At 69.6% G+C, this 682,115-nt stretch carries 649 protein-coding genes, 4 tRNA genes, 1 pseudogene and 1 riboswitch (1 of these 655 running past the window's edge); of the genes and pseudogenes, 326 read left to right on the forward strand and 328 right to left on the reverse strand.

The features are described from left to right. A protein-coding gene (gene xdhC / locus ACFY5A_RS03690) for a xanthine dehydrogenase accessory protein XdhC (protein WP_105676230.1) crosses the window boundary here: on the forward strand, positions 1-195 show its final stretch. The gene continues 636 nt to the left of window position 1, outside the view; only the last 195 of its 831 coding nucleotides appear in the window; its start codon lies beyond the left edge, outside the window; the stop codon is at positions 193-195. Positions 196-477: 282 nt separating this feature from the next. Here the strand turns inward: xdhC and ACFY5A_RS03695 are convergent, their stop codons facing one another. From ACFY5A_RS03695 to ACFY5A_RS03710, 4 genes are read right to left on the reverse strand one after another with little or no spacing between them, the layout of a single operon-like run. Beyond that, positions 478-1,236 carry an IclR family transcriptional regulator gene (locus ACFY5A_RS03695; protein WP_341941051.1) on the reverse strand — a complete coding sequence of 253 codons (759 nt, stop codon included), beginning with the start codon at positions 1,234-1,236 and terminating at the stop codon, positions 478-480. 7 nt (positions 1,237-1,243) lie between these two features. Beyond that, on the reverse strand, positions 1,244-1,684 hold the full coding sequence (locus tag ACFY5A_RS03700) for an RbsD/FucU domain-containing protein (protein WP_341941050.1): 441 nt from the start codon (positions 1,682-1,684) through the stop codon (positions 1,244-1,246). Then, a complete protein-coding gene (locus ACFY5A_RS03705; protein ID WP_387231877.1) occupies positions 1,684-2,463 on the reverse strand; it encodes an SDR family NAD(P)-dependent oxidoreductase in 780 nt (259 codons plus the stop codon). Before ACFY5A_RS03705 ends, ACFY5A_RS03700 begins: the two co-directional genes overlap by 1 nt. Before the next feature lie 2 nt (positions 2,464-2,465). Further along, positions 2,466-3,815 carry an MFS transporter gene (locus ACFY5A_RS03710; protein WP_387231879.1) on the reverse strand — a complete coding sequence of 450 codons (1,350 nt, stop codon included), beginning with the start codon at positions 3,813-3,815 and terminating at the stop codon, positions 2,466-2,468. Positions 3,816-4,100: 285 nt separating this feature from the next. On the opposite strand from ACFY5A_RS03710, the gene ACFY5A_RS03715 reads away from it, so the two are divergent. Genes ACFY5A_RS03715 through ACFY5A_RS03730 form a run of 4 tightly spaced genes read left to right on the forward strand, consistent with a single transcriptional unit; the run spans position 4,101 to position 9,722 of the window. Further along, positions 4,101-5,420 (forward strand): XdhC family protein, encoded by a 1,320-nt coding sequence (locus ACFY5A_RS03715; protein WP_387231881.1) that lies wholly within the window; start codon positions 4,101-4,103, stop codon positions 5,418-5,420. Further along, on the forward strand, positions 5,411-6,370 hold the full coding sequence (locus tag ACFY5A_RS03720; protein WP_387231883.1) for an FAD binding domain-containing protein: 960 nt from the start codon (positions 5,411-5,413) through the stop codon (positions 6,368-6,370). The genes ACFY5A_RS03715 and ACFY5A_RS03720 overlap by 10 nt, the downstream gene beginning before the upstream one ends. Further along, positions 6,367-9,117, forward strand: coding sequence for a molybdopterin-dependent oxidoreductase (locus ACFY5A_RS03725; RefSeq protein ID WP_387231885.1), 2,751 nt, complete (start codon positions 6,367-6,369; stop codon positions 9,115-9,117). The genes ACFY5A_RS03720 and ACFY5A_RS03725 overlap by 4 nt, the downstream gene beginning before the upstream one ends. Continuing rightward, on the forward strand, positions 9,114-9,722 hold the full coding sequence (locus ACFY5A_RS03730) for an NTP transferase domain-containing protein (protein WP_341941044.1): 609 nt from the start codon (positions 9,114-9,116) through the stop codon (positions 9,720-9,722). The genes ACFY5A_RS03725 and ACFY5A_RS03730 overlap by 4 nt, the downstream gene beginning before the upstream one ends. Positions 9,723-9,931: 209 nt before the next feature. On the opposite strand, the gene ACFY5A_RS03735 is transcribed toward ACFY5A_RS03730, so the two are convergent. Both ACFY5A_RS03735 and ACFY5A_RS03740 read right to left on the reverse strand, forming a co-directional pair. Then, positions 9,932-11,443, reverse strand: a complete 1,512-nt coding sequence (locus ACFY5A_RS03735) for an NCS2 family permease (protein WP_105676212.1) — start codon at positions 11,441-11,443, stop codon at positions 9,932-9,934. 132 nt (positions 11,444-11,575) lie between these two features. Next, positions 11,576-12,088 carry a nucleoside deaminase gene (locus ACFY5A_RS03740; protein ID WP_105676210.1) on the reverse strand — a complete coding sequence of 171 codons (513 nt, stop codon included), beginning with the start codon at positions 12,086-12,088 and terminating at the stop codon, positions 11,576-11,578. 240 nt (positions 12,089-12,328) lie between these two features. Between ACFY5A_RS03740 and ACFY5A_RS03745 the strand changes: the two genes are divergently transcribed. The 5 genes from ACFY5A_RS03745 (at position 12,329) to moaA (ending at position 16,638) form a co-directional block, all read left to right on the forward strand. Then, positions 12,329-12,736, forward strand: coding sequence for a molybdopterin-binding protein (locus ACFY5A_RS03745; protein WP_387231888.1), 408 nt, complete (start codon positions 12,329-12,331; stop codon positions 12,734-12,736). Beyond that, complete coding sequence (gene modA, locus ACFY5A_RS03750) at positions 12,733-13,542, forward strand: molybdate ABC transporter substrate-binding protein (protein WP_387231890.1); 810 nt, start codon at positions 12,733-12,735, stop codon at positions 13,540-13,542. Before ACFY5A_RS03745 ends, modA begins: the two co-directional genes overlap by 4 nt. Beyond that, positions 13,539-14,363, forward strand: coding sequence for an ABC transporter permease (locus ACFY5A_RS03755; protein ID WP_341941042.1), 825 nt, complete (start codon positions 13,539-13,541; stop codon positions 14,361-14,363). The genes modA and ACFY5A_RS03755 overlap by 4 nt, the downstream gene beginning before the upstream one ends. Further along, complete coding sequence (locus ACFY5A_RS03760) at positions 14,360-15,430, forward strand: sulfate/molybdate ABC transporter ATP-binding protein (protein ID WP_387231892.1); 1,071 nt, start codon at positions 14,360-14,362, stop codon at positions 15,428-15,430. The genes ACFY5A_RS03755 and ACFY5A_RS03760 overlap by 4 nt, the downstream gene beginning before the upstream one ends. Before the next feature lie 113 nt (positions 15,431-15,543). After that, positions 15,544-16,638, forward strand: coding sequence for a GTP 3',8-cyclase MoaA (gene moaA, locus ACFY5A_RS03765; protein ID WP_387231894.1), 1,095 nt, complete (start codon positions 15,544-15,546; stop codon positions 16,636-16,638). Here moaA and ACFY5A_RS03770 read toward each other — a convergent pair. The 3 genes from ACFY5A_RS03770 to ACFY5A_RS03780 form a co-directional block, all read right to left on the reverse strand. Then, the gene (locus ACFY5A_RS03770; protein ID WP_387231896.1) at positions 16,623-16,811 is read right to left on the reverse strand and encodes a hypothetical protein; all 189 of its coding nucleotides are present in this window, start codon (positions 16,809-16,811) and stop codon (positions 16,623-16,625) included. The two genes, moaA and ACFY5A_RS03770, sit on opposite strands and share 16 nt — an antisense overlap. Before the next feature lie 85 nt (positions 16,812-16,896). Then, a complete protein-coding gene (locus ACFY5A_RS03775; RefSeq protein ID WP_387231898.1) occupies positions 16,897-17,304 on the reverse strand; it encodes a molybdenum cofactor biosynthesis protein MoaE in 408 nt (135 codons plus the stop codon). After that, complete coding sequence (locus ACFY5A_RS03780) at positions 17,301-18,503, reverse strand: ThiF family adenylyltransferase (protein WP_341941038.1); 1,203 nt, start codon at positions 18,501-18,503, stop codon at positions 17,301-17,303. Before ACFY5A_RS03780 ends, ACFY5A_RS03775 begins: the two co-directional genes overlap by 4 nt. 118 nt (positions 18,504-18,621) lie before the next feature. Here ACFY5A_RS03780 and ACFY5A_RS03785 point away from each other — a divergent pair, with 118 nt between their 5' ends. The 12 genes from ACFY5A_RS03785 (at position 18,622) to ACFY5A_RS03840 (ending at position 29,040) form a co-directional block, all read left to right on the forward strand. Next, complete coding sequence (locus ACFY5A_RS03785; protein WP_341941037.1) at positions 18,622-18,963, forward strand: DUF6507 family protein; 342 nt, start codon at positions 18,622-18,624, stop codon at positions 18,961-18,963. A 17-nt stretch (positions 18,964-18,980) separates the two neighbouring features. After that, complete coding sequence (locus ACFY5A_RS03790) at positions 18,981-20,921, forward strand: alpha/beta hydrolase (RefSeq protein ID WP_387231901.1); 1,941 nt, start codon at positions 18,981-18,983, stop codon at positions 20,919-20,921. A gap of 77 nt (positions 20,922-20,998) precedes the next feature. Then, on the forward strand, positions 20,999-21,640 hold the full coding sequence (locus ACFY5A_RS03795; RefSeq protein ID WP_387231903.1) for a hypothetical protein: 642 nt from the start codon (positions 20,999-21,001) through the stop codon (positions 21,638-21,640). Between the two features lie 206 nt (positions 21,641-21,846). Beyond that, positions 21,847-22,476, forward strand: a complete 630-nt coding sequence (locus ACFY5A_RS03800) for a hypothetical protein (RefSeq protein ID WP_387231905.1) — start codon at positions 21,847-21,849, stop codon at positions 22,474-22,476. Positions 22,477-22,532: 56 nt separating this feature from the next. Beyond that, positions 22,533-23,177, forward strand: coding sequence for a hypothetical protein (locus ACFY5A_RS03805; protein WP_387231907.1), 645 nt, complete (start codon positions 22,533-22,535; stop codon positions 23,175-23,177). A gap of 57 nt (positions 23,178-23,234) precedes the next feature. Then, positions 23,235-23,483, forward strand: coding sequence for a MoaD/ThiS family protein (locus ACFY5A_RS03810; protein ID WP_105676200.1), 249 nt, complete (start codon positions 23,235-23,237; stop codon positions 23,481-23,483). Between the two features lie 4 nt (positions 23,484-23,487). Continuing rightward, positions 23,488-24,756 carry a gephyrin-like molybdotransferase Glp gene (gene glp / locus ACFY5A_RS03815; RefSeq protein WP_387231909.1) on the forward strand — a complete coding sequence of 423 codons (1,269 nt, stop codon included), beginning with the start codon at positions 23,488-23,490 and terminating at the stop codon, positions 24,754-24,756. Further along, a complete protein-coding gene (moaC, locus tag ACFY5A_RS03820) occupies positions 24,749-25,219 on the forward strand; it encodes a cyclic pyranopterin monophosphate synthase MoaC (RefSeq protein ID WP_105676196.1) in 471 nt (156 codons plus the stop codon). The genes glp and moaC overlap by 8 nt, the downstream gene beginning before the upstream one ends. After that, positions 25,216-25,683: a MogA/MoaB family molybdenum cofactor biosynthesis protein gene (locus tag ACFY5A_RS03825; protein WP_341941031.1), complete on the forward strand. Its 468-nt coding sequence runs from the start codon at positions 25,216-25,218 to the stop codon at positions 25,681-25,683. The genes moaC and ACFY5A_RS03825 overlap by 4 nt, the downstream gene beginning before the upstream one ends. After that, the gene (locus ACFY5A_RS03830; protein ID WP_387231912.1) at positions 25,683-26,393 is read left to right on the forward strand and encodes an NRDE family protein; all 711 of its coding nucleotides are present in this window, start codon (positions 25,683-25,685) and stop codon (positions 26,391-26,393) included. The genes ACFY5A_RS03825 and ACFY5A_RS03830 overlap by 1 nt, the downstream gene beginning before the upstream one ends. A 110-nt stretch (positions 26,394-26,503) precedes the next feature. Further along, on the forward strand, positions 26,504-28,750 hold the full coding sequence (locus ACFY5A_RS03835) for a chitosanase (protein WP_387231914.1): 2,247 nt from the start codon (positions 26,504-26,506) through the stop codon (positions 28,748-28,750). 149 nt (positions 28,751-28,899) lie between these two features. After that, positions 28,900-29,040, forward strand: a complete 141-nt coding sequence (locus ACFY5A_RS03840) for a hypothetical protein (RefSeq protein ID WP_181155952.1) — start codon at positions 28,900-28,902, stop codon at positions 29,038-29,040. Between the two features lie 91 nt (positions 29,041-29,131). On the opposite strand, the gene ACFY5A_RS03845 is transcribed toward ACFY5A_RS03840, so the two are convergent. After that, positions 29,132-30,103 (reverse strand): GlxA family transcriptional regulator, encoded by a 972-nt coding sequence (locus tag ACFY5A_RS03845; protein ID WP_105676360.1) that lies wholly within the window; start codon positions 30,101-30,103, stop codon positions 29,132-29,134. Between the two features lie 88 nt (positions 30,104-30,191). On the opposite strand from ACFY5A_RS03845, the gene ACFY5A_RS03850 reads away from it, so the two are divergent. Genes ACFY5A_RS03850 through ACFY5A_RS03865 form a run of 4 tightly spaced genes read left to right on the forward strand, consistent with a single transcriptional unit; the run spans position 30,192 to position 32,052 of the window. Further along, positions 30,192-30,353, forward strand: a complete 162-nt coding sequence (locus ACFY5A_RS03850) for a hypothetical protein (RefSeq protein ID WP_181155953.1) — start codon at positions 30,192-30,194, stop codon at positions 30,351-30,353. Positions 30,354-30,393: 40 nt separating this feature from the next. Then, entirely contained in the window at positions 30,394-30,945 is a 552-nt protein-coding gene (locus ACFY5A_RS03855; RefSeq protein ID WP_387231916.1) for a hypothetical protein, read from the forward strand. A gap of 12 nt (positions 30,946-30,957) precedes the next feature. Beyond that, the gene (locus ACFY5A_RS03860; protein ID WP_387231918.1) at positions 30,958-31,398 is read left to right on the forward strand and encodes a hypothetical protein; all 441 of its coding nucleotides are present in this window, start codon (positions 30,958-30,960) and stop codon (positions 31,396-31,398) included. A 21-nt stretch (positions 31,399-31,419) separates the two neighbouring features. After that, positions 31,420-32,052 carry a LysE family translocator gene (locus tag ACFY5A_RS03865; protein ID WP_341941026.1) on the forward strand — a complete coding sequence of 211 codons (633 nt, stop codon included), beginning with the start codon at positions 31,420-31,422 and terminating at the stop codon, positions 32,050-32,052. A gap of 16 nt (positions 32,053-32,068) precedes the next feature. Here ACFY5A_RS03865 and ACFY5A_RS03870 read toward each other — a convergent pair whose 3' ends face one another. From ACFY5A_RS03870 to ACFY5A_RS03880, 3 genes are all read right to left on the reverse strand, one after another. Continuing rightward, a complete protein-coding gene (locus tag ACFY5A_RS03870) occupies positions 32,069-33,268 on the reverse strand; it encodes a glycosyltransferase (RefSeq protein WP_387231920.1) in 1,200 nt (399 codons plus the stop codon). A 16-nt stretch (positions 33,269-33,284) separates the two neighbouring features. After that, complete coding sequence (locus ACFY5A_RS03875; RefSeq protein ID WP_387231922.1) at positions 33,285-34,499, reverse strand: glycosyltransferase; 1,215 nt, start codon at positions 34,497-34,499, stop codon at positions 33,285-33,287. A gap of 102 nt (positions 34,500-34,601) precedes the next feature. After that, on the reverse strand, positions 34,602-35,723 hold the full coding sequence (locus ACFY5A_RS03880) for a hypothetical protein (RefSeq protein ID WP_387231924.1): 1,122 nt from the start codon (positions 35,721-35,723) through the stop codon (positions 34,602-34,604). Positions 35,724-35,821: 98 nt separating this feature from the next. On the opposite strand from ACFY5A_RS03880, the gene ACFY5A_RS03885 reads away from it, so the two are divergent. Then, entirely contained in the window at positions 35,822-36,412 is a 591-nt protein-coding gene (locus ACFY5A_RS03885) for a hypothetical protein (RefSeq protein ID WP_105676369.1), read from the forward strand. A gap of 129 nt (positions 36,413-36,541) precedes the next feature. On the opposite strand, the gene ACFY5A_RS03890 is transcribed toward ACFY5A_RS03885, so the two are convergent. Then, positions 36,542-36,952, reverse strand: coding sequence for an MmcQ/YjbR family DNA-binding protein (locus tag ACFY5A_RS03890; protein WP_387231926.1), 411 nt, complete (start codon positions 36,950-36,952; stop codon positions 36,542-36,544). Positions 36,953-36,994: 42 nt separating this feature from the next. On the opposite strand from ACFY5A_RS03890, the gene ACFY5A_RS03895 reads away from it, so the two are divergent. After that, a complete protein-coding gene (locus tag ACFY5A_RS03895) occupies positions 36,995-38,335 on the forward strand; it encodes a DUF2252 domain-containing protein (protein WP_341941021.1) in 1,341 nt (446 codons plus the stop codon). Positions 38,336-38,422: 87 nt separating this feature from the next. On the opposite strand, the gene ACFY5A_RS03900 is transcribed toward ACFY5A_RS03895, so the two are convergent. From ACFY5A_RS03900 to ACFY5A_RS03920, 5 genes are all read right to left on the reverse strand, one after another. Beyond that, entirely contained in the window at positions 38,423-41,425 is a 3,003-nt protein-coding gene (locus ACFY5A_RS03900) for an alpha-mannosidase (protein ID WP_387231928.1), read from the reverse strand. A 92-nt stretch (positions 41,426-41,517) separates the two neighbouring features. Beyond that, entirely contained in the window at positions 41,518-42,978 is a 1,461-nt protein-coding gene (locus tag ACFY5A_RS03905; protein ID WP_341941019.1) for a family 20 glycosylhydrolase, read from the reverse strand. Then, positions 42,975-43,865 carry a carbohydrate ABC transporter permease gene (locus ACFY5A_RS03910; RefSeq protein WP_341941018.1) on the reverse strand — a complete coding sequence of 297 codons (891 nt, stop codon included), beginning with the start codon at positions 43,863-43,865 and terminating at the stop codon, positions 42,975-42,977. The genes ACFY5A_RS03905 and ACFY5A_RS03910 overlap by 4 nt, the downstream gene beginning before the upstream one ends. After that, positions 43,862-44,809 (reverse strand): sugar ABC transporter permease, encoded by a 948-nt coding sequence (locus ACFY5A_RS03915; RefSeq protein WP_341941017.1) that lies wholly within the window; start codon positions 44,807-44,809, stop codon positions 43,862-43,864. Before ACFY5A_RS03915 ends, ACFY5A_RS03910 begins: the two co-directional genes overlap by 4 nt. Before the next feature lie 25 nt (positions 44,810-44,834). Continuing rightward, positions 44,835-46,112: an extracellular solute-binding protein gene (locus ACFY5A_RS03920; RefSeq protein ID WP_387231931.1), complete on the reverse strand. Its 1,278-nt coding sequence runs from the start codon at positions 46,110-46,112 to the stop codon at positions 44,835-44,837. 158 nt (positions 46,113-46,270) lie between these two features. Between ACFY5A_RS03920 and ACFY5A_RS03925 the strand changes: the two genes are divergently transcribed. Then, positions 46,271-47,557, forward strand: coding sequence for a glycosyl hydrolase (locus ACFY5A_RS03925; protein WP_387231933.1), 1,287 nt, complete (start codon positions 46,271-46,273; stop codon positions 47,555-47,557). Positions 47,558-47,614: 57 nt separating this feature from the next. Here the strand turns inward: ACFY5A_RS03925 and ACFY5A_RS03930 are convergent, their stop codons facing one another. Continuing rightward, positions 47,615-48,637, reverse strand: coding sequence for a LacI family DNA-binding transcriptional regulator (locus ACFY5A_RS03930; RefSeq protein ID WP_105676382.1), 1,023 nt, complete (start codon positions 48,635-48,637; stop codon positions 47,615-47,617). 141 nt (positions 48,638-48,778) lie between these two features. Here ACFY5A_RS03930 and ACFY5A_RS03935 point away from each other — a divergent pair, with 141 nt between their 5' ends. Then, positions 48,779-50,044: an endo-beta-N-acetylglucosaminidase family protein gene (locus ACFY5A_RS03935; protein WP_387231935.1), complete on the forward strand. Its 1,266-nt coding sequence runs from the start codon at positions 48,779-48,781 to the stop codon at positions 50,042-50,044. Between the two features lie 74 nt (positions 50,045-50,118). Here the strand turns inward: ACFY5A_RS03935 and ACFY5A_RS03940 are convergent, their stop codons facing one another. From ACFY5A_RS03940 to ACFY5A_RS03955, 4 genes are all read right to left on the reverse strand, one after another. Further along, entirely contained in the window at positions 50,119-51,756 is a 1,638-nt protein-coding gene (locus ACFY5A_RS03940) for a fucose isomerase (protein WP_387231937.1), read from the reverse strand. Beyond that, entirely contained in the window at positions 51,753-54,305 is a 2,553-nt protein-coding gene (locus ACFY5A_RS03945; protein ID WP_387231938.1) for a GH116 family glycosyl-hydrolase, read from the reverse strand. The genes ACFY5A_RS03940 and ACFY5A_RS03945 overlap by 4 nt, the downstream gene beginning before the upstream one ends. Next, on the reverse strand, positions 54,302-55,840 hold the full coding sequence (locus ACFY5A_RS03950) for an FGGY-family carbohydrate kinase (protein WP_387231939.1): 1,539 nt from the start codon (positions 55,838-55,840) through the stop codon (positions 54,302-54,304). The genes ACFY5A_RS03945 and ACFY5A_RS03950 overlap by 4 nt, the downstream gene beginning before the upstream one ends. A 74-nt stretch (positions 55,841-55,914) precedes the next feature. Beyond that, entirely contained in the window at positions 55,915-56,901 is a 987-nt protein-coding gene (locus ACFY5A_RS03955; protein WP_105676385.1) for a LacI family DNA-binding transcriptional regulator, read from the reverse strand. A 105-nt stretch (positions 56,902-57,006) separates the two neighbouring features. Here ACFY5A_RS03955 and ACFY5A_RS03960 point away from each other — a divergent pair, with 105 nt between their 5' ends. Both ACFY5A_RS03960 and ACFY5A_RS03965 read left to right on the forward strand, forming a co-directional pair. Then, on the forward strand, positions 57,007-58,140 hold the full coding sequence (locus ACFY5A_RS03960; RefSeq protein ID WP_387231940.1) for a glycoside hydrolase family 172 protein: 1,134 nt from the start codon (positions 57,007-57,009) through the stop codon (positions 58,138-58,140). 10 nt (positions 58,141-58,150) lie between these two features. After that, positions 58,151-58,738 (forward strand): AAA family ATPase, encoded by a 588-nt coding sequence (locus tag ACFY5A_RS03965; protein ID WP_387231941.1) that lies wholly within the window; start codon positions 58,151-58,153, stop codon positions 58,736-58,738. Between the two features lie 184 nt (positions 58,739-58,922). Here ACFY5A_RS03965 and ACFY5A_RS03970 read toward each other — a convergent pair whose 3' ends face one another. The 7 genes from ACFY5A_RS03970 to ACFY5A_RS04000 all read right to left on the reverse strand — a co-directional run bounded on the left by ACFY5A_RS03970 (position 58,923) and on the right by ACFY5A_RS04000 (position 65,869). Further along, positions 58,923-59,363 carry a DoxX family protein gene (locus ACFY5A_RS03970; protein WP_105676389.1) on the reverse strand — a complete coding sequence of 147 codons (441 nt, stop codon included), beginning with the start codon at positions 59,361-59,363 and terminating at the stop codon, positions 58,923-58,925. Positions 59,364-59,523: 160 nt separating this feature from the next. Further along, positions 59,524-59,772, reverse strand: coding sequence for a hypothetical protein (locus tag ACFY5A_RS03975; RefSeq protein WP_387231942.1), 249 nt, complete (start codon positions 59,770-59,772; stop codon positions 59,524-59,526). 407 nt (positions 59,773-60,179) lie between these two features. Further along, positions 60,180-61,280 carry a DUF4185 domain-containing protein gene (locus tag ACFY5A_RS03980; protein ID WP_387231943.1) on the reverse strand — a complete coding sequence of 367 codons (1,101 nt, stop codon included), beginning with the start codon at positions 61,278-61,280 and terminating at the stop codon, positions 60,180-60,182. A gap of 32 nt (positions 61,281-61,312) precedes the next feature. After that, positions 61,313-62,206, reverse strand: coding sequence for a carbohydrate ABC transporter permease (locus tag ACFY5A_RS03985; RefSeq protein WP_105676393.1), 894 nt, complete (start codon positions 62,204-62,206; stop codon positions 61,313-61,315). Beyond that, the gene (locus tag ACFY5A_RS03990) at positions 62,206-63,132 is read right to left on the reverse strand and encodes a carbohydrate ABC transporter permease (RefSeq protein WP_223585646.1); all 927 of its coding nucleotides are present in this window, start codon (positions 63,130-63,132) and stop codon (positions 62,206-62,208) included. The genes ACFY5A_RS03985 and ACFY5A_RS03990 overlap by 1 nt, the downstream gene beginning before the upstream one ends. Before the next feature lie 74 nt (positions 63,133-63,206). After that, positions 63,207-64,571, reverse strand: coding sequence for an extracellular solute-binding protein (locus tag ACFY5A_RS03995; RefSeq protein WP_341941007.1), 1,365 nt, complete (start codon positions 64,569-64,571; stop codon positions 63,207-63,209). Between the two features lie 152 nt (positions 64,572-64,723). Further along, positions 64,724-65,869: a DUF4185 domain-containing protein gene (locus ACFY5A_RS04000; RefSeq protein ID WP_387231944.1), complete on the reverse strand. Its 1,146-nt coding sequence runs from the start codon at positions 65,867-65,869 to the stop codon at positions 64,724-64,726. 73 nt (positions 65,870-65,942) lie between these two features. Between ACFY5A_RS04000 and ACFY5A_RS04005 the strand changes: the two genes are divergently transcribed. Further along, on the forward strand, positions 65,943-66,878 hold the full coding sequence (locus ACFY5A_RS04005) for a hypothetical protein (protein WP_387231945.1): 936 nt from the start codon (positions 65,943-65,945) through the stop codon (positions 66,876-66,878). 223 nt (positions 66,879-67,101) lie between these two features. Here the strand turns inward: ACFY5A_RS04005 and ACFY5A_RS04010 are convergent, their stop codons facing one another. Then, positions 67,102-67,521: a hypothetical protein gene (locus ACFY5A_RS04010; RefSeq protein WP_341941004.1), complete on the reverse strand. Its 420-nt coding sequence runs from the start codon at positions 67,519-67,521 to the stop codon at positions 67,102-67,104. Between the two features lie 246 nt (positions 67,522-67,767). On the opposite strand from ACFY5A_RS04010, the gene ACFY5A_RS04015 reads away from it, so the two are divergent. Beyond that, positions 67,768-68,406 (forward strand): Pr6Pr family membrane protein, encoded by a 639-nt coding sequence (locus ACFY5A_RS04015; RefSeq protein WP_386950004.1) that lies wholly within the window; start codon positions 67,768-67,770, stop codon positions 68,404-68,406. A 7-nt stretch (positions 68,407-68,413) separates the two neighbouring features. Here ACFY5A_RS04015 and ACFY5A_RS04020 read toward each other — a convergent pair whose 3' ends face one another. The 5 genes from ACFY5A_RS04020 to dnaK all read right to left on the reverse strand — a co-directional run bounded on the left by ACFY5A_RS04020 (position 68,414) and on the right by dnaK (position 73,932). Continuing rightward, a complete protein-coding gene (locus tag ACFY5A_RS04020; protein WP_387231946.1) occupies positions 68,414-69,775 on the reverse strand; it encodes an FAD-dependent oxidoreductase in 1,362 nt (453 codons plus the stop codon). A 109-nt stretch (positions 69,776-69,884) separates the two neighbouring features. Next, positions 69,885-70,316, reverse strand: coding sequence for a heat shock protein transcriptional repressor HspR (locus ACFY5A_RS04025; protein ID WP_341941001.1), 432 nt, complete (start codon positions 70,314-70,316; stop codon positions 69,885-69,887). A gap of 144 nt (positions 70,317-70,460) precedes the next feature. After that, the gene (locus ACFY5A_RS04030; protein ID WP_387231947.1) at positions 70,461-71,441 is read right to left on the reverse strand and encodes a DnaJ C-terminal domain-containing protein; all 981 of its coding nucleotides are present in this window, start codon (positions 71,439-71,441) and stop codon (positions 70,461-70,463) included. An 11-nt stretch (positions 71,442-71,452) separates the two neighbouring features. Further along, the gene (locus ACFY5A_RS04035) at positions 71,453-72,070 is read right to left on the reverse strand and encodes a nucleotide exchange factor GrpE (protein WP_341941000.1); all 618 of its coding nucleotides are present in this window, start codon (positions 72,068-72,070) and stop codon (positions 71,453-71,455) included. A gap of 2 nt (positions 72,071-72,072) precedes the next feature. Further along, positions 72,073-73,932 carry a molecular chaperone DnaK gene (gene dnaK / locus ACFY5A_RS04040; protein WP_341940999.1) on the reverse strand — a complete coding sequence of 620 codons (1,860 nt, stop codon included), beginning with the start codon at positions 73,930-73,932 and terminating at the stop codon, positions 72,073-72,075. A 171-nt stretch (positions 73,933-74,103) separates the two neighbouring features. On the opposite strand from dnaK, the gene ACFY5A_RS04045 reads away from it, so the two are divergent. From ACFY5A_RS04045 to ACFY5A_RS04110, 14 genes are all read left to right on the forward strand, one after another. Further along, a complete protein-coding gene (locus ACFY5A_RS04045; protein WP_387231948.1) occupies positions 74,104-74,706 on the forward strand; it encodes an HAD family hydrolase in 603 nt (200 codons plus the stop codon). An 85-nt stretch (positions 74,707-74,791) separates the two neighbouring features. After that, positions 74,792-75,475 carry a CbiX/SirB N-terminal domain-containing protein gene (locus tag ACFY5A_RS04050; protein ID WP_341940997.1) on the forward strand — a complete coding sequence of 228 codons (684 nt, stop codon included), beginning with the start codon at positions 74,792-74,794 and terminating at the stop codon, positions 75,473-75,475. A gap of 179 nt (positions 75,476-75,654) precedes the next feature. Then, positions 75,655-77,373, forward strand: a complete 1,719-nt coding sequence (locus ACFY5A_RS04055) for a nitrite/sulfite reductase (RefSeq protein ID WP_387231949.1) — start codon at positions 75,655-75,657, stop codon at positions 77,371-77,373. Continuing rightward, entirely contained in the window at positions 77,370-78,119 is a 750-nt protein-coding gene (locus ACFY5A_RS04060; protein ID WP_223585638.1) for a phosphoadenylyl-sulfate reductase, read from the forward strand. The genes ACFY5A_RS04055 and ACFY5A_RS04060 overlap by 4 nt, the downstream gene beginning before the upstream one ends. Continuing rightward, positions 78,116-79,126 carry a sulfate adenylyltransferase subunit CysD gene (gene cysD, locus ACFY5A_RS04065; RefSeq protein WP_387231950.1) on the forward strand — a complete coding sequence of 337 codons (1,011 nt, stop codon included), beginning with the start codon at positions 78,116-78,118 and terminating at the stop codon, positions 79,124-79,126. The genes ACFY5A_RS04060 and cysD overlap by 4 nt, the downstream gene beginning before the upstream one ends. Positions 79,127-79,245: 119 nt before the next feature. Next, entirely contained in the window at positions 79,246-80,538 is a 1,293-nt protein-coding gene (locus ACFY5A_RS04070) for a GTP-binding protein (protein ID WP_341940994.1), read from the forward strand. Positions 80,539-80,575: 37 nt separating this feature from the next. Next, a complete protein-coding gene (locus ACFY5A_RS04075; RefSeq protein WP_341940993.1) occupies positions 80,576-81,649 on the forward strand; it encodes an ABC transporter substrate-binding protein in 1,074 nt (357 codons plus the stop codon). Continuing rightward, complete coding sequence (locus ACFY5A_RS04080) at positions 81,649-82,503, forward strand: ABC transporter ATP-binding protein (protein ID WP_387231952.1); 855 nt, start codon at positions 81,649-81,651, stop codon at positions 82,501-82,503. The genes ACFY5A_RS04075 and ACFY5A_RS04080 overlap by 1 nt, the downstream gene beginning before the upstream one ends. After that, positions 82,493-83,413 carry an ABC transporter permease gene (locus ACFY5A_RS04085; protein ID WP_387231954.1) on the forward strand — a complete coding sequence of 307 codons (921 nt, stop codon included), beginning with the start codon at positions 82,493-82,495 and terminating at the stop codon, positions 83,411-83,413. The genes ACFY5A_RS04080 and ACFY5A_RS04085 overlap by 11 nt, the downstream gene beginning before the upstream one ends. Then, the gene (cobA, locus tag ACFY5A_RS04090; RefSeq protein ID WP_387231956.1) at positions 83,410-84,249 is read left to right on the forward strand and encodes a uroporphyrinogen-III C-methyltransferase; all 840 of its coding nucleotides are present in this window, start codon (positions 83,410-83,412) and stop codon (positions 84,247-84,249) included. Before ACFY5A_RS04085 ends, cobA begins: the two co-directional genes overlap by 4 nt. Before the next feature lie 43 nt (positions 84,250-84,292). Continuing rightward, on the forward strand, positions 84,293-85,717 hold the full coding sequence (locus ACFY5A_RS04095; RefSeq protein WP_387231958.1) for an FAD-dependent oxidoreductase: 1,425 nt from the start codon (positions 84,293-84,295) through the stop codon (positions 85,715-85,717). Beyond that, a complete protein-coding gene (fdxA, locus tag ACFY5A_RS04100; protein WP_105677072.1) occupies positions 85,714-86,043 on the forward strand; it encodes a ferredoxin in 330 nt (109 codons plus the stop codon). Before ACFY5A_RS04095 ends, fdxA begins: the two co-directional genes overlap by 4 nt. Then, positions 86,036-86,965: an NAD(P)/FAD-dependent oxidoreductase gene (locus ACFY5A_RS04105; protein WP_387231960.1), complete on the forward strand. Its 930-nt coding sequence runs from the start codon at positions 86,036-86,038 to the stop codon at positions 86,963-86,965. Before fdxA ends, ACFY5A_RS04105 begins: the two co-directional genes overlap by 8 nt. Positions 86,966-87,002: 37 nt before the next feature. Continuing rightward, entirely contained in the window at positions 87,003-87,665 is a 663-nt protein-coding gene (locus ACFY5A_RS04110; RefSeq protein ID WP_387231962.1) for a hypothetical protein, read from the forward strand. A 9-nt stretch (positions 87,666-87,674) separates the two neighbouring features. Here ACFY5A_RS04110 and ACFY5A_RS04115 read toward each other — a convergent pair whose 3' ends face one another. After that, a complete protein-coding gene (locus tag ACFY5A_RS04115; protein WP_105677068.1) occupies positions 87,675-88,136 on the reverse strand; it encodes a DUF3817 domain-containing protein in 462 nt (153 codons plus the stop codon). A 103-nt stretch (positions 88,137-88,239) separates the two neighbouring features. Next, positions 88,240-88,989 (reverse strand): alpha/beta hydrolase, encoded by a 750-nt coding sequence (locus tag ACFY5A_RS04120; RefSeq protein WP_341940985.1) that lies wholly within the window; start codon positions 88,987-88,989, stop codon positions 88,240-88,242. A gap of 105 nt (positions 88,990-89,094) precedes the next feature. Here ACFY5A_RS04120 and ACFY5A_RS04125 point away from each other — a divergent pair, with 105 nt between their 5' ends. Continuing rightward, positions 89,095-90,012 (forward strand): helix-turn-helix domain-containing protein, encoded by a 918-nt coding sequence (locus ACFY5A_RS04125; RefSeq protein WP_387231964.1) that lies wholly within the window; start codon positions 89,095-89,097, stop codon positions 90,010-90,012. A gap of 341 nt (positions 90,013-90,353) precedes the next feature. On the opposite strand, the gene ACFY5A_RS04130 is transcribed toward ACFY5A_RS04125, so the two are convergent. Beyond that, positions 90,354-91,562, reverse strand: a complete 1,209-nt coding sequence (locus ACFY5A_RS04130) for an MFS transporter (protein WP_341940983.1) — start codon at positions 91,560-91,562, stop codon at positions 90,354-90,356. A gap of 129 nt (positions 91,563-91,691) precedes the next feature. Between ACFY5A_RS04130 and ACFY5A_RS04135 the strand changes: the two genes are divergently transcribed. Together ACFY5A_RS04135 and ACFY5A_RS04140 are read left to right on the forward strand one after the other, a co-directional pair. After that, positions 91,692-92,732: a hypothetical protein gene (locus ACFY5A_RS04135; protein WP_387231966.1), complete on the forward strand. Its 1,041-nt coding sequence runs from the start codon at positions 91,692-91,694 to the stop codon at positions 92,730-92,732. 167 nt (positions 92,733-92,899) lie between these two features. Further along, positions 92,900-93,745, forward strand: a complete 846-nt coding sequence (locus tag ACFY5A_RS04140) for a serine protein kinase RIO (protein ID WP_387231968.1) — start codon at positions 92,900-92,902, stop codon at positions 93,743-93,745. A gap of 25 nt (positions 93,746-93,770) precedes the next feature. Here ACFY5A_RS04140 and speB read toward each other — a convergent pair whose 3' ends face one another. The 4 genes from speB to ACFY5A_RS04160 are packed head-to-tail and all read right to left on the reverse strand — an operon-like array spanning position 93,771 to position 99,350. Then, the gene (gene speB / locus ACFY5A_RS04145; RefSeq protein ID WP_387231970.1) at positions 93,771-94,721 is read right to left on the reverse strand and encodes an agmatinase; all 951 of its coding nucleotides are present in this window, start codon (positions 94,719-94,721) and stop codon (positions 93,771-93,773) included. Positions 94,722-94,747: 26 nt separating this feature from the next. Next, positions 94,748-96,346 carry a thiamine pyrophosphate-binding protein gene (locus ACFY5A_RS04150; RefSeq protein WP_387231972.1) on the reverse strand — a complete coding sequence of 533 codons (1,599 nt, stop codon included), beginning with the start codon at positions 96,344-96,346 and terminating at the stop codon, positions 94,748-94,750. A 14-nt stretch (positions 96,347-96,360) separates the two neighbouring features. Then, positions 96,361-98,031 carry an amidohydrolase gene (locus tag ACFY5A_RS04155; protein WP_387231974.1) on the reverse strand — a complete coding sequence of 557 codons (1,671 nt, stop codon included), beginning with the start codon at positions 98,029-98,031 and terminating at the stop codon, positions 96,361-96,363. After that, the gene (locus tag ACFY5A_RS04160) at positions 98,028-99,350 is read right to left on the reverse strand and encodes an MFS transporter (RefSeq protein WP_105677056.1); all 1,323 of its coding nucleotides are present in this window, start codon (positions 99,348-99,350) and stop codon (positions 98,028-98,030) included. The genes ACFY5A_RS04155 and ACFY5A_RS04160 overlap by 4 nt, the downstream gene beginning before the upstream one ends. Before the next feature lie 220 nt (positions 99,351-99,570). Between ACFY5A_RS04160 and ACFY5A_RS04165 the strand changes: the two genes are divergently transcribed. Beyond that, positions 99,571-100,476, forward strand: coding sequence for an Lrp/AsnC family transcriptional regulator (locus ACFY5A_RS04165; protein ID WP_105677054.1), 906 nt, complete (start codon positions 99,571-99,573; stop codon positions 100,474-100,476). Here ACFY5A_RS04165 and ACFY5A_RS04170 read toward each other — a convergent pair. Continuing rightward, the gene (locus ACFY5A_RS04170; RefSeq protein ID WP_341940977.1) at positions 100,473-101,048 is read right to left on the reverse strand and encodes an ATP-dependent endonuclease; all 576 of its coding nucleotides are present in this window, start codon (positions 101,046-101,048) and stop codon (positions 100,473-100,475) included. The two genes, ACFY5A_RS04165 and ACFY5A_RS04170, sit on opposite strands and share 4 nt — an antisense overlap. A gap of 104 nt (positions 101,049-101,152) precedes the next feature. Here ACFY5A_RS04170 and ACFY5A_RS04175 point away from each other — a divergent pair, with 104 nt between their 5' ends. Beyond that, positions 101,153-102,553, forward strand: a complete 1,401-nt coding sequence (locus ACFY5A_RS04175) for an MFS transporter (protein WP_387231977.1) — start codon at positions 101,153-101,155, stop codon at positions 102,551-102,553. Between the two features lie 9 nt (positions 102,554-102,562). Beyond that, positions 102,563-102,871, forward strand: a complete 309-nt coding sequence (locus ACFY5A_RS04180) for a hypothetical protein (protein ID WP_387231979.1) — start codon at positions 102,563-102,565, stop codon at positions 102,869-102,871. 55 nt (positions 102,872-102,926) lie between these two features. Here ACFY5A_RS04180 and ACFY5A_RS04185 read toward each other — a convergent pair whose 3' ends face one another. Then, the gene (locus ACFY5A_RS04185; protein WP_341940974.1) at positions 102,927-103,484 is read right to left on the reverse strand and encodes a MarR family winged helix-turn-helix transcriptional regulator; all 558 of its coding nucleotides are present in this window, start codon (positions 103,482-103,484) and stop codon (positions 102,927-102,929) included. Between the two features lie 103 nt (positions 103,485-103,587). Here ACFY5A_RS04185 and ACFY5A_RS04190 point away from each other — a divergent pair, with 103 nt between their 5' ends. Then, positions 103,588-104,382, forward strand: a complete 795-nt coding sequence (locus tag ACFY5A_RS04190; RefSeq protein ID WP_387231981.1) for a MarR family winged helix-turn-helix transcriptional regulator — start codon at positions 103,588-103,590, stop codon at positions 104,380-104,382. A 217-nt stretch (positions 104,383-104,599) separates the two neighbouring features. On the opposite strand, the gene ACFY5A_RS04195 is transcribed toward ACFY5A_RS04190, so the two are convergent. Continuing rightward, complete coding sequence (locus ACFY5A_RS04195) at positions 104,600-105,241, reverse strand: TetR/AcrR family transcriptional regulator (protein WP_387231983.1); 642 nt, start codon at positions 105,239-105,241, stop codon at positions 104,600-104,602. Between the two features lie 72 nt (positions 105,242-105,313). Here ACFY5A_RS04195 and ACFY5A_RS04200 point away from each other — a divergent pair, with 72 nt between their 5' ends. Next, positions 105,314-106,201, forward strand: a complete 888-nt coding sequence (locus ACFY5A_RS04200; protein ID WP_387231985.1) for an alpha/beta fold hydrolase — start codon at positions 105,314-105,316, stop codon at positions 106,199-106,201. Here the strand turns inward: ACFY5A_RS04200 and ACFY5A_RS04205 are convergent. Both ACFY5A_RS04205 and dcd read right to left on the reverse strand, forming a co-directional pair. Next, positions 106,180-106,923, reverse strand: coding sequence for a hypothetical protein (locus ACFY5A_RS04205; RefSeq protein ID WP_387231987.1), 744 nt, complete (start codon positions 106,921-106,923; stop codon positions 106,180-106,182). The genes ACFY5A_RS04200 and ACFY5A_RS04205 overlap by 22 nt on opposite strands. Continuing rightward, the gene (gene dcd, locus ACFY5A_RS04210) at positions 106,920-107,525 is read right to left on the reverse strand and encodes a dCTP deaminase (RefSeq protein ID WP_105677044.1); all 606 of its coding nucleotides are present in this window, start codon (positions 107,523-107,525) and stop codon (positions 106,920-106,922) included. The genes ACFY5A_RS04205 and dcd overlap by 4 nt, the downstream gene beginning before the upstream one ends. 326 nt (positions 107,526-107,851) lie before the next feature. On the opposite strand from dcd, the gene ACFY5A_RS04215 reads away from it, so the two are divergent. From ACFY5A_RS04215 to ACFY5A_RS04275, 13 genes are all read left to right on the forward strand, one after another. Next, a tRNA-Gly gene (locus ACFY5A_RS04215) sits at positions 107,852-107,925 on the forward strand. A 354-nt stretch (positions 107,926-108,279) separates the two neighbouring features. Continuing rightward, complete coding sequence (locus ACFY5A_RS04220) at positions 108,280-108,405, forward strand: hypothetical protein (protein WP_341940968.1); 126 nt, start codon at positions 108,280-108,282, stop codon at positions 108,403-108,405. A gap of 68 nt (positions 108,406-108,473) precedes the next feature. Continuing rightward, positions 108,474-110,099, forward strand: coding sequence for a carbamoyltransferase C-terminal domain-containing protein (locus tag ACFY5A_RS04225; protein ID WP_387231989.1), 1,626 nt, complete (start codon positions 108,474-108,476; stop codon positions 110,097-110,099). An 11-nt stretch (positions 110,100-110,110) separates the two neighbouring features. Beyond that, positions 110,111-111,175: an S-adenosylmethionine decarboxylase gene (locus tag ACFY5A_RS04230; protein ID WP_387231991.1), complete on the forward strand. Its 1,065-nt coding sequence runs from the start codon at positions 110,111-110,113 to the stop codon at positions 111,173-111,175. Further along, entirely contained in the window at positions 111,168-111,992 is an 825-nt protein-coding gene (locus tag ACFY5A_RS04235; protein ID WP_341940965.1) for a glycosyltransferase, read from the forward strand. Before ACFY5A_RS04230 ends, ACFY5A_RS04235 begins: the two co-directional genes overlap by 8 nt. Continuing rightward, positions 111,989-112,588 (forward strand): PIG-L deacetylase family protein, encoded by a 600-nt coding sequence (locus ACFY5A_RS04240; RefSeq protein ID WP_341940964.1) that lies wholly within the window; start codon positions 111,989-111,991, stop codon positions 112,586-112,588. The genes ACFY5A_RS04235 and ACFY5A_RS04240 overlap by 4 nt, the downstream gene beginning before the upstream one ends. Positions 112,589-112,617: 29 nt before the next feature. Next, positions 112,618-113,781 carry a pitrilysin family protein gene (locus ACFY5A_RS04245; RefSeq protein ID WP_341940963.1) on the forward strand — a complete coding sequence of 388 codons (1,164 nt, stop codon included), beginning with the start codon at positions 112,618-112,620 and terminating at the stop codon, positions 113,779-113,781. A gap of 6 nt (positions 113,782-113,787) precedes the next feature. Beyond that, positions 113,788-115,050 carry an MFS transporter gene (locus tag ACFY5A_RS04250; RefSeq protein ID WP_387235883.1) on the forward strand — a complete coding sequence of 421 codons (1,263 nt, stop codon included), beginning with the start codon at positions 113,788-113,790 and terminating at the stop codon, positions 115,048-115,050. A gap of 41 nt (positions 115,051-115,091) precedes the next feature. Then, positions 115,092-115,769 (forward strand): 7-cyano-7-deazaguanine synthase QueC, encoded by a 678-nt coding sequence (gene queC, locus ACFY5A_RS04255; protein WP_387231994.1) that lies wholly within the window; start codon positions 115,092-115,094, stop codon positions 115,767-115,769. Further along, complete coding sequence (locus ACFY5A_RS04260) at positions 115,766-116,143, forward strand: 6-carboxytetrahydropterin synthase (protein WP_341940961.1); 378 nt, start codon at positions 115,766-115,768, stop codon at positions 116,141-116,143. The genes queC and ACFY5A_RS04260 overlap by 4 nt, the downstream gene beginning before the upstream one ends. Next, positions 116,140-116,841: a 7-carboxy-7-deazaguanine synthase QueE gene (locus tag ACFY5A_RS04265; RefSeq protein ID WP_341940960.1), complete on the forward strand. Its 702-nt coding sequence runs from the start codon at positions 116,140-116,142 to the stop codon at positions 116,839-116,841. The genes ACFY5A_RS04260 and ACFY5A_RS04265 overlap by 4 nt, the downstream gene beginning before the upstream one ends. Further along, complete coding sequence (gene folE / locus ACFY5A_RS04270; RefSeq protein WP_387231997.1) at positions 116,831-117,460, forward strand: GTP cyclohydrolase I; 630 nt, start codon at positions 116,831-116,833, stop codon at positions 117,458-117,460. Before ACFY5A_RS04265 ends, folE begins: the two co-directional genes overlap by 11 nt. Positions 117,461-117,533: 73 nt before the next feature. Next, positions 117,534-117,956 (forward strand): hypothetical protein, encoded by a 423-nt coding sequence (locus tag ACFY5A_RS04275; RefSeq protein ID WP_341940958.1) that lies wholly within the window; start codon positions 117,534-117,536, stop codon positions 117,954-117,956. Positions 117,957-117,964: 8 nt separating this feature from the next. Here the strand turns inward: ACFY5A_RS04275 and ACFY5A_RS04280 are convergent, their stop codons facing one another. From ACFY5A_RS04280 to ACFY5A_RS04295, 4 genes are all read right to left on the reverse strand, one after another. Continuing rightward, complete coding sequence (locus ACFY5A_RS04280) at positions 117,965-118,636, reverse strand: GPP34 family phosphoprotein (protein ID WP_341940957.1); 672 nt, start codon at positions 118,634-118,636, stop codon at positions 117,965-117,967. Positions 118,637-118,923: 287 nt separating this feature from the next. Then, a complete protein-coding gene (locus tag ACFY5A_RS04285; protein ID WP_386949897.1) occupies positions 118,924-119,568 on the reverse strand; it encodes an MIP/aquaporin family protein in 645 nt (214 codons plus the stop codon). Positions 119,569-119,742: 174 nt separating this feature from the next. Next, positions 119,743-120,759: a magnesium/cobalt transporter CorA gene (corA, locus tag ACFY5A_RS04290; RefSeq protein ID WP_341940955.1), complete on the reverse strand. Its 1,017-nt coding sequence runs from the start codon at positions 120,757-120,759 to the stop codon at positions 119,743-119,745. An 18-nt stretch (positions 120,760-120,777) separates the two neighbouring features. After that, positions 120,778-122,061 carry a serine hydrolase domain-containing protein gene (locus tag ACFY5A_RS04295; protein WP_387232000.1) on the reverse strand — a complete coding sequence of 428 codons (1,284 nt, stop codon included), beginning with the start codon at positions 122,059-122,061 and terminating at the stop codon, positions 120,778-120,780. Positions 122,062-122,148: 87 nt separating this feature from the next. On the opposite strand from ACFY5A_RS04295, the gene ACFY5A_RS04300 reads away from it, so the two are divergent. Together ACFY5A_RS04300 and ACFY5A_RS04305 are read left to right on the forward strand one after the other, a co-directional pair. Then, a complete protein-coding gene (locus tag ACFY5A_RS04300) occupies positions 122,149-122,463 on the forward strand; it encodes a DUF2470 domain-containing protein (RefSeq protein WP_387232002.1) in 315 nt (104 codons plus the stop codon). A 55-nt stretch (positions 122,464-122,518) separates the two neighbouring features. Further along, on the forward strand, positions 122,519-123,166 hold the full coding sequence (locus ACFY5A_RS04305; protein ID WP_105677032.1) for a heme oxygenase (biliverdin-producing): 648 nt from the start codon (positions 122,519-122,521) through the stop codon (positions 123,164-123,166). Between the two features lie 211 nt (positions 123,167-123,377). Here ACFY5A_RS04305 and ACFY5A_RS04310 read toward each other — a convergent pair whose 3' ends face one another. Next, complete coding sequence (locus ACFY5A_RS04310) at positions 123,378-124,772, reverse strand: ATP-dependent RecD-like DNA helicase (protein WP_105677497.1); 1,395 nt, start codon at positions 124,770-124,772, stop codon at positions 123,378-123,380. A 112-nt stretch (positions 124,773-124,884) separates the two neighbouring features. On the opposite strand from ACFY5A_RS04310, the gene ACFY5A_RS04315 reads away from it, so the two are divergent. Continuing rightward, complete coding sequence (locus tag ACFY5A_RS04315; protein ID WP_341940951.1) at positions 124,885-125,958, forward strand: hypothetical protein; 1,074 nt, start codon at positions 124,885-124,887, stop codon at positions 125,956-125,958. A gap of 218 nt (positions 125,959-126,176) precedes the next feature. On the opposite strand, the gene ACFY5A_RS04320 is transcribed toward ACFY5A_RS04315, so the two are convergent. The 3 genes from ACFY5A_RS04320 to ACFY5A_RS04330 form a co-directional block, all read right to left on the reverse strand. Beyond that, complete coding sequence (locus ACFY5A_RS04320; protein WP_105677505.1) at positions 126,177-128,084, reverse strand: cytochrome c oxidase assembly protein; 1,908 nt, start codon at positions 128,082-128,084, stop codon at positions 126,177-126,179. Between the two features lie 208 nt (positions 128,085-128,292). Further along, positions 128,293-128,580 (reverse strand): HU family DNA-binding protein, encoded by a 288-nt coding sequence (locus ACFY5A_RS04325; protein WP_050724056.1) that lies wholly within the window; start codon positions 128,578-128,580, stop codon positions 128,293-128,295. A 216-nt stretch (positions 128,581-128,796) separates the two neighbouring features. Beyond that, on the reverse strand, positions 128,797-129,378 hold the full coding sequence (locus ACFY5A_RS04330) for a TetR/AcrR family transcriptional regulator (protein ID WP_105677500.1): 582 nt from the start codon (positions 129,376-129,378) through the stop codon (positions 128,797-128,799). A gap of 135 nt (positions 129,379-129,513) precedes the next feature. On the opposite strand from ACFY5A_RS04330, the gene ACFY5A_RS04335 reads away from it, so the two are divergent. Beyond that, complete coding sequence (locus ACFY5A_RS04335) at positions 129,514-130,329, forward strand: alpha/beta hydrolase (protein WP_341940950.1); 816 nt, start codon at positions 129,514-129,516, stop codon at positions 130,327-130,329. A gap of 187 nt (positions 130,330-130,516) precedes the next feature. Here ACFY5A_RS04335 and ACFY5A_RS04340 read toward each other — a convergent pair whose 3' ends face one another. From ACFY5A_RS04340 to ACFY5A_RS04375, 8 genes are all read right to left on the reverse strand, one after another. Next, positions 130,517-131,341 (reverse strand): DUF559 domain-containing protein, encoded by an 825-nt coding sequence (locus ACFY5A_RS04340; protein WP_341940949.1) that lies wholly within the window; start codon positions 131,339-131,341, stop codon positions 130,517-130,519. Between the two features lie 389 nt (positions 131,342-131,730). Further along, on the reverse strand, positions 131,731-132,036 hold the full coding sequence (gene rpsN, locus ACFY5A_RS04345; protein ID WP_017829734.1) for a 30S ribosomal protein S14: 306 nt from the start codon (positions 132,034-132,036) through the stop codon (positions 131,731-131,733). 3 nt (positions 132,037-132,039) lie between these two features. Next, on the reverse strand, positions 132,040-132,210 hold the full coding sequence (gene rpmG / locus ACFY5A_RS04350) for a 50S ribosomal protein L33 (RefSeq protein ID WP_017203558.1): 171 nt from the start codon (positions 132,208-132,210) through the stop codon (positions 132,040-132,042). Continuing rightward, complete coding sequence (gene rpmB / locus ACFY5A_RS04355; RefSeq protein WP_017203559.1) at positions 132,210-132,446, reverse strand: 50S ribosomal protein L28; 237 nt, start codon at positions 132,444-132,446, stop codon at positions 132,210-132,212. The genes rpmG and rpmB overlap by 1 nt, the downstream gene beginning before the upstream one ends. A 365-nt stretch (positions 132,447-132,811) precedes the next feature. Further along, positions 132,812-134,143, reverse strand: coding sequence for an ABC transporter substrate-binding protein (locus ACFY5A_RS04360; RefSeq protein ID WP_387232006.1), 1,332 nt, complete (start codon positions 134,141-134,143; stop codon positions 132,812-132,814). Between the two features lie 68 nt (positions 134,144-134,211). Then, on the reverse strand, positions 134,212-135,111 hold the full coding sequence (locus tag ACFY5A_RS04365; RefSeq protein ID WP_105677433.1) for a carbohydrate ABC transporter permease: 900 nt from the start codon (positions 135,109-135,111) through the stop codon (positions 134,212-134,214). Next, positions 135,108-136,022, reverse strand: a complete 915-nt coding sequence (locus tag ACFY5A_RS04370; RefSeq protein WP_387232008.1) for a carbohydrate ABC transporter permease — start codon at positions 136,020-136,022, stop codon at positions 135,108-135,110. Before ACFY5A_RS04370 ends, ACFY5A_RS04365 begins: the two co-directional genes overlap by 4 nt. Continuing rightward, complete coding sequence (locus ACFY5A_RS04375) at positions 136,019-138,028, reverse strand: beta-galactosidase (RefSeq protein WP_387232010.1); 2,010 nt, start codon at positions 138,026-138,028, stop codon at positions 136,019-136,021. The genes ACFY5A_RS04370 and ACFY5A_RS04375 overlap by 4 nt, the downstream gene beginning before the upstream one ends. A gap of 140 nt (positions 138,029-138,168) precedes the next feature. Between ACFY5A_RS04375 and ACFY5A_RS04380 the strand changes: the two genes are divergently transcribed. Then, complete coding sequence (locus ACFY5A_RS04380; protein WP_341940945.1) at positions 138,169-139,179, forward strand: LacI family DNA-binding transcriptional regulator; 1,011 nt, start codon at positions 138,169-138,171, stop codon at positions 139,177-139,179. Here ACFY5A_RS04380 and ACFY5A_RS04385 read toward each other — a convergent pair. Genes ACFY5A_RS04385 through ACFY5A_RS04405 form a run of 5 tightly spaced genes read right to left on the reverse strand, consistent with a single transcriptional unit; the run spans position 139,119 to position 144,236 of the window. Further along, positions 139,119-139,841: a DNA-3-methyladenine glycosylase gene (locus tag ACFY5A_RS04385; RefSeq protein WP_105677437.1), complete on the reverse strand. Its 723-nt coding sequence runs from the start codon at positions 139,839-139,841 to the stop codon at positions 139,119-139,121. The two genes, ACFY5A_RS04380 and ACFY5A_RS04385, sit on opposite strands and share 61 nt — an antisense overlap. Then, positions 139,841-142,024, reverse strand: a complete 2,184-nt coding sequence (locus ACFY5A_RS04390) for a hypothetical protein (protein WP_387232013.1) — start codon at positions 142,022-142,024, stop codon at positions 139,841-139,843. The genes ACFY5A_RS04385 and ACFY5A_RS04390 overlap by 1 nt, the downstream gene beginning before the upstream one ends. Beyond that, complete coding sequence (locus ACFY5A_RS04395; RefSeq protein WP_223585588.1) at positions 142,014-142,778, reverse strand: TIGR03943 family putative permease subunit; 765 nt, start codon at positions 142,776-142,778, stop codon at positions 142,014-142,016. The genes ACFY5A_RS04390 and ACFY5A_RS04395 overlap by 11 nt, the downstream gene beginning before the upstream one ends. Further along, a complete protein-coding gene (locus ACFY5A_RS04400) occupies positions 142,771-143,811 on the reverse strand; it encodes a permease (protein WP_341940941.1) in 1,041 nt (346 codons plus the stop codon). The genes ACFY5A_RS04395 and ACFY5A_RS04400 overlap by 8 nt, the downstream gene beginning before the upstream one ends. Continuing rightward, positions 143,808-144,236 (reverse strand): Fur family transcriptional regulator, encoded by a 429-nt coding sequence (locus ACFY5A_RS04405; RefSeq protein WP_105677287.1) that lies wholly within the window; start codon positions 144,234-144,236, stop codon positions 143,808-143,810. The genes ACFY5A_RS04400 and ACFY5A_RS04405 overlap by 4 nt, the downstream gene beginning before the upstream one ends. A 283-nt stretch (positions 144,237-144,519) precedes the next feature. On the opposite strand from ACFY5A_RS04405, the gene ACFY5A_RS04410 reads away from it, so the two are divergent. After that, a complete protein-coding gene (locus ACFY5A_RS04410; protein ID WP_341940940.1) occupies positions 144,520-145,806 on the forward strand; it encodes a bifunctional GNAT family N-acetyltransferase/ATP-binding protein in 1,287 nt (428 codons plus the stop codon). A 121-nt stretch (positions 145,807-145,927) separates the two neighbouring features. Here ACFY5A_RS04410 and ACFY5A_RS04415 read toward each other — a convergent pair whose 3' ends face one another. Genes ACFY5A_RS04415 through ACFY5A_RS04425 form a run of 3 tightly spaced genes read right to left on the reverse strand, consistent with a single transcriptional unit; the run spans position 145,928 to position 148,583 of the window. Next, entirely contained in the window at positions 145,928-146,770 is an 843-nt protein-coding gene (locus tag ACFY5A_RS04415) for a metal ABC transporter permease (protein WP_105677282.1), read from the reverse strand. After that, positions 146,767-147,594, reverse strand: coding sequence for a metal ABC transporter ATP-binding protein (locus tag ACFY5A_RS04420; RefSeq protein ID WP_387232016.1), 828 nt, complete (start codon positions 147,592-147,594; stop codon positions 146,767-146,769). Before ACFY5A_RS04420 ends, ACFY5A_RS04415 begins: the two co-directional genes overlap by 4 nt. Beyond that, the gene (locus ACFY5A_RS04425; RefSeq protein ID WP_341940938.1) at positions 147,591-148,583 is read right to left on the reverse strand and encodes a metal ABC transporter solute-binding protein, Zn/Mn family; all 993 of its coding nucleotides are present in this window, start codon (positions 148,581-148,583) and stop codon (positions 147,591-147,593) included. The genes ACFY5A_RS04420 and ACFY5A_RS04425 overlap by 4 nt, the downstream gene beginning before the upstream one ends. A gap of 139 nt (positions 148,584-148,722) precedes the next feature. Here ACFY5A_RS04425 and ACFY5A_RS04430 point away from each other — a divergent pair, with 139 nt between their 5' ends. Next, positions 148,723-150,264 (forward strand): serine hydrolase domain-containing protein, encoded by a 1,542-nt coding sequence (locus ACFY5A_RS04430; RefSeq protein WP_387232018.1) that lies wholly within the window; start codon positions 148,723-148,725, stop codon positions 150,262-150,264. 85 nt (positions 150,265-150,349) lie between these two features. Here ACFY5A_RS04430 and ACFY5A_RS04435 read toward each other — a convergent pair whose 3' ends face one another. The 4 genes from ACFY5A_RS04435 to ACFY5A_RS04450 form a co-directional block, all read right to left on the reverse strand. Then, positions 150,350-152,029: a glycoside hydrolase family 13 protein gene (locus ACFY5A_RS04435; protein WP_387232020.1), complete on the reverse strand. Its 1,680-nt coding sequence runs from the start codon at positions 152,027-152,029 to the stop codon at positions 150,350-150,352. Between the two features lie 162 nt (positions 152,030-152,191). Further along, positions 152,192-153,070, reverse strand: coding sequence for a carbohydrate ABC transporter permease (locus tag ACFY5A_RS04440; protein WP_105677274.1), 879 nt, complete (start codon positions 153,068-153,070; stop codon positions 152,192-152,194). Next, complete coding sequence (locus ACFY5A_RS04445) at positions 153,070-153,981, reverse strand: carbohydrate ABC transporter permease (RefSeq protein ID WP_105677273.1); 912 nt, start codon at positions 153,979-153,981, stop codon at positions 153,070-153,072. The genes ACFY5A_RS04440 and ACFY5A_RS04445 overlap by 1 nt, the downstream gene beginning before the upstream one ends. Beyond that, positions 153,978-155,228 (reverse strand): ABC transporter substrate-binding protein, encoded by a 1,251-nt coding sequence (locus ACFY5A_RS04450; protein WP_387235886.1) that lies wholly within the window; start codon positions 155,226-155,228, stop codon positions 153,978-153,980. The genes ACFY5A_RS04445 and ACFY5A_RS04450 overlap by 4 nt, the downstream gene beginning before the upstream one ends. Before the next feature lie 149 nt (positions 155,229-155,377). Between ACFY5A_RS04450 and ACFY5A_RS04455 the strand changes: the two genes are divergently transcribed. Further along, the gene (locus ACFY5A_RS04455) at positions 155,378-156,595 is read left to right on the forward strand and encodes an ROK family protein (protein ID WP_387232023.1); all 1,218 of its coding nucleotides are present in this window, start codon (positions 155,378-155,380) and stop codon (positions 156,593-156,595) included. A 150-nt stretch (positions 156,596-156,745) separates the two neighbouring features. Here the strand turns inward: ACFY5A_RS04455 and ACFY5A_RS04460 are convergent, their stop codons facing one another. The 5 genes from ACFY5A_RS04460 to ACFY5A_RS04480 form a co-directional block, all read right to left on the reverse strand. Beyond that, entirely contained in the window at positions 156,746-158,095 is a 1,350-nt protein-coding gene (locus ACFY5A_RS04460; protein ID WP_387232025.1) for a dihydrolipoamide acetyltransferase family protein, read from the reverse strand. A 112-nt stretch (positions 158,096-158,207) separates the two neighbouring features. Beyond that, a complete protein-coding gene (locus ACFY5A_RS04465) occupies positions 158,208-159,188 on the reverse strand; it encodes an alpha-ketoacid dehydrogenase subunit beta (RefSeq protein ID WP_387232027.1) in 981 nt (326 codons plus the stop codon). 94 nt (positions 159,189-159,282) lie between these two features. Next, positions 159,283-160,410, reverse strand: coding sequence for a pyruvate dehydrogenase (acetyl-transferring) E1 component subunit alpha (pdhA, locus tag ACFY5A_RS04470; RefSeq protein ID WP_387232029.1), 1,128 nt, complete (start codon positions 160,408-160,410; stop codon positions 159,283-159,285). Between the two features lie 85 nt (positions 160,411-160,495). After that, entirely contained in the window at positions 160,496-161,563 is a 1,068-nt protein-coding gene (locus ACFY5A_RS04475) for a histidinol-phosphate transaminase (protein WP_387232031.1), read from the reverse strand. An 18-nt stretch (positions 161,564-161,581) separates the two neighbouring features. Continuing rightward, complete coding sequence (locus ACFY5A_RS04480) at positions 161,582-161,845, reverse strand: hypothetical protein (protein WP_387232033.1); 264 nt, start codon at positions 161,843-161,845, stop codon at positions 161,582-161,584. A gap of 148 nt (positions 161,846-161,993) precedes the next feature. Between ACFY5A_RS04480 and ACFY5A_RS04485 the strand changes: the two genes are divergently transcribed. Next, a complete protein-coding gene (locus ACFY5A_RS04485) occupies positions 161,994-162,398 on the forward strand; it encodes a phage holin family protein (RefSeq protein ID WP_105677266.1) in 405 nt (134 codons plus the stop codon). Positions 162,399-162,446: 48 nt separating this feature from the next. Here the strand turns inward: ACFY5A_RS04485 and ACFY5A_RS04490 are convergent, their stop codons facing one another. Then, positions 162,447-163,721 carry a hypothetical protein gene (locus tag ACFY5A_RS04490; RefSeq protein ID WP_387232034.1) on the reverse strand — a complete coding sequence of 425 codons (1,275 nt, stop codon included), beginning with the start codon at positions 163,719-163,721 and terminating at the stop codon, positions 162,447-162,449. Between the two features lie 8 nt (positions 163,722-163,729). Continuing rightward, on the reverse strand, positions 163,730-163,993 hold the full coding sequence (locus tag ACFY5A_RS04495; protein WP_105677264.1) for a hypothetical protein: 264 nt from the start codon (positions 163,991-163,993) through the stop codon (positions 163,730-163,732). Positions 163,994-164,194: 201 nt separating this feature from the next. On the opposite strand from ACFY5A_RS04495, the gene ACFY5A_RS04500 reads away from it, so the two are divergent. The 3 genes from ACFY5A_RS04500 to ACFY5A_RS04510 are packed head-to-tail and all read left to right on the forward strand — an operon-like array spanning position 164,195 to position 166,396. Then, on the forward strand, positions 164,195-164,644 hold the full coding sequence (locus tag ACFY5A_RS04500; RefSeq protein ID WP_258132734.1) for a low molecular weight protein-tyrosine-phosphatase: 450 nt from the start codon (positions 164,195-164,197) through the stop codon (positions 164,642-164,644). A gap of 22 nt (positions 164,645-164,666) precedes the next feature. Beyond that, a complete protein-coding gene (gene purB, locus ACFY5A_RS04505; RefSeq protein WP_387235889.1) occupies positions 164,667-166,049 on the forward strand; it encodes an adenylosuccinate lyase in 1,383 nt (460 codons plus the stop codon). A gap of 5 nt (positions 166,050-166,054) precedes the next feature. Continuing rightward, a complete protein-coding gene (locus ACFY5A_RS04510; protein WP_386949839.1) occupies positions 166,055-166,396 on the forward strand; it encodes a hypothetical protein in 342 nt (113 codons plus the stop codon). A gap of 224 nt (positions 166,397-166,620) precedes the next feature. Here the strand turns inward: ACFY5A_RS04510 and ACFY5A_RS04515 are convergent, their stop codons facing one another. The 9 genes from ACFY5A_RS04515 to ACFY5A_RS04555 form a co-directional block, all read right to left on the reverse strand. After that, positions 166,621-167,754, reverse strand: coding sequence for an ABC transporter permease (locus tag ACFY5A_RS04515; protein ID WP_387232036.1), 1,134 nt, complete (start codon positions 167,752-167,754; stop codon positions 166,621-166,623). Continuing rightward, positions 167,751-168,653, reverse strand: coding sequence for an ABC transporter ATP-binding protein (locus ACFY5A_RS04520; protein ID WP_387232038.1), 903 nt, complete (start codon positions 168,651-168,653; stop codon positions 167,751-167,753). Before ACFY5A_RS04520 ends, ACFY5A_RS04515 begins: the two co-directional genes overlap by 4 nt. Further along, entirely contained in the window at positions 168,650-169,423 is a 774-nt protein-coding gene (locus tag ACFY5A_RS04525) for a class I SAM-dependent DNA methyltransferase (RefSeq protein ID WP_387232040.1), read from the reverse strand. Before ACFY5A_RS04525 ends, ACFY5A_RS04520 begins: the two co-directional genes overlap by 4 nt. Beyond that, positions 169,413-169,985, reverse strand: a complete 573-nt coding sequence (locus tag ACFY5A_RS04530) for a hypothetical protein (RefSeq protein WP_387232042.1) — start codon at positions 169,983-169,985, stop codon at positions 169,413-169,415. The genes ACFY5A_RS04525 and ACFY5A_RS04530 overlap by 11 nt, the downstream gene beginning before the upstream one ends. Beyond that, positions 169,982-170,953 (reverse strand): alpha/beta fold hydrolase, encoded by a 972-nt coding sequence (locus ACFY5A_RS04535; RefSeq protein ID WP_387232044.1) that lies wholly within the window; start codon positions 170,951-170,953, stop codon positions 169,982-169,984. Before ACFY5A_RS04535 ends, ACFY5A_RS04530 begins: the two co-directional genes overlap by 4 nt. Beyond that, complete coding sequence (locus ACFY5A_RS04540) at positions 170,950-171,717, reverse strand: hypothetical protein (protein WP_387232046.1); 768 nt, start codon at positions 171,715-171,717, stop codon at positions 170,950-170,952. Before ACFY5A_RS04540 ends, ACFY5A_RS04535 begins: the two co-directional genes overlap by 4 nt. Before the next feature lie 127 nt (positions 171,718-171,844). Further along, complete coding sequence (locus ACFY5A_RS04545) at positions 171,845-172,081, reverse strand: hypothetical protein (protein ID WP_387232048.1); 237 nt, start codon at positions 172,079-172,081, stop codon at positions 171,845-171,847. Positions 172,082-172,094: 13 nt separating this feature from the next. Continuing rightward, on the reverse strand, positions 172,095-172,274 hold the full coding sequence (locus ACFY5A_RS04550) for a hypothetical protein (RefSeq protein ID WP_387232050.1): 180 nt from the start codon (positions 172,272-172,274) through the stop codon (positions 172,095-172,097). 203 nt (positions 172,275-172,477) lie between these two features. Then, positions 172,478-173,677, reverse strand: coding sequence for a sensor histidine kinase (locus ACFY5A_RS04555; RefSeq protein ID WP_387232052.1), 1,200 nt, complete (start codon positions 173,675-173,677; stop codon positions 172,478-172,480). 219 nt (positions 173,678-173,896) lie between these two features. Between ACFY5A_RS04555 and ACFY5A_RS04560 the strand changes: the two genes are divergently transcribed. Continuing rightward, positions 173,897-174,559 (forward strand): response regulator, encoded by a 663-nt coding sequence (locus tag ACFY5A_RS04560; protein WP_387232054.1) that lies wholly within the window; start codon positions 173,897-173,899, stop codon positions 174,557-174,559. A gap of 11 nt (positions 174,560-174,570) precedes the next feature. On the opposite strand, the gene ACFY5A_RS04565 is transcribed toward ACFY5A_RS04560, so the two are convergent. Genes ACFY5A_RS04565 through ACFY5A_RS04575 form a run of 3 tightly spaced genes read right to left on the reverse strand, consistent with a single transcriptional unit; the run spans position 174,571 to position 177,066 of the window. Then, on the reverse strand, positions 174,571-176,010 hold the full coding sequence (locus tag ACFY5A_RS04565) for an MFS transporter (RefSeq protein WP_387232056.1): 1,440 nt from the start codon (positions 176,008-176,010) through the stop codon (positions 174,571-174,573). A 55-nt stretch (positions 176,011-176,065) separates the two neighbouring features. Continuing rightward, positions 176,066-176,419 carry a hypothetical protein gene (locus ACFY5A_RS04570; RefSeq protein ID WP_105677477.1) on the reverse strand — a complete coding sequence of 118 codons (354 nt, stop codon included), beginning with the start codon at positions 176,417-176,419 and terminating at the stop codon, positions 176,066-176,068. Next, on the reverse strand, positions 176,416-177,066 hold the full coding sequence (locus ACFY5A_RS04575; RefSeq protein ID WP_387232058.1) for an acyl-CoA synthetase: 651 nt from the start codon (positions 177,064-177,066) through the stop codon (positions 176,416-176,418). Before ACFY5A_RS04575 ends, ACFY5A_RS04570 begins: the two co-directional genes overlap by 4 nt. Positions 177,067-177,363: 297 nt before the next feature. Here ACFY5A_RS04575 and ACFY5A_RS04580 point away from each other — a divergent pair, with 297 nt between their 5' ends. Next, positions 177,364-178,287, forward strand: coding sequence for a hypothetical protein (locus tag ACFY5A_RS04580; protein ID WP_341940915.1), 924 nt, complete (start codon positions 177,364-177,366; stop codon positions 178,285-178,287). Here ACFY5A_RS04580 and ACFY5A_RS04585 read toward each other — a convergent pair. Then, positions 178,275-179,111, reverse strand: a complete 837-nt coding sequence (locus tag ACFY5A_RS04585; RefSeq protein WP_387232060.1) for a sulfurtransferase — start codon at positions 179,109-179,111, stop codon at positions 178,275-178,277. The two genes, ACFY5A_RS04580 and ACFY5A_RS04585, sit on opposite strands and share 13 nt — an antisense overlap. A 266-nt stretch (positions 179,112-179,377) precedes the next feature. Here ACFY5A_RS04585 and ACFY5A_RS04590 point away from each other — a divergent pair, with 266 nt between their 5' ends. After that, entirely contained in the window at positions 179,378-180,265 is an 888-nt protein-coding gene (locus ACFY5A_RS04590) for a DMT family transporter (protein ID WP_341940913.1), read from the forward strand. Positions 180,266-180,355: 90 nt separating this feature from the next. Here ACFY5A_RS04590 and ACFY5A_RS04595 read toward each other — a convergent pair whose 3' ends face one another. Beyond that, positions 180,356-180,646: a hypothetical protein gene (locus ACFY5A_RS04595; protein ID WP_341940912.1), complete on the reverse strand. Its 291-nt coding sequence runs from the start codon at positions 180,644-180,646 to the stop codon at positions 180,356-180,358. A 102-nt stretch (positions 180,647-180,748) separates the two neighbouring features. On the opposite strand from ACFY5A_RS04595, the gene ribA reads away from it, so the two are divergent. The 3 genes from ribA to ACFY5A_RS04610 all read left to right on the forward strand — a co-directional run bounded on the left by ribA (position 180,749) and on the right by ACFY5A_RS04610 (position 183,214). Further along, positions 180,749-181,408: a GTP cyclohydrolase II gene (gene ribA / locus ACFY5A_RS04600; protein WP_105677470.1), complete on the forward strand. Its 660-nt coding sequence runs from the start codon at positions 180,749-180,751 to the stop codon at positions 181,406-181,408. Then, positions 181,408-181,866, forward strand: a complete 459-nt coding sequence (locus ACFY5A_RS04605) for a MarR family winged helix-turn-helix transcriptional regulator (RefSeq protein WP_386949817.1) — start codon at positions 181,408-181,410, stop codon at positions 181,864-181,866. The genes ribA and ACFY5A_RS04605 overlap by 1 nt, the downstream gene beginning before the upstream one ends. A 472-nt stretch (positions 181,867-182,338) precedes the next feature. Beyond that, complete coding sequence (locus ACFY5A_RS04610) at positions 182,339-183,214, forward strand: helix-turn-helix transcriptional regulator (protein ID WP_105677533.1); 876 nt, start codon at positions 182,339-182,341, stop codon at positions 183,212-183,214. A 57-nt stretch (positions 183,215-183,271) separates the two neighbouring features. Here ACFY5A_RS04610 and ACFY5A_RS04615 read toward each other — a convergent pair whose 3' ends face one another. After that, positions 183,272-184,048, reverse strand: a complete 777-nt coding sequence (locus tag ACFY5A_RS04615; RefSeq protein ID WP_387232063.1) for a thioesterase family protein — start codon at positions 184,046-184,048, stop codon at positions 183,272-183,274. A 76-nt stretch (positions 184,049-184,124) separates the two neighbouring features. Between ACFY5A_RS04615 and ACFY5A_RS04620 the strand changes: the two genes are divergently transcribed. Beyond that, positions 184,125-184,463, forward strand: coding sequence for a helix-turn-helix domain-containing protein (locus ACFY5A_RS04620; protein ID WP_387232065.1), 339 nt, complete (start codon positions 184,125-184,127; stop codon positions 184,461-184,463). 274 nt (positions 184,464-184,737) lie between these two features. On the opposite strand, the gene ACFY5A_RS04625 is transcribed toward ACFY5A_RS04620, so the two are convergent. From ACFY5A_RS04625 to ACFY5A_RS04640, 4 genes are all read right to left on the reverse strand, one after another. Beyond that, positions 184,738-185,328 (reverse strand): ATP-dependent Clp protease proteolytic subunit, encoded by a 591-nt coding sequence (locus tag ACFY5A_RS04625; RefSeq protein WP_341940909.1) that lies wholly within the window; start codon positions 185,326-185,328, stop codon positions 184,738-184,740. Further along, on the reverse strand, positions 185,325-185,939 hold the full coding sequence (locus tag ACFY5A_RS04630) for a ClpP family protease (protein WP_387232068.1): 615 nt from the start codon (positions 185,937-185,939) through the stop codon (positions 185,325-185,327). The genes ACFY5A_RS04625 and ACFY5A_RS04630 overlap by 4 nt, the downstream gene beginning before the upstream one ends. A 143-nt stretch (positions 185,940-186,082) precedes the next feature. Continuing rightward, entirely contained in the window at positions 186,083-187,489 is a 1,407-nt protein-coding gene (locus ACFY5A_RS04635) for a hypothetical protein (RefSeq protein WP_387232070.1), read from the reverse strand. A gap of 336 nt (positions 187,490-187,825) precedes the next feature. Continuing rightward, positions 187,826-189,031 carry a PLP-dependent aspartate aminotransferase family protein gene (locus tag ACFY5A_RS04640; protein ID WP_341940906.1) on the reverse strand — a complete coding sequence of 402 codons (1,206 nt, stop codon included), beginning with the start codon at positions 189,029-189,031 and terminating at the stop codon, positions 187,826-187,828. Between the two features lie 112 nt (positions 189,032-189,143). On the opposite strand from ACFY5A_RS04640, the gene ACFY5A_RS04645 reads away from it, so the two are divergent. Together ACFY5A_RS04645 and ACFY5A_RS04650 are read left to right on the forward strand one after the other, a co-directional pair. Then, positions 189,144-189,611, forward strand: coding sequence for an Lrp/AsnC family transcriptional regulator (locus ACFY5A_RS04645; RefSeq protein WP_341940905.1), 468 nt, complete (start codon positions 189,144-189,146; stop codon positions 189,609-189,611). Between the two features lie 89 nt (positions 189,612-189,700). Beyond that, positions 189,701-191,404 carry an AMP-binding protein gene (locus ACFY5A_RS04650; protein WP_387232072.1) on the forward strand — a complete coding sequence of 568 codons (1,704 nt, stop codon included), beginning with the start codon at positions 189,701-189,703 and terminating at the stop codon, positions 191,402-191,404. A 10-nt stretch (positions 191,405-191,414) separates the two neighbouring features. On the opposite strand, the gene ACFY5A_RS04655 is transcribed toward ACFY5A_RS04650, so the two are convergent. The 5 genes from ACFY5A_RS04655 to ACFY5A_RS04675 all read right to left on the reverse strand — a co-directional run bounded on the left by ACFY5A_RS04655 (position 191,415) and on the right by ACFY5A_RS04675 (position 196,528). After that, positions 191,415-191,834 (reverse strand): hypothetical protein, encoded by a 420-nt coding sequence (locus ACFY5A_RS04655; protein WP_105675944.1) that lies wholly within the window; start codon positions 191,832-191,834, stop codon positions 191,415-191,417. Positions 191,835-191,932: 98 nt separating this feature from the next. Next, positions 191,933-193,405, reverse strand: coding sequence for an MATE family efflux transporter (locus ACFY5A_RS04660; RefSeq protein ID WP_105675942.1), 1,473 nt, complete (start codon positions 193,403-193,405; stop codon positions 191,933-191,935). Between the two features lie 137 nt (positions 193,406-193,542). Next, the gene (locus tag ACFY5A_RS04665; protein ID WP_387232075.1) at positions 193,543-194,448 is read right to left on the reverse strand and encodes an ATP-binding cassette domain-containing protein; all 906 of its coding nucleotides are present in this window, start codon (positions 194,446-194,448) and stop codon (positions 193,543-193,545) included. Continuing rightward, positions 194,445-195,488 carry an ABC transporter permease gene (locus ACFY5A_RS04670; protein ID WP_105675938.1) on the reverse strand — a complete coding sequence of 348 codons (1,044 nt, stop codon included), beginning with the start codon at positions 195,486-195,488 and terminating at the stop codon, positions 194,445-194,447. The genes ACFY5A_RS04665 and ACFY5A_RS04670 overlap by 4 nt, the downstream gene beginning before the upstream one ends. Positions 195,489-195,544: 56 nt before the next feature. Further along, positions 195,545-196,528 carry a sugar ABC transporter substrate-binding protein gene (locus tag ACFY5A_RS04675; protein ID WP_341940900.1) on the reverse strand — a complete coding sequence of 328 codons (984 nt, stop codon included), beginning with the start codon at positions 196,526-196,528 and terminating at the stop codon, positions 195,545-195,547. Positions 196,529-196,686: 158 nt separating this feature from the next. On the opposite strand from ACFY5A_RS04675, the gene ACFY5A_RS04680 reads away from it, so the two are divergent. Beyond that, the gene (locus ACFY5A_RS04680) at positions 196,687-197,871 is read left to right on the forward strand and encodes a Gfo/Idh/MocA family oxidoreductase (protein ID WP_341940899.1); all 1,185 of its coding nucleotides are present in this window, start codon (positions 196,687-196,689) and stop codon (positions 197,869-197,871) included. A 315-nt stretch (positions 197,872-198,186) separates the two neighbouring features. On the opposite strand, the gene ACFY5A_RS04685 is transcribed toward ACFY5A_RS04680, so the two are convergent. From ACFY5A_RS04685 to iolC, 8 genes are read right to left on the reverse strand one after another with little or no spacing between them, the layout of a single operon-like run. Next, a complete protein-coding gene (locus ACFY5A_RS04685) occupies positions 198,187-198,984 on the reverse strand; it encodes a TIM barrel protein (protein ID WP_341940898.1) in 798 nt (265 codons plus the stop codon). Next, a complete protein-coding gene (gene iolG, locus ACFY5A_RS04690; protein ID WP_341940897.1) occupies positions 198,981-199,991 on the reverse strand; it encodes an inositol 2-dehydrogenase in 1,011 nt (336 codons plus the stop codon). The genes ACFY5A_RS04685 and iolG overlap by 4 nt, the downstream gene beginning before the upstream one ends. A 38-nt stretch (positions 199,992-200,029) precedes the next feature. Then, positions 200,030-200,947, reverse strand: coding sequence for a sugar phosphate isomerase/epimerase family protein (locus tag ACFY5A_RS04695; protein WP_387232078.1), 918 nt, complete (start codon positions 200,945-200,947; stop codon positions 200,030-200,032). After that, the gene (gene iolD / locus ACFY5A_RS04700) at positions 200,944-202,869 is read right to left on the reverse strand and encodes a 3D-(3,5/4)-trihydroxycyclohexane-1,2-dione acylhydrolase (decyclizing) (protein WP_387232080.1); all 1,926 of its coding nucleotides are present in this window, start codon (positions 202,867-202,869) and stop codon (positions 200,944-200,946) included. Before iolD ends, ACFY5A_RS04695 begins: the two co-directional genes overlap by 4 nt. Next, the gene (iolB, locus tag ACFY5A_RS04705) at positions 202,866-203,804 is read right to left on the reverse strand and encodes a 5-deoxy-glucuronate isomerase (protein WP_387232082.1); all 939 of its coding nucleotides are present in this window, start codon (positions 203,802-203,804) and stop codon (positions 202,866-202,868) included. The genes iolD and iolB overlap by 4 nt, the downstream gene beginning before the upstream one ends. Positions 203,805-203,811: 7 nt before the next feature. Further along, positions 203,812-205,350, reverse strand: a complete 1,539-nt coding sequence (locus ACFY5A_RS04710; RefSeq protein WP_105675927.1) for a CoA-acylating methylmalonate-semialdehyde dehydrogenase — start codon at positions 205,348-205,350, stop codon at positions 203,812-203,814. A gap of 9 nt (positions 205,351-205,359) precedes the next feature. Next, a complete protein-coding gene (locus ACFY5A_RS04715) occupies positions 205,360-206,256 on the reverse strand; it encodes a class I fructose-bisphosphate aldolase (protein ID WP_181155935.1) in 897 nt (298 codons plus the stop codon). Between the two features lies 1 nt (position 206,257). Next, a complete protein-coding gene (gene iolC, locus ACFY5A_RS04720) occupies positions 206,258-207,214 on the reverse strand; it encodes a 5-dehydro-2-deoxygluconokinase (protein WP_341942606.1) in 957 nt (318 codons plus the stop codon). 161 nt (positions 207,215-207,375) lie between these two features. On the opposite strand from iolC, the gene ACFY5A_RS04725 reads away from it, so the two are divergent. Both ACFY5A_RS04725 and cycA read left to right on the forward strand, forming a co-directional pair. Then, a complete protein-coding gene (locus ACFY5A_RS04725; protein ID WP_105675959.1) occupies positions 207,376-208,137 on the forward strand; it encodes a GntR family transcriptional regulator in 762 nt (253 codons plus the stop codon). A gap of 109 nt (positions 208,138-208,246) precedes the next feature. After that, positions 208,247-209,695 carry a D-serine/D-alanine/glycine transporter gene (gene cycA / locus ACFY5A_RS04730; RefSeq protein ID WP_387232084.1) on the forward strand — a complete coding sequence of 483 codons (1,449 nt, stop codon included), beginning with the start codon at positions 208,247-208,249 and terminating at the stop codon, positions 209,693-209,695. 108 nt (positions 209,696-209,803) lie between these two features. Here the strand turns inward: cycA and ACFY5A_RS04735 are convergent, their stop codons facing one another. The 3 genes from ACFY5A_RS04735 to ACFY5A_RS04745 all read right to left on the reverse strand — a co-directional run bounded on the left by ACFY5A_RS04735 (position 209,804) and on the right by ACFY5A_RS04745 (position 212,259). Then, the gene (locus ACFY5A_RS04735; RefSeq protein WP_387232086.1) at positions 209,804-210,238 is read right to left on the reverse strand and encodes a DUF2871 domain-containing protein; all 435 of its coding nucleotides are present in this window, start codon (positions 210,236-210,238) and stop codon (positions 209,804-209,806) included. A gap of 150 nt (positions 210,239-210,388) precedes the next feature. After that, entirely contained in the window at positions 210,389-211,012 is a 624-nt protein-coding gene (locus ACFY5A_RS04740) for a response regulator transcription factor (RefSeq protein ID WP_223585551.1), read from the reverse strand. Further along, the gene (locus ACFY5A_RS04745) at positions 211,009-212,259 is read right to left on the reverse strand and encodes a sensor histidine kinase (protein WP_387232088.1); all 1,251 of its coding nucleotides are present in this window, start codon (positions 212,257-212,259) and stop codon (positions 211,009-211,011) included. Before ACFY5A_RS04745 ends, ACFY5A_RS04740 begins: the two co-directional genes overlap by 4 nt. Positions 212,260-212,459: 200 nt before the next feature. On the opposite strand from ACFY5A_RS04745, the gene ACFY5A_RS04750 reads away from it, so the two are divergent. From ACFY5A_RS04750 to ACFY5A_RS04795, 10 genes are all read left to right on the forward strand, one after another. After that, positions 212,460-213,440, forward strand: coding sequence for an aldo/keto reductase (locus ACFY5A_RS04750; protein WP_387232090.1), 981 nt, complete (start codon positions 212,460-212,462; stop codon positions 213,438-213,440). 218 nt (positions 213,441-213,658) lie between these two features. Next, the gene (locus ACFY5A_RS04755) at positions 213,659-214,312 is read left to right on the forward strand and encodes a YigZ family protein (protein ID WP_341940888.1); all 654 of its coding nucleotides are present in this window, start codon (positions 213,659-213,661) and stop codon (positions 214,310-214,312) included. A gap of 345 nt (positions 214,313-214,657) precedes the next feature. Beyond that, positions 214,658-215,572, forward strand: coding sequence for a DnaJ domain-containing protein (locus tag ACFY5A_RS04760; protein ID WP_341940887.1), 915 nt, complete (start codon positions 214,658-214,660; stop codon positions 215,570-215,572). A gap of 21 nt (positions 215,573-215,593) precedes the next feature. Then, positions 215,594-215,944: a hypothetical protein gene (locus tag ACFY5A_RS04765; protein WP_387232093.1), complete on the forward strand. Its 351-nt coding sequence runs from the start codon at positions 215,594-215,596 to the stop codon at positions 215,942-215,944. Between the two features lie 114 nt (positions 215,945-216,058). After that, complete coding sequence (locus ACFY5A_RS04770; protein WP_341940885.1) at positions 216,059-217,090, forward strand: LacI family DNA-binding transcriptional regulator; 1,032 nt, start codon at positions 216,059-216,061, stop codon at positions 217,088-217,090. After that, positions 217,087-218,361: an extracellular solute-binding protein gene (locus ACFY5A_RS04775; RefSeq protein ID WP_387232095.1), complete on the forward strand. Its 1,275-nt coding sequence runs from the start codon at positions 217,087-217,089 to the stop codon at positions 218,359-218,361. Before ACFY5A_RS04770 ends, ACFY5A_RS04775 begins: the two co-directional genes overlap by 4 nt. A gap of 4 nt (positions 218,362-218,365) precedes the next feature. Continuing rightward, positions 218,366-219,262, forward strand: coding sequence for a carbohydrate ABC transporter permease (locus tag ACFY5A_RS04780; protein WP_223585546.1), 897 nt, complete (start codon positions 218,366-218,368; stop codon positions 219,260-219,262). After that, entirely contained in the window at positions 219,259-220,101 is an 843-nt protein-coding gene (locus ACFY5A_RS04785; RefSeq protein ID WP_341940882.1) for a carbohydrate ABC transporter permease, read from the forward strand. Before ACFY5A_RS04780 ends, ACFY5A_RS04785 begins: the two co-directional genes overlap by 4 nt. A 15-nt stretch (positions 220,102-220,116) precedes the next feature. Then, positions 220,117-221,106 carry a glycoside hydrolase family 130 protein gene (locus tag ACFY5A_RS04790; protein ID WP_387232097.1) on the forward strand — a complete coding sequence of 330 codons (990 nt, stop codon included), beginning with the start codon at positions 220,117-220,119 and terminating at the stop codon, positions 221,104-221,106. A gap of 48 nt (positions 221,107-221,154) precedes the next feature. After that, positions 221,155-223,185 carry a hypothetical protein gene (locus ACFY5A_RS04795; protein ID WP_387232099.1) on the forward strand — a complete coding sequence of 677 codons (2,031 nt, stop codon included), beginning with the start codon at positions 221,155-221,157 and terminating at the stop codon, positions 223,183-223,185. 54 nt (positions 223,186-223,239) lie between these two features. Here ACFY5A_RS04795 and ACFY5A_RS04800 read toward each other — a convergent pair whose 3' ends face one another. Beyond that, positions 223,240-223,683, reverse strand: a complete 444-nt coding sequence (locus tag ACFY5A_RS04800) for a GNAT family N-acetyltransferase (RefSeq protein ID WP_387232101.1) — start codon at positions 223,681-223,683, stop codon at positions 223,240-223,242. A gap of 174 nt (positions 223,684-223,857) precedes the next feature. On the opposite strand from ACFY5A_RS04800, the gene ACFY5A_RS04805 reads away from it, so the two are divergent. Then, positions 223,858-224,280, forward strand: a complete 423-nt coding sequence (locus tag ACFY5A_RS04805) for a Fur family transcriptional regulator (protein ID WP_341940876.1) — start codon at positions 223,858-223,860, stop codon at positions 224,278-224,280. Between the two features lie 142 nt (positions 224,281-224,422). Further along, positions 224,423-225,877: a catalase gene (locus ACFY5A_RS04810; protein WP_105675957.1), complete on the forward strand. Its 1,455-nt coding sequence runs from the start codon at positions 224,423-224,425 to the stop codon at positions 225,875-225,877. Between the two features lie 194 nt (positions 225,878-226,071). Here ACFY5A_RS04810 and ACFY5A_RS04815 read toward each other — a convergent pair whose 3' ends face one another. Beyond that, positions 226,072-226,509: a helix-turn-helix domain-containing protein gene (locus ACFY5A_RS04815; RefSeq protein WP_341940875.1), complete on the reverse strand. Its 438-nt coding sequence runs from the start codon at positions 226,507-226,509 to the stop codon at positions 226,072-226,074. Between the two features lie 55 nt (positions 226,510-226,564). On the opposite strand from ACFY5A_RS04815, the gene ACFY5A_RS04820 reads away from it, so the two are divergent. Then, positions 226,565-226,930 (forward strand): DoxX family protein, encoded by a 366-nt coding sequence (locus ACFY5A_RS04820; RefSeq protein WP_387232103.1) that lies wholly within the window; start codon positions 226,565-226,567, stop codon positions 226,928-226,930. 19 nt (positions 226,931-226,949) lie between these two features. On the opposite strand, the gene ACFY5A_RS04825 is transcribed toward ACFY5A_RS04820, so the two are convergent. Next, a complete protein-coding gene (locus tag ACFY5A_RS04825) occupies positions 226,950-227,741 on the reverse strand; it encodes a phosphotransferase (RefSeq protein ID WP_387232105.1) in 792 nt (263 codons plus the stop codon). Between the two features lie 90 nt (positions 227,742-227,831). Between ACFY5A_RS04825 and ACFY5A_RS04830 the strand changes: the two genes are divergently transcribed. Continuing rightward, complete coding sequence (locus tag ACFY5A_RS04830) at positions 227,832-228,632, forward strand: alpha/beta fold hydrolase (RefSeq protein WP_387232107.1); 801 nt, start codon at positions 227,832-227,834, stop codon at positions 228,630-228,632. Positions 228,633-228,711: 79 nt separating this feature from the next. Here ACFY5A_RS04830 and msrA read toward each other — a convergent pair whose 3' ends face one another. After that, on the reverse strand, positions 228,712-229,257 hold the full coding sequence (msrA, locus tag ACFY5A_RS04835) for a peptide-methionine (S)-S-oxide reductase MsrA (RefSeq protein WP_223585541.1): 546 nt from the start codon (positions 229,255-229,257) through the stop codon (positions 228,712-228,714). Continuing rightward, positions 229,254-229,727, reverse strand: a complete 474-nt coding sequence (msrB, locus tag ACFY5A_RS04840; RefSeq protein WP_105675885.1) for a peptide-methionine (R)-S-oxide reductase MsrB — start codon at positions 229,725-229,727, stop codon at positions 229,254-229,256. Before msrB ends, msrA begins: the two co-directional genes overlap by 4 nt. A gap of 148 nt (positions 229,728-229,875) precedes the next feature. Here msrB and ACFY5A_RS04845 point away from each other — a divergent pair, with 148 nt between their 5' ends. Beyond that, entirely contained in the window at positions 229,876-230,793 is a 918-nt protein-coding gene (locus ACFY5A_RS04845; protein ID WP_387232110.1) for a DUF808 domain-containing protein, read from the forward strand. A gap of 103 nt (positions 230,794-230,896) precedes the next feature. On the opposite strand, the gene ACFY5A_RS04850 is transcribed toward ACFY5A_RS04845, so the two are convergent. Beyond that, entirely contained in the window at positions 230,897-231,880 is a 984-nt protein-coding gene (locus tag ACFY5A_RS04850; RefSeq protein ID WP_344011021.1) for a Gfo/Idh/MocA family oxidoreductase, read from the reverse strand. 203 nt (positions 231,881-232,083) lie between these two features. Between ACFY5A_RS04850 and ACFY5A_RS04855 the strand changes: the two genes are divergently transcribed. The 4 genes from ACFY5A_RS04855 (at position 232,084) to pnuC (ending at position 235,393) form a co-directional block, all read left to right on the forward strand. Continuing rightward, a complete protein-coding gene (locus tag ACFY5A_RS04855; protein WP_387232112.1) occupies positions 232,084-233,325 on the forward strand; it encodes a hypothetical protein in 1,242 nt (413 codons plus the stop codon). Beyond that, complete coding sequence (locus ACFY5A_RS04860) at positions 233,322-233,933, forward strand: LysE family translocator (RefSeq protein WP_387232114.1); 612 nt, start codon at positions 233,322-233,324, stop codon at positions 233,931-233,933. The genes ACFY5A_RS04855 and ACFY5A_RS04860 overlap by 4 nt, the downstream gene beginning before the upstream one ends. A 237-nt stretch (positions 233,934-234,170) precedes the next feature. Further along, on the forward strand, positions 234,171-234,683 hold the full coding sequence (locus tag ACFY5A_RS04865) for a GNAT family N-acetyltransferase (RefSeq protein WP_105675868.1): 513 nt from the start codon (positions 234,171-234,173) through the stop codon (positions 234,681-234,683). Further along, positions 234,680-235,393 carry a nicotinamide riboside transporter PnuC gene (gene pnuC, locus ACFY5A_RS04870; RefSeq protein WP_387232116.1) on the forward strand — a complete coding sequence of 238 codons (714 nt, stop codon included), beginning with the start codon at positions 234,680-234,682 and terminating at the stop codon, positions 235,391-235,393. Before ACFY5A_RS04865 ends, pnuC begins: the two co-directional genes overlap by 4 nt. Before the next feature lie 12 nt (positions 235,394-235,405). Here the strand turns inward: pnuC and ACFY5A_RS04875 are convergent, their stop codons facing one another. From ACFY5A_RS04875 to ACFY5A_RS04900, 6 genes are read right to left on the reverse strand one after another with little or no spacing between them, the layout of a single operon-like run. Next, a complete protein-coding gene (locus ACFY5A_RS04875; protein ID WP_105675864.1) occupies positions 235,406-236,143 on the reverse strand; it encodes an amino acid ABC transporter ATP-binding protein in 738 nt (245 codons plus the stop codon). Beyond that, entirely contained in the window at positions 236,140-237,006 is an 867-nt protein-coding gene (locus ACFY5A_RS04880; protein ID WP_341940865.1) for an amino acid ABC transporter permease, read from the reverse strand. The genes ACFY5A_RS04875 and ACFY5A_RS04880 overlap by 4 nt, the downstream gene beginning before the upstream one ends. Further along, complete coding sequence (locus ACFY5A_RS04885; RefSeq protein ID WP_223585533.1) at positions 237,003-237,854, reverse strand: ABC transporter substrate-binding protein; 852 nt, start codon at positions 237,852-237,854, stop codon at positions 237,003-237,005. The genes ACFY5A_RS04880 and ACFY5A_RS04885 overlap by 4 nt, the downstream gene beginning before the upstream one ends. A 2-nt stretch (positions 237,855-237,856) precedes the next feature. Next, the gene (locus ACFY5A_RS04890) at positions 237,857-238,315 is read right to left on the reverse strand and encodes a cupin domain-containing protein (RefSeq protein ID WP_387232119.1); all 459 of its coding nucleotides are present in this window, start codon (positions 238,313-238,315) and stop codon (positions 237,857-237,859) included. Next, positions 238,312-239,658 carry an amidohydrolase family protein gene (locus ACFY5A_RS04895; RefSeq protein WP_387232121.1) on the reverse strand — a complete coding sequence of 449 codons (1,347 nt, stop codon included), beginning with the start codon at positions 239,656-239,658 and terminating at the stop codon, positions 238,312-238,314. Before ACFY5A_RS04895 ends, ACFY5A_RS04890 begins: the two co-directional genes overlap by 4 nt. Further along, a complete protein-coding gene (locus ACFY5A_RS04900; RefSeq protein ID WP_387232123.1) occupies positions 239,655-241,076 on the reverse strand; it encodes an adenosylhomocysteinase in 1,422 nt (473 codons plus the stop codon). Before ACFY5A_RS04900 ends, ACFY5A_RS04895 begins: the two co-directional genes overlap by 4 nt. A 130-nt stretch (positions 241,077-241,206) precedes the next feature. Here ACFY5A_RS04900 and ACFY5A_RS04905 point away from each other — a divergent pair, with 130 nt between their 5' ends. The 3 genes from ACFY5A_RS04905 to ACFY5A_RS04915 all read left to right on the forward strand — a co-directional run bounded on the left by ACFY5A_RS04905 (position 241,207) and on the right by ACFY5A_RS04915 (position 243,569). Beyond that, a complete protein-coding gene (locus ACFY5A_RS04905; RefSeq protein WP_223585529.1) occupies positions 241,207-241,413 on the forward strand; it encodes a hypothetical protein in 207 nt (68 codons plus the stop codon). Positions 241,414-241,436: 23 nt separating this feature from the next. Then, a complete protein-coding gene (locus ACFY5A_RS04910; RefSeq protein ID WP_105675951.1) occupies positions 241,437-241,658 on the forward strand; it encodes an RNA-binding S4 domain-containing protein in 222 nt (73 codons plus the stop codon). A 138-nt stretch (positions 241,659-241,796) separates the two neighbouring features. Further along, positions 241,797-243,569, forward strand: a complete 1,773-nt coding sequence (locus tag ACFY5A_RS04915; protein ID WP_387232125.1) for an ATP-binding protein — start codon at positions 241,797-241,799, stop codon at positions 243,567-243,569. A gap of 60 nt (positions 243,570-243,629) precedes the next feature. Here the strand turns inward: ACFY5A_RS04915 and ACFY5A_RS04920 are convergent, their stop codons facing one another. Further along, positions 243,630-244,151 (reverse strand): hypothetical protein, encoded by a 522-nt coding sequence (locus ACFY5A_RS04920; RefSeq protein WP_387232127.1) that lies wholly within the window; start codon positions 244,149-244,151, stop codon positions 243,630-243,632. An 83-nt stretch (positions 244,152-244,234) separates the two neighbouring features. After that, on the reverse strand, positions 244,235-245,194 hold the full coding sequence (locus ACFY5A_RS04925; RefSeq protein WP_387232129.1) for a zinc-binding alcohol dehydrogenase family protein: 960 nt from the start codon (positions 245,192-245,194) through the stop codon (positions 244,235-244,237). A gap of 75 nt (positions 245,195-245,269) precedes the next feature. Between ACFY5A_RS04925 and ACFY5A_RS04930 the strand changes: the two genes are divergently transcribed. Continuing rightward, positions 245,270-245,713, forward strand: coding sequence for a MarR family transcriptional regulator (locus tag ACFY5A_RS04930; protein WP_344011047.1), 444 nt, complete (start codon positions 245,270-245,272; stop codon positions 245,711-245,713). A gap of 65 nt (positions 245,714-245,778) precedes the next feature. Next, entirely contained in the window at positions 245,779-246,435 is a 657-nt protein-coding gene (locus ACFY5A_RS04935) for a histidine phosphatase family protein (protein ID WP_258132638.1), read from the forward strand. Positions 246,436-246,456: 21 nt separating this feature from the next. On the opposite strand, the gene ACFY5A_RS04940 is transcribed toward ACFY5A_RS04935, so the two are convergent. Continuing rightward, positions 246,457-247,242 (reverse strand): hypothetical protein, encoded by a 786-nt coding sequence (locus tag ACFY5A_RS04940; protein ID WP_387232131.1) that lies wholly within the window; start codon positions 247,240-247,242, stop codon positions 246,457-246,459. Positions 247,243-247,416: 174 nt separating this feature from the next. Here ACFY5A_RS04940 and ACFY5A_RS04945 point away from each other — a divergent pair, with 174 nt between their 5' ends. The 5 genes from ACFY5A_RS04945 (at position 247,417) to ACFY5A_RS04965 (ending at position 252,571) form a co-directional block, all read left to right on the forward strand. Continuing rightward, positions 247,417-248,202 (forward strand): DNA/RNA non-specific endonuclease, encoded by a 786-nt coding sequence (locus tag ACFY5A_RS04945; RefSeq protein WP_387232133.1) that lies wholly within the window; start codon positions 247,417-247,419, stop codon positions 248,200-248,202. Positions 248,203-248,351: 149 nt separating this feature from the next. Continuing rightward, the gene (locus ACFY5A_RS04950; RefSeq protein WP_387232135.1) at positions 248,352-249,200 is read left to right on the forward strand and encodes a S1 family peptidase; all 849 of its coding nucleotides are present in this window, start codon (positions 248,352-248,354) and stop codon (positions 249,198-249,200) included. 56 nt (positions 249,201-249,256) lie between these two features. Continuing rightward, on the forward strand, positions 249,257-249,622 hold the full coding sequence (locus tag ACFY5A_RS04955; protein WP_387232137.1) for a DUF3592 domain-containing protein: 366 nt from the start codon (positions 249,257-249,259) through the stop codon (positions 249,620-249,622). 79 nt (positions 249,623-249,701) lie between these two features. Next, positions 249,702-251,480 (forward strand): RNA polymerase sigma factor, encoded by a 1,779-nt coding sequence (locus tag ACFY5A_RS04960; protein WP_387232139.1) that lies wholly within the window; start codon positions 249,702-249,704, stop codon positions 251,478-251,480. 86 nt (positions 251,481-251,566) lie between these two features. Next, positions 251,567-252,571: a hypothetical protein gene (locus tag ACFY5A_RS04965; protein ID WP_387232141.1), complete on the forward strand. Its 1,005-nt coding sequence runs from the start codon at positions 251,567-251,569 to the stop codon at positions 252,569-252,571. Between the two features lie 116 nt (positions 252,572-252,687). Here the strand turns inward: ACFY5A_RS04965 and ACFY5A_RS04970 are convergent, their stop codons facing one another. Next, positions 252,688-254,088, reverse strand: coding sequence for an InlB B-repeat-containing protein (locus ACFY5A_RS04970; protein WP_387232143.1), 1,401 nt, complete (start codon positions 254,086-254,088; stop codon positions 252,688-252,690). A gap of 283 nt (positions 254,089-254,371) precedes the next feature. Between ACFY5A_RS04970 and ACFY5A_RS04975 the strand changes: the two genes are divergently transcribed. Beyond that, positions 254,372-254,998, forward strand: coding sequence for an RNA polymerase sigma factor (locus ACFY5A_RS04975; protein WP_387232145.1), 627 nt, complete (start codon positions 254,372-254,374; stop codon positions 254,996-254,998). Positions 254,999-255,011: 13 nt separating this feature from the next. Here the strand turns inward: ACFY5A_RS04975 and ACFY5A_RS04980 are convergent, their stop codons facing one another. Together ACFY5A_RS04980 and ACFY5A_RS04985 are read right to left on the reverse strand one after the other, a co-directional pair. Beyond that, positions 255,012-255,470, reverse strand: a complete 459-nt coding sequence (locus ACFY5A_RS04980; protein ID WP_387232147.1) for a hypothetical protein — start codon at positions 255,468-255,470, stop codon at positions 255,012-255,014. 88 nt (positions 255,471-255,558) lie between these two features. Further along, on the reverse strand, positions 255,559-255,876 hold the full coding sequence (locus ACFY5A_RS04985) for an ArsR/SmtB family transcription factor (protein WP_387232149.1): 318 nt from the start codon (positions 255,874-255,876) through the stop codon (positions 255,559-255,561). An 83-nt stretch (positions 255,877-255,959) separates the two neighbouring features. Between ACFY5A_RS04985 and ACFY5A_RS04990 the strand changes: the two genes are divergently transcribed. Beyond that, entirely contained in the window at positions 255,960-257,009 is a 1,050-nt protein-coding gene (locus ACFY5A_RS04990) for an SDR family oxidoreductase (protein ID WP_387232151.1), read from the forward strand. A gap of 72 nt (positions 257,010-257,081) precedes the next feature. On the opposite strand, the gene ACFY5A_RS04995 is transcribed toward ACFY5A_RS04990, so the two are convergent. From ACFY5A_RS04995 to dnaB, 4 genes are all read right to left on the reverse strand, one after another. Next, positions 257,082-257,612 (reverse strand): putative immunity protein, encoded by a 531-nt coding sequence (locus ACFY5A_RS04995; protein WP_387232153.1) that lies wholly within the window; start codon positions 257,610-257,612, stop codon positions 257,082-257,084. 120 nt (positions 257,613-257,732) lie between these two features. Then, positions 257,733-258,239 carry a hypothetical protein gene (locus ACFY5A_RS05000; RefSeq protein WP_387232155.1) on the reverse strand — a complete coding sequence of 169 codons (507 nt, stop codon included), beginning with the start codon at positions 258,237-258,239 and terminating at the stop codon, positions 257,733-257,735. Between the two features lie 141 nt (positions 258,240-258,380). Then, positions 258,381-258,863 carry a hypothetical protein gene (locus tag ACFY5A_RS05005; protein ID WP_341940844.1) on the reverse strand — a complete coding sequence of 161 codons (483 nt, stop codon included), beginning with the start codon at positions 258,861-258,863 and terminating at the stop codon, positions 258,381-258,383. Positions 258,864-258,972: 109 nt separating this feature from the next. Beyond that, complete coding sequence (gene dnaB / locus ACFY5A_RS05010; protein ID WP_105676779.1) at positions 258,973-260,346, reverse strand: replicative DNA helicase; 1,374 nt, start codon at positions 260,344-260,346, stop codon at positions 258,973-258,975. 530 nt (positions 260,347-260,876) lie between these two features. Between dnaB and ACFY5A_RS05015 the strand changes: the two genes are divergently transcribed. Both ACFY5A_RS05015 and ACFY5A_RS05020 read left to right on the forward strand, forming a co-directional pair. Then, the gene (locus ACFY5A_RS05015; protein ID WP_387232157.1) at positions 260,877-261,899 is read left to right on the forward strand and encodes a hypothetical protein; all 1,023 of its coding nucleotides are present in this window, start codon (positions 260,877-260,879) and stop codon (positions 261,897-261,899) included. Between the two features lie 111 nt (positions 261,900-262,010). Further along, complete coding sequence (locus ACFY5A_RS05020; protein ID WP_387232159.1) at positions 262,011-263,474, forward strand: chaplin family protein; 1,464 nt, start codon at positions 262,011-262,013, stop codon at positions 263,472-263,474. 283 nt (positions 263,475-263,757) lie between these two features. Here the strand turns inward: ACFY5A_RS05020 and rplI are convergent, their stop codons facing one another. Genes rplI through rpsF form a run of 4 tightly spaced genes read right to left on the reverse strand, consistent with a single transcriptional unit; the run spans position 263,758 to position 265,416 of the window. Beyond that, complete coding sequence (gene rplI, locus ACFY5A_RS05025) at positions 263,758-264,210, reverse strand: 50S ribosomal protein L9 (protein WP_105676775.1); 453 nt, start codon at positions 264,208-264,210, stop codon at positions 263,758-263,760. Positions 264,211-264,221: 11 nt separating this feature from the next. Further along, positions 264,222-264,476, reverse strand: coding sequence for a 30S ribosomal protein S18 (rpsR, locus tag ACFY5A_RS05030; protein ID WP_045257356.1), 255 nt, complete (start codon positions 264,474-264,476; stop codon positions 264,222-264,224). Between the two features lie 50 nt (positions 264,477-264,526). Further along, entirely contained in the window at positions 264,527-265,042 is a 516-nt protein-coding gene (locus ACFY5A_RS05035) for a single-stranded DNA-binding protein (protein ID WP_105676774.1), read from the reverse strand. A gap of 5 nt (positions 265,043-265,047) precedes the next feature. Next, on the reverse strand, positions 265,048-265,416 hold the full coding sequence (gene rpsF / locus ACFY5A_RS05040) for a 30S ribosomal protein S6 (protein ID WP_105676772.1): 369 nt from the start codon (positions 265,414-265,416) through the stop codon (positions 265,048-265,050). A gap of 223 nt (positions 265,417-265,639) precedes the next feature. On the opposite strand from rpsF, the gene ACFY5A_RS05045 reads away from it, so the two are divergent. Next, the gene (locus tag ACFY5A_RS05045; protein WP_105676798.1) at positions 265,640-266,344 is read left to right on the forward strand and encodes a hypothetical protein; all 705 of its coding nucleotides are present in this window, start codon (positions 265,640-265,642) and stop codon (positions 266,342-266,344) included. A 449-nt stretch (positions 266,345-266,793) separates the two neighbouring features. Here ACFY5A_RS05045 and ACFY5A_RS05050 read toward each other — a convergent pair whose 3' ends face one another. The 19 genes from ACFY5A_RS05050 to ACFY5A_RS05140 form a co-directional block, all read right to left on the reverse strand. Then, positions 266,794-267,837, reverse strand: coding sequence for a ribokinase (locus ACFY5A_RS05050; RefSeq protein ID WP_387232161.1), 1,044 nt, complete (start codon positions 267,835-267,837; stop codon positions 266,794-266,796). Positions 267,838-267,868: 31 nt separating this feature from the next. After that, on the reverse strand, positions 267,869-268,864 hold the full coding sequence (locus ACFY5A_RS05055) for an ADP-ribosylglycohydrolase family protein (protein WP_387232163.1): 996 nt from the start codon (positions 268,862-268,864) through the stop codon (positions 267,869-267,871). Further along, positions 268,861-269,856 (reverse strand): ADP-ribosylglycohydrolase family protein, encoded by a 996-nt coding sequence (locus ACFY5A_RS05060; protein ID WP_387232165.1) that lies wholly within the window; start codon positions 269,854-269,856, stop codon positions 268,861-268,863. Before ACFY5A_RS05060 ends, ACFY5A_RS05055 begins: the two co-directional genes overlap by 4 nt. Before the next feature lie 26 nt (positions 269,857-269,882). After that, a complete protein-coding gene (locus tag ACFY5A_RS05065) occupies positions 269,883-271,229 on the reverse strand; it encodes an ADP-ribosylglycohydrolase family protein (protein WP_387232167.1) in 1,347 nt (448 codons plus the stop codon). Further along, the gene (locus ACFY5A_RS05070; protein ID WP_223585509.1) at positions 271,226-272,374 is read right to left on the reverse strand and encodes an ADP-ribosylglycohydrolase family protein; all 1,149 of its coding nucleotides are present in this window, start codon (positions 272,372-272,374) and stop codon (positions 271,226-271,228) included. Before ACFY5A_RS05070 ends, ACFY5A_RS05065 begins: the two co-directional genes overlap by 4 nt. 53 nt (positions 272,375-272,427) lie before the next feature. Next, a complete protein-coding gene (locus ACFY5A_RS05075; protein ID WP_387232169.1) occupies positions 272,428-273,723 on the reverse strand; it encodes an ABC transporter substrate-binding protein in 1,296 nt (431 codons plus the stop codon). A 50-nt stretch (positions 273,724-273,773) separates the two neighbouring features. Further along, a complete protein-coding gene (locus ACFY5A_RS05080) occupies positions 273,774-274,682 on the reverse strand; it encodes a carbohydrate ABC transporter permease (RefSeq protein ID WP_341940835.1) in 909 nt (302 codons plus the stop codon). Beyond that, positions 274,679-275,620, reverse strand: a complete 942-nt coding sequence (locus tag ACFY5A_RS05085; protein ID WP_105676765.1) for a carbohydrate ABC transporter permease — start codon at positions 275,618-275,620, stop codon at positions 274,679-274,681. Before ACFY5A_RS05085 ends, ACFY5A_RS05080 begins: the two co-directional genes overlap by 4 nt. After that, entirely contained in the window at positions 275,617-276,639 is a 1,023-nt protein-coding gene (locus tag ACFY5A_RS05090; RefSeq protein WP_387232171.1) for a LacI family DNA-binding transcriptional regulator, read from the reverse strand. The genes ACFY5A_RS05085 and ACFY5A_RS05090 overlap by 4 nt, the downstream gene beginning before the upstream one ends. 409 nt (positions 276,640-277,048) lie before the next feature. Continuing rightward, the gene (locus ACFY5A_RS05095) at positions 277,049-277,876 is read right to left on the reverse strand and encodes an HpcH/HpaI aldolase/citrate lyase family protein (protein ID WP_387232173.1); all 828 of its coding nucleotides are present in this window, start codon (positions 277,874-277,876) and stop codon (positions 277,049-277,051) included. Further along, positions 277,876-279,042, reverse strand: coding sequence for a CaiB/BaiF CoA transferase family protein (locus ACFY5A_RS05100; protein WP_387232175.1), 1,167 nt, complete (start codon positions 279,040-279,042; stop codon positions 277,876-277,878). Before ACFY5A_RS05100 ends, ACFY5A_RS05095 begins: the two co-directional genes overlap by 1 nt. Before the next feature lie 176 nt (positions 279,043-279,218). Next, the gene (locus tag ACFY5A_RS05105; RefSeq protein WP_341940830.1) at positions 279,219-279,467 is read right to left on the reverse strand and encodes a hypothetical protein; all 249 of its coding nucleotides are present in this window, start codon (positions 279,465-279,467) and stop codon (positions 279,219-279,221) included. A gap of 10 nt (positions 279,468-279,477) precedes the next feature. Then, a complete protein-coding gene (locus ACFY5A_RS05110) occupies positions 279,478-279,741 on the reverse strand; it encodes a type II toxin-antitoxin system RelE/ParE family toxin (protein ID WP_341940829.1) in 264 nt (87 codons plus the stop codon). After that, complete coding sequence (locus ACFY5A_RS05115) at positions 279,738-279,998, reverse strand: type II toxin-antitoxin system prevent-host-death family antitoxin (protein ID WP_341940828.1); 261 nt, start codon at positions 279,996-279,998, stop codon at positions 279,738-279,740. The genes ACFY5A_RS05110 and ACFY5A_RS05115 overlap by 4 nt, the downstream gene beginning before the upstream one ends. A gap of 50 nt (positions 279,999-280,048) precedes the next feature. Then, complete coding sequence (locus ACFY5A_RS05120; protein ID WP_105676752.1) at positions 280,049-280,888, reverse strand: ABC transporter ATP-binding protein; 840 nt, start codon at positions 280,886-280,888, stop codon at positions 280,049-280,051. Continuing rightward, positions 280,881-281,720: an ABC transporter ATP-binding protein gene (locus ACFY5A_RS05125; protein ID WP_387232178.1), complete on the reverse strand. Its 840-nt coding sequence runs from the start codon at positions 281,718-281,720 to the stop codon at positions 280,881-280,883. The genes ACFY5A_RS05120 and ACFY5A_RS05125 overlap by 8 nt, the downstream gene beginning before the upstream one ends. Beyond that, positions 281,717-282,628, reverse strand: a complete 912-nt coding sequence (locus tag ACFY5A_RS05130; RefSeq protein WP_105676750.1) for an ABC transporter permease — start codon at positions 282,626-282,628, stop codon at positions 281,717-281,719. The genes ACFY5A_RS05125 and ACFY5A_RS05130 overlap by 4 nt, the downstream gene beginning before the upstream one ends. Beyond that, a complete protein-coding gene (locus tag ACFY5A_RS05135) occupies positions 282,625-283,686 on the reverse strand; it encodes an ABC transporter permease (protein ID WP_105676749.1) in 1,062 nt (353 codons plus the stop codon). The genes ACFY5A_RS05130 and ACFY5A_RS05135 overlap by 4 nt, the downstream gene beginning before the upstream one ends. Before the next feature lie 7 nt (positions 283,687-283,693). Further along, positions 283,694-285,280, reverse strand: coding sequence for an ABC transporter substrate-binding protein (locus tag ACFY5A_RS05140; protein WP_105676747.1), 1,587 nt, complete (start codon positions 285,278-285,280; stop codon positions 283,694-283,696). Between the two features lie 196 nt (positions 285,281-285,476). On the opposite strand from ACFY5A_RS05140, the gene ACFY5A_RS05145 reads away from it, so the two are divergent. After that, positions 285,477-286,016, forward strand: a complete 540-nt coding sequence (locus ACFY5A_RS05145) for an Lrp/AsnC family transcriptional regulator (RefSeq protein WP_105676746.1) — start codon at positions 285,477-285,479, stop codon at positions 286,014-286,016. A gap of 334 nt (positions 286,017-286,350) precedes the next feature. Here ACFY5A_RS05145 and ACFY5A_RS05150 read toward each other — a convergent pair whose 3' ends face one another. Genes ACFY5A_RS05150 through ACFY5A_RS05160 form a run of 3 tightly spaced genes read right to left on the reverse strand, consistent with a single transcriptional unit; the run spans position 286,351 to position 288,289 of the window. Beyond that, positions 286,351-286,698, reverse strand: a complete 348-nt coding sequence (locus ACFY5A_RS05150) for a hypothetical protein (RefSeq protein ID WP_223585500.1) — start codon at positions 286,696-286,698, stop codon at positions 286,351-286,353. A gap of 8 nt (positions 286,699-286,706) precedes the next feature. Continuing rightward, positions 286,707-287,276 (reverse strand): GNAT family N-acetyltransferase, encoded by a 570-nt coding sequence (locus tag ACFY5A_RS05155; RefSeq protein WP_341942604.1) that lies wholly within the window; start codon positions 287,274-287,276, stop codon positions 286,707-286,709. Positions 287,277-287,278: 2 nt separating this feature from the next. Further along, positions 287,279-288,289, reverse strand: a complete 1,011-nt coding sequence (locus ACFY5A_RS05160) for a hypothetical protein (protein WP_387232181.1) — start codon at positions 288,287-288,289, stop codon at positions 287,279-287,281. A gap of 64 nt (positions 288,290-288,353) precedes the next feature. On the opposite strand from ACFY5A_RS05160, the gene ACFY5A_RS05165 reads away from it, so the two are divergent. Both ACFY5A_RS05165 and ACFY5A_RS05170 read left to right on the forward strand, forming a co-directional pair. Beyond that, positions 288,354-289,322 (forward strand): hypothetical protein, encoded by a 969-nt coding sequence (locus tag ACFY5A_RS05165; protein WP_387232183.1) that lies wholly within the window; start codon positions 288,354-288,356, stop codon positions 289,320-289,322. Then, positions 289,319-290,431, forward strand: coding sequence for a hypothetical protein (locus ACFY5A_RS05170; protein WP_387232184.1), 1,113 nt, complete (start codon positions 289,319-289,321; stop codon positions 290,429-290,431). Before ACFY5A_RS05165 ends, ACFY5A_RS05170 begins: the two co-directional genes overlap by 4 nt. A 206-nt stretch (positions 290,432-290,637) precedes the next feature. On the opposite strand, the gene ACFY5A_RS05175 is transcribed toward ACFY5A_RS05170, so the two are convergent. The 3 genes from ACFY5A_RS05175 to ACFY5A_RS05185 all read right to left on the reverse strand — a co-directional run bounded on the left by ACFY5A_RS05175 (position 290,638) and on the right by ACFY5A_RS05185 (position 294,065). Beyond that, positions 290,638-291,036: a DUF779 domain-containing protein gene (locus ACFY5A_RS05175; protein WP_341940823.1), complete on the reverse strand. Its 399-nt coding sequence runs from the start codon at positions 291,034-291,036 to the stop codon at positions 290,638-290,640. Further along, positions 291,036-292,586, reverse strand: a complete 1,551-nt coding sequence (locus ACFY5A_RS05180; RefSeq protein ID WP_341940822.1) for an aldehyde dehydrogenase family protein — start codon at positions 292,584-292,586, stop codon at positions 291,036-291,038. The genes ACFY5A_RS05175 and ACFY5A_RS05180 overlap by 1 nt, the downstream gene beginning before the upstream one ends. Positions 292,587-292,733: 147 nt before the next feature. Next, the gene (locus tag ACFY5A_RS05185; RefSeq protein ID WP_387232186.1) at positions 292,734-294,065 is read right to left on the reverse strand and encodes a GAF domain-containing protein; all 1,332 of its coding nucleotides are present in this window, start codon (positions 294,063-294,065) and stop codon (positions 292,734-292,736) included. A 373-nt stretch (positions 294,066-294,438) separates the two neighbouring features. On the opposite strand from ACFY5A_RS05185, the gene ACFY5A_RS05190 reads away from it, so the two are divergent. The 4 genes from ACFY5A_RS05190 (at position 294,439) to ACFY5A_RS05205 (ending at position 296,718) form a co-directional block, all read left to right on the forward strand. Next, positions 294,439-294,789: a PadR family transcriptional regulator gene (locus tag ACFY5A_RS05190; protein ID WP_341940820.1), complete on the forward strand. Its 351-nt coding sequence runs from the start codon at positions 294,439-294,441 to the stop codon at positions 294,787-294,789. Then, positions 294,789-295,838, forward strand: a complete 1,050-nt coding sequence (locus ACFY5A_RS05195) for a hypothetical protein (RefSeq protein WP_387232188.1) — start codon at positions 294,789-294,791, stop codon at positions 295,836-295,838. The genes ACFY5A_RS05190 and ACFY5A_RS05195 overlap by 1 nt, the downstream gene beginning before the upstream one ends. 144 nt (positions 295,839-295,982) lie before the next feature. Then, the gene (locus ACFY5A_RS05200) at positions 295,983-296,339 is read left to right on the forward strand and encodes a hypothetical protein (protein ID WP_387232190.1); all 357 of its coding nucleotides are present in this window, start codon (positions 295,983-295,985) and stop codon (positions 296,337-296,339) included. Then, positions 296,326-296,718 (forward strand): PIN domain-containing protein, encoded by a 393-nt coding sequence (locus ACFY5A_RS05205; protein ID WP_387232192.1) that lies wholly within the window; start codon positions 296,326-296,328, stop codon positions 296,716-296,718. Before ACFY5A_RS05200 ends, ACFY5A_RS05205 begins: the two co-directional genes overlap by 14 nt. On the opposite strand, the gene ACFY5A_RS05210 is transcribed toward ACFY5A_RS05205, so the two are convergent. Continuing rightward, positions 296,719-298,146: a CCA tRNA nucleotidyltransferase gene (locus ACFY5A_RS05210; protein ID WP_387232194.1), complete on the reverse strand. Its 1,428-nt coding sequence runs from the start codon at positions 298,144-298,146 to the stop codon at positions 296,719-296,721. Positions 298,147-298,368: 222 nt separating this feature from the next. After that, positions 298,369-299,835 (reverse strand): ATP-binding protein, encoded by a 1,467-nt coding sequence (locus ACFY5A_RS05215; RefSeq protein ID WP_387232196.1) that lies wholly within the window; start codon positions 299,833-299,835, stop codon positions 298,369-298,371. A 248-nt stretch (positions 299,836-300,083) separates the two neighbouring features. Here ACFY5A_RS05215 and ACFY5A_RS05220 point away from each other — a divergent pair, with 248 nt between their 5' ends. From ACFY5A_RS05220 to ACFY5A_RS05235, 4 genes are all read left to right on the forward strand, one after another. Next, on the forward strand, positions 300,084-302,630 hold the full coding sequence (locus tag ACFY5A_RS05220) for a fibronectin type III domain-containing protein (protein ID WP_387232198.1): 2,547 nt from the start codon (positions 300,084-300,086) through the stop codon (positions 302,628-302,630). Between the two features lie 102 nt (positions 302,631-302,732). Further along, positions 302,733-304,484 carry an alkaline phosphatase family protein gene (locus tag ACFY5A_RS05225; RefSeq protein WP_387232200.1) on the forward strand — a complete coding sequence of 584 codons (1,752 nt, stop codon included), beginning with the start codon at positions 302,733-302,735 and terminating at the stop codon, positions 304,482-304,484. Next, positions 304,481-304,975, forward strand: coding sequence for a GNAT family N-acetyltransferase (locus ACFY5A_RS05230; RefSeq protein WP_105677197.1), 495 nt, complete (start codon positions 304,481-304,483; stop codon positions 304,973-304,975). Before ACFY5A_RS05225 ends, ACFY5A_RS05230 begins: the two co-directional genes overlap by 4 nt. A 50-nt stretch (positions 304,976-305,025) precedes the next feature. After that, positions 305,026-305,469, forward strand: a complete 444-nt coding sequence (locus ACFY5A_RS05235; RefSeq protein ID WP_387232202.1) for a hypothetical protein — start codon at positions 305,026-305,028, stop codon at positions 305,467-305,469. A 3-nt stretch (positions 305,470-305,472) separates the two neighbouring features. On the opposite strand, the gene ACFY5A_RS05240 is transcribed toward ACFY5A_RS05235, so the two are convergent. From ACFY5A_RS05240 to ACFY5A_RS05285, 10 genes are all read right to left on the reverse strand, one after another. Then, entirely contained in the window at positions 305,473-305,805 is a 333-nt protein-coding gene (locus tag ACFY5A_RS05240) for a hypothetical protein (RefSeq protein ID WP_387232204.1), read from the reverse strand. 46 nt (positions 305,806-305,851) lie between these two features. Beyond that, entirely contained in the window at positions 305,852-306,043 is a 192-nt protein-coding gene (locus tag ACFY5A_RS05245) for an LPXTG cell wall anchor domain-containing protein (protein ID WP_387235893.1), read from the reverse strand. Between the two features lie 3 nt (positions 306,044-306,046). Next, positions 306,047-306,394, reverse strand: a complete 348-nt coding sequence (locus ACFY5A_RS05250; protein WP_387232206.1) for a hypothetical protein — start codon at positions 306,392-306,394, stop codon at positions 306,047-306,049. 159 nt (positions 306,395-306,553) lie between these two features. Then, positions 306,554-306,889 carry a cutinase family protein gene (locus ACFY5A_RS05255; protein ID WP_387232208.1) on the reverse strand — a complete coding sequence of 112 codons (336 nt, stop codon included), beginning with the start codon at positions 306,887-306,889 and terminating at the stop codon, positions 306,554-306,556. A gap of 7 nt (positions 306,890-306,896) precedes the next feature. Next, positions 306,897-307,955 (reverse strand): LLM class flavin-dependent oxidoreductase, encoded by a 1,059-nt coding sequence (locus ACFY5A_RS05260; RefSeq protein WP_386949521.1) that lies wholly within the window; start codon positions 307,953-307,955, stop codon positions 306,897-306,899. A 4-nt stretch (positions 307,956-307,959) separates the two neighbouring features. After that, a complete protein-coding gene (locus tag ACFY5A_RS05265; RefSeq protein ID WP_387232210.1) occupies positions 307,960-308,469 on the reverse strand; it encodes a GNAT family N-acetyltransferase in 510 nt (169 codons plus the stop codon). Further along, complete coding sequence (locus tag ACFY5A_RS05270; protein WP_341940806.1) at positions 308,462-308,989, reverse strand: tail fiber protein; 528 nt, start codon at positions 308,987-308,989, stop codon at positions 308,462-308,464. Before ACFY5A_RS05270 ends, ACFY5A_RS05265 begins: the two co-directional genes overlap by 8 nt. A 25-nt stretch (positions 308,990-309,014) precedes the next feature. Next, positions 309,015-309,515, reverse strand: coding sequence for a tail fiber protein (locus ACFY5A_RS05275; protein WP_341940805.1), 501 nt, complete (start codon positions 309,513-309,515; stop codon positions 309,015-309,017). 7 nt (positions 309,516-309,522) lie between these two features. Beyond that, positions 309,523-310,035, reverse strand: a complete 513-nt coding sequence (locus ACFY5A_RS05280; RefSeq protein WP_341940804.1) for a tail fiber protein — start codon at positions 310,033-310,035, stop codon at positions 309,523-309,525. Then, positions 310,032-310,466: a hypothetical protein gene (locus ACFY5A_RS05285; protein WP_387232213.1), complete on the reverse strand. Its 435-nt coding sequence runs from the start codon at positions 310,464-310,466 to the stop codon at positions 310,032-310,034. Before ACFY5A_RS05285 ends, ACFY5A_RS05280 begins: the two co-directional genes overlap by 4 nt. 162 nt (positions 310,467-310,628) lie before the next feature. On the opposite strand from ACFY5A_RS05285, the gene ACFY5A_RS05290 reads away from it, so the two are divergent. Continuing rightward, the gene (locus ACFY5A_RS05290) at positions 310,629-314,900 is read left to right on the forward strand and encodes a beta strand repeat-containing protein (RefSeq protein ID WP_387232215.1); all 4,272 of its coding nucleotides are present in this window, start codon (positions 310,629-310,631) and stop codon (positions 314,898-314,900) included. Between the two features lie 21 nt (positions 314,901-314,921). Here the strand turns inward: ACFY5A_RS05290 and ACFY5A_RS05295 are convergent, their stop codons facing one another. Then, positions 314,922-316,433, reverse strand: coding sequence for a methyltransferase (locus ACFY5A_RS05295; RefSeq protein WP_387232217.1), 1,512 nt, complete (start codon positions 316,431-316,433; stop codon positions 314,922-314,924). 97 nt (positions 316,434-316,530) lie between these two features. Here ACFY5A_RS05295 and ACFY5A_RS05300 point away from each other — a divergent pair, with 97 nt between their 5' ends. The 4 genes from ACFY5A_RS05300 to trxA all read left to right on the forward strand — a co-directional run bounded on the left by ACFY5A_RS05300 (position 316,531) and on the right by trxA (position 321,785). Further along, entirely contained in the window at positions 316,531-318,639 is a 2,109-nt protein-coding gene (locus ACFY5A_RS05300; RefSeq protein WP_387232219.1) for a DUF6049 family protein, read from the forward strand. Then, entirely contained in the window at positions 318,636-320,255 is a 1,620-nt protein-coding gene (murJ, locus tag ACFY5A_RS05305; RefSeq protein WP_341940799.1) for a murein biosynthesis integral membrane protein MurJ, read from the forward strand. The genes ACFY5A_RS05300 and murJ overlap by 4 nt, the downstream gene beginning before the upstream one ends. A 162-nt stretch (positions 320,256-320,417) precedes the next feature. Continuing rightward, entirely contained in the window at positions 320,418-321,392 is a 975-nt protein-coding gene (gene trxB / locus ACFY5A_RS05310) for a thioredoxin-disulfide reductase (RefSeq protein WP_387232221.1), read from the forward strand. 69 nt (positions 321,393-321,461) lie between these two features. Next, a complete protein-coding gene (gene trxA, locus ACFY5A_RS05315; protein WP_105677494.1) occupies positions 321,462-321,785 on the forward strand; it encodes a thioredoxin in 324 nt (107 codons plus the stop codon). Positions 321,786-321,846: 61 nt separating this feature from the next. Here trxA and ACFY5A_RS05320 read toward each other — a convergent pair. The 11 genes and pseudogenes from ACFY5A_RS05320 to rpmH all read right to left on the reverse strand — a co-directional run. Continuing rightward, positions 321,847-322,338: pseudogene (locus ACFY5A_RS05320) on the reverse strand (GrpB family protein); the annotation flags it as partial. 46 nt (positions 322,339-322,384) lie between these two features. After that, the gene (locus ACFY5A_RS05325) at positions 322,385-322,720 is read right to left on the reverse strand and encodes a tryptophan synthase subunit alpha (protein ID WP_105677492.1); all 336 of its coding nucleotides are present in this window, start codon (positions 322,718-322,720) and stop codon (positions 322,385-322,387) included. Positions 322,721-322,767: 47 nt separating this feature from the next. Further along, on the reverse strand, positions 322,768-324,210 hold the full coding sequence (locus ACFY5A_RS05330) for a sugar porter family MFS transporter (protein ID WP_223585476.1): 1,443 nt from the start codon (positions 324,208-324,210) through the stop codon (positions 322,768-322,770). Positions 324,211-324,328: 118 nt separating this feature from the next. Continuing rightward, positions 324,329-325,300, reverse strand: a complete 972-nt coding sequence (locus ACFY5A_RS05335) for a ParB/RepB/Spo0J family partition protein (protein ID WP_223585475.1) — start codon at positions 325,298-325,300, stop codon at positions 324,329-324,331. Next, positions 325,300-326,223, reverse strand: coding sequence for a ParA family protein (locus tag ACFY5A_RS05340; protein WP_387232224.1), 924 nt, complete (start codon positions 326,221-326,223; stop codon positions 325,300-325,302). Before ACFY5A_RS05340 ends, ACFY5A_RS05335 begins: the two co-directional genes overlap by 1 nt. A 3,215-nt stretch (positions 326,224-329,438) precedes the next feature. Next, a complete protein-coding gene (gene rsmG / locus ACFY5A_RS05345) occupies positions 329,439-330,062 on the reverse strand; it encodes a 16S rRNA (guanine(527)-N(7))-methyltransferase RsmG (protein ID WP_387232226.1) in 624 nt (207 codons plus the stop codon). Between the two features lie 28 nt (positions 330,063-330,090). After that, positions 330,091-330,582 carry a R3H domain-containing nucleic acid-binding protein gene (locus tag ACFY5A_RS05350; RefSeq protein WP_105673390.1) on the reverse strand — a complete coding sequence of 164 codons (492 nt, stop codon included), beginning with the start codon at positions 330,580-330,582 and terminating at the stop codon, positions 330,091-330,093. Then, on the reverse strand, positions 330,579-331,658 hold the full coding sequence (gene yidC, locus ACFY5A_RS05355; protein WP_341940796.1) for a membrane protein insertase YidC: 1,080 nt from the start codon (positions 331,656-331,658) through the stop codon (positions 330,579-330,581). The genes ACFY5A_RS05350 and yidC overlap by 4 nt, the downstream gene beginning before the upstream one ends. A gap of 3 nt (positions 331,659-331,661) precedes the next feature. After that, complete coding sequence (yidD, locus tag ACFY5A_RS05360; protein WP_223585472.1) at positions 331,662-332,012, reverse strand: membrane protein insertion efficiency factor YidD; 351 nt, start codon at positions 332,010-332,012, stop codon at positions 331,662-331,664. Continuing rightward, positions 332,009-332,353, reverse strand: coding sequence for a ribonuclease P protein component (gene rnpA, locus ACFY5A_RS05365; RefSeq protein WP_105673393.1), 345 nt, complete (start codon positions 332,351-332,353; stop codon positions 332,009-332,011). The genes yidD and rnpA overlap by 4 nt, the downstream gene beginning before the upstream one ends. Before the next feature lie 6 nt (positions 332,354-332,359). Beyond that, the gene (rpmH, locus tag ACFY5A_RS05370; RefSeq protein ID WP_045257399.1) at positions 332,360-332,497 is read right to left on the reverse strand and encodes a 50S ribosomal protein L34; all 138 of its coding nucleotides are present in this window, start codon (positions 332,495-332,497) and stop codon (positions 332,360-332,362) included. 441 nt (positions 332,498-332,938) lie between these two features. Between rpmH and dnaA the strand changes: the two genes are divergently transcribed. From dnaA to ACFY5A_RS05415, 9 genes are all read left to right on the forward strand, one after another. Continuing rightward, complete coding sequence (gene dnaA, locus ACFY5A_RS05375) at positions 332,939-334,207, forward strand: chromosomal replication initiator protein DnaA (protein ID WP_374954052.1); 1,269 nt, start codon at positions 332,939-332,941, stop codon at positions 334,205-334,207. A 538-nt stretch (positions 334,208-334,745) separates the two neighbouring features. Continuing rightward, the gene (dnaN, locus tag ACFY5A_RS05380; RefSeq protein ID WP_105673395.1) at positions 334,746-335,888 is read left to right on the forward strand and encodes a DNA polymerase III subunit beta; all 1,143 of its coding nucleotides are present in this window, start codon (positions 334,746-334,748) and stop codon (positions 335,886-335,888) included. Between the two features lie 150 nt (positions 335,889-336,038). Continuing rightward, positions 336,039-336,764, forward strand: coding sequence for a cohesin domain-containing protein (locus tag ACFY5A_RS05385; RefSeq protein WP_387232229.1), 726 nt, complete (start codon positions 336,039-336,041; stop codon positions 336,762-336,764). Positions 336,765-336,811: 47 nt separating this feature from the next. After that, positions 336,812-338,626 (forward strand): amidase family protein, encoded by a 1,815-nt coding sequence (locus tag ACFY5A_RS05390; RefSeq protein WP_387232231.1) that lies wholly within the window; start codon positions 336,812-336,814, stop codon positions 338,624-338,626. Between the two features lie 89 nt (positions 338,627-338,715). Further along, entirely contained in the window at positions 338,716-339,879 is a 1,164-nt protein-coding gene (gene recF, locus ACFY5A_RS05395; protein WP_105673396.1) for a DNA replication/repair protein RecF, read from the forward strand. Then, a complete protein-coding gene (locus tag ACFY5A_RS05400; protein ID WP_341940792.1) occupies positions 339,872-340,369 on the forward strand; it encodes a DciA family protein in 498 nt (165 codons plus the stop codon). Before recF ends, ACFY5A_RS05400 begins: the two co-directional genes overlap by 8 nt. Before the next feature lie 119 nt (positions 340,370-340,488). Beyond that, positions 340,489-342,564, forward strand: coding sequence for a DNA topoisomerase (ATP-hydrolyzing) subunit B (gene gyrB / locus ACFY5A_RS05405; protein WP_105673398.1), 2,076 nt, complete (start codon positions 340,489-340,491; stop codon positions 342,562-342,564). 171 nt (positions 342,565-342,735) lie between these two features. Continuing rightward, positions 342,736-345,282, forward strand: a complete 2,547-nt coding sequence (gene gyrA / locus ACFY5A_RS05410; RefSeq protein ID WP_341940791.1) for a DNA gyrase subunit A — start codon at positions 342,736-342,738, stop codon at positions 345,280-345,282. Then, positions 345,279-345,683 (forward strand): DUF3566 domain-containing protein, encoded by a 405-nt coding sequence (locus tag ACFY5A_RS05415; protein ID WP_105673400.1) that lies wholly within the window; start codon positions 345,279-345,281, stop codon positions 345,681-345,683. Before gyrA ends, ACFY5A_RS05415 begins: the two co-directional genes overlap by 4 nt. A 51-nt stretch (positions 345,684-345,734) precedes the next feature. Here ACFY5A_RS05415 and ACFY5A_RS05420 read toward each other — a convergent pair whose 3' ends face one another. Beyond that, the gene (locus tag ACFY5A_RS05420; protein WP_387232235.1) at positions 345,735-346,445 is read right to left on the reverse strand and encodes a VIT family protein; all 711 of its coding nucleotides are present in this window, start codon (positions 346,443-346,445) and stop codon (positions 345,735-345,737) included. Positions 346,446-346,561: 116 nt separating this feature from the next. Here ACFY5A_RS05420 and ACFY5A_RS05425 point away from each other — a divergent pair, with 116 nt between their 5' ends. The 7 genes from ACFY5A_RS05425 to ACFY5A_RS05455 all read left to right on the forward strand — a co-directional run bounded on the left by ACFY5A_RS05425 (position 346,562) and on the right by ACFY5A_RS05455 (position 351,286). Beyond that, entirely contained in the window at positions 346,562-347,827 is a 1,266-nt protein-coding gene (locus ACFY5A_RS05425) for a histidine kinase (protein ID WP_387232237.1), read from the forward strand. Next, positions 347,815-348,504: a response regulator transcription factor gene (locus tag ACFY5A_RS05430; RefSeq protein ID WP_341940788.1), complete on the forward strand. Its 690-nt coding sequence runs from the start codon at positions 347,815-347,817 to the stop codon at positions 348,502-348,504. The genes ACFY5A_RS05425 and ACFY5A_RS05430 overlap by 13 nt, the downstream gene beginning before the upstream one ends. Further along, a complete protein-coding gene (locus tag ACFY5A_RS05435) occupies positions 348,501-349,385 on the forward strand; it encodes a DUF4097 family beta strand repeat-containing protein (protein WP_387232240.1) in 885 nt (294 codons plus the stop codon). The genes ACFY5A_RS05430 and ACFY5A_RS05435 overlap by 4 nt, the downstream gene beginning before the upstream one ends. Before the next feature lie 98 nt (positions 349,386-349,483). Further along, positions 349,484-349,557: transfer RNA gene (locus ACFY5A_RS05440), tRNA-Ile, on the forward strand. 25 nt (positions 349,558-349,582) lie between these two features. Beyond that, a tRNA-Ala gene (locus ACFY5A_RS05445) sits at positions 349,583-349,655 on the forward strand. Between the two features lie 277 nt (positions 349,656-349,932). Next, on the forward strand, positions 349,933-350,814 hold the full coding sequence (locus ACFY5A_RS05450; RefSeq protein ID WP_387232242.1) for a MerR family DNA-binding transcriptional regulator: 882 nt from the start codon (positions 349,933-349,935) through the stop codon (positions 350,812-350,814). A 112-nt stretch (positions 350,815-350,926) separates the two neighbouring features. Next, positions 350,927-351,286, forward strand: a complete 360-nt coding sequence (locus ACFY5A_RS05455; protein WP_219844592.1) for a VOC family protein — start codon at positions 350,927-350,929, stop codon at positions 351,284-351,286. 43 nt (positions 351,287-351,329) lie between these two features. Here ACFY5A_RS05455 and ACFY5A_RS05460 read toward each other — a convergent pair whose 3' ends face one another. From ACFY5A_RS05460 to ACFY5A_RS05475, 4 genes are all read right to left on the reverse strand, one after another. Further along, positions 351,330-351,734: an Imm70 family immunity protein gene (locus ACFY5A_RS05460; protein WP_386949457.1), complete on the reverse strand. Its 405-nt coding sequence runs from the start codon at positions 351,732-351,734 to the stop codon at positions 351,330-351,332. Between the two features lie 44 nt (positions 351,735-351,778). Beyond that, positions 351,779-354,298 (reverse strand): polynucleotide kinase-phosphatase, encoded by a 2,520-nt coding sequence (locus ACFY5A_RS05465; protein ID WP_387232244.1) that lies wholly within the window; start codon positions 354,296-354,298, stop codon positions 351,779-351,781. Then, the gene (locus ACFY5A_RS05470) at positions 354,295-355,656 is read right to left on the reverse strand and encodes a 3' terminal RNA ribose 2'-O-methyltransferase Hen1 (RefSeq protein WP_387232246.1); all 1,362 of its coding nucleotides are present in this window, start codon (positions 355,654-355,656) and stop codon (positions 354,295-354,297) included. Before ACFY5A_RS05470 ends, ACFY5A_RS05465 begins: the two co-directional genes overlap by 4 nt. Before the next feature lie 61 nt (positions 355,657-355,717). Further along, on the reverse strand, positions 355,718-356,551 hold the full coding sequence (locus ACFY5A_RS05475) for a helix-turn-helix transcriptional regulator (protein WP_387232248.1): 834 nt from the start codon (positions 356,549-356,551) through the stop codon (positions 355,718-355,720). Between the two features lie 76 nt (positions 356,552-356,627). On the opposite strand from ACFY5A_RS05475, the gene ilvD reads away from it, so the two are divergent. Next, positions 356,628-358,532, forward strand: coding sequence for a dihydroxy-acid dehydratase (gene ilvD / locus ACFY5A_RS05480; protein ID WP_387232250.1), 1,905 nt, complete (start codon positions 356,628-356,630; stop codon positions 358,530-358,532). A gap of 106 nt (positions 358,533-358,638) precedes the next feature. On the opposite strand, the gene ACFY5A_RS05485 is transcribed toward ilvD, so the two are convergent. Beyond that, positions 358,639-358,857, reverse strand: coding sequence for a PLD nuclease N-terminal domain-containing protein (locus ACFY5A_RS05485; protein ID WP_387232252.1), 219 nt, complete (start codon positions 358,855-358,857; stop codon positions 358,639-358,641). Between the two features lie 167 nt (positions 358,858-359,024). Further along, positions 359,025-360,026: a LacI family DNA-binding transcriptional regulator gene (locus ACFY5A_RS05490; protein WP_386949438.1), complete on the reverse strand. Its 1,002-nt coding sequence runs from the start codon at positions 360,024-360,026 to the stop codon at positions 359,025-359,027. A gap of 189 nt (positions 360,027-360,215) precedes the next feature. Here ACFY5A_RS05490 and ACFY5A_RS05495 point away from each other — a divergent pair, with 189 nt between their 5' ends. From ACFY5A_RS05495 to ACFY5A_RS05505, 3 genes are all read left to right on the forward strand, one after another. Beyond that, on the forward strand, positions 360,216-366,236 hold the full coding sequence (locus tag ACFY5A_RS05495; protein WP_387232254.1) for a GH92 family glycosyl hydrolase: 6,021 nt from the start codon (positions 360,216-360,218) through the stop codon (positions 366,234-366,236). A 92-nt stretch (positions 366,237-366,328) separates the two neighbouring features. Further along, positions 366,329-367,441 (forward strand): DUF5677 domain-containing protein, encoded by a 1,113-nt coding sequence (locus tag ACFY5A_RS05500; RefSeq protein WP_387232256.1) that lies wholly within the window; start codon positions 366,329-366,331, stop codon positions 367,439-367,441. A gap of 64 nt (positions 367,442-367,505) precedes the next feature. Continuing rightward, positions 367,506-368,636 carry an aminotransferase class V-fold PLP-dependent enzyme gene (locus tag ACFY5A_RS05505; protein ID WP_387232258.1) on the forward strand — a complete coding sequence of 377 codons (1,131 nt, stop codon included), beginning with the start codon at positions 367,506-367,508 and terminating at the stop codon, positions 368,634-368,636. 65 nt (positions 368,637-368,701) lie between these two features. Here ACFY5A_RS05505 and ACFY5A_RS05510 read toward each other — a convergent pair whose 3' ends face one another. Both ACFY5A_RS05510 and ACFY5A_RS05515 read right to left on the reverse strand, forming a co-directional pair. Then, positions 368,702-369,826 (reverse strand): M24 family metallopeptidase, encoded by a 1,125-nt coding sequence (locus ACFY5A_RS05510; RefSeq protein ID WP_387232260.1) that lies wholly within the window; start codon positions 369,824-369,826, stop codon positions 368,702-368,704. Positions 369,827-369,836: 10 nt separating this feature from the next. Next, entirely contained in the window at positions 369,837-372,374 is a 2,538-nt protein-coding gene (locus ACFY5A_RS05515; protein ID WP_387232262.1) for an AAA family ATPase, read from the reverse strand. A 167-nt stretch (positions 372,375-372,541) separates the two neighbouring features. Here ACFY5A_RS05515 and ACFY5A_RS05520 point away from each other — a divergent pair, with 167 nt between their 5' ends. Further along, positions 372,542-374,611: an LPXTG cell wall anchor domain-containing protein gene (locus tag ACFY5A_RS05520; RefSeq protein WP_387232264.1), complete on the forward strand. Its 2,070-nt coding sequence runs from the start codon at positions 372,542-372,544 to the stop codon at positions 374,609-374,611. Positions 374,612-374,699: 88 nt separating this feature from the next. Further along, the gene (locus ACFY5A_RS05525; RefSeq protein WP_105673414.1) at positions 374,700-374,975 is read left to right on the forward strand and encodes a hypothetical protein; all 276 of its coding nucleotides are present in this window, start codon (positions 374,700-374,702) and stop codon (positions 374,973-374,975) included. A gap of 104 nt (positions 374,976-375,079) precedes the next feature. Here ACFY5A_RS05525 and ACFY5A_RS05530 read toward each other — a convergent pair whose 3' ends face one another. Together ACFY5A_RS05530 and ACFY5A_RS05535 are read right to left on the reverse strand one after the other, a co-directional pair. Next, positions 375,080-376,153, reverse strand: a complete 1,074-nt coding sequence (locus tag ACFY5A_RS05530; protein WP_341940773.1) for a 3-deoxy-7-phosphoheptulonate synthase — start codon at positions 376,151-376,153, stop codon at positions 375,080-375,082. 191 nt (positions 376,154-376,344) lie between these two features. Beyond that, positions 376,345-376,791: a DUF1801 domain-containing protein gene (locus ACFY5A_RS05535; protein ID WP_105673416.1), complete on the reverse strand. Its 447-nt coding sequence runs from the start codon at positions 376,789-376,791 to the stop codon at positions 376,345-376,347. A 169-nt stretch (positions 376,792-376,960) separates the two neighbouring features. Here ACFY5A_RS05535 and ACFY5A_RS05540 point away from each other — a divergent pair, with 169 nt between their 5' ends. Beyond that, positions 376,961-377,383 (forward strand): NUDIX hydrolase, encoded by a 423-nt coding sequence (locus ACFY5A_RS05540; protein ID WP_105673417.1) that lies wholly within the window; start codon positions 376,961-376,963, stop codon positions 377,381-377,383. A 143-nt stretch (positions 377,384-377,526) separates the two neighbouring features. Here the strand turns inward: ACFY5A_RS05540 and ACFY5A_RS05545 are convergent, their stop codons facing one another. Together ACFY5A_RS05545 and ACFY5A_RS05550 are read right to left on the reverse strand one after the other, a co-directional pair. Further along, positions 377,527-377,988, reverse strand: a complete 462-nt coding sequence (locus ACFY5A_RS05545; protein ID WP_181155854.1) for an aminoacyl-tRNA deacylase — start codon at positions 377,986-377,988, stop codon at positions 377,527-377,529. Between the two features lie 61 nt (positions 377,989-378,049). Beyond that, positions 378,050-378,553, reverse strand: a complete 504-nt coding sequence (locus ACFY5A_RS05550; protein ID WP_105673526.1) for a DNA helicase — start codon at positions 378,551-378,553, stop codon at positions 378,050-378,052. A 106-nt stretch (positions 378,554-378,659) separates the two neighbouring features. Here ACFY5A_RS05550 and ACFY5A_RS05555 point away from each other — a divergent pair, with 106 nt between their 5' ends. Both ACFY5A_RS05555 and ACFY5A_RS05560 read left to right on the forward strand, forming a co-directional pair. Beyond that, on the forward strand, positions 378,660-379,217 hold the full coding sequence (locus ACFY5A_RS05555; RefSeq protein ID WP_387232267.1) for a peptidylprolyl isomerase: 558 nt from the start codon (positions 378,660-378,662) through the stop codon (positions 379,215-379,217). Between the two features lie 20 nt (positions 379,218-379,237). Further along, the gene (locus tag ACFY5A_RS05560) at positions 379,238-380,116 is read left to right on the forward strand and encodes a rhomboid family intramembrane serine protease (protein ID WP_387232269.1); all 879 of its coding nucleotides are present in this window, start codon (positions 379,238-379,240) and stop codon (positions 380,114-380,116) included. 494 nt (positions 380,117-380,610) lie between these two features. On the opposite strand, the gene ACFY5A_RS05565 is transcribed toward ACFY5A_RS05560, so the two are convergent. Next, positions 380,611-380,850: a cell division protein CrgA gene (locus ACFY5A_RS05565; RefSeq protein ID WP_105673420.1), complete on the reverse strand. Its 240-nt coding sequence runs from the start codon at positions 380,848-380,850 to the stop codon at positions 380,611-380,613. Positions 380,851-380,942: 92 nt separating this feature from the next. On the opposite strand from ACFY5A_RS05565, the gene ACFY5A_RS05570 reads away from it, so the two are divergent. From ACFY5A_RS05570 to ACFY5A_RS05580, 3 genes are read left to right on the forward strand one after another with little or no spacing between them, the layout of a single operon-like run. Beyond that, the gene (locus tag ACFY5A_RS05570; protein WP_341940771.1) at positions 380,943-381,737 is read left to right on the forward strand and encodes a class E sortase; all 795 of its coding nucleotides are present in this window, start codon (positions 380,943-380,945) and stop codon (positions 381,735-381,737) included. A gap of 15 nt (positions 381,738-381,752) precedes the next feature. Further along, positions 381,753-381,908, forward strand: a complete 156-nt coding sequence (locus ACFY5A_RS05575) for a DUF4175 domain-containing protein (RefSeq protein ID WP_146114275.1) — start codon at positions 381,753-381,755, stop codon at positions 381,906-381,908. Then, positions 381,905-382,540, forward strand: a complete 636-nt coding sequence (locus tag ACFY5A_RS05580) for an anthranilate synthase component II (protein ID WP_387232271.1) — start codon at positions 381,905-381,907, stop codon at positions 382,538-382,540. The genes ACFY5A_RS05575 and ACFY5A_RS05580 overlap by 4 nt, the downstream gene beginning before the upstream one ends. 51 nt (positions 382,541-382,591) lie before the next feature. Here ACFY5A_RS05580 and pknB read toward each other — a convergent pair whose 3' ends face one another. The 7 genes from pknB to ACFY5A_RS05615 are packed head-to-tail and all read right to left on the reverse strand — an operon-like array spanning position 382,592 to position 391,492. Continuing rightward, positions 382,592-384,283, reverse strand: a complete 1,692-nt coding sequence (gene pknB / locus ACFY5A_RS05585) for a Stk1 family PASTA domain-containing Ser/Thr kinase (RefSeq protein WP_387232273.1) — start codon at positions 384,281-384,283, stop codon at positions 382,592-382,594. 58 nt (positions 384,284-384,341) lie between these two features. Further along, a complete protein-coding gene (locus ACFY5A_RS05590; protein ID WP_387232275.1) occupies positions 384,342-386,084 on the reverse strand; it encodes a serine/threonine-protein kinase in 1,743 nt (580 codons plus the stop codon). Next, a complete protein-coding gene (locus tag ACFY5A_RS05595; RefSeq protein WP_387232277.1) occupies positions 386,081-387,538 on the reverse strand; it encodes a peptidoglycan D,D-transpeptidase FtsI family protein in 1,458 nt (485 codons plus the stop codon). The genes ACFY5A_RS05590 and ACFY5A_RS05595 overlap by 4 nt, the downstream gene beginning before the upstream one ends. Then, positions 387,535-388,920: an FtsW/RodA/SpoVE family cell cycle protein gene (locus ACFY5A_RS05600; RefSeq protein ID WP_105673426.1), complete on the reverse strand. Its 1,386-nt coding sequence runs from the start codon at positions 388,918-388,920 to the stop codon at positions 387,535-387,537. Before ACFY5A_RS05600 ends, ACFY5A_RS05595 begins: the two co-directional genes overlap by 4 nt. Next, a complete protein-coding gene (locus ACFY5A_RS05605) occupies positions 388,917-390,209 on the reverse strand; it encodes a protein phosphatase 2C domain-containing protein (RefSeq protein ID WP_341940765.1) in 1,293 nt (430 codons plus the stop codon). Before ACFY5A_RS05605 ends, ACFY5A_RS05600 begins: the two co-directional genes overlap by 4 nt. A gap of 7 nt (positions 390,210-390,216) precedes the next feature. After that, positions 390,217-390,732 carry an FHA domain-containing protein gene (locus ACFY5A_RS05610; protein ID WP_105673428.1) on the reverse strand — a complete coding sequence of 172 codons (516 nt, stop codon included), beginning with the start codon at positions 390,730-390,732 and terminating at the stop codon, positions 390,217-390,219. 31 nt (positions 390,733-390,763) lie between these two features. Continuing rightward, complete coding sequence (locus tag ACFY5A_RS05615) at positions 390,764-391,492, reverse strand: DUF3662 and FHA domain-containing protein (protein WP_341940764.1); 729 nt, start codon at positions 391,490-391,492, stop codon at positions 390,764-390,766. Between the two features lie 340 nt (positions 391,493-391,832). Here ACFY5A_RS05615 and ACFY5A_RS05620 point away from each other — a divergent pair. After that, a tRNA-Leu gene (locus ACFY5A_RS05620) sits at positions 391,833-391,915 on the forward strand. A 96-nt stretch (positions 391,916-392,011) separates the two neighbouring features. After that, complete coding sequence (locus ACFY5A_RS05625) at positions 392,012-392,713, forward strand: 4'-phosphopantetheinyl transferase (RefSeq protein ID WP_387232279.1); 702 nt, start codon at positions 392,012-392,014, stop codon at positions 392,711-392,713. 12 nt (positions 392,714-392,725) lie between these two features. On the opposite strand, the gene ACFY5A_RS05630 is transcribed toward ACFY5A_RS05625, so the two are convergent. Beyond that, positions 392,726-393,283, reverse strand: coding sequence for a dihydrofolate reductase family protein (locus ACFY5A_RS05630; RefSeq protein ID WP_387232281.1), 558 nt, complete (start codon positions 393,281-393,283; stop codon positions 392,726-392,728). Between the two features lie 75 nt (positions 393,284-393,358). After that, a complete protein-coding gene (locus ACFY5A_RS05635; protein ID WP_387232283.1) occupies positions 393,359-394,585 on the reverse strand; it encodes a peptidoglycan DD-metalloendopeptidase family protein in 1,227 nt (408 codons plus the stop codon). 218 nt (positions 394,586-394,803) lie between these two features. On the opposite strand from ACFY5A_RS05635, the gene ACFY5A_RS05640 reads away from it, so the two are divergent. From ACFY5A_RS05640 to ACFY5A_RS05655, 4 genes are all read left to right on the forward strand, one after another. Next, positions 394,804-395,409: a hypothetical protein gene (locus ACFY5A_RS05640; RefSeq protein WP_387232284.1), complete on the forward strand. Its 606-nt coding sequence runs from the start codon at positions 394,804-394,806 to the stop codon at positions 395,407-395,409. 122 nt (positions 395,410-395,531) lie between these two features. Then, complete coding sequence (locus ACFY5A_RS05645; RefSeq protein WP_387232286.1) at positions 395,532-396,143, forward strand: copper resistance protein CopC; 612 nt, start codon at positions 395,532-395,534, stop codon at positions 396,141-396,143. An 11-nt stretch (positions 396,144-396,154) separates the two neighbouring features. Beyond that, positions 396,155-396,691: a copper chaperone PCu(A)C gene (locus ACFY5A_RS05650; protein ID WP_341940758.1), complete on the forward strand. Its 537-nt coding sequence runs from the start codon at positions 396,155-396,157 to the stop codon at positions 396,689-396,691. Continuing rightward, entirely contained in the window at positions 396,691-397,917 is a 1,227-nt protein-coding gene (locus ACFY5A_RS05655) for a Dyp-type peroxidase (protein WP_387232288.1), read from the forward strand. Before ACFY5A_RS05650 ends, ACFY5A_RS05655 begins: the two co-directional genes overlap by 1 nt. A 117-nt stretch (positions 397,918-398,034) precedes the next feature. On the opposite strand, the gene ACFY5A_RS05660 is transcribed toward ACFY5A_RS05655, so the two are convergent. Continuing rightward, positions 398,035-398,835 (reverse strand): SDR family NAD(P)-dependent oxidoreductase, encoded by an 801-nt coding sequence (locus ACFY5A_RS05660; RefSeq protein ID WP_387232290.1) that lies wholly within the window; start codon positions 398,833-398,835, stop codon positions 398,035-398,037. Between the two features lie 98 nt (positions 398,836-398,933). On the opposite strand from ACFY5A_RS05660, the gene ACFY5A_RS05665 reads away from it, so the two are divergent. Continuing rightward, entirely contained in the window at positions 398,934-399,536 is a 603-nt protein-coding gene (locus ACFY5A_RS05665) for a TetR/AcrR family transcriptional regulator (protein WP_341940755.1), read from the forward strand. A 64-nt stretch (positions 399,537-399,600) separates the two neighbouring features. On the opposite strand, the gene ACFY5A_RS05670 is transcribed toward ACFY5A_RS05665, so the two are convergent. Continuing rightward, positions 399,601-400,704, reverse strand: a complete 1,104-nt coding sequence (locus ACFY5A_RS05670; RefSeq protein ID WP_387232292.1) for an ROK family protein — start codon at positions 400,702-400,704, stop codon at positions 399,601-399,603. A gap of 97 nt (positions 400,705-400,801) precedes the next feature. On the opposite strand from ACFY5A_RS05670, the gene ACFY5A_RS05675 reads away from it, so the two are divergent. The 6 genes from ACFY5A_RS05675 to ACFY5A_RS05700 all read left to right on the forward strand — a co-directional run bounded on the left by ACFY5A_RS05675 (position 400,802) and on the right by ACFY5A_RS05700 (position 407,058). Further along, complete coding sequence (locus ACFY5A_RS05675) at positions 400,802-402,970, forward strand: alpha-galactosidase (RefSeq protein ID WP_341940753.1); 2,169 nt, start codon at positions 400,802-400,804, stop codon at positions 402,968-402,970. 43 nt (positions 402,971-403,013) lie between these two features. Continuing rightward, on the forward strand, positions 403,014-404,303 hold the full coding sequence (locus ACFY5A_RS05680; RefSeq protein WP_387232295.1) for an ABC transporter substrate-binding protein: 1,290 nt from the start codon (positions 403,014-403,016) through the stop codon (positions 404,301-404,303). Further along, positions 404,300-405,238 (forward strand): sugar ABC transporter permease, encoded by a 939-nt coding sequence (locus tag ACFY5A_RS05685; RefSeq protein ID WP_341940751.1) that lies wholly within the window; start codon positions 404,300-404,302, stop codon positions 405,236-405,238. The genes ACFY5A_RS05680 and ACFY5A_RS05685 overlap by 4 nt, the downstream gene beginning before the upstream one ends. Further along, positions 405,235-406,143 carry a carbohydrate ABC transporter permease gene (locus ACFY5A_RS05690; protein WP_223585442.1) on the forward strand — a complete coding sequence of 303 codons (909 nt, stop codon included), beginning with the start codon at positions 405,235-405,237 and terminating at the stop codon, positions 406,141-406,143. Before ACFY5A_RS05685 ends, ACFY5A_RS05690 begins: the two co-directional genes overlap by 4 nt. Before the next feature lie 73 nt (positions 406,144-406,216). Beyond that, a complete protein-coding gene (locus tag ACFY5A_RS05695; RefSeq protein WP_105673442.1) occupies positions 406,217-406,771 on the forward strand; it encodes a hypothetical protein in 555 nt (184 codons plus the stop codon). Continuing rightward, the gene (locus ACFY5A_RS05700) at positions 406,771-407,058 is read left to right on the forward strand and encodes a transcriptional regulator (RefSeq protein ID WP_105673443.1); all 288 of its coding nucleotides are present in this window, start codon (positions 406,771-406,773) and stop codon (positions 407,056-407,058) included. The genes ACFY5A_RS05695 and ACFY5A_RS05700 overlap by 1 nt, the downstream gene beginning before the upstream one ends. Positions 407,059-407,097: 39 nt before the next feature. Here the strand turns inward: ACFY5A_RS05700 and ACFY5A_RS05705 are convergent, their stop codons facing one another. Beyond that, entirely contained in the window at positions 407,098-407,445 is a 348-nt protein-coding gene (locus ACFY5A_RS05705; protein ID WP_387232297.1) for an iron chaperone, read from the reverse strand. Positions 407,446-407,518: 73 nt separating this feature from the next. On the opposite strand from ACFY5A_RS05705, the gene ACFY5A_RS05710 reads away from it, so the two are divergent. From ACFY5A_RS05710 to ACFY5A_RS05720, 3 genes are all read left to right on the forward strand, one after another. After that, positions 407,519-408,358: an SGNH/GDSL hydrolase family protein gene (locus tag ACFY5A_RS05710; RefSeq protein ID WP_387232299.1), complete on the forward strand. Its 840-nt coding sequence runs from the start codon at positions 407,519-407,521 to the stop codon at positions 408,356-408,358. Positions 408,359-408,453: 95 nt separating this feature from the next. Beyond that, positions 408,454-409,110, forward strand: coding sequence for a YoaK family protein (locus ACFY5A_RS05715; protein ID WP_387232301.1), 657 nt, complete (start codon positions 408,454-408,456; stop codon positions 409,108-409,110). 24 nt (positions 409,111-409,134) lie between these two features. Further along, positions 409,135-409,569, forward strand: a complete 435-nt coding sequence (locus ACFY5A_RS05720; RefSeq protein WP_387232303.1) for a DUF3995 domain-containing protein — start codon at positions 409,135-409,137, stop codon at positions 409,567-409,569. 1 nt (position 409,570) lies between these two features. On the opposite strand, the gene ACFY5A_RS05725 is transcribed toward ACFY5A_RS05720, so the two are convergent. The 4 genes from ACFY5A_RS05725 to ACFY5A_RS05740 form a co-directional block, all read right to left on the reverse strand. Then, positions 409,571-409,960, reverse strand: a complete 390-nt coding sequence (locus ACFY5A_RS05725) for a hypothetical protein (protein WP_341940741.1) — start codon at positions 409,958-409,960, stop codon at positions 409,571-409,573. A gap of 73 nt (positions 409,961-410,033) precedes the next feature. After that, the gene (locus tag ACFY5A_RS05730) at positions 410,034-411,056 is read right to left on the reverse strand and encodes a hypothetical protein (protein WP_387232306.1); all 1,023 of its coding nucleotides are present in this window, start codon (positions 411,054-411,056) and stop codon (positions 410,034-410,036) included. Positions 411,057-411,058: 2 nt separating this feature from the next. Then, positions 411,059-412,903 carry a substrate-binding domain-containing protein gene (locus ACFY5A_RS05735; protein ID WP_387232308.1) on the reverse strand — a complete coding sequence of 615 codons (1,845 nt, stop codon included), beginning with the start codon at positions 412,901-412,903 and terminating at the stop codon, positions 411,059-411,061. 45 nt (positions 412,904-412,948) lie between these two features. Then, positions 412,949-413,398 carry a MarR family winged helix-turn-helix transcriptional regulator gene (locus tag ACFY5A_RS05740; RefSeq protein WP_223585430.1) on the reverse strand — a complete coding sequence of 150 codons (450 nt, stop codon included), beginning with the start codon at positions 413,396-413,398 and terminating at the stop codon, positions 412,949-412,951. A 104-nt stretch (positions 413,399-413,502) separates the two neighbouring features. Between ACFY5A_RS05740 and ACFY5A_RS05745 the strand changes: the two genes are divergently transcribed. After that, a complete protein-coding gene (locus tag ACFY5A_RS05745; RefSeq protein WP_387232310.1) occupies positions 413,503-414,693 on the forward strand; it encodes an MFS transporter in 1,191 nt (396 codons plus the stop codon). A 106-nt stretch (positions 414,694-414,799) separates the two neighbouring features. Here the strand turns inward: ACFY5A_RS05745 and ACFY5A_RS05750 are convergent, their stop codons facing one another. Continuing rightward, positions 414,800-415,618 (reverse strand): shikimate 5-dehydrogenase, encoded by an 819-nt coding sequence (locus ACFY5A_RS05750; RefSeq protein ID WP_387232312.1) that lies wholly within the window; start codon positions 415,616-415,618, stop codon positions 414,800-414,802. A 290-nt stretch (positions 415,619-415,908) separates the two neighbouring features. Between ACFY5A_RS05750 and ACFY5A_RS05755 the strand changes: the two genes are divergently transcribed. From ACFY5A_RS05755 to ACFY5A_RS05775, 5 genes are all read left to right on the forward strand, one after another. Further along, entirely contained in the window at positions 415,909-419,187 is a 3,279-nt protein-coding gene (locus tag ACFY5A_RS05755; RefSeq protein WP_387232314.1) for a hypothetical protein, read from the forward strand. 170 nt (positions 419,188-419,357) lie between these two features. Then, positions 419,358-422,657 carry a DUF6923 family protein gene (locus tag ACFY5A_RS05760; RefSeq protein WP_387232316.1) on the forward strand — a complete coding sequence of 1,100 codons (3,300 nt, stop codon included), beginning with the start codon at positions 419,358-419,360 and terminating at the stop codon, positions 422,655-422,657. Between the two features lie 58 nt (positions 422,658-422,715). After that, on the forward strand, positions 422,716-424,200 hold the full coding sequence (locus ACFY5A_RS05765) for a SpaH/EbpB family LPXTG-anchored major pilin (protein ID WP_341940733.1): 1,485 nt from the start codon (positions 422,716-422,718) through the stop codon (positions 424,198-424,200). Between the two features lie 228 nt (positions 424,201-424,428). Beyond that, complete coding sequence (locus ACFY5A_RS05770; protein WP_387232319.1) at positions 424,429-425,346, forward strand: class C sortase; 918 nt, start codon at positions 424,429-424,431, stop codon at positions 425,344-425,346. A 159-nt stretch (positions 425,347-425,505) separates the two neighbouring features. Continuing rightward, positions 425,506-426,441 carry a DMT family transporter gene (locus ACFY5A_RS05775; RefSeq protein ID WP_341940731.1) on the forward strand — a complete coding sequence of 312 codons (936 nt, stop codon included), beginning with the start codon at positions 425,506-425,508 and terminating at the stop codon, positions 426,439-426,441. A 27-nt stretch (positions 426,442-426,468) separates the two neighbouring features. Here the strand turns inward: ACFY5A_RS05775 and ACFY5A_RS05780 are convergent, their stop codons facing one another. Next, positions 426,469-427,254, reverse strand: a complete 786-nt coding sequence (locus ACFY5A_RS05780) for a GntR family transcriptional regulator (RefSeq protein WP_341940730.1) — start codon at positions 427,252-427,254, stop codon at positions 426,469-426,471. Between the two features lie 559 nt (positions 427,255-427,813). Between ACFY5A_RS05780 and ACFY5A_RS05785 the strand changes: the two genes are divergently transcribed. Next, positions 427,814-428,020: a cold-shock protein gene (locus ACFY5A_RS05785; RefSeq protein ID WP_046014597.1), complete on the forward strand. Its 207-nt coding sequence runs from the start codon at positions 427,814-427,816 to the stop codon at positions 428,018-428,020. Positions 428,021-428,260: 240 nt separating this feature from the next. Here ACFY5A_RS05785 and ACFY5A_RS05790 read toward each other — a convergent pair whose 3' ends face one another. Then, positions 428,261-428,926, reverse strand: a complete 666-nt coding sequence (locus tag ACFY5A_RS05790; RefSeq protein WP_341940729.1) for an HAD hydrolase-like protein — start codon at positions 428,924-428,926, stop codon at positions 428,261-428,263. A gap of 130 nt (positions 428,927-429,056) precedes the next feature. Here ACFY5A_RS05790 and ACFY5A_RS05795 point away from each other — a divergent pair, with 130 nt between their 5' ends. From ACFY5A_RS05795 to ACFY5A_RS05805, 3 genes are all read left to right on the forward strand, one after another. Continuing rightward, positions 429,057-429,920, forward strand: coding sequence for a carbon-nitrogen hydrolase family protein (locus tag ACFY5A_RS05795; RefSeq protein ID WP_387232322.1), 864 nt, complete (start codon positions 429,057-429,059; stop codon positions 429,918-429,920). Then, entirely contained in the window at positions 429,917-431,344 is a 1,428-nt protein-coding gene (locus ACFY5A_RS05800; protein ID WP_223587426.1) for an APC family permease, read from the forward strand. The genes ACFY5A_RS05795 and ACFY5A_RS05800 overlap by 4 nt, the downstream gene beginning before the upstream one ends. Before the next feature lie 81 nt (positions 431,345-431,425). After that, positions 431,426-432,190 (forward strand): GntR family transcriptional regulator, encoded by a 765-nt coding sequence (locus ACFY5A_RS05805; protein ID WP_341940727.1) that lies wholly within the window; start codon positions 431,426-431,428, stop codon positions 432,188-432,190. A 30-nt stretch (positions 432,191-432,220) separates the two neighbouring features. Here ACFY5A_RS05805 and nucS read toward each other — a convergent pair whose 3' ends face one another. After that, on the reverse strand, positions 432,221-432,916 hold the full coding sequence (nucS, locus tag ACFY5A_RS05810) for an endonuclease NucS (protein ID WP_105673469.1): 696 nt from the start codon (positions 432,914-432,916) through the stop codon (positions 432,221-432,223). A gap of 55 nt (positions 432,917-432,971) precedes the next feature. Next, a complete protein-coding gene (locus ACFY5A_RS05815; protein ID WP_387232324.1) occupies positions 432,972-433,883 on the reverse strand; it encodes a GAP family protein in 912 nt (303 codons plus the stop codon). A gap of 117 nt (positions 433,884-434,000) precedes the next feature. On the opposite strand from ACFY5A_RS05815, the gene ACFY5A_RS05820 reads away from it, so the two are divergent. Continuing rightward, on the forward strand, positions 434,001-435,194 hold the full coding sequence (locus tag ACFY5A_RS05820; protein WP_341940725.1) for a histidine kinase: 1,194 nt from the start codon (positions 434,001-434,003) through the stop codon (positions 435,192-435,194). Beyond that, positions 435,191-435,844 carry a response regulator gene (locus ACFY5A_RS05825; protein WP_387232327.1) on the forward strand — a complete coding sequence of 218 codons (654 nt, stop codon included), beginning with the start codon at positions 435,191-435,193 and terminating at the stop codon, positions 435,842-435,844. The genes ACFY5A_RS05820 and ACFY5A_RS05825 overlap by 4 nt, the downstream gene beginning before the upstream one ends. A 399-nt stretch (positions 435,845-436,243) precedes the next feature. Here ACFY5A_RS05825 and ACFY5A_RS05830 read toward each other — a convergent pair whose 3' ends face one another. Beyond that, a complete protein-coding gene (locus tag ACFY5A_RS05830; RefSeq protein WP_387232329.1) occupies positions 436,244-436,804 on the reverse strand; it encodes a hypothetical protein in 561 nt (186 codons plus the stop codon). A 20-nt stretch (positions 436,805-436,824) separates the two neighbouring features. Next, entirely contained in the window at positions 436,825-437,145 is a 321-nt protein-coding gene (locus ACFY5A_RS05835) for a matrixin family metalloprotease (protein WP_341940722.1), read from the reverse strand. 536 nt (positions 437,146-437,681) lie between these two features. On the opposite strand from ACFY5A_RS05835, the gene ACFY5A_RS05840 reads away from it, so the two are divergent. Beyond that, positions 437,682-437,834 (forward strand): hypothetical protein, encoded by a 153-nt coding sequence (locus ACFY5A_RS05840; RefSeq protein WP_387232331.1) that lies wholly within the window; start codon positions 437,682-437,684, stop codon positions 437,832-437,834. A gap of 51 nt (positions 437,835-437,885) precedes the next feature. On the opposite strand, the gene ACFY5A_RS05845 is transcribed toward ACFY5A_RS05840, so the two are convergent. Next, the gene (locus ACFY5A_RS05845) at positions 437,886-439,118 is read right to left on the reverse strand and encodes an MFS transporter (RefSeq protein ID WP_387232333.1); all 1,233 of its coding nucleotides are present in this window, start codon (positions 439,116-439,118) and stop codon (positions 437,886-437,888) included. A gap of 59 nt (positions 439,119-439,177) precedes the next feature. Between ACFY5A_RS05845 and ACFY5A_RS05850 the strand changes: the two genes are divergently transcribed. Next, positions 439,178-440,242: a LacI family DNA-binding transcriptional regulator gene (locus ACFY5A_RS05850; RefSeq protein ID WP_341940720.1), complete on the forward strand. Its 1,065-nt coding sequence runs from the start codon at positions 439,178-439,180 to the stop codon at positions 440,240-440,242. 142 nt (positions 440,243-440,384) lie between these two features. Here ACFY5A_RS05850 and ACFY5A_RS05855 read toward each other — a convergent pair whose 3' ends face one another. Beyond that, positions 440,385-441,878: a hypothetical protein gene (locus ACFY5A_RS05855; protein ID WP_387232336.1), complete on the reverse strand. Its 1,494-nt coding sequence runs from the start codon at positions 441,876-441,878 to the stop codon at positions 440,385-440,387. 100 nt (positions 441,879-441,978) lie between these two features. On the opposite strand from ACFY5A_RS05855, the gene ACFY5A_RS05860 reads away from it, so the two are divergent. From ACFY5A_RS05860 to ACFY5A_RS05890, 7 genes are all read left to right on the forward strand, one after another. Further along, positions 441,979-444,924, forward strand: coding sequence for a Na+/H+ antiporter subunit A (locus ACFY5A_RS05860; RefSeq protein ID WP_105673476.1), 2,946 nt, complete (start codon positions 441,979-441,981; stop codon positions 444,922-444,924). Further along, entirely contained in the window at positions 444,924-445,457 is a 534-nt protein-coding gene (locus ACFY5A_RS05865; protein WP_105673477.1) for a Na(+)/H(+) antiporter subunit C, read from the forward strand. The genes ACFY5A_RS05860 and ACFY5A_RS05865 overlap by 1 nt, the downstream gene beginning before the upstream one ends. Continuing rightward, the gene (locus ACFY5A_RS05870; RefSeq protein ID WP_341940717.1) at positions 445,454-447,007 is read left to right on the forward strand and encodes a Na+/H+ antiporter subunit D; all 1,554 of its coding nucleotides are present in this window, start codon (positions 445,454-445,456) and stop codon (positions 447,005-447,007) included. Before ACFY5A_RS05865 ends, ACFY5A_RS05870 begins: the two co-directional genes overlap by 4 nt. Continuing rightward, positions 447,004-447,576: a Na+/H+ antiporter subunit E gene (locus ACFY5A_RS05875; protein WP_387232338.1), complete on the forward strand. Its 573-nt coding sequence runs from the start codon at positions 447,004-447,006 to the stop codon at positions 447,574-447,576. The genes ACFY5A_RS05870 and ACFY5A_RS05875 overlap by 4 nt, the downstream gene beginning before the upstream one ends. After that, on the forward strand, positions 447,573-447,842 hold the full coding sequence (locus ACFY5A_RS05880) for a monovalent cation/H+ antiporter complex subunit F (RefSeq protein ID WP_105673480.1): 270 nt from the start codon (positions 447,573-447,575) through the stop codon (positions 447,840-447,842). The genes ACFY5A_RS05875 and ACFY5A_RS05880 overlap by 4 nt, the downstream gene beginning before the upstream one ends. Next, entirely contained in the window at positions 447,839-448,228 is a 390-nt protein-coding gene (gene mnhG / locus ACFY5A_RS05885; protein WP_387232340.1) for a monovalent cation/H(+) antiporter subunit G, read from the forward strand. Before ACFY5A_RS05880 ends, mnhG begins: the two co-directional genes overlap by 4 nt. Positions 448,229-448,547: 319 nt before the next feature. Next, on the forward strand, positions 448,548-449,405 hold the full coding sequence (locus ACFY5A_RS05890; RefSeq protein ID WP_387232342.1) for an endonuclease domain-containing protein: 858 nt from the start codon (positions 448,548-448,550) through the stop codon (positions 449,403-449,405). A 281-nt stretch (positions 449,406-449,686) separates the two neighbouring features. Here ACFY5A_RS05890 and ACFY5A_RS05895 read toward each other — a convergent pair whose 3' ends face one another. Further along, positions 449,687-450,448 (reverse strand): alpha/beta fold hydrolase, encoded by a 762-nt coding sequence (locus ACFY5A_RS05895; protein ID WP_387232344.1) that lies wholly within the window; start codon positions 450,446-450,448, stop codon positions 449,687-449,689. A 142-nt stretch (positions 450,449-450,590) separates the two neighbouring features. Here ACFY5A_RS05895 and ACFY5A_RS05900 point away from each other — a divergent pair, with 142 nt between their 5' ends. Next, complete coding sequence (locus ACFY5A_RS05900) at positions 450,591-451,940, forward strand: MFS transporter (protein WP_387232346.1); 1,350 nt, start codon at positions 450,591-450,593, stop codon at positions 451,938-451,940. A 2-nt stretch (positions 451,941-451,942) separates the two neighbouring features. On the opposite strand, the gene ACFY5A_RS05905 is transcribed toward ACFY5A_RS05900, so the two are convergent. The 4 genes from ACFY5A_RS05905 to ACFY5A_RS05920 all read right to left on the reverse strand — a co-directional run bounded on the left by ACFY5A_RS05905 (position 451,943) and on the right by ACFY5A_RS05920 (position 460,416). Continuing rightward, entirely contained in the window at positions 451,943-454,588 is a 2,646-nt protein-coding gene (locus ACFY5A_RS05905; protein WP_387232348.1) for a penicillin acylase family protein, read from the reverse strand. A 107-nt stretch (positions 454,589-454,695) separates the two neighbouring features. Next, positions 454,696-456,879 carry a YhgE/Pip family protein gene (locus ACFY5A_RS05910; RefSeq protein ID WP_387232350.1) on the reverse strand — a complete coding sequence of 728 codons (2,184 nt, stop codon included), beginning with the start codon at positions 456,877-456,879 and terminating at the stop codon, positions 454,696-454,698. Beyond that, positions 456,876-459,737: a YhgE/Pip family protein gene (locus ACFY5A_RS05915; RefSeq protein WP_387232352.1), complete on the reverse strand. Its 2,862-nt coding sequence runs from the start codon at positions 459,735-459,737 to the stop codon at positions 456,876-456,878. The genes ACFY5A_RS05910 and ACFY5A_RS05915 overlap by 4 nt, the downstream gene beginning before the upstream one ends. Before the next feature lie 58 nt (positions 459,738-459,795). Further along, positions 459,796-460,416, reverse strand: coding sequence for a TetR/AcrR family transcriptional regulator (locus tag ACFY5A_RS05920; protein WP_387232354.1), 621 nt, complete (start codon positions 460,414-460,416; stop codon positions 459,796-459,798). Between the two features lie 279 nt (positions 460,417-460,695). Here ACFY5A_RS05920 and ACFY5A_RS05925 point away from each other — a divergent pair, with 279 nt between their 5' ends. The 3 genes from ACFY5A_RS05925 to ACFY5A_RS05935 are packed head-to-tail and all read left to right on the forward strand — an operon-like array spanning position 460,696 to position 463,474. Beyond that, positions 460,696-461,331 carry a response regulator gene (locus ACFY5A_RS05925; protein ID WP_387232356.1) on the forward strand — a complete coding sequence of 212 codons (636 nt, stop codon included), beginning with the start codon at positions 460,696-460,698 and terminating at the stop codon, positions 461,329-461,331. Beyond that, positions 461,331-462,491 carry a sensor histidine kinase gene (locus ACFY5A_RS05930; protein ID WP_387232358.1) on the forward strand — a complete coding sequence of 387 codons (1,161 nt, stop codon included), beginning with the start codon at positions 461,331-461,333 and terminating at the stop codon, positions 462,489-462,491. The genes ACFY5A_RS05925 and ACFY5A_RS05930 overlap by 1 nt, the downstream gene beginning before the upstream one ends. Further along, positions 462,479-463,474: a hypothetical protein gene (locus ACFY5A_RS05935; RefSeq protein ID WP_387232360.1), complete on the forward strand. Its 996-nt coding sequence runs from the start codon at positions 462,479-462,481 to the stop codon at positions 463,472-463,474. Before ACFY5A_RS05930 ends, ACFY5A_RS05935 begins: the two co-directional genes overlap by 13 nt. 192 nt (positions 463,475-463,666) lie before the next feature. Here the strand turns inward: ACFY5A_RS05935 and argG are convergent, their stop codons facing one another. After that, a complete protein-coding gene (gene argG / locus ACFY5A_RS05940) occupies positions 463,667-465,112 on the reverse strand; it encodes an argininosuccinate synthase (protein WP_105673498.1) in 1,446 nt (481 codons plus the stop codon). A gap of 103 nt (positions 465,113-465,215) precedes the next feature. Between argG and ACFY5A_RS05945 the strand changes: the two genes are divergently transcribed. The 3 genes from ACFY5A_RS05945 (at position 465,216) to ACFY5A_RS05955 (ending at position 467,863) form a co-directional block, all read left to right on the forward strand. Further along, the gene (locus ACFY5A_RS05945; RefSeq protein ID WP_387232362.1) at positions 465,216-465,680 is read left to right on the forward strand and encodes a hypothetical protein; all 465 of its coding nucleotides are present in this window, start codon (positions 465,216-465,218) and stop codon (positions 465,678-465,680) included. Between the two features lie 148 nt (positions 465,681-465,828). Beyond that, positions 465,829-466,800, forward strand: a complete 972-nt coding sequence (locus tag ACFY5A_RS05950; RefSeq protein WP_387232364.1) for an alpha/beta hydrolase — start codon at positions 465,829-465,831, stop codon at positions 466,798-466,800. A 64-nt stretch (positions 466,801-466,864) separates the two neighbouring features. Further along, positions 466,865-467,863, forward strand: coding sequence for a helix-turn-helix domain-containing protein (locus ACFY5A_RS05955; protein ID WP_387232366.1), 999 nt, complete (start codon positions 466,865-466,867; stop codon positions 467,861-467,863). Between the two features lie 16 nt (positions 467,864-467,879). Here ACFY5A_RS05955 and ACFY5A_RS05960 read toward each other — a convergent pair whose 3' ends face one another. The 9 genes from ACFY5A_RS05960 to ACFY5A_RS06000 form a co-directional block, all read right to left on the reverse strand. After that, a complete protein-coding gene (locus ACFY5A_RS05960) occupies positions 467,880-469,013 on the reverse strand; it encodes a hypothetical protein (RefSeq protein ID WP_387232368.1) in 1,134 nt (377 codons plus the stop codon). Continuing rightward, positions 469,007-469,756 (reverse strand): hypothetical protein, encoded by a 750-nt coding sequence (locus tag ACFY5A_RS05965; RefSeq protein ID WP_387232370.1) that lies wholly within the window; start codon positions 469,754-469,756, stop codon positions 469,007-469,009. Before ACFY5A_RS05965 ends, ACFY5A_RS05960 begins: the two co-directional genes overlap by 7 nt. Further along, the gene (locus ACFY5A_RS05970; RefSeq protein ID WP_223587408.1) at positions 469,753-470,814 is read right to left on the reverse strand and encodes a VWA domain-containing protein; all 1,062 of its coding nucleotides are present in this window, start codon (positions 470,812-470,814) and stop codon (positions 469,753-469,755) included. The genes ACFY5A_RS05965 and ACFY5A_RS05970 overlap by 4 nt, the downstream gene beginning before the upstream one ends. Continuing rightward, complete coding sequence (locus tag ACFY5A_RS05975) at positions 470,811-471,797, reverse strand: VWA domain-containing protein (RefSeq protein WP_341940701.1); 987 nt, start codon at positions 471,795-471,797, stop codon at positions 470,811-470,813. The genes ACFY5A_RS05970 and ACFY5A_RS05975 overlap by 4 nt, the downstream gene beginning before the upstream one ends. Further along, positions 471,788-472,276, reverse strand: a complete 489-nt coding sequence (locus ACFY5A_RS05980) for a hypothetical protein (RefSeq protein WP_105673512.1) — start codon at positions 472,274-472,276, stop codon at positions 471,788-471,790. Before ACFY5A_RS05980 ends, ACFY5A_RS05975 begins: the two co-directional genes overlap by 10 nt. Beyond that, positions 472,263-473,150, reverse strand: coding sequence for a DUF58 domain-containing protein (locus ACFY5A_RS05985; protein ID WP_341940700.1), 888 nt, complete (start codon positions 473,148-473,150; stop codon positions 472,263-472,265). The genes ACFY5A_RS05980 and ACFY5A_RS05985 overlap by 14 nt, the downstream gene beginning before the upstream one ends. A gap of 8 nt (positions 473,151-473,158) precedes the next feature. Further along, positions 473,159-474,319 (reverse strand): AAA family ATPase, encoded by a 1,161-nt coding sequence (locus ACFY5A_RS05990; RefSeq protein WP_387232373.1) that lies wholly within the window; start codon positions 474,317-474,319, stop codon positions 473,159-473,161. Positions 474,320-474,440: 121 nt separating this feature from the next. Continuing rightward, on the reverse strand, positions 474,441-475,391 hold the full coding sequence (locus tag ACFY5A_RS05995) for a hypothetical protein (protein WP_341940699.1): 951 nt from the start codon (positions 475,389-475,391) through the stop codon (positions 474,441-474,443). Positions 475,392-475,505: 114 nt separating this feature from the next. Next, positions 475,506-476,201: a Pr6Pr family membrane protein gene (locus tag ACFY5A_RS06000; RefSeq protein WP_387232375.1), complete on the reverse strand. Its 696-nt coding sequence runs from the start codon at positions 476,199-476,201 to the stop codon at positions 475,506-475,508. Positions 476,202-476,320: 119 nt separating this feature from the next. On the opposite strand from ACFY5A_RS06000, the gene ACFY5A_RS06005 reads away from it, so the two are divergent. After that, positions 476,321-476,995, forward strand: a complete 675-nt coding sequence (locus ACFY5A_RS06005; RefSeq protein ID WP_105675820.1) for a GntR family transcriptional regulator — start codon at positions 476,321-476,323, stop codon at positions 476,993-476,995. A gap of 48 nt (positions 476,996-477,043) precedes the next feature. Here ACFY5A_RS06005 and ACFY5A_RS06010 read toward each other — a convergent pair whose 3' ends face one another. Further along, positions 477,044-477,979, reverse strand: coding sequence for a DMT family transporter (locus ACFY5A_RS06010; protein ID WP_387232378.1), 936 nt, complete (start codon positions 477,977-477,979; stop codon positions 477,044-477,046). Between the two features lie 188 nt (positions 477,980-478,167). Between ACFY5A_RS06010 and ACFY5A_RS06015 the strand changes: the two genes are divergently transcribed. Together ACFY5A_RS06015 and ACFY5A_RS06020 are read left to right on the forward strand one after the other, a co-directional pair. Then, a complete protein-coding gene (locus tag ACFY5A_RS06015) occupies positions 478,168-479,454 on the forward strand; it encodes an adenylosuccinate synthase (RefSeq protein WP_387232380.1) in 1,287 nt (428 codons plus the stop codon). Positions 479,455-479,537: 83 nt separating this feature from the next. Then, the gene (locus tag ACFY5A_RS06020) at positions 479,538-480,632 is read left to right on the forward strand and encodes a lactonase family protein (RefSeq protein ID WP_387232382.1); all 1,095 of its coding nucleotides are present in this window, start codon (positions 479,538-479,540) and stop codon (positions 480,630-480,632) included. 194 nt (positions 480,633-480,826) lie between these two features. Here ACFY5A_RS06020 and ACFY5A_RS06025 read toward each other — a convergent pair whose 3' ends face one another. Then, positions 480,827-481,567 carry an LPXTG cell wall anchor domain-containing protein gene (locus ACFY5A_RS06025; protein WP_387232384.1) on the reverse strand — a complete coding sequence of 247 codons (741 nt, stop codon included), beginning with the start codon at positions 481,565-481,567 and terminating at the stop codon, positions 480,827-480,829. A gap of 112 nt (positions 481,568-481,679) precedes the next feature. Between ACFY5A_RS06025 and ACFY5A_RS06030 the strand changes: the two genes are divergently transcribed. The 8 genes from ACFY5A_RS06030 (at position 481,680) to ACFY5A_RS06065 (ending at position 488,985) form a co-directional block, all read left to right on the forward strand. Beyond that, positions 481,680-483,062, forward strand: coding sequence for an MFS transporter (locus ACFY5A_RS06030; protein ID WP_387232386.1), 1,383 nt, complete (start codon positions 481,680-481,682; stop codon positions 483,060-483,062). A 188-nt stretch (positions 483,063-483,250) separates the two neighbouring features. Continuing rightward, complete coding sequence (locus tag ACFY5A_RS06035; protein WP_387232388.1) at positions 483,251-484,684, forward strand: dihydrolipoyl dehydrogenase family protein; 1,434 nt, start codon at positions 483,251-483,253, stop codon at positions 484,682-484,684. A gap of 241 nt (positions 484,685-484,925) precedes the next feature. Continuing rightward, a complete protein-coding gene (locus ACFY5A_RS06040; RefSeq protein ID WP_105675802.1) occupies positions 484,926-485,228 on the forward strand; it encodes a DUF427 domain-containing protein in 303 nt (100 codons plus the stop codon). A 37-nt stretch (positions 485,229-485,265) separates the two neighbouring features. After that, positions 485,266-486,132, forward strand: coding sequence for an ATP-binding cassette domain-containing protein (locus ACFY5A_RS06045; protein WP_341940691.1), 867 nt, complete (start codon positions 485,266-485,268; stop codon positions 486,130-486,132). Then, on the forward strand, positions 486,129-486,818 hold the full coding sequence (locus ACFY5A_RS06050; protein WP_341940690.1) for an ABC transporter permease subunit: 690 nt from the start codon (positions 486,129-486,131) through the stop codon (positions 486,816-486,818). The genes ACFY5A_RS06045 and ACFY5A_RS06050 overlap by 4 nt, the downstream gene beginning before the upstream one ends. Beyond that, positions 486,815-487,537 (forward strand): ABC transporter permease, encoded by a 723-nt coding sequence (locus ACFY5A_RS06055; protein ID WP_341940689.1) that lies wholly within the window; start codon positions 486,815-486,817, stop codon positions 487,535-487,537. The genes ACFY5A_RS06050 and ACFY5A_RS06055 overlap by 4 nt, the downstream gene beginning before the upstream one ends. A 50-nt stretch (positions 487,538-487,587) precedes the next feature. Then, positions 487,588-488,505: an ABC transporter substrate-binding protein gene (locus ACFY5A_RS06060; protein WP_387232391.1), complete on the forward strand. Its 918-nt coding sequence runs from the start codon at positions 487,588-487,590 to the stop codon at positions 488,503-488,505. Between the two features lie 114 nt (positions 488,506-488,619). Next, positions 488,620-488,985: a hypothetical protein gene (locus ACFY5A_RS06065; protein ID WP_387232393.1), complete on the forward strand. Its 366-nt coding sequence runs from the start codon at positions 488,620-488,622 to the stop codon at positions 488,983-488,985. Positions 488,986-489,061: 76 nt separating this feature from the next. Here the strand turns inward: ACFY5A_RS06065 and ACFY5A_RS06070 are convergent, their stop codons facing one another. Further along, entirely contained in the window at positions 489,062-490,258 is a 1,197-nt protein-coding gene (locus ACFY5A_RS06070) for an AI-2E family transporter (RefSeq protein ID WP_105675792.1), read from the reverse strand. 43 nt (positions 490,259-490,301) lie between these two features. Between ACFY5A_RS06070 and ACFY5A_RS06075 the strand changes: the two genes are divergently transcribed. After that, the gene (locus ACFY5A_RS06075; RefSeq protein ID WP_105675790.1) at positions 490,302-490,601 is read left to right on the forward strand and encodes a chorismate mutase; all 300 of its coding nucleotides are present in this window, start codon (positions 490,302-490,304) and stop codon (positions 490,599-490,601) included. A 138-nt stretch (positions 490,602-490,739) separates the two neighbouring features. Beyond that, positions 490,740-491,900, forward strand: a complete 1,161-nt coding sequence (locus tag ACFY5A_RS06080; protein WP_223587392.1) for an ROK family protein — start codon at positions 490,740-490,742, stop codon at positions 491,898-491,900. 85 nt (positions 491,901-491,985) lie between these two features. Here the strand turns inward: ACFY5A_RS06080 and ACFY5A_RS06085 are convergent, their stop codons facing one another. From ACFY5A_RS06085 to ACFY5A_RS06095, 3 genes are read right to left on the reverse strand one after another with little or no spacing between them, the layout of a single operon-like run. Further along, positions 491,986-492,906 (reverse strand): carbohydrate ABC transporter permease, encoded by a 921-nt coding sequence (locus ACFY5A_RS06085; RefSeq protein WP_181155931.1) that lies wholly within the window; start codon positions 492,904-492,906, stop codon positions 491,986-491,988. 2 nt (positions 492,907-492,908) lie between these two features. Next, positions 492,909-493,880, reverse strand: coding sequence for a carbohydrate ABC transporter permease (locus ACFY5A_RS06090; RefSeq protein WP_105675786.1), 972 nt, complete (start codon positions 493,878-493,880; stop codon positions 492,909-492,911). A gap of 32 nt (positions 493,881-493,912) precedes the next feature. Further along, complete coding sequence (locus tag ACFY5A_RS06095; protein WP_105675784.1) at positions 493,913-495,163, reverse strand: extracellular solute-binding protein; 1,251 nt, start codon at positions 495,161-495,163, stop codon at positions 493,913-493,915. 342 nt (positions 495,164-495,505) lie between these two features. Between ACFY5A_RS06095 and ACFY5A_RS06100 the strand changes: the two genes are divergently transcribed. The 5 genes from ACFY5A_RS06100 to ACFY5A_RS06120 are packed head-to-tail and all read left to right on the forward strand — an operon-like array spanning position 495,506 to position 499,981. Then, on the forward strand, positions 495,506-496,402 hold the full coding sequence (locus tag ACFY5A_RS06100; RefSeq protein ID WP_341940685.1) for an SIS domain-containing protein: 897 nt from the start codon (positions 495,506-495,508) through the stop codon (positions 496,400-496,402). Beyond that, positions 496,399-497,400 (forward strand): ROK family protein, encoded by a 1,002-nt coding sequence (locus ACFY5A_RS06105; protein WP_387232397.1) that lies wholly within the window; start codon positions 496,399-496,401, stop codon positions 497,398-497,400. The genes ACFY5A_RS06100 and ACFY5A_RS06105 overlap by 4 nt, the downstream gene beginning before the upstream one ends. Beyond that, complete coding sequence (locus tag ACFY5A_RS06110) at positions 497,397-498,329, forward strand: 1-phosphofructokinase family hexose kinase (RefSeq protein WP_105675779.1); 933 nt, start codon at positions 497,397-497,399, stop codon at positions 498,327-498,329. Before ACFY5A_RS06105 ends, ACFY5A_RS06110 begins: the two co-directional genes overlap by 4 nt. Continuing rightward, positions 498,326-499,165: a class II fructose-bisphosphate aldolase gene (locus ACFY5A_RS06115; RefSeq protein WP_387232400.1), complete on the forward strand. Its 840-nt coding sequence runs from the start codon at positions 498,326-498,328 to the stop codon at positions 499,163-499,165. Before ACFY5A_RS06110 ends, ACFY5A_RS06115 begins: the two co-directional genes overlap by 4 nt. A gap of 36 nt (positions 499,166-499,201) precedes the next feature. Continuing rightward, on the forward strand, positions 499,202-499,981 hold the full coding sequence (locus tag ACFY5A_RS06120; protein ID WP_341940681.1) for a DeoR/GlpR family DNA-binding transcription regulator: 780 nt from the start codon (positions 499,202-499,204) through the stop codon (positions 499,979-499,981). 567 nt (positions 499,982-500,548) lie between these two features. Here the strand turns inward: ACFY5A_RS06120 and ACFY5A_RS06125 are convergent. The 7 genes from ACFY5A_RS06125 to ACFY5A_RS06155 all read right to left on the reverse strand — a co-directional run bounded on the left by ACFY5A_RS06125 (position 500,549) and on the right by ACFY5A_RS06155 (position 508,806). Continuing rightward, positions 500,549-502,972 (reverse strand): CHAT domain-containing protein, encoded by a 2,424-nt coding sequence (locus tag ACFY5A_RS06125; RefSeq protein WP_387232402.1) that lies wholly within the window; start codon positions 502,970-502,972, stop codon positions 500,549-500,551. A 129-nt stretch (positions 502,973-503,101) separates the two neighbouring features. Further along, on the reverse strand, positions 503,102-504,655 hold the full coding sequence (locus ACFY5A_RS06130) for a S8/S53 family peptidase (RefSeq protein ID WP_105675772.1): 1,554 nt from the start codon (positions 504,653-504,655) through the stop codon (positions 503,102-503,104). Positions 504,656-504,708: 53 nt separating this feature from the next. Beyond that, positions 504,709-505,164 (reverse strand): hypothetical protein, encoded by a 456-nt coding sequence (locus ACFY5A_RS06135; RefSeq protein WP_341940679.1) that lies wholly within the window; start codon positions 505,162-505,164, stop codon positions 504,709-504,711. Next, the gene (locus tag ACFY5A_RS06140; RefSeq protein WP_387232405.1) at positions 505,161-505,787 is read right to left on the reverse strand and encodes an RNA polymerase sigma factor; all 627 of its coding nucleotides are present in this window, start codon (positions 505,785-505,787) and stop codon (positions 505,161-505,163) included. Before ACFY5A_RS06140 ends, ACFY5A_RS06135 begins: the two co-directional genes overlap by 4 nt. A gap of 332 nt (positions 505,788-506,119) precedes the next feature. Next, positions 506,120-506,920, reverse strand: coding sequence for a MerR family transcriptional regulator (locus tag ACFY5A_RS06145; RefSeq protein WP_387232407.1), 801 nt, complete (start codon positions 506,918-506,920; stop codon positions 506,120-506,122). Between the two features lie 33 nt (positions 506,921-506,953). Continuing rightward, positions 506,954-507,331: a hypothetical protein gene (locus ACFY5A_RS06150; protein WP_341940676.1), complete on the reverse strand. Its 378-nt coding sequence runs from the start codon at positions 507,329-507,331 to the stop codon at positions 506,954-506,956. A gap of 65 nt (positions 507,332-507,396) precedes the next feature. After that, positions 507,397-508,806, reverse strand: coding sequence for an MFS transporter (locus tag ACFY5A_RS06155; RefSeq protein WP_341940675.1), 1,410 nt, complete (start codon positions 508,804-508,806; stop codon positions 507,397-507,399). A 74-nt stretch (positions 508,807-508,880) separates the two neighbouring features. Between ACFY5A_RS06155 and ACFY5A_RS06160 the strand changes: the two genes are divergently transcribed. Then, positions 508,881-509,459 carry a helix-turn-helix domain-containing protein gene (locus tag ACFY5A_RS06160; protein WP_387232409.1) on the forward strand — a complete coding sequence of 193 codons (579 nt, stop codon included), beginning with the start codon at positions 508,881-508,883 and terminating at the stop codon, positions 509,457-509,459. Between the two features lie 73 nt (positions 509,460-509,532). On the opposite strand, the gene ACFY5A_RS06165 is transcribed toward ACFY5A_RS06160, so the two are convergent. From ACFY5A_RS06165 to ACFY5A_RS06175, 3 genes are read right to left on the reverse strand one after another with little or no spacing between them, the layout of a single operon-like run. After that, complete coding sequence (locus ACFY5A_RS06165) at positions 509,533-510,219, reverse strand: hypothetical protein (protein ID WP_223587382.1); 687 nt, start codon at positions 510,217-510,219, stop codon at positions 509,533-509,535. Next, positions 510,219-511,121: an ABC transporter ATP-binding protein gene (locus tag ACFY5A_RS06170; RefSeq protein ID WP_105675755.1), complete on the reverse strand. Its 903-nt coding sequence runs from the start codon at positions 511,119-511,121 to the stop codon at positions 510,219-510,221. The genes ACFY5A_RS06165 and ACFY5A_RS06170 overlap by 1 nt, the downstream gene beginning before the upstream one ends. Then, complete coding sequence (locus ACFY5A_RS06175) at positions 511,118-511,495, reverse strand: GntR family transcriptional regulator (protein WP_105675753.1); 378 nt, start codon at positions 511,493-511,495, stop codon at positions 511,118-511,120. Before ACFY5A_RS06175 ends, ACFY5A_RS06170 begins: the two co-directional genes overlap by 4 nt. 136 nt (positions 511,496-511,631) lie before the next feature. On the opposite strand from ACFY5A_RS06175, the gene ACFY5A_RS06180 reads away from it, so the two are divergent. After that, on the forward strand, positions 511,632-511,793 hold the full coding sequence (locus ACFY5A_RS06180) for a hypothetical protein (protein ID WP_341940673.1): 162 nt from the start codon (positions 511,632-511,634) through the stop codon (positions 511,791-511,793). 75 nt (positions 511,794-511,868) lie between these two features. Here ACFY5A_RS06180 and ACFY5A_RS06185 read toward each other — a convergent pair whose 3' ends face one another. Both ACFY5A_RS06185 and ACFY5A_RS06190 read right to left on the reverse strand, forming a co-directional pair. Beyond that, positions 511,869-512,480 carry a bifunctional 4-hydroxy-2-oxoglutarate aldolase/2-dehydro-3-deoxy-phosphogluconate aldolase gene (locus ACFY5A_RS06185; RefSeq protein ID WP_387232411.1) on the reverse strand — a complete coding sequence of 204 codons (612 nt, stop codon included), beginning with the start codon at positions 512,478-512,480 and terminating at the stop codon, positions 511,869-511,871. Between the two features lie 92 nt (positions 512,481-512,572). After that, positions 512,573-513,493, reverse strand: coding sequence for a sugar kinase (locus ACFY5A_RS06190; RefSeq protein WP_387232413.1), 921 nt, complete (start codon positions 513,491-513,493; stop codon positions 512,573-512,575). Between the two features lie 100 nt (positions 513,494-513,593). Here ACFY5A_RS06190 and ACFY5A_RS06195 point away from each other — a divergent pair, with 100 nt between their 5' ends. The 4 genes from ACFY5A_RS06195 (at position 513,594) to ACFY5A_RS06210 (ending at position 517,328) form a co-directional block, all read left to right on the forward strand. After that, the gene (locus ACFY5A_RS06195) at positions 513,594-514,877 is read left to right on the forward strand and encodes an alanine racemase (protein WP_387232415.1); all 1,284 of its coding nucleotides are present in this window, start codon (positions 513,594-513,596) and stop codon (positions 514,875-514,877) included. Between the two features lie 8 nt (positions 514,878-514,885). Further along, entirely contained in the window at positions 514,886-515,617 is a 732-nt protein-coding gene (locus tag ACFY5A_RS06200; RefSeq protein ID WP_341940669.1) for an IclR family transcriptional regulator, read from the forward strand. A 24-nt stretch (positions 515,618-515,641) separates the two neighbouring features. Beyond that, a complete protein-coding gene (locus ACFY5A_RS06205; protein WP_387232417.1) occupies positions 515,642-516,832 on the forward strand; it encodes a class I SAM-dependent methyltransferase in 1,191 nt (396 codons plus the stop codon). A gap of 154 nt (positions 516,833-516,986) precedes the next feature. Beyond that, on the forward strand, positions 516,987-517,328 hold the full coding sequence (locus ACFY5A_RS06210; protein ID WP_341940667.1) for a hypothetical protein: 342 nt from the start codon (positions 516,987-516,989) through the stop codon (positions 517,326-517,328). 29 nt (positions 517,329-517,357) lie between these two features. Here the strand turns inward: ACFY5A_RS06210 and ACFY5A_RS06215 are convergent, their stop codons facing one another. Then, positions 517,358-517,702: a DUF6578 domain-containing protein gene (locus tag ACFY5A_RS06215; protein ID WP_341940666.1), complete on the reverse strand. Its 345-nt coding sequence runs from the start codon at positions 517,700-517,702 to the stop codon at positions 517,358-517,360. Between the two features lie 324 nt (positions 517,703-518,026). On the opposite strand from ACFY5A_RS06215, the gene ACFY5A_RS06220 reads away from it, so the two are divergent. From ACFY5A_RS06220 to ACFY5A_RS06230, 3 genes are read left to right on the forward strand one after another with little or no spacing between them, the layout of a single operon-like run. Continuing rightward, positions 518,027-519,364 (forward strand): glycine betaine/L-proline ABC transporter ATP-binding protein, encoded by a 1,338-nt coding sequence (locus tag ACFY5A_RS06220; RefSeq protein WP_223587374.1) that lies wholly within the window; start codon positions 518,027-518,029, stop codon positions 519,362-519,364. Next, the gene (locus ACFY5A_RS06225) at positions 519,361-520,314 is read left to right on the forward strand and encodes a proline/glycine betaine ABC transporter permease (protein WP_105675739.1); all 954 of its coding nucleotides are present in this window, start codon (positions 519,361-519,363) and stop codon (positions 520,312-520,314) included. Before ACFY5A_RS06220 ends, ACFY5A_RS06225 begins: the two co-directional genes overlap by 4 nt. After that, on the forward strand, positions 520,307-521,236 hold the full coding sequence (locus ACFY5A_RS06230; RefSeq protein WP_387232420.1) for a glycine betaine ABC transporter substrate-binding protein: 930 nt from the start codon (positions 520,307-520,309) through the stop codon (positions 521,234-521,236). Before ACFY5A_RS06225 ends, ACFY5A_RS06230 begins: the two co-directional genes overlap by 8 nt. Before the next feature lie 129 nt (positions 521,237-521,365). On the opposite strand, the gene ACFY5A_RS06235 is transcribed toward ACFY5A_RS06230, so the two are convergent. Beyond that, positions 521,366-522,625 carry a sensor histidine kinase gene (locus tag ACFY5A_RS06235; RefSeq protein ID WP_387232422.1) on the reverse strand — a complete coding sequence of 420 codons (1,260 nt, stop codon included), beginning with the start codon at positions 522,623-522,625 and terminating at the stop codon, positions 521,366-521,368. A gap of 5 nt (positions 522,626-522,630) precedes the next feature. Beyond that, positions 522,631-523,296, reverse strand: coding sequence for a response regulator transcription factor (locus tag ACFY5A_RS06240; RefSeq protein WP_387232424.1), 666 nt, complete (start codon positions 523,294-523,296; stop codon positions 522,631-522,633). 138 nt (positions 523,297-523,434) lie between these two features. Here ACFY5A_RS06240 and ACFY5A_RS06245 point away from each other — a divergent pair, with 138 nt between their 5' ends. Genes ACFY5A_RS06245 through ACFY5A_RS06260 form a run of 4 tightly spaced genes read left to right on the forward strand, consistent with a single transcriptional unit; the run spans position 523,435 to position 527,157 of the window. Continuing rightward, positions 523,435-524,190 carry a hypothetical protein gene (locus ACFY5A_RS06245; protein WP_387232426.1) on the forward strand — a complete coding sequence of 252 codons (756 nt, stop codon included), beginning with the start codon at positions 523,435-523,437 and terminating at the stop codon, positions 524,188-524,190. Then, entirely contained in the window at positions 524,187-525,239 is a 1,053-nt protein-coding gene (locus ACFY5A_RS06250) for an efflux RND transporter periplasmic adaptor subunit (RefSeq protein ID WP_387232428.1), read from the forward strand. Before ACFY5A_RS06245 ends, ACFY5A_RS06250 begins: the two co-directional genes overlap by 4 nt. After that, positions 525,239-525,946 (forward strand): ABC transporter ATP-binding protein, encoded by a 708-nt coding sequence (locus ACFY5A_RS06255; RefSeq protein WP_387232430.1) that lies wholly within the window; start codon positions 525,239-525,241, stop codon positions 525,944-525,946. The genes ACFY5A_RS06250 and ACFY5A_RS06255 overlap by 1 nt, the downstream gene beginning before the upstream one ends. Next, positions 525,943-527,157 carry an ABC transporter permease gene (locus ACFY5A_RS06260; protein WP_387232432.1) on the forward strand — a complete coding sequence of 405 codons (1,215 nt, stop codon included), beginning with the start codon at positions 525,943-525,945 and terminating at the stop codon, positions 527,155-527,157. The genes ACFY5A_RS06255 and ACFY5A_RS06260 overlap by 4 nt, the downstream gene beginning before the upstream one ends. A gap of 251 nt (positions 527,158-527,408) precedes the next feature. Here the strand turns inward: ACFY5A_RS06260 and ACFY5A_RS06265 are convergent, their stop codons facing one another. The 6 genes from ACFY5A_RS06265 to ACFY5A_RS06290 form a co-directional block, all read right to left on the reverse strand. Next, entirely contained in the window at positions 527,409-528,176 is a 768-nt protein-coding gene (locus tag ACFY5A_RS06265; RefSeq protein WP_105675727.1) for an ABC transporter permease, read from the reverse strand. Continuing rightward, positions 528,173-528,943 (reverse strand): ATP-binding cassette domain-containing protein, encoded by a 771-nt coding sequence (locus ACFY5A_RS06270; RefSeq protein ID WP_344013548.1) that lies wholly within the window; start codon positions 528,941-528,943, stop codon positions 528,173-528,175. The genes ACFY5A_RS06265 and ACFY5A_RS06270 overlap by 4 nt, the downstream gene beginning before the upstream one ends. After that, on the reverse strand, positions 528,940-529,311 hold the full coding sequence (locus ACFY5A_RS06275; protein WP_105675723.1) for a DUF1048 domain-containing protein: 372 nt from the start codon (positions 529,309-529,311) through the stop codon (positions 528,940-528,942). The genes ACFY5A_RS06270 and ACFY5A_RS06275 overlap by 4 nt, the downstream gene beginning before the upstream one ends. A 1-nt stretch (position 529,312) precedes the next feature. Beyond that, the gene (locus tag ACFY5A_RS06280) at positions 529,313-529,657 is read right to left on the reverse strand and encodes a PadR family transcriptional regulator (RefSeq protein WP_341940656.1); all 345 of its coding nucleotides are present in this window, start codon (positions 529,655-529,657) and stop codon (positions 529,313-529,315) included. A gap of 175 nt (positions 529,658-529,832) precedes the next feature. Then, the gene (locus ACFY5A_RS06285; protein WP_105675719.1) at positions 529,833-530,471 is read right to left on the reverse strand and encodes a response regulator transcription factor; all 639 of its coding nucleotides are present in this window, start codon (positions 530,469-530,471) and stop codon (positions 529,833-529,835) included. Then, positions 530,459-531,694, reverse strand: a complete 1,236-nt coding sequence (locus ACFY5A_RS06290; RefSeq protein ID WP_223587366.1) for a sensor domain-containing protein — start codon at positions 531,692-531,694, stop codon at positions 530,459-530,461. The genes ACFY5A_RS06285 and ACFY5A_RS06290 overlap by 13 nt, the downstream gene beginning before the upstream one ends. A gap of 108 nt (positions 531,695-531,802) precedes the next feature. Between ACFY5A_RS06290 and ACFY5A_RS06295 the strand changes: the two genes are divergently transcribed. The 4 genes from ACFY5A_RS06295 (at position 531,803) to ACFY5A_RS06310 (ending at position 536,338) form a co-directional block, all read left to right on the forward strand. Further along, positions 531,803-532,573: an ABC transporter ATP-binding protein gene (locus ACFY5A_RS06295; protein WP_341940655.1), complete on the forward strand. Its 771-nt coding sequence runs from the start codon at positions 531,803-531,805 to the stop codon at positions 532,571-532,573. Continuing rightward, positions 532,573-535,137 carry an FtsX-like permease family protein gene (locus ACFY5A_RS06300; protein WP_387232435.1) on the forward strand — a complete coding sequence of 855 codons (2,565 nt, stop codon included), beginning with the start codon at positions 532,573-532,575 and terminating at the stop codon, positions 535,135-535,137. Before ACFY5A_RS06295 ends, ACFY5A_RS06300 begins: the two co-directional genes overlap by 1 nt. A gap of 31 nt (positions 535,138-535,168) precedes the next feature. Continuing rightward, on the forward strand, positions 535,169-535,657 hold the full coding sequence (locus ACFY5A_RS06305; RefSeq protein WP_387232437.1) for a hypothetical protein: 489 nt from the start codon (positions 535,169-535,171) through the stop codon (positions 535,655-535,657). 78 nt (positions 535,658-535,735) lie between these two features. Next, complete coding sequence (locus ACFY5A_RS06310; RefSeq protein ID WP_387232439.1) at positions 535,736-536,338, forward strand: DUF305 domain-containing protein; 603 nt, start codon at positions 535,736-535,738, stop codon at positions 536,336-536,338. A 143-nt stretch (positions 536,339-536,481) separates the two neighbouring features. Here the strand turns inward: ACFY5A_RS06310 and ACFY5A_RS06315 are convergent, their stop codons facing one another. Further along, on the reverse strand, positions 536,482-537,213 hold the full coding sequence (locus tag ACFY5A_RS06315; protein WP_387232441.1) for an SGNH/GDSL hydrolase family protein: 732 nt from the start codon (positions 537,211-537,213) through the stop codon (positions 536,482-536,484). A 197-nt stretch (positions 537,214-537,410) separates the two neighbouring features. On the opposite strand from ACFY5A_RS06315, the gene ACFY5A_RS06320 reads away from it, so the two are divergent. Then, a complete protein-coding gene (locus ACFY5A_RS06320) occupies positions 537,411-538,547 on the forward strand; it encodes an MFS transporter (RefSeq protein ID WP_387232443.1) in 1,137 nt (378 codons plus the stop codon). A gap of 228 nt (positions 538,548-538,775) precedes the next feature. On the opposite strand, the gene corA (ACFY5A_RS06325) is transcribed toward ACFY5A_RS06320, so the two are convergent. Next, positions 538,776-539,777: a magnesium/cobalt transporter CorA gene (gene corA, locus ACFY5A_RS06325; RefSeq protein ID WP_105677228.1), complete on the reverse strand. Its 1,002-nt coding sequence runs from the start codon at positions 539,775-539,777 to the stop codon at positions 538,776-538,778. Positions 539,778-540,240: 463 nt separating this feature from the next. Between corA (ACFY5A_RS06325) and ACFY5A_RS06330 the strand changes: the two genes are divergently transcribed. Further along, positions 540,241-540,963 carry an aspartate/glutamate racemase family protein gene (locus tag ACFY5A_RS06330; protein ID WP_387235897.1) on the forward strand — a complete coding sequence of 241 codons (723 nt, stop codon included), beginning with the start codon at positions 540,241-540,243 and terminating at the stop codon, positions 540,961-540,963. A 177-nt stretch (positions 540,964-541,140) separates the two neighbouring features. Next, positions 541,141-542,739, forward strand: coding sequence for an amidase family protein (locus ACFY5A_RS06335; RefSeq protein ID WP_387232445.1), 1,599 nt, complete (start codon positions 541,141-541,143; stop codon positions 542,737-542,739). 63 nt (positions 542,740-542,802) lie between these two features. Here the strand turns inward: ACFY5A_RS06335 and ACFY5A_RS06340 are convergent, their stop codons facing one another. The 4 genes from ACFY5A_RS06340 to manD all read right to left on the reverse strand — a co-directional run bounded on the left by ACFY5A_RS06340 (position 542,803) and on the right by manD (position 546,275). Next, positions 542,803-543,672 (reverse strand): SDR family NAD(P)-dependent oxidoreductase, encoded by an 870-nt coding sequence (locus ACFY5A_RS06340; RefSeq protein WP_341940647.1) that lies wholly within the window; start codon positions 543,670-543,672, stop codon positions 542,803-542,805. Further along, the gene (locus tag ACFY5A_RS06345) at positions 543,669-544,520 is read right to left on the reverse strand and encodes a hypothetical protein (protein ID WP_387232448.1); all 852 of its coding nucleotides are present in this window, start codon (positions 544,518-544,520) and stop codon (positions 543,669-543,671) included. Before ACFY5A_RS06345 ends, ACFY5A_RS06340 begins: the two co-directional genes overlap by 4 nt. Before the next feature lie 127 nt (positions 544,521-544,647). Continuing rightward, positions 544,648-544,926 carry a hypothetical protein gene (locus ACFY5A_RS06350; protein ID WP_387232449.1) on the reverse strand — a complete coding sequence of 93 codons (279 nt, stop codon included), beginning with the start codon at positions 544,924-544,926 and terminating at the stop codon, positions 544,648-544,650. A 110-nt stretch (positions 544,927-545,036) separates the two neighbouring features. Further along, positions 545,037-546,275 carry a D-mannonate dehydratase ManD gene (gene manD / locus ACFY5A_RS06355; protein WP_387232451.1) on the reverse strand — a complete coding sequence of 413 codons (1,239 nt, stop codon included), beginning with the start codon at positions 546,273-546,275 and terminating at the stop codon, positions 545,037-545,039. A 101-nt stretch (positions 546,276-546,376) separates the two neighbouring features. On the opposite strand from manD, the gene ACFY5A_RS06360 reads away from it, so the two are divergent. The 4 genes from ACFY5A_RS06360 (at position 546,377) to gnd (ending at position 550,530) form a co-directional block, all read left to right on the forward strand. Beyond that, positions 546,377-547,081, forward strand: a complete 705-nt coding sequence (locus ACFY5A_RS06360) for a GntR family transcriptional regulator (RefSeq protein ID WP_341940644.1) — start codon at positions 546,377-546,379, stop codon at positions 547,079-547,081. Positions 547,082-547,272: 191 nt separating this feature from the next. After that, the gene (locus ACFY5A_RS06365) at positions 547,273-548,622 is read left to right on the forward strand and encodes an MFS transporter (RefSeq protein WP_219844650.1); all 1,350 of its coding nucleotides are present in this window, start codon (positions 547,273-547,275) and stop codon (positions 548,620-548,622) included. A gap of 119 nt (positions 548,623-548,741) precedes the next feature. Then, positions 548,742-549,335 carry a TetR family transcriptional regulator gene (locus ACFY5A_RS06370; RefSeq protein ID WP_341940643.1) on the forward strand — a complete coding sequence of 198 codons (594 nt, stop codon included), beginning with the start codon at positions 548,742-548,744 and terminating at the stop codon, positions 549,333-549,335. Between the two features lie 139 nt (positions 549,336-549,474). After that, positions 549,475-550,530 (forward strand): phosphogluconate dehydrogenase (NAD(+)-dependent, decarboxylating), encoded by a 1,056-nt coding sequence (gene gnd / locus ACFY5A_RS06375; protein WP_105677220.1) that lies wholly within the window; start codon positions 549,475-549,477, stop codon positions 550,528-550,530. Between the two features lie 132 nt (positions 550,531-550,662). On the opposite strand, the gene ACFY5A_RS06380 is transcribed toward gnd, so the two are convergent. From ACFY5A_RS06380 to purL, 3 genes are all read right to left on the reverse strand, one after another. Then, a complete protein-coding gene (locus ACFY5A_RS06380) occupies positions 550,663-551,013 on the reverse strand; it encodes a TraR/DksA family transcriptional regulator (protein WP_387232454.1) in 351 nt (116 codons plus the stop codon). Between the two features lie 111 nt (positions 551,014-551,124). Continuing rightward, complete coding sequence (locus ACFY5A_RS06385; RefSeq protein WP_258132733.1) at positions 551,125-551,259, reverse strand: hypothetical protein; 135 nt, start codon at positions 551,257-551,259, stop codon at positions 551,125-551,127. Next, entirely contained in the window at positions 551,256-553,586 is a 2,331-nt protein-coding gene (gene purL / locus ACFY5A_RS06390; RefSeq protein WP_105677218.1) for a phosphoribosylformylglycinamidine synthase subunit PurL, read from the reverse strand. Before purL ends, ACFY5A_RS06385 begins: the two co-directional genes overlap by 4 nt. A 579-nt stretch (positions 553,587-554,165) precedes the next feature. Here purL and ACFY5A_RS06395 point away from each other — a divergent pair. Further along, a complete protein-coding gene (locus ACFY5A_RS06395) occupies positions 554,166-557,204 on the forward strand; it encodes a carbohydrate binding domain-containing protein (protein WP_387235900.1) in 3,039 nt (1,012 codons plus the stop codon). 179 nt (positions 557,205-557,383) lie between these two features. Here the strand turns inward: ACFY5A_RS06395 and ACFY5A_RS06400 are convergent, their stop codons facing one another. Further along, positions 557,384-558,337, reverse strand: coding sequence for a helix-turn-helix transcriptional regulator (locus ACFY5A_RS06400; RefSeq protein ID WP_387232456.1), 954 nt, complete (start codon positions 558,335-558,337; stop codon positions 557,384-557,386). 98 nt (positions 558,338-558,435) lie between these two features. On the opposite strand from ACFY5A_RS06400, the gene ACFY5A_RS06405 reads away from it, so the two are divergent. Beyond that, positions 558,436-558,885, forward strand: a complete 450-nt coding sequence (locus ACFY5A_RS06405; RefSeq protein WP_387232458.1) for a VOC family protein — start codon at positions 558,436-558,438, stop codon at positions 558,883-558,885. Positions 558,886-559,012: 127 nt separating this feature from the next. Here ACFY5A_RS06405 and ACFY5A_RS06410 read toward each other — a convergent pair whose 3' ends face one another. From ACFY5A_RS06410 to ACFY5A_RS06425, 4 genes are all read right to left on the reverse strand, one after another. Next, positions 559,013-560,293 (reverse strand): MFS transporter, encoded by a 1,281-nt coding sequence (locus tag ACFY5A_RS06410; protein ID WP_387232460.1) that lies wholly within the window; start codon positions 560,291-560,293, stop codon positions 559,013-559,015. Continuing rightward, a riboswitch (TPP riboswitch) is annotated at positions 560,288-560,394 on the reverse strand. Its footprint overlaps the gene before it by 6 nt. Positions 560,395-560,513: 119 nt before the next feature. Next, the gene (locus ACFY5A_RS06415) at positions 560,514-561,323 is read right to left on the reverse strand and encodes a class I SAM-dependent methyltransferase (protein ID WP_387232462.1); all 810 of its coding nucleotides are present in this window, start codon (positions 561,321-561,323) and stop codon (positions 560,514-560,516) included. Positions 561,324-561,405: 82 nt separating this feature from the next. Continuing rightward, positions 561,406-561,780 carry a type II toxin-antitoxin system VapC family toxin gene (locus ACFY5A_RS06420; protein WP_341940636.1) on the reverse strand — a complete coding sequence of 125 codons (375 nt, stop codon included), beginning with the start codon at positions 561,778-561,780 and terminating at the stop codon, positions 561,406-561,408. After that, positions 561,777-562,031 carry a type II toxin-antitoxin system Phd/YefM family antitoxin gene (locus ACFY5A_RS06425; RefSeq protein ID WP_387232464.1) on the reverse strand — a complete coding sequence of 85 codons (255 nt, stop codon included), beginning with the start codon at positions 562,029-562,031 and terminating at the stop codon, positions 561,777-561,779. Before ACFY5A_RS06425 ends, ACFY5A_RS06420 begins: the two co-directional genes overlap by 4 nt. Positions 562,032-562,283: 252 nt before the next feature. On the opposite strand from ACFY5A_RS06425, the gene ACFY5A_RS06430 reads away from it, so the two are divergent. Next, on the forward strand, positions 562,284-562,868 hold the full coding sequence (locus ACFY5A_RS06430) for a hypothetical protein (RefSeq protein ID WP_146114389.1): 585 nt from the start codon (positions 562,284-562,286) through the stop codon (positions 562,866-562,868). 13 nt (positions 562,869-562,881) lie between these two features. On the opposite strand, the gene ACFY5A_RS06435 is transcribed toward ACFY5A_RS06430, so the two are convergent. Continuing rightward, positions 562,882-563,877, reverse strand: a complete 996-nt coding sequence (locus ACFY5A_RS06435) for an SDR family NAD(P)-dependent oxidoreductase (protein WP_341940634.1) — start codon at positions 563,875-563,877, stop codon at positions 562,882-562,884. A 72-nt stretch (positions 563,878-563,949) separates the two neighbouring features. Between ACFY5A_RS06435 and ACFY5A_RS06440 the strand changes: the two genes are divergently transcribed. Then, positions 563,950-564,504, forward strand: coding sequence for a TetR/AcrR family transcriptional regulator (locus ACFY5A_RS06440; RefSeq protein WP_387232467.1), 555 nt, complete (start codon positions 563,950-563,952; stop codon positions 564,502-564,504). Between the two features lie 95 nt (positions 564,505-564,599). On the opposite strand, the gene ACFY5A_RS06445 is transcribed toward ACFY5A_RS06440, so the two are convergent. Both ACFY5A_RS06445 and ACFY5A_RS06450 read right to left on the reverse strand, forming a co-directional pair. Then, positions 564,600-565,682: a hypothetical protein gene (locus tag ACFY5A_RS06445; protein WP_387232469.1), complete on the reverse strand. Its 1,083-nt coding sequence runs from the start codon at positions 565,680-565,682 to the stop codon at positions 564,600-564,602. 313 nt (positions 565,683-565,995) lie between these two features. Then, a complete protein-coding gene (locus ACFY5A_RS06450; protein WP_387232471.1) occupies positions 565,996-567,045 on the reverse strand; it encodes a hypothetical protein in 1,050 nt (349 codons plus the stop codon). A gap of 310 nt (positions 567,046-567,355) precedes the next feature. On the opposite strand from ACFY5A_RS06450, the gene ACFY5A_RS06455 reads away from it, so the two are divergent. From ACFY5A_RS06455 to panB, 4 genes are read left to right on the forward strand one after another with little or no spacing between them, the layout of a single operon-like run. Continuing rightward, the gene (locus ACFY5A_RS06455; RefSeq protein WP_387232473.1) at positions 567,356-568,108 is read left to right on the forward strand and encodes a DUF2520 domain-containing protein; all 753 of its coding nucleotides are present in this window, start codon (positions 567,356-567,358) and stop codon (positions 568,106-568,108) included. Then, complete coding sequence (gene panC, locus ACFY5A_RS06460) at positions 568,105-569,103, forward strand: pantoate--beta-alanine ligase (RefSeq protein WP_387232475.1); 999 nt, start codon at positions 568,105-568,107, stop codon at positions 569,101-569,103. Before ACFY5A_RS06455 ends, panC begins: the two co-directional genes overlap by 4 nt. Further along, entirely contained in the window at positions 569,103-569,486 is a 384-nt protein-coding gene (panD, locus tag ACFY5A_RS06465) for an aspartate 1-decarboxylase (RefSeq protein WP_387232477.1), read from the forward strand. Before panC ends, panD begins: the two co-directional genes overlap by 1 nt. Then, complete coding sequence (gene panB / locus ACFY5A_RS06470) at positions 569,483-570,352, forward strand: 3-methyl-2-oxobutanoate hydroxymethyltransferase (protein WP_387232479.1); 870 nt, start codon at positions 569,483-569,485, stop codon at positions 570,350-570,352. Before panD ends, panB begins: the two co-directional genes overlap by 4 nt. Before the next feature lie 52 nt (positions 570,353-570,404). Here the strand turns inward: panB and ACFY5A_RS06475 are convergent, their stop codons facing one another. Further along, positions 570,405-570,683, reverse strand: coding sequence for a helix-turn-helix domain-containing protein (locus tag ACFY5A_RS06475; RefSeq protein WP_223587489.1), 279 nt, complete (start codon positions 570,681-570,683; stop codon positions 570,405-570,407). Positions 570,684-570,746: 63 nt separating this feature from the next. Between ACFY5A_RS06475 and map the strand changes: the two genes are divergently transcribed. Further along, positions 570,747-571,520 carry a type I methionyl aminopeptidase gene (map, locus tag ACFY5A_RS06480; protein WP_387232481.1) on the forward strand — a complete coding sequence of 258 codons (774 nt, stop codon included), beginning with the start codon at positions 570,747-570,749 and terminating at the stop codon, positions 571,518-571,520. 93 nt (positions 571,521-571,613) lie between these two features. Further along, positions 571,614-572,957 (forward strand): DUF222 domain-containing protein, encoded by a 1,344-nt coding sequence (locus ACFY5A_RS06485; protein WP_387232483.1) that lies wholly within the window; start codon positions 571,614-571,616, stop codon positions 572,955-572,957. Between the two features lie 52 nt (positions 572,958-573,009). Here ACFY5A_RS06485 and ACFY5A_RS06490 read toward each other — a convergent pair whose 3' ends face one another. After that, entirely contained in the window at positions 573,010-574,233 is a 1,224-nt protein-coding gene (locus tag ACFY5A_RS06490) for an MFS transporter (protein WP_387232485.1), read from the reverse strand. 80 nt (positions 574,234-574,313) lie between these two features. On the opposite strand from ACFY5A_RS06490, the gene ACFY5A_RS06495 reads away from it, so the two are divergent. The 4 genes from ACFY5A_RS06495 (at position 574,314) to ACFY5A_RS06510 (ending at position 577,565) form a co-directional block, all read left to right on the forward strand. Next, positions 574,314-574,619, forward strand: a complete 306-nt coding sequence (locus tag ACFY5A_RS06495) for a helix-turn-helix transcriptional regulator (protein ID WP_105673110.1) — start codon at positions 574,314-574,316, stop codon at positions 574,617-574,619. Between the two features lie 85 nt (positions 574,620-574,704). Further along, complete coding sequence (locus tag ACFY5A_RS06500; RefSeq protein ID WP_387232488.1) at positions 574,705-575,187, forward strand: hypothetical protein; 483 nt, start codon at positions 574,705-574,707, stop codon at positions 575,185-575,187. A gap of 68 nt (positions 575,188-575,255) precedes the next feature. Next, positions 575,256-575,816 (forward strand): PadR family transcriptional regulator, encoded by a 561-nt coding sequence (locus tag ACFY5A_RS06505; protein ID WP_223587331.1) that lies wholly within the window; start codon positions 575,256-575,258, stop codon positions 575,814-575,816. 48 nt (positions 575,817-575,864) lie between these two features. Then, positions 575,865-577,565 carry an ABC1 kinase family protein gene (locus ACFY5A_RS06510; RefSeq protein ID WP_387232491.1) on the forward strand — a complete coding sequence of 567 codons (1,701 nt, stop codon included), beginning with the start codon at positions 575,865-575,867 and terminating at the stop codon, positions 577,563-577,565. A gap of 24 nt (positions 577,566-577,589) precedes the next feature. On the opposite strand, the gene ACFY5A_RS06515 is transcribed toward ACFY5A_RS06510, so the two are convergent. Then, entirely contained in the window at positions 577,590-579,182 is a 1,593-nt protein-coding gene (locus ACFY5A_RS06515) for an SDR family oxidoreductase (RefSeq protein WP_387232494.1), read from the reverse strand. Positions 579,183-579,365: 183 nt separating this feature from the next. Here ACFY5A_RS06515 and ACFY5A_RS06520 point away from each other — a divergent pair, with 183 nt between their 5' ends. The 4 genes from ACFY5A_RS06520 to ACFY5A_RS06535 all read left to right on the forward strand — a co-directional run bounded on the left by ACFY5A_RS06520 (position 579,366) and on the right by ACFY5A_RS06535 (position 581,650). Continuing rightward, positions 579,366-579,839 carry an SRPBCC family protein gene (locus tag ACFY5A_RS06520; protein WP_387232497.1) on the forward strand — a complete coding sequence of 158 codons (474 nt, stop codon included), beginning with the start codon at positions 579,366-579,368 and terminating at the stop codon, positions 579,837-579,839. Next, entirely contained in the window at positions 579,836-580,153 is a 318-nt protein-coding gene (locus ACFY5A_RS06525; protein ID WP_387232500.1) for an ArsR/SmtB family transcription factor, read from the forward strand. Before ACFY5A_RS06520 ends, ACFY5A_RS06525 begins: the two co-directional genes overlap by 4 nt. A 137-nt stretch (positions 580,154-580,290) precedes the next feature. Continuing rightward, the gene (locus ACFY5A_RS06530) at positions 580,291-580,671 is read left to right on the forward strand and encodes a helix-turn-helix domain-containing protein (RefSeq protein WP_223587315.1); all 381 of its coding nucleotides are present in this window, start codon (positions 580,291-580,293) and stop codon (positions 580,669-580,671) included. Between the two features lies 1 nt (position 580,672). Further along, on the forward strand, positions 580,673-581,650 hold the full coding sequence (locus tag ACFY5A_RS06535) for an SRPBCC domain-containing protein (protein WP_387232503.1): 978 nt from the start codon (positions 580,673-580,675) through the stop codon (positions 581,648-581,650). Positions 581,651-581,756: 106 nt separating this feature from the next. Here the strand turns inward: ACFY5A_RS06535 and ACFY5A_RS06540 are convergent, their stop codons facing one another. The 5 genes from ACFY5A_RS06540 to ACFY5A_RS06560 are packed head-to-tail and all read right to left on the reverse strand — an operon-like array spanning position 581,757 to position 584,580. Continuing rightward, a complete protein-coding gene (locus tag ACFY5A_RS06540) occupies positions 581,757-582,542 on the reverse strand; it encodes a ribonuclease H (protein WP_387232506.1) in 786 nt (261 codons plus the stop codon). A 60-nt stretch (positions 582,543-582,602) separates the two neighbouring features. Next, positions 582,603-582,818, reverse strand: a complete 216-nt coding sequence (locus ACFY5A_RS06545) for a hypothetical protein (RefSeq protein ID WP_387232509.1) — start codon at positions 582,816-582,818, stop codon at positions 582,603-582,605. A gap of 18 nt (positions 582,819-582,836) precedes the next feature. Continuing rightward, positions 582,837-583,178 carry a hypothetical protein gene (locus tag ACFY5A_RS06550; protein ID WP_105673120.1) on the reverse strand — a complete coding sequence of 114 codons (342 nt, stop codon included), beginning with the start codon at positions 583,176-583,178 and terminating at the stop codon, positions 582,837-582,839. A gap of 33 nt (positions 583,179-583,211) precedes the next feature. Continuing rightward, a complete protein-coding gene (locus tag ACFY5A_RS06555) occupies positions 583,212-583,541 on the reverse strand; it encodes a protealysin inhibitor emfourin (protein ID WP_341940616.1) in 330 nt (109 codons plus the stop codon). Beyond that, a complete protein-coding gene (locus tag ACFY5A_RS06560; protein WP_387232513.1) occupies positions 583,498-584,580 on the reverse strand; it encodes a M4 family metallopeptidase in 1,083 nt (360 codons plus the stop codon). The genes ACFY5A_RS06555 and ACFY5A_RS06560 overlap by 44 nt, the downstream gene beginning before the upstream one ends. 236 nt (positions 584,581-584,816) lie before the next feature. Between ACFY5A_RS06560 and ACFY5A_RS06565 the strand changes: the two genes are divergently transcribed. The 4 genes from ACFY5A_RS06565 to ACFY5A_RS06580 are packed head-to-tail and all read left to right on the forward strand — an operon-like array spanning position 584,817 to position 589,708. Further along, entirely contained in the window at positions 584,817-586,127 is a 1,311-nt protein-coding gene (locus ACFY5A_RS06565) for an ABC transporter substrate-binding protein (RefSeq protein WP_223587309.1), read from the forward strand. A 2-nt stretch (positions 586,128-586,129) separates the two neighbouring features. Further along, positions 586,130-587,092, forward strand: a complete 963-nt coding sequence (locus ACFY5A_RS06570) for a carbohydrate ABC transporter permease (protein WP_105673124.1) — start codon at positions 586,130-586,132, stop codon at positions 587,090-587,092. Beyond that, the gene (locus ACFY5A_RS06575; protein ID WP_105673125.1) at positions 587,089-588,033 is read left to right on the forward strand and encodes a carbohydrate ABC transporter permease; all 945 of its coding nucleotides are present in this window, start codon (positions 587,089-587,091) and stop codon (positions 588,031-588,033) included. The genes ACFY5A_RS06570 and ACFY5A_RS06575 overlap by 4 nt, the downstream gene beginning before the upstream one ends. Position 588,034: 1 nt before the next feature. Next, a complete protein-coding gene (locus tag ACFY5A_RS06580; protein ID WP_387232517.1) occupies positions 588,035-589,708 on the forward strand; it encodes a hypothetical protein in 1,674 nt (557 codons plus the stop codon). A gap of 108 nt (positions 589,709-589,816) precedes the next feature. On the opposite strand, the gene ACFY5A_RS06585 is transcribed toward ACFY5A_RS06580, so the two are convergent. Continuing rightward, positions 589,817-590,473, reverse strand: a complete 657-nt coding sequence (locus ACFY5A_RS06585; protein WP_341940612.1) for a GntR family transcriptional regulator — start codon at positions 590,471-590,473, stop codon at positions 589,817-589,819. Positions 590,474-590,620: 147 nt separating this feature from the next. On the opposite strand from ACFY5A_RS06585, the gene ACFY5A_RS06590 reads away from it, so the two are divergent. The 13 genes from ACFY5A_RS06590 (at position 590,621) to ACFY5A_RS06650 (ending at position 608,555) form a co-directional block, all read left to right on the forward strand. Then, positions 590,621-592,699 (forward strand): beta-galactosidase, encoded by a 2,079-nt coding sequence (locus ACFY5A_RS06590; RefSeq protein ID WP_387232520.1) that lies wholly within the window; start codon positions 590,621-590,623, stop codon positions 592,697-592,699. After that, on the forward strand, positions 592,696-594,078 hold the full coding sequence (gcvPA, locus tag ACFY5A_RS06595) for an aminomethyl-transferring glycine dehydrogenase subunit GcvPA (RefSeq protein ID WP_387232523.1): 1,383 nt from the start codon (positions 592,696-592,698) through the stop codon (positions 594,076-594,078). Before ACFY5A_RS06590 ends, gcvPA begins: the two co-directional genes overlap by 4 nt. Further along, complete coding sequence (gene gcvPB / locus ACFY5A_RS06600) at positions 594,075-595,682, forward strand: aminomethyl-transferring glycine dehydrogenase subunit GcvPB (RefSeq protein ID WP_341940609.1); 1,608 nt, start codon at positions 594,075-594,077, stop codon at positions 595,680-595,682. Before gcvPA ends, gcvPB begins: the two co-directional genes overlap by 4 nt. Positions 595,683-595,688: 6 nt before the next feature. Next, positions 595,689-596,831 carry an ATP-NAD kinase family protein gene (locus ACFY5A_RS06605; RefSeq protein ID WP_387232526.1) on the forward strand — a complete coding sequence of 381 codons (1,143 nt, stop codon included), beginning with the start codon at positions 595,689-595,691 and terminating at the stop codon, positions 596,829-596,831. A 10-nt stretch (positions 596,832-596,841) separates the two neighbouring features. Next, the gene (locus ACFY5A_RS06610; protein ID WP_341940607.1) at positions 596,842-597,600 is read left to right on the forward strand and encodes a glucose 1-dehydrogenase; all 759 of its coding nucleotides are present in this window, start codon (positions 596,842-596,844) and stop codon (positions 597,598-597,600) included. A gap of 93 nt (positions 597,601-597,693) precedes the next feature. Beyond that, a complete protein-coding gene (locus tag ACFY5A_RS06615; protein WP_386948912.1) occupies positions 597,694-598,869 on the forward strand; it encodes an ROK family transcriptional regulator in 1,176 nt (391 codons plus the stop codon). A gap of 78 nt (positions 598,870-598,947) precedes the next feature. Beyond that, positions 598,948-600,435, forward strand: coding sequence for a M81 family metallopeptidase (locus ACFY5A_RS06620; RefSeq protein WP_387232529.1), 1,488 nt, complete (start codon positions 598,948-598,950; stop codon positions 600,433-600,435). A 156-nt stretch (positions 600,436-600,591) separates the two neighbouring features. Beyond that, positions 600,592-602,400, forward strand: a complete 1,809-nt coding sequence (locus tag ACFY5A_RS06625; protein ID WP_341940604.1) for a peptide ABC transporter substrate-binding protein — start codon at positions 600,592-600,594, stop codon at positions 602,398-602,400. A 12-nt stretch (positions 602,401-602,412) separates the two neighbouring features. Then, positions 602,413-603,432: an ABC transporter permease gene (locus tag ACFY5A_RS06630; protein WP_223587301.1), complete on the forward strand. Its 1,020-nt coding sequence runs from the start codon at positions 602,413-602,415 to the stop codon at positions 603,430-603,432. Then, positions 603,429-604,307: an ABC transporter permease gene (locus ACFY5A_RS06635; RefSeq protein WP_387232532.1), complete on the forward strand. Its 879-nt coding sequence runs from the start codon at positions 603,429-603,431 to the stop codon at positions 604,305-604,307. Before ACFY5A_RS06630 ends, ACFY5A_RS06635 begins: the two co-directional genes overlap by 4 nt. Further along, complete coding sequence (locus ACFY5A_RS06640) at positions 604,304-605,971, forward strand: ABC transporter ATP-binding protein (RefSeq protein WP_387232534.1); 1,668 nt, start codon at positions 604,304-604,306, stop codon at positions 605,969-605,971. Before ACFY5A_RS06635 ends, ACFY5A_RS06640 begins: the two co-directional genes overlap by 4 nt. A 38-nt stretch (positions 605,972-606,009) precedes the next feature. After that, positions 606,010-606,927 carry an ROK family protein gene (locus ACFY5A_RS06645; protein ID WP_387232537.1) on the forward strand — a complete coding sequence of 306 codons (918 nt, stop codon included), beginning with the start codon at positions 606,010-606,012 and terminating at the stop codon, positions 606,925-606,927. A gap of 110 nt (positions 606,928-607,037) precedes the next feature. Next, positions 607,038-608,555, forward strand: a complete 1,518-nt coding sequence (locus ACFY5A_RS06650; protein WP_387232540.1) for an SDR family NAD(P)-dependent oxidoreductase — start codon at positions 607,038-607,040, stop codon at positions 608,553-608,555. Between the two features lie 10 nt (positions 608,556-608,565). Here ACFY5A_RS06650 and ACFY5A_RS06655 read toward each other — a convergent pair whose 3' ends face one another. Both ACFY5A_RS06655 and ACFY5A_RS06660 read right to left on the reverse strand, forming a co-directional pair. Then, entirely contained in the window at positions 608,566-609,663 is a 1,098-nt protein-coding gene (locus ACFY5A_RS06655; protein ID WP_387232544.1) for a sensor histidine kinase, read from the reverse strand. Positions 609,664-609,673: 10 nt separating this feature from the next. Beyond that, on the reverse strand, positions 609,674-610,345 hold the full coding sequence (locus ACFY5A_RS06660; RefSeq protein ID WP_105673140.1) for a response regulator transcription factor: 672 nt from the start codon (positions 610,343-610,345) through the stop codon (positions 609,674-609,676). 87 nt (positions 610,346-610,432) lie between these two features. On the opposite strand from ACFY5A_RS06660, the gene ACFY5A_RS06665 reads away from it, so the two are divergent. The 4 genes from ACFY5A_RS06665 to ACFY5A_RS06680 are packed head-to-tail and all read left to right on the forward strand — an operon-like array spanning position 610,433 to position 614,211. Continuing rightward, positions 610,433-611,059 (forward strand): M15 family metallopeptidase, encoded by a 627-nt coding sequence (locus ACFY5A_RS06665; protein ID WP_341940598.1) that lies wholly within the window; start codon positions 610,433-610,435, stop codon positions 611,057-611,059. Next, positions 611,056-612,171 (forward strand): alanine racemase, encoded by a 1,116-nt coding sequence (alr, locus tag ACFY5A_RS06670; protein WP_387232547.1) that lies wholly within the window; start codon positions 611,056-611,058, stop codon positions 612,169-612,171. The genes ACFY5A_RS06665 and alr overlap by 4 nt, the downstream gene beginning before the upstream one ends. After that, entirely contained in the window at positions 612,168-613,160 is a 993-nt protein-coding gene (locus tag ACFY5A_RS06675; protein WP_341940596.1) for a D-alanine--D-alanine ligase, read from the forward strand. Before alr ends, ACFY5A_RS06675 begins: the two co-directional genes overlap by 4 nt. Continuing rightward, positions 613,147-614,211 (forward strand): acyltransferase family protein, encoded by a 1,065-nt coding sequence (locus ACFY5A_RS06680; protein ID WP_387232550.1) that lies wholly within the window; start codon positions 613,147-613,149, stop codon positions 614,209-614,211. The genes ACFY5A_RS06675 and ACFY5A_RS06680 overlap by 14 nt, the downstream gene beginning before the upstream one ends. A gap of 23 nt (positions 614,212-614,234) precedes the next feature. On the opposite strand, the gene ACFY5A_RS06685 is transcribed toward ACFY5A_RS06680, so the two are convergent. Next, positions 614,235-616,724: a DEAD/DEAH box helicase gene (locus ACFY5A_RS06685; RefSeq protein ID WP_387232553.1), complete on the reverse strand. Its 2,490-nt coding sequence runs from the start codon at positions 616,722-616,724 to the stop codon at positions 614,235-614,237. A 351-nt stretch (positions 616,725-617,075) separates the two neighbouring features. Here ACFY5A_RS06685 and ACFY5A_RS06690 point away from each other — a divergent pair, with 351 nt between their 5' ends. Beyond that, entirely contained in the window at positions 617,076-619,388 is a 2,313-nt protein-coding gene (locus ACFY5A_RS06690; protein ID WP_387232556.1) for a hypothetical protein, read from the forward strand. 177 nt (positions 619,389-619,565) lie between these two features. Continuing rightward, entirely contained in the window at positions 619,566-623,858 is a 4,293-nt protein-coding gene (locus ACFY5A_RS06695; RefSeq protein ID WP_387232559.1) for an SdrD B-like domain-containing protein, read from the forward strand. Positions 623,859-624,162: 304 nt separating this feature from the next. Here ACFY5A_RS06695 and deoD read toward each other — a convergent pair whose 3' ends face one another. Continuing rightward, positions 624,163-624,873 (reverse strand): purine-nucleoside phosphorylase, encoded by a 711-nt coding sequence (deoD, locus tag ACFY5A_RS06700; RefSeq protein ID WP_387232562.1) that lies wholly within the window; start codon positions 624,871-624,873, stop codon positions 624,163-624,165. A 104-nt stretch (positions 624,874-624,977) separates the two neighbouring features. Here deoD and ACFY5A_RS06705 point away from each other — a divergent pair, with 104 nt between their 5' ends. Beyond that, complete coding sequence (locus ACFY5A_RS06705) at positions 624,978-625,793, forward strand: type II CAAX prenyl endopeptidase Rce1 family protein (RefSeq protein ID WP_387232565.1); 816 nt, start codon at positions 624,978-624,980, stop codon at positions 625,791-625,793. 2 nt (positions 625,794-625,795) lie between these two features. Here the strand turns inward: ACFY5A_RS06705 and ACFY5A_RS06710 are convergent, their stop codons facing one another. From ACFY5A_RS06710 to ACFY5A_RS06730, 5 genes are all read right to left on the reverse strand, one after another. Then, the gene (locus ACFY5A_RS06710) at positions 625,796-626,452 is read right to left on the reverse strand and encodes a DNA alkylation repair protein (protein WP_341940588.1); all 657 of its coding nucleotides are present in this window, start codon (positions 626,450-626,452) and stop codon (positions 625,796-625,798) included. A gap of 273 nt (positions 626,453-626,725) precedes the next feature. Next, a complete protein-coding gene (locus tag ACFY5A_RS06715) occupies positions 626,726-627,763 on the reverse strand; it encodes an aromatic acid exporter family protein (protein ID WP_105673150.1) in 1,038 nt (345 codons plus the stop codon). Between the two features lie 45 nt (positions 627,764-627,808). After that, positions 627,809-628,450, reverse strand: coding sequence for a hypothetical protein (locus ACFY5A_RS06720; RefSeq protein ID WP_387232568.1), 642 nt, complete (start codon positions 628,448-628,450; stop codon positions 627,809-627,811). Positions 628,451-628,503: 53 nt separating this feature from the next. After that, a complete protein-coding gene (locus ACFY5A_RS06725) occupies positions 628,504-629,790 on the reverse strand; it encodes a glycoside hydrolase family 16 protein (RefSeq protein WP_105673152.1) in 1,287 nt (428 codons plus the stop codon). A 95-nt stretch (positions 629,791-629,885) separates the two neighbouring features. Continuing rightward, positions 629,886-631,004: an ROK family transcriptional regulator gene (locus ACFY5A_RS06730; protein ID WP_341940585.1), complete on the reverse strand. Its 1,119-nt coding sequence runs from the start codon at positions 631,002-631,004 to the stop codon at positions 629,886-629,888. A gap of 125 nt (positions 631,005-631,129) precedes the next feature. Between ACFY5A_RS06730 and ACFY5A_RS06735 the strand changes: the two genes are divergently transcribed. Genes ACFY5A_RS06735 through ACFY5A_RS06750 form a run of 4 tightly spaced genes read left to right on the forward strand, consistent with a single transcriptional unit; the run spans position 631,130 to position 635,456 of the window. After that, entirely contained in the window at positions 631,130-632,452 is a 1,323-nt protein-coding gene (locus ACFY5A_RS06735; RefSeq protein WP_341940584.1) for an extracellular solute-binding protein, read from the forward strand. Positions 632,453-632,455: 3 nt separating this feature from the next. Then, on the forward strand, positions 632,456-633,379 hold the full coding sequence (locus ACFY5A_RS06740) for a sugar ABC transporter permease (RefSeq protein WP_341940583.1): 924 nt from the start codon (positions 632,456-632,458) through the stop codon (positions 633,377-633,379). Continuing rightward, on the forward strand, positions 633,376-634,194 hold the full coding sequence (locus ACFY5A_RS06745) for a carbohydrate ABC transporter permease (protein ID WP_341940582.1): 819 nt from the start codon (positions 633,376-633,378) through the stop codon (positions 634,192-634,194). Before ACFY5A_RS06740 ends, ACFY5A_RS06745 begins: the two co-directional genes overlap by 4 nt. After that, the gene (locus tag ACFY5A_RS06750; RefSeq protein ID WP_386948847.1) at positions 634,191-635,456 is read left to right on the forward strand and encodes a Gfo/Idh/MocA family protein; all 1,266 of its coding nucleotides are present in this window, start codon (positions 634,191-634,193) and stop codon (positions 635,454-635,456) included. Before ACFY5A_RS06745 ends, ACFY5A_RS06750 begins: the two co-directional genes overlap by 4 nt. 2 nt (positions 635,457-635,458) lie before the next feature. Here ACFY5A_RS06750 and ACFY5A_RS06755 read toward each other — a convergent pair whose 3' ends face one another. Both ACFY5A_RS06755 and ACFY5A_RS06760 read right to left on the reverse strand, forming a co-directional pair. Beyond that, positions 635,459-636,346, reverse strand: coding sequence for an alpha/beta fold hydrolase (locus ACFY5A_RS06755; RefSeq protein ID WP_387232573.1), 888 nt, complete (start codon positions 636,344-636,346; stop codon positions 635,459-635,461). After that, positions 636,343-637,533, reverse strand: coding sequence for a M24 family metallopeptidase (locus tag ACFY5A_RS06760; protein WP_387232576.1), 1,191 nt, complete (start codon positions 637,531-637,533; stop codon positions 636,343-636,345). Before ACFY5A_RS06760 ends, ACFY5A_RS06755 begins: the two co-directional genes overlap by 4 nt. A 161-nt stretch (positions 637,534-637,694) precedes the next feature. Here ACFY5A_RS06760 and ACFY5A_RS06765 point away from each other — a divergent pair, with 161 nt between their 5' ends. The 14 genes from ACFY5A_RS06765 to ACFY5A_RS06830 all read left to right on the forward strand — a co-directional run bounded on the left by ACFY5A_RS06765 (position 637,695) and on the right by ACFY5A_RS06830 (position 653,463). Further along, positions 637,695-639,170 (forward strand): oligopeptide:H+ symporter, encoded by a 1,476-nt coding sequence (locus ACFY5A_RS06765; protein ID WP_341940578.1) that lies wholly within the window; start codon positions 637,695-637,697, stop codon positions 639,168-639,170. Then, entirely contained in the window at positions 639,167-640,399 is a 1,233-nt protein-coding gene (locus tag ACFY5A_RS06770; RefSeq protein ID WP_105673161.1) for an amidohydrolase family protein, read from the forward strand. Before ACFY5A_RS06765 ends, ACFY5A_RS06770 begins: the two co-directional genes overlap by 4 nt. Before the next feature lie 61 nt (positions 640,400-640,460). Beyond that, complete coding sequence (locus tag ACFY5A_RS06775; protein WP_387232579.1) at positions 640,461-641,696, forward strand: PucR family transcriptional regulator; 1,236 nt, start codon at positions 640,461-640,463, stop codon at positions 641,694-641,696. A 91-nt stretch (positions 641,697-641,787) separates the two neighbouring features. Next, positions 641,788-642,009 carry a hypothetical protein gene (locus ACFY5A_RS06780; RefSeq protein ID WP_223587279.1) on the forward strand — a complete coding sequence of 74 codons (222 nt, stop codon included), beginning with the start codon at positions 641,788-641,790 and terminating at the stop codon, positions 642,007-642,009. Positions 642,010-642,065: 56 nt separating this feature from the next. Then, a complete protein-coding gene (locus ACFY5A_RS06785; RefSeq protein ID WP_387232582.1) occupies positions 642,066-644,933 on the forward strand; it encodes an AAA family ATPase in 2,868 nt (955 codons plus the stop codon). Between the two features lie 111 nt (positions 644,934-645,044). Continuing rightward, complete coding sequence (locus ACFY5A_RS06790) at positions 645,045-646,319, forward strand: right-handed parallel beta-helix repeat-containing protein (RefSeq protein ID WP_387232585.1); 1,275 nt, start codon at positions 645,045-645,047, stop codon at positions 646,317-646,319. Positions 646,320-646,324: 5 nt separating this feature from the next. After that, positions 646,325-646,972, forward strand: a complete 648-nt coding sequence (locus ACFY5A_RS06795; RefSeq protein WP_387232588.1) for a hypothetical protein — start codon at positions 646,325-646,327, stop codon at positions 646,970-646,972. After that, a complete protein-coding gene (locus tag ACFY5A_RS06800; protein WP_341940573.1) occupies positions 646,965-648,041 on the forward strand; it encodes a Dyp-type peroxidase in 1,077 nt (358 codons plus the stop codon). Before ACFY5A_RS06795 ends, ACFY5A_RS06800 begins: the two co-directional genes overlap by 8 nt. A gap of 108 nt (positions 648,042-648,149) precedes the next feature. Next, positions 648,150-648,353, forward strand: a complete 204-nt coding sequence (locus ACFY5A_RS06805) for a cold-shock protein (protein WP_017831237.1) — start codon at positions 648,150-648,152, stop codon at positions 648,351-648,353. 168 nt (positions 648,354-648,521) lie between these two features. Continuing rightward, entirely contained in the window at positions 648,522-649,565 is a 1,044-nt protein-coding gene (locus ACFY5A_RS06810) for an iron-siderophore ABC transporter substrate-binding protein (protein ID WP_341940571.1), read from the forward strand. Positions 649,566-649,597: 32 nt separating this feature from the next. Beyond that, entirely contained in the window at positions 649,598-650,653 is a 1,056-nt protein-coding gene (locus ACFY5A_RS06815) for an iron ABC transporter permease (RefSeq protein WP_341940570.1), read from the forward strand. Next, positions 650,650-651,711: an iron chelate uptake ABC transporter family permease subunit gene (locus ACFY5A_RS06820; protein WP_223587272.1), complete on the forward strand. Its 1,062-nt coding sequence runs from the start codon at positions 650,650-650,652 to the stop codon at positions 651,709-651,711. Before ACFY5A_RS06815 ends, ACFY5A_RS06820 begins: the two co-directional genes overlap by 4 nt. Continuing rightward, the gene (locus tag ACFY5A_RS06825) at positions 651,708-652,508 is read left to right on the forward strand and encodes an ABC transporter ATP-binding protein (protein ID WP_341940569.1); all 801 of its coding nucleotides are present in this window, start codon (positions 651,708-651,710) and stop codon (positions 652,506-652,508) included. The genes ACFY5A_RS06820 and ACFY5A_RS06825 overlap by 4 nt, the downstream gene beginning before the upstream one ends. After that, the gene (locus ACFY5A_RS06830; RefSeq protein WP_386948812.1) at positions 652,498-653,463 is read left to right on the forward strand and encodes a siderophore-interacting protein; all 966 of its coding nucleotides are present in this window, start codon (positions 652,498-652,500) and stop codon (positions 653,461-653,463) included. Before ACFY5A_RS06825 ends, ACFY5A_RS06830 begins: the two co-directional genes overlap by 11 nt. Before the next feature lie 108 nt (positions 653,464-653,571). Here ACFY5A_RS06830 and ACFY5A_RS06835 read toward each other — a convergent pair whose 3' ends face one another. Beyond that, positions 653,572-654,414, reverse strand: coding sequence for an alpha/beta fold hydrolase (locus ACFY5A_RS06835; protein ID WP_223587271.1), 843 nt, complete (start codon positions 654,412-654,414; stop codon positions 653,572-653,574). 94 nt (positions 654,415-654,508) lie between these two features. On the opposite strand from ACFY5A_RS06835, the gene ACFY5A_RS06840 reads away from it, so the two are divergent. After that, positions 654,509-655,069 carry a TetR/AcrR family transcriptional regulator gene (locus ACFY5A_RS06840; RefSeq protein ID WP_387232594.1) on the forward strand — a complete coding sequence of 187 codons (561 nt, stop codon included), beginning with the start codon at positions 654,509-654,511 and terminating at the stop codon, positions 655,067-655,069. Between the two features lie 45 nt (positions 655,070-655,114). Then, on the forward strand, positions 655,115-655,693 hold the full coding sequence (locus ACFY5A_RS06845; RefSeq protein ID WP_341940566.1) for a VanZ family protein: 579 nt from the start codon (positions 655,115-655,117) through the stop codon (positions 655,691-655,693). A 188-nt stretch (positions 655,694-655,881) separates the two neighbouring features. Here ACFY5A_RS06845 and ACFY5A_RS06850 read toward each other — a convergent pair whose 3' ends face one another. From ACFY5A_RS06850 to ACFY5A_RS06880, 7 genes are all read right to left on the reverse strand, one after another. Beyond that, entirely contained in the window at positions 655,882-656,553 is a 672-nt protein-coding gene (locus tag ACFY5A_RS06850; protein ID WP_105673172.1) for a response regulator, read from the reverse strand. Next, positions 656,550-659,072, reverse strand: coding sequence for an ATP-binding protein (locus tag ACFY5A_RS06855; protein WP_387235903.1), 2,523 nt, complete (start codon positions 659,070-659,072; stop codon positions 656,550-656,552). Before ACFY5A_RS06855 ends, ACFY5A_RS06850 begins: the two co-directional genes overlap by 4 nt. A 26-nt stretch (positions 659,073-659,098) precedes the next feature. Next, positions 659,099-659,701 carry a K(+)-transporting ATPase subunit C gene (gene kdpC, locus ACFY5A_RS06860; RefSeq protein ID WP_387232598.1) on the reverse strand — a complete coding sequence of 201 codons (603 nt, stop codon included), beginning with the start codon at positions 659,699-659,701 and terminating at the stop codon, positions 659,099-659,101. A gap of 12 nt (positions 659,702-659,713) precedes the next feature. Further along, entirely contained in the window at positions 659,714-661,852 is a 2,139-nt protein-coding gene (gene kdpB / locus ACFY5A_RS06865) for a potassium-transporting ATPase subunit KdpB (protein WP_387232601.1), read from the reverse strand. A 1-nt stretch (position 661,853) separates the two neighbouring features. Then, positions 661,854-663,533, reverse strand: coding sequence for a potassium-transporting ATPase subunit KdpA (kdpA, locus tag ACFY5A_RS06870; protein ID WP_341940563.1), 1,680 nt, complete (start codon positions 663,531-663,533; stop codon positions 661,854-661,856). Beyond that, positions 663,533-663,622 (reverse strand): potassium-transporting ATPase subunit F, encoded by a 90-nt coding sequence (locus ACFY5A_RS06875; protein WP_105673176.1) that lies wholly within the window; start codon positions 663,620-663,622, stop codon positions 663,533-663,535. Before ACFY5A_RS06875 ends, kdpA begins: the two co-directional genes overlap by 1 nt. 201 nt (positions 663,623-663,823) lie before the next feature. Beyond that, entirely contained in the window at positions 663,824-664,993 is a 1,170-nt protein-coding gene (locus tag ACFY5A_RS06880) for an MFS transporter (RefSeq protein ID WP_387232604.1), read from the reverse strand. A gap of 112 nt (positions 664,994-665,105) precedes the next feature. Here ACFY5A_RS06880 and ACFY5A_RS06885 point away from each other — a divergent pair, with 112 nt between their 5' ends. Continuing rightward, complete coding sequence (locus tag ACFY5A_RS06885; RefSeq protein ID WP_387232607.1) at positions 665,106-665,648, forward strand: DUF6611 family protein; 543 nt, start codon at positions 665,106-665,108, stop codon at positions 665,646-665,648. Between the two features lie 24 nt (positions 665,649-665,672). After that, positions 665,673-666,710, forward strand: a complete 1,038-nt coding sequence (locus ACFY5A_RS06890; protein ID WP_341940560.1) for a DUF389 domain-containing protein — start codon at positions 665,673-665,675, stop codon at positions 666,708-666,710. Between the two features lie 12 nt (positions 666,711-666,722). On the opposite strand, the gene ACFY5A_RS06895 is transcribed toward ACFY5A_RS06890, so the two are convergent. Together ACFY5A_RS06895 and ACFY5A_RS06900 are read right to left on the reverse strand one after the other, a co-directional pair. After that, on the reverse strand, positions 666,723-667,322 hold the full coding sequence (locus tag ACFY5A_RS06895; RefSeq protein ID WP_387232611.1) for an FMN-binding negative transcriptional regulator: 600 nt from the start codon (positions 667,320-667,322) through the stop codon (positions 666,723-666,725). Beyond that, entirely contained in the window at positions 667,322-668,257 is a 936-nt protein-coding gene (locus ACFY5A_RS06900) for a DMT family transporter (protein ID WP_387232614.1), read from the reverse strand. The genes ACFY5A_RS06895 and ACFY5A_RS06900 overlap by 1 nt, the downstream gene beginning before the upstream one ends. Between ACFY5A_RS06900 and ACFY5A_RS06905 the strand changes: the two genes are divergently transcribed. Together ACFY5A_RS06905 and ACFY5A_RS06910 are read left to right on the forward strand one after the other, a co-directional pair. After that, entirely contained in the window at positions 668,256-669,662 is a 1,407-nt protein-coding gene (locus tag ACFY5A_RS06905) for a PLP-dependent aminotransferase family protein (protein WP_387232617.1), read from the forward strand. The two genes, ACFY5A_RS06900 and ACFY5A_RS06905, sit on opposite strands and share 2 nt — an antisense overlap. A gap of 19 nt (positions 669,663-669,681) precedes the next feature. Then, the gene (locus ACFY5A_RS06910; protein ID WP_387232620.1) at positions 669,682-670,860 is read left to right on the forward strand and encodes an SLC13 family permease; all 1,179 of its coding nucleotides are present in this window, start codon (positions 669,682-669,684) and stop codon (positions 670,858-670,860) included. Here the strand turns inward: ACFY5A_RS06910 and ACFY5A_RS06915 are convergent. The 4 genes from ACFY5A_RS06915 to ACFY5A_RS06930 all read right to left on the reverse strand — a co-directional run bounded on the left by ACFY5A_RS06915 (position 670,841) and on the right by ACFY5A_RS06930 (position 675,336). Continuing rightward, entirely contained in the window at positions 670,841-671,440 is a 600-nt protein-coding gene (locus tag ACFY5A_RS06915) for a GNAT family N-acetyltransferase (protein ID WP_387232623.1), read from the reverse strand. The genes ACFY5A_RS06910 and ACFY5A_RS06915 overlap by 20 nt on opposite strands. A gap of 162 nt (positions 671,441-671,602) precedes the next feature. Then, positions 671,603-672,478, reverse strand: a complete 876-nt coding sequence (locus ACFY5A_RS06920; protein WP_387232626.1) for a hypothetical protein — start codon at positions 672,476-672,478, stop codon at positions 671,603-671,605. Between the two features lie 3 nt (positions 672,479-672,481). Continuing rightward, a complete protein-coding gene (locus tag ACFY5A_RS06925; RefSeq protein ID WP_387232629.1) occupies positions 672,482-673,240 on the reverse strand; it encodes a helix-turn-helix domain-containing protein in 759 nt (252 codons plus the stop codon). A 122-nt stretch (positions 673,241-673,362) separates the two neighbouring features. Beyond that, positions 673,363-675,336 carry an APC family permease gene (locus ACFY5A_RS06930; protein ID WP_341942599.1) on the reverse strand — a complete coding sequence of 658 codons (1,974 nt, stop codon included), beginning with the start codon at positions 675,334-675,336 and terminating at the stop codon, positions 673,363-673,365. Positions 675,337-675,562: 226 nt separating this feature from the next. Here ACFY5A_RS06930 and ACFY5A_RS06935 point away from each other — a divergent pair, with 226 nt between their 5' ends. Together ACFY5A_RS06935 and ACFY5A_RS06940 are read left to right on the forward strand one after the other, a co-directional pair. Then, positions 675,563-676,651: a VanZ family protein gene (locus ACFY5A_RS06935; RefSeq protein ID WP_387232632.1), complete on the forward strand. Its 1,089-nt coding sequence runs from the start codon at positions 675,563-675,565 to the stop codon at positions 676,649-676,651. A 58-nt stretch (positions 676,652-676,709) separates the two neighbouring features. Then, positions 676,710-677,408, forward strand: a complete 699-nt coding sequence (locus ACFY5A_RS06940; protein ID WP_105673243.1) for a GTP pyrophosphokinase family protein — start codon at positions 676,710-676,712, stop codon at positions 677,406-677,408. Positions 677,409-677,533: 125 nt separating this feature from the next. Here ACFY5A_RS06940 and ACFY5A_RS06945 read toward each other — a convergent pair whose 3' ends face one another. Further along, the gene (locus ACFY5A_RS06945) at positions 677,534-679,384 is read right to left on the reverse strand and encodes a glycoside hydrolase family 2 TIM barrel-domain containing protein (RefSeq protein WP_387232635.1); all 1,851 of its coding nucleotides are present in this window, start codon (positions 679,382-679,384) and stop codon (positions 677,534-677,536) included. 91 nt (positions 679,385-679,475) lie between these two features. After that, positions 679,476-680,510, reverse strand: a complete 1,035-nt coding sequence (locus ACFY5A_RS06950) for a LacI family DNA-binding transcriptional regulator (RefSeq protein ID WP_387232638.1) — start codon at positions 680,508-680,510, stop codon at positions 679,476-679,478. Between the two features lie 163 nt (positions 680,511-680,673). On the opposite strand from ACFY5A_RS06950, the gene ACFY5A_RS06955 reads away from it, so the two are divergent. After that, entirely contained in the window at positions 680,674-681,987 is a 1,314-nt protein-coding gene (locus ACFY5A_RS06955) for a sugar ABC transporter substrate-binding protein (protein WP_341940552.1), read from the forward strand. The last annotated feature ends 128 nt before the right edge of the window (positions 681,988-682,115 follow it).

A 682,115-nucleotide genomic window follows, 5' to 3' on the forward strand; every position in this document is an offset into this window, starting at 1 on the left:
ATCGGCTCGGCGTCGAAGTGGGCGCGGTTCCGCAAGAGGCTCGGCGAGCTCGGGCAGACGGATGCCGACCTGGAGCGCGTCACCACGCCCATCGGCATCCCCGAGGTGGCGGGCAAGCAGCCGGCGGCGATCGCGGTCAGCGTCGCCGCACGGATGCTGCAGCTGATCGACGAGCAGGCACGGCAGAGCGGATAGCTGCGGGCCTGGCTCGGGTCTCCTGGAACTTCCTCTCGCGTCCCGCCATGCGAACGCACTGCGCGAGGAGCCGGAGCTGGCCCGCCACGACCCCTTCGACCGCTTCCTTCTCGCGCAGTCGTTCGCCGACGGGATGCCGCTGCTCACCGCGGACCACGTCCTCCTCGAGCTCGGGCGCACCTGGGTGCACGACGCCCGCGCGTAGTCCGACGGGTCGGCGCGACGGAGTCTCCCCGGCGAACGGCACTCCCTTCGGCCCCCACTGCGGATGCCTTCCGCCGTTCAGTCGCCCGAGACCTCGCGCCGGTAGCCGAGCTGGTGGCTGATCGCTTCGGTCGTCGCCAGGAGCGTGTCGAGGTGACCTCGGAGCTGGTCCAGGTCGACACGGCTCCGGAAGGCGGTGACCGACACCGCCCCCGCGACCTCGCCGGCGTGATCGCGCACGGGGGCGGCGATGCAGTTCGACAGATCGTCGTACTCTCCGTCGTCGACGGCCCAGCCGCGCTCCTGGACCCGGGTCAGCTCTCGCTCGTAGCTCTCCCGATCGGTGAGGGACCGTGCAGTGTAGGCGGGGAACGCGACGCGATCCAGGACGGTACGACGCGTGCCGCTCGGCACGTGAGCGAGAATCGCCTTCGCGACGCCCGCGGTGCTGACCACGACCTCGCCGCCGATCTCCGTGTTCAGCACGATCGAGTCCTGAGGCTCGATCTTGTCGACGTAGCGGATGCGATCGCCGTCCAGGACCGCGAACTGCACGGTGAGACGCAATTCGTCGCTGAGCGCCTTCAGGTGCGGGTGGGCGATGCCGCGCAGGTCGAAGTGCGCCATGGCCGACTTCGCGAGGGCGGCGAGACGGAAGCCGGTCCCGAACACCCCGGGGCTCGTCTGTCGTACGAGCCCGGCATCCTGCAAGGTGAGCAGCGTGCGCAGCACCGTGGTCCGGTGCACACCCAGGATCGTCGCGATGTCCCCGGCGCTCCGGGGCTCGGCGCTGCACAGTTCCAGGATGGTTATCGCGCGTGAGACGGTCGAGCTCATGTACCGATCATGCCGCTTCCGGCCCGGGGTTGCGCTGAGCGGTGACGCCGACCCGCAGGATGGCGTTCGCGAACCGCCGCGTGTCGCCGGTGACGATGCACAGCGCGAGGTCGTCCGAGCGGGTGAGCGCGGTGAACTCCGCACGCGGCACCGACCCGTGCGGCGCCGCGCCGACCGCCGACGCGGCCTCCCGTCCGACCGCTCCGAGTTCTTCGTCGGGGGCGGCCATCGAGGTGACCGCCTCGATCTCGATCGTCGCCGCCACGAGAGCGACGACGGACGGCACGAGCGGCGAGCCCGGCGCGAGGGCGAGGTGCACGACGACCGCTCTGGGGTTCACGGCCGTCGCCGATGCGAAGTGCGCGTCGGCGACGAGCACGAGCGACCCGTGTCCCGCCCGGGCGAGCGCCCTCAGCACCTCCGGGTGCGTGATCGGTGTGCGCAGCATCAGCTGAAGTGCTGTCCGCCGTTGACGTCGAGCACGACGCCGGTCGTGAACGAGGCGCCTGGCGAACTGAGCCAGGCGACCGCCGATGCGACATCGGCGGGGCTGCCGGCGCGACCGACGGGGATTCCCTGCACCGTCGCGGCCTTCGAGTCGGCGGTGGTGAAGGTGTCGTGGAAGGGTGTCGCCTCGATGAAGCCGGGAGCCACCGCGTTCACCGTGATCCCCTGCGCGGCGAGCTCCGCCGCGAGTCCGCGCGTGAAGCCGAACAGCGCCGCCTTCGCCGTGGCGTAGGCGGTCGCCCCCGCATGCCCTCCCGTGCGTCCGGCCAGCGAGGCCACCGTGACGATGCGACCGCCCTCGCGCATGAGCGGGAGCAGGTGGTGGGTCACGAGGAACACGGAGTCGACGTTGAGCGCCTGCACGCGGCGGAACAGCGGGTAGGGCATCTCGGCGATCGTCGATCGTTCGATGAGCCCGCCGGCGTTGTGGACGAGGATGTCGAGCATCCCCCTGCCCGCGACGCTGTCGCGCAATTGCCGCACCTCGTCCTCGACCGTCAGATCGACGCGGAGGGCGATGGCGTCCCGACCGTCCGGAGTTCGCAGCCGTGCGAGAGCGTCTCCGTCCGGCTCGTGGGAGCGATAGGTGACGATGACTCGCGCACCCCGACGCGCGAGCTCTTCCGCGATGGCGGCGCCGATGCCGACGCCGCCCCCGGTGACGAGTGCCGTCCGTCCGCTCAGCTCGAGCGCGCGGTCGTGTTCCTGCGTGTCTGTCATGATCATGCCTCCGATTCGGTGCGGGTGTCGTTCGGCCCCAGGGCCAATGTCGTGTCCCCCTCAGGACGGTGGCCGGCGAACAGCCACGTTCCGAGGGCGGTGAGCGCGAGAGCGCCGGCGAGAAGCAGCACTCCGGCCTTCGTCGATCCGGTCGCGTCGGTCAGCCATCCGACGACCAGGGGCGACACGAAGCCTCCGATGTTGCCCACGGCTCCGACGAGTCCGATGCCGGCGGCCGCAGCGGCGCCGGCGAAGAGGCTGGCGGACATCGAGAGCATCGGGCCGATCGCCGTGTAGATGCCGATCGCGGCGACGGACAGCGACACCATCGCGAGCCAGGGCGACACGGAGAGCGTCATGCCCGCGCTCAGCAGGCCGATCGCCGCGACGCCGAGACTGACCGCGACGTGCCAGGCGCGCTTGCCCGTGCGGTCGGCGCGTCGGCTCCACCACAGCACGAAGCACGCGGCCGCCGCGTACGGGATCGCCACCACGAGACTGCGCTGGAACGGCGGGAACTCGCCGAGCTCTCCGACGATCGACGGCAGCCAGAACGCGAGTCCGTAGATGCCGAGGACCATGCCGAAGTTCAGCAGGGCGTAGGCCCAGGCCCGAAGGTCCTTCAGCGCGGGAAGGAACCTGTGGTCCGCGGCGGTGACACGGGCGTCGTCGTGGGCGATGACGGCATCCAGGGCGTCCTTCTCCTCCGTGGTCAGCCACCGCGCGGCGGCGGGCCGGTCGGTGAGGAGGAAGGGCACCACGAGGCCGAACAGCACCGCCGGGAGCCCCTGGATGAGGTACATCCACTGCCAGCCGTGCAGACCCGCCAGCCCGTCGAGTTCGAGGAGCGCACCGCTCAGGGGCGCTCCGATCATGTTCGCGATCGGCTGAGCCAGCACGAACACCCCGAGGACGGCCGCCCGCTCGCGCACGGGGAACCAGAGGGTGAAGTAGAAGACGACGGCGGGGAAGAACCCCGCCTCGGCGATGCCCAGGAGGAAGCGGAGAACGGCGAAGGACGTCTCGTCGACGACGAACGCCGTGCCCATGGCCAACAGCCCCCAGGGGATCAGGATGCGGGAGATCCATCGCCGGGCGCCGAACCGGTGCATGCCCGCGTTGCTGGGGATCTCGCACAGCGTGTACCCGATGAAGAAGAGTCCGGCGGCGAGACCGAAAGCGGAGGCGGTGAGGCCGAGGTCGGCGCTCATCGCCTCTCGCGCGAAGCCGACGTTGTTGCGGTCGAGGTAGGCGATGAAGTACAGCACGCAGATGAGGGGAAGGATGCGCCACCGCGCCTTGCGCACTGCGCGACTCAGCACGGTCGATGGAGGACTGACGACGTTCGACATGAGGCTCCTTTGGCGCAGTGTCGATGGATGTGTGAGCGACTGTGCTCCCAATTTACGATACATCTATCGCACTAGCGGTGCAATAAATGCACTTTGTTGCGTGCGGCTCGAGCCTGAATCCTGCACTCAGAGAGATAGATCTCCACCATCCGGAATCCTGACTCCGCACTATGGACACTTCCCCGAGCCTGATCTAGAATCTCCTCAGGCCTAGGCGGGTTCTCACAACCATCTACCGGGCAACCAGCGGCGAAGACGCCGCGGATTGTGACCCGGAGGTGCTCCATGCTCGACCGTCTGCACGACTACGCCGACTGCCTGGCCGACCCCGATCGCTGGGCGATCGCCACGATCGTCGAAGTCTCCGGCTCCGTCCCGCGCCCCGCTGGGACCTCCATGGCCGTGCGGGACGACGGCCGCACGATCGGCTCGATCTCGGGCGGCTGCGTCGAGGGCGCCGTGGTCGACGCGGCGATCGGATGCCTGAACACCGGCGAGGTCGAGCTGCACTCCTTCGGCTACGCCGACGACGACGGGATCTCCGTCGGCCTGATGTGCGGAGGGGACGTGCGCGTGCTCGTGCAGCCGCTGCGCACCCTGCCCGCCGGCATCCTCTCCGCCCTCGCTCACCCGGACCGCGCCCTGCGGCTCGTGCGGGAGCTGCCGCTCGACGATGCCGCCCGCAACGGAGGAGTTCTCACGTTCGGGAGGACGATTGCGGCGGATGCCTCCTCCCGAGCGCGCGTTCTCCTCCCTGGCGACACGGCGGCGGACCTCGGCGACCGGGTCCGCGCGGCCCTCGACCTGGGCGGCGCGCACGTCGTGGAGATCACCGACCGCTCCGTTCCGGAGTGCCCGGCCGCGCGCCGACTGCTCGTCGAGTCGAGCGCGACGCCCGCCCGCCTCGTCATCTACGGGGCGAACGACTTCTCCGCCGCGCTCGCCCAGGCCGCCGCCGTGCTCGGCCGGCACGTCACGGTGTGCGACGCCCGTCCCGTCTTCGCCACCCGGGCGCGGCACCCCGGCGCGCACGAGGTCGTCCTCGCGCATCCGGCGCAGCACTTCGCCGCGGAGACGGATGCCGGTCGCATCGACTCCCGCACCGCGATCGTCGTGCTCACCCACGACCCCCGCTTCGATCTGCCCGTGCTGGACCGCGCGCTCCGGGCCGACCTCGCCTACGTCGGCGCCATGGGGTCGCGCGTGACCCACGAGAAGCGCGTGCAGGAGCTCCGCGCGGGCGGCCTCGCCGACGCGCACCTCGATCGGCTGCACTCCCCGATCGGACTCGACCTCGGCGCTCGCACCCCTGCGGAGGTGGCGGTGTCTGTGCTCGCCGAGCTGATCCTCGTCGAGACCGCCGCGCGCACCGGCCTCACCGCGGCGCCGCAGCGCAAGCTGCGCGACACCACAGGCGATGTCCACGACGCGCGCCGCGTCTGCGCGCCGGAGCCGCAGCTCGTCGCGCCGCACGGAGTCGAACTGCGCGGCGACCTGCGCGTCGACGACCCGCAGCGCCCCGCGCCGCAGCATCCCGACCCGCAGGGCGCACGAGGGCCCGGCGCAGAACCCCGGCGCACGGAGGAGGCGCTCGCATGGACGTGACGAGCGTCGACGAGGTCCTGATGTGCGCGGATCCGCGCGCATGGCGCCCCGGCGACTCCTGGCTCGCCGGCGGCACGGTCATCTACTCCTACGGCACCGACATCACCCGCGGCGCCCCGACCCGCCTGCTCGACATCACCGGCGCCGGCTGGGCGCCCCTCGCCTGGATGCCGGACGGCGACCTCGAGATCGCCGCCACCTGCCGCATCGCCGAGCTGCGCGCCCTCGCCGACGACCCGCTCCCCGGCGGCATCCCCCGCGCCCAGCTGCCGGGGCTCGACGTCATCCCGCCGGCGTGCGACTCCTTCGTCGCCTCGTGGAAGATCTGGAACGTCTCCACCGTCGGCGGCAACGTCGCCACCGCCCTGCCCGCCGGCCCCATGATCTCGCTGCTCACCGCGTGGGGCGCCACCGCCCTGATCCTGCGCCCCGACGGGCGCCGTCGCCGCGCCGCCGTCGCCGACCTCGTCGTCGGCCCCGCCAGGACGCGTCTCGGCTACGGCGAGCTCATCCGCAGCTTCCTCGTCCCCGCGGAGGCGCTGCGGCAGCGGCACGCGTTCCGTCGCCTCTCGCTCACCGAGCGCGGCCGCTCGGCGGCGCTGCTGATCGGCCGCCGCGCGTCCGATCGCTCGCTGCGGCTCTCGGTCACGGCATCCGTCTTCCGACCCGTCCTGCTCGACCTCCACGCCGACGACGGGCAGGCGAGGCGTCGACGCGCGGACCGCCCCACTCCCGCGGATGCCGCCGCCTGGCGCGCCGCGATCGACGCGGCCGCGGCGGGCACGGGCGGCTGGTACGACGACATCCACGGTGATCCGGCCTGGCGCCGCCTGATGACCCACCGTCTCGGCGACGAGATCCTCGCCGAGCTGCTCCCCGGCGCGACCGGGGTCGACGGGGCGAGAGGCCGCGTCACCGGCGATCTGCGCAGGGAGAGGACATCGGCATGAGCATCATCGAGAACAGGGTCGGCGCGGATGCCGTGGCCGACGCAGCCGTGCGCACCGCGACGCTCGACGGGCGCGAGGTCGACGTCGCCCCCGAACCCGGTCAGTGCCTGCGCACCTGGCTGCGCGACCAGGGCTCGTACGGGGTGAAGAAGGGGTGCGACGGCGGTGACTGCGGCGCCTGCACGGTGATCGTCGACGGCGACCCCGTGCACAGCTGCGTGTATCCGGCGCACCGCGCGGCGGGCCGCGACATCGTGACGGTACAGGGACTCGGCACCCCCGAGCATCCGCACCCCGTGCAGGAGCGCTTCCGCAGGGCGGCCGGCTTCCAGTGCGGGTTCTGCACGGCCGGGATGGTGTGCACGGTCGCCGGGATGCCGGAGGGCGCCGAGCACGACCTCGACCGCACCCTCAAGGGCAACATCTGCCGCTGCACCGGCTACCGCAGCATCGAGGACGCGGTGCACGGCGTCGAGAACATCGACGATCGCGCGGGCGGTGTGGGCCACGCGACGGGCACCCCCGCGGCACTCGGCGTCGTGACCGGCACGGTCCGGTACACGATGGACGTCGACCCCGACGAGCTGCCGGGCGCGCTGCTGTACGGGGCCGTGGTCCGCAGTCCGCACGCGCACGCCCGCGTCGTCCGCATCGACGCGGCACGCGCCCTCTCCTCCCCCGGTGTCGTGCGGGTGCTGACGGCCGCCGACGCGCCCCGCACGCTGTTCTCCACCGCCCAGCACGAGCTCGTCGAAGACGACCCCGACGACACGATGGTGTTCGACGACGTCATGCGCTTCGTCGGCCAGCGCGTGGCGCTCGTGGTCGCCGAGACCCAGCGGGCCGCCGACCGTGCGGCGCGCCTCGTCGAGGTCGAGTACGAGGTGCTGCCCTTCAACCTCGACCCCGAGGTCGCCGATCGCCCCGACACGCCTGTCCTGCACGGAGACAGCAACATCGTGATGCGGATGGACTCCGAGGTCGGCGACCTGGAGGCGGCACTCGCGGCATCCGCCATCGTCGAGGACCGCACCTTCCACACGCACCGCGTCTCGCACACGGCCTTGGAGACCCATGGATCGATCGCCTGGCAGGATGCCGACGGCCGCTACGTCGTGCGCAGCAGCACGCAGGTACCGTTCCTCGTGCGGCGGGCGCTCGCGCGCGTGTTCGGACTGTCGAAGGACGAGGTGCGCGTGTACACGGGCCGCGTCGGCGGCGGCTTCGGCGGCAAGCAGGAGATGCTCACCGAAGACCTCGCCCTGCTCGCGACGATGGCCACGGGCCGCCCCGTCCGCATCGAGTTCTCGCGCAAGGAGGTGCTCACGGCGACGACCGTGCGGCATCCGTTCCGCATGCGCGTGCGCATGGGCGCCGACTCCTCCGGCACGATCACCGGCATCGCCGTCGACGTGCGCTCCAACACCGGCGCCTACGGCAACCACGGCCCGGGGGTCATGTTCCACGGCGTGGGCGAGTCGATCGCCGTCTACCGGGCCGCGGCGAAGAAGATCGACGCCTCCGTCGTCTACACGAACTCCATCCCGTCCGGCGCGTTCCGCGGCTACGGGCTGAGCCAGATGATCTTCGCGATCGAGTCGACGGTCGATGAACTCGCCCGCAGGCTCGGCCTCGATCCGCTCGAGATGCGCACCCGCAACCTCATCGGCGCCGACGACGCGATGATCGCCGCGCACGAGGAGCCCGACCTCATCATCGGCAGCTACGGTCTCGACGAGTGCGTGCGAGACGTGCAGGCGGGTCTCGCGAGGAACAGGGAGGCGGATGCCGTGGCCCTCGCGCCCGGCTGGACGATCGGCGAGGGCGCCGCCGTCGCCATGATCGCGACGGTGCCTCCGCGCGGACACCACTCGCACGTCACGATCCGCCTGGAGGCGGACGGGGCTTTCGGGCTCGACGTCGGCACCGCGGAGTTCGGCAACGGCACCTCGACCGTGCACCAGCAGATCGCGGCCACGGTGCTGCAGACCACGACGAGGAGGGTGCGGCTGCGTCAGGCCGACTCCGACCTCGTCGAGCACGACACCGGCGCGTTCGGCTCGACCGGCACCGTGGTCGCCGGCCGCGCCACGCACGCCGCGGCGACCTCGCTCGCCGAGAAGCTCCGCGCCCGCGCCGCCGCCCTGCTCGGCGCCCCCGTCGACGAGTGCCTGCTCACGGGCGACCGCGTCATGCGCGGAGGGGACTCGGTCTCGCTCATCGACCTCGCCGCCGCCGGCCCCCTCGAGGCGGCCGGCTACTGGGGCGGGACCCCGCGGTCGGTGGCGTTCAACGTGCAGGGGTTCCGCGTCGCGATCGACGAGGCCACGGGTGAGCTGCGCATCCTCCGCTCGATCCACGCGGCGGATGCCGGGGTGGTGGTGAATCCGGAGCAGTGCCGCGGGCAGATCGAGGGCGGCATCGCCCAGGCGATCGGCGCCGCGCTGCACGAGATCGTGCGCGTCGACGAGAACGGCCGCGTGACCAGCGACATCCTGCGGCAGTATCACGTGCCCGCGTTCGCCGATGTGCCACGGTCGGAGATCTCCTTCGCGACGACGAACGACGTGCTGGGCCCCTTGGGGGCGAAGTCGATGAGCGAGTCGCCGTTCAACCCCGTCGCCCCCGCGCTCGCGGCCGCGATCCGCGATGCCACCGGCATCCGCCTGACGACGACGCCCTTCACTCGGGATGTGATCCACGCCGCGATCCTCGAGCGCGATGCGACGAGGGGGACGGACGGATGACGCTGCACCACCGTCACGCGATCGTGCTGGCCGCGGGGCGCGGATCGCGTCTCGGCCTCGGACCCAAGGCGCTGCTGCCCTGGAACGACGAGGTGCTGGCGACCAGGGCCGCTCGGGCTGCGGCCCTCGCCGGCTGCAGCGTCTCGATCGCGATCGGTCCCGAGGCGGCGACGGTGCGGCGCTGGCTGCGTCGGCGCTCGTCGTCGGCGATCACCGTGTACGTGCACGATGCCGAGCTCGGCATGAGCGCCTCGCTGCGCGCCGCCGCCCGGCATCTCCGGTCGGCGGGCGAGAGGCCCCATGTGGTGATCGTGCTCCTCGTCGATCAGCCGGGGGTCGGCGAGCCGGTCATCCGCCGGCTCCTCGACGCGCACAGGCCGGGTCGAGCGACAAGAGCGGCGTGGGACGGCGTGCCGGGCACCCCCGTCGTGTTCGACATCGACGACCTGTTCGACGCGGCCGACACCGCGCTCGGCGACTCCGGTGCGAGGGTGTGGATGGCGATGCATCCGCAGCTCGTCGACGACGTCGAGTGCGGAGACCTCGGCTCGGGAGCCGACATCGACGTCCCCGCCGACCTCGCGGCCTGGCCCGAGCTCGGCTGAGCCGTCCCGTCTCCCGCGCTCCGGAGCCCGTTCCGCTGCGGCTCCTCTTCCTGCAGGCGACGCCCTCCTAACGCGACGCCCTCGTGAGCGCGACGCCCCTCCCGCACGCCGACGCCCCACCTGGGCGACGTCCGCCCGGTGGGGCGGGACGACCAGACGGGGCGTCGGCAGATCAGATCAGAGGGGGCGTCGGCAGAGAAAGAGGAGGCTCAGCCTGCGAGCGCCGCCTCGATCGGACCGCGGACGAAGTAGAGCGCGAAGCCCGCCGCGACGATCCACATGAGCCAGTGCACCTTGCGGGCACGACCCGAGAGCGCGTTGATGAGCGCCCAGGAGATGAAGCCGACGCCGATGCCGTTGGCGATCGAATAGGTCAGCGGCATCGTGACGATCGTGAGGAACACCGGCAGGGCGACCGCGAAGTTCGTGAACTTGATCTCCTTGATCTGGCCCATCATCATCGCGCCGACCACGACGAGCGCGGCGGATCCGACCTCGATCGGCACCACGAGGGTGAGCGGGGTGAAGAACATCGAGAGCAGGAACAGGATGCCGACGACGACCGCGGCGAGACCCGTGCGCGCCCCCTCTCCGATGCCGGAGGCGCTGTCGACGTAGACCGTGTTCGAGGAGGTCGAGGTCGCGCCACCGGCGACGGCGCCGAGGCCCTCGACGACGAACGCCGAGCGCAGCCGCGGGAACGTGCCGTCCTTGTAGGCGAGGCCGGCGTTCTTCGCGAGCCCGGTCATGGTGCCCATGGCGTCGAAGAAGTTGGAGAACACGAGGGTGAAGACGAGCATCGTCGCCGACAGGGCACCGATGCGGCCGAAGGATCCGAGGAGGTCGAACTGGCCGATGAGGCCGAAGTCGGGGATCGTGACGAGCGCCGTCGGGATCTCCGGGATCGTCATGTGCCAGCCGCCGGGGTTCTCGAAGCTCGGGCCGAGCTTGAAGATCGCCTGCGCGATGATCGCGAGGACGGTCGAGGCGACGATGCCGATGAGGATGCCGCCGGGCACTTTGCGCGCGACGAGCACGCCGATGAGCACGAGCCCGATGAGGAAGATGAGCGTCGGGATCGAGGTGATCGATCCGCCGTCGCCGAGCTGCACGGGCGGGCCGCCGGCCGTGCGGTTCACGAAGCCCGAGTCGACGAAGCCGATGAAGGCGATGAACAGGCCGATGCCGACCGTGATCGCTGCCTTGAGCTGGGCGGGAACGGCGTTGAAGATGGCGGTCCGGATGCCGGTGGCTCCGAACAGCACGATCAGGATGCCGTTGATGACGACGAGCCCCATGGCCTCGGGCCAGGTGACCTGTCCGACGACGGACACGGCGAGGAAGGAGTTGATGCCGAGTCCCGCGGCGAGCGCGAACGGGAGTCGTGCGATGAGTCCGAACAGGATCGTCATGACGCCGGCGGTGAGGCCGGTGGCCGCCCCGATCTGCGCGCCGTTCAGGGCGTTGCCCGCGACGTCCTCGACGCCGCCGAGGATGAGCGGGTTGAGGATGACGATGTACGCCATCGTCACGAAGGTGACGATGCCTCCGCGGATCTCGCGGGCCACCGTCGACCCGCGACGGGTGATCTCGAAGAATCGGTCGAACGCGTTCTTGGGCTCGGCGTCGACCGTGGCGGTCGCTCCGGTGGCCAGGGGCGGGAGTTCCGGCGCGGGGATCGCGCCGGTCTCGGGGTCGTTGAAGACATGTGAAGACATCATCGGCTCCAGTGTTGTTGTGCGGAGGTGGTGCTCGGGTTCGCCGAAGGAGCGGCTTCCCGGTGGTCGCCGCGGGCTCAGGGGCCCGTCAGCGGTCGGTGCGCGTCGGCCTTCGGCGCGCGTCAGCGGTACGCGTCAGTAGTCGATGCGCGAGACGTTGGCGTTCCACTCGGTGAACGGGGCGACACGTTCGGCGGGGGCGAGAGCCTCCTGGCCGACGGGCATGATGGCCCGGTCCTCGGGGCCGCCCTCGAAGTAGCGGTAGAACACCGCGTCGTCGAAGCCGGCGTCTGCCGCGTCGTGGCGGTCGGCGGCGAAGTAGACCCGGTCGATGCGGGCCCAGAGCGAGGTGGCGAGGCACATCGGGCAGGGCTCGCAGCTCGTGTAGAGCGTGGCCCCGGTGAGGTCGAACGTGCCGAGCCCCTGGCAGGCGTTGCGGATCGCCGTGACCTCGGCGTGCGCCGACGGGTCGAGGTTCGCCGTGACCCGGTTGACGCCCTCGAAGACCTGTCCGTCGGCCGAGACGACGATCGCTCCGAACGGACCGCCCGCGTCGCGGACGTTCTCGGTGGCGAGGGCGACGGCCCGGGAGAGGTACTCGGCCGGAGTCGGCTGGGAGTCGATGGCGGGCGCGCTGATGCTGCTCATGAAGGCTTCCTTGCTGTCGTCGCAGTGATACGGCTTCCGGCAGGCCCTGTGGGGGTCGGCCTCGAGATATACGTCGAACCGCTAGGTTGTGCTTTCGTGACGGGCGACCATCATCGGTCGTCCAGCCAGCACCGACTGTACCCCCGTGAGGGCCGAACGTCCAGAAGTTTGTGAAATTCACATTCCGCGATGCGAAATCGTGTCTTGTGATTCCGCAGATGCGGAACTATGGTCAACGCCATGACGCATTTCCGGATCAGTGAAGCAGCCCATCTTCTGGGCGTCAGCGACGACACCGTGCGCCGCTGGGTGGGCGACGGCATCCTGCCCGCCGTTCCTGACGCCTCGGGGCGCCAGGTGGTGGCGGGGACCGACCTCGCCGCGCAGGCTCAGCGGCTCGCCGGAGAAGCGGCCGATGACGACCCCGTCCGCCGCAGCGCCCGCAACCGCTTCACCGGACTCGTGACGGCCGTCCAGATCGACGGCCTCATGGCGCAGGTCGAGCTGCAGAGCGGTCCGCACCGCGTCGTGTCCCTGATGTCCGCCGAGGCCGCCCGCGAGCTCGCACTCGAGGTCGGCAGCAAGGCGACAGCCGTGATCAAGGCGACCATGGTGGTCGTCGAGACCGAGAGAGAGAACACCCCGTGACCCGCGCCATCCGCGCCTCCGCGCTCGTCGCTCTGGCCGCCGCGGGCCTCGCCGCCCTGGTCGGCTGCAGCACCCCCGCGCCCGACGCCGCTCCGGCCTCCCCCGCGGCCACCACCGAAGCCGACGCCCTCAGCGGCGAGCTGACGATCTTCGCGGCCGCCTCGCTCACCGCGGCCTTCGACGAGCTCGCCGCCGAGTTCGAGGCGCAGCATCCCGACGTCGACGTGCTCCCGATCAGCTACGACGGCTCCTCGGTGCTCGCCACCCAGCTGATCGAGGGCGCCACGGCCGACGTCTTCGCCTCGGCCGATGAGAAGAACCTCGCCAAGGTCACCGACGCGGGGCTCGCCGGGTCCGGTGAGGCGTTCGCGACGAACGTGCTGCAGATCGCCGTCGCCCCTGGCGACCCGACGCGCGTCGAGACCCTCGCAGATCTCGCCGACCCCGCCCTCACCGTGGTCGTGTGCGCGGCCGAGGTGCCGTGCGGCAGCGCCTCGCGCACTCTGCTCGACGCCGCGGGCGTGACGCTGACCCCGGCCAGCGAGGAGCAGAACGTGACAGCCGTGCTGTCCAAGGTGAAGTCGGGCGAGGCCGACGCGGGGCTCGTGTACGCGACCGATGTGAAGGCCGCGGGCGACGCGGTGACCGGCATCGCGATCGACGGCGCGGATGCCGCGACCAACGTCTACCCGATCGCCGCTCTGAAGGGCACGAAGAATCCGGAGGCCGCGAAGGCGTTCGTCGACTTCGTGCTGTCGGATGCCGGACAGAAGGTGCTCACGACCCTCGGCTTCGGCGCTCCGTGAGCGGCGACGACGAAGGGCGGCGCGGCGGCATCCATCGACGGGTGCCGCCCTGGCTCTGGGTGCCGGCCGTGCTCGGCGCCCTCGTGCTGACGCTGCCCTTCGTCGCCCTCCTGATCCGCCTGGACTGGACGGCCGTGCCCGCGGCGATCACCGCACCGGCGGCCCTGCAGGCCCTCGGCCTTTCGCTGTCCACCGCGGCGGTCGCGACCACCGTGTGCGTGCTGCTCGGCGTGCCGCTCGCCCTCGTGATCGCGCGCAGCTCGGGCGCCCTCGCCGCGGTCCTGCGCACCCTGACCACGCTGCCGCTGGTGCTGCCGCCCCTCGTCGGCGGCATCGCGCTGCTGTCGCTCCTCGGCCGCAACGGGCTTCTCGGCGGCGCTCTCGCGGTGCTCGGCATCCGCATCCCGTTCACGACCGCCGCGGTCGTGATCGCGCAGGTCTTCGTGGCGCTGCCGTTCCTCGTGATCTCGGTCGAGGGGGCGCTGCGCGCCGTCGGCACGGGGCACGAGGCGGTCGCCGCGAGCCTGGGCGCTCGCCCGCTGACCGTGTTCCGCCGGGTGACCCTGCCGCTCGCCGCACCGGGTCTCATCGCAGGCGCCGTGCTCTGCTTCGCGCGGGCGATGGGCGAGTTCGGGGCCACCGCCCTGTTCGCCGGCAACGCGCCCGGTGTGACCAGGACCATGCCGCTCGCGATCTACACGGCGTTCAACGGAGCGGGCGTGCAGGAGGACACCGCGATCGCGCTGTCGCTGCTGCTGATCCTCGTGGCGGTGGCCGTGCTCCTGCTGATGCGCGGCTGGCGAGCGGATGCCGTGCGATGACCCTCGACGTCGACATCACGGCTCGGGCCGGAGCCTTCCGCGTGGCTGCGGCGTTCGCCGTCGCGCCGGGCGAGGCGCTGGCGCTGCTCGGGCCCAACGGCGCGGGCAAGTCCACGCTGCTCGCGGCCATCGCCGGTTACGCTCCGCACGCCGAGGGCACGATCGCGTTGAACGGCTCGCCGATCGCCGCGTCGACTCCCCCGGAGCGGCGACGGATCGGCCTGCTGGGTCAGCGCGCGCTGCTGTTCCCCCACCTCACGGCCCTGGAGAACGTCGCCTTCGGTCCGCGCGCCCAGGGGGTTCCCGCTCCCGCGGCACGGCGCCGAGCGCTCGTGCACCTCGACGAGGTCGGCCTGCACGACATCGCGGGGCGCCGCCCTGCGGAGCTCTCCGGAGGCCAGCAGCAGCGCGTGGCCCTCGCGCGCGCCCTCGCTGCGGACCCGCTCGCGCTGCTGCTCGACGAGCCCTTCGCCTCCCTCGACGCCGAGACGGGTACGCAGGCCCGCCGGCTGGTCACGCAGTTGCGCGACCGCCTCGGCATCCCGATCGTGATCGTGACGCACGATCCGCTCGACGCGGTGATGCTGGCCGCGCGCACCGTCGTGATCGACGAGGGGCGCGTCGTGCAGCACGGGCCGACCGCCGAGGTGCTCGGTCATCCGCGTTCGCGCTTCGCCGCGGCCATCGCCGGGGTGAACCTCATCACGGGATCCGGTGCGACCGGGAACGCCCTGCAGGCCGAGAGCGGCCTCCGCCTCATCGGCCACGGCGACGCGCTCGCGGTCGGCGAGGCGGGATCGGCGGTGTTCGCCCCCTCGTCGGTGCGGATCTCGGCGGATGCCGGCACGGCCCCGCCCCCGAGAGAGAACTCCTGGCTCGGGACGGTCGCGGTCATGGAGGCCGTCGCCGGCGGCGTGCGCCTGTTCACCGCCGAGCATCCGCAGCTGGCGGTGGACTGCCCGTCCGGGACCGCCGCAGCCCTCGGCATCCGCCCCGGTGCGGCCCTCGCGTTCCGCGTCGATGCCGCCGATGTCTCCCTGCGGCGCGACGCGGATGCCCCCGCCTGAGCATCCGTCGCCGCCCCGCGGTGCGGACGGCGGTGAACGCCACCGGAACGACCGGGGGCGGGAGAGGCACTCCCGGCATCCGGTGCTACCGTAGCCACTCGAAAGGGTGGACGATGAGGATCACGCCGTCTCACGGAACCGGTGCAGGCACCGCCGGAGCGCTGCGCCTGCCCTCCGTCGGCCTCCTCGACGCCCGTGATCGTCCGCTGCGCGATCTGCGCATCTCGGTGACCGATCGCTGCAACTTCCGCTGCGTGTACTGCATGCCGCGTGCCGTGTTCGGGCGGGACTACGCCTTCCTCGACCGCGACGAGCTGCTGAGCTTCGACGAGATCGAGCATCTCTCGCGGATCGCCGTCGACCACGGCGTCCGCAAGCTGCGGCTGACCGGCGGGGAGCCCCTGCTGCGCCGCGGCATCGAGGAACTCATCTCCCGCCTCTCGGCGCTGCGGACGCCGGACGGCGACAGGGTCGAGATCGCACTGACCACGAACGGCTCCGCCCTCGCCGCGAAGGCGCAGGCGCTCAAGGACGCGGGGCTCGACCGGCTCACCGTCTCGGTCGACACGCTCGACGACGAGCTGTTCCAGCGCATGAACGACGTCCGCTTCCCCGTGTCACGGGTGCTGGAGGGCATCGGGGCCGCGCGGGCGGCGGGCATCGGCCCCATCAAGATCAACATGGTCGTCAAGCGAGGGCTCAACGACGGCGAGATCGAGGCGATGGCCGCCCGCTTCAAGGACACCCCGTACACGCTGCGGTTCATCGAGTACATGGATGTCGGGACCTCGAACGGCTGGGAGCTGGACGAGGTGGTCTCGGCGGCCGAGATCGTGGAGCGCATCGGCGCGCTGTTCCCGCTCGAGCCGGTGGGAGCCAGGGCCACGGGCGAGACCGCGAAGCGGTGGCGCTACGCCGACGGCTCGGGCGAGATCGGGATCATCTCCTCGGTCACCAACACGTTCTGCGGCACCTGCAACCGCGCACGGATCTCGACCGAGGGACGGCTCTTCACCTGCCTGTTCGCGACCGAGGGGCACGACCTGCGCGCACTGCTCCGCGGCGGCGCGTCGGACGACGAGCTGTCCGCGGCGATGGCGGGCATCTGGGCCGCGCGCGACGACCGCTACTCCGAGATCCGCGCCGACCTCACCCCCGAGCTGCGCGCCGCACGCCAGCGCATCGAGATGAGCTACATCGGCGGCTGACCGCCCTCGCCCCGGTCGTCGAGTGAGCGCAGCGAGACGACACGCCCCACCCCCAGCCCCCGGTCGTTGAGCGAGCGCAGCGAGACGACACGCAGACGCGGCACGCGCAGCCCCGCGTCGTACAGCTGACACGACGTTTCGTCTCGTCGCTGCGCTCCTCGCTCAACGACCATGGGGCGGGAAGCCGCACGACCGACGCAGCGTTTCGTCTCGTCGCTGCGCTCCTCGCACAACGACCACAGGGGAAGCCGCTGGTGGTCAGAGGCCGACCCACTCGGAGACGCCGTCGTCGTAGTGCTGGCGCTTCCAGATGGGCACGCCGCGCTTGATCTCCTCGACCAGGCGCTCGCACGCCTCGAACGCGGCGGCCCTGTGGCCGGCGGATGCCGCCGCGAACAGCGCGATGTCTCCGATGCGCAGATCGCCGATGCGGTGCACCGCCGCCACCCTCATCCCGGTCTCGGATGCCGTGCGCTCGACGATCTCGCGCAGGAACCGCTCGGCGTCGGGGTGCGCCCGATAGTCCAGCGCGCGCACCGCCCGTCCGCCGTCGTGGTCGCGCACCACGCCGCAGAACATCACGACCGCGCCGTCGGCGTCTCCGCCCACGGCGCCGCGGACGGCCGCCTCGTCGATCGGCTCGTCGGTGATCAGGGCGAAGGTCATGCGGGAACTCCTTCTCCGCGCGCGGCGGACGTGTCTGTCAGGCGGTCGGCGTCGCCGACGACCTCTCCGCCGATCTCGACGTACGAGCGGATGCCGCCCACGACGTGGACCGCGTCGAATCCGCGTTCGCGCAGCGCCGCAGCGGCCCGGCGGGAGCGCGGATCCTTCTCGCAGTAGACCACGACGGGCAGGGCGGTCTCCGGGCTCTCCCCCGCGTCGATCCGTCCGACCGGGAGGAGGCTCCCTCCGGGGATCCGACGCAGCGCGGCCTCCTCGGCCTCGCGGACGTCGAGCAGCAGCATCCGCTCCCCCGCCCGCCGCCTGCGCAGGAGCTCGGCCGCGGAGATCGAGGCGCCGGGGTCGGGTGCCGTGCCGCACAGGACCTCGTAGTCGTCGAGCCCCGTGAGCTCCTCGCGCGTCTCGTCGACCGCGTAGGCGATCTCCCGGGTGCGGGCGGTGAGCGCGTCGTAGAACAGCACGCGGCCGAGCAGCGGCTCTCCGACGCCGGTGATCAGCTTGACGACCTCGGTCGCCATGAGCGATCCGATGGCCGTGCACAGGCTGGGCAGCACTCCGCCGAGCTCGCACGAGAGCGCCTCGTCGGCCGGGGGCGGCGCGGGGAACAGGTCGCGGAACGTCGGGCCGTGCCCCTTCCACGCGATGCCCACCTGACCGTGGAAGCGCAGGATCGACCCCCACACCAGGGGCTTCCCCGCGAGCTCCGCGGCGTCGTTCGCGAGGTAGCGGGTGGCGAAGTTGTCGCTCCCGTCGACGAGCAGGTCGTAGTCGGCGAGGAGTCCGGGGAGGTTCGCCGCCACCGCCCGCTCGCGGTGCCGGTGCACGGTGCAGGCGGGGTCGATCGCCCGCACGGTCTCGGCCAGCGAGTCGACCTTCGCCCGACCGATGTCGGCCACGCCGTGGCTGAGTTGGCGGTGCAGGTTGGAGAGCTCGACGAGGTCGTCGTCGACGATGCCGATCGTGCCGACGCCGGCTCCGGCGAGCGCGGGGACGAGGGCGCTCCCCAGGCCGCCCGCGCCGATCACCAGGACGCGGGATGCGGCGAGCCGTCGCTGCGCCGTCTCGCCGAAGCCGGGCAGCATGAGCTGACGGCTGTACCGGGTGATGCGGTCGGGCTCCAGCGCCGGCCCCGGTTCGATGAGCCCAGAACGGACGAACTCTGTGTCGACGGGCGGAGTCATGCCGAGAGTCTACGACGGGGCATCGATGTCCGCCCTTCGCTCGCCCGCTCATGTCGGCTGCTCGGTTAGGCTCGTCCCGGGGTCGGCAAGCGGGCCCGTGGATCCGGGGGGATGCAAGATGATGGATGGCTGGTCGGTGGCGCCGGATCAGGTGGTCGGGGTGCTGGCGGCGGTGGATCGCGAGGGCGAGCCGTTGGAGGCGATGGTGATCGCTGCGAGCGACCTGCTCGCCCGAAAGGCCGATCTCGTCGCCGGTGGACGCTCGGTGCTGTCTGATGCATGGAGCGACTTTCTCGATCTGCGTTCGCTGATACCGGGAAAAGCGATCGACGTGATCGCCTCGTCGGCGCAGGCGATCGTGGAGGGAACGACGGCGATCGCCGCGGGCGACGATGAGATGGCTGCGGAGTGGCAGGCCAAGAACTCGCAGTCCTTCGTCGACGGCTGGGGTTCGATGTGACCTCGTCGGGAGATTTCGTGTCGTTCTCGCTGAAGGCGGTGCCGTCGGCGTCGGCGATGGATTCGCTCGCGACAGATGCCGCAGCCCTCGGTCAGAGGGTGAGCGACACGTTCGATGCGGTGGTCACGCAGTGGAAGCTGCTCGACGACGCGTTCGTGCTCATCCCCGCGGTTCCGGTGTCAGGGATGCTGATCACGCCGCAGAGTTCGATGTCTGACTTCTCAGACGCGATGGCGGCGGCGAAGTCGGCGCTGGGCAATGCGAGCTTCCACGACTTCGGGCCGCTGGAGGTGAGACGCGCGGATCTCCTCGGGCGGATCGACAACCTCAACCAGCGTCACGCGAATCATCAGGCCACGCTGCGCGAGGAGATCGCGGAGTTTCGCGCGGACCCCGCGAACGATCCGGTGATCACAGGACGCAATCACCCCGAGACCACCGCTTACGGCAACGCGAAAGCGAACCTGTCGATCCTCGATGACGAGGCGGAGACGTTGGCGCTCGACGTCGACCGGTTCCATCGAGACCTCGACGAGGCTGAGGCCGCGCTGGCGACGACGCTGAGGAGCATCACCGGTGGCGACACCGTGAGGCGCTCGGATGGGTCAGAGGTGCACAGCTCGCAGATGTACTGGGGGATCGTCCCGCCGGGTCGTTCGCAGGGCTTCGACAGCCGGCGCGAACCGCTGAGCCTGGAGGACTACTTCGCGCAGGCGGTGACCTCGTCGGTCGACACGCGCATCCAGTGGCTTGCGGACGCCGCCCCGAAGAAGGTCGAGGCGTGGCTGAACGATCACCCGGAGTTCATGGAGACCGTCGGGTTCGTGCCTCCCGCGGCTGCGGCGGCGTTGTTCGCCTCGTTGAAGGCGCGGTCGACGCAAGACACGTCCGGCGCGTGGACGACCGGGCCGCTGGGCACCCTGTGGAGCAACGCGCCCGGCGCGATCGGCAACCTCAACGGCCTGAAGGTCTCGGAGCGTTCCCCATTCGCGGAGCAGGAGCTGCAGCGCCTGCTCGCCGACCCGAACCTCACCGGTGACCAGAAGACCAAGCTGAAGCTCCTCGATCGCAAGGCCGCTGCCGCTGGCGTGACCCTGTTGTCCGTGTTCTTGGACACGGATGGTGACCCGCGGGCGTCGCTCGTGTGGGGAGACGCAGATACGGCGGATCAGATCATCACGATCACGCACGGCATCGCCACCGACCTCGGACAACTCGAGGACTGGGGAACGATCGGCGACGACCTCACCGAGGCGCTTCTGGATCAAACCGGAAAGCGTCATCTGGATTCGTCGACGGCGGTGGTGTTGTTCATGGAGTGGGACTCGGGTGACATGGTCACGGTGCAGGGTGCGGACCGTCCGCAAGACGGCGCCGCCCGTGAGGTCGCACTGATCGAGGGATTCCGGTTCGTGAACCCGTCCGCCTGGCAGGAAGGATGGGCGCACTCGCTGGGCACGACCACCACGGCCGACGCCGTGCTGCAGTCCCCCGGCGTGTTCGATCACGTGACCCTCTTCGGGTCGGCCGGCCTCACCCCGGGCGCCGGCACCAATCTCGACGAGCAGATCGCCAGTGGCGACCTCACCGTGTCATCCACGTCCGCCGACCTCGACTGGATCGCGATGTGGGGGCGGGTGCCCGGGGTGTCCGAGCACCCGGTGAACCCCGCCGATCTGCCGGGTGTCGACGTGTTCGGATCCGACGGCGGCCCCGTCGACGGCTACCTCGGCCCGGGTGGTGACACAGGCCTTCCCACACAGGGGCACAATGAGGGGGCGAGCACCAACCTCCTCTACCGGATCCACCGCGTAGACCCCTTGAGCGTGGCGACGGTGGGCCCCATCGCCGGGGTGCTGACGATGCCTGGTGACAGTGTCGGCTATCTCGACCCGCGTAGCCAGTCGTTCACACAAGCGGTCGCGGACTTCATGACCCGGATCGAGGAACACGGATGACCCACCGCACCACGCCTCACCGCACGACGACCACACGACGACTCGCGTGGGCTTTCGCGACCGTTCTAGGAGTGACCATGACACTGACCGGATGCGCCCCCACCGGCAAAGAGCTCTTCACCCAGGCGCAGACAGTGAACGCCACCGCGAAACACGCCGTCGCCGAACTGCAGCTCTACCTGTTCGATGGTGACTGGGACATCGGCACGTACGGCGAGATCCCTGAATCCTGCGGGGCCGACGGATACCGGTTCAAGTTCACCCGGTCCGCAATCGGCAACTACGACGCACCATGGCGTTTGCCGCAAGGATCGGTGGAGGCGCAGGCCGAGGACATCACGGCCTGGTTGGAGGATCACGGCTGGACCGGGATCGTGTTCCGCTCCTACACCGGCGACGTCACCGACGTCACCATCACCACCCGCAAACCCGACGCCCACATCGACGACCTCCTCATCACCATCGGCCCCGGCGAAGCCACCGACAGCATCAACCTCCGCACCACCACCACCTGCGAACCCGGCAATGTGGACACTCTTGCAGACCTGATGTTCCCGGGCGGTCTCTCCGACTACACCTCACCGTTGTCCGAGCATCCGTCGGCCGAGCCGTTCTTCGGGATGGCGCCGGACTCTCCGACGCCGGGCCCGCGCCCCGCCCCGATCACCTACCCCACCCCGACCGACACACCGACCCCGACACCTTCCCCAACCCCCTGACAATTCGGCGGATCGTTCTGCGGGGTGCTCACGATGCCTGGTGACAGTGTCGGCTACCTCGACCCGCGCAGCCAGTCGTTCACACAAGCGGTCGCGGACTTCATGACCCGGATCGAGGAACACGGATGACCCACCGCACCACGCCTCACCGCACGACGACCACACGACGACTCGCGTGGGCTTTCGCGACCGTTCTAGGAGTGACCATGACACTGACCGGATGCGCCCCCACCGGCAAAGACCTCTTCACCCAGGCGCAGACAGTGAACGCCACCGCGAAACACGCCGTCGCCGAACTGCAGCTCTACCTGTTCGACGGTGAGTGGGACGTCGACACCTACGGCGAGATCCCGGAATCCTGCGGCGTCGACGGGTATCGGTTCAAGTTCAGCCGGTCAAAAGTCGGTTCCAAAAATGACCCGTGGCGTTTGCCGCAAGGAACGGTGGACGCGCAGGCCGAGGACATCACGGCCTGGTTGGAGGATCACGGCTGGACCGGGATCGTGTTCCGCTCCTACACCGGCGACGTCACCGACGTCACCATCACCAACCGCAAACCCGACGCCCACATCGACGACCTCCTCATCACCATCTCCCCCGGCAAGAATCTCGACGCAATCACCCTCGACGCCACCACCACCTGCGAACCCGGAAACGCCTATGGTCTTCGCCAGTTGATGTTTCCGAACGGGTATGAGGGAGCCACAACACCCCAGTCGGAGCATCCGACCGCCGAACCGTTCTTCGGCATGGCACCCGACTCCCCCACCCCGGGCCCGCGCCCCGACCCGATCACCTACCCCCAACCGACCGACACACCGACCCCGAACCCGTGAAACCGACCCGACACCCACGAGCCGCCGCCCTCACCACGACCCTGCTCGCAGCGATCATGACGACCACCACCGGATGCGCCCCCACCGGCAAAGACCTCTTCACCCAGGCGCAGACAGTGAACGCCACCGCGAAACACGCCGTCGCCGAACTGCAGCTCTACCTGCACGACGGTGACTGGGACGTCGACAACTACGGGGAGCGGCCTGATCCGTGCGGGGCCGATGGATACCGGTTCAAGTTCACCCGGTCCACGATCGGCAACTACGACACACCGTGGCGTCTGCCGCAAGGATCGGTGGACGCGCAGGCCGAGGACATCACGGCCTGGTTGGAGGAGCACGGCTGGACTGGGATCGTGTTCCGCTCCTACACCGGCGGCGTCACCGACGTCACCATCACCACCCGCAAACCCGACGCCCACATCGACGACCTCCTCATCACCATCGGCTCCGGCCCCGCCTCCGACGGCATCATCCTCGATACCACCACCACGTGCGAAGCCGGCTCTTGGATCGACCTCGTGGATCTGATGTTCCCCGACGGCTTCAAGGGAGCCACAACACCCCAGTCCGAACATCCGACCGCCGAACCGTTCTTCGGCATGGCACCCGACTCCCCCACGCCGGGCCCGCGCCCCGACCCGATCACCTACCCCACCCCGACCGACACCCCCACCCCGACACCTTCCCCAACCCCCTGACAGTTCGGCGTCCGCCCCTGACCGATCGACGTCACCGCTCGTCATAGGATGAGCGGCATGGCGATCGTGATGCTGCGGTACTTCGCCGCGGCCGCCGAGGCCGCGGGGCGCGAGGCGGAAGAGCTCGACCTCGGAGCCGACCACACCCTCGGGGCGCTTCGCGATGCGCTCATCGGCCGCTACGGCGACCCCATGTCCCGCGTGCTGAAGAGCGGGTCGTTCCTCGTCGACGGCGTCGTGCGCCGCGACCCGGCACTGCCCGCCGGCGAGCGCGTCGACATCCTCCCCCCGTTCGCGGGCGGGTGACGCGATGACCGTGACCCTCGACGAGCACGCAGCCGCCGTCGCCGCTCTGCTCTCTCCCGTCCTCTCCGCGCTCGCCGATCCGGCGCACGCCGAGACCGTGCCGCTCGCTCCCGCAGGTCCGGCCAGGGGCCGCGTGCTGGCCGCCGACATCGCCAGCCCGATCCCCGTTCCTCCGTTCACCAACTCGCAGATGGACGGCTACGCCGTGCGCTCCGCCGACCTCGCCGCGGCGACCGAGGCGCGGCCGGTGCGGCTCCCGATCGGACGCGTGCGCGCGGCGGGCGATGCCGCGGGCGTGCACGAGCCCGGCACGGCGACCCCGGTCATGACGGGAGCCGCCATCCCCGAGGGCGCCGATGCGGTCGTGCAGATCGAGGCGGTGGATCCCCCGCGCTTCCTCGGCATCGGCGGCGCGCAGGGCGATCCGAGCGACGGGGTGGCGTTCTCGGCCCCCGCGACGCCGGGAGCGTTCGTGCGCGAGGTCGGCAGCGATGTCACCGCGGGGCAGTCGCTGCTCGCCGCAGGTACGCGCCTCGGCCCCGCGCAGCTCGCCGCCCTCGCCGCGGTCGGGCTCACGTCCGCCCCGGTGCGTCCGCGCCCCAAGGTGCTCCTGGTCTCGACGGGGCACGAGCTGCGCGCCCCGGGCGAACCTCTCGACTCCGGTCAGATCCACGACGCGAACACGGCATCACTCGCGGCATCCCTCGTCGACGTCGGCGCCGAGGTCGCCTGTGCGGCGGCCCCCGACGACGCGTCCGCCCTGCTGGCGGTCGTCGCCGCGCACCCCGAGGCCGACCTGCTGGTCACGACCGGCGGCGTGAGCGCCGGCGCCTTCGAGGTCGTGCGCGACGCCCTCGAACCCCGCGGCGTGAGCTTCGGGCACGTCGCCATGCAGCCGGGCGGGCCGCAGGGCGCGGGCCTCCTCCGACGCGAGGGGCTCCCGGATCTTCCGGTCATCGCGTTCCCCGGCAACCCGGTGTCGGCGCTGCTGTCTTTCGAGATGTTCCTGCGCCCGCTGCTGCGGCGGGCTGCGGGCCTGCGCGAACGGCGCGAGGTGTCGTGGCTGCCGCTCGCGCACGCGATCGAGTCCCCGCAGGGCAAGCACCAGATCCGCCGAGGGATGCTGCGCGACGACGGCAGTGTCGCGGTGGGGGCGCCGGGGTCGCATCTGCTGCACGACTACGCGCGCGCCACGGTTCTGGTGCATGTGCCGACGGGCATCGCCGCGCTTCCCGCCGGCGCCGAGGTCGAGGTCTGGAGGATCGATGAGTGAGCTCTCGCACCTGCGAGCGGACGGGTCGGCGCACATGGTCGACGTCACCGAGAAGCAGGTGACCCGTCGAGAGGCATCCGCACAGGCCGTGCTCGTGACGACGCCGGAGGTCGTGGCGATGATCGCCGACGGCTCGCTGCCCAAGGGTGAGGCGCTGGGCACGGCGCGGCTCGCCGGCATCATGGGCGCCAAGCAGACGTCGACGCTGATCCCGCTGTGCCATCCGCTGCCGCTGACGAAGCTGTCGGTCGACCTGGAGCCCCAGGGCGATCGGGTGCGCATCGTCGCGACCGCCGTGACGAACGGCGTCACCGGGGTCGAGATGGAGGCCCTCACGGCGGCGAGCGTGTCGGCGCTGACGCTGTACGACATGATCAAGGCCGTCGACAAGCACGCCGTCATCACCGACGTGCTCGTGCTCGCGAAGTCGGGCGGCAAGAGCGGCGACTGGTCGCGCCCGTGACCCGCACGGCTCACGTGCTCGTGGTGTCGACCAGGGCCGCGAGCGGCGTGTACGACGACCGCACCGGCCCGGTGATCGCGCAGTGGCTGCGTGAGCGCGGCTTCGACGTGCGGGTCGAGGTGACGGCGGATGCCGGGGTCGCCGATGCCCTCGCGGCGCTGCTGTCGCAGCATCCGTCCGTCCTGCTCACGACCGGCGGCACGGGGATCTCGCCCGACGACCGCACTCCGGAGGCGACCCGCGCTCTGCTCGATGCGGAGCTGCCGGGCATCGTCGAGGAGGTCCGGCGCCGCGGTGCCGCCGTGACGCCGACCGCCGTGCTCAGCAGGGCCGTGGCTGGCATCGCCGGCGGATGCCTCGTGATGAACCTGCCCGGATCCTCGGGGGGCGTCCGCGACGGTCTCGCCGTGCTCGACGGCGTGCTCGACCACGTGCTCGACCAGCTCTCCGGAGGGGACCACTGATGTGCACCGTCATCGTCGACGCGGCAGACGCGGCATCCGTCCGTCTGCTCGCTGTGCGCGATGAGGACCCGCAGCGCGACTGGGACGAGCCCGGCGCCTGGTGGCCGGAGAGCCATCCGGGCGTGATCGGCATCCGCGACCGCCGCGCCGGAGGGGCCTGGCTCGCCGCGAACCCGGCGGAGCGCCGTCTCGCGGTGCTGCTGAACCGTGCCGACGTGCTCGATCTGCCCGCGGATCAGGCGCTGTCGCGGGGGTCGCTCGCCCTGGAGTCGGTCATGGGGCGCTCGCCCGTCGCCCCCGAGAGGATGCACGGCTTCAACCTCCTGGAGGTCCGTCCGGAGGGCGCCCGCGTGCTCAGCTGGGATGGCGCGACGCTGCGGGAGACGCCCATCGAGCCCGGCACGCACATGATCGCGCACGACGATCTCGACGACGAGGAGACGCCGCGCATCGCGGCGTGGCTGCCGGAGTTCCGCTCTCTCGGACCGACCTCCGCGAGCGCCGACTGGCGAGCGGAATGGGTGGGGATGCTGGCGGCATCCGCCCGCCTCTCCCCCGAAGACGACAGGGCCATCATCCGCGACAACCGACCCCACGGGTATCCGACGCAGTCGCTGCTGTACTGCACGGCATCCGTCTCCGACCGGGGCATCGACCTGGACTATCACGCGCTGCCGACGCCGGCGCACTGGGCGGCGCCGACGTCCTGACGCGTCGCGCCTTCTCGCCTCGACCCATTGCTCCGGGCGGGTTCCTCGGGTATAACTCTTCGTAAAGAACGTTTCCTAAAGGTTCTGCCCCCCACCCCACCGGAGGAACAATGCGCCACCGTCGACCACTGCTGGCCCTGCTGGCAGCCGCAGTCGCACTACCGCTCACCGGCCTGATCGCCACCTCGGCCCAGGCGACGACGACCATCACCCTGCGCGACCCCGTGAAGCGGGAGATCGCCCAGGAGATCATCACCTCGGCTGAGAACTCCTCGCTGAACTGGTACGACCAGTACAGCTACATCGAGCCCTACCCCGACGGCCGCGGCCTCACCGCCGGCATCGTGGGCTTCACGTCCGGCACCCACGACATGCTCGTGCTCGTGCAGAACTACACCCAGAAGTACCCGAACAACCGCCTCGCGAAGTGGATCGACGAGTTGGAGCAGGTCGACGGCACCGACAACACGGCGCCGCTCGGCGAGGCGTACATGGCCGACTGGCGCGCCGAGGGTGCGGTGCCCGCGTTCCAGCAGGCGCAGCGCGACGAGGTCACCGTGCAGTACTTCGACCCCGCCGTCGACCTCGCGATCGCCGACGGCGTCGGTCCGCTCGGGCAGTTCGCGTACTACGACGCCGCCGTCGTGCACGGTTACTCCGGGCTCGAGGACGTGCGCACCCAGGCGAAGAAGAAGGCGAAGACCCCCGCATCCGGCGGCACCGAGACCGCCTACCTCAAGGCCTTCCTCGACGCGCGCGTGGTCGAGATGAAGAAGGAGGAGGCGCACGAGGACGTCAGCCGCATCGAGAACGCGCAGCGCGTCTGGCTCAACGCCGGCAACCTCAACCTCAACACCCCGCTGAACTGGTCGGTCTACGGCGACCCGTACTCGATCCCCACCAACCCCACCCCGCACTGGCCCGTCGGAGGCACGACGCCGACCCCCACGCCGACCCCGACCAGCACACCGACGCCGACGCCCACACCCGGCACCGCGACGCTGATCTCGAAGAACAAGCCGGTGACGACCTCGTCGTCCGAGGGCTCGGGCTTCGAGGCAGCGAAGGCGGTCGACGGCAACGCGACGAGCCGCTGGTCGAGCGTCGAAGGCGTGGACCCGCAGTGGATCCGCATCGACCTGGGCGCAGGCTCCAAGGTCGACAAGGTCGTCCTGAAGTGGGAAGCCGCATACGCATCCAAGTACCGCGTCGAGGTCTCCGCCGACGGCACCACCTGGACGACCCTGGCCACGGAGGCCGCGGGCAACGGCGGCACCGACGAGTTCACCGGACTCAACGGCACCGGCCGCTACCTCCGCATCTACGGCACCGCACGCGGCACCGCCTACGGGTACTCGCTGTTCGAGGTCGAGGCCTACACCCTCACCGGCGGCGGCACCCCCACGCCGACGCCGACCCCGACGCCCACCCCGACTCCGACTCCGACGACGCCGACCGGACCGGCATGGCCGGGCTCGTCGCAGATCACGGTCGCCGACGCCACCGACACGTTCGACACCGACATGAGCGGCCTGTCGTTCTCCGCCGACGGCTCCGTGCTGTGGGCCGTGAACAACGGCTCCGGCACGCTGCACCGCCTCGTCCGCCAGGGCACGACCTGGGTGGACTCCTCCGGCTGGTCGGGCGGACGCACCCTGCGCTTCCCGAGCGGTTCGGGCACGGTCGACGCCGAGGGCGTCGCGGCCGTCGGAACCGACCTGTTCGTCGCCTCTGAGCGCAACGGATCGAGCAAGAGCACGAGCCGCCCGTCGATCCTGCGCTACCAGCCGGGATCGGGCTCCGGATCGCTGACGGCGGTCAAGGAGTGGAACCTCACGTCCGACCTGCCCTCGGTGGGCGCGAACGACAGCCTCGAGTCGATCGCCTGGATCCCGGATGCCGACCTCGTCGCAGACGGCTTCATCGACCAGCGCACGGGGGCGGCGTACTCGCCCTCGTCCTACGCGAACCACGGCGGCGGCCTGTTCTTCGTCGGCCTGGAGGCCACGGGCGACGTCTACGCCTACGCGCTGAACCTCAGCGGCGGCTTCACCAGGGTCGCGACCTTCGGCTCGGGCTTCGACGCCGTCATGGAGCTGGAGTACCAGCCGAGCACGCACACGCTGTGGAGCGTGTGCGACGACACCTGCGATGGCGAGGTGGCTGCGCTGAAGATCACCTCCGGCTCGTTCACGGAGGTCGCGCACCACGACCGCCCGAGCGGGATGCCGAACATCAACAACGAGGGATTCGCCCTCGCCCCGCAGTGCGTCAGCGGATCTCGCTACGCCGTCTGGGCGGATGACGGCGACACGGGAGGCCACGCCCTGCGCGCAGGGTCGATGACCTGCAGCTGATCCTCCGAACGAAGCGCCCGGGTCGCCTGCCGGCCCGGGCGCTTCGGCGTGCACCCCCTTGACCGGATCGCGACCGTCGCGCTACTCTTCCATAAATCAGAAGTAAACTTCCGAATCATGGAATCTAGCTCAACGGAGAGGTGACCGACATGACGCACGACGACCAGACGCCGAAGGTCCGCGACGACCGCGAGTCCCCGCTCGTCTACATCGACCCCGACTTCTCCATGCCCGAGCGCACCGACCGCTACCTGCGCGCCTTCCGCATCCTCTTCCCCAAGGCCTCCTGAGCCTCGCTGCGTCCGCTCCCGTCGCAAAAGATCCCGCTACGAGAAGCGGAAACCGGGACTTATTGCGACGGGAACGTGAACGGATGCGGCGCTACGCCGCGGAAGCCTCGTCGGACGCGCAGGAGAAGCGCGCGCGGTAGGCGGTCGGCGTCGTGCCGAGCATGCGCGTGAAGTTCTGCCGCAGCACGGCCGCGGAGCCGAAACCGCACTCGTCGGCGATCTGATCGAGCGCGAGGTCGGTGCGCTCCAGCATCCGCTGCGCGTGGATGATCCGCTGTCGGCCGAGCCAGGCCGCGGGCGTCGCACCGTACTCGGCCTTGAACCGACGGGCGAAGGTGCGGGGCGACATGAGCGCCCTCGCGGCCAGCCTCTCGACGCCCAGATCGTCGCGCAGATTCTCGACGGCCCAGTCCGCGACCGCCGACAGCGAGTCCCCGTTGCCGTGCGGGATCGGGCGATCGATGAACTGCGCCTGCCCACCGTCGCGCTGCGGGGGGACGACCATGCGCCGGGCGACGCGGTTGGTCAGCTCGGCGCCGATCTCCAGCCGCAGCAGGTGCAGGCACGCGTCGATGCCGGCGGCGGTGCCGGCGCTCGTGATGATGCGGCCGTCCTGCACGAACAGCACATCGGGATCGATGTCGATCTGCGGGTACATCTCCGCCATGTGGTGCGCGTACATCCAGTGCGTGGTGGCCCGGCGTCCGTCGAGCACGCCCGCAGCCCCCAGGATGAAGGAGCCGCTGCACACGCTCATGACCCACGCGCCTCGGGCCACGGCGTCGCGCGCGACATCGAGCAGCAGCGGATCGATCTGCGCCCAGTACTCGCGCGGCAGCGGGCAGAAGACGACGAGGTCGGCCTCGTAGGCGAAGGACAGGTCGTTCTCGACGTTGACCGAGAACCCCATCTTCGAGTTCACGACACCGGCCCGCGGCGCGACGACGCGGAAGTCGAAGCTCGGCACCCCCTCGTCGCTGCGGTCGAGACCGAAGGCCTCGCAGGCGACGCCGAACTCGAAGGGGGCGAAACCGTCCTGGATGATGCAGGCGACCGTCTTCATGCACACGTCCGTTCTTTGGCAGATTTCATGCGTTCATAGTCTATTCTGCCACTCGTGGCGGATCAACACTGATCGTAGTGTTTCTGCCATGATACTCGTCTTCGCACTCATCGCCCTCAGCGTGTGGGGGCTCATCGCCACCGTCATCGAACTGCGTCGCGACGGCTACCGCCGCACCCCCACCGACTGGAACCGCGTCGCCGAGCACGATGCCCTCGACCGGGCCGAGCTCGGGCACGTGTACAGGTAGGTCTCCCCGTCCGTCGGATGCCGGGGCTACGCTCGACTGCATGAGCGAGCCCCTGCAGCCTCCTGTCCCGCCGTACGGACAGCCGAGTCCTCAGCCGCAGTCCGCACCGCATCAGCCGCAGCCGCAGTCCACACCGGATCCTCCTCAGCCGTACGGCGGCCCGCAGGGCCATCCGCCCGAGACCGCACCGTATCAGCGGGTCGGTCACCCCGTCGGCGCCCCGCATCCCGCGCAATTCCCGACCTCGGGGCCCGCCGGCCCTCCCTCTCCTCCGACATCGAGCGGCGCGCTCGGGCGCACCGCGTTCATCATCGCCCTGGTCAGCCTCGCCGTCGGTACCCTGAGCACGATCGCCTACCCGCTCGCGAGCAGCCTGCTCGACTTCTCCACGCCGATCAGCATGGGCGTGCTCTCCGCACTCATCGGTGTCATCACCCTGGCGGCCGCCGGGGTCGCTCTCGCTCTCGGTCTGGCCGCGCTCCGGCGCCCGGGGCCGCGGGTGCTCGCGGGCATCGCGATCGGCATCGCTGCCGCGAAGCTGTTCGGCACCATCGTGTCCTGGCTCTCCACCGTCGTCTACACCTTCATCTGACCGGGAGACCTCATGAGCGATCCGCACCAGCCGAGCCCCGGACAGCCGTACGGCGCTCCGCCGCAGTACCCGACGTCGGCCGGAGGCCCCCCGCATCCCCTCACTCCGCCGTATCCGACCTCGCCCATGTACGCCGGTCTGACGGAGCCCGGGAACCCGCTCGGCCGGATCGCCCTGCTCATCGCCGTGATCACCGCCGGCATCGGCTCCCTCTCGGGCCTGATCTACCCCTTCCTCATCACCAGGGGCGGCTACGGCATCGTGAGTGTGCTGTCGAGTGTCGTCGCTCTCGTCGTGCTGATCGCGGGCGCGGTCGCTCTCGTCCTCGGGATCATCGCACTGCGCCGCCCGGAACCGCGACTCGCCGCCGCCATCGCGGTCGGCATCGCCGGGGCGACGGTCGTCGCACATCTCGGCGGCTGGGCGGTGAACCTCACCTACACGCTCCTCTGAACCGAGGTGTAGGGTCAGCTCATGATCCCTCTGGACAGCCTCGTGGCGTTCGTCGTCACCTCGGTCGTGATCATCGTCATCCCCGGCCCGAGCGTGCTGTTCGTCATCGGACGCTCCCTCTCCCTCGGCCGCCGCGCCGGTGCGCTGAGCGTCGTGGGCAACGCGCTCGGCACCGTCCCCGCGGTCGTCGCCGTCGCCTTCGGCGTCGGAGCCATCGTCGCCTCGTCCGTGCTCGCCTTCACGATCATCAAGATCGTCGGCGCCGCCTACCTCGTGTGGCTCGGCATCCAGGCGATCCGCCACCGGCACGATCACCGCGCTGATGCCCCGCGCGAGCCCGCATCCGCCGGAAAGCTCCTGCGCCAGGGCTTCATCGTCGGCGCGACCAACCCGAAGACCATCGCGTTCTTCGTCGCGGTTCTGCCCCAGTTCGTCTCTCCCGCCGCGGGGCCGGTGTGGGCGCAGCTCCTGCTGCTCGGGCTGATCTTCCAGACCCTTGCCATGGTCTGCGACAGCATGTGGGTCCTCGTGGCCGGCACGGCCCGCGCGTGGTTCGGGCGCTCTCCGCGGCGCATGTCGACGCTCTCCGGCGCCGGCGGCGTCATGATGATCGGCCTCGGCGGCACACTCGCCCTGACCGGCGCGAAGAGCTGACGACCGCGAGTCCGGTTCAGCGAGCTCCGGCGAGCACCCGCTCGTACACCTCGGCCATCGCCGCCGTGCGCGACGACTGACGGAACGCCTCGGCGACGGACGGCAGCGGCACGGGTGCGGTGCCTCCCGCGATGTCGGATGCCGCCTGCCGCAGCGTCTCCGCGAGCGCGGCGATGCGTCGCGGCTCGTCGCCGTCGGCATCCGGCACCGCCCACAGGCCGCCGCCGAGCTCTGCCGCGATGTCCGGATCGCTGATCACCGACGGGGTGCCGAGGGTCGCCGCCTCGAAGGGGGTCATGCCCTGGGTCTCGAAGCCGATCGAGGTCTGCACGAGGGCGTCGGCCGCCGCGATGCGGGCGAGCGTCTCGGGGTAGCTGAGCTTTCCTGCGAACCGCACGTGCGGGAGCCCCGCGACGATCTTCTCCGCGGCTGCTCGCTGCGCACCGCCCCCGATGATCTCGAGGTCGGCGTCGACTCCCGCGGCGACGAACGCCTCCAGGAACGGGAGCAGCCGCTTCTCGGGGCTCATCCGTCCGAGCCACACGAAGCGCGGCCGGCCGGGCGCCCGCTCCTCCGGCGCCGCCGCGAGGGTCGCCTCGCGCACGTCGTCGTCGATGCCGTTCCACACCACGTCGACCGGGGAGAACACGTCGTGCTCCTCGAGCCTGCGGGCGAAGTGCGTCGAGGGCGCCGTGACCGCGGCGGCTCCGGCGGCGAGCCCCCGCAGGAACGCCCAGCCGTCGGTCCCCGATCCCGAGCCGCGCAGCGCACGACGGCGCCACGCGTTCAGGAAGGCCAGCACGGGGGCGGCGAGAGGCGTGACCGCGCGGATGCCGACGTCGACGCGGTTGTGCATCGTGTGCACGACGGGGATGCCGTGGCGCTCCGCATACCTGTGTCCGATGAAGCCGCCCCAGAAGTCGGCCTGCACGTGCACGAGATCGACGGGCGGACGCCGCGTCATCGCGCGGTCGAGGAAGCGGTCGGTGGAGCGCCCCGGCCAGCTCATCGCGTACTCGCGGTCTGCGGTGATCGGCATCGACGGCAGATCGACGTTCGCCGCGTCGAAGCCGCCGGCGCGCGGTCCATGCATCCTCGGCGCGACGACGGTGACCGTGTGACCGGCGCGTTCGAGGAACTCGCGCTGCAGCCGCATCGACACCTGCGCCCCGCCGAGGGAGTCGAGGTGCTGATCGCCGAAGAAGACGATGTGCATCGCGCCGGGCCGCCCGCTACTCGGGCAGCTTCTCGTCGCGGTACAGAGCCTCGAACGTATCGAGGGTGCGGTTGATGTCGTGGATCGCGACGCCGTCGAGGGATGCCTGCTGCATCCGCTCGTACTCCGCCTTGTCGGCGGTCAGCACGTCGGTGAGGCGTGCGGCCAGCTCCTCCACGTTCCCCGGCTCGAACAGGTAGCCGTTCTCGCCGTCGTGCACGAGGTGCGGGAGGGCGACGGCATCCGCGGCGACGATCGGGAGCGCCGACGCCATCGCCTCCATCGTCGCGATCGACTGCAGCTCGGCGATCGAGGCGATCGCGAACACCGAGGCCCGCGACAGCAGTGCGCGCAGCTGCTCGTCGGTCGTGCGCCCGTGGAAGGTGACGCGGTCGCCGAGCCCGAGCTTGACCGCGAGGTTCTCGAGGTTCTTGCGCTGGTCGCCGCCGCCGACGATGTCGAACGTCGCCTCGAGCCCCGGGTCGAGCTTCGTCATCGCCTGCAGGATGACCTCGACCTGCTTCTCGGCGGTGAGTCGCCCGACGAAGATGATGCGGTTCTTCTCGCGCGGCCCGATGACCGGGGTGTACTGCGTGCGGTCGATGCCGCAGCTGATCGGGATCACGCCCTTCACATCGACCGTCTTCTCGAGGAAGTCCGCCGCGCGACGCGTCGGGGTGGTCACCGCGCGGGTGAGGTCGAAGGTGTTCTTCGCGTCGGCCCACGCGTACTTGAGCACGAGGTCGTCGATGAACTTGGGCATCATCGAGTGGTCGAGGATGTTCTCCGCCATGACGTGGTTCGTCGCGATGACGGGGATGCCGCGCTCGTGGGCGATGCGGGCGAGCCCGCGGCCGATGACGATGTGCGACTGGATGTGCACCACGTCGGGCTTCACCTGGTCGATGATCTGACGCGCGTAGTGCTTCGAGCGCCACGGCCACACGAAGCGGATCCAGTCGTGCGCGACCCAGCGGACCGACGGCAGACGGTGCAGCGTCATGGGCTCACCCTCGATGACCTCGGTGCGCGCAGCGGCACGACGGTAGGCCTGGTTGGGGGCGACGATATGCACGTCGTGGCCCCGCTGCACGAGTCCGGCGGCGAGGCGCTCGGCGAAGCGGGCGGCGCCGTTGATGTCGGGCGAGAAGGTGTCGCACCCGATGAGGATCTTCAGCGCGCGAGGCGCGGGTGCGGGGGCACTCGTCGAATCGATGGGAGAAGAGGACATGCTGCCTTACGGTTCGGCGGCCAAGGAAAGCCCTGGTCGGGCGGTCGCCACTTTACCGGAGGCCCCTGATCCCGCGGCTCAGGCGTACCGGCATCGGCACAGTCAGACCCGGTGCGAGTCCGCTCCGCTCCTCTGCGCCGACTCGATGCGCTGCTCGATCGCGGCGTACATCTCGTCGTCGATGAGGCGCCCGACGAACAGGAGCGTCGTCCGCGACGGCGCCGTCTTCACCGTCACGGCGCGCCCCGCGCGCCTGAGCCCGGACAGCTGATTCCAGAGCAGTCGCGTCTCGCCACCGGGGCCTGTCAGCTCGAGAGCGTCCGGAGCGAGCGTGAGGGTCTGCGCCGTACCGAGCGCGAGGGTCCGGGTGACCCCACGGCTCACCGCCACGACCAGGACGATCAGGCACACGACGGCGAGCGCCGCGATGACGGCCGAGAACCCCATCGTGTCGCGAGGCAGGATGCCGGTGGCTCCCGCCGCGAGTCCGGCGATGCCGACCGCACCGAGGACCCCGAAGACGGCGAGGAGCGGTCCCGACCGACGCAGCAGCGCGGCGCGCGCGACGCGCTGGTCGCCCGCCGCGAACACGATGGAGGCGCTGAGCGCGGGAGCCGACGGGACAGCGTCTGCGACAGCGGATGCGGGCACGTCTGCGCGAGCGGGAGCGTCCGCGCGAGCAGAAGCGGAAGCGGGCGCGTCTGCGGAAGCGATGTCGTCCGCCCGACCACCGACGCCGTCGGCCAGGCGGATCGACTCCACGGCCTCCGCCAGCGCCTCATCGTCGATGAGTCGCCCCGGTAGCCCGAGGCGCGCGTTTGACGGGGCGATCGTGACGTAGACGCCGCCGCCGATCCTCGTCAGGTTCGACAGCTGACGCCACCGGATGCGATCGGCGCCGCCGGGGCCATCGATGTCGAGGGTGTCATCGGAGACCGTGAGGCTGAACTCGGCGCCGAGCGGCAGCTGCCGGCGGACCATCAGGGCCTGATTCCCGACCAGGAGCGCCACCAGCGCGACGACGAGGCACACGCTGCCCACGGCGATCCCCCAGACGGACGACGGCGAACCGTCGAGGGCGCTGAGCCCGGCCGCCACGGCGAACAGCACGACGACGACCCCGAGCAGGACGAACACCCTGCGCGACTGTCTGAGGTGGCCGCCGAGCACGGCCCGCTGATCGCGGCGATCGATCGTGATCGTCCGACGCTCGAACCCGCTCATGCGCTGCCCTCCCAGAACTCCGCCCACGGTCACGATAGCGGCGTCCTGTTCCGTTCGTGCACCGGCATCCGCACAGGCTCAGCCCCTACCGTGGTGTCATGCGACTGATCGCCGACGCCGACCCCCAGCTCTGGATCCCCGTGACGGACTCGCTCGGATTCAAGGGCCGCCGCCATCGCAAGGCCGCGATCCGGATGCTGCTGGGTCAGGCGAACTCCGCTCTGGGCGCCGTCGAGCGCCCCGGGTCGAAGTTCGGCGCATGGGTGATGAGCCAGGCGGCGCCGCTGCTCATGAAGCGCGCGGACGGCCGCGTGCTGGTGTGGACGTGGAAGGCCGACCCCGAGCTCGTCGTCGCGATGGTCACGGCGCAGGCGCTCACCCCCGACGTGCGCATCGCGCGGGCGTCGATGCCGATGGACTACGACGACACCGAGTCGTTCCAGAGCCGCTGGCTCGGCCGGGGTGAGAAGCTCGTCGTGCCGATGCCGGCGTCGCCCTCCTCTCCGCCCTTCGCGTCCTACACGTGGGACACCGGAACGCATCTCGTGACGCTCACGGCGATCTGCGGCGAGCGCGAGCGCTTCGGCACCCTGATCGGCGCGCTCGACGAGCTGGCGCGCAGCATCCGCATCGCCGACGACCTCACCGGCGGGGAGTCGCCCGAGGTGCTGCGGCTGCCTCCGGCCTGAGCCGGCGGCGGACGCTAGCCCCGGCAGCCCCGCACTGGCTCCAGAACTCCGGCGATCGGCTCCGAACAACATCGGCCGCGCCTCTTCCCGCCCGGATTCCGCCCGATTCTCCGGAGTCCTGGAGCGGCCCTACTCCAGCCCGCGCTCCGCGAGCCACTCCTTCGCGATCCGCGCCGGAGCGCGCAGCAGCCACGCGTCGGCGATGATCTCCGCCAGGCGGTCGCGGTCGATCGCATCGAGTCGCACGAGCAGCCCCGGATACCCGTCGAAATGGGGGATGCTGAACAGCGCATCCGGCTCGGCGGCGAGCAGCGCCGCCTTCTCCTCCAGCGACCCTACGCGCACCCCGAGCACAGGGCCGTCCGGCCAGGAGCGGCCGAGCTCCTCCAGCTGGCGCAGGTCCGTCGCCCTCGGCCCGCGGATCCACGCGATCTGACCGCTCTTCAGTCGCCATGCCGGCTCCCCCGTGTGACCGCCGGTGCGCTCCTCCACCCCGGGGAGCGCCATCGCGATCTCCCGCACGTCGTCGATGTTCGCCATCCCGCCATCGTCCTCCGCTCGGACTCCTGCCACAATGACGGAATGGTCGCTCTGTGGACACCGCCGCCCTCGCACGCCACCCTCCTCCAGAAGGGAGCCGAGGCGCGCAAGAGCACGCCGCGGCGCATGCTGGCTGAGCACTCCACGGGCGCTCGCGATCCGCTCGGCATCCTCGAGAGGCAGAACCGCACACGGCTGCAGGACCTCGTGCCGCTGCGCACCGAGCGCATGTCGGCGAGCCCGTTCGCCTTCTACCGCGGAACCGCGGCGCTCATGGCGGCCGATCTCGCCGATGCTCCGCACAGCGGCATCCTCGTCGCGTCCTGCGGCGATGCCCACGTGTCGAACTTCGGCTTCTACGCGTCGCCGCAGCGCAGCCTCATGTTCGACCTCAACGACTTCGACGAGGCCGCCTGGGCGCCGTGGGAGTGGGACGTGAAGCGGCTCGTCGCGAGCATCGTGATCGGCGGTCAGGCGTCAGGACGCACGGATGCCGTGATCGACCAGGCCGCCCTCGCCGCCGTCACCACCTACTCCCGCGGCATCGCGAGGGCCACCGCGCTCAGCCCGAAGGACCGCTACTTCACGCACTTCGACGTCGACCAGACCCGCAGCATGCTCGACAAGGCGTCGCAGAAGGCGATCCGCAGCGCGGTGAAGCAGGCCGAGCGTCGCACCGGCGAGCGCGCGGTCCGGCGGTTGACGCAGGCGGATGCCGACGGACGCCGGCGCTTCCTCCACCAGGAGCCGACGACCGCACCCGTCGCGGACGGCCTGCTCGCCGTCGTGCACGACCTCGTCGACCAGTACCGCCGGACGGCGAGCCCCGACGTGGCGCTGCTGTTCGAGCACTACACGGTCAGCGACGTCGCACGCCGCGTCGTCGGGGTCGGCAGCGTCGGCACCCGCTGCTACCTGGTGCTCTTCCAGGACGGCGAGGACAGCACCGTGCTGATGCAGCCGAAGGAGGCCGCGCAGAGCGTGCTCGTCGAGTACGGCCGCGTCGAGCAGCCGCCCGCGCTGCAGGAGCTGATCGAGGCTCACGGAGAGGGGGCCCGTGTCGTGTCGATGCAGCGCATCCTGCAGGCGCTCTCCGACCCGTTCCTCGGTCACCTGCGGTCGCCGAACGCCGACTTCTACGTGCGGCAGTTCCACGACATGAAGGGCAGCATCGAGGTCGAGGACCTCGACGACGGCCCCTTCGTGACCTACGCGCAGGCGTGCGCGGCGACCGTCGCCCGCGCGCACAGCCAGTCGGTCACGGCATCCGAGGTCGCGGGGTACATCGGCGGAGGCCGCGCCGTCGCGTCGGCGCTGCTCGACTGGGCCCGCGCCTACGCCGACGTCTCGCGCGCCGACTTCGAGGCGTTCCGCGCCTCCTGAGGACACGCCGCCTGCTCCCGTCGCGAAAGATCCCGCTATCTCGGCGCTGTTCCGAGATCTTTCGCGACGGGAACCGCCCGCAGGGGCTCAGCGCACGATGCGCAGCGTGCGCACCTCGAAGGGACGCAGCCGCAGCTCGCCGCCGAGACGCGGCTCGTCCAGCGCGTCCTCGATGAGGCTCACCTCGCGGATCCCGCTGTGCTCGAAGTCCGCCGTGATCGAACCCGTCGCACGGCGTCCGAGCGCCTCGTAGAGCCGCACGATCACGTCTCCCGAGCCGTCGTCGGCGAGCTTCACGCCCGACACGACGATGCCGTCGCCCTGCACCGACACGAGCGGCGCGACCTCGCGGACGCCCTGCACGACCGTCGCCGGGGAGTTCAACGCGATGCCCTCGGCGGTGGCGATCGCGGCATCCGCCCCGATCACGAAGCCGATCTCGATCTCGTGGTGACCGTGGTCGGTGTCGGGGTCGGGGAAGCGCGGGGCGCGCAGCAGCGAGAGCCGCACCGTCGTGGTGACCGCGTCGTCGTGGACCTCGCGCGAGGTGTCGTAGCCGTAGATGGAGTCGTTCACCAGGGCGACGCCGAAGTCCTGCTCGCGCACCAGCACGAACCGGTGCATGGACGTCTCGAACTTGGCGGCCTCCCAGCTGGTGTTCGTGTGCGTCACGCGCGACTGGTACCCGAACTGCGTCTCGGCCTCGGTGTGCGCGGCCTGGATGTCGAGAGGGAAGGCGAGCTTGAGCAGCTTCTCGGTCTCGTGCCAGTCGATCTCGTTGCGCAGGAGCACCGTGCGCGATCCAGGGCGGAGGATGATCGTCTGCGCGATCGACGACTCCGAGAACGGGCGGACGACCTTCACGACGGCGGCGCCGTCGACCACGGATGCCGTGATCTCGGAGACCTCGGTGAGGTCGTCGACGCTGTTGCGGTAGTAACGGTCGATGTCCCACGCGTCCCACATGTTGGGGAAGTCCTGGTGCAGCTGGAACAGGTTCGCGGCGGCGCCCTCGGCGACGGCCTCGCGCCCGGAGGCCCGGTCGACCGCGGAGACGATCAGCCCGTCGGCCGAGATGAGCACCGACACGAGGTCGTTCTCCAGACGCCAGCCGCCGCTCTCCTCGGCGAGGGAGACGGATGCCGCGGCCGGGGCCTCGGCGAACACGGCGCCCAGCGCCCGACCCGCACCGCCCGCGCCGACGGAGCTGGGCACGAAGCGCAGCTCGCGGTCGCCCTCCCCCGCGAGGGAGCGACGGGCGTCGTCGGCGAGCGCTCGCGCCTCGTCGAGCACCCCGGACAGCACTTCGACGGCCTCGCGGTGCACCCAGGCGATGGAGGTGCCGGGGAGGATGTCGTGGAACTCGTGCAGCAGCACCGTCTGCCACAGGCGGTCGAGCGCCTCCTGCGGGTACGCGGCGCCGGTGCGCACGGCATCCGTCGCGGCCCACAGCTCGGCCTCGACCAGCGCGTGCTCGGCCCAGCGGTGCAGCGCCTTCGTGGCGTGCTGGCTGGTGAGCGTGCCGCGGTGCAGTTCGAGGTAGAGCTCGCCGACCCACACCGCGGGGTGCGGCAGCTCGGCGCGCGCGGCGTCGAAGAAGACGTCGGGGTGCTCCCACACGACCTGGGCGCTGCCTTCGAGATCGGCGAGGCGGGTGGCCTTGCCGGTCATCTCGCGGGTGGTGCCTCCCCCGCCGTCTCCCCAGCCGACGGGGGCGATCGAGCGCGAGCTCAGGCGGTTCTCCTTGAACTGCCGCGAGGCCTTGGCCACCTCCATGCCGCTGAGCTGCGAGTTGTACGTGTCCATCGATGGGAAGTGCGTGAACATCTGCGAGCCGTCGATGCCCTCCCAGAGGAAGGTGTGGTGCGGGAAGACGTTCTGCTGGTTCCACGAGATCTTCTGCGTGAAGAACCACTCGAACCCGGCCCTGCGCATGAGCTGCGGGAGGGCGGGCGAGTAGCCGAAGCTGTCGGGCAGCCACACGCCCTTCGATCGGATGCCGAACTCGCTCTCGAAGAACCGCTGGCCGTAGGAGAACTGCCGCACGAGCGATTCACCCGTCGGCATCACGGTGTCTGACTCGACCCACATGCCGCCCAGCGGAAGGAAGCGGCCGTCGGCGACGGCGGCCTTGACCCGCGCGTACACCTCAGGGCGGTGCTCCTTGAGCCACGCGTACTGCTGCGCGCTCGACATGCCGTACTGGAACTCGGGCTGCTCCTCGAGCAGCGTCGTCATCGAGGACGTGGTGCGGGCGACCTTGCGGATCGTCTCGCGCACGGGCCACAGCCAGGCGGAGTCGATGTGGGCGTGCCCGATGGCCGAGATGCGGTGGGCGCTCGCCTCGGCGGGCGCCGCGAGGACGTCGGCGAGCCGTGCGCGGGCATCGGATGCCGTGGCGGCGATGCGCTGCAGATCGAGCACGTCGAGGGCATCGTCCATCGCCTGCAGGATCCGCATGCGGCGCGGGGAGGTCGCGGGGAGCTCGGCCTGCAGCTCGAACAGCACCTCGAGGTCGAGGGAGAGCTCGAACACCTCGCTCTCGAAGACGGCGAGGTCGATGCGGCGCGTGCGGTACAGCGGCTCGGTGGAGGAGGTGCGGATGTCGCCCTCCTGCGTCGGCAGGAAGGGGTGGTAATCGAGCAGCACGGGGTTGGCGGCGGCTTCGAGGTACAGCTCGACCGGCTCGTCGCCGTCGGCGGTCTCGGTGATGGGCAGCCACTGGTTGCGCGGGTTGATGCTCTTCACCGGGGTGCCGTCAGCGCGATAGACGAGCGCCTCGCACTGGAAGCCAGGCATGTTGATGTCGAAGCCGAGGTCGATGACGGCCTCGACCCTGCGGCCGGCCCACTCCGCCGGCACGCGACCGGTGAGCTTGAACCAGGTCGTCGACCAGGCGGGTCCCCACACGCTCGGCACGGAGTCCGGGGCGAAGGGCAGCGCCAGGCCCTCTGCGGGCACGATCGGCTCGCCCGGCAGCTCGTTGCGCTCCACCGTCAGCGGCACAGAGGCCGAGTGGATGGCGGGGCGGATGCGCTCATCGAGCACCCGCTTGACGCGGCCGACGGTGAGAGAGGTGTCGTCATGCATGAGGGGGGTGTCTCCGTTTGACGGGTCGGGGGATTACTCAGATTACTTTATTAATTCGATGGAGCGCACGGAATCGATTCGACGCCTCGACGCTACCGGGCCGCTGACGCGGGCGGAGCCGCGACACCGATCCGCGCGTCGATCTCGTCGAACTCGGCGAGCCGGAGGCGCGAGCCGCCGGTCCACGCGCGCTCCGCCATCGCCCGCAGCGGTGAGCGGATGCCGTCGAGCACCTGCTCCACGCTCTGCGCGTCGGAGTCGTCGGACCACACCGAGAAGAACGAGCCGAGCAGGAGCGCCGGGTAGGGCGCCGCGATCTCCTGACGCGTCCCGTCCGGCAGCGAGGGGAACAGCCCGGGGTGCCATTCGGCCTCCCAGATCCGCGCGCTCGTCGGGTAGCGGTAGCCGGCCTTCTCCCCCAGCACGTAGTAGAAGAGGCCGTCGTGGAAGTTGACCAGCCGGGCGCCCGCCGCGAGCGCCGCGGAGAGCGGGCGCATGTCGACGTGCCAGTTGGTCCACCACGTGAGCGTCACGTCGGGGTCGAGCGGGACGACCTCGCCGCGCAGCATCCCGTCGTTCCACGCCCGCGCGGCGAAGCCGTGATCGCGCAGGTGCGCGGCGATGCGGTTGACGAAGTCGGTCAGCAGGTCGAAGCCCGTCGCGCGGTCGTCGAAGCGCTCACGCGCAGCCCTCGCGAGGGCCGGATGGTCGTCGATGCGGGTGAAGTCGACGAACTCGTCTCCGCCGAGGTTCCACCGCGTGCTGTGCGGGAACAGCGGGGCGACGTCATCGATCAGCCGACATGCGAACGCCACGGCCTCGTCGCGGGTGATGTCCAGGGCTCCCTCGATCGGGCTCCCGTCCGCCGCGGGGAGTCGCAGCTCCGGGTGCGCGGCGAGGACGCGCCCGAGGTGCCCCGGCATGTCGAGTGACGGGATGAGGTCGATGTGCAGATCCGCCGCCGCCTCCGCGATGACCGCCGCGTCCGTGCGCGAGACGTGCTCCGCCGAGACGACCTCCGGGAACGCCTCCGATCCGATGCGGAAGCCCTCGTGCTCCGACACGTGCCACTGGAGGGAGGTGAGGCCGACGTCGGCGAGCGCGGAGAGGAGGGCGAGGATGCTCTCGGTCGGGAAGTGCTTGCGGGCGGCGTCGAGGTGGAGGCCGCGCTCCGCCACCGACGGCGCGGAGCGCACCGCCCCGTGCGGCACGGCGCCCTGCGCTCGGAGGTTGTGCAGCAGCTGCCTGGTCGCACGGAAGATCCCGACCGGGCTCGACGCGCGCACCTCGACGTCGTCGGCGATGTCGATCTCGAACGCCTCCGTCGAGGCCGCGCTCGGAGCGGTGGCCACCAGGCGAATGATCGAGCGGTCGCCGCTCGGCATCCCCCGCGCGGCGAGCTCCGCCTCCAGTCGCACGGCCTCCCGCGCGAACGCGGGGTCGTCGGCGACGACGCGCACCGATGCCGGGCGCCAGAGCCCTCCGGTCAGCGTCGCCGTCCGAGGCTGCGGGAGCGCCAGCCAGCGCGGTGTGTTCTCGGCATCCGCTGTCATCCCTTGACGCTGCCCTCCTCGACGCCCTTGAAGAACTGCCGCTGCAGCGCCGCGAAGAGCAGGATGATCGGCACGAGCGCGATCATCGTGCCCGCCGCGATGACGCGCGGGTTCGCCGAGAAGTTCGAGCTGAGGTACTGCATGCCGACGGTGAGGGTGTAGTTCGCCGGGTCGGAGAGCACGACGAGCGGCCAGAGGAAGTCGTCCCACGCGCCGATGAACGCGAACAGCGCCACGACCGAGACCATGCCCCGCACGTTCGGCCACACGATGTGACGCAGCCGCTGCATCGTGTTGGCGCCGTCGATGGTCGCGGCGTCCAGGGTGTCCGGAGGGATCATGCGGCACGCCGCCATCATCAGCAGCACGTTGATCGCGGCGATCGCTCCGGGGAGGAAGACCCCCCACAGCGTGTTCGCGAGCCCCAGCGACTTCACCGTCAGGTACTGACTGGTCAGCGTGACCTCCCCGGGCAGCAGGAGCGTCGAGAAGATGATCGCCAGCACGATCCACTTGCCGCGGAAGCGCATCGTCCCCAGCGCGTAGCCGCCGATGGTGGCGAAGATGACGTTGGTGATGACCGTGCCCACGCCGACCAGCAGCGAATGCCAGGCGTAGTCGAGCACGGGGATGGTGCGGAACACCTCGGCGTAGTTGTCGAGCGTCGGCGCCTGCGGGATCAGCGAGGGCGGGAAGTCGTAGATGTTCTCGGTGGCGCCCTTGAAGGACGTCGACATCTGCCACAGGAACGGGAACACCATGACGGCGAGCACGACGAGCAGCAGTGCGTACTTGCCGATCAGGCCGCCGAGCGACGGCTTCATGATGTCGACCGATCCGCTCGTGCGGTACGGGCGCTCACGGCGCAGCTTCTGATCAACGCTCATCGGGCCACCTCCTGCGCGCGGCGGGCGACCTTCGCGGCCTTGGCCGTGCGCCTGGTCGCCAGCGCCTCCTTGATCGTGTCGCTGTTGTTGAGGATGCCGACGACCGCGAGCGGCACGAGCGTGAGCAGGAACAGCACGAGGGAGATGGCGGATGCGTAGCCGACCTGGCCGTTGAGGCCCTTGCCCATCGACTGGATGAGCATCACCATGCTCATCGCGCGCCCGCCGGGGCCGCCCGAGCCGTTGGAGAGGACGTAGAGCTCGGTGAACACGCGCATCGCCCCCACGCAGACGAGCACCGAGACGAGCATCATCGGGCCGCGCACCCCCGGGACGGTCACCGACCAGAACCGGCGCCAGCGACCGGCGCCGTCCATCGCCGCCGCCTCGTGCAGCTCACGGCCGACGTTCCCGAGGGCCGCGAGGTACACGACCATGTAGTAGCCGAGACCCTTCCACACCGTGAGGCCGATCGCGCAGCCGATCAGCAGCCAGCGGTCGGAGAGGAACTCGATCGGCCGGTCGGCGAGCCCGAAGAACTTCAGCGCCGAGTTCACGGTGCCGCTGCCGGAGAACAGGAACTCCCAGACGATCGCCACGACCACGGCCGAGGCGATCACCGGGAAGTAGAACGTCGTGCGGAAGAACCCGATGCCGGGGATCTTGTTGTGCACGAGCATCGCGAGCAGCAGCGGCAGGAACGTCAGCAGCGGCACGCACACGACGACGTAGACGAGCGATGTCGACAGCGCGTAGCCGAACCGCTCGTCCTCGAAGAGCTTCGCGAAGTTCGCGAGCCCGACGAACTCGGCGGGGCGGAGCGGACGAGCATCCGTGAAGGCCAGCATCACGGTGTTCAGGAACGGCCACAGCGCGAACACGAACACCCAGATCACCGCCGGCAGCACCAGCAGATACGGCGTGAACCATCTCTGTCTCTTCACGGTCTCGTCCTCTCCGCCGCGTCGTTCAGCCGACGAGGTTCTGCTGGGCGTACTCCACAGCCTTGTCGAGCGCCTCCTGGCCGGAGATCTCGCCGGTGATGGCGAGGGCGATCTGCTGCTTGGCGTAGGTCTCCATCGCCTCGGTGTACTGCGGGGCGCCGGTCTGCTTCGCATCGGCCATCTGCGCGGCGGCGAGCGTCGTCGCCGTGCCCTGCAGCTCGTTCACCGGGGCCTCGGCGAACACGGACGGGTCGGCGTTCGCCGCGATCGTCCCGGGGAAGAAGCCCGCGGCGAGCTTCACGAACGCGATCTGGTTCTCCGTGTTCGTGACGAACTCGGCGAACGCCAGAGCCGTGGCGGAGTTCTTCGAGTTCTTCGAGACGCTGATGCCCTGCACGAACAGCGGCGGGTTGCCGAAGCCGTTGGTCACGTCGACGTCGGGGAGCAGGTTCGGCGCGTTGACCGCGACGTCCTTGTCGATGTAGTTCGGGCCGGCCGTGGTCCAGGCGACGCCGCCGGTGTTGAAGATGTTGATGTTCGAGTTCGCCGTTCCCGCGCCCTGCAGAGCCTCGGCCGTGATGGCGCCCGCCTTGTAGAGCTCGGCGTAGCGGTCGACGATCTTCGCGGCCTCGGGGGTGTTGAAGACGAACTCGCCGTCCTTGAAGATATCGGGCGAGGCGCCGACGATCTGCAGCGTCTTCGGGCTGGGCACGGAGGAGAACATCGGCACGCCGGCAGCGGCGAGCTTCTCGGCGGCATCCAGGGTCTCGTCGAAGTCCTTCGGCGCCTCGGTCACGCCGCCCTTGGCGAGCAGCGCCTTGTTCCAGTAGTTCAGCTCGGTCCCGAGGTACCACGGGAAGGCGAACGAGCCCTCGACGCCGTCGTACTGGTAGGCCGCGACGCCGCCGGCGACGTAGTCGTCGATGACCTTCGATGCGCTGCCGAGGTCGAGCAGCTGATCGGCGGATGCCAGCGAGTACGCGTACTCCGGCGGCAGGTTGATCACGTCGGGCAGCTCGCCGGACTCGGCCTGCTGCAGGATCTTGTCCTCGTACCCGTCGCCGGGCTGGTCGATCCATTTCACCTTCGTGCCGGGGTGCTCCTTCTCGAACGCCGCGACGACGTCCTCGAAGTACGGCGTGAACTTGTCGTTCTTGAGAGACCAGGTCTGGAAGGTGATCTCCCCGCCGATCTCGCCGTCGCCACCCGACGGGGCGGAGGCGCCGCCGCCGCCGGTGCATCCGGCGAGGACGAGGGATGCCGCGACCGCGAGGCCCGCGACTGCTGTGGAACGGTGCTTCATGGACTTCTCCTTCGAAGTGGCCAGGCTGGCGCGTCTCGCTCGAGTCGCTGTCACAACCCGTACTAAAACGGTATAGTGACCTTAGCATGCCACACCGTCGCCATGACGGTCCAGCCACGGGATGCTTCGTGTCAGCGTCGATTCTCGAAAGGACAGCGATGCCCAGTCTCGTCGCCCCGCTGCGCTTCGGCGCCAACTACACCCCGCGTTCGCAGTGGATGCACTCCTGGATGTCGCTCGACCTCGACGAGGTCCGCCGCGACTTCGAGGCGCTGGCCGGACTCGGGCTCGACCACGTGCGGATCTTCCCGCTGTGGACGCAGCTCCAGCCCAACCGCACCCTGATCCGCAGCGACGCCATCGACGACGTGCGCGCCGTGGTGGAGATGGCCGGGGAGTTCGGGCTCGACGCGAGCGTCGACGTCATCCAGGGGCACCTGTCGAGCTTCGACTTCATCCCCTCGTGGCTGTTCACCTGGCACGACAAGAACATGTTCACGCACCCCGACGCGCTGAGCGGCCAGGCCGAGCTCGTCACCCGGCTGGGCGCGAACCTCAGCGAGGCGGGCAACTTCCTCGGCTTCACGCTGGGCAACGAGACCAACCAGTTCTCCGCGGAGACGCACCCGTCGCCGTGGCCGGTGACCGAGGCCGAGGCCGCGCACTGGATCACCACGCTCCTCGACGCCGCCCGCGCAGCGGCCCCCGCGCAGCAGCACGTGCACAGCGAGTACGACGCCGCCTGGTACATGGACGGTCACGGCTTCACCCCGCGGCTCGCGTCGCGGCTCGGCGACATCACGACCGTGCACTCCTGGATCTTCAACGGCACGGCGCAGCGCTACGGCGGCCGATCCACGGCATCCGACCGCCACGCCGAGTACATGATCGAGCTGGCCCGCGGCTTCGCCACCGACCCCGCGCGGCCCATCTGGCTGCAGGAGGTCGGCGCGCCCTCCAACTGCCTCACTCCGGAGCAGACGCCCGGGTTCCTCGAGGCGACGCTGCGCTCGGCCGCCCGCACCGAGAACCTGTGGGGCGTGACGTGGTGGTGCTCCCACGACGTCAGCCGCAGCCTCGCCGACTTCCCCGAGCTGGAGTACACGCTCGGGCTGATCGATCAGGACGGATCGGCCAAGCCGATCGGCCGCCGCTTCGCCGACCTCGTCCCCGAGCTGCGCGAGCGTCAGGACGCTCCGGCACGGACCCTCGGCATCGTCGTCGAGGTCGATGAGGACGAGACCCCCGTCAGCCGCGCGGCCCTGGGTCCCGGCGGCGCGGTGTTCCAGGCCTGGGTCGATGCGTGCGAGTCGGGCGTCGACCCCGCGTTCGTGACGTCGGCGGATGCCGAGAAGCCCGAGGTCCTCGCGACGCGAGGGATCACCGAGCTCGTGCGCCCCGGAGTCGGCGGCCCCGCGTACGCCTCGCAGAACACGGTCGTCTGACCGCACCGCATCCGCCGCCGCGCCGTTCCGGCCCGTTCCGTCCCGAAGGGGAAGCCGCTAGCGCGGGGCGCTCGTGCTCTCGCGCACGGTGAGCACGGGCAGCGCGCCCACCCGGTCGGGCAGCACGTCCGGCACCTCGATCTGCTCGAGGAGGAAGGCCGCGGCATCCGCTCCGAGGCCGAAGGTGTCGCGCGTGACGCAGGTGATCGAGGGGTGCATGAGCCCTGCGACGACCGAGTCGTCGAAGGAGGCGATCGAGAGGTCGCCCGGCACCGAGACGCCCATCTCCTGCGCGATGCGGAGTCCGGCGATGGCCATCACGTCGTTGTCGAACACGACGGCGGTGGGTCGATCGCGGCGGCTCAGCACACGGCGCATGGTGGCGGATGCCGCGAGCGGCGAGAAGTCCGTCGTGATCACCTCTCCCGTCACGCCGCGGGCGGCGAGACCGGCCAGCACGTCGATGCGCAGCCGCGTGTGCTGGAACTCCTCGGGGCCGGCGACGTAGACGATCGAGCGGTGTCCCAGCGCCGAGAGGTAGTCGAAGAGCGAGTGGGCCACCTGGCTGTCGTCGAGCCAGATGGACGCAGGCTGCCCCTCCTCGGAGGAACGGCTGCCGATCACGACGGCGGGCATGTCCAGCTCGGGGAGCACGGCGAGGCGCGGGTCGTCGTCGCGCGGATCGATCACGATCACGCCGTCGACCTGATTGGCGCTGCGCCAGCGGCGGTAGGTCGCCACCTCCTCCTCGATCGAGGAGACGAGCACCATCTGCATGGCGATGCGGTGGGCGGCGAGGGCCGACTGGGCGCCGGCGATGAGGTCGGTGAAGAAGGCCTCGTTGCCGAGCGTGTCGGCTGGACGGTTCACCGCGAAGCCGATGACCCCCGCGCGGGCTCCGACCAGCGCCCTGGCGGCGGAGCTGGGCTGCCACTGGTGCTCCTCGGCGATGTCGAGGATGCGCTGGCGCGTCTGCTCGCTGACTCCGGGGCGCCCGTTCAGCGCGAAGGACACCGCGCCGGGAGAGACCCCGGCCAGACGGGCGATGTCCGTGATGGTCACGCGCTTGGCTTTGGACATTCCACAACTGTAGCGATCAAGGCCGATCGTGAAATTGGACTGGGCACAACAGTTGCGCTCTGCTACGGTGCCACTAAAGCGCTTAAGTAGCGGCGGCCGACTCGCCGCTCTTGAGTACCCCACCCCTCGAAGGAGAGAGCAATGAAGCGAACGACGGCGCTCGCACTGAGCGCACTGCTGACCGGACTCGCGGCCTTCGCCGCGCAGCCCGCCGTCGCCGACACGACCGCAGCTCCGGCGGCATCCTCCGCCTCCAGCACCGCGCAGTGCGAGAGCACTCCGCAGACCATGGCGTACTACCGCACCTGGCGCGACGTCACGGTGCCGCAGAACGCGAACTCGAACCTGCCCGACCCGAACGTCACGCGCATGACCGACCTGCCGTCCGAGATCGACGTCGCGATGGTGTTCGACGCCGGCGCCACCGCTGGCACCGACTACTGGCCGACGCTCCGCGACACCTACGTGCCCACGCTGCACGCGCGCGGGACGAAGGTCGTCTACACGCTGTGGATCGACCGGCTCGCCAAGGCCGACATCCCCCTGACCGACGCCGCCTACGCCGCCTACGCGCAGGAGCTCGTCGACACCTACGTCACGCCGTACGGGCTCGACGGCATCGACATCGACGTCGAGTCCTACCCCCAGGGCGACGAGCTCACCCGCGCGATCGGCGTGTTCAGAGCCCTCGGCGAGCTCATCGGGCCGAAGTCCGGCACCGACCGGATCTTCATCTACGACACCAACCAGGACGGAGACACCGCACTGTTCGAGGCGGTCTCCGACACCGTCTCCTACGTGCTGCTGCAGGCGTACGGGCGCGGCACGGGCGGCATGCAGGCGACGTGGGAGACGTTCGCCGACGACATCGCGCCGTGCCGCTTCCTCCCCGGCTTCTCCTTCTACGAGGAGCAGGACCGCACCCACTGGGGCGACGCCGAGGGCATCTACGACCCGGCCACGGCGCCGTCGTCGACCGCATACCAGTACGCGATCTGGCAGCCGGAGGAGGGCGCGAAGGGCGGCTTCTTCGCCTACGCCGTCGATCGTGACGGCAAGGTGTTCGGCGACAACAGCATCACGAAGACCGACTTCACGTGGATGACGAACCTCTCCGCCGTGCAGGACGAGGCCGCGGGAGTCACCCCGCAGCCGCCGGCCGCGCCGACCGCCGCGCTCGACCGCGACCGCATCACGATCCGCGGCACCGGCGTCGCCGGCGCCGAGGTCACGGCGCTCACGAGCGGCCCGGGGCGCACGGCATCACCCGCGACCGCGTCTGTCGCCGCCGACGGCACCTGGGCGCTGGTCCTCGACCGCAAGCTGACGCGGCCGCAGTCCGTCGCCGTGACGCAGAGCGTGAAGGGCACGGCATCCGACCCCGTGACGGTGCTCTTCCGTCGCTGACGATCACGTGAGGGGCCAGTGAGTGCGGGGTCGAGAGACCCGTATGCCGCACTCACTGGCCCCTCACTGCTGCGTCAGAGCGACGTCACGTCCCCCACGAGGTTGACGCGGATGCCCATGCCCGCGAACATCGCGGCCTTCGCGACCAGCGCCCGATCGGCGGTCTCGGCGTCGGGGGCGTAGACGAGCTGCGCGTGGTTGGCCTTGTGACGCGCCATGAACTGATCGCGCGTCTGCCCGTGCAGCACGACGTGCGCGATCGGCCACTCGGGGTTGGTGGCCTCCTTGCGGCGCCGGGTCTCCTCCTCCGGCAGCTCCACGACGGATGCGCGGAAGATGTCGGCCTGCAGCACCCCGTCGGCGATGAACACCCGCGACAGCACGATCTCGCCCGGCTTCGAGACGCCGTTGATCGTCGCCCCTCCCGCCGGGAAGAACACGTGACCCTGGCGCCAGCCCTCGGCGTTCTGCCACCCGCCCAGGTGCGAGGCCGGCACCGAGCCCGAGATCTCGTACACCCACACGAACTCGCCGTCGTAGTCCTCGCCCCAGCGCACGTCGTGCAGGGTGTTGTCCGGCACCAGTCCCATCGCGCGCCACACGCGATCGGTGACCAGCGCGTCGACCGCGACGCCCTCGTCAGCCTCGTTGAAGTGCGGGAAGGCCCGCCCCTCGTGCAGCACGCGCGAGCCGTCGCGCGAGGTCACGGGAGGGCGCTCGGTGGAGTTCAGGATGCCCTCGGCGAGGTCCGACGCGGGCACGAGGTCCTTGAGCCCCTGCTGGTACTGGATGCCGACGGCGTCGAGTCCGAAGTCGTCGGCGATGCGGAGCGCGGCGATGTACATCTTCATCTGCCACTGCACCTGCTCGCGGGTGAGCTCGGTCGCGGCATCCTCTCCGTATTTGAACGTCATGCCGTGCGCGACGAGCCAGTCGTAGGCGGCATCCGCCTCCTGCTCCGTGACGTCGAGCATCTCGGCGTAGAGCGCGGACTGCGACAGGCGCTCCTTGTAGATGCCCGTGCCGTTGAGCAGCTCGTCGTCGAAGATGGCGTTGTACATGCCCATGCAGCCCTCGTCGAAGACGCCGATGATGGCCTTCTCCGCGCGCAGCTGGGCGGCGAGCGCCTCGCCGAGCCGCTTCTCCGGGCTGTCAGGGAGCTCGGGCAGGGGGCGCACGTGCGAGTCGTCGTGCGTGATGGAGCCGGTCTCGGTCCACTCCCTGATCGCGTCGGTGAACCAGGCGTCCGTGTAGTCGACCGACCACGTGGTGGCGTAGGGCTTGCCCATCTTGGTGAGTCCCGCGTTGAGACCGAGCAGGCCGACGAGCCCCGGCCAGTCGCCCGCGAAGTTCGCCACGGTGAGGATCGGCCCCTCGTGCGTGCGGAGGCCCGCGAGCACGTGGTGGGAGTACTGCCAGTTGGCGATGGCCACCACGAGCGGCGCGTCGACGGGGATGTCCCTGAAGACCTCCAGACCCATGCGCTGGCTGGAGATGAACCCGTGCCCGGTCGCCGGGTCGACGCCGAAGGGGCGGATGACGGTCCAGCCGAGGCCGTCGAGCACCCCTGTGACGCCCTCTTCGAGCTCGACCTGGGTGGGCCAGCCGGCGACGTTCGCCGACTCGCGGAGATCGCCGGAGGTGATGAGGTAGGCGGTCTTCGGGGCGGATGCCGGCCGGGTGACCGGCGTCGGCAGGGTGTAGGTGGTCATGATGCCTCCGGTGTCTGGATGGGGGTGGTGTGCGACTCCCCGGCTCGGAGTCGGATGCCGCGGTCGACGCTGCGGCCGTGCAGCCGCAGATCGTCGATGTCGAGGGATCCGCCGTCGAGGCGGAGGGTGAGGGCGTCTCCGTCGATCTCGACGCGGCCCCAGCCGTCGCCGGTCGTGAAGAGGCTGCGGAAGGGACCGTCTGTCGCCGGAGCGAAGGAGAGCACGCCGAGCGGGGCGTCCCACTGGGCTCCGCTCGCGCCGAGCAGCAGCGCCCAGGACGCGAGGGAGCGGGCGTAGTGGTTGCCGCACTCGATCTCGTTCCACGGGCTGCGGTGGGCTCCGTCGTAGCGCGAGCGCAGCGCGCGTTCGATGCGGAGGGCGTCGTCGTAGCGGCCGGCGAAGAGGAGGGATGCCGCGACCTGGTGCTCCACGCCCGTCCACACCTCGTCGGAGTAGACGAACGGGATCGCCGGCCGCCCGCCGCGCGGCCAGGACGCGAGGAGCAGTCCGCCCTCGTCGTTCAGGGCGTACACGCGCTGCGTGCTCTCGTGGGCGGAGAGGTCGTCGCGCAGGTTGTGGCGGGCGATCGCGGCGAGCGCGGAGTCGACGCGCTCCGCCGGGAGGAGGAGCCCGAGTCCGTTCACGAACGCGTGGAACTGCCCGAGCAGCTGGTCGGACAGCACGCCGTCGCCGTACTGGTAGCGGTGGGCGTCGGCATCGTCGATGACCTGCCGGTAGTACTCCCCGTTCCACAGCGTCTCGTCCATCGCGGCGGCGACGTGGTCGGCGCGCGCGGTCCATGCGGCGGCGCGCTCGGCCTCGCCGAGGTGGGAGGCCATCCGCGCGCCCGCCCGCAGCGCGGCGAGGTACACGCCGTTCGCGAGCGGCTCCGCCCCGTGGAACTCGATGTCGTAGGTGTTGTGCATCTCGCCGTCGAGCAGGCCGTCGCCGTCTCTGTCCCACTCGCGGATCGCGTAGTCGAGGGTGCGGGATGCCGCGGGCCACAGCTCGCGGAGGAACCCCTCGTCACCGCTGAACCGCCACTCCCGGTGCAGGCGCAGCAGGGTGCCGAGCTGCCCATCGACGGCGGGACCCATGAACCAGGAGGGGCCGCCGAAGATGCGGTTGCCGCGGAACTTCTGCGCACCGGCGTCGTCGGTCTCGAGCAGGTACTCGACCCGGCGGGCGCTGCGCTCGAGTGAGGGGAACAGCCACGCGAGGGTCTGGGCGTACGACCAGACGTGCGTGCAGGTGCCCTCGCACGAGCCGCCGTGGTCGAAGGATCCCTCCCACGCCGCGAAGACGGGCCCCTCCCCCAGCTCGGGGTTCGGGGACTCCAGCACGAATCCGGTCGTCGATCGCGCCGCGGCGATGTTCGCGCCGATCGCATCGACGAGGACCGGGTCGAGGGTGCCGCCGTAGAGCGCGTCGACGAAGGCATCCGTCGCGGACTCCAGTGCACCGAGGTTCTCGTGCAGGTGCGAGGCCGCGGCCCACGCGTCGGGCCAGAGTGTCGCATAGCGGTTGCGGACGATCTCGTCGCCGGGCGGATCCGCCATCACGATGTGCCCGTGCCACCCGCGCCGCCGGTGGGGGAAGCTCCACGACAGGGCGAACTCGAAGTCGCGGCTCTCCCCCGGGGCGAGGGTGTGCACGATGCCGAGGGAGCCGGTGCGGATGCGGGGCAGCTTGGCGAGCATCTCCTCCTCGGTCAGCGGCGGAGCGTCGGGGTCGGCGTCGAGCTCGGCGAACAGCCCGCGCGGGCGGTCCTCCAGGGTCAGCCGCGGTTCGGGGGCGAGCAGCCCGTCATCGGTGAGGTCGTTCCAGAACAGCCGTGCACCGTCTGGCCAGTAGCTGGTCACCCACTGCGGCTTCACCGTGGTGGCGGCATCCGTCGTGGTCAGGCTCAGCGTGCCGTACCCGGGGTCGTCTGCGGGGAGGTCGATGCCGAAGTCGAGGCCGCGCACTCCGCCCTCCTCGCGCCAGCGCACGGTCTGCGTCGCGCGCATGCCCCAGGGCGCATCGGGGCCGGGCGCACCTCGGCCGGCGGTGTGCGAGACGCTGCCCACCACGGTCACGGCGACGGGCGCGAAGCCGGGGTTGCTCACGCGGTAGCGGAGGATCGCGGCGGGGATGCCGGAGGCGTCGGCGTCGAGGGGAACGAGCGGGGTGAAGGCGTGCAGGGAGACGTCGACCGGCAGCGTCGCGTCGTCGAAGTCGACGTCGACCACCGGGTACTCGCCGTGCAGCGTGGCCGCGTCCAGGCGGGGAAGGCCCGAGAGCCGGTCGAAGGCGTAGCCGGCGTCGGCGTCGTGGCGTCCTGTGAGCCGCGCCTCCAGCACGCGGGTCACCGCAGGGCCACCCTCGGGGGCCGCGTGGATCGCGAAGAAGGAGTACGGGTTGTCGCGCCCCTTGTCCGGAAGGTTCTCGAACTCCCAGTCGCGCAGCTCTCCGCGGGCGCCGATCGAGACGTTGCCCGTGCCGATGCCTCCGAGGGGGAAGGCCGTGGCCTGTGAGGTGTGCGGGATGCCGCGGGCCCTGCGGGTCATGCGGATGCCTCTCTCTGGTCTGCGGCGAGCTCGTGCACGAGGTCCTTGGACGACTCGTACAGCCACCGGTAGCGGTCGAAGAGCTCGTCGTAGAGCGCTCGTGTCTCAGGGTCCGGGTTGATGCTCTCGACGATCGGGTTCCAATCGCGGATCTCCGCCGGCTCTCCCTCGGCGGTCGCGACCGCGGCGAGGAACGCGGCTCCGAAGCTGGCGCCGATGGTCTTGTCCGGCACCTCCTGCACGAGACCGGTGACGTCGGACACGATCTGCAGCCACAGCCGCCCCTGCGTGCCTCCGCCCACCGCGACGATGCGGCGGATGTCGGCGCCGGCGGCGCGCATGGTCTCGACGTTGTGCCGCACCCCGAGGGCCGTGGCCTCGAGCGCCGCGCGGTACAGATCCCCGCGGGTGTGCTCCAGAGCGAGCCCCGCGATGACACCGCGGGCGTCGGGGTCCTGGATCGGCGTCCGCTCCCCGGCGAAGTAGGGCAGCATGAGCAGCCCGCGCGCGCCGGGGCCGGAGGTCTCCGCCTCGGCGAGCAGCTCCGGATAGTCGGCGCCGGTGAGGTCCTTCAGCCAGGCGGTGAGCGCCCCGGAGGTCGAGAGTCCGCCCGCGAGGTTGCGCGTGCCGGGGAAGGCCCCGGCCGTGGTCCACATCGAGGGGGTGCGGAGGGTCTGCTCCCCCGTCGCCACGGAGTTCGTGAAGACCATGAACATCGTCGTGCCGTACATGAGCATGAGGTCGCCGACCTCGTGCGCTCCGACGCTCACGGCCTCGGTCCACGCGTCGATGGTGCCGACGATGACGGGGACGCCCTCCGGGATGCCGGTGAGGGATGCCGCGTCGGCGGTGACCGCGCCGGCGATGTCGCCCGCCCAGCGCAGCTCAGGGGCCTCGATCGGGCCCGCGTACCGCTCCCACCACTCGTCGTGCCAGCGCTCCGCCTCGATGTCGTAGAGGGGCGACACCTGGCTCGCCGACTGGTGGTCGAGCACGTACTCCCCGGTGAGTCGCCTGGCGAGCCACGAGGCGGGCATGAACAGGCGACGCGCCCGCGCCCAGGCCTCAGGGTCGCGCTCGGCGATCCACGCGATCTTCGGGCCGCCCGCCTGCGAGGTGAGGAGGGAGCCGCCCACCCTGGCGATCTCCTCGGCGCCGAGCTCATCGGTCATCCGCTCGATCTGCTCACCGGCCCGGGTGTCCACGCCGTAGAGGATGGCGGGTCGTACGGGCTCGTCCTCCCCGTCTGCGAGGAGGACGCACGGCCCCATGCCGCTCACGCCGACGCCGACGATCTCGGCTCCGGGGACGGCGGCGATCAGCTCACCGGCGAGGGAGACGAACTCCTCCCACCAGACGCGTCCGTCCATCTCGACCCAGCCGCTGTGCGGGCGGCTCACGTCGTGTGTCCTGCTCGCCGTGGCGAGGATCGCTCCGCCGGCATCCACGAGCACGCCCTTGCTGCTGGATGTGCCGATGTCCACCCCGAGGGTGCAGCGCATGGCGTCCTCCTTGAAACCGATGCCGCGAATCATGAAACCTGTGCGCCACTGTACGCGAAATCGATTTCAAGGCGCAAGCGCCTGAGGGAGCATCCGTCCGGATCGGCTCAGACGCGCAGGGCCGAGGCGGGCTGCACCTCGTTGCGGAGCACGATCGTGCGCGCCGGCTGGGTGTCGCCGCCGATGCGCTCGAGCAGCATCCGGGCCGCCGTGACGCCCATATGGCGCGCGGGCAGGCGCACGACCGTCACCGCGGTCGGCGACAGCGTGGTGAAGGGAAGGGAGCCGATGACGGCGACGCCGACCTTGGGCGGGGTGAGCCCCCGCTCGGTGAGCACCTGGATCGCCCCCACTCCGATGAGGTTGTTTCCGGCGACGACGGCGTCGGGCGGCTCGGGCAGGGCCAGCAGCTCCTCCATCGCCGCGCGACCGCCGTCCACGCGGAAGGTCGCGAAGCGCGCCAGGGACTCGATGTCGGCATCCGGCTGCGCGGCCGACAGGGCGGAGCGCCACCCGGCCGCACGCTCGGCGGCGGTGTCGATGTGCTCGGGGCCGCCGATGTAGGCGATACGGCGGTATCCCGCGTTGATCAGGTCCTGTGTCGCCGAGGTGCCGGCGGCGCGGTTGGCCATGACGACCCCGTCGATGTCGTAGCTCGTGCTGCGGTCGACGGCCACCACCGGCCGCCCCGTCGCGAGGATCTCATCGAGGCTGGTGCCCTCGTCGGCGGTCGCGATGATGACGCCCGACATGTGCTCGGCGACCGCGATGCGCAGGTAGGTCGCCTCCTTCACGGTCTGCGAATCGGAGTTGCACAGCACGACGGAGTACCCGGCCTCGGAGGCGACGTCCTCGACGCCGCGGGCCATCTCGGTGAAGTAGGGGTTCTCGATGTCAGGGATGACGAGGGCGATGACCTCGGAGCTCTGACGGCGGAGCGTGCGCGCGGTGCGGTTCGGCGTGAAGTTCAGCTTCGCCGCAGCATCCCGCACGGCGGCCACCTTCTCGTCGGAGACGCTCGTGCCGTTGAACACGCGCGAGACCGTCGCGGGAGAGACGCCCGCGAGCGCCGCGACGTCGTAGATCGTAGCCATGCCCACCCTCACTGCTGCCCCGACCCCGTCGGAGATGAAAGCAACAGTAGCGCGCAGGAGGGCGATCTATGGCGTTCAGGAGTGAAATCGATTACATTGGCGCTCATGACTTTCACACCCTCCGATCTGGCATCCCTCGCAGCGCTGCGCCCCGTGCAGACGCGGTCGATCTCGCCGGAGAACTTCGATGGATCCGCTGGGGGCGGGGGCCGGGCGACCGAGGGAACGGGGGCCTCGTGCGCCCGCGACCTCGGCCCCGGCTGGAAGATCTCGCCGAGCGTCGACGTGAAGGCGGGAGAGACCTTCGACCTCGCCCGCATCCAGGGATCGGGCAAGATCACGCACATCTGGATCACCACCCACACCGACAACTGGCGCACGCTCCTGCTGCGCGCCTACTGGGACGGCGCAGACGAGCCGGCCGTCGAGGTCCCCTACGGCGACTTCTTCTGCAACGGCTGGGGCGTCTTCGCGCAGGTGAACTCGCAGGCCATCGCCGCGAACCCGCACGGCGGCTTCAACTCGTACTGGCCCATGCCGTTCCGCGACGGCGCGCGCCTCACGATCGAGAACACCTCAGACGTCGACGTGCGCATCTACTACCAGGTGACGTACGAGATCGGCGGCGACCACTCGAACGACGCGTACTTCCACGCGCAGTGGCGGCGCTCGAACCCGCTCGAGGACCTCACACCCCACGTCATCCTGGAGGGCATCGAAGGCCAGGGCCAGTACGTCGGCACCTACATCGCCTGGGGCGTGAACTCCAACGGCTGGTGGGGCGAGGGCGAGATCAAGTTCTACCTCGACGATGACACCGAGTACCCCACCATCTGCGGAACCGGCACCGAGGACTACTTCGGCGGCGCGTGGAACTTCGACATCCCCGGCAAGGGATACACCGAGTTCTCCACGCCCTACCTCGGGATGCCGCAGGTCATCACACCCGATGGGCTGTACGTGAGCCAGCAGCGGTTCGGTATGTACCGCTGGCACCTGCTCGACCCGATCCACTTCGCGACCGGCATCCCGAAGGTCGACATCCAGGCCCTCGGATGGCGCAGCGGCTGGCGCTACCTGCCGCTCCGCGACGACATCGCCTCCACGGCGATGTTCTACCTCGACCGCCCCACGGCTCGTCGGCCGAAGACGCCGACCGCAGACGACCTGGAGGTGCACCTAGGCACGGCCCCGGTGCCCGACATCGGGGCGACCCCGCCGCGCGAGCCGCGGAGCTGACGGAGGGCGGATGCTGTTCTCTCTGACCGGTGCGAGCGGCGCGGGCAAGTCGACCGTGCTGGCGCACCTCGAGACCGTGGACTGGGGAGTCCCGGTCCGCTGCGTGGAGTTCGACTCGATCGGGGTTCCCGACGGGGCGGACACCGCGTGGCGGCACGGCGCCGTCGAGCGCTGGGTTCAGCAGGCGCTGATCGCCCAGGCCGACGGCGCCCACGTGCTGCTGTGCGGCCAGGTGCCGATGGGCGAGCTCCTCGCCGCGCCCTCGGCCAATCAGCTCGACGGCATCCGCGTGTGCCTGCTCGACTGCTCCCCTGACGTGCGCACGGAGCGGCTGGTGCACCGCGGCGAGCATCTGGAGGCGATCGTGCACCACAACCGCTTCGGCGAGTGGTTCCGCGCGCACACCCTCGACCCCCGGCACGCCCCGGAGGTGATCCGTGTCGCGAGTCCCCTGCCGATGCGGTGGGAGCGCTGGGCCGACCTGGAACCGGGAGACCCGCGGTGGGCGGCCGAGATCATCGACACGGACGCGCTGACCCCGCGGGAGGTCGCGGCATCCGTCGAGTCCTGGGTGAGCCGCGAGCTCGCCGCCGTGTGATCACCCGCCCTTCCCCACCTCTCTCCCGCCCCGAGCCCCTCCGCCTCCGCCTCCGCCTCCGCCTCCGCCTCCGCCTCCGGGCACAGTTTCGGATCTCGGACGCGACACCCCGGCAAAACGACGGATGCCGCGGCGTGTCAGCCGCGGCATCCGAAACCGTGCCCGGTGAGACGGGCGATCCGGCTCAGGCCAGCCAGGCGGGCGCGCGGCCGCGAAGGAAAGCGCCGTCGAGCGAGAAGCGTCCGGCGCCGGTGAACGCGAGCGCGAGGGCCGCGACGCCGAGGACGGCGACGAACTCGTAGCCGCCCTCGCCGACCCAGAGGCCCGCGGGGAGGTGGACGGCGACGATCGCGACGAGCATGTCGATCGCCAGCAGGATGCCGACGGGACGCGTGAACAGCCCGAGGGCGAGCAGGATGCCGCCGATGAGCTCGACGAACGCGACGACGGGCGCCGCGATCTCGGGGAGCGGGACTCCCATGTCGGCGAAGCTGCCGATGGTCCCCGGAAGGGTGTACTCGAAGATCTTCTGCGCGCCGTGGGCGGCGAAGATCAGGCCGACCACGACGCGCAGGACGAGGAGTCCCAGCGAGGCGGAGGCGGAGGGGGCGGTGGTGTTCGTCATGAGGAGTTCTTCCTTCGTGGCAGGACACCCGCGCGCCAGGCGCGGAGCAGGGTCGTTCCCTGCCGACCACGCTAGGAAGCGGTTCTATCCGTCTCCTGTGCGTGTGACGCCCCGTTACCGCTCGCTCCATCGGCGCGCCCGCACGGCCCCCTCCACGTCGTCACGTCATCCACCTCGCCATGGCATCCCGGAGAAGAGGGATCTGCTGCCCGTACAGGTCGCGCGCCTCACGCGCCCACGAGCTCTGCCCTCCGTCCCGCTCGACCTGGCGAAGCTCATGGCAGATCGCCGTCGCCCAGTTCAGGATGCCGTCGGCCGTCATCGCCATCCGAGCGCCGAGGAAGGTCGACCGCAACGACTCGGCCCTCCACCCGTTCACGAGCAGCGTCGCCCAGTCCAGGCCGTTCATGCTCGCCGAGGAGGTCGATCTCCCCCGCGCTGAGAAGGCCGCGCTGGCGTCCCCAGCCGAGTCGACGGCGATAATCGACCCGATGTCCGTCCACCGGAGACTCCCACCCGGCGGTGGAGAGCGCGAGGTCGAGGCACTGCTTCGCGGTCGTCGGCGGGACGTGGCGGTCGAGGATCTTCCCCTCGCCGAGCACTGCACCGTCGAGGCGACGCAACACCATCCCCTCCGACCCCCAGGAGACGAGCCGCGGGGCCCGAAAGGGCGGGGGTACGACCTCCATGGCGAGATAGTGCAGCGCCTCGTTGACGGATCGCTCGCGAGAACGCCCCGTCTTGACGACGACCTCTGCCGAACCGCTGTCCATGGCCCCTCCTCGCCGCGCGCCCGCCGCGCCCCGCGCGGCGGACTCAGACGAGCCCCTGCACCCGGAACTGCTCGGAGTGGTAGACGCTGTTGTTGTCGGTGCGCCACTGGCTGACGCTGAGGTGGAGGTCGGAGAGCGTCGACCCGGGGATGATGTATCCGCCGTAGAGCTGCGCCACGTGCGAGGCGTCCTCCTGGTTCCACTCCGACCCCGTGAGCAGGGTGGTCTTCGTGGCCGTGTAGAGGTTGTCGGTCGGGGTGTTCAGCACCATCGCGTCGATCCGGTACGCGCCGGAGTTGAACCACGTGAGGATCCATTTGCCGCCGAGGGGCCGCAGGCACATCTCGCCGAACGTGCCGCCCAGCACCTCGGTGACCGGCTTGCCCCATCCCCATGAGCCGTTCGCGTACCCCCAGGGCTGGTAGGCCGACAGCGTGGTCATGTTGTTCGACGGCACCCGGTAGAGCACGATGCCCTTGTCGCGCTGGAAGCCGGTGCCGTAGATGTACACGTAGCCGTCGTTGCCCTCGCCCCACGTGATGCACTGGAACTTGCCGCCGGCCATGTCCGCGGGGAACTGCAGCCCGGTGTGCTGCCAGGTCGCGCCGTTGTCGTCGGACTTCCACAGCTCCGTCCAGCGCACCGTGCCGAACTGCGGGCCGTTGACGATCGCGTGCAGGTACATCCGCGAGCCGATCGTGATGACGTCCGACGGGATGACGGTCGTGAAGTAGTTGTCGTGCGGGTAGTACCAGAGCTGCGGGGCCGTGCCCTGCGTGTTCGCGCCGGCACCCGCGCAGCCGTTGAACGTGACGCCGGAGACGAGGTTCGTGGTCGACGAGTACAGCGCCACCGGCGAGCGCCAGTTCGCGCCGCCGACGTGGTCGGTCCAGGTGTCGCCGAACATGAACAGCATCCGTCCGTCCGGCGTGCGCGCGGGGATGCCGAGATCCGTCGCCCCCACCCCGTACTGCAGGGGCGCCTGGGTTCCGGCCAGCACCTTGACCCTCGTCACGGTGAGACCGGCGGCGGATGCCGGTGGCGCAGGGGCCGTCGCGGCGATGAAGGCCGCGCCGATCACCGCTGCTCCCTGGATGAGTCCTCGGCGGCTGATGCCGCGCTCGTTCGTGCTCTCGGTCTCCATCGACCGCTCCTCTCATCACCGCATGGGTACTGCTACTTGAGACCTGCCATCTTGATGTTGCCGATGATCTGCCGCTGGAAGATCAGGAAGAGGATGATGACCGGGGCCGCGGCCAGCACGGAGCCGGCCATGAGCAGTCCCAGCTCGGTGCTGCGCTCGGAGCGGAAGGTCGCGAGGTACTGCTGCAGCACGAACTTCTCCGGCGAGGTGATCGTGAGGATCGGCCAGACGTACGAGTTCCAGTAGGCCAGGAAGGCGGTGATCCCCATCACGACGAACGGCGGCTTGGAGAGCGGCAGGAAGATCCGCCAGAAGATGCCGAACCTGCCGCAGCCGTCGAGCATCGCCGCCTCTTCGAGGCTCTTCGGGATGTTCAGGTAGAACTGCCGGATGAAGAACACCATGCCCGCGCTCGCGAGCCCGGGGATCACGAGCACGGCGAGCGTGTCGAGCATCGCCAGCCGGGTGACGACGATGAAGCTGGTGAGCAGGATCGTCATGCCGGGGATGAACATGGTCGTGATGATGATCGCCCAGATCAGTCCCTTGAAGCGGAAGTCCAGCCGCGCGAAGGCGTACGCCGCGAGGGAGTTCACCGCGAGGCTGCCGACCGTGAACAGCACGGCCCCGAAGAACGTCCAGATCATCGTCCGGAGGAAGGTCGGGTCGGCGAGGATCTGCGCGTAGTTCTGCCACAGCCACACCTCGGGGAAGAACTGGAAGGGCGTCTCGACGACCTCGGTCTTCGACTTGAAGCCGGCGATCACCATCCAGGCGAGCGGGAACAGCGACGCGACCACGAACAGTGCGCCGACGATCACCTTGCCGAGGAGGACGAGCCATCCTCCGGCGCTGCGCGGCGTCCGCGTCGAGCGCGGCTCCTTGCCGGCGAGGACGATGCGGGTGGTCTCCTGCATGACGGCCATCAGTCCACCAGCCTCTCGGAGTTGACGAACTTGAACACGAGGGCGGAGATCGTCCCCAGCACGACGAACAGCAGCAGCGCCGCCGCGATCGAGTAGCCGACGTTCACGTCGTTGCGGAAGTGGTTGAAGATGAAGAGGTTCGGCAGCGTCGTGGAGTCGAGCGGTCCGCCCTGGGTCATGACGAGGGGCAGCTCGAACTGCTGGATCGCCGCGACGAAGCCGGTGATGAGCAGGTACAGCACGACGTTCTTCATCTGCGGGATCGTGATGTACGAGGTCTTCTGCCACCAGTTGGCGCCCTCCATCGCGGCCGCCTCGTAGTACTCGGCGGGGATGTCGACCATCGCGGCGACCATGATGAGGGAGGTGAGGCCCATGCCCAGCCAGATCGCGGGCACGGCCACGGCGATCAGCGCCCACTTCGGGTCGCCGATCCAGGCGATCGGCTCGATGCCGAAGTTCCCGAGGAACGCGTTCAGGAGTCCGCCGGAGTAGTTGTAGATGAGCACGAAGATGATCGAGGCGATCACGGCGGAGATGATCGTCGGGATGTAGATGCTGACCTTCAGGATGCTCGCCGCCCGACGCGACACGGCGACCACGAGGCTCGCGAAGAAGAAGGCCAGCACGAGCATCACCGGCACCGTGAGGAGCACGAACGCGAAGCCGCGTCCGATCGTGGCGAGGAACAGCGGATCCTTCAGGACGTTGGCGTAGTTGCGGATGCCGACGAACTCGGGATCCTTGTAGAAGCTCCAGTCCTGGAAGGACAGGTATCCGGCGTACACCGCCGGCCAGATGACGAAGATCCCCAGCAGCACCACGACCGGCAGCAGGAACCAGTAGGCGGTCCTGTTATCGCGGTATCGATAGCGGTTCTTCCTGCGCCGGGTCTCCCGGCGCTCCTCCACAGCCTGGCTGGCCATATCCACCTCGTCGTGCTCTCGGGGCGTCGTCCCGCCCGGGGCCGCTGGGGCCCCGGGCGGTCACGCGGGCAGGGTCAGTTCTTCGGGGCCTTGTCCGGCAGCCCGTCGCGGTCGATCACGGTCTGGATCGCGGCGTTCGCGGTCTTGATCGCGTCGTCCACGGAGGCGGAGCCCTTCATGACCGACTCCATCGCGGTGCCGACGGCCAGGTTCACATCCCACGGGTAGGTGGAGCCGGCGATGGCGTCGGGGGCGATCTCGTCGACGATGACCTTCGACCAGGGGGCCTTCGCGGCCTCCTCGCTCGCGGCGACGGCATCCTGCACCGACTGCCGCACGGGCACCTTGGTGAACTGCGTGTTCACGAAGAACGGCACGAGGTTGTCGGGGTCTCCGGCGATGGCCCATTCGAGGAACTTCCCGGCGGCATCCGCGTTCTTGGTCTTCGCGTCGACGACCCAGGTGAAGTTGCCCATGGTGGTGGCGGTGCGGCCGTCGGCGTCGGACGAGCTCGGGAAGCGGCCGACGCCGGTCTTGCCGAGCAGGTCGGCGTAGTCGGAGCCGATCTCCGACATCATCCACGAGCCGGAGACCTTGAAGGCGACCTTCTGCTGTCCGAAGTCCTCGCCGGCGACGTAGGCCGCGAGGGGCTGCTTGGGCATGTAGCCCTTGTCCCACAGCACCTTGTACTGCTCCATGAGGGCGCGGTAGCCCTTGTTGTCGATGTCGGGGGCCGACCAGTCATCGGTGAGCGCCAGGTGTCCGGCGAAGTTGTACTGCTGGCCGACCGTCGACCAGGCCATCGTCACGGCATCCTGCGCCGGGGAGATGCAGTACTGGCCGTCGCCGAGCGTGGGCTGGATCTTCGCGCAGGCGGCGAGGAGGTCGTCCCAGGTCTCGGGGGCCTTGCTGGAGTCGACGCCCGCGGCGTCGAGCATGTCGGTGTTCCAGAAGAGCACGGTCTGGGGCTCGAGGAGCAGCGGATACGCGTAGTGCTTGCCGTCGATCTCCGAGATGGAGGAGGCGATGTCGAGGATCTCGCCGATCGCGTCCTTCGAGACGATGGAGTCGAGCTCGTGCACGGAGCCCGCGTTCACGAGGTCGTGGAGGTTAGCGGAGCTGGTGTAGACGTCGGGCGCCTTGCCTGCGGCCTGCGCGGCCTTCATCTTCTGGTCCCAGGCGTCCGCCGGCACCTCGGTGTCGACGACCTTGATCTTGTCCTGCGAGGCGTTGAACTTCTTGACGATGTCGGCGTACCACTCGTTCTCCACGGGGGTGAACGTGCGATGCCAGAACTGCACGGTGGTGACGCCGTTCTCGCCGCCGCCTCCCGCCGACTCCCCCGGCGTGCCCGAGCCGCAGGCGGCGAGCATCGATCCGACCGTCAGCGCGCCGAGAGCGGCGATCGCCGTGCGGCGCGTGCGTGTGGTGATTCTCATGGGTTCCTCCTCAGGAACGGACTCCTCGTCGAGTCGCTGCTGTGTGCTCGGCTGCCGCCGAAGGGTTCCGGCCGCGCCGTCGATCTTCGGTGACCGGGTATGCGTCAGATTATGCGAAATCGATTTCATGCGCAAGGTCTCAGATGTGCTTCTCAGCCCTTCCGTTCGAGATCCGCCGAGAACCAGAACACGTTGTACGGTCCCCAGAGGGAGAGCGTGAAGTAGATCGTCCTGCCGTCGTCGCTCACGTAGCGCGGATTCAGGTAGGGCGAGTACAGCCCCGGGTAGTCCGCGCCCGGCACGAGTTCGATCGGGTCACCCCACGGCCCCCACGGCGTGATCCCCTCGCGGATGTAGGCGTTCCCGGCATCCGAGTAGGTCATGATCCAGTGCTCCAGGTACGTCGACCACATCACGGAGAGCTCGCCGATCGTGCCCTCGACGATGGTCTCCGCGTCCGCGAGATCACTGCTCCAGCGCGGGATCGCCCCGTCGGCGCCGGCGAAGTAGGAGTAGGCGGACTGGTCCTCGACCGCCTCCTCCGTCGCCCGAACGCGCATCAGCTGCACGCCGCCGAAGCGCCCCGAGGGGATCGACCAGAAGTAGATCCAGTCCTCGCCCCCTTCGCTCACGCGCGCCGTGGCGACCTGCACGAAGTTCGAGTCCCCCGGCCATTCGACGCCCTCGACGGGCTGCCAGGTCGTGCCGTCGTCGCGCGACACGATCAGCGCCGAGCGGTTCGCATCCCAGGCGCCCGGCTCTCCCCAGAACCGCACGGACATGTACGACACGTAGATCGCATCGCCGACCGTGAAGCCGTATGTCGGGATCTTCGTCACCTCTCCCCCCGCCCCGTTGGCGTCGTGATCGCCCTCGATCAGTGCGGCGGCCAGGCCGACGTCATCCGTCACCCAGCCATCGAACGAGATGCCGTCGGAGGGGTCGTCGTCGGTGCTCCAGGCCGCGACGTTCGACCGCCAGAAGCCGCCCTGCCCGCCGATCGACTCGGGGTCGCGCTCCCCGAACGTGTCGCCGAACAGGAAGAGCGTGCGGTCACCGACGTCGACCATGGATCCGAGATCGGTGCCGGCGACGGACACGGATGCCGTGTCGTTCATGGCGTCCGGACCGGTGAGCTGCGCGATCTCGGTGAGGCCGGAGACGCCGTCGAGCACGAAGGGCCTGTCGGGGTTCGGGTCGACGCTCACGCCCGATCCCCCTGCGCATCCGGCGAGCGCCAGAGCGAGGACGACGGATGCGGCGACGGCGGTCCTGCGGGGTGCTGCGGTGACGGACATGATCCTCCTCGATCGGCGACGGTCATGGACCCGAATCTAGCGAAATCGATTTCAAGACACTAGGGTCTTCGGCATGTCCGATTCCGACTCGACCCCGTGGTTGCGCCCATCCCGCAGCGCCTCCTCCGAGCCCCGGTGGGGGCACCCGGACGGCCTCCAGATCGGCATCGCGCCGATCCCCGGGCCGCGTGGCCTCCTCCGCGTGTTCACCCCGTACCTCGATCACCCGCGCGAACGGCTGGTGAACTTCGTCGCTGTCGAGCCGATCGTGCAGGGCGGCTCGGAGCGCGGATTCTCCGAGCTGGAGGCGAGCAGCCTCGACCCCGGCCAGCGCGGCAAGAGGTTCTGGTCGGCCGACTCGTCCGACCTCGCCGAGCAGGAGCCAGACGCCCCGCCGGCCCGCGGCGTGATCGATGCCATCGACGGCGTCGAGACGCTGACCGTGTGGATCGGCGTCGAGCGCTTCGACAGCGGCGCCGACGTCAGAGTGCGGGTGCGGTTCCGGGCCGACCGACCGCACGAGGTCGAGCTCGCGGGGTTCGCGAACGCGGCATCCGCTCCGCTGTCGCACCTGATCCTCACCGCGACCATGGGCAACTGGGCGCGCCTGCGCCGCCTGCACCTCGCCGGGCGCGTGGTGGCACCCGCCGAGCTGTGGCCCGGATTCTCCGGCACCGGGTTCGCGGAGCACGCGCGCTTCCCACTCGACGCCCTGACGCGCGACGGGGATGCCGCGATCGTGAGCGCCACCGGAGATGAAGACGACCCGTGGCCGGTCGAGTACTCCGCCGACACGGCCGACCACTGGCGCTTCCTCGGACGGAGGGCGGTGCAGTCCTGGCGCGTCGACGACCCCCATCCGGCTCTCGAGGCGCTGGTCAACGCACGGTGGTCGTACTGGGCGAGCGCCTCGCCCATCCCCGGCGGTCCCGCCTACGAGAACGTCGAGGTCGTGGAGCCGTTCCGGCAGGGCGCCGCGCTCCGGTTCTCGGTCGAACCCGTGGACTGATCACGACGCCGGGTCGCCCCACCATCCCGGGCACAGCTGCGGAGCCGATGCCCGACACGCCGCGAGACGCTTCGGATGCCGCGGCATGTCGGCCGCGGCATCCGAAGTTGTGCCCACCGGGGCATCCGAAGCCGGGCCCGGGCCCCTTCAGACCCGGCCCGGGGCGCAGAGAAAGGCGGCCTGCCCTCGAGATCGAGGACAGGCCGCCGCAGTCATGGGTGACTCAGGAGCAGAGTTCCTGCAGCTTCAGTCCCGACTCCTGGATCGCGGTCGACGAGGCCGTGAGCTTCTCGGTCGCCTTGGCGGCGCTGGACGGGTCTTCTGCGACGTCCTTCATGAGGGTCGCCAGGTCGCTGTAGGCGTCGGTGAACTTGTCGAACACGGGCTTGACCTCCGTGTTGGTGACCTTCTCGGCGAGCTTCTGGAACTCGTCATTGACCCCGGCCAGCGCCTCGGCTGCAGCCTTCGGGTCGGTCGCCGCCTCGGTCATGGCGGTCTGGGCCTCGGTGCTGATCTCCTGACCCTTGTCGTTGATCAGCTTGCAGGCGTCGGCCACCGACTGGCCCCCTCCGGAGCATCCGGTCAGTCCCACGGCGATCGCGATCGCAGTGATGAAAAGCGCGCCCTTGCGTGCTGTACGCATAATGTCCTCCTCCAGTCACGCAGAAGGCTTCTCGCGCCCCCCGCTATGAAGAATCTATTGCATGTCGATGAATTCGAGAATCTGCGGACGCGGCACCACGAGCGGAGACCCCGCGCGCGGACCGTGCACGGCGGCCGGTCGGATGCGTGAGCCGAGGAGAGCGGTCACGCTGACCCGCGCCCTCAGCCCGACTCCGTAGACTCGCCGGATGGCGCGAACCCGCGCGGGGAAGGGGCAGAGGCGAAGGTGAGGGCACGAGCGGTCTTCGGCGTGCTGCGTCTCGCCGCGGCGGCCGCCTGCGTCGTCGCTCTCGTGCACCGGTTGTTCTGGGGCCTCAGCTCGCGCACGATCGCCGGAGAGAACTTCTTCGCCTACCTCACCGTGCAGTCGAACTGCGCACTCGTCGTGGTGCTCGTGATCGGCGGAGCGCTGGCGTTCCTCCGCGCGACGGACCCCCGCTGGTTCTCCGTCTGCCTCGCGCTCGTCCTCACGTGGACGATCACCGCGGGCCTCGCGTTCGCGCTGATCGTGTGGCAGGCCGGCATCCGCGGCATCCGTGTGGACGTGCCGTGGTCCGACCAGCTGCTGCACTTCTGGCTCCCCGCGTGCACGGCGCTCGCCTGGGCGCTGACCCCGGGGCACCGCGAGGTGCCGTGGTGGGTCGTGCCCGCGTCGCTCGCGTTCCCTCTCGCATGGGGCGCCGTGACGCTGTGGCGCGGTCCGCTCGTCGGCTGGTACCCGTACTACTTCCTCGACCCGCGGCAGGTCTCGGGGCCGCCGGAGTTCCTGCTCACCAGTGCCGTCGCCCTCGCGATCTTCGCGCTGGTCGCGACGGCGATCGTGCTCATCAGCCGAACGCGTCGGGGGCGCACCGACGCCGCGTGAGCAGAGCTCAGCTCGCAGGTGCGAGGAACGGCGCCAGGGATGCCGCGGCCGCGGCGAGCACGGCGTCGTCGTCGAGGTCGGCGAAGTCCGCCGCATCCGCACCGCCGACGAGTCCGACCAGGATGTTCTCGCCCGTGAGCGGCGCGAGGTTGAACCAGGTGCGGATGGTCGCGTCGCCTCCGACGACATGCCAGATGGCGGCATCGGTGACGAGCAGCGGCTCCTCGAAACGCAGCCAGACCGTCTCGATGAAGCCCATGCTCAGATCCGCGATCGCGCCGCGCTGAGCGAAGGGCAGCTTCGGCGAGAACTCGATGCCGTCGCTCTGCAGCACTCCGAGCGGCACGGTGATCACGACGCGATCGAACGACAGCGACTCGCCCGTCGCGATGCCGAGACTCACCCCCGCGTCGTCGTACGCGACACGGCTGACGGGCGATGACAGGCTCGTCTTGACGTCGTCGAGCAGGTGGGCGGCGACCGCACCGAGATCGCCGAGCACCGCTGTTCGCTCTGCGGGAGGGATCACGGGAGGGAACCACGACGAGGCCTGGTCGGCGTCTGAGCCGGACGAGGCTGAGAGGGAGGCGAGCAGGGCGGCGAGGCCGGGCTCGGCGGGGTCGGCGCCCGCGTCGGTCAGGGCCTGCGCCAGCGGGATGTCGGCGGGGAGCGCCTGCGCCGACGCGATCGCGTCGGTGAGCACCTGGTCGGCGACGGGTTCGACGTCGCCCTTCGTCGACTTCCAGAGGGATGCCGACAGCGACCCCGTGCGGATGTCGAGCGCGTTCAGCTGCTCGCTGACGTCGGCGTCCTGCGCGCCGAGGAGCCAGCCGCCGAGCTGAGCCGGCACCGGCCAGGACTCCTCATCGACGACGGACTGCACGCGTCCGCCGACACGGTCCCTGGCGTCGAAGACCGTGAGCTCGAAGCCCGTTCCCGAGAGCCGTGCGGCCGCTGCCGCCCCGGCGAGGCCCGCACCGACGATGGCGATGCGCTCTCCGTACTCGGCCGCGGCCAGCAGCTCCTCCGCTGCTCGCGTGCCAGAACGCAGCGCACCCGACATCGTTCCCGGAGCATCGGCATCCGTCGCCTCCCCGGCGAAGAACAGCCGCCCGTCGACGGGCGCGGCGAGGGCGTCGCGCGCGCTCGCCTGCACGCCGGCGGGAGTGAAGCTGGCCGACCCCAGGGCGAACGGATCGGAGGCCCACCTGCTGCGAGCGAAGGCGAGCGGAGCGATCGTGCTGCCGGTCGGGCGCGGCGACGGGGAGCGATCGGGCGTGGGAGACGGCGCCGGTTCCGGGGTGCAGGAGGCGAGCAGCACTCCCAGGACGCCGGCTCCGGCGCCGATCAGCAGAGTGCGACGCGTCATCCTCATCGTGACGCAACGATACCGCGCGCGCATCCGTCGTCCACACAGGGGCGAGGCCTACGTGTACTCCACCGTCCCCGCGATCGAGCTGGATCAGCCCGCTGACAGATCAGTCGCGCCCGCCCCCAGGATGCCACAGCACGACCTCGGTGGAGCGTCGGATGCGCCGGCCGCCGGGCATCGGGACGACACCGGCCGACCCCGCGGCGAAGACGCGGACGCCGGGGCGATTCTCCCGTTCGGCTCGCAGCGCCGTGTCGAGCTCGGTGACGCGGCGACGCAGCATCCGGTTCTCGTCTTCCAGGTCGAGCAGCCGTGCGATGGCGGGCAGGCTCACCCCTTCGGAGGAGAGCTGCGCGACCTCGCGGAGCTGCTCGATGTTGCGGGTCGAGTAGCGGCGGGAGCCGCCGGAGGTGCGCCCTGGCACGACGAGGCCGATGCGGTCGTACTGCCGCAGGGTCTGCGGGTGCATGCCGGCGAGCTCGGCCGCGACGGCGATCGCGAACACCGGGGTGTCGGCATCCATGCGCTGCTCAGCCATGACGCGTCACCCGCCCTCGGCCGTAGAGCGAGGCGCGGCCCGACGAGGCGCGCCCCAGGTCGTCGAGCGAGCGCGGCGACGAGACGGAACGCCCCGCTGTGGGACGTCCCGTCTCGCTTCGCCCGCTCGACGACCGGAGGGATCTCATCGCCGCGCCTTCGCCATGAGGTCGGCGCGCGGGTTCTCGTTCGGCTCCAGCGACTGGAACTTCTCGAGTGCCTCGCGGGCCGCCTCGTCGAGGTGCGACGGCACGGCGATCTGCAGCTCGGCGAGCAGGTCGCCGGTGCCCTTGGTGGTGGTGACGCCGCGTCCCTTGACGCGCAGCACGCGTCCGGACGGCGTGCCGGGGGCCACGCGGAGCTTGACCGTGTCGCCGCCGAGCGTCGGCACCTCGATGGTCGCGCCGAGCGCGGCCTCGGTGAACGTCACCGGCACCACGACGCCGAGGTTGAGGCCCTCGCGCGTGAAGACCGGATGCGGGCGCACCGCGATCTGCACGACGATGTCGCCGTTCTCCCCGCCGTCCGGCGAGGGGCGACCGCGGCCGCGCAGCTTGATCTTCTGCCCGTCGGCGACGCCCGCGGGGATCTTCACCTTGAACGGCTTGCCGTCTTCGCCCTGCAGCGTGATGGTCTCGCCCTGCACGGCCGTGGCGAAGTCGAGCGTGGTGCGCGCCGTCACGTCGGCGCCGCGCTGCGGGCCTCCGTAGCCGCGGAAACCGCCCGACGTCTGGCCGAAGCGACCGGTGCCGAAGCTCCCGCCGCCCTGATTGAACATCGAGAAGATGTCCTCGAAGTCGGCCGTCTGGCCGCGGCCCTGCTGCCCGAACCGGCTGAACACGTCTTCGAAGCCGCCTGCGCCCTGACCGCTCGCCGTGAAGCGGGCGCCAGAGCCCATGGCGCGGATCTCGTCGTACTCCTTGCGCTGTTCGGCATCGGAGAGCACCGAGTACGCCTCGCTGATCTCCTTGAACTTCGCCTCGGCCGCGGCATCCCCCTGATTGGAGTCGGGGTGGTACTTGCGGGCGAGTTTGCGGTACGTCTTCTTGAGATCGGCGTCGCTGACGTCCTTCGAGACCCCGAGGGTCTTGTAGAAGTCCTTGTCGAACCAGTCCTGGCTAGCCATCGATCACCTGCCTACTCAGCCGGTACAGCGACGACGACCTTCGCAGGGCGCAGCTCGACGTCTCCGAGGCGGTATCCCACCTCGACGACCTCGAGGATCGTGGTCTTCTCGGCACCCGGGGTGGGCTGCTGGAAGATCGCCTCGTGGCGTTGCGGGTCGAACTCCTCGCCCGCCTCACCGTAGGAGACGACTCCGAGCCGCTCGGCGACTCCGCGCACCTTGTCGGCGATCGCGGCGAAGGGCGTACCCTCGACCAGATCGCCGTGCTGGGCGGCGCGGCCGAGGTCGTCGAGCACCGGGATGAGGCCCTTGGCGGCCTCGCCCTTCGCCCGCTCGATCTCGACCTGGCGCTGCTCCTCGGTGCGGCGACGGTAGTTCGCGTACTCGGCCTGGAGGCGCTTGAGGTCGTTCAGCAGCGTGGACTCGAGGTCGGCGAGCACGGCGTCCTCCGCCGCGGCCTCACCGGTCTGCTCGGTGCCCAGGATGTCGTCGACCGTGAGCTCCTCGTCGGAGCCCTCCGCGGCCCTGGCTTCGGTGGAGTCCGGGTTCTGCGGCGCGGGGCCGGATGCCGCAGCATCCGACCCCTCGCTCCCAGGAACCTCGTTGTTGTCGAAGTTCTTGTCGGTCATGGTTACTTCTTCTCGTCCTCGTCGTCGACGACCTCGGCGTCGATGACGTCCTCGTCGGAGGAGGCATCGCCCGCGGGGGCCTCGCCCTCGGCGGCGCCCGGTGCGGGCTCAGCCTGGGACTGCGCGTAGATGGCCTCGCCCAGCTTGGACTGCGACTGGTTCAGCTTCTCGAACGCGGTCTTCACAGCCTCGTCGTCGTCGCCGGCCAGTGCCGTCTTGAGCGCGTCGACGTCGGCCTTGACCTCGGTCTTCACGTCTTCGGGCAGCTTGTCCTCGTTCTCGGAGATCAGCTTGTCGATCGAGTACGAGAGCGTCTCGGCCTGGTTGCGCACCTCGGCGGCCTCGCGGCGCGCCTTGTCTTCTGCGGCGTGCTCCTCGGCCTCGCGCACCATGCGCTCGATGTCCTCCTTCGACAGCGACGAGCCGCCGGAGATGACGATCGACTTCTCGGTGCCGGTGCCCTTGTCCTTCGCGGACACGTGCACGATGCCGTTGGCGTCGATGTCGAACGTGACCTCGATCTGCGGGATGCCACGGGGAGCCGGAGCGATGCCCGTGAGCTCGAACGTGCCGAGCGGCTTGTTGTCGCGGGTGAAGTCGCGCTCGCCCTGGAAGACCTGGATCGCGACGGACGGCTGGTTGTCGTCTGCCGTGGTGAAGGTCTCGCTGCGCTTGGTCGGGATGGCCGTGTTGCGCTCGATGAGCTTGGTCATCATGCCGCCCTTGGTCTCGATGCCGAGGCTCAGCGGGGTGACGTCGATGAGGAGGACGTCCTTGCGCTCGCCCTTCAGGACACCGGCCTGCAGAGCGGCGCCGACGGCGACGACCTCATCGGGGTTGACGCCCTTGTTGGCCTCCTTGCCGGTCTCGCGCTTGACGAGCTCGGCCACGGCGGGCATACGAGTCGATCCGCCGACGAGTACGATGTGGTCGATGTCGGCCACCTTGATGTTCGCCTCGCGGATGACGTCTTCGAAGGGCTTCTTGGTGCGGTCGAGCAGGTCCTTCGTGAGGTCCTCGAACTTCGCGCGGGTGATGGTCTCGCTCAGCGAGACGGGACCCGACTCGGTCAGCGACAGGTAGGGCAGGTTGATGCTCGTCGAGGTCGAGGAGGAGAGCTCCTTCTTGGCCTGCTCCGCAGCCTCCTTGAGACGCTGCAGGGCGATCTTGTCGCCCGAGACGTCGACGCCCGTGGTCTCCTTGAACTGCTTGATGAGGTAGTCGACGAGACGCTGGTCCCAGTCGTCGCCGCCGAGGCGGTTGTCACCGGCGGTCGAGCGCACCTGGATGGTGGAGAAGTCGTCGTCCTTGCCCACCTCGAGGAGGGAGACGTCGAAGGTTCCGCCGCCGAGGTCGAAGACGAGGATGAGCTCGTCCTCCTTGCCCTTGTCGAGGCCGTAGGCGAGGGCCGCAGCGGTGGGCTCGTTGATGATGCGCAGGACGTTGAGGCCCGAGATCTCGCCGGCCTCCTTGGTGGCCTGACGCTCGGCGTCGTTGAAGTACGCGGGGACGGTGATGACGGCATCCGTCACCGTGTCGCCCAGGTAGGCCTCGGCGTCGCGCTTGAGCTTCATGAGGATGCGCGCGGAGATCTCCTGCGGCGTCCACTTCTTGCCGTCGACGTCGAAGCTCCAGTCGGTGCCCATGTGGCGCTTGACGGACGAGATCGTGCGGTCGACGTTGGTGACGGCCTGGCGCTTGGCGGTCTCGCCGACGAGCACCTCGCCGTCCTTGGTGAATGCGACGACCGACGGGGTCGTGCGGAAGCCCTCGGCGTTGGCGATGACCTTCGGCTCGCCGCCCTCGAGGACGCTGACGACGGAGTTCGTGGTTCCGAGGTCGATTCCAACAGCACGTGCCATGTGTTCTCTCCTTGTGTTCGAAGTGTGTGGTGATCTGAAAAACCTGCGGCGAACAGGGAAACCTGAGTCGCGATGACTCAACTGTACTCCGACCCTCGGATGCTGTCAAACAAACTTGATATGAATCGGCTCAACTTTTCCCCTGAGTCGGACCGACGGCAGGATGGGTCCATGATCCGCGCCGTGCTCTTCGACCTCGACGGGGTCGTGCGCCACTTCGACCACGACGCCGACCTCGAACGCCGACACGGTCTCGACGAGGGCGACATCGCGCGCGTCGCCTTCGCCTCCCCTCTCATAGAAGAGGTCACGACCGGGCGCATCACCCGCGCCGAATGGATCGCGCGCATCGCCGAGCGAACCGCTCCCGCCGCCGCCGAGGAGTGGGGACGCACGCCGTTCCGCCTCGACCCCGAGGTGCTCGCGGTGATCGACGCGCTCAGGACCACCGGCATCCGCTGCATGATCCTCACCAACGGCACCGACACCATCCCCCGGGAGCTGAGGGACAGCGGGCTCGACGCCCACCTCGACGGCATCGTCAACTCCGCCGAGATCGGCTACGCCAAGCCGGATCCGCGCGCCTTCCAGTACGCACTGGATGCGCTGGAGCTCCGCGCGGAGGAGGTCTTCTTCACCGACGACTCCCCGTCCAAGCTCACCGGGGCGGACGAGCTCGGCATCACGACGCACCATTTCACCGGCGTCCTGCCGCTGCGCCGGGCGCTCCTCGACGCGCAGATCGCCCTCCCTGCTCTCGACGACCGTCGATGACCGGGCACCAGTGCTGCCCCCGCCCATGAGGCTGCATCCCTGATCGATCCCGGCGCCGAGGAGAGCGGGAGCTAGAGTCTCAGGCATGCCCCGACCGACACTGCTCGCCGTCTCGCACGGGACCGCGGATGCCGACGGCTCGACCGCGATCGCCGCCCTCGTCGCCGAAGTACGCGCGGCGCTGCCCGACGTCGAGGTGCGGGAGGCGTTCGTCGACGTGCAGGAGCCCGATGCGGCCGACCTCGCCCCCGCGATCGGCGGTCAGCTCGTCATCGTGCCGCTGCTGCTGTCGAGCGGCTTCCACGTGCACCATGATCTGCACGGCATCGCGGCGAAGCGGGAGGATGCCGTCGTCGCCGACCCCCTGGGACCAGACGCTCGGCTCGCCGACGTGCTCGCGGATCGCCTCGCGGCGACCGCCGACGCGGCCGTGGACGGCCCCGTGGTCCTGGCCGTCGCCGGATCCCGCGACCCCCGCTCGCTCACGGATGCCGAGGGCATGGCGTCCCTGCTCACCGAGCGACTGGGCCGCGACGTCGCGCTCGCCTACCTCGCCGCGCGTGACCCCGATCTGCCGACCGCGCTGCGCGAGCATCCGGGTTCCCCCGTGGCGACCTTCCTCCTCGCCCGCGGCTACTTCTACGATCTGGCCGTGCAGCAGGGCGACGGCCGCACCCTCAGCCTCCCTCTGCTCGACGGCGGGCCCGTGCCGCAGCCCCTCGTCGATCTGGTGGTCGCGCGCTACGAGGACGCCGCCGCCCGCTTCTGAGCACCACCGCCGTCATCCGCCGGCCGCACAGCACAGAACGTCGTCCCGCACCAGACCCTGCGGGCATATTCCGTGCTGCATGACGCTGTGTGACGATCCTTGACGTCACATGTCATCCAAGGTTCTTGAACACCGTCCAACTCCCTACCGTGAGGCGAAGCCATCCCAGGGAGCCGTTCATGACCATCCAGCAGCCGACGCCGATCCGTGGTGCCCGCACGCGCACCACGAGGACTCCGACCAAACCCCACGGGCAGTGGGCGGTCGACGGCACGGAGCCGCTGAACGCGAACGAGGAGTGGAAGCTCGCCGACGACGGCCTGAACGTCCGCGAGCGCATCGAGAACGTGTACGCGCAGGGCGGGTTCGCGAGCATCGACCCGACCGACCTGCACGGGCGCTTCCGCTGGTGGGGCCTGTACACGCAGCGCAAGCCCGGCATCGACGGCGGCCGCACGGCCCAGCTCGAGCCGCATGAGCTCGAGGACGAGTACTTCATGCTGCGGGTCCGCATCGACGGCGGGCAGCTCACCACCCATCAACTGCGCGTGATCGGCGAGATCTCCACCGAGTTCGCCCGCGACAGCGCCGACCTCACCGACCGTCAGAACGTGCAGCTGCACTGGGTCCAGGTCGAGGACGTGCCCGAGATCTGGCGCCGTCTCGAAGAGGTCGGGCTCAGCACGACCGAGGCGTGCGGCGATGTGCCGCGCGTGATCCTGGGATCCCCTGTCGCCGGCATCGCCGCGGACGAGATCATCGACCCCACCCCGCAGATCCTCGAGATCGCGGAGCGCTTCGTGGGCGACCAGTCGCTCGCCAACCTCCCCCGCAAGTACAAGACCGCCATCACCGGCCACCCGAGCCAGGACGTGGTGCACGAGATCAACGACTGCGCGTTCGTCGCGGTCGAGCATCCAGAGCTCGGCATCGGCTACGACATCTGGGTCGGCGGCGCGCTCTCGGTGGTGCCGCGGCTCGGCGAGCGCCTCGGCGCGTTCGTGGCCCCCGAGCGGGTCGCCGAGGTGTGGCACGGGGTCACGCAGATCTTCCGCGACTACGGCTATCGCCGCCTGCGCAACAAGGCCCGCCTGAAGTTCCTGCTCGCCGACTGGGGAGTCGAGAGGTTCCGCGATGTGCTGGAGACCGAGTACCTCGACGCTCCCCTCCCCGACGGGCCGGCCGCCCCCACGCCCACGACGATCGGCGACCACGTCGGCATCCACCGGCAGAAGGACGGACGCTTCTACGTCGGCGCCGCTCCCCTCGTCGGCCGCGTCTCCGGCAGCACGCTGACGGCCCTCGCCGACCTCGCGGAGCAGCACGGATCGCAGCGCATCCGCACCACCCCGCATCAGAAGCTGCTGGTGCTCGACGTGCCGGAGGACGGGGTCGAGAGCCTCGTCGCCGGCCTCGACGCCCTCGGGCTCTCGGCCAGGCCCAGCCTGTTCCGCCGCGGCACCATCGCATGCACGGGCATCGAGTACTGCAAGCTCGCGATCGTGGAGACCAAGGCGAACGCGGCCGACGCGATCCGTCTGCTGGAGGAGCGCCTCGGTGCTCTCGAGCCGGAGATCGGCCGCCCGATCACGCTGCACGTGAACGGCTGCCCGAACTCGTGCGCCCGCATCCAGATCGCCGACATCGGGCTCAAGGGCCAGCTGGTGTCGATCGACGGTGAGCAGGTCCCCGGCTACCAGGTGCACCTGGGCGGCGGCCTCGCGGGCGTCGACCGCGAGGAGGCCGGCCTCGGCCGCACCGTGCGCGGCCTCAAGGTCGCCGCTGACGGCATCGCCGACTACGCCGAGCGGGTGATCCGCCGCTACCTCGCCGACCGCGAGGAGGCCGAGAGCTTCGCGCAGTGGGCGCACAGGGCCGACGAGGAGGCGCTGCAGTGAGCACTCCGGTCGTCATCCGCTCCGCGCGACCTCCCCGGCGCTCGGTCGACGAGCTGCGCGCCCTCGCCGAGCGCGGGGCGGCCGAGCTGCGCAGTCGGCAGCCAGACGAGGCGACGCCGGCGGAGGTCGTCGCCTGGATCGCCGAGAACTTCGACGTCTCGCAGGCGGCCGTCGCCTGCTCGATGGCGGATGCCGCGCTGCCGCACCTCGTCGCGCAGGGCCTCCCCGGTGTCGACGTGCTGTTCCTCGACACGGGCTACCACTTCGCCGAGACCACGTTCACGCGCAACGAGGTGGAGCGCGAGCTCGACGTGCGCATCGTCGACGTGAAGCCGGAGCAGACCGTGCGCGAGCAGGATGCCGAGTTCGGCGCGAACCTGTTCGAGCGCGATCCCGGCCTGTGCTGCGCGCGGCGCAAGGTCGAACCGCTGCAGCGCTCGCTCGGCGAGTACGAGGTGTGGTTCACGGGTGTGCGCCGCGAGGAGGCGCCGACGCGCGCCGAGACGCCGCTGATCGTGTGGGACGAGCGCAACGGCCTCGTGAAGGTCAACCCGGTCGCCGCGTGGAGCTTCGACGACCTCATCGACTACGCCACCGTGAACGCGGTGCCGGTGAACCCCCTGATCGCGAACGGCTACCCGTCGATCGGCTGCGCGCCGTGCACGAAGCCCGTCGCCGCCGGCGAGGACCCGCGCTCCGGCCGCTGGGCCGGGCTCTCCAAGACAGAATGCGGACTCCACCTATGAGCGAGACACCTCGTCAGACCTCGTTCGTTGAGCGAGCGCAGCGAGACGAAACGCCAAGCCCGACGCGTTTCGTCTCGTCGCTGCGCTCCTCGCTCAACGACCAGGAGGCCCCGACATCGCTGTCGGCCCTCGACCTGCTCGAGGCCGAGGGCATCCACATCATCCGCGAGGTCGTCGCCGAGTTCGAGCGTCCCGTGCTGCTGTTCTCGGGCGGAAAGGACTCCGTCGTGGTGCTGCACCTCGCGGCGAAGGCCTTCGCGCCGGGCAAGGTGCCGTTCCCCGTGCTGCACGTCGACACCGGCCATAACTTCCCCGAGGTGATCGCCTTCCGCGACGAGACGGTCGCCCGCCTCGGCATCGACCTCGAGGTCGCGCGCGTGCAGGACTACATCGACGACGGCCGCCTGGCCGAGCGCCCCGACGGCACCCGCAACCCGCTGCAGACGCAGCCGCTGCTCGATGCGATCGCCGCGGGAAAGCACGATGCCGTGTTCGGCGGCGCCCGCCGCGACGAGGACAAGGCGCGGGCGAAGGAGCGCATCATCTCGCTCCGCGACGAGTTCGGCCAGTGGGACCCGCGCAACCAGCGCCCCGAGCTGTGGAGCCTGTACAACGGCCGCCACCTCCCCGGCCAGCACGTGCGGGCCTTCCCGATCTCGAACTGGACCGAGACCGACATCTGGAACTACATCGAGCGCGAGGGCATCGCCCTCCCTCCCCTGTACTACGCGCACGAGCGCGAGGTCTTCCGTCGCGACGGCATGTGGTGGGCCGTGGGCGAGTTCTCGCAGCCGCGCACCGGCGAAGACGTCGTTCGCCGCACGGTGCGCTACCGCACGGTCGGCGACATGAGCTGCACGGGTGCGGTGGAGTCGGATGCCGCGGACACGGCATCCGTCGTCGCCGAGGTGCAGCGCTCCACCCTCACCGAGCGCGGAGCGACCCGCGCCGACGACCGGATCAGCGAGGCCGCCATGGAGGATCGCAAGAAGGACGGGTACTTCTGATGACTGACACCCCACCGGTCGTTGAGCGAGGGAGCGCAGCGACCGAGACGAAACGCATCGACCCTCAGTCGAGGTCGGATGAGGACGTTTCGTCTCGCTCCGCTCGCTCAACGACCGACGTGAGAACCCTCTTCCGCTTCGCGACGGCCGGCTCCGTCGACGACGGCAAGTCCACGCTCGTCGGCCGACTGCTGCACGACGCGAAGGCGATCCTCGCCGACCAGCTGGAGCAGGTCGCCGCCACCAGCCGCCAGCGCGGCTTCGCGCACGGCGACTTCGACTTCGCGCTCCTCACCGACGGGCTCCGCGCCGAGCGCGAGCAGGGCATCACGATCGACGTCGCCTACCGCTACTTCGCGACCGATCGGCGCAGCTTCATCCTCGCCGACTGCCCCGGCCACGTGCAGTACACGCGCAACATGGTCACCGGATCCGCCACCGCGGATGCCGTGATCGTGCTGGTCGACGCCCGCAAGGGCATCGTGGAGCAGACCCGCCGTCACCTCGCCGTGGTCTCCCTGCTGCGCGTGGCCCACGTCGTCATCGCGGTGAACAAGATCGACCTCACAGGCTTCGACGAGAACGTCTTCGTGGAGATCGAGATCGAGGCGGCCAGGGTCGCCGAGCAGCTGGGCCTCACCGGCATCCACGTGCTGCCGGTGTCGGCGCTCGAAGGCGACAACATCGTCGACCGGTCGGAGCGCACGCCCTGGTATCAGGGGCCGACGCTGATCGAGCTGCTGGAGACCCTCCCGACCATCGACGAGTCGGAGGCCGCAGCCTCGGACTTCCGTCTTCCCGTGCAGCTCGTGCTGCGCCCCCAGGGCGGCCTCTCGCCGACCGTGAGCGCCGACGACGCCGAGCGCTACCGGGACTTCCGCGGATTCGCCGGCCGCATCTCCGCGGGCTCCGTGCGCGTGGGCGACGTCGTGGAGGTGTTCCCCGGCGGGCACGCCACCACGGTCACCGGCATCCACGTCGCGGGGGCGGAGGCGGATGCCGCGACAGCTCCGCAGTCGGTCACGCTGACGCTCGCCGATGAGCTGGACGCCGCGCGGGGCGCCGTGATCGCGGCATCCGGCACCGTTCCCGCCGGGCGCAGGGAGGCGGTCGTCGAGCTCTTCCAGCTCGATCCGCGCACGATCACCGCGGGCACCAGGGTGCTGGTCAAGCACGGCACCCTGACCGTGCAGGCGCTCGTGTCCGAGGTCATCGACCGCCGCGACCTCGACACGCTCGGCCACCTCGACGCCGACGCGCTCGCGGTCAACGAGATCGGCCGCGTGCGTCTGCGCTTCGCCGCCGACCTCCCCCTCGAACCGTACGAGCAGAGCCGCTCCGGCGGCTCCCTCGTGCTCATCCACCCCGCCGACGGCGCGACGCTGGCCGCAGCGACCGTCGTCGGGGACTGACCCGCACCACCCCACCACTCGCTAAGGAGGCGACACCGTGAAGATCACCCGCAAGACCACCGCACTCACAGCCCTTGGACTCGCTGCCATGATGCTGGCCGGCTGCGCCTCGGCATCTGCCGCGCCGAGCGCGTCAGACGCCGCGAAGGACGACCTCTCCGAAGTGCGTCTGGGCTACTTCGCCAACGTCACGCACGCGCCGGCGCTGGTCGGGCTCTCCGAGGGGCTGTTCCAGGATGCTCTCGGCGACGTCGACGTGAAGACGGAGGTCTTCAACGCCGGACCCGCCGCGATCGAGGCCCTCTCGGCCGGAGCGATCGACGCCACCTACATCGGGCCCAACCCGGCGATCAACACGTTCATCCAGTCAGGCGGCGAGTCGGCGAACATCATCGCCGGAGCGACCTCGGGCGGCGCGGCGCTGGTCGTGCGCGACGGCATCGACAAGCCGGAGGACCTCAAGGGCAAGAACATCGCGACGCCCCAGCTCGGCAACACGCAGGACGTGGCGCTGCGCAGCTGGCTCGCCGAGGAGGGCTTCGAGACCTCGACCTCCGGTGGGGGCGACGTCACCATCACGCCCACCGAGAACGCGCAGACGCTGACGCTGTTCCAGGACGGGCAGCTCGACGGCGCCTGGCTCCCCGAGCCGTGGGTGTCGCGACTGGTCGTCGAGGCGGGAGCCCACGTGCTCGTCGACGAGGCCGACCTCTGGCCCGACGGCGCGTTCCCGACCACGGTGCTGCTCGTGCGCAAGGACTTCGCCGAGGAGCACCCGAAGATCGTCGAGGAGCTGCTGGAGGGGCACATCGCCGCAGTGCAGTGGCTCGACGAGCACGCCGACGAGGCCCCGGCCGTCATCAACGACGCCCTGGAGAAGGCGACGGGCAAGAAGCTCTCCGATGAGGTGCTGGCCCGCGCGCTCGAGAACGTCACGTTCACGGTCGACCCGCACGCCGAGACCTTCACGAAGCTCGTGGAGAACGGGCTGGCCGCCGGCACGCAGAAGAAGGGCTCGATCGACGGGCTGTTCGATCTGACGCCGCTGAACGCGCTCCTGAAGAAGGCCGGCGAGGACACCGTCTCGGCCGCAGGGCTCGGGGAGGACTGATGAGCGCGCCCGCGGGGCCCTTCGGCGGACTCAGGGACCTTCCCCTGCCAGCATCCGCGACCAGGCTGACGCCCAGCTTCGACGGCGTCACCCCCCTGGCCGAGCGTACGCCCTCCGTCGACCCCGCGGTGCGCCTCTCGCACGTCACCAAGCGCTACGGCTCGGGGCCGGTCGTCCTCGACGACGTCTCCCTCGACATCGCCCCCGGAGAGTTCATCTGCCTGCTCGGGGCCTCCGGCTGCGGCAAGTCGACGCTGCTCAACCTCGTCGCGGGGCTCGAGCCCGTCACCAGCGGCGGGATCGAGACCCCCGACGGGGGCGCGGCCGTGATGTTCCAGGAGTCCGCGCTGATGCCGTGGCTCACCGCCCGTCAGAACGTCGAGCTCGCGCTGCGACTGCGCGGCGTGCCCCGGCGCGACCGACGCGCGGAGGCCGAGCGTCTGCTCGGCACCGTCAACCTCGCCGAGGCCGCCGACAAGCGGCCGCACGAGCTCTCCGGCGGCATGCGCCAGCGCGTCGCCCTCGCCCGCGCCCTCGCGCAGGATCGCGCCGTGCTGCTCATGGACGAGCCCTTCGCCGCGCTCGACGCCATCACCCGCGACCTGCTGCACGAGGAGCTCGAGCGCGTGTGGCGCGCCACCGGCCGCACGATCGTGTTCGTCACGCACAACGTGCGAGAGGCCGCTCGACTGGGCCAGCGGGTCATCCTGCTCTCCAGTCGCCCAGGTCGCATCGCCGGCGAATGGCGCATCGCGAACACCTCGGGGCGCCGCATCGAGTCGCCCGAGGTCGCGGCCCTCGCCACCGAGATCACCGCCGAGCTGCGGAAGGAGATCGCCCGCAATGCCTCATGAGACCACCGTCTTCCGGCCGGCGGACGACACCACGAGCGGCGATGCCTACGGCGACCTGCGCACGCTGTCGACCGGCCTCGACCGCCTGCAGTCCGACGAGGTGCAGCGCACACCGCGGTGGCGCGACGTGCTCGCCAAGACGCTGCCTCCGGTCACGCTGCTCGTCGTGCTGCTCGCCGTCTGGCAGCTCTACGTCGTCATCGCGAACCCCCGCCCCGACAAGGCTCCGAGCCCGCTCGCCGTCGCCTCGGCGCTCGGCGACGCGTGGGAGTCGGGTCGCCTGCAGGAGGCGGTGCTCACGAGCCTCGAACGCGGCGTCATCGGCTTCCTCATCGCGATCGTGGGCGGCACCGCTCTCGGCATGCTGCTCGCCGAGTGGAAGCTGCTGCGTCGCGCCGCCGGCCCGCTCATCTCGGGACTCACCGTGCTGCCCTCCGTGGCCTGGGTCCCCGCCGCGATCATCTGGTTCGGCCTGACCGACGGCACCGCGTACTTCGTGATCCTGATGGGGGCGATCCCCTCGATCGTGAACGGGCTTCTCTCCGGCATCGACCAGGTGCCGCCGCAGCTGCGTCGCGTCGGCATCGTGCTCGGCGCGAGCCGCTGGCAGCTGGCGACCGCGGTGACGCTCCCCGCCGCCCTGCCCGGCTACTTCGCGGGCCTCAAGCAGGGGTGGGCGTTCTCGTGGCGCTCCCTGATGGCGGCCGAGATCATCACGATGGGCGGGTCGATGGGATTCGGGCTGGGCACGATGCTCAACCAGTCGCGCGAGCTCGCCGACCTCGCGAGCGTGCTCGGCACGATCCTGCTCATCCTCGCGATCGGCATCGTCATCGAGCTGGTCCTGTTCGCCCCGCTCGAGCGCCGGATGCTGCGCAATCGCGGACTGCTCCTCGGAGGTGCACGATGACCGGAAGAGTGACCCTCGTCGGGGCGGGACCGGGAGACGCCGGCCTGCTCACGCTCCGCGGCCTGCGGGCGCTGCAGGATGCCGACGTCATCGTCGCCGACCGCCTCGGCGCGCGGCAGGTGCTGCAGCAGCTCGCGGAGGAGGGCGTCGTGCTGACGGCGGAGGTCGTCGACGTCGGCAAGCTCCCCGGCCACCACCCGGTGCCCCAGGACGGCATCAACGACCTCCTCGTCTCCCTGGCCCGCGAGGGTCGGGACGTCGTGCGCCTGAAGGGCGGCGATCCGTTCGTCTTCGGCCGAGGCCGTGAGGAGCAGCTGTTCTGCGAGGAGGCCGGCATCACGGTCGAGGTCGTGCCCGGCGTCACCAGCGCCGTCTCGGTGCCCGCCGTCGCCGGCATCCCGCTCACCCACCGCGGCCTGGCGGCCTCGTTCACCGTGGTCAGCGCGCACGACCAGATCGAGCGCATCCCCGGCGGCTCCGACCACACGGTCGTGCTGCTGATGGGGGTGAACACGCTGGGGCACTCGGCCCACGTGCTCGCCGCCGGCGCCCGCGGCGACGACTGCCCCGTCGCGATCATCGAAGACGGCTTCGGCGAGAGCCAGCGCATCACGATCGGCACGCTCGGGACGATCGCCTCGCTCGCGGCCTCCCGCCAGGTGCGCTCCCCTGCCGTGATCGTGGTGGGAGACGTCGTGCGGCTGAGCCCGCACGCCGCGGCATCCGTGACCATCTCCTCGCAGCCTCCCAGGACCCACTGGAGCGACGCCCTCATCGCCGGGCTCGCCGTCGACACCGGCCTCGTCCAGGTCGTCGAGACCTCCCTCAACCGCTGACCGCGCTCGCACCCGCACCCGCACCCGCACCGAAAGATCCGCCATGTCATCGACCCCCGTCTCCTCGTCTTCGCCGCGTCCGCTGGCCCTGCGCGTCGCGATCGTCGGCGCCGGCCCCGCGGGCATCTACGCGGGAAACCTCCTCGCGAACGCCGTCGCCGAGCGCTCCGGCCGCGTGGAGATCGACCTGTTCGAGTCGCTCCCCGCGCCCTACGGCCTCATCCGCTACGGCGTCGCCCCCGACCACCCGCGCATCAAGGGCATCGTCAACTCGCTGCACGAGATGCTCGATGCGTTCCCCGTCGTCGACGACGGGGACCCCGCGCCCACCCGGCGCACGATCCGCTTCATCGGCAACGTGGAGGTCGGCCGCGACGTCTCCCTCGACGACCTCCGCGAGCGCTACCACGCGGTGATCCTCGCGACCGGGGCGATCCGCGATGCGGCCCTCGACATCCCCGGCGTCGAGCTTCCCGGCTCCCACGGCGCCGCCGACTTCGTGGCGTGGTTCGACGGCCACCCCGACGTCGCGCGCACCTGGCCTCTCGACGCGTCGTCTGTGGCGGTGATCGGCAACGGCAACGTCGCACTCGACGTCGCCCGGGTTCTCGCGAAGCACGCCGTGGACCTCCGCACGACCGAGGTGCCCGACAACGTCCTGGCGGGTCTGGAGTCCTCCGCGGTCACCGACGTGCACGTGTTCGGACGCCGCGGCCCCGCCGACATCAAGTTCACGCCCATCGAACTGCGGGAGCTCGGCGAGGTGCGCGACGTCGACATCGTGCTGCACGACGAAGACTTCGACGGCGTCGACCCGGCAGCCGCGACGAACAACCAGCTCAAGGTCATGCTGCGCACGCTGAACGGCTGGCGCGACCGCCCGGCGGGGACGGCATCCCGCCGACTGCACCTGCACTTCTGGCACGCCCCCGTCGCGATCGAGGGCGACGGGCGGGTCGAGAGCATCCGCTTCGAGCGGACGCGCGCGGATGCCGATGGCGCCCTCGTGCGTACCGGGGAGTTCCGCGACTACGCCGTGCAGGCCGTGTACCGCGCGGTCGGGTACTACGGCACCCGTGTGGTCGATGCGCCGTTCGACGAGGCGCGCGGCGTGGTGCCGAACGACGGCGGCCGTGTGGCCGACGAGCCCGGCCTGTACGCGACCGGCTGGATCAAGCGCGGGCCCGTCGGCCTCATCGGGCACACGAAGTCCGACGCGCTGGAGACCATCACGCACCTCGTGGCGGACGCGGAGGCCGGGCTGCTCGCAGACCCCGCCTCCGACGAGGACGTGCTCGACGTGCTCGACGCGGACGGCGCCGAGTACACGACCTGGGACGGCTGGCTGGCCCTCGACGCCCACGAGCGTCGCCTCGGCGAGACGCACCGGCACACCCGCGAGCGCGTGAAGGTCGTGCCCCGCGACGAGCAGGTCGCGGTGTCGCGCGACGGCGCTCTCGTCCGATGACCTACGTCATCGCGCTGCCCTGCGTCGATGTGAAGGATCGCGCCTGCATCGACGAGTGCCCCGTCGACTGCATCTACGAGGGAGAGCGCTCCCTCTACATCCACCCCGACGAGTGCGTCGACTGCGGCGCCTGCGAGCCGGTGTGCCCCGTGGAGGCGATCTACTACGAGGACGACCTGCCCGAGGAGTGGCAGGATTACTACAAGGCGAATGTGGAGTTCTTCGATGAGCTCGGCTCGCCCGGCGGCGCCGCCAAGGTCGGCGTCTCCGCGTTCGACCACCCGGTGGTCGCCGCCCTTCCCCCACAGGAGGGTGCGCATGGCTGAGACGGCTCCGTACGACGTGCTGATCATCGGCGGGGGCCCTGCGGGCCTCTCCGCCGCCCTCAACCTGGGCCGGTCCCTGGTGCGGGTGCTCGTCGTGGATGCCGATCGCCCACGGAACGCGGCGACGTTGAACTCGCACGGCTTCCTGACCCGCGACGGCGTGCCCCCGCACGAGCTGCGCAAGCTCGCCCGGGCGGAGCTCGCCGCCTACCCGAACGTCGAGATCCGCTCCCGCGTGCGCGTGGCCTCGCTGTCGCAGACGGACGACGGGTTCGCCGCGGGGATCGGCCGCACGGAGGCCACGGAGACGGTCCGCACCCGCGCCGTGCTGCTCGCCACCGGCCTGCGCGAGACGCTGCCTGAGGTGCCGAACCTGCGGGGCTTCTACGGCATGAGCCTGTTCAGCTGCGCGGCCTGCGACGCATGGGAGCTGCGCGGTCGACGCCTCGCGCTCATCGGGGAGTCCGCCGACCTCGCCGATCGCGCACGGCTGATCGCCCGCTGGACCGAGAGCCTCACGGTCTTCACGAACGGCTCAGACGCCGTCACGACGACGGAGGAGGCCGAGCTCGCCGCCGCGGGGATCGCCGTGCTGCGGCATCCGATCACCGAGCTCGTGGGCGAACGGGGCAGGCTCGAGGCGATCCGTCTCGACGGCGGTCAGGTGATCAGGGTCGGCGGCGGGTTCGTGCGGCCGGCGTGGGAGACCGACCTCTCGTTCCTCGACGGCTTCACCGCGGCGGTCGACGGGCACGGGCACCTCGTCACCGACCGCTCAGGGCGCACCGATGTGCCCGGCCTCTACGCCGCGGGGGATGCCGCCGCCCCCGGACCCCAGCAGCTCATCGTCGCGGCCGGCGCCGGAGCCCGCGTCGCGGCCGTGATCGTGCATGACGCCGTCGGCGTCGCCACTGCGCACTGACTCCCCGCGCGTCTCGCCCCGGGCTAGGCTGACCGGCATGACGCGTACATCGGGGGGCCGTCTCGCCGCGGCGATCATCGTCGGAGTCGTCGCGCTGCCACTGAGCGGCTGTCTCTACGCGCAGATCCCCGCGGATCCGCCGGTGGTCGACGGGCCGACGATCACCCCGGTTCCCTCCGACGAGCCCGCACAAGACGGCATCCCCGCGACGATGTCGTTCGCCGACGGCGCCGATCTGCCGTCGACCGCGTACATCCAGTGGGGCGACGGCCTCCTGTTCGACGACGGCTGGAAGTCGGTCGCCCCCGACGACGGCAACGGCGGATGGACGGACGGCACGATCGACGACACCTGCACGGCGCGGTTCTGGCAGGGGCTCGCTTCCGACGTGGACATGACGCCGGGCGACGACGAGGTCAGTTCGGACGCGGTGCTCGCGCAGGTCGTCGGCGGCACGACCTCGGCCTCCGTGACGCTGCTCGCGACGACCGTGCAGCTCGGGTACCAGACCGGCGGAACGCCGCTGGTCGATGCGCGTCAGCTGACCGGGACGCGCGACGGGCACGACTGGTCGATCACGGCGCGCGCGTTCACGGCGACGGGGGCCGGCGTCTTCGTGATCGTCGACTGCGTGGGCGGCGACGTGGGTGCGGTCTTCGACGAGATCGTCGAGAAGAACGCGATCATCATCACCCCGTGACGGGCGAGGTCACTTGCCTCCGGGCGGACCGACGAGCAGCAGGATGACGTAGAGCGCCACGACCGCGATCGCGATCAGCCCGCCCAGCACCCACGGACGCCGCAGGAACCAGCGCATCAGCCGGTCGATCCAGCGCCGGTCGCGCGGGTCTTCGCCCTCCTCCAGCCGCCAGGCGCCGGCGAGGCGCCCCGTGCGGTGCAGCCAGATCTCCATCGGGATCGTCGCGTAGGGCACGATCGCGCTGGCGACGGCGAGCACGGCGACGCCCGCATGCCAGCGGTTGTTCAGCGCCACGAGGATCGCGGTCGCCCCGTAGGCGAGGAACACGAACCCGTGGATGCCGCCGCCGATCGTGACGACGATCCCCGGAGCGCCGGCCGCCCGCGCGATGAGGGCCGAGATGAGGAGCGTCCAGGTGATCGCCTCGGCGATGGCCAGGACGCGGTACAGACGGGAGGGCTCGGTGAACACAGTGCTCCTAGGAATCGGGTACTCCCCACGCTAGGCGGCTCCGCGGCATCCGTGATCCATCGAATGGTTGAGTCGTGCTCGCTCGGTTGCGCGGAGCGACCACTCAGGACTGGGGGAGGTCGGCCATGAAGGCGTTCAGGATCTCGGCGACGCGCGCATGCATCTCCTCGTCCGTGATCGTCGGCTGTCCGTCGCCGTCCTGGGGACCGTAGTCACCGAACGACGCGTGGGACGCACCCTCGATCTGGACCATCTCGGCGTCTCCGGGGAGCAGGGCCCTGGCCGCATCGATCTTCTCCGGCGTCGACAGTCCGTCCTCGCTCCCCGAGATGCTCAGCACGGCGAGATCGGTGTCGGAGAGGTCGTTCGAGCAGTACGAGCCGAACAGCACGAGGGCCTCCGCGTCGGCGGCCAGCTGGCACGCGCGCACGCCGCCCAGCGAGTGCCCGCCGACGGCCCAGTCGTCGATGTCGGGGGCGGCGGAGGTGAAGGAGTCGAGTCCACGCAGGTCGAAGAAGGCGAGGTTCAGCCACGGGCGCGTGATCACCACGGTGACGCCCTCCTCGGCGAGGCTCTGCAGGATCGGGGCGTACGCCCACGGATCCACCTTCGCCCCGGGGATGAAGACCAGGCCCTGCTCGGAATCGCCGTCTGCGGGCGTGAGCACGATGCCCTGCTCGGCGTCCTCGACGTGGATCGCCGGGTTCTCGCGAACGCTCGCCAGCGGGGCCTTCTCGGCGGGCATCACCCCGATCTGGCTCCAGCCGACGACGCCGACGATCCCGAGCACGACGACGGCGACGACACCCCAGACGATCACTTTCAGGACACGACGGCCACGCTTCTTCTGCACGAGATCAACGTTATTGCCCGCGGATGGGAATGCCCCCGGGAGGTGCTGCCCGTCACATTCGCGTCTCTGCGGAATACCCCGGCGTTCCCCGACGTTGCCGAAGGCATGGTGACCGTCGACTCCGAAGCCCTCTCGCAGGTTCTCGGCGCCGTCGACCTCCGCGTCGGCGTCGGTCGACGCCGGATCCTGGATGCCGGTGCGCTGCTTCCGCTCGCGCCGGGTGCGGCGACGCTCGTCTACATCGCCCGCGGCGCCGTGCACGGCATCCCTCCGCTGGACTCCGGGTGCCGGCTGGACGTCGACCGCTCCTCGCACCTCATCGCCGTCGACATCCCCGGCCCGCGCGCCGCGCTGACGGCCGGCGACGCCTTCCTCACCGTGGGGCGCACCGCGCTCGCACTCGAGGCTGACGCCGAGACCACGCTGGTGGTCGTCGACCTGGAATGGGCCGACTCGGCGTCGACGCTCGACGCCGTGCTGCCCGACTACATCACCGTCACCGGATTCGACGTGCTCGAACCTGCGGCTGCGGCGCTGGCCGCCAGCATGGGCCCGACCGACCCGGCGGCCTGCGCGGTGCGCCAGGGTGATCCGCTGATCTGCCGCATGATGGCGACGACGGTGCTGCTGTCGGTCATCCGCGCCTGGGCGGCGAACGGCTGCGCCCCCGAGGGCTGGCCGTCGGTCTCGAAGGATCCGTTCCTCGACCGCGTCGTCGAGGCGATCCACGAGGAGCCCGGTCGCGAGTGGACCGTCGAACGCCTCGCCGGCGTCGGCGCCATGTCGCGCTCCGCGTTCGCAGAGCGATTCCGCAGCGCGATCGGCCGCTCCCCCGCCGACTACGTCACCGAGGTGCGCGTCGATGCGGCGAAGCGGATGCTGGAGGCGGGGCGTTCCGTCTCGGAGACCTCCCGCGAGCTGGGCTACGCCTCCGATGAGGGGTTCAGCCGCGCCTTCCGCCGCCGCACCGGCCTGACCCCGAGCGCCTGGCGCGCGGCATCCCACCTCCCCGTCTCGGCCTAGTCCCGCACCTCGCCCCTGCAGCCGCTTCTTCCGAGCACGACTTCGGACCTCCCCCGGCGCACTTCGGGCCTCCCCCGAGCACGACTTCGGACCTCCCCCGGCGCACTTCGGGCCTCCCCCGGGCACAACTTCGGACCCGACCAGGCGACACGCCGCCAGGACGACGCGACACGCCGCCGCCGGCATCCCTGCTCCGAAACTGTGCCCGCAGCCGTGCTCCGAAGCTGTGCCCGGCGTGCCCGCTCCGAAACTGTGCTCGGCGTGCCCGCTCCGAAGCTGTGCTCACGGGGGACTGCAGACGGAGGGTGTCACAGACTCCGACGCCGTGCCAGCGCGCGCGGCTACGCGACGGCGATACGTGGAGCCCGCGCCCGGTTCGATGCGCCGAAGAGCACCGCGCCGAGGAGCAGCGACACGGCGCCGACCACGTAGACGAGCTCGATGCTCAGCGTGTCGACGAGGAGTCCGCCCACACCGGCCGCGATCGTGATCGCCGCCTGGAAGCCCACGACGACGAGGCTGCCGCCGGCTTCGAGGCGATCCGGCATCCGGTGTCCGACCCAGGTGTTCGCGACGATCAGCCAGGACGAGAAGAAGAAGCCCCACACGAGCACGACGACCGCGACGCCGACGATCGAGCCCGAGAAGACGATCATCGAGATCACGGCGACCGCGATCACCACGGGCGCGAAGACCGCGAAGAACGCGAAGGTGCGGTCGATCACGAGTCCGATGGCGATGTTGCCCGCCAGGCCGCCGAGGCCGAACAGCGCGAGGAGCACGACGATCGTGGAGGCGTCGACCTCGGGGATGCGCTCGAGAGCGAGCCGCACGTACGTGTAGGCGAGGAAGTGCCCGAGCACGACGAAGATGTGACCGGCCATGCCGAGGCCGATGCCGGGGCGACGCAGCGTGTCGACGAGGAGGCGGATGCTGGAGGCCTGAGCCGCGGGCACCGAGGGGAGCGTGAACCGCAGCGCGACCGCGAGCACCACCATCAGCGCGCTGGCGATGCCGAACACCATGCGCCAGTCGACGAGCTCGGAGAGCATGACGCCGAGCGGAACCCCGGCGACCGTGGCCAGGGAGACGCCGGCCGACGTGAACATGACCCCGCGTCCGAGCCGGTCGGGGCCGGCGAGGGCCGCGGCGACCGTGATCGACATCGACCAGAACGCGCTGATGGCGGCGCCCAGCAGGAACCGCGCCGCCAGCACGATGACGAGGTTCGGCGCGAACGCCACGATGAGGTTCGACACGGCCGCGGCGAGCGCCATCCACACGAGCAGCGATCGTCGGTCGAGACGAGGGAAGATGAGGCCGATGGTCGGCGCCACCACGAGACCGACGAGCGCGGTCACGGTCACGGTCTGCCCCGCCTGCCCCGGGGTGACCCCCAGCGCGTCGGCCATCTCGGTGAGGACGCCGTTGGGCAGGAACTCCGCCGTCACCAGCAGGAACCCCATCAGCATCAGCACGATGAGCCCGCCGTAGCGCATGCGCTCGACGGGGGCGGAGCCGATGGTGGGAACGGGGGCGGTCGTCGTCATGGTTCCACCTTCGCAGGCTCCGGATGCCGTCGCCCGACGTCGCGTCCACGGCATCCGACCATTCGTCCGGGGCAGTCCGTGGTCGGTCGGGATCGGGAGCCTCCCAGGTCGGCCCTGCAGGGTGGTCGCATGCACAGGAGACGGCGGAACGGCGGATGGATGCTGACGGGAGCCGGGGTGGCCGCCGTGCTGGCGACGGCGCTGACGGGGTGCGCGCCGCAGCCGGGGCCCTCCGACTGGACCCTCGCACCGATCCCGTTCGGCGCCGAGCGCACCGACATCGCCTACGGCATGTACCATCTGACGCCCGACGGCGACGGCGGCTTCTGGGCCGTGTCCTCGGGGTCCTGGCTGCACGTCGACGCCGAGGAGAAGACGGTCGCGAGGTTCAATGCTCCGCTCGACTCCCCCCTTTCGCGGGTCACCGCGATGGCGACGCTCTCCCCGACCGAGCTCGTCGTGGTGCGCGACGAGGGCGCCCCCGTGCTCGCGGTTCTCGACACCTCGACCATGAGCATGCGCGATCTGCCCGGCGAGGCGCCGAGCGGATCCGGCGGACCCACGGACTTCGGCGACTTCGAGTTCGGCGACGTCGCGGTCCAGTCCGGTGCGGCGATCGTCATCCGCTACCGGGTGGGCGACGACGGCGGACTCGGCTACGAGGTGCTGCGGGTCTCTCTCGACGACGGCGCACGGACCCTGCTGCATTCCGAGCCGCTGGACTGGAGCGATGCGCCCGGATCATCGCCCGACCTTCCCCCCGTCGACGTCGACGTCGACGCGACGGGTGCCATCCACCTCGCCACCCGCACCGCCAGGGTCGTCCTCGAACCCGACGGCGACGAGAGATCCCGGGCTGCGCAGAACGCGGAGCGCCCTCACGTCGCTGTCGCCGCCGACGGGACGGCCCTCTGGTGGGGCGGAGGCGCCCGCGACTCCGCCGAGCAGGGTGTGGTCGTCGGCGGCTCATCCGAGGCCCGCGCGAGCATCGAGGCGCGCTCGGGGTGCGCGGATGCACTGCTCCTGACCGACGCCGGCGGCGACGAGCATCCGCTGCCGTTCCTGTGCGGGGCGAACGCCGCCGCGCGGGTCGGTGATTCCTGGGTCGTCGCGATCGGGGGCGAAGGCGACGGGGTGCTGGTGCGTCTCGTTCCGCCATCCCGGTCGTGACAACCGCCACCGCCGAGGGTAAGCTCGACGGCGCACCGGGAAGAGCCCGGGAAGAACGAGCGAGAGGAGCCGAGAAGATGACGAACGTCTTTGTCGCGCCCCTCGCCGACATCCTTCCCTGAGGTCGCCGCCTGTGTGGCCTCCTGGCCACCACGGAGCAATCAAAAGTGACCGATCCCCTCGCGTCCTTCGACGCACTCGAACTCTCCCTCACCTTCGCCGACGTCGAACCCGGCGACGGGCAGCGCTGGACCACCTGGCCGACCACCATCCCCACGCAGCGCGGACCGCTGCCGTGGCCCTCCTGGATCGTGACGGATGCCGGCGCGCTCGACACCGAGCTCGGCATCCTCAAGACCGGCAAGGAGGCCGACGTGTTCCTGCTGGAGCGCGCCGTGCCCGACGACCCCGATCAGCGCACGCTGCTGGCGGCGAAACGGTACCGCGGCGAGGAGACCCGCAGCTTCCACCGCTCGGCGATGTACACGGAGGGTCGCGGCGTGCAGAACACGCGCGACGCCCGCGCGCTCGCCAAGAAGTCCTCCCACGGCCGTGGGGTCGCGGCATCCGCCTGGTCGATCGCCGAGTTCGACGCCCTGTGCCGGATGCACGAGCTCGGGGCGCCCGTGCCGTACCCGGTCCAGGTGAACGGCACCGAGATCCTGATGGAGTTCATCGGCGACGAGTCGGGCACGGCCGCGCCGCGGCTGGCGCAGGTGCGCTCCTCACGCGAGGAGCTCGCCGGCTTCTACACCCAGATCGTGGAGATCATGCGGGTGTTCGCCGCGGCGGGCTTCGCGCACGGCGACCTGTCGGCGTACAACCTCCTCGTGCACGAGGAGCGTGTGCGGGTGATCGATCTGCCGCAGATCGTCGACATCATCGCCAATCCGCAGGGCCTCGACCTGCTGCACCGCGACTGCGTCAACATCTGCGACTGGTTCGCCCGGCGCCGCGTGGACTGCGACGCCGAGGAGCTCTTCGCCGAGCTGCTCGCGGCATCCTTCGTGTGAGGACGCGGCCGGTGCCGCCCCTGCGTCAGTCGCGCGCGAGCTGCGCCGCGATCAGCGTCACCAGCTCGTAGACGACGTGGCTCGCGGCGATGCCGGTCATCTGCGCGTGGTCGTAGGCGGGCGACACCTCGACCACGTCCGCTCCCACGATGGTCGTCGCCGACAGGGCGCGGAGGATGCGCAGCAGCTCGCGGCTCGTGAGGCCGCCGGCCTCCGGAGTGCCGGTGCCGGGGGCGTGCGCGGGGTCGAGCACGTCGATGTCGATCGAGACGTAGAGCGGACGGTCGCCGATGCGCTGCAGGATGCGCTGGATGCCGGCCTCGACGCCATGCTCCTCGATGTATTCGCTCGACACGATGGAGAAGCCCAGGCGCTCGTCGTCCTCGAGGTCCTGCTTGGAGTAGAGCGGACCGCGGGTGCCGACGTGGCAGCTCGCGGTGAGGTCGATCAGGCCCTCCTCGCTCGCGCGGCGGAAGGGCGTCCCGTGCGTGATCGGGGCGCCGAAGTAGGTGTCCCAGGTGTCGAGGTGGGCGTCGAAGTGCAGCACGGCGACCGGACCGTGCTTCGCCGCGACGGCCCGCAGCAGCGGCAGGGCCACCGTGTGGTCGCCGCCGATCGTGACGATGCGCGAGACCTGCTCGCCGAGCGCCAGCGCCGCGCTCTCCACCTCGTTCACGGCCGCGGTGATGTCGAAAGGGTTCACCGGGATGTCTCCGGCATCCACCACCTGGGCGATCGCGAACGGCGACACGTCCTGCGCGGGGTTGTACGGCCGCAGCAGGCGGGACGACTCGCGCACGTGCGACGGCCCGAACCGGGTGCCTGGGCGGTAGCTCACCCCGGAGTCGAACGGGATGCCGACGACGGCGATGTCGGCGCGCGGCACGTCCTCGATGCGGGGAAGCCGTGCGAAGGTGGCGATCCCGGAGTACCGCGGGTTCTGGGAGGCGTCGATGGGTCCGACGTTCTCGGTCATGGTGGGTCCTGTCTGTCGGATGCTGTTCAGAGGGCGTTCTGCGGGATGTGCACGAGCTGCACGCCGCCGTCGGCGATGGCGTCGCGGATGCTCGCCGCGATGTCCTCCCGGCGCTCGACGCGGCGCCCGGTCGCGCCGAAAGCGGTCGCGAGGGCCGCCCAGTCGGGCTGCACGAGATCGACGCCGACCGGGGTCATCCCTCGATCGACCTCGTTCTGACGGATCTCGGCGTATCCGCCGTTGTCGACGCACACGACCGTGACGTCGAGACGCTGCTCGATCGCCGTGACGAGCTCGTTGACGCAGAACATGAGGGCTCCGTCGCCGATCACGGTGACGGCCGGGCGGGAGTCGTCGGCCACGCGGGCGCCGATCGCGGCGGGCAGTCCGTAGCCGAGGGTCGCATAGGTGGGCGTGTAGAGCAGGGAGTGCGGATGCTGCGACCGCAGCACGCTCCCCAGTGCCATGTAGACGATCTGCGAGGAGTCCCCGGCGACGATCGCGTCGTCGGGCAGCGCCTCGGCGATGATCTCGGCGAGCGCGACGGTCTCGGGGGCTGTGTCGCGCATCTCCGCGTCGATCGCGGCGCGCTCGGCCGCGAGGTCGCGCGGAGGGCGGTCGCCGGATGGCAGGTGCGCGAGCAGGGCGTCGACCACCGCCGCGGCGTCGCCAGCGATCCCGACCGTGGCCGCGAGGTTCTTGTCGAGTTGCGCGACGGAGATGTCGATGCGCACCACGGCTCCCCGTGCCTCCAGCCGGGGAGCCCACAGCTCGGCCTCCCCCAGCTTCGAGCCGACGACGAGCAGCACGTCGGCGTCTTCGGCGACCGCGCGGGCCGCGGCGAGACGCAGGTTCGATCCGAGGGACAGCGGATGCCGCTCGTCGACGACGCCCTTGCCGTTCAGGGTCGTCAGCACCGGGGCGCCGAGACGCTCGGCGAGCGCGGTGACGCCGGTCGCGGCATCCGTCGATCCGCCACCGGCGACGATGACCGGGGTCACCGCGCTCGCGAGCAGACGCGCCGCCTCGGCGACGCCGGCCGGGTCTCCCGAGTGAGGGGACGGCGCCGGCCTGGGGAGCCGGTGCGCCTCGGGGACGCCGGCCGGCGCCTCCAGCACGTCGAGGGGGATCTCGATGTGCACGGGGCGGGGACGCCCGGTGCGGAACAGCGCGAAGGCGTCGTGCACGGCATCCACCGCCTCCGCCGCCGTGGTGACGCGGCGCGACCACTCGGCGATCGCGCCGACCATCGCCGTCGCGTCCTTCGTCTCGTGCAGGGTGCCCACGTCGGCGAACTCGGAGCCGAGCGGCACACCCGGCGAGAGCACGAGCAGCGGACGCGACTCGCAGAAGGCCGTGCCGATCGCGCTCATGGCGTTCTGCAGTCCCGGCCCGGAGGTCGTGATGACCACCCCGGGGAGTCCGGTCTGCTGCGCCCACCCGTCGGCGCCGTAGCCGGAGCCCTGCTCGTGGCGGTTCGTCACCGCGCGGATGCCGAGGTCGGCGAGCGGGCGGTACAGCTCCAGGTTGTGGGTGCCGGGGATGCCGAACACCGCCGTCACCCCGTAGCCGCGGATGGTCTCCAGGACCGCCCGCCCCGCCGTGTCCGCGTACTGATCGGTCATGATGGCATCCTCCCTCACGCCGCCGAGTGGCGGCGCGTGCCGTCGACCCAGGTCTCGCGGACGACGATCGCGGAGATCGTCTCGGGGGCCACGGCGAGCGGATCGTCGGACAGCACGGCGAAGTCGGCGTACTTGCCGACCTCGAGCGTGCCGAGGTCGTCTTCGCGGCCGATCGAGATGGCGCCCTCGATGGTGTGGGCACGCAGCGCCGACAGCGCCGAGATGCGGAGGTCGTCGGGGCCGAGGGTGTGGCCGCGGCGCGTCACGCGGGTGACGGCGGTCTGGATCGCCTCGAGCGGGATGGGCTCGGCCACGGGAGCGTCAGAGGAGATGGTGAAGCCGACCCCCGCGCGCTCGAACTCGCCGAGCGGGTTGAACCGCTCGCCGGGGGTGCCGATCGCCTGCTCCACGCCCTCGCCCCAGTTGAAGTAGTGCTGCGTCTGGTTGACGGGGCGGATGCCGGAGGCGGCCATGCGCTCGATCTGCTCGGGGGTGGGCAGCCCGCAGTGCTCGATGCGGTGCCGGGCGTCGGCGTCGGGGCGCTCGGCGAGCGCGGCCTCGATCGCCGAGACGACCATCTCGATCGCCGTCGGGGACTGCGCGTGCGTCGCCGTCTGCAGGCCGGCGGCGTGCGCCTTGCGGATGAGCTCGGCGTACGCGGCGGGCTCGTGGTACAGCTGTCCGGTGCGGCACGGGTCTCCGACGTACCCGTCGGGGAAGTACGCGGTCCAGCCGCCGAGCGTGCCGTCGGCGTAGAACTTGATGCCGGCGAAGCTGAGGTGGGCGTTGCCGAACTGGCCGACCAGCCCCATCTCCAGGGCCTCGTCGAGCAGGTGCGACAGCAGGTACATCGAGACGCGCAGCTCCAGGCGGCCCGCCTCGGCGAGACGCAGGTACATGTCGAACTCGCGGCGGGTGACCTGGCAGTCGCCGATCGAGGTGACGCCGCCGGCGAGGAACCGCTGGGTGGCGGCATCCAGCTGACGCAGGTGCTCCTCCGGCTCGTCGGCGAGGTGGAAGTTCGGTCCGTGGTGACCGATCTTCACGCCGTGCACGCCCGTGAGGATGTTGCACGCGGCATCCGAGAGCTCGCCCGTCAGCTCGCCGTCCGCATCGCGGAAGAACTCGCCACCCGCGGGGTTCGGGGTGTCGCGGTCGATGCCGCCGGCCGCGAGCGTGTACGAGTTCACGACGCCGCCGTGCCCCGACGCGTTCATGAGGTACACCTCGCGATCGGAGGCCACCTCGTCGAGCTCGAAGCGGGTCGGATGCCGCTGCTCGACGAGGTTGCGCTGCTCGTAGCCGTAGCCGCGCACCGGTCGCCCCTCGGGGGCGTCGGCCGCCGCCGCGCGCAGCAGCGCCACGATCTCGGGGATGCTGCCGGCCCTGTCGGGTCCGCAGTCCACCCAGGTCATCATCTGGCCGAACATGAGCGGGTGGGCGTGCGCGTCGACGAACCCGGGGACGATCACGGCATCGCCGAGGTCGATCCGCTCCGGGGCGAGGCCGGCGCGCTCGGCGGCGGCCTCGCACTCGGCCGCGGTGCCGATCGCGACGATCCGTCCACGGTCGGTCAGCATGGCGGACGCCGTGGTGGCGACGGCATCCGCCGTGTGGATCGCCCTGGCCGTGATCAGGAGGGGCTCGGTCTGGGCCGAGCGGTCGAAGGGGGAGAGCTTTCTCATGGGAGCGGGTTCGCAGTCGTGTCGGTGCGGGCGGTGAAGGATGCCGTGACGGGAGCCTCGTCGGAGTGCTGCGGCGCGAGTCTGGTGCAGACTCCGGCGATGACGGCCATGCCGATGAACATCGCGATGACCGACCAGATGCTGCCCGTCCAGGCGACGAGCTGGGTGGCGAACCAGGGAGAGAACCCGGCCCAGATCGCCGCGCCCACACCGTACGACAGCGCGATCGAGGTGTAGCGGGCCTGCGGACGGAACATCTGCGCGAGGATCGCGGCGATCGGGGCGTACGTCGCGCTCATCGCGATGCGCACCAGCGAGGCGAACAGGAAGATCAGCGGCTCGACCCTGCCCGGCATCACGAGCAGGAACGGGATGAACGTCAGCACCGAGGTCACGAGGCCGATGTACATGATGTTCTTGCGACCCCACTTGTCGCCGAGCCAGGCCACGGGGAGCGTGACGACGAACTCCACGAAGGAGGCGATGGTCATGGCGTCGAGGATGACCTGCTCGCTGATGGCGATGGGCTCGCCGGTCGCGTAGGCGGTCGCGAACGTTGTGGCGAGGTAGTAGCCGCCGGTGGAGATGGGCAGGATGCCGATGCCGAGGAGGATCGGCAGCCAGTTGGCGCGGAGCGCGAACCCGAGGGGCATGGACTGCTTGCGGCCCTCGACCTTCTGCTCGAACACCGGGGACTCCTCGACGCGGTAGCGCACCCAGAAGCCGACGCCCACGAGCACGATCGACAGCAGGAACGGGATGCGCCAGCCGCCGTTGAGGATGAAGTCGTCGCCGCCGCGGGACATGATCGCGAAGATGCCGGAGGCGAGCAGGGCGCCGGCCGGGTTGCCGAGCTGCGTGAAGCCGCCGTAGAAGGTCTTCTTGCCCGCGGGGGCGTGCTCGACGCTCATGAGCACCGCACCTCCCCACTCGCCGCCGACCGCGAGACCCTGCAGGGCGCGGAGGATGATGAGCAGGATGGGGGCGGCGATGCCGATGTCGGCGAAGGTCGGCAGGCAGCCGACGAGCACCGTGGCGACGCCCATCATGAGCAGGGTGATCACGAGGGAGACGCGGCGGCCGAACTTGTCGCCGATGTGGCCGAAGATGATGCCGCCGAGCGGACGCACGAGGAACGCGACGGCGAAGGTGGCGAAGGCCCGGGAGGTCTCGACGAGCGGATCGCCGCTCGGGAAGAACAGGGGGCCGAACACGAGAGCCGCGGCCGTCGCGTAGACGTAGAAGTCGTACCACTCGATGGTGGTGCCGACGAAGGCGGCGATGCCTGCGCGTCGCGCCCTGGTGGTGGTGGAGTTCATGGAGCCCGCTCCTTTGCGGAAGATGTCGGATAGCGAAGGATGCTACGGGCGTCTGAGCCCCTCGACAAGGTCAGAACTCCAGCGAGAAGACTCATTCACTGGAGTTCTGTCACCTATCACAGGCAAAAGTGTCTCTTGTGACACGCGTGGCCCATCCTGCACTGTATTCATGTACGCACTCGCGTGCGTTCGCCGGTAATCGAGCACTTTCGGGACGACCATGGATTTCGACGCCGATCTCATCCGCGCACTGCAGGAGGACGGACGCGCCAGCATCCGCTCCCTCGCCGACCGCCTCTCGCAGACGCGCGCCGCCGTGGCCGCGCGCCTGCGCGTGCTGCTCGACGACCGCACCGTGCGCGTCGTCGCCGCCGTCGACCCGGTGTTCCTCGGACAGCACGTGCTCGCGCACGTGTCGATCCGCACCGAGGGCGCGGCGGGCGTCGTCGCCGCGCCGCTGCGCGACATGACGGAGACCGTGTTCGTCTCCTCGGTCGGCGGGGCGCACGACCTCGTCACCGAGGTGCGCCTCGGCTCGATGGCGGAGCTGCACGACCTCCTCGCGCGCATCAGGGCCCTCGACGGGGTGCTCGACATCAACACGATCATCTACTCGACCGTCGTCAAGGGCTTCTTCGTCTCGGAGTACCACGGCGACATCACCCTCGACGCGATCGACGAGGCCCTCATCGAGCAGCTCCAGATCGACGGACGCAAGAGCTTCCGCGCCCTCGGCCAGGCCGTGCGGCTCTCCCCGTCGGCGGTCGCCACTCGCGTGCAGCGCCTGATCGACGGCGGCGTCATCAAGATCAGCGCCGTGGAGGCGAGAGGCCTCGCGCACCGGCAGCTGTCGATGGGCGTCGGGGTGAACCTCGATGACGACACCGCCATCGTGCAGGAGCTGCGCACCGGACGCGGCGTCGACTTCGCCGCGCGCACCCTCGGCCGCTTCGACATCGTCGCGACGCTGGTCGAGCCGTCGGCCGGAGCCCTCTACGCAAGCCTCGAACGGCTGCGCGCCCTGCCCGGCGTCACCCGCATCGAGGCGTGGCTGCACCTCGCCGTGCTCAAGGAGGACTACGCCCGCACGCTGCGCGACCCCCGCATCAGCGTCGAGGGCCGCTAGACCGCAGGAGATGGCCGCTGTGATCCGGCGAGCGCGGCATCGAGCAGCGCGACGAGGGGGCGCGGCATCCGATCCAGGGGGATGGCGTCGATCACGTCGGCCGCGAACCGCGCCTTGCGTCCGGCCGCCGTTCCCGCGAACCGGTGGAGCTGATCCTCGACGGCGCGCTCGCGCTGCGCTGGCTGCCCCTGGAACACCCGGAAGCGGGCGAGCTCTCCCCGCGCGTCCAGCGTCTCGACGACGAGTTCGGGGCCGGCGGCGGCGATCGCCTCGTCTTCCAGATCGCGCTCGCAGCCGAAGAATCCGACGCGCTCGGGGTCTGCGGTGGAGTCGAGCACCCCGAGGTCCGACAGCACCCGTCGCACGTAGGCGCCCTCCGCGGCGTCGTAGAGGCCGAGGACCCGCACGTCGTCCGTCTGCGCGAGAAGGTCGCGGAGCACGGCGCGCAGATTGGTGATCCCGTCGAGGTCGACGAGGTCGAGCGCGTCGACTCCGACGTCGAGTCGTCGCGAGGCGGCCTCGAAGGCGAGCCTGTCGCTGGCCCCTTCGAACAGCACGACCGTTCGCGTCATCGCATCCGCCTCGACATGCGTCGACCCTACCCCGCTGGTCGAGTGCGCCCTGCCGCACGGCGCGCCGTCACCGCCCGTTCACCGGCCGCCGCCAGACTTCCCTCATGAGCGAACCCGAAGAGCGCGCCGAACCCCTGGCGACCGCGAGGAGCGGCGCCGTCGGCGTGATCGGCCTCGACCTGCGCGGCGACACCCCTGCTCCGAAGAAGCAGGTCTACTCGTGGGCGCTGTGGGACTGGGCGACGCAGCCGTTCAACTCGGTGATCCTCACGTTCATCTTCACGGCGCTGTATCTGGTGGGCCCCGACTTCCTGCCCTCCGACATCGCCGCCCTCGGCGAGAAGGACCCGGTGCGCGTGGCTGCCGAGGCCGAACTCGCCTCGGGCCTCGGGCTCGGCAGCACCATCGCGGCGCTCGCGATCCTGCTGCTCGCCCCCGTGCTCGGCCAGCGGGCGGATGCCGCGGGCAAGCAGAAGCTGTGGCTCGGCATCGGCACCGGCGCGCTCATCGTCAGCATGTTCGGGCTCTGGTTCGTGACCCCGCAGGTGAGCATGTTCTGGGTGGGGGTGGCGCTGATCTCGGCGGGCACCGTGTTCCAGGAGATCGCGGCGGTGAACTCCAACGCGATGCTGATCGGCATCGCCAACCAGAAGACGATCGGCCGCATCTCCGGGCTCGGCTGGGGCTTCGGCTACATCGGCGGCATCATCGCCCTCGTGATCGTGGTCGTGCTCGATGCGTTCGACTGGTTCGGGATGTCCACCGACAACGGCCTGCCGTTCCGGCTGATCGCCGTCGGGTGCGCGGTGTGGGCGATCGTGTTCAGCATCCCGATCTTCCTCAACGTGCCGGAGCCGTCGCTGGGGCGCCCGGAGCGCAAGGTGGGCTTCTTCGCCTCGTACGGCCTCCTCGTGAAGGACGTGACCGGCCTCTACCGCTCCCCCGAGACCCGCAACACCTTCTGGTTCCTGCTCGCGAGCGCGGTGTTCCGCGACGGACTCAGCGGCGTGTTCACGTTCGGCGCCGTGATCGCCTCAAGGGTCTTCGGCTTCGAGTTCCAGCAGCTCGTGATCTTCGGCATCGCGGCGAACCTCATCGCGGGTGTCTCCACGATCATCGCCGGCGTCTTCGACGACCGGTTCGGCCCCAAGCGCATCATCCTGCTCTCGCTGGCGTCCATGACGATCGCCGGCCTCGTGGTGTTCTTCCTGCGCGACGGCGGCACGATGGTGTTCTGGATCGGCGGGCTCGTCCTGTGCGCGTTCGTCGGACCGGCGCAGGCCGCGGCGCGCTCCTTCCTCGCCAGGGTCACCCCCGCGGGGCGCGAGGGTGAGATCTTCGGCCTCTACGCCACGACCGGCAGGGCGGCGAGCTGGATGGCGTCCGGCGCGTGGACGCTGCTGATCGTCCTCACCTCGCAGACCGCGTTCGGCATCCTCGGCATCGTCGTCGTGCTGATCGCCGGGTTCCTGCTCCTGCTGCCGGTCAAGTCCGGCCGCTCGTAGGATCGGCGCATGCCCGTGCCGGACGGCCCCTCGCGGGACGTCGTCGTCGTCCCCGAATGGTTCGGCGGCGGGATGATGCTGAGCTGGCTGCCGCTGTCGATCGGCGTCCGGCGCCGCCTCAAGGCCTGGAACCAGATCTGGGAGGAGGTCTTGGATCCCGTCACCGAGATCCGATGGCCTGATCCAGACGTGGGCCGACAGTGGATCGCCGAAGGTGAAGCGCTGGTCCATGACATCCAGGACGAGCTGGGCCCGTCCTATCGGGTGCGCGGCGAATTCGCCGCCTATGACCCGGACGCCCGGCCTCCCAGCGCCTGAGCCCGTCGAGGCGACCTCCGGCCGGTGACCGGAGCCCCGACCTGGCGGGCCTGACTCACTGCCCCCAGTTGTCGGCGAGTTTGTTCAGCAGACGCGCGAGCTCTGCGCGCTCATCATCGGTGAAGGCGGCGAGCGCCTTGCCGAGGACCTCGCGACGCTCTCCCCTCATGCCCCGTGCGAGGCGACGGCCCTCATCGGTCAGGGCGATGCGCGTGCGCCGGGCGTCGTCGGGGTCGGCCTCGCGGCGCACGAGGTCGTGCGCGACGCCCTGCTGCACGAGGCGGGAGGCACGCGGCTGATCGACGCCGATCGCCGCGCCGAGGTCGCTCACGCTGAGCGGAGCGGATGCCGCGGCCAGCGCTTCCAGCATCCGCATCCGGGCGGGACCGCCGAAGCGCCCGCTGGGGTCGGTCATCCACGGGGGGCCGGGGAAGCCGCCGCGGCCGGGGTGTCCGCCGCGGCCGCCTCTGCCCTCGTGGTCGTCGTGGCCGAAGTGCTCGGGGTGGGGTCCGCCGTGCCAGCCGCCGGGTCCTCGCCCGCCGGGTCGCCGGCCGCGCAGCCGCGACAGTGCCTGGGCGATGGTCTCTGCCGGATCGTTCTCTGCTGCGCTCACGATTCGATTTTACATGCGACTTGACATGCATTAGAACTCATGTCACCATACATATACATGCACTGTGACAAGCACATGCACACTGACATCTAAGGACTTCACCATGAACACCTCTGACAACACACAGAACCCACGCCCCTTCGGCTACTGGATCACCGCGACCGATCGCCTGATGGCGGCCGAGTTCGCCACCGCCTTCGAGCGCGAAGGAGCGAGCCGCCGCGACTGGCGCCTGCTCAACGTGATCGACGGCACGGTCCCCGCGTCACGCCCGCTGCACCCCGGCAAGGTCCGTGCACTGGTCGAGCGCGGCTGGGTCGAGCAGACCGCCGACGGCTGGACGCTCACCGACGACGGCCGCGCTGCCAAGGAGCGCCTCGCAGCGCTGGTCGACAACATCCGCGCCACGGTGACGGATGCCGTCAGCCCCGACGACCTCGCGACCACCCTCGCGACTCTCGAGCAGATCGCCCGCGCCTTCGGCTGGGACGAGAACACCCCCCTTCCCCGTCGCCGCGGAGGCCGCGGCTTCGGCCGTCGCCACGGGCATCCGTTCGGACGCGGTCGCGGATTCGGCCCGTTCCGCGGAGGATTCGGTCCCGGTTTCGGCCCCGGCTTCCGCGCAGGGTTCGGCCCCGGCTTCGGCCCCGGCGACGAGCACGGCGACGACTGCGGCCACGCGCACGCGCACCGCCACGGCGCCGACGCCGAGAACGGCCACGACTCCCCCGCGGAGCACCGCCGCGGCTTCGACGGAGGGCGCGGACACCGCTTCGCCCCCGAGTTCGGCCACGGCCGCCCTCACCACAGGCACGGCGACCACCGTGCGGCCCGCGCCGCGCAGCACGCGTACGAGCGCGGCTTCGACGCCGGCTACTCCCGCGGTCGCGACGCCTGACCCCGCCTAGCAACGCCCCTCGCTCACGCACCGCGACCCGCGGTCGTCGAACGGGGGGCGTCGCCATGCCCACGCGGAGCCTCGCCCCGTGTCGACGCGCTCCGCTCGTTCGACGACCAGGGCATCCCGGTCGTTGAGCGCGACGCGCAGCGACCGAGACGAAACTCCCCGAGCCTCGTACAACCTCCGACGGGGCGGCGGCGGTTCCGCGCGCGACTCAGAGGTCGAGCAGCCCCACGACCGCGGCATCCGCACCGGCATCCGTCAGCCGTCCGCGCATTGCCGCGGCGGCGACCGAGTACGGACGCTCGTCGCGCATCATGAGTGAACGGGAGTTCGCCTCCTCGTTGAGCGCGATCAGCTCGAACGCGAGCACCTCGGGATCGTCGACGACGAGCTCGCCCGCCGCGACCGCGTGCCGCACCTGCGCCTCGACATAGCCGTACCAGTCGACGAGCGCCGTGCGCACGGCGTCGCTCACCGGCCCCGGCTTCGAATCGACGTCGGCCGCGGTGGCCGCGAAGAAGCACCCGCCCGTGAACACCCGGTCGCGCGAGTAGATCAGCGCGTTGCGCAGGAGAAGGGCGAGGCGGCGTGCACCCCGGGGCTCCGTGCGCGCAGCATCCACGATCCGCGTCGTGAAGATCTCCCTGGCGGCGGCGATCGTCGCGAGCTGCAGCCCTTCCTTGCTCTGGAACAGGGTCGCGATGCTGCTCTTGCTCGACCCCGACGCCTCGGCGAGGCGGCCGATCGTCAGCCCGTCGAGACCGTCGACCGAGGCGAGGTCGGTCGCACTCGCGAGCACCACGCGCCGCGAGGCATCGCCGCGGACCCTGCGCCCGTCAAGAATCTCCGACATGCTCCTAGTATACGAACGATCGTTCGCGTACTATACGTATGATCGTTCGTATTCTTCGTCGGAAGGATCCCCATGCCCTCCCTGTCCGAGCTCATCGCCGGCGGCATCCGCCTCGCATCCACGGTCTCCCCGTCACTGGGCGGCGATCTGGCCTACCGCGCGTTCTTCAGCACGGCGCCGCAGATGCCCGTGCACCCCCGCGACGAGGCGACCCACGCCGATGCGCAGACCACGACCCTGCGCGTGAACGACGCCGACATCACGGCCTACGAGTGGGGCTCGGGCGCGCGCGCCGTCCTGCTGCTGCACGGCTGGAGGGGCCGCGCCTCGCAGTTCGCGCCGCTCGTGCGCGAGCTTGTGGCCGAAGGGTTCCGCGTGGTCTCCTTCGACGCTCCGGCGCACGGCTCGTCGGCCGGACGCCGCACCGACATGCGCGATTGGATCGAGGCCGCCGAACAGCTGCAGACCGTGTACGGACGCTTCGACGCGATCATCGGCCACTCCTTTGGCGCCCTGGCCGCACTGACCGCTGCGCGCACGAGCGTGCCGACCGACACGGTCGTCGCCGTCTCCGGCGCCGCGAGCCCCGCGGCGTTCGTCGAGGAGTTCGCGCGCGAGTTCCGGCTTCCGGCCGCGGCGGTGACGCGGATGGAGCGGCGTTTCCGCGACCGCCTCGGCGTCGACGAACGGCAGCTCGAGGAGACATACGACGCCGTGCGGCATCCGCTCCCGGACTCCGTCGACCTGCTCGTCGTGCATGATCGCGCCGACGGCCGGATGCCGGATGCCGATTCGCTTCGTCTGCACGCCGCACACCAGGGGCGTTCGCGGCTGCTGCGCACCGAGGGATTCGGGCACACGCGGATCCTGCGGGCGGACGCCGTGCTCGACGCGGTCATCGAGCAGCTTCAGGGAGCGGGTCGCGCGGCGGCGGAGGCTCAGAGCGGCAGCGCGAGGTAGAGCTGGTACGCGGCCTGCTCGGAGAAATCGGCGGCGTCGTTGGCCGGAGCCTCGATCAGGTACAGCCGACCGACCTCGTGCGGAGTGGACTGCGCATCGAGGTGCCACAGCACCCGGCTGGTCAGGGCGCCGTCGTAGTCGTAGCGGGTGCCGGATCCGTCGTCGAACACCGTGGTCTGGAACACCGGCTCGCCGATGCGCGTCCCGAGGTCCTTCACGGCCTGCGCCGCCTGCTCGTCGGTGTCGAACTGCAGCACCGTGAGCGTTCCGGTGCCGAGGTCCGACGTGAAGACCGCGGTCGCCGCGGCCGTCGCCCCGACCTCGGGCTCGGCATCCGACCATCCGGCCTCGGCGGTCCATGCACCCGCATCGACGCCGATCTCCGACTCCAGCGCACCGCACAGCTCGCCGCATTCTCCGGCGCGCACGGGCTGCGGGTCGTCGGGCTCCTGCTCGACGACGGCCGGCTTCTCCGTGTCGGCATCCCCTCCGCGATCACCGATCGCGCTGAGCAGGCCGGTGGTCAGCATCACGATCGCCACCGTCAGGCCGAGCAGCAGCGTCGCGCTCGCGGCGATCACCGTGATCACCACCACACGGCTGCGTCGCCGGACGCGGGCGACCTCCTGCGATTCCTCGGCGTCATCGCCGTCGGACTCCACCGGCGGCGTCGGCGCTGCGGGCGGCCGGTAGACGTCCTCCGGCCGCTCGGGCCCCGTCATCCCCCGAGCGCCCCGACGTCGGTGGTCCCGACGTTCGTGCGGTGGAAGTTCTGGAACGAGCGGGATGCCGTCGGCCCGCGCTGCCCCTGGTAGCGGTTGCCGTAGGGGCCGGAGCCGTAGGGGTTCTCGGCGGGAGAGGTCAGACGGAAGAAGCAGAGCTGGCCGATCTTCATGCCCGGCCACAGCTTGATCGGAAGGGTCGCGACGTTCGCGAGCTCCAGGGTCACGTGGCCGGTGAAGCCCGGGTCGATGAATCCCGCCGTCGAGTGGGTGATGAGGCCCAGCCGACCGAGGGACGACTTTCCTTCGAGGCGTGCGGCGATGTCGTCGGGGAGCGTGACCTGCTCGAACGTCGCCCCGAGGGCGAACTCCCCCGGGTGCAGGATGAACGGCTCGTCGGGGTCGACCTCGATCAGACGCGTCAGCTCCGGCTGATCGACGGACGGGTCGATGAAGGGGTACTTGTGATTGTCGAAGAGGCGGAAGTAGCGGTCGAGCCGCACGTCTATGCTCGACGGCTGGATCATCTCCGGCGCGTGCGGTTCGAGGCCGATCCGGCCGGATGCGAGTTCTGCCCTGATGTCGCGATCGCTGAGAAGCACGCGACCAGCCTACTCGGCGGGGCCAGGACGTCCTCGACCGATGACGCCGTCCTCTCGGCCCCGCCTCCGCCAGAACTCCGGAGTCTCGGCCTTCTCCGACCTCTCCAGCCTCCAATCCCCTCCGTCTGCCGCGGATCTCCGGAGTTCTGGCGCCTCCGTCGACATGACGCACCCCGTCGACGTGACGCCCCCTCGGCTCACAGCCCCACCACGCCACGCGGCTCCACGGCTCGCAGTTGGCGACGGCATCCGCGCCGTTTTGCCAATCACGGGGCGCCGGGTAGTCTGGCCGTACCCCGTTCCCGCGACTTCGCGGCGAGCGATCCGGGGCTGTAGTTCAATGGCAGAACTTCTGCTTCCCAAGCAGACAGCGCGGGTTCGATTCCCGTCAGCCCCTCCACCTCAGTGCTCACGTGAGATTCGGCGATGATGCGGTTTCTCCGTCGTCTCGTTCCCTGTGCACCCGGCCCGCGGCGTCGCACCGAAAAGAATTCCCTCCCCGCATGCGCGAGCGGAGACACGACTCTCGGTTGCGCATCCTCGCCCCCCCGGCTCCACACTCGCGGCCACGAGTTTCGCGACTTCTGTCGCCCTCCGCCTGAACCGCCTACCATTCGGCACAAAACGCCCAAACGGGAGTCGCTGAATGCTGTAGTACCAATATTCATTGCGGATTTGTCCCCCAAATGGGGGACAAATCCGCTCACTGCTGTCTGTTACGTTGCATAAACGAAAATTCGTAAGGAGGTGTGACATGGCAAAGCAGGAAAATGCGCAGGATCTCGCAACGTTCGAATCTGACTTCACGTGGGAGGACACTCGAGTCGTCGACGACACGGAGTCGACGTTCTTCGGTGGAATCTCCTTCGCGAAGCTGTGATCGAAGCACAACCGCGGGGATGAACGGCCACCGGCCGTTCATCCCCGCTCGAAGAAAGGCGTTGACTCATGCTCGTTCTCGGCGTGAACGGCTACTTCGGCGCTGACCACGACGCCGGAAGTGCTCTCCTCCGAGACGGAGAGCTCATCGCAGCGGTCGAAGAGGAACGACTGACCAGGTCGAAACGTGCGATCCACGCCAAGCCTGAACTCTCCGTGAAAGAAGTACTCGACATCGGCGGCCATGCCGCCGATGACATCGACGTGATCGCGTACCCATGGCGCCCCTCCCCCTTCCGACTCGACCCCGCCGAGCAGAAGCGCCGGATAATTGCGCATCTGAGGTCATGTGGCCTGAAAGTCCGGAACAATGTCGATGTCGAATTCATTGCACATCATGAGGCGCATGCGTGGTCAGGTATCGTCTTCACTCCCGAGGAGCGTCGAGTACAGTGCGATGTCGTGGTCGTCGACGGCTCAGGGGAAAGCACGTCAGGCGGACGATTCATATTCAAGCACGACACTCTTGAATATAAGACTTCTTTCACATTCGAGTCATCCATCGGTTTCTTCTACGAAGCGGCCACGACCCTCGCGGGATTCAGCTGGGGCGAAGAGGGAAAGCTCATGGGACTCGCCTCTTATGCCGACCCGGAAGCCGTACCCGTCGAGACCGCCGCGCGTCTGGCGTCCCTTCTCGCCGCAGAGGATGCTGCAGACGAACTACCCGAGCTCACACGCGACTTCATGGAAGTGATCCGAGGCTGGCACTCCCACCTCCTGGACGGGCGCGACCACCCTCGAACTTTCGTCGAGCGGGCTCGACTCGCTGCCCTGGCGCAGCGCGCCCTTGAGATGAGAATCCATGACCTCGTTCGCGACTGCGACGCACCAACCGTGGTGCTTGCCGGGGGGACAGCCTTGAACTGCACCAACAACGGTCGGCTGGCGACGTCGCTCGCCGAACGAGGTCAGCTCCTCATCGTGCCACCCTGCGCCAGCGATACGGGAATCGCCATCGGCGCCGCAGCCTCTGCCGCGTCCAGACACGGAGCGATTCGATCGACGACTTCCGCTCTGCAGGGACGAGCATTCTCCGCCGACGACTTCGCGCGCACGGCCGGGACAGAGCTGTCCCTCAAGGACGCTGACGCAGACGACCTCGCGCTCCGTCTCGCGGAAGGACAGATCATCGGATGGGTAAACGGTCGGGCCGAGATCGGCCCCCGTGCCCTCGGGGCGAGAGCGATCCTCGCACGCCCCTCATCGACGCGTACGAGAGACAGGGTGAATCTGCTGAAAGGCAGAGAGACGTGGCGCCCTCTCGCTCCTTCCGTGACCGACGTCGAGCATACGCGCTCGTTCGTTGGTGTACCCAATGCGTACATGCTCATGGCGGCCACTGTTTCCCCCGAAGCCACGGGGCTCGCCGGAGTCACTCACGTGGACGGGACCGCCCGTCCCCACGTCGCCCGTCCCGACCAGCACGCCTATGGAGACGTGATCCGCCAGCTTGCGAAGGCCACGAGCGGACCGGAAGCCGTGACATGCACCTCGTTCAACGCAGCAGGAGAGCCCATGGTCTATTCGCCGGCGGACGCGATCCGCAGCGCCCGCATGATGGGCCTGGACGCGATCGCCGGAGAGGGCTGGGTCGCAGAACTGCGGTCGGGTTCCGGATCGGACCGATCGTGAGCGTTGGGAAGATGATCGCAGCCAAGACGGTCCACTCAGTCTTTGAGAGGTGTGATCCTCGCGCGCTCTCATCGCGCAGCGGCGCAAGGTCGATCATCGGCAGCGCCTGCGAGGCACTGGGAGCGCCCGCACGCCTCATGACCGAGTATGACTTCGGTCGTCACGGCCGCTCACTCGTCGCAATCCTCGACGATTCCCACTGCTCACTCCACATCTGGCCTGACGAGAGCCGAGCCGTCTTCGAGATCTTCACATCTGGGGGAGCCGACGTGACAGGCATCCTCTCCTCCGCCGCATCGTCGTTGGGGGCCGTCAGAACCGAAGTCCGCAGCAACGCACGCGAGTTCACGCCCGAGGCGGTGTCGCCGTACCCGCACTTCCCCGAGTACGTGCTTGCAAGGACGCCGCTCGGGACATTCGCTCCTGCCGAGTACCGCCGCGGGGTGGGCAGGGCCTACATCCTCGAGCCGGAAGCGATCAGTTGGCAGAGCTTTTTCGCATCCGATTCCTACGCGCCCCCACCTGGGAAAGACATACTCCTACTCCACCCCTGCTCCTGGGCGAAACCCTACGACTTCTCGCACTTCATCTCTCAGCTGCGAGGCATCACCGACCAGTTCCCGCGTATCCATCGCGCAATCATCTCCAACGTCGGAGTCGTTCCTTTCGAATATCAACTGAACGAGTTCTTCTGCAGCTACGACTACGTCGACCTGGCCCAGGATCAGTCTGACGAACAGCGTCGGGCGATGACCGAGGAGTTCCGCACCGTGACTGGTGAGCGCATCGAGGCGTACCTCCGCGCGCACTCCGACGACTACTCGGCAGTAGTGTTGCTCGGGCACCCGGTCGGCGGCGGATACTGGGAGACGGTGAGCCGCGTGGCCCGGGAGCTCAAGAAGCCAGGATTCCAGGCGCCCTCGGCAGCTACATACCGCGAGGCGACCCTAGCGACCGCTCACGATAGAGACATCGACGCTCCGCTGTTCGCGCCTGATTCCCTGGGCGAGCTGGAGAGACGCGTGAAGTCCCTGCTGAAGGCCGTCGACGCGGCGGCGGGCGGCGCAGATGGCTGACATCACTGTCGTGGTGCCGGTGCGCGACGACCTCCGTATCACGCGATGCCTCCGCTCGTTCGACTGCGACGGCGCGCGGCCGCTTGTCGTTCTCAACGACGCCACGGAGCCGGTGAGACGTGCCGTGGCACAAGCGGGCGTAGACACGCTCGATCTTCCCGATGCTGGCGGGCCTGCAGCATGCGAACGCGGAATCGAAGCCGCCGGCACCCATCACGTCTTGATGATGGACAGCGACTGCGTCTTTCTCCCCGGAACATTGGCTGCGTTCAAGGGAGCGGCTGGATCCGCTGACCTCGTGCGCGGGGTCACTCTCTTCCGCCACCACACCTCGTCTGAGCGGTTGGTGTCGAAGGTGCGCGCGCGCCACACCAACTCGCCGCACATGGTGTTCAAGGTTCCTCTGCTCATCGACCGCAGAATCCGCGACCGGATCGGCGGCTACGTCTTCGACGACCGCCTCGCTTGGACGGAAGACTTCGACCTCACGGTGCGGGCCAAGAAGGCAGGGCTCGGCGTGAGGCGCCTGCGCGACGCCGTCGTGCTCCACGATGCGCTGAGCATCAGGCGCGACCTCGTGTCGTCATTCCGCTACGGACAGGGTCACCGCCAAGGCGTGTCGCTCCACCTCGAGGGATACCGTCCCGTGTCTCGGTTAGGCGCGCTGCGCGGATTGATGCCGACCGCGAAGCGATACGGATTCAGAGACGCCCTGTACGGACTCGTCTCCAACATCTCGTTCGCCGCCGGTTACGCCCGCGCGACCGCGGGTGTGGAAGAGCATCACCCTCAGTCGCAGAAGGAGGCACGCGAGTGAAGTCCCGCCTGGTGATCGCTGCGCACGCCGACGACGAGACCATCGGATGCGGCGGGATGATCGCGAAGTATGCGCGCCAGGGCGCTGATGTCTTCGTCGGCGTGCTCACGCGGGACCCAGATGACGAGGCGCATCAACTGCGGCGCGAGGAAGCCCGCGGAGCGTGGGGGCTTCTGGGCGCACGTGAGGCAGGTTGGGCCTCTCTACGAGCTCATCCACTCATCCGCGATGCGGCAGTCGTCGACATCGTGGGAGAGTGGCTCACCACGATGCGTCCCGAGATCGTCTTCATCCCGCACCCAGAGGAACAGGATCCCGACCACGCCACGGTCGCGCAGATCGTGGGCAGCGCAAAGCTCTCCACAGGGTCGACCTGCACCGTTCTCGGCTACGAGGTGTGGACGCCGATGCAACGACCGCTGTTGTTCGAAGACATCTCGACGGAGATCGAGACCAAGCGCGCAGCGATCGAGTACTTCGCGTCGCAGACGGCGAGACGCGACTATGCAGATGGGGCAACTGGGCTGAACAGATACCGGGGCTCGACCTCGGGCCGAGGAACATACGTCGAGGCGTTCTGCGCGGTGCCCCTATGACGAGCGCAACGTTTCCCGCAGGCACTGTGATGGTGGACCCTCTTCCGCACCTGGAGTCCGTCACGGTATCGCTCTGGGTGGCATCGGGTAGCAGGAATGAAGCGCCACAGGCGAGAGGAAGCGCACATCTCGTCGAGCATCTCGTATCCAGTACCCGGACCCGCGAAGGCTCCAGCCTGCTCATGGAGGCGGATACGCAGGGTGGTCGCGCCGAGGCCGTGACCACCCCGGAGTACACGCTGTACGCGGCCACCGTTCCTGCCAGGCGCTGGAAGCACGTGCTCGGTCTCCTCCAGCAGGGGTTCGCCGTTCCTGACTTCACATCCGAAGCCGTCGAGCTCCAGAAGACGAGGATCGTAGACGAGATCGAACAGGCTCACGGCGACCCGGCCACCCACATCCACGATCTGGCGCTGTCCAGCCTCCTCGGTGATCACCCGTTGGCTTATCCTGCCCGGGGAAGAACGCAGGATATCCGAGACCTTTCTGTCGAAGACGCCGCACGTGAACACCGGCGCCAGTCACGCAGCAAGAGCTTTTTCGTCGTATCCGGCGGTGTCGATCCCGCTGAGGCGCGTGATGCGCTCGGCAGTCTGGACATGCCGGAACAGGTGCCGGATCATCCCGCCATCGGTCTCATCCCTCCCCGCGCTCAAGCCACCTCAGCGCACCACCGCTCCAGATCGCCCCGAAGCCACGTGCTCGTGACGTGGTTGCTTCCCGATAGGACACCCGCGGACGATCTGCCGCTCGCGGTGATGAATCGCCTCGTCGGTGGGAGCGTCAATGGAGTGCTTCAGCGAGCATTCGAAGGTTCCGAGGGAGCCTATTCATGCCACACCTACCGTTCCGTCTTCTCGGATTGTGCCGTCTGGTCCGCCTACGCATCGTGCGCACCGGCGTCGGTGGAGAACACGATACGGAGGATCGAGTCGTCACTGGAGAAGGCCTGGGATGAGGACCTAAACGATTCGACCGCGGTGGAGAAGGCCACGCTCTCACTCGAAGGCTCGCTCGCGATCGGCTTCGAGTCGACACGGATGCGTGCGAACTGGCTCGGCCGCCGCCTGCTCGACGGCGCTTCGACGTCTCTGACCCCCCGAGTCGAACGCCGACGCATCGATCCGGCCGACCTCGGTCTGCTGCGCTCGCGATTCGCTGACCGCCACGTCACCGTCCTGGATGCGAGTTGAACCATGATGACAACGCCGAGTACCCCGCCCGCTGCGCTCGTGTGGAGAAACCGTGCGCTTGCGCCGATCGCGCTCGCCACTATGATCGCGGGTCTGGGCTTCTACGTCCCAGTGAGCGCCCTCTTCCTTCAGGGGCGAGGTCTGTCGCTCGGGGACATCTTTCTTCTTGAGAGCATCCTCGTCGCCAGCATCCTCGTCGCAGAGGTGCCTGCGGGGTTGATCTCCGACCGCATCGATCGCCGCTGGGTCATCATGAGCGGCTTCGTCCTGCACGCGATCGCGGAGATCCTCTTCGCCGGGGGGACGACGTTCTTCATGTTCGCGATGTCCTTCATGGTCAGCGGCTTCGGTATCGCAATGCTCACCGGCGCGCAGGACGCGTACATCTACGATTCGATGGGCGAGGACGCGGACTCTCAGTCAGTGGGAGTGTGGGGCCATCTCAGTGCGCTTCAACTGATCTCCGGAGTCATCGGCGCGATCATCGGAGGCTACCTCGCGTCGATCGATATCTCCTGGCCAGCGCTCGCCGCCGCCATCACCGCCGCCGCCGCGGCTGTTGTCGCATTCTTCATCCCTTCGCAGAGGCCAGTGCAGGACGCGGATGCCGATGCCGAGACCGCGTTCGCCGCCCTCGGCATCGGCATCCGTCTGCTGTTCACCTCCCCGATTCTGCTCTACGTCGCGGTAGCGTCCAGTGCCTCGTTCGTGCTGTTCAACTCTGCCTTCACCCTCAACCAGCCGCTCTTCGAGGGAACTCAGATACCCGTCGCACTCTGGGGAGTGATCGGCGCCCTCGCCCAGCTGTGCGCGGCCGGCTACAACCACTTCGCCGGCTCGATCGAGAAGCGGATCGGCCGCAAGTATGCGCTGCTCTTCGCAATGGGCTACGGGGCAGGAGGTTTCTTTCTGATGGCCACACCGCACCCGGTGGCCGTCGTCTTCGGATTCGTGCTCGTGGTCCTGGGTATGAATGCTCGGGGTCCCATCACGATGGCGGTTGCCAACCGCGTGATCCCTCGCGCGCGGCGAGCCACCGTTCTCAACGTCGCGAGTTCGGTCGGGAGCATTGTCGGAATCGTCGTCAACCCGCTGATCGGCTGGGGAGCAGACGCGAGCCCCGCCCTGACAGTCATCGCTATCGGCGCGGTGTTGCTGGTCATGATGCTCACCTGGATCCCCGTCGCGAACCGCTTCCTGCCGGGCCCCGGCGAAGAAGATCACGAAGAGGACCGACCGGTGCCGGAGGATGCCGGCGAGGCGCCCTGAGCCGCCACCTGAACCTGTTGTCCACGAACACGGAAATGAGGATGAAAATGACTCGCGTCGCCATACTCCTGTCAGGAGGACTCGATTCGACGACCGCACTGGCGGTGGCCGCTCGTGAGCACGAACCGGCTCTCACTATCTCGGTCGACTACGGTCAGAGGCACGTCCGAGAGCTGGCGGCGGCACGCGCAGTGTCCGAGCGATACGGCGTTCCGCACGTCGTCATCGATTTGCGATCCTGGGGACGCTCGTTACGGGGCTCGGCGCTCACCGATGAGAGCATCGCCGTTCCGCATGGAGACTACGACGCCGAGAACATGGCGGTCACCGTCGTCCCCAACAGAAACGCCACATTCCTGATGGCAGCGGTCGGCATCGCACAAGCGAACGACGTCGCGGAGGTGTGGACCGCAGTACATTCTGGCGATCATGCGCTCTACGCGGACTGCCGTCCGGAGTTCATCGTCTCAGCTTCCCAGACAGCGCACTTGGGCACCGACGGAGCGGTGACGATTCGCGCTCCGTTCGTCAGCATGAGCAAGGCGGACATCGTGAGTATGGGCTCGTCTCTTGGCGCCCCATTCGAGCTGACGTGGTCCTGCTACGAAGGCGGCGACGAGCATTGCGGTGAATGCGGAACCTGCGCGGAGCGACGCGCATCGTTCATCCTCGCGGGCGTGGAAGACCCGACCGTCTATGAAACGGCGGAGCAATCATGAAGGCGTCCATCAGCAAGGACTTCGAGTTCTCCGCATCCCACCGCCTGAGCGGCCTGCCTGAAGAGCACCAGTGCGCTCGCCTGCATGGGCACAACTATGTTGTGCGCATCACGGTCCGTGGCACCGTCGTGGAGCCCGGGTTCGTGATCGACTACGGCGACCTCGCCCCGGTGAAGACCTGGATCGATACGACACTCGACCACCGAGATCTCAACGCGGTCATCGACACCAACCCCACCGCCGAACGTCTGGCGATGTTCATCGCCAGACGTGCCGGCGAGATGATCCTCGTCCCTGGACGCGAAAACATCGAGGAGGTGAGCGTCTCGGTTTCTGAGACGCCGAAGACCTGGGCCACGGTGGTGCTGGCGTGAACGAACTGCCCATCGTCGAAGTCTTCGGGCCAACCATCCAGGGGGAAGGGCCCGCTTCCGGGCAACTAAGTTCCTTCGTTCGGCTGGGCGGGTGCAACCTCGCCTGCACCTGGTGCGACTCCGCATATACGTGGGACGGCTCTCGATTCGACCTCCGGGAACAGATCACCGGAATGGAGGTGCCTACGATCATGGATCGTCTGCCTAGCGCGCCCATCTGCGTCGTCACCGGCGGTGAACCGCTGCTGTATCAGGAACGGGCTGCGTTCCCGGCGCTGCTGCGCATGATCCGAGACCGCGGAACGCAGGTGCACATCGAGACCAATGGCACGATAGTACCGACCCCTGAAGTCGAAGGCCTCGTTGATCTATTCGTCGTGTCGCCGAAGCTCGCGCACGCCCACGCGCAGAAGGGCCGGATGACTCCGGCCCTAGCGAACGGCTGGAGCGATGTGGCATCGAGATCGAACGCACACCTGAAGATCGTCGTAGAGACCCGGGACGATGTGATCGAGGCGTCCGCGATAGCCGCCTCGTCAGGGTGGAACCGGCAACGAATTTGGGTGATGCCCGAAGGAGTCGACACTGCGACGCTCGACCGCCGCTGGCCGGATGTCTGCGCGTGGGCGATTGAGGCGGGCGTCAACGTGACGCACCGGCTGCATGTATTGGCTTGGGGAGAAGAACGTGGCCATTGAACCGATGATCGAAGCGAGGGATACGGCCCCGGATATGAACACGAGAGGGATCGACCTGACCGCTGCGACGGAGGCCATCAGGTCGTTCATGTCCGCGATGAACCTCGACGAGGGAGCCCACACCGCTGATACTCCGGAACGGGTCGTCCGCGCCTGGGTCCGCCGCACAGCGGGGTACGGAGAAGAACCCGCCCGCGTGCTTGAAACCCGCTTCCCGGTAGAAGGAGACCCGGGGCTGGTGGTCGTCTCCGGCGTTCGGTTCTCCTCGACGTGCGCGCATCATCTTCTGCCAATCGAAGGCGTCGCCACTGTCGCGTATCGACCGGATGCTGAGCGTGGCGAAGTCGTAGGCCTTTCGAAGCTCGTCCGACTGCTACGTATCTATGCCGCGCGCTTGCAGGTCCAAGAGTCGCTCGGCCGGGACACCGCAGCGACCATAGACCGAGAGCTGCGACCCGTCGGCGCCGCTGTCGCCCTGACAGCGAGCCACGGCTGCATGACTCTGCGGGGGATCGACGAGCCGAACTCCGTCACCACGACTCTCGCGCTGAGCGGTGACTGGAGCAGCGGGCATCCAGACGTCCTTCAGATCATGGAGGAGCACCGCAGACATCTGTGAGCCGGTCCACGACGTCCGACGCCCCCCTGAGGCACCTCGCATCTTCCACACGTCAGGTCAGTACGCTCTTCACATGGCCCCTGACCAGCGATACACGTCCCTGCTCGGCGATTGGTCGGGCGACGAAGAGCTCTTCGCCACCGCATGGACCGCAGCCGGTTCGGCGCGAGGAGCACTCACGGTCGAGCCGGGACCCGACGGCATCCTCCTCGACTACGTGGAGATCCAGGATGCCGGTCACCTCATCGCCCACGCCGTGATCTCCTCCGCCGGCTTCTGGTGGTTCGACTCCTACGGTTTCGTGCCGGAGACCCCGGGCACGGCCGCGTGGGAGGGCGACGAGCTCGTGCTCGACCGACGCTCCGCGCGCGGGCGCACGATCATGCGGCTGCGCCGAGACGGCGAACGTCTTGCGATCGAGCTCGACACGGCTGCGCCACCGGATGCCGAGCCCGCCCCGCTCATGCGCGGGACGTACACGCGCCAGGGCGGCTGAACCGAACCTCAGGTGATGGTCGCCGCCACGATGACCGGCGTCATCGCCGCCATGAGCGCGGCGCTCACCGCGGTGCTCACCGCTTTCGCGACGGCGTCTCCGGCGGCCGAATCCTCCGCGAGCGCCCCGATCCTCTTCTTCAGCTCACCGGCCGACATTCCGGCGGACTCCTCGCGCAGGAGAGCATGCGCTGCCCCCAGCCCCTGCAGGATGGAGAGCAGGGCCTGGTCGGCGGCGGTCGGCGGGACGTGACCCGCCAGGACCGCGGCCAAGCGCGAGCGGAGCAGTCGCTCCGGCCCCGGATCGGACTCGGGCGTGCGCTCCGAGCCCCAGCCGAAGAAGCCGCGCTCACCGCGCACGAGCACGCCCTGCACGACCAGCGACTCGACGACGGACTCGAGCGGATCGAGGCCGGAGCGCATCACGAGCGACTGCACCTTCTTGCCGTGCAGCGGAACGAGCTTCGCGAGAGCGACGTCCAGCACCGGGTTGCCCGTGGGCTCGGCGGACACGATCTCCAGCACCGGGTTCTTGCCTTCGGCGATCCTGACGCGTCCGTGCAGCGCGAGATCCACGATGACGGCGGCGATCTCCCCGTACAGGCGGTGCACGCTCACCGCACTCTCGACCCGCCCGTCCGGGCGCAGCAGCAGCAGGTGGAGCTCCTCGACGATCAGCATGGCCTCAGGCTAGAGCCCACCCGCCGCCTCCGGCATCCCCCTCGAGGAGGACTCCGCGACACGCCTCGGGCACCCCGCTCATGCCCGGGAGGAGAACTCACGTTCGGGAGGAGATCTCACGTTCGGGAGGACCGATGCCGCGGAAAGCTCCTCCCGAACGCGCGAACTCCTCCCGAACGCGCGAACTCCTCCCGAACGGATGCCCAGCGCCACGCACCCGCCCCACACGCACCCCGAACGCAGGAATGCCGCGCCCGGGAGGGCGCGGCATTCGGGTGCAGCTGAGGTCAGGCGCCGATCTTCTTGGCGTCGTCGCTGTTGAGCACGCGGAACAGGACCGCGGCGATCGCGGCGCCGACGATCGGGGCCACGATGTAGAGCCACAGGTTGCTCCATGCGAACTGGCCGCTGATCGACAGGCCGAGCGCGACGGCGGGATTGAAGCCGCCGCCCGAGATGCCGCCGACCGCGACGGCGCCGACGAAGACGGTGCCACCGATCGCGAGACCGTAGAAGGAGTTTCCGTCGGTGTCCTTCGACGTCGCGACGTTCAGGACGACCCAGACGAGGGCGAGGGTGAAGAGCGCCTCGACGAGGAAAGCGGGGCCGACCTCGATCTCGGTCGCCTTCTCGGCGGCCGGCCACACGGCGAAGCTGACGAGGGCGGCGGCAGCGCCACCGACGAACTGCGCCACGATGTACGCGACGAGGTCGCCGGCGCTGAGTCCACCGCGCAGGAAGACGCCGACCGACACGGCCGGGTTCAGGTGCGCGCCCGAGATGTGGCCCGTCGAGAAGACGAGGACCGCGAGGGCGAGGCCGATCGCGAGCGGCGTCAGCGGGCTGCCGCTGTTCACCGCGCCGATGATGCTGAGGACGAAGAGGAATGTGGCGATCGCTTCAGCGAGCGCCTTGCGTGCTGTCCCGGTCATGAGAGTGCTCTTTTCTTGAGATTGGAATGCGGTGAGCACTTCGACCGCCCGCGCACTCCGGCCGACGCACCCTCCATAGCGTCACCGAGAATATCGGGTCGTCCACCGAAGGGAGAGGATGCCGCGCGGCGATCCTGTGAATAGGCTGAACACGCCGAGCGTGCGTCGGAGGGCCTACAGCCACCCCTTCTTCTTGAACACGAAGTACAGTCCGTAGCCCATCGCGATCATCAACCCGATCGCCATCGGGTAGCCGAACACCCAGCTCAGCTCCGGCATGTTGTGGAAGTTCATGCCGTAGACCCCGGCGACGAGCGTGGGCGCGAACAGGATCGCCGCCCAGCCCGAGATCTTCTTGACCTCGTCGTTCTGGCGGATGCTCAGCTCCGTCATCCGCTGCATCTCCGCGTTCTGACGACGGGCCACGATCGTCGACTCCACGGTGAGCGCGTTGTCGAGCAGCGTGCGGAAGGTGGTGGCCCTGTCGGCGATCCGCAGAGCATGGTCGAGCACGTCGCGCAGATAGGTCTGCAGCTCCTCGTCGACCGCGTACTTCTCCGAGCCGCGCAGCAGCCCCTCCAGCATCCCCGCCAGCGGCTGCGTCGCGCGCTGGAAGTCGATGACCTCTCGGCTCAGCTCGTAGATGCGCTGGGTCGCGTCGGAGTCCTCGACGAACAGCTGGCTCTCGATCTCGTCGATGTCGTTCTCGAGTCCGGCGAGCACGGGGGCGTACTCGTCGACCACCTCGTCGAGGATCGCATAGAGCACCGCCTCGGGTCCGTGCTTCAGCAGAGCGGGGTCGCCTTCGAGCCGGCGGCGCACCCGCCCGAGGTCCGGCGACTCGGCGTGCCGGATCGTGACGACGAAATCGGGACCGAGGATGATGTGCACCTCGCCGAACTCGACCTCCTCGACGTCGTCGAGGTAGCGCGCGGGGCGCAGCACCATGAAGAGGATGTCGCCGTACCGCTCCAGCTTCGAGCGCTGATGTCCGGCGAGGGCGTCCTCGACCACCAGGGCGTGGATGCCGAACTCGTCGGCGACGGCGCGGATCTCCTCCTCGCTGGGCCGATACAGGCCGATCCAGCCCATGCCGCCGCGTTCCCGCATCCGCTCGAACGTCTCGCTGAGACTCTTCGGGTTCTCGGAGCGCACCCCGTCGACGTAGATCGCGTTGTCGATGATCGTCATCGCGGCCCCGCTCCGGTGCTAGGCGGCCGGCTGCTCGACGCAGACGAGCGCGGCATCCGTGATCGCCTGATGGTACTGCTCAGCCGTGAACGGCAGACCGAACTCGGGGGCCGTCTGGCCCGACGCCGCAGGAGCCTTGGAGGCGATCGCCGCGAGCTCCCACGCCAGGTACGAGGCGAAGATTCCGCTACCCGTCGAGTCGTTCAGCACGACCGCGACGGTGAAGCCGGTCGCCGGGTCGGAGTACGCGGCGGTGGCATAGCCGGGAGTCCATCCCTGCTGGCCGATCATGGAGCCCACGAGGTTGCCGCCGCCCGTCGCCTGCAGCCACGAGGGAGCACCGTCGTAGGCGGGCAGCGGCGCGCTGAAGCGCTCGGGCTTCTTCTTGGTCCGCAGCTTCTGCGCCGCCTCGGCCTGCACATAGCGCCCGAGGTCCTCGATGGTCGACACGACGCCCGAGTCGGTGAACCCGGCGCTGGACGACAGCTTCGTGATGTCGACGGGAGCCGCGCAGTTGTAGCCGCCTTCGACCGCAGACAGGTAGTGGCCGTTCATGACCGGCCCCGTCGACGGTGCGGCCGCGGGCGCGGCGGGAAGGGACGTGCCGCTCAGGCCGAGCGGGGTGGTGACGTACTTGGCGATCAGCTCCGACGCGCTGAGGCTCGATGCGCGCTCGAGCGCGAGGCCGAGAAGAAGATAGCCGGCATCCGAGTCGCGGTATGCGGTGTGCGCGGGGGTACGCGCCTGGCCGAGCCCGTACGAGGCGAGCTCGAGCGGAGCCCACTCGCGGCCCGGGGTGTTGAGCCAGGAGGACTTCACCGTCGGCTCGGAGGAGCCGAGTCCGCTCGTGCCGTTGCAGAGATCGAGGAGGGTGATGTCCTGGAGGCCCGCGACACCGGAGACGTAGTCCGTCACCGGCGCATCGAGCTTGAGCACGTCGTGTCCGGCGAGCGCGTACAGCACGTCGCACGTCATGAGTCGCGTCACGTCTCCGATGCGGAAGGACATGTCGGTGCTGATCTCCGCGCCCGCTCCGGGTTCCTGCGTTCCGAGGCCGGTCACCCAGGTGCCGCTCCAGGGCACCCAGACGCCCACGACGGCCCCGGAGGCGCCGGAGGCCGTGAGCGCGTTCGACACGGCATCCTGCATCGCCGCGACCGTGTCGTCGGGAAGGCTGCCGTCGACCTGCTCAGGGGGCGTGTACGTGAACGTCTTGTCTGCAGTGCACCCGGTCAGGAAGAGCCCGAGCACCACGACGCTCGCGACGGCTGCGCGCACCCGGCGCGACGAGAGAAGCTGCATGTGGAAAAGACCCCCGGAAGACGTGTTCCCCGAGTCTAGAACGCGGATGCTGAGAACCCGCACTGTACGGGCGTTTAGGGTGGATTCGTGACCTTCGCCTTCGACGCCGACATCGTCTCCGCCGTTCTCCGCCACATGAACGGCGACCACGTGGACGACAACCTGCTCATCGCCCGAGCCTTCGCACCCGAAGGCCGGGGCGAGATCACGGATGCCGTCATGACCGGGTTCGACGGGGACGGCGGCCTGTGGTCGATCACGCGCGACGGTGAGGCATCCGAGCTCCGCGTCCCCTGGCCTGGTCGACCGATCACCGAGCGACCAGCGGTCCGCCGCGAGGTCGTGGCGCTTTACGACCTCGCCTGCGAGCGGCTCGACGTCGAGCCCCGCCCGCACGCCTGAGGCGGCGTTCGCCCTCGACATGGCGGACGGGTAAGGCAACCCTTACACTGGACGCATGTCCGAGATCCTCTCCTTCTCCGCCGCGCTCCGCGAGCGCTCGTCCGGATCGCACTCCCAGAGCGAGGGCGCGGGCTTCATGTCCGACCTGCTGAAGGGCGAAGGGTCGCGCGAGGACTACATCTCCCTCGTCGCGCAGCACTACTTCATCTACGAGGCTCTGGAGAGCGCGGGTGAGCGGATGCGCCAGGACCCCATCGCCTCCGTCTTCCTCAGCGACAAGCTCACGCGCCTGCCCGCCCTCGAGGCCGACCTGGAGTTCCTGATCGGCGCCGACTGGCGTGAGCGGATCACGGCGCTGCCGACCACGCAGCGCTACGTCGACCGCATCCGCCAGGTCGGTGCGACGTGGGCCGGCGGCTTCGTCGCCCACCACTACACGCGCTACCTCGGCGACCTGTCGGGCGGCATCTTCATCGGCCGCGTGATGGCCCGCCGTTTCGGGTTCGAGACCAACGGCATCGGCTTCTACCTGTTCGACGACATCGCAGACCCGTCGGCGTTCAAGGACGTCTACCGCGAGCAGCTCGACTCCGCTCCGTGGGACGAGGCCGAGCGCGAGCGCGTGATCGACGAGGTGCTGCTCGCCTACCGTTTCAACACCGAGCTCTTCGAAGACCTCGACAGGGCGCGCGCCGCCGCCTGACGCACCGTTTCGTCTCGCTCCGCTCGCTCAACGGCCGGCAAGGCACGCTCGCTCGACGACCCACCCGGCCGTTGAGCGAGGGAGCGCAGCGACCGAGACGAAACGCGGCGAGGAACGCACGACTGCCGCCACGCGTCCGATGGGGCGTTTCGCCTCGCGGAGACTCGCGCTGAGCGAGTCGAAGCGTCGCTCAACGACCGGGGCGGTGCGCTCAGGCTCTCGGCAGCTCCGGCGTCGACCGCGCCTCCCACGCCTCGCGCATGAAGCGTCGCACGTCCTCATCGACCCTGATGTCACGCGGACGCAGGTCCCGCGACAGATACAGCCCCTCGAGGGACGTGAGCCGGCTCAGCGCGACGTAGGTCTGCCCCGGCGCGAACGCCCCGGAGCCGAGGTCGATGATCGCCCGGTCGTAAGTCTTGCCCTGCGACTTGTGGATCGTGACCGCCCACGCGAGTCGGAGCGGGAACTGCGTGAACTCGGCCACGACGTCGCGCGTGAGCTTCTTCGTCGTCGGCTCGTACGAGTACCGGAACCGTTCCCAGACGGCGGGTTCGACGTCGACCTCTTCGCCGTCGATCTCGACGCGCACCTTCTCACCGAGGATGCGGATGACGGTGCCGATCGTGCCGTTCACCCATCGCGGCGGCTCTCCCGACATCGCGGTGTCGTTGCGCAGGAACATGACCTGAGCGCCGACCTTGAGCTTCAGCTCCGACTCCGCGGGGAGCGCCGCCTCGCCGCGTCCGAAGTCTCCGCTGACCTCGGCGCGGGCCGTCTGCTCCTTGCCGGGCAGCGCGGCGAGGTGCCGGCTGTTGATGCTGTTCACGATGTCGTTGCGCGTGGCGAGGGTGATCATCGGCACCTCCCCCGGCTCGGGGTCGGGGGGTGTGCGTGCGCCCTGGGCGTTGAGCACTCCCGCGATCTCGGCGGTCACCCGTCCGTAGCGCACGGCGTTCAGCATCGCCTTGAAGCCGTCGTCGGACTGGCGGTGGATCTGCACCAGTTCCCGCACGTGCAGTTCGGCGCGGGTGTCGACCTCGAAGAGCCCCTGCTGGTCGGACGACCCGATGCCGCCGGATCCGCCGGCCCAGACCTTGGCGTCGAAGAACCAGAACGAGCGGTAGTGATCCTGCACGTAGCGGGCCTCGTCGCCGCGCGGGGGCACGGGGGCGAGCTGGTACGGGTCGCCGAACATGACGACCTGCACGCCGCCGAACGGCTCGCCTCGGCGTCCGCGCGCCTGACGCAGGGACCGGTCGATGGCATCCATCAGGTCGGCGTTGACCATCGAGATCTCGTCGATCACGAGCGTCTCGATGGCATTGAGGATGCGGCGCGTGTTGTCGTTCTGGTCGATGTCGGAGTCGCCGATCAGACCGATCGGCAGCCGGAACAGCGAGTGGATCGTCTGCCCCTCGACGTTGAGCGCCGCGACTCCGGTGGGCGCGCAGATCGCGATCTGCTTCTTCGTGTTCCACGCGAAGTACTGCAGCAGCGTGGACTTTCCGGTGCCGGCGCGACCGGTGATGAACACGTGCTCGCCGGTGTCCTCGATGAGCTGGAACAGCTCTTGCTGCTCCTCGGACAGGGCGGGTAGGGACACGGCTCACTCACGGCAGAAGAACGGATGCTGGCGCTCACCATGCTACGTGCCCGCGCGCGCCTCACGGCGTCACGCTCGGCGTCATCTCAGGACGCGCTTCTAGACTGACGGCATGGATCAGGTGGAGACGACGACGCCTCGGCGATCCCGTCTCGGCGTCGACCTGGCGCTGCTGGCCCTGGTCGGCGCGATGCTGCTCGCCGCCATCGGGGCGGGAGCATCCGTGCTCTACACGTCGTACTACGGTCCGTCCGCTTTCGTCGTGCGCTATCTCGATCTCCTCTCCAGCGGTCGGGCGGCCGATGCTCTGCACGTCCCCGGGGTCGCCCTCGATCGCGCGACGCTGGAGAAGGCCGGCATCACCGGCACGCCCTCGGAGGCGATGCTCCGGCCCACCGCCCTCGCCGCCCTCACGAATGTCGAGGTCGTGTCGGAGAAGCCGGCAGATGACGACGGCACCGCCGTCACGGTGTCGTACCGGGCTGGTGGGCACGAGGGCAAGACGACCTTCCTGGTGACACAGGACGGGTGGGCCGGAGTCACCCCGAACTGGCGGTTCGCGACGAGTCCCCTGGCCGTCGTCGACCTCACGCTGAGCGGCGCCGACCAGTACGCGGTCAACGGGTTCGAGGTCGACCGTCGGCAGATCTCCGCCGCGGGGGCGGAAGCCCGACCCCTGGATCCGCTGCCGATGCTCGTCTTCACTCCGGGGCTCTACTCGATCACGGTCGACACGGCCATCTCCACCTCGAAGGGCGTGGGCGTGCTCGCCGACTCCCCGCTGGCCACGACCCCCGTCTCCGTGCAGACGACGCCTACCGACGAGTTCATCGGCGTCGTGCAGCAGCGCGTCGAGGAGTTCCTCACCGAGTGCACCACCCAGCAGGTGCTGCAGCCGACCGCATGCCCGTTCGGGCTCGAGGTGCGCAACCGCCTCTCCTCCCTGCCGGTGTGGTCGATCGCGACGCAGCCGAAGATCACCGTCGTGCCCGACGGAGGTCAGTGGCAGATCCCGCCGACGGATGCCGTCGCCCACGTCGACGTCGGCATCAAGTCGCTGTTCGACGGGAGCGTGGAGGAGGTCTCCGAAGACGTCCCGTTCCAGGTCAACGGGACCATCACGATCCTCCCCGACGGGTCGGCGTCGATCCGCGTCGGCTCCCCCGGCGAGGTTCCGCAGGAGTGATCCCACCCTCGGAGGAGCGACCTCCGAGTCCGCGCATCCGCTCCGCACTCCCGCGATTCGCGTTCGGGTTCTCGTGCTCGGTGCCTGAGTTCGGCCCCGCCGTTCGGGAGGAGATATCCCGTTCGGGCTGAGGATCTCAGCCCGAACCTCCTCCCGAACGCGAGTTCTCCTCCCGAACAGGCGATGCCGGCACGCTGAGGAGCCGGAAAGCTCAGGGCCTAGCGGGCCTCGCGCTCGGCCTGACGCCGGTCGCGGTCGGCGAGGGCGGCGAGCTTGGCGTTGTACTCCTCGAGTTCGGCATCCCCCGTGCGGTCCGCGTGCCGATCGCGCCGCTTCTGCAGCTTGGTGTCGCTGCGGCTCCACTGGATCGCGACCGTGATCGCGAGGATCAGCGTGGGGATCTCGCCGATCGACCAGGCGATGCCGCCGCCGATGTACTGATCCTGCATCGGGTCTGGGCCCCAGGCGCGGCCCATCGAACCGAACCAGTCGGCGACGATCAGGCCCTCCTGCATCATCATGGCGATGCCGAAGAACGCGTGCATGGCCATGACGGCGATCAGAGTGATCAGGCGACCGGGGTACGGGAGGCGGTACGGCACCGGATCGGCGCCGATCAGGCTCATCACGAAGAGGTAGCCCGAGATCAGGAAGTGGATCGTCATCCACTCGTGGCCCAGGTGTTCGTACATCGACCAGCGCACCAGATCGGTGAAGTAGAACGCCCACAGCGACAGGATGAAGATCGCCGCCGCGACGAACGGGTGGGTCACGACGCGGGCGAACGGCGAGTGCACGGCCCACATGATCCACTCGCGACCGCCGCGGGTGCCGTCGTCGCGCTTGTGGATCGCGCGCAGCGCCAGCGTGACCGGAGCACCGGCGACGAGCAGCAGGGGGATCGCCATGGACAGCATCATGTGTCCGAGCATGTGCACGCTGAACAGGTACTCCTGATACGCGTTGATCGGACCGCCGGTGACCCAGACCAGCATCAGCAGACCCAGCACCCAGAACACCGTCCGGTGGATCGGCCAGCGGTCGCCGCGCAGGCGCAGACGACGCACGCCCGCGAGGTAGAAGAAGAGCCCGAACCCGGCGGCCACCAGCCACAGGATGTCGATGTCCCACTGCGTGAACCAGCGGTCGATGGTGAACTCGGGCGGAAGCTCGGAGCCGGTCAGGTTCTGCGCGGGCGTGCGCACGAAGGGCGCCTCGTCTCCCACCGGCGGAGGCGTGCGCGCCAGTGCGGCCGCCGCTCCTGAGGCGAGCCCCATCAGCGCGATCTCGCACATCACGAGCATCCAGAACCAGCCGGCGGCACGCGGACCCTCGAGCTTGGGGATCAGCCGCACCCGGTACCAGGCGCCGAGCAGGCCCATGGCGCACAGCAGCACGACCTTGGCGAGCAGGATGCCGCCGTACGGCGTCCACAGCGCGCTCCAGTCGCCGAGCGCGACGATCGACCGGGTGACGCCCGAGACGGCGACGACCGCGAACGCCGCGATCGCGAGGGTCGAGTAGCGCCGCACCAGATCGGCGACGGGAACATCGCCCCGGCCGCGGAGCAGGATGACCAGCAGCAGACCGCCCAGCCACACCGCCGCGCCGACGGTGTGCAGCAGGATCGAGTTCACCGCCATGTTGTGGCCGGCGAGATCGCCCGAGTGCCCCTGGGTCGCGAGCGGGAGGAAGGATGCCGCAGCCAGTAGCGCCGTGATCAGAGTGGCCGTCCACGATCGCCACGCGAAGGCGAGCACCGTGATGACGGAACCGACGATGGTCGTGATCAGCCAGGACTGTCCGAGGGAGGTCTCGAGGAGGAACTTCCCGAGCTGCGCCCCGAACTGCGCATCGGCGCTGAGCTTCGGCGCGAAGGCGTTCATGAATGAGAGGAAGCCGGTGATACCCGCCGTGACCGTGAAGACGGCGGCGCCGATCGAGGAGATGTTCAGCGCCGTATCGAAGGACTTCTCACCGCTGCGCAGCGCGAAGAGCGCGAGGACGAGGGAGCCGAGCATCGCCGCCGCCGCGACGTTCATGACGAGCTTGACCAGCGGGAGCGCCCACCGCACGAACGGACCCGGGTCACGGATGAGCAGAGGCTCAGCGCCCCCGCCGTACATGAGGGCGATGGTCACCGCGATGACGCCCGCGGCGAGGAGCAGCCCGACCCCGCCGAGACGGTACGCCGACAGTGTCGGGGGCTGCACGGCGCGGGAAGTCACCCCTCCAGCCTAAGCCGCGCGGCGCGGCATCCCGACCGGCGCGGGGCTCCGACGCACGAAGGCCGCCACCCCGAGCGGGGCGGCGGCCTTCGGTGAGGAAGCGGTCTTACTTGACGGCTGCCTTGAGCTTGGAACCAGCGGTCACCTTGACGCGCTTGCCGGCCGGGATCTTGATCTCGGCGCCGGTCTGCGGGTTGCGGCCCGTACGAGCGGCGGTCGCGACCTGCTCGAACGAGATCCAGCCCGGGATCGAGACCTTGCTGCCCTTGGCAACAGCGTCGGAGACCGAGGAGAACAGCGCGTCGAGGACACCCGAGACGGTGGCCTGGCTCTGGCCGGTGGCGGAAGCGATGCTCGCGACGAGCTCGGTCTTGGTGATGGACTTGTCAGCCATGTCATCCTCCAGCGACGAGGATCCCGTCGCATCGTTGTGTGAGTCGGAGCGGATGCTCCTGGTCGAGTGACCGCCTTGAATGTATCAACGACAGCCGACATTTCCGCGTCATTTCGCGGGTTTTGGTCATTTTCAGGGCGTGTCGCGTCACATTTGTCACTTCAGTCACAGATTCGAGGGGCGCAACCGTGCCCCGAACAGTGATGGCCACGACGCTCAGCGGGCTCGGTGAGCCGCGATGACCGACCGCGCCGTGCGCTCGAACGCCGGATTCACGCGTTCATCGCCATCGAGGTAGCCTCCGACCAGGGCCGCATCGCGCAGCAGGACGAGGGATGCCGCGGCATCCGCCGGGCGCTCCAGCGCCGCCCCCTCCGCCACGCTCTGCAGCGTCGAGCGGAACCACTCCCGATGCTCGGCGATGAGCGCGCGCACCGCGCCGTCGGCATCCGGGTACTCGGCGGCCGCGTTGATGAACGGGCACCCGCGGGTGTGGCGGTCTCGGATGTCGGCGGCGATGCCGGCGATCACCGCCTCGAGCAGCTCGTCGGGGTCGGACACCGCGGCGCCCGCGTCGGCGAACATCCCCCTGAGCAGCTCGTCCTCATTGCGCAGGTAGGCGAGCACGAGATTCTCCTTGCCGCCGAACTGCTTGTAGAGCGTTGCTCTGGTGACCTGGGCCTCGTCGATGATCCGGTCGACGCCGACCGCATGGATGCCCTCCTCGTAGAAGAGATGGGTCGCCGCATCGATGAGTCGGGTGCGGGCGGGGCTCGGGCGCTTCGGAGTGGTGTTCATGATGGTCCTCCCTCATCGTCGCATCCGTCGGGCGACTTCTCGACATCGGGAATAGATTGTAGTAGATAGAACGTTCGGTCTACTATCAGCATAGCCCCCGCAGCAGGCGAGGGACCCGAGCCAGGAGAAGAAGACATGAGCACCACCGAGAAGACGCCGATCGTCCTGATCCACGGCCTGTGGATGACGCCGAAGAGCTGGGACACCTGGGCGGAGCGGTTCCGCGCACGGGGACACGAGGTGATCGTCCCCGGGTGGCCCGGCATCGACGATCGCACGGTCGCAGACATCCGGCGCGACCCCTCCGCACTGAAGGGCATCGGACTGAAGAAGATCGTCGACCACTACGAGGGCATCATCCGCGCGCTCTCAGTGAAGCCGATCATCATGGGTCACTCCTTCGGCGGGGTCATCACCCAGATGCTCGCCGACCGTGGCGTCGGGGCCGCCTACGTCGGCGTCGCCCCCGGACAGACGGCAGGCGTCGTCGCGCTCCCCCTCTCCACGCTGTGGACGGGAACCCCGATCCTCTCCAACCCCTTCGGCATCAACGGCGCCAAGCCGCTGTCGAAGCGGCACTTCCACTTCACCTTCGGCAACGACCTCTCGCGGACGGCATCCGACGCCCTGTGGGAGGAGTACGCCGTGAACTCGTACAACCGCGTGTTCTTCGAGGGAGTCGGCTCGGTCTTCAACGAGAAGGGCGGCGTCACCCACGTCGACTACGCCCGCGCCGACCGCGCCCCGCTGCTCGTCATCACCGGCGAGATCGACCACGTCGTGCCGCCGGCCATCGGGCGCGCTCTCGTCAAGAAGTACCACTCGTCGGGCAGCCCCGCCGTCGTCGAGTACCGGGAGTACGCGGGACGCACGCACCGACTCGTCAGCCAGGACGGCTGGGAGGAGATCGCCGACGACGCCCTCGACTGGGCCGTGTCGCACGCCGCGTGACGGGCAGGGCAGGGCAGGGCAGGTCAGGGCAGGTTTCCGGGGCGCTGCGTGGATCGCACGACGGGAGGAGATCTCACGCTCGGGCTGAGGATTCTGCCGGATTCCTCAGCCCGAGCGTGAGAACTCCTCCCGTGAGTGCGTTCAGCATGCGAAGGAGCGCCGCGGGGCATCGCCGGAGGGGGCCCGCTCAGGCTGCGAGGTGCAGGCGCTGACCGATCGCGGCGAGAATCATCCGCTGCACCTCGGCCCAGCGGTTCAGGAGCTGGTCGTATCCGATGCGGATGACGTGGTACCCGTGGAGCTTCAGCAGGGCGTCGTGGGCGATGTCGCTTGCGCGTTGCGCTCCGACGTGATGACCTCCGTCGATCTGGATGACGAGTCGGTCGCCGAGGAGGAAGTCGACTCGATGCCCGAGTATCCACACCTGCGGTGTGATCGGGATGTCCAGCCACCGCAGTCGCGTGCGGAAGATCGTCTCGGTGCCGGCATCCGCGAACGGCCGGGCGTCGGCGAGCAGACGCCTCGCTGACGGCGGGAGCGGTGAGCGCTCCAGGATGCCGGGATCGACCACCCGCGCGCGTAGAGCCGACTCCCACGTGGCGAGGGCGCTCTCGTAGGGCTGACAGCGGGAGATGAGGACCAGCGCGTTCTCCATCGAGTCCTCGCAGGTCTCGACGTCGCGGGGAACGAGCGGAACACTCCAGTGGATCACCCCACGCATCGTCTTCACGTGGCCCGCAGTGGGCGGCGCCGCCACGTGCGGCTCGGAGGAGTCGAGGACCCACAGCCCCTTGCGCGCGGCGAGCGTCACACAGCTGAGCACCACGCCACGACGGGCTGCCGCGACGAGCAGCGGATCGGCATCCGTCATGGCCACCCAGCCGCGTCGCACCGAGACGATCTCGCCGCGCTCACGAGCGCGACGCAGGGCATACACCGCGACGCCGTCGCGGCGGAGAGTCTCGACACGCGCGACGCCGTCGCGCTTCATGAGTGCGGCGACCGGATCCATTCGTCGATCATGCCCATCTGCGGCATCCGTGCTGGCCGCGCTGGGCGCCGAACCCACGATCTGGGGACAGATGCTGGACTTCCGGCTCTGTGGAGGAAGACTGCGATTCGCACGACGGGAGGAGATCTCACGTTCGGGCTGAGGATTCTGCCGGATTCCTCAGCCCGAGCGTGAGAACTCCTCCCCAGCACGCGAGGGGTCGACCGGGCAGGGGCGCGGGACGCGGGGCGCGGGACGCGGGGCGCGGGACGCGGGGCGCGGGGGCAAGGAGGCAGGAGCAGGGATGCTCGGCGCGGGGGCTGGATGCAGGATGCAGGCGCAGGCGCCGGGGGTACGCGAAAGGGGCGGGGATCCGAAGATCCCCGCCCCTTTCGACGGTCTGCTGAGACTTACCAGCTGGACTTGGTCACGCCGGGCAGCTCGCCACGGTGTGCCATGTCACGGAAGCGGACACGCGAGATGCCGAACTTCGTGAGGACACCGCGGGGGCGGCCGTCGATGACGTCGCGCGAACGCACGCGAGCCGGCGACGCGTTGCGCGGCAGCTTCTGCAGGCCGACGCGTGCGGCCTCGCGGGCCTCGTCGGTGGCGTTCGGGTCGACCAGGGTCTTCTTCAGCTCTGCGCGACGCTCTGCGTAACGCTCGACGATGACCTTGCGCTGCTCGTTGCGAGCGATCTTGCTCTTCTTAGCCATTGATCAACGCTCCTCTCGGAATTCGACGTGCTGACGGATGACCGGGTCGTACTTCTTGAGCACGAGGCGGTCGGGAGTGTTGCGGCGGTTCTTCTTGGTGACATAGGTGTAACCCGTGCCAGCGGTCGAACGCAGCTTGATGATCGGACGGACGTCCTGAGCCTTCTTGGCCATTAGAGCTTCACACCCTTCGCCTGGAGGTCCTTGACCACGTTCTCGATGCCGCGGACGTCGATCACCTTGATGCCCTTGGCGGACACGTTGAGCGTGATCTTACGACCGAGCGACGGAACGAAATAGGTCTTCTTCTGCACGTTCGGGTCGAAGCGGCGCTTCGTCCGGCGGTGCGAGTGCGAGACGTTGTGACCGAAGCCGGGAACAGCTCCAGTCACCTGGCACACTGCTGCCATGATGTGACTCCTTCTATACCGTGAGACCGGACGGCCTCACCCAAGATCCCTTGTCTGCGCGCAACCCTCCACCCGCCGATTCCTCGGCCGCAGAAGGGGGAAGCACACGAACTGCGCACAGGAGTGTGCGCAGACAAAGAGACAGTTTAGCACGCTCCACGCTCCACGCTCCACGCTCCACGCCTCACGCCCCACGCCCCACGCCCCACGCCCCACGCCCCACGCTCCACGCGAGAGGCCAGCAACTGCCGGATGCCGAGGGCTCGACCCCGCACTCTGCGACCCCTCACGCGGGAGGCACGCGAAAGTTCACGCGACGGGCACGCGAGAGGCCCGCCCGCGCGCGGGCGGGCCTCAGGACAGTGCTACTCCGTGACGGGGATCGACGCCGCCTTCAGGGCGTCGATGGTCTTCTCCTGCCCCTTCTTCAGCGCATCGCCCAGCGTGCCGTCACCGGACACGGCGGCCTTGAACCCGTCGGAGACGTCGGCGTAGGTCTGCGTCATGGTCGGACCCCACGCGAAGTCGGGCGAGACCTGCACGGCGGCATCCGCGAAGACGTCGTAGATCTTCTGGCCGCCGTAGAACTCCACGCCGTCGGCGTAGACGGGCAGCTTCAGGCCCGCCGTGGTGGCGGGGTACAGGTTGGCCGCCTCGGCGAGCGCGGTGATCGCCTCGTCCGAGGTGTTCAGCCACAGTGCGAACTTCGTCGCCTCGTAGAGGTGCTCAGTGCCCTTGAGGACGGCGGTGGACGATCCGCCCCAGTTGCCGGCGGCGCTGTCGCCGGCCTTCCACTGCGGGAGCGGGGCGACGGCCCAGTCGCCCGCGGTGTCGGGGGCTCCGCTGGAGATGGAGTTGGCGCCCCACACGGCGGAGTTCCACGTCCACACCTGACCCGAGTTGTACGCGTTGTTCCACTCGTCGGTCCAGGCCGGAACCGTGGCGACCAGGTCGTCGTCGATCATGCCCTGCCAGAAGTCGGCGACCGTGGTGGTGGCGTCATCGGTCAGCGTGACGTCCCAGCCCGCGTCGTCGCTCGAGAACCACTGGGCGCCCGCCTGCCAGGCGAAGCCCGCGAACTGGTTGATGTCGGACTGCGAGAAGTTGGTGATGTACCCGCCCAGCGCGCGGATCTTCTCGGCTGCCGCACGATACTCGTCCCAGGTGGTCGGGATCGCGATGCCGTTCTGCTCGAACAGGTCGGCGCGGTAGAACAGCGCCATAGGTCCGGTGTCCTGCGGCACGCCGTAGATGCCGTCGGTGCCGAGCGTCACCTGTCCCCACGCCCAGTCGACGAAGTCGCCCTCCGCCGCCACGACGTCCTTGCACGCGCTGAGGTCCTCGACGCCGTCCTGCACCAGGAAGTTCGGCAGGGCGTCGTACTCGATCTGGCCGAGGTCTGGTGCGTCTCCCGCCTTGATCTGGTTGAAGAAGTTCTGGTACGTGCCGCCGTTGCCGTTGGGGCCGGTCTGCACCTTCACCTGGATGTCAGGGTTCTCCTTGTTCCAGATGGCGACGACGTCTTCCATCCCGGGGACCCAGGTCGTGAACTCCAGGGTCACGTCTCCGCCTGCGGGCGTGCACGACGCGGCGCCGTCGCCGCTCGAGGTTCCGTCTCCGCCGCCTGCGGAGCAGCCGGTGAGCGCGAACGCCGCGATCGTGACGACGGCGGCCGCCTTCTTCTTCGAATGCTGCATTTCTTGTCCTTTCGTGAATGCGAGGGTGGTGGTGCGATGCCGGGCGGCGGGTCCGCCCGGCATCCTGCTCACTTGAGCGCGCCGGCCCCGAGGCCGTTGCGCCAGAAGCGCTGGAGCAGGAGGAATGCGACGATGAGCGGGATGACCGAGAGCAGCGCTCCGACGAGCACGAGGCTGCGCAGCTCGGGGATCTGGCTCAGCTGGGTGTTCCAGTTGTAGAGGCCGTAGGTGACGGGGAAGAGCTCTTCGCTGCGCAGCATGATCATCGGCAGGAAGAAGTTGTTCCAGATGCCGACGAACTGGAACAGGAACATCGTCACCAGCGCGGGGGTCATCAGTCGGATGCTGACGGTGAAGAACGTGCGGATCTCGCCCGCGCCGTCCAGCCGGCTGGCCTCGAGCAGCTCGTCCGGCACCGACTGCGCCGCGAAGATCCTGGCGAGGTACACCCCGAACGGGCTCACGATCGAGGGCAGGAAGACCGCCCAGAACGTGTTCGTCAGCTGCACCTGGCTGAACAGCAGGAACAGCGGCAGCGCGAGCGCGGTGGCGGGCACGAGCACTCCGCCGAGCACGATGTTGAACAGCGTGTCACGGCCGGGGAACCGGTACTTGGCGAGCGCGTACCCCGCCATGGCCGCGAGCAGCGTCGCGATGGCGCCACCCAGAGCCGCGTACAGGATCGAGTTCCACAGCCACTTCAGGTAGATGCCGTCGTTGTACGCGAACACGGCCCCGATGTTGTCGAACAGCCGGAAGTCCGCGAACCACAGCGGCGCCGTGGTGAGGATGTCGCCGGTGTCCTTGCTCGACGCGACCAGCAACCACCACAGCGGCATCAGGAAGTAGAGCGTGAAGACGACCATGATCAGCATGGCCCCGGCGCGCGAGATCCCCGACTCCCTGATCGGCGACTTCCCGGATGAGGCCTTCACTCCGCCCGGAGCGACGATCGATGCGGTGCTCATGCGTTGTCCTCCTTGCGCTGCATGTACTTCATGAACCCGAAGGAGAGCACGAAGGTCGTCACCGCGAGCACGACCGAGAAGGCCGCGGCGAGGTTGGTGTTCGGGATGGATGCCGTGGCGTACACGGTCATGTTCGGGGTGAACGTGCTGGTCACCGCCGAGCTGAACGAGCGGAACACCTGGGGCTCGGCGAGCAGCTGCAGCGTGCCGATGATCGAGAAGATCGCGGTCATCACGATCGCCGGCCGCACGAGCGGGATCTTGATCGACCAGGCGACGCGCCACTGGCCGGCGCCGTCGAGCCTGGCCGCTTCGTACAGCTCCTGCGGGATCGCGAGCAGCGCCGAGTAGATGATCAGCATGTTGTAGCCGACGAACACCCAGGTGACGATGTTGGCGATCGACCACAGCACGAGGTCGGCGCCGAGGAAGTCGATGTTCTTCGTCAGGGCCGTGAAGGGCGAGAGGTTCGGTGAGAACAGCGACCCCCACACGATCGCGGCGATCACGCCGGGGACCGCGTACGGCACGAAGAAGGCGAGGCGGAAGAACCGCCGCCCCTTGACCAGCGGGGAGTCGAGCAGGAGCGCGAAGAGCAGCGCCAGGCCCAGCATGACCGGCACCTGCACGACGCCGAACATCAGCATGCGCCCCATGGACGCCCAGAACGCCTCGTCCTGGAAGACCAGCGCGTACTGGGCGAGACCGCCGAACACCTGCTCGGCCTTGCCGAAGGTGCCGTCGCGCTTCACGACCAGCAGCGACTGCCAGAACGCGTACACGATCGGCACGATGTAGAACAGCGTGAACAGGATGCCGAAGGGCACCAGTAGCATCGCGATCGCGCGCTTGTGCGGAATCCGGCGTCGGCGCATCTGCGCGCCGAGCGGTGACGCGAGCGTCGTCGTCATGCGTCCTCCTTGATGATGCGGACCGCCCCGGCGGGGACGGTTCCGGTGGTGGGAGCGCCGGTGACGAGATCGCGGCCGGTGGCCGTGATCTCGATGTCGCTGACGCCGTGGTTGATGATGAACAGGTAGCTGCCGGACTCCCCCGCGCGGCGGACGATCTCGACGTCGCGGCCGGCTCCCGGCTGCGGCGCGACGTCGGCCGATGTCGCGATGTCGGCGATCAGTCGTCGATAGTCGTCGCGGCTCGGCTGGCTCGCGAGGTACCATGCCTCGCCGCCGCCGTGCCGACGGCGCGTGATCGCGGGACCGCCGGCAGCCGGACCGTCGACGTAGGACGCGACGATCTCGGCATCCGTCGTCGTGAGGCGCTCGCTCCACGTCGATGCCGTCGTGCCGTCGCTGAGGGCGACGGTCTGTCCGGGGAGCAGCGGCGCGAACTCCTCGGAGCGGATGCCGAGGAGGTCGCGGAACGCCCCGGGGTAACCGCCCGTGCGCACCCTGTCCTCTTCATCGACGATGCCGCTGAAGAACGTGATCACGGCCGTGGCGCCGTTCTCGACGGCGCGGGCGATGGCCGCGGCATCCGCATCGCTGATCAGGTGCAGCGCCGGGACGACGAGGAGGCGGTAGCGGTCGAGAGCGCCGCCGGGGCGCACGACGTCTGCGGTGATCCCCGCATCGGCCAGCGCGGCGTGCGCGGCGTGCACCTGCTGCAGGTACTCGAGCCCCTCGCTGGGGCGCCCCTCGCCCTCCGCCGCCCACCAGCTCTCCCAGGAGAACAGCAGGGCGGCGTCAGCGACGACCTCGGTGCCGGCGAGTTCCCCGAGCCGGTCGAGGATGCCGCCGAGCTCGACGGACTCCCGCCACTGCGCGGAGTCTTCACCCGCGTGCGGGAGGAGCGCCGAGTGGTACTTCTCGGCGCCCTGCGTCGACGCCCGCCACTGGAAGAAGCAGATGCCGTCGGCTCCTCGGGCGATGTGGGCGACGACGTTGCGTCGCAGCTCTCCCGGGGCCTTCGCGAGGTTGTAGGGCTGCCAGTTCACGGCGCCGGTCGAGGTCTCCATGAGGAGCCAGGGCGCACCGCCCGCGAGTCCGCGTGTGAGATCGGCGGCGAAGGACAGCTCGCCGCGGGCGTCGTCGAGACGACGGTCGAGGTAGTGGTCGTTGGCGATCAGGTCCATGTCGGACGCCCACGTCCAGTAGTCGAGGTTGCGGATGTGGGCGGTGACCATGAAGTTCGTCGTGACCGGCCGGTCGCTCCGCGCACGCAGGATCTCGGCTTCGGCGCGGTAGAGCGCGAGCTGCTCGTCGGAGCTGAACCGCTGGAAGTCGAGGACCTGGCCGGGGTTGCGCAGCGACAGCGCCTGTGCGGGAGGCCGCACCTCGTCGAAGGCGCCGTAGCGCTGGCTCCAGAACGTCGTGCCCCATGCCCGGTTGAGCGCGTCGATGTCGGCGTAGCGTGCACGGAGCCACCCGCGGAACGCCTCGGCGCTGGCATCGCAGTAGCAGAGGGCGTTGTGGCATCCGAGCTCGTTCGAGACGTGCCAGAGCGCGACGGCGGGGTGATCTCCGTAGCGATCCGCGACGCGGGTCACGAGTTCGGCGGCGTACGCGCGGAACACCGGGGAGCTGGGGCAGTACGCCTGACGTCCACCGGGGTGGAAGACGGTGCCGTCCTCGCCGACCGGCAGGATCTCGGGATGCCGGGCGGTGAGCCAGGGTGCCGGGGATGCCGTGCCGGTGCCGAGGTTGATGCGGATGCCGCCCTCGTGCAGGAGTCCGATGATCTCATCGAGCGCGGCGAAGTCCCACACCCCCTTCGCGGGGTTGATCGACGACCAGCCGAAGATGTTGATCGCGACGAGGCCGATCCCCGCCTCCTGCATCAGACGCACGTCCTCGGGCCAGACGCTGCGGTCCCACTGCTCCGGGTTGTAGTCGCACCCGAAGACGAGTCCGCGCCCCTCGGTGAGCGAGGAGATGCGGGTGGACACGGCGGCGGCCATTCGGTGACGCTCCTTTGCGAGAGATGTGTGCACGTGCACAGATTCAACCGACGAGAAAGAGGGTCAGATTTCTGTGAACGTGCACACATAGTCGCAGGTGTCGGCGGATCACGTCAAGTCCTGATCGATAGGCTGTGCACATGACCTCGTCCGGACGCCGTCGCAGCACCGTGCACGACGTGGCGCGCGTCGCCGGCGTCTCGCGCGGAACGGTCAGTCGCGTGCTCAACGGCGGCTACGTGTCCGACGCCGCGCGCAGCGCCATCGAAGACGCGATCAGCGAGGTCGGGTACGTGCCGAACACCGCCGCGCGCAACCTCGTGCGGCAGCGCACGCAGGCCGTCGCGTTCATCGTGCACGAGCCCCACGCGCTCTTCCTCGAGGACCCGAACATCGGGGCGATCATGCTCGGGGCGAACGAGACGCTCTCCGAGGCCGACTACCAGATGGTGTGCCTCGTGGTCGACTCCGTGCGCGACACCGAACGCGTCGCGCGCTACCTCAACGGCGGCTTCGTCGACGGCGCCGTCATCGTCTCGGCGCGCACGCAGGACCCGATCACGAAGGCCGTGATGCGCCTCGATCTGCCCGTGGCCTACGTCGGCCATCCGCCCGACGTCGACGCCGCCTGGGTCGGCATCGACAACCGCGGAGCCGCACGCACGATCACCTCCCGGCTCGTGGCGACCGGCAGGAAGCGCGTCGGCATGATCGCCGCCGCTCTCGACAGGGACTCGGGCACCGACCGCCTCGCCGGCTTCACCGATGCGCTCGGCGACGCCTTCGACCAGAACCTCGTCGAAGAGGTGCCGCTGTACTCCTACGCCGACGGGGCATCCGCCATGACGCGCCTGCTCGAGCGCGCTCCCGACGTCGACGGGGTGTTCGCGGCCTCAGACGCGGTGGCCGCCGGCGCCATGTGGGCCCTCCGCGAAGCGGGGCGACGCGTGCCGGAGGACGTCGGGGTCGTCGGCTTCGACAACAGCACGTGGGCGACCCGCACGACGCCGCCGCTGTCGACGGTGGACCAGCCGGCCGAGGGGCTGGGGGCGGCAGCCGCGGCATCCGTCCTCTCCCAGCTGGGAGACGATCAGCGTCCGCGGGAGGGCATCCTGCTCGACGCGCCCGTGGTCTGGCGCACCTCCGCCTGAGCGTCCCTCGCGCCTCTCCCCCACCGGAACGCCGAGACCGTCGGGTCGCCGGCGATCCAGAACCGCCAGGGGAAGGCATCCGTTCCCGCCGCTCCGGCGACGCCGACCCGCGGCCCCGACGCGACGTCGGCCACCGGCGTCTCTGCCAGCCACAGCTGCGCCCTCGCCCCGTGCCATCCATCGCCGGAGACCGCATCGATGCCGTCGTGCAGCGGATGCCGCAGACCCGACGCCTGCCCGAACCGCCCAGGCCCCTTCGCCAGATCCCGCAGTGCGAGCGGCGTCAGCGGAAGGTTCGCACCGCGACGGAGGGCCGCGGCATCCGCGCCTCCCGTGACCTCGCCGGCGCGCAGCAGGATCCCGCCCGCCTGCCCCTCCGGCCCTGCGACCACATTCACGCAGGAGTGGATGCCGTGGCTCAGGTACACGTACAGATGACCCGGCTCTCCCCACATCGTCGCGTTGCGGGCCGTGCGGCCCATGCGGGCGTGCGAGCCGGGGTCGGGGATCTCGCCCGTGCCGTGCCCGTGGTACGCCTCGACCTCGGTGAGACGCAGGCGCACCTCCTCCTCGCCGACGACCGTGCGCAGCTCGGCGCCGAGCAGACGCGGGGCGACCTCGAGCGGCAGACCGCTCAGATCGTCCCGGGTCGCGCGGCGCATCAGTAGTGCGGGGCGGTCGCGCACCACGAGGCGTCGAAGCCGGTCAGAGCGACCAGCTCCTTGCCCGTGCGGAGGTCGAACAGGTGCGTCTGGACCGTCTGCGGAAGCGGCAGCAGCATCTGATCGTAGGGGTTGTCCGCGAGGTTCGGGGCGATCGCGACGGCGGCGTACTGGCCGCTCGGCGAGGCGCACGCCTGCAGGATCGAATCGCTCGGCCCGACCTCGGCGATCTTCACGGCCTTGCCGTCGTCGCCGACCCGGACGATCGCCTGCCCGTTCGGCATCCCCGTCTCGTCGAGGGATGCCACGTGGCGCAGCGTGCCGCCGGGGAACGGCGTGATCGTGCTCGCCGTGCCGTAGTCGGGGTCGGATGCCGCGAGCGGCTGCTCCGTTCCGTCGGTGAGGTTCAGATCCACGACCGAGCCGTCGAGGCGCTCGATGACGGCCGTGTACGTGCCCCGGGAGACGCCCTGGATGTCGGTCGCGAGACCCAGGGACTGCACCCCCGAATCCGCGGAGTGGTCGATGAGCGAGAGCGCACCGTCGAAGTCGATGAACAGCATCGCGGCGGAGTCGGGCACGAACTGCCAGACGAGGATGTTCGCCTCCTTGTCGCCGACCTTGACGATCGTCGGTTCCCCGCCGGAGAGGGGCTGCGTGACCAGGACGCTCGCGCGTCCCTCGGTGTCGCTGAGCTCCTGGTCGGAGTAGGTGTAGCCGACGAGCCCGCCGCGGTCGGACACCTGGATGGAGCCGATGTACCCGACGCCGGGGAGCTTCAGCTCGCGCTTGTTCGAGCCGTCGCGGTTCATCACGTACAGCTTCGAGACCTCGTCCTCCTCGACGGAGACGACGAGGAGGTTCGAGGTGGCGCGGAAGTCGTTGATCTTGTCGTCAGAGAACACCGGAACGGCCTTCTCCCCGGTGAGATCCGTGCGGAAGATCGTGTCTTTCTTCTTCGCGTCGCGCTTGAGCAGGAAGATCGAGGACTCCGGCGTCGTGAAGCTCTTCGTGAGCGTGGTCGTCGGCCCGCCGCCGGCGCCGGTGACCCCGGCGACCGTGATCGTGTACTTCGTGGAGTCGTCGAGCGGAACCGTGAAGCGGACGCCGATGCCGCGGCCCGAGGCGTCGACCGTGAACGGCACGGCGGGCTTCACGGTGACCTGGGAGTCGTCGATCGGAGCGAGGGACTGGTTCGCCGTGAGGATCACGCGGCTGCCGCTCGACTCGATGGCGTGCATCGGGTCGACCTGCGTCGCGGTGATGCGCGGCCCCTGCGTCAAGCTCACGGCGCCGAGCCCGGCCCCGACCAGCACGAGGATGCCGAGCACGGATGCCAGTGCCAGGGCGAAGCGCCGCGAGGCGCCGGACTTCTCGGACGTCGGGGCGGACTCTCCGGTCGTTGTGCGAGCGGAGGCGCCGGTCGCTGACGAGGACTCCTCGGTCGTCGAGCGAGCGGAGCGAGACGAAACGCCCGCACTCGTGCGCGCGGCCTCGGCCGGGGCTTCATCCGACGTCGATGCCGGACACGGGCGTGTCGTCTCGTCGCTGCGCTCCTCGCTCAACGACCGGGTGGCGGAGTCGGTGTCGGTCGACCGGGTGGCAGAGTCGGTCGCCGACCGTGAGGCGAACTCGGTCGAGGACCGGGCGAACGGGTCGATCGCGGAAGAATCGGTCGTCGAGCGAGCGGAGCGAGACGACACGTCTGCAGGTCGATTCGCGGCCTCGGTCGCTGCGGCCGCTGCGGCGGCTGCCTCGACCATCGCCGCCCGCATCGCCGCCTCGCGCTCGTCTGCCGGCTCGAAGCGCGAGCGGGATGCCGGAGCATCCGGGGTGGACTCACGGGTCGACGCAGCGGGGGCGGGCTTCTCGGGGGCGGGCTCAGCGGCATCCGCGGCACCGCCTGCGAGGGCATTGGGCTCCGAGGGAGCCGCTGCAGACGCGCGCGCGGTCGGCGCCTCACCGGCACCACGGGCGTCCGCCTCAGCGGACGGCACCGCGGAAGGCGCGACCGACGGCGCATCAGCGGATGACGAACCCGCGGTGGGGTTCGGGTCGACGGCATCCGCGCCCGACGCATCAGCGGCAGCGGCAGCGGCAGCCTCCGCCTCTCGCGCCGCACGCATCTCGGCGCGCGTGCGCGGCACCGCAGGGGTGTCCGGCCGCTCGTCGTCAGTACTCATACGGATCCCCCGGCTCGTCGATCGCCTCGACCGAGGTGGGCTCGACGTGCAGTGCGCCGTCGGCATCCGCCTTGACGGCTCCGGTGACCTTGACCCACTGACCGGTCTTGAACTCGCCGGCGGTGATCGTGACCGGGACGTTCGCGGGCTGCGCGTCGATCACGCAGTGCGTGATCACGAGCCGGGTGAGGTTCACGCCCTTGCTGCCCTGCGGGGTGATGAAGCCGGTGAGGGTCACGGTCGTGCCGTCGAAGGCGGAGGTGTTGGTGGAGGTCGCGAAGACGCTGGCCCAGTCGCCGACCCCGAACTTCGTGGTGTCGGCGACGCCGAGCGTGACGTCGTCGGCCCCGGCGAACAGCGCGGAGGACTCGCCCGCGCGCGACATGGCGAGCTCGACCGAGAGCGAGGCGGGGGGCAGCACGAGCGCCGCGACGACGACGCCGGAGGCGATCACGCCTCCCGTCACCGTGGCTGTGGCCGCCAGAGCGCCGGGGCTCGCATGCTCGTGGCCGTGATCGTGCCCCTCCTCCTCACCGAGCGGCAGGGTGCACGACCAGATCGCGCCGATCAGGGTCACGACGGCGGCGGCACATGCGAACCACACCGACTCCGGGCTGATGTAGAGCGTGAGTCGACCGGTGACGCCGAGCCCGAGGGTCACGACGGCGAGCACGGTCGCGAGGCCGATGCCCAGCCACCGGGAACCCAGCGAACGGGCCCGGGACGGTGCGTGAGTGTGCGCGGACTCAGACAAAGACGTTCACCCCGATCCCGATCGCGAAGGCGGCGAGCACCACGACGCCGACGATGCCGGCCAGGGTGCGGGTGGTGAACGTGGTGCGCATGAGCGCGAGCATCTTCACGTCGACCAGAGGACCGACCAGCAGGAACGCCACGAGGGCGCCGGCCGAGAACGTCGAGGCGAACGACAGCGCGAAGAAGGCGTCGACGTTGGAGCAGATCGCGACCGTCATGGCCAGGGCCATCATCGCCACGATCGACAGCACCGGATTCGCGCCGATCGCGAGCAGCACGTCGCGCGGCACCAGCACCTGCACGGCCCCGGCGAGCGCGGATCCGATCACGAGCGCCGGCATCACGGCGCGCAGCTCGACGAGGAACTGCGTGAGACTGCGGCGCACGGGCGTGCCGGGCTCGTGCGACACCCGCTCGCACGTGTCGACGAAGCGCTGGGTGAGCAGGGCGTCGGGAGAGGGATGCCGGCTGTAGATCCAGCCGATCAGGTTCGCGATGAGGTAGCCGCCGACGAGGCGGGCGACGAGGATGCCGTCGTCGAAGCCGAAGGCCGCGTGCGTCGTGAGGATCACGATCGGGTTCACGATCGGCGCCGCGATCAGGAAGGTGAGCGCCTCGGCGGGGGCGAGACCGCGCATCATGAGACCGCGGGCGAAGGGCACGTTGCCGCACTCGCACACCGGGATCAGCATCCCCAGCAGCGACAGCACGGCCCGTCGAGCCCACGCCCTCTTCGGCAGCCAGCGGTGGATGACGTCGGCGGGCAGCCACACCTGCACGACGATCGACAGCAGCACGCCGAGCACCACGAACGGCAGCGCCTCGATGAGGACGCTCATCGCGAGGGTCAGGCCGTCCTGCGCGCGATGCGGCAGGGATGCCGTGTACAGCGTCGGCAGGAAGCGGTCGACCAGGAACAGCGCGGCGACGATCGCGGCGCCCAGGCCCACGCCGATCCACGGAGAGCGCGGCGGGCGTGCCGAGCGGTGCGCGTGCGGAGCGGGCGGCGCCGCGGTGGCGGAGCTGCTCACGCGCTCGCTTCCTCGAGGTCGGTTCGAGCCGCGGCGGCCTTCTTCGAGCACGGGGTGCAGAGTCCGAAGATGTCGACGACGTGCGCGGCATCCGTGAATCCGTGCAGGGCTGCGGTGCGATGCGCCCACTGCTCGACGTCTTTGGCCTCGATCTCCACGGTCAGACCGCAGGATCGGCAGATCAGGTGATGGTGGTGCCCCTGGGTGGTGCAGGCGCGGTACAGCGCCTCCCCTTCGGGGCTCTGCAGCGAGTCGGCGTCGCCGGATGCCGCGAGCCCGGCGAGCGCGCGGTACACCGTCGCGAGGCCGATGCCGGTGTTGTCGTCGCGGAGGCTCGCGTGCAGGCTCTGCGCGCTCACGAATCCGCGGGCGTCGGCGAGCGCTTCGCGCACGCGTTCGCGCTGCCAGGTGTTCCGCTGAGCCATAAGGAGAGTCTAATCGCCGGTGTTCTCCCCGGCCTGGGAACCGTCACCCGCCCTCCCGTCGCCCCCCGTCACCCCCCGTCGACTCCCTGTGAAGTCGACGAGTGCACCGGATCTTCACGTCCATAGACCGTGCACTCGGCGAGAACCCGTGCACTCGACGGCAGGCGAGAGGATGCCGGGACGGTGGGGGCGAGAGACGCGGGAGCGGGGAGTGTTACGGGCGGGTTCGGCCGGGGCGCATCCGACTCGGTATCGTTGCGGCATCCGAGACGAGGGAGTCCAGATGACCGGCTGGCGACTGCGCGAGTTCCACAACGACGATCTGGGCGGCATCCTGCACCTGTGGGAGGAGCTCAAGCGCGCCGGCATCGAGCCGGTGTACGACCTCAGCGAGGTCGTCGCCTCCTGCCAGAAGGACCACGCGATCGTCGCGGTGCACGGAGACGATGTGATCGCCGCCGTCGTCGGACGCGCGGCTCACGACCAGGGCTGGGTCGTGTTCTTCGCGATCGACGAGGCCTGGCGCGACCGCGGCATCGGCTCGGCGCTCCTCGGCGCACTGGAGAAGAGCATGGCGCCGCACGGGCTGACGAAGCTCTCGGCGCTGATGCCCGAGGTCGAGACGCGACTCGCCGCCTTCGCGGCGCGGGGGTTCGAGTCGAAGCACCACCTGAAGTACTTCGAGCGGCGCATCCCGGTGCAGCGGCAGGAGCTCACCTCCCTCGCCGAGCTCGGCGGCCGCCTCATGCCGCGCGACCTGTGGGAGTCGGTGTCGGGCATGCGGCGCGAGAAGGAGATCCTGGAGCAGCGGCTCGTGCTGCCCCTCGCCGAACCCGACCTCGCGGAGAGCTTCGGCGTCGTGCCACCGCGCGCCGTGGTGCTGTTCGGCCCTCCCGGCACCGGCAAGACGACCTTCGCGAAGGCCATCGCCTCACGTCTGGAGTGGTCGTTCGTCGAGGTGTTCCCCTCGCGGCTGGCCGCCGATCCGAAGGGCCTCGCCGGCGCGCTGCGGGAGACCTTCACCAAGATCTCCGAGCTGGAGCACGCCGTCGTCTTCATCGACGAGGTCGAGGAGATCGCCGCCCAGCGGTCCGGCGAGCCGCCGTCCCCGCTGCAGGGCGTCACGAACGAGCTGCTGAAGATCATCCCGACCTTCCGAGAGCAGCCGGGCCGTCTCCTGGTGTGCGCCACGAACTTCATCCGCGCGCTCGACAGCGCGTTCCTCCGCCACGGACGCTTCGACTACGTCATCCCCATCGGGCTGCCCGACCGGGCGGCGCGGGCGGCGATCTGGCTCCGCTACATCCCCGCACAGGTGTCGGATGCCGTCGACATCGACATCCTCGTCGACCGCACGGAGGGCTTCTCCCCCGCCGACATCGAGTTCGCGGCGCGGAGCGCCTCGCAGCGCGCGTTCGAGGTGGCCATCGCGTCGGGCGCCACGGCATCCGCCCCCGACGGACCGAGCACGCAGGACTACCTCGAGGCGATCGCCGGCACCCGCACCACCGTCTCCCCCGAGACCGCGGCCGAGTTCCTGGAAGACATCGAGGCGCTCGCCCGGGTGTGACTCCCTGGTCGCGGGCTGCACGGTTCACAACTCCTCAAGAAACGCGAGGTCACGACTCAGCGGCAGCGGATTCCCGCTGGCGATCGCACCGCCGCGCGCCTTCCTTGAGGAGTTGTGGACGTCAGGCCCGGCGCACCCGCCCGCGCACGCGCTGCACGAGCCAGCACACGACGTAGATCAGGAACGACAGCGTGGTGATGTAGGGGCTCACCGGGAGGGTTCCGGCGAGCGCGAGCAGGATGCCGCCGACCGCCGCCGTGAAGCCGAACAGCGCCGCGAGCAGCGGCACGGCCAGCGGCCCGGCGGTGACGCGCATGGCGGCGGCTGCGGGGGTCACCAGCAGCGCCATGACGAGCAGGGCGCCGATGATGTGCACGCTCACGGCCACGATCAGGCCGAGCAGCACCATGAAGATCAGGCTCACCGCGCGCGTGGGCACGCCGCGCGCGGCCGCCGACTCGGGGTCGAGCGAGTCGAACCGCAGCGGGTTCCACATGAGCAGCAGGCCGAGGAGGACGACCAGACTGATGCCGATCAGCCAGCCGAGGTCGGGGCTCGACACCGACACGATCTGCCCGGTGAGCAGGCTGAACCGGTTGGCGCTGCGCCCGTCGTAGAGCGACAGGAAGAGGATGCCGAGTCCGAGCCCGAACGGCATGAGCACGCCGACGACCGAGTTGCGGTCCCGCGCCTTGGCGCCGAGCAGCCCGATGAGGATCGCGGCCACGAGCGCCCCGCCGAGGGATCCGGCCACCACGCTCCCGCCGAACAGCAGGGCCGCGGCGGCGCCGGCGAACGAGAGCTCGCTCACTCCGTGGACGGCGAAGGCGAGGTCGCGCTGCATCACGAACACGCCGATCAGGCCGCCGACGATGCCGAGAACGGCGCCGGCGATGATCGAGTTCGCGAGGAGGGCGACGAGCTCGCCGTAGTCCTGGAAGGAGAAGACGTCGCCCCAGTTCATGCGGCGCCCTCCTCGTCGTGCGCGTGGTGAGGCTCGACGTCAGGGACCCCGACGACCACCAGCCGGTCGCCGGCCCTGAGCACGAACACCGGGGTGCCGTAGAGATCGGTGAGGACCCTCGTCTGCAGCACCTCGTCGGGGGTGCCGAGCACGAAGCGTCCACCGGCGATGTAGAGGATGCGGTCGACCCTGCCGAGGATCGGGTTGATGTCGTGCGTGACGAACAGGACAGCGGCCTCGCGGTCGCGTCGCTGGCGGTCGATGATGTCGGTCACCGCGACCTGGTTCGCGAGGTCGAGAGCGGAGAGCGGCTCGTCGCACAGCAGCAGCGAGGGCTCGTCGGCCAGCGCCTGACCGACGCGGAGCCGCTGCTGCTCTCCCCCCGACAGGAGTCCGACCCGGCGCTCGGCGTAGTGCGCCGCGCCGACCGCCTCCAGGAGCCGGTCGACCTTCGCCCGGTCGCCGCGGTGCGGCAGCGGCAGCCCGAAGCGGCTGCCCTGCACGCCGAGGGCGACGAGGTCGCGGGCCCGCATGCTGGTGTCCGCGGGGATGGACCGCTGCTGCGGGATGTACCCGATGCGCGGGTTCCCCCGGCGAACGGGCTCTCCTGCCACGGTGATCGTCCCGGCCGACAGCGGCTGCAGACCGAGGATGCTGCGCAGCAGCGTGGTCTTGCCCGAGCCGGAGGGCCCGAGCACCGCGATGAACTCGCCGGGGTTCACCGTGAGGTCGAGCCCCGACCACAGCTCTCGGTCTCCGCGGTGGAGAGCGGCGCCGCTGATCTCCAGCACGGGCGCGGCGACGCCCTCCCCGGCGGCGCTCACGGGGTGACGGCGGCGGCGAGGTTCTTGATCGCGTCACGCATCCACTCAGCGTACGACGATCCGTCCTGCAGCAGCTCCGAGAAGGACACGACGGGCACGCCCGCCTCCTTCGCCGCGTCTTCGACGCGCTGCGTCTCGGAGCCTCCGGTCTGCGCGTTCACGAGCAGGGCGCGCACCGAGCCGCCCTTGATCACGTCGAGCGCCTTGAGCAGGGTGGCCGGTGCGACGTCCGTGCCCTCCTCGACCGACTCGGCGAACCCGTCGGGGGTCGCGTCGGTGAGTCCTGCGGCCTCGACGAGGTAGCCGGGCAGCGGCTCGGTCATGAAGACCTCTGCTCCTGCGGCCTCGGTCTTCAGCGTCTCCAGGTCGCCCTCGAAGCCCTCCAGCTCGGCGGTGATCTTCGCGGCGTTGGCCTCGAAGTCGCTCTTGCCATCGGGGTCGAGCTCGGTGAGCTCCTCGGCGATGGCCTCCACGACGTGGGTCATGGTGTGCGGGTCGAACCAGACGTGCTCGTTGAAGCCCTCGATGTGGTCGTGCCCTGCGTGGCCGTCGGCCTCATCGCCGTGGTCGTGGGCGTGGTCCTCGGCATCCGCGTCGTGTCCCTCGTTGCCGGGGTAGTCGTGCGAGTACTCCACCGCGGTGACGACGGCCGGATCCTTGGCGTCCTCGAGCAGCGTGTCGACGAACGCGTCGTAGCCTCCGCCGTTCTCGATCACGAGGTCGGCCTTCTGCACGGCGAGGCGGTCGCGGGCCGTGGCCTCGTAGGAGTGCGGGTCCTGCGCGGCGTTGTCGATGATCGAGGTGACGTCGACCCGGTCGCCGCCGATCTCCGCGGCGATGGATCCGTACACGTTGGTCGATGCGACGACGCGGATGCCGTCGGCATCCGCTCCCCCCGTGGGCGAAGCCCCCGAGGTCGACCCTGCGCAGCCCGAGAGCGCGAGAGCGGCGACGGAGACGAGGGCGAGAGCGGTGAGGGGCTTGTGCATGCTCCCACTCTAAACGCTAATGAGAACCATTATCAAATCTTCGTCGTGTTGCACACGCCGACATCGATTCTCGGTCGTCCGGGACATTGTGTCGCGCGCCGCGGCACGGGAGCCTGGACGAACAGACCGAAGGAGCCCCATGTCCAGTGAAACCTTGGCCGTCCCCCTCGTCGATCAGCTCGACGCCTTCTTCGGGCAGTACACCGCAGCGGGTCAGGCCCGGGGGCTCGTGTACGGGCTCGTCGGCCCGGACGGACTCGAGCACAGCCGGGGGTTCGGCGCCGTCGACGCCGACGACAGGGCGCCGGATGCCGACACCGTGTTCCCGATCGCGTCCATCACGAAGAGCTTCGTCGCGCTGGGGGCGCTGCTGGCCAGGGACCGCGGTCTTCTCGACATCGAGGCGCCGATCACGGACTTCTTCCCCGAGTGGCACGGCACCGTCGGCGACGAGCCCGCCGCCGCGCCGACCCTGCGACAGTTGCTCAGCATGAGCGGCGGTCTCACCGAGGACAACTCCTGGGTCGATCCGTTCCTCGGCCTGAGCGAGGCCGAGCTCGTGGATCGGATCAGACCGGGTCTCGCCTACAGCAACCACCCGGGAACGGTCTTCGAGTACTCGAACATCGGCTTCACGATGGCAGGTCTCGCGGTCGCCCAGGCCGTCGGCATGCGCGTGGAGGACTGGGTCACGGAGGAGATCCTGCGCCCGCTCGGCATGACCCGCACCTGGTTCGACAACCGCGCACCTGACGGCGGGTTCCGTCGCGCGGTCGGCTACTCGCTGGATGCCGACGGGAACTGGGTGGCCTTCCCTCCCCAGGTCTCCGATGCGATGGCCGCCGCCGGCGGCATGCACTCCACGATCAACGACCTCGGCATCTGGGTGGCGTTCCTCGCGGCGGCGACCCGTCCGGGCGGCGATGACGCGATCGTCGCCAGGGCGACGCGGCGCGAGCTGCAGCGCATCCATCAGGTCGACATCCCGTCGCTGCAGGCACGGCCCGAGGGGACCTGGAAGTTCGTGGCGGGAGGCTACGCGCTCGGCCTCTTCGTGCGCCACGACCTGCACCGCGGGTCGATCGTGTCGCACAGCGGCGGGCTCCCGGGGTTCATCCTGAACATCGTGTGGCACGCCTCCTCCGGCACCGGGGTGATCGTGCTCACCAACAGCCACCGCGGCAACCCGGTCGGGCTGTCCGAGGATGCGCTGCTCCGCACGCTCTCCGTCAACGCCACCCCGGCGCGGGTGGTCCGGCTGTGGCCGGAGACGCGCCGGCTGATGGCCGCGGCCGACGGGCTGGTCCGCTCGTGGGACGACGGCGCCGCGGCCGAGATCTTCGCCGACAACATCGACTTCGACCGCCCACTCGCCCAGCGCAGAGCGGCGATCGACGAGCTCATCGCCCAGGTCGGCGGACTCCGCGAGGGGTCCGATGCGCCCGAGATCCTCTCCTCCGCCACGCCGGCCGACGTCACCTGGTCCCTCCCCGGCGTCCGGGGCGAACTGATCTGCATGATCCATCTCACGCCCGTGCAGCCCGCGCAGATCCAGGAGTTCGAGGTGATCGCCGTCGACCGCACGGTGCCGCGCAGCGCCCGCCCCACCGACATCTCCGCCCGACGCCGCGCATACGTCACGCCGACCGTGAGCTCGCTGCCGAACACCGCGGTGGTGTGAACCGGCGCCACCTGGCCCCGCAGGGCAATGCGGGCCCGCCGATCTCGACGACCGGCGGGCCCGCAGCGCGTGCAGCGGACGGGGGTCAGCCGATGAGGCCCGCCGGGGCGATCCACACCGTGGACTCGCCAGGCACCGCACCGCCGTCGACGGCGCCCAGCACGACGTCGACGGCATCCTTCCCGAGGTCGAACGGCTCCGTGCCGAAGTTCGTCACGACCTGCCAGCCGTTCGGGCGGGCGAAGCGCAGCACGTCGGCACGGCCGGTCTCGATCCACTGCAGGCTCTCGTCGGCCTGCAGCACCCGACGCAGGCGCAGCGCCTCGCGGTACAGCGACAGCGTCGACGAGGGATCCGCGGCCTCGACGTCTGCGGCGAACGCGGCGAACCACGCCGGCTGCGGCAGGTGCGCCTCGACGGCCCCGAATCCGAAGGAGGGTCCGGATGCCGTCCACGGCAGCGGCACGCGGCAACCGTCACGGCCCAGTCCGTCGAACTCGCCGCCGCGGAAGAACGTCGGGTCCTGACGCTCCTCCGGTGTGATCTCGGCGACCTCCTGGAGGCCGAGCTCCTCGCCCTGGTACAGGTACGTGCTGCCGGGCAGGCCCAGCAGCAGCAGGGTCGCGGCGTGCGCGCGACGGAGGCCCTGCTCGCGATCGATGCCCTCGTCCGGCCCCCCGGCGGCGACCCATTCGGTGCCCTGCTTGACGTGTCGTCCGTTCAGCGCCGGCAGGCCGTAGCGCGTCGCGTGACGGGTGACGTCGTGGTTGGAGAGCACCCAGGTCGTCGAGGATCCCGTCGCGTCCGACTGCGCGAGGTTGTCGGCGATGATCGTGCGGAACTCTTCCGCGTCGAAGTCGGCGACGAGCAGGTCGAAGTTGAACGCCTGCCCCAGCCCCTCGGCGGAGGCGTACTTCGCGCGGCGCTCCGGCGTCGACACCCACGCCTCGGCGACGGCCGTGCGCGGCGGGTCGTACTCGTCGAACACGCGGCGCCACTCGGCGTAGATCTCGTGCACGTCGTCACGGTCGATCAGCGGGTGGTTGCCGTCCTGCGGGATCGCGTCGAGCTCTGCACGGCTGGGCAGCGGCTCGCTGAGATCCTTCGTGAGCATGTGGGCGACGTCGATGCGGAAGCCGTCGACCCCGCGGTCCGACCAGAAGCGCAGCGTCGTCAGGAAGTCCTCGCGCACCTCGGGGTTGTCCCAGTTGAGGTCGGGCTGCTCGACGGCGAAGTTGTGGAAGTACCACTGCCCGTCCTCGACCCGCTCCCAGGCGGAGCCGCCGAACACCGACACCCAGTCGGTCGGAGGAAGCTCGCCGTTCTCGCCCTTCCCCTCGCGGAAGATGAAGCGCTCACGGGCGGCGGAGCCGCGCCCTGCGGCGAGCGCCTCCTGGAACCACGCGTGCAGGTCGGACGTGTGGTTGGGAACGATGTCGACGACGACCCTGATGCCACGGGCGTGGAGGGCTGCCACCATGGCGTCGAAGTCCTCGAGCGTGCCGAGGCGGGGGTCGACGTCGCGGTAGTCGGCCACGTCGTAGCCGCCGTCGGCGAGAGCCGAGGGATAGAACGGGCTGAGCCACACGGCATCGATGCCGAGCTTCTCGAGGTAGTCGACGCGGGAGAGGATGCCGGGGATGTCGCCCAGGCCGTCTCCGTTCGCATCGGCGAAGCTCCGCGGGTAGATCTGGTAGACGGCGGCCTGACGCCACCATGCGGCGGTGTCGGCGGTGCGGGTCTCGACGAGGAGAGCGTCGGTCATGAGGGGTCGTGCTCCTTCTTTCTTGTGGGTGGTTCTGCGGTGGTGGGGCGTTTCGTCTCGTCGCTTCGCTCCTCGCTCAACGACCGGTGGCCTCCCCGCCCCGGTCGTTGAGCGAGCGAAGCGAGACGAAACGCGGTGAGGTCTGCGGCTGTCCTCGCGACCTCAGCCCTTGACGGCGCCCTGGGTCACGCCCTCCATGACGAAGCGCTGCGTGAACAGGTAGGCGAGGATCGCCGGGGCCATCGCCATCAGGTACGAGGCGAAGGACACGTTGTAGTTGTTGCTGAACTGAGTCTGGAACAGGTTCTGCCGCACCGGAAGGGTCTGCAGCGCGGGATCGGAGATGATCAGCGACGGCATCATGAAGTCGTTCCAGGCGTACAGGAAGGCGAAGATGCCGACCGTGGCGCTCATCGGCGCGAGCAGCGGGAAGATCAGCTTCCAGAACGTCTGCCACGTCGTCGCGCCGTCGATGCGGGCGCTCTCCTCGAGCTCCATGGGGATCGATCGCAGGAACGCCGTGAACAGCAGCACGCTGAAGCTGAGCTGGAACATCGTGGCGAGGATGATCACGCCGAACGGGTTGTCGAGTCCCACGCGTCCGGTGAGCTGGATCTGCGGGAGGGCCACGACGGGGAACGGGATGAACATCGCCGCGAGCAGGTAGAAGAACGAGTACCGGAAGAGCTTCCGATCCCAGTTGCGCACGATCGCGTAGGAGGCGAGCGCGGCGAGGAGGATGGTCGCGACGACGGTGCCGGCGGTGACGAGCAGCGAGATGCCGGCGCCGACGGGGAACTTCGTGAGGTTCCAGGCGGCGACGAACCCTTCGATGCTGAAGGGCGCCGGCAGGGAGAAGGCGTTGCCGTCGACGGCCTGGGAGGTTGTCTTGAACGCCATCGAGATGGTCACGTACAGCGGCAGGAGCACGGTGACCGCGCACAGGATCAGGATGATCGTTCCCGACCAGTTGACCCTCTCCATCCTGATGCGGGGTTTGCGGCCGGAGGCGGTGACGGTGGTGAGTGTCTGCGTCGACATCAGAGTGCGTTCCTTCCGCGGGTCATCGAGAGCTGGAGCAGGGAGATGAGGATGGCGACGATGAAGAAGATGGTCGCGTTGGCCATCTGGTAGGCGTAGTCGCCGCCGTTGAAGCCCGCGATGATCGTCATGGCGACGCTGCGGGTGGAGGTGCCTGGGCCGCCGTTGGTGAGGCCGACGATGATGTCGTAGGCGTTCAGGAAGCCCTTGAATCCGAGGATGATGTTGATCACCACGTACCCCGCGACGAGCGGCACGGTGATGCGGGTGAGCTGCTGGGTCTTGTTGGCGCCGTCGATCGACGCGGCCTCGTAGACCTCGCCGGGCACTGACAGGAGACCGGCGATGTAGATCAGCAGGGTGCCGGGGACCGCCTGCCACGCGGTCACGATCACGATGGCCACCCAGGCGAGGTCGGGGTTGGCGAGCAGGCTCGTCTCCAGCCACGGGATGCCGGTGGCCGCGCCGGCCGCAGGGAGCGAGTTCGAGAACAGGAAGTTGAAGACGTAGGCGATGATGATGCCCGAGATCACCATCGGGATCACGAACACCGTGCGCAGCCCCGTCTTGAAGCGGATGCGGGATGTCAGCCCCACCGCGAGCAGGAACGCCACGATGTTGACGACGATGACCGTCGCGATCGAGAAGCCGAACGTGAACAGATAGCTCTGCAGGATCGCCGGGTCGCTGAAGACGGCGATGTAGTTCGTGAGCCCGTTGAAGCTCCAGTCGCCGATGCCGATCGAGTCGGTGAAGCTGAAGAAGATGCCGATGACCCCGGGCAGCGTGATCGCGAGCGTGAACAGCAGCAGCGTCGGCAGCAGGAACAGGTAGTAGATCGGCTCGACGCGGCGCGAGCTGCGCCGTACGGTGCGGTCGCCCGAGGTGACGATCGTGGTCGTGGTGCTCATTCGCCGGACTCCTCTGTCTCGGTCTTCACGACCGGCGCGCGGAAGGCGACGCGCGCCCAGTCGGCATCCATCGTGCGGAGTGTCGTGTTCGGGTCTGCGCCGAGCACCATCGCCTGGGCGTAGTTGAAGACGGGGATCGTCTTCGGGACGAGCACAGACGGACCCTGGTAGATCCGGCCGTCGTCGTAGTAGTCGATCATCCCGGCGATGCGCGGATCGCTCGGTGCCGGAGCATCCTTCGTCGGTGTGAAGCCGAGCTGGGACTCGTTGTAGGCCTCGATGTTCTGCGGCTCGTACAGGAACTCCAGGAAGTCGCGTGCGGCCTCCTGGTGCCGCGACCCCTCGGGGATCATGGCGGCGAGGTCCATGTTGACGCGCACGGCGAGGTCGTCGGGGTCGTCGGTCATCGGCAGCGGGAACGTGCCCAGCTGCAGGTCGGGGGCCGTCTTCGCGATCTCGCTGAACGCCCACGGACCCTGCAGGTACATCGCGGCCTCGCCCTTCGAGAAGGCGAGGTTGCCGTCGCCGTAGCCGCGGCTGGGTGCGTCCTCGTTGACGTAGTCCTTCGTCAGCTGGAGCATCCTGTCCATCGGCTCGGCGAAGTCGTTCTGGAAGGACACGGTCGAGTCGGGTCCGACGTCGGCGCCCTCGGCGTTCATGCCGTCGAAGAAGTCGATCACGTCGATCGAGCCGCCGAGGGAGTAGTCGTACCAGCCCTGCCCGACGGTCCAGTCGTCCTTGAAGGTCGCGTAGAACGGGGTGATTCCCGCGGCCTTGAGCTGGTCGCACGCCGCGATGAGCTCGTCCCACGTGCGCGGGACCTCGATGCCCTGGGCGGCGAAGATCTCCTTGTTGTAGATGACGGATGCCGCCATCACCGAGTACGGCAGGGCGCTGGTGCGTCCGGCGCACGAGCCGTACTGGTCCATGAGGGGCTGGAGGTCGTCGCGGACGGATGCCGCGGCATCCGTCCCGGCGAGATCGGTGAGCGCGCAGCGCTGCACGAACCGGGCGATCTCGAAGTTGTAGTTGGCGAGCATGATGTCGGGCGGGTTGCCGCGCACGAAGCTGGCCGAGACCACGTCGACGCCCGAGGTGTCGATCTCGACGCGCACGTCGCTCTGCGATGCGTTGTACTCGGCCACGAGGTTCGTCATGAACTCGATCGCTTCGCGTTTGCTGAAGGTGAAGCGGATGGTCTCGCGACCGTCTCCCGCGGCGCAGCCCGTGAGTGCGGCGCCGATCATGATCAGCGCTGTCGCACCGGCCGCGAGTCGTTGGGGTTTCACAGACACCGTCGTCCTTCCGATTGGTAGATCCGTAGACTAAATCTAGTGAGCGAATTTACTTCGTCGGACGGTACTCTCTCATTGGAGAAGAGGGCAGGTCAAGAGCCGTGACAGAAGTTTCTGCAGATCTGGGCACCGGACGCGCGAGCGTCGGGGCCGTCCTCGACTTCGCCTGGACCGCCGGCGAGTTCACCGCGACCGAGGTCATGGCGGCCACCTCGCTCACCCGATCCACCGCGATCGACGCCGTGGACACCCTGGTCAGCGGGCAGATCCTGCGCGAGCTCCCGAACGCCCGCGCGGTCGGCGCCTACCGCGCGGGGCGGCCGGCGCGGCGCTTCGCCCTGATGCCCGATCTGGGCGTCGTCGTGGGCATCGATGCGGGAGACACGCACCTCGCCGTCACCGTCGCCGACCCGCTGCAGACGACGCTCGTGCAGCACCGCACCGATGTCGACCCCGAGGAGACACCGGCGGAGCGTCTGGCGATCATCCTCGAACGCCTCCAGGACGCCCTCTCCGAAGCCGGTCGCACCCGCGACGATCTCCTCGCGATCTGCGTCGGCGTCGCCGCCCCCGTCACCCGAGACGGCATCTCACCCCCGCATCCGGAGGGGTTCTGGGAGCGTACGAACCCGGGGCTCGCCGCAGCGCTGCGCGACTGGGCGCCGGTCGTCGAGATCAAGAACGACGCCCTGCTCGCCGCCGTCGCCGAGGGCGCGCAGGGCGCGGCGATCGGATGCCGGGACTACGTCGCCCTGCTCGCCGGCGAGCGCTTCGGCGGCGGCGTGGTGGTCGACGGCCACCTGCTGCACGGCGCCCACGGCGGCGTCGGCGAGGGCGTCGTGTTCGATCACATCATCGGGGTCGGCTCGGCGTTCGGCCTCGGGCCGGCGCTGCACCATCAGCTGCTCGCCGCCGTGGACACCGGAGAGGTCGACGCCGGCAGCCCGATCGGCCGGCTCGCCGACGCCGAGCGGATCGACCCCCGCCTCGTCCTGAACCTCGCCGCCGCGGGCGACGCCGACGCCCTGCTCATCGCCGGCCAGCTGGGCGAGACCGTCGCCCGCATCGTCGGCGTGCTCGGCAGCATGTACGACCCCGCCCGCGTCATCATCTGCGGCGCCGTCGCCGAGAGCATCGAGCCTGTGCTGGCCGCCGCCCGCGCCGTGCTGCCGTCACAGCTGCACCTCCCCGCCCCCGAACTGCTCGCCTCGTCGCTCGGGGCCGAGGTGGTCTCGCTCGGCGCCGTCGCGACGGCGCGGCGTGCGGCGCGGCAGCGCGCCGTGCCGCTGCTGGCCGAACGGCGGCTGGCGCGCGGGTAGCCCCGGCATCCGGCATCCCGGGCGCGGTGGCTCGGTGGGAAGACAGAGACGAACTCGATCCGCCCCGGCGTTGCACGCCACGACACGCCGGAGATAAGCAGGTCGGTCTCCGTTTTCCGACGGCGCGGCGTCCGACCTGAACGGCCGACCTCAGTCGACGAGCAGCGCGGGCTCCTCCAGCACGCTCGCCACGTCGGCGATGAAGCGGCTCATGCCGTCGCCGTCGATCACGCGGTGGTCGAACGAGCCGGCGACCGTGGTCACCCAGCGGGGGCGCACCTCGCCGTCGACGACCCACGGCTTCTGGCTGATCGTGCCCATGGCGACGATGCCGGCCTCACCGGGGTTGATGATCGGGGTGCCGGCATCCATCCCGAACACGCCGATGTTGGTGATCGTGATGGTTCCGCCCTGCTGGTCGGCGGGGCTGGTCTTGCCCTCGCGCGCGGTGAGGGTGAGGCGGTTCAGGGCACGGGCGAGATCCTTCATGCCGAGGTCCTGCGCATCCTTGATGTTCGGCACGAGGAGTCCCCGCGGGGTGGCCGCGGCGATGCCGAGGTTCACGTAGTGGCGCACGACGATCTCGGCGCCGTTCTCGGTCTCGACCCACGCCGCGTTCACCATCGGGGTGCGGCGGGCCGCCCAGATCACGGCGCGCGCCATGATGAGCAGCGGCGAGACGCGGATGTCGGCGTAGTCCGGGGAGGCCTTGAGCCGCTTGACGAGCTCCATCGTGCGGCTCGCGTCGATCTCCTTCCACACCGTCACGTGCGGGGCCGAGTAGGCGCTCTGCACCATGGCCGAGGAGGTCGCCTTGCGGACGCCCTTGACCGGGATGGACTCGGTGCGACCCGGCTCGTCGGCGTGCGGCGCGGATGCCGGAGCCGGAGCGAGACCTCGGGCGAGACCCACCGGCGCGCTCTGCGGGGCGGGTACGGTCTCCTCACGGACGGCGCCCCACTCGGGCGTCTCGATGTTGCGGAACACGCTCGCCTGCGAGGCGTGCTTCATCACGTCGTCGCGGGTGACCTCACCGTCGGCTCCCGTCGGGGTGACCGTCGTGAGGTCGACGCCGAGGTCGCGGGCGAGCTTGCGGATCGGCGGCTTCGCGATCACGCCGACCGACGACCGCACCGGACGCTCGGCCGGGCGCTTGCGGCGCGACGTGGCGCCGCCGCCAGAGCCGTAGCCGACGAGCACGGAGCCGCCGCCTTCCTCAGCTGCCGGAGCAGCAGGGGCCGCGGGCGCAGCGGGAGCGGCATCCGTCACGAAGCTGATGATCGGGGTGCCGACCTCGACCGTCGCCCCCTCGGCGACGAGCAGCTCGCCGACGACCCCCGCGTGCGGGGACGGGAGCTCGACGAGCGACTTGGCCGTCTCGATCTCGCAGATGACGTCGTTGATCGCGACGGCGTCGCCGGGGGCGACCTTCCAGGCGACGATCTCGGCCTCAGTGAGGCCTTCGCCGACGTCGGGGAGGGTGAAGTTCTGCGTGCTCATTTCGAGTCCTTTCCATCCCGGTCATTGAGCGAGGAGCGAAGCGACGAGACGAAATGCGGCGTCTGCCGGGTGCGTTTCGTCTCGCTTCGCTCGCTCAACGACCAGTTGTACATCAGTAGGCCAGCGAACGGTCGACGGCCTCGAGGATGCGGTCGGCATCCGGGAGGTACGCGCCCTCGAGCTTCGCCGGGGGGAACGGGGTGTCGTAGCCCGACACCCGCAGCACGGGAGCCTCCAGCGCGTAGAACGCCCGCTCCATCACGGTCGCGGCGACCTCGCTGCCGAGACTCGTGAAGCCCTGCGCCTCCTGGGCGTAGACCATGCGGCCGGTCTTGCGCACCGAGTCGAGGATCGGCTCGTAGTCGATGGGCGACAGCGAGCGCACGTCGACGACCTCGCAGCTGGTGCCCTCGGCCTCGGCGAGCGCGGCGGCCTGCAGCAGGGTCGTGACCATGGCGCCGTGGCCGACGAGCGTGACGTCGGTGCCGGTGCGCACGACGCGCGACGAGTGCAGCGGCACCGACGACGCGTCGAGCGCCACCTCGCCCTTGGTCCAGTAGCGGCTCTTCGGCTCCATGAAGATCACGGGATCGTTCGAGGCGATCGCCTCCTGGATCATCCAGTACGCGTCGTTCGGCGTCGACGGCGACACCACACGCAGACCCGGGGTGTGCGTGAAGTACGCCTCGGGGCTCTCCTGGTGGTGCTCGACCGCGCCGATGTGCCCGCCGTAGGGGATGCGGATCACGATCGGGAGCGAGAGCCTGCCCTCGTGCCGGTTCGTGAGCTTCGCGAGCTGCGTGGTGATCTGGTCGAACGCCGGGAACACGAAGCCGTCGAACTGGATCTCGATGACGGGCCGGAACCCGGTCATGGCGAGTCCGATCGCGGTGCCGACGATCCCCGACTCGGCGAGCGGGGTGTCGAGCACGCGGCGGTCGCCGAAGTCGCGCTGCAGGTGCTCCGTCACGCGGAAGACACCGCCGAGCTTGCCGATGTCCTCGCCCATGAGCAGGACCCGGTCGTCATTCTCCATGGCCGCGCGGAGCCCCGCGTTCAGGGCCTTGCTGAACGGCATCGTCTCGAGAGTCATGCCTGGTGCCCCTTCGCGGAATTCGGACGATTGCAGGAATATCGGATGCTGCGGCACGGATCGTCCGAGAAAACGGCATCCGTCCGAATTCCGCTCACGACTGGCCTCCGTCGAACGACGCCTCGTACCTGGCGCGCCACGCCTTCTGCTCGGCGATCAGCGGATGCGGCTCGCTGTAGACGTGGTCGAAGATCTTGTCGGCGCTGGGCGGGCCCAGCTCCACGGTGCGCGCCCTGAGGTCCTCCGCGGCGTCGGCGCCCTCGGCGTCCACGTCGGCGAAGAACTCCGCCGAGGCTCCGCGGTTCTCCAGGAACGCGCGCATCCGCACGATCGGGTCGCGCTCGGCCCACGACTGCTCCTCTTCGGAGCCGCGGTACTTCGTGGGGTCGTCGCTGGTGGTGTGCGCGCCGAGCCGGTAGGTCACGGCTTCGATCGCGCGGGGTCCGCCGCCGGCGCGGGCCTCGTCGAGGGCCACGCGCGAGACGGCGTAGCTGGCGAGGACGTCGTTGCCGTCGACGCGGACGCTGGGGATGCCGTAGCCGGCGCTGCGCTCGACGAGAGGCACCCGCGACTGGGTCGACACCGGCACCGAGATCGCCCAGTGGTTGTTCTGCAGGAAGAACACCGTCGGGGCCTGGTAGCTGGCGGCGAAGACCATCGCCTCGTGCACGTCACCCTGGCTGGACGCGCCGTCGCCGTAGTAGACGATGACCGCTTCGTCGCGCTCGGGGTCTCCCGTGCCGGTGCGGCCGTCGAAGGAGAGGCCCATCGCGTAGCCCGCGGCGTGCAGCACCTGCGAGCCGAGCACGAGGGTGTAGAGCCGGGTGTTGCCGTTCTTCGGGTCGGTCGGGTCCCAGCCGCCGTGCGAGACGCCGCGCATGAGCTTGATGATGTCGACCGGATCGACGCCGCGGATGCGGGTGACGGCGTGCTCGCGGTACGACGGGAAGATCGTGTCCTGCGCGCGGGCGGCGCGACCGGAGCCGACCTGGGCCGCCTCCTGACCGCGGCTCGGCGGCCACAGCGCCAGCTGGCCCTGACGCTGCAGGTTCGTCGCCTGGGTGTCGATGGCCCGGATGACGACCATGTCACGGTAGAACTGCTCGAGCTCCGCATCGCTGATCTTCTCGATCAGCGGGAGGTAGCGCTCGGCGGCATCCGACGGGGCGAACCGTCCGGTCGCGTCGAGGACGCGCACGAGGGGGGTCTCGGAGGTAGTCACGGCTCTTACGCTACCCGCGCCCGCATGCCCCGGCACGCATACCTAGGACGCCCTTGTATCTGTCGGGAACCCGAAGAATCCCCGGTCAGAGGGCTGTCGCGGCGACGTCGAGGACTCGGGTGATGGAGCCCTCCTCGCCCACGGAGATGCGGATGCCGTCGCCGGGGAACGGCCGGACGACGAGATCGTTCTGGAGGAAGAGCGCGGCCACGGCATCCGTCCGCTCGCCCGTCGGCAGCCAGACGAAGTTGCCCTGAGCGTCTGGCACGTCCCACCCCTGGGCGCGGAGACGCTCGACGAGGCGCGTGCGGCGTTCGACGATCTCGGCGACGCGGGCGAGGAGCTCGGGCTCGGCGTCGAGGCTGGCGATGGCGGCGTTCTCGGCCGCGGAGGTCACGGAGAGGGGGATGCCGGTGCTGCGGGCGGCGTCGAGCACCTTCTCGTTGCCGATCGCGTAGCCGATGCGCAGCCCCGCGAGACCGTACGCCTTGGAGAAGGTGCGCAGCACGACGACGTTGGGGTGCCGCTCGAAGACGCGCTCGGCGAGTCCGTCGACCGCGCCGGGGGCGGTGACGAACTCCGCGTACGCCTCGTCGAGGACGATGAGGACGTCTCCGGGGACGCGGGCGACGAAGTTCGCGAACTCGTCGCTCGTGATGATCGGCCCCGTCGGGTTGTTCGGCGTGCAGAGGATGATCGCGCGGGTGCGGTCGGTGACGGCATCCGCCATCGCGTCGAGGTCATGGCGGAAGTCGGCGGTCAGCGGGACCTGGACACCGGTCGCCCCCGCGACCAGAGGAAGGCTCGGGTAGGCCTCGAAGGAGCGCCACGCGTAGATGACCTCATCGCCGACGGATGCCGTGGCGAGGATGAGCTGGTGCAGGATCGAGACGCTTCCGGCGGCGACGTGGACCTGGTTCGGGTCGACGCTGAAGCGGATGCCGAGGCGCTCGCGCAGGCGTCCGGCGGTGGCGTCGGGGTAGCGGTTGATCGGCGTCGTGTGCTGGAGCGCGTCGAGGACCGACGGCAGCGGCTCGAAGGGGTTCTCGTTGCTCGACAGCTTGTACGCGTCGGGGCCGGCCTGCTTGCCCTGGCGGTACGGCGCGAGGGCGGCGATGGCGGGACGGATGCGGGGCAGGATCGGGTCGGTCACGGTCACGAGTCTAGGGATTCAGCGATCATCCGCGTGATGAGCGCGATCATGAGCCCCTTCGATTCCAACTGTCGCAAATCTTGCGACAGTTGGAATCCCCTCGAGCTCTTCCCTCGACGCGTTGACGACATGCTTGCCGATGGTCTTGACGTCACGGCCGAAGAGGGAGGCGAGTTGCTGTCGGGTCAGCCACACGGTCGTCCCGTCAGTGCGCACCTCGACGTTCGTCACCCCATCCGGTGTCGTGTACAACTCCACCTGTGTCGTCTGCTCGGGATCCATGGCCTTACGCTAACCGCACGTGTCGAGATCCGTGGTGCGATCGGTCTCCGACTACCTCCCCGGAGAATGCCGAGTGCCGCTGTCCATGCCACGACCGCTGAGGCACCCCGCTGACATCTCGGCGTCCTCGTGTGAGACTGGAGGGACTATGCGCTTCATCATCCGTGTCGTCGTGAACGCCTTCGCCCTGTGGGTGGTGACGCTGATCCCCGCGCTGCAGGTGCAGATCAAGGCCTTCGCGCCCGGCGAGACCCTGCAGCTCGTGCTGACCCTGCTCGCGGTGGCGGCGATCTTCGCCCTCGTGAACACGATCATCGGCACGATCGTGAAGATCGTCGCGTTCCCGCTCTACATCATCACGTTCGGCCTGATCGGCTTCGTGATCAACGGGTTCCTCCTGTGGCTCACGGCGTGGATCACGAGCGGATTCGGCTGGGGTCTCACCGTCGGGGACTTCTGGTGGGGCGTGCTCGCCGCGCTCATCATCTCGGTCATCAACGGCGTCTTCGGCTTCATCCTCCGCCCGCAGACCAAGAAGTCCCGCCGCGACTGACTCCCCCGCCCTGACCGGTCGGCGCGCTCCTCTCGTGTGCGCCATCGATCAGTCCCGCGTCGCCCGGTACTCGGTCCGCTCGACCTCGACGGCCTCGTCGAGGTCTGCCCAGAACTCGCCGAGCGCCTCGATCCGCGGGTCGCCGGAGGCATCGGCCATCTCCGCCGTCTCGATGTAGGTGCGGAGCTGATGGGTCTCCAGCCCCGCGTCCTGGATGCCGTCGCGCGGGTCGCCCTCGCGCGTGACGGTGACGCTGTCGGCCGAGCCCGTGCCCCCGGGGGAACCGCCACCCGCGAGACTCGAGACGAGGTCGTCCGTGTGCCGGAACTGGACGATGGTCTGATCGTCGTCGAGAGCGGGCTCGACCGGACTCCCCGCGGTGATCTGCACCTTCACGTCGTAGTCCGACTCCATCGCGAGGTGCGCGGCGATCATGCCCGACTGCGAGTGGGCGACGACGTCGACCTCATCGCCCGGCTTCGCTCCGGCCGCCGCAAGCGCGTCGAGCGTCGCCTGATAGGACGATGACCGCCGGCCCGTGTAGAGCTCCCGGTTGGACTTCATGTCCCACGGCTCCTTCCCGCCGAGCAGCGACTGCGGCCAGGCGTTCTGCGTGCCTGAGAGGTAGGTCACATACCTCGCCTCCCCTCCGGGCATCGTGTACTTCTCGACGGCGACCTGCGCGCCCGCCGCACTCGGCATCCTGCGGAGGGCATCGGCGGCCCCGGCGGGCGCGCCCGACGGCGAGGAGGTGCGCACGGGCGTCACCGAGACGGGATCGGCCGTGCCCGTGAGGCGCGACCCCGCCGGGATCACCCCGAGGCCCGTGGCGCCGACCGCGCCGGCCCCGAGGAACAGCGGCGCCAGCAGCCCGCCGAGGTTGAACTGACTGTCGAGCCCCCGGAACCGCTCGTCCTTCCAGCCCTGCACGAGCAGAGTCGCCATGTCGGGGATGCGGGCGTCTCCGTCGGCGAGCCGCTCCATCCTCCGGCGCAGCACATCGGCCCCGGCGTCGTGGGCGAGCGCCAGCGCGTCGGCCTCTGCCTGCAGCTCGACGTACTCGTAGACATCGGCCATCAGCCTGATCCCGATCACGGCCGAATCGCACTCAGACCGCAGTTCCTCCGCGCGCTCTCCACTCGCCCAGAGCGCCACGGTGTCGACCTGCTCGCCCGCCCCAGGGGCGTCGACGATGATGCGATGGGCCCGCATGATCGAGGAGCGCGCTCCGTCGATGTCCGTCGCGAGCGCCGCCAGCCGCGCCGCGACCTCCCGCAGCGACTCGGGGTCGACGCAGATCGCTCCGCCGTGGTCGATCTCCATCCCGCCGCTCACGATGCCAGCGCCCTCTCCATCTCCCGAGACCTCTCGTGCAGACGCGCGACCTCCGCCGCCGCGCCGTCGCGATAGCCGAGGAGCTCGCGTCGGAGGGCCCGCACACCCTCGGACTCCCACTCGGTGTCGGCGATCAGCGGGTCAAGTGCGGCCCCGACGGCATCCAGCGCCTGGACGGCCTCGTCGACGGCGTGACCGGCGAGGATCAGGGCCCAGGCCGCCTCTGAGCCGCCGGTGTCTGCGATGGCGAATGCGTACATGCGGCCAGCATCCACGATCCGTGATCGACGTGCAGGGCCGCGATCCGCGGAACGGCGACGACGGTGGACAGGTCGATCCAGAGACTGAATGTGGAGGATGAGACTGCGGGATGAGCCGGAGACCGGCAGAATGGAACGGTGACATCCCCGGATCCCTTCCGCGTGATCTTCGTGTGCACGGGGAACATCTGCCGCTCCCCGATGGCGGAGGTCGTCTTCCGCGATCTCGCAGAGCGCCAGGGTCTGGGGTCGCGGATCGTCTCGCGCAGCGCGGGAACGGGCGACTGGCACCTCGGGGAAAGGGCCGATCAGCGCACGATCGACTCCCTCACCCGCCGCGGCTACGACGGCTCGCAGCACCGAGCGAAGCAGTTCACGACCGCATCCTTCGCCGACAACGACCTGGTCGTGGCGCTCGACCGCACCCATGAGCGCATCCTCCGCGAGTGGGCGCACGATGAAGACGAGGAGGGCAAGGTCACGCTGCTGCTCGCGTTCGACCCTGACGCCTCGACCCAGGACGTGCCCGACCCCTACTACGCCGGCACGGAGATGTTCGATGCCGTGCTCGGTATGATTGAGGCGGCGACGCGCGGCCTGTTCCGCCAGCTCGAACCGGCCCTTCGCGCCCCTCGCACGCCCCGAGCATAGGGGCCCGATCAGGAGGACTCCCCTGACTTTCCAGCCCTCGCTCCCGCCCCAGCCCCTGAGCCCCCTCGACGGCCGCTACCGCGGCGCCGTCACCGGTCTCGCCGACTTCCTCTCCGAGGCGGGCCTGAACCGCGCACGGGTCGAGGTCGAGGTGGAGTGGCTGATCGCCCTCACCGACCGCTCGCTGTTCGAGACCTCTCCCCTGTCGGATGCCGACAAGGAGCGCCTGCGCGCCCTCTACCGCGACTTCGGCCAGGCCGAGATCGACTGGCTCGCCGAGAAGGAGGCCGTCACGCAGCACGATGTGAAGGCCATCGAGTACCTGGTGCGCGATCGTCTCTCGACGCTCGGACTCGACCGCATCGCCGAGCTCACCCACTTCGCCTGCACGAGCGAGGACATCAACTCCGCCTCCTACGCGCTCACCGTCAAGCGCGCGGTCGAGGAGGTCTGGCTCCCCGCGCTCGACACGATCATCACCACGCTCCGCGAGCTGGCCGTCGAGCACGCGGATGCCGCGATGCTCTCCCGTACGCACGGACAGCCGGCGACCCCCTCGACCATGGGCAAGGAGCTCGCGGTCTTCGCGTGGCGCCTGGAGCGCGTTCGGGGCCAGATCGCGGCATCCGACTACCTCGCCAAGTTCTCCGGCGCGACCGGCACGTGGTCGGCGCATCTCGCCGCCGACCCCGACGCCGACTGGCCGACCATCGCGCGGGAGTACATCGAGGGCCTGGGGCTGGGCTTCAACATCCTCACGACGCAGATCGAGTCGCACGACTGGCAGGTCGAGCTGTACGACCGCGTGCGTCACGCCGGCGGCATCCTGCACAACCTCGCCACCGACATCTGGACCTACATCTCGCTGGGCTACTTCGCGCAGATCCCCGTCGCCGGCGCCACCGGCTCCTCGACGATGCCGCACAAGATCAACCCGATCCGCTTCGAGAACGCCGAGGCGAACCTGGAGATCTCGGGCGCCCTGCTCGCCTCGCTCGGCCAGACCCTGGTCACGAGCCGCCTGCAGCGCGACCTCACCGACTCCACGACGCAGCGCAACATCGGCGTCGCGTTCGGGCACTCGCTGCTCGCGCTCGACAACCTGCGCCGAGGCCTGAACGCGATCTCGCTGTCGCGCGACGTGCTGCTCGCCGACCTCGACGTGAACTGGGAGGTGCTCGCCGAGGCCATCCAGACCGTGATCCGCGCGGAGGTCGTCGCCGGGCGCTCCACGATCCAGGACCCGTACGCGCTGCTCAAGGAGCTCACCCGCGGCCACCGCGTCGGCGCTGTGGACCTCGCGGAGTTCGTGCAGAAGCTGGAGATCGGGGATGCCGCGAAGCAGCGACTGCTCGCGCTGACCCCCGCGACCTACACGGGCATCGCCGAGCAGCTGGCGAAGTAACCCGGATGGACAGCGCACAGCTCGCGGCGGCGACGCTGCCGCTGCGTCGCACCGGCAGCCGGTACGACGTCGAGGAGGTCGACGCGTTCCTCGCGCGGTGCGGGGAGGCGCTGAGGGCCGGGGAGCGCGGGTTCCGCCCCGCGCTCCGCGTGGATGAGATCGTGCTCGCGCAGTTCCGGAACGTGCCGTTCTTCGGCACCGGCTACGACGCGGATGCCGTGGACAACCTGCTCGACGAGGTCAGCGTGCGGCTGCGCGCATACGACCCGGAGTCGGCGCAGGAGAAGGCGCAGGAGGCCGAGCTCCGCGCCATGCTCGACGACATCAAGAAGCGCCCCCGCAGCTGACCCGCTCTCCCCTGCGTCACGCTGCCGGCCGCCCGCCGAGTGCACGTGAACTCGGCGGGTGCACGGCATCCTCGCGTCGAGAACCCGTGCATTCGACGACGTCACGGGAAGTCGACGCAGCCGATACTCGCTACTTCTGTCGCTTCTTCGCGCTGAAGAAGCCCAGCGCAACGAGAGCGACGACCACGATGCTCGCGATGAGAATGATCGATGCGATATCCACCTCAACCTCCTTCCGTTGCTCGTGAGGGCACGTGAAGGGACCTTCCCACCACGGACCGGCGGTACACGCGACCGCCGACGGCGAGGCAGGCAAGGATCGCGAGGATCGCGATCGCCACCGCGATCAGCACATCGCTCCACGGCACGGTTCCCGCCGCAACCCGAATGGGCATGAGGATCGCGGAGAACGGCGGCAGCATGCTGAGCATCCGCACCCATGTCGACTCGACCGCCTGCAACGACAGCACAGCAGTGACGAACACTGCACCGTTGAGCAGTTGGAGCGGCAGCATCACGGTCGACAACTGCTCCGGCTGCGTCACTGTCGAGGCGACGGATCCGCTCAAGAACCCGATGAAGAGGTACCCCAGGACGAACCAACCCAGCGACACTGCGACCGCAGGGACGATGTCTCCTCGGATCGCCTCCTCGCCGGCCCACAGCACCGTGAGAACACCCACCGCACCGAGGAGGAGCATCTGAACCGCTCCGAAAAGTCCGATCCCGAGCACCTTCCCCACGAGCATGCGTGTGGGAGGCAGTTTCGGGAACAGCACATCGACGACGCGATTCCCCTTCTCCTCCAGCGTTCCCTGCGCCACGGATGACCCCAGCCCGGCGATCTGGAGGAAGAGGAGGATCGACAGCACGTATGCGAGCGCGATGCGGGCGCCCCGTCCGCTGTCATCCTCGAGGAAGACGGTCTCAGGGGTGAGGTCGGGAACGGATGCGCCGCCTCCCGACTGATGCTCACGCTCCGCGACGAGTTGTACGTAGGGGATGAGGCCACCGGCCTTGACGAGCTCTGAGGAGTAGGTCGCCTCGACCCTTGGGCGTTCCGAATCCAGGTCGATGTTGAGGTCGGCATCGACACCCTGGGCGTCATCCGCATCGAGGAAGACGAAGCCGGGGGTGCCGTCGACCAACTCCAGGAACACGGCGCGCTGCTCCGCGGTGCCGTCCACCGACACGACCGAGGTGCTCGTCATCCCTCCGCCGAAGAGGCGGGGCAGCAGGATGATCGCCACGATGAGTACAAGGCTCACGCCCATGCTCACGTAGAACTGCTTCGAGCGGAAGCCGACCTCCATCTCTCTCGCGGCGACGAGCGATACCTGCCGAATCGACGAGCTCATGCCTCGGCCCCTCTCGTGACGCGCTCGCGGTAGATCTCGGTCAGTGTGGACCGAGTCGGTTCGACCCCGATCACCGCGTACCGATCGGCGAGGTCGCGGACGATGCCGGCCATCTCGGCTTTCCCGGCCTTCATCACCAGACGGCTCCGGTCGTCGCTGAGGTGCAGCACCTGGTCATCTGCATATCCTCGGCCGTCGAACGGCGTGCGGGCGTCGAATGAGATGGTGAAGGCGGACGCCTCAGCGGCGAGCAGGTCCGAAAGCTCCTCGGATGCCAGGATGCGACCGTCGGCGATGATCACGATGCGATCGCAGAGCCTCTCTACGAGCTCGAGTTGATGGCTCGAGAACAGCACCGGTACGCCCTCGGCGGCGAAGCGTCTCAGAGTGCGCTCCATGTAGTCAACCGCGGTCGGATCCATGCCGGAGAACGGCTCATCGAGCACCAGCGCACGCGGGGGGTGCACGAGTGCCGATATGAGCTGCACACGCTGCCTGTTGCCGAGACTCAAGGTGGACACGCGATCGCTCGCACGATCGGTGAGACCCAGCAGCTCCAGCAGCTCATCGACCCTTTCCCGGGCATGGACTCCGCGCAGCCCTGCGATACGCGCGAAGAAGAGCAGTTGGCGGCGCACCGGCATCTCCGGGTACAGCGCCTGCTCTTCGGGCATGTATCCGATGTCGGCGCGGTACGACGAGTCGATCACCCGCCCGTCGGCAAGGACCCGCCCCTGATCCGGCTCGAGAAGGCCGACGATGGCACGCATGACCGTGCTCTTGCCTGCTCCATTGTTCCCGACGAAACCTGTGATCCTCCCCCCGGGGACGGAGAACGACACGTCACGCAGCGCGCGCACGGAACCGAACGTCTTCGAGACGCCCTCGACGTCGATCATGATGCCCCTTCCTCGCTGTTCCTCTCGAGGACCACGACCAACAGTGCCCCCTGTTCGGCATCGAGAGGCGCGCCGCTCCAGTCCCGCAACAGCGCGACAGGTCGCCACCACGGGTCGGCTTCCGCGACGATGTCGAGGGGGTCGACGAGTGCGAGGGCCTCGTGGAAGGTCGTCACCTCGGATCGCGCCTGCCACCTGTGGTCTGCCGACCAGACGCTGCCGTCCGCACTGAGTGTGTACCGCGACGTCAGCGTGCCTCGCCCGGGATAGTCGAGATCGACGGACACGGGGTCCCGGCGACCCGCATGCATCGATCTGATGACTGCCGGGTTGTAGACCTCCAAGACGAAGCGCGCACCGGCAGGGACCGCCCCAGCCGCCTGGGCGAAGACGCGGCGTCGTGCCTCGGAATCGAGAAGACAGGAGAGAGATCCCAGAACCGAGTAGACGCCGCCGGCACGGATCTGCGGATCCAGGTCCGCCATGTCCGCCTGACGCGCATCGACTCCCGCCCCGGTCGCATCCTTCGCGTGCAGTCGTTCGAGCATCGCGCCGGAATCATCGACGCCGATGATCCGGTACCCGCGCCCGGCCAGGGGAAGCGCGATGCGCCCCGTTCCCACCCCGAGCTCCAGGAGCACTTCCACGCCTTCGAAACACGCGGCGAGGAAGTCCACAGGCGCGGCGTTCTCCGCCATGTCGCTGAAGATGTCGTCGTACGCCCGCGCGAACGAGTCGTCATATGCGAGCGTGCCCTGGTCACGGGACATCGGCGGTCTCCTCGAACGGAACGGGAGCGGAGACGAACCGATAGTCGGGCGACCCGCTTTCCTCGTACCCCGTGAAGAGCACGAGCATGAACTGGAAGTCCTGCACGTCGACGACACCGTCATCCTTCAGCATCCGCCGGACGGCGTTCGCGACGAGGCGATGAGAGGGCGCCGAAGAACGCTGGTCGAGCGGGCGCGCACCGAGCCCCATCAGGTCGATGCACACGTCGAAGACGGCTTTCTCCCGTCGTCGGGCGGGGAACCAGACTGCGTGACGCCACCTCCGTTCCTCGACGGAGAAGGCGTCCGCCCATTCGCTGACCGCACTCGCGGAATCACGCGTCCGATACAGCAGGTGGAAATCATGCACAGCCGGCTCCGGAGCGAAAAAGCGCCAGTTCGGAATGACCAAGCCGATCCGATCAAGCGGTCGCAGTCTGTCGAATGTGCGTTGTGCATGTTGGCTCAAGAGCGTCACGATCCACCACGCGCAGAAGACGAGCTCGATCAGGATCGAGAGCGCCAAGCCTGTGCGGGGCCGTGGACGACGCGACGCCTTCATGCGGACTCCTTGACGTTCTGTGTCTCTCTCACGATGGCGGAGAGCTGCGACGCGTAATCGCGTGAGCTGAGAACGGTGAGGTGCGTGGCGCCGTCGATGACGCGGTATTCACCGCCGCGACCTGCCGAGATGTACTCGTCGAACAGCTGGCGCTGCTCGTACGCGGTCTCCAGCGTCAACGATGCGGCGACCACCCACACGGGGACGGTCACAGAGAGAAGAGGCGGCGGCGAGCGGAAGAGCTGGTGCAGGCTGTCCCATTCTCGACGGGTGGCCGCCCAGGCTCCGAAATCCCGGAACTCCGCGCGGAGTGCGCGTCTGACGGGTGCAGGGAGATCCGCAAGCCATTCAGGAGTGTCCAGCATCAGCCCCCATCCGAGTCGCAACGACGGAACCACTGTGATGTGGGAGCGATCGAGCAGCTTCGCTCCTTCGCGCCTCGACGGGATCCGCACGATCTCCTCTGGATGGGTCGGATCGATCAAGACGATGGAATGCACCGGGAACGGGGCCGCGCCGCCCATGCGGTGGACGAGGTATCCGCCCAGCGAATGACCGACGAGCAGGACTTCTCGTCCGTCGCGGACGGACTCCACCAGGTCGACGAGATCGTCGATCGATTCCTGGAGCGAGTATGTGCCACGCGCCAGATACTCGCTCGCCCCGTAGCCTGCACGACTGTACATGAGGACTCGATGAGTCCGTGCGAGATCGAGTGCGACCCAGTGCCAGTAGCGATGAGATGCCTGATGCCCGCTCTCCAGGACGATGAGCGGCGCGGATGGATCGGCGTGCTCTCCGACGAGCTCATAAGCGAGACGATTGCCGGAAGGGGCGTCATATCGAAGGAACTCACCCGCTCCTGCGACGAGGTGACCGCATTGCGCCGCGATGATCCCTCCGCCGACGAGTCCGCCGACCGCCACGGCCAGCATGTGCGGAAGCCTGGTCTGCATGTGGTGTCTCACGCTCTTCTCCGGTTGGCGATGACGAAGATGACCGCCGGATACGTCGCGAGGAACGCCCAGACGAATCTGGCCAACCCCATGAACCGTGCGTTGAGCAGGTGGAAGACCGTCATCCCGCCGATGCCGAGGAAGGCGATCGGGGTGGGCATCAAGAAGATCAGCGGAAAGCCGACCTCCGCGCTCAGGACGCCGTGCGCGGCGAACCGCGAGAGCCTCGGATGCTTCTTCAGGAACCGGTACAGACGCTCGTCGCCATAGGTGCGCGTGCGGAGAACCCCCGGGAGCGCCTCCCCAGAGCGCCACGTGCGGCTCGCGAGCTTCACGACGCCGGACACGACATAGGAGAGTCCGGCCTGCGCTGCGAGGAAGACCAACCCCGCTTCACGACGGCGAGGCTTGTCCCCCAGATGTGCCACCGCCGCGGTCGACTGCACGAGGAAGGCGAGCTGATCGGAACCGTCCGAGCCGTAGAAGTGCTTGGGATGGAGGAGGAGCGCGGTCAGGGCGAGATAGGCGTTCGCCGCGCTCCGGTGGGCTCGCACGGATGCAGGCAGGAAGAGACTGCTCCCGGCGGCGATGCGCCCCAGATGGATGACCGTCTCGGTGCGCTCCTTGCCGATTCTGTCGAGGAGCGGCATCATCCTGGGCATCGCGTCGCGGAAGATGTCGCGGACGATCTCCCAGTCGTTGAGCCCGCCGGCGCGCTGGTCTCTCCTGCTGGCGAGGAACTCGAGGCTGCTCAGCACCTGCGTCGCTGCGCTCATCCGTTCGCTTGCGATGAGAGCCGCGGTGGAGGTGAGGCCGGACGCGGCGCCGTCGACGGCCTGGAGAGCACGTGCTGTGGCACTGCTTCTCTCAGGTCGTCGACGGCGTCGGGTCAGTCCCCGCTGATCAGGCCTTGCCAATAGCCTGCCCAAAGCCGAAGCCGGCGAGGAATGCCGCAGCACCGGCGGCCGCCGCCTTGAAGCCGGCAGCGAACCCGGGGCAGAACGCCGCAGCGGCCGGGGCGGCAGCGGGCGTGGCCAGCACGGGGATCTCACACTGGGCGAGTGCTGACGTCGTGACGTCGAAGGGCACTGAGCGCAGCGCGGAATCGTTGTTGACGCGTTCGATGAGCATGGTGTTCATGGTCTTCCGCCTTTCACTTCGCGTTCGCGACGCCGACCCAGACGCCCGCGCCGAACAGCGCACCGAATGCCGCCGCTCCGGCGGCGGCAGCCTTGTTGGCGGTGACCCATGCTCCGGCGGCCGCGAGCGCAGCCGGAGTCGCAAGCACGGGGACCTCCGCCAGGACATCGGCGTACCCGTTGTCCATGGTCATCCGGGACAGACGGGAGTCCCCGTTGACCCGACTCACTAGTACAGACACGTCTTCTCCACATCTACTCCGTGACGCTCGGCATGAGCGCCCTCCGACTACGGGTACATGCTCGCGATCTCAACCTTCCGAGGACAAGGGAAGACGGCCGAGTTCATCCGAAAGTTCAGGCCGTCTCCGTCTTTCGACGAGGCTGATGACAGCGTCTACGCGTCGGGGAGAGCCGCGTCGAGGAGCCAGCCATCGCCATCCGGGCGTGCGATGAACCGTCCGCCGAGAAGCTGGGTGCGCTCCTGCATCCGCATGGTGCCGTATCCACTGCCGGGGAGCCGGGCGGCCCTCGCCGCCGAGATGGTCATGGAGTTCCAGACGCGCAACCGCAGTACGTCCTCGTCTCGCCGCACCTCGATCGACACCAGCTGCGGAGGATGCGCGTGCTTGATGATGTTCGTGCCCGCTTCCCGCAGGATGCGTTCTATCGCACTCACGGTGAGTCGACTGGTTCCGGTGATGCCGGCCCTCACGTCCACCCGCACCTCGTACCCCGCGGCGACCAGCTCGTGCCGCAGGGCATCGATCGCCCCGGCGATGTCATATCCAGGAATCGCGCCCACGGCCTCCGGACGCTCGGTGTGGACCACGTTGACGACCCTGCGCAGATCCGTCAGCGCCTGCCTGCTGGCGGCCAGTATCGCGTCCTGAGATCTGCGACGTTCTTCTTCATCCGCAGTTCTCGCGAGCAGCTGGGCGTGCATCGCGATACCGGTCAGATCGTGCGCCACCACGTCGTGCAAATCATCGGCTATCCGCTGCCGCTCGTCTTGGACGATCCGAGAGCTGCGGAGTCTCTCCTCGGTCAACGCGGCCCGCGTCCGCATACCCCGCGTCACCTGCAGTCGCAGGACGGCGCCGAGCAGGGCGGAGCCGGCGGCGACGAGCACGAGGACGACGAGGCTCGCCGTCGACGACGCGGACTCCGCGCTCGAGTACACGACCGCGATGCCGACGAGGAATGCAAGGGCGAAGAGGACCTGCACGATCGTCGTGCAGCAGCGGACGACCACCCCTCCGCTGATCGCCAAGGCCAGGAGAGCCTGTTGCTCGCTCTCGATGAGACTCGATCCCGTGAGGGGGCTCGAGCAGGCGACGAGGATGAGGAGGGCGATGGGGACGGCGGTGGCATTCCACAGAGCCAGCAGGAAGGCGAGGCTGAGCAGGATCTCAAGCCCGAGCGTTCCCGGGCGTTCGAACCCGTCGAGTGCAGCGACGGCAACACTGACGACGACCGCAGCGCAGACGAAGGCGACGAGCGCCCACCGCTCGACGATCCCGAGCGGGATGAACGTGCGCAGCTCTGTTCCCACACGCGTGCCCAGCGAACCGGACCCGACCTGCTCACTGTGCATGCGCCTCATTATCCCGAACCCCGCTGGGCGGGGTGTCAACTGCAGATCTTCAGCAGCTTGCAGAGCGTTTCCCACATAGGCGCGCCTCCCCTCATCGGCCTCGATTATTCCCGGGGAGGGACGCCGTCGCCTCCGCCGAAAGGAGAGGTATCACGAAACTTTCGTAGGAGAACGATCGATCGCACGAGGTCTGACCGGGCCGGGGCGTACCGTGGAGGAGTGGAACCGATTCGCACTGTCGTGGTTGATGATGAGCTCCTCATCCGCCGCGCGCTCACCGTGTTCCTCGAAGAGGTCGACGGGATCTCCGTGGTCGGCACCGCGACGAACGGTCTCGAGGCCATCGAGCACTGCGCAGAGCTCTCCCCTGACGTCGTGGTGATGGACGTGCGGATGCCTGTCATGGACGGCGTGACCGCGACGCAGCGCCTCAGCGCAGAGCAACCGCAGATCAAGGTTCTCGCCGTCACCACGTTCGGCACCCTGGGCAGCGTGCTCCCCATGCTGCAGTCCGGAGCGGTCGGATACCTCCTCAAGGACTCGGAGCCCGCCGTCATCGTCTCCGCCGTTCGCGACGCCCACCGCGGCCTGCGCGTCATGTCGGACGAGGTTACTCGAACTCTCGTCGATGCACTCGCCTCGTCTCGCCCTCCCCAGAACCCGGCCTCGCTCCGAGACGACGAACAGCTCACTCCGCGCGAAGCGGCGATCGTGAGACTGCTCGCGAAAGGGATGTCGAACTCCGAGATCGCGCGGGCTGAGACCGTCACCGAGGCGACGATCAAGTCCCACTTGAGTAACGTGATGTCCAAATGGGACGTCCGCGATCGGGTCCAGGTACTGATCCGTGCTGTGCAGACCGGGGTCGTGCGGCTCGACTGAACGCTCCGGTGTCAGGATCGCGCCGGCGCCTCGCCGGAGTGCTCCTCCACGGAGTCTCGGGGCATGAAGAACGCGGCGGCCAGGGTCAGCGCGGCCACGACCGCGGCGCCGACGAACACCCAGACGGATGCCGAGATGATCGTCGCGGGGTCGTCGGGGCCGGCTCCCTGTGCGATCACGGAGTTGGAGATCGCACCGAACACGGCGACGCCCAGTGCGCTTCCCGCCGAGCGGGCGAAGGCGTTCATGCCCGTGACGGCGCCCCTCTCGCCCCAGCCGACCGACGCCTGGGCGGCGATCAGCGTCGGCGCCGCGCTCCAGCCGAGACCGAAGCCCAGCACGAAGGCGATCGCGGCCACGGAGAACGGGTTGGGCCACGGCGACACGACGGCGAGCGCGATCGCGGCGACGGTCGTGATGCTCATGCCGGTGAGCGTCGTGCGGCGGAATCCGATCCGCAGATAGAGGCGCCCCGCGTTGGCCGCCGAGATCGGCCAGCCGAGCGTGAGCGCGGCGACCGCGAGCCCCGACAACAGCGGAGCGATGCCGATCGATCCTTCGAGGTAGGCCGGAGCGAAGCTGGTGACGCCGGTCATGAGCGCGCCGATGCCCAGCGAGACGATCGTGGTCGTGAGGATGAGCGGGCGTGCGGCGAGCCGCAGGTCGACGATCGGCTCCGCGGCCCGGCGCTCGACCAGGGCGAAAGCGACGAGGGCCAGCGCGCCGATGCCGAAGCACAGCGCGCTCTGCGGGGACAGCCACGCCCACGCGTTGCCGCCCTCCAGCATCCCGAGGATGAGACCGGTGAGCCCGACCGTCAGCAGCACGGCCCCCGCGTAGTCGATGCGGTGGCGCTGGGTCTGCTTCTTCTCCTCGTAGTTGCGCAGCAGCATCCACCCCGCGATCAGGCACAGCGGGATGTTCACCCAGAAGATCCACCGCCAGGCGTCCAGCTGCGCGAAGATGCCTCCGAGGGCGGGGCCGACCACCGAGGAGATCGCCCACACGGACGCGATGTACCCCTGCACCTTGGCGCGCTCGGCGACCGTGTAGATGTCGCCGACGATCGTCATCGACATCGGGGCGACCGCGCCGGCGCCGAGTCCCTGGATGATGCGGAACAGGATCAGCGCGGGCATGCTCCACGCGAAGCCGCAGAGGATCGAGCCGAGGAGGAAGAGCCCGATGCCGAGCAGGATGATCGGCTTGCGTCCGACGGTGTCGGCGAAGCGCGAGTAGATGGGCACGCTGACGGCCTGGGCGAGCAGGTACACCGAGAACAACCAGGGGAACTGCTGGTAGCTGCCGAGATCCCGCACGATGCTGGGCACCGCGGTGGCGAGGATCGTCGCGTCGATCGCGATGAGACCGGTCGAGAGCATGAGCGCCGCGAGGACCGGTCCGCGTTCCGATCGGAGTCCGATGGAGGCGCGGTCGATCGAGGCAGTCACCACAGGGACAAGTCCCCGCGGTGCAGGACTATTCCGAGTCGGCGGAGGATGCCGGTCAGGAGGAGGCGGTGCCCTTCGGTGACTCGGACTCGGCGTCGCCTTCGGTCTCGGGGTCGTACAGCACGGGCCGATCGACCGTCTTCGTGACGTCGGCGGGGTCGACCGCGAGGATCAGCATGGCCAGAGCGAGCAGCGTCACGATGAACGCGCCCCCGCCGACGACCAGGCCCAGCGCGATCGGGGTGAGCCCCTGATAGGTGCCGTTGGCGATCGCGGTGTTGACGCGCGACGTGAAGGCGCCGGTGGAGATCAGCGTGACCAGCGCGGCGAACACACCGCACCCGAGCGCGATGCCGAGCAGGTGGAGGGGGCGCAGGATGTCCCGTCTGGTGGGCTTCTCGTCGCTCATCGCTCTCCTCCGCGCGCGGCCTCGGCCGCGCTCAGTCCGTCATCGGATGCCGTGGCGACGGCATCCGCTCGCTTCGGGGTGAGACCCGCGATGCCGAGGAACACCGCCACGATCGCGGCGTACCCGCCGAACATGCCGACGCCGAGGATGATGCCGGTGAGCACGAACTCCCCCGCGTCCTTGATCGCGTAGGGCTGCGTGAACCCGGCGGGGATCGCCAGCAGCAGGATGCCGAGCAGGATGCCGAACGCGCCCACGGTGATCGCGTCGCGTGCGGTCGGCTCTCCGGCACGCCGTGCTCGCAGACCCGCGATGAGCTCGACCACCCCGGTGGTGACACCCCAGGCGACGACGATGACGAAGAACAGGTCGTCGGTGCGCCAGGCGGGCACGCCGCCCGCCATGCCGAACAGGAACCCGAGGGCCGCGAGCAGCACGTACGGCCAGCGTGATCCCGCAGGGAAGACGAGCCAGGCCGAGAGGGCCAGCACGAGAGCGGTGGTCAGGGCGAAGCCGCTGAAGACCGCGAGTCCCACCGCCGCCGAGTGGTCGGGCGAGAAAGTGATCATCAGCGCAGCGGCCGCGGCGAACAGCGCGCGCACCAACTGGACGTGGCGCACGGTGAACGTGCGAGCAGGGGCAGACATGACGAGCAGGGTCCTCCGAGGTGTCTCACCCAGTCTACGCGCGGGCGCGGAGAGCTGTGGCCGCGCCCGGAGACGTTCGTGGGGCCGGGTGGATCTCCCCAGATCGATCACCAGGCCCCACGACATACGCAGCGAGGGGGGCATCACTGCGCCAGGCTGGTCGTGCAAGGTCGGGCACCCTGCTTGCGGCGACACAGCCAAGTGACCCACTCCGGCACCTCCGTCCCCTGAGGTGCACGTGCGCGGTCGTAAGCTCACTCTAGGACGAAGATCTTCACATACCGGAGGGGGCCTGTGATGAGTTCGAAGAAAGTTCTCCGCACGTCCGGGACGGACGCTGTCGCCGCCGCTCTCCGCGACGGCATCAACGCCAGAGGCGTGACCCTCGCGTGGCTGCACGAGCAGCTCCGCGTCCGCGGCAACAGGGTGTCGATGGCGACGCTGAGCTACTGGCGGTCCGGGGCTCGACGCCCCGAGGGTGTGCAGTCGATGGCGGCGCTGCACGACATCGAGGAGCTGCTGCACCTCCCCGATGGGGCGCTGACCGCTCTGCTCGGCCGCACCAACCGCACGGGTCCTCTGGGGCCGAACCAGTTCCCCCTCGACGAGAAGGAGCTCGAACAGGCGGTGAAGGACACCTTCGAGGCCCTGGGAACCCCCTACCCCGACACGAGCCGCGAGCTCACGACGCACTCGGTCACCGACGTCGACGCCGACGGGAACGTCTTCCGCTGCATCACCCGCAGCGTGGTGCAGTCGACCGTCGGCACGGTGTCGGCCATCCCCTTCCTCGAACTGAGCCCCGGGATCAGCACTCCGGCGCCGCTGCTCGACGCGGTCTCCGGCGGCAGCATCTCGGCGCGGTACTCGCACCCGACCGGCGAGGTCCACGGCGCGCTGTTCGAGCTGGAGAGCCCTCTCACCGCCCCCGGCACCGCGGTCATCGAGTGGTCCATCGCCTACCCGGACGACTATCCGCCCACGCGCGAGACGGGTCATGCGGTCGCCCGGCAGTGCCGTGAACTGATGGTCTGGACGCGATTCCACCCCGACGCGCTGCCGGACTGGATCGAGGAGAAGATCGAGACGCCGACCGGCATCCACCTCGCCCCGCTGTCGCTCGAGGGCCGGTCGTCGATCCATCAGGTGCGCAGGGCGTTCGGCCCCGGCACGGTGGAGCTGCGCTGGGGCTTCGGGGAGCGGACGGATCAGCCCGGCTGATCGCCGGTCGCCACGGGGCGGCCGGGGGTGTTCGACCACTGGCTCCACGAACCGGGGAACACCTTCGCCGGGATGCCGACCTCGTCGAGGATCAGCGCGGTGTGCGCGGCCGTGACGCCCGAACCGCAGTACGCGGCGACGGCCGTGCCGGGGGTGACGCCGACCGACGCGAAGGTCGCCCGCACGGTGTCGTGATCGAGGATCCGCCCCTCGGCGTCGAAGTGCAGCACGGTGGGCAGGTTGCGGGCGCCGGGCACGTGGCCGGCCACCGGGTCGAGCGGCTCGGTCTCGCCGCGGTAGCGCTCGGGCGCGCGCACGTCGAGCAGGACTCCGGATGCCGGGAACGCCGCGGCCTCGTCGATGGAGATCGCGTCCGCCCCGATCTCGGCGAGCACGACGTCTCCGGCCTCCGGCGCGACGTCGTCGGTCGTCGTGTCGAGACCGGCCGCCTTCCAGGAGCGGATGCCGCCCTCGAGCACCTTCACGTCGACCCCGCCCTGCCGCAGCAGCCACCACGCGCGCGCCGCCGCGATGCCCTTGGCGTCGTCGTACACGACCACCGTGTCGCCAGGGCGCACGCCCCAGCGGCGGGCCGCCGCCTGCAGCGTCGCGGTGGACGGGAGCGGATGCCGGCCCTCTGACGGCTCCCCGTGCGTCGCGAGCTCCTGATCGAGCGGCACGTACACCGCACCGGGGACGTGCCCCTCCAGGTACTCGCCGCGTCCGTCCGGACGGTCGAGCCGCCAGCGCACGTCGATCACGCGCACGGGCGCGCCCGTGGTCAGCAGGTCGTGGAGTTCGGCGGCGGTCACGAAGTTGCTCATGGGGCGAGGCTACCCGCCGGCGACCCGCGGCTCGCCGATCCGGTCGCATTCCGTCATGGGCCGCGGCGGCGTCCGACCGCGGACGGGCCATCCTGTCGGCGCGGTCGGCGGGTGTGTCGGCAGCATCCGGAGAATCCCGCCGGCACACCGGCCTCCCCGCCGACGATTCGCCCGCCGTCCGAACGCTGTGAACGCGAAAAGGGGATGCCGGTGACGGACGCCGCGTCGGCGATAGGCTCGGGGAGGCAGATCGAGAAAGGCACCGAATGCCCGCTCGTCTCCGCTGGATGCGTCTCCGCCCTCAGGAGGTCGCGCTCGTCGCGATCACCGCGGTCTGGGGCAGCACGTTCCTGCTCGTGCACTGGGCCATGGAGCACTCGGGGCCGTGGTTCTTCGTCGGCATCCGGTTCCTCGTGGCCGGTCTCATCAGCGTGGTGATCTTCCGGAGGTCGCTGCGCGGCATCCGCTGGCGCGACATCGGCGCGGGCGCCGCGATCGGCGTGATGATCCACCTCGGCTACGGCCTGCAGACCGTGGGACTGCAGACCATCGACTCCAGCACCTCGGCATTCATCACGGCGATGTACGTGCCCCTGGTGCCGTTCGCGCAGTGGGCGGTGTTCCGCAGGCGTCCGCCCGTGATGGCGTTCGTCGGGGCGGGGCTCGCGTTCGTCGGACTGCTCCTGATCGCGGGGCCGGACGCCCTCACGTTCACGCTCGGCCCCGGCGAGTTCGCCACGATGATCAGCACGCTGCCGATCGCGGCGGAGATCATCCTCATCAGCTTCTTCGCGACCCGCGTCGACCTCGGCAGGGTCACGATCGTGCAGCTGCTCACGGCCGGGGTGCTCGGCATCCTCACCATGCCGATCGTCGGCGAGGGCGTTCCCGCGTTCTCGTGGGTGTGGGTGGGGGCGGCCATCGGTCTGGGAGCCGCGAGCTGCCTGATCCAGCTCACCATGAACTGGGCGCAGAAGTCGGTGTCGCCGACCCGCGCCACGATCATCTACGCCGGGGAGCCGGTCTGGGCGGCCGTCGTCGGACGCATCGCCGGCGAGCGTCTGCCCGTCACCGCGCTGATCGGCGGCGGGCTCGTCGTGCTGGGCATCCTCGCCAGCGAGCTCAAGCTCATCCGCCCCCGCAGACAGCCCTGACCCTTCTGTCCCCCGCGGTCGCCGTCGACGTCACGCGGACTCGGCGAGTGCACGGGTTGTCGACGCGAGGATGCCGTGCACTCGTCGACGTCACGTGAGGTCGTCGCCGGGGAGCGGGCTCTCCGGGGGCGTCGAGTCGTTCGCGCGGAACGGACGCACCACGAGAAGCGCGACGACCACGGCCGTAGCGCTCAGTGCCAGCCACATCCACGGCGTGGTCTCGAGCCCGATGAGCGAGGTCTGCCACTCGCGGCAGTACGAGTTCGCGGAGTCCTGAGCGTCCACGCACATGCCAGCCCCGAACACGGGGGCGAACAGCACGGTGGTCAGGAGAAGACAGCCGAGGACGATCCACAGCGCCCTCTTCGCCCCCTTCGTCATCCTCCCTTTCTACGCCACACGCTGAGAACGCCGCGACTCCGCAACCCGATCGTGACCGGGAGATGCCGGGAATAGAGACGGGGCGTCCGCGTTGCACCAGACATGATTGAAACTTCAACCGTCGTTCCGATCGCCACAGAGCGGACCCGTGTGCGCGTGCCGATGCGCTTCGCCGACGGTTTCTCCACCACCGCAGACGTTGTCACCTTCGACGGTCTCGTCGACGGACGCGAGCACCTGCTGCTGGGACTCGGCGACTGGCGCGGAGCGATGGAGCGCGCGGCCGAGGGCGGCGACGCACCCCTCGTGCGCCCGCACAGCGAGTGCCTCACGGGCGACGTATTCGGCTCGGAGCGCTGCGACTGCGGTCCGCAGCTGCGCGAAGCGGTCGAGCGGATCTCCGACGAGGGCGGCTTCCTGCTCTACCTGCGCCAGGAGGGTCGCGGCATCGGCCTCTACGCCAAGCTCGACGCCTACGCGCTGCAGGACGCGGGACTCGACACCTACGAGGCGAACGTGGCCCTCGGTCACGGTGAGGACGAGCGCGACTACACCGTCGCCGCGCAGATGCTGCGCGCCGTGGGCGTCGACGGCATCCGCCTGCTCAGCAACAACCCCGACAAGGCGGTGCAGCTCGAAGAGCTCGGCATCCGCGTCGCCGAGCGCATCCCGACCGGCGTCCACCTGTCGGAGGCGAACACGCGGTACCTGCAGGCGAAGCGCGACCACACCTCGCACACGCTCGACCTGTCGGCCGCCTGATGAGCGAGCGGCGGCTCGACGACGCCGAGATGGCGACCTGGCTGCCGACCATCCGCTTCGTGCAGCTGCTGCCGCAGGTGCTCGACCGGGCGTTGAAGGCCGAGACCGGACTCAACCACGCGCACTACGCGATCCTCATCACCCTCGCCGGTCAGGCCGACAGGGCGATCCCGATGACCGAGCTGGCGCACATCGCCGGACTCAGCCGCTCACGCCTCAGTCACGCCATCGACTCGCTCGAGGAGCGGGGGTGGGTGACCCGCACGAGCTGCAGCAGCGACAAGCGCACCCTCACGGCAGCACTCACGGATGCCGGACGCGAACTGCTGCGCTCGGCGGCCCCGGTGCACGTGGCGCAGATCCGCGAGCTGGTGCTCGATCCGCTGACCGCGCAGGAGCGCGACCAGCTGGGCGGCATCCTCTCGAAGCTCCTGCCCGGGATCACCGCCGCCCTGTAGCGCGCGAGCCTCGGGGTCGTGCTTCGGGGGTCGTGCTTCGGGGGGGTGCGGTGCGGGGGGTGCGGTGCAGGGTCGTGCGGTGCGGGGTCGTGCTGGGGGGGGTGCGGGTGCGCTGCGGCTTGACGCGTGCGGCCTCGCACGCCCGCACGTTCGGGAGGAGAAAACACGCTCGGGAGGACGGATGCCGGGAGAACCTCAGCCCGAACGTGCGAACTCAGCCCGAGCGTGCGAACTCAGCCCGAGCGTGCGGCGCGGCGTGCACGCCTCACGCCCAGCCCGAACGTGCGGCCCGCGTGCACGCCCTCAGGCCCCGAACGAGAGAGCACGCTCGGGAGGAGAGAACACGCTCGGGAGGACGGATGCCGGGAGAACCTCAGCCCGAACGTGCGAACCCAGCCCGAACGCGCGGCCCGCCGTGCGAGGTACCGTCAGTACCTGTCTCGTGGAGCCGACAGGGCGTACGGTCGAAGGCATGGACACCCGCAGCGAGGTGCGCGAGTTCCTCTCGTCGAGGCGCGCCCGCATCACCCCTGACCAGGCCGGACTCCCCGTGTATGGGGGCAACCGGCGTGTGCCGGGGCTCCGGCGCGAGGAGGTGTCGCTGCTGGCGGGCGTCAGCGTCGACTACTACACCCGCCTCGAGCGCGGAGACCTGTCCGGGGCGTCCGAGAGCGTGCTCGACGCCCTCGCCCGCGCGCTCCAGCTCGACGAGGCCGAAACCGCGCACCTGTTCGACCTCGCTCGCTCCGCCAACGCCGGCCCCGTTCCGCGCTCGCCCCGCACCAAGCCTGGACAGCTGCGGCCCAGCATCCTGCGTCTGCTCGACGCGATGACCGAGGCGCCGGCGATCGTGCGCGACAATCATTTCGACTACCGCGCGGCGAACGCGCTCGGCCGGGCGCTGTACGCCCCCGTGTTCGCGGAGCCGCGGCCCAACAGCGCGCGCTTCGCGTTCCTCAACCCTGCCGCCCAGGAGTTCTACCCCGAGTGGGAGCGCAACACGCAGGAGCTCGTCGCCGCGATGCGCGGCGAGGCCGGCCGCAACCCCTTCGACAAGAAGCTCACCGATCTCGTCGGAGAGCTGTCGACGCGCAGCGACCGGTTCCGCACCCTGTGGGCGGCGCACGACGTGCGTTTCCATCGCACGGGCCGCAAGCGCATCAACCACCCGGTCGTCGGCGAGATGGAGCTCACCTACGAGGCGTTCGAGCTTCCCGCCGACCCCGGACTCCAACTGTCGGCGTACACCGCGGAGCCCGGCTCGGCGTCCGCCGAGAAGCTGGGGCTGCTGGCGAGCTGGGCGGCGACGGATGCCGCGGCATCCGTCCGCCTCACCACGGAGGCCTGACGCTCCGAAGCATCCCGCGCCGACGCACCGGTCGCCCGAGGATCGACCCCGGCGTGATCAGGCGCTCGGGCGGACCGTGAGGCTCTGCATCGACACCCCGAAGGGCCCGGATGCATCGTTGAGCACCGTGTGGGTCAGACCGATGCCCGCGGCTCCGAACGTGACGGTGGTGTCGAGGCCGATCCAGCCCTCGTCGGGCTCGCGGAACAGATGGGCGGTGAGGTCGACGTTCGGGAAGAACGCGGAGCCGATCGGCACACGAGGACTCACGCCGTTCGCGACGTCGACGACGCCCAGCGCCCGAGCGGTCGCGCTGATGCGCTCGCCGTCGAGCAGCGGATGATGGGGGCGCACCCACGCGGACGCCCTCCCCGGCTCGGCCTCGTCGTGACGGAAGTCGCCGGAGCGGATGAAGGCCCCCGGCCAGATGTCGCCAGGGGCCCAGTCGGCGTGCGCGTCGAGCGGCGGCATGATCGGGAGCGCACCTCCGGCGAGCGCCGCCGTGTCGGCCGTCTGCATGAGCCAGGCGCGCAGGATCACGGCAGGCCTGGACCCGTGACTGAGGGTGGCTTCGACGAGCTCGATCGTGCGGCCGGGCCTGACGACGGCGATCTCCACCTCCACCACGTCGATCGGCAGCACACCGAGGATGTCGTAGGAGAGGCGGGCGAGCACGAGTCCGTCGTCGCGCCGGGCATCGCGGTGCTGCTCCACGAGGTGGGCGAGCAGGCCGATCGTCGGTGCGATGTGCTGCTCTGCGGTGTTCCAGGCTCCCTGCACGGCATCCGTCGCCCGGAAGGCGCGGTCGGAGAGCCGCTCGAAGTACGCGGTCACCCTCAGATCGTACGCACGCGTTCTGCTCAGAGCAGAATCGATGGATGCCGCGCCACGGCCCGACGTACCGTGAGGCATGGCCGCACTCGTCCCCTTCCCCCGTGCACCGCGTCGCCCCTCCGAGCCCGAGCCGCTGTGGCGGCAGCTGCTGGGCGACCAGCTGCGCCGACGACGCCACGACCGCGACGAGACCCTCACGGAGACCGCAGAGAAGGCGGGCGTCTCACCCCAGTACCTCTCGGAGGTCGAGCGCGGACTCAAGGAGCCGTCGAGCGAGATGATCGCAGCGATCGCCGGCGCCCTCGACACGTCCCTGATCGAGCTCACCAGCGCCGTCGCCGACGAGCTGCGGTCGGAGCCGGCATCCGCATCCGCCCTCTCGGCCGTGCGGGGCGCGTTCGCCCTCGCCGCCTGAGGAGCGGCGCGAATCCGGCATCCCGTCGCCTCGCCCTCCACGGCCTCACGGCCCGACACTCTGTCGGCGCGGGTGCCGTTCTGTCGGCGCGAATCCGGCATCCGTCGCCTGTGTCTCCCCCACGGCCCGACGGCCCGACACTCTGTCAGCGCGGTGCGTGCAGGCGCGCCGACAGAGCGGGTTCGGGGCCGACAGAACGTCAGGCACCGCGGGAACCGCGACCGCGCATCCGACACGTTCCCTGTCGCACCGGCGCCCCGCACGGCGTCCGGGGTCAGCCCCGCTCCCCCAGCACGGTGTCGATGAGGCCGTAGTCCCTGGCAGCGGATGCCGCGAATACGCGGTCCCTGTCGGTGTCGGCCCGCAGCTCGGCGACCGTGCGGCCGCTGTGCCTGGCGAGGATCTCCTCCATGTCCGCGCGCACCCGCACCACCTCGTCGGCCGCGAGGATCAGGTCGGGGATCGCGCCGCGCGACTGCCCGGCGGGCTGATGCAGCACGATGCGGGCGTGGGCGAGGGCGGACCGCTGACCCGGTGCTCCCGATGCGACGAGCAGCGCCGCGGGGCCGATCGCCTGGCCGACGCACGTCGTCGCGATCACCGGACGGATGTGCCGCATGGTGTCGTAGATCGCGAGAGCGGCCCCTGGATCGCCGCCCTCACTGTTGATGTAGAACTGGATGCCGCTCTCGGGGCTGTCGGCGTCGAGGTGCAGCAGCTGCGCGATGAGTGCGTTGGCGACGCCGGCGTCGATGCCGGTGCCGAGGTAGATCACGCGTTCGGCGAGGAGGTGCGAATAGACGTCCATGACGCGCTCGCCCCGCGGATGCTGTGCGATCACGTTCGGGATCGTGTAGCTGCTCATGCGTCCGCCCCCAGCCCGACGCGGGCGCGTCTGCGGGGCATGATCTCGGCGAACGAGCCGACGATCTCGTCGATGAAGCCGTAGTCGCGCGCCTGCTCCGCCGTGTACCAACGGTCGTGGAGAGAGTCCTCGAAGATGCGCTCCAGGGGCTGACCGGTGTCGCCGGCGATGAGCCCGAGCACGGTGTCGCGCATGTGGCGGAGGTCGTCGGCCTGGGTCTCGATCTCGACCGCCGATCCGCCGATGCCCGCCGACCCCTGGTGCATGAGGATGCGCGCGTGCGGCAGGGCTCTGCGCTTGCCCTTCGTGCCCGCGGAGAGCAGGAACTGCCCGGCGCTGCAGGCGAGGCCGAGGGCGAGCGTCGAAACGTCGTTCGGCACGAGCCTCATGACGTCGCGGATCGCGAGCATCGAGGGAACCGAGCCTCCGGGCGAGTGGATCCACAGCGCGATGTCGGCCACGGGGTCCTCGGCCGAGAGGGCGAGGAGCTGCGTCATCAGCAGCGTGCCGTTGTCGTCGTCGAGGGCGCCGTCGAGCACGAGGATGCGATCGTGGAACAGCGCACGCCGCGCTTCGGGGCCGAACTGCGGGATGGGGGTGTCTTCGCTCATGCCCCCAGCATCCGCCGCCCCGCATCCGCGCTGACCGGTTTCTGCTGTGGGCGGTTCTGCCCTGAGCGGCGCCCGCACACCGACCGCCCCCTCGACGTCGTGTCGAGGGGGCGGTCTGCGGGGGTGGGGTGGGGAGTGGGGTTTCAGGCCGCGGCGAGCGCGCGGCGGTGGGAGATGCGGTGACCGACCCAGAATCCGAGGGCGATGAGGCCCACGAGTCCGATGCCGAGCATCCACGGAAGGGTCGACGGGGCCGCACCGGCGGTGGCGGATGCCAGGGTGCCGGAGCCGTCGGCGATCAGGACGGTGCCCTCGGCGAGATCGGTCGCGCCCGCTTCGATCTTGTCGCCGCCCGCCGCGAGCTCCCCGGTCTTCTCGGCCACGGTGGCCGCGCCCTCGGAGAGGTCGCCGACGCCGGAGCTGAGGTCGGATGCTCCGGACTGCAGCGTCGCCGCCCCCTCGGCGAGGGACACCGCGCCCTGGCTCAACGAGGTCGCGCCGGAGTCGAGCTTGATCGTTCCGGAGTGGAGCGTGGAGGCGCCGGACGAGAGTGCCTGGAGGCCACCCGAGAGCTTGGCGGCTCCCGCGGACAGCTGGGACGTGCCGTCCTTGAGCGCCTGCGCGCCGGCGACGAGCGCCGGGGCGCCCTTCTGCGCGTCCACGAGGCCGACGGTTCCCGGCCAGCCGAGGCTGGGTTCGCCGTTGACGAGCGCGTTCGCACCTCCTGCGAGCTTCTTCGAGGCCTCGACGGTGGCGAGCGTGCCCGCGGCGAGTGCCGGAGCCGCGTCCGCGGCGCCCGCGATGCCGTCGACCTGCTTGTCGAGGCCTGCCGCGAGCAGGGCGAGCTGGTCGATGTCCGAACCGGTGACCCCGTCGTTCGCGGCGAGCAGGGCGAGCTTGTCGGCGAGCATCTGCGAGTTCGCCGGCGCACCCGCGGCCGCACCCTTGATACCCGCGGCAGCCGTCGGGTCGGAGAGCGCCTGGAGCTTCGGGATCATCGCCGCGGGCACGGCCGCGTCGATCTTGGACGTGAATTCGGCGGCGCCGGCGAGAAGATCGCTGGCGATCTTGTGAGCACCGGACACGCCCGCGGAGAGCTTGGTGGCGCCGTCGAGCACGGACTGCGCCCCGGCATCCGCCCTCGTGGTCCCGGCCTGGAGGTCCTGGGCGCCGCTGAGGGCCGTCTGGGCCCCGGCGCTGAGCTTGCCCGCACCGGCCACGGCGTTCGACGCTCCTGCGGCGAGGGCTCCGGCGCCCTCGGAGAGCGTCGCCGCACCGGTGGCGGCCGACTGCGCTCCGGCGGCGAGCTTCTGCGCGCCGTCGTGTGCGGTGGTCGCTCCGGCGGCGAGGTCTTCGGTGCCTGCGGCGAGCTTGTCTGCGCCGGACGAGAGGTCTCCCGCCCCGTCGGCCAGCGCGGCGGAGCCGTCTTCGGCCGTCGTCGTTCCGCCGGCGAGCTCGGCCGCACCGGCGGCGATCTTGCCGGTCACGATGAAGAACAGGATCACCATCGCGGCCAGCAGAACGCTGAGCACGATCACGGCGATGCGCATTCCAAGTCCGTGGGCATGGGGTCTAGCACTCGTCATTGAGGACTCCTGGGGTCGGTGGCGTCGTTGCCACCGGCGAGTGTATGGGCGGCTTTCCCAGCCTCCGCACAGCTTTGCCGCTCGGGACCAAGTCTCAGGAGCACTGATACTCGGTTCCTTGTAGCGATCTCACAATTCCCGTTGACCCCGAGTCAACAGCCCCCGCCACCCTGCCCTTCGTGGCAACGCGCCGCGCGAGTGCACGGCATCCTCTCGAACGCACGAGATCTTCACGCGCAGATCCCGTGCACTCGTCGAGTGCACGGGATCTCGACGCCACCCTCGGGGTGAGGGCGAGGGTCAGCGGGCGGCGTGCAGCTCGGGGGCGTGCTGCGGGAGGGCGGCGAACGCGGTGGCGAGGTCGGCGATCAGGTCGTCGACGTTCTCCAGTCCGATGCTGAGGCGCAGCACGTCGGCGCCCGGCCGGGCCTCGGGCGGAACCGGGCGGTGCGTGAGGGCCGCCGGATGCTGGATGAGCGAGTCGACTCCTCCGAGCGAGACCGCATGCGTGAACAGCTCGGTCGCCGTGGTGATGGCGGATGCCGCGGCGAAGCCGCCCCGCATCCGCATCGCGATCATCGCGCCGGTGCCGCGCATCTGCCGTCCGAGGATGCCGCGCGGATCGCCGTCCAGGCCCGGGTAGAACACCTCGGCGACCTCGGGCCGATCGATCAGCCACTGCACGATGCGGCGGGCGCTCTCCTGCTGCGCGCGCATCCGCACCGGCAGGGTGGTGAGTCCGCGATGCAGCAGGTACGCGCCGAGCGGATGCAGCAGCCCTCCCGTGACGGCGCGCACGCGACGCAGCGCCTCGGCGGTCTCCTCGCTGCACGCGACGACGCCCGCGATCACGTCTCCATGACCGCCCAGATACTTCGTGGCGCTGTGCAGCGACATCGCCGCACCGAGGTCGATCGGGTTCTGCAGCACGGGGGTCGCGAACGTGTTGTCGACCACGACCGGAACCCCGCCCGCCTGACGCACGACGTCGGCGATGTCCGCGATGTCGAGCGTGGGGTTCGCGGGGGTCTCGACCACGACGAGCCCCGTGTCGGGCCGGATCGCGGCGGCGACCTCGTCGGGGTGGCAGTACGTGGTCTCGACGCCGAGCAGTCCGGAGCCCAGCAGGTGATCGGTTCCGCCGTACAGCGGGCGCACCGCGACGACGTGGCGCATGCCCGTCGCGGGGCCGTGCGCGAGGATCACCGCGGTCATGGCCGCCATGCCCGAGGCGAACGCGACCGCGGCCTCGGCGTGCTCGAGCTCGGCGAGCGCCTCCTCGAAGCGCGCGACCGTGGGGTTCCACAGGCGGGCGTAGACCATGCTGCCGTCGACGGGAGGGCGGCCGCCCGTGGCCATCGCCTCGTACGAGTCCCCTCCGCGCTCGATGTCGGGCAGCGGGTTCGTCGTGGAGAGGTCGATCGGCAGCGCGTGGACCCCGAGACCCTCGAGGTCGGAGCGGCCGCTGTGGACGGCGACGGTGTCGGGATGCAACGGTGCAGTCATGTCTCCACGTTGCCCGAATCCCAATCCGGGCGCAGGGATTCGACAGCATCCGCCAGTTCTTCCGCCGTATTCGCTATTCTGTGCCGAAAGCGACCTTCGAAGAGGAGCCATCTTGGCGAAACCGCAACTCGACGAGCTCGACCTCGAACTGCTCGCCGCCCTCACCGCCGATGCAGTGGTCACGAACAAGGCGCTCGCCACCCGTCTGGGTCTCGCCGAGTCGACGTGCGCGCACCGCGTGCGGGCGCTGCGCGAGCGCGGCGTCATCCGCGACACCCGCATCCGCGTCGACGAGGCCGCCCTGGGCTTCCCGCTGCAGGCGATCATCAAGGTGCGCCTCGCGAACCACACCGGCCCCAAGGTCACCGCGCTGTTCGATGCGCTCGTCGGCATCCCCCGCGTGCTGCAGGTCTTCCACGTCGCCGGGGTCGACGACTTCCTCGTGCACGTCGCCGTGCAGGATGCGACGGCGCTGCGGGACATCGTGCTGGAGCACATCACGATCCACCCCGTCGTGCGGGGCACCGAGACCCAGCTGGTGTTCGAGCTCCGAGACGGCAGCGGACTGCTCGGCCGATAGCCGCGCGCTCGACGGATGCCCGGCCCGCACTCGCGCGCAGGGCCCGAGAGCGCGAGGATGGAACGGCACGTGAAGCAAGGGAGCACCGAATGAGCCGCAGCGCCACCGCAGCCACGAACACGATCCGCGAGATGCGGGACTTCCTCTTCGCGAACGCCACGGACTACGACGCCGCACGCGCCGGCTTCTCCTGGCCGCACCCCGACGAGTTCAACTTCGCGCTGGAGTGGTTCGACGTCGTCGCGGGAGAGGACCCCGACCGCCCCGCCGTGCAGATCGTGTCCGCCGACCTGTCGCTCGTGGAGTGGACCTACGGGCAGCTCTCCGCCCGCTCCGACCAGGTCGCCGCCTGGCTCACGGGTCTCGGCATCCGCCGCGGCGATCACGTCATCGTGATGCTGGGCAACCAGATCGAGCTATGGGAGGTGATGCTCGCGATCACCAAGATCGGCGCGGTGTCGATCCCGACCTCGACGCTGCTGTCGGCATCCGACCTCGCCTACCGCATCGAGCACGGCCGCGCCCGCGCCGTCGTGACCCTCGGCGCACTCGCCGGGCGGCTCGACGGCATCGACACCCTGCGGATCGGCGTCGGCGACGGCATCCCCGCTGGGTGGGAGCGCTTCGCGGACTCCGCCGACGCCCCGACGGAGTTCGAGCCGGATGCCCCGACCCCGGCATCCGACACCGCCCTGCTCTACTTCACCAGCGGCACCACCAGTCGTCCCAAGCTCGTGCAGCACACCCACGCCTCCTACCCGATCGGCCACCTGTCGACCATGTGGTGGCTGGGCGTGCGGCCGGGCGACGTGCACCTCAACATCTCGTCGCCCGGGTGGGCGAAGCACGCGTGGTCGAGCTTCTACTCGCCGTTCCTCGCCGAGGCCACCGTCTTCGTCTACAACTACGACCGCTTCGACGCGAACGCCCTCATGCAGGTCATGGACACCCACCACGTGTCGACGTTCTGCGCACCGCCGACCGTGTGGCGCATGCTGATCCAGGCCGACCTCGGACGCCTCACGCATCCGCCGCGTGAGCTCGTCGGCGCCGGCGAACCCCTGAATCCCGAGGTCATCGAGCGCGTGCGGAACGCGTGGGGAGGGACGATCCGCGACGGATTCGGTCAGACCGAGATGACGGCGTGCATCGGCAACTCCCCCGGCCAGCCGATCAAGATCGGGTCGATGGGACGACCGCTCCCCGGCTACCCCGTCGTGCTGCTCGACCCCGTGACGGGCGCCGTGACCGACGGGGAGGGTGAGATCGCCCTCGACCTGTCGCAGCCGCCCCTCGGCCTCATGGCCGGGTACTACGACGCCCCGGAGAAGACGGCGGAGTCGCGCGTCGGCGGGTTCCACCACACGGGCGACATCGCGACGAGGGATGCCGACGGCTACCTCACCTACGTCGGCAGGGCGGACGACGTCTTCAAGGCATCGGACTACAAGATCTCGCCGTTCGAGCTCGAGTCGGTGCTGCTGGAGCACGACCTCGTGGTCGAGGCGGCGGTGGTACCGAGCCCGGATCCGACCCGCCTGGCGGTGCCGAAGGCGTACGTGTGCCTGCGGACGGATGCCGGAGCCGACGAGGCGGAGGCCGCACGATCGATCTTCGCCTACGCGCACGACCGCCTGTCGTCGCACCTATGGGTGCGGATCATCGAGTTCGCTCCAGAGCTGCCGAAGACCATCTCGGGCAAGATCCGTCGCGTCGAGCTGCGCGCCCGCGAGGCCGCACGCGTCGAGTCCGGAGACGAGACCGGGCAGCACCGAGACCGCGACTACCGCTGAGTCGCGCGGCTCAGGCCGCGCGGACCGGATTCGGCCGCGTGAGCGTCGGAATCGTGCTGGTCGCCGGGGCGACGGATGCCGGAGCCGCGACGGCCGGTGCAGCGGCCGCCGCCTCGGCCTTCTCCGCCCGCGTCGGCCACTCGGCGCCGGATGCGTTCATGATCGCACGCACGACGCCGCCGATCACCAGCAGGCCGACGAGCGCCGCGACGGAGGCCAGCAGCGGCATCCACTGGCTGGCGAATCCGGCGATGGAGCTGATCATCGCGCTGGGGATCCAGAGCCCCACCGCGCCTCCGCTCAGACCGCTCGCGCCGCGTGTGATCGCGACGGCTGCGACGATCGCGCAGACCGCCGCGAGCACCGCGCCGACCACTCCGATCGGGACCATGATCTGGGCCAGATCGCTGGCCACCCTCGATGTCGTCATGACGACCCCCCGTCAACGGTATCTCCGCACCTTCTACATTAGGAAAGTGTCTGGATGAACGCATCCGTCTCAAGGATGATGTTTCGTACTCCTGCGGTCTAACGCCTCTTCAGGCGGGCGAGCGGCGACCTCTTCACCACGCGCACCGGCTGCGTGACGACGGCGTCGACCACCATCGATCCGTCGACCGGTCCGACGATGGCGATCGCCGACGTCTCGGTGGCCTCCGCGGGGTTCACCGGCATCCGTCCGAGGGCGCGGTGCGCGCTGATGTACGCGGGCACGAGCAGCACGATCGCCCCCACCCAGGCGAGCGGGTTGCTGAGCGCGACACCGGGGAATCCGATCCACGCGCCGAGGGCGACCGCGGCGGCGACGCGCATCACGAGCTCGATGACGCCGGTGACGGTGGGCACGAGCGTGTGCCCGAGGCCCTGGAGGGCGCCGCGGAGCACGAACAGCACGCCGAGCGCCCAGTAGCCGCATCCGTTCACGATGAGCATGAGGTGCGCGAGCCTCACGACCTCGTCGGAGCCGTCGCCGATGAACAGCCGCACCATCGGCACGCCGAAGGCGATGATGACGATGCCGATGGCCGCACCGGCGGCCACCGCCATCCACGTCGCCTCCACGACGCCGCGGCGGATGCGGTCGGGACGGCGCCCGCCGAGGTTCTGCGCCGTGTACATCGAGACGGCGAGGCCGAGCGACGAGAGGAAGGCCACGCCGAGGCTGTCGACCCTGGCACCCGTGGTGTACGCGGCCACCGCCTCGGCGCCGATGGTGTTGAGCGCGACCTGCACGGTGAGGGTGCCGATCGCGATGATCGACGCCTGGAAGCCCATGGGCAGTCCGAGACGCAGGTGCTCGGCCACATCGGCGCGCGTGACGCGCCAGTCGCTGCGGCGCAGGTGCAGCAGAGGCAGGCGGCGGCGCACGAACTCCAGGCACAGCAGCACCGACACGGCCTGCGCGACGACCGTCGCCAGCGCCGCCCCAGCCACGCCCCACTCGAGCGGACCGACCATGAGCACGACGAGCCCCGCGTTCAGGGCGCACGAGACCGTGAGGAAGACCAGCGGCGTGCGGGAGTCGCCGATCGCGCGGATGATCGCCGACAGGTAGTTGAAGAACATCGTCGCGCCGGCGCCGATGAAGCTGATCTGCGTGAACACGGTGGCCTCGGCCATCAGCTCGCTCGGCGTCTGCAGCAGCGCGAGGAGAGGGTGCGAGATCAGGGGCGCCCCGACCGTGAGGATCACGCTCGTGATGCCGGTGAGGATCACCCCGGTCGCGACGGAGCGGCGCACCGCGACCTCGTCGCCGGCGCCGTAGGCCTGCGCGATGGGGATGGCGAAGCCGCTCGTGAGACCCCACGCGAAGCCGAGCAGCAGGAACAGCAGCGGTCCGGTCGCGCCGACGGCGGCGAGCGAGCCGACGCCGAGGTGGCGGCCGACGACGATCGCATCGACGAACTGGTACAGCTGCTGGACGACGTTGCCGAGCAGGAGCGGGATGGAGAAGGCAAGGATGACACGCCACGGACGGCCCGTGGTGAGAGAGGTGGCCATGAAGGAGCGGCTCGCAGAACTGGGGGGTGGATCGGGGGTCCGACCAGTTTATCGAATCGATTCGGAGAGCGGTATCCCCGGACACGCGGAATCGGCCGGCATCGCAGGGGCGATGCCGGCCGATCTCTTCCGCGCGCTCAGGCGGATGCAGGGGCGGAGCCGCCGGACGGCGACTCCGCGTCGGGGCTCCCCAGCTCCGACGCCTGCTCGGCCTCGCGCACGATCTCCTCGACGACCGGTGAGTCGTCGCCGATCTCCCGCTGCAGCTCGTGGGCGAGCGAGTCGAGCTCCGCGCCGCCCGCCATCATGCTCGTCAACTGCGCGAGGGAGATCTCCTCCTTCTCGAAGTTGCCGATGCTGGTGCCGCGGTTCAGCAGCAGGAACCGATCGCCCACGGGGTACGCGTGGTGCGGGTTGTGCGTGATGAACACGACGCCCAGACCGCGATCGCGGGCCCTGGCGATGTACTTCAGCACCACGCCCGACTGCTTCACACCCAGCGCCGCGGTCGGCTCGTCGAGGATCAGCACCCTCGCGCCGAAGTACACCGCACGGGCGATCGCGACGCACTGGCGCTCTCCTCCCGACAGCGTGCCGATCGGCTGATCCACGTCGCGCAGGTCGATGCCCATGTTGGCGAGCTCTGTGTACGTGATCTGCTTCATGCGCTTCACGTCGAGCCGACGGAGCGGCCCCCAGCCCTTCGTCAGCTCCGACCCGAGGAAGAAGTTGCGCCAGACCGGCATCAGCGGCACGACAGCGAGGTCCTGATAGACCGTGGCGATGCCGGCATCCAGCGCCGCCCTCGGCGACGAGAACGTCACCTGCACCCCGTCGACGAGCAGCTCGCCGCTGGAGGGGGTGTGCGCCCCGGCCAGCATCTTGATGAACGTGGACTTGCCGGCGCCGTTGTCCCCCAGGACGCACGTGACCTGTCCGGCGTTCACCGTCGTGCTGACTCCGGCGAGCGCGTTCACCGGACCGTAGCTCTTGCCGATGTCGCGCACCTCGACGACGGGCGCCGTCGTGCTGACCGCGGTCATTTCACTCCTCCCGCCCTGAGTCGCACCCAGTGGTTCAGGAACACCGCCAGCAGCAGCATCGCTCCGAGGAACGTGCGCAGCCAGTTCGTGTCCCACTGGGCGAACGTGATGCCCTGGAAGACCATGCCGTAGATGAGGGCGCCCAGCGCGGCGCCGATCGCGGAGCCGAAGCCTCCCGTCATCAGACAGCCGCCGACGACCGCGCAGATGATGTAGATGAACTCCTGCCCGACGCCCGTGTTCGCCTGCACCGTCGAGGTGCGGAACAGCGAGATCATGCCGACCAGCCACGCCGCACCGGCCGTGACCATGAACAGGCCGATCTTGGTCTTGAGCACGGGAACGCCCACCTGGCGGGATGACGTGACCGCCCCGCCGACCGCGAAGATCCAGTTGCCCGGCCGGGTGCGCAGCAGCACCCAGGTCGCGACGGCGGTGACGACGAACCACCAGAGCACCGAGATGTAGAAGGTGCCGCCGCCGATCTCGATCGACGAGCCGAAGAGGGGCTGGATGCTGTCGTAGTAGGGCACCTTGGTCATGCCCTGGATGGCCACCTGGCCGGTGATGAGCTTCGTGACGGCGAGGTCGATGCCCGCCAGGACGAAGAACGTGCCGAGGGTGATGATGAAGCTCGGCAGCCCGGTCTTCATCACGAGGAGGCCGTTGAGGGCGCCGATCGCGAGGGCCAGCACGAGCGAGACGAGCACGGCCACCCAGATGTTCAGCCCGTACCGGGTGGTCAGGATGCCGACCACGAGAGCGGTGAAGCCGGTGAGCACACCCGCCGAGAGGTCGAACTCCCCGCCGATCATGAGCAGGGCGACCGCCACGGCCATGATGCCGAAGGTCGATGCGGATTCGAGCCAGACGCCCGCTCCGGCGGTGGTCATGAAGCTCTTCGTGTAGACGGAGAAGAAGATCATCACCGCCAGCGCTGCGACGAGCGCTCCCATCTCGGGCCGCACGAGCAGAGTGCGCAGCGGCCGCCGTTCCAGTCGCGGTCTGTTGCCCACCGTGACGATGTCCGTCGTTGTCATCTTCAGTCCTTTCGCCGGACGAGGGGGCGGGTGTCATCCCGCCCCCTCCGCCGGTGTTAGCGCGTGCCCTTCTTGGCGAACTCCGCGACCTGGGCCGCGTTGTCCTTCGTGACGAACGCCGGTCCGGAGTAGATCGGCTCCCCACCGCCGATGTCGTTGCCGTTGATGCTCTTGAGGTAGAGCGCGGTCACCCCGAGGAAGCCCTGCACGTACGGCTGCTGGTCGACCGCGAAGAGGATCTTGCCGTCGGCCACTGCGGCCACGACGTCTTCCGACAGGTCGAAGGTCGCGACCTTCGCCGCGCTGCCGGACTCCTCGACGGCGCCGACCGCGTCGATCGCGTACTGGCCGCCGAGGGTCAGCACGGCGTCGATGGAGGGGTCGGCCTGCAGCTTCGACTTGATGGTCGCCTTGACCTCGGCATCGTTCGTGCCGTCGACCTGCAGGTTCTCCATGGTGCCGCCGAACGCGCCGGCCGCGGCCTTGCAGCGCTCCTCGAGCCCGATGTTGCCCGCTTCCTGGATGACGCAGAGGGCGTTGGTCGCGCCCTCCGTGCTGAGGCGCTCGCCGACAGCGGCTCCCGCGATCGACTCGCTCTGCCCGACGTGGGTGATCGCGCCGAACTCCTTGAACTTCTCGATGCCCGAGTTGATGGTCACGACCGGGATGCCGGCGGCGACGGCGCGCTCGACGCTCGCCTGGACGCCGTCGGGGTTGGCCATGGAGACGACGATGCCGTCGACCTTCTGCGCGATCGCGTTGTCGATGAGCTGCGACTGCTTCGCGGGGTCGGGGTCGGAGTTGTAGGTGACGTCGGCGCCGTAGTCGGCTCCGGCCTTCTCCGCGCCGGACTTGACGCGGTCCCAGAACGCGTCGCCGGGCGCTGCGTGCGTGACCACGGCGTAGCTCAGCCCTGAGGACTTGGTGTCGCCGCCGCCCTGCGAGTCGGTCGTCGGTTCCTGTCCGGTTCCAGAGCACGCCGAGAGCAGCAGCGCGGCTGCGGCGGCGATCCCCAGAACGCCGATGAGGCGCTTCTTCATTTCGGTTTCCCTTCGATGCGGATCCTGTCGACGTCGACACGTCCCACCTGGTGACGTCGGTGTCAGGGCGATCCTGACACCGTGGAGTCCAAATGTCAATACATTCTGTCAACATCTCCATTCGGGGTATACGCTGTGTCCAACGGAAGGAGTCGCCCGTGGTGACGAAGAAGCACATCGGCGTCGGTCTGGTCTCGGTCGGATGGATGGGGCGCCTGCACTCACGCGCCTATCTGGAGGCGCACAGGCACTACCCCGACCTGCCCGTCGTCGCCGACCTCACGGTCGCCGCAGACCCGGATGCCGGGGGCCGCGAACACGCCGCCGACGTGCTCGGCTACCGCGAGACCGTCTCCGACTACCGCGAGCTGATCGCCCACCCGGACGTCGACGTGGTCTCGATCTGCTCGCCGAACTTCCTCCACCACGAGATCGCCCTGGCCGCCATCGCTGCGGGCAAGCCGTTCTGGATCGAGAAGCCGATGGGCCGCGGCGCCGGCGAGTCGCGAGAGATCGCACAGGGCGCTCTCGACGCGGGCCTCGTGACCTCGGTGGGCTTCAACTACCGGCACGCCCCCGCCATCGCGCACGCCAGGCGCCTGGTGCGCGACGGGGCGCTCGGCACGATCACGAACGTGCGCGTCGCCCTGCTCGCCGACTACTCGGCCGATCCCGACGGCGCCCTCACGTGGCGGTTCAGCCGCGATCGCGCGGGCAGCGGCGTGCTCGGCGACCTGCTCTCGCACGGGGCCGACCTCGCGCAGTACATCGTCGGCCGGATCAGCTCCGTCAGCGGGCTCACCGAGACCTTCATCCGCAGCCGTCCCCTGCCGTCGGCCGGCGCGGCCAGCCACTTCAGCAAGGGCGCCGACGACGGCCCCCGCGGCGACGTCGAGAACGAGGACTACGCCGCGATCCTCGCCCGCTTCGACTCCGGCGCGGTCGCCGTGCTGGAGTCCAGCCGCGTCGCGATCGGCCCCCGCGCCGAGTACCGCATCGAGGTGTACGGCACGAAGGGCTCGCTGCGGTGGGACTTCCAGCGCCTGAACGAGCTCCAGCTGGCCGACGACGCCTCCGGCTACCGCACCGTCATGGCCGGGCCCGACTACGGCGACTTCGCGCGCTTCCAGCCCGGGGCCGGCACCGGCATGGGCTTCGACGACCTGAAGACCATCGAGGCCTCGCTGTTCCTGCGCTCCGTCGCCGAGGGCAGGCAGCTCGCGCCGTCGGCATCCGATGCGTGGTCGGCGGCGGAGATCGTGGATGCCGCGCTGCGGAGCACGGCATCCGGAGCCTGGGAGTCCGTGCCCGAGGTGACGGGCCCCACGACGTACGACGCGTGACCCTCCGCTCCTCTCGTCTCGTGGGGCCCGCTCGCGTGTGCCGTTCGCGCGTGAGTCACGCTCACGCGAGGTGTCGCACAACGCACGCGTGAGGCGCCACAAGAGCACACGCGTGAGGGGCCACAGAACGTCGCGTCATGGGCCCCGTACCCGACAGAACATGACCCCTCACACCAAGCACCACAAAGAGCACCCGCGTGAAGAGCCACAAAACGTCGCGCCAAAGGGCCCGCACCCCGCACAACATGACCCCTCACGCGAGGGCGCGAGGGCGCGAGCGAGGGCGCGAGCGAGGGCGCGAGGGTGCGGGGGGGCTCAGGCCCCGAAGGCGCTCCGGAACGCGTCGAGCGCGGCATCCGTGTCGGTGCGCGCCCAGCCCTCGAGGCCGATCACCCCGTCGTAGCCGAGGTCGCGCAGCGCCGCGGCGATCGCCTCGTAGCGGATCTCCCCCGTGCCCGGCTCGCAGCGACCAGGCACATCAGCGACCTGGATCTCGCCGACCCACGGCAGCGCCTCCCGCACGAGCTCGATCAGGTTCCCCTCCCCGATCTGCGCGTGGTACAGGTCGAGGTTGAGGCGCAGCCACGGGGAGTCCACGGCCCGCGCCAGACGCAGCGTGTCGGCGGCGCGGGCGAACGGGGTTCCGGGGTGGTCGACGGCGGTGTTCAGGTTCTCCAGCGTGAACACGCGCCCCTCACGCGCGCCCAGCGCGGCCAGTCGCGCGAGGGTGTCCGCCGCGATCTCCCACTCGTGCGGGGCGACCTCGGTCTGCGGGCGCACCGGAAGGCCGCCGGGCGCCAGCCCCGTGCCGTGCAGGTTCAGCCGGGGTGAGTCGATCACCTCCGCCTTCCGCAGCGACTCCTCCGCCGTCGCGAGGAGGTCGGCGATGCCCTCGGGCGTCGTGAGGTCGCCGCGGAGGTACCCCGTCATCGACGAGAACACCGCGCCGGTGGCGGCGAGCGCGGGGAGGTCCTTGGTGCTCCAGTCCCAGATCTCGACCTCGAAGCCGCGCTCGTCGAGACGGCGGACGCGTTCGACCAGATCGAGGTCGGTGTAGAGCATCTCGGCCGACGCGGCCAGCCGGTAGCGGGCAGGCTGCTCGACGGCGCTCATCGCAGGTCGACCGGCACGACGACGCGCTCGGTCGCCGAACGCTGCGCGGCGTCGGCGAGGATCAGCGCCGCGCGGCCGTCCTCGAACGTCGGGCTCGTCGACTCCTCTCCGCGGGCGAGCAGGATGAACTCGTGCAGCTCCGCGGCGTAGGCGGCGGCATAGCGCTCCAGGAAGAACGGCTCGTACGGAGGCTTCGCCTCGACGGCATCCGCGGTCGACAGGCTGACGAGGCTGGTCGGCGCGTTCGCGACCTGCAGCATCCCGGTGCCGCCGAAGGCCTCGATGCGCTGGTCGTAGCCGACGGCGCTGTGCCGCGAGTTGACGATCGTGACGAGGGCGCCGGATGCCGCGCGCAGGGTCGTCACGGCGGTGTCGAAGTCGCCGTGCTGGGCGGCGCCGGCGTCGAAGGTCGTCGACCCGGATGCCGAGACCTCGACGATCTCGGGCAGGAAGAACCGCGCCATGTCGAAGTCGTGGATCGTCATGTCGCGGAAGATCCCGCCGGAGACGGCGACGTAGTCGGCGGGCGGAGCCGAGGGGTCGCGGCTGATGATCGTGAGCTGTTCGAGGGCGCCGATCTCCCCCGCGGCGACGCGGGCCCTGGCCGACGCGAACGCCGGATCGAAGCGGCGGTTGAAGCCGAGAGCCACCGGCACCCCGGCCGACGCGACCCGGGGACGCAGCGCCTCGACCCGCGCGATGTCGAGGTCGATCGGCTTCTCGCAGAGCACGGGGATGCCGGCATCCACCGCCCGTGCGATGAGGTCGACGTGCGTCGGCGTCGGCGAGGCGATGAGGATCGCGTCGACCTCCCCCGAGGCGAACACCTCGTCGGGGGTGTCGGTCGCCGTGCCGCCGTAGGTCGCGGCGACGCGGCGCGCGCCGTCGACGAAGGGATCGGCGACCCAGGAGAGCTGCGCGTCGGGGTCGGCGGCGATGCTCGCGGCGTGCACCTGGCCGATGCGTCCGGTGCCGATCAGGCCGAAGCGGAGGGGAGCGTGTGACATCGTGCGGTCCTTCGGGGAGAGGGGTCGGGGAGAAGGGGTCACGCCCAGGGGCGCAGCGCCTCGCGGTTGCGGATCTGGTCGGCCCCGCGCGCGGCGCGGAACTCGGAGAGGGAGACGTCGGGGCCGTTCAGCACGTCCTGCTCGACGACGATCCAGCCGTCGAAACCGCGCTCGTCGACGGCATCCATCACGGCGGCGAGGTCGATGTCGCCCGCGCCGAACGCGACGAACGAACCCGACGACCAGACCTCGCGCATCCCGCCGCCGGCGGAGAGCACGCGCGTCAGCTCGCCGAGGTCGACGTCCTTCAGGTGCAGGTGGTTGATGCGGTCTCCCCAGCGGCGCACGGCGTCGAGCGGGTCTCCCCCGGCGATGAAGAGGTGACCGGTGTCGAGGGTGAGATCGACGTCGACGTTCGCGAGGAACCGATCGATCTCGTCGGGCGACTCCACGAACGTGCCGGCGTGGTGGTGGAAGGTCGGCTCGAAGCCGGCCGCGCGCACGATGCCCGCGGCGCGCTCGGTGTTCGCGAGCAGCCTTCCCCACGCGGCCTCGGCGAGCGGGTCGACCTCGCCTCCCCGACCCGGCGCACCCTGACGGATGCTCGAGCCTCCGTCGGCGAGCGTGGGCAGCGGCAGCCGGTCGGGGCCGTCCTCCGCGGCGTCGGAGAACGCGCGCAGCGCCTCGTGCAGCTCCGGAAGCGCCGCCTCGAAGGCGTCGTCGTCGGAGAACGGCAGCTGCACCCAGCCTCCGGCGAGCTCCAGCCCGTGGCTCCGCAGCCGCTCCCGCAGCCGCGCGCCCTGCCCGAAGAAGCCGGACGGGCCCAGGTCCACGCCGCGGTAGTCCGACTCGGCGAGCGTCGCCAGCAGGTCGTCGGGGCTGATCGTCTCGGCGCCCTCCGGGGTCAGCTCGAACACGCCGAAGCTCACCGGGGCGCCGGCCACCGTCGCCTTCATGCCTCTCCTCCGTCTTCCGCGCCCAGCAGCGGGCGCTGCGCCGTCCGGCGCTGTTCGTACTCGCGGCGTGCGCGACGGGTCGTCGGCAGCGATGCCTCCTCCGGCACCGGCACATCCCACCAGCCCTCCCCGTCGGGGGCGTAGAGCAGCGGGTCGCTCTCGATGTGGATCACGGTCGACCGCGGCGAGGCCTTCGCTGCGGCGAGCGCGGCCGACAGGTCGTCGATCGCGGATGCCGTCGCCGGGATCTCCACGACGTCCAGCCCGTAGCTGCGCGCGTTCATGGCGAGGTCGACCGGCAGCAGCCGCTCGGCGTGCGCCGGATCGTCCTGCATCCGGTAGCGCGTGCCGAACCGTTCCGAGCCGACGGTCTCCGACAGGTGGCCGATCGAGGCGTAGCCGTGGTTCTGCACGATCACGATGATGAGCTTGATGCCCTCGGCGACGACCGTGGCGAGCTCGGAGCTCAGCATCAGGTACGAGCCGTCCCCCACCATCACGACCACGTCGCGGTCGGAGCCGGAGGCGAGGGCGCCGCGCTTGGCGCCGAGGCCGCCGGCGATCTCGTACCCCATGCACGAGAACGCGTACTCGACGTGATAGCCGAGCGGGTCGCGCACGCGCCAGAGCTTGTGCAGGTCGCCGGGCAGGGAACCAGCGGCCTGGACGATCACGTCCTCCGGGTCGGTGGCCGCCTGGACGGCGCCGATGATCTCCGGCTGGCCGGGACGTGCGAGGCCCGATGGCGCGAAGGCCGCGTCGACCGCGGCATCCCACTCCGCCTTCTCCCCGGCGATGCGGGTGGCGTACTCGTCGCTCACGATCCGGACGGGCAGCGCCTCTGCGAGCGCGACCAGCGTCTCGCGGGCGTCGGCGATCACGGGCAGCTGCGTGCCGTGCTTGTACGCGTCGAACGCGGCGACGTTGATGTTGACGAACTCGACACCCGGATGCTGGAACGCCGTGCGCGACCCCGTGGTGAAGTCGCTGTAGCGCGTGCCGATGCCGATCACGACGTCGGCCTCGGCGGCGAGCCGATTCGCCGCGGTCGAGCCCGTGGCCCCGACGCCGCCGAGGTACTGCGGGTGGTCCCAGGCGAGGCTGCCGCCGCCGGCCTGCGTCGTGCCGACGGGGATGCCGGTGGCCTCGACGAAGGCGCGCAGCTGCTCCTCTGCGCCCGAGTAGATCACGCCGCCGCCCGCGACGACGAACGGGCGCTTCGCGGCGCGGATCGCCCGCACGGCCCGCTCCAGCGCACCGCGTTCGGGGACGGGCCGGCGCACGTGCCACTCGCGTTCGGCGAGGAACGACAGCGGCACGTCGATGCTCTCGGCCTGCACGTCCTCCGGCAGCGCGATCGTGACGGCGCCGGTCTCGGCGGGGTCGACGAGCACGCGAAGGGCGTTCAGCGCGATCGAGAACAGCTGCTCCGGCCGCTGCACGCGATCGAAGAAGCGCGAGAGCGGACGGAACGCGTCGTTGACGGTGAGCCCGATGTCCCACGGCTGCTCCAGCTGCTGCAGCACCGGGTCGGCCACGCGCGTCGCGAAGGTGTCGCTCGGCAGCAGCAGCGCCGGCAGCCGGTTCGTCGTGGCGAGCGCGGCGCCGGTGAGCATGTTGGTCGCGCCGGGGCCGACGGATGCCGCGGAGGCGAACGTCGCCCTGCGGCGGTGCATCCGCGCGAAGCCGACGGACTGGTGCACCATCGCCTGCTCGTTGCGGGCCTGGTGGTACGACATGAGGCCGGGGCTCTCGACGTCGAGCTGGCGCAGCGCCTGGCCGATGCCGGCGACGTTGCCGTGTCCGAAGATGCCGAACACGCCGGGGATCGTCCGTTCGCGGATCTCCCCGTCGACCGTCCACTGGTTCGCAAGGAACCCGACCAGCGCCTGGCTGACCGACATCCTCCTGGTCGCCGTCATCGCGGCCCTCCTTCGTCGTGCTCGTCGTCGTGCGCCGATGCGCCCTCGGGGAAGGGCAGGCGCGGGTCGATCGGCTGCGAGGCCCACGCGTCGCGCACCCACGCGTGCGCGGGGTCGTCGCTGATCAGCCACTCGCGCTCGGGGTCCGGCCCCGCCATCACGTTCAGGTAGTACAGGTCGTATCCGGGGGCGGCGACCGCAGGGCCGTGGTAGCCGAAGGGCACGAGGGCGATGTCGCCCGTGCGGACCATCGCGTCGATCTCGATGTCGCCGGCGGGAGAGGAATAGGTGCTGAACAGCCCGAACGCGGCATCCGCCCCCTGCGTCGACCGGTCGGCGCGAGCCGCCTCGAAGTAGTAGATCTCCTCGAGCCGCGACTCGTGACCGGGCACGTGCTCGTCGTGCTTGTGCGGAGGGTACGACGACCAGTTGCCTGCCGGGGTGATGACCTCGCACACGATGAGCCGGGCGGCATCCAGCGCCTGCGGAGTGCCGAAGTTGTGTACCTGGCGGCTCGACGCACCCGCACCGCGGAGCTCGACGGGGGTCTCTGCCGCCGCGATGCGTCTGGTCGGCCGGACCTCGGTCGTCGGCGACGAGGCGACGGCGACCCTGCCGCTCCCCCGCACGGTCGCCGTCGCATCGGTGGAGAGGTAGAGCACGTCGGTCGGACCGTCGAAGACCGACGCGCGGCCCGCGAGGTCCACGGTCGACGCGGACCCCCGCTCGACGACCTCCACCGTGAAGCTCCCGGCGAGCGGCACGACGATGCGCTCCTGCCCGCCGCCGTCCAGCGCGAGGGACTCGCCCTCGGTCAGCACGCCCACGCGAAGACCCGTGTGCTGCCAGCCGGGGATGCCGTCGTCGACCACGCTCTCCCACCCCTCGCCGGCGAGCGCGCCGCGGCGATGGAACCATCCGGTCTCGTCGTTCATGCGCGCCTCAGCGGTTCTGCGGGAATCCGAGGTTGATGCCCTCGTGCGTCGCCGGGTCGAGCCAGCGGCTGGTGACCGCCTTCTCCCGCGTGAAGAACTCGAACCCGTGCACACCGTACGCCTTCGCGTCGCCGAACAGCGAGGCCTTCCAGCCGCCGAAGGAGTGGTACGCGACGGGGACGGGGATCGGGACGTTGATGCCGATCATGCCGACCTGCACCTCGGTCTGGAAGCGCCGCGCGGCGCCGCCGTCGTTCGTGAAGATCGCCGTGCCGTTGCCGAACTCGCCGGAGTTGATGAGGTCGAGCCCCTCCTGGAACGTCTCGACGCGCACGATCGACAGCACCGGGCCGAAGATCTCCTCGCGGTACGCCCGCGATGTGAGCGGGATCTCGTCGATCAGCGTCGGTCCGAAGAAGAAGCCGTCCTCGTGCCCGTCGACGACGAAGCCGCGGCCGTCCACCACGATGCGCGCCCCATCGGCGGCCGCGATGTCGACGTAGCCCGACACCTTCTCGCGGTGCGCGCCGCTGATCAGCGGGCCGAGGTCGGGCTCGCCGTCGGCATCCCCCGCGCCGTTGCCCACGCGCAGCCGGGAGATCCGCTCGGTGATCTTCTCGATGAGCCGGTCCGCCACCGGCTCCACCGCGATCAGGACGGAGATCGCCATGCACCGCTCGCCCGCGGCGCCGTAGCCCGCGTTGATCGCCTGGTCGGCGACGAGGTCGAGGTCGGCGTCGGGGAGCACCAGCATGTGGTTCTTCGCACCGCCGAGCGCCTGCACCCTCTTGCCGTGACGGGATGCCGTCTCGTAGATGTACTGCGCGATGGGGGTCGAGCCGACGAACGAGATCGACTGCACGACAGGGCTCGTGAGGAGGCCGTCGACCGCGAGCTTGTCACCCTGCAGCACCGTGAAGACGCCGTCGGGGAGCCCGGCCTCGCGCCACAGCTCGGCCATCCAGAGAGCGGCGGACGGATCCTTCTCGCTGGGCTTGAGCACCACGGCGTTGCCGGCGGCGATCGCGATCGGGAAGAACCACATCGGCACCATGACCGGGAAGTTGAAGGGGCTGACGATGCCGATCACGCCCAGCGGCTGCTTGATCGAGTACACGTCGATGCCGGTCGAGACGTTCTCCGAGTAGGCGCCCTTGATCAGGTGCGGGAACCCGGTGGCGAGCTCCACCACCTCCTGTCCGCGGAGGATCTCCCCCATCGCGTCGGAGAGCACCTTGCCGTGCTCACGCGTGACGATCTCGGCGAGCTCGCCCTTGCGGGCGTTCAGCAGCTCGCGGAATGCGAACAGCACCGCTTGACGCTTCGCGATCGACGTGGCGCCCCAGGCCTTCTGCGCACGCTCTGCCGACGCGATCGCCTCGGCGATCTCGGTCTCGTCGGCGAGCGCCACCCGGCCGATCACGGCTCCGGTCGCGGGGTTGAAGACGTCGGCGGTGCGGCCGCTCGTCGAGGGGCGCGGCGCCCCGTCGATCCAGTGGCCGATCTCCTGCACACCCGTGAGGGCGGCTGTCGTGTCGATGGTCATGCGGGCTCCTCAGATCAGCGTGGGGTGGACGAGTCGGGCCGCGATGTCGACGGCCGCGGCGACATCGCCGTCGGGCGGGTAGAGCAGGGTGCGACCGGCGGTGAGGCCCCGCACACCGGGGAGCGACATCGCGTCCTCCCAGGCGGCGAAGGTCTCGTCGGGGTCGTCGGGAGAGTCGCCGCCGAGCAGCACGGTCGGCATGGTCGTCGCCGCCATCACGCGCTCCATGTCGGCCACGACGGGCAGCTTCATCCACGTGTACGCGCTGCTGCCACCGAGGCCGGCGGCGATCGCGATCGAGCGGATGACGGCATCCGGCGTCAGGTCGTTGACGACGTGCCCGTCCTTCCACTGGCTCACGAACGGCTCCAGCATGATGGGCAGTCGAGCGGCGGCGGCCTGCGTGACGGCGTGGGCGGTCGCCTCGAGCGTCGCCGAGGTGCCCTCGTCGTCGAAGTTGATGCGCATGAGCGTCTTCGCGAAGTCGAGCCCGGAGTCGACGAGGCTCGGCACGTCGTAGGCCGTGAAGCGGTCGTCCATCTCGAAGGTCGCCGAGCGGAGGCCGCCTCGGTTCATCGAGCCCACCACGACCTTTCCGTCGAGCAGGCCGAGAGCGGCGAGGTCGTCGATGATGTCGGGGGTCCCGAGCACGCCGTCGACGCCCGGTCGAGAGAGCGCCGTGGCGAGCCGGTCGAGCAGGTCGTATCTGTCGGCCATGGCCGTCGCGTCCGGTCCCACCGCGAGCGCGCCCCTGGCCGGGTGGTCGGCGGCGACGATGAACATGCGGTCGTCGGCTCCCAGGATCTCGCGCCGCGTGCGCGCCCGCAGCGCCTCGGTGATCTCGTGCGGACGTCGCGAGCGGATCTCCCGCAGCCGCGCGAAGTCGGATGCCGTCAGGATGCCCATGTCAGTTCCCCCCTGCCATCGCCTCGTCGACCTCCGCCGTCGTGGGCATGGCCGTCGAGCACTCCAGGCGCGAGGCGACGATCGCCCCCGCCGCGTTCGCGAAGCGGATGATCCGCTCGAGCTCCCACCCGCTCAGCAGGCCGTGGCACAGGGCGCCGCCGAACGCGTCGCCGGCGCCGAGGCCGTTGACGACGTCGATGACCAGCGGGGGCACCTCGACGGTCTCGTCTCGGGTCTTGGCGAGCACGCCCTTGGGCCCCTGCTTCACGATCGCGAGCTCGATGCCGCGGTCGAGCAGCGCGTCGGCTGCGCGGTGCGGGTCGGTCTCGCCGACGGCGATCTCGCACTCCTCGCGGTTGCCCACGGCCACGGTCACGGCGTCGAGCACGGCATCCACCTGCGCGGACGCTGCGGCCGGATCGCTCCAGAACATCGGGCGGTAGTCGAGGTCGAGCACCGTGTGTCGAGCGCGCCCCCTGGCAGCGAGCGCCGCGAGATGGGCGGAGCGGCTGGGCTCCTGGCTGAGGCCGGTGACCGTGAGCCAGAGGAGATCGGTCGCACGCACGGCGTCGAGGTCGATCTGGTCGGCGTCGAGATTCAGATCGGGCGCCTTCGGGTCGCGGTAGAAGTACAGCGGGAAGTCGTCGGGCGGGAAGATCTCGCAGAACGTCAGGGGCGTCTTCAGCAGCGGATCGACGGCCACGCCGGAGGGGTCGACGCCAAGGCGGTCGAGCTCGCGGAGCAGGTAGCGGCCGAAGGGATCGTCGCCCACGCGCGAGACGAGGGCCGAGCGGCGCCCGTGCCGCGCCGCGGCGACGCTCACGTTGGCCGCGCTGCCGCCGAGGTACTTGCCGAAGCTCGTCACGTCTTCGAGGCCGACCCCGCTCTGCAGCGGATAGAGGTCCACTCCGAGGCGTCCGAAGGCGATGATCTCGGGTGCGTCCTGCGTCTCGGTCATGCGCGCGAACACCTCTCTGTACGTCGGCATCCGCTTCGATGCTCGAATGTCCTAACAATAGCACATAGGTGTGTCCGCGCAAGAGATCCCGCCCGCCGAAGTTGCGGACGTAAGATTGTCGGAACATGGACCCCGCGACCACGCGGGCCGGGGAGGGAACGATGGCCGGCGACGAGCCCCATTGGCCGGACGAGCTGTTCGCCGACCTCGACCGCACCGGCCCCGTGCCGCTGTACTACCAGGTCTCCAGCCGCCTCGAAGGGGCCATCCACTCCGGCGCCATCCCCGCCGGCGCCCGCCTGGAGAACGAGATCGCGATCGCCCAGCGACTCGGCCTCTCCCGCCCCACCGTGCGTCGCGCGATCCAGGAGGTCGTCGACAAGGGACTGCTCGTCCGCCGCCGCGGCATCGGCACGCAGGTCGTGCAGGGACAGGTCACCCGCCAGGTCGAGCTGACCAGCCTCTACGAAGACCTCCAGGGCTCCCACCACGAGCCCGGCACCCGCGTGCTCGCGCACGAGGTCGTCCCCGCGACCGACGCCGTCGCCGTGGGCCTCGGCGTGCCGGTCGGTGAGGACGTCGTCTACATCCGCCGCCAGCGCAGCACCGACGGGATGCCGGTGGCCGTGCTGGAGAACTACCTCCCCCGCGAGTTCCGCGACATCACCACCGACGACCTCGGCACCCGCGGGCTCTACCAGATCCTCCGCGCCCGGGGCGTGACGATCCGGATCGCCAAGCAGAAGATCGGCGCCCGGCGCGCCGAAGGAGACGAGAGCGCACTGCTCGACATCGACGACGGCGGCCCCGTGCTCACGATGGAGCGCATCGCCTTCGACGACTCCGGCAGGGCCATCGAGTACGGCCACCACTGCTACCGCCCCGACATGTACAGCTTCGAGACCACGCTCGTCGCGAAGTAGCCGATCCGGCTGACCCTCCGCGGATCGTCCGGGCGACGGCATCCGCTTGTATTAGCCTGCACACCGTGCCCGCGCGCGGGCGCAGTCGACGACGACCGGAGGATCAACAGTGACGAATCAGCACTCAGGGGGCACCACGAAGGGCACCGGCGAGGAGGAGCACCTGCGGCGGGCGCTGAGCAACCGCCACATCCAGTTGCTCGCGATCGGCGGGGCGATCGGCACCGGCCTGTTCATGGGCAGCGGCAAGACCATCTCGGTCGCCGGCCCGTCGGTCATCTTCGTCTACATGATCATCGGCTTCATGCTGTTCTTCGTCATGCGGGCGATGGGCGAGCTGCTGCTGTCGAACCTCAAGTACAAGTCGTTCAGCGACTTCGCCAGCGACCTCCTCGGCCCCTGGGCCGGCTTCTTCACCGGGTGGACCTACTGGTTCTGCTGGGTGGTCACCGGCGTCGCCGACGTCATCGCGATCGCCGGGTACACGGATGCCCTCATCCCCGGCATCCCGCTGTGGATCCCCGGCCTGCTCGTCATCATCATCCTGCTCGCGCTGAACCTGCCCACGGTCGCCGCCTTCGGCGAGATGGAGTTCTGGTTCGCGCTCATCAAGATCGTCGCGATCGTGGCGCTCATCATCACCGGCCTCGTGATGATCTTCACCGGCTTCCAGCACGACGCCGGCACCGCGTCGTTCGCGAACCTGTGGGACCACGGCGGCATGTTCCCGCACGGCTTCATGGGCTTCGTCGCCGGCTTCCAGATCGCCGTCTTCGCGTTCGTCGGCATCGAGCTCGTCGGCACGGCCGCGGCCGAGACGAAGGACCCGACGCGCAACCTGCCGAAGGCGATCAACGCCATCCCGATCCGCGTGCTGCTGTTCTACGTGGGCGCGCTCATCGTTCTGATGGCCGTGACCCCGTGGACCGAGTACGTCGCGGGCGAGAGTCCCTTCATCGCCATGTTCGCCCTCGCGGGCCTCGGCATCGCCGCGACGGTCGTGAACCTCGTCGTGCTGACCTCGGCCATGTCGAGCGCGAACTCGGGCATCTACTCCACCTCGCGCATGGTGTTCGGACTCGCGCAGGACGGCGACGCCCCGCAGATCTTCGGCCGCCTGTCGTCGCGCAAGGTGCCGCAGAACGCGCTGTTCCTCTCCTGCATCCTGCTGCTGTCGGGCGTCGTGCTGCTGTACGCGGGCAAGGACATCGGCACCGCCTTCGACATGGTGACCACGGTCTCGGCCGTGTGCTTCATGTTCGTGTGGACGATCTTCCTGATCAGCTACATCGTCTACCGCCGCACGCGCAAGGAGAAGGCCGCGGCATCGGTGTTCCGCATGCCGGGCGGTCTGTTCATGCCCTACGTGGTGCTCGCGTTCTTCGTGTTCATCCTGTGGGCGCTGACCACGCAGCCCGACACCCTGACCGCGCTGGCGGTGACGCCGATCTGGTTCGCGCTGCTCGTCGTGGCGTGGCTCTTCGTGCGCAGGTCTCCGAACCACATCTCCCGTCACGAGGCCCACATCGCGCACCTGCGCGACGACTCCGCGGAGTAACGCGTTCACAACTCCTCAAGGATCGGCCGATTCCGCCCGGAATCGGCCGATCCTCGTCTGTCGGCCCTGTTTCTTGAGGAGTTGTGAACCAGGAACCCGGGACTCGGCTCAGGCCGCAGCCACCGCGACGGGCTTCGCAGCGAACAGGCGCTTCCGCAGCGCGAGGAACAGCAGCACCATCCCCGCCGAGAGCAGGATGTGACCGAGCCCCGCGATGCCGGAGATCATGGCGGATGACTCCCGACCGAGCACCGTGAGGCATCCGTGCCAGACGAGCATCGCCGAGGTGAGCACGAGTCCGGCGTTGTAGATCCAGAAGAACCAGCCGAACAGGCGGCTCTCGCTCAGTGCGAACGCCTTCTCGAGCAGCAGCACGATCAGCAGCACGACGAAACCCAGGACGAGGACGTGCGTGTGGACGAGACCGAGCTGGGTGAACTGCCCCTCGGGGAAGCCGTTGGCCTTGGTGAACTCGCGGTAGAAGAGTCCGGAGAGCACGCCGACGAGCATGTAGGCGAACGCGGCGTAGAAGAGCTTGCGCATGAGGGGTGTCCTTTCGAGGCTGACTCCAGCCTCGCGCCGCGGCACCCGCACCGGATCCATCGTTCGGTTGAGATGCACGGCACGGCGCCGCGCGGCACGGCAGCGCCGTGCGAAGCTGCGACGGGCAAGACGCCCGAGACATCAGAAAGGTCAGAGGATGCCGGTGTCCCGGGCGATCGCGATCGCCCGGGCGCGGCTGTCGGCGCCGAGCTTCTCGAACACGTGCACGAGGTGCGTCTTGACCGTCGCCTCGGTGACGAACAGCGTCTTCGCGATCTCCCGGTTCGATGAGCCGGTGTCGAGGAGCCGCAGCACGTCGAGCTCGCGCTCGGTGAGCCGCACCCGCGGTGCCCGCATGACCTCGACGACGCGTTCGCTGAGCTCGGGGGTGAGCACGAGCCCTCCTGCGGCAGCGTGACGGATCGCCTGCACGATCACGTCAGGAGCGACGTCTTTCAGCAGATATCCCGCTGCACCTGCCTCAATCGCCCCGAGAATCTCCGCATCTCGATCGAAAGTGGTGAGGATGATCACCGCGGGGGCCGGCTCCTGCGCGCGGAGTGCAGCGGTGGTCTGGACGCCGTCCATGCCGGAGCCCAGGCGCAGATCGCACAGCACGACATCGGGGTGCAGATGCCGCGACAGCGCCACCGCCTCCTCACCGGATGCGGCCTCCCCCACGACCTCGATGTCGTCGCGGCGGTCGAACAACGAGCGCACGCCCGCCCGCACGATGGGGTGGTCGTCGACGAGCAGCACGCGCAGCGCGGTCATGACGCTCTCCCCTCGCCGCGGGGCGACGGGCGCCCTCCGACCGGCACATGGGCCGAGAGCGCCGTGCCGTCGCCGGGGGCGCTCTCCACGTCGAGTCCGCCGCCGAGCTCGCGGAGCCGCGCCCGCATCGCACGCAGGCCGTAGCCGCCGTCCGGCCCCGGTGCGTCGAGTCGTGCGGAATCGAAGCCGCGTCCGTCGTCGACGATGTCCAGGCGCACCGTGTCACCGGCATCCGCCAGCGTCACCACCACCCGCGAGGCGCCGGAGTGCGTGCGCACGTTCGCGAGCGCCGACTGGGCCGTGCGCAGCAGGGCGACCTCGGCGTCGAGGCCGAGCGCGGGGAGGTCGTCGGCCTGCAGCGTCGCCGCGATCCCGGTCTCGTCCGACAGGCGCCGCAGCATCCGTCCGAGCGCGTCGCCGAGGGCGGCCTGCTCCAGCTCCGCCGGCATGAGGTCGTTCACGATGCGTCGGGCGTCGGCCAGTCCCTCTGCGGCGAGCGCGGCGATCTGCTCGAGCGCGCGGTCGGGGTCGGCATCCTGCTCCGTCCCGGTCCGAGCCAGCATGCCGATCGACGCCATGCTCTGCGCGACGGTGTCGTGGATGTCGCGCGACACCCTGGTGCGCTCGGCGCTCGCACCGGACTCGCGCTGCGTTCGGGCGAGCTCGTCCTGCAGGGCCGCCATCTCCTCGTGCGCCTGGACGAGCGAGGAGATGAGCCGACGCCGTTCGCGCGCGTCGCGGACGAGCTCCAGGTATCCGCGCGAGATCCCCAGCGCGAAGACCCCGCCGACCAGCGGGCCGATCACGTTGGCGTAGCTGGTGGTGCCGTGGTGCAGCACGGGAGCCGCGATGACGACGGCGAGGATCAGGATGCTCAGCGGAGCCGCCCACCGCATCCGCAGCACGAATCCGGAGAGCAGCCAGAGCGCGAAGGCGAGCCACACGTACTCCGGCGACAGCGCGACGGCGCCGAGCCAGATAAGCGTCAGCCCGAGCAGCCAGCCGGCGGCGAGGCGACGGTCCGCGGTGCGCTCGCTCAGCACCAGGCCGCCGCCGTGCCAGCCGAGGAAGACGAGGCTGATCGCCAGCACCCACGGCAGGGGCACGCCGTCGAGTGCGGCCCGCCAGGAACCGATCGCGACGAGCACCACGGTGATCACGGCCTGCCCGACCCGCACGGAGCCGATCAGCCCCGCCCAGGTGCGCACGCGCACGGGCTCGGCGGCGGGGTGATCAGGAGACGGCATCCTCACATTCTTCCTCCCCGCCCCCTCGCACGCCTCCACCTTTCGGTTGACCGCCCCTTCGCCCTTGCCTGCCGCCGTCGAGATCATGTGCGCTCGACGGCGATGGAGGGCCTGCCAAGAGGGGGTGCGGCAGGGCCTCCCTCGGGAGGGGGAGGCGGGCGTAGCGTCGGAACGACAGGATGCCGACGGAAGGACACACCATGCACACGCGCACACTCGGACAGGGCCTCGAGGTCTCGGCGGTCGGACTCGGCTGCATGGGCATGTCGCAGAGCTACGGGCCGAATCCCGGCACACGGGAGGAGATGATCGACGTGCTGCGCTCGGCGCTCGACCTCGGCGTCACCTTCTTCGACACGGCGGAGGTCTACGGTCCCTACGTGAACGAGGAGCTCGTCGGAGAGGCCCTCGCGCCGATCCGCGACCAGGTCGTGATCGCGACGAAGTTCGGCTGGAAGATCGAAGACGGCAAGAGCGTCGGCCTCGACAGCAGGCCCGAGCAGATCCGACGGGTCGCCGAAGCCTCGCTGCGACGGCTGCGCACCGACACGATCGACCTGTTCTACCAGCACCGCGTCGACCCGGACGTGCCGATCGACGACGTGGCCGGGACGGTCGGCGAGCTGATCGCCGAGGGCAAGGTTCGGCACTTCGGCCTCTCCGAGGCGTCGGCGGACACCATCCGGCGCGCGCACGCCGTGCACCCGGTGACGGCCCTGCAGAGCGAGTACTCGCTGTGGACGCGCGAGCCCGAGGCGTCCGTGCTTCCCGTGCTCGCCGAGCTCGGCATCGGCTTCGTGCCGTTCAGCCCCCTCGGCAAGGGCTTCCTGACCGGCACGGTCGATCAGAGCACGCCCTTCACCGAGGGCGACATCCGCGGAACGATCCCGCGCTTCAGCGAGGAGAACCGCGCCGCGAACCAGGAGCTCGTCGGTCAGGTCGCCGCTCTCGCCGCCGCGAAGGACGCCTCCCCCGGACAGATCACCCTCGCGTGGCTGCTCGCCCGCGAGCCGTGGATCGTGCCCATCCCCGGCACGCGCCGCACGGCGCGCATCGCCGAGAACGCGGGCTCGACCGCCGTCGCGCTGTCCGCCGACGAGATGTCCGCCCTCGATCAGCTGGCCACGCGGGTCCACGGCGCCCGCTACAACCCCCAGCAGATGTCCTTCATCGACCGCTGACCCCGCACTTCCCGCGGCCGGGTCGCGTCGGGTCGCGTCGGAGTCGCCGTCAGGATCGCCGTCGACTTCACGCGCACTCGGCGACGTCACGCCCACAGGCCGGGTTTACGTGCACTCGGCGGGATGCCGTGCACTCGGCGAGTGCACGGCATCCCGACCTCGACAGGCCGTGCACTCAGCGACTTCACGTGCGCACGCGGCGGGGCTAGCGTGGCGGGGTGAGCACAGACCGCAGCTACCCGACGACGATCGCCGCGGGCGTGGAGCACGAGCTCGTCATCAAGAAGTCGCGGTTCATCGCCCACGTCGAGCCCGTCGCCTCGGTGGCGGAGGCGGATGCCGTCATCGCCGGCATCCGCAAACGGTTCTGGGACGCACGGCACAACTGCAGCGCGATGGTCACCGGCCTGCTCGGCGACCAGGCGCGGTCATCGGATGACGGAGAGCCGTCAGGCACAGCCGGCATCCCGATGCTCGAGGTGCTGCGGCGTCGGGAGCTCACCGATGTCGTGGCCGTGGTCACCCGGTACTTCGGCGGCGTCAAGCTCGGAGCCGGCGGACTCGTGCGCGCCTACTCCACGGCCGTCTCGGAGGCGCTGGATCTCGCGTCGCCCGTGCGGCGGGAATCGCTCACGCAGGCGACGGTGGTCGTGCCCCACGCGGATGCCGGCCGCTACGACAACCTGCTGCGCGACTGGGCCGGCCACCACGGCGCGACGCTGGGCGCACCGAGCTACGGCGCGGCGGCGACGCTCGAGCTCTGGGCGCCCGCCGCGGCGCTCGCCTCCCTGGCCGACGACCTCGCCGCCGCATCCGCCGGCGCTGTGACGCCCGTCTTCGGCGCCGAGCGCATCGTCGACGTGCCCGGCTGACCGCCCGCCCCCGCATCCACGTTCCCGTCCGCCCGCGCCCGCCCGACGCCGAAGTCCCGTCCACCCGCGCCCGCCCGCCACCGGAGTCCGTCGGCGGTCGCCGCCCATCGCCCGTCGCCCTCGCGTGACCTCGCCGAGTGCACGGCCTCACGACGGCAGCATCCCGCCAGGCTCTGCGGGAAACCCCAGAGCATCTGCACGCGGCGCGGCGTGTCGACCGGGTGGCACGCCGTACCGGCATCCGACGCTCTGGGTTTCTCCCCGGCGAACGGGGTGAGGTCGGTGCGGGGCGTCCGCACCCCGGCACGGCGGATACGCTGGATCAGAGCTGCCGGAAGGAGCGAGATGTTCGACAGCCCGCTCTCGGCCTCTGCGTACGAGGTGCTCGGCGTCGACCCGACGGTCGACCACGACGAGCTGCGGCGCGCCTACCGGCTGCGCCTGCGCCAGACGCACCCCGACACGGGTGGCGACGCCGCCGTGTTCATCCAGGTGCAGTACGCGTGGGAGCTCATCGGCACCCCCGAGGGCCGCGCCGCGTACGACCGCGGGCACGGTTTCGTCGCGGAGAGCGAGTGGAGCGGATGGCGCGTGCAGACCGCCCGTCCGGACACACGGCCGCGCGCCCGCTCCTACGGGCACCCCGGCGGATGGCGCAGAGAGCGGTACATCACGCTGATCCGCGAGTGGGCGGGCGTCGGCGTGGAGGTCCCCGATCCCTACGACCCCGCGCTGGTCCGTCAGGCGCCGCGCGAACTTCGCCGGCTGCTCGCCGATGCGCTGGCGGAGGAGGAGACGGCCCGGACCGTCTCCGACCTCGGCATGGGCTTCACGATCTGGCATGACGTGGCCACGGGGGCGGATGCCGACGACAAGCTCGATCACGTCGTCCTCAGCCCGTCCGGTCTCTACGGCGTGATGTCGGAGGACTTCGGCGGGGTGGTCGGATTCCGCCGCGGCGAGATCACGGGCCCGACCGTCGGGGTCCGCGCCCCCGTCACCGCGCTCCTCGGGCGCATGCGCGTGACGGCACGTGCCGCACGGGTGCGGTTCGGCGGCGCCATCGTCGTGCTGCCGGACGACGACCTCGTGCAGGCCGTCACTCCACTGGGCACCGTGCGCGGCATCCCGGTCGTCGTCGTGCGCCGGAGCGCGCTGGGCATGGTGCTCCGCCAGGGCGTGCCGGGGGTGCGCGCGATCGGCGGCAACGAGCTCTTCGACGTCCGCACGCGCCTGCAGCAGACCGTGCGATTCGTCTGAGCGGCGCGCTACGTTACAGGCATGAGCGACTCGACCGGCCGTGCAATAACTGCATTCCTGGTGTGGATCGTGCAGCTGTTCCTCAGTGTCCTCGCGGCCGGCACGACGCTCCTCGAGACTCTCAGCATCGCCAGCTGCACGGCGACGTCGTGCGACTACGCCGCCTACGCCGCCATCGTGAACACCCTCTACATCGGCGCTCTCGTCCTTCTGATCGTCTCGGGGGCGGCGATCCTCCTGCTGCGGCGCAGTCGCGGTGTGGTGCTCGCTCCGCTCATCGGCATCGTCCTGCTCCTGGCACTGCTGGTGATCACCTACGTCGCGGGCCGTGAGGCGCTGACCCTTCCTCTCTTCGGGAACCGACTGGCGTAGCGACATCCGCTCCCCTCACTACTGACGGGTTCCGCGCCGAGCGTTGACGCGGTCAATCAAACCGGTTTACACTCATCAAACCGGTTCACTCCGGTCTTTCCACGAGGAGGTGGCATGAGCCGCACGACGATCGCCGATGTCGCCCGCGAGGCCGGCGTCACGAAGGCGACGGTGTCGCACGCCCTGAGCGGCAACCGCCCGATCTCCGAGGAGACCCGCGCGAAGGTCCTCGCGGCGGCCGAGAAGCTCAACTGGGCGCCCAGCCAGAGCGCCAGGGCCCTCGCGAACCGCCGCGCCAACGCCGTGGCGGTCGTCCTCGCCCGCGACCCCGAGGTCATCGCGAACGACTCGTTCTTCCCCGCCTTCATCGCCGGCGTGGAGTCCGTGCTCGCCGAGACCGAGACGGCTCTCATCCTGCAGGTGGTCCCCGACCGCGACGCCGAGGAGCGCGCCTACCGCTCGCTCACCCACGGCCGCGCCGACGGAGCGCTCCTGCTCGACCTCCGCGACGACGACTGGCGCGTGCCCTTCCTCGACGAGCTCGAGCTGCCGACGGTCCTGGTCGGCGCCTACGACCAGCCGCACTCGTTCTCGTGCGTCCGCACCGACGATGCGACCCCCGTGCGCGAGATCATCGCCCACCTGCGCGACGCGGGTCACGAGCGCATCGCGCACATCTCCGGCCCGCTCGCCTACGTGCACTCCCGAGCCCGCGCCGAGGCCTACACCGACGAGATCGGCGGCGACGAGCTGCTGCGCGAGGGCGACTTCACCGCAGCGAGCGGACGCGCGCTGACCGAGGAGCTGCTCGCTCTTCCCGAGCGCCCCACCGCGATCGTCTACGCGAACGACACGATGGCGATCGCCGGCCTGTCCTACGCACGCTCGCAGGGCCTCTCGATCCCCGACGACCTCGCGATCGCCGGATTCGACGACGACCACCTCTCCGCCCACCTCTCTCCGGCGCTGACCAGCGTCTCGTCGGACCCCGCCGCGCGAGGTCGCGCGGCCGCCCGCCTCCTGCGGGCAGACATCCTCGGAGCGCAGCCGCGCACCGAGATCGTCGACTGCAACGTCGTGCACTTCCGCGAGAGCACAGCGGCGCCGTCGGCAGCTACACCCACCGTGTCGAGGAGGACACCATGAAGAAGATCCGTGCAGCAGCACTCGTCGGCGCAGTCAGCGCCTTCGCGCTCGTCGCGACCGGATGCTCGGCAGGAGCCGGCACCACCGCCGGCTCGGCCGACGGAAAGGGCCCGATCAAGGTCTGGCTGTCGAACAACGAGCAGGAGGTGGCCTGGGGTCACGCCGTCGTCGACGCCTGGAACAAGGACCACCCCGACGAGAAGGTGACCGCGCAGGAGATCCCGGCCGGATCCTCCTCCGAAGAGGCGATCACCGCGGCGATCACCGCCGGCACCGCACCGTGCCTCGTGTACAACGTGGCCCCGGCCGCCGTCTCCGGATGGGTCAAGCAGGGCGGCCTCGTCGACCTCAGCAAGCTCGACGGCGGCGCCGACTACATCACCTCGCGCGGCGGAGAGCTCGCCGCCTACAAGACCGACGACAGCTTCTACCAGCTGCCGTGGAAGTCCAACCCGGTGATGGTCATGTACAACAAGGCCCTCTTCCAGGCCGCGGGCATCGACCCCGAAGACCCGCAGATGAACACCTACGACACCTTCCTCGAGGGGTCCAAGAAGATCGTGGCCTCGGGTGTGCAGAGCGCGATCTGGCCGGCGCCCACGAGCGAGTTCTACCAGCCGTGGTTCGACTTCTATCCGCTGTACCTCGCCGAGACCGACGGCACCATGCTGGTCGAAGACGGCAAGGCCACGTTCGACTCGGATGCCGGAAAGAAGGTCGCCGAGTTCTGGAAGACGATCTACGACGAGAAGCTGGCCCCGAACGAGGCCTCGACCGACGACGCGATGTCGGCGGGCACCACGGCCATGCAGCTCGCCGGCCCGTGGGCCATCCCGTCGTACGCCGACACCGTCGACGTCGGCTTCATGCCGGTGCCGACCAGCGACGGTCGCGACAACCCGACGACCTTCGCCGACTCCAAGAGCGTCTCGATGTTCACGGCGTGCAAGAACCAGGGCACCGCGTGGGACTTCCTGCAGTTCTCCACGAACGAGGACAGCGACGGCCAGCTGCTGGAGCTCACCGGTCAGATGCCGATGCGCACCGACCTCGCCGGCACCTACCCCGACTACTTCTCCGCGAACCCGGACTACACGGCCTTCGCGAAGCAGGTCGAGGCGACGGCGGACGTGCCCAGCATCCCGAACTCCGTCGAGGCCTGGCAGGCCTTCCGCGACGAGTACTCGTCGGCCGTGATCTTCGGCAAGACCTCCATCGACGAGTTCCTGAAGACGGCGGCCTCGAAGATCGACAAGCTCGTCGCCGAGTGACGTCATGACCGACAACCGGCGGCTGCGCACCCGATGGCTGGGTGCGCAGCCGATCGGCGGCCTCTTCGCGCTGCCGTACTTCGTCTTCGTGATCGCGATCTTCGCGTATCCGCTCGCCTTCGCCGTCTACATCGCCTTCCACGACTACTTCTTCACCGCCCCCGGCACGGAGGTCGAGCGCCCGTTCGTCGGCTTCGACAACTTCGTCACGGTGCTCACCGACCCGCGGGTCATCGACTCGTTCCGCAACACGCTCGTGTTCCTCGTGATCAACGTGCCGCTGACCGCGGTGCTGTCGCTGATCCTCGCGGCGGCGCTGAACACCGGCATCCGCTGGGTCGCCGCCTACCGCGTGGCGTTCTACGTGCCGTATCTGACGGCGAGCGTCTCGCTCGTGGGCGTGTGGATGCTGCTGTTCTCGGGCAACGGACTGATCAACACGATCCTCGGCCCGCTCGCCCCCGACCCCTCATGGCTCGTCAACAGCGGACTCGCGATGCCGATGATCGCGCTGTACGTGACGTGGAAGCAGCTGGGCTTCTACATCCTCCTGTATCTGGCAGCACTGCAGAACGTGCCGAAGGAGCTGTACGAATCGGCCGAGACCGACGGCGCCGGCATCCTCTCCCGCTTCCGTCACGTGACCGTGCCCGGCGTCCGCAGCGCGACGACCCTCGTGCTGATCCTCTCGATCATCACCGGCGCCAACCTCTTCACCGAGCCCTACCTGCTCACGAACGGCGGCGGCCCCGACGGCGCCTCGTCCACCCCCGTGCTGCTCATCTACCAGCTGGGCATCCAGCAGCAGAACCCCGACACCGCAGCGGCGATCGGCATGATCCTCGTGGTCCTGGTCGGGATGCTGTCGCTCGCCGCCAACCGCGCGACCAGGGAGCGATGATGACCCGCAGACGTTCAGTCCCCCGCATCCTGAGCATCATCGTGCTCACGATCGCGGCGATCGGCTTCGCCTTCCCGTTCTACTTCATGCTCGTGGGGGCGTTCCAGAAGAACCCCACGAACTCCCCGAACGAGCTCTTCCCGACGAGCGGGTGGACGGTCGACAACTTCGTCGCCATCGACTCGCGCATCGACCTGGCGGGTTCCCTGCTGAACTCGCTCATCTTCACGGCGGGCGTGCTGCTCGGCACCGTCGTGTTCGGGCTGCTCGCCGGCTACGCGATCGCCCGGCTCGACTTCCGCGGTCGCGGGGTGATCTGGGTGCTCATGCTGCTCGTGCAGATGGTGCCGTTCCAGCTGCTCATGATCCCGCTGTACGTGCAGATCACGCGCAGCTACGGCCTGGGCGACTCGTATCTGGGCATGATCCTGCCGTTCCTCATCAACACGACCGCGGTGTTCATCTTCACGCAGTTCTTCAAGGCGCTGCCCGTGGAGATCTTCGAGGCGGCGCGGATCGACGGGGCAGGTGAGATCCGCCTGCTGACCTCGGTGGCGCTCCCGCTGATCCGACCGGTGCTCGTGACCGTCGTGCTGGTGACCTTCATCGGTCCGTGGAACGAGTTCCTGTGGCCGTTCCTCATCACCAAGGACTCGAGCCTGCAGCCGCTCGCCGTGTCCCTCGCCAACTACATCTCGAACGTGGCGCAGTCCACCGCCAACCCCAACGGCGCGATCCTCGCGGGCGCCACCGCCCTCGCGTTCCCCGTCGTGATCCTGTTCATCGTCTTCCAGCGGTTCTTCACCGCCACCGACCTCGGCGCCGCCGTCAAGGGCTAGCCCAGAAAGGCATCCATGTTCACCGGAGCATCCTTCCCCCTCGGACCGTTCACCCCCTACGAGGGCAACCCCATCCTGCGCCCCCGCGGCGAGAGCTGGGAGTCGGCCAACCTGTACAACCCGGCCGCGCTGGTCGACGGCGACGAGGTCGTGCTGCTGTACCGCGCGCACGCCGACGACATCGTGTCGCACATCGGCATGGCCCGCTCCCGCGACGGGGTGACCTTCACGCGAGAGGACGCTCCGATCCTCTCCCCGTCCGAGGACTACGAGCGCTACGGCTGCGAGGACCCGCGCATCGCGCTGATCGACGGCACCTACTACCTCACTTACACGGGCTGGGACCGCCGCAGCGCCCAGCTGTGCCTGGCGACCTCGACCGATCTGCGCACCTGGACCAAGCACGGCCCGCTGTTCGAGGACTTCGACACGTTCAAGACCATGGATCCGCGCGGCTTCAACTGGTCGAAGGCCGGGGTGATCGTGCCGCAGCGGATGCACGGCAAGTGGTGGATGTACTTCGGCGAGGGCGCGATCTACTGGGCCACGAGCGACGACCTCATCCATTGGACGCCGGGCACCGCAGACACCGCCCCCATGTACTCCCCGACACCGGGCACGTGGGACGAGGCCCTGGTCGAGATCGGCGCCTCCCCCGTGCTCGCCGACAACGGACTGCTCGTGTTCCTCACGAACGGCGCGACCCGCACGATCAACGACGACGGATCGGTCGACGTCGACTACCGCTGCGGGCAGATCGCGATCGACCCCGACGAGCCGACGAAGGTCATCGCCCGGCTGCAGGAGCCGTGGCTGCGGCCGCAGTCGTTCGAGGACCTGCACGGACTCATCTCGAACGTGACCTTCATCGAGGGGCTCGTGAAGTTCCACGGCAAGTGGTTCGCGTACTACGGCCAGTCCGACACCACGCTCGCCGTCGCGATCCACGATCCGGCGGAGCCGTGGGGCCGTGCGCTGCGCGAGCCCGCGGCCGACCTCTCCTGATCACCCCTCACGAACCCCGCTCCACCGACAGCACGAAGAAGTGATGACATGGACACCTCACGACGCACCTTCCTGACCATCGCGGCGACGGCATCCGCCCTCGCCCTGATCCCGGTCGACGCGGCCGTCGGCGCGACGACCGCAGCTCCAGGGCTCGCCGGTCCGCTGCCGCTCGACGCCGCCCGACGCCCGCGCCTGACGAATCTCGCGCACCTGCGTTTCCTGCTCGCCGACGTTCCCGTCACCGCGAGCGCCGAGCACACCACGTTCGGCATCGACACCCGGCCGACAGTGCGGGCGCCGTGGACCTACGCGGATGCCGACGGCGCGGGCGGCTTCCGCCGCGTCGGAGGAGGGAACCGCGATGCGGTGACCGGCTACTGGAGTCAGGGTGCGTACAACGCCGACGACATCGCGCGAGCGGCCGTCGTGCTGCTGCGGGATTGGAAGGCGACGGGCGACGCGCAGAGCCGCGACGAGGCGCGCGACCTGCTGCGCTCTCTCGCGTTCCTGCAGACCGCGACCGGACCGAACGCGGGCCGTGTGGTGCTGTGGCAGCAGGAGGACGGCACGCTGAACCCCAGCGCGATCCCGGTCGAGCTGCCCGATCCGTCGGACTCGGCGGAGTCGTACTGGCTCGCCCGGTCGGTGTGGGCGTTCGGCGAGGGCCATGCCGCGTTCCGTCGGGAGGATGCCGCGTTCGCGGAGTTCCTGCTGGCGCGGCTGCACCTGTGCCTCGACGCGCTCGGACGCGAGTCGCTCGGCCGTGCCGGGCAGTGGGTGCGCAGCGACGGCAGGAGGCTTCCGGCATGGCTGATCGCGGGAGGGGCGGATGCCACGGCAGAGGCCATGCTCGGCCTCAGCGCAGCCGCCGAAGCGGGTGACTCCCGCAGTCGCGGTGCACTCCAGACCTATGGCGAGGGTGTGGCCGCGATGGCGACGGATCCGCGGGCGGGCTGGCCGTTCGGGGCCGTGCTGCCGTGGACGGGCTCGCTCGGCTTCTGGCACGCGTGGGGCTCGGCCGCTCCGGAGGCGCTCGCCCGCGCGGGCGCCGTGCTGCGCCGCCGCGACTGGACGGCGGCGGCCGCGGCCGATGCCGGGCGCTTCACACCGCAGGTGCTCGCGGCGGGAGGGCCGAGCAACGCCTGGGCCCCGCTTCCCGCCGAGGCGCAGATCGCCTACGGCGCGCACGGACGCGTGGCCGGTGCGGTCGCCGCGGGCGGCGAGGGACACCGTGTGCTCGCGGGCCTGGCCGCCGGATGGTTCTTCGGCGCCAACACCGCCGGGATCCCGACGTACGACCCGGCGACCGGCGTGACGTTCGACGGCGTCGAGACCGACGGCCGCGTGAACCGCAACTCCGGCGCGGAGTCCACGATCCACGGACTCCTGACCATGCTGCTGCTCGACGCGAACCGCGACATCGCGCAGATCGCGACCTCGATCACGGGGCTGACCTCGCACTCGGGTCTGCGCGTGATCGACGCGGAGACCGCCCGGCTCTCCCCCGGCAGCACGGTCGTGCGACCGGCCGACGGGGCCTGGACCGGCGAGGGCAACCTGTCGGGAGGGGCGTACGTGCAGGTCCCGCGGGGCGAGTGGGTGGAGTTCGACGTGACGGAGGCCGGCGGCATCCTGCACGGTCTCGTCTGGCGACAGGCGGCGGATGCCGGGGATGCCGTGTGGGAGGTGTTCCGCGGACGACGCCGCCTGTGGACGACCAAGACGCCAGCGGGCGGCACCGGCGATCGCGGACTCACCGAGGCAGACGGCATGCTCGTGCCGCAGCTGCTCGGCGGGGACCTGCCTGCCGAGCAGGTCACGGTGCGCTGCACGAGTCGCGGCGACGTGCGGCTCGACGCGCTGGTGATCCAGCCGCGCGTCGTGAGCGCGGTGTACGCGACGACGACGGGGGCCGCGGCGCTCTACGCCAACGGCTCCCGGTCGGACGAGCGGGTCGCCCCGCTGGCGCCGGGCACCGGCCGCGCGTACGACGCCGACGGCTCGCAGCGCGGTCAGGCCGCCCAGGGCGGTCGGGTCCGCGTGCGCGGCGAGGGGTTCACGATCACGCGCGGCTGAGGGTCATCGCGGATATCGGGCTCCGACCGAGTTCCGGACTCCGATGCGCGGCGCTCACTCCGACGCGGGCACGTATCTCAGGACGTTCGTCTCCCTGCGCTGGAAGCCGACGGACTCATAGAGTCTCAGCGCGGACTCACGCGAGGGGCGCGAGGTGAGATCCAGTGTGCGGAGACCCCGACGACCTGATTCGTCGGTGATCGCTTCAAGCAACCGGCGGGCGATGCCACGCCCGCGCGTCTGCTGTCCGACAACGACGTCCTCGACGATGCCGCGCCAGCCGGTCGCCAGAGGGAAGGTCACAAGAGTCGCCATGCCGACCAGTTCGCCCGCGTCGCGGGCGACGAAGAGATCCACTCCTGGTGCATCGATCATCGCCTGCACGCGTTCGGCGTCGAAGATGGCGGTCGACGACAACTGGGGAAGGAGTGTATCCATCTGTCGAAGATCATCGTCGGTGAGGCTCTTCACGATATCGATGTCGATGTTGTCCGTCATGCCCGCGAGCCTATGTCAGGTGACACGAGACGGAATAGCGCACGGGGTCAGCAGTGGAGTGAGCTCACCGCGAAGAAGAAGCCCCGCGCCCGGTCGGCCACCGCAGCGCCGATGCCCACACCGACATGCCGATACTTCTTTTGAATCACTAAAAACAACGTGTACAGTCGAGGCATGGACACCGACCTCGACTCCGCGCTTCGCGACGCGGGTCTTCGTGCGACTGCGGGCCGCGTCGCCGTTCTCGAGGCGCTGGAGTCCATGGCCCACACGGATGCCGAGCGGGTCTACCGCGCGGTGTCCGACGTGCTTCCGACCACGTCGATCCAGTCGGTGCACAACATCCTCGCGGACCTGACGACGGCGGGTCTCATCCGCCGGATCGAACCGGCAGGCTCCGCGGCGCTCTACGAACGGCGCATCGGCGACAACCACCACCACGTCGTGTGCACCCACTGCGGTGCCATCGGCGATGTGGACTGCGTCGTCGGCGAGGCGCCGTGTCTCACCCCGTCGAACACGGGGGGATTCACCGTCCAGACCGCAGAAGTCACCTTCTGGGGCGTATGCCCCCGCTGCCAGGACGCCGCGCCCTAGAACCTTACGGGTTCGTCAGAACTCCACCTGTGCGCCGCATCCCCCGGCATCATCGAACGACCCCTTACCCCGGCGTCGCTGCATCGACGCGCGTCGGGGACCCCACTGAACACCGATACGAGACGAAAGTGAACGCATGACCATGTCAGATCTCCCCGGCACCACGACCCAGACCGGCACGCCCGTCGCCAGCGACGCGCACTCCCTGACCGTCGGAGCAGACGGCCCCACGGTCCTCCACGACCGCTACCTCGTCGAGAAGCTCGCCTCGTTCAACCGCGAGCGCGTGCCGGAGCGCAACCCGCACGCCAAGGGCGGTGGCGCGTTCGGCACGTTCACCGTGACCGAGGACGTGTCCGCCTACACCCGCGCCGCCGCGTTCCAGCCCGGAGCCGTGAGCGAGACGCTGCTCCGCTTCTCCTCCGTGGCGGGCGAGCAGGGGTCCCCCGACACCTGGCGCGACGTGCGCGGCTTCGCGCTGCGCTTCTACACGACGGAGGGCAACCTCGACATCGTCGGCAACAACACCCCGACGTTCTTCCTGCGCGACGCGATGAAGTTCCCCGACTTCATCCACTCGCAGAAGCGCCTCGGCGACTCGGGCCTGCGCGACGCCGACATGCAGTGGGACTTCTGGACGCTCTCCCCCGAGACCGCCCACCAGGTCACCTATCTCATGGGTGACCGCGGCCTGCCGGCATCCTGGCGCCACATGAACGGCTACGGCTCGCACACGTACCAGTGGGTCAACGCCGAGGGCGAGCGCTTCTGGGTGCAGTACCACTTCCTGTCGAAGCAGGGCGTGGAGCGGATGGATGCCGCCGAGGCCGAGAAGCTCGCGGGATCGGATGCCGACTACTACCGTCGCGACCTGTTCGACGCGATCGCCCGCGGCGACAACCCCTCGTGGGACGTCTTCGTGCAGGTCATGCCGTACGAGGAGGGCAAGACCTACCGCTTCAACCCGTTCGACCTCACCAAGACGTGGTCGAAGAAGGACTACCCGCGCATCAAGGTGGGCACGTTCACCCTCGACCGCAACCCGCAGAACTTCTTCGCCGAGATCGAGCAGGCGGCGTTCTCGCCCGGCAACCAGGTTCCTGGCACGGGCATCTCGCCCGACAAGATGCTGATGGCTCGGGTGTTCGCGTACTCCGATGCGCAGCGCTACCGCATCGGCGCGAACTACAACCAGCTGCCGGTCAACCAGCCGCACGCGGCCGAGGTGCGCAACTACATGCACGAGGGCCAGATGCAGTACCGCTTCAACCCGGCCGAGCACCGCGTGTACACGCCGAACTCGTACGGTGCGGCCGGTGGCCCCGCCGCAGACCCGGTTGCGGGCGTCGAGGCGAGCTGGGAGTCCGACGGCGAGCTGATCCGCGCCGCGGCGACGCTGCGCGTGGACGACGACGACTTCGGCCAGGCCGGCACGCTGTACCGCACGGTCTTCGACGACGAGCAGCGCGCCCGGTTCCTGGACACCCTCACGGGTCAGGGCCGCAGCATCACCATCGACGCGATCCGCGAGCGCTTCTTCCAGTACTGGACGAACGTGGATGCCGCACTCGGCGAGGCGCTGCGCTCCCGCGTCTGACCCAGAAGGGGGACGGATGCCACGGCATCCGTCCCCCTTCTCTGTGTCCGGGGCTCCTTGTCGCATGTCTCGCATACCCATCCGCCCTCATCCGAAATTCGGAAGCATCTCAAGAGATCGGACCGTTTCGGGTCGATCATCCGAGATTCCGGCGATCGTCCGAAAATCGGATGCCGACTTCTGACCGACCGGAGTCAGGCGCGGGCGTCGTAGCGGGCACGGGACTCCTCGATCGCAGGGTGATTCGCGAGGGCCCAGTCGCCGATCGTGCGGGCGATCGGGATGAGCGTCTCGCCGCGTTCCGTGAGCTCGTACTCCACGCGGGGCGGCACCTCGGCGTGCACGGTGCGGGTGACCAGCCCGTCGCGTTCGAGCTGACGGAGCGTGAGCGTGAGCATCCGCTGGGAGATCCCGGGGATGTGCCGGAGCAGTTCGCTGAAGCGCAGCCGGTCGCCGCGCAGCGTCGCGATCAGCAGCAGCGACCACTTGTCGCCGACCCGATCGAGCACCTCGCGGATCGCGCGGCCCGCCCCCTCGTCGACAGAGCACGAGTTCTCGTAGTCGGGGAAGCCCGCCGCATCGCAGCCATCGCTGTGCGTCGGTGACACCGATGTGCCTTTTGCACCAGTCATCCGTTTGCTCCATTCTTGGTTACTGATCGTAACAAACACACAGAACGGAACACGGATGCTCGTCGCACTCTGGATCGTCAACGGGCTTCTCGCCCTCGCCATGCTCGGCGGAGGCGGCATGAAGCTCGTCACCCCCAAGGCGACCCTCGCCGAGCGGGGCATGGCCTGGACCGAGGACTTCTCCGCCGGAACCGTCAAGGCCATCGCCGCGCTCGAGGTCGTCGGCGCGCTCGGGCTGGTCCTCCCGCTGCTGACGGGGATCGCGCCGATCCTCACACCCCTCGCCGGCACGGGCATCGCGATCATCATGATCGGCGCGGTCGTCGTGCACCTGCGTCGCAAGGAGGCCGCGACGCCGGCCCTCGTCCTCGCGGCGCTGGCCGTCGCGAGCGCCGTGCTCGGCTTCCTCGTCGTGCTCTGAGCGGCGGCGACGGTCGCCACTACCAGGTGAGCGGGTCGAGTCGCAGGTAGAACTCCTGGCGTTGCGGGTCTCGCGGCACCCCGTACAGGCGGTCGAAGTCGGCGTCCGCGTGGGCGGCGGATGCGGCGTCCGGCCACGTCTCCCGCGCGTTCGCGAGCAGCAGCGCCGTGTCGGCGTGCGGGTCGGCGCGTCCGAGGCGGCCGAGGTCGATGAGGCCCGTCACCGCTCGGCGCTCGACGTCGACGAGGATGTTCGGCAGGCACAGATCCCCGTGGCACACGACGAGGTCATCGGCCTCCTGCCGGGTGCGCGCGGGCAGCTCGGCCTCGACCGGAGCGAGCAGCAGCGCGGGCGGCACATCTCGGAGGTCGTCGGGAAGGAACTCCCGCTGCACGCGGTCGCCCACGACCACCGCTCTGGCGAGGGGGATCATGACCGCGAGGGTCCGGTCGAACGGGCAGTCGGCGGCGGGAAGGGCGTGCAGCGCGCGCACCGTGTCGGCGATCGCGGGCCACACGACGGCGAGATCGACGGGGTCGAGCGCGTCGGCCGGAACCCCGGGCACCGCGGATGTCACGAGACACGCGCCGACGGCATCCGCCCGCCAGTCGAGCACGGACATGGTCGGGATGCCCGTCGTCGACAGCCACGCGATGCGATCGCGCTCCGCGGCGAGCGCATCGGCCTGCTCGGGGGCGACGAGCTTCGCATAGCTCTCCCCCGAGCGGTGCCGCAGCACGGTCGCTCCGGACTCGCCGGCGTCCACCGTCTCCCAGTCCCGACGATCGGACGGCAACAGGGCGGTGTTCATGACTCCATCCTGCCGCTCGCGCGCCGCCGACCGGCGTCACACGGGCACACTCGCGCGCCAGGCCCCCGCGCACAGGGCCAAGATGGATGCGTGGCCGTTCCTCTCGCTGACCTGACCCGCATGCCCGAGCCGCAGCAGGTGTACTCCGCCGACGGCACCCGTCTCGCGACCTACACGTGGGGCGACCTCGACGCGCCCGTCGTCGTCGCCGTGCACGGATTCGCCTCCAACGCGCGCGACAACTGGGTGCTCACCGGGTGGGTCCGCGACCTCACCCGCGCCGGCTACCGCGTGCTCGCCCTCGACCAACGCGGCCACGGTCTCAGCGAGAAGCCGCACGAGCCCGGCGACTACGGCATCCGCACCCTGGCCACCGACGTCGAGACGGTGATGGACGCCTACCTCGTCGACGACGCGTACTACCTCGGCTACTCGCTCGGCGCGCGCGTGGGGTGGGAGGTCATCCGCGACCTGCCGCAGCGCATCGGACGCGGGGTGCTCGGCGGCGTTCCAGACGGCATCCCCCTGGCCCGGCTGAACCTCGACCAGGTGCGTGCGTTCCTCACCGACGGCACCCCCGTCGACGACCCCACGACGCAGAACTACATCGCCCTCACCGAGCGGGTGCCCGGCAACGACCTGCGCGCCCTGATCGCGCTCGCGGAGGGCATGCGCGCCTCCCGCACGATCGACCCCGACCCCGCCGACGCCCCGTCGAGCCCGATCCTCTTCGCCACAGGGGCGAAGGACGCGATCATCGAGGGGTCGAGGGCCCTGGCGGCCGCGGCGCCGCACGGGAGCTTCTTCGAGATCCCCGACCGCAACCACTTCAACGCCCCGGGTTCGCGCGCCTTCAAGGAGGCGGCGCTGGCGTTCCTCGCCGAGGGCTGACCGCGGCGCCTGGCGCCCGCGCCACACGACAGAGGCCGACGCCCTCCCATGAGGAGGAGCGTCGGCCTCGGTGCGCGGATCAGAGAGCGGCGCTCTCCTCGCGCTTCGGCAGCACCCATCCCGCGCGCGGGAAGTGGCAGGTGTAGCCGTTGGGATAGCGGATCAGGTAGTCCTGGTGCTCGGGCTCGGCCTCCCAGAAGGGACCTTCGGGCTCGATCGTGGTGACGGCCTTGCCGGGCCACAGCCCCGAGGCGTCGACGTCGGCGATCGTGTCGCGCGCGACCTGCTCCTGCTCGGGGGAGAGCGGGAAGATCGCCGACCGGTAGCTCGACCCGATGTCGTTGCCCTGACGGTCCAGGGTCGACGGGTCGTGGATCTGGAAGAAGAACGCGAGGATGTCGCGGTACGACGTCTTCGACGGGTCGAAGACGATCTCCACGGCCTCCGCGTGACCGGGGTGGTTGCGGTAGGTGGCGTGGTCGTTCGACCCGCCCGTGTAGCCGACCCGGGTGTCGAGCACGCCGGGCTGGCGGCGGATCAGGTCCTCCATGCCCCAGAAGCAGCCGCCGGCGAGCACGGCGGTCTCGGTGCCGGGGGTGCGGGTGATGGTTCCGGTGTCGGTCATGACTGCTCCTCGATGGGGGTGTCGGTGTGGGTGAAGAGGTCGCTGTATCGACCGTAGCCCTCTTCCTCCAGGCGGGATGCCGGGATGAAACGCAGGGCCGCGGAGTTCATGCAGTAGCGCAGGCCGCCGTCCTCGACGGGTCCGTCATCGAAGACGTGCCCGAGGTGGCTGTCGGCGCCGGTGGAGCGCGCCTCCGTGCGCGACATCCACAGTGTGCGGTCGGTGCGGGTGGTGACGGCATCCGCGTCGATCGGCTTGGTGAAGCTCGGCCATCCGGTTCCGCTGTCGAACTTGTCGAGGGAGGAGAACAGCGGCTGGCCCGAGACGACGTCGACGTAGATGCCGTCGTCGTGGTTGTCCCAGTAGGCGTTGCGGAACGGCGGCTCGGTGCCGTCGCGCTGGGTGACCTTGTACTGCGCGTCGGTGAGGGCGCCGACCGCCTCGGCCGTCTTGCGGTAGTCGTGCGACATGATGCTCCTTGTCTGACGCGGCTGGCTGCAGCGTCATAAGGGAGAACGGATGCCGACGCCGTTTTGGTCCCGCGGGGCTGGGAGCGCGCTGTGAGTTTCTGCGGACTCGGTAGAGTTGCTCCCCGACACTCGAAACAGGGGGACGCCCATGTCCGTTGGACTGCTCGCCGTCGTCGACGACATCCTGAGCGCCGCGATGAAGGCCTCGGCCAAGGCCGCTGGCGTCGTGATCGACGACGCCGCCGTCACACCGCAGTACGTGCAGGGCATCTCGCCCGCGCGCGAGCTGCCCGTGGTCGGCAAGATCGCGCTCGGATCTCTCGCGAACAAGTTCCTCATCATCATCCCGGTGGCGCTGCTGCTCACGGCCTTCGCCCCCTGGGTGCTGCCGTACCTGCTGATCCTCGGCGGGGCCTACCTCTGCTTCGAGGGCGCCGAGAAGGTGCTCGAGTGGTTCGGCGTGCAGCACGGCCATGAGGACGAGGGCGCCCGCGACGAGAGGAAACTCGTGTTCGGCGCCGTCCGGACCGACCTGATCCTGTCGACCGAGATCATGCTCATCTCGCTCGCGAGCCTCGACAAGGGGCTCGACATCTGGATGACGCTCGCGATCCTCGCCGTGATCGCCCTGGTCATGACCGGCGTCGTCTACGGAGCGGTCGCCCTGCTCGTGAAGATCGACGACATCGGCCTGAAGATGGCCGAGAGCTCCGACAATCGGGTCAGCCGCAACGGCACCCGCCTGGTGAACGCGATGCCCGCGGTGTTCCGCTTCATCAGCATCCTGGGCACCGTCGCGATGCTCTGGGTCGGCGGGCACCTCGTGCTCGTGAACCTCGCCGAGGTGGGCGTGCACTTCGGTGCCGACATCCTGCACGGCATCGAGGAGCTCCTCCATGCCGCGGGCCCGGTGATCGTGTGGATCGGCGACACCCTGTTCTCGGCGATCGCCGGCCTCGCGGTCGGCCTCGTCATCGTCGGCATCGTGCTCGGCATCGGACGGATGCTGGGCAAGAAGGTCGAGTTCCACGAGGGCGAGGAGTCGCCGAGCGCGGTTCGCCACTGACGCCCGCTCGCCGTTCCACGGCGACATCACGTGACGTCGCCGAGAGCACGGCTTGTCGACGTCGACATCACGTGCACTCGGCGAGTGCACACGACGTCGGCGCTTACGGGCGACGCGCCGCGTCCAGCCAGCCCGTGCAGAGTCGGGCGATCGCCGCGCTGTCGGCCCAGGTCATCTCCGGAGCCTCGACCCGCCCTTCGGCGAGCGCGAGCGACACGGCATCCGCCTCCGCGCCCATCGGCTGCACGACCGGGACGGTCACCACACGCTCCTCCGCACCGCGTCGCAGGATGAGCGAGGAGGGACTCTCGGTGCGGCTGCCCCAGGCATCGGGCATCACAATGTCGCCGTCGGCGCAGTGCAGCACGGCGGCCCCAGGCATCTCGCGGATGACGGCCGTGCGCAGCTCGACCGCGAGGTCGCCGATCGTCAGGTGCGCCGTGGTGTCGGCATCCACCCCGTTCACCCATTCGGCGCTCACGTCGCCGAAGGCGGCCGGAAGCCCACCGCGCCCGGACACGGTCGCCACCTCGATCGCGAGGGATGCCGGATAGCAGCCCACGTCGAGGATCGCTCCCCCGGCGAGCGCCGGGTCGAACGCGCGACCGGTGCGCGGGGACTGGTCGTAGCCGAAGCCCGCGACGAGCGAGAGCGGCTCCCCCAGCTCACGGTCGGCGATCAGCCCGCGCAGCAGGTCGGCGAAGGGACCGAAGCGCTGCTTGAACGCCTCGACGAACGGGCGCCCCGAGCGCGCCGCGGCCGCGAGCACCAGATCGGTCTCCGCGGCGGTCGGGGTGATCGGCTTCTCGCACAGCACCGCCTTGCCCGCCTCGAGCGCGCGGATCGCGAGAGCCGAGTGCGTCGTGTGCACGGTGCCGATGTAGACGGCATCCACGTCTTCTCTGGCGAGGATCTCGTCGTAGGTGCCGGATGCCGCGGCGCCGTGCTCGGCGGCGAAGGCCGCAGCCCGCTCCGGCGCGGAGCTGCCGACGGCGTGCAGCACGCCGAGGTGCGAGCTCCGGAGCCCCGTGGCGAAGTCCCCGCTGATCACTCCCGGGCCGAGCACGGCCCATCGCGTCCTGGTCATGGCGATCTCCTTCTGCGCTGCGGCGGGGCTCTCGAGGGCTCCTGGCGGTGGCACGGATGGCGGCGGCCGCTGCCGCGACGGGCAGACCCTCGACGTCGATCATCGCAGAGCAGGCGCGGCGCACCGAGCGCCCGCACGTCGGAGCCGGCGAACATGCCGAAGCCGGGGCGCGACCCGCGACCGTGTGCCGTATCCTCGGCTCCATGTCTTCCGCACGCCGTCGCCGTCGATCGCGACCACGTCCGGCCTCCGTTCCCGCCGCGACCGTGAGACGCGACGCCGACCGCTGGTTCCGCGAGCAGGGTCTGCCGACCTTCGTGCCCCTGCGCCGCTGGTTCACCGATCTGCCTCGACGCGTCGCCCCGCTGCTCACCTGGGTCACCGTCGCCGGGTTCCTCCTCACCGGCGGGCTCACCCTCGCGCTCGGCATCGCCATCGGGCTCTACGGCGACGACGACGAAGACGACACCGTGATCGCCGTGCTCGTGCTCGTGCTGCTCGTGCTCGCGCTCGCCATCGCCTGGCTCGCCTTCGCGCTCGTGCGGTTCGCGGTGCGACGGCTACCCGTCGGCATCGGGACGGCGGTCGCGGCATCCGTCATCGTGCTGTGCGCCGCGGCCCTCATCGCCGGCGGCTACGCCGTCGACCGCCAGGCCACGGTCAGCCCGGTGCTCGAGACCCTGGCGATCATCGCGGTGTGCGTGCTCATCACCGGCATGGGCGGCGGCGCCCTCATCTCCTGGGCCTCGCGCCTCGCCGTGCGCAACGCCTCCGCCATCGGCCACATGGCGTCGATCGCCCTCCCGGTGATCCTGATGCTCGTGGTGTTCGCGTTCTTCTCCGCCGAGGTCTGGCAGATGGCGTCCGCGCTGCACGGCTCCTCGCTCGCCCTCGTCGGCCTGGTCATCGGAGCCCTCGCGACCATCGTCGTGCTGCGCGTGAGCGCGGGCGAGATCGACGACGAGACCTACGCCCCGACGCCCGAGCAGCGCGCCGCGCTCCTGCTCGACACTCCCGCCGAGCGCATCGGCGCGGCGTCCGGCTCCCGGCATCCGCTCCGGTGGCCGCAGCGGATGAACATCCTGCTCGTCATGACGTTCGCGCAGCTGCTGCAGGCGCTGTTCTTCGCGGCGCTGCTGTGCGCCCTGCTGATCGTCATCGGGTCGGTCGCGATCCCGTTCGGCGTCGTCGAGCTCTGGGTCGGACCGGGCAGCGCCACCCAGCCGCTCCCGGTCGAGCCGCTCGTGATCGGCGGCGCCAAGCTCACCGTCACCGTCAACCTCATCAAGGCGGCCACCCTGCTCTCGCTGATCGCGACGCTGCCGTTCATCTTCTCGGCGGTGAGCGAACCCCGCTACCGGGAGCGCTTCTTCGACCCGATCATGGTCGACCTGCGCCGCGCGATCGTCGTGCGCGACGCCCTGAGCACGAAGGCGAACCTGTGACCATCGCATTCCTCCTCACCACCCTGGTCGTGGTGGCCACGCCGGGCACCGGAGCGGTCTACTCGATCGCCGCCGGGCTCTCGCGCGGGACCAGAGCCGGCGTCATCGCCGCGTTCGGCTGCACGCTCGGCGTCATCCCGCACATGATCGCCGCCATCACCGGTCTCGCCGCGATCCTCAACGCCTCGGCCATCGCGTTTCAGACCATCAAATGGCTGGGCGTCGCCTACCTGCTGTACCTCGCGTGGCAGACGCTCCGAGACCGGTCGGCGCTCGACGTCGAGAAGAGCGCCGAGCCGGTGTCGTCGTGGCGCGTCATCCGCACCGCCGTGCTCATCAACGTGCTGAACCCGAAGCTCACGATCTTCTTCTTCGCTTTCCTGCCGCAGTTCGTGCCGGCGGGGACCCCGGACGCGGCTTGGCAGATGGTGTGGCTGAGCCTGGTGTTCATGGCGGTGACCTTCGTGGTCTTCGCCCTGTACGGCGCCTTCGCCGCGGCCATGCGCACGCACGTCATCACCCGGCCGCGCGTGATGACGTGGCTGCGCCGCACCTTCGCCGCGACCTACATGCTGCTCGCCGGACGTTTGGCCGTGGAGCGCGCGTAGAGCGGTCGACACCCTATACCGAGGCCACGCCTTCGCCCTTGTCCTCGCCCCTCGCCCTCGCCACGCGGCGTCGCGCTGCGATTCGCTGCTCGCGCGGCAGATATCTCGACCGCGTGTACAGCGATCAGCAGCGCGAGTCCGAGCCCGCGCACCCGCTCCGCTGACACGAATCGTCGAGAAGCGGTCGCATCCTGGTAGCGTCGGCCTCGCGCTCCCGAAAGCGCAGAGGAGACCGACGTGCACATCAGAGACGCCGAGATCGTCGACCTCGAGACGATCACCGAGATCTACAACGACGCCGTGCAGAACACCACCGCGATCTGGAACGAGCGCACCGTCGACGTCGACGACCGCGCCGCCTGGCTCGCCGACCGTTTCCGCGCCGGATACCCGGTGCTCGTGGCATCCGACGACGACGGCGTCCTCGGGTACGCGACGTTCGGCGACTGGCGCCCGCACGACGGGTTCCGGCACACGGTCGAGCACTCGGTGTACGTCCGCGGCGATCAGCGCGGGCGCGGCATCGGCAAGGCGCTCATGAACGAGCTGATCGCTCGCGCCCGTGCGATCGGGAAGCACGTCATGGTGGCCGCTGTGGCGAGCGAGAACACCGGCTCCATCGTGCTGCACGAACGGCTCGGCTTCGTCGAGACCGGGCGGATGCCGCAGGTGGGCGTGAAGTTCGGCCGATGGCTCGATCTGACGTTCCTGCAGCTGGCCCTCGACGACGCCCCCGCGCCCCGCGCATGAACCTCCTCACCTGGCTCGTCGAGGTCTTCAACTCGCACTGGACGCTCCCCGGCGGGCAGACGCTCCTGATCCGCGAGGTCGTCGGCAACGTCTTCGGACTGGCGAGCGCGCTCGGTGGGATGCGGCGCCGGGTGTGGGCCTGGCCGGTCGGCATCATCGGGAACCTGCTGCTGCTCACGGTCTTCCTCGGCTCGATCCTGAGCCCGGAGCACGAGCTGCCGAGCCTGCTCGGACAGGCCGGCCGCCAGGTGATGTTCATCGCGGTCGCGATCTACGGGTGGGTGCGCTGGCGCCAGGCCTCATCGGACGGCGGCCAGGTGACGCCGCGGTGGGCGCCGTGGAGCGCGCGCATCGGCATCGTGCTCATCATGGTGATCGGCACCGTCGCGCTCACGCCGCTGTTCCGGCTTCTGGGCTCGTGGGAGCCGGTGTGGGCGGATGCCTGGACCTTCGTCGGCTCCCTCATGGCGACCTACGGAATGGCGAGGGGCTGGACCGAGTTCTGGCTCATCTGGATCGCCGTCGACGTGGTCGGCGTGCCGCTGCTGTTCAGCTCGGGCTTCTACGCCACGGGGTTCATGTACGTGTTCTACGGGGTGTTCACCGCGATCGGATTCGTGGTCTGGGCGCGGGCGCAGAAGGGCGACAAACCCCAGGTCGACACGCTGCTCCCGGCGCCCCAGGTGCAGCGCCCCGAGGAGACCGCCTAGCCTCGACGGGACTCAGTGCCGGACGCGCGCCAGGAACTCGGCCGTCGCCGGGTGCTGCGGGGCGTCGAAGATCTGCTCGGGCGGACCCTGCTCGACCAGCACGCCCTCCTTCAGGAAGACGACGCGATCGGCGACCTCTCGGGCGAACGACATCTCGTGCGTGGCCATCACGATCGTGGTGCCGCGGCGCTTGAGCTCGCGCACGAGATCGAGCACCTCGCCGACGAGCATGGGGTCGAGCGCGCTGGTGATCTCGTCGAGCAGCAGCACCTCGGGCTCGGTGAGGATCGCCCGCACGATGGCGACGCGCTGCTGCTGACCGCCGGAGAGCCGGTCGGGGTACTCGTCGGCCTTGTCGCCGAGGCCGAGGGTCTGGAGCAGCTCGCGGCCCCGGGCGCGCGCCTCCGACGCGGAACGGCGGTGCACCTTGCGCGCCGCGAGGGTGATGTTCTCGAGCACCGTCAGGTGCGGGAAGAGGTTGAAGTGCTGGAACACGACGCCGATGCGCGCGCGCACCCTGTCGGCATCCACCCGCGGATCGGTGATGTCGTCTCCGCTGAGGAAGATCTGTCCGTCGTCGACCCGCTCGATGAGGTTCATCGTCTTGAGCAGCGTGGACTTGCCCGAGCCCGAGGCTCCGATCAGCACGACCACTTCGTGCGGCTCGACGGCGAGGTCGAGTCCGCGGAGCACGTCGTGATCGCCGAAGCGCTTGCGCACGCCTCTGGCCTCGATGACGGGAACGGTCATACGACGCCTCCGGCCTGCTCGCGCCTGTTGAGCCGCGCCGTGACGGCATCCGTGAATCGGATCATCGGCCAGCTGAGGATGATGAAGAACAGCCCCGCGACGACGTAGGGCGTGTAGTTGTAGGTGTCGGCGACCTGCAGCTGCGCGGCGCGCACCGCGTCGATCACGCCGAGCACCGAGATGAGCCCGACGTCTTTCTGCATCGACACGAAGTCGTTCATGAGGGCGGGCACGACCTTGCGCACGCCCTGCGGGATCACGACGATCCGCAGCGTCTGCGCGTGACTGAGCCCGAGGGAGCGCGCGGCCACGCGCTGCGAGGGGTGCACGGCCTCCATGCCGGCGCGGAGCACCTCGGAGACGTAGGCCGAGTACACGATGATGATCGCGATGGTTCCCCAGAACGCCGGGGGCATGCGCGGGAAGATCATCAGCGCGGGGATGCCGTAGCCGATCAGGTAGAGCACGATCAGCAGCGGGACGCCGCGGAAGAAGTCGGTGTACGTCGCGGCGAGCGCGCGCAGCGGGAAGAACACCGGACCTCGGAGCGAGCGCATGGTGGCGAGCAGCGTGCCCAGGATCGCCACGCCGACCGCGGCGATGACGAGCACCAGGAGGTTGGTGAGCAGACCCTGGAAGATCGGCCCGATGCTCTTGAGCGCGATCTCGGGGTCGAAGAACGTCTGCCGGACGACCGCCCACCCCGGGGTGTTGACGACGATGATCGCGACGACGCCGATCAGCACGACGCTGCTGACGAACGCGATCAGGACCGACCGGGTCGTCGCCCTGCGCCGCAGAGCGCGGCGTGACAGCTCGAGCTCGCTCGGCTGCCACGCCGTCTCGGCGGAGGTGTTCGTCACTTCAGGACGGGGACGTCGACCGCGTCGCTGAGCCACTTCTGCTGCAGCTCGTCGAGCGTGCCGTCGGCGCGCAGGGCATCGACGGCCTTGGTGACGGCGGGGGTGAGGGCCGAGCCCTTCGGCAGCACGAAGGCGAACTCGTCGCCGCCGTCGGAGCTGGCGAACTGGCCCGTGACGGAGGAGTCGTCGACCACGGCGCCGGTGACGTAGAAAGCGCCGGGCAGGTCGGTGATCATGGCGTCGATCTGGCCGGCCTGCAGCGCGAGCACGACGTCGTCGACCGTGTTGAAGACGCTGAGGTTCGCCTCGCCGAGCTGTGCCTTGGCGACGGTGTAGCTGGTGGTGCCTGCGGCGACGCCGACCTTCGCCTTCTTGAGGGCGTCGATGGTCGTGGCGGATGCCGCGGGCGAGCTGTTCAGCGCGACGACGGCCTGCGTGGTCGTGTAGTACGGCGACGAGAAGTCGACGGCCTTCTTGCGCTCGTCGGTGACGGAGAACTGCTGGATGTTGATGTCCCAGTCCTTCGGCCCGGGGGCGATCGCGGCGTCGAAGCCGGTGCGGGTCCAGACGATGTCGGCGGCGTCGAAGCCCAGCTCCTTCGCGACCGCGTTCGCGACCGCACCTTCGAAGCCCTTGCCGTTGGAGGGGTCGTCGTCGACGAACCAGGGCTCGTAGTTGGGCTCGCCGGTCGCGATGGTGAGCTTGCCGGCGGTGACGGTCTGCAGCTCGCCGTCGGCGCCGGCCGTGGGCGAGGTGGTCGGGCCGCTCGCGCAGGCGGCGAGGGACACGGCGGCGGCGACCGCGATGGCGGCCGCTGCGGCGCGGCGAAGGGTGCGGGAGACGGTCACGTTTACTCCTGAAGAGTGTTCGGGTTTTGGTTAAGAGTAGGGGACTCGGCGAGTCGCCAATCGGCGAAGTCGAAACCTGGGGAAACGAAGCAGGAGACCAGCACTTCCTGGTCGTCGAGAGGTCGGGCGGCCTGCCAGACGCCGGCGGGCACGAGCACCTGCGCGGCATCCGTCCCGCTGAGCACGATCACGGTCGCCGCACCCGGCTGCGCGCCGTCGCCGCCGAGGCTCAGCTCGAGCCGGCCCGGTCCGTGCCAGAGCCACAGCTCGTCGCTCGTGACGACGTGCCATTCGCTGCGCTCGTGGGGCTGCAGCAGGTAGTGGATGCAGGTGCCGGCCGGGCGCGGGCCGTTCGGCGTCTCGACGGCGAGCGGGCTCGTCCAGGTGCGGCGGAACCAGCCGCCCTCGGGGTGCGGGGCGAGGTCGAGGCGCTCGGCGGTGGCGGGTCGGTCAGCGATCACTGGACGGCTCCTTCGACGCGTTCGCGCGGATCCTCGGACGTGTCGTCTCGCTTCGCTCGCTCGACGACCGAGGCGCCGAAGCTGTCGCTCGCCCACCGGACCTCGCCCGAGACGACGGTGGCCGCGGCACGCCCCGCGCCGTCTTCGACGAGCTCCTGGATGGAATCGGGCCCGGCCGGCACGTCGAAGAACGTGAGGTCGGCGAGCGCGCCGACCGCGAGGTATCCGGTGCGGTCGGGGCCGACGTCGATGCCCATGGAGTGGGCTCCGCCGATGGTCGCCGCTCCGAGCAGCCGCGCGTGCAGGTCGCGGTCCGTGTAGCCCTGCGAGCGGGCGATGCGCGCGAGCTCGGCGACGTCCGCGAGCACATCGAGCGACGGACTCGACGACAGCGAGTCCGTGCCGACGGCGATCGGGCTGCCCTCGCGCAGATACGCGGCGATCGGCGGCTCCTCGAGCCCGATCACGGCGTTCGACCGCGGACACAGCGCCACGGTCGTTCGACGTTCGCGCAGGATCGCCCGGTCGCGGGCGCTCATGTACACGCCGTGCGCGATGTGGCAGTCGGGCCCGAGCACCCCGAGCTGGTCGACGAACTCGGTCGCACTCGTGCCGAAGCCCGCCTCGCGCAGCTCCTGGAAGCTCGCGAGCCCCGCCGTGTGCCAGGCCTGCGGATGCTCGTGCGCGAACTCGCTCTCGAAGGCGGCCTCGCCGAGGTGGATGTGGATGCGCCCGCCCCGCTCGCGGACGATGTCGGGGATCTCCAGCAGCGGTTCGATGTCGAGCGAGTACGGCGCGTGGGGCGAGAGCCCGGTGCCGGGGGGCGTGGGCAGGGCGTCGAGAGCCTGCTCGACCTGCGCGCGTCCGGTGCGGGCCCAGTCGGCGTTGGTCCAGCTCATCACCTCCCAGTAGGTGATGCCGTGCAGTCGCGCGTCGTGCAGGGCGGATGCCGCCGACGGATCGGTGACGACGTCGGCGACGGCCGTGGTTCCGGAGCGGAGCGCCATCTCGGCGCCGGCCGCGGCATCCGCCCCCCAGTCCCGTCCGGCCTCGTAGACCGGGTCGAACGCCTGCACCCAATCGTCGAATCCGGTGTACTGCCCGCGGCCGACGACGGCCATGCCCGTGTACTGCAGGTGGGTGTGCGCGTTGACGAGTCCAGGGGTGAGGACTCCGGGCCAGTGCACCTCGTCATGGGCGAGTCCGCGCTCGGACAGCGAGCGCAGCACCCAGGCGCGCTCCCCCACATGCATGATGCGCCCGTCGCGCACGGCGACGGCGCCGTCGACGATGGGCGGCGCCGTGACCGGGACGACGAGTCCTGCGGAGTAGACGGTGATCATGCCGAGACCCCCAGGTAGCGGCGGGAGCGCCACTCGTCCTGCGCCTCGCGCTGCGCGGCGCTGCGCTCGTCGAGACGGTCGCCCCGCGCATCGGCGGCGGCGAGCGCGATGGCGCGATCGGCTTCGGCGGGGAACGGATGGAGTCCGGCGGGGAGCTCGCGTGCGAGCAGCTGCTCGACGGCCCCGAGCTGCACCGCGAAGGAGAGGTCCATGATCTCGATCGGGTTGCCTTCGGCGGCGGCGAGGTTCACGCAGCCGCCGCGGGCGATCAGGAGGGCGCCGTCTCCCGCCCGGTCGAGGTGCGCGCCGACCGGTCGCAGCGCCGAGGCGTCGACGTCGACCTCGCCCGGCACTCCGCCCGCCACCGCGACGGTGCGCGCGACGGCGAGCGTCTCCGCGTCGACCGTGTGCGGCGCACCGGTGGCGGAGACGACCAGCGCACCCGGCGCGAGCTCGCGGAGCGGTCCGATCCGGAATCCGTCGTGCGCCGCCCGCAGCGCCCGCACGGGGTCGGTCTCGGCCACCGCGATCTCTGCGCCGAGCGCGCGCAGGTGGGCGGCGACCCCCTCGCCCACCGGGCCGTAGCCGACCACGACGGCGAGCTGGTCGCGCACGCCGATGCCCGCGGCGTCGAGCACATCGGCGATCGCGAACACGCACGACTGACCGGTGCCGTAGCGGTTGTCGAATGACGTCTTCATGGCCGCGTCGTTCACGGCGATGACGGGGATGCCGAGCAGTCCGCGGCTCTGCATCAGCCGCAGCGGGGTGAGCCCGCTCGTGGTCTCCTCCGCGGCGCCGCGCAGACCGGCGGCGAGTCCCTCCTCGTGGGCGAGGCGGATCAGGTGGGAGCCGTCGTCGAGCAGCAGGTCGAAGCCGCGCCGCAGGAACGCCACGGCGGCGGCGCGCTCCTCCGCCCCCGAGAGCGCAGGGTCTCCGTCGACGGGGATGCCACTGGCACGCAGCACATCGGCCACCTCGACGTCGATCTCGTCGGGGTGGGCGTACACGGCGACGTCCGCTCCGGCGTCGCGCAGCAGCAGCGCGAGCTGGGCGGTCTTGGGCTCCAGCACCATCGCGATGCCGATCCGGATGCCGCGCACGACGCCCTCCTCGCGCAGGCGCGCCGCGACCAGTGTCGAGACCGGCATGTGCGCGCCCGCGTTGTCGACGCGGTCGGCCGCGGTCACCCGCGCGGGCAGAGCCGTCCCGTGGATGAGGATGTCGGGATCCTGCCCCGGTGCGAAGGTCACGCCATCGGAGCCCAGGTGAGCGCCCAGAGCGGCCAGCAGGCGGCGGAGCTCGTGCGAGACGGCATCCGCGCCCTCCACCGCGAAGGTGCGACCGGCGACGAGCAGGTTGGTCTCGCGGACGAAACGGCGCACGAGACGCTCGGCGGACGTGGTCGGGTCGGTCACCGCTCAATCGTATTGCTCGGGCGGCGCGCCGAGCGCTCCGTGCGCGGCGCCACTCGACGAGACCCCTGCATCTGAGGGGTGCCCTCGCGGAACCTGGTTCCGCCCCGCCGAGGTGCGATTGACTGAAACCATGAAGACCGAGACCATCCCCACGCGCGTGTGGAACCCCCGCGCCGAGGTGCGGGCCTTCTTCGCGCGCGCCTTCGAACGAGCGTTCATCCCCTTCGCGCCGCTGTCGCTGTCGGTCCCCGCGGAGATCGCCCGTCGCGAGGAGGCTGCGCGTGCGGCATCCTCGGCTCCCCCGCCGGTCGGGCCCGCCGAGGAGCGCCTGCCGTAGCCCGACCGGGCTAGCATTTGCTCATGGCCACCTCGATCGACGACATCTCCATCGGCGGCGAGATGATCCGCCTCGGACAGTTCCTCAAGTACTCCGGTCTCATCGACACCGGCGGTGACGCCAAGGAGGCGATCATCGACGGCTACGTGAACGTCAACGGCGAGGAGGAACGCCGCCGAGGGCGCCAGCTGCACGACGGCGACCTCGTCTCGTTCGAGGGACGCACGGTGCGCGTGCGCCCCTGAGCGTCCTTCCCCGGGTCTCCCCACTCCGCGGCCAGTTCAGGCACACCCCCAGCCGTGTGCGATCGTCGCTGAGTCTCACTGAACCTCACTGAACCTCACTGAACCTCACTGTTGCCACCTCTCGTGCAGTGACGTACAGTGAGCTTCACTCAAAAGAGTGAGCGGAGTGAGGCACTGATGAACCGTGGGTTCGAAAGCACGATCGATCGCCTGCGTGCCCAAGGAACTGACGACGGTCTCGTCGAAGTGAAATCGAGCGAGAGAAGACTCAGCGCTGACGTCTGGGACAGCGTGAGCGCGTTCGCGAACACCAACGGGGGTCTGCTCGTACTGGGACTCTCCGAAAGCGATGGGTTCACACCCATTGAGAGGTTTGCGATTGATGTCGTGCGTGACCAGTTCGTCGAAGGCATCGGTGACGGCGGCGCCCAAGGAGTCAAAGTCACGAACCCTCCCGCTTACGGGATGAGTAGAGAGCTTGTCGATGGGCTCCCCGTTCTCGCCATCACGATCACACCCAACCAACCGGGAAGTCGGCCCTGCTGGGTCACCGCCAAAGGGCTACCCGCGGGGGCGTACAAGCGAGTCGACGACAAAGACATCAAGCTGTCCGCGACGGAAGTGTTCGAACTGCGCCACGAGCTCACGCCGTCCGACGCGGACAAGAGGGTCGTCGAGGACGCGGACGAGGGTGACCTTAACGCCGAGGTGCTCGACGCCCTCATCGCTCGTCGAATCAACGCCAAGGTCCTCCATGGCGCAACGAGCCGGCGACAGCGGCTCGCTCGCCTGAACGTACTGGACAAGGAGGGCCATGTCCGCCTTGCAGGCCTGCTGGCTACCGGCTTGTATCCCCAGCAGTTCTTCCCCCGACTGCTCGTGGATGTCGCCGTCCACCCAGGTCGCGAGAAGTCCCTCCCGGGAGCGGAGGTGCGATTCCTCGATCGAGTCGAATGCACAGGAACGCTGCCAGACATCGTCGATGACGCGGTCAACGCAGTGCTACGCAACCTGAGAACGTACTCGATCGTCGAAGGCACAGGACGACGAGAAGTCCCGGAGATCCCAGTGACCGTCCTTCGCGAGGCGATCGCCAACGCGGTCCTGCACCGCGAGTACTCTCCGATGTTTCTCGGTCAACCAGTCACTGTCGACGTCTTCTCCGACCGCATCGAGATCACGAATCCTGGCGGGCTGTGGGGTGGCGTCACCCCTCAGAACATCGGGGACGGAACCTCTCGTTGCCGAAACCAGACCCTGCTCCCATTGATGCAGCACATCGCGCCACGAGAGCATGACGGGTTCACTGTCGAGGGGCAAGGCGGCGGAGTCCGACTGATGATCTCCGAGATGGAAGCGCACGCCCTCGAACGTCCGAGATTCTCTGTCAGCCCTGACCAGGTCAGGCTGACACTCGCACGCCACGGTGCCGAGATACCCGAGCATCGACACTGGCTTCGACAACTCACCGATCGTGACCTTGATCCCCACGAGGACGCGGCCCTGCTCATCGCGCGTCGTGAAGGAAGGGTGTCGGTGGATTCCTTGCGGGAAGCCCTTCGCATCGACTCCGACGAAGTGAGAGCGATTCTCCTCCGGCTTCGCGATGAAGGCATACTCCGTGGATCAGGTGGCGAAGCATTCGTACTCTCCGAAGGAGCCCCTCTCCCCAACGAAATCGATGCGGCAATCATCCGCGGCCTGGCTGGAAACCGAGCCCAGACCATCCATGAGATCTCTAAGTGGAGCAATCTATCCGTCGGATCTCTCAGAGCGCGCCTCCGTCGTCTCATAGAAGACGGATGGATCCAAGCGACAGCGCCACCCCAGAGCCGCGACCGAAAGTACATTGCTCACGGCGTCGATCCAGGGACGGCGTCCGACCCGAGGGGGACCCCGAACGGTCGATGAGGCGGCTCCCAGCGAGCGGCGAGCGCACCCGCGTACGCGGAATTCCCGCGCACTCGGGCGTCACTGCGCGGGCAGGCACCCGCCGTCCATGATGTAGCCGCCCGCCTCGATCGACAGGGCGTCGGCGGTCACCGAGCCGAACACGCACCCGCCCTCAGGGGCGTCCGCACCGAAGAGCAGAGTGCCGTAGTCGTCGCGCACGTAGGCGCCGGCGAGACCGGCATCCGCCAGCGCATCCTGCACCGCGGTGGTCGAGAGCGCGCCCGAGGTCCGCAGCTCCTCGAGAGCCGGTCGAGCGACCGCGATGGCCTCTTCGGCCGCCGCGCGGGCCTCCTCGGAGAGGTCCATCCGCTCCCGATAGCGGTCGTTCTGCGCCATCGACTTCTCCGGGTCGTAGGGGGCGCACCCCGGGGGCATCTCGACGCCCTCGATCTGCGGACAGGCCGCGGTCGGCGTGGGGGTGGGCGTCGCCGTCGTCGACTGCGGCGCCGCGGGTGTGGCGCATCCCGCGAACAGCAGAGTCATCGCGCACACGAGGAGGGCGATGCCACCCCTCGACCTGTCCCCCCGGATATCGGTCATGCGCTCATGAAACCACACCTTCGGGCGCCCCGGAAGGAGCGGCGCCCGACGGTGCAGGACACGTCGATCACGGCATCACGCCTCTACGGCACCAGCACGGTGCGGATGCCGGGCGCCTCGGGCTCGCTCCAGACCGACTCGACGTCGGCGAGGCGGGCGGTGCGGGTCTGCACGGAGATGCGGCCTTCGCCGATCGCCTCGACGAGGGAGGGGAGCTCGGCGAGGTACTCGCGCGGCCCGATCGACCCCTGCCCGCTGCCGATCAGACGCAGGTGCGCCGCGCGCAGCGCCGCCGAGGGGAGCGTGATGTCGGGGCCCGCCACGGAGCCGATCTCCACCCAGTCGAGCGGCCGGCTCCGGTCTGTCCTGGCGGTCAGCACCGCCCTGATCGCACGTTCGGTGGGCACGCCCCAGAGGTAGTCGAGGACGACATCGACGTCGCGGGCCGCGTCGGCGAGCTCGGTATCCGCGGAGGCATCGTCCAGGGCGATGGTGCGGTCGGCGCCGGACTCGCCCACCAGTGCGAGCCGACCCCGATCCCTCCCGGCGGCCACGACCTCGCCGGCGCCCAGCAGCTTGGCGACCTGCACCGCCATGACTCCGGCGTTCCCTGTGGCCCCGAGCACGAGCACCGATGCGCCGGGCGTCCACGCGACGCGACGGCGGAGCGCGACCCACGACGACATCGCGGGGTTCATCGCCGCGGCGATCCTCACGGCATCCACACCGTCGGGCAGGGCGATCGTGCGCCGCGGATCGATCACGGCCTTCGTCGCCATCGTGCCGTGTCGGGTGTCATCGACGGCGAAGTAGACGAGTGCGCCGTCGGCGCGGCGGCCGACGCCGTCGACGCCGGGGATGAGCGGAAGCGCTCCGGTGCTCGTGTAGTGCGCTCCGCTCGCACCGGAGCGCGCGCGCGGGTGGAGGCCTGCCGCGAGCACATCGACGACGACCTCGCCCTCCTTCGGCTCGGGAAGGTCGAACGGAAGGAAGTGCGGTGGCTCGTCGAATCTCGTGACGACGGCGGCATCGGTGTGGATCATGGCTGTGTCTCCTTATTGGTTCGTGTCACGAACTATAATAGTACGCATCGCGAACCATTTGGCTAGACTGTTCCCATGACGGATGCCGCGCTCTCCCCGGCCGATGCCCTGGCACAGCTGACCTTCCTCGTGCAGAGGATCCTCGAGGAGCGCTCGGCCGCCCAGGGGATGTCGGTGGTGCAGGGCCGGATGCTCGGCATCCTGCGCGACCGGACGCCGCTCATGAGCGAGCTCGGCGCCCGCCTGGGCCTGGACAAGTCGAGCATCAGCGGGCTCGTCGACCGCGCTGAGAAGCGGGGACTCGTGGAGCGCTTCCGCTCTCCCGACGATGGTCGCGCGGTGCAGGTGCGCCTCACGGACGAGGGCCGCGCACGCGCCACAGCGGGCGAAGCCGAGTTCGACGCGGAGGCGTCGCGCCTGCTCGCGCATCTGCCGGAGGCCGAGCGCACGACGCTCGTGCGCCTGATCAGCCGCCTCCTCATCGCCGAGGCGGAGGAGTCCGGGTTCGACATCCGGTGACCGAGGCCGGCGGCCGCGGCGCCCGGAATCGCCCGTGGGTGTTCGCGAGGGGTTACGGTGGCGGTGTGGATGCTCCTGACCCTCTGCCCGATCGCCCCGCCCCCGACAATCCGCAGGGCAAGCTCGTGCTGCTGCGGCACGGAGAGACGGAGTGGTCGAAGAGCGGCCGCCACACCGGACGCACCGACATACCGCTGACCGCCCACGGCGAGGAGCTGGCCGCAGCGGCCGGCAGGCTGGTGCGCGGCTACGACTTCGGCCTCATCCTGACCTCCCCGCTGCAGCGCGCACGACGGACGGCGGAGCTCGCCGGACTCGACGCGGAGATCGACCCGCTGCTGGTCGAGTGGGACTACGGCGGGTACGAGGGGCGGACCAGCGCCGACATCCGCGCCGAGCTCGGCTACGACTGGACGGCGTTCAACCACGGCGTGATCCGCGGTGAGACCCCCGGCGAGACCGTCGAGGAGGTCGCCGCACGGGCGTCCCGCGTGCTGACGAGGGTGCTGCCGGCGATGGCCGACGGCGACGTGGCGCTGATCGCGCACGGCCACTACCTGCGCATCCTCACGGCCGTGTTCCTCCGCGAGGCGCCCCGGTTCGGCGCGCAGATCACGCTGGATGCCGGCTCGGTGTCGGTTCTCGGCTACACCAGGGAGCAGCCCGCCATCCTCGCCTGGAACCACGGCCCGCAGCTGCCGCTGAAGCCCTCGGAGTCCTAGCCCGCGTGGGCCCGGTGGGCCTCAGATCGCCAGCAGTCGCGCCGCGCGATCCGCGTCGATGCCGCCGCGCCATCCGGAGAGAGGCGGTGTGATGTCAGATCGGGGCCCACCCGACCACGCATCGGCGACCTCTTCGCGGGAGACGAACCTGTCCCAGCTGGGCGGGAGGGTGCTCGGCAGCACCCCGTACTCGGCGAGTCCGATGAGGATGCCGTAGCGCTGATACTTGTCCGCGCCCGCGACCACCTTGGCGCGGGCGATCGCTCGCTCGAGCTCGCTTGCCCGGGTGCCGGCCGGCTGGGCAGAGATCACCTCGAGCAGAGTGCGCAGCCGCTCCCTGTCATCTTCAGTGGGAGCCGGAAGCCCCTCTGCGGCCGCGGTCTCGAGATCGGGGAGGTAGTGATGCGGCTGCTCGTTCCAGGCCCAGCCGAGTGCGAGACGGAGCAGCACTTCGGTCGCATCGAACTCGAGCGCACTCCCCTGTCGCGCCGCCAGCCCGCAGTCGGGCACGCAGTTCTCCGCCACGGGAGCGGCCGCGAGGTGCCGTGCCCACGCGAAGGAGATCACGGTCTGGCGTCCGTGCCAGGCGCTGCCGAGGCCTGCGATGAACGCACCGAGCACGGCATCCTCGTCAAGCGCCGTAGCCGCGGTGATCGACCGCTCGACGATCTCAACAGGTGTGCAACGTTCGACGGAACGAATCGGCCACCCCGAGGACTCGGCCTCGGCCTCGTCGGCGGCCTCTCGCGACGCCTCGGCCCCGGCGACACCGCCCGTGCGGGTGAAACGGTAACCGTACAGTCGCATGAGGAGTTCGAGTTCTGGTCCAGCAGGAATGCGGCGGGGTGCGGGAATCACCCCGCCAGGCTATGACATCGCCGACGTCTCCGCACCGGTCGCGAACGGAGCCCCCACGCCGATGGCACGCCCGGTCGGGCGCCGTCCGGAGACCATGTCGGCGGCATGGGGCACGATGGTCGCATGACCGACGGCTACGACCCCGGATTCCTCTCGAACGCTGTGGCGCTGCCGCATCCGGCCCAGGATGTGCACGCTCTCGACTACCCGCGTTTCACCGTGCTGCTCGACCGGCGTCGTCGACTCGCGGCGGCGACCGGGGTGAACATCGACGGCCCCCGCCTGCTCGATCTGCCGCGCGCGGGAGAGTGGCGCCTCGACCCGCGCGTCGACGACGCCGCGCAGACCGGCCCCGCCGTGTACGCGCGGAACGACCTCGACCGCGGTCACCTCGTGCGCCGCCGCGACCCGGGCTGGGGTGAGACGGCCGAAGCGCGAGCGGCGATGGAGGCCACGTTCTTCTACACGAACGCCGCACCGCAGGCCGCCGGCTTCAACCAGTCCAAGGAGCTCTGGCTCGGACTCGAAGACCATGTGCTCGCCTACGCCGAGGCCACGGCCCAGCGCATCTCGGTCTTCACCGCGCCCGTGTTGGCCGACGACGACCCGCCGTACCGCGGCATCCGCATCCCGCTGCGGTACTGGAAGGTCGCGGCCTGGTCGGGAGCAGCCGGTCTCTCCTGCGCGGGCTTCATCCTCGACCAGTCCGCGCTCGTCGACACCAGCGAGGGGCTGCTCGCCGCTCCGCCGCTCGGGGCGTTCCGCACGTTCCAGGTGCCTGTGGCGGAGATCGCCCGCGTCACCGGTGTCGACTTCGGCGTGCTGACGGATGCCGATGTGCTCGCGACCCCCGGGGCACGCGCGGACGGATGGCGCGAGCTGACCACGGCAGACCAGATCGTGCTCTGACACCGGCACGTCACCTCCCCTGCGGCACCGTGGGGTGGCGCCAGCCCCACCCCGCTTCGGCAGCCCGCTGTATGGGATCGCCGCGGGTTCCTTTCTAACGTCGAGGTATGACGTCCGGTCACCTCGACCGCTCAGGAAAGGCACCCCTCATGACCTCGAACACCGCGCTTCGTCGCACGCTGACCCGCGCCTCAGGCGTCATCGCCGTCACGGCCTGCGGCCTCGTGCTCTCGCTCGCCTCCGCACAGGCGGCGAGCGCAGCGCCGACCACGGTCAAGACGATCGTCGGAGGCTCCGCCGCGTCCGAGAAATACCCGTTCATGGCGAGCATTCCGATCACGGCGCCGCTCGCCGGGCTCGACGACGGCGGCTGCGGCGCGGCGCTGATCACACCGGAGTGGGTCGTGACCGCCGCGCACTGCGTGGATCGGGAGATCGGGTCGTTCGCCGAGGGCACGGTGCGCGTCGGCAGTGACAAGCGCACCTCGGGTGGAACCGTCCGAGACATGGTGCAGGTGTTCCAGCATCCCGATTACGCCCAGGGGATGCCGAATCAGAACGACATCGCGTTGATCCGCCTCGACAAGCCGGTCTCTCAGCGACCGATCGCGATCGCCGATCATGCAGCCGATCCCGGCAGCGCCACGCGCATCCTCGGGTTCGGTCTGACCACGCCCGAGCAGAACCCGACGAAGTGGAAGATGTCCAAGAAGCTGCGGCAGTTGGAGACGTTCCGTGGCGACGCGTCCGAGTGCGATCCGGGCTTCGCCGGCGTCACGCGTCTGTGCACGGTGAGCCACAAGGCCGATGCGATGGCGTGCAACGGCGACTCCGGCGGCCCGCAGATCCAGCGCGGCAGCAACGGACGCTGGGAGCTGATCGGCGTCACGTCCGGACCGGGCGCCATGTCGCCCTCCTGCGAGAAGGGCCCGGGGCTCTACACCGACGTCACGGCGTATCGCGACTGGGTCTCGCAGACGATGGCGGCCAACGAGTAGCCGGCGGCGCGCTCCCTCTACACTCGACTGGTGCAGGACGACCGATCGGGGGGCACGTGTTCATCGCCGCCTTCATGCTCGTGATCACGGGCGCCCTCGTCGCCTTCGCGGGCTTCCGCGTCCGCGCTCTCGTGCCGTCGCACTGGACGCGCGTCGAGGGGCGGTGGATCGGCCCGTCGCTGCGCTGGTCGCCCTCCCGGTACGACTACGTCACCGCCGAGGGCGTCGGCCGCTCCGGCGTCGCCAGGGTGAAGGTGATGTTCCGTCCGCCGCACGGCGGCACCTGCGTCGTCGCGTACGACCCCGCCGACCCGTCTCGATCCCAACCCGCGCAGCTCCGGTGGAACGGCGGCGCGCTCATCGCGGCCGGCGTGCTCTGCGCCGTCGCCGGAGTCGTCTTCTCCGCGCTGGCACTCGCGTAGCGGCGAGTCGCCCCGCGAGGCCCCGCGCTCTCCTATCATGGGGTGGGAAATATCGATATGACGGTTCGGAGTCGCCTGCATGGAAGACCCCCGGAGCGACGCCGAGCTGCTCCGAGAGCTGCGCGACGGCGAGCGCGACGCCTACGTGGTCCTGTGGGAGCGCCACATCGGCGCGGCCCTGCGATACGCCCGTCGAATGCTCCCCTCCCGCGCCGAGGATCTCGCCTCCGAGTCGTTCCTCGCGATCTACCAGCAGATCACGACCTCGGGCACGGGCCCCGACTTCGCCTTCCGCTCCTACCTCAAGGCCGTCATCCGCAACACCGCGATCCGCTGGCGCAAGGAGGCGAGCAGGTTCGACGACACCGTGGAGGCGGATGCGGTCGACTTCCGCGACGCGCTGAGCCTGGTCGAGCGGGAGTCCAACGCGAACGAGCTGCTCGGAGCCTTCCAAGAGCTGCCAGAGCGCTGGCAGAAGGTGCTCTGGCTGTCGGAGGTCGCGGACGTCGCGAGACCGGAGATCGCCCGCGAGCTCGGCATCAAGCCGAACGCGGTCTCCGCGCTGCACCGCCGGGCACGATCCGGGCTGAAACTCCAGTGGCTGACGCGGCAGGTGCCCGTCGTGCTGCGCGAGGATGAGACCCACGCCGCGCGCCTGCTCCCTCGGCACCTCTCCGAGCCCGACGACCAGCTCCTCGCCCGCGAGATCACGACGCACCTCGAGTCGTGCGACATGTGCAGCGACCTGCTCGTGAGCCTGCGCACCGACGCGCGGCGACTGCAGGGCGTCACTCTCTCCGCCGCAGGCTTCGGCGCACTCGGCGTCGCGCTGCCCGCGACGAGCGCACTCGCTCCCGGCACGGCGGTGGCCGCCAGCATCCTCCTCACGGGAGCCGGCACCGGCATCGCCAGCCTGCTCGCCGGCGGTGTCGGCGTGCTGGCCGTCGGCGGCATCCTGCTCGGCTCCTTCTTCCTCCAGCCGGGGGACATCGATGCACCGGCCCTCGCCGACACGAACGTGCAGGTACCGGTCACGACACCGACGCCCGATGGGGCGTCGCTCGGTCAGACCGGCACCACACCGACCTCCACGCCCGTGACGACCGTGCCGCTGCCGCCGCGGCTCGGGCGCTGGAACTCGGACCCGAACGTTCCGCTCGTCGACTTCCGCGCGGAGCCGGTCTCGCAGTACGTTCCCCCGGCGCCTCAGCCCGCCGGGCCCGAGGTCCCCGGCCCCGGCACCGACCCCGGAGGGATGCCGACGCTGACCCCTGGTCTCACGTCTCCACCCGATGTCACGGCGTACCTCGCCCCCCAGATCACCGGCCGCACGACCCCCGGAAACTCCGTCGCGATCGAGTTCGCATCGCAACGGTACGAGGTCGATGTCGCACCGGACGGATCGTGGACCTTCGACACCCGCCCTCTCGCCTTCGACGCCGGGGCGTACGACTACGCCGTGTGGGCTTTCACCCCCACCGAGCAGTCGCTCGCGACGACGGGGACGATCACCGTGCAGACCCCGACGGTGCAGGGGTTCGAGCAGATCGAGGGGCCGATACCGCTCGAGGAGGCCCGGACGACGGGGATCGTCATCTCCCTCACCGGGCCGCCGAACGGCACGATCTGGGCCTCCACCCCCAAGACCGACGCGACCATCACCCTGGATGCGACCGGCCACGCGACCCGTCGGATCAGGATGCTCGCCGACGGGTGGTACCCGTTCGCCTTCTCCGTCATCGACGCCGACTGGTACTCCGGTCCGGGGATCACCGCACCGGTCGACGTCGTCGACCCCACCCGCGACCCCTCCTGGCCGCGCGGAGGCGGGGGGATCTTCGAGGTCGTCGATCCCTGAGCGAGGCGCGGCGCCATCGCGCCCTGAACGGCGCGGCTCGGGCGGTGCGGACCGAGGAGCCGATCACCTCATGGAAGTATCGCCGTATGCGTTCTCGTGTGTGGGCGGTCCTCGCCGTCGCGGTGGTGACCGTCTCCCTCGCGGGTTGCTCTTCGCCCCTGGACGTCTCCGAGGCGGAACGCGCTGCAGCGGCGACCTGCGAGGTCCTCCAGCCGCTGCCCGGCGTCGCCTCGGCATCCTGCGTCGTGGACGACGGCGGATTCGACGCGGGCATCTCAAGAGACACGAGCGTCACGCTCGAGGCCGGAGTGACGGCGCAGGAGGCCCACCACGTGATGACCACGTGGCTGTCGTCGAAGGACGGCGGATTCGACGAGTACGAGGTCACCGGCTCGCGCGCGACGTCGCTGCGGATGTCCCTCACGACCAATGAGGACGCGTCGTTCTCGCTCGCTCCCGGGACTCCGCCGACGGGAGTGGCCTTCGTCGAGGAGTGGCTCAGCCGGGCGCAGCGCGGGATGCCGATCTCGGCATCCGCAGGAGACGGGCGCACCATCCACGTGCCGAACGAGGGTCTCTCCCCTGCCGCGCAGGCGAATCTTCTCGATGAGTTCGCGATGCAGACCCGCACCGACGGGCTCACTCTCGCGATCGGAGACGGCTCCACCGTCGAGTCCCCCGTCTCGGCCTCACTGAGTGCGACGCTCCACGCACTCGACGCGTCCTACCTCGGCTTCGTCGCGAGCGACCCCGACCATGAGCTCGAATTCGACGTCGACGTCTTCACGGGGTCTCCTCCGCGGCTCCGCTTCAGGATCCCGACCGGGATGGCCCCGAGCATCCCGCCCGACCGGGCGCTCACCGAGACCTCGGGGTGGCCTGCGATCCGCACCGTGCTCGAGGCTGCCACACCGGGCGAGGAGCCCTACACGGTCGCCCTCACCGCCGTTCCCGGTCAGGTGATCGGCGGGTTCAGCACCTCGGGATGCGCACCGGAGCTGACCGGCCCGGAGCCCCAGTTCGGCGGGGAGCTGCAGGCGCAGTGGGCGCAGATCCACGGCATCCCCCGACCGGAGACGTGCCCGCGTTAGCGCACCGACCCCACCGGGCCCCGACCGGCAGCTCGTGGGCGAACCCGGCGGTGACAGCGAGAGGTCCCGCCGACGCCGTCAGGACGTCTGCGGGACCTCAGCGAAGGATGCGGTGATCAGGACGTCGCGGAACCCGTCCGTCGACGAGTGCGGACGAGCAGGGCGATGCCGCCCAGCACGAGCGGCAGTCCGATCAGCGCCCACAGCGACGGCACCTGACCGCCGGTGATCGCCAGAGTGGCACTCCCGTTCGGCGTCTTCCCGACGGTCGCCCCGCGCGTCGTCCCGCCCGTGTCGGGCGTGTCAGGGATCACCGGGACAGCCGTCCACTGCGCGGTGAAGGTCACTGCGACCGTCACGGGGTCGGTCGGCGTCGTGCCGGGGATCGACGACGCCCATCCGGCGAACGTGTAGCCCGCGCGCACCGGATCGGCCGGCACGACCGGCGCCTGGCCGGGTGCGACGCTCTGCGACGTCGTCGCGTCGCCGTTGGCCGGGTCGAACACCACGTCGACGGGCGCGGCGACCCACTGTGCCGTGAACGTCACCGGAGCGGTGACGTGATCCGCGGGCGTCACGCCGGGCACCGACGACGCCCAGCCCGCGAACGTGTAGCCGGGGCGCACCGGGTCGGCCGGCACGAGAGGCGTCTTGCCCCAGTCGACGATCTGCGTCGAGTCGGCGGTGGTCCCGTCGGCGTAGGCGAAGGTCACGCGGTAGTGGAAGGCGAGGACGAGGGCGCCCTGGTCGGCGACGGCGCTGTTCGCATGCCCGGTGACGATGATGCCGGTGGTGGGCGACGTGTACATGACCGGCGACGGCTCGGTGTCGGCGCTGCCGCTGCCCGACAGGGTCGGCAGACCCGTCGCATCCTCGGCTCCGACGACCGTGACCGAACCCGCGTAGGAGTCGTTCGACACGAGGTAGCCGGCGCCTGCCGCCGAGGCGAACGTGCCGCTCTGAGTCGTCAGCGAGCCGCCCGTCATGGTGAGCGCTCCGCCGCCGACGAACCGCGACCCGCCGAAGCCGGCGGCGTACTGCCCTCCGCGAACGATCACGTCGCCTCCCCGGATCGTCAACGCGCCGGCGGTCAGGTCGGTCGTGTCGCTGCCGATTCCCGGAAAGTAGGGCCACGGGTCGGCGGGGTTCGCGCTGCCGACCGCCTCGAGGCGGCCCGTGCCGACGGAGTCGTCGACGGTGAGCGTCGAGGTGCTTCCGACGTGGAGACCCGGCCCCGTCAAGGGAGCCAGGGTGAGCGAGTGGCCGTTCAGGTCGAGGGTGACGCCTGCACCGGACGGGACGCCGAGATAGTCGGCTGTTCCGCTCGCGTCGATGTCGGCGCCGAGGACGATCACGTCGCCGTCGGCGGCGGCGTCGAAGGCGGCATCCAGAGTGGTCCAGTCGGTGACGGTCGTCGTCGCCGCCTGCGCGGACGTGGCCGTGAGCGTCAGCAGTCCCGTCAGAGCGAGTACGGGTGCGAGCAGCAGAATGCCGCGTCGCCGAATAGTGCGAATCATCGTGTGTTCTCCCCAGCGTGCGATGCTCTGCCCCCAGAAGACAGAGATGTTCCGAAGAAGAGAACGAGACGAGGCGTGGAATCTGTCGGAGATCGCGAGATCCGACCCCCACCGATACACCGTTATGCAACTGTGACGGAGGATTCGTGTAACACAATCCGCGCTGCGTCGTCTCTTCTTATGAGGACGTTCTGCGCACGCGCCCCCGAAGGCCTGCGCGTCTCTCGTCCCTCGCCCCCCATACCCCTGCCGCCTCCGTGCGCCCGCCTCCCCGGAGACCCCTGTGCCGTCGACTCTCGTCGCCCTGACGCTGCCCGCGCCCACCCTGTCCGCCGAAACCGACGCCAACGCCGCGCTCATCGCGGCGGCCGCCGACGGAGATCGCGCCGCCGCCGGCGAGTACTTCGCCCAGAACCTGCGGATGCTCACCGCCATGGCGCGCCGCATCGCCGGGAACGTGATGGATGCCGACGACCTCCTGTCGGAAGCCATCGTCTCCGTGCTGGCGCTCTGGGCCCGCGGCACCGGCCCGCGCACCCATCTGGCCGCCTATCTCGCTCGTGCGATGCGGAACCGCGTGACGGATGAGCTCCGCTCCCCCCGCTCGCGCACCTGGAACCTGGATTCGTCGTGGGAGCGTGCCGCCGACAACGACCCCCGCCTGACCGAGATCGATCTGGAGCGCGACGTCGCGGCCGTCCACGAGATCCTGAGCCTGCTTCCCGACGATCAGCGCATCGTCCTGACCGCCATGCACATCGAGGGGGCGAAGCCGAGAGATCTCGAAGTGCGGCTCGACCGACCGGCATCCGCGATCTCGTCGCTCGCGCAGCGCGCCAAGGCGAACTTCCGCCGTCTTCTGGAGGAGCGCGAATCCGCCATTGCGGCACGGCACGCCATCTGCGCCTGAGCGCGGATGCCGCCTACATCCCGCGCAATCCGAGCAGCCGGCTGAAGAATCTCGGCCTGCGCTCTCCTCTGCCCGCCAGCTTGTCGTCGAGCGCGGGAGTGTGGGGAGGGAACGCGTCGAGCACGTGGTCGGCATCGAGGGTGACCGATTCGCCCTTCGATACCGCGCGCGCCGCGGGGACCCATCCCGTGACGTGGAGATACCACCCAGTGTCGAGGTCCGTCACGTGATCGGGCAGGATCACTTCGATCTCATGATCTCCGTCGAGCCACGCGCGCCCGGGCTCCACCCGAGCGACGCGGACGACCCTGGCGGAAGTGTCGGCGCTCCACACCGTGCCCTTCCGCCAGCGCTTCACCAGTTCTGCGTCTCGGCGCTCGCGGACGTCCTGCCGCCACCAGAACGTGCACAGACCCGCCAGCAGAAGTCCGGTCGTTCCCCACAGGACGATCTGGAACAGATCAGGGCTCACGGAAGTCCTCCTCAGGGCTCACGGCACCGCGGTCTCTCGCCGAGCGGCCATCCGCACGATAGCAGGCCGCTCGGATGCGGGCCGAGGGTCAGACCGCGGTGCCCACGAGTGCGCCGAGACGGGCGATCTGCTCCTCGTTGCGCCGATAGTGCGACCACTGGCCGACCCTGGTGCACGTGACGAGGTTCGCGCGCTGCAGGGTTGCCATGAACTGCGAGGCCGTCGACTGGGAGACGTTCGCTCGCGCCTGGATGTGCTTCAGGCACACGCCGACGTCTTCGGCGGGTTGATCCTGCGGAGGGAACGAACCCGGGTCCTTCAGCCAACCGAGGATCGCCAGACGCGTCGGATGCCCGAGCGCCTTGAAGGCCACGATCAGCTCGCCGCTCGTATCTCCGTCATCCATTCCCCAAGCATATTGCAGTATCGCGATTTATCGATGCATGCTAGACATAGATCGTAAAAATACGATTTAACGATGGGAGCGTCATGGGCGGGGTCGCGATGGTTGTGGGTGCGCGGGGAGTGATCGGAGGGAACCTGATCTCCCACCTGGAACGCGAGGGCGGGTGGCGGGTCATCGGTCTGTCGCGGAGGGGAGGTGCGGATGCCGGGGCGGTGCAGCACATCGCCGTGGACCTGCTCGACCGCGAAGACACCGTCTCGAAGCTCTCGACCCTGACCGACGTCACGCACGTGTTCTACGCCGCGTATCAGGATCGCCCGACCTGGGCCGGACTCGTCCCGCCGAACCTCGCGATGCTGACGAACGTCGTCGACGCCATCGAACCCACAGCCCCTCGACTCGAGCACATCAGCCTCATGCAGGGCTACAAGGTCTACGGCGCTCATCTCGGGCCCTTCGCGACCCCCGCCAAGGAAGACGACCCTCCCCACATGCCGCCGGAGTTCAACGTCGATCAGCAGCGGTTCCTCGAGCGACGACAGAAGGGCGCCTCGTGGTCGTGGTCGGCGCTGCGACCCTCGGTCGTCGCCGGAGTGGGCCTCGGGAACCCGATGAACCTCGCGATGGTGATCGCGGTCTACGCCTCGATCAGCAAGGAGCTCGGCATCCCTCTGCGGTTCCCCGGCAAGCCCGGCGCGTACACCAGCCTGATCGAGATGACGGATGCCGACCTTCTGGCCAAGGCGACCACGTGGGCGGCCACGAACCCCGAGAGCCGGAACCAGGCGTACAACATCACGAACGGCGACATCTACCGCTGGTCGACCATGTGGCCGAAGATCGCGGCGTTCTTCGACCTGGACACGGCGCCGCCTCTTCCGATGAGCCTCAGCGAGATCATGGCCGACAAGTCGGACCTCTGGGACTCGATGGTCGAGCGCCACGGGTTGCTGCCCACCCCGTACAGCGACGTGTCGTCCTGGCAGTTCGGCGACTTCGTCTTCGGCTGGGACTACGACGTGATCGCCGACACCTCCAAGTCACGCCGTGCCGGTTTCCACGAGTACGTCGAGACCGAGGCCATGTTCCTGCGCATCTTCCAGGACCTGCGCGATCAGCGCATCATCCCGTGAAGGATCGGTCGCCGGCGGATGCCGGCGCGTCGATCGCTCGTCCACGCCGCCGCGGTGGGGTTCAGAGAACCGCTACTCCGCGGCGATCCGGTCTTGCAGCGCTCGGATCGTCGTCCCGAGGATGCCTCGGGCCAAGAGCCCCCCGGACACCAGGGGGCCGGCGGAGTCCTCACCGACCGGTGGCAGGAGGAGCAGTGCCGCTCGAACGTCGGCGCTCATGTGCGCCACCTGCCAGTCGATCTCCGCGGCGACGCCATCGGGGCGGTCGATGCTCACCGCCTTCATCGCGTACGCGGCCGCCCCCAGCGCGTGAGCGCCCATGTGCGCAACACCCGAGGCCTGTGCCGCTGCACGCGCGGCGGCGACAGCTCCGGGTGCCGACACCGACGCCGCCGCACGACCCGCAACGAAGCGGCGGCGGATCTCGCCCGCAGAGTCGAGGTCTCCTCGCGCGTACGCTCGCGCCCTCGCGATCGCATCGCGAGGGCGATCATCCCCCGGCGCTTCGTTCTCGAAGGAGGAGAGAACCCGCTCTGCGCAGTCCGCGGCCCACGCCGCGACCAACCGCCGATCGGTCTCGCTGAGCGATTGTGGTGAGAGCACGCTCCCATGTTCGCACCGGATGCGGCAGATGAGCGGGTGGAGCGAAGGACGGCGAGATCCTCTGACACGCCGAACGTCGCTCTCCAGAACGCTTCCACGCACGAGATCCGAAGGGACGGCTTACCGCAGTCCTTCTTCGCAGTTGCTGCCGTCGCGCGCTTCCGATCTGAGCACATACGTCGATCCTGTGTCGGTCTCGACTGACCAGGGAGGGAACACGATGAATGTGTCCATGGCGGCCGACCACGTCGCCACTGGATCCGCGCGCGGGTCATCGGCCGCGAGTTCACGCCGGGCGGAATCAGTGGGATGGACCCTGGTCCATTCGTACATGAGTTGGCCGGTCTCTGACCAGTCCTTCTCGTTCATCTGCCGGGCGACGGATGCGGGCATGGGGATGTCGTCAGGCGTGCTGTAATCGTACGTGCAGGAGTAGGTGCGGCCGTCGTCCGCGACGTATCTCAGGGCGATCGACACGTTGGTGGAGTACCCGGGCGGCGGCCCGAGAGTCAGTCTGAGCCAGCCCAAGAGGAGGACCAAGAGCACCGCAGCACCAACCGATACGCCGATGATCCGGCGACGACGCCGAATCGATGTGGTCCGGGTCTGTTCGGTGGGCTCAGGCACGATGACCTCCATCAGTTCGTCGGAGCAGCTCGCGGAAGCCGCGGTCCACGCCCCCTGTTTCCACCGTAACCAACCGACACTTGTCGCGGCCTGTCTCCTGCGTCGGCCTCGGTCATCGTCTGGACACGGCATGTGGCTGGCTCAATCCAGAGAGAACCAAGGAACTGCGCTCAGCGGCTCGTGGTTGTCGTCCGCAACCGGCCTGATGGTGAGGACGTATCCCGGGCTGTCAGCAAACTGCCTGAGGATGACTTGTTGCGGGCCTTCTTGCACGGGAAGCCGGATCGCACCCGAGGCGATCGGCCCTTCGTCGTCGAACTGAGCGGCCATCGTCAGCTGCGTGTAGTCCGTGAGCCACAGTCCGCCAGCTCCAACATCGACTGTGCTCACCGCTTCACGCAATACCGGAGCGTCACGGCGATCGTCTGCCACCTTCACCGCCTCGTCAGCATCGTCCGGGCCGGGATAGGCGACGAACAGGGAGCCCTCGCGCATCTGCCCGACGAAGTGGGTCAGGAGCTGCTCAAGCTGCCAATCCTCATCAACGAAGCCGCGATACGTATCGGGCGCGACGAGGCAGAAGAATCCGTCGTCATCGACATGCAGAAGCACGGCATCGCTCATGGCAGCACAGTAGCTGAGCGCGGCCTCAGCGTCCCGACGGCGAACAGCGCCGCGGCGGCGACGACGAAGAGCACGACCCAGACGGCGAGATCCATAGGTCGTCGATCTCCTAGTTGAAGTCCCCGCCGGGGGCCATGTCGGCGAATCGCGAGTAGTGGCCCTGGAAGGCGACGGTGATCGTGGCGGTCGGACCGTTGCGGTGCTTGGCGACGATGAGGTCGGCTTCGCCGGGGCGCACGTCCTTGTCGTAGACGGAGTCGCGGTGCAGCAGGATCACCATGTCGGCATCCTGCTCGATCGATCCCGACTCGCGCAGGTCGCTGATGGCGGGCTTCTTGTCCTGCCGCTGCTCGGGACCACGGTTCAGTTGCGACAGGGCGATGACGGGAACCTGGAGCTCCTTGGCGATGAGCTTGAGGCTTCGGGAGAACTCCGAGACCTCCTGCTGGCGCGACTCGACGCGCTTGCCCGAGGTCATCAGCTGCAGGTAGTCGATGATGACCATGCGCAGACCCTCGCGCTGCTTGAGCCGACGGCACTTGGCCCGGATCTCGACCAGGGTCATGTTGGGGCTGTCGTCGATGTAGAGCGGCGCGTCGTTGATGCGGCCACGGGTTGCGGCGACCGTCGTCCAGTCGCGCGGGTCGAGGTTTCCCTTGCGCATGTTCTGCAGCGGGATGGCCCCCTCGGCGCTGAGCAGTCGCATGGCGATCTCGCTCTTGCCCATCTCGAGGGAGAAGAAGACGGAGGGCAGGTTGTGGCCGATGGATGCCGAGCGCGCGAAGTCGAGCGCGAGCGTCGACTTACCCATCGCGGGTCGGGCCGCGACGACGATCATCTGGCCGCCGTGCAGGCCGTTCGTGAGCTCGTCGAGCTCCCTGAACCCGGTCGGCACACCGGTCATCGATCCGTCTCGACCGCTCGCGGCCTCGATCTCCTCGAGCGCCGCGTCGACCGCGATCTGCAGCGGCACATAGTCTTCGGCCGTCTCCGAACCCGTGATCGAGTAGATCTCGGCCTGGGCGTTGTTGACGATGTCGGTCGCATCGCCCTCTCCCGCGTAGCCGAGCTGCACGATGCGCGTGCCCGCGTCGACGAGGCGGCGGAGGATCGCACGCTCCGAGACGATGCCGGCGTAGTAGCCGGCATTGGCCGCGGTCGGCACGATCGAGGTGAGCGTGTGCAGGTAGTCGGCGCCGCCGGCGCGGCCGAGCTCGCCGGTCTTGATGAGCTCGTCGGTGACGGCGACGACGTCGGTCGGCTCGCCGTGCGAGTAGAGCGAGAGGATCGCCTCGAAGATCAGCTCGTGCTTCGGCACGTAGAAGTCGGCGCCCTTGAGCGTCTCGATCACATCGGCGACGGCGTCTTTCGAGAGCAGCATGCCGCCCAGCGCGCTCTGCTCGGCGAGAAGGTCGTGCGGGGGCGTGCGCTCGTGCGGACGCCCTCCGCCGAGGCGCTCCTCCGAGATGTCGGCGATCGACACAGTGCTCCCTTCGATGCGACGAAACGTGCGTGCGGCTGCTCCGTCTCGACAGGCGGTGCCACGTGTGATCCGGCTCCGTGGGGCCAGGTGCACAGCAAACCAGGACCCTCTGACATCGGGTCGCTCGTCCACGCTATTCACGCCCGAAACAGGGTGCAACACAGCCTGTGGATAACTATGTGGAAAGGATGCGGAGAAACTCGGAGTGTCTGTGCAGAACGCATGTGGATAACCCGGTGGAGTACCGAGATTCCCTCTCCAGTTTTTGCTCTTGATCAGGACTTCCCAGTTTCCCCACCCTGTGGATGAGAATCGGGTTCAAGCGGGCATTGAAGGTTGTGGTCACAGAGCTTCACATGTGCAGAACCTGGGGAAAGTCAAGCCAGACCGCGGTTCGGGCGCGTCGCGGGATGCCGGGCCCCGGCAGTGCACCGGAATGCCGGTGGACACGTGGGCGGAGCGGGTGTATCGTCAGCGCATCGACGCAACCGCGTCGACGGTGCGTTTGCCTTCAGAGGGGGAGGTGGAACGTGGACGCTCGGGCCACCCGACGCGGCATACCAGCCGGCGTCATCTGGGCTGGATTCGGTGTGCTCGCGTGGGCCGCCCTCACGATCCTCACCGGTGGCAGCGCAGCCCACGCCGACGAGCAGGACGGGGGTCCGCTCGACGGACTCACCGGACTCGTCAGCAACACGGTGAGCACCGTGACCGCCCCGGTCGCTCCCGTCGTCACGCAGGTCGTCGCCCCCGTCGTCACCGCCGTCGTCGCCCCCGTGCAGCAGGCGGTCCCCGCGGTGGTCAGCACCGTGACGCAGACCGTCGCTCAGGTCCCGGTCGTCGGCCCCGTCGCCGCACCGGTCGTCACGACGGTCACCGATACCGCACAGGCGGTCGTCGCCCCCGTCACCGGCGTTCTCACGGGCGCTCCGGTCTCCACGATCACGAAGCCGATCGTGGATGCCGTGACCGGCCTTCCGATCGTCGGCGACCTGGTCGACGACCTCGGCGTGCCCCAGGTCGTGGATGACGTCGCGGGTGTCGTCGACGACACGACCGGACTCGTCGGCGGGATCGTCGAGGGGACGATCCCGCCGGTCCTCGAGGCTCTCGAGCCGCAGATCCCCGTGGTTCCCGGCGAACCCGGTACCCCGGGAACCCCCGGCGGCACGGACTCCGGCTCGTCCGCCCAGCCCGGTGAGTCCGCGGCATCCGTCGACGCCGCCGTCGCCACGGCGACCGGCATCTCCCCCGCGTCCGCACCGGACCGCGGAGGCCTCCGCGGCATCCCTGGCGTCCCCTCATCGGCCGGCGCCCCCGCAGGCCCGCAGAACGGCGTCCCGTCGCCATCGAACGACCCGGCATCCGCGCCGCCCGGCGCGCCGGTCTCCCCGTCTTCCTCCGCCGGCACCGGCGGAGGCTCAGCGGCTGCCACCGCTCGAATCAGCGACGACGGCATCCCCCTGCTCCGTGCTGTGGAGCAGGATTCCGGCGCACCCGACGACGCTCTGCCGGCGTCTCCGGTCGCCGACACCGACGTCTCCCCTGACTGACGCCGTGTCGAGCCGCCCTCCCCTGTGAGGACGGCAGATGACGTGCTGCGCGCGCACCCCAAATCCCGCGCGCATCCCATCTTTCGACACAGCTCAGTCAGGAGCTCAATCATGCGCACATTCATGAAGCGCGCCCTCTGGGGCACGCTGATCGCCGGCGGGATCACCCTGCTCGGCGCCTCGGTCGCCAACGCGGCCGAGACAGACGGAGACGACGGCATCCTCTCCGGCACCCAGGTGGTCGCGCCGATCTCGGCCCCGATCACGGTCGCGGGCAACGCGATCTCCCTCCTCGGTTCCTCCTCCACCCAGGCACCCGCCCCTGCGGCCCCTGCGCCAGCCCCCGCCCCTGCGGCGGAGACGAGCGGCGCATCCGGCGCGGCCTCAGGCAGCCAGGCAGTGGTCACCGTGAACCTCCCTGTCACCGTGCAGAACAACGCCGTCAGCGTTCTCGGCACGTCCTCGACCAGCACCCCGGCCGCAGTTCCCCAGACTGGGGCTCCCCAGGCCCCGCCGACGGCCGGGGTGCCGTCCGTCCAGACCAGTGGCGACGACGGCGTGCTCTCGGGCACGCAGGCGCTGCTCCAGGTCAACGCCCCGATCACCGTGTCGGGCAACGCCATCTCGGTGCTCGGCACCAGCGGCGTCACGGGTCCCTCCGCCGCAGCACCGGCGCCGGCCCCCGCAGCACCGGCCACGGCGTCCACCGGCGGCTCCGACGGGCTCGGCAGCGGCACACAGGCAGTGGCACCCGTCACCGCTCCCGTGTCGGTGCTCGGCAACGCGGTGTCCGTGCTCGGCACGAGCTCGGTCACGGGCGCACCGGCATCCGCGCCGGCGGCATCCGCACCGGCCGTCGCTGCCGGCACCTCCGGCAGCGAGTCGATCCTGGGCGGCAGCCAGGTCGTCGCCCCGGTGACCGCACCGGTGTCGGTGCTCGGCAACGCCATCTCGGCCCTCGGCACCAGCCGAGTCACCGGGACACCCGGCGCCCCCGCACCCGCCACCCCCACCGCGGGCAGCGGCCCCACCACCGGCGGCAGCGAGTCGATCGCCGGCGGCACCCAGGTCGTCGCCCCCGTGACCGCACCGGTGTCGGTGCTCGGCAACGCCGTCTCGGCCCTCGGCACCAGCCGAGTCACCGGGACACCCGGCGCCCCCGCACCCGCCGCCTCACCGGCCCTCGGCGGGGTTCTGACCACCGGAGCGGGCTCGATCCTCGGCGGGACACAGCTCGCGCTGCCGATCAGCCTCCCGATCACGATCGGCGGCAACGCCATCGCCGTGATCGGCGAGAGCACGGTGACCACCCCGGGCACGAACCCTGGAACGAACCCGGGCACCAACCCGGGAACGAACCCCGGCACCAACCCCGGAACGAACCCCGGCACCAACCCCGGAACCACCCCGGCCACGAGTCCCGCGACGAGCGGGCACGGAGCCGCCGCGACCGCGACGGGCGCTGACGCGCTCGCCACCACCGGAGGGTCCCCGGCGCTCGGGCTCGCCGCGGTCGCCGCTCTCCTGCTCCTCCTCGGCGCTGGACTCTCACGCCGTCGTCTCGCGACGGCGTGACCATACCCCCGGCGGAGCGGTCATCCTCGGGGGAGGAGATGCCGCTCGCGTCGGGAGCGTGGGTGCGCCGACGAGAGACTTCGGGATAGGTGCCCCTCACTCGCCCGCAGTCTGCGGCGCCCCACGCGATACAGCGGATGCCCCGTGGCCCTCACCACGGGGCATCCGCCATGCCCTCAGGACGGATGCCGACGGCATCCGTCAGCCGCCGTCGTGCGGCTTCCCCAGTACGCAGAACGCCCCCTGTCCCGGAGGACAGGGGGCGTTCGACAGACGTCGCGCCTTACTTGGCGGCGACGACCTGCAGCGTGATGACAGCGGTCACGTCGTCGTGCAGACGAACCGTGGCCTCGTGCTCACCGGTCGACTTGATGGTCGACGTGATGTGCACCTTGCGCTTGTCGATCGAACCGAGACCGGCAGCCGCGACAGCGTCTGCGACATCGGCGGTCTTGACCGAACCGAAGAGGCGACCCTCGGCGCCCGCCTTGACGGCGAGACGGACCTTGGTGCCCTCGAGGGAGTTCTTCAGGGCCACGGCCTCGTCGCGGTCGTGGATCGCGCGAGCCTGACGAGCAGCCTGGATCGAAGCGACCTGCTTTTCGCCACCGCGGGTCCACGCCGTAGCGAAGCCCTGGGGGATGAGGTAGTTGCGGGCGTACCCGTTCTTGACCTCGACCACGTCACCGGCGCTTCCGAGCCCGGCGACCTCGTTCGTGAGAATCAGCTTTGCCATATCCGTACCCCTTAGCGGCCAGCGCCGGCGTAGGGCAGGAGAGCCATCTCGCGAGCGTTCTTGATCGCGCGAGCGATCAGACGCTGCTCCTGCACGGAGACACCGGTGATACGACGGGCGCGGATCTTTCCACGCTCCGAGATGAACTTGCGAAGCGTGGCGACGTCCTTGTAGTCAATGACGCCGACCCGGATCGACTTCGCGGGAGCGGTGGGCTTGCCACCCTTCCGCGGCTTGCGGCGGTCGCCGCTCGACTTTCCAGCCATAGTTTTTCCTTAGTTATGAGACGGATGCCGAAGCATCCGGAGATCCTTGATCAGAACGGGGTGTCGTCGCCGAAGCTGCCCGGGGTGCTCCACGCATCTGCGCTGGTCGACGAGCCGGGCGTGGACCACGGCTCCTCCGACACCTGCTGCGCGGGGCGGGACTGCCCGCCACCCTGACCGCCACCCTGGCCGCCGCCGTTCGACGCCGCACGGGTGACCTGCGCAGTCGCGTAACGGAGCGAGGGGCCGATCTCGTCGACCTCCAGCTCGATCGCGGTGCGCTGGTTGCCCTCGCGGTCCTGGTAGGAGCGCTGACGCAGACGGCCGGTCGCGATGACCCGCATGCCCTTGGTCAGAGAACCCGCCACGTGCTCGGCGAACTCACGCCACACGGACGCGCGGAGGAACAGCGCTTCGCCGTCCTTCCACTCGTTCGCGGCGCGGTCGAAGTTCCGAGGCGTCGATGCGATGGTGAAGTTCGCCACCGGCAGTCCGTTCTGCGTGTACCGCAGCTCGGGGTCGGCCGTGAGGTTGCCCACCACGGTGATGACTGTTTCGCCGGCCATGAGACTTAGGCCTTCGCAGCCTTGGCCGCCTTGCGAGCAGCCTTCTCCTCGGTGAGCTTCGCCTCGGAAGCGATCATCGCCTGAGCTTCCTCGGCACGCAGCACCTTGGTGCGCATGATCGACTCGTTCAGCTTGAGCTGACGGTCGAGCTCCTGCGTGGCCTCGCTGGTAGCGGTGAAGTTGACGACGGCGTAGATGCCTTCGTTCTTCTTCTGGATCTCGTAAGCGAGACGGCGCTTGCCCCAGATGTCGACCTTTTCAATCGAGCCACCATCGTTGGTGATGACCTTCAGGAACTTGTCGAGCGTCGGGGCGACCGTGCGCTCATCGATCTCGGGGGTCAGAATGACCATGAGTTCGTACTGGTGCGTCACTTACCCACCTCCTTCGGACTAGAACGGCTTCCGGGACTTTCCCGGAAGCAGGAGGGTGTGTAGCACGTCGACCGCCCGTGCATCCGAATGGATGCCTGAGGGCAGACAACCTGCACAGTCTACCTGATGCGGCTCGGAGTCGCGTCCACAGCCCTTCCGGGCCACTTGGCATGCTGGAAGCGTGCCGGTGAACGCCACCGGCCGCGACCAGAGGGGGGACGCCATGCGCGTCAACAAGTGGGGGGTCGGCGTGGTTCTCGCCGCCGCCGTCATGCTCACCGGATGCTCCGCAGGGGCCACGGACAAGCCCGCCGACGCGAAGCCGTCTGCGAGCGCCTCGCAGGAGGCGGAGGCGCCGACGACCGGCTGCCCCGAGCTCACGGAGGGCGCGAAGATCGACGGCGCCGCGCTCGGCGGCTGCATCGCCGACGCCACCTCGTCCATCGCGGGGTACGCCGCCACCTCGACGGTCATGGGCATGGAGACCACCGGCAGGTACAACCCCTCGGAGAAGGCGCTCGAGTCGACCACTCCGATGGGCTCGGTCATCGTGATCGGCTCCGACGCCTGGGTGAAGTCGGCGACCGGCGCCTGGCAGGTCGCGGACTCCACGTCCAGCGACCCGATCATCGCCGGACTCAGCATGGGCGCGACGGCCGCCGCCGCATCGAGCCCCACCGCCATCGCCACGCTCCTCGCGGGCGACTTCACGGTCACGGGCACGGGCGAGCGCCTGGGCCAGAAGGTGTTCCTCGTCTCCGGGACGATCGAGACGCAGGGCGTCGCCTCGTCGATCGTGCTGGAGCTCACGAAGGACTTCGCCCCGCTGGCGACCACCGGCACCGCCGACGTCAGCGGTCAGTCGATCGAGTCGGTCACCGTCGTCACCGAGTGGGACGTGAAGCAGGACATCGTCGCGCCGCTCTGAGCGGATGCCGACAGCGAAGGGCCGGGGCGCACGCTCCGGCCCTTCGTGCGTCTCGGGCCGGGTGTGGCTCGGGCCGGGTGTGGCTCGGGCCGGGTGTGGCTCGGGCCGCGTGCGGCAGCGGTATCGTCCGGGGCCGCGGGCGGCGGCGGTATCGTCCGGGGCCGCGGGCGGCGGCGGTTCACAACTCCTCAAAATCCGGGCCGTTCGAGCCGATCCGGACCCGAGCGAGCAGGAATCGCGCGATTCTTGAGGAGTTGTGAACGCCGCGCCGGGCGCATGCGTCTGGAGCCGAGTGCGGCGGCATCGGCATCGGCATCGGCGCCGGCATCGGCATCGGAATCGGCGTCGGTTCACAACTCCTCAAGAACGGGGTCGTCCGGGCCGATCCGGGCCGGAGCGAGCCGGAACCGCGCAACTCTTGAGGAGTTGTGAACGCCGCGCCGGGCGCATCAGGCGCGGGTCGCGAGCAGTTCCGTGATCTCGTCGAGGCGGGGAGCGGATGCCGCGGCCCCCGGTCGCTGCACGCACAGGGCCGCGGCGGCCGAGGCGAACGGCACAGCCGCTGCGAGGGCGTCTCCTGCCGCGAGACGGGAGGCGAGCGCCCCGCAGAACGTGTCGCCCGCGGCGGTCGTGTCGACGGCGGTGACCGGGAACGCGGGGATCCGCGTCTCCTCGCCCGCGGAGAGGACGAGCGCGCCAGCCGCTCCGAGTGTCACGACGACGGTCCCGACGCGTGCGGCGAGGAAGCGCGCAGCATCGGCGACCGCGTCATCCGCGACCCCCTCGACCGGCGCAGCATCGGCGACCGCGTGATCCGCGAACCCCTCGACCGCGGCCCCCTCGACCGAGACCCCCGCGGCATCAGTCACCCCTACGGTCGGCGCCCCCGCGGCATCCGCGGCCCCGCCGACCGGCGCGCCCGCGAGGTCGAGGCACTCGTGCTGGTTCACGATCAGCACATCCACGAGCGCCAGCTGATCGTCCGACAGGGGCCTGCTGGGCGCGGCGTTGAGAACGGTCGTCGCCCCGCGCTCCTTCGCCGAGCGGAACGCCGACAGCACGGCGTCGAGCGGCACCTCCAGCTGCGCGAGGACGAGGTCGTCCCGGCCCGCCGACGCGAGAGCGGATGCCGCCTCCGCGGTGATCGCGGCGCCGTCGCCGTTGGCCCCGGCGACGACCACGATCGCGTTCTCGCCGTCGTCGGCGACCATGACGAACGCCGTGCCCGTTGGTCGCTCGGAGACGGCGAGTCCCGCGCGCACCCCCTCGTCGATGAGCACTCCGCGGAGTCGCTCACCGGCCTCGTCGTCGCCCACGGCTCCGACGAACGTGGTCGAGGCTCCAGAGCGGGCGGCGGCGACCGCCTGGTTCAGCCCCTTGCCACCGGGGCCGCTCGCCGCCCCGGTGGCGAGGATCGTCTCCCCCGGGGCGGGGATCCGCGGCATCGACACCGAGGTGTCGAGGTTGGCGCTGCCGAGCACGATCACTCCCACGTCGGCGCCCCCGATCCTCCCGAGCACAGGGTCATCGCGCGATGGCCTCCGCGACGGTGAGCCCCGCCAGGTCGGGGATCCCCAGACCGGTGAGCCGGATGCCGTCGGCATCGAGCCCCGCGGGGATCCACTCCTCGCCGAACAGCACGGCCGCCGCCGCTCCCGCCAGTGCGGGCAGCGATGCGGCGTTGCGCGGCTGTGCGAGCGCGCCGAGCAGGAGGTCGTCGGCGTCGGTCGCGGTCGCGACGTGGGCGAGCAGGAAGCCGAAGGTCTCGGGCGCCGCGATCGGGTAGCTGTAGACCCAGTCGCCGACCTCGGTGCTCAGGCGTCGCGCCCGATCGAGGGGACCGTTCGCCTCCCCCGCGACGCGCAGCGACGTCTCGGCCATGCGTCGGCTCCAGGTGTCCGCGGGCAGTTCGGCGACCGCGAGGGCGACGGCATCCGCTGCCGTGGCCCCGTCGAGCAGCGACTCGAACAGGACGGCGGAGGCGCGGGCGCACCAGATGCCGTCGAGCGAGTGCGTGATGGCGGCATCCGCCTCCGCCGCGTCGACCGCACCGTTCCCGCGGTGCACGGCGACCGCGGCGAGCGCGCGCACGGTGGCGATGTCGTCGAAGTAGTGCGCGTTGTCGTGCCCGGACTGCGGGGGAACGGCTCCGTGGCGGAGGTTCTGCAGCGCGAGCTTCGTGCCGATGCGAGCGCGGAACCCCGAGGCGGGGTCCTCCTCGATCTCGGCGAGATGCCGCCACTCGGTGAGGCCGAGACCCCTGGCGTGCTGACGGGCGGAGAACGCGAACCACTCGATGTTCTCACCTGCGCCGGGGTGCAGGGTGGTCGGAGGGGCGGCGTGGGTGAACGGGCGGGGCACGGTGGTGGTGCGGTCCTCGTCGCCCAGCTTCGCCAGGATCCGCACGCGGTTCACGCGCTTGGGGGGAAGGGCGTAGACGCGGAAGTCCGCGTTCATGGAGGACGCCGACTCCCCGGCGACGATGCCCCGGGTGAACAGGTCGATCAGGGGGGTGGTCATGCGCGCGCCTCCTCGACGATGCGGGTCAGGGTGTCGGCGGCATCCAGCGGATGGATCCCCGCCATCGAGCGGATGCACGAACCGGCGACAGGGCGGAGCCCCGCCACCCACTCGTCGGGCAGATCGCCGATCCCGGAGATCGCCCCGCCGATGCAGCCGGCGATGGCCGCGGTCGTGTCGGCGTCGCGGCCCATGTTGACCGCGAAGAGGATGCTGTCGGCTGCGCGCCCCCTGGCGTGCAGGACCGACGCCATCGCCAGGCCGACGGCCTCCGGGGCGAGGTCGGCCCAGAAGTAGTCGACCACGGCGAGGCGGTCGTGGAGGGCGAGGGCCAGCGCGTCGTCGTCGAGACCGGAGTTCACGAGGTCGCGCGCGTCCCTGAGGTTGCGGGCCGTCCAGCTGTCGGCGGGGATCGCGGCGAGGCCGGCCTCGTAGCAGGCGGCCGCGTCGGCCCCCGTGAGCGCGGTGGTCACGGCGACGGCGACGACCACTCCCGCCCAGATGCCCTCGGTGGTGTGGCTCACGGCGCCGTCCGCTTCGGCGAGGCGCTGCGCGAGCGCGGCATCCCCGTCGGCGACGATGCCGAGCGGGCTGACCCGCATCGCGAGGCCGTCGCTCCAGCCGTGCATGGTGTCGCCGCTGAGCGGAGGCCGGATGCCGCGGCGCAGGTTGTCGATCGCCGCCATCTCGCTGAAACCGCCGCCCGTGAAGTCGTCGGCCTGCGGGAGCACGTCGTCGATCCAGGTCTGCGCGAAGTCGTCGGCTGTCGCCGTGACGCCCACGCGCTGGATGGTCTTGGCCGTGAGGAGGGCGTACTCGGTGTCGTCGCTGCCGGCGGGCTCCGGGTCGAGGTAGCCGGTCACACGTCCGTGGGCGGCCTGGATCTCCGCGGCGGAGAAGCCTTCGACCGGTCGCCCGATCGCATCGCCGATGGCGAGCCCGGCGAGCGAGCCGCGCGCGCGGTCCTGCAGGGTGGGCGTGGGAGGGGTCATGACTGTCCTTGTCTCTTGGGGAATGCTCAGCGCGCGGGGATCAGCGCTGCGGTGCGGCGGGCGAGGTCGTCGATCGCGACCCCGTCGAGCCCGGGGAGGCTCGTCGCGATGCGGTTGCGGAGGGGATCGATGAGGCGGCGGGGAAGGCGGGCGGATCCGGCGAGACCGCCGAGGACCGATCCGACGGTGGCCCCCGCCGAGTCGGTGTCCCATCCGGTGACGACCGCGAGCGGCACGCCCCGTGCGATGTCGCCGCCGCTGCGCGCGAGGGCGAAGGCGATCGTGGCGGCGTTGTTGATCGTGTGCACCCAGTGCAGGTGTCCGTAGGCGGCGTGCAGGGCGTCGATCGCGGCGGTGTCTTCGAGCTCCGACCGCCCGAGGTCGGCGCCGTGCGCGATGGCCCCGGCGAGCTCGGAGCCTGCAGGCACGACGGTCGCGGCCAGGTCGAGGACCTCGTCGACCGAGGAGGCGACGAGGGATGCAGACGTGAGCGCCGCCGCCCACATCGCCCCCCACAGACCGTTGCGCGTGTGGCTGAGCCGGGCGTCGGTCCAGGCCATGCGCGCCGCCTCGGCGAGGTCGCCCGGGTTGATCCAGCCGTGCACGTCGGTGCGGATGAGCGCGCCGATCCACTCGCGGAACGGGTTGCGCACGCGCGCGGCCTCGTCGGGGCGGTAGCCGTCGAGCAGGTTGCGGTACGCGATCCGCTCGGCGGTGAACGTGCGTCCGGCGGGGAGGTCGGCCAGCCACGCCTGCGCGGTGTCGTCGGTCGTGAACCCCCGGCCGGCGGTCTCCAGAACCCGGAGGTTGAGGAGCGGGTAGTTGAGGTCGTCGTCCTCCGGCATCCCGTCGATGTTCTCGACCAGGGAGTTGACGGCGGAGCGGCGGTTCCACGGCCAGCGGGCCGCGACCTCGTCCGGCAGGCCCTGTGCGGTGAAGTAGTCGACGAGGGGCCACCGTCCGGTGGAGCGCAGGATCTCCTCGATGCCCTGGCGCGGGATCTTCTCGACCGGCTTGCCCCACAGGCACCCCGCCGATCTGCCCGCCCACGCCCCGTGGATCCTGTCGAGCAGCACGGCGGCGTCGGGCGCCGGGATGGGCGCGGGGATGCCGTCGAGCTGCGCACGCAGCTCCGGCCAGGCGCTCGGCTCCGGTGCCATGAGGGCGTCGAGCTCCACGAGCAGCTCGCGGGCGAGCGCCCGCAGCTCGTCGGATGCCGCGTCGGGGGTCGCCCCTCCCCTGACCGGGTCGAGCGCGCCGCCCGCCGCACGCCAGCGCTCGGCGATCGCGTCGACCGCCGAGCCCTCGGCGCGCGCCTGCACCAGCTCGTGCGGCACGAGGTCTTCGGGCTGTGCCCAGGTCAGGCGCATCATGCCGCCCGCAGTGCCGCGACGCGGCGGACGTCGGCCTCGGCGCGGGCGACGTCCCTCTCCATGATCTCCACGGCGACGTCCGACAGCAGGGTCGCGTACTCGTCGAAGTCGACCCGGCTGGCCGTCGCGATCGTGTCGAGCATGTCGGCCGGGATGACGGCGTTCCCTCCGATGCCGGCTGCGACGCTCCCTGCCATCGAGGCGATCGAGTCGGAGTCGCGACCGTAGTTGACCGCCCCGAGCACCGTGGGGAGGAAGTCCCCGTCGTAGGCGACGAGGAAGCCCAGGGCGACGGGAAGCTCCTCGATCGACTTCGTGCGGGAGGGCACTCTGGCGTCCATGAGCGGTTCGCGGTACGCGTCGCCCACCGTGTCGAAGGGGCGGATCGCGTCGCGGAGCGCGGCGCCGATCTCGTCGTCCGTGGCGTCGGCGGAGAGGGAGCGCGCAGCATCCACCACGGCGCGGATCGCCGCCGCCGTGCCGTCGTGCGCCACGTCGAGTGCGGCGTCGATCACCGAGTCGACGGTCGCGCCCACCGCGACGGATGCCGCGACCGCCGCCGCGAAGACCCCCGCCGCCTCGCGGCCGTAACTGGACTGGTGGGCGCCGGCGATGTCGATCGCCTCGGCGTACGCGGCCCGCGGATTGCCGGCGTTGACGACGCCGACCGGGGCCATGTACATCGCGGCCCCGCAGTTGACGACGTTGCCGACGCCGGCCTCGCGCGGATCCACGTGGCCGTACTGCAGCCGGGTGACGAGCCACTTCTCGGCGAGGAAGATGCGCTGCAGCAGGATCGACTCCCGCTCCAGCTCGGGGATCCAGCGGATCTCGGTCTGCAGCAGCGGCACCAGCAGCTCCGCCACGGCGAACGCGTCGATGTGGTCGCGGCGCTCCGCGTACACGCGGATCAGCGCCTGCGTCATGAGGGTGTCGTCCGTGATGTGCCCGTCGCCCTTGTGGTACGGGCTCACCGGCCGGGCGGTCTGCCAGTCCAGGTGGTACGGCGGGACGATCCCGTCGATCCGCCCTCCGTAGCGCTCCTTGATCTTCTCGGGGCTGAAGCCCTCGGCTGCTCCTCCCAGCGCGTCTCCGATCGCCGACCCTGCGAGAACCGCCGCCGTGCGTTCCTGAATCCAGCTCATGCCATTCCTCTCATAGGAGCGGGGCGGATGCCCGGCATCCGCCCCGCTCGTCGTCAACCGTTGACCTGTGCCCAGCCGGCGTCGAGCTCGGACGCCAGGCCCTTGTCGTCGATCTCGCCGCCGAGGAACTTCTGGAACGCGGGGGTCGCGACCGTGTCCTTCCAGCGGACGAAGCCGTTCGCCTGCAAGAACACCGGCCCCTGCAGACCCTCCGCCGACTTCACGATCTCGGGCCAGCCGTTCTGGTCGGCCGTCTGCGTCGCGAGCGCCTCGCGCGCCGACACCGTGGTGGGGATGAGTCCGTCGGCGACGTTCATCTTCACGAGGTTGTCGGTCTCCATGAAGTAGTCGAGGAACTTCGCTGCCTGCTTCTGGTGCGGCGAGTCGATGTTGATCGAGAGCGTCTGCGGGTTGGCCGCCTGGACGGCCCCCTCGGACCCGGCGAGCGGGGGCAGCACGATCCAGTCCATGTCGGCCGGAGCGTCCGTGGCGATGTTGGCGACCTGGTACGACCCCTGCACGGTCATCGCCGCCTTGCCGGCGTAGAACGTCGCGAGCACGTCGGAGCCCGACTGGGTGACGCCGATCGGGTCGACGGAGCCGGCCTCGATCATGTCGCGCACGCGGTTCGGGACCTCGAGGTCGGCGTCCTTGACGGCGACCTTCATGTCCTCCCCCTTGCCGGTGAAGTACTCCGAGCCGAAGCCCATGCCGAGGCTCATGAACGCGGCCGTCGGGCTCTTCAGGCCCCACGTGATGCCGTGCACGTCGCCGGAGGTGGTGGCCGCGGCGATGTCGGCCAGCTCGTCCCACGACATCGAGTCGCCGGTCGGGATCTCGACGCCCGCCGCCTCGAGCAGCTTTTTGTTGGCGAACACGACGTAGGTCTGCAGCTCCGTGGGGGCGCCGATGATCTGGTCGTCGACCGTGACCGACTCCAGCACGCCGGGGTCGATGTCGTCGATGGTCTTCTTGCTCAGCAGATCGCTCAGGTCGGCGACGTAGCCGTCTCGGGCGAAGGGCACGATGCCGAGGACCTCGTAGTGGATGATGTCGGGGGCGACGCCGCCGGCGAACTGCGTGGTCAGCTTGTCGTCGAGGCTGTCGGTCGGGGCCTGCCCGATCTCGACCTGGATGTCGGGGTTGTCCTCGTTCCAGGCGTCGACGATCTCCTTCGTCGCCTGGATCGCGGCGGGCTGGTCGGAGAACGACTGGAACGTGATCGAGACCGGCTTGCCGTCGCCGGAGTCGTCGGGCGTCTCCCCTCCCCCCTGGGAGCACGACGCCAGGGTCAGGGCCGTGACGGCCGCTGCGGCGAGCGCGATGGATGCGCGATGAAGCTTCTTCACTTCATACCTCTTTCTCTGTGTGTTCGGGAACTGCGTGGAGACTGCGGGTTCTAGCCCTTGACCGCGCCGGACAGCAGACCGGTGGCCAGGCGCTTCTGGAGCAGGGTGAAGAACACGATGCTGGGGATGCTGGAGAGCAGGGCGCCGGCGGCGAGGGGCCCGACAGCGACCTTGCCCTCACCGCCGACGAACGTGGACAGCGCGATCGGCAGCGTGTAGTTCTCGGGCGACTGCAGGAGCACCAGCGCGAAGAAGAACTCGTTGTACGCCGACACGAAGCTGAACATCGCCGTCGCGACGAGCCCCGGCATGAGCAGCGGGAAGACGACCCGCTGGAGGGTGCGGAACTTGTTGGCGCCGTCGATCGCGGCGGCCTCCTCGACGTCGTAGGGGATCGCCGCCACGTAGCCCTGCAGCATCCACAGGGAGAAGGGCAGCGTGTAGACGGAGTACACCGCGACGAGACCGAGCAGCGAGTCGACCAGGCCGAGCGACCGCAGGATGAAGAACAGCGGGATGACGATGAGGATGACCGGGAAGATCTGGCTCACCAGGATGTATCCGACGCCGATCGAGCGGAGCTTGCCCTGGTACCTGGCCATCACGTAGGCGCCGGGTATCGAGAGCAGGGTCACGATGATCGTCGTCGCGACCGCCACCAGGAGGCTGTTGCCCGCCGCGCGGACGAGCCCCTGGCGTTCGAGCGCCACCATGAAGTTGTCGATCGTCGGCTGCAGCGGGAACAGGTTCACGGCGAGGGAGTTGATCTCCGCCGAGGACTTGAACGCGGTCGAGATCAGCCACAGCAGCGGGAAGCCGAGGAAGACGAGGAATCCGGCGAGCGCGAGGTACTGCAGGATGCGCACGAGCGGCTTCTTCGCGCGCCGGTCGGCCCGACGCCGCTGCGTCTTCGTCGCGTTCTGGGTGACCATGCTCCTGGTCGCGGTCGTGTCGCTCATCGCGCGCTCCTCTCAGGACGGAACTGGCGCCACAGGGCGATCACCAGGATCACGATGAGGAAGAGGACGATCACGTCGCCCATCGCCGCGGCCCCACCGGTGTTGCGGGTCTTGAACGCCTCGAGGTAGGTGAACAGCATCGGCAGCATGGTCCGGCCGCCGGGGCCGCCCTCGGTCATCACGTAGACGATGCCGAAGGAGTTGAAGTTCCAGATGAAGCTCAGGCTGGCGATCGAGAAGATCACGGGGCGCAGAGCGGGGAGCGTGACGTTGACGAATCGCCGCCAGGTGCCGGCGCCGTCCACCGCCGCGGCCTCGAGCAGCTCGCTCGGAACCTGCTGCAGACCGGCGAGCAGCACGACCGTGTTCTGCGGCATCCCGACCCAGACCCCCACGAGGATCACGGCGGGGAGGGCGAGGCCGAAGTCGCCGAGCCAGTTGATGTTCGCCGGTCCTCCGAGGGACTCGATGAGCCAGTTCAGCGGACCGTTGGTCGGCGAATAGATCATCTGCCACATCACCGCGACCACCACGGGCGGCATGGCCCACGGGATCAGCGCCAGCACGCGGGTGATGCCGCGGAAGCGCAGGTCGGTGTTCAGCAGCAGCGCGAGGCACAGCCCGCCGATCAGCTGCAGCGCGGTCACCGTCACGGCCCAGATCATGCCGATACCGAACGACTGCCAGAACTGCGTGTCGGACCCGAGCTTGATGAAGTTCTCGAAGCCGATGAACTGCGTCTCGTGGTTGCGGGCGAGACGCGAGTCGGTGAAGGCCGTCGCGACGCCGATGACGAGCGGGACGACGCTGAGGGCGAGGATAGGGATCAGCGTGGGGATGACGAGGCCGATCGCCTCGTTGCGCCGTGAGCGAGCCAGTCCGCCTGTGCGCGGAGCGGGCGAGGCGGCGGGCCGCCGGATGCCGGAGTCGACGCTCATGCTGCTTCTCCGATCGTCGACGCCCTGATGACGAGCGTCGCCTCGACGGTCTCCCGCCGCGGCGGGCGGGACGGATCGGCGAACCTCTCGCTGAGCATCCGCGCCGCGATCCTCCCTCGACGCTCGGACTGCAGCGACACGGAGGTGAGCGGCGGGCTGTAGAGGGCGGCGAGCTCGGTGTCGTCGATGCCGGTGACGGCGAGATCCTCGGGGACGCGCAGCCCGCGGCGCCGGGCGGCGCTGATGGCGCCGATCGCGATGAGGTCGTTCGCGCACACGATCGCGTCGACGGGGATGCCGTCGTCGAGCGTCGCCGCGAGCAGCCGCTCAGCCGCCTCGACGCCCGCCCCCACCGTGAAGTCGGTGGCGGTGATCTGCAGCGCATCGGCGCGGTGGAGCGCGTGCCGCTCGACGGCGGCGGTGAAGCCCGCGCGACGGGCCGCACCGGGGTTGGTGTTGCCCGGCCCGTTGATGACGGCGATGTGCGTGCGGCCGATCTCGACGAGGTGGTCGACGACCATGCCGACGGCGACCGAGGAGTCGACGAAGACGTTGTCGATGCCGAGGTCGGAGTGCAGGGTGCCGATCACGACGACCGGCACGACCGTGTCGGCGATGGCCTGGCGCAGCGCGGGGGTCACGCGCAGCGGCGAGATGATGAGTCCATCGCCCGCTCCCATGCTCAGCATCCGGACGAGCTCGACGGTCTGATCAGGGCGCCGGCCGGTGGACGAGACGCTGATGCGTGTGGTCTCCCCCAGCTCGGCCTCGATCGCACGCAGCATCTGCACGTAGTTCGGGTTGCCGATGTCGTCGACCGCGAACACGACCTGACGGTGACCGCCGAGGCGCAGCGATCGCGCGGTGGCGTCGGGCAGGTAGCCGATGCGCTTCGCCGCCGTGCGGACCTTGCGGACCATCTCGGGGCTCGCCGAGCGGCCGGTGAGAGCGCGAGACGCCGAGGCCAGCGAGACGCCGGCCGCGGCCGCGACCTCGTGCAGAGTCGGCTTCGTCCCCATGATGCTCCTCTTCGAGTGGAAACGTTTCCAGCATCCGATCATGGAAACGTTTCCAAATCGGCGCTGGTCGGGCTCCAGGGAATCTAGGGGTGTCGGATGCCGGTGTCAAGGGGGGTTTCCCGGGCACAGCTTCAGATCCGAGGTCCCCCCTCCCCGGGCACAGCTTCGGTTCCGGGGTCCTCCCTCCCCGGTCACAGCTTCGGGGTGAAGACTCCGACACCCCGACGATGGATGCCGTGAGCCCGCGTGTCGCGTCCGCACTCCGAAGCTGTGCCCACGCACCCCGAAGCCCCACTCCGAAGCTGTGCCCACGCACCCCGAAGCCCCACTCCGAAGCTGTGCCCACGCACCCCGGAGCCGCACTCCGAAGCTGTGCCTGTCGGGTCGGGATCGAGAACGATGTGCCGGATCAGCCCACGAGGCTGCGGATGCGTTCGGCGCGTGCTCGCATGGCGGGGTCGACCATCTCCCCCGATGCCAGGGTTGCGACGCCCCCCGCGGCGAGCGCGGCGAGAACCTCCTCGGCCCAGGCGACCTCCGCGGGCGTCGGGGAGAACACCGCCGCGATCACCGGGAGCTGCGACGGGTGCACCGCCATCCGACCGAAGAGACCGAGATCCGCCGCGCGGCGGGTGTCGGCGTCGAGGCCTTCCAGGTCGCGGATCGCCGGGAAGACGGATGCCATGGGAGCCGGAAGGCCGGCGGCCCGCGCCGCGAACAGCACCGTGAGGCGCGCGTGCTCGAGCATCCGCTCCCCTCCCCCGACATCGCTGCGCAGGTCGCTCTCGCCGAGTGCCAGCGCGGACACGGTGGGATGCTGCGCGATCTCCGTCGCGTCCACCACCCCGCGCGCGGATTCGAGCAACGCGATCAGCGGCCGCCCGGGCGCGACCGACGCCACCCGATCGACATCGGCAGCGCTCTCGACCTTCGGGAGTCGGATGCCGATCCCCTCGGGAAGTGCGGACACGACGCGGAGATCGTCCTCATCCCCGGCGTTCACGCGCACCTGCACCGCGACCGACGGCGCATCCGCGGCGCCGGTCGCCGCGGAGCCTGCCGCGTGGCGACCCCCGCGAAGCCACTCCACGACCGCGTCCCGAGCCAGAACCTTGCGATCCGGCGCGACAGCGTCTTCGAGGTCGAAGACGATGAGGTCGGCTCCGCTTCCCTCGGCTGACGCGAAGCGGTCGGGGCGGTCCCCCGGCACGTAAAGACCCGTCCGGTAGAGGTCCATCACACCGCACCCGCCTCGCGCAGCGCCGTGATGTCGGCATCCGAGAACCCGACCTCACCCAGCACCTCGTCGGTGTCGGCGCCGTGCGGGCGCCCCGCCCACCGGATCGACCCCGGGGTGCGCGACATCCGGAACAGCACGTTCTGCATCGCGATGTCGCCGAGCTCCTCGTCCGGCACTCTCACGACCGTCCCCAGCGCCCGGTACTGCGGGTCGTCGACGACTCCCCTGACGTCGTAGACCGGGGCGACGGCGGCCGATGCCGCCTCGAACGCCGCGACCACCTCGGCGGCGTCGTGCGCGCCGATCCACGACTGCACCGCGTCGTCGAGCTCGTCGGCATGCCGTGCGCGCTCGTGGCCTGAGGCGAACCAGTCCTCGTCGATGAGCTCCGCGCGGCCGACGATCCGCATCACCCTCTCCGCGATCGACTGCGAGCTGGTCGACACCGCGAGCCAGACGTCGTCGCGCGAGCGGTACACGTTGCGGGGCGCGTTGTTCACCGACCTGTTGCCCGTGCGGGGCTGCACGAGACCGAGCTGGTCCCACGCCGTGATCTGCCCGCCGAGCAGCATCAGGATCGGCTCGATGATCGCCATGTCGACGACCTGCCCCCGCCCGTCGCGCTCGGCGCCGCGCAGCGCGGCCATGACCGCGTACGACGTCGCCAGCGCCGCGATGCCGTCGGCGAGGCCGAACGGCGGCAGCGTGGGAGGCCCGTCCGGATCCCCGGTGAGGGCGGCGAACCCGCTCATCGCCTCGGCCAGACTCCCGAACCCCGGCCGCGAGGAGTACGGGCCGAACTGGCCGAAGGCCGTGACCCTGGCCAGGACCAGGCGCGGGTTCGCCTCGTGCAGACGCTCGGGCGAGAGCCCCCAGCGCTCCAGCGTCCCCGGCCGGAAGTTCTCGATCATCACGTCGGCGTCGGCGACGAGGCGAAGGAGCACGTCGGCTCCGGCATCCGTGCTCAGGTCGATCGTGACCGTGCGCTTGTTGCGCCCGAGCGTCTTCCACCAGAGGTTCACGCCGTCCTTCTGCGGCCCGTGGCCGCGTGAGGCGTCCGGCCTCGTCGGATGCTCGACCTTGATCACGTCGGCGCCGAAGTCACCGAGGAAGGTCGCCGCCAGCGGCCCCGCGAACAGCGTGGACACGTCAAGGACGCGCACCCCCTGCAGCGGCGGCGGTGGAACAGTTCTCAGATCTTCCTGGTCCGGCACCGAGACATGATAGCCACAGGCCCCTATCGATGCTGCCTCCGAGTTGCGAGTCTTGAGAGCTTCCGCGCCCGACCGGACGCCCGCGTCTCGCCGAAGCCCGACAGGCCCGGATCCGCGCGACGGAGCTAGGCTCGCGGCCCTCCGTCGAGATCTCTCCACCCCTTGTAGGCACGCCAGATCCCGACCAGGCCGCTGCCCAGCAGCATGATGCCGACGCCCAGTGCCACGACCACCTCGATGGGTTGGTCCCCTTTGCGCGTCGTCGGGACACCGTCGCGCACATCAAGCCACAGCCCGATCGCGATCAAGGCCGCGCCGATGACGAGCATCAGCAGGTACACCCAGCCTGGTGTGCGCTTCTCCCTTGCGCTCATGGGACCTTTCTCAGAAGTCGTACACATCGCGCCGGTGCGCGACCCTGACCACGGTCACGAGCACCTGGTCATCGATCACCTCGTAGAGGACGCGATAGTCACCGATCCGCACCCGCCACGCGTTGTCGTAGCCGGAGAGTTTGCGGACACCGTGGGGACGGGGTTCATGCTCGAGTTCGGCGACGCCGGCAAGGATCCGTCGACGGATCTGAGTGTCGAGCTTGCGGATTTCCTTAGCGGCCGCAGCAGTGAACTCGACCCGATAGGCAGTCACGCGACTTCGTCGCGCAGCTCATCGAGAGACACGCGCTGCCCGTCGTCCACTGCCCTCGCGGCTGCGAACTCGGCAGCATCGCGCGCGGCTTCGAGTTCTTCGAGCAGCTCCAGGTCATCCACACTGATCACCACGGCGGTCAGCTTGCCGTGACGGGTGACGCCGACGCGCTCGGAACCATAGGCGACACCTCCGAGGACATCGGCCAGACCGTCGCGAAGATCCTTCGAAGCAATGCTGCGGCTGATCGTGTTCATGCACACATTCTATCACTTATGTACATAAGTGATAGAAGATACAAAAGAGATCAGCCCAGGACCGGCGGCACCTCGGACCACAGGATGCGGTCGTCTGTCGAGGGGGCCTCAGGAATACGCCCTGCACCGTCCGGCTCCGGGATCGCGGCGAGCAGCGCCTGGGTGTACGGATGCTGCGGGTCCGACCACACGCGGTCCGTGGGGCCCGACTCCATCACGCGGCCGGAGTAGAGCACGAACGTCCGGTCGGCGATGCGGCGCACCACGGCGAGGTCGTGCGAGATGAACAGCATCCCGGCCCCCGCCTCGGCGACGAGGTCGCGCATGAGACCGGCGACGCTGGTCTGCGTCGAGGCGTCCAGCGCGGAGATCGGCTCATCGGCCACGAGCAGCGACGGCCGCGCGGCGAGCGCCCGCGCGATGGCGATGCGCTGCTTCTGGCCCCCGGAGAACTGATGCGGGAAGCGCGAGGTGACCGTGGTGGGGAGGCCGACCTTCTCCAGCCACTCCTCGACCCTCGACCCCTCGGCTCCCCGCGCCTTGGCGGTCGCGATGCCGTCGGCGATCTGATCGCCGATGCGGCGCCGCGGGTTCAGCGAGGTGGACGGATCCTGGAACACCATCTGGATGCCGGTGAGCGCGGTCGACCGACGGCGGATCCCGAGCGGGGTCACCGGAGCGTCGCGGAACCGCACGGTCCCCGCGGCGAGCTTCTCGATGCCCACGGCCGCGCGGGCCAGGCTCGACTTTCCGCTGCCGGACTCGCCGACCAGCGCGACGGTCTCGCCGGGGGCGACGCTCAGCGAGACGCCGTTGACGGCGATCACCGGCGGGGTGCCGGGGTACCGCACCACCACATCGCGGGCATCGAGGACAGCAACCTCACTCATTCGTCGCCTCCTCCTCGCGCGGTGTCTCCACCGCGACCTCCTGGTGCTCGGCATCCGCCTCGGCGATCTTCGAACCGGGGAGCGCGGCGAGCAGCGTGCGGGTGTACTCGTGCTGCGGCGAGAGGAAGAGCGTCTCGCGGTCGGCCCGCTCCACGATCTCGCCGTTCTTCATGACCGCGACGTCGTCGGCGATGGCGCTCATCACGCCGAGGTCGTGCGTGACGAGGAGCACGGCCAGGTTGCGCTCGATCGCGAGGTCGCGCAGCAGCCTCAGGATGCCGGCCTGCACCGTGACGTCGAGTGCGGTCGTCGGCTCGTCGGCCAGCAGCACCTCGGGGTCGCACGCGAGCGCGCAGGCGATCGCGATGCGCTGACGCTGTCCACCGGAGAACTGATGCGGGTAGCGCTTCAGCGCCTCGGCCGGGTTCGGCACCTGCACGATCTCGAGCAGCTCGATCGCCCTCGCCCTCGCGGCATCCTTCTTGAGGTTCAGGTGCACGCGCATGTGGTCGGTGAGCTGGCGACCCACCGGCAGCTGCGGATGCAGGGAGGCCGAAGGGTCCTGGAACACCATCGCGACCCTCTTGCCGCGGACCCGGTTGAGCTGGCGCCGTCGCATGCCGATGAGCTCGTCGCCCGAGAGGGTGATCGAGCCGCCCGTGCGGGCCTGCCGCGGCAGGAGTCCGAGCACGGCCAGCGAGGTCAGCGTCTTGCCCGAACCGGACTCTCCGGCCAGACCCTGGATGCGCCCCGCCTCGAGGTCGAGGGAGATGCCGCGCACCAGCGGACGGCCGATGTCGATCGTGAGGTCGCGGATGCTGAGCGCGGTCATGCCGTCACCACCTTCGCGTCGGCCTTGTGCTCGGCCTGCTTCTCGTGCGCCATCTCGGCGGTCGGGTCGAGCACGTCGCGCATCGCGTCGCCGAGGAAGTTGAACGCCAGCACCACCGTGAGGATCGCGAGACCCGGGAACACCCCGAGCCACCACGCGTCGAAGTTCTGCATCGCCGCGGAGATCATCGACCCCCACTCCGGGGTCGGCGGCTGAGCGCCGAGACCGAGGAAGGAGAGCCCGGAGAGCAGCAGGATCGCCGCGCCGATGTCGAGCGTCGCGAGCACGAGCATGGGGCCCGCGATGTTCGGCAGGATGTCGACGAACAGGGTGCGCAGCGGCGAGTGGCCGAGCAGGCGCCCGGCGATCACGTAGTTCTGCCCGCGGAGACCCAGCACGATGCTGCGGGTGACGCGCGAGTACTGCGGCCACGACACCACGATCGCCGCTATCACCGCGTTGAACAGGGACGGGCCGAGGGATGCGGCGACCACCATCGCGAGGATCACCGTCGGGAACGCCATGAACAGGTCGGTGATGCGCATCAGCGTCTCGTCGACCCAGCCGCCGAAGTAGCCGGCGACGGCGCCGATCACGGTGCCGATGATCATGGCCGCGATCACGAGCATGAGCGCGAGCGGAAGGCTCACGGTCGCGCCCGTCATCAGACGGGAGAAGATGTCACGGCCGTTGCCGTCGGTGCCGAGGAGCGTGTCGATGCCCGGCGGCTGCAGTCGGGGGAGCTTCTGCGCGTTCGGGTCGAACGGCACCCACCACTGCGCCGTGAAGGCGATGATCACCCAGGCCAGTGCGATGACCGTGCCGATCACGCCGAGCGGCGTGCGCCAGGCGCGCGGCCAGCGGAACCGGAACCGCCACCGCCCGCCGGCCTCTTCGATGCGGCTCATGCGATCCTCACTCTCGGGTCCAGGACGCCGTAGAGCAGGTCGACGACGAAGTTGATGAGGAGGTAGATGAGGCCGACGACCAGACCGACGCCCATGATGCCGGGGAGGTCGAGGTTGGCGGCCGAGTTGTAGGCGTAGGTGCCGAGGCCCGGCCACGCGAACACCGACTCGACGAGCACGGTGCCCGACAGCAGCGAGCCGAACGCGACGCCCACGACCGTGAGGATGGGGAGGGATGCTCCGCGCAGCACGTAGTCGAGGATCACACGCATCGCGGGCAGACCCTTGGCTCTCGCCGCGCGCACGTAGTCGCTGCCCAGCACCTCCAGCACCGAGGTGCGGATGAACCTGGTGAGCAGTCCGATCGTCACGAGCGAGAGCACGAGGATCGGAAGCGCCAGGTGCGCCAGCGCGTCGAAGTAGCCGACGCCGTCGCCGTTCAGCAGGAAATCGATCGTGTACATGCCGGTGATCTTCGGCGGCGGCAGGATCGACGGCGAGATGCGCCCGGAGCCGGGAGCGATGTGCAGCTGCAGGAAGAACACGTAGAAGCTGACCAGCGCGAGCCAGAACGTCGGAACGCTGAGCCCCACCAGGGTGACCACGCGGATCACCTGGTCGGTGACGAGCCCACGGCGGTACGCGGCGAGCGTGCCGAGCACGATGCTCACCGCGAGGCTGAGGATGATGGCGCCGATCGCGATCTCGATGGTCGCGGGCACCGCGGTGGCGAGGTCGCTGGTGACCGGGCGTCCGGTCACCAGCGACGTGCCGAGGTCTCCGCGGAGGAGGTTCCCCATGTAGATGAAGTACTGCACGATCAGCGGCTGATCGAGCCCGTGCGCCTGGATGAACGCCTCTCGCGTCGCCGGGTTCTGCGACGCGCCCTCACCCAGCGCGGCCGACACGGGGTCGCCCGGCACCAGGTTCGTGAGCGCGAAGGTCACGATCGTGACTCCCACCAGCAGGAGCAGGGAGGTCCCGATCCGGCGCAGCAGGTAGCCGATCAGCGGAGACCTGCGCCGCTGCGCCTGTCTCTGCACCGCCACTGTCGTCATGAGCGCCTCAGCCCGCGGGAGTGATCTCGGCGATGTCCATCTCCCACACGGAGTTGTACACGGCGCCGGTGACGGCATCCGCCGTGGCGATGTTGCGACCGGGGACGATCAGCGGCACGAACGGGCCCTCCTCCTGCATCGCCTCGGCGAACGAGGTGAACGCGGCGGAACGGGTGTCGGCATCCGTGGCGCTGGCCGCACCGGCGGCGATGCCCGCGATCTCCGGGTTCGCGTCGGCCGCCCAGCCGGCGCGCAGGCCGACCTTCAGACCGGGTGCGAAGGGGAGGAAGTTCGCGGAGTCCGCGTAGTCGGGACCCCAGAACCACAGGCCGAAGCCCTCGGTGCCGTTGACGTACGCGTCGAGCTCGGTCGCGAAGGGCTGCGGGGCGAGCTCCACGGTGATGCCGGCATCCGCCAGCTGCGACTGGATGCGCTCGGCGAGCGGGGTGAACTCCACGCCGCCGACCGGGTAGTCGTTCGGGAACTGCAGCTTGAGCGTCTGGCCCGTGTAGCCGGCTGCGGCGAGCGCGGCGTCGGCCTTCGCCTTGTCGGGCTTCACACCCGTCTTGAGCGCGCCCTCGAATCCGGGCGGGATGACGCCGGTGGCCTGCACCGCTCCGGCGCCGGCGAGCTCCAGCAGAGCGTCGTAGTCGAGGGAGTAGCGGATCGCCTCGGCGATCTTGACGTTCGCGAGGTCGCCCGCGACGGCCTGCGACTGGTTCAGCAGCAGGAAGATCGTCTGACCCGACGGGACCGACTCGACCTTCAGGCTGTCGCCGAGACCGGCGACCTGGTCGCCGTTGAGGTCCATCGCGACCATCGAGTCGCCGCCCTTGAGGTTCGCGAGCTGCGTCGCGCTCTCGGAGACGTTGCGCACGACGACGCGGTCGTAGCCGGCCTTCTCGTCGCCGTTGTACTTGTCGTTCTTCTTCAGCACGACCTGCGACGAGAGGTCGAGGGTGTCGAGGACGAAGGGACCGGAGCCCGCCGATGCGCCGTCGAGGAACTTCTGCGCGCTGTCGGAGCCGTCGGTCGAGCCGCCGTTCTCGATGACCACATCGGAGTTCACGATGCCCAGGGCCGGGTTCGCGAGGATCGCGGGGAGCTGGAGCAGCGGGGTCTCGGAGGTGATCGTGACGGTCTTGTCGTCGACCTCCGCGATGGTGAGCCCGCCGAGCAGGAAGTTGGGCTTGGCGTCGGCCATGCCCTGGATGCGCTGCAGCGAGAACACGACGTCCTTGGCCTCGATCGGCGTGCCGTCGGAGAAGACGCGGTCGCCCTCGAGCGTGAACGTGAACTCGGTGGCGGTGTCGTTCTGCTCCCACGACGCGAGACCGGGGATCGGCGTCGAGACGTCGGATCCCTTGAAGTCGACCAGCGTCTCGTAGAGCGCCTTCGCGATCATGTTGCCGGTGGGGTCGTAGGTGTGACCGGGGTCGCCCGTCTCGATCGAGAAGGCGGTGTCGATGACGAGCGAGTCGCCACCGGCGGAGTTGCCGCCGCCGTTGGCGGAGTTGCCGCCGGAGCATCCGGCGAGGGCGAGGAGCGCGACGGCTCCCAGAGCGATGAGTGAGGTGCTGCGACGCGACACCATGGTGACCTCCAAGGGCGAGGAGTACATTTCGGGTAGGACGCCCGATATGGACGACCGTGTTCAGATTCCCATGATGTGCGACGATCTGTCTATCAAGAATGCGTAACGCTGGCTCAATCTGATGCCAGCCCTAGCCGAGAGGTGCAATATGTCCAGCAGTGACGCAGAAGTCCTGAAGCAATCTGGACGAAGTGCCATGCCACTCGACGACATCGCGTACAGAATTCTCGACGTGCTGCGTGAGAACGGGCGCGTCTCGATCGCCGCCCTCGCCGAGAAGGTCGGCATCTCGAGGGCGAACGCGTACACCCGGGTCGAGTCGCTCGTGCATGACGGCGTCATCACCGGGTTCAGCGCACGGGTCGACCCCGCGAAGGCCGGACTCTCGATCGGCGCCCTCGTGTTCGTGACCGTGATGCCCCAGGCGTGGGCGTCGTTCCGCGAGCGGATCATGGAGATGCCCGACGTCGAGTGGTGCGCCATCACGACCGGCGAGCACGATGCGATGCTGCTGATCCGCGCCGTCGATGTCAGCGGCGTGCACGAGTTCTCCACCGGGGTCATCGCCCAGCTCCCCGAGGTCCGCACGGTCGTCAGCGTCGTCGTGCTCGACGAGGTGATCCGCCGCTCGTACCTGCTGCCGTCCGACCTGCCGGAGCGCAGCGTCGAGGTGCCCCTGGGGATGACCCGCTGGACCCCCGCGTCCCCCGGCCGCGACACGCTCCCCCCGCGCTGACGCTCTGCGCGCGGTGGTCGCGCGCTCGTGCGCTCGGCACTTGCGCGAGGGGCCAACAACTGCGGCATCCGCACCCCCACACCCCACACTTCACGACCCCTCACCCCACACGCACGCACACGCTCACGCACGCACCAGGCGTGAGAGGTCACAAAACGCGGCATCCGCACCCCCACACCCCACACTTCACGACCCCTCACCCCACACGCACGCACGCACCAGGCGTGAGGGGTCACAAAACGCGGCATCCGCACCCCCACACTCAGCACTTCATGACCCCTCGGCGAGAGCGCGAGGGCCGTCAGATGACCGCACTCGTGGACGGGCGCGGCGCTCAGGCGGCGGCGATCTCCTCGCACACGCTGAGCTGCGGGGCACCGTGCATCTCGTAGTGCTCCACCAGGCGGATGAGTCCGTCGTCGGTGAGCTCGAGGTCGCTCTCGCCGTCTCCGGTCACGACCGTGCCGTCGGCGACGAGCACGTGCACGAACGACACCCAGATCGTGTCGCCCGTGCGGGTTCCGACGAAGCGTCCGAAGGTCACGGTGTCGCCGGAGTAGTCGCCCCAGATCGCGCCGTCGCGCTCCCAGTACACGAACTCGCTCGGAGCCTCAGGGTCCACGGCGGAGGTTGTGGAGGAGATCATCCGGAAGCGCCGGCCGTCGAGGGAGGGAATGCTCATGCTCCTGATTATGGACGATCGGAGCGGGTGCGCCATTCGCGGTCGAGGATGCCGTAGACGAGCAGGGTCGTCCATTCGCCCTTGAACCAGGAGCCCTCGACGAACCTCGCCTCCCTGCGGAGACCCAGTCGTTCAGCGACCCTGGCCGACGCGGTGTTGCGCTCGTCGATGCGTGCAGCGATGCGGTGCAGACCGAGTCCGTCGAAGCCGAGATCGAGCAGGGCGGACACCGCCTCCGTCGCATAGCCGCGCCCCGAGAAGGCCGGATCGAGGATGTAGCCGACCTCTCCCTCGCGGTCCTCCTCGTTGCGCCAGAACAGCACGATGTCACCGACCAGGCGTCCGGTCTCCTGCTCCTCCACGCCGAGGCAGATCGCGTCGCCCACCTTCTCGAACCGGCTCGTCGACCATCGCGTCGCGAGCCGCTCCTCGACCTCGGCGAGCGTGAGCGGGTCGTACGGCACGTAGCGCACCGCGTCGGCATCCGACTTGTAGACGACCATCTGCTCGGCGTCGGAGGGACGGAGCGGACGCAGCAGCAGCCGCTCGGTGCGGATCGGGTACTCCGGTGCGAGCATCGTCACTCCAGGTCCAGCGAGAGCAGTCCGGGCCACGGCGCGGTCTCAGCGCGCACCGCCTCGAGGAACGCGGCATAGTCGGGGGTCATCGTGATCCGCGTGGACCCGAGCACGTGGGTGATGCTGCGGCCGGCCGCGCGCTCGATCCTGATCCTCCTGATCGGGTACGCGGGCGGCGTCAGCCAGACGCGCGTCAGCTGCGCGTACGGGTGGTCGACCTCGCCGATCCGGATGCCGTGGTGGCTGAGGGAGATCTGGGTCGGGGTCGTCCGGGCGACGCGGTACCGCTGTGCGGCGCCGATGCCGAATCCGATGGCGGCGACACCCGCCATCGGCGCGATCAGGATGAGCGCCGACAGCTCCCCCTCCAGGAAGCCGGGCGTGAACGCCATCAGCACCGTCCCGATGGTCGCCGCGGCGAACACGATCGCGGCGATGAGGAAGCCGCGGCCGAGGCTGCGCTCCTTCGAGGCGTCGATCGTGAACGTCGTCGGCAGCTTCGCCCTGGCGCGCGCCGCCTCGACGGGGTCGACCGCGGGCGGTGCACTGATCGGCGTGAGCTGCGCCATGAGCTCGTTGAAGGTGGTCCGGGTGAAGCCGGGCAGCTCGATCACCGTCTCGCGCCCGCCCGTCCAGGCGATCAGGGCCCTGGTGGTGCCGGTGCGGAAGCCGTTCGTGCGGTGCTCGGTGATCTTCGAGCGGAAGGCCGTCGTCGCACGGCTGTAGGTCTCGGTGCTTCCCGGACGGCCGATCTCCACGGAGTCCGCCCGCACGATCACCCGGATGTTGCGGAACCAGAACGCGCCGATCCACACGGCCAGTGTGATGGCGATCACGACGACGAGCACGATCGTGCCGCGCGTCGAGATCGTCATGTTCGGCGGCAGGAACTTCGGCAGGAGGAAGAGCACGGCGGCCGCGAACACGACGGTGAGGAGCAGCGATCCCCCGGCGGTGCGGAGCGGATGCCGGCGGAAGACGCGCTCTGCGGGCGCGACGGAGACCTGACTCATGCGCCCAGTCTGCCGCACCGGCGTCGCCCGATGCGGGCACGATGACGACGGGTACCGTGGACGCATGGAGTGGATTGCCGATCCGACCGCGGGAGCCTGGTTGAGAGACCGCCTCGACGCCTCGTTCGACAGCATGCACGGAGTCGTCCCGCGCGGCTACCCCGCCTACGCCCGCGTGCTGCACCCGACGATCGTGCAGTCGCTGCCCGGCCGCGCGGTGCCGACTCCCGAGGAGTGGACGCGGATGCCGGATCGCGAGCGGCTGCGCCTGTCGGAGCTGCTCGTCACCGAACTCGCCACCTGGCGCGACGCCGCCGACGCGTTCGGCACCGTCCTGCATCCGCTCGCGCAGTGGCTGCACCTCGTGCGCACGCCTCCTGGTGAGGACGGGAACGTCAGGATCGCCCCCGACGGACGCGAGTTCTCGGGGCCGGCGCTCGGGCAGCTGAGCTCCGAGCTCCTCTCGTCCGTCGCCGGTCACCTCGCCGAGCACACCTCGACACCGGATGCCGGTGTCGCCGCGCTCTGGGAGGGACGCGGGGGTCTCCTCGGCTTCCTCGGCCACAGTCCGTCCCGTCTGTTCTTCACGGTCGACGAGGATCCGAACCATCGGGCGATGCTCGATCGCAGCACCCACGACCCGTTCAACAACGTGTTCCGCAAGCCCACCTGGCAGGAGGGCATCCTGTCGCGGGAGATCTCCGAGGGGCCGCGGCTCGAGCTGCCCGAGCGCGCGTACGTGCAGTTCTCGGCATCCGCCCGCGAGTTCGCGGAGCTGGACTGGATGCTGCACGCGCCGTGGCGGGATCTGCCCGCCGAGGAGCACGGCTTCCCTCCGAACGCGATCAGTCCGCAGATCCTGTGGCCCGATGACCGCGCGTGGGTGCTGGTCTCGGAGATCGACTATGACTCGACCGTGATCGCGGGCTCCGTCGAGCTGATCGCGGCGATCTGCGCCGACGAGCGGATCGAGGCGTTCCCCATCCCCGAGGGCTCCCTCCTGCATGAGGACGCCGACGAGGAGAACCGGTGACGACGCCCGCACCGCAGCCGGGTTTCGATGCGCGCCCCCTGTGGGAGCCGGTCGATCCTCAGGCGGTGCGGGCCTTCGCCGCCGAGCTGCGCGCCCGCCGCACGACGGGCGGCGGCTCGACCTCGGCGATCATCGGCATCGTCATCGCCGTGGCGGCCGGCGTCATCATGATCCCGATGATCGGCGTGGCCTTCGCGGGCCTCGCCTTCTCGGGAGGAGACGGATCACTGCTCGCCGCGCTCCCGCTCGTGCTCTTCGGAGGCGGCGGCATCCTGATCGCGGTCGTGGCGTGGGCCGGATGGCGCAACCGGCGCGTCTCCGCCTACCGGCTGCACCGCTTCGCGCAGGCGAACGGCATGAGCTACCAGGAGAGGGTGGCCGACCCTCCGTTGCCGGGGATGATCTTCAGCCTCGGCCGGTCGCGGATGTCCACCGACCTGGTCCGAGGCTCCATTCCCCGCTTCGTCGAGTTCGGGAACTACCAGTACACCGTGCAATCGGGGAAGAACTCGACCACGTACCACTGGGGCTACGTCGCGGTGAAGCTCGACGTGCCGCTGCCCAACATCGTGCTCGACGCGAAGGGCAACAACGCCTTCGGCACGAACCTGCCTGCGGCGTTCGAGCGCAGGCAGCGGCTGTCGCTCGAGGGCGACTTCGACGACTACTTCACGCTGTACTGCCCCGAGGGCTACGAGCGCGACGCGCTGTACCTGTTCACGCCCGACATCATGGCGCGCTTCATCGACAACGCGGCCCAGCTCGACGTGGAGATCGTCGACGACTGGATGTTCCTGTACACGCAGCGCAAGGCGTCGACCCTCGACCCCGCCACCTGGGCGTGGCTGTTCGGCGCGGTCGGTGCGCTGATCACGAAGCTCGATCAGTGGGCGCGCTGGCGGGACGAGCGCCTGCTGGCAGAGAACATCGGCGCGGTGCAGGCTGCGACTCCGGTCGCGCTGCCCTTCGCTCCCCCGGTCGGGATGCTCACGCCGCCGCCGGGCGTCGCGCACGAGGGGCGTCGACTGAAGCGACGGTTCTCGTGGGTTCCGATCGTGGTCGCCGTGGTGATCGGCATCGCCTGGATCTGGATGCGAACACTCGGCTGAGCGGACATCGGGTGTGGGGGTGGGTGCTGTTTGGGGACCAGCCGCCCACCCCATCCCCCCTCGGGATCAGAAGAAGATCGACTCTCCCTCCGCAGGACGGCATGACCGTCCGCACGTGCGATCAGCTGGGGACTGACGTACTGCACGTGAATGCATTAACGGTATACCGTTCGACGTTGCAACCGGTTGCGGTTCTCCACCGACCATCACCGGACCTCTGCCGCCGCGCGGAGGCCGAAGTGCTCCAGCTCCGTCGCGTCGAGCATGCGCGAGCGGATGAGGAACCGCATTCCCGTCGGCCCCTCGACGCTGAACCCCGCACCGCGGCCCGGTACGACGTCGATCGTCAGGTGCGTGTACTTCCAGTACTCGAACTGCGACGCCGACATGAACACCTCGACCGGAGCATCCAGCCCCACGTCGAGAGCACCCAGCAGCACGTCCCCCGGCCCCGTGAGGAACATCCCCACCGGGTAGCACATGGGTGCAGAGCCGTCGCAGCATCCGCCCGACTGATGGAACATCAGCGGTCCGTGCTGCACGGTGAGGTCGCGGACGAGGGATGCCGCGGCATCCGTCACGTCGACCCGCCGGAACACGGTCATCAGAAGAATCCCATCGGGCCTTCCGCGTACGAGACCAGGAGGTTCTTGGTCTGCTGGTAGTGGTCGAGCATCATCTTGTGGTTCTCGCGGCCGACGCCCGACTGCTTGTAGCCGCCGAACGCGGCGTGCGCCGGGTACTGGTGATACGTGTTCGTCCAGACGCGGCCGGCCTCGATCGCCCGCCCCGCACGGTAGGCGGTGTCTCCGCTGCGGCTCCAGACTCCGGCTCCGAGACCGTAGAGGGTGTCGTTGGCGATCGAGATCGCGTCGGCGAAATCGTCGAAGGAGGTCACCGACAGGACGGGCCCGAAGATCTCCTCCTGGAAGATCCGCATGTCGTTCGTGCCCTCGAACACGGTCGGCGCGACGTAGAAGCCTCCGCTGAGGTCGCCGCCGAGGTCGACCCGCTCACCGCCCGCGAGCAGCCGGGCCCCACCCTGCTTCCCGATGTCGATGTAGCTGAGGATCTTCTCCAGCTGGTCGTTCGAGGCCTGCGCGCCGATCATCGTGGCGGGGTCGAGCGGGTTGCCCTGCACGACCTTGCCGACCCGCTCGAGGCCGTCGGCGAGGAAGCCGTCGTAGATCGATCGCTGGATGAGGGCGCGCGAGGGGCAGGTGCAGACCTCGCCCTGGTTCAGCGCGAACATCGTGAAGCCCTCGAGCGCCTTGTCGTAGAAGGGATCGGAGGTGGAGCGGGCGACGTCCTCGAAGAAGACGTTCGGGCTCTTCCCTCCGAGTTCGAGGGTCACGGGGATGAGGTTCTGCGAGGCGTACTGCATGATCAGCCGGCCGGTGGTGGTCTCTCCGGTGAAGGCGACCTTGCGGATGCGCTTGTGCTGCGCGAGCGGGGCGCCGGCCTCGATCCCGAATCCGTTCACGATGTTCACGACGCCCGCGGGCAGCAGGTCCCCGATGATCTCGAACAGGAACAGGAGGGATGCCGGCGTCTGCTCGGCCGGCTTGATGACGATGCAGTTGCCCGCAGCGAGCGCGGGCGCCAGCTTCCACACCGCCATGAGGATCGGGAAGTTCCACGGGATGATCTGACCGACCACACCCAGCGGCTCGTGGAAGTGGTACGCCACGGTGTTCTCGTCGAGCTGGCTGATTCCGCCCTCCTGCGCCCGCAGCACGCCGGCGAAGTAGCGGAAGTGGTCGATCGCGAGGGGGATGTCGGCCGCCAGCGTCTCGCGCACGGGCTTGCCGTTCTCCCAGGTCTCGGCGATCGCGATCTCCTCGAGGTGCTGCTCCATGCGGTCGGCGATCCGGTTCAGGATCACGGAGCGCTCGGTCGGGCTCGTCTTCCCCCAGCCGGCGAACGCCCTCCAGGCGACGTCCACCGCGCGGTCGATGTCCTCGGCGGTGCCGCGTCCGACCTCCGTGAACGGCTTGCCGTTGACGGGGCTGACGTTCTCGAAGTACTGGCCCTTGGCCGGTTCCACGAACTCCCCGCCGATGTAGTGGCCGTAGCGGGGACGGTAGTTCGCGACGGCTCCGGGCTGGCCGGGCGCGGCGTAGGCGGTGGACACGTCTTCTTCGACGATGGTCATCGTGGTCTCCTTCGACGGTGCCGCGGCGTCGGTGCTCGGCGGCTGTGCTCCGACGGTAGGCCGCGCGGGGTTGCGGTCCGGTTGCGCACCGTTGCGTGCGGTTGCGCCCGGCACCACGCGGCGGAGCGGAGAGCCGCGCGCGAGGCCTCAGCCCTCGTTGAGCCGCTCGATGCGCGCGACGAGACCGGCCCGCTTTGGCGAACGAGCGGGCAGCATCTCGAGCGCCAGACGCAGCACCTCGATGTCGTTCTGCCCCTCGGGGATCTCCGCGTACGCGAGCAGCACGTCGAGGCTGGCCTCCGACACCATCACCTCGCGCAGAGTCGCCCTGACCGCGTCGCGGAACTCCTCCACCCCCGGCGACGTCGACTCCGGCAGCACCGGTCCTCGGTAGGCCGTGAGGGCGACGCGGTGGGCGCCGCGGTCGAGGAGCGACAGCACATCCTGAGCATCCGTCTCCAACGTCATCGGCAGCCGGTACGGCCGCGATTCGGGGATGAGCCCGGATGCCGCACCGCCGAGCACCCTGCGCAGCCGCACCATCTCGGGCCGCAGCGTGTCGGGCGACGCGCCCTCCCCGTAGACGAGCTCGGCCAGTCGTTCGGCGGAGAGACCGTGCCGATGGACTGCGAGCATGAGCATGATCGCCGCGTGCCGTGCACTGAGCTCGATGACCTGCTCGCCGAGCGCGGTCTCGGTCTCCAGGCGTGCGCGGTCCCGACCGAGGACGTGCAGGACGCCCCTCGCCGTCTCGGAGCCGGTCGTCCTCGTCGGCGTCGCCGGAGGGCGCGGCGCCTCGGCGCGCTCGCGCAACCGGGTCACCATGAGCTCCGACTCGACGGCCCTGGCCGTGGCGTCGACGAGCAGACGCGCCTGACGCGAGACCACCTCGTCTCCGCCGGTGATGTCGATCACGCCGAGCACGCGCTGCGTCTCCGGGTCGCGCACCGGCGCCGCCGTGCACGACCACGGATGCACCAGGCGGTTGTAGTGCTCCGCGCCGCGGATCTGCACGGACTCGCCCAGTGCGAGCGCGGTGCCGGGCGCCGCGGTGCCGACGGCATCCTCCGCCCAATTGGCGCCGGCGACGAAGCCCATGTCACCGGTGAGGGATCTGAGGCGTCGGTCGCCCTCGACCCAGAGCAGACGGCCGGCCTGATCGCCGACCGCGATGATGACGCCGGAGTCCTCTGACTCGCCGGGCAGCAGCAGCGCCCGGATCAGATCCATCGCGGAGGCGAGAGGGTGCGAGAGGCGGTACCTCTCCAGCTCCTCCTCCGCGAGCTCCAGAGACGGAGCCCCCTCGGGGCCGACGCGGCCGCGCCACGACCGCTCCCACGACGCACGCACCAGCGGGCGCACCTGCTGCAGCCGGCGGTCGTCGAGATTGCCCGCGATGAGCTCCTCGTGGGCACGCTCGATCAGAAGACGTGACGCCTCTGGAAGCGCGTCGCGTGACGCGTTCCATGACGCTGCCACTGCGGTCTCCGATCATCGTGAACGGGGCGATTCTCAGTGTACGAGCCGGAGGCCTCCGGGGGAACAGCATCCCCGCTCCCGCGTGCCCCGTCGCCCCGGCGCCCCGCCGCCCCACCCCCCACGTCCCCCTTGCCTTGCCGTCCCGACCGCGCGCTGCCCGTCCAGCCCGATGAGGGGTCGCAAAGTGCGGGATGCCGTGGTCCCGACGCCGCAGTTCGTGACCTCTCAGCGCTGACAGGGCAGGGCGCGGCACTGCGCGAGCACGGCACAGCACGGCACAGCGCGGGGGAGGGAGCGGCACGACGCGCCGCTCTCACGCGTCGCGCACTACTGTGCACTGCGTGGTAGTGTGCAGTGCATCGAAGGAGGTCAGATGGATACCACCCAGTTGCTCAAAGGAGTGCTCGACGTCGCCGTGCTCGCCGTGCTCCGCACCGAAGACGGCTACGGCTACGACATCGTTCGGAGGCTCAGGGATGCCGGACTCGGCGACGTCGGAGACGCCTCTGTGTACGGCACGCTGCGCAGGCTGTACGCAGCCGGAAGCCTTTCCAGCTACGTCGTCCCCTCCGACGGCGGGCCTCACCGCAAGTACTACGCGATCAACCCCCAGGGACGTACAGCCCTGGAGACGCAGACCATCACCTGGCTGGACTTCGCCGGAGCGATGTCCGACCTGCTCGCGGGCGACCGCAGCGGCGCATCCACGAACGGAGAGAACTGATGAACGGCACCGACATCTCCATCGACGAGCGGATCCGCTCGTTCGCAGCATCCGTGCGCCAGCACCTCGACGATCTTCCGGAGGACGAGCTCGACGAGATCCTCTCCGGTCTGACCGCCGATCTCGCCGACCAGGCCGCCGACAACGACGGCGTGCTCGAGCTCGGCGACCCCGAGGCCTACGCCGACGAGCTGCGCAGCGCTGCCGGACTCCCTCCGCGCGCAGAGACGCCGACTCGTCTGCCGCTGCGCGAGCGTTTCGCCCTGTGGCGTGCGGGCCTTGCCGACCGCATCCGCCGCAGCCCCTTCGGAGCCTGGCTGCTCGACTTCCTCGTCGCGATGCGACCGGTGTGGTGGGTGCTGCGTGGTTATGGCGCCTACGTCATCGCGATGACGGCGATGCTGGTCAGCGGCAATCGACGGGACGATTGGATGCTGCCGAGGTCCCCGCTGGAGGGGGCGGCGCTGCTGGCGTTCGTCGTCGTCAGCGTGCAGTGGGGACGAGACCGCTGGCTGCCGAAGAACCTCCTGCGCCACATTCGGACGGTCGTCAGCATCGCCGCTGTCATCGCACTGCCGTTCGCGATCGGCTCTCTCCTCTCGCCCCGTGTGGAGTACGTCGACAGCGGCTACCTGCCCCAGGGGCTGCAGCTCGACGGCGTGCAGATCGGCAACATCTTCGCCTTCGATGAGAACGGCGATCCCATCGAGCACGTGCAGCTGTACACGGGCAAGGGCACGCCGCTCAATCTCTACGGCGCGAACGGCGCCAATCGACCCATCGGCGATCTGTTCGACGACGGCGAGACCGTCACGATCCCGTTCCGGGACTTCCGCAATCAGCCGGTCTGGAACGTGTTCCCTCTCGACGAGGGCACGCTCAACCCGAACACCGGTGAGGCGAAGAAGTCGAGCATCCGTCAGCCGTCTCCGCCCTTCCAGCGGGCCCCCGGCGTCGCCGCGACGGTGCCCACTCCCACTCCCACCCCGGCGCCGACGGATGCCGTCACCGATCCGGCGACCGATCCCGCCGCCACTCCGGCGCCGTGAGGACGATCATGGCCGAGCGGATCATCTCGATCGACATCACGCACCTCGTCATCGCGGCGCTGGAGCAGCAGCATCCGGAGCACGAAGACGAACAGGGCTGAGCACGGAGGGCGATGCTAGCATTCTGCTGTCAGGAGGTGCCCCGTGGCCACAGTGACCATTCGAAACCTGAGCGACGAGGTCGTCGCCGCTCTGAAGGAGCGCGCTCGTCGCAACTCCCGCTCCATGGAGGCCGAGGTGCGCGAGCTCCTCATCCGCGTGGTCGCGAGCGGTGAGAGCCCACCCAGTGGACTCGAGCACGAGGCCTCCCGGCAACTCCTCTCGCCACGGCGCTGGTCGATCCCCTCGGAGGAGCTGATGAACAGGGTCGCCGCCAACCCGCCGAGCGAGAAGCAGCGTCGAGTACTCGCGGACTGGGCTGCCGAGATCGAGGCCTCTCGTGCGGAACCGTTCTTCCTCGACCCGTTCGACGACCCGTGGGAACGCCGTGATCCTTCTTGACACCAACGTGCTCATCCGGCTCGACGACGTCCTGCTGCCGTCCGACGAGGTCGTGCTGAGCGCGATCGTGTACGCCGAACTGCAGCTGGGGGTCGAGCGGAGCACCGATCCGGCCGTCCGCCGCGCACGACGCACAGAACTGGCGCGCGTCGCATCGCTGTTCGACTCCGCGTGGCTTCCCTTCGACCGTGCGGCCGCAGACGGCTACGCCCGTCTGGCCGCTCATGTGATCCGCGCCCGACCGGCTCATGCCCGCAGCAAGGAGATCATGCTCGCCGGTCAGGCGTACGCGCTCGGCGCCGCTCTTCTCACGTTCAACCCCAAGGACTTCGACCTCGTCGCGGACGAGGTCGAGATCATCGTCCCCGAATTGCGGTGATCAGCCCCGCGCGGCCCACCAGTCGCGCAGGCGCTGCTCGGCGGCATCCGTTCCGATGACGCCCTCGTCGAGGCGCAGGTCGAGCAGGAAGCGGTAAGCCTCGCCGACCTCGCGTCCGGGGGCGATGCCGAGGATCTCCTGGATGCGGTTGCCGTCGATCTCCGGACGGATGCTGTCGAGCTCCTCCTGCTCGCGGAGAGCGGCGATGCGCGACTCGATGTCGTCGTAGGCGGCGGAGAGACGGGCGGCCTTGCGCTTGTTGCGCGTGGTCACGTCGGCGCGGGTGAGGATGTGCAGGCGCTCCAGCAGGTCGCCGGCGTCACGCACGTAGCGGCGCACGGCGGAGTCCGTCCATGCGCCCTCGGAGTAGCCGAAGAAGCGGAGGTGCAGCTCGATCAGCGTGGCGACGGCATCCGTCGTCCCCGTGTCGAACCGCAGCGCCTGCAGCCGCTTGCGCGCCATGCGGGAGCCGACGACGTCGTGGTGGTGGAAGGTGACGATGCCGCCGTCCTCCAGCTTGCGCGTGCGGGGCTTGCCGATGTCGTGCAGCAGCGCCGCGATGCGCAGTGCGACGTCGGGCTCGGCGCCGGGGTGACGCGCGTGCTCCAGCGCGATCGCCTGGGTGAGCACGGTGAGGGAGTGCTCGTAGACGTCCTTGTGGTGGTGGTGCTCGTCGGCTTCGAGGCGCAGCGCGCTCACCTCGGGCAGGAACTCCTCGATCAGCCCGGTGTCGACGAGCACGCGGATGCCGCGCACCGGATCGTCGGTCTGCATGAGCCGAACGAGCTCGGACTGGACACGCTCGGGGCTGACGATCTTCAGCGTCTCGCGCAGCTCCATGATCGCCGCGGTGGTCTGCTCCTCGATGCGGAAGCCGAGCTGGGCGCTGAAGCGCGCGCCGCGGAGCATCCGCAGCGGATCGTCGCCGAAGGAGACATGCGGGTCGATCGGCGTGCGGAGGAGACCCGCGACGAGGTCTTCGACACCGCCCGTCGGGTCGACGAGCTTCACGGCGGGAACCTGCAGGGCCATCGCGTTCACGGTGAAATCGCGGCGGATCAGGTCGCCATCGATGGTGTCGCCGAACTCGACCGTGGGCTTGCGGGTCACGCCGTCGTAGCTGTCAGCGCGGTAGGTCGTGATCTCCACCTGCTCGCCCTGCACGCGCGCGCCGATCGTCCCGAACGCGCGGCCGATGTCCCAGTGCGCGGTGGAGATCGGCTTCACGATGCGGAGGATGTCGTCGGGCAGCGCGTTCGTGGTGAAGTCGAGGTCGTGCGTCGCACGCCCCAGCAGCGCGTCGCGCACCGGACCGCCGACGACGGCGAGGTCGAAGCCGGCGGCGTCGAACGCCGCGGCGAGGGTGCGGACGACCGGATTCTCGGCGAGCGCACCGAGACGAGCGAGGCCGTCAGCCATGTTGAGCATGGGTTCCAGCGTACCGGGCGGGCGTTCGACGTCCCTCGGGCCGACGCGGAGCAGATGCCGTCGACGCAGCCGATTCTCACCGCACGGCGAAGACATGAGTCAAGCAAACCAGTCTGCGGGAGATCGTTCATAAAGCCCAGATCAGCGGAAGTTTATGAACTGCCTTTTACAGCCAGATCCTGGAGCGACCATCCCCTCAGTCAAGCAACGATCAAACAATCCTCAGCGTTTGGCCCAGAACGGTAGATACCTGCGCGCTTTGGCACCGACATCAGGATCTTCAAGAACCAGAAGACCACTAGTGACCGCCTCACCTAGCAGCCGCGATGCCTGCGAACTGTTGGCTGGCGAGATGCCGAAGCGTTCGCGCACCGAGGAGTTCGTCGTCGCCTCGCCTGAGACGAAGCGTAGAGCGCTGTGGAGGTACAACACTTCAGTACGCTCGCTCTTACTTAGCGAACTAAAGGCCTTAGGCGCGAACATCACAGCCTTCGTTGAGCGCTCAGCCACATCGATCCGCGGAGCGGGCAGTGCAGCTCGTTCCACTTCCGCTGCAATCTTGTCCCAGCCTGTTCCGCGCTCCTCCGCGATTCGTGCACGGCGCATCATCGAAGCGAGGGATTCATTTCGCGAGCGAGGCGGCAGATCGACGAACCTGCGAAAGTCGATCAGGGGTGCACCTGGATTTGTGAACTCGACTCTGTCGTCAAAGATCTCGACCATTGGCCCTGCACCGGTGATTGAGAAGTCTTGATGAATCAGCATGTTGGCAACCAGCTCGCGAAGTGCGAGTTCCGGGTATACGCCTTCTTCGGAGCGAAACGCAGGTCCTATGCGCTCCTCGCGCGGAAGGAGGCTCGTGATGTACTCAATCAGACCCTCGAATCCCGTGGCATAGCCCTTGACCCCATCATGAGATCGTTCAGCGCGAACACGACTCTTACCCACATACCGAACTACCCGGACCTGTTTCCGTGCCACCGCCGGTATGTCCGTTATGCGCTTCGCGAAAAGAACTGCACCGAGATTCGTGATACCCCAGCCCATCGTGTCTCGCGCGATGATTCCGTCCCGCTCGAGATACTCCAACGCTACAGATCGTGTCGCCGGCAACGGCGTCTCAAGCAGGTCGAAGTAGGAGACATAATCGATATGCTCGAATATCTGGTCTTCGCGAACCCTTCCGAGCGCAACACCGCTTTCGAACACCTCCCGCTGAAACCTGCGCCACAGCTCTCTTTCAAGTTCAGGGTGCGCCGCCAACTTCTTCTTCGTCGTGCCGACGCGGACGTACTCTGTCCCACTGAATCGAACCGGGCGATCTCGCGCCGCATCAATTTCGAGGATTACGGCAGTAATGCCAGCGCCCGTGTCCACAGTCCTGAATCGAAACATCACCTGCGGTTCGAGCATTCGAGTCAGCCATGAGATCAGCTCTTCGTTCCCCACCCTCATAGACTCTGGAACGAACTTTGTGCCGACAACAAGATGATCCGAATCCCGAACTCCCCAGACCATGTACGCATGAGCGCGCCCGGCAAGGATCGCGCTGTTGGCCAAGGCAGAGACATATTCACCTATGTCGTCCGGGTGAGCCTTGTTCTCCTTGAACTCCAGCCATTCCGTTTCCACCGGTTGTCTGCAGAGCTCCGCAAGCAACGCTCGATCTCCGTCAAGATTTCCGGCCATCGTGCCTCAGAACCACTGACTTTCGTGGCAGAACTGCGAGATCGCAATGCCCCGTGCATCGATCGACGCATCCTCTGCTTTGTCCATGTGCCAAGGCTAGCGACATCTGACACAACCGAGTATCCACAGCTGAGTTCACCTGCGCGCCTCCTGGCGGTCAGCCGGAGGTCATCCGGGTTCGATGGGCTGAGGACGCCCCGTGCGGCTCGAGCACGGAAATCCCCACCCTCCCCACGAAGGACTGGATCATGACCTCCCCCACCCCCGCGGTGCGGCGGCGGCGACACGGGCTCGCGTCCGTGGCGCTCCTCGCGCTGTTCGGCGGCGCCGTCGTCGCCCCCGCGGCGACCGCCGCGACCGCAGCACCGACCGTCCCCACCGGTTCACTGATCACCGCCGACACCACCTGGCACTATCTCGACGACGGCACCGATCCGTCGCCGAAGCCCGCGGCACTGCGCGCCTGGACCCTCCCCGAGTACGACGACGCCGCCTGGAAGACCGCGCCGGGCTCGTTCGGCGCGAAGAACGGCGCACTCGCACCGGTCGGCCCGGTCACGCCGAAGACCCTGCTCAACCACTACATCGACGGTCAGGCGAAGCCGACCGTCCCGACCTACTTCTTCCGCACGACCTTCGAGCTCGGCAGCGGCGTCGCCGAGAAGGTCGCCTCCCTCTCCAGCACGATCACCTACGACGACGCGATCGTCGTGTGGGTCAACGGCACCGAGGTCGGCCGCTACGTCGACGCCCGCATCACCGACACCACCAACCTCGAGTACGCCGGCGCCTCCGCCGGCGACCCGGCGACCAGCACCCTCGCCGCCGCAGGCGACGTCCTCCGCGACGGCACGAACACGATCGCGGTCGCCCTCTACCAGGACCGCGAGTCGAGCTCGGACATCTACTTCGACATGTCCTCGCTGACCCTGACGGGCAAGGCCGACCCCGGCACGCCCGTCGTGGCCCCGCCGACCCGCGTCATCCTCACCCCGACCGAGAAGCCCGACGTCTCGCAGGCGTTCTCCTGGCTCGCCGGCGACGCCTCCCACACCGTGGGACAGGTCGAGATCGCACCGGCATCCGGCGGCTCCACCCACACGGTCGACGCCTACGACGCCGGTGTGGCGAACGGCAATCCGAACCACCACTTCTCCACGACCGTCACCGGGCTCACCCCGGCGACCTCGTACCGCTACCGCGTCGGACTCCCCGGCAGCTGGAGCGACTGGTTCGAGTTCCGCACGGCCGACCCGAAGGCGACGGACTTCCAGTTCATCTACTACGGCGACGCGCAGATCGGCCTCGACACCACCTGGCCGAGCGTCGTGAAGCAGGCCGAGGCGAACGCTCCCCGCTCGATCGGCTCCGTGCACGCGGGCGACCTCATCAACACGTCCAGCAACGAGAACGAATGGCTCAACTGGTTCAAGGGCATGAAGAACTCCGCCGTGCGGACCAACGTCATGGCCGCGCCCGGCAACCACGAGTACTCCGGCGACAAGCTGCTCACGGCCTGGAAGGCGAACTTCGAGTACCCGCACAACAACCCGTCCACCGGCTCGGTCGGCGAGCTCGCGAACCTCGCACAGGGCGACACCGATGTGGCGCGCCAGTACCGGGCGTTCTTCGACCACTGGAGCAGCTTCGCCGCCGAGACCGCGTACTACACGGACTACCAGGGCGTGCGCTTCATCACGCTGAACGCGACCCGCGACAAGACGTTCCTCACCCCGCCCGGACTCCCTTCGTGCACCGGTGCGGAGTGCCCGGCGAACCAGATCGACGTGCTGTGGACCCGCTTCCAGGGCGCCTGGGTCGACCTGCTGCTGCAGAACAGCCCGTCGAAGTGGAACGTCGTCACGTTCCACCAGCCGGTGTTCTCGGCGTCAGAGGGTCGCGACGAGCCGGTGCTGCGCGCCGACTGGCTGCCGATCTTCCAGCGCAACGACATCGACCTCGTGCTCATGGGCCACGACCACGTCTACGCCCGCGGCTACGTGAACGCCGATGCCACAGACACCCCCGGTCTCACCACCGGCCCGGTGTACGTGGTGTCGAACTCGGGTGCGAAGTACTACGACCTCGAGACCCCGGAGAAGAACGTCTGGACCAACAACGGCGCCACGCAGGTGCTGCGCGGTCAGGGCGTCACGACGTATCAGGTGATCGACGTGTCCAAGAACCAGCTCGTCTACCGCTCCTATGTCGCCGAGAAGACCGCGAGCTCCACGACCGACCTCCCCGTCGGCGCCGTCTACGACACCTTCACGGTGACCAAGTCGGATGCCGGTGAGAAGTGGGTCACCGAGAAGGGTGTCACTCCCCCGGTGACGCCGGAGCCGGAGGTCCCCGCGAAGGTCGAGCTGAGCGCGGCATCCGTCGTCGCCGGCGGCACCGTCTCGGTCACCGGCACCGGCTTCGCGGCCGACGCGAAGCTGGCGCTCGAGCTGCACTCCGACCCTGTGTCCCTGGGCGCCGTCACCGCCGATGCGAACGGCGCGTTCACCCGCACCGTGACCATCCCGGCGAACACCCCGGCAGGCGCCCACACGCTCGTCGCCGTGCTGCCCGACGGCACCGAGGTCACCGCACCGCTCACGGTCACCGCAGCGTCGACCGGCGGGGTCGTCACGCCCGGCGGCTCGACCGGCGGCGCCGCGAAGGGGGACCTCGCCACGACCGGCGCCGACAGCACGCCGTACATCGTCACGGCGGTCGTGCTGCTCGCTCTGGGCCTCGGCCTGGTGGCGCTGCGTCGTCGTCGCCTGACGCAGGCGGAGTCCGCGGAGTAGTCCGCCGCGCACGCCGGAGGGCGCCGTCGGGGCTTCGGCCCCGGCGGCGCCCTCTGCGTGCAGCTCGGCCGGCGTCGGGCATCCCGGTCGTAGGATCGGCTCGTGGCACAAGACGATTCCTCTGCGGGCACCGACCGGCGAGGCTTCCTCAAGATCGGCGGTGCGGCGCTGGCGGGCGCCGTGATCGGCGGCGCGGGCGGCGCGGCGATCGGCGCCTCGCTCGCGGGCGGCGGAGGCGACGACGGATTCGCCTCGGATCCTGACCCGTTCTCGGCCCTTCGTCCACGCAGCGAGCCCGGTTTCGACCACATCGTCGTCCTGATGGGCGAGAACCGATCGTTCGACAACCTGCTGGGCTACCTCTACACGCCGGAGACCGTCCCGGCCGGAGAGACCTTCGACGGACTCGCCTTCGGCACACACAGCAACACGGCTCCGGACGGCACGGTGGTCGAGGCGCACGTCTACCAGGGGCCCACCGACCGGATCATGAGCCTCCCCGACCCGGATCCCGGCGAGGAGTACCCGCACGTCAACACCCAGCTCTTCGGCACGATCGACCCTCCGGGCAACGCCGACCTCTTCGTCGACGGGATGAGCGCCCCGTTCAACGCCCCGACCCACGGTGAGAAGGCCGACATGTCGGGGTTTCTGAAGGACTACTTCGTGAACGTCCGCCGACTGCGCCGCGGTGTCGAACCGGGCATCGACGAGGCCAGGCACATCATGGGCTCGTTCTCACCGGAGATGCTGCCGGTGCTGTCGACGCTCGCGACGGAGTTCGCCGTCTTCGACCACTGGTACGCGGCGGTGCCGTCGCAGACCTTCTGCAACCGTTCGTTCTTCCACGCGTCGACCTCGCACGGCTTCGTCACGAACGTCGCCGGCGGCGGGTACCGGAAGTGGCTGGATGCTCCGGAGGCGCCGACGGTCTTCAACCGCTTGGAAGACGCCGGCGTGCGCTGGAAGGTCTACATCGACAAGCTGCAGCTGGTGTCGTTCACGGGGATGCTGCACGCCGCGGCCCTAGAGAAGTACTGGCGCACCGATCGCTTCGGCACGATGGAGGACTTCTACGCGGACGCGAAGAACGGCACCCTCCCCGCGTACGCGTTCATCGAGCCGCGCATGGTCTACGACCACAACGACTTCCACCCGCCGTTCGGCGTGCTGCGGGAGGGGGAGGTCGACGGCGAGCCGGTGCTCGACAGTGCGATCTCCGATGTGCGCGCAGGCGACCGGCTCGTGCACGACGTCTACGAGGCCGTGCGCACCAGCGCGTCGCCCGAGGGCTCGAACGCGGTCAACACTCTGCTGCTGATCACCTTCGACGAGCACGGCGGATGCTACGACCACGTGCCGCCGCCCGCGGCCACGAAGCCCACTCCCGACAGCGGTCCAGGGGAGATGGGGTTCACCTTCGACCGCCTCGGATGCCGCGTGCCCGCGATCGCCGTGTCGGCCTACACGAAGCGCGGCACCGTCATCCACGACGAGATGCACCACGGATCCGTCACCGCGACGCTCTCCCGGCTGCACGGCCTGAAGCCCCTGAACGAGCGCGACGCCTCGGCCCGCACGCTGCAGAACGTGGTGAACCTCGACCGTCCGCGGCATCCGTCCGACTGGCCGGTGACGGTGCCCGCCTACACGCCGCCGAACCCCGAGCAGGCCCCACCCGCTGCGGCCGACCACGACCGCCCTCTCACCCCGCCGGCTCGCGGACTCCTCGGACTCCTCATCGCACGATACGGCCGCCCGGACGAACCCGAACCCGAGACGTTCGCCGACGCCTACCGCCTGCTGCACGAGCACGGCGAGGAGCTCTTCGGCCCGCCGGATGACGGCGCATGATCGTCACCGAGCGGCTGACGCTGCGGCCCTGGACCGTGGCGGATGCCGGGTTCCACCGCGAGCTGTGGCTGGAACGCGATCCGCGGGTACCGCCGCATCGCAGGATCGACGCCGACGGCCACCCGACGGTCGAGGAGCTCGCCGAGCGGATCCGCCGCTCGCCGCATGAGGGCCCGATCGGCACCCTGGTCGTCGAGCTGCGTGAATCGGGCGAGCGGCTGGGCTACTGCGGGCTGATCGAGGGCGAGCCCGACCCCGAGATCGCCTACGAGTTCCTGCGCAGGCATTGGGGGCGCGGCTACGCGACCGAGAGCGCGGAGGCGATCGTGGAGGGCGCCCGCGCCGCGGGGATACCCCGGCTGCGCGCTTCGGTGTGGGAGTGGAACACCGCGTCACGCCGGGTGCTGGGGCGGCTCGGCTTCGCCGAGACCGGTCCCCACCGGATCGACCCCGAGCGCGGGCGTTCGCTGATGACGATGCGGGAGCTCTGACCGGTGCCCTCCGCCTGACGGCACGCTCCGCGGAACGCTAGCGTAGGCGCATGGCCGACTCCGACAGCACAGGCAGACGCCTGCTCGCACCCGAGCACGTCGTCGATGTGTTCGTGTACGTGGTGGTGCTCAACCTCGCCGTCGAGTACGTGCCCATGGTCATCACGGAGACGTTCACGATGTCGCTCCTCACGGCCGTCCTCCTCAAGGTGGTCCTGGAGATCGTGCTGGCGGCGAAGAACCGTCTCAAGCGCCGATTCGCGGCCTCGACGACGACCGGCGGCAAGGTGCTCGCGGGCGGAACGCTGTGGCTCGTGCTCGTCGGGAGCAAGTTCGTCGTGCTCGAGCTGATCGCCCTCGTCTTCGGCAGCAGCGTGAGCCTCGGCGGCTTCTGGTCGGTCACGGGACTGATCCTCGCGCTCCTCCTCGCCCGCGCCGGCGTGCGGCTCCTCCTGCGGACGGATGCCGCGGACGCCGACTCCCCGGCAGCCTGAGCGTCAGGATCCGTCGCGGTCCTCGCGGAGGTCTCTCCGCCGCAGCAGCAGCACCGCAGCGATCGTGAGAACCATCAGCGTGAACATCACCGCGAGGCCTGCCTGCTCTGGGATGACTCGGAATCGGAAGGTGAGCAAGATCACGGCACCGTTGGTGAGCCCCGCTACGAGGCCCAGGACCGCCCAGCGAATCACGCGAGGACGTTGGGCGCGCTGCCACTCGCGGTACTTCACGGGGTCGTGCCACGCCTCTTCCGGGACGCCTTTGCTCCTCAGCCCTCTTTCGGCGAAGCGGCTCAGCTTCGAGGGTTTCTGTGGCTCGCCTGGGGTCGACATGGCGTCAGCGTAGCGCCTCGCGTCGGCGCGTCGACGCGCTGCCTCGTCAGTCGCCCTTCGAGCGTCGACGCGAGAGCACCACGAGTACACCGCCGAGGATGAGCACCGCGGCGCCGATGCCTGCCCACACGAACGTCTCGGGGCCGAGTCCGGTCGCGGGCAGACGGTTGCCTCCGGTCGACGGGACGCTCGGGGTCGGGGTCGGGGTGACGACTGCAGCGGCGAACTGACTCCGCAGGGGTCAGGCTCCGTAGGGCGAGTGGCTCAAGGCCTGTTGCGCCAGCACATGTGCCACAACGCCTCCGATCACGATCAGCACAAGGCCGATCGACGGGGCATATCGAGTCCAGCGTTCTCGTCCGCCAACAATAAGCAGAGTCACGCTGATCACCACGACGATGATGCACACCACCGCGTAGAGATCCATAGCGGTCGTGAGCAACGCAATGTCGCAGTACCTGCCACATTGGGGAGTGGCGAGCATCTGAAGCCAGACAGAGAACCACGCCGCCGCCGCGACCAGGACTTGGATAGCTTGCACGAACCAAGGAGCGATCAGCGACCGGCGGCGTGATTCTCTGTCGAGCATGTTGGGAGCTTAGTTCGCGTCCGACAGCATGTACTCGACCCAACGGAAAGCATCGAGAGTGACGCTGTTCACCGAATACGAGTTGTGAATGGTCTCTGCATTCGGAACAGTGCTGTTCGCGCAGTATCGATCCTGGGCAAGGCAGTACGACCGGATTCTCTACACCCAATCTTGACCAGAGCCACCCTGAGGCCACCCCCAGAACCTCATACTGTTGAGGGTCAACCTCTGATTGAAGCTACGGGGCCCGAAGATGCCACTGCTTGCGTTCTGCGCACCCGGCGCGTTGATCGGCTGGTTGGTGGCATAGTTCGGATCTCCGAACACCGCCGCAACGATAACCCTCGCTCGAGCACTGGCGGTGAGGTTGGGGCTGGCGAGCGCGTTGAGTACGACCGTGGCTCCCTGCGAGTGTCCCCTCAACAGAACTTTGGCGAGGGTCGGGCCGGTGAACGGATGCCGGGGCGAGAGGCGGACGACGCTCGCGCCCGGCACCGGAGCCTCAGGCGACGGGATCGCCCTGGACGGGTCCTTCGGTGTTGGGCTTCCAGCCGAGTGCGGGGGCCACGTGCTCGGCGAACGCCTCCAGCACGTGCAGGTTGTACTCCGGCCCCAGCTGGTTCGGGATCGTCAGCATGAGCGTGTCCGCCGCCATCACGGCCTCGTCCGCGAGCAGCTGCCGGATCAGCACGTCGGGCTCAGCCGCGTAGGTCTTGCCGAATGTCGAGCGGAAGCCGTCGATCACGCCGATCTGGTCGGCGTTCTCCTCGCTGCGCAGACCGAAGTACGCCCGGTCCATGTCGGAGACGAGCGGGAACACGCTGCGGCTCACCGAGACGCGCGGGGATCCCGTGTGCCCTGCCTCCTTGTAGGCGGCGCGGAACAGGTCGATCTGCTCGCGCTGCAGCTCGTGGAACGGCTGCCCCGTGGCCTCGGTGACGAGCGTCGAGCTCATCATGTTGAGGCCCTTGCGACCCGTCTCCTCCGCCGTCGCACGAGAACCCGAGCCCCACCAGATGTGGTCGCGGAGCGTCGGCGAGTGCGGTTCGACGGCGAGGTAGTGGCCGGCGCCGACCATGCGAGGGTCGCCCGGCGCGAGTCGTTCGCCCTCGATGGCCGAGAGGAACAGGTCGAACTTCTCCCGGGCGAGCACGCTGCCGCGCTCCGGATCCTCCTGGTCGAGGTATCCGAAGGTCTCGTAGCCGCGCAGAGCGGTCTCGGGTGACCCGCGGCTCACGCCGAGCGCGATGCGGCCGTCGGCGATGAAGTCGAGCGCGGCTGCCTCCTCGGCGAACTGGAACGGGTTCTCGTACCGCATATCGATCACGCCCGTGCCGACCTCGATGCGCTCCGTGCGCGCAGCCATGGCCGACAGCAGCGGCATGGGCGACGCGGCCTGGCGCGCCCAGTGGTGCACGCGCACGTAGGCGCCGTTCACGCCGAGCTCGTCAGCACCCTCCGCGATCTCGATCGTCTGCTTCAGCATGTCGCCCGCGGTGCGGGTCGTCGAGCCGGGCACATCGCCGTAGTGCCCGAAGGAGAGGAATCCGAAAGCCTTCATATGTCTATGCAACCGAATGGATGCCGGGGTATTCCCCCGCGGGCTCCCGCCGCATCTCCAGGTAGCCGTCCCCGTCTCCGCCGGCCACAACGAAGCCGCGGCGCTCGTACCAGCCGCGCGCCGGGGCGTCGTGCCACACCGACAGCGTGACGACGGCCTCGGCGGCATCCGCTTCGCCGAGGATGATCGACAGCAGCCGCCCGCCGATGCCTCTCCCCCTGGCCGTCGCCGACACCGCGATGTCGCACAGGCGCACGGCAGCCACGGAGTCCACGACATCCGCGGTCACCGCGTAGGCGACGGGAGCGCCGCTCTCCGAGAGCAGCAGGCCCACGGCATCCGGATGCTGTGCCAGCAGTCCCGCGAACTTCGAGGTCAGCTGCACCTCGACGAGCGGCCCTGCGACCGCCACCGGGATGCCGTGCAGGCGCTGATGCAGCTCCTCCGCGGCGATCGCGCGGAGACGCAGGTCGTCGAGAGAGACCCGTTCGAGTCGAGAGGCGTCGTCAGCCACGCGGTGGGAAGACGCCCTGCAGCGCGATCACGTAGTACATGCCGACATACGGGGGCATGTTGTTGTGCGGCGCGTTGCCTCCCGACGGCACAACGGCGTCCGGAGCCATGATCGCGTTCTTCGTCGATGCGTAGGCGTTGCGAGTCGCGCGGCCGTACCGGGTCTCGGCCCACCGCCGGTCCGCCGGATTGCCGGTGGTGCCCGCGGCCGCGACCGCGTTGGCGGGGTGCGTGTGAGAGGGCATCTCGGAGTTGAGGAGCGTGACGGCGGAGGACCCGCCCATCTCTCCGAGGTCACGCGGAGTGAGACCGGGCCCCGCGCCCTGGCCGATTACGAACGAGCCGTTCAGGTTGGGCAGGGCGAAGGTGACCTTCCCGTCGCCGCCGTAGTACGTGCCGAGGAGCGAGAAGAGCGCCGTGTTCTGCGAGATCGGGATGAGCTGGCCGCTGCACATCGCCCACCCCTGGGGGGCGAAGTTGAAGCCGACGGTGCGGATCTCGCCGACGAAGGGTTCCACCATGTTTGCGCTCCGGATGCTCGAGTGGTCAGTTGCGCGACGGGAAGACGCCCGTCAGCGCGATGATGTGGTTGACGACGAGGTAGGGCGACTGGTTCTCATGGGGCTGGTTGCCGCCGGTCTGACCGACAGCGGATGCCGTCATCGCTCCGCTCGCAGCCGTGCCGTAGCCGGGTTCGCTCACCGCGGCCCAGTACTTGCCCTGCGGGTTCGCGGTGTCCGCCGCTCCCGACGACGCCTGAGCGAAATGGGTGTGTGAGGGCAGCTCGGAGATCGTCAGGGTGTGAGCGGCTTCCCCTCCGACCGCCCCCTGCGGGATCCCGGCGAGGTCCGGCTGGATCGGAGAACGACCCTGCAGATCGGGCAACGCGAAGGTGGTGACGCCGTTGCCCCCGTACGTCGTTCCGAGCAGGGAGAAGAGTGCCGCGTTCTGCTGGATCGACAGAAGCTGTCCGTTGCACAGAGCCCACCCCTTGGGGGCGAAGTTGAAGGAGACCCGACGGATCTCTCCGAGGAATTGCAAGCTCATCGGTGCCTCAGTTCTGAGTGGGGAAGATGCCGTAGAGGGAGATGATGTACGAGATCGCCACGAAGGGCGGCATGTTCTCGTGCGGCTGGCTGCCGCCCGATGGGGCGAGGGCGTCTCCTGCCAATGTCGCGTTCGCCGCCGCATCGGAGTAGGCGTTCGACGCCTGCGCGGCCCAGCGTGACTGCGCAGGGGAGGTTCCGCCCGCTGCGGCGGAGTACGACGCCGTGTGCGAGTGCGAGGGCAGCTGCTGCTGCGTGAGGGTGACCGTCTCGACCCCCGCCCTCTGCCCGATGACGTATGTGCCGACGCCCGGCCGGTTCCCCGCATGCACCGCAGAGCGTCCCTGGAGGTCGGGGAGAGCGAATGTCGTCTGTCCGTCACCCCCGTAGGTCGTGCCGATCAGCGCGTAGAGCGCCTCGTTCTCCGAGATGCTGACGAACTGTCCGTTGCAGAAGGCCCACCCGACCGGTGCGAAGTTCCCTCCGAAGAGACGGATCTCGCCGACGTACGGTTCGCTCATGCCGCACCCTCCGCCCTGTCGACGACCGCCTCGAGCCGCGCATCGCCGCCGACCCGCGCGAGGAAGAGCGAGGCGACGAGCTCTCCGCCCTGCGTGAGACGGTAGATGCCGTCGCGGGCGCCCTCGTCGGTCGTGAACTCCAGACGGAAACGGTTCTCGGCATCCCCTCCCCCGTGCAGGTCGTCGACGCTCGCCAGCACCAGGCGGTGGGCCGACCACGGGGAGGCTCCCGAGAACTCGGCACCCTCGCGCCCGGCGAACATCGAACGCACGGGGGTGAGGGGATCGGTCCCAGGAGCGGATGCCGCGGCATCCGTCATCGGCCGCGAGGAGGTCGCGGCCACGGCCGGGGGTGCGCCGGCGGCCATGCCGACGCCGAGCACGACGGCACCGGCTCCGAGCACGCCTCGGCGGGAGATCACAGCAGTCATGAGCGCTCCTGCAGTCGGATGCACCCTGGGGTCTGCCTTATCAGGCGAGGTGCGGAACTGACGCTATCACCCGGCGTGGCCAACCGATAGCATTCCGATATTCCCGTTGATCTCACGGTGCCCCCAGCGCCCGAGCGAAGGACTTCGATGTCTGCTCCCCGGATGTCCCCCCTCTCGACGCGCGGCGCCATCGCCGCCATCGCCGTGCTCGCGTTGAGCACCGTCGGGCTCGTCGTCGCCGATCCCGCTGCGGCCGCGACCACGATCACCGTCACGAGCTTCACCGACGCCGATGCGAACGGCGCATGCTCGACGCCGAGCGTCACGACGACAGCCTCGCCCGTGACGCTGCGCAACGCGCTCTGCGTGGCGAGCAACCTCGGCGGCGAGAGCACGATCACGGTGCCCGGTGGCACGTACACCCTCACCGGCGGGGCCCTGAAGCTCGGCACGCAGTCGGGCACCGACGTGCATCTGGCGTCGTCCGGAGGACGCGCGAGCGTCGTCGGCGGCGGAACGACGCAGCTCCTCGCGATCGACGCCGATCTCGTGGGCGACATCTCCGTCGAGATCGACGGCTTCGCCTTCACCGGCGGCAGGGACACCGTCTACGGTGGCGGCGCGATCATCGCCGGCAGCTTCACCGCGGCCTCCCCCGACTCGCTCATCGTGCGCGACACCCGGTTCATCGACAACAGGTCGACCGGCGGCACCGCCAACCCCGGCGGCGCGATCCAGTTCATCGGCGGCGACCTCACGATCGAGGACTCGACGTTCGACGGCAACGACGCCGGTCCCGCCAACGGCGGTGCCGTGTACTACGAGGCGTCCGCATCGGGCGACGCCCTCTCGGTGACCGATTCCACGTTCACGAACAACAGGGTGACCGCGTCGGCGGGGATCGTCGCCGGCGGCGGCGCGATCGCGATCGATTCGAACGGCGTCGGGACGGCGCAGATCTCCGGCAGCACGTTCGGCTCCAACGTCGCCGACGGCACGAGCGGCACGGCGGCGCGAGGCGGCGCGATCCAGCAGCTCCAGGGCCCGTCGACGGTGACCGGCAACGTCTTCACCGCGAACGTCGCCAGCGGCGCATCCGCCGGTGGCGGCGCACTGGATGCCGCAGACGGCGCCCTCAGCGCCCAGTACAACTCCTTCTCGGGCAACACCGGCGCCGCCGCCGTACGCACGAGCGCCACGACCGTCGCGACGCTGACGAACAGCTGGTGGGGCTGCAACGGCGGTCCTGGCGCCGCGGGGTGCGACACCACGAGCATCGCCAGCGGATCGGCGAACCCGTACCTCGTGCTGAGTGCGACGACGAGCGCGAGCCTGATCGACACCGCGTCGACCGCCACGTTCACCGCATCGCTGCGCACGAACTCCGCCGGCAGCACCATCGGCGGCGCGAACCTCTCCGCCTTCGAGGGCGCGACCGTCGGGTGGACCGGCGTCGCTCCGTCCGGCTCTTCGGTCTCGCCCTCCGCGTTCCACCTCGGCGAGGCGACCACGACCTTCACCTCCGGCAGCACGGGCGGCCCCGGCGGCGCCACGGCGACCTTCGGGGCGGCATCCGTTCCCGTCTCCGTCGCCGTGCGTCAGATCGCGGCGTTCACGAGCGCGGCGAGCGCGACCGCCACGGTCGGCACGCCGTTCAGCTTCACGGTCACCGCCACCGGCTTCCCGGTGCCGAACATCTCGCTGACCTCACCCAGTGCCCCTCCAGGACTGACCTTCTCCGCCGGCTCCGGCTCGGCGACGCTCTCCGGCACGCCGACGAGCTCGGGCACCTATCCCCTGACCCTGACCGCGTCCAACGGCGGCGCCCCGGTGCAGCAGACCCTCACCGTCACGATCGGCGCCGCGCCGTCGTTCACCGGATCGCTCACGGCATCCGTCGCCGACGGCGACCCCGTCGACGTGACGATCACCGCGTCCGGCTCCCCGGTGCCGGAGATCGCGGCGACGGGAGGTCTCCCCGCCGGTCTCCAGCTCGACGACAACGGAGACGGTACGGCCCGCCTGCACGGCACGTCGACCGCCGGACCCGGCGAGCACGTCATCCATCTGACCGCGGCGAACGCGCTCGGCACCACCCCGGCCGACTTCACCCTGACGATCACCGCGCCGCCGGCGTTCACGAGCGCCGACCACACGACGTTCACGGTCGGCACGCCCGGACTCTTCCCGATCGTCGTCGACGCCGGGTTCCCTGTACTGAACACGGTGACCCTCACCGGCGCCCCGGCCTGGCTCACCCTGCTCGGTGCGGCGGGCATGCAGCAGCTGCAGGCCACGCCGCCCACGGGTGCGGGCGGCGCGTACACCTTCGATCTGGCCATCACGGGCAGCTCCGTCACCCAGGAGTTCACTCTGACGGTGCACGAGGCTCCCGTCATCACCGACCAGCCCGACTCGATCAGCGTGATCGCCGGCGCGGACGCCGATTTCACCGCGACCGCCTCGGGCTACCCGACCCCGACCGTGCAGTGGCAGCGCTTCACCGGCGGCTCGTGGACCGACATCGCGGGTGAGACCTCGACCACGCTGAGCATCGACACGACGATCGCGGATGCCGGAGCACGACTGCGCGCCGTGTTCACGAGCTCCGCGGGCACGGTCACCAGTGACGAGGCCGTGCTCTCGGTCGGTCAGGTGCCCGTGCTGGACGAGGTGGACCCCGTGACGGCCCCGGTCGGGACGCCCCTGACCGTCGACATCGCCAGCACCGGCATCCCGGTGAGCGCTCTGACCGCCACGGGCGTGCCCGCCTGGCTGACGTTCACGGATGCCGGCGACGGCACCGCCACCCTCACCGGCACCCCCGCCCTGACGGACGCCGGTGCGGTGGAGATCGCGGTGACCGCCGACAACGGCTTCGGCACGGATCAGATCACGGTGGACGTCACGGTGGTCGGCTCGCTCCCGGTGTTCCTGGGCGCCATGGTCGCGACCGTCGACCGCGGCGAGCCCGTCGACATCACCATCTCCACGACGGGTGTGCCGACGCCGACGATCGCCGCAACCGGGCCCGTGCCCGCCGGACTCTCCCTCGACGACAACGGAGACGGGACGGCGAGGCTGCACGGCACGCCCACCGCAGTGGCCGGCGAGTACTCGATCGCTCTGAGCGCGACGAACATCCACGGCACCGAGCCGGGCTCGTTCTTCCTCACGATCAGGGAGGCGCCGAGCTTCACGAGCGCCGACCACACCACGTTCACGGTCGGCTCCGCTGGATCGTTCCCCGTCAGCGTCAGCCCCGGGTTCCCCGTGAAGAACGCGGTGAGCATCAGCGGGGCGCCGGCCTGGCTCTCGCTCGACGGCGTCGCGGGTTCGCAGACGCTGGTGGGCACGCCCCCGGCGGGCTCAGGCGGAACCGTCTCCTTCGAGCTCTCGATCGACGGAAGCAGCGTCACGCAGAGCTTCACGCTCACGGTGAACGAGGCCCCCGTCATCACGGCCCAGCCGGTCGCCGCGACGGTCCTGGAGGGCACGGACGCGACGTTCACGGCGACCGCGACCGGGTACCCGGCCCCGACGGTGCAGTGGCAGCGCTTCACCGGAGGCTCCTGGTCCGACGTCGCCGGAGCCACGGGCACCACGCTGACGCTCGCGCCGGCGATCGGAGACGACGGCACGCTGTTCCGTGCGGTGTTCACGAACACGGCGGGTTCGGCGACGAGCGACGAGGTCCTGCTCACGGTCGGCCAGACGCCGGTCGTCGACGCGATCGACCCGATCACCGCGCTGGCGGGCGCCGCCGTCACGGTCGACATCACGAGCACCGGTCTCCCGGTGAGCACGCTCACCGCCACGGGTGTCCCGGCCTGGCTGACGTTCACGGATGCCGGCGACGGCACCGCCACCCTCACCGGCACCCCGGCCCTCGCCGACGCCGGCGCGGTGGAGATCACGGTCTCCGCGGCGAACGGCTTCGGCACCGCCGAGACCACCGTGCAGATCACCGTGCTGACCACCGTGGCCCTGCCGTCCGTGCTCCCGAGCGCATCCGACGGCGCGCTGACCGGGGTTCCCGCCTCGGTCGTCCGCGGCCAGCAGCTCACGATCGGCGGCTCCGGCTTCCTCCCCGGGGCGACGATCCAGCTCGGCATCTACTCGGTGCCGACGATGCTCGGCACGACCGTCGCCGACGGCACGGGATCGTTCTCGGCCGTCATCACCATCCCCGCCGGCCAGACCCTCGGAGCGCACACGATCGCCGCAGTCGGGATCGGCGCCGAGGGCACTGCGCGCCTGCTGACGGCATCCACGACGGTCGTCGCACCCGCGACGGGCGGAGGCACCGGAACCGGCGGACTCGCCGCGACGGGTGCGGATGCCGCTCCGTCTCTCGGCCTCGGGCTCATCGCCCTGTTCGCGCTGCTGGGCGGACTCGCCCTCATCCGCGGCGCGCGTCGGCGCCTGGCGTAGCGACGACGGGCTGCTGCGCGCTCAGCCGTGCAGCAGCCCGTCGAGCACGAGCTGACGGATGCGGGGCTCGAGGTCCGCCCACAGGTCGACCAGCGGCACCTCGAACAGGTCGGCGAGAGCCGACACGATCTGCACGACCGTGAGGTCGCCGTCGCAGGCTCCGACGAAGGCGGCGAGCGCGGAGTCGACCTTGAGAGTGCGGGCGAACCCGCCGCCCTGGCGCAGTTCGATCACGCTCGGGTCGTCGTTGCCGGGAAGGAGATGCCGCGCCTCGGTGACGTCGGATGCCGTGAAGAGCGTCGTCGGCAGTCCGTCGGCGAGCAGGTCGTGCGCCTCGAGCCCCTGACGCAGCGCTCCGCCGACGTTCGACACCGGCTGCGGCATCCGCTCGATCCGCCGCAGCGGCGTGGCCATGGGGTTGGCCGGGCGGCGCAGCAGGATGTACCCGAAGCCCACCGCGGAGACGCCGCGCTCCTCGAAGTCGTCGAGCCACGCGGTGAGCAGCCTCGTGAACGCCGCGTCGCGCGGGGTCGTGCCGCCGTCGCGGATCCACAGCTCCGCGTAGCCGAGCGGGGAGAGCTCCTCCCGCTGGATGACCCACAGGTCCACGTCGGCGGGAACCCACGACGAGAGGCGGTCGAGCCCGGACTCGACGACACGCGACTCCCAGTTGCCGAGCAGCTGCGCCGCCCCGCCCGCGGTGAGGTACGACGGAGCGGTGCGCACGAACTGCTCCACCAGCGCGTCGCCCACGAGACCGCCGTCGCGGTACTCGTACTCGGGCACGCCGTCGACGCGCGGCGTGATCACGAACGGAGGGTTGGAGACGATCAGATCGAACGCCTCCCCCTCGACGGGCGCGAACATGCTGCCCAGACGGAACTCGATGTTGCGGGCGCCGTTGAGCATCGCGTTCAACTCGGCGTACGCGAGGGCACGCGCGGAGATGTCGGTCGCCACGACGGATGCCGCGTGCCGCGACACCAGCAGGGCCTGGATGCCGCAGCCGGTGCCCAGGTCGAGGGCGCGGTCGACCTCGAGGGGCATCACGATCTCGGCGAGCGTGCGGGATGCGCCTCCGACGCCCAGCACATGGTCGGCGGGGAGGGCACCGTCGAGGGCCACCTCGTCGAGATCGCTCGCGATCCACCACTCGCCGATGCCGTCGGCGTCGACGAACGACTGCGGTCGCAGCAGAGCGGTCGGGGTGACGGCATCCTCCGTCAGCGTCGCCAGTCCGAGGCTCACGAGTCCCTGCACGCCCAGCTGCGGGAGCGCGGCCTCGACGGCGGCGGTCGGCTGCGGCATGCCGAGGACGAGCAGCCTGCCGAGCGTGGCGAGCACACCATCGTCACCGGAGATCGCACGCAGGATCGGCTCGCGCGTCCCGCGGGCGAGCGCGTCGTCCGCCTCGCTCCCCCACAGGCTCCTGAGCGGCTCCGAGCGGAAGTCGGCGGCGTCGAGATCGGCGGCGAACGCGGCGCAGAGGAGGGGCTCGGGCGTGGGTGCTGCGGTGTCGGACACGGCCGTCACTCTACGCGTCTTCAGGGTTCTCCATCGCCCGCGCACCTAGAATCACAGGGTCAGCACTCACGATCAGCCCGTTCTCGGGCGTTCGAGGAAGACCCCCATGACCGTGATCATCCCCGAGAGCGGCTTCCGTGCGCGCCTGCGGCGCGCGACGAGCGGAGCCGCCGTCTTCGCGATCGCTCTGGGTGTCTGCGGGATCGCCGCCACCAGCGCCCACGCCGCCGACAAGACCGACGACGCGGTCGTCGAACTGCACCTGTCGGCGGGTGCGAACGGCGCCGTCACCCCCGGTCTCTCCACCTCCGCCTCGGTGACCGTGCAGAACGGCACCGGCGACGCTCTCTCCACCGGTCACGTCGTGGTGGAGCTGAACCGGACAGCCCTCGCCGACCGCGCCGCTGTCGCCGACTGGTTCGAGTCCGAGGACGCCGACGGGGCGTTCGATCGCATCGCCGACGACAGCACTGTCGCCGTGAACGCGGGAGCATCGGCCACGAGCAGCATCCCGCTCCCGCAGGAGCTCTTCTCCGACCTCGCCCCCGGCGTGTACCCGCTGCGCGCCGAGCTCACCGGCGCCTCCCCGGGGTCGGGAAGCGAAGAGGATGCGACGGCGACGAGTGTGCTCGTGGTCTCGGCCGCGCAGCGGCCCCAGGTCGCCGTGCTGGTCCCGATCACGGCCACACCGCAGAACGGCGCCCTGCTGTCGATCGACGAGCTCACCGAACTCACGGCCGCAGACGGCGATCTCACCGCCCAGTTGGACGGCGTCTCCGGCACCTCGGCGGTGCTGGCGATCGACCCGGCGATCCCTGCGGCGATCCGCGTGCTCGGCACGTCGGCCCCGACCAGCGTGACCGAGTGGCTCGACCGCCTCGATGCCCTGCCCAACGAGCGCTTCGCCCTGCAGTTCGGCGATGCCGACGCCACCACGCAGGCGCAGGCCGACCTTCCGTCGCTGCTCGCCCCGACGACGCTCGCTCCGTTCCTCGACCCGAAGAACTTCCAGGCGCCCGCGACGCCGACTCCGGACGCGACGCCCTCGCCGACCCCGACAGACGGGCCCGTGCTTCCCGACGATGAGACCCTGTCGGTCGTCGACGGTGCAGCCCCCGGCATCCTCTGGCCGCGCGGAGATGTCACGACCGACGACCTCGCCGACTTCCGCACCTATCTCGGCGGCACGGCGTCGACCGTCCTGCCTTCGACGTCGCTGTCGTCCGGCTCGTCCGGGCACGCCGCCGTCGGAGACGCTGACGTGCTGGTCACGGATGCCGCGGCATCCGACGCCCTCTCCACGGCGGCGAACGAACCCGACGCGACCGCACGATCGCGGTCCCTGGCCGCGGCGAACGCATACCTCTTCCTCTCCGCACAGCAGTCGGCGTCGCCGCTGATCGTCGGACTCGACCGCGACGAGAACCGCACGGCCGATGCACTGCGCGACGCCGTCACCACGGCGGACTCCCCCGGGGTCGATCTCACCTCGGTGCGTGCGGCCCCGGCTGCCGCGGCATCCGTCGACTCCGACGTCGACGACGACCGCAGTGCCGCCCTGCACCGGATGCTCGCCGACGAGGTCACACTGGGCTCGTTCTCGACGATCCTCAGCGATCCTCAGCTGCTGCTCAGCCCCGAGCGCATCAGGATCCTGCGCACGATCGGGGTGGGGCACAGCGCCGCGCAGTTCGAGAAGGTCCTGCGATCCCACACGGATGCCACGCAAGACACCCTGGCCGCGGTCGACATCCCGCAGTCGAGCACGATCCAGCTGCTCTCTGCCAACGCGGATCTGCCCTTCAGCGTGCGCAACGACCTCCCCTGGCCGGTCAACATCGTGCTGTACACGCGCCCCAGCGACCCGCGCCTCGAGGTGAAGCCCGTCACCACCGCAGAGATCCAGGCCCGCACCACCGGCAGGGTCAAGGTGCCGGTCTCGGCACGGGTGGGCAGCGGCGAGCTCGACCTGCACCTCTCTCTCAAGAGCCCGACCGGCGTCTCGATCGGTCAGGATCAGACCGTCCGCGTCGCCGTGCGCGCCGAGTGGGAGGGCATCGGACTCGCCGTGTTCGGCAGCCTGATCGCCATCCTCCTCGTGCTGGGCATCGTCCGCACCCTGCGTCGCCGGCGCAAGAACCGCGACGAGGCGCCCCAGGATGCGGAGACGGATGCCGCGACCGATCCCGCCGATCCCTCGAAGGACCCTCAGTGAGCAGTCTCGGCCGCGCCAGCGCCCTCCTCGGGGCGGGCACCCTCGTCTCCCGCGTCACCGGCCTCATCCGGACGATCGTGCTGCTCGCCGCCATCGGCAGCTTCGGCCGCCCCGGTGATGCCTTCGGCGTCGCGAACCAGCTGCCGAACAACGTCTTCACCATCATCCAGACCGGCATCCTGACCGCCGTGATCATTCCGCAGATCGTGAAGGCCGGCGCCCACAAGGACGGTGGGCGGGCGTACATCTCCAAGCTGTTCACGCTGGGCACCGTGGTGTTCCTCGGGGCGACCGTCCTCGCCATGCTGCTCGCACCGTGGCTGGTCGCGCTCTACGGCCCGAAGTTCACGCCCGACCAGCAGGCGCTGGCGACGGCTTTCGCGTACTGGTGCCTGCCGCAGATCTTCTTCTACGGTCTCTACGCTCTGATCGGCGAGACCCTGAACGCGAAACGCGTGTTCGGCCCCTACACATGGGCGCCCATCGCCAACAACATCGTCTCGATCGCGGGCTTCCTCATCTTCATCGCGCTGTTCGGCGGCGACCGCAATCACGTCGACATGTGGAACCCCACGATGATCGCGCTGCTCGCCGGCACGGCGACGCTGGGGATCGCGCTGCAGGCCGCTCTGCTCCTCGTCTCCTGGCGGCGCACCGGACTCCGGCTCCGCGCCGACTTCCAGTGGCGCGGCGTCGGTCTGCGCGGCGTCGGCACCCTGGCGGGCTGGACGTTCCTGATGGTGATCGCCGGCCAGGTCGCCGGCTGGGTGCAGACCGCCGTCGTGGGCGACGCCTCGGGCGACAACCCCTCCGTCATCTTCATGCAGGCGGCATGGCTCGTCTTCATGCTCCCGTACTCGATCTTCGCGATCTCGATCGGAACCCCGTACTTCACTCAGATCGCCGAGCACGCCGCCGCGAAGCGCGACCTCGACGTCCGTGCGGATGTGGCCCGCTGCATCCGCGTGATCTCACTGTTCGTCGTCGGCTCGGGCATCGCTCTCGCCGCCGCCGCCGTGCCCGCCACCCGGATCTTCACCACGACCTCCGAGCAGGCCGTCCAGGCGGCCCCCGTGCTCATCTGCTATCTCGTGGGCCTCCTGCCGCTCGCCCTGCTGTTCATCGTGCAGCGCGCGTTCTACGCCTACGGAGACACCCGCACGCCCTTCTACTTCACCCTCGTGCAGGTGGCGCTCATCATCGGGCTCTCGCTTCTCGCGGGCGCTGTGGCCCCGATCGAGCAGCTCGCCGCCGCCATCGCCCTCGGGCAGTCGATCGCCGGGATCATCCAGACGATCATCGCGATCTGGATCCTGCGCAATCGCCTCGGCGGACTCGAGATCCCGAAGACCCTTCTCTCCCTCCTCCGTTTCTTCATCGCCGCCGTACCTGCCGGCTTCGCGGGATGGGGCGCCTATCTCCTTCTCGGCGCCGAGAGCGGTTGGACCCTCGGCAACAGCGGATCCAACTTCCTCGATCGCCTCCTGGGCGCCGTCGGAACGGGAGTGATCGGCCTCGCCGCCGTCGTCGTCTACGTGATCGTGCTCCTCCTGCTCCGCGCCCCCGAGCTGTCAGCCGCCACGCGGATGCTCCGCAGGTTCCTCCCCGGCCGCTGACCCCCTGCCCGTCCCTCGTCCGTCGGTCCCCTCCGTCGAGTCCTCGTGTACTCGTCGAGTGCACGAGGACTCCGCGTCCAGGAGAGCGCTGGGTCGGGGAATGCCCCGCGGTTACCATTGGTTGAAGCAGCGGAACCCCTTTTCAGGGAAGAGAGAGAGCACATGCGTCAGGTCATCATCATCGGCTCCGGCCCCGCCGGATTCACCGCCGCCATCTACGCGGCGCGGGCGAGCCTCAAGCCGCTGCTCATCGCGAGCTCGGTGGAGGTCGGCGGCGAGCTGATGAACACCACCGAGGTCGAGAACTACCCCGGCTTCCCCGAGGGCATCCAGGGCCCCGAGCTCATGGCCAAGCTGCAGGAGCAGGCGGAGAAGTTCGGCACCGAGGTCCTCTACGACGACGTCACCTCACTCGACCTCGAAGGACCCGTGAAGACGGTCACTCTCGGCAGCGGCGCCGTGCACGAGACCCGCACCCTGATCTACGCGACGGGCTCCGCCTACCGCAAGCTCGGCATCGAGGGCGAAGAGCGCCTCTCCGGCTACGGCGTCTCCTGGTGCGCGACCTGCGACGGCTTCTTCTTCCGCGAGAAGACGATCGCCGTCGTGGGCGGCGGCGACTCCGCGATGGAGGAGGCGACCTTCCTCACGCGCTTCGCCGACAAGGTCTACGTGATCCACCGCAAGGACACGCTGCGCGCCTCGAAGATCATGCAGGAGCGCGCCTTCGCGAACGAGAAGATCGAGTTCGTGTGGAACAGCGAGGTCGCAGAGGTCCTCGGCGGCGACGCCGTGACCGGTGTGCAGCTGCGCAACACGGTCGATGGCACGCTCAGCGACCTCCCCCTCGACGGCCTGTTCATCGCGATCGGCAACGACCCGCGCACGCACCTCGTACACGACAAGCTGACGCTCACCGACGAGGGCACCATCTGGGTCGACGGTCGTTCGTCCGTCACCTCGGTGCCCGGCGTCTTCGCGGCCGGCGACGTGATCGACCCCACCTACCGTCAGGCCATCACGGCCGCCGGCTCCGGCACGGTCGCCGCGCTCGACGCGGAGCACTTCCTCGCGGATTTTGACGACGCCTCGGTGGAGGTCCCCGCTGCGGAGGCCGCCGAGGTCATCGTCGCCTGAGGCAGCGGGAACACAATCGCATCGTTCGCTGTTGTAGCGGACGAAACCTCGAATCAAGGAGAAACTCTGATGAGTGCAAAGGCTACGAGCCAGGCGACCTGGGAGCAGGACGTTCTGCAGGCCGACGGTCCGGTGCTGGTGGACTTCTGGGCCGAGTGGTGCGGTCCGTGTCGTATGGTCTCGCCGGTGCTGGATGAGATCCAGGCCGACAACCCCGACAAGATCACCATCCTCAAGCTGAACGTCGACGAGAACCCGCAGCTCGCGATGCAGTACCAGATCACCTCGATCCCGGCGATGAAGGTCTTCGTCGGCGGAGAGGTCAAGACGAGCATCATCGGCGCCAAGCCGAAGTTCGCTCTCGAGCAGGATCTCGCCGCTTTCATCGGCTGACCTCCCGCACGCAGTCTTCGGGCCGTCGCTCCTTCGCGGGGCGGCGGCTCTTCTGCATCCCCTACTTGTCGGAGACAGGCACCGATGGCAGGCCGAGGGATGCTCTCGCCCGATCGACGATGTCCTGGATCACCTCGGTCTTGGCCGCGTTGTACGAGGATCTCCCCCGCGCCGCGGCCGCCACCGCGTCGCACTTGGCGTGGGCGTAGAGCGCGGCGTCATCGCGGTGGGCGCGGAGCCAGTCCCGCAGGATCCTCTGGTTGGCGGCATCCCACTCCTCCGCGGGGAAGAAGTGGGCGATGGCCACGCGCGTGCCGTCGTCGCTCAGGACGAGGACGGGATGCGTGCGCACAGAGCCCTCCGCATGCCACCCCGCGCTCTCCAGAGCGGGTCGATGGCGGGCGAACTCCGCCGCATCCACCACTCGGATCGCGACATCGATGACCGGCTTCGCGCGCAGCCCAGGGACCGCCGTGGAGCCGATATGCTCGATCACCCAGTCAGGGTCGCCGAGTGCGCGCAGCCCTGCCGCGATGCTCTCGAAGCGCTGCGGCCAGGCGGGGTCCTAGGCGACGAGCATCCGGGGCACGGAGCGCCTCTCAGGAGGCGTCGGCCACCGTCGGATCCCACCGACGGTGGCGCTGCTTCTCGTCGAGCAGGCCCCACACGGCCGGCGTCAGCTCCGGATACTCCAGTGCGATCTGCCGCAGGACGCGGTAATGACGCGCCTCGCTCGGTCGCACGCCGTCGTTCGCGGCGATGTTATCGGCACGCAGCAGGTACACGACGAGCTCGTCGACGCTGGGCAGCTCCTCCATGAACTCCCAGGGGTCCTCTCCCCCGAGGAGCCGCTCCTGGATCAGCACGGCCAGCTCGTCCGACGCCTCCGCACGCAGCACTTCGAGGCTGGCGCGGCGGGGAACGTGCTCGGTCATGCTTCCAGCCTACGTGCCGAGAGCGGATGCCGGGCGGCATCCGCTCCTCATCGCGTGGTCTCCCCCATGTCCTCCAGGGACTTGCCCTTCGTCTCCTGCACGAACCGCCACACGAACAGCAGCGACAGCAGGGCGAAGGTCGCGTAGAGGCCGTACGCGAGGCCCAGCGAGATGTCCTTGAGGCCCGGGAACGAGACCGTGATGACCCAGTTCGCGATCCACTGCCCGGCTGCGGCCAGCGAGAGCGCCGCGGCGCGCATGCGGTTCGGGAACATCTCACCGAGCAGCACCCAGACCACGGGGCCCCACGACATGCCGAACGAGATCACGAAGAGGTTCGCCGCGATGAGGGCGATCGGTCCCGCTGCTCCCTGGAGCACCGGTGTGCCGTCGACGACCGGCGCCGTGCCGAAGATCACGGCCATGGTCGCCAGCGTCACGGTCATGCCGATCGAGCCGATGATGAGCAGCGGCTTGCGCCCGAAGCGGTCGACCGTCGCGATCGCGATCAGTGTCGTCAGGATGTTAATCACGGCGCTGATCACCGTGATGACGAACGCCTGCGACTCGTCGAAGCCGACGGCCTCCCAGAGGATGTTCGAGTAGTAGAAGATCACGTTGATGCCGACGAACTGCTGGAAGATCGACAGCAGCAGGCCCACCCAGACGATGCCGGCGATCTTGCCCGTCGGGGTGCGCAGGTCGGCCCAGGAGGGCTTGGTGGTGCGCTCCATGGTGGCCTGGATGCGGATGACGGTCGTCTCGATCTTGTCGGGACCGAGCATCTTCGCCAGCACCTCCCTGGCCTCGTCCACGCGATGCTGAGCCACCAGGAACCGCGGGGACTCGGGGATCGTCAGAGCCAGCCCGCCGTACACGACGGCCGGGACGGCCATGGCGAGGAACATCCACTGCCAGGCGCCCAGGCCCAGCCAGAACGGCTCGTTGGAGCCGCCGGCAGCGGTGGCGATCAGGAAGTCCACGAGCAGGGAGATGAAGATGCCGGTGACGATCGCGAGCTGCTGCAGCGAGGCGAGACGTCCGCGGATGCGTGCGGGAGCGATCTCGGCGATATAGGCCGGGGCGATCACCGACGCCATGCCGACACCCAGACCGCCGATCACGCGCCCCACGATGAGAACCCACAGGTCGGGCGCGAGGCCGGCGACCACGGCGGAGATCAGGAACAGCACCGCGGCGATCTTCATGACCGCGAGTCGGCCGACCCGGTCGGCGATCCTTCCGGCGATCAGGGCGCCCACGGCCGCGCCGAGCAGAGCGGATGCCACGGCGAACCCGAGTGACACCGGATCCGCATCGAAGGTCTTCTCGACTGCCGACACCGCGCCGTTGATGACCGCGCTGTCGTAGCCGAAGAGGAAGCCACCGAGCGCGGCGACCACGGCGATCCTGATCACTCCTGCGCTCTTCGAGTCGCCCTCGTCGTCGAAGACCGATTCCTCCTGGGGTACTGCCCCGTGTCCAGCCATGATCCCACCCTCCGTCATGACCACCGGCGACGGCGTCGGTGGTCAACACACTTGCACAACGAAGAACCCCGCGCCACAGGTTTCTGCAGCGCGGGGTTCTTCGTGGTCTCGGCGGTCGTCAGCTGCGGCCGTAGCCCTCTTCACCCAGCTCATCGAGGATGCGATTCAGATCCTGGATGGATGCGAAATCAATCGTGACCTGGCCTTTGCGTGCACCGAGGCTGATCTTCACCCGGGTGTTGAGCCTGTCACCCAGCTTTCCGGCGACCTCATCGAGGTACGCGCGGCGCGCGCCGGGAGTCGGCTTCGCGGTGCGAGCGGGCGTGGACGGCTCGGTCTTCGCCGCGACCTCGGTCGCGCGGACAGACAGGTCTTCGTTGACGACCTTGTCGGCGAGCCGCTGCATCGCCTCCGGCGTCTCCAGGCTCAGGATGGCGCGGGCATGGCCGGCGCTCAGCACACCGGCGGCGACGCGCTGCTGCACGGGGACGGGCAGTTTGAGCAGACGGATCGTGTTGCTGATGCGCGGACGCGATCGTCCGATACGGGTCGCGAGCTCCTCCTGCGTGATGCCGAAGTCCTCGAGCAGCTGCTGGTAGGCGGATGCCTCTTCCAGGGGGTTCAGCTCCGACCGGTGCAGGTTCTCGAGCAGAGCGTCTCGAAGCAGGTCCTCATCGGCCGTCTCGCGGACGACCGCGGGGATCGACGTGAGTCCCGCCTCGCGGGCCGCGCGCGTACGGCGCTCGCCCATGATGAGCTCGTAAGCTCCCTCGCTGTTCCTGCGCACGACGACGGGCTGCATGACACCGAACTCGCGCACGCTGTGCACGAGCTCTGCGAGGTGCTCCGTGTCGAAGTGCGTGCGCGGCTGACGAGGGTTGGGAACGATCTCGTGCGGGTCGATCTGGATCAGGTGGATGCCGGGGATCGCCTCGAGTTCGGGCGCGGCATCCTCGACGGGCTGCGCTGCAGCCTCTTCGACCTTCTTGATGGATGCCCCGGGGAAGAACACATCCACCGGACGCTCTGCCTGATCAGCGGTGGGAATGAGGGCGCTGATCCCCCGACCCAGCCCAGTGCGCTTCGCCATCATTTCTCCTTGCTCTGCGCCGCTGTGCGCGACGCGATCTCGACGGCGGCCTCGCGATACGCGATCGCACCGGCGGACTGCCCATCGTAGGTGATCACGGTCTGTCCGAAGCTCGGCGCCTCCGAGACCCGCACCGAGCGCGGGATCACGGTGTCGAGCACCTGCGTCGGGAAGTGAGTGCGTACCTCTTCGGCCACCTGGTGGGCGAGGCGGGTGCGTCCGTCGAACATCGTGAGCAGGATGGTCGACAGGTGCAACCCGGGGTTCAGGTGCTTCTGGATCATCTGGATGCTCCCGAGCAGCTGGCTCAGTCCTTCCAGGGCGTAGTACTCGCACTGGATGGGGATGAAGACCTCGGACGCCGCCGTGAAGGCGTTGATCGTCAGCAGCCCCAGAGACGGAGGGCAGTCGATGATGACGAAGTCCATCGGGTTGCTCTCGAGGTAGTCGAGCAGAGCACGACGCAGTCGGTGCTCACGAGCGACCTGGGCGACGAGCTCGATCTCGGCGCCGGCGAGGTGGATCGTGCTCGGCGCGCAGAAGAGGTTCTCGTTCTCGGGGCTCTGCTGCACGATGTCTGCGAGAGGGAACTCATCGATCAGCACGTCGTAGACGCTGGGGACTTCCGCACTGTGGGGCACCCCCAAGGCGGTGGACGCGTTGCCCTGCGGGTCGAGGTCGATCACGAGGACCTTGGCGCCGAGTCCTGCGAGGGCTGAGGCGATGTTCACCGCCGTCGTGGTCTTGCCCACGCCGCCCTTCTGGTTCGAGACGGTGAGGATGCGGGTGTCACCGCTGAAGTCGATCGAGACGTCTTCGAGAACCCTGCGGCGGGCAGAGAGGTCTGCGAGCTCCCGCGCGAGCGGCGTATCCATCCCGAAGGTGCTCGGTGATGCCTTTTCGGATTGTTTCACGTGAAACATCCACTCCTTTCGGGGCCGGGTTCGAGTCTAATCGCTACAGGCGACGTGGCTGAGCGGAGATGTAGGGCCTGGGGACTACTCTCTGTGTTTTTCTGGACTGTCCTGGTTATCTTCAGAGCTGCTCGTCTTAGTGAGAAGTCACTGACAGGTGTGTTGCTCTGGCGAGATCGGAGTCTCTGCCTGCGCCAAGGTGTGCTCGCAGCAGGGCGCCCACCGATGCCTGTGGCTGCGGCGTCGCTCCAGTCTCGGCAGGTGCATGTCCGTGCGCTCGCGTTGCATCGACGTTCGTGACGCCATGATGCGGCACCACTCCCCTACGCGCTCTTGCATCACATTCGTCACGTTGGCCGACTCCGTCTGCGAGTCGATGCATGGAGAGCCGAGGGGCGAATCCTGTGGCGTTTCACGTGAAACGGTGGACGAATCCACCGCTCTTCAGGACTGTCGTATCGCGTTCGTGACGCCACATCTGGGAATGTGTGGACGAAGAGTAGCGAGGTGTCTCTTTGTGATGTTTCACGTGAAACGGGGCCGGATCCACTCCTTCCACACTGTCCCATGACGCCGGTCACGCCGATCGGCAGCTGCTGGGAGCCCTGGACGAAGGGCATATGCGACGCTCACAAGATTGCTTCACCTGAAGCGGTGGTCAGCTCCTCCCCTTTCGCACTCCCGCGAGGTGTTGGTCACGCCGATCGTCAGCCTCTGCGACTAGATGGATGTGAAGCAGAGAGGGGGGCTCATGTGATGTTTCACGTGAAACGGTGGCCAGCGCCACCATCTTCGGCCTGTCACATCACTCTCGTCACGCCGATCAGAGTCACCTGGGAGCCTGTGGACGAAGAGTGGATGGGGAAAACAAGTCGGTCCCGCATGAAACGGTGGTCGGCGCCACCATCTTCAGTACTGTCGCGTCACGTTCGTCTTGCCGGCCGGGCATCTGGGAGCTTGTGGACGAGGACTAGATGGGGGATCACAAGAGCGTCTCACGTGAAACGTTGGCCAAGTACTCCCCCCTCCCCGCGTTCGAGAGGCGTTGGACACGTTGGTTGTCGGCCTCTGCGACTAAGTAGACGCAGAGCAGAGAGGTGGCCCATGTGAAGTGTCACCTCATCAGCCAACATGCTCAACACAGTCGCACCACGGTCGCCGCTCCGGCCAGGATCATCTGGGTCCGTGAGACGCAGAGGAGAAGGATGACTCGTGCGTTGTTTCACGTGAAACTGTGGTCGATCTCGCTATCTCACCCATCTCCCACAGCCGCCAGGCCTGCCTTCTTCCCCACATCAAGCCGGAAACCGGCCGTCGACCACTGCCAACCACCAACTGGACAACGGAAACCGGACACGTGACCGCGCGTAAGACCACACGATCCGGTGCGCATGCCCTACCCACCGTCCATTCCGTCGCCACTTCACGCCTCACGCCTCAACTTCTCACTTCTCACTTCTCACCTCTCGCCGCTCGCCGCTCGCCGCTCGCCCACGGGGCCACGGGGCCACCGGGCCATCGGGACAGCGGACACCGGATACGTGACCGCGCGTAGGACCACACAATCCGGTGCCGCACGCCCCACCACCGTCCATTCCGTCGCCACTTCACCTCTCACGCCTCGCCTCTCGCCTCTCGCCGCTCGCCCACGGGGCCACGGGGCCACACATCGCCTGTCATAGATCACACACTGAACCCGCTAGACGGGAACGAGCTCTCCCAACACCGCCCATCACCCTCGACAGGCGCGGCGTTTCACGTGAAACATGGGCCTACGGACTGCACCTCGCCTCGTGGGCAAGACTCACCATCCCTCCCCCACTGTTATTCATGGAAGCCACGTTCGCCCGCGCGTAGTACCCAGCGCCAGTCACCGAGTGGTGATCCTTCGTGCATCGGTACACCCCACAGGCGACCAGAGCACGGTGCGGTCATCGATGCACGTACTCCCAATCCGCTGCGGATCGGGGTTGATCAGACTCAGAGACACGACCACCGCCCCAAGATCTCATTGATCCTTCGGACACTGGGGCGGGTTCCTCACCAGCAACGGAGCAACCGTAGTGTGCATGCGTGGATCATGTTTCACGTGAAACACTCCGAGTGCGACGTTTGTACGTGAGTCACACCGCGCCGACTGGACGAAAGCCTGGCTGCGAGGTTGGCAGAATCCCCTGTCGTGGTAGCGGACTCCTTCCCGCGGTGCCGTCATCATCACCACAGCGCGTTCGAGCAGCTCAGAGCGGCTGCTTCGCACGCCTCTTCCGCATCCACTAGTCCTTCGGCAAGCGCGCGGCTCTCACCTCTCAGAGGAGCTCTCTTCGCTGTGTGAGGACGTTCACCCGCAATCAGACGAGCTCAGCAAGGTCCGGTGAAACTCGCCTCGACACCGCGTCTCTTCGCAGGAGCCGTCCCTTGTTTCATGTGAAACGTACACTCACTACCCACGTCCTCCGCGAAGCTCACGAATATGCCTACGCCCAGACTGAACCGCCGGCTGGGTAGCCATAGCCGTTTGCACAAAGTTCTGAGCAATGCGTGACGGCATCATCGGCGTTTCACGTGAAACACTCTCGTCGCGCGCAGTCATCCCCGAACCGCGCACGAGGACACAGCATCGACCGGAAGCATCCGAACTGGCGTACCGAACCACATCTATGCCTACGCCTACGCCTACGCCGTGCGCCAAACAACCGTGAACCGAGGATGTTTCACGTGAAACATCCTCGGCGTATCCCCTCCACCACGCCGCCTCCTTCCCCACCACTGGAGCCAGTTCCGTAGACAACGCGGAGCTATCACTCCCGGGTGCATGTCCCACAACCAAGACTCCCGCATCAGTGGCAGGTCTATCCAGCGAGCACGAGTCCCAGCGACAGAGATTTCCGGTGTCAACATCTCAGGGCGCAGCTCACGTCGAACCGCAGCGGGAACATTCCGGAAGACGCATTCCTGGGAAGAGTCACACCGACGCAAGAGCTCTGCCCCAGTTCAACCGGCCCACAGCGCACCGGGGACGCACAGCCATCCATCGGACTCTACCGCAGCGCGAGGCGACGATCACGACCCTCGAGGGAAGGTGCCGACACACCTAGTTCCGGTACTCACCGCAAGTACCTAGGCCGTCAATGCAGGGGAAGACCAAACGCAGTCCGTGATTCCTCCGCCGACGAGAACCGCAGCTCCCATACACATCGATGTTTCACGTGAAACATCAACCCTGGTCAGCGGACGCGAGCCCGAACGACTCGGGTGGTCTCGGTGAGAACGCCCTCACCGAGGACCTCAACGCGTACATCCGCCAGGCGGAACTTCTTGATCTGCTTCTGCGCCGCGTCGATCTCGTTCGCGGCGTTGAGCCCCTTGAGGAGAGTGAGCTCTCCCCCGTCACGCACCAGGGGTGCAGTCAGCGGGATCAACGTTCGCAGTGCGCTGACCGCGCGGGCGGTGACGACGTCGAAACCCTCTGGGCGGCGCACGTCCTCGGCACGAGCGCGGAGCACCTCTACGTTCGAGAGGGCCAGTGACGACACCTGCTCGTTGAGCCAGGTCACGCGGCGCTCCATCGGCTCGATGAGCGTCCACTGCACATCCGGACGGGCGATCGCGAGAACCACACCGGGCAGGCCGGCGCCGGATCCGATGTCCGCAACCGAACCGTGGAACAGCGGTGCGGCGATCACACTGTTCAGAATGTGCCTCGTCCAGAGGCGAGGGAGCTCCAGCGGGCCGATCAGACCTCGCTCCTCCCCCTCACGCGCAAGGGCCTCGGTAAAGGAACGGGCGACATCGAGGCGATCGCCGAACAGCTCGGCCGCGATCGCGGGCTCGACCTCGACGTCACTCATGACTGGACTCGCAGAATCACGTGAGGTCTCAGCGACGACGCAGTACGGTGTGGCGATCCGCGCCCTCACCGTACGACTCCGAGACAAGACCCTGATCAGCGGCAATATCGTGGACGAGCTTGCGCTCGTAGCTCGACATCGCCGGCAGGGAGGCCTGTGATGCCCCATCGTCCAGCTTCGCGGCGGCGGCATTCACGAGCGTCTCGAGCTGACGACGACGCGTGTCGCGCGAACCGCCGATGTCGAGGATCAGGCGCGAGAACGCACCGGTCTTGTTCTGCACGGCCAGGCGGGTCAGCTCCTGCAGAGCCTGCACGGTGTCGGGGGCCGAGAGCAGCGACAGACCATCGCCCTCCGCCTCGACCGACACATAGGCGCGGCCCTGACGAACGTCGAGGTTCAGATCACCGTCGATGTCGGCGATGTCCAGCAGCTCCTCGAGGTAGTCGGCAGCAACGTCGCCCTCGTTCTCCAGCTGAGCGACGGTCGGCTCGACCGCCTCGGTCAGGTTCTCGCTCATGCGCCGGATCCCTTCTTCTTCGCACGCTTCTTACCCACGGGCTGCTGCCTCTTCGGGGCTTCGGCCTTGGCCTTCTCGACCTCTTCGACGAGACGCTGCTGCTCCGCCTCGAACACCGCCATGGGAACGACCTTGCCGGAAGAGTCGATCGCCTTGCCCTTGCGGGCCAGTCGCTCCTCGCGGGCCTTCGCCGCTTCAGAACCGGGCGTCGGCATCTCACGGATGACAAGGAACTGCTGACCCATCGTCCACAGGTTCGAGATGAACCAGTACACGACCACACCGAGCGGGAAGAAGACACCCGAGAAGATGAAGCCCAGCGGCAGGATGTAGAGCATGATCTTCTGCATCTGGTACGCCTGGCCGGTCTTGGCCTCGGGCGACAGGTTCTTCGAGATGATCTGCAGCTGAGTGAAGAACTGCGAGCCGATCATGAGCACGACGAGCGTGACCAGGATGATGATCGCCGTGGTGTTCTGGTTCTCCCACGCGTTGCCGAGCGTCTCGTGCAGCGACGCGACACCGAAGAGCTTGGCGTCGTAGAACTCCTTCGTCAGCTCCGGGCTGAGGAGACCGACACCACCCAGACCGGCCTCGGCGTGCTTCTTGACGTCGCTCAACACCGAGTACAGCGAGAAAAACACCGGCATCTGCACGAGGAGCGGAAGACAGCTCGACATCGGCGTCGTGCCGTGCTTCTTGTACAGGGCCATGGTCTCGCGGCTCATCGCCTCACGGCTGAGCTGGTCCTTCTTGCCGCGATATTTCTCCTGCACTTTTCGCAGTTCAGGAGCGATTTCCATCATCTTTCGCTGGCTCTTGATCTGCTTCACGAAGAGCGGGATCAGAGCAGCGCGGACGACGATCACGAGTCCGACGATCGACAGCACCCAGGTCAGACCGGATGCCGCGGGGAGTCCGACGGTCGTGAGGAGCCAGTGCCAGGCGACGAGCACGAGCTCGACGAGCCACTTCAGCGGCCAGAGGATCGTGCCGAGCAGGTCGAAGCCGCCGGACGCAGCTCCTGACGGAGACGGCGACGGCGTGGCCGCAGCGAGCAGGAGGTCAAGACCCACTGTTCAGTCCTTTCGGGCAGGGACGACGAAACCGTGTGAAGTCAGGTCGTAGCGGAAGTGTTCATGCGGACGAACGTCGTCGACGCCGCCGCGAGTCCAGGGATTGCAGCGGAGGATGCGCCATGCCGAGAGGAGCGTTCCCCGCGCGGCGCCGTGCTGTTGCACCGCACCTACAGCGTAGGCGGAACAGGAGGGGTAGTACGCGCACACGTCGCCGTACATCGGTGAGATCACCCTGCGGTATCCGGTGAGGAACCCGAGCACGAGGTTCCGAGGGATCAACGGGATGCTGCGGATCAGGTCATGCGCATCGAAGTGCGCCGATCCGATCGACGAGGCGGGAAGCGCGCTCATGCCGTCACCCGGTTCAGGCGTCCGAGACAGCGGTTCACTTCGGTGCTGAGCTCCGCGTAGCTCGCCGTCGCGGATGCAGGAAGGGCACGGATGACGACATCCGTGCCCTCTGGAACCAGCGGCAGGGCCTCAGCGCAGACTGCTTTGAGTCTGCGACGGACGGTGTTGCGCACCACGGCGCCACCCACCTGCTTGCTGATGATGAATCCGAACCTCGCGGCTCTGCTCTCGCCCGTCGACAACATGGACGTCACGACTCGGGACCCGCCACAACGGGATCCGCGTCGAACGACCAGTCGATAGTCGCTCCCGCGGGTCAACCGAAAGGGGCGGGCGAGCACAGCGGGTTACGCGGAGAGCTCGACGCGGCCCTTCCCGCGGCGAGCCGACAGGATCGCGCGGCCGGCACGGGTGCGCATGCGGGCACGGAAACCGTGCTTCTTGGCGCGGCGGCGGTTGTTGGGCTGGAAGGTGCGCTTGCTCATGGGATCACTCCGGGAATGCTGTCACCGGAACCATTTCGACCGGAGACATAGGGAACTGCCGTTCAGGCATAAGTCAACCGACTAAGGGTACGTCTTGACGGCGCGCAGAGCAAATCTGCGCGCTCAGAGGCCAAGGTGCGACCACGATCCGCACAGCTATTATCCACAACCTGTGCGTCCTCGCGAGACGCAACACGCCCGCGGATTTTCAAGGGCAGGTTGCCGTTCTCAGCCCAGGTGACTACCGTGGCATCCGAAGTTATCCACAGGGGGGACGCGATTCCGAGCATCCCTCCTCGATCCCCTGCCCGGAGCGTCATGTCCTCACCTGCCCAGCCCGACGTTCCGATCTGGACCACGGTGCAGGATCTGCTGGAGGCGGACGACCGGGTCACGCCGCAGCTGCAGGGATTCCTCAGCCTCGCCGTGCCGGCGGGCGTCATGGCCGCGACCCTCTATCTCGAGGTGCCCAACGACCTCACCGCCGCCCAGATCAACAAGCGTCTGCGGCTGCCGATCATGGAGGCCCTCGCCCACGTCGGCGAGGATGTCACCTCGTACCGGGTCGTGGTGAACCACGAGCTCGCCGAGCAGCCGACGGCACCCATCGCGGTCCCCGACTACGGGCGTCAGGAGTCTCAGCGCCCCGAGTCGCCGATGGAGCAGCCCACACCGCTCCGCCACGAATCGCGCCTGAACCCGAAGTACACCTTCGACAACTTCGTGATCGGCCAGTCCAACCGCTTCGCCCATGCCGCAGCGGTCGCTGTCGCGGAGGCTCCGGCCAAGGCCTACAACCCGCTCTTCATCTATGGGGACTCCGGGCTCGGCAAGACCCACCTCCTCCACGCGATCGGCGACTACGCGCAGTCCCTCTACGCCGGGGTGAAGGTGAGATACGTCTCCAGCGAGGAGTTCACGAACGACTTCATCAACTCGATCGCGAACAACCGCGGAGCCGCGTTCCAGGCGCGCTACCGCGAGGTCGACATCCTCCTCATCGACGACATCCAGTTCCTGCAGGGTCGCGCCGAGACCCAGGAGGCGTTCTTCCACACCTTCAACACGCTGCACGACCACAACAAGCAGGTCGTGATCACCAGCGATGTCGCGCCCAAGCTCCTCACGGGCTTCGAGGACCGGATGCGGAGCCGCTTCGAGTGGGGTCTGATCACCGACGTGCAGGCTCCCGACCTGGAGACGCGCATCGCGATCCTGCGCAAGAAGGCGCAGAGCGAGTCCCTCCACATACCCGACGAGGTCCTCGAGTACATCGCGACCGTCGTCTCCTCCAACATCCGCGAGCTGGAGGGCGCACTCATCCGCGTCTCGGCGTTCGCGAGCCTCAACCGCTCGGCGCTCGACATCTCCCTCGCCCAGACCGTGCTGCGCGACATCGTGGACACGGCGGAGGACAACGTCATCTCGCCGACCGACATCATCACGGCCACCGCGCAGTACTTCAAGCTCACCGTCGACGACCTCTACGGCTCGAGTCGATCGCAGCAGATCGCGACCGCACGGCAGATCGCCATGTATCTGTGCCGTGAGCGCACGAGCCTCTCGCTCCCGAAGATCGGGCAGCTGTTCGGCAACCGCGACCACACCACCGTCATGTACGCGTACAAGAAGATCAGCGAGCTCATGAAGGAGCGGCGCTCGATCTACAACCAGGTGACGGAGATCACCACGCAGCTCGGCCGCCGCTGACGGCCTCGACACACGTCTTCCGACGAAAAGGGGGACACGGCATCCGTTCGGACGCTGTGTCCCCCTTTTTGCCGACTTGACAGCCCTCTGAGCGATCGGATATCACGTTTTCACACATGTGGATAACTTGTGGATGAATCGTGTTTCGGTCGGGACGGATGTGGGGTTAACGGGAGAACCTGTGGATAACTAGGGGAGTGTCCACAGGTCGACGGATGCTGCGAACCCGCGGATTCCTCAGGGATTCCACAAGTGACAAGCGTGTAGTTCCTTACTCGCGACTGCTTTCCACCGAGTTATCCACAGTATCCACAGCTGTTAACACCGTTAAGGAGTTAACCCGTCTTAAGCGCGATCCGATCACCAGACGGTGCGGAGAAGCCGCGGCGGCCCTGCGAATCACAAGTCGTAGGGAAGTGTTCGACTGTGGGGCTAGCATGGGAAGCCCTGCACCGGCAGGAGCGATCACGTCTTGTCATTCGACGACGATGTGGCTGTCAAGAACGACCGAGTCATCAAGAAACGACGAGGAGCACCCGTGAGGTTTCAGGTCAACCGCGATGTCTTCAGCGAGGCTGTCTCCTTCGTGGTCAAGCTGCTCCCGCAGCGCAACCCTCAGCCGATCCTCGCCGGTGTGCTGATCGAAGCCGACGGATCCGGTCTCACGCTCTCGGCGTTCGACTACGAAGCATCCGCCCGCACCACGATCGAGGCCACCGTCGACACGCCTGGCACGATCCTCGTGCACGGCCGACTGCTCTCCGACATCGCCAGCCGTCTCCCGAACGCTCCGATCGAGATCGCCGTCGAGGATGACGGAGGGATCACCGTCAGCTGCGGTTCTGCACGATTCACCCTCGCGGCCATGCCCGTCGAGGAGTACCCGTCGATCCCGGAGGTCTCCGGTTCCTCCGGTGTCGTGCCGGCCGACGACTTCGGCACCGCGATCTCGCAGGTCGGCTTCGCGGCATCCCGCGACGATGTCACCCCTGTCCTCACCGGTGTGCAGCTCGAGGTCTCGGGCCAGAGCCTCAGCCTCGTGGCCACCGACCGGTACCGAGTCTCGCTCCGCGACGTCCCGTGGGACGGAGCCGAGGTCGAGAGCACTGCGCTCGTCCCTGCTCGCACGCTCGTCGAGGTCGGCAAGACCTTCGGTCATGCCGGCACGATCCAGGTCGCGTTCTCCGGAGCGGGCGACCGCGAGATCATCGCCTTCACCGCGGGCAACAAGACCGTCACGTCGCTGCTGATCAAGGGCAACTTCCCGCCGGTCCGCCGCCTCTTCCCCGAGCAGACCGACCACTACGCGGTCGTCAACACCGCCGACCTCATCGAGGCCGTTCGTCGTGTGTCGCTCGTGCTCGACCGTGCCGCTCCGCTGCGCTTCACCTTCTCGAGCGAAAGCGTGACGATGGACGCGTCCGGCAGCGAGCACGCCAGGGCATCGGAGTCGGTCGACGCGATCCTGCACGGTGGCGACGAGGTCACCCTCGGACTCAACCCGCAGTACCTCATCGAGGCGCTCGGCGCAGTGAAGAGCGAGTTCGTGCGGGTCACGTTCACGTCCAGCGACAACGCGAACAAGCTGAGCCCGGTGCTCATCACCAGCCAGACCTCGGTCGACCAGGCCGGACTCGACTCGTTCAAGTACCTGCTCCAGCCGAACCTTCTCCTGCGCTGAGTTCTGCCGCTCTGCGCCGTTACGTGCCGGAAATAGCCGCGCACTCGAGCCGAAACATCTGACTGCGAGAGTCAGCCGTACCCGAAAGAGCACGGCTGCTCCGCACAGCCGTGCAGCCGCGCTCGTCTTCCCCGACGAAAGACGACTCGCATGCCGGAAAATCCCCCTGTCCGCATACCCCGATACCTCGCGGCGAGCCTCGCGCTCCTCGCATCCGCAGTCAGCCTGATCGGTTCAGCCGCCCCGGCATCCGCTGCCGACGCGACGTACGACACGATGACCGTGACCGCCGACCCGGCCTCGGTCGACGTGGGCGACACCATCACGGTGACCGTCGCCGCCACCGGTGTGGTCGACGCCTACGCGTACCAGTTCGCGCTGAGCTACGACCCGCAACTCGTCGAGTACGTCGACGACAGCGCGATCCTGCCCGACGGGGGTTTCGGATCCGCGACCGACGACGGCACGGAGATCACCGCCGTCGCGTCGAGGCTCGGCACGTCTCCTGGATTGACGGGGACGCAGACACTCGTCTCGCTCCGCTTCACCGCGCGAGCCGCCGGAGATGCCCCGATCGTTCTCGCTTCGGGCCAGATCGTCGACTCCGCCGGAGGCACCACGGCGATCGACACGACCGCCGAGGGAACCACCGCGTCGGTCACCATCGCTGCCACCGAGAACCCCGGCACCGGAACCGGCGGTGCGGGAGCATCGGGCAGCGGATCAGGCACCGGCACGGGCGGCGGTTCTCCCCAGACGGGTGAGGATCTCGCGTCCACCGGAGCGGATGCCGCCCCCTGGCTCGTGATGGGCGGCGTCGCCGTCGCAGCCATCGTCATCGGCAGCGTGTTCGTCTTCCGACGGAGGACACGGTGACCACGCAGAGACACCGCACGCACGCAGAGACCATGAGAGGCACGATTGTGAAAACCACCGCCATCCGAGTCGGTTCGACCGTCGCGATCGCCGCGACACTGGTCGCCGCGACGGGAGCGTTCTCGACCGCTGCCGGCGCAGCGACGGCACCCGCGGCGCCCATGCTGGCGCCGTACTACACCGCGCTCGACGTCACCGGCGATGCCAGAGTGACGACGGAGGATCTCGGGGTCGCCGCTGCCGCGCTCGGGATCACGTCGGATTCACCGGACTGGGCGCGACTTTCACTTCTGGACGTCGACCACGACGAGGAGCTGACGATCACGGATCTGTCGGCGCTCTCTCACCGGATCATCTACGACGACGGACCCTTCGAGCTCGTCGAGGCATCGCTCGTCGACATGCAGGCCGCGATGAACGCCGGAGTCGTCACGTCGGTGGAGATCACCCAGGAGTACCTGGATCGGATCGCCGCCTACGACCGCGTGGTGGTGCCGGGCGGATCCCGCCCCCTCAACTCGATCATCACGGTGAGCGCGCATGCCCTGGAGGCGGCGGCCGCGGCGGACGAGACGCGACGAACGCAAGGTATGACGAGCATGCTGCTGGGGGTCCCCATCGCGGTGAAGGACAACTACGACACGATCGACATGGTCACCACCGGCGGCTGCGGATGCTGGAACACGAACCAGACGTCGACGGATGCCGCGATGATCCGTGGCATGAGAGCCGACGGCGCCGTGATCCTCGCCAAGGCGAGTCTCGATGAGTTCGCGTACGGATTCGTCTCGGAGTTCTCGTCCTTCCAGGCGCCGGGGTCGACGCTGCTGGTGGCGAGTCCGTATGACACGACGCGCACGGCCGGTGGATCCAGCGGCGGAACCGGTGCGGCGGTCTCGGCGAACCTGGCCGCCGTCGGATTCGGCACCGACACGGGCGGCTCGATCCGCGTCCCGTCGTCGTACAACCAGCTCGTCGGCGTGCGGCCCACCGTGGGCCTCGCCAGTCGCGACGGGATCATCCCGCTCGCACTCTCCCAGGACACCGGCGGTCCGATGGCCCGCTCCGTCATGGACGCGGCCGTTGCACTCGACGCCGTGGTGGGCGTCGACGAAGCGGATCCCGTGACCGCGCGTCAGACCGGCCTCGTTCCGGATTCCTATACGTCGTTCCTCAACCCGACCGCTCTCGCCGGCGCGCGCATCGGCTACGTGGAGTCGATGGTGGGATCCAACCCGGGAACGGTCCGCCTGTTCGCTCAGGCGAAGGCGGCACTCGAGGCCCAGGGCGCGACGGTCGTGCCGGTCACTCCGCCCCAGGGCTTCGCCGCGGTGCTGAATGAAGGATCGGGGTCCACGAACGAGTTCCTGCACGACCTCGACGAGTACATCGCCACCCATCTCGGACCGGATGTCCAGGCGCGCACACTCCCCGACATCCTCGCGACGGGGAACTACGTCACGTCGCGGAAGTCGGTCTACGACGCGCGCGCCGCGGTGACCCCACAGGTCTACGACGCCTGGGCCGGGCCGAGCGGATCGCACACGCTCCAGCTCGCGGCGGGCAAGGAGCTCGTCACGACGATGATGGACGACCTCGACCTCGACGCGGTCATCTACCCGAGCACGAACGCGTACGGGACGCAGGGCACGAACATGCGCCTCAGCCCGAACACCGGAATGCCGGCCGTCACGGTGCCGATGGGGCAGACGGTCGCGGGCGAGACGGCACCGGGCAGCGGAGTCAACCTCGAGTTCCTCGGGAGGGACTTCGGCGAGGGACCGCTGCTCGGCCTCGCGTACGCATTCGAGCAGGCGACGTCGGCCCGGACGGCGCCCGCGCTGTACGGACCGCTTCCGTGATCGAGCGCGGCGGTCGCCCTGGCCGAGGTCGGGGCGGCCGCCGCGCAGCATCCGGAGTCGCTGTCAGTAGGGGCGACTAGGCTGACTCCGTGATTGTGGAGCACCTGAGTCTGGTCGATTTCCGCAATTACGCGACCGCAGAACTCACCCTCCACCGCGGACCGAACGTGCTCGTCGGCCGCAACGGACAGGGCAAGACGAATCTGGCCGAAGCGGTCGTGTTCCTGGCCACGCTCGGTTCGCATCGGGTGTCGTCGGATGCGCCGATGGTGCGCGACGGCCAGGAGTTCGCGATCATCCGCGCCCGGCTCTCCCACGGAGAGCGCAAGGTCCTCGCCGAGGTCCAGCTGAACAGGCAGGGATCCAACAAGGCGCGCATCAACGGGTCGCCGTCGAAGACCAGCGAGCTGCCGCGGTACGCCCACGTGGTGCTGTTCGCGCCGGAGGATCTGCAGATCGTCCGCGGCGACCCCTCGTCGCGGCGCCGATTCGCCGATCAGCTCCTCATCCAGCGCACGCCCCGCATGTCCGCCGTGCTCGCCGACTACGACCGCGTGCTCAAGCAGCGCACCGCACTGCTGAAATCGGCGCGGGCCCGCGGCATCCGCGGGGAGGCCCTCACGACCCTGGATGTCTGGGACGACAAGCTGGTCTCCCTCGGTTCGGAGATCATCGTCGCGCGCCAGCGGCTCGCGACCGATCTGCAGCAGCCCGTGGCTGATGCATACGCGGCGATCGCCGGCGCCGACCACCGTCCCCAGCTGGAATGGGCGCTCTCCGTGCGCGGAGGCGACCCCGAAGACGGGCAGGACGATGCCGTCACGGAGACCACCGGCGATATATCGGAGATGTTCCGCGCGTCTCTCGCGGCCAAGCGCACGCAGGAACTCGATCGCGGACTCACCCTGACCGGACCGCATCGCGACGACCTCGTCCTCCGCGTCCGCGACCTACCGGTGAAGGGCTACGCCTCGCACGGAGAGTCCTGGTCGGTCGCCCTCGCCCTGCGTCTCGCCTCGGCCGAGCTGCTCCGCAACGAATCGCCCGCGGGGGACCCCGTGCTGATCCTCGACGACGTGTTCGCCGAGCTCGACGCCGATCGGCGTCAACGGCTGGCCTCCCTCACGTCCGGTTACGAGCAGGTGGTGGTCACCGCGGCCGTGGAGGAGGATATCCCCGAGGTGCTGCACGCGCACGTGGTGCGCATCACCGCAGGGACCATCAGCGACGAGCGGGAGGAGAGCCATGACTGACATCGCCGCGGCATCCGACACTCCGGAGACCGTCGCCACCTACCTGCGGCTGCGGGGCCTCAAGCCCAGCGCGAAGAACTGGAAGCGCAAGCGGCGCATCGCGGACGACGACGAGAACGCGCCGTTCACGCCGGGTCGCGACCCCGGTTCGCTCGGCGCGGTGCTCGACAAGCTCACCCGTGATTCCGGCTGGCAGACGACCCTGGCCCGTGAAGACCTGGTGCTGCAGTGGGCCGAGCTCGCCGGGTCCGACACGGCCAAGCACTCCGAGCCGGTGTCTCTCGAGCGCGGGCTCCTCACCGTGAAGTGCGACTCGACGGCGTGGGCGAAGAACCTCCAGTACATGCGGGCGACCATCCTGACGGAGATCGGCAGGAGGTACCCGGATGCCGGCGTCCAGAACCTCCGCTTCATCGGACCGGACGTCCCCTCTTGGAAATGGGGTCCCAGAGCCGTTCCAGGGAGGGGTCCACGCGATACCTACGGGTAGGGGACCAGATATGGGGTCCGAATCGCTCAGAAGGGCACACACGGCGTTCTAGCGCACATATCGAGACGAAAACCCCTTAGAATGGGAGTTCGTAATATCGATGTGGAGAATGCCCTCTGATGACGCCTGAATCCCCTGCTGACGAGACGGAATCGACCAACGGGGGAACCCCCGAGAACGAGGGCACCACTGCACCCGCACCCAAGGCGCAGCAGCCCGGTGAGTACGGCGCGGATTCGATCCAGATCCTCGAGGGTCTCGAGGCGGTCCGCAAGCGCCCCGGCATGTACATCGGCTCCACGGGTCCGCGTGGTCTGCACCACCTGGTGTACGAGATCGTCGACAACTCCGTCGACGAGGCGCTGGCCGGGTACGCCGACACGATCTTCGTGACGCTGCTGGGCGACGGCGGAGTCCGCGTCGTCGACAACGGCCGCGGCATCCCCGTCGACCCGCACTCCTCCGACCCGTCGAAGTCGACCGTCGAGGTCGTCCTCACGATCCTGCACGCCGGCGGAAAGTTCGGCGGCGGCGCCTATGCCGTCTCCGGCGGTCTGCACGGCGTCGGCTCCTCGGTGGTGAACGCGCTCTCCACGCGCTTCGACGTCGAGGTCAAGCAGAAGGGCTTCGCCTGGCGCCACAGCTTCGCGAACGGCGGCGTGCCGCAGCAGCAGCTCGAGAAGGGTGAGGCGACAGACGAGACCGGAACGAGCATCACGTTCTGGCCGGATGCCGAGATCTTCCAGGAGACGGTCGACTTCGACTACGACACGCTCCGGACCCGCTTCCAGCAGATGGCGTTCCTGAACAAGGGACTCCGCATCGAGCTGAGCGACGAGCGGCCCGACTCCGCGTACGAGACGGAGGAGGACGGGCAGGCCGTCACGAAGCAGCCGAACGACGTGTTCTTCTACGAGCGCGGACTCGTCGACTACGTGGAGTACCTGAACCGGGTGCGTCACGCCGAGGTCGTCAACGACGAGATCATCGCCTTCGAGTCGGAGGACACCGAGCGCAAGATCTCCCTCGAGGTCGCGATGCAGTGGACGACCTCGTACACCGAGAACGTGTTCACCTACGCGAACACGATCAACACCCACGAGGGCGGCACGCACGAGGAGGGCTTCCGTGCGGCGCTGACCACCCTCGTGAACAAGTACGCCAGGGCGAACAACATCATCAAGGAGAAGGACGACAACCTCTCCGGAGACGACGTCCGCGAGGGGCTGACCGCGGTCATCTCGATCAAGCTCGGCGAGCCGCAGTTCGAGGGTCAGACCAAGACCAAGCTCGGAAACACCGAGGCGAAGGCCTTCGTGCAGAAGGTCGTGGGCGACCAGCTCGGCGACTGGTTCGAACGCAACCCGAACCAGGCGAAGAACGTCATCCGCAAGGCCATCGACGCCGCGACCGCTCGTCTCGCCGCCCGCAAGGCGCGTGAGACGGCCCGTCGCAAGAGCGTCTTCGAGTCGGCCGCGATGCCCGACAAGCTCAAGGACTGCACGAGCAAGGACCCGTCGATCAGCGAGATCTTCCTCGTCGAGGGTGACTCCGCAGGCGGTTCGGCCGTGCAGGGTCGCGACCCGCACACCCAGGCGATCCTGGCGCTGCGCGGCAAGATCCTCAACGTCGAGCGCGCGCGTCTCGACAAGGCCCTGGGCAACAAGGAAGTCCAGGCGATGATCCAGGCCTTCGGCACGGGCATCGGCGAGGAGTTCGACATCGAGAAGGCGCGGTATCACAAGATCGTGCTGATGGCGGATGCCGACGTCGACGGCCAGCACATCACGACGCTGCTGCTGACGCTGCTGTTCCGCTACATGCGCGGACTCATCGAGGCGGGATTCGTCTACCTCGCGATGCCGCCGCTGTACCGCCTGAAGTGGTCGAACTCGGCTCACGAGTACGTCTTCAGCGACGCCGAGCGCGACGCCCTGCTCAAGCACGGCCTCGACAACGGCAAGCGCATCCCGAAGGATGCCGGCATCCAGCGCTACAAGGGTCTCGGCGAGATGAACCCGAAGGAGCTGTGGGAGACCACGATGGATCACTCCACGCGTACGCTCCAGCAGATCACCATCGAGGACGCCGCGGCGGCCGACGAGATCTTCAGCGTTTTGATGGGTGAGGACGTCGAGTCCCGACGCAGCTTCATCCAGCGCAACGCCAAGGACGTCCGCTTCCTCGACATCTGATCCCCACATACACACACACGCGAATCGGAGGCTACCGCCACGCATGACGTGAGGACGCAGGGATGCCGCGGAGCGAGCATCGGGAGGGGCCCGCGAAGCGGGAGGATCCCCGCTCTGCGAGCGAAGCGGCATCCCGGAGTCCGGTAGCCACAAAAGAATCGAACGAGAACCATGACTGACGACATCCGCCCCGAGCCGGAACACGAACACGGCAAGATCGACCAGGTCGACCTGCAGTCGGAGATGCAGCGCAGCTACCTCGACTACGCGATGGCCGTGATCGTCGGCCGCGCGCTCCCCGACGTGCGCGACGGCCTCAAGCCGGTGCACCGCCGCGTGATCTACGGCATGTACGACGGCGGATTCCGCCCCGACAAGTCGTTCTCGAAGTGCGCGCGCGTCGTCGGCGAGGTCATGGGTCAGTACCACCCGCACGGCGACTCGGCGATCTACGACGCCCTCGTCCGTCTGGTGCAGCCGTGGTCGCTGCGGTATCCGCTGGCCCTCGGCCAGGGCAACTTCGGCTCCCCCGGCAACATGGGCGCCGCAGCCCCCCGGTACACCGAGACCAAGATGGCCCCGCTCGCGCTCGAGATGGTGCGCGACATCGAAGAGGACACGGTCGACTTCACCGACAACTACGACGGTCAGACCCAGGAGCCGACGGTCCTCCCCGCCCGCTTCCCGAACCTGCTCGTCAACGGTTCGGTCGGCATCGCGGTCGGCATGGCCACCAACATCCCGCCGCACAACCTCCGCGAGATCTCGGCCGCGGCTCTCTGGGCGCTGGACAACCCCGGCATCTCCCGTGAGGAGCTCCTCGAGGGACTGATCCAGCGCATCCCCGGTCCTGATTTCCCGACCGGCGCGCAGATCCTCGGCACCAAGGGCGTTCACGAGGCGTACCGCACCGGTCGCGGCTCGATCACGATGCGCGCCGTCGTCAACGTCGAGGAGATCCAGGGTCGCACCTGCCTCGTCATCACCGAGCTCCCGTACCAGGTCAACCCCGACAACGTCGCGGTGAAGATCGGCGACCTCGCCCGTGACGGCAAGATCACCGGCATCGCCGACATCCGCGACGAGTCCTCCGACCGCACGGGTCAGCGTCTCGTCGTCGTCCTCAAGAGGGATGCCGTCGCCAAGGTCGTGCTGAACAACCTCTACAAGCACACGCAGCTGCAGGAGAACTTCGGCGCGAACATGCTCGCGATCGTCGACGGGGTGCCGCGCACCCTCGCGATCGACGGGTTCGTGACGAACTGGATCACCCACCAGCTCGAGGTCATCGTCCGTCGCACCCGCTTCCGCCTGGCCAAGGCCGAGGCGCGCATGCACATCCTGCGTGCGTACCTGAAGGCGCTCGACGCGCTCGACGAGGTCATCGCGCTCATCCGCCGCTCCCCCACGGTCGACGAGGCACGCGAGGGGCTGAAGGCGCTGCTCGACATCGATGACGATCAGGCCGACGCCATCCTGTCGATGCAGCTGCGTCGTCTTGCGGCTCTGGAGCGGCAGAAGATCCTCGACGAGGCCGAGGAGCTCGAGAAGCTCATCGCGCAGTACAACGCGATCCTCGCCGACGAGGCGCTGCAGCGCGACATCATCCGCGAGGAGCTCACCGGCATCGTCGACCGCTTCGGCGACGACCGTCGGACGCACATCCTGCACGGCTTCGACGGCGACGTCTCGATGGAAGACCTCATCGCCGAGGAGGAGATGGTCGTCACCGTCACCCGTGACGGCTACATCAAGCGCACGCGCAGCGACAACTACCGTTCGCAGCACCGCGGCGGCAAGGGCATCAAGGGCGCGCAGCTGCGGGCGGATGACATCGTCGAGCACTTCTTCGTGACGACGACGCACCACTGGCTGCTGTTCTTCACCGACAAGGGTCGCGTCTACCGCTCCAAGACCTACGAGGTGCCGGAGTCGGGGCGCGATGCGAAGGGCACGCACGTCGCGAACCTGCTCGCGCTGCAGCCGGGCGAGAAGATCGCGCAGATCCTCGACATCCGCGACTACGAGGTCGCCGAGTACCTGGTGCTCGCGACGCGCAACGGCCTGGTCAAGAAGACGAGCCTGTCGAGCTACGACACCAACCGTCAGGGCGGGGTCATCGCGATCCGTCTGAACGACGACGACGAGCTGGTCTCGGCGCTCATGGTGAACGCCGAGGACGACATCCTGCTGATCAGCCGCAAGGGCATGTCGGTCCGCTTCAGCGCGACCGATGAGGCGCTCCGTCCGATGGGCCGTGCGACCGCCGGCGTCAAGGGAATGAAGTTCCGCGACGGCGACAGCCTGCTCTCGGCATCCGTCGCCGCCCCCGGCCAGTACGTGTTCGTGGTCACCGACGGCGGCTACGCGAAGCGCACCGCGATCGACGAGTACCGGGTCCAGGGACGCGGCGGATTCGGCATCAAGGTCGCCAAGCTGAACGACGATCGGGGCACTCTCGCGGGTGGTCTGATGGTCGCGGAGGACGACGAGGTCTTGGTGGTTCTGTCCAGCGGCAAGGTGGTACGCTCTGCCGTGGCCGAGGTCCCCGCAAAGGGCCGCGACACCATGGGAGTGGTGTTCGCACGGACCACGGACGCAGACCGCATCCTCGCGATCGCCCGCAACGGCGAACGAGGACTCGGCGAGGACGAGGCCGAGACGGATGCCGACCCCGCGGCTCCCGAGACGACAGACACCCCTGAGGAAAACGCATGAGCACAGTAGCCGACAAGCTGGCGAAGAAGTCCACGCGCAAGACCAGCGGCAAGCAGGTCCGCCTGCGCCTGGTCTACATCGACTTCTGGTCGGCCGTGAAGCTCTCCTTCCTGGCGGCCGTCGCGCTCGCGATCGTCACCATGGTGTCGTTCTTCCTGATCTACATGGTGCTGCAGGCGACCAACGTCCTCGCTCAGGTCGACGGCTTCGTCTCGAGCTTCACCGACAACAGCGTCCGTCTGTCGGAGGTCGCCGGCCTCCCGCAGGTCATGGCCTTCGCCGCGGTCGTGTCGATCCTCAATCTGATCGTCGTGACGGTGCTCGGCGCCGTCGTCGCCGGCATCTACAACCTGGCGGTCAAGGTCACGGGCGGACTGCTCGTCGGCTTCATGTCGAACTGATCTTCACAGAGAACGAAGGGCGGATGCTGCGGCATCCGCCCTTCGTCGTTCTCAGGCGATGCCCGTGGTGCCGAGCAGGGTGCCGATCAGCCAGGTCACGGCGAGGGCGAGACCGCCGCCGATCACGAGACGCACCGAGGCGCGCACCGGTTTCGACCCGCCGATCCTCGCGCTCACCGCACCCGTGACGGCCAGGGCGACGAGCACAGCGACGAAGGTGACGGGCACCCGCCATGCCGGCGGCGGCAGCAGGATCGCGAGCAGCGGCAGCAGGGCTCCGAGCGTGAAGGCGATGGCGGAGGACAGGGCGGCGTGCCAGGGGTTGACCAGATCGTCCTGGTCGATGCCGAGCTCGACCTCGAGGTGCGCCGAGAGCGCGTCGTGGGCGGTCAGCTCCTCGGCGACCTTGCGGGCGGTCTCCTCGCTGAGACCCCGTTCACGGTAGAGCGAGGTGAGCTCGGCAAGCTCCTGCTCGGGGAGGGTGCGCAGCTCCTCCTTCTCCTTCGCGATGAGCGCGCGCTCGCTGTCGCGCTGGCTGCTGACCGACACGTACTCCCCGAGCGCCATGGAGATGGCGCCGCCGACGAGCCCCGCGATCCCCGCCGTGAGCAGTGCCGCGTTGTCGGTCGTGGCGCCGGCGACGCCGACAACGAGCGACGCGACCGAGACGATGCCGTCGTTCGCCCCGAGCACCCCCGCTCGCAGCCAGTTCAGCCGCTGGCCGAGTCCTGCACCGTGCGCTTCGCCTTCATGAGTGGTCATGAGGCCAGTGAACCAGAGACCGTGTACAGATCGACGACACAGGGTAGGGAAAACCCGAAGCCGAGTGTCCGGGTGCCTCCGTGTCGCGGGTCGCGGCGTCACCGTACCTTGGGACTATGACCACACAGACTGCGACCCCACTGCAGGAGGACACGGCGAGACCGCCGTTGCGGATCCTCCTGACGATCCTCCATCTCGCCGCGCTCGGCGTTCTGGGCGCAGGCATCTTCGGAATGCTGACCGGCCTGTTCGGCGCCGGACTCGGGCTCCTCTTCGCCTTCGGCATCGGCATCTTCCTGCTGATCGGCCTCGTCTACGCGCTCTTCGGCCTCGGCTGGTTCGAGGTGGCGCGAGTCGGTTCGCTGTACCGCGTTCCGGTGGCGCCGCTGCGTCGCCGCACGAGCGACCGCCCCGGCTTCAGCGGATGGGCCCGCTCCCTCGGGCGTCAGGTCATCGACGGCCGGATGTGGCGGGCTCTCGCGAACTTCGCGCTCGCGTGCATCGCCGGTGTGATCGTGCTGCGCCTGTTCTGGACCCTCGTCTGGTCGGGCATCATCTCCTTCGCACCGCTCGCGGGCGACGGAGAGGTGGACGGTCCGTTCGGGTCCCTCGTGGATGCGGCCTGGGCTCCGGTGATCGGTGCGCTCGGCGTCGTGCTGAGCGCCGCCGGCATCGTCGGTCTCGCCCTGCTCCACCGCACGCTGTCGCTCGCGATCGTGGCGCAGAGCCGCGAGGCCGAGCTCACCGAGCGCGTCCGCACCACGACCGCGCAGCGCGAGGGCGCCGTGCGGGCGGCCGACCTCGAACGCACCCGCATCGAGCGCGACCTGCACGACGGCGTCCAGCCGCGGCTCGTCTCCGTCGGCATGACGCTGGGACTCGCGCATCAGAAGATCGACGACGACCCGGCAGCCGCGAAGGACCTCATCGCCGAGGCGCACACCTCGACGAAGGCGGCGATCACCGAGCTGCGGCAGCTGGCCCGCGGCATCCACGCCTCGGTCCTCGATGACCGCGGACTGGACGCTGCACTGTCGGCCCTCGCCAGCCGCTCCCACATCCCCGTGAATCTCGACGTCCGCATGGACGGACGCTGCAGCCGTGAGGCCGAGGCCGCCGTGTACTTCGCGATCGCCGAGTCGCTGACCAATGCCGCCAAGCACTCCCGTGCGAGTGAGGCGCGGGTGACCGTGCGGCTTCGCGAGGGAGGCACACTGTGGGCTCGCGTCGAAGACAACGGCATGGGCGGCGCGCAGGTGCAGCCCGGCGGTGGACTCGACGGCATCGCCAACCGCATCCTCGCCGCCGGGGGCACCTTCCGCCTCGACAGCCCTGCGGGCGGACCCACCAGCCTGGAGGTGAACGTGCCATGCGCATCCTGATCTGCGAGGACTCCGTCCTGCTGCGCGAAGGACTCGTGCGACTGCTCGAGGACGCCGGCCACCAGGTGGTCGCCGCTCTCCCCGACACCGATGGCCTCGCCGAGGCGGTGGCGGATGCCGCGCCCGAACTGTGCATCCTCGATGTGCGCCTCCCGCCGACGTTCACCGACGAGGGGATCCGCGCCGCGCTCGCGCTGCGAGCAACCGACGCCGCGCTGCCTCTGCTCGTGCTGTCGCAGTACGTCGAGGAGCGCTACGCATCCGACCTCATCGCCGCACAGGGCGGCCCCCTCGGCTACCTGCTGAAGGACAGGGTCGCCGACGTGTCGGAGTTCCTGGAATCGGTCACCCGCATCTCCGAGGGCGCGACCGTGCTCGACCCCGAGGTCGTCGCGCAGCTGCTCACGAGACGCAACAAGGACGACCGGATGCTGCGGCTCACCGAGCGCGAGCGCACCGTGCTGGCGCTGATCGCGGAGGGAAAGTCGAACCAGGCGATCGCCGCGCTGCTCTTCCTCTCGGAGGCGAGCGTCGAGAAGCACATCACCTCCATCTTCCAGAAGCTGGGCTTCGAGCCGGACGAGTCGGGCAACCGCCGTGTGCTCGCCGCCCTCGCCCACATCGAGAACACCGGCGGCCCGACGCCGCCCGCAGGCCAGACAGGAGCCGCACGATGAGCACCGAACAGAACCCCCTCACTCCCCCTCCCGCATCGACCCCGGCTCCGGCTCCGGCACCGGCTCCGGCCCAGCCTCAGGCTGCGGCTCCGCGACCGGGCGGGACGAGCTGGATCACCGTCACGCTCGCCGTGATCGGCGGGCTCGCGCTGGTCGGCACCGGGGCGACGGCAGCGGTCGCCGCATCCGGAGATCTGTCTCGCAGCGACACCGTGCTGGAGCTCGACGTGACGGGCGTCTCGGAACTCGACCTCAACGCGAGCGCGAGCGATGTGCGTGTCGAGTTCGGCGACGTCGATCAGGCGCAGCTCGCCGTGACCGGCGGCCGCGGCGGCCCCTGGACGCTGCAGCGCGACGAGGACGAGCTGCTCGTCCGCGGACCGGAGACGGTGTTCGGCTGGTGGTTCGGCGGCTGGTTCGACGACGACCGCTCGGTCGTGCTGACCCTTCCGTCCGAGCTGCAGGGGCTCGACGCGTCCTTCACTCTGAGCGCGGGCAGCCTCGACGTCACGGGGCGCTTCGGGGAGCTCGACACCGAGCTGTCGGCAGGCGACCTGACCATCTCCGGGTCGGCGTCGTCTCTCGACGCCGACGTGAGCGCCGGCAGCGCCGACATCCTCCTCGACGGCGTGCGCGAGGCCGACTTCGCCGTATCGGCCGGCGACCTCACGGTCGAGCTCACCGGTGCGGCGCCGAGCGAGACCTCGATCGACGTGAGCGCGGGCGGTCTCGATCTGAGCGTCCCCGCCGGCGAGTACAACATCACCCAGAACGTGAGCGCGGGAACGCTCGACAACAGGCTCGACCACTCCTCGAGCTCACGGAACTCGATCGATGTGACCCTCTCCGCTGGCACGGTCACGCTGCGTCCGGGCAGATGATCGAGAGGCGGATGCCGGGCCGAAACGCCCGGCATCCGCCGCACACCTGCCTCGATTCGGATTTTGTCGGATCTTCCGGTAAAGTCTTGGAGGTTGACGGGGCTATAGCTCAGGCGGTTAGAGCGCTTCACTGATAATGAAGAGGTCCCAGGTTCAAGTCCTGGTAGCCCCACCCTTAACTCAAGAAATCCCCATGAGGGGCCTTAGCTCAGTTGGTAGAGCGCCTGCTTTGCAAGCAGGATGTCAGGAGTTCGAATCTCCTAGGCTCCACAGATGCGAGAAGGCCCCCGAGCGCAGCCCGGGGGCCTTCTCGCATCTATATGGCTGAGTGATTCGGGGAGCCCTGGAGCGAAGCGGAAGGGCGGAGTCTCCTAGGCTCCCCCCACACGGAGTCTCCTAGGCCGCTCCACACGGAGCACCTTCTCCTCCCGACGGGAGGAGATCTCACGCTCGGGCTGAGGTTCGTGCGTCATCTCTCCGTCCGAGCGTGCGTTCTCCTCCCGGACGTGCGGTGCCCCGTCATCCCCACGGCTGGCATCATGAAGCCATGACCGGGTACGAAGACGCCGACGCTGCACGGCGTCGGGTGCGGCTGCCGGAGCACGACGGCTCGGCTCCGCTGCTGAACATCGGGGCCTTCTCCCGGTACGCCGGTCTGAGCGTGCGGATGCTGCGGCACTACGACGATCGGGGCGTGCTGATCCCGGCCGTGGTCGATCCGTTCACCGGTTATCGGCGTTACACCGTCGAACAGCTGCGGATCGCGGGGCGCATCCGTTCGTTGCGCGATGCGGGGTGCGGCATCGCGCTGATCATGGAGCTGCTGCCCCTGTACGAGGAGTCTCCCGCGGTGCTCCGGGATCGGCTCGACGTGCATATCGCCGGTCTCGAGGAGGCCGCTCGTCAGCTCGCGGCGCAGAGAGACCTCGCGCTGACCCTGGCCGCAGACCTCGGATCGACCGGATCGGTGGTGAGCGAGCGGCTGTTCCCGTCCGCACGCGTGCTGCAGTTGCGGCGCACTGTCGCCTGCTATCCGGCCGAGGGCGAGCTGTGGGCGGATCTGCGGACTCTGATGGCTTCCGCGGCCGGCGTCGAGCCCTCCGGGTTCGGTGACCTGGTCGGTGCGACCTACTTCGACGAGGAGTATCGCGACGAGGATGTGGAGATGGCGATCTGGCGCGACTATCGCGGCGCGTTCACACCGCAGGGCGGATTCGAGGTGGTCGACCTTCCCGCGCAGAGGGTGGCGTGGACGATCCACCACGGCGGGTTCGACGGCATCCATCGGGCGACCGAATCGATCGGCGCGTGGATCGCGACGCAGGGTCGCACGCAGGTCGGTCCTCTCTTCAACGTCTACGTCGTCGGGCCGGGTCGCGAGGCGGACCCCGACAAGTGGGTGACCGAGGTCAACGTCCCCATCGGCTGACCCGTCAGAGCGGTCGGCCTCTCGTGGCTTGACCCTCGCACAGTGGTAGATCTCAGACTCGATCCGTGAGCATCGCAGCGGGCGATGCCGCGGATCGGAAGGACGATCGCAGATGAGCGAGTCGAGCATGAACACCGTGAACTACTTCGAGGTCGGCACGCCGGACCCCGAAGCGGCGAGGGCCTTCTACGGACAGGTCTTCGGCTGGGAGTTCGGACCGGCCGGACCCGCCGGATACGCCATGGTGAACGGGAACGCCGGTGGACTGTGGGACACCAGCGGGATCGGATCCGGAACGTGGGCCGTGTTCTACGTCGAGGTGGCAGACGTCGAGACGAGCGTCGCCGCGGCGACCGCGAACGGGGCTCAGATCGTGCTGCCCCCGGTGGACAACGGTGCGATCATCTTCGCGCACCTCTCCGATCCGGCGGGCAACCGGTTCGGAGTCTGGCAGCGCAAGAACGCCGACTGAACGGCAGGCGAGAGTGCGGTCGAGTCATGCTCGTCCGCACTCGTCAGCCGATCGCGATCGTCCGCTCCAGTCGTCTGCCGGCATCCAGCGCGATCGTGAGAACGTCGAGCAGATGCCGTCCGTCCGAGGTGATGAAGTAGTTCGCGAGGTCGGTGATCGTGGGGGCGATCACGTGGCCCCAGGGCGGCGCAGCGGTCGGATCGTCGATGTCCCAGACGACCGCGGACGGCGGGAGCTGACGTAGGCCTCTCCTGACAAGATCGAGCTCTGCGATCGCTGCATCGACGTGCGTGGCCTCGAGGCTGCCCGCCTGGTACAGCGTGGCGAGGTGGGGGAACCGGGTTCCGCGTGCTCCGCTCTCCAGACGCACGGTGATGGTGTCGAAGAAGGCGCCGAGAAATGCCGCCGTGCCGATCGGATACGCGATCGGCCCTACTCGCAGGCTCACACCCATGTCCTCCCCTTTCCGAGCCCTGCGGAATCCACGACGCGCTACAGTCGGGGGTCGATCGGGTCGGATTCCAGCGCGAGCACGCCGAAGACCGCCTCATGGACCCGCCAGAGAGGTTCGCCGGACGTGAAACGCCGCAGCGCCTCCAGCCCGAGAGCGTACTCACGACCGGCGAGGGACCTCTTGCGGCCGGTGTCGCGGTCGCGCAGGCGCGCGAGGCTCGCGGGCTCGGTGTAGTCGGGTCCGTAGATGATGCGGAGGTACTCCCGTCCGCGCACCTTGATGCCCGGCTGCACGAGACCCTTCTCGGTGCGGCTCAGGTTCGCGAACGGCTTGACGACCATGCCTTCACCACCGGCCGCCGTCAGATCCTCCCACCAGCGAATCGCGTGCGCGGTCGCATCCTCGTCGCCGAGGTCGACACGGAGCCGAGCAGTAGGCGTGATGAGGTCCGGGGCGGTCGCGACGAGACGGTCGGCGATCGCGAGGTGCCAGTCATGGTCGCGGGTCTCGAACGTCGAATCCCCCGCTGCGAGCAGCTGGAACGGTGCGAAGCGCACCTCCCCGGGGTCGCCGACGAAGCGCCGGTATGCGTCCCGGAAGAGACCGATGTCCTCGACGCGTGCGCGCGTCCGACCGGCGAGCTCGGCGACGTCGATGCCGGATGCCGCGGCCTGAGCCAGCACGGACTCGGCGGCGCTCATCGCGGTCACCCCTGCCGCGCCCACCGAGGCGTACTGTTCACGGATGAGATCGCCCGTCTTGAGCGACCAGGGCAGGATCTCCCCGTCGAGAAGCACCCAGTCCGCGGCGACCTGGTCCCATACCCCCGCGTGCTCCAGTGCCGTGTCGAGCCGTTCGAGGAAGCTCCGTTCGGTCACGGGGTCGAAGAACGGCCGTCCGGTCCGTGTGTGGATGACCCCGCGCCAGTCGTCGGGAGCATCGAACCTGCGGGGATCGCGCGACACGAGCACGACCGCGCGTGAGCCCATGTGCTTCTCCTCGCAGATCACATCGGTCACGCCCTGGTCGCGGAAGGAGGAGAACGCCTCAGCGGGATGCTCGAGATACCCCTCCCGCGCCGAGGTGCTCGGCGGCGACATGGTCGGCGGAAGGTAGACGAGCCACCGCGGGTCGGTCGCCCACCGGCTCATCGTCTCGAGTCCGCCCGCGGACTGCTCCTCCTTGATGCCGATCTTGCCGTGGGTGCCCGTCTCGATGATCAGCTTGCCCTGCACGTCGGCGAGGCTGAGCACGCCAGGCTCCCTCGCAGGGGTCTCGGCCGCCAGGGGGCGGATCGGCTCGTACCAGACCTGCTCCGCGGGAACCGAGACGACCTCGCGCTCCGGGTACCGCATCGCCGAGAGGGCGCCACCGAAGACGCAGCCGGTGTCGAGGCACGCCGTGTTGTTGATCCACTCGACAGTCGGCACCGGGGTGTGACCGTAGAGCACGACGGCCTTGCCGCGATAGTCCTGCGCCCACGGGTAGCGCACGGGCAGACCGAACTCGTCGGTCTCCCCCGTCGTCTCGCCGTAGAGGGCGAACGCTCGGACCCGACCCGACGCCCGGCCGTGGTACTGCTCCTTGAGACCGGCATGCGCCACGATGAGGCGACCGTCGTCGAGCACGAGGTGGGAGATGAGGTCGTAGCAGAACGTCGCGACCCGGTTCCGGAACCCCTCCGACTCACCGGCCAGCTGGGCGAGCGTCTCCTCCAGTCCGTGCGAGATCGTGACCTTGGCACCACGCAGCGCCTTGACGAGCTTGGCCTCGTGGTTCCCGGCCACGGCCAGCGCAGTGCCGGATGCGACCATCCCCATCGCGAGACGGAGCACACCCACGACGTCGGGTCCTCTGTCCACGAGGTCGCCGACGAAGACCACGCGACGTCCTTCGGGGTGCGTCGCATCGACGGGCCGGCCCTGCTCATCACGGGAGAGCGCGTACCCGAGCGCCCCCAGCAGCGTCTCGAGCTCGCTGCGGCATCCGTGCACATCGCCGATGACGTCGAAGGGGCCGTGCTCATCCGAACGATCGTTGAGCAGCCGGGTGCGCGTGATCGTCACGGACGCGACATCCTCGGGAGTGCGGAGGATGTGCACCTTGCGGAATCCCTCCTTCGCGAGGTGACGCAGGCCGCGGCGCAGCTGATCGGTCTGCCGCTTGACGACACCGGCCGGAATCGATCGATCCGCGCGAATCTCATTGCGCGCGCTGCTCACCGACTCAGGCAGGTCGAACACGATGGCGACGGGGAGCACGTCGTGTGCTTTGGCGAGTTCCACGAGCTTGCGACGCGCGTCAGGTTGCACGCTCGTGGCGTCGATCACGGTGAGAAGTCCGGCGGCCAGCCGTTTGCCGGCGACGTACTGCAGCGCATCGAATGCCGCCGCCGTAGCCGACTGATCGGTCTCGTCGTTCGCGACGAGACCGCGGAACGAGTCGCTGGACAGGGTCTCGTAGGGGCCGAAGTGGTCGCGCGCGAAGGTCGACTTACCCGACCCCGAGGCGCCGACGAGCACGACGAGCGATGCAGCGGGGATGTCGAGCACGGTCATGCGGCCACCTCCCGTCGGAAGAGTGCGAGCTGAGTCGGTGATCCGAGCACGGCGTCTTCTTCTCCGATCGGGCGATACTCGACCGTGTATCCGTGGCGGGAGGCGACGGCGTCAGCCCAGCCGCGGAACTGCTCACGCGTCCACTCGAACCGATGATCGTCGTGGCGGTGACCGCCGGATCCCAACGTCGGATACAGCGCGTTGTACTCCGCGTTCGGCGTCGTCACGATCACCGAGGCGGGGTCCGCACCCGCGAAGACCGCATCCTCGAGCGCGCGCAGCCGTGGCGGCTCCACGTGCTCGATCACCTCCATCAGCACCATCGCGTCGTAGCCGCGGAGCCTGTCATCCCGGTAGACCACGGAGCCGTGGAGCAGCTCGATCCGCTCCCGCTCGGCATCCGACGCGGCGTCGAGGCGCAGCATCCGTGCCGCTCGTTCCAATGACCGCGCTGACACGTCGACGCCGACGATCTTCGTGAACGACCGATCGCTCGCGAGCCGCGAGAGCAGCGCACCGGGACCGCATCCCATGTCGACGACGCGGTGTGCGCCGGCATCCCTGAGCGCCTGCATCACGGCATCCGCTCGATGCACCCGCAGCGGCGTCTCCCGAACGGCGTCGTCCTCGTCTGCTGTCTGGGCGAGCAGCGATCGCTGGTGCACGAGATACCGTCGTGTGATCAGCTCGCGCTCGGGGTGATCGGCGAGCCACCCCTCTCCCGCGCGCTCCAGCTTCGAGATCTCATCATCGCCGACCCAGTAGTGCTTGGTGTCGTCGAGCACCGGAAGCAGGACGTAGAGCTGTCGCAGGGCGTCCGCCAGCCGGACACGCCCGCTCAGGGTGACCGAGCTGTAGCGTGAGTCGCCCCAGTCCGGGTAGGCGGGATCGAGCGGGATGCTCTGCTCGACGACATCCCAACCGCACGGCTCGAACATGCGACGCACCAGGTCGTCTTCCTCGCCGCGGGTGGAGACCACCGGCACGTCGATGCGCAGCGGCAGGGGTGACTCGGCGAGTTCGGGATACGAGTCGCTGCGGCCGGTCATCGCCGTGCGGAACACCGTGCCGATCGCGACGGCCAGCATGCTCGACGCCACGTACGGGCGGTCGTTGACGTAGTGATCGAGTGCTCCGGCGTCGCCCCGGAACCGCTTGTTCCGCACGAGTCCGACGGGATCGACCTCCACGAGCACCGCCGCGGTCGTGCGTTCGGCCGTCGCCTCCGGATAGAAGACGTGGATGTCACCGACGGGGGCGGAGAAGGTCTGCACCTTCGCCGGATGCTTGTGCAGCAGGTAGCCGAGGACGGTCGCGTCGACGTCCTCATCCGGCTCGTAGGTCAGTGTGAACAGCATCGACACCCCCGGTTGATGGCATTTCGCCTCAGTCTAGGTCCGCCGCGGATCCGCACCAGGATCACTCTGCGGACGGCCGCCCCGCGAACTTCTCCCGCGTCTCCGCATCGGCGACGTAGACGACGAGCTGCACGTCGGTCAGGTCAGACGGACGCAGCTGGTGGTGCTCGAACACGAGGCGGCCGAGGGTCGGATGCAGGAACACCCGCTCGCGCGACTCGAAGCCGCCGACCCCGTGGCTCTCCCAGCGCTCGCGGAACTCGGGGCTCGCGTCCATCAGCCGGCCGATGACGTCGCGGTAGCGCGGGTCGCCGAGCCTCGGTCCGGCCTCGGCTCGGAATTCGGCGAGGAACCGGCGGCTCGTGTCGTCCCAGTCGTCGAGGAGCGACCGCACCGCGGGGTCGGTGAAGATGAGCCACAGCAGGTTGCGCTGCTCAGGGGGCGTCGTGGCGACGTTGGGGTACAGCCGCTCGTAGGCGCTGTTCCATCCGGCGATGCCCCAGTCCGGGGCGAGCGCGTAGGCGGGGTGCTCGTCGAGCGCGTCGAGGAATCGCTGCACGTGAGCGGGAGCCGTCTCGACGGCGACGCTCGAGCCCGGGCGACTGGGGGCGAATCCCGCGAGCGTCAGCACGTAGTCGTGCTCCGCGACGGTGAGGTGCAGCGCGGTGGCGACGGCATCCAGCACCTGCCTCGACGGGTTGATGTCCCTGCCCTGTTCGAGCCAGGTGTACCAGGTCACGCTCACGCCGGAGAGGAAGGAGATCTCCTCTCGCCGCAGGCCGACGGTGCGGCCGCGGCCCGCGGGGGGCAGGCCGAACGCCGCACGGTCGAGCAGCGACCGTCGGGCGCGCAGGAAGGCGCCGAGCTCGGTGCGCTGCTGGTCGTCGGTGGTCATGCATCAAACCTAGTGCTCTCACTACTAGTATCAGCGCCGTCTTCCGACGACATCGGGATGCCACCAGGGTGGAAGAATGCCCACGCCTCTTCGCTCCCGCACCGTCACGCACGGACGCAACGCCGCCGGCGCCCGCGCGCTCTTCCGCGCCGCCGGCGTCAACGCCGCCGACTTCGGCAAGCCGATGATCGCCGTCGCGAACAGCTTCACCGAGTTCGTCCCCGGTCACACGCACCTGCAGCCGGTCGGACGCATCGTCAGCGACGCGATCTCCGCGGCCGGCGGCATCTCGCGCGAGTTCAACACGATCGCGGTCGACGACGGCATCGCGATGGGACACGGAGGGATGCTGTACTCCCTCCCCTCGCGCGACCTCATCGCCGACTCGGTCGAGTACATGGTCAACGCCCACCAGGCCGACGCCCTGGTCTGCATCTCGAACTGCGACAAGATCACCCCCGGCATGCTCATGGCCGCTCTGCGCCTCAACATCCCGACGGTCTTCGTCTCCGGCGGACCGATGGAGTCCGGCCGGGCGACCCTCGTCGACGGCAGCGTGCGCACGCTCGACCTCGTCGACGCGATCTCCGAGGCGGCGAACGACACGGTGTCGGATGCCGACATCCAGCGCATCGAGGAGAACGCCTGCCCGACGTGCGGCTCGTGCTCGGGTATGTTCACCGCGAACTCGATGAACTGCCTCGTCGAGGCGCTCGGCCTCGCCCTGCCGGGCAACGGCTCGGTGCTCGCGACGCACACCGCCCGCCGCGCGCTGTACGAGAAGGCCGGCGAAGTCGCCGTGCAGATCACGCATCGCTTCTACGACGAGGACGACCGCTCGGTGCTGCCGCGCGAGGTCGCGAGCTTCGCCGCCTTCGAGAACGCGATGGCCCTCGACATCGCGATGGGCGGCTCGACGAACACGATCCTGCATCTGCTCGCCGCGGCGCACGAGGCCGGCATCGACTTCGGCCTCGACGAGATCGACGCCGTGTCGCGCCGCGTGCCCTGCCTCGCGAAGATCGCCCCGAACCCCGCCTACGGCCGCATGTATTACATGGAGGACGTGCACCGGGCCGGCGGCATCCCGGCGGTGCTCGGCGAGCTCCGCCGCGGCGGACTTCTCGACGAGAACGTCAGCACGATCCACTCCGCCTCCTTCGCCGACTGGCTCGACGACTGGGACATCCGCGGCGGCAAGGCCACCGAGACCGCCAAGGAGCTGTGGCTCGCGGCCCCGGGCGGCGTGCGGTCGTCGAGTGCGTTCTCGCAGTCCGAGCGCTGGGCGACTCTCGACGAGGATGCCGAGAACGGCTGCATCCGCGACATCGACCACGCCTACTCGGTCGACGGCGGCCTCGCGGTGCTCCGCGGCAACATCGCCGTGGACGGCGCCGTGGTGAAGACGGCGGGCGTGGACCCGTCGATCCTCGTGTTCTCCGGGCCCGCGGTGGTGTGCGAGTCGCAGGAGGAAGCGGTCGCGAAGATCCTCGGCAAGAAGGTGCAGCCGGGCGATGTGGTCGTGATCCGCTACGAGGGGCCCAAGGGCGGACCCGGCATGCAAGAGATGCTCCACCCGACGTCGTTCCTCAAGGGCCGCGGACTCGGAAAGGTCTGCGCGCTGATCACCGACGGCCGCTTCTCCGGCGGCACGTCGGGACTCTCGATCGGCCACGTCTCCCCCGAGGCGGCCGCCGGCGGCGTCATCGCCCTGGTCGAGGACGGCGACATCATCGACATCGACATCCCCTCCCGGTCGATGAGCCTGCGCGTCGACGAGTCCGAGCTCGAGCGTCGCCGCGAGCGGCTGCTGGATGCCGGCGGCTACCGCCCGGTCGATCGGCAGCGCCCCGTGTCACTCGCGCTGCGGGCGTACGCGGCGATGGCGACCTCGGCCGACCGCGGCGCGGTGCGCGATGTGGAGGCCGTCGAGCGCGCGATGCGCGAGCAGGAGCTCCGCAGCGCGGCATCCCTCGCCTGATCCGGCGTCACTCGCGCCGCTCGGTGCTGGGGAGTCACTTAACGTCGCGTCAGCGCTCTCGGACACGACGATACGTGACCCCTCAACGCCGTGCGCGGGGCGCAGATCAGGTGGTCGTGGAGCCGTTCTTGTTCGTGAAGAGCCAGATGATCGGGCCGAGGATCGGGAAGGCCAGCACGATCAGGATCCACACCGCCTTCTCCACACCGGTTCCACGGCTGTTGATGATCCCCATGACCGCGCGGATGAACAGCACGACCACCGCAGCGAACACGAGGACCACGACGAGCAGAACGATCACGTGCGGGATGCTGAAGGACTCCATGGTTCACATCGTGCCAGGTGCACGTTCATGCGTCCGGTAGGTCAGTCACGCAGAGGTCATGCGCCGCTCGGGGCTGAGGAGTCACGGAACGTCGGGTCTGAGCCCTCGGACTCGACGTTTCCTGACCCTTCACCGAGGCGGTGCGGCCTACGACGGCGCGGGCGGGCTCAGCCGCGGGAGATCAGCCGCATCGGGAGCACGACGTTCTCGAAGGGGCGCGAGCGGTCGCTGAGTCGGGCGACCGCGAGGCGTGCGGCCTGACGCCCGAGCGCCTCGACGTCTCCGGTCACGACGGTGATGCCGAGCACCTGCGCCCACTCGGGGTCGTCGAAGCCCAGTACGGCAGGGCGGGCGGATGCCGGCATCCCCGCGAGTTCCTCCATGGCGCCGAGCAGGATCCGGTTGTTCCCGGCGACGATCGCGGTCGGCGGGTGCGCGAGGGCGAGCAGCTCCCGCACGCAGGCGCGTGACGAGACCACGTCGTGCGCGTCGGCGCGAAGCAGCTCGCGCCAGTCGGAGCCCGCGGGATCGAGCACGTCGCCCATGCCCGCCATGCGCTGCCGGTAGGTGGGGAGCCACGCGTAGTCGCCGATGAACGCGATGCGACGATGCCCGGCGTCGATGAGGTGCCGTGCGGCGAGCCGCCCGCCCTCGCGGTTGTCGAACACGACCGAGTCGGCCTCGACCTGCTCGGCCGGCCGGTCGACGAACACGACGGGGATGCCGCGGGCCTGCAGCGATGCGTAGTCGCGGTGGTCGGGCATCGCCGAGACGGTGATCACGGCCTTCGTCTGCCGGTCGGCGAGGTCGTGCGCGACCCGTCGCTCCTGCTCGGCCGATTCACGGGAGTTGGTCACCGAGAGGTGCATCCCCCGCGGGCGGATCTCGTCTTCGATTCCCTGCGCGAGGGCGGAGTAGAACGGGTTGGTGAAGTCGCCGGTGATCAGTCCGATCGAGTCGGCGAGTCGCCCGGAGGCCAGGAGGCTGGCGGCGGAGTTGCGCTGATAGTCGAGCTCCCTCGCCGCGTCGAGCACCACGGCGAGCGTCTTCTCGCTCACATACGATTCGCCGCCCAGGGCGCGGGATGCCGTCTTCAGACTCACTCCCGCGCGCTCGGCGACCTGGGCGAGCGTCGGACGCGCCGGCTGCTCTGCATCCGATCTCGTCATCGTCTCCCCTGTGGTCGTCGGCGGGCATCCCCATTATCGCGGCGGATGCGTCGATCATGTCTTCCGCGCTCCACCGTCGCTGTGGTAGCGTCCTCATGATATGACAGCGCTGTCATGAAGTGGACGGCGCGGCGGCAGCACACCCGTCGGCCGCAGACGACACATCGCAGTGGAGTTCAAGGAGCAACCATGACCGTTCCATCCCCGAGGAACGCACGACCCGGCCGTCGCGCCTGGGCGGCGGGAGGCGTCGCCCTCGCCGTGACCCTCGCCATGCTGACCCCGATGCAGGCGATCGCCGCCGGCGGCACGACGTTCCGTTCGTCGTTCGAGACGACGGATGCCGCGCCCGTGCTCACCGGCACGGGCGCCGCCGTCAACGTCACCGGCGACCGCTTCACCCCCGGAAGCGTGCTCGGCCAGGTGTCGGCAGTCACGGCATCCGCTCAGAACACCCCCAACGAGGGCGCCGCCAACGTCGCCGACGGCAACGCGGGCACGAAGTGGCTGGCGTTCCAGAACACCGGGTGGGTGCAGTACCAGCTGAGCACCCCGCAGCCGATGGTGCGCTACACGCTCACCTCCGGCGGCGACGCCCAGGAGCGCGACCCCAAGGACTTCCGGGTGCAGGGCTCCAACAACGGCACCGACTGGGACACGGTCGACCAGCGCAGCGGCGAGCTCTTCACCGGTCGCGGCGAGACCCGCAGCTTCACGCTCGCGACGCCGAGCCCGGCGTACACCTACTACCGTCTCGACGTGCAGGCCGTGCGCGACCCCAGCAAGAACATCCTGCAGCTCGCCGGCTGGGAGCCCATCGCCGTCGACGGCGCGACGCCCCCGCCCAGCGACCTCTTCCTCGCGACCGGGTCCGGTCCCGCCAGCTCCGACACCGCCAAGACCGGCGTCGGCTTCACCGGTGTGAAGGCCCTGCAGTACACGGGCCGCACCCTCGAGGCGGGCCCCGCCTCCTCGACCTCGACCCTGTACAGCGACGTCGACATCGCGGTCGCCGACGACACCGCCCTCTCGTACTCCGTCTTCCCGGTGCTCGACGGCGAGCAGACGTACGCGGCCACCTTCGTCGCGGTCGACCTGCGGTTCACCGACGGCACGACCCTCTCCACCAGCGGCGCCGTCGACTCCTACGGCTACGCGGCGAACGCGAAGGCCAAGGGGCAGTCGAACAGCCTGTGGCCGAACCAGTGGAACAGGGTGACCGTCGATCTCGGCCAGTTCGCCGGCCGCACGGTCGACGACGTCCTCTTCACCTACGACCACCCCGGCTCCGACGTGCACGCCGTCGAGGTGCCCACGGCGGGCACGGCCTTCACGGGCTGGCTCGATGACATCTCCATCGCCGAGGTCGCGCCGCGCGACATCTCCGACGGCCTCGTGTCGTTCGTCGACACCCGTCGCGGCACGAACTCGACCGGCGGCTTCTCCCGGGGCAACAACTTCCCGGCGGTGGCCTGGCCGAACGGCTTCAACTTCATCACCCCGATGACCAACGCCGACAACGCGGGCACGCTGTACCAGTACCAGCGCGCCAACAACGCGCAGAACCAGCCGACCCTCAACGGCATCGGCATCTCGCACGAGCCGAGCATCTGGATGGGCGACCGCAACTCGCTCGCCGTGATGCCCGCCGCGAACGGCAACCCCACGTCCTCGCTGAACGACCGCAAGCTCGCGTTCAGCCACGACAACGAGATCGCCCGTCCCGACATCTACAGCGTCGGCTTCGACAACGGCATCCAGACCGATGTCACCGCCACCGACCACGGCGCCATCTACCGCTTCGAGTTCACGGGCGACGCGAGCTCGGTCGTCATCGACCAGCTCGTGAACTCCTCCAAGCTCTCGGTCACCGGCGACACCGTGACCGGTTGGGTCGACGGCGGCTCCGGCTGGCCGGGGCGCACGCGGATGTTCGTGTACGGCACGTTCGACCGCCAGCCCACGGCATCCGGCGCCACCACCAAGGGCGACCGCAACGGCACCGCACGCTATGCGGCGTTCGACACCTCGGGTGACCGCACCGTCGAGCTGCGGCTGTCGACCTCGTTCATCTCGCAGGATCAGGCGCGCAAGAACTTCGACTTCGAGCTCTCCGGCGTCTCCTTCGACAAGGCCCATGCCGCCGTAGAAGCCGCATGGAACGACCGCCTCGGCGTCGTGCACGACGTCAAGGGCGCGACCGACGCGCAGCTGGTCAACCTCTACTCGAGCCTGTACCGCCTGAACCTGTACCCGAACTCGCAGTTCGAGAACACGGGAAGCGCGGCCGATCCGGTCTACAAGTACGCGAGCCCCGTCTCCCCGACGACGGGATCCGCGACCGACACCCAGACCAACGCCAAGATCGTCGACGGAAAGATCTACGTCAACAACGGCTTCTGGGACACCTATCGCACGGCCTGGCCGCTGTACTCGCTGCTGTATCCCGACGTCACCGAGGACCTCGTCGACGGGTTCGTGCAGCAGTACCGCGACGGCGGCTGGGTGGCGCGGTGGTCGTCTCCGGGCTACGCCGACCTGATGACCGGCACGAGCTCCGATGTGGCGTTCGCCGAGGCGTACCTCGCCGGATCCCTCGACACCGACACGGCCCTCGAGGCCTATGACGCGGCGGTCAAGAACGCGACCGTGCTGCCGCCCTCGAACGACGTCGGCCGCAAGGGCATCGCGCAGTCGATCTTCCTCGGATACACCGAGGCGACGACGCACGAGAGCGCATCGTGGGGCCTGGAGGGCTTCATCAACGACTTCGGCATCGCGGAGATGGCGAAGGCGCTGTCCGAGGACCCGAAGACCCCGGCCGATCGCATCGAGCGGCTGAAGGACGAGGCCACCTATTTCGAGGCCCGCGCCGAGCACTACGTCGAGATGTTCAACCCCGAGGCGGGCACGTTCACCTCGCGCAACGCCGACGGCTCCTGGACGTCCGGCGCGGACTTCGACAAGAAGGCGTGGGGCGGTGCCTTCACCGAGGCGAGCGCCTGGACCTTCGGGTACCACGCTCCCCACGACGTCGACGGACTCGCCGCGCTCTACGGCGGCAGGCAGGGACTCCTCGACAACCTGCACCAGTTCCTCACGACCCGTGAGAAGGCCGACTACTCCGGCATCCACGAGGCTCGGGAGGCGCGCGACGTGCGCCTCGGGATGCTGGGCATGTCGAACCAGATCTCCCACCACATCCCCTACGTGCTCGCCGAGGCCGGCGACCCGTCCGGTGCGCAGAAGCTGATCCGCGACATCCAGGACCGCCTCTTCGTGGGCTCCGACATCGGCCAGGGTTACCCCGGCGACGAGGACAACGGCGAGTTCTCGGCCTGGTACGTGTTCTCGGCTCTCGGGTTCTACCCGATGGAGGTCGGATCGGGGAACTACACGGTCGGCACGCCCCTGTTCGACAGCGCGACGCTCTCGATCGGCGACACCGACCTGGTCATCAACGCCCCCGGGGCGTCCAGCGGCAAGGACTACGTCGCCGGCGTCAGCATCAACGGCACGGCCGTCTCCGACACCACGTTCGACGGCGACCTCGTCCGTGCGGGCGGCACGCTCGACTTCACGATGAGCGCGCAGCCCTCGGCGTGGGGTGCGAAGGACCTCACGGAGCCGCTCGCGGTGCCGACGAGCCTGGTCGATGCGACCAAGCCCGGACGCGGCATCCTCACGGCCGCCGACGGCACTCCGGTCGGCGCGCTCGTCGACGACAACATGAACTCGAAGACGACGTTCGCGGGCGCGACCGCCGAGCTGGTCTGGACCTCGCAGTCCGGTCCGGTCTCGATCGGGCAATACACGCTGACGGATGCCGCGAAGGGCAGCGCCCCGTCGAGCTGGACGCTCTCGGGCTCCACCGACGGCGTGAACTGGACAGAGCTCGATTCACGCACGGGCGAGACGTTCGCGTGGGACACCCAGACCCGGCCGTTCACGGCGAACGGCGAGGGCGGCTACACGAGCATCAAGCTGAGCCTCACGGGTGCGGGCGATGCCCTGTCGCTGTCCGAGGTCGAGCTGTTCGCGAAGGCCGCAGGGGCCGACGGACTCTCGATCACCCCGGCCGCCCCGCAGCGGGTCGCGGCGGGAACGTCGTTCACCGGCAGCCTCGGGACCATCATCGGCGAGGAGACGGATGCCGCCGGCTACACCGTCACGGTGGACTACGGCGACGGCACCCCGGTTCCGAGCGTGAAGCTCACTCGCGACGATCTCGGCGGCTGGAAGGTGAGCGCCCCGCACACCTTCGACGCCCCGGGCACGTACACGGCGACGGTCGTGGTGCGCGACTCGACGGGCGCCACGGCATCCGGTGCGGCGACCGTCACGGTCTACCGCGACGAGACGCTCGTCGGCAGCTTCAACGGCGTGTGCATCGGCGACCTCAACCTGACCGCCGCGAACTGCGACGACCAGGGCTACGGGTACTACCGCGACAAGCTCGCCGCCGACGGGTTCGTGCAGGGTCAGACCCTGACGCTCCCCGGCTCCTCCCTCACCTACGATCTCCCCGCTGTCGCCCCCGGCGCCCCGGACAACATCACCGGAGAGGGTCAGACGATCCGCCTCGACCTCGGCACCGGCGCGACGCAGCTCGCGTTCGTCGGCACGGCGACGGAGAAGGCGCGTCAGCCGGAGGCGGTGCTGCACTTCACCGACGGCACCGAGCAGCGCGTGCAGATCTCGTTCGGCGACTGGGTGGGAGCATCCGGCAGCCCGGCGTTCGGCAACTCGGTGGTCGCGGTCTCCGAGGGACGCCTGTCGGGTACCGGCGCGGAGTCCAGTGTGAAGAACACCGCGATCTACGCGACCGCGCCGATCACGATCGACCTCGACGCCGACGGGAAGCCGAAGGTCGTGGAGTCGCTCACGATGCCGAAGGAGGCAGGTACGCTCCGCGACGGACGCGTGCACGTGTTCGCCATCGCCTCCGACGGCGACCGTGCCGCCGCCGCTCCGCTGGCGGTGACCGCCTCGACGGTGGCCGATCAGATCGCCGGCGAGGAGTTCGAGGCCGCGCTGGCCACGGTCTCGGGCGGCTCCGGCGAGGCGACCGCGGTGGTCAACTGGGGCGACGGGTCTCCCGTGTCCACGGTCGACGTGGCCTCGGGCGCCGTCACCGGCACGCACACCTACGCCGCGGCCGGCACCTACACGGTCACGGTCACGGCGGACGACGGCGTGAAGTCGGCCGACGTGCAGCTGCAGATCGTGGTCGCCGAACCGGAACCGGAGTACGAGCCCGTGATCACGGTGGACGGCGCCGAGGTGGAGCCGGGTGACACGGTGCACGTGACCGGCACGGGCTTCGCGCCGGGTGAGAGCGTCTCGATCCGCATCGACGACGAGGAGCCGGTGGTCGTGAAGGCCCTCGACGACGGCACGGTGTCGGCCGACGTCACGGTCCCCGCGGATGCCGTGGACGGCGCTCACCCCGTGATCGCCCTCGGCAGCGTCTCGAACGTCGAGGCGCGGGCCACGGTGCTTGTCGTCACCGGATCGACCGGCGCCACGGCGACGACCGTCGCCCTCTCGACCACGGCGACCGACCCGGTCGCTGGCGAGTCCGTCGCCCTCACCGCCACGGTGAAGCCGGCAGGCGCGGCGGGTCAGGTCGAGTTCCTCGAGGGCGACGTCGTGGTCGGATCCGCCGGAGTCTCGGCGGGAACGGCGACGGCCGACATCCGCATCGAGACCTCGGGTGCGCACACCTACATCGCGCGCTTCGTGCCGTCGGATCCGAAGGCCTACCTCGGCTCGACGTCCGCCCCGCTCACGCTCGACGTGCGCAGCACCCCGGTGCTCGACGCGGAGATCGTGGTCGGCGTGAAGAGCGTCGTCCAGGGCGGCTCGTTCGAGCTCATCGGCCGCGGCTTCGGCGCGGGCGAGAAGGTCTCGATCGTGCTGCACTCCGACCCGATCCACCTCGCGGACGTGGTCGCCGACGGTGCGGGTTCCTTCCGCATCCAGGTGGCCGTGCCCGCGAACGCCCCGGTCGGCGCGCACACCGTCGTCGCCACCGGCGCCGACACGGGCCTCACCGCCCAGGCCGCGCTGCAGGTGACGGCCGCGGCTGTCGTCGGCGGTGGTCTCGCCGGAACGGGCGGAGCGGTGCCGATCGTGCTGATCGTGGCGCTGCTGGTGCTGCTCGCGGCCGGTGGAGTCCTCGTGACCCGCCGCCGCAGGGAGTCCTGAGGCTCCGCTCAGGTCGCGAGCCGCTCTTCTGTCCTCAGGAGGCGGCTCGCCACTTGTTGAGGGTTCGAACGGGGCCGTGGGAACATTGCACCGTGATCGACGAAGTTGAAGTTGATGAGAATGGTCTCGCCCAAGGTCTACTCGGTTTGCTGCAGATCAGACTTACCGAAGCAAGTCCGCCAACAATGGACAGTCGATTGAATCTTTCGGAGGATGAAGATCCTCAGGATGATAACGAAGACGTGGTCCACGCGACGATTGATGAGTATTTCTGGGCGAGTATGGCTCCGCAAGGTGCCAAGAGATTCCGGCGCCTAAGTTCCGAGCGATTTAGATCTGTTGTTCACGCTGATCGGGTAATGAGAGAAGAAACTCGCACGCTAAGACGCGTCACCGCCCGCATTGTCGTCGATTTAGAGAATCTCAACCGTGAATTTGTCGATGCATTCGCGGCCAGATTCCGCGAGGATAAGACCACGCTCATCGAGGCACTTCTTCCACACCAAGAGATCCTGGGCGGTCTTGCACTTCGTGGACTTCTGCAAGGGTCACTGCATGCTCGTTGCGTCCGCCTCTACGAAGAGATCCAGGTTCTCGCATACGCCGGATTCGTCGAGGGTGCCCAGGCTCGTTCTCGCACACTCGTCGAGACGGTAGCAGTGCTACTTGCGATATCTCGACAAGATGACGATGCCCACCTAATCGCGGAGCGCTATCATGCGTGGTCATTTTGGGAAAACATGTCAGACAGGACACCTGAAATCGACTCAGCCATTGTGGGTGCCTGGGGTCGAGGTTTCTTCTCGCCCTACGGATGGGCGAGGCCCTTGATCTCCGGAAAGGAAGAGGGGCGTAGATCAATATCGATGCAAGATATTCTGCGTGCCGTTTCGATGGAGCCCTATATTGAAGAGTATAGGGAACTCAGCCATTCCATTCACGTGGGCCCATCAATGACGGTGCTCAGCACTGACTTCGGATCGTCTTATCTGTTCAGTACGCGACCTGAGGGTGGCGTCGACGAAGCAGTGAAGATCATTCGCTATGCAACTAGTCTTCTGGGCCTGGCAAGTGAGTGCTTTGCCCGTGATGTATTCCCAAAGTATGGATCGTTCGACCGACTTGGATGGTTGGCACCAGTGCTTCGTCGAATCGACTACGTCTTTCGGGTGTGTGATCGAGTTGAACGGAAGCGGGACATCTAGGCGTCACCTCGGTCTCGCGGCATCCGCTCTCCCCTCCGCGCAGCCCACCTGACACACTGAACCCATGAGCCTTCCTCACGACGACATCGATCCGGACGGACTGCTGGAGTACTCGGTGGTCTTCACCGATCGGTCGCTGAACCACATGTCCGCCCGCTTGGTCGCGGTCATGCAGCAGACCCTCGAGATCCTGCGCGAGGCGTACGGCGCGGAGGACGCGGTCGTGGTCAACGGCGGCGGCAGCTACGCGATGGAGTCGGTGGCGCGGCAGCTCGCGACGGGGCGCCGCGCGCTCATCGTCCGCAACGGGCTGTTCTCCTACCGGTGGTCGCAGATCCTCGAGACCGGCGGCATCGCGTCATCCGTCGTCGTGTGCACGGCGCGCCCCGACGGCGACGACGCGCAGGCGGAGTGGAGCCCCGCGCCGATCGACGAGGTCGTCGCCGCGATCCGGTCGTCCCGGCCGGACGTCGTGTTCGCCCCGCACGTCGAGACGGCCGCGGGCATGATGCTGCCCGACTCGTACGTCAGGGCCCTCGCCGACGCCGTGCACGAGGTCGGCGGAGTGCTCGTGCTGGACTGCATCGCGTCGGGGGCCATGTGGGTCGACATGACGGCGCTCGACGTCGACGTGCTGATCAGCGCCCCGCAGAAGGGCTGGAGCGGATCCCCCGGCGTCGGCTACGTCATGCTCGGAGAGCGAGGACGGGATGCCGTCGCCGCCGGCGCCACGACGAGCTTCGCTCTGGACCTCGGGCGCTGGCTCGCGATCTCCGACGGCTACCGCGACGGAACAGCGGGGTATCACGCGACGATGCCGACCGACACGATCGCCCACAACCTCGCGCAGATGATCGAGACGCGCGGGCTCGGCTTCGCCGCCCTTCGAGACGCGCAGGTCGAGCTCGGAGCGAGAGTGCGGGCGCTCCTCGCCGCACGGGGTCTGCCGTCGGTGGCGGCGGAGGGGGTGGCCGCACCGAGCGTGGTCGTCGTGCACACCGACGATCCGGGGCTCCGCAGCGGCGCGCGCTTCCGCGCGGAGGGCGTGCAGATCGCCGCCGGGGTGCCCCTGCACTGCGGCGAGCCCGATGCCTTCTCGAGCTTCCGGGTCGGGCTCTTCGGCCTCGACAAGCTCACCGACGTCGACGGCGCGGTCGCGCGGCTCGAAGCGGCGCTCGACCGCATGGGGGTCTGACAGGGCTTGATCCGCGCACCCGGCGAGCTCGATCGGCCCCGCTGCGACGCTCGATCCGCCCGGCGTCAGCCGCCGACGGAGCGCAGGTCGTGCGGCGCGAGGTTGAGGCGCTCGCCGCCGTCGGCGGTCACGATGACGATGTCCTCGATGCGCGCGCCCCAGGACCCGGCGAAGTAGATGCCCGGCTCGATGCTGAAGGCCATCCCCTCGCGCAGGACCAGGTCGTTGCCGGGCGCGATGTACGGCTCCTCGTGCACCGAGACGCCGATGCCGTGTCCGGTGCGGTGCAGGAAGGCCTCGCCGAAGCCGGCATCCGTCAGCACGTCGCGCGCGGCGGCATCCACCTGCTGGGCCGTCGCTCCCGGTCGCACCGCGTCGACGGCGGCCTGCTGGGCGCGCACGAGCACGGCGATCCGCTCGGCCGCATCGGGAGACGAGGGACGTCCGACGACGTAGGTGCGGGTGCTGTCGGAGCTGTAGCCGCTGGGCACGGCGCCTCCGATGTCGACCACGACGACATCGCCGTCCTCGATCACGCGGTCGGACACCTCGTGGTGCGGATCCGCTCCGTTCGGCCCTGAGCCGACGATCACGAACTCCACGGTGCGGTGTCCCTCGGCGATGATCGCCTCCGCGATGTCCGCGGCGACCTCCCGCTCCGTGCGACCTGCGCGCAGCCACTCCGGCACCCGCCGATGCACCGCGTCGATCGCCGCGCCGGCACGTCGCAGCTCCACGATCTCGGCGGCATCCTTGATCATCCGGCTCTCGCGCAGCACCGGGGTGGCGAGTTCGAGCCGAACCCCCAGGCGTTCGGCGAGCGGGATCACGTGCAGTGCGGGCAGCGCATCCGACACCCCCACCCGCGAGAACGCACCCAGGGCCCAGGCCACGAGGTCGTAGGGGTTCTCGCCGTCGACCCAGTCGGCGACGGCCAGCCCCAGCTCGCCGACCGCGGTGCTGCGGACCTTCGCGAGCTCCATGCGCGGCACGACGATGGTCGCGGCGGCGCCGGGACGCACCACCAGGGCGGTGAGGCGCTCGATCGTGTCGCCCTCCACCCCGACCAGATACTGCAGGTCGGGACCTGGACCCACGACGATGCCGTCGATCCCTGCATCCGCAGCGAGGGCCGCAGCCCGGTCGAGTCGGTCGGCGTACACGGAGGCGGGGAACGGCGTTGTGCTCACGACGTCAACGCTACTGCGCAGGTCGGCCCGGCGGAACGGAAGGCTGCGCGCCGTCGAGATGGCGCGCGATGCCCGCGCGCGAGCGCAGCCCCGTCTTCTGCAGGATGCGTGCGACGTGGCTCTCCACGGTGCGAGGGCTCAGATGCAGCCGTTCGGCGATCATGCGGTTCGTGTGTCCGTCGGCCACGAGCTCCGCGACGTCCTGCTCCCGCGGAGTGAGCGCGTCGAGCGGAACGTCCTCCTCGGCCGTGGGAGCGCCGAACCGGGCGATCGCGGCTTCCGCGAAGCGCCGATACAGCACGGCGCCCGCTCGATCGAACAGGTCCGCGGCCTCGCGGGCGTCGGCGAGAGCATCCGCCATCCTGCCCTGACGCACGCGCAGCTGGGCGCGGAACATCGTTCCGTGCCCGCTCTGGGACGGGTGGTCCGCGCGTCTCCCCCACTCGATGGCCGCCTCGGCGTGAGCGAGCGCCTCGTCGAGATCGCCCCGCGCGACGGCGAGCTCACCCAGACCGATGTGCTTCTGCGAGGCGAAGATGTCGTGGCGGTCGATCTCCAGAGCCTCGAGATCGGCGGGCTGGCCGAGCACGATCGAACCGCGGCAGATGAACAGGCGCACGACACGACGCCACCACAGGATCTGCGGCAGCCCCGCCTCCACGAGTCTCCGGTGGCGGGCCGCGAACTCCTCCGCGCTCACCCGGCCGGGTGCGGCGACCAGCGACGCGGTGAGCGCCAGCGGAACGGCATCGGGCCAGTTGTACTTCTCCGACGCCGCTATCGCCAGTTCGCTGAGCTCCTCGGCCTCGGCGCACCGATCCAGGGGGATGCAGAGGAAGGCGAGGATCAGATAGAGGTGAGGCAGCACGTGGAAGCGCCCGTGCGACTCGGCGAGGCGGATGCCGCGCTCCACGAGGCGGGCGCCGTCGTCGAAGTCGGCCAGGAAGTGCGCGCACCACCCCATCGCCGTGACGACGTCGAGAACGGGCAGCAGCTCCGACGCGGTGAGCGTCTCGAAGCCGTCCTTGGCGATGCGGTAGGCCTCCCGGCCGCGATCGAGATCCCCCACCCTGAGGTGCGACAGCGCGCGCAGCCCGGCGAGGGCGGTGGCGTGCCCCGGCCGCTCGTCGTCTTCTCTGAGCCAGGCCCTGGCATCGATCTCATAGTCGCCGTCGTGCATGACGGCCAGGGTCGCCAGCTCGACGATCACCTCGGGGGCGAGGGTCGCCGCTCCGATGTCCCGAGCGAGCTCGAACGCCTCGTCGGGTCGGCCCTGGATGCGCAGCGACTGCATCAGAAGGGAGAGGGCCTCCCCTGCCGGCTGCTCCGAGACATGCGCCTCGCGCAGCACCCGCTCGGCCTCGACGGGCCGTCCGTCGAGCAGGAGCGCACGCGCCAGCCCCAGGTCCCGTGCGCGATGCGGGATCCTCGTCGTTCGCGTGAGCATCGCGATGCTGCTGCGCGGAGACGTCGAGGTCACGATCGCCGCGGCATCCACGATCGTCTGGATCTCGTCCGCGGTCAGATGCGAGCCGAGCTGCTGCAGGTGGGAGGCGCGTTCCAGCAGGTCAGACGCGCTCTCGGCGGCGAGGCGGTGCGCTCGCCGCCGAGCACCGGCCCGCATGTGGCGATAGGCGGCCGCGCGGATGAACGGATGGACGATCCTCAGCTCGTCCGCGTCGATGAGGCCGCGGCGGGCGAGGCGGTCGGCCGCGTCGGCGAGGGCGTCATCGGTCGGGGAGCCGTCGGAGAAGGTGCCATCCATCCGGACGAGTCGTGCGAGCGCGGCGGGGGCGACCGCCGGGGTGAGTGAGAGGGCATGCAGCAGCGTCAGCGCGGGCGCGTCCAGTGTGCTGAACTCCCCGCGCAGAGCGTCGCCGATCTCGAGCGGTTCGCGCGCGTCGGTCCGGGCGGGTGCATCCCGCGCGGCATCCGCGAGCAGGCGGAGGAACAGCGGGTTCCCGCCGGCGAGCTCCACGAGGGCATCGTCATCGGCGCCGTGCTGACGGAGGAGGTCAGCGGCCTCGTCGTCGGCGAGCGGTGCGAGGCCGATGCGGTGCACCTGGGCGCCTCCGCGTGCGACCGCGTGCAGCAGCCTGTCGGGTACGGTGCCGGTTCGGAAGCACAGCACGAGAACGAGACCCGTCGTCGTGGGGTCGGCCAGCAGCCCTTCGATCAGCTCTGCGGCAGGGTCGTCCAGCCAGTGGGCGTCGTCGATCACCAGCACGGTCGGTGAGCTCGACAGCGCGTCGCGGACATCGCGCTGCAGGGCACGCGGTGCGCGCCGGGCGAGAAGCAGGGCGAGGTCGGCCTGCAGGAGATCCTCGACGATAGCTCGGATGCCGCCGAGGGGGATGTTCGTCGCGATCTCATCAGGGCGGGCGAAGAGCGTGCGCTGAGGAGGACCCGAACGCAGGAACTCTCCGACGAGAGCGGTCTTGCCGATCCCGATCGGTCCCTCGATGAGGATGATCCGGTGGGGAGCGTCGGCGGACGTCTCGGCGTGCGTGATCAGGCGATCGAGCTCGTCTCGACGTCCGATGAACATGTGCTCTCCCCTCCGCGCACAGAATGAGAATAGTGGGATATCGCTTCCCACGGGGCTTTTCTCGAACCATTCGATCAATTGCCGTGTTTCTACGGATGCGCGCTCTTCAGCCCGATTCATAGCCTGTGCATGATTGTGTCCGCCGACCCCAGTACAGGAACCACTCGATGACATCGCAGCTACGCACACGCCTCAGGCGCCTCCTCGGCGCGGGCACCGGCATCGCCCTCGCCGTCGGCCTCAGCGCCGTCGTGATCGCGGCGCCCGCCCAGGCCGCCACCCAGGACGGCGTCTACGTCGGGGAGAACAGCCACGGGTACGACATCACGATCACGGTGTCGGACGGCAAGGTGACGGACGTCGCCACCACCTCCACGATCTTCTGCGGACTCAACCCGCCGATCCCCTCTCCGCTCACGTTCAACGACATCCCCGACACGGTCATCGCGGCGGACGGGACCTTCCAGGCCAACTGGACCTATCAGATCGATGCCGACTATCACGCCGAGTACTGGCTGGGCGGGACCTTCCACGACGACGGCACGGTCACGAGCTCCGGATCGAACGCCGCCGACATGGTCGGCGCGGGGCTGCAGTGCACGGGCACGCAGTTCACCTACGATGCGGCCGTCGACGGCACCCCTGCGCCGCAGATCACGGTGAATCCGAACCCCGCGACGCTGTCGCAGATCACCGATCCGGCCGGTGTCGTGCGGTTCACGGGCACCGGCTTCGCACCGGACAGCTCGGTCGCTCTCCTCGTGGACGGCCAGCAGGCGGCGACGCGCACGGCGGGCGCCGACGGGTCCGTCGAGGTCATCCTGCACTGGCCGAACGCCACGGTCGGCGACCACGTCGTGAAATTCACGAGCGGAGCGCGTACGGCCCAGACGACGTTCACCGTCGTGGCAGACCCGACCTACACGCCGACGGCGGCGGTGAGCCCGTCGACCACGACGGTCTCCGCGCTCGCCGGCGCCGGCGTCTCCGTCACGGGCGCGGGGTTCCCGCCGTCCGCGGCGGTCACCATCGCGTTCGACGGGACCACCGTCACGACCGTCGACAGCGGCGCAGACGGCTCTGTCGGCTACGCGCTCTCCCGCGCAGCCGTCGCACCGGGGGCTCACACGATCACACTGACCAGCGGGCAGTGGTCGGCATCCGCCGCGCTGACCGTCGAGGCCGACCCGGTCGTCTACCACCCGGCGGTGCTCGTCACCCCCGACACGATCTCGCAGTCGGAGCTCGCGTCGGCGGGCATCCAGGTGCAGGGCAGTGGCTTCCCCGAGAACGCGCCGGTCGAGGTGCTCTTCGACGGCGCCGTGGTCACGACCGCGATCACCAGCGACACCGGAGCGGTCGCGACGTCCGTCCTCCGCTCTGGCGTCGCGGCCGGCACATCGACGGTGCTCGTGCGCAGCGGTCAGTGGCAGGCATCCGACACGGTCGTCGTCACGGCCGACCCGATCGATCCGGCCGACGTCACCCTCACTCCGTCGGAGATCGCGACCGGTGCGCTGGAGGCCGACGGGATCGCGCTCACTGCCGAGGGCCTGCCGGCTGAGGTCCCGGTCCGCGTCCTGTTCGACGGCACCCAGGTCGCGACGTTCACGGCCTCCGCCACGGGCACGGGCTCGGCGTCGTTCACGGTGCCCGATGTCGCACCGGGCAGGCACACCGTGCAGCTCGTGCAGGGGCCGGGCTTCGCACCGCGGGGCGAGGCGCTCGCCGCCTTCGCACCGGGAGACGTCCTCGGCGAGGCCGAACTGCAGGTCACCGCTGATCCGGCATCCCCCGGACTCGTGCTGAGCGTCTCGCGGATCGCGACCGATTCGCTGGCCGCCACGGGTGTTCAGCTCGCGGGCACCGGATTCACCCCCGGTCAGGCGGTCGCGGTCCTCTTCGACGGTCAGGAAGTGGGCGCCGCGCTCGCGGATGCCAGCGGCTCCGTCTCGTTCACCCTCCGCCGCGCGGGCGTCGCGCCCGGCGACCATCCGATCGCGCTCACCCAGGGCGATCTCCGATCCGAGGCCGTCCTGACGGTCACCGCCGCCGCGCAGCCGGGCACCCCAGGCCCTGGCACGTCGAACCCCGGGACGCCGGGTCAGGCGGGCGGGACCTCAGGCGGCCTCGCCGCTACCGGGACGGATGCCGGTCTCTGGACCGGCGTCGCCGGTGCCGCTCTGGCGCTGATGGCCGCGGGAGCGCTCATCGTCGTCCGACGCAGGCGCGCATAGCGGGAGGCTCGGGGCCGTACCCGGCCGCGCACTCCTCACGGTGCGCGGCGGGTGCGGCCCCGTGGTTCTCGCGACGTAGGATCAGAGGGTGCTGATCGGTCTGATGCGTCCCGTCGAAACCACCTCCGTCCGGGTGGAGGGCGCCGACCTCGCCGAGATCCAGACTCTGCTCGAGGCGCACCGGCCCGCCGGCTTCGATCTGATCTCCTCCCCTGTCGAGATGATCAAGGGGGCGGCGGTGCTCAAGTCCGTCGGGACGTTCGCTCGCCGCGACCAGGTCACCGAAGTGCAGGCCGACGACCTCGACGCCCTGCACGCGAAGGTGCCGGAGGGCTGGCAGCTCCTGAACGTGCGCGTCGCCTGACGCCTCTCCTTCGACTCGCAGGATGCTCCGGTCGCAAACCGGGTTCCGAATCTGCGCAGTTCGCGACCGGGTCTGCGACCGGAACAGGCCGCGGGAGCACCCGATCAGCGCGCTCGCACCCCGGCGGCCAGCTCGGCGAGGGCCGTGACGGTGGCGTCCCAGCCCATGCACGCGTCCGTCACGCTCTGACCGCGCACCAGCGTGGCAGGACCGGCGGCGACGTCGAGCTTCTGGGCGCCCGCGACGAGGTTGCTCTCCAGCATCACGCCGGCGATCGCCCGCCCGTCGGCGGCGATCTGCGCGGCGAGCTCGGTCACGACCTCGGCCTGGCGCAGGTGGTCCTTGCCGCTGTTGCCGTGGCTGGCGTCGATCACGAGCCTGTCGGTGAGTCCGGATGCCGCCAGCCGCTCCGACGCGCGCCGCACGTGCTCCACCTCGTAGTTCGGTCCGTCCGCCCCGCCGCGGAGGATCACCGAGGTGTCGGGGTTGCCCGTCGTGGTGACGAGGCTCGCACGTCCGTCGGCGCCGATCCCGAGGAAGGCCTGCGGAGCGGATGCCGCGGCCGCAGCATCCAGGGCGACCTGCAGTCCGCCGTCCGTGCCGTTCTTGAATCCGATCGGCATCGACAGCCCGGATGCCAGCTGGCGGTGGATCTGGCTCTCGGTGGTCCGCGCACCGATCGCGCCCCAGGTCACCAGGTCCGCGGTGTACTGCGGGCTGATCGGCTCCAGGAACTCGGTGGCGCACGGCATCCCCAGCGCCGTCACATCGCGCAGGAAGGCCCGCGCCATCCGCAGTCCGGCCTCGATGTCGTGGCTGCCGTCGAGGTGCGGGTCGTTGATCAGACCCTTCCATCCGACCGTGGTGCGCGGCTTCTCGAAGTACGTGCGCATCACGACGAGCAGCTCCCCGCTGTGCTTCTCGGCCTCGCGCACCAGACGTCCGGCGTACTCCAGCCCCGCGTCGGGGTCGTGGATCGAGCACGGGCCGACGACGACGAGCAGACGGTCGTCCTCCCCCGTCATGATGCGGCGAACCTCGTCGCGAGTGCGCGAGACGAGGGCGGAGCGCTCGTCTCCCACCGGCAGCTCCGCGGCGATCTCGCCGGGCGCGGGGATGGTGGTGAAGCTCGCGACGTGCAGGTCGGCGGTGGCGTCGACGGTGGTGGTGTCGTTCACGGGGTGGGTCCTGTCCACTAAGGGCGGACCCGATGCAGAGCCCGCCGAAACGGCGAAGGGCAGAGCGGATGCTCTGCCCTGTCGGCTCTGAAGGTGTCGGTACGCGTCAGTGTCGCGACGGCCCCTCCAGAGCCGACTCGAAATACGCATACCAATTGGTCATGGAGAAGACCCTACCCCATGCGGAGAGGTCATCCGGCCGCGAGGCGGATCCGCTCGGCGAGGAACGAGCGGTTGGCCTCGTCGAGCTCGAGGACGGCGTAGGCCACCGGCCACATCGTGCCGTCGTCGAGCTGTGCGGGCTGCTCGAAGCCGAACGTGCCGTAGCGGGTCTTGAACTTGCTCGCGGGCTGGAAGAAGCAGAGCACCTTGCCGTCCTTGCCCCACGCGGGCATGCCGTAATAGGTCCGCGGCACGAGGTGAGGAGCGGCTTCGAACACCAGGGCGTGCAGGCCCTCTGCGATCACCCGATCGTCGTCGGAGAGCTTCGCGATCGCCGCCTGCAGGTCGGCCTCCCCTTCGGCCCGAGCCTCCTCCGGCGTCTTCTTCGCACGGGAGCGCGCGGTCTTCTTCTCGGCAGCGGCCGCCTTCATGGCGTCGCGCTCCTCGGCGGTGAAGTTCTTCTCGTTGTCGGCCATGGGAGTGTCCTCTCGATCGGTGATGACCTCAGCGTAGGGATGCCGACGAGGGCTGCGCTTCTCGATTCCTGATCGATCACGCAGGCGGTCGAGGCGTGCGCAGACGGACGAGGTCGCGGGTGCGACTTCTCACGGCTGGCCCGGTCGACGAGCGGATAGGGTGTGAGCCATGGACATGCGCGTCGCGGCATACGCGGTCGTCACCGATGACGATGACCGGATCCTTCTGGCGCGCTGGATCGACGGACGCCGCGTCGCGTGGACCATGCCCGGCGGCGGACTCGAAGCCGGAGAGGACCCCGAGGCGGCCGTGCGCCGCGAGCTCCGCGAGGAGACCGGGTACTCCGTCAAGGTCGGCGAGCTGCTCGGCATCCACTCCCGCGTGATCCCCGCCACCCAGCGTGTGCAGAAGTCGGACTCGCCGCTGCACACCCTGCGCATTGTCTACCGCGCGAGCGTCACCGGCGGCAAGCTGCGCTTCGAGACCGAGGGCTCGACCGACATGGCGGAGTGGTTCCCCCGTGACGCCGTCGCAGGGCTCCAGCGGGTGAAGCTCGTCGACATCGCGCTGAGGATGGCCGGCATCCTCTGACCCCGTCGTGAGCGCCTTCCGAGGTCGCGCGGACGGGTGGGGCGTTTCGTCTCGGTCGCTGGCGCTCCCTCGCTCAACGACCAGTGGTGCCTTCCCCCGTCGTTGAGCGAGCGCAGCGAGACGACACGCACTCCCCGCGCCGATCAGCCGCGCGGCTCCTCCGGCACGGTGATGTCGGCGACCGTCGCGCCGTACGCGGAGATGAGGTCATCGGCCTCGACGAACAGGCTGTAGCCGTGGGCGCCCGCACCCATCGCGATGCGTCGGCCGACGATCGACTCGTCCGCGTAGATCGGCCAGTCCGTGGTGCTGCCGATGGGCACGATCGTGCCGCGCTCGTATCCGGTGGCGGCCAGAGCCAGTTCGGGCTCCGGCAGGCGCAGCTTGTTGACGCCCACGACGGCGCGCAGCTTCGGCCACGAGATCGACCGGCCGCCGGGCACCAGGGCGAAGAGGTAGGTGTCGTCCGACCGCTTCACGACGAGCGTCTTCACGATCCCCGAAGGGTCGAGTCCGAGCAGCTCCGCAGCCTCGAACAGGCTCTTCGCCTGCGGGCGCTCACGGATCTCGATGTCGAGACCGCGGGATGCCGCGGCATCCCGCACCCGGGAATGGGGCGTTTCGTCTCGGTCGCCTGCGGCGTCCTCGCTCAACGACCTGTCCGAGTCACGCGTCGGGAGCGGACAGCGGGTCGTCGGCGACCCACAGCTCGTCGTCTGCGCGCAGCGCCTGCCATGCGGCGTAGAGCACGCCGACGGCTGCCGCGGCGCCGAGGATCAGGGCGACGACCGAGCCGAGACCCGGGCCCTTCTTCTCGGTGACGACGACGGCGCGGCCGCGCGGGGCGCTCAGGCCGTGACGCTTCGCGTTCGCGACATCCCATGCGCTCAGAGCGGTGCCGACGACTCCGCCGACGATCGGGACGACCTTGTCGTCGACGACGTGCTTGCCGAAGCGCACACCCTGGTCGACGACCGGTGCGACGCGACGGTTGTACGTGTCCTGAACGACGGGGACCACCTGCTCGCGATTGAAGTTGCCGAGCTGACGACCGGCCTCACGGGCGACGTCGGCGGCGTGGCCGACGAGCACCTGCTGGTTCTCCCAGAGCTGGTTCGCGTCGTTCTGAAGACGACGCAGTTCCTTCTTCCGCTTGCGGCTGAGGCTCACGATGCTCTCCTGTCGTTTGGAGTACGGGTTCACCATCTTGCCACGCCATGCTGGAAGCGGCATGAAACCCGGGCAAACTCACCGGAAGCTCTGCGAGAATATGGGCATGGCTCACGCTTCTCATGTCGCAACCCTCCACACCAACCACGGTGACATCGTCATCAACCTCTTCGGCGACCACGCTCCGAAGACGGTCAAGAACTTCGTCGGCCTCGCCGACGGCACCCAGGACTGGACGCACCCCGCCACCGGCAAGCCGGGCGAGGGTCCCCTCTACAAGGACGTCATCTTCCACCGCATCATCCCGAACTTCATGATCCAGGGCGGCGACCCGCTCGGTCAGGGCGTCGGCGGTCCCGGCTACAACTTCAACGACGAGATCAACGGCGAGCTCAACTTCAACGAGCCCTACATCCTCGCGATGGCCAACGCCGGCCTGCGCCGCAACGCCATCACCGGCGAGCTCGAGGGCACCAACGGCTCGCAGTTCTTTATCACCACCGACCCGACGCCGTGGCTGCAGGGCAAGCACACGATCTTCGGCGAGGTCGCCGATGACGCCTCCAAGGCCGTCGTCGACGCGATCGCCGCCGTGCCGACCGCAGCGGGCGACCGCCCGATCGAGCCGGTCGTGCTGCAGTCGATCGACATCGTCGCGGCCTGACGCCGAGCGAGCCGATCCGGATGACGAGCTCCGAGTTCACGAGCAATCGCGACAACTACTGCTATCGGCATCCGGATCGGCAGAGCTTCGTGCTCTGCCAGCGGTGCATGCGCACGGTCTGCCCCGAGTGCCAGACCCAGGCCGCGGTCGGGGTCATCTGCCCCGAGTGCATGAAAGAGGATCGCAAGAACCGCACCCCCGCGCAGAAGAAGGCTGCGCGGCGCTGGGGCGGAGGCGGCGCGATCGCGACCGCCACCCGCAGCGGCAGGCCGGTCGTGACCTACGCGCTCCTCGCGGTCACGTCGTTCATCGGGCTGCTGCAGCTCATCCCGGGCCTCAACGGGCCGATCCAGGGCGCACTTCTCTTCAACTCCATCTTCCTCGATCCGCGTCTCTTCGAACCGTGGCGCCTTCTCACGGCGCTGTTCGTGCACGGCGGTTTCATCCATTTGGCGCTGAATATGCTCGCGCTGTGGATGCTGGGACAGACACTGGAGCCGATGCTCGGTCGTGCTCGCTTCCTGGCGATGTACCTCATCAGCGGACTTGGCGGGTCCGTCGTCGTGGCGCTGATCGCGCCCGGAGTATCGACCGTCGGAGCCTCCGGTGCCATCTTCGGCTTGATGTCTGCGCTGCTAATCATCGGCCGCCACATCGGTGCGAACGTCACCGGCATCCTCCTGATCGTCGGGATCAACCTCGTCTTCGGCTTCTTCGCTCCGAATGTGGCCTGGCAAGCTCATGTGGGGGGTCTCCTCACGGGAGCATTGATCGCGTTCATCTACACCCGTACCCGCCGCCGCGAGCAGCGGGTCTGGCAGATCGTCTCCCTCGCAGTTATCACCATCCTGTTGATCGTTGCCGCACTGATCGCAGGGCCATTGATTCTTAACGCCTGATCGAGAGTTGTTAACAGGGTTGTTAACCCCTGTGAATAACACCGGTGTAATTCTCCCCAGCTGTGGAGAGATCTGTGGATAACTCTCACTCCTGAGTCCTGCGGGGGACGGGCGCAGGGATGTTCCCTTCGCTCGCAGAGCGGGATCCCTCCCGCCTGGCGGGCCCCTCCCGATGCTCGCTCCGGGAACATCCCTGCGCCCTTGCGTCGCATCGCTGCACTCGCTCGGGGCAGAGGGCGTGTCACATCTGTGTGCTCGCTCGGGGGACGGATCGCTGCACTCGCTCGCTGGGGTCGCATCGCTTCGCCTGCTCGCGCGGGGAGATCGGCTGAGGGGTCGTGAAGTGTCGGGTTTGCGTGCCGGGATGCGGCAGTTTGTGACTCCTCAGCGTCGGTACGCACACGCATGCGGGCGGCGCTGCGTGCTCGGGCGGGCGGAAACGAAGAAGGCCCCCTCGTCATCGAGGGGGCCTTCTTCTCAGGAAGAGGATGCGGTCAGCGCCACCGCGTGGTCATGAGGAAGCCGATCAGCGCGATGCCGAGGCCGATGGCCAGGTTCCAGTTGCCGAGACCGGGGATCGGGAACGCCATGCCGGAGATGTAGAACACGAGGATCCAGGCCAGACCCAGCAGCATGAAGCCGATCATCACGGGCTTGAACCACACCGCGTTGGGCGCAGCGTCGCCTTCGGCGCGCGTCACTTCGGGTTCTTCTGTCTTGCGGTCTCGTGCCATGCCGTCATTCTACCCACGACTCCTCGCAGCGCCGAGAATCCGGGGGGCGAGAGCGCGGCATCCGCACAGGAATCACGGATAGTATCAGCGGCATGAGTGCATCCGTCGTCTCGGGGGAGCGACGCAGGCGTCATCGCCGTCCCCGCTCGCGCGCCACGTTCACGAGCGTGCTCGGTGAGCTTCTGCTCACCGCAGGCGTCCTCGTGCTGCTCTTCGTCGCCTGGCAGATGTGGATCGGCGACATCATCATCAGCGCGGAGAAGAACGATCAGGGCGCGGCGATCTCCAAGGAATGGGCGGAGGCGCCGGCTCCCGAGCTTCCGCCGCTCGTGGAGAAGGATGACGGCACGACCGTCTACGCGCCTGTCGTACCCGCGAAGCCTGCGAACACCGAGCAGCTCGGTCAGATGCACATCCCGCGCTTCGGCGCCGACTACAACAAGGGCATCTACGGCGGCACCACCCGCGCGGGAACCCTCGACAAGCTCGGCATCGGCGTCTACACCGACTCGAAGATGCCGGGTGAGATCGGCAACTTCGCAATGGCCGCGCACCGCACCACGTGGGGCAAGCCCTTCAACCAGCTCGACAAGCTGCAGCTGAACGACGCGATCGTCGTCGAGACGCCCGACGGCTGGTTCACCTACCGCTTCCGCACGCTCGAGTACGTCAAGCCGACGCAGACGGACGTGCTGCTCGACGTGCCGCAGGTGCCCGGGGTCGAGACCGGAGAGCAGTACATCACGCTGACCGCCTGCTCCCCCCTGTACTCGCTCGCCGAGCGCATCGTCGCCTACGGTGTCTTCGAGAGCTTCCAGCCGCGCGCCGAGGGTCCGCCCAAGGCTCTGACCGATCCGCCGCCGCCCCCGGCCGCGCCGTCGGTGTAGGGAACGAGAGGAATCATGTACGCCGCACTCTGGCGCCTGCTGCCCGGTCCGTGGTGGCTGAGGCTCTTCATCCTGCTCGTGCTCGTCGCGGCCGTCCTGTACGCGCTGTTCTGGTTCGTGTTCCCGTGGGTCAGCCCCTTCATCACCCCGGGCGAGGTCGACGTCGAATGACGCGCGTGCTCGTCGTGGACAACCACGACAGCTTCGTGCACACCCTCGTCGGCTACCTGCGAGAGCTCGGCGCCGACGTCGAGATGATCGAGGCCGACGCGGTCGACGCGGTAGGGCTCGAGTCGCTGATGCCCGCGTTCGACGGGGTGATGCTCTCCCCCGGGCCCGGCGCGCCCGCCGACGCCGGCGCGTCGATCGACGCCGTGCGCATCGCCGCGAAGACGGGGATGCCACTGCTCGGCGTCTGCCTCGGGCATCAGTGCATCGCCGAGGCCTTCGGTGCGCCGGTCACGGAGGCCCCGGAGCTCATGCACGGCATGGTGTCGCCGGTCGTGCACGACGACTCGGCGCTGTTCGACGGAATCCGCTCTCCGTTCGACGTCGGGCGCTATCACTCGCTCGCCGTGGCGGAGTCCGCACTGCCCCGTGAACTGCGGGCGACGGCGCACGCCGATTCGGGGACGGTCATGGCGATCGCCCATGTCGAGCTGCCGATCGTCGGCGTGCAGTTCCACCCCGAGAGCGTGCTCACCGAGGGCGGCTACCGGCTGCTCGCGAACTGGCTCTCCTCAATCGGCGACGCGGATGCCGTCGCCAGCGCCGAACTGCTGCATCCGCAGTCCTCGCGCTGAGGCGCCGCGTCTGCAGGTGTGCTCGCTCAGCGACCGGTCATGGCAGCGCGATCAGCCCGCGGAGCCCGTGCAGTAGCGCAGTTCGATCGGCGAGCCGACGGCCACGTCACCGGGCGCGGAGGACATCGAGACGACCGTCGGCGGATCCGTCGCGGGGCAGTCGGAGAGCTCGACGCCCGTCGGGGTCAGTCCGATCTGCTCGAGCTGCGTCTTCGCGGCATCCAGGGTCCAGCCGGTGACATCGGTGAGCGTGACCCGACCGCTCGCGACCACGAGGTTCACGACGGTCTTGGGGGCCACCTCCGACTCGGCCTTCTCGCTGGCCTCCATAACCGTGTCAGCGGCGAGGCTCTTGTCGTTGCGTTGGATCACCGTGCCGAGTTGCAGGCCGGCGGCGGACAGGGCGTCTTTCGCGGCCGCGAGCGACAGGCCCTTCAGGGTCGGCACGACGACCGTCTCCTTGCCGGACGAGACGTAGAGCGTGATCTCGTCGCCCTCGGCGACGGCCACCCCCGCCTTGGGATCGGTGCGGATGACGTTGCCCTCGGCGATCTCGGAACTCGATTCGAGCACGACCTTGGCTGTCAGATCGAGATCGCTCAGCGCATCCTGAGCGCGCTCCGAGGCCACATCGATGAGGTTCGGCACGGTGCGCGCCGTCACAGGTGTGTCGTCGGTACGGCTGATCGTGATCACCCAGAACAGGATGGATGCCAGGAGCACGGCGAGCAGCGCGACCCCGGCCCAGATCCACGCGACCGGCGGTCCGGACTGCGTGCGGGCCATCGTGGTGTCGGTGCTGAGCTGGCGGAGCGACCGTGCGGTCTCCTGCGCCTGCTTCGGGCTCGGTCCGTACAGCTCGCTGGTCAGCGCGCCGAGTTCCTTGCGGCTCGGGGCACGGCCCGCGACGGCGGCGTCGAGCGCGGCACGGAAGTGCGCGGCATCCGGGTAGCGCTGATACGGGTCCTTCGCGAGGGCGCGGAGCACGATCGGGTCGAGGGCGCCGGGGGAGTCCTCGTTCACCTCGGTCGGCGGCACGGGGGTCTCGCTGACGTGCTGATAGGCGACGGCCACGGGGGACTCACCGCGGAACGGCTGACGTCCGGTGAGCAGCTCGTAGAGCACGACGCCGGTCGAGTACAGGTCGGCACGGGCGTCGACGGGCTCGCCCTTGGCCTGCTCCGGCGAGAAGTAGGCGGCGGTGCCGATGATCTGCGTGGTCTCGGCGACGGTCGACGACGAGTCGGACACGGCCCTCGCGATGCCGAAGTCCATGACCTTGACCTGGCCCTTGTCGGTGACCATGACGTTGCCCGGCTTGATGTCGCGGTGCACGACACCGGCACGGTGCGAGTAGTCCAGCGCCTCGAGGATGCCGTCGGCGTAGCGCACCGCGTCGTCCACGGGTACGGGTCCTGCCGAGATGATGTCCTTCAGCAGCGTGCCGCTGATGAGCTCCATGACGATGTACGGCACGACGAGCGAGCCGTCGCCCTCGGTCTCGTCTCCGGCGTCGTACACGCGCACGATCGACGGGTGCGACATGCGCGATGCGGCCTGAGCCTCGAGCCGGAACCGCGTGCGGAACGCCGTGTCGCGCGCCAGCTCGGGGTCGAGGATCTTGATCGCGATGTCGCGACCGAGCGTCAGGTCATAGCCGCGGTACACCTTGGCCATGCCGCCGTGCCCGATGAGCTCGTCGACGCGGTACCGACCCGCGAGAACACGTGGCTCTGTGGACACGTACTGACCCCCTGATACGACCTGATGAAACTGCTCTCAGCCTACGATGCGCTAGCCGTCAACCTGCTGAATCGCTGCCGCCGGTCTCCGCCGCGGGCAGGATCACGGTGGACTGGCCCTGCGGCGAGACGTCGGAGGGACGGTCTCCGCAGAACGCGCGATACGTCGCGGTCACGACCTGACCGGCCTTGCCGGTGTCGACCGTGAACGTGGTGCTGCGCGTGTTCTGGTCGAAGCTGCTCGTCGTCTTGCCGCCCGTGAACGTGCCGTTCGTGAGGGTGACCTCGTAGGACGACAGGTTCGGGGTGCCGGACGGGCACGTGAAGTTCGTCCAGTTCAGCGTGGCCGTGCCGCCCTCGATGATCGTCGTCGCGGCCGAGAACGTCGGAGCGTTCTTGGGCTGGCCGATCGGCGTCTGGTCTGCGTACGCGGTCATGCTGATCGCGGATCCGGGCTCCAGCAGACCTCTGGGGCTGACCTGCTCGACCGTGCCGACCTGTTCAGCAGTGGGAGCGGGGGTCGTCCCCACGTCGCACGACGGGACGAGTCCCGCTTGTGTGGCGATCCCGATCGCCTCGTCGCAGCTCAAACCGATGAGGCCCAGAGAGGCGACGTCGACCGGGGCCGTCGTGGGCGTCGGTGTCGGCGGCGTCTTCGTGGGCTTCGGCGTCTGGCTCGCCGAGGTCGAAGGCGACTTCGACGGGTCGGCGTCTCCGCCGCCCTTCGGGCCGAACAGCGCCCAGAGTCCACCACCGAGGACGATGACGAGCAGTGCGATGAGCGCGATCAGCGGCCACGTCCAGGGGCTGCGTTTCTTCTTCGCCTCCTCCTCCTCGGCGACCTCGTCGCCGGTGGGCAGGGTCGCCGTGGTGGGCAGGATGCGCGTCGTGCCGTCGTCTCCGGATGCCGTCAGCATCCGGGTCGCGTCGTCGGCGATGCCGCCGTTCGCGATGGCGGGAACGGCGATGGCGGCCGAGTTCAGGTCGCCCCGTCGCAGCGCCTGTGCGGCGCGGGCGACGGTCGCGGAGGACGACGGGCGATCCGCCGGCTTCTTCGCGATCATCGCCATGACGAGGTTCTGCACGGGGATCGGCACGGTCGGCGGCAGCGGCGGAGGCTGCTCGTTGATCTGCGCCATCGCGATCGCGACCTGCGACTCGCCCGTGAAGGGACGCTTGCCCGCGAGGCACTCGTACGCGACGATGCCGAGCGAGTAGGTGTCGGTCGCCGGAGACGCCGGGTGGCCGGAGGCCTGCTCCGGAGAGAGGTACTGCACGGTGCCCATGACCTGGCCCGTGGCGGTGAGCGGCACCTGGTCGGCGATGCGCGCGATGCCGAAGTCGGTGATCTTGACACGGCCGTCTGGCGTGATCAGCAGGTTTCCCGGCTTGATGTCGCGGTGCACGAGGCCGGCCGCGTGCGCGGCCTGCAGAGCGGATGCCGTCTGCGCGACGATGTCGAGCGTCTTGTCGGCGCTCAGCGCGCCGTCGCGTTCGAGGATGGTCGACAGAGCCTCGCCGGGCACGAGCTCCATGACGAGGTAGGCGCTGCCGTTCTCCTCGCCGTAGTCGAAGACGCTCGCGATGCCCTCGTGGTTGACGAGAGCGGCGTGGCGCGCCTCCGCGCGGAACCGCTCGAGGAACCCGGGGTCCCCCATGTACTCGTCCTTGAGGATCTTGATCGCGACGGTGCGTCCGATGACGTGATCCGTCGCCTCCCACACCTCGCCCATGCCGCCGATCGCAATACGCGACTGCAGCTCGTAGCGACCACCGAACGACACACCCTGCGTCGGTCTCATCTGCCCAGCACCGCCTCTATGACCTTCTTCGCAATCGGAGCGGCGATGGTGTCACCGCTTCCGGACTGCCCTTTTCCGCCGCCGTCTTCGACGACGACCGCAACTGCCACCGCGGGGTCGTCCGCCGGCGCGAAGCCGGTGAACCACAACGTGTGCGGCTTGTTTCCGTTCTCTGCGGTACCGGTCTTACCGGCCACGTCGATCCCGTCTATTCTTGCACCCTGTGCCGCTCCCGTAGCGACGCTCGCCACCATGGCGGCGGTGACCTGATCGGCCACGCTCGCGTCGACTGCCCGACCGAACTCGCTGTCGTCGTACGACCGGATGACCGACAGGTCGTTTCCGATCACGGCATCCACCATGTGGGGGTTCATGACCACTCCGTCGTTCGCGAGCCCAGCCGCCACCATGGCGATCTGCAACGGGGTGGCGGTGACCTGGCCCTGACCGAAACCGCTGAGCGCGGTCTGCGGGTCGTTGAGCCCCTGGGGGTAGCTGGACGGGGTGGAGGTGAGCGGGGTGTCGAAGCTCTGGTTGAAGCCGAACTTCTCGGCCATCTCGCGGATCTTGTCGTCGCCGAGGGCGACGGCGAGTTCCGCCATCGGGATGTTGCAGCTGAGGCGCACGGCCTCCGCGATCGTCACCGTCGGGCCGTCACCGCCGCACGTGCCGCCCCACGCGTTCGAGACCGTGTTGTCGGAGCCGGGCAGCTGATAGCGCGCGGGGTTCGGCAGCGTCGACTCCGGCGTCCAGTCGCCGCTCGCGAAGGCCGCCGCGGCCACGACGATCTTGAACGTCGACCCCGGAGGGTTGAGGTCTCCCGCGATCGCGCGGTTCGACAGGGGCTTCGACGGGTCCTGCTCGAGCTGCGCGAACGCGGCGTTCGCGGCATCCGCATCGTGCGTGGCGAGGAGGTTCGTGTCGAAGCCGGGCGTCGACACCATCGCGAGGATGCGTCCGCTCTTGGGCTCGATGGCGACGACGGCGCCCTTGAGTCCCTGCAGTCCCTCGTAGGCGGCGCGCTGCGCTGCCGTGTTCAGCGAGAGCTTCACGCTGTAGCCGGTCTGCGGCTGACCGCTGACGATCCGCTCGATCTCCGAGAAGAACGCGTTCGAGCCCGTGCCGGAGAGGTCGGCGTTGAGGGCCTTCTCGATGCCGGTGCGGGAGTCCAGCGGTGCGCTGAAGTAGCCGGTCACGGGCTCCCACATGGCGGCATCCGTGTACACGCGCTGGAACTGGTACATGTCGTCGCTCGGCACGGACGACGCGATGGCGACCCCGTCGACGATGATCGAACCGCGCTGGATCTCGTAGCTGTCCAGACGAGTGCGCTTGTTGTTGCCGTTCTGGGAGAGCGCGTCGGCGTCGATGACCTGGATCCAGCTGGTCGCGGCGAACAGCGAGATGAACATGAACAGCATGACGATGCTGAGGCGGCGCAGCTCCTTGGTCATCCGATCACCGTCCTCGGCTGGGAGCGCACGGCATCCGAGATCCGCAGCAGCAGCGCGACGATCAGCCAGTTCGCGACCAGCGAGGAGCCGCCGGCGGCGAGGAACGGAGTGGTGAGTCCGGTGAGCGGGATGACGCGGGTCACGCCGCCGACCATGATGAACACCTGCAGCGCGATCGTGAACGACAGCCCGGTGGCGAGCAGCTTGCCGAAGTCGTCCTGACCGGCGAGGCCGATGCGGATGCCGCGGCTCACGAACACCATGTACAGGCAGAGGATCGCGAACAGCCCGATCAGGCCGATCTCCTCGCCGAGGCTGGTGATGATGTAGTCGCTGTGCGCGAGCGGGGTCACCTCGGGGCGGCCCTGGCCCCAGCCGGTGCCGATGAGCCCGCCGTGGGCGAGGCCGAACAGCCCCTGCATCGGCTGGTACCCCTCCTTCTCGGGGTTCACCTGGCTCGGATCGAACAGGAACAGCCAGTTGATGAACCGGCCGTGCACGTAGCTGAGCACCTGGGTGGCGACGACGGCTCCGGCGAGCACCAGGCCGAGGCCGATCAGCACCCAGCTGGTCTTCCCTGTGGCGACGTAGAGCATCGCCACGAACATGCCGAAGATGAGGGTTCCGGTGCCGAGGTCGCGCTGGAACACGATGATGCCGAGCGAGATCACCCACACCACGAGCACCGGTCCGAGCTCGCGCATGCGGGGCCAGGTGATGCCGAGGACGCGCGTGCCGACCGAGGTCAGGCTCTCCCGCGTGCGCACGAGGTAGCCGGCGAAGAAGATCGCGAGGCAGATCTTGGCGAGCTCTCCGGGCTGGAAGGCGAAGTTGCCGCCCAGCGACACCCACACCGCCGCGTTCGCGTCGGGGATGCGCAGGCCGGGGACGAACGGCAGCAGCAGCAGGACGATGCCGGTGAGGCCGAAGATGTACGTGTACCGGAAGAGCACGCGGTAGTTGCGGAGCAGGATGACGGTGGCGATCGCCCCCGCGAGGGAGATCGCCGCCCACGCGAGCTGCTTCGTGGAGAACGCTCCCCAGCCCGTGTAGGCCTTGGCGATGTCGATCCGGTAGATCATCGCGATGCCGAGTCCGGTCAGCAGCGTGGCGATCGGGAGCACGAACGGATCGGCGTCGCGGGCCACGGCGCGCAGCACGAAGTGCAGGGCGAACGCGAGCACGGCGAGCCCGCCGCCGATCGCGAGGATCATCGGGTCGACCGTGCCGAGGGCGCCGAGCTGCACGAGGGTCAGCGATGCGCCGCTGATGACGATGGCGAACAGCAGCAGCCAGAACTCCCGGTTGCGCTGCGTCTGCGGCATCCGGATCCCGCGCAGCGCCTTGATGACGCTGGTATCAGCGGCGACGTCGACGCTCATCCTGCGCCCTCCGTCGGAGTGGGTATCGGAGTGGGCAGGGGCGTCTGCTGGATCGCGTTCGCGTCGGCTCCCGCCTGGAGGCGCGCGACGATGGCGTCGGCATCCGACAGGGAGCGGGCGTTGATCGTGCGCTCCACCGATGCGCGCTGGTACTCGGGCAGGTCGGCGAGCAGGATGTCGGTGTCGCGCACCGGCGTCGACAGCGTGATCGGCCCGATGTTCTGCTGCACGCCCTGGAAGATCACGACGCTGTCCTCGTCGGCGCCGATGAAGTAGCGCGTCTGGGTCCAGCTGTAGGCGGCGAAGGCGGCGATGCCGAGCATGACGAGCACCAGCAGCATCCCGGCGATCCAGCCGAACCGGCGGCGACGTGCGCGCCGACGGTCTTCCTGGATCAGCTCCTCGAGGTACTCGGGGGCCGGTTCGAAGTGGCTCGGCTCGTTCGCCGCCTGGCGCACCGGGTGCAGCCAGTTGCTGAGCGCGGAACGGGCGGCCGGGATCGCGATGTTCGACGGATTGGAGGCCGATCCGACGATGGTCGGCGTGCCAGACGAGATCGCGTGCTGTCCGCCGACGTCGACGAGCACCATCGTGACGTTGTCGGGCGCGCCGCCGTCGAGCGCCTGCTTGAGGAGGCTGTCGGCCGTGCGGCCCGGAGCCATGCCGAGGCGCATCGCCTTGAGGATGTGGGTCTCGTCGACGACGCCGGAGAGTCCGTCGGAGCACAGCAGCCAGCGGTCGCCCGGCTGGGTGTGCATGACGAACATGTCGAGCTCGGGGTCGGCGTCCATGTCGCTGAGCACGCGCATGAGCACCGAGCGCCGCGGGTGGTAGCGGGCTTCTTCCGGCGTGATGCGGCCCGAGTCGACGAGCCGCTGCACGAAGGTGTGATCGGCCGTGATCTGCGTCAGCGCGTCGTCGCGGAAGAGATAGATGCGCGAGTCGCCGATGTGGCCGATGACGGCGTAGTCGTCGACCATGATGATCGCGCTGAGCGTGGTGCCGAGTCCGGCGAGCTCGGGGCGGTCTTTCGCGGCGCGGATCAGGTCGCCGGCGGCCGTCGTGGCCGCGGCCTGCAGCGACGCCTGCGCGTCGTCGGTCGAGGCGTACGCCTGGTCGAGGGGCTCCATGCGCTGGATCGCGATGCTCGATGCGACGTCGCCGCCCGCGTGTCCGCCCATGCCGTCGGCGACGACGAACAGGTTGGCTCCGGAGTATCCGGAGTCCTGGTTGTTGGAGCGGACCTTCCCGGTGTGGGAGATCGCGGCGCTCGAGCCCTCGAAGACCATACGCGCGTCAGGCCCGCAGCTCGAAGGTCGTGGCGCCCACCTTGACGGGGGTGCCGAGCGACAGCGGCACCGAGGAGCCGGTCACGCGCGTGCCGCCGACGAAGGTGCCGTTGGTGGAGTCGAGGTCCTGGATCGCCCAGTTGTCTCCGCGCAGCAGGAGGCGCGCGTGGTGGCTCGACGTGTAGTCGTCGCGGATCACGAGAGACGACTCGCTGGAGCGGCCGATCGACAGGCTCTCGCCGTTCAGCGGGAGCTCGAGACCGGTCTTGGGACCGGACGTGATCACGAGGCGCTTGGCCGTGGCGATCGTCGCGGGGCCGGTCGAGGGCTTCGCGGATGCCGGCTTCGCCGCGGGTGCGGGCGCCGGAGCAGCGGATGCCGCGGCTGCGGCCTGCTCGGCGGGGAGCTTGCGCACCTTCACGCCGAAGAGATCGGCGCGGAGCGAGTAGACCACGGCGAACACGAAGAACCACAGGAGGAGGAGGAAGCCCAGGCGCAGGAGGAGGAGAGGGAGCTCTGCCATCAGATCGTCCCTCCCGCCGGGATGCGAGCGCTCATCCGAGTGCCCCGAACGCGCGGGTGGCGTCGTCGTCGCGCGGCCGCGCGGGGCGGGACGGGGCGGCGACGGGGATGATGCGGAAGACGAGGTCGGTGCGTCCGATCGTGATCGTCGTGTCGGTCGGAAGCGCGGCCTCGCGGACCTTCGTGCCGTTGACCTTCGTGCCGTTGGTCGAGCCGAGGTCGCGCATCATGGCGCGCTCGCCGTCCCACAGGATCTCCACGTGCTTGCGACTGGATCCGGCGTCGGCGATCGTGATGTCGGCATCCGATCCGCGTCCGATCACGGTGCGCGCGCGGGTGATCGAGTGGCGGCGCCCGTCGACGTCGACGACGGCCTGCCAGCTGACGCGGCCCTCGACCGTGCCCGAGTCGACGCGGACCGTGCCGGTCGCGACCCTCTCGTCGGCCTCCAGCGTGATCGCGAGCGGGCCGGCGAAGCTGTAGCCCTGCGACTTCGCGTGCGCCGTGAGCAGCGCGTGCAGCTCATCGGTCAGGGCGCCGCCGAGACCGAGCATCCGCTCCGCATCGTCGGGGCTGAGCCGTGCCACATAGCTGTTGGGCGCGATGATGCGGTCGCGGCTCACCACAGCCGCGTTGGTGTCGGCCTCGCGCCGCAGGGCGGAGGCGATCTCCACGGGCTGGATGCCGCTGCGGAAGGTCTTCGCGAAGGCGCTGTTCACAGCGCGCTCGAGACCCTTCTCAAAGCTGTCAAGTAGTCCCACTGGGCTCCTCTGGCATGCCGACCGGTAGGGACATCGTAGCCAGGTGTGCTGAGTGAACGCCGTTGTATGGCGGATTCGCAGGGATGTTGCGGGGGTTTGCGGGTGCGGCGGGGGAGTGTGGTGCGCGGGTGCGGCGGCGGTGTGGTGTGGAGCCAGGCTCGCTTCGTCGGCGCCGGTGCGCGGATGTCGGCGCACCGGCTTGTTTCCGCAGGCATCCGTGATCTGCGCCGACAGAACGGACCGGGACGGACTCTCCGGACGGGCTCGTCGGGCCGGTTTCTTCGCGGGGTGGATGCCGTGATAGCCTTGCGGAGTTGAATTCTTCGGAATGAGACGACTCGCGCGAGTGGCGGAATGGTAGACGCGCTGGCTTCAGGTGCCAGTGTCCGTATGGACGTGGGGGTTCAAGTCCCCCCTCGCGCACGCGAGATGAAGAGCCTCGATCGAAAACGATCGGGGCTCTTCGCGTTGTAGCCCGGGCGCGTCGGGGCCGGCAGGGCATCTGCTATCAAGGGAGCTATGCCGCACGACGAATCGGACCCGCTCGGTCGTGAGGCTCCGATGACCCGGGCGATGGCCGTGATCCTCCCCGACGGGGTGGCCTGCGCGGAGAGCGGCGATGAGACGGTCCTCGCGCGATTCGCGGAGGAGGAGCTGCTCGTCGCGGATGCCGTGCCGGGCCGTCGGTCGGAGTTCTTCTCCGGGCGCGAGTGCGCACGCCGCGCGCTGGGGGAGTTCGGGGTGCCGGATGCGCCGATCGGCCGCGTGGGGCGACGCCCCGTGTGGCCGGAGGGATTCGTCGGCAGCATCACGCACTGCGAGGGGTATCGCGCGGCCGCAGTCGCCCGGAAGACGGACATCCTCACTCTGGGCATCGACGCCGAGCCGGACGCGCTGCTTCCGGAGGACGTGCTCGATCTGGTGTCCTCTCCACACGAGCAGGACGCGCTCAGACGACTGCCCTCGGCCCCGTCGGACGTCCACTGGGACCGGCTGCTCTTCAGCGCGAAGGAGTCCGTCTACAAGGCCTGGTCGCCGATCACCGACGAGTGGCTCGGCTTCGAGGAGGTGAGCGTCGAGATCGATCCGTCTTCCGGAGTCTTCCTGGCGCGCCTGCTGCGGGAGCCGTGGCGGCTGCAGGGCCGGAGCGTCTCGGAGATCGACGGGCGGTGGACGCGGAGCAATGGACTGCTGCTCACCGCCGTCGTCATCCCTCGCTGAGGGGTCGCGCCCTCACTCGCTCCGTCGATAGCGCATCGCGACGGAGCCGTTGCTGAGCGGCTGTGCCGAGATCAGCTCGAGTCGTCGAGTCTGAGGCAGTCCGTCCTGGAACAGCGTCGGGCCGTGCCCCGCGATCAGGGGATGCAGCAGGAACACGTACTCGTCGATCAGGTCCAGCCGGTCGAGCTGCGTCGCGAGCGCACCGCTGCCGAGGAGCACGCCGTCTGGGGTCGCATCCTTGAGCTCCTGCACGGCGGTGCGCAGGTCGCCGGTGAGGTGGTGGCTGTTGGCCCAGGGGAAGTCGCTGCGCGTCGACGACACGACGTACTTCGGCTTGGCGTCCAGCTTGATCGCCCACTCGCGCAGCGCCGGAGGAGCATCCTCTTCGCCGCGGGCGACCGCCGGCCAGTAGCTCTCCATCATCTCGTAGGTCGTTCGACCCCAGAGCATGGCGCCGCCCTCGTCCATGAGGTGTGTGAAGTAGGCGTGCGTCTCGTCGTCGGCGATGCCCTCCCGATGGTCGACGCAGCCGTCCAAGGTGATGTTGAGACTGAAGGTCAGGAGGCCCATGCGACGACTCTAGGCCGTGCGATCCCCGCTGTGCGAGGGGTTCTCGAGAGCCGCGACAGAGCCGCAGCCGGGTGCTTACCGGACGTTCGCGTCGAGCCAGGGGACGGGGTTGATCGGGGTGCCGTTGATGTGCACCTCGAAGTGCAGGCACGACCCGATGGTGTAGCCGGTGGTGCCGACTCGGCCCAGGAACTGTCCGGCCACGACGCGGTCGCCGGACTGGACTGCCCGGGTGCCGTAGTCCATGTGCCCGTAGAGGGTCGATACGGCGGAGCTGCCGCCGAACTCGTGCTGCACCTGGACGGTCACGCCGTAGCCGCCGTAGCTGTCCTGCGACATCGTCACGACGCCGTCGGCGGCCGCGTAGATCGGGGTTCCGACGGGGGCGGCGTAGTCCTGGCCCATGTGGCTGCGACCGGGGCGGCTCGCGCCGAAGCCGTCGGTCATCGTGTACGAGCCGGCCGCCATGGGGATGATGACCTGGCCGGGCTGCGCGATCGGGACGATGCCGCTCTTCGCGGAGGCGGCGCTGGCGACGCGGATCTTCTCGATCTCGTCCGGGGTGGTCGCGGAGAAGTCGCCGCTCACCACGACGTCGGGCATGACGTCGGCGCTGGCCGTGTAGGTCTGGGCCTCGGCGCGGATGTCGGCCATCACCGACGAGGCTGCAGAGGCGGTGCCCGACTGCGCCATGCCGACGGCGGGCAGCGCGACGCCGCACACCAGGGTGGCGACGGCCAGTGCGGCCGTGGTCATCCGGCCGATCCGGCGTCGAGACGAGCTGCGCTCTGTGCGCGCGGCCACGGGAGCTGCGGATGCCGGGCGGGAAGCCGCGGATGCCGTCGCACGCACGCGGCGCGGACGAGCCTTGCGGCCGCGGGGGCTGCGGGCGGCGGCCGGCTCGGTGGCGTCGGAAGCGGGGGAGGAGGCGTCCTCGTCGGCCGAGGGGGCCTCGTCGTCTGCGGCGACCTCATCTGCCGGTGCCTCGTCGACCGAGGGCGCTGCGTCGGCGGGCGCCTCGTCGATCGCGGGAGAATCCACGGCCTGGGCCTCATCGCCAGCATCCGCCGGTGCGGAGATGACGTCCTGCTCGGCGGGCGCGGGAGTCTCCTGCGGTTCTGCGGACTCGGCGGCGATGGTCGCGGCCAGCGTCACGACGGCGGCGGCCTGCTCCACGGCGGCGGCCTGCTCGACGATCGGGGTCTGCTCCGTCACGACGTCTGCGGCATCCGGCGTCGCCTGGGCCCTGCGTCGGTCTCGTCGCAGCATGCCCGTCGAGACGATGGGGTCTGCAGAAGCCACCTCGGTGAGAGGCGTGGAAGACAGCGCGGTTTCGGGTGATCGCGAAGTGATGGTGAAGCTCCTCGGGAGACGGACACGTCCGTTATCAAGTTGTAACCATAAGCGAAGAATCCGCAGGTCTCAAATCGAGTGCGGATGCTGTGCAGCGTCTATGCGGGAGGTATGCGCCCACCGACCCCGCCCGGACGGGCATCTCGGCTTCCTGACACAATGGTCCCGTGCACGAGTCCAGGAAGCCGGCGGTTCTGCGCGGCTTCGCCGCGTCGTCGCTGGCGATCTTCGCCGCTCTCGCCGGTCACCTGACCGGCGGCGGAACGATGCCGGGGCCCCTCGGAATCCTCGTGCCCTGGCTGCTGTCGCTCATGGTGTGCGTGCTCCTCGCGGGGCGCCGGCTCTCGGTCGTGCGGCTGAGCCTCTCGGTCGCGATCAGCCAGCTCCTGTTCCACGTGCTGTTCGTGCTGGGCACGATCACGCCGACCGGCGCGGTCAGCGGCCACGTCCACGGCGCTCCGCTGCAGTTCTCGCCGACCGACGGACTCTCCGCCGCCGTCGCCGCCGACGGACTCATGTGGTTCGGTCACGCGATCGCCGCGGTCGTCACGATCCTCGTACTGCACCGGGGTGAACGGCTCCTGCTGGGCCTGCGCGAACTGGCGGAGCTCAGCATCCGCTGGCTGCGCCGTCGTGTCGATGCGCTCGTCGCCGCGCCCGCGCCCCTGAGCCCGCTGGCCTCTCCGGCATCCGAAGGACCCGAGGCGCTCCGCGACCTCGCCCTCCGCTCTCCTCTCCACGGACGCGCCCCGCCGGCTCTTACCGCCGTCTGATCCGCGCCGTCCGCCCTCTCGGGCCCGTGACGGCGGCACTGTCGCGTGCGCACCGGCCCGCCGGGCACGCGATCCGCGTCCGCGGCGTCGACTCCCGACGCCCGTCGAGAGGTCTGTCATCCATGTCCCCTGTCCGCAGATTCGCGGCGGGTGCACTGGCGGCGGCCGTCGTGATCCTCGCGACCGCCCTGCCCGCATCCGCCCACGACCAGCTCATCCAGAGCACCCCCGGAACCGACGAGCGTATCGCCGCCCCTCCGGAGTCCGTCACGCTGACGTTCTCCGGAGAGCTGCTGATGCTCGGCGACTCGACGACGGGAGCCGTCGTGCTCCTCGTCGACGCCGAGGGGAAGAACTGGGTGTCCGGCGACCCGGTCGTGAACGGGAACACCGTCACGGCCGCCGTCGCAGAGGGCATGCCCGACGCGGGCTACCAGGTGCGGTGGCAGGTCGTCTCGGAGGACGGGCATCCGATCTCCGGCGTCGTGCCGTTCACCGTCGGGGATGCGTCTCCGATGGCGACCGCGAAGACGGATGCCGCGACCACCGACGCACCAGCGGATGACGCGGCGCAGACGGCCGACGAGGCCGACGGGATGCAGCGGACGCTGCTCGTCGGCGCCGGCGGAGCGGCCATCGCCGCTGCCGCCTTCCTCCTCTACAGATTCCTCCGTCGCCCCCGGGCGGCGGCCGCAGCGCCGGAGTCCGGCGACTCTGCGGACACGCAACCGTGAAAGGCCATTCCATGAACACCGCACAGAAGTCCACCGTCCGTCTCACCGCCCTGATCGCCGCCGCGCTCCTCGCTCTCACCGGCTGCGCCTCGACCGCGCCCTCGGCGGAGTCGTCGACGGCGCTCGCCGGCGACTCGGTCACGATCGAGGACGCCTGGGTCAAGTCCGCCGACGAGGGGATGTCGGCGGCCTTCGGCGAGCTCTCCAACAGCGGCGAGAAGGACGTGACCGTCGTCTCGGCGAAGACCGAGGCCTCGGGCATGGTCGAACTGCACGAGACCGTCGAGAACGAGTCGGGGGAGATGGTGATGCGCGAGAAGGACGGCGGCTTCGTCATCCCCGCCGGCGGCACGCTGACGCTCGAGCCCGGCGCGAACCACATCATGCTCATGGGCCTCTCGGCGCCGCTCAAGGCGGGCGACGAGGTGACGTTCACCCTCACCTTCTCCGACAAGTCGACCTACGAGTTCACCGCACCCGTGAAGGACTACACCGGCGCGAACGAGAACTACGAGGGCGGCGACGACGACGGCAGCATGAACCACTGATGCGCGCGCCCGCTGAGGGCGCTCGTGCCGTCCGCACCGGCTCCACCCGGCGGCAGTTCCTCCTCGGAGGGGCTGTCGCCGGTGTGGGCGCCGCTGCCGCGGTCGGCATTGACATCGCCCTGAATCAGAAGGCGGCTCCGGCCGTCACGCCGTCCGCGCCGATGAACGGCGACGAGAAGGTCCCGTTCCACGGCATCCACCAGGCCGGCATCGACACGCCCGCGCAGGCCCACGGCATGTTCCTCGCCCTCGACCTGCACGACACCACGGACCGCGAGGGGGTGTCCAGGCTGATGCGGATCCTCACCGACGACGCGGCCCGGCTCACCCAGGGCGCCCCGGCGCTCGCGGACTCGGAGCCGGAGCTCGCCGCCAGCCCCGCTCGTCTGACCGTGACTTTCGGCTTCGGCTCGCGGCTGGTCGCGCGCGCCGGCGGCCCGGCGCCGACCTGGCTCGCGCCGCTCCCCGCGTTCGGGATCGACGCGCTGCAGCCCGAGTTCTCCGACGGCGACCTGCTGCTCCAGGTCGCCGGAGACGACCCGCTCACGGTCGCCCACGCCGCACGGATGCTGTTGAAGGACTCGCGTTCGTTCGCTGCGCTGCGGTGGACCCAGACCGGCTTCCGCCGCGCGTACGGCACCGAGCGACCGGGCACCACGATGCGCAACCTCTTCGGTCAGGTCGACGGCACGGCGAACCCCGAGCCGGGGACGGCGGAGTTCGACCGGGTCGTGTGGGCGGACGACGGCTGGCTGTCCGGGGGCACCGGCCTCGTCATCCGCCGCATCCGCATGGACCTCGACAAGTGGGACCGCCTCGACCGCGGGGGCCGTGAGGCCTCCGTCGGCCGGACACTGGGGAACGGCGCCCCGCTCACCGGAACCGCGGAGCACGACGAACCCGACTTCGAGGCGAAGACCACGATCGGATTCCCCGTGATCCCGCAGTTCGCGCACATCCGCCGCGCCCGCGGCGACGACGGGGAGAAGATCTTCCGGCGTGCGTACAACTACGACGAGAGGCCGTCGGGCGGCGGCATCTCGGAGTCGGGGCTCGTCTTCGTCTCGTTCCAGGCCGACGTCGAGCGGCAGTTCACCCCCATGCAGCAGCGGCTCGCCGAGCTCGACCTGCTCAACGAGTGGACCACGCCCATCGGGTCTGCGGTGTTCGCCATCCCGCCCGGATGCGCGGAGGGCGGCTTCATCGGGGAGACGGTTCTCCGCTGACCGCGGAGAGAACACGGATGCCGCGGCAGAGGTTGCTCTCGCTGCCGCGGCATCCCTGTGCTCGCGCTCATCGCCTGCGGGGTGCGCTCGCCTGCGGATCCGTGCCTGTGGCGGCGGTCAGCCCGGCATCCTGACGTCGTGCAGCACGCGTGCGCTCGTCAGCGCGGTGGCACGCCGGGACAGTAGGCGGATGCCGAGTGCCATGAGGTGGTTGACGCGGCCGGAGATGACGCTGGGACGGCCGTTGCTGCGGTCGAGCTCGCGGAACGCGGTGTCGATCACCTGCTCGGGGGTCTGCTGCCGGCCGACGGAGGCGGCGTCGGTGCCGACCACGTCGAAGAACTCGGTCTTCGTCGCTCCGGGGCTCACCGCGAGCACGCGCAGTCCGGTGCCCCGTGCTTCGGCCCAGAGCGCTTCGGTGAAGCTCAGCACGAAGGCCTTGGTCGCGCCGTACACGGCCATGCCCGGCGTCGGCTGGTACGCCGCGGTGCTCGCGACCGTGACGAGGGCGCCCCGGCCCCGGAGCAGCTGGGGCATGAAGAGGCGGGAGAGCTCGACCAGCGTGCCGACATTCAGCTGGATCTCGCTCGTCATCCGCTCGGGGTCGACCGTGTCGAAGGCGCCGTGGGTGCCGAAGCCGGCGTTGTTGACCAGCGAGGTGACGCGGATGCCGCGGCGGTCGATCTCCGCGTGCAGGGCGGCTGCTGCTCCGGCGACGCCGAGGTCGGCGGCGACGACCTCGACCGCGACTCCGGCGGAGGCGCGCAGCTCGGCGGCGAGGGCTTCGAGGCGGTCGACGCGGCGGGCGACGAGGACGAGGTTCGAGCCGCGGGAGGCGAATCGGCGGGCGAACTCGACCCCGAGGCCGGCGCTGGCGCCGGTGATGAGGGTGGTTCCACCGCGGAGGTCGAGTGTCATGGTGCAGTCCTTCGATCGTGTCGACAATGTAGGCAGTGACATCATTGTGCACGCGCTCTCTCTTGTTGTCAATGCCTACATCGAGATAGGATCGACGGGTGCCCCCGCAGCCCTATCACCACGGCGATCTCCGCCGCACGCTCCTCGAGGCCGCCAGGTCGAGCATCGAGAGCGACGGCGTCGAGGCCCTGTCGCTGCGGCAGCTCGCCCGCGAGGCCGGGGTCAGCCATGCGGCTCCCAGCCGGCACTTCCGTGACAAGCAGGCCCTGCTCGACGCTCTCGCCGAAGACGGGTTCACCCGGCTCGCGGCGGTGCTGGACGAGGCCGCCGGCGTGGAGGCGACGACGGGGGAGAAGGTGCGGGGTCGGTTCGACGCTCTCACCGCGGCCTACGTCGACTTCGCCCTCGAGCAGCCGATCCTGCTCGGCCTGATGTTCGGGATGAAGCACGCGCCCGACGCGCGCGCAGAGCTCATCGCGGCTGGTCAGGCGTCGATGGAGGTCACCGTGCGGGTCGTGATCGCGGCGCAGGAGAGCGGGATCATCCGCGCGGGAGATCCCCATCGCATCGCGCTCACGGCGTTCGCGACGTTCCACGGCATCGCGACTCTCGCCTCCGGGGGGCTCCTCGACGGCGTACCGGCCGCCGAGTTGGTCGCCGACGCGCGCGACCTGCTGTGGACCGGCATCCGCGCGGAGTGAGGCACGGCGGGTTCCCTGCACTGCGGCGTCGGGGCGGCGGACCCTCCGTCGACTGATCCGCGTCCTACAACCGCTCGAACGCCGCCTGCACGGCGACGGCTGCCGCTCCGCGCGCCCACGCGGTGAAGCCGCTGTCGTCCACGTGCAGCCGCACCGGAGAGGCCCGCGGGTCACGACCAGCGGCGATCTCGGCGCGCACGGCGCCCTCGGCCACAGCGAACAGCCCCATGCCCTCGCCGGCGAGAACGATGTCCGCGTGGGTCGTGAGGTTGGCGGCCAGGGCGACGAGGCGCCCGAGCGCTCGGGCGCTGGCGTCGACGATGGCCGCGGCCGCGGGGTCGCCGTCGGCGGCGAGAGCGAGGACCTCGTCGTAGCCCACCGGCCGCTGGAGGGCGGTCGTCGCCTGTGCGGCGATGGATGCTGAGCCGAGCATCGCCTGCGCGCACCCCCGGTGCCCCTCGGAGCACAGGGGGCCGTGCGGTTCGAGCGGCACGTGAGCGGCGAGGCTGATCCCCGAGTCCGCGTTGCGCACGACCTCGCCGCCGGAGACGACCTCGTACCCGACGCCGGCGCCGATCGTGATCACCGCGAAGCCGTCGAGCCCGCGGACGACGCCGAACCAGCGCTCGGCCTCGGTCAGGGCGATCAGATCGTTCTCGATGCGCGTTGGCAGGCCGGTGGCCGCGGTGACGAGCTCGCCGAGAGGAACGTCCTCCCAGTCGAGGAACGGCCCCCAGACCACGGTGCTGCCGTCGGTGATCCCGCCGACGCTGATGCCGACGCCGACGGGGGCGTCGCTGTCGCCGACGAGCCGCGTCATGGCCTCGACGATGGTGTCGACCACGTCGGAGGGCGCGTGCGACCGCAGCGGCAGCACCACCTCGCCGAGCAGCTGCGCCCGGACGTCGGTGAGCACGCAGTGCGCGTCGCCGCCCGTGAGCTTCACTCCCAGGAAGGTGCCGACGGCGGGCGAGACGTCGAGGGGGCGAGAGGGGCGGCCGACGCCGTCGACCACGTCGTCGAGCTCGACGAGGATGCCGCGGTCGACGAACGGCTTCGTGAGGCGGGTCAGGCTCGCCGGAGACATCCGCATCCGCACGGCCAGGGCTGAACGGGAGATCGGGCCGTGGATGAGGACCGTGCGCGCGACGGTGGCCTCCGTGCTCATGACACCTCCATTGATTTCATCTTGGCACATAAAGACGCGGCGGACCGGCGAGATCACGCCGTTGACGTCTGGATTATTTTCATGCTAAAACTAATTCATGCATTCCAGCGATGTGAGCAGCGAACCTTCCGCCATCGACGAGGGGCTCTCCCCGGAGGTTCTGCACCTCCGCAGAGGCGGCACCAGCGTGGTCGTCGAGATGTCGACGCCGCCCGCCATCGTGCACTGGGGCGAAGACCTCGGACACCTCTCGACGCAGGCCCTCGGCGGCCTCGCACTGGCCGCGGCGCCCCAGCGCGTCTCGGGTGGACTCGACGTCACCCCCGTCCTCAGCATCCTGCCGACGCCCGCGCACGGCTGGCTCGGCACGCCGGGGCTCGAAGGGCACAGGGCAGGCCACGGCATCAGCGTCCGCTGGCACCTGGCCGGAGTCGACGCCACCGCCGAGCGCGCCCGCATCTCGCTCGTCGACGAGGAGTCGCGTCTCGCCGCCACCGTCGAGCTCGAACTCGGCGTCGCGGGTCTCCTCCGGCAGCGCATCACGCTCCGCAACAGCGGAACGGGCGCGTACACGGTGCAACGTCTCGCACCATCCTTCCCCGTTCCGTGGGACGCGACCGAGATCCTCGACACCACGGGGCGTCATCTGCGTGAACGCTCGCCGCAGCGCCGCGCCTTCACCGTCGGCACCTCGGTGCGGGAGAGCCGCCGAGGACGCCCGGGCGCCGATGCCACGCTGCTGCTCTGCGCCGGCCGCCCCGGGTTCGGGTTCGAGTCGGGACGGGTGCACGGCATCCACGTCGCCTGGAGCGGCAGCCACACCGTCCTGGCCGAACGGACCATCGCCGGGGAGGCCTTCCTCGCGGGTGGCGAGCTGTACGGCCCCGGCGAGATCATCCTCGACTCTGGTGAGACCGTGACCACTCCCTGGGTCATCGGCTCCTGGGGCGACGGCCTCGACGAGCTCTCCGCGCGGTTCCACGACGAGCTCCGCGCGCGCCCGCAGCATCCGCATCGGCCCCGCCCCATCACCCTCAACACCTGGGAGGCCGTGTACTTCGATCACGACCTCGATCGGCTGACCGCGCTCGCGGATGCCGCGGCCGATGCGGGCGTCGAGCGGTTCGTGCTCGACGACGGCTGGTTCCTCGGTCGTCGCGACGACACCGCCGGACTCGGCGACTGGCAGGTGGACACGGAGGTGTGGCCGCAGGGGCTGCACCCGCTCGTCGACCGCGTGCGCTCGCGCGGCATGGAGTTCGGGCTGTGGGTCGAGCCCGAGATGGTGAACCCCGACAGCGAGCTCGCCCGTGAGCATCCCGACTGGATCCTGCGCTCTCGACTCGATCTGCCGCCCGCCGCCCGGCAGCAGCAGGTGCTCGACCTCGCGCACCCCGACGCGTACGCGCACATCGCGTCGCGCCTGCACGCCCTGCTCGACGAGTATCCGATCGCCTACCTGAAGTGGGACCACAACCGCGATCTCGTCGACGCGGGCTCCGGCCCGGGCGGCGGCTCCCACGTGCACGCGCATACCCTCGCCGTCTACCGTCTTCTCGACGAGCTCAAGGCGCAGCATCCAGGGCTCGAGATCGAGAGCTGCGCATCGGGCGGCGCCCGGGTCGACCTCGGCATCCTGGATCGCACCGATCGCATCTGGACGAGCGACTGCATCGACCCGCTCGAACGGCTCGACATCCAGCGCTACACCGGCCTGGTCGTGCCGCCCGAGCTCATGGGCGCGCACCTCACCAGCGCCGTCGTCCACTCGACGGGCAGGGCGACGGACCTCGACCTGAGCGCCGCGATCGCCCTGTTCGGGCACTTCGGCATCGAGCGGGACATCAGCCGGGAGACGGATGCCGATCGCGACCGCATCCGCGCCTGGGTGGGGCTCGCGAAGACGCTGCGTCCTCTCGTCGCGACCGGTCGCGTCGTGAACGTCGACGGCGTGGAACCGGGCATCGACGTGCGCGGCATGGTCTCGGCCGATCGTGCCGACGCCGTCTTCACGATCACGCAGGCTGCGACCTCGGTGGCCTATCCCGCAGGGCGGGTGCGGTTCCCCGGACTCGACCCGGAGCGCGAGTACCGTCTCCGCGTCGTGACGCCCGGTGGCGCCCACGAGGATGCAGGGCAGTCCCCGCTCCGGTGGATCCAGGACGGCGTCATCCTCACCGGCCGACAGCTGGCGACGACCGGCATCCGTCCCCCCGTGCAGCATCCCGGGCGAGCGACCCTCGTGGAGCTCACCGCACAGCACTGATCCTGATCGGCATCGCCGATCCCTCGCGCAAGGAGGCGCAGATATGAGATCGATCCATCCGCTCCGCGGAGCGACGGCGGCCGTCGTCGTCGTCGCGCTCGCCGGAACGCTGGGAGGCTGCTCCTCCGGAGCCGACCCCGGCGTCACCACGCTGAACTTCTTCCAGTTCAAGGGAGAGGCCCGCGAGGACTTCGACAGGATCATCGAGAAGTTCGAGGCCGAGAACCCCGACATCCACGTCGTGCAGAACCAGGTGGCGGATGCCGACACCATCATCCGCACGCTGCTCGTGAAGGACAAGGCGCCCGACGTCATCACCCTGAACGGCAACGGCAACTTCGGCCGTCTCGCACAGGCAGGGGTCTTCTACGACTTCTCCGACGAGCCGGTGCTCGACACGATCAACCCCGCGGTGCAGGACATCCTCGCCGACCTCGGAAACAAGGACGGCGAGGTGAACAGCCTCGGCTACGTCAACAACGCCAACGGCATCATCTACAACGCCGACATCTTCGCCGAGCAGGGCATCGAGGTGCCCGAGACGTGGGACGAGCTCATCGCCGCCTGCGAGAAGCTGAAGGATGCCGGCATCCAGCCGATCTACGCCACCCTCGCCGACTCGTGGACCTCTGTCCCCTCGTTCAACGGCCTCGGCGCCTACGCGGTGCAGGACGGCTTCTTCGACGAGATGCGCGCGGAGGGCGAGAACGTCGGCCCCGACTCGAAGGCCTCGTTCGAGCAGGACTTCGCCGAGCCGCTCGACCGCGAGCTGCAGCTGTACGGCTACGCGCAGGAGGGCTACCGGGGCGCGACCTACGACGACGGCAACGCCGCGTTCGCTCGCGGCGAGGCCGCGATGCTGCTCCAGGGCATCTGGGCCGTCAACGGCATCAAGCAGGTGAACCCCGACATCAACGCCGCGATCTTCCCGTACCCGACGGATGCCGGGAAGGACCGCGTGATCGTCTCGGGCGTCGACGTGACGGTGACGATGGGCCGCAACAGCCCGCATCGCGAGGAGGCGCTGCGGTTCATCGAGTTCATGTTCCGCCCCGACGTCATCGAGGAGTTCGCGGCCTCGCAGAACATGATCCCCTCGGTCGAGGGCGCCGAGCTCAGCGATGATCTCGCGCTGCAGTCGGTCAAGCCGTTCTTCGACGACGGGCGCATCACCGGCTTCCTCGATCACCAGATCCCGCCGGGCATCCCGCTCGCGGAGTTCGTGCAGGAGTCGATCTTCACCGGCGACGCGGGGGCCGCGCTCGCCACCCTCGACAACGAGTGGCGCAAGATCGCCGCCCGCACCATCCCCGTGACGGAGGACCGATCATGAGCACACTCACCGAAGCGGTCAGGTCGTCGGCATCCGGCGGCTCCCGCAGCGGGCGGGCCGACCGCATCCGCTCCTCGTCGCCGCGTGCGCTCTCGGCCTACTACTGGATGGTCTGGCCGGCCGTCATCGCCTTCGCTCTGTTCCACACCGTCCCCATGCTCGTGGGCGTGTTCTTCAGCTTCACGAACTACGCGGGCTACGGCGACTGGAACTTCGTCGGGATCTCGAACTACCTCAACCTGTTCAAGGACGACCGGGTCTGGGGCGCGTACGGGTTCTCCTTCCTGTTCGCGATCGTCGCGACCATCCTCACGAACGCGATCTCGCTCGCGATCGCGATGGGGCTGAACGCGAAGATCAAGGCGCGCAACTTCTTCCGCGGCGTCTACTTCGTGCCCTACGTGCTCGCGATGCTGGTGATCGGCTATGTCTTCCAGTACCTGTTCACGAACTCGCTGCCGAAGCTCTTCCCCGGCATCCCGCTGATCGCCGACAACATCCTGTCGAATCCCGACTGGGCCTGGCTGGCGATCGTCTCCCTCGCGGTCTGGCAGGGCTGCGCGTTCACGATCATCATCTACCTGTCCGGTCTGCAGACGATCCCGTCGGAGCTCTACGAGGCGGCGTCGCTCGACGGCGCCTCGAGCTGGCGGCAGTTCTGGGCGATCACGTTCCCCCTGATCAGTGCCTTCTTCACCATCAACGTGGTGCTGAGTCTCAAGGGGTACCTGCAGGTGTTCGACCCGATCGTCGCCCTCACCAACGGCGGCCCCGGCACCTCCACCGAATCCGTGACGATGCTCATCTTCAAGGGCGGCTACGGCGGTGGCGAGTTCGCCTACCAGACGGCCAACGCGGTGGTCTTCTTCATCGTGATCACGATCGTCTCCCTCCTGCAGTTCCGAGTCCTCCAGCGCCGAGAGGTGGATGCATGATGTCTGTCGCAGCCCCCACCACATCCACCACGTCCATCGTCACGGGCGGCAGGCGCCGTCGAGGCGGCGCGGATCGGGAGGATGACACCCGCCGCACCAACTGGTGGGCCACCGCCGTCATCGCCGTGTGCGCTCTGACCGTTCTGATCCCGCTCTACCTGGCCGTGGTCGTCGCGGTGAAGACGCCCGATCAGCTCGTCAGCGGAACCGGCTTCGAATGGCCGAACCCGGTGCGCTGGGAGAACTTCGCCGAGGCCTGGGAGCGCACGCAGTTCCCGCAGGCGCTCCTGAACACCGCGCTGATCACGGTCGGTTCGGTCGTGTTCACGATGTTCACGAGCTCGGTCGTCGCCTATGCGCTGGCCCGCAACATGCACCGGCCCTTCTTCAAGGGCGTGTTCTACTACCTGCTCGCGGCTCTGTTCATCCCGTTCCCGATCATCATGCTGCCGCTCGTGAAGCAGACGGCGATGTTCGGGCTCGACAATCAGGTCGGCGTCATCATCCTCTACACGGTCTACGGGCTGTCGCTGAACGTGTTCATCTACTCGGCGTACATCCGCTCGATCCCGATCGAGCTCGAGGAGGCCGCCCGCATGGACGGCGCATCGACCTGGCGCGTGTTCTGGCAGGTCATCTTCCCTCTGCTCACTCCGATGAACGCCACGGTCGGCATCCTCACCTGCGTGTGGGCGTGGAACGACTTCATCCTGCCGCTCGTCGTGCTCACCGACCCGGGCGCCCGCACGCTGCCGCTCGCGCAGTACGTGCTGCAGGGGCAGTACAACACCGACTACACCGTGGCGTTCGCGTCGTATCTGATGGCGATGGCCCCGCTGCTGATCGTGTACATCTTCTCGCAGCGCTGGGTGATCTCCGGGGTCACGCGAGGATCGATCAAGTGACGGACGGGCGCCCTCCGCGGGGGAGGGCGCCCTCTACTTGACGATATGGAAAGTTCGGAGCATACTTTCCAATATGGAAAGCAAAAGCGACGACCCGACGCCGGAACAGGCCCTCGGACAGCTGGCGGATGCCGAGGCATCCCGCACCGCGTTGGCGAACCGCCTCGTGCTCCCCCCGTTCCTCCTCCTCGCCCTCGGTTCGGCGATCGCCGTGCAGATCGCCTCGACCGCCGTGGTGTGGACGAGCAGGGGCTACTGGTTCACAATCGCCGGAGCGCTGCTCTACGTGGCCGTCGCGCTCCTGCAGCTCCGCCGCTTCCGCCGGGTGAACGGCGTGACCGTCGGCGGCTTCGCCAGCAGGGTCGTCGGAGGCACGGCCACCGAGGCGACGATGTCGTACCTCCTGGCGTTGGCCGGAGCGATGTGGGCCGGATTCGCCGGAGTCTGGTGGCTGGTGCCGGTGTGCGCGCTCGCCGGGGGCGTCGGCTTCGCGCTCAGCGGGGCGCGGTGGGTGCGCATGTACCGCGCCGACCCCGCAGAGCACGCCCGTGGCGAATCCGTCGCGTTCCTCCTCGTCCTCGGCGTCCTCGCAGCGTGCGGCATCGCCCTCCTCTTCCTCAACCACTGATGGTCGAGCTGAACCCGGCGCTGCAGTCGCCGATCCGCCTGAAGCTGACGACCATGCTCACCGGCGTGAGCGAGATCGAGTTCGTGACGCTGCGGGACCACCTGGACGTGAGCGACTCCGTGCTCTCCAAGCACATCAGCGCGCTCGCCGCCGAGAGGTACGTGAAGAGCCGCAAGGCTGTCCTCGACAGTCGCCGCACCACCTGGATCTCCCTCACGACGGAGGGGCGGAAGGCGCTGAGCGCGCACGTCGCCGCGCTGCGGGAGCTGATCGCCGGGGTGGAATGATGCTTCTCTCGCCGAGCTCGACGATCTCGACCGTCGGATTCAGCGCCGGATGATCTGATCGCGTCGGAACAGCACGAGGTCGCGTACGACGTCGTCGGGGAGAGGATGCTCGAGCGTGAAGCGGATCGTGCCGGTGCTGACGTCGAAGCCGTCCAGTCGCGGTCGCACGGCGGCCACGGCATCCGCGCTGAAGGGATACACGCCCAGGTGGGTCTTCGTGCGCATCACCGAGAGCAGCGCCTTGCCGTCGAACAGCAGCGCGGGCATCCGGTATCCGGTGCCCTGCTCGGCGTCGGGCACGGCATCCGTCGCGATGCGGTAGACCCGGGCGATCGCCGACCTGTCGGCGTCGGCGAGGGTCGCGAGGTAGTCGTCGATGGTTCCCATCGACACATGATGGCACCCCGGCAGAGTGGCCGGTGGATGAGCGCCCTAATTAGTTCTGTGCTATGAATGATTCATGACACAGACTCACGCCTCCCGCGCCGCCGTGATCGCGAAGCTCGTCCGCTTCGAGCGCCCCGAGCTGTCCCTCCCGTACGCGGGCGGGATGGATGCCGCCACCAGAGCCGCCGTCTTCGGCGCGACCCTCGACGAATACGACACGGCGGTCGGGGAGCTCGCACAGCGGCGCGACGTTGCTGTCCAGCGCCTCGCGCAGCGGGATGACGTGCGGGAGATCCTCGCCGACCCTCCGTTCGCCGCGGGGCAGACCGTCGTCGCGATCGGCGAGAGCACGACGGCCGACCGCGAGTCGTGGTTCGAGCTGATCGGGGCGCTGTTCGGTGCCGAGCGCCCCGATCTCGGTCTCCGCTTCGTGAACCTCGCGGTGTCGGGCTCGACGACGACCCAGCTCCTCGGCGGCCTCGGCATGCTCCGCCGGGTGGACCCGTCGATCGTGTTCTGCATGATCGGCGCCAACGACGCCCGCCGCACGGGGGGCTCCCATGCTGCTCGCCTGGTCAGTGCCGAGGAGACCAGACGCAACCTCGCGCTGATCCGCGATGCCGTGGCGGGGGTGCCGCGGGTGTGGCTGGCGCCCGTCCCGGTCGATGAGGATGCGATCGCCCGCTACCCGTACTTCGGCGGGGCGGGGATCCACTGGACCGAGCACGACAGGAGCGACACCGCCCGCGCGATCGCGGACGTCGCCGCATCCGACCCGGTGATCGACCCGGCGGATGCCGAGCAGCCGATCGCTCTCCTCGACGACGGTGTGCACCCCAGTGCCGATGGTCAGTTCGAGATCGCCGTGCACGTCCTGCGGGCGCTCGGCGCGGGAGGGGTGCCGCGGCTCTGACCGAGGCCTCCTTCTGCCGCGCTCGGTCGCCCGGCTTGCTCTCGACCGGCGATCGTGAGCACTATGAGGAGGTCAGCAGGGCGGAGGGACGGTCGGTGAAGGATGTCTCGCGGCGCGGCCTGGCGCTCACGCTGCTGCTCGGGCTCATCGCGGGGTACATCGACGCGATCGGCTTCATCGAGACCGGCGGGCTGTTCGTCTCGTTCATGAGCGGCAACTCGACCCAGGCCGGCGCCGAGCTGTGGGCGCAGGGTGCAGCGAGTGCACTGCTGCCGCTCGGGCTCGTCGCGACGTTCGTCATCGGGGTCGCGGCGGGAGCTCTGTCACGAGGACCGGTCCGCACGAGGCGGTGGCGCGTGGTCGCGGGGGCGGCGGTCGCCGTGGCGATCTGCGGCATCGTGGGCCTCCTGCAGCCCGGCGCCTTCTGGAGGTTCGCGCTGCTCGCCGCCGCCATGGGTGCGCTGAACACGCTGTATCTGTCGGAGGGGCGTGCACGCATCGCCATCACCTACGCCACGGGCACCCTCGTCAGCCTCGGCGTGGCACTCGCCGACCTGATCACGGGGCGTTCGCGGACCGCATGGCGACGGCCCCTCCTGCTGTGGGGCTCCCTCGCCGCCGGCGCCGTGGTGGGCGCGGGCGGCGAGCGACTGCTCCACGGGTGGGCGCTCCTCGTCGCGGCCGGTGCACTCGGCTTCGTCGCCGTCGCGGTGGGAGCCATCAGGGAACGGTCCGTCCCGTCCGCCCCCTGAGCACCCCCGCGATACGCTCGACGGGTGAGCGTTATCAGGGGTGCCGCACGACTCGTGAGCTGGACCGGATTGACGGCGGTCGGCGGTCTGCATCTCATCTGGGCGTCGGGATCGAGCTGGCCGGCGAAGAACCGCAGACGGCTCGCCTCCGCCACCGTCGGCAACGCGGCCGCGATGCCGGATGCCGCCGCGACGGCTGTCGTCGCGGGCGCCGCGCTCGCCGCCGGGGCCGTCTCGGCCGGAGCGCTGGGCGAGGGGCGCATGGCGGTCGTCGTGCGTCGGCTCATCGCGACGGCTCTGCTCGCGCGGGCCGTCGTCGGAGGCGACGTCGCCCTGAAGGCGCTCGGTCTTCCTCCCGCCGACAAACGGTTCCGAGAGCTCGACACGCGGTACTACCGTCCGCTCTGCGCCGTCCTCGGCATCGCGACGCTGATCGGCTCTCGACGGTCGCGGCGCTGACTCAGCCCGCGGCGGGGGTGTCCGTCGTGTCGCGTCGGGGCAACGGGCCCGTCGACGCGTAGGAGCGCGCCTTGCCCTTCTTGCAGATCCAGGTCAGCACGTAGGCGATGACCAGAGCGGCGACGATGTACAGCGTGACCCAGAGGCCGCCCTGCGGGTCGAGAGCGAACTGCACCGACTCGTTCGCCCGCGAGTTGCCGCGGCCTCCGCCGAGCACGAGAAACCAGAAGAGCCCGAAGAGCAGCGAGACGACCGTCGCGATCCAGGCGAAGAAGCCCCCGACGGAGTACTTGCGCAGCACCGTGAAGAGCACGGCGAGGACGAGCACCAGCAGGTGACCGCCCACGATGGCGAAGAAGGTGGGGTCGTCGGCGACGGCACTGAGGTCCATGCCCGTCCTCTCTCATTGCATGTCCGGGATCGGCGAGCTCGCTCGAACGAGCTCGCCGACACAGTCTTGCAGGTCAGTCGCCCGAGCTCTGCTTGAACTGACGCTCCCAGTCGCGCAGCTCGCTGCGGCCGATCAGCGAGTCCAGCGACACCTGGAAGAGCAGACCCTTGCGGGCGTTGACCTGTTTGATGTTGTCGACGATCTGCGTGGTGACGGCGTTCAGCGCCTCACGGACCTCGTCGATGCGCTCCTCCGGGTCGTCCCACAGATCGGGACGGGTGAGCAGGTCGAGCAGGTAGTCCCGGTCGAGCGCCGCGACCAGTCGCGCGAGCTTGTCGGAGTACTCGGCCTCCGCCATCGCGCTCTGGTCCTCACCGGCCTTGGCGTCGAGGCGGGCGAACAGCTGCTCGATGTGCGAGGCGAGGGCGTCGATGCTCGCAGCCGTCTCCGCCGCGACCGGATTGCCGGGGACCGCCGCATACGAGGGAGCGAGCTCGCGCAGGCGGCTCACCCGCAGTCGGATGCCGGCGGGCACGGGGTCCGTGTTCACCGGAGGCGACGCGGGTGCGCGGCGGCGGCGACGGGCGAGGAGTCCGATGGCCGTCCCTGCGGCGGCGATCAGCACGACGCCCCCGATGACGACCGGCATCAGGACGTCGGCGCCGCCCGTGCCGCCAGAGGAGCCGCCGGCGTCGGGGAGCTGAGCGGAGATCTCCGTGACCGCCGTGGTGAGTGAGTCCTGAAGGTCTCCCCCCGCGTCGTGCTCGGCCTCGTTGGCGATCCGCACGGCGTCCTGTCCGAGTGGGACCGATGCCGCCTGCAGGTCATTTCCGACAGCGAGCACGACCGTCTGCTGGTCGACCGCCTTGGTCAGCTCATCGAGGAGCTGGTCGGCGTAGTCGAGGCCGATGTTGGCATTCGCGGGGAGCACCACGACGGCCACCGTTCCGTCAGTGGGGACGATGCCGTTCAGGACCTCCGTCAACGACCCGGAGCCCTTCACGGTCGGATCGACGTAGACATTGCCCGCATGAAGGCTCGCGATGGCGTCGTCGATCCACCCCCCACCGGATGCCGCAGCGATGATCATGACCACTCTCAGAAGTTGTTGATGACGGATGCGAACACGAGGTCGATGCGCTCGGCGTTCGACGCGTCGAAGAGCTGTCCGCCCGTGGCATCCGCGATCCGCTGCAGAGCGGAGGTGTCGGCGCCCTCTCCGTACGCGATCGGGAATATACGAACAGGAGCGTCGGATCCGCCCTCCTTCGTGCTCTTCCCGATCTTCGCGATCAGGGAGTCGAGCGACGTGGTGGAGTCGGTGTCCTCACCGTCGGAGAGCACGACGATCGCGTTGATGCGACCGGGTTCGGCGCGCTTGCTCATCGCCTCGTATGCCGTGAGGATCGCGTCGTACAGCGGGGTCCCGTTGCGCTGTGCGTAGTGCAGGTCATCCAGTGAGGAGTCGAGCTTCTCGCCGTCGGCGCCCAGCGCCGTGACGTCGCGCAGCACCTGTATGCCATCGCCGGCATCCGATGAGATCCCGGTCGTGAACGCCCACACGCCGACCTCGTCGGTCGGGCGGAAGTGGTCGAGGGTCGTCTGCGCGCCCTGGATGGCGCCGTCGAGCCGCGAACGGCCGTCGCCGATCGGATCGTCCATCGAGCCGGAGATGTCGATGAGCTCCAGGACGGACGAGGGCTTGCGCACCTGCGTCCACTGATCGATGGCGGTGGAGATCACGTCGACGTCGGGCTTGGGGAGCGTCACCGCGGGCTGGTCGGGGTCGACGCCGTAGTTGGCGGTGAAGAGCTTGCCCAACGGCACCGATTCGTCGAGCGGGCGGAAGCCGTACGTCGGCAGGATCTTCTGAGCCTCGGTGGTCTGCAGGAACGCCGCGAACGCCTCGCCCGCCGTGCGCTGCTCCGGAGTCACCCAGTCCGCGCCGAGCACGGTCACCGGGTTATCGGACCACATCGATCCTCCTGCCGGGTAGACCGCGACGAGCTTGGTCTTCGGCGGGACCAGGGTCTCGCCGGGCTGCACGGTGTGCGAGTCGGGGTTGCCCTGGTTGTAGTTGAGCAGCGACGTCTCCTCGAGGGCGACGGCCGACACGTAGGCGGATCCGTTGGAGCCGTTCTGCGTCTCGTCATAGAGGGTCGACAGCACGTTGCCGGTGGTGTCGCCGTAGTGGATCACGCACTCCTCGAACACGCGGGAGAAGTCGGCGGCAGCATCCACGTCGGCGGACGTCAGGTCGGCGGACTTGCCTGACGCCTCATACGACTGCATCAGGATCGTCGAGAGCCCCGTCGTCGAGGTGTTCGGGTTGGTCTTGGAGATCTTGAAGGCGCCCCAGATGTCCTTGCCCACGCTGCCCCAGCCGTCCGGATCCTGGCAGAGCTTCGACAGGTCGGTGATGCTGATGGGCGTGTTCGGCCAGCCGAGCGCCTTGGCCATCGGCTCCGGCATGCCGAACACGACGGGCGTGCGCGTGAAGGACTTCGGGTCGCCCACCAGGTTGGCGGAGGCGGCCGCGGCGACGCGGTCGGTCCACACCGTGGATGCCGGCGACCACAGCGTGGGCCACAGGTCGTGGTCGTCGCTCGGCCAGTCGTCTCCCGAGGTGAGATAGCGCGCGGCGTTGCCGGACGAGACGTTGATCGGGCGGACCGTCGCGCACGTGCCGAGCTTCTTGTGCTCGGGCGAGTCCTTGAACGCCGTCGCGAGCGCGTCGAGCATGTTGACCTTCTCGGAGGAGGTCGCGATGGTGACGTGGGTGCACCCGTCGTCGGGGAAGCCCTGGCCTTCGCCGTTCGTGCCGCCGCCGTCGTCTCCGCCGAACGAGCAGGCGGAAAGGGTCAGTGCGACGATCGCAGACATGGCGATGACCGCCGGGGTCCGTCGGCCGAGGAATCTTCGTGCGGTGCGAGGCGCGCTCATGGGCCTAGGGTATCCAGATAATCGCCTCCCGATCACTGGTCGGCGTCAGGCGAGCGCGACGCTCCCCTGCAGCGCGTGCACGACGGGGGCCAGCTCGGGCTGATCCGCGGCCTCGCCGAGCGTGCGCTCCAAGGCCTCGTCGTGGATGGGGTGCGCCTTCTCGTAGAGCGACTGACCGGCCGCGGTGAGCTCGGTGTAGATGCCGCGGCGGTCGTCTGCGCAGAGGATGCGGGTCAGCAGGCCCCGGTCTTCGAGGCGGGTGACGAGGCGGGTCGTGGCGCTCGGGCTCAGTGCGGTGGCGCGCGCCAGCTGCTGCATCCGCATGTGCCAGCCGTCTTGCCTGCTGAGCGCGTCGAGAACGGTGTACTCGACGACGGAGAGGTCGACGGAGGCGCCGAGCGCGCGCTCCAGCTCGGCCTCGATGATGCCGTGCAGGGCGGCGAGCGTGCGCCATCCGCGGGCGCGGATCTCGACGGCGTCGTCGGAGATGCCCATGTGTCCTCCAAAGTAGTTGCTTGCGCGGGATAGTTGCGTGTGCAATGATTAGTGCTCGCAACGCAATATCCCGCGTATGCAACTACTTTAGCAGAGAGCACCCCATGCCACTCGGACTCATCGCACTCGCCATCGGCGCCTTCGGAATCGGACTCACCGAGTTCGTGATCATGGGCCTCCTCCCCGAGGTCGCAGCGAGCTTCGGCGTGACCGAGGCCACCGCTGGCTGGCTCATCTCCGGCTACGCGCTGAGCGTGGTCGTCGGAGCCCTCGGCCTGACGGCCGCGACCACGAGGCTGCCCCGCAAGCCGCTGCTGCTCGGACTGGTCGTCCTCTTCATCGCCGGCAACGCGCTCACGGCCCTCGCACCCGACTACACCACCGCCATGATCGGCCGTATCATCGCCGCCCTCTGCCACGGCGCGTTCTTCGGCATCGGCTCGGTCGTCGCCGCCGACCTCGTCGCCCCGGACAAGAAGGCACGCGCCATCGCGATCATGTTCACCGGACTCACCGCGGCCAACGTCTTCGGTGTGCCGTTCGGCACCTTCATCGGCCAGCAGTTCGGGTGGCGGGCGACGTTCTGGGCGATCTCCGCCATCGGCATCCTCGCCTTCGCCGGCATCGCCGCTCTCGTCACCGTCCCGCGTGCCGGCGGAGCGACCGTGAGCCTGCGGCACGAACTCCGCGCCTTCCGCTCAGGACAGGTCTGGCTCTCGCTCACCGTCACCGTGCTCGCCTACGGGGGCATGTTCGGCGCCTTCACCTACATCGCCTATACGCTCACCGGGGTCACCGGCTTCGCGGTATCCGCCGTGCCGTGGCTGCTCGTGCTCTTCGGCGTCGGCCTCGTCGTGGGCAACGTCGTGGGAGGCCGGCTCGCCGACCGCTCCATCGACCGCACGCTCCTCGGCTTCACCGCCGCGCTCCTCGTCGTGCTGGTCGCCTTCGCGCTGCTCGCCTGGTCGCAGCCGGCCACGATCGCCGTCCTCGTGCTCCTCGGGGCCTTCGGCTTCGGCACGGTTCCCGGACTCCAGAGCCGCATCATGCAGTACGCCGGCGGGGCGCCCACGCTGGCCTCCGGAGCCAACATCGGGGCGTTCAACGTCGGAAACGCGCTGGGAGCCTGGGCGGGCGGTCTCGGCATCGCGGCGGGTCTCGGCTACACCTCGCCCATCTGGATCGGCGCCGCGATCACGGCATCCGGCCTCGTCGTGATGGGGATCGCCGCCCTCACCGCGCGCTCTTCCACCCCGTCGGCCACCACCGCGACCCTGCGCACCGTCGCAGCCTGACGCCTCCCTCGTCGAGCCGCCGCGCTCGTTCAGGTCGCAGACCTGGTCGCGAATCGGCTCGGATCGCGACCAGGTTTCGCGACCTGAACAGGTGCTCCGCGGGGTGCTACTGCGCCCGCATGAACTCCTCGGCCGCCTGCACCTGCGCGGGTGTCGGGCGGATGCCGGTGTAGAGCACGAACTGCTCGAGCGCCTGCAGCGTCGCGACCTCCGCGCCGCTGATCACGGTCTTGCCCGCGGCGCGCCCCGCCTTCACGAGCGGAGTGTCAGCGGGCAGCGCCACCACGTCGAAGACCACGGATGCCGCGGCGATCTGCTCCTCGGTGAACGACAGCGAGTGCTCCTCGGCGCCTCCGGCCATGCCGATGGGCGTGATGTTCACGATGACGTCGGCCGTGGCGGCTGCGGCATCCGCCGTCCACGCGAAGCCGTAGAGGTCGGCCAGGGCCCGCCCGTTCTGCTCGTTGCGGGCGATGATCGTCACGCGGGAGAAGCCCGCGTCGCGGAAGGCGGCCGCCGTGGCCTTGGCCATCCCGCCCGAACCCCGCAGCAGAACGGACGAGGCCGGGTCGAGGGTATTGCGCTCGATGAGCTGGGCGATCGCGGAGTAGTCGGTGTTGTACGCGGTGAGCACGCCGTCGTCGTTCACGATCGTGTTCACCGAGTCGATGGCCGTCGCCGATGCGTCCATGCGGTCGACGAGCGCGATCACGTCTTCCTTGTAGGGCATCGAGATCGCGCAGCCGCGGATGCCGAGGCCGCGGACTCCCGCGATCGCCTGGGCGAGATCGGTGGGCGCGAACGCCTTGTAGATCCAGTTGAGACCGAGCTCCTCGTACAGGAAGTTGTGGAACCGGGTCCCGTTGTTGCTCGGACGCGCCGAGAGCGAGATGCACAGCGTCATGTCCTTGTTCAGCATGGTCACCGCACCAGGCTACTCGGGCCGCTGCGGAGCCGCCGACGGAACACCAGCGCATGACCGGCGCAACGAACGCAACCCCTCGAACTGGGGGAACCGCGCCTGGCCGAAAACGGCGGAACGTTGATCAGACCCTGGAAATCTCGGGGTTCCGAGAGGCGCAACGCTAGCGCAACCCCGGCACTCTGGTGGCGAGACGACGGCCGTCGCTAGCTTTCCCCTGCGATCGCAGAGAACCCGACTCCGACCCACCCGAGGGTCGAAGGCTCTGCCGCACCGTTCTGGGGAGGACGCTCGTGAACCCGTTGAGAGGCCCCGTCCGCAGCGCCGGCATCCGTCGTTCGCGGACCACCCGTGTCAGTGCTGCGGTGTCCGTGGTGGCGATGCTCGTCGCATTCTTCGGCGTGGTCGACGCGACCACCGGAACTCAGACCGCATCGGCCGCCCCCGGTTCTCCCGGTGTGCCCGGAGCGCCGTCCGTCCTCTTCCAGGAGGACTTCCAACAGGGGACGGGCATCACAGAACTCGAGAGCTACGTCTCCGCATCCGGAGCGACCTATTCGGCTGATCCGTTCTGGCTCGACGCCACCGCGTGCAACGGCTTCATCCTGAGCCAGGCCAACGCGTTCCCCGGTGGGAGCGTCTGCGCAGGCCGTGCGACCGAGTGGACCGAGGTGCAGCGCAAAGCGGCGGCCCTCGGACTGCTGAACAGCCCGCAGAACACGACGACCAATCGAGCGGTGTCGAGCAATACCTCCTCGAATGGTCCAGCGAACGCCCGTCAGTTCATCAGCTCACAGCTCTCGGTGCCGTCGAACGGGCGATTCATCACCTTCTCTGTGGATGCCGCCGCGACGAACTGCGGCGCCGGCAACCAGCCGTCGCTCCGGTTCTACCTGACGAACGCGGCAGGCACGGAGACACCGGTCTCCAGCTCGGCCATCAACCCCTGCACGGACTCGCGACGGCTGACCACGACCGCCTTCGGCGGCTCTGTCAGCTACGGTCGCTTCACGGCGAACGGCTCGATGCTCTATACAAGCGCCACCCTCGGCATCACCATGCGCAATGTCCAGGGCAACGGGATCGGCAATGACGGCGCATTCGACAACATCCGCGTCCTGGACGTGACCCCGCAGCTCGACAAGTCGTTCAGTCCGACCTCGGTGCCGACGGGCGGCGTCTCGACGTTGACGCTCACGGTCACCAACACCAGTGAGCTCGCGGAGAAGGTCGGCTGGTCGTTCACGGATTCCCTCCCCGCCGGCCTGGTCGTGCGTTCTCCCGCGAACGTGGGGGGCACGTGCACCGCGACGGTCGCCGCGGCCGCAGGGGCATCATCCGTCGTCGTGTCGAACGGGAGGCTCAACGCCGGGCAGGCGTCGTGCACCATCACCCTGGATGTCACCTCGAACACCGCGGGGACGTACACCAACTGCGCCGCGAACATCACCGCCCATCTGGGCATCGACCTTCCGGCCTGCGCTGCGGTGAGGTTCTTCTCCTTCGATCCATGTGTGGCGGTGCCGGTGTGGACGAACACAGCGAATGCTCTGCAGCAATACAACCCCACGACGTTCCAGCTCGTCTCGTCGACGCCTTTGATCCGCCAGTACGGCGATATCGCGTGGAGCAGCAACGGAAGCGCGCTGTACGGGGTGGACTACGACGGTGGCACGGGTCAGACGCCGGTGCTGCGGCGGATCGATCCTGTGACGGGCGCCGAGCTCGCGTCGGTCGCGATCACGGGGCCGATTCTGACGCAGGCGACGGTTCCGGGTCCGAGTGCGACTCTGTACAGCCTGAACGCGTTGGCGGCGCTGGACGTGAACACGTTGCTGGTGGGGTCGTACTCGTCGAGGGCGATCTATCGGCTGGATGTGAATACAGGGGTCACGACGCTGTGGACGCAGTTCCCGAACGAGATCAGTTCTGCGGGCGACTTCACGGTGCTGCCGGACGGCGACATCCTCGCCTTCGGCGTGCGCCCTCTTGATGGAAACCTGTCGAACTCGCGGGTCTACCGCATTCATCCCGACGGCTCGATGACGCAGATCGGCACCGTTCCGGCGATGTGGGGTGGCGCGCAGTCCGGAGGCAACTTCTTCATGGCCGCGCCGAGCGGACAGATCAACCGGATCCCGTTGGCGACTCTGCCCACGGCGGCGAGCACGGCGATGCTCTCCTACACGACGGTGCTGTCGGGAGGACCGCAGTTCTACGGGGCGAGCGCTGTTCAGGATGCGGGTCAGTGCGTCGGTCTGACGATTACGAAGGCGCCGAGTCCGGCGGTGATCACCGGTGCGGGGCAGACCGTGACCTACAGCTTCACCGTGAAGAACATCTCTGACGTGCGCATCCAGAACATCGTGGTGACCGATGTGCAGCAGGCGCCTGCGGGGGCGTTGACGTCTGGTCCGACCTGCCCGGTCACGGCGCTGAACCCGGGGCAGAGCACGGTGTGCACCGGTACGTATGTCGCGACGAACGCGGACGTCGGCCATGGTCGCATCGACGACACGGCGACCGCGGCGGGGACGACCCAGGACGGTCGCGGGGTCATCTCGAACCAGGCGACGGCGACCGTGCTGATCCAGCCCGTTCTGACCTGGTCGTTGTCGAAGTCCGCGTCGGTCGCTGGAGTCCCGCTCGCCCAGGGGGCCGTCGTCGACCCCGGGAGTGAGATCTCCTACACCGTGACCGCGGTCAGCGCGGCGACGGTCGACATCACGGGCGTGGCGCTGTCGGATGACCTCGCCGACGTGCTGGACGACGCGACGTTCGTTCCGGGGTCAGGGCAGCTCGTCATCGGCGGGGGCGCCCCGGTCGCGGTCGCTGATCCTGCCGGGACGGTCTTGACGGCGGGGCCCTTCACGCTTCCCGTCGGCGCGACTGCCACGTTGACGTATCGGGTGACGGTCGCGGCGGATGCGTGGTCATCGACGTTGCGGAACGTGGTCACCGGTAACGCGGGTGCGCCGGGGCAGCCGACGCCGCCGCAGCCGTGTGGGGCGGCGTGCACGACGTCGCAGGTGACGCCGACGCCGGTGCAGGTCCAGAAGGTCGGTGAGGCGTCGACCGGTGTTGTGGTGCCGATGGACGGGTCGTCGTGGGCGATCTTCTCCGTCGCGTCCGGGGGCACGGCGGTGGTGGATTCGGTGCCGGCGGCGGTGTCGGGTGGTTCTCCGGTGACGGGCCTTTTCCGTGATGTCACGCTGACGGCGGGGACCTACTGGTTGGAGGAGACGCGGGCGCTGGACGGGTTCGCGCTGCTGGCCGGGCGGGTGCCGTTCACGGTCGCCGCCGACGGCACGATCACGCTCGGCGCCGGTGTCTCCTCGAACGTGCAGCTGGTGGATGTCGACGGCATCCGCACGATCCGTGTCGAAGACGTTCCCGCTCTCGACCTCCCCGACGCCGGAGGACCCGGCACGGCCTGGATCTACCTGATCGGCCTCACCCTGCTCCTCGCAGGCACCACCGCCGGCTTTGTGCGTTCGAAGCGGCTGAGGCGTGCGGCAATCCCCAGTACTGAGGGAATCCCGGACTCGCAGAATCGGCGGAACGAGAGATGACGGCTCTTGTTTCCGGTACTTTCTCCGGCGTAACCAAAACGAGACAGAGCCCCTTGTCGTTCGACACCGGCTGCTCACTAGCTTTCCCTGGTATGCGCTGGGAGCGTTCCCGTGATACCCGAGTCCTCTGGTTGACGCCCCTCGGCGCGAGCCGAATCTGGGGAGGAACCGTGCGCGTATCACGAGACATCGTGGCTCTCGATCGACCGGGGAGCTGGCGGAGACCACTGTCGCTCGTCGTGATCGCGATCCTCATGTCGGTGGCGCTGGTGCCGCTGTCGCGGCCACTTCAGGCGTCTGCCGCTCCGGGAGACCCGTTCGATCCGAACGTCCCCACGGTCTTCATCGCGCAGGACGTCCCCACGAGGCTCTACGCCGCGCAGCAGACGGCGGGGTCCGTCGGGTTCACTCCGATCGGCGCGACGGCGGCGATCGGCTACAACGCGATCGGATTCAACACGACAGACAACTACCTCTATGGGGTCCAGCGGGACACGGCGAACCGAACGACGCTGATCCGGATCGGTCAGGGCGGGGTGATCACGTCTCTCGGTGCGATCTCCGGCCTCGCGACTCCCCCGGCGGGTCAGATCTACAACGAGGGCGCCTTCGGGCAGGGCGCGACGGCCGGGGTGCTCTACGTGCGCTACACGGGTGGAGCGGGAACCTACATCGGCGCCATCGACGTGGCGACGAGGACCGCGACCGGGATCACTCTGCAGGCGGCCGTTCCGAACCTGTCCGACATCGTCTGGAAGGACGGCTTCCTCTGGGGGGTGAGCCAGGCCGACCGGATCTACCGGATGAACCCCGTGACGGGGCAGGTGAGCTCATGGGCGTTGGGGCTGGGCGTGAGCGCGGCTTTCGGTGCGCAGTGGCTGTACGGCAACGGGAACATCGGTCTGTCCGACAACGCCACCGGCAACATCTATCAGGTCGCGATCGCCAACCCGACGGCGGCGACGCCGACCTTCACCCTCGTGTCGACCACGGCAGGGCCGGCCTCGGGCAACAACGACGGCGCCGCGATACCCGGGCTCGATGTCGACCTCGGAATCGTGAAGACCGGTCCGGCGGTCTACACCGCTGGTGCGGCGATCACCTACACGCTCACCGTCACCAACAACGGCCCCGGCGTCTCCTCCGGCTACCAGGTGACCGATACTCTGCCCGCCGGCATCACGGGCGCCTCCTCGCCGACCGCGGGGTGCACGGTGGTGACCGGCGTCCTCCGGTGCGCACTGGCAGGGCTGGCGGTCGGAGCCACCAGGACCATCACGGTGAACGGCACAGTGGCAGCCTCCACCACGGGGTTGCTGACGAACGCGGCGCGAGTGATCGGCAACGAGCGCGACCCCAATCCGTCGAACGATCAGAGCACGACGACCGCCGCCTTCTCCGCGGGGTTCCGGTGCACGGCTGATGTGGTCTACGGCCTCAACACGAGCGGTGCAGTGCTGGCGATCAACCGGGCAACGGGAGCATCGGTGCAGGAGGGGTTCTTCCCGGCCGGTGGTTCCGCTCTGATGAACAGCCTCGCGATCACCGCCGACGGGAGATATGCGTACGCGGCGTCGCAGTCGGGTACCAAGAACGTGTATCGCTACGACACGACGACGGGTGTGGCGTCGCTGGCGGGAACGATTCCGGAAGCGACCTTCAATCTCTTCATGGGTGCGGTTAATCCTGTGAACGGTCTGTATTACATCGGCGGGGTTTCCGGCACGGAGTACGTGTTCTTCGCCTTCGATCCCGTTGCGAACACGTCGTTGGGTCTGCAGTTCCGTGTGGCGGTGCCGACCGGGAGCGGCGCGAACGGTGATCTGGTCTTCGACAGCCAGGGGCGGGCGTTCATCGTGATGTCGAATGGAACGGCAGCGGGCAACCGTCTGGTGGTTGTGGATTCCCCGCCGAGCAACGGGAGTCTCGTAGGGTCGCGGTTGTTGGCGAATCTTGCACCCGCCTCGGCGCAGTTCCAGGGGATCGCGTTCGGCAGCGACGGGTATCTGTACACGCAGCACACGGCGGCGACGCGGGTGCTGTCGCGCGTGGATCCGAACTCGGGAGCCCAGGTGTCGAGTGCGACGATCCTGAACCCGAACGGCACGAACAACACGCTGGTCAGCGATCTGAGCTCGTGCACGTTGAACAGCACGCTGACGCTGCGGAAGGACCTCGTGGGGCGGTACGCGACGGGGGATCAGTTCACGGTCACGATCACCGGCAACGGTGTGGCGTCGGGAAACGCGGGCACGACGTCGGGCACATCGACGGGGTTGCAGACGGCAGCATCGGCGACGGCGGGTGCGGTCGTCGGGGTTCCTGGCCGCACCTACACGATCACGGAGACGCCGAGCGGCGGCGCGGTGCTGGCGAATTACCGAACGACGTGGGAGTGCCGCGACTCACTCAACGGGAACGCACTGGTCGCGTCCGGATCCGGAGCGAGCGGGTCGGTGACGATGCCGTTGGGGTCGAACACCGGTTCCCACATCGTGTGCGTGTTCACGAACACCCCTATCCCGACCTGGACGTTGGCGAAGCAAGCCCTGCGCGGCGCCGACCCGCTCGCCGCAGGTGCGAGAGTGCAGCCGGGTGAGGTGATCACCTACCGTGTCACGGCGACGAACACCTCGGCGGTGCCGGTGTCGGGGACTGTGCTGACGGATGATCTCTCCGATGTGCTCGACGACGCGACCTTCGTCGCGGGTTCCGCCCAGCTCGTCATCGCGGGAGGACCCCCTGTCGCCGAGCCGGACCCGGTGGGTACCCAGTTGACGACCGCGTCGTTCACTCTGCCGGCATCCTCGGCAGCGGTGTTGACGTATCGGGTGACGGTGGCGGCGGATGCGTGGTCGTCGACGTTGCGGAACGTGGTGTCGGGAACGGCGGGTGCGCCGGGGCAGCCGACGCCGCCGCAGCCGTGTGGGGCGGCGTGCACGACGTCGCAGGTGACGCCGACGCCGGTGCAGGTCCAGAAGGTCGGTGAGGCGTCGACCGGTGTTGTGGTGCCGATGGACGGGTCGTCGTGGGCGATCTTCTCCGTCGCGTCCGGGGGCACGGCGGTGGTGGATTCGGTGCCGGCGGCGGTGTCGGGTGGTTCTCCGGTGACGGGCCTTTTCCGTGATGTCACGCTGACGGCGGGGACCTACTGGTTGGAGGAGACGCGGGCGCTGGACGGGTTCGCGCTGCTGGCCGGGCGGGTGCCGTTCACGGTCGCCGCCGACGGCACGATCACGCTCGGCGCCGGTGTCTCCTCGAACGTGCAGCTGGTGGATGTCGACGGCATCCGCACGATCCGTGTCGAAGACGTTCCCGCTCTCGACCTCCCCGACGCCGGAGGACCCGGCACGGCCTGGATCTACCTGATCGGCCTCACCCTGCTCCTCGCCGGCACCACCGCCGGCACCCTCAACCTCGCGCGACGACGACGAGCACTCGCCGTCACCTCACGCGGTCCCCGGGCGTGACATGCGCGCCCACCCGAATACCCGAGAAACGCAAGACCCGACCCAAGGGGGAAGAAACATGAAGACCATGAATCCGGCACGACGCGGACTCCGCGTCGGCCTCGCAGCGAGCGCCGCCGCGGTGCTCCTGGGGCTCGGCCTCGCGGCGCCGGCGGCAGCGGCGCCGCTGGTCGACCCGAACGCCACCGGCTCGATCACCGTGCACAAGCTCGAAGCGCCTGACACGCCCACCGGTCTGCCGAACAACGGCACGGCCGTGGACACCACGGGCCTCACTCCGCTCCCCGGGGTCGAGTTCCAGGTGCGGCAGGTCACCGGCATCGACCTGTCGACCAACAGCGGCTGGGCGAACGCCTCGACGCTGTCGGGCGTGTTCGACGCCGCAGATCCCGAAGGCTCGATCACCGGCGCGGGATACACGCTCGCGGCGGGTTCGTCGCTGGTGACGGATGCCGCAGGTCAGGCGTCGTTCACCGGTCTCCCCGTCGGCCTGTACCTCGTCGAGGAGACCAGCTTCCCCGCGGGCGTGACGCCGTCGGCGCCGTTCCTCGTCTCGGTGCCGCTGACCGATCCCGACAACCGGGACAACTGGCTGTACGACGTGCACGTCTACCCGAAGAACGCGATCACGACGGCCACCAAGACCGTCGACGATGCGGATGCCGTGCAGCTGGGCGATGAGGTGTCGTTCACGATCACGTCGGACATCCCCAACGCGAACCCGATCGACGGCTTCAAGATCGTCGACGTGCTCGACCCCAAGCTCGACTACGTCGCCGCCACGGTCACGCTCGCCGACGGCACCGCGATCGCCGAGGGCACCGACTACACGATCGTCCACGACGCAGGGACGAACGCCGTCACGGTCGAGTTCACCGCTGCGGGTCGCGCGATCCTCGCCGCGAACAACACCACGCAGGTCGTCGTCGACATCATCACCACGGTGAACACCATCGGCGAGATCGCAAACCAGGCACTCGTCTACCCGAACGCCGCCAGCTTCGACATCGACCCGGGTGAGCCCGGCGGACCCACCACGACCCCCGAGGTCGAGACCCGGTGGGGCGGTCTGACCGTCGCGAAGGTCGGTCAGGGCGGCGCGGCGCTCACCGGAGCCGTGTTCCAGGTGTTCACCTCGGCGGCGGATGCCGCGGCGCAGACGAACCCGGTCACCCTGAACGGGGACACCGAGTTCGAGGTCGTGAACGCGGACGGCACCCTCACGATCGAGGGTCTGCGGTACAGCGACTTCGCCAACGGTGCCACGGTCGCACCGGGTGACGCCGGCTACCTGCAGTACTACCTCGTCGAGGTGCAGGCGCCGAGCGGCTACGAGCTGCTCGCCGCTCCGATCGAGTTCACCGTCACCGCCGCCACGACGGCAGCGGGGATCGATCTGACCGTGACCAACGTGCCGCACAACGGCGGCTTCCAGCTGCCGTTCACCGGTGGCACGGGCACCGGTCTGCTCTACCTGGCCGGCATCGGCCTCATCGCCGGTGGTGTCGTGTTCCTCGTCGTGAAGCGTCGTCGTAACGCCTGACCACCCGAGACGGCGGAGTCCCCACACCGCCGCCATCGAGGGGGCAGCCTTTTCCTCTCCCCGGCTGTCCCCTCTCCAGGGGATGATGCGGCTCGAACCGGATCATCCTCGGGGGCGACCCACCTCCCCGGGTCGCCCCCGCCTCTGGGGCGGATCGGCTCGAACCGAACCGTCTTCGGGGGCGACTCGCCTATCGGGTCGCCCCCACCTCGACTCCGGAGCTTCCTCATGATCGTCACCGCCGAACCGCAGGACGCGACTCCGCTCACGCGTCGTGCCCGGCGTGCATCCGTCGGGCGTCGGTGGTCTCCGATGAGCATCGCCGTCGCCGTGATCGTGATGGCGGGGGCGGGCCTCATCGCCTACCCCTCCGGAGCGACCTGGATCAGCGACCTCACCCACGCGTCCACGGTCTCCGGGTATGCGCAGGCGGTATCCGACTCGACCTCCTCCGAGCTCGGCGGAATGATCGACGCGGCCCGCGACTACAACGAGCATCTTCCCGACGGACCGCTCCGTGATCCCTACACGCTCAATGCGGAAGGCGGGGCAGACGACGTCGACGACGGACGCGCGGACTACCTGCAGCAGCTCTCGCTCGCTCCCGGAGCTCCGATGGCGCGCATCCGCATCCCCGGGATCGGGGTGGACCTGCCGATCTATCACGGCACAGACGAAGACACCCTCGCACACGGGATCGGCCACCTGTACGGCTCCGGCCTCCCCGTCGGCGGGGAGGGGACGCACTCCGTGCTGACCGGTCACTCAGGGATCCCCGGGGCGAGTCTGTTCACGCGTCTCGACGAGCTCGCTCTGGGCGACGAGTTCGCGATCGACGTCGCCGGCGAGACGCTGGTCTACCGCGTCGACCAGATCAAGACCGTGCTCCCCGACGACGGCGATCTGCTGCGGCAGTCGCCGGGGCACGACTACGTCACCCTGCTGACCTGCACGCCCACCGGGGTCAACACCCACAGGCTGCTGGTCCGCGGCGAACGCGTCGACGCGCACACGGCGGAGGCGGATCGGATCTCCCTCCCCTCGGCGCCGGGTGCACCCGCACTGCCCTGGGGCGCCTTCGCCGTCCTGATCGGCGGTCTCGCCATCGCCGTGACGATCGCGCGGCCGCGCCCCGCAGTTCGGTAGACGAGCAACGGGCCTGTCGGCCTGTCGGCCTGTCGGGCCTGGCGGAGCGTCGGGAGGCCGGGGGGTGTCGGGTGCGATGGCCGATACCCGCCAGCGCTCCGCACGGCAGCGGTTCAGGCTGGACGCAGCGACGCGGGACGTCGATGCGGAGGAGAGCGGATGCCGAACACGGATGCAGCCACGGGCGCCACGCAGATCCGGCGCGGCGGCGTGCTGCTGCCGTTCATCCTGCTGGCTCTCACCTGGGGTGCGAGCTTCCTCTTCGTCGCCATCGCGCTGACCGGGGTCTCCCCTGCGCAGGTCGTGCTCGGCCGGCTCGTGGCCGGAGCGCTGGCGCTCGCGGCGGTCTGCGTCATCGGCCGTCATCGGCTGCCGCCGCCGGGCACGATCTGGGCGCACCTGCTCGTGGTGGCGCTGCTGCTGTGCGTCATCCCCTTCCTTCTCTTCGCGTGGGCGCAGCAGGACATCTCCTCCGGTCTCGCGAGCATCTACAACGCGACGACCCCGCTGATGACGATGCTGGTGGCGCTGATCGCGCTCCGTGAGGAGCGTCCGACCAGGACGACCCTGCTCGGGATCCTCGTCGGCTTCCTCGGAGTGGTCGTCGTCCTCGCACCGTGGGAGGGGCTCGGCGCCGGATCCGTGCTCGCCCAGCTCGCCTGTCTCGGCGCCACCCTCAGCTACGGCATCGCGTTCGTGTACCTCCGCCGGTTCGTCACGCCGCGCAGGCTCGGAGCGATACCGGTCGCGACGGTGCAGGTCGGTCTCGGAGCGGCGGTGATGCTGGTGCTCTCTCCGGTCGTCGCTCGCGGAGAGGTCTACCTGTCGGCCCCCGTCATCGTCGCGGTGCTCGCCCTCGGCGTTCTGGGGACGGGCGTGGCCTACGTCTGGAACACGAACATCGTGACCGCGTGGGGTGCCACCAGCGCATCCACGGTGACCTACCTCACGCCGGTGATCGGAGTGGCTCTCGGCGTCCTCGTGCGGGGCGAGCACATCTCCTGGAACGAGCCGGCCGGAGCTGCAGTGGTGATCCTCGGCATCGCCGTCAGTCAGGGGCGGCTGCGCCGACGGACGCGCGCAGCGGCGATCTGAGCCGGATGCCGCCCGCGTCTCCGCGGATCAGCCGAAACCGAGGTCGGGCACCGCGCTCTCGTTCAAGGGACGGAGGGCATCGCCGCCGTCGGAGCGTCCGACGCGGGAGAAGAAGGCGACTCTGTCGGCCCGCAGGGCCACGGTGGAGAAGCTCAACGCCACGCCGTCTTCGTCGTACATCACCTGCTCCAGGCTCAGCAGCGGGCTACCGGGCAGCACGCTCAATCGCGTGGCCACCGACTGGTCCGCGAGCATCGCGCCGATCAGGAACTCGGAGGACGAGAGCCGCAGTCCGCCGTTGTGGAGGAACTGGTAGATGTTGTGGCCGAACGGCGCGGTCTCGAGGCTCGCGGCCTTCGGCAGGGCGAAGTAGTTCGTGGAGACGGCGCTCGCATAGTCGGCGGGGGCGGCGAGGTACTCGACTCGCAGCACCTGCGGGCCGGCTTCCGGCATCCGCTCCTTCGCCACCGGAGGTATGGGGATGATCGTGCGGTCGACCACGCGCGGATAGGTCGACTGCTCCGGGATGACGTCGACGCCATGGAACTCATACAGACCGAAGACGGATCCGATGTCGGCGTGCGTGCCCACCCCGTGGGTGCGGCTGACCACGCCCGTCTCCTTGAGCTGCTGCAGCACGTCTCGGACGACCGCGCGGCTGACGTCGTAGTCGCGCATGATCTCGAACTCCCGAGGGAGCTTCCCCTCCGGGAAGTCTCCGCGCATGATGGCGGCACGCAGCATGAGCGCGAGTCTCCGCCGCTCGGCGTTGCCGCCCGCCTCGCGGAACTGCGGTGAGGAATCTCTCAGCACGACCACATTTTATGGGCGGTCGCGTCCGCAGGGTACCCCTTCGTCGAGGGGGATTCCAGGCCTGTTCTCACCGGTGACGTGATCGTGGCGGGATCGTCGTCCGTCCCCTATGGTGTAGGTGCGTGCACAGGGGAATCGATCGTCTCCGTCTTTCCCCAGAAGACGGGAAGCCTTCCCCAGAGGCAAGACGGTCCGTGCATGCGATTGGGCCCTCTCGAGTAGTTCAGTCCCCAATGGGCTGCTCGAGGGGGCCGCTATCGTTCCGCTGAGATTTTTCGAGAATGTCCCCCAAATGGGGGACAAAACCTCTTCGGAGGGGGTACGCTTATTTCTGACGCACCCTCCGGTCGTCTTCGGCCCTCATCGCTCCCCCCGCGGTGAGGGCCACACAATTTTCCGGGCGAGTTTTCCGCGGATCCTCTGTGACGCGGTGTGACGGCTCGTGCAACATTTCTGTTACGGGGTGACCCCGGCCCTTCCACTCAGCCGCTGCTCCACTAGCGTTAGCGATGTCGGGGCATACCTGCGTCGGCTTCTTCATCAGCAGAACAGGCAGTACATGAGCACCCAGGGCACGGTCAAGTGGTTCAACTCGGAGAAGGGCTTCGGCTTCATCTCCCCCGACGACGGCGGCGCTGACGTTTTCGCGCACTACTCCGCCATCGAGTCATCCGGCTACCGCTCGCTCGACGAGAACCAGCGCGTCGAGTTCGATGTAGCGCAGGGCCCCAAGGGCCTGCAGGCCGAGAACATCCGTCCTCTCTGAGGTCGGAATACTCGACGACTCCCCGACCGGATCCGCTTTTGCGGCATCCGGCGGGGAGTCGTGTGCTTTCTGGGGGCTTTACCGGTCGCACGTTCGGGCTGAGTTCGCGCGTTCGGGCTGAGGATCGGCGCGGATTCCTCCTCCCGAGGCGGAGTTCTCCTCCTGAACGGGCGGGCGCACCGTCTCCCTCCGAGCGGGTTGCGAACCGTCTCCCTCCGAGAGGGCGGTGCATCGACGGAGTCAGACGAGAAGCAGGGCCTTCAGCTCGTCGGGGGATGACACGCGGAACGCGGCATCGTCTCCCTCATGCTCGTCGCTGAAGCCCCATTCGACGAAGATCACGGGCACCCCGTTGGCGTTCCCGCCCTCGACGTCGTGGTGCCGGTCGCCGATCAGCACGGGGCGCGAGGTGTCGGCGCCGCGCTCACGGAGCCGCTTCAGCGCCTCGACGACGATGTCGGCCTTCGACGCCAGCGTCGCCTCATCCGGTGTCGCCCCCACCGTGGCGAGGAAGTACGGGCGCAGGTCGAAGTGGTCGACGAGGGCGTCGACCTGGTTCTCCGGCTTCGAGCTCGCGGTCGCCTGCGGCACCCCGGCGGCGTGGAGTTCGCGGATGATCTCGGGGACGTCGGGATAGGTCGCGACGTCGGTGGTGTACCCGTCGGCCTTGCCCAGCGAGCGGTAGAAGGCCACGGCGTCGGCGGACTCCTCGGGGGTCATGCCGGCCTGGACCTGGAAGGACTGGAACATCGGCGGGCCGATCCAGTGCACCAGGTCGTCCCGCGTCGGCGCCGGGTGGCCGAAGTGCGTGAGCGCGACGTTCAGGCGGCGGAGGATGCCGACCGAGGCGTCGATGATGGTGCCGTCGACGTCCCACAGCACGCAGGTATAGGGGGAGTGGGGCATGTCTCCAGCCTACGGGCACCTTCTCTGCCCGGATGGCCGTGGGCGGAGTCTCTTCGTTCGCCGAGAGCCCTGGGCGGGGGCCCGAGGTTGACTCTGGACGGGAAGCCCGCGCGTGGCTAAAGTGTTCGCAATGAGCTATTCAAACGGACTCACTGTCGCCGTGCTCCAGGCGGAGGGCGTCGGCGCCGACGTCGAGGCGAACTTCCGTCTCATCCGCGAGGCGGCGCGGGATGCTGCGGCACAGGGTGCGCAGCTCCTCATGACGCCCGAGATGTACCTCACGGGCTACAACGTGGGAGCGCAGCTGGCCGATGTCGTGCGGGACGAGCTCGTCGACGGCATCCGCGACATCGCGCGGAGCGAGGGGATCGCGCTCCTCGTCGGCACGGGACTGCCCGCTGCGGCGGGCATCTCCAACTCGGCCGTCCTGGTGTCGGAGGACGGCGATGTCGTGGCGCGCTACGACAAGACCCACCTCTTCGGCGATCTGGATGTCTCGCTCTTCGAGCCGGGTGACGCCCTCGGTCCGATCGTCGAGCTGCACGGCGTGAGGATCGGCCTGCTCATCTGCTACGACGTGGAGTTCCCCGAGACGGTCCGCGCGCTCGCCTCCGCCGGCGCCGACGTCGTGCTGGTGCCCACGGCCCAGATGGCGCCGTACCAGTTCATCGCGGAGCACGTCATCCGCACCCGCGCCTGGGAGAACCAGGTGTATGTGGCCTACGCGAATCGCATCGGCTCCGAGAAGGAGCTGGACTACGTCGGATTGAGTTCGATCGTCGACCCCTCCGGCCGCGTCCTCGCCGCCGCCGGCCCGGAGGAGCGCGCGCTGCTCCTCGCCAGGATCGACCCGGCGGAGGTGCGCAGCGCTCAGGCGCGCAATCCGTATCTTCGGGACCGGCGCCCAGGACTCGTCGTCGCCCCCGACCCCCAAGGAGCCGGCAGGACGCCCGGCATCCGCACCCGGATCACGACCGAGAGGGACAGTTCATGAGTGCAGATCAGACGACCACGGAGCACCGGCTCCGCGGCAGGCTCGGCACCGGCTCGATCGTCTTCATGGTGATCGCCGCGGCCGCGCCGCTGACGGTGATCGGCGGCAACGCTCCGATCGCGATCGGCCTGGGCAACGGCATCGGCGCCCCGGTTGGTTTCGTGATCGCGACCGTGGTCCTGCTGCTGTTCTCGGTGGGCTTCGTGAAGATGACGCCGCACGTGAAGGAGGCCGGCGCGTTCTTCTCCTATGTGACGAAGGGGATCGATGGCCGGACCGGTCTCGGAACGGCGTTCGTGTCGCTCCTCGCGTACACCGCCATCCAGGTGGGGATCTACGGCTATCTCGGCTGGGCGGTGGACGATCTGGTGCAGCACTTCGGCGGCCCGGCGATCCCTTGGGGCGTCTACTCCCTCGCCGCCGTCGCGCTCGTCGCCGTGCTCGGGTATCGGCACATCGATCTGTCGGCCAAGGTCCTCGGCATCGCGCTGGTCCTGGAGATCGGCGTCGTCATCGTGCTCGACACCGTCATCTTCGCGACCGGAGGCGCGGAGGGGATCGTGTGGGACACCTTCGACCCGGCGAACGCGTTCGCGCCGGGGCTCTCGGTCGCCGTGCTGTTCGCGCTGACCGGGTTCATCGGGTTCGAGGCGACCGCGGTGTTCCGAGACGAGGCGCGGGATCCGGAGCGGACGATTCCGCGGGCGACGTACCTCGCCGTCATCATCATCGGCGTCTTCTACTGCCTGTCGTGCTGGGCGATGGTCGTGGGCGGGGGCCGGCAGGGGATCGTCGATCTCGCGACGGCGACGCTGGCGGGAGAGGCCAACATGCTCACCGACATGACCGGTCGCTATCTCGGCTGGCTGGTCCAGGACATCGTCCAGGTGCTGCTCGTGACGAGCCTCTTCGCCTGCGTGCTCTCGTTCCACAACGTCATCGCCCGCTACCAGTTCGCCCTGTCGCGCAAGGGCGTCCTCCCGGCGCGCTGGGGCACCGTGCACCCGCGGCACCACTCGCCGGCGGTGTCCTCGCTCGTGCAGACGGTGACGGCGACGGTCATCATGGTGGCGTTCATCATCGGAGGCGTGGAGCCTCTCGTGGGAGTGTTCGGCTCGATGGCGGGGGTCGCGACCGTCGGGATGGTGCTCCTCATGCTCATGACGAGCATCGCGGTCCTGGTGTTCTTCCGCCGGCATCCCTCACTGCGGGAGGGACACGTCGTCACGACGGTGCTGGTGCCCGCCGCCGCGGTGATCGGCTTGATCGCCGCTGGGTGGGTCGTGCTGTCGAACTTCACGCTCGTGACCGGAGGCAGCGTCGGACTCTCGGTGTTCCTCGCCTGCCTCCCGCCGGCGGTCTTCCTCCTCGGGGTCGCGCTCGGCGGGGGCAACCGGCTCGCGGAGGCGCGGCAGGAGGGTTAGGCGGGCCCGGCGACGCGGGCGTACCCTCGGTGGAAGTGCTCGGGATCCGATGCGGGCACGGATCGACACAGAGGGGCGCCGATGACCGAACGAGCGGAACGCGACGTCCTGGCCTCGGGCCCGCTGGACGGGGTCCGGCCGCTCAGCGCGACGGATGCGGTGCGCGCACGGATCCTGTTGGCGATCGAGCTGGGACTGCTCAAGCCCGGCGAGCAGCTGCCGCCGCACGAGAGCACGGCCCGGGCGCTGAACGTCAGTCTGATGACCCTTCGGCGCGTGTTCGGCACACTCGCCGACCAGGGGATCCTGGAGCGCCGTCGCGGCAGGGGCGGCGGGACCTTCGTGAGCGATCCGATCGATCCGCGGACGTGGCAGGAGGACGACTCCGTGCGCGGATTCCGCGACAGGACGTCGACCGTGATCCAGTTGATCGACGAGCGCGCGCTGATCGAGTCCGCCCTGGCGGCGGAGGCGGCAGGAACCGTGCGCGACGGAGCGAGAGCGCGGGCGCTCGACGAGGCGGCGCAGGCTCTGGAGGACGCGGTGGCTGCCGGGGACTGGGCGGAGTTCCATGACGCCGATCGCGCCTTCCATCGTGCTGTCGCCTCGGCCTCGGGCCTCGACTGGGCTCTCGCCGAACACAGCCGCATCGCCGACCAGCTCTACGACTACTTCGTGCCGTACCCGATCGCGTACCTGCGCGACAGCAACGACGAGCATCGGCGCATCCTCGCGGCGATCGAAGAGGGGGATGCTCTCGGGGCCGCGCGAACCGCGCGGGCGCACGTCCTGGAGCTCAAGAGGTCGATGTTCATCGCCGAGCGCCCGGACGGACAGGGGCGTTGATCTCCTGACCGCGATGCGGGCGGCAGAGCGTCAGAACAGGCGCGGCGCGCCCGAATCGATGCCCTTCATGTCGTCGTAGTCGAGGACGAGGCAGCGGATGCCGCGATCCTCCGCGAGCACGCGAGCCTGAGGCTTGATCTCCTGCGCGGCGAAGATGCCGGTGATCGGGGCGAGGTGCGGGTCGCGGCCCAGCAGCTCGAGGTAGCGGGTGAGCTGCTCGACGCCGTCGATGTCGCCGCGGCGCTTCACCTCGATCGCGATGGCCGCGCCCTCGGCATCCCGGACCAGCAGATCGACGGGGCCGATCGCCGTGGGGTACTCGCGTCGCACGAGCGTGGTCCCCTCGCCCACGAGCTCGACCTGCTCGGCGAGGAGCCGCTGCAGATCAGCCTCGACGCCGTCCTTCTGCAGGCCGGGGTCGATGCCGAGGTCGTGGTTCGAGTCGTGGAGGATCTCGTAGATCTGCACGCGCAGCGCGTCGCCGGTCTTCTTGTGCGTGACGCGCCAGACCTCGACGACACCAGCGCTGGCCTCCTCTTCACCGGGCTCCTCGGGCGAGAGCGAGCACGGCGGGCTCATCCAGTTCAGCGGCTTGTAGCTGCCGCCGTCGGAGTGCACGAGCAGACTTCCGTCTCCCTTGTGCACCAGCAGGCGCGTGGCGAGAGGGAGATGAGCATTGAGCCGCCCGGTGTAGTCCACGGAGCAGCGGGCGATGACGAGACGCACCCGTCGAGCCTACTTCGTCGCGACCGCGTCCGGTCGCGCCGGACCGTCGGGACGGTCACCGGTCGAGCATGGTCCCGATCGCCTCGAAGATCCCGAGCTCCGTCGCGGCGGAGCGTGCGATCAGGAAGCCGATGATGCCGAGGATCCAGGCGGTGTTCTCGGCGCCGGTGCGCTCCATCCACGCGGCGAAGCGCTCGAGAGGCCGCTGCACCAGAGGGGCGGCCACCATGCGCAGCACGAGGAGGACGACGGCGGGGGCGACCATGAGCGCGCAGTAGCCCACCAGCGCGAGCACGCGAAACGGCGTGCTCACGCCGGCATCCGCGAGCATCGTCATGCCGACGATGTAGGGGAGCATCGTCGCGACCTCCACCAAGCCGGCGGCGATCGCGACCGCCATGACCGCCGTTCCCCGGGTACGCGGGTCCAGCAGGCGCTCGCGCCATCGCGTGATGCGTCCGGACGATGGGGTGGGCGCGGGGACGGCGCCGCCGGCGGGAGGAGCGGCAGCCGCGGGAGGAGGGGTGAGCGGATCGGTGCGCGCGGCGGATACGGCACCGTCGGATGCCGTGGCGCCGGAAGCCGCTGTGCCGGAGGCCGCGGATGCCGTGGCGCCCAAGGCCGCGGATGCCGACGCGGCCTCGCGGGCCTTCGAGCCGGTCGGCATCGCGAACGCGACCACGAGCAGCGCGGCGCCGACGATGAGGCGCACGATCAGCCCCGCCGAGGAGGAGAGGAAGTCGGAGGCGACGTCGACGAGGTTGACCAGGCCCCAGAGGAAGAGGAGTCCGACCACGAGGTAGAACGCGGCGATGGTGCCGAGGTAGAGCAGGATGCGTCCGGCCCGCACGCGACCCGGACTGAGGAGGAGGAACACGGGGATGAGCAGCGTGCCGACGCTCAGCCCGTCGATCAGCGCCAGAAGTGCCAGGGAGAGGGGGAGCGGGAGTCCGCCGAAGAGTTCCATGCGATCAGCCTCTCCGCGCTCGCCCCCGCGCGGATCGGGCGAAGGTCGCGGTCGCACCCGCGGCTCCTCATACCTTGGTCGGATGCGGGGAACGGCCAGCCGTGGTTGCATGAACGCATGGAGGAGGCGAGGGTCGGCGGCATCCGCGAGTGGTATCTTTCGCATCGGCGGCCGGTCGACGCCCTCCTCATCGCCCTGCTCAGCGCGCTCGCCGCGTTCCTCGGTTTCAGCGGCATCTGGAGCATCTTCTCGGTGCTCCCCGCGGATGCCTCTCCCTGGTGGACTCTGGCGACGGCGCTCCCCGCCTGCATCCTCGTCCTGACCAAGCACCGCGCTCCGTGGCTCTCGCTGATCGCCGCGACGGTCGTGTTCGCGGTCGACCTGTTCACCACCGGCGGGCTCGGCCCGCTCGTCGTGCTCCTCGACGTGCTGTGGACGGCGGCGTTCCTGGCCTCCCCGCGGGTGCGGCGCAGGATCCTCATCGCCATGATCCTCAGCGTCGTGGTGCTCTTCGTGGTCGCGCTCCTCGTGTCGGAGGCTTCGGCCCCCATGGCGTTCCTGGTGGCGGTCCAGTTCGGGGCCTTCGTCGGCACCGACTACTGGTGGGCGGTCGCCGTGTCTCAGGCGAACGAGCTCGCCGACCTCCACCGCCAGCGCGCAGAGGAGGCGGCGGCCGCGGCGGTGCGGGATCGTGCGGAGGCCGTGCTGCGCGAGCGGGAGACCATGGCGAAGGAGCTCCACGACGTCGTCGCCGGTCACGTGCTGGCCATGGCGATCAGGGCGGAGGCCGCGCTGTCGACGCCGGCCGACGAGAGGGCCGATCGTGCGGCGCTGCAGGCGGTGCGGGATGCCGGCATCGATGCCCACGGAGCGCTGCGCTCGATGATCGCCGTGCTGCGGAGGGGCGACGGAGAGCTCTCGCCGACGCCCCGGCTGGCCGATGTCGAGGCGCTCGCCGACGATGCGCGCCGCGCGGGACTCCGGGTGCGGGTGTCGGCAGACGGCGTGACGACGCTGACGGGTCCCACCGAGCAGGCCGTGGTGCGCGTCGTGCGCGAGGCGCTGTCGAACTGCCTCCGTCACGCCGGAGGCGCGGAGGTCGATGTGACGATGGAGGAGAGGGATGCCGTGATCGCGGTGCGCGTGGAGTCCCGGGGTGGAGCGCCTCTCGTCTCGGCCGGCTACGAGGGCGGCGGCTGGGGCCTGAGCATGCTCGCCGAGCGGGTGGAGGCGCTGGGCGGCAGGTTCTCCGCGGGGCCGCACGCCGATGGCTGGCTGGTCGAGGCGCAGCTGCCCGCGAGGGCGGTATGAGCGCCCCGACCGTGCTGCTCGCCGACGATCACGGTGCGATCCGCGCGGGCCTGCGCATCATGCTCGAGTCGCACGGCATCCGCGTGGTGGGTGAGGCCGCCGACGGAGACGTGGCGGTGCGCAACGCCGCAGCCCTGCGCCCCGACGTGGTGCTCATGGACCTGCGGATGCCGGGGCGCGACGGCGTCTCCGCGACGCGCGAGATCGTGGAGCAGGGCCTGAGCGACGTCCTGGTGCTGACGAGCTTCGATGAGGACGAGCTGGTGTTCGGGGCGATCAGGGCCGGTGCGGCCGGGTTCCTGCTCAAGACCGTGGATGCGTCGTCTCTCGTCGCCGCGGTCCGTGCGGTCGCCGCGGGTGAAGGGGCGCTCGACCCCCGGGTGACGCGGCGTGCGCTCGCCGCGGCGGCACAGGGCGTGGGGAGTCCGCCCGACTTCGCGACCCCTGCGCTGCCCGAGCTGACGTCGCGCGAGCAGGAGGTGCTCGACGGCATCCTCCGGGGGTGGTCCAACGCCCAGCTCGCCCAGCGGCTGGGGATCAGCGTGCCGACCGTGAAGACGCACGTGTCGAGCGTGCTCGCCAAGCTGGGCGCCCGCAGTCGCTCTCACGCCGCCGCGCTCGTGCGCGACGGCGACCGGAGACGGCCGTGACCTGCACCCGCGATGGCAGCGGCGGGATCAGCTGTAGAGGCAGTAGTCGTGAATGATCGCCCAGCCGAGAAGTCCGAAGGCGAAGCCCCAGCGTGTGTCTCTGCACATGATTTCCTCCAAGAATCGGTTCGCTCGAGTGGAGAGGGTGACTCCCCGCGGCCAACGTAACAAGCCGCCCACGGCGGGGTAACCGTATTTCTACGGATGGTGTGATTCTGCCGGTCAGTGTGCACAGCGCTTGTCGATGAGTTTCGACAGCACTGGCATGCCCGCAACGATCACCGCACGGGCGTACGAGTTTGGTCCCGGCTCTGGATTGCCGAGTGGATCCGTGTGGCGCGAAAGGAGGGCCTCCCCGGTCGACACGATCGGGGAGGCCTCAGGGTTCGGTTCGGCTGGTTACTGCTGTGGAAGTCCTTTGAGATCTGCGCTACTGATGGCGGTGAGCTTGTCTCCATCGGTGGAGGTTGGTTCGAATCCGCTCGCAGTGGGCGTGAAGATGCCCGCTGGTCCGCCGGCTGTGTAGTACCCGTCGACGCCCTCGACACCGCTTGAGTTGAGCAAGAGTAGATAGGTCTGCTTCTCGGCGAGGAGGGGATAGGGTGTGTCCCAGCCTTTCCCTCCGAGTTGCATTACGGTGATCGTGTCGCCTGCGCGGATCTGAGGAGCAGAGTTCTCGGGCGTGTTCCGTGCGAGTCCCTCAGGTGTGAAGCTCGCAATGACCTCGACCTCGGAGAATGTCGTGGGAGCGAGATCATCGCCGATCGTCTTCTCCTGCTGCGAGAGGACGGTGCCCGTGACCATGACCTCGCTCGCTTCGATCAGCTCCTGGTTTGACGAGAAGATCTCGTGCCGTGAACCGTCGAGCTTCTGCACCCCTGGGCTGCAGCCCGCGACCGATGAGGCGAGGAGGAGCGCGGCGAGGAAAGTGGCTCCGTGACGGAGTTTTGTTCTCTTCATGATGTTTCTCCAGGCTCGAATCAATAGATGGCGTTCATTCCGGCTTTGTCATCACTTTGTGGGGTGTAGTAGCCGTAGGAGTTGTAGACGCAGGCGGCGCAGTTGTACATCATCTGGTTGGTGCTCGTTACATGACTCAGGCCCAGGACATGTCCGAATTCATGAACAGCAACGGCCCGTAGCTTGGTTACTGTCCACCCGCTCACGTAATAGGTGTTGAACCACGACTCAGAGCTAATCTGCGTTCCGAACGGGCATGACCATGTCGAGTACCCGTCGTATCCGTTGGCGCCACTGTTCTTGTCAGTGAACTTCAGGTTGGCCGAGTAGTTCATCGTCATGTTGAGGTCTGTGGACGAGGACCAGGAGGATGCAGCGCCGTCGGCGGCGGTCCCATAGCTGCCGGTTGTGGCTCTATTCCATGCCACGGGTCGCTGAGGCCACGAGCAGCCGTTCGTGACGTAGGCCATGGCTGGTGCGGGAAACAGAACCACGCCGAGGACGATCAGACATGAGGTGAGCAGCGCGAGGACTTTCGATCGCGCCCGCCGCCTGCCAGTGAGGTGTGTTGCATCCATATTCCCGTCCGCTCCGTTGTGGTCGGCTCAGATCTGTCGACTGGGCCCGGTGCGAGTCATGATGTCCCTCGACAATTCGTCTGTCAAGAGGGCGATTGATGTCCCCCAAAGTACCTACATACAGACGCTAAGTTTTACGCAAACTGGTCATTTATGCGCTTGGGAATTGAGTAGCCGAAGGGCGTCAGAACCTCCCTTCCTGACAGAGTCGAGCCGTGCATTCGTCATGAATCGGACGATTGATACGTGGTGTGTAGTCACCCGTTGGTCATACAAGGTCGACTGTGACGGCGCGCCGCATGACCACGGTGACGTTGTTCGGGCGTGCGCGAGTCGGTAGGAGCATCTTCGCCCCCGGGCTCTGGGCCGTCGCGCTCGTCGCCGCCGGGGCGGTCGTCGCGGTGGTCGCCGTCGAGGTCGGCGCCCGCTCGGACAGCGTTCTCGAGGCGTAGTCCGCAGCGCACGCCCGCCGGGAAGCGCCCGCTCCCCGGCGACGTCCTGCCCTAGCCCTGCTTCTCCGGCTCGGTCATCTCGTCGGCGCGGAGCGGCCGCGCCGCCGCCGAGAAGAGACCGGAGAGCGCGGCGAGCACCACGAGGATGTACAGGGTGTTCAGCAGCCCGATGTGCTCGCTGATGAATCCGAGCACCGGGGGGCCGCCGAGGAAGGCGATGTAGCCGATCGTCGCGGCGGCGCTCACGCGCGCCGCGGCCTTGGCGGGGTCGTCGGCCGCCGCCGACATGCCGAGGGGGAACCCGAGGGAGGCCCCGATGCCCCACAGCGCCGCAGCCACGAAGACCAGGGGCGTGTTCGGCGCGAGGATGAAGAGCAGGATGCCACCAGCCGCCGTGATCGCGAGGATGCGCAGCACGATGACCCGGCCGAAGCGGTCGACCAGCGGACCGCCGAAGAGTCGGACCACCGTCATCGCGACCGAGAAGGTGGCGAGGGCGGCGGCGCCGGCGGCGGGGCCGGCGCCGTGGTCTTCGGAGACGCCGAGCGCGAGCCAGTCGTTGGCCCCGCCCTCGGCGAAGGACATGCCCAGCATCACGACGCCGAGCGCGTAGGTGCGCGGTTCGCGCCAGGCCTCCAGCGCCACGTGCATCCGCTCGCGCCAGTGCGGCTTCTCCGCGGGAGACGGGTCGAGCGCGGCTTCGCGCACGGGGACGTTCGCGAAGCACACGACAGCCAGGACGGCGATGACGCCGGCGACGACGAAGGAGTGCAGCGACACGTTCGCACCGAGGTGCACGGCGAGGGCGCCGAGACCCGCGCCGATCACCGTGCCGAAGCTGAAGAAGGCGTGGAACACCGGGAGGATCGTCTTGCCCATCTGCTGCTCGACGGCCGTGGCCTCGACGTTCATCATGACGTCGAGGGAGCCGTTGCCGAACCCGAACAGCACGAGGCCGATGACGACCACGGGCGCCGAGCCCATCACGTTCGTGCCCACGCCGACCAGCGTCAGCCCGACCGCGAACGTGAGCATCGTCGTGAGCATCCCGACCCGCGCACCGGTGCGCGCCATGACGGCGGGACTCGTCGAGATGCCGATGATCGACGAGACGCCCATGCCGAGCAGCAGCAGCCCCATCTGGGCGTTGTCGATGTCGAGGGCGAGCTTGATGTCGGGCACGCGAGAGGCCCAGGTCGCGATCGACAGGCCGCTCGCGAGGAAGATCGCGAAGATCGCGGCGCGCCAGCGCACGAACTGGGGACGGGTGAGGGCGGTGTCCATGCCGGACACTCTATCGAATCGATTCGATCCCGCGAAACCAGGGGAGGTATCCTCGGAGTATGAGCAGTCAGGACAGCCCGCGACGAGCGACGATCGCCGACGTCGCGCGCGAGGCCGGCGTCGCGACATCCACCGCCTCCGTCGTCTTCAGCGGCAAGGCCAAGGTCTCGGCGGGAACGCGCGAGCGCGTGCTCGCCGCCGCCGCCGAGCTCGGCTACGCGGGCCCCGATCCGCGTGCCGCCTCCCTGCGGAGGGGACGCAGCGGCATCGTCGCCGTCGTGCTCGAGGGGCATCTGCGTGCGGCCTTCCTCGACCCGGTCACCACCGCCATGATGGACGGACTGACAGACGGCCTCGCCGACCTCAGCGCCGGCATCCTGCTCATGCGCGACGACCCGGGCGAGAGCGACGGGTCTCCGCTGGCGAACGCGCCGGTCGACGCCGTGGTGCTCATCGGATGCTCAGGGCGCACCCGCGCCTCGCTCGACATCGTGCGCGGCCGGGGCCTTCCCGTCGTCGTGATCGAGGGGGACGCCGGAGAGGGCATCCCGCGGATCACGCTCGACAACGCGGATGCCGCCGCCGCGGTCGCCCGCCACGTGCGGGATCTCGGGCATGAGGATGTGGCCCTGGTCACCCTACCGCTCGACACCGCGCGCGACCGCCTTCCGGTGACCCCGCAGCGGATCAGCACCGCGACGGTCGACGTCACGATCGACCGCCTCGCGGGCATGAGGTCGGTCTTCCCCGATGCGCCGGCGATCTCGGCATCCGGCAGCCTGATCGACGAGGGTCTCCTGGTCGGACGGATGCTGCTCGCCGACGCCGAGAGCCGCCCGACAGCCGTGCTCGCCCAGAGCGACCTCCTCGCCGTCGGAGTGATCCGCGCAGCCGAGGAGCTGGGGCTGCGAGTGCCGGAGGACCTCTCCGTCGCCGGCTTCGACGGCATCGCCGTCGACGGGCTCGGCGGGCCCGTGCTCACCACGAGCGTGCAGCCCGCCGTCGAGAAGGGGCGCGCGGCGGGCGAGCAGGTCGCGCGCATGCTGCGCGGCGAACCAGGCATCACCCAGCACCTGACCTGCCGCTTCCGCGAAGGCACGACGACCGCGGCTCCGCGGGGCTGAGGTCACACGGGCTCTCACCGCGTTTCGTCTCGCTCCGCTCGCTCAACGACCAGCGGGGCTGCGCAGGGTTCGCAGGGATCCGCGGGCTCGGTCGTCGAGCGAGGGAGCGGAGCGACCGAGACGAAGCGCCCCGGTGCCGGCTTCAGCTGTGCGGCGGGCCGAGCGGGAGCGTCGTGGAGCCGTAGTCGAGGATGCGGTAGCGGCCGCACGGCACGACGCTCTCCGGCACGGCCGGCGTCGGCAGCTCCCACTGCACGCTCTGCGCATCCTCGACGAGGAACGAGACCTCGCCCACCGCGAAGTCGGTGCGGTTCACCAGCCAGGCGTACGCGTTCAGCCTGTTGTCGACCTGCACCAGCTGCGCAGGGTCGTCGAGGTGCGCCTTCGGCAGCCGGACGGTCCAGAACTGCCCGGCGCCGGTCCGTCCCGAGGCGTTCACCCAGTCGGTCACGCAGGTGAGGTCGGGATCGGGCGCCTGCGCGGCCGCGGTAAGCCGAGGGATGCTGAGGCCGCCGGCCACGAGCAGAACGATCGAGGCGACGGCGGCCGCCTGGCGCGCGGGCCGCTCCGGCAGGCGCAGGGCGCGAGGTGCGGCGACGAGAGCGAGCAGCGGGGCGAACGCGACGGGCTGGAGGTACCGCGCCGCGTGGGTGCCGAGCGCGATCGCACCGAGCGTGACGAGCAGCGGCAGCATCCATCCCGCCGCCGCGACGAACCTCTCCGCGTCGGTGGAGGGGCGGACGGTCCTGAGCACGGCGAGCACGATGAGAGCGGCGGTGACGAGCGCGCCGAGGAGGCCCAGCGGAGTCGAGAGGCGGTCGCCGAGCAGGCCGCCGTAGTAGCCGATCGACTGCATCCACAGCTCCGGCTGCGCGTATCCCGCACCGTTGTTCGCGATCCATGCCGAGAACGGAATACGAGCGAGGAAGCCGAGGGCCGTGCCGCCGACGAGCACGGCGAGCAGGAGCAGCATCCGCACCCTCGCCCGCGGTCGGAAGAACCCGATCGCCAGGAGCACCGTGAGCGGAACCGTCGCCCACACCGCGAAGAGCGGATTCGTCAGCGTCGCGACGGCGGCGATCGGAGCGACTGCGACGACGCAGACGAACCCGGGGCGATCGAGCGCGCGTCGCACCAGACCGATGACGGCGATGACCGCGACCACGGTCGAGGAGTAGTAGGTCGTCGTGAGCTGCAACGAGGCGAGCTCCAGGGCGTCCCTCGACGCGGAGGTCTCCGTCGCGGCCAGCACCCCGAAGGCGCACAGGGCGACCAGGGACCACGCGACAGGGGCGCTCCCCTCGTGTCTGCGGCCGGCCGCGAGACGGATCACGCCGTACAGGGCGAGCAGATTCACGACCGCGTTCACGGCGAGCAGACCGTCGAGATCGAGCGGCAGCAGGGCGTCGACACCCGCGAACACGCCGGACTCCGGGAGGAACAGCACACTCGACATGGCCCAGTCGAGCGGTCCTCCGGCGAGTGCGGATCGGGCGAACATCGCGACGATCAGCGAGTCCCCGTCACGGAAGAGGAGCTCGGAACGAGCGGATGCCGCGACCTGTCCGGCGACGGCGATCGATACGCCGAGCGCGGCGAACCAGCCGAGAATCTCACGGGTCCAGGCGCGTCGCATGGGACAACTCTCGCACGCTCACACCTTTCGCCCAGGTAAACTGGACGGACACCCGCCCGCCAGTGCCGCAAGGCCGACGAGCCCAGAGGGAGCCACGATCATGTTGACCCTCCTCGGTGTGTTCCTCCTCGGATCGCTCCTGATGCCCGTTCTCGTGCGCTGGATCGGCGCGCGCGCATTCATCGTCGCCGCGCTCATTCCCGCCGCGGCATTCATCCATGCCCTCGTGCTCACGCCGCAGGTCCTCGACACGGGCGACTCGCCCTTCGAGACCGTGTCCTGGATCCCGCAGCTCGGGCTGAACATGTCCATGCACATGGACGTCCTCGGCTGGGTCCTGACCCTCATCGTCACCGGCGTCGGCGCGCTGGTGCTCTACTACTGCCGCTGGTACTTCCACGACGACTCCGCAGGGATCGGCCAGTTCGCCGGCGTTCTGCTCGGCTTCGCCGGCGCGATGTACGGACTCGTCCTCACCGACGACCTCGTCATGCTCGTGATGTTCTGGGAGGTGACGAGCATCCTCTCGTACCTCCTCATCGGCCACTACCGCCGCCGCGCGGCCAGCCGACGCGCCGCCCTGCAGGCCCTGCTGGTCACCACCCTCGGCGGCCTGGTCATGTTCGTCGGGGTGGTACTCCTCGTCGTCGACGCCGGCACCTCGAGCATCCGCGAGATCCTCGCCCTGGCGCCGACCGGACCGATCGTGGATGCCGCGATCGTGATGCTGCTGATCGGTGCGATCAGCAAGTCGGCGCTGTTCCCGTTCCACTTCTGGCTCCCCGGAGCGATGGCGGCCCCGACGCCGGTCAGCGCGTACCTGCACGCGGCCGCGATGGTGAAGGCCGGCATCTACCTGATCGCCCGGTTCGCCCCGATCTTCGCGTTCAGCGGGCCGTGGCGCCCCATCGTCATCTCTCTCGGCGTCTTCACGATGCTGCTCGGCGGCATCCAGGCCCTGCGCGAGACCGACCTCAAGCGCATCCTCGCCTTCGGCACCGTCAGCCAGCTCGGCTTCTTCGCGGTCGTCGTCGGATACGGCACGCAGGCGTCGGCCCTCGCCGGCCTCGCCCTGGTGATCGGCCATGCGCTGTTCAAGTCGGCGCTCTTCCTCATCGTCGGCATCATCGACCGCCAGCTGTCCACCCGTGACATCACCGAGCTCTCCGGTGTGGGCAGACAGGCCCCGATCCTCGCGGCGACCGCGTTCATCTCGGTGGCGTCCATGGCAGGCATCGCGCCGACGATCGGATTCGTCGCCAAGGAGTCGACTCTCACGGCCCTCCTCGACGACGCCCAGGGCGGCTCGCCGTGGGGTCTGGTCGCGATCATCGGCATCGCCGTCGGGTCCATGCTGACCGCGGCATATGGCACGCGCTTCCTCTGGGGCGCGTTCTTCACGAAGCGCGATCAGCGCGGAGACCGGATGCCGGAGACGGCATGGCCGGATCCGCCCGTGGGCTTCCTCGCGGCGCCCATCATCCTCGCCGGGCTCACCCTCGCCGCCGGCATCGGCGCCCCGGCGCTCGACGTCGCGCTGCAGGGGTACGCCGTCACCGCGACCCCCGGTCTCGATCACGCGGGGGAGGCCGTCGAAGGACCCGGTCATCTCGCCCTCTGGCACGGATTCGAACCGGCTCTCGGCATCTCGATCCTCACGATCCTGCTCGGCATCGGCCTGTTCCTGCTCACCCGTCGCACCGGCTGGGATCGCAAGCCGCGCGTGCTGCCGTTCACCGCCGCCGACGCCTACTACCTCGCCATGCGCGGCATCGACCGGCTCTCCGTGCTCAGCACGACCCTGACCCAGCGGGGCTCGCTGCCGGTCTACGTCGGAACGATCTTCGTGGTGTTCGTCGCCGCCGAGGTCACCGCGCTGCTCGCGAGCGACATCGATCGGTTCCAGCTCTCGGCGTGGCACACTCCGGCGCAGATCGCCGCAGCCCCGCTCATGGCGGTCGCGGGCATCTTCGCCGTGCGCGCGCAGAAGCGCTACACCGGCGTCGTCCTCGTCTCGGTGACCGGGCTGGGCATGGTCGCCCTCTTCGCGACCAGCGGCGCCCCCGATCTCGCCCTCACGCAGGTGCTCGTCGAGACCGTGACGATGGTCACGTTTGCGCTGGTGCTGCGGAGGCTTCCCGCGCGGATGGGCGAGCACAACGCCTCCGTCGGCCGCATCCCGAGGGCGCTGCTCGGGATCGGCGTGGGCGTGACGATGGCGCTGGTCGCCGTCGTGGCCACGCAGTCCAGGGTCGCCGAGCCGATCTCCGCGATGTTCCCGAAGCTCGCCTACGAGCTGGGGCACGGCAAGAACGTGGTCAACGTCGCGCTGGTCGACCTCCGCGGATGGGACACGATGGGCGAGCTGTCCGTGCTCGTGCTCGCCGCGACGGGCGTCGCATCCCTCGTCTTCGTCACGCATCGCGCCGATCTGCTCGCGGCGACCAAGACCCTCCCGAGGTCCGCGCGGCGGGCGACGCGGGGTCGGCCGCTCGTCGAGACCACGGAGGGCGTGCGCTTCCAGACCTCCGAGAACCGCAGCAGCCCGCGTGCCTGGCTCGTGAGCGGGTCGAAGATGAAACCGGAGAACCGGTCGATCCTGCTCGAGGTCATCGTCCGCGTGCTGTTCCACACGATCATCGTCGTGTCGATCTTCCTGCTGTTCTCCGGCCACAACCTCCCGGGCGGCGGGTTCGCCGGAGGCCTCGTCGCCGGCATGGCGCTCGTGATGCGGTACATCGCCGGCGGGCGCTGGGAACTGGGTGCGGCTGCGCCGACGGATGCCGGACGCCTCCTCGGGGCGGGACTCGTGCTGGCCGTCGGCACCGCCGTCGTGCCGCTGTTCTTCGGCCTCTCCCCGCTCACCAGCACGTTCTGGGAGTGGGAGATCCCCGGTCTCGGACACATGGAGTTCGTCACCTCGACGATCTTCGACATCGGCGTGTACCTCGTGGTGATCGGCCTGGTGCTCGATGTGCTGCGCAGCCTCGGCGCCGAGGTCGACAGGCAGACGCAGGAGATGCGCGAGAGAGGGGTGAACATCTGATGGATGTCTCGCTGACCCTCATCGTCATCATGGCCGTGCTGTTCGCGTGCGGCGTCTACGCCATGCTCGAGCGCAGCCTGACCCGCGTGCTCATCGGCTTCCTGCTGCTCGGCAACGCGACGAACCTGCTGCTGCTGATCGTCATGGGAGTGCCGGGCAACGCGCCGTTCTTCGGCACGGAGGGGGAGATGAGCGACCCGCTGCCGCAGGCGCTGACCCTCACCGCCATCGTCATCACCTTCGCCGTCTCCGCGTTCCTGCTCGCTCTGATCTACCGCTCCTGGCAGCTGGGGCAGGCCGACACGGTCGAGGACGACGAAGACGACATCGCCATCCGCGGACGCACGGATGCCGAGGAAGACCTCATGGGCGACGACGAGGGCGACTACACCGACGACGACGTCACCACCGACTTCGTCGGCGTGCAGACCGCCCCGATCACGGTGCTGCACATGCGCGACCACCCCGCGATCGACGATGAGGCCCCGGTCGACCGGCCGACGGCATCCGACGATGGGGGAGACCGCACGTGACCGCCCTCATCCCCCTCCTCGTCGCCCTTCCGCTGCTCGGCGCGGCGGTGACCCTGATCTTCGGACGCAACGCCCGCGTGCAGTCGATCGTCACGGTCGTGACCCTCGTCGTCGTCTCGGTGATCGCCGCAGTCCTGCTCGTCGCGGTCGATGCGGGCAGTCCGCTCGCGGTCTCGGTGGGCGGCTGGCCGGTGCCGTTCGGCATCGTGCTGTACGTCGATCGGCTCGCCGCCCTGCTCGTGCTGGTGTCGAGCATCGTGCTGCTCGCCGTGCTCCTGTTCTCGATCGGCCAGGGTGTCGCCGACGGCGCAGAAGAGACCCCGATCTCGATCTTCAACCCCTCGTATCTGATCCTCGCGGCCGGCATCTTCAACGCCTTCATCGCCGGCGACCTCTTCAACCTCTACGTGGGATTCGAGATCCTGCTCGTCGCGTCGTACGTGCTCATCACGCTCGGGAGCACCGAATCGCGCATCCGCACCGGCGCCGTCTACATCGTCGTGTCGCTCGTGTCGTCGATCCTCTTCCTCGCGTCGATCGCGATGATCTACGGAGCCCTCGGCACCGTGAACATGGCGCAGATCGCCGAGCGGATGACGGAGCTCCCGCAGGAGACGCAGCTCGTCCTGCACCTCATGCTCGTGATCGCCTTCGGCATCAAGGCCGCGATCTTCCCCGTGTCGTTCTGGCTCCCCGACTCCTACCCGACGGCGCCCGCCCCGGTCACCGCCGTCTTCGCGGGCCTGCTGACGAAGGTCGGCGTGTACGCGCTGATCCGCACCGAGACGCAGCTGTTCGCCGACAACAGCATCAACACGCTGCTGCTGATCATCGCCCTCGCGACCATGATCGTCGGCGTGCTCGGTGCGGTGGCGCAGGCCGAGCTCAAGAGGATCCTGTCCTTCACGCTGGTCAGCCACGTCGGGTACATGATCTTCGGACTCGCGATAGCGACGCCCACGGCGATCGGGGCGACGGTGTACTACATCGTCCACCACATCATCGTGCAGACGACCCTGTTCCTCGCGGTCGGCCTCGTCGAGCGTCGAGCGGGCAGCACGTCGATCCTGCGGGTGAAGGGGCTGCTCAAGATCGCGCCGGTGATCGCCGTGCTCTACTTCATCCCCGCGATCAACCTCGGCGGACTGCCGCCGTTCTCCGGATTCATCGGCAAGTTCGCGCTGTTCGAGGCCGCGGCATCCGTGGGGACCCCGCTCATGATCGTGCTGATCGTCGGCGGCATCGTGACCTCGCTGCTCACGCTCTACGCCCTGATGCGCGCGTGGAACCTCGCCTTCTGGCGCGAGGAGGAGGACTCCACCGAGACCGAGGGCCGCATCTCGCACCTGGGCAACGCCCCCGCCGCCGATGAGCAGCAGGAGCGCCGCCGCATCCCCGCGATCATGACCGTGGCGACAGCGGGGATGGTCGCCGTCACGGTGTCCCTGACCGTGTTCGCCGGCCCCCTCTACGCCCTCTGCGACCGCATCGGCGAAGCGCTGCTGCAGCCGGTGAGCCTCGTGCAGCTGGAAGACGAGGTCGACGGATGAGCCCCGACAGCGGCCGGCACTTCTGGCGAGACCTCGGCGTGCAGCTGCCGTTCCTCGCCTGGCTCGTCGTGCTCTGGATGCTGCTGTGGGCGCAGTTCACGCTGCTGTCGTTCGTCACCGGTCTCGTCGTCGCGATCTTCGTGACCCGTGTCTTCCGGCTGCCGACGGTGGAGCTCTCCGGTCGCATCAACGTCTGGTACGCCGTGACCCTCGGCGTGCAGTTCCTGTTCGCCGTGCTGCGGGGCGCGCTCTCCGTGGCCGTGCAGGTGTTCGACTTCCGCCGGCAGCCGGGCACCGCGATCATCGCCGTGCAGCTGCGCTACTCCGACGACCTCATGATGACGCACGTCGCCGTCGCGTCATCGCTGGTCCCCGGGTCTCTCGTGGTCGAGGCCGACCGCGACCGCCGCATCCTCTACCTGCACGTGATCGGCGTGCGCAGCATGGCCGACGTCGAGAAGCAGAGGGCCGGCGTGCTCCAGTGGGAGAAGCGGATCGTCCGTGCGCTCGGCGACCCGGCGCAGTATCGTGCGCTGAAAGAGGACGAAAGGGCGGAGGCCTCGCGATGAGCATCCTGCTCGCAGTCATCATGGTCGTGTTCGGCGTCGCGGCCGTGCTCACCGTCATCCGCATCGTCAGAGGCCCCTCGATCCTCGACCGCGCCGTCGCGTCCGATGTGCTCCTCACCGAGGTGATGTGCGTGCTCGGCGCCGAGATGGCCATCAACGGACACACCCGCAGCATCCCCGTGCTGCTGATCATCGCCGCGATCGGGGTGTTCGGCTCCATCGCCGTCGCCCGCTTCGTCGCGAGAAGGGACAACACGACACCATGAACGTGTTCGGTCTCATGATCCCGGATGCCGTCATCGACGTGGCGGTCCTCGTGCTGATCCTGATCGGGGCGCTGCTGTGCCTGTCGGCGGCGGTCGGCCTCCTCCGCTTCCGCGATGTGCCGTCGCGGTTGCACGCGGCGACCAAGCCCCAGGTGCTCGGACTGCTGCTGATCTGCATCGCGATCGCGCTGTCGCAGCGCTCCGTCGGCGGCATCCTCCTCGGCCTCGTGCTCGTCGCGCCCATCGTGCTGATGCAGTTCGCGACCGCACCCCTGTCGGCGCACATGGTCGGCCGCCAGGCGTACCGCAACGGATCGATCGACCAGCGTCACCTCGTCGTCGACGAGCTCGCCGACTCGAAGCAGACTCCGCCCGGCGCCGGGTAGTCGATCCGGGGCCGGCCGTTCCGGCGGACCGGTCGATCCGGCACCGGCCGATCCGTGCGTGTGGATCCGGCGCGTCTGTTCACAACTCCTCAAAGTTCGCTGCCGGACCTCTCTCCCTGCAGGAAGTCCCGCCACTCCCGCCGCCGGCCGCGACGATCCTTGAGGAGTTGTGAACGCGGCACATCGATGCCACTTCTCCTCCCCAATTCGTCCTCGGAGCGAACTTGTTCACAATCGCCTAATCGGCGCTCCGCGATCTCTTCGCTGTCGCCAGACTTCAGCGATGATCCGACCGAGAACATCCGTGAGAGAGCGTGTCGTGAACGCGTACGCCCCTGTCGTCTTCAGGCGAGCCGAACTGCGTGAGCACGGCATGAGCGGACGTCAGATCGCGACGGCCGTGCGGAACGGAATCCTCTGCCGAATCCGGAGGGACCGGTACGCGGATCCGAGCACGAATGACGACGTCATCGAGGCAGTGCGGATCGGGGGACGGTTATCGTGCCTTTCGCTGCTCCGTACTTTCGGCGTGTTCGTCCATCATTGCGACCGGCTGCACGTGCAGGTCGCACAGGGGGCCTCACGCCTTCGGATGCCGCTCAGTTCGCGTACCCGTGTGCACTGGTACACCGGAGGAGGCGAACGATCTCTGCACGCCGCATCCGTCTTCGATGCGGTGCGCGAGGGGATCCGCTGCCAGCACCCTCGCGCGGCGCTGGCCACCCTGGATAGCGTGCTGCATCACGGTGTGATGACTCGGCGCCAACTCGAGGAGGTCTTCGCGGAGCTGCCGTCTCGGTACAGATCCCTGCTCGCGCTTGTGGATCCGTCAGCGGAGTCAGGGCCGGAGACGTACATGCGGCTCATCCTGCGCTCGCTGGGCGTGCGGTTTGAGACGCAGATGCTGTTGGCGGGTGTCGGCCGTGTCGACTTCGTCGTCGAGGGCTGGCTGATCATCGAGTGCGACAGCAAGGAGTTCCATGAGGGATGGGACAAGCAGGTCGAGGATCGGCGCCGTGACATGGCTGCGGCAGAGCTCGGCTACGTGACCTTGAGGCCTCTCGCGAGCGAGATCATGGACGCTCCGGATCAGGTGCGCCGGTCGCTGGCTACGGCGATCAGTGTTCTCGGGACGAATCTCGCAGCCGCCAGCCGCTCACAACTCCTCACAGATTGAGGTGAACAGGGTCAAAACCCCCGACATCCGGCTCTCCTGAGCATTTTTTGAGGAGTTGTGAACGCCGAAGCGCGCCGCCCGGCCGCCTCAGACCCGGGATCAAACTCGCACGGGACCGGGAGCAGACCCGGGATCAGACCCGGGACCAGACTCGCACGGGACCGGGAGCAGATCCGGGATCGGGCCGGACCCGCACCAGACCCGAAGCAGACCGCACCAGACCCGAAGCAGACCGCAATTGACCCGGATCGGAACCGCGCCAGGCCTGGACCAGGGCCGGATCAGAGCCGGTCGGCGAAGCGCTGGATGAAGGATGCCGCGGGGCCGGCGTCGCTGATGAGCGTGCCGTGGCCGTGGTCGGGGATCACCTCGAGCTCGGCACCCGGGATGTGCGTGAGGATCTGCTGGCACCAGCTCATCGGCGCGAGCGGGTCGTGCTCGCCGCGCAGCACGAGGGTCGGGCGGTCGATGCGCGCGTAGGCCTTCTCGGGCTCGTGCACGATGGTGGCCCGGATCTTCCGCAGCAGGTTCGGTCCCCCGCGAAGGTACTCGCGGGCACCGCGCCAGAGCACGATGGGCCGTTCGCCGAGCAGGTCGCGCAGCAGGTACGAGGCCTGGGCGCGGATGCTGCGTGAGGCGCTGTCGACCGTCGGACCCGCCAGCACCACGCCGGACACGAGGGACGGATGCCGGGCCGCGAGCTCAGCGGCGATCTGGCTGCCCATCGAGTGTCCGATGACGACGACCGGAGCCTCGTCGGAGTGGCGGAGGTAGGCGGCGACGAGATCGGCGTGCCGTTCCATGGTGAGGGTGCGCGTGGGCTCGGGCGCCTCGCCGAAACCGGGGAGGTCGACCGCGATGACCCGCCCGCGCAGCCGCTGCACCACGTCGAGGTAGACGCTGCGCCCCATGCCGATGCCGTGCAGCAGGATGAAGGTGCGCTCTCCGGTCCCGAAGGTCTCGGTGATCAGGGTCGCGCCTCCGTGCTCGAACTCGGCGAGCAGTGCCGGAACGTCCTGAGGAGCGAGAAGGCGATTCGGCACCCATCCACGCTAGCCGACGCGGATCGCCCTCGACGACCCGGCAGGCGCTCCCGCACCCGAAGGCCCCTCCCCGCGCACGGGGAGATGTACAAGGCGCAGGCCGGAACGGCGGGGTCGCCCGCCCTCCGTGCGAGGATGAATCGTGCCCTCCTCCAGCCCAGACGCCGACCAGGTGCAGACGGCGGAGGGGGCCAAGGGCCTCGCCGCCCGCATCGCCCACAGCCTCAGCGATCCCGTGCTCCGCGCCCTCGTCACGGCGGTGGCCGTGTCTCGCATCGGCCGCGGCGTCTTCCTCGCGGTCACCGTCCTCTTCTTCACGCAGATCGTCGGTCTGAGCGCGGGCGAGGCGGCGATCGTCCTCGCGGTGTCGAGCGGATGCGGTGTCGTGGCGTCCTTCCTCGGCGGATGGTCGGCCGACCGCTGGAGCGCCCGTCGGCTCACGTTCGTGTTCGAGGCTCTCGGCGGTCTGCTGCTCGCCGCCTACGCGTTCGCGGGCGACTTCACCTCGGCCCTGCTGCTGGCTTCGCTTTCCGGCTTCTTCGACTCGATGGGGTACTCGGCGCGGTCGGCGATCATCGCCCGGGGATTCCAGGCCGAACGGCGGGTGCATGCCCGTGCCGTGCTGCGCACCGTCACCAACGTGTCGATCGCCGTGGGGTCGGCGATCGGCGCGTTCGCGCTCGCGCTGGGAACGGCCGAGGCCTACCGGATCGTGATCGTGGGGGCGGGACTGCTGTGCGCGGTCGGCTCCCTGCCGCTGCTGCGTCTGACGGCCGAGGTCGATGCGCCGGCGCGCGCGACCCCGCAGCCCTCGGCCACCGCCACCGGTTCGATCGACATGGATGCCGCGGCCGCCGCCCTCGCCGAGCGCACGGACTGGAGCCGACGCTCTCCCTGGCGCAACCCGCGGTACCTGGCGCTGACCGTCCTGACGGGTGTCTTCGCGATGCAGTTCGGCGTCTTCGAGGTCGGCGTGCCCCTGTGGATCACTCGTGAGACCGCCGCCCCAGAGGTGACGTTCGCCGTGCTGCTGATCGTGAACACCGTCCTGGTGGTGATGTTCCAGGTGCGGGCGTCGCGAGGAACCCACGACCTGCGCACCGCCGGCCGTGTCACCCTGATCGCGGGCGGCCTGATCGTCGCCGCCTGCCTCGTCTACGCGCTGGCGGCGGGGGTGCCGGCGTGGGCGGCGATCGTGCTTCTGGTCGCCGCGACCGTGGCCTACACGTTCGCGGAGATCCTCTCCCAGGCGGGCGGCTGGGGGCTCAGCTTCGAGCTCGCCGACCCGAAGCGCGCAGGGGCGTACCAGGGCGTGTTCGGGATGGGGTTCTCGCTCGGATCGCTCGCGGCCCCGCTCGTGGTGAACGCCACGGCGATCACCTTCGGCTTCGCGGGGTGGGCGATGCTGGCCGTGATCTTCCTCGCCGCGGCGACGGGAACCTGGGTCATCGCCCGTCGTGCTGCCGCCGCATCCGACTCCGCTGCAGGCTGAGCTCAGCCGGCCGGAGTGAGCACGAGGGTGTTCACGGTCGCGGCATCCACCGCCTTCGGGGAGAAGGCCCAGGGCCTCTGCACACCTGCGGCCCAGTCGGCGGTCTGGTCGGTGTAGTGCGCGTCGAAGGCATGGCCGGATGCTCCGGTCAGGTGGATCCACGTCGAGGAGTCGAAGTCGGAGAGGTCGATGACCATGCGCATCGACGGCACGGTGGTCGTGGCGTAGGAGGTGCCGAGCTTCCAGCCGGTCGCGTTCACGACGGACCCTCCGCCGCCGACGGGGTAGGGCCCGCGGTTGAAGAGCCACTCGATCGGGGCGATGCCGGAGGAGCCGAACGTGGAGGTGGCGAGGCTGAGCGCGTGCAGGTCGCCCCAGTTCCACCGGGAGACGTCGTCGCCCTGCAGCCCGACGAGCTCGTCGTAGGCCTCCTCGGCGGAGAGGGCCAGCATCTCGTCCATGCCGTCGACCTTCAGCTGAGGGTTCGTCCACAGCGGGTCCGCGGGGTCGTCGAGCAGGGCGGCGACGACGGTGAACAGGCGCCCCTGGCCGTCGATCGGCAGCGGCTGCTCGCGCTCGCCGAAGATGTTCTGCACGAGGTTCGACCACAGCACGTTCGCGTACGCGGCGGCGGCGGAGGTGGCGTCGTTCTGGGCGTCCCAGTCGTCCAGCAGCGCCACCGCCTTCTTCGGACCCGCTCCCTTCACGTCGACGTCGGCGATCGCGGCCGTCAGGCTCTTCGCGATCCACATCTCGTTGTCCATCTGGATGTCGCGCATGTCGGCGGCCGACAGCGGGCCCTCAGCCGCTCGTCGCTCGATCAGATGCGCGATGCGGCCCGCCCGGTAGCCGTAGTCCCAGTCCTTGGTGAGGAAGTGCGCGTAGTCGTCGGTGACGATCGCGTTGTTGGCCGTGACGATGTACCCCGAGCTCGGGTTGTACGACACCGGCAGCTCCTCGAACGGGATGAATCCGGTCCAGTCGTAGGTGCTGTCCCAGCCTGGCTGCGGCATCCATCCGTCTCCGGCCCCGCGGATCGGCAGGCGGCCGGGGGCCTGGTAGCCGATGTTGCCCTCGGTGTCGGCGTAGATGAGGTTCTGCGCCGGCACGTCGAACAGCGATGCCGCACGACGGAAGTCGTCGAAGTCCTTCGCGGTCGAGAGGGCGAAGATCGCGGTCGAGGCCGTGCCGGGGTCGAGGGCGGTCCAGCGCAGGCTGACGGCGTACTCGGACTCGCTCGACGGGTCGGATGCCGCGGCGCCGCCCGCGCTCAGAGCGGGGTCGGGGTCGTCGGCGAGGGCGGTGAAGTCGTCGACCAGCCCGGAGATGATCGGTCCGTGCACGGTGGAGCGGATCTTCAGGGTGACGTCGTCTCCGCCCGCGACCTTGATCGTCTCGGTGCGCTCCTCGAGGGGCACGAGGGCGCCGTCGCGCCAGTACTGATCGCCGTCGATCTTCTCGATGTACAGGTCGGTGACATCCGTGGTCAGGTTGGTGAAGCCCCACGCGACCTGCTGGTTGTGCCCGATCACGATGCCGGGGAGTCCGGAGAACGAGAAGCCGCCGACGTCGAAGGGGCAGCTGTCGGTGACCTTGGCGCACTTGAGCTGCACCTGGTACCAGACCGAGGGGAGCGCCGAGCCGAGGTGGGGATCGTTCGAGAGCAGCGGGAGGCCGCTCTCGGTGAGGGAGCCCGACACCACCCACGAGTTCGAGCCGATGCCCTCGCCCACGTCGCCGACGAGGAGGCTGGCGGCCTCGATCACGTCGGACGCCTGCTGCCACTCGATCGTCGTGCTCGCCCGCTGCACCTCGTCGTCGGCGCCGTCGGAGGTGTAGGCGACGGCATCCGCGTCCGTCCCCACCGCGGGCACCGTCGAGATCTTGGGCACGATCACCGGGTTCTCGTCGAAGGGATACGGCGGGTAGAGCTGATCGAGAGCCGACGACACATCCGCGTCGGTCGCTGATCCGTCGGCGAGCTGGGAGGCGAGCAGCGCCCGCTCCGTCTCGTCCTCGACGTTCGTGCGGAGGTCCCACGCCATCGCCTTGAGCCAGGCGACCGAGTCGGCGGGGGTCCACGGCTCGGGCGAGTAGTCGGCGTTCTGCAGACCGAGGACCGCGTACTCGAGGGAGAGGTCGGCGCCGGAGCGCGAGGCGAGGTAGGCGTTGACCCCATCGGCGTAGGACTCGTAGTAGCCGCGGGTGGTGTCGTCCATCGCCTCGACCTCGGCTTCGGCGACCTCGCGCCAGCCGAGCGTGCGGAGGAAGGAGTCGGTGCCCACCTGGGACTCCCCGAACATCTCGGCCACGCGGCCGGACGTCACATGGCGGCGGAAGTCCATCTCGAAGAACCGGTCCTGCGCGTGCACGAATCCCTCGGCGTAGAACAGATCATGCGTCGTGTCCGCCGTGATGGTGGGGATGCCGCGCTCGTCGCGCTGCACGGTGACCTCGGACGTCAGCCCGGTGAGCTCGACCGAGCCGTCGGTCTGCGGGAAGGAGCGCTGGATCGTCCACGTGAGGAAGAAGGCGGCGGCGACCGCGATGACGACGACGCCGGCGAGGACGAGGAACGCGATGCGCCCGATGCGGACGGGCAGCGAGGGGCGCGAGGGTGCGGCCGCAGCCGGCGAATCGGTTGTCATCGTCGAGAACTCTTTCGGGTGGCGTCGTGAGACTCAGTCCCACGAGCCCCAGGACGCGTGTCAGTACGCGTTCTCGCATCATACCCAGGGCCGGGGCCCGCAGGGACTCACATGAGCTTCGTGGACGCCAGCGCGCGCAGCAGCTTCTGGTTGAAGCCGATGAGCGGCAGACGCAGCACCAGACCGAGCAGCAGGGCGGGCAGCATGAACGCGGACAGCCAGCCCAGCGACACCCAGAAGTCGTTGTGGTAGATGCCGGCGATCGCGGAGCGCATCGCGTTGACGGCGTGCGTCGCGGGAAGGAATGGGCTGATGTTCTGGAACCACTGCGGGAGCACCTGCAGCGGGTAGGCGCCACCGGAACTGGAGATCTGCACGACGAGCATCAGCACGGCCAGCGCCTTCCCCGCGTTCCCGAACGTCACCACGAACGTGTAGACGATCAGGGTGAACACCAGCGACATCACCCAGCCGGTCAGGATGAGCAGGAACGGATGCTTCGGCTCCACTTGAGTGAACAGCACGCTGCCGAGGCACACCAGGGAGCTCTGCAGGAACCCGACGACCGCGAAGATGCCGAACCGGCCGAGATACGTCTGGGTGGGGGAGAGCGCCGGCAGGCCGGAGCCCTCGCCACGGGGAGGGTCGACGCGGATCGACACCGAGATCAGCAGCGCTCCGACCCACAGTGCGAGGGTCGTGTAGAGCGGAGTCATGGCGGCGCCGAAGCTCACGACCGAGTAGACGGGCACCCGCTTGAGCTCGACGGGCTCGGCGAGATGGGTGGCGAGCGCATGCGGGTCCGCGCCGATCAGCGCGGTGAGCTCGCTGAGGTCGCCGGTGTCGATGGCCTTCGTCAGCGCGGCGGCGAGAGCGTCGAACCGATCGGCGGTCTCGGTGAGCGAGCCCGAGATCTCGGTCGTCAACGACTCGGCGTTCGTCAGCGCCGTGCGCAGCGAGTCCGAGCCGGAGAGCGAGTCGGCCACGGAGGAGAGATCGGACTCGATCGAGTCGATGCTGCCGCCGATGGTCGAGAGGGTGTCGGCGAGGGCGTCGAGCTTCGGCCGCAGGCTGCCCGTGTACGCGTTCCGCGCATCCTCCACGGCCGCTTTCGCGCTCGCGATCAGCGCCGTGATCTCCTGGTGCCGGCCCTGGACGTCGGCGTTCGTGTCGGTGATGTCCGTCGCGGTCTGCACGAGGCTGTCGTGCAGGTCCTGCTGCCGGACGATGGCGGCCTCGATCCGCGATACGGCGCGGTCGAACTCGTCCAGCGTCGCCGGGGGCAGCTGCGGGCGGACGTCGTTCACGAGGGTGTCGCGCAGGGCCTGGTACTGGTCGATCTGCGTCTGGACCCGCGTCGCGACGGCGCCGACGGCCCCGGCGGCGTCGCCCGACTGGGTGCTCATCGACGCGAACACGTCGTCGATGCTGTCGGCGACGGCCTGGTAGCTGTCGGCCGTGCCGGACAGGGCGTCGCCGAGCGACGCCGTGGTGGATGTGAGGACGTCCTTCAGCGTTCGGGCGGCATCCGTTCCTCCGCCCAGTGCGCCGGTGGCGTCGTGGAGCGCATCACCGGATGCCGTCGCCAGCGCCGACGCGCTGTCGACCAGTGGCCGGCTCGAGGCGATCAGGGAGGTGAACATGTCGGCCGTCGCCGACCCGGAACGCAGCTGCGCGGCGACCTGGCTGACGTGGGCCTGCAGTCGGGACAGCATCGCCTGGGTGTCGGCGTCGTCGAGGTAGCCGGAGAGCGACGTGATGATGTTCAGCGCGGCCTCGCTGAGGGTCTCCGTGAACACCTCGTTGATGCTCGTCGTGACCTCCCCCGCGCCCTGCTCGGTGATCTTGGGGGCGAGGGCGTTCTTCTTCTCGTTGGTGTAGTACTCGATCGAGGTGCGCTCGGAGCCGTTCGAGTAGAACGTCATCATGTCGGCGCTGAAGCTCGGCGGGAGCACGATCGCGGCGTAGTACTCGCCCGACTTCGCGCCGTCGATCGCCTTCTCCTCCGAGGTGATCACCCAGTTCAGATCGTCGTTCGCCCGCAGCGCCGACAGCACCTGCTCGCCGACGTTGATGCGGAGCGGGATGAGATCGCTCTGATACCCGTCATCGGTGTTGGCGACGGCGACGGTGAGGTTCTTGGTGTTGTCGAACGGGTTCCAGCTCGCGATCACGTTGAACCAGGTGAACAGCGAGGGGATGACGACGAGGCCGAACAGCACGATGACCGTCATGACGTTGCTCGTCGCCCGCCGCAGGTCGAACAGGAAGACGCTCAGGATGTTCTTCACTTGTCGTCCTCCCCGTCGTGCGCGTCGTGGCCGGTCTCCGGCGGGTCCGTCTTCTCGGCGTCGATCGGTCCGGCATCCGTCTCGGTCTGCAGGGGCTCCGCGTCCGCGTCGGCGTCTGCCTCTGCCTGTGCGTCGAGCGTCTCGGCGGGGGGAGCCTCGGCGTCGGGCTCGCGATCGATGTCGTCGGCGATGAACAGCTCCTCCAGGACGGCCGTGTCGTCGGCCGCGTCATCGACGACGGCATCCGGCCGCTCCAGCACGGCGGTGCGAGCGGGTGAGGCCTCTGCGCCCGCGTGGGGGACGGCGTCGGCCAGCAGGAGCGCCCCGCGGCCGTTCTCGACGACGAGAGCCTCGCGTAGGTCTGTTTCGGGCAGGTCGGCCACCTCGGCGGCCTGATGGATGCTCTGCTTGACGTACTCCAGCGTCACCAGGAAGGCGATGAGGATCAGGCACCACAGCGCGCCCAGGCCGAGCATCGTCGCCTTCGCGCCAGGGGTGAGCCACGCGGCGAGGCCGAGAAGGGCCATCCCTCCGACGCCGACGATCAGCGTGAGGCGCAGCACCGTCGGATACCGATCGGTGAACCGCCGGGCGCGCTGCGCGACCTCCGCGCGGTAGCCGTCGCCGTCGGTCAGGGCACGGATGATCTCCGGCGTGCGCCGGCGGCCGGTGATCTGCACGTCTTCGCTCACGAACAGCTGGCTCTCGGCGAGGCGGGTGTTGAACAGCAGCGCGAAGTTGCCCAGCCGGCGGCGCAGGAACAGCCCGAGCACGAAGGCCAGTGCGACGAAGACGGCCAGCGCTCCCATGAACCGCCAGTAGTGGCCGCCGTAGAAGCCGCTGATTGTCTCGCGCAGTGCGTCGATGCCGTAGGTGAACGGCAGGAACGGGTACAGCCCGCGGAAGAAGTCCGGCATCATCTCGATCGGGTACAGCCCCGATGCGCCAGGGATCTGGAAGATCACCAGCAGGATGCACAGGCCCTTGCCGACGATGCCGAAGCACACCGACAGCGCGTAGATGATGCTGAGGTAGGCCAGGCCGATCAGCACGCCGGTTCCGACGAAGGCGAACGGGTTCGCGGTCTGGACGCCGATGACGAGGTTGCCCACGCAGACGAGCACGGCCTGGAACACGGCGATCGACGCCAGCAGCATCCAGCGCCCGAGGTACGCCTGCCGCACCGAGACCCCCTCGACCCCTTCGGTGTCGACCTCGAGCCGCATGATGACCATCAGCACGAACGCGCCGATCCACAGCGACAGGTTGGTGAACAGTGCGGACATGGCCGATCCGTATGACTTCGTCGGGAACAGCACGTTCTCCTCGACCTCGACGGGTGAGGCCATGAACCGGGCGATCTGGTCGGCGTCCAGTCCGCTGATCGTGCTGAGCCGGTTCCAGATGTCGGCGGCACTGAGCGCCAGGATGTCGGTGCGCACCCCGCCGAGGCCGGACTGCGCGGCGGCGAGGTTGTCGTCGAGAGCGGTGAGCGCCGCGGTGGTCGACGTGAGCTGGGTCTTGAGGCCGGCGAGCAGGCCCTGCGCCTGCGTCAGCTGGGTGCGCTGGGCGCCCAGAGCGGCCGAGAAGGAATCCGCGCTGGACGACAGCACCGACATCGCGTGGTTGAGCTGAGGGATGCTCTGCGTGAGCGCATCCCGGATGGCGCCGGCCGAGGTCGCCGCCGTGCCGACGGCGGCGTCGACGGCATCCGCCGAGGCCGTGACGGAGTCGATCGTGGAGGAGACGTCGGTGTTCAGCTGCTTCAGCTGTGCGAGCACCTGCGCGTCTGCGGTGTTGCGCTCCTGCAGGGCGGAGATCGCCTCGCTCAGCCGCTGGGCGGCGTCGGATCCCGGCGTGGTCGCGTCGAGCGCCGCCTGGAGTTCGTCGAGGGCCTTGGCGTTGGAGGCGATGACCGCGGAGAGGTCGCTGATCGCCCCGCCCACCGCGACGTTCGCCTTGTGCAGGCCCGTCGACAGCGTGGCGATCGAGGTGTTCATCTTCGATGACGCGTCGGCGAGCAGGGTGGCGCCGGAGACGTAGGCGGAGGTCACCTCATCGGTGAACGCGAGCAGCTCCTGCTGCGCCTCTGCGGCGATCTTCTGCGCCTGGGCGACGGCGCTCTGCACCTCTCCGAGGGTCTTGTCGACATCGCGCAGCGCGACCGCGGCGCTGTCGATTCCGGACTGGGCGCCGGTCAGGCCGGTCTGCAGCTCCGTGATGCGCTGGCGGGCGGTGTCGACCTTGCCGACGGCGTCGTCGAGGGCCGCGACCGTCCCGTCGCGTGCATCCCCGAGCCTGGCCTCGGCGTCTCCTCCCGCGTTCTTCAACTGCTCGGTGACGGCCTCGGCGACGACGGACACGAAGGTGCTGTTGATCTGGGTGTCGAGCGTCGAGGCGCCGACATCGGTGATCTTCGGGGCGATCGCGTTCGCCTTCTCGTTGACGAAGTACTGCAGAGCGGGGCGGTGGAAGTCGCCGGTGGTGATGCTGACGAAGTCGCGGCTGAAGTCCGCGGGGATGATGATCGCCGCGTAGCTCTTCCCGCTCCGGACGGCATCCATGGCCTCGTCCTCGTCGACGAACTCCCACCCGAGCTGGTCGTTCTCCTTGAGCTGGCCGACGAGCTCGCCACCGACGTCGATGTGTCCGGTGAGGTCGGAGGTCGCGCCCTCGTCCTGATTGACGATCGCGACGGAGACGTTCTGCGTGTTCGAGTACGGGTCCCAGAAGGCGATGATGTTGAACCACGCGTAGAGGGACGGCGTGACGATGACGCCGACGATGATGATCCACGCCTTGCTCACGCGTGCGATGCGGCGGACGTCGCGCCGGAAGACGCTCAGCGAGTTGTGCATCGTGCCCCCTCCGGTGCGCTCATCGTCGTGTCGAGCGCAGTTCTCCACGTGACATCTCTCATGATGGGGCCTCTGTCGTGATGATGTCGGGATGAGCGGCGAGCAGGGCGTCGACCTCTCGCCAGGAGAGCCCGGCGATGCTGAGGACGGCGCGGACGGCGAGGTTCGATGCGCCCTCGCTCGTGGCGTCCGTGCGGGCGATCGCCGTGCGGGCGGTCTCCTCGATCAGCCGCGCGAGGGTGGGGGCGGCGAGGTCGGTGCGGAAGCTCCCGTCTTCCTGGCCCCGTGTCACGAGGTTCGCGACCGTGCGGCGCAGCGGGACGAGGGCGTCGGCGGTGTGCTCGACGTGGGCCTCGTCGAGGGCGAGCGCCGCGGCGACCTGCACGTGCGCGGCCTCGCGCCAGAGGCGGGCGGCGAGACGGGCGAGGGCGATGCGGCAGTCGGGGTCCGACACCGATTCGGCGATCGCGTTGAACCGCTGGGCGCCGCTGGAGATGATCTCGCGGATCAGGGCGTCGCGGTCGTCGAAGTGCCCGTAGAGGGTGCGGCGCGAGAGACCGGCGCTCCGGGCGATCACGTCGACGGAGGCGTGCGGATCGCCCGCCAGCGTCGAGCGGGCGGCGTCCAGGATGCCGGCGCGGTTCTCCACGGCATCGCGGCGGGGTGCACGGGTGGTCATGTCACTATCGTAACTTATAGTGCACAGTCTTGTGCAAGTTAATGGGGCGGACTCACAGGCAGTCAGTTCTGACGGGTCAACGGTATCGGGGCAGTCAGTTCGAGGGGTGCCGAGCGTGGCGCCGTGCCACAGTGAGAGGGCACGTCGGGCGAAGGATCCTCGAGCCGAGGGGCGACGATCCCGCTTTGATATATCGCTGTGGCGGAGCGGCATCCGAATGCGGTAGTTTCCCCGTGGGGGGCGTAGTGCCGCACGCATCCACCTGGGGAGTTCGAGAGCATGAAAGCGCGCATCGCCATCATCGACGACCACCCGGCGGTGGCCTTGGGGGTCACGGCGATCATCAACTCCCATCCCGACCTCCACGTCGTCGCCAGCGCATCCACCGCGGCCGCCGTGCTCGGGCGGGGCGGGAGAATCGACCTGATCCTGCTCGACCTCCAGCTCGCCGACGGCTCAACGCCGGCCGAGAACATGCGCCTGCTCTCCCGCACCGGGGCTCCTGTCCTCGCCTACACCAGCGGCGAGCAGCCGCGGCTCGTGCGCGAGGCGGCGAAGGCGGGCGTCGCGGGGATGATCCGCAAGTCGGAGGTGCCGGTCGCGCTGGTGCGCTCGGTGCTCACGGTGCTGAGCGGGGGCCAGGTGGCGACCCCCGACTGGGCGGCCGCTCTCGTCGAGGACCGTGCCTTCGTCAGCGCCCATCTCAGCGCCAGGGAGGCGGAGGTCCTCGCGCTCTACGCCTCGGGTGAGACCGCGGATCGCGTCAGCGCGGCGCTCTTCATCTCCCGCGACACGGTGCTCGATCACATCCGCCGCATCCGCACGAAGTACGCATCCGTCGATCGCGCGGCGCCGACCAAGGTCGACCTCTTCCGTCGCGCCGTCGAAGACGGCCTGGTCGAGCGAGACGGCTGATGCGGGGCGCCTCCGCGGCGACGGTGCGGGCGAATCGTCAGGTGGGGTGGCTCATCACCCTGTGCTCCACGCTCGCCGTGAGCTCGATCCTGTTCGTCGGCAGCCCCGAGCCTCCGCTCGTCGCGCAGTTCGACGACTTCGCCGAGTGGTGGACGGCCCTCGGCCTGCTGGCGGTCGTCGCCTTCCTCCTGCTCGCCGCGCTGGGCCGGGTGCTCCCGATGAGCGTGCTGCGGGTCGCCTGGCCGAGCGCCTCCCTGCTCGTGATCGGACTGCAGCTGCTGTCCTTCGCGGCCTACCGCGGCGCCGACCCTGCGGTGATCCCGTGGGTGTGGCTGCTGGAGCCGACGGCGGTCAGCCTGCTCGCCGTCTCCTTCCGCGCCCCGCTCGCGTTCTCCCTGTCGGTCGGATCCGGCGCGACCGTCGCCCTCTCCTCGTGGATCTTCACCGGCGGCGTCTCCGAGGCCGTCGCGGTCGCCACCCCGGTGCACATGAGCAACATCGGATTCACGGTGATCCTCTACGGCATCCGCAACGCCCTGGCGAACCTGCACGAGTCCGAGACCGCCGCGCGCGAGGCCGCCGAGCTGCAGGCGCGCAGCGACGCCAGAGCCCACCGCAGGGCCGAGCTGAGCCGCTTCGTCCACGACGACGTGCTGTCGGTGTTCACCGCCGCGCTCCTGTTCCGCGGTCCGGCGCCTGACATCCTCCGGCAGGAGGCCCTGCACGCGCTGACCGTGCTGGATGCGGCGTCATCGGATGCCGACACCGCCCAGGTCGACGGGCGAGCGGCATCCGATCAGCTGCGCGTCCGCCTGGAGCGGGTGGCGCCGACGGCGAGGATGGTCGCGTCCGGTGACGATCAGGTCGTCTCGGTGCGGGCGCTCGCCGCGGTGATGGGCGCCGCGGCCGAGGCGCTGCGCAACGCCGTGAGGCACGCGCAGGCGCAGAACATCGACGTGGACGTCCGCGTCGAGGGCGGCGCGATCAGGGCGGTGGTGCGCGACGACGGCGTCGGATTCGACGCGGCCAGCGCCGCCGCCGGCCGTCTCGGCCTCTCCGGGAGCATCGTGGGGCGGATGAGCGACGTCGCCGGCGGGAGCGCCGAGGTCAGGTCGGCGCCGGGTGACGGGACGGAGGTGATCCTGACGTGGATGCCGTGAACACGACGGGCACCGGGGCGTCGGGGCTCGCATCGCGCGCCGCCCGCTGGGTGATGGTCGCGGTATGGGCGAGCGGTGTGGCCAGCGGAGTCCTCGCCGGTCACTTCTCGCCGCCGCGCCCGCTGCTGATGCTCGCCTATCTCGTCGCGCTCGCCGGCGCCGTCCTGCTGACGGATCCGCGGGACCGTCCGCTCACGGGGCTCAGGGCGCTGAGCATCCCCGCCGCGACGCTGTCGATCACGCTCCTCGTGCTGATCGAGGGCACCGCGGCGAAGGACGTCTGGCTCATCGACTACGCGGCGTACCTCGTCGCGCTCCAGGTCGCCCGCGGAAACCTCGTGACGGGTCTGAGTGGGACGGCGCTGCAGGTCGCCGCGGTGCTGATCTGGGCGGAGATCGGAGGGCAGGACGCCGGAGGAGTGGCCAACATGCTCGCGATCCCGGTGTCGGTCGCCGTGCTCGGGCTCCTGTGGCGGGGCATCCTGCGCGGGATGGTCGGCCGCGAGAGGAGGCATCGTTCGGCGGCTGCCGAGTCGGAGCGCATGACGCGGGCGCTGGACGCCGCGTCCGGCGACCTGCAGCGCGAGCTCGATGCGATCCGTGCGCAGGTCTCGCCCACGCTGAGGATGCTGCGCGACGGCGGCGAGCTCACGGAGGAGGCGCTCACCGGCATCCGCATCCTGGAGGGCGCGATCCGCGACCGCATCCGCTCTCCGCGCCTGCAGCATCCCGCGCTGAACGCGGCGGCGGCCCAGGCCAGGGCTCGTGCCGTGTCGATCACGATGCTCTCCGACGCGGAGGACGAGCGCGTTCTCGGCGATGCCGCGGCCACCAGGGTGGCGCAGCTGGTGACGGAGGCGCCGTCGGGTGCGACGGCGGTGATCACCGTCGGCGGAGAGCAGCAGGACGCGGTCACGGTCGTGCTCGACGTCGAGGGGACGCACCACAGATACGTCGTCGTCGACGCTGACCCCGCGCGCTGACCCTGAGCCGTCCAGGACTCCGGAGAATCGTGGACTCGGCGGGGCCGCTCGGCGCGATCTCCGCGGAGGCACCCGCCGCCCGTGGCGGAAGGTCACGCAGATCTCCGGAGTTCCGGCGGACCGATCGCAGGGCCGGCGCAGAAAGAGGGGGCGGATGCCGCAGCATCCGCCCCCTCTTCAGCGACAGACGTGTCAGTCGGTGCCGGAGTCGAAGGCGGCGCCCTCGGACGCCGTGTCCACAGCGTCAGCCAGCGTCTCGTCGGCCTCGGAGACCGAGCCCTCGACGGCGCCGGTGATCTCGGTGGACTCGCCCGCGGTCACGCGTCCGACCAGCTCGCCGGTCGCACCGCCGACGAGGCCGAGGCCCGCGTACTGCTCCAGGCGTGCACGCGAGTCGGCGATGTCGAGGTTGCGCATCGTGAGCTGGCCGATGCGGTCGACGGGGCCGAAGGCGGCGTCGCCGACGCGCTCCATCGACAGCTTCTCGGGGCCGTAGGAGAGGTTCGGGGAGACCGTGTCGAGGATGGTCCAGTCATCACCGCGGCGCAGGCGGATCGTGACGGAACCGGAGATCGTGAGGCCGACCCAGCGCTGGATCGACTCGCGCAGCATGAGCGACTGCGGCTCGAGCCAGCGGCCCTCGTACATGAGGCGGCCGAGGCGGCGACCCTGCTCGTGGTACGTCGCGAGGGTGTCCTCGTTCAGGATGCCGTTGACCAGGCGCTCGTAGGCGATGAACAGCAGCGCCATGGCCGGGGCCTCGTAGATGCCGCGCGACTTCGCCTCGATGATGCGGTTCTCGATCTGGTCGCTCATGCCGAGGCCGTGGCGTCCGCCGATGCGGTTGGCCTCGTGGACGAGCTCGACCGGGTCGGTGTACTCGACGCCGTTGATGGCGACGGGGCGGCCGGCCTCGAACGTGACGGTGACGTCTTCGGTCTCGATGGCGACCGAAGGGTCCCAGAACTTGACGCCCATGATCGGGTCGACGGTCTCGAGCGAGACGTTCAGGTGCTCGAGCGTCTTGGCCTCGTGCGTCGCGCCCCAGATGTTCGCGTCGGTCGAGTACGCCTTCTCGGCGGAGTCGCGGTACGGGAAGCCGTGCTCGACGAGCCAGTCGCTCATCTCCTTGCGGCCGCCGAGCTCGGTGACGAAGTCGGCGTCCAGCCACGGCTTGTAGATGCGAAGGCGCGGGTTCGCGAGCAGACCGTAGCGGTAGAACCGCTCGATGTCGTTGCCCTTGTAGGTGGAGCCGTCGCCCCAGATGTCGACGCCGTCCTCCTTCATGGCGCGCACGAGCATCGTGCCGGTGACGGCGCGGCCGAGGGGCGTGGTGTTGAAGTAGGTCTTGCCTCCGGAGCGGATGTGGAACGCGCCGCAGGCGAGGGCGACGAAGCCCTCTTCGACCAGCGCGGTCTTGGCGTCGACGAGGCGGGCGACCTCTGCCCCGTACTCGAGCGCGCGCCCGGGGATCGACTCGATGTCGTCTTCGTCGGGCTGTCCGAGGTCTCCGGTGTAGGTGCACGGGACGGCGCCCTTGTCGCGCATCCATGCGACGGCGACGGAGGTGTCGAGTCCTCCGGAGAAGGCGATGCCGACGCGCTCGCCGACGGGCAGGGACTGGAGAACCTTGGACATGCTTCCCAGTCTATCGGCGGCGTGTCGGCTGTTTCGGCGGGCGGGTGGATGCCGTCGGATCGGGCGTCTGCGCGCCAGGCGACGTGCATGTTTGACTGGGCTCATGGATGATCTTCCCCGGAGCGTCGTCATCGGCGGCGCAGAGTTCTCGCGTGTCGACTCCGACGATTCGATCGCGTGCTGGACGTCGACGAGCGATGTCGACGGGAGCAGGTCCTGGTCGGTGAGCATCGTCATCGAGCCCGCGGCCGCGCCGGATGCCGCGGTGCGCGAGCGTGCGGCGACCGTGTGCTCGGGCTGGGAGGGGTACGTCGAGATCGCCGCCGACTACCTGCTCGAACGGCTTCGTGAGCCGCAGTTCGCCCTCGAACCCTCCGAGCTCGTGAAGCTGGACGCCGCGGAGCTCCCGTTCGACGCGCCTGAGGCGGTGATCTGGGGCGATGGATCCTGGATGCTGCGTTTCGCCGAGTCGAGCCTGGAGATGGCCGACCCGTTCGGCATCGGGGTCCGCTTCGAGGGGACGACCGCGACCGCGGTCGAGGACCTGTCGGACGCCGACCCGGTCTGAGCCGCTCGGCTCCTGGAGGGGCGTGCATCCGCCAGACGGCGGTGAGAGCCCTGCGGATCCGCCCCGGTTGGCGGGTTCCGCGTGGCGAGGATGGGCAGGATTCTGGCTGAACACCGCCGAGGTGGCGAGTGAGGACGAAGGAGTTCACATGACCGACACGATCGCGCGACCGCCGTTCGACCCCGAGCTCGAGGCGGCGCTGCTGCTCGCGGGGGGAGAGATCCCGACGACGCTCACCCTCGAGATGATCCCGTTCATGCGCGAGTCCATCGTCAGCGGCGAGGACCAGATGGCCGACCTTCTCGCTTCGCGAGGTTTCGTCTCGCGCGACGTCACCATAGCGGGGCACGGCGGCGACGAGATCGTCGTGAGCGTCGTGCAGAAGCAGGGGCGCACCGGTGTCGGCCCCGGCATCTTCCACACGCACGGCGGCGGGATGATCATCGGCAACCGCTGGCTCGGAGTCGACGGGTTCCTCGACTGGGCAGAGCGCTTCAACGGTGTCATCGTCACCGTCGAGTACCGGCTCGCACCGGAGTTCCCCGATCCGTACCCCGTCGAGGACTGCTACGCGGGCCTCCGCTGGACCGCGGAGCATGCCGACGAGCTCGGCATCGATCCGCGCCGGATCGTCATCGCCGGGGGCAGCGCGGGCGGTGGACTCGCGGCGGGTACGGCGCTTCTGGCGCGGGACCGCCGCGGCCCTGCGCTGCTCGGCCAGATGCTCCTCTATCCCATGCTCGACGACCGCGATGAGACCGTCTCGACGCGGCAGATCGACGGCGTGGGCCTCTGGGATCGCGGATCGAACGTCCTGGGATGGACGGCGCTGCTCGGCGATCGCAAGGGCACGGCCGAGGTGTCGATCTACGCGGCTCCGGCGCGGGCGACCGATCTCGCGGGGCTCCCGCCCGCCTTCATCGACTGCGGCAGCGCCGAGGTGTTCCGTGACGAGGACGTCGCCTACGCCACCCGACTGTGGGAGGCGGGTGTGCAGGCCGAGCTCCACGTCTGGGCCGGCGGATTCCACGCCTTCGAGGCCTTCGCCCCCCAGAGCGCCGTGGCTCAGGCCATGCTCGCGGCTCGCGACAACTGGATGAACCGCCTGCTGGGAGCGTGATCATCACCCTGCGTCGGTCGTCGCGACCGGCGTAGGGTGGAATCCCCGCGCGATGGAGCCCGACATGCAAGACCTGCTGGGGCGGCTCACCGCCCTCGATCCGGATGCGAGCGAGACCCTCAAGGTCGTCTCCTACTTCGATGCACTCGTCGCGCGTTCGGTGGGTGTCGAGAGCATGCTGCGCGGCGCGGCGGTGCTCAGCGGCGCGACCGTCGGCCACCGCGACGGCCATCAGACCGTGCGTGTGCGTGCGGACGGGGTGCGCATCGACCCCGACGGGCTCGGCGAGCCGTGGCCGACGCGGAAGAGCGGACCGGATGCCGTGGCGTGGATCGAGCGCGAGGGAGAGCCGCACTCGAACGACGCGATGATCCTCGAACGGCTCGTCCTCGCACTCGGAATCATCCGAGCGCGGCGGACGATCGGACAGGAGAGCGCTGTCGAGCTGGCGATCAGCTCTTACGCGGGCGACGAGGAGCGCGCGGGAGCCGTGTCGCGTCTCCGCCTGGGAGAGGCCCCGCTGCGGGTGGTCGCCTCTCCGCCGGATCCGGCGCCACTGCCACAGCATCCGTCAGCCGTCGTGGCCACCAGGCACGGCCTGACCAGGGCGACGATTCTGCACTCCGGCATCGAGCCGATGGAGGCGTGGCGCGATCGTATGGCCCCGCGCCTCGGGATCGGGCTGACCACGGGCGCTGCGTCGACTCTGCCGACGTCGTGGTCGGCGGCGCTCATCGCCGTGCGCCTGACCAGCGAGGCAGACCCGGTGGTCGACGCCGCCGATCTGGGCGCGGCGCTGCTCCTGGCTGAGGCGGCGGACTCCACCCCGCCGCATCCGGATGCGGAAGCGCTCGCCTGCCTCGATGCTCGCAGCCTGGAACTGCTGGACGCCGTCGCCGATGAGCGCAGCGTCCGTGCGGCATCGGTCCGGCTCGGCCGGCATCACTCGAGCGTTCAGGAGCGGCTCACGGCGCTGATCGACGTCCTGGGGTACGACCCGAGGACACCGCGGGGCCGCACCCGGTACGCCCTCGCTCGGATGCTCCTCACCCTCTTCCGCTGAACCGGCTGAGGCCGACTCAGGGGAACCCCGGGTACTCCTCGAGCTTCTTCACGAACGCGTCCCGGTCGGCGTCGCTCAGCACACCGCTGGCGATGACCGTCAGCTGCAGCCCTTCGAGCGGTTCGCCGGTACGGGCGTTCTGCGCCTGCCTCGTGGTGAGGAAGCTGCCGTCCTGATCGTTCGACAGGTCGTAGATGTCGGCGTAGAACCGCAGGGGCTCCGGGTAGTTCTCGGAGTACGACTCCCAGGTGTGTTGGGTGCGCGGGTCGTCGCTGCCGTACAGCTTCGCCATCATCGACGGGTCGATGCTCGATGTCGAGGGGTCGTTGAACGCGTAGAGGCCGTACATCCCGTGCTGGATCACGACGTTCTGGATCACGCCCATCACGGCCGTCTTGCGGTCGTAGTCCTGGATCGGCTCGGTGGTCGCCCAGCTCGCGGTCGTGTACTCGCTGAGCATCGACTCGCCGCCGTAGCCGTTGCGCTCCGGGCGGATGTCCTCGTCTCCGACCTGCACCCACTCGTAGCCGAACTCCTCCGTCAGAGCCGTGCGGATGTCGGCGAACAGGCTGTCCGCCGAGGCGCGCACCTCTTCGAGGGACTGCTGGTTCAGAGCATCCTGCGGGTCGGTGCCCTTGATGCCCGGGTACGCCTCCTCGTGCTTCTGCGCGTCGCTCTTCACGCCGTCGTAGGTGCCGGCCGCCGAGGTCCGCAGGGCGCTGATCCCCCCGACGGTGGCGACGTTGAAGAAGAGAGTGATGATCAGGGCGATGCCGCCCAGCATCCGCGCGCGTGCCGAGAACAGGGAGGCGATCACGACGCCGAGGACGGCGAGCTGCAGCGCGATCATGGTGATGCCGTAAAGGGCGTCCGTCGCCCCGGCGAGGAACGTGCCGAGCAGGATCACCGCGAACAGGGCGGCGACGCCGAGCGTCACCCAGCCGAACGCCGAGGCCGGCCTCTTCTCCTCACCAGGAGCCGTCGCCCCCGCGGGGGATGCCGGAGGGACGGTCGGATACGGCGCGCCGGGGGGTACCGCGGGACCCTGCTGACGCCGTGCCCCGCGGTACCCGCCGGGCGGCGGCACGGGAGGGGCGCCCTCCGTGCCCGCGATGTAGCGCTGGCGCTGCTTCTCCCGGTCCATCACCATGGCCTGTCCGTCCCGGAGCCGCCGGGCTCGTCGCCGTTCTGCTGCTGGTCACGCTCCTGCGTGCCCTGCTCCAGCTTCTCCTTGAGGTCATCGAGCTTGTCCTCAGAGGGCTGCGGCTTCTGGGGCTGCTCCTCCGGCTTCGGCTGCTGCTCCTGCTGCTGTTCCTGCTGCTTCTGCTTCAGGCGGTCCTCGAGGTCGTCCGTCGTCTTCTTCATGTCGCGGTCAGGGTCGGACGACTGCTTCTGCGCATCCTCGCTGTCGCACTCCGCCGGCGTCTCCGCGGTCACGGTCAGCGCCTCGCCGTAGAACTCGGCGGCGGCCGCGCCGTCGCCGCTCTCGCGTGCCGCGTCTCCCTGGCGCTCGATGACGAGAGCGAGGTTGATCCTCACGGTGCACACCTCGAGGCCGTGCGCGAGGGCCAGCGACTCCTCCAGCTTCGCGCGGGCCTCGGGGAGCTTCTCGGCCCCCGCGAGCGCCGTGCCGACGTTGAAGGGCGCCTTGTACGGCTCGAACCAGTTCAGGAACTCCTGGTTGCGGGCCGATGCCTCGGAGCCCGCGTAGTCGTCGACGACGTACGAGCTGATCGCCTGGTGGGCGAAGGCGTACATGCTCAGCAGCTTGCCCGCGAAGAGCAGCGCGGCGAGAACCAGCGGAAGGGTTCCGACAGCGACCCACCGGCGGATGAGTCGGCGTCGCCGGTTGGCCGCGAGGAGAGCGGATGCCGCCGCCTGTGCGTCGGTCATGACTCACCGCCCGTGCTCTGGTCGGGGCGCGTCGTCCCGCTGCGCTCGCTCGGCGACCGGGGAGCCCCCGGGGCTCTCAGCAGCCGGAGTCGGGCGACGAGCATGGTGGCACGCGCGAGCTCGACGGCGAGCAGCGCCATCATGACGAGCGCGGCGATCCAGTAGAGCTCGGTGACGTTCCCCGTCTCGCCCGAGGCCGCGTAGCTCGTGGTCGTCGACGGAGCCGCGGGCAGCGTCGGTGCGGAGTCCGCCGTCCTGTGCTCGTACGGCACGCCCAGCTGCTCCGCGATCGTCGTGAGGTTCTTCTCGTCGATCACCGACGTCGCGTCCTCGCCCTGGTACTGGATGTACCCGCCGTCGGCCGAGGGGTCGACCCCGCCGGTGGTGAGGCGCATGGGCCCGCCCTCCTCGGTACCGTAGCCGAAGACCGCGCCGGCATCCGTCCGCTTCGCGCTGCTGGCGAACGACTCGGGGGTCCCGCCGTCGGTCTGCTCGCCGTCGCCGAAGTAGAACACCATGCGGGAGCGGTCGGGAGACGACTTCGCGGCCTGCGAGAGGGTGTCGTCGAGCATCCGGTTCGCGATCCCGACCGAGCTGCCGCGCGACTGGCTGGTGACCTCGGGGCGCAGCACGTCGAGCGAGGAGATCAGCGCCGTGGTGTCGGTGGTGAGCGGCATCCTCAGATCGGCGGCCGCGTCGAAGGTGATGAGCGCGAAGCGCGCGCCGGGGTACTCCGCGACGATCGCCTGGATGTCGGCGCGCACGCCGTCGAGGCGCGGCTCACCGCCGTCCCAGTCCTCCGCGACGATGCTCGCGGTGGTGTCGACGACGAGCACGATGTCGGTGTCGGTCGCGAGGGTCTGCGTCGAGCCCCCGGGGATGCCGGGGCGCAGCAGCATCGCGAAGCACGCGAGCAGCATCACCAGCCGCATGACCCACAGCCAGCGCGGGGCGCGGGTCTCCTCGCTCCGCCGGGTCAGCACCCAGATGACGAGCGCGACGGCAGGCGCGAAGAAGAGCAGCAGCAGGAAGACGTTGAGGACGGGCTGGAAGATCACAGTCGCACCCTCCAGACCACGACGACGAAGGCGAGCGTCAGGATCATGAGCACGACGATCCACAGGTTCGGGGTGTCGGTCCAGACGACCCTGGCCTGCCCCTTGAGCGCGGTCGCCTCCTGCTTCTGCACCTGGGTGATGATGTCGCCGACCGTGGTGGTGTCGCGCAGGCCGTACGCCTGGCCGCCGGTGCTCTCGGCGGCCCGCGCGAGCTGGGCGCTCACGTCGGCGTCCTTGCCCTCGACGGGGTTGAGGGCGAACACCCGCACGCCGTTCGAGCCGGCGTAGGCGGCGGCCTCATCGAGGGTGACGATCGAGGCGCCGTTGATCTCGTTGTCCGTGGCGAGGATGACGGAGCGCGAGCGCTCGTCGTCGGGGTGGTCGAAGCCCATGGCGCACGCGGCGAGGCCGTCTCCGATGAGCGAGGCGCCGTCGCCGTTGAGGGTGCCGACCCAGTGCTCGGGGATCTCGTCGGCGTAGTCGAAGCTCTCGCGGATGCTCCGCAGGTGCTCCCGGATGAACGCGTAGTCGTCGGTGAGCGGGAAGACCTGCACCGGGGAGCTGTTGAAGATCGTGAGTCCGATGCGCTCGCCCTTGAAGCCGTCGAGCAGCTCCTCGAAGACGCTGAGGACCTCGACGTCGACCTCGCTCATGGATCCGGACACGTCGAGGCACAGCATGATGTCGCGGCTCGTGTTCACGGGCTGGATCGTCTGCGACGACATCGGCCTCGCCGCGACGGCGCCGGCGGCGAGCGTCGCGACCGCGCCGAGGATCAGGATGCCGGAGAGCCCGAGCACCCGCCGACGGAGGGCGGAACGGAACGTGGGCAGCGACCTCAGCCGCTCTGCGCGGGCGATGCGCGCCCGCTCTCCTGCCGCGGTGCGGGCGCGCGCCCGCAGGCCGAGCAGCAGCCCGATCGCGACGGCGGCGAGCACGACCCCGGCGGCGATGAGGATCATCCACCCGTTCGCTAGTGCCATGAGCGCACCACCGTTCTGGCGGCTTCGGCGCCGGCGACCGGATCGATCGCGGGACCGGGGCGGAAGATGCTGGGGTAGTAGTGGCGCCCCATGGCGTCGATCAGCGCCGGGTGCACGCCGCGGGCGACGAGGTCGTCCAGAGCGAGCACGGGGGCCTCCAGTCCGCTGTACTCGTTCACGAAGGTGCGCACGACCCTGCTCAGCTCGAGGTTCGCATTGCGGGCGGAGAGCTTCCCTGCGCGGTAGTCGGCCTCGACGAGCTGGATCCGGTCAAGGTACTCGATGCGCAGCTGCGAGAGCACGTCGACGGTGAGCGGCCCGGGGTGCGCGGCATCCGGCTGGGCGACCCCGCGGCGCGGTCGGGTCAGCACGATGAGCAGCCACGCGGCCAGGATGAGCACCGCCAGGATGCCGAAGGCGAGCAGAAGCCACCAGCCGGAGTACTGGAACGGAGGGTAGAGCTCGTCAGAGCCGGGCATGGGACCTCCGGTTCAGCAGCTGCAGGAGCTGCGTCACGGCGTCGTCCTGGCCGTCGAGAACGGAGTGGCTGATCTCCAGACCCTTCAGGGTCTCGGCGAGGTGCGCGGCATCCGCCTCGGTCTGCGCCGTGAGCTCGCGCACGATCTCGGCGTCTCCCTGCACGAAGTCGGGCACGTCCCACATCGTGTCCACGTCGCTGCGCACGGTGCGCGTCGCGTGGTCGAGCACGACCTCGGCGTCGCGCACCGTCAGCCACAGCACGTCGTGCTGCACGCGGAGGCGGCGCAGCATCCGCTCCGTGTCCTCGGTGACGGGCGCCTCGTCGGTGACGATCACGACGATCATGCGGCGCGAGATCGTGCGCGTGATGAACGACAGCAGGGCGTCGCGGTCGCTGGGGGCGCTGCTGGAGTCGATCGCGGAGTCGATGGTGCGCAGCGCGTGCTCGAGGGCGCCCTCGCTGCGACCGGGAGCGAGGCGGCGGATGCCGGCGGCGTCGCCGTACACGGTCGTGAAGTCGTCGCCGTGGCGCAGCGCCAGCACGCCGAGGACACCGGCGGCGAGGATCGCGAGCTCCTTCTTCGACCGCTCGTCGTGCGCGAGGGCGCCCATCGAGCGACCGGTGTCGACGGCGAACAGGATGGTGTGCATGCGCTGCGCCCTGTGCCGCTTGACCAGCGGAGTCCCCTGGCGGGCGGTGGCGCGCCAGTCGATGTCGCGCACCTGATCGCCGTACTCGTACTTGCGCAGGTCCTCGAAGTCGAGGCTGCGGCCGTGCAGCAGCGACGCGTAGGCGCCGTCGAGCGCGTGCAGCGACTTGCGCGACGAGTGGATGAAGAGCTTGCTCTTCACCTGGGTGATCAGGCTGGGCATGCGGGCTCTCAGGGGGTGGGCACGGCGGCGAAGATCTGGTCGATGATCTCCTCGCTGCGGATGCCCTCGGCGTCGGCCTCGAACGTCAGCAGCACGCGGTGGCGCAGCACGAGGTGGCGCAGCGCCCTGATGTCCTCCGGCAGCACGTGCGCGCGGCCGTTGAGGAGGGCGAGCGCTCGCGACGCCTGCAGGAAGGCGATGCTCGCGCGCGGGCTCGCGCCGTACTTGATGTACCGCGCGCGCTCGTCGCCGATGTACGGCGCGGGGTTCCGCGTCACGTACGACAGCGACACGATGTAGTTGCGGATGGCGGGGTCGACGTAGATGCGCGAGGCGACGTCCTGCAGGAGCCGCACATCGTCGAGGCTCACGGCGCTCTCGACGTGCCGGTCGGGGTCGAGCACGCCCGAGTCGATGCGGCCGAGGATCTCGAACTCCTCGGCGGGGCTCGGGTACTCGACGATCTCCTTGAGCAGGAAGCGGTCCATCTGCGCCTCTGGGAGCTCGTACGTGCCCTCCTGCTCGATGGGGTTCTGCGTGGCGATCACGAGGAACGGCTTCGGCAGGTGGTGCACCTCCCCGCCGATGGTGGTCTGGTGCTCCTGCATGGCCTCGAGCATGGCGCTCTGGGTCTTCGCGCTGGAGCGGTTGATCTCGTCGAGCAGCACGAAGTTCGCGTGCACTGGGCCGAGCACCGTGCGGAACGACCCGGTGGCCGCGTCGTAGATCTGGTTGCCCGTGATGTCGCTGGGCAGCAGGTCGGGGGTGCACTGGATGCGCTTGAACCGCGCCTTGACGGTGTCGGCGAGGGTGCTCGCGGCGGTGGTCTTGGCGAGGCCGGGGACGCTCTCGAGCAGGATGTGGCCGCCCGCGATGAGCGAGATCAGCAGGCTCATGCGCAGACGCTCCTGGCCGACCATCTTCGCCGAGTACGCGTCGGAGACGACCTCGAGCACGCGCCCGGCGCGGGCGAGCTCGTCGGCGGAGGGGCCCTGAGCCGGAGGCGCGGTGGGGGCGGTCGATGCGGCCTGGGCCCGCGTCGCGGGGGCAGGAGGGGCGGGCGGAGCCGGCGGTGCGGCGTGCATCGCCGGTGCGGGCGGAGCCGGTGGAGCGGGCGGCGGGGGCGGGGTGGAACCCGTGGCGGGGCCGGGCGCGTACGGCTCGTTCATCAGTGTCTCCTCGATCGCACGGGGACACGACGACGATCCCCCGCACCAGCGTAACCGGGTCTCCTCCGGATGGTCCCGGAGAGAAGTCCCCATGACGGATGCCGCGGCATCCGACTCCTGATCAGATCGAGTCGCGGGGTGCTTCGATGGCCGCGCCCGCCGTGCCGTCGGAGTACGAGACGCGGATCGTGGGGTTGGAGAGGCCGAGGTCGATGAGCGACGCGCCCAGGGTGAGGGATGCCCGCCCGTTCGCGTCGAACTTCGTGCTTCCGGCGTTGGCGGACCCGTACTTCACCGAGATCGATGCCCCCGGCTGACCGGTGACGGTGAGCGTGTAGCTGCCGAGGACCTTGATGCCGAGGAGGCTCAGCGTGTAGTGCTTCTCCAGCCCCGCGAACCCGAGGGGCTTGGGGGCCGGGGGCGTGGTCGGAGTCGTCGGGGTCGTCGGGGTCCCGGGGTTCGTGCCCGGGTTGGTCGGTGTGGTCGGAGTGCCCGGATTCGTCGGAGTCCCGGGGTTCGTGCCCGGATTCGTCGGCGTGGTCCCCGGGTCGGTGCCCGGAGTCCCTGTCCCGGGGTTCGTCGTGCCCGGATCCGTCCCTCCAGGGGCGCTCCCGCCGGGAGTCCCTGGGCCCGCATCGGATCCGGGGGCCTCGGACGTCGGCGCGTCGGTCTTCTTGCCGCCGTCCTTGTCGTCGGCCCGATCGTCGTCGACGGTCTTCTCACCGGCATCCGGTGTGTCGCTCGAGTCGGGCTCGTCGACCGGGACCTTCGTGTCCTGCACGGTCTCGGCGCGATCGGCGTAGGTGGTCACCGGCATGTTCGCGAGGGCCGACAGATCGCCGCCGCCCGAGGTGAGCAGGCCGACCGAGATCAGGCCGACGCCGCCGACGGCGGAGACGATCGCAAGGGTTCGCCTGCCCCGCGACCAGCCGGCGACGGTGGCGTGTGCGCGCGCGACCGCGCCTGCCGCGGGCAGAGAAGCGGTCGACTCGGCCGCGTGGCGGCTGTCCTTCCTGCTGGCGCCTGCGGGCGCGGCGACGTCGGGATCGGGCCCCTCCTGCCCCTGGTGCATCTCCGACCGATCCCTTCATCGCGAGCCCGTGGCTCTGTGCGCTGCGCCGGCCACTCCCTGCCGGCGCATGCTTCAGCAAATATACCGGGATTCAGCTTCGGTGCGAGCGCCGATTCAGTTCGGGCGGATGCCGCGGCGCCGGCCGACCCACACCACGAACACCGCGACGCCGATGATGGCGACCGCGATGCCGACGATGTAGAGCGCCACGGTGCCGTACCCGCCGTCGTGCAGGTGCGGATCGAGGAACGGGTACGGGTACCACCACGGGTCGCCGGTGGCCGGCGCGACGATGAGGTTCGCGCGGAGCAGCGTGTACACCGCCCAGACGATCGGGAAGATCGCGGTGATCAGCACGGCGCCCCAGCCCAGGGCCCTGCGCCGCGGGGCGAAGAGCACATCCGCGAGCAGGAAGAGGGGGATCACGACGTGCAGCACCTCGTTCGACCACGGCAGGGTCACGCCCTGCGGCAGCTGGACGTTGCGCAGCAGCAGGTTGTAGACGATGCCGGTGACGATCATGTAGGTGCTCACGCAGACGAGCAGCACCGCGAACCAGTGCGGTTCGGCGGCAGAGGCGTCCCGCTGCCGGAGCGCCCACACTCCGCCGATCGCGAGCACGATCGCGGCCAGCAGGTTCGACTCGATCGTGAAGAAGCTGAGGAAGTTCGCGGCGACGGTCGGCAGATGCCCGCCCCACGCGGTCGTCGCGTTCATCGCGTTGCTCAGACTCAGCGCGAGCTGCCCGATGATCGCGGCGAGGGCGAGCGCCGCAGCTGCGAGTCGTGCGTAGGGCCACCAGGATGTCATCGGTCCTCCGATCGACACTGTAGCGCGCGGCTGCCAGGTGGCCCCAAGCTGGGCGGCGTATCATCGACGGCGCGCCGCGAGGGGACCGTGGGCGCCGATGAAGGAGCTGGGAAAGCAAGATGACGGATACGAATCTGTCACTCGACGCGCGGTTGGGGCCGTTCACCGTCGAGGGCATGGCACTGGCGGATCAGATCTTCGACCTCGTGGGGTCCGCGATCGTCGACGGAGTGCTCGAGCCGGGCGAGAAGGTCAACGACAAGGAAGTGGCCGCAGCTCTGGGCATCTCCCGCACGCCCGTTCGGGAGGCGCTGCAGCGTCTCACGTGGGTCGGGCTCGTCGAGGTGTCACCGAGCCGGTACACCAGGGTGACCCAGGTCACCGACGACGACGTGCTCAGCACTCTCGAGCACATCGGAATGCAGGCGAGCACCGCTCTCCAGTTCGCGATGCGGCGGATGAGCGCCGACGAGCTGGTCGAGGCCGTGTCGTTCCTCGACCGCATGATCGCGGCATCCAGGGCCGACGACTCCGACGCGCTGATGGCCGAGTCGCAGGCCTTCATCGGCTTCCTGGTGGCGAAGTCGGGGAACCCCGTCTTCATCAGGATGATGTCGGAGACCAACCTGCTCGTGGCGCGCAACCTCCGCCACGTCCGCCAGCAGGAGGGTTCGGCCGCCATGCGTGCCGAGTGCTTCGAGGAGATGCGCAACGCGATGCTCCTGGGCGACGCGGATGCCGCTGAGCGCTGGTTCCGCACGCAGCACGGCGTCGGGGTCGACACGGCGCTCTGAAAGACGCGGTCGGGGCGTTACCGCCCCGCAGCGGTGTTCGGCGACCCCTCAGGGTGATGTCGTCGGCCGCCGCCCCCACGTCATCCGCGTGACGAGCACGCCGAGCAGGCAGAGCGCCCCGCCGAGGAACATCAGCGGGGTCGGCACCTCGCCGAGGATCATCCACGACATCAGGATCGCGATCGCCGGGACGACGTAGGTGGTGGCGGACGTCTGGCCCGCCGTGCTCCGCTGCAGCACGTAGGCCCAGGTCGTGAAGGCGATCGCGGTGGGGAAGATGCCGAGGTAGACGACCCACAGCGTCGCGTCGAGCGGCGCGGTCTGCAGGGCGCCGATGAGGCTGCCCGTCCAGGGGAGGAGCGCCACGGTGCCCGCGACGGCGCCGAACCACGTCAGCGTGGTCGCGTCGGCTCCGGCGCTGAGCAGGTGCTTCTGCAGCAGCGTGCACCCTGCGTACATGACGGCGGCGAGCAGGGCGAGCAGCAGGCCGGTGAGGTCGAAGCCGTCGCCGGACGACGTGTTCATGCCGATCAGGACCACGCCGAGGAAGGCGATCGGCGCGCCGATGACGAGGGGCCGCGGAAAGCCCTCGCGCAGGAACAGCCCGCTGAACACGACCACCATGAGCGGGGCGAGGTTCACGACCATCGCGGCCGTGCCCGCATCGAGCGTGCGCTCGGCGGCGTTGAGCGCGAGGTTGTAGACGCAGAACCACCCGACGCCCCACAGCACCACGAGAGGGATCTGCCGCCGAGACGGAGGGCGGATGCCGCGGCGCAGCGCGATGAGCCCGAGGGCGACGGCGCCGACCGCCATGCGCAGCAGCGCGAGCGCTCCGGGGTCGAAGTGCGGACCGGCCCCGCGGATGCCGATGAACGCCGAGGCCCACAGCACCACCGTCACCAGGGCCGCGACGAGCACGAGCGGTCCCTGTGCGGGCGTGCGCGGCGGACGTGTGGAGGGGTTCTGGGCGGTGTCCGGCATCCTTCGATCCTGCTCCGGGTCGCCGACATCCGTCGACCGGCCGGAGCGCCAACCCTCGACGGATTCGCGCCAGCGTGCACGGCTGCCTCTCCCGGAAAGACCGAAACCAGCCTTCGATAGGATGGAGTCGCCCGAAGAGGGCCAGCTCATCAGCCGGTGCAAACCCGGCGAAAGCAAGGGGGTCTCCCATGCCAGGAATCGTTATCGTCGGCGTCCAGTGGGGCGATGAGGGCAAGGGCAAGGCCACAGACCTGCTCGGCGAGCGCACCGACTGGGTCGTCAAGTTCAACGGCGGCAACAACGCCGGGCACACCGTGGTCGTCGGCGACGAGAAGTACGCCCTGCACCTGCTGCCGTCCGGCATCCTGTCGCCCGGGGTGAACCCCGTGATCGGCAACGGCGTCGTGATCGACCTCGAGGTGCTGTTCTTCGAGCTGGAGGCCCTCGCGGCCCGCGGCATCGACGTGTCGCGCCTGCGTGTCAGCGCGAACGCGCACATCATCACGCAGTACCACCGCACGCTCGACAAGGTCACCGAGCGCTTCCTCGGCAAGCGCATGATCGGCACCACCGGCCGCGGCATCGGCCCGGCCTACGCCGACAAGATCAACCGCGTCGGCATCCGCGTGCAGGACATCTTCGACGAGAACATCCTGCGTCAGAAGGTCGAGGGCGCCCTCGACCAGAAGAACCACCTGCTGGTGAAGATCTTCAACCGCCGTGCGATCACCGCCGACGAGATCGTGGAGGACCTGCTGTCCTACGCCGAGCGCCTGCGCCCGATGGTCGCCGACACCGGCTACCTCATCGCGCAGGCCCTTGAGCGCGGCGAGGTCGTCGTGTTCGAGGGCGGCCAGGCGACGATGCTCGACATCGACCACGGCACCTACCCGTTCGTGACCTCCTCGTCGGCGACGGCGGGCGGAGCGTCCACCGGATCCGGTGTCGGCCCCGGAGCCCTCGACCGCATCGTCGGCATCGTCAAGGCGTACACGACGCGCGTCGGCTCCGGTCCCTTCCCGACCGAGCTGTTCGACGAGCAGGGCGAGTGGCTGCGCAAGCAGGGCTTCGAGTTCGGCACCACCACGGGCCGTCCGCGTCGCGTCGGCTGGTACGACGCCCCCATCACGCGCTACGCGACCCGCATCAACGGCATCACCGACCTCGTGCTGACCAAGCTCGACATCCTCACCGGGCTCGAGCAGATCCCCGTGTGCGTCGCCTACGACGTCGACGGCGTGCGGTTCGACGAGGTTCCGGTCAACCAGACCGACTTCCACCACGCCACCCCGATCCTCGAGTACTTCCCGGGCTGGAGCGAGGACATCTCGGTCGCGCGCACCTTCGAGGATCTGCCGCAGAACGCGCAGGACTACGTGCTCGCACTCGAGGCGATGAGCAACACGCGCATCTCGGTGATCGGCGTCGGCCCCGAGCGCGATCAGGTCATCGTCCGTCGCGATCTGCTCGACTGAGCGCGCGCGATCGGGGACCGGCGTACGCTGGTCCCCGATCCGGCAAGCGGTTTCCGGATCGACGGTGACAGAGGGAGACACGGATGACGCGGTTCTGGCTCGGCGGATACGGCCCCGCGATGGAGGGCATCGCAGACGGCATCGGCCTGCTCGCGGGGGATGAGGGCGCCGAGACGTCGCTGAGCTACCGCGGCGCCGTCACGTCGACCCCGTCGCCGTCGTGGCTGGCGCAGCACCCCACGCTCGACATCGTCTACGCGGCGCTGGAGGGGGATGCCGCCGTGCAGGCGTTCGCCCGCAGCGGGGAGTCCGCGCTCACCCCGCTCGGCGAGCCCGTCGAGGCCGGACAGTACGTGTGCCACGTCGCCGTCGCCCCGAACGGCTCCTCGCTCATCGCCAGCTGCTACGGAGACGGCAGGGTCGTGCGCATCGGCCTCGACGCCGCCGGACGACTGATCCCGGATGCCGCGAACAAGGCCGCAGAGTTGCGCGCGGCGCTCCTGGGCGAACCCGCGGCGGAAGCCGGAGCCCCGGCCGGAACCGCGGCCGCGGCATCCGACCCCTACGGCGACGAGGGCCGTGAGTCGCACGCGCATGCCGCCGCCTTCCTGCTCGACGGCCGCATCGCGACCACCGATCTCGGCTTCGACCTCGTGCGCATCTGGCGGCAGACCGCCGGCGGCCTCGCGCTCGACCACGAGGTCGTGCTGCCGAATGGCACGGGGCCGCGGCACATGGTCGTGCACCCCAGCGGGCATCTGCACGTGGTCACCGAGTACTCCTGCGAGGTCTTCACGCTCGCGGCGGGCCCTGACGGCACCTGGGCGGTCGTGTCGTCCGTGCTGTCGAGCCCGATCGCCGAGATCGGCGTCGACTTCCCCGCGGAGCTCGCCCGCACGCGCGACGGGCAGTTCCTCTACACGGCGCTGCGCGGCAGCAACACGATCGCGGCGCTGCGCGTGCGCGGCGCCGGTGAGGCACTCGAGCCGATCGCGCTCGCCGACTCCGGAGTCGACTGGCCGAGGCACCACCTCGTGCACCAGGGCAAGCTGCTCGTCGCCGGTCAGCGCTCCGACACGATCAGCCTGATCGACCTCGACGAGCGCACGGGCGCGCCCCTCGGCATCCGCCACCGGGCTCCGGCACCCACGCCGACACACTTCCTTCCCGTGCGCTAAGGGCACGCGCGGTGAGCGCCGTCTCGTCGAAGGGTGTCGACCTGTGCGCTGATGCCGTGAGCGGAGTGAGCACCGCGTCGTCAGGGGTGACGCGCGTGGCGGTGGAGCGTGCTCCGGCAGCGTCCTCGGCAGGTCAGCGCGGGGCCGAGGCGATCGCCTCGGGCCCGCGCTCTGCGCTCACCGGGACGGGCGGATCAGGGGCCGACGACCGTCTGGCTGCGCGTGTTGTTCGTGGCGTCGGCGTCGCCGGGCAGGGCCACCACGGCGGACGTGATCGACCCGCTGTGGCTGGGGCTCACCCTCAGGGAGATGCCCGCGGGGGCGTCCCCGGGGTTCAGGGCCGCGGTGGTCTGGCAGGACACGACGACGGTCTCCTCGAAGACACCTCCCGCGTTCAGCGACGTGGGGAGAGACGAAGGGGTGCAGGTGAGGCGAGGGTCGATCGCCCCGCTGCCCGTACCCAGGTCACCGTTGATCTCATGGTTGACGATCGTGAACTCCACGGTCGACCCCGCGGGTATGGCGGCGGTGGATGCGGCGCTCGGTCCGAAGGATCCCGTGTAGTCGAGCGTCGACACTCCGCTGGCCTGGTCGAACGTCTGGACGACCGCGGCGGTGACCTCGCCGTCGATCACGAGGGGTGTGATCGGCGTCTCGGACGGCGACGGCGAGGGTGACGGCGTCTCCGCCGGTGCCGGCGTCTGCGCCTGCGACTGTGCGGGAGGGCAGTCCGCTGCTGCGGACGCGGGCTCGGCGGCGAGCCCCGTGAAAGCCGCTGCTCCCAGTAGGATCGCGCCGAGGGCGAAGGTGCTCCGAACGAGACGCGGGCCCCTCCTTCGGAGAAGCAGGACGGCTCCGGTGACAGCGGCCACGACACCCACGATCAGAAGAAGGAGACTGGGCTCGGTGCCCGTCTCCGCCAGTACGCAATCCATCGGGGAACTCCTCATCGGCAAAAACTCCAATGTATCGGTTGTGCGGGCGCGCCGACGAGCAGAGCATCCCGCGCTTGACCTCAACCATTGTTGAGGTTCTAGCGTCGATCCCATGACCTTCGACACGGGAGGGGTGTCGACCGCCAAGGCCGCCGCCCCCGGCATCATGAGCGGCGCGTACCTCTGGATCACCATCGGCGCGTGCGCGCTCGTCTTCCTCGGGGCGTTCGAGTCCCTGGCCGTCACGACGGTGATGCCCACCGTCAGTGCCGAGCTCGACGGCGAACGGCTCTACGCCCTCGCTTTCGCCGGCCCCCTCGCCACGGGCGTGATCGGAATGGTCGTCGCGGGCAACTGGGCGGATCGCCGAGGACCGGTCGAGCCCCTGTACACCTCGGTGGCGGTCTTCGTCGCCGGACTCCTCGTCGCCGGGCTCGCCCCCAGCATGGCGGTCCTGGTGGTCGGCCGCTTCGCGCAGGGCCTCGGCAGCGGAGGACTCATGGTGGCGCTGTACGTCGTCGTCGCGAAGGTCTACCCCCGTGACCTGCATCCCGCGATCTTCGCCGGCTTCGCCGCCGCCTGGGTCATCCCCTCGCTGATCGGGCCGTCCGTCGCGGGTGCGGTCACCGAGCTGTGGAGCTGGCACTGGGTGTTCCTCGGCGTCGTGGTCCTGGTGCTCGTCGCTCTCCTCATGGTCGTGCCGGCGCTCCGCGGTCTCGCCCGGAGCGGCGACGCGGCGACGCCCTGGGCGTTCGGCCGGCTCGGATGGTCGCTGCTGGCCGCTCTCGCCGTGCTCGGCCTCAACCTGCTCGGAGACGTTCCCGGCGCGGGACCGGCGCTCGCCGCGGCGGCCGTCGTCGTGGCGCTGATCGCCGTCCGCCCGCTGCTGCCGGCAGGGGCGCTGCGGGCCCGACGAGGACTCCCGTCGGTGATCCTGGTGCGAGGACTCACCGCGGCGGCGTACTTCGGCGCGCAGATCTACATCCCCTACCTGCTCATGGATCGCTACGGTCTCTCGCCGACGATCGCCGGCCTCTCCCTGACCGGCGGCGCCCTCGCGTGGTCGATCGCGGCGACGGTCCAGGGACGCATGGGCGCACGCCTGGACAGCGTCGTGGCGGTGCGGATCGGAACCGCCCTGGTCTTCGCCGGGGTGGGGGTGTCGCTCGTCGCCACGGCGCTCAGGGCGGAGGCGATCGTGATCGTCGTCGCCTGGATCGTGTCGGGCGCCGGCATGGGTCTCATGAGTCCGCGGAGCAGCGCGCTGACCCTGGGGATGTCCTCGACCGAGGACCAGGGGTTCAACAGCGCGGCCATGACCGTCTCCGACTCGTTCGGCAGCGCCCTCGCGCTCGCGCTCACGGGGGTGCTGTTCGCCGGAGCGGCGGCGGTCGCCGACCCGTTCACCGCGGTGTTCGCGCTCGCCGCGGTGATCGGCCTGGCCGCGGCGGTGCTGGCTCCCCGGCTCGCGCCGCGGGAGGCGCCGGCGGGCTGAGCGCGCCGGGGCGCTGTTCGCGGCGGCATCCGCCAGAACTCCGGAGAACCACCGCGGTTCAGGGGCGGGGCGCACGTACGGGCCACCGAACCTGACGGATCTCCGGAGTTCTGGCGTGCGGGCGGAACAAGACCCCCGTGACTCCGCGTTGCTCTTGAGCAAGACTGGGCGACGGAGAGGTGCGACGCATGACTGCTGAGAAGACCGACGAGTACGACCTGATCGTCCTGGGCGGAGGTCCGGTCGGCGAGAACGTCGCCGACCGTGCCGTGCAGGGCGGTCTCACCGCGATCATCGTGGAGAGCGAGCTCGTCGGAGGCGAGTGCTCCTACTGGGCGTGCATGCCCTCGAAGGCGCTGCTGCGCTCGGCGCAGGCGCTGCGGGCCGCCCGGCACGTCGGAGGCGCCGCCGAGGCCGTCACCGGCGAGCTCGACGTCGCCGCCGTCTTCGCCCGCCGCGACTCCTTCACCAGCAACTGGTCAGACGACGGCCAGGTGCGCTGGCTCGAGTCGGCGCACATCGACCTGGCGCGCGGTCACGGCCGCCTGACGGGTGAGCGCGAGGTGACGGTGACGGATGCCGATGGAACCGAGCGCGTGCTCCACGCCCGGCACGCCGTCGCGATCAGCACCGGATCGGATGCCGTCGTCCCTCCCATCGACGGACTCGCCGAGTCGGCGCCGTGGACGAGCCGCGAGGCCACCAGCGCGAAGGAGCTGCCGGAGTCGCTCGCGGTCATCGGCGGCGGGGTCGTCGCGGTCGAGATGGCGACCGCCTACGCCGCCCTCGGCTCGACGGTCACCCTCATCGCCCGCGGCGGGCTGCTGGGCGGGATGGAGCCCTTCGCCGGAGAGCGGGTCGCCGCCGGCCTGAAGGAGCTCGGCGTCGACGTGCGCCTGTCGACGGGCACGTCGTCGGTGCGGCGTGACGAGGAGGGGGTGCGGATCGAGCTGTCCGACGGCTCGACCGTGACGGCATCCGAGGTCCTGGTCGCGACGGGGCGGTCCCCGCGCAGCGACGACATCGGACTGGAGACGGTCGGCCTCGAACCGGGGAAGTGGATCGCTGTCGACGACACCCTGCGCGTGCCGGGGGTCGACTGGCTGTACGCGGTCGGCGACGTGAACGGGCGCGTGCTGCTCACCCACCAGGGCAAGTACCAGGCGCGCGCCGCCGGAGACGTGATCGCGGCGCGCGCGCTCAGCGGCGAGGTCGACGACGCGCCCTGGGGCCGCCATGTCGCCACGGCGGACCACGCGGCCGCGCCGCAGGTGACGTTCTCGATCCCCGAGGTCGCCTCGGTCGGACTGACGGAGAAGGCGGCGCAGGATGCCGGTCTCCCTGTCCGCGTCGTGGACTACGACCTCGGCTGGGTCGCCGGGGCCGGCCTGTACGAAGACGGCTTCGCGGGGCAGGCCCGGCTCGTGATCGACACGGAGCGGGATGTCGTGGTCGGCGCGACGTTCGTCGGTCCCGAGGTGGCGGAGCTCGTGCAGACCGCCACGCTCGCGGTGGTCGGAGAGGTGCCGATCGCGCGGCTGTGGCACGCGGTGCCGGCGTACCCGACGATCAGCGAGGTCTGGCTGCGGCTGCTGGAGGGCTACGGCAGGGAGTCGGCGTGAACGGGGAGTCGGCGTGAGTGCGGTGAGCGCATCGGCTGCGGGATGTCGGCCGGCGGTGCGTTTCGTCGGCGGACACCGCGCGGATGTGACCGGCATCCGGGGTTCCGCGCAGGCAATCCGAACGAGCGGCGGCTCCGAACAGGTGCGGGAATGTGTCGCACATTGACGGACTCCGGGCGATCCCGGCCCTGATGTCCGTGACCTCTTATACGCTCGAAACCACATCCGAGGAGGCAGGACCATGAAGGCTGTACTCGCAGGAACCGTCATCGCCGAGGCCGACGAGAGCGATCTCATCCGCATCGAGGGCAACTGGTACTTTCCGCCGGCATCCGTCGTCGAGGGGGCGCTCGTGGAGAGCCCCACCCCGTACACCTGTCCGTGGAAGGGCGTGTGTCAGTACTACTCGGTGCAGGCCGGCGGCGAGCTGCACGCCGACCTCGCATGGTCCTACCCGCATCCGTATCCGACCGCCTTCGACCGTGTCGGCAAGGACTTCTCCGGCTACGTCGCCTTCGCGCCGGGCGTCGAGGTCGCACCCTGATCGCGCACGTCGCGCGCACCCCCGACTGGAGAACGTCGTGATCGAGTTCCGCAACGTCACCAAGAGATTCCCCGACGGCACTCTCGCCGTGAACGACTTCAGCCTCGTGCTGCCGTCGCGCAAGACCACGGTGTTCGTCGGATCGTCCGGATGCGGCAAGACGACGCTGCTGCGCATGATCAACCGCATGGTCGAGCCCACGTCTGGCGAGGTCGAGATCGACGGCGTCAGCGTGCTCGGCGGCGACCCCGTGGCCCTGCGGCGGAGCATCGGCTACGTGATGCAGAACTCGGGCCTCATGCCGCACTTCAGCGTGATCGACAACGTGGCGACGGTGCTGCGGCTCAACGGCGTCGCCCGCAAGGCGGCACACGAGCGCGCCAGGGAGCTGCTCGACACGGTCGGGCTCGACCGCGCTCTCGCCGACCGGTACCCGAGCCAGCTCTCCGGCGGCCAGCAGCAGCGCGTCGGCGTCGCCCGCGGGCTCGCGGCCGACCCGAACATCCTCCTGATGGACGAGCCCTTCGGCGCCGTCGACCCGATCGTCCGCGCCGACCTCCAGCAGGAGACGATCCGGCTGCAGCGCGAGCTCGACAAGACGGTCGTCTTCGTCACGCACGACATCGACGAGGCGTTCCTGCTCGGCGATCAGGTCGTCATCCTCGACAAGGGCGCGCGCATCGTGCAGGTGGGCAGCCCGAGCGAGATCATCGAGAACCCCGCAGACGATTTCGTCTCCGCCTTCATCGGCGCCGACCGCGGGCATCGTGCGCTGCACCTCAAGCAGACTCCGCGCGGCACGGTCGTCGTCGACTCCGAGGGCCGAACGCAGGGCGCGATCGTCGGATCGGATGCCGCGGGCCTCCCCGTGCCCGAGCCCGCCGAGGGGGCGGGGGCCCCGTGAACTGGATCGTCGACAACCTCGGCCTGATCCTCGCGCTGACCGTGACGCACCTTCAGCAGAGCATCGTGCCGATCGTGCTCGGCTTCGTGCTGTCGCTCCCGCTGGGATGGGTGGCGTGGCGGTATCGGCTGGTGCGCGGGCCGATCATCGTGCTCACGGGCCTGCTCTACACGATCCCCTCTCTCGCGCTTCTCATCCTGATGCCGGCCGCGCTCGGGTACTCCGCGATCAGCCCGGTCAACCTCGTCATCGCGCTCACGATCTACGCCGTCGCGATTCTCGTCCGCGCGGTCGCCGACGGCTTGGATTCGGTCGACGATGACGTGCGCCAGGCCGCGACCGCCACCGGTTTCGCCCCGTTCCGCCGTTTCTGGGCAGTGGAGTTCCCGCTGGCGGGGCCAGTGATTCTCGCCGGGTTGCGGGTGACGGCAGTGAGCACGATCTCGCTCGCGACCGTCGGCATCCTGATCGGCGTGACGAACCTGGGCTATCTCTTCACGAACGGTCTCGAACGGCGCATCATCGCCGAGGTGTTCGCCGGCGTCATCGCGGTCGTGGTGATCGCCCTGGTGATCGACCTGATCCTGCTGCTCATCGGCAGAGCGCTCATGCCATGGACGCGAGCGAACTCCGCCACCGCGAAGGCGACAGCCGCGCGTGCCGTCACCACGAGGGCCGCCGCATGAACCTCTTCGCCGAGGCCATCGCCTGGATGTTCGCCCCCGAGCAGTGGCAGGGACGCTACGCGCTGCCCGTGCTGCTCGGCCAGCACCTCGCCCTCACTCTCATCTCCGTGCTGATCGCCGCCGCGATCGCCCTCCCGCTCGGCTGGCTCATCGGCCACACGGGCAAGGGCCGCGAGATCGCGGTCGCCGTCTCGGGGGCGGCCCGCGCCATCCCCGCCTTCGGGCTCATGGTGCTGCTCGTCCTGCTGTTGGGCGTGCTTCACGTGCCCGAGGCCGCCATCATCACCTTCGTGCTGCTGGCGATCCCCTCGCTGCTCGCCGGGGCGTACACCGGGCTCGAGGCGATCGACCGTCGTGTGATCGACGCGGCACGGGCGATGGGCATGACGGAGTGGCAGATCTTCTTCAAGGTCGAGGTTCCGCTCGGCCTGCCCCTCCTGGTCGGCGGCATCCGCTCGGCGTTGCTTCAGGTCATCGCCACCGTCACCATCGCGGCGTACGTCAACCTCGGCGGCCTCGGCTGGCCGATCATCCAGGGCATCCCGCTGCGCCGCTTCGACCAGGTGCTCGGCGGGGCGATCATCGTCGCGGTCCTGGCACTCCTGGTCGATCTGCTCCTCGCGTCCGCCCAGCACGCCGCTGTGCCGCGCGGCCTGCGCACCGGACGTCCCACACGCCGCCGTGCCGCCGCGCCGGTCGCTGCATCCGCCACCGCCTGAATCCGTTCCACAGCACTCGACACCCCAGAAGTCCCAGAGAAGAGGAAGTCATGTTCACAGCACGAGGTACGCGCACAGCCTTCGCCGTCGGTCTGGTCGCCGCCGCGGCACTCGCCCTCTCAGCCTGCAGCTCGAGCAACCCGCTCGACTCCCCGTCCGATTCGGGCTCCAGCTCCGGTGGCGACACGATCGTGGTCGGTTCGCAGGACTACTACTCGAACGAGATCATCGCCGAGATCTACGCCCAGGCTCTCGAAGACGCCGGCTTCACGGTCGAGAAGAAGTTCACCATCGGCCAGCGCGAGGCGTACATGCCCGAGGTCGAGTCGGGGGAGATCAACGTCTTCCCCGAGTACACCGGGAGCCTGCTCGAATACCTGTCGGGCGGCACCGATGTCACCAGCCCCGACGACGTGTACGCAGCGCTGAAGGAGGCCCTGCCGAAGGGACTCACGGCCCTCGACTACGCGGAGGCCTCCGATCAGGACACCTACACGGTCCTGAAGAGCTTCGCAGCGGAGCATGACCTCAAGACGATCGCCGATCTCTCCAATGTCACGACCCCGGTCAAGGTGGGGGCCGCTCCGGAGTTCGAGGAACGTCCGTACGGACCGGCCAAGGCCAAGGAGGTCTACGGCGTCGACCTGGAGTTCCTGGGCACCGGCAAGACCACCCTCCAGTCCCTGCTCGAAGGTCAGATCCAGGTCGCCGACATCTACACGGCCGACCCGGCGTTCCAGACCGAGGACATCGTGGCGCTCGAGGATCCGAAGAACATGATCATCGCCTCCAACGTCGTGCCGATCGTGTCGAGCGATGTCTCCGACAAGGTCTCGAAGGTGCTCAACGCGATCAGCGCCAAGCTCACCGCCGACGAGCTCGTCGCCCTCAACGTGCAGAGCACGGTCGACCAGAAGTCGTCGGCCGACATCGCGAAGGCCTGGCTGAAGGAGCAGGGCCTGGTCTGATCGAGTGCGGAAGGGGCCTTCGGATGACAGTCCGAAGGCCCCTTCCGTGTACGTGCGGTGTGGCCGAAGGGAGCGGCCTGAGAGGATGGAGCGTATGGCAACGGAAACGTCGGCATGATCTCGAAGCGCGAGCTCGCCCAGCGGCTCGACATCTCCCTGGAGATGGCCGACCGTCACGGTTTCGGCGACGGCGCGAGCGAGTCCGAGCTCGCGGCGCTCGAGCAGGATCCGCCCGCATGGCTCGTCCAGTCCCGATCGAACCGCAAGAAGGGCGCGCGCCCCGTCTGGGTCACGTTGACCTGCGATGTGTGCGGCTATTCCGAGGCAGCGAGACCGAAGAAGTGGTGGCCCGAGTTCACCTCCGTGATCTGCCGCCAGCACTCATCCGACGAACTCCCGAAACCGGCCGCCGGGCTGCATCGCGGCTACTTCGAGGGCGTCGGAAGCCGATTCGTCGGCATCCTCGACCAGGATCTCTGACCCCCTCGAAGAGCGCAGAGTGTCCCGAATCGATCCGGGATGCGCCCCTTCGCGCGATGCGAGAGCGGGGACGCGACTACACCCGGGCGTCCTGCCGGGGCACCAGGACCTGGTTGATGATGATGAGGATGGATGCCGCGACCGGCACCGCCACGAGTGCGCCGAGGAGTCCGAGCAGCGTGCCGCCGGCGAGAGCGCCGATGACCACGAGCGAGCCGGGGATCGAGATCGCCCTGTTCATCACGCGCGGGGTGATGACGTACGCCTCGACCTGCATGTACACGAGGTACACGATGCCGAAGACCAGCGCGGCGAGCGGGTTCGTGAACAGTGCGAGGCCGGTGCCGATGATCCAGAACATCACCGAGCCGACGAGCGGGATCAGGGTGATGCAGAACGCGACCGTCGCCATCAGCGGCGGGAACGGCAGCCCCAGGAACAGGTACAGCAGGAACGCGAGCAGCGCGTTGAAGAACGCGAGCACGACCATCCCCATGACGTAGCCGCCGACCGAGTCGGTGATCTGCTCGGTGATGTCGGCAGCCCTGGCGCGGTCACGGGCGGGGGCGAGGCGCAGCAGAGAGGTCTTGATGCCGGGGAGCGTGGCGACGAAGTACAGCGTGAGCACGAGCACGACGATCGCCCCGGAGATGCCCGTCGCGATGCCGGCGCCGATCTTGAGCGCGCCGCCGCCGATCGTGGCGATGTTGCCCGGGTTGGTGAGGAACTTCTGGATGTCGGCGACGAGGTCTTCGAACTGGTCGCCGAACTGCTTCTCGAGCGTGGCGTAGATGTCGCTGCGCGTGAAGTCCTGGATCATCGAGGGCACCGAGCGCACGAAGCTCGCGACCTGCTCGATGACGATGGGGAGCACCATCCACAGGATGAGCGCCACGATGACGATCAGGCCGAGGATGACGACGAGCACCGCGATCGAGCGGGAGAGTCCTCTGCGTTCCAGGAACCGCACCGCCGGGTCGAGGCCCAGAGCGGCGAAGAGGGCGAGGGCGATGTAGATGAGCACGGTCGACAGGCTCGTCACCGCGAGGCCGAGCACGATCGCCCCGAGACCGCCGAGCGTCACCAGGAAGCCGAAGACGAACGGGCGGTCGATGCGGGTCCAGAACGAGCGGCTCGGCGTCATCGGCTCGATCACCACCGGCCGCGGGGTGAGCGGGGCAGGGGCCTGCGCGGCGGGTGCCGCCGTCTCCTCGACGGGGACGGATGCTGCGCCCGTGGCGCTCTCGGACGGCGCCGATTCTTCTTCGCTCATGTGCTCACGATAGCGGGCGGGTGCGGGACCGTAGAGTAAGACCATGACCGACGCCGTGGACCCGAAGTCCGAACTTCTCCGACTGCGCGCGACCATCGACAACATCGATGCGGCGCTCATCTTCATGCTCGCTGAGCGCTTCCGCGCGACGCAGCAGGTCGGGCACCTCAAGGCGGATCATGCGATGCCGGCATCCGACCCAGGGCGCGAGGAACAGCAGGTCGCTCGACTGCGCGCTCTCGCGGAGCAGGCCCATCTGGACCCGGAGTTCGCGGAGAAGTGGTTCAACTTCGTCGTGGCGGAGGTCATCCGTCATCACACCGAAGCCGCCGAAGGCCGCTGAGATGATTCCCCGGGCGGACGACGGTGTGTGCAGCACTCATCCGCCCGGGGCAGTCAACTTAGTTTATTGAATAAACTATGATCGAGGGTACGCAGTGACCCGATCCCTGTCAACCATTTTCGACAACGGAATCCGCCCATGCTGAACAGCGATGATGCTCTCGACACGCAGGCGTCCGTGCGCCGGGCGAACCTCCGCCGTGCGCTGCAGCTCGTGTTCCGCGGGTCAGGGGCGCAGACCAGGGCCGGCATCGCCCGCGCGACGGGGCTGACGGCCGCCACGGCATCCTCCCTGGTCGCCGAGCTCATCGAGAGCCGCCTCGTTGTCGAGGGGGCGCAGGCCGCGAGCACCGGCGGCAAGAGGGCCACCACCCTGAGCGTGGATGCCGCGCACCATCTCATCCTCGTCATGGTGATCCGCCCGACGGATGCCCGCCTCGCCCTCGTGGCGCTGGACGGCTCCGAGGTGGACACGCGCCGGATCGAGTACACGGCGGAGAGCCGCGACGATCTGATCCGCGACGCGGTCGCGCAGATCGCGGCCGATCACGGCGACCGACTGCTCATCGCGGGCGCCCAGCTGCCCGGAACGACCGACGGCCGTTCGGTGCTCGAGAGCGTGCAGCTCGGCTGGAGCGATGTGCCCCTCGCCGAGCGGCTGGAGTCGCTGCTCGACGTGCCCGTCCTGCTCGTGAACGACGTGGATGCCGAGGCCATCGCCGAGGCCGCCATGGAGGATGAGGCATCGGGCTACCGCCTCTTCATCCACATCGGCGTGGGCATCGGCGCGGCCGTGACCCTCGACGGGGAGCTCGCCCCCGGTCCCCGCGACCGTGCGGGCGAGATCGGGCACGTGCAGGTCGAGTTCGGCGACGAGGCGCGGCAGTGCCGGTGCGGGCGTTACGGATGCCTGGAGTCGGCGTCGTCGATGACCGCGATGCTCGGCGACGACTTCACCGACGCCATGGACGACGGCGTGATCACCGCGCTCGCCGCGGGCGTCGACGAGCACGTGTTCGCGGAGGGCGCCAGGGCGCTCGCCCGCACGATCAAGCTCATCGCCGCGGTGCTCGACGCGGCGGAGGTCGTGATCGGCGGCCCCGTGCGGGCGCTCGGCGAGCCCTTCCTGGAGCTCGTGCGCGCCGACCTCGACTACGCGGCGACGGGCACCGCGCGCGTTCCGGTGAGGTACGCCGACGCGGGAGCCGTCATCTCCACGGGTGTGGCGCAGTTCGCGCTCACGGCGGCGCTCGGCGTGCGCTGGAGTCCCGACCAGCTGCGGGCGGCATCCGCTCACTGAGCCGCTCCCGCGCGAGCTGCGTCCGGACAGCAGCAGAAGGGCCTCGGATGCCGCAGCATCCGGGGCCCTTCTGACGGACGGGGGCCTACTTCACGGAGCCCGCCGTGAGACCGCCGACGAGGCGCTTCTCGATGAGCATGAACAGGATGACCACCGGCAGGATCGCGACGATCGAGACGCCGAACACGTACTGCCAGCTCGTCTCGTACTGGCCGACGAACTTGGTCAGCGCCACGGAGAGCGGCTGGTTCTTGTCGGTGGAGAGGATCACGAGCGATGCGGCGAACTCGTTCCAGCAGGCCACGAAGGTGAACACGATCGCGGTCACGATGCCCGGCCACACGAGCGGCAGGTTGATCTTGAACAGCACCGTGAAGCGCCCGGCGCCGTCGATCTGCGCGGCCTCGTCGACCTCCTTGGGGATGCCGGCGAAGAAGGAGTGCATGATCCACACCGCGAACGACAGGTTGAACGCGGCGTTGATGAAGATCATCGCGGCCCACGTGTCGCCGAGCCCCAGGGTCGTGAACTGACGGAACAGACCCGAGGTCAGCACCGCGGGCTGCAGCATCTGCGTCACGATCACGAGGAACAGGAACACCATGCGGCCGGGGAACTTGAACCGGGCCGTGTAGTACGCGGCCGGCAGTGAGACGACGAGCACCAGGAGCGTCGCGAAGACGGCGATGATGATGGTCGAGATCAGGTTGTACGGCAGCGGCGTCTCGGGCGTCGACCACATCGTGACGAAGTTCTCCCAGTGCCACTCCGTGGGGAAGTAGGTGGGATTCACGGAGCGGATCTGCGGCTTGGTCTTCACCGATCCGAAGAACATGATCAGGTACGGGAGCACGAAGATCAGGAGCACCAGCAGCCCGGCGGCCATGCGCAGGATGACGCGGGGCAGCGACACCTGGTCCTCGGTGTAGCGGCGCTTGCGGCCGATCTGCGGAGCACGGGCCCCGGTGCCGCGGGTGGTGACGAGGGCGGTCTCGGTCACGGTCATGATCAGACCTCCTTCATGGGCTTGACGGCCTTGACGTAGATCGCGACGATCACGATCACGATGAGGAAGGCGACGACCGACAGGGCGCTGGCGACGTCGACCTTCTTCTGCAGCTCGATGTACTTGAAGATCATCGTCATGATCGTGTCGGCGCCGTAGCCGGGGATCGACCCGGTCATGACCTTCAGGATCGGCAGCGAGTTGAACACGTTGATGATGTTGATGAGGATGGCGACCGCGAGGGCGCTGCGCAGCTGGGGGACGACGATGGTCCAGTAGGTGCGGGTGGCTCCGGCTCCATCCATCTTCGCGGCCTCGAGGGTGTCGGCTGGCACCGTCTGGAGCCCGGCGAGGATCGTGTAGGTCGTGAAGGGGAGCGAGACGAAGATCGCGATCACGATCGACCAGATGAACGCCGTGGTGGGGTTCTTGGTCCAGCCGAAGCCGACCTGGTCGTCGGACAGCCCGATGTCGTACAGGAACTTGTTGAAGATGCCGAAGTACGGCTCGAGGCTGTAGTAGAAGACCATCGTGGTCATGACGACGGATGCCGCCCACGGGACGATCACGGCCATCCGCACGATCTGCCGGCCGGGGAAGGCCTTGTTCAGGATCTGCGCGAGGGCGAGCGAGATGAGCACCGTGAAGAGCACCACGGTCACCACCCACACGATGGTGCGGAAGAAGATCGGCCAGAACTCCGCGAAGGCGAACACCGTGGCGAAGTTCTCGAGGCCGACCGACCCCTTGTCGAGACCCGAGAGCGAGATGTCGCGGGTCGAGTTGTAGAACATCACGCCGGCGGGGAAGAGCACGACGCCGATGATGAGCACCAGGGCTGGTGCGATCCAGGGCAGCGCCTGGAGGAGATCCTTCATGCCCGGCTTGCCGCGTGCGGCGCCGGAGGCCTTCGGGGTGCGGGGGCGGCTGTCAGCCGCCCCCGCGAGGTTCGAGGACTCTGTTGTCTGGCTCATGGTTGTACCCGAACCTCTCCCTTTCCGGCGGATCAGCCCGCGTCGACCTGGGCCTGGATCTGCTTCAGGACGTCAGCGGCGGACTGCGACTGGAGCTGGCCGAACAGCGACTTGAAGGCGCCGTCGGTGGCCGACCACTTGGGGTTCGTCGACGGGTAGAACTGCGCGTCCGGCAGCACGTCGAGGAACGGCTTCAGCTTCTCGTCGCCGTTGAGCTTCTCGGCGCCCGACTTGGTGACGGGGAGGAAGCCCTCGGCCTGCACCCACGGCACGTAGACGTCGGCGGAGTAGTAGTAGTCGAAGAACTTGGTGATCGCCTCCTTCTTGTCACCGTCGTTCTGGAACGCCATCAGCTGGTCCATGACGCCGAGCGTGAACGGCGAGCCGTCCTTGGTCGGGATCGGGACGATCGAGTAGTCGAGGTCGGGGTTGCCCTCTTCGATCTGGCCGACCGTCGGCGGGAGGCCGACCTGCATGCCGATCTTGCCCTGGATGAAGATGTCCATCAGCGGCGAACGCTGCGTGGAGCCCGGGTCGGCCTGCGTCGCACCCGCGTCGATCATCTTCTTGATCTGCTCGGCGCCCACGAGGTTCTCGGGGGTGTCGATCGTGATGTCCTTCGCGTCGCCGAACGAGCCGCCGCCGCCCCACAGCCACACGGCCGCCTCGGCCTGAGCCTCTTCGGAGCCGAGCGGCATGCCGTAGCCGGAGACGCCGCCGCCGAGGGCGGAGACCTTGGTCGCGGCATCCAGCAGCTCGTCCCAGTTCTTGGGCGCCTCGGAGACGCCGGCCTGCGTGAGCAGCGCGTTGTTCACGAACAGCGCGCGCGCCGACGCGATGAGCGGGAGGGCGTAGGCGGTGCCGTCGACCTCGGCGTTCTTCAGGAAGGCGTCCTGGAAGTCGGAGTACGTGTCCGCCGAGACGACGTCCTTGGCCGGGTAGAGCAGGTCATCGCCGACGAAGCCGGCGAAGGGGCCGCCGTTGTAGATGTCGGGGGCGTCGTTCGCCTGGATCTTGGTGGAGACGACCTTCTCGAGGTTGTCCCACGACTGCACCTCGAGCTTCACCTTGATGTCGGGGTTCTCCTTCTCGAACCCCTTGATGACGTCCTCCCAGAGGCCCTTGGTGGCGTCGGAGTAGCTGGGGACGAGGAGGTCGAGCGTGGTCGCGCCGCCGGCATCGCCGCCGTCGCCGCCGGTGGAGCCGCCGAACCCGCACGAAGCGAGCGAGAGCGTGGCGACGGCCGCAACAGCGGCTGCGCCGAATCGCAGTGACTTCTTCATGTGTATTGCATTCCTCACTGTGTGTGTCCGCCGCCTCGGAGGAGAGCGGTGGTCTGCCCTCCAGTGGAGAGGCGGGTAGTGCACAGTCGCGAACACTTTCACGCGACGGTGCGTGTGATCCCCGATCTTGCGGGAAGGGGGATCATGTGAGCCGGATGGGCTCTGGGCGACCTCTTCGTCGACGGGATCAGCGGAGAGGCGGTGGAACTTGTTCGATTATTTGTCAGGAGAACAAACAAAATCAAGAAGAACCTTGCAATGATCTTCTTTGACGACATACTATGATCGAATCAAGCTTCAAACAATCACAATCACGCAAACTTTCCTCTGGAGGGGTCAATCATGACCGAACTTCTGCCCGGCGCGCACATGCGCGAAGAGCTCAACTCGCAGCCCGACACCTGGGCGCGAGCGGCCGATCTGCGCGACGAGCAGGCGCTCCTCCCGGCGGCCGGCGCGCGCATCGCGGTCGTCGGATGCGGCACCTCCTGGTTCATCGCCCAGTCCTACGCCGCGCTGCGCGAGAACGCCGGCCTCGGCGAGACCGACGCGTTCGCGGCATCCGAGGCGTTCATCGACCGCGACTACGACGCGGTCGTCGCCCTCACCCGCTCCGGCACGACCACCGAGGTGCTCGAGCTCGTCGAGAAGATCAAAGGCCGCGTCCCCGTCGTCGGCGTGATCGGCGACCCCACCTCGCCGCTGGTGTCGCTCGTCGACGAGGCCGTGCTGCTGCCGTTCGCCGACGAGAAGTCAGTCGTGCAGACCCGCTTCGCCACGACCGCGCTCGCGCTGTTCCGCGCCTCGCTCGGCGAGGACCTCACCAGCGCGATCGACGACGCCAGGGGCGTGCTCGCCGGCGTCGACGACGACGGACTGCGGGATGCCGACCAGTACTCCTTCCTCGGACGCGGCTGGACGATCGGCCTCGCCCACGAGGCGGCGCTGAAGATGCGCGAGTCCTCGCAGTCGTGGACCGAGTCGTACCCGTCGATGGACTACCGCCACGGCCCGATCGCGATCGCCGCCCCCGGCCGCGTCACCTGGCAGTTCGGCGAGGCCCCCGACGGGCTCGCGGCGCAGGTCGAGGCCACGGGGGCGCGTTTCGTGCAGAACCCGATCGACCCGATGGCCGACCTCGTGCGCCTGCACCGCGTGGCCCTCGACCGCGCCGTCGTGCGCGGGCTCGACCCCGACCAGCCCCGCAACCTCTCGCGTTCCGTCATCCTGGATGCATGATGGCCTCCCCTGATCCGAGCGACACCGCACCCGTACCCGATGTCGTGAAGGACGCCTCCGGCGAGCGACTCGCCTCGGTGCGGTCGCTCGGACAGGGGGCGCCGGTGCTCGCGTTCGACGTGGGCGGCACCGACATCAAGTCCGCGCTGTTCGACGCCGACGGCATCGCACGAGGACTCCGCCGCACACCGACGCCGGTGGCCGACGGTGACCGCACCGGCGTGCTGATCGAGCGCCTCGGCGTGCTCGCCGCCGAGCTCACGGCCGACCACCCCGACGTGGTGCCCCAGGCGGTCGGGCTGGTCGTCCCCGGGATCGTCGACGCGGATGCCGGGCTCGGCGTCTTCGCCAGCAACCTGGGGTGGCACGACGCGCCCATCCGCGACCTCGCGGCCGCGGAGCTGGGTCTCCCCGTCGGCTTCGACCACGATGTGCGCGCCGCGAGCTGGGCGGAGCACCGCCTGGGCGGCGCCCGCGCCTATGCGAACTCCGTCGTCCTCGTGATCGGCACCGGCATCGCGGGCGCCCTCCTCGTGGGCGGCGTCCCCTACACCGCAGGCGGGTACGCCGGAGAGATCGGGCACTCCCCGATCGCCGACGGTCCGATCTGCGCGTGCGGCGCCCGCGGATGCCTGGAGGCCGTGGCCTCGGCCGGAGCCATCGCCCGCCGTTACCGCGAAGCCACCGGCGTCACGCCGGACGGCGCGAAGGACGTGATCGCCCGCGCGGCCGCCGGCGACCAGATCGCAGCGGACATCTGGAACTCCGCGCTCGACGCGCTGACCATGTCGCTCGCGCAGCTCACCGCGGTCGTCGCGCCCGAGGCCGTCGTGATCGGCGGAGGGCTGTCGCGCGCCGGCGGGGCGCTGTTCGACGAACTGCGCTCGCGACTCGCCACACGACTGAGCTTCCACCGTCTGCCCGAGCTCGTGCCCGCCGAGCTCTCCGGAAACGCGGGGCTGATCGGCGCCGCGCTGCGCGCGAGGGAGCTCGTATGATCCTCACGGTCACCCCGAACCCCGCGCTCGACCTCACCTGGCGCGTCGACCGCCTCACGGTCGGCGAGACGCACAGGGCGGATGCCGGCGCCGCACGCGCCGGAGGCAAGGGCCTCAACGTCGCCAGGGTCGCGCACGCGCAGGGCGCCGACGTCGTCGCCGTGACCACGGTCGGCGGCAGGGCGGGCGCCGATTTCGCCGACGAGCTCGTGCTCTCCGGAGTGCCCCACGCGCTCGTCCAGGTCGCCGGAGCCACGCGGCAGAGCGTGGCGATCGTCGACGAGCACCTCGGCGACACCACGGTCGTCAACGAGCGCGGCGTCAACCCGACCGACGAGGAATGGGGCGCCCTGCTCGCCGAGGTCGTCGAACGGCTGCCCGCCGCCGACGTCCTGGTGATCTCGGGCAGTCTCCCGCCCGGTGCTCCCCGCACGCTCCTCCCGCTCCTGATCGGCGTCGGCCGGGACGCCGGGGTGCCGGTGATCGTCGACACCTCCGGTCCCGCGCTGCTGCAGGCGGCGGATGCCGGAGCGTCCGTCCTCAAGCCCAACGCCGCGGAGCTCGTCGACGCCACGGGCATCGCCGACCCCGTCGAGGGCGCCCGGTCGCTCATCGCGCGCGGCGTGGAGCTCGTGCTGCTGTCGCTGGGGGCCGACGGGATGCTCGCCGTGACGGCATCCGACGTCGTGCACGCCCGCCTCGACGCCCCTCTCGCCGGCAACCCGACCGGCGCCGGCGACGCCGGTGTCGCGGCATGCGCCGTGCTCTACGCGGAGGGCGAGCGCGACCCCGAGCGGATCCTCCGGCGCGCGACATCCTGGTCGGCCGCGGCGGTGCTGATGCCCCTCGCCGGCGAGATCTCCGACACCTGGCCCGACCTCGACGCACGACTGAGCGTGCGCCCGTACGAACAGAAGGACCGCGAATGACCCTCGTCTCCGCCCGTGAACTGGTGACGGGTGCCGCGACCCGCGGCACCGGCATCGGCGCGTTCAACGTGATCCACCTCGAGACCGCCGAGGGGCTGGTGCGCGCGTCGGAGCGGGCTGGACTCCCGGTGATCCTGCAGATCTCGCAGAACTGCGCCGACTACCACGGCGCCCTCGAACCGATCGCGCTCGCGACGCTCGCGAGCGCGCGGCGCGCATCGACCCCGGTCGCCGTGCACCTCGACCACGCCGAGCGTCCGGAGCTCGTCGACGAGGCGATCGCCCTCGGCTTCGGCTCGGTCATGTTCGACGGCGGCGCCCTCCCCTACGACGACAACGTCGCCCTCACCGCGGCGGTGGCCGCGCGCGCGCGCGCCGCGGGTGTCTACGTCGAGGGAGAGCTGGGCGAGGTCGGCGGAAAGGACGGCGCGCACGCGCCCGGCGTCCGCACCGACCCCGACGAGGCCAGGGCCTTCGTCGAGGCGACGGGCGTCGACGCGCTGGCCGTGGCGGTCGGCTCCTCGCACGCGATGCTCGACCGCTCGGCATCCCTCGACCTCGACCTCATCGCCCGTCTGCACGCCGCGCTCTCCGTGCCCCTGGTGCTGCACGGCTCCTCTGGTGTGGCGGATGCCGTCATCGCCGACGCCGTGCGCGCCGGCATGACGAAGATCAACGTCTCGACGCACCTGAACGGCTTCTTCACCAGGGCCGTCCGGTCGGCGCTCGCCGCCGACGAGACGCTCGTCGACTCGCGCAAGTACCTGAAGCCCGCGCGCGAGGCGCTGGCCGACGAGGCCGCGCGGATGCTCCGCCTGTTCGCCCTGGAATCGTGAGGACGACCGCGGCGCCGGGTCGGGCAGGATGGTGACATGAAGCGCGCCGCACGTCTCAACGCGATCCTCGACCTGCTCGCCGACGCCGGCGAGGTCACGGTCGAGGAGCTCGTCGAGCGCTTCGGCGCATCGCCGGCGACCACCCGCCGCGACCTCGACAGCCTCGCGGAGCAGCGGCTGCTCACCCGCACGCACGGCGGAGCGGTGGCGCAGGCGGTGGCCTACGAGCTGCCGATCCGGTACAAGAGCCACCTCCGCACGCAGCAGAAGGAGAGCATCGCCCAGGCGGCCGCCGCTCTCGTCATGCCGGGCATGGTCGTCGGGCTCTCGGGCGGGACGACGACGACGGCGATCGCCGCGGCCATCGCCGCACGGGAGGACCTCGCCGCAGGCGGCGGCATCACGGTCGTCACGAACGCGGTCAACATCGCGGCTCAGCTCGCGACCCGCCCCGACATCAAGGTGGTCGTCACGGGCGGGGTGATCCACTCGCGCACCTACGAGCTCGTCGGCCCCTTCGTGGAGCAGCTGCTCCGCGGCGTCCGGCTCGACCTCGCGTTCATCGGCGTGAACGGGATGGATGCCGCGGCCGGCGCCACCACGCAGGACGAGCGCGAGGCCGCGGTGAACCGGATGATGGCGGAGCGTGCGCGCCGCGCGGTCGTCGTGACCGACGGCAGCAAGCTCGGCGTCACGGCCTTCGCCAGCGTCGGCGGGGTGGAGCTGTTCCCCGTGGTGCTGACCGACGAAGACGCCGACGTCGACGCCGTCGCCGCGCTGCGCGCCGCCGGGTACGAGGTTCTCACGGCATCCTGACCCCCGGCGCGTGTGCGCGCGTGCGCCGTGCGCCCTTGAGGGGTCAGGAACTGTCGCATCGCACCCCCTGGAGGCAGCGTTTCGCGACCCCTCACGCGTCGTCATCCACGCGACCTCTCGTGCGCTCCGGACGCTCGCCGCTCTCGCGTGGTCGTTGCAAGGTGCGCCGCTGAGGGGGCACGAAATGCCGCTCGAAGCCCCGCTGAGACGGCATTTTGTGACCCCTCAGGAGGGGTGTCGGGGCGTCCTCACGCTGAGGGGTCGTGAAGTGCGGCCTCCGGATCCCCGGAGGCGGCATTTTGTGACCCGTCAGCGGAACTGACGCAGAGCGCGAGCACGACCCCGTGTCAGGCGGCCATGCGGGCGCCCATGAAGGAGGTGCCGCGGTTGCAACCGCGGCACCTCCGGGCAGATGGTGGCCTGTCGTATCCCTGCACTCCCCAGTGCACAGGTTCCCCAGTTCGACTGCGCCTCCCGCGCTCCGCCTTCTCGAAGCCCTTCGCATGGCACCTTCTGTAGATCAGGAGCGGGTCCCCCCGGTTCTGATACAGCGATTGGAGAAAATCTTCAGAATCCGTTCCCGTGGCACTGGAAGGGGGCGCGCAGCCCGGTGGAGAGGGATGCCGCGGCGAGAGCGTCCGCGGCATCGGCGCCCGAGGCCAGCCCCTCGTGCACGGCCGACAGGAGCTCGCCGGCCACGGCATCCGCCACCATCACGGGCGCCGCGATCACGCATCCGGTGCCCGCGTGCAGCCATACCCGCGTCATGCCGAGCGCCTCCTCTCCCCAGCGCACCGAGGAGCGACCCAGCTCGCACGCCGACAGCACCACCGTCGCCGGCACGTGCGGGATGAGGTCGACGTCGTAGCCGAACAGGGTGCCGTCGGCGAGCTCGAGTCCCGAGAACATCGGGTTGCCCGTCGCGTGGCGTCCGTGCGCGGCGATGTGCAGCACGTCGGACTCCCCCGCGAGGTCGGTGACGCTCGTGACGCGGGAGTCGTCGGCGGTGAGCAGGGTCGCCGCGGGCCACGCCGCTGCCGCCCGTCTGATCTCCTCCTCCGCGCGGGGGACGCGCGGCCCGGCGGCGAACCCGGCCCTCGGCGCTCGCGTCCGGTCTGCGGTCGGGCGGTCGGCGAGCCAGCGCGACACCGAGGTCGCCAGGGTGAAGGGGATCCCGGAGAGCCCAGGCAGCATGGCCCAGGGGATGCCGGCGAGGATGCCGGGGATCGTCAGCGCGAAGCGCCGTGCCTGCACCGCCGCGCGCACGGGGGCGAGCAGCGCGTCGTCGAGGACGCGCAGGCGCTCGTCGAGCGAGCGCTCCACCAGTGCGGCCATCGGTCCGCCGCGCGTGAGGGCGGCGACGTCGAGGTCGGCACGGAGGCCGTCGAGGGCGCCGCGCACGCCGGGCCAGTCGAGCGGCACGATGCGGGAGTCGGATGCCGTCACCACGACGCACTGCAGTTCCGCACCGGTGAACACGTAGGCGAGGATCGCGGTGTCGTCGGCGATCCGTCCCTGCGCCTCGGCGAGCTCGATGCGCGTGCGGGTGCCGCCGACACCCGTCGTCGACCACTGCCGTTCGCGCACGCGCGCCCGGAGTGCGCGCACCCTGGCGTCACCCGACCAGTCGGTTCCGGCGAGATCGGCGCGCAGCATCCGCAGTTCGGCGAGGTCGCCGGCGAGCTCAGGGTCGTGCGGCGGACGGACGGGCGCCACCTGCTGGCTCAGGTGCCGCGCGCGCTCGGACCACTCGAACAGCACGGCCGGGTCGCCCGTGCGCGCTGCGGCGGCGAGCCCCGCGAACATCAGGTCGGCGCCGTGCATCGCGACGGATGCCTGCAGGTCGAGCGCTCCGAACGACTGCTGCCACGCCGTCAGCAGCTCCAGCCCGTCGGAGGCTGCGCGCAGCGCCTCGCGATCCCGCCCCGCTGCAGACGCGCGCACCGCCCTGACCTCCTGCGCATGCATCCGCAGCGGTATGGGAGCGTCGGGCGGAAGGCGCGGCATCCGTCCGCGCCCGCCGAGCCGTGCGGTGAGCGCGAGCCCCGTGGCCTCGGTGCGGAAACCGCGGCGACGGAGAGCGGATGCCGTGCGCGCGAAGTCCGCAGGGTCCGTCCTCCCGCCTGCGCGCAGCCGTGCGTCGAGGCGCACGGCCTCGGCGCGGGTGGCCCATCCGTCGCTGCCGAGCGCCGTGAAGCGGCGGACCGCGGTGCGCGCCGTCCGCTCCGCCGCGCGGGGATCGTGCCGCAGCTGCGAACGGGCGAGGTGGAACTCGGCCTCGCCGCGAGCCTGCCTCATCCGCTGCGCGCCGAACTGCACGGCCACCTCGGCGAGCAGGGCCTCCGCCTCGGTCGTGAGACCCGCGTCGCGGAGCACCTCGGCGCGGTCGAGGTCGCCGATCGCGGCGGCCAGATCGCTCGTTGCCGCGAGCGCCGGTCGGGAGCGGGTCATCAGCGCGAGCGCCGCGACCAGGTCGCCGCCGAGCAGCGCCGCATAGCCGAGGTTGTGGCGGGCCTCAGCGAGCGGCTCCTCCTCGCCCGCCGCCTCGAAGATCGCCGCCGCGTGTTCGAGATCGGCGACGCACGGAGCGAGTTCGTGGCGCTGCATCCGCACCACCGCCCTGTTCATGAGCAGGTTCGCGTGCTCGCCGGATTCTGCGGCGACGACGCGGATCGCCCGAGTCAGCATGGCTTCGGCCTCATCGAGGCGACCGGAGTACAGGAGCAGTGTGCCGAGCTGGCCACTCAGCACCGCTACCGTCTCTTCGCTCAACCCGGGGCGGGCGAGGGCAGCGGTCGAGAGCCGCTCCGCGTCGGCGGGTCTCCCCGTCTGTGCGAGCACATACGCGACGGTGCCGTCGATGCGGGCGCGGAGGTCCTCATCGTCCGTGCGGGCGGATGCCGCGGTGAGGGCGCGACGAGCCTGGCCGAACCGCCGCGCGTTGGCCGCAGCGACACCGCGCTGGTGCAGCTCGGTCGCAGACAGGGGCATGCTCCCAGGATGGTCCTGCGGCGTGCGATTGGGGAAGTGCCGGGCGGGCGAGGCCGCCCGGAAGTCGTGTCGACCCGTGAGCAGACCGCTGATGTCGCCCGGACGGCGGTCTCGAAGACGGCCCCCGGTTCAGACCCCCTCTGTCGGCGCGGGCAGTGCGTTCAGCACCGACGTGACGGCTGCGATCGCGGCATCCGTCTTCACTCCGCCCAGGGGGACGGTGCCCAACTGCGCCGCGATCCGCCCCGCCACGTAGGGAGCGGCGAACGAGGTACCGCTCCACACGGCGAAGCCGCCGCGGTAGTCGTCCGGATCGAGGGTCTCGCGACGCAGCCCGTCGACGTCGGCCCGCGAGGTCGCCTGCTCTCCGCCGACGAAGGCGGGCGACGTGCTCACCACCGCAGCACCGGGTGCGTACACGCGCACCCAGGGGCCGACATTCGAGAACAGTGCGACCGAGCGGGACGACGGGTTGAGCGCGCCCACGGACACCAGCGGAGCGTCGTCATCCCGGGGGATGCCGTTGTCGGCTCCCGGCCACGCCCACAGGGACGCGGGGAACGACGGTCGATCGATCGCGTCGTTGCCCGCAGAGCACACGACGACGCAGCCGAGCTCTCGCGCTCTGGTGAGCAGCGCGTTCAGAGTGAGGCTGAACAGGCCGTCGCTCGGCGTCTCGTGGTAGTACCCGAGGGAGAGATTGAGCACATCGATCGGATACCCGGTGCGCGGATTCTCGCGATGCCGGCGCAGGAGCTCGACGACCTGCGCGAGGGTGTTCAGGAACGTGCTCTCATCGACCACGCCCAGCGCTCCGGCGATGCGCACGGACAGGATGTCGGCGTCAGGGGCGGCCTGGCGGATCAGGCCGGCGATGAACGTGCCGTGCCCTGCCACGGCATCGATCTCGCCGTCCAGCTGACCATAGAGGTCGGGATAGCGCTCCGGATCGGCGTCGTCCGTCAGGCCGACGGGAACGCCGTCGAGCTCCACGTGCCGCGTCACGATTCCCTCAGGGAGCCAGTCGTGGACCCCGCATCCCGTGTCGAGAACGGCGACCACAGGTCTCCGGCCCTTCCGCGGGGTCGCGGCGCGCGAAGGCGCCGGGCCGAGCCAGCTCACCGGCTGGCGTGCGCCGCGGCCGGGCTGCAGGTAGTCCTCGCTGCCCGCCGCGCCGCCGGGTCCCACCGGGTTCGTGCGCGTGAACGGATTGGTGCGCGTGAACGGGTTCGTCCTGGTGAACGGGTTGAGCCCGACCGGGTCGATCGACAGCACGTGCTCGAGGCTGGTCCGCGGCATCCGCGATCGGGAGATCCGGCGGGCGCGCTGCAGCACTCGCCAGGCGTCGGGCGGAACGGGCGATTCCCCGCGCACCGGCTGATCCGGCGTCGTGAGATGGGCGCGTACGAACCACGGGATCTCGGCGGTCAGCCCCCGTCGCAGCTCCGGCTCCTCGAGCACGAGCTCCCAGCCGAACGACCCGGCGGCCTCGTGCAGGGTCTTGACCTCCTGGTCGTACGCCCCGTTGTCGTCATCGTGCGTGATCAGCAGGCGCTCCGGCAGGTACGCGGTGGGGAACGCCCGGATGCCGTCGACCGGCTCGACGTTCGGGTCGAGCGCCGAGCCGCGGCGGATCGACCCTTCCGCTCGGTCCTGCCAGGTCCATCCCTTGGGCTGATCCATCGGTCATCCTCTCGGTGCGGGCGTGCCCGCGTCTCGTGCCCGCGCGGAGCGGATCACAGTTCGAACTGCGGGGTCGACAGGGTGCGCACGTCGTCGCCGATCCTGGTGGACAGGCGCACGCGGGTGAGTCCGGGCGGCACGTCGTCGAACACGAATCGCCCCGTCTCGGAGGGGGTCGTCGTGCGGACGGCGTCGCCCTGCGTGAGCACGATCTCCGCCGCGGCCGTGTCGACCCAGCCGTCGACCCGGCGCCGGCCGTTCGCGGTCGAGGTGACGTGCAGCAGGATGCTCGTGGTGCCGTCGCTGAACTGCAGGGTGAGAGCATCCGCTTCTCCGCGCACCTCGCTGAGCGGGCGCTCGACGATGGTGAGCAGCGCGTACTCCTCCGACAGGGAGTCGGTGGCGACCGCCGCGATCATGCGGTCGATCAGGAAGGCGGGAACGGGGTCGACATCCGACCACATCGACCGCAGCCGAGCGAACAGCTCCGCATCATCGTGCTCGTTCACGAGAGACCTCCCCTCGGCGAAGGGTCGAGCAGGTCGCGCAGCTTGGTGAGGCAGCGCTTGCGCGTGGGGCCGATGCTGCCGATCGGCATCGACAGGTCGGCGGCGATGCGGGCGTAGTCGGGGCGGTCGTCGAACGCCACGACGCGCAGCAGACGCTGGCAGCGGTCGTCGAGCACGCGCACCGCGGCCCACAGGCGGCGGTTCTCGTCGCCGGTCGCCGCGTGATCCTCGGCGGACGACTGCTCGGGGAGGAGGGCGTCGAGGTCCTCCGGTTCTGCGGTGTCGACCCTGCCGTGGGCCTTGCCGACCTTCCACGCCTCGCGCCGTGCCGTGGTGGTGAGCCAGGCGGCGACGGCGCGCGAGTCGGCGATCGTCTCGCGCCCGCGCACGAGACGGAGCCAGGTGGTCTGCACCACGTCCTCGGCGAGCATCCGCTCCAGCCCGTACGCGCGCACGACATGCCAGAGCACAGGTGTCATCAGTCGCACGAGGTCGTCCATCGCGCGGCTGTCGCCGTCTCGCCATGCGTCGAAGAAGGCTGCGGCACGCTGCCACCGCGCCGCCCCGTCGTCCGCTGCCGGATCGAGATCGGCGTCGGGTGCGCCGTCGATCATGAGTCCCATTGTGATCACACCTATAAGGAGCGCGGCAAGAGGTTCGTGATACATGGACGCGGTTGTTTTCCTGCTCGGCTCCGTCTGTCTCCCCGGGAGTTCCTCGGTCGTCCATTCGGGGCCACGATCTCGAGTGGATGCCCGGGCACGACTTCGGGTCGGATGCCGGGCACGACTTCGGAGCAGCCGACCGACACGCCGCTTCCTGGACCGCCGATGCGGCGTGTCGGTCGGGCATCTCCGAAGCTGTGCCCGGGGGATCAGGCCAGAGGTGTGCGATGGGCCTCGGAGTCTCCGAAGCTGCGCCCGGGGATCAGGCCAGGGGTGATCCGAGAATCAGATCACGGGCGCTCGACGGGCTGCTGCAGCTCGGTGACCCAGTCGGACTGGTCCTCAGACACGGCGCGCACGTAGAGCTCGCGGCAGGGTCCGCTGGGCACGTAGCCCCGGGCGATGATCTCGGCGTGCACCGCGCTCCAGGTCTCCCTGATGCGGTCCATCGCGCCGAGGTGCACCCCGCAGATCGCGAGCTCGACGGCGGGGAGGTCGACGAGCTCGAACCCGTCGCGGCGCTCGCCGCCGTAGGCGTAGCCGACCGTGATGTCCATGCCGTCTTCGCCGAGGCTGTACTGCGCGATCGGCGTCGACAGGGCGCCGCACTCGTCGCCGAGCACGTTCTCGAGGCTCTCGAACAGGGGGCCGACCGTGGAGCCGACCTCGTGTTCGGGCACGGATGCCGTCTGCGCGGCGAGCCGCACGGCGGGGAGGGGCTTCTCGATGATCTCGACCTGTGACATCTGGTTCTCGCTTTCGATGAGATGGAGCCGCCGCTCCACGTCCACGAGTCGGGCGGCGGCGATCCGGTGCTCCTCCTCGACCTCGGCGCGACGCAGACGCAGCATGGCCGCGATCCGTTCCGCGTCGATCCCCTGTTCGAGGATCAGCGCGATGTCGTCGAGGCCGAAGCCGAGCTGGCGCAGCGCGACGATCCGATGCAGCCTCTCCAGCTGCGAAGGGTCGTACGAGCGGTAGCCGCTGAACTCGTCCACGTGGGCGGGAACGAGCAGACCGGCGGTGTCCCAGTGCCGAAGCATCCGGTGGGTCACCTGGCCGATCTGCGCGAAGGCTCCGATGGATAACATGCTTCCGTTATCCCTTCTTCCACAGTGTCAGGGTCAAGTCTCTCCCGTCGGCGCGTCGTCCCGCGCGCGCAGGACCAGCCGCGCGAGGCCGCGGATGAGCACGAGGGCGATGGGCCACAGCACGAGGGCCGTGAGGGCGACGTTCCCCGAGAAGGCGAGCCAGTCGACGCTCGTCGGCACCGGGTCTGCGCGGTCGCCGACGACCGTGACCTCGACGGGGTGGTCGACGTAGGCGAAGCGCGACAGATCCTGGTGGTACCAGGGGAGCGGCCAGCCGAAGGCGACGTCGGCGGTGTCGGATGCCGTCGGCACCACGACCGGCACCGAGAACGTGATCGTCCAGCTGACGGCGACCGCGGCGGCGACGAGGCCGATCGTCGGGAGCACGGCATCCCGCCATCGTCGTGTCATGAGCGTCCCCTTCGGTCCCGCTCCAGTCTCCCGCAGGTGCGGCGCGGTGCGTGCGCCGGGGCGCTCTACTCGAACTGCGTCGCGTGCGCGGTCCAGCCGGACTCGGTGGGGAGCGCGCGCAGCGCGCGGTTGCCGACGGCGAGGGCCACCGCCACGAGGCACAGCACGGCGCACGCGATGACGGTCCACTCGCGTCCGGCCGACGCGAGTCCGAAGCCGGCGATGAGCGGGGCGAGGGGCATGGCTCCCATGCCCAGCACGGCGGCGGCGCTGTTGGCCCTGCCGAGCAGCCGCGACGGGGTGGCGACCATGAAGTAGCCCATCAGCGCGGCGTTCAGCGCGGGCAGCAGGAACACCGATGCGGCGAGCACACCGACGATCAGCCAGGGCTCGGTGATCATCGAGATGGCGACGATGCCCGCGGTCGCGCATGCGAGGCTCACGATCGTCAGGGTTCCCGCACTGATCCGGGGGACGAGCATCGGAGCCACGATGGCGCCGAGCAGCATCGTTCCACCCAGCGCCGCCGACAGTGCGCCGATGAACACCGCGGAGTATCCGGACTGCTGCAGCGAGTAGATCACCGTGGTGATCGCCGCGTTGAAGCCGAGGTTGATGATCGTGGTGATGAAGAGGACGCCGCGCAGGTCGGGGCGCGAGAGCAGCCACGAGAAGCCCTCGCGGAACTCCGTCCACGCGCTCGTCTTCACGACGGATGTCGGATGACTCGCGGATGCCGGATGACCTGCGGATGGGGTGGGAAGACCCAGAGCGTCCGTGTCGGCATCCGCGTGTCCGACCTCGACACGCCGTCCGGCGCGAACCTCGTCCGGGTTTCGCCTCTCCCAATCGGCGTCCGTGCCGGTGCCGACGATCCCGTCGCGACGCGCGCCCCGGCGGAGCATCCATGCGGTGAGGGCCGCGACCAGGTGGCACAGCGCCATCACCGCGCCGACCAGCCATCCGCCGACGCCGAGCAGGAGGCCGCCGAGCGGTCCTCCGACGAGCTGGAGAGCGGCATCCCGTCCCTGATTCGCGGCCTGCGCGCGGCCCATCGCCTCGTCGGGGACGATCTCCTTGATGGCGCTCTCGCCGGCGACGTCGAAGAGCCCGCTGCGGGCGGCGAGCAGCACGTCGATGACGAGCAGCGTCGAGAAGGTGAGCGCGTCGGCGAGGGCGAGGAGCAGGAAGGCCGCCGACAGCAGCACGCCGAGCAGGGAGCCGATGAGCATGAGGAGGATGCGGCGGTGCCGGTCGGCCAGGATCCCGCCCGCGAGGGTGGTCAGCAGTCGCGCGACCATGCCCGCGCCGCCGATGATGCCCGCCTGCGCGGGGTCGTTCGTGATGATGAGCGCGAGCAGCGGGACGGCGAATCCGAAGAGGGATGCCGCGAGCCCCTTGCTCGTGTCGCTGAGGAGCCAGGTGAGGTAGCGGGTGTTCTGCCACAGCCTGTGGGGCGCGGTCACGGTGGTCATGCTCACACGATAGTTACGCAAGAGAAGTTGCGCAACTCCTATTGCGCAACTTTGGATGCGGATACACTGGCGGGATGAGCGAGGAGAAGCGCGTCGATCCGGTCTGGATGACGTCGGACATGCTCAAGGCGTACGCGAACCCGCTGCGACGGCAGATGATCGCCCTGTTCGCGCGCCGCGACCACCTGCGGGCCGCTGATGTCGCCGCGGAGCTCGGCATCGCCCCGAACAGCGCGAGCTTCCACCTGCGGGTGCTGGCGGATGCCGGACTCATCGAGGAGGCCCCCGAGCATGCGCGCGATCGACGCGACCGGGTCTGGGTCGGGCGCAAGCTGGCGCTGAACCTCGGCGGCCCGGAGAGCCCGGTGCCCGACGAGGCCCTCGGCAGCGTCATGATCCGCTCTCTCGCCGAGGACCATCAGGACATGATGCGACGCGTGGTCGAGTGGACCCCCGAGTACGTCGCCGGTCGGGCGAGCGGGGTGCACGCGGCGTTCGTGCAGCGCGTGGTGCGCCTCACGACCGACGAGTTCAGCGCCCTGCTGGAGCGGATCGACGAGGTCATCACCGAGGCCGTCGACGCCCACGACCAGGACGATCCGGACGGCCGCGCCTGGCAGATGGACCTCCTGGCCGCCGACGACGCGATCTGACCCCTCGCGCGCAGAGACGCGGATGCCGCGACCGCACGTGTCCGTGCAGCCGCGGCATCCGTCCTCCGATCGTCTAGGGGAGCGCCCTCCGGAAGGCGAGGAACGAGATCCCCATCAGGCCGACGGTGACCACGAGGCCCCAGAGCGCGAGGCCGAGGGCGCCGAGGGTCATCACGCCCTCCCAGAAGCCGCCCCACCAGTCGAGCTTCGTCGCCAGGAACCCCAGGCCGACGAGCAGCAGCGCCACGGCCACCCACGAGATCGTGAGGACGGTGAGCCCCCAGGTCTTGAAGATCGTCGCCCCGGTGAAGCCGAGCACGAAGAGGCCGAGGGCGAGCGTGAAGTAGACCACGAAGGCGCCGATGGGTCCGGCCTCCCACAGCCAGTCCAGGTAGAAGACGTAGCCGTTCACGCCGTAGCCGTGCGTGAGCACCTCGATGCCGCCGCCGATCAGGAACAGCACCCCCATGAGGGCGCTGGCGAGCACCGCGGTGAGCATCGTGCCGAGGAAGAACTCCCGGCGCGTGATGCTCAGCGCCTGCGAGAACGGGAAGGTGTAGGTCATCGCCCCGATGCCGATCGCCATGAAGTACCAGAGCGGCGCCTGCCCTGCACCACCGTACTTGGGGGTGTCGACCGGGATCATCGCGTAGACGAGGATCGAGAGCAGGGTCGCCCCGACCAGGATGATCAGCGGCGTCCAGATGAAGGTCTGCCGGTTGATCATCTGCAGACGGACGACGTTGAGTGTGCGTCGCATCAGCGCACCTCCTCTTTCTCGGCGGCGGTGACGTCGCCGCGCTGGGTGAGCCGCACGACGAGTTGCTGCAGCGAGACCGGCGCGAGGTCGAGGCCGGCGGCGGCGACCTCCGCTCTTTCCGCGGCGCTGAGCTCGCCGAGCGTGGTGACCGAGGCGACTCTCCCGAGCGCCTCGCGATGAAGGACCTCACGGCCGGCGGCCCAGGCGTCGACTCTGGCGGCGTCACCGACCACGGTGACGGCACGGTCGCGCACGGCATCCGTGTCTTCGTTGAGGATGATCCGGCCGTTGTCGATCACGATGACCTTCTCGATGAGGTTGGAGACCTCGTCGATCAGGTGCGACGACAGGATGACGGTGCGCGGGTGCTCCGCGTAGTCCTCGAGCAGCCGGTCGTAGAAGATCTGCCTGGCGACGGCGTCGAGGCCGAGGTAGGGCTCGTCGAAGAACGTGAGCTCGGCGCGCGAGGCGAGGCCGATGATCACGCCGACGGCGGAGAGCTGCCCTCGCGAGAGCTTCTTGATGCGCTGCTTCAACGGGAGCTGGAACTCGGCGGTCAGCCGGTCGGCGAGCGTCTGGTCCCAGTGCGGGAAGAACAGGCGTGCGGCCGAGAACGCGTGCCGGGGCGTCGCATCGTCGGGGTACTTCTGCCCCTCGCGGACGAAGCAGATCCGACCGAGCACGCGGGCGTTCTCGTACGGGTGCTCGCCGAACACCCGCACGGAGCCGGACGTCTCGAAGTTCTGCGCGGTGAGGATCGACATGAGCGTCGTCTTGCCTGCGCCGTTGCGGCCGAGGAGGCCGTAGATCGCGCCGGGCTCGAGCGACAGCGACACGTCGTCGAGCGCCCTCTTGTCCCGGTATCTCTTGGTGAGGTTCTGCACCTCGATGACCGCGGTCATGCGGGGTTCCCTTCGGTGCGGGCGGCGCGCTCGGCGAGCAGTGCCGCGAGGTCGGTGGCGTCGAGGCCGAGCGTGCGGGCCTCGGTGAGGAGCGGGTCGATGTAGCGCTCGGCGAACGCGGAACGGCGCTCCCCGAGGAGCAGGTCCTTCGCGCCGGCGGCGACGAACATGCCGATGCCGCGGCGCTTGTACAGCACGCCCTTGTCGGTGAGCATTGCGACTCCCTTCGCAGCGGTGGCCGGATTGATCCGGTAGAACGCGGCGAGCTCGTTCGTCGAAGGCGCCTGAGACTCCTCGGCCAGCGAGCCGTCGAGGATCGAGTCCTCGATCTGCTCGGCGATCTGGAGGAAGAGGGGCTTGCCTTCTTCGATCACGAGTCCTCCGATGGTTAGTGGGTTAGTTACTCGACTAGGTAACCATGCAACCGGGAGTTGTGTCAAGAGGTCGCGGGAAGGCGCGTCCTCCTTCGATCTCGTGACAGCGACCGACCTGTCGACGTATCGTGTGGGCATGTCTCGAGAGAATCAGCCTGACGACACGGCGCAATCGGTCGGTGAGGATCCGGCGTACCTGACCTCGGCCGGCGAGCGCGAGAACGATCGCGCTCGCGAAGACGCCGAGCGTGCGCTGACGACCTGGTACTCGTCGAACATCTCGTTCACAGCCGGGTAGGTCTCACGCGAGAGAGCCTCCCCGACGAAGACGTCGGGGAGGCTCTCTGGAGGCGTTGTCGGGGTGTGCGGCGGCTCAGGAGTCCGAACCGTCGAGCAGAGCGGCGAGGAGGGGGAGCTGCGCCGGGTCCTCCAGCGCGGTGCCGACGGCGACGACGCTCGCGCCCGCCTTCAGGTAGTCGCCGGCGTTGGCGGCGTTCATGCCGCCCGTGGTCACGAACCTCGCCTGCGGGAAGGGGCCCTGCATGGCGGTGAGCCACGGCGTCCCGAGCACGGATGCCGGGAACGCCTTCACCCAGGTCAGGCCGGCCTTGAGGGCGAGCTGCACCTCGCTCGCCGTGGCGACGCCGGGCATGCTCGGCATCCCCGCTTCGTGCGACGCCCGGACGACGTCGAGGTCGAGTCCGGGGCTCACGGTGAAGGATGCGCCCGCCGCGGTCGCCTGGGCGACGTGTTCGAGCGACACCACGGTTCCGGCGCCGACGATCTTGCCCCGTTCGCGCGCCGCCGCCGCGACCGCGCGCAGCGCCTCGAGGTCTTCGGGCGTCTGGATGGGAAGCTCGACCATGTCGATGCCGAGGTCCCATGCGGTCGTCGACACCGCCAGGCTGCGCTCGACGCCCATGCCGCGCAGGATCGCCATCAGCCGTGCGCCGCCGAAGAGCTCCTCGAAACCGGAGTTGTCCATCGTCTTCCCTCTCTCGTCGCGGCCGCCGCGGCAGCCGGTCTCTTCTCTCACGGGCCGCGGGGGCGGCCGTTCTCGTCATCGACCGCGGGCGGTCAGCCCACGGCATCCGTCTGCGCGGCGCCGACCACGTCCTCGGTCGACTGCAGCACCAGGTGTGCGCGCTCGTGCCCTGCCCGCAGGCTCTCCTGCGGAGACCGACCCTGCAGCATCCCGGCCAGGTAGCCCGCGGCGAACGCGTCTCCCGCGCCGACGGCCTCCACGACCTCGGTCGGGATGGCCGGTGCGAACACGACGCCGTCGGCGGAGAACTCCGTCGCACCCACGTCGCCGTCCTTCACGACGACGTGCGCGGGGGAGGGCAGGAGGGCGCGCACGTCGGCGGCGGTGCGGCATCCCCACAGGGTCTCGGCCTCGTCCAGGCCGACGAACACGATGTCGGCGCGGTTCGCGAAGGCGAGCAGCGCGGGGGCGGCATCGGATGCCGACCACAGCGCGGCGCGGTGGTTCACGTCGAAGCTCAGCAGGGCGGGGCTCGCGGAGACCCGCGTGATCACGGCCTCGATCATCGCCGCGCAGCTCGCGGAGAGCGCGGGGGTGATGCCGGAGACGTGCACGATCCGTGCGTCTTCGAGGGGCACGTCGGCAACGGAGTCCGGCGTCATGCGCGAGGCGGCGGAACCCGCACGGTAATAGCGCACGCCGTTGCCCGGGTCCTTGAAGTACACCCCGGTGGGGGCATCCGCGTCGAACCCGACCCAGCGGGTGTCGACGCCCCGCGATGCGACGGCGCGGTGCACGCGGTGCCCGAGCACCTCGTCGCCGAGGCGGCTCACCCAGGCGGAGCTCTCGCCGAGGATCGCGACGTGGGCGGCGACGTTCGATTCGGCGCCCCCGATGCTCAGGCGCACGTCGTCGGCGTCGGCGAGGGGGGTCGCGTCGCGAGGGGTGACGAGGAGCATGGTCTCCCCGATCGCGATCAGGGCCGGCGTGGCGGCAGGGGTCATGAGTGCCATGATGTCGAGCGTGTGCATTCCCCGCAACGAGAGTTGCAGCATGTGCACACCGGCGCATCCGGGGGTAGGTTCGACGCAGAACCCGTATGAGGAGGAACCCATGGCACAGCGACTGCTGCTCGACGGACTCGGCGCTGAGCGCCTCTCGGCCAGAGACAAGGGCATCCCGGAGCGCGCGTTCGGGATGACCGTCGACGCGTTCCTCGCCACCGCGCCCCGCCTCTCCGAGTTCTGGACCCCTCTCATCGCGCTCGACGACAGCGCCATGCGCAGCAACGTCGACGTCATGGCCGCGTGGACGCGCGAGCGGGGGCTCGAGCTCATGCCCCACGGCAAGACGACGATGGCCCCCGCGCTCTGGCAGCGCCAGCTCGACGCCGGATGCCCCGGCATCACCCTCGCGAACATGGATCAGGTGCGCGCGGCGCGCACCTTCGGCCTCGAGGAGATCATGCTCGCGAACGCCGTGGTCGACCCCCGTTCGCTGCGCTGGCTCGCCGAGGAGCTGGCGGACCCGGAGTTCCGTTTCCTCAGCTGGGCGGACTCCGTCGACACGGTGGAGCGAATGCAGAGCGCCCTGCGCGAGATCGGCGTGCCCCGCCGCGTGGACGTGTGCGTCGAGCTCGGAGCGCCCGGAGGCCGCACCGGCGCCCGCACCCTCGACGAGGCCGGCGAGATCGCACGGCTGATCGCGGCATCCGATGTCCTGCGGCTGGCCGGGGTCGCCGGTTACGAGGGCAGCCTCGGGCACGACCGCTCGCCGGAGGCGCTCGCCGCCGTGCGCCGCTACCTCGGCGACCAGATCGCGCTGCACGATTCCCTCGCCGACCTCTACGACGACGAGGGCGACGTGTTCGTGACGGCCGGAGGCAGCGCGTACTTCGACCTCGTGGCCGAGGTCTACGCGCCCGCCATCGCCCGCGGGGAGCGCACCCGCTGGACCCTCCGCTCCGGCGCCTACATCGTGCACGACGACGGCTTCTACCGGGGCATCTCCCCGCTCGACGAGACGTACGACGGCGAGCACGGCATCCTGCGCTCGGCCATGCACGGCTGGACCCGCGTCGTCTCGCACCCCGAGCCGGGGCTCGCGCTGCTCGACGGGGGCAAGCGCGACCTGCCGTTCGACGAGGGGCTGCCGACGCCGCAGGGTGTCGCCGCCGACCCCGGAGCGGCCCTCGCCCCGCTCGCCGGCGCGACGGTGTCGTCGATGAACGACCAGCACACCTTCCTGCGGCTGACGGATGCCGGGGTCGGCATCGGCGACGTCGTCCTTCTCGGTCTCTCCCACCCCTGCACCGCCTTCGACAAGTGGCACTACCTGCCCGTCGTCGCGTCCGCTGAGGACGACCGCGTGGTCGAGCTCGTGCGGACCTTCTTCTAGGCCCCGCCGTGTCTCAGAGCGTGCGCAGGGCCGCCCTCATCATCGACTCGATCGCGGCGAGGCCGAAGAGCGTGGCGGAGCTCGCGACCGAGTTCGACCTGCACCGCTCGACCATGTTCCGTGAGCTGCAGACCCTGGAGGACGTGGGGTACGTGCGCCGACGGGCCGACGGGGCGTACGTGCTGGCGTTCCACCTCGTCTCGCTCGCCCAGATCGCGCTGGAGAACCTCGACCTGCGCAGGGCGGCGTCCGCGCACCTGCGCGAGCTGCACGAGGTCGTCGGCAACACGCTGCACGTGGCCGCGCTCATCGACGACACCATCGTCTACGTCGACAAGGTCGAGGATCAGGGCGGTGTGCGGATGTACTCCCGCATCGGCTCGCGCGTGCTCCCGCACTGCACGGGGGTGGGCAAGGCGATCCTCGCGGATCTCGACGAGCACAGGAGGGATGCCGTGCTCGCCGGCACCGACTGGACCGCGCACACCGCGCGCACGCTGACCTCGCGCTCCGCCCTCGACGCCGAGCTCGACGTCATCTCGGCCCGCGGATGGGCGGTCGACGACGCCGAGTTCGAGGACTTCGTGAACTGCGTCGCCGTGCCGATCCGCACCGCGATGGGCGTGGTCGGCGCCCTGTCGCTCACCGCGATCCGGATGGTGCAGGACCTCGACGATCTCGCCCACCGCATCCCGCTGCTGGAGCGCACGGCCGCGCGCATCGCCCGCGAGGTCGGGTAGGCGACGGCCGCGTATCGTGGGGACGTGCCCGACTTCCCCTACGACCGCCTGCGGCGGTGGCCCGACGTCGAGGCCGAGAACCTCCAGGCCCACGACGCCACCGACCTGCTGCTCGTGGAGAGGGCGCTCGCGCTCGGCATCGCCGGCGAGGAGATCGCGGTCATCGGCGACGAGTACGGCGCGATCACGCTGGCGCTGACGGATGCCGGTCGCACCGGCGTGCGCGTGCACCAGGACCTCGCGACGGGGCGGCGCGCCCTGCTGCGCAACGCCGAGGAGCTGGGGCTGAGCGGATTCGCGTCGTACGAGCTCGACCGCTCGCTGCTCGACGGCGCGCGGCTCGTGCTGCTGCAGCTGCCCAAGGCGCTCGCGGAGCTGGAGGAGATCACGGATGCCGTGGCCCGCTGGGCCGCGCCCGACGCCGTTCTGGTGGCCGGAGGGCGGGTCAAGCACATGACCCTCGCGCAGAACGACGTGCTCGCTCGGAGCTTCGCGGAGGTGCAGCCGCAGCGGGCGGAGCGGAAGTCCCGGCTGATCGTGGCCTCCGCGCCTCTGCCGGCTCCCGCGGCCGCGCCGTTCCCGGTGTCGACGGTGCACGGCGGCCTCACGGTCGTCGCGCACGGCGGGGCGTTCGCCGGCTCCCGGATCGACATCGGCACCCGTGTGCTGCTCGACGCCCTCGCCGGATTCGGTTCACAACTCAGCAAGAACGGCCCCGCAATCGCTGATATCGACCCTGAAGGCCGGGATTCTTCCCGATCTTGCGGAGTTGTGAACGGGGCGCCGACCGTGATCGACCTGGGCTGCGGCACCGGCGTGCTCGCGGTCTCCTACGCGCTCGCCCATCCGGGGGCGCGGGTGATCGCGACGGACCGCTCGGCGTCCGCCGTGGCATCGGCGCGAGCGACCGTCGAGGCGAACGCGCTCGCCGACCGCATCGCGGTCACCCACGACGATGCCGGTTCGGCTCTGGCCGATGCGAGCGCGGACGTCGTGCTGCTGAACCCGCCGTTCCACCTCGGCGCCAGCATCCACCCCGGGGCGGCGACCCGGCTGTTCGAGGCCGCGGCGCGGATGCTGCGCCCCGGCGGCGAGCTGTGGACCGTGTACAACTCCTCCCTCGGATACCGGGCGGAGCTGTCGCGGCTGATCGGCGAGACGGAGCAGGTGCTGCGCACCCCGAAGTTCACGGTGACCCGCAGCATCCGGCGCTGATCGCTCTCTGCAGAACACCCCACTCGTCCTTCACAATCGAGCCATCCCGCGAGTTCTCCACAGCATCCGGAATTCTCCTCTGACAGGGACTTTCCCTCACTTCGATGGCTGGCAATCTGAAGCCCTCAGCCCGGAGGATGGAAAGGTGCTCACCGTGACAGAACCTCAGATATGGACCGCGCTCGGCATCCTCGCCGCAGCCCTCACCGGAACGATCGCGCTGTCCACGCAGTTGATGATGCGCACGATCTCCGCGCAGTTCGCCACGGTGAACACGAAGATCGAGGGCCTGCAGACGGAGATGATCGTCCGATTCGAGAGCGTGGATCATCGGTTCGAGCAGGTGGATCGACGGTTCGAGGAAGTCGATCGACGCTTCGGCGAGATGGATCGTCGGTTCGTCGGCATCGAGAAGCGGCTCGATCGGGTCGAGCATCGGTTGGACGGCCTCGACGGCGACGTCCAGGCGCTCACGAAACGGCTGCTGCCCGACTGATCGCGGGCCGCGGTGGGCGGCGTCGGCGATCAGTGCGAGACGTCCAGGTCGACGAGGTAGCCGGCGGGCCTTCGTCCCTCCTCGCGCCAGGGGACTCGCGGGATCGGGTCGAGGTTCGCGGGATCGGTGATCCGGCCGCCGTTCTCGTGCCGCCGCCAGACTGCCGCGATGCTCGTCACGATCCCCGTGACCTGCGGGAGCGGATCGTCTTCGTGGTGCATCTCGACGCCGTCGAGGGAGTTCGCGAACACCTCGCCCAGGGTCTTCCCGAACCATTCTCCGACCTCTGTGCTGACGCCCAGCGTGACCTCCGAGCCGGTCTCGAACGGCTCTCCGCAGCACGACCACTCCCACGCCGACAGCCAGATCCTCATGGGGGAGACCATACTCGTCCACCCCGTTCAATCCCCCGGTCAGCCGACGAAACCGAACAGTGATCAGAATTGCGGATTTGCCCCTGACCGGCCATTTCGTTAGGTTGGGTTGAGGGCCTGACGGCCCAAGATCAGTCCGCGGCCGCGTCCTTCTTTCGATGTGCTGTGCTGCGAAGAGGCGCGGGCGTACGGTCGATGTTCTCTGCGAGGGATCCGAAATCCCTCGCCAGCGCCGCCACAGCGAAGCACTCGAAACGGCCCCGTGAACGTCACCCGGGCGTAACCGAAGCGGGCTCGCCCCACAGGGCGCGCCGCGGGGGAAACGTGTCCGAAATCGCACTTGAAGCGCGCCATCTGTACAAGGTCTTCGGGAAGAACCCGAACCAGGCCGTCCGTCGACTGAAGTCCGGAGAGAGCCGCACCGACGTCGTCGACGCGGGAACCGCCGCCGTCATCGACGCCGGCTTCACCGTGAACCGCGGTGAGATCTTCGTCATCATGGGGCTGTCCGGCTCCGGCAAGTCCACCATCATCCGCATGCTCAACGGGCTGCACGAGGCGACCGACGGCAGCGTCATCGTCGCAGGAGACCCGATCACCGGCATCCCGGCCTCGCGGTTGCGGGAGATCCGCCGCGACCGCATCTCGATGGTGTTCCAGCACTTCGCCCTGCTCCCGCACCGCACGGTCGCCGCGAACGTCGCCTACCCGCTGGAGCTCAAGGGGATGCCCAGGGGCGAGCGTCTCGCGAAGGCCGAGGAGATCCTGACCCTCGTGGGTCTCGAAGGCCAGGGCGACAAGCTGCCCTCCGAGCTCTCCGGCGGCATGCAGCAGCGCGTCGGCATCGCCCGCGCGCTCGCCGCCGACACCGACATCCTGCTGATGGACGAGGCGTTCAGCGCGCTCGATCCGCTGATCCGCCGCGAGATGCAGGAGCAGCTGCTCGAACTGCAGCAGAAGCTCCAGAAGACGATCGTGTTCATCACGCACGACCTCAACGAGGCGATGTTCCTCGGCGACCGGATCGCGGTCATGCGCGACGGCCGCATCGTGCAGATCGGCACGCCGGAGGACATCCTCACTGACCCTGCGAACGACTACGTCGAGCAGTTCGTGCAGGACGTCGACCGTGCCCGTGTGCTCACCGCCGCGAACGTCATGGAGCGCCCTCGTCCCGTCGTGGCGCACACCGCCGGCCCCCGCACGGCGCTCCGCCAGATGCGCGACGCCTACATGTCGGCGACGTACGTGGTCGGCCGCGACCGCCAGCTCGTCGGCATCGTGACCGACCGCGATGCCGTGAAGCTCGTGCGCAAGGGCATCACCACGCTGGACTCGATCCTCAAGCCGGTGCCGCTCGCCGTGAACGAGGACGAGGTGCTGATGAACCTCTTCATCCCCTCGGTCGAGTCCCCCGTGCCGCTCGCGGTGACGGATGCCGCCGGCCGCCTGGTCGGAGTCATCCCCCGCGTCACCCTCCTCGCCGCCCTGGGCCCCGGCCCCGGCGCGACGGGAGAGCTCACCCTGCCGCTCATGCCGATGCCGCAGGCCGAGATCGACGCCGTGCTCGACGACGGCTGGACCGCCGAGCCCGCGACGTTCCCCGTCGTGGAGCGCGGACTCGAACGCACGGATGACAGCGCCGAGGAGGCCACCCGATGAACTTCCATCTCCCCGTCGGCACGTGGGTCGAATCCGCCGTCGACTGGATCAAGGACAACCTCGACGGTCTCCTCGGAGTCGTCTCGTTCGTCGTGACGTCGCTCGTCGAGGGCCTCACGTACCTCCTGCTGCTGCCGTATTTCTTCGTCGTGATCGCCGTGGCGGCCCTCATCGCGTGGCTCGTGCGCTCCTGGCAGCTCGCCATCGGCACCGTGATCTCCTTCGGTCTCATCGTGGCGATGGGCCTGTGGGTGCCCGCCATGCAGACGCTGGCCCTGGTGCTCGTCGCCGCGATCGTCGCGGTGCTGATCGCGATCCCGCTCGGCATCTGGTCGGCCCGCAACCCGACCGTGCGCGCGGTGCTGAAGCCGGTGCTCGACTTCATGCAGACCATGCCCGCGTTCGTGTACCTGATCCCCGCGATCGTGTTCTTCAGCATCGGCGTGGTGCCGGGGCTCGTCGCGACGGTCATCTTCGCCCTGCCCCCTGGCGTGCGACTCACCGAGCTCGGCATCCGCGGGGTCGACTCCGAGACCGTCGAGGCCGGTCAGGCCTTCGGCGCGACACCGGCGCAGATCCTGCGCGGCATCCAGCTTCCGCTCGCGATGCCGACGATCCTCGCCGGAGTGAACCAGGTGATCATGCTGGCCCTCTCGATGGCCGTGATCGCCGGTATGGCCGGGGCCGACGGCCTCGGGAAGATGGTCGTCGAGGCGATCTCCACCGTCAACATCGCCAAGGGCGTCGAGGCCGGTCTGGGCGTCGTGCTCATCGCCGTCTTCCTCGACCGCGTCACCGCCTCCCTCGGCTCGCTGGGACAGAACCCCTCGTCGCTGCTCTGGATGCTGGCCCACCGCCGCTCCGCCGAGAGCGCAGACGCGGCATCCGCAGCCGGAACCGCCGCTGAGCCCGAGACGCCCGCCGAAGAGAAGGAGCTGCAGAATGCCTAAGAACAGGATCCTCATCTCCGCGGCCCTCGTCGCCGCGGCATCCCTCGCCCTCGTCGGCTGCGCGACCGACGGCGCCGGAGGCACCAGCGGCCTCACCGGCAGCGGGTCGACCGGTGGGGAGAGCACGGGAGACAAGGGCACCATCACGCTCGGGTACCTGCCCAGCTGGACCGACGGCCTCAGCACCGCGTACCTGCTGCAGGACCAGCTCGGCAAGCTCGGCTACGACGTGAAGATGAAGACGCTCACCGAGGCGGGGCCGCTCTACGCGGGACTCGCTCAGGGCGACGTCGACCTCTACCCGTCGGCCTGGCCCGAGCTGACGCACGCCGAGTACATGACCAAGTACGCCGACTCGATCGAAGACCTCGGGGCGTACTACGACAACGCGAAGCTCACGATCGCCGTGCCGGAGTACTCCGACATCGACTCGATCGAGGACCTCGCGGGCAAGGGCGCGGACTTCGGAGGCAAGATCGTCGGCATCGAGCCCGGTGCGGGTCTCACGAAGCAGACGGTCAAGATGCTGTCGGCCTACGGGCTGGACGGCGAGTACTCGCTGCTCACCTCCTCGACCGCTGCCATGCTCACCGAGCTGAAGGCCGCGACCGAGAAGCAGGAGGACATCGTGGTCACGCTGTGGCGCCCCTTCTGGGCCAACGATGCGTTCCCCGTGAAGGATCTCGAGGATCCGAAGGGCGCGATGGGCGAGGCTGAGGGGCTGCACTTCCTCGGCACGAAGGGCTTCGCGAAGGAGTTCCCCGAGGCCGCAGCGCTCATCGAGAAGATCCGTCTGGACGACGAGCAGTACGGCTCGTTGGAGGACCTCGTCGTCAACCAGTACGGCGAGGGCAAGGAAGCGGATGCCGTCGACGCCTGGCTCGAGCAGAACGGCGACCGCCTGGGCTGGGTCGTCGACTGACGCCCACTCCCTCGCGCTCGCGCGCGCGTCCGCGCTCTCGCACGCTCGATCTTGCGTCGAGGGGTCAAGAAGTGCCGTCTCCGGGGAGTGGGAGGCGGCACTTCTTGACCCCTCAGCTGCGCTGAGGCGCTAGGCGGGGAGGGAGAGGGCGGCGATCAGGCCGCCGCCGGGGCGCGCGGTGAGATGCAGGGTTCCGCCGTGCTTCTCCGCGACGCTCTGCACGATCGCGAGGCCCAGCCCTGTGCCGTCCGGACCGGTCGACGTGCGCGTCGCGTCTCCGCGGTAGAAGGGCTCGGTGAGCAGCGCGAGCGTCGCCGGCGCGATGGGGGCGCCGGTGTTCTCGACCTCGACGACGACGCGATCCTTGCCGCGGCGCACGCGCACCCACAGCTCGCCGTCCGTGACGTTGTGGCGGATGCCGTTCTCCAGCAGGTTGCGCACGGCCCTGGCGATCAGCATCCCGTCTCCGTCGATCGACGCCGCCGAGAGGTCCGCGTGCAGCGTCACGTCGTTCACCGCGAGCTCCTCGATCTCCGCCGAGACGACGCTGTCGACCTCGACGTGCTCGACGTGCTTGAGGTCGGTGCGGGAGCGGGCGAGCGTGAGGAGCGCGGTGATGAGCCGTTCGCTCTGCTCGGTGGCGCGAAGGGCCCTGCGCATGTTGGGCTCCAACCCCTCCGGGACGTCGCCCTGGGCCAGCGGGATCTCGAGTGCGGTGCGGGTGGTCGTGAGCGGGGTCCGCAGTTCGTGGGAGGCGTTCGCGACGAAGCGGTCCTGCGCGGCGAACGCCGACTCCAGGCGGTCGAGCATGCCGTCGATCGTGTCGCCGAGCTCCTTGATCTCGTCGTCGGGGCCGGGGAGGTCGAGGCGTCGTCCGAGGTCGCGCTCGGAGATGTCGCGTGCGGTGGCGGTGACCTCGCCGATGCGGTCGAGGGAGCGCCGGGCGAGCCAGAACGCGATCGCGGCGGCCACCCCGGTGAACGCCAGGAGGGTCACCGCCGACCACAGCAGCAGGCCGCCGCCCACCTCGTCGGCGAGGAAGGTCGACTGCTGCAGCACCGCGCCGCCGACCGAGTCGACCGCAACGGTCTGGGCGGGAGTCGATGCGGGTATCGCCTGCGCGACCTCCTCGAAATAGGCGCAGCCGGTGATGGTCGCGCTGTCCGTCGACCCGAAGGTGGAGAAGGGGACGGCGCCCTCAGGCGCGGTCGTCCCGGTGACGTCGGTGCTGTCGGTCAGGGTGCTCGCGGGCACGCAGCTCTGCGTCGTCAGCGAGATGGCAGAGGCGAACAGCTGCTGCACGACCAGGTACTGCACGGCGAGCAGGGCGGCGCCCGCCGCGATGAACACCGCGGTGATGATCAGCACCAGCCTGGTGCGGAAGCTCATGCGTCTCATGACGTTCCCATCCGGTATCCGTGGCCGGCCGCCGAGTGGATGACGGCCGGCTCTCCGAGCTTGCGGCGCAGCGTGTGCACCACGATCTTGACGACGCCGCGGGTCCGTTCGAGCGGCTCGTCCCACACCTCGTCGAGCAGCTCCTCCGCGCTCACGTATCCGCCCTCGGCGGCGAGCAGCGTCTCCAGCACCCCGAACTCCTTGAGGGTGAGCCGGATCGGCATCCCCTCCCGCTCCGCGATGCGCCGGGCCACGTCGAGCCGGATCCCGGCGAACTCGCGCACCGCGCTCTGCCGCGTCCTCTGCGTGCGGCGGGCGAGGGAGCGGATGCGCGCGAGCAGCTCCACGTAGGCGAAGGGCTTGGCGAGGTAGTCGTCCGCGCCGAGGTCGAGGCCCTCGACGCGGTCGGTGAGGGCGCCCGCGGCGGTGAGCATGAGGATGCGCGCGGGATACCCCTGCGCCACGAGGGTGCGGCAGACGGCATCCCCGTGCAGCACCGGCAGGTCGCGATCGAGCACGATCACGTCGACGTCGGATGCCGCGGCCGCTGTCAGCGCGCTCGCGCCGTCGCGCGCGACGTCTACGAGGTACCCCTCTCGGCGCAGGCCGTCGGCCAGCGTGTCGGCCAGATCGACCTCGTCCTCCACCAGCAGCAGCCGCATGGCACCTCCCTCATCCGAGGGTGCGGGGGCCGCGGTTAGTTTCCGGTTAGGAGCCGTCATACCGACAGCAAACCACCGCCTCCATAGAACTGACTGCGGAGTCGTGGACGAGCCGCGGCCGGGAGAAAGGGAAATGTCATGGTCGATGTGAAGAAGCGCCGCTCCTTGGCGGTGATCCCCGCCATCGCGGCGGTCATCGTGCTCGCCGCCTGCGCGGCTCCGGAGGGACAGGGCAAGGGGGATGCCGCGAACGACGCCGCAGCGGCGCGTTTCGTGACATGCCTCACCGGGGAGGGGCAGACCGCGAAGATCCTCGAGGGCGGGCAGGTGGGCATGCTCATGCCCGATGCTCCCGGCGACTCCCCGATGGAGAGCATGGAAAGCGGGTCGGCGACGCTCAGCACGGGAGAGGGCGAGAACCTCGGCATGACCATGGTCACGACCGACGAGGACGGCATGTGGCTGGCGTCGACCACCGCAGACGGCTACCCGGAGGACGGCGGCCAGCGGGAGGCGTGGGAGACCTGCGAGAAGAAGGTCCCGGAGTTCTCGCAGCCCGAACCGGACATTTCGATGGCCGAGGGCGCCAAGGCGTTCTCCGCGAAGGACATGATCGAGGCGAGCTTGAAGTTCGCCGAGTGCGCCAGGGAGAACGGGTACGCGGACTTCGCCGATCCGGATGCCGACGGCATGCTGGAGCTCCCGGCGGGCATCACCGAAGACGAGGCCAGGGAGCTGCTCACGTCGTGCAAGGACGCGATGGGCGAGATGCCGCCGGCGATCTCCCAGAAGAGCATCGAGGCGCTCGACTTCGACTGGTTCGCCGTGGTGAGCGAGTTCTTCAAGGGCGGGTTCATGGCGACGACCGTCGTTCCCGCGGAGGGCGGCGAATGAGCCGCCGGGTGGCCTGGGTGCTGACGCCCCTCGCGCTCGTCGCCGCTGCGGGGGTGGCGCTCGCCGTGCTGCAGCCCTGGCGGTCCGCCGCCGAGAGTCCTGACGAGGGCAAGAAGCCGGTCACGGCCATCGCCGAGCTCACCACGCTCACCTCCGACCTGCGTCTGAACGGCAGCCTCAGCTACGGCGCATCCATCGACCTCCCCGGGCGCGGAGGCACCGTCACCCGTCTGCCGAAGGCCGGCGATGTGGTGGGCGTCGGTCAGGCGCTCTACGAGGTCGACGGCAAGCCGGTGATCGCGGTGCGCGGCGACCGGCCGTTCTGGCGGGATCTCGGCCTGGGTGTGGAGAAGGGGCCCGACGTGCGTCAGCTGGAGCAGGCGCTCGCCGACCTCGGCTTCGGCAAGAACCTGACGGTCGACGACGAGTTCACGCAGGTCACGGAGGCTGCGGTCAAGGCCTGGCAGAAGTCGCTGGGGATGGCGAAGGACGGCGTCGTGAAGCTGGGGGACGTCGTCGCGATCGCCGATGCCTCGGTGCGGGTCGATGCGGTGAAGGCCCACCTGGGCGACCCCGCCGGCTCCAGCCCGCTCAGCTACACGGGCACGACCCTGCGCGTGGTGGCGAAGCTCACGGATGCGCAGGCGAGGGAGATCCTGCCGGGGACGGCGGTGAAGGTCGTGCTCCCCGACGGCACCGAGGTTCCGGCGACGATCACGTCGATCGACCCCGGCGGGCAGCCGACGGAGAAGGAGGGCGAGACGACGCCGCCCACCGCGCTGGTCGATCTGGCCGACCCCGCGGCCGCGCAGGGCATCGGCCTTCGTGCCGTGAAGGTCGTGCTCGCGGCCGACGAGGTCAAGGACGCGCTCGTGGTCCCGGTGACCGCGCTGGTCGCCACCGCCGACGGCGGCTATGCGGTCGACGTGCTCCGCAAGAACGGGAAGGTCGAGCGGGTGGCGGTCGAGGTCGGGCTGATCGCCGACGCCCGGGTGCAGATCGTCGGGGGAGACCTCGCCGAGGGCGACGCCGTGGTGGTGGCCCAGTGATGCCCGGAACGGTCGTCGAACTGGTCGACGTCGTCAAGGAGTATCCGGGCAGCCCGCCGCTGCGCGTGCTGCACGGGGTCGACCTGGCCATCGGGAGCGGTGAGCTCGTGTCGGTGGTGGGGGCGTCGGGGTCGGGCAAGAGCACGATGCTTGCGATCATGGGCACCCTCGACGATCCGACGAGCGGCACCGTGCTGATCGACGGCACGGACGTCGCGAGGCTGGGGGAGCGCGAGCGCGCCGCCCTGCGCGCGCGGCGGATCGGGTTCGTCTTCCAGCAGTTCTTCCTGCTGCCGGCGCTGAGCGCGCTCGACAACGTCGCACTGGGGCTGCTCTACTCCGGGGTGCCTGCGGCGGAGCGGGCGTCGAGGGCCGCGGTCGCGCTCGAACGGGTGGGGTTGGGTGCGCGCATGCGGCACCGGCCCGGTCAGCTGTCGGGCGGCGAGCAGCAGCGCGTCGCGATCGCCAGGGCGGTCGTCGGCGATCCGTCGGTGCTGTTCGCCGACGAGCCGACCGGCGCCCTGGACTCGACCACGGGCGAGCGCATCCTCGAACTGCTCACCTCTATCTCCGAGTCCGGAACCGCGGTGGTGATCATCACCCACGATGCGCACATCGCCGCCCGCACGCAGCGTCAGGTGAGCATCCACGACGGGCGCATCCTCAGCGACACCGGGGCCCTGGTCCTGGAAGGAGCAGCACGATGAAGCGGCGTTCAGGGGAGAGGATGCCGAGGCTCAGCGCGCTCGACAGCATCCGCACCGCGCTCATCGGTCCACGCAGCCGCAAGATGCGCACGGCGCTCTCGGCGCTCGGCGTGGCGGTCGGGATCGCGGCTCTCACCGCGATCACGGGTATCGCGGCGTCGAATCAGGCGGCGCTGCTCGCCAAGCTCGACGCGCTCGGCGCGGACATGCTCGTCGTCCAGCCGGGATACGGTCCCGATGACAAGCCGGTGCCGCTGCCCCAGTCGGCCGCGGGCATGATCGACCGGGTCGACGGCGTCGAGGAGGTCGGCGTGCTGCAGAGCGTGCCCGACGGGGTCGGTGTGTACCGCAACGACTTGATCGCGAAGAGCCAGGGCAACGGGCTGACGGCGTACGCGGCGAGCCCGGACTTCCTGTCGTCGGTGGAGGGGTCGGTGGCCGAGGGGGAGTGGTTCGACGAGTCGACGCGCTCCCTTCCGGTCACGGTGCTCGGAGCCGCGGCGGCGGCGCGCATGGGGATCACCGAGCCCGGTGTGCGGGTGTGGATCGGTGAGCAGTGGTACACGGTGATCGGCATCCTGGACTCGGCGGGTCTCGCCGAGTCGATCGACGCCTCGGCGTTCCTCGGCGACCGCTGGGCCGCTGAGCACGTGTCGGCGGATGGCGAGAAGAACACCATCGCGTCGATCTACGTCCGGATGGCGGACGGCGGGACGGGAGCGGATGTGCGCGACGCCGTCGCGCGCGCAGCCAACCCGGCATCCGACTACGTGCAGGTCATGGGACTCGGCGATCTCGCCGGAGCCCGGGAGACCGCGGACGACTCGCTGTCGGGCCTCGCGGTCGGCCTCGCGGCGATCGCGCTGCTGGTCGGCGGGATCGGCATCGCGAACACCATGGTGGTCACCGTGCTGGAGCGTCGAGGGGAGATCGGGCTGCGACGGGCGCTCGGCGCACGCTCGGGGCAGATCGCGGGGCAGTTCGTCGGCGAGGCTCTGGTGCTGGGCGGGCTCGGCGGACTGGTCGGCATGCTGCTCGGCGGGGTCGGGGTGTTCGTCTACGCCGCGATCCAGGGGCAGGCGGCGTCGATCCCGCTCGTCGTGCTGGTCGGCGGGCCGCTCGTGGCGCTCGCGGTCGGCGTCGTCGCCGGCCTCTACCCCGCCGTGAGCGCGGCGCGGCTGTCGCCGACCACGGCCCTGCGGACGGTGTGAGGCCGCGGCATCCGCTCTCCGCCACGGGGTGAGCGCGTGTTCGGGAGGAGATCTCTTTCTCGGGCTGAGGAATCCGGCTCAGGTCTCAGCCCGAACGCGAGTTCTCCTCCCGACGCGTCGGGACACGACGCGACCAGACCCGACGTGTCGGGACCCGACCGGGCGGGACGTGACCGCACGCCGCCGAGCGCGGCGAAACGCCCCGTCCGGGGAGTATCCCCGGGCGGAGCGTTCCGTCTCGCTGGGCGAGGTCAACTGATCTTCTTGCGGTACGCGATGATCGCGAACACGTAGCCGACGACGAGGATGCCGACGCACCAGGCGAGTGCCACCCAGATGTCGTTCCCGACGGGCTTCTCGGCGAACAGCGCCTGGATCGTGTTGACGATCGAGGTCACCGGCTGGTTCTCGGCGAACCAGCGCACCGGCCCCGGCATCGTGTCGGTGGGCACGAAGGCCGAGCTGATGAACGGCAGGAAGATGAGCGGGTACGAGAAGGCGCTCGCTCCGTCGGTCGTCTTCGCGCTGAGCCCCGCGATGATCGCGAGCCAGGTGAGCGCGAGGGTGAACAGCAGCAGGATGCCGATGACCCCGAGCCACGCGAACACGCTCGCCCCTGTGCGGAAGCCCATGAGGAAGCCGACCGCGAAGATGATCGCCAGGGTGATGCCGTTCGCGACGAGCGAGGTGAGCACATGCGCCCACAGCACGCTCGATCGGGCGATCGGCATGGAGTGGAACCGCTCGAAGATGCCCGACTGCATGTCGGTGAACAGCCGGAACGCCGTGTAGGCGATGCCCGACGCGATCGCGATCAGCAGGATGCCGGGGAGCAGGTAGTTGACGTAGTTCTCGGTGCCGGTGCTCTGCTTGAGGGCTCCGCCGAAGACGTACACGAACAGCAGCATCAGCGCGATCGGGGTGACCGCCGTGGTGATGATGGTGTCGGCGCTGCGGAAGATGTGCCGCATGGAGCGGCCGGTGAGCGTCGCGGTGTCGGCGACGAAGTGCGTGCTCATGCTGCGTTCTCCTTTCCGGTGGTGCCGACCAGCGTGAGGAAGATCTCCTCGAGGGTCGGCTGCTTCTCGACGTACTCGACCGTGGCTGCGGGGAGCAGCTTCTTGAGGTCGGCGAGGGTGCCGTTGGCGATGATGCGGCCCTCGTGGAGGATCGCGATGCGGTCGGCGAGCTGTTCGGCCTCGTCGAGGTACTGCGTGGTGAGCAGCACCGTGGTGCCGCTGTCGGCGAGGGAGCGGACGACGTCCCACACCTCGATGCGCGCCTCGGGGTCGAGGCCGGTGGTCGGCTCGTCGAGGTAGATGACCTCGGGGTGTCCGACCAGGCTCATCGCGATGTCCAGCCGGCGGCGCATGCCGCCGGAGTAGGTGCCGACCTTGCGGGACCCGGCATCCGTCAGTCGGAACTTCGCGAGCAGGTCGTCGGCGACGGCGCCCGGGTTCTTCAGGTGCCGCAGCTTCGCGACGAGCACGAGGTTCTCGTGTCCGGTGAGGATCTCGTCGACCGCGGCGAACTGGCCGGTGAGGCTGATCGACTCGCGCACCTTGAGGGGGTCTGCGGCGACGTCGACGCCCTGCACCGTGGCGGTGCCGGCATCCGACTTCAGCAGGGTGGAGAGGATGCGGACCATGGTGGTCTTGCCGGCGCCGTTGGAGCCGAGCAGCGCGAAGATCGACCCGGAGGCGACCTCGAAGTCGACGCCGCGGAGCACGTGCAGGTCCTTGTAGGACTTCTCGATGCCGCGCACCGAGATGGCGGGGGTGGTCATGATCGGTTCTCCTTCTTCTTCGCGTCGTCGAACGCCTTGATGAGGCGCCCGCGCTCCTTGTCGATCCACTGTCGTCCGCCGTAGGCCGCGGCGTAGTTCTCCGCGAACTCGACCGGGTCGTCGCCGACGATCGCGCTGACGGGAGTGCCGTCGAGTGCGGCCCGCTCCCACATGTCGGCGATGTCGAGGAACATCTTCACGATGGTGTCGCCGTCGGTGATGCCCCCGTAGTACATGTTGTAGCGCTGCTGGGCCTTGGCCATCTCGCGATACGGCTCGGGGAGGGCGTTGATGCGGGCCTGCGCCTGCTTGTACTGCTTCTTCTCTTCGAGCGATCCGGTGATCATCTCGATCCACTTCGCGGCCATGTCAGTTCTCCTTGTCGTGTGTGTTCGTGCTGTTCAGCTGTTCGATGTGCGTCTTGAGGAAGTCCCAGGTCTTCCAGAACTCGTCGAGCTCCTGCCGGCCCTGCGCGTTCAGGGTGTACACCTTGCGGGGCGGGCCCTTCTCGCTCGGAACCTTCTCGACGTCGACGAGGTTCTTCTGCTCGATGCGCACGAGGAGTGCGTAGATCGTGCCCTCGGCGATGTCGGTGAACCCGTGGTCGCGGATTCGTGTGGTGATCTCGTACCCGTATGCCGGCTGCTCGGCGAGGAGGGCCAGAACGATGCCCTCCAGAGTGCCCTTGAGCATCTCGGTCATCTGCTTGCCCATCAGGTCCTCCTTTCTCTCTTCTGTCTCGGTCTTCGGTACTCAGTGTTGCTGGGTACCAGTACAAAGTAACACTGAGTACCGGTACTTAGCAACACCGAATACCAAACTTTTTTCGACGAGCTCGAAGGGTCGCAGAAGAGACCTCCGCAGGCGGCGGAGGGGAGGGCGGATGCCGTCAGCTGCGCAGGTACGCCAGGACGGCGAGCACGCGACGGTGTCCGCTGTCGCTGGCGGCGAGACCGAGCTTCGCGAAGATGTTGCCGATGTGCTTGCTCACCGCGGTCTCGGTGACGAACAGCCGGCTCGCGATCGTGAGGTTGTCGAGACCCTCGGCCATGAGCCCGAGCACCTCCCGCTCGCGCGGAGTGAGCGTCTGCACCGGATCATCGGCACGGCGTCGGCTCATGAGCTGGGAGATGACCTCGGGGTCCATGACCGTCCCGCCCGCCGCCACGCGGCGAAGGGCGTCGACGAACGAGGCGACCTTGCCCACCCGCTCCTTGAGCAGGTAGCCCAGCCCGTCGGCGCCCGCCGCGAGCAGCTCTCCGGCGTAGCGGTCCTCCACGTAGGCGGAGAGGACGAGCACGGGGAAGCCGGGGCGACGGCGGCGTGCCTCCGCCGCCGCCTTCAGGCCCTCACTGGTGAAGGTCGGCGGCATCCGCACGTCGAGGACGGCGGCGTCGGCATCCTCGAGCAGCGCCAGGAAGTCGTCGCCGTTGTCGACGGCCGCGACCACGTCGAAGCCCTCGCTGCGCAGCAGCAGCGCCAGCCCCTCCCGGAGCAGGGTGTCGTCCTCCGCGATCACGATCCGCACAGCATCTCCGCTCTCAGAGTCGTCGGCCCGCCCGCGGGGCTCGTCAGGTCCATCGTGCCCTCGAACGCCTCGATGCGTCGTCGGATGCCGGCGAGACCTCCGCCGGGGCGTTCGATCGCCCCACCGCCGCCGTCGTCCGTGACGGTGATCTCCAACAGGTCGCCGTCGCGTCGCACCCGCACGGACGCGCTCGCCGCGTCGCTGTACTTGTTCACGTTGGTGAGGGCCTCGGCGACGACGAAGTAGCTCGCCGACTCCACGGCCGCCGGCACCCGGCCCACGTCTGACGACTCCAGCGTGCACGGCACGGCGCTGCGTCCGGCGAGGGACGCGAGCGCTCCTTCGAGTCCGAGCTCGTCGAGGATCGGCGGATAGATGTCGTGCACCGTGCGGCGGAGTCCCGCGAGGGCGTCCGTCGCGGCATCCTGCGCGCGGCGCACCTGCTCGACGGCATCCGTCGCGCCGGTCTCGAGGGCGCGCTCCGCGATGCCGAGCATCATGACGACGTTCACCAGCCGGTTCTGCGCGCCGTCGTGCAGGTCGCGCTCGATCCTCCGCAGCTCGGCGCCGTGAGCGTCGAGCGCGGCGGCGCGGCTCAGGGTCAGGGCGTCGACCCGCTCGGCGAGCAGAGACCGGCGGGGGGCTGTGAGCATCCGCGCCGAGATCAGGGAGAAGAGACGGGCAATGGCGGGGATCAGCGCCCACGAGATGAGGCCGTAGATGACGCCGACCAGCGGCATGAGAGCCGCGGACTGCCAGGACGTGACGGGGAAGGCGAACACGATCGGCTCGTCGGCCGGAGCGAGCTGCCAGTAGAACGGGATGGCGAGCGACTGGACCACGCCGATGGGGAGCGCGATCGTCACGATCGACACGAACATCATCGGCAGCGCGTGCACCGTGAGCCAGAGGGCTTCGCGGCCCGCGGCGGGGGAGAACGAGAAGCGCAGGCGCTCGTCGATGGTCGCGCCGCGGTGCAGGGTCCCGCCCGGCGACGGGATGTCCTCACCCCGGTAGCGCCCCACGCGGCGGCGGTTCACATCGCTCCACCTGTGCAGGATCCGCACGAACTGCGGCAGCAGCAGGACTCCGCCCGTGATGAGCATCAGGGGGAGCAGGACGAGTCCGATGCAGAAGAGCAGGAGGGAGCCGAGGGATGCCGCGGTGTCGACCGCGACGAACGCCCAGTCGCGCAGCCAGCGCCGCATCCGTCCATCTTTCACTGTGCCAGTCTGACGGACAACCCGAACCGGCACGGTACAGCTGGCTCCACCATCCATCCGGTGCCCCGCAGGATGGGATGCCGCGCGCGGTCTTCCTAACGTCGAAGCATGACTTCTCCACTTCAGGCATCCGCCTCCGCCCCCGCAGTCGTGACCGAGGCGCTCCGCCTCGACGGCGTCGTCAAGTCCTACGGATCGGGACCAGGCAAGGTCACCGCGCTGCGGGGTATCGACCTCGTCCTCGGGCAGGGGACCTTCACCGCGATCATGGGGCCGTCGGGCTCCGGCAAGAGCACGCTGCTGCACAGCGCCGCCGGTCTCGACCGTCCGACCAGCGGATCGGTGCGGCTCGGCGGCACTGAGATCTCCGGGATGCGCGCCGCCGCGCTGACGGCGTTCCGCCGCGACCACATCGGCTTCGTCTTCCAGGCGTACAACCTGCTGCCCGCGCTCGACGTCGACGACAACATCACGCTTCCGCTGCGCCTCGCCGGCCGCCCCCTCGATCGGGCGTGGCTCGACTTCCTCGTGGAGTCGGTCGGACTCGTCGAGCAGCGGCGGCGGAGGCCCTCCGAGCTCTCCGGCGGTCAGCAGCAGCGTGTGGCGATCGCCAGGGCGCTCATCACGCGTCCGCACGTGCTCTTCGGCGACGAGCCGACCGGAGCGCTCGACTCGCGCGCGGGTGCGCAGGTGCTCGACCTCCTCGCGCACATGACGAAGTCCCTGGGGCAGACCGTGGTGATGGTCACGCACGACCCCGTCGTCGCCTCGCACGCCGACCGTGTGATCTTCCTCGCCGATGGAGCCTTCGCCGGCCACCTCGACGGAGCCACGCCCGCCCGGATCACCGAGCGCATGAGCTCGCTCGGGGAGTGGTGATGGGCGCCGCGCCCCTGCGCATGGGGCGACTCGTGCGCGCAGACGTCCGCTTCCATCGCGGCGGCTTCGTCGGAGTGGCGGTGGCCATCTTCGTCGCGACGATGCTCGTCACGGGCCTCGGCGTGCTCGTCGAGTCCGGCATCCGCGGTGGACTCGCCCCTGAGCGCTACACGCAGGTCGACGTGGTCGTCGGCGCCTCCCAGCAGGCCGAGTCGACCGCCCCCGCCGAGCCGCCGCCCGGGGTGCCGGACGGCGTTCCGGTGCCGCCGTCGGGGGACCTCCCGATCTCCCTTCCGGAGCGGGCGGTGCTCTCAGACGGGGCGGCGGATGCCGTCGCCGCGGTGCCCGGCGTGGCGAGCATGGTGGCCGACGTCACGGTGCCACTCGTCGACGCTGCGGGCCTCGTCGTCGAGGCGCACCCGTGGTCGGCGACTGCGCTGTCCGCCGTCGCGCTGCGCGACGGGCGGGCCCCTGAGGCCGAGGACGAGGTCGTCATGGTCGCCGGTCCCGGCGTCGATGTCGGCGTGACCGTCCTCCTCGCCCACGGCGGAGAGCGCGCGGAGTACCGCGTCGTCGGCGTGCTCGCGGAGACGGATGCCGCCACCCGAGCACAGCACGCGTATCTCTCCGACGATCGCATCGCCGAGCTCGATCCCCACGGCGGCGCCGCGCAGGTGCTCGGCGTCTTCGTGGCCGAGGGTGCGGCGCCCGACGAGGTCGCCGAGGCGATCAGAGCCGCCGTCCCCGGGCTCAGCGCGCAGACCGGAGCAGGACGCGGCGACATCGAGTTCCTCGACTCCGGCGCCGCGCGCATGACGCTCATCGCGATCGGCAGCGCGTTCGTCGGCACCTGCATCCTGGTCGCGCTGTTCATCGTCGCGGGCACGCTGTCCCTGTCGGTGCAGGCGCGGCGTCGCGACTTCGCCCTGCTCCGCGCGGTCGGAGCGAGCCCGCGTCAGGTGCACTCCCTGATCGCACGAGAGGTGCTCTCGGTCGCGGGGGTCGCGGCGGTGCTCGGCATCCTGCCCGGCTACCTGCTCTCGACGGCGCTGCAGACGGCGTTCGTGCAGGGCGGGGTGATCCCCGGTGACTTCGCGCTGGCGATCAGTCCCATCCCCGCCGCCGGCGCGCTCCTGCTCGTGCTCGGCTCCGCCTGGGGTGCGGCGGCCATCGCCGCGCGGAGACCGGCGCGGCTCGACCCGGTCGAGGCTCTGCGCGAGTCGGCCACCGGGGCCCGGAGCATCGGCCTGCCGCGGATCATCGTGGGCATCGTGCTCGCGGCGGCGGGGGTCTCGCTGTCGACCGTGCCGCTCGTCGCACGCGGCGAGTACGCCAGGGGCGCCGCAGCGGGAGCGGCGATGGTGCTCATCATCGCGCTCGCCGTGCTCGGCCCGTGGCTCGTCGGTCTCGTGATGCGGCTGCTCGGTGCGGTGCTGCGGCGCACGACGGCCGCGGGGTTCCTCGCGGCCGAGAACAGCATCGCGAACAGCCGGCGGATGGCCAGCGCCATCCTCCCGCTGGCGCTGGGGATCGGCCTCGGCCTCGTGCAGGTCGGCGCTCCGGCGATCGTCGCGGCGGAGGCCGCGGCGCAGGCGGAGGCCGGCGTCACCGCGGATCTGCGCGTGAGCGCGCAGGCGGGGATCTCGACGGGTGCGCTCGGCGTCGTCTCCGACGTGCCGGGGGTGACCCAGGTGAACCCGGTGACGGTGAGCATGGCGGCGCTCGACTACCGCGATCTCGACGGCTCTCCGATGATCGGCGAGCACACGCTGCAGGGGATCGCCCCCGACGCGGTGTCCGACACCCTCGATCTGCGCGTGCAGTCGGGGGGCCTGGAGGCACTGGACGGAGAGCACGCCGTCGCGGTGAGCACCGACATGGTGCAGACGCTGGGGGTCGACCTCGGCGACACCGTCAAGGGGCGGTTCGGCGACGGAACGCCGCTGGAGGCGGTGGTCGTCGCGACCTACGAGCGGGGGCTCGGGTTCGGCGACCTCACGATGGAGGCGGATGCCGTGCGCCTGCACACGACGGACGCTCTCACGGACTTCGCGCTCGTCGCGGTGGCCGACGGCGCGGCATCCGATGTCCGGGAGTCGCTCGAGAGCGCGGGACTGCTGGTCCAGGGGGTCGGCGGGCAGAAGGCGGCGGGGGCCGATGCGCAGTCGCAGCAGGGCTGGGTGAACCTCGTGGCGCTGATCGTGATCCTCGGGTACATCGCGATCGCGGTCATCAACACCCTGGTCATGGCCACGGCCGAGAGGTCGAGGGAGCTGGCGCTGCTGCAGCTGATCGGCTCGTCGCGGCGGCAGGTGCGGGCGATGATGCGCACGGAGGCCGTGCTGATCGCCGTGATCGCCGCGGTGTTCGGGGTCGCCGTCGCGATCCCGCCGCTGATGGGCATGAGCATCGGGGTGAGCGGGAGTCCGATCCCCGCACTGCCGCTGGGGATGAGCGGGATCATCATCGGATCGATGTCGGTGCTCGCGCTTCTCGCGCTCTGGGTCGCGACCATCACGACGATGCGCGTCCGGCCGATCGACGAGATCGGGTCGAGGCAGTAGTCCGCATACCCCAGAGGGGTATCATCGAGGGATGAGACGACGGCGAGCGGTGCGCAGCGCACTGCTCGCCGTCGTGCTCGCCACCGGCGTCATCGTCGGGCTTCTCGGCATGCACGCGCTCGACGTGCACGGCACGGTCCATGCGGCGGTGGGGGCGCACGGCCCGGCAGCAGGGGCGGCGCACGATGCCCCGGTGCACGTTGCGGCGGTGGGGACGCACGGCCCGACGGTGGGGGTGCACGCCGAGTACGGCTCGGTCTCTGCGGATGCGCTCGCCGCCGCACCTTCCTCCGGGGGCGCTCTCCTCAGCTCGTCGGGGTGCGCCGACTGCGACGCGGGCGGCGGGATGTGGACCGCGTGCGTGCTCGCGCTCCTCGCCGGCCTGCTCCTGCTCCTCGTGCCGCGCGCGCGTCGACGGCTGCATCCCGCGCTGCCCCGTCTCCTGTCACGAGAGGACTTCGCCGATGCGGCGTTCCCTCGACCGCCTTCCCTGATCGTCCTCTGCATCAGTCGCACCTGAACCGCGGGCGCTCCCGCATCACGCGCACCGCGCCCGCGGTCGCGCGCATCGACTGAACCACAGACAGAGAGAACAGACATGAAGATCAGCACTGCGGCTGCGGCCGCCCTCCTCCTCGCCGGCGGCATCGCGCTCGCCGGCTGCGCACCCACGGGATCGGGAGGTTCCATGCCCGGCATGGACCACTCGGCATCCGATGCTCCGGCATCCGAGTCGTCGGCATCCGACGCGAACGACGCCGATGCGATGTTCGCGACCATGATGATCGTCCATCACGAGCAGGCGGTCGAGATGTCCGACCTCGTGCTCGGCGAGGAGGGCGTCGACCCGCGCGTCATCGACCTCGCCGAGCGCATCAAGGCGGCGCAGTCCCCCGAGATCGAGCAGCTGCGGGGGTGGCTCGACGACTGGGGTGTGTCCGCAGAGTCCGGCGGACAGATGGATCACGGCGACGGCATGATGACCGCCGATGATCTCGCCGCGCTGGAGGACGCGACCGGCGCCGAGGCGTCGCGGCTGTTCCTGGAGCAGATGATCGTGCACCACGAGGGCGCGATCGACATGGCGGAGTCGCAGCTCGCCAACGGGCAGAACCCCGACGCGGTGGCTCTCGCGCAGAGCATCGTCGACGCCCAGGGCGCCGAGATCGCCGAGATGAAGGAGCTCCTCTCGACGCTCTGAGGTTCACAACTCCTCAAGAATCCGGAGTGCGAGGGCAGGATGGGCCGGATCCGCGGGGATCCGGCCCATCCGTGAGGAGTTGTGAACCGGTCGGCGGCGGGCCCGAGCCCGGGCTGCGAGCTGAACCCGGCGGGAGGCCGGGGCTACGGGTTGAGGCGCGCCATCGCGACGCGGGCGGCGAGCAGCGGCAGGGTGCGGTTGCGCAGCGGCTCGGGGCTGAAGCCGAGAGCGTTCGCGAGCTCGAGGGCGAGCGCCGCGTGCCCGGCCGCGTTGGGGTGGAACGGGTCGCCCATGAGCCCCCACGGGACCCCGCCGTTGCCGAGGGCGGTGAAGCGGGCGAGCTGGTCGACGAGGATCACGTCGTCGGCGGCGGCGACCGCACGGACCGCGTCGGCGAACTCGTCGAGCCTCTCCCGTCCGGGGGCGTTGGGCACGTCGATCGACGGCGGGGTCTGCAGCACGACGATCGCGCCCAGATCCCTCGCGCGGGAGACGAACTCGTGCAGTGACGCGGCGAACGCGGCAGGGTCGACACCGACCCCGTCGTCGCCGATCGCCAGGTCGTTCGTGCCGATCATGAGGGTGACCACGTCGGGCTTCCACGACGAGATGCGTCGCTCCCAGTCGCCGAGGATGTCGGTGATGCGGTGGCCGCTGATGGCCGAGTTGATCACGATGTCGCGGGTGCGTGAGAGCTCGCCGCGGATCAGCTCGTGCAGGTGCTCGGCGTAGTTGCGCTCGCCCTGGGTGTGCACGAGTCCGTGCGTGATGGAGTCTCCGGTGATGACCCAGTTCAGCGGCGTCTCTGCGGCGAGAGCCTCGGTGAGTCGGCGGAGATCGGATGCTGCGGAGGCGGGGGATTCTGCGTTCGGCACGGCTCCGAGCCTAGCGCCGCACGGGCGGCCAGCACCGTCTGCGCGTTAGGGTGGAGCCGTGAGTCCCGAGTCAGACAGACCGTAGCCTGCGGGTGAGAGCGCACGTCGTGCGCTCCCCGCATCCTCTGTCGACCCTTTCTCGCTCGCCGTCCGCCGTCCTGTGCGGCGCGGATGGCTTCGTCCTGTCTGGATGCCTCATGCCGTTCCTCATCCCTGTCCTCGCCCTGGCGATCTTCGCCCAGGGCACCAGCGAGTTCATGCTCGCCGGACTCCTCCTCCCGCTCTCCGCCGACCTCGGCGTCGAACCTGCCACCGCCGGGCTGCTGACGTCGGCCTTCGCGGTCGGGATGGTCGTCGGCGCTCCACTGGTCGCCGTGTTCGGATCCCGCTGGCGGCCGCGTCTCACTCTCGTGCTGCTGCTGGCGGTGTTCATCGCCGCGCACGTCGTCGGCGCGGTGGCCTCGACGTTCTGGCTGCTCCTGCTCACCCGGGTGGTCGCGGCCCTGGCCAACGCCGGGTTCCTCGCGATCGCCCTCGCGACCGTGCGGGCGATCGTGCCGCCCGCGCTGACCACCCGAGCCGTCTCGACGCTGCTCGCGGGCACCACGCTCGCGACGATCGTCGGCGTGCCGGCCGGAGCGATGCTGGCCGCCGCATTCGGCTGGCGCTCGACGTTCTGGGGCGTGGTGCTGCTGTGCGTGCCTGCGGTCGTCGCTGTTCTCAGGGATCGCACCCTGGAGTCGGTCGCGCCGGCCGCGCATCCCGGTGTGCGCTCCGAGCTCGAAGAGCTGCGCCGTCGACGCGTGGTGGTGCCGATCGTGCTCGCGGTGCTCGTCAATGCGGCGACCTTCGGGGTGTTCACCTTCCTGGGCGTCGTCGGCGCCGAGGCGGGGGTCGCCGAGCCGTGGATCCCTCTGCTGCTCGCGGTGTTCGGCGTCGGCGCGTTCCTCGGGGTCAGTGCGACCGCGCGGGCGGCCGCTCGCAGGGAGCGCGCATGGATCGTCGGGGGGACCGTCGCGGCGACCGCGGTGTGGATGCTGTTCGCTCTGAGCTCAGGGTCGGCGATCCTGGTGCACGTCGGCGCCTTCGCGGGAGGGTTTGCGTCGTTCGCCGTCGGCGCGGCCCTGATCTCGCGGATCGTGCGCGAGGCGTCGGGGGCTCCCGTCCTCGGCGGGGCGTATGCGACGGTGGCGCTCAACCTCGGCGCGGTCGCGGGTCCCGCGCTCGCCGCGGCGGCGTACACGGCAGCCGGGGTGCACGGCATCCTGATCGCCGCCGCCGTGCTGACCGCCGTGGCCGCCGCCCTCACCCCTCTCCTGCGGACCTCCCGCTGACGCGCCCCGCCCGCCCTGCACACAGCGCCCCGCATCTTGTTGAGTGCGCGGCATCCCGGTGAGCGCACCGCGTCCTGCCGCGTACCCGGCAACCTGCTGAGTGCACGGCATCCTGCCGAGTGCACGGGCTTTTCACGCAGAGATCCCGTGCACTCGGCGAGTGCACGGGATCTCGCCGCAGACGCAGAGCCTGACCACGCGCGAACGCAGACCCGGCCCGCGCGCGGGTCAGAGCCAGCGCTTGTACTTGAAGACTCCGTAGAGGCCGATCGCGAACGCGGCCATGGCGCCGATGGCGAGGGGGTAGCCGAACTGCCAGTGCAGCTCGGGCATGGCGTCGAAGTTCATGCCGTACACGGTGCCGACGAGGGTCGGGGCGAAGATGATCGCCGCCCACGAGGAGATCTTCTTGATCTCGTCGTTCTGCGCGAGGCTCGCGTCGGACTGCCGCCGCGACACCAGCGCCGAGTGCACGGTCAGCGCGTTGTCGAGGATCGCGCGGAACGAGTCCACGCGCTCGTTCACGCGGATGACGTGGTCGAGCACGTCGCGCAGCGACCGCTGCAGCTCCTCGTCGATGCGGTACTTGTCCGACCCGCGGCGCAGCCACTCCAGCATCCCGGCGAGCGGATGCACCGCCCGCTGGAAGCCGATGACCTCGCGGGAGAGCTGGTAGATGCGGCGGGAGAGGGCGTCGTCGTCGCTGTCGCCGAACAGCTCGTCCTCGATCTCGTCGATGTCGTTCTCCAGCCCGGCGACGATCGGCTCGTACTCGTCGACGACCTCGTCGAGGATCGCGTAGAGCACCGCCTCCGGTCCCATCGAGAGCAGGTCGGGGTGCGCCTCCATGCGGCGGCGGACGGCGGCGAGGTTCGGCGACTCGGCGTGGCGGATCGTCACGACGAAGTCGGGGCCGATGAACAGGTGCAGCTCGCCGAACTCGATCGACTCCTGCTCGTCGCGGTAGCGGGCGGGCCGCAGCACCGCGAACAGCGTGTCGCCGTAGCGCTCGACCTTGGAGCGCTGGTGGCCGGACAGCGCGTCCTCGACGGCCAGCGGATGCAGGTCGAATTCGCGGGCGACCGAGTGCACCTCCTGCGCGCTCGGCCGGTACAGGCCGATCCACGCGATGCCCCCGTGGGCGTCGAGGATGCGGTAGGTCTCGTCCAGGTTCTTCGGGGTCTCGACGCGACGTCCGTGGACGTACACGCCGTTGTCGATGAGCGCCATGATGCGGCTCCGTTCTTGCAGGCGCACGCCGGCTCAGGGAGCGGGTGCGCAGAATCCATCGGGTGCGGATGACGCCGCCGACGGCTGCGGAAGATCAGGCCTGCGAGACGCGGAGCGGATGCTCAACGCGCGGGCGAGTGCGACGCAGCGAAGGCGGCGTCGTGACTATCACCGGACATCGCCATCACCGCCTTTCGAGCACTCAGGGGTCTTGTGACCCAACGGGACAGCATACTCCCCCAACCTGGATTCAGGCTCCGGATGCGGGGATCCCCGGTGACGGTCTCCGACACTGCGTTCCGTAGCGCGGGCCGTCAGGCCTCGTCGCGCCGGCCGCACTCGGACGAAACGGTCACGGGATTTCGTTCCGCTGCACCGACACTCTGCCGTCGCCGGGGGAGACGATCGTTGCGTGTCCACGCCACTCGCCCTTGCGCGCTTTCGGGAGCCTCGAGTCCTCGGCGTGCTCGGCGGGATGGGGCCGCTCGCCACAGCCCGCTTCTATGAGGCCGTGGTCCGAGCTACTCCGGCGGATCATGATCAGAATCACATCCCCACGGTGATCTGGAGCGATCCACGGATTCCCGACCGTACGGCGGCGATCGTGGGTGGCGGGGCCTCGCCGGTCCCGGCGATGGTGGCAGTCGCCAGGAAACTCGAGAAGTCGGGGGCGGAGATCCTCGCGATCCCGTGCAACACCGCCCATGCCTTCCTGCCCCAGGTGCGCGCTGCCACGGGGCTGGCCTGCATCGACATGATCGGCGAGACTCTGGATCGGATCGCCCGCACGGATGCCGAACGGGTGGGCATCCTGGGCACGCGAGGCACCAGGGCGGCCGGGCTCTACGACGCGGCGGCGGCTCGCCGGGGCCTCCAGGTCGTGTACCCCTCGGACCGCGACCAATTCCGACTGATCGACGAGGCCATCGGGTTCGTGAAGAGCGGTCGACGACTCTCTCTGGCGGAGGACCTGGTGGCATCCGCGGCATCGCGTCTGCGCTCCGCCGGCGCCGACGTGCTGGTGGCCGCGTGCACGGAATTGCCGATCGCGCTCGGGTCGGCGACTCGCCTCGCGAAGGTGATCGACTCCCTGGAATGCCTCGCATTCGCATGCGTGCGTGCGTCTCTGACCGACGTCGGCGATCGCGACCGATTCGCCGGCGAGGTCGTGCCGACCGCCGTCTGAACAGTGCAGCCTGCTACACCCTCATGTGGTGTCAGGCTCTCTCGTCGCCGCCGCGCCGCGAATCTACCGTCGAAGAAGACGCCGATCAGGCGCTCATCCCGCACCGAGAAGCGGGACAGCACACCACACGATTCGTACCCGCTGTCGTCATTCCGACACGGTGACAGGAGATGCACAATGCACAAGTCGAACCGAAATCGACTGCGCGGGGCCGTGGCCCTGATCGCGGTCACCTGTCTGGCCGCGCCGCTGGCGGCATGCACGGTCAGCGTGGAAGTGCCGAAACCCGGCACGGACATGTCGAAGTTCCTGGATGAGATGACCATCCCCGAGCTCCAGCGCGCCATGGACGAGGACAAGCTCGACGCCGTAGGACTGACCCAGGCCTACCTCGACAGGATCGAGGAGCTGAATCCGCGTCTCCATGCGATCGTGCAGACCAACCCTGATGCGCTCGACCTCGCTCGTGAGAGTGATGAGCGCCGGCGCTCCCACGAGTCGCGCGGGCCGCTGGACGGCATCCCCGTGCTGCTGAAGGAGAACATGGACACGGCCGACGAGCAGACGACCACGGCGGGGTCGACCGCACTCTCCGGATCCACGCCGGCGCAGGATGCGTTCCTCGTGCAGAAGCTGCGCGACGCGGGGGCGATCATCCTCGGCAAGACCAATCTGTCCGAGTGGTCCAACTTCTACTCCTCGCGGCAGATTCCCGGCTGGAGCGCCATCGGCGGGCAGACCCGGAATCCGTACGACCTCGAGCGCAACCCCTGCGGCTCCTCGAGCGGCGCGGCCGTGGCTGCGGCCACAGCGCTCGCCACGGTCACGATCGGCACCGACACCGACGGCTCGATCACCTGCCCCGCAGCATCCGCGTCGACGGTCGGAATCAAGCCCACGCTCGGGACGGTGAGCCGCTCGGGCGTCATCCCCATCACGAGCAAGCATGACTCGCCCGGTCCGATTGCTCGCACCGTCACCGACGCGGCCATCACGCTGCAGGTGATCGCTGGCGTCGACGACGCCGACGGGGACTCGGTCGACGGCGGACTCCCTGAGGATCTCGACGAGATGCTCGAGCAGAACGCTCTCCGTGGTGCCCGCATCGGCGTGTGGAGGGAGGGTCACGAGGGCATGGACGACGAGGCGGACGACGCGTTCGACATGTCCGTCGAGGTGATTCGCGGTATGGGCGCGGAAGTGGTCGAAGGTGCCGACCTGGCCGACATCGGCTCGCTTTTGCAGACCGACCTGCTTCCGGCCGTCCTCACCGAGTTCAAGCACGATCTCAACGGGTACCTCGCCTCCACACCCGGCGATCATCCCCGCGATCTCACGGAGCTGATCGCCTACAACCAGGAGAACGCCGACATCGAGCTTCCTCGCCCGCTCGAGCAGGACTATCTCCTCATGGCGGACGAGACCGATGGAGACCTCGATGATCCTGAATACCGCGCACACCGTGCGCGCCTGACCGAGTGGGCTCAGGAGAGCGTGGACGACGTGTTGCGGGAACACGACCTCGACGCGATCATCACCCTCTCCGACCTGCCGGCGCTCCCGCTGGAGGGTGGCGAGCACCCGCCGTTCCAGAGCAGCACGCGCAACACATCGGTCGCCGGCTATCCGCATATCACGGTGCCGACCGGGTTCACGAAGTCGGGCCTGCCGCTCGGGATCTCCTTCATCGGGACCCGGCTGAGCGATGCCTCGCTCATCTCCTACGCCTACGCGTACGAGCAGGCGACGGGCGCGCGCCGCGCGCCGAGCCTGTAGGCCTGAGGCGACGGATGCGGGGGCGGGCAACTCGGTCCGCCCCCGCATCGCCGGGCGCTGCGATCAGGTCGCGAGACCGGTGAGCTCCGCGCTCTTCTGCCACAGCGCCTCGGCGAGGGCCTCGTCCTCAACCTGGGGGTTCACGCGCAGGGTCAGCACGCGTTCGTCGTAGTACGCGCCCGACTGCCAGGTCTCGCCGGGGGTGCCCTCGATGAACCACCGCAGGGTTTCGCCGCCCGTGTCGGTGCTGATGGTCAGGAGGTGCTTCACGGGCGTGCGATAGAGGAGCCGCATGACGCTCGACGATCCGGCCGAGAAGTTCGTGCGCACGATCCCCGGGTGGAACGCCACCGCGCTCAGCCCCTCGGCGTGGAACTTCGTGTGCAGGCTCTTCGTGAACAGCACGTTCGCGAGCTTCGCGTCGCCATAGGCTTTGTTCGCACGGTACTTCTTGCGGTTGTCGAGGTCGTCGACGTCGATGTGCCCGAAGATGCGGTGCCCGACGCTCGAGGTGTTGATGATCGCGGCATCCGCCTTCCGCAGCTGCGGCAGCAGCAAGTTCGTCAGCAGGAAGGGCGCCAGGTGGTTCACCTGGATGGTCTTCTCGTGTCCGTCGACGGTCGGCGTCCGGTCGCCGAAGATCCCGCCGGCGTTGTTCGCCAGCACGTCGATGCCGTCATCGCCGACCGCCTCCGCGATCTGCGCTGCGAGGGCGCGGACGTCATCGAGTCGGGCGAAGTCGGCGGTGAAGTGCTCGGCCGCGGTCTCGCGCGCGACCGCGGCGGTCTTCTCGACCGAGCGGCCGACGAGCAGCACGCGGTTTCCCGTCGACGCGAGCTGTCGGGCTGCGGCGGCGCCGATCCCGTCGGATGCTCCGGTGATGACGATCGTGCGGCGGCGGGCATCCGGGGCGGTGGGATCGGAGGAGGTCATGCGTCCTCTCGGTGCTGCTGCGGCGGCGGCGAAGAACGCCGCGGGTTGGCGGCACGCAGCGGGTCGGCCACCGGGATCCGCTCGGGCTCCTGCGACCGCGGTTCCGCGGCCGGTGGGGCCGGCGCCGCGGCATCCGGGGCGGAGGGCAGCGCCCTGGCGACCTGCTTCTCCAGCACTTCGACCGCGTCGTCGGAGAGCAGGATGAGGCCGTCGAGCTCGTCGCGCACGCGCTTGTAGGCGACGTTGCGCTCGGCCTGCGTGGCCGACTCGTCGACGGCGACCTTGAGCAGCTGCTGCGCGCGTTCCAGACGCTTGCGCTCCGGTTCGGTGAAGGTGGAGTCGCGCAGGCGCCTGGCATCCTTCTCGGCCACCTCGAAGGCGACGGCGTAGGCACCCACCGCGTCGAGGTACTCCGACACCTGCTTCTCCGACACGTTCGCGTCGGCCGAGTCGGGGCGCAGGGCGTCGGCCGTCCTCTTCGCGCGGAGGAACGCGGCGACGAGCGGCTGACGCCCGTCGCTCATGGCGGGGAAGGCGATGAGCTTCGCGACGTCGAGCTCGTAGTCGAGCCAGCGGGCGGTGATCTCGTCGTGCTCGGAGAACAGCCGCTCGAGAAGGTGATTCGGAGCGACGGATGCCGTGGTGTCGACGATCGTCGGGCCCTTGCGCTTCGCCTGCTGGGTGAGTGAGCGGGCCTCGATCTCGGCGGTCTTGAGCTGGGCCTTCATCTTCATGGTCTCGAGGCGGCGCTCATGACGGCGGCGTGCCGCCCACTCCCAGCGCTTGGCAACCGCCCCCGCGACACCCATCAGCGGGAAGATGAGCCACCAGTAACCCCACCACTCCATAGTGTGCCCAGCCTACTTCCCGTGCGGACGGAGGAGGAGCACGGATTGTGAGGCCGGGGCTATCGCGCGGTGCGGCGCCCGTCGCGCCGGTCGCGGCGAAAGGCCCCTGCCGCGGCGTGAACGAGATTCAGCCGCCGCCGCCTGCGCGTCCGATCTCTTCGGCGAGCTCCTGCTCCGTTCCGTAGAACGAATCCCCGATGTAGTCGGATGCATGCACGACGCCGCCCAGCTGATTCGTGTACATGAAGGCGCCGCTGCCGCTGATGCCCAGATAGGACCAGGCGAACACCGTGTCGTATCTGATCCCGCTCTCGTCTTCCACCGCCTGCGCTGCGACGGGGCCGCCGAGCGTGATCCCCATCGTGATCGCCGCGGCGATCGCTGTTGTCCGCGTCCACCTCTTCATCGCTCTCCCTTTCGGCGCCGCTCTGTGCGGCTTCGGGAAGGAGCCTAGGAGTGTGGTTCCGGCCGGACAACGGATCGTCGCGGAAATCGGTAATTCTACGGAGGCTCCTCTCACCAGTCGTGGACGGTCCCGTCGGCCAGGCGGTTGTAGGGCAGGTACGCGCGCTCGTACGGGTACTTGCCCGCCTCGTCGACGTCGAGCTCGATGCCGAGCCCTGGCCGGTCGCCGGGGTGCAGCAGGCCGTCACGCCACGTGAACGACTGCTGGAACACCTCGTTGGTGCGGCTGCCGTGCTGCATGTACTCCTGGATGCCGAAGTTGTGGATCGACAGCCCCAGGTGCATCGCCGCGGCCATGCCGACCGGGGAGATGTCGGTCGGCCCGTGCATGCCCGACTTGATCTGGTACATCGCCGCGTAGTCGAGCGTCTTCTTCAGCGGGCTGATGCCGCCCATGTGGGTGACCGCTCCGCGGGCGTAGTCGATGAGCTGGTCGCGGATGATGTCCTTGAAGTCCCAGACCGTGTTGAAGATCTCGCCGATCGCGAGCGGCGTGGTGGTGTGCTGGCGCACGAGCCGCAGCGCCTCCTGGTTCTCAGCGGGGGTGCAGTCCTCGAGCCAGAACAGGTCGTAGGGTTCGAGCGACTTGCCCAGCTTCGCGGCCTGGATCGGCGTCATCCGGTGGTGGCCGTCGTGCAGCAGGGGGATGTCGGGGCCGAACTCGTTGCGCACGGCCTCGAACACTCCGGGCAGGTGGTGCAGGTACGCGCGGGTGTCCCAGTCCTCTTCGACCGGCTTCGCGCCGCGGCGTGCGGGCTCGTGGTCGTAGCGGGCCTCGCCGCCTCCGGCATCCGCCGCCTGGGAGGCGATGCCGTAGATCGCCTTGAGCCCGGGGACGCCGGTCTGGATGCGGATGGCGCGGTACCCCTGGTCGAGGTGCGAGCGCACGGAGTCGAACAGCTCGGGGAGCTCCTTGCCGGAGGCATGGCCGTAGGCGAGGAGTCCGGTGCGGCTGGCTCCGCCGAGGAGCTGGTAGACGGGCATCCCCGCCTTCTTGCCCTTGATGTCCCACAGGGCCATGTCGACCGCGGCGATCGCGGCCATCGTGACGGGGCCGCGACGCCAGTAGGCGCTGCGGTAGAGGAACTGCCAGGTGTCTTCGATGCGGTCCTCGTCGGCGCCGATCAGCAACGGCACGACGTGCTCGGCGAGGTAGGCGACCACGGCGAGCTCGCGGCCGTTCAGTGTCGCGTCGCCGAGTCCGGAGACCCCGTCGGCCGTCGTGATCTTGAGGGTGACGAAGTTGCGGTCTGGGCTGGTGACGATCACCTCGGCCTTGTCGATGGACATCGTTGCTCCTCGGGCTCGGTGCGGCGGCATCGCACGCACATCTTGTATGGCACTCTCATGAAAGCACTGCCATACAAGTTTCGTCAAGCTATCGTGACGGTATGCCCGAGTCCGAGCCGAGTGCGCGCCCCTCCGCCCGCGCCCTCGCCTACGGCCGGATCCGCGACGACATCATCGCCGGACACAGCGCCCCCGGCGCCCTGCTCTCCGAGAACGAGCTCGCCGCCGCGCTCGGCATCAGCCGCCAGCCCGTGCGCGAGGCCCTGCTGCTCATCGCGCAGGAGGGGCTCGTCGAGGTGCGCCCGCAGAGCGGCACCTACGTCACGCGCATCGACCCCGACCGCGTGCGCGAGGCGCAGTTCATCCGCGAGGCCATCGAGCTCGCCTCTCTCGCGGCGTGCGCGACGCCGTCGGATCACGAGGAGCGGATGCTGCGCGACATCATCGCGCGGCAGCGGGCGGCATCCGACCGTGACGCGTTCTACCCGCTCGACGAGGAGTTCCACCGCGCGCTGCTCGGACTCGCCGGTCATGCCAACGCCTGGGCCGCGGTCAGCGCAGCCAAGGGGCACCTCGACCGTGCGCGGTACGTCGGCATGAGCGCCACGCGCACCGTGCAGGACTACGTCGACGACCACGAGCGGGTCGTCGAGGCGCTCGCCGCGGGCGATGCGGATGCCGCGGCCGATGCGCTGCGCGAGCACCTCCGCTTTGTCTTCGCCGATCTCGATGCGGTGCGAACGCAGCATCCGGAGCTGTTCGACGCTGCGCAGCCCGCACGTACAGGGCGGCCGTCGCGGCGCTGAACCCGCGCGCTCTGCGGGTCGTCGCGCCTATCCCGGCGGTCGGCAGAGGGAGTGCATCGACCGGATCGACACACTTCGTGACACCTCTTGTGCTGGAAACCTTAGCCGTCTAGGTTTTCATCGACAAGGGCGTCACCCGACTCGCGCTCGGCGATGAGCGACGGGGCGCCCTCCAGCCAAAGGAGGCAGCTATGAGTTCAGTCAGCGGTGCGGCCGCGGGCAATCCGTCCGGGATGACGTCTGCGAGTCGCACACTCGGCTCGGGCGGACATCACTGGTTCGCGGAGCCGACTGAGCCGGCCAAGAAGAGCTACGTGACGTGGCTGATCATCGCGCAGTTCGTCTTCTTCATCGCGCTGCTCGGCCCCGCGATCGTCGGCGTCGGCCTGAAGATCACCTCCCTGCAGGCCGCGGGTGCGATCGCCGAGGGGGCCGCCGCGGCGAACTCGGCCTCGGCCATCCTCGGCGGCGTCGGCGCCTTCTTCGCCGCCATCGCCAACGTGACGTTCGGGCGCATCTCCGACCGCACCACGAGCAAGTGGGGGCGTCGCCGGATCTGGATCGTGCTCGGCGCCGTCATCATGACGATCGGCTTCGTGTTCATGGCGCTCGGCGACAGCCTCGCCATCGCGACGGTCGGGTGGGCCATCGCCCAGCTCGGTGCGAACATGACGCTCGCGCCGTTCGTCGCGACGATCGCCGACCAGGTGCCCAAGTTCCAGCGCGGATCGATCACCGCCGGTCTCGGCATCGCCCAGAACCTCGGCATCGTGGGCGGCGTGTACGTCGCGGGCTGGTTCTCCTTCAGCCTGTTCATCGTCTTCGTCATCCCGGCGATCCTATCGATCATCGCGCTGCTGATCTTCGTCATCGTGCTCCCCGACAAGCAGCTCCCCGTGAAGCCGACGCGCATCACGTTCCGCGAGATCCTCGGGACGATCTGGGTCAGCCCGGCGAAGCACCCCGACTTCGCGCTGGCCTGGTGGTCGCGCTTCCTGATCACGTTCGCCGCGTTCGGATTCACCACCTTCCGCTTCTTCTACATGCAGTACCACCTGTCGGTGCCCGTCGAGGAGGTCGGCCTCCTCATCGCCAACACGACCCTCGTCTACACCGGAGCGCTCGTCGTCACGGCGTGGATCGCGGGCAAGGTCTCCGACAGGATCGGCAGGCGCAAGGTCTTCGTCTGGACGTCGACGGCCCTGTTCGCGGTCGGCACGCTCGCCCTGATCTTCATCCAGGACGTCCCGTCGTACTACGTGCTCGAACTGTTCCTCGGCGCCGCGTACGGCATCTACGTGGGCGTCGACCTCGCGCTCGTCGTCGACGTGCTGCCGAACCCGGATGACGCGGGCAAGGACCTCGGCGTCCTGAACCTCGCCAACGCGCTGCCGCAGACGGCCGCCCCGCTCGTCGGCGGTCTCGTCATGGCGGCGTTCGGAGGAGCGGCAGGGTCGGACTACTCCGTCTGGTTCACCATCTGCGCCATCGCGGCCCTCATCGGCGCGCTGGTCATCTTCCCGATCAAGTCGGTGAGATGACCGCGTGACACAGACCGGGCGGCCGGATCCTCGGGGGATTCCGGCCGCCCCACCACCGCGCGGTGCACGGAGGAGGGCTCTTCGCCTGCCGGATTCGTCCGTCTCCTAGACTTATGGCGATGAATCGTCGGGGTCAGTACGCGAAGGGCGCTGCCAAGCGGGAGGAGATCCTCGCGGTGGCGCTCGACGTGGTGGCCGAATTCGGATGCCGCAACGCCTCGAACCGCGAGATCGCCCGCCGCGTCGGGCTCACCCAGCCCGGCCTCATGCACTACTTCGGCTCGCGTGAAGAGCTGTACCTGGCCGTGCTCCGGGCCCGTGACGAGCGCGACACCGCGGCGCACTGGGTCGACAAGCGCAACTTCCAGGGCTTCCTCGACGTGATCGACCACAACACGCGGGTGCCCGGTCTCGTGCAGCTCTACGTCGAGTTCTCGGCGGAGGCGAGCATCGGCAAGCACCCGGCCCACGAGTACTTCGTCGAGCGCTACGCGTGGGTGCGTGAGCTGTCGGCGCAGTCGGTGCGCGCGGCGCAGGAGAGCGGGGAGTTCGGTCCGAACGCCGACCCCGAGCTGATCGCCGACATCATCGTCGCGGCCGCCGACGGACTGCAGCAGCAGTGGCTGCTCGACCGATCCATCGACATGGTCGCGCGGCTCCGCGCCGTGTGGAACGGCTTCGCCGCACAGTCCCGCCTCGACCCCGTCGCCTGACGCTCGGTCGTCGAGCCCGCCGGAGCTCGAGGTGAGCATCGGCGGGTCGGCGCCCCTCGCGTTTGAGGGATTCAGGCGCGCGTGTCAGGATGAGCGCATCCGGCTCCGCAGAGAGCCGTCCGTGGTGTGAGGAGCGAACATGCAGCTGGCGATGGTGGGACTCGGACGGATGGGCGCGAACATCGTGCGGCGCCTCATGCGGGCGGGGCACGAGTGCGTGGTCTACGACGTGAACCCGCAGGCGGTCGCCACGCTCGTGGCCGAGGGGGCGACGGGCGCCGACAGCTATGCGGACCTCGCCGCGAAGCTGCACACGCCGCGCGTCGTCTGGCTCATGGTGCCGGCATCCCTCACCGGCCAGGTCGTCGACGAGGTGGCCGCCGTGCTCGACCGCGGCGACATCATCATCGACGGAGGCAACTCCAACTACCGCGATGACGTGCGTCGGGCCGCGGCGCTGCGCGAGCGCGGAATCGAGTTCGTCGACATCGGCACCAGCGGCGGCGTCTTCGGCCTCGACCGCGGATACTGCCTGATGGTCGGCGGATCGGATGCCGCCGTGCAGCACATCGAGCCGATCCTGCGCACGATCGCCCCTGGAGTGGGCGAGATCGAGCGCACCCCGGGGCGCAGCGGAGACCTCGCCCCCGAGGAGCAGGGCTTCCTGCACTGCGGTCCGTCCGGCGCTGGTCACTTCGTGAAGATGGTGCACAACGGCATCGAGTACGGCATCATGGCCGCGATCGCCGAGGGGCTCAACCTGCTGGAGAACGCGGATGCCGGCATCCGCGAAGCCGAGCACTCCGCCGAGGTCGCTCCGCTCGAGGAGCCCGAGTACTACCAGTTCCCCATCGACACCGCGAAGGTCGCCGAACTCTGGCGACGCGGATCCGTGGTGTCGTCGTGGCTGCTCGACCTCACCGCTGCCGCGCTGCATGAGAACCCTCGACTCGACGGCCTCGCCGGACGCGTGTCGGACTCGGGCGAGGGCCGATGGACAGTGAAGGCCGCGGTCGACGTCGGCGTGCCGGTGCCGGTGCTCGCGGCATCCCTCTTCGAGCGCTTCGCCTCCCGTGACGAGGACCGCTTCGCCAACCAGGTGCTGTCGGCGATGCGCCTGCAGTTCGGCGGGCACCAGGAACGCCCCGCCGGCGACGTGCTGGAAGCGGGCGGCCGCAACGTCGACGCGAACTGAGCGCGCGCCCTCGCGCGTGCGCACGCACTCGCATGTGAGCGACTTCCCTCCCCGTGAGGGGTCGAAATGTGCGGGATCGCGGCGGTCGGATGCCGCGTTCTCCGACCCCTCGGCGCGCTCAGCGCGTGCGCGTCAGCGTCCGAGCTTCTCTGCGCAGGCCACGCAGTGCGTCGCGAACGGGCGCACCTCGAGGCGTGCCGCAGGGATCCGCTGACCGCACCCGGCGCAGACTCCATACTCTCCCGTGTCGAGCCGGGCGAGTGCCTCGTCGACCTGGCGGAGTTCGGATGCCGCGGCATCCGCCAGCCCTGTCAGTCGCGACCATTCCGATGACAGCGTCACGCCCTCGGGGTCGTGCTCGTCGTCGTCGTTCGAGCCCTCGCGGTCGTGCATGAGCTCGCCGAGGGTCGCCGCCGTCGCCGCGACCCGGGCCACGGCCGCGGCGCGGAGCTCTTCGAGGCGCACGCGAGGTCCAGTGATCATCCCGACACTCTAGGCCGGGGGTCCGACGGTCGCGGTCGCGTTCCGGTCGCAGAAGATCCCGCTATCAGCCGCGGATGGCGGGATCTTTCGCGACGGGAGCGGCGGGCCGGCTCAGCCGAAGAGCAGCGTGAGGACGGTCGCGCCGCCGCCGCCGAGGATCAGCGCGATGATGACTGTCCAGGCCACGATCCGGACGCGCCGGTTGCGGCGGACGTCGAGGTCGCCGTAGTCGCTGTCGTCGGTCATGCGACCGGCTCCGCGACGGTCGGGCCGAAGGCCGCGGGAAGGGTGGCCTGCGAGCGCTCGCGCAGCTCGGCGGCCGAGACCGTGAAGACGCCCTGCACCTCGAGCTGAGGCTCGCTGTCGGTCACGCCGATACGCGCGACCGGGTAGCCGCGACCCTCGCACAGCCCGCGGAACTTCACGTCGTCCTCACGGGGGACGGTCACGAGCACGCGACCGGTCGACTCCGAGAAGAGAGCGGATGCCGCGTCCACGCCGTCGCGCTCGATGATCTCGTTCAGCCAGACGCGCGCGCCGACGCCGAAGCGCATGACGCCCTCGGCGAGGGCCTGAGCCAGACCGCCCTCGGAGACGTCGTGCGCCGAGGAGATCAGCCACTCGTCGCGCGCGGCGGCGAGGAGACCGGCCAGGCGCTTCTCGCCGGCGAGGTCGACCTTCGGGGGCAGGCCGCCGAGGTGCTGGTGCACCACATCGGCCCACGCCGAGCCGGAGAGCTCGGTCGAGGTCGTGCCGAGCAGGTAGATGTTCTGGCCCTCGTCCTGCCACCCCGAGGGGATGCGGCGGGAGACGTCGTCGATGATGCCGAGCACGCCCACGAGCGGGGTCGGGTGGATCGGCACGTCGCCGGTCTGGTTGTAGAACGACACGTTGCCGCCGGTCACCGGGGTGCCCAGCTCGTAGCATCCGTCGGCGAGACCGTCGACGGTCTGGCCGAACTGCCACATGACCTCGGGGTTCTCGGGAGAGCCGAAGTTCAGGCAGTCCGTGATCGCGGTGGGCACGGCGCCGGTGACGGCGACGTTGCGGTACGCCTCGGCGAGGGCCAGCTGCGCGCCCGCGTACGGGTCGAGCTGGCAGTAGCGGCCGTTCGCGTCGGTCGAGATCGCGAAGCCCAGGCCCGACTCCTCGTCGACGCGGATCATGCCGGCGTCGTCGGGGAACGCGAGGGCCGTGTTGCCGAGCACGTAGTAGTCGTACTGGTTCGTGATCCAGCGGGTGTCGGCGAGGTTTGGGCTCGCGACGAGATCGAGGAACTGCTCGCGCAGCACCTCGGCGTCGTTCGAGCGGGGCAGGTTCTCGGCGGCATCCGCCTGCAGCGCGTCGATCCACGTCGGGTACGCGACCGGACGGTCGTAGACGGGGCCGTCGACCGCGACGGTCGAGGGGTCGACGTCGACGATGCGCTCGCCCTGCCAGTCGATGATGAGGCGGCCGTCTCCGGTGACCTCGCCGAGCACCGAGGTCTCGACGTCCCACTTCTTCACGACCGCGAGGAACGCGTCGAGCTTCTCGGGGGCGACGATCGCCATCATGCGCTCCTGCGACTCCGACATGAGGATCTCCTCAGCGGTCAGCGTGGGGTCGCGCAGCAGCACGTTGTCGAGCGACACCTTCATGCCGCTGTTGCCGTTGGCGGCCAGCTCGCTCGTGGCGCAGGAGATGCCGGCGGCTCCGAGGTCTTGAATCGCCTCGACGAGCTCGTCGCGGTAGAGCTCGAGGCAGCATTCGATGAGCACCTTCTCGGCGAACGGGTCGCCGACCTGCACCGCGGGGCGCTTGGTCGGGCCGGTGGAGTCGAAGGAGTCGGAGGCCAGGATGCTGGCGCCGCCGATGCCGTCGCCACCCGTGCGGGCGCCGAACAGCACGACCTTGTTGCCCACGCCGGTCGCGTTGGCGAGCTTGAGGTCTTCGTGGCGCAGGACGCCGACCGCGAGCGCGTTGACGAGCGGGTTCGCCTGGTAGACGGAGTCGAAGACCGTCTCGCCGCCGATGTTCGGCAGGCCGAGGCAGTTGCCGTAGAAGCTGATGCCGCTGGTCACGCCGTGCACGACGCGGGCGGTGTCGGGGTGGTCGATCGCGCCGAAGCGCAGGGCGTCCATGACCGCGACGGGGCGTGCGCCCATCGAGATGATGTCGCGGACGATGCCGCCGACGCCGGTCGCCGCACCCTGGAAGGGCTCGATGAACGAGGGGTGGTTGTGCGACTCGGCCTTGAAGGTGACGGCCCAGCCCTCGCCGACGTCGATGACGCCCGCGTTCTGGCCCATGCCCACCATGAGGCGTTCCTTCATCTCGTCGGAGACCTTCTGGCCGAAGCGGCGCAGGTAGTTCTTCGACGACTTGTAGGAGCAGTGCTCCGACCACATCACCGAGTACATCGCCAGCTCGCCCGAGGTGGGGCGGCGGCCCAGGATCTCCTTGATGCGCGCGTACTCGTCGTCCTTGAGTCCGAGGGCAGCGTAGGGCTGCTCCTTCTCGGGAGTCGCGATCGCGTTCTCGACGGAGTCGGGAACGTGCGTGTGGGCGGTGGCTTCGGGGGCGTTGGTCACGCGCACTCCTCAGGAAGGGGGCCGGCGGGCGATCCCATTCTACCGGGCGTGCGAGCCCCCTTCCCTCGCGGGGTCAGCACCCTGAGGGGTCGCGAAGCGCGGCATCGCGGGGCGCGCATCCGACGTTCTCCGACCCCTCGCGCCGCGGAGGTGGGAGGGAAGGTCACGAGAACGTCACAGGATTCTCAATGAGGGTTGCCAGAACTCTCTGTTACCGGTAACTTTCGAAGCGTCCCCAGACGCACGTCCCCGCACCGTGCGATGCGCGCACGATGGCCGTGCGCTCGGATCTCGAGGAGGAGAACGCCAGGGAGACTCGCCTTGGGCCGCGCATCAGCGGCCAGTGCGGGATCGAGCTCTCAGAACCGACGCAGGACCGGCCTTCCGCAGCGACCCCCAAGACGCTGCGTCGGCCGGCGACATCCCCGCTTCGCCCGAGGCCGATCGCAGGCTCCGTCCATCAACGGGAGCCGCTGCTTTCGTGCGCCCTCGAGCGATCGACAGCAAGGAGTGAGACACGTGAGACCAGAAGTCAGATCGGGCCGGAGACGGCGACCGGGCGCTCGCGCCGCGGCGGTGATGGGCGTGACCGCGCTCATCGCCTCGTCCGTGACCGCGGTGGGCATCAGTGGCGCCGCTTACGCGGCGCCGACCAGCATCATCCAGAACGGGACGTTCGAGAGCGGGATCTCCGGATGGAGCGCCCCGCTCGGCGGCACCCTCTCGCAGAGCACCGACGCCAAGTCCGGCACCAAGTCGCTCGCCATCAGCGGACGCACCTCGTTCCAGTCGGGGCCGACGGCCACCGTCACCGGGCTGCTGTCGACCGACGCGTCCTACGACCTGAACCTCTCGCTGAAGTTCGACACCGGGCGGGCGACGCAGAACTTCAACATCGTGCTGTGCACGTCGTCGCGCAGCCGTTGCGACGTCGTCGCGTCGACCACGGCGACCGCTGGGCAGTGGGCGAGCGTGCAGAAGACGTTCACCCCGCTGACCTCGGACTACGACATCCTCTTCGTCGAGACGCCCTGGAACACCGACATCCAGTCGTTCGTGATCGACGACGTCTCCCTGACCACCGACGACGGCGGCCCCGCCGTCGTCGAGCCGCCCGCCGTGCCGGGCAACCTGCTGCCGGACGGCCGATTCGTCTCCGGATTCACGGGATGGACGAACACCCGCGGCGGCACGCTCGCCCTCAGCGACGACGCCGCGAGCGGCGCCCACTCCCTGCAGGTGACGGGGCGCGAGAACACCCAGTCCGGTCCGTTCGCGAACGTCGCGGACAAGATCGAGCTCGGCGCCTCCTACCGGCTCACCGGCAAGCTCAAGTACGACGAGGGCAACGCCACCCAGCAGTTCAACTTCACGTTCTGCCCCACGAACTTCAACGGATGCGCCGACTATGGTCACACGTTCACGAAGGGCGAGTGGGGGTCGTTCTCGCAGGAGTTCACGGCCGAGGCGAAGCACGTCGCCGCGGGCTGGCTCTTCGTCGAGACCCCGTGGGGATCGAGTGCGCTGCAGGACTTCAAGGTCGACGAGCTGTCGCTCGTGAAGATCGCCGACGCCCCTGAAGGGCCGGAGTTCACCAGCCTCGAGAAGGTGCAGACCAAGCCGGTCGGCGACCACAACCCGCTCGTCGGCCACAAGTTCGGCGCCGACCCGCACCACCTCATCTACAACGGCCGTCTCTACATCTACTCGACCGACGACACGCAGCAGTACGAGCTGAACAGCAAGGACGCCAACGGGCTTCCGACGCAGTCGAACGGGTACGGCGGCATCACCCGTCTCAACGTCATGTCGACCAGCGACATGGTCAACTGGGTCGACCACGGCAGCATCCCGATCGCCCGTGAGGGCGGAGCGGCTCCGTGGTCGAGGAACTCCTGGGCTCCCGCCGCGATCGAGAAGGACGGCAAGGTCTACCTCTACTTCTGCGACAGCGGAACCGGCACCGCGGTGGTCGTGGGCGGCTCGCCGCTCGGCCCGTGGAACGACCCGCTGGGCAAGAAGATCATCCCCGACACCGTGTCTCGCGACTACATCGCCGGCGGCGGATTCCCCGCGGGCATGTGGCTCTTCGACCCCGAGGTGTTCATCGACGACGACGGCCAGGGCTACCTGTACTTCGGCGGCAACTCCCAGATCGGCACCGCGCCGAACGTGCAGGGACCGCAGAACCCGAAGTCGACCCGCGTGGTCAAGCTGAAGGACGACATGGTCACCCTCGACGGCGACCCGGTCGAGATCGACGGCCCCGGCATGTTCGAGGCCTCGAGCATGTTCAAGCGCGGCGACACGTACTACTACTCCTACTCGTCGAACTTCCAGGTCAACGAGGTGCCGGGGCAGTACCCGTCGCGCGGCGGCATCGCGTACATGATGACCGACGACCCGATGAAGCTCGGATCGTCGGAGTACGCGGGTGTGGCGTTCCAGAACCAGGGCACGTTCTTCGGAGCGGGCAACGGCGGCAACAACCACTCCGACATGTTCACCTTCAAGGGCGAGACGTACTTCACGTATCACGCGCAGACGCGCGGCGCGGCGTGGGCGGCGGCGCTCGGAACCCCTGGGGCGACCCAGGGCTACCGCTCGGTGCACATCGACAAGCTGGAGTTCAACGCCGACGGGACGATCAAGCCGATCGTCGGCACGCGTGCCGGTGTCGCGCAGGTCGAGAGCTTCGACCCGTACCGCACGTTCGAGGCGGAGACGCTGGCCTGGCAGCTCGGCATCAGCACGGCCAAGACGGATGCCGCATCCGTCGAGTTCCCCGAGCACAACGGCGGGGGCAACATGGTGCTGTCGGGTGTCGATGACGGCGACTTCGCCGGTGTCTCCGGCGTCGACTTCGGCTCCGGCGCGAAGACCGTGTCGGCGCGCGTGAAGCCGCTCGTCGAGGGCGGCAGTATCCAGGTGCGTCTCGACGATGTCGACGGGCAGGTCGTCGCGGAGATCCCGGTCGACGGAACCGTCGGCGAGTGGACCACCGTCCAGGCCGACGTGACCGGAGCCGCCGGAGAGCACGACGTGTTCTTCGTCTTCGCGGCTCCCGAGGGCGCCGACGCCGATGCCGACCTGTTCGAGGTCGACAACTGGGCATTCACGCCGGTCGACGACGGCCCCGGCGCCGAGCTCGTCGCCCAGCTGTCGCGCACCGAGGTCGCCGCGGGCGGATCGGTGACGCTCACGGCATCCGGGGTTCCGTCGGAGACGGTCGAGATCGGGATCGAGAGCACGTACCGTGCGCTCGCGAACGTCGAGGTCTCCGAGGGCGCGCTCGACGTCGCCCTGGTGATCCCCGCCGACATCGAGCCCGGTGCGCATCACATCGTGATCCGCGACGGTGAGACCGAGCTCGCGAGGCTCGCGCTCACGGTCACGGCGGCCGGGACCGGTACGGCCGGAGCCGGCGGCGGCGCCGGCGGCTCGGGCACGGCGGCGGGAACGGGCAGCGGAACCGGCGGCGCGCTGGCGAACACCGGTGGCGACGCCGGTGCGGCGGCGAACGCGGCCCTGCTCGGTGCGCTGCTGATGGCGCTCGGAGCGGGCGCGTGGATGACGCACCGTCGTCGCCGCGCGCTCGGCGCCACCGAGAGCGAGTGACCGCAGCATCCTGATCGCAGCACCCTGAACGCATCGCTCCGTCCGCATCCCGCGGGCGGGGCGATGCTCGTTCCTCGGTCGTGAGGGGTCGTGAAGCGCTGCATCCGCGCCCCTTGACGCGGCACTTCGTGGCCCCTCAGCGTGGGCGCGGGGCGCGGGGCGCGCTAACGCGGGGAGCGCTAGCGCGGGGATGCCGCGGCGGCGAGGCGAGCGGTGAGAGTTTGCGCGGCGGCGCGCAGCTCCTCGGGGCCCACGACGGTGAACGGGGCGTCGAACCTCATCACCGACGCGAGCATGCCGACCCAGGACCACGACCCGACGGTGACCTGGCACGACCCCTCGTCGCGGGGCTCGACCGTGCCGTCGGAGCCGACCCACACCGCGACCTCGCGTGCCGGCAGTTCGATCACGACCTCCCCGACGCAGGGCCAGCGGTCCTCGGTATCCGAGCCCTTGGCGCGTGCGGCGAGATAGGTGCGCGCATCCCCCGCGGGAAGCGGTCGCGGTGTGAACGACGGGCCGGTCGGGATGCGCGGCCGCATCCGATCGAGGCGGAAGATGCGCCAGTCGTCGGCATCCAGATCCCACGCGAGCAGGTACCAGCGGTTCTCCCGCGCGACGATCTCGTGCGGCTCGGCGCGCCGCGCCGGCCGGTCGTCATCGGCGCCGTAGTCGAAGCGCAGCACCTTCCGGTCACGAACGGCCGCGCTCGTCGCCTCCAGCACGGCGGCATCGACCCTGGTCTCGTTTCCCGTGCCGGAGAAGCGGATGCCGTCGACCCGGTGCCGCAGCCGGGAGGGCATCACCTGGCGGACCGTGGCGAGGGCGCGCGCGGCCCCTTCGTCGATGTCGATGCCGCTCGACGGGGCGTTCTGCAGAGCGACGGCGATCGCCACGGCCTGGTCGTCGTCGAACAGCAGCGGCGGCAGCTCCGAACCCGCAGCAAGGCGGTAGCCCCCGTCTGGGCCCTTGATCGCGGAGATGCGGTAGCCGAGCTCGCGCAGCCGCTCGACGTCACGCCGCACGGTGCGCGGGCTCACGTCGAGGCGGTCGGCGAGCACGCTCCCCGGCCAGTCGCGCGGCGTCTGCAGCAGCGACAGCAGGGCGAGCATGCGGGAGGAGCTGCCGGTCATTCCCCCATTCTCTTCCGAGTAGAGGACAGAAACAGACCTCTTCTGCGGGAATCGTGGTCGTAGACGGCACCCGGCCGTCGCCGATCCGAGGAGACACCATGTCCATCACCACCACCACGCACCTCAACTTCCGCGGCACTGCGCGCCAGGCGCTGGAGTTCTACCGCTCCGTGTTCGGCGGCGAGATCGCGCTCGCCACCTACGGGGAGTTCGGGATGCCCGCCGATACCCCCGGCGCGGACCTCCTCGTGTTCGGAGAGCTGGACGGCGGTGGCATCCGTCTCATGGCCTACGACATCCCCGGCCTCGACGACGCCTCCGCGACCGCGGGCGAGACACGGAGGGAGAACGGCCTGACCATCACCGATCGCCCGTTCTTCCAGTCGCTGCGGGCCACGTTGCTCGACGAGCTCACCGGATACTGGGACGCACTCGCCGTGGGCGCCGAGGTGGTCGAGCCGCTCGCGGCATCCGCGTGGTCCGCCGGGTTCGGCATGCTCACCGACCGCTTCGGCGTCACGTGGGTGCTCGACGTGCGCGCTTCCTGAGCGCGCTCGCTCCGCGCCCCGAGCGGCGGCTCGCAGCTCGCGCCCGCGCCTCAAGCGGCCGTGAGGAGTCAGAGATCGCGGCATCCGACCGCCTGGATCCGACGTTCTCTGACTCCTCACGCGTCGCTCACTTGAGGGCGGCGGTGCGGTCGGGCTCGGGGCCGAGGAGCGCGCCGACGAGGAGGAGAGCGGATGCCGCGGCGAGCACGGCCATGACCGCCGCGACCGGGCCGAGTGCGCTCTGCAACCAGGGCAGCCAGAACGGGAAGAGCGCCGGCACGACGAGGGACAGCGAGTACCCGACCCCGTAGCCGCTCGACCGCACGGCGGAGGGGAAGCGCTCCGCGAGGTACGCGCCCACCGGACCGTAGGCCGAGACCGTGACGATCTGCACGACGGCCACCGCGAGCACGGCGGCGACGCCCTGCGAGGTCAGCGCCCACGCGAAGGCGAGGGGTGCGGCGACGAGCGCCCCCGCGCCGAAGACCACGAAGAAGCGTCTCCGTCCGATCCGCTGCGAGAGCGCGCCGGCGGAGAGCATCGCGGCTGCCGAGACGAGGGTCGCGATCAGCATGATGAACGGGACGGTCGTCGGTCCGACCTGCGGCGCCTCGCGCAGCATCCCGGTGAGCACGGGGATCGCCATCTGGGTGAACAACCAGAGCCCGGTCATCAGCACGAACACCTGCCACAGCTGGCGGCGGAACGGACCGATGAGGATGGCGGTGAGCGGACGTGTGCGGCGGGCGCCGGTCGTCGAGATCGGGGCGTCGTCGACGCCGGCGACGTAGTACCAGAGCATCGCCGCGGCGAGCAGGGCGCCGGCGATGAACGGCATCCGCCACCCCCAGCCGGCGTAGGCGTCGGGTCCGAGCACCTGGACGAGGGTCAGCGTGAGCCCGGCGATGAACGCGTTGGCGAGCGGTGACATGGCCATGATGCCGCCGCTGAGCAGGCCGCGCCGGCGCGGGGCGGTCCACTCCATGGCGAGGGGGATGGCCGCGGAGTACTCACCGCCGAGGAAGACGCCGCCGACGAAGCGCAGGGCCACGAACGTCCACAGAGTCGCCGCGCCGCCGACGTCGTGGGTGGGGATCAGGGCGATCAGCAGCGTCGTGATCGCGATGCCGGCGATCGCCGCTGTGGTGGTTCTCGTTCGTCCGTGACGGTCGGCGAGGCTCCCGAAGATCGCGGCGCCGAGCGGACGTCCGAGCAGGGTGGCGACGAAGATCAGGCCCGTCTGGGCGGCGGCCGCATCGGGACCCAGCACGATCGCAGCCGCGGGGGCGAGGGCGATGACCGGCAGGAAGATGTCGACCTGGTCGACGAAGTTGCCGAGCAGTCCGCCGCGGACGGCGTTGCGTGCTCGAGAGGGGGAGACGGTGGGCTCGGCGATGAGACGCGACATGTGGCTCGACTTCCTACGGCGGCATGACCCGCATCAGGTATGACGGTCGGCGCGGCGTCAGCGCCCTCTCAGCCCCTGCCGGGACTCCCATGGTTGAGGGAAGTCTAGGGGAGGGAACAGCCCCCGGTCGTTGAGCGAGCGCAGCGAGACGAAACGTTCGCCGTCGTCCGTCGTCCGTCGCCTGTCGCCCGTTCGCCTGTCGCCTGTCGTCCGTCGCGCGTCAGCTCGAGGCCGTGACGACGTGCGCCTGGATCCGCCCCCGCACCTCGCCGTCGCCGAACCGGGCGGCGATCGCGGCGGCTGCCCGCACCGTCGCCTCCGCGAGGGCCGACGGGTCCCGCGCCTCGATCTCGCCGCGCAGGGGTGTGCCCTGGCAGTACGCGGTCGCCGCGACGAGGGCCGACGGTGCGACGCTCTGCGCGGTCACGGTGTCGATCGTGACGGTGGTGAAGCCGGCATCCCGCACCTCCCGCTCGATCAGGGCGACGTCGTGATAGCCGTGCGGGGTGCGGGCCATGAAGCGCGGAGGATCGGCGGGGAACATCGCCGCGAGCGCATGCCCCACCTCGTCGGCGAAGTCGTTCCTCTCGATCGCGTCCCAGACGGCGAACACGAAGCTCCCGCCGGGTTCGAGCACCCGCCGCGCCTCGCGGTAGGCGCGGACGCGGTCGGGGAAGAACATCGCCCCGAACTGGCACAGGACCAGGTCGAAGGCGTCGTCGTGGAAGGGCAGCTTCTGCGCGTCGGCGGTCTGCCAGCGCAGCCGCGGATCGGGCAGGACGGATGCCGCGTAGTCCAGCATCGGCGCGCTCAGATCGGTCGCGACATAGGCCGAGCCGGCGGGCAACAGCGGCAGCAGGAATCGCGGGACGACGCCCGTTCCGGCCGCGGTCTCCAGCACCCGTCGCGGCTCCAGCGCCGCCGCCCGGCGCGCGACATCGGCCGCATAGGGCTCGAAGATCAGCGGCACCATGTAGCGGTCGTAGTTCTCGGGGATGGACCCGGAGAAGATGCTGTCGGGAACGGGCATCAGTGCACCTCTGAGGCGAGGCTACGCCTGAGTGAGGGGGTGCGGTAGGGGTTTGCTGCGGCGACCGGATCTGCCTGTGGGGTCAGAGCACCGCTGCGAGTCCGTGGTGTTCGGCGCGTGCGCGCAGCTCGAGATCGAAGGTGAGGATGCCGTCGACAGTGGTGCCGAGTCGCAGCGCTGTCGCGAGGTGGAGAGCGTCGAGTGTGCGCAGTCCGCTCCGCAGGGCGACGGCTGCGTCGGCGATGTCGTCGTCGAGCGACACGAGGGCGACGCGGTCGATGACCTGCTGCACGTGGTGGCCGGCGATCAGCCGCCGGTCGACGATCGCGGCCAGCTCGACGGCCAGGAGGCGTGAGGACACGAACTCGGCTCCGCGCTCGAAGAGTTCGGCGACGGCCTCGCTCTCGGCTTCGTCGATCAGCAGTTTCGCCGCGGCGGAGGTGTCGAGATAGATCACAGCCGATCCGCCCGCAGATCGTTGATGATCTCCGCACTCGTCTGATCGAGCTTCACCCTCTGTATGTTCAACGCTCCCGATTGCGACGGTAGTCGTACGTGCCCCGCGGCGATCAGGTCGTCCCAGACGCTGGCCTGCGGAGGGGACAGCTGTGCGATCGGGCGCCCGCGATCGGTGATCGTCAGCGTCTCTCCCGCGGCGACACGCGCCAGGACCTTCGCGGTCTGCTGGTTGAGCTCGGTTCTCGTCACGGTTGCCACTCTGGAAGTCTACGGGCGAAGTAGTAGAAATAGTAGGTCTGTTGCGTTGGTGGGGATGGAAGCCACATGCAGGCACGATAACTCGTCCGTCAGGCAGCAGGCGTGCGTCGAGGAGGCGGTTGTCAGAAGCTGTGGAGAAGTCCTGAGGAGGTCGATCGGTGCAGGGTGAGTGGGTGGTTCCAGGGGAACAACCGGCAGAACTCGGGGCTGCGACGGAGAGGCTCGTTGCCTAGTCTCAAATGCGTGGGGGAATTCGCAGGTTTGGAAATAGGCAGTTGGGCAGAACTCCTTTCGGGAGTGGCCTCAGTGGCGGCAGCGTTCGTGAGCATCTTCGCTTTGCGCACAGCTTTGGCGGCGAACGCCACGGCGGAGCGCACGCGTAGCGAGGCCAAGGTCTTCGCCGACGAGACGCGGGAGCGTGAGCGTTCGCGGCAGCATGCCGATGTGGCTCGTCAGTTGCAAGCGTGGTGGGTGAAATGGAACGAAGGCGCCGGCGACGCGTACGGAGTCTTCGTGACGAACGCGGGTGAGGGGGCGACCGTCTTCCGCGACATTCGAATCGAGACGCGGGGGAACTCGATCGCGAAAGGTGAGAAGGGTTTCATCACCTTCACCTCGCTGCCACCCGGTTCGTACGTACTGGTCAGCAACGCATACGGATCCGACCATGCGTGGGGAGAGCCCCAGGCGGTGCGCGCAGACGTCACCTACGAGCCGCTGCTCAAAGCGCAGAAGTACGCCGTGACGTGCATCTCCTTCGAAGACCCGACCAAGCAGGCATGGTGCTGGACGCCTGAGCGGGGTCTGGAGTCTGCCGTCAAGGCATAAGCGTCACCGGGGTCTACTGCACCGACCATCCCCCGTCGCTCGCGAGCACGGCGCCGTTGATGTTCACGGCGTCGTCGCTGAGCAGGAACGTGATGGACGCCGCCAGGTGCTCGGCGGTCGCGATGGTGGGGATCGCCTGCTGGAACGGTGCGAGGCGGCCCGAACCGTACTCCGACATGTTCGGGGGCATCGGGATGCCGGTGGCGACGCCGCCCGGGGCGACGGAGTTCACGCGGATGCCCTTCGGCCCGTACATGAACGCCGCGGACTTCGTCACGCCGATGATGCCGTGCTTGCTGGCCGTGTAGGCGTTGCCGGAGGCGTTGCCGCGCAGGCCCGCTTCGCTCGACACGTTGAGGATCGATCCGCTGCCGGCCGCCTCCATGATCGGGAGCACCGCGCGCATGAGCTTGAACGGGGCGGTGAGGTTGATCGCGATGACGCGGTCCCAGACGGCATCCGTCGTCTCGCCCGCGGGGGAGAAGTCGTCGTTGATGCCGGCGACGTTCGCGAGGCCGTCGATGCGGTCGCCCGCGGCGGCGATGACGGCGTCGATCGCGCTCTGCTGCGTGAGGTCTCCGGCAACGGTGACGATGTCGGGGAGCTCGGCCTTCAGCGCGTCGAGCTTCTCGGCGGAGATGTCGGCGGCGATCACGCGTCCGCCTTCGCGGGCGATGCGGGATGCCGTGGCTCTGCCGATTCCGGATGCCGCGCCCGTGACGATCACGGTCTTGCCGGCGAAGCGTCCGGTGGTGGGCTTCTCGGCCCAACCTTCGGTGCCGGTGTCTTCGGGGATCTCGCCGCCGTTGGCCGCGCGGACGAGATCGTCGACGACCGACTGCGGGAGTGCGCCCTGGCTCATCGCGACGAGCTGCTGCAGCGGGAGCCCGAGCACGGGGGTGAGGAGCTCGGGGTCGGCGCCGGTCTTCTCGAAGAGTCCGCGGATGAGCGGTCCGCCGACCTCGTCGTTCAGCCAGTCGCCGATGGTGGAGTGAGCGGTGAGGGCCATGCTGGTGCTCCTTCTTGTTTCGCAACGGTGCGTCTCGTTATGGATCAGTGTACGCCTGAGTAGCCTGTGATCGTGCCCAGACCTCGAAGTGAATCCGCCCGGCAGGCCGTGCTGGAGGCGATGCGCGCCGCCCTGTCCTCTTCGGGCTACGAGGCCGTGACGATCGAGGGCCTCGCCGAGGTCGCCGGGGTCTCGAAGCAGACGATCTACCGGTGGTGGCCGTCGAAGGCCGCGATCCTCGGGGAGGCGCTGCTGGAGGGGGAGCTTCCGGGAGTTGAGCTACCGATGACGGACGACCTGACGGCAGATCTTCGGGCGCTCTTCACTGTGCAGGACGACGGGGAGACAGTCGCACTTGCACGGGCGCTCATCGCGGTGACGGCCACGGATCCAGAACTTGGGGCACGGTTGAACGAGAGGCTGGCGGCGCCGATCAGGGAGTGGACGGCGGAGCGGCTCACCCGGGGAGTTGCGGCAGGTGACGTGCGGGCGGACGTGGATGCTGGGGTCGTGGCAGATGAGCTGATCGCGCTGGGGTCGTATGCGGCCTTGCTTGGGGTGGGGATGGATGCGGAGCGGGTGGAAAAGATGAGTGAGCTAGTCGTGCGGGGGATTGCGACCTGTTGAACATCACGACCTAGTGAACACCGTGACCTTTGAGACGCAGAGTGCGCGGGGAGTCGTTTCGGTGTGCGGTGACGAAGATGAGCGTGTCGTGATGTCTAGGGCTCACGACAGCGCTCTCCGCGAGCGAATCCCGCGCGGCGTTCGTCTGTATGGAGGACGATCGTCTGGGATTCCGGACTGCGGACTTCGCAGCGGCACCGGGTGCATCGCTTCCGGCTGGGGGCGAGGGAGGCATACTCCTTGCGAACTTGTTGGTTCCACTGCCCGCCCGCAGAGAGCATCACCGGCTCGGCTCTCGTCAAGAATGAGGAGAGAGCTTTCCATGCGGGATCATGATCGGGACTTGCAGAAGCGTGGTGGGGTGCGGTCGAGATGTGGAGCTTCGGTAGGAGTTCCGTGCGTGCGTTCGATGTCACCCAGCTGCCGGAGCTGTCGCTCCAGACGATCGCTCCGCCTTCGAGTTTGCCGGCATGCCACAGGACTGGACAGAGGGCCCGTCTGTTCTGGACGCTGAGGGCGAGAGCGAACGAGAGCAGGGGCAGAGAGCTTGAAGCGGCAGCTCGACGTCGCACTTCCACGGCGTTCGCCAGTGTGGCTACTCCGGGTCTGCCGGCCGACCACCACGGCGTCGAGGAGCGTCCGTGGTCGACGGAGAAGAGACGAACTTCGACCCTGTTTTGATAGGCGTCGACCATCAACTTCTGCAGAGCACCCGCCTTTGATGCTGCGCGGCGGCCGATCTCTGCTGCCGTGCCGTCAAAGAACTCATCGAGGTCTTCAGAGTCCTCTGCGAGCAGGCGCACGTAGCGCTGCACCGAGACCGACAGCTCGTCCTTCTGCGCGTCAGAGAGTGCTGCGGAGAGATCGACAGCCTCGAGCATGGCATCCCCCGGAGCATCGGTGGGGTTCCGGGCGTCCGATACGACCGCGGAGTATCCAGACCGAAGGCTTTCCTCCAGCTCTGGCAATGAGCTCTCCGGAAGTTTCGATACGAGTATGGCCCCCTGAGCGAGAGCCTCGGCCGCCCTGGCAACGACGTCCCACTCGTATGGGATCCACAGCTCATCCAGAGTGTCGAGCCCGGCCTCGGTGAATCCCTCCCACCCGCCGATGTGGTCGTGGTCATCGTGCGTCAGTACGAGGATGGTCGGAGACGCTTGTGCGACGAGGCGACCCATCTCCGGCCGACCACCGACATCAACGCCGACGCACACGCGTTGCCCGCGTTGCCCGAGTTGCCCGCTCGGTGTGGACCACGTGAGTGCCTCTCCGGGCTGCTTGTGAGGTGGCAGTCCGAAAGCCGTCAAAGTGCTGCGTGCGACCAATGCGGCACATCCTCTCCAGTTGTTCCCGCGCGAGAATCCAGCAGCGCTCGACGCCGTGCGTGCAATCGGGAGTCGAACCCGCGGGCGTGAAGGTGAGTAGTCATGCAGCCTCCTTGGTTCGCAGCGTATCGCTCCCCTGTCTCCCTGCCGATGGCCGACGTTGCCCTCACCGTGTTTCCCTCACGCGGCGGAGTGCGTGGTGGAAGGGGAGGAGGATCTGCGTGAGTGCTCGGACGATGATCGTCGGGCGCACCTGCTCACGCTCCCACGCAGCCTGGGAGGCCTGAAAGACCCTCTGGATCCGTTCGAGGTGCAATGCGGTCCACTTAAGCTCCACAGTCTGACGGAGCCCCACTTTCCCCCTGGGGCGCGGAGCCCACAGGGCGACGCTGACGAGGACGGTAGTTGCGGCCACGATGGCGGCCATCCATATGGTGTTCTTCCCGGAGAGGAGGAAGATGAGAGTGACTGTGATGATCCCCATGGCGCTCATCGTGAGCAGGAACGCGCGAACCCACGCCCTGCTCCGTGGCGACTCTGCCTTGTCGGCGCCGGCAAGCCAGACAAGCACGAGTGTCGTCGGCATCGCGGCGGATGCCGCGCACATGAGAACGAACCCCGGTGTGAGAGCGACCCCGGGTCCCCACACCGCAATGCCGCCGACCACCATGGCGATTCCGGCAACGACGATCGGGGCAAGAATGAAGAGCGCGATGAGGTGCCACACTCGGCTCGTCGTCGTGACAGGAATGTCTGATCCGAAAGAGTCAGATACCCACGCCTGGGCATTCCTCATCGTCTCGGCGCTCCGTCGGTATGCGGCTTCTGTGCTCACAGGCTGGGGTGGGGAGAACATCTCTGCTCGCACGATCGCGATGAAGCCGAGCAAGATCGCGAAGAGCACGGGCGCGATCATCGTGACATCGTTCAGCACGAGGGTGACCGCAAAGCTGAGGACGAAGGTCAGCGCCAACCGCACGGCGTTCGCAACCATCCGATTCCCCTGCGCGTGATCGTCAGGATCCAGTTCGGCGGATGGACTCTTCCTCTCAAGAACCGTCAGGATCACGCTGAACAGGAGCAGAGCGGGTGAGTACGCAGGGGCGACAATCGCGCTGACCGCCGAAAGAGACGCGGCCCAATCGACGGCGAACGGCTGCTGGCTGAGAATGAAGAGCGTAACGAGTAGGGTCACGTTCCCCAGGACTGCGAGCATCAGCCATGCGAGACAGCGGCGAGCGAACATGGTGAGTGATCGAGGTTCAGTGCGAGTTCGAGTTGTCATACGCCCTTGCTACATGGCTGATCCGACATGGCCCCGCGCTCGGTTGCCGCGCTTCATCTCTCAGCCTGCTCGGCGACGATGGAGAAAGTGCGTATAGGTAATCCAATCTCGATCAGAGTAATCAGAACTGCAATCAATATGACGAATAGTTAGAGCACTCTGCTGGCAGATTTGGAGCGGATGCTGTCATAGGCGGATACTCGTCCCATCCGGATCGCCACATCGCGACCCGGCATCCGACATGAATCCCACCTTCTCGCTCACGCCTGAGACGTCCATCGCCATCGTTGGCGCTGGACGTCTCGGCGGTGTTCTCGCCCGAGCGCTCCGCGCCTCCGGTTTCGACGTGCGCGGCCCGTCCCGGAGAGCCGACGAGATCCCCGAGACCGACATCGCGATCCTCGCCGTTCCCGACGCGGCGATTGCCGATGCCGCGAAGAGCACGAAAAGCACGAGAACCGTCCACCTCTCCGGCGCCACTAGCCTCGACGCGGTCGACTTCAGCATCCACCCGCTCCAGACCTTCACTGGCACAGAGTCGCCCGAGGTGTTCCACGGCATCGGCGCCGCGATCGACGGACGCACCGACGACGACAAGAGCCTCGCAAGAGACCTCGCTCGCGCCCTCGGCATGACCCCGTTCACTGTGACCGATCGGGCGGCGTATCACGCGGCAGCATCCTTCGCATCGAACTTCGTGCTCACCGTGCTCGATGCGGCGGAGCAGCTCGCCACCGCCGCGGGCGTCGAGAATCCGCGTGAGGTCCTCGCCCCGCTCGTCCGGCAGTCGGTCGACAACTGGCAGCATGAGGGCGCGGCGGATGCCCTCACCGGGCCCATCGTCCGCGGCGATGAGCTCACCGTCGCGACGCAGAGGGCGGCAACGGGCGCGCACCGGGACCTCTTCGACGCGCTCGCCACCGCCACGAGGCGCATCGCCGGCCCGCGCAACCCAGAGGCGGACCTGCACAGCCTCGAGAAGGACCGCGCATGAGAATCCTCCGCACGATCCCCGAGGTTCGCGCCGCCGTCCGAGAGGCCAAGGCGAAGAACCAGACCGTCGGCCTCGCCCCCACGATGGGCGCGTTCCACGAGGGCCACCTCTCCCTCATGCGCCGCGCGCGCGAAGAGAACGGCCTCGTCGTCGTCTCCCTCTTCGTCAACCCGACGCAGTTCGCCCCGAACGAAGACCTCAGCACCTACCCGCGCGACGAAGCCCGCGACGCCGCGCAGGCCGAAGCAGCGGGCGTCGACATCCTCTTCGCCCCTGCGCCCGACGAGGTCTATCCGCACGGCTTCGCCACCAGCATCCACGTCACAGGCATCACCGACGTCCTCGACGGCGCGAGCCGCGGCGCGCATCATTTCGACGGCGTCGCCACCGTCGTCACCAAGCTGTTCGGCATCGTCCGCCCCGACGTCGCCTACTTCGGACAGAAGGATGCTCAGCAGGTCCTGGTTGTGCGGCGCGTGGTGCGCGACCTCGACCTCGACGTCCGCATCGAGGCGTGCCCCATCGTCCGCGAGGCCGATGGGCTCGCCATGAGCTCGCGCAACGTCTACCTCGACCCCGCCGCCCGGCAGCAGGCCACCGCGCTCAACCGCGCCCTCGACGCCGCCCAGGCGCTGCACAACGGCGGCGAACGGGATGCCGACCTCATCCTCGCCGCTGCCCGCGACGTCCTCGACGCCGCTGGCATCCGCACCGAGTACCTCGAGCTCCGTGACGCCGAGACGCTCGAACCCGTCGCCAACACGTCACGGGACGCCCTCCTCGCCGTCGCCGCGCACGTCGGCGCGGCTCGCCTGATCGACAACCACCTCCTCACCGGTCACCCTTCGGAACACGACCGCATCTCCGAACCCAGCCGCATCTCCGAACCCAGCCGCACCCCCGAACTCGCCCGCACCCCCGACCCAAGCCGTACCCCCGAACCCGCCCACCCCGCAGAACCCCGCCGCACCTCAGAACAGAACGGCACTCGCTGATGCTCCGCACCATGCTGAAGTCGAAGATCCACCGCGCCACCGTCACCGGCAGCGACCTGAACTACGTCGGCTCCATCACGATCGACCCCATCCTGCTCGAGGCCTCCGACATCCGCCCGCACGAGCAGGTGCACGTCGTCGACGTCGACAACGGCTCGCGCTTCGTGACCTACGCCCTCGAAGGAGAGCGTGGAACCGGCGTCGTCCAGGTCAACGGCGCCGCCGCGCGCCTTGTGCACACGGGCGACACGATCATCGTCATCTCCTACGCCGACTACTCCCGAGAAGACCTCGAAGACTATGTGCCGACCGTCGTGCACGTCGACCGGAGCAACACGATCATCAGGGTCGACGACGCCGTCGGAGAGCTGGTGACAGCGTGAGCGCCCACGCCGCCCCCACGAAGCGCCTCACCCTCGGCGACCTCGCCGCCAAGAAGACCGCGGGCGAGCGCCTCGTCATGGTCACGGCCTACGACTTCCCGAGCGCGCAGATCGTCGAGGATGCCGGCGTCGACCTCGTGCTCGTCGGGGACTCCGCCGCGATGACCGTGCTCGGCTACGACAGCACGGTGCCCGTCACGGTCGACGAGATGCTCATGCTCACGAAGGCGGTCCGCCGCGGACTCGACCGCCCGCTCCTCGTCGGCGACCTGCCGTTCGGCTCGTACGAGGCCTCAGACGCCGAGGCGATCGAGACGGCCCGGCGCTTCGTCAAGGAGGCGGGCGTCGACCTCGTCAAGATCGAGCGCGGCGGCACGACCGTCGACCGTGCCCGCGCGCTCGTGAACGCCGGCATCCCCGTCGTCGGCCACGTCGGGCTCACCCCGCAGACTGCGACCGCGCTCGGCGGCTACCGCGCCCAGGGACGCACCGCCGAGGCCGCCCTCGCTGTGATCGACGACGCCCTCGCCCTGCAGGCGGCAGGCGTCTCGCTGCTCGTCGTCGAAGCCGTGCCGTCGGAGGTCACCGCGGTGCTCATGCCGCTGCTCGACATCCCCGTGATCGGCATCGGCGCCGGAGCGGATGCCGACGGGCAGGTCCTCGTCTTCCACGACCTCCTCGGCCTCTATCCGGGCAGCGCCGCCAAGTTCGTCAAGCGCTACGCGGACCTCCGCGCCGCCGCCGTCGCGGGCGTCGAAGCCTACGCCGACGAGGTGCGTGAAGGCGTGTACCCGGCGCCGGAGCACGGATACGGGATGCCGGAGGCCGAGGCTCGGCGGCTCGGGGAGATGCTCGCGGGGCGGTGACCCAGCCGGAGGCAGACCGCCTCGGGGAACTGCCGCGGGCGGTAGGACGACGCTAGGACGCGAGTCGGGTGCGGGTCGCGTCGACGGGCTGAGGGCCGACCTCCGCCCAGACCTCGTCGAGCGAGAGGCCGAGCACGTGAGCGATCGCGCCGATCGTCGCGAACGCGGGCGTCGCCACGCGCCCGGACTCGATCTTGCGCAGTGTCTCCGGCGAGACGCCGGCGTCGAGAGCGACGCCCAGCATGGAGCGTTCGCCTCGCGCCCGCCGCAGCAGCGCGCCGAGCCGCTCTCCTCGCTCGATCTCGGCGGGAGTCAGCGGCAGGCGGACCATCATGGTGACGATTCTAATACCGGGATAGTATTACCGGGATAGTTATTGGAAAGCAGGCGCGTCATGATCGAGATACTGAACTCCGACGAGCTGGGGCGGGCGCGGGAGACGGGAGCGCTCGTGGGCGGCATCCTGCACTCCCTGAAGGAGCGCGCGGTGGTCGGGGTGAATCTGCTCGACCTCGACCGTTGGGCGAAGGAGATGATCGAGGATGCCGGCGCCGAGTCCTGCTACGTCGACTACGCCCCGTCCTTCGGGCGCGGACCCTTCGGCCACCACATCTGCACGGCGGTCAATGAGGCCGTGCTGCACGGCATGCCGCACGACTACGCGCTCGCAGACGGCGACCTGCTCACGCTCGACCTCGCCGTCTCACTGCGGGGGATTGCGGCCGACGCGGCCATCAGCTTCGTCGTCGGGCGGGCGGCGTCTCCCGACGATCTCGCGATGATCGAGGCGACCGAGCGCGCACTGGCGGCAGGCATCGCCGCGGCACGCCCCGGCGCGCGCATCGGCGACCTCTCGCGCGCCATTGGCACCGTGCTGCGCGGTGCGGGGTACTCGGTCAACCTCGAGTTCGGCGGGCACGGGATCGGCTCGACGATGCACCAGGATCCGCACGTCGCCAACGACGGCCGCCCGGGGCGCGGTTACATACTGCGCCCCGGACTGCTTCTCGCCCTCGAACCGTGGGTCATGGCCGACACCGACCGGCTCGTGACGGACGACGACGGCTGGACGCTCCGCAGCGCCACGGGATGCCGTACGGCGCACGCCGAGCACACGATCGCGATCACCGAGTCGGGCGCGGAGGTGCTGACGCTGCCCCGCGGATGACGAGGCGAGAGAGTGCCACGACGCATGCTGGTGTTCCGGAATCCATTCGAACATAACTACGAAACTCGCCCTCATCTCTCCTAAAATGGAGGCATGTCGAAGCTGGTCGGTCTGCAGGAGGCGATGTCCCGCCTCGATGAGGCGTGGGCGGATGCCGGCGACTCGACCGACCTGAGTCGAGAGCAGCTTCTCGCCGTGAACGAGGCCCTCGGCGTGGTGCGCAGGCGACTGGATGCCGTGCACGTCGACGTGGCGGCCTCCATCTCGCGGGAGTCGCGCCCTGAACTGGGGGCCGAGGGGCTGGCGAAGCAACAGGGCTTCCGGTCGCCGGCGAAGCTGATCGCCGCGACGGTCGGCGTCTCGACCGGCGACGCGTCAAGGCTGGTCTCGGTGGGTGAGGCGACGGCGCCCCGCACTGACCTGCTGGGGGCTCGTCTCCCCGCGCGCTATCCGCTCGTCCGTGCCGCGCTCGCCGCGGGGGAGATCGGCGCGCAGGCGGCGTCGCTGATCATCGGCCTGCTCGAACGCTGCCGCGTCGCGGCCGGCGCGGAGCGAGTGGCGGAGGGTGAGCGCGTGCTGACCGCGGCGGCCGCAGGGCTCGCGCTCGACGAGGTGCGCACACTCATCGTGCGCGCCGAAGCGTGGCTCGACCCCGACGGCGTCGAGCCGCGGTCGGACGAGCAGCGCTCACGCCGGTCGCTCACCATGTTCGAGCGCGACGGGATGCTGCATCTCTCCGCGCAACTGGATGCCGAGACCGCGGCGCCGCTCGTCACCGCCATCCGCGGGTACGTCACCGCGGCGTTCGCCGCGCGTAAGGATGCGCCCGACGTCGATGCGCCCGATGTCGATCGGCGGACGATCCCTATGCTTCAGGCCGACGCGCTGTCGGCCGTGTGCGCGCACATCCTCGGGTGCGAGAACCGACGGCTCCCGCTCGCCGGTGCGACCGTCATCGTGCGGATGACCCTCGATGACCTCGAGTCCGGCACCGGATCGGCGACGATAGACGGCATCGATCAGCCGATCAGCGTCGGAGTGGCCCGCAGGATGGCCGCTGGTGGCGGAGTCATCCCCTGTGTTCTCGGCGGCGACAGCGAGATCCTCGACTGGGGGCGGGAGAAGCGGCTCTTCACGCGGGCGCAGCGCCTCGCCCTCGTCGAACGCGATGGCGGATGCGCGATGTGCGGCCTCCCACCGGGGATGACGAAGGCTCATCACATCCGCTGGTGGCGGAGGGACCGAGGTCCGACAGACCTGTCGAACGGCGTGCTGCTCTGCGAGAGCTGTCATCACCGCATCCACGACAACGGGTGGGAGGTCCGCATCGACGGTGCGGGGGTCTCGGCGCGGGTGTGGTTCATCCCGCCCGCATACGTCGACGCGTCCCGCACGCCGAGACTGGGCGGGCGCGCGCGGTTCGACATCGCGGCGTGAGGCGGCGAGGGCTCCCCAGGGCATCCGTCACACTGGCCGCGCCGGCATCCCGCTACTCCCCGCGCCGCACCCGCAGCACGAGCGCGACCACCGCCAGGGCGATCACGACGAGCCCGTAGCCGACGCATACCGGACCCAGCCCGACCACGCCGACCAGGGCGCCGGCGACGACCGCCGGAACGCCGAAAGCGAGATAGGCGAGCAGGAAGATCACGGCGAACGTGTCCGCCCGCTCCGTCGCCGGGATGCGCGGAGCCAGTGAAGCGACGACCCCCGAGAACGCGGTGCCGAAGCCCATGCCTGTGATCGCCGTGGCCACGAGATAGAACGGCAGCGACCCCGCCCCGAGCGCCAGGAGAGACAGCGCCGTGCCGGACGCGAGAGCGGCCGTGCCGAAGATCACCGTCGTACGGGGGCGACGCCGCCGCATCGCGAACGCGGTGAGCGCTCCGACTCCGGCGAGCATCGCCACCGAGAGTCCCTGCCAGGTGTGCGCCTCCCCGCCCAGCTCAGTGCGCACGATCGTCGCGCCGAGCGACAGGAACAGTCCGCCGGTCGCCCAGCCGGCGATCACCGCGGGCGCCGCACGCCAGAAGTCCGCGCGGATGCCGGCGGGGATCGAGAGCCGGAAGCTCAGAGACGCCCATGCCCCCGGTCGCCGCGGCGCGGTCTCCGGCGCCAGCAGGAACAGCGCCGCCAGCACGACGTATACGACGGTGAGCGGGGCGAACACGTCGAGCAGCGGCTGACCGGTGAGGTCCAGGGCGACTCCAGAGACGAGCGCCCCCAGCGCGAGGCCGATGCCGGGGCTGAGCGCGTTCCACAGTGCGGCGGTGGCCGTCCGTCCGCCCGGCGCGAGGTCGAGCACGGCGGCCGACAGCGCGGAGATCAGAATGCCGCTCGCGACGCCCTGCAGCACGCGGGCGAGGACGAGCGCCGTGACGGAGTCGGCATGCCAGAACAGCGCCATGCTCGCGGCGAGCAGCAGGAACCCGGCGATCGCGACCGGCCGACGCCCGACATGATCGGAGAGGGACCCCGCGGTGAGCAGCGCGAGCAGCAGGGCGATCGCGTACACGGCGAACACCGCGCTGATCACGATCGCGTCGAACCCGATGTCCTGCGCGAGCACCGGGTAGAAGGGCGACGGCGCGCTCGCGCCGATCATCATCGCGATCTGCGCCGCGATCGCGAGCGCGAAACCGAACCGTGCGCGCCGCGGCCCGGCGGGCGAGCGCGTCGCCCCCGGAGTGACGATCGGCTGGGTGATGGTCATGACCTCTCCTGTCGGTTCGAGAATCATCGAACTATCGGAGCGTACTCGCCATCCGTCGATTGTTCAACTATTCTCGAACCATGCCTGGCGACCTCCCGCACCCGGATCGATCCGACATCCGGCTCACCGACGTGCTCTTCGCGCTCAGCGACCCCGAGCGCCTGGCGATCACGCGACAGCTCGCAGACGGCCCTCTCGACATGGCCGCCTGCCACTCCACCGACCCGAACCTGCCGAAGTCGACCAAGTCGCACTTCATGAAGGTGCTCCGTGAAGCGGGCGTCATCCGCAACGAGCCCAACGGGCGCCGGCGCACGCTCACCCTGCGCCGCGACGACCTCGACGAGCTGTTCCCCGGCCTGCTCGACTCCGTGCTGCGCGACTGAGACCTCCGGAAACCGACTGAGCCCTCCGGGAGCTAACTGGCCCCCGGAAGCCCGCGTCTGCGACAGCGCGCCCTAGAGTGACCACATGCCCGTCGAACCCCCGGAATGGACCGAGGTCGAGCTGACCAGCCACCGCGGCGCGGTCGGTCAGCGCATCATCGCGGCCATGCTCGTCGTGGTCGGTCTCGTCGGCGTGGTCCTGAGCATCCTCGCCGTGCCCGACTGGTGGGTCGTCGTGTCGGTGTTCCTCGTCAGCGTGTTCCTCGGGATCGTCGGCCTGAGCCTCTGGTTCCACGTGGGCATGAGCGCGGCAGCCACGGTCGAGCTGGTCAGGGTCGGCGCCCCGACCGCCCTCCGCGTGCTGCGAGCGGAGGAGATCGCCGACGAGAGCATCGTCTTCCGGCTCTTCCTCCGCCTGCCAGAGGGGGAACTCGTGGTCGTGCAGCATCAGTGCAGCCAGGGGCAGTGCGTGGAGGCGGGCCGAGCGGCCCCGCACTCCGAGGTGCCCGCGATCCTCGACCCGGTCATGAAGTCGTGGGGCGTCGTGCACGGCCGTCTCGATGTCTGAGACTCCCACCCCACTCCCAGCCTCAACGACATATCGTTGAGTATCGCTACCGATATCGGGAGGTCACCATGAACAACTCATTCCCCTCGAACCCGTTCGCGGGTGCGGGCGCCGGACCGGCATCCGCCCTCTTCGAGGCCATGGAGCAGCTGCGCACCTCGTTCGCGCCCCGACCCAGCGGCGGCTCGCGCATGGCGCGAGGCGACGTCCGCACGGCCGTGCTCTCGCTTCTCGCCGAGAAGCCCATGCACGGCTACCAGATCATCAACGAGATCGCCGAGCGCAGCGGCGGCAGCTGGAAGCCCAGCGCCGGCTCGGTCTACCCGACCCTGCAGCTGCTCGCCGACGAGGGCCTCATCACCGCCGAGGAGCAGAACGGCCGCAAGACCTACTCGCTCACGGATGCCGGAGCAGAGGTCGCCGCCGAGGCCACCGAGACCCCCGCGCCGTGGGAGGCCTCAGGACCCCGCGACCACACCCGCTTCAGCGCGCTGCCCAAGGCCGGCGTCGACCTCGCCGCGGCTGCCGCCCAGGTGGGGCGCACGGGGTCGCCCGAGCAGGTGCAGCAGGCCATCGAGGTGCTCGACGAGGCCCGTCGTAGGCTGTACTCGATCCTCGCCCAGGACTGACCGCGTGGCAGTGCGGCCTCCGCTGAGGAGCAGCGAGAGGACGGCGCGATGACGGATGCTGCGGCGCAGGGCGCCCACCGCGCCCGCTACCGTCGCATCCTGTCGTTCGCGGCGCGCGAGTTCCTCGCCATCTGGTGGTTCGAGCTCGTCCTGCCCCGCATCGGGCTGAGCCGGGTGTCCGAGCGCACGCGCGCCGGTCGGATGCAGCGTTTCGCCCGGCGCTTCCACGCCCTCGCGATCGCTCTGGGCGGGCTCATGATCAAGGTCGGGCAGTTCATGTCGTCCCGCCTCGACGTGCTCCCGCCGGAGATCACGAAGGAGCTGGAGGGGCTGCAGGACGAGGTGCCCGCCGTGCCGTTCGCCGACATCCGCGTCGTCGCCGAGGCCGAGCTGGGGGTTCCGCTGGAGCGCGCCTACGCGTGGTTCGACGAGAACCCCGTGGCCGCGGCATCCCTCGGCCAGGCGCACCGCGCCCGGCTCTCCGACCTCGACGCCGCCGACACCGGCCTCGAGAACGTCGTCGTCAAGGTGCAGCGACCGGGCATCGACGCGATCGTCGCGACCGACCTCGCCGCCCTCCGCCGGGTCGCGCGCTGGCTCACCCGCGTGCGGATCGTCGCCGACCGCGTCGACGCCCGCGGTCTCGTCGAGGAGTTCGCGCAGACGAGCCTCGAGGAGATCGACTACCTGCACGAGGCCGCGAGCGCCGAGAGGTTCCGCGAGAACTTCGCCGACGACCCCCGCGTCGACACCCCCGAGATCGTCTGGGAGCGCTCGACGCGTCGGGTGCTCACCCTGTCGGACGTCACCGCGATCAAGATCAACGACACCGACGCCCTGCGCGCCGCAGGCATCGACCCCTCCGAGGTCGCCGACGTGTTCGCCGAGGTCATGTTCGACCAGGTCTTCACCCACAGCTTCGTGCACGCCGACCCGCACCCCGGCAACATCTTCGTGACCCCGGTGCCGGCATCCGCCGCCGGGGAACGCGGCTTCCGGCTCACCTTCATCGACTTCGGGATGATGGCGGAGGTTCCCGACAGCCTCCGCGACGGGCTGCGCACCCTCCTCATCGCGATCGCCGGGCGCGACAGCCGTGGCCTCGTGACGGCCGCGCAGGAGATCGGCGTCCTGCTGCCCTCGGCCGACACGGCCGAGCTCGAACGCGCGCTGACCGCCCTGTTCGCGCGTTTCGGCGGCATGGGCTTCGCCGAACTCAGCACGGTCGACCCGCGGGAGTTCCGCGACTTCGCCGACGAGTTCGGCGACATGGTGCGCTCGCTGCCCCTCCAGCTCCCCGAGAACATGCTGCTGCTGATCCGTGCCGTCTCGTTGACGTCGGGCATGTGCAGCAGCCTCGACCCGTCGTTCAACGTGTGGGATGCCGCGGAGCCCTACGCCGGGCGCCTGCTGCGCGACGAGTCCGGGAACCTGATTCAGGACCTCGCGAAGCAGGCCATGCAGAACGCCGCCGTGACCTGGCGGCTGCCGAAGCGGATCGACGACATCATCACGCGCGTCGACGAGGGCAGCGTGACCTTCGACACGTCGCGTCTCGAACGACGGCTCGATCGTCTGGAGGGCATCGCGAGGCGCATCGCCTCGGGCGTGCTGTTCGCGGCGCTGCTCATCGGCGGCGCCCTGCTCGTCCCGTCCGCTCCGCCGCTGGGGATCACTCTCGTCTGCGTGTCGGTGCTCCCGCTGCTGCACTCGCTGTTCGCGGGCGTGGGCAGGCGCGGGCCGCGCTAGTCCGTCCTGGTCGTCGCGCGACGGTCAGGTGTGCGAGGGGGCGGCGTCGTCCGCGATGTCCGCGACCGGAGTCATCGGCTCCCTGGGCATCTCGGCCGCCGCGGTGATCCGCGCCGCCATGCCCGCGAAGATGAAGCCGTGGAACGGCAGCACGGCCAACCAGTACAGCCGCCCGCCCAGCCCGCGGGGGAAGAACACGGCCCGCTGCTCGTACCTCGCCCGATCCCCCTCCGGCACCGCCCGCAGCTCCAGCCAGGCGTCGCCGGGCACCTTCATCTCGGCGCGCAGGCGCAGGAGGCTCCCGGCATCCGCATGCTCGACGGCCTCGACGCGCCAGAAGTCGATCGCGTCGCCGACCCTCGCGGCGCTCCGGCTGCGGCGTCCTCGTCGGAGCCCGACTCCGCCCACGAGCCGGTCCATCCACCCGCGCACGGCCCAGAGCAGCGGCGACGAGTACCACCCGTTCTCCCCGCCGATCCCGACGATGACGCGCCACAGGTCGGCGGCCGAGGCGTCGGTCTCGACGGTGCGCGCGTCGGTGAACACCGTGCGGCCGGCCCAGTCGGGGTCGCTCGGGAGCGGGTCGCTCGGGGCGCCGGACACCTCCGCATCCTGCCAGCTGGTCTCCACGCTGTCGGCGTCGAGCCGGCCCAGCGCGAGCGACACGGCCTGACGGTAGGGCGTGAGCCCGCCCGACGGGAGCGGGATGATCTCGTCCACCGCCCTGTCCTTCACGACGCATTCGTTCTGCAGCGATGCGACGAGCGGTCGCGCGATCGCGCGGGGCACCGGGGTGACGAGGTTCACCCAGTGCGAGGCGAGCCCCGGCGTGAGCACGGGCAGCGCGGCGATCGCCCGCTGCGGGAGTCCGGCCTCGACGGCATAGCCGTTCATCATCTGTCCGTACCGCAGCACGTCGGGTCCGCCGATGTCGACGGCGCGATTGACGTCGGCATCCACGCGGGCCGCCCCGAGGAGGTAGTGCAGCACGTCGCGCACCGCGATCGGCTGGATGCGGTTGCGCACCCACTTCGGCGCCGGCATGTACGGCAGCACCTCGGTCAGGTGCCGGATCATCTCGAAGGATGCCGAGCCGGAGCCGATCACCACGCCCGCCTGCAGCACGAGCGTCGGCACGCCGGACGCCAGGAGGATCTCTCCGACGCGCACGCGGGAGCGCAGGTGGGGGGAGAGCGCGACGTCGGCGGGATGCAGCCCGCCCAGGTACACGATGCGGTGCACGCCCGCGGTCGCCGCGGCCTCGGCGACGGTCTCCGCCGCCCTCTCGTCCGCCTCCTCGAAGCCCTTGCCCGCGCTCATCGAGTGGATCAGGTAGTAGACGACGTCGACATCGCGCACGGCGTCGGCGACGGCATCCGCGTCGTCGGCCGAGCCCTCGACGATCTCGCAGTCGGCTCCCCAGGGGAAGGATGCCGCCCGCGCTGCGTCGCGCGCGAGGATGCGCACGCGGTATCCGGCGTTCAGGAGTCGCGGGGTGAGGCGTCCGCCGATGTAGCCGGTCGCGCCGAGCACCAGCGCGCGCGGAGGGGTGCCGTCGTCGCGCGGGAGGGCGCGCAGTGCGTCTTCGTGTCCGGTGGGCTGGGTGAGATCGGCCATGCTCCGAGCGTAGGCGCGTGGTGCTCGAGGTCACAGCGGGTTGCGCGAACGTCCCGGACGTGAGACAGGGCCGTTGGACAAGTGCAACTCCAGGGTTGCGGTAGTAAGGAGTGTGTGCAACTCTTGAGTTGCAGGTGAACGGCGATCCGGCCGCACCCCGGGAAAGGAACCATGATGGTCAACATGACAGAGAACCCCGCATCCGTCGTCGACGAGGAGACGTTCTCGGTGCGGCGCACGATCCGCATCGCGGCATCCGTCGACAAGGTCTGGCGCGCCGTGACCGAACCGGAGCACATCTCGCGCTGGTTCGGCCGCACGGTGCTCGACGGTGCCGGCGTCGGAGCGACCGGCACGATGACGTTCCCCGACTACGGGGCGATCCCGCTGCGCGTCGAAGCCTGCGACGAGCCGAACCTCATCGCCTACCGCTGGGGCAACGACGACGCACAGGATGCACGACCCGAGGTGCTCGACCCCGAGACCTCGACGGTCTTCACGTTCACGCTGGAGCCGATCGACGGCGGCACGCAGCTCACCGTCGTCGAGAGCGGCTTCGAGCGCACGTCGTCCCCGCTCGAGAACCTCGAGAGCCACCGCACCGGCTGGGACTCCGAGCTGGACAAGCTCGTCGCCCTGGTCGAAGGTGAAGTGTGACCGCGGACACCCTGATCCCCATGTTCGCCGCTCTCGCAGACGAGACGCGGTGGAGCATCCTGACGGCTCTCGGCGAGGGGGATGCCTCGGCATCCGCCCTCGCCGGGCGCCTGCCGGTGAGCCGTCAGGCCATCGCGAAGCACCTGGCGGTCCTGCAGGAGGTCGGCCTCGTCGAGCCGATCCCGGTCGGGCGCGAGGTGCGCTTCCGGGTGATCGGCGCCGAGCTCGCCGTCACCGCCGCGAAGCTCGGCGCCATCGGCCGGGACTGGGACCGCCGCCTCGCCGCGATCAAGGAGATCGCCGAAGGGTTGTGAGCCGTCCGGTTCGGGTCGGCGCGTTCCGGCCTGCGGTGAGAATCGGTGGGGGTGCGCGCCGGATCGTTGCCGCGCTCGCCGGCGCATTCGCAGAAACCTCTTGACACGGCATCCGCTGTCGCATAACGTACAACCAAATGGTTGTACAAAGAGAACTCAGCGAAGCGGAGGTCGACCGTGTGTTCCACGCACTGGCGACGGCGACCCGGCGCGACATCCTGCGCCGGACGATCGAGCGGGAGCAGTCCGTCTCGACCCTCGCCTCCGAATACGAGATGTCCTTCGCCGCGGTGCAGAAGCACGTGTCCGTGCTCGAAGCGGCGAACCTCATCGTCAAGCGCGCCGAGGGGCGCGAGCGGCTCGTCCGCGCGAACCCCGAGATGATCGCCCGCGCCAGGGCGCTCCTCGCCCGATACGAAGAGCTGTGGCGGTCGCGCATCGCCCGGCTCGACGACCTGCTGGCCGAGCCGGCACCCATGCAGCAGAGCACCACCGAACCGAAAGAGCAGGGAGACTGACATGCCTGTCACCGACATCACCACGGATGCCGAGAACCTCACCATGACCGTCGTCGCGGACTTCGCGGCGCCGATTGAGCGGGTCTGGAGCGCCTACAGTGACCCGCGGCAGCTCGAGCGCTTCTGGGGTCCTCCCGGATGGCCGGCGACCTTCACCGCCTGGGACCACAGCGTCGGCGGACGCGCGAACTACACGATGAACGGTCCGCGCGGCGAGGCCTCCTCCGGCTCGTGGGAGTTCCTCTCGATCGAGGAGCCGACCGCGTTCGCGGTGCTGGACTCCTTCGCCGACGCTGACGGTCAGCCGCTGGAGGGCTTCCCCGCCCAGCGCATGTCCTTCACATTCGAGCCGACCGGCGATGGCACCCGAATGGTGACCACGAGCCACTTCGATTCGATCGAGGCGCTCGAGCAGGTCGTCGAGATGGGGCAGAGCGAGGGCATCCGCATGGCGATGGCCCAGCTCGACGCCGTGCTGCAGGACCTTCGTGACTACGCGCAGGGCAAGGGCACCAGGGTCGAGCTGCTCGACGACACCCACGTGCGCATCACCCGGCTCGTCGAGGGTCCGCGCGAGCTGGTCTGGCGCGCACACCACGAGGCCGAGCTCATGAAGCAGTGGCTGCTCGGACCCGACGGATGGGAGATGACCGAGTGCGTGGTCGCTACCGCACCCGGAGACACCTACCGCACCTCGTGGGCGCCGGTGGGTGACACCGAAGGCCAGCCCTTCGGATTCGAGGGGGAGGCGCTGCTCGTCGACGCCCCTCGCCGCGCGGTCACCACGGAACGCATGACCGGGATGCCGACGGAGACGCTCAACGACCTCAACCTCTACGAAGAGGACGGTGCGACGCTCATCACCCTCCTCATCGAGTACCCCGACAAGGAGACGCGCGACATGATCCTCGCCACCGGCATGACCGACGGCATGGAAGCCTCGTACGCCCGCCTGGAGCGGGAGCTGCTCGCCGTCTGAGCGTTCACAACTCCTCAAGAAAAGGTCGGATCCCACGGGATCCGGCCTTTTCTGCGCCGTCGGCCGTGATTCGTGAGGAGTTGTGAACGCCGTGTCGGCGTGCGGCTCAGATCAGGCGGCGCAGCGCCTCTTCGAGGGTGACCCCCTGAGCGTCGGCGAGATCGGCGAGACGCGCGTGCTCATCGCCGCTGAGCGTGAGGCGCAGCTCGATCGGGTCGTCGGCGGGAGCGTCGTCGAGCCCGTCAAAGAGGTCGGATGCCTCGGCCCACAGTGGCTCGGCGGGAAGGTCGGCGGGAGACGCGACGGGGGCGACGAATGCAGCAGTGGGTGCAGCGGCAGGGGAGGGGGAATCCGCCCCCGCCTCGTCGGTCGGAGCGAGCCAGTCCCGGTCGGGCTGCGTCGCCATGGGGGCATCGACATCCGCCGCGCCCCGCGTGAAACCGGGGCCGCGATTCGGCTCCTGCTTCGCCTGGTACGCCTTGGCTGCACCGTTCGCGCGCTCGTCGGCTGCTTCGTTCAGGGGATGCCCCGCGTGGCCCTTGACCCACTCGAACGTCACGTCGCGGCCTCGCATGGCCTCGTCGAGCGCCTCCATCAGGTCGCGGTTCAGCACGGGTCCGCCGTCGGACTTGCGCCATCCCTTGCGCTTCCAGCCCGGCATCCACTTGGTGATCGAGTCGATCACGTACTTGCTGTCGCACTCGATCACCAGCTTCTCGGAGGTGCCGGCCGTGGCGCGCAGCAGCTCCAGCACGGCCTGCAACTCTCCCTGGTTGTTCGTGCCGTGCGGTGAGCCGCCGGCGGCCCAGTTCGCGTCGTCGATGTACCAGGCCCAGCCGTTCGGGCCGGGGTTGCCCAGGGCGGAGCCGTCTGCGGCGGCGGTGATCGTCATCCCTCCACCGTAGCCGCGGTCGGCGACACCGCCCGGCGGCGGGCGGCGGTCAGAGCCCCGTCAGTTCTTCGGCTCGCCCGTCTCGTCGGCCCCGGCCTCCGGCAGCACCGGCGCGACGGGGAAGACGATCGAGGTCACCTGCCCCTCGAACCCCAGCGACAGCGGGTCGGCCGAGGGCACGGCGTCGAGCACATCGGCCGCATCGCGATCGAGCGGTTCGGAGGGGAGGACCCACTGGTTCTCCTCTTCCTCTGGACGGTGCTGGAAAAGTCCCATGTCCCTATTGTGCGCCGCTCAGGATGCCGTGGGGGCGGCGCGCCGGAACGTGAAGTACCCCGACACCGCGCCGTGGTTGACCACGCCGGTTCCCGTGCTCAGGACGCGGTTCGAGGTCGTCGCCCCGGACTCGATGAAGGTGTACCCCGTGTGCTCGAGCCTCCACCCGATCCGCTCGACCTGCCCGAGGAAGTATCCGATGCTCTCGTTCACGGCCAGGCCGTTGTCTGCCGAGCCCCATGACGACGTCTGCCCGGTCAGGCGCCCGATCTCCACGTGCAGATGCAGGAGCACATCGCCCCTGGTCTGCGCATCCTGGGCGAGCGACAGCAGCCGCGTGGCTTCATCCGGTGTGAGCATGGTTCCCCCTGGGTCGACGTGGGTTCAGCGTAGTCACTCCGCCGATGCTGCTCGCACGGCGTCGACCAGCGCGCGCCACGGACCGTCGAGCGCCGCGTCGGGCAGCTCCTGCTCTCGCCGCTCGGAGGGGGTGCGGGCGCGGATGCTCCACACGAAGCGGTCGGCGCCCTCCGTGTCGGAGGGCGGTGCGTCCCAGGGGCAGCGGTCGATGAGCGCGATCCAGTCCCCTGCGTCCTCGGGGGCGGCGGTCACCCGCCAGCGGCGACGGATGCCGGCGATGCCGCCGGTGCGCACGACCGCGATGACGACGACGTCGTCGTCAGTCTGCGTGCGCTCCTCGGCCGGAGGAGGGGTCTCGCTCATCCTCCAAGACTCCCACGGTCGTCCAGGCGCGTCGAGCGGCTGCCGCCGTCGCGTCATCGATCGCGGATGCCGCGGTGATCGTCGCCTCCGCGAACTGCGCGAACGTGGCGGTGCTCGACAGTCCTCCGGTCAGCGCGCGGTACCAGGTCAGACCCGCGCGCTCCCAGGCGTTGCCGCCGAGGTCGCGGGCGAACAGCGCGAAGGCGCGGTTCGGGATGCCGGAGTTGATGTGCACCCCGCCGTTGTCTTCCGTCGTGCGCACGAATCCGCTCATGTGGTCGGGCTGCGGATCCTTGCCGAGCTCGTCGTCGTCATAGGCCGTCCCGGGGTGCAGCATGGAGCGCAGGGCCTCGCCCTCGACCGCATCCGTGAAGATCTCCGCGCCGATCAGCCATGTGGCCTGGGCCGCCGTCTGCCCGAGCAGATGCTGCTCGGTGAGCGCGCCGAAGACGTCGGCGATCGACTCGTTCAGCGCGCCGGGCTGGCCCTGGTACTCGAGGTTCGCGGTGTGCTGCACGACGCCGTGCGCGAGCTCGTGCCCGATCACGGTGGTCGACGCCGTGAAGCCCGTGAAGACCTCTCCGTCGCCGTCGCCGAAGACCATGCGCTCGCCGTCCCAGAAGGCGTTGTCGTAGTCGACGCCGTAGTGCACGCTCGCGTCGAGCGGCGCCCCGGCGTCGTCGAGGGAGTTGCGCGAGAACGCGGCGAGCAGCAGCTCGAAGGTGGTGCCGAGTCCGTCGAACGCCTGGTTCACGGCGGCGTCCTCGACCGGGGGATCGTCTTCGCTGCGCACCAGGATGCCGGGGAGCTTCTGCGTGTTGCCGGCGTCGCTGATGGTGCGGTTCGGCGCATCGGACAGCTGCGCCACGAGGTCGCCGTTCTCGTCGATCGACAGGTCGATGCGCGCGCGGAACGGCGGGCGCCCCGCGGTCAGCGTCTGCCGCGCCGCGGCCGCTGCGTGCGGGAACCGCCCCGACTCGGCCAGGCGCGCGAGCAGGTAGGAGGGAACGACTCCGGGGGATGCGGTGCGGCTGCTCATGCCCCGACCCTACGCCGGAGGTGCGACGTTCGCCCGGGGCATCCGCAGAGTGTGGCGTGTCGTCTCGCTCCGCTCGCTCAACGACCGGGAGCGGGGTCGTGCGCGACGTCACGAGATGATCTCGATGCCCCGGGGAAGAGGGGCGTCTCTTGACACATCTGCGTTCTGTATACAGAATACGAGTATGCCCCGAGGGGTTCCCGACACGATCTTCCGATGACGAAAGAGGTAGCGAGATGGCACGAGCGAAGGTGACGCGGTATCTGGCAGTGGGGGCCGCCGGAGCCCTGGTCCTGGGGCTCGCCGCGTGCAGCGGCGGAGGCGGAGGCGGGGGCGTCTCGGCAGACGGCACCGCGACCGTCGTGTGGTCCACGTGGGGCACGGCCGATGAACTCACCCGCTACGAGGAGTTCAACAAGGACTTCATGAAGCGGCATCCCGACATCAAGGTCAAGCTGCAGCCGGTCGCCAGCTACGGCGACTACCACTCCAAGCTGCTCGCGCAGCTCACCAGCAACACCGCCCCCGACGTCTTCTACGTCGGCGACGACAAGATCGGCCAGTTCGTCGACTCGAAGCGCCTGATGCCGCTGAACGACCTCATGGACTCGAAGGACAGCAAGACCAAGAAGGACGACTTCTTCCCCGGCCTCTTCGGCGCCGCCGAGAAGGACGGTGAGACCTACGCCGCCCCGAACGACTCCAACCCCGACGTGTTCTGGTACGACAAGCAGGCCCTCGCCACCGCCGGCATCACCGAGGACCCCGCGACGCTCGCCGAGAACGGGGAGTGGACGACCGACAAGTTCCTCGAGATGAACGCCAAGCTCCACGACGCCGGCCTCACCGGCACGATGTACTGGAACTACTGGGCGACCCACTGGAGCTGGCTCTCCTCGCAGGGCGTCGACGCGCCGTACAGCGACTCCGGGGAGTTCACGGCGAACAAGGACTCCGCCGCGGTCGACGCGATGCAGCAGTTCGGCGACCTGTTCCAGGACGGCACCTTCGTGGTCGCCGACAGCCTGCCGGACGGCGCCGGAGCGGACAGCGTGTTCGTGACCCACAAGGCCGGCTTCTTCGTGCAGGGCCGGTACACGATCGGCACCGTGAAGGCGACCGGCGAGGAGGCCAGCTACGACATCGCGCCGTGGCCGACCCCCGACGGAAAAGCCGCCCCGACCGGCGTCGCCACGTCGTTCCTCGCGATCAACGGCAAGACCAAGGTGAAGGACGCGGCGTTCACGTTCTGGACCGAGTTCCTCTCGGCCGAGGGGCAGACCTTCCGCCTGCAGGGCGGCGGCAACGCGGTCCCGTCGATCAAGGGCGCCGACGACGTCGTGCTCGAAGACGGCTACCCGGCGCACGCGCAGACCTTCCTCGACATGCGCGACATCGGCTTCGAGGACTACCCCGCCGAGGCGGCCGTCCCCGGCCTGCCGGTCGACATCGCCGACGAGCTCCTCAAGCTCTACGAGGGCAAGGAAGACGCGAAGGCCGCGCTCGACAACGTCGCGAGCCTCGTCAAGGACCGGTCGGAGAAGTAGGAGTGTCCACGCTCACCGACAACGGACGGATGCCGCAGGCCACCCCTGCGGCATCCGCCCTGCCCCTGCGCAAGGAGGCGGCCTGGCGCCGGCGCGACCGCCGCTGGGGCTACGTCTTCGTCGGCCCTCAGCTGATCGGCATGGGGCTGTTCGTCGTGCTGCCGTTCCTGGGGAGCATGGTGCTCGCCTTCGCCTCGTGGGACGGGCTGAGCGACCTCGAATGGGTGGGCTTCGCCAACTTCGCCGACCAGCTGTCCGACCCGCTGCTCGGACGCGCCATCCTCAACACCCTCCTCATCGCGATCATCACGGTGCCCATCGGGCTCGCGCTCGCGGTGATCGTCGCGATCGCTCTCGAGAAGCTCAAGACCCGCACGCTGTACCTCGTGCTGTTCTTCGCGCCGGTGGTCACGTCGACCGTCGCGGTCGCGATGATCTGGCAGCAGATGTTCCGCGCAGACGGCGTGCTCTCCACCGCGATCTCGAAGATCTTCGGCATCGCGCCCCCCGACTGGCTGCAGGATCCGAAGCTCGCCCTCCTCGCCGTCTGCATCGTCACCATCTGGTCGTCGATGGGCCTCAACGTGGTGATCTTCCTCGCCGGCCTGCAGAACATCTCACCCTCTGTCATCGAGGCCGCCCGCATCGACGGGGCGGGCCCGTGGCGGCTGTTCACCAGCATCCGCCTCCCGCTGCTCTCGCCCATCGTGTTCTTCTCGTCGATCGTCGCCTTCATCTCGTCGCTGCAGACCTTCGACACCGTCTACGTGCTCGTGCAGAACGCGGGACCCGACAACGCGACCCGCACGATCGTGTTCCACATCTTCGATCTCGGCTTCACGAAGTTCGAGTTCGGCCTGTCGAGCGCGGCCAGCGTGATCCTGCTGCTCATCACCCTCGTGATCACGGGCATCCAGTTCGCCGCGCAGAAGAAGTTCGTCCACTACGAGGATGACCCGGCATGACCTCCCAGACCCCCTCCCTCACCCGGCAGGCCCCTCCGACGGGGTCGACGGTCGCGCTCACCGCTCCGGGCTACCGCTCGCGCGGACGCGGCGGACCCGGCGCCGACCGCGCCCGCCGTCGGATCGGCGCGACCCTGCTGCACGTGGTGCTCGCCGTCGCGGGCATCGCGATGGTCTTCCCGTTCATCTGGATGCTGCTGACGTCGTTCAAGTCGCTGTCGCAGCTCCTGAAGAACCCGCTGCAGTTCCTCCCCGACCCGTGGACGTTCGACAACTACACGACGGCGTGGAACGCGGTGCCGTTCGGGCAGGCGTACCTCAACAGCGCGTACATCGCCGTCCTCGTGGTCGTCGGCACGCTGCTGACCTCCGCGATGGCGGGGTACGCGTTCGCCCGCATCCGGTTCCGCGGCAGCAGGATCCTCTTCGTCGTCTTCCTCGCGACGCAGATGATCCCCAAGCAGGTGACGCTCATCCCGTTCTACCTGCTGATGTCGCAGCTCGGCTGGGTCGACTCGCACCTCGCGCTGATCGTCCCCGGCATGATGGCGAACCCCTTCGCGGTGTTCCTCATGAGGCAGTTCGTCCTCGCGCTCCCGCGGGAGCTCGAGGAGGCGGCCCTCGTCGACGGCGCCGGACGCTGGCGCACCTTCTGGAGCGTCGTGCTGCCCAACCTCAAGCCGGGCCTCGCCGCGCTCAGCATCATCGTCGCCCTCGACGTGTGGAACTCGTTCCTGTTCCCGCTGGTGCTGCTGAACACGCCCGACCTCTTCACCGTGCCGCTGCTGCTGCAGGCGTTCCAGAGCCAGCAGGGCTCGGTCAACTACGGTCTCGTGATGGCGGCGTCCGCGATCGCCACCGTGCCGATGCTGATCGTGTTCGTGATCGGTCAGCGCAAGATCCTGAACAGCATGGCCGCCTCGGGCCTCGGAGGACGATGACATGACGGATGCCGCCGACCTGGCCGCCCACGCCGCCCGCCATCTCGACCTCGTCTCCGCGCCCTTCACCCTGCCGCGTTCGCGCGTGCTCGTGTTCCGCGCGGAGCACGGAGACGGCGTGCGCGTGCACACCTCGGAGTACGAGAAGCGGCTGTCGGAGTGCCGGGTGCTGGATGCGATCGTCGTGACGGATGCCGAGGGCGCGGTGCTTCCGGTGGCCGATGTGCTGCCTGGGCGCGTGCGGTTCGAGGGCGACGCCACGCTCACCTTCGACGGCCCATCGGCGCTGAGCCTCGGCGGAGCGCCGGGCGCGCGCGTGCGTCTGGTGCGGCCGGACGGCTCCGTCGAGGAGCATCCGCTGGGCGACGGCATCCGACTGCGCATCGCGGCCGACCGCACCGTCTCCGTGGAGAGCGGGGGCCACGCGGCCGCGCTCGCGGCGACGGCATCCGTCTGGGACGAGTGGTTCGCGACGTGCCCGATCGTGCGCGACGACCTGCAGGAGATGACCGCGTTCTGCTGGTGGGTGCTCGGAGCGAACATCGTCGAGCTGCCGTCTCTGGGCGATGCCCGCGCGATCGTCCCGTCGAAGATCGGCTACGTGGGTCTGTGGCAGTGGGACGCCTACTTCATCGCGGTCGGCCTGCGTCACGGCGACCCGGAGCTGGCGCGCGAGCAGCTCGACCTCGCGTTCCGGTTCCCGCAGCCCGACGGTCAGCTGCCCGATGTCGTGCACGAGCACGGGGTGCTCGCGACGAGCGACGACCTGCCCGAGAGCGATCGCGCGAACCTGCGCAGGGCAGGGTCGCAGATCGCCGATCCGAGCGCGCCGGTGCCGCTGACCAAGCCTCCGCTCGCGGCCTGGGCGCTGCGCACGGTGCTCGCCGTGCAGGACGACCCCGACTACGCGCGCACCCAGCTCGCCCGTGTCATCCGCTCGCAGGACTGGTGGTTCGTGGGCAGCGACCTCGATCACGACGGGATGCCGGAGTACGGGCATCCCTACTCCTCCGGCCTCGACGACAGCCCCATCTTCGACGGACCGCTGCCCACGGCTGCTCCCGACCTCGGCGCCTATCTCGTGCGGCAGGACCTCGAGATCGCCGCGCTCCTGGAGCGGTACGAGCCCGGCGTCGACGTCACGCGCTTCCGCGAGCGCGCGGCCCGCACGCAGGAGCTCCTGCTGACGATGTGGTCGTCGGAGGAGAGCCGTTTCCTCGCGTACGGCGGTGGGGCGATCCCCGGAGCCCTCGGCGCCCCTGGCGGCGAGGTGCTGCACAGCGACACGGTCGTCGGACTCCTGCCGCTGCTCACCGGCACGCTCCCGGCTCCCGTCTCCGAGGCGCTGCGCGCGGCCGTCGACGATCCGTCCCGGTTCGCCCTGGAGTGGGGCCTGCCCACCGTCGCGGCATCCGACCCGGACTTCTCGCCGGAGCGGATGTGGCGGGGACCGATCTGGGTCAATACGAGCGTGCTCGTGGCTGAGGGGCTCGAGGCCTCCGGGTACCTGGAGCGCGCGCGGGAGCTGCGCGAGCAGACCGTCGCCCTCGTGATCCACGGCGGCGGCCCGCACGAGTACTTCAACCCGCACACGGGGCTCAAGGCCGAGCGCGCGACCACGGCGTTCGGCTGGTCGGCTGCGCTGTTCGTCGACCTCGCCGTCCGCCTGAGCTGACGCTTGTCGCTCGGGTTCCGGTCGCAAACCCGGTCGTGAATGCCATCGTTTCGGAGCCAGGTTTGCGACCTGAGTGCGGGGAACGCGGGGAGGAGAGAGGGAGGGAGCTCACGCCGTGAAGTACGAGCTCGATGCGTTGTCGAGGATGCGCTGCATGCCGTGCGTCCAGTTGGCCTTCAGTGCCACGATGGCGGCGGGGACGTCACCGGCGGCGAGTTGCCTCGCGATCTCGGCGTGCTCCGCGGCGACGCGCTCGACCTTGACGTCTTCCGGCACGAGCAGCGACTCGTACCGGTGGAAGGAGCTGCGCACGCTCTCGATCACGTCGAGGAGACGCTGGTTCGGGCACGCCGACAGCATGAGGCTGTGCCACTCGTCGTCCTTGGTGATGACGAGCTGGTGCTCGACGAGCTCGTCGGCGAACGCATCGGCCATCTCCTTGAGCCGCGCGCCGATGGCCTGCAGCTCGTCGAGCGGGCTGAGCTCGAGGGCCAGGCTCTCGAGAGCCGCCATGACGGGGGCGAGGTCGCGGAACTCCGAGGCGCTGAGCGGCACGAATCGGAAGCCTTTGCCGTTCTCGCTCTCGATCTGCCCCTCGGACTCCAGGGCGATCAGCGCTTCACGCAGGGGTGTGCGGCTGACTCCGAGTTCACCGGCGAGCTGCACCTCGTTGATGCCCTCGCCGGGCTGCACGAGACCTGCCCGCATCCGCGTCAGGAGCTCCTCGCGGACCTGCGAGCGCAGGTTCTTGCGTTCGATGGCCATGGATGGCATCCCCCTTCTGCGTCGCCCCTGCCCGTCAGCCTATGGGTTGACGGCTCCGGTACGACGATCTACTGTGGTGTATACAGAATACAGCGGACAGGCGAATTGCACCAGAGTCCGCCGCAGATGACTCAGAGAGGAGCCCTCGTGCCCGCATCCGACCAGCCGATCCGACGCGTCCGCATCGACGCGCTCGCCTACGGCGGCGACTACAACCCCGACCAGTGGTCGGAGGAGACGTGGCATGAGGACATCCGCCTGATGCGCGAGGCCGGCGTGAACATGGTCAGCCTGCCGATCTTCAGCTGGCCGCAGCTGGAGCCGGAGCCCGGCGTCTACGACTGGGGATGGCTCGACCGCATCATCGACCTGCTCCACGAGGCCGGCATCCGCATCGACCTGGCCACCGCCACCGCGACGCCGCCCTCCTGGCTGCTGCGCGCCCACCCCGAGATGGCGCCCTGGGACGCCGACGGGCACCGGCTGGAGTTCGGCTCCCGCCAGACGTACTGCCCCTCGTCTCCCGTCTGGCGCGAGAACGTCGCACGGATGACGCGGGCCATGGCCGAGCGCTACGGCGAGCACCCCGGGCTCGCCCTGTGGCACATCTCGAACGAGTACGGCGACCACACCTCGCGCTGCTGGTGCCCCGAGTCGGCCGCTCACTTCCGCCGCTGGCTGGAGAACCGCTACGGCGACCTCGACGGACTCAACGAGGCGTGGGGCGTGAACGTGTGGGGTCAGCGCTACACCTCCTGGGAGCACATCGAGACCCCGAAGAAGGCGCCCGGGCCGATCAACCCCACCAAGCTCCTCGACTTCGAGAGGTTCTCCTCCGACGCCCTGCTGGAGCTGTTCCAGATCGAGATCGACGTGCTGCGCGAGGTCACCCCCGACATCGCCGTGACGACGAACTTCATGAGCATGTTCCGCGACCTCGACTACTGGGACTTCGCGGCGGCGGAGGACGTCGTGACCGACGACGCCTACCCCGAGCCCGCCGACCCGACCTCGCACGTCGGCGCCGCCCTGAACTACGGGCTCATGCGCTCGCTCAAGGGCGGACAGCCGTGGCTGCTGCTGGAGTCGTCGGCATCCGCCACCAGCTGGCGCGACGTCAACGTGCCCAAGGCGCCGGGCAAGATCCGCGTCGAGAGCCTGCAGGCCGTCGCGCACGGGTCGGATGCGGTGATGTTCTTCCAGTGGCGCCAGGCCAAGTACGGCCAGGAGAAGTTCCACTCGTCGATGCTCGGCCACCGCGGCGAGAAGTCACGCAGCTTCCAGGAGACCAGGGCGCTCGGACTCGAGCTGAAGAAGCTGGAGCCCGTGCGCGGCACCCGCGTGCGCTCCCGAGTCGCGCTCGTCGTCGACTGGGATTCCTGGTGGGGCTCCAGCGCCCTCGAATCCCTCCCCTCACAGCGCCTGCAGTGGGCGCAGCAGGCCCGGGCCTGGCACCGCGCGCTCCACACGCTCGGCCAGCCGACGGATGCCGTTCGCGCCACGGGGCCGTTCGACGAGTACGACGTGGTCGTGGTGCCGAACCTCTACATCATCGAGCAGCCGCAGGCCGGTGCGCTCCGCGCCTTCGTCGAGCGCGGAGGGCACCTCGTGGTCGGCCCCTTCTCGGGTGTCGTCGACGCGACGGAGAAGGTGCACGACGGCGGCGCGCCAGGCCTGCTGCGCGACCTCCTCGGCGTCGAGGTCGACGAGCAGTGGCCGATCGCCGACGGACTGACCGAGACGGTCGACTACGCCGGCGAGACGCTCACGGCGCCCAGCTGGAGCGAATGGATCGAGGCGGATGCCGACGTCGAGGTGCGCGGTGCGTACTCCTCCGGCGAGCTCGCCGGGCTCCCCGCCGTGACCCGGCGCCCGGTCGGAACCGGCGCGGCCTGGTACCTCAGCGCCATGCTCGAGCACGACAGCATGCTGCCGGTGTTCCGCGACGTGCTGATCGGCGCCGGCCTCCCCGCCCGCGACGACACCGACGTGGACGTCGAGGTCGTCACCCGCGCCGACGAGACCACCGACTACACGTTCTACCTGAACCACGGGCAGAGCCCGGTGGCGTTCGCGCTCCCCGGAGACGCGACCGACCTGCTCACCGGCATCCACCACTCCGGCCGCCTCGACCTCGGCCGCTACGGCGTCGCCGTGCTCGCGGCGCCCCGTGCAGAGACCATCCCCTTCTCCACCCTCATCCCGACCGCGAAGGAGGACGCATGACCGAGCCGTTCGTGCATCCGTACATCCCCAACACGGCGCCGGAGTCGCGGGCCGCGATGCTCGCCGCCGTCGGCGCCGCCGACGTCTCCGAGTTCTACGCCGACGTGCCGGAGTCCCTGCGCCTCGGCCGCCCGCTCGACCTGCCGGCGCCGCTCGTGGCCGAGCAGGATCTCGCGCGTCACGTGCGCGGGCTGCTCGCCAGGAACCGCTCCACGCAGGAGCGCCTGAGCTTCCTCGGCGCCGGCGTCTACAACCACTACGTGCCGGCGGTCGTCGACGAGGTCATCGGCCGCAGCGAGTTCCTCACCGCCTACGCCGGTGAGCCCTACGAGGACCACGGCCGCTTCCAGGCGCTGTTCCAGTACCAGTCGCTGATGGCCGAGCTGCTGGAGATGGACGTCGTGAACGTCCCCACCTACGACGGCTACCAGGCCACCGCGACCGGCCTCACGATGTCGGGACGCATCACCGGGCGGCCCCGCGTGCTCGTCGTCAGCGACGTGCTGCCGGCGAAGCTGTCGAAGGTGCACGACTACGTCCGCGCGCACCTCGCCCTCGAGCACGTGCCCACCGTGAACGGCACGGGCGACGTCGCCGCGATCCGCGCCGCGCTCGGCGACGACGTCGCGGCGGTCTGGGTCGAGACGCCCAGCGTCACGGGCGCCGTCGAGGCCTCGCTGCAGGAGATCGCGGATGCCGCGCACGCCGCCGGCGCCGTGGTCGTCGTCGGCACCGACCCGATCGGCTACGGCATCCTCACCCCGCCGTCGCTGCACGGCGCCGACATCGTCACCGGTGACATCCAGTCGCTCGGCCTGCACCAGTGGTTCGGCGGCGCCCACGGCGGGTTCATCGCCGTGCACGACGACCCGACGTTCGTGATGGAGATGCCCTCGCGGCTCTTCGGACTGGAGTCCACCGACGTCCCAGGCGAGTACGGATTCGGCGACGTCGCCTACGACCGCACCTCCTTCGCCCACCGCGAAGACGGCAAGGAGTGGGTCGGCACGGCCGCCGCCCTCTGGGGCATCGCCGCCGGCGTCTACCTCGCCCTCATGGGCCCCGCCGGCATGGCCGAGCTCGGCGAGACCCTCCTCGCCCGCACCCGCTACGCGCAGCAGACGCTCGCCGCGATCCCCGGCGTCGCGCTCGACGACGACGCCGTGCACCTGCGCGAGTTCACCGTGACCCTGCCGGTCCCGGCATCCGATGTCGTCTCCGCACTGCGTGCGAAGGGCATCGAGCCCGGCGTCGTCGTGGGCGAGCGCCGCCTGCTGGTGTGCGTCACCGAGCTCACCACCCAGACCGACATCGACACCCTGGCCGCGGCGCTCGCCGAGGTCACCGCATCCGCCACCGTCATCGAGGAGCCGAAGTGACACTTCCCGTCGCCCCGAAGCCCGCGCTGCGGCGCTTCCAGCAGGCCCGCTGGGACGAGCCGATCATCTTCGAGCTGTCCACCCCGGGTGAGCGCGGAGTGCTCGTCTCGCAGGTCGAGCCCGGCATCCGCGAGGCCGTCGGAGACGTGGTCGCGGAGCTCCCGGCATCCCTGCGTCGCCCGTCGGCCGCGAAGCTCCCCGAGATGGGCCAGATGCGCGTGCTCAAGCACTACCTGCGCCTGTCGCAGGAGAACCTCGGCGCCGACTTCAACGTCGACATCGGCCAGGGCACGTGCACCATGAAGTACGCGCCGAAGATCAACGACCAGCTCGCCGGCGCCCCGCAGATCACCGCGATGCACCCGCATCAGGACCCGGCCGACGCCCAGGGCGTGCTGGAGATCCTCTGGCAGCTGGAGCGGATGCTCGCCGAGATCTCCGGGATGGACGAGGTCTCCCTGCACACCCAGGGCGGATCCGCCGCGATCTGGTCGAACATCGCCATGATCCGCAGATTCCACGAGGCCAACGGCGAGGGCGAGCAGCGCCGCGAGGTCATCACCACGATCTTCAGCCACCCGTCGAACGCGGCGGCCGCGAAGGCCGCGGGCTACGAGGTCATCACGGTCTACCCGGATGCCGACGGCTACCCCTCGCTCGACGCGCTGAAGGCCGCGCTGTCCCCCCGCACGGCGGCGATCATGGTCACCAACCCCGAGGACACCGGCATCTACAACCCGGCCATCAGGGAGTGGGTGGATGCCGCGCACGCCGTGGGCGCCCTCGCCTCCTACGACCAGGCCAACGCCAACGGCATCCTCGGCATCACCCGCGCCCGTGACGCCGGCTTCGACGTGTGCCACTTCAACCTGCACAAGACCTTCGGCACGCCGCACGGCTGCGGCGGACCGGGTTCCGGCGCCAACGCGGTCTCGGCGGCGCTCGCGCCCTTCCTCCCCGGACCCCGTGTGGTGCGGGAGGACGACGGGACGTTCGCCGTCTCCGAGGCGGGCGAGCAGTCCATCGGCGCGGTGGCCCCGTTCTACGGCGTCATCCCCGCGCTCGTGAAGGCGTACTCGTGGATCATGGCGCTCGGCGCCCCCGGCCTGCTCGCCGCCGCCGAGACCGCGGTGCTGAACAACAACTACCTGATGTCGCTCGTGCTGGCGATCCCCGGGGCCTCCGCCCCCTATGCCACCGGCCGCCGCCGCATCGAGCAGGTGCGCTACTCGTGGGAGGAGCTGTTCGAGGAGACCGGCGTCTCGTCGGAGGAGATCGGCATCCGCATGACCGACTTCGGGATGCACTACTGGACGAGTCACCACCCCTACGTGGTGCCGCAGCCGTTCACGCTCGAACCCACGGAGTCGTACTCGAAGGCGGAGCTGGAGGAGTACGCGGCCACGCTCGCCGAGGTGGCGCGCGAGGCCAGGGAGACCCCGGAGGTCGTGCGCACGGCCCCGCACAACCAGACCGTGCACCACACGCATCACGACGATCTCGACGACCCCGAGCGCTGGGCCATCACCTGGCGGGCGTATCAGCGCAAGTACCCTTCGGCAGGCTCAGGACGGCGTGCGGCGGAGCTGGCCGCGCAGGCCTGACGCGACGTGATCGGACTGGTCGTCAACCCTGTCGCCGGAGTCGGCGGGCCCGCGGGCCTCGCCGGCTCCGACGGCGCGGACGTGCAGCGCCTCGCCCTCGCGCGCGGCGCCCGTTCGCGCGTGCAGGAGCGCACGGCCGCAGCCCTCGCGGTGCTGGCCGCCCGGCATCCGTCCCTCGTCGTCCTGACCGCCGCCGGCCCGATGGGCGCCGACGCCGTGCGCGCCGCCGCCCTGGTGCCCCGCGTCGTGTACTCGCTCGACGGCGACACCGAGGACACGGATGCCGCGGACACGGCGCGTGCCGTGGAGGCGGTGGCGAGGGCGGGCGCGGAACTGATCCTCGTCGTGGGCGGGGACGGGACGCTGCGCGACGCCGTCGCGGGGCTCGGTCTCTCGGACGCGCGACGGATGCCGGCGGTGCTCGGCATCCCGGCCGGAGTGAAGATGTACTCGCCGGTGTTCGCCGTGAGCCCGGCCGCCGCGGGGGCGATCGCCGCCGACTGGGTGGCGCAGGGCGTGCTGCCGACCGAGGAGCGCGAGGTGCTCGACATCGACGAGGCCGCGCTGCGGCGCGCACGCGTCGACCCGGTGCTGCACGGATTCCTGCGGGTTCCGGTGCGCCGCGGCCGCACCCAGGCCCGCAAGGCGCCGACCCCGGCGAGCGAGGCCGCCGCCGTCGAGGCCGCGGCGAGAGGCGCCGTCGCGCGCATGCGGCCGGGTGTCCGCTACCTGCTCGGCCCCGGCGGCACCACGGCCGAGGTCGCCCGTCTGCTCGGGGTCGTCGGCACCCCGCTCGGCGTCGACGTCGTGCTCGACGGCGCCGTCACGGTGGCGGGCGCGAGCGAGCAGCAGCTTCTCGCCGAGACCGCCGCGGGGCCCGCCCAGGCCGTCGTCACCGTGATCGGCGGCCAGGGGTTCCTGCTCGGCCGGGGCAATCAGCAGCTCTCGGCATCCGTCATCCGCTCCCTCGGCGACGAACCTCTGATGGTCGTGGCCCCCGAGCAGAAGATCATCGACCTGCGCGGACGTCCGCTGCTGGTCGACACCGGAGACGCCGCGCTCGACGCGCGCCTCTCCGGCCACGTGCGCATCACCACCGGCGTCGGCACCAGCAGCCTGTACGCCGTCGCCTCTTCCCACACCCTCTGAAAGGAACATCATGCGTCTCGAGAACAAGAAGGCCATCGTCACCGGCGGCGCGGGCGGCATCGGCCGCGCCACGTCGCTCGCGCTCGCCGCGGAGGGGGCGGCGGTCGCCGTCGTCGATCTGAACGCCGAGGCCGCGGAGGCCGTCGCCGCCGAGATCCGCGCGGCCGGAGGAGCCGCGGTCGCGATCGCCGCCGACGTCGCCAGCGAGGCCGACATCGAGCGCGTCATCGCCACGACCGTCGCAGAGCTCGGGGGCGTGAACGTCGTCTTCAACAACGCCGGCATCATCCGCCGCACGACCGCCGTGGAGACGACCGTCGAGGAGTGGGATCGCGTGTTCGGCGTGAACGTGCGCTCGATCTTCCTCATGTGCAAGCACGTCGTGCCGATCATGGAGGCCGCGGGCGGCGGCTCGATCATCAACACGGGCTCCGGCTGGGGGCTCAAGGGTGGCGGGCAGGCGATCTCCTACTGCGCCTCGAAGGGCGCGGTCGTGAACATGACCCGCGCGCTCGCGATAGACCACGGCCCCGCCGGCATCCGGGTCAACTCGGTCAACCCCGGCGATGTGAACACCGGGATGCTGAGCGACGAGGCCCGTCAGCTCGGGCAGGACACGGCGTCGTTCCTCGCGGAGGCCGCCGATCGCCCGCTGCGCCGCATGGGGCAGCCGAGCGAGGTCGCCCAGGCCGTCGTCTGGCTCGCGAGCGACGACTCCTCCTACGTCACGGGTTCGGCCCTGGTGGTCGACGGCGGCGGCATCGCCTGAACACGTGTGTCACCCCGTGTCGTACGGGGTGACACTGTGCGGTCCTGGGAGTATCTTTGTTTGACCACCGAAACAAGATGATTCGAGGACACCGTGGCGCCGGCGACCCAGACCGCATTCTCCGAGGGTGAGATCTTCCGGCTCGTGCGCACGGGAGCGGCGCAGTCGCGCGCCGACCTCGCCCGGCTGACCGGGCTCTCCCCGTCGACCGTCGCGCTCCGGATCGAGGCGCTGATCGCCCACGACTACATCGAGGAGAACGGCGAGGGCGTGTCGCGCGGCGGGCGGAGGCCCCGCGTGCTCACGGTGAAGGCCGGGGGCAGCGTCGTCGTCGGCGTCGATCTCGGCGAGCAGCACGCGACCGTCGCGCTCTTCGATCGTCGGGCGGAGGTCGTCGCCTCGACCGTCGCCCGGGTGTCGCTCCTCGACGGTGTCGAGAGCGTCGTGAACCAGGTGTGGGAGCACGCTCGCGGACTGGCGGAGGAGCACGGCGGCCTCACGATCGAGGGCATCGCGATGAGCCTCCCCGGTCCCGTGGATTCGCGCACCTCGCGCCTGCTCGCGCCGATGCGGATGCCGGGCTGGAACGGCGTCGACGTCGGAGAGGTCCTCGGAAAGACCACGGGGCTCCCCTTCCTCATCGACAACGACGCGAACGCGATGGCCGTCGGCGAGTTCATCGAGCGCGGCGGCGAGCAGGAGCAGCTGGTGTTCGTGAAGGCGGGCAGCGGCATCGGCTGCGGGATCATCCTCGACGGTGCGGTCTACCGCGGCTTCCGCGGGGTCGCGGGCGACATCAGCCACGTCGCCCTGCACAACGCACCGCCCATCATCTGCTCGTGCGGTCGGGTCGGCTGCCTCGACGTGGTCGCGAGCGGGGCGGCGATCGTCGATGCGCTGCGGGAGGCGGGTGCGGCGGTGGAGACGCTCGACGACGTGCTGGCGCTGGCGCAGGACGCGCACCCGAAGGCCACCTCCGCCCTGCGGGAGGCGGGTGCCCGCACGGGCGAGGTGCTCGCGACGATCATCAACTTCTTCAACCCCCAGGCGCTCGCTCTGGGCGGGCGTCTGGCCACGGCCGATGCCTTCGTGGCGGGGGTGCGACAGGCGCTGTTCACCCTCTGCCTCCCGATGTCGACGGACGCTCTGGAGATCGGCGTGAGCCGCGCCGGTGCATTGGCGGGCGCCCGCGGCGTCGCCTGGGAGCTGCTGGAGCGGCTGCTCGACCCCGCCGGAATCGACGAGGAGCTGCGTCTCGTCACTCAGTAGTTCGATCATCGGCATAAGTCGGATGCCGGTAGCAGCAAGTGGCTTATCTTGATTCGAGAGCGACTCTAGACTCGGAGTATGACCGAGACCTCACCGCTCCCGCGCATCGCCATCGCCGGCATGGCCATCGAGTCCAGCACCTTCTCGCCGCACCGAGCAGGCGAGCGGGACTTCCTCCGCATCGAGGGCGACGACCTCGTCACGCGCTACGACGCACTGCGCGAAGGAGAGCTCACGGAGAGGGCCGAGTGGCTGCCGGTGTACTACGCCCGGTCGATCCCCGGCGGCGCGGTGCTGCGCGAGGTGTACGACGCCATCAAGGCGCGCATCTGCGACGGGCTGCGCGAACTCGTGGCCGACGGTGGGCGGCTCGACGGTCTCTTCTTCGACATCCACGGGGCGATGAGCGTGGTGGGCATGGACGATGCCGAGGGCGACCTGATCACCGCGATCCGCGAGGTGATCGGCGCGGACGTCGTCGTCTCGGCATCGATGGATCTGCACGGCAACGTGTCGCGTGCCCTGATCGAGAACGTCGACATCATCACGTGCTACCGACTGGCGCCGCACGAGGACACGTGGGAGACCCGCGACCGCGCCATCCGCAACCTGGTCGAGGCGCTCGAGGGCGGCGTCACCCCGCGTCGCGCCTGGGTGCGCGTGCCCATCCTGCTGCCCGGCGAGAAGACCAGCACCCGCGTGGAGCCCGCCAGGAGCCTCTATGCCCGCATCCCCGAGATCGAGTCGCGCCCCGGCGTCACCGACGCGGCGATCTGGATCGGCTACGCCTGGGCCGATGAGCCCCGCTGCCACGCCACGGTCGTCGTGACCGGCACCGATGACGAGGCGACGTCCGCTGCCGCGTCGGAGCTCGGTCGCGCGTTCTGGGACGTGCGCGACGACTTCGAGTTCGTCGGCCCTCCCGGCACGCTCGACGAGGGGGTCGCTGCCGGGCTGGCCGCGACCGACACCCCGTACTTCATCAGCGATTCGGGCGACAACCCCGGCGCGGGCGGCACGGGCGACGTGACCTGGACGCTCGCCCAGCTGCTGCAGAAGCCCGAGCTCACCGCGGACGATGCGCCGGTGACGCTGTGCGCGTCGGTGTTCGACAAGGGCGCGCTGGACATCCTTCGCGGCTGCACGGTGGGGGAGCGGGTGTCCGTCGAGGTGGGCGCGCGCGTCGACAGCGGTCCGCACGGGCCGGTCCTGGTCGACGGGGTGCTGCACAGCCTGCACGAGGGCGATGAGGATGCGGGCGGCATCGCCGTGATCCGGGTCGGCGGGCTCCACGTGATCGTCACCGAGTACCGCAAGGCGTACCACGACGTCTCCGACTTCACCTCGATCGGACTCGACCCGGTCGCGGCGCAGATCGTCGTCACGAAGATCGGCTACCTGGAGCCCGAGCTCTACGCCATCATGCGCGGATGGACGCTGGCGCTCACCCCCGGCGGCGTCGACCAGGACCTCGAGCGCCTCGGGCACCACCGCATCCAGCGGCCGATGCATCCGTTCGACGCGTTCGACGCCGCACCCGACCTGACCGCCGAGATGGTGGGATGACGAGGGCCGCTCCTCTTTGTTTCGACAGCGAAGCAAGTTAGTTACTCAAACGTAACAAGATCGACTTTTGTGACTAACTTAGTTCGTGCATGATTCAAAGTGCGTCTTAAATTGGACGAACGCTTCGGTGACGAGGCGGTGAACGAGGAGGTTTACATGCGATCTCAGTCGCTGCGTCGCAGGCTGCTCGCCCCCCTGGGTGCGCTCGCCGTCGCGACGCTCGCCCTGACCGCCTGCCAGGCCGGAGCCACGAGCGACGGCACGGCGAGCGAGAAGGACACGGTCAGCTTCGCGCTCCAGGTGGGAACGGGTCCCAACTGGATCCTGCCGATCTCGTCTCCCGACAAGATGGCCACGCACAACAGCGCCATCAAGGCGACGATGTGGCCGCGTCTGTTCGAGTACAACGGCGTCGACGGTGAGATGGGCTGGGACAAGAAGGCGTCCGCAGCGAAGTCCTACGAGTTCTCGGAGGACCGCAAGACCATCACCATCACCCTGAACGACCTCGACTGGTCGGACGGCACGCCCGTCACCTCGCGCGACGTCGAGTTCTGGTACAACCTCGTGCGCTTCAACGGCGAGAAGACCGGCGGCTACTCGGCCGGCCTGATGCCCGACAACATCGTCGAGTTCACGACCGTCGACGACAAGACGTTCTCGCTGACGATGGACAAGGTGTACAACGAGGAGTTCCTCCTCGGCAACCAGCTCAGCCTCATGTACCCGATGCCCCAGCACGTGTGGGACAAGACGAGTGCGGACGGCGAGATCGGCGATCACGACCGCGACGCCGCGGGCGCGGCCGACGTGCTGGACTACCTCTTCTCCGAGGCGGAGGACATGAAGACCTACGCCTCGAACGACCTGTGGAAGACCGTCGCCGGTCCCTACACGGTGAAGAGCTGGTCGGACTCGGGCCTCGTGGAGCTCACCGCCAACAAGAAGTACACCGGCGAGGACAAGCCGAGCATCGACAACGTCAAGTTCCTGCCGTTCACCTCGGCGGACGCCGAGATGAACGTCGTGCGCTCCGGTGACGTCGACTACGGCTACGTGACCAGCTCGCAGCTCACCAACGAGAAGCAGTTCACCGACCTCGGCTACAGCATCGAGCCGTGGGCCGGCTGGTCGATCACGTACATGCCCTACAACTTCGCCAACCCCGAGAAGGGCTCCTTCTACAAGCAGCTCTACGTGCGCCAGGCGCTGCAGCACGCCGTCGACCAGGAGAGCATCTCCGACGTCGTCTGGCACGGCGCCGCGACGCCCGACTACGGTCCCATCCCGCAGACGGCGGACTCCAACGGACTCTCCGACGTGCAGAAGGACAACCCGTACCCGTTCGACCTGAAGAAGGCCGAGAAGCTGTTCACCGACCACGGCTGGGTCAAGGGATCCGACGGCACCCTCGAGTGCGCCGAGGCGGGCGCGGGCGAGGACCAGTGCGGTGAGGGGATCGCCGCCGGTGCGAAGGCGGAGATCGTCGTCACCACGCAGAACGGCTCGCAGGAGACCGACAACATGATGGCGGAGATCCAGTCCTCGCTCGGCAAGATCGGCGTCAAGATGACGATCGACTCCAAGCCGCTGGACACCGTCCTCACCCAGGCGCAGGAGTGCAAGACCGGCAGCGCGTGCACGTGGGAGCTCGTCTTCTTCGGCACGGCCGGCAGCTGGTACTTCCCGCCCTACGCCACCGGTGAGCGCGTCTTCGCGAAGGACACCAAGTGGAACGCGGGCCAGTACGACAACCCCGAGGCGGAGGAGCTCGTGCAGGCGATGGCCTTCTCGACCGACCCCGAGATCGCGAAGAAGTACTCCGCGTTCCTCGCCACCGACCTCCCGGTCATGTGGATGCCGAACCCGGTCTACCAGGTCTCCGTCGTCCGCGACGGACTCGACATCGCCCACCAGGACCCGGGTGCGTCGTTCCTGCCGCAGCGCTGGTCCTGGGCCAAGTAACGAGTAGGTGACATGAGCGTGGTGGAAGCGGCGCAGAACGCGCAGCAGAAGAAGGAGAGGGCCGGCGGCCCGCGGTTCTGGTGGTACCTGTTGCGACGGGTCGGCCAGGGCGTGATCGTCATCCTCATCGTGACGCTGATCGTGTTCGCGCTGCTCCACCTCGCCATGCCGCAGGGGCCGGCAGCCGGCATCCTCGGCATGCAGGCCTCGCAGGAGCAGATCGATGCCTTCAACAAGGAGAACGGCTTCGATCTGCCCCTGTGGCAGCAGTACCTCAACTTCCTCGGGCAGCTGGTCCAGGGCGACCTCGGCGACTCGTTCAAGCTGAACCGCCCCGTGGCCGACGCCATCGGCCAGCGCCTGCCGAAGACGCTGATCCTCGCGCTGATCTCGATGATCTTCGCTCTGATCATCGCGATCCCGATGGGCATCTTCCAGGCCGTGCGCCGCGGCAAGGCGGCCGACTACGCGCTGACCACCTGGAACTTCATCATCTACTCGACCCCGTCGTTCTTCCTCGGGCTCATCCTGGTGATCGTGTTCGCCCAGTGGCTGCGGCTCGTGCCGGCACAGGCGCCGCAGGGCGAGACCGTGGGCGAGGTGCTGGCGAATCCCGCGGGTCTCGTGCTGCCGGTGCTGACCGCGGCGCTCGGCATCATCGCGACGTTCTCCCGCTACATGCGCTCCGCGACCATCGACAACCTCTCCGAGGACTACGTCCGCACCGCCAGGGCGAAGGGCACGCCGATCCCCGTGGTGATCACCCGTCACGTGGTGCGCAACTCCCTGACCCCCGTGATCGCCATGCTCGGCTACTACCTGCCGGTCATGTTCGGCGGCATGATCGTCGTCGAATCGCTCTTCAACTACCCCGGCATGGGCCTGCTGTTCTGGACCTCGGCGCAGACCTCCGACTACCCCGTGCTGATCGGCTGCATCCTGGTGATCGCGCTCGCGACGGTCATCGGATCGCTGCTCGCCGACATCATCCAGGCGCTGCTCGATCCGCGCACCCGAGAGGAGCTCTCGTGAGCACGACGACCATCGTGATGCGCACGCTGACCCCGCGCCAGCGCGGCATGCGCCGCTTCCTGCAGAACACGCTCGCGGTCTTCGGGATCGTGACCATCGCCCTGTTCCTGCTCTTCTGCTTCGTGGGGCCGCTGATCCATCCGACGGATCAGATCCACACCGATCTGCGCAGCACGATGCTGCCGCCCGGCTCGGCCGGGCACCCCCTCGGCACGGACGACGTCGGCTACGACGTGCTCGGTCGCCTGATGGTCGGCGGACAGATCTCGATCCTCATCGGGCTCGCGGCCGGGGTCCTCGCGACCGTGATCGGCACCCTCTGGGGAGCGATCGCCGGGTACGTGGGCGGCGCGGTGGACACCGTGATGATGCGCGTCGTCGACGCGGGCATCGCGATCCCCGCGACCTTCCTGCTGCTCATCCTCTCCGCGATCCTGCGTCCGAGCGTCCCGCTGATGATCTGCGTCATCGGGCTGGTGTCCTGGCTCGTCCCCGCGCGTCTGGTGCGCGCCGAATCGATCTCGCTGAAGTCGCGGGAGTACGTGCTCGCGCTGCGGGCCATGGGCGGCACCCACTCCCGTGCTGTGCTGAAGCACATCGTGCCCAACACGGTCGGCACGATCGTCGTGAACGCGACGTTCCAGGTCGCCGACGCCATCCTGCTCGTCGCCTACATCTCGTTCCTCGGCATGGGGCTGCAGAAGCCGGCCACCGACTGGGGCGCCATGCTCACGAGCGGCATCACGTACACGTACGCGGGCGCCTGGTGGCTGATCTTCCCCGCAGGCTTCTGCATCGTGCTCACGGTCTGCGCGTTCAACAGCATCGGAGACGGACTCCGTGACTTCTTCGACGTGAAGGGGCGTGCCGCATGAGCGACGCACTGCTGCAGATCTCCGATCTGAAGGTCACGTTCCGCACCGAGGACGGCGCCGTGGATGCCGTCAAGGGCATCGACCTCGAGGTCCGACCCGGCGAGGTGCTCGCGCTGGTCGGCGAGTCCGGCTCGGGCAAGTCCGTCACGGCGATGGCCATCCTCAAGCTGCTGCCGCGCACGGCCGCCGTCACCGGCTCGATCCGCCTCGCCGGACGAGAGCTCCTTCCGCTCAGGGAAGCCGAGATGAACGGCATCCGCGGCGCCGAGATCTCGATGGTGTTCCAGGAGCCGATGACCGCGCTCAACCCGAGCATGCGCATCGGCGATCAGATCACCGAGGCGATCCTCAACCACGGCGGCGTCTCGAAGGCCGACGCGTGGGAGCGCGCGGTCGAGATGCTGGGACGCGTCGGCATCCCCGATCCGTCTCGCCGGGCGAAGAGCTATCCGCACGAGCTGTCCGGCGGTCAGCGTCAGCGCGTCGTCATCGCCATCGCCCTCTCGTGCGAGCCGCAGCTGATCATCGCCGACGAGCCGACGACAGCGCTCGACGTGACGGTGCAGGCGGAGATCCTCGATCTCATCCGCCGCCTCGCGGCCGAATCGGGTACCGCGTTCCTCCTCGTCACGCACAACATGGGCGTCGTGGCGGACATCGCCGACCGGGTCGCCGTGATGTTCCGCGGCACGATGGTCGAGGTCGGCGACACCCGCACCGTGCTCACCGCGCCCCGAGAGGACTACACGAAGAAGCTCCTCAGCGCCGTGCCCTCGCTGCCCGACGCCGCGAGCGTCGTGGAGCGGGAGCCCGAGCGCGAGCTCGCCGACGCCGTGCTCGAACTGGATGCCGCCAGCGTGACCTATCGTCGCGGCGGACGGCCCTTCCTCGCGCTCGACGGCGTGAGCCTGAGCATCGCCCCCGGCGAGATCGTCGGTCTCGTGGGCGAGTCCGGCTCGGGCAAGTCGACGCTCGGCCGCGCCGCCCTGGGGCTGCTGCCGCTGTCGAGCGGCGGGATGACGCTGTTCGGCGAGAAGGTCGGCCGCGGCGGCGTCTCCGGGCGGCGTGAGCGCGAGCTGCGCGGCAGGGTCGGAGCGATCTTCCAGGACCCGGGGTCGAGCCTCGACCCGCGCATGACGGTGGGAGAGGCGATCTCCGAGCCGATGCTCGTGCAGCGGCGGAAGATGCCGACGACCGCCGCGCAGCGCCGCACCCGCGTGGCCGAGCTGCTCGACGCCGTCGAACTCCCCGCGAACTACGCGACCAGGTACCCGCACGAGCTCTCGGGCGGACAGCGTCAGCGCATCGGCCTCGCCCGCGCCATCGCCCTGGAGCCGGAGCTCATCATCGCCGACGAGCCGACCTCGGCCCTCGACGTCTCGGTGCAGGCCGCGGTGCTCGAGGTGCTGCGCGACCTGCAGGAGAAGATGCACTTCGCCTGCCTCTTCATCAGCCACGACCTCGCGGTCGTGCACGAGATCTCCGACCGGGTGGCCGTGATGCTGAAGGGCGAGATCGTCGAGACCGGTTCGGCCGACGACGTGCTCCTGGCTCCGCAGCATCCCTACAGCCGTCGCCTCCTGGCCTCGGTCCCCGTGCCCGATCCGGACAAGCAGGCGCTGCGACGGGAGGCCCGAGCGGCCGCCCGGGTGACCGCCCCGTGACGGCGCTCGCCTCCGACGCGCATAGGAGCAGGGGCAGGATGAGCGACCGCGGCACCGCGGTCGTGCTGGGGCTCGACGTCGGCGGGTCCAGCGTCAAGCACCTCCTCGCCAGCGCCGACGCGTCGATGTCGCAGCCGCCGACGCCGCTCGCGCGCGGCAGGAACGCGACGCCCACCGCCTCGCCGGCTGAGGCGCTGGCGGCGATCGCGGAGACGGTGACGGGCGAGCACTCCCTGGCCCGCCTCGTGCTCTCGATCCCCGGCATCGTGGACGAGGAGAACGGCGTCGTCATCCGGTCGACCAACATCCCCGCGCTCGACGGAGCCCCCCTCGGCCGCCAGCTCGAGTCCGCGCTCGGCGTGCCGGTCGACGTGATCAACGACGGGCACGCGGCGGCGGTCGCCGAGGCCTCGTGGGGCGCGGGCGCCGGCATCGATGACGTCTTCGTGCTCGCCCTCGGCACCGGGATCGCCGGCGCGCACGTGGTCGACGGACGGGTCGTCACGGGTGCCCACGGGTCGGCGGGGGAGCTCGGACACGTCACGATCGACCCGATGGGCGGCGAGTGCTCGTGCGGTCGCCGCGGGTGCCTGGAGACCATCATCGGAGCCCCCGCGCTCGATGCGGCGTGGGCGGATGCCGGTGGCCGTGGTGGACCGGAGGCGCTGCTCGACGCGTTCGCGGCGGGCGACGGCGCGGCGACCGCGATCGTGCGCCGTGCCTCGTCGGCTCTGGCCGAAGCCATCCTCACGCTCTGCGCGGTCGTGGACCCCGGGGGCATCGTGATCGGCGGCGGGCTCGCCCAGGCGCCGCATCATCTGGTGACGCTCGCCGAGCGCTACGTGCGGGAGCGGGCGACGTTCCATCGTGTTCCGCCCATCGTCCCGGCGACGCTCGGCGGATGGGCGGGCGCCAACGGCACCGTGCTCACCGCGCTCCGCCGTCAGCACGCCTGACGCGTCGCGTCGCTCCCGTCGCAAGAACTCCCGGTATTCGGAGCGGATATCGGGATCATTCGCGACGGGAGCGGATGCCGCCCCCAGGACACTCGCGTAAAATCAGCACAATGACCGATGCCCCCGACCCCGCTGACCTCCTCGGACCGGGCGTCGACCCCGACGATCTCGCGACCACGCTGCGAGTGCTGGCCGAGCTGCACGAGATCGACAACGAGCATCCGGACTTCGTGGCCGTGCGCCACGCGACCGCCGCGATGTTCAAGGCCGTCAAGCGCGTGCGTCGCAAGGAGATCCGCGATGCGATCGCCGAGGCCGACAAAGCCGTCGTCGCGCGCACCGCGACGGGCGCCCCCGACCGCATCGACGACGAGACCCGCGGCAACGACCTCGCGACGAGCGTGGTCGACGCCCCGATCGCCGGCGAGCTCATCAAGCCGCGCAACTGCTACATCTGCAAGCAGCCGTACACGCTCGTCGACGCGTTCTACCACCAGCTCTGCCCCGACTGCGCACGGTTCAGTCACGGCAAGCGCAACGCCCGCACCGACCTCACCGGCAAGCGCGCGCTGCTCACCGGAGGCCGCGCGAAGATCGGCATGCACATCGCGCTGCGGCTGCTCCGCGACGGCGCGCACACCACGATCACGACGCGCTTCCCGAGGGATGCCGTCCGCCGATTCTCGGCACTGCCGGACTCGGCCGACTGGCTGCACCGTCTGCGCGTCGTCGGCATCGACCTGCGCGACCCCGCTCAGGTGATCGGTCTCGCCGACTCGGTCGCGGCGCAGGGGCCCCTCGACATCCTCATCAACAACGCCGCGCAGACCGTGCGGCGCTCGCCCGGTGCGTACTCGCTGCTGGCGGATGCCGAGCTGCAGCCGCTGCCCGACGGACCGCTGCCGGAGATGGAGACGTTCGGCCACACGAACGACCAGCACCCGCAGGCCCTGCAGGCCTCGGTGGACGCGCATCCGCTGCTCTCGGTCGCTGCCCTCGGCGGCACCGTCGCCGCGCAGGGCGGTCAGGCGCTCACGGCCGAGGACCTCGCCCGGCTCGCGATGGCTCCAGGGTCCTCGTCGCTGGAGAAGCACGCCGACGGCACCGCGATCGACGCGGGCGGGCTCGTGCCCGACGTCAACCGTGTGAACAGCTGGGTGCAGTCGGTCGACCAGGTCGACCCGCTGGAGATGCTCGAGGTGCAGCTGTGCAACACCACGGCGCCGTTCCTGCTGATCAGCCGCCTGCGTCCGTCGATGGCGGCGTCGAGCGCGCACCGGAAGTACGTGGTCAACGTCTCGGCGATGGAGGGGCAGTTCTCCCGCCGCTACAAGGGCCCCGGTCACCCGCACACGAACATGGCGAAGGCCGCGCTGAACATGCTCACCCGCACCAGCGCCGGAGAGATGCTGGAGACCGACGGCATCCTGATGACCGCCGTCGACACCGGCTGGATCACCGACGAGCGCCCGCACTTCACGAAGGTGCGCCTGGCGGAGGAGGGCTTCCACGCCCCGCTCGACCTCGTCGACGGCGCCGCCCGCGTGTACGACCCGATCGTGCGCGGCGAGGCCGGCGAAGACATCCACGGCGTGTTCCTGAAGGACTACGAGCCCAGCCCCTGGTGACCCCGCGGGCTCACGCGACCGGGTGCCCCTGCAGCGGGTAGGGGAGCGGATGCGGGAGCCACACCGTCACGTTCAGGCCGCCGCCGGGGCGTGCGGTCAGCACGAGGGAGCCGTCGTGGGCCTCCGCGATGCGCTGCACGATCGCGAGCCCCAGGCCGACGCCCACGTGGTCGGCGTCGCGGGCGCGCTCGGCTCCGCGCTGGAACGGCTCGGCGAGAGCGGCGACGACGTGCGGGGGCAGGTGGGGGCCGGTGTTCTCCACCACCAGGGCGAGCGCCCGCTCCTGCGTGTGCGTGCGCACCGTGACGGCGCCGTCGGCGGCGAGGTTGTGCACGATCGCGTTGTGCACGAGGTTCATGATCAGCTGCTGCAGCAGTGCGGGGTTGCCGAGCACGATCGCCGCATCGCCCGCGACGTCGATGGCGACCCCGCGCTTCTCGGCCAGCGGCAACAGCGACTCGGCGGCCTCCTCGGCGAGCAGCGACAGGTCGACGATCTCGCGGGTGAACGCCCGACGATCGGCGCGGCTGAGCAGCAGCAGAGCCTCGGTGACCTCGATGGCCCTGACGTTGACCTCCTGCAGGCGGTCGATCAGCTCGTCCACATCGCGGTCGGGATCGGCGCGGGCCACGTCGAGCATGGTCTGCGAGATCGCCAGGGGCGTGCGCAGCTCGTGCGAGGCGTTCGCGGCGAAGCGCTGCTGCTCTGCCATGTTCTGCTCGAGCCGGTCGAGCATCGAGTCGAACACGTCGGAGAGGTCGCGGAACTCGTCGCGCGGCCCTTCCAGAGCCACGCGGTGCGACAGGGATCCCTGCGCGGCGAGCTGCGCCGCGTAGCCGATGCGGTTCAGCGGAGCCAGCATCCGCCCTGCCAGCCACCAGCCGCCCGCCCAGCCGATGGCGAGCAGCACGATCATGACCAGGATCGCGACGGGCACGAACGCCCGCATCAGGTCGGACCGGTTGGGCACGTGCTCGGCGATGTTGGTGACGAACTGCACGTCGGGCACGTAGCGGAGCAGGAACAGCCCCACGGCGGCGAGCAGCAGGAGTCCCGAGACCACGACGATCCCCGCGTAGCTCAGGGTGAGCTTCATGCGGGCCGTCATGCCGCGGCGCCTAGGCATCGGCATCCGTCCCGATGCGGTACCCGACCCCGGGCACGGTGAGGATCAGCCAGGGCTCGCCCAGGCGCTTGCGCAGCGACGAGACGGTGATCCGCACGGCGTTCGTGAACGGGTCGGCGTTCTCGTCCCACGCGCGCTCCAGCAGCTCCTCGGCGCTGACGACACCGCCGTTCGCGCCGACCAGCACCTCCAGCACGGCGAACTGCTTGCGGGTGAGGGCGACGTAGCGTCCGTCGCGGAACACCTCGCGGCGGAACGGGTCGAGCCGCAGCCCCGCGACCTCGAGCACGGGCGGGCGGTTGTGCTGGCGGCGCCGGTCGAGGGCGCGCAGCCTCAGCACGAGCTCCCGCAGCTCGAACGGCTTGGTGAGGTAGTCGTCGGCGCCGATCTCGAAGCCGGAGGCCTTGTCGTCGAGGCGGTCGGCGGCGGTCAGCATCAGGATCGGGATGCCGCTGCCCGAGGCCACGATCCACCGGGCGACGTCGTCGCCGGAGGGGCCGGGGATGTCGCGGTCGAGCACGGCCAGGTCGTAGGAGTTGACGGCGAGGAGCTCGAGCGCGGTGTCGCCGTCTCCGGCGATGTCGGAGGCGATGGCCTCCAGGCGCAGTCCATCGCGAACCGCCTCGGCGAGGTAGGGCTCGTCCTCGACGATCAGCACGCGCATGGCTGAGAGCTTACGCAACCGGGCATATCGGGAGCATATGGAAAACCGCATACGCCGTGGCAACAGGCTCCCTTCTTCACTGGAATCATGAACGACAGCCGCTCCCTCAGACAGCGACGCCTCACCACAGTGCTCGGCCTCGCGCTCCTCGCCGCCCTGGTCGCCGGATTCATCGCCGTGATCGCCCAGCAGGCGTCCGCCCCCGCATCCGCCACCATCGATGCCCCAGGAGGCGCGGCGGCCACCGACGGAACCGTCGACGAACAGGACGGCAAGATCGAGGAGGCCGACCGGATCTCGGTGTTCGCCGACACCCCCGCGGTGTCGAACCTCGACGCCGACCTGCTCGCCGCCGTGCGGTCGGCCGCCACCGCCGCCGAGGAGGACGGCATCCGCCTGCACGTCAACAGCGGCTGGCGCTCCCCGGCCTACCAGGACGAGCTGCTCGCCGACGCCGTCGCGAAGTACGGCTCGGCGGAGGAGGCCGCGCGCTGGGTGGCGACACCCGAGCGGTCGGAGCACGTCTCCGGCAAGGCGATCGACCTCGGCCCCGTCGCCGGTCAGGACTGGCTCTCGCGCCACGGTGCGGAGTTCGGCCTGTGCCAGATCTACGGCAACGAGCCGTGGCACTTCGAGCTGCGTCCGTCGGCTCCGGCCAACGGCTGCCCGCTCATGTACGACGACCCCACCGCCGATCCGAGGACCCAGCGATGACCATGACGCTCACCACCCCCCTGTCGCGTCTGCACGCGCCGACGCTCACCACCCTTCCCGCCGCGGTCGCGGCCAACGTCGACCGCGTGCGCGCGGCGACCGACGCCAGGATCATGGCCGTCGTGAAGGCCGACGGCTACGGGCACGGCGCCGTCGCCGTCGCCAGGGCGGCCGTCGACGCCGGCGCCGACTGGCTGGGGGTGACGGATGCCGCAGACGCGACCGCGCTCCGCGACGCGGGACTCGACGTGCCGATCCTGGCGTGGCTGAACCCGTCCGGCGTCGATGCCGCCCAGGCCGCCGCCGACCGGGTCGACATCGCCGTGGGCTCCGTCGAGGAGCTGCGGCAGCTGGCCGGGGACGCCGCGGCGCCCGTGCGCGTGCACCTCCACCTCGACACCGGCATGTCGCGCGGCGGGTGCCCCGTCGAGGACTGGGCGGAGCTGCTGCGCGTCGCGCGGGCCGCCGCCGGCCGCATCGAGATCGTCGGGGTGATGGGGCATCTGCCCCTGGCCGACGACGCGGATCCGCGGGCGAACGCCGCCGCAGTGCTGCGGATGCGGCACGGACGCGACACCGTGCTGCGTGCGGGCTTCGGACCGCTCGTCACGCACCTCGCCGCGACCTCGGGCGCGCTCACCGACCCCGCCACGCACTTCGACCTGGTGCGGGTGGGCGCCGGCCTCGTCGGCATCGACCCGTCGGGCACCGTGGAGCTGCACGGGGCGTCGCGGCTGACGGCATCCGTCGTGCACTCGGCGCTCGTGCGCGCCGGCACGGCGATCGGCTACGGAGGGACGTACGTCACCCCGGCGGAGACGCACCTCAGCGTGATCGGCGTCGGGTACGCCGACGGGATCCCGCGCGAGCTGACGGAGGGGGCGGGTGTCGAGATCGGGGGGTCTCGGCATCCGATCGTGGGGAGGGTGTCGATGGACCAGATCGTCGTCGACACGGGGAGCCGGGAGTTCCCCAGGGGGGAGACGGCGACCGTGTTCGGACCGGAGGGCGGGGCCGTGCCCAGCGTGCAGGAGTGGGCGCGCTGGGCGGGGACCATCCCGCACACGATCGTGACGGGCATCGGCCCGCGAGTGGAGAGGAGCAGGGCATGAGGGTACTGGTCATCGGCGGAGGACAGAACTCCGAGCACGAGGTGTCGCTCGCCTCGGCGGCCGCGGTCGCCACGGCGCTGCGGTCGATCGGCCACGAGGTGCGCACGGTCACGATCTCGCGCGACGGGGTGTGGGATGCCGCGCCCGTCGCCACCCCTGCCGAGTCGCTCGCCGCGGCCATGCCCGCGCTCGCCTGGGCCGACGTCGTGTTCCCCGCCGTGCACGGTGCTCTCGGCGAGGACGGAGCGCTCGCGGCCCTGTGCGCGCTCGCCGGAGTCGCCGTCGTCGGCTCCGACCTGCGCGCGGGGGCGATCGGCATGGACAAGTGGGCGACCAAGCTCGTGGCGGAGGCGGCGGGCATCGCGACCGCGCCGGGGTACGTGATCTCGGCATCCGACCTCGGCGACGTGGAGTACGAGGGACCGGTCGTCGTGAAGCCGGTCTCCGCCGGATCCAGCTACGGCGTGGGCCTCGTGCGCGAGCCCGGCGACCTGCTCGATGCGCTGCGCACCGCGGCGCGGTTCGACAACAGGATCCTCATCGAGGAGGTCATGCGCGGTCGCGAGATCGACGTGGCCGTGATCCGCGAGGCCGGGGGAGTGCGCTGGGCGGCCCCGCCGCTCGAGATCCACGCCACCGGGCTCTTCGACACGGCGATGAAGTACGACGGCACCGCGAGGTTCACCGTCCCCGCCGTGCTCACGCCGGCCGAGGCGGGAGCGCTGACGCGCACGGCCGTGGCGATGTTCGACGCGCTCGGCTGCGCCGGGGTGGCTCGCATGGACTTCTTCCTCACGGAGGACGGACCCGTGCTCAACGAGGTCAACACGATGCCGGGGCTCACCGCGGCCTCGCAGGTGCCGCGCATGTTCGCGGCGGCGGAGGTGCCGTACCCCGAACTCATGGACAGGCTCGTGCAGGCTGCGGCCGACCGTCGGGCGTCGAGCGAGCGCAGTGCGACGACCCGGAGGGACCATGCGACAGCGTGAGGGGTGGCCCGACGTCGCGAAGGGCGTGTGCATCGTCCTCGTGGTGCTCTGGCACGTGGTCACCAAGCACGCGATCGAGATGCAGGACGCCGGGCCGGTCACCGATGCCTGGGCCACGCTGAACGCCCAGCTGCTGCCGCTGCGTATGCCGCTGTTCTTCCTCATCTCGGGGATGTTCGCCTGGCGCGCCGTCACCGCGCCGAGCGGCGGGAGCTGGCGCATGCGCGCGGGCCGCCTCGCCCTCGTCTACGTCGTCTGGGTCCTCATCCAGACCGCGATGCTCGCGCTCACCCCCGACTTCGACACGGCCCGAGCGGAGGACGCCGGGGAGCTCCTCGCGCAGCTGACCTTCAGCCCGACCAACCTCTGGTACCTGCTCGCGCTCGCCGTGTATCTGGCCGTGGCGCGGTTCACCAGGCACGTGCCGACGGCGGTGCTGCTGCCGGCGGCCTTCGTGGTGTCGGCGGTGGCGGCATCCGGAGTGCTCCCCGACCTCGGCAACCTGTGGCAGGTCCTGCAGAACCTGTTCTTCTTCCTCGCGGGACTGCGCCTCCGCGAGCTCGTCGAGCGCTTCGCGGCGACGACGGGCCTGCGCCGAGCCTTCATGCTCGCCGCGGCATACATCGCGGCGGCCGCGGCCGTCGGCGTGCTCGGCATGCGTCAGTGGCCGGGCGTCTGGCCCCTGCTGTCGGTGCTCGCCGTGGCGTTCGGCGTCGCGGCGTGCGTGCTCCTCGACCGGCGGGTGGGGGCCGTCGCACGACCGCTGCGCTGGATCGGGCGGCGGACCCTGCCGATCTACGTGATCCACATGATCCCGCTCGCCCTGCTCGACGGAGCGCTGCGGTCGACCGGCATCCGCACCGTCCCGCTGATCGAGGCCGTCGAGCCGCTCGTGCTCACCGCGGGCGTCATCGCGATCTGCCTCGGCATGCACGCGCTGCTGGTGCGCCTGGGCCTGGGCATCCTCTTCGACCCGCTGCTCCCCCTGACGCGAGCGCGGGAGCGGGTGAGAGCGCTGCCCTCCGGGGCTCGGGAGGCGCAGCAGCACTGACCTCTCAGTGGTCGGGGTGACGGCTACAGCCGGTCGACCCCGGTCACGGTCACCACGGCGGCGCCCTCCTCGTCGGATGCCGCGAGGTCGACGGTCGCCGAGATGCCCCAGTCGTGGTCGCCCGCTGGGTCGTCGAGGATCTGCCGCACGGTCCACTCGGACGCGCCCTCGGTGACGAGGATGAGCGAGGAGCTGCGGGCGTCGGCGCCCGTGAGGATGTCGTCGTGGTCGGCGAAGTACGCGTCCAGGGCGTCGGACCAGGCGTCGGCGCCGAAGTGCGGGTCGAGCTCGGCGAGGGACTCGACGTCCTCCCTGGCGGCGAGCTGCACGCGGCGGAACAGCTCGTTGCGCACGAGGATGCGGAAGGCCCTGACATTGCTCGTGAGGCGCTTGGGCGCTGGGGGGACCACCGGACCGTCCTCGTGGTCGACGGGGTGCCCGTGCACCAGCTCCTCCCACTCGTCGAGGAGGCTCGAGTCGACCTGCCGCACGAGTTCGCCGAGCCACTCGATGAGGTCGCGCAGGTCGTCGTTCTTCAGTTCCTCGGGGATCGTCTGCGACGCCGCGCGGTACGCGTCGGAGAGGTAGCGGAGCACCACGCCCTCCGAGCGGGCGATCTTGTAGTAGGCGACGTATTCCCCGAACGACATGGCGCGCTCGTACATGTCGCGCACGACGGACTTCGGATGCACCTCGAAGTCGCGGATCCACGGCTGCGCCGCGCTGAACGTCTCGAACGCCGCGCTCAGCAGCTCGTCGAGCGGCTTCGGATAGGTGATCTGCTCGAGCAGCTCCATCCGCTCGTCGTACTCGATGCCCTCCCGTTTCATCTCGGCGACCGCCTCGCCGCGGGCGAGGAACTCCTGCTGCCCGAGGATGGCCCTGGGGTCGTCGAGCGTGGACTCCACGATCGAGATCATGTCGAGCGCGAAGCCGGCGGAGTCGGGGTCGAGCAGCTCGAAGGCGGCGAGGGCGAACGGCGACAGCGGCTGATTGAGCGCGAAGTTGGGCTGCAGGTCGACGGTGAGGCGGATCTCGCCGGCATCCGTCTGCTCGACCACGCCGGATTCGAGCAGGGTCCGGTAGATGCCGAGGGCCCGCAGCGCGAGCTCGCGCTGGCGTCTCCTGGGCTCGTGGTTGTCGTATACCAGTGAGCGCATATTCCCGAAGACGTCGCCGCCGCGGGCGATCACGTTCAGCATCATCGCGCTCGTGATCTGCATGTGCGAGGTGAGCGTCTCGGGCACGGCGTCGATGAGCTTGCGGAACGACGGCTCGCCCCACGACACGAAGCCGTCCGGCGCCTTCTTGCGCACGATCTTGCGCTTCTTCTTCGGGTCGTCGCCCGCCTTCTTGATGGCGGCGGCGTTCTCGCTCTCGTGCTCGGGCGCCTGCGAGACCACGGTGCCCGCGGTGTCGTAGCCCGCGCGTCCTGCCCGGCCCGCGATCTGGTGGAACTCGCGCGCGTTCAGCTGCCGCATCCGGGTGCCGTCGAACTTCGTGAGCGCCGTGAGCAGCACGGTGCGGATCGGCACGTTGATGCCGACGCCGAGGGTGTCGGTGCCGCAGATCACGCGCAGCAGCCCGCGCTGGGCGAGCTGCTCGACGAGCCGGCGGTACTTCGGCAGCATGCCGGCGTGGTGCACGCCGATGCCCGCACGGAGGAACCGGGAGAGCGTCTTGCCGAACGCGGTCGTGAAGCGGAACTCCCCGATCAGCGCTGCGATCTCGTCGCGCTGCTCGCGCGTGGCGACCTTCGTGCTCGACAGCGCCTGCGCGCGCTCCATGGCCGCGGCCTGCGAGAAGTGAACGATGTAGACCGGCGCCTGGCCGGTGCTCAGCAGATCGTCGATCGTCTCGTGGATCGGCGTCGTCTCGTAGAAGAAGTGCAGGGGCACCGGCCGCTCGACGCCGGTGACGGATGCCGTGTCGCGGCCCGTCCGTCGGGAGAGGTCGGCGGCGAGCTCGGTGACGTCGCCCAGCGTCGCCGACATCAGGATGAACTGCGCCTGCGGCAGCTCCAGCAGCGGCACCTGCCAGGCCCAGCCGCGGTCGGGGTCGGCGTAGAAGTGGAACTCGTCCATGACGACCTGTCCCACCTCGGCATCCGTGCCCTGACGCAGAGCCAGGTTCGCGAGGATCTCGGCCGTGCAGCAGATGATCGGGGCATCGGCGTTCACGGAGGAGTCGCCCGTGATCATGCCGACGTTCGCGGCGCCGAAGATGTCGACCAGCGCGAAGAACTTCTCGCTGACCAGAGCCTTGATCGGGGCGGTGTAGTACGTCCTCCGGCCGGACACGAGGGCGGCGAAGTGCGCCCCGACCGCGACGAGCGACTTCCCCGTGCCGGTCGGGGTCGAGAGGATCAGGTTGTTCCCGGAGACGATCTCGATGACCGCCTCGTCCTGCGCGGGGTAGAGGCTGATGCCGGTGGACTCGGCCCACTCGACGAACGCCAGGTACACGGCATCCGCATCGGATCCGTCGGGTACGGCCGTGTGATCGAGGAGCATCCTTCGATCATCCCCTACCGGACGGATGCCGGCCTACCGCCGTCGTGTGCCGCCGGGGTCGGGGGAAGTGACGCCTCACGGTGGAATTGACCCCCGACAGGGGTCACCTGCACGTCCGATATGACGCGTCGATGCGGCATCCTGCTTGACTCCCCACCGAGCGCGCCCCCCAGTGCGCGCCATGCGTCCGCTTCGACATCCCCGCAGGCTCCTGAGTCCCCCCATGGACTCGTTTCGCTGCGCGATCGGAGACGGGCGATACATCACCGAGGGAGAGGGCAAGGTATGGAGCACGTATCGCGTCGGACGGCGAGCAGCCGTGGCACGAGGGGTCGGGGATTCACCCGATCGATGACATGGGCGGTCGGAGCCGTCACGGTTCTGGGCGGGGTCCTGCTGCCCGCCACCGCTGCGAGCGCGGCCGAGGACGTCATCACGGTCACCAGCCTCGGGCTCAGCGGCCCCGGCACGCTGCGCGGAGCGCTCGAGGCCGCGAACGCCTCCACGAACCCCGACGGTGTGCGCATCGTCTTCGATGCGGCTCTCGCGGGCACGGGCGAGCTGTCGCTCACCGGCGGCTCGGCGAACAGCATGCTCACGACCGACATGACTCCTCCTGGGTCCTCGTGGGACACCCTGGGTGCGCGCTTCCTCATCGATTCCGAGGTTCCCGTCTCGATCGACTTCACCAACCTCGACGGCATCACCGACATCGACGGCTCGTTCGCCGCCGGCATCTACGTCGCATCCGACGACGTCTCGCTGAGCAACCTCGCCAACCTGCGCGCGGCCGAGTCCGGCATCGTGATCAGCGGCACCGGCACGACCGTCACGAACGTGGAGCTCAAGGACAACGACACGAACTGGCAGGAGGTGGGTGTGCTGCTCCTCGACGGGGCGGCCGACACCACGCTGACCGATCTCGTGATCCAGAGCCCTCTCTACGGCGGCATCATCGTCGAGCACGACGCGACCGTGACCAACACCGTGATCGACGGCCTCGCCAGCCGCGGCGTCGAGACCTACGCTCACGTGTTCATCGACAACGACTCGACCGTCACGGGCTTCACGGTGCGCAACAGCGTTCTCGGAAACCCCGCGGAGACATCGCCGACGCACGGCGTGTGGCTCGACCAGAACGCCACGGTCACCGGCCTCACTGTCGCCGATTCGACGATCCAGTCACCCGGGAAGAACGGCCTGTTCTTCGACGGCGCCGGTCAGACGCTGACCGACACGAGCATCACGGGCACGACGTTCGGCGGCAACGAGGGCAAGAACATCTCGCGCACGATCGGCAACAACACCGCCGACTGGAACGGACTGGTCTTCTCCGGCAACGACATCTCCTACGCGGGCTCCGTGGTCTTCGGCGGAACGCTCACCGACGCGACCTTCGCCGACAACTCGTTCACGAACATCAGCGACGGCGTGTTCGCCGCGCTGCAGCTGGGGGACACGACCACGAACGTCGACGTGACCGGGAACACCTTCGATGTGATCTGGGCCGTCGACACCATCCGCGTGCAGGGCGCCGGCGCCACCGACGTCGTCATCGCGGACAACACGATCGAGAACCTGATCGCGGACATCTCGCGCTCGGCGATCCGCATCGACGCCCCCGGTACCGGCAACATCGTGCAGAACAACACCCTGATCCAGGATCTGACCGACGAGACGCTCCCGGCCACGGTCGACAACCACTGGGCGATCTACAACTCCGCGAACGCTGCGAGCGCCGACGCCCCGGTGGGCTGGAGCATCATCGGCAACTCGATCGACGGCTTCGGCGGTCGTGACCGTTCCCAGGCTCCGATCGTGCACAACGCGATCGGCACGCTGCCGGTGATCGGCAACACCTTCGGCGCGAACACCCGCGGCGGCACCGACCCGGTGATCGAGGAGAGCGGCTTCTGGTTCCTCTGGAACGTCGGCGACTCGGTGAGCAACAACACGGTGCAGACGTTCCGTCCGGAGACGGTGCGCTACGACGGCACCACCGCCACGTTCACGGCCGTCCAGCCGGCGAACCTCATCGGCAACAACACCGCGGCAGCTCCCGTGACGCTCCACGTCTACTGGACGGCGGCGGACAACGCCGAGGAGTACCTGGGCGAGATCACGGGTGTCGCTCCCGGCGCGTCCGTGTCGATCCCCACCACGCACACGACGGGCTTTCTGCGGGTGCAGACCGTCGATGCGAACGGGTTCACCTCGCAGTACTCGAGCATCGACGAGGACACCGCGGTCGTCCCTGCCGCTCCGGCCGTGACCGGGACGACGCCGACCGGCGCGACCGGAACCGGCACCTCGGGCGCGACGATCATCGTCCGCAACACGAAGGGCGACGTCGTCGCCACCGCGGTGGTCGGCGAGAACGGCGCCTGGTCGCTCACCTCCGGTCTGACGTGCAACACGCAGTACTTCGTCGACCAGACGGTCGACGGGGTCGAGAGCGCGACGATCCCGTTCACGACGGCAGCCTGCCCGACCACGCCGGGAACCGGTGGGGGCACCACGGGTGGCGCGGGCGGCAAGGGCAGCACCGGCGGATCGCTCGCGAACACCGGTGGGGCAGACCTGACCGGCGTCGCGCTCGGCGCGATGGCCGTGCTCCTGCTCGGCGGCTCGATGCTGGTGCGTGCGCGCCGGCGTCGCGCCTGATCGGGCGGATCGAAACGGCGTGAGGCTCCCTCTGACCCCTCACGGGGGTCAGAGGGAGCCTCACCTTGGCACAGCAGGCCATGTGCTCGCCAGTATGTCGGTGGGCACAAGTCTTCTGGGGAACTCGAAACGAGAGTCGCGGCCGATTGGGGAATCGGGCGCGGGGGAGAGAAACACGTGAAGAAGACACTCGCTGGAGTGGCCGCGCTGACGACCGCGGCCGCACTGTCCATCGTCGTCGCGCCGCCGGCGGTCGCCGCGGCCGGAGACGGGACGATCACGCTCACCGTGGTGAACGACGTCAACGCGAACAGCACGCGAGACGCCGCCGACGCCGCGCTCAACGGGGTGACGGTGCGGTTCACCGATCCGCAGAACCACACGTTCACGCGCTCCACGAACGCGGCCGGTCAGGTCGTGCTCGGCGGAGCGGACGCGGGCAACACGCTCGTGGGCGGCAAGTACCGCATCGAGGTGACCAACCCGAACACCGGCACCTACACCGAGGCGCGCATCCTCGACGGGCACGCCGAGCCGCAGTTCGCCCCGGCGACGTCGTTCGTTGACGTGTCGGGCGGTGCGGATGCCGCGCTCAGCGTCGGCTACGTCGACGTGAGCACGCTGGGCCCCTCCAACGCCACGATCTTCTCCGCCATCCAGCCCGACAGCATCTGGCCGGGCGCGGGTGAGGGCCGCGAGATCTACCAGGTCCCCTACCGCCTGAACAGCGCCCCGACCGGCGTCACCTCGCGGGTCACGACGGGGTCGGTGTACGGCATCGGCCTCGACCAGAAGGCGCAGAAGCTCTACGCCGGCGCCTACGCCAAGCGCGGCTCGGTCTACGGTGCGGGCGGCCCCGGTGCGATCTACCGGGTGGACCCGTGGTCGGGAGCCACCGAGGTCTACGCCACGGTCGCAGACGCCGGCACCACGGTGCACGACATGACCAGCGTCAACGGCGCTGGTCACCAGACCCAGGACTTCGACTTCCGCACCGCGGTGGGCCGTGAGAGCCTCGGCGACGTGGAGGTCACGGAGGACGGCAAGTACCTCCTCGCGGTGAACATGCACACTGATTCGGTCGTCGTGTACCCGGTGCAGACGGCCCCGAACCCTGCTCCGGTGCAGACGCTCCCGATCCCGGCCGTCGCCTGTGCGGCGGATCAGGACTGGGCGCCGATGGCGATCGGCGAGAACGCCGGCAAGATCTACGTCGGCGCCGTGTGCGGCGTGACCATGCAGGCGAGCGTGATCGAGTACGACATCTCGGCCTCCGGCATCCTCAGCCCCACCGGCGTGGTCTACTCCGGCGACCCGACGACGGCCCCCGGCCACAGCGGCGTCGTCTCGGGCAACCTCGCCGTCGACGCCTCGTGCCGCTTCGTGGACTGGCTGCCGTGGAGCGACGGCGTCGCGCAGGCGTGCATCAACGCCGGCGCCGCCTCGACGCCCATCAACCCGGCGGCCAACGGACTCGCGGGGCAGTTCTCGGTGCCGCAGCCGATGCTCTCCGACATCGAGTTCACCGCCGCCGGTGACATGATCCTCGCCTTCCGCGACCGCGGTGGTGACCAGTACAGCTCGCTGCTCTACTACGGCACCCGCACGAACGGTCTCGGCGCCTACTCGAACTACGTCACCGCCGGCGACATCGTCGGGGTGTGCGCCTCCGGTTCCACGCTCGACTTCGACTGCCGGGGCAGCCAGCCCCGGGGCGGCGACTTCGACGACTTCGGCGGTTTCCACAACGAGGCCGCGTTCGGCGGCATGGTCCACGTGCCGGGCACCGACCGACTCGTCATCAACCAGATGGATGCCACCGGGCTGTTCTCGAACGGCCTGCGTGCCTTCAACCCCGCGACGGGCAACCAGGCGGCAGGCAGCACCGGCTCCGCGAACGTGCTCGTCACCGACGACTTCCAGAAGGCGCAGGGACTGGCCGACATGGAGGCGCTCGTGCTCGCGGCGACCCAGCAGATCGGCAACCGCATCTGGCTGGACACCGACGAGGACGGCATCCAGGATGCGGACGAGCCGTCGGTCGCCGGTGTGCAGGTGTCGCTCTACGACACGGCCGGCACGCTGATCGCGACCACCGTGACCGACGCGAACGGCGAGTACTGGTTCGACACCGACGACGGTCTGCTGCCGGCGACGGACTACCAGATCCGTCTCGACCGCCCGGCGGACTTCGCCGCGGGCGGCCCGCTCGCCGGCACCACGCCGACGGGCGCAGCCGCGGGGTCGAACCGCGGCATCGACAGCAACGGCGTGACCGTCGACGTCGGCGGCACTCCGACCGTCGTCGCGAACGTCACCTCGCCCGCGGCCGGACGCAACGACCACTCCTTCGACTTCGGCTTCGTCCCGACGCCGGTGTCGATCGGTGACTACGTCTGGATCGACCGAGACAACGACGGGCAGCAGGACGCAGGAGAGCCTCCGGTGGCCGGCATCACCGTGCAGCTGAAGGACTCGACGGGAGCGGTGATCGCGACCACGACGACGGATGCCGACGGCTACTACTCCTTCACGGATCTGCGTGCATCGAGCGACTACACGGTCGTCTTCCCGACGACGGTCACGGTCGGCGGCGACGTGTACCGTCTCACGGCGCCGAGCAGGGGTGCCTCGGCATCCGACTCGAACCCGGCCGTCGACACGGGCGCCGCGCCGGTGCGCACGCCCGCGTCCGGCGACAACCTGGGCACTCCTGGCGACGCCGACGACCCGACGATCGACGCGGGCTACGTGCCGATCGTCTCGGTGGGCGACTACGTGTGGATCGACGCCGACAAGGACGGTGTGCAGGATGCCGGTGAGACGCCCGTCGCAGGGGTCGAGGTGAAGCTGCTGTCGGCCGACGGCCAGACGGTCATCGCGACCACCACGACCGACGCGAACGGCTACTACGTCTTCACCGACCTGCCGGGTTCGACCGACTACATCATCGAGTTCCCGACGACGGTGACCGTGGGTGGCATCACCTACCCGCTCACCGAGCGCGACGCGGGCGATGACGACGCCGCGGATTCGGATGCCGACCCGGAGACGGGCCGCGTCTCGATCACGACGCCGGCGTCCGGAGCGAACTCGGCGGAGCCCGGCGAAGCCGACGACCCGACGATCGACGCGGGCTTCATCGCCCCGCCGGTCTCGATCGGCGACTACGTGTGGCTCGACGCCGACCGCGACGGCCAGCAGGACGAGGGCGAGAAGCCGGTTCCCGGCGCGACCGTGCGGCTGCTGTCGCCCGACGGCGCCACGGTCATCGCGACCACGACGACCGACGAGAACGGCTACTACGCATTCACCGACCTGGCGCCGGGCGTCGACTACGTCGTGGAGTTCCCGACGACCGTGACGGTCGACGGCGTGCGCTACGTGCTCACCGCGCCGACGCAGGGTGGGTCGGCGACCGACTCCAACCCGGCCGTCGACACGGGCCGCGCCCCGGTGACGACGCCCCTCGGCGGCGGCAACTCGGGTGAGCCCGGCGAGGCCGACGACCCGACGATCGACGCGGGCTACGTGCCGGTGCTGGTCTCGATCGGCGACTACGTGTGGCTCGACGCCGACGGAGACGGCATCCAGGACGAGGGTGAGTCCCCCGTCGCCGGTGTCGAGGTGAAGCTGCTCTCGCCCGACGGTGAGACGGTCATCGCGACCACCACGACCGACGCGAACGGCTACTACGTCTTCACCGACCTGCCGAACTCGACGGACTTCATCGTGGAGTTCCCGCTCTCGGTCACCGTCGACGGCGTCGAGCACCACCTCACCACGCCCGGCGCGGGCGAGAGCGACGGAGCGGACTCGAACCCGGCCGTGACGACGGGTCGCGCACCCGTGACCACGCCGGCCGACGGGCAGAACTCGGCGGAGCCCGGCGAGGCCGACGACCCGACGATCGATGCGGGCTACGCGCCCGTGAAGGTCTCGGTCGGCGACTACGTCTGGATCGACGCTGACCGCGACGGCGTGCAGGACCCGACCGAGAAGCCCGTCGCGGGCGTCGAGGTGAAGCTCTACGACAAGGACGGCGTCCTCGTGGCGACGACCACGACCGACGAGACCGGGTTCTATGTGTTCACCGATCTGAAGCCGTCGACGCAGTACTCGATCGAGTTCCCGACCTCCGTGGTCATCGGAGGGGTCACCTATCCTCTGACGTCCGCGAACGCCGGCGGTGACGACAAGGACTCGGATGCCGACCCCAAGACCGGTCGGGTGACCTTCACCACTCCGGCGACGGGATCGAACTCGGCGCTGCCGGGCGAGGTCGACCTGCCGACGCTCGACGCGGGCTTCGCGCCTCCTGCTCCGATCGTGGCTCCTGGCCTCGCGGTCACGGGTGGTGCGGTGCCGTGGGTGCTCGGCGGAGCGGCCGGTCTGCTGCTCCTCCTGGGTGCAGCGCTCGTGCTGATGCGTCGCCGCCGCGCGACCGCTGAGGCCGTCGAGATCGACTGACCGAAGTTGAGGAAGGCCGTCGCGATCCGTCGCGGCGGCCTTCCTCGCGTCCGGGGGTTCCCTGGCGCGTGCGCTGGGTGCCCCGTCGCGTGCGCCGCTCGCGCGTTCGGGTCTCGTCGTCGCGTGCGCCGCTCGCGCGTTCGGGTCTCGTCGTCGCGTGCGCCGCTCGCGCGTTCGGGAGGAGAAAGCACCCTCGGGCTGAGGAATGCGGGCGGATCCTCAGCCGGTGCGTGAGTTCTCCTCCCGAACGTGAGGGCAGGGAGGGGTGCGCGAGAGGAGCCGCGCGAGAGGAGGGCCGCGACCCTCAGGCGGTCGCGGCCTGCAGTGCGATGCGGATCATGTCTCCGAAGGTCTGCTCGCGCTCCAGCGCGGTGGTTTCCTCGCCCGTGACGATGTGGTCGGAGACGGTGCAGATGCTCAGCGCTCGCCGACCGTAGTACGCCGCGAGCGTGTAGAGGCCGCTCGTCTCCATCTCGACGCCCAGCACGCCGTGCTGCACGAACGGCTCGGTGAGCTCGGGGCGGGTGCTGTAGAACTGGTCGCTCGAGAGCAGCAGTCCGACGTGCACGTTCGACTCCGGCGGCTCGGACTCGCTCGCCTCGACGGCGGCGCGCAGCAGAGAGAAGTCGGCGACGGGGGCGTAGTCGAGTCCGTGGAAGCGCACCCGGTTGATGCCGGAGTCGGTGCACGCCCCGTTCGCGATGATGATGTCGCGCACCTTCAGCTTCTCGGTCAGCGCGCCGCACGACCCGACCCTGACGACCGTCTGCACCCCGTAGGAGTCGAACAGCTCGTTCGCGTAGATCGCCATCGAGGGCTGGCCCATGCCCGACCCCTGCACCGAGACGCGGTGCCCCTCCCAGGTGCCGGTGAAGCCCAGCATCCCGCGCGTCTCGGAGTACAGCCGCGCGTCGTCGAGGAAGGTCTCGGCGATCCACTTCGCCCGCAGCGGGTCTCCGGGGAACAGGACGATGGGGGCGATCTGGCCGGGCTCTGCGGCGATGTGCGTGCTCATGGGGTCAGCGTAGTGAGGGGTCGGCGCGCGGGGTGCCTGGAACTGATATTCCGGTTCCTATGGCGTGAAGGGGATCGCGATTCTCGCGGCGAGAGGGAGGCGACATGGCGGAGCACGCGGCGGCATGGGGGTGGCGCGGATTCTGGGAGCGCGGCGGCTGGTGGAGGGCGCTCGTGCTCGCGGCCGTCTACTTCGTGCTGTACGAGGGGCTGTCGCTCCTCTTCGGACCGCTGGCCGAGGGGATCACGGACCCGCAGAGCGCCGCGGCCGTGGTCGTCTTCTACGTCCTGCCCGTGACGGTCGGCGCGCTGCTGCTGATCGCGTTCATCTGGTCGGTCGGCTGGTTCGGCGAGATCTTCGGACCGCAGCCGATCCGCGGCAGCGGCTGGATGTGGATCGCCGTCGCGGCCGTCCTGCTGTTCAACATCCTGCGCTTCGCCACGATCGACTACGCCGACACCGAGGCGGGCGTCGTGCCGGCCTGGCTGCTGGCGGGGCTCCTCGTGGGTTTCGCCGAGGAGGTGCTCACCCGCGGACTCGTCGTGAACCTGCTCCGCAAGGCCGGCTACCGGGAGATCGCCGTCGCCGTCGTCTCCGCGGCGGTCTTCGCCGGTCTGCACGCCGGCAACCTGCTGTCCGGTCAGGCGCTGCTCCCCACGTTGGTCCAGCTCGGCTACACCTTCGCGTTCGGGATCTGCATGTACCTCGCGATGCGGGTGACCGGAACGATCATCGTGCCGATCCTGTTGCACGCCACCACCGATCCGAGCATCTTCCTGCAGTCCGCCCACCCCGCCGAGGGTGCGCTCGCCGGCATCGCCGGTCTCGGCAACATCGTCGTGATCATCGTCGGACTGGTGCTGCTGATCTTCATCCGCGGACGGGTGGAGAGCACGCGGGAGCAGGCGGCGATCGCCTAGGGTCAGCCCTGCCGGCGGACCATCTCGGCGATCCAGATCGGGGCGAACGGAGACGTGCACCCCGGCGCCGTCGGGTAGTCGGCGAGCACCTGCAGATCGTTCCCGATCGCGAGGGCGCGGTCGCGCAGGTGCGGATGGTGGATGCCGATCTGCGCCAGCGTCTCGTTCATCGCCCACTGCGTCCGGGGTGCGGCATCCTTCATTTCCCGCTCGATCTCGTCGAGCAGGGCGCCGAGGTCGAGGCCGTCGGGCTGCGTCACGACCCGCACGGACGTCAGCGACCACCCTGCCGCGGATACGGTGTCGGCGGGGTCGTGCCGCCACCCCTCTCGCAGGTCGTCGGAGAGCGGCGTCTTCTTGAGCACGTAATTCACGAACCAGTCGTTGACCTTGGGTGGCTGCGGCTCGCGCAGCATCCCGTCGAGGTCTTCCGCGGAGTACTGCCGCGGGGCGCAGACCAGCAGCGCGAGCAGCCGGGCCGGGGTCTCTCCGGTCTCCCACAGCTCACGGGCCAGCGGCTGGTCGGTCTTGGCCTTCTTCGCGACCGCGCGGAGGCGGCTGAGGTTCATGCCGTGATCGTCGCCGCGCTTCTCGTTCGCCGCGCGCACCTTCGGATCCTCCAGCGCCGCGAGCTCGGCGAGGGCATCAGCGAGTTCCATGTCTCCAGGGTAGGGCTCGGGGCCGCGGCGTCCCTCGCATCCATCTCGAGTCGTGGCGCGGTCCGGGGCCGACCAGGGCCGTCCGAATTTCGGACGACGGCGCTTTTCTCGGACGCACGCGCCGTGATCATCCGAATTCCGCGCATCGGTCCGAATTTCGGATGCCGCCGTTCGAGGATGCGCGGCCGGAGGATGCTGCACACGGATGCCGCGGCATCACCGTGTCGGTCCACGACCGTGTTGGCGCACCCGTGTCGGCGCGACGCGGCGCGCTCAGCCCTCGCCGAGGAGCTCGCCGTGGATGCGGCGGAGATCCTCCATGAGCGAACCGATGAGGATCCAGTGACCGGAGGAGGGCGGTGTGATCACGAGCGGAGCGGTGAGCGCAGGGATCGCGGAGGTCAGCGCCTCCGGTTCCGGCGAGACCTCCGCGAGCTGCACGGCGAGGCGCACGTCGTGGCCGGCGCGCCGCAGCTGCTCGGCGATCGCCGCCACCGCGGGCTCCTCGCCGATCGTGTCGTCGTAGTGGTCGAAGTAGGCGCGGGTCATGCCGATGGTCTGGGTCACGATCGGCGACAGCCGCTCCAGCAGCGCGCGCATCTCCCGCAGCTCGTCGCGATGGGCCGAGCGCCGCGGATTGAGGGTGAGCGACTCCTCTCCTGCGGCGATCGAGGCTTCGGCGGCGTCCTTCATCGGCCGCAGCAGCCGCACCTCGAGCATGAGCTCCTGCAGGCGGGCAGGTGACTGCGGTGCGGGCAGGGCTGCGGCCAGGCGGTCGAGGCAGGCGGCGAGCTCACGGCCGAGGAGCCCGAGGTCGCGCCGTGCGGGTCCGGTGAGCACGGGCGGCACGATGAGGGCGTTCACGACGATGCCGATGCCGACGCCGATCAGCGTCTCCACGATGCGCGACAGCGCGTAGGCGGGTGTCGACGAGCCGAGGGCCAGCACGAGCATCGCCGAGATGGCGATCTGGTTGCCGGTTCCGGGGGAGGCGCGGAAGGCCCAGGCGACGAGCATCGCGACGACGATCGCGAGCAGCACGATCCACGCGGGCGAGCCCAGCAGCCAGCCCAGCGCGAGCGCGATCACGACGCCGGCGATCACCCCGATGCTGCGCTCGAGCGCCTTCGACAGCGACTGGTTGACGCTGGGCTGCACGACCAGCAGCGCGGCGATCGCCGCGAACACGGGCAGCTGCTCCGGGAAGATCGCCCCCGCGATGAGCCACGCGGCGATGGTCGCCGCGGCGGACTTCACCACCTGCAGCAGGGGTGAGCGCCTGGCGGCCCTGATCGCGACGGGGATGCGCATGGCACAACGCTACTCGGGTGACGGCATCCGCCCTGCCGAGCAGGTTCAGGGAGTCGCGGCGGCGGCGCGCAGCGGGCCCTTCGCGATGTCGTCGATGAGCCAGGCGCCTTCGACCTTCGTCAGGGTGTACTCGCGGGGCTGGGCGAACTCGTCTCCGGTGTCGGCGCCGAGCTCGTGCAGGAATCCGTCGGAGGCGCTGACGATCGTGAAGAGGGACTCGAATCCGACGGTCGCGTGCTGCCGTTCGGCGTCGATCGTCGAGGCGGTCCATGCCACTCCGGTCTGCGCGATCGACAGGTCGTTGTCGACGTACATGGCGGTGACGGCATCCGCGTAGTCCTCGCCCGCCAGCTTGTCGAGGAAGAGCGGCGAGAAGAACCGCTCCTCCGCCGCGACGGAGTCGGCGACCGTGCTCGGGGTCCGGTTGTCGGATGCTCCGGAGTGCAGCGCGACGACCTGCTGCAGCGCCTGGACGTCGGGGTCGTCGAGGGTCAGGCGCTCCCCTGTCGACGCGATCGTCCACAGGGTGTCGTCGGGGTCGAAGTGCGGTGTGGGGCTCGCGCTCGGCATGGCCGCTGAGCCCTCGGATGCCGTCGACGAGCCGCTGTCCGTGCATCCGGACAGCGCGACCGATCCGATCACGAGCGAGACGAGGACGGCGAGGGCCTTCACGGTGGTTCTCTGCATGGGTTCCTCCTCCCGGGGAGGGCTGTGCGGCCCTCCCCGGGTCTCTCGGTCGGTCAGTTGGCGGGAGCGGCGTTGAGCTGCCAGTGCGACGACCACCACGTGGTCGGCACGTTCCCGAACTCGACGCTGCCCGTGCCGTTCTCGACGTGCAGGGCGCCGGAAGCGTTCTGGATGCGCGTGTACCCGCTGCCGGCGGACGGCGTCGACCACTCGGCGGCGGTTCCCGCCGTCGCCGCGGTGCCGTGGCGAACGGTCGAGCCGCTCACGTAGAGGTACTGGTTGGTCCACCGGTTGCGGTACTTGGTGGTGCCGGATGCCGTGGTCTCGGGCACCCACTGGGCGCTCCAGTAGGTGCTGGGGACCTCGCCGAAGCGCACGATGCCGTCGTTGGGCTCGACGTTGACGGCGCCGGCCCTGTGCCGGTTGTTGATGAGCTTCCAGGTGGGGGAGACGGCCTCCGAGTATCCGGCGTTGTCCTTGTAGACGCGCAGGTAGTCGACCTCCCACTGCTTGGGCCAGACGCTGTTGGGCTGGCCGGAGCCCGCACCGGTGTAGATGTTCATGATGATGCCCATCGCGGTGTTCGGGGCGTCGTTGAGCGTCTTCACGAGCTGACCGTCGTAGTAGAACCGCAGCTGGGTCGGCGTCCAGTCCATGGCGTAGATGTGGAACTCCGTGGTCGGAGAGCCCGAGACGGGCACGGTGTCGAGAGACCACGATCCGAGGAAGTTCGGGTCGCCCCAGCCGTAGGCGGCGATGCGCCAGCTGTTCGGGGTGCTGAAGAACGTCTCGATCATGTCGATCTCGGACTGGCCGCCGGTGGTGTTCGTGCCGACCAGCCAGAGGGCCTGGTGTCCTCCGCCCCCGGCGTTCGAGTTCTTGGCGCGCACCTCGACGTAGCCGTACTTCGTGGAGTAGCCGTTGAACGTGGGCAGGTTGTTGCGGTTCACCGCCGACGAGTTGAACTTGTGCCAGTTGTTCTGGTTGAAGGTCTGGATCGCCGACGAGACGACGGTGCCGTCCTGGTCGGGGTTCCACGGCGGCTGGTCCTGGTCGACGCGGAGCTTGATCGTGCCGTTCGAGATCGTGTAGCGCGCCGCCGTGTCGGCGATGTCGGCGGCGGGCACCCAGTGCGGGAGGTAGTTCGGCAGCCACTTCGAGGTGTCGAGCGTCGTGCCGGTGAACTCCTCGCTGAAGTCGAGGGTGTAGCCCGGCTTGTCGACGGGATTCGGCGGGGTGTCGGCCGCGAAGGCGGCGGGGGAGGCGAGCGTGAAGGCGGTGACCGCGACGGCGAACGCGGCTGCGGCGGCGGCGCCGCGGGATGTCTTTCGATGGAACATGGGGTTCTCCTCGGTGATCGTCGGTGATCAGTGCGTGGACGCGGTGCGGTGCGCACCGTCCTGCGAGGTAATTAACCCGAACTCTTGCGTAATTGTCAATACTCGCGGGCGAAGAGCTGTTCCTTCACGCTCGCCGCGCTGACGGCCAGCGCTCCGACCGACGGCGCGATCGCGCCGAGGGTGGAGGTGCGCACGTCGGGGAGGAAGAGCGACCGTCCGGCGAGCTCGGAGCCCAGCGCCGCCGCGAGTCTCGCGGAGGCGCCGGGGATGCTGCTGCTGACGACGACGACGTGCGGATCGATCGCGAGGACCAGGGCGCCCAGGCCGTCCGCGATGTCGGCGGCGAACCCGGTGACGGCATCCGCGCTCTCCGTGCCGGGCGCCGCAGAGGCCGTGAACAGCTGCTCCAGGCCGTCGGGGGCGCGCTCGGCCAGCCTCTGCTGCGCCTCCGGCCACGCGACCCTGCCGAGCGCTCCGATCTCGCCGGCCGCCCCGTGCGCCCCTCGGGCGACGCGGCCGTCGACGATGGATGCCGCGGAGATCCGGTTCCCGATGCGGAGGAGCACGGCGGTCTCATCCGCCCCGACCGATCCGTGCTCGATCTCGGCGAGCGCGGCGAGCTTGGTGTCGTTGTCGAAGGCGATCCTGGCGCCGGGGAAGGCGGCGCGCAGCTGCGCGTCGATGTCGCTGGTCAGCCAGTCGGGCACCACCGTGGTCTTCACCGGGCGACCGTCCGCATCCACGATGCCGGGGATGCCGACGGTGAGCGCGACGAGTTCGTGGGATGCCGTCGTCGACTCGTCGAGCAGCTCGGTCACGAGCGCGATGATCGCGGCCGCCGCATGCTCTCCGCTCGACAGGTCGTGCTCCTGGCGGCGGTGGGCCGCGCTGACCGTTCCGCGCAGGTCGCCGGCCACGCCGGAGATGCCGTGCGGGCCGACGTCGATCCCCACGGCGACGCCCTGATCGGCGGCGAACCGGTACCCGCGCGCCGGACGGCCGGCGCGCGTCGGGCGCAGCTGCTCGGAGTCGGCCAGACCGGATTCGACGAGCCCCGACAGCACGGTCTCGACCGTCGTGCGCGACAGGCCGGTCGATGTCGCCAGCTGGCTGGCCGTCATCGGGGAGGACGCGTCCCACAGGGTGGTCAGCACCGCGTGGTCGTTGAGCCGACGCATCGCTGCGAGGTCGGTGCCGAGCGCCTGGGTGGTCACCTGTCCTGACTATCACATTCCGGCAACCCCGGCTTGACAGTGCGAGGGGGCTGACCTATCTTGTGAATTACAACAGAGAGTTGCGAAATACCCTTTCCCCCTTTTCACCAGAAAGCGACACTCACATGCAACGACGCACCCGACTCGTGCTCGCGCCTCTCGCCGCCGGCGCCCTCCTCGGCCTCGCCCTCACCGCCTGCGCGCCAGGTCCGGCGACGAACGGCAGCGGCGCCGCCGTCGACGCCAGCACCACGCTCACCGACGACGACATCACCCTCACGCTCATGTCGACGCCGGAGTCCGGCGCGGCGACCGAGGCCACGATCGCCGCCTTCGAGAAGGAGCACCCGAACATCACGATCGAGTACTCCCAGACCAACTACGACGACTACAACCAGAGCGTGAACCTCAACCTCGCAGGCGACAAGTCCCCCGACATCGTCCTCCTGAACGCGGTCGCGAACACCGTCAAGAACAAGCTCGTCCTGCCCCTCGACGACTACGCCGACCTCTACGGGTGGAACGACTTCTTCCCCACCAACCAGCTCAACCAGTGGCGCGTCGCCGACGACGGCTCCACCCTCGGCGAAGGCGGAGACCTCTACGCGGCCCCCGCCGGCTTCTCGCTCGTCGGCACCTACTACAACAAGGCCCTGGCCGCTCAGCTCGGGATCACCGCCCCCACCACCCTGGGCGACTTCGAGAGCGCGCTCGCCGCGGCCCAGGGCTCCGGCATCCTCCCCGTCCAGCTCGGCAACGCGGAGGGGCACGCGGCATTCGTGGTGCAGCTGCTCGGCCAGGGCGAGGGCGGCGCCGACGACGCCAACGCCTGGGCCTTCGGCCACAAGGGCGAGACGTTCGACACCGACGCCAACCGCACCGCGGTCGACACCCTCGTCTCCTGGCAGAAGGCCGGCTACCTCGGCGATCCGACGACGGTGAACGGCACCGACCTCCAGGGCGCCGTCGACAACTTCATCGCGGGCAAGGGCCTGTTCCTCGTCGACGGGATCTGGGACGCCGGCAAGATCGCCGAGGGGCTGGGAGCGGATGCCGGCTTCCTCCCGTTCCCCGGCAAGAACGTGACGGGGATCGGCACCTCGGTCGCCTACGCGATCTCCACGAAGAGCGCGCACCCGAACGAGGCGGCGGCGTTCCTGGACTTCCTGCGGTCTCCCGAGGCGAGCGCCCAGCAGTTCGCGCAGGGCTTCATGCCCGATGACCCGACGGTCGCGGTGGCGGACGAGGGAACCCTGCAGGGCGACATCGTCGCGGCCTGGGCGCGGGTCGCGGAGGCGAACGGACTCGTGGCGTTCAACAACAACGCGACGGCGACCATGAACGACACGCTCAAGGCCGGCACGCAGAAGCTCATCGCCGGACAGACCTCGGTCGACGACTTCCTCACCTCGGTCCAGGACGACTGGGCCGCCGCCCACGCCGGCTGATCCATGACCACGTCGCTGTCTCCCCGGCGGGAGGGGTCCGGTCTCGCGGCCGGCCCCACCCGTCGGCCCCGCCGCGGGTGGAGCTCGCTCCTGTACCTGCTCCCGGCGTTCGTCTTCTACGGTACGTTCACGATCGCCCCCTGGGTGCAGAGCATCTGGCTCTCCTTCTGGAACTGGGACGGGATCGGGGCCGCCACCTGGGCCGGCATCGGGAACTACCTCCGCGTGTTCACGGACGACCGGCTCCTCGTCGCCCTGCGCAACGGCCTCGGATTCATCGTGTTCTACACCGCGTTCCCGCTCGTGCTCGGTCTCGTCATCGCGGCGGTCATCGCCGCGCGCCCGAGGCGCGGCTCCGGGTTCATCCGCACCGTGCTCTTCCTGCCGCAGATCCTCCCGCTGGTGGCCGTCGGCGTCGTCTGGCGCTATCTCTATGCGGCAGACGGGCCGATCAACCAGTTCCTGACCGCCATCGGCCTCGGCGATGTCGCGAGGGCGTGGCTCGGCGACTTCACCTGGGCGTACCCCGCCGTCGGCATCATCGGCACCTGGGTCACGACCGGGCTGTGCATGATGCTCCTGCTCGCCGGCATCCAGAAGATCGACCCCTCGCTCTACGAGGCGGCGCGACTCGACCGCTGCGGACCGATCCGCCAGTTCTGGCACGTCACGGTGCCAGGGGTGCGCGCAGAGATCGTCGTGGCCGTCACGGTGACGCTGATCTCCGCCCTCGCGAGCTTCGACATCGTCTATGTCACCACCGGGGGCGGCCCCGGCGATCAGACGATCGTGCCCGGCGTGCTGATCTACAAGCTCGTCTTCACCTCGAACGAGGTCGGGCTCGCCTGCGCCCTCGCGACGGTGCTGAGCGCGATCATCCTCGTCTTCGTCGCCGTGATCGGCCGAGTGGGAAGGCGCAGCGCATGAGATCTTCCGCCTCCCGCGTGCTGTCGGCGGTGTTCCTGCTCGTCGCGGTGCTCAGCGTCGTCATCCCGTTCCTCGCACTGGTGTCTGCGGCTCTCCAGCCGGCCGACACGCTCGTTCCCCGACTCACCTGGCCCAGCGATCCGCAGTGGGGCAACTTCGCCACGGCGTGGAGCATGGCCGGCTTCGGGTCCCTCCTCGCATCGAGCGCGATCATCGCGGTCGTGGTCGTCCCGATCTCGGTGGTGTGCGCCACGCTCGCCGGCTACGCGATGGGCACGATGAGGATGCCGGCGAAGGGCGTGCTGTTCGCCTTCTTCATCGCGGGGCTCACGCTCCCGTACGAGGCGATCGTCGTGCCGCTGTACTTCTCGATGAGGTCGACCGGCCTGATCGACACGTACTGGGCGGTCATCCTCCCCCTGGTCGGAGCGTTCATGCCGTTCGGGATCTTCTGGATGCGGACGCACTTCGAATCCGTGCCCGCCGAGATCATCGAGGCCGCCCAGCTGGACGGCGCCGGTCGGTTCCGCACCCTGGTGCAGATCCTGATCCCCGGCGCCAAGCCCGCCATCATCACGTACGCGCTGCTGACGTTCATGTGGGCGTGGAACCAGTTCCTCCTCGCGCTCATCCTCATCCGCGATCCCTCGCGCCGCACGGCCCCGTCGGGGCTGGGCACGTTCGTGCAGCAGTACGGGGAGAACATCCCGCTGCTCGCGGCCGGGACGATCATCGTGATCGCGCCGATCGTCGTCCTCTACTTCATCTTCCAGCGAAAGTTCGTCGCCGGCCTCGTGCAAGGAGCCCTCAAATGACCGCCCACGCCCCCCTCCGTCTCGCGATCGTCGGAGCCGGATCGCGCGGGACCGGATACGCGCGCCGAGCCGTCGCGGACGGGGCGACGATCACCGCCGTGGTGGAGCCGGATGCGGAGAGGCTGCGGGTGTTCCTCGCCGAGTTCGCCGATCAGCCGATCGAGTGCTTCGGCACCTGGCAGGACCTCGCCGCGCGGGAGGAGAGGGTCGCGGATGCCGTGGTCGTCTCCACGCCGGACCGCCTGCACGCCGAGCCCGCGATCGGCCTCGCCGGAGCCGGGTACCACCTCCTCCTGGAGAAGCCGATCGCCCCCACGGAGGAGGAGTCGAGCCGCATCGTCGCCGCCGCGGATGCCGCAGGGGTGATGCTCGCGGTGTGCCACGTCATGCGGTACTCGGACTACTCGCACACCCTCAAGCGGCTGCTCGACGACGGCGCGATCGGCCGACTGGTGTCGGTCGAGCACCTCGAGCCGATCGGCTGGTGGCACTTCGCGCACTCGTACGTGCGGGGCAACTGGGCCCGCGAGGAGGAGTCGGGGCCGATGCTGCTCACCAAGAGCAGCCACGACATCGACTGGCTCTCGTACATCGTCGGGCTGCCGGCCGAGCGCGTGTCGTCGTTCGGGAGCCTCCTGCACTTCCGGCCGGAGAACAAGCCGGCCGACGCCACGGCGCGGTGCCTCGACTGCCCGCTGCAGAACTCCTGTGCGTACTCCGCGACGACGATCTACCGCGGCTTCCTCGGCGACGAGACGTTCGAGCGCTGGCCCCTCGCGGTGCTCACGACGGACGTCACCCCGGAGGGGGTGGAGCGCGCGCTCCGCGACGGCCCGTACGGGCGATGCGTGTTCGACGGCCAGAACGACGTCGTCGACCATCAGGTCGTGAACATCGAGTACAGCGGCGGGGTGACGGCATCCTTCACCGTGACGGCGTTCACCGAACTGGACTTCCGCAAGACGCGCCTCTTCGGCACGTCGGGGAGCATCGAGGGCGACGGCAGGACGCTGCTCGTGCACGACTTCGTGCGCGACGAGAAGTACGAGGTCGTGCCCGAGTCCCGCGGGGCGGCGAGCGCGGCCGACGGCCACGGCGGCGCCGACGACGCGCTGGTCCAGGCCTTCCTCGCGGCCGTGCGCACGGGGGACAGGTCGCTGCTGCTCTCCGGACCGGCCGAGAGCCTCGCCACGCACCGGATCGTGTGGCTCGCTGAGGAGGCGCGCCGGAGCAACACGGTGATGCCCGTTCCCGCGCACTGAGCTCAGAAGACGGGAGTCGCCGCGCCCTGCGCTGCGCACCAGCGCAGGGCGCCGACCTCGTGATCGCGCAGCCAGTGCCCGCCGCCCGCGACGATCCGCAGCTCCGCGTGGGGGATCAGCGCGAGCCAGGCCTCTCCGTGCGCGGACGGCACGAGCACGTCCGCTCCGCCGTACACCAGGAGCGTCGGCGCCGTGATCGCCGCGGCGTCGAAGGACCACTCGCGCGCGAACAGGGCGAGATCGTCCTCGATCCAGCCTTCGACGCCCTGCGCCGCCCATTCGTCGGCCTCGACGGACTCCTCATGCTGCACGTCTGCGCGGCCGAGCACCTCGCGGTCGCTCGGGGGCAGGCGCTCGACCCAGTCGCTCAGGGCGTCCGCGCCGTCGCCGAGCGACTCCACGTACGCACGCAGTGCCGTCTCGCCCCGCCGTGCCGCATCGATCTCCGCGAGTGTCTCCGGCACCATGCCTGTCGACGCATCGAAGCCGAACCCGGACGGGCCGATCCCGACGTCGACGCAGAGCGCCGTCACCCGGTCGGGGAGCAGGGCCGCCGCCGCGACGGCGTGCGGGCCTCCGCCGGAGGTGCCCATGACGGCGAAGCGGTCGGCCCCGCAGGCGTCGGCGATGCGGGCGCTCCAGTCCGCGGCATCCGCGACCGTCCGACCGGGGAGGGTCGGCGAGCCGCCGTAGCCCTGGCGGTCGTAGGAGCACAGCCGCACACCCGCCGATGCCGGTCCGCTCCATCCGCCGGGCACGGCGATCGAGCTGCTCGGGGTCCCGTGGTGGAACACCACCAGCGGACCGTGCGGGTCGCCCCACTCGCGCACGCGCAGACTTCCGTGCACGACGGGCATCTCGAACTCGCGGATCCACGGCGCCCCGATCACGAGAACTCCAGGATCTCGCGGGGGAGGGAGGAGAGGAAGCGGGGGCCGTCCTGCTCGAACACGACCGTGTCGACGAGGATCAGGGAGTTCCACGATTCGAAGTTCGTCACGAGCCCCGCCTCGATCACATCGTCCCTGTCATCGCCGAGAGACCAGCAGAACTCGCCCACCCAGTCCGTCGGAGCGACGGAGAGGCCGAGCTCGTACCCTCCGGCTCCCGACCCCTCGACGCCGCTGTCGGCGAAGTGGCGTCTGAGCGCGTCGAGCAGCACCCGCCAAGGCTCGCCGACCCTGCCGTGCTCGGCGAGGATCTCGTAGGCCTCTGCGGCGACGGCGACCTCCCGCCTGTGCTCCGCCGACGGCGCGCCGAACATCAGCGGCCTGGTCGCGCGGGCGTGATAGCCGTCGACGGCCGACGCCATGTCGGGGTGGACGACCGGTCCGGAGCCGAGGCGCGTGTGCCCGCTCAGCCGGTGCAGCGCCGACACGGAGGACCCTGCGGCGACGGTCTCGTGCAGCACAGCAGGCTCGCCGCCAGCGCGCACCATGCCGAGGGAGTAGAGGCCCCAGGCCTCGAGCTCGGTCGTCTCGGGCGTCGCCTCGGAGAGGATCGCGCGGATGCCGGCATCCGCCGCGCGCTGCGCCGCCTCGATCTTCCCGATCTCCGCGGGGCTCTTGAGGCGCCGGACGCCCCGGAACGGCAGGGTCACGTCGACGACCCGGCATCCGAGGCCGTCGAGCATCTCGTCGACCACATCGGCGACGGCAGGACTCGGGATGCAGCTCCACCGCTCCATGCCGACGCGGCTCCCCGCCCACGGCCGCAGCTGCTCGGCGAGGAAGGCGACGTACTCGCCGAGAGTGGACTCCCTGGTCTCGTCCGTCGTGGAGAGGGTGCGGATGTCGTCGAGCACGGTCGTCGTGCGGGCGAGCTCCTCGTGATAGCCGGCCTCGATGAGGAACGGGGCGCCCTCCTCGACGTGGAGGACCACGCACTGCGCAGGGGGCATCGACGTCGACGTGTGCTGGCGGTACCACCGGCTGCGGTAGCCGGTGAGCCACGCCATCGTGTCCGGAGCGGTGAGGACCGCCACGGAGACGTCGGCCGAGGCCATCGCCGCCCGCAGACGTCGCAGGCGATCGGCGTACTCGTCTCGGGTGAAGGGCAGATCTGCGTCGATGCTCATCCGACCATGGTCGCGGGTGGATCATGGCGGTGGAGGCGACATCTGTCGCAGGTTCTGCCGGACATTCCGACGTCTGTCGCATCCTCGGCGCCTCGGGGATCGGATTGACTCTCGACAACCCTGAAGCCGCGCGGCGGCACCACTGCTCCGATGGAGGCGCAATGACCCTCAGCAGCACGACAGACGCCCCACCCGTCGGGCGCACGTTCTTCGGCCTGCCTCGCACCATGTTCCCCGTGGCGGGTTTCGCCGGCTTCGACGCCCTCTCCTTCTACGGGATGCAGACGATCCTCGTCTACTACGTGTACTTCTCCGCGAGCGAGGGGGGCCTGGCTCTCGAGCCGGCCGTCGCGATCGCGATCGTGTCGACGTCGAGCGCCGCGACCTTCCTCGCCACCATCTTCATGGGATGGCTCGCCGACAACGTGCTCGGCGCGGGGCGAGGACTCCGCTACGGCGCTGTGCTCGCGTTCGCCGGCTACCTGACCCTCGCGATCGTCCCCGGCGCCATCGGGCTCACGATCGGACTCATCGCCATCGCGTTCGGCGCCGCCTCGATGTGGGTGAGCGAGGGCGTGGTGCTGGGCGGCACACTCGACGCGCACGAGTCGCACCGGGAGGCGGGCTTCACGGTCTACTATCTCGGCAGCGCAGGGGGCGCGCTCATCGGCATCACCCTCAGCGGCGTGCTGCAGTCGGCCGTCGGCTTCCGACTCGGCTTCCTCGCGTCGGCGGCCGCCATCCTGATCGGACTCCTCATCTACCTGCCGTTCCGACGCGGCACAGAGGCGACGGCGCCGCCCGTCCCGGTGACCGGCGTCCGCGGCTGGGCCCTCGTGTGGCCGATCGTGGCGGTGGCGTTCGCGATCGTCCTGGTGGTGGGCAGTGTCGCGGCAGGATTCAACCCCGCGACGATCGTCGGCCTCGGGGCCCTCGTCCTCGCGGTCGGAGCGCTGGTGAAGCTGCTCTCGCGCCGCGATCTCACCCGCGAGCAGAAGGGGCGGGTCATCCGCTACCTCCCGTTCTTCGTCGCGACGGGCGTGTTCGCCATGCTCTACCAGCAGCTCTACACGACCGTGGCGATCCACTCCGAGGCCAGCACGGACCGCGTCGTGTTCGGCGTGGAGCTGCCGCCGTCCACGGTGCTCGGCATCGCTCCCCTCTGCACGATCCTCGTGGCGCCGATCCTCGCCGCGGTGTGGGGACGACTCGGCGATCGCCAGCCCTCCCTCGCCGTGAAGTTCGCGGTCGCGTTCGCCGGATGCGCCATCGGCATGGGGTGGCTCGCCGTCGCCTCGGGAGCCGGAGGGCTCACGCCGATCATCGTCCTCGTCTTCATCGTGTTCGTCTTCGGCGCCTCCGACGTCGTGGTCTCCCCCTCCGGCCTGTCCCTCGCGACGGCCGTCGCACCCCCGGGGTTCGAGACCAGGATGCTCTCGGTGCACTACCTCGCGGTCGCCATGGGGATCGCCGCGGCCGGCGTGACCGGCGAGGGGTTCGTGCCGGGCGAGAACGAGACCGGCTACTTCGCCGCGTTCGCGATCGTGGGCGCCGCCGTCGCCGTCGCGATGATCGTCGTGCGCATCGGCTTCGGCCGAAGACTCGTCGCGGTCGACGGTGTGGAGGTCGTCCGATGAGCGCGGCGACGGACATCAGGGTGATCCGCGCCGGAGCGGTCGCCGACGTGCTCGCCGGAGAGGTGCTCGCCGACCACGCGATCGTGCTGGACGGCGAGAGGATCGCCGCGGTCGAGCCCTGGTCGCCCTCCCGGCACGGCGGCGAGCACGTGCTCGACCTCAGCGACCACCTGGTCGCTCCGGGGATGATCGACCTGCACACCCATCTGATCGGCGAGCTGGAGCGCGGCAGCTACAGCCCGTATCTCACCGGCTCCCCCGCGCGCGACGCGCTGCTGGGGGTGCGCCATGCCAGGGCGACGCTGCGCGCGGGCTTCACGACCGTCCGCGACGTGGGCAGCTTCCGCGCCTTCGTCGACTGCGATCTGCGCGACGCGATCGACTCCGGGATCTGCGAGGGGCCCCGCATGGTCTGCGCGGGCGCCTACGTCACGTGCAGCTCCGGCGGCGGTGAGATCACGGACCTCGCCCTCGACATCCCGCTGCCCACGTCCTTCCGCTTCGGCGTCGCCGACTCCGTCGACGAGGTGCGCTCGGCCGTGCGCCGCATCGCCCATCGGGGCGCCGATGTGATCAAGATCATCGCGACCGGTGCGGTGTACGCCTCGGGCACGGTGCCCGGTGCGCCCGAGTACACCGAGGAGGAGCTGCGCGCCTGCGTCGACGAGGCGGCGCTGTACGGCCTCTACGTCGCGGCTCACGCGCACGGGGAGGAGGGTGCGCTGCGCGCCATCCGCGCCGGCGCCCGCACGATCGAGCACGGGACCATGCTCGGCGACACGGCGATGTCGGCGATGATCGAGCACGGCACCTACTACGTGCCGACCACCTACCTGCTGAACTGGGTGGAGGAGCACGCCGAGCGCGAGGAGCATCCGATCGGCGTGCGCGAGAAGACCGCGAGCGTCGGGACGTCGGCGCGGGCCGCCGTGCGCCTCGCGGTCGAGGCCGGGGTGCGCATCGCCTACGGCACGGATGCCATCGTCTTCCCGCACGGGCGCAACGCCGGTCAGCTGCCGGAGTTCGTGGAGGCGGGCATGACGCCCATGCAGGCGCTGCAGTCGGCGACGAGCGTCGCGGCGGAGTGCCTCGGACGCTCTGCGGACGTCGGTGCGGTCGCCCCCGGGCGCTTCGCCGATCTGGTGGCGGTGCCCGGCGCTCACCTCGACGAGATCGGGCGCTTCACCGACGTCGCGGCCGTGCTCAAGGGCGGGCGGATCGTCGAGTGACGGCGGCGTCGAGCGCGGCGTAGGATCGGAGTCGTCCCGCCGGTCGGGGAGCGGAGGTGCGATGTTCGACGCCGTTCAGGAGACCGTCGATCGGCTGGCGATGGCGCTGCAGCGGTCGGTGGTGCTGGAGGATGCCGAGTGGACCCTGCTCGCCAGCAGCGCGCACTTCGACGATCTCGATCCCGCCAGGCTGCACACCCTCACCGCACGTCGTCCCGCGCCGGCGCTGGTGGCCGAGATGAGGGCGTGGCGCCTGCACGCGCAGCTCGTCCCGCGGGTGCTCGGCGTCGAGCCGCAGCTCGGGATGGAGCACGAGCGGCTGGTGATCACCGTGCGCTCCCGCTACGAGGTGCTCGGGTTCCTCTGGATCACGCTCACCCGGCCGCTCACCCCGAGCGAGGCGTTCCTCGTGCTGGAGACCGCCGACACGCTGCGGGCGCTCCTGGTCAGCGTCTCGCAGTCGATCGCGGCGGTCAACGCCGAGGTCGAATCGGAGATGCTCGGCCTCCTCGCCCCCGATGAGCCGAGCCGTCGGAGGGCGGCGGACGAGCTCCTCGATCTGGGCATGTTCACCCGTTCGCGCCACTTCGTCGCGCTCTGCCTGTCTCTGAGCGCCGAGTGGTCTCCCTGGGATGGCCCTCCGTCGAGGGAGGTGATCTCGCGGGCGCTGCTCCGGGCGATCACGACCCCCATGATCGACGCGTACAGCTTCGTGCCGACGTCGCCCGAGGCGCTGATCCTCCTCGGCTTCCGGAACGAGCCGACTCGTGAGGCGATGGAGAACGTCGTGGCGGCCATCATCAGGGAGACGGATGCGGCCGACGTGAGCGAGCCGCTCCAGGGGGTCCTGGGGGTGGGTTCCCCGGTGGGCGAGCTCTCGCTGAGCTGGGAGTCGTACGAGCAGGCTCTGGTCGCCGTGCGCGTCGCGCGATCGCGCGAGAGCAGGTCCGCGTCGTGGACCGCCGATCCGGTCGCCGCGTCGATCGTCACGCTCCTCGCGGCTGAGCCCCCTGCCCACCTGCTCCCCGAGCCGCTGCGCCGTCTCGCCGACGCGCCCCCCGACGTCCTCGCCCTGTTCGAGGCGTACGTCGCGCACGGCGCCAGGGTCGCCGATCTGGCCGATCGGCTGGGCGTGCACCGCGCGACCGTGTACTACCGGCTCGCGCGCGCGGCGGAGTCGATCGGCGTGGATCTCGAGAGCGATGACGCGCGCTTCATCATCGGCGCCTGGGTGCGTCAGCGCCGTGTCACGAGCGCGGCCGGGGGCGCCCCCGGTTCGGGAGACGGACGCGCCTAGGCACCCCCGTCCGAAAGATAGGGAAGGTGCCCGATGCCGGGGTCCCGCCTCAGAGCGGAGTGTAGGCATACACCCACAGAGGAGAACCCCCATGTACGAGCACCCGTACCTCAGCCAGCAGATCACCCGGTTCGAGCAGGAGCAGATGGAGCGCTCCGCCGAGCGCGCGCGGTTCATCGCCGAGCACGCCGATCAGATCGTCGCCCGCCCGCAGGGCGTGATCCGGCGGATGCTGGGTCGTCTCGCCGCGGGGTCGCGCACGCGTGCGCAGAGCCCGTCGCCGACGACCTGCGAGCCGGTCGCCGCACGGTGACGATCGTTCTGCCGACAGCAGCCCCGGATGTCCGACGGGAGTGGCACGATGAGTCCATGCCCCCTCTCGCTCCGAGCGCTCCGATGGTCGGCCGCGACGCCGATCTCGCGCACGTGCGCCTGCTCTTCGAGCGCGCGAGCGGCGGGGTGCCGACCGCCCTCCTCGTCGAGGGCGAGGCGGGCATCGGCAAGTCCCGGCTGCTGCGCGAGTTCGCCGACGAGATCGAGAACCGGGCCGACATCCACGTCGGCTGGTGCCTCGATCTCGGCGCCGCGCGCTCGCCGTACGGTCCGCTCACCGGCATCCTGCGCTCGATCGTGCAGACGGTCGGCGTCGAGCGGGTGCGCGAGGTCGTCGGGGCCGGCGCCGACGCGCTGGGCATGCTGCTGCCCGAGCTCGCCTCCACGTCCGACGACAGGGCGAGCACGAGCCCCGAACGGCTGCGCGACGCGATCGCGAGCCTCATCGAGTGCGCGTCCGAACGCGCTCCGCAGGTTCTCGTCGTCGAAGACCTGCACTGGGCCGACGAATCCACCCTCGCGATCCTCTCCTTCCTGCTGCGCGCCCTCGGGCGGGGGCGCATCCTCCTTCTGCTGACCTGCCGCTCCGACGACGTGCGCCGCGGCGACGCGGTGAGCCGCTTCATCGGCGAGGCCACCAGGGCGCGCCTCCTCGAGCGCGTGTCCCTGGAGCGCCTCGACATCGACGCCGTGCGGGAGATCGCCGAGCAGATCACCGGCCATGCCCTGAGCGCGCCGGCTCTCGACCGCATCCAGGAGCGGGCCGAGGGGGTGCCGTTCTTCGTGGAGGAGATCGCCGGATGCTCGAAGGGCCCTCTCCCCGACGGGCTGCGCGATCTCCTGCTCGCGAGGTTCGACCGCCTCTCCGACGACGCCCGCCGCGTGGTCCAGGTGGCGTCCGGCGCCGAGCGTCCGCTGTCCCATCCGCTGCTGGTCGAGCTCGCCACCGTGCCCGACGACCGGCTCGACGAGGCCGTGCGGGAGGCGACGCGCAGCGGCATCCTCGTGGTCGCAGACGACGACTACCGCTTCCGCCACGCGCTGCTGCGAGAGGCCGTGCACGACGACCTCCTCCCCGGTGAGCGCGCGCGGCTGCATCGGGCGTACGCCGAGACGCTGGAGGCGCAGTGCGACGGCAGCGACAGCGCCGATGCCGCGGCCCTCGCGTACCATTGGCAGCTCGCGCAAGACGACCGAAGGGCGCTGATCGCCGCCGTCGACGCCATGCGCCATGCGAAGGCCCGGTTCGCCTTCGCGAGTGCGGCGCGGTTCGGCGAGCTGGCGCTCGGCCTGTGGGCGCAGGTTCCGGATGCCGCGGAGGCCGCGCACATCGAACGGCTCGACCTGCTGCTGGTGCTGGGGTCGATCCTGCGCAACGCCGGAGACGGCGAACGCGCGCTCGCCGTCGTGAACGTGGCTCTCGGCGAGCTCGATCCGGCCGCCGTCGATCCTCGTCTGCACGCGCGGCTGCTGCGCGACAAGGCGTACTACACGATGAACCTCGGGCGGCCAGGGGCGATCGCGCTGCTGCACGAATCCCTGGCGGTGCTCGACGGGAGGGTCGACGACGACCGTCTGCGTGCGACGATCCTCAACAACCTCGCGAGCAGGTACATGATCGCCGGAGACCTCGACCGCGGGTACGCGCTCGGCGTCGAGGCCGGGGAGTTCGCGGCCCGCGCGGGGTCCGACGACGAGGCCTCGATCGCCGCGAACGTGCGGGCGGCCTCCTCGGCCCACGGCGGAGACCTCGACGTCGGCGCCCGCGAGTACGAGCTCGCCCGCACCCTCGCCAAAGGCTCGACCGCCGAGCTGCGCTACCGCGTGAACTACTCCGACCTGCTGACGCTGCTCGGCCGGTACCGCGAGGCCGTCGCGCTCGCAGAAGAGGGGCTGGCGCGGTCGCGCACCTTCGGCGTCGAGCGCACCTCCGGCTCGGTGATGACGCAGAACATGGCCGTGCCGCTGCTCGAGCTCGGCGAGATCGAGCGCGTGGAGGAGATGCTCCGCCGCGAGCTCTCGCAGAACACGCTGCGGGTGTTCCGCATGTACACCACGATGACGCGCGTGCGGGTGCTGTCGTGGCGCGGGCGGCACGAGGAGGCCGCCGAGCTGCTGAACGAGTCGTTGTCCGCGTTCCAGGAGACGGGGACCGTCGAGCGGCAGATCTGGTACGACATCACCGTCATGACGGTCGCGGTCGCCGAGAGCAGGGGCGATCTCCCCGGCGCGCTCGATGCGATCCTCGCGATGCTCCGCGACGACGGGCCCGTGCTGCTGCACCAGCGGCGTCTCATGCTGCAGTCGGGGTGGATCATCGCCGAGCTGCGGGCCCAGGGCGTCGACGTGACCGCCGCCGTCGCCGCCGTGCGCGCGGCCTGGGATGCGCAGGGCGAGCAGCTCAGGGGCGACTCCTGGTCGGCTCTCCTCGACGCGCTGCTCGCGCCGAGCACGTCCGGTCTCCGCGCGGCGATCGCACTCGCCGACGGCGACGACGTGCCGGTCGTGTTCCGCGCGGTCACCCGACTCGCGCTCGCGCGCCTGCTCGTCTCCGCGGGCGACCGCGTCGAAGCCGCCTCCCTTCTGGGCAGGGCGGCCGAGATCGCCGAGGGGCTCGGTCACGTGCAGCTGCAGTCCGCCGTCGCGGCCTTCGCGGCGGCCGCGGGGCTCGGCACGAGTGCGGCGTCGGATGCCGATGCGCTGACCGCGCGAGAGCACCAGGTGCTCGACCTGATCGCCGAGGGACTCAGCAACAGGCAGATCGGCGAGCGGCTCTTCATCAGCGTCAAGACGGTGAGCGTGCACGTGTCGGCGGTGCTGCGCAAGCTCGGCGTGAGCACGCGCACGGAGGCGGCCGTGGTGGCTCAGCGCTCACTCGCCGCGGGTGATCTCGTCAGCCGCTGACGTCGGGCCGGCGCGAGTTCCCGATCAGCGCGCAAGCTCTGTGACCCCTTTCGGGGGTCACAGGCCGGTGTGGCGCCCGAGGCGTCGCGTCCTCGCCGGTAGCGTGCTCACGTGAAGAGAGTCGCCCCCGTCCTGGTGGCAGTGCTCCTGGCTGCGGCATCCCTCGTCGGCTGCGCGGCCGGAGCGTCCCCCGATCTCCAGGAGAAGAAGGACGTCGTGCGCGTCCCGCAGGACGCGTCGCTGACGGATGCCGGCGCGCTCGTCGCCGATGGCGGCATCATCCTGATCGCCCCCGGCACTTACACCGAGAGCCTGGACGTGCGCGGCGACGACGTGACCGTGCGGGGCGAGGATCGCAACGCGGTGGTCCTCGACGGCGAGCTCACCCGCAGCAACGGCGTCGTCGGCACGGGGGAGCGGATCACGGTCGAGAACCTCACCGTCCGCAACTTCCTGCAGAACGGCGTTCTCATCACGGGTGTCACCGACGAGAACGGCGCCGGCATCGCGCGGGGCCCCGACGGCTACCTCCCCGATCAGAGCCCGCCGCCGGTGCCCGGCTATCTGGTGCAGCGGGTCACGGCGAACAACAACGGCCTGTACGGCATCTACGCCTTCAACCGCACCGACGGGGTGATCCGCGACAACCTCGCCAGCGGCGGCTCGGACTCGGGCATCTATGTGGGTCAGTGCGAGCAGTGCGCAGCGCTCGTGCAGGACAACGTCATCACGATGAACGCCGCGGGGCTCGAGCTCGCCAACGCATCGGGCGTCGTCATCACGGGCAACAGGATCGTGCGCAACCGCATCGGCATCAGCGTGCTCAGCAACTACCTCGAGGCGCACGGGCCGACCGCGGGCGTGCAGATCGTCGGCAACGTGATCGCCGACAACAACGAGGCGCGGACGCCGGAGCAGGCGGGCGGCGCGTTCGGCGTCGGCGTCGGACTGGGCGGGACGGTGGATGCCGTCGTCACGGCGAACCTCATCACGGGGCACAGCGCGGCCGGGGTGTGGGTGACGTCGTCGGAGGACTTCGCCCCCACCGGCACCTCTCTCGCGGGTGACGTCTTCGCGGGGAACGCTCTCGACGTCGCCTTCGCGCCGAACGAGCGGGCCGCGGGCTCGGACAACTGCTTCACCCTGGACGCCTCTGCGACGACCGTTCCCGCGGGGCTGAGCGGATGCGCGACGGCGCCGGGCTCGTTCACGCAGGCGCCGGGGCCGGCGGGCATCATGTTCTCGAAGGTCGCCCTGCCGCCTCAGCGCCCCGGACTCGACGACGTCGACGACACGCCCCGCACGCTGCCGCGCACGGTCGAGATGCCCGATCTCAGCGCCGTGTCGGTGCCGTCGGCCGATCTTCTGGCGGAGTCGGGGTCGTGAGGCGGATGCTCGCCGCCGTCGCGGCGGTCGCGGCATCCGTGCTGCTCCTGACCGGGTGCCAGGCCGGGTTGTCTGACGAGGGTGAGCCGCTGACGGTCGCACAGTCGGAGCTGCTCGCGCAGACGCGGTTCCAGGTCGCCAGCAGAGGCGATGTCGTGCTGCACATCACCATGCTCGCGGATGACGACGTGGATCACCGCGAGTACGAGGTCACCCTCGATCCGGTGGGCCACGCCGCGTGGGGCGCCATGCTCCGCGGGCCCTCGTCACTGGCCGTGGAGGAGACCGTGGCGTTCTCGCCCACGGCGTTCCTGCGGCAGGTCGACGGACAGTGGCAGACCGAGGCCGCCCCCGACCCCGCGCTGTCGGTGGTCTTCGCGCTCGCCGCCGACCGGCCGGAGAACGCGCAGCTGCTGCGGCAGTCCGATGCGCGTCACCTCGGCGAGGTCGAGGTGGACGGTGAGCAGCAGCAGGTGTTCCGGCTGCCGAGCGTCGACGGCGGGGGCGACGCGGTGACGAGGCTCTGGCTCGACGGCGACGGACGGCTGCGCCGGATGGATGCCGGAGACGACGAGCGCCTCGTGATCCTCCTCACCGACGACGCGCCGCTTCCGCGACCGGCCGGGCTGGAGCTCGGGGACGCGGATGGCTGACGAGGGAACGGGGCCCACCCGCCGCGGGTTCTTCGTCGGGGCCGCCGTCGCCGCAGGGACCGCGGTCGCCGCGGGCGCGACCGGCTGGCTGCTGCGCGGGGTCGACGGAGACGCATCGACCGCGGAGGGAGCCCCGACGGCATCCGCATCGCCGGCGCCGCACGCCGACCGGCGCCCCGGCATCACCTTCCCCGACGTGCCGCAGCGGCACCTCGCGCTGCGCGTCCTCGCGCTCGACGGGGTGGAGTCGGCCGCTCTCCCCGCGCTGGTCGCCGCCGCGTCGCGCGTCGAGTCCCCGCCGGATGCCGGCGAGGTGACGGTGACCGTGGGCTACGCCCCGGTGCACGCGCTGACGCTGTGGCCGGAGCGCGCCGCCGCGGCATCCGACCTCCCCGCGTTCGCGCACGACGATCCCGCCATCGTGACGGGAGGAGACCTCGCGGTGCAGGTGTGCGCCGAGACGGCATCCGGAGCGCGGGATGCCGCGGACGCGGTGGTCGCGGCTCTCAGCGCGAGGATCGTGTGGCAGCAGGCGGGCTACCGCGACGCCCCGACCCCGCACGGCACGGCGCGGACCTCGACCGGCTTCATCGACGGGATCGTCAACCCGCGCACCGCAGAGCTGCGCGAGGCCGGGGTCTGGACGGATGCCGCCCACCACGACACGCACCTGGTGGTCCGTCGCATGCTCATCTCCGCGTCGTTCACCGCGCAGCCCGTGGCTGCGCAGGAGCAGGCCGTCGGGCGCTCGCGCGACACCGGCGCCCCGCTGTCGGGCGGCGGCCCCGACGACGAGGTCGACCTGTTCGCGAAGACCGCGGACGGGAGGCTGCTCACCCCGGCGGCGAGCCACGCGCGCCGTGCGCACCCGTCGCACATCGGACGCCCGTTGATGCTGCGCCGCAGCTACAGCTTCGACCCGCCGAGCGGGGCGGGTCTGGTGTTCATCGCCTTCCTGTCCGACCCGCAGACCTTCGTGATGACGCAGCGCCGGATGGATGAGATGGACGACCTGATGGCGGCCACGACCACGGACGCCTCGGGCTGCTTCTTCGTCCCGGGGGAATGAACGAGCAGACTGTCAGCCGGGCGTGGTACGGTGACGGAGCGCGCGCGGTGGATGTTCCGCCGCGGCGCAGACTGCGAAAGCGGTCATTTCAACAGAAAGTAGAAACACATGGCCACTGGCACTGTGAAATGGTTCAACGCGGAGAAGGGCTTCGGCTTCATCGCTCCTGATGACGGCTCGGACGACCTCTTCGCCCACTACTCGGCTATCGCCGGCTCCGGTTTCAAGGAGCTCCGCGAGAACCAGAAGGTCGAATTCGACGCTGAGCGTGGCCCCAAGGGCATGCAGGCGGCGAACATCCGCGCTCTCTGAGCGCGCGCTGACTTCCTGAACCGGCCGGACCCTCACGGGTCCGGCCGGTTTCTGCGTTACGGGAGAGTTAGGGTGACCTAAACGTTTGTGTTAGGTTAGGCCAGGCTTACCAAAGCCTTCCGGCGCGAACAGCGCCACGCCCCCTCACCCGAACCGAAGGGAACGCCTGTGCGCACCTCCCGTCTCCTCGCCCTCGGCGCAGCCGCCGCGCTCGCCCTGAGCCTCACCGCCTGCGCGGGGTCCACCACTTCCGGAGGTGCGCCCACGTCTTCCGCCGACTCCTCAGGGGTCGTCGCCGACGGCACGTTCCCCGTGACCATCGCCCACGCCTACGGCGAGACCACGATCGAGAAGCAGCCCGAGCGGGTCGCCACGGTCGCCTGGTCGAACCAGGAGGTCCCGCTCGCCCTCGGCATCGTGCCCGTCGGCATGGCCAAGGTGACCTGGGGCGACGATGACGGCGACGGCGTGCTGCCCTGGGTCGAGGACAAGCTCGACGAGCTCGGCGCCGACACCCCCGTGCTGTTCGACGAGACCGACGGCATCGACTACGAGGCCGTCGCCGACACCAAGCCCGACGTGATCCTCGCCGCCTACTCCGGTCTGACGCAGGAGCAGTACGACACGCTCTCCAAGATCGCGCCCGTCGTCGCCTACCCCGACGTCGCGTGGGGCACCTCGATCGACGACATGATCCGTCTCGACGCGAAGGCCATCGGCCTCTCCACGTCGGGCGAGAAGCTGATCGGCGATCTGAAGGCCGAGGCGGATGCCGCGCTCGAGGCGCACAGCGTGCTCAAAGACAAGAAGCTGCTGTTCTCCTACATCGACGCGTCCGACCTCAGCCAGATCGGCTTCTACAACGCCGTCGACACGCGCCCCGGCTACCTGCACGACAACCTCGGACTGCCGTACCCCTCGATCGTCGAGGAGAGCGCCGACAGCACCGAGTTCTACCAGACGGTGAGCTCGGAGGAGGCGGAGAAGTTCCAGGACGTCGACGTCTTCGTCGTCTACGGCGACGAGTCGATCATCCCCGTGCTCCAGGCCGACCCGCTGCTGTCGAAGATCCCCGCCATCGCCGAGGGGCGCATCGCCGTGCTCGGCGACGCGACGCCGCTCGCGGCATCAGCCAACCCGTCGCCGCTGTCGATCCCGTGGGGTCTCGACGACTACCTCGCCGTGCTGGCGAAGCCGCTCGCCGCGAGCTGACATCGGGTCCGCGTCAGCGGAACAACCTCATCGTGAGCTCCACCATCACCACCGCGACCAGCGGGAGACCGGGCGCCGCAGACCTGCGGCGCCCGGTCGTGGTGCGCACCGCCTGGCTCCTCGCCGGCGTCGCACTCATCGTCGTGCTCGGCATCCTCTCCGTGTCCTTCGGGGTGCGCGAGGTCGGCCTGTCCGACATCCTCGCCGCCCTCTCCGGGCACGATGAGACGATCCCGCAGGCCGCCATCGTCAAGCGCGTCCCGCGCACCGTGCTGGCGATCCTCGTCGGCGCCGCCCTCGCTCTCTCGGGTGCCGCGATGCAGGCCGTGACCCGCAACCCGGTCGCCGACCCCGGCATCCTCGGCGTCACCAACGGCGCCGCTCTCGCGGTGGTCGTGGGCCTCGCGTTCTTCGGCCTCACCGAGCCGTACGGGCAGATGGCGCTCGCCATCGTCGGCGCGGCGGCGGCCGCCGCCTTCGTCTACACGGTCGGCTCCCTCGGCCGCGGCGGAGCGACGCCGCTCAAGCTCGCTCTCGCGGGCGCCGCCACCTCGGCGGCGTTCGCCTCGCTCATCAGCGCGATCATGCTGCCCCGCGTCGATCTGCTCCCGGCGTTCCAGTCCTGGCAGGTCGGCGGCGTCGGCGGCGCCGAATGGCCGCGTATCGCGATCACCGCTCCCGTGCTCGCGGCGGGCGCGCTGATCTGCATCGCCAGCGCGCGGGGCATGAACTCCCTCGCCCTCGGCGACGACATGGCCGCCGGTCTCGGCGAGCACGTGTTCCGCACGCGACTCGTCTCGGCGCTCGGTGCGGTGATCCTCGCGGGCGCGGCGACGGCGATCGCGGGTCCGATCGGTTTCGTCGGCCTCATCGTGCCCCACGCCTGCCGGATGCTCATCGGCACCGACCACCGCTGGCTCCTGCCGTTCTCGGCTCTCACCGGCTCCGCGCTCCTGCTCGCGAGCGATGTCATCGGCCGCGTGATCGCCCCCTCGTCCGAGGAGATCCAGGTCGGCATCATCACCGCCGTCCTCGGCGCCCCCTTCTTCATCTGGATCGTCCGCCGCCAGAAGGTGCGTGAACTGTGACCGCCACCGAGACCGCGGTGCTCGCCGCGACCGACCGCGCCGCCGCCGTGATCGCGGGGCGCCGCTCCCGCCACCGCAGGCATGCGCGCACGACGATCGCGCTGGGCGTCCTGGTGTTCGCGCTGCTGGCCGTCGCGCTCATGGTGGGCAACACCTTCTACGGTCCGAGCGAGGTCGTGCGCGTCATCCTCGGGCAGACGGTCCCCGGCGCCTCCTTCACCGTCGGCGAGCTGCGGCTGCCGCGCTCGGTGCTCGCGGTGCTCGCCGGTTTCGCGTTCGGCATCGCCGGGGTCTGCTTCCAGACCCTCCTGCGCAACCCGCTCGCCTCCCCCGACATCATCGGCATCGCCGACGGTGCGGGAGCCGCTGCGGTCATCGGCATCGTGGTGCTCTCGCTGAGCGGGCCGGCGGTCTCGCTGCTCGCGCTCGGCGGGGCGCTGCTCACCGCCGGGGCGATCTACCTGCTGTCGATCAAGGGCGGCTTCGCGGGCACCCGGCTGATCCTCATCGGGATCGGCGTCGCGGCCATGCTGCAGAGCGTGATCTCCTATCTGCTGTCGCGGGCGGCGCAGTGGGACATCCAGACGGCGATGCAGTGGCTCACGGGCAGCTTGAACAACGCCTCCTGGGAGCGCGTCATCCCTCTCGCGATCGCCTCCGCGGTGATCCTGCCGCTCATGCTCCTGCAGGGCAGGGCGATGGGCGCGATGCAGCTGGGCGACGACTCGGCCGCGGGGCTCGGCGTGCGCGTGACCCCCACGCGTCTGCTGTTCATCCTCGGAGCGGTCGCGCTGCTCGCCTTCGCCACCGCGGCCACGGGGCCGATCGCCTTCGTGGCGTTCATGGCGGGTCCCATCGCCGCCCGCCTCACCGGGCCCGGCGCGAACCTGCTCCTGCCGAGCGCGTTCGTCGGCGCCGTGCTGGTGCTCGGCGGCGACCTGATCGGCCAGTTCGCCTTCGGGGAGCGCTACCCGGTCGGCGTCATCACCGGCGTGCTCGGCGCTCCGTACCTGATCTACCTGCTCATCCGCACCAACCGCTCGGGAGGCTCCCTGTGACCGAGGCGCACACCCTGTCGGCCGAGGCCGTGACCCTCGCCTACGGAGACCGCACCATCATCGACGGGCTCGCTCTGCAGATCGCCCCCGGCAGGATCACCACGATCGTCGGGGCGAACGGATGCGGCAAGTCGACGCTGCTGCGCGCGCTGGCGCGCCTGCTCTCGCCGACCTCGGGGCAGATCGTGCTCGACGGCACGTCCCTGCACGCGCGGCCGACCAAGGAGGTCGCACGGGTCCTCGGGCTGCTGCCGCAGTCGCCCGTCGCTCCGGAGGGGATCGCCGTGGCCGACCTCGTCGGACGCGGCCGGCATCCGCACCAGAGGATGCTGTCGCGCTGGACCGCGCACGACTACGAGGTGGTGGCCGACGCCCTCGCCGCGACCGGAACGACCGAGCTCGCCGACCGCAGCGTCGACGAGCTCTCCGGCGGGCAGCGCCAGCGCGTGTGGATCGCGATGGCTCTCGCGCAGGAGACCGACATCCTGCTGCTCGACGAGCCGACCACCTTCCTCGACGTCGCCCATCAGGTCGAGGTGCTCGATCTGCTCACCGACCTCAGCGTCTCGCGCGGCACCACGATCGTGATGGTGCTGCACGACCTCAACCTCGCCGCCCGCTACGCCGACGAGCTCGTCGCCATGAAGGACGGCCGCGTGCACGCCGTCGGCACCCCGCACGAGGTCGTCACCGCCGAGCTGGTCCGCGAGGTCTTCGGGCTCGCCAACCACGTCACCATCGACCCGGTGTCGGGGACACCGCTCGTCACACCCATCGGGAGGCATCATGTCCGCTGAGACCACCACCGCTGCAGAGACCAAGGCCCGTCCGACCTACGCGCTCGCCCTGACCGAGGTGCGCGCGGTCGACCGGGTGTCGCCGAACTTCGTGCGGATCACCTTCGGCGGCGAGGATCTCGACGAGTTCGGCACGCCCGGCGACGTCTTCGACGCGCGGATCAAGATCATCTTCCCGCCCGCGCCGCATGCGATCCCGGCGATCGACCGCGACTCCGACGACTGGTGGGGCTCCTACCTCGCCGTGCCGGAGGAGGAGCGCGGATCGATGCGCACCTACTCCGTGCGCGAGCTGAGGGTGACGGATGCCGGCACCGAGGTGGTCGTCGACTTCGTGCTGCATCTCGAGCCCGGCCTCACCGGCCCCGCGTCGACCTGGGCGAGCTCCGCCGAGGTCGGCCAGCCGGTGTTCATCGTCGGGCCGCGTCGCGGCATCCCCGCGAGCGTGCACGGCGGGGCGGAGTTCGCGCCGGGCACCGCGAGGTCGGTGCTGCTGGCCGGAGACGAGACCGCGGCGCCGGCGATCGCCCGCATCCTGGAGGACGCCCCGCGCGAGCTCCGCGGCACCGCGTTCATCGAGGTGCCGACGGCATCCGACATCCTCTCGATCGATGCGCCCTCGGGCGTCGAGGTCACCTGGCTGCCCCGGGCCGAGGGCGAGCTGCACGGATCGGCGCTGATGCCCGCGGTGCTCGCCCATCTCGGCGACGCCCCGTCGGCCCTCGAGGTGCAGGACATCGACGGCGAGGATCTCCTGTGGGAGACCCCCGACTACTCCGGCCTCGGCGAGGAGATCGCCGCGGCCGATGCGCCGGCCGACCGCTACTTCTGGATCGCGGGTGAGAGCGGCGTCGTCACCACACTGCGCCGGCACCTGGTGAAGGACCTCGGCGTCGACCGCGGGCAGGTGGCCTTCATGGGCTACTGGCGCCGCGGCGTCGCGATGCGCGGCTGAGCGGTCCTCCTCCGCTCCGGTCGCACACCCGGTCGCCGATCCGCGAAGGACGGGACCGGCTGTGCGACCTGGGGGATGCCGCGACGGGGGCGCCGCCGCGGCATCCGATCACTTCGCGAGGAAGTCCTTCAGAGCGGCGTTGACCTCGTCGGCGTGGGTCCAGAGCAGCCCGTGCGGGGCGCCCTCGACCTCGACGTAGTCGGCGGCGGGCACGGCCTCGTGGAAGCGACGGGCGGTCGCGTCGATGGGGAGGATGTTGTCCTTCGTGCCGTGCAGGATCAGCGTGGGCTTCCCGGCGGCGCGCACGGCGTCGACGTCGCCGCGGAAGTCCTCGATCCACGCCGGGACCACGGCGTAGGCGGCGACGGGGGCGCTGCCGACCGCGACGTTCCAGCTGCCGGTGACGGCCTGCTCGCTGATGCGCGATCCGAGGTTCTCGTCGAGGTTGTAGAAGTTCTTGTAGAAGTCGGTGAACCACGCGAAGCGGTCGCCCTTGGCGGCGGCTTCGATGCCGTCGAAGACCTCCTGCGGGACGCCCTCGGGGTTGTCGTCGCGCTGTACGAGGAAGGGCTCGAGCGAGGCGAGGAAGGCGAGCTTCGCGACGCGGTCGTGGCCGTAGCGCGCCACGTAGCGGGCGAGCTCTCCGGTGCCCATCGAGAAGCCGACGAGCACGACGTCGCGCAGATCGAGGGTCTCGAGGACCGTGTTGAGGTCGGCGGCGAAGGTGTCGTAGTCGTAGCCGGAGTTCACCTTCGAGGACTGGCCGAAGCCGCGGCGGTCGTAGGTGATCACCCGGTAGCCCTGGGCGAGGAGCTCGCGGGTTTGGCGCTCCCAGCTGTGGCCGTCGAGCGGGTAGCCGTGGATCAGCACGACCGGCTGGCCCGCTCCCTGGTCTTCGTAGTACAGCTCGATCGGGGTGCTGTTCTCTTGTCCGACGGTGATGTAACCCATGATCCTGTCCTTTCGATTCGGTGAGAACGATCGTTCTCGCTCGATGTGCTCCAATCTAGAGAACGATCGTTCTCGTGTCAAGTACACTGGGGGAATGACCGAAGACGACGCCAGCGAGCGCATCCTCTCCGCTGCCGAGGAGCTCTACTACCGCAAGGGCTACGCGGCGGTCGGCATGGACGAGCTCCGGGCTGCCGCCGGCGTGTCGCTGCGGCGGCTGTACGCCCTGTTCCCCGCGAAGAACGACATCGTCGCCGCGGTGCTGCAGCGCAAGCACCGCGAATGGGAATCGTCGCTGGCGGCGGCGGTGGCGGATGCGGGCACGGATCCGCGTGCCCGGCTGCTCGCGGTCTACGGCTATCTGGAGGACTGGTTCTGCACCGGCGACTTCCGCGGCTGCGCCTTCATCAACGCGTTCGGCGAGCTCGGCGGCACCAACCCCGAGGTCGCGACGATCGTCCGCGAGCACAAGGCCTCGTTCCAGGCGTACATGGCGGGCCTCGTCGTCGAGGCGGGCGCCCCGGCATCCCTCGCCGCGCAGCTCTCGATCCTCGCCGAGGGCGCCCAGAGCACCGCGGCGATCTCCGCCGATCCGCAGGTCGCCGTGCAGGCACGCGGAGCAGCCGAGGTCCTCATCGACGCCGCGATGGCGTAGCGCCTTCGGAAACCTCACATACGAAGTCAGCTAGCGTTGACGATCGTGCAAGGCGTCTATGAGCAGGTTCAGGTTCCGGTGCTGCCGGTGGTCATCCCCCTCGGCATCGTGATCTTCGGGCTGCTGCTGTGGCGCCTGGTGGCGAAGCGGCTGCTCTCCGTTCCGCGGGCGCTGGTGGCCGCCGCCCTGGCCGTGTACGCCGCCGGCATCGTCGGGAACACGGTCTTCCCGATCTTCGTGAACCCCATCATCGGCCCGGATGACTGGACCCCCGGACTCGCACTCATCCCCTTCGCCGACTACGAGATCGAGGACGCGCTGATCAACGTGGCGGTGTTCGTGCCGCTCGGGATGCTCGTCCCGCTGCTGCTCGCGAAGCCGACGTGGGGGAAGGTGCTCCTGGCGGTGGTCGGCACGAGCCTCGGCATCGAGCTGATCCAGCTGGCTGCGCAGAAGTACTTCGCCGGAGGGCACATCGCCGACGTCAACGACCTGCTCTCCAACGTCGCCGGTGGGATGCTCGGCTACCTGCTGCTGCTCGGCCTGTATCGCGTTCCCGGGCTCTCCGGTTTTATCGAACGCTTCCACTGGGCTCCCGCTGCGGCGCCGGCATCCGCGGCATAGGTTCTCCCCGCCCGGACGCCCTGTCCGGTGCGCCGGGTCCGCCCGGTAGCCGGCGGATCGCTCGAGATCCGGATGCCGTCGACCGAAGCATCCGGATCTCGGTTGACCTTCCGGGTCTGGGGCGCAGAAGAGCGGCCTCAGACGTAGAGAGGCCTCAGACGAGGAGTGGTCTCAGGCGAGAAGGGGCCTCAGAGCACGAGCCGGTAGCCCATCCCGGACTCGGTGAGCAGGTGCTCCGGCGCGCCGGGGGAGGCCTCGAGCTTCTTGCGCAGCTGCGACATGTAGAGCCGCAGGTACCCGGAGTCGGAGACCTGCTCGCTGCCCCAGATCTCCTTCAGCAGGTCCTGCCGCGTGACCAGGGCGCCGGGATGCCGTGACAGGTGCTCCAGCATCCGCCACTCCGTCGGGGTCAGGTGCACCCGCGCACCGGCGCGCGTGACCGTCTTGGTGGCCAGGTCGACGACGACGTCGCCGAAGCCGACGGTCGACTCGCCGCCCGCGGGCACGCTGCGGCGGGAGAGCGCCCGCAGCCGTGCGAGCAGCTCGTCGACCTGGAACGGCTTGGTGACGAAGTCGTCGGCTCCGGCGTCGAGCGCCTCGACCTTGTCGGCCGAGCCGGTGCGCCCGGAGACGACGATGATCGGCACGTTCGTCCAGCCGCGCAGCGCCTGGATCACCTCGATGCCGTCGAGCCGCGGCATCCCGAGGTCGAGCATGATGAGGTCGGGGTGGGTCTGGGCGGCGGCGGCGATGGCCGCGGCCCCGTCGGGGGCGACGACGACCTCGTATCCGTGGGCGGCGAGGGTGATCCGCAGCGCCCGCACCATCTGCGGGTCGTCGTCGGCGATGAGAAGCTTCATTCCGTCTCCGGCTCGGGGAGTCCTGCGGCCAGCGGCAGGGAGATGACCATCGTGAGTCCGCCTCCAGGGGTGTCCTCGGGTGTCAGGCTACCGCCCATGCCCTCGGTGAACCCGCGCGACAGGGCGAGACCGAGGCCGAGGCCGGTCGTGTTGTCCGTGTCGCCGAAGCGCTGGAAGGGCTGGAACATGCGGTCGCGGCGCTCGACGGGCACGCCGTCTCCGCGGTCGATGACCCTGATCTCCGCGCGGTCGCCGAGGGCGCTGGTGGAGATGATCACCCTGGTGTCGTCGGGCGAGTGGCGGCGGGCGTTCGCGAGCACGTTCACGATCACGCGCTGGAGAAGCACGGGGTCGGCGTACAGCGCGGGGAGGTCGGGGTCGAGGGCGAGCTCGACATCTGCCGGCCCCAGGCCCAGCTCGTCGACCGCGGCGAGGACGGTGCCGGCGGCATCCATCCGCGTGGCCGAGACGGCGAGCACCCCCGCCTGCACGCGGCTCACGTCGAGCAGGTCGGTCACGAGGGTCGACAGGGTGGCGAGGCTCTCGTCGGCCGTGGCGAGCAGCTCGTCGCGGTCGGATGCCGACAGCTCGTGCGCCCCGCGGAGCCCGCCGATCGCCGCGACCGCCGAGGCGAGCGGACGGCGCAGATCGTGGCTGACCGCGGAGAGCAGGGCGCTGCGCACCTGATCGGTCTCGACCAGCGCCTCGGCCTCGCGTGCGGTCGCGCGCAGGTCGGTGTGCTCCATCGCCGCCGACAGCTGCGCGACGATGGCGTCGAGCAGTCGCCGCTCGGGGCCGTCGAGCGGAGCGCCGTTGAGTTCGAGGAGGGCCCGAGGCGCCCCGGTGACGGTCAGGCCGACGGGTACGGTCGTCGCCCGGCCGTCGGCCACGGGTTCGCCGTCGCTGGCCAGCAGCTCGCCCTCCGGCGACAGCAGTCGCACGCCGCTCAGTCCGAACGCCTCGCGCGTGCGGCTGACCAGCGCGAGCACGGCGTTGTCTCCGCGGAGCACGTTGCCGGCGACCGCGGCGAGCAGCTCGGCTTCGGCGGCGGCGCGCTGGGCCGTGCGTGCTCGGCGGGCGGCCTGGTCGACGATGAGGCTGACCAGGATCGCGATGACGACATACAGGCTGAGCGCGAGGGCGTGCAGTGGGTGCGCGATCGTGATGGTGAACAGCGGCGCGACGAAGAGGAAGTCCAGCGTGATCCCGGAGAGCACGGCGGCGAACACCGCCGGACGCAGTCCGCCGACGAGCGAGACGACGACCACGAGCAGTTGATAGGCGAGGACCTCGGCGGTGATCGACTCCGGGCTGCGGAAGGTGAACATCACCCAGGAGAGCAGCGGGCCGAAGACGAGGGCGGTGGCGAAGCCCAGGGCCTCTCGGCGCCAGCCGAGCGCTCCGCCCTTGAGTCGGGGCAGCACGACTCTTCCGCCGGCGGCGGCGTGGGTCACGATGTGCACGTCGATGTCGCCGGAGCGGCGGATGATCTCCGAGCCGATGCCCGGTCCCGTGAGGGCGGCGGTGAGGCGGCTGCGCCGGCTGACGCCGATGACCAGCTGCGTGGCGTCCGCCCCCTGCGCGAACTCGACGAGCGTGCCGGGGATGTCGTCGCCGATGATCTGGTGGAAGCTGCCGCCGAGCGACTCGACGAGCGACCGCTGGGCCGCGAGGGCGCCGGGGGTCTCGTCGCGGAGTCCGTCCTGGGCGGTGACGTGCACGGCGAGCAGCTCGCCTCCGGCCGAACGTGCGGCGATGCGTGCGCCGCGGCGCAGCAGGGTCTCGCCCTCGGGGCCGCCGGTGAGCGCGACGACGACGCGCTCGCGGGCCTGCCAGGTGCCCTCGATGCCCTGTTCGGCGCGGTAGGTGCGCAGGGCGCTGTCGACCTCGTCGGCCAGCCACAGCAGCGCGAGCTCGCGCAGCGCCGTGAGGTTGCCGAGCCGGAAGTAGTTCGACAGGGCCGCGTCGATCCGCTCGGCGGGGTAGACGAGGCCAGCGGAGAGCCGATCCCGCAGCGACTGCGGCGCGAGGTCGACGACCTCGATCTCGTCGGCGCCGCGGACCACGGCATCCGGCAGCGTCTCCTGCTGGGTGATGCCCGTGATCTTCTCGACGACCGCGTTGAGCGACTCGATGTGCTGCACGTTGACGGTGGTGATGACGTCGATGCCGGCGTCGAGCAGCGCATCCACGTCCTGCCAGCGCTTCGGATGAGCGGAGCCGGGGATGTTCGTGTGGGCGAGCTCGTCGACGAGGGCGATCTCGGGCGACCTCTCGAGCACCGCCTCCAGGTCGAGCTCGGTGAGCTCGACGCCGCGGTGCACCGCCGTGCGCCGGGGGATCTCGGGGAGGCCGATCGTCTGCGCCAGGGTGGCCGCCCTGCCGTGGGTCTCGACGACCGCGATCACGACGTCGCGGCCCTCCTGCAGCAGGCGCCGCCCCTCGGCGAGCATCTCGAAGGTCTTGCCGACTCCTGGCGCGGCGCCGAGCAGCACGCGAAGACGACCGCGGCGGGGCATCCGCTCGCGGTCCGTCCGCTCTGGCGTCATTCGCTCTCCCGCTCGTCGAGTGCGAGGTTGAGCTCGGCGACGTTGATGCGCTCCTCGCCGAGGAATCCCAGATCCCGCCCTTGAATCCTAGACTCCACGAGGTCCGTGACCTCCTGCTCTGAGAGTCCGCGCGCCGCGGCGACGCGGGGCGCCTGCAGCAGGGCGTAGGCGACGCTGATGTGCGGATCGAGACCGGAGGCGGATGCCGTCACGGCGTCGGCCGGCACCTGCGCCGGATCCACGCCCTCGCGCTCGGCGATGGCCGTCTTGCGCTCCTGGATCGCGGCGACGAGGTCGGGGTTCTCCGGCCCCAGGTTGCTGCCGCTGGACGCGCCCGCGTCGTAGCCGTCGCCGGCGGCCGACGGGCGGGACTGGAAGTACTGCGGCAGGGCGTTGCCCTCGGCATCCGTGAAGGACTGCCCGATCAGGGCGCTGCCCTTGTCGCCGGGGAGCGCGGAGCCGTTCGCCTGCCAGGGCAGCAGCAGCTGGCCGATGCCGGTGACGAGGAGCGTGTAGCCGACGCCGAGGAGGAGGGTGAGGACGAGCATGGCACGGACGGCGACGCCGGTGGTGCGCAGGGCGGTGCGGGTGGAGGACATGGTGTGCGCCTTTCAGAAGCCCGGGATGAGGCTGACGACGAGGTCGATGAGCTTGATGCCGATGAACGGCGCGATGACGCCGCCGAGGCCGTAGATCAGCAGGTTGCGCTGCAGGATCTGCGATGCGCTCGCCGGCCGGTAGGCGACGCCGCGGAGGGCGAGCGGGATGAGGAAGACGATCACGATGGCGTTGAAGATGATCGCGCTGGTCACGGCGGATGCCGGTGAGTGCAGCTGCATCACGTTGAGCGCCGCGAGACCGGGGAACACGCCCATGAACATCGCGGGGATGATCGCGAAGTACTTCGCGATGTCGTTCGCGAGCGAGAACGTCGTGAGCGCGCCGCGCGTGATGAGCAGCTGCTTGCCGATGCGGACGATGTCGATGAGCTTGGTCGGGTCGGAGTCGAGGTCGACCATGTTGCCGGCCTCCTTCGCGGCCGAGGTGCCGGTGTTCATCGCGACGCCCACGTCGGCCTGAGCGAGCGCGGGGGCGTCGTTCGTGCCGTCGCCGGTCATCGCGACCAGGCGTCCGCCCTCCTGCTCTCGGCGGATCAGCTCGAGCTTCTGCTCGGGGGTGGCCTCGGCGAGGAAGTCGTCGACACCGGCCTCCTTCGCGATGGCCGCCGCCGTGAGGGGGTTGTCGCCCGTGATCATGACGGTGCGGATGCCCATGCTGCGCAGCTCGTCGAAGCGCTCGCGGAGTCCGTCCTTGACGATGTCCTTGAGGTGCACGACGCCGAGGATGCGGGCGTCGCCGTCGGCTGCGGTCACGGCGACGACGAGCGGGGTCCCGCCGCTCTGCGCGACGCCGTCGACGAGGCGGGTGAGCTCGGCATCCGCCGTCCCGCCCAGCCATGCGGCGACAGCGGAGCCTGCGCCCTTGCGGATCTGCGTGCCGTCGACGAGGTCGAGCCCCGACATGCGGGTCTGCGCCGTGAACGGCACGACCACGGCGTCCGACGGCTCGGCGACGCGGACGCCTCGCGCCGTCGCCAGCTCGACGATCGACGCGCCCTCCGGGGTGGGGTCGGCGAGGGACGACAGAGCGGCGACCCGCAGCAGTTCATCGGCGTCGACGCCCGGCAGGGGCAGGACCTCGTGCGCACGCCGGTTGCCGTACGTGATGGTGCCGGTCTTGTCGAGCAGCAGCGTCGTCACGTCGCCCGCGGCCTCGACGGCCCGACCGGACATCGCCAGCACGTTGCGCTGCACGAGGCGGTCCATGCCCGCGATGCCGATCGCGGAGAGCAGGGCGCCGATGGTGGTCGGGATGAGGCACACGAGCAGGGCGATCAGCACCGGGATGCTGACGGGAGACGCCGCGTACGACGCGATCGGGTTGAGCGCGAGCACGACGACGACGAACACGATCGACAGGCTCGCGAGCAGGATGTTCAGCGCGATCTCGTTGGGCGTGCGCTGACGGCTCGCCCCCTCGACGAGCGCGATCATGCGGTCGACGAAGGTCTCGCCGGGCTTCGAGGTGATGCGCACGACGATCCGGTCGGACAGCACCCGTGTGCCGCCCGTCACGGCGCTGCGGTCGCCGCCCGATTCGCGGATCACCGGGGCGCTCTCGCCCGTGATCGCCGACTCGTCGACGGTCGCGATGCCCGCGACGATGTCGCCGTCGCCGGGGATCAGCTCGCCCGCCGTGACGATCACGACGTCGTCGCGCTGCAGCTCGGCCGACGACACCTCGACGATCTCGGAGCGCTCGGCCGCGGCATCCGTCGCCTGGTCGTAGTGTGCGACGCGACGGGCCATGGTGCTCGTGCGCGTCTTGCGCAGGCTGGCCGCCTGGGCCTTGCCGCGCCCCTCGGCGACCGACTCGGCGACGTTCGCGAACAGCACCGTGAACCACAGCCAGATCGCGATGCCCCACGTGAAGATCGGGGGCACCGCCGTGCCGCCGGACTCGGCAGGGCCGCCCAGGAACGGCTCGGCGATCGCGAGCACGGTCGTGAACGCGGCGCCGGCCCAGACCAGCAGCATGACGGGGTTGCGCACGAGAGAGGCGGGGTTGAGCTTGCGCAGGGCGCCGGGCAGCGCCTCGACGAGCTGGCCCCAGCTGAACGAGCGCGGCTTCGGGGCGGGAGCGGATGCCGCGGCATCCGTGTGTTCTGCGGGTGTGGTGATGAGCGTCATGTCAGACGAGTCCTTCGGCGAGCGGGCCCAGGGTGAGCACCGGGAAGTAGGTGAGCGCGGTGACGATGACCGCCACGGCGATGAGGAGGCCGACGAACTGCGGCCGGTGGGTGGGCAGGGTGCCGGAGGTCTCCGGCACGTGCTGCTGAGCGGCGAGCGAGCCGGCCAGCGCCAGCACGAGCACGATCGGGAGGAACCGGCCGAGCAGCATCGCGATGCCCAGCGCAGTGTTGAACCACGGGGTGTTCGCGGTGAGCCCCGCGAACGCCGAGCCGTTGTTGTTGGCGGCGGAGGTGAAGGCGTAGAGCACCTCGCTCATGCCGTGCACCCCGGGGTTCCAGATGCTCGTGGCCTCGACGTCCGCCCTGACGGCGGGGATCGCGAAGCTCAGCGCGGTGCCGGCGAGCACCAGGGTCGGCGTGACCAGGATGTACAGGCTGGCGAGCTTGATCTCCCTCGGGCCGATGCGCTTTCCGAGGTACTCCGGCGTGCGGCCGACGAGCAGTCCACCGACGAACACGGCGATGATCGCGAGCACGAGCATCCCGTACAGACCAGAGCCGACGCCGCCGGGGGCGACCTCGCCGAGCATCATGTTGAGCATCGGCATCATGCCGCCGAGCGCCGTGTAGGAGTCGTGCATCGAGTTCACGGCCCCGGTCGAGGTGAGGGTCGATGCGCTGCCGAACAGGGCGGAGCCGAGGATGCCGAAGCGCTGCTCCTTGCCCTCCATCGCCGCTCCGGCGAGCTCCGGGGCGCTGCCGCGACCGGCGAGCTCCAGTGCCGAGAGCGCGAAGGTGGAGACGAGGAAGATCGTGCCCATGACCGCGGCGATCGCGTACCCCTGCCGGTCGTCGCCGACCAGGCGTCCGAACGTGCGGGGGAGTGCGAACGGGATCGCGAGGATGAGCAGGATCTCCAGCAGGTTCGTCCACCCGGTGGGGTTCTCGAAGGGGTGCGCGGAGTTCGCGTTGAAGAAGCCGCCGCCGTTCGTGCCGAGGAGCTTGATGGCCTCCTGCGAGGCGACGGGGCCTCCGGGGATCGTCTGCGCGCCCCCGGACACCATGGTGACGTCGGTGAAGCCGGCGAAGTTCTGGATGACCCCTCCGGCGATCAGGGCCACGGCGCCGATCAGCGCGATCGGGAGCAGGATGCGCCCGAGCCCGCGGATGAGGTCGACCCAGAAGTTGCCGATCGTCGTGGAGCCGCGGCGGGCGAATCCGCGCACGAGTGCGACGGCGACGGCGATGCCGACCGCGGCCGACACGAAGTTCTGCACGGCGAGACCGGCGAGCTGCACGGTGTAGCCCATCGTGGTCTCGGGCGAGTATGACTGCCAGTTCGTGTTGGCGACGAAGGATGCCGCGGTGTTGAACGCGAGTCCCTCCGGCACGGCCGGAAGGCCGAGCGATTCGGGGAGGAACGCCTGGAGCCGCTGCAGGCCGTAGACGAGGAGGAGTCCGACGACCGAGAACGCGAGGACGCCCCGCAGGTAGGCCCGCCACGTCTGCTCCGACGAGGAGTCGACGCCGATCAGGCGGTAGATGCCGCGCTCGACGCGCAGATCCTTGGGGGTGCTGAACACGTGCGCCATGTAGTCGCCCAGCGGGCGGTACAGCAGCACGAGCACCACGATCACGGCGACCGCCTGTGCGACGCCGAACCAGATCTCCCCGCCCATCAGAACTTCTCCGGGGCGACGAGGGCGACCACGAGGTAGACGACGGCGGCCACGGCGAGAGCCGCGGCGGCGATCTCGAAGAAGATCACAGTCGTTCCACCCCCTTGGCCACGAGGGAGACGAGGGCGAACAGCGCGAGAGTCAGCGCGATGTAGATGATGTCGAGCACGAGAGTCGATCAAACTCCTGTGCGAGGGGCGCCGCCGCGATCCTCACGGTTCCCCTACGGCGTCCAGGTCGACGCATGCGGGATGCTCACGGCATCCGCTCTCCGACGCGATACGAGTTCGTCAGGTGCGCCGCCGCCTCGACGGTGTCAGGACGCGGCCGGTCACGGCGACGCCTCCGGCCACCCCTGCGAGCGCGAGGAGGCCGATCGGCACGCTCGCCACGGTGGCGACGGCGCCGACCAGCAGCGGACCTGCAGCATCGCCGACCTCGCGGCCCAGTTCAGCGCTGCCCATCGTGCGCCCCATGTGCTCGGGCGCCGTGGTCGCGGCGAGGTGGGCGAACGCGAGCGGAGTCACGATTCCGAGCATCGCACCGATCAGGACCGATGCGAGGAACAGCGTCACGACGGAAGGGAGGAACGCGATGATCGTGAGAGCGATGACAGCGGCCCCCAGCCCCACGCCGGTGCCGGTGCCGGTTGCGATGGTGCCGCGGTCTCGTGCACTCCCGATGAGAGGCTGCAGCACGGCCGACGCGAGCGCGACGACTGCGACCGCAGCAGCGCCGATGAGGGGGTGGAGACCCATCTGCACGGCGAGCAGGGGGAGGAAGCCGACCGCGACTCCGAGGATCGCGGTGCTTGTGGCGAGCACGGCGGTCGGGATCAGGAAGGACGGATCGCGGAGCTGGCGGCCGAGATCGGCGATCGTGCTCCGCGCCCTCGGAAGCGGTGCGAGCCGCGGCATCCGCATGGCTACGAGGAGGGCTGAGGCGGCAGCGAGAACGGCGAGAACGACGTAAACCGATTCGATCCCCGCGGTGTGAGCCAGCAGGACACCGAGGATCGGGCCGAGCAGGTATCCGGCGCTCTTCCACGAGCCGTATCGGCCGAAGTACCGTCCCAGCAGGTCGTTTCCGGCCAGTCGGGCGACCGCCGAGGACGACGCCGGCGAGAAGGCGGAGGCGGCGGCGCCCTGCCCGAGTCGGACGAGCGCGAGGGCGAGCGGAGTCGTCGTGACGATCGCCACGGTCGAGATGAGCGCGAAGGCGATGAGGCCGCCTATGATCACCGGACGCACCCCGATCCGATCGCTGAGTGCGCCGAAGACCGGCTTCAGGATCACCTCGGCGACGTCGTAGAGAGCAAGGACGAGCCCGAACGCCAGGAGCGATAAGCCGATGTCCTCCGACTCGGAACCGAGCACGGATGCGACGCCGTGGGCGCCGAAGGCGGTGGTGAATCCGGCGAGGTACAGCGGGGCGAGCGAAAGGCGGTTGCTCCTGGTCACGGACGCAACTGTAGGCCCTTCGTGTTGCCGTTCCGCATGGAAACGGGAGGGAGCCGTTCGGGTTCCGTCTGGATCCGCGCCTCGCGATGGCGCGCGGAGGAGTGTGGATGGCATGTCCCTCATCCACCGTCCCCGCTTCACGACCGCACCCGCACCCGCCCCCGCCGCGGTCGCCCGCGTCCCGCGGTGGGGGCACCTGTCGCGGAGCGTGAGCCACTACGGCACCGTCGCCTGCGTGCTGGCCATCTATCCGCCCGACTCCTCGGATGCCGAGCGCCGGCTGGCCGAGGCGAACCGGCTGTACGCGCCACTGTCCTTCGGCGGCAGCGTCGTCGCGTGGGTGGCCCTGTGCGCCGTCGGTGCGCCTCCCCTGCTCGCTGCGATCGCGCTCGCCGTCGTGCTCCTGCCCGTCGGCATCCTCCTCTCCCGTCGCTCCCGTGGCATCCGGAGCCGCACGATCACGCTCTCGTCGAGCAGATCGGGGCTCGGCGACGACACGGCCGACGAGCGTGCGCGGCAGTGCCGCCTCGACACCCTGGCGGAGGCGCTGGAGGACGCCGCCGTCGCCTGCCGTCAGGGCGTGAGCGACCGTGCCGGATTCGACCGCGTGTGGCGGGCGGCGTATGCGCATGCGCTCGCCGTCGCGGCGCGGTGAGGCCGAGGCGAGCACAATAGGGGCATGCTCTCCGTCCGCGTCAGCGTCGCCCGCCCGCTCTCCGCACAGGTTCGCGAGAGCCTCGCGCAGGATCCCACCGTCTGCGGGCTGATCGTGGTCCCCGGCGCCGCGCTCGACGGTCACGGCGACGTGATCCTGTTCGAGATGACCAGGGAGAACGCGAACAACATCATGCGCTCGCTCCGGCACCTCGGCGTGCCGGAGGAGGGCGGCATCGTGGTGTCCGAGCCGCTGGTCGTCGTCTCCGACGCGGCCGATCGTGCGGAGAAGGTCGCGCCGGGGCATCCCGCCGACGGCGTGTTGTGGGCGCAGCTCGCGAGCCACGCCGAGGAGGATGCCCGGCCCTCGGTCTCGTTCTTCGTCTTCCTGCTGCTCGCGACGCTCATCGCCGGGGTCGGCCGGATCCTCGATCAGCCGATCCTCATCATCGGGGCGATGGTCGTCGGACCGGAGTTCGCTCCCCTCGCCGCGATCTCCTATGCGCTCGTGCGCCGTCGCCGGGGGATCGTCGCGCCGGCTCTGGGCACGCTCCTCGGCGGCTTCGCGGCGTGCGCGGCGATCGCCTGGGCCGTGTGGGCGCTCCTCTACGGACTCGGCGTGATCACGTTCGCGCAGGCGACGACGGGAACCGCGACGGAGTTCATCGTCGCCCCTGACGCCTGGTCGTTCGTGATCGCCATCCTCGCGGGGATCGCGGGGGTGCTCTCCCTGACGACGGCGAAGTCGTCGGCGCTCGTCGGCGTGTTCATCTCGATCACCACGGTGCCGGCCGTGGGCACGATCGGGCTCACCCTCGCGGTCGGCGCCTGGGACGAGGCGCGGGGCTCGGCGATCCAGCTCCTCGTCAACCTGTGCGGTCTTCTCATCGCCGGAGTCGCCACCCTCTACGTGCAGCTGCTCACCGGCCGCTGGCGGGGTCTGCGCGCCGCACGGCTGCGCAGGCTCCCGCGCCAGCGCAGCAGCGCCCGCGTGCGGATGCTCAGCATCGAGGAGGACGCCCGCCAGCCGCGCCGTGCACGGGACGCACGCCGCGACGGGTGAGATGCCGCGCGGTCACCCCTGGATGCGCCGCATCTCTTCGGCGAGCGGGCCGTTGGTGTCATCGAACCGCCGCGTGATGCGTTCGCGCACCTCCGGCTGCTTGTTCTGGCTGAGCTTCGCCCTGGCGTCGAACCGGGTGACCCGCATGCGCAGGCCCACCGTGCCCTTGGCCGCACGGCGCGTGCCCTCCTCGTCGTCGCTCAGGCTGCGGCCGTGCGCCCTGTGCTGCTCGAAGTGGTCGGTGAGGCGGGAGAGCATCGCGTAGTTCTCCTCCTCGTCCAGGATCACGGGCGTGCCGTAGAGATGTGCGGTCACGTGGTTCCAGGTGGGCACCAGGTCTCCCGGTTCGTAGAGGCTCGGCGAGACGTAGTCGTGCGGTCCCTGGATGATCACGAGTACCTCGTGCGCGCCGAGCTCGTGCAGCTGCTCGTCGGGTCGGCCGAAGTGGCTGGCGATCACGATGCCGCTCTCGTCCTCGTCGAGCAGCACGGGGTAGTGCGATGCGACGAGGCCGGTGGATGCCGGCGACACGAACGTCGCCCACGGGTTGCCGCGGATGAGCCGCTTGACCTCCTCCTGGTCGGTCATCAGGTAGCGGGGCGTGTGGCGCATCAGGACTCCTCGGTCGATCGGGTGGGGGTGAGCCGGGTGCGCACGGCCAGCGCGGCGCACGCGATCACGGCCAGACCGCCGAGCACGGTCGCCCAGCCGATCTGCTCGTGCAGCAGGAGCGCCGCCCAGATGATCGTGATCACGGGCTGGGCCAGCTGCACCTGGCTGACCTGCGCCATCGGGCCGATCGCGAGGCCGCGGTACCAGGCGAAGAAGCCGAGGAACATGCTCACGACGGCGAGGTAGGAGAAGGCCAGCCATTCGACGGGCGTGGCATTCGGAGGATCGGCGGCGACCGAGACCGTGGTGAGCGCGATCATCAGCGGTGCGGCGAGCACGAGCGCCCACGAGACCGTCTGCCACGAGCCGAGCTCGCGTGCGAGCAGGCCGCCCTCCGCGTATCCGATCGCCGCGGCCAGCACGGCGCAGAACAGCAGCAGGTCCGACCACTGCAGCCCGCCGAAACCGCCGTTCTGCAGCGATGCGAAGGCGACGGCGGCGGCCGCGCCCAGGATGGCGAAGACCCAGAAGGATGCCGCGGGTCGCTCCTTCGTGCGCAGCACGACCATGACGGCGGTCGCCGCGGGGAGCAGGCCGATCACGACAGCGCTGTGTCCGGCGGGGGCGGTCGTCAGCGCGAACGAGGTGAGCAGCGGGAAGCCGGCGACGACACCGCCGGCGACGACGGCCAGGCGCGCCCACTGCGAACGGGTCGGCGGATGCTGTCGGGTCGCCGCCAGCGCGATCGCCGCGAGTCCGGCGGCGACGACCGCGCGTCCGGCGCCGATGAAGAGAGGGGAGAGGCCGCCCACGGCGATGCGGGTGAACGGGACCGTGAACGAGAACGCGAGGATGCCGAGGAGACCCCACCAGAGGCCGGCGCGCGAGGATAGCGCTTTCGGCTGATCGAGGATAACGCTACTCTGATCTTTCATGAGTCAGGATAGCACCGACCGAATCGTCGCCGGATTGCGCGGATGGATCGCCGCTGCCCCTCCGGGGGCCCGGGTGCCGTCGAACCGCGCGCTGACCGCCGAGTACGGCGCGAGCCCCGTGACGGTGCAGAAGGCGATGCGCCGGCTCGTGGGCCTGGGGCTCGTGGAGTCGAGGCCGGGCGTCGGCACGTTCGTGCGCGCCGTGCGCGCGGCGCGGTCGGTCGACTACGGCTGGCAGACCGGAGCCCTCGGCGCTCCTCCGAACCGCACGTCAGCGCTCGCATCGGCGCAGCGCGTCGCCGCCCCCGACGCGATCGGACTGCACGCGGGGTATCCCGCGGTCGAGCTGCTCCCCGAGCGTCTGGTGCGTCAGGCGCTCGCGCGCGTCTCCCGCACCGAGATCGCGATGACCAGGGCGCCGGCGGCGGGTGTCCCTGATCTGCAGGCGTGGTTCGCCGGGGAGCTCGCGGCATCCGCCCCTGCCGGTGTCACCCCGGCGGCGGCGCGGGACGCGCTGATCATCTCCGGCAGCCAGAGCGGACTGAGCTCGATCTTCCGCGCGGTGGTCGGGCCGGGCCGGCCGCTGCTGATCGAGTCGCCCTCCTACTGGGGCGCCATGCTCGCGGCGGAGCAGGCCGGGGTCGTGCTGGTGCCGATCCCCTCGGGACCGGCGGGGCCCGACCCGGATGCCGTGGAGCGGGCGTTCGCGCAGACCGGAGCCCGCGCGTTCTACGCGCAGCCGACGTTCGCGAACCCGACCGGCGCGCAGTGGCCGGCGGAGACCGCGCACGCGGTGCTGGAGAGCGTGCGGAGACACGGCGCCTTCCTCATCGAAGACGACTGGGCGCACGATCTCGGCATCGATGCGGAGCCGCGTCCGCTCGCCGCGCTCGACGACGACGGACACGTCGTGTACCTGCGATCGCTCACGAAGAGCGTGTCGCCGGCGCTCCGCGTCGCGGCGGTGATCGCGCGAGGACCGGCCAGGGAGCGCATCCTGGGCGATCGTGCCGCGGGATCGATGTACGTCAGCGGTCTGCTTCAGGTCGCCGCGCTCGAGGTCGTGACGCAGCCGGGCTGGCGCACGCACCTCCGCGGCCTCCGCGAGCAGCTGCGCTCCCGGCGCGACCTGATGCTCTCGTGCCTCGCCGAGCACGCCTCGCTCGCGACCGTCGAGACCGTGCCCGTCGGCGGGCTGAACCTCTGGGTGCGGCTGCCCGAGGGGTCCGACGTGGGGCAGGTCACCCGCGAGTGCGAGCTCCGCGGACTGATCGTCGCCCCCGGCGCCGAGTGGTTCCCCGCGGAGCCGTCCGGGCCCTTCGTGCGGCTCAACTACGCGAGCGCCGATCCGGCCCGTTTCGCCGAGGCGGCCGGCATCCTGGGCGGCGTTCTCGAGGCGCGCTGAGGAGGTCTACACTCGCGAGGTGGGCGCACCGACTCGACGGATCAGCGCGGGGACGGTGATCATCCTCGCGCTCGTCGCCGTCGCGGCGGTCTGCGTGCTCACGGGGCTCCTCCCGACGAACGACGCCGAGGCGCTCGGACTGCGCGTCGCGCCGGTCATGGGCTTCGTCATCGCGATCACGGTCGTCGCCGAGCTCGCCAGGGATGCCGCCGTGTTCGACGTGCTCTCCCAGCATCTCGCCCGCTGGGGTCGAGGGTGGGTGATCGGCCTGTGGGCCGCCGTCGTGGCGCTCGCCGTCGTGAGCACGGTGTTCCTGTCGCTCGACACCACCGCCGTGATCGTCACCCCGGTCGTGGTGGTCCTGGCGCAGAGCATCGGGGTGAGCCCGCTGCCGTTCGCCCTCGCCACCGTGTGGCTGGCGAACACGGCATCCCTCGCGCTCCCCGTCTCGAACCTCACCAACCTCCTCGCCGCGCAGCGCATGGGCGGCGATCCGGGGGCGTTCCTTGCGCTCAGCTGGGCGCCCACGCTCGTCGGCATCGCGATCCCGGTCGCGATCCTCACCGTCGCGCATCGCCGCACGCTGTTCGCCGCCTACCGCGTGCCCACGGGCGGCGCGCCCTCCGACCGCATCCTGTTCTGGAGCGCCACCGGGGTGCTGATCGTGCTCATGCCGCTGCTGGCCGTCATGACGGAGGTCTGGATCCCCGCGACGGCCGCGGCGTGCGCCCTCGTCGTCCTCTTCGCCGTCCGCCGAAGGCATGTGCTGCGCCTGTCACTCATCCCGTGGCGTGCGCTCGGCCTGGCCGGTGCGCTGTTCGTGCTGGTGGAGACCGCGCACGCGCAGGGCATCCTGGGGTTCCTCGACGCGCTCGCGTCGTCGGGTGACGGCCCCGGCCAACTCCTGGGGCTCGCGGCGGCGGGAGCGGTGGCGGCGAACGGCGTGAACAACCTCCCGGCCTACCTGATCCTCGAACCCTCCGCGCACGGACCCGTCGCGCTCATGGCTCTGCTGATCGGCGTGAACCTCGGGCCGCTCATCACCCCGTGGGCGTCACTGGCCACCCTGCTCTGGCACCACCGGGTCGTCTCCCTCGGCGTCGACATCCGCTGGGGCCGCTTCATGCTCTGGGGTGCAGCGGTGGCCGTGCCGACCGTGGTCGTCGCGGCGCTGGTGCTCAGCCTCGTCGCTGGCTGAGCCACTCCTCGGCGAGCAGGCCGTAGTTCATGCCGTCGAGCCACACTCCCGAACGATGGAGCGCGGTCTTCCGGCTGAACTCCTCGCGTCGCATCCCGAGTCGCTCCATGAGTCGCCACGACGGCTCATTGTCGGCGAAACACCCCGCGTGCACTCGTCGCAGGTCGAGCTCTCCGAAGCAGACATTGATGACTGCGCGCATCGCTTCGGTCGCGAATCCGCGTCGGGCATACGCCGGGTCGAGCACCCACCCGAGTTCGGCTTCCACATTCTCGGCGGCACCTGCGACCTCCGACTGCGCCCAACCGTCTTCGAGACGCAGCATGAAGTCTCCGATGAGCGCGGGGGCACCGCCGCGCTCATCGGGGAGCAGCTCTATGACGTAGAGCGAGTCGAGGCGATCAGAGGCGGAGTAGTGTTCGCGGAACACCGAGAGCGTGCCGGGCGCGCTGCTGAGCCAGTGATTCACCTCGGGCAGTCGGCGCCACTCCCACAACGCATCCAGGTCGTCGATCTCGCAGCGTCTGAGGAGGAGCCGTTTGGTGACTACGGGCCAGATCTCCGTGCGCGACGACGACATTCGCCTAGCTTAGGTCGATGGCGCGAACATCGGACACAGAGCCGTTCGCGACGAAGGGGTGACTCGCGTGCTCTGGCCGGGTAGCGGACGCGATCGGCGCCTGGCATTGGTGCTCGGCCTCGTCGCCCCGCTGGGCATCGAGCGTGCAATGATCGCGTCCAGTCAGCGCGCGCAGTCTGCGAGCAGGCGCATGTATGACGTCGCGTCGTCGGTGGCGAACAGTCGATCCAGAGCGACGTTCTGCTCGTACAACCGCGAGTACGGCACGGAGATCGCGTCGAACCCGGCCGACATCAGGATCCCCGAGGCCATGAGTTTGGCGGTGCGCTTGTTGCCGTCGAAGTAGAACTGGTGCCTGGTCGCCGCGGCCGCGTAGACCAGTGCCTGCTGGCGAGGATCCCGCATCCCGGCCAGATAGTCCTGGATGTCCTGAAACGCCTCGATCAGAAGCGCCCCGCTTTCTCCATGCTCGCGTCCTTCGACGGTGCCGCCGGATGACAGGCGCACGGATCCTCCTCCGTTCACGGAGCCTTGCCCGCGGAAGTGGCCCGCCTCGATCGCCTCGTGCCGGGCGACCAGTCCGTGCAGGCGGTCGGACACTGCCTTGTCCACAGCGAATCGACCGGAGGTCACGAATCGATCGAGCTCCTTGTATGCGGCATCGAGATCGAGGATCTGATCCTGGTCCTCGATACGCTTGCCCTCAACGGTGACGCCGTCGAGGAGCGTCTGCACCTCAGGGAGTGTGAAGTTGTTCCCCTCGAGTCTGGCCGCGTCCCAGACGATGACGGGAAGGTTCGCCCGGAATCTGGCGAGCGCGCGATCGACGACACCGGTGCCGCCGATGACAGCAGTGTCGATGCTCGCCCAGTCCCAGTCGATACCGAGGAGTTCGCGTCTCTCGGCGGAGGTGAGTCCGTCGTCGAACGCGGTCGTATCGGTATCGAGGAACCCGGATCTGTCGGCCGCGCCCGGTCGGCGGACGTACCCGAGCCCCTTGGGGTTCCACGGGGGCTTCTCAGCGGGAGAATCGCTCATCGTTCACCACCCTGACGCGATCGACAGGGCGATCTCCTCGTCGACACCGCCGATGGCGACGGAGTCGATCACCCCCTGCAGCGGGCTCACGAGATTCACGTCGTCGAACGTCGTCGATGACGCGAACACGCTGGGATGGGCAGGCGCGACGATCACGTCGGCGGCGGTGTGGAGTCGGACTCGTCGGTGGGTGTCGACGAGGAGATCGGAGACGCTCTTGATGTCGTCCGTCCACAGCACGACGGTCTTCCCGGGGCCCGCACCCATGGCTTCGAGCGATGCGGAGCCGGACAGCGCCCAACGTGCTTCGGACGCGCGTCCGGCGGAGACGAGCCGATCCGCGTCATTGCGACCTGCGAACAGCGCCCGACCGGGCCGGTTCTGCGCACCGGAGACACGGGCGGCCTCCCTGATGACGCGGAGAGGAGCTCCTCCATCTACGCCGGATCCGGAGTACCGGCCGAGACGGTCGACCCACTCTGCAAGCTCCTCAGGCGAGGCACCGAGGTCGCTGTGCGAATCGAGCTCTCCGAGAACCACGCGGGCGGCGAGCGCGGCAAGGGGGTCGCTGGCGCGAGCGAGTTCGATCGACAGGTCGTAGCCGAGCGCGAGTGCGAGTTCGCGGAGGGTGTCCACGCGTGCGCGCGACTGATCCTCGCTCACGGATAGCGCGGTGGTCCGGGACACGTCCGCCCGCCGTGCCAGCTCCGATCGGCTGAACGGCATCCGGTCGATCGCGTCGCGAAGGGTGAACTGTGCCATGTCCCCTGCCCTTCGCCGTGTCCGAACTGTCCACTACATTGAACATTCTAGACCTATTGACCAAATAACTGAACAGGCTGCCCTGATTGTTCAATCAACTGGTCGGGCGACGGGCGGCAGCCTCAGGCCTCGTTCGCGCCCTTCTTCGCCGTCGGGTCCTCCGACGGCGGCCCCTCGGGGCGATGGGCGCGTCGTCCGTTCACGACGACGGGGCGACCGGCGCGCTCCTGGCCCGGCAGCGGACGCGAACGGCGGCCGTAGATGAGCTCCGACGAGTCGAGCAGCCACGGCACGAGCGTGATGGAGACGCCGTGGATGAGCATCAGCTGGTTGGCGATGCGCCTCGACCGGCGGTTGTGCAGGAACGTCTCCCACCAGTGGCCCACGATGTACTGCGGCAGGTAGACCGTCACGACCGACGATCCGTGCTTCGCCCGGTACTTCTTGATGAAGCCGGCGATGGGCTGCGCGAAGGAGCGGTACGGCGACTCCACGATCACGAGCGGGATCGGCATCAGGTGATCCTCCCACTCCTTCTGGAGCGCGGCGGCCTCCTCGGCGGAGACGGCGACGTGGATCGCCATCGTCTTGCCGTGCTTGGCGGCGATCGCGTAGTCGACGGCCTTCACGACGGGCTTCTGCAGCTTGCTGACGAGGACGAGCGCGACGTCTCCCGTGGCGCCGAACTTCGTGATGTCGTCGATCGCGATCTCGTGCTCGACGTCGCGGTAGTACCGCTTCACGCCCAGCATCAGGAACGCCAGGACCGGGATCGCGATGAACACGAGGTACGCGCCGTGCGTGAACTTGGTGATCGTCACGATCACGAGCACGAAGACCGTCAGCGTCGCGCCGATCGTGTTGATGACGAGGCCCACCTTCGCGCCCTGGCGATCGGATGCCGAGACGCTGCCGTCCGTCTGCCGCAGCAGCCGTTTCCAGTGCCGCACCATGCCGATCTGCCCCAGCGAGAACGACACGAAGACGCCGATGATGTACAGCTGGATGAGGGTCGTGAGCTTCGCCTGGAACACCACCAGCACGATGATCGCGGCGATGCCGAGCACGATCATGCCGTTCGAGAACACGAGGCGGTCGCCGCGGGTGTTCAGCGACTTGGGCGCGTAGCCGTCGCGGGCGAGCACGGCGCCCAGCAGCGGGAAGCCGTTGAACGCGGTGTTGGCCGCGAGCAGCAGCACGCAGGCGGTCGCCGCCTGCACGATGAAGAACGGGATGCTGCCGCCGCCGAAGGTCGCGGCGGCGATCTGCGCCATCACGCTGGGCTGCGGCTTCGAGCAGTCGAAGCCGATCAGGTCGCAGGCGTTCTCGGCGTAGTGGACGTTCGTGATGAGCCCCATGGCGGTGAGACCGGCGAACAGCAGGGCGGCGATGGAGCCCATCATCACCAGGGTCGTCTGGGCGTTGCGGATCTTCGGGGCGCGGAACGCCTGCACGCCGTTGGACACGGCCTCGACGCCGGTGAGGGCGGAGCATCCGCTCGAGAAGGCGCGCAGGATGAGCAGGATGATGGCGGCATCCGCGAGGTGCTCGCCCTGGATCTGATACGCGGCGCTGTCGGCCACGGGGGCGTCGCCGAGGAAGGTGCGGATGAGACCGGTGACGATCATGACGCCGACCGAGCCGATGAACAGGTACGTCGGGATCGCGAACACCGTGGACGCCTCGCGCACGCCGCGCAGGTTCACGATGACGATGAGGACGACGAAGCCCACCGCGAGCTCCACCCGGAGCGGGTCGAGCTCGGGGACCGCGGAGATGATGTTGTCGACTCCGGAGGCGATCGACACCGAGACGGTGAGGATGTAGTCGACCAGGAGGGCGGCCGCGACGATCACTCCGGGGATCTCGCCGAGGTTCTTCGACGCGACCTCGTAGTCGCCGCCGCCGGACGGGTACGCCTTGATGAGCTGGCGGTAGCTCAGCACGACCACGATCAGCAGGACGACGACGGCTGCGGCGACCCACGGTGCGAAGGTGAGGAACGCCAGCCCGCCGAGCGCGAGCGTCAGCAGCATCTCCTGCGGACCGTACGCGACCGAGCTCAACGCGTCGGACGCGAAGATCGGCAGCGCCATGCGCTTGGGGAGCAGTTGGTTGTCGGCCTGCTCGCTCGTCAGCGGGTCTCCGATGAGGATCCGCTTGGCGATCTGCGGTGCGTCCGGATTCTCCCGGGATTCGTCTGACACGTCGGGCGAGCCTACGCCACTCCCTGTGCTCCTCACGACATCCTCACGGAATCCCTACGCCCCGCGTGCGCTGCCCTAACGGAATCCTTACGGGGGCGACATAGACTGGGATCCCGTGGGGGATCAAGTGTTTCTGGGGTTCATCGCCATCGCGATCGGAGTGGGATTCGGCATCCTGCTCTTCGTGCCGTTCGTGGCGATCAGCTACCGCCGCCGGGGGAGCCTGAGCTTCGGCCGCACCCTGCTCTGGCTCGCCGCCCTCGTCTACTTCTGGGCGATCTGGACCTACACGCTGCTGCCGCTGCCCGACCCCGAGACGATCCGCTGCGTCGGCATGATCACCGACCCGATGGAGGTCGTGCGCGACGTGCAGAAGGCGCTCGCCGCGCCGGGCAACCCGCTGCGCCACCCCGCGCTGCTGCAGCTCGTCTTCAACGTGCTGCTGTTCGTGCCGCTCGGGGTCTTCCTGCGGGTGCTCGGCGCCCGCGGCATCCCCACCGCCCTCGCTGTCGGGTTCGGTCTCTCGCTCCTCATCGAGACCACGCAGCTGACCGGCGTCTGGGGCCTGTACCCCTGCGCTTACCGGTTCTTCGACGTCGGCGACCTGATGACCAACACGACGGGCGCGGTGCTCGGCTCGGTGTTCGCGCTCGTGGTGCCGCGTTCCCTGCGCGGCGTGCGCGTGCGTGCGGATGCCGGCGAGCCGCGCCCCGTGACGCGCGGACGTCGCGCGATCGCGATGCTCTGCGACGCCCTCGCCTACGGCTTCGTGATGTACGGCGTCGCGGTGGTCATCCAGCTGTGGTTCGAGTACGTCCTGCACGATCGGCAGACCGTCCTCGACGGACGCCTCGCCGAGGTGATGGGCATCTCGGCGGCGTCAGGGCTGTGGCTGCTCATCATCCTGATCAGCGGGCGGTCGGTGGGCGACCTGGCGGTGCAGCTGCGCTACGCCGGGTCGCGGATGCCGGCGGCGCTGACCCGTCCACTGCGCTGGGCCGCGGGCATCGGCGGCATCGGGGCCCTGCCTCTGCTCGGCGACGCCTTCGACGGGATCTCGTCCCTCCTCATCCTCGCGTCCGTCGTGCTGCTGTTCACGACGCGTCTCGGCCGTGGCCTCCCCGGCCTCGTCACCGGACAGGAGCTCGTCGACGCGAGAGGCGAAATCGAGCTGACCGCGGAGTCGCGCACCGCCGGTGCCTGAGCGCCGTTCATCGACGATGCACAGGGATTTCCGATCACGAGTGCGTAGCGTCGTGAGCATGAGCACGGTTTCCGTCGACGAGAGCGCGATCACCGAGGCGAAAGAGCTCAGGGATCAGTTCCAGCGCTTCCTCCGCGAGTACGAGTTCGGCATGCGCGAGGTCGAGACGAAGATCTCGATCCTGCGCGACGAGTTCACCCACGATCACGCGTACAACCCCATCGAGCACGTGAAGAGCCGGGTGAAGTCGCCGGACAGCATCGTGGAGAAGATCGCGCGCAAGGGCATCGAGGAGCCCGACTTCGACCGCATCCGCGAGGAGATCACCGACATCGCCGGTGTCCGCGTGACCTGCAGCTTCATCGCCGACGTCTACCGGCTGTTCGATCTGCTCACCGCGCAGGACGACATCACCGTGCGGATCGTGAAGGACTACATCAAGAACCCCAAGCCCAACGGGTACAAGAGCCTGCACGCCATCCTCGAGGTGCCGGTGTTCCTCTCCACGGGGGCGCTGTCGGTGCCGGTCGAGGTGCAGTTCCGCACGATAGCGATGGACTTCTGGGCCAGCCTCGAGCACAAGATCTACTACAAGTTCTCGAATCAGGTGCCCTCGCACCTCGTCGACAGCCTGACGGATGCCGCGGATGCCGCGGCCGAGCTCGACAGCCGCATGGAGCGCCTGCACCGCGAGGCGCACGGGGTGCCGCGGCGTCAGCTGGCGCCCCCGCCCCCTCCGCGCATCATCGGCGTCTGACCCGGCATCCGCCTACCGCCGCATCCGAGATTCGGACGATCACCCGTTTTTCGGACGATCCGCGCGGTATCGTCCGAAAAAGCGACATGCGTCCGAAGTTCAGAAGCCGGGAGCGCGGGGCGGGGCTAGGCGTGGAAGACGGGGGATGCGGCGGGCAGCTCGGCGCCGCCGGTGATCATCCGCCGAAGTCGATCGACGGGGATCTTCGGCACGCGGTTCTCGTCGGTGAGTCCGTTGGTCTCCTGCGCCGTGTCGGTCAGCTGCGTGTAGCACCATCCGGCCAGCGGGGCGCAGTCCCGGACCGCGGAGAACAGCGTGGAGAGATGCGTCTCCAGTGCCTCGTCCGAGGCGACGGTCCGGTAGCCCCAGGTGCCATCGGCGGCGCGGTCGACGCTCACGCCGCCGAACTCGCTGAGCAGCAGGGGCCGTCCGGCGGTGTCGGATGACTCCTCCGGCGTGCCCACGAGCATGCGCCGGCCGTTCGGGGCGATGCCGTCGAGGGTTTGCCGCACGGCATCGGATGTGCCGTAGCGCGCCCGCAGCACCGCGGAGTCGTTCTCGTAGTCGTGCACGGTGAACAGGTCGGAGCGGGTGTGCTCCCACCCGTCGTTCGACACGACCAGACGGGAGCCGTCGAGCGTCTTCGTCAGGTGGTAGAGCGTGCGGGCCAGCTCGCGCTCCTCGGAGACCTGTGCGATCCGGTCGACCCCCCAGCTCTCGTTGAGCGGCACCCACACGATGATGCTGGGGTGCGACGAGTCCCGCCGAACCACGGCCGTCCACTCGCTCACCAGCCGCTCGACCGCGAGCGCGGAGAACTCGTACACGCTCGGCATCTCAGCCCACACGAGAAGACCCAGGCGATCGGTCCAGTAGAGGAAGCGCGGGTCCTCGATCTTCTGGTGCACGCGCACCGAGGTGAACCCGAGGTCCTTGATGAGCTGCGCCTCGTGTCGCAGGGCGTCGGCGTCCGGGGCCGCGAGATGCGACTGCGGCCAGTAGCCCTGGGAGAGCACCGCGCGCACGGCGACCGGCCGGTCGTTGACGAGCACCCGGCCGCCGTCGGTCCCCACCGAGCGGATGCCGAGGTACGAGCCGATCCGGTCGGAATCGCCGTGCGGCGGCAGCAGCTCCACCGCCGCGTCGAGCAGCAGTGGATGCTCGGGGGTCCACAGCCAGGCATCCCGTGCCTGGCCGTTGCGCAGCGCGGGGAGGGAGAGCGTGAGCGTCTGGCGGGGTCCGGTGAGCTCCGTCACCTGTGCCGCGGCCACCTCCTCTCCGCGGGTGATGCGCACCGAGAGTCGGGTTCCCGGCGACGGGTGGCCGTCGAGCTCGACCGAGAGGCGCACGACGGCGGCATCCGGATCGGTGCTCCAGGTGAGCCTGCGCACGTGACGGGCGGGCACCGACTCCAGCCACACGGGCTGCCAGATGCCGCTGGTGCGGTCGTACCAGACGACGTGGCGCCGCTCCTCCCAGTCCTGCTTGCCCCGGGGCTGCGCGAGGTCCAGGGGGTCGTCCTCTGCGCGCACGACGAGGTCGAAGCCGTCTGCCGCGCTCTCCGGCACCACCACCGTGAACGGCGTGTGGCCCCCCTCATGCGCTCCGACGTGGGCGCTGTCGATCCAGACGTCGGCCCGGTGGTCCACCGCGCCGAAGTGCAGCAGCAGCGTGCGGCCTCCCTCGTGACCTGCCTCGGCCACCTCGGCAGCGGCAACGGTGCGTCGGTACCAGAGCACGCGATGGAGCCCGGTGTCGCCGATGCCCGACGCGGGCGACTCCGGGGGGAACGGCACGATGATCTCCCCGGCGATCTCCGCCGGATCCTGCGCCCAGCCCTCCGCGATCCCGCGGTCATCCGGGTCGACGGCGAACCGCCAGGGGCCGGAGAGATCGGCCCATGAGGTGCGGACGAGCTGCGGGCGGGGGTACCGGCCGTCTTGGCTGCTGGCCGACGCGAGGCTTTCCTGTGGCATGGCAGGAAGCATATCCAAAACTTGCAGCGCTAGAAAGATGCAATCCAGTGATGGACGCCGATGCGTCGGCGCGATGCCTCAGCGTGATGCCTCAGAGAGGCAGTCGAGCCACAGTGCCGCGGTCGGCGATCGTGTACGGCGCGAGGAGGTGGCGCCCGATGCCGTCGTAGCCGTTCATGCGGTCCTCGAGCAGATCGAGCGCCGACGCCGCGATCGCGCGCTTGTCCGGCGACACGGATGACAGGGCCGGCGTCGCGTACCTGGCCAACGACGTGTCGTCCCAGCCGAGCACCGAGACGTCCTCCGGGACGCGCAGTCCGGCGCTGCTCAGCGCCCTCATCGCGGCCAGCCCGAAGAGGTCGTCGCGGCAGAGGACGGCCTCGGGGGCCACGCCCCTGCCGAGCGCGGCGGTCAGGGCGCGCACGCCGTCGTCGATCCCGAAACCGTCGCTCTCGATCACGAGCGCAGGGTCGAGCGGGATGCCGGCGCTGATCAGCGCCTCCTGATACCCGAGCAGGCGCAGGTGCGTCGACTCCGCGATCTCCGTGCGCACCGAGGCGAGGAAGGCGATCCGGCGCCGCCCTGTCGCGAGCAGCAGTTCGGTGGCCTCTCGGGCCGCCCGCACGTTGTCGATCATGACGTGGTCGGCGGTGAGCGGGCGCGCGGCCTCGCCGAGCAGCACGAGCGGGGTGTCGGGGCGCAGGCGCGCGATCTCGAGGGTGTCGATGCGGGCGGGGTGGAAGATCACCCCGTCGACCAGTCCCTCCTCGCGGTCGCGGATGACGGCGCGTTCGGCCTCGACGTCGTTCAGCGTCTGCTCCACGATGATCCGGTAGCCGCGGCGGCCGGCCTCCTCGCCGACGCAGCGGGCGATCTCGGCGAAGTACGGCTGATCCATCTCCGGGATCGCGAGCGCGAGCATCCCGGTGCGGCCCGTCGCCAGGCGTCGCGCGGTGAGGTTGGGGCGGTACCCGAGCTCGTCGATCGCCGCCTGCACCCGCTCGCGCATTCGGTCCGACACGTGCTCGTAGTCGTGGACGACGTTCGACACGGTCTTCATCGAGACGCCGGCGAGGGTCGCCACGTCCTGCAATCGCACCCGTCCGCCGGACCTGCCTGTCGCCATTCCGCCATCTTAGGGCCGAACGCGAGGAAGAATCCTTTGACATTTACAGCGCTATACATTAGCGTCCCGAACAGAGCAGTTCCCGCCGGTCCTCCCAGGCCGGATACCCGCAGCGCCGCGGTCGAGGGAGACCGGCGGCTCCTCACACATTCAGGAGAGGCAGATGAGAACACGCACCGCAGCAGTCGCTCTGGTCGCGGCCACCGCCCTGGTTCTGGCCGGATGCTCCGGCGGGGGCTCGGGAGAGCAGTCCGGCGACCGCACGGTCACCTTCATGGGGTGGGGGTCCCCGCAGGAGGTCGACGTCTTCAAGGACATGATCGCGCAGTACGAGAAGAAGTACCCGGGGGTGAAGGTCGACTACATCAGCGTGCCCGCGGCCGACTTCCAGACCAAGCTGCAGACCATGATCGCCGCCAAGAAGACGCCGGACGTCTTCTACATGGTGGGCGAGAACCTGCAGCCGCTCGTGAAGAACGGCGTGATCGCCGATCTCAGCGACTACGTCGCCGACAACGAGATCTTCGACGCCGACAACGTGTGGAAGAACGCGATCGACCTCTGGAAGTTCGACGGCACGACGCCGGGGCAGGGGGCGATCTACGCGCTGCCCAAGGACATCGGCCCCTTCGCCCTCGCCTACAACAAGGATCTCTTCGCGGCGGCCGGCATCCCCGATCCCGACCCCGAGGTCCCCTGGACCTGGGACGAGTTCGTCGCCAACGCCAAGAAGCTGACCTCAGGGGAGGGCGCGGACAAGACCTACGGCACCGCCCCGTACTCGCTCGAGTCCGCGGTGTGGTCGAACGACGCCGACTGGCTGAACGCGGATCACACGAAGGTCTCCGTGACCGACCCGAAGTTCGTCGAGGCCCTGCAGTGGGTCGCCGACCTCTCCCTCAAGGAGGGAGTGGCGCCGAGCTCGGAGGAGGAGAGCTCGCTGGGGAGCTTCCAGCGGTTCATCGACGGCAAGATCGGAATGATGGGAATCGGCCCGTGGAGCCAGGGGCAGTTCTGGGACGAGGTGACATTCGACTGGGACCTCATGCCGTGGCCCGTCCCGACGCCCACCTCGTCGGAGGCGACCTGGTACGGCGGTGTCGGCTTCGCGGTGTCGAAGGCGAGCAAGAACCCCACAGACGCCGAGAACCTCGCCGCGTTCCTCGCCTTCAACGAAGACGCGCAGCGCACGAACATGGAGAAGGGCCAGGCGGTCCCCAACCTCATCGACATGACGAACGACGAATACCTGGCGATGGACAAGCCGCCGGCCAACAAGCAGCAGTTCATCCGCATCATCGAGGAGGTCGGCCACCGACCCACTCAGACCTTCACCTACAACGGCGACTGGTGGAACGTGTTCTCGTCGAATGTGGCGAGCGTCTATCGGGGGGAGGTGACCGCCGCCGAGTACACGAAGTCGGTGGAGGCGGAGATGCAGACCGCGCTCGACGACGCGATCGCGACGGCGAAGTAGCACCAGACGGACAGGGTCGTGGGGGGGGGGGGCCCCCCCCCCCCCCCCCCCCCCACACACCCCCCCCCCCCCCCCCCCCCCCCCCCCCCGGCCCCCCCCCCCCCCCCCCCCCCCCCCCCCCCCGACGG

Origin of the sequence: Microbacterium sp. NPDC012755, assembly GCF_042901325.1 — a bacterium.
GTDB classification, from domain to species: domain Bacteria; phylum Actinomycetota; class Actinomycetes; order Actinomycetales; family Microbacteriaceae; genus Microbacterium; species Microbacterium natoriense.

What these genes read in the sequence shown, in the direction of transcription:
- ACFY5A_RS03695 (WP_341941051.1), bottom strand. Translation starts at nt 1,236, where the DNA reads ATGAGCTCGACCGTCTCACGCGCGATAACCATCCTGGAACTGTGCAGC.
- ACFY5A_RS03700 (WP_341941050.1), bottom strand. Translation starts at nt 1,684, where the DNA reads ATGCTGCGCACACCGATCACGCACCCGGAGGTGCTGAGGGCGCTCGCC.
- ACFY5A_RS03705 (WP_387231877.1), bottom strand. Translation starts at nt 2,463, where the DNA reads ATGACAGACACGCAGGAACACGACCGCGCGCTCGAGCTGAGCGGACGG.
- ACFY5A_RS03710 (WP_387231879.1), bottom strand. Translation starts at nt 3,815, where the DNA reads ATGTCGAACGTCGTCAGTCCTCCATCGACCGTGCTGAGTCGCGCAGTG.
- ACFY5A_RS03715 (WP_387231881.1), top strand. Translation starts at nt 4,101, where the DNA reads ATGCTCGACCGTCTGCACGACTACGCCGACTGCCTGGCCGACCCCGAT.
- ACFY5A_RS03720 (WP_387231883.1), top strand. Translation starts at nt 5,411, where the DNA reads ATGGACGTGACGAGCGTCGACGAGGTCCTGATGTGCGCGGATCCGCGC.
- ACFY5A_RS03725 (WP_387231885.1), top strand. Translation starts at nt 6,367, where the DNA reads ATGAGCATCATCGAGAACAGGGTCGGCGCGGATGCCGTGGCCGACGCA.
- ACFY5A_RS03730 (WP_341941044.1), top strand. Translation starts at nt 9,114, where the DNA reads ATGACGCTGCACCACCGTCACGCGATCGTGCTGGCCGCGGGGCGCGGA.
- ACFY5A_RS03735 (WP_105676212.1), bottom strand. Translation starts at nt 11,443, where the DNA reads ATGATGTCTTCACATGTCTTCAACGACCCCGAGACCGGCGCGATCCCC.
- ACFY5A_RS03740 (WP_105676210.1), bottom strand. Translation starts at nt 12,088, where the DNA reads ATGAGCAGCATCAGCGCGCCCGCCATCGACTCCCAGCCGACTCCGGCC.
- ACFY5A_RS03745 (WP_387231888.1), top strand. Translation starts at nt 12,329, where the DNA reads ATGACGCATTTCCGGATCAGTGAAGCAGCCCATCTTCTGGGCGTCAGC.
- ACFY5A_RS03760 (WP_387231892.1), top strand. Translation starts at nt 14,360, where the DNA reads ATGACCCTCGACGTCGACATCACGGCTCGGGCCGGAGCCTTCCGCGTG.
- moaA (WP_387231894.1), top strand. Translation starts at nt 15,544, where the DNA reads ATGAGGATCACGCCGTCTCACGGAACCGGTGCAGGCACCGCCGGAGCG.
- ACFY5A_RS03770 (WP_387231896.1), bottom strand. Translation starts at nt 16,811, where the DNA reads ATGGTCGTTGAGCGAGGAGCGCAGCGACGAGACGAAACGTCGTGTCAG.
- ACFY5A_RS03775 (WP_387231898.1), bottom strand. Translation starts at nt 17,304, where the DNA reads ATGACCTTCGCCCTGATCACCGACGAGCCGATCGACGAGGCGGCCGTC.
- ACFY5A_RS03780 (WP_341941038.1), bottom strand. Translation starts at nt 18,503, where the DNA reads ATGACTCCGCCCGTCGACACAGAGTTCGTCCGTTCTGGGCTCATCGAA.
- ACFY5A_RS03785 (WP_341941037.1), top strand. Translation starts at nt 18,622, where the DNA reads ATGATGGATGGCTGGTCGGTGGCGCCGGATCAGGTGGTCGGGGTGCTG.
- ACFY5A_RS03795 (WP_387231903.1), top strand. Translation starts at nt 20,999, where the DNA reads ATGACACTGACCGGATGCGCCCCCACCGGCAAAGAGCTCTTCACCCAG.
- ACFY5A_RS03800 (WP_387231905.1), top strand. Translation starts at nt 21,847, where the DNA reads ATGACACTGACCGGATGCGCCCCCACCGGCAAAGACCTCTTCACCCAG.
- ACFY5A_RS03805 (WP_387231907.1), top strand. Translation starts at nt 22,533, where the DNA reads ATGACGACCACCACCGGATGCGCCCCCACCGGCAAAGACCTCTTCACC.
- ACFY5A_RS03810 (WP_105676200.1), top strand. Translation starts at nt 23,235, where the DNA reads ATGGCGATCGTGATGCTGCGGTACTTCGCCGCGGCCGCCGAGGCCGCG.
- glp (WP_387231909.1), top strand. Translation starts at nt 23,488, where the DNA reads ATGACCGTGACCCTCGACGAGCACGCAGCCGCCGTCGCCGCTCTGCTC.
- moaC (WP_105676196.1), top strand. Translation starts at nt 24,749, where the DNA reads ATGAGTGAGCTCTCGCACCTGCGAGCGGACGGGTCGGCGCACATGGTC.
- ACFY5A_RS03830 (WP_387231912.1), top strand. Translation starts at nt 25,683, where the DNA reads ATGTGCACCGTCATCGTCGACGCGGCAGACGCGGCATCCGTCCGTCTG.
- ACFY5A_RS03835 (WP_387231914.1), top strand. Translation starts at nt 26,504, where the DNA reads ATGCGCCACCGTCGACCACTGCTGGCCCTGCTGGCAGCCGCAGTCGCA.
- ACFY5A_RS03840 (WP_181155952.1), top strand. Translation starts at nt 28,900, where the DNA reads ATGACGCACGACGACCAGACGCCGAAGGTCCGCGACGACCGCGAGTCC.
- ACFY5A_RS03845 (WP_105676360.1), bottom strand. Translation starts at nt 30,103, where the DNA reads ATGAAGACGGTCGCCTGCATCATCCAGGACGGTTTCGCCCCCTTCGAG.
- ACFY5A_RS03850 (WP_181155953.1), top strand. Translation starts at nt 30,192, where the DNA reads ATGATACTCGTCTTCGCACTCATCGCCCTCAGCGTGTGGGGGCTCATC.
- ACFY5A_RS03855 (WP_387231916.1), top strand. Translation starts at nt 30,394, where the DNA reads ATGAGCGAGCCCCTGCAGCCTCCTGTCCCGCCGTACGGACAGCCGAGT.
- ACFY5A_RS03860 (WP_387231918.1), top strand. Translation starts at nt 30,958, where the DNA reads ATGAGCGATCCGCACCAGCCGAGCCCCGGACAGCCGTACGGCGCTCCG.
- ACFY5A_RS03865 (WP_341941026.1), top strand. Translation starts at nt 31,420, where the DNA reads ATGATCCCTCTGGACAGCCTCGTGGCGTTCGTCGTCACCTCGGTCGTG.
- ACFY5A_RS03870 (WP_387231920.1), bottom strand. Translation starts at nt 33,268, where the DNA reads ATGCACATCGTCTTCTTCGGCGATCAGCACCTCGACTCCCTCGGCGGG.
- ACFY5A_RS03875 (WP_387231922.1), bottom strand. Translation starts at nt 34,499, where the DNA reads ATGTCCTCTTCTCCCATCGATTCGACGAGTGCCCCCGCACCCGCGCCT.
- ACFY5A_RS03880 (WP_387231924.1), bottom strand. Translation starts at nt 35,723, where the DNA reads ATGAGCGGGTTCGAGCGTCGGACGATCACGATCGATCGCCGCGATCAG.
- ACFY5A_RS03885 (WP_105676369.1), top strand. Translation starts at nt 35,822, where the DNA reads ATGCGACTGATCGCCGACGCCGACCCCCAGCTCTGGATCCCCGTGACG.
- ACFY5A_RS03890 (WP_387231926.1), bottom strand. Translation starts at nt 36,952, where the DNA reads ATGGCGAACATCGACGACGTGCGGGAGATCGCGATGGCGCTCCCCGGG.
- ACFY5A_RS03895 (WP_341941021.1), top strand. Translation starts at nt 36,995, where the DNA reads ATGGTCGCTCTGTGGACACCGCCGCCCTCGCACGCCACCCTCCTCCAG.
- ACFY5A_RS03900 (WP_387231928.1), bottom strand. Translation starts at nt 41,425, where the DNA reads ATGCATGACGACACCTCTCTCACCGTCGGCCGCGTCAAGCGGGTGCTC.
- ACFY5A_RS03905 (WP_341941019.1), bottom strand. Translation starts at nt 42,978, where the DNA reads ATGACAGCGGATGCCGAGAACACACCGCGCTGGCTGGCGCTCCCGCAG.
- ACFY5A_RS03910 (WP_341941018.1), bottom strand. Translation starts at nt 43,865, where the DNA reads ATGAGCGTTGATCAGAAGCTGCGCCGTGAGCGCCCGTACCGCACGAGC.
- ACFY5A_RS03920 (WP_387231931.1), bottom strand. Translation starts at nt 46,112, where the DNA reads ATGAAGCACCGTTCCACAGCAGTCGCGGGCCTCGCGGTCGCGGCATCC.
- ACFY5A_RS03925 (WP_387231933.1), top strand. Translation starts at nt 46,271, where the DNA reads ATGCCCAGTCTCGTCGCCCCGCTGCGCTTCGGCGCCAACTACACCCCG.
- ACFY5A_RS03930 (WP_105676382.1), bottom strand. Translation starts at nt 48,637, where the DNA reads ATGTCCAAAGCCAAGCGCGTGACCATCACGGACATCGCCCGTCTGGCC.
- ACFY5A_RS03935 (WP_387231935.1), top strand. Translation starts at nt 48,779, where the DNA reads ATGAAGCGAACGACGGCGCTCGCACTGAGCGCACTGCTGACCGGACTC.
- ACFY5A_RS03940 (WP_387231937.1), bottom strand. Translation starts at nt 51,756, where the DNA reads ATGACCACCTACACCCTGCCGACGCCGGTCACCCGGCCGGCATCCGCC.
- ACFY5A_RS03945 (WP_387231938.1), bottom strand. Translation starts at nt 54,305, where the DNA reads ATGACCCGCAGGGCCCGCGGCATCCCGCACACCTCACAGGCCACGGCC.
- ACFY5A_RS03950 (WP_387231939.1), bottom strand. Translation starts at nt 55,840, where the DNA reads ATGATTCGCGGCATCGGTTTCAAGGAGGACGCCATGCGCTGCACCCTC.
- ACFY5A_RS03955 (WP_105676385.1), bottom strand. Translation starts at nt 56,901, where the DNA reads ATGGCTACGATCTACGACGTCGCGGCGCTCGCGGGCGTCTCTCCCGCG.
- ACFY5A_RS03960 (WP_387231940.1), top strand. Translation starts at nt 57,007, where the DNA reads ATGACTTTCACACCCTCCGATCTGGCATCCCTCGCAGCGCTGCGCCCC.
- ACFY5A_RS03965 (WP_387231941.1), top strand. Translation starts at nt 58,151, where the DNA reads ATGCTGTTCTCTCTGACCGGTGCGAGCGGCGCGGGCAAGTCGACCGTG.
- ACFY5A_RS03970 (WP_105676389.1), bottom strand. Translation starts at nt 59,363, where the DNA reads ATGACGAACACCACCGCCCCCTCCGCCTCCGCCTCGCTGGGACTCCTC.
- ACFY5A_RS03975 (WP_387231942.1), bottom strand. Translation starts at nt 59,772, where the DNA reads ATGAACGGCCTGGACTGGGCGACGCTGCTCGTGAACGGGTGGAGGGCC.
- ACFY5A_RS03980 (WP_387231943.1), bottom strand. Translation starts at nt 61,280, where the DNA reads ATGGAGACCGAGAGCACGAACGAGCGCGGCATCAGCCGCCGAGGACTC.
- ACFY5A_RS03985 (WP_105676393.1), bottom strand. Translation starts at nt 62,206, where the DNA reads ATGGCCGTCATGCAGGAGACCACCCGCATCGTCCTCGCCGGCAAGGAG.
- ACFY5A_RS03990 (WP_223585646.1), bottom strand. Translation starts at nt 63,132, where the DNA reads ATGGCCAGCCAGGCTGTGGAGGAGCGCCGGGAGACCCGGCGCAGGAAG.
- ACFY5A_RS03995 (WP_341941007.1), bottom strand. Translation starts at nt 64,571, where the DNA reads ATGAGAATCACCACACGCACGCGCCGCACGGCGATCGCCGCTCTCGGC.
- ACFY5A_RS04000 (WP_387231944.1), bottom strand. Translation starts at nt 65,869, where the DNA reads ATGTCCGTCACCGCAGCACCCCGCAGGACCGCCGTCGCCGCATCCGTC.
- ACFY5A_RS04005 (WP_387231945.1), top strand. Translation starts at nt 65,943, where the DNA reads ATGTCCGATTCCGACTCGACCCCGTGGTTGCGCCCATCCCGCAGCGCC.
- ACFY5A_RS04010 (WP_341941004.1), bottom strand. Translation starts at nt 67,521, where the DNA reads ATGCGTACAGCACGCAAGGGCGCGCTTTTCATCACTGCGATCGCGATC.
- ACFY5A_RS04020 (WP_387231946.1), bottom strand. Translation starts at nt 69,775, where the DNA reads ATGACGCGTCGCACTCTGCTGATCGGCGCCGGAGCCGGCGTCCTGGGA.
- ACFY5A_RS04025 (WP_341941001.1), bottom strand. Translation starts at nt 70,316, where the DNA reads ATGGCTGAGCAGCGCATGGATGCCGACACCCCGGTGTTCGCGATCGCC.
- ACFY5A_RS04030 (WP_387231947.1), bottom strand. Translation starts at nt 71,441, where the DNA reads ATGGCTAGCCAGGACTGGTTCGACAAGGACTTCTACAAGACCCTCGGG.
- ACFY5A_RS04035 (WP_341941000.1), bottom strand. Translation starts at nt 72,070, where the DNA reads ATGACCGACAAGAACTTCGACAACAACGAGGTTCCTGGGAGCGAGGGG.
- dnaK (WP_341940999.1), bottom strand. Translation starts at nt 73,932, where the DNA reads ATGGCACGTGCTGTTGGAATCGACCTCGGAACCACGAACTCCGTCGTC.
- ACFY5A_RS04045 (WP_387231948.1), top strand. Translation starts at nt 74,104, where the DNA reads ATGATCCGCGCCGTGCTCTTCGACCTCGACGGGGTCGTGCGCCACTTC.
- ACFY5A_RS04050 (WP_341940997.1), top strand. Translation starts at nt 74,792, where the DNA reads ATGCCCCGACCGACACTGCTCGCCGTCTCGCACGGGACCGCGGATGCC.
- ACFY5A_RS04055 (WP_387231949.1), top strand. Translation starts at nt 75,655, where the DNA reads ATGACCATCCAGCAGCCGACGCCGATCCGTGGTGCCCGCACGCGCACC.
- cysD (WP_387231950.1), top strand. Translation starts at nt 78,116, where the DNA reads ATGAGCGAGACACCTCGTCAGACCTCGTTCGTTGAGCGAGCGCAGCGA.
- ACFY5A_RS04080 (WP_387231952.1), top strand. Translation starts at nt 81,649, where the DNA reads ATGAGCGCGCCCGCGGGGCCCTTCGGCGGACTCAGGGACCTTCCCCTG.
- ACFY5A_RS04085 (WP_387231954.1), top strand. Translation starts at nt 82,493, where the DNA reads ATGCCTCATGAGACCACCGTCTTCCGGCCGGCGGACGACACCACGAGC.
- cobA (WP_387231956.1), top strand. Translation starts at nt 83,410, where the DNA reads ATGACCGGAAGAGTGACCCTCGTCGGGGCGGGACCGGGAGACGCCGGC.
- ACFY5A_RS04095 (WP_387231958.1), top strand. Translation starts at nt 84,293, where the DNA reads ATGTCATCGACCCCCGTCTCCTCGTCTTCGCCGCGTCCGCTGGCCCTG.
- fdxA (WP_105677072.1), top strand. Translation starts at nt 85,714, where the DNA reads ATGACCTACGTCATCGCGCTGCCCTGCGTCGATGTGAAGGATCGCGCC.
- ACFY5A_RS04105 (WP_387231960.1), top strand. Translation starts at nt 86,036, where the DNA reads ATGGCTGAGACGGCTCCGTACGACGTGCTGATCATCGGCGGGGGCCCT.
- ACFY5A_RS04110 (WP_387231962.1), top strand. Translation starts at nt 87,003, where the DNA reads ATGACGCGTACATCGGGGGGCCGTCTCGCCGCGGCGATCATCGTCGGA.
- ACFY5A_RS04125 (WP_387231964.1), top strand. Translation starts at nt 89,095, where the DNA reads ATGGTGACCGTCGACTCCGAAGCCCTCTCGCAGGTTCTCGGCGCCGTC.
- ACFY5A_RS04130 (WP_341940983.1), bottom strand. Translation starts at nt 91,562, where the DNA reads ATGACGACGACCGCCCCCGTTCCCACCATCGGCTCCGCCCCCGTCGAG.
- ACFY5A_RS04135 (WP_387231966.1), top strand. Translation starts at nt 91,692, where the DNA reads ATGCACAGGAGACGGCGGAACGGCGGATGGATGCTGACGGGAGCCGGG.
- speB (WP_387231970.1), bottom strand. Translation starts at nt 94,721, where the DNA reads ATGACCGAGAACGTCGGACCCATCGACGCCTCCCAGAACCCGCGGTAC.
- ACFY5A_RS04150 (WP_387231972.1), bottom strand. Translation starts at nt 96,346, where the DNA reads ATGACCGATCAGTACGCGGACACGGCGGGGCGGGCGGTCCTGGAGACC.
- ACFY5A_RS04155 (WP_387231974.1), bottom strand. Translation starts at nt 98,031, where the DNA reads ATGAGAAAGCTCTCCCCCTTCGACCGCTCGGCCCAGACCGAGCCCCTC.
- ACFY5A_RS04160 (WP_105677056.1), bottom strand. Translation starts at nt 99,350, where the DNA reads ATGAACTCCACCACCACCAGGGCGCGACGCGCAGGCATCGCCGCCTTC.
- ACFY5A_RS04165 (WP_105677054.1), top strand. Translation starts at nt 99,571, where the DNA reads ATGGATTTCGACGCCGATCTCATCCGCGCACTGCAGGAGGACGGACGC.
- ACFY5A_RS04170 (WP_341940977.1), bottom strand. Translation starts at nt 101,048, where the DNA reads ATGACGCGAACGGTCGTGCTGTTCGAAGGGGCCAGCGACAGGCTCGCC.
- ACFY5A_RS04175 (WP_387231977.1), top strand. Translation starts at nt 101,153, where the DNA reads ATGAGCGAACCCGAAGAGCGCGCCGAACCCCTGGCGACCGCGAGGAGC.
- ACFY5A_RS04180 (WP_387231979.1), top strand. Translation starts at nt 102,563, where the DNA reads ATGCCCGTGCCGGACGGCCCCTCGCGGGACGTCGTCGTCGTCCCCGAA.
- ACFY5A_RS04190 (WP_387231981.1), top strand. Translation starts at nt 103,588, where the DNA reads ATGAACACCTCTGACAACACACAGAACCCACGCCCCTTCGGCTACTGG.
- ACFY5A_RS04195 (WP_387231983.1), bottom strand. Translation starts at nt 105,241, where the DNA reads ATGTCGGAGATTCTTGACGGGCGCAGGGTCCGCGGCGATGCCTCGCGG.
- ACFY5A_RS04200 (WP_387231985.1), top strand. Translation starts at nt 105,314, where the DNA reads ATGCCCTCCCTGTCCGAGCTCATCGCCGGCGGCATCCGCCTCGCATCC.
- ACFY5A_RS04205 (WP_387231987.1), bottom strand. Translation starts at nt 106,923, where the DNA reads ATGACGGGGCCCGAGCGGCCGGAGGACGTCTACCGGCCGCCCGCAGCG.
- ACFY5A_RS04220 (WP_341940968.1), top strand. Translation starts at nt 108,280, where the DNA reads ATGGCAAAGCAGGAAAATGCGCAGGATCTCGCAACGTTCGAATCTGAC.
- ACFY5A_RS04225 (WP_387231989.1), top strand. Translation starts at nt 108,474, where the DNA reads ATGCTCGTTCTCGGCGTGAACGGCTACTTCGGCGCTGACCACGACGCC.
- ACFY5A_RS04230 (WP_387231991.1), top strand. Translation starts at nt 110,111, where the DNA reads ATGATCGCAGCCAAGACGGTCCACTCAGTCTTTGAGAGGTGTGATCCT.
- ACFY5A_RS04235 (WP_341940965.1), top strand. Translation starts at nt 111,168, where the DNA reads ATGGCTGACATCACTGTCGTGGTGCCGGTGCGCGACGACCTCCGTATC.
- ACFY5A_RS04245 (WP_341940963.1), top strand. Translation starts at nt 112,618, where the DNA reads ATGGTGGACCCTCTTCCGCACCTGGAGTCCGTCACGGTATCGCTCTGG.
- ACFY5A_RS04250 (WP_387235883.1), top strand. Translation starts at nt 113,788, where the DNA reads ATGACAACGCCGAGTACCCCGCCCGCTGCGCTCGTGTGGAGAAACCGT.
- queC (WP_387231994.1), top strand. Translation starts at nt 115,092, where the DNA reads ATGAAAATGACTCGCGTCGCCATACTCCTGTCAGGAGGACTCGATTCG.
- ACFY5A_RS04260 (WP_341940961.1), top strand. Translation starts at nt 115,766, where the DNA reads ATGAAGGCGTCCATCAGCAAGGACTTCGAGTTCTCCGCATCCCACCGC.
- ACFY5A_RS04275 (WP_341940958.1), top strand. Translation starts at nt 117,534, where the DNA reads ATGGCCCCTGACCAGCGATACACGTCCCTGCTCGGCGATTGGTCGGGC.
- ACFY5A_RS04280 (WP_341940957.1), bottom strand. Translation starts at nt 118,636, where the DNA reads ATGCTGATCGTCGAGGAGCTCCACCTGCTGCTGCTGCGCCCGGACGGG.
- ACFY5A_RS04285 (WP_386949897.1), bottom strand. Translation starts at nt 119,568, where the DNA reads ATGACCGGGACAGCACGCAAGGCGCTCGCTGAAGCGATCGCCACATTC.
- corA (WP_341940955.1), bottom strand. Translation starts at nt 120,759, where the DNA reads ATGACGATCATCGACAACGCGATCTACGTCGACGGGGTGCGCTCCGAG.
- ACFY5A_RS04295 (WP_387232000.1), bottom strand. Translation starts at nt 122,061, where the DNA reads ATGCAGCTTCTCTCGTCGCGCCGGGTGCGCGCAGCCGTCGCGAGCGTC.
- ACFY5A_RS04305 (WP_105677032.1), top strand. Translation starts at nt 122,519, where the DNA reads ATGTCCGAGATCCTCTCCTTCTCCGCCGCGCTCCGCGAGCGCTCGTCC.
- ACFY5A_RS04315 (WP_341940951.1), top strand. Translation starts at nt 124,885, where the DNA reads ATGGATCAGGTGGAGACGACGACGCCTCGGCGATCCCGTCTCGGCGTC.
- ACFY5A_RS04320 (WP_105677505.1), bottom strand. Translation starts at nt 128,084, where the DNA reads ATGTACGGCGGGGGCGCTGAGCCTCTGCTCATCCGTGACCCGGGTCCG.
- ACFY5A_RS04325 (WP_050724056.1), bottom strand. Translation starts at nt 128,580, where the DNA reads ATGGCTGACAAGTCCATCACCAAGACCGAGCTCGTCGCGAGCATCGCT.
- ACFY5A_RS04330 (WP_105677500.1), bottom strand. Translation starts at nt 129,378, where the DNA reads ATGAACACCACTCCGAAGCGCCCGAGCCCCGCCCGCACCCGACTCATC.
- ACFY5A_RS04335 (WP_341940950.1), top strand. Translation starts at nt 129,514, where the DNA reads ATGAGCACCACCGAGAAGACGCCGATCGTCCTGATCCACGGCCTGTGG.
- ACFY5A_RS04340 (WP_341940949.1), bottom strand. Translation starts at nt 131,341, where the DNA reads ATGGATCCGGTCGCCGCACTCATGAAGCGCGACGGCGTCGCGCGTGTC.
- rpsN (WP_017829734.1), bottom strand. Translation starts at nt 132,036, where the DNA reads ATGGCTAAGAAGAGCAAGATCGCTCGCAACGAGCAGCGCAAGGTCATC.
- rpmG (WP_017203558.1), bottom strand. Translation starts at nt 132,210, where the DNA reads ATGGCCAAGAAGGCTCAGGACGTCCGTCCGATCATCAAGCTGCGTTCG.
- rpmB (WP_017203559.1), bottom strand. Translation starts at nt 132,446, where the DNA reads ATGGCAGCAGTGTGCCAGGTGACTGGAGCTGTTCCCGGCTTCGGTCAC.
- ACFY5A_RS04360 (WP_387232006.1), bottom strand. Translation starts at nt 134,143, where the DNA reads ATGCAGCATTCGAAGAAGAAGGCGGCCGCCGTCGTCACGATCGCGGCG.
- ACFY5A_RS04365 (WP_105677433.1), bottom strand. Translation starts at nt 135,111, where the DNA reads ATGAGCACCGCATCGATCGTCGCTCCGGGCGGAGTGAAGGCCTCATCC.
- ACFY5A_RS04370 (WP_387232008.1), bottom strand. Translation starts at nt 136,022, where the DNA reads ATGACGACGACGCTCGCGTCACCGCTCGGCGCGCAGATGCGCCGACGC.
- ACFY5A_RS04375 (WP_387232010.1), bottom strand. Translation starts at nt 138,028, where the DNA reads ATGGCCGCCGCCGTGTCCACCCGCATCTCCTCGCTCACCGAGGGGCGC.
- ACFY5A_RS04380 (WP_341940945.1), top strand. Translation starts at nt 138,169, where the DNA reads ATGACCTCGTCCGGACGCCGTCGCAGCACCGTGCACGACGTGGCGCGC.
- ACFY5A_RS04385 (WP_105677437.1), bottom strand. Translation starts at nt 139,841, where the DNA reads ATGCGCCGCGCGACCCGGGACGATCTGAGCGGTCTGCCGCTCGAGGTC.
- ACFY5A_RS04390 (WP_387232013.1), bottom strand. Translation starts at nt 142,024, where the DNA reads ATGAGTACTGACGACGAGCGGCCGGACACCCCTGCGGTGCCGCGCACG.
- ACFY5A_RS04405 (WP_105677287.1), bottom strand. Translation starts at nt 144,236, where the DNA reads ATGGCTCAGCGGAACACCTGGCAGCGCGAACGCGTGCGCGAAGCGCTC.
- ACFY5A_RS04410 (WP_341940940.1), top strand. Translation starts at nt 144,520, where the DNA reads ATGACCGGCTGGCGACTGCGCGAGTTCCACAACGACGATCTGGGCGGC.
- ACFY5A_RS04415 (WP_105677282.1), bottom strand. Translation starts at nt 146,770, where the DNA reads ATGAACTGGGGCGACGTCTTCTCCTTCCAGGACTACGGCGAGCTCGTC.
- ACFY5A_RS04425 (WP_341940938.1), bottom strand. Translation starts at nt 148,583, where the DNA reads ATGCACAAGCCCCTCACCGCTCTCGCCCTCGTCTCCGTCGCCGCTCTC.
- ACFY5A_RS04430 (WP_387232018.1), top strand. Translation starts at nt 148,723, where the DNA reads ATGTCCAGTGAAACCTTGGCCGTCCCCCTCGTCGATCAGCTCGACGCC.
- ACFY5A_RS04435 (WP_387232020.1), bottom strand. Translation starts at nt 152,029, where the DNA reads ATGACCGACGCTCTCCTCGTCGAGACCCGCACCGCCGACACCGCCGCA.
- ACFY5A_RS04440 (WP_105677274.1), bottom strand. Translation starts at nt 153,070, where the DNA reads ATGTCGACGCAGACACTCACCACCGTCACCGCCTCCGGCCGCAAACCC.
- ACFY5A_RS04445 (WP_105677273.1), bottom strand. Translation starts at nt 153,981, where the DNA reads ATGAGCACCACGACCACGATCGTCACCTCGGGCGACCGCACCGTACGG.
- ACFY5A_RS04450 (WP_387235886.1), bottom strand. Translation starts at nt 155,228, where the DNA reads ATGATCGGCGCCGCACTCACGGGCTGCGCCGCGGGAGACGGTCGCGAG.
- ACFY5A_RS04460 (WP_387232025.1), bottom strand. Translation starts at nt 158,095, where the DNA reads ATGAGCACGCAGAACTTCACCCTCCCCGACGTCGGCGAAGGCCTCACT.
- ACFY5A_RS04465 (WP_387232027.1), bottom strand. Translation starts at nt 159,188, where the DNA reads ATGACTCTCGAGACGATGCCGTTCAGCAAGGCCCTGAACGCGGGGCTC.
- ACFY5A_RS04480 (WP_387232033.1), bottom strand. Translation starts at nt 161,845, where the DNA reads ATGGATCCCGAGCAGACGACACAGGTGGAGTTGTACACGACACCGGAT.
- ACFY5A_RS04485 (WP_105677266.1), top strand. Translation starts at nt 161,994, where the DNA reads ATGCGCTTCATCATCCGTGTCGTCGTGAACGCCTTCGCCCTGTGGGTG.
- ACFY5A_RS04490 (WP_387232034.1), bottom strand. Translation starts at nt 163,721, where the DNA reads ATGGAGATCGACCACGGCGGAGCGATCTGCGTCGACCCCGAGTCGCTG.
- ACFY5A_RS04495 (WP_105677264.1), bottom strand. Translation starts at nt 163,993, where the DNA reads ATGTACGCATTCGCCATCGCAGACACCGGCGGCTCAGAGGCGGCCTGG.
- ACFY5A_RS04500 (WP_258132734.1), top strand. Translation starts at nt 164,195, where the DNA reads ATGGCGGAGGTCGTCTTCCGCGATCTCGCAGAGCGCCAGGGTCTGGGG.
- ACFY5A_RS04510 (WP_386949839.1), top strand. Translation starts at nt 166,055, where the DNA reads ATGGACAGCGCACAGCTCGCGGCGGCGACGCTGCCGCTGCGTCGCACC.
- ACFY5A_RS04515 (WP_387232036.1), bottom strand. Translation starts at nt 167,754, where the DNA reads ATGAGCTCGTCGATTCGGCAGGTATCGCTCGTCGCCGCGAGAGAGATG.
- ACFY5A_RS04520 (WP_387232038.1), bottom strand. Translation starts at nt 168,653, where the DNA reads ATGATCGACGTCGAGGGCGTCTCGAAGACGTTCGGTTCCGTGCGCGCG.
- ACFY5A_RS04525 (WP_387232040.1), bottom strand. Translation starts at nt 169,423, where the DNA reads ATGTCCCGTGACCAGGGCACGCTCGCATATGACGACTCGTTCGCGCGG.
- ACFY5A_RS04530 (WP_387232042.1), bottom strand. Translation starts at nt 169,985, where the DNA reads ATGAAGGCGTCGCGTCGTCCACGGCCCCGCACAGGCTTGGCGCTCTCG.
- ACFY5A_RS04540 (WP_387232046.1), bottom strand. Translation starts at nt 171,717, where the DNA reads ATGAGCGCAGCGACGCAGGTGCTGAGCAGCCTCGAGTTCCTCGCCAGC.
- ACFY5A_RS04545 (WP_387232048.1), bottom strand. Translation starts at nt 172,081, where the DNA reads ATGAACACCATGCTCATCGAACGCGTCAACAACGATTCCGCGCTGCGC.
- ACFY5A_RS04550 (WP_387232050.1), bottom strand. Translation starts at nt 172,274, where the DNA reads ATGACCATGGACAACGGGTACGCCGATGTCCTGGCGGAGGTCCCCGTG.
- ACFY5A_RS04555 (WP_387232052.1), bottom strand. Translation starts at nt 173,677, where the DNA reads ATGCACAGTGAGCAGGTCGGGTCCGGTTCGCTGGGCACGCGTGTGGGA.
- ACFY5A_RS04570 (WP_105677477.1), bottom strand. Translation starts at nt 176,419, where the DNA reads ATGAGCGACGAGAAGCCCACCAGACGGGACATCCTGCGCCCCCTCCAC.
- ACFY5A_RS04575 (WP_387232058.1), bottom strand. Translation starts at nt 177,066, where the DNA reads ATGTCTGCCCCTGCTCGCACGTTCACCGTGCGCCACGTCCAGTTGGTG.
- ACFY5A_RS04580 (WP_341940915.1), top strand. Translation starts at nt 177,364, where the DNA reads ATGAGTTCGAAGAAAGTTCTCCGCACGTCCGGGACGGACGCTGTCGCC.
- ACFY5A_RS04585 (WP_387232060.1), bottom strand. Translation starts at nt 179,111, where the DNA reads ATGAGCAACTTCGTGACCGCCGCCGAACTCCACGACCTGCTGACCACG.
- ACFY5A_RS04590 (WP_341940913.1), top strand. Translation starts at nt 179,378, where the DNA reads ATGCCCGCTCGTCTCCGCTGGATGCGTCTCCGCCCTCAGGAGGTCGCG.
- ACFY5A_RS04595 (WP_341940912.1), bottom strand. Translation starts at nt 180,646, where the DNA reads ATGACGAAGGGGGCGAAGAGGGCGCTGTGGATCGTCCTCGGCTGTCTT.
- ribA (WP_105677470.1), top strand. Translation starts at nt 180,749, where the DNA reads ATGATTGAAACTTCAACCGTCGTTCCGATCGCCACAGAGCGGACCCGT.
- ACFY5A_RS04605 (WP_386949817.1), top strand. Translation starts at nt 181,408, where the DNA reads ATGAGCGAGCGGCGGCTCGACGACGCCGAGATGGCGACCTGGCTGCCG.
- ACFY5A_RS04610 (WP_105677533.1), top strand. Translation starts at nt 182,339, where the DNA reads ATGGACACCCGCAGCGAGGTGCGCGAGTTCCTCTCGTCGAGGCGCGCC.
- ACFY5A_RS04620 (WP_387232065.1), top strand. Translation starts at nt 184,125, where the DNA reads ATGGCCGCACTCGTCCCCTTCCCCCGTGCACCGCGTCGCCCCTCCGAG.
- ACFY5A_RS04625 (WP_341940909.1), bottom strand. Translation starts at nt 185,328, where the DNA reads ATGAGCAGCTACACGATCCCGAACGTGATCGCACAGCATCCGCGGGGC.
- ACFY5A_RS04630 (WP_387232068.1), bottom strand. Translation starts at nt 185,939, where the DNA reads ATGAGCGAAGACACCCCCATCCCGCAGTTCGGCCCCGAAGCGCGGCGT.
- ACFY5A_RS04635 (WP_387232070.1), bottom strand. Translation starts at nt 187,489, where the DNA reads ATGCGCATCGCCGTGATCGTGCTCAGCGTTCTGCTGGCCGCGATGGTG.
- ACFY5A_RS04640 (WP_341940906.1), bottom strand. Translation starts at nt 189,031, where the DNA reads ATGACTGCACCGTTGCATCCCGACACCGTCGCCGTCCACAGCGGCCGC.
- ACFY5A_RS04650 (WP_387232072.1), top strand. Translation starts at nt 189,701, where the DNA reads ATGAGCCGCAGCGCCACCGCAGCCACGAACACGATCCGCGAGATGCGG.
- ACFY5A_RS04655 (WP_105675944.1), bottom strand. Translation starts at nt 191,834, where the DNA reads ATGACGACATCGAGGGTGGCCAGCGATCTGGCCCAGATCATGGTCCCG.
- ACFY5A_RS04660 (WP_105675942.1), bottom strand. Translation starts at nt 193,405, where the DNA reads ATGGCCACCTCTCTCACCACGGGCCGTCCGTGGCGTGTCATCCTTGCC.
- ACFY5A_RS04665 (WP_387232075.1), bottom strand. Translation starts at nt 194,448, where the DNA reads ATGACCGCGGTCAGCACGACGGCGCCCGTCGTCGAGGTGCGCGACATC.
- ACFY5A_RS04670 (WP_105675938.1), bottom strand. Translation starts at nt 195,488, where the DNA reads ATGACAACGACGGACATCGTCACGGTGGGCAACAGACCGCGACTGGAA.
- ACFY5A_RS04675 (WP_341940900.1), bottom strand. Translation starts at nt 196,528, where the DNA reads ATGAAGAAGCGCCTCATCGGCGTTCTGGGGATCGCCGCCGCAGCCGCG.
- ACFY5A_RS04685 (WP_341940898.1), bottom strand. Translation starts at nt 198,984, where the DNA reads ATGAGCGCCGTCGAGCAGCCTGCCCGCTACCGGCTGGCCGCGTCGGCC.
- iolG (WP_341940897.1), bottom strand. Translation starts at nt 199,991, where the DNA reads ATGTCACACGCTCCCCTCCGCTTCGGCCTGATCGGCACCGGACGCATC.
- ACFY5A_RS04695 (WP_387232078.1), bottom strand. Translation starts at nt 200,947, where the DNA reads ATGAAGGCGACGGTGGCCGGCGCCCCGGTGAGCTTCGGCGTGTTCGAG.
- iolD (WP_387232080.1), bottom strand. Translation starts at nt 202,869, where the DNA reads ATGACGGCGACCAGGAGGATGTCGGTCAGCCAGGCGCTGGTCGGGTTC.
- iolB (WP_387232082.1), bottom strand. Translation starts at nt 203,804, where the DNA reads ATGAACGACGAGACCGGATGGTTCCATCGCCGCGGCGCGCTCGCCGGC.
- ACFY5A_RS04710 (WP_105675927.1), bottom strand. Translation starts at nt 205,350, where the DNA reads ATGACCATCGACACGACAGCCGCCCTCACGGGTGTGCAGGAGATCGGC.
- ACFY5A_RS04715 (WP_181155935.1), bottom strand. Translation starts at nt 206,256, where the DNA reads ATGGGCATCCTGACGGCATCCGACTTCGCGCGGCTGCGGGAGATCCGC.
- iolC (WP_341942606.1), bottom strand. Translation starts at nt 207,214, where the DNA reads ATGACCGAGACGCAGGACGCACCCGAGATCATCGCCTTCGGACGCCTC.
- ACFY5A_RS04725 (WP_105675959.1), top strand. Translation starts at nt 207,376, where the DNA reads ATGGCCGGCGACGAGCCCCATTGGCCGGACGAGCTGTTCGCCGACCTC.
- ACFY5A_RS04735 (WP_387232086.1), bottom strand. Translation starts at nt 210,238, where the DNA reads ATGCGCAAGCTCTTCTACGCCGCGTTCGCCTACATGCTCGTCGGCGTG.
- ACFY5A_RS04740 (WP_223585551.1), bottom strand. Translation starts at nt 211,012, where the DNA reads ATGACCGCGCTGCGCGTGCTGCTCGTCGACGACCACCCCATCGTGCGG.
- ACFY5A_RS04745 (WP_387232088.1), bottom strand. Translation starts at nt 212,259, where the DNA reads ATGCCGTCTCCTGATCACCCCGCCGCCGAGCCCGTGCGCGTGCGCACC.
- ACFY5A_RS04750 (WP_387232090.1), top strand. Translation starts at nt 212,460, where the DNA reads ATGCACACGCGCACACTCGGACAGGGCCTCGAGGTCTCGGCGGTCGGA.
- ACFY5A_RS04760 (WP_341940887.1), top strand. Translation starts at nt 214,658, where the DNA reads ATGTTCGACAGCCCGCTCTCGGCCTCTGCGTACGAGGTGCTCGGCGTC.
- ACFY5A_RS04765 (WP_387232093.1), top strand. Translation starts at nt 215,594, where the DNA reads ATGAGCGACTCGACCGGCCGTGCAATAACTGCATTCCTGGTGTGGATC.
- ACFY5A_RS04770 (WP_341940885.1), top strand. Translation starts at nt 216,059, where the DNA reads ATGAGCCGCACGACGATCGCCGATGTCGCCCGCGAGGCCGGCGTCACG.
- ACFY5A_RS04775 (WP_387232095.1), top strand. Translation starts at nt 217,087, where the DNA reads ATGAAGAAGATCCGTGCAGCAGCACTCGTCGGCGCAGTCAGCGCCTTC.
- ACFY5A_RS04780 (WP_223585546.1), top strand. Translation starts at nt 218,366, where the DNA reads ATGACCGACAACCGGCGGCTGCGCACCCGATGGCTGGGTGCGCAGCCG.
- ACFY5A_RS04785 (WP_341940882.1), top strand. Translation starts at nt 219,259, where the DNA reads ATGATGACCCGCAGACGTTCAGTCCCCCGCATCCTGAGCATCATCGTG.
- ACFY5A_RS04790 (WP_387232097.1), top strand. Translation starts at nt 220,117, where the DNA reads ATGTTCACCGGAGCATCCTTCCCCCTCGGACCGTTCACCCCCTACGAG.
- ACFY5A_RS04795 (WP_387232099.1), top strand. Translation starts at nt 221,155, where the DNA reads ATGGACACCTCACGACGCACCTTCCTGACCATCGCGGCGACGGCATCC.
- ACFY5A_RS04800 (WP_387232101.1), bottom strand. Translation starts at nt 223,683, where the DNA reads ATGACGGACAACATCGACATCGATATCGTGAAGAGCCTCACCGACGAT.
- ACFY5A_RS04805 (WP_341940876.1), top strand. Translation starts at nt 223,858, where the DNA reads ATGGACACCGACCTCGACTCCGCGCTTCGCGACGCGGGTCTTCGTGCG.
- ACFY5A_RS04810 (WP_105675957.1), top strand. Translation starts at nt 224,423, where the DNA reads ATGTCAGATCTCCCCGGCACCACGACCCAGACCGGCACGCCCGTCGCC.
- ACFY5A_RS04815 (WP_341940875.1), bottom strand. Translation starts at nt 226,509, where the DNA reads ATGACTGGTGCAAAAGGCACATCGGTGTCACCGACGCACAGCGATGGC.
- ACFY5A_RS04820 (WP_387232103.1), top strand. Translation starts at nt 226,565, where the DNA reads ATGCTCGTCGCACTCTGGATCGTCAACGGGCTTCTCGCCCTCGCCATG.
- ACFY5A_RS04825 (WP_387232105.1), bottom strand. Translation starts at nt 227,741, where the DNA reads ATGAACACCGCCCTGTTGCCGTCCGATCGTCGGGACTGGGAGACGGTG.
- msrA (WP_223585541.1), bottom strand. Translation starts at nt 229,257, where the DNA reads ATGACCGACACCGGAACCATCACCCGCACCCCCGGCACCGAGACCGCC.
- msrB (WP_105675885.1), bottom strand. Translation starts at nt 229,727, where the DNA reads ATGTCGCACGACTACCGCAAGACGGCCGAGGCGGTCGGCGCCCTCACC.
- ACFY5A_RS04845 (WP_387232110.1), top strand. Translation starts at nt 229,876, where the DNA reads ATGTCCGTTGGACTGCTCGCCGTCGTCGACGACATCCTGAGCGCCGCG.
- ACFY5A_RS04850 (WP_344011021.1), bottom strand. Translation starts at nt 231,880, where the DNA reads ATGACCAGGACGCGATGGGCCGTGCTCGGCCCGGGAGTGATCAGCGGG.
- ACFY5A_RS04855 (WP_387232112.1), top strand. Translation starts at nt 232,084, where the DNA reads ATGTCTTCCGCACGCCGTCGCCGTCGATCGCGACCACGTCCGGCCTCC.
- pnuC (WP_387232116.1), top strand. Translation starts at nt 234,680, where the DNA reads ATGAACCTCCTCACCTGGCTCGTCGAGGTCTTCAACTCGCACTGGACG.
- ACFY5A_RS04875 (WP_105675864.1), bottom strand. Translation starts at nt 236,143, where the DNA reads ATGACCGTTCCCGTCATCGAGGCCAGAGGCGTGCGCAAGCGCTTCGGC.
- ACFY5A_RS04895 (WP_387232121.1), bottom strand. Translation starts at nt 239,658, where the DNA reads ATGATCACCGTCTACTCCGCAGGACTCGTCGTCCCGGTCACGGCGCCG.
- ACFY5A_RS04905 (WP_223585529.1), top strand. Translation starts at nt 241,207, where the DNA reads ATGAAGACCGAGACCATCCCCACGCGCGTGTGGAACCCCCGCGCCGAG.
- ACFY5A_RS04910 (WP_105675951.1), top strand. Translation starts at nt 241,437, where the DNA reads ATGGCCACCTCGATCGACGACATCTCCATCGGCGGCGAGATGATCCGC.
- ACFY5A_RS04920 (WP_387232127.1), bottom strand. Translation starts at nt 244,151, where the DNA reads ATGACCGATATCCGGGGGGACAGGTCGAGGGGTGGCATCGCCCTCCTC.
- ACFY5A_RS04925 (WP_387232129.1), bottom strand. Translation starts at nt 245,194, where the DNA reads ATGATCCACACCGATGCCGCCGTCGTCACGAGATTCGACGAGCCACCG.
- ACFY5A_RS04930 (WP_344011047.1), top strand. Translation starts at nt 245,270, where the DNA reads ATGACGGATGCCGCGCTCTCCCCGGCCGATGCCCTGGCACAGCTGACC.
- ACFY5A_RS04940 (WP_387232131.1), bottom strand. Translation starts at nt 247,242, where the DNA reads ATGCGACTGTACGGTTACCGTTTCACCCGCACGGGCGGTGTCGCCGGG.
- ACFY5A_RS04945 (WP_387232133.1), top strand. Translation starts at nt 247,417, where the DNA reads ATGACCGACGGCTACGACCCCGGATTCCTCTCGAACGCTGTGGCGCTG.
- ACFY5A_RS04950 (WP_387232135.1), top strand. Translation starts at nt 248,352, where the DNA reads ATGACCTCGAACACCGCGCTTCGTCGCACGCTGACCCGCGCCTCAGGC.
- ACFY5A_RS04960 (WP_387232139.1), top strand. Translation starts at nt 249,702, where the DNA reads ATGGAAGACCCCCGGAGCGACGCCGAGCTGCTCCGAGAGCTGCGCGAC.
- ACFY5A_RS04965 (WP_387232141.1), top strand. Translation starts at nt 251,567, where the DNA reads ATGCGTTCTCGTGTGTGGGCGGTCCTCGCCGTCGCGGTGGTGACCGTC.
- ACFY5A_RS04970 (WP_387232143.1), bottom strand. Translation starts at nt 254,088, where the DNA reads ATGATTCGCACTATTCGGCGACGCGGCATTCTGCTGCTCGCACCCGTA.
- ACFY5A_RS04985 (WP_387232149.1), bottom strand. Translation starts at nt 255,876, where the DNA reads ATGGATGACGGAGATACGAGCGGCGAGCTGATCGTGGCCTTCAAGGCG.
- ACFY5A_RS04990 (WP_387232151.1), top strand. Translation starts at nt 255,960, where the DNA reads ATGGGCGGGGTCGCGATGGTTGTGGGTGCGCGGGGAGTGATCGGAGGG.
- ACFY5A_RS05005 (WP_341940844.1), bottom strand. Translation starts at nt 258,863, where the DNA reads ATGAGCGATGCCGTGCTTCTGCATGTCGATGACGACGGATTCTTCTGC.
- ACFY5A_RS05020 (WP_387232159.1), top strand. Translation starts at nt 262,011, where the DNA reads ATGCGCACATTCATGAAGCGCGCCCTCTGGGGCACGCTGATCGCCGGC.
- rplI (WP_105676775.1), bottom strand. Translation starts at nt 264,210, where the DNA reads ATGGCAAAGCTGATTCTCACGAACGAGGTCGCCGGGCTCGGAAGCGCC.
- rpsR (WP_045257356.1), bottom strand. Translation starts at nt 264,476, where the DNA reads ATGGCTGGAAAGTCGAGCGGCGACCGCCGCAAGCCGCGGAAGGGTGGC.
- ACFY5A_RS05035 (WP_105676774.1), bottom strand. Translation starts at nt 265,042, where the DNA reads ATGGCCGGCGAAACAGTCATCACCGTGGTGGGCAACCTCACGGCCGAC.
- ACFY5A_RS05045 (WP_105676798.1), top strand. Translation starts at nt 265,640, where the DNA reads ATGCGCGTCAACAAGTGGGGGGTCGGCGTGGTTCTCGCCGCCGCCGTC.
- ACFY5A_RS05055 (WP_387232163.1), bottom strand. Translation starts at nt 268,864, where the DNA reads ATGACCACCCCCCTGATCGACCTGTTCACCCGGGGCATCGTCGCCGGG.
- ACFY5A_RS05060 (WP_387232165.1), bottom strand. Translation starts at nt 269,856, where the DNA reads ATGACCCCTCCCACGCCCACCCTGCAGGACCGCGCGCGCGGCTCGCTC.
- ACFY5A_RS05065 (WP_387232167.1), bottom strand. Translation starts at nt 271,229, where the DNA reads ATGATGCGCCTGACCTGGGCACAGCCCGAAGACCTCGTGCCGCACGAG.
- ACFY5A_RS05070 (WP_223585509.1), bottom strand. Translation starts at nt 272,374, where the DNA reads ATGAGCTGGATTCAGGAACGCACGGCGGCGGTTCTCGCAGGGTCGGCG.
- ACFY5A_RS05080 (WP_341940835.1), bottom strand. Translation starts at nt 274,682, where the DNA reads ATGAGCGACACGACCGCGACCAGGAGCATGGTCACCCAGAACGCGACG.
- ACFY5A_RS05085 (WP_105676765.1), bottom strand. Translation starts at nt 275,620, where the DNA reads ATGAGCGTCGACTCCGGCATCCGGCGGCCCGCCGCCTCGCCCGCTCCG.
- ACFY5A_RS05090 (WP_387232171.1), bottom strand. Translation starts at nt 276,639, where the DNA reads ATGGGGACGAAGCCGACTCTGCACGAGGTCGCGGCCGCGGCCGGCGTC.
- ACFY5A_RS05095 (WP_387232173.1), bottom strand. Translation starts at nt 277,876, where the DNA reads ATGGACCTCTACCGGACGGGTCTTTACGTGCCGGGGGACCGCCCCGAC.
- ACFY5A_RS05105 (WP_341940830.1), bottom strand. Translation starts at nt 279,467, where the DNA reads ATGAGCGCAAGGGAGAAGCGCACACCAGGCTGGGTGTACCTGCTGATG.
- ACFY5A_RS05115 (WP_341940828.1), bottom strand. Translation starts at nt 279,998, where the DNA reads ATGAACACGATCAGCCGCAGCATTGCTTCGAAGGATCTTCGCGACGGT.
- ACFY5A_RS05120 (WP_105676752.1), bottom strand. Translation starts at nt 280,888, where the DNA reads ATGAGTGAGGTTGCTGTCCTCGATGCCCGCGATGTGGTGGTGCGGTAC.
- ACFY5A_RS05125 (WP_387232178.1), bottom strand. Translation starts at nt 281,720, where the DNA reads ATGACCGCGCTCAGCATCCGCGACCTCACGATCGACATCGGCCGTCCG.
- ACFY5A_RS05130 (WP_105676750.1), bottom strand. Translation starts at nt 282,628, where the DNA reads ATGAGCCGCATCGAAGAGGCCGGCGGGCGGTGGCGGTTCCGGTTCCGC.
- ACFY5A_RS05135 (WP_105676749.1), bottom strand. Translation starts at nt 283,686, where the DNA reads ATGACGACAGTGGCGGTGCAGAGACAGGCGCAGCGGCGCAGGTCTCCG.
- ACFY5A_RS05140 (WP_105676747.1), bottom strand. Translation starts at nt 285,280, where the DNA reads ATGGTGTCGCGTCGCAGCACCTCACTCATCGCTCTGGGAGCCGTCGCG.
- ACFY5A_RS05145 (WP_105676746.1), top strand. Translation starts at nt 285,477, where the DNA reads ATGCCACTCGACGACATCGCGTACAGAATTCTCGACGTGCTGCGTGAG.
- ACFY5A_RS05150 (WP_223585500.1), bottom strand. Translation starts at nt 286,698, where the DNA reads ATGAGCATTCCCTCCCTCGACGGCCGGCGCTTCCGGATGATCTCCTCC.
- ACFY5A_RS05155 (WP_341942604.1), bottom strand. Translation starts at nt 287,276, where the DNA reads ATGCTCGCACCGGAGTACCCGATCCGCACCGAGCGGCTGCTGCTGCGT.
- ACFY5A_RS05160 (WP_387232181.1), bottom strand. Translation starts at nt 288,289, where the DNA reads ATGAGTCAGGTCTCCGTCGCGCCCGCAGAGCGCGTCTTCCGCCGGCAT.
- ACFY5A_RS05165 (WP_387232183.1), top strand. Translation starts at nt 288,354, where the DNA reads ATGGAGTGGATTGCCGATCCGACCGCGGGAGCCTGGTTGAGAGACCGC.
- ACFY5A_RS05175 (WP_341940823.1), bottom strand. Translation starts at nt 291,036, where the DNA reads ATGACCGTGTTCCGGCGGGTCGACGTGACGGATGCCGCGGCATCCCTC.
- ACFY5A_RS05180 (WP_341940822.1), bottom strand. Translation starts at nt 292,586, where the DNA reads ATGACCATCGTCGAAGAAGACGTGTCCACCGCCTACGCCGCGCCCGGC.
- ACFY5A_RS05190 (WP_341940820.1), top strand. Translation starts at nt 294,439, where the DNA reads ATGGATACCACCCAGTTGCTCAAAGGAGTGCTCGACGTCGCCGTGCTC.
- ACFY5A_RS05195 (WP_387232188.1), top strand. Translation starts at nt 294,789, where the DNA reads ATGAACGGCACCGACATCTCCATCGACGAGCGGATCCGCTCGTTCGCA.
- ACFY5A_RS05210 (WP_387232194.1), bottom strand. Translation starts at nt 298,146, where the DNA reads ATGCTCAACATGGCTGACGGCCTCGCTCGTCTCGGTGCGCTCGCCGAG.
- ACFY5A_RS05215 (WP_387232196.1), bottom strand. Translation starts at nt 299,835, where the DNA reads ATGGCCGGAAATCTTGACGGAGATCGAGCGTTGCTTGCGGAGCTCTGC.
- ACFY5A_RS05220 (WP_387232198.1), top strand. Translation starts at nt 300,084, where the DNA reads ATGACCTCCCCCACCCCCGCGGTGCGGCGGCGGCGACACGGGCTCGCG.
- ACFY5A_RS05230 (WP_105677197.1), top strand. Translation starts at nt 304,481, where the DNA reads ATGATCGTCACCGAGCGGCTGACGCTGCGGCCCTGGACCGTGGCGGAT.
- ACFY5A_RS05235 (WP_387232202.1), top strand. Translation starts at nt 305,026, where the DNA reads ATGGCCGACTCCGACAGCACAGGCAGACGCCTGCTCGCACCCGAGCAC.
- ACFY5A_RS05240 (WP_387232204.1), bottom strand. Translation starts at nt 305,805, where the DNA reads ATGTCGACCCCAGGCGAGCCACAGAAACCCTCGAAGCTGAGCCGCTTC.
- ACFY5A_RS05250 (WP_387232206.1), bottom strand. Translation starts at nt 306,394, where the DNA reads ATGCTCGACAGAGAATCACGCCGCCGGTCGCTGATCGCTCCTTGGTTC.
- ACFY5A_RS05260 (WP_386949521.1), bottom strand. Translation starts at nt 307,955, where the DNA reads ATGAAGGCTTTCGGATTCCTCTCCTTCGGGCACTACGGCGATGTGCCC.
- ACFY5A_RS05270 (WP_341940806.1), bottom strand. Translation starts at nt 308,989, where the DNA reads ATGGTGGAACCCTTCGTCGGCGAGATCCGCACCGTCGGCTTCAACTTC.
- ACFY5A_RS05275 (WP_341940805.1), bottom strand. Translation starts at nt 309,515, where the DNA reads ATGAGCTTGCAATTCCTCGGAGAGATCCGTCGGGTCTCCTTCAACTTC.
- ACFY5A_RS05280 (WP_341940804.1), bottom strand. Translation starts at nt 310,035, where the DNA reads ATGAGCGAACCGTACGTCGGCGAGATCCGTCTCTTCGGAGGGAACTTC.
- ACFY5A_RS05285 (WP_387232213.1), bottom strand. Translation starts at nt 310,466, where the DNA reads ATGACTGCTGTGATCTCCCGCCGAGGCGTGCTCGGAGCCGGTGCCGTC.
- ACFY5A_RS05290 (WP_387232215.1), top strand. Translation starts at nt 310,629, where the DNA reads ATGTCCCCCCTCTCGACGCGCGGCGCCATCGCCGCCATCGCCGTGCTC.
- ACFY5A_RS05300 (WP_387232219.1), top strand. Translation starts at nt 316,531, where the DNA reads ATGACCGTGATCATCCCCGAGAGCGGCTTCCGTGCGCGCCTGCGGCGC.
- trxB (WP_387232221.1), top strand. Translation starts at nt 320,418, where the DNA reads ATGCGTCAGGTCATCATCATCGGCTCCGGCCCCGCCGGATTCACCGCC.
- trxA (WP_105677494.1), top strand. Translation starts at nt 321,462, where the DNA reads ATGAGTGCAAAGGCTACGAGCCAGGCGACCTGGGAGCAGGACGTTCTG.
- ACFY5A_RS05325 (WP_105677492.1), bottom strand. Translation starts at nt 322,720, where the DNA reads ATGACCGAGCACGTTCCCCGCCGCGCCAGCCTCGAAGTGCTGCGTGCG.
- ACFY5A_RS05330 (WP_223585476.1), bottom strand. Translation starts at nt 324,210, where the DNA reads ATGGCTGGACACGGGGCAGTACCCCAGGAGGAATCGGTCTTCGACGAC.
- ACFY5A_RS05335 (WP_223585475.1), bottom strand. Translation starts at nt 325,300, where the DNA reads ATGGCGAAGCGCACTGGGCTGGGTCGGGGGATCAGCGCCCTCATTCCC.
- ACFY5A_RS05340 (WP_387232224.1), bottom strand. Translation starts at nt 326,223, where the DNA reads ATGTTTCACGTGAAACAATCCGAAAAGGCATCACCGAGCACCTTCGGG.
- rsmG (WP_387232226.1), bottom strand. Translation starts at nt 330,062, where the DNA reads ATGAGTGACGTCGAGGTCGAGCCCGCGATCGCGGCCGAGCTGTTCGGC.
- ACFY5A_RS05350 (WP_105673390.1), bottom strand. Translation starts at nt 330,582, where the DNA reads ATGAGCGAGAACCTGACCGAGGCGGTCGAGCCGACCGTCGCTCAGCTG.
- yidD (WP_223585472.1), bottom strand. Translation starts at nt 332,012, where the DNA reads ATGAGCGCGCTTCCCGCCTCGTCGATCGGATCGGCGCACTTCGATGCG.
- rpmH (WP_045257399.1), bottom strand. Translation starts at nt 332,497, where the DNA reads ATGAGCAAGCGCACCTTCCAGCCCAACAACCGCCGCCGCGCCAAGAAG.
- dnaA (WP_374954052.1), top strand. Translation starts at nt 332,939, where the DNA reads ATGGCCGCGACCCTCTATCTCGAGGTGCCCAACGACCTCACCGCCGCC.
- ACFY5A_RS05385 (WP_387232229.1), top strand. Translation starts at nt 336,039, where the DNA reads ATGCCGGAAAATCCCCCTGTCCGCATACCCCGATACCTCGCGGCGAGC.
- ACFY5A_RS05400 (WP_341940792.1), top strand. Translation starts at nt 339,872, where the DNA reads ATGACTGACATCGCCGCGGCATCCGACACTCCGGAGACCGTCGCCACC.
- gyrB (WP_105673398.1), top strand. Translation starts at nt 340,489, where the DNA reads ATGACGCCTGAATCCCCTGCTGACGAGACGGAATCGACCAACGGGGGA.
- gyrA (WP_341940791.1), top strand. Translation starts at nt 342,736, where the DNA reads ATGACTGACGACATCCGCCCCGAGCCGGAACACGAACACGGCAAGATC.
- ACFY5A_RS05415 (WP_105673400.1), top strand. Translation starts at nt 345,279, where the DNA reads ATGAGCACAGTAGCCGACAAGCTGGCGAAGAAGTCCACGCGCAAGACC.
- ACFY5A_RS05420 (WP_387232235.1), bottom strand. Translation starts at nt 346,445, where the DNA reads ATGACCACTCATGAAGGCGAAGCGCACGGTGCAGGACTCGGCCAGCGG.
- ACFY5A_RS05425 (WP_387232237.1), top strand. Translation starts at nt 346,562, where the DNA reads ATGACCACACAGACTGCGACCCCACTGCAGGAGGACACGGCGAGACCG.
- ACFY5A_RS05430 (WP_341940788.1), top strand. Translation starts at nt 347,815, where the DNA reads ATGCGCATCCTGATCTGCGAGGACTCCGTCCTGCTGCGCGAAGGACTC.
- ACFY5A_RS05435 (WP_387232240.1), top strand. Translation starts at nt 348,501, where the DNA reads ATGAGCACCGAACAGAACCCCCTCACTCCCCCTCCCGCATCGACCCCG.
- ACFY5A_RS05450 (WP_387232242.1), top strand. Translation starts at nt 349,933, where the DNA reads ATGACCGGGTACGAAGACGCCGACGCTGCACGGCGTCGGGTGCGGCTG.
- ACFY5A_RS05455 (WP_219844592.1), top strand. Translation starts at nt 350,927, where the DNA reads ATGAGCGAGTCGAGCATGAACACCGTGAACTACTTCGAGGTCGGCACG.
- ACFY5A_RS05465 (WP_387232244.1), bottom strand. Translation starts at nt 354,298, where the DNA reads ATGACCGTGCTCGACATCCCCGCTGCATCGCTCGTCGTGCTCGTCGGC.
- ACFY5A_RS05470 (WP_387232246.1), bottom strand. Translation starts at nt 355,656, where the DNA reads ATGCTGTTCACACTGACCTACGAGCCGGATGAGGACGTCGACGCGACC.
- ACFY5A_RS05475 (WP_387232248.1), bottom strand. Translation starts at nt 356,551, where the DNA reads ATGACCACCGACGACCAGCAGCGCACCGAGCTCGGCGCCTTCCTGCGC.
- ilvD (WP_387232250.1), top strand. Translation starts at nt 356,628, where the DNA reads ATGCCCACGCCTCTTCGCTCCCGCACCGTCACGCACGGACGCAACGCC.
- ACFY5A_RS05485 (WP_387232252.1), bottom strand. Translation starts at nt 358,857, where the DNA reads ATGGAGTCCTTCAGCATCCCGCACGTGATCGTTCTGCTCGTCGTGGTC.
- ACFY5A_RS05490 (WP_386949438.1), bottom strand. Translation starts at nt 360,026, where the DNA reads ATGACGAGATCGGATGCAGAGCAGCCGGCGCGTCCGACGCTCGCCCAG.
- ACFY5A_RS05495 (WP_387232254.1), top strand. Translation starts at nt 360,216, where the DNA reads ATGACCGTTCCATCCCCGAGGAACGCACGACCCGGCCGTCGCGCCTGG.
- ACFY5A_RS05505 (WP_387232258.1), top strand. Translation starts at nt 367,506, where the DNA reads ATGAGCCTTCCTCACGACGACATCGATCCGGACGGACTGCTGGAGTAC.
- ACFY5A_RS05515 (WP_387232262.1), bottom strand. Translation starts at nt 372,374, where the DNA reads ATGTTCATCGGACGTCGAGACGAGCTCGATCGCCTGATCACGCACGCC.
- ACFY5A_RS05520 (WP_387232264.1), top strand. Translation starts at nt 372,542, where the DNA reads ATGACATCGCAGCTACGCACACGCCTCAGGCGCCTCCTCGGCGCGGGC.
- ACFY5A_RS05535 (WP_105673416.1), bottom strand. Translation starts at nt 376,791, where the DNA reads ATGGCCGACAACGAGAAGAACTTCACCGCCGAGGAGCGCGACGCCATG.
- ACFY5A_RS05540 (WP_105673417.1), top strand. Translation starts at nt 376,961, where the DNA reads ATGGACATGCGCGTCGCGGCATACGCGGTCGTCACCGATGACGATGAC.
- ACFY5A_RS05555 (WP_387232267.1), top strand. Translation starts at nt 378,660, where the DNA reads ATGGCTCACGCTTCTCATGTCGCAACCCTCCACACCAACCACGGTGAC.
- ACFY5A_RS05560 (WP_387232269.1), top strand. Translation starts at nt 379,238, where the DNA reads ATGACGAGCTCCGAGTTCACGAGCAATCGCGACAACTACTGCTATCGG.
- ACFY5A_RS05565 (WP_105673420.1), bottom strand. Translation starts at nt 380,850, where the DNA reads ATGGCACGAGACCGCAAGACAGAAGAACCCGAAGTGACGCGCGCCGAA.
- ACFY5A_RS05570 (WP_341940771.1), top strand. Translation starts at nt 380,943, where the DNA reads ATGAGTGCATCCGTCGTCTCGGGGGAGCGACGCAGGCGTCATCGCCGT.
- ACFY5A_RS05575 (WP_146114275.1), top strand. Translation starts at nt 381,753, where the DNA reads ATGTACGCCGCACTCTGGCGCCTGCTGCCCGGTCCGTGGTGGCTGAGG.
- ACFY5A_RS05580 (WP_387232271.1), top strand. Translation starts at nt 381,905, where the DNA reads ATGACGCGCGTGCTCGTCGTGGACAACCACGACAGCTTCGTGCACACC.
- ACFY5A_RS05590 (WP_387232275.1), bottom strand. Translation starts at nt 386,084, where the DNA reads ATGAGACCGACGCAGGGTGTGTCGTTCGGTGGTCGCTACGAGCTGCAG.
- ACFY5A_RS05595 (WP_387232277.1), bottom strand. Translation starts at nt 387,538, where the DNA reads ATGACCAAGGAGCTGCGCCGCCTCAGCATCGTCATGCTGTTCATGTTC.
- ACFY5A_RS05600 (WP_105673426.1), bottom strand. Translation starts at nt 388,920, where the DNA reads ATGAGCGTCGACGTCGCCGCTGATACCAGCGTCATCAAGGCGCTGCGC.
- ACFY5A_RS05605 (WP_341940765.1), bottom strand. Translation starts at nt 390,209, where the DNA reads ATGGTCTTCGAGGGCTCGAGCGCCGCGATCTCCCACACCGGGAAGGTC.
- ACFY5A_RS05610 (WP_105673428.1), bottom strand. Translation starts at nt 390,732, where the DNA reads ATGGCAGAGCTCCCTCTCCTCCTCCTGCGCCTGGGCTTCCTCCTCCTC.
- ACFY5A_RS05625 (WP_387232279.1), top strand. Translation starts at nt 392,012, where the DNA reads ATGCCGCACGACGAATCGGACCCGCTCGGTCGTGAGGCTCCGATGACC.
- ACFY5A_RS05630 (WP_387232281.1), bottom strand. Translation starts at nt 393,283, where the DNA reads ATGGGCCTCCTGACCTTCAGTCTCAACATCACCTTGGACGGCTGCGTC.
- ACFY5A_RS05645 (WP_387232286.1), top strand. Translation starts at nt 395,532, where the DNA reads ATGTCCCCTGTCCGCAGATTCGCGGCGGGTGCACTGGCGGCGGCCGTC.
- ACFY5A_RS05650 (WP_341940758.1), top strand. Translation starts at nt 396,155, where the DNA reads ATGAACACCGCACAGAAGTCCACCGTCCGTCTCACCGCCCTGATCGCC.
- ACFY5A_RS05655 (WP_387232288.1), top strand. Translation starts at nt 396,691, where the DNA reads ATGCGCGCGCCCGCTGAGGGCGCTCGTGCCGTCCGCACCGGCTCCACC.
- ACFY5A_RS05660 (WP_387232290.1), bottom strand. Translation starts at nt 398,835, where the DNA reads ATGACACTCGACCTCCGCGGTGGAACCACCCTCATCACCGGCGCCAGC.
- ACFY5A_RS05670 (WP_387232292.1), bottom strand. Translation starts at nt 400,704, where the DNA reads ATGAGCACGGAGGCCACCGTCGCGCGCACGGTCCTCATCCACGGCCCG.
- ACFY5A_RS05675 (WP_341940753.1), top strand. Translation starts at nt 400,802, where the DNA reads ATGCATTCCAGCGATGTGAGCAGCGAACCTTCCGCCATCGACGAGGGG.
- ACFY5A_RS05680 (WP_387232295.1), top strand. Translation starts at nt 403,014, where the DNA reads ATGAGATCGATCCATCCGCTCCGCGGAGCGACGGCGGCCGTCGTCGTC.
- ACFY5A_RS05685 (WP_341940751.1), top strand. Translation starts at nt 404,300, where the DNA reads ATGAGCACACTCACCGAAGCGGTCAGGTCGTCGGCATCCGGCGGCTCC.
- ACFY5A_RS05690 (WP_223585442.1), top strand. Translation starts at nt 405,235, where the DNA reads ATGATGTCTGTCGCAGCCCCCACCACATCCACCACGTCCATCGTCACG.
- ACFY5A_RS05695 (WP_105673442.1), top strand. Translation starts at nt 406,217, where the DNA reads ATGGAAAGCAAAAGCGACGACCCGACGCCGGAACAGGCCCTCGGACAG.
- ACFY5A_RS05700 (WP_105673443.1), top strand. Translation starts at nt 406,771, where the DNA reads ATGGTCGAGCTGAACCCGGCGCTGCAGTCGCCGATCCGCCTGAAGCTG.
- ACFY5A_RS05705 (WP_387232297.1), bottom strand. Translation starts at nt 407,445, where the DNA reads ATGGGAACCATCGACGACTACCTCGCGACCCTCGCCGACGCCGACAGG.
- ACFY5A_RS05710 (WP_387232299.1), top strand. Translation starts at nt 407,519, where the DNA reads ATGACACAGACTCACGCCTCCCGCGCCGCCGTGATCGCGAAGCTCGTC.
- ACFY5A_RS05725 (WP_341940741.1), bottom strand. Translation starts at nt 409,960, where the DNA reads ATGGACCTCAGTGCCGTCGCCGACGACCCCACCTTCTTCGCCATCGTG.
- ACFY5A_RS05735 (WP_387232308.1), bottom strand. Translation starts at nt 412,903, where the DNA reads ATGAGCGCGCCTCGCACCGCACGAAGATTCCTCGGCCGACGGACCCCG.
- ACFY5A_RS05740 (WP_223585430.1), bottom strand. Translation starts at nt 413,398, where the DNA reads ATGGGCATCTCCGACGACGCCGTCGAGATCCGCGCCCGCGGATGGCGC.
- ACFY5A_RS05745 (WP_387232310.1), top strand. Translation starts at nt 413,503, where the DNA reads ATGCCACTCGGACTCATCGCACTCGCCATCGGCGCCTTCGGAATCGGA.
- ACFY5A_RS05765 (WP_341940733.1), top strand. Translation starts at nt 422,716, where the DNA reads ATGAAGACCATGAATCCGGCACGACGCGGACTCCGCGTCGGCCTCGCA.
- ACFY5A_RS05770 (WP_387232319.1), top strand. Translation starts at nt 424,429, where the DNA reads ATGATCGTCACCGCCGAACCGCAGGACGCGACTCCGCTCACGCGTCGT.
- ACFY5A_RS05775 (WP_341940731.1), top strand. Translation starts at nt 425,506, where the DNA reads ATGCCGAACACGGATGCAGCCACGGGCGCCACGCAGATCCGGCGCGGC.
- ACFY5A_RS05785 (WP_046014597.1), top strand. Translation starts at nt 427,814, where the DNA reads ATGAGCACCCAGGGCACGGTCAAGTGGTTCAACTCGGAGAAGGGCTTC.
- ACFY5A_RS05790 (WP_341940729.1), bottom strand. Translation starts at nt 428,926, where the DNA reads ATGCCCCACTCCCCCTATACCTGCGTGCTGTGGGACGTCGACGGCACC.
- ACFY5A_RS05795 (WP_387232322.1), top strand. Translation starts at nt 429,057, where the DNA reads ATGAGCTATTCAAACGGACTCACTGTCGCCGTGCTCCAGGCGGAGGGC.
- ACFY5A_RS05800 (WP_223587426.1), top strand. Translation starts at nt 429,917, where the DNA reads ATGAGTGCAGATCAGACGACCACGGAGCACCGGCTCCGCGGCAGGCTC.
- ACFY5A_RS05805 (WP_341940727.1), top strand. Translation starts at nt 431,426, where the DNA reads ATGACCGAACGAGCGGAACGCGACGTCCTGGCCTCGGGCCCGCTGGAC.
- ACFY5A_RS05815 (WP_387232324.1), bottom strand. Translation starts at nt 433,883, where the DNA reads ATGGAACTCTTCGGCGGACTCCCGCTCCCCCTCTCCCTGGCACTTCTG.
- ACFY5A_RS05820 (WP_341940725.1), top strand. Translation starts at nt 434,001, where the DNA reads ATGGAGGAGGCGAGGGTCGGCGGCATCCGCGAGTGGTATCTTTCGCAT.
- ACFY5A_RS05825 (WP_387232327.1), top strand. Translation starts at nt 435,191, where the DNA reads ATGAGCGCCCCGACCGTGCTGCTCGCCGACGATCACGGTGCGATCCGC.
- ACFY5A_RS05830 (WP_387232329.1), bottom strand. Translation starts at nt 436,804, where the DNA reads ATGAAGAGAACAAAACTCCGTCACGGAGCCACTTTCCTCGCCGCGCTC.
- ACFY5A_RS05835 (WP_341940722.1), bottom strand. Translation starts at nt 437,145, where the DNA reads ATGACGATGAACTACTCGGCCAACCTGAAGTTCACTGACAAGAACAGT.
- ACFY5A_RS05840 (WP_387232331.1), top strand. Translation starts at nt 437,682, where the DNA reads ATGACCACGGTGACGTTGTTCGGGCGTGCGCGAGTCGGTAGGAGCATC.
- ACFY5A_RS05845 (WP_387232333.1), bottom strand. Translation starts at nt 439,118, where the DNA reads ATGGACACCGCCCTCACCCGTCCCCAGTTCGTGCGCTGGCGCGCCGCG.
- ACFY5A_RS05850 (WP_341940720.1), top strand. Translation starts at nt 439,178, where the DNA reads ATGAGCAGTCAGGACAGCCCGCGACGAGCGACGATCGCCGACGTCGCG.
- ACFY5A_RS05855 (WP_387232336.1), bottom strand. Translation starts at nt 441,878, where the DNA reads ATGCGACGCGCCTGGACCCGTGAGATTCTCGGCTGGTTCGCCGCGCTC.
- ACFY5A_RS05860 (WP_105673476.1), top strand. Translation starts at nt 441,979, where the DNA reads ATGTTGACCCTCCTCGGTGTGTTCCTCCTCGGATCGCTCCTGATGCCC.
- ACFY5A_RS05865 (WP_105673477.1), top strand. Translation starts at nt 444,924, where the DNA reads ATGGATGTCTCGCTGACCCTCATCGTCATCATGGCCGTGCTGTTCGCG.
- ACFY5A_RS05875 (WP_387232338.1), top strand. Translation starts at nt 447,004, where the DNA reads ATGAGCCCCGACAGCGGCCGGCACTTCTGGCGAGACCTCGGCGTGCAG.
- ACFY5A_RS05880 (WP_105673480.1), top strand. Translation starts at nt 447,573, where the DNA reads ATGAGCATCCTGCTCGCAGTCATCATGGTCGTGTTCGGCGTCGCGGCC.
- mnhG (WP_387232340.1), top strand. Translation starts at nt 447,839, where the DNA reads ATGAACGTGTTCGGTCTCATGATCCCGGATGCCGTCATCGACGTGGCG.
- ACFY5A_RS05905 (WP_387232348.1), bottom strand. Translation starts at nt 454,588, where the DNA reads ATGACAACCGATTCGCCGGCTGCGGCCGCACCCTCGCGCCCCTCGCTG.
- ACFY5A_RS05915 (WP_387232352.1), bottom strand. Translation starts at nt 459,737, where the DNA reads ATGCACAACTCGCTGAGCGTCTTCCGGCGCGACGTCCGCCGCATCGCA.
- ACFY5A_RS05920 (WP_387232354.1), bottom strand. Translation starts at nt 460,416, where the DNA reads ATGACCACCCGTGCACCCCGCCGCGATGCCGTGGAGAACCGCGCCGGC.
- ACFY5A_RS05925 (WP_387232356.1), top strand. Translation starts at nt 460,696, where the DNA reads ATGAAAGCGCGCATCGCCATCATCGACGACCACCCGGCGGTGGCCTTG.
- ACFY5A_RS05930 (WP_387232358.1), top strand. Translation starts at nt 461,331, where the DNA reads ATGCGGGGCGCCTCCGCGGCGACGGTGCGGGCGAATCGTCAGGTGGGG.
- argG (WP_105673498.1), bottom strand. Translation starts at nt 465,112, where the DNA reads ATGTCCAAGGTTCTCCAGTCCCTGCCCGTCGGCGAGCGCGTCGGCATC.
- ACFY5A_RS05945 (WP_387232362.1), top strand. Translation starts at nt 465,216, where the DNA reads ATGGATGATCTTCCCCGGAGCGTCGTCATCGGCGGCGCAGAGTTCTCG.
- ACFY5A_RS05950 (WP_387232364.1), top strand. Translation starts at nt 465,829, where the DNA reads ATGACCGACACGATCGCGCGACCGCCGTTCGACCCCGAGCTCGAGGCG.
- ACFY5A_RS05955 (WP_387232366.1), top strand. Translation starts at nt 466,865, where the DNA reads ATGCAAGACCTGCTGGGGCGGCTCACCGCCCTCGATCCGGATGCGAGC.
- ACFY5A_RS05960 (WP_387232368.1), bottom strand. Translation starts at nt 469,013, where the DNA reads ATGGTGATGGACCGGGAGAAGCAGCGCCAGCGCTACATCGCGGGCACG.
- ACFY5A_RS05965 (WP_387232370.1), bottom strand. Translation starts at nt 469,756, where the DNA reads ATGACCGACGCACAGGCGGCGGCATCCGCTCTCCTCGCGGCCAACCGG.
- ACFY5A_RS05975 (WP_341940701.1), bottom strand. Translation starts at nt 471,797, where the DNA reads ATGGCACTAGCGAACGGGTGGATGATCCTCATCGCCGCCGGGGTCGTG.
- ACFY5A_RS05980 (WP_105673512.1), bottom strand. Translation starts at nt 472,276, where the DNA reads ATGCCCGGCTCTGACGAGCTCTACCCTCCGTTCCAGTACTCCGGCTGG.
- ACFY5A_RS05985 (WP_341940700.1), bottom strand. Translation starts at nt 473,150, where the DNA reads ATGCCCAGCCTGATCACCCAGGTGAAGAGCAAGCTCTTCATCCACTCG.
- ACFY5A_RS05990 (WP_387232373.1), bottom strand. Translation starts at nt 474,319, where the DNA reads ATGAACGAGCCGTACGCGCCCGGCCCCGCCACGGGTTCCACCCCGCCC.
- ACFY5A_RS05995 (WP_341940699.1), bottom strand. Translation starts at nt 475,391, where the DNA reads ATGCACCAGGGGCAGGAGGGGCCCGATCCCGACGTCGCCGCGCCCGCA.
- ACFY5A_RS06000 (WP_387232375.1), bottom strand. Translation starts at nt 476,201, where the DNA reads ATGACATCCTGGTGGCCCTACGCACGACTCGCAGCTGCGGCGCTCGCC.
- ACFY5A_RS06005 (WP_105675820.1), top strand. Translation starts at nt 476,321, where the DNA reads ATGACGGATACGAATCTGTCACTCGACGCGCGGTTGGGGCCGTTCACC.
- ACFY5A_RS06010 (WP_387232378.1), bottom strand. Translation starts at nt 477,979, where the DNA reads ATGCCGGACACCGCCCAGAACCCCTCCACACGTCCGCCGCGCACGCCC.
- ACFY5A_RS06015 (WP_387232380.1), top strand. Translation starts at nt 478,168, where the DNA reads ATGCCAGGAATCGTTATCGTCGGCGTCCAGTGGGGCGATGAGGGCAAG.
- ACFY5A_RS06020 (WP_387232382.1), top strand. Translation starts at nt 479,538, where the DNA reads ATGACGCGGTTCTGGCTCGGCGGATACGGCCCCGCGATGGAGGGCATC.
- ACFY5A_RS06025 (WP_387232384.1), bottom strand. Translation starts at nt 481,567, where the DNA reads ATGGATTGCGTACTGGCGGAGACGGGCACCGAGCCCAGTCTCCTTCTT.
- ACFY5A_RS06030 (WP_387232386.1), top strand. Translation starts at nt 481,680, where the DNA reads ATGACCTTCGACACGGGAGGGGTGTCGACCGCCAAGGCCGCCGCCCCC.
- ACFY5A_RS06035 (WP_387232388.1), top strand. Translation starts at nt 483,251, where the DNA reads ATGACTGCTGAGAAGACCGACGAGTACGACCTGATCGTCCTGGGCGGA.
- ACFY5A_RS06040 (WP_105675802.1), top strand. Translation starts at nt 484,926, where the DNA reads ATGAAGGCTGTACTCGCAGGAACCGTCATCGCCGAGGCCGACGAGAGC.
- ACFY5A_RS06055 (WP_341940689.1), top strand. Translation starts at nt 486,815, where the DNA reads ATGAACCTCTTCGCCGAGGCCATCGCCTGGATGTTCGCCCCCGAGCAG.
- ACFY5A_RS06060 (WP_387232391.1), top strand. Translation starts at nt 487,588, where the DNA reads ATGTTCACAGCACGAGGTACGCGCACAGCCTTCGCCGTCGGTCTGGTC.
- ACFY5A_RS06065 (WP_387232393.1), top strand. Translation starts at nt 488,620, where the DNA reads ATGATCTCGAAGCGCGAGCTCGCCCAGCGGCTCGACATCTCCCTGGAG.
- ACFY5A_RS06070 (WP_105675792.1), bottom strand. Translation starts at nt 490,258, where the DNA reads ATGAGCGAAGAAGAATCGGCGCCGTCCGAGAGCGCCACGGGCGCAGCA.
- ACFY5A_RS06075 (WP_105675790.1), top strand. Translation starts at nt 490,302, where the DNA reads ATGACCGACGCCGTGGACCCGAAGTCCGAACTTCTCCGACTGCGCGCG.
- ACFY5A_RS06080 (WP_223587392.1), top strand. Translation starts at nt 490,740, where the DNA reads ATGCTGAACAGCGATGATGCTCTCGACACGCAGGCGTCCGTGCGCCGG.
- ACFY5A_RS06085 (WP_181155931.1), bottom strand. Translation starts at nt 492,906, where the DNA reads ATGACCGTGACCGAGACCGCCCTCGTCACCACCCGCGGCACCGGGGCC.
- ACFY5A_RS06090 (WP_105675786.1), bottom strand. Translation starts at nt 493,880, where the DNA reads ATGAGCCAGACAACAGAGTCCTCGAACCTCGCGGGGGCGGCTGACAGC.
- ACFY5A_RS06095 (WP_105675784.1), bottom strand. Translation starts at nt 495,163, where the DNA reads ATGAAGAAGTCACTGCGATTCGGCGCAGCCGCTGTTGCGGCCGTCGCC.
- ACFY5A_RS06100 (WP_341940685.1), top strand. Translation starts at nt 495,506, where the DNA reads ATGACCGAACTTCTGCCCGGCGCGCACATGCGCGAAGAGCTCAACTCG.
- ACFY5A_RS06105 (WP_387232397.1), top strand. Translation starts at nt 496,399, where the DNA reads ATGATGGCCTCCCCTGATCCGAGCGACACCGCACCCGTACCCGATGTC.
- ACFY5A_RS06110 (WP_105675779.1), top strand. Translation starts at nt 497,397, where the DNA reads ATGATCCTCACGGTCACCCCGAACCCCGCGCTCGACCTCACCTGGCGC.
- ACFY5A_RS06115 (WP_387232400.1), top strand. Translation starts at nt 498,326, where the DNA reads ATGACCCTCGTCTCCGCCCGTGAACTGGTGACGGGTGCCGCGACCCGC.
- ACFY5A_RS06120 (WP_341940681.1), top strand. Translation starts at nt 499,202, where the DNA reads ATGAAGCGCGCCGCACGTCTCAACGCGATCCTCGACCTGCTCGCCGAC.
- ACFY5A_RS06125 (WP_387232402.1), bottom strand. Translation starts at nt 502,972, where the DNA reads ATGCCCCTGTCTGCGACCGAGCTGCACCAGCGCGGTGTCGCTGCGGCC.
- ACFY5A_RS06130 (WP_105675772.1), bottom strand. Translation starts at nt 504,655, where the DNA reads ATGGATCAGCCCAAGGGATGGACCTGGCAGGACCGAGCGGAAGGGTCG.
- ACFY5A_RS06140 (WP_387232405.1), bottom strand. Translation starts at nt 505,787, where the DNA reads ATGGGACTCATGATCGACGGCGCACCCGACGCCGATCTCGATCCGGCA.
- ACFY5A_RS06145 (WP_387232407.1), bottom strand. Translation starts at nt 506,920, where the DNA reads ATGTTATCCATCGGAGCCTTCGCGCAGATCGGCCAGGTGACCCACCGG.
- ACFY5A_RS06150 (WP_341940676.1), bottom strand. Translation starts at nt 507,331, where the DNA reads ATGACACGACGATGGCGGGATGCCGTGCTCCCGACGATCGGCCTCGTC.
- ACFY5A_RS06155 (WP_341940675.1), bottom strand. Translation starts at nt 508,806, where the DNA reads ATGACCACCGTGACCGCGCCCCACAGGCTGTGGCAGAACACCCGCTAC.
- ACFY5A_RS06160 (WP_387232409.1), top strand. Translation starts at nt 508,881, where the DNA reads ATGAGCGAGGAGAAGCGCGTCGATCCGGTCTGGATGACGTCGGACATG.
- ACFY5A_RS06165 (WP_223587382.1), bottom strand. Translation starts at nt 510,219, where the DNA reads ATGCGACGCACACTCAACGTCGTCCGTCTGCAGATGATCAACCGGCAG.
- ACFY5A_RS06170 (WP_105675755.1), bottom strand. Translation starts at nt 511,121, where the DNA reads ATGACCGCGGTCATCGAGGTGCAGAACCTCACCAAGAGATACCGGGAC.
- ACFY5A_RS06180 (WP_341940673.1), top strand. Translation starts at nt 511,632, where the DNA reads ATGTCTCGAGAGAATCAGCCTGACGACACGGCGCAATCGGTCGGTGAG.
- ACFY5A_RS06185 (WP_387232411.1), bottom strand. Translation starts at nt 512,480, where the DNA reads ATGGACAACTCCGGTTTCGAGGAGCTCTTCGGCGGCGCACGGCTGATG.
- ACFY5A_RS06190 (WP_387232413.1), bottom strand. Translation starts at nt 513,493, where the DNA reads ATGGCACTCATGACCCCTGCCGCCACGCCGGCCCTGATCGCGATCGGG.
- ACFY5A_RS06195 (WP_387232415.1), top strand. Translation starts at nt 513,594, where the DNA reads ATGGCACAGCGACTGCTGCTCGACGGACTCGGCGCTGAGCGCCTCTCG.
- ACFY5A_RS06215 (WP_341940666.1), bottom strand. Translation starts at nt 517,702, where the DNA reads ATGAGGATCTGGCTGTCGGCGTGGGAGTGGTCGTGCTGCGGAGAGCCG.
- ACFY5A_RS06225 (WP_105675739.1), top strand. Translation starts at nt 519,361, where the DNA reads ATGAACTTCCATCTCCCCGTCGGCACGTGGGTCGAATCCGCCGTCGAC.
- ACFY5A_RS06230 (WP_387232420.1), top strand. Translation starts at nt 520,307, where the DNA reads ATGCCTAAGAACAGGATCCTCATCTCCGCGGCCCTCGTCGCCGCGGCA.
- ACFY5A_RS06235 (WP_387232422.1), bottom strand. Translation starts at nt 522,625, where the DNA reads ATGAGCTTCCGCACCAGGCTGGTGCTGATCATCACCGCGGTGTTCATC.
- ACFY5A_RS06240 (WP_387232424.1), bottom strand. Translation starts at nt 523,296, where the DNA reads ATGCGGCTGCTGCTGGTGGAGGACGAGGTCGATCTGGCCGACACGCTG.
- ACFY5A_RS06245 (WP_387232426.1), top strand. Translation starts at nt 523,435, where the DNA reads ATGGTCGATGTGAAGAAGCGCCGCTCCTTGGCGGTGATCCCCGCCATC.
- ACFY5A_RS06250 (WP_387232428.1), top strand. Translation starts at nt 524,187, where the DNA reads ATGAGCCGCCGGGTGGCCTGGGTGCTGACGCCCCTCGCGCTCGTCGCC.
- ACFY5A_RS06255 (WP_387232430.1), top strand. Translation starts at nt 525,239, where the DNA reads ATGCCCGGAACGGTCGTCGAACTGGTCGACGTCGTCAAGGAGTATCCG.
- ACFY5A_RS06260 (WP_387232432.1), top strand. Translation starts at nt 525,943, where the DNA reads ATGAAGCGGCGTTCAGGGGAGAGGATGCCGAGGCTCAGCGCGCTCGAC.
- ACFY5A_RS06265 (WP_105675727.1), bottom strand. Translation starts at nt 528,176, where the DNA reads ATGAGCACGCACTTCGTCGCCGACACCGCGACGCTCACCGGCCGCTCC.
- ACFY5A_RS06270 (WP_344013548.1), bottom strand. Translation starts at nt 528,943, where the DNA reads ATGACCACCCCCGCCATCTCGGTGCGCGGCATCGAGAAGTCCTACAAG.
- ACFY5A_RS06275 (WP_105675723.1), bottom strand. Translation starts at nt 529,311, where the DNA reads ATGGCCGCGAAGTGGATCGAGATGATCACCGGATCGCTCGAAGAGAAG.
- ACFY5A_RS06280 (WP_341940656.1), bottom strand. Translation starts at nt 529,657, where the DNA reads ATGGGCAAGCAGATGACCGAGATGCTCAAGGGCACTCTGGAGGGCATC.
- ACFY5A_RS06295 (WP_341940655.1), top strand. Translation starts at nt 531,803, where the DNA reads ATGACTTCTCCACTTCAGGCATCCGCCTCCGCCCCCGCAGTCGTGACC.
- ACFY5A_RS06300 (WP_387232435.1), top strand. Translation starts at nt 532,573, where the DNA reads ATGGGCGCCGCGCCCCTGCGCATGGGGCGACTCGTGCGCGCAGACGTC.
- ACFY5A_RS06305 (WP_387232437.1), top strand. Translation starts at nt 535,169, where the DNA reads ATGAGACGACGGCGAGCGGTGCGCAGCGCACTGCTCGCCGTCGTGCTC.
- ACFY5A_RS06310 (WP_387232439.1), top strand. Translation starts at nt 535,736, where the DNA reads ATGAAGATCAGCACTGCGGCTGCGGCCGCCCTCCTCCTCGCCGGCGGC.
- ACFY5A_RS06320 (WP_387232443.1), top strand. Translation starts at nt 537,411, where the DNA reads ATGCCGTTCCTCATCCCTGTCCTCGCCCTGGCGATCTTCGCCCAGGGC.
- corA (WP_105677228.1), bottom strand. Translation starts at nt 539,777, where the DNA reads ATGGCGCTCATCGACAACGGCGTGTACGTCCACGGACGTCGCGTCGAG.
- ACFY5A_RS06335 (WP_387232445.1), top strand. Translation starts at nt 541,141, where the DNA reads ATGCACAAGTCGAACCGAAATCGACTGCGCGGGGCCGTGGCCCTGATC.
- ACFY5A_RS06340 (WP_341940647.1), bottom strand. Translation starts at nt 543,672, where the DNA reads ATGACCTCCTCCGATCCCACCGCCCCGGATGCCCGCCGCCGCACGATC.
- ACFY5A_RS06345 (WP_387232448.1), bottom strand. Translation starts at nt 544,520, where the DNA reads ATGGAGTGGTGGGGTTACTGGTGGCTCATCTTCCCGCTGATGGGTGTC.
- ACFY5A_RS06350 (WP_387232449.1), bottom strand. Translation starts at nt 544,926, where the DNA reads ATGAAGAGGTGGACGCGGACAACAGCGATCGCCGCGGCGATCACGATG.
- manD (WP_387232451.1), bottom strand. Translation starts at nt 546,275, where the DNA reads ATGTCCATCGACAAGGCCGAGGTGATCGTCACCAGCCCAGACCGCAAC.
- ACFY5A_RS06360 (WP_341940644.1), top strand. Translation starts at nt 546,377, where the DNA reads ATGCCCGAGTCCGAGCCGAGTGCGCGCCCCTCCGCCCGCGCCCTCGCC.
- ACFY5A_RS06365 (WP_219844650.1), top strand. Translation starts at nt 547,273, where the DNA reads ATGAGTTCAGTCAGCGGTGCGGCCGCGGGCAATCCGTCCGGGATGACG.
- ACFY5A_RS06370 (WP_341940643.1), top strand. Translation starts at nt 548,742, where the DNA reads ATGAATCGTCGGGGTCAGTACGCGAAGGGCGCTGCCAAGCGGGAGGAG.
- gnd (WP_105677220.1), top strand. Translation starts at nt 549,475, where the DNA reads ATGCAGCTGGCGATGGTGGGACTCGGACGGATGGGCGCGAACATCGTG.
- ACFY5A_RS06380 (WP_387232454.1), bottom strand. Translation starts at nt 551,013, where the DNA reads ATGATCACTGGACCTCGCGTGCGCCTCGAAGAGCTCCGCGCCGCGGCC.
- ACFY5A_RS06385 (WP_258132733.1), bottom strand. Translation starts at nt 551,259, where the DNA reads ATGACCGACGACAGCGACTACGGCGACCTCGACGTCCGCCGCAACCGG.
- ACFY5A_RS06395 (WP_387235900.1), top strand. Translation starts at nt 554,166, where the DNA reads ATGGGCGTGACCGCGCTCATCGCCTCGTCCGTGACCGCGGTGGGCATC.
- ACFY5A_RS06400 (WP_387232456.1), bottom strand. Translation starts at nt 558,337, where the DNA reads ATGACCGGCAGCTCCTCCCGCATGCTCGCCCTGCTGTCGCTGCTGCAG.
- ACFY5A_RS06405 (WP_387232458.1), top strand. Translation starts at nt 558,436, where the DNA reads ATGTCCATCACCACCACCACGCACCTCAACTTCCGCGGCACTGCGCGC.
- ACFY5A_RS06410 (WP_387232460.1), bottom strand. Translation starts at nt 560,293, where the DNA reads ATGTCGCGTCTCATCGCCGAGCCCACCGTCTCCCCCTCTCGAGCACGC.
- ACFY5A_RS06415 (WP_387232462.1), bottom strand. Translation starts at nt 561,323, where the DNA reads ATGCCCGTTCCCGACAGCATCTTCTCCGGGTCCATCCCCGAGAACTAC.
- ACFY5A_RS06435 (WP_341940634.1), bottom strand. Translation starts at nt 563,877, where the DNA reads ATGGCCCTCACCGCTCACTCCACCATCGGCGACTGGCTGAACGACGAG.
- ACFY5A_RS06445 (WP_387232469.1), bottom strand. Translation starts at nt 565,682, where the DNA reads ATGGGTCGCCTCGTCGCACAAGCGTCTCCGACCATCCTCGTACTGACG.
- ACFY5A_RS06450 (WP_387232471.1), bottom strand. Translation starts at nt 567,045, where the DNA reads ATGCTCGCAGTCCTGGGGAACGTGACCCTACTCGTTACGCTCTTCATT.
- ACFY5A_RS06455 (WP_387232473.1), top strand. Translation starts at nt 567,356, where the DNA reads ATGAATCCCACCTTCTCGCTCACGCCTGAGACGTCCATCGCCATCGTT.
- panC (WP_387232475.1), top strand. Translation starts at nt 568,105, where the DNA reads ATGAGAATCCTCCGCACGATCCCCGAGGTTCGCGCCGCCGTCCGAGAG.
- panD (WP_387232477.1), top strand. Translation starts at nt 569,103, where the DNA reads ATGCTCCGCACCATGCTGAAGTCGAAGATCCACCGCGCCACCGTCACC.
- ACFY5A_RS06475 (WP_223587489.1), bottom strand. Translation starts at nt 570,683, where the DNA reads ATGGTCCGCCTGCCGCTGACTCCCGCCGAGATCGAGCGAGGAGAGCGG.
- map (WP_387232481.1), top strand. Translation starts at nt 570,747, where the DNA reads ATGATCGAGATACTGAACTCCGACGAGCTGGGGCGGGCGCGGGAGACG.
- ACFY5A_RS06485 (WP_387232483.1), top strand. Translation starts at nt 571,614, where the DNA reads ATGTCGAAGCTGGTCGGTCTGCAGGAGGCGATGTCCCGCCTCGATGAG.
- ACFY5A_RS06490 (WP_387232485.1), bottom strand. Translation starts at nt 574,233, where the DNA reads ATGACCATCACCCAGCCGATCGTCACTCCGGGGGCGACGCGCTCGCCC.
- ACFY5A_RS06495 (WP_105673110.1), top strand. Translation starts at nt 574,314, where the DNA reads ATGCCTGGCGACCTCCCGCACCCGGATCGATCCGACATCCGGCTCACC.
- ACFY5A_RS06500 (WP_387232488.1), top strand. Translation starts at nt 574,705, where the DNA reads ATGCCCGTCGAACCCCCGGAATGGACCGAGGTCGAGCTGACCAGCCAC.
- ACFY5A_RS06505 (WP_223587331.1), top strand. Translation starts at nt 575,256, where the DNA reads ATGAACAACTCATTCCCCTCGAACCCGTTCGCGGGTGCGGGCGCCGGA.
- ACFY5A_RS06510 (WP_387232491.1), top strand. Translation starts at nt 575,865, where the DNA reads ATGACGGATGCTGCGGCGCAGGGCGCCCACCGCGCCCGCTACCGTCGC.
- ACFY5A_RS06515 (WP_387232494.1), bottom strand. Translation starts at nt 579,182, where the DNA reads ATGGCCGATCTCACCCAGCCCACCGGACACGAAGACGCACTGCGCGCC.
- ACFY5A_RS06520 (WP_387232497.1), top strand. Translation starts at nt 579,366, where the DNA reads ATGACAGAGAACCCCGCATCCGTCGTCGACGAGGAGACGTTCTCGGTG.
- ACFY5A_RS06530 (WP_223587315.1), top strand. Translation starts at nt 580,291, where the DNA reads ATGGTTGTACAAAGAGAACTCAGCGAAGCGGAGGTCGACCGTGTGTTC.
- ACFY5A_RS06535 (WP_387232503.1), top strand. Translation starts at nt 580,673, where the DNA reads ATGCCTGTCACCGACATCACCACGGATGCCGAGAACCTCACCATGACC.
- ACFY5A_RS06540 (WP_387232506.1), bottom strand. Translation starts at nt 582,542, where the DNA reads ATGACGATCACCGCCGCCGCAGACGGCTCCGCCCTGGGCAACCCCGGC.
- ACFY5A_RS06545 (WP_387232509.1), bottom strand. Translation starts at nt 582,818, where the DNA reads ATGGGACTTTTCCAGCACCGTCCAGAGGAAGAGGAGAACCAGTGGGTC.
- ACFY5A_RS06550 (WP_105673120.1), bottom strand. Translation starts at nt 583,178, where the DNA reads ATGCTCACACCGGATGAAGCCACGCGGCTGCTGTCGCTCGCCCAGGAT.
- ACFY5A_RS06555 (WP_341940616.1), bottom strand. Translation starts at nt 583,541, where the DNA reads ATGAGCGAGACCCCTCCTCCGGCCGAGGAGCGCACGCAGACTGACGAC.
- ACFY5A_RS06560 (WP_387232513.1), bottom strand. Translation starts at nt 584,580, where the DNA reads ATGAGCAGCCGCACCGCATCCCCCGGAGTCGTTCCCTCCTACCTGCTC.
- ACFY5A_RS06565 (WP_223587309.1), top strand. Translation starts at nt 584,817, where the DNA reads ATGGCACGAGCGAAGGTGACGCGGTATCTGGCAGTGGGGGCCGCCGGA.
- ACFY5A_RS06575 (WP_105673125.1), top strand. Translation starts at nt 587,089, where the DNA reads ATGACCTCCCAGACCCCCTCCCTCACCCGGCAGGCCCCTCCGACGGGG.
- ACFY5A_RS06580 (WP_387232517.1), top strand. Translation starts at nt 588,035, where the DNA reads ATGACGGATGCCGCCGACCTGGCCGCCCACGCCGCCCGCCATCTCGAC.
- ACFY5A_RS06585 (WP_341940612.1), bottom strand. Translation starts at nt 590,473, where the DNA reads ATGGCCATCGAACGCAAGAACCTGCGCTCGCAGGTCCGCGAGGAGCTC.
- gcvPA (WP_387232523.1), top strand. Translation starts at nt 592,696, where the DNA reads ATGACCGAGCCGTTCGTGCATCCGTACATCCCCAACACGGCGCCGGAG.
- ACFY5A_RS06610 (WP_341940607.1), top strand. Translation starts at nt 596,842, where the DNA reads ATGCGTCTCGAGAACAAGAAGGCCATCGTCACCGGCGGCGCGGGCGGC.
- ACFY5A_RS06620 (WP_387232529.1), top strand. Translation starts at nt 598,948, where the DNA reads ATGACCGAGACCTCACCGCTCCCGCGCATCGCCATCGCCGGCATGGCC.
- ACFY5A_RS06625 (WP_341940604.1), top strand. Translation starts at nt 600,592, where the DNA reads ATGCGATCTCAGTCGCTGCGTCGCAGGCTGCTCGCCCCCCTGGGTGCG.
- ACFY5A_RS06630 (WP_223587301.1), top strand. Translation starts at nt 602,413, where the DNA reads ATGAGCGTGGTGGAAGCGGCGCAGAACGCGCAGCAGAAGAAGGAGAGG.
- ACFY5A_RS06640 (WP_387232534.1), top strand. Translation starts at nt 604,304, where the DNA reads ATGAGCGACGCACTGCTGCAGATCTCCGATCTGAAGGTCACGTTCCGC.
- ACFY5A_RS06645 (WP_387232537.1), top strand. Translation starts at nt 606,010, where the DNA reads ATGAGCGACCGCGGCACCGCGGTCGTGCTGGGGCTCGACGTCGGCGGG.
- ACFY5A_RS06650 (WP_387232540.1), top strand. Translation starts at nt 607,038, where the DNA reads ATGACCGATGCCCCCGACCCCGCTGACCTCCTCGGACCGGGCGTCGAC.
- ACFY5A_RS06655 (WP_387232544.1), bottom strand. Translation starts at nt 609,663, where the DNA reads ATGACGGCCCGCATGAAGCTCACCCTGAGCTACGCGGGGATCGTCGTG.
- ACFY5A_RS06660 (WP_105673140.1), bottom strand. Translation starts at nt 610,345, where the DNA reads ATGCGCGTGCTGATCGTCGAGGACGAGCCCTACCTCGCCGAGGCGGTT.
- ACFY5A_RS06665 (WP_341940598.1), top strand. Translation starts at nt 610,433, where the DNA reads ATGAACGACAGCCGCTCCCTCAGACAGCGACGCCTCACCACAGTGCTC.
- alr (WP_387232547.1), top strand. Translation starts at nt 611,056, where the DNA reads ATGACCATGACGCTCACCACCCCCCTGTCGCGTCTGCACGCGCCGACG.
- ACFY5A_RS06675 (WP_341940596.1), top strand. Translation starts at nt 612,168, where the DNA reads ATGAGGGTACTGGTCATCGGCGGAGGACAGAACTCCGAGCACGAGGTG.
- ACFY5A_RS06680 (WP_387232550.1), top strand. Translation starts at nt 613,147, where the DNA reads ATGCGACAGCGTGAGGGGTGGCCCGACGTCGCGAAGGGCGTGTGCATC.
- ACFY5A_RS06685 (WP_387232553.1), bottom strand. Translation starts at nt 616,724, where the DNA reads ATGCTCCTCGATCACACGGCCGTACCCGACGGATCCGATGCGGATGCC.
- ACFY5A_RS06690 (WP_387232556.1), top strand. Translation starts at nt 617,076, where the DNA reads ATGACATGGGCGGTCGGAGCCGTCACGGTTCTGGGCGGGGTCCTGCTG.
- deoD (WP_387232562.1), bottom strand. Translation starts at nt 624,873, where the DNA reads ATGAGCACGCACATCGCCGCAGAGCCCGGCCAGATCGCCCCCATCGTC.
- ACFY5A_RS06705 (WP_387232565.1), top strand. Translation starts at nt 624,978, where the DNA reads ATGGCGGAGCACGCGGCGGCATGGGGGTGGCGCGGATTCTGGGAGCGC.
- ACFY5A_RS06710 (WP_341940588.1), bottom strand. Translation starts at nt 626,452, where the DNA reads ATGGAACTCGCTGATGCCCTCGCCGAGCTCGCGGCGCTGGAGGATCCG.
- ACFY5A_RS06715 (WP_105673150.1), bottom strand. Translation starts at nt 627,763, where the DNA reads ATGCGCATCCCCGTCGCGATCAGGGCCGCCAGGCGCTCACCCCTGCTG.
- ACFY5A_RS06720 (WP_387232568.1), bottom strand. Translation starts at nt 628,450, where the DNA reads ATGCAGAGAACCACCGTGAAGGCCCTCGCCGTCCTCGTCTCGCTCGTG.
- ACFY5A_RS06725 (WP_105673152.1), bottom strand. Translation starts at nt 629,790, where the DNA reads ATGTTCCATCGAAAGACATCCCGCGGCGCCGCCGCCGCAGCCGCGTTC.
- ACFY5A_RS06735 (WP_341940584.1), top strand. Translation starts at nt 631,130, where the DNA reads ATGCAACGACGCACCCGACTCGTGCTCGCGCCTCTCGCCGCCGGCGCC.
- ACFY5A_RS06740 (WP_341940583.1), top strand. Translation starts at nt 632,456, where the DNA reads ATGACCACGTCGCTGTCTCCCCGGCGGGAGGGGTCCGGTCTCGCGGCC.
- ACFY5A_RS06745 (WP_341940582.1), top strand. Translation starts at nt 633,376, where the DNA reads ATGAGATCTTCCGCCTCCCGCGTGCTGTCGGCGGTGTTCCTGCTCGTC.
- ACFY5A_RS06750 (WP_386948847.1), top strand. Translation starts at nt 634,191, where the DNA reads ATGACCGCCCACGCCCCCCTCCGTCTCGCGATCGTCGGAGCCGGATCG.
- ACFY5A_RS06760 (WP_387232576.1), bottom strand. Translation starts at nt 637,533, where the DNA reads ATGAGCATCGACGCAGATCTGCCCTTCACCCGAGACGAGTACGCCGAT.
- ACFY5A_RS06765 (WP_341940578.1), top strand. Translation starts at nt 637,695, where the DNA reads ATGACCCTCAGCAGCACGACAGACGCCCCACCCGTCGGGCGCACGTTC.
- ACFY5A_RS06770 (WP_105673161.1), top strand. Translation starts at nt 639,167, where the DNA reads ATGAGCGCGGCGACGGACATCAGGGTGATCCGCGCCGGAGCGGTCGCC.
- ACFY5A_RS06775 (WP_387232579.1), top strand. Translation starts at nt 640,461, where the DNA reads ATGTTCGACGCCGTTCAGGAGACCGTCGATCGGCTGGCGATGGCGCTG.
- ACFY5A_RS06780 (WP_223587279.1), top strand. Translation starts at nt 641,788, where the DNA reads ATGTACGAGCACCCGTACCTCAGCCAGCAGATCACCCGGTTCGAGCAG.
- ACFY5A_RS06785 (WP_387232582.1), top strand. Translation starts at nt 642,066, where the DNA reads ATGCCCCCTCTCGCTCCGAGCGCTCCGATGGTCGGCCGCGACGCCGAT.
- ACFY5A_RS06795 (WP_387232588.1), top strand. Translation starts at nt 646,325, where the DNA reads ATGCTCGCCGCCGTCGCGGCGGTCGCGGCATCCGTGCTGCTCCTGACC.
- ACFY5A_RS06800 (WP_341940573.1), top strand. Translation starts at nt 646,965, where the DNA reads ATGGCTGACGAGGGAACGGGGCCCACCCGCCGCGGGTTCTTCGTCGGG.
- ACFY5A_RS06805 (WP_017831237.1), top strand. Translation starts at nt 648,150, where the DNA reads ATGGCCACTGGCACTGTGAAATGGTTCAACGCGGAGAAGGGCTTCGGC.
- ACFY5A_RS06830 (WP_386948812.1), top strand. Translation starts at nt 652,498, where the DNA reads ATGTCCGCTGAGACCACCACCGCTGCAGAGACCAAGGCCCGTCCGACC.
- ACFY5A_RS06835 (WP_223587271.1), bottom strand. Translation starts at nt 654,414, where the DNA reads ATGGGTTACATCACCGTCGGACAAGAGAACAGCACCCCGATCGAGCTG.
- ACFY5A_RS06840 (WP_387232594.1), top strand. Translation starts at nt 654,509, where the DNA reads ATGACCGAAGACGACGCCAGCGAGCGCATCCTCTCCGCTGCCGAGGAG.
- ACFY5A_RS06850 (WP_105673172.1), bottom strand. Translation starts at nt 656,553, where the DNA reads ATGAAGCTTCTCATCGCCGACGACGACCCGCAGATGGTGCGGGCGCTG.
- ACFY5A_RS06855 (WP_387235903.1), bottom strand. Translation starts at nt 659,072, where the DNA reads ATGCCCCGCCGCGGTCGTCTTCGCGTGCTGCTCGGCGCCGCGCCAGGA.
- kdpC (WP_387232598.1), bottom strand. Translation starts at nt 659,701, where the DNA reads ATGTCCTCCACCCGCACCGCCCTGCGCACCACCGGCGTCGCCGTCCGT.
- kdpB (WP_387232601.1), bottom strand. Translation starts at nt 661,852, where the DNA reads ATGACGCTCATCACCACACCCGCAGAACACACGGATGCCGCGGCATCC.
- kdpA (WP_341940563.1), bottom strand. Translation starts at nt 663,533, where the DNA reads ATGGGCGGGGAGATCTGGTTCGGCGTCGCACAGGCGGTCGCCGTGATC.
- ACFY5A_RS06885 (WP_387232607.1), top strand. Translation starts at nt 665,106, where the DNA reads ATGTCCCTCATCCACCGTCCCCGCTTCACGACCGCACCCGCACCCGCC.
- ACFY5A_RS06890 (WP_341940560.1), top strand. Translation starts at nt 665,673, where the DNA reads ATGCTCTCCGTCCGCGTCAGCGTCGCCCGCCCGCTCTCCGCACAGGTT.
- ACFY5A_RS06895 (WP_387232611.1), bottom strand. Translation starts at nt 667,322, where the DNA reads ATGCGCCACACGCCCCGCTACCTGATGACCGACCAGGAGGAGGTCAAG.
- ACFY5A_RS06905 (WP_387232617.1), top strand. Translation starts at nt 668,256, where the DNA reads ATGAGTCAGGATAGCACCGACCGAATCGTCGCCGGATTGCGCGGATGG.
- ACFY5A_RS06900 (WP_387232614.1), bottom strand. Translation starts at nt 668,257, where the DNA reads ATGAAAGATCAGAGTAGCGTTATCCTCGATCAGCCGAAAGCGCTATCC.
- ACFY5A_RS06915 (WP_387232623.1), bottom strand. Translation starts at nt 671,440, where the DNA reads ATGTCGTCGTCGCGCACGGAGATCTGGCCCGTAGTCACCAAACGGCTC.
- ACFY5A_RS06920 (WP_387232626.1), bottom strand. Translation starts at nt 672,478, where the DNA reads ATGAGCGATTCTCCCGCTGAGAAGCCCCCGTGGAACCCCAAGGGGCTC.
- ACFY5A_RS06925 (WP_387232629.1), bottom strand. Translation starts at nt 673,240, where the DNA reads ATGGCACAGTTCACCCTTCGCGACGCGATCGACCGGATGCCGTTCAGC.
- ACFY5A_RS06930 (WP_341942599.1), bottom strand. Translation starts at nt 675,336, where the DNA reads ATGGCGCTGCCGATCTTCGCGTCCGACGCGTTGAGCTCGGTCGCGTAC.
- ACFY5A_RS06940 (WP_105673243.1), top strand. Translation starts at nt 676,710, where the DNA reads ATGAGCACGGTTTCCGTCGACGAGAGCGCGATCACCGAGGCGAAAGAG.
- ACFY5A_RS06945 (WP_387232635.1), bottom strand. Translation starts at nt 679,384, where the DNA reads ATGCCACAGGAAAGCCTCGCGTCGGCCAGCAGCCAAGACGGCCGGTAC.
- ACFY5A_RS06950 (WP_387232638.1), bottom strand. Translation starts at nt 680,510, where the DNA reads ATGGCGACAGGCAGGTCCGGCGGACGGGTGCGATTGCAGGACGTGGCG.
- ACFY5A_RS06955 (WP_341940552.1), top strand. Translation starts at nt 680,674, where the DNA reads ATGAGAACACGCACCGCAGCAGTCGCTCTGGTCGCGGCCACCGCCCTG.